This is a genomic window from Micromonospora sp. LA-10 (assembly GCF_051853095.1).
Taxonomy (GTDB): Bacteria; Actinomycetota; Actinomycetes; order Mycobacteriales; family Micromonosporaceae; genus Micromonospora; species Micromonospora echinospora_A.
The window spans coordinates 1683842-2592821 of sequence record NZ_CP195710.1 but is presented as its reverse complement, the minus strand read 5'-3'; the positions used below and the strand labels follow the sequence as shown (position 1 = coordinate 2592821).

The following is a 908980-nucleotide window of genomic DNA, read 5'->3' as shown; positions in this document are numbered from 1 at the left end:
TGGCCGGGGCACTGGTGCTGGTGGCCGCCGGCAGTGGCCTGACCGTGGGCATGACCGAGAGCTGGCAGCTCCTGCTCTGCTGGGGCGTCCTCGTCGGGTTGGGCACCGGCTCGATGGCCCTGGCGTTCGTGGCGACGGTGACCGGGCGCTGGTTCGTCAAGCGCCGGGGCCTGGTGACCGGTGTGCTCACCGCCGGTGGGGCGGCCGGGCAGCTCGTCTTCCTCCCGCTGCTGGCGGTGCTGGTGCGCGACCACGGCTGGCGCACGGCGGCACTCGTCGTGGCCGGAGGCGCGCTGGCGGTCGTACCCCTTGTGGTGTGGTTGTTGCGCGAGCACCCGGCGGACCTGGGCCTGCCCGCTTACGGCGCTGCCGAGGTCGTGCCGCCGCCGCGGCCGGAGGGCGGCGCGGCGGCCCGGGCGGTCGGCGCGCTCGCCGCCGCCGCGCGGACGCGGCCGTTCTGGCTGCTCGCCGGTGGTTTCGCGATCTGCGGCGCGACCACGAACGGCCTGGTGGGTACGCACTTCGTGCCGGCCGCCCACGACCACGGCATGGCGGAGACCACAGCGGCCGGGCTGCTCGCCCTGGTCGGGCTCTTCGACATCGCCGGTTCGATCGCTTCGGGCTGGCTCACCGACCGGGTCGACGCGCGGCTGCTGCTCGGCGCCTACTACGCGCTGCGCGGGGCGTCGCTGCTGGTGCTGCCGAGCCTGTTCGCCGGGTCGGCCCGGCCGAGCATGCTCGTCTTCATGGTCTTCTACGGGCTGGACTGGGTGGCCACCGTGCCGCCGACGGTGGCGCTGTGCCGGGAGTGGTTCGGCGCGTCCGGGGCGGTGGTGTTCGGCTGGGTGTTCGCCGCCCACCAGTTCGGGGCCGCGCTCGCGGCCACCGGCGCGGGCCTGGTCCGGGACCGGCTCGGCGACTACGCGATGGCCTGGTACGTGGCGGGCGCGCTGTCGATCGGCGCGGCCGGGCTGTCGCTGCTGCTGCGGCGCCGTCCCGCCGGCGAGCCCGCGTTCGCGCTGCCGGTGCCGCCCGCCCGGCGGGCCTGGAGCTACCGGGGCTGACCGGCCGGCGTCACCGGGGCCGGCCCGGTCAGCCGACCGCCCACTGCTGCTCGGGAGCGCCGCTGCACGGCGCCTGCTCCAGCTCGCGGCCGGGCTCGGTGCCCGCGTCGTCGACCTGCGCGCACTTGCCGCTGTGCACGGCGACCAGCAGCGCCACGCCGTCGCCGGCCTGCTGCAACCGCCACTGCTGGTTGGCCTGCCCGTTGCAGGACCACTGCTGAACGTCCGCGCCGTCGTCGGTCTTCGCCTCGTTGACGTCCAGGCACTTGCTGCTCGCGGCGTTGACGAGCAGGTAGGTGTCGTTCGTGACCGGCGTGACCACCCACTGCTGCTCGGGCCCGCCGGTGCAGTCGGCGAGCGCGGCCTGCGCGCCCTCGGCCTCGTCGCCGGTCACGCCGAGGCAGCGCCCGGACGGCACGCCCCGGAGCACCTTCGGGGTGGCCACCGGCGCGGCCGGTGTGGTCGGCGCCGCGCTCGGCGAGGGCGAGGGCGACGGCGTGGGCTCCGCCGACGGTTCCGCGCTCGGCTCGCTCGCCGCCGCGCTCGGCACCGCTGCCGCCGGCACCACCGGCCGCTCGTTGCCGCCGCCGAGCACGCCGGTGGCGAAGAAGGCCCCGAGGAGTACGCCGGTCGCGCCGACGCCCAGCGCGATCCGCATCAGCGGGTCCTGCGGCAGCCGGAGACCACGGGCGCCACGGGCGCGGCGGGCCCCGTAGACGGTGCCGGACGGGTCGGAGTGCGGGTCGGCCATGGGGGCATAGTGACCCACCGGGGCGGCCGGGTGCCAGTCGAGCCGGTGTCAGTCGACGACCCGGACGTCCTTCCAGAACGCCACCCGGTCGCGGACCATCTCCGCCTCCGGCTTCGGGTCGGGGTAGTACCAGACGGCGTCGGGGCTGGTGGCGCCGCCGTGTTCGAGCGTGTAGTAGGAGGCGGTGCCCTTCCACGGGCAGACCGTGTGGGTGTCGGAGGGGCGGATCAGGTCCTCGCGCAGGGCCGTACGGGGGAAGTAGTGGTTGCCCTCGACCAGCACTGTGTCGTCGCTCTCGGCGACGACGAGGTCGTTCCAGACGGCTTTCGGCATGTCCTCCACGCTATGCCGCCGGCCGTCCACCGGCCACCGGTCAGCGCGTCGGCTCCTCGTCGGTCACGTCGGCCACCGTCGCGTCGAGCGCGGCCAGCGCCGCGTCGGCGTCGACCGCGACGGCGAGACCGTGCTCGCCCGCGCCGAGCGTGATCTCCCGGCCGCGCAGCCGCTCGTCGGCGACGACCGGCCAGGCGGTCGTGGAGCCGAACGGTGTGATGGTGCCGCGCGCGTACCCGGTGGCGTCCTTCGCCGCGGCGGCGTCGGGCATCGACAGCCGGCTCACCCCGAGCAGGGCGCGCAGCTTCGGCCAGGAGATCACCCGGCCGCCGGGGGTCAGCACGAACAGCAGGTCGCCCTCGCCGCGGCGGACCACGATCGTCTTCACCACGTCCGGCACGTCGACGCCGCGCGCCGCGGCCGCTTCGGCGAGGCTCGCCACCGGGCCGTGCCGGATCACCCGGTACGGCAGCCCGGTGTGGTCGAGAGCGGTCAGCGCGGGATTCGCCATGGCGGTCACGGTAACGCGCGTGTCGACGGCGTGTCGGCGAGGCCACCGTGGACGTCCCACGAATTGTCGTACCCGCGCGTAAGGTGATCTCATGCACGCTGTCCGTGATCATGAACGGGCGGTGGACACGCTGCGGCGCTCCTACGCCGCGGTGCCCGCCGGGGAACCCGTACGGCTGGCCAAGCAGACCTCGAACCTCTTCCGGCCCCGCTCCGCGCCGCGTGTCCCAGGTCTGGACGTGAGCGGCCTGACCGGTGTGCTCGCCGTCGACCCGGCGGCCCGCACCGCCGACGTGCAGGGCATGTGCACCTACGAGGATCTGGTCGACGCGACGCTGCCGCACGGCCTGATGCCGCTGGTCGTGCCGCAGTTGCGCACGATCACGCTGGGCGGCGCGGTGACCGGGCTGGGCATCGAGTCCACCTCCTTCCGCAACGGCCTGCCGCACGAGTCGGTGCTGGAGATGGACGTGCTCACCGGCGCCGGGGAGATCGTCACGACCCGGCCCCGGGGCGAGCACGCCGAACTGCACCGGGCCTTCCCCAACTCGCTGGGCAGCCTCGGCTACGCCACCCGGCTGCGCATCGAGCTGCAACCGGTCCGCCGGTACGTGGCGCTGCGCAACATCCGGTTCACCCGCCTGGAGGAACTGGTCGACGCCGTCGGCGAGGTGGTCGCCAAGGGCGCCTGGGGCGGCGAGCCGGTCGACGCCATGGACGGGGTGGTGTTCAGCCCCGGCGAGGCGTACCTGGTGCTGGGCACGTTCACCGACGAGGCCGAGGGCGGCCCGTCCGACTACACCGGCCAGGAGATCTACTACCGCTCGCTGCGTCGTCGTACCCGGGACACGCTCACCGCGTACGACTATCTCTGGCGGTGGGACACCGACTGGTTCTGGTGCTCGGCGGCGTTCGGGGCGCAACATCCGGTGGTGCGGCGGCTGTGGCCGCGGCGCTACCGGCGCAGCGACGTCTACCACCGGATCGTGCGGCTGGAGCACCGGCACCAGGTGGCCGCCCGCGTCGACAGGTGGCGGGGCCGCCCGGCGCGCGAGCGCGTGGTGCAGGACGTGGAGGTCCCGCTGGACCGCACGCCCGAGTTCCTGCGCTGGTTCGCGGCGAACGTGGGCATGACGCCGGTGTGGCTGTGCCCGCTGCGGCTGCGCGAGCCCGCCGGTCCCGGGTCGGCGAAGGCGTGGCCGCTATATCCGCTCCAACCAGGCGAAACGTATGTGAACATCGGCTTCTGGGGAAGCGTGCCCATCGCGGCAGGGGCCGCCGACGGCGACGTCAACCGGCAGATCGAGCGCATGGTGTCGGAGGTGGGCGGTCACAAGTCGCTCTACTCCGACGCGTACTACGACCGGGGCGAGTTCGACCGGCTCTACGGCGGGGACACCTGGCGCGCCGTGAAGGACCGCTACGACCCGGACCACCGACTCACCGGACTGTACGAGAAGGCGGTATCCCGAGCATGAGTCTGATCGACCGAACACCCGGGGCGGCGAGCGCCCCGGCCGGCCCGCCGGCGGGCGGGCGGCGTACCGGACCCACAGTCGCGGACGTGGTCCGCGCGGTCACCACCGGCGACCTGCCCGTCCGGGTCACCGGCTACGACGGCAGCGCGGTGGGCCCGGCGGACGCCGGGATCACCCTGGCGATCCACACCGAGCGAGGGCTGTCCTACCTGCTCACCGCGCCCGGTGACCTGGGCATGGCCCGCGCCTACGTCAGCGGCGACCTGGGGCTGGAGGGCGTGCACCCGGGCGACCCGTACGAGGCGCTTCGGGTGATCAAGGACGAGGTGCCGCTGCGCATCCCGGCGATGAGCGAGGCGCTGGCGCTGGTCCGCGGGCTCGGCTGGGAACGGCTGCGCCCGCCGCCGCCCCCGCCGCAGGAGGCGGCGCCGCGCTGGCGGCGGCTGATGACCGGCCTGCGTCACTCGCGTACCCGGGACAGCAGCGCGATCTCCCACCACTACGACGTGTCGAACGCCTTCTACGAGAAGGTGCTCGGGCCGTCCATGACGTACACCTGCGCGGTGTACCGCAGCCCCGGCGACACACTGGAGGAGGCGCAGCGGAACAAGTACGACCTGGTCGCCGGCAAGCTGGCGCTCAAGCCGGGGATGCGGCTGCTGGACGTCGGCTGCGGCTGGGGCGGCATGGTCCGGCACGCGGCCCGGGAGTACGGCGTCAAGGCGCTCGGCGTCACCCTGTCCCGCGCGCAGGCCGAGTGGGCGCGGGCCGCGATCGAGCGGGAAGGGCTGAGCGAGCTGGCGGAGGTGCGCCACCTCGACTACCGGGACGCGCCGCACGAGCAGTTCGACGCGATCTCCTCGATCGGGCTGACCGAGCACATCGGCGTGCGCAACTACCCGGTCTACTTCGGCGCGCTGCGCTCCCGGCTCAAGCCCGGCGGGCGGCTGCTCAACCACTGCATCACCCGGGCCGACAACCGGGCGCCGCACCGCTCCGGCGCGTTCATCGACAGGTACGTCTTCCCGGACGGTGAGCTGGCCGGTCCGGGTCGGCTGATCAGCGAGATCCACGACGCCGGGTTCGAGGTGCACCACGAGGAGAACCTGCGCCAGCACTACGCGCTGACGCTTGCCGGCTGGTGCCGCAACCTGGTCGAGCACTGGGACTTCTGCGTCGGCGAGGTCGGACCGGGCACCGCCAAGGTGTGGGGGCTCTACATGGCCGGCTCCCGGCTGGCGTTCGAACGCAACGGCATCCAGCTGCACCACGTGCTCGCCACGCGCAACGGCCCGGAGGGGGTGAACGGGTACCCGCTGCGTCCGGACTGGACGCCCTGACGCGACGTACCGACGAGAGGCCGCGTCGGACCGCGCGGCCTCTCGTCGAAGTCATTGACAAAGAAGTTTTGTACGTACAAACTGATTTTGCCATGAGAGACGTCCTGTACCTGGAACAGCGCGAGCAGGCCGAAGTCCTGCTCAAGCCGCAGCGCATCGAAGTGCTGCGGCAACTGGCCGAACCCCGCACCTGCACCGAGGTCGCGACCCGGCTGGAGCAGACGCCGCAGCGCGTCTACTACCACGTCAAGCAGCTCGTCTCGGCCGGGCTGGCCGAACAGGTGGCACAGCGGCAGGTGCGCGGCATCACCGAGGGCATCTACCAGGCCGTCGCCCGGTCGTACTGGCTCTCGCCCCGCCTCGTCGGCCGCATCGGCGGCGCCCGCCGGGCCCGCGACGAGCTGAGCCTCGGATACCTGCTCGACCTCATGGAAGAGGTCCAGGCCGACATCGCCGCGCTCGACCGCGCCGCACCCGAACTGCCGTCCATCGGCGTCTCCGGCGAGATCCGGGTGCCCGCCGAACGACGGCAGGAGTTCCTGCACGACCTGCAGACGACGCTGCAGGACCTGTTCACGCGCTACGGCGGCGCCGAGGGAGACGCCTTCAAACTCGCCGTGGCCTGCTACCCGAAAGGCGACAAGCATGAGTGAGCCGATGACCATCCGCGCCCGCCTCGCCGCACCGGTGGCGACCGTCCGCCGAGCCCTGACCGACCCCGCCGAACTGCGCGTCTGGCTGGCCGAGCACGCCGAGGTCGAACTGCCCCGGCGGTACGAGTTCTGGGGCCGCTACACGCCCGAAGGTGACGCGCCACACCAGCGGCTGCTGCACGCCGACGACCGGACGCTGCGCTTCGCGTGGACGCTCGACGGGGTGGAGACCACCACCGAGTTCGAACTGGAGCCCGACGGCGACGCGACGATACTCACGCTGCGGCAGAGCCACTTCGACTACGAGGAGGCGATGAGCGGCAGCAGCATCCGGGGCGTGCTCCAGACCTTCTGGTACCTGGCGATCGCCCACCTCAACGACCACCTCGACGGCCGGCCGCTGCTGCCGCGTACCGACTTCACCTCCGCCGACCTGCGCGGCGAGGTCGTCATCGACGCGCCCATGGACAAGGTGTGGACGTCGCTCACCGACTCGGAACAGGTCACCGCCTGGTTCGGCTACCCGATCGGCGTCGAGCCCTGGGAGGGCGGCCGGTACGCGATGGGCGGCCTCGACGCCGGTGAAGCCGCGAAGGTGTTCGACGTGACGCCGGGGCAGGCGCTGTCCATCGACTGGGGACCGGTCGGCGTGACCTCCTGGGAGCTGGCGGAGTCCGACGGCAGGACGAAGCTGACGTTCGTGCAGTCCGGCTTCGACGAGGGCAACCCGCCGTACGCGGCGTGGTGCGGCAACGTGGCCGGTTGGGCCGAGTTGCGGCGCTTCCACGAGGTGCCCGACTGGCACCCGATCTGGGTGTAAGGAAGGGCCCCCTCTTAACGCCTCAGGTAGAGGAGGGGGCCCCTTTTAACACGGGCGCCGGGTGGGTAATGCCGGACGATGTTCTTCATCTTCGGGCTGCGCACCAAGGTCGTCAGGTCCGGCGTCGTCACCGAGGTCTGCCGCAACTGCGGCAACCAGGCCGCCCAGGTGATCACCCGCCGGGTCGCCAAGTTCAGCCTCTTCTTCGTCCCGCTGATCCCGCTGCGCACCCGGTACGCGCAGCAGTGCACGTTCTGCGGCGCCGAGTACGACATCTCGCGCGCCGAGGCCCAGCGCCTCCCGGTCGGCTGACCGTGACCCGTTTCCTCTACTGGCTGATCGGCCGGCAGCAGGCCGCTCCGATCGCCCCGCCGGTGCACACCGCCGCGCGTCCGCCCTGCACGCCGGGTCGCCGGCACCGTCGCCGGCGTCGTCCGGACGCGGGCGCGCAGTCGCCCCGCGCGCCCTGGAACCGCTCCGCCGGGCGGTGACCGGGCCGTCCCCCTGTGTTAACAAGGGGCCCTTCCTCTACCGGAGGCGTTAAGAGGGGGCCCTTCCTTACACCTATCCTGGGGGATCATGGAGGAACGGCTGGCGCAGATCCGGGGTGGTGGACCGCCTCGGCGGCACAACGCCCGCACCATCGCCGCGCTGACCGGCAACCCCGGCTGCACCCGGCGCGCCGTCCTGGACAGCGCGGGCGCGGACAAGCCGGCGCTGGCCGAGCGGCTCGGCTTCCCGGCCCGGTTCGGCCAGTCCCGTTTCGCGATCACCCGGGGCAACGCCTTCGAGTCGCAGGTGAAGGCCGACGGCGGGGCGGAGTTGCTGCGCCTGGTCGCGGAGCGGCTGGGCGTACCGGTGCCGGAGGGCGCGACCTGGACCGACCTCGGCGCCGACGACGACCGGCCGGAGCGGTCGCGGGCGGCGCTGACCGCGAGCGGCGACGGCCCGGCGTTGTTCGACCACCCGCTGCTCGGCCTGGACGTGGCTGGTACCCGGGTGCACCTGGAACCGGACCTGGTGGCCGCCCGGCTGGCCGGCCGGTTCCACGTCGTGGAGATCAAGTCGTTTCCGGTGATCGACGGGCAGGCCGACCCGGGCAAGGTGGCCGCCGCCGCGATCCAGTCCGCCGTCTACGTGTTGGCGCTGCGTGAGCTGCTCGCCGCCGAGGGCCGCGACCCGGAGCTGGTGTCGCACGAGGTGGTGCTGGTCTGCCCGCGCGACTTCGCGAACCAGCCGGTGGCGAGCCTGCTCGATGTGCGCCGGCAGCTGCTGGTGCTGCGCCGCCAGCTGGCCCGGATGGCGCGGGTCGAGGACCTGCTCGCCGCCGTACCGGCCGGGTTCACGGTCGACCCCACGGCCGATCCGGCCACGCTCGCCGCCGCGCTGCACCAGGTGCCGGCCCGCTACGCGCCGGACTGCCTGGCCGCCTGCGAGCTGGCGTACTTCTGCCGGCACGAGGCGCGCGGGCAGACCGGCGCGCTGGGCCGGCCGGTCCGCGAGGCGCTGGGCGGTGTCGAGGAGGTGGCCGACGTACTGGCGCTCGCCGAGGGCTCGGCCGCGCCCGAGCCGGAGCAGGCGGAGGCCGCCGCGCTGCTGCGGGCCGCCGCGCGCCTGCGCGCCGACGCCCTCGCCGGGCAGACCGCATGAGTACGCTGCGCGCGCTCGCCCGGGCGCAGGCGGTCGCCTCCGGGCGGGCCCAGCCGGTGGCCACGGTCCGCCACCTGCACCTGTCGGAGCGGCCACTGGTGCTGGTGCCGCTCGCACTGGCCGGTGAGGCGAACGCCCCGCTCGCGGCGATGGTCGGCGCCGCGCCCGACGATGCCCGGCTGCTCGTGGTGCCGCAGCCACGCAACCGGGACCAGCGGTTCGCGTTCGCCGCCGAGCTTGCCGCGATCGTGCTGCCGTACCTGGACGAGTTCCGTGACCTGACCGAGGCGGTGCCGGTGGACCGGGGCCGCGACGTCCGCCACCGGTACGTCGACGCGCCGCAGCTGCTGGTGCCGAACCCGGCCGGGGTCACGTTCCTGCGGCTGTTCGGGCGGTCCACCCGGTTCCGCCGTACCGACGGCGACTATCCGGTGCATCCGTCGGTGCCGCTGCTCGGCCGCTGGCTGACGTTCTTCGCCGAGCGCGCCGAGCAGCCCGGCTCGTCGGCGCTGCTGGCGCTCACCGACGCGCTGACGCTGCACTGGGCGACCGGGCAGAGCACTGTGGAGGATCTGCACCTGCCGGCGGTGCTGGGCTGGCTCGACCCGCCGGCCGGAATGACCGGCGTCGAGGCGGCGGCCCGTGCCGAGGACCCGAAGAACTGCCCGCCGGCCGGGCCGGCCACCGACCCGGACTTCGACAACCACCGGCTCGCCCCGGCGATCGAGGCGTACACCCGGGCCGGGGACGACCCGGTCGCGCGCGCGGCCGCGTACGACGAGCTGGTCGGCCTGCTGCGCGACCAGCTCGCGCCCACCTGGGAGCTGATGTGGCGCGGCGTGGGGCTGCTGCGGACGCTGCCGGCCGGCGCGCGGGTGGCCGGCCGGTGGGCCGGTGACCGGGACGCGTTCACCGCGCACGCCGAGCACGTGGACGCCGGGGGCGGTCCGCAGCCGCGGCGCGACGGCGCGGTGGCGGCGGCGCTGCGGTTGCAGCGGCTGGAGCGGGCGTCGACCGCGTGGGCGGTGCAGCGCGCCTACGACGATCCGCTGGTGATGGCCGATCACCGGCTCGCCGGGGAGGCGTTCGTCGGCGAGGTGACGCTCGCCGACCCGGCGCGGGTTGACGACTCCGGCAAGCGGCCGGTGTTGCGCCCGCGCATCCAGGTGGTCACCACCGAGCCGGTGCCGATGCCGGTGGGCGCGAGGCTGTACTCGCCGCAGCGCCCGGCGCAGAAGGCCACTGTGGTGTTCGTGACGCCGGGCGCGGACGGCAAGACCGAGGTGGTGCTGGAGCTGTCCGGCGGGATGGGCCGGGGGCTGACCGCGCCGCCGGGCAGCGTGCCGGAGGTGGGGGAGCGGATCTGCCTGACCAGCCTGTCCGACGGTTTCCTGCCGGGCGGCGCGTTCCCGGCGCCGGAGGAGACGCCGTGGACGCATGGCGGGCCGCCCGGCTCGGCCGCCGTGCCGCAGGACCCGGCGCCGGCGGAGGACTGGTCCTGACCTCCGGCTCAGCCCAGGGCGGCGAGAGCCGCGCGCGCCTCGGCCGCCGTCGGCCGGCCCGGGTCCGCCGTCAGCAGCGCCTCAAGGCTCCTGCGGTACGCGACGTCGCGCGCCCGGTCGACCGGAGCCTCGACGTCAGGGACGACGCCGCAGCCCTCCCAGTTGGTGCCGCTCACCGCGTTCACCGGCCGGGCCACCGGCACTGTCAGCTCCAGGTGCGGGTGCAGCCGGTGCCCGACGCGGGGGTGCGCTCCGCCGCGGGTCCGCTCGCCGACCAGCGTTGCGCGGCCGAACTGCTGAAGGTCGTACGCCACCTCCTCGCCGCCGGAGAACGTGACCGGCCCGGTGAGCACGTGGACGGGCTTGTCCGGCGCGTACCGGGGGACCGGCAGCCAGGCGGCGCTCCAGAACTGGCGGGCGGCGCCGGAGCGCTCGTGCATGGTGTGCAGGTGTACCGGCTCGGCGAAGAACCAGCCGAGGAGCAGCGCCACCCCGTCCGGGCTGCCGCCCTCGGTGCCGCGCAGGTCGAGCAGGAGCGCGTCGGTGCCGGCGAGCAACCGCAGCGCGGCGGTCAGCGCGTCGCCGGCCAGGTCGGGCGGGAACACGTACGGCTGGATCTCCAGCAGACCGACGTTGCCGGGTAGCCGCTGCACCCGGGTCACCCCGCCCATGCCGAGCGCGGCGAGGCGTGCGAAGTGCTCCCCGGCCGGGTCGTCGGCCTTGTCGGACAGCTGCTGCTCGTGGTGCTTGAGCCGCAGGTGTAGGTCGCCGTTCACCGACTGGAGGTCAGCGGTGACGAGCGCGCCGAGCGCGGCGGGGTCGCCGGCCCCGGCGTACGCCCCGGCGCCCAGGCGCGCGCGCAGGTGCGCGGCGACCCGGTCGGCGACGTCGGGCAGGACGTACTCGTCGGCGACCAGGCCGGCGGCCCGCTCGACGATGCCGGTGATCTCGTCCGGATCCATGCGTGTTCCCCGTTCTCGTGGTGGAGGGCAGTAGAGCAGCCGGTTGACAAAAGCGTCAAGAGAGTTGGACGCTTTAGCGGTGTCCCTCGACCCGCTGGAGATCCGCACCCCGGCCCAGTTCAAGGCGCTGGCCCACCCGTTCCGGCACCGGTTGCTGTTCGCGCTCGGGGCCGGTCCCGCCACTGTCAGCCAGCTCGCCACCCGGCTCGGCGCGGCGAAGGGCACTGTCGCCCACCATCTCGGCGTGCTGACCGAGGCCGGCATGGTCCGCCCGGCACACAGCCGGCAGGTCCGGGGCGGCACCGAGCGCTACCACGAACGCGCCTTCCGCCGGCTCGTCGGCGCCGACACCGACGCCGGCGCCACCACGGCGCTGCTCGGCGCGTTCGCCGAGGAGCTGGCGGGCGACCCCGACCCGCTCGTGCACCTGCGGCACCTGCGGCTCACCCCGGCCCAGGCGCAGCGGCTCCGGTCCACGTTGGACGAGCTGGTCGGCGAGGCCGAGGAGGCGCCACCGGGCCAGCCGCGCTACGGCGTCCTGGTGTCCCTCTACCGGCACCCGGGTACGGTCCGCTGACCGACAGCCGTCGACTCTGGCGGCGACCCCCGGCGCTGACTAGGCTTGCGCCGTCCGTCGTCCTGCCCTCGCCGTCGAGGGTGCACGTCTGGAAGAGAGCCGGAGCGCATTGTTGTACCCCAGCTCGACGTGAGCCTCGCCGCCGCGGCGCCGGCCCGTCATCCGCTCGCCGGCCGTGTCGGACTTGCCGCGGCCGCCGTCGCCGTACTCGCGGAAACGGCCTGGCTGGTCGCCCGGCTGCCCGGCGCGGCGCTGGTCAGCGACCTCGGCGCGATGGCGGTGTCGAGCCTGGCGGCGGTGCTCTGCTTCGGCGCGGCGCGGCGCCACCCGGCCGCCTTGCGCCGGTTCTGGGAGCTGCTTGCGGCCACCATGGTCCTCGCCGCGCTCGGCCGTACGGTGTGGACTGTCGAACGCCTCGGCGGGCTCGGCCTGCCGCACACGCCGCTGGTCGCCGGACTGTTCGCCGCCGGCATCGTCACCGGCACCGCCGCCCTGCTCAGCTTCCGCGCCGGCCCGCGCAGCCTGATCGGCCGGGCCCGCACGCTGCTCGACGGGGTCATCGTCGGGCTCGCACTCATCCCGATCGGGTGGGTGGTGGTGTTCCAGGAGATCACCGAGGCCGGCCTGGCCGATCCGATGCGCACGTTCGGCCTGCTCTACCCGATGTTCGACCTGATGCAGCTGACGATCCTGGTGGCGGTCGCCGGTCCGGGCCGGCCGATGTGGCGGGCGCTCACCGTGATCGGGGCGGGCCTGGCGATCCGGGCCGGCGCGGACGCCGTCTACGTGTCCCTGGTCGCGCACGACAACTACACGCCCGGTCACCCGGTCGACATCTGCTGGCCGCTGAGCTACCTGCTGGTCGGTCTGGCCACCCGCTATCCGCCGCCGACCGACGAGGACGGCGAGGACGACGTGGTCGAGTCACCGCTGCCGCCGTGGTGGCGCGTCGCGCTGCCGTACCTGCCGGTGGGCGGCGCGATCGTCGCGGTCATGCTGTCGCGGCGGCCCAGCGGGCAGACCCCGCACGTGGTCTTCGTCGGCATGATGGCCCTGCTCGGGGTGCTGGCGCTGCGCCAAGGGCTGGCCGCGAACGAGAACCTGCGGCTGGTCGGCCGGCTGCGCCGGCTCGCGTACTCCGACCAGCTCACCGGTCTGCCGAACCGGCTGACGTTCGTGCGGCGGCTGCGCCGGGCGTTGCGCGCGGGCGGGCCGGTCGCCGTGGTGCTGCTCGACCTGGACGGCTTCAAGCAGGTCAACGACAGGTTCGGGCACGCCGCCGGGGACCGGTTGCTGACCACCACCGCGGAGCGCATGCGGGACGCGGTCGGCCCGGACGGGATGATCGCGCGGCTGGGCGGCGACGAGTTCGCGGTGCTGGTGGCCGGGGAGCGCCCGGTGCCGCCCGAGCGGCTCGCGATCCGGCTGCTCGCCGCGCTGGAACCGCTGCCCGGCGAGGAGGACCTCGGCGTCCACCCGTCGGCGAGCATCGGCATCGCCGAGTACGGGCCGCAGCACACGTCGCACACCGACCTGCTCCGCGACGCCGACATCGCCATGTACGCGGCGAAGGCGGCCGGCAAGGCCGCGTACCGCACGTGCACGCCGGAGCTGCGCGAGTCGGCGGTGAGCCGGGCCGAGCTGATCGCCGACCTGCGCCGCGCGGTGGATGAGGGCCAGTTGCTGATGGAGTTCCAGCCCATCGTCGACCTCGACACCGGCGCGGTACGCAGCGCCGAGGCGCTGGTGCGCTGGCGGCATCCCCGGCTCGGCGTGCTCACCCCGGCCCGGTTCCTGCCGCTGGCCGAGGAGACCGGGCTGATCGTGGCGATCGACAGGTGGGTCATCCACGAGGCGTGCCGGGCCGCGGCGACGTGGCGCACGCACGCGCCGGAGGTGACGGTGGCGGTCAACATCGCCGCCGCCCACCTGTGCCGGCCCGACCTCATCGCCACTGTCACCGGCGCGGTCGCCGCGGCCGGCCTGCCGCCCCGCGCGCTCACCCTGGAACTCACCGAGTCCGCGCTGATCGAGGGCAGCGAGTCGGTGCTGGACCGGCTGTCCCAGCTGCGCGACCTGGGCATCCGGATCGCCATCGACGACTTCGGCACCGGCTACTCCTCGCTGAGCTACCTGCACCGCATCCCGGCCACCGAGTTGAAGATCGACAGGTCGTTCGTGTCCCGGCTGGACGCCGGGGACAGCCGCGCGTACGCCACCGTCGAGATGGTGAACCGGCTGGCCGGCGCGTTCGACCTGGCCGTGGTGGCCGAGGGCGTGGAGACGGTCGCGCAGCACGCGGCGGTCACCGCGATCGGCTGCCGGCAGGGCCAGGGCTGGCGGTACGGCCGTCCGACCGCACTGCCGGACCTGCTTCCCGCGTTGTCCGGCGCCGGCGCGGAGCGCTGAGCGGCCCGGTCCGCGGGGGGCCGAAGGTCCCGGACAGGACAGGGGGTTCGGCCCTGCTTCCGGGCGGCCCGCCACCGCAGGATGGTTCTCGTCAACAAGTTACGGAAACAACCTCCACACGGGAGCTTGATATGAAGCGACGGACTCTCGACCTGCTGTTCAGCATCGGTGGGCTGGGCCTGGCGGTCCTGCTGCTCGTCGTCGGCGTCGTCCTGACGACGAACGCCAACTTCGCCAACGACTACGTACGCAGCCAGCTCGGCGAGCAGAACATCACCTTCACCCCGGCGGACAAGCTCTCCGACGAGGAGAAGAAGTCGGACTGCCTGCGCGAGTACGCCGGCCAGAAGATGACCACCGGCAAGCAGGCGGAGTGCTACGCCAACGAGTACATCGGCCTGCACCTGAAGAACATGGCCGGTGGCAAGACCTACGCCGACCTGGGCGAGCCGCAGAGCGCGCTGCGCGAGCAGGTGGCCCAGGCCGAGCAGAGCAACGCCGCGAACCTGGCCGACCTGCAGAAGCAGCTCGCCGAGGTGAGCGCCCAGCGGGAGACCGTGTTCAAGGGCGAGACGCTGCGCGGCCTGCTGCTCACCTCGTACGGCTTCAGCGAGTTCGGCCGCAAGGCCGAGCAGGGCGCCCTGGCCCTGTACCTCGGCGCGGGCCTGCTGTTCCTGCTCTCGGTCGCCGGTCTGGTGCACGCCTTCCGGACCCCGGCCAGCGCGACCTTCGCCGCCGCGGAGAAGGAGAAGGTCACCAACTGACCGCACCGACGACGCCCCCGGCCGATCATGGTCGGGGGCGTCGTCGTTTTTCCGGGCTTGACCCTCACGCAGCGGGAGGCGGCAGCCTTGGTCGCGGAAGGGAGGGGACCATGGCGTACACAGTGGGGCAGGTGGCGCGGGCGGCCCGGGTGACGGTCCGGACGCTGCACCACTACGACGAGATCGGGCTGCTGCGGCCCAGCGGGCGCACGCCGGCGGGCTACCGCCGGTACGACGACGCGGACCTGGACCGGTTGCAGCTCATCCGGTACTACCGCGAGCTGGGGTTCCCGCTGGAGGAGATCGCCGAGATCCTGGACGATCCGGACGCCAACCCGGTGGCGCACCTGCGCCGGCAGCACGAGCTGCTGTCCGGGCGGATCGGGAAGCTCCAGGAGATGGTCGCGGCGATCGAACACGCGATGGAGGCGAGGACGTTGGGGATCCAGTTGACGCCGGAGGAACGGTTCGAGGTGTTCGGGGACTTCGACCCGGACGAGCACGCCGAGGAGGCCGAGCAGCGCTGGGGCGACACCGAGGCGTACCGGCAGTCGCAGGAGCGCGCGGCCCGCTACTCGAAGGAGGACTGGCTGCGCAACAAGGCGGAGAACGAGGACTGGGGGCGGCGGTTCGCCGCGCTCATGGACTCGGGCGCGCCGGCTGACGGCCCGGAGGCGATGGCGCTGGCCGAGGAGCACCGGCAGCTCATCACCAAGTGGTGGTACGACTGCTCATACGAGATCCACACCGGCCTGGCCGACATGTACGTGGCCGATCCGCGGTTCACCGAGTACTTCGAGACGCTGCGGCCCGGGATGGCCGCCTACCTGAACGAGGCCATCCACGCCAACGCGATCACCCGGGCCTGACCGGGCGTCCGTGGCAGGATGGCCGGCATGCTCATCGTCGCCGGCACCCTCTACGTCGATCCGGCCCGGCGGGACGCTTACCTGGCGTCCTGCGAGGCCGCCGTCCGCGCGGCCCGCGCCGCGCCCGGCTGCGTCGACTTCGCGGTCAGCGCCGACCTGGTCGAGCCGGGCCGGATCAACGTCTACGAGCGGTGGGAGTCCGACGAGCAGTTGCTGGCGTTCCGGGGCTCCGGCCCGGAGGCCGAGCAGGTGACGGAGATCCTCGGCGCCGAGGTGCACAAGTTCCGCATCTCCGGCGTCGAGGCTCCCTGACCCGTCGCTAGATGAAGACGTCGAGCAGTAGGACGCCGAGGAAGCCGACCACCGAGATGATGGTCTCCATCACCGACCAGCTCTTGATGGTCTGCCCGACGGTCAATCCGAAGTACTCCTTCACCAGCCAGAAGCCGGCGTCGTTGACGTGCGAGAAGAACAGCGACCCGCAGCCGATGGCCAGCGCCAGCAGCGCCACCTCGGGGCCGGCGAGCGTGTCGGCCAGCGGCGCGACGATGCCGGCGGCGGTGATGGTGGCGACTGTGGCCGAGCCGGTGGCGACCCGGATGCCGACCGCGACGAGCCAGCCGAGCAGCAGCGGCGAGAGGTTCGCGCCGTCGGCGGCGTTCGCGACCAGGTCGCCCACGCCGGCGTCGACGAGCACCTGCTTGAAGCCGCCACCGGCGGCGACGATCAGCAGGATGCCGGCGATCGGCGGCAGTGAGCCGCCGAGAAAACCGGAGACCTGGGTACGGCTGAAGCCGGACCGGTAGCCCAGGAAGATCATGGCGAAGATGACGCCGGCGAGCAGGGCGATGATCGGGGTGCCGACGATGTCCAGCGCCTTGCGGCCGGCGGTGTCCTCGGCGAGTGTCAGCTCGCCGATCGCCCGCAGCAGCATCAGCACCACCGGAAGCAGCACGGTGACCACCGCCGCCCACAGCGCCGGGGAGCGGCTGGATCGCCGGCCGGCCGGCTCCTCGATGGAGGCCCCGGGGCGGCCGGTGCCGGGGTTGAGCAGGTCGTCGTCGGTGACCAGGTCGCCGTCGGCGTCGACCCGGCCGTCACCGGGACGGGTCGGGCTGCGGTCGTCGGCGGCGTCCCGCCGGGTCGGCAGCAGCGCCGCCGGGGCGGTGGCCGGCACGTACCGGGCGATGAAGTTGCCGAAGACCGGACCGGCGATGATCACCGTGGGGATCGCCACCAGCAGCCCCAGCGCAAGCGTCTGACCGAGGTTGGCGCCGAGCGCGTCGATCGCCACCAGCGGGCCGGGGTGCGGCGGCACCAGGCCGTGCAGCACCGACAGTCCGGCGAGCGCGGGAATGCCGATCTTGATCAGCGGGACGTTCACCCGCAGCGAGACCAGCAGCACGATCGGCACCAGCAGCACCACGCCGACCTCGAAGAACAGCGGCAGGCCGATGAGCGCGGCCACGCCGGCCATCGCCCAGGGCAGCGCGGTGCCGGAGACCCGGCTGACCACCCGTTCCACGATGCCGTCCGCACCGCCGGACTCGGCCAGCAGGCCGCCGATCATCGCGCCGAGCGCGATCAGCAGACCCACGCCGCCGACCGTGGAGCCGACGCCGCCGCTGAACGACGTGACGATCTTGTCGACGGGTACGGCGGCGACAACGCCGAGCACCGCCGCGCCCAGGATCAGCGAGAGGAACGGGTGCACCTTGCCCCAGGCGATGAGCAGCACGACGGCGGCGATGCCGAGCAGGGCGGCGAGGACGAGTCGGGTGTCACCGGCGTTCGTGAGCGGTTCCGCGGGAGCAGCGAGCAGTGTGACCACGGCGATCACGCCCTTCGGTCGTCAGCGGGGAGGTGCTGTGGGTGGTGGTTCCGGCGGCAGGCTGGGCGCCATCCGCCGCAGTGAGGCGAACGTGGGCACGAGCGCGTCGTACAGCTCGGAGAAGAGGGGGAGCAGCGCGGCGTACGTGGCGGCGGAGGCGGGTTCCGGGTGGACCGTCTCCTCGATCCGGACCAGGTCGGCGGCGACCTCGATCGACTCGATCAGCCCGAGCGCCTGCATGCCGAGCAGCGCGGCCCCGAAGCCGGACCCCTCGTGCCCGGCGGGGAACCGCACCGGCATGCCGAGCGCGTCGGCGAGGATCTGCCGCCACAGTGGACTGCGCGCGAAGCCGCCGCTGGCGCGGACCTCGCGTACCTCGTTGCCGGCCGCCCGGACCGAGGCGAGGACGAGTGCGAGCTGCTGGCAGACGCCCTCCAGCGCGGCCCGGACCAGGTGCGCCCGGCCGTGGCCGTGGGTCAGCCCGACGTACGCGCCGCGCGGCAGCGCGCTCCAGTGCGGCGCCCGTTCGCTCAGCAGGTACGGCAGCATGATCAGCCCGCCGGAGCCGACCGGCGCCTTGGCGGCCAGGTCGAGCAGTTCCTCCTCGGCGTGCTCACCCAGCTCCGGGGCGAGCGCGTCGTTCGCCCACTGGAGCACGATCCCGCCGTTGTTGATGGCGCCGCCGACCACCCAGCGGTCCTCGGTGAGCGCGTAGCAGAACACGCCGCCGAGCGGGTCCACGCCGGGGCGCTCCACCATCACCCGCATCGCGCCGCTGGTGCCGATCGAGCAGGCCACCACGCCGGGGCGTACCGCGCCGAGGCCGAGGTTCGCCAGCGGCCCGTCGCCGGCGCCCACCACCAGCGGGGTGTCCGCCGGCAGCCCGGTGGCCCGCGCCGCCTCGGCGGTGAGCCCGGGCAGCACGTGGGTGGTGGGTACGAGCTGGGGGAGCTGCTCCTCGGTGATGCCGGCCAGGCGCAGCGCCTCGGCGTCCCAGGCCAGCCGGTGGATGTCCATCAGGCCGGTGGCCGAGGCGACCGAGTGGTCGGTGACGAGCGCGTCGGCGAGCCGCCGCAGCACCAGATCCTTGATGCCGACCCAGTGCGCGACCCGCTCGTGCAGCTTCGGCTCCTGCTCGGCGAACCAGACCAGTTTGGGCAACGGCGCCATCGGGTGCACCGGGGTGCCGGTGCGCCGGTGCAGCGCGAGTCCGGACGGCACCGCCCGCAGCCGCTCGGCCTGCGCGCTGGCCCGGGAGTCGGCCCAGGTGATCGACGGGGTGAGCGGGGCGCCGTCGGCGTCCAGCCCGATCAGGCTGTGCATGGCGGTGCTGAACGACAGGCCGGCCACCGGTACGCGCAGCTCGTCCACCACCGCGCGGATCACGCCCAGCACGGCCTGGTGGATGAGTTCCGGATCCTGCTCGGCCCAGCCCGGGTTCGGCTCCTCCAGGGGGTAGCCGATCGAGTGGCTGACCAGTTGCCGGCCGGTGGTGTCGAACGCGACGGCCTTGGAGCTGGTGGTGCCGATGTCCACTCCCACCACCACGGCCGGGTCGCCCACCGGTGCACCTCCTTGCCGCCGGGGGCCGCGGTCCGCCCCGCTGTTGCGGCTGACGTTACCGACGTGTCCACGCGACCGCATGACGAAGCGGGACCGCCGGAGGCCGGTGGCACGGAACGTGAATCGACGCGGGAGTTTCCGCCGATTGTGGAGGTCAATCAGCCGATCGGTCTAATTGGTGACTTTCGCGTGTCTTCGTACCCCTGCCGGATCGTTGACATGAAAGACACCCCGATTGGTGGGCTCGCGCGGCGGAGGAGTCGGCGTGGCGAAGACTGATTCGACGGGTTCCACATGGCGGTACCGGTGGGCGCACCGGCAGAACGAACGGCGGCAGCGGGGGTTCCGCGCGGCCGACGAGGCGTGGCGACGCCGCGACGACGAGCTGCGCCGCCTGCGTACGCTCGCGGTGTCCTTCCACGGCTCGGCCCAGGCGGGCGTCGGCCTGCCGATGGAGCTGGCCCCCGGCGAGGTGGTCTTCTGGACGCTCCCGGCCGCGCAACTGGTGGAGGTGCGGCACACCGCCGTGCTGCCCGCCCCCGAGCTGACGGTCGACCCCGACCTGCCCGTGCTGCGCCCGCGCCGCCCGGAGGGGGTCAAGGTGGTCGACGCCGGGCTCGCGGTGCTCACCAACCGCCGGCTGGTGCTGCTCGGCGGGCGCGGCCGGCGCGACTGGGCGTACGGCCGGATGACCGGCCTGTCCCACGACCCCGGCGCGCCGGTCACCCTGATCCAGGTGCTGGACCGGCGACGTACCTCCGGGCTGCTGCTGCCCACCGGCGCGGTGGCCGACTTCCGGTTCACGCTCACGCTCGCGTTCGCCGACGCGATCGAGCAGCGCGCCGCGGTGGTGGCCGAGCTGGACGAGCTGATCGAGGAGCACGCCGCGGAGCGCCCGCAGCGCCCGCCGGTGCTCACCCCCGCCCAGGCTCGGGTCTCCGCGCTGGTGCCCGGCGGCCGGCGCACGGTGGCAGTCGGCGCGGCGCTCGCGCTCGTCGTGCCGGCAATGCTCTTCGAGACCAACCCGCCGACCCGGGCCGGCTCGGAGCGCGCCGCCGCGGCCACCCCGGCGGCCACCGGCACCCCCGCGCCGCCGCAGGTCGCTCCCGCCGTCCAGGTCCGGCCCACGGCCAGCCCCGAGCCGTCGCGCGCCCGTCCCGCGCCGCCGCGCGGCACGCCCCAGCCGCCGGTCGAGCGCCGCTGCGGCGCCCCGGCGAACCCCTTCGGGTACGACTTCTGCGGCGGCCAGCGGATCCGCCGGCCGGCTGCCGAGGTGTGCGAGTGGTTCGAGTGCGTACCCGGCTTCTGGTCCGATCGGGGCTGGCTGGTGCAGTGCCGTGACGGCTCGATCAGCCGCACCGGCGGCCAGCGCGACGTGTGCGCCGGTCACCAGGGGCTGCGCCGGACCGTCTGGCGCTGACGCCGGTTCAGCCAGCCGCCTTGACGTGGGTGATCCCCGTCAGGCGGACGTCAGCAACTCCCGGTAGCGGTTGTCGAGGTGTTCGCGCAGCGATTTCTCGTGTTGTCGCACTTTCATGTGCGGGATTCCCAAAGAACTGTCTCATGTAGAGATTTAGGTAATACCACACGTGGGTGGGAAGCGTTGTCCCGATGCTGGTGAGAAGCCACACAAAGATCGACCGTGGTCAGTCTTGTTGCCATGACTCGACTAATGGCAGGGTCGGGTTATCACACAAACCGCACGGGAGGATCACAGAGTGTCACACTCATTGGTGAAGCGGTCGCTGGGAATCGTCGCTGCCGTGGCCACAGGAATGCTGCTGTTGGCTGCTCCGGCTCAAGCGGCACCGAAAACCGAATCGGCGAGCGGCGAGTCGGCGAAGCCGACGGTCAGTGCCGCCGAGATCGAGGCGAACAATGCAGCGGTGTGGGCGTCGCTGCCGCCGAACGTGACCATGACGGTCACCGGCGGGAAGCCCAAGCTCCAGGGCTCGATCGACCACTACACGCAGAACGGCCCTACGGTCACGACGGGAATGACTCCCTTGGCGGTGTCCGCAATTCCATTCTCCTTCACGTTCGATGGAGTTTGGAGCATGGATGGCCGAGACTTCAGGTCCACGAAGACGAGTTTCTGCAAGGACATCGAAGCCACGTGGGATTACCCTCAGGGGTCGTACCACCAGTTCAAGGTGAGCCTTTCAGCGGGCGGGACCATCACCGTTCCCACTGACGGCGTGACGCGCACCTGGTGCTGGTCGAATGTTCCGACGAACACCACCATGCACTTCTACTACTTCTCCACCGGCAACTCCGGCGGTGACATCGCGAAGGCCTCGGGCAGTGGCTCGGTCCACTACTGACCCGCAGACCTGCTGAGAATGCGCGGAGGCGAGTAGCCTCCGCGCATTCTTGCGTCGGCGGACCGCACTCAGGGGGCGAACGGTGTCATGATCGACAATCTGGTCAGATCGGCAAGGTCGGCTGTGGGCGTTAGCTCCACGGTGGTCGCGCCCGCCACCTTGTCCGCAGAGGCTCGCCCGATGGTGACAGCGCCGACCCGATCGCTCTGCTGGGACGGATCCGGCATCACCACACGGTTGGTCCGGTAGACCTCACCGTCAGCGGGGATGCCTTCCATCACGAGCTTTCCGCCGGTGCCGCGCACGAAGCCCGGAACATTGCTGATGTTCGTGTACACCCGGCCCGTGAACCCGGTGCTGGTGACGAGGTCGACAGTGGCTTCGCCACGGACGGTGTCGACCGCGGAAACCCGTCCGACCAGACCTTCGGCGACGACCGCAAGTTGCCCTCGCCGGACTTCCTGATCCTTCGGGAACGCCACAATGATCTGGTGGTCGTTCCTGCCGATCACGTCGGCGGGTACGGCCCGCGCATCGCCGTCCACGCCGGCCTCGCCAGGCATCTCGAACATCTTCGTAAAACCGGCGAACGGTCGCGTCGGCTTGACGAACCCCGCGATCGTCGTCGTCTGCGCGGTCGCGGCGAGCGGGAGTCGTTCCACGACGAGACGGCTGGTGGGTCCGTCCGGTTCTTGAACGATCTCGTCGTCGACAGCCGTGCTCGACACCCTCAGCGCTGTCACGCCCGGCATGGCGAGGGCAATGACATAGGTGCCCGCAGAGTCGTTGCTCACCTCGCCGGCGGCTCCGGAAAGCCGCGGACTGACCAGACTTATCACCTGGGTCTTCACCGGATCAGGCGCCGGCCGATCGACCCGCATCCGCAAGGCGTCCGCCGCACCGGAATCACCTGTGAAGAACGCCAACCGCGCGTCACCCTGCTTGTCGTACCCCTGCAGGACGACAACTGTCGAGCGCAGGCGTGGATGGCGCGTCGCGACAAGTGCTCGAACATCCGTGTGCGGGCCCGTCGAGCCGGCACGGTCCCAGACTCCGGTGGCCTCCCGGACCAGTCCCGCGTCCACGTCGCCCGCCGGAGACCAGCCCAGAAAGGGGCCGTCCGGCGGCGGTGCGGCGAGTTGCGGCGTGGACCCGAATCCGACCACCCGAAACGTCGTGACCAGCACCGCCAAGCACACTGCCGCCGCGGCTCCGGCGGCGATTCGCCGCCGGCCGCGACGCCGCTCCGCCCGCCGCATGATCTTGCCGGCATAGCCTTCTGTCGGTGCCACCGACTCGGCCAGATCCGCCAGGCCGTCGCGCAACTCCGTCGTGTCATGTTGCATAGCGCACCTCTTGATCAGCGACAGCGTCGGCCTCAATCCACTGCTGACGCAGAGTCCGCAGGCCCCTTGACGAAAGACTCTTGACCGTGCCCACCGAACAACCCATGACGAGCGCCGCGTCCTGCTCCGACAGATCCTCGTAGAAGCGCAGTACGACGGCGGCACGCTGTCGTGCCGGCAGCCCGTCCAACGCCCGGCGGAGCAGGTCCCGCTGTTCCACGCCCACGTACTCGTCGCGTGCCTGAGTCTCCACCAGGCGGCCCAAGGGCTGTTCCCACCAGGATCGGCGTCGCCTCCAGGACACGAACGTGTTCACCAGCACGCGCCGAACGTAATGATCGACGCCTTCGGAGCGTTGCAGCCGAGACCACGCCACTACCGTCTTGGCCAGCGTCGTCTGGACCAGATCCTCGGCTTTGCCGCGGTCTCCGCACAGCAGGAAGGCGGTCCGAAGCAGCGACCCGTAGCGCGCCCGCACAAAGGCTGTCACCTCCTCATCCTCGCGATCGTGCATCGGCCACCCGCACCTTCGGTTTCGATCTCACGGCCACTACTTACGCCCTCGACCCGAGCAAACGTTGCCGTGACCCCGGGAAATCTTTGACGATCAATTATCTCGGCCCGCGGGTCGATGGGAGTGACGACCGGCCCGGCGCCCGACGAATGTGGTCGCCTCCGGTGGCGGTTTCCGGCTACCGTCCGGCCGTGTCCCGCACCGTCACGTTGATCCTGCTCGACGCCACCGGCCGCCCGCTCGGCGCGCTGCCGTCGTTCGACGTGCCGGAGCCGTGGTGGCAGGAGGTCGCCTCGATCGTGGCCGAGGTCCGGCGTCGCCACGGTCTGGAGGTCGCCGTGCTGCGGCTGCTCGACGCCGACCGTCCCGCGCCGCCCGGCGGGCGGGTCCGCTACCTGGCACAGACCGCAGCCGTCGCCCCGGCCGTACCTCTGGAACCGGTTGCCGTGGACCTGGCGCCGCACCCGCTGCGCCAGCCGTGGGCGCAGGCCGGCGGACCGGACCGCAGCGTCGCCTGGGCGGCGGGTGAGCTGCGCCGGCTCGGCCGCCCGGTGACGGCGGTGGCGCAGCAGCGCACCTGGAACCTCTCCGCCATCTGGCGCCTTGACACCCACCAGGGACCGGCCTGGCTCAAGCAGCTCCCGCCCTTCGCCCACCACGAGCCGGAAGTCCTGCGCCGGCTCCCCTCGCTGGCCGGTCGTCCCGGTGACGCGGACTCCTCGATCGACGCGCCGGTGGTGCTCGCCGCAGACGGGGAAGGGCGGATGCTGCTGGAGGACGTGCCGGGACAGGACCGGTACGGGGCCGGGGAGGGGGAGCGGGCCGCCATCGCGGCCGGGCATCACCCGGTGCAGCGGCTGGCGTGCGGCGTCGTCGGTGAGCTGGTCGCGGCGGGAGTGCCGGACCTGCGCGGGGCGGGGCTGGCGGACTGGATCCGCGAGCGGCTGGACGGGCACGACCTGTCGGTGGCCGCCGGCCTGCTCGACGGACTCGACCACCGGCTCCAGCAGGTACGTGACTGCGGCCTGCCCGACACGCTCGTACACGGCGACCTGCACCCCGGCAACGTACGCGGCGACGGGCGGCGGCGGGTGGTGATCGACTGGGCGGACGCGTTCGTCGGCCACCCCGCCTTCGACATCCTGCGCCTGACCGAGGAGGTCGACGTCGACGCCGCCGCCCGGCTGGTCGACGCGTGGGCGCGGCGCTGGTGTACCGACGTGCCGGGCAGCGACCCGCACCGGGCCGTCGACCTGCTCCGGCCGGTCGCGCCGCTGCGGCTGGCCGCCGTGTACGCGATGTTCCTCGACGCGATCGAGCCGGGTGAGCACCCGTACCACGTACACGACGTGCCGGCTGCGCTGGCGCGAGCGGCGGCCACGCCCTAGACGCGGCGGATCGGGATCCACAGCTCCGCGTCGGCGGTGCCGCCGTCCTCGGCGACCCGCACCCGGGAGATCTCCGGCCCCGGGCGGGCCTCGTACGGGTTGGACGGGAACCAGGACGTGAACACGGCCCGCCACAGGTGCTGCACCGCCACTGGGAACGCCCCGGAACTGGAGAACACCGCCCAGTCGCCGGCCTCGACCGGCAGGCTGTCCAGGTCGCCGGGCACCTCCGCGCCGGTCACCGCCGCGTACCAGTAGTCCAGTTCGGCGCCCTCGTCGCGGGAACCGGCCAGCTCGGCGCTGACGTTGACGATCCCGCTCGGCTCCTGGTCGGACAGCGCCTCGATCCGGCGTACCGTGGCCGGGTCGATGCCCCTGACGAACGCCACGATGTGCGGATTCATGCCCTCGTGGACGAGCGGCACCCGGGCCGACAGGCCGGCGAGCCGGAAGGCGTCCTTGGTCACGATCCGGTAGTCCATGCTGGTGTTCCCTTCGACGACGAGCCGGAAGGACATCCGGGGCTGGGACCGCAGCACCGCACCGCCCTGCCGGGCCTGCGTCGGCCCGACGCCGTGCACGGCCCGGAACGCGCGGGCGAACGCCTCGTTTGAGCCGTACCCCCAGCGGACCGCCACGTCGAGCAGCGACTCCCGCCCGGCGAGCACGTCCGCGCCGGCCAACGTCATCCGGCGACGGCGCACGTACTCCGACAGCGGCAGCCCGGCCAGCGCCGAGAACAGCCGGCCGAAGTGGTGCTCCGACACGCCCGCGATCCGGGCCAGCGTGGCCACGTCGAGCGGCCTGTCGAGCCGCTGTTCGAGGTGGTCCAGCGCGGCGTTGAGCCGATCCAGCACCCGTTCTTCCCTCCTGGTGACGCCGTCGACGCTAGGTTCCCGGACGCCCGCCGACCCGATCGCAGCGGACCCGGTCCGGTCGCCTCATCGACACTGGCGGGGGTGTCGCACAATCACGGCGTGATCTTCCGCAGGAGACGCCCCAAGAAGAAGTGGAACTGCGATGCGTGCGACTCTCCGTTCCTGAATTGCTGCGACCTGGGCATCTTCTCGACGCTGCTCACCCTCGGCTCGGTGACCGGGGGCGTCGTCCGGCGGCCCGCCGTGGACCGGGCCGGCCGGGCCGCCATCCTCGGCTACCGGCGCTGGCTGTCGCACCGCTGGCCGGGCACCTGCCGCTACACGCCCACGTGCAGCGCGTACGGGCTCGCCGCGGTGGAGCGGTACGGGCTGGCGGCCGGCGGTCGGATGGCCGCCGACCGGGTCCGCCGATGCCGCCCCGACGTGCCGCACGGCACCCACGACCCGGTGCGCTGACGCCGCTCGCCTCGGCAGCGCGCGGAGGTGCCGTCGCCACGTCGGGGAGGTGGCGGTGTCCCGGTGCGCCGGATGCCGCCACTGCGGCGACCTGGCGTCGATCGAGGTGGCGGTCAGCCGACCGACGTGGGGCCGCCGAACACCACCGGGACGCCGGGTGAGTAGAGCACGCTCATCGGTGGCCCGTCCGGCGCGGGCAGACCTCCGGCGGTGACCAGCTCGTCGTCCAGGTGCAGCAGCTCGGCGCGGTGCAGCGGCCACTGCGGATGCCAGTTCGGCAGGTGGAGCGTGCGGCCGTACGCGCGGGTGTGCAGTCCCCAGCGGGCGGTGAGGAAGTGTTCCAGCGGCGTCGGCTCGGCGATGGGCGCGCCGACGCGTACGGTCATGCGGCTGGACGCGCCGGACGGGCCGGGCCAGCGGCGGCGGCAGCGGTAGGTGATCGTGTCGCCGGAGCGGTCCAGTCGCATCGCCGACCACTTGTACGGCAGGCGCAGGCTCAGCTGGGCCACCAGCACCGGCACCAGCCGCGACGCGTCCAGCGAGCGGAACACGACAGCGCGCCGCCCGGAGCCGTCGACCGAGTAGAGCCGCACGTTCGTCTCCCAGAACGTGCCGAAGTACGGCACGCCCGGGCCACGGCCGAGGCCCACCCCGACCATCCGGAACCCGATCAGCCCGACGTAGGTAAGCCCGTCGAACGTGTCCGGCCGGGTGCCGGTGGGCAGCAGTGGCGCCACCCGTTCCGGCGGGACCGCCCAGTGCAGGAAGGTGAGGTCGTGCCAGCGCTGCGCCAGCCAGGCCCGGCGGATGGCGCGTACCGGAGCGTGCTCGACCGGTTCGATCTCCACCGGCCCATCGTGCCTCCCGGACGCAACCGACTCACTCCGGTCGGTGGCAGACCGCCTCGACGTTGTTGCCGTCCGGGTCGCGGACGAACGCGCCGTAGTAGGTGGCGTGGTATTCCGGCCACTCCTTCGGCGCGTGCAGCACCTCCGCGCCGACCGCCACCGCCGCGTCGTGGAACGCGCGCACAGTGGCACGGTCACCGGCGGTGAACGCGAGGTGCACCGGCACCGGCGTGGCGTCGGACGGTGCGGGCTCCACCCAGAAGTCGGGCTTGTCGACGCCGTAGCCGATCGGGCCCGGCTCCATGAGCCGCCGCGCGCCCAGCGGGGCGAGCACCGTGTCGTAGAAGGCGCCGCTGGCCGCCAGGTCGCGTACCGCAATGGACAGGTGGTCGAGCACGTCGCCTCCCTGCGATCGTCGATGACCGGGCCAGGCTACGAGCCCCCTACGACACTTCCGCCCGGGTGCGGGACGCCCGCTGCCGCCGGGCGGTGTCCGCGACGATCAGCAGGCCGGGAACTGCGCCGATCAGCCCGATCACCCCGGCCGGCCAGTGGATCAGCGAACCCACCGCGCCCCGGATCTCCGGCACGTCACCCACCACGTAGGAAGCCTCCGGGTCGTCGGTGCGGCAGTCGAGCGTCCAGAGCCCGGCGGCGGGCACCCGTACCGTGGCCACCCAGGCGAACGACGCGGCGTCGCCGCCGTAGTCGCCCGGCGCAACGGAGACCGGCTCGGCCACCCGGACCTCCGCGCCGCCGCCGGTGGCCCGGCAGTCCGGGTCCGCCGGGGAGAAGCCCACCGCGAAGATCGCGTACGCCCCGGCGGCCGGCGCCGTGAACCGTCCCGCCGACGCCGTGTAGGGACCGACTCCGCCGTACTCCCGAGGGGGTTCGCCGATCGTGCTGTCCTCGGCGCCGAGCCGTACCGCGGGTTGCGCCAGCAGCGCGCCGAACACGACGGCGAGCCCGCCGACCAGGTAGCCGCGTCGCGACGCCGGGCGGGCCCGGCGGGGCAGGCGCCCGCCCACGGCGTACCCGATCAGCGCCCCGACCACCGCGAGCGCCGCGCCGCCGAGCAGAGCCCGCCCCCAGCGGGCCTCGCCGGTCAGTGGCACGACCCACCGGAAGAACGCCAGCGACACCGCGAGAAGCGCCGACGTGACCAGCGTGGACACGCCGACGGCCGCGGCCGGGCGGCGGGGTTGCCGGGCCGCCAGCACGGCGGCGAGCAGCGGCGACGCGAGCACCGGCCACCACAGCGCGGTGGAGACCGGCTGGTCCTCCTCCCACCTGTGGGTCCACTCGTGGACGACGAGCGGGGCCGGCACGGTCGCCGCCAACCAGGCGCTGAGCACTCCGGGACCGGGCAACCACAGACGCATCAGCTGAGTCTCGACCACCCGGATCATCGACGAAAGTCCGCGAGCCGTCCGAAAGGGATTGCTCACGCAGCGTAGGATCGCTTGCGACACAGCCGAACACACGGGGGAAACGATGTTCGAGCGCCTGGGCAGATTCGTCGTGGGCAAGGCGTGGTGGGTGATCGGCGGCTGGGTCGTCGCCGCGATCGCGATCATCGCCGCCAGCCCGTCACTGAGCGACATCACCTCCGCCGACCAGGAGAGCTTCCTGCCGCGCTCCTACGAGTCGGTGCAGGCCACCGAGCTGGCCGAGAAGTCGTTCCCGCAGGCGGCCACCGCCACCGCCACCGTCGTGGTCAAGCGCGGCGACGGCAAGCCGCTCACCCCGGCCGACGAGGCGCGCGTGGGGCAGCTCGCCACCGCGCTCAAGGCCCGCGACATCCCGCAGACCTCCGGCTACCTGACCGGCCCGCAGGCCGTCGCGCCGGACAAGTCGGTGCAGGTGGTCACCGTCGGTCTCGACGCCGACAGCCCGGACGACCCGGGCCTGCTCGACGCCGTACGCGATCTGCGTGCCGCCCTCGGGCCGGACCTGGCCGGCAGCGGCCTGACCGCCGGGGTGGCCGGCGACGTGGCCAGCTTCGTCGACAACGAGGACACGTTCAACGAGGCGTTCGCGGTGGTCGGCATCGCCACCATCATCCTCATCATCGGGCTGATCCTGATCATTTTCCGCAGCCCGATCGCCGCGCTGCTGCCGGTGGTGGTGATCAGCGTCGTCATGTCCGTCACCACCGGGCTGGTCGCCGCCGCCGGCAAGGCGTTCGACCTCAACGTCAGCCAGGACCTGCAGACCATCCTGCTGATCGTGCTGTTCGGCATCGGCACCGACTACATCCTGTTCCTGCTGTTCCGCTACCGGGAGCGGCTGCGCGCCGGCGACGACAAGCGTACCGCCATGATCGTCTCGGTGCAGCGGGTCGGCGAGGTCATCACCTCGGCCGCCGGTGCGGTCATCGTGGCGTTCCTGGTGCTGCTGCTCGCCTCGCTCGGCTTCTTCGGCTCGCTCGGCCCGGCGCTCGCCATCGCCGTCGGCGTCATGCTCGTCACCTCGCTGACCCTGATCCCGGCACTCGTGTCGCTGCTCGGCCGGTGGGTGTTCTGGCCGTCGAAGGCGTGGCAGCGCGTACCGAAGGCGACCCTGTCCCGGCGGCTCGGCGCCGCCGTCGGCCGTCGCCCGGCCGTCGTCGCAGCGGCCTCCGGCGTGCTGCTCGTCGCGCTCGCCGCCGGGGTGCTCGGCTACAAGGCCGACTACGACTTCAGCGCCGGCTTCCCGCAGGACACCGAGTCGGCACGGGCCGCACAGGACCTCCAGCGCGGCTTCGCCGCCGGTGCGCTCGCGCCCACCGAGGTCTACCTGACCACCGCCGACGGCACCCCGCTCACCGACCAGCAGGTGAACGACTTCGCCGCCGCGTCGGCCCGCGCACCGGGCGTCGGGCGGGCGCAGCCGCCGGAGCGCAGCGCTACCGACCCGAGCGTCGCCCGGATCAGCCTGCTGCTGAACGAGAACCCGATGTCCAACGAGGCAATCACGCTGGTCCGCGACGACCTGCGGGACGCGTTGCATGCCGCCGCGCCGCCAGGCACCAAGGCCCTCGTCGGCGGCGCCACCGCGATCTTCGCGGACATCAACTCGGCGAACAACAGGGACCTCTCGGTCATCCTTCCGGTCGCCGCCGGCCTGATCGCGCTCATCCTCGGGTTGCTGTTGCGCAGCCTCGTCGCGCCGGTCTACCTGGTGATCGCGGTGCTACTCAACTTCGCCGCCACGCTCGGCGCGACCGTCTACGTGTTCCAGGGGCTCCAGGGCAACCCGGGCGTCACGTTCCAACTGCCGATCATCCTCTACCTGTTCGTGGTGGCGATCGGTACCGACTACAACATCCTGATGATCGCCCGGCTCCGCGAGGAGGCGCGCGAAGGCCACGAACCACACGCGGCCGCCGCGATCGGGGTGGAACACGCCGGCCCGACAGTTGCCGCGGCCGGGCTGATCCTGGCCGGCACGTTCGGGGTCCTGATGCTCGCCCCGATCTCGTTCCTCCAGCAGATGGGCTTCGCCGTGGCGATCGGGATCGTGCTGTCCGCGTTCGTCATGTCGATGTTCTTCGTACCGGCGCTGACCGGGCTGATCGGCCGCAAGGCGTGGTGGCCGGGGCACGGCGACGAACGGCGCAACGGCGGTGGCGGCGGTGGCGGCGGCCGGCACGCGGCGCCCGAGCCGGCGGACGCGACGCCGGTCTGACTGTCACCCGCCCCGGCGCGGCTCACCCCTCGCCGGGGCGGACCAACCCGCTCTCGTACGCGATCACGACGAGCTGCGCCCGGTCGCGGGCGTTCAGCTTCTGCAGCAGCCTGCTCACGTAGGTGCGGGCGGTGTCGGGGCTCAGGAACAGCGCCTGCCCGATCTCCGTGTTCGACCGCCCCGCGCCCACCTGCGCGAGCACGTCCCGCTCCCGGGCCGTCAGTCCGGCCAGCCGCGCCGGGTCGACAACCGGCGAGCGGGCCGCCGCCGCGAGCACCCGCCGGGTCACAGCGGGGGACAGCAGCGCGTCGCCACCGGCCACCGTCCGGACCGCGTCCCGCAGGGCATCCGGCGCAGTGTCCTTGAGCAGGAAACCGGCCGCCCCGGCGCGGATCGCCTCGAACAGGTACTCGTCGTCGTCGAACGTCGTCAGCATCACCACCTGCACGCCGTCCAGCGTCGGGTCGGTCAGGATCCGGCGGGTCGCCTCCAGCCCGTCCCCGCCGGGCATCCGTACGTCCATCAGCACGATGTCGGGCCGCTGCTCGCGTACCACGGCGAGGCCGCTGCCGCCGTCGCCCGCCTCGCCGACCACCTCGATGTCCGGCGCCCGGTCGAGCAGCGCGCGCAGGCCGGTGCGGACCAGGTGCTGGTCGTCGACGAGGACGACGCGGATCGGGCTCACGCGGTCACCCCCGCCAGCGGCAGGCTGACCGCCACACGGAAGCCGGCGGTGCCGCGCGTGCTGGGTTGGATTGTGTCGCTTTTGATCGTGCCGGTTTCGACTGTGCCGCCGAGGAGGGCGACGCGCTCGGCCATGCCGCGAAGGCCCTGACCCCTTTCGTCCGCGCGGCCGGCGGGCGGGCCACCGCGGCCGTCGTCCACCACCTCCAGCGTGAGCCGACCGGCCGCGGCGCGCACCGTGACGGTGATCCGGGTGGCCTCGGCGTGGCGCAGCACGTTGGTCAACGCCTCCTGCACGACCCGGTAGACGGTGCTGCCCACCACCGCCGGAAGCGTCTCCACCGGCCCCTCGACGCGCAGGTCGATTTTTAGTCCGCTCTGGCGTACGCCCTCCACGAGCGCCGGGAGCTGATCGAAGCCGGGTACCGGCTCCCGTGGCCCGGGCTCGCGGCGCAGCGTGCCGAGCGTGGCCCGCAACTCCGCCATCGCGCTGCCGCTCACCGACCGGATCGCGGCCAGCGCGCTCTCCGCCTGCGCCGGATCGCTGTCGGCGAGCGCCTCCCGGGCGACGGCGGACTGCAAACTGATCACCGACATCGTGTGGCCGAGCGTGTCGTGCACCTCCCGGGCGATGCGCAGCCGCTCCGCCTCCACCTGACGGGCCGCCTCCCGGTGACGCTCCTCGTCGGCCGCGACCGCCTGCCGGATCAACGCCGCCCGCAGCGACCTGCGGTTGCGTACCGCGTCGCCGAGGGCAACGACGGCGAGCAGCAACGCCGCCTCCGAGCCCAGTTGCGTACCGACGACGACGCCGATGTCGTCACCCTCGACCAGCCGCGCGACCACCGACACGGCCAGCAGGCTCCCGGCGACGACGGCGGCCGGGACCACCCGCCCGCGCTCGGACACCCGGTAGAGCACAGCCGCGGCCGGGGCGGCCACCCCGACCGGCGGCAGGTCCAGCGCGTAGTACCCGAGAATGGCGACCGCCGTGGCCAGCAGCGCCGGCACCGGCCACCGTCGGGCACCCAGCACCAGCCCGCCCAGCCCCGCGCCGAACACCACGGCGAGCGCCGCGGCGCCGGCAGCGGGCCGCTCGGCCGCCACGGCCACCGCGACCAGGCCGAGCGTGGCCGCCGCGAGCAGCGCGTCGGCGCGTCCAGGCGAGGTGTCGGGCACGCTTCGAGCCTAGGTCCGCCCGGCCCCTCGGCGCTGTCGTCCGCAGGCGTCAGGGACACCCCCGAGGCGTACGCCGAGAAGCGACAACCGGTCGCGCGGCCACGCGGACGACGGTGCCCGCCCGCCGACCTAGCGTCGATGGCATCCCCGATTGGTGAGGAGAACCCTCGTGGTACGCACACGACTGACCTGGATCGCCCTTATTGCCATGGTTTGGGCATCGATGATGTCGTTCGGCGGAGTGGCCGCCGAGACAGTCATGCTCTACCCGAACGTCTTCAACGACGCGCCCGCCTCGCTCGACCGGGCCCGCGAGTTCCTCGTCCACGGCGGCCCGCACGACTACTTCCCGCCGCTCGGCGCGTCGGTGATCCTCAGCAGCGTCGCCGCGACCCTGCTCACCTGGCGCGACCGCCGGCTGCGCTGGTGGATCGCCGGCGCAACCGTAGTCTTCGTCGTCTGCGAGTTCCTGTTCTCCGCCGTCTTCTTCTGGCCGCGCAACGAGATCATGTTCGTGGACCCGGTGGGGACCCACTCGCCGGAGTACCTGCGGCAGGTCGCCGCTGAGTTCGTCGCCGGTCACTGGGTGCGTTTCGCCGGAGGTGCGGTGACGGCCGTACTGGCGTTCGTCGCGCTGCTGAAGTTCGTGCGCTCGACGGCGCCCGGTTCGGCGTCGGCTTCGGCTTCGGGTTCGGTGCCGGCTTCGGGTTCGTCGTCTTCGGCTTCGGCTTCTTCGGAGGGGGCGCGATGAGCGGGATCCGCCGTACCCTCGGGTTCTCCTGGCCGGCGCTGGTCGCGCTCGCAGCGCTGGCCGCCCCGCGCGTGGCCCTGCACGACCTGGGCGTGGTGCCGGAGGGCACGGTCGTGGCCGCGCTGCTGGCGGTCGGGCCGCCGTTGTGCTGGGTGGCCGCCGTGCTGTGGCGGCGACCGCCGCGCCCGTTCCTGACGCTCGTCGTGGTCGGGGCGCTGTACGGGGTGTTCCTGGCGGTCGGTCACCAGGTGTTCTGGGACTCGTCGCTGGGGATGGACGCGCCGGGGCTGGCCGGGCTGGCGCCGGGGGCGCGGGAGGCGTTGTTGCGGGGAGCGGCGGTGATGTCGAGCCTGGTCACCGGGACGATGGTGGGGGTGGTGGCCGGGGCGGTGGCGGTGCTGTTGAGCCGGGTGCTGCCCGCGCAGGCCCGACGTCGCGAGCAGGCCGGTAGTTCTCGCCCGGCCGCCTGAGCAGGCGAGCGGGCGAGAACCTGGATCAGGCGGCGATGGCGCGAGCGGCGGCGTACATGTCGGCGGGCAGCGGTTGCCGCAGCTCCCAGAGGATGCGCATCGGCCGGTCGCCGCTGTGCTCCTGGTATGTCATCGGCCCCGCGTACAGGTACGGCGGAGCACCAAGGTCACGGTCGGCGATCTTGGTTTCCCGGACGAACAGGTGCACGGTCGAGCCCTGTGCGACGTGGTTGACGTACCGCCGGCCGGTGGCCGAGCCCGACGACGTGGTGCTCTGCGACTCCCACTGGAACAGCCGGTCGGTGATGGCACGGTCGGCGTACATGGTGGTGGGGGAGTAGTGCTCCTCGGACTTCACGAGCGTGACGAAGAACAGATCCGCCTTCTCGTCCGGCAGCCACTTCACTCCCTCGCGCAGCGAGCCCGGGTTGGTCATCCCGAAGGCCGCGCACGCCTCGTTGCGGCTGTAGCGGGCGTGCACCCGCAACGGGACCTGGCCCGACGCGGGTGGCTCGGTGACCCGGTGGATGCGGTCGCGCAGTACGTCGGCGACCTGCCGCAGTTCCGCGCAGCGCGCCGGTTCCGCCCATAGCCGTTTGAGCCGGGCGTCGCGTTCAGCCAGCGGCACCGATGGCCCCCACAGGCTGAAATGCAGCATGTCGAGCAGTCGCCCGCGGGTGGGGCGCTGGCCGGCGGCGACCCGAGCGATCAGATCCAGCCGGTCGACATCGTCGGTGTGCAGCATCCGGCTGATGGCCCGGCCCAGATCACGGTCGTCCGGGCCGCCCTCGGTCGGGTCGAGGCCGGCGAGACGCCGCAACCCGGCCCAGCCGCCGAGGCTTGCCGACCGGTAGACGTCCTCGATCTTCAGACCGGTTTCGCGCAGGAAGGTGGGCAGGCTGACGTCACCGAGTTGCCGTAGGTCCGCCACCAGCGCGTTCTTCGACGTCGGCAGCGCCGACTTGAGATTACGCAGGACGATGTCCTTCGCCACCCGGTCCAGCTCAATGTGGCAGCCACTGGGTAGCGAGGGGAAGTCCTCCCGGACGGCGGCTTCGACCGCCCGCCGGCTCACCCCGGCAAGTGCCCGCCAGCGCAGATCGAAGCGGAAGTTCGCGTGCTGGCCGCCGATGAAGTCGAGCACGGTCAGGCACGGCTTGTCGTCGTCCAGCCGCAGACCCCGGCCGAGCTGCTGAAGGAAGATCGTGGCGCTCTCGGTGGGACGCAGCATGAGGATGGTGTCGACCATTGGCAGGTCGACGCCCTCGTTGAACAGGTCGACGGTGAAGAGCACCCTCAGCTCGCGCTTGCGGAAGCGGTCGATCAGCGCGTGTCGGTCGGCGCGGCCGACAGTTGATGTCACGGCCGCCGCCGGCACACCGTGCTGGGTGAACCAGTCGGCCATGAATTCGGCGTGCCCGATGCTCACGCAGAAGCCGAGCGCGCGCATCCGCCCGACATCAGCGATGCGCCGGACCGCGTGCAGGATGAGGCGCGCCCGAGCGTGGTTGCCGGTGTAGACGCCGTCCAGCTCGGCCTTGTCGTACCCCTGCCCGCGCTTCCACCGCACTCGCGCCAGGTCCACGTCGTCGTGCACCCCGAAGTATTGGAACGGCGCTAGCAACTGACGTTCGAGGGCTTCCCACAGGTGCAGCTCCACCGATGCGCGGCCGTCGAACCACCGGCGCAAGTCGCCGCCGTCACTCCGGTCGGGGGTCGCGGTTAAGCCCAGGAGTACGCGGGGCCGAAGGCGTTCCAGCAACGCCGTGTACGTGGCCGCCTCGGCGTGGTGGAACTCGTCGACGATGACCATGTCGTACGCCTCGGGGTCGATCTCCTGCCGGTGCAGCGACTGGATCGACGCGAAGACGTGCTTCCACCCCTGCGGCCGGTCGCCGCCGACAAGCGTCTCGCCGAACGTGCCGTCGCCCATGACATGGCGAAACACCGACCGGCTCTGCCGCAGGATCTGCTCTTGATGCGCGACGAAGAGCAGCGAGTCGACGTGCCCTGCCCGCTGGAGCCGGCGATAATCAAGCGCTGCCACCACGGTCTTGCCGGTGCCGGTCGCCATCACCACCAGGTTGCGCCAGCGGCCGTGCACCAGACGCTCGGCGTCGAGGTCGTTAAGAACCTCCTGCTGGTACGGGAACGGCCGCACGTCCAGGTTCGCGATCTCGGTCGGCGCCTCGTCGGCGCGTTCACCACGTAAGGCAATGCGCAGACGATCGGCGTCGGTTGCCGGGTCGTACGGCTCGAACGCCGAGTCGTGCCAGTAGTCGGCGAACGTCGCCTCGAACGTGTCGATGACGTGCGGCTGCTCCAGCTTCGAGATGCGGACGTTCCATTCCACGCCGTCGACAAGCGCGGCCTTGGACAGGTTCGACGAGCCGACGTACGCGGTGGTGGTGCCGTTGTTGCGCCGGAACAGCCACGCCTTTGCGTGCAGGCGGGTGGTCCGCGTCTCGTAGGAGACCTTGATCTCGGCGCCCAGCTCCGCGAGCCGATCAAGCGCCCGCTGGTCGGTGGCCCCCATGTACGTCGTCGTGATGACGCGGACCCGGCCACCTCGGGCGATCAACTCGCTGATCGCGGGCTCGATGATGCGCAGCCCGTGCCACTTGATGAAGGCGCAGAGCAGGTCGACCTCGTCCGCCGAGGCCATCTCGTGGCTGACCTCGTGGCCGATCCGCGGCTGGTGCCGGCCGTTGACCAGGAGCGCGCCGGTGGAGAGCGGTGTCGAGGGGCGGATCGGGAAGACGGGCGCAGACGGCGGGGTGGGCGGCGCGGCGATGGCGTGCAGCAGACGTTGGGCGTCCGCCACCTGGTCGTCGGCGGTTACGGCGCGGGGTTCGGCCTCGGCGATGTGTGCGGCGATGCGGTTCGCCAGGTCGACCTGCCGGGCCAGCTTGTTGTCCCCGCCGCCGACGCCGAGGAGGGCTCGGCGGGCCAGGCCAGCGATGTGCCGGGCCAGCAGGTCGTGCGCGTCGGCCGGGTCAAGCTTCTCGTCTCGGACGCGGGCGTTATCGATGTGCTGGAGCTGGGTCGCCAGCTTTTCCGTGATCAAGTGCTCGTAGATGCCCTGTTCAAGATCCCCCACGAGGGCAAGCTAGCCGCGATGAACGCCGGGCGGAAGCCGGTGCGGTAGGTGTCAGGAGCTTTGTCCCGCGGCCTGTCGGATCATCGACACTCGGGGTGCTGGCCGCCGCGTTGCTCCATCAGTGGCGCTCTGGTGCGGACCTCGAACAGTGGTGCACCCTCCCGTGTGGGCCGGAGCCACCCGGCCGGTTGCCATCCCCAGGAGTCATACGCCTGTTGGGCAGCAGCGTTGTCGGGCCGCACGAGCAGCGTGGCGCGTTCCTCTAGCCGGGTACTCAGCAGCCGGTCGTGGAGGGCTCGGGCAATGCCACGGCGTTGCCACGACCGCCGCACCAGCAGTTCGCAGACTGCGAAAGTTCGGCGCCCGTCCTCGTCCGTGAAGCCGTCCGGCACCGGTTCGTGGATGCCGTCCCACCACGGCGTGTCGGCGGCCAGGGGAAATCCGTAGATGTAGCCGACCAGCTCGTTCTCGACTCGGGCCGTCACCAACTCCCAGCCTTCCTGCGGGACGTGCGCGGCGAGCTGCTGTTCGTACCGCTCGGCTGTGTAGCGAGGACCATCGGCGGCGTGCGCGTCGAGATACACGTCCACAAGCTGGCCCAACAAGCCTTCGGCCGCTGCGGCTGTGGCGACGAAGTTGCAGGTTGTCTAGCACGAAGCAAGGATTCCATCGGGAATCGTCAGTTGGCAGTCGCGTTGCCCGCTGCGCTTTGGTAGAGGCCGAGTATTGCCGGCATGAGCAGCGGAGTCGCCGCCAGCGTCTCCTGCGATGTGCTGTCGTGGGCGACGCCACGGCGATCAACCACAGTGGCCCCGGCCTCCCGCGCGATGATGACACCGGATGCCATGTCCCAAATGTGGTTCGAGAGAGTTAGCGCAGCGTCCAGCCTTCCCTCGGCGAGCCAGGCAAGGTCGAGGGCGGCGCTGCCTGTCATGCGTACGCGTTGAGTCCGCGAAGCGAGCTGGGCAGTCAAGGCCAGCCTCAACGCGTTCTTGGTCTCGGCGTCAGCTCCGACGGCGTAATCACCGATGGCGACAATCGCGTCTTTCAGCAGGTTGACTCGGCTGACCGTTATCCGCTGCCCGTTGGCCTGGGCGCCGCAGCTTTCCACGGCGGTGTATAGCGAGCCCAGGAACGGAAGCTCGATCACGCCGAGCACCGGATTCTCGCGATGCACGAGTGCGAGCGAGACGGCGCACATCGGCAGGCGACGGAGGAAATTCGCGGTGCCGTCGATGGGGTCGAGCACCCACCGGAGCTCGGCTGGGCCCGAGTTCCCTTCCTCCTCGCCGAGAAAGCCGAATTCGGGCGTCTCCGCTGCCAGAAAGGTACGGACCTCCCGCTCGATAGCGAAGTCGAGGTCGGAGGCGACGTCCCGATCGCCCTTGAGGGTGAGTGCCCCGGGAGATCCCTGCCGCATCGCGAGAGCAGCTCGGCTGACGGCTTCGATTGCGACGGGCAGGAGGTCCTGGTAGGTGCTCACAGCGCTTTCCCGCGCTGCCAACGCGATTCGAAGAACTGCTCGAACACCTGATACAGCCCGGCCTGGTCCGTGCTCTGCCGGATGACGAAGGCGGGTGAATCCACCCCTCGACTGTCGGTCAGGTAGGGCTGCGCCACGCACTGATCATCCACGAGCACGATGTTGAAGCGAAGAGTCTCGTCATAGGTGGCCAACTCCATGCGAGTCTGGAGCTCGCCGGGTAAGCGCTCACGGACTCGCAGCAATGTCTCCACGTTGAGTTTGGTGAGCGCCGCGAGCTGCCCGGAGACGAATCCCTCCTCCGCCTCGCGCGCCTGGATCGCCGTCCCCGCTGGATCCAAGAACAGGCACCGTGCGTGGGTGCCGCCTGCCAGGAGCGTTTGCCAGTGACGGTCCGCGTAGTCCTGGCAGAGCATGTTGAGAGACAACCCGATCGCTCGGACGCGACGCGCGCCGTCTAGGAGACGGTCTGCGGGCAGGTGAGCGGTGAGCTGAGATCGGCTCGGATAGACCGCGATCAGGCCGGCCAGGTTGTCGGCCGTCGGACCGAGCAACACGTCAAGCGCCAAGAGGACGTCTCCCGGCGGTGTTTCAGTCGTCTCCCAGCCGACGACGCGTTCGGCCGTTGGGCTCCACCCGAGGACGGTGCCGAGCAGGCGAGCGAAGGCATCTGGCGACAGCCCGGCAGCGTTCCGGGCGTCTGTCATGCGTCGCCGCGCCGCTGCTGCGAGATCGGAGGTGGCCTTTGCCGCGACCACGCGCCCCGCGTCGTTCCGGCAGGTTGAGGCAAAGCGGCTGCGAACGTCCTCCCCTGCCGCTCCGAGTGCGGTGTCGAGGGCGGCCTGCATCTCCGGCCGGGGACAAGCCGCGTCCAGTGCGGCTTCCCACTTCGAGACGGTTCGCTCGGCGACGCCGAGGTGCGCGGAGAAGTCACGGATGCTCAGCCGCAGGGCCTGCCGCAAGGCCCGCGTCTCTCGGCCTGTCCACCTCTGCACAGTCGTCATTCGTGCCGTCCTCGATCACGCGAAGTTCAGACCTGAGGCAGCGTAGTGCGCATCGGTGCAGTGCAGTTACCACTGTGGTGCAGTGAGTAGTCATGTTGTGCAAGGACAGGGTTGACGAGGCTGGACGCATGGCCCGGGGCGGGTGCTGGGCTCCGGTGGCACCGCGTCCCCCGATCGCGGCTCCCGCCGTCCCCGCCCGCCTCGGTGCCACTCCACGAGACCCGACCCTGGAGGCGCCCGCCGATGTCCGCCGTACTCGCCGACTTCCCCGTCCTCACCCCGGTCACCGACGAGGACCTGCTCGTCGCCGCGCTGGCCGTGCGCGTCCACGTGCCCGAGCACTGGCCGCAGGGACCGCTGTGCCGCAGCGAGCGTGTTCCGTACCCCTGCCGGCTGGCCCGGTGGGGGAGGGCGACGCTCGCCGCGGCCGGATTGCCCGACGAGGCCGTGGCAGCCGCGGCGGTGGCGTCGTGATCTACGTGACCGGGGAGCGGGTGCAGGCGTACCAGGTGCGCAGTGCAGCCTTCGACACTCGCTGGCGCGGACTGGACCCCGTGCAGGTGCGCGACTACCTGGGCCGGGTCGCCGACGAGCTGGACCGGCTGCACCGCGAACTGGCCACCGCACGGACCGAGTCGGAGCGGGTCCGCCAGGCGCTGCGGCAGTGGCAGTCCCGCCACAACGGCTGCCGGCGACGCGGCCACGATGCCTGAACCGCGCTGGATCATCCACCTGCCGACCACGTTGACCAGCCAGGACGCCGCCGCCGGGCTGGCCGCCGCGCTCGCCCGCTCGCTCGGGCACGTCGACGTGGTGGACTTCGGCGAGACCACGCTCAGCGAGGAGGATGCACAGCACATGCGGCACCGGGTCTGGTGCGACCATCGGTTGCCCGAGGGCGGGCGCTGTGGGCGGCGGGATGGTCACGGCGGGTCGTGCGGGGCGACGGAGCTGCGCTGACGCCGGTACCGTCCCGGCGTGCTCGACACCGAAGAACTGCTTGCGGCGTTCACGTCGCCCCGGCCGTACACGATGGCGGTCGTCGCCGACGCGCCGGCCGCGCCCGGCGTGCACCTGGTGCTCGACGGCGGCGTGGTGATCTACGTCGGCTACACCCGCAACCTGCGCTCCCGGCTGCGGCAGCACCTCACCGGCAACCGCGACTCGTCGGTGCTGCACGATCAGGTCGGCCATCTCCTCGACACGCCCGGCCGCGCCGCGACCCGCGACGACATCGCCGGGTGGCTGGGGCGGCGCGAGGTCCGCTGGCTGGAGACCGACCACCCCGAGGGTACGAAGGACGCGCTGGTCCTGGCGTTGCGTCCCCGCTTCAACCGGCAGGTGCCGAAGGCTCGCTGAGGCGGCACGTGTTAAGAAGGGGCCCCGCCTCTACCGGAGACGTTAAAAGGGGGCCCTTCCTTGCACGAAGCGGAGCAGGTGGTTCAGCGGGTACTGCGGGACCTCCGGGAGAGGGCGCACCGCGGCGTCGTCGTGGACTCGCCGCCGGGCGCCGGGAAATCCACCCTCGTGGTCCGCGCCGCTGTCGAGATCGCCGCCACCGGTGACCCGCTGATGATCGTGGCGCAGACCAACGAGCAGGTCGACGATCTCATCGACCGGCTCGGCCGCAAGGCACCGGCGCTGCGCGTCGGGCGGCTCTCCGCGACCGACTACCGGCCCACCGAGCGGGTCACCGGGCATCCGGCGGTGCGGGTCGCGGCGAAGGTCGCCGACCTGGGCGGGCCGGCGGTGACCATCGGTACGGCGGCCAAGTGGGCCACCGTCACCGAGGGGAGCTGGCCGTGGGCGATCGTGGACGAGGCGTACCAGATGCGCGCTGACGCGCTGCTGCGCGTGGCGGGGCGGTTCGAGCGGGCGCTGTTCGTCGGCGACCCGGGGCAGCTCGATCCGTTTTCCACAGTGGAGACGTTCCGCTGGACCGGGCTGACCTGGGATCCGATGCAGTCGGCGGTGGCCACGCTGCTGCGGCACAACCCGGAGCTGCCGGTGCACCGACTGCCGGTGTCGTGGCGGCTGCCCGACTCGGCCGCGCCCGTGGTGTCGGCGGCGTTCTACCCGTTCACCGGGTTCCGCGCCGGCACCGGACCGGCCGACCGGGTGCTGACGTTCACCGAGCCGGGCCCGGGTGACGCCTACGACGCCTCGGTGGAGGTGGCCGCCGCGACCGGCTGGGCGTTGCACGAGCTGCCGGCCCGGCACACCGTGCGTACCGACGGGGAGGCCGCCGCGGCCTGCGCGGAGCTGGCGCTGCGGGTGCTGGCGCGCGGCGCGGTCGCGGTGAGTGAGGCCGCGCCGGCCGGCGCGCCGGTCACCGCGGACCGGATCGCCGTCGGGGCCGCGCACCGCGACCAGGTCGCGGCCATCCGGTCCCGGCTGGGCACGGCCGGGGCGGGCATCACCGTGGACACCGCCAACCGGCTCCAGGGCCGGGAGTACGACGTGACGATTGTGCTGCACCCGCTCTCCGGCCGACGGGACGCGACCGCGTTCCACCTGGAGTCGGGGCGGCTGTGCGTGCTGGCGTCGCGGCACCGGCACGCCTGCGTGGTGGTGGCCCGGGCCGGGATCGGTGAGCTGCTCGACGCGTACCCGTCGACCGAGCGGGTGCACCTGGACGTGCCGGTGAAGTTCCCGGACGGCTGGGAGGCCAACCAGACGGTGCTGACCCACCTGGACGCGCACCGGGCGTGACGGGGGGCCGTCGCGGCATGTCGGGCAAACCGTTCGGATCTTCCGGCGGTCGAGGGCGGTGGGCACGATGGCCGGATGTACCCTCACGACCCGTATCAGCAGGATCCGTACCAGCAGCAGTATCCGCCGCCGCAGTACCCGCCGCAGGCGTACGCGCCGCAGCCGGAACAGCGGACGAACAGGTGGGCGATCGCACTGTGGGTGGCCGTGCCGGCGCTGCTGGTGATCCTGTGCTGTGCCGGCTGTGTCGCGTCCGGGTTCGCGGGCGGGTTCATCGACGGGTTCAACGAGGGCTATTCGTCGTCGTAGGCGTACCTCGGCGCGCGCCGCTGGCGGCGGTGCGTTAGACATGGATCATGACCGCGAGCGTGCTGCCCTGGCTGGGTGGGGGTGTGGTGGCCCTGGCGGCCGGGTTCCTCGCCGCGTTGCTGCCCCGGCGACGCGCCCGCGCGCAGGGCCGGCGCGTTGCCTGGTCCTCGGCGCGGGCGGCGATCCACGACGCCACTGTGAGCCGGGACGCGTCCCCGACGGCGGTGCCGGAGGCGGAGCGGCTGCTGGCCCGGGCCGAGCTGCTCGCCGCCGGGCGGGGCGGCGCCGACGCGGCCCGCGCCGCGGCCGAGCACGCGCGCCGGGCCGACGAGCTGTGGCGGGCCGGCCGGTGACCGCGCCGAGGTTGCCGGTGCGCCGGGAGCTGGTGCGCTGGTCGCTGCTCGCCGCCGCGGCGGCAGTGCTCGTGGTGTTCCTGGGGGCGCAACGGCAGAGCGTGGAGGTCAGCTACGGGCGGTCCCCGTCGGCGGGCGCGCTGCCGCAGGAGGGGTCGGCCGGGGAGTTGAGCGACGCGAGCGTGCCGTCGGTCGAGGAGATGACGGCGCTGGTCGCGGCCGAACCGGTGGTACGGCTGCCCGGGGCGGTCGCGCGCTGGGACGAGCAGCGGGTACGGGCGGCCATCGGTGACCGGGGCACCCGGATCCTGGTCGCCCCTCCGGGTCTGGACGAGGCGGAACGCCGCCGGGTCAAGGACGTGGAGAGCGCCGAGATCCGGATCGTCGGCACCGAGGTCAGCGGCGGGCTCTACGTGGCCTCGCCGGACGACCTGCCGGGTTGGCGGGCCCGGTTCGCCACCCGCGACGTGACCGGCCCGCTGCTCACGCTGCTGGCCACGCTGCACGACCAGCCGACCCCGCCGGACCGCGACGACCTGCGCTGGCGGGAACCGACCGGCGCGGAGCTGGCCCCGATGGTGAGCGCGTTGCGCGCCACCGGCCGGTACGTGGGCTCCGGCACCACGCTGACCCGGCTGCCGGAGAAGGCGGCGAGCAGCGCGTTCCCGGACGGGGCCTGGTTCGTGGTGCTGCCCGCGCAGCCGTACGGGGAGCCGCTGCCCGCGTACGGGCCGGCACTGCACCGGCTCGCCCCGGACCAGCCGCTCGTGGTGATGTACGGCGACTGGATCGAGTACCACGGTCCGGGCGCTGCGGAGTTCGCCGAGGTGGCCGGCGCGAGCTTCTACGCCCAGTTCGGCAGCCGGCTCGGCCGGTACGCCTATCCGCAGCAGAACGTGCTCGGCACGTACCTGGGCCAGGTGACCGACGTGCGGTACGCGGGGCTGTTCGACCGTCCGCTGCCGTACCGGCCGTTCGACCCGTTGCGGGTGGCGCTGCCGGCGTTGCCGTGGATCTTCGCCGCCTGCGTGGCCGGTTTCGTGGTGCTGTCGATCCGTACCGTGCGGGGGAGCGGTCGCCGTCCGGCCGACGTCGGTCCGGGCGGTACGCCGGCCCGGCTGGCCGGGCTCTCCGCGCTCGCAGTGGAGCTGTCGCTGCTCACCGATGCCCGCAGCGACCCGGCGCTGGTGCGGGGCGTGGGCCGGTTGCGGGCGGCCCGGGACGCGCTGGACGAGGGGCTGCCCGACCGGCACGTACGCGAACTGCTCGCCGACGCGGCGGCCGAGCTGGACGACGTGGCCCGGGACGTGCGGATGCCCGGCTACCGGCCGGACGTCTACCTGCGGGCGAGGCTGTCGTGAGCGGCGTCGCGACCCGGCCCGCGCGGGTGCCCGCCCGGCGGGGCGCGGCGGCGACCGGTCCGCGCCGGCTGCTCGGCCGCCTGGTCGGCACCGCGTTCGGGCGGGCGACGCTCGCCTGCCTGGCGCTGGCCGGCTGGGCACTGTGGTCCGGCGGCATCCTCGACGGCCCGGTCGCCCGGCAGGTGCGCAGCTCGTCGGTCTACGCCGCTCCCGGGGTCGACCTGGACCGGGCCGCCGCCGAGCGGGTCATCGGCAACCGGCGGCTGGTGGTGCTGATCATGGAGCCGGGCGCCGACCTGCGCGAGGCGTGCGCCGACACCAAGCGCGCCGCCCAGGGCACGTTGGTGCTGGCGATGAGCCGCGACGGCGAGGACTGGGACACCTACGGCTGCTCCCGCCTCGGCGGCGACGGCGCCAAGGACCTCGGCCGGGCGATGGTCGCCGAGACCACCATCGGCCGGGGCGCCGACGCGTTCGTGGACCGGCCGGTCGAGGCGCTGAAGGTGATCGTGCTCAACTACGACCGGCTGGTCCGGGCCGGTCTGGTGCCGGACGGGGCTCGTACCATCAGCCCGTCGCTGCCGCGGTATCTCCTGGCCGGTGGCGCGGTGACCGGCGTGGTGGCCGGCGCCGCGGTGCTCTGGTTCGGCGGTCGCCGGGCCGGTCGCCTGGCGGACGCGCGCCGGGCCGGGCGGGACGCGCGCGCCGACGAACGGGCCGCGCTCGGCGCCGCCACCGCGGTGCTCGCCCAGCAGATCATCGACCTGGACGGGTACGCCGGGCCGGCCGCCCCGGCGCACCGGCGGCTGGCAGCCGACTACGTCGGCCTGCTCGACGAGGTGTCCGAGGTGGACGACGACGCCGAGGCGCTGCGCCGGCTCCGGGAGCGGGTCGAGGAGCTGAACCGCCGCGCGGCGGCTCTCGCCGACGACGCCGCTTCCGGCCGGGGCGCGGATCGCGCAGGTGGCCGCAAGCCGGACAAGCCGCCGGGCGGGCGGCCGGACAGGACCGCGACCGGGCGGCCCGGCCGGACGGCGGCCGGCACGCCGGGGAAGGGCCGGGCGCGCGGACGGGGCCGGCGGTGACCCGCCGACCCCGTCGTCTCTGCGTCGTCAGCGCTGGGCGCCCACCGTCGCGGCGGCCGGCCAGCTGCCGGTGAAGACCTGGGCGGGCGTCGCGCTGCTGGCGGCGAAGCCGAACAGCGAGTCGACCCGGGAGGCCTCGGCGGAGCTGGGGTACGGGTTGGTGCAGCTCGTACCGGCGCTGCCGCCGGACATCAGGATGGCGCAGTTGCCGTTGTAGTTGTCCGGCAGGCCGAGGATGTGGCCGATCTCGTGCGTCATGATGCGCAGTGCCGAGTACTGCTGGGCCTGGTTGTAGTCGATCACCACGCGGCCGTTGCCGAGGCTGGTGCGCTGGGCGTACGAGCCGCCGCCGTAGGTGTAGGTGATCCGCAGGTTGGACCCGCACTGGGCCATGTTGATGTTGTTCGTGTAGTTGTTCCAGATCGCAGCCGCCTGCACCGCCGTGTTGGCGAACGGGCCGGCCTGGCTGATGTTGTAGCAGACGTTGCGGACGGCTGCGGAGGCCGGAGCCGGGTTGACGGCTACCGCGCCGAGCGCTGCCAGCGTCGCGGCCGCGAGGGTGGCGAGGATCCGGGACAGCTTGGGCTTACGCATGGTTCACACTCCTTGGGATGGGGGTGAGCGGAACGCCGCAAGCCTATAGATAGGTATCGATCGATATCAAGGGGTGGACGCGTGCGGATCGTCGCGTTCACCGTGGCGACGACCTTGTCGTAGTCGCCGCGCGCCTCCGCGTGGCGGAGGAACTTCACCCGCTCGACCTGGATCTCCGTCGCGTCCGGCTGCGACTCCAGCAGCGTCATCACCTCGGCCACGAACTCGTCCAGCGGCATGGCCGTCTCGTTGCTCTCGTGGCCGGGCAGGAGTTCGGTGCGCACCGCGGGCGGCACCAGCTCCAGCACCCGTACGCCAGTGCCGGCCAGGTTCAGCCGGATCGACTCGCTGAGCATGTGCACGGCCGCCTTGGAGGCGTTGTAGCTCGGTGTGACCCGCAGCGGCACGAACGCCAGGCCGGACGAGACGGTGACGATCGTGGCGTTCCCGCGCTGCCGCAGGTGCTCGACGAACGCGGCGATCAGCCGGATCGGGCCGAGCACGTTGGTGGTCACCACCTCCTCGGCCGAGGCGAGGAACGTGTCCGGTGAGCGCCAGTCCTCGATCCGCATCACGCCCGCCATCGTCACCAGGACGTTGAGGTCCGGGTGCTTCGCCAGCACCCGGTCCGCGGCGGCGGTGATGCTCGCCGGGTCGGCGGTGTCGATCGTGACGGTGTCCAGGCCGGGGTTCGCGGCGGCGATCTCGTCGAGCAGCTGGGCGCGCCGGCCCCCGATGATCACCGTGTTGCCCCGGTCCCGCAGGGCGAGCGCCAGGGCCAGGCCGATCCCGCTGGTGGCGCCGGGAATGAAGATCGTGTTTCCGGAGATGTCCATGCGGCAAGCCTGCGACGCCCGGCGGGGCGGGTGAAGAGATCGCTGATCGGGGGACCGCGGATCCCTGGTTCCCGGCGGCGCGCGGCGGATACTCGGATTGTGGACCGCCAAGCCATGGCCGAATTCCTGCGCCGCCGCCGCGAGGCGCTGCGCCCCGGCGACGTCGGACTGCCGGAGGGCGCCCGCCGCCGGGCGCCCGGCCTGCGCCGGGAGGAGGTCGCGGCGCTCGCCACCATGTCCACCGACTACTACACCCGGCTGGAGCAGCGGCGCGGCCCGCAGCCGAGCACGTACCTGCTCGGCGAACTGGCCCGGGCGCTGCGGCTCACCGCGCACGAACGCGCCTACCTGTTCCGGGTCGCCGGGCACAGCCCGCCCGAGACCGTCGCCACCACCGGCCACGTCGCGCCGGCGTTGCTGCGGGTGCTGGACCGGCTGACCGACACCCCGGCGCTCGTCCTGTCCGACCTCGGCGAGACGCTGGTGCAGAACCAGTTGGCGGCCGCGCTGTTCGGAGACCGCTCCGGCTACACCGGACTCGCCCGCAGCGAGGTGTACCGCTGGTTCACCGACCCGGCCGAACGGGAGCGGTACCCGGTGGAGGACCGCGACCGGCAGAGCCGGGCCCAGGTCGCCAACCTGCGCGTCGCGTACGGCTCGATGGGTCCGCGGTCCCGCGCGGGCGAGCTGGTGCGGGTGCTGTGTACGGCCAGCACCGAGTTCGCCGAGCTGTGGGAACGGCACGAGGTGGCGCAGCGCTTCGCCGACCACAAGACGCTGATCCACCCGGAACTCGGGCCGATCGAGCTGGACTGCCAGGTGCTCTTCACCGAGGACCAGTCGCAGGCGCTGCTGGTGCTCACCGCCGAGCCGCGCAGCGAGGCCGAGGAGAAACTGCGGCTGCTCGCCGTGCTCGGACACGAACGGTTCCCGTCCACCACGTCGTGAACGCGGCACAGGAACAGTCGTTCACGCCGCCGGGTATCCCCGGCTTTCCTGTCGACCTCCCGTCACACAGGGTGTTTATCTGATCGCTTCCGGTCGATAGCGTCGGGCCACTGCCGTCGACGAAGGGCCGACGATGAACCACAACGGACACCCGCTCGACCGTCGGCGACTGCTCGCCGGCGCGGCGGCAGCCTCGACGGTCACACTGACCGGCCTGGCCGTCGCCTCCACCCAAGCCGCCGCTGCGGCGGCGCCCGCCCGCCCCGCGACGCCGCTGATCGCCCGGGACCGCATCGCCACCGCCGCGCTGCGCGCGCCCGACGGCTCCGCGCTCGCGGTCGGCGTCCAGACCGACTTCCACGCCCGGCTCGCCGCCTGGCTGGCGTTCTGGTCGGCGAACTCGCCGCCGGCCTGGAGCACGCCCGTGCAGGTGGTCGCCCGGATCGAGCCGGCCGGCGACGCGCTGGTGCTGCACGCGATCCGGCACCGCCGCGACGACGAGCTGCACGCCGGGTTCGCCGCCGGCCGGCGCGACGCCACCCACCTGGCCACGCTGGCCAGCCTGCACCACCACTTCCCGAGCGTGCGGGTCCGGCCGGACGGCACGATCCGGGTCGCCGACGGACCGGCCGGGTTCACCGGCGCGCCGGAACAGGTCGCCTTCGCGGTCGCGGCCTGCCGCGAATTGTGGGGCGACGCGGCGGCCACCGCCGGCCGCTGGGCGGAACACGCCGCCCGGGTGCTCGCCCGCGCCGGGCAACGCACCGACGCCGCCTCGCACGCCGGCTGGGCGGCCTTCACCCGCACCAGCCTGCGTCGCGGGCTGGGCACCGAATCGTACGAGTGACCGGAGGAAGCACATGGCCCGCAACGAGTTCCGCTTCGTGGTCGACGGCGTCGACCTGAGCGCCGAGCAGCAGACGCTGATCGCCGCGGAGATCCAGAAGGCCGGCCTGGCCGCCCTGCGCACCGCCGACGCGAGGCTGACCAACCCGCTGACCGTCGGCCACGGCAACATCAAGCTGCGTCCCGAGTGGTACGGCCTCTGGGTCATCGACGGCCCGTTCGCCCAGGACCTCGGGCAGAAGATCAACGACATCGGGTTCTGGATCCAGCGGTGACCGACACCGCCCGGCCGGCCGGCGCGCCGGAGCGGATGTGCCCGAGCACCCCGGCGTCCAACGCCACGGTGTTCCTCGGCATGATCACTCCGGCGGGCCGGGTGGCCTACGTGACCCCGGCCGTCCCGGCCGAGGTGGCGCTCGCCGGGCTCGGCGACTCCGACGAGCCGGTCGAGGCGCGGGTCCGGCTCGCCGGTCCGTGCGTCACCTCGTCCTGCGGCTTCTGGACCGGCTCGCACTGCGGGCTGGGCGCGCGGATGGCCGCCTCGTACGCCGAGACCGCGCCGCCCGCTGAGGAGGCGCTGCCGAAGTGCGCCATCCGGCGTACCTGCCGGTGGTTCGCCGAACAGGGACCGTCGGCGTGCCCGGCGTGCGCGCACGTGGTGACCGACGCGCGGGCCTGATCGCCCCATCTTGTCGGACCCCTCGACTAGCGTCGGGAGGTCATGGAGCCGCGGTTCGGCGAGCAGATCATCGGGCGGGAACACCCCGCGGCACAGTTGCGCGCCGAGGTGGCCCGGCTGACCGCGGGACACGGCGGTCTCGTCCTGGTCACCGGCGAGCCGGGCATCGGCAAGACCACACTGGTCTCGGCCGCCGCAGACGAGGCCCGGCGACGCGGGGCGCTCGTGCTCGGCGCCGCGTGCTGGGACTCCGACACCGCACCCGACTACTGGCCCTGGGTCCAGGTGCTGCGCCGGCTGGCCCGGTTCGCCGACGACCCGTCCGGCGCCCGGGAAGCGGTCGACGCCGGGCTGGCCGCCCTGCTCGGCGAGCGCCCCGCCGGGGACGGCGGCGACGTGGCTGGGGACGACGGTGCGGGGGACGACGGCCGGGCCGAGTTCGACAGACACGACGCGGTCACCGCGGCGCTTGTCGCCGTCGCGCAGCACCGGCCGGTCGTGGTGGTCCTCGACGACCTGCACTGGGCCGACCCGGCGTCGGTCCGGCTGCTCCAGTTCGTCACCCAGCACACCGGGTTCGAGCGGCTGCTGTTCGTCGGCACGTACCGGGACGCCGAGGTCGAGTCCGGCGAGCATCCGCTGCGGCCGTTGCTGGTGCCGCTGAGCGCGAAGGCCACCACCGTCACGCTCACCGGCCTCGGCCGGGACGAGGTGGCCGCCCTGATGACCCGCACCGCCGGTCGCGAGCCGGGCGCCGACCTGGTCGCCGAGGTGCACAGGCGCACCGGCGGGAACCCGTTCTTCGTCGAGCAGACCGCCCGGCTCTGGCACACCGACGGCCTCACCGACACCATCGCGCCCGGCGTCCGGGAGGTGGTGCGCCGCCGCCTCGACCAGCTGCCCGCCCAGGTGGTCGAGGCGCTCACCGTCGCCGCGGTGCTCGGCCACGAGTTCGACAGGGGGACGGTGGCGGCCTGCGTACCCGCTCCGGTCGCCCAGGTCGACCGCTTGCTCGGCCGCGCCGCCGCGGCCCGGCTGGTGCTGCCCCGCGGCGGCGGGCGGTTCGTCTTCGTGCACGACCTGGTCCGCGAGACGCTCTACGACGGGCTCGCCGCGGACGCGCGACGGGCCCGGCACGCGGGCGTCGTCCGGGCCGTCGACAGGTCCGACGCGCTCGCCGACGTGCTCAGCCCCGCCCACCTGGCCCGGCACGCGTGGCTGGCCGGCGCCGAGCTGGACCCGGTACGCGCCGGTGACCTGCTGGTGGCCGCCGCCCGGGACGCGGCCGGCCGGATCGCGGTGGACGAGTCGGTCCGGCACTACCGGCGGGCGCTCGAGCTTCCCGGCGAGCCCGCCCCGCGGGTCCGGCTGCTGCTGGAACTGGCCGGGCTGCTGCACCACGTCGGCCCGGCGGAGGAGGTCGAGCGGCTGCTGACCGAGGCCGCCGCGCTGGCCCGGCAGGCTGACGACCCCGGCGTGCTGACCCGGGTGGCGCTCACCGCGCACCGGCGGCACTCGGCCATCCGCCGCCGGCTCGACGCCGACGACCTGGTCCGCGAGGCGTTCCGGCGGTTGATCGGCGAGCCGGATCCGCAGCGGTCGGTGCGCAGCCTGGTCACCGACCTGATCACCGCCACCGAGACGCTCGCCCGGCACGGCCGCGACGACGAGGCGCTCACGTTCAGCCTGTGGGCCCGCCACGACACCACCTGGGGGCTCGGCACCGCCGAGGAGCGAGCCCTGGTGACCGCCGAGATCCGGGAGGTGGCCCGCCGCGGTGGCGACCGGGAGACCGAGCTGTGGGCCACCGCGCTGCGCTGGGTGGCGCTGCTGGAGCTGGGCGACCCGGGATACCGCCGGGAGCTGGCCGCGTTCGTGGCCGGCGCCCGGCAGGGCGAGGTCCCCCGGCAGCGGATGGCGGCCACAATGGACAGCGGCATCATCGCCGCGTTCCGGGGCGACCTCGCCACCGCCGAGGAGTGCTTCGCCGAGGTGGAGAGCCAACCCGAGCCGGAGCACTCCGGCCACGCCTTCATGACGTACCACATCCGCTGGTCGGTGCTGCTTCTCTACGGCCGGGTCGCCGAGGCCGAGGCCCTGCTCGACAAGGTGGGCGCCGGCCATCCGCAGGCCGAGCTGCTCCGCGCGATCACCGCCGCCGAACGCGGCGACACGGCCGCCGTACTGGGCCTCACCGCCGGGATCGAGGCCGCCGGCGCCACGTACCCCCGGTCGGTGTCGCCGTTGTGGCTGCGGCTGCGGGCCCAGGCGGCGGCCGTGGACGGCGACCCGGACCGGTGCGCCGAGGCGCGGGCGGCGCTGACGCCGCACCGGGGGCGGTGGATGGCCACGCTGTTCGGCTGCGACATCTCCGGCCCGGTCGACCTGTGGCTGGCCGCCGTGGACGCGGCCGACGGCCGGTGGGACGACGCGGTCGCCGGTTACACGGCGGCCCGGGACGCCGCCGACCGGCTGGGCGCCCGCCCCTGGTCGGTGCTGGCCCGGGCCGGGCTGGTGGCCGCGCTGACCGGGCGCGACGGGCCGGGCGACGCGGCCGAGGCGCGGCGGCTGCGCGACGGGACGGTGGCCGAGGCGCGGACGCTGGGCATGAGACAGGTGCCCGGCCGGCTGGCCCCCGTCCGGGCCGACTCCCCGGCGGTGGCGGTCTCTCCGCTGGCCGCCGTCCTCCCGGCGGCGTCCGCCCCGTCCGCGGTGGCGCTCGCCTCGCGGGTGGCTGCCGCGCCCTCGTCCGTTGTGGTCCGTTCCGGCGTGGGGATGCGCGCCGGGCGGCCGGAGTTCTGCCCGGACGGGCCGGTGTGGCGCCTCGGGTACGGCGGTGTGGTGGTGCACCTGCCCGACGCCAAAGGTCTGCACGACCTGCGGCTGCTGCTGAGCCGGCCCGGCGCCGACGTGCCCGCCGTCGAGCTGCTCGACCCGGCCGCCGGCCCGGAACTGGTCGCCGCCCGCAGCCTCGGCGCCGATCCGGTGCTGGACGACGAGGCGAAGGCCCGCTACCGGCGGCATCTGCGGCGCCTGGACGACGAGATCGACCGGGCCGCCGTACGCCACGACGAGCGGCGGCTGTCCGCGCTGGACGCCGAGCGGGCGGCGCTGCTCGACCAGTTGCGTACCGCCGCCGGGCTGGCCGGACGCAGCCGCCGCCTCGGTGACCAGGCCGAACGGGCACGCAAGGCGGTGACCGGGCGGATCCGGGACACGCTGCGCCGCATCGACGAGCGGCACCCGGCGCTCGCCGCCCATCTGCGCGAGTCCGTCACCACCGGCGGCACCTGCCGCTACCTGCCGCCCGAACCGGTGTCCTGGCGGCTCTGACCGGCCGGTGCGCCGGGGGCGGCGGGGTGCGGACCCCGTCACCCCCGGGCGGGCCGGGTCAGTGGCGGTTGTAGCGGTACATGGTCAGCGTGCCGAACACGGCCACGAAACCGGCGCTCCAGAGCAGCAACCACATCGTGTTCGTGCCGTCCATCGAGCCGGCCATCGCCGCGCGGACCGAGGCGACCAGGTGGGTGATCGGGTTGACCTTGACGAACGCCTGCAACCAACCGGGCATGGTGGACGGTTCCACGAACACGTTGCTGAGGAACGTCAGCGGGAACAGCACCATCATGCTGACCCCCATCACCGACTTCTCGCTGCGCAGCACCAGGCCGAAGAACGTCCACACCCAGGAGAACGCGAACGAGAAGACCACCAGCAGGCCGATCCCGGCCAGCACCCCGAGCAGCCCGCCGTCGGGGCGGAAGCCGAGCACCAGCCCGACCGAGAGGATGACCACCGCGGCGAGCACGTAGCGCAACACGTCCCCGAAGATCATCCCGACCAGCGCCGCCGGCCGCCAGACCGGCAGCGTACGGATCCGGTCGAAGACGCCCTTCTCGATGTCGTTGTTCAGCCCGACCCCGGTGTACATGGTGATCATCACGACGCTCGTGACCATGATGCCGGGCAGGAAGAACTGCAGGTACGCACGCGGGCTGTCGGCCAGGGCGCCACCGAACAGGTACGTGAACATCAGCACCATGATGATCGGGAACGCGGTCACGTCGAACAGCTGCTCCGGCACGTGCTTGATCTTCAGCAGGGCCCGCCAGCCGAACGTCAGCGACGCGGCGAGCGGACTCGGCCGGGACGGCCGTTCCGCCGGGGCGAGCACCGTGGCGAGCGCCTCGGCGGACGGGACGTAGACGGACGGCGGGCGCCCGGTGGTGATCGCGGTGTCGCTCATCGCGCCGCCTCCAGCTCGTCGTCCCGCTCGTCCGCCGGGACGGCCGGGTGGTCGGTCAGGGCCAGGAAGACCTCGTCCAGGCTGGGCTGGCCGAGGGAGAAGTCGTCCACCACGATGCCGGCGGAGGCCAGCTCACCGAGCGCACGGGCGGCCTGCGCGCTCGCCTCCAGGTCGGTGCCGTCCTCGCCGACCCGGGCGGTCAGCGCCACCGGGTCCGCGTCGAGCTGCACCGGTACGCCCAGCGCCGCCCGTAGCACCTGCTCGGCCTGGGGCCGCTGCGCCGGATCGCGCAGCCGGATGTGGACGCTGCCGGAGCCGACCGACGACTTCAACTCGCCCGGGGTGCCCTCCGCGATCACCCGGCCGTGGTCGACCACAGCGATCCGGCCGGCGAGCTGGTCCGCCTCGTCCAGGTACTGCGTGGTCAGCAGCACAGTGGTGCCGTACGCCACCACCGCCCGCACGATCGCCCACACCTGGTTGCGGCTGCGCGGGTCCAGCCCGGTGGTCGGCTCGTCCAGGAACAGCAGATCCGGGGTGTTGAGGATGCTCGCGGCGATGTCGATGCGCCGCCGCATCCCGCCGGAGTACTTCTTCACCTGCCGTCCGGCGGCCTCGGTCAGCCCGAAGGCGGCGAGCAGCTGGTCGGCGCGGTTCCGGGCGCCCGGCCGGCTCAACCCGAGCAGCCGGGCCAGCAGGATCAGGTTCTCCGCGCCGGTCAGGTCCTCGTCCAGCGAGGCGTACTGGCCGGTCAGGCTCACCCGGGAGCGGACCGCGTCGGCGTCGCGCACGACGTCGTGGCCGAAGACCCGGGCGGTGCCCCCGTCGGGGCGCAGCAGCGTCGCCAGCACCCGTACGGCTGTGGTCTTGCCGGCGCCGTTGGGGCCCAGCACCCCGTACACGGTGCCGGCGGGAACCCGCAGGTCCAGCCCGTCGAGCGCGCGCGTCGTACCGAAGGACCGGACCAGGCCGTCGGCCTCGACGGCCAGGCCGGTGTTCCGGTTGCTCATCAATTGCTACCTCTCTCGTCGGTGTCTCGACAGGCGTACCGGGCGTGCCGCCAGACCGGTCGCCTGTTCAACGAGGCCGGGAAACTGTGGTGTTGTGCCGGCCTCACCCCTTCGGCGCCAGACGGTCCGCCAGATCCGATCTGGCGGTGGCGATTCCCGGCCGACGACGGCCGGTACGGGAGGAAGACGGGGTTATGACCGTTCCCGCAGCAGTCCGCCGGATGACCGGTCGCGGACAGTGCGCGATCGATCTTCTGCCATATGCTGCGCCGGCATCCGACGCACGGGGGGCGTGTCCTGGTTGTGGTGACGCGGACGCCTCTTGAGCGCATTGAAACCGAGAGGGGTCCACCGTGTCCATCGTCCGAAGAGTGCTCGGCGCACTCGCCGTGGCGGCCCTGGCCGTCACCGCCGCACCCACCGCCGCCGGTGCGGCGGCGGATCCGGCAGGCGTGCTCCACCTGACCGTCACCAGGCCCGACGGCAGCCCGGCTGCCGCCAACGTCGCCGTGACGGCCGCCGACAGCAGCTACGACAACGATCTCCTGCCGCTGGACGAGTCCGGGCAGCTCAGCGTGGAGGTGCCGGCCGGCGACTACAAGATCGCTGTCACCCCGGTGTACGGCGACGGCCAGGACGACGAGGTGCTCAGGCAGTGGGTGCCGGGCCGGACCAGCTGGGCGCAGGCCGGAACGGTCCGGGTGTCCGCGGGGGACACGACGGAGGTCTCCGAGCGCCTGCGCGTGCCCAGCGGGTCGACCCTGCGGGCGCGCGACGCGGTCACCGGCGCCGCGGTCGACGGGCTGTGCGTGTTCCTCGACCCCCGGCGCAATCCGTGCGGCGACACCCAGGTGACCGTCCCGCCGCTGATCCCCGGCCCGCAGGAGGTGTGGGTCTACACCCGCGACGACACCCACCTGCCCCGCTACGCCACGGTGGACGTCCTGGCCGACGGCAGCGGCACCGCCGTGGTCGTCCTGACCCCGGCCGCGAACGTGGTCTCCCGGGTGGTCGACGCCGCGACCGGCGCGCCCGTCGCCGGGGCCTGTGTGACGCCGGCGCCGGCCGGTACCGGCGAGCTTCCCCACAACCCGGGACGGTACTGCTCCGACGCCTCCGGGAACGTCCGCGTCGGCCTGGTCGCGGCCGGCTCCTGGAACCTGTTCGCCCGCCCCGCCGGCGGCTCGGCGTACGGCGCGCAGTGGGTCGGCGCGACCGGCGGCACCGGTGACGCGAAGCAGGCCCGGGTGGTCACGCTCCGCGCCGGGCAGACGGTCACCGTGCCCCCGATCCGGCTCGACCGCGCCGGTGTCGTCACCGGCACCGTGACCAGCGCGGCCACCGGCAGGCCGGCGACCTCCGGCACCGTGACGCTCGCGCCCGGGTCGAGCCTCTTCCCGAACTGGGGAGTGGACCTGGACGCGCAGGGCCGCTACCGGATCGACTGGCTCGGTCCGTACGCCTGGCCGCTGCTGTTCACCACCGCCGACAACGCCACCCAGTGGTCCGGCGGGTTCGCCCTGCGCGGCAAGGCCGTGCCGGTCACGGTCCGGGCCGGCGCCACCACCGTCTACAACCTCGCCGTGCGGCGTGGCGTCCTGGTCACCGGCCGGCTCGTCGACCCGGAGGGCCGCCCGGTGGTCGCGGAGCTGACGGTGCGCAACGCGCGTACGCGTGAGGTCATCGGCTATACGTTGGACATGGATCGCGACGGCGAGTATGCGCTGCGTGTGCTCGGCCCCCAGCCGGTCACCGTGGCGTGGCTGTGGACTCCGCCCTACGTCAACTACGCCGGCTGGTACGACGGTGCCGCCCGTCCGGCCGACGCCACCGAGGTGACCCTGCCGGGCAGCGGCACCCTTCGGTTGAACATCGAGGTCGACCGCTTCCCTGCCGGTTGATCCGCGAGGGCCGGGTGGCGCGCCGCCACCCGGCCCGCAACGGGTCAGCCGGCCGTGTCCAGCCGGGCCCGCTGCTCCGGGGTCAGCTCCAGGTCGACAGCGCCCAGGCTCTCCTCCAGTTGCGCCACCGAGGAGAAGCCGACGAGCGCGACGGCCGGGATGTCGCCGCCCATCAGCCAGGCCAGCACCACCTGGTTGACAGTGGCCCCGGTCTCGGCGGCCACCGCCCGCAACGCCTCCAGCCGGGCCGGGGTGGCGGGCACCGCGTACTCCTCGCCGAGCCGTTCCGGCCGGACGTACGCGCCCTTGAGCAGTGGCGAGTACGCGACCAGCGTGAGCTGCGGCTCGGCCCGCAGGTAGCTGAGCAGGTCCGGGCCGACCCAGCCGACGTCGCCGTCCCGGTCCAGCTCGCTCGGCACGTCGAGACGCCGGGGCAGGTAGCTGCGGTGGTACTGGAGCACCTCGTACCCGGGCAACCCGGCCGCGGCGGCGAGCGCCCGCGCCCGCTCCACCCGCCAGGCGCGGTGGTTGCTGGCGCCCAGCAGCCCGACGGTGCCCTCGGCGACCAGCTCGGCGAAGCCCTCCACCGTCTCCCGCAGCGCGACCGTGTGGTCCTCGATGTGGGCGTAGAGCAGGTCGATCCGGTCGAGCCCGAGCCGCTCCCGGCTGCGTTCGGCGGACTCGCGGATCACCTTCGCCGACAACCCTTCGGGGTTGTCCACGTAGCTGGTGCCCGGGGCGAGCGGCCGGGCGCCCAGCTTCGTGGCGATGACCACCTCGTCGCCGACCCCGCGGCTGCGCCGCCAGCGGCCGAGCAGTTCCTCGCTCTCGCCACCCTGGCCCCCGTTCTGCCAGAAGGCATAGTTGTCCGAGGTGTCGATGAAGGTGCCGCCGGCCTCGACGTAGCGGTCGAGGATGGCGAACGAGGTGGCCTCGTCGGTGGCGGTGCCGAAGAGCATCGCGCCGAGGCTGAGCACGCTGACCTTGCGGCGCGTCGCAGGGTCGGTGCCGATGGTGCGGTAGCGCATGGATTTCCTCCCCGTCGGAGCTTTGCCGGTCACCCTGCCCCTTCGAGTGCGCGCGAAGTCAAACGTCGAAGGGCCCCGGTTCCCCGGGGCCCTTCGGTGTGCGGCGGTTCAGTTCGGGATGTAGTCGAACTCGTCCGGGTTCGGGCCCGTCCGGCCGGCCTCGCTCTGGTCCAGCGAGGTGAGCCGCTCCATCGCGGCGTCGTCGAGCGTGAAGTCGAAGATCGCGAAGTTCTCCTCGATCCGCTTCGGCGTGGTCGACTTCGGGAACACGATGTCGCCGCGCTGCACGTGCCAGCGCAGCACCACCTGCGCCGGGGTCCGGCCGACCTGCTCGGCCACGTCGACGACCGTCGGGTCGTCCAGCACCCTGCCCTGGGCGATCGGCGACCACGCCTCGGTGAGGATGCCGTGCGCCCGGTCGTACGCCCGCACTTCCTCGTTGCCGAGGTAGGGGTGTGCCTCGATCTGGTTGACCGCCGGCACCACGTCCGCCTCGGCGGCCAGCCGCTCCAGGTGCGCGACCTGGAAGTTCGACACGCCGATCGAGCGCACCGTGCCTTCGCGCCGGAGGTCCTCCAGCACCTTCCAGGTGGAGACGAAGTCGCCGTCGTAGCGGGTGGGCAGCGGCCAGTGGATCAGGAACAGGTCGAGGTAGTCGAACTTCAGTTCCCGCAGCGTCTGCTCGAACGCCTTGCGGGCGTCGTCCGGGCGGTGGAAGCCGTTGTTCAGCTTGCTGGTCACGAAGACCTCGCCGCGGTCCAGCCCGGAGGCGCGCAGCGCCTGACCCACCTCGGCCTCGTTGCCGTACATCTGGGCGGTGTCGATGTGCCGGTAGCCGATCTCCAGCGCGGTGCCGACCGCCCGGGCGGTGTCCTTCGGCTCGATCTGGAAGACGCCGAAGCCGAGCTGTGGGATGGAGTTTCCGTCGTTGAGTGCGATGTCCGGAACGCTGTTGGGGGCCATGAGAGTCTCATCTCCGATTCGTGCGGTGCCGGGGCGCGTCCGTGCCGACCGCCCCGGCCGTGCCAACCGGATGTCTCTACCCGCTCGCCACGCTTCCTCACATCGAGGACGAGCGTCAACCCCAGATCGACCGGGCCCACTCCGGGTGGTCGACGAACGGGTTGCGGTTGCCCTGCCAGCGTTCGTGGATGCGCTGGTTGCGTCGCTGCTCGAAGACGTCCGGCGGGTCCTGGTCGTTCCAGGCCAGCAGCTTCGACAGCCGCCCGAGCCGGGGCGCGGAGCCGTTGGAGACCGAGTCGTTCGGTTCCAGGTCCGGCCAGCCGTCGCCGCCCTCGTACCGGATCGCCATGTAGAGGATCATCCGGGCCACGTCGCCCTTCACCGCGTCGCGCGGCTCGAACGAGTCGGCGTCGGTGTAGCAGCCGGGCGCCTCGGCGACCGTGCCGCCGCCCGCGTCGAAGTCCTTGTTGCCGCGCAACGAGTTGACCGACACGTCCTCCGGCCGCAGGTGGTGCACGTCGGTGCCGGGGCCGGTGGCGGTGCCGAAGTCGCCGTGCGACTTGGCCCAGACGTGCTCCCGGTTCCAGTCGTTCGCGCCGCCGCCGTTGCTGGTCTTGCTCTGCGAGCGTCCGCTGTAGAGCAGGATCACGTTGGCCGGGTTGGCCGGGTCCTGATCGGTGTCCTTGAGCGCGTCCCACACCTGGTCGTAGCTGAGCTTCGTCTGCACCCGGATGATGCCGTGCAGCGCGGTGCGCAGCGCCGGCCCGGTCTTGCCGGCCGCGGCCGCGTAGTAGGCGTCGGGCGTGCCGGTGGGCGCCGGGGTCGCGGTGGGGGAAGGGCTCGGCGTGGCGCCGCCGCCGCCGAGGGTCATCGCTGTCGGGTTCTTCAGCCCGCCGTGACTGAAGTACGCGGTCAGCGCGCCGGTCGCGGTCACCTGCCGCCCGCGCAGCGACGGGTTGGTGAGCAGCCCGAAGGTGCTCCGCCAGGCGGCCGTGACCTGCACGTACAGCATTCGGGCGGTGCCGGTCTCGCCGGCCTGGTCGGCGATGGCGATCGCGGTGTCCGCGGTGAAGCCGGACCTGAGCACCGTGTCGGTGGCGGTGGGCTGGCCGATGACGTAGCCGGTCACGGTGGCGGTCCGGCCGTCCTGCGCGGCGAGCGCCTGCGCGACGGTCAGCGTGGTCGCGGCCGAGGCGGCGCCGGTCACGCCGAGCGGCATCGCGACCGCGACGGCGAGCACGACCGCCGCGAACATCCGCCCGGATCGCGAGCGGGTGACGCGCTTCATATTCATGACCAGCAATGTTAGGTGCCGCCGGCCGGTTTGAGGAGAGGCGCTCAGGCGGCGGTCAGGTCGCGCAGGGCCAGCACCGACCGCCAGTTGCGGGCCGTCGCCACCACACCCAGCTTCTTCTCCAGGTACGCGGCGGTGAACTTCGTCCGCCCGTAGCCGCCGGCCGGGAAGTGCAGGTGCGCCTCCCGGCCGATCACCTCGTACTCCATCGTCTCGCCCGGCGGCACGGCCAGCTCGCGCACCTTCGCGGCGGTGGGGGCGGCCGACAGGAACACCACGAGCACCCGCGTGTGGTCGTCCTGCCGGCCCGCGTACGGGCTGGCGGCGGCCACCGCGGCCAGCTCGTCCCCGTCGCGGACCAGCACCGGCACCCGCAGGCCCAGGTCGTCGGCGAGCCGGTTCGTGATGCCCTCGGCCAGCGTCTCCGCCCGGGCAGGTGGGCTGGTGAAGACCACGTTGCCGCTCTGCAGGTACGTCTTGACGTCGGTGTGACCGAGGTCGGTGACGACGCGGCGCAGGTCGGCCATGGCCAGCTTGTTGGCCCCGACGTTGACGGCCCGCAGCAGGGCGGCGTACCTGGCCATCGGCCCTCCTCGACTCGTGCTCGGGGCCGACCCTACGTCAGGAGGCCGACAACCGGGCGTAGACGTCGCCGGAGCGGCCGGCGGGCCGGTACGTCTCCAGCAGGCGCACCAGCCCGGCCGCGTCCAGCCAGCTGTCGCTCGCGAAACGCATGGTCTCCACCGGTGAGTAGTTGTAGCGGTAGCCGCCCGCCGACGCGCCCAGCCGTTCCACCAGATCCAGCGCCTCCAGCGCGGCGTCGTGCGCCGGGGGCAGGTACTCGAAGGACAGTCCGCGCACCGGGTGGGTGAGCCCGGACAGCACGTCGACCTCGAAGCCCTCGACGTCGACCTTGCAGAACGCCGGTACGCCGTGCCGCGCGACCAGGTCGTCGAGCGTCACCACCGGCACCTCGATCGACCGGTCCCAGCGGACCCCGGCGAAGCTCGGATCGGCGGTGACCGACTCGATCCAGGACGACGACATGGTGGACACCGTCGGCGTCGCGGACGACAGCTCCAGCCGCGCGCTCCCGGACCGTGCCCCGACCGCCGTCGGCTCGATCACCACGTCGGCGTCCCGCCCGAAGCCCAGGCGCAGCACCCGCAGGCAGTCGGGCTGCGGCTCCACCGCGACCACCCGCGCGCCCAGCCGCCGCCAGGTGCGGACCCGGCCGCCGACGTGGGCGCCGATGTCGAAGGCCAGGTCGCCGGGGGAGAGGAACTGCCCGTAGAGCTGCCGGGCACGCCGGTGCTTGGCCGGCTGACCGTGGTAGACGGCCAGGGAGCGGGTGATCCCCCAGGCCCGCGCGAGCATCGTCACGACACCCCTAACTGTGAGTGGTGGACTGCGGTCCGAACGCCCGTAGGAACCGGTCCCGGAACGACTCCATCGGCCAGACCGGGGCCTGCGGGTCGGGGTTGAGCCCGTCCTGCCAGCCCCATCCGGCGATGCGGTCGAGTACGGCCGGATCCTTCGCGACGACTGTGATCGGCACGTCCTTGCCGGCGCCGTCGCCGGTGATCGCGCGGGCGGGCTGGTGGTCGCCGAGGAACACCAGCACCAGGTTCTCGTCACCGTAGCGCTGCACGTAGGAGATGAGCGTGCGCAGCGAGTACACGACGGCCCGCTGGTACGCCTCCCGCGTGCCCTCCGCCGAGCGGTCGGCGCGCGCCGTCCCCTTGTACACCGAGCCGTCGCCGACGTCGTCCCAGTCCACGAGCGGCGGCACCGGCGTCCACGGGAGGTGGCTGGAGAGCAGCGGGATCTCGGCCATCACGGGGGCGCGCCCGGGTCCGCGCTCGCGGCTCTGGAACGCCGACAGCGTGTACTGGTCCGGCGGCGAGGAGAAGCTGAACAGCGGTCCCTTGTAGCCGAGTTCCTTGGCTCCGTACAGCGTGTCGGGCTCGAAGAAGGCGGCTTCCGGCCAGGCCCGGTTGAGCGCCGGCATGACGAGCGCGGTCCGCCAGCCGGCGCGCTTGAACGCGCCGTTGAGGGTCAGGTGGTCGCTGCGTACGAGGTTGGTGTAGCGCAACTGGTTGTCGGTCCGGATGCCGCTCATCAGCGTGGCGTGCGCGAGCCAGCTTCCACCGCCGGTGGTGGACGAGGTGAGGAACGCGCTGCGGCTGGCGTAGCCGGCCGCGCGCAACTGCCGGGTCCCCTCGTCGAGGACGGCGTCCACCTCCGGGGCGAGGTCCGGGTCCTCCAGCGCGACCCGGCCGTAGCTTTCCACGAACGTGAACAGGACGTCCTTGCCGCGCAGCGCGGTGAGCATCTGCTCACCCGGCACGTCCCGGAACGGGTCACCGGCGAGCTGCGTGCTCAGCGTCTCCTTGTCGTTCAGGCCCGCCCGCACCTGCCGGGCGCGGTCGAAGACGTCGGCGGCGACGGTGTCCGCGGCGACCGGGACGCCGGGCACGATCTGCGCGCCGAGCACGGCGCAGACCACCCAGGCGGCGGCGAGCGCGGTGACGGCACGCGTGGTCACCCGGCGGTGGGCGGCCGCGGCGCCGGCCAGCCGCCGCGCCGACAGCGTCACCAGCACCGGTACGGCGAGAGCCGCGACCACGGCCAGGACGATCGCGCCCACCTCGGCGGCTGCGCCGTACGACTCGGACAGGAACTCCGCGCCCGCGCCGAGGAACGTCCAGTCGGCGATCAGGTCGAAGCGCCGGTCGAGCACCGCCGAGAACCCGAGGTCGGTGACCTTGAGCACCAGGATCAGGCCGAGCAGCGCGCCGAGCAGCGTGGCCACCACCCGGCGTGGGCGTGCCGGCAGGACCAGCAGCAGGGCGACGGCGAGCAGCCCTTCCACCGGGATGCGGAGCAGCGCGCCAAAGGTGAGCCGGTTGACCTCGTTCGGCGCGACCAGGGCCACCAGCACGAGCACGCCGGCCAGCGTGGTGACCGCCGCGCCGAGCAGCCGCCGGGCGCGCCCTGCGCCGACGGCGCTGTCACCGTGGTCGTTCGTCTCGCTGTCGGTCGCGGCGCCGCTCTCGGCCGTGGCGGCGGCCGTGCCGCTCTCGGACAGAGCGTCGGCGGAGGCGCTGTCCGGTGTGCTGTCGCCCGTGTTCGCGGTGCCGGCCGGGGCGTCGTCGTCGCCGTCGGCCGGCCGGGACAGGTCGGTCACCGGCGCCGCCCGCCGACCTCGGCGGGCTGCCGCGCGGCGAGGACATGCCTGTCGGGCGTCCACCCGGACCGGTGGCCCACCGGCGCAGGGGAGACCGGAGCGGGCGAGACCGGAGCGGGCGAGACCGGCGCGGCCGGGAGCGCCGGCCGTACGCGGTGCCGCCACAGCCAGCCGACGTCACGGCCGAACGACTCCACGAGCAGCGCGAGCGCGCCGAACACCACAGCGAGGGCCAGCGGCCGGGGCAGGACGCCCGCCGCCACCACTGTCAGCGCGATGCCCTGCGTCGCGGCGACCACCTTGCGCCAGTAGCGCGGCGGCAGCGAGCCGCGCATCCACGGCAGCACCCAGCCGGCGGCGACGAAGACGTACCGCATCGCGCCGATCACCAGCACCCAGGCGCCCACCTGGTCGGCGACGTACCCGCAGAGGACCAGGACGAGGAAGGAGTCGACCTCCATGTCGAACCGGGCGCCGAGTGCGCTGGTCGTGCCGGTACGCCGGGCCACCTGCCCGTCGACCCAGTCCAGGGAGAGCGCCACGGCGGCCAGCACGACCAGCACCGGCACCGCGATCGGCCCGCGGAACGAGTCGACAGTCAACGCGGCCACCCCGCCGGCGAGCGTCGCCCGGGTGAGCGTCACCCAGTCGGCCGGGCCGAGCCGGTCCGCGCCCGAGCGGCGCAACCCGTAGCCGAGCGCCGCGACCGTCACCACCCCGAAGAGCAGACCGGCCAGCCAGCCGTACGCGCTCAGGCCGACCGTGCCGGCCAGGACCGCCAGTACGCCGACCTGGAGTATCGCCCCCGCGAATGGATCAGTTCGAACTGCGGACACCATGCCTCCGAGGTAGACGTCACTTACCACACCTGTGTACGGAGAACATGCCCGAACAGTTCGTTCTGATGCCGGAAACGCGCCAGCGATGTGACTTCTCACGTCCCCGGCGTCGCAGCGGGCGCTGCGCGGGACCAGGCGCCGGAGCGGAGGCCGTCAGCGCGACGGCGGCCCGGGGGCCAGCCGCCAGTACTGCCGTTTGCCCTCGTCGCGGACCACGACGCCGAGCCGGGCCAGCTCCCCGTGCAGCTCCCGGGTCTCGGCGTCGTAGCCGTCGTCGAGCGCCCGCTGCCGGGCGCGCAGCAGAGCGTCCGCGCCCGGCGGCAGGTCGGGCAGCCCTTCGACCCACCTCCGGTACGCGTCGCGGTGCGGGTCCTGCCCGGTCCACGGCCAGCCCTGCCGGGTGAACGCCGCGCGCAACCGCTCGGCGTCCAGGTCGGACTTCTCCCGGGCCAGCTCGCCACCGGCGGTGCCCAGCAGGACCAGCGCATCACCGTCGACGAACACCCCCGCCACGTCGGCGCGGGCCACGTCCCGGCCGTGCCCGTCGCGGTGCAGCCGTACCGTCCGGTGCCCGACCGTGACGGTCAGCCGCTCGCGAACCGCCACCACCGCCACGAACAGGCCGCCGAGCAGGCCCACCCCGGCCCCGACCGGGTACGCGCGCTCGTCCGGCCACCCGTCGAGCAGCTCGAACAGGCCCTGGAACGGGAACCAGGGCAGCCCGGCGATCCAGCCGGACAGCGCGGTCAGCCCGGCGCCCAGTCCCGCTCCCAGCAGCGGGAATCCCGCCCACATCAGCACCAGCTCGCCGCGCCCACCGTCGACCACGACGTCCTCGCCGGGTTGCCAGGCGGCCACGGTCAGGACACCTCCCGGCGCAGCGTACGGACCAGGCCGGCGGCGAGCGGCAGGAGCACCCAGACGGCCAGCGAGACGCCGAGCCGGCCCCACTGCCCGCCGGTCATCTCGGCGCCGAGCAGCGGCTCCATCGTGTACGAGGTGTCGAGCCAGCGGGCCGGCGCACGCAGCGCGGAGATCATCGCGGCGAGCAGGCTCCACACGGTGGGCAGCAGCAGATAGGTGACGATCGCCAGCGGCGTGTTCAGCAGCAGCAGACCGAAGGCGGCGCCCATCAGCACGCTCGCCACCTGGAACACGGCCGCGTGCGGCAGCAGTTGCCAGTCGTACGTCCAGGCCCCCGCCCCGCCGGTGGCGCGGGCGGCGAGCGTGCCGACCGCGGCGACCACGAGGCTGACCAGCACCGACGCGAGCGCGGCGAGCACCACCGCGGCGAGCTTGGCGACGATCACCCGCTCCCGCCGGGGCACCAGCGCGAACGTGGTGAGCGCGGTGCGCTGCGACCACTCGCCGGTGATGGAGAGGATGCCGAGCACCGGCAGCAGCAGGCCGACCGGCAGCAGCGACGGGGTGAAGAAGGCGGTGAACGTCTGGTCCGGCGCGTCGAGGACGAACAACTGCACCACCACGATCACGGCGGCGATCAGCCCGATCGTGATCAGCAGCCATCGTCCGGCCCGGGTGTCGGCGAGCTTGCGCAGCTCCACGGCGGTCAGCCGGGCCAGCGAGGGGCCGGCGACGGCGGGCTCGTGCCGCGCCGGGGCGGTGGGAACGGCTGTGGTGGTCATCGGACGGCCTCCTTGGTCGACGCGCCGGCGGTGAGGGTGAGGAAGAGCTGTTCGAGGCCGCCGCTGCCGGCCGGGCGCAGCTCGGTGAGGACCAGTCCGGCGTCCGCCGCGGCCTGGCCGACCTGGCCCGGCTCGGCCCGGACCACGTAGCCGCCGTCGGTTCCCGCGGTGGCCGACAGCGCGGCCCGCTCCAGCGTCAGGCGCAGGGCATGCGCGTCGCGGGCGCGTACCAGCGTGCCGGCGCCCGCGAGCAGCTCGTCCTTGCCGCCCTGGGCGACCACCCGGCCACCGCCGATCACCACGAGCCGGTCGGCCACCGCCTCCACCTCGCGCAGCAGGTGCGAGGAGAGCAGCACCGTGCCGCCCCGGTCGGCGAAGTCGCGCAGCAGGCCGCGCATCCAGAAGATCCCCTCCGGGTCGAGGCCGTTCGCCGGCTCGTCCAGGATCAGGACCCGGGGGTCGCCCAGCAGCGCCAGCGCCAGGCCGAGCCGCTGCCGCATGCCCAGGGAGTACGCGCCGACGCGGCGCCGGGCGGCGGTCTCGTTCAGCCCGACCCGGTCCAGTGCCGCCGCCACCCGTCCCCGGTCCACGCCCATCGTGCGGGCGGCGAGCGTGAGCGCCTCCCGTCCGGTGCGCCCGGCGTGCTGCGCCGAGGCGTCGAGCAGCACCCCGATCTCGCGCCCCGGGTTGGGCAGGTCGCGGTAGGGGCGGCCCGCGACGGTGGCGCCACCCGAGGTGGGCGGCGTCATTCCGCAGATCATCCGCATCGTGGTGGACTTCCCGGCGCCGTTCGGCCCGAGGAAACCGGTCACCGTGCCCGGTTCGCACCGGAACGTGACGTCCGCGACGGCTGTGTGCGGCCCGTACCGCTTGGTGAGCTGGTCGACTTCGATCATGCCGTCGAGCCTGCCGGGGCCACCCGGTCACGCGCTGCGGCCGGCGGTCGGCACCGCCGTCGACCTCGGTTCACCGCAGACGTCGACTTTGGTAGCTGGTAGCCGGTCCGGACGGCTTCCTAGCATGGACGGGTGACCAGCGCCGCCGTACCCGATCATCCCTGGCTCCTGCCGGGGTCCCTGGTGCCCGCCCGGGCCCGGCGGACGCCGCGGGACTGGTTCGTGGACGGCATGGTGTTCGTGGCCTCGCTGCTCTGGGTGCTGATCGCGCACGGCGACGTCACCAGCGCCACCCCGGAGTTCGGCCTCAACGCCGGCCCGGCCTGGCTGGAGGAGGTCGACCTGCTGATCGGCCTCTGGGTCAGCGGTGCCCTCTGGCTGCGCCGGCGCTGGCCGATCGGGCTGGCGCTGGCCACCGCGCCGCTCGTGTTCTTCTCGGTCACCTCCGGTCTCGCGTTGCTCGTCATCACGTTCACCGTGCTCGTGCACCGGCCGCTGCCGGTGGGCCTGGCCCTGGTTGCCTGGAACCTGCTGAGCCTGCCGGTCTACCTCGCCGTACGGCCCGACCCGACGATGCCGTTCTGGGGCTCCGTGATCTGGACCGCGCTGTTCATCGGCGTGGTGGTGGCGTGGGCGCTGTTCGTCAGGGCCCGCCGCCAGCTGGTGCTGTCCCTGCGGGACCGGGCCGAGCGGGCTGAGGCCGAGCAGCAGCTCCGGCTCGACCAGGCCCGGCAGCTCGAACGCGGCCGGATCGCCCGGGAGATGCACGACGTGCTCGCCCACCGGATCTCCCTGCTCAGCCTGCACGCGGGCGCGCTGGAGTTCCGGCCGGACGCGCCGCCGGAGGAGGTGGCGCGGGCGGCCGGGGTGATCCGGGCCAGCGCGCACGCCGCGCTCCAGGACCTGCGCGAGGTGATCGGCGTGCTGCGGGCCGAGGTCGGTTCCGAGGCCACGCCGGAACGGCCGCAGCCCACGCTGGCCGACGTGCCCGCGCTGGTCGCCGAGAGCCGCGACGCCCGGGTACGGGTCACCGTGGTCGACGAGGTGATCGAGCCGGAGGCGGTGCCCGCGGCGATCGGACGCAGCGCGTACCGGATCGTGCAGGAAGGGCTGACAAACGCCCGCAAGCACGCGCCCGGCGCGGTGGTGACGGTCCGGCTCGCCGGCGGCCCGGGGGACGGGCTGGCGGTGGAGATCAGCAACCCGTGGCCGGTGGGCAGCTCGGCCACCGCGATCCCGGGCACCGGCACCGGCCTGGTCGGGATCGCGGAACGGGTCACGCTCGCCGGTGGCCGCCTGGAACACGGGCGGGACGCCGACGGCACGTTCCGGCTGACCGCCTGGCTGCCCTGGGCGGCGCAGTGAGCGCCCCGGTGCGGGTGCTGATCGTCGACGACGACCCGCTGGTCCGCGGCGCGCTGTCGATGATCCTCGGCGGCGTACCCGACCTGGCGGTGGTCGGCGAGGCCACCGACGGCGCCGAGGTGCCCGAGGCCGTCGCCGCGTACGCCCCGGACGTGGTGCTGATGGACATCCGCATGCCCCGGGTCGACGGGCTGGCCGCCACCGAGGCGCTGCGTGCCACCGCCGACCCGCCCGAGGTGCTGGTGCTCACCACCTTCGACGCCGACGAGCAGGTGCTGCGGGCGCTGCGCGCCGGGGCGAGCGGGTTCCTCCTCAAGGACACTCCGCCGGCCGAGATCGTGGCGGCGGTACGCCGGGTCGCGGCGGGGGAGGCGACGCTGTCCCCGGCGGTGACCCGCAAACTCATCGCGCACGTCACCGGCACCGCCCCGGCGCCCGGCCCGGACCCGAAGCGGGAGCGGGCGGTACGGCTGCTCGACGGGCTCTCCGAACGGGAACGGGAGGTCGCGGTGCTGCTCGGCCGAGGGCGGACCAACGCGGAGATCTCCGCCGAGCTGTTCATGAGCGTGGCGACGGTGAAGGCGTACGTGTCGCGGCTGCTCACGAAGCTCGATCTGAACAACCGCGTACAGGTGGCCCTGCTCGTCCAGGACGCCGGCCTGGTCTGACTCGCCTCGTGGCGGGATTGAACTGCTGCCGTCATCCGGCCGTACCAGTGGTCGAGGATGTGGTGCGGCCGTTCTGCCGCACCGCTGCCGAGCTGCGGGAGGCCTGCCGTGCGAGTTGGTGAGCAGTCGACGGATCCCATCGACCAGATCCTGGGCGAGGTGCCGGTACCGGCGCCGTTGACCCCCGAGGACGTCCGCCTCGCGGTCCGGGCGGTGGTGGTGCACGCCGCCGAGGAGTGGCCCGCGGGGCCGAAGTGCCGCAACGACGGCTCGTCGTTCCCCTGCCGGTTGCATCGCTGGGGCCGGCGCGTGCTGGAGACACACGGTCTCAACGACCGCCAGATCGACGCGCTGATCCGGCACGGCAACCCGTTCGTGCACGTGCCGTTCCCGTTCGTGCTGACCGGACCGTCCGGCGCCCGTCCGGCCCCGGGGCAGGCCGCCCGCGGTCAGACGGCGCGACCGGGCGTACCCGGTCAGGCCGCGCGGCCCGGCGTGCCGGGTCAGGCCGGCCGCCCTGTGCCCGGACAGCCGGCCCGGGCGGTGCCGGGTCAGGTCGCCCGCCCCGCCGCCGCGGCCCAGGCGGCGCGCGGTCCGGTTCCGCGGGTCACCGCGCCGCCGGTGCGGCCCGGCCTGCGGCCGGTCGCCGGGCGGTCGGCTCCCGCCGCCCGGCCCCGCTGGCCACGGGCCAGCTGACCTGTTGCCGCCGGGCGACCGGTCCCCTCCCGTCGCCCGGTCCGGGTGAGGTGACGCGCGCCTCGCCCGGTTCCCCCGGGCCAGCTGACCCCCGGCCGCTCCGGCTCGGGGAGCTGATGCCCGGCGCCCGGTTCCGGTCGCGTCGGCGCCCCGTCGCGGAGTGGCGTCGTTCGTGCCGGAGCATGCCGACGGCGGCCCGGCCGGGGAGCCCCCACCCCCGAGCCGGGCCGCCGTCACCGCGTCACTTGACTCCGCAGTCCGGTGCGGACCAGCCCTTCGCGTTCGCCGACTTGTCCCGGTTGTTCTCCCGCCGCGAGTCGACGTGCGTGTGGTCGTCGTGGTCCGGGTAGCCGGGCCCGTAGATGCCGCTGAAGCCCCGGCTGCGGGCCGAGCGGGCGATGTCGCAGAGGCTGCGGTGCTTGGCGATCAGGTCAGCCGCGTTGCCGTAGAGGTGCTGGCTGTCCGCGGCGCCGCCCACCTGCCGGTTGCAGGCGATGCTGCGGAACCCGCTCGTCACGTAGAGCGGCTTGTCGCCGAGGCTGCGCCGCAGCGCCTCCAGCTTCCACATGGTGCGCAGCGCGTTCTCGCGGGTGGCCGACGCGGAGAGCGGGCCGCCGGCCCACCCGCCCTTACCGCAGCCGTTGTCCAGCTCGGCGTAGCTGAAGTGCTTCGGCGTGCAGTCGCTGTCCTTCTGCAGGTCGTAGATCCTGGCGAACGTCTGCGGCCCGGCCACGCCGTCGGCGCGCAGCCCGTACGCGGTCTGGAAGCGCTTGACCGCGGCGGCCGTCTCCGGGCCGTACACGCCGTCGATCCGGACGATGCCGCTGTACGCGGCCCAGCCGGCCACCCGGATCTGGAGCTGCCGGACGTCGTCGCCGGAGCGCCCCTGCGACAGTGTCCGGTTCCAGGTGTAGCAGCCGTCGGCGTGCGCCGGTGGCGCGGCGACGACTGTCGCCACGGCGGCCCCGGGCAGGGCCAGCGCGAACGCGACCGCCGCCCGCTTCAGGGTGTTGACGCGCACAGAGTCCTCCCGATGTCAGAGCGAACTGGGGTTGGGACGGGCACATCGACCGGTACGTCCCGTCCCTCTCACCGTGACAGGTACGAGGATTCTTCGTGGTGATTAGCGGAAATTGTTCTCACATCGTCCGTTTGCTGGATATTGGCTGTGAATAGTGCCTGTTTGCGAACGCGCTGTCGGCTGTTGCCCGTCGGAGGTGACCGGTAACGTCTGCTCCCGGACCGGGCGGCGACCTCGACGGGCGGGGAGGTGGGCGTTGGCGCGTGGCGGCGTGTTCTGCGTCGAGGGGCAGTGGCACCGCGACCTCAACGAACGCGGGTCCGTCCTGCCCACGCTCGACCTGCTGGAGCGGCTCGGCCGCATCCGCTACATCCACAAGGACGCGGCCACCCGCGACGAGCTGTTCTACTTCGTCGACAGGTGGCTGCTCAAGCAGTACGCGGACCACCGCGTCGGCTTCTTCGCCATGCACGGCGAGCCGAGCCGGCTCTGCCTCACCGACTGGGACTCCGTCGAGCTGTCGGACGTGGCCGAGCGGATGGCCGGCCGCTGCGAGGGCCGCCGCCTCTACTTCGGCAGTTGCTCGGTGCTGCGCGCGTCCGACGCCACGCTGCGCGAGTTCCTCGACGTCACCGGCGCGGCGCTGATCTGCGGCTTCACCCGCGAGGTGGACTGGGTCGAGTCGGCCGCGTTCGAGACGGTGCTTCTCGACGTGCTCGCCAACGGGCAGCGGCACAACGCCGCCGAGCTGCGGATGCGCTCGGCGCACTGGGCGCCGCTCGCCGCGTACCTCGGTTTCCGGGTGATCTACGCCAACGGCCGCGCCTGGCGGCCCTCGGCCCGCCCGCGCGTGCCCGAGCAGGTCCCGGCGCAGCGGTCCGCCGGCCGTCCGCGCTGAGAACGACGGGCGTGCCTGGTAGAACCGAGGCATGGCACGCAGCATCGCGAAGAACACCCGGGTCGACCGGGACGCCCTGATCGAGTTCCTCCGCCCCCGCCACCACGTCGTGCTGATGACCACCCGCTCCGACGGGCGTCCGCAGTCCTCCCCGGTGGCCTGCGGTGTGGACGCCGAGGGCCGGCTGGTGATCTCCACCTACCCCGAGCGTGCCAAGGTCGCCAACATCCGCCGTGACCCGCGCGTCTCCGCGTGCGTGCTCTCCGACGACTGGAACGGCCCGTGGGTGCAGGTCGACGGCGTGGCCGAGGTGCTCGACCTGCCCGAGGCGCTGGACCCGCTGGTCGAGTACTTCCGCAGCATCTCCGGCGAGCACCCGGACTGGGACGAGTACCGGTCGGCAATGGTCGCGCAGGGCAAGTCGCTGATCCGTGTCACGATCGAGTCCTGGGGTCCGATCGCCACCGGCGGCTTCCCGGCCCGGCTGGCCGACTGAATCAGGACGCGCCGGATCAGGACGCGCCGGATCAGTACGCGACGGTGAAGCGGGCGTTGCCGAACCGCGGATTCTCGATCTCGTCGACGATCGCCACCGCCAGGTCCTCGTAGGTGAGCACCGAACGGCCCTGCGCGTCGGTTACCGGCTGGTCGGTGCCGGTGCGGTAGTGCCCGGTCCGCTCACCCGGGTGGAACTCCAGCGGCGGCGGGGAGACGTACGTCCAGGTCACCCCGTCGGCGCTGGAGCGGTAGAACTCCAGGGCGTCGGCCTGGCCGTGCGCCGAGTCCCGGTACTCCTCCGGGAAGTCCGGCTCGTCCAGGTAGCGGGTGCCCTTCGGGGTGAGCAGCGTCGAGCCGCCGCCGACGTGGATCACCCGAGGTGGGTCCGGCAACTCACGCAGCGTGTCGACCAGCGTCCGCGCGGCGTCGCGCCACAGGTCCCGCTCGCCGCCGCCGATGGCCACCACCAGCACGTCCGCGTCCTGCGCCAATTCGCGTACGCTCCGCGCCGACGTGGCGTCGCCGGTGACCGTGCGTACGCCTGGCGGTAGGTAGCCGACCGCCTCCGGACGCCGCACCGCCGCTGTGACCCGGTGCCCCCGCTCGACCGCCTCGGCGGCGATCCGGGAGCCCGCCGTCCCGCCGGCGCCGAACACGACGATGTCGCTCATGTTTCACAGGCTAGGCAGCCCACCGGTCGGCGGCGGGAGTTCCGCCGAACCGGCTCAGTCGACGAGCGACGAGTAGACGAGCTGGCGCAACTGGCTGCGCAGCGGGTACGTGCTGGACGGCATCAGCTGGGTGAACAGCAGCGCGGTGACCTCCTCCACCGGGTCCACCCAGAACGCGGTGCTGGCCAGGCCGCCCCAGTAGAACTCGCCGACGCTGCTGGGCACGCGCGACGGCACCGGGTCGAGCACGACGGCGAAGCCCAGCCCGAAGCCGATCCCGTCGAGGATCGTCTCGGCGAAGCCCTCCGGCGAGAACGAGGCCAGATCCCGGTTGCCGGGCAGGTGGTTGCGGGCCATGAAGCGCACCGTGCGGGGCCCCAGCAGGCGCACCCCGTCCAGCTCGCCGCCGCGCAGCAGGAACTGGGTGAAGCGGTGGTAGTCGGCCGCCGTGGAGACCAGCCCGCCGCCACCGGAGTGCCACGTCGGCTCCGCCAGCGCGGCCCGGCCCACCCCGTCGGCGCGTACCGCCTGGCCGGTGGCCGGGTGCGGGGCGTAGAGGGCGGCCAGGCGCTTCGCGTCCGCCGCGTCCACCCACCAGCGGGTGTCGGTCATCCCCAGCGGGCCCAGGATCCGCTCGGCGAAGAACGCGTCGAGCGACTGCCCGGAGACCACCTCGACCAGGCGGCCCAGCACGTCGGTGGAGACGCCGTAGTTCCAGCTCGTGCCGGGCTGGAACAGCAGCGGCAACCGGGCCAGCCCGGCCGACGCGGCCGCCAGGTCCGCGCCCGACGGCACGCCCAGGTCGAAGCCCGCCGCCCGGTACAGGCCGTCGACCACCGACACCTGGGCGAAGCCGTACGTCAGGCCGGCGGTGTGGGTGAGCAGGTGCCAGATCCGGATCGGCTCGACCGCCGGCACCGTGAACGGCTTGAGCACCGACCCCCGGTCGTAGACGCGGACGTCGGCGAACTCCGGCAGCCAGCGGCTGACCGGGTCGTTCAGTTCGAACCGGCCCTCCTCCCAGAGCATCATCGCGGCGACCGAGGTGATCGGCTTCGTCATCGAGTAGATACGCCAGAGCGTGTCCGCCTCGACCGGCGTACCGGCCTCCCGGTCGCGCAGCCCGTACGTCGAGGAGTGGGCGACCTCGCCGCGGCGGGTGACGACGATTTGCCAGCCGGCGAGCCGGCCGTCATCGACGTACCGGGCGAAGTGCTCGTCGATCCGCGCGAGCCGGGCGGGATCGAAGCCGACGTGACCGGGGTCGGTGCTCACTGCGACACTCACGACGCGAACCTACCCGCCGGTACCGCGGCCCGGAAGTGTCACTAGGGTCGGTGGCATGCCGGAGCCGGTCGAGGACGTCACCTACCGCCAGCAGGACTGGTACGCCGAGGAGCTGGCCGACCGGCACTTCGTGCGCTGCGAGTTCTTCCACGTCGACCTGACCGAGGCGGTCAGCCGGGGCGCGGTCTTCACCGACTGCACGTTCGGCAACGTCGCGTTCAACGCCTCCCGGCACACCGACTCGGCGTTCACCAGGTGCTCGTTCAGCAAGTGCAACTTCTTCGAGGCCGAGTTCACCGGCTGCAAGCTGGTCGGCAGCACGTTCGACCGCTGCGACCTGCGTCCGCTGCGGGTCGACCGGGGCGACTGGTCGTTCGTCACGCTCGCCGGCGCCGACCTGCGCGGGGCGCGGATCACCGACGTACGGATGCGGGAGGTCGACCTGAGCGGCGCCGATCTGACCGGCGCGACGCTGACCGGCACGGACCTGTCCGGCGCGCAGCTGCACGCCGTCAAGCTGACCCGGGCCGACCTGCGCGGCAGCGACCTGTCCGCGCTCGACCCGACGGCTGTCGAGCGTTCCGGCGCGCGGATCGACCCGGAACAGGCGATGGTGCTGGTCCAGGCGCTCGGTTTCCAGGTCGGCTGAAAGCTGCCGCGGGTTGTCAGGTTTCCCGGCCAGAATCGGGCGCATGACATGGTGGTCCGATCTGTTGGCGGCCGAACCCGAGTTCGCCGCGCGGGTACGCGCCCGGTTCGCGGTCCGCAAACACGGCACGATGGCGACGCTGCGGCGGGACGGCTCGCCGCGGATCAGCGGCACCGAGTTCGACTTCGGTGACGACGGGCAGTTGCGGCTGGGCAGCATGGCCGGCGCGGTCAAGGCGCTCGACCTGCGCCGCGACCCTCGGGTGGCGCTGCACAGCCCCACCGAGGACGCCCCGCCCGACGCCCCGTCCACCTGGGACGGGGACGCGAAGATCGCCGGCCGGGCGCACGAGGAGCCGCCCGCCGAGGACGGCTCACACCGCTTCCGGATCGAGCTGACCGAAGTGGTGCTCACCCGGGTAGGCGACCCACCCGACCACCTGCTCATCGAAAGCTGGCACCCCACCCAGGGCCTGCACCGCCGCACCCGCCACTGACCCCGCCCCTGCCCCGCCCCGCCCTGCCGAGCCCTCTGCCAGCCGCGTTGATCATGAAGTTAGCGGCATTCGGTGTCTGATTTGTCGCCGCTAACTTCATGATCAACGGTTGGTGGGGGGTGGGCTGGGGTGGGTGTGGTCCGCCCGAGTCGGGGTCGCGGGAGATCTTGGTACGGAATGGCCCCTATGGGGGCCGAAGTCTTCCAAGATCTCTTTTGCTGGGGTGCTTCGAGCGCTGAGGGCGTGGGAATTGCGAGGGCTGATGCCTTCTCCAAGATCGCGTTCTGTGTCATTCTCCCTACGGCGAGCCACGGGGCCGGGCCGCTCGCCGCCGGTGGCCGAGGGAGGGTCGGTGGCTGAGGACGACATCGCGCGTACCGGGATCCGGGTCGGGGGCTGGCTGCCCACACCGGACGAATCGGCAGACGCGCCGGAGCGGCCCGCCGGTCCACGCCGCCTGCCCGGGGACGGTGATTCGGGCGGACCCCGGTCGGTGACGCCATCGGACGACGAGCGCTCACCGGACGACCCGGCGCCTCTGGCGGACCTGGATCCGCCCGGTACCGCTGTCTGGCCGCCTCCGCGCACCGCCGGCCCACCCGCTCCCGACCTTCCGGGCGCCGGCCCGTTCCCGGCCGATCCGACCGCACCGAGCCCGCCTGCGCCGACTCCACTCGCCCAGGGTCCGCTCACTCCAGGCTCGCTCGGGCCGGGCTCGCCTGCTTCGGGTCCGCTCACTCCGGGCCGGCTCGGACCAGCTTCGATCGGACCAGCTTCGGTCGGACCAGCTTCGGTCGGGCCGGGCTCGCCCGGATCGGGTCCGCTCGGACCTGGGTCGCTCGGATCGGGCTCGCTCGGACCGGGTCCGATCGGCTCCGGGGCGGCTGCGCCGGTCGGCACCGAGCCGCGTCCGAACCCGCCCGGCGGCCGGGTTCCGCTGGTCGGGCCGGCTCCGATCGGACTGCACCTCTCCACTCCGTCGCCGGTCCGACCGGGCGCTGCGCACGATCCGGCCGCACCCGGCCCGCCGCAAGAAGCCGAGGTGGAACCGAGACCGGGCCGGCACTCCGCCCGGGAAAGTCTCCCGGCGCGCCTCGCCGACCTGGCCGGCGGGCTCGTCGACATGGCCGGCGGCCTCGCCGGCAAGCTCGGCGTCCGGCTGCGCGCCGTGGCCCGGACGGCGAAGACCCGGCTCGGCCCGGTCCGCCCTCCGGCGGACGCCCCGGCCACCCGGGTCGCCGCGGCCCGGGCCCGGCGTCGGCGCCGCCGCGTCGTGCTGGCGGCGGTGGCCGTGACCGGGCTGGTGGCGGCGCTGGGGTACGCGGTCCGATCGCCCGCGCCGCCCCCGCTGACCCGGGAGACCGCGCCCGTGGCGGCACCGAGCGATCAGGCACCGGTCGCGCCGGTCCCCGGCGACCCGGTGTCGCCGGGTGAGCCGCTGCTGGACCTGAAGCTGGAGCCGCTGTCCGAGTCGCTGTCGCTCACCGTGCTCGGCAAGCGGGACTGGCGGCACTGGGGTGGCACCGGGGCGGACAGCGTCCAGCGCAAGCTGCGCGGCACCGGCGAGATCCAGGATCCGGGCGGCGAGCGGCTGGAGCACAACGCCGGGGTGACGGATCTTCAGTGGATCGACGGGGTGCCGACGCCCCGGGAGGAGGGCACCCGGGCCGGCGTCTTCCAGCGGGGCGCCGGCAAGAGCTTCACGCTCGCCGTGGCCGGCAGCGGGGATCTGCGTACCGTCCGGCTGTTCGTCGGCACGTTCTCGGCCGGCGCGCGGCTCGACGTGTCGCTCTCCGGCGGCGGCGATCCGGCCGTCCAGGAGGTCGCCCTCGCCGCCGGCGACCGCTTCTACCAGTACGTCATCCGCTTCCGGGCGCCCCGGGAGGATCGGTTGATGATCACCTGGCGCGCCCTGACGGTGACCGGCGGGCACAACGACGGGGTGGCGCTGCAGGCGATCACGGTAAGCTGAGCCGCCCGGCTCCCGGCGTTTGATAACGAACTGGAAACGCCCGTCGGTTGACATATGGCGCAAAGAGCCGCCCGGTGACACCGTGAAGCCCGTCGCGCTCCGGTCGTTCCCGACGGTGTCGTGACCGGAGCGGAGGGTGTGGTGGGTCAGGAGGACCGTTCGCGCGCCGGTCACGGCTCGCACCGACACGGCCTTCCACGTACCCGGTCCGCGCTGCGGCGGCTGCGCCGACGGCGGCGGCTGATGCTGGAAGGGCTCGCCGCGTTGCTCTGCCTCGCGTCGCTGGCGCTCTACCTCGGTGTCGAGCGGCACGACGCGCCACGCGAGGAGCACGCCCGGCTGCCATCCGCGCCGCCCGGCCGGGTCGGGCTGCCGAACGAGGCCGACGACACAGTGGTCAATCCGGGGTTGCGGCCCCGGCAGCGGCCGCCGTCGCCGAGCCCGACCCCGTCGACGCCCCCACCCAGTCCCACGCCGCCCGCCGCGCCCCCGACTGTCGCGGTCAGCCGCGCCGAGGTGCCGGCCACCGTCGACCTCACCGCCGTGGGCGCCACCGACTGGGTCCACTGGGGGCTCACCGGCGCCGACCGGACGGTCCGCAAGCGGGGCGGCTCCGGTGAGATCCGCGACGAGGGCGGCCGGGGGCGGCGGCAGAGCTTCAGCAACAACCCCGAGGCGTACGCCTGGCGCGACGGCAACCCGGTCGCGTCGGCCAGCGGCACCATGTCCGGCGTCTACACCTGTCACCGAAGCAGCGGGTTCAACCTGTCGGTGGCCGCCGACGGGCAGCAGCGCACGGTGCGTCTGTACGCCGGGCTGTGGATGGCCCGGGGCCGCCTCGACGTGCGTGTCTCCAGCGGCGGGCCGACCACCACGTTGCGGATGGAGGATCCGCACACGGCGAACACCACCGAGTTCACGATCAGGTTCCGCGGGCCGCGCGGCGCCAAGCTGCTGATGAACTGGACGGTGGAGGAGTCCCTCGGGGACTGCGGCAACGTCAGCCTCCAGGCGGTCGCGCTGCGCTGAGCGGGGACAGTTTGTCCGTCGCGTACCCGGCCGGGCGTCGTAGGTTTCCGTTGTTCCCGTCCGACCATCCTCTGTGGAGGCACGACCGATGACCGGCCCTGCTCCCGTCGCCCCCGCCCGCCCTCGCGCCGACGGTGACGTGCTGCGCGAGATCCCGATGCCGCCGTACGTGACGGTCGAGGACGTCCAGTTCGCGGTGCGGGCGGTGGTGGTGCACGCGCCGCGGGCCTGGTCGGGCGGGACCATCTGCCGCAACGACGCCAGCCCGCACCCGTGTCGGCTGCACCGCTGGGGCCGCCGGGTGCTCACCCTGCGCGGGCTGCCGGCGGCCGAGATCGACGCGCTCGTCGAGCGGGGTGACCCCGCCGCCGGCCCGCAGCCGTACCGCCCCGGCGCCTAGCACCGGGGCGGTACGGCCCCGGTCAGCAGAGCGCCGGCTTGACCCAGGAGCACTCCCGCCCTTCCGGTACGCGCGGCGACTCCGGCGCGGCCGGCACGGCCCGCCGGGTAGCGGCCGTCTCCCTCTCGGTGTACCCGGCGAGGGCGATCGCGATCTGGTCCTCCAGGCCCTTCACCGACGAGGTCAGGTAGTTGTTCAGCACGATCGAGAACGCCAGCAGCCGGCCGTCCGCGTTCGTGACGTAACCGGAGAGCGCCGACGCGCCGGTCAGGCTGCCGGTCTTGGCGTGCACGTTGTTCGCGGCGGCGGTCCCGCTCATCCGGCTGCGCAGCGTCCCGCCGACGAGCCGGTTCGGGTTGCCGGCCACCGGCAGCGCGGCGTACCAGGTGCCGAACCACGGTTCGGCGCGGACCGCCGAGAGCAGCGTGACGAACTGGCCGGGCGGGACGAGGTTGCGCCGGGACAGGCCGGAGCCGTCACGCTGGCGCAGCGTGCCGGTGTCCACCCCGGCGTCGCCCACGTACCCGCTGATCGCGGAGAGCCCGGCGGCCCAGGTGCCGGAGCCGGAGAGCACCCGGCCCAGTTCCTTGGTGAGCACTTCGGCGTGGCCGTTGTTGGAGAGCTTGAGGAACGGCACCATCAGGTCGGCCAGCGGCATCGAGTCGTGCCGGGCCAGCGGCTTGGCCGTGTCCGGGGTGGCGGTGCCGAGCACGGTCCGCCCGAGCACCCGTACGCCGTGCCGGCGCAGCGCGGACCGGAAGACGTCGGCCGCGTACCCGGTCGGCTCCCAGACCGTCACCCAGTCGCTCTCGGTGGCGTGGCCGAGCGCGATCTGGCCGGTCACCACCACGGTGTTGCCGCCGTGCTCGCGCTCGAAGGAGATGGTGGTCTCGCCCTCGGCCACCGTCTCGGCCCGGTTCTCGATGCGCAGCCAGCCGTTGTCCGGCGTCATGGTGATCTTCGGCCGGGCGCCCGCCCGCGTTCCCGGCGCGGCGTTGACGATCACCGTGCCGGCGTCGTAGTCGGTGTCCGGGGCCACGGTGAGCGCGGACACCTGCGCGGCGTAGTAGTAGGGCTCGTCGTCCCAGGTCCAGTCCGGGCCGAGCCGGTCGCGGTCGTACCGGGTGTCGTCGGCGACCAGGTTGCCCGCGACGACCCGTACGCCGGCGGCGGCGACCTGCTCGGCGAGCCGGTCGTAGTCGGCGGCGAGGATGGTCGGGTCGCCGCCGCCGCGCAGGTAGAGGTCGCCGGAGAGCATGCCGGCGTGGCGCGGCCCGTCGGTGCTCACGTCGGTGGTGAAGCGGTGGCCCGGTCCGAGCAGTTCCATCGCCGCGGCCGAGGTGAACAGCTTGGTGTTGGAGGCGGGGATGAGCCGTCGCGTCCCGTTGCGGTCGTACAGCGTGCGGCCGGTGGTGGTGTCGACGACGACCACGCCTGCCTGCGCCCCGTCGAGCCGGCTGTCGGCGAGGACGGCGTCGATGGTGGCGTGCAACCGGGTCTGCGCGGGGGTGGGCGCTTCGGCCGTGGCGGTGGTGGCGCCGGCGGTGGCCGCGGTGGCGACCAGCACCAGCACCGCGAGCGCCCGGGGAAATAGGCGACGATGCATGTGCCGATGCTGCCATGGAGATTTCCTGCGGGAAAGACTCCGGTGTGAAAGGTTATCGCCAGGAGACGTGGCGGCGCTGTGCGCCGTCCCTGCCCCCAGCCTAGGGATTCGCCGGGCCGAGGGAGGGAAAGACCTGCACGTGGGCCTTGTCGCCCGCGCGAATCCGACATCCAGCCATGAGGAGTTCAGCGATGCTGACCATGACCGACAACGCCGTCCTGGTGATCCGTGACCTCGCCGCCCAGCAGGACGTCGGCGACGCGGGCGGGCTGCGCATCGCCGCCGACACCGAGGCTGGTTCGCTCTCCATCGAACTGGTGCCGGAGCCGGTGGGGGGCGACCAGGTGGTGGACACCGAGGGGGCGCGGATCTTCCTCGACTCCGACGCCGCCGAACTGCTGAACGACACCTCGGTGGACGCGGTCGTCGACGACGAGGGCGTGGTGCAGTTCGGGTTCACCGAGAAGGAGTGAGTCAGCCGGCGCGGCGGGACTCCCCGCCGCGCGGCGAGCGGCCGGTACGTCCCCGTTCCGGGGCGTCCGGGTCGGCCCACCACGCCCGGCCGCGCTGGTCCCGTTCCGGTCGGACCAGTGCGGCCAGCACCTGCGCCAGGTGGTGCGAGGTGCTCCACGCCATCCAGTTGGCCGGCGAACCCGCGCCCGCGCCGCGCCGGGCCCGCCGGACGATCTCGTGGTCGCCCCAGGAGAAGCCGGCTCCGGCGGCCGGCCAGTGGGGAGCGGCAGTCACGGTGCGGCACAGGTCGGCGAAGCGCTCGTCGCCCCGCCCGCCGCGCCGCGACCAGCGGTAGACCCACCACGCGTCGTCGGTGGCCCAGCGCAGCGTGGGCACCCGGTCGCCCGGCTCGTCCGCGCCGCGTACCGCGCAGCTCACGCCGTAGTCGCCGTACCCGAGGTCCAGGTCGGCCAGGCGCTGCCAGAGCGACCAGTCGTACCGGTCCAGCCGGACCGGCTCGTCCACCGGGAGCCGGGACAGGGCCGGCGGCATCCCGCCGGCCGCCACCGTCACCGAGCGCCAGGCGTGCCGCCGGGCCCATTCCGCCGCGCGCCGCACCCGTGGCTCGGCCAGCCGGACGTCGGCGGTGCAGCACACGTCCCCCGCGTCGAGCAGCAGGTCGCACTGCTCCGGTACCAGGCCGGTCAGCCGCCACACCCGCTCCGCCGCGGCCGTCGCGGCGTCCGGCCCGCTGCGGTCCGGGCCGGTGCGCAGCCGGACGACCGCGTGGCGCGTCCAGGCCCGCGCCGCCGCGCCGTGCGCGGCCAGCCGCCGGTCGCTGTCCGCGAGCCCGACGACCGGCACCAGCGGTACGCCCCAGCGGGCCGGATCGTGTTCCGGGGCGTCCGGAAGCGCCGACACGTCGACGGCGGGCAGCAGCTCGTCGGGCAGTCGTGCGAGCGAGTCCACGATGGACGGTGCGTCCGCCGGAACGTCGAGGACCGGTGCGAGCAGCGCGGCGGAGGCTCCGTCGAGATGGGACAGCGCCTCCAGCTCACCGCGCCGCGCGGCCAGCACCGGGCGGTAGACCGGAACTCGGGGCGACTGCGCCATACTTAAATGTAGCCAGCCGATCGCTCTGCGTCATATGGCAGCCGTTTTCCCAGGTCAGAGGCGCGCACTGTCCTTGATCGGACAGGTCTGCGGCTGGTTGCCGGGCGGTGCGCCGACATAGCGTCGGAATCACCGAGGGGGACCGCCGACGATCGCCCGGACGCGCACGAACGCCTCCTGCCGGCGTACCGGCGGGAGAGAGGATCACCATGCCCAGCCGCAGAGGCAGGAGGGAAACCACCGGCCAGCCGATCCCGGGCATGCGGGAGGCCGCGCGCGCCGACACCGAGATCAACTCGTGTGCGGCCCTGGGACTGCCGGCCACCGCCCGCGTGCTGTTCGCGGTGGTCGACGCCAACGGCACGCTGGTACGCGGACTCGGCGCCACCTCGGCCACCCGGCTCGCCGCCGGGATGTACCAGGTCGCGTTCGACCAGGACGTCGCCGCGGCGGCGTACGTCGGAACCGTCGGCCCCGCCAAGCCCGGCGGGCTCGCGCCGCAGGGCGTCATCACGGTCGCGCCCCGGTCCGGCATCGCCAACGCCGTCTTCGTGGAGACGCACGGCACGAGCGGCCACGCGGACCGCCCTTTTCACCTGGCCGTGCTCGCCTGAGGCGGAACGGGCGCGCAGACGAGCGCACGGCGCCGCACGACCTCCGGTCGTAACGTCGCCGCGCTCGGGCCGTCTCCCACCGCCGCAGCCGTACAGGCGGTACGCCAGCGGGGACTTGGCTCGACCGGCCCGTCCCGCACCGGTCTTGTCGGCAGCACATGCCCCTTCCGACGGGATCCAAACCCGGCCGGCGTGGGGAATTCCACCATCTGCGACTCTCGGCGTGGCGGGCGTGCGTACGGGGTATGAGCGGGTCATGGAGCATTTCACGATCGCGACCGTCGCCGAGAAGAGTCCCGACTTCCGCCGCGTGCTCTGGACCGGGGAGCACACCCAGCTGGTCATCATGACCATTCCGCCGGGCGGCGAGATCGGCGAGGAGGTCCACGAGGGCGTCGACCAGATCCTCACGTTCGTCAGCGGCACCGGCGAGGCGCGGGTGGCCGGGGAGAAGAAGGAGGTCGTCTCCGGCGACCTGGTGGTCGTGCCGGCCGGCACGAAGCACAACTTCGTCAACACCGGGCCGAACCCGCTGGTCCTCTACACCGTCTACGGCCCGCCGGAGCACGCCGACGGCGCGGTGCACAAGACGAAGGAGGAGGCGGACGCCGCCGAGGAGGCCGGCGAGGACGAGCCGCCCACCTCCTGAACGGTCGCCGGGCGGGGCCCCGTCGCGACCCCGGTCGTCAGACGGGGGCCCCGCTGTGCACCAGACCCGGGTACTTCAACCCGGCGCCGGTGTTCAGCACCACCACGCGCTCGCCGGGCCGGATCCAGCCACCGGCCCGCAGGTGACGGGCGGCGGTCAGGCAGGCCGCACCCTCCGGGCAGAGCAGCAGCCCTTCCCGGGCGGCGAAGTCACGCAGGTCGGTGAGGATCTCCGCGTCGTCAACAGCGATCGCGGTGCCGGCGCTCTCGCGCAGCGCGGACAGGATCAGCTCGTCGCCGAGCGGCGCGGGCACGGTGATGCCGAACGCGACGGTGCGCGCGTCCGCCCACGGGGTGACCCGGTCCTCGCCGACCGCGAACGCCCGCACGACCGGCGCGCATCCGGTGGACTGCACCGCGACCAGCCGGGGCAGCCGGTCCTCCACCCAGCCCAGTTCACGCAGCTCGTGCAGCGCCTTGTGGATGCCGATCAGCCCGACGCCCCCACCGGTCGGGTAGACGATCACGTCGGGCACCTGCCAGCCGAGCTGCTCGACGATCTCGTACCCCATGGTCTTCTTGCCCTCCAGGCGGTACGGCTCGCGCAGCGTGCCGGCGTCGAAGATCCGCCCGTCCGAGCCGGCGACCAGCTCGGCGATGTCCCGGCCCGCGTCGTTGATCAGGCCGTCGATCAGCCGCAGGTCGGCACCGGCGGCGAGGCACTCCTCCCGGCAGATGGTCGGCGCGGCCAGCGGCATGGCGATCGTCGCGCCCATCCCGGCCCGTGCCGCGTACGTCGCCCAGGCCGCCCCGGCGTTGCCGTTCGTGGGCATGGCGATCCGCTCCACGCCCAGCTCCTTGGCCCGGCTCACGCCCACCGACGCGCCGCGCGCCTTGAACGACCCGGTCGGGGTCAGCCCCTCGTCCTTGACGAGCAGATCAGCGATGCCGATCTCGTGTCCGTACGCGGGCGCGCGCCACATCGGCGTCCAGCCCTCGCCGAGCGTGGTGACGCACCGGGGATCGGCCACCGGCAGCAGCTCCCGGTAGCGCCACAGGTCGGCCGGGCGCAGCCCGAACTGCTCCGGGGCCACGGTGGCGGCCACCGCGGCGAGGTCGTAGCGGGCCAGCAGCGGCGAGCCGCAGCCACACAGGTTCTGCAACGTGTCGGCCGCGTGTTCACGGCCGCAGCGCGGGCACTCCAGGTGCGTCAGGTGCACGGTGGTCCTCAGCTCGCGTCGATGCTCAGCCAGTGCCGGCTGCGCCGGCCCGGCTCGTACGGGGAGTCGAGGCGCTTCGCCACCACTCCCGGGAGCCCCTGCTCACGGGCGGCCCGCAGGGCGTCCGCACCGACTCCCGGGAACCACGGCGGAGTCTGCCAGTGCGGACCGGCGAGCGCCAGACCGTCGAGCAGGTCACGGCGTTGCGCGTACGGCACGTCGAGGCTGGGCACGCCCTCCAGCCAGAGCAGATCGACGGCGAGGAACTGCCCGTCGCGCCGGGTCGGCGGCCGGACCCGCCCGGCCGGGTCGATGCGGACCAGCACGCCGTCGAGCACCGCCTCGACCGGGGCCAGCGCCTCGGCCATCGCCCGCAGCCAGGGGTACGACCCGGTGACCTCGTCGTCGTCGCCGTCGAGCAGCCGCAGCCGGCCGCCCGAGACGTACGCCATCGCGCGTACGCCCGCCCAGCGCAGCTCGTACCCCCAGGCGTCGGCGTCGCGCGGCAACCGCCCACCCTCGGCGGGCAGCATCGGGCGGACCAGCTCCGGCATCGGCGTCCAGCCCTCCGGCGCCGGGTCGGTGCGCCTGATCATCCAGTCCCGGCCCCGCCCGCCGGTGGCGAACAGCACGTACCGCCCCTTCGTGCGCTCGCCGTCGAGCACCACGATCACCTCGTCGTCACGCCACTTCTCGGCCCGGTAGGTGCCGGTGTCGTGCACGGTCATCCGCCCGCCGCCGTACTCGCCGGCCGGGATCTCCCCGTGGAACGTCAGGTACTCCATCGGGTGGTCCTCGGTGTGCACGGCGAGGTGGTTGCGGCCCGGGTCGCGCGGCAGGCCGCGCGGCACCGCCCAGGAGGCGAGCACGCCGTCGTGCTCCAGGCGCAGGTCCCAGTGCAGGCTCCGGGCGTGGTGCTGCTGGATGACGAAGCGGGGCGCGCGCCGCGCGGACCGCTTCCGGCCGGGTGACCGCTCGGGCACCGGTTCCGGGGTACGCGCGGAGTCCCGTTTCCGCCGGTACTCGTCCAGCCGGTCCGCCATCCCCGCATCCTCCCCCAGACGCGCCGTGTGTGCCGGGATGCCGGTGTGTGTGCGACGAACCGGGGTAGAACGGGGGACATGGACAGCGACCAGCCCACCCTTCCGCTCCCCGGCGACGTCCGGATCCCGCTGCTCGGCTTCGGCACCTGGCAGGCCACGGGCGAGGCCGGCTACGAGGCCGTGCTCAACGCGCTGGACGCCGGTTACCGGCACCTGGACACCGCGACGATGTACGGCAACGAGAAGGAGGTGGGCCGGGCGGTCAAGGAGAGCGGGCTGCGCCGGGAGGACGTCTTCATCACCACCAAGCTCCCGCCGGACCGGGTGGGCCGGGAGCGGGAGACCATCGAGGCGAGCCTGGCCGCGCTGGACACCGACTACGTCGACCTGTGGCTGGTGCACTGGCCGCCGTCCGCACCCGGCGACAGCATCCCGGTGTGGCGGGAGATGCTCGCGGCGCGGGACGAGGACCTGGCTCGCGCCGTCGGGGTGAGCAACTACTCGATCGGGCAGCTCGACGAGCTGATCCAGGCCACTGAGGAGACGCCGGCGGTCAACCAGATCCGCTGGAGCCCGTCGCTGTACGACAGGCAGACCCACGCCGCCCACCGGGACCGCGGGGTGGCGCTGGAGGGTTACAGCCCGTTCAAGACCAGCGACCTGTCCGACCCGGTGCTGGTGCGCATCGCCCAGGCGCACGACGTGTCGCCGGCCCAGGTGGTGCTGCGCTGGCACATCGACCACGAGATCGTGGTCATCCCGAAGTCGGTCACGCCGGAGCGGATCCAGGCCAACTTCGACGTGTTCGGGTTCTCGCTGACCGCCGAGGAGATGCGCGACATCGACGCGCTCGCCGGCTGACGCTCGTACCGGGAAAGGGGCGCGGTCCGTGCGGACCGCGCCCCTTCGTCACGCGCCGGTCAGCCGCGGGCGCAGGTGGAGCCGTTGAGCGTGAAGCTGCTCGGCGCCGAGTAGTTGCCGTTCAGCGTCGCCTGGTAGCCGAAGGTGGCCGACGCGCCGGGTGCCAGCGTGCCGTTGTAGCCGGCGTTGCGGGCGGTCACCGCCGAGCCGCTCTGGCTCACCGTGGCGTTCCACGCGTTGGTGACGGTCTGCCCGGAGGGCAGGTTGTAGTTCAGCGTCCAGCCGTTGATCGTGCCGGAGCCGGTGTTCTTGACCGTCACCTCGGCGGTGAAGCCGTTGTTCCAGACGTTCGCCGCCTTGTAGGTGACGGTGCAGGACGCGTTGCCCGACGGCGGGGGCGTGGTCGGCGCCGAGGTGGTCGGCGGCGGGTTGGAACCACCGGTGTTGACGTTCTGCGAGAACGAGTTCACCGCCAGCCCGACGCCGCCCTGCCACGGCTCGAAGCCGGCCTGGATGCTGGTCAGGTACCAGTCGTTGGTGATCGCGCCCCGGTTGCGGGTGTCGTTGATGAACGCCAGCGCGTCGAAGCTGAAGCTGGGGATGGCCGACGGCGACAGGTACGAGATGACGTTGTTCGAGCCGTTGCTGCCGCGCCAGACCTCCCAGGTCCGGCCCGCGATGTTGGCGGTGCCGACCGGAGAGCCGATGGGCTGGATCGAGCCCTGCCGGTTGAGCCAGATCATGATCTCCATCTGGTTCACCCCGTCCCGCTTGGGCGACGGGTCGAGCCAGATGTCGTACGACGCGTTGAAGATCGCGCCGCTGACGTAGTTGTAGCTGATGCTGGCCGGTGCGCTGCTGATGTTCTTCACCTGCACCGGCAGGTTCGTGCCGGGCGAGCAGTTGGTGTAGTGGCAGCCCACGAAGATCGACGGGTAGGAGACCGGCGCCCCGTTTGTCGGCGCGGAGCCGTCCGCGCGGGTGATGGAGAAGCCGGTCGAGGTGACGTTGATGCACTGCTGGGCACTGGTGCCCCAGCGGTTGTTCTGCACCACGTACTTGCCGCCGATGGTGGTCGAGCCGTACTGCTCGCAGATCTGCGTGTCGGCGGAGGCGGTGCCGCCGAGCGCGACGGCGACGATGGTGCCGGCGGCCAGCAGACCGGCCGCGGCGAGGGCCCTGAGTGGACGCTTCATGATGCTCCTTGGCTCGGCGCGGGACGGCGCCGGTTCGGTCGGTGATACGGACGGGAGCGCTCCCACGATGCAAGGAATACATTTACATGTCTCGAAACATTGCGCAAATGCGCCGGGCTCGTTAACGCTCCGCGTCCGGTCGGTGGCGCGACCGGCGGCCGCCGCCGGCCCCTTCCCCCAGATGGAGGCGGGATTCCTGCCGGTGGGACGGGGTGTGCCGCCGACCGGCGGCCCGCGCCAGGGCGAGCGGGCACTTCCGCCGCCTGGTTGCGGCGAGTAATGTCTTGCCTCCAACGCGTGCCGTTCCCCTCCGGAGGCGTAACCCACCATGGGTGGTTCACCCCTGCGCGTCCTCGTCGTCGGCGCGGGCATCGCCGGCCTCGCCGTGACCCGGGCGCTTCGCCTGGCGGGGTTCCGGCCCGACGTCACCGAGCGGCTGCCACCCACGGAGTCCACCGACAGCGGCCTCTACCTGCCCGGCAACGCGGCCCGGGCGATGCGCCGGCTCGACCTCGACGGTCCGCTGCGCCCGCTCGGCCAGGTGATCCGCCGGCAGCGCTTCCTCGACGCCGCCGGGGCGCCGCTGTGCGAGGTCGACCTCGACGCGCTCTGGGCCGGAGTGGGGGAGTGCCGGGCGCTGCCCCGGGCCGAACTGCACCGGGTGCTGCTCACCGGCGCCGGCGGCGCGGTCCGGCACGGCGCCGAGGTCAGCACCGTCGACCCGCTGCCCGGCGGCGTGGCGGTCGGCTTCACCGACGGCACCAGCGCGGAGTACGACCTGGTCGTCGGCGCGGACGGGCCACGCTCGGCGGTACGCACGCTCGCCGCGCTCGGCGGGCCGCCCCGCCCCGCCGGACAGGTGGTCTACCGGGCCCTGGTGCGCGGCGGCCCCCGGATCGCCGACTGGACCGCCCTGCTCGGCCAGCGGGCCGGGTTCCTGGTGGTGCCGCTCGGCGCCGGACAGCTCTACTGCTACGCCGACGAGGCCGGCACCGACCTGCCCGCCGACCCGCTCGCCCGCATGCGCGAGCTGTTCGGCTCCTACGGCGGCCCGGTGCCGGAGGTGCTGGACGCGCTGGAGACGGTCTGCGCCGAGCGCACCGAGGAGGTCGAGCTGGGCCGGTGGTTCCACGGCCGGGTGCTGCTCGTCGGTGACGCCGCTCACGCCACCGCGCCGACGCTCTCCCAGGGCGCCGCCATGGCGCTGGAGGACGCCGTCGTGCTCGCCGAGTCGCTGCGCGCCGCCGGCAGCGTCGACGCCGCGCTGCTCGCGTACGAGAGCCGCCGCCGCCCGCGTACCCGCTGGGTGCGGGACCGGACCCGGGACCGCAACCGCACCCGCGACGTGCCGCCGGCGCTGCGCGACCCGTTGCTGCGCGGGCGCGGCGGAAGGATCTTCCGGGAGCACTACCGGCTCCTGACCGGCCCGCTCTAGGCGGCCGGAGATCGTAGCCGCCCACCCCACGCGGCGGGGCCACCTACCGGGGACTATCCTCCTTGCGGATGACGGCTGCGCCGATGACCAGCGCGCCGAGCGGGACAACCAGAACCGGAGGCCACTCGTGACCACCGTCGCACCCAAGCCGGTCGTGACCCGGCCCTGGCCGGTCCGGGAGCCGGTCAAGGGGTCGGCCCTCGCGCGGCTGTTGCGCACCACGGACGCGAAGCAGATCGGGATCATGTACATGGTCACCGCGTTCGTGTTCTTCATGATCGGTGGCCTGATGGCCCTGATCATGCGCGCCGAACTGGCGCGGCCGGGCCTGCAGTTCCTGTCGCCCGAGCAGTACAACCAGCTCTTCACGATGCACGGCACGATCATGCTGCTGTTCTTCGCGACGCCGATCGTGTTCGCCTTCGCGAACTACGTGGTGCCGCTGCAGATCGGCGCGCCGGACGTGTCGTTCCCCCGGCTGAACGCCTTCGCGTACTGGCTCTACCTGTTCGGCGGCACGCTCGCCACCGCGGGCTTCATCGCCCCGGGCGGCGCGGCCGACTTCGGCTGGACCGCGTACACGCCGCTGAGCACCGCCGACCACGCCCCGGGCGTCGGCGCCAACATGTGGGTCGTCGGCCTGGCCATCTCCGGTCTGGGCACGATCCTCGGCGCGGTCAACCTGATCACCACGATCCTGACCCTGCGCGCGCCCGGCATGACCATGTTCCGGATGCCGATCTTCACCTGGAACATGCTGGTCACCAGCCTGCTGGCGATCCTGGTCTTCCCGCTGCTGGCCGCCGCGCTGTTCGCGCTCGCCGCGGACCGCCTGATGGGCGCCCACGTGTACGACCCGGCGACCGGCGGCCCGATGCTGTGGCAGCACCTGTTCTGGTTCTTCGGTCACCCCGAGGTGTACATCATCGCGCTGCCGTTCTTCGGCATCATCAGCGAGATCATCCCGGTGTTCTCCCGCAAGCCGATCTTCGGCTACAAGGGCCTGGTGGCCGCCACCATCGCCATCGCCGCCCTGTCGATGAGCGTCTGGGCGCACCACATGTTCGCCACCGGCCAGGTGCTGCTGCCGTTCTTCAGCTTCCTGAGCTACCTGATCGCCGTGCCCACCGGTATGAAGTTCTTCAACTGGATCGGCACCATGTGGCGGGGCCAGATCACCTTCGAGACGCCGATGCTCTTCTCGATCGGCTTCCTGGTGACCTTCCTCTTCGGTGGCCTGACCGGTGTGCTGCTGGCCAGCCCGCCGCTCGACTTCCACCTGCACGACTCGTACTTCGTGGTGGCGCACTTCCACTACGTGCTCTTCGGCACCATCGTGTTCGCCGTCTTCGCCGGCATCTACTTCTGGTTCCCGAAGATGTTCGGCCGGATGCTGGACGAGCGCCTCGGCAAGATTCACTTCTGGCTGACCATGATCGGCTTCCACACCACGTTCCTGGTGCAGCACTGGCTGGGCAACGAGGGCATGCCGCGCCGGTACGCCGACTACCAGGCCATCGACGGCTTCACCACGCTGAACACGATCTCCACGATCGGCGCGTTCATCACCGGTATCTCGACGCTGCCGTTCATCTGGAACTGCTGGAAGTCGTACAAGACCGGCCCGGTGGTCGAGGTCGACGATCCGTGGGGTCACGGCAACTCGCTCGAGTGGGCCACCAGCTCGCCGCCGCCGCTGCGCAACTTCGACCGCATGCCGCGCATCCGCTCCGAGCGGCCGGCCTTCGACGCGAAGTTCCCCGAGCTGGCCGCCGGGCAGAGCCTGGCCGGTCCGCCCGAGGGTGGCGCCAAGCCGCTGACCAGCGAGGTCAACGGTGGCGCCAGCTACCAGGAGGACACCGCAGGCAACCTCGACCAGCGCTGACGCAGTTCAGGCCGGGCGCCGCACTCCCTCACGGGGGTGCGGCGCCCGCCGCTTTTCCCCGGTCCCGTCCCTGGCTGGTTGCCCCTGCCCCGGGGGTTGTCCCCGTTGATCATGAGGTTGACGGCAGTTCGTGTCCGTTATGTCGCCGCTAACCTCATGATCAGTGGGGTGGGGGCGGAGGGCAGGCGCCAGCTCGGGGAAGTGGTGGTGTCCGGGGCGCGTGGACCCAGCCACTTCCCCGTACTGGCTTAGCCCCGCCTGGGGCGCTGTGGTGATCAAGGAGTTGTGTCCTCTCGTGGCGTCTCCGGGGACACCAACTCCTTGGTCAACTTCTGGGGAGGTGGGGTTTCGGCCAGGGTCACCGCGCAGGGCCAGTTCGGGGGAGTGGTGGTGTTCGGGGTGCGTGGACCCGGCCACCTCGGCGTACTGGCTTCGCGCCGCCTCGGGGCGAAGGGGAAGGCTAGCGGGGAGCCAGGGCCAAGGCGGGGTCTGGAGTCGGGGTGGGGACCGGGGTGCGGCGGTGGCGCAGCTCGATCGGGAGCACCGCCAGCGCCACCAGCGCGCCGATCGCGCCCGTGACCACGAAGCCCCAGACGGGCGCGGAAGCGTCGATGACCGCTCCGGCCAGCGGCGCGCCGAGCGCGATGCCCACTGTCACTGCGGAGCCGTGCAGCCCCATCGCCACTCCGCGTACGGAGGGCGGAGCCAGCCGGCTGACCGCGTCGGAGGTGGACGCGATGGTGGGCGCACAGAGCGCCCCGGCCGGGATCAGCGCGAGGCAGAGCAGCCACCAGTGCGACCCGCCCAGCCCGACCGGGATGGTGGCGAGGCTGAGCACCGCCATCAGCGCCAGCGGGGGGAACGAGCGGCGTACCGCGCCGTACGCGAAGCCGCCCACCAGGGAGGCGACCGCCCAGGCGGCGAGCACGGCGCCGGTCCAGCCGACCTCGCCGCCGGCCCGGAGCACGGCTACCACTGCGACGTCGGTGCCGCCGAGCACGAGGGTGGCGGCGAGGCTGACCGCCAGCACGGCGAGCAGGCGCGGGGTGAGCCACTCGCGGCGGTGCACCGGGCGCTGCGGCCCGGCCTTCTCGTCGGCGGCCCGTACCGGCGGGTTGAGCAGCCAGAAGCAGATGCCGGAGCCGACGATCCCGGCGCCGACCGCCCACAGCGTCAGGCGGGGCGTGACGGTGGTGGCCAGCGCGACGGCGAGCGCCGGGCCGATCATGAACGACAGCTCCATCGCCATGGAGTCCAGCGCGTACGCGGGGCGGCGCTTCTCCGCCGGCACGAGCGCGGCGATCGACTGGCGGATCATCGAGAAGATCGGCAGCGCGAGCAGCCCGGCGAGGAACGCGGCGGGCAGCAGCACCGGGTACGGCAGCGCGGGCGCGGCGGACCAGAACAGCGCCTCGGCAACGGTGGTGAGCACCAGCACCGGCCGGAGCCCTCGGCGGTCGATGAGCCGCCCGAGTAGCGGGGCGCCGATCGCCGCGCCGATCGTCGACGCGGCACCGACCAGGCCGGCGGCACCGTAGCCGCGGTCCAGGTCGAGCACCACGTAGAAGGTGAGCGTCACCCCGGTGGCGGTCAGCGGCACGCGGGCCAGCACCGACACCAGCAGCAACGATCGGACACCGGGTAGGGCGAGCGCCTCCCGGTAAGGCTTCAGGTTCACGACGGTCCGTACCTCCGGCGCCATCCTGGGGCCGGGGTATGACACCCGCAAGCGATTATCCGGTCAAGCGGCAGTGATCACAGGCTCGCCCACCATGGTCACCCCGGCGCCGTCCAGCGCGCGCAGCGCCACGTCGAGCGTGTCCGGCGCGACAGCGGCGGTCAGGTCCAGCAGCACCGTCGTGTGGAAGCCCTCCCGGGCGGCGTCCAGCGCGGTCGCGCGCACGCAGTGGTCGGTGGCGATGCCGACCACGTCGACCCGGTCCACGTCGTGCCGGCGCAGCCAGTCGGCCAGGCACTCGCCGTCGGGGCCGTGCCCCTCGAAACCGGAGTACGCGGCCGCGTGCTCGCCCTTGTGGAAGATCACCTCCACCCGGTCGGTCGCCAGTTCGGGGTGGAACTCGGAGCCGGACGTGCCGACCACGCAGTGCCGGGGCCAGGAGTCGACGTAGTCCGGCGGGTCGCCGAAGTGCGCGCCCGGGTCGACGTGGTAGTCCTTCGTGGCGACCACGTGGTCCCACCGGTCCGGTTCGGCGGCGAGCAGCCGGGAGATCCCGGCGGCCACTCCGGCCCCGCCGCCGACCGCGAGGGAGCCGCCCTCGCAGAAGTCGTTCTGCACGTCCACGATGATCAGGGCGTTCGCCATCGGGTTCCTCCTCAGCTCGCGGGTACGACGGTGACGGGGACGGCCGGGTCGCCGACGGAGAGCTTGAGCCCCTCCCACGGGATGGAGATCAGGCACTGGCGCAGGTGGTCCCGGGACTCCTCCAGACTGGGCAGCGCCGCCGGTTCGCCGGACACCACGTACGACTGCTGGAGCAACCGGTCGTTGGGCTGCCGGTCCGGCACGCCCTGCGGGACGATGACCTCCTCGGTGGCGGTCCCGGTCGGCTTGTGCCGGCGGACCGCGACCTTCCGGCCGCCGATGGTGGCCTTGTGCTCGGAGCGCTTGACCACTGGCCGCCCCTCCACCTCGACCAGCTTGTAGACGAGGCCGGCGGTGGGCGCGCCGGAGCCGGTCACCACTGCGGTGCCGGCGCCGTACATGTCCACCGGTTCGGCGGCGAGCGCGGCGATCGCGTACTCGTCCAGGTCTCCGGAGACGATGATCTTCGTCTCGGTGGCGCCGAGCGAGTCGAGCAGTTCGCGGGACTGCTGGGCGATCACCGCGAGGTCGCCGGAGTCGATCCGGACCGCCCGCAGTTCCGGCCCGGCCACCGCGATGGCGTTGCGGATGCCCTGGGCGATGTCGTACGTGTCGACGAGCAGCGTGGTGTCCTTGCCCAGCGTGGCGACCTGGGAGGCGAACGCGGCCCGCTCGTCGTCGTGCAGCAGCGTGAACGCGTGCGCGGCGGTGCCGGCGGTGGGGATGCCGTAGCGCTGCCCGGCGGCCAGGTTGGAGGTGAACCGGAACCCGGCCAGGTAAGCGGCCCGCGCGGCGGCGACGGCGGCCTCCTCGTGCGCGCGGCGGGAGCCCATCTCGATCAGCGCCCGGCCCCGGGCGGCGGTGACCATCCGGGCCGCGGCGGCGGCGACCGCGCAGTCGTGGTTGAGCACCGACAGCACGAGCGTCTCCAGCACCACGCACTCGGCGAACGTGCCGGACACGGCGAGGATCGGGGAGCCGGGGAAGAACAGCTCGCCCTCGGCGTAGCCGTCGATGTCGCCGGTGAACCGGTAGTCGGCGAGCCACTGTGCGGCCCGCTCGTCCACCACGCCGGTACGGCGCAGGAAGTCGATCTCATCCGGGTCGAACCGGAAGTCGCGGATCATCTCGATGAGCCGGCCGGTTCCGGCGACCACCCCGTACCGGCGGCCGGCCGGCAGCCGCCGGCTGAACACCTCGAAGACGCAGCGTCGGTCGGCCGTGCCGTCACGCAGCGCGGCGCTGACCATGGTCAGCTCGTAGTGGTCGGTCAGCAGCGCGGGGCGAAGGGTGCTCACCGCTCCAGCCTAGAGTTCAGTCCGGCTCCGTGCCGTCGTGCCCCGGCATCGACCGCAGCGCGGCCCGCAACTCGCCGCGCCCGGCGACGCCGAGCTTGCTGTAGACGCGCTGGAGGTGGTTCTCCACGGTGCGGGTGGACAGGTACAGCCGCTCCGCGATGGCCCGGCTGGTCACCCCGTCGGCGGCGAGGCGGGCGATCTCCCACTCCCGGTCGCTGAGCGTCGGGCGGAGCAGCCGCAGCGCCGGGGTGGAGATCTCGTCGCAGCGGCGCAGCAGGTCCGCGAGGCGTTCCCGGATCGGCGCGGTGGCGCCGGCGCGGGCGTGCCGCGTCCGGTGCAGCGCCATCGCGGTCGCCTCGGCGGCGTACACGGTCAGCTCGCGACCGGCGAAGCCGTCGGCGACTGCGAGCAGGGCGTCCGGGGCACCGTCGGCGGCGGCCCGGCCGAACCGGGCGACGAGCGGCGGCAGCACGCCGTCGACCTGCTCGGAGAGTTCCGCAAGGCGTTGCGCCACGGTGCGCCGGCCACCGTCGGTGCAGGTCGGTCCGACCGGCGCGGCGGCCTGGTCGAACCGGACCAGGTCGAGCAGGACGAGCAGTTCGTGCCCGGCCAGGCCGTCCTCGCGCAGCCGGTCGGCGAGCGCGCACAGGTGCTTGGTGGCCGCCGGCAGGTCACCGGTCGTGGCCTGGACCGCGCCCCGGGCCTGCTCCAGCCACGCGTAGAGCACGGCCATGCCGGGCGCGTGCGTCCGGTCCGCCTCGGCCATCGCCTCGGCCGCGTGAGTCGCGTCCCCGCGCAGCGCGGCGGCCTGGGCACGCTCGGCGTGCGCCAGCCCGGCGTACACGCGGCTGGTGGCGAGCACCGCGCACGCCTCCAGGCTGGTCCGCAGCGCCTCGTCGCCGCGCCCGCGCAGCCGCGCCGCGTACGCCTGGAGGATGGCCAGGTAGCCGGTGCCGAGCCGGAAGTCACCGGCCCCGGCCAGGTCGGCGAACTCGTCGGCGACGATCGCGTCGATGCCGGGCAGGTCGCCGGAGAGCGTCAGCCGGGTGCCCCGGGCCAGCTCCATGGCGAGCTGGAGGTAGGGCATGTCGGCCCGCCAGCACGCCGCCTCGGCCTGGACCCGGGCGATCGCTGTGGCGCTGCGCTGATACTGCCCCTGGGCGGCCTGGAGGTGGGCCAGCGTGCAGCGGGCCAGTTCCCGGGCGGCCATCGGGGCGGCCGGGCGGTCGAGCACCTCCTGGGCCAGCCGGACCGCGACGTCGATGTCGAGCCGGTGCAGCCGCATGGTGGCCTCGAACGCGCGGACCCGGGCCCGGTCGGCGGGGTCGGTCAGCTCCTCGCCGCGCGCGGCGATCTCCTCCACTGTGGACTCGCGGTTGAGTCCCCAGTAGCTGACCATGCCCCGGACCGTCAGCCACCGGCTGCGCCGGCGGTCGTCGTGGATCTCGCCGGCGACCTGGTCGAGCACGCGGATCGCCTCGTCCGGCCGGTCGCCGAACATCAGGATGGTGGCCAGCAGCTCGGCCGCGTCGGTGCCGCCGCCGGCCTCCAGCGCGGCGCGGGCCAGCCGGGTGGCCAGCGGCACGTCGTACCGGCCGAACGCCTGTACCGCGGCGTCGAGCAGCAGAGCGACGTCCTGCGCCGTACCCGAGTCGAGCCGCCACACGGCGACCCGCAGCAGGTCGTCGCGGCGGCGCGTGCCGACCTGCTCCAGCAGCCCGGCGAGGGTGGCCTGGAGCCGGCGGGTGCGGCTGACCGGGCAGTGCCGGCGCATCACCTCGCCGTAGAGCGGGTGCGCCAGGCGGACGTTGAGCCGCCGGTCGTCGTGGATCAGGGTGATGAGCCCGCGTTCCTCGGCCGCCTCCACGTCCGCCGGGTCGACGGCCCGTTCCAGCAGTTGCAGGCCCAGCGGCTCGCCGAAGGCGACCAGCTCGACCACCGCCCGGACGCCGGGGGTGAGCTGGCCGATCCGGGTGTCGATCAGGTCGGTGAGGCTGGGCGCCAGCTCCAGCCGGCCGGTCCAGGTCCAGATCCCGTACGTGCGACGCAGCTCGTCGTCGGCGGCCAGGACCAGCTCGCGCAGCAGCAGCGGGTTGCCGGCGGAGAGCTGGAAGAGCCGGTCGGAGGAGCAGGCGTCGACCGGTCCACCCAGGATGGCGGCGAGCAGCCCGGTGGTCTCGCTGCGGCCGAGCGGGTCCAGCTCGACCAGGTCGACCAGGTCGTCGGTCCAGAGCGCGCGGATCGGCAGCGGGATCTGCTCGCCGTTGCGCAGCGTCCCGATGACCGTGGCGTTCTCGGAGCGCGCGACCAGGTGCACCAGCGCGGCCGAGGGCGGGTCGAGCAGGTGTGCGTCGTCGATGGCGAGGACGACGGGCCGGCCGGCGGCCTGTTCCTGGAGGACGTCCACGGCCCAGCGGAGGATCCCGGCGGGGGAGAGCCCCTGCGGCTGCGCGGCGGGCAGCACCTGGACGAGCCCGCCGAAGGGCAGGGCGGCGGTGGTGGCGCTGGCCGAGATGGACCAGATCGCGTACCGCTCGGGGGAGAGTTCGGAAACACCTTCACGCAGCAGCCGGCTCTTGCCGACCCCGGCGTCGCCGCTGAAGAGCAATCCGCGCCCCTCGGGCCGGCCGATGGTCGACAACAGACGGTTGAGTTCATCTCGACGGCCGACGAACTCCCACCTACTCATCGGCGCAGCATATCGACCGTGTTCCGTCCGCGTGCAGACCGTTACGCAGTGAAGTTGAGTAATCTGGTCGTTACCCCTGAGTATCGGAGGTGTTCGCTGTCGGATGGCCGACAGTCGTACGCTTCCGACAGTCCCTGCAACCAGGGAAAAGTCGCGACCGGGACCCCGGTCGCCTGACCGGGAGGCCACCTGATGACGCCGGGTCCACTCCCTTCGGTCGACGTGCCCGACCCGCGCCGGCAGGCCGGGCCGCCCGGGTGCGCCCCGCTGCCGACCCGGCTCGGGGTGACCGTACCCGGGCCGGACGACCCGATGGCCGTGGTCGTCGCCGGCCCGGCCGGCGCCGGCCGGCGTGAGGTGATCGCCGGCCTGCTCGGGATCGAGTCCGCGATGCTCGCCGTGCCTGCCGGAAGCAACCTGCTGGTCCAGCACGCCGAGAAACCGACCCGCGCCGCATACGTGCCGGGCTACCGCCAGCCGCACGCCTACGGCACCCACCCGCTGACGACCGGCCCGGCGCTGGCCCGGCCGCCACGCCGGGTCGAGCTGAGCCTGCCCGACCCGCTGCTGCGGCACTTCACGGTGGTCGACACGCCGGACACCGGCACGCTCGGCGTGGCCGGCGGCCGGGTGCTGCGCGACGTCGTCGGCCGGGCCGGCGCGCTGCTCTTCGTGATCTCCGCCGACCAGGCGTTCAGCGCGGCCGAGCTGCACCTGCTCGCCGAGGTGGCACGCGCCCGGGTCGAGGTGTTCTTCGCCGTCACCCCCGGCACGACCGGCTGGACCGCGTCGGCCGACGGCCCGGCGGCGGAGGACACCGACCCGTCCGCACCGTCGCCCGGACGGGCCGGTCCGTCCGGGCCCGCCCACCGTTTCGATCCCGTGTCGGTCTGCATCGAGGCGCACCGCGCGGCGTTGCTGGCCGCGGTCCCGGCGCTCACCCCGGCCCGGTGGTTCCCGGCCCGCCGCACCGAGCTGCCGCACCTGCGGCGTGCCCTGGTCGGCTGGGCCGCCGACGAGGGACTGCGCCGCGGCAGCGCCAGTCCGCCGGTGCCGCCCGGCGCGCACGGCCGGGTGCCGGTGCTGACCGGCGTCGAGCCCGGCGAGCTGGCCGACCGGATCGACAGGGAGTCCCGCGCGTGCGCCCGCCGCATCCGTCAGCACCTCGCCCTGGAGCTGGCGAACATCCACCTGCGGGTGGTGCAGGAGATCGTCTTCGGGGTCGGCTGTGCCGGCCTGCCGCAGATGCTCGACCGCGAGCTGGAGGCGCTGTCGCTGCTCGCCACCGCCCAGTGCGATGAAGCCGTCCGGGGTCTCGTCGACGAGGCCGCCGCCCGGGTGTTCGGCGCGCCGCTGGCCGAGGGCGTACGCGGGCGGATCGCGCATGCGGTGCGCTGGAGCCTGGCCGACCATCCGGACGGCCCGGAGCTGGACCGGGTCCTCCTGGTCACCAGCACGGCCGGGGTCGCCGCGCTGACCGGCGAAGGGGCCCTCGACGCGCTGGCCGGGCTGCCCGGCGGGCAGCGGGACGAGGTGCTCCCGCCCGTCGGCGTCGCCCTCAACGGCGGCTGCTGGCAGCACTGGCGGGCGGCCGACAACAACGACCCGAACGCCGCCCGGTCCTGGGCCCAGCGCGCCCTGCGCGAGGTCGAACTCGAACTGTCCCGCGAGGTGTCCCGCCGCTTCGAGGTGATCCGTCTCTCGCTGGGCGGGGTGCTCGCCGATGCTGTCGACCACGGCATCCTGCTGGCCTGAGCGGCTCGCCGCGGCGCGGCGGACCGGGCTCGCGTACGCGGCCCGGGCGGGTCACGACGACCGGCGCGGCGTTCCGGTTCATCGGTTCCCCGGATCCGGTGGCACGATGGGGGGCATGGCGGCTCCACAGGTTGCGCCGGTCGAGACGCCGGACACCGAAGAGGTGCCGGTCTCCGACCGGCCGTGGGTGACCATCGTCTGGGACGATCCGGTCAACCTGATGACGTATGTGACCTGGGTGTTCCAGAAGCTGTTCGGATACAGCCGGGAGAAGGCGGAGCGGCTCATGCTGGACGTGCACCACAAGGGCAAGGCCGTGGTGTCCACCGGCGCCCGGGAACGGATGGAGCACGACGCGGCGCAGCTGCACGCGTACGGCCTCTGGGCGACGGTGGAGAGGTCATGAGCATGTTCCGCCGCCGCGGCGACCACTACGTGGCCACGTTCGCCGTCGACGAGGTCCGGGTGCTGCGCAAGGTCGCCGCCGAGGTGGTCGGGCTGCTGACCGACGGCTTCGACCACGGTGACCCGGTGGTCGGCCGGCTCTTCCCCGACGTCTACCCGGACGACGACGCCGGCACCGCCGAGTTCCGCCGCTACACCGAGGGCGACCTGAAGACCGGGAAGATCGACCAGGCGGGCGCGATCCTCGCCGCCCTGCCCGACGGCGACTCCGGCGGCGAGGTGCGGCTGGACGCGGAGGCGGCCGAGGCGTGGCTGCGGGCGCTCAACGACGCCCGGCTGGCGATGGGCGTACGCCTGGAGATCAAGGACGGCACCGACCTGGGTGAGGAGCTCGACGACGCGGTCGCCGAGGACCCGGGTTCGTCCCGGGTGTTCCAACTGTCGGTCTACGCCTACCTCGGTTATCTCCAGGAGTCCCTGCTCAACGCGCTCATCGACTGAGTGGTGACGGTTGCCACCTCGCCGCCCGGCAGGGCCAGGGGCTAGGCTGGTGGCGTGCTGAGCATCGACCGGTCGATCATCGACGCGATCGTCGCCCACGCGCGTCGGGACCACCCGGACGAGGCGTGCGGCGTCGTCGCCGGCCCCGTCGGCAGCGACACCCCGACCCGGCACATCCCGATGGACAACGCGGCCCGCTCCATGACCTTCTACGAGTTCGACTCGATGGAGCAGTTGCGGGTGTGGCGGGAGATGGACGACCGCGACGAGGAGCCGGTGGTGATCTACCACTCGCACACCGCGACGGAGGCCTACCCGTCCCGCACCGACGTCTCCTTCGCCGGCGAGCCGGGCGCGCACTACCTGCTCGTCTCGACCCGCGAGCCCGACACCGAGGAGATCCGCTCCTTCCGGATCGTCGACGGCGTGATCACCGAGGAACCGGTGAGGATCGTGGATGCCGCCGTGGACCCGAACGCCGTCCAGTCCTACATGTTCGGGCAGAGCCCGGCGACGGTCGACTACGAGTGTTCCGACCGCTGACCTTCAGCGCCGGCACCTTCCTTTTCCCGTCACCTGGCACGATCCCGAACGAGGAGCACGAGACATCATGGCCATCGAGGTTCGCATCCCCACCATCCTGCGCAGCTACACCGGCGGCGCGAAGGTCGTCGAGGGCAGCGGCGACACGCTCGCCGACCTGATCGCCGACCTGGACTCCCGGCACGGCGGCCTGAAGGCCCGCCTGGTCACCGACGCGGGCGTGCTGCACCGGTTCGTCAACGTCTACGTCAACGACGAGGACGTCCGTTTCCTCGGCGCGCTCGACGCCAAGCTCAACGACGGCGACAGCGTGACCATCCTGCCGGCCGTGGCCGGTGGCGCGTTCGGCTTCGCGGCCGCCGCGGCGATCGCCTCGCACGCGGTCTCCACGCGCGCCGCCCGCTGAGGGGCCCGCGATGTCGCGGTACGACAGCCTGCTCGACGCCTGCGGCGGCACCCCGCTGGTCGGGTTGCCCCGGCTCTCGCCGACGGTCCCCGCCGGGGCGCCGCCGGTGCGGCTCTGGGCCAAGCTGGAGGACCGGAACCCGACCGGCAGCATCAAGGACCGCGCGGCGCTGTACATGGTGCGCGCGGCCGAGGAGGCCGGCCGGCTCCGTCCCGGTGACACGATCCTGGAGCCGACCAGCGGCAACACCGGCATCTCGCTGGCCATGGTGGCGAAGCTGCGGGGCTACCGGCTGGTCTGCGTGATGCCGGAGAACGTCTCCACCGAGCGGGTGCAGCTGCTCCGGATGTACGGCGCGGAGATCATCTTCTCGCCGGCCGCCGGTGGCTCGAACCAGGCCGTCGCGACCGCGAAGCAGATCTCCGCCGAGCACCCGGACTGGGTGATGCTCTACCAGTACGGCAACGAGGCGAACGCCCGGGCGCACTACGAGACGACCGGGCCGGAGCTGTTGCAGGACCTGCCGGGCATCACCCACTTCGTGGCCGGGCTGGGCACCACCGGCACGCTCATGGGCACCGGCCGTTTCCTGCGGGAGAAGGTCGACGGCATCCAGATCGTGGCGGCCGAGCCGCGCTACGGCGAGCTGGTCTACGGTCTGCGCAACATCGACGAGGGCTACGTGCCCGAGCTGTACGACGCGGGTGTGCTGTCCCGCCGCTTCTCCGTGGGCACCCGGGACGCGGTGCTGCGTACCCGGCAGCTCGTCGAGGTGGAGGGCATCTTCGCCGGGTTCTCCACCGGCGCCATCCTGCACGCCGCGCTCGCGGTGGCGCACGAGGCGGTCCGCGACGGCCGCCGCGCCGACGTGGCGTTCGTGGTCTGCGACGGCGGCTGGAAATACCTCTCGACCGGCGCGTACGGCGGCACTCTCGCCGACGCGGAGGAGTCGCTGGAGGGTCAGCTCTGGGCCTGACGGCCCGGCGGCCGGTCCGGTCGGTGGTGTCCCCGCCGGCCGGACCGCCGCGCCTCCCGGAGCGGACGTGTATGGGTGTCACGTTGATGACAACTTCCGGCAGATGATTCTTGCTCGACCGGGCGACGCGTAGGCTGCGCAGCGTGGCGAGCGCGTCGGTAGAGATCATCGGCGGCGCCGCCGCTGGCGCGTCGACTACGCATGGTGAGATCGAGGCCACCGGATGAGACTGACCGTCCTTGGCTGCGCGGGCAGCTTCCCGGGTCCCGAATCTCCGTGTTCGGCCTACCTGATGGAAGCCGAGGGCTTCCGGCTCCTGATCGACTTCGGGGCGGGCTCGCTCTCCACGCTCCAGCGCTACGTCGGGCTGCACGCCCCCGACGCCATCCTGCTCACCCACCTGCACTGCGATCACATGTTCGACGCCGTCAACTACGTCGTGGTGCGCCGGTACGCACCGGACGGCCCGTACCCGCCCCTGCCGATGTACGCCCCGTCCGGCGCGCCGGACCGGCTGGCCGCCGCGTACGGGCAGGAGGAGGGCTCGGTGGAGGACGTCTACCAGTTCTACGGTCTTGAGCCGGGCACGTTCCCGATCGGCCCGTTCAGCGTCACCGTCGACCGGATGAACCACCCGGTCGAGACGTACGGGGTGCGGCTGGAGCACGGCGGCCGGGTGTTCTGCTACTCCGCCGACACCGCGCCCTGCGAGGCGTTGCTGCGTCTGGCCCAGGACGCCGACGTGTTCCTCTGCGAGGCGAGCTACATGGACGGCGTGGAGAACCCGCCGGACCTGCACCTGACCGGCCGGGAGGCCGGCGAGGCGGCCACCAAGGCGGGCGTGGGGCGGCTCCTGCTCACCCATCTCGTACCCGCGTGGGGCAGTGAGTCGCAGACGGTGGAGGCGGCGGCCGGGGCGTACGCCGGGCCGCTGGACGTGGTCCGGCCCGGCGCCTGCTACGACGTCTGACCCCGGCGGCGGCCGGGCCGTCGGGCGGACACCCGCGGACGATCCGATCACCGCACCGCATAGGGTGCAGGCATGGCGCGACCTGACGGGCGGCGGCCCGACCAACTCCGACCGGTGACCCTGACCCGGGGCTGGAGCACCCACCCGGAGGGCTCGGTGCTCGTCGAGTTCGGCGCGACCCGGGTCCTCTGCACGGCGAGCGTCACCGAGGGTGTGCCCCGCTGGCGCAAGGGCTCCGGGCTGGGCTGGGTGACAGCCGAGTACGCGATGCTGCCCCGCGCCACGAACACCCGCTCGGACCGGGAGAGCGTGCGCGGCAAGGTCGGCGGGCGGACCCACGAGATCTCCCGGCTGATCGGCCGCAGCCTGCGCGCCTGCGTCGACCTCAAGGCGCTCGGCGAGAACTCGATCGTGCTGGACTGCGACGTGCTCCAGGCCGACGGCGGCACCCGTACCGCCGCGATCACCGGCGCGTACGTCGCGCTGCACGACGCGGTGACCTGGCTGGCCGAGCGCAAGGCGCTGGCCGGCAAGGTGGAGAAGGTGATGCACCGTTCGGTGGCCGCGGTGAGCGTCGGCGTGATCGGCGGCGAGCCGATGCTCGACCTCTGCTACGCCGAGGACGTCACCGCCGAGGTCGACATGAACGTGGTCTGCACCGGCACCGGCGACTTCGTCGAGGTGCAGGGCACCGGTGAGGCGGGCGTCTTCGCCCGCGACCAGCTCGACGCGCTGCTCGACCTGGGCGTGGCGGGCTGTCTGGAACTGGCCGACGCGCAGCGGAAGGCGCTCTCGTCATGAACAAGGTCCTGCTCGCCACCCGGAACCGGAAGAAGCTCGTCGAACTCCAGCGCATCCTGGACGGCGCGCTCGGCGCGCACCGGATCGCGCTGCTCGGGCTCGACGACGTCGAGGAGTACCCGGAGCTGCCGGAGACCGGCCTCACGTTCGGCGAGAACGCGCTGATCAAGGCGCGGGAGGGCTGCCGGCGTACCGGCCTGCCGACCATCGCCGACGACTCCGGCCTGGCCGTGGACGCCCTCAACGGCATGCCCGGCGTGTTCAGCGCCCGCTGGTCCGGCCGGCACGGCGACGACCACGCCAACCTTCAGCTCGTGCTCGACCAGGTCGGCGACGTGCCGGACGAGCACCGGGGCGCCGCGTTCGTCTGCACCGTCGCGCTGGTGCTGCCCGGCGGCAAGGAGCACCTGGTCGACGGCCGCCAGTCCGGCCGGCTGCTGCGCGCGCCGCGCGGCGATGGCGGCTTCGGCTACGACCCGATCTTCCTTGGTGACGGGCAGGAGCGCACGAACGCGGAGCTGACGCCGGAGGAGAAGGACGCGATCAGCCACCGCGGGAAGGCGCTGCGGGAGCTGGCCAAGCTGGTCGCGAAGGTGCTCCCGCCCGCCGCCTGATCCGCTCCCGCCGGGCACCCGGCCGGAGCACCGGCCGGGCACCCGATCGGCCCGCTCAGGCGAGCGGGCCGATCTCCCGTTCGATCGCCGCGCGCAGCTCCGGGCCGCGCACCACGTCGCGCGCCGCCTCCATCAGCGGCGCGAGGAACACGTCCGGTCCCGGCTCGCCGATCGTGCGGCCGAGCGTGGCAAGCGCCGCCCGCCCGGCCGGCGACGGGGTCAGCGGCGCGCGGAGCTGGAGCCCGCGTACAGCCGCCAGCAGCTCCACCGCGAGCAGGCTGGTCAGGTTGTCCAGCACGGTGCGCAGCTTCTTGGTGGCCGCCCAGCCCATCGAGACGTGGTCCTCCTGCATGCCGCTGGTGGGCAGCGAGTCGACCGAGGCGGGCGCGGCGAGCCGGCGGTTCTCCGCCACGATGCCGGCGGCGGTGTACTGGGCGATCATCAGCCCGGAGTTCACCCCGGCGTCGGGGGACAGGAACGCGGGCAGGTCCCGGGAGCGGGTGACGTCCAGCAGCCGGTCCACCCGGCGCTCGGCGATCGCGCCCACCTCGGCGGCGGCGATGGCCAGGTAGTCGGCGGCGAAGCCGAGCGGGGCGCCGTGGAAGTTTCCTGTCGACTCGACCCGCCCGTCCGGCAGCACGACCGGGTTGTCCACCACGGAGAGCAACTCCCGGCCCGCCACCACCTCGACGAAGTCGAGCGTGTCCCGGGCCGCGCCGGCGACCTGCGGGGCGCACCGCATCGAGTACGCGTCCTGCACCGCGTGCGCCAGGTCGTCGCGGTGCGAGTCCATCACCGCCGAGCCCTGCAACAGCCGGTGGATGTTCGCCGCCGAGGCGGCCTGGCCGGGATGCGGGCGGATCGCATGCAGCTCGGGCAGGAACGGCCGCTCCGAGCCGAGCATCGCCTCGATGGCCAGCGCGGCGGTCACGTCCGCCATGGCGAACAGGTGCCGGGCGTCCCGCACGGCCAGCAGCAGCATGCCGAGCATGCCGTCGGTGCCGTTGATCAGCGCCAGCCCTTCCTTGGCGGCGAGCGACACCGGCTTGAGCCCGGCCCGGCGCAGCGCGTCGGCGGCCGGGACGCGCTCCCCGGATGGGCCGAGCACCCAGCCCTCACCGAGCAGCGCCAGCGCGCAGTGCGCCAGCGGCGCCAGGTCGCCGGACGCGCCGAGCGAGCCGTGCTCGGGCACCCACGGGGTGACGTCGTGGTTGAGCAGGTCCACGAGCGCCTCGGCGACCAGCGGGCGTACCCCGGAGCGGCCGAGCGCCAGCGAGCGGACCCGCAGCAGCATCATGGCGCGTACCACCTCGCGCGGCATCGGCGCGCCCACCCCGGCGGCGTGCGAGCGGATCAGCGCGTGCTGCAGCTCGGCCCGGCGCTCCGGGGCCACGAACGTGTTGGCGAGCGCGCCGAAGCCGGTGGAGACGCCGTACACCGGCCGCCCGGCTGCCTCGATGCGGTCCACGATGGACCGGGAGGTGGCCATGGCCTCGGTGGCGGCCGGGTCGAGCACGACCTTGGCGGTGCCGCGGGCCACCGCGAGCACGTCGGCGGGGGTGACGCCGGTGGACAGGATGGTGACGGTGGTCATCGAGGTACTCCGTTGTGCAGGACCTGGCGGATCAGTGGCACCCCCGGCCGGTAGGCCAGGTGCAGGTGGGACGGGGCGTCGAGGATGATCAGGTCGGCCCGCGCCTCGGGCGTCAGCCGGCCCACGTCGGTGCGGCGCAGCGCCGCCGCCCCGCCGGCGGTCGCGGCCCACACGGCCTCCGCCGGGGTCATCCGCATCTCGCGTACGGCCAGCGCGACGCAGAACGGCATCGACGACGTGTACGACGAGCCGGGGTTGCAGTCGGTCGCCAGCGCCACTGTCACGCCCGCGTCGAGCAGCCGCCGGGCGTCCGGGTACGGCGACCGGGTGGAGAACTCCGCGCCGGGTAGCAGCGTGGCGACCGTCTCCGAGCCGGCGAGCGCGTCGATGTCGGCGTCGGTCAGGTGGGTGCAGTGGTCGACGCTGGCCGCCCCCAGCTCCACCGCGAGCTGCACCCCCGGGCCGGGGCCGAGCTGGTTGGCGTGCACCCGTACGCCCAGACCGGCCGCCTGCCCGCAGGCGAGGATCGCCCGCGCGTGGTCGGCGTCGAACGCGCCCCGCTCGCAGAACACGTCGATCCAGCGGGCGTACGGCGCGGCGGCGGCCAGCATCGGCCCGCAGACCATGCCCACGTAGTCGTCGGGGCGGTCGGCGTACTCGGCGGGGACGACGTGCGCGCCGAGGAACGTGGTGTCCTCGGTGAACTCGGCGGCGATCCGCAGCGAGCGGGCCTCGTCGGCGACGGTGAGGCCGTACCCGCTCTTGATCTCGACGGTGGTGGTGCCCTGCCGCAGCATCTCGGCGCGAAGCCGGCTCACAGTGGCGCGCAGGTCGTCGTCGGAGGCGGCGCGGGTGGCGCCGACTGTGGTGCGGATGCCGCCGCCGGTGTAGGGCTCGCCGGCCATCCGGGCGGCGAACTCGGCGGCCCGGTCCCCGGCGAAGACCAGGTGGGCGTGGCTGTCCACGAAGCCGGGCAGCACCGCGGCCCCGCCGGCGTCGATCCGCCGGTCGGCGGCCGGCGCGTCGCGGGCCGATCCGACCCAGGCCACCTGCCCGTCCTCGATCAGCAGGGCGGCGTCGCGCCGGATGCCCAGCGGGTCGCCGGGCCGGCCCTCGTTCGTGACCAGCTCGCCGATGTGGTCGACGAGCAGGCTGCCGGAGGCGCCGGACGCCGGCCGGGGCCGGTCGCCGGGACGGACCGGCCGCCCAGGGAAGCCACCGACGCTCACGAGTCCTCCTTCGCGGTCACCGCGGCGATCGCGTCCCGCAGCTCGGTGGGCACGTCCACGGTCAGGTGCCGGCCGCCGTCCACCACCGGCCTCCCGTCCACGATCACGCTGGTCACGTCGGCGGCGGTGGCGGCGAAGAACGCGCCGACCGGCGGCACCCCGGCGGTGCGGGCGCTGTCCAGCCGTACCGTGACCAGGTCGGCCCGCTGCCCGACGGCGAACCGGCCGGCGTCGCCCCAGCCCAGCGCGGCGTGCCCGCCGACGGTGGCGGCGCCGACCAGCTCGGCCGGCGTGAAGTGCCCCCGCCGCCGGGTACGCAGCCGCTCGTCCATCTCCAGCGCGCGGGCCTCCTCGAACAGGTCCACCACGGCGTGGCTGTCGCTGCCCAGACTCAGCGGGCTGCCCGCGTCGGCCATCCGCCGCACCGGGCCGACCCCGTCGGCCAGGTCGCGCTCCGTGGTGGGGCAGACGCACACCCGGGTACGGCTGTCGCCGAGCAGCGCCACGTCGGCGGCGGTCGGGTGGGTGGCGTGCACAGCCGTGGTGTGCGGGCCGAGCACGCCGTGGTCGGCCAGCAGCCGCGTCGGGGTGCACCCGTGCACGGCCCGGCAGGCGTCGTTCTCGGCGGGCTGCTCGGACAGGTGCACGTGCAGCGGCAGCCCGTTGCGGTCGGCCCAGCCGGCCACCGTGGCGAGCTGCTCGGCGGGGACCGCGCGCACCGAGTGGATCGCCGCGCCGAGCCGGACGTGCTCGTCGGCCGGGCGGAACGCGTCCACCCGCGCCGCCCAGCGCAGCGCGTCGCCGTCACCGAACCGGCGTTGCGGCCCGGTCAGCGGCGCGCCGTCCACGCCCCCGGCCAGGTACGCGGTGTCCAGCAGCGTGAGCCGGACACCGGCGTGCGCGGCGGCCTCCACCAGCGCGGCGGACATGGCGTTCGGGTCGTCGTACGGGGTGCCGCCGGGACCGTGGTGCAGGTAGTGGAACTCGCCCACGCAGGTGATCCCGGACAGCGCCATCTCCGCGTACACGGCTCGGGCCAGCGCCAGGTAGGTGTCCGGGTCGAGCCGGGTCGCGATCGCGTACATCAGGCTGCGCCAGGACCAGAAGTCGCCGCGCCCGTCGTGGGTGCGCCCGCGCAGCGCCCGGTGGAACGCGTGCGAGTGGGCGTTTGCCAGGCCGGGCACCGTCAGCCCGGGCAGCCGTACCGCGTCGCCGAGCACCTCCACCCCGGCCGTCGGCGGACCGTCCACGGTCAGCGGGGTGACAGCGGTGAGCCGCCCGTCGGTCGCCTCGATCAGCACGTCCCGGGTGGGCTCGGCGCGGTCGGGCAGCCAGGCGTACTCGGCCAGCCAGCGGGTCAGCGGCATGCCAGCTCCTCCAGGACCCGGGCCAGGGCGGCCACCCCGGCGGCGCAGTCGGCGTCGGTGGCCGCCTCGGCGGGGGAGTGCGACACCCCGGTCGGGTTGCGCACGAACAGCATCGCGGTGGGCAGATGCGCCGCCAGCACCCCCGCGTCGTGCCCGGCGCCGGTGGGCAGCACCGGCGCGCCGAGCAGCGTGACCAGCCGGTCGGCCAGCCCGCCGTCGAACGCGACGAGCGGGGTCGCCGACTCCTGCGTGCAGGTCAGCGCGGTCCCGTCCCGGCCGGCCCGGTCGGTGGCCTTGGCGCGTACCGCCTCGACCAGACCGTACAGCGTCTCCGCCTCGGCCGCCCGCGCGTCCAGCCAGCCGGTGACCCGGGACGGGATCGCGTTCGTGGCGTTCGGCTCGACCGACACCCGGCCCACGGTGGCGTGCGCGTCGCGCAGCCGGGCCTCCTTGTTCGCCGCCAGCACCGTGAACGCGTAGGTGAGCATCGGGTCGCGGCGGTCGGTCATCCGGGTCGTACCCGCGTGGTTGCCCTCGCCGGTGAAGTCGAACCGCCACCGGCCGTGCGGCCAGATCGCTGAGGCCACAGCGACCGGCGCGCCCTGGTCGACCAGCGCGCGGCCCTGCTCGACGTGCAGCTCCACGAAGGCCGCGAAGCGGCCGAGCAGCGCCGGGTCGGCGCCCGCCGGCCGCTCGCCGAGCGCCTCGGCGAAGGTCGTCCCGGCCTGGTCGCGCAGCCCGGCCGCGCGGTCGACGTCGATCTCGCCGGTGAGCAGCCTCGACCCCAGGCAGGGTACGCCGAACCGCGCGCCCTCCTCCTCCACGAACGCGGCCACCACCACCGGCCGGTCCGGGGTGACGCCGGCGGCCCGCAGCTCGTCCACGGCGAGGAACGCGCTGACGATGCCGAGCGGGCCGTCGTACGCGCCGCCGTGCGGCACCGAGTCGAAGTGGCTGCCGGTGAGCACCGCGCCCCCGGCCTCCGGGTCGCCCCACCAGGCGAACAGGTTGCCGTTGCCGTCCTGCTGAACCGGCATCCCGCGGGCGTCGGCCTGGTTGTGGAACCACTCCCGCAGCCGCAGCTCCGGTTCGGTCAGCGCGTAGCGCAGGTAGCCGCCGCTGCCGGCGTCCCGCCCGACCGGGGCGATCTCGTCCCACAGCTCCCGGAATCGGTGAGGAAGGGACCCTTCACATGCAGAATGCGTTAACAAGGGGCCCTTCCTTACTCGGCCATCGGGACGCGGACGCCGGTGCGCTCGGCCACCGCGCGGGCGTCGTCGTAGCCGGCGTCGACGTGCCGGATGACGCCCATCGCCGGGTCGTTCGTCAGCACCCGCTCGATCTTCTGCCCGGCCAGCTCACTGCCGTCGGCCACGCAGACCTGGCCGGCGTGGATGGACCGGCCGATGCCGACCCCGCCGCCGTGGTGGATGGACACCCAGGACGCGCCGCTGGCGGTGTTGACCAGCGCGTTCAGCAGCGGCCAGTCGGCGATCGCGTCGGAGCCGTCGGCCATCGCCTCGGTCTCCCGGTACGGGCTGGCCACGCTGCCGCAGTCCAGGTGGTCCCGGCCGATCACCACCGGCGCGCTCAGCTCGCCCGAGGCGACCATCTCGTTGAACCGCACCCCGGCGCGGTCCCGCTCGCCGTAGCCGAGCCAGCAGATCCGCGCCGGCAGGCCCTGGAACGCGACCCGCTCGCCGGCCATCCGGATCCACCTGGTGAGGGACTCGTTCTCCGGGAACAGGTCGAGGATGGCCCGGTCGGTAGCCGCGATGTCCTTCGGGTCGCCGGAGAGCGCGGCCCAGCGGAACGGACCCTTGCCCTCGCAGAACAGCGGCCTGATGTACGCGGGCACGAAACCGGGGAAGTCGAACGCCCGCTCGTAGCCGCCGAGCTTGGCCTCGCCCCGGATCGAGTTGCCGTAGTCGAAGACCTCCGCGCCCGCGTCGAGGAAACCGACCATGGCCTCCACGTGCTTGGCCATGGACGCCCGCGCCCGGTCGGTGAACTCGGCCGGCTTGGCCGCCGCGTAGTCCCGCGCGTCGCCCGGGTCCACGCCCTCCGGCACGTACGACAGCGGGTCGTGCGCGCTGGTCTGGTCGGTCACGATGTCGATCGCGACGCCCCGGCGCAGCAGCTCCGGGAAGACGGCGGCGGCGTTGCCGACCACGCCGACGCTGAGCGCCCGCCGGTCCCGCTTCGCCGCGAGCGCCCGCTCGATCGCGTCGTCGAGCGAGTCGGCCACCTCGTCGAGGTAGCGGTCGTGCACCCGGCGGTCCAGCCGCGACCGGTCGACGTCCACGATCAGGCACGCGCCGCCGTTCATGGTGACCGCGAGCGGCTGCGCCCCGCCCATTCCGCCGCACCCGGCGGTGAGCGTCAGCGTCCCGGCCAGCGTGCCGTCGAAGCGCTTGGCGGCCACCGCGGCGAACGTCTCGTACGTGCCCTGGAGGATGCCCTGGGTGCCGATGTAGATCCACGAACCGGCGGTCATCTGCCCGTACATGGTCAGGCCCAGCGACTCCAGGCGGCGGAACTCCGGCCAGGTGGCCCAGTCGCCGACCAGGTTCGAGTTCGCCAGCAGCACGCGCGGCGCCCACTCGTGGGTCCGCATCACGCCGACCGGGCGGCCCGACTGCACGAGCATCGTCTCGTCGTCGCGCAGCTCGGTGAGCGTCCGCACCAGCGCGTGGTACGACGGCCAGTCCCGGGCCGCCTTGCCGGTGCCGCCGTAGACCACCAGGTCGTCGGGGCGCTCGGCCACCTCCGGGTCGAGATTGTTCATCAGCATCCGCAGGGCGGCCTCCTGCGGCCACCCCTTCGCGGTGCGGGTGACGCCGCGGGCGGCGCGGACGGGCTGGTGCATCTCGTACTCCTCTCAGCCGAGGAACAACTGGCGGCGGGCGGCGGACGACTCGAATGCCTCGAGCCGGTCCTGGGTCTCGGCCGGTGCGGCGTCGCAGATCGCCTGGAGCACCACCATGGCCAGGGTCATCGGTGCGGTGTGCAGGTCGAAGACCAGGTCGGCGCCGACGGCGGCGGGCAGCACCACCTGGGCGTGCTCGGTGGCCGGGCTCACCGGCGAGTCGGTGATCGCCACGACGGTTAGCCCGGCGTCCCGGGCCTCGCGCAGCGCGTCCAGCGTCTCCCGGGGGTAGCGGGGCAGCACGAACGCGAGCATCGCCGTCGCGCCGGCCGCCACCGCCTGGTCCAGGCGGTCCACGAGCATGCTGCCGCCGTCGTCGAGCACCCGCACGTCGGGGCGCACCTTCGCGGCGAAGTAGGCGAAGTAGGCGGCCAACGGCGCGGCGGCCCGCAGCCCGAGCACCGGCAGCGGGCGGCTGGCGGCGAGCAGGCGGCCCACCTCGGCGACCCGGCCGGCGTCGGCGAGCTGCTCGGCGAGCCGGTCGAGGTTGTCCCGCTCGGCGTGGACCGCCCGTTGCAGCGCGTTCCCGGCGCCGTCCTGCTCGGCGGCGCCGCGCGCGCCCAGCTCCCGCAGGCGGCGGCGCAGCGCGGGGTAGCCGTCGTGGCCGAGCGCCATGGCGAACCGGGTCACCGAGGGCTGGCTGACGCCTGCCAGCTCGGCCACCTCGGCGGCGGACAGGTACGCCGCCGCGTCCGCGTGCCGCACCAGGCAGTGCGCGATGCGGCGCTGCGTCGGCGTGAGCCGTACGCCGTGGAACAGGTCGAGCAGGCGGTCAGGGGAGGCCGCACCGCTTTCATTCACGAGCTGACTCTATGCATGAAAACTTTCAGAGCGCAAGCGTCGCGCGACCGCAGGGAGGTCCGGTGAGCGTGCTCTCTGTACTATCCGCACGGCGGGTGAGCAGAGGAGTGGGGCATGCAGCCGGAGGGGCCGTACAGGTTCACCGAGACGTTGGGCGAGTGCCAGTTCGGCCGGGCGTGGGCGGCTCTCGACGGGCAGGACCGCCCGGTCACCGTCGCCGTCCTCGAAGGTGCCGCCGCCGGTGACCAGCGCTGGCGGGAGGCGTTCGCCAACGCGGCGAACGTGCTGGCACAGACCCCGGGCGGCCACGGGTACGTCAACGCCGACTTCGCCGCCGCCGAGCCCTGGATCGCGTACCCGTCCGAAGAGGAGGGTGCGGCCGAGCGGCTGTTCCGCAGCCTCGGCATGGACTACCAGCGAATCCCGACCGCCGAGATGCTCCCGCCGCCCCCGGCCGCCGCCCCCGTCTCCCCGCCGCCCCAGTTGCCGTGGGTTCCGCAGCCCTGGGCGATGGCGGCGCAGCCGATCTCCGGCGCTCCGATGTCCCCGGCCGCCGTCTCCGCGACCTCCGGGGTCCCCGCGACGTCCGCCGTCTCCGCGCCACCCGCCGTCGGCTCCGCGCCGGTGGCCACCGATCCGCTGGACCCGGCCGGCGGGCGCCGGATCGCCCCGGTGCAGCCGACGCCCAAGCGCCGCGACTGGATCTCGATCGTCGGCGCGCTGGTGCTCACGCTGGTCGCCGGCACCGCCGGGTTCTTCCTGGGCGGGGGCCTCGAGAAGGAGGCCGCGACGCCCACGCCGTCGGCCAGCCCCTCGCTGCCGCCCTACGAGGCCACGCAGCTCGCCATCAACAAGGCCAAGTTCGAGGGCGAGCTGGCCCCGCTGGTCGAGCCCTGGCTGACCCGCATCGGCGGCTGCACCGTCTACGACCAGCCGGGTGCCCCGAAGCTGCCGGCGGACGAGAAGGGCCACGTGTTCTGCCACTACGGCGGCGCGTGGCTGCACTTCACGCTCTACCCGGGACAGAAGCAGAAGGACATCGCGCGGGCGTACCGGCAGCAGCTCAACCTCGCCGGCGGCTCGCTGGCGCCGGGGCTGCGCGAGGCGAGCACCACGAAGGGCGGGGTGACCGGCAAGTCCGGCAGCTACGTCGAGTACGCCTTCGAGGGCGAGGACGGCCGGGCGATCTGCGGCGTCTGGTGGGACCCCGACGACATGCAGGGCGCCTTCTACATCGAGACGCTCTGCAAGGACGGCGTGGACGGCAACTGGGACGCCCTGCGCGACCTGTGGCAGCGCGGCAGCTGACCGCCGCGCCGCGTCATGCCGTGCTGATCCGCGCGACCGGTTCGACCCCGCCGGTGACCTGCTCGACGCGGTAGGCGGCGAGCGCCTGCCGCCAGACGTCGACCTCGTCGCCGACGACATGCGAGCGGATCAGCCAGACGCGCGCGCCGTCGCCGCGCTCGGCCGCCAGCTCCACCGCGTGCCGCAGACTGGCCTGCACGGCAGTGGTGTCGTGGCCGGGCACCACCACGACGTCGGACCGGTCGGGCATGTCGACCCACCAGCCCACCGTGTTGCCGTGCGGCACGACCAGTTTCAGCCGCTCGTTGCGGGAGTAGAACGCGAACCCGTACCAGGCCGCGTTGTTCATGACCACGACGTCGTTCGGGTGCCGGTGCCGGGCCACGTACTCGGTCGCCGAACGCACGTCCGTGACGGCGATCGCCGTGTAGTAGAGCCCCGGCTCGTTGCCGTCGAACCGGTACCAGTGGCTGTTGCCGGCCGCGTACCCCCCGAGCAGGACCGCGCAGACGGCCGCGGCCAGGACGGCGGGCCGCACCCGGGGGAGCCGGCGGCAGGCCAGGTCGGCCGCACGGCTGGCCAGCCCGGCGACCCCGATGCCGGCCACCGCGGCGGCGGTGACGAGCAGGAAGTGCGAGGTACGCAGCTCCAGCAGCGGATAGACCTTCGCGACGCCGACAACCGTCGCGACCACCGGCAGGAGCATCACGGCGACCGCGGCGGCGGGCCGGCCGTGTCTGCGCAGCGTCAGCGTGCCGGCCACGAGCAGGACCACCACCACCAGCCCGGGCGCGCCGACCACCGGCATCAGCGTGTCGATCTGCCGCGCCAGGTAGCCGGGCAGCTCGGTCACGCCGGGGAAGTTGTCGGCCCAGAACTGCTGCATGGGCACATTGCGGCCCTGCATCGAGATGCCGAAGTAGACACCGGCGAGGACCAGCCCGGCGTTGAGCCCGGCAACTGCCACCTCGACCAGGCGTAGCCACTGCCGCCGGACCGCCGTGACCAGCAGCAGCCCGCCGAACGCGCACGGCGCCACGATCGCTGTGACGTGGCTGACCAGCATGCCCGCGGCGACGGCGGCGGTGAGCACGTTGAGCCGCCGGCGCGACCACCGCTGTTCGACCCAGGCGACCAGGGCGAGCACGCCCACGGCCACGGCGGCGTCGGCGGTGTACTGCTTGAGATCGTGGCGGACCTGCTGGGCGGGGAGCAGCAGGACCGCCGCCGCGCAGGCCGCCCCGGCCACCACGCCCCGGCCGGGCGTCGACCACCGCAGCGCCCGGCCGAAGCCGTACGCCGCCACGACCGCGAGCCCCTGGAACGCCAGGGTGACCAGCCGCAGGTCGTCCGCGTCCGGCACCAGCCGCAGCAGGAGGCTCCAGCCGAGCGGGCTGGACGACGTGGTGACCGGCAGGTCGCCCAGCGGGAACCGGACGGACAGGGCGACCCACGCCTCGTCGAGCCAGTACGGCGCGGAGAGCATGGTTTTGACGTCGTGCAGGATCGGCAGGAGGCATAGCAGCGCGAGGACGGCGGTGCTGTCCCACAGGATCGGGCGGGGCCCCGGCGGGCGGCCCGCCGCCCCGCCGGTTGTGTCCACATCGGCTGGTGCCACCCGTGCAACCACGCAGATCCCTGTCCCCGCCTGCCGACCGGTCGTCACCCTAACCCACCAATCAGGTGCGTCGACAGGCCCGGACCTGCGGGCCCGCGTTCCCGGCCCGAGGGCTGGTGCCGATCGGCCACGGCTGATCCGTACGATCGTGCGGTGCGCGTGTTGGCTGACCGGATCAGGGGCGTGGAGCGCAGCGTGCGCTACCTCGGCCTCGGCCTTGTCGTTCTGGCGGCCGGGTTCCTGCTGACGGGCAGGTGGCAGCTCGCGCTCGGGGTCGCCGTCGGCGCCCTGCTCGGCTGGGCGCTGACGGACCCGGTCCGGATCACCTGGGCGGTCTTCGTCATCGCGTTCGCCGTCCCGGTGACCATCGACGTCGGCTATCCGACGAATTCCTCGTACGCGCTGCTGCTGGTCCTGTTCCTCCTCGCCGCGTGGGGGCGGGTGCTGCGCGCCGAACGCGACGGGTGGCCGCCGAAGGCGCTCGCGGCGGCGCTTTTGCTCCCGGCGTGCACGGTGCTCGCGGGGCTCGTCCACTGGCACGGGGCGAAGCCGATCGCCGTCGGCGTCGCGCCCCTGCTGTGCTTCGGCGTGCTGGCCTGGCACCTCGCGGAGGAGGCGCGGCACGACCGACGTACCGTGCTGCGGATCGCCGAGGCGCTCACCTGGTTCAGCGTCGCCGTGGCCGTGTTCGCCAAGTACCAGACCGCTTCCCGGAGCTGGCCGATCTTCGACCAGTTCGCGTACGACTGGACCTACACCTCGGCGTTCGACGCGACCCGGGCGGTGGGCCTGTCCGGGCACCCCATCATCTACGGCACGTTCGCCATGGCGATGGCGCTCGTCGCACTGACCCTCCGGGGCCGGTTCTGGTACGTGCCGGTCACCGCCAACCTCGTCGGCCTGGTGCTCTCCGGCACCCGCAGCGCCTGGGTGGGCACGGTTCTCGCGCTCGGGTTCTGGCTGTTCCTCCAGTGGCGGAAGGTCAGCTGGCGCGGCCTGGGCAGCGCCGCCGCCGTCGCGGCGGTCACCTGGGCGCTCGTGGCGTTCAGCCCGCCGGCCCTGCTGCCCGACACCACCGCCGCCGGCCCCACCCCGAGCCCGGCCGCTCCCACCCCGAGCCCGGCCGCCCCGGTGGCGAGTTCGGCGGCGCCGGCTCCCGAGTCGCCCGCTTCCACGCCGAGCCCGGCCGCGCCGGCGCCTCCGGCGGCGAGTTCCGTGGCGCCGGAGCCCACCGCCCCGGCCCCGGCGGCGCCGACGGCGAGCGCCGTGGACTCCGTCGACGTGGCGGGTTCACGGATCTCCGACCCGGCCAGCGCCGACGCCCGCTTCACGCGCATGAGCGTGGTCTGGGACGGGATCACCCGCGACTGGTCCACAGTCGTCTTCGGCAACGGGCCGGAAGCCAACGTGCGGTACCTGGAGAACGTCGGCATCGGCGACGGCCAGGCCCAGGTCTTCGACAACACCTACCTGACGTTCTGGTACAACTTCGGCCTGATCGGACTGGCCTGCCTGCTGGCGCTCCTGGTGCTGCTCTACCGGCGTCTCCGGTCGCTGCCGGCCCGCCTCCTGCTGGTCGGGTTCGCGGCCCAGATCTTCTTCTTCGACGTGTGGCTGTGGCTGGGCGCCGTTGCCGTGCTGCTCCTGGCGGTCGCGCTGGGCGCCGCCGACAACCCGTCCCTGTCGGCGCGGGCGCTACAGTTGCCGCTGCCCCGTCGCCGGCGACCGGGCACGCAAGCCGCCGCCCCGGCCGCCGCGGGCCCGCGCTAGCCGGCGGCGGGCGCGGCAGCCGGATCCGGCTCGACGTCCGCCGCGCGCCCGGGCCCCGGACGCGCGCCGGGACCGCCCTGGCGCGGCGGATCGCCGGACGGTTCACGCAGCGCGGGCGGCGTCCAGTCTTTGAGCCGCAGCGCCGGCTTCTCGACCAGGTGCCAGGACAGCATCGCCAGCCCGAAGCTGAGCAGCGCGCTGACCAGGAAGAACCCGGCCACGCCGAGGAACGGCAGGCCGACCTTGGCGAGCACCTGCTGCACCACGAACGAGTAGATGTAGACCCCGTACGAGTAGTCGTTGTCGCGGCCGACGCGGTGCAGCATCCGCGGCAGCCGCACGGCCAGCCAGAGGACGGCGTACGCGTAGGCGAGCAGCGCCGGGGCGAAGAACGCCCCGTCGACGACGTTCGGCCCCGGGCCGACGAAGTCGCCCCGCGCGGCGAGCCAGCCGACCGTCCCGAGCGCGAGCACGCCGAGCAGGTCGTTCATCGGCAGCCGGTCGCGGTACAGCTCGGCGGCCCCGCCGGCCAGGAACATGAACCCGTACCAGAGCAGGTAGGTCTTCTCCAGCGCGCCGAGCATCGGCAGCGGGCCGATCGCCCCGCTCGTCCAGAGCGCCGCATCGGGCTGGAGATGGTTCCAGCAGAGGACGCCGAACACCGCGACCACGGCGAGCAGCGTGAGCCAGCGGAGCTGCCGGCGCAGCACGGTCAGCGCGGCCAGGACGGCCACCGCCAGATAGCAGTAGATCTCGTAGGCGAGTGTCCACAGCGACCCGTTGAGCGTGTTCCCGCCCTGCCAGTGCCAGTACGGCGTGTCACCGCGCAGCAGGTCGGCGATGCCGAACTGCCGCAGCCCGCCCCACCAGTTCAGCCGCAGGTAGTCGAGCACCCCGCCCGGGCTGCGCCACAGCCCGTCGAGCGTGCCGTGCCGGTCGAGGTACAGCAGCGGCGCGACGACCAGGCCGGTGAACAGCAGGCAGACCCACAGGCCGGGCCAGATCCGCAGCGCCCGGTGCCACAGGAAACGGGGCACCGAGTTGCGCCGCGCCGAGCCGACGACGAGGAACCCGGAGATCGTGAAGAAGCCCGCCACGGCCAGGGCGCCCACGTCGACCCGGTGCAGCAGCGGACGCCCGAACCCGAGGGCGGCGGTGTGGGACAGCACCACGGCCAGCGCGAAGGCGAGTCGCAGCGCGCCGAAACCGTTGGCCCGCTCGTGGTACGCAGTCGCCAGCGGCTGCGACACGAGCGCACGCCGGACGGCGGTTGTCAGGAGGGCAGACACGCGGAGCGACCCGGGGTCAGCCGGCGGCCGGTGGGCGGGGCGCGGGCACCCGTGAACCGATCAGGCCGGCCGCCCGGTGGTGCCGGCGGGCGGCCGGCGGCAGGCCGACCAGGAACTCGGGGTACATGCCGAAGAAGATCCGGGCGCTGCGCATCTCCAGCGTGTGCGCGGGCGACCACCGCACCGAGTTCGTCGCCCGCGCCCAGTGGTGGGTCCACCGCACGTCACCGAGCAGGGCGACCGGGTAACCGCGCTGCCAGGCCCGCAGGCCCAGCTCGTGGTCCTCGTAGTAGAGGAAGAAACGCTCGTTCCAGCCGCCCAGCTCGACGAGGTCCGCGGTGCGTCCGGCGACCGCCGCCCCCATCAGCCAGGCGACGTAGCGGACCTCGCCCGGCTCCGCCACCATCCGGTACGACGCGTGCAGGCGGGACAGCGGCCACAGCTTCCGGTTGCCGAGTTTCGCTGTGGCGTACGGGAAGCCACGCCCGTTGGGCTGCGGAGTTCCGCCGGTCGTGAGCAGTTGGGGCGCCACCAGGCCGCCGTGCGCGTCCAGGTGCCGCGCGAGCACGTCCAGCCCGTCCGGGCGTACCTCCAGGTCCGGGTTCGCGAAGAGGAGGTATCTGCCGCCGGCCTCGTGCAGCGCGACGTTGTTGGCCCGGGAGAAGCCGACGTTGTCCGGCAGCGGGATGACCCGGGCGCCCAGCTCGCGGGCCACCGCCGCCGAGTCGTCGGACGACGCGTTGTCCACCACGATCCACTCGTACGGTTTCTCGCCGCGCCAGCAGCGGCGCAGCGTGTCCGCCGAGTTGTAGGTGACAGTCACGACACTCCACGGGTGTCCCGTCATCACGCTCTCCGAACTGTCAGATAGCCGAGCAGGGTCGCGAAGCCGAACCGCTTGCCGGTCCACTGCCGGCGGGCGGCAGGCCCCTGCCGTAGGCCGTGTCCCACGCCGCGCAGGAACGGCCGCAGCAGGCCCTGCCGGACACGCCGGGCGGCGAGCGCGACGTGCGCCAGCGCGAGGACCGGAAGCGCGACGAGCAGCAGTGGCCAGGTGAGCGTCCGCGCCGCGACCAGGAGCCGGTTGCGGGCCAGGAGGAAGGCCCGGAATCCCTGGAGCCGGTCGTCGCCGTCGACGCTGTGCCCGCCGGCGTGCGGGAGCATGAGATCCAGCGGGCGGGTACGAACCCCCGAGGCGTGGAGCCGCAGCGCGAGGTCGGCGTCCTCACCCCAGGCGAACAGGTGCTCGTAGAACCCGCCGAACCTGCGGTACAGGTCGGTGGGGAAGACCGCAGCGCCGCCGGACGGGCCCAGTGGCGCCCGCGCGGTCGTGGCGGACCGGTCGATGAACAGCGAGACCGGGTTCAGGTCGATGCCCACGTACTCGCCGCCGTGCATGGCCAGGCCGACCGCGACCGGGACGCCGGGGTCCTCCGCGACGGCGGCGCAGATACGGGCCAGCGCGCCGTCGGGCAGCCAGACGTCCGGGTTCAGCAGCAGCACGTGGCCGGTGGTGGTGGCCGCGACGGCCCGGTTGCAGCCGGCCGCGAACCCGGGGTTGGACGAGTCGGGAAGGTACCGGTACCGGTCCTGGTCGAGGCAGCCGGCGATGATCTCCGCGCATCCGTCCTCGGGCCAGTTGTCGGCGAAGACGAACCGCACCGGCAGCCCTTCGGCGCTGCGTACCCAGGTGGGCAGCGTCTGGGCGAGCATGCCGGCGGACCGGTAGAGCACCGTGACGACGGTCAACTCCACGGCGGTCACCGCAGCGACCGGTACAGACTCTGCCAGCGCGTCACGCACCGGTCGAAGGCGTACTCCTGGGCGTACCACTCGGCCACGGCCTGCCGCTCGTCAGCGGGCCCGGCGTGGGTCAGCGCCCGGCGGACGGCGTCGGCCAGCGCGGCGGGGGTGGGGTCGGCCCGGACGGCGAGCGTGCCGGTGGCGTGCCGGGTGACCTCGGCCAGGCCGCCGGCCCCGGTGTGCACCACCGGTACGCCCAGGGACAGCGCCTCCAGCGCGCTGAGCCCGAACGACTCGACCCGCGACGGCACCAGGAGGCAGTCGATCCCCCGGAGAAAGTCCGCCGCGACGACCCGGCCGACGAGTTCCAGGTTCGGCCGGGCCGCGATCGGCAGCGAGCCGGCCCCGGCGACCCGGACGTCCATCTCCGGCAGGTGCGCGGCGGTCTCGGCCAGCAGGTCCGCGCCCTTCTCCCGCTCCAGGCGGCCCAGGTAGCCGACCACGGGCCGCCGGCCGGGCGCCGGCGCGTCGGCGGGCTTCGGGCTCGGCCAGTCGGCCGGCAGGGGATTGGGGATCAGGTGGATGTTCCGGACGCGGCCCCGCTCGCGCAGCTCGGCGGCCTCGAACTCGGACACCGCGACTGTCGCGTGCGGCCGGAGGCGGCGCATCGCCAGGTCCAGCGTGATGTTGGACTGGATGGCGGCCTTCTGCTGCCACGACCCGGCGGTGTCCCGGTACTGCCAGAGACTGTTGTGCAGGGTGACCACGAGCGGGGTGCGGTCCAGGCTGAGCGCGGCCCGCGCGTGCATGGCGGCGGAGAGCAGGTGGGCGCAGACCACGTCCGGCTTCACCTCGCGGACGAGACGACGGATCTCCCGCGCGTAGCCGAAGTCGACCCGGCTGGTCGCGCCGAGCCCCACCCACGGCACCCCGGCCTCGCGCAGCGACCGGCCCACCTCGTCGTCCGAGGTGGCGGCGACCACGTCGACGCCGCTGCGGGCGTGCGCCGGCACCAGCTCGGTGAGCATCCGCTCCGCGCCGCCCAGCTGCCGCCGCCCGGCGCCACCCGTCGTGCAGACGAAGAGCACCTTCACGACGCACGCAGTCCCGCGACGGCCCCGCGCGCGATCGCGCGGCGCACGGAGTCGCGGCCCACCGCCGCCCGCAGCAAAATCCCGCAGACGTACGCGGTGGCCGCCACGCGGCCCCGCCGGCCGCCCAGGTCCCGGCTGGCCCGGATGAACTCCCGGGTACGCCGCTCGGAGATCTCCTCGGCCGACCAGCGGCGCTTCGCCGTCGCGTCGTCCTCGTGCATGATCACGGCGTCCGCCACGTACGCGAGCCGTTTGCCCTGCCGGCGCACCGCCCAGCACAGCCGCATGTCCTCGGAGTAGAAGAACGACGTCTCGTCGACGCCACCGATGGCGTCGAAGGTGCTGCGCCGCAGCGCGACGAACGGCCCGGTCAGCCAGTCCGCCTGCTCCGGGGGCGCGACGATCCGCAGGCGCGGCACCACGAGGCTCAGCCCGGTGGCGTGGCCGAGCCCCACCCCCATGGTCAGGAACCGGCCGCCCTCGGTCTGCGGCACGCCCTCCGGCGTCACCACAGCGGGGAAGGCGGCACCCACCTCCGGGTCCTCCAGCGCCGCCAGCAGCCGGGCCACCGCGTCACCGTGCACGGCGATGTCGTTGTTGGAGAGGATGACGTTCGCTCTGGTGGTGTGCCGTACGCCGAGGTTCATGCCCCGGGCGTACCCCAGGTTCGAGCCGGACTGGACGTAGGCGACGCCCTGCTGGGCGCAGAACTCGCTCAGCGCCTGGCGGATCTCCTCCGAGCTGCCGTTGTCCACGACGACGATCTCGGCCTCGGCGGGCAGTGACAGGACGCAGGCGCGGGTGCGGTGGAAGTCCTCCCAGGCGAGAACCACGATCGAGACGTCCATCTCACACCATCCCAGGATTCGGCGGCTGCGCTCGTCGCAGGCTCGCTCTCGACGCGAACGCGTGTACGGCGTAGGCGAGCGAGGAGGCGATCGCCGCCCCGACCACACCGGCCCACGGGATGACGCCGAGGTACGCCGGTATCGCCACCGCCGACGTGACGACGGCGACCACAGTGGTCGCCTTCTCGCCCCGCCGCTTCAGCAGCAGGGCGCTCCAGCTCTTCCCGGCCGCCGTGGCGAGCGAGCCCGGCAGGAGCAGCAGCCCGAGGAGCCAGGCGTGCCGGTACTCCGGCGCCAGGAAGCCCAGCAGGCCGAGCCCGGCGATCGCGGCCAGGGCGATCGGCAGGGCCGCCTTCACCACCGCCGGCGTCGGGTCCGGCCCGTCCCCGCCGTCCCGGTCGGCCAGGATGCGCTGCGCCCGCACCACGGCGCCGGCCTGCGCGAACTCCAGCGCCGCGACCGCCAGCGCGTAGACGCCGAGCGGACCGGCCCCGGCGAACCTGGCCACCAGAACCTGGTTGAACCGCAGCGTCATCATCTGCGCGAAGATGCCCAGGTGCAGGCTCCCGACCGCGAGCAGGTCGGCCCGGTAGTCCGCGCCGGTGGAGGTGGGCGCCGGGGCTGCTCCGGCCCGCCGGAGCCGGACCAGGATCAGGCCGCACACGGCGCAGGCGCTGAGCCACTGGACCCCGAGCCACACCATGCTCCACAGACCGCCGTCGAGCCGGCCGGCCGCGTAGAGGGCGGCGTAACCGGCGACCAGGACCGCGCCGCTCGCCGCGCGCATCGCGTAGACCAGCCGGAAGCTGCGCTGCCGCAGGGCGATCGACGAGACCGTGTTGAACACGGTCAGACCCACCGCGGACCCGACGCCGACCAGATAGGCGCCGACCCCCGCCGCCGCGGTGAGCAGCGCGGCGGCGAAACCGGACAGGAGCACGGAGACGCCGAGGATCGCGACCAGGTACGCCCGCCCCCGGGACTGCACCCAGCCGGCGGGGCGCGAGATGAGGAACGTGTCCAGCGACAGTCCGCCGACGGCCGCGCCGAGCGTGGCGCTCACCATGTTCGCCGACAGCTCGCCGCGCTCCGCCGCGGGCAGCGTCACCGACATGACCGCGGCCAGGCCGGTCAGGCCCAGCGCGCCGAGATAGAGACGTTCGGGCGCGACGAGCCGGCGCAGCAGACCGGCCGCCCGGCGCCGCGACGGAGGTGTCGTGCCGGGGTCCGACGAGGACTGAGCAGCATCGACCAGCGAACCGCCTGTCACTCGTCTCCCCCAAACGGTGCGGCACAGGTACGGGTACGTCGAGTACCACGTCGCTGGCATTTTCTACCCGAATGACCGGTCAGCTGCAATCAGCCTTCGGGCTCCACCTGGCCGGGTCGGGACCGGCCACGAACGACACGCAGCTGCGGTAGTCGGGCAGGAGCCCGGCCGTACGGGCGTCGGCCAGGCTGGGCGCGGCGGCGTCCCGCGCCGACAGCACCGGCGCCTCGACCGGCCAGTCGATCGCCAGGTCCGGGTCGAGGGGATGCACGGTGTGCTCGGCGCCCGGGTTGTAGGTGGTGGAGCAGAGATAGCTCAGCGTGGCGTCGTCGGTCAGCGCGCAGAAACCGTGCCCCAGGCCCTCGCTGAGGTAGACGGCACGCCGGTCGACGTCGTCCAGCCGCACCGCCTCCCACCGCCCGAACGTCGGCGAGCCCACCCGGATGTCCACCACCAGGTCCACGACGGCCCCACGTACGCAGGTCACGTACTTGGCCTGGCCGGGTGGGACGTCGGCGAAGTGGATGCCGCGGACCACGCCCCGCGTGGAGACGGACAGGTTGCCCTGGGCCAGCCGCAGCGGATGCCCGACCACCTCGGCGAGCCGGTCGAACCGGTACCACTCCATGAACAACCCGCGGGGGTCGCCGTGCTGCCGGGGCGTGATCTCCCAGGCTCCCTCGATGCTCAGCGCCCGGATCTTCATCGGTCGGTCCCGCTCGGGCCGGCCAGCAGGCCCAGCAGGTATTCGCCGTAGCCGCTGCGGGTCAGCGGATGGGCGAGCACGCGCAGCCGCTCGTCGTCGATCAGCCCCGAACGCCAGACCACCTCCTCGACGCAGCCGATCTTCATGCCCTGGCGCTCCTCGATCACCCGGACGAACTCGGCGGCCTGCATCATCGAGGTGAACGTGCCGGTGTCCAGCCACGCGGTGCCCCGGTCCAGGACCGTCACGGTCAGCTCGCCCCACGCCCGGTACGTCTCGTTGACCGCGGTGATCTCCAGCTCGCCGCGCGCGCTCGGCGTCAGCTTGCGGGCGATGTCGACCACCCGGTTGTCGTAGAAGTAGAGGCCCGGCACCGCGTACCGGGACCGGGGACGGGCCGGCTTCTCCTCGATCGACAGCACCCGGCCGTCGGCGTCGAACTCGACCACGCCGTACTCCTGCGGGTTCGCCACCGGGTACGCGAAGACCCGGCCGCCCGTCGGCTCGCCGTGCTCGGCGAGCTGCCGGCCGAGCCCGACACCGTGGAAGATGTTGTCGCCGAGGATCAGCGCCACCGACTCGTCACCGATGAAGTCCGCGCCGAGCAGGAACGCCTGCGCGATGCCCTCCGGGCGGGGCTGCTCGGCGTACGCCAGCCGCAGCCCCCACTGGCTGCCGTCACCGAGCAGCCGCTCGAACTGGGCGCGGTCCTCCGGCGTCGTGACGACCAGGATCTCCCGCACCCCGGCCATCACCAGAGTGGACAGCGGGTAGTAGACCATCGGCTTGTCGAACACCGGCATCAGTTGCTTGGAGACGGCCCGGGTGATCGGCCACAGCCGGGACCCGGTGCCACCGGCGAGAAGGATTCCGCGCACTCGCGGAGACTACCTGTGACGCCGCCACCACCGTGGCCCTTCGACGTCCCGCCTGTGCTGCGGCTACGGCGTAGACTCCTCGACCCGTGAGGATCCTCGTCACCGGCGGCGCCGGCTTCATCGGGTCGGAGTACGTGCGGATGCTGCTGGGCGTGCCCGGCGGCGACGCGGCCGGGGTGCCCGCACAGACGCCCACGGCGCTCACCGTGCTGGACAAGCTCACCTACTCCGGCAACCTGGCGAACCTGGCCCCGGTGCGCGACGACCCGCGCCTGCGCTTCGTCCGCGGCGACATCTGCGACGCCGCGCTCGTCGACGAGGTGGTGCAAGGCCACGACGTGATCGTCCACTTCGCCGCCGAGTCGCACGTGGACCGTTCCATCACCGGCGCCGCCCCGTTCGTCACCACGAACGTGCTCGGCACCCAGACGCTGCTGGACGCCGCGCTGCGCCACGGGACCGGCCGGTTCGTGCACGTCTCCACCGACGAGGTGTACGGCTCGATCGACTCCGGCTCCTGGACGGAGAACTGGCCGCTGTCGCCGAACTCGCCGTACTCCGCCTCGAAGGCCGGGTCCGACCTGCTCGCGCTGGCCTACCACCGCACCCACGGCCTGGACGTGGTGGTGACCCGCTGCTCCAACAACTACGGCCCCTACCAGTACCCGGAGAAGGTCGTCCCGCTGTTCGTGACGAACCTGCTCGACGGCGGCACCGTGCCGCTGTACGGCGACGGCGGCAACGTGCGCGACTGGCTGCACGTGCACGACCACTGCCGGGGCATCGCGATGGTGCAGGAGAAGGGGCGGGCCGGCGAGGTCTACCACATCGGCGGCGGCACCGAGCTGACCAACAGGCAGCTCACCGAACGGCTCCTGGCGGCCTGCGGAGCCGGCTGGGATCGCGTCGTGCCGGTCACCGACCGCAAGGGCCACGACCGCCGGTACTCACTGGACATCAGCAGGATCAGCAACGAGCTGGGGTACGCGCCGAGCATCGACCTCGACCGGGGCCTCGCCGAGACGGTCCGCTGGTACCGGGACAACCGGGCCTGGTGGGAGCCGCTGAAGACGGCCGGCCACCCGTGACCCGGGTGCTCGTCACCGGCGCCGGCGGGATGCTCGGGCGGGACCTGCTCGCCGTGCTGCGGACCCGGCCCGACCTGTCGGTCACCGCCGCCACCCGCGCCGGCCTCGACGTCACCGACGCCGGCGCGGTCCGGGACGCGGTCGGCGGGCACGACGTGGTGCTCAACGCTGCCGCCTGGACCGACGTGGACGGCGCGGAGACGCGCGAGGCGGACGCCACGGCTGTCAACGGTGACGCGGTCGCCCACCTGGCGCACGCCTGTGCCGTGTCCGGCGCGCGCCTGGTGCACGTCTCCACCGACTACGTGTTCGCCGGGGACGCCGTCGAGCCGTACCCGGAGGACGCCCCGACCGGCCCGATCAACGCGTACGGGCGCGGCAAGCTCGCCGGGGAACAGGCGGTGGCCGGGCTGCTGCCCGAGACCGGGTACGTCGTGCGTACCGCCTGGCTCTACGCCACCCACGGCCGCAACTTCGTCACCACGATGCTGCGGCTCGCCGCCGAACGCGACCGCCTCGACGTGGTGGACGACCAGCGCGGGCAGCCCACCTGGTCGTACCGTCTCGCGGAGCGGCTCGTGGCGCTCGCCGACGCGGCGCTGACCGGCGACGCGGCGCCCGGGACGTACCACGGCACCGCCGCCGGCGAGACCACCTGGTACGGCCTGGCCCGCGCCGTGTTCGCCCTGCGTGGCCTGGACCCGGACCGGGTCCGGCCCGCCACGAGCGACAGTTTCCCGCGCCCGGCGCGGCGTCCCTGCTACAGCGTGCTCGCGCACGGCCGGTGGGCCGCGGCGAAGCTGCCGCCGCCGGGGGACTGGCACACGGACCTGGCCGAGGCGCTCAGCGCCCCCCGCCCCGGAACACCTCACTGACGGTACGCAGCACGATCTTGATGTCGAGCCAGAGCGACCAGTTCTCGACGTAGTAGTTGTCGAAGCGCGCCCGGTCCGAGATCGGCGTGTCCCCGCGCAGGCCACTGACCTGGGCCAGCCCGGTGAGCCCGACCGGTACGCGGTGCCGCATCGCGTACGTCGGGTACTCCACCGAGAACTTCTCCACGAAGTACGGCCGCTCCGGGCGGGGCCCCACCACGCTCATCTCACCGCGCAGGATGTTCCACAGTTGCGGCAGCTCGTCGAGCGAGGTGCGCCGCATGAACCGCCCGATCGGCCCGACCCGCCGGTCGTGCGCGATGGACCAGGTCGTCTGCGACTCGTGCTCGTCCTCCGGGCGCATCGACCGGAACTTGATGACGTGGAACGGCTTGCCGTACCGGCCGATCCGCTCCTGCCGGAAGAACACGCCCCGGCCGCCGTCGAGGAACGTGGCGAGGGCGCAGAGCAGCAGCAGCGGGCTCAGCACCACCAGGGCGGTCACCGCGAACACCACGTCCGAGGCCCGCTTGACCCGCCAGCGGGGACCGGTGAGCGTGGTGTCGCCGATCTTGACGATCGGGATGGCGCCGATGTGGTCGGGGTAGCCGCCCTGGCCCCGCGACCCCCACAGGCGCGGCACCGCCCACAGGTCGCACCGCGAGCTGGCCGGGCGCAGCAGCGACTCCATCAGGTCCGACTCGGAGCAGTCCGGGTCGGCGATGACCAGGACCTCGCACTCCAGCATGTCGGTGAGCTTCTCCAGGTCGTCGATCGTGCCGATCAGCGGCAACGCGCCCATCCGTGGTCGCGACGGGGCGTCCACCGCGCCGACGAACCGCAGCCCGTACTGCGGGTGGCGGCGCAGCAGCCGGGCGAGTTCCCCGCCGATCGGGCCGCCACCGACGACGATGGTGTTGCGCTCCACCCACCGGCGCTTGCGGGCCAGCAGGACGAGCCGGCAGTTCAGCGCGCGCCCGACGATCACCAGGCCGGCGGAGAACGCGACGCCTTGGACGAACCCGCTCACGTGTGGCACCGAGTCGTGCCGCAGCGCCGCGATGATCGCCACCACCGCGCCGGAGGCCAGCAGCCGCCCGCCGAGGCTCGGCAGCTCGTCCAGGATGCTGATGTGCCGTCGCGGCCGGTACAGGCCGCCGGCCGCGAAGAAGCCCACAGTCAGGGCCGCGTTGGCCAGCGTGCCGCGCCAGTAGTTCTGGGTCAGCAGCAGCGGTGCGAGCAGCGCCGCCACGTCGATGGGCGCGGTCACCATCCACGCGCGCACCCATCGGGTACGCGTCGACGCCCGCGACCCCGCGTAGGGCAGGACCGTTGTGGTGTCCAGGCCGCTGTTCATCGGCGGGTCGTTCGACGGCGCGGCCGGATGCTCGAACGCCGGAAGGCGTGGCATGGTCGATCCTCCCCCGTGACGCCGCCGGCCCGGATACGGAGACCGACGACGATCGCAGGATACGAGCGACCCCGCCGCGCCGCCACCACCGGCATGGCAGATCGACGTCCTACTTTCCGCTCATGGCGAGAATCTCCGGGACCGAGTCGCGGCGGACCGCGTCGAACAGCGTCTTCGCGCGCGCCGGATCCGGGAACACGACGCTCTCGCTGCCGACGCGGCCCGTCCCCTTGACCGGGCAGGTGAAGAACGTCAGATTGCCGCTGCGCAGGCCACGCATCTCCATCGCCAGATCCACCAGCGACAGTGACTTGTCGACAGCCACCGAGTCCGACGTGGCGCGGACGAACGAGTTGAGCTTGGCCGGGTTGGTCAGCACCCCGCCCGAGGCGGCCTTGTCCAGAATGGCCTTGATCACCTGCTGCTGGTGGCGGATGCGGGCGAAGTCGCCGTCGGCGAAGGCGTGCCGTTCCCGCGCGTAGTCCAGCGCGGCGGCGCCGTCCATGGTCTGCCGGCCCTTCTCGAAGGTCCGCGAGCCGGCCAGCGAGTAATTCGTGCTGAAACCCTTTTCCACGTCGATCTCGACACCGCCCAGCGCGTCGATGATCTCCTTGAAGCCGGCGAAGTCCACCATCGCCACGTTGTCCACCCGTACGCCGCTGAACTTCTCCACGGTCTGCACCATCAGCGGCACGCCGCCCCAGGCGTACGCGGCATTGATCTTCGCGTCGCGACCGCCGCGGCCCTCCTTCGACTTCGGGACGGCCGTCCAGGTGTCCCGCGGGATCGAGATGAGCTGCGCGCTCGACCGGTCCTTCGGCAGGTGGGCCAGGATGATCGTGTCGCTGCGCGAACCGCCGGTGCTCTCCGGGTCGCGGGAGTCGCTGCCCAGGATCATGATGTTCATGGCGCCCTTGACCTCGACCTGCGGGCGCGACTCCTCCGGTACGCCCTCGAAGGCGTCGACCCGCTCGATCGACTTGTCGACCGAGCGGTAGTACAGGCCGCCGGCCAGCGCGCCGCCGCCGGCGAGCAGCACCATCACGAGCAGCACGATCAGGGCGATCCGCCGGCCCCGGCGACGCCGGGGCGCCTTCTGCCGCACCGGCTCGCCCGGCTCCACATCGGAGAATCCGGGGCGGGCGTCGGAATCGGCGAGCTGATGGCGATCTGACATGCTCTGATGCTACTGATTCGCGCTGCGCCACGGGGGGACCCTCGTACTCCGGGCGGGGATCGCGGCGCAGCCCGGCGGGCGGGCTGACCCGGTGCCGGGCCTTGCCGGGAGGAGCGCCTCGGATCGATGATGGTGTGACGGCCAGGTCGACCGAGGAGTCGAGATGCAGGTAATCCACCAGCCCCGGGTGGCGTGGGACGCGGCCCGCGTCATCGGCGCGGCGGTCCACGACGAGGAACTGTTCCGCTGGCTCTACCGCGTACTCGGCGATCTGCTCGGCCCCGCCACATGGGCGGCCCTCGACGAGACCCGCGACCGGGTCCGCCGGGCCGGCGACGCCCGGCTCTCGATCGAGACCGGCGTGTGGCGTGCCCGCCTGGAGGACTCGTTGCGCGGGCGTCCCGACCTCGCCGGTGAGCTGGCCGGCGTCGTAGCCACCGTCCGCGCGGTACGCCCGATCTGATCGCTTTAGCTTTCGCTTAGCTCGCTTGTCCGGCGGCACGCCGGTCCGGCAGCATCGACCGGCGTGACCGACGGCACCGCACCCCACCCGCCGACCGCCCCTGCCGCGCCCACCGGCGCGCCCGATCGCCGTGCCGCCACGCGCCGCCGCCGGCTCGCCGCCGCCGGTCTGGTCACCGTCGCGGCGGCGGTCGCTGTCGCCCTTGCGGTACGCGGCGGCGCCGCCCCCGCCTGCGCGGCCCCGCCTCCACCCGCCGGCGTCCCGGCCCTGGCGGCGGGCCCACTCGGCGCCGCACCGCCCGTCGGTGGGACGACCCGCAGCGGCAAGGCCACCTTCTACGACTCCGCCGGCGCCGGCGGCAACTGCTCCCGCCCCGCCGCCCCGGCCAACCGGATGTACGTCGCGCTCGGCCCGAGCGAGTACGCGGCCGGCGCCTCCTGCGGCGGGTTCCTCGACGTCACCGGCCCGCGCGGCACGGTCCGGGTGCTGGTCATGGACCAGTGCCCGGAGTGCGCCCCTGGCCACCTCGACCTGTCCGCCGAAGCGTTCGCCCGGATCGCCGACCCGGTGCAGGGCGTGGTGAAGGTCAGCTACCGGGCCGTGGTGAACCCGCCGCTGTCCGGGCCGCTCACCTTCCGCATGAAGGAGGGCTCGTCGCAGTGGTGGTTCGCCGTCCTGGTCGGCGACCACGGCAACCCGCTGCGCTCGGTCGAGGTCCGGCAGAACGGATCGTGGCGCGCGGCCCAGCGGCAGGACTACAACTACTGGCTGATCGAGTCCGGTGCCGGCCCCGGCCCGTACACGATCCGGGTCACCGACGTTTACGGCAACCGCGCGACCGCCACCGGCATCCGGATGCTCCCGGGCCAGGTGCAGCGCAGTGCGGCCCGGATGTACGGCGCGAAGCCCGCTGTAGCCACACCCGCCCCGAAGAAGTCCCGCCCAACCCCCACCACGAGCCCGTCCGCTCAGACCTCGGCTGCCCCCACCCCCGCCGCACCCACCTCAGCCCTCACGGACCCCCTCGTGCAGGCAGCCGCCGCCCCACCCACCCCCGCTCCCTGCGCCTAACCTCATTCCGCGGCCCCTCAGGTGCCCCGCCCTCCCGCAGATCCCGCCCCGCGCGCCCTCGGGCGCGTGCACTCCGCCCCGCCTGCCTCGCTCTCGCCCTCGCCCTCGTCACACCTCGCCTCACCCTCGCGATCTTGCACTTGAGGCCCCTTGGCTGCCGCATATGCACCTTTCGTAGGGACCGAATCCGCAAGATCGCCGAGGCTCACGAGGGCTGCCGGGGCGGCAGGCAGCGGCGCGGCGGGGTGGCGGGGCACCAGGGCGCCGGCGCCAAGGCACCGGCACCGGGGTTTCGGGTGCCAGGAAGGCACCCCGGCCCACCTGGCCCGGCTCGCCTGGCGTGCCCACGCCCGTGGGTGGGCCAGCCCCGCTGATCTTGCACTTGCGGACCCTTGAGCGTCGTGAATGCCCGATCTGTCGGGGCCGTGAGTGCAAGATCGGCGAGGCGAGGCGGGGCGAGGTACGGCGAGGGCGAGGGCGCGGGCGAGGCGAGGCCGGGAGGCGCGGCGTGGGGAGGGGGAAGGGCGGGGAGGGGGTCAGGCTGGGGTGGGGAGGTCTAGCCACATGAGGATTTCGTCGCGGGAGTCGGTGGGGGACAGGCGCAGCGCCGCCGGAAGACGACCGACCTCGCGGTAGCCGAGGCGCTTGTAGAAGCGGTCCAGCCCCAGCCCGTCGCGGACCGTCACGTGCAGCGCCGCCAGGCCCAGCCCTCGGGCGATCCGCTCGGCCTCGCGCATCAGCGCCGCGCCGTGGCCGCGTCCCTGCGTGTCGGGGTGCACCATGACGCGCTTGAGCACCCGCCAGTGCGTCTTGAGGTGGAACCGGTTGTCGGCGATGACCAGGACCGCGACGAGCCGTTCGCCCTCGTAGCCGGCGAGCAGCCGGTCCGGCCCGTCCGCGACCTCGTCGAGCGTGGAGGTGGCGAGCGGGCGTACCTCGTCGGCGGTCACGGGGGCCGACGAAGCCGACGGCGCCGCCGGCGTTCGTCACGTCCACCCAGAGCGCGATGATCTGTTCGCGCAGCTCGGGGGTCAGGTCGGGGTCGAGGGTGAAGCGCAGGTCCACGCCGTTAATCCTGCGTGTGGCGACGCGGCCCGGACCCGCGTTCGTGACCTTCCCGACAGTCGCCGGTGCGCGCGGCACCGGCGACTGGTAGGGCCGGCGGGATTCGAACCCGCACTGGTGCGGACCTAAACCGCATGCCTCTGCCGTTGGGCTACGGCCCCGTCACGGTGAACACCGGCCGATGCCGAGGGCCGGTGTCACAGCCTCCGGATCGTAGACCACATTCGGCGCCGCCACTGCGGCCCGGCCGTGACGAGCCGGGCCGCGCGCCGGCCTCAGTCGAGGCCGAGGTCCCGGCGCAGCTTGGCGACGTGGCCGGTGGCCCGCACGTTGTAGAGCGCCCGTTCGATCTTGCCGTCCTCGTCCACCACGAACGTCGAGCGGATCACGCCGGTGACCGTACGGCCGTACATCTGCTTCTCGCCGAACGCGCCGTACGCGGTCAGCACCGCCTTGTCCTCGTCGGAGACCAGCGGGAACGTGATCGCGTCCCGGTCGCGGAACTTCGCGAGCTTGGCCGGCTTGTCCGGCGAGATGCCCACCACCTCGTAGCCGGCGCCCTGCAGCGAGGCGAGGGAGTCCCGGAAGTCACACGCCTGCTTGGTGCAGCCGGGCGTCATGGCGGCCGGGTACGCGTACAGGATGACCTTGCGGCCGCGCAGGTCGACCAGGGAGAGCGTCCCGCCGTCGTCGGTGGGGAGGGTGAACTCGGGGGCGGGGTCGCCGGGGCTGAGGCGGTCGGTCATGGCGGTGACGATACCGCCGTGCCCGGGCCGGCGGCCGACGGCGACGCGCGGACGGGTGACGGACCGGGTGACGGCCACAACTGGGTTGTTGCTACATATTGGCAACAACCCATTCCTGGAAATACGCTGAGCCCGTGGACACCCTGGCGATGCACATCTCCAACGGGATCATCAACGGTCCCGTTGCCGCGATCTTCGCGGCCCTCGCCCTGGCCGCGCTCGCCTTCTGTGTGCTGCGTGGCCGGGCCGACCTGGACGACCGGCTGGCGCCGATGGCAGGGCTGGTCGCCGCGTTCATCTTCGCCGTGCAGATGCTCAACTTCCCGATCTTCACCGCCGGGGTCAGTGGCCACCTGCTCGGCGGCGCGCTCGCGGCGATGCTCGTCGGCCCCTGGGTCGGCGCGCTCTGCGTCGCCGTGGTGCTGATCGTGCAGGCGCTGGTCTTCGGTGACGGCGGGGTGGCGATGCTCGGCCTCAACATCACCAACATGGCGCTGCTCGGCACCGCCGCCGCGTACCTGCTGATCGCGCTGCTGCTGCGCGTGCTGCCGCGTACCCGGGCCGGGCTGGCGGTCACCGCGTTCGTCTCCGCGCTGGTCAGCGTGGTGGTCGCGTCCCAGGGCTTCGTCCTGCAGTACTGGCTGGGCGGCACCACCGACCTCGGCGGCAACCTCGCCGGGCTGGCCGGCACCATGGCCTTCGCCCACCTGCTGATCGGCATCGGCGAGGGCCTGATCACCGCGACCACCGTGGTCACCGTCGCCAAGGTCCGGCCCGATCTGGTGTACGCGCTGCGCGCCCTCAAGCCGGCCGCGCCGGCTCCCGCCGTTCCGGTCGCCGGAGGTGCCCGATGAGCAAGCGTCAGTGGCCGTTCCTGCTCGGTGGCCTGCTGGTGGCCCTGCTGCTGGCGGGCGTGGTGAGCAACTACGCCTCCTCGCACCCGGACGGACTGGACTCGTCGCTGCTCAAGGGCTGCACCGTCAACGCCGACGACGAGATCACCGGCGGCAGCTGCCCGGCGCAGCAGGCGAAGGACCACGAGCTGGCGGACAGCCCGCTGGCCGACTACGGCGTACGCGGAATCGGCAACGACTTCGTCTCCACCGGCCTGTCCGGCGTGCTCGGCGTGCTGCTCACCTTCGCGCTCGGCGGCGGCCTGTTCTGGCTGGCCCGCCGCCGCGGCCCCGCCACGCCCACCCCGAACACCCCGAGCGCCGACCCGGTGGACGAGGCCGCGACCCCGTCCAGCGGCACACGCTGACCATGGGCGCCGGGCACGCGCACGCGCTCTACCGCGAGTCCGGCTCGCCGGTGCACCGCCTCCCGCCGGAGGTGAAGATCACTGCCATGGTGCTGTTCACCATCGCGGTGGTGGCCACGCCCCGGGAGGCGTACTGGGCCTTCGGCGGGTACGCGCTCCTGGTCGCCGTGGTGGCCGCGCTGGCCCGGGTCGGCCCGCGCTGGCTGCTCAGCCGGGCACTCATCGAGCTGCCGTTCGTGCTGTTCGCGTTCGCGCTGCCGTTCCTCGGCGCGGGAGAACGGATCGAGGTGGCCGGGCTCGCCCTGTCCGTCGACGGGCTGCACGGCGCGTTCAACATCCTCGCCAAGGGCACGCTCGGCGTACTCGCGTCGCTCCTGCTGGCGGCGACCACGACGACGCGTGACCTGCTGCTCGGCCTGGACCGGCTGCGCTGCCCGCAGATCCTCACCCAGATCGCCACGTTCATGCTGCGCTACCTGGAGGTGCTCGTCGGCGAGGCCCGGCGGATGCGGGTGGCCCGGGTGTCGCGCGGCGACGACCCGCGCTTCCTGTGGCAGCTGCGCGGCTTCGCGGCCGGCGTGGGCGCGCTGTTCCTGCGCGCGTTCGAGCGCGGCGAGCGGGTCTACCTGGCGATGCTCTCCCGCGGCTACACCGGCCGGATGCCGGCGGTGTGGCAGGGGGCCGGCGCGGCCACCGCCGGCCAGTGGGCGGTCGCCGCGACGGTGCCGGCGATCGCGGCCACCATCGCCGCCGTCGCGCTCGTCCTGCAATGATCGGGTACGTGCAGCAGCCGCCCTCCCTGGACGTCGACGGCGTCCGGTACGCGTACCCGGACGGTCACGTCGCCCTGCACGGCGTGGACCTGACCGTACCGCGCGGCGAGCGGGTGGCGCTGCTCGGGCCCAACGGCGCCGGCAAGACCACGCTGGTGCTGCACCTCAACGGCATCCTCACCCCGACCGAGGGCACGGTGAGCGTCGGCGGTCTGACCGTCACCCGCGACCGGGACACGCTGGCCGAGGTACGCCGCCGGGTCGGCATCGTCTTCCAGGACCCGGACGACCAGCTCTTCCTGCCCACTGTCGCCGAGGACGTCGCGTTCGGACCGGCCAACCTGGGCCTGCGCGGGGCCGAACTGGCCGCCCGGGTCGACGAGGCGCTCGCGGCGGTCGGGATGAGCGAGCACCGGGACCGCGCGCCGCACCACCTGTCGTTCGGGCAGCGGCGCCGGGTGGCGGTGGCCACGGTGCTGGCCATGCGCCCGGAGATCCTGGTGCTGGACGAGCCGTCGTCGAACCTCGACCCGGCCGCCCGCCGGGAGCTGGCGGAGATCCTGCGGGCCCTGCCGGTGACGCTGCTCATGGTCACGCACGACCTGCCGTACGCGGCCGAGCTGTGCCCCCGCTCGGTGATCCTGGACGGCGGCCGCATCGTCGCCGACGCCCCCACCGCGGACCTGCTGTCCGACGAGGCGCTGCTGACGGCCCACCGCCTGGAGCTCCCTTACGGCTTCGCCCCCCGCCCGTCCTGACCCAGACCCTCCCGCACCGCCCCCTCCTCGCGCCCTCCAGCACCTCCCACCTCCCCGCCTGTCCGCGGCGATCTTGCACTCTCTGCCCGGGCACAGCGGGGCAAAAGTCACGCCCAAGGGTCAGCAACTGCAAGATCGCCGGGCCCTGGCCGAGGCTCCGTCGATCTTGCGCTTTCTGCCCGAGCGAAACGGGGCAAAGTTCGCGCCCGAGGGGCAGTAACTGCAAGATCGCCGGGGCGGGGCGGGGCGGGGCGGGGCGGGGCGGGGCGGGCGGGTTATGGGATCGGGGTTGGGCTGGGGTGTGCGGGGGTGGGGCGGGCTGCTCTTGCGGCGGTGCGCAGGCGCAACAGGCCGGCGGCCACCGCGCCGGCGCCTGTCGCCAGGCCGACCACGACCAGCACCCGCACCAGGACGGGCGGACCGGCGGCCGGGGGGATCGCGCGGGACAGCGCGGCGAGGTTTGTCACCCCGGCGAACACCGTGAGGCAGGCGCCGGCGAGCGCCAGCACGAAGTCGGCGGCCGGGCGGCGGGCCAGCGCGTACCCGCCGGCGGCGAGCGCGCCGAGGCCGGTGAGCAGCGTCCACACCTGGCCGGTGACCAGTTCGGCGAGCATCCCGCCGATGCCGGGGGCGCCGGTGTCGAAAGCCCGCGCGACGGTGAGCGCCACTGTCGCCGCGCCGCCCAGGGCGAGCAGCGCGCCGACCCCGCGCAGCGCGCGTACCCCGGCGGTGGTGCCGCCCGGAGCCAGGCCGGCCGCGCCGATCACCAGGAAGCCGAGCGTGGCGGCCACCCACCAGGGGTACGGGTCGGGCGGCGGCACCCAGTCCAGCGTGCCGCGTACGGCACCGGTGGCGTCGCCGGCGCGCAGTGGCACCGCCCAGTCGCGTACCCGGTGCTCCCGGTCCGGGGCGGCGGCGACGGCGGCCGGCGGGGCGTCCGCCCGCCAGAGCGTGCGCTGGTCGTGCCAGCGGGCTGTGGGTCCGTCGTCGACGCGCCGCCAGTCCGGCGCGGCGGCCGGGTTCGCCTCGGCCGGCAGCCGGGTCTCCCCGGCGAGCGTCCGGTTCAGGTACGTGGCGGGGGAGTGGACGTTCTCGTACACGCCGCCCCGGCCGACGCGCAGGTACGGCTCGCCGGAGTAGCCCAGCACGGTGACCTCGGCGCCGCTGTCGTTCGTCAGCTCCAGCCGCGCGCCGGCCTCCACCATGCGGACGGTGAGTCCGGGCCGGTCCGGGTCGACGCCGGTGATCGTGGCGCGGTAGTCGGTGCCGTCGGGCGCGTCCGCGCCGTGCGCGGCGGCCGGCGCGGCGAACGTGAGCAGGGCGGTGGCCGCGACGGTGAGCACCAGCGCGGCCCGGCGCAGGGGTACGGGGATCACTTCCCGGCCGCCTCCACCGCCGCCTTGATCCCCTCCGGGCTGCGGTCCCGCAGCTCATTGCCGTTGATCTTGATGGTCGGGGTGCCGGTCACGCCGGACTTGCTCGCCTCGTCGGTGACGTGCTCGGTCCACGATCGGTACGTGCCGTCGGAGACGCAGGACGCGAACTCGTCCCGGTTCAGCCCGACGCCCGCGCCGATGTCGACCAGCTCGTCGTTGCTGAGCCCGGCGCCACCCTCGGCGGGCTGCCGGGTGAAGAGCTGGTCGGTGAACTCGCGGAACTTGCCGCCCTGCGCGGCGCAGCCGGAGGCGGCCGACGAGCGGGTGGAGTACTCGGTGGTGGAGAAGCGGTTGAGGAACGCCACCGGGTGGAACACCAGCTTGGCCTTGCCCTCGGTGACGAGCTGGTTGAGCGTCTCGCCGTTGATCTGCTGGAACTGCTTGCAGGCCGGGCAGAGGTAGTCCTCGTACAGGTCGATGGTGACCGGTCCGGTGCCCTGGACGATGCCGGTGCCGGCGTCGTTGGCCCCCGGTGGCGCGGTGAAGTCGTCCGACTTCTGGCTGGAGTAGACGGCCCAGCCGATGCCACCGGCGATGACCAGCACCAGCACGGCGGCGATCGTCGTCCACAGGGTGCGCTTGCGGCGCTTCTCCCGGGCGATCTGCTCGCGTACCACCCGTGCCGCGTCCCGGCGGCCCTTGCGGCTACTCATCGGTCTCCTCCACGGTGTCGTCGCCGGCCAGCCAGCCGTCCACCGAGAACGGGGTACGGGGCCAGATCAGCAGGAACCCGGCGAGCGCCAGGAACCCCAGGTCCCGGAGGATCTCCGGGAGGTAGCTGGGCGTCTCGCCGGCGGCGAGCTGGCCGCCGCTGCCGAAGCACCCGCAGTCGATGGCCAGGCCGCGCGCCCAGGCCGAGGCGATGCCGGCGATGAAGACCACGAGCAGCGCCGCCGAGACCCCGGCGCTGACCCGGGTGGCCAGCCCGGCGAGAAGCAGCAGACCCAGGGCCAGCTCGACGAAGGGCAGCGCCGCGCCGATCACGGTGGCCAGGTCGTACGGCATCACCTGGTAGGCGTTGACGGCCCGGCCGGAGGCGGCGAGGTCGCCGACCTTGGTGCCGCCGGCGATCAGCCAGACGGCTGCGAGTCCGAGTCGGGCGGCGACGCCGAGCCAGGGCCGCAGGGTCTGCCATCGCCCGGCGGGGGAGGGGGAGGGGGTCACAGTCATTCGTCGTCCGAGCGTCACGATTGGTTCCCGCTATCCGGTCATCGTGTCGCCGACGGCGCCGACCAGGTCGTCGCGGGCGCGGGCGACCCGGGAGCGGATGGTGCCGACCGGCACCCCCTCCACGTCGGCGGCCTCGGCGTAGGACAGGCCGAGCAACTGGGTGAGCACGAAGGCGGAGCGCCGCTCGGCCGGCAGGCGGCGGACCAGGTCGGTGGCGCCGAGCTGACCGGCCGGGTCCGGGTAGGGGCGGTCGGTGGCGGCCTGAGCGGCCAGTCGCGCGTCGAGCCGCCGGCGGCGTACGACTGTGCGCAGGTGGTCGGCGCAGGCCCGGCGGGCGATGCCGAGCAGCCAGGTACGCACGCTGGAGCGCCCCTCGAAGCCGGGTAGCGCCCGGAACGCCCGCAGGTACGTCTCCTGGGTCAGGTCGTCCGCGCTGTCCGGGTCGACGAGCGCGGCGGCGAAGCGCCACACCTCGGCCTGGGTGGCCCGGACGAGGGCGGCCTGCGCGTCGCGGTCCCCGTCGCGGGCGGCGAGCGCCCAGCCGGTGGCCGTGTCCCGGACAGCCTCGGCGGCCGCCTCGGGGAGGTCGGCGGCGGTGTCACGCGGGCCGGGGATCACGTCACCCGAGGTTACGCGGCGTACCTGGACGGGACAGGGTCCTTTGGCCCATTCCGTGGTCCCGCACACGCCGGGAACTTTTTCCCTGCGCCGTCCGACTACCCACCCATGACCTCCGAGCAGGCCCGGCGTGGCGTGCGCCGCCACGCCGAGCGGGCGCCGAGCCGTGCCCGCCGGAGGGCGGCTCGCCGGACCGGCTCCGGTTCGGGAACCATGGCGGTCATGACTGCTGCCGTACGCCGCCCGTCCCGGGCCGTCGCCGCCCGCTCCGGGGCCGTCGCCGGGCTGCTGCTCCTGCTGGTCGCCCTGCTGCTCGTGCCGGCCACCCCGGCCAGCGCACACGCGGTGCTGGTGAGCAGCAGCCCGGCCGCCTCCGCCGTGGTGCCCGACGCGCCCGCGCAGGTGGTGATCACCTTCAGCGAGAGCGTCCGCAAGGTGCCCGGGAAGGTCCGCGTGATCGCCCCCGACGGCTCCCGGGCCGACCGGGGCGAGCCGACGTTCCAGGGCGGCGAGGTCACCATCCCGGTGGACCCCGGCGCGGGGCGCGGCACCTACCTGGTGAGCTACCGGGTCATCTCGGCGGACAGTCACCCGGTTTCCGGCGCCTTCACCTACTCCGTCGGCGCGCCGTCCGAGCCGCCCACGGACAGCGGCACGGACAACCGGGCGAACCCGGTGACCGAGACCGCGGTGAAGGTGGCGAAGTACGCCGGCTACGCCGGGTTGCTGCTGCTCGTCGGCCCGGCGCTGGTGCTGGCCGCGCTCTGGCCGCGCCGGCTGTCCCGCCGTGGCCCGGCCCGGCTGGCCTGGACCGGGCTGGGCGTGCTGGCGGTGGCGACGCTGGCCGAGATCTGGCTCCAGGTGCCCTACGTCAACGGCGGCGGCCTGTTCGACGTGACCGGCTCCGGGCTCGGCGACGTGCTCGGCAGCGCCTACGGCACGACCCACCTGGTCCGGCTGGGCCTGCTCGCCGCGGCGGCGTTCCTGCTCCGGCCGCTGTTCGCCGGCCCGGTCGGCCGCACCGACGGGATCATCCTCGCCGTTCTCGGCGGCGCCGCGCTGTTCACCTGGCCGCTGGCCGGGCACGCGGCGGCCTCGCCGGCCCCGGCCGTGTCGGTGGTGGTGGACGCGGTGCACCTGGGCGCCATGGCGGTCTGGCTCGGCGGTCTCGTGATGCTGGCGGTGTTCCTGCTGCGCCGGGCCGACGAGCGCGAGCTGGACGCGATCCTGCCGATCTGGTCCCGCTGGGCGGCCCTCGCGGTGGCCGCGCTGCTGCTGGCCGGCACCGTGCAGGGGCTGATCGAGGTGGCCAGCATCCAGGCCCTGATCGACACCACGTACGGGCAGTTGCTGCTCGCCAAGATCGCGCTGTTCGCGCTGGTGATCGGCGTGGCCGCGTACTCCCGGGCGCTGGTGCGGCGGCGGGTCGCCGCCGGACGGCCGGGCTCGATGCGGCGGGCCGTGGTGGCCGAGCTGGCGATCACGGCGGTGGTGCTGGGCGTGTCGGCGACGCTCGTGCAGACCACACCGGCGCGGACCGCGGTCGCGGACGCTCCGGGCACCTCGCCGGGCTACTTCTCCACCACGCTGAGCAGCCCGATCTACTCGCTCCAGGTCGAGCTGGACCCGGCCGAGACCGGCAACAACTCGATGCACCTGTACGCCTACACCCCCGACAACAGGCCGCAGCCGGTTCAGGAATGGAAGGTCACCGCCGCCCTGCCGTCGGCCGGGATCGAACCGATCACGGTCCCGCTGCTGCCGTTGAGCGACAACCACGCCACCGGTGAGGTCAACCTGCCGGCCCGTGGTGACTGGCAGTTGCGCATCACCGTCCGCACGTCCGACATCGACCAGGCCACGGTGACCGCCACCGTGCCGATCAAGTAACGGGAAGGTTCCACTGATGATCCGTCTCCGGCGCTCCGCGACCGTCGCCGCGCTGACCCTCGCCGCCGTCGCCACGACCGTGCTCGGCCTGGCCGGGTCGGCCTCGGCGCACGTCACGATCAACCCGGCCGAGGGCGAGCAGGGCGGCTACGGCCGGTTCGCCTTCCGGGTGCCGAACGAGAGCGACACGGCGTCGACGGTCAAGGTCGAGGTGAACCTGCCGGAGAACGCCCCCGTCGGTTCGGTGTCCACCCTGCCGGTGCCGGGCTGGACGGTGGCGGTGGAGAAGCGCAAGGTCGACCCGCCGATCGAGGTGCACGGCAGCCAGCTCACCGAGGCGGTCTCCAAGCTGACCTTCACCGCGGCGCCGAACGGCGGCGTGAAGCCGGGCGAGTTCCAGGAGTTCCCGGTGTCGATGGGCCCGCTGCCGCAGGTCGACACGATGGTGTTCAAGGTGCTCCAGACGTACTCCGACGGCAACGTGTCCCGCTGGATCGAGGAGCCGACGCCGGGCGCGGAGGAGCCGGAGAACCCGGCGCCGGTGCTCAAGCTGGCCGCCGGGAACGCCCCCGCCTCGCCGGGCGCGAGCGCGCCGGCCGCCGCCGCGGACGACGACGATGACGACGCCGGATCCGGCGCGGCCGTCGCGCTCGGGGTGGCCGGGCTGGTCGCCGGTCTCGCCGGCCTGGTCCTCGGCGGCCTGGCGTTCGCGCGTACCCGGCGGGAGCCCGCCGCGAAGTCCTGAACGCGAGTGGTGCACCGGCCCGGCGGAGTGTCTCCGCCGGGCCGGTGGCCGTCCGGGCGGGTGCCGTGGAAATCCGGCGATCGGCGAAGCGGCGTCGGTAAGGTCGGCCGGGTAGTTGGCTACCGAGAGGGACGAACCGAATGCGTTTCGCACGCACGATCGCCGGCATGATGCTGCTGGCGCTGGGGGTTCCGGCCCTGCTGGCCGGCGCCGGCCTCTGGCTCGCGGCCCGGCACGCCGACCCGGACGGCGGCTTCGCCGCCCGGTTCGAGCCGGTCCGCACGCCCGCCCGCGCGGTGCTGGTGACCGACGTGGACGCGCTGCTGCGCACCGACCTGCCGGTGGCCCGCACCGGGCGGGCCCGGCTGCACCTCACCGCACGCGACGATCACGGCCCGGTCTTCCTCGGCCTCGCCCCGACCGACCAGGTGCGGCGGTGGCTGGCCGACGTCCCGCACAGCACCGTGCGCCGCGTCGCTGTCACCCGGGGCCCGCTTCCCGTCGATCTCGACCCGGCCACCGCCGGCGACGGCGTCGCCGTGCCGCTGGCCCAGCCCTTCTGGGTACGCGAGGGCATCGGCTCGCTGGAGTGGAGCCCGGCCGAGCTGGGTGACCGGTCGTTGAGCCTGGTCGTGATGCGCGTCGACGGCGCCGACGGGCTCGACCTGCGGATGCGGGGCGAGCTGCGGGCCGGCTGGTTCCCCGGGCTGGCGTGGGCGCTGCTGACCGGCGGGACGCTGTTCGTGGTCCTCGCCGTGGTGGTCCTGCTGCGGCCGCTGCGGCCGCGTGAGGTGGTCTTCGTGGTCGAGCCGGACCAGGTGCCGGTGCTGGCCGGGCGCCTCGGCGTCACCTCGCTGAGCGGGCTGGGCCGGCAACCGGGTCCGGCGTCGCGGCCCGAACGGCATCTGGTGGCGGTGGGCTCGGGCTCCCACGGGCGGACCCGCGCGGCGATCGCCCCGCTGCCCAGCCGCTGCCCGGACGACCAGGACTGACCAGCAGAGCCGAACGGCCCTCCGCGCTGCCGACGCGGAGGGCCGTCCTCACCGGGGGATCGGTGCTACCTGGGAGAAATCTGAGGTAGTTGAGACCAGATTAGCGCTGATCGCCGTTTGTTGCGAGGTGTGTCCGTTCAGTCCGTGTTATCCGAGGTTCGTCCCGGTGGTGGCGGATCGGGAGCACCGCCAGCAACAGCAGGCTGAGCAGCACGTACACATTGCGGACGACGAAGTCGACCGGGTCGTCCGTGTGCACGATGGCGGTGCCCCAGTCCTGGAACGTCACCAGCCCGTACACGATCGGCAGGCCGACGACGGCGGCCAGCGCGAACAGGCCGCCGCGACGGCGCGCCCCGGCGGGCGTCGCCGGATCGGCGTCCAGCGCCGCGTCGACGAGCACCACCACGGCGGGGATGAACCAGTACAGGTGGTGGATCCAGGTGATCGGGCTGACCAGGCCGCCCACCAGGCCGGTCAGGGTCAGACCCACCAGCGCGTCCCCGGCCCGCGCCGCCCGCGCCGCGCGCCACAGGCCGAACGCGGCCACCGCCACCACGAGCAGCAGCCACAGCAGCCGGTCCGCCTCGGCCGACGCGGACAGGCGGCTGAGCAGCCCGAACAGCGACTGGTTGCCGGTGTAGTCGGTGCGGCCCACCCGGTCGGTGGCCCACAACTCGTGGGTCCAGAACCGCCACGAGTCGCCGGGCGCGACCGCCGCCGCCAGCAACGTGGCCGCCGCGGCGGTCGCCGCCGCCACCGCCGCCGCCCGCCACTTGCGGGCCACCAGCAGGTAGAGGACGAAGATGCCGGGGAAGAGCTTGAGCGCCGCGGCAAGTCCCACGCCGACGCCGGCCCAGCGTCGCCCCTGGGGTACGGCGAACAGCAGGTCGGCCAGGATCAGCACCACCAGCAGCATGTTGATCTGCCCGAGCGTGAGCGTCTCCCGGGTGCTCTCCACCGCCAGCACCAGCAGCACGGCGACCGTGAGGCCGAACCCGCGCGGCAGGTCGTGCCGCCGCAGCACCGGCAGCACCAGCCAGCGCGTGGTCACCACCACGGCGGCGACGGTCAGCACCGCGAAGGCGACGATGGCCACCCCGAGCCGCAGGTATCCGAACGGCGCCAGGAGCAGCGCCGCGAACGGCGGATAGGTGAAGTAGAGGGCGCCCTGCACCCGGTCCGGCTGGACGTAGTCGTAGAGCGGGTGCCCGGCCGCCCACCAGTCCATCGCTGACATGTAGATCTTCTGGTCGTAGTAGTCGTGGCGCAGGTTGTTCAGGTAGAGCGCCGGCAGGATCGCGATCAGCGCCAGCACCGCTACGACCCGCCGGGCCGTACGCGCGCCCACGCCGTCGCTGGCGACGGCGGGTGGGGCGGCGGGTTCGGCTGGCACGCAGGAAACCCTAGCGGTCCACCTCGGCCACCGTGCCGAGGCGCGGGCGGGTCGGTGGCGCGTAGTCTGTTCCGGTGGCTGATCTTCTCGTCTGGATCGACTGTGAGATGACCGGGCTGGACCTGCGGCGGGACGCGCTGATCGAGGTCGCGGCGCTGGTCACCGATCCCGATCTCAACGTGCTCGGTGACGGCGTCGACGTGGTGATCCACGCCGACGACGAGGTGCTCGACGGCATGCCGGAGATCGTGCGCAGCATGCACGCCAAGTCCGGGCTCACCGAGGAGGTACGCCGCTCCACGGTCACCCTCGCCGAGGCCGAGGACATGGTGCTCGACTACGTGACCAGCTACGTGAAGGACCCGCGTACCGCGCCGCTGTGCGGCAACTCCATCGCCACCGACAGGGGTTTCCTGGCCCGCGACATGACCCGGCTCGACGCCCACCTGCACTACCGGATGATTGACGTGTCGTCGATCAAGGAGCTGTGCCGGCGCTGGTACCCGCGGGTGTACTTCGGGCAGCCGCAGAAGGGCCTGGCCCATCGGGCGCTCGCCGACATCAGGGAGAGCATCCGCGAGCTGGAGTACTACCGGCGGACCCTGTTCGTGCCGCTGCCCGGCCCGGACGTCGAGGCCGCGAAGGCGATCGCCGCCCAGCTCTGACGCCCGCCCGAACCCGGTGGACGGGGTCGGCCGGAGTGTGGCTATTATTAGTCCGCGCACCGCCCGGGCAACCGCAGCGGCGAGCATGGTGGCTGTAGCTCAGTTGGCAGAGCACCGGGTTGTGGTCCCGGTTGTCGTGGGTTCAATTCCCATCAGTCACCCCGATAGTGGATCTGTTCCACGCCTGATCACGCCCCCTCCTCCGAGGGGGCGTGAGTCGTCTCAGGGGCACGGCAGGGGAATCGCGGCCCCGCCAGTGAGCGTCTCCCCTGCGGAAGTCGTTGAACTTCGGCTGGAAATCGACGCGATGTGCTTCCTGCCCAGAGAAGCACGCCTACACTGGGGTGGTACATAGAGCCGATCAGTCCGCGGATGTGGTCGGAAGTGGGGCCGAGGACTCCCGGGGCAGACCGGGACCTCGGCCCGGCGCATGTTCGGGCGTCAGTGCAGCTCGATCTCGGACGTTCTCAGTGTGGGCGTCAGCGGAGCGAGCAGCTGTTGTCCATGGTGAGCCGTGTGCGCTGCTGACAGCGCCGGCAACGATGTCCGGCAGCCACAGCAGCGGATCACTCTGCGGTCCGTACGGCCGCACGAAGTCGATCTTGATCCGCCCTGAGATGATCCGCCGACGCTTGAACTGGGCAATGGCAGCGATGTCCTTGGCGTTGAGAGACGCCGTGCGGGTCTCGATGCTCGCATGTCCCACGCCTGCCTGGTCGAGTTGCCACAACATCTGCTCCATGCACAGCCGCCGGGCGCGTTCCTGTCGGGAGTTGTCCATGCCGGTTCCCATGACCACCACATGGACCGCTGCAGTCATAGACGCTACGGCCTGGATCATCTTGCGTCGCTCGTCGTCGGTCGCGTCCCGGTAGTGAACGCGGGCCCGGGGCGTCGGAGCCAGCCTGGCGGCGTCGAACCGGACCGTCTCGACCTCGGCGGCCTGTATCACCGCCGCTGCGAGCACGTAGATACCGCTGCGGTCGGGCCGCTGACGCATCGACTCATCGAGCCAGGCCGCGCTGCTCATCTGACCACCTCAACGACCGGCTGACGGGAGGTCCATGGTGCGCCCGGCCATGAGGTCGAACACTCGTACGGGACCTTCTCACGTCGCCGGCCTGGATGCAATAAGAGATGGATTGGAATGTATTGCGGCGTTTTGCGTATAGCCTGTTGCTCGTCGCGAGCGACGGAAGCCACTTCGATGAGTGGAACGAGCGCGGTCCCGACGAGACATGGCCTGTGTGTCTCCTCACGACGAAGCCCTCTCCTCTGGGAGAGGGCTTCGTCGCGAGGTGGTCAGGGGGTCGGCTCGACGCTCGGCGTACCGGCGTCCGGGGTGGTCTCGGCGGCCGGCGGCTCGTACGGCAGGGCGCTGCCCTTGACGTACTCCTCCCAGCTCATGTTCCAGTCCGTCCAACCGTTGCCGTTCTGGAGCTTGCGCTCGGTGCCCTTGACCGTGATCGGGTCGCCGATCCGGGTGTTGGCGAACAGCCAGTTGCCTTCCTTCATCGAGACGTTGACGCAGCCGTGCGACACGTTCGTCCGGCCCTGCACGCCCTCGGACCAGGGCGCGGCGTGGATGAACTCGCCGCCCCAGGTGAGCCGCTGGGCGTAGTCGATCTCGGTGCGGTAGCCCTCCTCCGGGCCCAGCTCCTCCATGGTGTCGAAGACCGTGTGCCGGAGCTTCTCGATCACCACCATGGTGCCGCTGGACGAGGGGGTGCTCTTCTTGCCGAGGCTCACCGGGATGGTCTTGATCACCTTGCCGTCGCGGGTGACAGTCATCCGTTTGGTGCGGTTGTCGACAGTCATCACGAACGACGGGCCGATCTTGATGTCGACGGTGAGGTCGGACCGGCCGTACCAGCCGCCGCCGAGCGGCAGCCCGCCCGCCTGCACCCTGTAACTGACGGTGCTGTTGGGCTTCCAGAACGTCTTGGGCCGGTAGCGCACCTCGGTCGGGCTCACCCAGTGCCAGATGCCCTCCTGGGCGGGCTTGGCGGTGACGATCATCCGACGCTGGACGTCGTCGCGGTAGTCCTCCGGGATGGCCCGGCCGAACTTCACGATCAGCGGCATGGCCACGCCGACGACCTGGTTGTCACCGAGGAAGCTGGTGACCCGGACCTGCTTGGCCGGCTTCGCCATGGTGGTGAACGTGCTGGTGGCGGTGGCGGGCTTACCGTCGTCCCCGGTCGCCGTCACGGTCGCGGTGTACGTCTGCCCGTACTCCAGCGCGGCGGTCGGCAGCCAGCTCTTGCCGTCCGCGGCGAGCGTGCCGTCGACGGCCTTGCCCGTGGAGTCCTTAACCTCGACTGTGGTCTCCTGCGCCTCGGTCGTGGTGAAGGTGATGGCGGTGGAGGCGGGCACGTCCTTGGCGTCGGCGGCGGGCTCGCTGATCGTGGCGGCGGCCTTGGGGGCCTTCTCGCCACCGTCGCCGCCGCCCTGCCAGCTCGACGGCTTGCCGCCACCGCCGCCGGTGCAGGCGGAGGTCAGGGCCAACGCGGCGGCGAGCACCCCGGCCGCCAGCGCGCGGCGGCGGCCGACGCGCGGGGCGCTCCCGCCCCTGATCGGTTCGTCCTGGCCAGCTCGCATGATTCCCTCACAAAGGTGATGCCGTTCGCCGTCGTCTCAGGTCAGACGCGCCGGAGCGGGTACGCGTTGCCGGACGTGAACCGGAACACCCCGCCGGGATGTAACGATTCCACGGCCGCCCGGCGCTTCGTCGGAGGTGGCATGTCCGACCACGTTACGCCGATCAGAACGGCGCCGGCTGCCCGCCCTGCGGCACCGGCAGCGCGCTGCCGGCGACGAACTGCGACCAGCTCATGCTCCAGGCCGTCCAGCCGTTGCCCGGCGCCAGGCGGCGTTCGGTGCCCTTCACCGTGATCGGGTCGCCCACGAGCGTCTTGCCGAACAGCCACCGGCCGTTGGCCATCGACACGTTCACGCAGCCGTGCGAGACGTTGCGGCGCCCCTGCACGCCCTCGGACCAGGGCGCGGCGTGGATGTACTCGCCACCCCAGGTGATCCGCTGGGCGAAGTCGATCTCGGTGACGTAGCGGTTGGCCGGGTCCGGCTCGCTGCGGGTGTCGAAGACGGTGGACTCCTTCTTCTCCATCACCACCATCGTGCCGCTGGAGGAGGGGGTGCTCTTCTTGCCCAGGCTGACCGGCAGCGTACGGATCACCGTGCCGTTCTCGGAGACCGTCATCTGCTTGGTCGCGTTGTCCACGGTCATCTCGAACGCGCGGCCGATCTTGGCGGTGGCGCTGCGGTCGATGTTGCCGTATCGGCCGTTGCTCAGCGGGATCCCGGCGAGCGCCAGCCGCACCGTGATCGTGGTGCCGGTCTTCCAGTACTCCGGGGCGCGGTAGTACGCCTGCGTGCCGTTGTCGACCCAGTGCCAGGCGCCGGGCTGCGGCGGGTCGGTCTGCACGAACATCCGCTTCTGCACCGCGGCCCGGTCCTTCTTCGGGATGCCCGGGGAGAACTCGGCGACCACCGGCATGGCCACACCGTACGTCTTGTCGCTGAACATGTAGAGGCCGGAGCCGATCATCGACTTGGGCTTGGCCATCGTGGTGAACGTGCTGGTGCCCTCGTACGTCTGGCCGTCCTTGCCGGTCCCGGTGACGGTGGCGGTGTACTTCGCGCCGTACTTCAGCGCGGCCGACGGCACCCAGCTGGACCCGTCCCGCCGCATCCGTCCGGCGACGGCGGTGCCGTCGGCGGTGGCGAGCACCACCTTCGACACGGTGCCGCCGCCCGGGATGCGGGCGCTGATCTCGGTGCTGACCGGCCGGCTCGCCGCGCCGTCGGCCGGGCTCACCGTCAGCGCCGCCGCGGGGGCGCCGCCGGTCGGGGCAGCGCTCGGGTCGGCGGGCGCCGAGGCCGAGACGCCGCCGACCTGCTGCTGGCCGGGCTCGAACGCCGGCTTCTTCCCCTCGTCGCCGCCGCCGCACCCGGTCAGTGCGAGCGACGCCGTGAGGACCAGGACGCCCACCGTCGCCCCGGCCCGCGAGAACCTGCCCATGCCCACCCCTGTCCTCACATGCCTGGCGGACATCGTGCCGTATCGACGCCATCTGACCCGCCCCCGTATCAAAATCTGTGACCGTTTTGTTCGCTTTCGCCGGTTAAGCTCGACCGAAGGGTGGACCCCGGTATCGGATTGGAACCCGGCTCGGCGGGCGTGCTAATCTTCTTCCCGTTGTCAGCGAGCGCCGCTAGCTCAACTGGCAGAGCAGCGGACTCTTAATCCGCGGGTTCGGGGTTCGAGTCCCTGGCGGCGCACCAACGAGCAAGGCCCTGAGCAGGCGTTCCGCGCCGGTCGGGGCCTTTTTCGCGTACGCCTCCTGCCGTGTGCCGCCCCGTCGGTGGAACACCATGGGTGTCAAACGGGCCGGAAGGCACCCATGACGTTCCACCGGGCGCGGTGCAGCCGGTCGCAGGAGCGGCTGGACCAACCGCGCCTACGCGGGCAGCGCGGGGAACACGACCACCGAGCCGTCCCTGCTGCGGGCGATCTCGATCGCCACATCTGTCTGGCGGTCGTTGACCATGATGCTGTCGCGCAACCTGTGGACGCGATCCGCCGCGCGCATCAGGCGGTCGACCTCGCTGTTCGTCAGCACCGGCAGCAGACTGTTGGGGCGTGCCAGCTCCAGCGCCGACAGGCGTTCGAGGACACCGGCAAGGCCCGACTCCAGCTTGTCGAGGCGCTGCTGATCGGCCTTGAGAGCGCGGGCGAAGCTCTCGTACGGGTTGCCGGGGTCCATCTGGGCATGCTCCACGGCCTGCAGGACAATGACCCGCTGCTTCAGCGCAATCGCCAAGGCGGCGAATTCGAGGTGGGCGCGGAACCTGCCACCGTTTTCATCGACACCCGGGAACGACTTGGTCAGCGTGCCGATGTCGATGGCCTTCCCGTCGGGCAGCTTGTCCAGCACGCCCTGCCATCGGGCGAGTCGGCGGTCCGCGGCGGCGAGTGCCTTGTTGATGGCGTGCACCGCCGAGTCCAGCCCAAGCGACACACCGAGCTTGCCCTGATCGAGCAGGATCGCGGCGGCCTTGTCGATGGTGTCCCGGCAGCCGTCGAGCTCGTTGCGCTCATCGTCAAGCTTCTGTTCCTGCAGCTGCTCCAGCAGTTCGGTGATGCGTTCGATGGCCTGCTGGCGCTTGTGGTCGGCGCTCGCGCTCATCCCCACGGCTACAGCCATGAGCACGAGCGGCGCGGCCACCGTGAGCGCCGCGCTGCCAGCGACAGCGACGCCGGCTGTCGCAGCGGATCCACCGACTGCGCCTGTCGCCGCCGCCTTTCCGACCGGCACGAATGTTGCGTGAGCGGCGATGCCCGATGAGTTCACCAGTACACCGCGGATGCCGCCAGCCGTGCCCTTGGCAACCATCGGCCGAACGAGGCCCTGTCCGAACTGGGCGGCGACCTTGGCTGGAACCACCATGCGATACAGACCCTCACCGGCAGCGCTCGTCGCTCCCGCCACCGATGAGCTCCTCGCCGATTGAGAGATGAGCTGTGACAGGTGATGCGCCAGGGGACTTGCGGCATCGAGCGCTATTCCACGGCTGCGGTCGAGCGTCCCGGGCAGGGGATGAACCTCGAGCGTGGCGATCGGCTTGTCTGCCAGGACCGCCAGCACACCGCGCAGTTCAGCCAACCGCTCAGCCGTCATCGGCTCGTCCCCGACCAGCGCGGGCACCCGGATGTCCCCGGTAGCGAGCGTCCACACCGGAACAACCGCCTTGTGGTCGTCAGTCATCGTCCACCCCCAGCTTCCCGGCGACAGACTAGTCCGCAGACCCCACTCCGGGCTGGCCCTCAGAATTGCGCGTGCTGAGCGCACGTGGCATAGCTTGGGCAGCGGCGTCACCGAGGCCGTGGCCCGCACGAGTCCGCCGCTCGGAGCGGCGCCCTGACCTCACCCGTCGGCGGCGGCTGAGGTCAGGGAGGGCATGTGCGCGCTGAGCCTGCCGGCAGCCCGGACACGATCCTCGTCTGCATCAGGGGCAATTCCGGCTCGGGCAAGAGCAGCATCGCCCGCGAGCTGCGACGCCGGCACGGCCGGGGCTGCGCCCTCGTCGAACAGGACTACCTGCGCCGCGTCGTCCTGCTCGAACGGGACAAGCCCGGCGGCGTGGCGCCCGCCCTGATCGAGCAGACCGCCCGGTTCGCGCTCGACCACGGCTACCACGTGGTCGTCGAAGGCATCCTCCACACCGGCCGCCACCGCGACATGCTGACCTCGCTGCGGGACGGCCACCGAGGGCGGTCGCTGTTCTGCTACCTCGACGTGTCGCTGGCCGAGACGCTGCGCCGGCATCTGACCCGTCCGCAGGCCGGTGACTTCACCGCCGAGCAGATGAGCGGCTGGTACGCCGCGCACGACGTCCTGGGCTGGCCCGGTGAACTCGTCCTCCCGGAGAGCACCGGGCTGGAGCAGGCGGTCGAGGCGATCGCGACCGCCGCCGGGCTGCCCCAGCACTAGCCGGCGGTGCTTGCCCTTCCGGTTACTGCAGGGGGCAGTCTGGGGTCATGTTGTCGATCAGCGAGTTCAGCCAGATGTGTCACCTGTCGCCGCAGGCGCTGCGCTTCTACCACGCCGAGGGGCTGCTCGTGCCCGCCGAGGTCGACGACCGAACCGGCCACCGGTCGTACGCCTTCGAACAGGTGGAACGGGCCATGCTGATCACGCTGCTGCGGGACACCGGGATGAGCGTGAAGCTCGTCCGGCGTGCCCTCGACGAACCGGACCAGGCGCTCGCCCTGCTCGACCGGCACAGCGACGAGGTGAGCCGGCGGCACCGGGCCGAGACGGACGCGATCCTGGCGGCGCGCGCCGTCTTCGAGGCGCAGCCCGAGCCGCGCGTGTGGCACGTGCCGGCCGCGACTGTGGTGGCGCGGCTCGTGCCGGGCACACCGCTGGGCCGTGACGCGCAGGAGTGGGACCGGGCTGAGGAGATCATCCAGGCGGCGGCGGCCGAACTGGTCGCGACGGTACGGACGGCGGGCGTCACCTGCCTGGGCGAGCCGTGGCGGACGCTGGCGCTGGAGACGCCGGAACAGGACCGGCGCGTACTCGACGGCACCGGGCCGTTCTGGACGGTAAAGGTCGCGGTGGCGGGCACCCCGGAGGCGCTGCCGTCCCTGCCCGACGACCTGATCGTGCAGACGCCCGACGCCCACGACGAGCTGTCCATCTTCATGCCGGGCCGCAACACGATGGCCAAGTACTGCACTGTGGTCCTGCGCCTGCTCGACGCCGCCCCCGTCGACGGTGACCGGTTCGTCAACCTGGCGCGCCTGCGTCAGGAGGTCCGCCCCGACGGTGTGCTCAGCAGCGCGCCCGTCGAACGACGACCGGATTGACCCCTCGGGCCGGCCCCTCGGTCAGACGCCCCGGAAACTACGGCGGTACGCCTGCGGACTCGTCCCGGTGATCCGCTTGAAGCGGTCCCGGAACGCGGTGGCAGAGCCGAAACCGACCTGGGCCGCCACCCGGTCGACGGGATGGGCGGTGGTCTCCAGCAGGTGCTGGGCCTGGTGTACGCGTACCCGGTGCAGCCACCGCAGCGGGGTGGTGCCGGTCTGGTCGCGGAAGCGGCGGTTCAGCGTACGGATGCTCATGCCGGCGTGGCGGGCGACGTCGGCGAGCGTCAGTTCGCGCCCGGCGTTGTCGCGCATCCAGGCCAGCAGCGGCTCCAGCGTCGCACCCTCGGGAGTGGGCGGCTCGTGCGTGATGAACTGCGCCTGTCCGCCCGCGCGTTCCAGCGGCATGACGGACAGCCGGGCCGCGTCGGCGGCGACGGCGGCCCCGTGGTCACGGCGGATCAGGTGCAGGCACAGGTCGAGCCCGGCGGCGGCGCCGGCGGAGGTCAGGAACTGGCCGTTGTCCACGTAGAGGACGTTGGGGTCGACCTGGACGCGCGGATGCTCGGCGGCCAGCCGGTCGGTGGCGACCCAGTGCGTGGTGGCCCGATGCCCGTCGAGCAGGCGGGTGGCGGCGAGGGTGAACGCGCCGCCGCAGATCGAGGCGATCCGGGCGCCGCGGGCCGCGGCGGCGCGCAGCGCGTCGAGGACTGCGGCGGGCGTCGCGGCGGCCGGGTCTGACACACCGGGTACCACGACTGTGTCGGCGCCGGCCAGGACGTCCAGGCCCCACGGCACCGCCATGCGGAACGCGCCGGTGGCGACGGTCGGCGTCGCCGCGCAGACGAGCATCCGGTAGCCGGGCCGGCCGTCGGCCAGGCGTGCGCGGCCGAAGACCTCCATCGGGGTGGCCAGGTCGAACGGCACGACGCTGTCGAGGGCCAGCACTGCCACTGTGTGCATGGCGGAATTCAACCAGTCAGGGCCGCGCGGCGACCGGCGGGCGCAACGCGGCGACGGCCCTGCGGTACAGCTCCTTGACCGACAGGCCGCCTGCGAAGCACCAGAGCGCGATGACCGGATCGCAGAGGGCGCAGCCGAAGGAGGAGTCGTGCAGCGACGGGATGATCGGGGTGCCGCGGCGGTGGTGCAGCACGTCCCAGGCCGTGTGCAGCAGCCACCCCACCCCGATGAAGGTGTACGAGGTGAGCCCGGCGTAGCCCACCGCGACGAGCAGGGCGCAGAAGGCCAGTTCCCACAGCCCGAATCCGCCACCGCTGAGGTAGGCGGCACCCGCGCCGGTGACGACCAGCGCGTTCAGCCGCCGTCGGTGCGGCTCGGGCACGAGGGAGTTGAGCCCGACGTAGACCAGGCCGATCACGACCGGCATGACATAGCGAAGCACGTGCAGCCCCGTTTCCGTACGCGGAAGAGCGTGTCGGAAGGAGCCTAGGAAGGCCGGCCGTCGGGGACGAGAGGCGAAAATGCCAGGATGCGCCGGATTCTCGCCACGGCGGGCGAGCGCCCTCAAGCCCTTGGGGGCACCCTCGATCAGGGCCCTGATCCGGTGCTCGCCTGCCGGGCAGGGGGCCTTCTGGTGACGTGAGCCGCCCGTCGTTCCCGCGCCCGGTACTGCCCGGCCCGTACGGCGATCGAGGCGGCCACCGCCGTGTGCAGAGCGACCCAGAGGCCGAGGACCGCCGGATGCCAGGGGTGAAGGTGATCCCGGACCGTGCTCCGGGCGTCCGGGTCACCGCTCCAGTCGTGGCCCGCCGGACTGAACCGGTACTCGAACCAGACCAGGGCGGTGACGAGCACCGTTCCCACCACCGCGCGGGTGATCGTGCCGCTGCGGCCCTGCCGCACGTCCCGTTCGGACGGCACGGCGATCAGCACCAGCGCCAGGTTCAGCAGGACGAAGAAGGCCATGATCGTGATCGCGCCGCTGCGGTACGTGGCCACGAGATCCGGCAGGCTCGCGTCGCCGGGCGGGAGAGCGGCGTAGGCGTCGGCCGCGGTGAACTCCACGCCGCTCCACCACAGCAACGGACCGAGGAGCATCATCATGCTCAGGAGAACCCATCGACCAAAGGGCATCGCCGCAGTCTAGGTCGGAAACTCGTGCCGGTCCGTCCGCGAACGCGGTCCCTCTGCACGACGATCAGCGGGCCGGCCCGTCGCCGGACTCGGCGAGCCGCTTGAGGTTCAGCAACTGCCGGCGGGCCATCACCAGGTCACCGAGGCATCCGCCGAGGGCGATCACCTGGTTCGTCCGCATCACGACCTTCAGCAGCAGGCGGGTGCCGTTCCCGGCGTCCGGCACCAGCACGTACGACAGGACCGCGCCCATGATCGAGGCGGTGAGGTGACGCCCCGGCTCGACCGCGAGAATCCGGCCGCGTCGCCGCCCGCCCGCAGTGGTGAACGGCTCGCCGGCCACCGGCTCGGGAAGGCCCACCAGCCGTTGCGGTGAGCGGCGGCCGAGGTTGTCGATCCAGTCGTACGAGTAGGGCGCGAGCCGGATCTGGCCGACCCACTGCCACACGGCCGCCGGTGGCGCGTCCACGCTCACCCCGCGCCACGCCCGCAATGTGGGCTCGGGCACGAAGTCGTCGCATGGGTAGCGGCGCAGCGTCTCGTCGTCGGAGACACCCCACCGGTCACCGAGCATCGGCCCGGCCCAGCACCAGCGTGGTCCGCAGGTCGAGCACGATGGTCCCGCCGAAGTCGTCCACGAGCCGGCCGAGGGCGGCGATCCCGCGTCGCTGCTGCTCCGGCGTGCGGGACAGGTACGGCCCGAACGTGCTCATCAACGCCAGGTAATGCTCCTTGTCCAGCGGCAACTCCCGCCGGATCACCTCGCGGCGTACGTCGTCGAACTGCCCGCTGTCGAGGACGTCCTGGTGGAACCAGTCGACGGGCCGCTCCCGGACGGTCGGGTCGACGGACCGCAGCGCCGCCCGGACGGCGTCCCGCTGCCCGGCGTCGACGTAGTCGTAGCGGTGCCCGAAGACGGCGAGCGTGCCGCCGGGGGCCAGGGCGCGCCGGGCCAGGGCGTTGCGGGTGGCGGCGTCCAGCCAGTGCCAGGCCATCGCGCAGGCGAGCACGTCCACCCCGCCGGCCGGTGGAGTCCAGCGTTCGAACGTCGTCACCTCGACGCGGGCGTCCGGAAACCGCTCGGCCAGCCGGGCCGCCATCAGCGCGTCGGGCTCGACGCAGGTCAGTGGCGCGCCGATCCGTACCAGGACGTCGGTGCCCTTGCCGGTGCCCGCGCCGACCTCGACGACGGACGTCGGCGTGCCGCCGTGGTAGGCGAGGATCGCCGCGGCGATCTCCGGTGGATACCCGGGCCGCACGCGCTCGTACAGGTCGGCGACCGTCCCGAAGACATTCATCACCAGCAGGATACGGCTCCGACCGGTCCCCGACAGACCGCGCGGAAACCGGCCCACCCGCTTCTACAGTCCGCACCATGAGGTGGACCCTGCGGCTGGTGGCGGCGCTCGGCGTACTCGTGACCGCTCTGGCAGCAGCGGCGGCGGGCGCCGCCGCGGCGCCCGCCGACGGCGGCCTCGGCCTGGCCCTGCGGCCCGGCCAGGCCGACTACCGCGCCGGGGAGCAGGTCCGCCTCGACCTCACCGTCACGAACGCCACCGGCGCGGCCTGCGCGCTCGCCACCCGCGCCGTCGGCACCGTGCAGATAACCGGGGTACGCCGGGACGGGCGCGACGTCGAGCCGACGCTCGCCCGCAGCTTCTACGAGGACGGGATCGGCGCCGCCGCCACCACGGCACTCACCACAGTGGAACCGGGCACGACCGCCACCGTGGCGTCGACCGGGGTACGGCTGCGCGACGGCGAGGTGGTGCTCCGGTCGGTGGCCGCCACCCCGGACGGCGGTGGGCTGGACACGCTCTGGCCGGTTGGCGCGCCCGGCCGGTACGAGGTGACCGCCGGCTATGTGACGCTGCCGGTGACCGGCGCGGCGGACCTGTGCGCGGGCGCGACGGCGCTGCGGACCACCACGTTCACCGTGTCCGACGACGGCGGGACCGGCCGGCGCTGGCTCTGGCTCGCCGGCGGGGGAGCGCTCGTGCTGCTCGTCGTCGCGGTGGTCGTGCTGCTGCTGGTACGCCGCCGACACCGGCCGACCGCCGCCGCCGTGGCGCTGCTGCTGGTCGCCGTCGGCGCGCTCGTCGGCGGTGGCGCCCGACCGGCGCGGGCCGACTACGGCGTCGACCCGACCGCCGGTGTGCCGGTCAGCGGTGTCGACTTCCAGGCGGCTGTCGACGGCTGCCTGGCCGGGTTCGCGCTGCCGGGCGGCGATCCGTCCGGCCTGCTGCCCCGGCTGCGCGACAAGAAGAGTCCCCGGGTGCGGATCATCCCGACCACCGGCGGCTCCGGCGCGTTCGAGACGCCGCAGAGCGCCGACGGCAAGGGCTCCTCGACCGTCACGTGGAACCCGACCTCCACCGACCCGTACGGCGACGGGGTGGCCCGCGACCCGTGCGCCGCGCTCTACCACGAGCTGAACCACGCCGACGACATCTCCCGTGACTCCGTGCCGCAGGGCGAGTGCGGCGGCACCGGCATCCGTACCGCCGAGGTGAAGGCGACGCTCGCGGAGAACCGCTACCGGGCGGCGAAGGGGTTGCCGCCGCGCACCGAGTACGACGGGAAGACGTTGCCGAAGAACCTCGACGAGTGCAAGAAGCCGGCCAAGAAGACGCCGCCGCCGAAGGGGCCGGTGAAGCTCTGCGAGGACGGCGCCGACTGCGGCGGCAGCAACGGCGACCCGCACCTGGTCACGTTCGACCGGGTCGCGTACGACTTCCAGGCCGTCGGCGAGTTCACGCTGGTCGCCGCGGCCGGCGGCGACCCGCTGGAGGTGCAGGTCCGGCAGGCCTCGATGGCGGGCACGCGGACCGCCTCGGTCAACTCGGCAGTCGCGTTCCGGGTCGGCGCGCACCGCGTCGCGCTCACCCTCACCGACGGCGGCACCCGCGTGCACGTCGACGGCGCGCCGCTCGCCGCGCCGCCGGACCGCACCGACCTGGCCGGCGGCGGCACGCTCGCCCGCCGTCCGTCGGACACCGGCCCTGCCGACGGGTACGACGTGACGTGGCCCGACGGCTCGGCGGCGGCAGTGGACCAGATCGGCCGGTACGGCTACCGGATCCTGGTGCGACTGGCCGACGGCCGGGCCGGGAAGGTACGCGGACTGCTCGGCGACTTCGACGGCGACCCGGCCGACGACATCGCGCCTGCCTCCGGGGCGGCGCTGGCCCAGCCGGTGCCGTTCGACAAGCTCTATCCCGCGTACGCGGACAGCTGGCGGATCACCGCGGACCGTTCGCTGCTGCACTACGACGACGGGCAGGACACCGGCGCGTTCACCGACCGTGCGTTCCCGGAACGGGAGGTCACCGTCGGCGACCTCGACCCGGCCCGGCGCGCGACGGCCGAGCAGATCTGCCGCTGGGCCGGCGTCACCGCACCCGCCCAGCTCGCCGAGTGCGTCTTCGACGTTGCGGTCAGCGGCCGTCCCGAGTTCGCCGTCGCAGGGGCCAGCACCGAACGGGTCGCGCCGCCGGCCGCCACCCCGATCGCCGCCGTACCCGTCGCCACCGCCACGCTCACCCCCGGCGGCGAGCCGCTGACGTTCGCCGCCCGCGCCGGGGACGCCGTCTTCGTCGACGCCACCGCCCCTGGAATCGGGGACCGCTGCTCGCCGTACGTGCTCACCGACCCGGGCGGCCGGGAGATCGCCAGCGGCTGCAACATCAAGGGCAACGGGTACGTCGACCGCGTCGACCTCACCGCCACCGGCACGTACGCGCTGCGGGTCGTCGCCGCGCCCGGCGACACCGGCCGGGCAGCCGTGCGGGTGTACGCGGCCCGGGACAGCGACGGCACGCTGCAACCGAACGGCCCGGCGGTCACCGCCACCGTCGAGCAACCCGGCGCACGGGCCCGCTACCGGTTCACCGGGCGCGCGGGCGAACGCGTCTACGTGGAGGTGCCCACGAGCAGCCTCACCGACCAGTGCTCACCGCTGGAACTGCGGGACGCCGACGGGCGGCTGCTGCGCAGCGGCTGCGTGGTCAACGGCGTCGGCGAGATCGACGGCACGGTGCTGCCCGCCGACGGGCCGTACACAGTGGTGGTCGACCCGACCGAACGCAGCACCGGCACGACCACGCTGCGGGTGGTCACCAGCCGGGACCGGGAGGCGGCGATCACGCTCGGCGGGCCCTCGGTCGTCGCCGTCGTGGACCGGCCCGGCGCGGTCATTGGCTACCGGTTCACCGCCGTCGCCGGTACGTCGGTCACGGTGAGCGCCACCGCCTCGGACCTGCCGGACCAGTGCGGCGTGCTGGCGCTGCGCGCGCCCGACGGCAGCACCGTCAGCAGCGGCTGCGTGATCAACGGGGCCGGCGAACTCGGGCCGACGGTGTTGCCGTCCTCCGGGGCGTACACCCTGGTGGTGGACCCGTCGGGGGCCGCGATCGGGCAGGTCACGCTGGCGGCGCGGTGAGGCCGACCCTGGATTTCGGGGGCGGCGGGCGGGCGTGCTAACGTCTCGTCCCGTTGTCAGCGAGCGCCGCTAGCTCAACTGGCAGAGCAGCGGACTCTTAATCCGCGGGTTCGGGGTTCGAGTCCCTGGCGGCGCACCAACGATCAAGGCCCCGACCTGGTGGTTCACACCGGGTTGGGGCCTTTTTCGCGTACGCGGGTGGTGGGTGGTCGCTCGGTGGGTGCTCGGGAGCCGTTGGACCGGAGCGACGTCTCGCGGCGCGCACCGTTGGTTCTCTCCCGAGGCGGTAACCGGACGCGTGTCAGGCGAGAGCTTCCGGGGCGCCTTTCGTCATGCCTGCTCCGACGAGGCAGCCTGGCAGACCCCGGACCCATCGACGGCCGGACGGGACGGATCATATTCTGACCCGTCGAAGGAGGCCGTCGTGTCCGCCACCCGGAGCGTGCTCACCCCGGCCACCTCGGCCGGTCCAGCCGGCCTGCGCCCCCGCACCTGGACCGCGCTGATCGTGCTCGGGCTCGTCGGGCAGATGGCCTGGACCATCGAGAACATCTACCTGAACCTGTTCGTGTACGACACGATCACCGACGATCCCAACGCGATCGCCACGATGGTCGCCGCCAGCGCCGTGACCGCCACTGTCGCCACCCTGCTGCTCGGTGCCCTCTCCGACCGGACCGGGCGGCGCAGGTCGTTCATCGCGGGCGGCTACCTGCTGTGGGGCGTCTCCACCGCCGCCTTCGGCTTCCTGACCGTGGGTTTCGTGGAAGACATCGCGCCCGTCGCGAACGTCGTGCTGGTCACGGCGATCGCGGTCATCACCCTCGACTGCCTGATGTCCTTCCTCGGCTCGGGCGCAAACGACGCGGCGTTCCAGGCGTGGGTCACCGACGTGACCGAGCCGGCGAACCGCGGCCGGGTCGAGTCGGTGCTCGCCATCATGCCGCTGGTTTCGATGCTGGTGATCTTCGGCGGGTTCGACGGGCTGGCCCGCTCCGGGAACTGGCAGCTGTTCTTCGTGATCATCGGCGCGATCATGGCCGTCGCCGGTCTGCTGGCGTGGTTCCTGGTCGAGGACAGCCCGTCACTCGTCCGGCACGAGGGCGGTTACCTGCGCGCCGTCGTCCACGGTCTGCGCCCGGCCGCCGTCCGGGCCAACCCGGGGCTCTACCTCGCCCTGGCCGCCTGGTCGATCTGGGGGATCTCCACACAGGTGTTCCTGCCGTATCTGATCATCTACCTCCAGCGGTACCTGCGGATCGAGGGGTACGCGATCGTCCTGGCCGTCGTCCTCGTCACGGCGTCGGCGGTGAGCGTGGTCGGCGGGCGGCTCATCGACCGCGTCGGCAAGGTGCGCTTCCTGCTGCCGGCGGTCCTGGTGTACGGCGCCGGCCTGGCGCTGATGTTCTTCGCCCGCGGCATGGTCCCCGTGATCGCCGCCGGGATCGTGATGATGTCGGGCTTCATGCTCGTCCTCGCGCCGATCGGCGCCATCGTGCGCGACTACTCACCGCCGGACCGGGCCGGCCACGTCCAGGGGCTGCGGATGGTCTTCGCCATCCTCGTCCCGATGCTCATCGGCCCCTACCTCGGCGCCGCCGTGATCACCGGCGCCGGCGAGGTCTACGAGGACCTCGGCGTGGTGAAGCAGGTCCCGACGCCGGGCATCTTCCTCATGGCACTGGCCGTGCTGGTCCTCATCGCGGTGCCGGCCGTGGCGCTGCGGCGGCGGGAGCAGGGGGCCCGGGCATGACGCTGCTGACCCCGTGGGGTGCCACGCTCGACGCGGAGCGTGTCCTGCCCGAGTACCCCCGTCCGCAGTTCGCCCGGGACAGCTATCTCAACCTCAACGGCCGGTGGGAGTACGCAATCACCGGTTCGGCCACCGAGCCCGAACGCTACGACGGCCAGATCCTCGTGCCGTTCTCCCCGGAGTCCACGCTCTCCGGCGTCGGGCGGCAGCTCCAGCCGGGCGAGACGCTCTGGTACCGCCGTCCGCTGACCCTCCCGGCGGGCTTCCACGCTGCCGGCTCGCGCCTGCTGCTGCACTTCGGCGCGGTCGACCAGACCTGCCGGGTCTACCTGAACGGGGTTGCGGTCGGCGGCCATACCGGCGGGTATCTGCCGTTCACCTGCGACATCACCGACGCGCTCCGCGAGGACGCCAACGTCCTGGTCGTGGCGGTCCAGGACGACAGCGACACCGGCCACCACTCCCGGGGCAAGCAGCGGCTGCGCCGCGGCGGCATTTGGTACACCGCCCAGTCCGGGATCTGGCAGACGGTGTGGGCCGAGAGCGTGCCCGCCGTGCACCTGCGGCACCTCACCCTGACCCCGCTCCTCGACGAGCGGTGCGTCGAGGTGACTGTGCACGCGACGGCGGCCTCCGGCGAGGCCGGCATCCGGATCCTGGCCGACGGGGTTGCGGTGGCCGAGGCCAGCGCGCCGGTCGGCGTGGCAGTGCGCATCCCGATCCCGCAGGTACGGCAGTGGAGCCCCGAGGATCCGTTCCTCTACGACGTGACCGCCGAGCTGGGCGCGGACCGGGTCCGCAGCTACTTCGGCATGCGCTCGTTCGGTGTCGGACCGGACGGGGACGGCGTGCCCCGGCTGCTGCTCAACGGCCGGCCGTACTTCCACGCCGGGATCCTCGATCAGGGCTACTGGTCGGACGGCATGTACACGGCGCCCTCCGACGAGGCGATGATCGCCGACATCGCCACCATGAAGCGGCTCGGGTTCACCATGCTGCGCAAGCACATCAAGATCGAGCCGCTGCGCTGGTATTACCACTGCGACCGGCTGGGGATGCTGGTCTGGCAGGACATGGTCAACGGCGGCAGCAGTTACCACCCGCTGGTCGTCACCGCGCCGGCGGTGACGCCGCTGCGGCTGCCCGACCGGGGCCGGTGGCGGCGCTGGTTCGGCCGTGCCGACGCCGGCGGACGGGACCGGTTCCGGGCCGAGCTGCGCGAGACCGTCGAGCACCTGCGCAACGTGGTGAGCCTCGCCGTGTGGGTGCCCTTCAACGAGGGCTGGGGGCAGTTCGACGCGGCCCGGATCGCCCGCGACGTCGCCCAACTCGACAGCACCCGTACTGTCGACCACGCCAGCGGCTGGCACGACCAGGGCGGCGGCGACCTGCGCAGCCTGCACGTCTACTTCCGCCGCTTCCGGGTGCCGCGGCGACGCAGCGACCGCCGGGTGCTGGTGCTGTCCGAGTACGGCGGCTACAACCTGCGCGTCGACGGGCATGCCTTCAGCCACAAGGATTTCGGTTACCGGCGGTACCGGAGCGCCGAGGAACTGGCGGAGGCGTTCACGCGGCTGCACACCGAGCAGATCGTGCCCGCGATCCGGGCCGGCCTGAGCGCGACCGTCTACACCCAGCTGTCCGACGTGGAGGACGAGCTGAACGGTCTGCTCACGTACGACCGGCGCGTGGTCAAGCTTCCCGAGGAAGTGGTCCGGCAGGTCAACGAGCGGCTGCGTCACCAGCGGTTCTGAGCTTCCTCCGCCCAGCCGACCAGGCCGTCCAGAGCCACCCGTTCGCCGTCGTCCGCCTGCGCCCAGCCGGAGAAGTGCCCGAAGCACTGGTGTGTCTCGCTGGCCACGACGCCGAGGTTGGTGCGCGAGATCTTCTCGTGGAACGGATGGAACTCCACCTCGACCCGATCACCGCTGATCCGCCACGGCCGCAGCCAGTCGTGGCGGTCGTAGCTCCAGTGCAGTTCGGCGCCGAGCTTGTGCAGCCGGCCGCCGACGAACAGCGCGTTCTCGGTCGAGCCGGTGCCGTCGGTCCACTTGCCGCCGAGCTGAATCGACACGTCCGGTCCGCTGCCCGCCGCCCAGTTCCACGTGATCGCATACGGCCACCTGCCACGGCCGTGGTCGAGCACGGCGAACGAGTCCTCCTCGTCCACGACCTGCGTCGTGCCGTTCACCCGTAGCGAGCCGCGTACCGGACGCCCGACGTCCTTGACCGTGTACTGGAACCGGCGTGTGCTCCACGGGACCACGACGCCGAGCGACTCGTGGCCGGGCGGGAGCGGCACCACGAGGTCGATCTCCATGCCCGGTGCGGTGGCACGGATCGTGCTGCCCTCGGCGGTCTGGTCGATGTCGATCGACAGGCCGCCTCCGCGCGCGTACACGGTGCCCGCGCCGCTGACCGGCGGCAGCACGGCGCCACGGGCGAAGGGGACCACGGCGTCCTTGCCGGTCTCGACCTTCGTGGCGCGGTCGAGCACGTAGATGCCGTGCACCCCGGCGTAGTCCAGCGACGACGCGACGAGGCCGACGATGTGGGTGGGGGTCACGATCCCCCAGTACTCCCAGCGCTTGGTCCTACCCCAGCCGCGCAGGTTCGCCCGGTGCAGCGGCCGGCGGGTCCAGCCGACCGCGGCGGGGTTGAGCCGCCCGTCCGGCATGCACAGGTCGACCGGCTCGACGATCTCCTTCTCGTGCGTCATCGGGGGAGCGTAGCGACCGCCTCAGTAGTCGATGTTGATGGCGGCGACCTGGCGGCTGCCGTTGGAGACGATGGCCGGGCCGGCGAAGCGGGAACCGGTGTACGTCAGCGCCGTCTTGTGGCCGGGGCTGTTGAACCACGCCTCGATCATCTGCTCCGGCGTGGCGGTGCCGGACGACGCGAACAGCACCTCGTGACCGCAGTGCGTCAACCCGCTGCCCGCGTTCAGGTTCTTCCGTACGCATGCCTCGGCCTCGCGGTGCTGCGCCGGGCCGAGCTTGACCTCGGTCAGCCCGAGCGCGCGACGTCGCTCGTTGAGCAGCACCAGCAGTCGCCGTTCCGCGGCGGACACACCCGTCGACGTGCCGGCGGACCTGGAGGGCGACGGGGTCGGCTTCGGTGACGGCTTCACCGACTTGGTGGGGGTGGGACTCGGGCGGCGCGCTGCGGTAGGGGAGGGCGTCAGCGGGCTCGGGGAGGGCGTGAGCGCCGGTGCGGCGGTCGCCGCCGAGGGCTGCGCGGCTGCCGCGCTCGTCGGCTGCTGCGTCGACCCGCTCGGGTAGTTGGCGAGGATCAGACCACCCCCGCCGAGCACGGCGACGGCGGCGACGACGCCGACCAGGGTCTTGGACAGGGACAGCGCCGACCGAGCTCCGACGGCCACGGCCTGCACGCCGGGCGGGGCGACGTGCGACGGCGAGGCGACGGTGCGCAGGTTGTGCGTAACGTCCGAGGCGAGATCGGCCGGTACGGGCGTGAGCGCCAGGCCGGCCAGCAGCCGCTCGGCGGGAACCAGGTCGTTCGTCGCGTCCGGGCAGTGCGGGCAGTCCCGGATGTGGCGGGCGAACCGCTTGCGCCACACCGGTGCCGGCTGGCGGTCCCAGCCGCCGGCCGTGTCGGCCAGGCCGGCGCACCCGGGCCGGGCGGTGAGTGCTCGTACCACCTGCCGGGCGGTGTCCAGCTGCGCCTTCATCCGGGACACCCGGACTGTCACGTGGTGCGGGGCCAGGTTCAGGGCGTCGACCAGGTCGGCGCGGCTGAGGTGGCCGGCCTCGACCAGCCACCACAGGGACAGCAGGTGGCGGTGGTCGTCGTCCAGCCAGCGCGTGGCCAGGACGACCTCCCGGCGCTGGTCGGAGAGGCGGAGCTGGGTCAGGGTCAGGTCCTCGAAGTCCGCGCGCGGGTCGATCACGTTGTCGATGTCCTCCGGCGGCGCCGGGGTGGTGTGCCGGCGCTGCGTGTGGGTGCGGATCTCGTTCATGGTTACGGCGACCAGCCAGGACCGGAACGACAGCGGGTCACGGAGGCCCGGCAGCCCGCGTACGACGCCCACCATCGCGTTCTGCACCACGTCGTCGACGTCGGACGACCGGTTCAGTGCCCGGCCCACGATGTTGTAGACCAGCGGCAGACAGTGCGAGACCAGCTCGTCCATCGCCGCCCGGTCGCCGCGGCGTGCCGCGTCCACCACCGTCGACATGTCGGCCCTGCCCGGGTACGCGTGAGAGGACACGCTCACAACCTCGCCTTCACGGAACGATCTCGTACACGGTGGAGACTGTCCGGTACGCGGTCAGGTCACACAAATGCGTGCGGTGTCGGTGGGAGGCATTACCTTCTCCGCCATGCCATTGATCACAGTCACCGACGAGGTCGTCGGTGCTCCGAGCGGGCCCGCGTGGACCATCGAGGTCTTCGAGGAAGAGCTACGGCTCGACGAGCTGATCCGACGGCGTGTTTCGCTGGAGATCGCCGAGTCCGGAGTGGACGTCGATCCGGGGGAGCGCACCCGTCTGACGCTGGAGGCGTTCGGCCGCAACGCCTTCGTGGTGCTCGTCGACGACCACCAGGTCACCGACCTGGACGAGAAGGTCCGCCTGCACGCGGGATCCCGCGTCACCTTCCTCAAGCTCGTTCCGCTGGTGGGTGGCTGAATGAGCGCGTACGACCCCGAGTCGGCCCTGCGCGATGTGGCCGCCACCGCCAAGAAGTGGTGGGGCCCGAGCGCCGAAAACCTCAACGAGACCGGAAAGCAGGAATTCGTCGACCGGGTGGTGACGGTGTGCGGATGGGCACCGGCGGGGACGGCTCCGTCGCTGCTCGCTGCGCTCAAAGATCCGCACGGGCCCTACGATCTCGCTGCGCCGTTGGTCGAGCTGCTGCCGGACGCCACCCAAAAGATCGAGTTGGTCGCCGCCGCCGTGGCCGACCTGACCGGCGACGACGCGGATCACGACAGGCGGGTCGCCGCCGCCTCCACCCTGATCGACAGTCTGCCGGGCCTGCCGTACCAGCACGAGAAGCCGTTGGACCGGGCCCGGGGCGAAGCGTGGCGTCGGACGACAGAACTCCTGGCCGCACAACCGGCTTCGGTGCGGCAGGTGGTGTTCGACGCGCTCACGGTGCCGGAGGAGAAGAGCGACGGCCGGGGCAAGCTGATCCGTGCCGCGCGCTCCGGCGGCGGCCTCGACGGCTCGGCCTGGCTCGGCCGGCTGGGCACTCAGGCCTGGCTGGGATTCAATTACTGGAGTTGGCACCTCAACCGGTTCACCTGGGATGCCATTCAGGCGGAGGCGGCGGCCGGGCGGGTGAACCCGGCGGCGCTGGCGACCTGGCGCCGGACCGGGATCGAGCGCTCGCTGAGCGACATCAGCGACGAGGCCGACCGGATGTGGCCGATCCCCAACGTCGGTGAGCAGTGGGCCGACCGCGCCGTCGCGGACATCGACGCGATGCCGGCGGACCGTAGGTCCGCCTGGGAGGCGCTGCTGGCGCACTGCCCGGTCGAGGTGGACAAGGCGAAGCCGACGGCCGGTTGGCGCAAGCAGGCCCGGTCGCTGCTGGACGCGGTGGGCGTCGACGAGTTCACCGCCCGGCTCGACGACTGGCTCCCGCTCGTCGGGCAGTCCCGCAGCCTGCCGCTGCGCATGACCACGTGCTGCCCCGGCCACATCAAGGACTTTCCACCGCGATTGCTCGACCGCTACAACGTCAGACTGCTGTGGGGGCTGATCTGGATGCGGACGATGTGCCCGCCGTCCGAAGAGGCTCTGCGCAGCCTCGGCCAGATCGCGGAACGGGCCGCCCGCAAGATCTCCGGCCACGGCCCGGCGAGCCCGAAACTGGCGAACGCCGCGGTGGCGGCGCTCGTCGACACCGATCACCCGGCCGCCCTCGCCCAGCTGGCGCGGCTGTCCTCGCGGCTGACCTACAAGAGCACGCTGCGCCTGGTGGAGAAGGGACTGACCCGGCACGCCGAGGCGCGCGGCGTCAGCCGGGAGGACGTCGAGGAGATGGCCCTGCCCGGCTTCGGGCTGCCGCTGGCGGACAAGCTCGGCGACTGCTCGTACGAGCTGGAGGTGCGCGGCGTCGACGCCGTAGTGGTGTGGCGCAACGCGGACGGCAAGGCGGTCAAGACGCCGCCGGCGCAGGTGCGCAGGGACCACGGCGACGAGGTGAAGGAGCTGAAGGCGACTGTCGTCGACGTCGCCGCGACGCTCGTCGCCACCCGCGACCGGCTGGAAGGGCTGCTGCGGCGGGACCGTTCGTGGACCGTCGAGCAGTGGCGCGAACGGTTTCTGGACCATCCGCTGGCCCGTACCCTGGCCCGGCGGCTCGTCTGGACCGTCGACGGCGTGGCCTGCTGCTGGGCCGGTGAGGCGCTGCGGACGGTGGACGACACCGTGTTCGAGCCCGCTGCCGACGCGACGGTCCGGTTGTGGCATCCGGTGCTCGACCCCGACGCGGTGGGGCCGTGGCGGGACTTCCTCACCCGGCACGAGATCACCCAGCCGTTCAAGCAGGCGCACCGGGAGCAGTACCTGCTCACCGACGCGGAGCCGGCCACCGGAACGTACTCCAACCGGTTCGCCGCGCACATCGTCCTCCAGCACCGGCTCAACGCGCTGCTGTCCCGCCGCGGCTGGTCGTACGTCCAGCACCGCAACGACGGGGCCTCGTACAACCTGCCCTGGCTGGCACTGCCGGACTGGGGGCTGCGCGCCGAGCTGGGCGTCGCCGGGATCGAGGACCGGGGCGACGACCTCGTGTTCGACACGATGGGCACCGACCAGCTGTGGTTCGTCCGGGGAGAGCGCCTGCCGGTTGCGCTGGCGGAGGTTCCGCCCGTGGTGCTGAGCGAGGTGATGCGCGACGTCGACCTGTTCGTGGCCGCGGCCGGGGTTGGCGCCGACCCGAACTGGTTCGACGGCGGGCCGGAGGGCCGGTATCGCGACTACTGGTCGCGGAGCAGCTTCGGCGAGCTGACCCCGACCGGCCGGACGCGCCGGGACGTGCTGGCGGACCTGATCCCCCGGCTGGCGATCGCCGGCCGCTGCACGCTCACCGACAGGTTCCTGGAAGTACGCGGCGACCTGCACACGTATCGCATCCACTGCGGCTCGGGAAACATCCTGATCGCCCCGGACGAGCGGTACCTGTGCATCATCCCGGACTCGGCGAAGGCGAAGGAACCGGAGATGTTCCTGCCCTTCGAGGGCGACAGCCGGCTCGGCGAGATCATCAGCAAGGCGTTGCTGCTGGCCGGCGACAAGAAGATCAAGGATCCGGTGATCCTGCGCCAGCTGTGAGGCGGCCGGCGGGCGCCGGGCCCAGGGTCAGCTCGGCGCCCGCTTCGGCAGCAGCAGCTCCTCGTGGTCGAGTTCACGTTCCAGCACGCGCAGTCCCTCGTCCGGCAGCCGGCCGGAGTCACGCCACCGCAGTAGCTCCTCGCGCTGTGCCTCCAGCGCGGTCCGGTGGACCCGCAGCGCCGTCTCGTACTCGGGTGAGGTGGGCAGCTCCGATGATCCGCTCTGCTGGAGCAGGTCGAGCCGCCCCCGGTAGCGGGCCAGCCGGGTCAGCAACTGGGCGCGGGTGGTGTTGACCGCCACCCGCGTGTCCGGCTCCTCGGCGGCGACGGCGTCGAGGCGGGCCAGGGCGGCCTCGACGGCGGCGGAGCGGGCCTCGTTGCGTACCCGGGCCTGGTCGGCCTCGTCGGCGCGCAGGCCGAGCATCCGCACGAGCGGCGCGAACGTCAGGCCCTGCCCGACGAGTGTCACCAGGACGACCACGAAGGTGCAGAACAGCAGCAGGTCGCGGTCGGGGAACGGGTCTCCGCTGTTGGTGGTCAGCGGCAGCGTGAAGATGGCGGCCAGGCTGATCACGCCCCGGGTGCCGGACCAGCTCAGCGCCACCACCTCGCGTGCGGTCAGTCCGCGGGCGTTGCGCTCGGCTTGCCCGGCTCGCCGTGCCGCGCCGGGCGGGTCGGTGTCGTCCTGTTCGGAGATGCCGCCCAGCCGGGTGTGCAGCGACCGGGGGAGCCACTGGGTCAGGATCAGCCAGGCCGGGCGCAGGAGCAGGACCACGCCGACGGACACGGCGACGGCGATGACGATGGTCGACGTCTCGTACTGGCGCAGGCCCCGCATGACGGCGGGGAGCTGCTGGCCGATCAGCAGGAAGACGAAGCCTTCGAGGAGGAAGTCGACGAGCCGCCACACCGCGTTGGTCTGCAGGCGGGCGGCGCCGGAACCGAACTGCGGCGTCTGGTGGCCGACGATCAGGCCGGCGACCACCACGGCCAGTACGCCGGAGACGTGCAGCGCCTCGCCGAGGAGGTACGCCACGAACGGTGTGGCGAGCGAGATGGCGTTGGACAGCAGCGGGTCCGCGGTGAGCGGCCGGACCAGCCGTTTCGCCCGGGCGACGACCACGCCGACAGCGATGCCGCCGGCTGCCGCGAGCACGAACTGCCCGACGGCGGCGTGGAACGAGAACTCGCCGCCCACCGCGGCGGCCACCGCGACGCTGAGCATGGTCAGCGCGGTGGCGTCGTTCAGCAGCCCTTCGCCCTGGATGATCGTGACCATCTTCGGCGGCAGGTTGACCCGGCGGCCCACGGCCAGGGCGGCGACCGGGTCGGGCGGGGCGACGGCGGCGCCGACGGCGATGCCGGCGGCCAGGGTCGCGCCGGCGACGAACAGGTGGAATCCGACGCCGACGAGCAGTCCGGTGAGGAGCACCAGCACCACGGAGAGGCTGACCACGATCCGCAGGTTGCGGCGGATGTCCAGCAGTGACGAGTCGAGCGCGGCGCTGTAGAGCAGCGGCGGCAGCACGACCATGAGCACGAGGTCGGGATCGAGGCCGATGTTGGGGCCGGGGAGCAGCGCGTACGCGATGCCGATGAGCGGCAGGAGCGCGGCAGCGGGCAGACCGGTCCGGGAGGCCACCCACCGTACGGCGATGACGACCGCGACGGCGGCGAGCACGAACAGCAGCGTCGAATGGGTGCTCACCCCGACCGACCCTACCCGTTTTCGCGGGCGTCGTTCGTTGGGGTGGGGCCCGGGCCGGCGAGGCGTTGACCAACTTGTGGTGTGAACGCTAACATGCAGAACGTTTGATAGACGTGCGTCTATCTGGAGGTGGGTCGGTGTCCAGCAGGGTGAGCGGAGAGCATGCGGCGTGGCGACGGATGGCGTCGGCGGCGGTGGCCGCGATGGTGGCGGCGTTCGCGCTGACCGTCCCCGCCGCGCCGGCCCGGGCGGCCACCGCCCTCACCGTCAACGGCGCCTCCGGCGGGCGGGCGCTCGACGGGGTCGGCGCGGTCAGCGGCGGCGGCGGAAACAGCAGACTCCTGATCGACTACCCGGAGCCGCAGCGCAGCGACATCCTCGACTACCTGTTCAAGCCGGGTTACGGCGCCGCGATGCAACTGATGAAGGTGGAGATCGGTGGCGACACCAACTCCACCTCCGGCGCCGAGCCCAGCCACGAGCACACCCGGGGCAGCGTGAACTGCAACCGGGGCTACGAGTGGTGGCTGATGGAGCAGGCGCGGGCGCGGAACCCCGCCATCGCCCTGGTCGGTCTGGCCTGGGGAGCGCCCGGCTGGATCGGCAACGGCAACTTCTGGTCCACCGACTCGATCAACTACCTCGTCGGGTGGCTGGACTGCGCGGCGACGCACGGACTGACCATCAACTACCTCGGCGGGTGGAACGAGAAGGGCTACAACACCACCTGGTACAAGAACCTGCGCTCCACACTCAACTCCCGCGGCTACGGCAATGTGAAGATCGTCGCCTCGGACGACTTCGGGTGGGGCGCCGCCGACGACTCGCTGCGGGACCCGGCGTTCGCCAACGCGGTGCAGGTCTTCGGCAGCCACTACGTCTGCGGCTACCGCAGCGCCCAGACCAGCTGCCCCAGCTCCGCCAATGCCATCTCCACCGGCAAGCAGCTGTGGGCCAGTGAGAACGGCTCCGACGACTACAACGCCGGCGCGTCGGCCCTCGCCCGGGGCATCAACCGCGGCTACCTCGACGGCAAGATGACCGGGTACATCAACTGGCCGGTGATCGCCGCCATCACCCCCAACATTCCCTGGGCGACCACCGGCGTGGCGGTGGCGCAGCAGCCGTGGTCCGGCGCCTACTCGATCGGCAGGAGCACCTGGGTGATGGCGCACACCACCCAGTTCACGGCGCCGGGCTGGCGCTATCTCGACTCGTCCAGCGGCTACCTGGGGGGCAACCGCGGCAACGGCAGCTATGTCTCGCTGAAGTCCACAAACAACAGCGACTGGAGCACCATCATCGAGACGCAGGACGCGGGCTCGGCCCAGCAGCTCGACGTCACCGTCACCGGCGGGCTCTCCGCCGGCACGGTGCGCGTGTGGGCGACGAACCTCAGGTCCAACAACAGCGCCGAGTACTTCGTCCGGGGCGCCGACATCACACCGAACGGCGGGCGCTTCTCGCTTACCGTCCAACCCGGCTACGTCTACAGCATCACCACCACGAGTGGGCAGGGGAAAGGCACGGCTGTCAGTCCGGCCCAGGGCACCCTGGATCTGCCGTACCAAGACAACTTCGACAGCTACGCCACCGGGCGCGAAGCCCGGTACCTGATGGACCAGCAGGGCTCGTTCGAGATCGTCGGCTGCGGTGGCGGCCGGACCGGACAGTGCGTCCGCCAGATGTCCGAGCAGGCGCCGATCTACTGGACGTCCGGCCAGGCCGAACCGTACGCCCTGCTGGGCGATCTGACCTGGCGCAACTACACGGTCTCCTCGGACGTGCTGCTGGAGAAGCCCGGCTACGCCCAGCTCATCGGCCGCGGCAACACCTACAACCACCAGGGCCCGCAGAACCTCAACGGCTACTACTTCCGGGTCACCGACGGCGGCGCCTGGTCGATCCGGAGCAACAACACCAGCGGCAACTGGCGCACCCTGGCCAGCGGCAACACCGCGGCGCTGGGCACCGGACGCTGGCACAACCTCTCGTTGAAGCTCAATGGCAGCACCCTCACCGCGGCGATCGACGGCACCACCGTCGGCACCGTGTCGGACTCCGCCTGGGTGGCCGGCCAGATCGGGTACGGCACCGGCCAGGGCGTCACCGCCCAGTTCGACAACCTCGCGATCACGCCGGGCGACGGTTCCAGCGGCCCGACCGGAGAGGTGCGCAGCGCGAGCGCCAACCGCTGCCTCGACGTCAACGGCGCCAGCCAGGCCGACGGCGCGGTCGTGCAAATCTGGGACTGCAACGGTGGGCCCAACCAGCAGTGGACGGTCGGCGCGAACAACCAGCTCACCGTGTACGGCAACAAGTGCCTCGACGTCCCAGGCACCGCGTCCGGCAGCCGCGCGCGGATCATGACCTGCACCGGCGGCAGCAACCAGCAGTGGCGGATCAACGCCGACGGCACCATCGTCGGGGTCGGCTCGGGCCTCTGCCTGGACGTCAACGGGCAGGGCACCACCAACGGCACCGCGGTGCAGATCTGGACCTGCAACGGCGGCAACAACCAGCGGTGGGTACGCGGCTGACCCGCAGCTCGCGCCGACCCGTCTTTCCCGTCGTCGACCCGGCGAACGTCGAGCGCACGTCAACTGCGGGTTGACGCCAGCGTAGGCGTCAACCTATGGTTGACGCATGGGAGAGAACGAACCGCTCAAGATGACCCACCCGGTACGCCTCGACGACCTCATCGAAGGCATCAAGAAGGGGCGCGCCGGCGTGCTCGACCAACTGGCCGACGCGGTCCTCGTGGCCGACCACCTGGGCGACGTCGCCGACCACCTCATCGGGCACTTCGTCGACCAGGCGCGACGCTCCGGCGCGTCGTGGACGGAGATCGGCCGCAGCATGGGCGTGAGCAAGCAGGCCGCCCAGAAGCGTTCCGCCGCCAAGTCGGAGACCGCCGCCGCGCTCGACCCGAACGCCGGATTCAACCGGTTCACCCCGCGCGCCCGCAACGTCGTGCTGGCCTCGCAGGAGGAGGCGCGGGCGGCAGGTAATGCCGAGATCACCCCGGGGCACGTCGCGCTCGGGCTGCTCGCCGAGCCGGAAGGGCTGGCCGCCGCCGCGATCGTGGCTCGGGGCGTACCCCTGGAGCGGTTGCGGGAGGTCGTCACCGCGACTCTGCCGGCGAAGGCCGACCAGGTTCCGGACCTGATCCCCTACGACGCGCGGGCCAAGAAGGTGCTGGAGCTGACGTTCCGGGAGGCGCTGCGGATGGGACACAACTACGTCGGTACGGAGCACATCCTGCTCGCCCTGCTGGAGGAGGAGGGCGGCGACGGCGTGCTGGCCGGCCTCGGGCTGGAGAAGGACGCGCTGGAGTCGGCGTTCGAGGCGGCGCTGGCCGAGATCACCCGCAAAGGGGCCTGACACCGGTCCGGGCACGCGCCACGGGGGCGCGTGCCCGGCTGGTGTCAGCCCGCGGCAGGGAAGCCGTAGCGGGCGGCGTGCTCGGGGTCGGCGGGGTCGACCTGGCGGATGCCGGCGTCGGCGAGGCGCTTGTTCACCTCGTCCAGGCGTTCCCGGACCAGCCGGGCCTCCTCCTCGGTGACGCGGCCGCGGTGCGGCCGCCCGGCGTGCTCGATGGTGCCGTAGTCGATCTTCTCGGTGGCGCGGCGCGCCTTGGGTGGCTTGACCCGCTCGGCGGTCCGCAGCAGTTGCGCCATCGGCACGTCGGTGGCCATCGCGTCGAACTCGCTCGCGGTCAGCACCACCCGGCGCGGCTCGCCGTGGCCGTGCCGGTCGTGGATCTCGACCACCGCGACGTCCAGCGCCGCGTCGTCGATGCTCTCCACGTCGACCGGGGTGGCGTCCAGTTGCACGGGCCCGGCGACCAGGTCCGGGTGCTCCAGTACGACGACCTTGACCACCTCGTCGTCGGCGCTCAGCACCTGGCCGGTGAAGTCGGAGACGTGGATCGTCTTCTTGCCCATGCGCGGAGCTTCTCCTGTCGTAGGCCGGAAATCGGACCACAAGACGCTACCGCACAGGTGTGCGAAGGCCGGGACGCCGCCGGCCGGTGTGTCGCCGCCTACCCCCGTCAGAGGGGAGAGAGGCCACGCCAGGCTGCGGTGCCTGCTGGTTGCGCGTTCAGCTCGGCCCAGGAGAGTCCACGGTCGCGGGCTTCGCGGTAGGCCCGCTGCGCCGGGAAGCGTGCGGCGGTGCCGGCGGCCCGCCAGCTCCGCTCCGGGTCCTGCTGGAATCGGTCATTCGGTTCGTGAGGCATGACCACTACCGTCCCAGAGAAACTTGTCCATGTATGGAAATGAATATGACGCAGGGTCGATGCCTCCGGTTCCCTTGAAGCGTCAAATTCCTGCGGCCGACCGGCGGATTACACATCGTCATCCGTCGCTGGCGTGCCGACCCACTACCCTCCCGCCGCGCGTCTCAACCCCGCGGGATCAACGGATTACCCGACCACTGACGGCCCGGTCCGGCGTACCATGATCACGTGCTCGACCGGCGGGTCTTCCTTCACCTGGCGGCCTGGCTGGGACAGTGGCCGGCGGGCCCCGGACTGCACGTGGTCCGGTCCCACCGCCGCGCCCGCCCGGCCTGGGACGGCCGCCTGCGCCCGGCCGTCGCGGTGACGGCGGGCGGCAGCACCGTCCTCTCGGTCGCCGCCGACCGGGTGGAGGCGGTCCGGGCGCTGGTCCGGGGACGGCCGCCCGGCGAGTGGCTGCCCGCGCTCCCGGCAGCCGTCGGCGCGCCCGACTTCATCGCGCACACGTCAGTTTTCCGCTGGTGCGCCGACCCGGCGCCGCTGCCCGAGGTGGGGGAGTGGGTGCCGCCCACGCTGCCCGGGCTGCCGCCGTGGTTGCGGCTGTTCGACCGGGAGGTGCTCGTGGTCCGGGGCGCCGACGGCGAGTACCGGGCCGGGGTGGGCGTGAAGCGGCACGACGCGTACGGGCACGAGCTGGCGGTGGGCACGGTGCCGACGGCTCGCGGGCGCGGCCTGGCGCGGCGCCTGGTCGCGCAGGCGGCCCGCCGGGTGCTGGACGAGGGGGCGATCCCCACCTACCTGCACGACCCCGGCAACGTCGCCTCGGCCCGGGTGGCCGAGGCGGCCGGGTTCCCGGATCGGGGCTTCACCGCGTTCGGCGTCTTCCCCCGCTGACCCGGCTCGGCCTCCCTCGCCGACCCGGCCTGGCGCGGACCGTGGATCCCGGGCCGGATCCACGGTCCGCAGCTCTCCCCCAGGTCCCGACACCGGTAACGCTATGTGTTAGTGCCGATGGTGAACAAGGGGTGTGCTGCTGTCCGGTTACGGACTCTCACCTGCGGAATCGCTGGCGGCTGCGCCGACGGGTCTCAGTGACGCAGCGTGTGGATCAGGGCGAGCGCCTGCCGGGTGACCGGCCGCAGCACGCGCAGCCGGGACAGCCCCACCAGCCGGTCCACGAGCGGCACCACGCCGTCGATGAGCTGGCGGGTCTTGACCTGCCCCTCCGAGCGGTCGTGCACCCAGTACAGCACCACCCCCATGTAGCCGAGCCAGAGCAGCTCGGGCAGGGCCTCGCGCAGCTCGTCGTCGAGCTTGGCGGTGGACCCGGCGAGGGCCTCGCGGAACAGCGCTATCGACATGTCCCGGGGCTCCGACGACTCGGCGGAGAACGGGCTGAGCGGCGAGGTGGGCTCGGCCGCCGTCTTGAAGAAGGCGCCCGCGAACGCGTGGTACGGGCTCAGCACGTCGATGCCCGCGTGCAGCACCCCGGCCAGTCGCGCGGCGAACTCCCGCTCCCGGGCGAGCACCGGCGCGGCGGCCGCCCGGTGCTCCCGCTGGGTGCCCGCGTAGAACTCCTGGACCAGGTGCTCCTTGGAGCCGAAGTAGTAGTAGGCGTTGCCCACCGCCACGCCGGCCTCCTGGGCGACCGCGCGCATCGTCGTGCGCGCGTACCCGCGCTCGCGGAACAGCCGCATCGCGGTGTCCAGGATCAGCTGGCGGGTCTGCTCACCCCGGGCCGTCGACCCCTGCCCACCCGCAGCGGTCGTCGGCGCACTCTGCTCGGTCATCGTCGTCACCGTATCCCGGTTCCCGGATCCGCTCGCGGACCGCTGAGGCCGCCGCCACCACCCGCCGGGCCAGCGGCAGCAGGTGCGGGCGGGCCAGCCGCTCGGCCGTGCCCCGATGCTCGGCGAGCGCCCAGAGGCAGGCGAACCAGGCGCCGTCGCCGGTGTAGACCGCGCCCGTGTCGGCCACCACCGTCAGGTCCCGCAGCGTGGCGTCGTGGTCCAGGCCGGGAAAGCGCCGCCGGGCCTCGGCGGACCCGGCCGGCACGAACTCCAGCGGTACGAGCTGGGGCCGCGAGTCGAGCCACCGCCGGGCGCCCCGGCACATCGGGCAGCCCGCGTCGTACAGGACGGTGAACCCGCGGATCCCACCGGCCCCGTGCCCGGTGGGATCCGACGGGTGTCCGCCGGGGGCGGACGTCACCGGGCCGGCGGGTTGGGGCCGGTCGCCGGTACGGGCCCGCCCTGCGGCGGCGGGAGCATTCTGACCGGCGGCAGCGGCGGGTGGGTGGCCTGCTGCCGCAGGCGACCGCGCCGGTAGCGGCCGAGCGCGAAGACGTTGAAGAAGTGCAGCGCGCCGAGCACGAGCAGGACCAGCCCGACCTTCATGGAGAGCTGCTCCAGCGCCTGGCTCGTGTCGCCGACCGGATCGGACTCCTTCATCGCCACCGTGACGTAGCCCAGGTTGAGCAGGTAGAAGCCGACCACCAGCAGGCTGTTGACCGCCTCGGCCAGCCGGCTGTCGGCGAACACGTCCTGCAGGAACACCAGCCCGTTGCGGGACAGTGCCCGCGCCACCCAGATGGTCAGACCGATGCTGACCACCAGGTAGGCCAGGTACATCCAGACCTTCGCGTCCATCCCCGTTGCCTCTCTTGAACGTGTTCAAATCAAGGACGCCCTGAGCGTACGACAGATTTTGAACGTGTTCAATAGTGGCGTGGTCAGCCGGTCAGGCCGAGCGTCTGCGCGGCGGCGCGACCGTTGGCGTGGCTGGCGCCGTAGGTGGCGACGAAGGCACGCGCGGCGGCCGGCCGCCAGTCGCCCGGCCACCCCATCTCGACCACAGTCACCTGATGCGTCGCGGCCAGCGCCTCGATCAGCTCGCGCGCGCCGGGCAGCCGGTGCAGGTGCCGCCCGACAAGCACGACCGGCCGGTCCCCGGCGAGCCGCCGCAGCTGCTCCGGGTCGGTCTCGCCGGCCACCGCGCGAGCCTGCTCGACGCCGGCGACCAGGTGCGGGCCGAGCCCCCACGGCACCCGCCCCTCGGCGATGGTCGAAGCGGCGTGCACCTGCACCACCAGCGGCGCGACGGCGCGGGTGAGGTCACCCTCGACCCGTACCGCCCGCAGCGCGGCGGCGTAGCCGAGTCCGTCGGCGGCGGGCGGCGGGGTGGCGGTGGGGCCGGTGGCGGCGGCGAGCGCTGCGGTCCGGCCGGCCGCCTCCTCGACCCGCTCGCGCGCCAGCCGGCCGTCGCCGATCGCCGCGACGATCTCGGCGGCGACCGACTCGACCAGCTCGGCGTCGACCCGCGCGCCGATGCAGAGCAGGTCCGCGCCGGCGGCCAGGGCCCGGACCGCGCCCGTGCCGACCCCGCCGGCGGCGAGCACCGCGCCCTTCATCTCCAGCGCGTCGGTGATGACCGCGCCGGTGAAGCCGTACTCGACGCGCAGCAGATCGTGCAGGACCGCGCGGCTGAACGTGGCCGGGCCGTCGCCGGTCAGCGCCGGCACCCGGATGTGCGCGGTCATCACCGCGCGGACGCCCGCGTCGACCACCGCGGCGAACGGCGGCAGGTCCCGCTCGCGCAGGACGGCCGGCGGCACGTCGACGGTGGGCAGCTCGTGGTGGGAGTCGGCGACTGTGGCGCCGTGCCCGGGGAAGTGCTTGGCGCAGGCGGCCACGCCCGTCGCCTGGAGGCCGGTGACGGCGGCGGCCGAGTGGACGGCCACCCGCTTCGGGTCGGCGCCGAACGAGCGGGTGCCGATGACCGGGTTCTCGTCGGCGGTGTTCACGTCGACCGTGGGCGCCAGGTCGAGCGTGACGCCGAGCGCGGCCAGCTCCGCGCCGATCGCCGCGTACACCTGGCGGGTGAGCTCGGGGTCGTCGACGGTGCCGAGCGCGGCGTTGCCCGGGTACGGGCTGCCGGTGGCGTGGGCCAGCCGGGTGACGTCGCCGCCCTCCTCGTCGATCGCGACGATCACGTCGGCGCGGCCGGCGCGCAGCGCCGCTGTCGCGGCCGCCACCTGGGCGGGGTCGTGGATGTTGGTGCCGAACAGGGTGTGCCCGGCGAGCCCGTCGGCGAGCAGGTCGACCGCCCAGTCCGGCGGGACCGGCCCCGGGTACGCGGCCAGCAACGTGCCCAGCGCGAGCCGCCGGAGTCCAGGATCCTGACCCACGAGTATCCCCTTTCCCTGCCGGGTCGTCCGAGCTTCGCGGATCGAGGCGGCCGATACGCTAACGGGCACCCCTCGGCAGGCGTTTTGTGGTTAGAAAACTTTACTGAAAATTGAGGACGTTGGCATGAGTGCGACCCGGCTGCCCGGCACCCCCCGACTCCTGCGGGCGCTCAACGATCGTGCGGCGCTGGAGCTGCTGCTCGAACGCGGCCCGCTGACCCGGGCCCGGATCGGTGAGCTGACCGGGCTGTCCAAGGTCACCGCGTCCCAGCTCGTCGAGCGGCTGGAGGAGCGGGGCCTGGTGGCCCGGGTCGGCGAGCAGGCCGGCGGGCGGGGCCCGAACGCCCAGCTCTACGCCGTCCGGCCGGGTAGCGCGTACGTGGTGGGCGTGGAGGTGGGCGCGGAGCGGGTGGTGGCGGCCTGCGCCGACATCACCGGTACGGTGGCCGGCCGGGTCGAGCAGTCCACGAAGGACACCGACGACCCGGTCGGCGTGGTGCACAACGCCGTGGTCCAGGCGGCCGCCAGCGCCGGGGCGGAGCTGTCCGCCGTCCGGCGCGTCGTGCTCGGCACGCCCGGCCTGGTGGACCCGCAGACCGGTGACATCACGTTCGCCTTCAACCTGCCGCGCTGGCACAGCGGCCTGCTCGCCGCGCTGCGCGAGGACCTGGACACCCCTGTCGTCTTCGAGAACGACGTGAACCTGGCGGCGGTGGCCGAGGCGCAGTCCGGCGCGGCGCGCGGCACCGCCGACTTCGTGCTGGTCTGGGTGGACGCGGGCGTCGGTCTGGCGATCATGCTGGGCGGCCGGCTGCACCACGGCAGCAGCGGCGCGGCCGGCGAGATCGGCTACCTGCCGGTGCCCGGCGCGCCCATCCCGCGCGACGTGTCCAAGCGGGCCAAGCCGGCGTTCCAGCAGCTCGTCGGCGCCGACGCGGTACGCGCGGTGGCCGCCGAGCACGGTTTCGCCACCCCGAAGGCGGCGGAGCAGGGCGTCGCGGCGGCCCGGGCGGCCGAGGTGGTACGCGCGGCGATCGCGGCCGGCACCGCGGGCGGGCCGATGCTGGACGAGCTGGCCCGCCGGCTGGCCCTCGGCGTGGCGAGCACCTGCGTGGTGCTGGACCCGCCGCTGGTGGTGCTCGCCGGCGCGGTCGGGCAGGCGGGCGGGGCGGCGCTGGCCGAGCGGGTGCAGCACGAGGTCGCCGCGATCACGCTGGTCCGGCCCAGGGTGGTGACCACCGGGCTGACCGAGGAGCCGATCCTGCGTGGCGCGCTGCGAACCGCGCTGGACGCGGTGCGCGACGAGGTGTTCGGCTCGACGGTCGGCTGACCGCGTCGTGCGCCCTGACGCCATGTGAAGGAATCCTTCATGATGGCGTCAGGGTTCGCAAGGAGTTGCCGTGGCGGCGCTTTCGTCACATCAGGTCGCGGCGACGGAACGACGCGAACGCCGCGGCCACCAGCGCGCCGGTGAGCCCGAGCAGCACCACCAGACCCGACGGCCACGTCACCGTGTACGAGCCGTCGCAGTAGCCGGAGATCCCGGGACCGCAGGCGTTGCCGTCCCAGAGCCGCACCTCACCGGAGAGCCAGGCCGCCAGATAACTGGACAGCATGTACCGGTCCGGCCGGCCGACCGCCAGGATCTGGAACACCAGCCGCGCCCCCAGCTCCCACACCACCAGGTACGCGGCCACCGTGCCGAGCGCCGCCGACGTCAGCCGGCCCAGCGTGGCCACGGCGAAGCCGAGCGCCGCAGCGAGCAGCACCAGCACCAGGCCGCGCCCCCAGATCGCGGCGAGCGACGGCCAGAAGTCACCACCGGTCCGCCCCACCAGGCCCGAGGCCTGACCGATCAACCAGAACGCCCCGAGGTACGCCACCGACGCCAGCACCGACAGCCCGACCAGCCCGCCCAGCAGCGTGCCCAGCTTCGTGGCGAGCACCGTCGACCGCCGTGGCCGCCACAGCAGCAGGTTGACCACCCCGCCCGAGTTCAGGTCGGCCCCGATGTAGGAGGCGCCGACCAGGAACCCGAACAGCGTCAGGAACGCGATCAGGAAGTAGAGCAGCGGCTCGGCCTCCTTGGCGAAGACGAACACGCCGCTGAGGTAGTCGGCCGCGCTCGGCAGCTCCTCGATCTGGGCCGGGTCGATCTGGGCGCAGTCGCGCGGCAGGTAGTCGTTCTCGCCCGGCGGGAGCGAGCCCTCCCGGATCCGCAGGCAGCGGTCGTACGTCATCTCCATCTGGCGGACGCTCTCCGCCGCCTGCGCCTGGGCGCGGCTCAGCTCCGCCGGGCCGGGCCGGTGCGAACCGGCGAGCGTGGTCACCACAGTCACCGCGAAGGCGACAGCCAGCAGCACCACCATGAGCTGCACGAAGCGCCGGGCGGCCAGCCGCTCCAGCTCGGCACGGACCAGATTCACGCGTCCACCTCCCGGCTCTCCCGGACGTCGAGGTCGATCACTCCGTCGCTCGGCGGCGCGCCGTCGACCTGCCGCGGCACCGCCACGTGCTCGTGGTCGCCGGTCAGCTCCAGGAAGACGCTCTCCAGGTCCGGCCGCAGCGGGACCAGCTCGCGGACCCACACGCCCTGCTCGCCGAGCGTCCGGCTGATCGTCTCCGGATCCTCCACACCGGTCACCACCAGGTGGTCCGGCCCGACGCTCACCGACAGACCGGCCCGGCCCAGCAGGTCAGCGGCCTGCTCCGGGTCGGCCACCCGCACCCGCCACTGGTGCTGGTCGAAGCCGGCCAGCACCTCCTCCACCGGCCCATACGCGACCCGCCGCCCCCGGCTGACGATCGTCACGTGGTCGCAGATCAACTGGATCTCGGCCAGGATGTGACTGGAGAGCAGCACCGTCACCCCGGCCTCGGCGAGCGACCGGGTCAGGTCGCGCATCTCCCGGATGCCGGCCGGGTCCAGCCCGTTCGCCGGCTCGTCCAGGATCAGCAGATCCGGGTTCTTCAGCAGCGCCGAGGCGACCGCCAGCCGCTGCTTCATGCCCAGCGAGTAGCCCTTGACCCGCTCGTCGCCCCGGTCGCGCAGCCCGACCTGCTCCAGCACCTCGTCCACTCGGCCGGTCGGCACGCCACCGGCCACGGCCAGCAGCCGCAGCGTCCGGTGCGCGGTGAAGTTGCCGAAGAACTGCGGGCTCTCCACGATCGCGCCGACCCGGCCGGCCACGTCCGGCAGATGCTCGGGTGAATCGGCGCCCAGCACGCGCATCCGCCCGGCGTCCGGCCGGACCAGCCCCAGCAGAGCGCGCAGCGTGGTGGTCTTGCCGGACCCGTTCGGCCCCAGGAAGCCGTGCACCTGGCCCGCCTCGACCAGCATGTCGAAACCGTCGACAGCGACCCGGCGCCCCTGGCGCAGCGAGTGGAACGTCTTGCGGAGGCCGGCGATCTCGATGACCGCGCTCATCCGCGCGCCTTCCGGCAGCGGTCGGGCATGGGTGTCCTTCCGGAAGCGGTGACCAACGACACGGCGCCCCACCCTATGGTGGCGACGCCTCCCGTGGGGGGCACCGTGCCGCATGCGTGATTGGATGGTGCGGTGACTGGTGACCTGATCCCCGGCGCCCCGGGCGCCCCCGCCCCCTCGACCGTGGACGCGGATCTGGTGGTCAGCCTCGACGGGGTCGGCGTCAAGCGTTCCGGCACGGCGCTGGTGCACGACGTCGACTGGCGGGTCGAGCTGGACGAACGGTGGGTGGTGCTCGGGCCGAACGGCGCGGGCAAGACGACACTGCTCAACCTGGCCTCCGGCCGGCTGTACCCGACCAACGGCGTCGCCCACGTGCTCGGCGAGCGCATCGGCCGTACCGACGTCAACGAGCTGCGCACCCGCATCGGCCTGTCCACCGCGACGCTCGCCGAGCGGATCCCCGCCGACGAGCGCGTCACCGACGTGGTGGTGACCGCCGCCTGGTCGGTGGTGGGCCGCTGGCGGGAGAGCTACGACCGCACCGACGAGGCGCGCGCCGCCGCGCTGCTGCGCCAGCTCGGCGTCGGGCACCTCGCCGACCGCGCGTACGGCACGCTGTCCGAGGGCGAGCGCAAGCGGGTCCAGATCGCCCGCGCCCTGATGACCGACCCGGAGCTGCTGCTGCTCGACGAGCCCGCCGCCGGGCTCGACCTGGGCGCGCGGGAGGACCTGGTGGCCCGGCTGGCCGAGCTGGCGTACGACCCGGACGCGCCGGCCATGGTGCTGGTCACCCACCACGTCGAGGAGATCCCGCCGGGCTTCACCCACGCGCTGCTGCTCCGCGAGGGCGGCGTGGTGGCGCAGGGCCTGCTCGCCGACGTGCTCACCGCCGACAATCTGTCGAAGGCGTTCGGTCTCCCGCTCGTGGTCACGCGGTCCGGTGACCGCTGGGCCGCCCGCGCCGCCTGAGCGACGGGACGACACAGTGCCGCAGACCCGGATCGCCGTCGTCGGCAGCGCCAACATGGACCTGGTCGGCATCGGCGCCGCGCTGCCCCGGCCCGGCGAGACGGTGCTGGGCGACGACTTCGTCATGCTGCCCGGCGGCAAGGGCGCCAACCAGGCGGCCGCCGCGGTACGCGCCGGCGCCTCCTGCGTCTTCCTCGGCGCGATCGGCTCGGACTCGTTCGGCGTGACGCTGCGGGCCCGGATGACAGCGGCCGGCGTGGACACCGGGCACCTGCGGGTGGTCTACGGCCCGTCCGGCGTCGCCCTGGTCATGGTCGGCGGCGCGGGGGAGAACGCCATCCTGGTCACGCCGGGCGCGAACGCCGCGTTCACGTCGCTGACCGCCGACGAGCTTTCCGCCGTACGCGATGCGGACGTGCTGGTCGCGCAGCTGGAGGTGCCGGTCGAGACGGTGACCGAGGCGGCGCTGGCGGCCCGGTCGGCGGGCACCCGGGTGGTCCTCAACGCCGCGCCGGCCCGGTCGGTGCCGGCCGAGCTGCTGGCGGCCACCGACCTGCTGGTGGTGAACGAGCCGGAGGCGCAGGCGCTGACCGGCCGTGGCCGGGACGAACCGGCGGCGCTGCTGGATCTGGTGCCCCGGGCGGTGCTCACGCTCGGCGGCGACGGCGCCTGGTACGTCGACCGGGACCGGCCCGCGACGCACGTGCCGGCGGTGCCGGTGCAGGTGGTCGACTCGACCGCCGCCGGGGACGCGTTCACCGCCGCGCTCGCGGTGGCCTGGGGCGAGGGGCGGGACCTGGCCGAGGCGGTGCGCTGGGCGGCGGCTGCCGGTGCGGCGTGCGTGCGCAAGCTCGGCGCCTCGGTGGCGCTGCCGCATCGCGCGGAGATCGACGAGCTGTTCGGCGAGTGTTAAGAGGGGGCCCTTCCTCTACCGGAGGCGTTAAGAGGGGGCCCTTCCTTACACCTCGTCGGTGAGGCGTTCGCCGCGGCGGCGCAGCATGCCGAGCCCGGGGATGCCGGCGACCGCGAGCTTGAGATCGCGTGTGACGTCCAGCAGGTCGTGCAGGTCCGGGCCGACCCGGTCGAGCGTGGCCAGGATCGGCAGCACGTCCGACGTGAGGTGGTCCTTCAGCTTCGGCAGCTCGTCGACGAGCCGGATCGCGGCGGTCACCTCCTCCGGGCTGAGCTGCTCCACGAAACGTGCCGCCATCGGCGCGGCCCGGCGCAGCGTCGCCTCGTACGCGGCCAGCAGCTCGTTCGCGACGCCGGTCGCCTTCTCGGCGGTGGCGAGGGTGCCCGCGGCCCGCGCCGTCACCGTCTCCGCCTCGGTCACCACACCGGCCGCGCTCCGGGCCACCCGGTCGGCCTCGCCGACGACGGTGGCCGCCGCCTCGGAGACCCGCTGCGCCTCGCCGACCACAACCGTCGCGGCGGCGGCCACCTCGGTCGCCGTGTCGATCGCCGCGGTCGCGGCGGCGCTGATCACCGCCACCTCACGGACCGCCGTCTCGGCGTCGGTGAGCACCACGTCGGTGCGGTCGAGCGTGCCCTCGATCCGGTCGACCACCCCGTCGATCCGCCGGACCAGCGCCTCCACCTGGTCGAGGACGGCGAAGGCGCGAGCGGGTACCGAGGCCATCGTGGCGGCCGAGCCGAGTGCCTGGTCCACTGCGGTACGGGTGAGGCCGAGCAGGGCGCCGGGCCGGGGGAGAGGGATCGCCATGGCATCCAGTGTGCGGCGTCGGGGCCAGTGCCGCGCGTCGGCGACCGGACGCCGACTGTGACGCCGGGCGACCGGCGGGGCGTAGGGTGCCGGCATGCCCACCCCCGGCCCGGTGTCGCGGCGGACGCTCGCCTGCGGCGTGGTCGCGCTGCTCGCCGTCGTTCTGGGCGCCCTGCTCCTGGTCCGCGCCGACGCCGGGCTGAGCACCCGGCGGGCGACGGTGGCCGGGGTGCCGCTGACCGAGGTACGGGCGGACGGCGCGGACGGTGGCCGGCGGCCCGGGGTGGTGATCGCGCACGGCTTCGCCGGGTCGGCCCGGCTGATGCGTCCGCTGGCCGACTCGGTGGCCCGCCAGGGCGGCGTGGCGGTGCTGCTCGACTTCGCCGGGCACGGCGCCAGCGGGTCCCGGCTGCCCGGCGCCGGGCGGGACGGGGAGGCCGCCCGGGCGCTGCTGCGGCACGACCTGGACGTCGCAGTCGCGTGGCTGCGCGGGCGTCCCGGCGTCGACCCGGACCGGATCGTCCTGGTCGGGCACTCGATGGGCGCCGGCGCTGTGACCCGGTACGCGGTCGCGCATCCGGAGATCGACCGGACCGTGGCGATCTCGCTGCCCGACGGCGGGGACGTGCCGGCCGGCTGGCCGGGGAAGCTGACGCTGGTGGTGGGCGGCCTGGAGTTCGCCGGTTTCCGCCAGGCCGTCGACGACGCGACCCGGGGCGCGCCGCCGGGCGCCCGGACGCGGGTGGTGGCGCCCGGCGTCGAGCACGTGTCGGTGCTGTTCGCGCCGCGTACCCACGCGGCGGTGCTCGACGCGCTCCCGGACCGTACCGGCGGGTCGCCGCCGTCCCCGCTGACCCGGCCGGCCGGCGCCGCCCTGCTGCTGGTGGGGTTCGCGCTCGGTCTGGTGCCGCTTGCGGCGCTGCTGCCGGGTCGGGCGCGGCCGGGCACCGGCGGTCCGCGTACCGGCTGGTGGCTCGCCGCGACGGTGTCGGCGGCCGGGCTGGGCGCGGTGTTCGCCGCGTTGCTGCCGACCGCCCGGCTGCCGCTCGCCGTGGGCGGATATGTCGCGGCGTTCCTGCTGCTCACCGGCGTGCTGCTGGCCGCCGCAGCCCGCTTCGTGCGCCCCGGGCGACCACCGGCGACCGGGGGCGGCGTCCGCACCGCCGTGGTCGCTGTCGTGCTCCTCGGGTACGCGGTGCTCGCCGTCGCGCTGCCGTTGCACCTCGGGCTCACTTCGACAGTGCCGGTCGGGGCCCGCTGGTGGCTGCTGCCCCTGGTGACGCTCTGCTGCCTGGTCTTCCTGCTCGGCGCCGAGCGGCTCGCGGACGGCCACGGACTCCGCTACGCGGCCACCGGCGGCATCGCCGTGCTGGTGCTGGCCGGCGCGGCGCTGATCGGCCTGGCGCCCGGGTTCGTGCTGCTGGTGGTGCCGCTGTTCGCGGCACTGATGGCCTGGCAGGCGGCCTGGGCCGCGGTGCTGCGCCGCCGGGCCGCGCCGTGGTGGCTGGCGCCGCTGCTCGGGGCGGTGCTGCTGGCCTGGCCGATGGCGACCACGCTGCCGCTGGCCTGACCGGCGCTCATCGGCGGTCGGTCTGCTGCTCCACCGCGCGTTGCACGGCCCGGTAGATCTGCCCGAACCGCAGCGCGTCGGGCGTACGGACCAGCATCGTCTCCCGGCCGTGGTGCTGCACCCACAGTTCGTGCACCCGGTTGCCGCGCTCGTAGGAACGGTCCAGCCAGCCGAGCGGCAGTTCCAGGAACGGGGTGAGCGCCAGCCCGATCACCACGAACGCGGCCAGGATGATCAGGGCCAGCTTCCACTCGCCCCGGTCCTGCGCCGACCAGGCGAGCGAGAGCACGCAGACCACGGCGACGAGCGGCGGCAGCGACAGCAGCAGGACCAGCACCCCGCGTCCCAGCACCCGCCCCCGGACCGCGAGTGTCGTGGTGCCGCGCTCGTGCCAGACGTACGTGACGTCGGCGAGCGCGACGACCCGGCCGCCCGCGTGGATCGCGTCCGAGGTGACCTGTACCGCGTCGTCCCGGTAATAGAGGGCCATGAATCAGCCTAACCGCGTGTGTCGACACCGGACGGTCGAGCGTCGGTAGGGTGACGGCATGACGGACCGGGACGGGGCCGGCGTCGGCGGCGACGAGCAGGCGCACAACATCGAGGTGGTCAAGCGCTACCTGCGCACCTTCGTCACGAAGGACCTGACCGAGTTGGCCGAGGTGGTCGACGAGGACGTGCAGATCTACGGCTCCGGCGCGGCGGTGCGCGGTCGGCGCTACCCGGAGGCCGCAGTCTCCTCGCCCGGCCTGACCGTGCTCGACCAGGAGATCGTGGAGATCTTCGCGGCCGGGGACCGGGTGGTGGTGTCGGTGGCGCAGACGTACCGGCGTGACGCCACCGGGGCGACCACAGTGCAGAGCGCCTGCAAGATGTACCGCCTGGCCGGTGGCCGGATCGTGCAGTTCTGGGGCGAACAGGACACCTACGGCCTGCTGCGCGGGCTCGGCCTGCTGCCGGACGAGCCGGTCACGTTCTGACCCGGCGCGGCAGGACCGGGCGCGGCAGAGCCGGGTGCGGCCGGGCCGCGCGGGGTCCGGCGGGGAGCGGCGGGCAGGCTCTCCATGGCCCGCTGCACCGCCCGGTAGATCTGCCCGAAACGCATCGCGTCCCGGGTGTGCAGCAGCCGCACCGGACGCCCCCGCCAGTCGGCCCACATCTCCATCTCCCGGCTGCCCCGGGCGTAGGAGCGATCCAGGTACTCGAAGAGGAAGTCGGCCACCGGCCCGACGGCCAGGCCGATCAGCACCGAGATCCCGACGATGGCGATGGTGACCACCGCCGAGCGTTGCAGCCACACGGCCAGCCCGATGCCCAGCACGGCGGTGACCAGCGGCCCGGCGAGCGCGGCCCCGATCGCGCCGCGCCCGGCGAGCACCCGCCACGAGCGGTCGCCCCGCCGGTGCCACACCGTGGTCAGTTCGGCGAGCGGGTAGCTGCGCCCGTCCACCCGTACCGCCGTGGAGGTGACCTGGACGGAACGGTCGTCGTAGTAGGTGATCATGGCCTCACTCCCGGTGGCGGGACGGCGGCGACCTGGGGAGTCGCCGACACCACACTGTCTACCCCAACGAGGCGAGTCGTAAGGTTGGCACGCGACTTCGACGAGGAAGTGAGGGCAGCGTGAGCGAGTTCGTCAGGCTGGAAGTGAAGGACGGCATCGGCACCATCCGGCTGGAGCGGCCGCCGATGAACGCGCTCAACACCCAGGTGCAGGAGGAGTTGCGCGCCGCCGCGGCGGCGGCCACCGCCGACGCCGAGGTCCGTGCCGTCATCGTGTACGGCGGCGAGAAGGTCTTTGCGGCCGGCGCGGACATCAAGGAGATGGCCGACATGTCCTACGTGGACATGGCGGAGCGGGCGGCCGACCTGTCCAGCGCGCTCGGTGCGATCTCCCGCATCCCCAAGCCGCTCGTCGCCGCGATCACCGGCTACGCGCTCGGCGGCGGCTGCGAGCTGGCGCTGGCCTGTGACTGGCGGATCGTGGCCGAGGACGCCAAGCTCGGCCAGCCGGAGATCAAGCTCGGCATCATCCCGGGCGCCGGCGGCACCCAGCGGCTGGCCCGCCTGGTCGGTCCGGCCCGCGCCAAGGACCTGATCATGACGGGTCGGATGATCGACGCCGCCGAGGCGCTGCGGATCGGCCTGGCCGACCAGGTGGTGCCCGCCGCTGAGGTCTACGACGCCGCGGTGGCGTACGTGAAGCCGTTCCTGACCGGGCCGGCGCAGGCGCTGCGGGCGGCGAAGGCGGCCGTAGACGCGGGTCTGGACATGGACCTCACCTCGGGCCTGGCCTGGGAGAGCCAGCTCTTCGCGGCGCTGTTCGCCACCGACGACCGGCGCGAGGGCATGGTCGCGTTCGTGGAGAAGCGCAAGCCGGGCTTCACCGGCCGCTGACGCGAGAGCTGTTCACATCCGCGCTACCGGCCAGTAGCGTGACCCCGGTCGGTCGATGAAGGGGAATGGCATGACGGAACGGGTCGAGGGCCACGGCGGCGATCTGGCGCTCGCGGCACTACGCGCGCACGGCGTACGGGAGATGTTCACGCTCTCCGGCGGGCACGTCTTCCCGCTCTACGACGCCGCCCACAAGGCGGGCTTCCCCCTCTACGACGTGCGGCACGAGCAGTCCGCGGTGTTCGCCGCCGAGGCGGTGGCCAAGCTCCAGCGCCGCCCCGGCCTGGCCGTGCTCACCGCCGGCCCCGGCGTCACCAACGGCGTCTCCGGCCTGACCAGCGCGTTCTTCAACGCCTCGCCGGTGCTTGTGCTCGGCGGCCGGGCCCCGCAGTTCCGCTGGGGCTCGGGCAGCCTCCAGGAGATGGACCACCTGCCGCTGGTCGCGCCGGTGACCAAGCACGCCGAGACGGTGTTCAGCGCCGACGACATCCCGCGAGCGATCTCGGCGGCGCTGACCACCGCGCTCACCCCGCACCGCGGCCCGGTGTTCCTCGACTTCCCGCTGGAGGCGGTCTTCTCCGTCGGCGACGCCGACCTGCCGGCGGTCACGCCGCCGGCGCCGATCGAGCCGGACCCGGACGAGGTGGCGAAGGCGGCCCGCCTGATCGCCGGCGCGTCCCGGCCGGTGATCATCGCCGGCTCCGACGTGTACGCGGGCGACGCCGTCGAGGCGCTTCGTGCCGCCGCCGAGTCGCTGCGGGTGCCGGTGTTCACGAACGGCATGGGCCGGGGCGCGCTGCCGCCGGAGCACCCGCTCGCGTTCGCCAAGGCCCGCCGGGTCGCGCTCAAGGGCGCCGACGTGGTCGTGGTGATCGGCACCCCGCTGGACTTCCGGCTCTCCTTCGGCGACTTCGGCGACGCGCAGGTGGTGCACGTCGTGGACGCGCCCAGCCAGCGGGCCGGGCACGTTCAGCCGGCTGCCGCGCCGGCCGGTGACCTGCGGCTGATCCTCGGCGCGTTCGCCGACCACGCCGGGGACCGGGCCGACCACGCCGACTGGATCGCCGAGCTGCGGACCGCTGAGGACGCGGCGAAGGCCCGCGACGCCGAGGAGATGGCGGCCGAGAGCGACCCGATCCGGCCGGCCCGGGTCTACGGCGAGCTGCGCAAGGCGCTCGCCCCGGACGCCATCACCATCGGCGACGGCGGCGACTTCGTGTCGTACGCCGGGAAGTACCTGGAGCCGGCCCAGCCCGGCACCTGGCTCGACCCCGGCCCGTACGGGTGCCTCGGCACCGGCATGGGCTACGCCATGGGCGCCCGGGTCAGCCACCCCGACCGGCAGATCTGCGTGCTGATGGGTGACGGCGCGGCCGGCTTCTCGCTGATGGACGTGGAGTCGCTGGTCCGGCAGAAGCTGCCGGTGGTGATCGTGGTCGGCAACAACGGCATCTGGGGGCTGGAGAAGCACCCGATGCGGGCGATGTACGGCTACGACGTCGCCGCCGACCTCCAGCCCGGCCTGCGCTACGACAAGGTGGTCGAGGCGCTCGGCGGCGCGGGCGAAACGGTGGAGAAGGCGGCCGACCTCGGTCCGGCGCTGGGACGCGCGTTCGACTCGGGCGTGCCGTACCTGGTGAACGTGCTGACCGACCCGGCCGACGCGTACCCCCGCTCGTCGAACCTGGCCTGAACACGGCGCGTGCGGGCCGTCCGCCGGGTGACCGGCGGGCGGCCCGCGGCGCGTGTCAGACCTCGGGGCGGTCCCGGTCGTCCGGGCGCCCGCGCAGCTCCTCCTCGCGGCGGCGCAGGTCCTCCTCCCACAGCCGCAGCCGTTCCTGGTCCTCGCGGCGGGACCGCTCGTCCAGCGAGGCGAGGAAGTCCGGGTCGTCGTCCGGGGCGAGCGGGCGGCGGGCCGGGGCGGCGGTACCGCCCGCGCCGGTGACGCCCACGGCTCCGGCCGGGCGCTCGCGGCCCACCAGGAACCAGGCGATCGAGCCGACCAGCGGGAAGACGAGGATGACCAGCACCCAGACCATCCGGGGCAGCGCCTTGACCTTCTCCTTGTCGGCGGAGAGGCAGCTGATCAGCGCGACGACGGCAAGGACGACCTGAACCAGGAACAGCAGCGCGAAGAGGCGGGGCATGCCCCATGATGGCTCACCCGGGCACGTCAGTGCACCCCGCCGAGCACATGCGCCACGCCGAGCACCGCAAGTCCGGCCGCGCCGAGCGCGGTCAGCGGCACCGACCAGCTGTCGAGCCGGCGCGGTCCGGTGCCGGTGGCCCGGTGCCACGTCACCACCAGCACGGCGAGCCAGACCAGGAGCGCCGCCCCGGTCAGCAGCGCGTCGAGGACGCGGCCGGTGAACGCCTGCCGGAGCTGGAGCAGCAGCACCGCGGTCAGCGTGAGCAGCGTCCGCCGCCAGGCCAGCCGGGTGCGCTCGGGTTGCAGGCCGGGGTCGCGGGTCACCCCGCGCCGCCCAGCAGCACGGCCACCAGCAGCAGCGCGCCGACCGCGACGATCAGCGCCAGCACGGCCGGGAAGCGGGACGCGGGCAACTCCTCGTTCAGCCGCATGGCCCGTTCGGTCCGCGCCCAGTGGTCGACCGCCCGGATCGAGACGGCCGCGCCGAGCAGCAGCAGCGCGATCGCGAGCGCCTCGCGCAGGTGGGCCAGGCGCAGTGGCGGAAGGAACTGCGCGGCGGCCAGCCCGCCCGCCACCAGCGCCAGGCCGGTACGCAGCCAGGCCAGAAAGGTCCGTTCGTTCGCCAGCGAGAAGCGGTAGTCCGGCGGGGTGCCGACCGAACGCAGCTCACGCGGGTCGAACCAGCTCTTGATCGACTCCCACACGCTGCCGATTATCCGCTTTGCCCCGCGCCTAGCCTGGGGGGATGACCGATCTTGACGCGCGTGAGATGCGCGACGCCTACGACGCCCAGATCCGACCGGAGCTGCCGGACCCGCTGCCGGACGGGGTGACGGTGGAGCGGGACGGTCCGCTGTTCCGCGTGCTCGGCCTCGACCACCGCGGCTTCCTCACCTACCGGACGCTCGACGGTCTGGCCGGCGCCGAGCTGGACGCGCTGATCGCCCGGCAGGTCGAGTTCTTTCGGGCCCGGGGCGAGGCGGTCGAGTGGAAGCTCGCCGGTCACGACGAGCCGGCCGACCTGGGCGACCGGCTGCGCGCCGCCGGGTTCGTGCCGGAGGACCAGGAGACAGTAGTGGTCGGCCCGGTCGCGCCGCTCGCCGCCGCCGTCCCGGTGCTCCCCGAGGGGGTACGCCTGCGCGAGGTCACCGGCCGGGCCGACCTGGAGCGGATCGCCGCCATGGAGGAGGAGGTCTGGCACGACGACCGCAGCCGCCTGGTTACCGGGCTGGCGCGGGAGATCGAGGCGGACCCGCAGTCGATCACGGTCGTGGTGGCGGAGGCGGGGGAGACGGTGGTCAGCGCCGGCTGGGTCCGCTATCAGCGCGGCACCGGCTTCGCCAGCCTCTGGGGCGGCTCGACGCTGCCGCAGTGGCGGAAGAAGGGCATCTACCGGGCGCTGGTGGCGTACCGGGCGCGGCTGGCGCAACAGCGCGGCAAGACGCTCGTGCAGGTGGACTGCTCGCCGGACAGCCGCCCCATCCTGGAGCGGCTCGGGCTCGTTGCGGTCACCACCTCCACGCCGTACGTCTACACTCCGTGATCATGGAACGGTTGACGGCGGACGAGCGGCTCACCCTGAAGACCGGTGCGTTCGGCGCGGTCTTCCTGGTCTCCAACGCCGTACCGGGGGTGCTGGCGATGGTGCGGGAGAGCTTCGCCGCGTCCGGCGCGCTCGCCGACGTCGGGGGCGTGGTGAAGGAGGCGCTCACCACCGGCCCGCTGCCGCAGCTGCCCCGTGACTCGGCCCTGGAGGTCGAGTCCGTGGTGCTGCCCGCGCTGGGCCGGTCGATGGAGATCCTCCGGGACAAGTCGCCCGCCGACGCCGAGACGTACCGGTCGGTGGTGCTGGCCGCGGCGGAGCGGGTGGCGCAGGCGCACCGGGGGATCGAGCCGGCCGAGGCGGCGGCGATCGAGAAGATCACCCAGGCGCTGGCCGGATCGGCCTGATGCCGGTGACCTGCGTCACTGCGGGCGGTCGGGGTGTCCATGCTACTTGCGGGTAACATTGCGGTCGTGGGGAAGTGCACAGCTGCCCGCGGTTGACCCACGTTGCGTCACGCGGGAGGCTGCGCCCGTGACCGGGCGAGTGATCGCTACACCAAACAGGAGGGTCGTCGAAGCGCGATGAACATCGTCGTACTCGTCAAGCAGGTGCCCGATTCGGGCGCGGACCGCAGCCTGCGTGCTGACGACAACACTGTCGACCGCGGTTCGGCGAACAACGTGATCAATGAGATGGACGAGTACGCCATCGAAGAGGCGTTGAAGATCAAGGAAGCGCATGGTGGTGAGGTCACTGTCCTGACGATGGGTCCGGACCGGGCGACCGAGTCGATCCGTAAGGCGCTCTCCATGGGCCCGGACAAGGCCGTCCACGTCGTCGACGACGCCCTGCACGGCTCCTGCGCGGTGGCCACCTCGAAGGTCCTCGCCGCCGCCCTCGGGCAGCTGGGCGCCGACCTGGTCATCTGCGGCGCGGAGTCGACCGACGGGCGGGTGCAGGTCATGCCGCACATGATCGCCGAGCGTCTGGGTGTGGCGGCGCTGACCGGCGCGCGGAAGCTCACCGTGGACGGGTCCAGCCTGACGGTGGAGCGGCAGACCGAGGAGGGCTACGAGGTGGTCACCGCCTCGACCCCGGCCGTGGTCTCCGTCTGGGACACCATCAACGAGCCGCGCTACCCCTCCTTCAAGGGCATCATGGCGGCGAAGAAGAAGCCGGTGCAGACGCTGTCCCTGGGCGACCTGGGCGTGGCCCCCGGCGAGGTGGGTTTCGACGGCGCGACCAGTGCCGTGGTGGAGCACGCCAAGCGGCCGCCGCGTTCGGGTGGCGAGAAGATCACCGATGAGGGCGAGGGCGGCGTGAAGCTGGTCGAGTTCCTTGCTGCCGAGAAGTTCGTGTGAGGGGTCTGGACATGTCTGAGGTTCTCGTCGTCGTCGAAGCCACCAAGGAATTCGGCGTCAAGAAGGTCACCCTGGAGATGCTCACCCTCGCCCGCGAGCTGGGCACCCCGAGCGCCGTCGTCCTCGGCGGCGCCGGCGCCGCCGACGCGTTGAGCGCGAAGCTGGGTGAGTACGGGGCGGAGAAGATCTACGCCGCGGAGGGTGAGGAGATCGACGGCTACCTGGTGGCCCCCAAGGCGACAGTGGTCGCCGACCTCGTGAAGCGGGTGCAGCCCGCGGCGGTGCTGCTGGCGTCGTCGCAGGAGGGCAAGGAGATCGCCGCGCGGCTGGCGGTCAAGCTGGACAACGGCATCCTGACCGACGTCGTCGGCCTGGCCGCGGACGGCACTGCCACGCAGGTGGCGTTCGCCGGTTCCACCATCGTGAAGTCGAAGGTGACGAAGGGCCTGCCGCTGGTCACGGTGCGGCCGAACTCGCTGGCCCCGGTTCCGGCCGCTGCCACTGCGGCGGTGGAGCAGCTGTCGGTGTCGGTCACCGACGCGGACAAGCTGGCGAAGGTGGTGGAGCGGGTCGCGGAGCAGAAGGGCTCCCGCCCGGAGCTGACCGAGGCGTCGGTGGTTGTGTCCGGTGGTCGGGGTGTGGGTAACGCGGACAACTTCAAGTTGGTCGAGGAGATCGCCGACCTGCTCGGCGGCGCGGTCGGCGCGTCCCGCGCGGCGGTGGACTCCGGCTACTACCCGCACCAGTTCCAGGTCGGTCAGACCGGTAAGACGGTGTCCCCGCAGCTGTATGTCGCGCTGGGTATTTCCGGGGCGATCCAGCACCGGGCCGGTATGCAGACCTCGAAGACCATCGTCGCGGTCAACAAGGACGCCGAAGCGCCGATCTTCGAACTCGCCGACTACGGCGTGGTCGGCGACCTGTTCAAGGTCGTCCCGCAGGCCGCCGAGGAGATCCGCAAGCGCAAGTGACAGTTGCGTGAAAAAGGCCGCCGCCCGGTGATCCGGGCGGCGGCCTTTTCTCGTGGGGAGCTGATCGGCGGGCCGGGGAGCTGAGCCGGCCCGCCGATCAGCCCGTCAGGGTGCCCCTCAACAGGCTGTCGCCGGAGTGATCGGGCTTGTTGTCGTACTGCTCCGCGCTGATGTCCACGACGGTGTAGGTACGCAGGTCCACGTTGCGGGGGATCGGCAGGAGCGCGTCCCCTGAACCGTTGCTCAGCGTACCCACGGAAAGCATCTCCATCGTCTTCGGATCAATCAGCCAGACCTCGTAGTACCCCGGAACGGTCGGGAGATTCGTCACGTGCAGATGCAACCGGTTGTCACCGAGCACCCGCGCGTCACCGGAGGCGTCCTTCGGTGTCGAGCCGAACGCGGCGAGCGGCGCGCTGGCCACCACCGGCGGCTCGGGATCGGTCTCCGTGCCGCCGCCGCCGAGCACCGCCGCGGTGCCGGCGACACCGATCACCGCGGCGGCGGTGGCGGTGACCGCAGTGGTCGCCCACCCCGGCCAGCGCCGGCCCCGCCGCGTTCGGCGCGAGACGGCGGGTACGGCGACCGGCTCCACCGGGTCGGCCGGGTCGGCCGGGTCGGCCGGACGCGGCAGGCGCCGCTCGGTCAGCGCCGGCAGTTCCTCGGCGGCCCGGATCTCGGCCACGATGCCCTGCCAGATGTGCTCCGGCGGGTCGGGCAGGTCGGCCAGGCCCTGGGTGCCCGCGCCGAGCCCGGCGACGTGCTGGAGCGTCTCCATCTCGCCCCGGCAGTGGTCGCAGGTGTCCAGATGGGTGGCCTCACCGTCAGCCGCCTCACTCTCACCGAGCGCCAGAAAGACCAGCCGGTCGTGGTCCAGGTGCTGCACCGTCCACCTCCCATCTGCGTTTCAAGCTCTGCATGCCGCGTCTGATGTGACTCTTGACCGTGCCGAGCGGCACTCCGGTCACCGCCGCGATCTGCTGATGTGTCAGGTCGTCGTAGAACGCCAGTTCGAGCATCCGGCGCTGGTCGTCGGGGAGCCGGGCCAGTTCGTCGGCGACCACCAGCCGGTCGACCACGGTGTCCGGGTCGGGGCCGGTGGAGACCGGCTCGGGCAGCTGCTTCACCGTCTCGACCACCCGGGTCTCCCGGGCCGCGGCCCGGATCCGGTCGACCACCTTGCGCCGCCCGATCCCGAGCAGCCAGCCGACCAGTGAGCCTTTCGCCGGGTCGAACGTCTCCCGGCCCAGCCAGGCGGCGACGAACGTCGCCTGGGTCACGTCCTCTGCGTCACTACGGTTCACGAGCGTCGTGGTGGCCAGGTGCAGCACCGCTCGCCCGTACCGGTCGTACGCCTCTCGCAGGGCGGCCTCGTCGCCGTCGCGGAACCGGACGGCGAGGTCGTCCTCGCCCGGCGGTTCGGGGCCCTGCCTCGCCGCCGTCACCGGGCGGCTCGCCTTCCGTGGGGCATGCCCGACTGTAACTCCCACAGCCCTCGCCCCACTCTTCCGGTGTGTCCGTGACGACCCTCGTCACCTCTCCTTCGTCGCCGGAAGGCCCGGCGGATGCGCCCGGAGACGGGAAAAAGAAATCGGATCCGGGCGCATCCGGGGGCGACGGAGCCGGCGTAACCCGTTCTGCAAGCCAGGCCTGACGAATCAGCATGAACTACCAGGAGGCAGACAATGCAGTACGCGATGTTCCGTCGGGTCGCCGCGGGCGGCGCGGTGGCCGCCCTCACCTTCGCCGGCGTCGGCGCCGCCACCATGAGCCCGGCCTACGCCGCCTCGTCGAAGGTCTCCGTGGTCCACGGCATCCCGGACACCCCGGTCGACGTGTACGTCAACGGCGAGAAGACGCTGAACAACTTCAAGCCCGGCGACGTCGCCGGCCCGCTCACCCTGCCCGAGGGGGAGTACGACATCGCCCTGACCAAGCCGGGCGAGGCGATCGACAAGGCGATCCTGAAGGTGGACGACGCCGCGGTGCCGGGCGGGGCGAACATCAGCCTCGCCGCGCACCTGAGCGCCGACGGCAACCCGCAGATCACGCCGTTCGTCAACGACGTGTCCAAGGTGGGCGCCGGCAAGGCCCGGCTGATCGTCCGGCACACCGCCGCCGCCCCGGCCGTCGACGTGCGGGCCGGCGGCAAGCCGGTCTTCGAGACCCTGACCAACCCGAAGGAGGCCAAGGCCGACGTGGCCGCCGGCGCGGTGAAGGCGGACGTGGTGCTGGCCGGCACCGACACCGTCGCCATCGGCCCGGCCGACCTGAACCTCAAGGAGGGCACCGCCACCATCGTCTACGCCATCGGCTCGGCCGAGGCGAAGAACCTGAGCGTGGTCGCCCAGACCATCAGCGGCCTGCACTCGGCGCCGGGCGGCGTCCCCAGCGGCACCGGCGGCCAGGCCGGCACCGGCGTGGACACCTGGTGGTACGTGCTGGCCGGCGCCGGCGTGCTGCTCCTGGTCGGCGGCGGTGCGCGGGTGGCGGCAACCGCCCGGGCCGGTCGCCGGTGACGGTGCGCAACCGCGGGGCGCTGGCGGCGATGGCCGCCGGCGCCGCCGCGCTCACCCTGGCCGGCGTGGTCGCGTGCGGGTCCGAGCCCGCCGAGGACGTCGGCGGCGACGAGGTGGCGGCCCTGGCCAGCCCCACCCCGACGCGCACGCCGGCCGCCGCCGCGACCGGCTCGGTGCCGGTGAACCCGGGCACGCTGCCGGCCGGCAGCGAGATCGTGCCACCGGTGAAGCTGAGCATCCCGCCGATCCGGGTCACCGCCACCGTCGACCCGGTGGGCGTCAACGAGCGCACCGACGAGTTCGAGGTGCCGCCCAGCGTGGACCAGGTCGGCTGGTACCGCTACGGCCCGGGCCTGGAGGCCGACGCCGGCTCGGTGGTGATCGCCGGGCACGTGGACAGCGCCGAGCAGGGCAAGGGCGCGTTCTTCCGGCTGCGCGAGCTGGGCCAGGGGGACAAGCTCACCGCCACCGGCTCGGACGGCCGTGAGCGCGCCTACCGGGTGGTGGCCCGGGAGGAGTACCGGAAGTCGAAGATCCCGCTGGAGCGGTACTTCGCGCGCGACGGGAAGCCCCGCCTCACGCTGATCACCTGCGGCGGGCCGTTCGACGCGAAGACCCGCAGCTACCGGGACAACATCGTGATCACCGCCGTTCCCGCGTGATCACTGCCGTTCCGCGTGAGCGGCCGGACCGCCCCGGGTGGGACGGGGCGGTCCGGCCCCCGGCGGCGGGTTCGCAGGCCGTTAGGCTGAACGGTGATGGCATACCTTGATCATGCGGCGACGACCCCGATGCTCGACGAGGCACTCGAGGCGTACGTCGCGACCGCCCGCGAGGTGGGGAACGCGTCGTCGCTGCACGCGGCGGGCCGCCGTGCCCGGCGACGGGTGGAGGAGTCCCGTGAGCGGGTGGCCGCCGCGCTCGGCGCCCGCCCCTCCGAGGTGATCTTCACCGGTGGCGGGACGGAGAGCGACAACCTCGCCGTGAAGGGCGTCTTCTGGGCCCGCCGCGCGGCCCGGGCCGACCGGGTCCGGGTGGTCTCCAGCTCGGTCGAGCACCACGCCGTGCTGGACGCGGTGGACTGGCTGGTCGAGCACGAGGGCGCGCAGGCCGGCCTCCTTCCGGTGGACGCGGTCGGCCGGCTCGACCCGGAGCGGCTGCGCGCCGAGCTGACCGAGCACGGCGAGCGGGTGGCCGTGGTCACCGCCATGTGGGCCAACAACGAGGTCGGCACCGTGCAGCCGGTCGCCGAGCTCGCAGCTGTGGCCGCCGCGCACGGCGTGCCGTTCCACACCGACGCCATCCAGGCGGTCGGTCAGGTGCCTGTCGACTTCGCCGCCAGTGGGGTGTCCGCGCTCACCGTGACCGGGCACAAGCTCGGCGGGCCGACCGGCGTGGGCGCGCTGCTGCTGGCCCGCGACGTGCCCGCCACCCCGCTGCTGCACGGCGGCGGCCAGGAGCGCGACGTCCGTTCCGGCACGCTCGACACCGCCGGCATCGTCGCGTTCGCCGTCGCCGTCGAGACCGCGGTGAAGGGCCAGCAGGAGTACGCGGCCCGCGTCGCCGCGCTCCGCGACGAACTGGTCGAGCGGGTCCGCCACGCCGTCCCCGAGGTGATCTTCAACGGTGACCCGGCCGACCGGCTCCCCGGCAACGCGCACTTCTCCTTCCCCGGCTGCGAGGGGGACGCGCTGTTGCTGCTCCTGGACGCCCAGGGCATCGCCTGCTCGACCGGGTCGGCCTGCTCGGCGGGGGTGGCCCAGCCCTCGCACGTGCTGCTGGCGATGGGCGCCGACGACGACCGGGCCCGGTCCTCGCTGCGCTTCACGCTGGGGCACACCAGCACCGGCGCGGACGTGGACGCGCTGATCGCCGCGCTGCCCGCCGCTGTGGAGCGGGCCCGCCGCGCGGCCGCCCTCCGTACGCCCCGCTGAGCCGGATACGCTCGGTGAGGACGAGGGGAGTGGGCCGGTGAGGGTTCTGGCGGCGATGTCGGGCGGGGTGGACTCCGCCGTCGCGGCGGCGCGGGCGGTGGAGGCCGGGCACGACGTGACGGGCGTGCACCTGGCGCTGGCCCGCAACCCGCAGACGTACCGCACCGGTGCGCGGGGCTGCTGCACGCTGGAGGACTCCCGGGACGCCCGGCGCGCCGCCGACGTGCTGGGCATCCCGTTCTACGTGTGGGACATGGCCGACCGGTTCCACGACGACGTGGTGGACGACTTCGTGGCCGAGTACGCCGCCGGGCGTACCCCGAATCCGTGCCTGCGCTGCAACGAGAAGATCAAGTTCGCGGCGGTGCTGGACCGGGCCGTGGCCCTGGGCTTCGACGCCGTGGTGACCGGTCACCACGCCCGGCTCGGCCCCGACGGCCTGCTGCGGCGCAGCGTCGACGCGGCGAAGGACCAGTCGTACGTGCTGGCGGTGCTGACCCGCGCGCAGCTCGACCGGTCGATCTTCCCGCTCGGCGACTCGACAAAGGCCGACGTGCGCGCGGAGGCCGCCCGGCGCGGCCTGGCGGTCGCCGACAAGCCGGACTCGCACGACATCTGCTTCATCGCCGACGGCGACACCCGCGGCTTCCTCGCCGAGCGGCTCGGCGAGGCGCCCGGCCAGGTGGTGGACGCGCTCACCGGCGCGGTGGTGGGCAGCCACAGCGGCGCCTACCAGTACACCGTCGGGCAGCGGCGCGGGCTGCACCTGGACCGCCCGGCGCCGGACGGCCGGCCCCGCTACGTGCTCTCCATCACCCCGACCACGAACACGGTCACAGTCGGCCCCGCCGAGGCGCTGGAGGTCTCCGACGTGCGCGCCACCCGCCCGGTGTGGACCGGCGGGCCGCGCCCGGACGGGCCGATCGAGTGCGAGGTGCAGCTGCGGGCGCACGGCGACGTGGTGCCGGCCGCCGTCGAGGTCGACGCCGACGGCCTGCGGGCGTCGCTGCGCCGCCCGGTGCGGGGTGTCGCCGCCGGCCAGGCGATCGTCGCCTACCGGCCGGACCCGGCCGGTGACGTGGTCCTCGGCTCCGCCACCATCACCGCCGCCTGACCTCGCACGGGCAGCGGATAGGCTGCGGCCGTGACTGAGCAGGCGTGGCCCTGGCCCACCGGCGCGGCGACCGGTATCGGGTCGCTGCCCGGCACCGACATCGCCGAGGCGCAGCGGATCGTGCTCGGCGAGCTGCCCACGCTGCCGCACCTGCCCGAGCTGCCCGCCCGGGGGCCGGGCGCGGACCTCGTCGGCCGCAGCGCCGGCCTGCTCGTCGAACTGCCGGTCGAGCTGTACGCGGCCCGCTGGCGGATCGCCCCGCGCCCCGGCCGGGACCTGCGCCGCGCCCGTGACCTGATGGAACGCGACCTCGACCAGCTCGCCGAGCAGGCCGAGGGGTACGCCGGCCCGGTCAAGGTCCAGGCCGCCGGCCCGTTCACCCTCGCCGCCACGCTGGAGCTGCCGATCGGCGGCCGGATGCTGCGCGACCCGGGCGCGGTACGCGACCTCGCCGGCTCGCTCGGCGAAGGGCTGCGCGTGCACGTGGACGCGGTGACCCGGCGGCTGCCCGGCGCCTCGGTGCTGCTCCAGCTCGACGAGCCGTCCCTGCCGGCGGTGCTGGCCGGCCGGGTGCCCACCGAGAGCGGCTTCGGCGCCTACCGTCCGGTGGAGACCGAGGTGGCGCGGGGACTGCTGCGCGACGTGATCGACGCGGCCGGCGTACCGGCGCTGGTGCACTGCTGCGCGCCGGACGTACCGCTGGAGCTGATCCGATCCGCCGGCGCGGTGGGCGTCGCGCTCGACCTGTCGCTGGTCACCGACCTCGACCCGCTCGGCGAGGTGATCGACGCCGGGCTCGGCCTGCTGGCCGGCGCCGCGCCGACGCTGCCGCCGGCCTCCGGCCGGGCGCCGACGTCGACCGAGGTCGCCGACCGGGTCCGCCGGGTCTGGGACAAGCTCGGCTTCCCCCGCCGCCGGCTGGCCGAGCAGGTGGTGGTCACCCCCGCGTGCGGCCTGGCCGGCGCCACCCCGGGGTACGCCCGCGCGGTGCTGACCGCCTGCCGCGACGCCGGCCGGCGTCTCGCCGAGGACTGACGTTTTTCCGTCGTACCCGCCGGGCACGATGACCGGCATGATTGGACGACTGCGTTCCACAGTGATCGACTGCCCCGATCCGCGTGCGCTCGCCGCCTTCTACGCCGAGCTGCTCGGCCTGCCCGTGGTGGAGGAGAACTCCGACGGCGACGAGTGGGTGGTGCTCGGCGGCCCGCCCGGGCACCAGCCGCGGGTGGCCTTCCAGAAGGCGCCCGGCCTGCGCGCCCCCGACTGGCCCGACCCGGCCCGGCCGCAGCAGCTCCACCTCGACGTGACTGTCGACGACATCGAGGCGGCCGAGAAGGCGGCGCTGGCGCTGGGCGCGCGGCGGCTGCCCGGTGAGGGGGAGGGCTTCCGGGTCTACGCCGATCCGGCCGGCCACCCGTTCTGCCTCTGCTGGGACTGATCTTCCGCCACTTGCGCGGCGGGGGCATGATCGCCACCGTGACCGCCTCCACCGCCACCGGCCGCGCCGCCGGCTCGCTGTTCGGCCTGGCCTACGGCGACGCCCTGGGCAAGCCGACCGAGTTCCTGACCGTCACCGAGATCGTCCGGCGCTACGGCCCCGACGGTCCGCGCGAGCTGACCGGCGACCCGGCCCTGGTCACCGACGACACGCAGATGGCGCTGGCCGTGGCGCGGGCGCTGCACGAGGCGCCCGCGTACACGGCCGAGGCGGTGGAGCCGCTGCTGCGGCAGCGCTTCGTGGACTGGTCGGTCAGCCCGGAGAACAACCGCGCTCCCGGCATGACCTGCCTGCGGGCCTGCGCCGAGCTGGCGTTGGGCACCCGCTGGCAGGAGGCCACTGTCGCCGGCTCGAAGGGCTGCGGCGCGAACATGCGGGTCACCCCGGTCGGGCTGCTCGACGTCGACCTCGACACCATGGCCGGGCTGGCCCAGCTCCAGGCCGGGCTCACCCACGGTCACCCGACCGGGCTGGCGGCCAGCGAGCTGACCGCGTACGCGGTCCGGCTGCTGCGCGACGGCGCGGCGCTGCCGGAGCTGCCCGGCCTGCTCACCGAGCGGGCGCGGGAGCAGCGCACCGTCTACCGGGAGGACTGGCTGGGCGACCTGTGGCAGCGGCCCGGCCAGAGCGACGCGGCCGGGTTCATCGCCCGGGGCTGGGACGACTGTCTGCGGGTGCTCGACCGGCTGGAGGCGGCACTGGCCCGCCCGGATGACGGCGGCGACCCGTGCCGGCTCACCGGCGAGGGGTGGATCGCCGAGGAGGCGCTCGCAACTGCGCTGCTCTGCGCGCTGCGTCACGTGGACGACCCGGTCGGCGCGCTGGCCCGGGGCGCCACCACGGCCGGTGACTCGGACTCCATCGCCGCGCTGGCCGGCGCGTTCGCCGGCGCCGCGTACGGCATGGCCGCCTGGCCGGCCGGGTGGGCCGACCGGATCGAGTACGCCGGGCAACTCGCCACGCTCGCCGACGCGCTCGACCCAGGGGCGCCGCAGCGCTGAGGCCGGGCGCCGCTCCGGTTCGCGGGGAGAGCGGAAGGCAGGCGGGGTTCGCGTGGCGGCGTCGTCGGCTGCGGCGGGCGTCGGCTGCGGCGCCCGGCTCAGCCGGCGAGGTGGTTCAGGCGGCGGACACCGCGCCACAGCGCCGGGTCGCAGGTGCCGGCCCGGTCGGCGAACGCGGTGAGCGGCACCGGGATGGGCTCACTGATGTCCAGGTAGCTGTCGTGGTCGGCGTCCGGGTCCCAGCCCCGGGTCGGGATCGGCAGGTGGTCGTCCCGGTCCGACTTGTCCTGGCTGGTGATCTTGAGGACCTCGGCGTCCTCACCGTCGATCCGCAGCACCAGGCAGGGGCGCACCTTGGAGCCGGTCCCGTCGGCGTAGGGCACGTCGGCCCACCAAATATCCCCGGGCCGGGGCTCGTCCCGGTCCGTCCGCCCGGCGCCACGCGGCCGTGGCGGCGCGCCGACGCGGTCACCCCGTGCGCCGGCGCCGGCCCGGTCACCGCGGCGTCCGCCGTCGGGCCGGTCGGTGCCGGTCCGGTCGTCGCGCGGTCCGCGCCCGGTCCGGCCGCCGCGCCCGGAACCCGGCCGCCGCCCGTCGGCCCGGTCGCGCGCCCCGGCGGAACGATCGGCCGACCGGCGGCGCCACTCGTTCCAGAGCCAGCCGGCCGCGACGCAGGCCACGATCACCAGCGCCCAGATCAACCCGTCGCGCATCAGTACCCGCCTCCCGACCGTTCCCGCACAGCGTCGCCGAGGCGATGGTCGCACGCCCGGGGCCGGACCGCGCGGGGGCGCGACCCGCGCCGGTTCGCCCTGCTCGTCCGGGTGGCCGGACTGTTGTCACCCCCGACCGCTACGGTTCTCGGGTAGCGCGAGCACGGGAGGCGACAGCGGTGTCCGAAGGCGGCGGCGTGTCCGAAGAAGCGATTCCCACGGCGGCCGACGCGGCCCAGGAGGCGGCGGCGGGGGCCGAGCCGACCCCGGCGGCCCGGGAGCGGCACGCCACGCTCAGCCAGGAGCTGACCGAACACCAGTACCGCTACTACGTGCTGGACGCGCCGACCGTCACCGACGCGGAGTTCGACACGCAGCTGCGGGAGCTGGAGGCGCTGGAGGCGGAATTCCCGGCCCTGCGCACCCCCGACTCGCCCACCCAGCGCGTCGGCGGCACCTTCTCCACCGACTTCACGCCGGTCGCCCACGCCGAGCGGATGCTCTCGCTCGACAACGCCTTCGCCGACGAGGAACTGGCCGCCTGGGCCGAGCGGGTCGAGCGCGACGCCGGCGGTCCGGTGCCCTACCTGTGCGAGCTGAAGGTCGACGGGCTCGCCATCAACCTGACCTACGAGAAGGGCCGGCTGGTGCGCGCGGCCACCCGGGGCGACGGCCGCACCGGCGAGGACGTCACCGCGAACGTGCGCAGCATCAAGGGCGTGCCGGCCCGGCTGACCCCGGCCGACGACTTCCCCGACGTACCGGATCTGATCGAGGTGCGCGGCGAGATCTACTTCCCGGTGGCCGCGTTCGCCGACCTCAACGCGAGCCTGGTCGAGCAGGGCAAGGCGCCGTTCGCCAACCCGCGCAACGCGGCCGCCGGCAGCCTGCGCCAGAAGGACCCGCGGGTCACCGCCTCCCGGCCGCTGCGCCTGGTGGTGCACGGCATCGGCGCCCGCACCGGCTTCCGGCCGACGGCGCAGTCCGAGTCGTACGCCGCGCTCAAGGCGTGGGGGCTGCCCACCAGCGACCGCTGGAAGGTGGTGGACGACCTGGCCGGGGTCGCGGAATACATCGCCTACTACGGCAAGCACCGGCACGACGTCGAGCACGAGATTGACGGCGTGGTGGTCAAGGTCGACCCGGTCTCCATCCAGGGCCGGCTCGGCTCGACCAGCCGGGCCCCCCGCTGGGCGATCGCCTTCAAATACCCGCCGGAGGAGGTGAACACCAAGCTGCTCGACATCGACGTCAACGTCGGGCGCACCGGCCGGGTCACCCCGTTCGCCGTCCTCGAACCGGTCCGGGTGGCCGGCTCCACAGTCGCGCTGGCCACGCTGCACAACGCCCGCGAGGTCGAGCGCAAGGGCGTGCTCATTGGCGACACCGTGGTGCTGCGCAAGGCCGGCGACGTGATCCCCGAGGTGCTCGGCCCGGTGGTCGAGCTGCGCCCGGCCGACGCCCGCCCGTTCGTCATGCCGACCACCTGCCCGGCCTGCGGCACGCCGCTCGCGCCGGCCAAGGAGAGCGACGTCGACATCCGCTGCCCCAACGGGCGGGCCTGCCCCGGTCAGATCCGCGAGCGTGTCTTCTACCTGGCCAGCCGCAAGGTGCTCGACATCGAGGTGCTCGGCGAGAAGGGCGCGGCGGCGCTGCTGGACGCGCAGATCATCACCAACGAGGGCGACCTGTTCCAGCTCGACGCCGACCAGTTGAGCCGGTCGCCGTTCTTCGTCAACAAGGACGGCAGCCTGGGCAGCAACGCGGTCAAGCTGCTCGACAACCTCGCCGAGGCCAAGGAACGCGACCTGTGGCGCGTGCTGGTGGCGCTCTCCATCCGGCACGTCGGCCCGACCGCCGCCCAGGCGCTCGCCCGGCATTTCCGGTCGGTCGACGCCATCGAGGCGGCGGGCGAGGAGGAGCTGTCCTCGGTGGACGGCGTCGGCCCGACCATCGCCGCCAGCGTCAAGGAGTGGTTCGCCGTCGACTGGCACCGCGACGTGGTGCGCAAGTGGGCCGAGGCGGGCGTACGGATGGCCGAGGAGGCCGCCGACGAGGGGCCGCGCCCGCTCGACGGCGTCACAGTCGTGGTCACCGGGACGCTCAGCGGGTTCAGCCGCGACCAGGCCGCCGAGGCGATCCAGGCCAGGGGCGGCAAGGTGACCGGTTCGGTGTCCAAGAAGACGGGGTTCGTGGTGGTCGGCGACAACCCGGGTTCCAAGGCCGACAAGGCGGCCACCCTGAAACTGCCGATCCTCGACGAGGACGGCTTCCGGGTGCTGCTGGATTCCGGCCCGGACGCGGCCCGCGAGGTGGCCCGGGTAGAGGACTGACCTGGTCACGACGACCGGCCCGGCGGATACCAAGTTAATTACGACTACGACCGATTCGTGACTGTCGTGTCGGGGAAACCGCCTCGGAGGGCGTTTCATTGGCGTACGGCGCGTGACGGCGCGCGCCAGACGTTGCCCCGGGAGGTGCGATGGAGACCGGCGACCCGCGTAACTCCGTCCCGCCCGGGCGCAGCGGGCCGTTCTTCGGCTTCGTCGCCGCGGTCGGCGTGGTCGCGGTGCTCGTCTCGGCCTGGCCGCTGGTCGCGCTCGCCGACCGGCTGACCGAGCTGCCGGCCGCGTTCTGGACCATGGCGGCGCTCGCCGTCGCCTGCGACGCCCGCCCGTTCGTGCCGCCCGGGCGGCGGCAGACCTCGGCCGTGTTCCCGTCGACGTGCTTCACCTTCGCCATCCTGCTCGGCTGGGGCTTCGGCCCGGCAGTGGCGGTGCAGGCCGTGGCCGTCGCGGTGAGCGGCTGGCGGCTCGGGTACGCGCCCTGGCGTACCGGCTTCAACGCCGCGCAGTACGCGTGCGCGCTCGCCGCCGCGTACGCGGTCAGCCGGCTCGGTCCGGGCGAGCTGTTCGGCGACGGCCGGCTGCACTGGACCGACGTGGCGGCGGTGGGCGGCGCGACGGCCGCCTGGTTCGTGGTCAACTACGGGCTGGTCAGCTCCGCCGTACGGCTGCGGTTCGGCGACCGCTGGTGGCCCAGCGTGCGCAGCGGGCTGGCCTACGAGCTGCTTGCCACCGGCTCGCTGCTGCTGCTCGCGCCGGTGCTGGTGGCCGCCGCCCGGGCCAGCGCGGCGCTGATCCCGCTGGTGCTGGTGCCGCTGTTCGCGGTCTACCGGATGGCCCGGCTCTCCGACGAGCGGGAGCAGCTCGCCGACGTGGACCCGCTCACCGGGCTGCCCAACCGCAAGGCGCTGCTCACCGAGGTGGCCGAGCAGGTGCACCTGCACGCCGAGCGGGCCGCCCGGGGCGTGCCGGGCTCGCACCTGGCCCTGCTGCTGCTCGACCTCGACCGGTTCAAGCACGTCAACGACGCGCTCGGGCACGCGGTGGGAGACCGCCTCCTGGTCGAGGTGAGCGCCCGGCTGATGGGCGTGGTCGGCGCGGGCGACATGGTGGCGCGGCTCGGCGGTGACGAGTTCGCGATCGTCGTACCCCGGCTCGGCGACATCGACCAGGCCCGCGAGCGGGCCGACCGGGTGGTCGCGGCGCTCGCCGAGCCGGTGCCGCTGGACGGGTTGCCGCTGGACGTGGGCGGCTCGATCGGCATCGCGCTCTACCCGGACCACGGCGAGGACTTCGCCACCCTGATGCGGCACGCCGACGTGGCCATGTACGACGCGAAGCACCGCAACGACACGGTGGCGGTGTACGCGCCGGAGTCCGACCACAACTCGGCCGAGCGACTGAGTCTCCTGGCCGACCTGCGCCGGGTGCTGGAGTCGGGCCCGTCCGCGCAGGGCGGGGAGTCGGTGGGCGTACGCGGGGGTGACGGCGCGGCCCTGACGCCGGCGCTGTCCGCCCCGCGCCCGGCCCGGGCCGAGCGGTCGTCCCGCAACCAGCGTCCGGCGCGCGACGACGGCCGGGGCGGCGGACGGTCGGGCGACGGGCCGAACCGATGGCTGCGGCGCCGCCGGGACCGCTCCGCGGAGCGGCACGACGACGACCTGATCGAGCGGATCCTCACCGGCGCCGACCCGATCCGCAGCCGGGCCGCGCGCTCGGGCGCCGCCGGAGCGGTGGTGACGCCGCTCGTGGTCGGTGGCGGCGACGCCGACGCGGATGCCGCGCGCGAGGCCGACACCGGGCCGGACGCCGAGGCCGCGCGCGAGGCCGACACCGGGCACGAGGCGCAGGCCGCGGTGAGCACTGGCGCGCCCGGCGTCATCGGGCCGACCGCCGACGGGAGCGCCGAGCCGGAGGACCAGTCCGGGCACCCGGGCGAGATCACCATGTACTACCAGCCGCAGATCGCGATCGCGACCGGTGAGGTGGTCGGCGTCGAGGCGCTGCTGCGGTGGCGGCACCCGCGCCGGGGCATGGTCGACCCGGGCGAGCTGATCCAGGTCGCCGAGCAGAGCGCGGTGATGCGGCTGCTCACCCGCCGCGTGGTGGACGACGTGGTGGAGCAGCTGGCCAAGTGGTCGGCGGCCGGCCTCACGCTGCGGGCCGCGCTCAACGTCAGCGTCCGTGACCTGCACACCGGCGAGATCGCCGACCAGATCGCCGACCGGCTGACCCGGTACGGGGTGCCGCCGGAGCGCCTCCAGGTGGAGATCACCGAGGGCGCGCTGATGGCCGACCCGCGGCGGGTGCTCGCCAGCATCACCCAGCTGCACCGGATCGGCGTCGGCATCGCGCTGGACGACTTCGGCACCGGCTACTCGTCGCTGCAACACCTGCGCCGGCTGCCGCTGTCGGAGGTGAAGGTGGACCGCTCGTTCGTGCTGGGGATGGCGGACGACCCGGACGACGCGGCGATCGTCCGCTCGATGATCGAGCTGGCCGGCGCGCTCGGGCTGCGGGTGGTGGCCGAGGGCGTGGAGGACGAGCGCACCTGGCGGTTGCTGCACGCCGCCGGCTGCGACGTGGCGCAGGGCTGGTTCCACGCCCGGCCGATGCCGGCCGAGGACCTGGTGGCCTGGTTGTCGCGCTACCGTCCGGTGCGTCCGGCGGAGGCCGGGAGCCGCAGCGGGCCGGCGGCCGAGGGGGAGTCGAAGGCGTCGTCGTGACGGCGGGACAATAGACTCGCTCCGGTCACCGCGCGTCATCCCGTTCGCGCGGCCGGCCCACCGCAGACGTCTCAGGACAGCCACGAAGGGGGCACCCGATGGCCGCCATCTCCCGCGAGGAGGTCGCGCACCTCGCGCGACTGTCGCGGCTCGCCGTCACCGAGGAGGAGTTGGACACCTTCGCCGGCCAGCTGGATGTGATCCTCCAGTCGGTCGCGCAGGTCGGCGAGGTCGCCGCGGCGGACATCCCGCCGACGTCCCACTCGGTGCCGCTCACGAACGTGCTCCGCGAGGACGTCGTACGGCCGGGCCTGACCCCGCAGGAGGCGCTGTCCGGCGCCCCCGACGCCGAGGAGCAGCGGTTCCGCGTCCCGCGGATCCTGGACGAGGATGTGGCATCGTGACCGACCTGACGAAGCTGACCGCCGTCGAGATCGCTGGGCTGGTGGCGAGCGGCGAGACCTCCGCCGTCGAGGTCACCCAGGCCCACCTGGACCGCATCGGCGCCGTCGACGACCGGGTGCACGCGTTCCTGCACGTCGACACCGAGGGGGCGCTCGCCGCCGCCCGGTCCGTGGACGAGCGCCGCGCGGCCGGTGAGGAACTCGGCCCGCTCGCCGGTGTGCCGGTCGCGGTGAAGGACGTGCTCACCACCAAGGGCGTGCCCACCACTGTCGGGTCGAAGATCCTGGAGGGCTGGCGCCCGCCGTACGACTCGACGATCGTCGAGCGGCTGCGCTCCGCTGGCACGGTGATGCTCGGCAAGACGAACATGGACGAGTTCGCCATGGGCTCCTCCACCGAATACTCCGCGTACGGGCCGACCCGTAACCCGTGGGACCTGGAGCGGATCCCGGGCGGCTCCGGCGGCGGCAGCGCGGCGGCGCTTGCGGCGTACGAGGCCCCGCTGTCGATCGGCTCGGACACCGGCGGCTCGATCCGCCAGCCGGGCGCGGTCACCGGCACCGTCGGCGCGAAGCCGACCTACGGCGGCACCTCCCGCTACGGCCTGGTGGCGTTCTCCTCGTCGCTGGACACGCCCGGCCCGTGCGCGCGTACCGTGCTGGACGCCGCGCTGCTGCACCAGGTGATCGGCGGTCACGACCCGCGCGACTCCACCTCGATCCCGGCCCCGGTGCCGGACGTGGTGGCCGCCGCGCGCCTCGGCGCCACCGGCGACCTGACCGGCGTCAAGCTCGGCATGGTCACCGAGTTCACCGGCGAGGGCGCGGAGCCGGGCGTGGCGGCCGCGTTCCGCGACGCGGCCGAGGCGCTGGCGAAGCTGGGCGCGGAGATCGTCGAGGTCTCCTGCCCGCACTTCAAGTACGCGCTGCCGGCCTACTACCTGATCGCGCCGAGCGAGTGCTCCTCCAACCTGGCCCGGTTCGACGGCGTCCGGTTCGGCCTGCGGGTCGGCGACGACGGCAACCGGTCGCTGGAGGAGGTCATGTCGCTGACCCGCGAGGCCGGCTTCGGCCCCGAGGTCAAGCGCCGCATCATGATCGGCACGTACGCGCTCTCCTCGGGCTACTACGACGCCTACTACGGCCAGGCGCAGAAGGTCCGCACCCTGATCACGCGGGACTTCACCAGCGCGTTCGAGCAGGTCGACGCGCTGATCTCGCCGACCACGCCGTTCGTGGCGTTCCCGCTGGGGTCGCGCACCGCCGACCCGTACCAGATGTACCTGGCGGACCTGTTCACCATCCCGACGAACCTGTACGGCGGCCCGGCGATCTCGGTGCCGTGCGGCCTGTCCGACGGGCTCCCGGTCGGCTTCCAGATCATGGCCCCGACCATGGCGGACGACCGGATGTACCGGGTCGCCGCCGCGCTGGAGAACGCTGTCGGGACGCTCACCCCGCCGACGATCTGAGCTGACGGGATTCTCACGCGCCCGGTGCGGTCACCACGACCGCGCCGGGCGCGTCTGTCGTCGCGGCGACACGATGATCACCGATCAGTGGATTGCCGGGGGTCACTGGCACTGGTCGAATAAACTGCGAGTCTGCTGGATCGACTGGACTGTGGCCCGCTGGCGGACGCGAGCGGTTCCGACCGAGAGCTGGATGTGCGATGGGGACACTTCGCCCGGTCATGGCCCTGACGATGGTCGTCGCGTTGCTGCTGGGCGCCGGGCAACCGGCCGCCGCGGAACCGGCCACCGCCGCCACCGAGACGGTCACCATCACCTCGGGCAAGCCCCGGTCCGTCATGGTCATCGGGCAGGTCTACGCGATCCACACGGTCGAGGCCACAGGTGGCACCGCGCCGTACCGGCTGTCGGTGACCTCCGGCAGCCTGCCGCCGGGGATGCTCGTGGTCGGGACGTCGCTCGGTGGCTCGCCGACCACGCCGGGGACGTACACGTTCCGGCTGCGGATGACCGACCAGAACGACCTCTTCGACGAGCAGACGGCGACGATCGAGGTGCGCGAACCGAAGGTCGTCATCACGTCGGGCAAGCCCCGGTCGCCCATGTACCTGGGCCGGGTGTACGCGATCCACACGGTCGAGGCGACAGGCGGCACCGGGCCGTACCAGCTGTCGGTGACCTCCGGCAGCCTGCCGACGGGGATGCTCGTGGTGGGTACGTCGCTCGGCGGCTCGCCGACCACGGCCGGGACGTACACGTTCACGCTGCGGATGACCGACAAGAACGACCGCTTCGACGAGCAGAACGCCACCGTCGTGGTCGCCGAGGCGGCGACCGCGTTCACCTCCGGCGACCCGCCCACCGCCACCGTCGGTAAGCGCTACTCCTTCCGCTTCACCGCCGCCGGTGACTCGGACATCGCGTTCTCCCTGGCCGCCGGGGCACTGCCGGACGGCCTCACCCTCGACGAGGAGGGCCGGCTCAGCGGCACCCCGGGCAGCGTCGGCACGTACGCCTTCACCGTCGCGGCGAAGGGGTACAGCACCAGCGCCACGAGGCAGGTGTCGCTGACCGTCGCCGCCCGGACCCCGGTCACCCCGACGGCGTCCCCGACCGGCTCGACGCCCGACCCGGCCGACCCGACTGCCACGCCGACCCCGGGCGATCCGGCCGCCACGCCGTCGGAGAGCACTGCGGCGCCCCTGCCGACGGCCTCGCCTTCGAAGGTGAGCGGCGCGTGGCTGCCGATCACCGGGCCGGGCTCGCCGCTGGTGTTGCTGCTGCTGAGCGTCGTGGCCTTCTCCATCGGTGGCATCCTGCTCGTGCTGGCCTACAACCGTCGCCGGCGGTTCACCACACCGGAGTGACGCCCGCCCGAGCCCGGGTAGGCGGAGCGGTAGGCTTGGCGGCGTTGTGTCCGGATGCCGCCGTGGGCCGGCTACCGCCTGCAAAGCTGGAGTTCTCATGACCACGACGCTGCCCGCGTACGACGAGGTCGTCGCGCGCTTCGAACCGGTGATCGGCCTGGAGACCCACGTCGAGCTGGGCACGAACACCAAGATGTGGTGCGGCTGCCCGACCGACTTCGGCGGCGAGCCGAACACCCGGGTCTGCCCGGTCTGCCTCGGCCTGCCCGGCTCGCTGCCGGTGGCGAACAAGGCCGCCATCGAGGCGACCATCCGGATCGGGCTGGCGCTGAACTGCTCGATCGCCGAATGGTGCCGGTTCGCCCGGAAGAACTACTTCTACCCGGACATGCCGAAGAACTTCCAGATCAGCCAGTACGACGAGCCGCTGTGCTTCGACGGCTACCTGGACGTCGAGGTGAACGGCGAGCTGGTGCGCATCGGCATCGAGCGGGTGCACCTGGAGGAAGACACCGGCAAGACGCTGCACGTGGGCGGCGCCACCGGCCGCATCCACGGCGCCACCGAGTCGCTCGTCGACTACAACCGGGCCGGCATCCCCCTGGTCGAGATCGTCACCAAGCCCATCCCCGGCACCGGCGCGCTCGCGCCCGAGGTCGCCCGCGCGTACGTCGCCGAGCTGCGTGACGTGATCCGCTCGCTCGGCGTCTCCGACGTGCGGATGGAGGAGGGCTCGCTGCGCTGCGACGTCAACACGTCGCTGAACCGGCCGGGCGAGGAGTGGGGCACCCGCACCGAGACCAAGAACGTCAACTCGCTGCGCTCGGTCGAGCGGGCGGTCCGCTCGGAGATGCTGCGGCAGGCGTCGGTGCTGGAAGCCGGCGGCCGGATCACCCAGGAGACCCGGCACTTCCACGAGGACACCGGCGACACCACGTCGGGCCGGTCCAAGGAGACCGCCACCGACTACCGGTACTTCCCGGAGCCGGACCTGGTGCCGCTCGCCCCGGACACCGCGTGGGTGGCCGAGCTGAAGGCCGCCCTGCCGGAGCTGCCGCGGCTGCGCCGCAAGCGGATCCAGCAGGACTGGGGCCTGTCCGACCTCGACATGCAGTCCGTCGTCAACGCCGGCGCGGTCGAGCTGATCGAGGCGACGGTGGCCGCCGGCGCGACCCCTGCGGCCGCCCGCAAGTGGTGGCTGGGCGAGCTGTCCCGCCGCGCCAACGAGACCGCCGTGGAGCTGGCCGACGTGGGCGCGACCCCGGCCCAGGTCGCCGAGCTGCAGGGCCTTGTCGACGCCGGCAAGCTCAACGACAAGCTGGCCCGTTCCGTGCTGGAGGGCGTGGTGGCGGGCGAGGGCTCGCCGACCGAGATCATGACCAACCGCAACCTGGAGGTCGTCTCGGACACCGGCGCGCTCACCGCGGCCGTGGACGAGGCGATCGCCGCCAACCCGGACGTCGCCGACAAGATCCGCAGCGGCAAGGTCGCGGCGGCCGGCGCGCTGGTCGGCGCGGTCATGAAGACCACCCGGGGCCAGGCGGACGCGAAGACGGTCCGCGAGCTGATCCTGGCGCGCCTCGGCGCCTGACGTGTAAGGAAGGGCCCCTTCTTAACGCCTGGTGCATGGGAAGGGGCCCTTCCTAACGCCGCACCCCCCACTCAGTGGGCGTCAACGGCGACGCCCGGATGGAGACACCGTGAACACCGACGTCCTCGACGAGATCCAGCGCCGGGTGCTCTGGCTCGCCACCCGCATCGTCGACGCGGCCAACCACGACCGCGACACCGGCGACGGGGTGAAGGTCGGCGGCCACCAGGCGTCAAGCGCCTCGCTGGTGACGGCGATGACCGCGCTCTGGTTTCAGCACCTCGACGCCGAGGACCGGGTAGCGGTGAAGCCGCACGCCTCGCCGGTGTTCCACGCCATCCAGTACCTGCTCGGCAACCTCGACAAGGCGTACCTGCCGAAGCTGCGGGCACGCGGCGGCCTCCAGTCGTACCCGTCGCGCACCAAGGACCCGGACGAGGTGGACTTCTCCACCGGCTCGGTCGGCCTGGGCGCCGCCGCGCCGCTGTTCGCCGCCGTGACCCGCCGCTACGTCGACGCGCACTTCGGCCCGCGCCCGCACTCCCGGTTCGTCGCGCTCATCGGCGACGCCGAACTGGACGAGGGCAACATCTGGGAGGCGGTCGCCGACCCGGCCACCACCGGCCTGGGCAACGTGATGTGGCTCGTCGACTTCAACCGGCAGTCGCTGGACCGGGTCGTCCCCGGCATCCGGATCAACCAGTGGCGCGGCCAGTTCGAGGCGGCCGGCTGGCACGTCGTGGAGGTCAAGTACGGCCGCAAGCTGGCCGAGGCGTACACCCGGCCGGGCGGCACGGCGCTGCGCGACTGGATCGACCGGATGCCCAACGAGCAGTACCAGTCGCTGTTCGGGCTGGCCGGGCCCGCGCTGCGCAAGCAGTTCCTGGACGGCGCGCCGGCCGAGGTGGCCGCGTTCGTCGCCGACATCGGCGACGACGAGCTGGGCCCGCTCGTCACCGACCTGGGCGGGCACGACACGCAGGCCATGCTCGACGCGTACGCCCAGTGCGACGCGGTCACCGACCGGCCCAGCGTCGTGTTCGCGTACACGGTCAAGGGCTGGGGCCTGCCGATCGCCGGCAACCCGCGCAACCACTCGGCGCTGCTCACCAGCGAGCAGGTCGACGCGCTGCGCGCCGCGAACGGCCTGACCCCGGAGACCGAGTGGGACCGCCTCGACCCGGCGTCCCCGGCCGGCATCCGGGCCGGCGAGCGCCGGGAGGCGCTGTCCCGCGCGCCGCGCGAGCGGGCGCTGGGCGTCACCGTTCCGGAAACCACTCGGGTACGCGCGAACAAGCCCGTCTCCACCCAGGAGGTCTTCGGGCGGGTGCTTGTCGACCTGGCCCGCGATCCGCAGGTGGCGCCCTACCTGGTGACCACCGCCCCGGACGTGGCGACCTCGACCAACCTGGCCGGGTTCATCAACAAGACGGGCGTGTTCGCGCCGACCGAGCAGCGTTCCTGGACCGAGGACCGGATGCTGCGCTGGACCGAGAGTCCCGCCGGGCAGCACATCGAGCTGGGCATCTCGGAGATGAACCTGTTCCTGCTGCTGGGCCAGCTTGGCCTGTCGTGGGACCTGTCCGGCCAGCCGCTGCTGCCGGTGGGCACCGTCTACGACCCGTTCGTGCTGCGCGGTCTCGACGCGTTCCTCTACGGCACGTACTCCGGCTCCCGGTTCGTGGTGGCCGGCACCCCGTCCGGCATCACGCTGGCGCCCGAGGGGGGCGCGCATCAGTCCACCATCACCGCCTCGGTCGGCCTGGAGTTGCCGGGTGTGACGTTCCTGGAGCCCGCGTACGCCGGCAGCCTCGACTGGCTGCTCTGCGACGCGCTCGGCCAGATCGCCGGTGGCGCCGCTCCCGCCGCCACCGCCGCGCCCGCCGAGGACGGGGCGTACTACTTCCGGCTCAGCACCCGGCCGATCGACCAGGCGCCGTTCGAGGCGGCCCGGGCCCGGCTCGGGGACGCGGTGCTGCGGCGGCAGGTGGTGGCCGGCGCGTACCGGCTCGTCGATGCGCACCAGGCGTACCCCGAACTGGCTGACGCCCCGGTCGTGCAGCTCGCCGCCTCCGGCGCGGTGCTGCCGGAGGTGCTCGCCGCCGCCGCGGAGCTGGCGGAGGAGGGCGTGGCCGCGCACGTGGTCGACGTGACCAGCCTGGACCGCCTCTACCGGGCGTGGCAGCGGACGCTGCGCCAGGGCGTGCGGACCGCTACCGTGCCGAGCGTGCCGGGCGCGCTGCGGTCGGCGTTCGCCGACCGGGTGCCGGTGGTCACCGTGCACGATGCGGCCTCGCACGCGATGGCCTGGCTCGGCTCGGCGGTCGGCGCCCCGGCGGTGCCGCTCGGCGTGGACGAGTTCGGCCAGTCCGGCAGCGTCCACGAGCTGTACGAGCTGCACGACCTGCTGCCGGGCAGCATCGTCAACGCCGCGCTGGCCGCGATCGCGCTGCGCTGACCGCGCTGAGCCGGGCTGGTCCGGATCCGGCTCGGTCCGGCACGGCGCTCCGCGACCTGGCCGAGCGGTCCGCGGCTGGCCGATCGCGGCGGCGCAGACTGCGATCGTTACGGATCGTGACAGCCGGATCGATTGCTGAGAGTGACCGACTCCGGCGACGCAAGGGATCACCTTTCGCCGCCTTTGCTCTGCAGCCATATCCGCAGCAGCGCTCTGAGCTGGGGTGGAACGAAGAGCGCTCGCGGCGCGCGGCCGCCCGCGCGGTCACTCCCGGTGCCTGCCGCGCCGATGGGTGCAGAGCAAAGGCGGCGGCAGGACATGCCGGGGCCGGACGGGCCGGTAACAATCGGTGACGGGCGTCTGAGCGGCAGGCGACCGGGCACCGCCCGGGACGGTCAGCGGGTGGGGGTGGGGGTGGGGGTCAGGGTCGTCGTGCCCGGCGACGGCGATCCCGAGGGGCCGCGGGTCGGGGTCGGGGTGACCGGCACCTGGTCGCCCTTGGCCGGGTCGCGGATGACGTGCCGCTCCAGGTTGACCTGCGACTGCCCGGTCCCGCCCACGGTGATCTCGTCGTAGGCCTGGAGCAGCTTCTGCTGGTCGAAGTAGAGCACCGTCATGGTCAGCGGCGTCGGCTTCTCGCCCTCCAGGCCGCGCAGCCCGGCCCCGCCGGTCGAGCCCTCCACCATCAGCGTGGTCGGCTGCTCGCCGGGCACCTCCGGCAGCTTCGACACCTGCCGGGCGTGGGTGTGCCCGGAGAGCACCAGCGGGCAGGTGCCGGAGAGCGGACCGGCCGAGGCGGGGTCGTGCACCAGCGCGATGTCCACCTTGCGTGGCGACTTCTCGATCGTGGCGGCGAGCTGCTCGCCGGCGCCGATCACCTGGTCCGCGACCGCGGCGGTGAGGCCGCTGCCGGCCGGCGAGGTCTCCTTGTCCGGGGTGAAGCGGGGGTCGCCGATGCCGGCGATGGTCAGCCCGGCCACCGTCGTGATCGAGTTGTTCAGCACTATCGCGTTCGGCTGCTGGGCCACCGCCGCGGCGGTGCGCGGCGAATCGTGGTTGCCGCGGATGAACACGTACGGCTTCTTGAGCAGGCCGATCGAGCCGACGAAGGACGCCTCCGGCTCGCTGCCCCAGTCGGTCATGTCGCCGGTGTCGATGACCACGTCGATGCCGAACTGCTCGACCACGGTACGGATCAGCTGCCAGCCGGTCGGGTTGAGGTGCATGTCCGACACGTGCAGCACCCGGGTGGTGCCCGGCGACGGCTGCACCACAGGCAGCGCGGAGACCGTGGTGTACAGCTTGCTGACGTTGCCGACCAGCCGCTGCAACTGCTCGGCGTACTTGGTGTAGTCGTTGGCGATCCGGCGCGCGTCGCCCACGATCGCTGGGGCGTTCACCAGCAGGCCCTCGTACCGTGGCTCCTCGATCGCCTGCGGGCGCAGCGTGGTCGCGGCCACCCCGAGGCTGCCGGCGGTGATGACGAGCGACAGGCCGCCGGCCCAGGCGGTACGGCGGACGTCGCGGAAGACCAGCGCCGCCAGGATCAGCGTGGCCAGCACCGCCGAGGCGAGCGTGCGCAGCCCGAGCCGCATCACGCCGTCGCGGACGTCCTGCACCGCCGACTGGCTGGCCCGGCTGATGCTGGCCGGGTCGTCGATCAGCGCCTCGGTGCGCCCCTGATCCAGCGCGCCCACCTCGACGGTCAGGTACGCCGGCCCGTCGTGGCTGTCCAGCAGCAGCGCGCCCAGCGGCGGGATGTCGACGGTGGTGCCGCCGCTCAGCGACGGGCTGAGCTTCAGCTCGGCCCGGAACGGGCCGATGTCGGTGCCGACGTGGCCGCCCGCGTACGTGCCGACCACGATGCCGCCGAGCGTGACCGCGAGCAGGGCCAGCACGACACCCAGCCGGCGCAGCCCGTGACCGGGTCGCCAGGCCGCCAGGCGGCGTGCACGCCCCCGCGAGGGTGACGTCTCGTCCCCCGCGCGGTGCTCTTCGTTGTCGTGGCCGTCCATGCTGAGATCCTGACCTGCCCCTTGAGCGATCTTGACAAACCCGCCGACCCGGATCAGCTCCGGCCGGCGCCCCCGTCGGCGAAGACCAGCCGCAGGAGGCGGTCGTCCTCGGCGGCGGGCCGGCCCCGCCCGTCCCGGTTCGAGGTGCTCACCCAGAGCGACCCGTCCGGGGCCACCGCCGCCGCCCGGAGCCGGCCGTACTTGTCGGTGAGCAGGTCGCGCGGCTGACCGAGGACGGTCCCGTTGCCGGCCAGCTCCACCAGCCAGAGCCGCTGCCCGCGCAGGCAGGCGGTGACCAGCAGCCGATCCACGGCCGCCAGGCCGGAGCAGGACGCGTCACCTGTGGGCCACTGCGTGATCGGGTTGACGTAGCGCCTGTCGTCGCTGCGCCCCTCCACCCGGGGCCACCCGTAGTTGCCGCCCTTGTTGATCGGGTTGATCTCGTCCCAGGTGTTCTGCCCGAACTCCACCGCGTACATCTTCTTGTCCGGCGTCCAGGCGAAGCCCTGCACGTTGCGGTGCCCGGTCGACCAGACCGGCGACCCGGCGGCCGGGTTGCCCGGCGCCGGCTTACCGTCCGGGGTGATCCGCAGGATCTTGCCGCCGAGGCTCTTCGCGTCCTGGGCGTTCTCGGTGCGCCCGGCGTCGCCGGTGCTGGCGTAGAGGAAGCCGTCCGGGCCGAAGCCCAGCCCGCCGCCGTTGTGCGTGCCGGCCTTCGGGATGCCGGTCAGGATCGGCGTCGGCGCCTGCCCGAGCCGCATCTTGGCGATCCGGTTGTCGTTCTCGGCCGTGTAGTAGACGAAGATCGTCCGGTCCCGCTCGTACGCCGGGGAGACCGCGATGCCGAGCAGGCCGCCCTCGCCGCCGGCGACCACGTCCGGCACTGTCTGTACCGGCCGCACGGCAAGCCCGTCCGGGCCGGACTCCGGGCCGACCTGGAGGATCCGCCCCTTGTCCCGCTCGGTCACCAGCGCCCCGCCGTCGGGCAGGAACGCGATGCCCCACGGCACCTCCAGGCCCTTGGCCAGCACGGTGGCGACCACCTGCTGACCGGCCCCACCCGGGCTGGCGGTGCTGGACGGGCTCGGCAGGTTGGGCGGCGCGCCGGCCGGATCCGGCGCGGGCTCGCCGAGGGCGCAACCGGCGCTGCCCAGCAGCAGCGCCGCGCAGGACACCGCCAGCGCCGTGCGGAGCCGGCGGACACGGGGGTACGGAAGAGGCGCTCTCACCCGGCCCAGCCTAGCCGGGCGAAGCGCCGAACCGGGCAGGTCGAGCGTCGTTCGATCGGCCTGTAGGGCGGCGACGAACAGGGCGGAAGAGCCGGACCGGTCCGCTCAGCCGGCGCGCAGGGCCAGCAGGGCGACGTCGTCCTCGCGGCGGTGCGCGGCGGCGAGCAGCCGATCGCAGAGGAGGTCCAGCGATCCGCCCGGCCCGTTGGCGCCGAGGTGGGCGAGCAGATCGGCCTGCCCCTCGTCGATCGTCCGGTCCCGGCGCTCGATCAACCCGTCGGTGTGCAGCAGCAGCGTGTCGCCGGGGGCCAGGACCAGCGTCCGGCCGGTACGCCGGGGCGCGCGGGCCAGGCCGAGCAACGGGCCGCGTCCTTCGGCCACCGAGACCGTGCCGTCCGCCCGGACCAGCACCGGCGGCGGGTGCCCGGCGTTGCACCAGGAGACCCGCAGTCCGTCCGTGTCGGGGCGGATCCGGGCCAGCACCGCGGTGGCGACAGTGGGCACCCGCAGCCCGCCCATGGCCCGGTCGAGCTGGGCCACCAGCTTCTCCACCGGGTCGTCGCGCCCGTACGCGTTGCCGCGCACCAGGTTGCGCAACTGGCCCATGGTGGCCGCCGCCTCGATGTCGTGACCGGCGACGTCACCGATCGCGGCCACCAGCTCGCCGTCGGGCTGGACGAACGCGTCGTACCAGTCGCCGCCCACCTCGACCCGGTCCGCGACCGGCAGATAGCGGGCGGCCAGCTCGATCCCCGGCACCGTCGGCAGGGTGGGCAGCATGCTGTGCTGGAGCACCTCGGCGACGTGACGCTGCTCGCCGTAGAGGCGGCTGTTGCCGACCGCCTGTCCGGCGCGTACCCCGATGTCCTGCGCGGTGCGCAGGTCGCTGTCGTCGAACCCGCGCCGGCCCGGACGGTTGACGAGCGTGACGGCCCCGATGATCCGGTCCCCGGCGGCGGTGATCGGCACGGTCAGGTGGGAGCCGATGCCGAGCCGCTCGGCGAGCGGCACCAGCTCCGGGCGGGTGCCGCCGCGCGTCACGTCCTCCAGCCCGGCCACCGCGCGCACCACCGGCCGCCCGGTGCGCAGCACCGACCGGATCTGCGACTCCGGGCCGAGCCCGGTGACCAGCAGCTCGGCGAAGCGGGCGACGTCACCCACCCGGTCGGCGTCCCGGTGCAGACCGGTGACGCTGCGCGGGCGGCCCGCCGGGTCGACGAGCGTGATCAGGCACCAGTCGGCGAGCAGCGGCACCATCGCGTGCCCGAGCCGGTCGACGGCAGTGGCCACGTCGAGCGTGCCGCCGAGCATCTCGCTCATCCCGGCCAGCATGGCGAGCCGGTCGTGCGCCTCCTCGGCCCGGCGGCGGGCATCCTCAGCGCCACGGAGCGCGATGCGCAGCCGCAGCTCCGAGGAGCACGCGGCCGCCAGGTCGGCGAGCGTACGCAACTGTTCAGCTGTCCAGGCCCGGGGCTTGCTGTCGATCGCGCAGAGCGAGCCGAGCACCCGCCCGTCCAGGTCGGTGAGCGGCATTCCGGCGTACGCCACCACGCCCAGGTCCTCGATGGCCAGGTTGAGACGGACCCGGGGGTAGAGGCGGGCGTCGGGCAACACCAGCGGCATTTCGACGTCCACCACGTGCTGGCAGAACGAGTGGCTCAGCGGTGTCTGCCGGCGCGCCGCCCACGGCTCTGGCAGCCCGGTCGCGCCGGGAAAGAACTGCCGGCCGGCGTCGACCAGGGAGACCAGCGCGACCGGCACGTCGAGCAGGTCGCCGACCAGCCGCGCGAACCTGTCGAACGCCTCGTCGGGTACGGCGTCGAGCCGGGTCTCCTCCAGCGAACGCAACCGGTCGGGGTCGGTCAATGCGGGAATCGGCACGGACATCCGCCCCGGGCCGTCCGCGCTCATCCCCACCGTCCTCAGAAATGGGAACGTCCGGCCGACGTTCCGTTCTCGGTTATACCCCGCAGGACCGCCACTCCATTCCCGGCGCGGTATTCGTCACGGGTCACACCGCGCCGGCCGGTCCGGGGCCGATATCGTCGGCGGTCGTGAAGGCATGGATCCCGCACCCCGAAGGCCTCCGGCTGCTCGGCGAACCGCCGCCCGGCGTCACCGTGGAGCTGCTGGCGGACCCGGAAAAGCTCCCGTCGTCCCCTGCCGGGGTGCGGTTCTGGGTACCGCCGTTCCTGTCCGGCCCGGACGCCGGCGCGTTCCTGGCCCGGCTGCCGGACGTCGAGGTGGTGCAGCTTCTCTCCGCCGGTGCCGACGCCTGGGTGGGGCGCGTCCCGGACGGCGTGACGCTCTGCGACGCCCGGGGCGTGCACGACTCGCCCACCGCCGAATGGGTGGTGGCCGCGATCCTGTCCTCGCTGCGCGGGTTCGCGCCGCTGGCCCGGGCGCAGGCGCGGCGCGAGTGGGCGTACGACGAGGTGGCGCCGACCGACGAACTGGCCGGCAAGCGCGTGCTCATCGTGGGCGCCGGCTCGATCGGCACGGCGGTGCGTGACCGGCTCGCCCCGTTCGAGGTGAGCTTCACGCTGGTGGCCCGTACGCCGCGCCCGGACCAGGGCGTGCACGGGGTGGACGAGCTGCCCGCGCTGCTGCCCGGGGCGGACGTGGTGGTGCTGCTGGTGCCGCTGACCGACCAGACCCGCAGCCTCGTCGACGAGCGTTTCCTGGCCGCGATGCCGGACGGCGCGTTGCTGGTGAACGCCGCGCGCGGGCCGGTGGTCAGTACCCCGGCGTTGCTCGCCGAGCTGACCTCGGGCCGCCTGCGGGCGGCGGTGGACGTCACCGATCCGGAGCCGCTGCCCGCCGACGATCCTCTGTGGGAGCTGCCGAACCTGCTGCTCACCCCGCACGTCGGCGGCTCGGTACGCGGTCTGCTGCCCCGGGCGTACCGCCTGGTGGGCGAGCAGCTGCGCCGGTACGCGGCCGGGGAGGAGCTGACGAACCGGGTGGTCGACGGCTACTGATCGCTCGTGGCGCCGGGCAGTTCCTGCCCGGTGACGGCGATCAGCTGGGGCAGTTCGGTGGTGCGTACCGCCGGCAGCATGACCACCTCGCCGTCGTCGAGCCGGGCGAGCGCGCGGCCCCGTGCGTCGCCGGCCAGTTCGGTGACGCGCGTCCACGGCACCCGGCGTTGCCCGGTGAGCGCCCGCAGCCGCAGTTCCGAGGCGTCGGCGTCGGTGCCGGCGCGCCACGCCCAGACCGCGACCGCGAGCGGGATCAGCAGCACCCAGAGCAGCCACCAGCGGGCGGAGGCCAGCGGCAGCGCGCCGATGGTGGCGACGATCGCGGCGACCAGGATGGCCTGGTTGTGTCGGAAACGGACGGTATCGGCACGGCTCACCCTCCGATGATCCCACCCGGCCGGCGCAGGCCGCCGCTCGCCCCGGCAGAGCACGTCGCCCTGTCCCTGGGAGAGCGACGCAAGCTCGGCGAGGCGGCGCCATCACGCCGCCGCCTTACTGAGCCGCGCCAGATCTTGGTACGTCCCCACCCCTCCGAGGGCGACTGCGTACCAAGATCTGGCGCGGGCGGGGCGTGCAACGGAGATCTTGGAAGATTGAGGCCCCTGTGAGGGCCTTTTCCTTCCAAGATCTCGTGTGAGGGCCGCTGTGCTGATGTGACGCATGTCACTGGTGTGATGACGTCACCGGGCGCTTCCGGGATCGTTTCTAGGCGTGGCCGCAGCGGTCCCCGCCGATGCGTCCCGCCCGCCCCGACTCCCGCACGTCGTACCGCGTACCGCGTACCGCAACCGCACCGCCCCCGTGCCCCCTCACGAAGGCGACCGCCGTGCCCGTCCCCCCTCCCGCCGGTCCCCGTCGGCGGCCACCCCTGTCCGACGTCGCCGTGTCGCTCACCGGCGCGCTCTTTCTGCTGGCAGGCGTCGCCGGGCTCCTGCCCGGTCCGGCCGCCGCCGCGCTCGCCGTCGCCGGTGGCTTCGCGCTCGCCTGCGTCCGGCTCGCCTGGCTGGCCGGCGGAGCGCTGCCCGCCCCGAGCCTCCCCACCCCGAACGCGCCGCCGACTGTCGACCCCCGAACCGCCGAATCAGCAGCCTGGAGCGCCGAAATCGGCCAGCCCGAGCACCGGGACGCCGCCGCGCCGGGCGTGACGACCGGGCGGCAGGCACGCCGGGTCGCGCTGTCCCGCCGGGTCGCCGCCATCCTGGACGCCGCCGTCCTGGTCGCCGGGCTCACCGTCGCGGTGCTGCCGCTGAGCGATCCAGCGCACCGGCTGCCGATCGCGCTGACCGGGTTGTGCCTCACCACGCCGCTGTACGTGACGGCGCTGCTGCGCCTGCCCGTCCGGTCCCGGATGTCCGGCCCAGAGCTGGTGCGCCGTGGCGTCGACGTGCTCGCGCTCGGCGTCAGCCTGGTCTTCGCCGGCTGGATGCTGCTGCCGGGCGGCCCGGTGCCGGCCGTCGCGGGGGTCGCCGCGTCGGGCGGCGCGGCGGTTCTCGCGGTGCTCGTGGTGGCGGCCCTCGCCGAACGCCGACGCCGGCCGGGCGCCGCGCGCTGCCACGCCGGGGCCGCGCTGACGCTCGGCGGGCTGACGCTGCTGGTGGTGCTGCTGGCGTACGACGCGCCGGAACGGGCGCTGCCGGTGGCGGCGGCGCCGCTGTTGGCGGGAGCGCTGCTCACCGTCGCCGGCCTGCGGCGCGCCTGGGCGGGGGAGCGGCCGGACCGGGACCTCGCGCCGGCCGCCTGGCCCCGCCTGACCGCGCCGGCCGGGATCGCCGCGCTGGCCGCCGGTGTCCACCTGTGCGCGGTGGGGGAGTTCAGCACCGGCGCGATGGCCCTGGGCCTGGCGATCATCCCGCCGATCATGGTGGGTGAGCTGCTCGCCGCCGCGGACCAGCGTCGCCGGGTGCAACGCCTCGCGGCCCGGGAGGCGTGGTTGCGGCGCCGGCTCGGACCTGATGCCCGGGCCGCCGAGCCCGCGCCGCTGACCCGCGCGGATCTGGTCCGGGCGATGGCGCAGCGCAGCGGCGGCGCGCTGCTCGTGGTCGATCTGCACGGCGAGGGCGCCGCCGTGCCGGAAGGGCCGGTGCTCACCGAGGTCGCGCGCCGGCTCCGGGCCGGCGTCGAGGCGCACGACCTGGTCGCCCGGCTCGGCGACACCGAGTACGCGGTCCTCACCGACCTCGGGCCGGTGCCCGCGTACGCGCTCGGCACCCGGCTGCTGGCGTCGCTGACCGAGCCGTACCCGCGGCCGTGCGGGGCGGCCCGGGTGCGGGTGAGCGTCGGACTGGCGGAGACCAGCGGCGGCGAACCGGAGGACGTGCTGCGCCAGGCCGACCTGGCCCGCCGCCGGGCGGTGCAGCTCGGCCGGGACCGGATCGAGTGGTACGACGCCTATCTGGAGGAGCAACTGGTCCGGCGTCTGGACCTGGAACGGGAGCTGCCCGGGGCGGTGGCGCGCGGTGAGCTGGACCTGGTCTACCAGCCGGTGGTGGCGCTCGCGGAGCGGGTGCCGGTCGGCACCGAGGCGTTGCTGCGCTGGCGCAGTCCCACGCTGGGCACGGTGCTGCCGGCGGAGTTGCTGCCGGTGGCGGCCGACCTCGATCTGATCGGCGAGATCGGGCGGTGGGTGGTGGACCGGGCCTGCCGCCAGCTCGCCGCGTGGTCGGACGGCGGCCGGGAGCTGTGGATGGCCGTCAACGTGACGCCGCGTGAGCTGGCCGCGCCGGACTTCGTGGCGCGTACGGCGACCGCGCTGGCCGCGTACGACGTGTCGCCGGAGCGGCTGGTGGTGGAGGTGGCCGAGCCGGGGGTGGGCGCCGAGTTGTCCACCGTGGTGGCCCGGCTCGCCGGCCTGCGTTCGATCGGCGTGCGGACCGCGCTCGACGACTTCCGCGCCGAGCACGCCTCGCTGGCCCAGCTCCGCCGCCTGCCGATCGATCTGCTCAAGGTGGCCCCGCATCTGGTCGGGCCGGGTGGGGACGGGCAGCGTCCGCTCATCGACGTGGTGGCGAACCTGGCCGACCGGCTCGGGGTGGAGCTGGTGGTCGAGGAGCTGGAGTCGGAGGGGCAGGTGGCCGGGGCGCGCCGGGCCGGCTGCCGGTACGGGCAGGGCTTCGTGCTGGCCCGGCCGGCGACCGCCGAGCGGGTCGAGGCGTGGTTCGAGGAGTTCCCGTCCGCCGCCAGGTGAGCTGAACCGGTTCAGCGCTCTGTCGTACGAGGTGGGGCGGTGCTGCCGCGCGGCGTGAGGTGCGCGGTCTCGTCCTGAACCACGGCGGCCGGCTCGCCGGCTATCACCGCCAGGAGCTGCCGGGCGGCGTGCGCGCCGTACGCGGGGATGTCCCGGCCCAGCGCGGTCAGCGGCGGGTGCACCAGCCGGCAGAGCGGCGAGTCGTCCCAGGCCACGATGGACAGGTCGCCGGGTACGGTCAGGCCCATCTCCTGGGCCACCGAGAGCCCGGCGATCGCCATCACGTCGTTGTCGTAGATGACAGCTGTGGGCCGGGCGGCGGAGCTGAGCAGCCGGCGGGTGGCCCGCGCGCCCTCCTCGCCGGTGTAGTCGGACCAGACCGTGTGCGCCTCGTCCAGCCCGAGCCGCCGGCACACGCCGGCGAACGCCTCGGTGCGGATCTCGGTGTGCAGCAGCGACGGCAGCCCGCCGACCCGGGCGATGCGCCGGTGTCCGAGCGCGACCAGGTATTCCACCGTCTCGACCAGCGCTGCCGCGTCGTCGGACCAGACGCTCGCCAGGCCGCCGGTGTGGCCGGGGCCGCCGATCACCACCGCCGGCAGTTGCAGTTCCTCCAGCGCCGGTACCCGCCGGTCGTCGGTGCGCAGGTCGCAGACGAGCACGCCGTCGACCCGGCGTTCGGCCCACCACCGCCGGTACACAGCGATCTCGGCGTCCTGGTCGCTGACCACCTGGAGGGTGAGCGCGTACGAGCGGGCCGACAGCTCCGCCTCGACGCCGCTGATCAGCTCCATGAAGAACGGCTCGATGCCGAGTATCCGGGCGGGGCGGCACAGCGCCAGCCCGACCGCCTTGGCTGTCGCGCCGGACAGCGCGCGGGCGGCGCTGCTCGGCCGGAACCCGATCTCGGCGGCGATCGCGAGGATGCGCTGGCGGGTCGCCTCGGAGACGCCGGGCTGGCCGTTGAGCGCGTACGACACCGCGCCCTTGGAGACCCCGGCACGCCGGGCGACGTCGGCGATGGTCGGCCGCTTCACCGGAGCGTTCCTCCACTGTGTCCGGCCCTCGCGGGCGTTCTCGGTCGCCGGGCTCACCGGCGTCTGGTGACGCTACTGCACCGGCGCCGCGGCCCGGTGCGCGTGGGCGGCGGCCGGCGGGTCACCCGGCGACCGCCGCTTGTGCGGTTCAGCTTAGAGCGCCGCTCACCCGGCGCCTGCCGCGAGCGGCCCCGAACTACGGGCATGAACTGCGGCGAGGTTACCGGACCGGCACGTTCGTAACCGCCCGTTGACAGCCCTGGGGGTGAACCGTACGGTGGCCTCACTTATCCGGTTCAGTCAACGCTCTTCGATATCGGGAGCGTTCCCATTCGGCGCGGAGGATGAGATGAGACGGTCCTGGACGCACCTGGCGCGCGTGGCCGCCGCCGGTGCCGTCGCCCTGGTCATGGTCGCCGCGTGCAGCGGCAGGAGCACCACCGGCGGCTCGGACGCGGGCGGCGGTCAGGTCACGCTGAAAATCAACTTCTGGGGCGACTTCGGCCTCCAGGACCTCAAGGCCAAGTACGAGGCCGAGCACCCGAACGTCAAGATCCAGCTCAACTCGGGCGAGTACAACGCCCAGCACGAGGACCTGCAGAAGAAGCTCGTCGCCGGCAACGGCGCGCCGGACATCGCGGCGATCGACGAGGGCTTCATGGTCCAGTTCCGCAGCCAGTCCGACAAGTTCGTCAACCTGCTCGACAAGGGCGCCGGCTCGTACGAGAGCAAGTACCTGCCCTGGAAGTGGAAGCAGTCGCTGTCGGCCGACGGCAAGACGCAGATCGGCCTCGGCACCGACGTCGGCGGCCTGGCCATGTGCTACCGCACCGACCTGTTCAAGGCCGCCGGCCTGCCCACCGAACGCGACCAGGTGTCAGCGCTCTGGCCCACCTGGGACAAGTTCATCGAGGTCGGCCAGCAGTACACCGCGAAGACGAAGAAGAAGTTCATCGACGCGGGCACCAACCTGTTCAACCCGATCCTCGGCCAGCAGCCGGTCGGCTTCTACGACGAGCAGGACCAACTCCGGATGGAGCAGGGCCCGAAGGCCGCGTTCGACTACACGGTCAAGGCTGTGAGCGCCGGGCTCTCGGCCAACCTGGTCAGCTTCCAGGCCGACTGGGACAAGGGCTTCACCAGCGGCGCGTTCGCGGTGCTCGCCTGCCCGGCGTGGATGCTCGGCCACATCAAGGACACCGCGCCCGGCACCCAGGGTAAGTGGGACATCGCCGCGGTACCCGGTGGCGGCGGCAACTGGGGTGGCTCCTTCCTGACGCTGCCGAAGCAGGGCAAGAACGTCGACGAGGCGTACAAGCTGCTGACCTGGCTGGTCGCGCCGGAGCAGCAGATCGAGATCTTCAAGAAGGTCGGCAACCTGCCGTCGCAGCCGGCGCTCTACGCCGACCCGGCCATCGCCGACTTCAAGAACCCGTTCTTCAACGACGCCCCGGTCGGCCAGATCTTCCCGAAGATGGCGCAGGGCCTCACCCCGCAGTACCTGGGCCGCAAGAACGGTCCGACCCGGGTGGCGGTGGAGAACGTGATCCGGCGGGTGGAGAACAAGTCGCTCAAGTCCGACGCCGCCTGGTCCGAGGCGGTCAAGGAGGCCGAGAAGGCCGCGAAGTCCTGACGTGTCAGCGGGGACGGGGCGGCCCGGACCGTCCCGTCCCCGTCCGATCTCCCGGCCCTGGAGTGAACAGATGTCCAGCACCCGTGCCGCGCCCGCGCCGCCCGACCGTCCACCCGCGCCGCAGCGCGGCCGTGCCGGAGCCGGCGACCGGCGCATGACCTGGCGCGACCGGCTGTACCGCTTCGACATGCGCTACATGCCGTACCTGATGATCGCGCCGTTCTTTCTGCTCTTCATCGTGTTCGGGCTGTTCCCGCTGCTGTTCAACGCGGTCGTGTCGCTGCGGAACTACCGGCTGGACGACCCGACGCTGCCGTACTGGGCGGGCACGGAGAACTTCAGCCGCCTGTTCGCCGACGAGGACTTCTGGAACGCCCTGGCCAACACGTTCGGCATCTTCCTGCTCTCCACGGTGCCGCAACTGCTGCTCGCGCTGCTCGTCGCGTCGCTGCTCAACCGCAAGCTGCGGGCGCAGACCTGGTGGCGGGTCGGTGTGCTGCTGCCGTACGTGACGCCGATCGTGGCCTCGACGATGGTGTTCAGCGTCTTCTTCTCCCGCGACTTCGGCATGGCGAACTGGGCGCTGGGCCTGCTCGGCATCGGCGGCGCGGACGACCCGATCGACTGGCGGGCGGACAAGCTGCACGCCTGGATCGCCATCGCCACGATGGTCAACTGGAAGTGGATCGGCTACAACGCGCTGCTCTACCTGGCCGCCATGCAGTCCATCCCGCGCGACGTCTACGAGGCCGCGGCCATCGACGGCGCCGGGCCGTGGAAGCAGCTGTGGCGGATCACCGTCCCGATGATCCAGCCGGTGGTGGTGTTCACAGTCATCCTCTCCACCATCGGCGGGTTGCAGCTGTTCACCGAGCCGATGCTGTTCGACCCGAACGCGCAGGCCGCCACCGGCGGGCCGGACGGGGAGTGGCAGACCATCGCCCAGCTCATCTACAAGGTCGGCTGGAAGGACCTCAACCTCGGGTACGCCGCCGCGATGTCCTGGGCGCTGTTCCTGATCATCCTGGTCGTCGCCGGCCTCAACTACCTGCTGACCAACCGACTCTCCGGAGGCCGCCGGTGACGACCCGACGTGTGGTGGCCCGGGCGCCGCAGGACACCCCGGCCGGCCTCTGGACCTATCTGCTCCTCGCGGTGAGCATGCTGTTCGCCGCGTTCCCGCTCTACTGGATGTTCGTCATCGCCACGAGCAACGACGAGGCGCTGGCGAAGCTGCCGCCCGCGGTGATCCCCGGCGACCGCTTCCTGACGAACGTCGAGGAGGTCTTCTCCCTCCAGGACGTCTACTTCGCCGCGTCACTCGTCAACAGCGTCATCGTCTCCGCGGTGGTGACCGCCTCGGTGCTGTTCTTCTGCTCGCTCGCCGGGTTCGCGTTCGCCAAGCTGCGCTTCAAGGGCAGCGGCGCGCTGATGCTGTTCGTGGTGCTCACGCTCACCGTGCCCAACCAGCTCGGCATCGTCGCGCTCTACATCGTGATGGGCAAGCTCGGCTGGAACGGCACGTTGCTCGCGGTCATCGCGCCCGGCCTGGTCACCGCGTTCGGCGTGTTCTACATGCGGCAGTTCATCGTGAACACCGTCCCGGACGAACTGGTCGAGTCGGCCCGGGTCGACGGCGCCACGACCATGCGGGTGTACGCGACCATCGTGCTCCCGTCGATCCGCCCGGCGCTGGCGGTGCTGGGCCTGCTCACGTTCGTGGCCACCTGGAACGACTTCCAGTGGCCGCTGATCACGCTCAGCGGCACCGACTACCCCACCTCGATGGTGGCGGTGTCCGACCTGGCCAGCGGCAACTACGTGATCTACCGGCGGGTGCTCGCGGGCGCGTTCATCGCCACCGTGCCCCTGCTGGTCATGCTGTTCATCGGTGGACGTCAGATCGTCCGCGGAATCATGGAAGGCGCGGTGAAGTCGTGAGCCGTCGAACGCTGCTGCACGAGGGGTGGACGCTGCGGGCCGAGCCCGGCCCGGCGGTGCCGCCGGAGATCGCCGGAGTGGCGGTGCCGGCGACGGTGCCCGGCTGCGTGCACACCGACCTGCTCGCGGCCGGCCTGATCCCCGACCCGTACCTGGACGACAACGAGAACCGCCTCACCTGGATCGGCCGCACCGACTGGGTCTACGAGACCACGTTCGGATGGCGGCCCGGTGACGACGAGCGGGTCGACCTGGTCTGCGCCGGCCTGGACACCGTCGCCACAGTGACGCTCAACGGCGTCGAGATCGGCCGCACCGAGAACCAGCACCGCTCGTACCGCTTCGACGTCCGCGCGCTGCTGCGCCCGGACGGCAACACCCTGGCCGTACGCTTCGACTCCCCCTACCGGTACGCGGAGGCGCACCGGGACCGGCTCGGCGACCGGCCCAACGCGTACCCGGAGCCGTTCCACTTCATCCGCAAGACCGCCTGCAACTTCGGCTGGGACTGGGGACCGACGCTCGTCACCGCCGGCATCTGGCGCGACATCGGCCTGCACGCGTGGTCCACGGCCCGGCTCGCCTCGGTCCGGCCGCTGGTCACAGTGGTCGACGGCGTCGGCCGGGTCGAGCTGCACGCCGAGGTCGAGCGGGCCGGCGACGAGCCGCTGACCGTGCGCGCCGCCGTCGCCGGGGTCACCGCCGAGGTCGCCGTACCGGCGGGGGAGCGGGCCGCCGTCGTGACGCTCACCGTCGCGGACCCCGCGCTGTGGTGGCCCATCGGGTACGGCGAGCAGCCGTGGTACGACCTCGACGTGAGCCTGCACGCCGCCGACGGCCGGGAGCTGGACGCCGAGTCCCGCCGGATCGGCTTCCGCTCGGTACGTGTGGACACCACGCCCGACGCCCACGGCACCCCGTTCGCGCTGCACGTCAACGACGTGCCGGTGTTCGTCAGGGGCGTCAACTGGATCCCCGACGACGCGTTCGGAAACCGGGTCACCCGCGACCGTCTCGCGCAGCGGTTCGGCCAGGCGACCGGCGCGAACGTCAACCTGCTGCGCGTCTGGGGCGGCGGCCGGTACGAGTCGGACGACTTCTACGACCTGGCCGACGAGATGGGCCTGCTGGTGCAGCAGGACTTCCTGTTCGCCTGCGCGGCGTACCCGGAGGAGGAACCGTTCCGCACCGAGGTCGAGGCGGAGGCGCGGGAGCAGGTCACCCGGCTCACCGGGCACCCGTCGCTGGTGCTCTGGACCGGCAACAACGAGAACATCTGGGGCTGGCACGACTGGGACTGGCAGGAGCCCCTCGCGGGCCGGACCTGGGGACGCGGCTACTACCTGGAGATGCTGCCCGCGATCGTCGGCGAGCTGGACCCGACGGTCCCGTACTGGCCGGGCAGCCCCTGGTCCGGCAGCGAGGAGCGGCACCCCAACGACCCGGCGCACGGCACCACGCACATCTGGGACGTGTGGAACACCGACGACTACACCCGCTACCGGGACTACGTGCCCCGCTTCGTGGCCGAGTTCGGCTACCAGGCGCCGCCCGCGTACGCGTCGCTGCGCCGGGCCCTGTCCGACGAACCGCTCGCGCACGACTCGCCGGGCATGACGCACCACCAGAAGGCCGCCGACGGGGACCGCAAGCTCCGGCGCGGGCTCGACGCCCACCTGCCGCCGCCCGCCGACTTCGACGACTGGCACTACCTCACCCAGCTCAACCAGGCCCGCGCCATCCAGCTCGGCGTGGAGCACTTCCGCTCGCACCGGCCGGTCTGCGCCGGCACCGTCGTGTGGCAGCTGAACGACTGCTGGCCGGTCACGTCCTGGTCGGCGATCGACGGCGACGGGCGCCGCAAACCCCTCTGGTACGCGCTGCGCCGCGCCTACGCCGACCGGCTGCTGACAGTGCAGCCGCGCGACGGCGGGCTGGCGCTGGTGGCGGTGAACGAGACCGCGCAGGCGTGGAGCGGGCCGGCCACCGTCACCCGGCTGACCCTCACCGGGGAGCCGAGGGCGAAGACCTCGGTCGACCTCGACGTCCCGGCGTACTCCTTGGTGGTGCTGGCGCTGCCGGCGGAGGTGGCGCGGCCGGACGACGGGCGCGCCGAACTGCTCGTCGCGGACGCCGGGGACGCGGCGGAGCGCGCGCTGTGGTTCTTTGCCGAGGACCGCGACGTGCGGTGGCCGGCGGCGCGGTGGGACGCGACGGTCGAGCCGGTCGACGGTGGGCAGCGGGTCCGGGTGACCGCCCGGACGGTGCTGCGCGACCTGACGCTGTTCGCTGATCGCCTCGATCCGGCCGCGCAGGTGGACCGGGCGCTGGTGACGCTGCTGCCGGGGGAGAGCGTGACGTTCACCGTGCGCGCCACCCGCCCGCTCGACGCCGCCGCGCTCACCTCCCGGCCGGTGCTGCGCTGCGTCAACGACCTGGTCTGAGCCGATCACACCATCTCCATCGATTTGAAGAGTTCTGCAAGTGCTAAAGTCTTCATAGTCGTTGGAGGGGCGTGTCATGTCGGTACCGCTGTACCAGGCGAAGGCGGAGCTGTTCCGGACCCTCGGGCACCCGGTCCGCATCCGGGTGCTCGAACTGCTCCAGGACGGACCGAAGCCGGTACGCGACCTGCTCGCCGCCATCGACGTGGAGGCGTCGAACCTCTCCCAGCAGCTCGCCGTGCTGCGCCGCGCCGGCATGGTCACCTCGTACCGGGACGGCCCGCTGGTGATGTACGCGCTCAGCACCCCCGACGTGGCCGACCTGCTCGCCGCTGGGCGGCGGATCCTCGGCGCGGTCCTCACCGACCGGGACGCACTGCTGGACGAGCTGCGGGCCTCCGGGGCGGACCGGTGAGCACGGCTGCCCTTCGTGCCGGTGACGTCGTACGGCAGGCGGGCCGGCTGTTCGGCGGGCTGATGCCCGGCCGGGCCGACTGGGCGGCGGTGCGCCGCTCGCCCCGGCGCGACCTGGTCGCCGGCCTCACCGTCGCCGTGGTGGCGCTGCCCCTGGCGCTCGCCTTCGGCGTCACCTCCGGGCTCGGCGCGCAGGCCGGCCTGATCACCGCCGTGGTCGCCGGGGCCGTCGCGGCGATCTTCGGCGGCTCCAACCTCCAGGTCTCCGGCCCCACCGGGGCGATGACGGTGGTGCTGGTGCCGGTGATCCAGCAGTTCGGCGCCGGTGGCGTGCTGATGGTCGGCGCGCTGGCCGGGCTGATCCTGATCGCGCTCGCCCTGGCCCGCCTCGGCCGGTACGTCCGCTACCTGCCGACCCCGGTGATCGAGGGCTTCACCGCCGGCATCGCCGTGGTCATCGCGCTGCAACAGGTGCCGGCCGCGCTCGGCGTCACCGCCGCGCACGGCGAGAAGGTGTGGGCGGTGGCCGCCGACGCGGTCGCCCGGTTCGCCGCGCATCCCCGGCCCGCCGCGATCGCGGTGGCGCTCGGCGTGGCGGCGCTGATGCTGCTCGGCGCCCGGTGGCGGCCCGCCGTGCCGTTCTCCCTGGTCGGGGTGGCCGCCGCCACGATCCTCGCCGAGCTGGCCCCGATCGACCTGGCCCGGATCGGCGAGCTGCCGCAAGGGCTGCCCTCGCCGTCGCTGGCCTTCCTGGACCTCGGCGCGGTGGGCGTGCTGCTGCCCAGCGCGCTGGCAGTGGCCGCGCTCGCCGCCCTGGAAAGCCTGCTCTCGGCCACCGTGGCGGACGGCATGACGGTCGGCGAGCGGCACGACCCGGACCGGGAACTGTTCGGCCAGGGCCTGGCCAATCTCGCCTCCCCGGTCTTCGGCGGCATCCCGGCGACTGCCGCCATCGCCCGTACCGCGGTGAACGTCCGCGCCGGGGCGTCCTCGAAGCTCGCCGCGCTCACCCACGCGGTCGCCCTGGCCGCGATCGTGCTCGCCGCCGCCCCGCTCGTGGGCCGCATCCCGCTGGCCGCCCTGGCCGGCGTGCTGCTCGCCACCACGATCCGGATGGTGGAGGCGGCCTCCCTGCTGGCGCTGATGCGGGCCACCCGGGCCGACGCGGTGGTGCTGGTGCTGACGTTCGCCGTCACCGTCATCTGGGACCTGGTGACCGCGGTGGTCGTAGGGCTCGCCGTCGCGGTCGTGCTGGCGCTGCGCGCGGTGGCCCGCAGCGCCAAGCTGGAACAGGTACCGCTGGACACCGGCGAGCACAGCGCCGAGGAGCACGAGCTGCTCGCCGAGCACATCGTGGCGTACCGGCTGGACGGGCCGCTGTTCTTCGCCGCCGCGCACACGTTCCTGCTGGAGCTGGCCGAGGTGGCCGACGTACGGGTGGTGATCCTGCGGATGTCCCGCGTCTCCACCGTCGACGCCACCGGCGCCCAGGTGCTCGGCGACGCCATCGCCCGGCTGCGGGCCCGGGGGATCACGGTGCTGCTCTCCGGCATCACCCCGGGCCACGACCAGGTGCTCAGCACGCTCGGCGTCGCCGAGGAGCTGCGCCGCGAGGGCCTGGTCTTCGCGGACACCCCGGCCGCGATCCGGTACGCCCGGGGTGTCGCCCTCGCCGCGAGCCCGGCCTAGGCTTCCGTCCCCAGGTCCTCCTCCGCCTGCCTGCGCACGCCGAAGATGATCAGGTAGCCGAGGATCCATACCTCGCCCACAGTGGCGGGGACCACCAGCAGGTCGCCGGCGGCGCCGGCGTCGGGGGCGAGGTACGCGGCGAACGTCATGAGCACGTAGCCGACACCACCGGCGACGAGGACCCAGCCCAGCGGGCGGGGCAGCCAGCCCGACCGGAGCACGCACCAGCCCATCGGCACCAGCCAGAGGCCGAAGAAGAGCCCGCCCACCTCCCACAGATTCCCGCTGACCAGGTAGAGCAGTTGGACGGTGTCGGCGTCGCCGGGGCCGCCGGTCGCGACCTGCAGGGCCGTCCCGAGCACGGCGGCGCTGCCGAGGATCGCGACGGCGTTGACGAGCCCGAAGGCGGCGATGCTGCCCGCGGCGATGCTGTCGACGGTACGGAACAGGCGGTAGAACCAGACGGCGGTGAGCGTCTGGGCGAGGACGACCAGTAGTTCGAGGGCGATACCGAGGCGGGCCAGCGACTCGTGGGCCACCAGGTTGGCCAGCGTCGCGCCCGCGTCGTCCGCGTCGAAGATCATCGGGCGGACGGTGAGGAACCCCAGCGCGCCGGTGACGGCGAGCCCGAGGTAGAACAGCCCGGTCACCCGGGCGGTACGGATCAGCTGTGGCATGGCGGCTCCTTGGGGGGTGATCAACGTTCCGCGGCGAGGGCCGCCTTACGTCGTAAGGCAAACCATACGCTGTAAGGTCAAGGGGAGATGGGGAGCCGGATGGGAGCGAGGAAGCCTCGGGAGCCGCTGAGCCGCGAGCGGGCTCTGGCCAGCGCGATCGCCCTGGTGGACGCCGAAGGGATGGGCGCGCTCACGATGCGCCGGCTCGCCGCCGAACTCGGCGTCGAGGCCATGTCGCTCTACCACCACCTACCCGGCAAGGCCGGACTGCTCGACGGCCTCGTCGACGCGGTCGCCACGGAGATCACCTCAGCCGCCGAGCGGGCCGAGGCGGACGCCCCCGGCGGCGACTGGCGGACCCGGCTGCGGCTGCGCTTCCTCGCCGCGCGCGCGGTCATGCTGCGGCACCCGTGGGCCCCCGCGCTGCTCAGCTCCCGCCCGACCGTCCCCGCCGGGGTGTACGCCTACTACGACGGCATCCTCGCCACCCTGGTCGACGGCGGCTTCTCGTACCGGATCGCCCACCGGGCGCTGCATGCGTTCGGCAGCATGGCGCTCGGCTTCGCGCAGGAGGTGTTCCGGCCGGACGCGGGCGGGGAGACCGACGCGGCGGCAGCGGAGGCCGAGATGGCGGCACTGGCCGAGCGGCTGCCGCACCTGGCCGCGATGGTCGCCGCCGAGATGCACGACGCGGCGGACCCGACGCGCGGATGGTGCGATTCTCAGACCGAGTTCGAGTTCACACTCGACCTGCTCTTCGACGGCCTGGAGCGACACCTGCCGAGCGCCTGAACCGCCGCGCGGGTCAGGCGCGAACTGTCGGGTGGAACCTCATGGGTGTCTCCGCGCCCGTTTGACACCCATGGCGTTCCACCGACGCGACTCGGTCCTGCCATTCGCAGTCAGGTATCGGACTGAGAACAGGACCCGAGCCGAATTGATGAGTTGTCCTATCCGTCCGGCATTCGTTTCGACCGGGACGGATTGCTCTACATCCGACTGGTCAACCATTTTCGTTCGTACGCGCCGATGGTCGCGCCACTTTTCGATCGGGCTCACGAGTAACTTCTCGTACCACCGCATTCACGAGGAGTCACTTATGTCTGAGGAAACCTGGCTCGCGGCGCGTCTGATTCCCACCTCGGGCATCAACGGCGCCGAAGAGCAGGAACGCCGGGCGACCTCCGCCCTGCTGGCGGTGATGAGCGCGGTCCGGGAGTTCGGGCGTGTGCTGACCCAGTCCGTCGGCGCACCGGCCGGAGTCGTGCAGACCTTCATCGAGGTCCCCTTCAAACTCGGAAACCAGCAGCTCTTTCCGGACGGCCTCATCCGCGTCACCAGAGGACAGCGCCAATGGACCGCGCTCGTGGAGGTGAAGACCGGCAGTAACCCGCTGCGCTCCGAGCAGTTGGAGGCATACCTGGACATCGCGCGGGAGCAGGGATTCGACGCCCTCATCACGATCTCCAACGAGATCGCCCCCGTCCCGGGTCAGCATCCGACGACAGTCGATCGCCGGAAACTGCGCAAGGTCGCCCTCTATCACCTGCCCTGGACGGAGATCCTCACCCAGGCCGTGATTCAGAAGGAATACCGGGGCGTCGCAGACCCGGATCAGGCATGGGTTCTGGGCGAGTTGATCCGATACCTCGAACACCCGCGTTCGGGCGCTCTTGAGTTCAGCGACATGGGGCCGGCCTGGGTGCAGGTGCGGGACGGGGTGTCGGCCGGGACGCTGCGGGCCGGCGACGGTGCGGCAGCGCAGGTCGCCGGCCGCTTCGACGCCCTGATCCGTTACGCGTGCCTCCGACTCGGCCGACAGTTGGGCACCGACGTGACTCCCGCACTGAGCCGCCGCGACCTCGCCGACCCGGCCGCACGTACCCAGTCGCTCGCCAACCAACTCGCCAGTGCCGGCACCCTGACCGGCAGCATCCGGATTCCGGGCGCGGTCGGCCATCTTCACGTGACGGCCGATCTGCGGGCCGGGCAGATCGTCTGCCACGTCGATGTCGACGCTCCGCGGTCGGGGCGGCCGACCACCCGGGTGAACTGGCTGGTTCGTCAACTGAAGGACGCGCCGGACACGGTCCGGATCGAGGCATTCGCCATGCACGCCCGAGGCGGTGGCGCCACCGATCTCCTCCGCCAGGTACGCACCGAGCCGACGACGCTCATCAGTGATCCCTCGCGCGAACTGCGGGCTTTCCGTGTCGCCCAGAGCGCAGCTGCGGGAACCAAGCGCGGCAGTGGCCGGGGCGCCTTCATCGACTCCGTGCTGCACGCCGTTGACGACTTCTACGAGCAGATCATCCAGAACCTCAAGCCGTGGATGCCCGCGGCGCCCCGGTTGCGTACGTCGGACGACGTCATTCCCGTGCAGCCGGTCGCTTCCAGCCTCGTCTCCACCGCCATCTCGTCCCAGGACAGCCCTGAGTTCGACACCCAGGGAACGCCCGGCGGCTCTGGTTCCTCGGACCGCGCCGACGAGTGATCCCACCGTCTCGCCGCCGAGCTTCCGACCGAGCTGGTGGCCGCCCGCAGCTCGTCCAGGGCGTAGGGCGCGAGTGAGTATTCGGCGTTCTCGCCCGCGGAGCACTCGGCGTAACGGCGCTTGCACGCCAGGACGCCCTCGACACGGAGGTGCTCCTCCGGCTCGCCCTGGAACGGACGCCCGCCGGCACCGCCGGGTTCGGGCGGCGCCGGGCGGGTACCAGGGCGGCATGACTGATCCGGTTGAGCTGTCCGAACTGCACGCCGGAGGCGCCGACCCCGACGACGTCATCCCGGACGAGCCGCACGCGGACCTGGACGGCACCGACGAGAACTCACCGGCCGAGTTCGGCCTGCCCATCGACGGCACCGCCCCGGCCGAGGAGGACCCGCCCCGCCCTTGACGCGCCTGCCGTCGTGCAGCGCGCCCTCGCGGCGAGTGGAACGCCATGGGTGTCAAACGGGACCGGAGACACCCATGGCGTTCCACCCGACGGCTCTGCGGGCGAGCGCTAGTTGGGCAGGGCGGCGAGGCCGGCCAGCAAGTCCCACCGTTCGGCCTCGGTGAGCACCGCGTACGTGGGCTCGTCGCGGCGGTCGGTGTCCGCCTCGATAGCCGCGCGTTGCGGCCCGTCCGGCAGCGCGCGAATCTCGTCGGCGGTCAGCCCGGCGGCCCGCCACGCGGCCCGGTGCGCGTCCGCGCGGTGGTGCCGCAACGAGCCCAGCCGGGTGACGAGCAGCAGCGCCGGGGAGGCGTCCTCCGGCTCGTACGGCGGGGACATCGCCCGGAACACCGGCCCGCCGGTGGCCTGCGCGTGCGCCAGCGTCCGGCCGACCAGCTCGGCGAGCCGGGGCACGATGCCCAGGCCGGGCAGTACGCCGGGCAGCATGGCCCACAGTTCCTCGGCGGCCTCGCCGGTGGCCCGCTGGGCGAACAGCGTCAGCTCCCGGCCCAGGTTGGTGAGGTGCCACGCGCCCTCATCGTCCCGGACGACGACGCCCTGCGCCAGCTCCTCGTCCATGCTGCCGGAGGTGTAGATCAGGCCGTCGGCCAGCGCCTCGGCGGGCATCGGCCGGGCCAGCACACCGGAGAAGAAGCTGTTCTCCGCGCCGAGTGTGCAGCCCCGCTCGGCGTAGAACGCCTCCATCCGGGCGCGGGCTGCCCAGCGGGCGCCCACGTACACCCGGTCGATCGCGGGCCGGACCAGTCGCGCGTAGCTAACAGTCGTCTCCACGCCGCCGGACGTTACCGGCGCGCGGGCGTTAAGAAGGGCCCCCTCCTCTACCGGAGGCGTTAATAGGGGGCCCTTCCTTACGTCACTCGGGGACGCGGCGGTAGGCGCCGTCGCTGGCCGAGGTCGCCATCGACGCGTACGCGCGCAGCGCCGCCGACACCGGACGCTGCCTGTCGACCGGGGTGTACGGGCGGTCCCGCTTCTCCTCGGCCACCCGCCGCGCCTCCAGCTCGTCGGCTGGGACGTTCAGCTCGATCGACCGGCCCGGGATGTCGATGACGACCTCGTCGCCGTCGCGGACCAGCGCGATCAGCCCACCGGAGGCCGCCTCGGGCGAGACGTGCCCGATGGACAGGCCGGAGGTGCCGCCGGAGAAGCGGCCGTCGGTGAGCAGCGCGCAGGAACGGCCCAGCCCTCGGCCCTTGAGGAACGAGGTGGGGTAGAGCATCTCCTGCATGCCGGGGCCGCCCTTCGGGCCCTCGTACCGGATCACCACGACGTCCCCGGCGACGATCTCCTTGGCGAGGATGGCGGTCACCGCGTCGTCCTGCGACTCGTAGACCTTGGCCGGGCCGCGGAACGTCAGGCACTCCTCGGGCACGCCGGCGGTCTTCACCACGCAGCCGGCCGGCGCGAGGTTGCCGTGCAGGATGGCCAGCCCGCCGTCCGCGCTGTAGGCGTGCTCCCCGTCGCGGATGCAGCCGCCGGCCGCGTCGGTGTCCAGCGACGACCAGCGGTTGGTGGTGGAGAACGGCTCGGTGGTGCGCACACCGCCCGGGGCGGCGTGGAACAGCTCGATCGCCTCCGGCCGGGCCGCGCCGCCGCGCACGTCCCAGTCGGCCAGCCACTTGTCGAGGCTGGGGGAGTGCACCGACCGCACGTCGCGGTGCAGCAGCCCGGCGCGGTCCAGCTCACCGAGGATGGCCGGGATGCCGCCGGCCCGGTGCACGTCCTCCATGTGGTAGTTCGGCGAGTTCGGGGCGACCTTGGCCAGGCACGGCACCCGGCGGGAGATCGCGTCGATGTCGGCCACGCCGAAGTCCAGCTCCGCCTCGCGGGCGGCGGCGAGCAGGTGCAGCACGGTGTTCGTCGAGCCGCCCATGGCCACGTCGAGGGCGATCGCGTTCTCGAACGCCTCCCGGCCGGCGATCGAGCGCGGCAGCACTGAGGCATCGTCGTTCTCGTACCACTGCTTGGCGATCTCCACGATCGTGCGCCCGGCCTCGACGAACAGCGACCGGCGCGCGGCGTGGGTGGCGAGCGTCGAGCCGTTGCCGGGCAGCGCCAGGCCGATCGCCTCGGTGAGGCAGTTCATCGAGTTGGCGGTGAACATGCCGGAGCAGGAGCCGCAGGTCGGGCAGGCGGAGCGCTCGATCTCGCCGAGCTGGTCGTCGGTGACCGCCTCGTTCGAGGAGGCGATCATGGCGTCGATCAGGTCGATCTTGGAGTGGACGACGCCCTCGATCGCCACCGTCTTGCCGGCCTCCATCGGGCCGCCGGAGACGAAGACGGTGGGGATGTTGAGCCGCAGCGCGGCGAGCAGCATGCCCGGGGTGATCTTGTCGCAGTTGGAGATGCAGACCAGGGCGTCCGCGCAGTGCGCGTTGACCATGTACTCGACCGCGTCGGCGATCAGCTCCCGGCTGGGCAGGGAGTAGAGCATGCCGCCGTGGCCCATGGCGATGCCGTCGTCCACGGCGATGGTGTTGAACTCCCGCCCCACGCCGCCGGCCTCGGCCACCGCGTCGGCGACCAGGCCGCCGAGGTCCTTGAGGTGGACATGACCGGGTACGAACTGGGTGAAACTGTTGGCGATGGCGACGATCGGCTTGCCGAAGTCGTCGTCGGTCATCCCGGTGGCCCGCCAGAGGGCCCGGGCGCCGGCCATCGTCCGACCGTGGGTGGAGGTCCTCGACCGCAGCTCAGGCATGACACCCAGTCTGACACCATCCCCGCGGCGCGCCCCCGCCGCGCACCCTGTGTCCCAACAGTTGCACACCCGGTGCCCCACGGGGGGCGCTCATCCGGCACAGTTGACGCGTGCAGTCGTCCCCGGGGATGGTCACCGTCGCGGCGCTGAGCGGGATCGCCGCGGCCGCCGCCACGGTGCTGCTCGCCGCGTCCGCGCGGCGTCGCACCGGCCCCCGCCGGCAGGCCCACCTGCTGCTGGCCGTCGCCGCCGGGGCGGCCCTGCTCAGCCTGCTGGTCGGCCTCGGTGGCCTGCTCGCGGCCGGGGACCACTGGGCGCACCGGCAGGGCCAGCGGACCGGCTGGGCGATCCTGGTCGCGGTGGGCACCACGCTCGCCGGGCTCGGTCTCGGCGCCGCCGTGCTCCGGCTGCCCGGCGCCGCCGCGACCCGCGCCGCCACCGCCCGGCTGCTGCTCGACGGCCTGATCATGGGCAGCGCGCTCTGGTTCGCCGGCTGGGTGGCGTTCAGCGAGCCGACCCGGCTGCTCGGTGACGCCACGCCGACCGCCTGCCTGCCGATCCTGCTGGCCACGATCATCGCGGCGCTGACCACCGGGCTGACCGTGATCCTGGTGCTGCGGGTCGCGCCGCCACGCGGCTGGCTGACCCTGCTCGGCGTCGGCGCGATAGCGGTCACGGCCGGCGGGCTGGGCGTCTCGGCCGGGCTCTGCCAGGCCGGTCCCGGCCTGGCGCTGACCGGCGCCGCGCTGACCGCCGCCGGCCTGCTCGCCACCGCCGTGGCCGGGCGCCGGGCCGACCTGACGCAGCTCGACGTCGATCTCATCCGCCGTGACGGCGAGTACGCCTTCGTGCCGATGTTCGCCATCGCCGCCTCCGCGATGTACCACCTGGTGCAGGGCGGCGGGTTCGACGGGTACGCCATCGTGGCCGGCACCGTCGAGGGCTTCGCCCTGGTCACCCGGCAGTACCTGGCGCTCAACGACGTACGCGGCTACGCGAGCCGGCTGGCCGAGCGGGAGGCGCACTTCCGTGAGCTGGCGCACACCGACCCGCTCACCGGGCTGGCGAACCGGCGCGGGCTGCTGCGGGCGCTGCACCGCGGCGCCGAGGCGGGCGTGCCGTGCGTCCTGCTCGGGCTCGACCTGGACGGGTTCAAGAACGTCAACGACATGCGGGGCCACGACGTCGGCGACGCGGTGCTGATCGAGGTGGGGCGGCGGCTGCGGGGCAACCTGCGGCCCGGCGACCTGGCGGCCCGGCTCGGCGGCGACGAGTTCGCGGTGCTGATGCACGGGTCGGCCGATCCCGGCCCGGTGGCCGACCGGCTGCTCGGGGTGCTCGGCCGCCCGTACGAGCAGGGGGACGGGCCGGTCTTCCTGTCGGTGAGCATCGGGGTGGCGGCCCGGCACGGCGAGACGGACGTGGAGCTGCTGCTGCGCAACGCCGACCTGGCCCTGCGCTACGCCAAGCAGCGGGGCAAGAACCGGATCGAGCGCTACGACGCCACGTACGACCAGTTGCTGAGCCGGCGTACCCGGCTGGAGCACGAGCTGCGCGGCGCGATCGAGCGCGACGAGCTGCGGCTGGTCTTCCAGCCGGTGGCCTCGCTGCCGTCGGTGCGGCCGGTCGGCGCGGAGGCGCTGCTGCGCTGGCGTCACCCGGAGCTGGGCAACGTGCGGCCGGACGAGTTCATCCCGCTCGCCGAGGAGTGCGGGATGATCGCCAAGCTCGGCGCGTGGGTGCTGCATCAGGCCTGCTACCAGCTCTCCCGCTGGCTCGCCGACGGGCACGATGTCTGGGTGTCGGTGAACGTCTCACCGCGTGAGCTGCACGCGCCGGAGTACGTGGTCCAGGTCGCCGAGGCGCTGCGCGCGCACCACGTGCCGCCGCAGCGGCTGGTACTGGAGGTGACCGAGCACGCGGTCGCCACCGACCTGGACGAGCTGATCCGGCGGCTCACCGCGCTGCGGCTGACCGGCGTCCGGATCGCGCTCGACGACTTCGGCGCCGGCTACTCCTCGCTCGGCCAGCTCCGGCGGCTGCCGATCGACATCCTCAAGATCGACCACAGTCTGGTCGCCGAGCACGAGCCGGTCCGGCCGGTCGGGCGGGACGGCCCTGCGTTCGCCCCGATGGTCGACATCGTCATGCGCCTGGGTCACCAGCTCGGCCTGGAGGTGATCGCCGAGGGCGTGACCAACCCGACCGAGCTGGCCGCGGTGGTGGCCGCCGGCTGCCGGTTCGGGCAGGGGGCGCTGTTCGGCTGGGGCGTACCGGCCGAGCACCTGGAGGCGATGCTGGAGGCGGCGACAGCGCCCGGGAACCGGCACACCGCGATGCCGCCGACGCCCCCGGCGCCGCCGGCGCACAGCCCGTCGCCGTTGCTGCCCCGGTTGCGTAACAACCCGCCCGCCACGGTGCCCGCCCAGCGTCCTCCGATGGAGGGATCTTCGCAGGTGGCGCCGGGGATGGAGGGCGTGTCGGGTACCGAAACGCCCACGTCCGTGAACCAAAATGTGGGATCAGTTGACTCATCGCGTGAGATGCGTCAGGCTTAGCCGCATGTCGTCGAACCGGTCGCCGCGAGTACTTACCTGAGCGCACTCTCCCACCGAGAGTGCGCTGGCCCCGTGCATCCTGCACGTGGGCTTTTTTGTTGCCGTCGGACCCATCGCGGGACCTCCGCGTCCCATCCTGAGAAGCGCGTCACCCACTCACTTCCGAAGGCTTGAACCGCCATGACGAGACCCACGCCAGAGACCCTCGCCCACTCCGCCCGCCGTGCCCGTTCCGGCACCGGCGCGGCCGGTGACTCCGACTCCGCCGCCCGCCCCGGTCGTGCCGCCCCGGCGGCCGCCACCGCCGAGACGCCCGTACGGGAGCCCGCCACCGCGCAGGTCTCGGGCGCCGGTTCGCTCGTGCGGTCGCTGGAGGCGCTCGGCGTCGACGTGGTCTTCGGCATTCCGGGCGGTGCGATCCTGCCCGCGTACGACCCGCTCTACGACTCCACGGTCCGGCACATCCTGGTCCGGCACGAGCAGGGCGCGGGGCACGCGGCCACCGGTTACGCGCAGGCCACCGGCCGGGTCGGCGTGTGCATCGCCACCTCCGGCCCGGGCGCGACGAACCTGGTGACGCCGATCGCCGACGCCTACATGGACTCGGTGCCGATGGTGGCGATCACCGGTCAGGTGGCCCGGCCGTCGATCGGCACGGACGCCTTCCAGGAGGCGGACATCCAGGGCATCACGCTGCCGATCACCAAGCACAACTTCCTGGTGCAGACGGCCGACGAGATCCCGCGGGTGCTGGCCGAGGCGTTCCACCTGGCCGCGACCGGCCGGCCCGGCCCGGTGCTCGTCGACATCCCGAAGGACGTGCTCCAGGCGCCCGCGACCTTCTCCTGGCCGCCCGCGCTCGACCTGCCCGGCTACCGGCCCACGCTGCACCCGCACGGCAAGCAGATCCGCGAGGCGGCCCGGCTGATGACCGGCGCCCGCCGTCCGGTGCTCTACGTCGGCGGCGGCGTGCTCAAGGCCGGCGCCACCGAGGGGCTGCGGAAGTTGGCCGAGCAGACCGGCATCCCGGTGGTCACCACGCTGATGGCGCTGGGCGCGTTCCCCGACTCGCACCGCCAGCACCTGGGCATGCCGGGCATGCACGGCACCGTGGCGGCGGTCTACGGCCTGCAGAAGGCCGACCTGATCGTGGCGCTGGGCGCCCGCTTCGACGACCGGGTGACCGGCCGGCTGGACTCGTTCGCCCCGGACGCGACAGTGGTCCACGCCGACATCGACCCGGCCGAGATCGGCAAGAACCGGCACGCCGACGTCCCGATCGTGGGCGACGCGCGGCACGTCATCGACGAGCTGATCGCGGCCGTCACCGCCGAGCAGGCCGCGCACCCGTCGGTCGACCTGACCGACTGGTGGGCGCAGCTCGACGACCTGCGCGAGCGGTACCCGCTCGGCTTCGAGGAGCCGTCCGACGGCACGCTCTCCCCGCAGTACGTGATCAAGCGGCTGGGCGAGATCGCCGGCCCGGACGCGATCTACGTGGCGGGTGTCGGCCAGCACCAGATGTGGGCCAGCCAGTTCATCTCGTACGAGAAGCCGCACACCTGGCTCAACTCCGGCGGCCTGGGCACCATGGGCTACGCCGTCCCGGCCGCGATGGGGGCCAAGGTCGGCAAGCCGGACACCACGGTGTGGGCGGTCGACGGCGACGGCTGCTTCCAGATGACCAACCAGGAGCTGGCCACCTGCGCGCTGGAGGGCATCCCGGTCAAGGTCGCCGTGATCAACAACGGCAACCTGGGCATGGTGCGGCAGTGGCAGACCCTGTTCTACGGGGAGCGCTACTCCAACACCGAGCTGGGCACGCACAAGCACCGCATCCCGGACTTCGTCAAGCTCGCCGAGGCGCTCGGCTGCGTCGGGCTGCGCTGCGAGAACGCCGCCGACGTGGACAAGACCATCGAGGCGGCCATGGCGATCAACGACGCGCCGGTGGTCATCGACTTCGTGGTCGGCAAGGACGCGATGGTCTGGCCGATGGTCGCCGCCGGCACCAGCAACGACGAGATCATGTTCGCGCGGGGCGTGCGTCCCGCCTTCGACGAGGACGAGCTGTAATGACTATGCACACGCTGTCCGTGCTGGTGGAGAACAAGCCGGGTGTCCTCGCCCGCGTCTCCGGGCTGTTCTCCCGGCGCGGGTTCAACATCGACAGCCTCGCCGTCGGCGAGACCGAGAACCCGGACGTCTCCCGCATCACCATCGTGGTCAACGCCGAGTCCTCGCCGCTGGAGCAGGTGACCAAGCAGCTCAACAAGCTGGTCAACGTACTCAAGATCGTGGAGCTGGACCCGCAGGTGTCGGTGGCGCGGGAGCTGCTGCTGGTCAAGGTCCGCGCGGACCGCACGGCCCGCGCCCAGGTGCTGGAGACGGTCAGCCTGTTCCGTGCCCGGGTGGTCGACGTCGCGCCGGACACGCTCACCGTCGAGGCCACCGGCACGCCGGACAAGCTCGACGCGCTGCTGCGTGACCTGGAGCCGTTCGGCATCAAGGAGATGGTCCAGTCCGGCACGGTGGCCATCGGGCGGGGTTCGCGGGCCATCACCGCCGGCCCGGCCCTGCGCGCCGCCTGATCCGTACCCACAAGTTTTTTCGACGGGCCGACGGGCTCCGCCGTACGAAAGGGAAGTCAATGAGCGTTGAGGTGTTCTACGACGACGACGCCGACCTGGGCCTGATCCAGGGCCGCAAGGTCGCCGTGATCGGGTACGGCAGCCAGGGCCACGCGCACGCGCTGTCGCTGCGCGACTCGGGCGTCGACGTGGTGATCGGCCTGCCCGCCGGGTCGAAGAGCCGGCCGAAGGCCGAGGAGCAGGGCCTGCGGGTGCTGACGCCCGCCGAGGCGGCGGCCGAGGCCGACGTGATCATGATCCTGGCGCCGGACACCGCCCAGCGGCACATCTACGCCGAGGCCATCGCGCCGAACCTGTCCGCCGGCAAGGCGCTGTTCTTCGGGCACGGCTTCAACATCCGGTACGGCCTGATCAAGCCCCCGGCCGACGTGGACGTGGCGATGGTCGCCCCGAAGGGCCCCGGCCACCTGGTCCGCCGCCAGTACGTCGACGGCAAGGGCGTGCCCTGCCTGGTCGCCGTCGAGCAGGACGCCAGCGGCAACGCGTTCGGCCTGGCCCTGGCGTACGCCAAGGCGATCGGCGGCACCCGGGCCGGCGCGATCCGGACCACGTTCACCGAGGAGACCGAGACCGACCTGTTCGGCGAGCAGGCGGTGCTCTGCGGTGGCGCGGCGGCGCTGGTGCAGACCGGTTTCGAGGTGCTCACCGAGGCCGGCTACGCGCCCGAGGTGGCCTACTTCGAGTGCCTGCACGAGCTGAAGCTCATCGTCGACCTGATGTACGAGGGCGGCATCGCCCGGATGCGCTACAGCATCTCCGACACCGCCGAGTACGGCGACCTGTCCCGCGGCCCGCGCGTGATCGACTCGCGGGTCAAGGAGGAGATGCGCAAGATCCTCGGCGAGATCCAGTCCGGCGAGTTCGCCCGCGAGTGGGTGGCCGAGGACGAGGCGGGCCGGCCGAACTTCGCCAAGTGGCGGGCCGAGGGCGCGGCGCACCCGATCGAGGAGACCGGGCAGAAGCTGCGCTCCATGATGAGCTGGGTCGACCGGCCGATCACCGAGACCGCCTGAGTTCTTCCCTCGTGCGGCCCGTGGCCCGACGCTCTCCCCGGCGTCGGACCGCGGGCCGCCGTTCGTTCCGCCCACCGCCGGTCAGGCGGGCGGCAGCCCGCCGTCCACCGCACGCGCCTGCTCCACCGACTCGCGGTGGGCCTCGTACGCCTCGTCGAGCCGGCCCAGCGCGCCCAGCCGGTTGCCGAGATTGCCCAGCGCCCGGGAGAGGTCGGCCCGGTGGGCCGGATCCTCGTCGGCCAGTTCCCGGCGCAGGGCCACGCACTCCCGCAGCGTCTCGGCCGCCCCCGCCACGTCACCGGATCGGCTCAGGGCCCGATCCAGGCCGAACAGGGCCGAGCTCAGCAGCGCACGGTAGGTCGGTTGCCCGGCCGCCAGTGACCGGGCCAGCTCGACCGCCTCCCGTCCGGCCGCTGTCCCGGTCATTCCGGCGATCCGCGTGCCGGGCGGTGGCGGATCCTCGTCGCCCCGCCGGAAGTCGGTCATGGCTGTCACCGCGGTCAGGCCCTGGACGAGCAGCGGGCGGAACACCTCGGGCAGATCGACGGCGCGCCGTCGGCAGAGCGGCAGCAACTCCGCCAGGAGGGGCTCCACGTCGTCCCACGCGCCGGTCGTCATCCGCGCCGAGACGAGCGACGCCAGTGACCGGGCCAGCTGGATGCCCCCGCCCTCGCGGGCCACCTCGACGGCTTCGGCGAGCCGGGCGACGCCCTCGCCCGGCCGGTCCGCCTCCAGCAGCAGGCGACCGTGGGCGCGTAGCGCGCCGGCCAGGCCGTGCCCGCGAACCCCGGGGGTCTGGTCGACCCACGGCCGCAGGTGATCGACCGCCTCGGCGGCGGCCCGCTCGGCCGCCTCGATCTCACCCAGCGCCTGCCGGCAGTACGCCTCGACCAGCAGCGCGCCGGCGGACACGCGGTGACCGGGCACGGGTGTGACGGTGCGGAGCACCTCCAGGTCCGCCGCGGACGCGGTCAGCAGGTCCAGCGCGTCGCGGTGCCGGCCGGCCGCGGCCATGCTGTTCGCGAGGTCCACAGCGGTTTCGGCGCCGGCGGCCTTCCAGCGAAACCGGTACCGCCAGGGCAGCCCGAGGTATGCGTCCCGGGCCTGCCGGCGGGCGTCGAGCGCTTCGTCGTGCCGCTCCAGCTTCTCCGCGCAGTCTGCGACCGTCAGCAGGGTGAGGATCCGCCGGGCCCGCTGGTCGCCGGTGAGCGGTTCCGCGTCGGCCCAGGCGCGCAGCGCCAGCCGGGCCGAGGTGAGCGCCGGGTGTACCTGGCCGACATGGGCCCGGTTCCGGGCGAGCAGCGTCCGGGCGGTGGCCAGCGCGACCAGCCCGGGCCGGTCGGACGCCTGCTCGACGTACCCGATCGCCTCGGCGAGCTCGGCGGCGACCGCGGTCGTGGGGCGGACGTCCGGCACGCCGGCGCGGGCCACCAGCGCCCGGGCCAGCACCGTGCGGGTCTGCTCCGGGCGTTCGGCGGCCAGCCGGCGGCAGAGCGCCACCGCCTCCTCGGCGGCGGCCGTCCGCCGGGCCGTGCCGCCCGGCAGTCCGCTCACCACCTGGGACCGGGTGACCAACGCCTCGGCCAGCCGCGGTCCCCAGCCGAGCGGGTCGAGACGGGCCAACGGCCGCAGCAGCGTGATCCGGACGACGACCCACATCGGCGCTTCCTCCCTCGTGGCGACAGCTCCCGTTGTAGCGGGTTCCTGCCAGGGCGGAGCCGGGTGAACGGCTGATGACAGGCGTGCGACGGGCCTGTGTGAGGGCGCTCACCCCGAGGTCCGGGACCCGGAGGCCGGACAGCCACCTACCATCCTTGGTGTGGTGCCCCGGCGCACCCGACGGCCATGGCACGGATAGGCGCAGGGCGCAGCGCGGCGTCCCGACGCCCCCAGGCCGAACCGAAACCGAGCGTCTACGAGGACCGATGACTCCTGTCGTACTGATCGCCGAAGAACTCGCCCCCGCCGCCATCGAGGTGCTCGCCCACGACTTCGACGTGCGCCACGTGGACGGCACCGACCGCCCGGCCCTGCTCTCCGCTCTCTCCGAGGCCGACGCGGTGATCGTACGCAGCGCCACCCAGATCGACGCCGAGGCGATCGCGGCCGCGCCGCGGCTCAAGGTGGTCGCCCGCGCCGGCGTCGGTCTGGACAACGTCGAGGTGCCCGCCGCCACCGCCCGGGGCGTCATGGTCGTCAACGCGCCCACCTCCAACATCGTCTCCGCCGCCGAGCAGGCCGTCGCGCTGCTGCTCGCGGTGGCCCGCAACACCGCCAGCGCCAGCGCCGCGCTCAAGGCCGGCGAGTGGAAGCGGTCCAAGTACACCGGCGTGGAGATCCAGGGCAAGACCGTGGGCGTGGTCGGCCTCGGCCGCATCGGCGTGCTCTTCGCCCAGCGCATCGCCGCGTTCGGCACCCGGCTGATCGCGTACGACCCGTACATCCAGCCGGCCCGCGCCGCGCAGCTCGGCGTCCGCCTGGTCGGGCTGGAGGAGCTGCTGCGGGAGAGCGACTTCATCTCCATCCACCTGCCGAAGACGCCGGAGACGGTGGGCCTGATCGGCGAGAAGGAGCTGGCGATCGTCAAGCCGGGCGTCCGGATCGTCAACGCGGCCCGGGGCGGGCTGGTCGACGAGCAGGCGCTCGCCGACGCGATCGCGGAGGGCCGGGTCGCCGGCGCCGGCGTCGACGTGTACGCCAAGGAGCCCTGCACCTCCTCGCCGCTGTTCGCCTTCGACAACGTGGTGGCCACCCCGCACCTGGGCGCCTCCACCAACGAGGCGCAGGACAAGGCCGGTCTCGCCGTGGCCAAGAGCGTCAAGCTCGCGCTCCAGGGCGAGTTCGTCCCGGACGCGGTGAACGTGCAGGCCGGTGGCGTGGTCGCCGAGGACGTACGCCCGCTGCTGCCGCTGGCCGAGCGGCTGGGCCGGGCGTTCACCGCCCTGGCCGGCGGGGTCGCCGCCAGCGTGACCGTCGAGGTGCGCGGTGAGATCGCCGGCCACGACGTGTCGGTGCTCAAGCTCGCCGCCACCAAGGGGCTGTTCAGCTCCGTGGTGGAGGAGCAGGTCACCTACGTCAACGCGCCGCACCTGGCCGCCGAGCGGGGCGTCGAGGTCACCCTGGCCACGCCGGGCGAGACGGTCGACCACCCGAACCTGGTGACCGTGCGCGGCGCGCTGCCGGACGGGCGTACCGTCCGGGTGTCCGGCACCGTGGTGCACACCGGCGCCCGTGACGTGTTCAAGCTGACCGAGGTGGACGGCTTCGACGTGGAGATCGGCGCGGAGGGCATCCTGGTCTTCCTGCGCTACGCCGACCGGCCCGGCGTGGTCGGCACCGTCGGCACGCTGCTCGGCGAGGCCGGTGTGAACATCGCCGCCATGCAGGTGGCCCGCCGCGAGGCCGGTGGCGAGACGCTGATGACGCTCACCGTCGACCAGGCGCTCGGCGCCGACCTGCTCACCTCCGCCGCCGACTCGATCGGCGCGGTGGCGGCCAGCGCCGCCGACCTGCGCGACGTGTAGTCCGGACAGGACACATCGGGGCCCGGCCGGATGCGGCCGGGCCCTTCGTCGTTCCGGACGGTCAGGAACGCACGCGGGCCGGTGGCGGGTAGACCGAGCCGTCCTGCGCGTCGAAGAGCATCAGGTCGTGTTCGCCGGCCAGCCGTTCGACGTCCAGCAGGACCTGGTCCGGGCAGGCGGGATTCAGGTTCATCTCGATGTGGTCGGCGGCCGTGTGCAGCGGCGCCTCCCACGGCGTACCCGGACGGGGCGGACCGTCGGGGTAGCTCGCCGTGATCGCCCGGTAGAAGGCGACCAGTCTCGGGTCGGGTTGCTGCCTGCCGTGCCAGCCCTCGCGGCACTGCTGCACCGCCGCCCGCACCTGCTCCGGTGTCGCCCCGTTCGGCAGGGCCCACACGCTCAGATCGAAACTCACGGCGGACAGCGTGCCATCCCGGGCCCGGCCCGTCACCTCTGCCCCACCGTGCGTTCACCGGCTGATTGCCGGCACCGATTCCCAAGCGTCCGCTGTGGAGACTCTTGCGTCGAGTTGCGTCGATTCGCTAGCGTACCGTTGCGGTTTCCGGCTGAGTCGATTCCCGGCCCGTCTTCGGGTGGCGCGGTCGGGCGTCCGCCCCGTCGGCCCGCACCCCTCGATTGCGCGAGCCACGCGCACTCGTCGCTGACCGGCCCCCACGGTCGTTGCCGAGACCGCGGGGGCCGATCGCGGCTCAGCGCCGGTGCTGCGCGAACAGCGGGCGGTAGTCCGAGTCCTGACGGAACCAGGCCAGTCCGGCCGGGCCGGCGGCGTACAGGGCGGTGGCGTAGGCGTCGGCGACGGCCAGGTCCGGGCCGATCACGGTGGCGGCCGCCAGGCGGTCGGTCGGCTCGCCGGTGTGCGGGTCGATCACGTGCCCCCGCCGCCCGGTGACGCCGGAGGTGCCCACCGCGCCGGTCGTCATCTCCAGCACGACAGGGGTCCGCCGGGTGTCGGTGGGGTGGTGCACCGCGACGCGCCACGGCCCGCCGTGCGCCGCGCGCCCGCGTACCATCAGGTCGGCGCCGCTGAGCACGGCGTAGTCGTGGACGCCGGCGGCGCGCAACCGCGCCGCCGCCCGCTCCACCGCCCAGCCGCCGAGCAGGCCGCCCGGGTCGAAGCCGCCGGGCACCGCCCAGGCGTCGAACCAGCCGTCGGTCGCCGCCCGCATCGACGCGCAGAGGTCGATCAGGTCGGCCAGCGGGGGGTACGAGTCAGGGCTGATCTCGTCGCGGCGCAGCCGGGACACGAGGCTGTCCGGCCGGTTCGGTCCGTAGGTGATGTCGACGGCCCGCAGTTCGGCGACGGCGTCCCGCAGCGCCTCGCCCACCACCCGGTGGCCGAGCCACTCGGGCGCGTTGAGCAGCAGCGTGTAGTCGGCGGTCGAGGTGGTCACCGTGTGCCGGACGCTGATCCGGCCGGACGCCCCGCCGGGCCGCTCGACGCGGTGGCTGCTGGCGCCCAGGTGCAGGTCCGGACGGACCGGGCGGAACGCGGACTGATCGACCCAGCGGGTACGGGGTTGCTCGTCCGCCCAGTGGGTTCGCCGGTGCTCGATCCGCATGACACCTGCCCCCTCGGTGGTCGCCGCCGTGTCGCGGCGGTGGCCGGTCCCGGGCCTGCGTCGACCCGATCGAACCCGACCCTAAGCAGTGGAGATGACCACACCATGAGTGCTGCCTGGGAGGATCCTGTGACTCGCGTTCCCGAATGGTGGAAGAGTCGTACCGGGGGCCGGGACACCGACGTACCGTTGCCGGGAACGTCGAGACGAGGAGCATCAGGTGGCACGCATCGCGGTGGTGGCCGGCGACGGCATCGGACCCGAGGTGGTCGCGCAGGCCCGCAAGGTCCTCGACGCGGTGCTGCCCGGCATCGAGGCCACCGAGTACGACCTGGGCGCGGCGCGCTGGCACCGCACCGGCGAGGCGCTGCCCGACTCCGTCCTCGACGAACTGGCCGGCCACGACGCCATCCTGCTCGGCGCGGTCGGCGACCCGACAGTGCCGCCGGGCGTGCTGGAGCGCGGCCTGCTGCTCAAGCTCCGGTTCGCCTTCGACCAGTACGTCAACCTGCGCCCGTCGCGGCTCTGGCCCGGCGTCGGCGGCCCGCTCGCCGCGGTCAAGCCCGGCGAGGTCGACCTCGTGGTGGTCCGCGAGGGCACCGAGGGCCTGTACGCGGGCGCCGGTGGCGCGCTGCACCGGGACACCCCGGCCGAGGTGGCCACCGAGGAGAGCCTGAACACCCGGCACGGCGTCGAGCGGGTCATCCGCGACGCCTTCGCCCGCGCCCGCCGCCGCGAACGGCGCAAGGTCACGCTCGTGCACAAGACCAACGTGCTCACCCACGCCGGGTCGCTCTGGTCGCGCGCCTTCGCCGCGGTGGCCGCCGAGCACCCCGACGTCGCCACCGAGTACCAGCACATCGACGCCGCCGCGATGTTCCTGGTGACCAACCCGTCCCGCTACGACGTGGTGGTCACCGACAACCTCTTCGGCGACATCCTCACCGACATCGCCGCCGCGGTGACCGGCGGCATCGGGCTGGCGGCCAGCGGCTGCATCAACCCGGAGGGGCGCTACCCGTCGATGTTCGAGCCGGTGCACGGCTCCGCGCCGGACATCGCCGGCAAGGGCGTCGCCGACCCGGTCGCCGCCGTGCTCTCCGCCGCGCTGCTGCTGGACCAGCTCGGCCACGCCGACGCCGCCGCCCGGGTGACCGCCGCGGTCGGCGCCGAGCTGGCCGCGCGTACGCCCGGCGCGCCGCTGCGCACCGAGGAGGTCGGCGACCGGCTCGCCGGGTACGCCGTATCCTGACCGGGCCGATCCTTCCTGGCGGCCCGGTAACGGGCCGCCAGACCCGTCTCCGGGCCCGCTCCGGCGGTCCGGTGCGGCGTGACCGCCCGTGGGGCGGATCTATCCGCTGAACGACCGTTCGGGGTAAGTTTCTGGCACCAGTGACGTCGGCGTGCGATCCCGCATGCCGTGAACCCGCAGGGAGGTCAGCGCGATGAGCGGTGGTGACAAGCTCGATTTCGAGATCCGTCCGAATCCCGCGCCGGTATCCGCCGCCGACCGGGCCGCCCTGCTGGCGAACCCCGGTTTCGGCCGGGTCTTCACCGACCACATGGTCACCATCCGCTACGCCGAGGGCAAGGGCTGGTACGACGCCCGCCTGGAGGCGCGCGCGCCGATCCCGATGGACCCGGCCGCGGCGGTGCTGCACTACGCGCAGGAGATCTTCGAAGGGCTGAAGGCGTACCGCACCGGTGACGCGGTGACGATGTTCCGCCCGGAGGCGAACGCGGCCCGGTTCGGCGCGTCCGCCCGCCGGCTCGCCATGCCGGAGCTGCCGGAGGCGACGTTCGTGGAGTCGCTGCGCCGGCTCGTCGAGCTCGACCAGGCGTGGATCCCGGAGCACGAGGACGCCAGCCTCTACCTGCGTCCGTTCATGTTCGCCAGCGAGGTCTTCCTCGGTGTGCGCCCGGCCAACGAATACCTCTACTGCGTCATCGCCTCGCCGGCCGGGGCGTACTTCTCCGGCGGGGTGAAGCCGGTGACGGTCTGGGTCTCGCCGGACTACACCCGGGCGGCGCCCGGCGGCACCGGCGCGGCGAAGTGCGGCGGCAACTACGCCGCCTCGCTCGCGGCGCAGGCCGAGGCGATCGAGGCCGGCTGCGACCAGGTGGTCTTCCTGGACGCGGTCGAGCGGCGCTACGTCGACGAGCTGGGCGGCATGAACGTCTTCTTCGTCTACGACGACGGCAGCATCGTCACCCCGCCGCTGGGCGGCACGATCCTGCCCGGCATCACCCGCGACGCGATCCTCACGCTGGCCGCCGAGGCCGGGCACGAGGTGCGGGAGGAGCCGGTCGCTTTCGCCGACTGGCAGGCGGACGCGGCAAGCGGGCGGCTGCGCGAGGTGTTCGCCTGCGGCACGGCCGCCGTCGTCACCCCGATCGGCGGCGTGCGCTTCCCGGCGGGCGAGTTCCTCATCGGCGGCGGTGAGCCGGGCCAGGTCACCATGGCGCTGCGCCAGAAGCTGGTGGACATCCAGCGCGGTCGCGCCGACGACCCGCACGGCTGGGTCACCCGGGTCCTCTGACCGCCCGCGCGGTGGTCGGGGAGTTTGCTCCTCGACCGCCGCGGGGCCGGGTCAGTCCAGCAGGTGGGTGCGCAGGGACTCCAGCTGCGCCTCGGTGACGCCGGCGTGGGTCAGGTAGCCCTCGACCGAGCCGTAGCCGGCGCGCAGCTCGGCCAGGAATAGCTCCATCGTCTCGGCGGGGGACGCCAGGAACGGCGGCGGCGGTTCCTCCGCGTCCGGCAGCGTGGCCCGTACCCACTCGGCGAAACGCTGGGAGGCGGCGGTGCTCAGCGCGTAGTCGGCCACCACGTCCTCGTCGGGCACCCCGAGCACGGACAGCGTGAGCGCGCAGACGATGCCGGTGCGGTCCTTCCCGGCGACGCAGTGCACCACCACCGGGGCGTTGGCGCTGTCGGCGATCAGCCCGACCGCCTCGGCGAGCCCCGCCGTGCCGGTGCGTGCCAGGTCGGCGTACCGGTCGGCCAGGTAACGGGCCAGGCTGACGCCGGAGGCGTCGAACCTGTTCGCGCCCCAGTCCTCGTGCTCGGGGTGGATGTGCCGGTAGGTGAGCCCGTCGTAGGCGGGAACCCGGCCGTCGCGCTCCACCTCGGTGGGGCGGCGCAGGTCGATCACGGTACGGATGCCGAGCGCGGTGAACGCCGCCCGGTCGGTCTCGTCGATGCGGTGCAGCGAGTCGGAACGGTAGAGCCGGCCGCGCCGTACGGTGCGGCCGTCCTGAGTGGCGTATCCGCCGACCTCACGGAAGTTGAACAGGGTGGGGAAGGGGCTCTCCGGGGCGTCCACATCCGACACGGTACGGCCGGCGGGGCGTTCCCACGTCCCCGCCGGCCGTCGCCGAGGTGTCAGATGCGCGGCGGTACGTCCGGCGGCAGCGCCGAGTGGTTCTCGCCGTAGTAGCCGCCGAGCCGGTCCCGGTAGCCCGGGTCGGCGTGGCTGGCCTCGTCGAATTCCGGGGCGGCCTTGATCTGGTCCTTGTCCCGGTCGATGTGCACGGTACGGGCGTCGTGGTCGACGAGGTTCACGGTGCCGGCCGGGAGCATCACCTTCTTGCCGAAGATCCACGGCCCGGTGTCCACCACCAGGAAGCTGTCGTCCACCTCGTGGCTCGCCCGGTCGATCTTGCCGATGGCGCCGTCGGTGGCCTCGACCTTGTAGCCGGTCAGGTCGGCGCTCGCCACGCCCGCCTCGTCGCGGTAGCGCCACGGGTCGAAGGCGCCCGCCGGGGCGCCGCCGGCGACCGCGCCCCGGCCGTCGTCGAGGATCGGCTCGGTGCCGCCGTGTGTGGCGCGCGGGTCCAGTTCGTCCATTGCCGCCCTCCCGTTCCGACGGCCGCGGCCGTCGCGGCGCCGTTCTCCGTCGACCGGGTTACCCACCCTTCCGGCGCGCCAACCCGCCGACGCCGAAGGGCCGGCGCCACGGTGGTGGCGCCGGCCCTCGGGTCGCCGGTCCGCGCCGGTCGGGCACGTCCGGGCGGGTGGATCAGGCCAGCGCGGCCTCCGCGTCCAGGGTCACCGCGGCGGCGTGTACGACGGCCGCGATCCGCAGCCCCTCGTGCACCTGGTCACGGCTGAACCCGGCGGCGCGCAGCGTCTTCTCGTGCGACTCCAGGCAGACGCCGCAGCCGGTGATCGCCGAGACGGCGAGGCACCACAGCTCGAAGTCGGTCTTCTCCACGCCGGGGCGGGCGATGATCTGCATCCGCAGCCGGGCCGGCAGCGACGCGTACTGCTCGTCGCCGATCAGGTGCTTGGCCCGGTAGTAGACGTTGTTCATCGCCATCACCGCGGCAGCGCCCTTGGCCGCCTGGACCGCCTCGGGCGTGAGGTGACCGGCCGCCTCGGCGGCGATCTCCCGCAGCACCACCGGGTTGCGGGCCGCCACCGCGCAGGCCAGGGCGGTGCCCCAGGCCTGCTCCGGCTTCAGCGTCGAGGTGGTGATGGTGGAGCCGAGGTTGAGCCGGATGTCCTTGGCGTACTCCGGCAGGGCCGCCTTGATCGTGTCCAGACCCATGTCAGGCCCCGGCGCCGGCGAGGAGCGCGTTGGCGTCGAGCGTCGCCGCACCCTTGTTCCAGTTGCACGGGCACAGCTCGTCGGTCTGGAGCGCGTCGAGCACCCGCAGCACCTCGGAGACGTTGCGGCCGACCGATCCGGCGGTCACCATGACGAACTGGATCTCGTTGTTCGGATCCACGATGAAGGTGGCCCGCTGGGCGACGCCGTCGGAGCCGAGCACGCCGCAGGCGGAGGTCAGCTCGCGCTTGATGTCGCTGAGCATCGGGAAGGGCAGCTCGCGCAGGTCCGGGTGGTCCTTGCGCCAGGCGTAGTGGACGAACTCGTTGTCGACGGAGACGCCGAGCACCTGGGCGTCGCGGTCGGCGAACTCGCCGTTGAGACGGCCGAACTCGGCGATCTCGGTGGGGCAGACGAAGGTGAAGTCCTTCGGCCAGAAGAACACGACGCGCCACTGGCCCTCGTGGGACTTGTGGTTGATCGTCTCGAACGCCTTGTCGGGGTCGAGCGATACGCAGGCGGTGAGTTCGTACTCGGGGAAGTGGTCACCGACAGTGAGCACGGGTCCTCCTTGAGCGTGGCCGGGCAGGGTAGCCGGGCCAGTAACTGGATCGGTTCAAGATTCTTCCGGAGCCCTGTTTGTGCTCGTGGAGGGCTTTGTCCGGGTGTGAAGACGATCACCGGCCACGGGATCGTCCCGGAATATGGGTTTCGCCTCCCAAATCCGTGGGCGAGGTGGCAGAGTACGGGTCGTGACCAGCTTCGTCCTGATCATTAGCAGCTAGCGCGCCGGCCCTTCCTCGCCGAGCGCGCAGACCTCCCGCATCCGCGGGGGGTCTTTTTGTTTGCTCCCCAGGACGGACACGAGAAGAGGACTCCGATGACCTTCCAGGTGTACGACACGACGCTGCGCGACGGCGCACAGCGCGAAGGACTCACGTACTCGGTGGTCGACAAGCTGGCGGTGGCCCGCCTGCTCGACGACCTCGGGGTCGGCTTCATCGAGGGGGGCTGGCCGGGCGCGGTGCCGAAGGACACCGAGTTCTTCCGCCGGGCCCGCACCGAGCTGGAACTGCGGCACGCGATCCTGGTCGCCTTCGGGGCCACCCGCAAGGCCGGCCTCGCGGTCGAGGACGACCCGCAGGTGCGCGGGCTGCTTGACGCGCAGACCCCGGCCGTCGCCCTGGTCGCCAAGGCGGATCTGCGGCACGTGGAACGGGCGCTGCGCACCACCGCCGAGGAGAACCTGGCGATGATCCGCGACACCGTGTCGTACCTGGTGGCGCAGGGCCGGCGGGTCTTCGTCGACGGGGAGCACTGCTACGACGGGTTCCGCTTCGACCCGGGCTACACCACCGCCGTGGCGGAGACCGCGCTGGCCGCCGGCGCCGAGCGCTTCGTGCTCTGCGACACCAACGGCGGCATGCTGCCCTCCCAGGTCACCGCCGTGATCGAAGGGCTGGTGGCGCGGACCGGGATCGCGCCGGAACGGCTCGGCATGCACGCGCAGAACGACACCGCCTGCGCGGTGGCGAACACCATCGCCGCGGTCGAGGCCGGCATCCGCCACGTGCAGGGCACCGCCAACGGCTACGGCGAGCGCCCCGGCAACGCCGACATCTTCGCGATCGTCGCCAATCTTCAGCTCAAGCTGGGCATGCCCGTCCTACCGGAGGGCTGCCTGGAACAGATGGTGCGGGTCTCGCACGCCATCGCCGAGATCGCCAACATCGCCCCCGACACCCACCAGGCCTACGTCGGGGCCGCCGCCTTCGCTCACAAGGCGGGGCTGCACGCGAGCGCGATCAAGGTCGACCCGTTGCTCTACAACCACGTGGAACCCACTGTGGTGGGCAACGACATGCGGATCCTGGTGACCGAGATGGCCGGCCGGGCCAGCATCGAGCTCAAGAGCCGTGAGCTCGGTCTGGACCTGGCCGGCCATCCGGACACCCTGTCCCGGGTCACCGGGCGGGTCAAGGAGATGGAGGCCGACGGCTGGTCGTTCGAGGCCGCCGACGCCTCGTTCGAACTGCTGGTCCGCTCGGAGCTGCCGGGCGCGGCGCCGGTCCGGCCGTTCACGCTGGAGTCGTACCGGGTGCTGGTCGAGCACCGCGAGGACGGCGCCGTGGTCTCCGAGGCGACAGTGAAGATCCGGGTACGCGGCGAGCGGGTGATCGCCACCGCCGAGGGCAACGGCCCGGTCAACGCGCTGGACGAGGCGCTGCGGGTGGGACTGGCGCGGCACTACCCGGAGCTGCGCGAATTCGAGCTGGCCGACTACAAGGTCCGCATCCTGGAGGGCAGCCACGGCACCGGCGCGGTGACGCGCGTGCTCGTGGAGACCGCCGGGGCCGGCCGTGACTGGACCACTGTGGGCGTGCACCCGAACGTCGTCGAGGCCAGCTGGGTCGCGCTCGTCGACGCCCTCACCTACGGCCTGGACCGGGCCCGTGTGTCCGGCGGTACCCCGGCCTGACTCAGCCGGCCGGCAGGCGCAGTTCGACCAGCAGCGCGCGGTGATCGCTGCCCGGCACCGGGAAGGTGCCGGCGGCGCGCACCGCGATGCGCCGGTCCACCAGGACGTGGTCGATGGTGACCGGCGGGATCGGGTCGCCGTCGTACGGGCCCCAGGTGCCGCCGAACCCGGCCCCGGCCGCGTCCGCCGCGTCGGTGTAGCCGGTGGCGATCAGGTCCCGCAGCGCCGCGTGGTCGAGCGTGGCGTTGAAGTCCCCGGCCAACACGCTCAGCCCGCCGTCCGGGGTGGCCGGCGGTTGGGCGCGCTGGTCGGTCCACCAGTCCGGCACCACGTCCACCGCGTACGGCGCGGCCGGGTGCGCCGACTCCACACGTAACGGCGGCGCCCCCGGCACCGTCACCGTCGCGTACGCCTGGGTGAAGAAGAATCCCTTGTTGCGGCGGTGCCCGGTGTCGCGCAGCGGGTGGCGGGAGTACACGCCGGAGCCGGTGGAGCCGACCTCGGGGCTCAGCGACCGGTGCGGCAGCAGCGTGGCCAGGCCGAGCCGGTCCAGTTCGGCCGCGAGCGCCGGGGTGAGTTCCTGCACCGTGAGCACGTCCACCCGGCGCGTCCGGACCAGGCCGACCAGTCCCGCCGCGTCGGCCGAGCCGAGGAGCAGGTTGGCGGTGAGCAGCCGCAGCGTCGGCCCGTCGGCCGGAGGACGGGTGTCGGGGATCGCCCGGGGCGCCACCGCGCCGATCAGTGACAGCGCGGCGAGGGCCGCGACCACCGCCGGGGCCCGGCGCCGCAGGGCGAGCGCCGACACCGCCACCACCGGGGCCACCGCGGCGACGTACGGCGTGAAGGCGATGACCAGCACCAGCGGGCCGCGTTCCAGTCCGGCCAGGCGTACGAGCGCCCAGGCGGCGACCAGCGCGACTGCCAGCCAGCACGCGGCGGTGGCCCAGCGACCGCCCCGGGTGCCGCTCCGGGACAGGTCCGGCGCCGTGATCATGGCCGTCAGACTACCCGGGTCCGCGCCGCCGCGATGCCCGGCGAAACAATTTCGTGAATGCTCGCCCGCAATTCCCGAGCACTTTTTCGATCGACCGGACACGCAATACGAGCTATTGACCGACTGCATTTCCCGGTGCTACGTTCCCCCTGGTTGAGACGTCGCGACTCTCTGTAGTAAGGCCAGCTCACGAGCGGTGCGCTCCCCGGGCGGATACCCGATGATCCGCAATTTTGACGCGCGCAGTCGCCGTATCACCACGTTTTACCAAGGGAGAAATCATGGCCACATTCTTCAAACGAAAGGCGACGGTGGTGGCGCTCGCCGCGCTGTCCCTCACCCTGGCCGGTGGAGGGATCGCCGCAGCCGCCCAGTCGGAGGCACGGCCCCAGCCCGGCGCCCGGCACAGCACCGCGCAGCCGCCGGTGACCCGCCGCCGAGCGGCAGGCCGCCCGTGCCGCCATGCGTGCCACGCTGGCCCCGCCCGCGCCCGGCCAGGTCGCCTGGGCCGTCGTGTCGGCCAACGGGACGCTGCTGCAGCACTCCGGCAACGTGGTGTCCTCGCTCCGGTTCGTGCCCGGCCCGGGCGTGTCCGCCGGGCAGTACCAGGTGCTGTTCGACTACAACGTGAGCCAGAAGTCGTACCACGTCTCCATCGGCACGAACGACACGGCGAACGTGCCGCCGGGCGGTGAGGTCTCGGCCGCGCCGCGCACGCTGACCCCGAACGCGGTCTTCGTGCAGACCCGCAACTCCGCCGGTGGCTTCGCCGACCGGCCGTTCCACATCCTGGTCGCCAACTGACCCGTCCGGCCACGCGCCGGCCCCCGCTGCGGCGGGGGCCGGTGTCGTGTTCCGTCCCGGTCCGGCCCGCGCCGCGACGGTTCGCGCCGTTGCCGCCCGATCGGGGAGATGCTGCCCGTCCGGTTCGGCCACTGCCCCTCCGGCGCAGATAATCCGACGTTTGTCGCCGGTCCGGCACGGGAAGCAAGCACCGTGACGGACATCTCGGACACCCTGGCCAGCGTGCCCAGCCCGGTCGATGCCGACGCGAGCAGCGTCGAGCTGGACCAGACCCTCGTCGAGGTCAAACGCGTGATCGTCGGGCAGGATCGGCTCGTCGACCGCCTCCTCACCGCCCTCATCGCCGACGGTCACTGCCTGCTGGAAGGCGTACCGGGGGTGGCCAAGACACTCGCCGCGCAGACGCTCGCCACCGTGGTCGGCGGCACGTTCTCCCGCATCCAGTTCACGCCCGACCTGGTGCCCTCCGACATCGTCGGCACCCGCATCTACCGCGCCTCGACCGAGCAGTTCGACGTGGAACTGGGCCCGATCATGGCGAACCTGGTGCTCGCCGACGAGATCAACCGGGCTCCGGCCAAGGTGCAGTCGGCCCTGCTGGAGGCGATGGCCGAGCGGCAGGTCTCGATCGGCGGGCGGAGCTGGCCGGTGCCGGAGCCGTTCCTGGTCCTGGCCACCCAGAACCCGATCGAGTCCGAGGGCGTCTACCAGCTTCCCGAGGCGCAGCGCGACCGCTTCCTCATGAAGGTCGTGGTCGACTATCCGAGCGACGCCGACGAGCTGGCCATCCTCTACCGGATGAGCACCGAGCGCCCCACCGCGAGCACGGTGCTCGACCCGACCCGGCTGCGTGACCTCCAGCGCCGCGCCACCGACGTCTTCGTCCACCACGCGCTCGCCGAGTACGTGGTCCGCCTCATCCTCGCCACCCGGGACCCGCAACGCTTCGGCCTGCCCGACATCGCGCCGCTGCTGGCGTACGGGGCCAGCCCCCGGGCCACGCTCGGCCTGGTGGCGGCCGCCCGCGCGCAGGCGCTCATCCACGGCCGGGACTACGTGCTCCCCGAGGACATCCGGGACCTGGCGGTGGACGTGCTGGCGCACCGCCTCGTGCTCACCTTCGACGCGGTCGCCGACGGGATCTCCGGCGAGGACGTGGTGCGCCGGGTGATCGAGGCGGTGCCGCCGCCCCGGCTGGTGAACGGGCCGACCGAGGTGGCGCCGGACCTGGCGGCGGCATGACCGGCACGGCCGAGCCCGGGCTGACCGACCTCGCGCCCGACCAGCGGCTGCGCCGGCTGGAGCTGACTGTGACCCGGCGGCTCGACGGCCTGCTGCACGGCCGGTACCGCGGCCTGCTGCCCGGACCCGGCAGCGAGGCGGCCGGCAGCCGGGAGTACCGCCCCGGCGAGGACGAGGTACGCCGGATGGACTGGGCGGTCACCGCCCGGACCACCGTTCCGCACGTCCGCGAGGTCGACGCGGACCGGGAACTGACCACCTGGCTGCTCGTCGACGCCAGCCCCAGCATGGAGTACGGCACGTCCACGCTGGACAAACGGGAGCTGGCGGTGGCGGCCGTGGCGGCGGTCGGCTTCCTCACCGCCGGAGTCGGCAACCGGCTCGGCGCCCAGGTGCTCACGCCGGACGGGCTGCGCCGGTTCCCGGCCCGCAGCGGGCGTACCCATCTGCTCGGGCTGCTCCGCGCGCTGCTCGGCGCCCCGCGTACCGGCGGCCTGCCGGACTCCGGCGGCGCGGGCGCGGCCGGCGCGCGCCCTCGGGACGCGGTGCCGGGCCTGGTCGACGGGCTGGACGGCCTCCAGCGCGTCGCCACCCGGCGCGGGCTCGTGGTGATCGTCTCCGACTTCCTCGACGAACTGCCCGACGACCCGGACACCGCGCCGCCGCCGTGGGCCGCGGCGCTGCGCCGCCTGGCGGTACGGCACCAGGTGCTCGCGGTCGAGGTGACCGACCCGCGCGAGCTGGAACTGCCGGACGTCGGGCTGATCACGCTCGTCGACCCGGAGAGCGGCCGGCACCGCGAGGTGTGGACCGGCGACCCGGGCCTGCGCGAGCGGTACGCGCGCGCCGCCGCCGAGCAGCGCGACCAGGTACGCCGCACGCTGCGCCGGGCCGGCGCGACCCACCTGGCGCTGCGCACCGACCGGGACTGGTGCGCGGACGTCGTCCGGTACGTGCACGAGCAGCGCCGGCTGGCCATGGTGCCGGCTGCCGCCCGCGGAGGTGTCGCATGACCTGGCAGTCACCCGCCCGCCTCTGGCTGCTGCTCGCCGTCGTCGCGCTGGTCGCCGGCTATCTGGTGCTGCAACGGCGGCAGAGCAGGTACGCGGTGCGCTTCACCAACCTGCGCCTGCTCGACCGGGTCGCCCCGCGGCGTCCGGCCTGGCGGCGGCACGTCCCGGCGGGCCTGTTCCTCGCCATGCTCGCGCTGCTGGTGGTCGGGTTCGCCCGGCCCGAGGCGGAGGTGCGGGTGCCCCGGGAACGGGCCACTGTGATGGTCGCGGTGGACGTCTCCACCTCGATGCTCGCCGGTGACGTGGACCCGGACCGGTTGACAGCGGCCAAGGAGGCGGGCCGGCGGTTCGTCGACGGGCTGCCGGACGAGTTCAACGTCGGCCTCGTCGCGTTCGCCGGCAGCGCGGCGGTGCTGGTGCCGCCGAGCACCGACCGGGAGGCGCTGCACGACGGCATCGGGCGGCTGGCCGAGGGCATCACCGGCGTGCAGGGCACCGCCATCGGCGAGGCGATCAGCACCTCGCTCGGCGCGGTCAAGAGCCTGGACGCGACCGCCGCCAAGGACCCGCCGCCGGCCCGGATCATCATCCTCTCCGACGGCGCGAACACCTCCGGCATGGACCCGATGGAGGCCGCCGACCAGGCGGTCGCCGCGAAGGTGCCGGTGCACACCATCTCCTTCGGCACGCCCGGCGGCTCGGTCGACCGCGGCGGCCGGGCGATCCAGGTGCCGGTGGACGGCCAGACGCTGCGGGCGGTCGCCGAGCAGACCGGCGGCGGCTTCCACGAGGCGTCCACCACCGCCGAGCTGAAGGACGTCTACGAGGACATCGGCACCTCGGTCGGCTATCGCACCGAGCGGCAGGACATCTCGGCCCGCTTCATCGGCCTCGGGCTGGTCCTGGCGATGGGCGCCGCGGCCGGCTCGCTGCGGTGGTTCTCCCGGCTGCCCTGACCCGCACACCACGACGGCACGACATGTGAGGAGCCAGGCATGGCAGTGCAGACCGGACTCGGCGAGCCACGCGGACCGTGGTTCGTCTCGCCGGAGCTGGACCCGGACGGGCGCGGCCACCGGGACGTACCCGGGGGTGGGCCGGAGGCCGGGCGGCGCAGCATGCGGCACCGGCTGCTGAGTGTGGCGGCGGTGGTGGCGCTGTCCACCGTCTCCGGCGCGGCGGCCGGCACCTGGGCGGCCGACCGGGGCGCGCCGGGACCGACGGCGGCCTCCGCCGCGCCGGTGCCGGCGGAGCTGGTGACCGCCGCCGGCAAGACGGTGCCCGGGGTGGTGTCGGTGATGGTCGGGGGCCGTTCCGGCGCGTCCGCGTCCGGCTCCGGGTTCGCCATCGACAACGAGCAGCACATCGTCACCAACGACCACATCCTGGCCCGGGGCGGTGCCGGCGCGGTGACGGTGGAGACCTCGGACGGGCGGCGTTTCCCGGCCGAGGTGGTGGGCCGGGAACCGGCCAGCGACCTGGCCGTGCTGAAGGTGCCCGCGTCGGCCGGGTTGCCGCCCTTGCCGCTGGCCAAGGCGAACTCGACCAGGGTGGGGGAGCCGGTGCTCGCCGTCGGGTCGCCGCTCGGGCTCGCCGGGACGGTCACCGCGGGCATCGTCAGCGCGCTCAACCGGCAGGTACGCATCGGCAACGGCCGGCACACGGCGGTGCAGACCGACGCCTCCATCAACCCGGGCAACTCCGGTGGGCCACTGGTGAACGCGCGCGGTGAGGTGGTGGGCGTGAACACCGCGATCGCCACCATCGACGGCAACGGGTCGATCGGCATCGGCTTCGCCATCCCGATCGACCAGGTCCAGCAGACCGCCGACACCATCATCGGCCGGGGCGGCTGAGTCGCCGGCGCGGCCACCCGCGCGGGGTTGCTCCGGCGCCCCGCGCGGCGCTGACCTGCACAAGCGTCGCAAGATCGGTGCGAAGTGTCGGATATCCGGCGTGGGATCATTGGGGCATAGAAATATTACGCTGAGTATGGATACTGGCGGAGGTGGAGCAAGCTGTCATTGCGGCCCTCCTCGTGGTGGGCCTGATCATCGGCGCCGGTGTCGGCGCCTCCTACGCGCGTGCGAAACGCGGCTGGACGGACTACCAGACGATCCGGACCAGCGTCCCCGGCGCCCGGCGCAACGCCTGGCTCGCGATCCGGGGCGTGGTCGTCAAGCTCGCGGTGATCGCCCTGCTGCTCGTCGGCGCGGCCGCGTACGCGGCGTCCGGCGGCGGCGAGGAACGGGCCGGTCCCACGCCGAGCGCCACCCCCACCCCGAGCCACCGCGCCGGGCGCTAGCCTCGGGGAGTGGACGACGGACTGCGGGTCACCGATCGGCTCGTGGTGCCCGCCGCCGAGCTGCGCGAGCGGTTCTCCCGCTCCTCCGGCCCGGGTGGGCAAGGAGTGAACACCACCGACTCCCGGGTGGAGCTGAGCTTCGACCTGGGCGGTTCGCCGAGCGTGCCGGAGGCGCTGCGGGAACGCGCGCTGGCCCGGCTCGCCGGCCGCCTGGTCGGCGGCGTGCTCACCGTCACCGCCAGCGAGCACCGCGCCCAGCTGGCCAACCGGGAGGCGGCCCGCGAGCGGATGGCCGCGCTGCTGCGCGAGGCCGTCGCCCCGCCGCCGAAGGCGCGCCGCCCGACCCGCCCCTCCCGTGGCGCGAAGGAGCGCCGTCTGGCCGAGAAGAAGCGCCAGTCCCAGCGCAAACGCGACCGCCGGGTGGACGGCGACTGACCGAAAATCCGTTGAGCCGCCACACGCGCCGCGCGGAGAATTCCGCCACGTGATCGACTTCTCCGTCAAGCCCACGCTCACCGGCGAGCTCGTCGTGCTGCGCCCGTTCCACGACGACGACCTGCCGGCGCTCGCCGAGATCCTGGCCGACCCGGAGGTGGCCCGGCTGACCGGCAGCCCGGCCGGTGAGACGTTCGAGCCGTCCCGCCTGCGCGCCTGGTACGGCACCCGCAACAGCCAGGACGACCGGCTCGACCTCGCGGTGGTGGACCGGGCCGGCGGCGCCTGCGTCGGTGAGGTGGTCCTCAACGAATGGGACCGGACCAACGCGAGCTGCAACTTCCGCACGCTCATCGGCCCCGGCGGCCGCGACCGCGGCCTCGGCACCGAGGCGGTCCGGCTCATCGTCGGGTACGGCTTCGAGCAGCTCGGCCTGCACCGCATCGGCCTGGAGGTGTTCGCGTTCAACCCGCGTGCCCGGCGCGCCTACGAGAAGGTGGGCTTCGTCGCCGAGGGGACGCTGCGGCAGGTGCTGCGCGACGGCGACGACTGGGTGGACGCCACAGTCATGTCGATCCTCGCCCCGGAGTGGAACCGGCATCGGGGGCACCCGGAGGCTTGAGCCGGAGGCGTCGAAGCGCTTCAATGCGTACGAGGAGCTTCAGGGCCGTCACCGACCACCACGTCACAGTGACAGGAGTCCCTTCCGCATGTCCCGAAACCCGCTGCGCGCCGCGCTGACCGCGCTCGCCGCGCTGCTACCGGTCCTCGCCCTCGGCCTCACCCTCACCACCACCACGCCCCCGGCCGCCGCGGCGGCCACCCCGGTCCGCGTCATGCCGCTCGGCGACTCCATCACCGGCTCGCCCGGCTGCTGGCGAGCACTGCTCTGGAACCGCCTCCAGTCCACCGGCCACACCGACGTCGACTTCGTCGGCACGCTCGGGCCGCAGGGCTGCGGTGTGCCGTACGACGGCGACAACGAGGGGCACGGCGGCTACCTCGCGACGAACGTGGCGAACCAGAACCTGCTGCCCGGCTGGCTCGCCGCCACCCGGCCGGACGTCGTGCTCATGCACTTCGGCACCAACGACGTGTGGAGCAACATCGCGCCCGCCACCATCCTGGCCGCGTACTCGAAGCTGGTGGACCAGATGCGGGCCGCCAACCCGGCCACGACCGTGCTGGTCGCGAAGATCATCCCGATGAACCCGGCGAGCTGCCCCGAGTGCGGCTCGCGGACGGTGGCGCTCAACGCGCTCGTCGACGGCTGGGCGGCCGGGAAGACCACAGCCGCCTCACCGATCGTGGTCGTCGACCAGTGGACCGGGTTCAGCACCGCCACCGACACCTACGACGGCGTGCACCCCAACGCGGCCGGGGACCAGAAGATGGCCGACAGGTGGTACCCGGCGCTGACCGCCGCGCTCGACCGCACGACGCCCGGCCCGACGACGAGCCCCACGCCGTTGCCGACCGTCAGCCTCAGCCTCAGCCCGTCGCCCACAGTGGGCCCGACGTCGGCGCCCGGCGGCTGCACCGCCACCTGGCGGACCGCCGGTCAGTGGCCGGGCGGATTCCAGGGGGAGGTGACCGTGCGCAACGACGGCACCGCGCCGATCGCCGGCTGGACCGTGCGCTTCCCGCTCGCCGGGGGCCAGCGGATCAGCCAGGCGTGGAGCGCCGACGTGACCCAGAGCGGAACCACTGTGACCGCCCGGAACGCGGGCTGGAACGGCGCCTTGGCCCCGGCCGCCCAGACCACGTTCGGGTTCCTGGCCGAGGGAACCGCGCCGAGCCCGGCGCTGACCTGCGCGGCGAGCTAACCGTCGCGTGCCGGCCGGCTCCGCTCAGCGGGTGCCGGCCGGTACGGCCCGGTCCAGCGCGGCCAGCAGCCGGGACCGCAGCCCGGCGGCGCGCTCGGCGAACCCGCGCTGCGCGGCCGCGTACTCGGCCCGGCCCTCCGGGGTCTCCACACGCATCGGCGGGTACCCCAGACCGGCCAGGTCGTACGGGCTGGCGCGCATGTCCAGCGTCCGGATCTCCCGGGCCAGCTCGAAGCAGTCCGCCACGAGTTCCGAGCAGACCAGCGGAGACAGCTTGTACGCCCACTTGTAGAGATCCATGTTGGCGTGCAGGCAACCCGGCTGCTCCAGCGAATGCTGGCTCTCCCGGGTCGGCTGGAGCACGTTCAGCGGGCGGGCCGGCGCGGTGAAGAAGCGGAACGCGTCGAAGTGGCTGCACCGCACGCCGCGCTCCTCGACCACCGCCGCCGTCCGCGCCGGACTCAGCCGCAGCGGCCAGGAGTTGTGCCGTACCTGCTCCTGCGTCTGCCGGTAGACCATCGCCCACTCGTGCATGCCGAAGCAGCCGAACTGCGCCGGCCGCCCGGCGGTCGCCGCCAGCAGCGTACGGATCCAGGAGATCGACTCGGCGCGCCGCGCGCGTACCCGATCGGTGTCGAGGGTGAGCCCGGCGGCGCTCGCCGTGTAGTCCGGGCCGAAACCGGCCGGGTCGGCGTCGCGCAGCGCCACGCCCGCGCCCGGATGCCAGCGGCGCAGCTGGGCCGGACGGTACGAGTAGTACGTGAAGAGGAAGTCCTCCACCGGATGCTTCACGCCCGACCGGCGGCGGCCCAGATGCGGCGTCAGCCACGCATCCACCCGCTCCTCGTGGGCGTGCCGGCGCGCCTGCCAGTCGGCGACGTCGAGCGCGGGGGCGAGGGCGGCGGTCACGCACCCCAGGGTACGACCGCCACCCGTCACCGGGTCAGGGCACGTCCACCCGCACGCCCGCGGAGAAGACGCCGCTGCGCAGCTCCAACCGCTTCGGCGGCTCGCCGCCGCGCATGGTGAACACCAGCGGCAGCAGCACCCGCCGCCCGGCGGCCACCGGCTGCGAGAAGACGTCCCGACCCAGGTTCGCCACCCGGGTCGCGTCCTCGTCGGCGGCCACCCAGTTCCCGCTCGGCAGGTACGCCCGCTGCAACTGCCCGTGCCAGGTCTGGTCCTCGTTCGTGACGTTGCGCACCCCGACCGTGGCCAGGCAGGGGCGTCCGCCGCCGGGCGCCGCCGGCAGGACGCCCTCGCCGCAGCTCACCCGGTAGACGGTGAACTCGAACGCGGTCTCCCGCAACGGCTGGCCCAGCCCGCCGGTGACGCTGCTGCCCACCCACGCGCCGCTCGTCGGCTGCTTGGTGGTGTCCATCGCCGCCACCCGCTGCGTGGCCGACCACGCCGCCGCGCCGACCACGCCGGCCAGCACCGCCGCCGCCACGCCCACCACCAGCCAGACCGGCGGCCGGCGTCGGCGGCTCGCGGGCGTCGGCACCGCCGTACGCGGATAGACGGTGCCCCGTTCGGCCGCCCCTTGGCCGGGCGTGCCGTGGCCCGGCGTGGCCTGGCCCGGTCCGCCTTGGCCGGGCGTGCCTTGGCCCTGCGTGCCGCCTCCGGGGACTCCCGTGCCTGCCGTCCCGCCGGGTGCGCCGCGGGCCATCGTGCCCGGCGCGACGCTTCCCGCCGCCGTGCGCCGGCGGCGGCGCCACACCGCCCACCACAGCACGCCCGCGGTGACCACCAGCAGCGCGGTGAACGCGGCCAGCAGCACCGGTGGCCGCCGCCAGGCCGGGGCGGCCGTCACCTGCGCCGCCGGGGCCGTCGCGGCGCCCACCCAGGTCGCCGTGGCGCAGTCGTACGGGCGCGTGCCGTCCGTGCCGTAGACGCAGGTGGGCGCGGTCAGTGACCGGCCCGGGCCGGGAATCGACAGCGCGGTGTGCAACGTGGTGGTGCTCTTCGCCGGCAGGCGCAACCGCCACGTCACCTCCCCGGCGCTCGACCCGGCGGGCCGGGTGCTCCGCCCACCGCCGGTCACCGTGGTGGCCCGCGACCCGCTCGGCAGCTCCTGCCGCACCATCGTGTCGACCGGCGCCGTGCCGGCGTTGCGGACCTCGATCCGGTAACCCGGCGCCGGAGTGCCCGCCGCGCCGACCGCCACGCTCACCGGCGGCATCGACGGGCGGACCGGAGCCGGGCCGGTGGTCGGCACCGCCGGAGGGACCGCCGGCACGCCGGTCGGGATCGGGGTCGCCCCCGCGCCGGGCAGCGCGACCGGGACGGCGGCCGGCGGTGGAGCCGGTTGAGTGGGGGTGGCGGCCGCGCGGGGCGTCGCCGGGGACAGCGCCGGTACGGCGGCGATGACGCCGAGGCAGTTCACGAACACTGCCAGGGCCCTGTGGTGTCGTCTCGATGCAGGCATACCAACGAACCTCCGGAACCGAAGCTATGGGCCGGGCCCCGCCGGGCGGGTACGAAGCCGCCATTCCCGCCCCGTCCGGCGCGATCCGGCGTACCCTGTCGCGCTCTCGCCGGTCCGGCGCCGGCGGGCGGCGAGGGTGTCGCGCGGGGCCGCCGGGCGCGCCGCCCGCCGGTGTCCGCCGGGTGACACGCGGGCGGGGATAGATTGGCCGGGTGCGTATCGCTCGTTTCGCTCATGCCAAGGGAATGTCGTTCGGGGTCGTCGAGGGCGAGCCGGAGGCCGGGCCGCAGGGCCTGACCATCGCCGAGATCGAAGGCCACCCGTTCGGGCAGATCCAGTTCTCCGGCGCCCGCTGGGCGCTCTCCGACGTCCGGCTGCTGTCGCCGATCCTGCCCAGCAAGGTGGTCTGCGTCGGCCGCAACTACGCCGAGCACGCTGCCGAACACGGCAGCGAGGTGCCGAAGGAGCCGCTGCTCTTCCTCAAGCCGTCCACCTCGGTGATCGGCCCGCGCGACGCGATCCGGCTGCCGATCTTCTCCAAGCAGGTCGAGCACGAGGCGGAACTCGCCGTGGTCATCGGCGCCCCGGGCGCCCGCCGTGCCGACCGGGCCGCCGCCGAGCGGGCCATCTTCGGCTACACCTGCGCCAACGACGTCACCGCGCGGGACCTGCAGCGCTCCGACGGGCAGTGGACCCGCGCCAAGGGCTTCGACTCGTTCTGCCCGATCGGGCCGTGGATCACCACCGGTCTCGACGTCAGCGATCTGGAGATCCGCTGCGAGGTGGGTCGTAACCCGGAGGAGATGGAGGTACGCCAGATCGGCCGGACGAAGGACATGGTGTTCGACGTACCGGGCCTGGTGTCGTACATCTCGCACGTGATGACGCTGCTGCCCGGTGACGTGGTCCTGACCGGCACGCCGGCCGGGGTTAGCCCGCTCACCGAGGGGGATACGGTCACCGTGCGGATTCAGGGGATCGGGGAGCTCAGCAACCCGGTGGTCCCTGTCGCCTGATTCGCTCCGATGCCTCGTTTCCGCTGGTCAGGTGGGTTTCGAGGGGTTGGATTTGGCCTGTCGGCACCGGGAGGGTAAAGTTCATTCCCGGCGCCGCAAGGGGCCAATGGGGTATGGGGTAATTGGCAGCCCGACTGATTCTGGTTCAGTTAGTCTAGGTTCGAGTCCTGGTACCCCAGCGCAGCCGCGAGTTCGCAAGAGCTCACGGACGCTGGATTCCGGCAGCTCACGCTGGCGGAGTGCAATGAAGGTTCTGGCCCCGTCGTCTAGCGGCCCAGGACGCCGCCCTCTCAAGGCGGTAGCGCCGGTTCGAATCCGGTCGGGGCTACAGCACCGACAGCCCGTCCCGTTTTCCGGGGCGGGCTTTCTGCTGTCCGGGCAACGCTTTCGCGTGCGATGGGGGTGACCCCCGCGGCGGGTACCGGACGCGATGCCGCTAGACTACTGCCACGCCACCCGGCAGGGCGGCGAAGCAGGAAAAGTGCCTGGCCCCGTCGTCTAGCGGCCCAGGACGCCGCCCTCTCAAGGCGGTAGCGCCGGTTCGAATCCGGTCGGGGCTACGTTCACCGAACGGCCCGTCTCGCTCACGCGAGGCGGGCCGTTCGCGTTGTCCCACCCACCCCACCCCACCCCACCCCGCCCACCCCGCCCCGTTGATCATGAAGTTAGCGGCAGCCGGGGAGATCAAAAATGCCGCCAACTTCATGATCAACGCGAGGGGGTGCGGGCGGGCAGCCGGGGCCAGCCGGGCAGCCGTGGGGTCAGAGGCCGGAGAGGCGCTGGCCGGCTCGGACTACGGCCATGGCGTGGCGTTCGCCGGGGCGGCGGCCGAGGCGTTCGATCGGGCCGGAGATGCTGATCGCGGCGATCACCCGCCCGGTGCGATCACGGATCGGCGCCGAGACGCTCGCCACACCCGCCTCGCGCTCCGCGACGCTCTGGGCCCAGCCGCGCCGCCGCACCTCGGCCAGTGTGCGGCCGGTGAACTTGGAGCGGGGGAGCAGCGGCATGACCGCCTCCGGCGGCTCCCAGGCGAGCAGGATCTGCGCCGCCGACCCGGCGGTCATCGGCAGCACCGAGCCGACCGGGACGGTGTCCCGCAGGCCGCTGGCGCGCTCGGCGGCGGCCACGCAGATCCGTTCGTCGGCGCGCCGCAGGTAGAGCTGGGCGCTTTCGCCGGTGGCGTCCCGTAGCGCGGCGAGCAGTGGCTCGGCGGCGGTCAGGAGCACGTCCGGGGCCGCGTTCGCCAGCTCGCCCAGGCGTGGCCCCGGGCGCCATCGGCCCTGGGTGTCCCGGACGAGCATCCGGTGGATCTCCAGCGCCTGTGCCAGCCGGTGCGCGGTGGCACGGGGCAGCTTGGTGCGTTCAACGAGTTCGGCCAGGCTGGCGCCGTCGACACAGGCGGCCAGGATGACCACCGCCTTGTCGAGAACGCCGACACCGCTCATACTGTGTCCCACAAGCCGAAATTTACCTCCCAGAATTTAGGATGTCCAGATGGTGGGAGTCACTCAACCGAGGACCCTGGCCGAGAAGGTCTGGGACGCACACGTGGTCCGCTCCGCCGACGGGGAGCCGGACCTGCTCTTCATCGACCTGCACCTGCTCCACGAGGTGACCAGTCCGCAGGCGTTCGACGGGCTGCGTCTGGCCGGGCGCGGGGTCCGCCGTACCGACCTGACGATCGCGACGGAGGACCACAACACCCCGACCGGGTACGACGACCCGGCGTTCCGTCTCCGGCGCGGCGACCTGCTCACGATCGCGGACCCCACCTCCCGCACCCAGATCGAGACGCTGCGCCGCAACTGTGCCGAGTTCGGCGTCCGCCTGCACGCGCTGGGCGACGAGAACCAGGGCATCGTGCACGTCATCGGCCCGCAGCTCGGCCTCACCCAGCCCGGCATGACGATCGTCTGTGGCGACTCGCACACCGCCACCCACGGCGCGTTCGGCGCGCTCGCGTTCGGCATCGGCACCAGTGAGGTCGAACACGTGCTGGCCACGCAGACGCTGCCGCAGGCCCGGCCGAAGACCATGGCGGTGAACGTCGTCGGCGAGCTGGCCCCCGGCGTCACCGCCAAGGACCTGGTGCTCGCGCTGATCGCGCAGGTCGGCACCGGCGGCGGTCGCGGCCACATCGTGGAGTACCGCGGCGAGGCGATCCAGGCCCTCTCCATGGAGGGGCGGATGACCATCGCCAACATGTCCATCGAGTGGGGCGCCAAGGCCGGCATGATCGCGCCGGACGAGACCACGTTCGCGTACCTGAAGGGGCGGCCGAACGCGCCCCAGGGCGACGACTGGGACGCGGCGCTGGAGTACTGGCGGACGCTGCCCACCGACGACGGCGCGACCTTCGACACCGAGGTCACGCTCGACGCGAGCCGGATCACGCCGTTCGTGACCTGGGGCACCAACCCCGGGCAGGGCGTGCCGCTGGGCGCGACGGTGCCGACCCCGGAGGAGTTCGTCACCGAGCCGGAGCAGGTCGCCGCCCGGCGCGCGCTGGAGTACATGGACCTCACCCCGGGCACGCCGATGCGTGACCTGGCCGTGGACGTGGTCTTCGTCGGCTCCTGCACCAACGGCCGCCTGGAGGACCTGCGTGCCGCCGCCGACGTGCTGCGCGGCCACCAGGTCGCCGACGGCGTACGCATGCTGGTGGTGCCCGGCTCGGCCGCGGTCCGCGAGGCGGCCGAGGCGGAGGGGCTGGACAAGGTGTTCACCGACGCCGGCGCCGAGTGGCGTTTCGCCGGTTGCTCCATGTGCCTGGGCATGAACCCGGACACGCTGAAGCCGGGCGAGCGGTCCGCCTCGACCTCCAACCGCAACTTCGAGGGCCGCCAGGGCCGGGGCGGGCGTACCCACCTGGTGTCCCCGCCGGTCGCCGCCGCCACCGCCGTGGTCGGCCGGCTGGCCGCCCCCGCCGACCTGTAAGAAGGGCAGCCGACAGATGGACAAGTTCACCACCCACACCGGCACGGCCGTGCCGCTGCGCCGGTCCAACGTGGACACCGACCAGATCATCCCCGCCGTGTACCTCAAGCGGGTGACCCGGACCGGATTCGCCGACGGTCTGTTCAACGCGTGGCGGGAGGACCCGTCATTCGTCCTCAACGATCCCGCCCATTCGGGTGCGTCGATTCTGATCGCCGGCCCCGAGTTCGGCACCGGATCCTCCCGGGAGCACGCCGTCTGGGCGCTGCGGGACTGGGGCTTCCGGGCCGTCATCTCGCCCCGCTTCGGCGACATCTTCCGCGGCAACGCGCTCAAGGAAGGTCTCCTTCCGGTCGAGCTGGAATTGAAAGCCGTGGAAGAACTGTGGGATCTCGTGGAATCCGAGCCGACCACGCCGATCACTGTCGACCTCGCCGCCCGCCAGGTCCACGCCGGTGACGCCACCTGGGCGTTCCCGCTGGACGACCACAGCCGTTGGCGGCTGATGGAGGGCTTGGACGACATTGGACTCACCCTCCGGCACGAGGCGGAGATCGCCTCGTACGAGGCGTCCCGGCCGTCGTTCCTGCCCTCGGTAGCCTGACTCCGGCCCGAATTCGCCCCCACCGGTGTGCCCGGTGGGGGCGAATCCGTTACGACACAAGGGCTTTTTTCCACCGAATGTTTGTGTCCAGGCAGCACAGGGCATAACGTGCGCGCAGAATGGCTCGCGTCGAGTCAGTTGCACAATCGGGAGGAAGTCGTGAACAAGGCCGAGCTCATCGAGGCGCTCGCCGTTCGCCTGGGGGACCGGAAGACGGCGACGGCCGCGCTCGACGCGGTTCTCGCTGAGGTCCAGGCGGCGGTCACCAAGGGCGAGAAGGTGGCGATCACCGGTTTCGGAGCGTTCGAGAAGCGCGTCCGGGGGGCCCGAACAGCGCGCAACCCGCGGACCGGAGAGGCGGTGAAGGTCAAGAAGACCTCCGTCCCGACGTTCCGCGCCGGCGCGGGCTTCAAGGAGATGGTGGCCAGCGGCAAGGTGCCGAAGGACACCGCTGCCGCGAAGAAGACCACCGGCGCCGCCAAGAAGACCACGGCGGCGAAGACCACCGGCGCTGCGAAGAAGACCACGGCGGCGAAGGCCACCAAGACCACCGCGACCAAGAAGGCCGCCCCGGCGAAGAAGGCGGCCGCGACCAAGACCACGGCGGCGAAGAAGACGACCGCGGCGAAGTCCACCGCGGCGAAGAAGACCACCGCCGCCAAGAAGACGACCGCGGCGAAGTCCGCCACGGCCAAGAAGACCACCGCGGCCAAGAAGGCGCCCGCGAAGAAGGCACCGGCCAAGAAGGCCGCCAGCCGGCGCTGACCGGACGGCCCACGAAAGGGCGCCCACCGTTCGCGGTGGGCGCCCTTTCGCATGGGTACGCGTTGACCACCAGCCGCCGCGCGCCGCAGAATCGCCGTGCCGAAAACCCCCGTCGGTCACGAGAAGAGGCGCCCCGTGCGGCACCGTCACCTCTCCACCCTGGCTCTCGCGCTGGGTATCGCGGTCCTGCTGGACGTGCTGCGGGTCTGGCTCCCGTCGGTCATCACCCTCTTCGGGCAGGCCGCCGAGACGCCCGCCGAGCTGCTCGGCGCGTTCGCGCTCGGCTGGTTCGTGCTCGCCCTCGCCGCGCCTGCGCTCGTCCGCCGCGCCGGTGCCGGCCCGGTCGGGCTCCTCGCCGCCGGTGTGCTGGCGGCGGCGCGGCTGGGGCTCACCGCGCAGCCCGGCGGCCCGGCCCAGCTCTGGCTGGCCTGCGCCGGGCTGCTGGCCGGCCTGGTCTGGCTCGCCGCCGTCGCCGCGTCGGTGCCCCGGCCGGTCGCCGGGCTGGCGCTGGGCCTGGCCGGGAACGCGGTCGGGCACGCGCTGCTGGGCACCGAGGACCTGGTGTGGCGGGGCGGCGTGCTGGGCTGGAGCCTGAGCATCGTGCTGGTGCTGGCGTTCCTGGCCGCGTCCGTGGCGGCGCGGCGGGAGAAGGCCGACGGCGGCGACGGGACGAGCGCGCACACCCCGGGCCGCCGGACGTGGTTGCTGTGCGGGCCGGCGCTGCTGCTGGCCGGTCAGGTGGCGCTCGCCCCGGCGGTGTGGAACGCCGCCGCCGGCAGCGGATCGCCCGGCTTCCCCGGGCTCGCCCGCCCCGGAAACGGTGCCCTGCCGGGTGCGCTCGCGGTGCTGCTGTTCCTCGCGGCGGCGTTGTTCCGGGCGCCGGCCCGCCCGGCCCGGGTGCTGTGGCCGCTGGCCCTGCTCGCCGGGTCGGTGCTGTTCGTGACCGGGCGTCTCGTCCCGGCGTACCTGCTCACCGCCGCCGGTCTCGGTGGCTGCCTGGCGCTCACCGACACGGCCGCCGACGACGACCGGCCCGGGGAGGGCCGCCGGGCGGGGGCGCGGCGCGGGCGTGCGGCGGTGCTGGGGATGCTGGTCTTCGCGGTGGCCACGGTGGCCTACTACGCCGCCTACGACCTGGGGTACCCCAACGGGTGGGCGCCGGTAGCCACGGCCGTCCTGGTGGCTCTGGTGGCGGCCGGCGTGCCTGTCCGGCCCGCCCTGACGCCGCCCGATCCGGTGCTGCCCGCACGAGCGCGGCTCGCGGCCCTGGCCTGCCTGACCGCGTCGGCCGCGCTCGCCGCCGCGCTGCACGCGCCGCCCGCACCGGCCCGCGCGACGACCGCACCGACGGCGGTACGGGTGGCCGCGTACAACATCCGGATGGGGTTCGGCCTGGACGGCCGCCTGGACCTGGACGCGTTGGCCCGGGAGCTGCGCGACGCGGACGTGGTGCTGCTCAGCGAGGTCGACCGGGGCTGGTGGCTCAACGGCGGTCACGACACGCTGGGGCTGCTGGCCCGGCGGCTGGAGATGCCGTACGTCTTCGCGCCCGCCGCCGACCCGGTCTGGGGTGACGCGGTGCTCAGCCGGTTCCCGGCGCGCTCCGGTCAGACCCGGCGGCTGACCGGGCACGGCGCGCCGACCGGGGCGCAGGTCCTCGGCGTCACGCTCGACCTCGGCGGCCGCGAGCTGGCAGTGGTGGCCACGCATCTGCAACCGCCACCCGGCCGGGATCCGGTCGAGCAGGCCCGCGAGGTGGCCGCGTTCGCCGGCCGGTACGCCGCCGGCCGTCCGCTGGTGCTCGGTGGTGACCTCAACACCGAGCCGGCCGACCCGGCGTTCGCCGAGTTCACCGGCGCCGGGCTGGTGGACGCGCTGGGCCCGGCCCGGCCGCTGCGGACCAGCCCGGCCGACGACCCGCGCACCCAGATCGACCACGTCTTCGTCTCGCCGGGCCTGACCGCCACCGAGGTACGCGCACCGCGCACCGAGGCCAGCGACCACCTCCCGGTGACGCTCACCGTCACGCTGCCCTGACCCGGCGCCCTCACGCGGCCGGAGACCGCCGCGCGCCGGAAGCTCGGCGCACGACCGCGGGTCGCCTCACAGCCGGTCGGCGAGGACCAGGCGGTCGCCGGCGAAGGGCAGCAGCCAGCCGCTTCCCTTGGCGGTGGTGAAGTCGTCCGTGCGGCCGGTGAGCCGTTCCAGCGCGCCCGGGATCACCTTGCCCTGGCTGCACACCGCCACCGCCCCGGCGGCGAGCGCCAGCGCGGTCAGCCGGGCCGCGGCGGCCAGCGCGCACTCCTCGACCTGCTGGCCCGGTTCCGGCTCGTCGAAGTCGCCGCACACCTCGATCGGCAGGTCCAGCCGGGCCGCGGCCGGGCCGAGCGTCTGCACGCAGCGGCGTGCCGAGGCGGAGAACAGGCGGTCCGGGTGGACCAGGGCCACGAGCGGGACCAGCGCCTGCGCCTGGGCCTGCCCGTCGTCGTCCAGCGGGCGTCCGTGGTCCGGGCCGGTCCAGGTGCCGCGCTTGCCGGCGCTGGCGTGCCGCACCAGCAGCACTGTGGCGGTGACCTGCGGCAGCGCCGCGAACGCGGCGATCACCTCGGCGTCGTGCGGGTAGCTGACCCGGCGGGCCGCCTCGTCGACCGGGAACCAGGCCACGTCGTCGACCTCGGTGCCGGGCTGGAAGCCGCCTGCGCCGGCCGCCCGCATGGACCAGTAGTCGACCGCCTTGGCGTGACCCTCGCTGCGATAGCGGACGGTGGGCAGGCGCACCTGCGGCACCGCCCGTACGTCGCTCTCCTCGGCCACCTCACGGACGGCGGCGACCAGCGGATGCTCGCCGCGATCGAGCTTGCCCTTCGGCAGCGACCAGTCGCCGTACCGGGGGCGGTGCACCAGGCAGACCTCGACGCCGGCCGGGCCCGGGCGCCACACCACGCCGCCCGCGGCCCGGATCCGCACCGGCTCGTCGTCGCTCACCCGCTCACCGTATGCCCGCCCGGCACGCGCCACGGCCCGCTCAGTCCGCCCGGCCGCCGACCCGGCGCAGCAACAGGTCCTGCAGATGGGTCAGCGGCGCGTCGCCGTCGCCGGTACGCCGGTGCCAGGTGCCGTCGGCGGCCAGCTCGAACGCGTCCACGTCGGGATCGAACGCGGCGGTGAGGACGTGGTCCAGTTCGGCGCGGGCCACCGGGTCGCTCACCTGCACCAGCGCCTCGACCCGGCGGTCCAGGTTGCGGTGCATCAGGTCGGCGGAACCCATCCAGAACTCGGCGTCGCCGTTGTTGCCGAACCGGAAGATCCGGGAGTGTTCCAGGAACCGGCCGAGGATCGAGCGGACCCGGATGTTCTCCGACAGCCCCGGCACGCCCGGCCGCAGCGTGCACATGCCACGGATCAGCAGGTCCACGTGCACGCCGGCCCGCGACGCCCGGTAGAGCGCGTCGGTGATCTCCTCGTCCACCAGGGAGTTCACCTTGAACTGCACCAGCCCCGGCATGCCCAGCCGGACGTGCTCGATCTCCCTGTCGATCCGCTCGATCAGGCCGCTGCGGATGCCCTGCGGCGCCACCAGCAACCGCCGGTACGCGGTCTGCCGGCTGTAGCCGGTGAGCACGTTGAACAGGTCGGTCAGGTCGGCGCCGATCTCCGGGTCGGCGGTGAGCATGCCGAAGTCCTCGTAGAGCCGGGCCGTCTTCGGGTGGTAGTTGCCGGTGCCGATGTGGCAGTAACGCCGGATCTGGTTGCCCTCCTGGCGTACCACGAGCGCGGTCTTGCAGTGCGTCTTGAGGCCCACCAGGCCGTAGACCACGTGGCAGCCGGCCCGCTCCAGCGTGCGTGCCCAGCCGATGTTCGCCACCTCGTCGAAGCGCGCCTTCAGCTCGACCAGCACCACCACCTGCTTGCCGGCGGCGGCCGCGTCGACAAGCGCGTCCACGATCGGGGAGTCGCCGCTGGTGCGGTAGAGCGTCTGCTTGATGGCGAGCACGTTCGGGTCGGCCGCGGCCTGCTCCACGAAGCGCTGCACGCTCGTGGCGAACGAGTGGTACGGGTGGTGCACCAGCACGTCGCCGTCGCGCAGCGTGGCGAAGACGCTGCGCGGCACCTCGCCCTCGGCCAGGCGCGGGTGGGTGGCCGGCACGAACGACGGGTCCTTCAGGTCCGGCCGGTCGGCCTCGCCGTAGACCTGCCACAGCGCGGACAGGTCGAGCAGGCCACGGACCCGCAGCACGTCGTGGTCGTCCATGTCCAGCTCGCGGACGAGCAGCTCCAGCATGTGGTCGGAGATGGAGGCGGCCACCTCCAGGCGTACCGGCGGGCCGAACCGGCGCCGGGCCAGTTCCCGCTCCAGCGCCTGGAGCAGGTCCTCGTCGCGGTCCTCGTCCACCTCGACCTCGGCGTTGCGGGTCACCCGGAACAGGTGGCACTCGACCACCTGCATGCCGGAGAAGAGCTGGCCGAGGTGCACCGAGATGAGGTCCTCCACCGGCAGGAACCGCACGCCCGGCTGGTCCCGGTGGACCCGGACGAACCGGGGCACGTTGTTCGGCACCTTGACCCGGGCGAACAGTTCCGACCCGCCGTCCGGGTCGCGTACCGAGACGGCCAGGTTCAGCGACCGGCCGGAGATGTACGGGAACGGGTGCGCCGGGTCGACCGCCAGCGGGGTGAGCACCGGGAAGATGTGCTCCCGGAACCAGGTGCGCAGCCGCTCCCGCTCGGCGTCGTCCAGGTCGCTCCAGCGCAGCACCCGGATGTCCTCGGCGGCGAGCTTCGGCAGCACGTCGTCGACCATGCAGGTGGCGTGCCGGGCGACCAGCCCGGCGGCCTTGGAGGTGACGAGGTCGAGCTGGGTGCGCAGCGGCATCCGGTCGCCGCCGCGTACCGGCAGGCCGGCGGAGAGGCGGCGCTTCAGCCCGGCCACCCGCACCATGTAGAACTCGTCCAGGTTGCTGGCGAAGATGGCCAGGAACTTCGCCCGCTCCAGCAGCGGGGTGCGCGGGTCCTCGGCGAGCGCCAGCACCCGGGCGTTGAAGTCGAGCCAGGACAGCTCCCGGTTGAGGAAGCGGTCCTCCGGCAGCGGCTGCGCCGGGGGCGGCCCGGCGTCCGGGCCGGTCTCGTCCGGGCCTTCGACCGGGTCGAGCGGCTCCTCCAGCCCGGTGGCGGCCGTCGCGTCCGGGTCGGCGCCGAGGCGCTCCTCGGGGGGCCGGGGCTGGCGGAACCGCCCGTCCGGGCCGCGGCCGGGGCGGCCGTTGCGGGGCGTGCCGGGGTCGAGGATCGGCGGCGGGCCGTCGGGTTGCTCGCGAGGGGTGCTCACCACCTCATGATTCCCCGAAGAGGGTGAACGGAAAATGAACTCCGGCCAGGTTGTTCACGCCATCGTCGGCAAGGTCACCCGGACCACCTCGCCGTCGGCGTCCCGCTCGATCCGGACACGCTGCCCCAATCGGAGCAGCCGCAGCCCGGAGGCGTCGAACGCGCGGGCCGGGAACGCCAGCTCGGTGCCGTCGTCGAGCAGCAGCACGCCGCTGCGGGTCGACGCGTCGTAGGTGGCCACCGTCCCCTGCATGCCAGCACCGTACCGGACTTCGCCGCCGGCCAGCAGCGCCGCCGTGCGCGGCCCCAGGCCCAGCCCGGCGGCGGTGGCCAGGTCCGCCGGGGTGTCCACGTCCCGGCGCAGGCTGGGCCAGTCACCGGCCAGCGGCAGCGCCCCGCTCGCCGCGTGGGCGGCGGCCGAGCCGGGCCCGAACTGCGGCGCCAGCGGCACCCCGGCCGGCGCGGCCAGCAGCACGGTGCCACCGCCGGGGGCGTCCGCGACGAACCCGCGTACCCCCTGGGTGGCACGCAGCGCGGCGGCCAGCTCGGCCGGACGCAGCGCCGGCAGGTCGGCGGTCAGGCCGGCCACGGCGGCGCGCGGCCCGGCGGCCGCAGCGCCGTGCCGGAACGCCGCGTTCAGCCCGGCGCCCGGATCGGCGACGACCCGGGCGCCCGCCGCGTCCGCCGCCGCGCGCACCCGCGCGTCGTCGGTCACCACGAGCACCCCGGCGACCGCCGGGCACGCCCGCGCCGCGCGCAGCGTGTCGGCCGCCAGGGCCAGCGCCAGCTCCTCATGGGGTACGCCGGGCAGCGCGCCCCGCAGACGGCTCTTCGCCGCTCCCAGGCGCTTCACCGGCATCACCACGGTCCAGCGGGCCTCAGACACGCCGACCATCCTGCCAGCGGGAGCGCCGGTACCCGCACTGGCCGCAGCGGGGGCGAACAGGCATGATTCTGTGCCGGGGCGCGTGGGCGGATCGAGGAGGCACTGTGGCACGGCGGAGGCTGGGGTTCTGGCGACGGCTCGCCGTGGTGCTGGTCAAGCCGCTGATGACCGTCTGGACCCGGCGCACCTGGCACGGCATGGAGCACCTGCGCGGCGACGGCGGCGTCATCCTCGTGCCCAACCACATCTCGCACGCCGACCCGCTCGTGGTCGCCCACTACATCTACGACGCCGGGCGCTGGCCGCGCTTCCTCGGCAAGGCCAGCGTGTTCCGGGTGCCGGTGGTCGGCGGGATCCTGCACCGCTGCCAGCAGATCCCGGTCGAGCGGGGCACCGTCGAGGCGGTCAAGTCGCTGGACAAGCTGGTCGCCGCGCTGGACGAGGGCGGTGCCGTGGTGATCTACCCGGAGGGCACCACGACCCGGGAGCCGGACCTGTGGCCGATGAAGGGCAAGACCGGCGCGGCCCGGCTGGCGCTGGCCACCGGCGCCCCGGTGGTCCCGATCGCCATGGTCGGCCCGGAGCGGATGTTCGACCCCCGTACGGCGCGTTTCGGGCTGCGCCCGCGTACCCCGGTGACGGTGATCGCCGGCCCGCCGGTGGACCTGAGCCCCTGGGCCGGCGCCACGCCGACCCGGCCGATCCTGGAGGAGATGACGGACACCATCATGCTGCGCATCCGGGATCTGGTCGCGGAGATCCGCGGCGGCACGCCACCGCCGCTCTGGCAGCGGCCCGCCCGCACCGGCACCCGGGAGGTCACCGAATGAGCGGCCACGTGGCGGTGCTGGGCGCCGGGTCCTGGGGGACCGCGTTCGCCAAGATCCTCGCCGACGCCGGGCGGGACGTCACGGTCCTGGCCCGCCGCGCCGCGGTGGCCGAGGCGATCCGGACCGGCCGGCACAACCCGGAGTACCTGCCGGGGATCCGCCTGCCCGAGCGGGTGACGGCCACCGGCGACGCCGCCAAGGCGATCGAGGGCGCCGAGGTGGTGGTGCTGTCGGTGCCGTCGCAGACGCTGCGCGGCAACCTCGCCGACTGGACGCCGTACCTGGCGCCGGACGCCACGCTCGTGTCGCTGATGAAGGGCATCGAGCTGGGCACCACCAAGCGGATGAGCCAGGTCATCACGGAGACCGCCGGGGTGCCCGCCGACCGGGTGGTGGTCGTCTCCGGGCCCAACCTGGCCCCGGAGATCGCCGCCGAGCAGCCGGCCGCCACTGTGGTCGCCGGCACCGACAGCCGGCGTACCGCGCTGGTGCAGGCGTCCATCCGGACCCCGTACTTCCGCCCGTACACGAACGACGACGTGATCGGCTGCGAGCTGGGCGGCGCGGTGAAGAACGTGATCGCGCTGGCGTACGGCATCGCCACCGCGATGGGCTTCGGCGACAACACCCGGGCCATGCTGATGACCCGGGGGCTGGCCGAGACCGCCCGGCTGGGCGTGGCGCTCGGCGCCGACCCGATCACGTTCGCCGGCCTGGCCGGCATGGGCGACCTGGTCGCGTCCTGCTCGTCCCCGATGGCCCGCAACCGCACCTTCGGCGAGCACCTGGGCCGGGGCGAGTCGCTGGAACAGGCCCAGGCGGCCACCCGGCAGACCGCCGAGGGCGTCAAGAGCTGCCTGGCCATCCGCGACCTGGCCCGCGCGCACGGCGTCGAGATGCCGATCACCGAACAGATCGAGCGGATCTGCCACGAGGGGATGGACCCGCGCCTCGCGGTGGACGCGCTGATGAGCCGTACCGCCAAGCCGGAGTCGTACGAGTGAGCGCCGCCGGCACGTCGGGCGGGAACTGGGGCGACGGCACGCGCAGCGTGCACGCCGGCCTGCCGGAGGCCGTACCCGGGCAGCCGTTCCTGCCCGGCCCGGTCTTCGCCGCGCCGTACCACCTCGACCCGGAGCGCGGCCCGTCGGCGGCGGCGGACGGCTACGGGCGGCCCGACAACCCCACCCGGCGGCTGCTGGAGACGGCGATCGGCGAGCTGGAGGGCGGCGACTGCCGCGTCTTCGCCAGCGGCCAGGCCGCCATCACCGGGCTGCTGCTCACAGTGCTGCGCCCCGGCGACACCGTGCTGCTGCCCGCCGACGGCTACTTCTCGGTGCGCTCGTTCGCCTCGGACACGCTGGAACAGCTCGGCGTACGCGTGGTGCTGGTGCCGACCGCCGGGCCGTACCCGTCGTTCGACGGCGTCCGGCTGGTGCTGCTGGAGACCCCGGCGAACCCCGGCCTGGACGTCGCCGACGTGCGGGCGGTGGCCGCCGCCGCGCACGCCGCCGGCGCGCTGGTGGCCGTGGACAACACCACCGCCACGCCGCTCGGGCAGCGCCCGCTGGACCTCGGCGCGGACGTGGTGGTCGCCTCCGGCACCAAGGCGCTGACCGGCCACTCGGATCTGCTGCTGGGCTATCTGGCGACCCGGGACGCCGGGCTGCGGGACGCGGCGACCACCTGGCGCAACGCCACCGGCGGGGTGCCCGGCGCGTTCGACTGCTGGCTGGCACACCGGTCGCTGGCCACGCTCGACCTGCGGCTGGCCCGGCAGACCGCGAACGCGCGGGCGCTGGCCGACCTGCTCGCGGCCCGGCCGGACGTGACCGGGGTGCGCTGGCCGGGACGGCCGGACGACCCGGCGTACCCGGTCGCCTCGGCCCAGATGCGGCGCGTACCGGGCGTGGTCTCGTTCGACCTGGGCGACGAGCGCCGGGTGGCCCGGTTCCTCGGCGCCTCCCGGCTGGTGGCCGCCGCGACCTCGTTCGGCGGGCTGCACACCACCGCCGACCGGCGCGCCCAGTGGGGCGACGACACGGCGCCCGGCTTCGTGCGGTTCTCCTGCGGCATCGAGGACACCGCCGACCTGCTCGCCGACGTGGCGGCGGCGCTCGACGCTGCGGGCTGACGGCGCAACGCCCGCTGGGCTATCGTGACGGGCAGCCACGGCCCGTGCGGCCCCGACCCGAGGAGGTGAGTCCGATCCCCCAGCACAGGACCGGCGTTCCCTCCGAGTCCGCGTCGCCCAGGAGCTGAGGCGACGCCGGGAGCGCCGACGAGCGCTTCCCGAAAGGCCTGCCATGGCATCCACCGTGTTCACTCCCGACCGTCCGGCCCTCGTCCGCCGGCTGCGCGCCGCCGGTTGCGTCTTCGCCGAGGACGAGGCGGACCTGCTGATCGCCGCCGCCGACTCGGCGCAGTCACTGACCCGGCTGGCCGACCGTCGCGTCGCCGGCCTGCCGCTGGAACACCTGCTCGGCTGGGCCGAGTTCTGCGGCCGGCGGATCGCCGTCCACCCGGGGGTGTTCGTGCCGCGCGGGCGTACCGCGGTGCTCGTCGACGCCGCGGTGGCGGTCGCCGGGCCGGCGCCCGCGGTGCTCGACCTGTGCTGCGGCTCCGGTGCCGCCGCCGTGGTGCTGCACGAGCGGCTGACGCCCCGCTGGCTGGCCGCCGCCGACATCGACCCGGTGGCGGTGGCGTGCGCGCGGCGCAACCTCGACCCGCTCGGCGTCCCCGTCTATCAGGGCGACCTGTTCGACGCGGTGCCGGCCACCTGGCGCGGCCGGCTGGACCTGGTGGTGGCGAACGCGCCGTACGTGCCGAGCCGGGCGGTGGCCATGCTGCCGGCCGAGGCGCGGCTGCACGAGGCCCCGGTGGCGCTGGACGGGGGCGCGGACGGCCTCGCGGTGCTGCGCCGGGTCGCGGCCGGCGCGGCGCACTGGCTGGCCCCGGGCGGGCACGTCGCGGTCGAGGTGAGCGCCGGGCAGACCGCGGCGCTGTGCGCCGTGTTCGCCGCCGCCGGGCTGCACCCGTCGGTGGTCCGCGACGAGGAGCGCGAGGCGACAGCGGTGACCGCCCGCCGCCCCGGCTGAGAGCGGGCCGGGCAGTACCGCCGGCGGCATGGCGGGTGGGCCCGCCGAGAACTAGCCTCGGATCAGGCTCGGCGGGAGGCGGTGGCGGTGGGCAGCGCAGGGGTGCCGGTGGTGGTGGGCAGCGCAGGGGTGCCGGTGGTGGTGGGGCTGGACAACGGGGGCACGAGCGACAACGCCACCGTGCTGACCGTCGACGGCCGGTTCCTGGTGGACGGGCTGCTGGAGATCCCGAGTGACGTCGGCGCCGGGCCGCAGGCGGCGGTGGAGGCGCTGGCGCGGGCGTTCGACGGCGTGCTCGCCCACACCGGGGTGCCCCGCGACCTGGTACGCGCGGTCGGGCTGGACACGCCCGGCCCGGCCAGCGCCACCGGCGTGATCTCCTCGCGTGGCTCCACCAACTTCTCCCAGCCGGCCTGGCGTGGCTTCGACGTGCGTACCGCGCTGGAGCGGCGGCTCGGCCTGCCGGTGGTGTACGCCAACGACGGCAACGCCGCCGCGCTCTACGCCCATCACGTGCACTTCGGCGCGGACGCGATGGCCCGGTCCTCGGTGTCCGCGATCGTGGGCACCGGGCTCGGCGGGGGAGTGGTGGAGTCCGGCCGGGTGGTCGGCGGCGCGGCCGGCATGGCCGGCGAGTTCGGCCACGTGCACATCCCGCTGGACGGCCTGATGGAGCCGGACCAGCCCGCGCCGGTCTGCGCCTGCGGCTTCACCGGGGACGCGGAGAGCGTCGCCTCGCTCACCGCGATCCGGCGCAACCTGCTGCCGTACTGGCTGGCCCGGCATCCGGAGCATCCGCTGGCCGCGGAGGAGCCGGACCGGGCGGCGAAGCTGCTGCGCGGCTACGGCGAGCGGGGCGACCCGCTGGCCCGCCAGGTGTTCGGCCAGCAGGCGCGGGCGCTGGGACGGTTGTTCACCATCGCGGCCAACTTCACCGACCCGCACGCGTACTTCGTCGGCGGGGGCGTGGTGGAGGCGGCGCCGGAGTTCCGGGACTGGTTCCTCGCCGCCGTCGCCGAGCACACGGTGCTGCGCGAGGAGCAGCGGGCGGTGGCCACCTTCGCGCTGGTGCCGGACCGGGACATGGCCGGGGCGCGCGGGGTGGCCATCGCGGCGCTGGAGGCGGTGCGCGCCGCCGCCGTGGCCGCGCCGCTGCGGCCGGGCGGCGCGCTCGCCTGAGGAACCGCAGTCAGGGGCGCGGCGGCGCCGCGGTGAACGCGGCCCAGGCGTGCGACGGGAACACCAGCACCGGGCCGGCCGGGTCCTTGGAGTCGCGGACCGCCACCGAGCCGGACAGCGGCGCCATCTCCACGCACGCGCCCTCGTCGCCGCTGTGGCTGCTCTTGCGCCAGCCGGCCGGTGTCGGGTGCGGACGGTTCGTGCCGTTCATCTGGTCACCTCTCGTTCAGCAGGCGGAGCAACTGGTCCCGACTGGCCGCCGGGCTCAGCGCCACGGTCCGCAGGTGCTCCATGATCTTGGTGCAGGTACGCAGGTCGCCCGGTCGGTCGAGGATCATCTGCCCGGCGACGGTCTCCACCGAGGCGATGATCGGGTCCTCCGGGTCGGCGAACTCCAGCATGTGCAGCGAGCCCCGGGTGCCCCGGTGGTAACCGGCGGCCAGGGGGATCACCTGCACCGTGATGTTCGGCAGTTCGGCCATCTTCACCAGGTGCTGGAGCTGGGCGGACATGACCGAGCGGCTACCGACCGGGCGCAGCAGCGCGCCCTCGTCGATGATGGCGTCGAGGATCGGCGGTTCGGCCCCGGAGAGCCGCTGCTGGCGGTCCAGCCGTAGCTGCACGCGCTGCTCCACCTGCTCGTCGCTGAGGGTGTGCGGGCCGCCGCGCATCACGCCGCGGATGTAGTCGGCGGTCTGGAGCAGACCGGGCACCACCGACGGCTCGAAGTTCGCGATGCCGGTGGCCTCGGCCTCCAGCGCGATGAAGTCGATGGTGCGGCGGTCCAGCAGGTACGAGTAGGACACCCACCAGCCGGGCTTGCGGGCGTCCTTGGCGAGTTCCACTGCCGCGACGATCTCGTCCGGGCCCACGCCGTAGCTGGTCAGCAGCGCGCGCACGGTGGCGGGACTGATCAGCGTCTGCGCGTTCTCGTAGCGGGACAGCGTGCTCCGGGTGCTGTTGATCTCGTCGGCCGCGGACTCCAGGGTGAGGCCGGCGGCCTCCCGGTGGGTCCTCAGGGCGATGCCGAGCCGTCGGGCCCGGGCGGTCTTCGGCGCCATGCATCGATGGTCGCACATCTGCTGGGAAAATGTGCGTGAGAGAAAGTCGATGAGAGTTGCATTCACGCCTGTGAACCTGTCAATCTGTGACGGCGTCCTCACCGCCGGTTGTCGTGGCGACGGTGGCGGTGAGCGACCGGAGGGGATGGGGCGCGCGGTGGTCGGATTTCTACTCCCCCACGATCCGACCGCCGCGTGCCCCCGCCGGTCCACGAGACGGGAGAGGACTCCGCGATGACGGTGACGGCCTGCCACCCCCGGAGCGGGGGTGGCCGGGAATGACCCGGTTCCTCGTGGTCCTCACCGACGTACGCCCCCCGGACGGCGTCGGGCGCGACGAGCGGACCAGCCCCGAACGCCGGCGGCAGGTCGTCGGCGCGAACAGCCGGGAGGCGGCCGACCGGATCGCCGGCGCGTTCATGGCGCTGGGCATGGTGCGGGCCGGCCGGCAGCGCGTCAAAGTGATCGCGGTCGGCCGCCGGCCCCGGCACCCGGCCTTCTGAGCCACCACTTCTCGTTACTCCCTGTATATGCCACCTTGACCGTTTGCCACGCGGCTCCGCGTCTCCCCGGGTATCGACCACCCCTGCCGACAACGCACAGTAAGGTCAGTCGGGTGAGCGCCACCGGCGAGCACGGCCAGCCGCAGTCGCGACGATGAGGTGACCATGACCACCCCAGGCAAGACCCGTGTGGCGATCGTCTTCGGTGGCCGCAGCCCCGAGCACGGCATCTCCTGCGTCAGCGCCGGCAGCGTGCTGGCCGCGCTCGACCCGGACGAGTTCGAGGTGGTGCCGGTCGGCATCACCCGGCAGGGCCAGTGGGTGCTCGCCGACGGCGAACCGAGCCGGCTCGCCATCACCGACCGGAAACTCCCGGAGATCACCGCCGGGTCCGGCGCCGAGCTGGTGCTGCGCGCCGACCCCGCCGCCGGCGGCCTGATGGTGCTCGACCCGGCCCAGGGGCCGGTCGCGCTCGCCGACGTGGACGTGGTCTTCCCGGTGCTGCACGGCGCGTACGGCGAGGACGGCACGATCCAGGGAATGCTGGAGATGGCCGACATCCCCTACGTCGGCGCGAACGTGTTCGCCTCCGCCGCGGCCATGGACAAGGAGTTCACCAAGAAGCTCTGCGCCGCCGAGGGCATCCCGGTCGGCCCGTACGCGGTGCTGCGCGCCGGGATGTCGCTGAGCGAGGAGGACAAGGAGCGCCTCGGGCTGCCCGTCTTCGTCAAGCCGTCCCGGGCCGGCTCCTCGTTCGGCATCACCAAGGTCGACGACTGGGCGGACCTGGACGCCGCGCTCGTCACCGCCCGGGAGATCGACAGCAAGGTGCTCGTCGAGGGCGCAGTGGTCGGCCGCGAGATCGAGTGCGGCGTGCTGGAAGGCGAGGCCGGCGGCGCGCCGGAGGCCTCGGTGCTCGCCGAGGTGCGGATGATCGGCGACCGCGACTGGTACGACTTCGAGGCCAAGTACATCTTCGCCGACGAGGTCTGCGAGTACGACGTACCGGCCGACCTGCCCGAGCCGGTGGCCCGGCAGGTGCGCGACTACGCCACCCGGGCCTTCACCGCGCTCGACTGCTCCGGCCTGGCCCGTGTCGACTTCTTCGTGACCCCGCAGATGGACGTCTACCTCAACGAGATCAACACGATGCCGGGCTTCACCCCGACGTCGATGTTCCCGCGCATGTGGTCGGCCAGCGGGCTGGAGTATCCGAAGCTGGTCAACCGGCTGATCCGTACCGCCCTGCACCGCCGCGCCGGCCGCTGAACCGGCCGGCCGGGCGTCAGGCGGAGCAGCCCGAGGGGGCCTGCTTCGCCGAGGGCACGGAGCTGACGATGGTGTCGGAGATCGTCGTGACCCACTGCAGCGGCGTCTCGTAGCTCTTGGGCACCCGTACCCGGATCGGGGTCTCCCGGTCGACGGTGGTCAGCACCGTGGCGTCGGCCTCCTCGGCCGCGTGCCAGCAGACCCGATTGACGGTCCACACCTCGTCGGTGGGCGGGAACTGCGCCGGGCTGCCGCCGCAGGCAACAGTCAGCGCCGGGTCGCCGTACGCGGCGTTCTGCTCCGGGCCCGCGGTGACCGGACGCTGCGAGAGGTCACGCACGCTGTCCGGGAGCTGCGACATCAGGGCACGGCAGAGTACGGTCGGGCGCTCGGCCAGCGCCGGGGCGGCCATCTCGACCGGCGCGCTCGACTGCGCCCGGGGACTCGCCGACGCGCTCGCGGCGGTATCCGGGGAATCCGGGGCCAGCTTGGCGAACGTGAACCCGGCCACCGCCACCGTCACCGGCACCGCGACCAGGGTCGCCCAGAGCGCGGCGCGGCGGGTGGAGCGGTCCCGGCGCGGGGAGGTCTTCTCGTCCACTTAGAGCCGCACCACCGAACACGTGAGGGTGCGGGTGATGCCGGGCACCATCTGCACCTTGCTGACGATGAGTTTGCCGAGCTCGTCGACGGTGTTCGCCTCGGTGAGGACCACCACGTCGTACGGCCCGGTGACGGCGTCGACCCGTACCACGCCGGCCAGGTCCGCGATCAGACCGGCCACGTCACGCGCCCGGCCGACCTCGGTCTGGATGAGGATGTACGCCTGTACCACGACTCGACCTCCGTCCGTCGCCTCCGGGCGACCCGAAGGGTGAAACTACCGTACTGAGCGGCAGTGATCCCTATCGGTTGCCGGTCAGACGCGGTGAGCGAGCACACGCCGGCGCGGACAGGGGTGGGATGTGCGGAACGACGCAGCGGATCGAGGGGACGGCATGACGGTCACGGATGTCGGCGAGTTCGGGCTGATCGACCGGGTGACCGCCCGGCTGGCACAGGGGGAGAGTTGCCTGCTCGGCCCCGGCGACGACGGCGCGGTGGTGGCGGCGCCGGACCGGCGGGTGGTCGCATCGACCGACGTGCTGGTGGAGGGGCGGCACTTCCGGCGCGACTGGTCGGCGGCGCGGGACGTGGGACACCGCGCGGCGGCGGCCAACCTCGCCGACATCGCGGCCATGGGCGCCACCCCGACCGCGCTGCTCGTCGCGCTCTGCATGCCGGCCGAGCTGGATCCGGCCTGGGCCGAGGAACTGGCCGACGGGCTGGGCGCGGAGGCGGCGCTCGTCGGCGCGAGCGTGGTCGGCGGGGACATGTCGGCCAGCCCGACGCTCACCATCGCGGTGACCGCGCTCGGCGACCTGGCCGGGCGGCCCCCGGTGGTCCGCTCCGGCGCCCGGCCGGGGGACGTGGTGGCGCTGGCCGGGCGCACCGGCTGGTCGGCGGCGGGCTACACAGTGCTGTCCCGGGGCTTCCGCACGCCCCGGCTGCTGGTCGAGGCGTTCCGCCGCCCGGAGGTGCCGTACGCCGCCGGTCCGGCCGCCGCCGCGGCCGGGGCCACCGCCATGATCGACGTGTCGGACGGGCTGCTGGCCGACCTCGGGCACGTGGCCACCGCCAGCGGCGTGGCGATCGACCTGCGCCGGGAGGCGTTCGAGGTGCCCCGGCAGATGCGCGACGCGGCGCAGGCGCTCGGCGTCGACCCGTACACCTGGATCCTGGCCGGAGGCGAGGACCACGCGCTGGTGGCGACCTTCCCGCAGGACGCCGCGCTGCCCGACGGCTGGCGGCCGGTCGGGCGGGTGGCGGCCGGCGCCGGGGTCACCGTCGACGGCGCCGGGTACGACGGCCCGCGTGGCTGGGACCACTTCCGGCGGACGGCGGAGTGATCTGCGTCCGACCCCCGGCCGCCGGGCCGGGCGGGGGTCGAGGGCGGTCGTAACCTGGCACGGTGAGCGAGATCGAGATCCGGGAGCGGCGCTTCGACGCGCCCGAGTCGCAGGCGCTGATCAGGGCGGCGCTGGCCGACCTCGGCGCCCGCTACGGCGGCAGCGGCGACGACACCCCTGTCGACGCGGCCGAGTTCACCCCGCCGGACGGCGCGTTCCTCGTCGCCTACCTGGACGGGCGTCCGGTGGGCTGCGGCGGCTGGCGCAGCCACGGCGAGGACGGCGACACGGCCGAGCTGAAGCGGATGTACACCGACCCGGCGGTCCGGGGCCGGGGCGTCGCCCGCGCGGTGCTCGGCGCGGTCGAGCGCTCCGCCCGCGACCACGGCCGCAAGCGGATCGTGCTGGAGTGCGGCGACAAGCAGCCCGAGGCGATCGCCATGTACACGTCGTCCGGGTACGAGCGGATCCCGAACTTCGGCTTCTACAAGGACGCCCCGGGCTGCCTGTCGTACGGCCGCACGCTCTAGCCGACGGTGATGCGGATCTCGTTCGCGGCGCGGCGCGCGGCGAGCGCCGCCTCGTCCGGGGTCGCTCCCCAGGCCATCAGGTGCCCGCTGCGGTGCGCCGAGGAGAGCAGTTCCGGCACGGTCTGCCCGACCTTCGTCTCCACCTGCACGTCGAGCACGCCGGGCACGCGCAGCGCGTCGCGCTTACCGTCCACGGCGGTGACGCGGCCGGGCGGCGCGATCAGGAACTCGATGGCCGCCGCGCCGGTCGCCCGCGCCGGCAGGGCCGGCCGTTCGCCGCGCAGCACCCGCAGGTACGCCTCGATGACGTCGCGCTCGTAGGCGATCGAGATGAGCGCGGTGATCATGTCGCCGGGCATCCGGGCCGCGCACTCCACCAGCGTCGGCACGCCGTCGACGAGGATCCACTCGCTGTGCAGCATGCCGCTGCGGAAGCCGGCCGCCTCGGCGAGGCGTACCGCCGCGTCGCGCAGCGCGTCGTGCTCGGCGGCGGGCAGCGCGGACGGCACGGTGTGGCCGGTCTCGACCGGGTACCGGCCACCGGCGATCCGCTTGTCGGTCACGTTGGCGAAGATCACCTCACCGTCGGCCACCAGCAGCTCGACGCTGTGCTCGGTGCCGACCAGCAGCTCCTCCACCAGCACGCCGGTGGGCAGGCCGCGCTCGGTGGCCTCGGCCGGGTCGGGCGGCGCGGCGCTCGCCGCCCAGCGGGCCGGCACGTCGGCCGGGTCGGTGATCAGCTGCACGCCGAGGCTGCCGGATCGGCGGGTGGGCTTGAGCACGCACCGGCCGCCGTGCGCCTGCGCGAACTCCACCGCCCGGGCCGGGTCGTCGACCAGCTCGTAGGCGGGGTTGGCCAGTCCGATCCGGTCGGCGAGCAGCCGCATCCGGTGCTTGTCGGAGAAGACGTCGGCGGCCTCCGCCCCGGCGCCGGGCAGCCCGAGCCGTTCGGCGAGCCGGGCGGCGGCGCCGACCGCGTACTCCAGGCCGGGCAGGACCAGTCGGGCGTCGGCCAGGGCGGGCTCGCGGGCGAGCAGGGCGTCGGCGTCGAAGCCGGTCTGGTACTCGGCGGCGACGAGGCGCCCGACCATCGGCAGCCGCTCGGCGAACCGGGCCAGGTCGCGGCGGCGGATCACGTCCGGCTCCTCGACGAGCACCACGGTGCCGGCCGGCAGCTGCTGGTCGAACCAGCTCAGTGAGCCGAACGACGCGCCCACCACCACCAGTTGCTCGCGACCCAGATCGAGGTCCACCGGTCATCCTCCCCACGGCTCGCGCCGGAACCGGACGGCCGGCGCAGCAGCACCCTAACCGGCCCGTACCAGTCGGTCGCCGTACGGTCGGTCAGGTGTGCGGCGCGGGTCGGTGGATACGACAGAAGCCGGCGGACCCCGAAGGGTCCGCCGGCGACCGACGATGTTCCGGTGGTGCTACCGCGTCAGGCGCGGGTGACCTTGCCGGCCTTGATGCACGAGGTGCAGACCTTCAGCTTCTTGGTGTTGCCGCCACCGGCCGGGGTGCGCACCGACTGGATGTTCGGGTTCCAGCGGCGGTTGGTCCGCCGGTGCGAGTGGGACACGTTGTGGCCGAAGCCCGGCCCCTTGCCACAGACGTCGCACACGCTAGCCACGGGATACTCCTGGGATTGAAACGTTCATGAGGTCGCCGCCAGGCGATGCCCGGGCAACCTGGTCAGGTTACCCGATGACAGTCGGTACGCCCAACCGGCCCTTTCGCGAGCCCACCCAGCGTACCGGCGACCCGGCCGGGCCGGCGGGCGGGGCGGACACGCGGCGGACGACCCCGGCGTGTGTCGGTGTGCGCCAGTAGGCTTCCCGACGTGCTGGAGACCCTCGACGCCGCCGCGGTGCGCCGCTGGTGCGCGAGCGGGCTGGCCGCCCTGCGGCGGCACCAGGGCGAGATCGACGAGCTGAACGTCTACCCGGTGCCCGACGGCGACACCGGCACCAACCTGGTCCTCACGCTGACCTCGGCCCAGCAGGCCCTGGCCATGGATCTCGGCACCCTCCCCGACGACGGGCACACCCCGCACGGGCACGCGCTGCGGCTGATGGCCCGGGGCGCTCTGCTCGGGGCGCGCGGCAACTCCGGGGTGATCCTCTCGCAGATCCTGCGCGGTCTCGCCGACACGCTCGCCGCCGCGCCCGCGGTGGGCGGGCGGCAGCTCGCCGACGCGCTGGCCGACGCCACCACCGCCGCCTACGCCGCGGTGGCCCGGCCGGTCGAGGGCACGCTGCTCAGCGTGGTCGCCGCCGCGGCCCACGCGGCCCGCCGCTCGGACAGCGACGACCTGCGCACCGTGGCCCGGGCCGCCGCCGAGGCGGCGGCCCACGCGCTGGCGCGTACCCCCGAGCAGTTGCCGGAGCTGGCCCGCGCGGGCGTCGTCGACGCCGGCGGCCGCGGCCTGTGCCTGCTGCTCGACGCGCTGGTCGAGGTGGTCACGGGGGAGAGCCCGGCGCAGCCGGCGCCCGCGCCGCCCACCCGCCGCCCGCCGGCCACCGTCGTGCGGGAGAGCGGCTCCGACGTGTACGCCTACGAGGTGCAGTACCTGCTCGACGCGGACGACGAGGCGGTGGCCCGGCTGCGCGCCGAGCTGGCCTCGCTCGGCGACTCGCTGGCGATCGTCGGCGACGGCGCCGGCACCTGGAACGTGCACGTGCACGTCAACGACGTCGGGGCGGCGATCGAGGCGGGTGTGGTCGCCGGCCGGCCGCACCGGATCGACGTGACCCGCTTCGCCGACCAGACCGCCCCGGCGCCCGCGTCGCGGGTCGCGCGCCCGGACGGCCGGGCCGCCGTGGTGGTGGCCACCGGCGCGGGCATCGCCGAGCTGTTCGCTGCCGAGGGGGCAGTGGTGGTGCCGGGCAACCCGTCCACCGGCGAGCTGCTCGACGCGATCCGGGCCACCGACGCCGCCCGGGTGGTGGTGCTGCCGAACGACCCGAACACGCAGTCGGTGGCGAGCGCCGCGGCGAAGGAGGCGTACGGCCTCGGTGTCAAGGTGAGCGTGGTGCCCACCCGGTCGCCGGTGCAGGCGCTCGCGGCGCTGGCCGTACGCGATCCGAAGCGGCGGTTCGAGGACGACGTGATCGCGATGGCCGAGGCGGCGGGCGCCTGCCGGTACGCCGAGGTGTGCCACGCCGCCCGGGAGGCGCTCACCGTCGCCGGCCCGGCCCGCGCGGGTGACGTGCTGGCCCTGGTCGAGGGCGAGGTGCACCTGATCGGGCAGGATCTGACCGACACCTGCATCGCGGTGGTGGACCGGATGCTCGGCGGTGGCGGTGAGCTGGTCACGCTGCTGTGTGGCGCCGACGCGCCGGCCGGGCTGGCCGACCGGGTCCGCGAGCACGTCGAGCGGGCCTGGCCGTTCGTCGAGGTGCAGGCGTACGAGGGCGGGCAGCCGCACTATCCGCTCCTGGTGGGGGTCGAATGACTGGCGAGGCGGCCACTGTGGACACGCCGCTGAAGAAACTGGTCGGCGAGCGCACCGCGAAGGCGCTGGCCGGGCACCTCGACCTGCACACCGCCGGCGACCTGATCTACCACTTCCCGCGCCGCTACGACGAGCGCGGCGAGCACACCGACATCCGCTCGCTCGACGTGGGGGAGCAGGTCACAGTGCTGGCCCAGGTGCAGCGCACCGCGGTGCGCCCGATGCGCCAGCGGCGCGGCAACCTGCTGGAGGTGACCGTCGGCGACGGCTCCGGCGGCGTGCTCACCTGCACGTTCTTCGGCAACCAGGCGTGGCGGGAGCGGGAGCTGCGGCCGGGCCGGTGGGGGCTGTTCGCCGGCAAGGTGACCGAGTTCCGGGGCAAGCGGCAGCTCAACGGCCCGGAGTACGTCCTGCTCGGCGAGGGCGGCGAGGGCGAGGCGGCCGCGAACGAGGAGGTCGAGGAGTTCGCCGGCGCGCTAATCCCGGTCTACCCGGCCGCGGCGGCGGTGCCGACCTGGGTGATCGCCCGCTGCGTCCGCGTCGTGCTGGACACGTTCACCCCGCCGGAGGACCCGCTGCCGGCCACCGTGCGGGCCACCCGCAACCTGGCCGACATCGGCACCGCGCTGCGCGAGATCCACCGGCCCACCAGCAAGGAGGCGCTCTACCGGGCGCGCCGCCGGCTCAAGTGGGACGAGGCGTTCGCCGTGCAGCTCACGCTGGTGCAGCGCAAGCACCGGGCGGCGGCGTGGCCGGCGCGGGCCCGGCCGGCGAAGCCCGGCGGCCTGCTGGACGCGTTCGACGCCCGCCTGCCGTACGAGCTGACCTCCGGCCAGCAGGTCGTCGGGCGGGAGATCGCCGCCGACCTGGTCGTCGCGCACCCGATGCACCGGCTGCTGCAGGGCGAGGTGGGCTCGGGCAAGACCGTGGTGGCGCTGCGCGCCATGCTCCAGGTGGTCGACGCCGGCGGGCAGGCCGCGCTGCTCGCGCCGACCGAGGTGCTCGCCGCCCAGCACTACCGGGGCATCCTCGACCTGCTCGGTCCGCTCGCCCGGGCCGGTGAGCTGGGCGCCGCCGACGACGCCACCCGGGTCGAGCTGATCACCGGCTCGCTCGGCGCGGCGGCCCGCCGCCGGGCGCTGGCCGAGGTGGCCGAGGGCCGGGCCGGCATCGTGCTCGGCACGCACGCCCTGCTCTACGAGGGTGTCGACTTCCACGACCTCGGTCTGGTGGTGGTGGACGAGCAGCACCGCTTCGGCGTGGAGCAGCGCGACGCGCTGCGCGCCAAGGCCGACCAGCCGCCGCACGTGCTGGTGATGACGGCCACCCCGATCCCGCGCACTGTGGCCATGACGGTCTACGGCGACCTGGAGACGTCCACGCTGTCCCAGCTTCCGCAGGGCCGCTCGCCGATCGCCTCGCACGTCGTACCGGCCGCCGAGAAGCCGGCGTTCCTCGACCGGGCCTGGCGCCGGCTGCGCGAGGAGGTCACCAAGGGCCACCAGGCGTACGTGGTCTGCCCGCGTATCGGTGAGGGGCCGGTGTCGGAGGAGGAGGCGCCGCGGGAGGACGACAACGGCCGCCGCCCGCCGCTGGCGGTGACCGAGGTGGCACCGCTGCTCGCCGAGGGGCCGCTGCACGGGCTGCGGATCGGGGTGCTGCACGGTCGGCTGCCCGCCGACGAGAAGGACGCGGTGATGCGCGCGTTCGCCGACGGCGAGCTGGACGTGCTGGTCGCGACCACAGTGGTCGAGGTCGGCGTGAACGTGCCGAACGCGACAGTGATGATCGTGCTGGACGCCGACCGGTTCGGCGTGTCCCAGCTGCACCAGCTGCGGGGCCGGGTCGGCCGGGGCTCCGCCGCCGGTCTGTGCCTGCTGGTCACCGAGGCGGCCGAGGGCTCGTCGGCGCGGGAGCGGCTGGACGCGGTCGCCTCCACCACCGACGGGTTCAAGCTCGCCGAACTCGACCTGGAACAGCGCCGGGAGGGCGACGTGCTCGGCGCGACCCAGTCCGGCCGCCGCTCGCACCTGCGGCTGCTGTCGCTGAGACGCGACGCCGAGCTGATCCGCGACGCGCGGGCCGAGGCGATCGAACTGGTCGAGGAGGACCCGGATCTCGCCCGGCATCCGGCGCTCGCGGCGTCGGTGGCCGCGCTCGTCGACGAGGAGCGCGCCGAATACCTGGAGAAGGGCTGACGGCGGGCCGGTGCCGTCGCGGGGCAGCGGCACGCGCGTCGCGTGCCTAGGCTCGCGCAGATGTCGACACCATCACTCGAACGCGGTGTGCTGCTTCTGGTCCGAGGTGACGAGCTTCTGGTGGACCGGGTCGCCGGAGTCGCCGACGAGGCGTCCGGCCGACGCTGCACCCCGGCGACGCGATTCCAGATCGCCTCGATCAGCAAGCAGATGGCCGCAGTGGCGGTGCTGCTGCTCGCCGAGCGGGGCGCGTTGAGCTTGTCCGACCCGGTCGTGCGCCGGCTGCCCGGCAAGCCGCCGCCGCAGTGGTCCGGCATCACGCTGCACCATCTGCTCACCCACACGTCCGGCATCGGCCACTGGGAGGAGTACCCGGCGATCGACCTGCGTGGGCCGGCCGAGCCGGACGAACTGCTCGACCGGTTCGCCGCGGTGCCGCCGCTGTTCCGGCCCGGGGCGGGATGGCACTACAGCAGCCCCGGCTACGTGCTGCTGGCCCGGACCGTCGAGCAGGTGGCCGACCGGCCGTACGCCGAGTTCCTCGCCGAGGAGGTCTTCGCGCCGCTGGGCATGACCGGCAGCTTCGCCGGTTCCGGGGACGGGCGGCCGGACGTGGCGGTCGGGCACGAGGGCGGGCGCCCGGCGCAGTCCTGGGACATGGCGACTGTGAGCATGGGCGCGGGTGACGTCTGGTGCACCGGGGCGGACCTGCTCACCTGGCTGGACGTACCGCGCCGGGGCCGGCTGCTCGCCCCGGCCTCGGTGGCGGCGATGACCGCGCCGCACGCGCCCACCGGCCGCCCCGACGAGGCGTACGGCTACGGGTTCTTCGTCGGCCCGCTGGCCGGGCGCCGGGCGGTGCACCACTCCGGGGACAACGGCGGCTTCAAGGCGTTCGCCGGCTGGCTGCCCGACTCCGACGCGCGGCTCGTCCTGCTGGCCAACCAGGCCGAGATCGACACGGTCGCGGTCACGTCGGTGCTCGACGCGGTCTGACCGCCCGTACGCACGGCGAGGGCGCGCCGACCGGGTGGTCGGCGCGCCCTCGTGTGTGGATCAGGCGGTGAAGCGGATCCGGCGGCGACGGGCCACCACGAACAGCACCGCGCCGGCGGCCAGCAGCAGCGTCGCGCCACCGGCGATGGCGCCCGCGGCCGGGCCGGTCACCGGCAGGCCACCGCCCTGCCCGGAGCAGTCCCGCGGCGCGGTGTACGGGATGGTCTCGGACTCCTCGACCACGTCGTACTTCACGGTGACGGTGAGGCCCCGGTACGCCTCGAACTCGACCGAGCCGGCCTTGCCCGGTTCGGAGACGAGCTTCCTGCTCTCGCCCTTCTCGGTGGTGAACGTGGCGGTGAAGGCGATGCCGTCGGCCGGGTTCTCCACGATGAAGGTCATCGAGTCGCAGTCCTGGTCCAGCTTGAAGACCGGCTCAGCGGGCTCGGCCGGCGGGGCGGACGGCGTCGGCGGGGTGGACGGGCTCGGCGGGAGGGACGCCGACGGCGTCGGGGTCGGCGAGGCGGGCGTGCTCGGCGTGGGCGTGGGGCTCGGCGGCGTGCTGGGCGACGGCGACGGGCTCTGCGTCGCGCAGTCGCGACCCGGACGGGCCACCACCGTGCGCTCGCCGTCGTGCGACTTGCGGCCCCGCTCCCAGCGCGCGGCGACGGTCAGCTTCAGCTCCGGGAGCGCACCGGTGAACGTGTGGGTCTGGGTGCCGGTCAGCGGGCCCTGGCCGGCCGGCTTCAGTTCCGCGCCGACCGCCAGCCCGCCGCTGATCGCGCCGGGCACCGTGGACTCGACCTTGGTGATGCGGCCGGAGATGTCGGTCTCGCTGCTGATCACCGACCAGGTCACGGTGACGGTGCCGTTCTCGGCGGCGCAGTAGCTGCCGGACGGCTCGGGGTGGTGGGCGGCGGCCGGGCCGGCGACGGTGGCGACGCCCGCGAGGCCGAGCAGCGTGCCGGCGGTGAGGACGGCGGCACGCCGGAGGTGGAGACGATTCACGCCTGCTCCTGACGAGGGGGAGGATGGGAGAGTCCGGGCGGAGGGACCGAAGCCACGCGTCCGCTCGGCAATCGGGCCAGACCCTAGCGAGATCGACAGCGCGGGCGTTACCGAGATCGACGGGTCGTAAAGGGTCCGTTATGGATTCGAGATCATTGATGTACGTCGAGTCACCCGGCGTCGTCTCCGGGTGCTCGATCCACCCCGGCGAGCCCGTCGCGTAGCGTCGTGGCATGCGCAGGGAGCGACGGTGACCCGGATCGTGGCCGGCACGCTCGGCGGGCGGCGGATCGCCGCGCCGCCCGGCGCGGGCACGCGGCCCACCTCGGACCGGGTCCGGGAGGCGCTGTTCAGCGCCGTGCAGGCCGATCTCGACCTGGACGGGGCCCGCTTCGCCGACCTGTACGCCGGTTCCGGCGCGGTCGGCCTGGAGGCGCTGTCCCGGGGCGCCGCGCACGTGCTGCTCGTCGAGTCCGACGCGCGGGCCGCCCGGGTCGTCCGGGAGAACATCGCCGCGCTGCGGGCCGCTCCCGCCGCGCGCCTGGTCACCGGCAAGGTCGCCACCGTGCTGACCGCCGGTCCGGCCGACGGGCCGTACGACGTGGTCTTCGCCGATCCGCCGTACGCGGTGCCGGACGCCGAGATCACCGCGATGCTGGCGGCACTGGTCGACGGCGGCTGGCTCGCCCCGGACGCGCTGGTGATCGTCGAGCGGTCCAGCCGATCCGGACCGGTCACGTGGGTGGAAGGTGTCACTCCGGAGCGCAGCAGACGTTACGGCGAGACCACTCTTTGGTACGGTCGCCGATCATGAGACGTGCGGTCTGCCCGGGCTCGTTCGACCCGGTCACCAACGGTCACCTCGACATCATCGGCCGGGCCAGCCGGCTGTTCGACGAGGTGATCGTCGGGGTGCTGATCAACCAGTCGAAGCAGGGCCTGTTCACGGTCGAGGAGCGGATCACCATGCTCCAAGAGGTGACCGCCTCGTACGACAACGTCCGGGTGGAGTCGTTCCGCGGCCTGCTCGTCGACTTCTGCCGCGCGCAGCAGGCGAGTGTGCTGATCAAGGGCCTGCGCGCGGTGAGCGACTTCGACTACGAGTTGCAGATGGCCCAGATGAACATCGGCCTGGCCGGCGTGGAGACGCTGTTCATGCCGACCAACCCGCTCTACTCGTTCATCTCGTCCAGCCTGATCAAGGACGTGGCGAAGTGGGGCGGCGACATCTCCGCCCACGTCCCCGACCTGGTCCGAGAGCAGCTCACCACCCGCCTCCGCCCCTGACCCACCCCCCACCCCCACCCCCAGTCCCGCGATCTTGCACTTACGGCCCGGACATTCCTCCCGCAAGGGACGAGTGCCGGGCCGTAAGTGCAAGATCGCCGGGCGGGGGCGGGGGCGGGGGTGGGGGCGGGTGAGGGGCGACGCGCCGGGTGGGGCGGGTGGGGCGTCGGTGGCTCGGGCGCGACATGATGTGTGCAGCGCCGAGACCGGGCGCCAGGCCGCATGATGGAGGGCGGCCGACGAAGACAGGAGTGAGGTACCGGTGGACCCGCTCGATCGCATCGACGAACTGATCGCCATGGTGGAGCAGGCCCGCTCCGTCCCGATGTCGCGCAACAACTGCATGGTCGACCGGGGCGAGATGATCGCCGCGCTCGACGAGTTGCGCGCGGAGCTTCCCGCCGACCTGCGCCGGGCGGCCGCGCTGCTGGAGGAGCGGGACAAGATCATGGAGGCCGGCAAGCGCGAGGCCGACCGGATCATCAGCGAGGGTGAGGCGGAACACGCCCGGCTGGTTTCGGTCAACGAGATCACCGTCTCGGCCGAGCACGAGGGCGCGCGGATCATCGCCGAGGCACGGGCCGAGGCGCAGCGCCTCCGCGAGGAGGTGGACGACTACGTCGACACCGCGCTGGCGAACTTCGAGCAGTTCCTCACCCGGGCGCTCGCCTCGATAGAGCGCGGCCGGGACAAGATGCACGCGCTGCGCGAGATCGGCACCTTCGCCGGGGACGAGGCGGACCGCCCGTTACCCTTCTGAGCGGCGCTCGGGCCGGTCGCCGACAGCCGGCTGCCGCCGAGCCGGAGGTGCGCCCCCGGTTCGACGGACCGCCGCCTGCCAGGTAACCTTCTTTGTCGGCCTCTCATCGGCCGGAGTCTGACTATGCCCAAACACTCGCCAAGCACACTCGACCCCAGGTCGCCGCTGGTCCTCGACACGAGGGAACTGCCGCGCCGACCTGGCGCGTTGCGTACGCACAAGCGGGTCGTGCCGGCACCGGCGGACCTCGGCGGGGAGTTGATCGGCGTGCCGGAGGGCGCGGACCTCGACCTCGACCTGAGGTTGGAGTCGGTGTCCGAGGGCGTGCTCGTCTCCGGGACCGTCACCGGTCCCGTCAAGGGCGAGTGCGGGCGCTGCCTGCGCGAGATCGACGACTCGTTGGCCGTGACGATCCAGGAGCTGTACGCGTACGAGAACAGCACCACGGACGACACGGCCGATGAGGACGAGGTGGGCCGGATGCAGGGCGATCTGATCGACCTGGAGCCGGCGTTGCGGGACGCGGTGGTGCTGGCGCTGCCGACCAACCCGCTCTGCCGGGAGGACTGCCCAGGGCTGTGCCCCGACTGCGGGGTGCACTGGGACGATCTGCCGGCCGATCACAGCCATCAGCAGGTCGACCCGCGTTGGGCGAGCCTGACGCAACTGACCCGTACAGAGGAGTAAGAACCGTGGCCGTCCCCAAGCGCAAGATGTCGCGCAGCAACACCCGCGCCCGCCGGGCGAACTGGAAGGCCTCGGTGGTGGCGACCGTGGCCTGCCCGCAGTGCAAGTCGGCCAAGCTGCCGCACGCCGCCTGCTCCGTCTGCGGCACCTACAACGGTCGTCAGGTCCTCGAGGTCTGACGCGGCCGCCGAGTGACGTCCCCGACCACCGGTCGGGTGACGCGCGCACCAAGGCTCTCGCCCGGTGCCCCGGCTCCCTCCACCGCCGACCGGCTCCCGGCCGGCGGTCCTGCGGAGCCGGGCACCGCGCGGATCGCCGTCGACCTCCTCGGCGGGGACGATGCTCCCGCCGTCGTGGTTGACGGCGCTCTGCGAGCGGTACGCACTGATCCCGCCCTGCACCTGATGCTCGTCGGCCCGATCGAGGTGGCCGACGAGCTGATCGGTGCGCTCGACCCGGCGCAGCGAACCCGGGTCACGGTCCGCCCGGTGCGGGCCGCCGTCGGCATGGCCGACCATCCCACCGCCGCGCGCGGCGAGAGCACGGTACGCACGGCCGTGCAGGCCGTCCGCGACGGTCTCGCCGACGCCGTGGTCTCCGCCGGCTCGACCGGCGCCACAGTCACCGCCGCCGCGCTCGGCCTCGGCCGCTGGACCGGGATACGCCGGCCCGCGCTCGTCGCCACGCTGCCCGCCGTCGAAGGTCCGGTGGTGCTGCTGGACGTGGGCGGCACGCTCGAATCCGGTCCCGCCACGCTGGCCCGGCACGGCGTCCTGGGCGCCGCCTACGCGGCCGTGGCGCACTTCGTCACCGCGCCCCGCGTCGGGCTGCTTTCCGTCGGCCACGAGACCGGAAAGGGCGACCGGCTGCGCCGGCACGCCGATCCCGCGCTCGCCGCCCTCGCGCTGCCCTGTGACGCGCGCTACGTCGGCCTGGTCGAGGGGTACGACATCTCACTCGGCGCCCGCGCCGACGTGGTGGTGACCGACGGCTTCACCGGCAACGTCCTGCTGAAGGCCATCGAGGGCGCGTACGCGATGGCCGGCGGCCCCCCGCCGAACGGTGGCGCACCCCGCGCCGCCGCCCTGCTCGGGGTGGGCGGCACCGTGGTGGTCTGCCACGGCGCGGCCGCCCCCGAGGACGTCGCCTCGGGTATCGCCCTGGCCGCTCACCTCTGGCGCCGCGACGCCGCCGGGACGGTCCGCGCCCTGCTCGCCGACATCCCGCACGAATCCGCACCTGACCGAAACGACACCGAGGTAGCACCATGACCAACGACAAGCGGCGGCGTGCTCCCGTCGGCCACCTGGAGGCGGCCTTCGGGGTGTCGCTCGACCCGGAACTGCTGGAACGCGCGCTGACCCACCGCTCGTACGCGTACGAGAACGGCGGCCTGCCCACGAACGAGCGGCTGGAGTTCCTGGGCGACTCGGTTCTCGGCGTGGTGATCACCACCGCGCTGTTCCACAACCACCCCGACCTGGCCGAGGGGCAGCTGGCGAAGCTGCGCGCGAGCGTGGTCAACATGCGCGCGCTGGCCGACGTGGCGCGTGGCCTGGGCCCGGACGGGCTGGGCGCGTACCTGCTGCTGGGCAAGGGCGAGGAGGCCACCGGCGGGCGGGACAAGGCGAGCATCCTGGCCGACACGCTGGAGGCGCTGCTGGGGGCGATCTACCTCCAGTACGGCCTGGACACCGCGGCCATCGTGATCCACCGGCTCTTCGACCCGCTGATGGCCGAGTCGGCGGGCCGGGGCGCGGCGCTGGACTGGAAGACCAGCCTCCAGGAGCTGACCGCCGCGCTCGGGCTCGGCGTGCCCGAGTACCGGATCGAGGGCACCGGGCCGGACCACCTGAAGACGTTCACCGCCTGGGTGGTGGTCGCCGGCAACCGCTACGGCGGCGCGGAGGGGCGCAGCAAGAAGGAGGCCGAGCAGCGCGCCGCCGAGTCGGCCTGGCGGATGATCACCGAACGGGCCGAGGCCGAGGCGGCGGCCGGAGCGCGGGACGAGGCGGCGGCGCGGGACGAGGCGGCGGACGTCGAGGCGGGCGCCGGCCGTGCCTGAGCTGCCCGAGGTCGAGACCGTCCGGCAGGGGCTGGCCCAGTGGGTGATCGGGCGGCGGATCGCCGCCGTCGAGGTGCGTCACCCCCGGGCGGTACGCCGGCACGAGCCGGGCGGCGCGCACTTCGCCGACGTGCTCGCCGGTCGGACGATCACCGGCGTTCGCCGCCGCGGCAAGTACCTCTGGCTGCCGCTGGACAGCGGCGACGCGGTGATCGGCCACCTCGGTATGTCCGGCCAGCTGCTGTTGCAGCCGGTCGGCGCGGCCGACGAGCTGCACCTGCGGGTCCGGTTCCGATTCGCCGACGACGGGCCGGAGCTGCGCTTCGTGGACCAGCGCACGTTCGGCGGGCTGTCCGTCTCCGAAGGCGGGGCGGAGCTGCCCACCGAGATCGCCCACATCGCACGGGACCCGATGGACCCGGAGTTCTCCGACGAGGCGTTCGTGGCGGCGCTGCGCCGCAAGCGTACGGAGGTCAAACGCGCGCTGCTCGACCAGACACTGATCTCCGGGGTGGGCAACATCTACGCCGACGAGGCACTGTGGCGGGCGAAGCTGCACGGCGCCCGTCCGACCGACGCGCTGACCCGCCCGGCCGCGCTGCGGCTGCTCGGGCACGTGCGGGACGTGCTCGCCGAGGCGATCAAGCAGGGCGGCACCAGCTTCGACGAGCTGTACGTGAACGTCAACGGCGAGAGCGGCTACTTCGACAGGTCGCTGAACGCGTACGGCCGGGAGGGTGAGCCCTGCCCGCGCTGCGGCGCGCCGATCCGGCGCGAGGCGTTCATGAACCGGTCCTCCTACAGTTGCCCGCGGTGTCAGCCGCGGCCCCGGAGCACCCTCCGGGGATGACCCCGAGCCGGTTCGGGGTTGCGCCGGTGTGCATGGCCGGGCGGTCCCCGGAGACGCGCCGGAGCGTACCCGGAGATGTCCTTTTGCGCCCGGTCGGCGCGGCCCGTTCCGGCCGCGCGGACCGCGCCCGCGGGATCGGGGACGAGCGGGGGCCGTTCCCCGATGTCGGGGCCCCGCCTGCTGCCTAGCGTCATCTGGGGTCGGCACAGGGCCGGCACCAGGAGGGTGGAACCCGGGACATGGGCAGGCGACCGGTGACCGTGCGGCTGGCACGGTGGAGTGCGGAGCATCCGTGGCGCGCGATCGCGTTGTGGGTGGTCTTCGTGGCTGTGTGTTTCGTCGGCGGCAGCGCCGCCGGGCTGAACGAGGCGACCGACGAGGACCAGGCGATCGGCGAGTTCGGGCGGGCGCAGCTGATCGTCGACAGTGGCGGGTTCGACCAGCCGGCGACCGAGAACGTGCTGATCACCGCCCGCTCGGGGACGCTCGACCAGACGGCCGCGAAGGCCGCGGCCCAGGACGCGGCCGACCGGCTGCGGCAGGTCGACGGCGTGGCCTCGATCGGTACGCCGATGCCGTCGCGCGACGGCAGCGCGCTGCTGGTGCCGATCACCATGTCGGGCGACCCGGGAACCGCCGGGGACCGGGTGCAGCCGCTGCGGGACACCACCGCGAAGGTGCAGGACGCGCATCCGCAGCTGCGGGTGGAGCAGGTCGGCGGCCCGTCGATCGACAAGGCGCTCGACGACACGCTCGGCAAGGACTTCAAGCGCGCCGAGCTGCTCAGCCTGCCGGTGACGCTGGCCATCCTGATCATCGCGTTCGGCGCGCTGATCGCCGCCGGGGTGCCGGTGCTGCTGGCGCTCTCCTCGGTGGCCGCCGCGATGGGACTCTCCACACTCGCCTCGCACCTGGTGCCGGCCACCGACACCACCGCCAGCGTCATCCTGCTGATCGGCATGGCGGTCGGCGTGGACTACTCGCTGTTCTACGTGCGGCGGGAGCGGGAGGAACGCGCCAAGGGCCGGTCCGGCCTGGACGCGGTGGAGATCGCGGCGGAGACCTCCGGGCACGCCGTGGTGGTCTCCGGCACCGCTGTGATCATCTCGATGGGCGGTCTGCTGCTCGCCCAGGACGCGATCTTCTCGTCCCTGGCCGTCGGCTCGATCCTGGTGGTGGCGGTCGCCGTGATCGGCTCGCTCACGGTGCTGCCGGCGCTGCTGGCGAAGCTGGGCCGCTGGGTCGACCGGCCCCGGGTGCCGCTGCTGTGGCGTCTCACCGCGCCGCGCACCGGGCGCGACGGGCAGCCGGCCCGGCCCCGCTTCTGGCCGGCGGTGCTCAAGCCGGCGCTGCGCGCGCCGGTGGCCACGCTGCTGATCTCGGTGGCGCTGCTGCTCGCGCTCGCCGCGCCCGCGCTCGGCATGAAGCTGAAGTTCCCCGGCCCGGAGGACGTGCCGCGCAACACCGCGGCCATGCAGGCGCACGACCGGCTCACCGCGGCCTTCCCCAGCAACGGCACCAGCCACACGGTCGCCGTGCGGGCGCCCGCCGAGCAGGCCGACCGGGTGCGGGCCGCGCTCACCGACCTGGCCGGCCGGACCGCCACGGACCCGCTCTTCGCGCCGGCCGAGGCGGACGGCCCGGAGATCCGGGTGTCGGCGGACCGGCGGGTGTCGGTGCTGGAGGTCGCCACGCCGCACGCCAGCCGCTCCGACGAGGCGTCCCGGTCGCTGCACGAGCTGCGCGAGGACCTCGTCCCGGCCACGCTCGGCGGCATCCCGGGCGTGGAGTACGCGGTCGGCGGAGGCGTGGCCGCCAGCGAGGACTACGCCGCCCACATCTGGGCGAAGCTGCCGATCGTCGCCGCGTTCGTGCTGGCGCTGACGTTCCTGGTGATGGCGTGGACGTTCCGGTCGGTGGTGGTGGCGCTGACCTCGATCATGCTGAACCTGCTCTCCGCCGGCGCCGCGTACGGGCTGCTGGTGCTGGTCTTCCAGAGCACCTGGGCGGAAGGGCTGCTCGGCTTCACCTCGATGGACGCGATCGTCACCTGGCTGCCGCTGTTCCTGTTCGTGGTCCTCTTCGGACTGTCCATGGACTACCACGTCTTCGTGGTCAGCCGGATCCGTGAGGCGGTCGACCGGGGCATGCCCAACCGGGAGGCGGTGGCGCACGGCATCACCTCCTCGGCCGGGGTGGTGACCAGCGCGGCGGTGGTGATGGTGGCGGTGTTCTCCATCTTCGCCACGCTCAGCATGATCGACTTCAAGCAGCTCGGCATCGGTCTGGCGGCGGCGATCCTGCTGGACGCCACGATCATCCGGGCGGTCGTGCTGCCCTCGGTGATGACGCTGCTGGGCGACGCGAACTGGTGGGCGCCGCGCTTCATGCGCCGCCGTACGGTCGTCGCCCCGGCGGTCGAGCCGCCGCCCGCCCCGGCTCCGGAGCTGGTCGGCGCCCGCTGATCCGGCCGGATCGGACCGAGCCCTGGCCGACTCCGGCAGGGCTCGGTCCGGCGTCAACCGCCGGGCCGTAGCGGCTTGACATCCGCTCCGGCTCGTGCGGGCAGCCCAGACGGCAACTGCGTTCGCGCGATATGCCTGAGAGCCATACTTATGACTCTCAGGCATATCGCTCTTGGCGCATCTCCCCCCGACCGTGCCGTCACGGAGAGTGCCGGCAGTCTCCTGGCTGTCGGAGGATGGCCGGGCGGCGGATTGAGGCCCATGCGGGGTCGCCCACCGGCTGAGCCGTGCCCCGTTACGGCAGCACGCAGGGCTCCCGCCAGGCGTCCAGCTGCCGATCCTTGCGGATCGAGGCGAAGCCGTAGCCGACCGACGTGACGCAGAAGTCCGTCGGCTCACCCGTGTACTCGACGTGGAAGACCGGCTTGCCGGCGTCGACGAACGGCAGCAGCTTCGCGCACTCGCGGCGGCGTACACACTCCTGGTTGACCGCGAAGTCGAAGTCGGGCGCCAGCGCGGCCACCTGCGCCACGTCGTCCACCAGGCCGGGGGAGAGGTCGAGCTTGTGGGCCAGCCCGGCCAGCCGGCGGTTGAACAACAACTGGTCGTCGAAGCCCAGCGGAAAGCCGGAGCGGTACCGGTAGCCGTCGGCGTCGGCCAGCGCCACCGCGCCGAAGCCCTTGCCCCGGCAGAGCCGGAACCGGTCGGCCAGCACCGGCGCGAGCGCATCCCAGCGCCGTACGTCCAGGAAACGGCTGTCCGGTCGCCCCGGCACCGCAGCGCCGCGGACGGCGACCGGGAAGCGGGTCGCGTCCGGATCGTCGGCGGCGTACGTGCCGACCCGGACGTGGCAGACCAGCCGGCGGCCCTGTTCGCGCAGCGCGGCGGTCTCGGTCGAGGTGGTCGCCACCGGGTCGAGGAGGAAGACGTCGGCGTCGACGGCGACGTCCACCGGGGAGGTGAGCTGCCACTGCCACCGCCACCTGTCGGCCTGCGCGACCGGCCACGGCGTGGGCGCGCCGGGCGGCGTGATCGGCCGCCGGCAGGCCGGCGCCGGGACGAGCAGCACCGCGGTCAGCGCGAGCGCCACGCCCCGGCGCGGGCCACGTCGGCGGACGCGGGCCGGCCGGGCGCGCGGCACTGCCCACCCCGGCCGGATCCGCATCGACGACTCCCCGGACGCGGGCGGCCCGACGCCGCCCCCGACGGGTCAACGAGCGCCGGGCCGGTCACGACGCGCGGTCAGCGCGGCGTGCCGAAGACCTGCGTCCAGTACGGCCCGTTGCTGCGCGCCAGACCCATTCCGATCTGGGTGTACCCGCAGTTGAGGATGTTCTTCCGGTGCCCCTCGGAGTTCATCCAGCCGTCCATCACCTCGGCCGCGCTCTGGTAGCCCCACGCGACGTTCTCGCCCACCATGCTCCAGCTGTAGCCGGCGCGCTCCACCCGGTCCTTAGGCTGGCTGCCGTCGCTGCCGTTGTGGTCCATCTTCTTGTGGTCGGCCTGGTCCTGGCTGTGCCGCTGGGCGGCCAGGTTCAGCTTGGCGTTCACGGTCAGCGCCTTGCAGCCGGCCTTCGCCCGCTCCTGGTTCACCAGCGTGACGACCTTCTGAAGTTCCGCGCTCAGCGCGGTCGTGGCGGTGGCCTTGGTGGCACCGGTGCTGCCGCCGCTCGGGGCGCTGCTGCGCTCCTGCTGCCGTGACGGCGCGGTGCTGCGGCTCGGCTTCGGAGTGGCCTTCTTCGACGGGCTCGGCGCGACGCTGGTCGGTACGGCCGACGGACCGGCCGACTCGGGAGCGAGCGCGTCCGCCGGGGTGTCCCCGGCGTCCTCGGGGGTCTGCGGCGCGGCGGCCACCGGGGCGTCGGCGGAGGTCCGCCTGGTGCCCTGGTCGTCACCGGGCAGCAGGACCGCGCCCACACCGAGACTCACTACGAGCGTCGCCGCGGCGGCGGCCCCGCCGATCACGAGCGGCCGGGACAGGCGCCGCTTGCGGCGTCGCGGCTCGTCGGCCGGGATGTCGCTGGCCGGCTGCCAGGTCGCGGCGGGCTGCTCCCAGCCGCCGGCCGGCTGCTCGTTGCCGGTCCACGCGGGTTCCTGGCCGTGCCACGCGGGTTCCTGGCCGTGCCACGCGGGCTCCTGGCCGTGCCAGGCGGCCGTGGGCTGCTCGTGACCGGTCCTGGCCGGCCCCTGGCCGTACCAGGCATCGGCGGGCTGCTCGTGGCCGTGCCAGGCGGCGGGCTGCTCCTCGCCGTTCCACCGGTCGCGGGGCGGCGGGTAGGAGCCGGCCGGCTCGGCGCCGTGCCCGGTGGGGCCGTAGCCGGCGGGCGGCTGCTGCGCTCCGTTTCCGAAGAGGTACGACGACCGCGGTTCGGGCCGGTCGGTGAGCCACGCCGGACCCTCGTCGGTCGGCTGCTCGGGACGCCGGGCGGCACCCTCCGGGTCGATCGGGTCGTTCCAGCGGTACACGCCTGTCCCCTCCACGGGTTGGTTACGGGCCGGGGTGACGCTACGGGCGCGCTCGGAGCTGCGGCAACGTGGCTAAGAAAGAGTTAAGGCGAAGCAACCGCCGGGGGTGAGGCGTTCACACATTTCCGGCGTACAGTAAAGGCGTCCGGACAGAGCGTGTCCGCGCCTTGTGGCAGCCCCCCGGCGAGTGGCCCGGCCGACGTGGAGATGATCTACGGCCTTGGTCAACTTGACGAAGGAGGGGTTTCGGCTCAATATAGTGGTGTCGCCAGTCGCGCCCAGCCATGCCCCGATGCAGTGGGAATGGTAGCCGCGAACATCATGGGCGCGCGTTGGCCGGCCTTTCCGGCAGCGCACATCAAGGAGTTCAGCATGGCGAAGGCCCTCTACGGCCACGTAAGTGCAGCGCCCGACCGGCGCCTGCTCGACGAGGTCACCCGTCTGCGTGCCAGGGTTCAGGCACTGGAGTTCGAGATCACGCGTCTGCGTGCCGACAACGATCGGCTCGCGGCGGCAGCGGCGGAGGCCGACGACCTCCTCCGTCTGGCCGAGCCCGCGCTGACCTGATCTCCAGTCGCCGGAAAACTGAATCGCACCACACCGAAAAGCGCGCCGACACTCAAGTGCCGGCGCGCAGCCATGTGCGTACCCCTTTTCGTGGTTCCCGCCGTAATTCTCGATCTTGCGAAACCGTCCGGAATTGCGCCCGGTAATTGTGATCATGCATTTCCGTTCCCTCCGCGACGGCCGGGCGAAAAACGGACACCGCGGGCGTCGGGTGGGTCGCGTCGCGGCGACGTCGCGGTCCCGGGTTAGTCTGCGGGTTCACCAGGTCCGCGCAGCCGGCGACGGTACGGCGGCCACCGGACGAGGATCGAGAAGGTGCATCTCAAGAGCCTGACGGTGAAGGGCTTCAAGTCCTTCGCCTCCGCCACGACGTTGAAGCTGGAGCCCGGGATCACCTGCGTGGTGGGCCCGAACGGCTCCGGCAAGTCCAACGTCGTCGACGCCATCGCCTGGGTACTCGGCGAGCAGGGCGCCAAGGCGCTGCGCGGCGGCAAGATGGAGGACGTCATCTTCGCCGGCACCGCCGGACGGGCGCCGCTGGGCCGGGCCGAGGTCACCCTCACCATCGACAACACCGACGGCGCGCTGCCGATCGAGTACACCGAGGTCTCCATCACCCGCCGGATGTTCCGCTCCGGCGAGAGCGAGTACGAGATCAACGGCGACTCCTGCCGCCTGCTCGACATCCAGGAGCTGCTCTCCGACTCGGGCATCGGCCGCGAGATGCACATCATCGTCGGGCAGGGCCGCCTCGACGGCATGCTGCACGCCAAGCCGGAGGACCGGCGGGCGTTCATCGAGGAGGCGGCCGGCGTCCTCAAGCACCGCAAGCGCAAGGAAAAGGCGCTGCGGAAGCTCGACGCGATGCAGACCAACCTCAACCGCCTGACCGACCTCACCGCCGAGCTGCGCCGTCAGCTCAAGCCGCTGGGCCGGCAGGCCGAGGTGGCCCGCCGCGCCGCCGCCATCCAGGCCAACCTGCGCGACGCCCGGCTGCGGCTGCTCGCCGACGACCTGCACACGCTGCGGACCACACTGGACAAGGAGATCGCCGACGAGACCGCGCTGCGGGAGCGGCGCGAGCTGATCGAGGGCGAGCACGGCGAGGTGCAGGGCCGCCTCGGCGAGCTGGAGGCGGCGCTGGCCGAGGACGCCCCGCTGCTCGCGGCGGCGCAGGACACCTGGTACCGCCTCTCCGCCCTCCAGGAACGGTTCCGCTCGATCGAGCAACTGGCCCGGGAACGGCTGCGTCACCTCAGCGCCGCCGGCGACGACGAGCGCCCCGGCCGCGACCCGGAGCAGCTGGAGGCGGAGTCGCGGCGCGTGCGCGAGCAGGAGGAGGAGCTGCGGGCCGCGCTCACCGAGGACCAGATCCGGCTGGCCGAGGCGGTCGAGCACCGGCAGGAGCTGGAACGGCAGCTCGCCGCCGCCGAGCGGGAACTGGTCGCCGCCGCCAAGGCGATCGCCGACCGGCGCGAAGGGCTGGCCCGCCTGACCGGCCAGGTGAACTCCGCCCGGGCGCGGACCACCAGCGCCGGTGAGGAGATCGAACGGCTCGCCGCCGCGCACGCCGACGCGATGGGCCGGGCCGAGAAGGCGCAGGCCGACCTGGACGCGGTCGCCGAGCAGTCGACCGAGGCCGACCGGGACAACGCCGACCTGGACGCCCGGCACGACGAGGCGGTGGCCGTACACGAGCGGGCCCAGGCGGCGGTGCGCAGCCTGACCGACGGGGAGCGCGCCGCGGAGAAGGACGCCGCCACCTGGAAGGCCCGCGAGGAGGCGCTCGCGATGGGCCTGCGCCGCAAGGACGGCGCCGGTGCGCTGCTGGCCCGCGCCGACCAGGTGCCCGGCCTGCTCGGCAGCCTCGCCGGGCTGCTCACCGTCGCCCCCGGCGACGAGGCGGCGCTCGCCGCCGCGCTGGGCGGGCTCGCCGACGCGGTGGCCGTCACCGGCGTGGACGAGGCCGTCGAGGCGATGCGGCTCCTCAAGATCTCCGACGCCGGCCGGGCCGGGCTGCTGGTCGGCAGCCCCGCCGGGCCGGGCATGGACGGCTCCGCGGACGCGCTGCGCCCGAAGCTGCCCGAGGGCGCGCGCTGGGCGCCCGACCTGGTGGAGTGCTCGGCCGCGATCCGGCCGGCCGTGCACCGGGCGCTGCGCGACGTCGCGCTCGTCGACGACCTGGCCGCCGCGTCCGCGCTCGTCGCCGCGAACCCGGAGCTGCGCGCGGTCACCCCCGACGGCGACGTGGTCGGCGCCTACGCGGCGGCGGGCGGCTCGGCCAAGGCGCCCAGCTTCATCGAGGTGCAGGCCGCCGTCGAGGAGGCGCGGACGAACCGCGCCACCGCCGAGCGGACCGCCGCCGAGCTGCGCGAACAGCTCGCCGAGGCGCGCGCCGAGGTGGCCGCCGCCAAGGAGGCCGTGCAGCACGCCGCCGCCGCGAAGCGGGAGGCGGAGAGCCACCGCAACGCCGCCGCGCGCCGCCTCGCCGAACTGGGCGCGGCCGCCCGGTCGGCGAAGGCGGAGACCGACCGGCTCGGCGAGTCCCGGGCCCGCGCCGAGGCGGCCCGGGAACGGGACCTCGCGGCGCTGGCCGAGCTGGAGGAACGGCTGCGGCTGGCCGAGGCCACCCCGCTCGACGCCGAACCGTCCACCGAGGAGCGGGACCAGCTCGCCGCCATGGTGCCGCAGGCACGGCAGAACGAGATGGAGGTCCGGCTCGCGGTGCGTACCGCCGAGGAGCGGGTGGCCTCGATCGCCGGACGGGCCGACTCGCTGGCCCGGCAGGCCACCGCCGAACGTGCGGCGCGGGAGCGCGCCGCCGCCCGGCGCGCGGCCCGCGCCCGCGGCGCCCAGATCGCCCGCGCCGTGGTCGGCGGCGCCCGGGAGGCGCTCACCCGGCTCACCGTCTCGATCGCCCGGGCCGAGGAGCACCGCGACGCCGTCGCCCGCGAGCGCGCCGCCCGTGAGGCCGAGTTGTCCGAGGTACGCGGCGCGGCCAAGCGCCTCGCCGCCGAGCTGGAACGGCTCACCAGCCAGGTGCACCGCGACGAGGTGGCCCGCGCGGAGCAGCGGATGCGCATCGAGCAGCTGGAGGCCAAGGCCGCCGAGGACTTCGGCCTGGACGTGGCCACGCTCGTCGCCGAGTACGGCCCGGACCGGCTCGTCCCGCCCACCGACGCGGACGTGGCGCTGGCCGAGAAGGACGGCCGTCCGGTGCCGGACCCGGTGCGCTACGAGCGGCCGGTGCAGGAGAAGCGGGCCGCCAAGGCGGAACGGGAACTGGCCCTGCTGGGCAAGGTGAACCCGCTCGCGCTGGAGGAGTTCGCCGCGCTGGAGGAGCGCTTCAAGTTCCTCTCCGAGCAGCTGGAGGACCTCAAGGCCACCCGGCGCGACCTGCTCACCGTGGTCAAGGACGTGGACGACCGGATCCTGGAGGTCTTCGCCAGCGCGTTCGCCGACACCGCGCGGGAGTTCGAGCAGGTCTTCACGGTGCTGTTCCCCGGCGGCGAGGGCCGGCTCGTGCTCACCGACCCGGAGGACCTGCTCACCACCGGCGTCGAGGTCGAGGCCCGGCCGCCGGGGAAGAAGATCAAGAGGCTCTCGCTGCTCTCCGGCGGCGAGCGGTCGCTGACCGCCGTGGCGATGCTCGTGGCGATCTTCCGCGCCCGGCCCAGCCCGTTCTACATCATGGACGAGGTGGAGGCGGCGCTCGACGACGTGAACCTGGGCCGCCTGATCACGCTGCTGGCACAGTTGCGGGAGAAGAGCCAGCTGATCGTGATCACGCACCAGAAGCGGACCATGGAGATCGCCGACGCGCTGTACGGGGTGACGATGCGGGCCGGCGTGACCCAGGTGATCAGCCAGCGGCTCAACCGGGCCGACGACGAGGAACAGGTGACGAGCGAGTGAGGGAACGGGCCACGGCGCTCCTGGTGGACTTCGACGGCGTGCTGCGCCGCTGGGATCCGGCGGTGGCCGCCGGCGTCGAGCGGGAGTACGGGCTGACCGAGGGTGTCCTCGGTGAGATCGCGATGTCCTGGGGACTGCTCCAGCCGGTGCTGACCGGCCAGGTCAGCCACGCCCAGTGGATGGTGAGCGTGGCCGACGCGCTGACCCCCGCTGTGGGCGCGGACCGGGCCCGCGCGGCGGTCCAGGAGTGGCAGACCTACCGCGGCGAGGTGGACCCGGAGGTGCTGGCGTTCATCCGCGAGGTGCGGGCGGGCGGCATCCGGGTCGGGCTCGGCACGAACGCCACCGACCTGCTCGACGCCGACCTGGCCGCGCTGGGCCTGACCGACGAGCTGGACGTCATCGTCAACTCCTCAGTCGTCGGGGTGCACAAGCCCGCGAAGGAGTACTTCCAGGTCGCCTGCGAGGCGCTGGGGACGCCGCCGGCGCGGGTGCTGTTCGTCGACGACGAGGACCGCGCGGTGGCCGGCGCCCGGGTGGCCGGGCTGGCCGCCCACCGCTGGAGCGGCCCGGCCGACCTGCGGTACCTGCGGGCGGCGCTGGCGTACTGATCCGGCTCAGGCGCCGGTGACGCCGTCGATGCGTTCCCGGATCAGGTCGGCGTGGCCGTTGTGCCGGGCGTACTCCTCGATCATGTGGACGTACACCCAGCGGAGGCTGATCTCGTGCGTGGCGTCGCCCCGGCGGTGGTGGAAGGTGTGCTCCAGCGGCAGGGCGGCCACCGCCTCCCGGGCCGCCTCGATCTCGGCGCGCAGCGTGGCGAACGCCTCGGCCGGGTCGGCGTCGTCGATGTGGTTGAGGTCCGCGTCCGGGTCGGCGTCGTAGTCGTAGAGGTCGGGCAGCTCCTGGCCGGTGGCGCGAACGCGGAACCACCAGCGCTCCACGTCGGCCATGTGGCGGACCAGGCCGAGCAGCGTCAGCCCGGAGGGCTCCACGCTGCGGGTACGCAGTTGCTCGGCGGTCAGCCCGGCGCACTTGTGCACAAGGGTGTCGCGATGGTGGTCGAGCCAGCCTTCGAGCATGGTGCGCTCGTCGGCGATGTAGGGCTCGTGGCGGCGGTCGATCTCAGGAACGGTCCAGGTCATGGGCGCAGATGTTAAGAGGGGCCCCCTGTACAACGCGAGGCGTTAACAGGGGGCCCCTCCTTACACGCTCAGGGGACCACGACGACGGGCCAGCGGCCGGTGCGGACCAGCCGGGTGGCGACCGAGCCGACCAGCTTGTGCCCGGCCTGCTCGGACGAGCCGACCACCACCATGTCGGCGCGGTGCTCGTCGGCGGCCCGGCACAGCTCGGTGTAGGCGTCGCCGCGCCGGCACAGGAACGTCACCGGCAGGTCCAGTTCCTCGGCCCCGCGCCGGCACTCGTCGCGCAGCTCGGCGGCCAGCTCGTCGTGGGTCTGCTGGACCGCGCCGGCCACCACGCCGGAGAGCATGGCGCTGTACGAGGCGGGCGAGCTGACGAACACCACCACCAGCGTGGCGCCCTGCCGGCGGGCCAGTCCGGCGGCGTAGGCAGCGGCGCGCATCGAGGTGCGGCTGCCGTCCACGCCGACGAGCACCACCCGCGGCCCGTCCGTGCCCCGCTCGTAGGGCAGCGGACGGGTCTGCGGGCCGTACCGCTCACGTTCCGCGGCGTCCATCGTCAGTCCCGCGTTCCGGCCGGGATCGCCTCGGCCGTCTCGGGTCCGGCGGGGACCGGCTCGGCGTTGGAGCGGCGCAGCGGCACCTCCCGGATGAGGACCACCGCGATCAGGGCGAGCAGCCCGAACGGGGCGGCGGCCAGGAAGATGTCACCGGCGGCGTGCCCGTACGCGGCCTCGACCACGTCCCGGATCGGGCCGGGCAGCGTGTGCACGTCCGGCAGGCCGCCGCCACCCGAGCCGGTGGCGGGGATGCCCAGCCGGCTCAGGCCGTCGGCCATGTAGCCGGTGACCCGGTGTCCGAGCACCGCGCCGAGCGCGCTCACGCCGATCGCGCCGCCGAGGCTGCGGAAGAAGGACACCACCGAGCTGGCCGCGCCGAGTTCGTCCGGGCGGACCGTGTTCTGCACGGCGAGCACCAGGTTCTGCATGGACATGCCGACGCCGAGTCCGATGAGCGCCATGAACACGGCGAGGTGCCAGTACGGCGTGTCCGCGCGCATGGTGCCCATCAGCGCGAAGCCGGCGGTGAGCAGCACCGAGCCGATGACCAGCCAGCTCTTCCAGCGGCCGGTGCTGGTGATGATCCGGCCGACCACCGTCGAGGAGACCAGCAGGCCGCCGATCATCGGCAGGGTCATCAGGCCGGACATGGTGGGGCTGGCGCCGCGGCTGATCTGGAAGTACTGCCCGAGGAACACCGAGGCGCCGAACATGCCGACGCCGACGGCGATGCTGGCGATCACGGCGAGCGTGATGGTGCGGTTGCGGAACAGCCGCGGCGGGATCATCGGGTCCGCGGCACGCTTCTCGACCCGGGCGGCGAGCCCGCCGAGCGCCACGGCGCCGGCCACCATCGCACCGCTGGTCCAGGAGATCCAGTCGTACTTGTCGCCGGCCAGGGTGATCCAGACCAGCAGCAGCGAGACGGCGGCGGTGATGAGGGTGGCGCCCCACCAGTCGATCTTCACGTCGCGCTTGACCACGGGCAGCCGCAGCGTCCGCTGGAGCACGATCAGGGCGAGCACGGCGAACGGCACGCCGACGTAGAAGCACCAGCGCCAGCCGAGCCAGGAGGTGTCCACGATCACGCCGCCGATCAGCGGTCCGCCGATGGTGCCGACGGCCATGACGGCGCCGAGGTAGCCGCTGTACCGGCCGCGCTCACGAGGGGCGATCATCGTCGCCATGATCACCTGGGCGAGGGCGGTGAGGCCGCCCGCGCCGACGCCCTGCACCACCCGGCAGGCGATCAGCTCGCCGGTGGTCTGGGCCTGCCCGGCGAGCACCGAGCCCAGCACGAAGACCACCAGGGAGATCTGGACCAGCAGCTTCTTGCTGAACAGGTCGGACAGCTTGCCCCAGATGGGCGTGGTCGCCGTGGTCGCCAGCAGCGTCGAGGTGACCACCCAGGTGTACGCGGACTGGCCGCCGCGCAGGTCCGTGATGATCCGCGGCAGCGCGTTGGAGACGACCGTGGAGGAGAGGATCGCGACGAACATGCCCAGCAGCAGGCCGGAGAGCGCCTCCAGGATCTGCCGGTGGGACATGTCGACGCCGGTCGCCCGGGCGGGCGCAGTCGCCTGAGTCATCGTGGATTGCCTCCGGAGGGGGAAATGTTGCCTCGGGCAACCGTAGGGTGTGGTTGCCTAAAGCAACAACTTGAGCCGGAGCGGCTTTGTTCCGCGAGCGGCCGGGTCAGAACGACTCGTTGAAGCGGTGCATCAGCCGGGCGAGGTCCGCCACATCCTCTTTCGGCCAGCTTTCCAGCGAACGCCTTATCTGTCCGAGTCGGGCCGCGCGGGCCGCGTCGAACCGCCGCGTGCCTTCCTCGGTCAGGCTGAGCTGGGCCGCCCGCCGGTCCGTCGGATCCGGATCGCGGCGTACCAGGCCCAGCGCCTCCAGCCCGCCGATCTGCCGGCTCAGCGTGCCCTTGCCGATGCCCAGCTTGACGGCCAGGTCGGTGAGCCGGGTCGACCCCGACCGCCGCAGCCAGAGCAGCAGGCCGTACGCGTTGGGCTCCAGGTTCGGATGGACCTCGCGGGCGATCTCCCAGGACAGCGCCCGGCCGCGGCGCAGCAGCGCGGTCAACTCGTGCTCCACGGCGCGCAGCGTCTCGTCCACGCTCAGAGGGTACTCAGTCGCCCTCGCTGAGTTGCTGTTGCGCCACCGGTCGCAGCTCGCCGTCGCTGGTCGTGCCCTCGATCACCACGACGGCCTTTCGGCCCTGATGGGTGAGCGTGGCCACGGCGTTGCCGAAATAGGGCCCGGCCAGCTTCCGCCAGCGCACCGGTGGGCGGCGTACCCCGGCCGAACGGGCCAGCGCCCGGGTCGCCCCGGCCGGCCCCGGATTCCAGCCCAGCGTCATCAGCGGGCGCATGCCGGCCGGCACCTGGTTGTGGATCGGCGAACAGGTGAGCTGGTGCACCGGCGTGCGGACGTCACGGTCGGCGAACCGGGCCCGCGCCACGTACGAGTGGTGCACGTCCCCGGAGAGCACGCTGATCGACGCCGGTCGCGCGTACGCCGGCCCGGCGCCCACCCGCGCCCCGGTGCGGGGGGCGGTGCCGCTGCCCAGCCGCGCGAACAGCTCGCCCAGCGCCTCGAACGAGCGCCGGAACGCCGCCCAGTGCTCCAGGTCCAGGGCCCGGCGGATCTGCTCGGAGAGCCGGGCCACCCACTGACGGCCGGAGTCGGCCAGGCGCTCGTTCCACGCCTCGACGTGGTGGATGCCCGGCGGCAGCAGCCACGGCAGCGAACTGCCCACCACCAGGTGGTCGTACTCGCCGTGCGCCTGGTCGAGGAACCACGACCACTCACCCGGCGGCAGCATCGCCCGGCTGCCCGGCAGGAGCACCCGGCTGGAGCGGTTGTCCAGCATCACCAGGCGGGTGCGGCCCAGGTCCAGCGCGTAGCTCCACTGGTACTGCACGGCCCGCCAGCGCTCGGTGTCGTGCGCCAGGTCGGCCTCCTTGTCGACCCGCTCGCCGAACTCGTGCAGCACGCCCGTGGCGTCCTCGGCGGCCATCACCTTCGCGTACACCGGGTCGGCGGCGATCTCGTCCGGGCTCAGGTTGCCCAGGTGCTGGTAGACCCAGTAGGAGGCGAGGCCGCTGCGGATCCGCTCGGCCCACCACGGCTGCTCGCGCATGTCCGCCCGCCACGACTGCGAGGTGTTCCAGTCGTCGATCACCTCGTGGTCGTCGAAGATCATCACGCTCGGCACTGTGGAGAACAGCCAGCGGATCTCCGGGTCGCGCCACGACTCCAGATAGAGCTTCGTGTACTCGTCGAAGCTGACCACCTGTGTCGCCGGAGCGTCCTTCGGCCGCTTCCGGCGACGCTTGAGCAGCCGCCGCACGGTCGGCGAGGTCTCGTCCGCGTACACCTGGTCGCCGAGCAGCACCAGCAGGTCGGGCAGCACGGCCTGCTCGGGCGCGGCCATCACCCGCCGGGCGTACGCGTCCAGCGCGTCCGGCGGCAGCTTGCGCGCGGTGGAGTGCTGGGTGGTCTCCCGGCAGGAGCCGAACAGCAGCCGAACCGGCTGGTCGGCGTCGTCGAGCGCGCGGGTCCGGATCACGCTGGGCGGGAACGACGAGTCCGGCAGCGGCCACGCCACCTCGCCGTCGATCAGCACCTCGTACGTGGTGGCGCTGTCCGGAGTGAGCCCGGTCACCACGACGATCGCGTAGTGGTGGTCGTACGCGGAGAAGGTGGGCGCGCTGCCGGTGGCGCCGTCGGCGGTGCGGACGGTGACCACGGCGGGCGAACTGGTCTCCACCCAGACGGTCGCCCGCGTGTCGACGACCCGGCGCAGCAGCGGGCCGATGAGCAGGCGGGAACCGGGCACGACGCACCTCCGTCAAGATCGTTGGGGCTGTTCCCTACCCGGCCGGCGGTTGCGGTACGCCTTCCGGTGCGAGCGTACCCGCAGGTTGTTCGCGTGCCGAGGCGGTGAGTGGGACGCCGTCGCCGGCATCTGACAGGATTTCGGGCATGACGGAATACCTCCTCGTCGCACTCGCCCTGCTCGGCGTGCTGATCATCGGCGGCCTGAGCCTCGTGGTGCCCCGGCTGCGCCGGCGGCCGGAGCCCCCGCTGCCGCGCACGGAGGTCGACACCCGGGCCGAGGAGGATCTGGCCGGTCCGCCGGTGGAGGCCCCGGAGGCGGACCTCACCACCGGCGTGGTGGTCGAGGTTCCCCCGGTACAGGCGCCCCCGGTCGAGGTGCCGGAGCCGACCGCCGGGCGGCTGGTCCGGCTGCGCTCTCGGCTGTCCCGCTCGCAGAACGCCTTCGGCAAGGGCCTGCTCGGCCTGCTCAGCCGCGACCGGCTGGACGAGGACACCTGGGAGGAGATCGAGGACAGCCTGATCACCGCTGACGTCGGCATCGACTCCACCCGGGAGATCGTCGACCGGCTGCGCGAGCGGACCCGGGTGCTCGGCACCCGCACCGGGGAGGAGCTGCGCGCGCTGCTCGCCGCCGAGCTGGTGAACGCGCTCGACCCGAGCCTGGACCGCTCGCTGCGGACCGCGCCGAAGGAGGGCGTCCCGGCGGTCGTGCTGGTCGTCGGCGTCAACGGCGCCGGCAAGACCACCACCTGCGGCAAGATCGCCCGGGTGCTGGTCGCGGACGGCCGCAGCGTGCTGCTCGGCGCGGCCGACACGTTCCGGGCCGCCGCCGCCGACCAGCTGGAGACCTGGGGCGGCCGGGTGGGCGCCGAGACGGTCCGCGGGCCCGAGGCCGCCGACCCGGCCAGCGTCGCGTTCGACGCGGTCAAGCGGGGCATCGACACCGGCGTGGACACCGTGCTCATCGACACCGCCGGCCGGCTGCAGAACAAGATCGGCCTGATGGACGAGCTGGGCAAGGTCAAGCGCGTGGTGGAGAAGCACGGCCCGATCGACGAGACGCTGCTGATCCTCGACGCCACCACCGGCCAGAACGGGCTGGAGCAGGCGCGGGTCTTCACCGAGGTGGTCAACGTGACCGGCGTGGTGCTGACCAAGCTCGACGGGACGGCCAAGGGCGGCATCGTGATCGCCGTGCAGCGCAAGCTCGGCATCCCGGTCAAGCTGGTCGGCCTCGGCGAGGGCAAGGACGACCTGGCCCCGTTCGACCCGGCGCAGTTCGTCGACGCGCTGCTCGGCACCGAGCCGCTCGCCCGGGACGCGTAGCCTCTCCCGTGACGACTGACGATCGCGCCTACGCGGGGTGGCGCGACCCCAGCCACCCGTCGCCACGCCTCGGGAGACCGTACGTGACTTCGCAGGAGATCCCGCTGCACGGCGGGAACGTGAGCACAGTGGTCCGTGTGGGAGACACGGTCCGGCGCAACGCCGGCCCGTGGACACCCTCCGTGCACGCGCTGCTGCGCCACCTGGAGTACGTCGGCTTCACCGGCGCGCCCCGCGCGCTCGGCATGGACGAGCGCAACCGGGAGGTCCTGTCGTACCTGGAGGGGGAGTGCGGGGAGTACCCGCTGGCCCCGCACTGGGTCACCGACGAGGCCCTGGTCACGGTGGCCACCATGCTGCGGATGTTCCACGACGCCCAGTACGGCTTCACCCCGCCGCCCGGCGCGGTCTGGCGCTCGTTCGGGCCGCCCCCGCCGGACACCGAGGTGATCTGCCACCACGACGCCGCGCCGCACAACGTGATCTGGCGCCCGGACGGCACGCTCGGGCTGATCGACTTCGACCTCGCCTCGCCCGGCGCCCGCATCTACGACGTGGCGTACGCGGCCTGGACCTGGGTGCCGATCTTCTCCGACCGTGACTCGGTGACGCTCGGCTGGAAGCGCCCCGACCGGCCGCGCCGGCTGCGCCTGTTCGCCGACGCGTACGGGCTGATCCCGCGCGACCGGCACCGGCTCATCCGGACCATCCGCAAGCGGATCGTCGACCACGTCGAGGGCATCCGGCGGATGGCCGCCGCCGGTGAGCCGGCGTTCGTCCGGATCGTCCACAAGGGCCACCTCCGTCGCCCTATGCGTGACCTGCGGCTGCTCGACTACGAGCGGCACCAGCTGGAGTACGCGCTGCGCTGACCAAGATCGGCGTTCTTCACACGCCGGAAACAACCCGTCACGCGTCGGAAATCGCGCGGTGTCGCTGAAGGAAACAGCCGGCGACAAAGCTTCCGCGCAACCGGCTGACGGGCGATGCTGCCAGGTCTCAGTCGGAGGGAGGAATACGACAACGAGAGGAGGCAGCGTGGAGATCGACACCGGGAACACTGCCTGGTTGCTTGTCTCGACTGCCCTCGTGCTGCTCATGACCCCCGGTCTCGCGCTGTTCTACGGCGGCCTGAACCGGTCCAAGGGCGTTCTGAACATGATGATGATGAGCTTCTCGTCCATCGGGCTCGTCAGCATCCTGTGGCTTTTCTACGGTTTCACCGTCGCCTTCGGTGAGGGCGGCAAGTTCTGGGGTGACCTGGGTCAGTACCTGGGCACCAAGACCTTCGTCGGCGAGAACGACCTGTGGGGCGAGACCGGCATCCCGATCTACGTCTTCATCGCCTTCCAGATGATGTTCGCGGTCATCACCGTGGCGCTGATCAGCGGTGCGCTCTCCGACCGGGTGAAGTTCGCCGGCTGGCTGCTGTTCGCGTTCGGCTGGGCCACCCTGGTCTACTTCCCGGTCGCCCACATGGTCTGGGGCGGCGGGCTGATCGGCGGCGACATCGGCGCGCTGGACTTCGCCGGTGGTACCGCTGTGCACATCAACGCCGGCGCCGCGGCGCTCGCGCTGGTGCTCGTGCTCGGCAAGCGGGTCGGCTGGCCGCGCGAGAGCATGAAGCCGCACAACGTCCCGATGGTCGCCCTCGGCGCCGCGCTGCTGTGGTTCGGCTGGTTCGGCTTCAACGCCGGCTCCGAGCTGACCGCCGACGGGGTCACCGCGCTGGCGTTCATCAACACCCAGGTCGCCACCGCCGCGGCGCTGCTCGGCTGGATCGTGGTGGAGTGGGTGCGCGACGGCAAGCCCACACTGGTCGGCGCCTCGTCCGGCGCCATCGCCGGTCTGGTCGCCATCACCCCGGCCTGTGCGTTCATCACCCCGGCCGCAGCGGTGCTGCTGGGTGTGGTGGCCGGTGCGGTCTGCGCCCTCGCGGTCGGCCTGAAGTACCGGCTCGGCTACGACGACTCCCTCGACGTGGTCGGCGTGCACTTCGTCGGCGGCTGGATCGGCTGCCTCTGGATCGGCCTGTTCGGCACCGCCTCGGTGAGCTCGCTGGTGGAGACCGACGGCCTGTTCGTCGGCGGCGACGCCACGCTGCTCGGCAAGCAGGCGATCAGCGCGCTGATCGTCAGCGTCTACTCCTTCGTCGTCGCCTTCGCCCTGGGCTTCGTGATCGACAAGACGATCGGCCTCCGGGTCTCCGCCGAGTCCGAGATCGACGGCATCGACATCGCCGAGCACGCGGAGAGCGGCTACGACCTGTCGCCCACCACGGGCAGCAGCGGTGGCGCGTTCGCGATGGCCGGGATCGGCGCCGGCAAGCCCGGCTCGGATCCCGCCGTCGAGCCGGACGAGTCCGCGCCGGTCAGCGAGAAGGTCGCCGGTTAACGTTCCTGGGATGGAGGGGTTGGACATGAAGCTGGTGACCGCGGTCATCAAGCCGTACCAGCTGGACGCGGTGAAGGAGGCTCTGCACGCCCTCGGCGTGGCCGGGCTGACGGTCAGCGAGGTCCAGGGCTACGGCCGGCAGAAGGGGCACACCGAGGTCTACCGGGGTGCCGAGTACACGGTCGAGTTCCTGCCCAAGATCCGGGTCGAGGTGCTCACCGACGAGATCGACGTCGACAAGATCGTGGACGCGATCGTCGGCGCCGCCCGGACCGGCAAGATCGGCGACGGCAAGGTCTGGGTGACCGGCGTCGAAGAGGTCGTCCGGGTGCGTACCGGCGAGCGCGGGCTCGACGCCCTCTGACGGGCGAACCTGCCGACATGACCTCGTTGACCACGGCCGCCGCCCCCACCGGGGACGGCGTGTCCGTGGTCAACGAGGTCGTCGGCGTACCCGGGGGCATCGGAGAGCCGGCCCGGATCGCGCGGGCCGAGGCGGTCGAGAACTGGCTGCGCCGGATCTTCCCGGCCCGGGACGGCGTCGCGCTCGTGGCGGTGGGCGGGCTGGGCCGCCGCCAGTGCGCCCCCTACGGCGACCTCGACCTGGTGCTGCTGCACGCCGGCGTACCCGGCATCGACGAGCTGGCCGCGTCGCTCTGGTACCCGATCTGGGACGCCGGGCTGCGGCTGGACCACTCGGTGCGTACGGTCGCCGAGGCGCTGTCGGTGGCCCAGGACGACGTCAAGGTCGCCCTCGGCCTGCTCGACGCCCGGCACGTGGCCGGCGACCCGGTCCTGACCGACCAGCTCGCCCGGACCGCCACCGACCACTGGCGGCGGACCGCGATCCGCCAGCTCCCCGGCCTGCGCGAGATCACCGCCGCCCGCTGGGAGGCGCACGGCGAGCTGGCGTTCCTGCTCGAAGGAGACCTCAAGGAGGCGGCCGGCGGGCTGCGGGACGTGGGCATCCTGCGGGCCATCGCCACCGCCGGGGTCACCGACGCGCTCCGCCCGGCCGTGTACGCCGCGCACCGGCGGCTGCTTGACACCCGCGACGCGCTGCACCAGCAGGTGGGCCGGCGGGTCGACCGCCTGGTGGCTCAGGAACGCGACGGCGTGGCGCGGCTGCTCGGCGCCGAGGACGGCGACGCGCTCCTGCGGCTGGTGGCCGGCGACGCCCGCACCGTCAGCCACGCCCTGGACGACGCCTGGCGCGCCGCCGACCGGCTCCGTTCCGGCCGGCACCGCGCCGCACCGGGCCGCCCGCTGCGCCGACCGGTCGCCCGGGACGTGGTGGAGCAGGACGGCGAACTGGTGCTTGCCCGCACCGCCATCGGGGCCCGCCCCGACCCGAGCCTGTCCCTGCGGGTGGCCGCCGCTGCCGCCACCACCCGGCTGCCCATCGCGCGCGCCACCTGCGAGTGGCTGGCCGCGTACTGCCCACCGCTGCCCGCGCCGTGGCCACCGGCGGCCCGGGACGCGCTGATCACCCTGCTCGGCGCTGGTCCCGGCCTGGTGCCCGCCTGGGAGACCTGCGACCGGTACGGGCTGATCGACCGCTGGCTGCCCGAGTGGACCCGGATGCGCAGCCTGCCGCAGCACAACCCGGTGCACCGGTTCACGCTCGACCGGCACCTGGTGCAGACCGCGTACGAGGCGAGCCGGCACACCCGCGACGTGGAACGCCCCGACCTGCTGCTGCTCGGCGCGTTCCTGCACGACATCGGCAAAGGGCTGGACGGCGACCACTCGACGGTCGGCGCCCCGCTGGCCGAGGCGGTGGCCACCCGGATCGGGTTGCCACCGGCCGAGGCGGACCTGATCGGCACGCTGGTCCGGCTGCATCTGCTGCTGCCCGACGTGGCGACCCGCCGGGACCTGTCCGACCCGAAGACCGTCGCCGGTGTCGCCGAGCGGGTCGGCGACACCGCCACGCTGGAACTGCTGCACGCCCTGGTCCGCGCCGACGCCGCCGCCACCGGCCCGGCCGCCTGGTCCGCCTGGAAGGGCCGGCTCATCGCCGAACTGGTGGCCCGTGTGCGGACCACGCTCGACACCGGCGAGGTGCCCGCCCCGCCCGCACCCGACCCGGCGCTGGTCGCCGGGCCGCTGCCGGTCGTACACCTGGGGGAGGACCGGGTGTCGGTGGCCGCGGCGGACCGGCGGGGGCTGCTCGCCACTGTGGCCGGTTGCCTGGCCCTGCACCGCCTGGAGGTGATCTCCGCGGACGCCGCCACCGTCGACGGCCGTGCCCTGGTGCAGTGTCGGGTGCAGCCGCGCTACGGGCTGGCCCCGAACCCGATCGCGCTCAGCGCCGACCTGCGCCGCGCGGTCAGCGGCGACGTCTCGGTGATCCAGCGGCTGCGTGGCCGGGCGCTCGCCGCCCGCAGCCAGGGCGCCGCGCCCCGGGTGGTGTGGCACCGGGAGGCGGCCACCGACGCGGTGCTGCTGGAGCTGCGGGCCGCCGACGCGGCCGGGCTGCTGTACCGGGTCACGTGCGCGCTCGACGACGCGGGCGCCCAGGTGCGGGCGGCCCGGATCTCCACGCTCGGCGGTGACGTGGTGGACGCGTTCTACCTGGTCGGCGGCTGGCCGCCGGACGAGGAACGGTCCCGGATCGAGGCCGCCGTGCTCGCCGCCGTGTAAGGAAGGGCCCCCTCTTAACGCCTCCGGTAGAGGAAGGGCCCCTTGTTAACACCCCGCCGACGAGCGGCGCGGGCCCGTGGACGGCCGGGCCGGAGCGGGGGTGCGGGCGGCGGGCTACCCTAACGGTGGGCTGGACCACCGGCCCGACCAGCATGTGCCCGCCGAAAACGACAAACGGGATGTTCGCGTGTTTGACACCTTGAGTGACCGCCTGTCCGGCATCTTCACCAAGCTCCGCGGCAAGGGCCGGCTCACCGACGCCGACGTCGACGCCACCGCGCGCGAGATCCGGATGGCGTTGCTGGAGGCCGACGTCGCCCTGCCGGTGGTCAAGGGCTTCATCGCGAACGTCAAGGAGCGGGCGCGCGGCGCCGAGGTCTCCCAGGCGCTGAACCCGGCTCAGCAGATCATCAAGATCGTCAACGAGGAGCTGATCAACATCCTCGGCGGCGAGGGGCGGCGGCTCCAGTTCGCCAAGCAGCCGCCGACCGTGATCATGCTGGCCGGTCTCCAGGGTTCCGGCAAGACGACGCTCGCCGGCAAGCTGGCCCGCTGGCTCAAGAGCCAGGGCCACCAGCCGCTGCTCGTCGCCGCCGACCTCCAGCGCCCGAACGCTGTCGGGCAGCTCCAGGTGCTCGGTGGCCGGGCCGGCGTCGAGGTGTACGCCCCGGCGCCCGGCAACGGCGTCGGCGACCCGGTGCAGGTGGCCCGCGACTCGATCGAGCACGCGCGCCGCGCCGCCCGCGACATCGTGATCGTCGACACCGCCGGCCGGCTCGGTATCGACGCCGAGATGATGCAGCAGGCCGCGAACATCCGCGACGCGGTCCAGCCCGACGAGGTCATCTTCGTCATCGACGCGATGGTCGGCCAGGACGCGGTCCGTACCGCCGAGGCGTTCCGCGACGGCGTCGGCATCACCGGTGTGGTCCTGTCCAAGCTGGACGGCGACGCCCGCGGCGGCGCCGCGCTCTCCGTCCGCGAGGTCACCGGCCAGCCGATCCTGTTCGCCTCCACCGGCGAGAAGCTGGAGGACTTCGACGTCTTCCACCCCGACCGGATGGCCAGCCGGATCCTGGGCATGGGCGACGTCCTCACTCTGATCGAGCAGGCCGAGGCGGCCTTCGACTCCGATCAGAAGGACAAGATGACCGCCAAGCTGATGGGCGGGGAGACCTTCACGCTGGAGGACTTCCTCGATCAGCTCATCGCGGTCCGGCGGATGGGCCCGATCGCCAACGTGCTGGCCATGATGCCGGGCATGGGGCAGATGAAGGACCAGCTCGCCGAGCTGGACGACAAGCACTTCGACCGGGTGACCGCGATCATCCGGTCGATGACCCCGGCCGAGCGCACCAACCCGAAGATCATCAACGGCTCCCGCCGGGCCCGTATCGCCAACGGTTCCGGCGTCACCGTCATGGACGTCAACCAGCTGCTCAACCGCTTCACCGACGCGCAGAAGATGATGAAGCAGATGGGCGGCATGATGGGCCTGCCCGGCGGCGGCCGGCGCAAGGCGACCAAGTCGCCGAAGAACAAGCGCAAGGGCACCAAGGGTGGCGGGCGGCCGCGTACGGGCGCCGGCATGCCGGGTGGCTTCCCGGGCGGGATGCCGCAGCTCCCGCCGGGCCTGGACCCGGGCGACCTGGCCGGTGGGCAGGGCCTGCCGCCGGGCTTCAAGCTTCCGAAGATCGACTTCAACAAGCTGGGCAAGGGCGGCGACAAGGGCCCCCGCTAGCGTGTCGGTGACGGTGGGCGACATTGCTGTCTCTTAAAGTGATGTCGCTCCCTGGAAGGAGATGTCAATGACCGCGGCCCCGATCCTGCCGGAGCGGCACGAGTGGACGGTCGACGACCTGGGCGAGCTGCCCAAGGACCTTCCGTACGAACTGATCAACGGAAGGTTGATCGTGCCGTCGCCCACTCTGCTGCACCAGGACATGTGCGTCGAGTTACTACTCGCGCTTCGCGTGAACTGCCCGAAGGAGTACCAGGTCGGGATCGATCTGTCGATGCGGGTCGACCACCGGAACGAGCCCCGGCCGGACGTCGTCGCGGTCGTGCGGGGTAACGCCAACCGGAGCCCGCTGCCGGTCGAGGACGCTGTGCTCGCCGTCGAGGTCATCTCGCCGACCTCCACCTTCCGCGACATGTACGACAAGGCCAGGGTCTACGCGCACGCCGGTGTCCGCTCCTACTGGGTGCTCGACCCGGTCAAGGAGAAGATCACGCTGACCGAGTACGTGCTCGGCGCCAATCGCGAGTACAAGCAGGTCAGTCAGGCCGAGGACCTGTTCGTCACCGAGCGGCCCTGGAAGGTCTCGGTCGATCTGCCGGCGCTGACCGCGCGCCGCAACGACCTGCTCGCCGGCGAGGAGGACTGATCGGGTAGGACTGTGCACATGGCTCTGCACGTGCGCGGTGTGTTCCTTCCCGACGACGAGGTCCGGGACGTCTGGCTGGTCGGTGACCGGGTGACATTCGAACCGGTGCCCGGCGCCGAGACGGTGGCCGACGGCGGCTTCGTGCTGCCCGGCCTGACCGACGCGCACTGCCACATCGGCATCGCCCGCGGCGGCAGCCCGATCACCTCGCTCGACCAGGCGCGGGAGCTGGCCCGGATCGACCGGGACGCGGGCGTGCTGGCGATCCGCGACGCCGGGTCGCCGTACCCGTACCCCGAACTGGAGGACGAGCCGGACCTGCCGCGACTGGCCCGCGCGGGCCGGCACGTCGCGCCGCCCAAGCGTTACCTGCGCGACATCGGCGTGGAGGTCGGCGCGGCGGAGGTCGCAGCGACGGTGGCCGCGCAGGCCGCGGCCGGCAACGGCTGGGTCAAGCTGGTCGGCGACTGGATCGACAGGGGCGTGGGCGACCTGGCGCCGGCCTGGGACGCCGACACCATGACCGCGGCGGTCGCCGCCGCGCACGCCGCCGGGGTACGCGCGGCGGTGCACACGTTCTCCGAGTCGGCGGTGGAGATCATGGTGCGGGCCGGGGTGGACTCGGTGGAGCACGGCACCGGGCTGAGCCTGGACCTGATCGACCTGATGGCCCGCCAGGGCACCGCGCTGGTCCCCACGATGATCAACATCCGGACGTTCGGCCACATCGCGGAGCAGGCCCGGTCCAAGTTCCCGGGGTACGCCGACCACATGCTCGCGCTGCGCGACCGGTTCCCCGAGGTGGTGCGCGCCGCGCACGAGGCGGGCGTGCCGATCTACGTCGGGACCGACGCGGGCGGTGGCATCGACCACGGGCTCGCGGCTGAGGAGATGATGCTGCTGCACGAGCAGGCCGGCATGTCCGCGCCGGACGTGCTCGCCGCTGCCTCCTGGCGGGCCCGGGAGTGGCTCGGCTTCCCCGGGCTCGTCGAGGGCGGACTCGCCGACCTGGTGGTCTATCCCGAGGACCCGCGCCGTGACCTGCGGGTGGTCCGGACGCCGAACCGGATCGTCCTGCGCGGCCGGGTCGTCCGCTGACCGGCCACCGCCGTCGCTGGCGGCCCTAGCGGGCCGTCGCCGCCATCAGGAACAGGCGCACCGCCAGGTCGGCCAGCCGGTCGGCAGTCCCGTCGACCGGGCCGCCGGGCAGCACGATGTGGCTCACCACCAGGCGTACGACGCTGTCCGCCGCGAACGCGAGGGCCGCCGGATCGGCGTCGGGCAGGCGTTTCCCCGTCCACTCCAGCAGCGCCGCCGCGGCCTCGGCGAGCACCAGCTCCGAGCGTGTGGTCAGGTACGGCAGCAACTCCTCCGAGCCGCCCCGGGTGCTGGTCAGCACCGCCCGTACCAGCGGGTTCTCGGCGGCCGAGGCGAGCGTGCGGTGGATCGCCGCGTACGCGGCCGCCCGCACGTCGGTGTCGTGCTCGCCGAGCGCGGCCCGGACCTCGCCGACGAAGCGGTCCACCTCGTGCCGGGCGAGCGCCTCGCCCAGGCCCGCCTTGGTGCCGAACTCGTTGTAGACCGTCTGCCGGCTGACCCCGGCGGCGGCGGCCACCGCGCCCATCCGGACGCGGTCCCACCCGAGGGCCACGGTCTGCGCCCGGGCGGCCTCCACGATCGCGTCCCGTGTCTCACCCATCGCCGTCGAAGTCTACGGCCGCGCCGCACGACACGGCGCGGCCCGGCTCCCCGGCGCACCCCCGCCCCGCACGGCGCATAGGATGTGCGGTCATGGCACGCGTGCTCACTCCCCGTGCGGAGGACTTTCCCCGCTGGTACCAGGACCTGATCGCCAAGGCGAAGCTGGCCGACAACGGCCCGGTCCGGGGGACCATGGTGATCCGACCGGCCGGCTACGCCATCTGGGAGCGGATGCAGGCCGAGATGGACGCCCGCATCAAGGCGGCCGGCGCGGAGAACGCGTACTTCCCGCTGTTCATCCCGGAGAGCTACCTCAAGCGCGAGGCCGAGCACGTTGAGGGCTTCTCGCCGGAGCTGGCAGTCGTCACGCACGGTGGCGGCAAGCAGCTCGCCGAGCCGGTGGTGGTGCGTCCCACGAGCGAGACGGTCATCGGCGAGTTCATGGCCAAGTGGATCGACTCGTACCGCGACCTGCCGCTGCTGCTCAACCAGTGGGCCAACGTGGTCCGCTGGGAGCTGCGCCCGCGGATCTTCCTGCGCACCAGCGAGTTCCTCTGGCAGGAGGGCCACACCGCGCACGCCACCCGGTCCGACGCCCGCGCCTACGCGCGGCGGATCCTGCACGAGGCGTACGAGGACCTGATGGTCAACGTGCTCGGCATCCCGGTGGTCGTCGGCCTGAAGACCGCCCGGGAGCGCTTCGCCGGCGCCACCGCCACGTACACGTGCGAGGGCATGATGGGCGACGGCAAGGCGCTCCAGCTCGGCACCAGCCACGAGCTGGGTCAGAACTTCGCCAAGGCGTTCGACATCAGCTACTCCTCGGCCGAGGGCGGCCGGGAGCACGCGTGGACCACCTCCTGGGGCACGTCCACCCGGATGCTCGGCGGCCTGATCATGTGCCACGGCGACGACAACGGGCTGCGGGTGCCGCCGAAGCTGGCGCCGATCCAGGCGTACGTGATGGCCGTCAAGGACGGCGAGGGCGTGGGTGAGGCGGCGACCAAGCTCTGCGACGCGTTGCGCGACGCCGGGGTGCGGGTGGCGCTGGACGACCGGACCGACACCGCGTTCGGCCGCCGCGCCGTCGACGCCGAGCTGCGCGGTTACCCGGTACGCGTCGAGGTCGGCCCGCGTGACCTGGCCGCCGGCAACGCGGTGGTGGTCCGGCGTACCGACGGTTCGAAGGCCCCGACGCCGGTGGCCGACGTGGTCGGCGCGGTCCTGGCCGCGCTGGAGGCCGACCAGCGGGCGCTGCACGACCAGGCGCTGGAGTTCCGCCGGTCCCGCACCGTCGAGGTGTCGACGCTCGCCGAGGCGATCGAGGCGTCCGCCACCGGCTGGGCGCGGGTGCCGTGGTCGGCGGTCGGCGTCGAGGGCGAGGCCGAGGCGAACGGCCAGGGCGTGACGGTCCGCTGCCTGGTCCGCGCCGACGGCTCGGTGCCGGACTCGGAGGACGAGCCCGACCTGGTGGCGATTCTGGCCCGTGCCTACTGAGGTGTAAGGAAGGGCCCCCTCTTAACGCATTCTGCATAGGCGGGGGCCCTTGTTAACACGACGGCGGGGGTGAGTGTGCGGTTCGAACCGGGGCGGCTGATCATGCACCGGAACGTGCGGCACGGCCGAATCGGCTGGGTGCGGTCGGCCCGCGTGGTCTCCGACGACGAGCGTGGCCTGCTGCTCTGGGTGGCGCGGACAGCTCCCGTCGCGCACGAGGTGACAACGGCCGGCCTGGGCATGCGGGCCGTGCCGTTCGCCGAGTGGGTGACGTCGTCCTACCGGCTCGCGCAGGGGCTGTGGAACGGGCCGCCGGTGCTGAAGTTCCTGCCCACGGGCGCGGCCCACTCGGTCTGGTGGTTCCGCGACGCGGCGGGCCGCTTCCAGAACTGGTACGTCAACCTGGAGGAGCCCGGCGTCCGCTGGGACGACGGCGCGGTGGCCGGCGTCGACATGGTCGACCAGGACCTCGACGTCGTGGTCCACCCGGACCTGAGCTGGGAGTGGAAGGACGAGGACGAGTTCGCCGAGCGGCTGGCGTTCCCCGAGCACTACTGGGTGACCGACGAGAAGGCGGTACGCGCCGAGGGTGAGCGCGTGATCCGGATCGCCGAGGCGGGCGAGTTCCCGTTCGACGGCACCTGGTGCGACTTCACCCCGCCCGCCGAATGGGACGTACCGGACGAACTTCCGCCCGGTTGGGATCGCCCACCGGTGCGCTGAGCGAGTGTCGTCCGTCACTGCCCGGCCCGCCCCGGGCGTGGTGTCCGGGTCCGGTGTGAGAGTTCCGGGCCGGATCTGGCAGAATGGTCTGCTGGTATCCGGCGCGCGTCCGGCGCCCTCTAACCCGGGCGCGTCGCCAGTTCACCGAGCAGTCTCCGGCCCAAACCCCACTGTGCCGGTCGGCGCTCACCCGCCACACCGCCCATACGGGCCGGTGAGATCGCAACAGGAGCGAAACAACTGTGGCCGTAAAGATCCGGCTCCTGCGGATGGGCAAGATCCGCAACCCGCAGTACCGCATCGTCATCGCCGACTCGCGCACCAAGCGTGACGGTCGCGCGATCGAGTTCGTCGGTGTGTACCAGCCGAAGGAAGACCCTTCGGTGATCGAGGTCAAGTCGGAGCGGGTCCAGTACTGGCTGTCGGTCGGCGCTCAGCCGAGCGAGGCCGTGCAGCGCCTGCTGGAGCTGACCGGTGACTGGCAGAAGTTCAAGGGCCTGCCGGCCCCGCCGCCGCTGAAGGTCGCCCCCGAGCGGGCCGACCGCAAGGCGGCGTACGAGGCCGAGGCGAAGGCCGCCGCCGGTGTGGCTGACACCCCGGCCAAGCCGGCCAAGAAGGCCGCCGCCAAGGCGGAGGAGCCGAAGGCCGCTGAGCCCAAGGCCGAGGAGCAGACCGGTGCCGAGTCCGGCGAGCAGGCCTGACATGGCGCTGCGTCCGGCCCTGGAGCACCTGGTCAAGGGGATCGTCGACCACCCGGACGACGTCCGGGTGCGAATGGTCGACTCCCGTCGGGGCAAGCGCCTCGAAGTCCGCGTGCACCCCGAGGACCTCGGCACGGTGATCGGGCGGTCCGGCCGGACCGCCAAGGCGCTGCGCCAGGTGATCGGCTCCATCGGCGGGCGTGGGGTACGCGTCGACATCGTCGACTCGTACTGATGCTTCTCGTCGTCGGCCGCATCGGCAAGCCGCACGGCATCCGCGGTGAGGTCACCGTGGAAGTGCGCACTGATGAGCCCGAAGCACGGTTCGCCCCCGGTTCGGTGTTGACCACCGAGCCGGGGGTGGTCCCGTCGGAGCCCGGCGCCTGGCGGGTGCCGCCGACGCTCACCGTCGAGTCGGCCCGCTGGCACCAGGGGCGCCTGCTCGTCGTGTTCGAGGGCGTGCTGGGCCGGGACGTCGCCGAGGCGCTGCGCAACACGCTGCTCGGCGTGGACAGCGCCGACGTGGCCCCGCCGGAGGACCCGGAGGAGTTCCACGACCACCAGCTGGTCGGCCTCGCCGTGGTCACCCGGGACGGGGAGCACGTGGGCGAGGTGACCCGCATCGACCACGCGCCCGCGTCCGACATGCTGGTGCTGCGCCGGCCCGAGGGGCGTACCGCGCTGGTCCCGTTCGTCAAGGCGATAGTGCCCGAGGTGGATCTGGCCGGCGGTCGCGTCGTCGTCGACCTGCCCGGTGGCCTGCTCGATCTCTAGCTGGAGCCCACCGCATGCGCGTCGACATCGTGTCGATCTTCCCCGAGTACTTCGCACCGCTGGACCTGTCGCTGATCGGCAAGGCCCGCGCGAACGGCACGCTGCGGCTGGCCGTACACGATCTGCGGACCTGGACCCACGACGTGCACCGCACCGTCGACGACACGCCCTACGGCGGCGGTCCCGGCATGGTCATGCGGCCGGAGCCGTGGGGGGAGGCGCTGGACGCGCTGGCCCCGGGCGAGCTGAGCCCGGACGGGCATACCCTGCCCCGGCTGCTCGTGCCGTCCCCGGCCGGCGTGCCGTTCACCCAGGCCATGGCGCACGAGCTGGCCGCCGAGTCGCATCTGCTCTTCGCCTGCGGCCGGTACGAGGGCATCGACCAGCGTGTCCTGGACCACGCCGCGACCCGGATGCAGGTGACCGAGGTCTCCCTCGGCGACTATGTGCTCTTCGGCGGCGAGGTGGCCGTGCTGGTGATCCTGGAGGCGGTCACCCGGCTGCTGCCCGGCGTCCTCGGTAACGCCGGTTCGCTGGACGAGGAGTCACACGCGCACGGGCTGCTGGAAGCCCCGCTCTACACCAAGCCGGCGACCTGGCGCGGGCTGGACGTGCCGGAGGTGCTGCGCTCCGGCGACCACGGGCGGATCGCCCGCTGGCGCCGGGACGAGGCGCTGCTGCGCACGGCGCAGCGCCGGCCCGACATGATCGGCGCGCTGCCTGCGGAGACGCTCGACAAGCGGGACCGGGCGGCGCTGGACCGGGGTGGATTTTCCCCGCCACCCGGGCATGTGGCAAAGTAGAGGGGTTGCCGCATCCGCCCACGCCGTGAGCGGCTGCGAGGACCCTCGACCGGGGCCGGCGGAGCCGGTCACCACCCGGGGGTCAGAATCACCCGTTCGCGCATCGACTGACGATGCGCCGTGAGCCTCACGAGGACGCAGCGATGAACATCCTGGACGCCCTTGACGCCCAGTCGAAGCGTACCGACCTGCCCGACTTCCGTGCCGGTGACACCGTCAAGGTGCACGCGCGAGTCGTCGAGGGCGCCCGGTCCCGGGTCCAGATCTTCCAGGGCGTCGTCATCCGCCGCCAGGGTGACGGTCTGCGCGAGACCTTCTCGGTCCGCAAGGTCAGCTTCGGCGTCGGCGTCGAGCGGACCTACCCGCTCAACGGCCCCGGCATCGACCGGATCGAGATCGTGACCCGCGGTGACGTGCGCCGGGCCAAGCTCTACTACCTGCGCGAGCTGCGGGGCAAGAAGGCCAAGATCAAGGAGCTGCGGGAGAAGCAGCCGGCGAACTGACTTTCGTTCGCCACGCCGCCCGAGCTGCGCGGATGTCGTATCGACCAGACCGCATTACCCTGGTCGGTACGGGCACAGCCGGACGGCGCGAAGCGGTCCACTGCCGCCCGTGGGGTCTCCGAGGAGACTCCCGGGCGGTAGTGTCGTTTCCGCGGACCGGAGAGTGGCATGGTGCAGATGGTTGACGAGGACGGCGCCGTCGATCCCTGGCGCCGGCGAGCCCGGCGCGGGCGTCGCCAGATGCCGCTCTGGCAGGAGCTGCCGCTGCTGCTCATCGTGGCGTTCTGCCTCGCGGTGCTGATCCGTACGTTCCTGCTCCAGGCGTTCTTCATCCCCTCCGGGTCGATGGAGAACACGCTGCTCGTCGGCGACCGGGTGCTCGTCAACAAGGTCGTCTACGACGTCCGGGACCCGGTGCGCGGCGAGGTGGTGGTGTTCCGCGGCACCGACCGCTGGGTCGCCCAGGAGGCGCCCGCGCCGCCGACCAACTTCGCCGGCCAGGTCAGCCGCACGCTCGGTGACCTGGTGGGCGTCAGCCGCCCCGGTGAGAAGGACTTCATCAAGCGGGTCATCGGCGTGCCGGGCGACAAGATCTGGTGCTGCGACGACGGCCGGGTGGTGGTCAATGGGACGCCGCTGGACGAGCAGGCGTACGTCTCTGAGGACTCGCCCGCCGAGCTGCCGCCCAACCCGAAGGAGTGCCGGTCCCGGCAGTTCACCGAGGTGGTGGTGCCGCCGGGGCAGATCTTCGTGATGGGTGACCACCGGCTGGTCTCGCAGGACGCCCGATGTCAGGGGCCGGTGCCGATCGAGAACGTGATCGGCCGGGCCTTCATGATCGTCTGGCCGTCGCAGCGGTGGACCACCCTGCCCGTACCGGAGACGTTCACGAACGTGCCGCGCGCGGACGCCGCGGCAGCCGCCGGTCCCGTCCCGGTGGACCCCGACCCGGTGGGCGGAGTCGTCCTGATTGTGCCGGTCGCGGCGACGCTCGCCGTTCTCGCGGGTTCGGGGCGACTGCGCCGCACCCGGGGACGTAGGCTCCTCCCGTGATCGACGAGCAGACCGAGAAGCCACGCAACTCCTTCTGGAAGGAGCTGCCCATCCTCCTGGGTGTGGCGATCCTGGTCGCAGTGCTGGTTCGCGCCTTCGTGCTGCAGACCTTCTTCATCCCGTCGCCGTCCATGGAGAACACCCTCAAGATCGACGATCGGGTGCTGGTCAACAAGCTGGTCTACGACTTCCGCTCGCCGCACCGGGGCGAGGTGATCGTCTTCAAGGCGCCCACCGAGTGGAGCGGAAACCCCGACGGCGAGGACTTCATCAAGCGGGTGATCGGCGTCGGCGGCGATCACGTGGTCTGCTGCGACCGGACGGGCGGGCAGGAACGGCTGGTCATCAACGGCAAGCCGGTCGACGAGCCGTTCATCTTCCCCGGCAACAAGCCCGCCGACCAGGACTTCGACATCACCGTGCCGAAGGGCCGGCTGTGGGTCATGGGCGACCACCGGGAGGCCTCCGGCGACTCGCTGGAGCACTGGCAGCAGTCCGGCGAGGACATCAACGTCGCCACCATCCCGGAGGGCGAGGTCGTCGGGCGGGCCTTCACCATCTTCTGGCCGGTCGGCCGCGCCACCTGGCTCAGCGTCCCGAAGCAGTTCGAGGGGATCCCCAATCCCTGACCCGACGGCTTCCGCGCGCCCCCACGCCCACCCCCGGCCGCCAGCGGGAGGGCGTGGTCGTTCGTCGCAGCCGTCTGGCAGGCTGGTGCGGTGACCGTCTACACCCCTCGTCGCGCGGCCCGGGTGCTGCTGGTCGACGCGTCCGACCGGGTGCTGCTCTTCGAGGGCAGTGATCCGGCCCGGCCGGGTCACCGCTACTGGTTCACCCCCGGCGGCGGGCTGGACGCGGGGGAGTCCCCGGCCGACGGCGCGGCCCGTGAGCTGGCCGAGGAGACCGGCCTGCGGCTGGCCCCGGCCGAGCTGGGCGCGCCGGTCTGGTCGGAGACCGTCGAGTTCCCGTTCGACGGCGTCTGGTACCGCCAGGAGCAGCAGTTCTACCTGGTCCGCGTGGCGGGCTGGGAGGTCGACACCACCGGCTTCAACGACATCGAGCGCGCGAGCGTGCACGGGCACCGCTGGTGGACGGTGACCGACCTGGCCGCCTCCGCCGAGCGCTACTACCCGCCGGACCTGCCCGGCCGGCTCGGCACCGTGCTGACGGGAGGCGGCGCATGCTGACCCCGCCGCGCACAGTGGTGCGCCGCGACGGCGGCCTCTACGCGCTGGAGCGGGCCCTGCAACGGCGGGGCTTCCGGTACGTGGCGGGTGCCGACGAGGCGGGCCGGGGTGCCTGCGCCGGGCCGCTGGTCGCCGCCGCCGCGATCCTGCCCGAGGGGCGCCGCGGCGAGATCGACGAGCTGGCCGACTCCAAGCTGCTCACCCCGGCCGCCCGGGAGCGCGTCCACGACGAGGTGGTGGCGCGGGCGCTGGCGTACGCGGTGGTGGTCATCCCGGCCGACGAGGTGGACGCCCGCGGCCTGCACGTGTGCAATCTCGCCGCGATGCGCCGGGCGCTCGCCTCGCTGACCACCCGCCCGGAGTACGTGCTGACCGACGGCTTCGGCGTCGACGGGCTCGACGTGCCGGGGCTGGCGGTCTGGAAGGGTGACCGGGTGGCCGCCTGCGTGGCGGCGGCGAGTGTGCTCGCCAAGGTCACCCGGGACCGGATCATGGTGGAGCTGGACGAGCGGTTCCCCGGCTACGGCTTCGCCGAGCACAAGGGCTACATCACCGCCGAGCACAGCGCCGCGCTGCGCGCGCTCGGGCCCTGCCGGGAGCACCGTTTCTCGTACGTGAATGTGGCCGCCGTCTCCGGACGGGACGGCCGGCCTCCCCGCGCCCGCCGCCCGGCGGGTGCCGACGCGGCGCTGCCCGAGCCCGCGGCCGGGCTGCCCGGACTCGGGCCCGGTGCGTTCGCCGGGCGCCCGGACGAGCCGATGGGGCGCTCCGGCGCGGCAGGGGGTACCGTCGGCGTGGCGTTGGGCGAGCAGCCGCGACCTCCGGCGTCGGTGGGGGAAGATGTGGTCATGGAAGGCGGAGTGCGATGAGCGCGGAAGATCTCGAGAAGTACGAGACCGAGATGGAGCTGCAGCTCTACCGGGAGTACCGCGACATTGTCCGCCAGTTCTCCTACGTGGTGGAGACCGAGCGCCGTTTCTACCTGGCGAACCAGGTCGACCTGCACGTCCGCAACTCGGACGGTGAGGTCTACTTCGAGGTCGAGATGCACGACGCCTGGGTGTGGGACATGTACCGCCCTGCCCGTTTCGTCAAGAACGTCCGAGTAATGACGTTCAAGGACGTCAATGTGGAAGAGCTCGAAAAGCCCGACATCTCGCTTCCCGCAGATTCCGGATTCGGGAGCTGATCCCCGGGCGGCTCGCCGCCCCGGATCACCGCTCCGGCACCACCACTTCGACCCGCTGCACCAGGTTGTTCGCGAACCCGCCCCGGTTCCACGGCTGCTCCACCGGCTGCGTCCGCCCCGAGGCGTCGGTAGCCCGGGCGCCCAGCACGTACCGCCCCGGGGCCGCCGTCCAGGTCACCGACCACCGGCGCCACGCCCACTCGCCCCCGGCCGGCTCGTCCAGGACCGCCGCCGTCCACGTCCCGCCACCGTCCATCGTCACCTCGACGGACGTCACCGGCGCGTGCCCGGACCAGGCCCGGCCGTCCACCGTGCACGGCCCCGGCCGCACCACCCGGGTACGGGACATGAAGTCCGGGAACCCGGGCGGGCGCACCAGGGCACGCGGCTCGATCCGGGTCACCGGCTCGCCGGGATCGTCGGCGTCGCGCCGCAACCGGTACGCCACCGCGTTCTGGTAGCCGTCGAACGGCTCGGTCGTCGCCGCGATGTCGCGCAGCCACTTCACGTGCGCCATGCCGTACCAGCCGGGCACGATCAGGCGCAGCGGCGCGCCGTGCTGCGGCAGCAGGGGAGCGCCGTTCATCTCGTACGCCAGCAGCACCTCCTCGCGCAGCGCGTCGGCCACCGGCAGCGCCCGCTGGTAATCCTGCTCGACGCCGCGCTCCACGCCGTGGTCCGCGCCGGTGAACACCACGTCCACCGCGTCGCCGGACAGCCCGGCCTCGCGCAGCAGCGGCGCCAGCGGCGTACCGGTCCACTCGGCGTTGCCCACCGCCTCCACCAGCCACGGCTGGCTGACCGGCCGGGGATGCAGCAGCGCCCGGCCGTTGCCGGCGCACTCCAGCGTGACCCGGTGCGTCACCCGGGGCCGGTCGCGCAGCGCCGCCAAGTCCAGCCGCAGTGGACGCTCGACCGCCCCGGACACGGTCAGCGCGTACGCGGCCGGGTCGACGTCCGGGATGTCGTAGTGGATGAGCAGGTAATGCAGGCCCGCCGGGGTCACGTCGTAGCGCAACGCCTCCAGCGGAATGCCGTGGTTACGCGCGGCGAGCTGAAGCTCCTCGGCGCTGATCGCCTCGTCCGGCCCGGCCACCCGGGCGGGTCGGCTCGCGTCGCCCACAGTGGTCACTGCTGCTCCGTCCGCTCCAGCACGTCGTAGCCCACGAACTCGAACATCCGCTCGCCGCGCGCCAGCGGGCGGGAAGTGCCGGTGAAGCGGTGCGCGCCGACGCCCACGCCGTCGGCCGGGCTACCCACCGCGACGGGCGTGAACCCCTCGGCGGCGAACCACTCGCAGATGACCGGCACCAGGTCCGGCTCGCGCCGGTGCCGGGTCCACAGCACCGTGCCGCCGGTGGCGCAGAGCGAGGCGCAGTGCCGCACCGTGGCCCGGATGTCGTCGTCGGTGATGTTGCCGAAGATGCCGCAGACCAGCACGAGATCCGCCGGGACCAGGTCGGCGTAGCTGTCGGTCAGCGCGGCGTCCCCGGTCACCACCCCCACGCCGGTCAGTCCCGCGTCGGCGGCGGCGCGGCGGGCCAGGTCCGCGTTGCGCGGATCCAGCTCGACCAGGAGCGCGGTCACGTCGCCGCCCCGAGGGTGGGCGGCCAGCACCGGGATCAGGTCGCGGCCCTGGCCGGCGCAGAGACTGAGCGCGCGCAGCGGACCGGGCGGCGCCGCATCGAGCGCCTCGGCGACGCGCTGCTGTACCTCGTCGAGCCGCCGCGCCAGTGCGGACTCGGGCTGGTCGTAGTCGCGGTGCCAGGCGTACCAGTCCTTCGTCACCCGGCCAGCATAGGCGTCCCGGCCATAGCAGATCCGCCCCGATTCCGGCGCTCGTCCACAGTAGGGGCGTCGTCCACAGGACGGCCGCGTGGCGCGTGCGGGGCAGCGCGCGACCGGTCAGGGTACGCGGTGTGCGAATGTCCTTCGGTCGGGCCGGCAGGGGCCTGGTGCTCGTGCTCGCCGTGTTGTTGCCGGGCGGCTCCGGGGTGGCCCCTGAGGGTTTGGTGGCGGCGGGCGGCCCTGATCGTCCGGCGGCAGCGGGTGTCTCGGCGGCGGGATACCGGGGCGCGCCCGGCGGGCCGACGGCCGCCGGACGGTTCCGGTGGCCGCTGCCCGGTCCGCCCCGCGTGGCACGCCGGTTCGACCCGCCGCCGCAGCCGTGGATGTCCGGGCACCGGGGCGTGGACCTGGCCGCCGTGCCGGGCGCGCAGGTCCGCTCGGCCGGCGCCGGGACCGTCCTGTTCGCCGGCTCGGTCGCCGGCCGGCCGGTGCTCACCGTCGGCCACCACGACGGGCTGCGCACCACCTACGAGCCGGTCCGGTCCCGGGTCACCGCCGGCACCCGGGTGGACGCCGGCACCCCGATCGGTGACCTGCTCGCCGGGCATCCCGGCTGCGCCGACGCGGCCTGCCTGCACTGGGGGCTGCGGCGCGGGGCGGAGTACCTGGATCCCCTTGCCCTGCTCGGGCTCGGCCAGGTCCGGCTGCTGCCGCTCGACCCGCGCGCCGACTCCGGCCCCGCGGCGGCCGGTCCGTGAACGGCGGCGCCGCTGCCGGTCCGGGCCCGCCCGACTTCGCCGGGGTCGACCTGTCCCTGCCGGACGCGCCGCTCAGCGCTGGGCGAGCAGCGTGGGCAGCCGCACTGCCAGCCGGTCGTACTCGTCGGGGGTGTTGTAGACCTGGCCGCACAGCCGCAGGTAGCCGCGTCCGTTCCAGCCGGCCACCGACACCTCGGCGGAGAGCCGGTCGGCGATCCGGGCGCGTAGCTCCCGGGCCGCGTCCAGGGTCGTCGCGACGCCCGGCGGCAGCGGCACGAGACGCATGGCAACAGCCGGTCCGCCGGGCTCCGGCAGCCGCTCGGGCGCCACACCCAGCGCGTCCCCGACGACCCGTTGCCCGTACGCGGCCAGCGCCGCGTTGTGCGCGCGTACCCGGTCCACCCCGAGGCTGCGCAGCGTGAACAGCCCCACCGGGGCGGCCAGCCAGCCGGTGTAGTCGAGCGTCGCCTGCCATTCCACCCGGGTCGGGAAGCCGCTGTCCTGCTCCCACGAGACGACGAGCGGCTGGACCTTCTCCCGCCACGACGGCGCCACCACCAGCGCGGCGGTGCCACGCGGCGCGTACGCCCACTTGTGCAAGTTGCCCACCCAGAAGTCGGCGCCGATCGACGCGACGGTGGCCGGCAGCATGCCCGGAGCGTGCGCGGCGTCCACCAGCACCGGCACGCCCTGCTCCCGGGCCACGGCGACGAGCGCCGCGGTCGGGAACAGCCGGGCGGTCGGCGAGGTGAGCTGGTCGACGATGAGCAGCCGGGTACGCCCGGGGCGCAACCCGGTTCGGACGATCTCGACCACCTCCTCGTCGGTGGCTGTCAAGGGCACCGGGAGGGTGCGCGAGACCGCCCCGGTGCGGGCGCACTCCCGCGCGATCGACAGGGCCACCGCCCCGTACCCGTGGTCGGTGGTCAGGATCTCGTCGCCGGGGCGCAGCGCCAGCGACTGCAACACGACGGCCGCGCCGGCGGTGACGTTGCCGACGAGCGCGGTGCCGTCCGGGTCCGCGCCGAGGAACGTGGCCAGGTGCCGCCGGGCGTGGGTGATCCGGTCGACCAGGCCCTGGGTGAAGAACCGCAGCGGGTTGGCTTCCATCTCGTCGCGCAGGCGCTGCTGGGCGCGTTGCACGGCGATCGGGACGGCGCCGAACGAGCCGTGGTTGAGGTGGCTGACGGAGGGATCGAGGGAGAAGAGCAGCCGAGCACCGGGAATCGGCTCGGGCGGCTGCGGCACCGTCATCCGTCGATCCTAGCCCGAGATGGATCATCACCCGGCCGGATTCCGCCGGTCAGGCGCGGGGGTGCGCCTGCCGGTACGCCGCGCGCAGCCGCTCCACCGAGACGTGCGTGTAGATCTGCGTGCTCGCCAGCGACGAGTGCCCGAGCAGCTCCTGTACCGCACGCAGGTCCGCGCCCCCTTCGAGCAGGTGGGTGGCGGCCGAGTGGCGCAGCCCGTGCGGCGTCACCCGGGGCACTCCGGCGGCCTCGGTCCAGTCGGCCACGATCCGCCGCGCGGTGGTCGGGTTGAGCCGCCCGCCCCGCGCCCCGAGCAGCAGCGCCCGGCCCGAGCCGGGCGTCGCCAGGGCCGGCCTCCCGACGCTCAGCCACGCGTCGAGCGCCCGCTGCGCCGGCACCCCGTAGGGCACCGACCGCTCCCGGCCGCCCTTGCCGAGTACGCGCACCACCCGGCGGTCCTGGTCGACGTCGGTCACGTCCAGGCCGCAGGCCTCGCTGATCCGTACCCCGGTGCCGTAGAGCAGTTCGAGCAGCAGCCGGTCACGCAACAGCACGGCTTCGGACGTATCCGCGCCCAGTGCTCTCTGAGGTTGCGGGGCGTCGGCGGGCCGGGCCGCGTCCATCAGGGCGGCGGCCTGGTCGGCCCGCAGCACGGTGGGCAGGTCCCGCCGGGCCCGAGGGCTCGCCAGCGGCGCGGCGATGTCGTCGGCGAGCAGGCCGGTGCGGTGCGCCCAGGCACTGAACGTCCGGGCAGCGGCGGCCCGGCGGGCCATCGTCGTCCGGGCCGCGCCCATGGTCCGCTGCTTCGCCAGCCAGCTGCGCAGCACGGCCAGGTCCAGCTCCGGCAGTTCGGCACAACCCATCCGGACCGCGTGGTCGAGCAGCGACACGAGATCCGTGACGTACGCGCGGACGGTGTGGACGGATCGGTTGCGCACCCGCGACAGGTGGTCGGCGAAGTCGTCCACCGCTTCGCGCATCGACGCCGGCAGCTCCTCGTGCGCGGCCCTGGTGCCACGCTGTCGCCGGCTCACCGCGGCACCCTGACCTGGCGCAAGCGGGCGTACCGGAGGCGGGCAGCGATCACCGGTCCAGCGTACGGCGGGTGACCTGGTGCGACATCGTCGCGTCCGCGCTGCACGGCGGCCGCAGCGCCGAGCCGTCGGCCCCGTCGCGTCCGCTGGCGCCCTGCGCCGCTGCGCGCCCGCGCCTTGCGGCATGACGTTCGCGCCGCGCCGAGCAGGGTGGCTAAAGCGGCCCTGGACAGAGGAAACTCATCCTGCGGCCAGGCACAGGGCGGCAACCGGACGGCAGCGTGGCTGAGCCGGCGCCCCACGGGTGGCCGATCCGGCCGCGATCGGACAGCTGCGTCCCGCGACGGTGACGCCCGGTACGAAAAGGGGCCGAGAGTGGGAGTGGACGCGGTCCTCTACCGACAGATATCGGCGGGCAGCAGTCGTCGCCGGCCCGCGTACGTCTCGATCGAGGTCGTCGCGGACCCGCAGGACGTGTTGCTCGGACTGCTGGCCCGGGTCCGCGGAGGTGGCCGGACTCCGCTGCTGGATCGCGTCGACCCGCTCGGCGAGCTGACGGTGGACACCGAGCGGATGGCACAACTGCTCGCCGATCTGCGGTGCCTGGCCGAGGTGGCCCGGGCGCCGGCGGAGGCCGACCACATCCGCCGGCTGGCCCGCCTTGCCCGCCGCTGCGCGGAGCGCCGCGACACCGAGATCCGGTTCGAGGGCGACTGACACCGCGACGATCGCGCGTCCCGTCCCGTCCCGTCCCGTCCCGTCGCGGTGCGTCGCGGTGCCGGCTCAGCCCTCGGCAGGTCGCCGCGTGGCCCGGATCCGCCGCGTGCCCCACACGATCAGCAGGACTCCGGCCACGAACAGCGCCGGACCGGCGACGAAGCCGATGTTCCGGACCATCAGGTCGAGGTCGTGCTGCTTCTCCGCCTCGGCCTTCTGCGCCGCGTAGGAGCCGTCGCCCGCGCCGAACATGCACCGGTCCCGGGGCGTCATCACCTCCTCGCCGCACATCGTCGGGCCGTTCGGGTCGTAGTCACCGATGTCGCGGTGGGACAGGAACGCGAAGAACAGCACGAAGAGGCTGACGACGACCAGCATGCCGCCGAGCGCCCGACGCCCCGATCCGGGTGGGCCCGCCGCCGGGTTGCGGCGCGAGGTCTCCTGCGTGCTCACCGGCCACCTCCACGCGCCTGCGCGACGGCGGACGCCGGCACGGCGAGCCGCACCTCGGCGCGTGGCTGTCGCCATTGTGGACGTATTCGACGGTTCGCTGCCCCAGTCATCCTTCTCCCCGTGACGGCGCCCGGCCCGGCGTGATCGATCCCGCACCGGCCTCCGCCGCGCGGGAAATGGTGATCCTAGGAGACCGAGGCCGGTCCCACGGCCCCGTCGCAGGGCGGTTCCGAGGGGGTGCGCCGGACGTTCACGTCGGGCCGGCCGGTGGCGGGGCGAGCGCGTACCCGCCGTCGCGGCGCACCACCATCGCCAGCTCTTCGAGCAGCGACAGCTTGCGCATCGCGGTACGCAGGTCGACGCCGGCCCGGGCGGCGACGCTCTCCAGGTCGAGCGCCCGGCGACGGGGCAACGCCTCCAGCACCTGGGTGGCCTCCTCGTCGAGCCGGTCCCGTGGGCGCTCGGGCGCGCGGGCCGGTGGGGCCAGGTCGTACCCGATCCGCCCCACCTCCTCCAGCACGTGCGCGAGGTTGGCGACCAGCCGGGCGTCCGGCCGCTCGCGCAGCACCTCGTGCCCGCCGACCGACATCGCGGAGGTGACCGGCCCGGGAACCACCATGGCCTGGCGCCGGAGGCCGAGCGCCCGGTTGAGCGTTTGGGTGGCGCCGCTGCGCGCCGCCGCCTCCACCAGCACCGTGCCGCGTGTCGCCGCCGCTATCACCCGGTTGCGGATGAGGAACCGTGGCCGCAGCGGCTCCGCGCCCGGCATCCACTCGCTCACCAGCAGGCCGGTCTCGGCGATCCGGTCGAACAGCGCGGCGTTGCCCATCGGGTACGGGCGGTCCACCCCGCACGCCAGCACGGCGACGGTGCGCCCGCCAGCTGTCAACGCGCCGCGATGGGCGGCGGAGTCGATGCCGAACGCCCCGCCCGACACCACTGTCCACTCCCGGTCGGCCAGGCCGTAACCGAGTTCGGTGGCGACGTGCGAGCCGTAGGGGGTGGCCGCGCGGGCGCCGACCACCGCCACCGAATGCGCCAGCGTCTCGTCGAGCGGCCACGCCCCGCGTACCCAGAAGCAGAGCGGCGGGTCGGTCTCCACGTCGACCCGGCGGGTGGCGCCGGACAGCGCCAGCCGCCGGAGGTCACGCACCTGGGCCGGCCACTCGCCGTCGTCCGGGGTGACCAGCCGGGCGCCCAGACGCTCGCCCCGGGCCAGCGCCTCCGCCGCGATCGCGCGGGCGTCACCGGCCGCGGCACGCGCCGCCACGGCCGAGCGCAGGGTCCGCTCCGGCGCGCCGCCGGACAGCAGCAGGTCGAGCGCGGCGACCGGGCCGATCCGCTCGACCAGCGCGTACACGGATCGGGTGCCGGGCTCGGCGAGCCAGGTGAGCGCGACCCGCGCCAGCTTGGTCTCGTCGCTGCTCACGCGGCCTCTCCCGTCCGCAGCTGGATGGCCTCCGCGACGTCGTCGCGGCCGGGCCGGTCCCGCCCGTCCAGGTCCGCGATGGTCCAGGCGAGCCGGAGTACGCGGTCGTAGCCGCGCGCGGACAGCGAACCGGTGTCGAGCCGGCGCCGCAGGTCCTCGGTGACCCGGGCCGGCAGGTGCCACGGCGGCCGGCGCAGGTGCGGGCCGGGGACGTCGGCGTTGACCCGGTGCCCGGTGGCCGCCCAGCGGTCGGCGGCGGCCCGCCGTGCGGCGGCGACCCGGGCGGCGACGGTGGCCGAGGACTCGTGCGCGGCGTCGGTCCGCAACAGCTCCGCCGCGCGTACCGCCCGCAGTTGGACCTGCACGTCCACCCGGTCGAGCAGCGGCCCCGACAACCGCCCCAGATAGCGCCGCCGGGCCAGTGGCGTGCACTCGCAGTCGACGTCGCCGGACGGCTTCGCGCAGGGGCACGGGTTGGCGGCCAGCACCAGTTGGGTGCGGGCCGGGTACTCGGTGGCGCCGCGAGTGCGTGCCACACGTACCCGGCCGCTCTCCAGCGGTTGCCGTAACGCCTCCAGGGCGCCCTTGCCGAACTCGGGCGCCTCGTCGAGGAACAGCACCCCGCGGTGGGCCAGCGACACCGCGCCGGGCCGGGCCAGCCCGGAGCCGCCACCGACGAGGGCGGGCACCGTGGCGGTGTGGTGGGGCGCCTGGAACGGGGGACGGCGCAGCAGCCCGCCGCCGGGCGGCAGCAGGCCGGCGATCGAGTGCAGCGCGGTCACCTCCAGGGCGGCCTCGTCGTCCAGTTCGGGCAGCACCGACGGCAGCCGTTCGGCGAGCATGGTCTTGCCGGCTCCGGGCGGGCCGAGCAGCGCGAGGTGGTGACCTCCGGCGGCGGCGATCTCCAGCGCGCGCCGCCCGAGCGGCTGGCCGGCCACGTCGGCGAGGTCCGGCCCGGGTGGGGTCCCGGCCGGGGCCGGAGCGGGCGGGGTGAGCAGTGGTGCGCCGGTGCGGATGTGGGCGACGAGCCGGTGCAGCGTGTCGACGGCGTGTACCCGTACGCCGGGGATGACGGCGGCCTCGGCGGCGTTGCCGGCGGGTACGACGACGCGGGTGTGCCCGGCGCGGGCGGCGGCGGCGACCATGGGCAGCGTGCCGCGTACCGGGCGCACCGCGCCGTCGAGGCCGAGTTCGCCGAGCACGACCGTGGCGTCCAGCGCGACCGGCGGCAGCTCACCCGAGCCGGCGAGCACGGCGACGGCGATGGCCAGGTCGAACGCCGAGCCGTACTTGGGCAGGGTGGCGGGAAGCAGGTTGAGGGTGATCCGCCGGTTGGGCCACTTCTGGCCGGAGTTGACGATCGCCGCGCGGACGCGGTCGCGCGCCTCGTGCAGTGCGGTGTCGGGCAGACCGGAGATGATCACGGCGGGCAGGCCGGGGGCGAGGTCCGCCTCGACCTCGACGAGGTGCCCGGCGACTCCGGCCAGGCCGACGCTCAGCACTTTCGCGTACCCCATGTCAGAACGCGCCGCGGAGGTGCTCGACCCGGGCGGGGCCGGTGAGCGGGAGCCGGACGGACAGCACGTCGAAGCGGACCTCGTCCGCCGTGGTGCCGGTCTCGGCGAGCCACCGGGCGGCCAGGCCGCGCAGCCGGCGGGCCTTGGCCCCGACGACGGCCTCGGCGGGGGAGCCGAACTGCTCGGTGCGGCGGGTCTTCACCTCGCAGATGGCGAGGACCGGGCCCTCCCAGGCGATGATGTCGATCTCGCCCTCGGGGCAGCGCCAGTTGCGGGCGACCGGGCGCAGGCCCGTCTCGATCAGGTGCCGCAGCGCGCACCGCTCGCCGTACGCGCCGACGGCTCGGTTCCGGTTCGTCATGCCGGTCAGGATGCGTGCGGCGGGTCCGGCGCAGGGGGATGCGTGGGTTCGGCCTGTGGACGACGACCGTTCTGTGGACGGGCTCACGATCATGCGTCCGACGTGCTACGGCTCCGACTGCGACCCGCTGCCTCCAGGTCGTCGGCGGCCCGCTCCTGGGCGACCGGGCACCGGCCGGACGCCGAGAGCCGTATCTTGCTCCCGCCGGGTGTGGCAGCCGGCGTGGCGGAGGGGAGTCTCGCGGTGTTCGCAGTGGACAGACGGTGGCGGCTGGTCGCGGTTGTGACGGCGGGCCTGTTGGCCGTCGCGGCGCTTGCGTGGCTGCTCTGGCCGGACCCCGCCCCGCCGCCCCGCGAGCGGCAGTACCGGGCGTTCACGGCCTGCATGCTGACCGACGACCGAGGTCTGGCGGGGCCCGAGGCGGCGGCGAGCTGGCAGGGGATGCAACGGGCGTCGTCGGCCACCTCGATCAAGATCCAGCACCTGGCGGTGGTCGGGAAGCAGACGCCGGAGAATGCCGAGGGCTTCTTCAACACCCTCGGCGTCCAGCGCTGCCGGATGGTGGTCGCGGTGGGTGCAGCGCCGGTCGCGGCCCTGGTCGCGGGACACAAGCGCTTCCCCGACGTGCAGTACCTCGTGGTCGGCGTGTCGCCGGACCCGGCCGTCCCGGCGGTGTCCGGTGAATCGGCCGAGGATCTGGCGGCGGGCGTGGAGCGCCAGGTGGCCTCCGCCGCCGATCGATGATCTTCAAGATTGACCATTGCTTTTTCAGTAAACGTCCAGGAAGCTTCCGCTGGGTTCGATTACCACGGGGGAGGCTGCCATGGGCGGTCAATACGATCCTGCCCTGCGCCCGACGGCGGCCAGGCAGATCTCGGTGCGAAGCGGCGTGCGCCGGGTCGCGACAGTCCTGATCCTGGCGCTGGCACTGCTCACCGCGGCGCCACGTGAGCCGCTGCCGCCGGTCGCCGGAAACGGATGGCCGACCAGCTGGCTCACCGACATGCTGTCGCTGCGTCCGTCCTGGGGCGCCGAGCCGCCCACCCCGAAGCAGAAGGCGGGCCGGGCGCCTGGCGGGCACTACGTCGCCGCGGCGCGCGACCGCGCCCGGCCGAGCGGCGAGCGGGCCAAGGGGGAGCTGCCCCGTTTCCAGCCTCACCGGCCGGCCGGACAGGTGCGCCAGACCGGTCCCGGGCGGCAGGGTTACCAGCCCCGCACCAGCAAGCGGCTGCCTGCGGCGTCGACCACCACGTCGGACGTCTTCCAGAACGCCGACGGGTCGGTCACCCGGCGCGTCTACCAGCGGCCGGTCAACTGGCGGGACGCCGACGGCACCTGGCGCTCCATCGACCCGGCGATCGTCCGGCTGCCGGACGGGCGCTTCACCGTCAAGGCGCATCCTCTCGGCGTCACCTTCGCCGCCGCCGGTGAGGCCGGGCAACCCCTGGTCGACCTGGCGCTCGACGACGAGCGCAGCCTCGGCTTCGACCTGGCCGGCGCCGTCGCGCCCACCGCCCGGGTGAACGGCAACGAGCTCACCTACGAACGCGCGTTGCCGGACGTGGACGTCACGATGGCCGTGACCGGAACCGACGTCAAGGAAACGCTGGTCCTGCACTCGGCGAAGGCGCCCACCGAGTACGTCTATCCGCTGCGCCTGCGTGGGCTGACCGCCGTTATCGACACCGACGGCGACGCGGTGTTCCTCCGGGCGGACGGCACCGAGGCGGCCCGGATGCCGGTCGGCTACCTGGAGGACGCGAGCGTGGACGCGTCCGGCACGGGTGCGCTCTCGCACTCGGTGCGCTACACCCTCGTCCCGCACGGCGCCGGGCAGGCGCTGAAGGTCACGATCGACGGCGCGTGGCTGCGTGACCCGAAGCGGAAGTTCCCGGTGCTGCTCGACCCGTCCACCGGCACGATCAAGACGGCGACCGGTGACACGTACGTGCAGTCCGACGTCACGGAGACCCAGCGCTCCGGCGAGGACAACGTGGCCGCCGGCACCTTCGACGGCACCGCCACCGGCAAGGCGCGGGCCCTGCTGCCGTTCTCCACCTTCGGCAGCACCTACGCGGGCAAGAGGCTCAGCGCGGCCGACCTGAACATCTTCATGAGCTACCAGGGCGTCGGCACCGGCTGCGTCGCACGCCGGTTCGACGTCTACCGGGTGACGCAGAACTGGGCCGCCTCCACCGTCAAGTTCGGCACGTTCCCCACCCTCTCCGCCTCGATCGGCAACGCCTCACCCTCGAACACGGCGGCCTGTGGGAACACCGCCAAGACCCGGAACGTGGGCACGTGGGTCTCGGTGCCGCTGAACGCCACCGAGGTCAACGAGTGGGTGACCGGCGCCGGCACCTACGGGCTGGCGATCAAGGCCAGCGAGACCGACTCCACGGCCTGGAAGCGGTTCACCTCGGCCAACTCGCCGTTGAACTGCGCGCACTCCACGTACGGGACGATCTCCTGCACGCCGTTCATCGACGTCACCTACACCGACAACGTCGCGCCGCAGATCGACGTGCGGTACCCGGCGGACAACTACACAGTCTCCACGCTGACTCCGGAGCTGGCCGCGAGCGGCCGCGACTCGGATGCCTGGCCGAACAAGGGGCTGCGCTACACGTTCGTGGTCAAGGATTCGGCCGGCACGCAGGTGGCCGCTTCCGGGTGGGTGACGAGCGGGGTGTGGAAGGTACCCGCCGGCGCGCTGTCCTGGGGCAAGACCTACACCTACACGGTCCAGGTCAACGACTGGTCCTCCACGGCACCGGCCACACCTGTGGCGTACGCGTTCACCACGGCCGTTCCGCAGCCGATGATCAGCGCGGACCTCGGCCAGAACGGCGGCAAGGGGTTCGAGCCGAGCACCGGCAACTACACCACCTCGGACAGCGACGCCGAGGTCGCCACCGCCGGTCCGGCGCTGTCGATCACCCGGGACTACAACAGCCGCGACGTACGGGCCGACAGCGCGTTCGGTCAGGGCTGGTCGTCGCTGCTGGACATGCAGGTGCGGGAACAGCCCGACGCCTCCGGCGCGGTGCAGACCGTCGCGGTCCGCTATCCCTCGGGTGAGGAGGTCGCGTTCGGGCGCAACGCGAACGGCGTCTTCGTCCCCGCGTCCGGCCGGTTCTCGGTGTTCAAGCCGATCACCGGCGGCTACTCGCTGACCGACAAGGACGCCACCGCGTACGAGTTCACCCGCTCGGTCGGTGGTGGCGTCTACCGGCTCACCCGGATCGCGGACTCGTCCGGCCGGGCGGAGACGCTGCGGTACGACGCGAACGGGCTGGTCGACCTGCTCACCTCCGTCTCGTCCGGCCGGACGCTGGCGGTCAGCTGGTCGACCCCGCCCGACGCGGGGTATCCGCACGTGGCGCAGGTGACCTCCGACCCGGTGACCGCCGGTGACGCGGCCACCCGTCTGACCTGGCGGTACAGCTACAACAAGGATCTGCTGAGGACGGTGTGCCCGCCGGGCACGACGACCGACTGCACCCGGTACGACTACACCACCTCCTCGCAGTACGAGGCGACCACGCTCAACGCCGGGCCGTACTCGTACTGGCGGTTGAACGAGCCGGCCGGTGCGACCAGCGCAATGAGCACTGTCCTGTCGAACGACGGCGCGGACAACGCCGCGTACACGAACGTCACCCTCGGCTCGCCGGGCCCGCTCGCAGGTTCGTCGGCGACGGCGGCCGGATTCAACGGCACCACCTCCAGCGTGCAGTTGCGGCAAAAGGCGATCAACGAGGCGTCGTACCAGTCGGTCAGCCTCTGGTTCAAGACCAGCACCGCCGGTGGGGTGCTGCTCGGCTACTCCGACGATCTGGTCACGCCGGGCGCCACGACGACGAAGGCGTACGTCCCGGCGCTGTACATCGGCACCGACGGCAAGCTGCGCGGCGAGTACCTGGTGAGCCCGGCCTCGGCGCTGGCCTCGGCCGCGGTGGTCACCGACGACCGCTGGCACCACGTGGTGCTCTCCGGCAACGGCGGCAGCCAGACGCTGTACCTCGACGGCTCGGTTGCCGGCACGCTGACCGGCGCCATCAACATGGCCTTCACCGGCGTGCCGAACGTCTACGTCGGCGCCGGGTTCCTCGGCGGCTCGTGGCCCGCGCAGCCGAACACCACCGGGACGGCCTCGTTCTTCAGCGGGTCGATCGCCGAGGTGGCGATGTTCAACAGCGCCGTGACCGCGAGCACCGTGACCGCGATGTGGAACAGCGGCCGCACGGCGGCCCCCTCGCTGTCGAAGATCACCAGCGAGGCCGGCCGGGTGCAGGCGCAGGTCACGTACGACCCGGTGTCCGGCCGGGTCAGCCAGGTCACTGACGAGAACGGCGGCGCCTGGAAGATCGGTGTGCCGCAGGGCATCTCGTCCAGCCAGGGCTACGTCTCCGCGGTCCTCGGCACCCGCCCGCGCGACTACTTCCGCCTCGGTGACATCGACGCCCCGGCCCAGGCGGTGAACGAGGTCGTCGGCGGCTCGATGCAGTACCACAACGTCACGTTCGACACCTCGCAGCCGAACACCACGAGCCCGTTCCCGGACCGGTTCGGCGCGAGGTTCAACGGCACCTCGTCGTACCTCAGCGGCACCGGCACCACCGCGGCCGGAACCGTGGAGTTCCCCGCGTCGGTGGAGATGTGGTTCCGGATCCCGGCGGGCACCACCAAGAGTGGCGTTCTGTACAGCATCTACAGCACGCCCACCGGATCGTCGAACATCCCCGCCTTGTACGTCGGGTCGGACGGTGTGCTGCGGGGCGGCCTGGAGCAAACCGGAGCCGCCATCACGATGACCTCGGGCTCCACGAAGGTCAACGACGGCAAATGGCATCACGTCGTGCTGGGCAAGCACTGGCCCAACGGGCAGGCGCTGTTCCTGGACAACAAGCTCGTGGCGACCAAGAACGAGGCATACCAGGGCGGCGGTTATCCGGCCTACATCGGCACCGGCTACACCTCGGGGCTTCCTGGGTCGTCCGGCACGACGAGCTACTTCACCGGTGAGATCGCCGAGTTCGCGTTCTACGACAAGCTGCTCACCGCCGCCCAGGTCAACGCGCACTACGAGGCGTCGAAGGCGGTCGGGTCGCCGACTGCTGACACCACCGGCCCGACCCTCACGCCGGTCTCCAAGGTCACCGTGACGGATCCGGGCGACAAGGTCTCCAGCCGCTACTTCGACCTGGTCAACGGCAACCGGCTGATCGCCGAGACCGACGTGCTCGGCAACACCACGAGCTACGGCTACGACGTGGGCGGGTTCGCCTCTGTGGAGTACGACCCGCTGGGCCAGCTCACCGAGTCGGGCAAGGACGTGCGGGGCAACACGATCCGCTCGACCACCTGCGCGCGACCGCACGACGACTGGCTCAGCGAGTGCGACACCACCTACTACAGCTACTGGCCGGACGCGACCACGACGCAGCTCACGCCGGACGCGCGCAACGACCAGATCACCGATATCCGGGATCCGCGTTCGCGCAACGACAAGGACGAGCGCTACCGCACGAAGTTCACCTACGACACCGCGGGCAACCGCACCTCGATGGTGTCGCCGCCGGTGGCCGACTTTCCGGCCGGTCGTACCGTGTCGATGACGTACACGACGGCGACCACGCCCGCGGTGGGCGGCGGCGTCACCCCGCCCGGACTGCCGCTCACCACCACCTCGGCCGCCGGGGCGGTCCAGCGGACCGAGTACAACGCCGCCGGCGACGCCGTCAAGATCACCGATGCGGCGGGGCTGGTCACCGAGTTCGCGTACGACGGTCTCGGGCGTGCGACGAGCCGCAAGGTGATCTCGGACGCCTACCCGGCCGGGCTGGTCACCACGTTCCGCTACGACGCCGACGGGCAGGTGACGGAGTCCACCGAGCCGGCGGTGACCAACCGGGTGACCGGCGCGGTGCACACGCTGCGCACCGTCGACACGTTCGACGCCGACGGCAACGTGCTGACCCGCACCCAGCAGGACCTCACCGGCGGCGACGCCAGCCGGACCGTGACGAACAGCTACGACGAGCGCGGCCGGCTGGTCAAGGTGGTCGACCCGGTCGGCGTCGTCACGCTCCAGGAGTACGACGCCTACGGCAACCAGACCACCGAGACGACCTGTGACAGCAACCCGGCGCCGTCGTCACCGTGCCCCAGCGGTGACGTGCTGCGCCGGCTGCGCACCACGTACGACGGCGAGGGGCAGGTTCTCGCCGCCACCCTGACCGGCAAGGACGGCACCACCACGCAGATCCTTTCCCGCGCCTACTACGCCAACGGCGACCTGGCGTCCGAGACGGACGCGATGAACTGGACCACGAAGTACGACTACTACAGCGACGGCAAGCTGAAGAAGGTCAGCCGGACCGACGGCACCACCACCCAGGTGCTGGAGGAGAACACCTACGACGAGGCCGGCAACCTCGCCGTCAAGAAGGAGAACAACGGCGCCACCACCACCAGCTACCTCTACGACCCGGCCAGCCGGGTGGTCTCGTCGACGGTCAGCCCGGACGGCGTCGACCGGATCAGCACGTACGCCTACGACGGCGACGACCGCGTCACCGCGACGCGCACCATGTCGGGTGCGAAGCGCACGGTGCTGAGCACCACCCGCACCGGCTACGACCCGATGGGCCGGCCCACGTCGAGCAGCGTGGGCCGCAGCGCCGACAGCGGCCCGGCCGGCTGGTGGAAGCTCGACGAGACCAGCTACGACGACAACCTCGGCTTCCTCGCCCTGCGGCCGTTCATCAGCTACGACTCCTCCCCGTCGCACAACGACATGGAGTTCCGCGCATCGGACGTGACCACGAGTGGCGGCGCGGCGACGTTCACCACCGCGGGTTACATGCAGACCCCGAACAAGGTGCTGGACACCACCGCGTCCTACTCGGTGTCGGCCTGGGTCCGGGCCGGGAACCTGACCGCCACCCACACCGCGGTCGGGCAGGGCGGCACCAAGAACGCCGCGTTCTCCCTCCAGTACAACAGCAGCCTCGCGAAGTGGGCGTTCAGCGCCCCGGCCACTGACGTCGCCTCGCCGTCCACCACCTACTCGGCGACCTCGGCGACCGCAGTCGCCGCGAACACCTGGGTGCACATGGTGGCGGTTTTCGACGCCGCGACCAAGCGGATGTCGCTGTACGTCAACAACGTCGCCGGCACCTCGGCCACCAATCCCACCCCGTTCGCCTCGGCCACCGGGTTGACGATCGGCGGCAACTCGTGGAGCACCGGCGGCAGCACGTTCGTCGGCTCGGTCGACAACGTGCAGGCCTACCAGCGGGCGTTGTCGGCAGCCGAGGTGTCCACCCTCTACAACGGCGGCAACGGCCGGGCCACGGCGGCGCTGTGGACCAACGAGATGACCACCGTGAACACGGTGGACAAGCGCGGTCTCACCACCGCGGTCAAGGACCCGCTCAACAACGTCACCAACTACGACTACGACGAGGCGGACCAGGCCGTCCAGACCGTCGCGCCGACCGTCACCACGGAGTCGTACGGCGCCGAGACGGTCAACACCCGCCCGGTGAGCCGGATCGGCTACAACACCTTCGGCGAGCAGGTCGAGGTGCAGGACCCGCTCGGCAACGTCACCCAGAGCCGGGTCGACGCGCTGGGCCGCCCGCGCCAGATGATCCTGCCCGACTACACGCCGCCCGGTGGTGGCGCGCCGATCGTGGGCGCCCGCACCGTGACGACCTACGACAAGCTGGGGCAGGTCGTCGCCAGCACCGATCCGCTCGACAAGACCACCTCCTTCGAATACGACATGTTCGGCAACGTCACGAAGGTGACCGGGCCGACCGGCCGGTCCGCGACCGCGCTCTACGACAAGGTCGGTGACCTGCTCGAATCGGTCGACGCGACGGGCGCGAAGACCACCGCCACCTACGACATGCTCGGTCGTACGCTGACCAGCAGCGAGGTGGTCCGCCAACCCACCCCGGCCACGAACACCAGCGTCAACGACTACGGCACCGGCGCGTACGGCACCGGTCCCTGGCTGCAGAAGACCACCACCCCCGAGGGCGTGGTCACCTCGTACGGCTACAACTCCGCGGGTGAGACGATCAGCGTCAAGGACGGCGCTAACAACGTCACCCTGCTGGAGTACGACGGTCTCGGGCAGGTCGTCAAGACCACCAACCCGGACTCCAGCAAGCAGGTCGTCACGTACGACGCGGCGGGCCGGCAGACCCGGGTGCAGCGGCTCGACCCGGCCAACGCGGTGCTCACCACCCAGTCGGCGGTCTACGACGACAACGGCAACCTCACCTCGGCCACGGACGCCCGCACCACCACGGCCACGTTCACGTACGACGCGATGGGGCGGATGACCGGCGAGAACCAGCCGACCACGCCCACCACGTCGATCCAGACCTCGTTCGGCTACGACGCGGCCGGCAACCGCACCCGGTTCACGAACGGTCGGGCCCTGGCCTTCTGGACCACGTACAACTCGTGGGGCAAGCCGGAGTCCCAGATCGAGCCGGCCACCCCGGCGTTCCCGGACGCGGCCGACCGCACCTTCAGCCTGGTCTACGACGCCGCCGGCCGGGTGACCGACCAGATGGCGCCGGGCGGCGTGCGGGTACACAACGACTACGACGATCTCGGCCGGCTGACCGGTCAGACCGGCAGCGGCGCCGAGGCGGCCACCGCGAGCCGCAGCTTCGACTACGACGACGCGGGCCGGATCACGTCGCTGTCGGTTCCCGCGGGCACCAACACCATCACGTACGACGACCGCGGCCTCCCGCTGTCCATCACCGGCCCGCAGGACAACGTCTCGTACGCGTACAACCGCGACGGCAACGTCACCTCGCGGAGCGACGCGGCCGGCGCCACCACGTTCGGCTACGACGGCGCGGGCCGGCTGCGGACCGCCGCCAACACCACGACGGGCGTCAACCTGACGGTCGGCTACAACGTCATGTCGCAGATCGCCACCATGACCTACGGGTCCGGCAACGTGCGGACGCTCGGCTACGACTACCTGCAACGGCTCAAGACCGACACGCTCAAGAACGCCGCGGGCACCACGACGCTGGCCTCCATCACGTACGGCTACGACAACAACGGCAACGAGACGTCGAAGGTGACCACCGGCTTCGCCGGGTCGGGTTCGAACACCTACACCTACGACCTGGCCGACCGGCTGACGTCCTGGAACAACGGCAGCACCACCATCGGGTACGCCTACGACGGCGCCGGCAACCGGACCCAGGCCGGTTCCCGGACCTTCACGTACGACGCCCGCAACCAACTGGCGACGGCCAGCGACGGCGTGACGTACGCCTACACCGCACGGGGCACCCTCCGGCAGACGTCGTCCGGAGGCAGCGTCCTCACCACCGTCGCGGACGCGTTCGGGCAGGTGCTGTCGCAGCAGTCCGCTACCGGGACCAGCAACTACTCCTACGACGCGCTGGGCCGGGCGATCCAGCCCGGATTCCGCTACAGCGGCCTCGGCAACGACCTGGCCCAGGACTCCGGGACCACCTACACCCGCGGAACGAACGGCGAGCTGCTGGCCACCGGCGCCGGCAACGGCGCGAACTCGGTCTACGCCTGGACCGACCAGCACGACGACGTGGTGGGGCAGTTCACCGCCACCGGCACAACACTGAGCGGCTCCCGGACCTACGACCCGCTGGGCAATGTCGTCGCCGGCTCCGGGTTGCTCGGCAACCTCGGCTACCAGTCCGAGTGGACCGACTCGGCCACGGGCCGGGTCAACATGCTTGCCCGCTGGTACAACCCGGCGACCGGGCAGTTCGACACCCGGGACACCGCGGCCAACGACCCGGTGCCGGACTCCATCGCCGCGAACCGCTTCCAGTACGGCGACGGGAACCCGCTCACCACCACCGACCCGACCGGTCACTGGGGCCTGCCGAGTTGGAAGTCAGTCGTCAACGTGGTGACCCGCCCGGTCGCGGCCGCGCAACAGGTCGTCAACTACACCTACAAGGCGGCCGTCAGCACGTACCGGTCGACGGTGAACACCTACCACTACGTCGCCTCTGGCAAGGCGTGGAAGGACGTCAAGAAGGGCGCCAAGAAGGTCCAGAAGAAGTTGAAGAAGGCTGGTCGGGTGGCCTGGGACTCGACCAAACGCTGGGCGAAGAAAAAGGTTCAGCAGGTCTCCGACGCCTACAACGCCACGAAGAAATGTTTGAAGAAGGGCACCTCCAAGTGTGTGCGGGAGGCTGCCAAAAAGACGGTCAAACGCGCCGTGGCGAGCGTGAAATCCACAGTGGCGGCGATCAAGAAGGATCCGTGGAAGTTCGTCGCCACGGCAGCGGTGGCGATCGCCGCCACTGTCGCGGTCGGCGCGCTCTGCGCCACCGGGGTCGGCTGCCTGATCCTGGCCGGCGCGGTCGCCGGGGCCATGTCCTCCGGCGCCGGCTACATGGTCGACGTCTCCCGGGGTGACGAGGAGTTCTCCTGGAGCGGGCTGGCCGGCACCATGATCGAGGGTGGCCTGGACGGCGCGCTGTCGGCCGGCATCAGCAAGTTCACCGGCGGCGCGAGCAAGATGCTCGCCGGCGGGGCCAGCCGGGCCCCAGGTCTCGGCGGGAAGCTGCCGTCGCTGGGCCGCGGCAATGACCTGCACGGCGCGGGCGGACCGAACCCGGCCGCCCGCCCGCGCTCGAGCACGGAGGAGCGGGCTTCCTCGTCCGGTGGGTCGCCGGGCTGTCGGACTCGGCACAGCTTCGACCCGCAGACCCGAGTGCTGATGGCCGACGGGTCCAGCAAGGCGATCAAGGATGTCGCCCTCGGGGACAAGGTCGCGGCGACCGATCCGGAGGCCGGGCGGACGGCGGCGAAGCCGGTCACCGCCCTGCACCAGAACCGGGACCGTGACCTCACCAACGTCACCGTCAAGGACGACACCGGCAAGACGACGGTGCTGAAGACCACGCAGCACCACCCGTTCTGGGACGCCACCGACAGCGCGTGGGTGGACGCCGCCAAGCTCGCAGTGGGTCACCGGCTGCTCGTCCACGACGACAAGAGGCTGGAGGGTGACGGCACCGGCGCCGGAATGGGTGGTGGTGGACCTGGACGCGAGGTCACCGTCGTCGCGGTCGAGAACCACGTCGGCGACGAGGAGATGCGCGACCTGACGGTCGCCGACATCCACACGTACTACGTGTTGACGGGCAACACGCCGGTTCTGGTCCACAACAACAACATGTGTGGGACGGCCAGCACTCAGGCCGTCAACCACGTCGATTGGGCACGAGAGGGCGGGGGCCCGTACGCCAACGCGGCCCGGCAGCGCGCGTTTGAGTATGAATCGCGTACACCTGGTGCCCGTACCGATCCACTGACCGGGCAGAATTTGGTGCCGCGACTGTCGATGCCGGCTGTCGACGGCACCAACGTCACCGCCAAATTCGACGGACTCCTAGGCGATGAGATAATCGATCGCAAGAACAACGTTCTGCCATTCACCACGGATAGCATGCTTGATGAAGCCCGGCGTCAAGCAGCCACCTCGGCGTACCATGGCCTCCAGGCGGTCTGGGAGGTGCCGAATGCGGCGGTTTTGACCAAGGCCCAACGCTGGCTGAGTGATGCTCGCGTGACAAATATCAACGTCAGGGTGGCGCCATGAACTTCGACCCCGTGATTGTTGCAATGGTCTCGGCTATTCAAATGCTGGACCATGCTTCTGAGGAGGAAGTTGACCCGAGCTTTGCGGTCGAGGTTCAACAGATCATGGGTGACTACCTGGACGAACTGACCGGCGAGGATGTGGGTGAATTCCGACAGATCCTGCTCCGTATTGCCGATGAACGTTCCTCTGGCGATCCTTTGATCTCTCAGTATCTTCGGAGGCTCGCGGACGGGTATGCGTCGACAGAATAGATGCGGATTCCGAATTTCGGCGGCTGGTTCTCAATTGTTTGATCCACAGCATGTAGTCGGGTGGCGCCTGATGGTGATGTAGGCGTTGAGCTGGGCCGACGCCCCCCGACCCGAATGGCGCGGCTGGTGCCGGTCGCATACCGTGCCGGTCGTGGACGGACGACGGAGCTATCCCGAGGATGAGCAGGGGCCGCGATGGGGCGACCGCGGATACGAGTCGGACTGGCGCGCCGCGGGTGAGCCCCGCTACCGCGACGACGACTACCGCACGCCGGAGCAGCGCGCCGGTGAGAGCCGGTACGCCGAGCCGGGCCGGTACTCCGCCGCCGACCCGCTGGTGGACGACACGAGCAGTTGGCGGTCGCAGCGGCCGGACGACCCGGAGGTCTCCGGCGAGCTGCCCGGGACGCGCGCCGGCCGGCGCGCGGCGCGCGAGTCGGCGACCCCGCTCGGTGGGGAAGACCCACTCGCCGCGGTGTCCCGCAGCGGTGTGGACGCGCTCGGCACCGCCGCGCACGGCAACCCGCTGAGCGCGGTGCCGGCGAGCCCGCTCGGCGCCCCGGCCTCCGACGACGCGTCCCGTACCGGCGGCGACCCGTACGGCCTGGCCGCTCACAACGCCGATCCGCGCGGTGGCGGTAACGCGCTGGCCCTCGGCGCCGCTGCCGGCCAGGCTCGTCCGGGGCCGCTCGGCGGTTACCCGATCGTGGACACCGGCCGTTCGGGCGAGCCGCCGGCGACCGGTGGGGCGGACCCGTCGGCCGCGGCGCGGCTCAATCCCGGCGAGGCGACTCCGCTGCGGATCGGTGAGCGCCCGGCCGGTCCGGCCGAGCCGGCGGCGACCCCGAACCCGCTGGAGATGCCGACCGGCCCGATGCCGGCACTCATGCCCCGGCCGGACGGTCCGCCGCCCGGTGACGGTGTGTACCGGACCCGGCGTCCGGCGCTGGCGGTGCTGCTGGCGGTGATGGTGCTGGTGCTGGAGGTGCCGGCGGTACGGGTGTTGCTGCACGGCCTGTTCGGCGACCCGGTGTCGACGTCGCACGTGGTGGTGGGCATGTTCCTGGTGGTCGGGCTGCCGATCTTCGGAACCGGCCTGTACGGGCTGCGTACCGGCGGGCTGGCGCTCGCCGACGGCAGCCGTGGCTGGCTGCGCCCGCCCACTGCGTACCTGACGGTCGGGCTGGTCCTCTTCCTCGCCGCCGCCCTCGCGGCGGGCTGAGCGGGGAACGGCCATCTACCCCGAAGTGGCGGTGTCACCGACAGGTTGACACCGCCACTTCGCCGTAATGGAGTCGATCAAGGCTGGTGTCGATCAAGGCCGTACCGAAGCCGATCAAGGATCGATCGAGCCGGCCTCCCGCACCCGAGGGCCGTGCGGCGGGCAGGGCGCGTACACTGGTCGACTGGCGACCGCCTTGCGCGGTCGACCTCGCGTGCCCTCTCCACGGTCTCCTCCGTGGGGCGACGGCCTCCCTGGTCCCGGTTCTTCATCCGGGCCCACCCAGGCCGCCGACCGGGCGCCAGGCGTCCGGTCGCCGACCGGACGGACAACCAGGGACAAAGTAGGAGTAACCCACCATGGCCGTCGTGACCATGCGTCAGCTGCTGGAAAGCGGTGTGCACTTCGGGCACCAGACCCGGCGCTGGAACCCGAAGATGAAGCGCTTCATCTTCACCGAGCGCAACGGTATCTACATCATCGACCTACGCCAGACGCTCGACTACATCGAGAAGGCGTACGAGTTCGTCCGCACCACCGTCGCCGGTGGCGGCAGCATCCTGTTCGTCGGCACCAAGAAGCAGGCCCAGGAGGCCATCGCCGAGCAGGCGACCCGGGTCGGCCAGCCGTACGTCAACCACCGCTGGCTCGGTGGCATGCTGACCAACTTCCAGACCGTGTACAAGCGGCTGCAGCGGATGAAGGAGCTGGAGGCCCTGGGTGACCTGAGCGGCACCGCCGCCGGTTACACCAAGAAGGAGACGCTCCAGCTCTCCCGCGAGAAGATCAAGCTCACCAAGACCCTCGGTGGTCTGCGGGACATGCAGAAGCTCCCGGCCGCGGTCTGGATCGTCGACACCAAGAAGGAGCACATCGCCGTCGACGAGGCCCGCAAGCTGGGCATCCCGGTGATCGCCGTGCTCGACACCAACTGCGACCCGGACGAGGTCGACTTCCCGATCCCGGGCAACGACGACGCCATCCGCTCGGCCGAGCTGCTGACCAGGGTCGTCGCCGCCGCCGTCGCCGACGGTCTGATCGCCCGCTCCGGCCGTAACCGGGGCGCGGACGAGAAGCCCGAGGCCGGCCAGGTCGCCGCCGGCGAGCCGCTGGCCGAGTGGGAGCGCGAGCTGCTCGAGGAGCCGAAGAAGGCCGACGAGCAGCCCGCCGCCGCTGAGCAGCCGGCACCCGCCGCTGTCGAGCAGCCGGCGACCGCCGCCGCGGAGTGATCTCGCCGTCGCGTCCCCACCGTCGGCGATTCCCGGCGGTGGGGCCGCGACGGGTACGCCGGGTCAGCACCGGCCCGGAACCGGGTAATCAGCACCCCAGACCACCTCACTGACACCGAAGAGAGAGTCATGTCCAACTTCACCGCCGCGGACGTCAAGAAGCTCCGCGACCTCACCGGCGCCGGCATGATGGACTCCAAGAAGGCGCTGACCGAGGCCGAGGGCGACTTCGACAAGGCCGTCGAGATCCTGCGCGTCAAGGGCGCCAAGGACGTCGGCAAGCGGGCCGGCCGCACCGCCGCCAACGGGCTCGTCGCCCACTCCGGCCAGGCGCTGCTCGAGCTCAACTGCGAGACGGACTTCGTCGCCAAGAACGACGCCTTCATCGCGCTGGCCCAGCAGCTCGTCGAGCACGGTGTGGCCAGCGGCGCCACCAACGCCGAGGAGCTGCTCGCCAGCAGCATCGACGGCAAGAGCGTGGCCGACCTGATCCAGGAGCAGTCCGCCAAGATCGGCGAGAAGCTGGTGCTCAACCGCTTCGCCAAGCTGGACGGCACCACCGCGGTCTACATGCACCGCAAGAGCCAGGACCTGCCCCCGGCGGTCGGCGTGCTCGTGGAGTTCACCGGCAAGACCGACGAGGCGGCGGACGCCGACGCGCGCGCCGTGGCCATGCAGATCGCCGCGATGCGCCCGAAGTACCTCACCCGCGACGAGGTGCCGGCCGAGACCGTCGAGTCGGAGCGGCGCATCGCCGAGCAGACCGCCCGCGAGGAGAACAAGCCCGAGGCAGCGCTGCCGAAGATCGTCGAGGGCCGGGTCAACGCCTTCTTCAAGGACTTCGTCCTGCTGGAGCAGGCGTCGGTCGCCGACAACAAGAAGACCGTCAAGCAGGTGCTGGCCGACGCCGGCATCGAGGTGACCCGCTTCCTGCGGTTCGAGGTCGGCCAGGCCTGAGCCGCCGCACCGGGCCTTCCAGGCCCGGGCACAGGGGAGAACGTCGACGAGGAGGCCGCCGGTGTACGTGACAGGCACCGCGGCCTCCTCGTCACATAGGGTCGGCAAGGGCACGTACGGCGACGCCCGCGCGATGCGCGGGGAGAAGGGGCGGGGCGGATGACGCAGGTTGTGAGTGACCGGAGCCTGGCGATGGAGGATCCGACCGCGCCTCCTCCCGGTCGGTCCCGCCGGGTGGTGCTGAAGCTCTCCGGTGAGGTCTTCGGCGGCGGCGCGATCGGCGTCGACCCCGACGTCGTGCAGGGCATCGCCCGGCAGATCGCCACCGTGGTACGCCTCGGCGTGCAGGTCTCCGTGGTGGTCGGCGGCGGCAACTTCTTCCGGGGCGCCGAGCTGCAGAAGCGCGGCATGGACCGGGCCCGCGCCGACTACATGGGCATGCTCGGCACGGTCATGAACTGCCTGGCCCTCCAGGACTTCCTGGAGAAGGAGGGCATCGAGACCCGGGTGCAGACCGCGATCACCATGGCCCAGGTCGCCGAGCCGTACATCCCGCTGCGGGCGATCCGGCACCTGGAGAAGGGCCGCGTGGTCATCTTCGGCGCGGGCGCCGGCATGCCGTACTTCTCCACCGACACGGTGGCCGCCCAGCGGGCACTGGAGATCCGTGCGGACGTGGTGCTGATGAGCAAGAACGGTGTGGACGCGGTGTACACCGCCGACCCCCGGATCGACCCGACCGCGAGCAAGCTCGACTCGATCACCTTCTCCGAGGTGCTGCGCCGCAACCTGCGGGTGGCCGACGCCGCGGCGTTCAGCCTCTGCATGGAGAACGGCCTGCCGATGCTGGTCTTCGGCGCCCAGGGCGACGACACCATCGTCCGGGCTGTCGCCGGTGAGAAGATCGGCACCCTGATCACCGCCTGACCGACCCGCCGGATCGACAAGCGGTCCCTCTGCCACGGCGGCACCCGCACTACCCACGACGAGCAACAGAAGGAGGCGAGGAGACCGGTGATCGACGACACCCTCCTCGAGGCGGAGGAGAAGATGGAGCGTGCCATCGAGCACGCCAAGGAGGAGTTCGGCGGGATCCGTACCGGTCGCGCCAACGCCGCCATGTTCTCCCGGATCGTCATCGACTACTACGGCAGCCCGACCCCGCTGCCGCAGATGGCCTCCATCGCGGTGCCCGAGCCCCGCATGGTGATCATCAAGCCGTACGACAACTCGCAGCTGGGCGCCATGGAAAAGGCGATCCGCGACTCGGACCTCGGGGCCAACCCGAACAACGAGGGCAACCAGCTCCGCATCGTCCTGCCGCAGATGACCGAGGAGCGGCGCCGGGAGATGATCAAGGTCGCCCGGCAGAAGGGCGAAGAGGCCAAGGTCGCCGTGCGCAACATCCGCCGCAAGGCCAAGGAGGAGCTGGACCGCCTGGTCAAGGACGGCGAGGTCGGCGAGGACGAGGGCCGGCGCGCGGAGAAGGAACTGGACGACCTGACCCACCGTTTCGTCGCAGGAGTCGACGAGCTGGTCAAGCACAAGGAGAGCGAGCTGCTCGAAGTCTGAGCGCCCGCGTACCCCGCACGGCACCGCCGCCGTCGCCCGCACGGGCGGCGGCCCGGTGCCGTCGTCGTGCCCGGCGGCGCACACCCTCGGGGCTCCGGCGGGTGCAGTAGGCTCGGCACGATTCCGGCCACCACGGGGTGAACGGCGGGGGTCGCCCGGCCGTCGGTCGGTCAACAGGAAGTCTCACGCCGGTAGGGGATGGTTTTGGTCTTGCGTCATGTGGTGGCTCTCGTACCGGGTGCCGGTGCGTGATGTCCCACCCCGACCCCTACGGCAGCACCGAGCCGCGTGGCTGGGACCGTCCGGCGCCCGCCCTGCCCTGGCCGGACACCGACCTGGAACCCGGCCCCTGGCGGCCCGGTCCGGCGGCGCCCACCCACCCCGCCGAGCCGGACACCTACGCCCGCCCGGACGCGTACGCGGCTCCGGACACGTACACCGGTCCGGACACCTACGCGGGCCCGGACACGTACTCCGGGCCGTACCCGACGACCTCGCGGCACCACGACGGACCGGGCCGGTACGACGGACCGCCGGCCGGCGACCGCGGCCGGCCCGACGGGCCGGAGCACAGCGGCCCGTGGGGTGAGCCGGTCCGCGACGACGAGTACCCGACCGCGCAGATCGCGCCGGTGCGGGACGAGCCCACCGACCAGATCCCGGCGGTACGCGACGAGCCCGAGCCCGAGCCGCAGGCCGGCCGACGGGGCCGGGGACGGCGGCGGGCGAGCGCGGAGCGACCGCCGACCGTCGTGCCGACGACGTCCCGGGCGGGCCGCAACCTGCCGGCCGCGATCGGCGTCGGACTGGCCCTCGGCGCTGCGGTTGTGGTGCCGCTGTTCTTCTTCATGCCGGCGTTCCTCGCCGTGCTGGCGACCGCGGTCGGGATCGGCATCTGGGAGATGGCCCGGGCGGTACGCCGCAGCGGCGCCCACCCGCCGCTGGCGCCGCTGGTCGCCGGTGGCGTGATCACTGTGGGCCTGGCCTGGTTCGCCGGCCCGGACGCGCTCTGCCTCGGCCTGCTGGTCACGGTGCTGGGCACGATGATCTGGCGGCTCGGCGACGGGCCGGGCAACTACCAGCGGGACCTCACCGCGGCCACCCTGATCGCGGTGTACGTGCCGTTCCTCGCCGGGTTCGCGGCCATGCTGGCGGCGGCGCCGGGCGACGGGCACCTGCGGGTGCTGGTGACGCTGGTCGCGGTGGTGCTCTCCGACACCGGCGGGTACGCGGCCGGGGTGACGTTCGGCAAGCACCCGATGGCGCCCACGATCAGCCCGAAGAAGTCCTGGGAGGGTTTCGCCGGCTCGGTCGCCGCCGCGGCGGCGGGCAGCGCGGTGCTGCTGTGGGTGCTGTTCGACGTGGCGCCCTGGTGGGGCGCGCTGTTCGGGATGGCGATCTCGGTCTCAGCGGTGCTCGGCGACCTCGCCGAGTCGATGATCAAGCGGGATCTCGGCGTCAAGGACATGAGCAATCTGCTGCCCGGGCACGGCGGTTTGATGGACCGGCTCGACTCGATCCTGTTCGCGGTGCCGGTGGCCTACCTGCTGCTCGCCGTGTTCGTCCCGGTGGTGAGCTGAGGCATGCGTCACGGCGGCGACCCGCGGCGGGCCGGGCGGCCGGGGGCGATTCGACACGTACGGACGGGTGCGTCCGGGCGGGAGCGTGTCAGACTGGACGCGCCATGACGAGTCTCCCGCTGATCTCCGTAGACCCCGACGCCCGCGGCCGCCGACCCTCGATGCCCCCGCGCCACCTCGCCGACCTGGACCTGCCCGGTCGGCAGGCGCTCGTCGCCGAGCTGGGCGAGCCGGCGTTCCGCGCCAAGCAGGTCTCCAACCACTACTTCGGCCGCCTCGTGCGCGACCCGGAGCAGATGACCGACCTGCCGGCGGCGACCCGGGAGCGGCTGGCCGGCACGCTGCTGCCCACCCTGCTCACCCCGGTACGCGAGCTGGCCTGTGACGACGGCGCGACCCGCAAGGCGCTCTGGCGGCTGCACGACGGCTCGCTCGTGGAGAGCGTGCTGATGGGCTACCCGGACCGGGTGACCGTCTGCATCTCCAGCCAGGCCGGCTGCGGCATGGCCTGCCCGTTCTGCGCGACCGGCCAGGCCGGGCTGACCCGCAACCTGTCCACCGCGGAGATCGTAGACCAGGCGGTCTACCTGGCCGGGGTGGCCGCGTCCGGCGCGGTGGCCGGCTCGCCGCCGCGCCTGTCGCACGTGGTGTTCATGGGCATGGGCGAGCCGCTGGCCAACTACTCGCGGGTGGTGGCGGCGATCCGCCGGCTGGTCAATCCGGCGCCGGAGGGTCTGGGCCTGTCGCAGCGGCACATCACCGTCTCCACGGTCGGGCTGGTCCCGGCGATCCGGCGACTGGCCAGCGAAGACCTCTCCGTGACCCTTGCGTTGTCGCTGCACGCCCCCGATGATGAGCTGCGCGACGAACTCGTCCCGGTCAACCAGCGCTGGAAGGTGTCCGAGGTGCTGGACGCGGCGTGGGACTACGCGGCCACGACGGGGCGTCGCGTGTCCATCGAATACGCGATGATCAAGGACGTGAACGACCAGCCGTGGAGAGCAGATCTGCTCGGGCGGCTGTTGGCCGGCAAGCTGGCCCACGTGAACCTGATCCCGCTCAACCCGACTCCGGGCAGCCGCTGGGACGCCAGCCCGAAGCCGGTCGAGCGGGAGTTCGTCCGGCGGTTGCGCGACGCCGGGGTGTCGACCACCGTGCGGGACACCCGGGGGCGCGAGATCGACGGGGCGTGTGGCCAACTCGCCGCCGCCGGGGACACGGACGGCGACTCACGCGCGGCAACGGCGTAGCGGTACGAGACCAGGAGACATAGTGGCGAGTCAGGGTCAGCGTTTCCGGCGTAAGGCGCTCCGCCGGGGATACAAGGTCGACGAGGTCGACGCCTTCCTGGACCGGGTCGAGGCGACACTCGCCGGTCAGCCGGTCGGCGCCCCCGTGGCCTCCCAGGAGGTCCACGACGTCGTCTTCCGGGTCCGCTTCAACGGCTACGACGAGTGGCAGGTGGACCTGCACCTCGACCGGGTCGAGCGGCAGCTCGCCGAGCTGGAGGAGCGCGGTGGCGCCCCCGCCGGCCGCGGTGGCGACCCCCGGATGGCCGACCGGATCGGCCCGCCGATGCGCGACGACCGGGGCATGTCGCCGGTGCCGCAGCCGCCGATGCCGCCCCGGCAGATGCCGGCGCAGGCCGGCCCGCCCGCCGACCGCTACGGCGGCCGCTACGACGAGCCGACCGGCGCGTTCGCCGGCGGGTACGACGGTCCGCGCGGTGGCTACGACGCCCCGCGTGGCCCGGGCGGCCCCGGCCCGATGGGTCCGGGCGCGCCGATCGGGCACGGCGGCCCGCCGCCGCGCGGCCTGCCGCCCGGCCCCGGCGGCTACGGCCAGGACACCGGCCCGGGCGGGTACGGCCAGGACAGCGGTCCCGGCGGGTACGGCCAGGACAGCGGCCCGGGCGGCTACGGTCAGGACAGCGGCCCCGGCGGGTACGGCCAGGAGGAGCGCTTCGACGGCTTCGAGGCCGGCCGGCGCGGGCGTGCCGACATGACCGCCGAGATCCGCATGCCCGAGCGTGAGCTGCGCGGTCGTGGTCCCGGTGGCCCGCCGGCGCTGCCGCAGCAGGGTTACGGCGCGCCGGAGCCCGGTTACGGGCCGCCCGACCCGGGTTACGGCCCGCCGGACCAGGGCTACGGCCCGGGCCCCTCGATGACCGGCCCGCCGCTGGTGACCCCGCCGGTCGCCGGCCCGCCCATGGTGGGACCGCCGATGGCCGGCCCGCCCGGCAGCGACCTCTACCGGGTCGACCAGATCCGGCGCAGTTTCCAGGTCCGCCGGTTCGGCAGCGGGTACGACCCGGACCAGGTCGACCGGTTCTTCGACACGCTGCTCGGCGGCATGCAGGGCCGCAACCCGATGCCGGTGAACCCGAAGGACCTCGACACGCTGCGCTTCGGGCTGGTGCCCGGCGGCTACTTCGAGGCCGAGGTCGACGCCGCGCTCAAGGACGTACAGGACATCCTGCTCGGCCGTTGACCCGCACCTGACGACGAAGGGCCCACCCCGTGAGGGGTGGGCCCTTCCGCGTACCGTGGGCGCCGTGCGTCAGGACCGCAGGCCGTTGCGGCGCAGCACGGCGTCGCCGATGACGATGGCGATCAGCAGCCCGGCGATCCCGAACAGCCAGATGTGCTCCACCTGGCCCTCCTCGATCCCGCAGAACGCCATCAGAACCAAGACCAGCGCCGACAGCACCGCGCCGATCCGTCCGGACTTACGGTGCCCGGGCTTGTGCTGATCTGGCGCGGTTACCGGCTCGTCTCCTGCCACTGTCGGTCCTTCCCTCGCGATCGGATCTCCGATCAGTCTGGCACGCCCCCAACCGGCCCCGGCGCAGGGTCCGGCCTCCGGTGCGCTGGATGACCCGGGCGGGCGACAGAGCGGTTGTCGCGTGACCCGGGCCGTAGGTCCCGTCCGGGTCGGGGCGGTTGGGCACTACCGGCGTCGCGGGACGGCGAGCACACTGCCTCCGGTAGCGTCTTGACGTACACCTGATGCCTTTTTGAGGGGGACTGCGGTGCGAGTGACCGGTACGGGCCATGCCAGCATGCGGATCGACACGGCCGCGGGCAGCATCCTGTGCGACCCGTGGGTCAATCCCGCCTACTTCGCCTCGTGGTTCCCCTTCCCGGACAACTCCCTGCTCGACTGGGAGACCCTGGGCCAGGTCGACTACCTGTACGTGTCGCACCTGCACCGGGACCACTTCGACGCCAAGCACCTGCGTGACTTCGTGTCGAAGGACGCCACCGTCCTGCTCCCCGAGTTCCCCACCTCGGAGATGGAGGACGAGTTCCGGGAGCTGGGCTTCACCAAGTTCCTCAAGGCCCCGAACGAGCAGGTCGTGGAGCTGCCCGGCGGCCTGAAGATCATGATCCAGGCGCTGACCAGCCCGACCGACGGCCCGATCGGCGACTCCTCGCTCTGGGTCGAGTACGAGGGTGTGCGGCTGCTCAACCAGAACGACGCCCGCCCGACCGACCTGACCGTGTTCGCCGAGCTGGGCCACGTGCACGCGCACATGCTCCAGTTCTCCGGCGCGATCTGGTACCCGATGGTCTACGAGCTGCCGCAGGCGGCGAAGACCGCGTTCGGCAAGCAGAAGCGGGACCGGCAGTTCGACCGCACCTGGCGCTACATCGACGACCTGAAGGCCGACCACGTCTTCCCGATCGCCGGCCCGCCGTGCTTCCTCGACGACGAGCTGTGGCAGTTCAACGACATCTTCGGCGACGAGGGCAACATCTTCCCCGACCAGTCGGTGTTCCTGTCCGAGTACGCCAAGGTCGGCGGCACCAACGGCATCGTGCTGCTGCCGGGCAGCGTCTCGGAGATCACCACCGAGGGCGCGACGACCAGGCACCCGGTGCCGGTGGAGGAGTTCTTCGCGAACAAGGTCGCCCACCTGGAGGAGATGCGGGAGCGCAAGCGCCCGGTCATCGAGGCCGAGAAGGCGTCCTGGCGGCACCCCGAGGTCGACGTGCTGGGCGAGATGAAGCGCCGGATCGAGCCGCTGCTCGACGAGTCGATCTACCTGGCCAAGGGCGTCGGCGGTCCGGTCCGCTTCGACCTGGTCGGCTACGACGGCGACAGCGTCGAGTCGATCGTGGTGGACTTCCCGGGCAAGGAGGTCCGGCCGTACGCGGACGAGAAGGTCCGCTACCGCTTCCGTACCGAGCGTGCGCTCATCGAGCACCTGCTGCACATCGGCGAGGTCGACTGGGTCAACTCGCTCTTCCTGTCCTGCCGCTTCTCGGCGGCCCGCATCGGCCAGTACAACGAGTTCGTCTACGCCTTCTTCAAGTGCCTCTCCGAGGAGCGTCTCCAGTACGCCGAGGGCTGGTACGACGAGCACGAGCGGGCCGTCGACGCCGAGGACATCACGCTCGACGGCTGGGTGGTGCAGCGGCGCTGCCCGCACCTGAAGGCGGACCTGAGCCGGTTCGGCATCGTCGACGGCGACCAGCTGACCTGCCAGCTGCACGGCTGGAAGTTCGACCTGGCCAGCGGCCGCTGCCTGACCAGCGTCGGGCACAAGATCCGGGCGCACCGCGCGGACGCGGAGACCTCGGCGCCGGCCGTCTGACCGTTTCACCCCGCACGCCGCCCCCGGCACGCGACCATCGGTCGTGAGGGGGCGGTGTGACGGGTGCGGACAGGGAACCGGTGTACCGGTTCGGGCGCGGCAGCGAGATGGCGCGCGACGCCTCCCGGGTGGAGGCGTTCAGCGACGCCGTGATCGCCATCGTGCTCACCCTGATGGCCGTCGAGCTGCTGGCGTTCGACCCGGACCTGCCGCAGGACGACGGGCTGGCCGCCGTGCTCATGCAGGAGTGGCGGGCCTACCTGGCGTACGTGATCACCTTCGCCATCGTCGGCCAGGTCTGGCTGACCCACCACAACATGTGGCGCTACGTCCGCCGGGTCGACCAGATGCTGCTGGTGCTGAACCTGCTGCTGCTGATGTTCGTGGCGGCGATCCCGTTCACCGCCGACCTGCTCGCGGACAACCTGCGCGGCACCGTCCGCGACCAGCGGCTGACCGCCGCGCTGTACGTGGGCGTGGTGCTCGGCGAGGCGCTCTTCTTCAACCTGAGCTGGTGGTGGGCGCGCCGCCGAGGGCTGCTGCACCCGGATCTCGACCCGAGGCTGGCGAGCGCGGTGGCCCGCCGGTTCCGGCTCGGCCCGCTGCTCTACCTGGTCGCGTTCGCCATCGTGTTCGTCGACCCGCTGCTGAGCCTGCTGGCGTACCTGCTGCTGGTCGGCGTCTACCTGGTCCGGGGGCCGGGCGATCTCCCGCCCGCCGGCCAGGAGGCGCCCGACACTCCGTGAGCGCTTGTTAAGAAGGGTCCCTTCCTCTACCGGAGGCGTTAATAAGGGGCCCTTCCTTACATCTCGGCGAGGATGCGGCGGGCCGCGTTGTGGCCGGCCGCGCCGATCACGCTGCCCGCCGGGTGGCAGCCGGCGCTGCCCGCGTACACGCCGTCCACACCCGTCGCGTACGGCATCCGGTCGGTGAACGACACCGTGTTGTCGACGTGGTGGATGTGCCCGCCGGTGATGCCGAAGTGCGCCTCGATGCCGGGCGGCGGCAGCGGCACCGCGTCTGCGACCAGGTCACCGGCGCCCGGGGCGTACCGCTCGCAGATCGCGAGCAGCCGCTCGACGTAGCCGGGCAGCGCCGCGTCCCAGGTGGTGCCGGCCAGCTCGTAGGGGACCGACTGGACGAACAGCGCCGACGAGTGGTGCCCGGCGTCGTCGGACAGCGACGGGTCGACAGTGGTGTGCAGGTACCACTCGATCGTCGGCTCGTCGGGCAGCCGCCCGGCCCGCACGTCCGCCCACATGCCGCGCAGCGCCGCCATCGGCGACTCGCCGCCGTCGCCGATGAGCGAGGCCGAGCCGGGCAGTAGATGGATGGTCGAGCCGAACGGGCTCGGCGCGTCGGCCGGCAGACAGGAGAAGCGCGGCAGCCCGGTCAGCGCCAGGTTGAGCTTGAGCGTGGTGCCGGGGCGGCGGACCGCCGCCATCCGCGCGCCCAGCTCCGCCGGGAGCGCGCCGTCGGGCAGCAGCTCCATCAGCCGGTACGGGTCGCAGGCGCCGAGCACCACCGGGGCGTCCACCTCCCGCCCGTCGGCCAGTGTCACCCCGGCGGCGGCGCCGGAGTCCAGCCGGATCGCGGTGACCGGCGCGTCGGCCACGATCCGCGCCCCGGCGCGCACGGCGGCCTCGGCGAACGTGCGCGACACGGTGCCCATGCCGCCCCGGGTGATCATCCAGGTGCCGTCCGCGCCCGGCAGCCGGCACATGTTGTGCACCAGGAAGTTGTGCCCAGTGCCCGGGTCGTCCGGGCCTGCGTTGAGCCCGGACAGGCCGTCGGTGACCGCGTACATGCTGACCAGCAGCTCGGAGCGGAAGTCGAAGCGGGCCAGGTGGTCGGCGACCGAGCCGCGCACCAGCTCGACGAAGACCTGCCGCAGCGCGGGCCGCACGTAGCGTTCGGCGGTCTCCTCGACCGGCAGCGGCTCGGCCAGCCACGCCGGGGCGAGATCCTCCCGCAGCTGGGCCAGCTCGGCGTGCAGCGCGTCGTCGGCGGCCACGTCGGCGGGGGAGAACATCTCCGCGAGCTGCCGCCGGCTCGCTGCCACGTCGCTGCCGGCCAGCAGGTACGGCGAGCCGAGCCCGCCCGGCGTGGGCAGGAAGTAGTGCGGGTCGCGGCGCAGCACCGGGATGCTCACGTCGAGCGTGGCCAGCAGCTCCGGCGGCATCAGCCCGAGCAGGTACGACCCGGTGGAGTGACGCAGCCCCGGCACCTTCGGGAACGGGTTCTCGGTGCGGGTCGCCCCGCCGATCACCCCTGATGCCTCCAGCACCAGCACGTCCAGGCCGGCGCGGGCCAGCAGGATCGCCGAGACCAGGCCGTTGTGCCCGGCGCCGACCACCACGACGTCGGCACGGGACGGCAGCTCACTCGCGTCGCTCATGGGGCGGAGCGTAGCGGCGACGGGTCCCCGGCGGGAGGGTTCGCGGCGGGGCGCTACCGTTCCCGGCATGTCCCCGGCTGTCCAGATCGCGCTCGCTGTGGCGCTCGTCGTGGTGGTGCTCCTCCTCCTGCTCGTGCTGCGGCGCGACCGTCCCCGGGACCTGGTCGCCCCGGACCGCCCGGCCGGCGACGGGCAGGCCGAGGTGCTCCGGCTGGCCCGCGCGGGGCGTACCGTCGAGGCGGTGAAGGTGCTGCGCGAGCAGACCGGGCTGTCGCTGCTGGACGCGAAGCGGGCGGTGGACGCGCTGGCGGCCGGCGGCACCTGGCCGCCCGGCGCCCCGGCACCCGGAAAGGGCGTCGACGAGGCGGTGCGGGCCGAGGCCGCGCGGCTGCTGCACCGAGGGAAGAAGATCCAGGCGATCAAGGTGGTACGCGAGCACACGCACATGTCGCTCGCCGACGCCAAGCGCTACGTCGAAGGGCTCTGACGCCGGACGGCCGTCACCGGGCGTTCACTCTATAGTGGCGGTGGTCGATGCCTTTTCGTCCTACCGTCGACGGGACACCCACCGCCTCCGGGAGGTAATCCCCGATGGACCGTCGTACCGTCCTGCGTGCCACAGCCGCCGGTGGCGCCGCCGCTTTCGCCGGCGCCCTCTGGGCCGCCGCCGCACCGGCCCAGCCGGCCCAGCCCGGTCCCGGCCCGTACGGGGACCTGCTGGCCCCCGACGCCAACGGTCTCCAGGTGCCGGCCGGCTTCACCAGCCGCGTGATCGCGCGGTCCGGGCAGCGGGTCGCCGGCACCTCGTACACCTGGCACCCGGCGCCGGACGGCGGCGCCTGCTTCCCGGCCGGCGACGGCTGGATCTACGTCTCCAACTCGGAGGTGCCGCTCGTCGGCGGCGCCTCGGCGGTGCGGTTCGCCGCCGACGGCGCGATCGCCGCCGCGTACCGGATCCTCGGCGGCACCAACGTCAACTGCGCGGGCGGGCCGACCCCGTGGGGTACGTGGCTGTCCTGCGAGGAGGTGCCGCTGGGCCGGGTCTTCGAGACCTGGCCGGAGGGCGGCCGATCCGGCGAGGAGCGGACCCGGATGGGCCGCTTCAAGCACGAGGCGGCGGCCTGCGACCCGCAGCGGCGGGTGGTCTACCTGACCGAGGACGAGTCGGACGGCTGCTTCTACCGGTTCGTGCCGGACACCTGGGGTGACCTGCGCACCGGCAAGGTCCAGGTGCTCTGCGCCCCGGACGGCCAGGTCACCGGCCCGGTCACCTGGCGGGACCTGCCGGACCGCGACGGGTTCCCGGTGCCGACCCGCTATCAGGTGGGCGCCGCGCAGACGTTCGACGGCGGCGAGGGCTGCTGGTACGCCGACGACACCTGCTGGTTCACCACCAAGGGCGACAACCGGGTGTGGGCGTACGACGCGGTGAACCAGCGGCTCGACCTCGCGTACGACGACTCGCTGGTGCCGGCCGGGGCCGCGCCGCTGACCGGCGTCGACAACATCACCGGCACCCCGGGCGGTGATCTCTACGTGGCCGAGGACGGCGGCAACATGGAGATCAACATGATCACGCCGGCCGGCGTGGTGACCCCGTTCGTGCGGGTCCTCGGGCAGTCCGAGTCGGAGATCACCGGGCCCGCGTTCTCACCGGACGGCAGCCGGCTCTACTTCTCGTCCCAGCGCGGCACCAGCGGCGCCCGGGCCGGGACCGGCGGCATCACGTACGAGGTGCGCGGCCCGTTCCGGCGCTGACCCGCAGCCTTCAGGCGCGGGCAGCCTCCCGGGTGGCCCGCCACCGGCTCGCCGCGAGCGTGGCCGAGTAGCCGGACAGCACGATCACGTGGAACAGGTACAGCCAGAGCAGCACCGCCACGCCGCCGCCGATCTCGTCGAACCCGCCGAACGGCACGCCCAGGTCCAGCGGCAGCGAGCAGAACAGCACGAAGCCATGCACGAAGCCGGACAGGTTCGCCGCCGTGAACGAGCCCAGAGCCACTGTGGCGAGCCAGTCCGGGGAGGCCGGGCCGACCACCCGGAACACCCAGATCAGCACCGGCGTGAGCACCAGCCACACCGCGAGGAACGACAGCACCACGCCGAGCGCGCCGATCCAGCCGCCCTGGCGTACCAGCCGTGTGGTCATCGGCAGCCCGAGCAGGATCGACAGCAGCAGCACCGGGGCCGGCGCGAGCAGCGGGAGCAGCAGCAGGCGACCGCGCCAGCCGACCAGCGCGCCGGACTCGGCGCGTGGCTCGGCCACCGAGACGAAGGCGCGGCGCAGCCCTTCCCCGTAGAGGGAGGCCGGCAGCAGCGAGGCCAGCGCCAGCAGCGGCGTCAGCCCCAGCCCGGCCTCGACGAGCGCGGCCGCCGCCCGGTGCGCGCCGATCTCGGTGGGCAGCGTGTCGATGGCGTACCCGGTCAGCCGCCGCACCCGGTCCGCCCCGGCGAGCAGCCCGGTCAGCCAGATCGCCAGCAGCGCCACCGGCACCACGGCGATCGCGCCGTAGAAGGTGATCGCGGCGGCGTGCAGCGACAGGTCCCGGCCGCGGACCGGCCGGAACGCCGCAGCCGTGATCCGCTTCGTCCGATCCCACCCGTCGCCCATCGCCCTCTCGTTCCCCGTACGGGACCTCGCCACGCATTACGATCCGGCGGCATGACGATCGCCACGACCGACCGGCTGGTGCTGCGGGACTGGACCGAGTCGCCGGACGACCTGGCCCGGATCTACGACATCTACTCCCGAGACGAGGTGATGCGCTGGCTGGGCGGCGGCAAGGGGCGGATGACCGACCCGTCCGAGGCGCGCGAGCGGGTCCGCTCCTGGCGGGAGCGCTGGGCGCCGTACGCCGGCCGGTGGGGCCTGTGGGCGATCGAGCCGCGCGACGGCCGGCCGGTGGCGGGCAGCATCCTGCTCAAGCCGCTGCCGGGACGCGACGGCGTGACGCTGACCGACGACATCGAGGTCGGCTGGCACCTGCACCCCGACGCCCAGGGCAACGGCTACGCCACCGAGGCGGCCCGCGCGGTGCTGGAACGCGAGTTCGCCACCGGCACGCCGCGGGTGTACGCGGTGGTGATGGCCGGGAACGACCCGTCGATGGCGGTGGCCCGGCGGCTCGGCATGACGCACGTGGGCGTGCGCACCGACTGGTACGGCGGCGCCGAACTGCAGACCTTCGTCCTGGAACGCCCGACCTGAGCCGCGCCGTTGGCAGTTCGCCCTCGGCCTCCTACGGTGGTGGAGACACGGGGGAGGCGCGGATGGTCGACGGTGGCGACGCGGCGCGTTGGCTGCACGTCAACGCCGCCCGGGGTGGTCCGGACGACCTGTCGCTCCTGGTGAACCGGGTCGCGCCCGCCATCGGGGCCACCGACATGGTGATCTACCTGGCCGACTACACACAGTCCTCGCTCGTACCCCTGGTCGGCGCGGGCGCGCCTCGGGACGAGCTCACGATCGAGACGACGCTGGCCGGTCGGGCGTTCACCGGCCTCCAGGTGCAGCGCGCTCCCGACCACCCGGACCGGCTCTGGGTGCCCCTGCTGCTCGGCTGCGAACGGCTGGGCGCGCTGGAGATCGTGTCGTCGCGCGCCGGCGACCCCGCGCTGGACCGGCCGGCCTGGGAGGTGGCTGTCGCCGTCGCCCAGGTCCTGGTGAACCGCCGGCTCTACGGCGACGTCGTGGAACGGATCCGCCGCCGCCTGCCGATGCAGGTCGCCGCCGAGATCGTGTGGGGGCTGCTGCCGCCGCTGACCTTCGCGACGGACGACCTGGTGGTCACCGCCATTCTCGAACCGTGTTACGACGTCGGCGGGGACATCTTCGACTACGCGCTCAACGGCGACGTGCTCAGCGTCGGGCTCTTCGACACCTGCGGGCACGGGATCAAGGCGAGCGCGATGGCCTCGCTCGTGGTCAGCGCGTACCGCAACGCCCGGCGCACCGGTCTCGACCTGATCGACACGGCGATCAGCATCGACAGGTGGGTCCGCTCCGAACACCCCGGCATGTTCGCGACCGCGCTGCTCGCCGAACTCGACCGGCGGACCGGCCTGCTGCGGATCATCAACGCCGGCCACCCTGGCGCTATGCTGCTGCGGGACGGCAAGGCCGTCCGGGCGCTGCCCGGGCCGACCGCGCTGCCGCTCGGGCTGGGTAACCTGTCGACGCGGCGACCGCGGGCGCACGAGGAGGCGCTACACCCGGGCGACCGCGTCCTCGCCTACACCGACGGCATCACCGACGCCCGGGGCGACGACGGTGAACGGTTCGGGCTGGACCGACTTGTCGACTTCGTCGAGCGTGCCCTCAACGACCGGCTGCCCAGCCCCGAGACGATGCGCCGGCTGGTGCGTGCCGTCCTCGCCTACCAGCAGGACCAGCTCGACGACGACGCCACCGCGATGTTCCTGGAGTGGCAGCCCCCGCACCTGCCGTTGGGGCACCTGGAGCACCTCACCGCGCCCGACGGGACGATCGTGTCCCCGTAGCCTCCTCCTGCAGCGCCAGCCGCACGTGCGCCACAGGCGGATGACCGACCCGTCCGAGGCGCGATCGGGTCCGGCTGTGGCGGGAGCGCTGGGTGCCGTACGCCGGTCGGTGGGGGCTGTGGGCGATCGAGCCGCGCGACGGCGGGCCGGTGGCGGGCAGCATCCTGCTCAAGCCGCTGCCGGGACGCGACGGCGTGACGCTGACCGACGACATCGAGGTCGGCTGGCACCTGCACCCCGACGCCCAGGCGGCGCCGAACTGCAGACCTTCGTCCTGGAACGCCCCGCCTGACCGTTCGCAAAGACGGGCGCACAGTGGGTGCGACCGGCGGCTCCGAGAACGTGTGACCCTCGGGTGTGATCGGCAGGTTTCAGCGTCGCCAAGTGAGAGGATGAAGCATTCAGTGAGGTGGAGAAGGTAGCGCCCCCATGTCGACCGACGCCGAGCGCAACCCGGACTGGCCGGGCACGGTTCACGTGCCGGCCGACGAACTCGCACGTCGCCAGGGCGTCGAGCCGGTCACCAGTCTCGACGATCTTGCCCGTCCGGACTTGATCGAATCGGACGAGGAACTGGAACGCTTCCTCGCCGACCTGTACGCCTCGCGGCGCGAGGGACTGGCTTGAGCATCATCGTCCTGGACACCGACGTGGCATCGGCGATCCTGCGAGGCCGGGTCGACGAGCGGTTGAGAGCGCGGCTGACCGGGGCGACCCTCGCCATCACTTTCGTGACGTTGGGAGAGCTGACCAAGTGGACCGTGGTGCGGAGCTGGGGCCCGCGCAAGTTGGCTGACCTCGCGCGCTGGCGGCGGAACCTGGTCCTGTTGCCCTTCGACGAGACCGTCGCGGTGCGTTGGGGTCGAATTCAGGCTGCGGCTCAGCTTCGTGGACGACCGCGGCCGGTCAACGACTCATGGATCGCCGCATGCTGCCTGGTCCACCGGCTTCCGCTCGCGACGTTCAACGGCAAGGACTACGCGGACTTCGCCGACCATGACGACCTCAAGCTCCTCGACCTGGCGTGATCGACACCGGTTCGCCGAAGTGGTGGCATCGGGGTAGCGCTGATGCCGCCACCTCGGGGAAGTGGAGTCGATCATGCCGCCGGGCACTCCGGGACGAACCGGGGTGAGGCGCTGGGGAACAATGGTCCGGTGACCACTCCCCGAGATCTCGTGCTGCTCGGTTCGACCGGCTCGATCGGCACCCAGGCCATCGACATCGTCAAGCGCAACCCGGACCGCTTCCGGGTGGTGGCCCTCGGCGCGGGTGGCGGCAACGTGGAGTTGCTCGCCGCGCAGGCGCTGGAGCTGGGCGTGGAGGCGGTCGGTGTGGCCCGCGCGTCCGCCGCGCAGGACCTTCAGCTCGCGTTCTACGCCGAGGCGAGCAAGCGCGGCTGGGCCACCGGTGACTTCAAGCTGCCCAAGATCGTGGCCGGGCCGGACGCGATGACCGAGCTGGCGCAGTGGCCGTGCGACGTGGTGCTCAACGGGGTGGTCGGCTCGCTGGGCCTGCCGCCGACGCTGGCCGCGCTGCACGCCGGGCGTACCCTCGCGCTGGCCAACAAGGAGTCCCTCGTCGCCGGCGGCCCGCTGGTCAAGGCCGCGCTGTCGCGGCACCCGGGTCATAGCCAGATCGTTCCTGTTGACAGTGAGCACTCGGCGCTGGCGCAGTGTCTGCGCGGCGGCGCCCGGGGCGAGGTGCGGCGGCTCGTGGTCACCGCCAGCGGCGGCCCGTTCCGGGGGCGTCGGCGCGACGAGCTGACCGCCGTCACGCCGGAGCAGGCGCTGGCGCACCCGACCTGGAACATGGGCCCGGTCGTCACGATCAACTCCGCCACGATGGTCAACAAGGCGCTGGAGGTGATCGAGGCGCACGAGCTGTTCGACGTGCCGTACGCCGACATCGAGGTGATGGTCCACCCGCAGTCGGTGATCCACTCGATGGTCGAGTTCGCCGACGGCTCGACGCTGGCCCAGGCCAGCCCGCCGGACATGCGGCTACCCATCGCGCTGGGCATCGGCTGGCCGGATCGCGTGCCCGGCGCCGCCGCCGCGGTCGACTGGACCACTGCCCACACTTGGGAGTTCTTCCCGCTGGACGACGCGGCGTTCCCGGCGGTCGCGCTGGCCAAGGCGGCGGGTGAGGCGGGACACTGCCGTCCGGCGATCTACAACGCGGCCAACGAGGAGTGCGTGGCCGCGTTCGTCGCGGGCCGGCTGCCGTTCCTCGGCATCGTCGACACCCTCCAGCGGGTGCTGGAGGACGCACCCGATTTCGACGAACCAGGTACCGTCGAGGACGTGCTCGCCGCCGAGTCGTGGGCACGGGCGCACGCCCAGGAGATCATCGTCGGGTCGGTGGAAGGAGCTCGATGAGCTATCTGCTCGGGGTGGTGCTGTTCGCCCTGGCGATTCTCATCTCGGTGAGCCTGCACGAGGCGGGGCACATGCTGACCGCCAAGGCGTTCGGGATGAAGGTCACCCGCTACTTCGTCGGCTTCGGCCCGACGCTGTGGTCGTTCAAGTGGGGCGAGACCGAGTACGGCATCAAGGGCATTCCGCTCGGCGGCTTCTGCAAGATCGTCGGCATGACGCCGCAGGACGACGACGTCGAGCCCGGGGACGAGAAGCGCGCGATGTGGCGCTACCCGGTCTGGAAGCGGACGATCGTGATGTCCGCCGGCTCGATCACCCATTTCGCGCTCGCCCTGATCGCGCTCTGGATCATCGCGATCACCGCCGGCCTGCCGAACCCGAAGTTCCCCTCCACCGAGGACGGCTTCAAGGCGGAGCCCGCCGTGATCGCGCTGGCCCCCTGTGTCGTGGTGGAGAACGCGGCCCGCGCCTGCCAGGCCGACGACCCGGCCAGCCCGGCCGAGAAGGCCCAGCTCAAGGACGGCGACCGAATCACCGCGGTGAACGGCCGACCGGTCTCCACCTGGGGCGACATGCTCGACGTGGTCCGGGCCACCCCGCCCGGCGCGGCCACAGTCACCTTCGAGCGCGACGGCCGGTCGCAGGAGACCCGCGTCGACCTGGCCGCGGTGCAGCGCCCGCCGCTGGACGACCCGAAGGGCGCCGCCTCGTCGGTCTCCGCGCTCGGTGTGGCCCTGCGGCCGAGCACCCCGCCCCGGGTCGAGTACGGCCCGATCGCCGCGTTCGGCGCCACCGCCGACTTCACCGGCACCATGGCGGTGCAGACCGCGCACGCCATGCAGCGGATCCCGCAGAAGGTGCCCGCGCTGTGGAGCGCGATCACCGGCAGCGAGCGCGACATGGACACCCCGATCAGCGTGGTCGGCGCCACCCGGCTCGGCGGCGAGGCCGTGGAGAACAACGCCTGGCTGGTGTTCTTCATGCTCTTCGTGTCGCTGAACTTCTTCATCGGCGTGTTCAACCTGCTGCCACTGCTTCCGCTGGACGGCGGTCACATCGCCATCGCCTGGTTCGAACGGGCGCGCTCCTGGCTGTACGCGCGCATCGGCCGCCGGGATCCCGGCCGGGTCGACTACCTCAAACTCATGCCGTTCACGTACGCGGTGATCCTGATCGGTGGCGCGTTCACGCTGCTCACCGTCACCGCTGATGTCATCAACCCCATCACGCTCTTCTCAAGGTGAGTGCCTGAAGTGACCGCTGTCAGTCTCGGTATGCCCCCCGTACCGCCGCCGCCGCTGGCCCCGCGCCGGGCCAGCCGCCAGATCATGGTCGGTTCGGTGCCGGTCGGCGGCGGCGCGCCGGTCTCGGTGCAGTCCATGACCACCACCCTCACCGCCGACGTCAACGCCACGCTCCAGCAGATCGCCGAGCTGACCGCGTCCGGCTGCCAGATCGTCCGGGTCGCCGTGCCGTCGCAGGACGACGTGGAGGCGCTGCCCGCGATCGCGCGCAAGTCGCAGATCCCGGTGATCGCCGACATCCACTTCCAGCCGAAGTACGTCTTCGCGGCGATCGACGCCGGCTGCGCCGCGGTGCGGGTGAACCCGGGCAACATCCGGCAGTTCGACGACAAGGTCAAGGAGATCGCGCGGGCCGCCGGCGACGCGGGCGTGCCGATCCGGATCGGCGTGAACGCGGGCTCGCTGGACAAGCGCCTGCTGGCCAAGTACGGCAAGGCCACCGCCGAGGCGCTGGTGGAGTCGGCGCTGTGGGAGTGCTCGCTGTTCGAGGAGCACGGCTTCCGGGACATCAAGATCTCGGTCAAGCACAACGACCCGGTGGTGATGATCCGCGCGTACCGGCTGCTGGCCGAGAAGTGCGACTATCCGCTGCACCTCGGCGTCACCGAGGCGGGCCCGGCGTTCCAGGGCACGATCAAGTCGGCGGTGGCGTTCGGCGCGCTGCTGGCCGAGGGCATCGGTGACACCATCCGGGTCTCGTTGTCCGCCCCGCCGGTCGAGGAGATCAAGGTCGGCAACCAGATCCTGGAGTCGTTGGGCCTGCGGGAGCGTGGCCTGGAGATCGTCTCCTGCCCGTCCTGCGGACGGGCACAGGTCGACGTCTACAAGCTGGCCGAGGAGGTCACCGCCGGCCTGGAGGGCCTGCCGGTGCCGCTGCGCGTCGCGGTCATGGGCTGCGTGGTGAACGGTCCGGGCGAGGCCCGCGAGGCCGACCTGGGCGTTGCCTCCGGCAACGGCAAGGGCCAGATCTTCGTCAAGGGCAAGGTCGTCAAGACTGTGCCCGAGGCGCAGATCGTGGAGACGCTGATCGAGGAGGCGCTGCGGATCGCCGACGAGATGGGCGCCGAGATCCCCGAGGAGCTGCGGGACCTGGTGCCGGGCGGCGCCACAGTCACCGTGCACTGATCCACTTCCGCGTCGCCGTGCGGCCGTCCCCGTTCCGGGGCGGCCGCACGCGCCGTCTCAGGGCCGGGGCACGGCGGCGAAGGGGGAGAGGGTGAACCAGCCGGGCGCGGCGCGCCGCAGCGCCTCCGGCCCGGTCACCTCCACCGCGCCGCCGCGCAGCGCCGCGGCCCACTCCAGGTCGCCCATCCAGACCTGGACCAGGGCGCGCAGGTCCGCCGTGACTGTCACCGTCACGTCGTGCCCGGGGTCGATGTCGCAGACGTCGGCCTCGCCTGCGGCGATCACCATCCACCAGTCGCGCTGCGTCGTGGGCACGTCCCGGAAGCGGAACCGCACGACGGTACGCCCCGGCGGGACCGCGTCGTGGTCGACGTGCCGGTGCATGTCCCACAGCAGCAGCTTCGGGTCCAGGTCGGCGTCGCCCAGCTCACCGATCCAGCGCACGCCCCAGGCGCCGAGCGCCTCCAGCACGGGCCGCAGCTCGCGCCCGGCGGCGGTCGGGACGTAGCGCACGTCGGCGCCGTCGACCCGCCGTTCCACCACCCCGGCGCGGACGAGCTGGTGCAGCCGGCGGGACAGCAGCGTGGGCGACATCCGGGGCAGGCCCCGGCGCAGCTCGTTGAAGCGTTCCGAGCCGCTGACCAACTCCCGGACCACGAGCAGCGTCCACCGCTCGTCGAGCAGCTCCATGGCCTTCGCCACGGGGCAGAACTGGTGGTAGGAGGCCCCCATGGCGGGCACGCTACGCCCGGCCCGGCGGCCCGGCCAGGCGCCTGTCGGGAGCGGTACAGATCTCGTACTGGGGGCCGGGTCGTCCGCTGCCTAGCGTCCCTGACAGGGACGACTGTGAGGAGCGACAGATGATCGAGGAACGGGAACAGGACGCGGCGCTGAAGGCCCGGCACCGCGCGATGTGGGCGATGGGCGACTACTCCGCCGTGGCCGCGCAGGTGATCCCGCAGTTGGGGGCGACGCTGGTCCGGGCGGCGGGGGTGGGACCGGGCATGCGGGTGCTGGACGTGGCGGCCGGAACCGGTAACGCGGCTCTGCCGGCGGCCCGGACCGGCGCGGAGGTGGTGGCCGGTGACCTCACCCCGGAGCTGCTGGCGATCGGGCAGGCGTCGGCCGAGCGGGAGGGCGTGACGCTGACCTGGGAGGAGGCGGACGCGGAGGCGCTGCCGTACGCCGACGGCGCGTTCGACGCGGTGCTGTCCTGCGTGGGCGTCATGTTCGCGCCCCGGCATCAGGTCGCCGCCGACGAGTTGCTGCGGGTGTGCCGTCCGGGCGGGACGATCGGCCTGGTCAACTGGACCCCGGAGGGCTTCGTCGGCCAGTTGTTCGCGGCCATGCGGCCGTACGCGCCGCCACCGCCGCCGGGCGCGCAGCCGCCTCCGCTCTGGGGCGACGAGGACCACGTCCGGGAGTTGTTCGGCGACCGGGTCGACACGCTCCGGCTGGGGCGCGACGCGGTGGTGGTGAACCGGTTCGCGACGCCCGGACAGTTCCGGGACTTCTTCGCGACCCACTACGGACCGACTGTGGCGGTCTACCGGGCGAACGGGGGCGACCCGGAGCGTACGGCCGGGCTCGACCGCGCGTTGACCGACCTGGCCGCCCGGCACCTGGACGGCGGCGTGATGCGCTGGGAGTACCTGCTGGTCACCGCGCGCCGCGCCTGACGGCACGCCGGCCGTCGTCCGGCCGGCGTGCCGTCCCGGCGGCGGTGCTCACTCGGACTCGGCGAGGATGGCGTAGAGCTTGCGCCGGGTCTCGTCGAGCACCTGGGCGGCCCGGGCGCGCTGGTCGTCGGTGCCGGTGGTCATCACCTGCCGCAGCGCCTGCATGGCCTGCCCGCCGGCGTCGCGGATGTCGTGCCAGCTGTTGACTGTCTGCTCGGCGAACTCGGCCCAGGGCGGGGTCTGCGCGGCGGTGGCCGCCTCGGCCTGGCCCTGTTCGGTGAGCGCGAACCGCTTGCGTCCGCCCTCGGAGTCGGCGGCGGTCGCGATGACGCCCTCGTCCTCCAGCAGTTGCAGCGTCGGGTAGATCGAGCCGGGGCTGGGCCGCCAGGCCCCGCCGGTGCGGGAGTCGATCTCCTGGATCATCTCGTAGCCGTGCATCGGCCGCTCGGTGAGCAGGGCCAGCATGGCGCCGCGCACGTTCGGCCGCCGGCCGCGTCCGCGCCCGCCCCGGCCTCGCCCGTGACCGTGCGGTCCGGGGGAGAAGGGCGGCGGACCCGGGGGTACGGGCGGGAAGCCGAAGCCGCCCCGGCGGCGCATCTCGTCGTGCATGGCGTGCATCCGTCTGTGGAAACCCATCGGGGTTCTCCTTGCGTCGGCGTATCACTGATGCATCAACGATATATCGGCAATGCATCGCCGACAAGACGCTGAATAAACCGGGCCGCAAACCGTACGTGCGTACTGTTAGGCTGCCGGCGTGCGGCTGCTTCCCGAACCCGGACCGTCCCGGACCCTCGCCCTCTCCACGCTCGTCAACACCGTCGGGCGGGGCACCTGGCTCACCGCCAGCGCGCTCTTCCTCACCCGCTCGGTCGGGCTCACCGTGACCCAGGTCGGCGTGGCGCTCACCCTCACCGCGCTGGTCAGCCTGGTGGCGAGCACCCCGATGGGCTACCTGGCCGACCGCCTCGGGCCGCGCGGGCTCCAGATGGCCGCGCTGCTCGCCTCCGCCGGGTGCACCGCCGCGCTGGTCGCGGTGCGCTCGTTCACCGGCTTCCTGGCCGTCGGCGTGCTGATGGCGCTCGCCGACGCGGGCACCCGGGGCGCCCGGGGCGCGCTCATCGCCGGGGCCGTCCCGCCCGACCAGCGGGTCCGCACCCGCGCCTACCTGCGCGCGGTCACAAACGTCGGCATCTCGGTGGGCACCGTGCTGGCCGGGTTCGCGCTCGCCGCCGACACCCGCGGCGCGTACGTCACGCTGATCCTGCTCGACGCCGCTACATACGTGCTGGCGGCGGCGGTGCTGCTGCGGCTCCCGCCGGTGCCGCCGGTGCCCGCCCCGGCGCACGGGCCACGGCTGATCGCGCTGCGGGACCGCCCGTTCCTCGCCTTCACCGTGCTGGACGGGCTCATGTCCATGCACTTCTCGCTGATCAACATCGCCCTGCCGCTCTGGATCGCCGGGCACACCACCGCGCCGAACTGGCTGATCTCCGTCTGCCTGCTCGTCAACACGGTGGTGGTGATCCTGTTCCAGGTCCGCGCCTCGCGGGGCACCGAGGACCTGACCGGCGCGGGCCGGGCCTCCCGCCGGGCCGGCGTCCTGCTCGCTGTGGCCTGCGCGCTGTTCGCGGCAGGTGGCGGCGTGCCGCTCGCGGTGGCGGTGCCGCTGCTGCTGGCCGGCGCGCTGGTGCACGTCGTGGGGGAGCTGTGGCACGCGGCGGCCGGCTGGGGCATCTCGTTCGGGCTGGCCCCGGCGCACGCGCACGGTCAGTACCAGGGGGCGTACGGGATGGGCATGCAGCTCGGCTCGATGGTCGCCCCGGTGGTGGTGACCACGCTCGCGATCGGCTGGGGCGTGCCGGGCTGGCTGGTGCTCGGCGGGGTGTTCCTGCTGCTCGGCGCGCTCGTGCCGCCGGTGGTGCGGTGGGCCGCCCGGACCCGCCCGCCCGCGCCCGAACCGGAGCCCGCGCCGGTCGGCTGAGCCACCGCTCACCGCAGCGTCCGGAGTGCCCGGTCGGCCCGCGCGTCCCGGGGCGGATCTGGCAGGCTGGTAACCGTGCTGACGGTGCCGGTACGCCAACTGGGGGAGTCGGAGCGCCGTGCCGTCGAACGGCTGCTCGACCTCGACCCGTACGCCGGCGCGCAGGTCGCCGAGCGGGTGGCGGCGCGCGGGCTGGCCTGGTGGCGGGCCGAGGCCCGGATCCTCGGCTACGGCTCCCGCCGCAACCTGGAGTCGATCTGCTGGCTCGGCGGCAACCTGACCCCGGTGCTCGCGTCCGAGTCGGCGGTGAGCGCGTTCGCCGAGCAGTTGAGCGCGCAGGAGCGGCTCTGTTCCTCGATCGTGGGCCGCGCCGACGCCGTACTCGGGCTCTGGGACCGCCTCGGCCCGCACTGGGGGCCGGCCCGGGACGTACGCCCGAACCAGCCCTTGCTGGCGACCGACGCGCTGCCCGCCGTGGCGCCCGACCCGGACGTGCGGCGGGTGCGCGGCAGTGAGGTCGACCGGCTCTTCCCGGCCGCGGTGGCGATGTACACCGAGGAGGTCGGGGTGTCGCCGCTGGCCGAGGACGGCGGGCGCGGCTACCGGCGGCGGGTGACCGAGCTGGTGCGCTCCGGCCGCGCCTACGCCCGCTTCGTCGACGGGCGGGTGGTCTTCAAGGCCGAGCTTGCCGTGGTGACCCGCCGGACCGCCCAGGTGCAGGGCGTCTGGGTGGCGCCGGAGTGGCGCGGCCGGGGCATCGCCACCGCCGCGATGGCCGCCGTGGTGCGTGACGCGCTGGACCGGGTCGCGCCCACAGTGAGCCTCTACGTCAACGACTTCAACCTGCCCGCCCGGCGGGTCTACGAGCGCTGCGGCTTCCGCCCGGTCGGCACGCTCGCCACAGTGCTGTTCTGAGGATCACGTCCGCCAGAGGTCCCGAACCGGACACCCGGCGCTAGGCTGGGCATGTTTTTATACTGACTAGTCAGTTCAGAATTCGGGGTCTGATGAACATCGTCGAGACCAGTGGCCTGGGGCTGCGGACCCGCCGCGGCTGGGTCTACCGGGACGTCGACCTCACCGCCGCGAGCGGTGAGCTGGTCGCGCTCACCGGCCCGCCCGGCAGCGGGCGCACCTCCCTGCTGCTCACCCTGGCCGGGCGCTTCCCGCACAGCCACGGCGAACTGCACCTCCGGGGCCCGGCCGCGCTCGGCCAGGTGGCCGGCGTGCACGAGCCCGACCCGACGCTCACCGTCGCCGAGCACATCACCGAACGGCTGCTGCTGCTCGGGCCGGTGCCGCGCCGCCGCCGGCGGCTGATCCCGGTGGCCGCGGTGCGGGCCCGCCGCGCCTACCGCCGGGACGCCTTCGCAGCCGCCGTCGCCGGCGCCGGGCTCACCGACGCCCCGCTCGACCCCGACCGGTACGGCCGCGACCTCACCCCTGTCGAACGGCAGGTGCTCGGGCTGGTGCTGGCCAGCCTCGGCGGTCCAAGCCTGATCGTCGCCGACGACGTGGACGCCGGTGCCGACCGCCCCGAGCGGGAGTGGATGTGGGGCGCGCTGGAACGCCTCGCCGACCAGGGGTACGCGGTGGTCGCCAGCGCCCGCGCCGTCGAGCCCGGCGTCGCCGCCACGGTGCACCGCATCGGCGACCCGGCGGTGCCCGTACCCGCCCTGACCGTTCCCGCCGAGCCCGCCGAGGTGACCGCATGAGCGTCCTGCGACTGGCGATGTTCGAGCTGCGCCGGATGACCCGGGGCCGGCTGCCGCGCGCCGCCCTGGCGGTGCTCACCATCGTCCCGCTGCTCTACGGCGCGCTCTACCTGTACGCGTTCTGGGATCCCTACGGGAAGATGGACCGGATCCCGGTCGCCCTGGTCAACGCCGACCGCCCGGCCACCGCCGGTGACGGCAGCGAGGTGCACGCCGGGCGCGACCTGACCGAGAAGCTGCTCGACCGCAGGGTGTTCGGCTGGACCGTCACCGACCAGGCCGACGCCACCAAGGGGCTGCGCGACGGGCGCTACCACCTGATCTTCTCCATCCCGCAGGACTTCTCCGCCACGCTCGCCGCCGGCCCCGAGCCGGACCGGCCGGCCCGGCAGGGCGAGCTGAAGGTCGTCAACGACGACGCCACCAACTACCTCTCCGGGCTGCTCGCCCGGTCGGCGTTCAGCGAGATCCGGGCCGCCGCCGCGCAGAGCACCGCCGCCACGTACTTCGACAAGATGCTGATCGGCTTCACCGACGCCAAGGCCGAGACCGGACGCGCCGCCGACGGCGCCGGGAAGATCGCCGACGGGCTCGGCAGCTCCCAGCAGGGCGCGGGGAAGATCGCCGACGGGCTCGGTGACGCCACCGACGGGGCCGGGCAGCTCGCCGGTGGGCTGAACCAGTCGGCCCGGGGCGCGGACAAGCTCGCCAAGGGCCTCGACCAGCTGCGTACCGGCGCCGCCCAGCTCGCCGACGGCGCCGGGCGGGCGGCCACCGAGACCAAGGCCGCGGCGGCGACTGTGAACGCCGCCGCCGACAGGTACGAGCCGGTGCTGCGCCGCAACGCCGACAAGATCCAGAAGGCGGCGACGCTGGTCGCCGACGGCGCGCAGCAACTCGCCGCCGGACTGGACGCGCCCGGCAGGGCCGCCGAGGTGGTTGTGACCGCCGAGGAGGTCCGCGACCGGCTCGACGCGGTCGCCAAGGAACACCCCGAGCTGGCGGACAACCCGGACTTCGCCGCCGCCCGCAAGGCCGCCGACCGGGCCGTCACGCAGGCCCGCGCAGTGGTGGCCGCGCTGGACAAGACCGACCTGGCCACGCTGCGCAAGCAGATGACCGACGTGGCGAAGACCGCCCGCGAGGTCGCCGCCGCCGCGCCGCACCTGGCCGACGACGTCGCCTCCGCCCGCGCCAAGGTGAACGAGCTGGCCGGCGGGCTCGCCGCGCTGGCCCAGGGCAGCGCCAAGCTCCGCGACGGACTGGGCGACGCGTCGACCGGCGCGAACGAGCTGCGCGGCGGCCTCTACCGGCTCGCCAGCGGCGCCCGCCAGCTCGACGGCGGCCTGGCCCAGCTCGGCAGCGGCAGCAACCGGCTGGTCGACGGGCTGACCCGGCTGGAGGGCGGCGCCGGGGACCTCGCCGACGGGCTCGCCGCCGGAGAGCGGAAGCTACCCGGGTACGACGACGCGGCCAGTCGCGCCGGTGTGCTCGGCGACCCGGTCGGTCTGATCCGCGACACGCAGAACCCGGCCGGCTCGTACGGGGTGGGCTTCGCCCCGTACTTCCTGGCGCTGGCGCTCTGGGTCGGCGCGATGATCACGTACATGCTGTTGCGGCCGGTCAACCGGCGGCACGTGATGTCCGGCGCGCCCGGCTGGCGGGTCGTGCTCGCCGGGTGGCTGCCCGCCGCGGGGATCGGCCTGGCCCAGGTCGCGGTGCTCTACACGGTGGTGACGCTGGCGCTCGGGCTCGACCCGCGGCACGGTGCGGCGACGTTCGGGCTGCTCGCCCTCACCTCGCTGGCGTTCACCGCGATCATGCAACTGCTCGGCGTGGCGCTCGGCCCGGCCGGCCGGCTGGCCGCGCTGGCGCTGCTGATGCTCCAGCTCACCTCCTCCGGCGGCACCTACCCGGTGCAGACCTCGCCCGCCTTCTTCCAGGCGATCCACCCGTGGCTGCCGATGACGTACGTGGTGGACGGGCTGCGGCACACCATCAACGGCGGCACGACCACGCCGGTGGTCACCGGCGCGCTGGTGCTGCTCGCGTTCGGGCTGGGCGCCATGGCGCTCACCGTCGGCGCGGCCCGCCGTTCCCGGCGGCTGACCCCGGCCAAGCTGCACCCCGAACTGACCATGTGAGGATGAGCCGGTGACGGACGGACGGACGCGCCGGCGCGAGGACACCCGCCAGCGCCTCTTCGTGGCGGCGGTGGACCTCATCGCCGAGCAGGGCTTCTCGGCCACCACTGTGGACGACATCGCGGCCCGGGCGGGCGTGGCGAAGGGGACCGTCTACTACAACTTCGAGTCCAAGACCGTCCTGTTCGAGGAGTTGCTGCGGCACGGCATCGGCCTGCTCACCGCCGAGTTCCGGACCGCCGTCGAGGGCCTGCCGCCGCTGGAGGCGCTCGGCGCGCTGGTCCGCGCCCAACTGGAGTACATCCGCCGCTACCGTGCCTTCGCCCAGCTCCTGCTCTCGGAGATGTGGCGCACCAACCGGGAGTGGCAGCAGACGCTGCGGCTGCTGCGCGGCGAGGCCATCGCGGTGATCGCCGACACGGTGAAGGCCGGCGTGGACAGCGGCGACCTCCCGGCCGACCTGGACGTGCGTACCGCCAGCTCGGCGCTGTTCGGCGTCGGGCTGGTGGTGGCGGTGGACTGGCTCGTCTTCTCGCCGGACCGCTCGATCGACGAGGTGCAGGAGTCGCTGCTCGGCATCGTCCGGCGGGTCGCCCGGACCTGACCCGCGGTCGGTAATTCGGTTGAGTCCGGAACGCCGGAAGGGTGAGGCTGAGGGCACCGCCCCCACCGATCCGAGTCCGGAGGACTTCCATGCGCCTGCTCCGAGATCTCTGGGCCACGGCGCCCCGGCGGATGGCGGCGGTACTGCTGCTGATCGTGCTCGGCGCCGCCGGCCAGGCGGCCGCCTCCGCGCTGGCCGGGCCGGTGCTGGTGCACCGCTCGTCCGGCTGGTTCGTCGCGCTCGCCGTGGCGCTCGTCGCCGCTGTCGTCACCGATCTGCTGATCGGGCTGATCATGGCCCGGCTCACCGCCGACTGGTCGGCCGACGTGCGGCGGCGGCTCTGCCGGGTAGCGCTCGGGCAGCATCTGCCCGCCCTGGAGACCACGCCGGTCGGCGAGCTGCTCGACCGGATCGACAACGACGTCTACCAGGTCGCCGCCGAGATGCGGAACACCGGCGTACGGCTGGCGCAGGGTCTCGCGGTCTGCGCGCTCTCGGCGGTCAGCGCGCTGATCGTCTGGTGGCCCGCCGGCGTCGGGATGATCGTGCTCACCGCGCTGCTCGCGGTGACGCTGCGCCGCCCGACCGCCCGGATCGCGCCGGCCCGGATGGCCGAGGAGGAGGCGTGGTCCGACCTCGCCGCCGTGATGGAGGAGGCGGTGCACGGGCAGGACGACGTGCGCACCAGCCTCGCCCGGCCGTACGTGCTGCGCCTCTACGCCCGCCGCGCGGCCGAGGTGATCGCCCGGTGCGTCCGGGTGTTCCGGCTCTCCGCCCGGGTCACCGCGGCCGCCGCCGGCGCGGTCCGGGTCGGCATCGCCGGTGTGGTGCTGGGCGGCGCGTGGGCGCTGACCACCGGCCGGGTCGACGCGGCCCGGCTCACCGGCATCTGGCTGCTGGCCATCGCGTTCGGCGCGACTGTCGAGCACATCGCCCGCTGGGTGCCGCACCTGCAGCAGGCGTTCGGCGCGTGGGGCCGGGTGCAACTGCTGGCCGGGTCGCCGCAGGAGCCGGACGGCGGGGCCACCCCGGTCGACGGCGACCTCACGGTGCGCGGGCTCACCTACCGTTACCCGGCCGGCGGGGACGACCGCGGGCCGGCGCTGCGCGACGTGCGCCTCGACTTCGTCCGCGGCCGCTCGTACGCGCTCGTCGGCCGGACCGGCTCGGGCAAGTCGACGCTGGCCAAGGTGCTCACCCGGGCGGTGGACGTGCCGCGCGGCACGGTGTTCCTCGGCGAGACCGACCTGGTCGACCTGGACGTCGAGGAGCTGCGCCGGTGGATCGCCGTGGTGCCGCAGCGCACCGAGATCCTGGCCGGCACGCTCGCCGAGAACGTGGCGCTGTTCGACCCGGAGCTGCTGGACGCCGCCGAGCGGGCGCTGGCCGAGCTGGGCCTGGCCGGCTGGATCGCCGAGCTGCCCGACGGCGTGCACACCCGGCTCGGCGACGGCGGGTACGTGCTCTCCGCCGGGCAGGAACAGCTCGTCGCGTTCGCCCGCATCCTGGTCCGCGACCCGCACGTGGTGATCCTCGACGAGGCGACCGCGCGGCTCGACCCGGTCACCGAGAACCGGGTACGCGAGGCCACCGAACGGCTGCTCACCGACCGGATTGGCATCGTCATCGCGCACCGGCTCTCCTCGGTGCGCCGCTGCGACGAGGTGGTGGTGATGGCCGACGGCGCGGTGCTGGAGGCCGGTCCGCTGCGCGAATCGGCCCGTTTCGCCGAGCTGCTCGCCACCAGCCACGCCGGGGCGTACGCCGGGGTGGGCGCCCGACGAGGCGGCGTGGACCTGCTCGATGCGCCCACCTGGGACGACGCGCCCGCCACGCCTGCCGCGCCCGCGACGCGGCCGGCCGCCGTGCCGCGCGCCGACCCGCCACCGGCGCCGCCCACGCCCCCCGCGCGGACCATGCGGGAGATCCTCCGGCTGGGCACGAACGACCCGCGGTACGGCCTGATCTCGGTCGGCCTGTTCATCGTGATGACGGTGCTCGGCATGGACGGCGCGGTGCTGCCGTGGCTCTGGGCCGACCTGGTCGGCGGCGGCGACCCGTGGCTGCCGGCGCTGGGCATCGTCGCCGCGCTGCTCGTGGTGCTGCCGCTGCCGTACCTGACGAACCTGTGGTTCCCGCAGTGGTGGATCCGGCAGATGCTGCGGATCAGCGCCCGGCTGGTGCACGGGCAGACCGGCGCGCGCCGGGTCAGCGGGCACACCCCGGCCGAGGTGGTGGCCCAGGGCGGCGACACCGACCGGGTGGTGCACCTCGCCGACAACCTGATGGACCAGTTCATCTCGCTGGTCATCGTGGTGACCATGACGCTGGTGACCGGCAGTCTCGTGCCGGCGGTGTTCTTCGTCGGCACGATGGTGGTCTCCGGGCTGGCGGCGACGCTGTTCGGGCCCCGGCTGGAACGCACGGCGGCCGGCACGGTGAAGGCCCGCGCGGCGTTCGCCACCGCGCTGGTCTCCGCGCTGTCCGCCGCCCGGACGGTGAAGCTGGCTGGCGCCACCCGTCCGGTGCTGCGTCACCTCGCCCGGCTGGACGAGGTACGCAGCGAGCGGCAGCGACGCGAGATCGCCATGCAGGTGTGGGCCCGGTCCACCCCGTCGGTCGCCAGCGGCCTGCTGCCGATCGGCGCGTGGGCGCTCTACCTGACGGGTGGGCTGTCCGCCGGCGCGACGCTGGTGGCCGTCTCCACGCTCGGCGCGGCCCGCTGGTTCGCGTGGACCACCGCGTCGCTGGTCTCGCAGTACCCGTCGGCGCGGGTGTGGACGAAGCGGACGGTGGCGATGACCGGCGAGGCCGTGTACGCGGCGCCGGTGCCCGGACTGGACCTGGTGGCCGGCACCGCGCCCGCGCCCGAGACGCCGCCCCGGCACCCGCTGCGCCGCCTGGAGCTGTCCGGCTTCGGCGCGCTGCACTCCGACGGCACGCTGGCCGTCCGCGACGTCGACCTGGTGGTCGAGCGCGGGCAGCTGGTGCTGGTCGTCGGCCCGGTCGGGTCGGGCAAGTCGTCGCTGCTGCGCGCGCTCGCCGGGATCGTGCACCACGTCGGCGAGCTGCGCTGGAACGGCGACCCGGTCACCGAGCCGGAGATGTTCCTGCGCCCCAACCAGGTCGGGTACGTGGGTCAGCTGCCCCGGGTGCTCTCCGGCACGGTGGCCGACAACATCGCGCTCGGCCATCAGGTGGACGCCGCGAGCGCGGTGTCGACCGCCCAGCTCGAACACGACCTGGCCGCGGCCGGGGGCGGGCTCGGGCTGCTCATCGGGCACAAGGGCACCCGGCTCTCCGGTGGCCAGCTCCAGCGGCTGGCGCTGGCCCGGGCGCTCGCTCCGCGTACCGAGCTGCTGGTGGCCGACGACGTGTCGTCGGCGCTGGACGTGAGCACGGAGCTGGCGCTGTGGGCGGCGCTGCGCGAGCACGGGGTCACTGTGGTGGGCTCGACCGCGAAGCGGGCCGCGCTGGTCCGGGCCGACCACGTGGTGGTGCTGATCGACGGCACGGTGGCCGACCAGGGCGCCTGGACCGACCTGGAACCCCGCTGGAACCACCTGGCCGGCTGACCGCCCGGCCCGACCCCGTTGATCATGAAGTTGGCGGCGACAAATCGGACGCAGAACGCCGCCAACTTCATGATCGACGCTCAAGGCTAGAAGGCTCGGGCGTACTGGTCGGGCCAAGCGGGGGTGGCTCCTAGCTTGGCGGCGGCGCGACGCGGCCAGTACGGGTCGCGGAGCAGCTCCCGGCCCAGCAGCACCAGGTCCGCCTCGCCGCCGGCCACGATCTGCTCGGCCTGCTCGGGCTCGACGATCAGGCCCACCGCGCCGGTCGGCACCCCGGCGTCGCGGCGGATCCGGGCGGCCAGCGGCACCTGGTAGCCGGGTCCGACCGGGATGGACGCCCGGGCCGCCGCGCCACCGGAGGACGTGTCGACCAGGTCGACTCCGGCGGCGGCCAGTTCCCCGGCGAGCACCACGCTGTCCTCGATGCTCCAGCCGCCGTCGGTCCAGTCGGTGGCGGAGATGCGGGTCAGCACCGGCACTGATTCGCCGACGGCGGCGCGTACCGCGCGGGCCACGTCGAGGGTGAGCCGCATCCGGGCGGCCCGGTCGCCGCCCCAGGCGTCGGTGCGCCGGTTCGTGAGCGGGGACAGGAACTCGTGCAGCAGGTAGCCGTGCGCGGCGTGGATCTCCACGGCGGCGAACCCGGCCTCCAGCGCCCGGCCGGCGGCGGTGGCGAAGGCGTCCACGACCGCCGCGATGCCCGCCTCGTCCAGCGCGGTGGGCGTGCGGTAGTCCGGCACGAACGGCTCGTCACCCGGGCCGACCGGGGTCCAGCCGCCCTCGGCGTCCGGCACGCCGCCGCGCGCCGGCGCCCACGGCCGGTACGTGGACGCCTTGAACCCGGCGTGCGCGAGCTGCACGGCCGGGACCGCGCCCTGGGCGGCGACGAACGCGGTGACCGGCCGCCACGCGTCGACGTGCGCGCCGGACCAGAGGCCGGTGTCCTGCGGGCTGATCCGGCCCTCGGGCACCACGGCTGTCGCCTCGGTGATGACCAGCCCGGCCCCGCCGACCGCGCGGGAGCCCAGGTGGACGCGGTGCCAGTCGGTGGGCAGGCCGTCCGGCCCGGCGCTGTACTGGCACATGGGCGCCAGCGCGATCCGGTTGGGCAGCGTGACGCCGCGCAGCGCGAGCGGGGTGAACAGGGCGCTCATTCTCGGATCCTCCGGTCATGGCTTCGGGTGCGTCCCCGTTTCGGAAGACGCACCCGAAGGGGTGTGGATCAGGCGGGTACGGGGTCGAGCCGCTCGGTCTCGACCGGCTCGATCAGGTCGCGCTTGCCGGCCGAGTCGTACGCGGCCCGGTCGAGCGTGCCCTCCCGGGCGGCGACGATGGTCGGCACCACCGCCTGCCCGGCCACGTTGGTGGCGGTACGGATCATGTCCAGGATCGGGTCGATGGCCAGCAGCAGGCCGGCGCCGGCCAGCGGCAGGCCCAGCGTGCTCAGGGTCAGCGTGAGCATGACGATCGCGCCGGTCAGGCCGGCGGTGGCGGCCGAGCCGACCACCGAGACGAACGCGATCAGCAGGTAGTCGGTGACGCCCAGGTTCACGCCGAACACCTGCGCCACGAAGATCGCGGCGAGCGCCGGGTAGATGGCGGCGCAGCCGTCCATCTTCGTGGTGGCGCCGAACGGCACGGCGAAGGAGGCGTACTCGCGGGGGACGCCGAGGCGCTCCACCGAACGCTGGGTCACCGGCATGGTGCCCACCGAGGAGCGGGAGACGAACGCCAGCTCGATGGCGGGCCAGGCGCCGGCGAAGAAGCGCAGCGGGTTGAGCTTGCCGGCGGTGGCCAGCAGCAGCGGGTAGACCACGAACAGCACCAGCGCGCAGCCGACGTAGACGGCAGTGGTGAACTTCGCCAGCGGGGCGAGCAGGTCCCAGCCGTACGAGGCGACGGCGTTGCCGATCAGGCCGAGCGTGCCGATCGGGGCGAGCCGGATGACCCACCAGAGCGCCTTCTGCACGATCGACAGCAGCGAGCGGTTGAGCGCCACGAACGGCTCGGCGGGGTCACCGACGAGCAGCGCGGCGGCGCCCACCACCAGGGCGAGGAAGACGATCTGCAGGACGTTGCCCTCGACGAACGCGCCGACCGGGTTGGTCGGGACGATGCCGGTGAGGAAGTCGATCCAGGAGCCGGTGGTCTTCGGCGCGGTGGCGCCGGCCGGGTCCAGGTTGACGCCCCGGCCCGGGTCGGTGAGCAGGCCGAGCCCGATGCCGATGCTCACCGCGATGAGCGCGGTGACGGCGAACCAGAGCAGTGTCTTGACGGCGAGCCGGGCGGCGTTGGCGACGCCGCGCAGGCTGACCACGCTGACCACGATGGCGGTGAAGACCAGCGGCGGCACGGCGAGCTTCAGCAGCTGGACGAAGAGGCCGCCGACGGTGTCGAGCGTGCTGGTCAGCCAGGCGAGGTCGGCGGCGCGGGCGAGGAAACCGAGCGCGACACCGAGCACGAGGCCCAGCAGGATCTGGACGGAGAAGGGAATTCTGCGCAGGGCGGAAGCCATGAGGACGGGTCCAAGGTCTGGAGGAGGGTAGGCGGGCGTCAGGGCGTGGAGCTACGCCGGACAGACGCCGCTGGCCTGCCGTCGGAGATCGACGTACAGGCGCTCGGTGAGGCACCAGACATTGGTCATCGTCGGGACACGTTACTCCCCGCCCGCGCCGGAATGGAAGGACCGTCGGCCGTGAAGCTCCTTACAGCCAGATAGCCGGCGGTGACCAGCCCCCAGACGGCGGCCACGGCGAGCAGCACCCGCTCCGACACCCCGAGCAGCGCGCCGCGTCCGACCAGCAGCAGGGCCAGCGCGACCACGCCGGCCAACGGCAGCGCCACCGCCGCGCCGTACGCGGCGATCCGCCGCAGTCCCCGGTCCGCCGCCGGGGCGAACAGCAGCGCCAGCATGGCCAGGACCACCGCGCCGGTGCCCACGATGCTGGCGCCGCCGTGCACCAGGTCGGCCACCGTGGCCGCCTCGAACGGCGGCAGCGGACACCCCTCGCTGCACGTCACCGCGCCGGACACGACAGTGGCCACCGCGCCCACGCCGAGCAGGCCGGACGCCGCGCGCAACCCCGCCGGCAGCGCCCCGGCGAGCAGCAGCAGCGCCGCCGCCACCGAGAAGATCCCGACCTGGTACGCCGCCGCGTACCCGCTGTCCGTGATGCCCGACTCGCTCACGTACCCGGTCAGGCCCGCACCGGGACCGGCAACCTCCGCGACCGTCACCGCGACCACGCCGGCCGCCAGGCAGAGCGCGGCGAACGCGGCGGCGACCCGGCGGGCTGTGTCCTCAGCCACGTCCGTGCGGGGTGGTCCAGCCGGACAGATCCGGGCCCAACGGCACGATCCGGGTCGGGTTGATCATGTCGTGGGTGGCGTAGTAGTGCCGCTTGATGTGGTCGAAGTCCACCGTCTCCCCGAAGCCCGGCGTCTGGAACAGGTCACGCGCGTACGCCCACAGCACCGGCATCTCGGTGAGCTTGCGCTCGTTGCACTTGAAGTGCCCGTGGTACGCCACGTCGAAGCGCACCAGCGTGGTGAACAGCCGCACGTCCGCCTCGGTGATCGTGTCGCCCATCAGGTAGCGCCGACCGGCCAGCCGCTCGCTCAGCGCGTCGAGGCGGGCGAACAGCGCGGTGAACGCCTCGTCGTACGCCTCCTGGGAGGTGGCGAAGCCGCACCGGTAGACGCCGTTGTTGACGTCCCGGTGGATCTCCGCCATCAGCGCGTCCATCTCCGGGCGCAGCTCGACCGGGTACAGATCCGGCGCGTCCGGCGCGTGGAACCGCCGCCACTCGGTCGAGAAGTCGAGCGTGAGCTGCGGATAGTCGTTCGTCACCACCCGCCCGGTGAGCGTGTCCACGAGCGCCGGCACAGTCACCCGGCCGGTGTAGTCCGCATCGGTGGACAGGTACGCCTCGGAGAGGAAACCGATGCCGAGCACCGGGTCGAAGCCGTCCGGGTCGAGCGCGAACCGCCAGCCCCGCTCGTCCCGGATCGGGTCGACGGTGCCCAGCGAGATCACCTCGTCCAGCCCGAGCAGGCCGCGCACGATCCGGGCCCGGTGCGCCCACGGGCAGGCCCGGCACCAGATCAGCCGGTAGCGGCCCGCCTCCAGCGGCCAGCGCCCCGCCTCGTCCGGCCCGCCGCCATCCGGCGCCGTGGAGTGCGGGGTGACCCGCCCGGTGAACCGGTTGGGCTGGCGGACGAACGCGCCGCCGCCGCTGGACTCTGCGCTGAACTGGGCCCCGGACATGCGGCAAACCTATCCGCTCCGGTCACGGATATCCTGGCGCCGGGTACCCCCGCGACCCGCGAACCGACCCCTTCCCACCCCCCGAAGGACGTACGCGCGATGACAGTGGCCTATCTCGTTGCCGGAGTCCGCACCCCGATCGGCCGGTACGCCGGCGCCCTGGCCGGGGTCCGCCCCGACGACCTGGCCGCGCACGTCGTCCGCGAGCTGGTGGCGCGCCACCCGTCGGTCGACTGGGCGCGCACCGACGACGTGATCCTGGGCTGCGCCAACCAGGCCGGCGAGGACAACCGCAACGTGGCCCGGATGGCCGCGCTGCTCGCCGGGCTGCCGCAGGAGGTGCCGGGCAGCACCGTCAACCGGCTCTGCGGTTCCGGCCTGGACGCGCTCGCCTCCGCCGCCCGCGCGATCACCGCCGGGGAGGCCGACCTGGTGGTGGCCGGCGGCGTGGAGAGCATGAGCCGGGCGCCGTTCGTCATGCCGAAGGCGGCCACGCCGTACGCCCGCACCGCCGAGGTGTACGACACCACGATCGGCTGGCGGCTGGTCAACCCGTTGATGCGCAAGGGCTGGGGCGTCGACTCGATGCCGGAGACGGCGGAGAACGTCGCAGCCGAGTTCGGTGTGGACCGGGCCGCGCAGGACGCCTTCGCGTACCGGTCGCAGCAGCGGGCCGCCAAGGCGCAGGCCGACGGCCGGCTGGCCGAGGAGATCGTCCCGGTGACAGTGCCCGCGGGCAGGCGCGAGACCAAGCTGGTCGAGGCCGACGAGCACCCCCGCGAGACGTCGCTGGAGAAGCTCGCCGCGCTGCCCACGCCGTTCCGCGAGGGCGGCACTGTGACGGCCGGCAACTCCTCCGGCGTCAACGACGGCGCGGTCGCGCTGCTGGTCGCCTCCGCGGCCGCCGTCGAGCGCTACGGCCTCACCCCGCTGGCCCGGGTACGCGGCGCGGCGGCGGCCGGCGTACCGCCGCGGATCATGGGCATCGGCCCGGTCCCGGCCACCCGCAAGCTGCTCGACCGCGTCGGCCTGTCGCTCGCCGACGTGGACGTGATCGAGCTGAACGAGGCGTTCGCCGCGCAGTCCGTGGCGGTGCTGCGCGAGCTGGGCCTGCCGGAGGACGCCGAGCACGTCAACCCGGGCGGCGGGGCGATCGCGCTGGGCCACCCGCTCGGCGCCAGCGGCGCCCGGCTGGCGCTGACCGCCGCGCTGGAGCTGCGCCGCCGGGGCGGCCGGAGGGCGCTCGCGACCATGTGTATCGGCGTCGGCCAGGGCATCTCGCTGCTGCTGGAGTCGGCCGGCTGACGGCAACCGGCAGCATCGCCGCCGGTGGATCTCCCATACCTGGCCGTACCGGCCTAGAGTGGTCTGCACCACACGACCCGCCAGCGACGGCGGCGACGACCTGGGGGACCGAGCGATGCAGACGCCGGACGGCGTGCCCACCGAGATCGACCTGAGCCGGCCGAGCGCCGCCCGGGTCTACGACTACTTCCTCGGTGGGGCCCACAACTTCGAGATCGATCGGCAGCTCGCCGAGCAGATCGCGGCCATGACACCGAACCTGGCCGCGACCATGCGTTCGGGCCGGGAGTTCCTGCGCCGGGCCGTACGGGTGCTGCTCGACGCCGGCATCGACCAGTTCCTCGACATCGGCTCCGGCATCCCCACCGTCGGCAACGTGCACGAGGTCGCCCAGGCCGCCAACCCGCAGGCCCGCATCGTGTACGTCGACATCGACCCGGTCGCCGTGGCGCACAGCCACGAGCTGCTCGCCGGCAACGAGCGGGCCACAGCGGTCCTGGCCGACCTGCGTGAGCCGAAGCTGATCCTGGACCACGCCCGCTCCAGCGGGCTGATCGACTTCGACCGGCCGCTGGGCATCCTGCTCGCCGGCGTGGTGCACTTCGTTCCGGACGCCGACCGCCCGGCCGACATCCTGGCCACCCTGCGGGCCGCCGCGGCGCCCGGCAGCTACCTGGTCATCTCCCACTCCACATTCGAGGACCAGCCGCAGGAGATGCTCGACGCGCAGCGGCTGTCCGCGCGTACCGCCACCGAGATCACGCTGCGTTCGCGGGCCGAGATCACCGGCTTCTTCGGCGACTGGACGATCCTCGAACCGGGCGTGGTGCACATGCCGCTCTGGCGGCCCGAGTCACCGTCGGACGTGGACGAGCACCCGGAGCGGTTCGGCGCTTTCGGCGGCGTCGCCCGGCACGACCGCGCCGCCGGCTGATCCATGCGCGCCCCGGACATCGACGGGGGAGACGTCAGCCGGCCCGGCGCCGTCGCGTACGCCGCCGAGTGGGCTCGTGCGGTGCGCCGCATCGGATTCGTGCCGTTGACCGCGGCCGAGACCGAGCGCCTGCTGGTGCCACTCACCGAGCGGCTCGGCCAGGCCCTGCTCGCCCCCACCTTCTCCGCCCGGCCGGCGGACGAGGTGGGGCGGGCCCTGGTCGAGGCGCACCTCACCGAGCCCGGCGTGCTCGACTGGTCGGTGCAGGCGCTCGGTGACCGGTTCCTGCCCTGGGTGCTGCCCGGCCGGGCCGAGTCACCCGAACTGCGCGAGCGGGTCGCGCTGCTGCAGGGCGCGTTCGCCGCCGGGTTCGCCCGCGCGTTGCGTGACCGGGTCTTCAGCCAGCAGGAGCGGATCTCCCGCTCCGCCTGGCAGGCGCGGGACACCGTCGAGCAGGCGCTGCGGGACAGCGAGGCCCGCTTCCGGGCCGTCTTCACCGGCGCCGCCATCGGCATCGGCATCGCCGGTGTGGACGGGCAGATCATCGAGGTCAACCAGTCCTTCGCCGACATGCTCGGCTACACCGTCGCGGAGATGCGGCGGATGAACGTGTCGGTGCTGGCCTATGCCGACGACGCGGCCGGCATGTGGGAGCTGTACCAGGAGCTGATCGAGGGCAAGCGGGACAGCGCCCGGGTGGAGAAGCGCTACTACCGCAAGGACGGCAGCGTGGTCTGGACCGACCTCGCCGTCTCGCTGATCCGATACGACGACGGCCGGCCCCGGTTCACGGTCGCCATGGTCGAGGACATCACCGAGCGGTACGAGTTGCAGCAGCGGCTGCGTTTCCAGGCGCTGCACGACCCGCTGACCGGGCTGCCCAACCGGACGCTGTTCTTCGAGACGCTCAGCACGGTCTTCGACCGGGCGGGCGACGACCAGCGCGTCGGGCTCTGCTTCATCGACCTGGACGGCTTCAAGGCGATAAACGACAGCCTCGGCCACGACCTGGGCGACCGGCTGCTCAAGGTGATCGCCCGCCGGCTCAGCGACTGCGTGGCCGGGCGCGGTCACCTGGTGGCCCGCATGGGCGGCGACGAGTTCGTCATCCTGGTCGACTCCGACGGCGGCATCGACGACGCGGTGGAGGTCGCCGAGCTGGCGCTGGCCGCCGTCTCCGCGCCGGTGCACGTCGCCGACCAGCAGCTCGCCGTGTCGGCGAGCATCGGCATCGTGGAGTGCCCGGCGGCGGAGACCAGCGTCGCCGACCTGATGAAGGCCGCCGACACCACGCTGTACTGGGCCAAGGCGGAGGGCCGGGGGCGCTGGGCGGTGTACGACCCGGAGCGCAGCGCCGCCGACATCGCCCGTTCGGCGCTGGCCGCCAACCTGCCCGCCGCGCTGGACCGCGACGAGTTCGTGCTGCACTACCAGCCGATCGTGTCGCTGCTGGACGGCACGATGGTGGCGGTCGAGGCGCTGGTGCGCTGGCAGCACCCGGAGCTGGGCCTGATCGGGCCGGACCGGTTCATCGGACTGGCCGAGGAGACCGGCCTGATCGTCCGGCTCGGCGCCTGGGTGCTGCGAAAGGCGTGCCGCGACGCCGAGTCGTGGCGGCGCGCGTTCCCGGAGACGCCGCCGGTGGTCAGCGTCAACCTGGCCGCGCGGCAGGCCGACGATCCGGCCATCGTGGAGACGGTCGCCGAGGCGTTGCAGCACACCGGCCTGCCGGCCGAGCTGTTGCAGCTGGAGTTGACCGAGAGCGCCGTCATGGGCAGCGCCGGTGAGCCGCTGCGGACCCTGCACCAGCTCGCCGACCTGGGGCTGCGGCTGGCCATCGACGACTTCGGCACCGGCTACTCGAACCTTGCGTACCTGCGGCGGCTGCCGATCCACTGCGTGAAGCTGGCCGGCCCGTTCGTCGAGGGGATAAAGGGGGACGGGGACGCGGTCGCCGACCACCGGGACGAGCGGATCGTGGACGCGCTGGTCCGGCTGGCGCACGCGCTGGAGCTGTCGGTGACGGCCGAGGCGGTGGAGACCGAGGTGCAGGCCGAGCGGCTGCGGGCGCTGCGGTGCGACACCGGTCAGGGCCGCCTGTTCGGCGCCCCGATGCCCGCCGACGGCATCCGCGCCCGCCTGGGCGGGTAAGGAAGGGCCCCTCTTAACGCCTCCGGTAGAGCAGGGGGCCCCGCTTAACACCTCCCGCTCACACGGCGGCAGGCGAGAAGGGAGAACGGTGAGCCTCACCGATTCGCAGGCGGTGGTGTCGGTGGTCGCCGCGCTGGCGATCATCGCCGGGCTGGCCGGGGTGATCGTGCCCGGGCTGCCGGCGCTGCCGCTGTGCTGGGGCGGCGTGCTGGTGTGGGCGCTGTTCGGTGGCGCCGGCCCGGGCCGCTGGGCGGTGCTCGCCGCCGCCACCGTGATCGCCGCCGGCGGCACCGTGCTCAAGTACCTGTGGCCGGGGCGGAACCTGAAGCGGACCGGCGTGCCCACGTCGTCGCTGCTGGCCGGCGGGCTGCTCGGGGTGGTCGGCTTCTTCGTGATCCCGGTGATCGGCCTGCCGATCGGCTTCGTCGGCGGGATCTTCGGCGCGGAACGGCTGCGGCTGGGTGACACCCGGCTCGCCTGGCCGGCCACCGTGCAGGCGCTCAAGGCGGCCGGCCTGTCGATGCTGCTGGAGTTCATGGCCGGCCTGATGGTCGCCGCGCTCTGGGTCGCCGGGTTGCTGTTCGTCTAGAGGTGCGGCGACGCGGGGCGTCCGGAGGGTACGGCCGATCGCCGTACATCAGTGAGAGAGAGGTGGACGCCGCGCGCCGCCGCGGACCGGGCGTTGCCGAGCGCCCGGCGCCGGCCCGTCGGGTCGGGCCTGGTCACGCCCACAATGATGCCCCCGCTGGGATCCGGCGACAACGCAATTACCGGGGTACGTATTGACCACCTTGATCGGCCGGGAGCACACTGCGAGCACTCGCACGAGCATCGCCTCGAGGAGGTGTGCAGTGGCCACGACGCCCGCGCCGACCGCCGAGCAGCCGATGGACGACGACGCCCGACGACTCGCCGAACTCGGCTACAAACAGGAGCTGCGCCGCAAGTGGAGCGGCTTCTCCAACTTCGCGATCTCGTTCTCCATCATCTCGATCCTGGCCGGCTGCTTCACCACGTTCGGCCAGGCGTGGAACAACGGCGGCCCGGTGGCCATCTCCTGGGGCTGGCCGCTGATCTCGCTGTTCATCCTGATCATCGGCTTCTGCCTGGCCGAGCTGGTGTCGGCGTACCCGACAGCGGGCGGGATCTACTGGTGGGCGGCGACCATGGGCCGGCCGGTGCACGGCTGGTTCACCGGCTGGCTCAACCTGATCGGGCTGGTCGCGGTGACCGCGTCGGTCGACTACGGCTGCGCCACGTTCCTCAACCTGACGCTGTCGGCGCTGTTCGACGGCTGGGCCGGCACCGGGCACCAGACGTTCGGGCTGTTCGTGGTGATCCTCGCGCTGCACGGGCTGATCAACATCTACGGGCACCGCATCATCGACGTACTCCAGAACGTCTCGGTCTGGTGGCACGTGGCCGGCGCGGCCGCCGTGGTGCTGATCCTGGTCCTGGTCCCGGACAACCACCAGAGCTTCCAGTTCGTGTTCACCGAGCGGTTCAACAACTCCGGCTTCGGTGACGGCGACACCGGCGGGCTGGCGTTCTGGTTCTACGTGCTGCCGCTGGGCTTCCTGCTGACGCAGTACACGATCACCGGCTTCGACGCCTGCGCGCACGTCTCCGAGGAGACCCGCGGCGCGTCCAAGGCCGCCGCGCAGGGGCTCTGGCGGTCGATCTTCTACTCGGCGGTGGGCGGCTGGATCCTGCTGCTGGCGTTCCTGTTCGCGGCCACCGACGTGGACGCGATAAACGAGGCGGGCGGCTTCTCCGGGGCGATCTTCGAGACCGCGCTGACGCCGTTCTTCTTCAAGGCCGTCATCATCATCTCCACCATCGGGCAGTTCTTCTGCGGCATGAGCTGCGTGACGTCGATGTCGCGGATGGCGTACGCGTTCAGCCGCGACCGGGCGGTGCCCGGCTGGCGGCTCTGGTCGAAGGTCGACCGCAACGGCACGCCGGTGAACGCCATCATCGGCGCGACGCTGGCCGGGCTGGTGCTCACGCTGCCCGCGCTCTACCAGCGCGGCGGCATCCCGGTCGCGTTCTACGCGGTGGTGTCGGTGGCGGTGATCGGGCTGTACCTGTCCTTCATCATCCCGATCTTCCTGCGGCTGCGGATGGGCGACCGGTTCACCCCGGGCCCGTGGACGCTCGGCCGCCGCTACAAGCTGCTCGGCTGGATCGCGGTGGTCGAGATCGCCGTCATCTCGATCTACTTCGTGCTGCCGATCGTCCCGGCCGGCGTGCCCGGCAACCCCGACTTCAGCTGGACGGCCGTCAACTACGCGCCGATCGCGATCGGCGGCGTGCTGCTCGGCGTCGCCATCTGGTGGTACGCCTCGGCCCGCAAGTGGTTCACCGGCCCGCGCCGCACCGTCGACCGGGCCGAACCGGAGCCGGAGCCCGCCGAGCCGTCATAGCTGTCGGTGGGTGCTGCCATGATCCGGCGATGGAGACGGAAGCGGTGGTACGCGCGCTGTGGGACCGCATGCAGGCCCGGGACTGGGCCGGCGTCGGCGACCTGCTGGCCGACGACGTGGTGGTGGAGTGGCCGGCCAGCGCCGAGCGGATCGTGGGCCGCGACAACTACGTGAAGATCAACGCCGAGTACCCGGAGGGCTGGTCGATCCGGGTGCTGCGCGTGGTGGCAGCGGGCGACACGGTGGTGTCCGAGGTGGAGGTGCCGCACGAGGGAATGGGCGTACACCGGGTCGCGTCGTTCTGGACCGTGCGCGACGGGCGGATCACCGAGGGCCGGGAGTACTGGACCAGCCTCGGCCAGGACCCGTCCCCGCCGTGGCGGGCCGCCTGGGTCCAGCCCGTGTGACGGCGCGGGCTGTCCGCGTACCCCCGGGTCAGATCGTGAGGCGGCGGTGGGTGAGCGGGAAGCGGAGGATGCGGTCGTCGCCGGCCGCCGGGTTGCCGCGGCCGTCGCGGTTGCTCGTCGCCACCCAGAGCGCGCCGTCCGGCGCGACCTCGACGGTACGCAGGCGGCCGTACGTGCCGACCAGTTCCGCCACCGGTACGCCGACGCGGCCGGCGGCGTCGACTGGCACCGCCCAGAGCCGGGCGCCGCGCAGCGCGGCGACGTAGAGCGTGCCCCGGGCGAACGCTGCGCCGCTCGGGGACGCCTGCGCGGGCGGCCAGACGACGACCGGGTCGCGGAACCGGGCGTCGCCGGCCACGCCCTCCACGATCGGCCAGCCGTAGTTGCCGCCGGGCACGATCCGGTTCACCTCGTCCCAGGTGCTCTGCCCGAACTCGGTGCCGAACAGCCGACCGTGCCGGTCCCAGGCGAGGCCCTGCACGTTGCGGTGGCCGTAGCTGTAGACGAGCGAGCCGGGGAACGGGTTGCCCGCCGGCACGCCGCCGTCCGGGCGGATCCGCAGTATCTTGCCGTTGCGGCTGGTCAGGTCCTGGGCGCGGGCGGCCACCCCGGCGTCGCCGACGCCCGCGTAGAGCATGCCGTCGGGGCCGAACGCGATCCGCCCGCCGGCGTGCACCGAGCTGCGGGCGATGCCGCTGACCAGCACCCGCGGCGCGCGGGACGAGCCCAGGCGGAACCGGACGATCCGCAGGTCGCTCGCGGTGGTGTAGGCGGCGTAGACCCACCGGTCCCGGCGGTACGTGGGGGACACCGCCAGCCCGAGCAGGCCCGTCTCCCCACCGGCGGCCACGTCGGCGATCCGCGCCACCTGGCGGGCCGGGCGTCCGGGGCGTACGCGCAGGATCGTGCCCCGGTCCCGCTGCGCGACCAGGGCGCTGCCGTCGGGCAGGAAGTCCAGGCCCCACGGCGCCTCCAGCCCGGTCGCGACGACCTGGGGGCGGCTCAGGTCGTAGCCGGACCAGCCGGAGCGCCCGTCGAAGCCGGGCAGGCCGAGCGTGACCGGGCGCCGCTGCGTGTCGGCGGTCGCCGGCCGGTCCGGGCCGGCGGCGGATCGCCGGTCGGCGGGACCGCGCTCGGCGTGCGCGTCGGTGGCGGCCGGCACGATCGCGAGGACGGCCGCGACGACCGCGACGGTACGACGGCGCATGTGCGCTCTCCTCGGTTTCGCACCCGGCCCCGCCGGGGCATTGACGGTGATCCGGTTTGCCAGTAGACCTTGGTGATGGAGGCCCCTGATGAAGAGAACGCCGCTCTCGCTGGAACAGTTGCGGGTCGCCGTCGCCGAGGGTGAGATCGACACGGTGGTGCTCGCCCTCACCGACATGCAGGGCCGATTGCAGGGCAAGCGGTTCCACGCGCCCTACTTTCTCGACCAGGTGGTCGCGAACGGCAGCGAGGGCTGCAACTACCTGCTCGCCGTTGACGTCGACATGAACACCGTCGACGGGTACGCGATGTCGAGCTGGGAACGCGGCTACGGCGACTTCGCCATGCGTCCCGACCTGGACACGCTGCGGCGGACGCCCTGGCAGCCCGGCTCCGTGCTGCTGCTGGCCGACCTGGAGTGGCTGGACGGCGCCGGCCCGGTGGTCGCCTCGCCCCGGCAGATCCTGCGCAAGCAGCTCGACCGGCTGGCCGCGCACGGGCTGACCGCGTACGCCGGCACCGAGCTGGAGTTCGTGCTCTACCGCGACTCGTACGAGGAGGCGTGGCGGCGCGGCTACCGCGACCTGACCCCGGCCAACCAGTACAACGTGGACTACTCGCTGCTCGGCACCGCTCGGGTCGAGCCGCTGCTGCGCCGCATCCGCACCGAGATGGCCGGCGCCGGGCTCACCCCGGAGAGCGCGAAGGGCGAGTGCAACCTCGGCCAGCACGAGATCGCCTTCCGGTACGACGAGGCGGTGCGCTGCGCCGACCACCACGTCATCTACAAGAACGGCGCGAAGGAGATCGCCGCCCAGGAGGGCATGGCGATCACGTTCATGGCGAAGCCGAACGAGCGGGAGGGCAACTCCTGCCACATCCACTTCTCGCTGCGCGACGCCTCCGGCTCGTCGGCGATGCTGGGGGACGGGCCGGCGCACCTGAGCGTCACCGGGCAGCGGGTGCTGGCCGGGCTGCTCGCCACCATGCGCGAGTTCAGTCTGTTCTTCGCGCCGAACATCAACTCGTACAAGCGCTACCAGCCCGGCTCGTTCGCGCCGACCGCGTTGCGCTGGGGCACCGACAACCGCACCTGCGCGCTGCGGCTGGTCGGGCACGGGCAGGGGATGCGGGTGGAGAACCGGGTGCCGGGGGCCGACGTCAACCCGTACCTGGCGATCGCCGCGCTGGTGGCCGGGGCGGTGCACGGCATCGAGAACGAGCTGGAGCTGGCCGACGAGTGCACCGGCAACGCGTACGACGACCCGGACGCCGAGCGGGTGCCCACCACGCTGCGTGACGCGCTGGAGCTGTGGCAGCGCTCGGAGGTGGCCCGGGCGGCGTTCGGCGACGAGGTGGCCGATCACTACGCCAACCAGGCGAAGGTCGAGCTGACCGCCTTCGACGCCGCGGTGACGGACTGGGAGCTGACCCGTGGCTTCGAACGCCTCTGAGGTGTCCGCCCCCGCTTTCCGCGCCGATCTTGCAGTTGCGGCCCCCGGTCGGGGTGTTGTGCGGCTTTTGCCGGGGCAGCAACTGCAAGATCGCCGGGGAGAAGGAGGGAGGCGCGGGTGGGTGAGGTGATTTCGCCTGTCGACGGGGCCGGGATCGGGGTTGTTCCGGGGTGCTCCGTCGACGACGTTGATGCCGCTGTCTCGCGGGCTTCCGCGGCGTTCGAGACGTGGCGGCGGGTGGCGCCGGGGGATCGGGGGCGGCTGCTGCGGCGGTTCGCCGCCCAGGTCGACGCGCACCTTGAGGAGCTGGCGCAGCTGGAGGTGCGCAACGCCGGGCACACCATCGGCAACGCGCGCTGGGAGGCGGGCAACGTCCGCGACGTGCTCGACTACTACGCGGGCGCGCCGGAACGGCTGACCGGGCACCAGATCCCGGTGCCCGGCGGGCTCGACGTCACGTTCCACGAGCCGCTGGGCGTGGTCGGCGTGATCGTGCCGTGGAACTTCCCGATGCCGATCGCCGGCTGGGGATTCGCCCCGGCGCTGGCCGCCGGCAACACGGTGGTGCTCAAACCGGCCGAGCTGACCCCGCTGACCGCGCTGCGCCTGGCCGAGCTGGCCCGCGACGCCGGGCTGCCCGAGGGCGTGTTCACAGTGCTGCCCGGCCGGGGCAGCGTGGTCGGCGAGCGGTTCGTCACCCACCCGGCGGTCCGCAAGATCTGCTTCACCGGCTCGACCGAGGTCGGCACCCGGATCATGGCCGGCTGCGCGGACCAGGTGAAACGGGTGACGCTGGAGCTGGGCGGCAAGTCGGCCAACATCGTGTTCGCCGACGCGGACCTGGAGAAGGCGGCGGCCACCGCGCCGTACGCGGTCTTCGACAACGCCGGCCAGGACTGCTGCGCCCGCTCCCGGATCCTGGTCCAGCGCCCGGTGTACGACCGCTTCCTGGAACTGCTCGAACCGGCCGTACGGGCGGTGCGGGTGGAGGACCCGGCCCGGGACACGGCCGAGATGGGCCCGCTGATCTCCGCCGCGCACCGCGACCGGGTCGCCGGGTACGTCGACGGCGCGGACGTGGCCTTCACCGGCTCCTGCCCCGACGGCCCCGGCTTCTGGTACGCCCCGACGGTGCTGCTCGCCGGCTCCCCGGCTGACCGGCACTGGCGGGAGGAGGTCTTCGGCCCGGTCGTCTCGGTGCTGCCGTTCGACGACGAGGCGGACGCGATCCGGCTCGCCAACGACACCGAGTACGGGCTCTCCGGCTCGATCTGGACCCGGGACGTCGGGCGCGCGGTGCGGGTGGCCCGCGCTGTCGAGGCCGGCAACCTCAGCGTCAACTCGCACTCCTCGGTGCGCTACTGGACCCCGTTCGGCGGGATGAAGCGCTCCGGCCTGGGCCGGGAGCTGGGTCCGGACGCGCTGCACGCCTTCACCGACGTCAAGAACGTGTTCATCGGCACCGAGGAGTGATCACAGTGCAGGGACGGCTTTCCGACCGGGTGGCGGTGGTGACCGGCGCGGGCAGCGGCATCGGGCTGGCCACCGTGCGGCGCTTCGCCGCCGAGGGGGCGCGGGTGGTGTGCGTGGACATCGACGCCGACGCCGGCGCCCGGGCCGCGCAGGAGGTGGACGGGGACTTCGTGGCCGCCGACGTGGCCGACGAGACGGCCGTCCGGGACCTGTTCGACGGGGTGGTGCAGCGGCACGGCCGGGTCGACGTGTCGTTCCACAACGCCGGCATCTCGCCGCCGGACGACGACTCCATCCTGGAGACCGGCCTGGACGCCTGGGAACGGGTGCTGCGGGTCAACACCACGAGCGTCTACCTGTGCTGCAAGTACGTCATCCCGCACATGCGCCGGCAGGGCAAGGGCTCGATCATCAACACCGCCTCGTTCGTGGCGCTGATGGGCGCCGCCACGTCGCAGATCGCGTACACGGCGAGCAAGGGCGGGGTGCTGGCGATGACCCGGGAACTGGGCGTGCAGTTCGCCCGCGAGGGCATCCGGGTCAACGCGCTGTGCCCCGGGCCGGTGGCCACGCCGCTGCTGCTGGACCTGTTCGCCAAGGACCCGGAGCGGGCCGCCCGGCGGCTGGTGCACGTGCCGATGGGACGGTTCGGCGATCCGGCCGAGATCGCCGCCGCGGTGGCGTTCCTGGCCAGCGACGACGCCTCGTTCATGACCGCCGCGCAGTTCGTCGTCGACGGCGGGATCACCGGCGCGTACGTCACTCCACTGTGAGCGCGCGAAGGCCGGTCGTCGGCATCACCGCGTACGTCGAGCCGGCCGGCTGGGCGGTGTGGCGGGACGTGCCGGCGACGCTCGTGCCGCACGCGTACGTCCGGTCGGTCACCGCGGCGGGCGGCCGGGCCGTGGTGCTGCCCCCGGACGACGCCGACGCTGACGTGCTGGGGCTGCTGGACGGGCTGCTGCTGGCCGGCGGCGCGGACGTCGGCCCGGAGCGGTACGGCCAGCCGCCGGACCCGCGCACCGAGAGCCGGCCGGAGCGCGACGCCGGGGAGACGACGCTGCTGAGCGCCGCGCTCGCCGCCGACCTGCCCGTGCTGGGCGTGTGCCGGGGGATGCAGCTGCTCGCCGTGGCGTGCGGCGGCGCCCTGCACCAGCACCTGCCGGACGTGGTCGGGCACGACGGGCACCGTCCCGCGCCGGGCGTGTACGGGTCGCATCCGGTGCGCTTCGCCGCCGGCAGCCGGGCCGCCGACGTGATGGCCGGGGTGGACCGGGTCAACTCGTACCACCATCAGGCGGTGGCCGACCCCGGCGGCCTGGCGGTCACCGGCTGGGCCGACGACGGGGTGATCGAGGCGGTGGAGGATCCGGCGCGGCGCTTCGTGCTCGGGGTGCAGTGGCATCCGGAGAACGAGCCGGACCCGCGGCCGGTGGCCGCGTTGGTCCGGGCCGCGATGTCGGCCAGATCACACACCCGCGTTTCGTAGGTCGGGACGGCCGGATCGGCGGCGCCGTCAGCCCCGCCGGGACCGCCCGAGTCGCCCCGGCCCGTCTGTTACGCCAGGATGAGGCGGAGGTAACCAGCGTCGAACGGTGTGGGTGCGTTACGTTGCTCCTTCGCCTGGGTAGTAGGCGGGGCGGTCGGCGGAGTACGCCGACCGTTGTGATCATGGCCGGAGCGGGAGGCTGCATGGGCTCGGCCCTGGGGGGCGGGGACGACGGTCGTTCGTCCCCGGCGGCCGGCGAGGCGTCACTACCGCCGCTGCTGTCCGCGGCGTTCGCCGCAGGCGGCGAGATGGGCGAGCGGTTGCACGGCTTCGACTGGTCCACCACCTCTCTCGGCAGCCCGGAGCGCTGGCCCGCCGCGCTCTCCCACGCGGTCAGCACGATGCTGTCGTCCCGCGCCCAGATCGTCATCTTCTGGGGTGAGGAACACCTCGCCTTCTACAACGACGCCTACCGGCCGACGATCGGCGAGAAGCACCCGGCCGTGATCGCCCGGTCCGCGCGGCGGCACTGGGCGGAAACCTGGGACGTGCTCGGCCCGCTGCTGGACGGGGTGCGCCGCACCGGCGTGGCCTACCGGGGCGAGAACCACCCCTTCGTGATCGACCGGCACGGTTTCCTGGAGGACGTCTACTTCGACATCTCGTACGACCCGATCCGCAGCGCCGACGGCACCGTCGGCGGCGTGTTCTGCTTCGTCAACGAGACCACCGGCCGGGTGCTCGGCGAACGCCGGCTGCGGGCCCTCGCCGAGCTGGGCAACGAGCTGGGTGACGTGCCGGACATGCTGGAACTGGGCCGGGCGGTCACCCGGGTGCTCGACGCCCACCGCGCCGACGTGCCGTTCAGCGCGCTGTGGTTCCCCGACGAGGGCGGCGGTCTCGTCGCGGGCGGCTGTTCGGGCGTGGACCCGGCCACCGTCGCCGGCCTGCCGCCCGGCGTGCCCGAGGGCGAGCCGTTCACCGAGCCGCGCTGGATCGCCACCGCCGAGCTGCCCGGCGCGGTGCCGCCGGACGCCGCCGACGAGGCGCTACTGCTACCGCTGACCGCCACCAACGAGGCGGGCGGGGTGCTGCTGCTCGGCGTGTCCCGCCGGCTGCCGTTCACCGAAGACTACCGCGACTTCGTCGACCTGGTCGCTTCGCAGGTCAGCCGGGCCGTGGGCAAGCAGCGGGCGTACGAGCAGGAACGCGCCCGCGCCGCCGAGCTGGCCGCGCTCGACCGCGCCAAGACCAACTTCTTCGCCAACGTCAGCCACGAGTTCCGCACCCCGCTCACGCTGGTGCTCGGGCCGATCGAGGAGATGCTCGCCGATCGGGACCTGCCGGATCGCTACACCGACCGGCTCACCGTCATGCACCGCAACGGGCTGCGCCTGCTCAAGCTGGTCAACACGGTGCTCGACTTCTCCCGGCTGGAGTCCGGCCGGCTGGCCGCCCGCTACCAGCCCACCGACCTGTCCGACTTCACCTCCCGACTGGCCAGCACGTTCCGCTCGGCCACCGAACGGGCCGGCCTGGACCTGGTGGTGGACTGCCCGCCGCTGCCCGCTCCGGTCTACGTCGACCGGGACATGTGGGAGAAGATCGTCCTCAACCTGGTGTCGAACGCGGTCAAGTTCACCTTCGACGGTGAGATCCGGGTCCGGGTACGCGCCGCCGACGGCGCCGCCGTCCTGGAGGTGAGCGACACCGGCGTCGGCATCGCGCCGGAGGAGCTGCCGCAGGTCTTCGAGCGGTTCCACCGGGTCGCGGGCGCCCGCTCGCGTACCCACGAGGGCACCGGCATCGGCCTGGCCCTGGTCCGCGAGCTGGTCGAGATGCAGGGCGGCACGGTCACCGCGCACAGCGTCGTCGACCGGGGCACCACGTTCACGGTGACCATGCCGTTCGGGTACGCGCACCTGCCCGCCGACCGGGTGTCCGCCCTCTCGCCGGTGCCGCTGGCCGAGCCGGCGCAGGCCCGCCTCTACGTCGCCGAGACGGCGCTCTGGACCGACGAGGTGGCCCGGCCCGTCGGGTTGCCCGAGCCCAACGGCACGCCGGGCGGCGCGGGCCGGATCCTGTTCGCCGACGACAACCCCGACCTGCGCGAGCACGTCGTCCGGCTGCTCTCCCCGGCGTACGAGGTGGTGGCCGTGCCGGACGGCGCGGAGGCGCTGCGGCTGGCCGTCGAGACCCCGTTCGACCTGGTGCTGACGGACGTGATGATGCCCCGGCTGGACGGCTTCGGTCTGGTCGCCGCGCTGCGGGCCAGACCGGGCACCCGGCACGTGCCGATCGTGCTGCTCTCCGCCCGGGCCGGCGCCGCCGAGGAGGTCGCCGGCCTGTCCGCCGGCGCCGACGACTACCTGACCAAGCCCTTCTCCAGCCAGGAACTGGTGGCCCGGGTCCGGGCCAACGTCGAGCTGGGACAGTTGCGCGGGCAGATCATCCGCCGGCTGCGGGCGCTCGCCGACGCCGCCGTGGAGATCAACACTGCCCGGTCCACCGCCGACGTGGTACGGGTGGCCGCCCGGCACGCGCTGCGCCTGGCCGAGGCCGGACGCGTCCGCGTCACCACCACCGGCGCCCGCCACGAGGAGGACGCCGGCGGCGACATGCCCGCCGACCCGTCGGTGGTGCTGCCGCTGACCGGCACGTCCGGCGAGCAGCTCGGCGAGCTGCTGGTGTGGCGGCGCGAGGGCGGCGGCACCGAGCAGGCGGCGCTGACCGAACTGGCCCGGCTGGTCGGCGTACGGCTGGAGAACGCCCAGCTCTACGAGGCCGAGCACCACATCGCCACCACGCTCCAGCACAGCCTGCTGCCGCGTACGCTGCCGCAGCTGCCCGGCGCGGTGGTGGCCAGCCGCTACCTGCCCGGCAGCGCGGGCGTCGAGGTCGGCGGCGACTGGTACGACGTGATGGCCACCGCCGACGACGGCATGGTGCTGGTCATCGGCGACGTGGTGGGCAAGGGCGTGCGGGCCGCCGCCGCGATGGGCCAGCTCCGCAACGCGCTGCGGGCGTACGTGCTGGAGGGCTACGACCCGGGCGAGGCGCTGACCCGGCTCAACCGGCTGGTCCACTCCGCCGGCAGCGGCTCCTTCGCCACCGTCGTCTGCCTCGGCTTCTCCCCGCGCACCGGCCGCATCCGGTACGCCAGCGCGGGTCATCCCTCACCCCTGCTGATCCGAGGAGACGACGTGGCGTTCCTGCACGATCGGGCCCTCGGACCGCCGATCGGGGCGATCCCCGGCACCGTCTACCCGACCGCCGACGGGGAACTGGCCCCCGGCGGGCGGCTGCTGCTCTACACCGACGGCCTGATCGAGGACCGGCTCGTGGGCATCGACGCCGGCCTGGCCCAGTTGCGGGCGGACGCGGCGGCGCGCGGCGGGCACGTGGCGGACCTGGTCGACGCCGTCGTCGAACGGGTCGCCGGGCGGTCCCGGCACGACGACGTGGCGGTGCTCGCGCTGGAGGCGGCCGAACTGAACCGCTTCGCGTTGCGCCTGCCCGCCGACCCGACCCGGCTCAGCGTGCTGCGCAAACGGCTGGAGGACTTCCTCGTCGCCCACCAGGTCGGCGAGACCGACCTGTTCGACCTGACCGTGGCGGTGTCCGAGGCGGCGGCGAACGCGATCGAGCACCCGGTCGACCCGGTGGACCCGACGATCGAGGTCGAGGTGACGATCGCCGACCGTACGGTCACCGCCACCGTCCGGGACAGCGGGCGCTGGCGGGAGTCGAGCGGGTCGAGCTTCCGGGGGCGCGGGCTGGCGCTGATTCAGGCGCTGGGGGAGATGAACGTGACCCGCACCGAGGAGGGCACCGAGCTGACGCTGCGCCGCCGGCTGGCCGACCGGGACTGAAGGCTGTTATCGCGTAAAGCGGGTCAAATGCGGCGAAGTCCTTAGGATCGCCTCATGGGACGTGAGCCGTTACGCCCTCCCCGCGGCAGCGGGAACGACCAGGTAGGCGCGGCGTGGACGGCGATTCGCCGCACCGGCCGGGCGACCGTGGGGGAGCGACTGCGGCGGGTGCGGCTGAGCCTGCTCGTGGCGGTGCAGTGCGGGGTGGCCGCCGCGGTCGCGTGGTGGGTCGCGAAGGATCTGATCCACAACCCGCAACCGCTGTTCGCGCCCGCCGTCGCGGTCGGCACCATCGCCAGCTCGGTGAGCCAGCGCTTCCGCCGCACGCTGCTGCTGATCGCCGGCGTGGCGGTGGGCATCGCGCTGGGCGACCTGCTGGTCTCCTGGGTCGGGCAGGGATACGTACAGATCGGCGTCATCGTCGCCGCCGCGATCCTCGTCGCCGTCCTGTTCAGCGACGAGGGCGCGTTCGTCACCCAGGTCGGCGGCAGCGCGTTGGTGATCGCCGTGCTCTTCCCCGCCCGGACCGACATCGCGCTGCCCCGCTTCCTCGACGGCGTCGTCGGCGGGGTGGTCGGCATCCTGGTGGCGGTCGTGGTGCTGCCCCTGCACCCGATCTACCGGATTCGACGGGCCGGCCGGCCCCTGCTCAACCAGATGTCCGTCGAGCTGGACCGCCTCGCCGACGCGGCCCTGGCCCGGGACGCCGAGCTGGCCCGTCAGGTTCTCGACAGGCTGCGCCGGCTCGACACCTCGGAGGTGGAGGCCGCGCTGTCGGCCGCCGACGAGGTCGTCCGCATCTCGCCGTTACGGTGGCACAACCAGGGTGCGCTGCAGGGATGGCGGCACGGCGCCATCCTCATGATCCGGTCCCTGCTGCACAGCCGCGACGTCGCGCTCAACCTCGAACGCGCGATCCGTGACGACGAGCCCGTTCCGCCCTCGCTCGCCGAGGCCGTGCGGTGCCTGGCCGACGCCGCGCGTACCGTCGCCACGGGCTGGTCCACGTCCGCCAGCCGGCCCTCCCGCTCCCAGCGGGCCGCGATGTCGGCCCTCCGCCTGGCTCAGGAGGCGTTGCGCAGCGGCCTGCGGGTCAGCGGCATCAACGTGGCGAACGAACTCACCATCATCGCGGTGAACACGATCCGGGCGAGCGGGGTGCGTAAGCGCGACGCCGAATCGCTGCGTCGTGATCTCGCCCCGGACACCGCGGGGGAGACGGGAGAGTGGCGCCCCGCGTCGGATCCCGGGCGGCCGGAACCGGGGCGGGGTCTGCCTCCCGGGACGGGAGAGGCCTCCTAGCCGGAGGGCGCCCCGGGCCGGTCAGGAGGGGGCGAGCCAGTCCTGGTCGCCCAGGCCGGAGATGTCCAGCACGCGCCGGACCTGCGGGGACGGCAGCACGGTGAGCGCGTTCGGGAACCGCTGGGCGAGCCGCACCACCGCGTGGATGGCGGCCGAGTCGAAGAAGGTGACCGCCCGCAGGTCGAGAGTGAGCCGCTTGGCGGGCTCGCGGAGCGCGGTCTGGAACATCGTGTCGGCGGTCGCCATGTCGACCTCGCCGGTCACCTGGACGTGCAGTTGGTCGCCGTCGGCCTGCGCCGTCACGGAGAAGACGGGCGCCGCGCCCCCTTGATCCACGGAGCAACAATGGCACAGCGTTTGCGGCACGGCAACAACCTGCCGGGCAGGGCTGTGGCGGGGGGCACACCGGTCCCGGCGATAGGCTTGCGTCATGACCGTCCGTGCGCCGCTGACCCCCGGCACGCTCTCCCCGTGGCGAGCGGTCCCCGCCCACATCCCACGCCCGGAGTACGTGGGTAAGAAGCGTCCGCAGGAGTGGCGTGGCTCGCACGTGCAGACGCCGGAGACGATCGAGAAGATGCGCGTGGCGGGGCGTCTCGCCGCCCAGGCCACCCAGCTCGCCGGCGAGCACTGCAAGCCCGGTGTGACCACCGACGAGATCGACAGGGTGGTGCACGAGTTCCTCTGCGACCACGGCGCCTACCCGTCGACGCTCGGCTACCGGGGCTTCCCCAAGTCGTGCTGCACCAGCCTCAACGAGGTGATCTGCCACGGCATCCCCGACACCACAGTGCTCCAGGACGGCGACATCATCAACGTCGACGTCACCGCGTACCTGAACGGCGTGCACGGCGACACCGACGCGACGTTCTGCGTGGGCGAGGTGAGCGAGGAGGCCCGCCTGCTGGTCGAGCGGACCCACACGGCGATGATGCGGGGCATCAAGGCCATCGCGCCGGGCCGCCAGATCAACGTCATCGGCCGGGTGATCGAGTCGTACGCGAAGCGCTTCGGCTACGGCGTGGTCCGCGACTTCACCGGGCACGGCATCGGCGAGGCGTTCCACAGTGGCCTCTACGTGCCGCACTACGACAGCCCGCGCCCCACCGACGTGATGGAGCCCGGCATGACGTTCACCGTCGAGCCGATGATCACGCTCGGCACCTACCAGTACGACATGTGGGACGACGGCTGGACGGTGGTCACCAAGGACCGACGGTGGACGGCCCAGTTCGAGCACACCATCGTCGTGACCGACGACGGCTACGAGATCCTGACGCTGCCGTGACCGACACCCCGGCAGCGCTGCGCGAGGCGCACCACGCGGACGTCTCCGGCGGCTGGCTGCGTCCGGCCGTCTTCGGCGCGATGGACGGACTGGTCACCAACATCGCGCTGATCGCCGGTGTGGGCGGCGGCGGGGTGTCCCCGCGCAGCGTGGTGCTCACCGGCACGGCCGGCCTGGTGGCCGGCGCCATCTCCATGGGCCTCGGCGAGTACACGAGCGTCCGGTCCGCGAACGAGCAGGTCGCGGCCGAGGTGGCCAAGGAGCGGCGCGAGCTGGAACGCCACCCCGAGGCCGAGGCCCGGGAACTGGCCGACGCCTGGGTCGCCCGTGGACTGTCCCGCGAGCTGGCGACGCAGGTCGCCGAGGCGGTACGCGCCAACCCCGAGGAGGCGCTGCGGGTGCACGTGCGGGAGGAGCTCGGCGTCGACCCCGACGACCAGCCCAGCCCGTGGGCCGCCGCGATCTCGTCGTTCATCTGCTTCTCCATCGGCGCGCTGGTGCCGCTGCTGCCGTACCTGCTCGGCTTCACCAGCCTCTGGCTGGCGCTCGCCGTCGGCGGCGTGGGTCTCTTCGTCGCCGGTGCGATCGTGGCCCGGTTCACCAACCGCGCCTGGTGGCGTGCCGGTCTGCGGCAGCTGCTGCTCGGCGCGCTGGCGGCCGGGGCGACCTACCTGATCGGCGCGCTGATCGGCGTCGGCGGCGGCATCGGCTGAGGCTGAGCCACCCCGGCCGTCAGCCGGACAGCAGGTCGTCGATGGTGCCGTCGACCGGCCGCCCCCGGGCGGCCAGCTCCTCGGCCTGGCGGGTCAGCGCCGCGCCCACCTCGGTCATGTCCGCCCCGGCCAGCCCGGTACGCCGCACCGCGTCCCCCGGGTCGCGGAAGTAGGTGCGGCTGAACAGCCCCTGCACCGTCGCGGCGGCCAGCCGCGCCTCGCCGAGCATGAGCAGCGCCTGGTCCGTCTCGTACCACTCGGCCAACCGCAACGCCCGGGCGTGCGCCGCGCTGCCCCGGTACCACGCCTGCCGGGCCGCGCCGGTGAACTCGGCGGGCCGGGCACGGGCAAGCCGCGCCAGGTGCTCGTCGCGCAGCACCCGCAGCCAGCCGGCCGGGTCGTGCAGCGCGCGGGTCGTGACGTACCGGTCGGCGACCAGTGGCCAACGGGACGTGATCGTCCGGGCCCGGCGCAGGTAGTCGTCCGCCCCCGACACGGTCAGGTCGACGAGCACCCCGTCCACCCGCCGCGTGGCCGGCGGCGGCCCGGTGTCCGGACGGTAGGTGGCGACGAGCAACCCGACCTCGCGGTCACCGCCGCCGTCGTCGTCGCCGTGCGCCAGCGGACCGTGTACGGCGACCGCCAGCACGTCGGCCGGGAACCGCCGTCGGACGGCGTCACCGACCCGCTCGGCCACCTGCCACCGCGGGTCGTCCAGACGCTGCTCGGCGTTCACGTCGACAGCCACGGTCCACCTCCGTCCGAGCGCTCGCCTGCGGCAACCCTAGCCAGATCGGGGCGGGCGGCCTCGGCGGCGCGGATGTCGGATTGTGCGAGGCTGCGGCGGCGCGGCTGCGGCGAGGCCGCTCAGGCGTTCGGGACCAGCCGGAACACGCGGATCTCGCGGCCACCGGCGCGCTCGACGTACGTGCGGTACGCGGGCCACTCCTGCACCAGCCGCTGGAACAGCCGTTCCCGGTCCTCGCCGGTGACCTGCTGGGCGGTGACCGGGATCCGGCATCCCTTGACGTCCACCTCGGCGGCCGGGTTGGCCAGCAGGTTGAACGTCCAGGACGGCTGGTGCTGCTGCCCCCAGTTCGAGCCGATCACCACGTAGGCGTCGCCGTCGGGCACGTACACCAGGGGGTTGCTGCGGGGCTTGCCGGAGCGGCGGCCGGTGGAGGTGAGCACCAGCGTGGGCACGAGCCCGAAGGCGACCACGCGCCCTTTCGTCATTCGGCCCACGAGCCGGTCGGCCGGTACGAGCAGGCGCATGGTGGCGCCGAACCAACGCTGGTGACCGAGACGTCGGGTGAGGGTTCCCAGGGCTGACATCCGACAAGTGTGCCGCCCACACCGCGCCCCGTCACCCCCTCGGACGGTCAGTCCGCCCCAAGGTCGACTCCATCTCCCCGAAGTGGTGGCATCCACCCCGCCGCGATGCCGCCACTCCGGGGAAATGGTGTCGATCATGGCCGGAGTGGCGAGCATGGCCGGCTCAGTCGAGGCGGCGTTCGATCGGCAGGCGGGACCGGGTGAACAGCGCCGCGCCGCCCATCGCCACCAGCGGCACCACGACCAGCACGGCGAGCGTCACGCCGGGCACCGTCACCGGGTACGGCGGCTCCGCCGGCCAGGAGTTCGCGTACCGCTGGTTGAGCGCCGCCAGCACGACCACGGCGGAGCCGAGCCCGGCGAGGATGCCCAGCGCGGAGCCGAGCACCGCGATGACCCCGGCCTGACAGAGCGACAGCAGGCGGCGTACCCGGGGATCGGCGCCGACCGCCGCGAGCGTGGACAGGTCCCGGCGGCCCTCGGCGGCGGCGAGGCCGGTGGCGACCGCGGCGGCGCCGAGCGTGATCACGCCGGACGCGACGGCCAGCAGGAGCAGCATCGGCCGCTGGTCCGACGGCGGGTCGGCGCTCGCCACCTGCGCCGACATCGGGCTGATGTCGTACAGCTCGTCGGTCAGCAGCTCGACCTGCCGGTCGGTCGGCGAGGCGGCGGTGTCCAGCAGGTAGCCCAGCGGCACGGCGGTCAGGCCGAGCGCTTTCGCGGCGGCGGGGGAGAGCACCAGCCGGTCCACCGGGAGACCGCCGCGCAGCACGTACGCGGGCAGGAAGCGCCCTGTCGGCGCGATGTCGGAGCTGTAGTTGACCTCTATCCGGACCTGCCCGTCCACGACGCGGCGGGGATCGGTGACCACCACGCCTCCGGCGGCGAGCACACGGCGCGCGGCAGCCAGCTCGCCGGCGGGCGCTCCGGTGAGCGCGGGCAGCGCCGCGCCGTCGTCCACGAGCGTCGGCAGGTACACGTCGACCGGCTCCTGGTAGGACACGCAGCGGGGATCGTTGCGGGCCGAGGCGCGGTCCGGGTCCGACTCCTCGTAGGGGCAGAGATGCTCCGGCGGCATGATCGCGGCCGGAACGCAGTCGTGCTTGTCCGAGGGACCGGCGCAGCCGGGGACGGCGACGGGCGCCACAGTGGCGTCGGGCAGGACCGTGCGGGCCCGGACGGCGACCGCGTCGGCCGACGGCGGGGCCGCCGGTATGTCGCCGGAGTGGACGAGCAGCACGTTCCCCGGCGGCAGGCCGGGTTGCCACAGCTCCCGCGCGCGCGTGTCGTCGCTCGCCACGTAGACGCCGAGCGCGACGCTGCCGGCGACCGCGGCCATCACCGCCGAGATGGCCGGGGCGGCCGACGAGCGGTTGCGGCTGGCGTCGCGCAGCGCGAGCCGAGGGGTCAGCGGCAGCAGCCGCCCGGCCCGGCCCAGCGCGCCGACGAGCGCCGGGGTGCAGAACACCAGCCCCAGTTCGCCCAGGGCGACGCCGGCCAGCACGCCGGTCTGCGAGGTGCGGCCGGCGGCGAACGCGGCGATGGCGGTCCCGGCGACGGTGAGCGCCGCCCCGATCAGCAGCCAGCGGCGGCGGGGCCGGGTCGCGTCCCGCCGGCCGGCCAGGCCGGTCACCACGTCCTGGCGGGACGCCGTCCAGGCCGGAGCGACCGCCGCCAGGACCCCGGCCAGCACCGCCGTCGCGGCGATCGCCAGGAGCGCGGCCGGGAAGATCCGGTACGCCCCGAGCCGCTCCCCGAGCAGGTACTGCTCGACCAGCGGACGGCCGGCGAACGCGGCGCCGATGCCCAGCACCAGGCCGAGGGCGGCACCGCCGGCGCCGAGCACCACCCCGTCGGCGAGCACGATCCGGCGCAGGTGAGTGGCGTCGCCGCCGGCCACCGCGACGAGTGCGAGGTCCCGCCGCCGGCGGCGGACGCTCACCGCGAAGGCCGGCCCGACCAGCAGCACCACCTCCAGCAGGCCCAGCCCGCCGATCAGGCCCACAGTGCCGGCCTCCTCCGCGTCCGGCACCGACATGCCGTGGGGAAGCTCCTCGCGGCCGGGCAGCGGATCGCGGGAGACGACCTGGACGCCCTGCCCGTTCAGCCGGTCGACGAGCGCGCGGTCCAGCGGGCCGGGCAGGTCCACCAGCCAGGTGTCGCTGCCGTACGGCACCTCCGGCACCACCCCGGCCAGCGTGACCACCTCGCGGAGGTTGTCCGGGTACTCGACCACCCCGACCACCCGGTACGTGGCGCCGTCGGTGGTGCGGACCGGGTCGCCGACGCGGGTGTCCAGCCGGCTCAGCGCCGCCGGGCTGACCGCGATCTCGTCGGGGCGCACCGGCGGCCGGCCGTCACGCACCCGGGCCAGCGGCCGGGCGAGCGGGTCGGTCAGGTCGACGGCGCGCGCGTCGAACGACTCGACGCGCCTGTCGATCCGGGTCGAGAACGTCAGCCACCACCGGACCCGGGTCAGCCGGCTGCCCTCGGGCAGCAGCGCGCGTACCTCACCGGCGGTCGGGGGACGGCTCCGGCCGACCCATTCGCCCTGGACCGGCCAGGCGCTCTCGCCCCAGGCGTCCTGCGTCACCGGCGTCAGGCTCTCCCACTGCAACGCCACGTCGGCGCCGCCGAGGCGCCGGTCGATGCGCTCGGCCCGGGTCAGGTCGCCCATGTCGTAGCTGACCGCGGCGAAGCTCAGCCCGAACACCGGCAGCGCGATCATCACCAGCACCAGCAGCGTGCGCCGCCGCGAGCGCCGGGCCTCCCGCTGGGCGATCCGCAGCGCGGTCCGCCACGATCCGCGTGCGGCGGCGAGGCGGCCGCCGATCACCGGCCGCTGCCGCTGAGCAGGTGCTCCACGCCGATCAGCGGGGCGGTCGAGTCGACCATCACCCCGTCGCGGAGGAAGACCACGCGGTCCGCCCAGCCGGCGTGCCGGGCCTCGTGGGTGACCAGCACCCCGGCCGCGCCCGCGTCCACCCGGCGGCGCAGCAGGTGCAGCACCGCCTCGCCGGACTGGGAGTCCAGCGCGCCGGTCGGCTCGTCGGCGAGGACCAGCCGGCGTTCGCCGACGAGCGCCCGGGCGATCGCCACCCGCTGCTGCTGGCCGCCGGACATCTGGTCCGGGAAGCGGTCGGCCAGCTCGGCCACGTCCACCTCGCGCAGCGCCGTCAGGGCGAGCTGGCGGGCCGCCCGTACGCCGGTGCCGTCCAGTTCCAGCGGCAGCGCCACGTTCTCCACGGCGGTCAGGCTGCCGAGCAGGTTCAGGTCCTGGAAGACGTACCCGATCCGGCGGCGGCGCAGCCGGGCCAGCTCGCGGGCGGACAGCCCGCCGAGCGGCTCGCCCTCGACCACCACCTCGCCGCTGCTGGGCCGGTCCAGGCCGCCGGCCAGCGCCAGCAACGTGGACTTGCCGGACCCGGAGGGGCCCATCACCGCCACCAGCTCACCGGCGCGGACGGTCAGGCTCACGCCCCGCAGCGCGTGCACCGCCGCCTCGCCGGCACCGTGGATCCGGCGTACGTCCCGCAGTTCCAGCACCCCGTCGATCGGGTCCATCAGCGCCTCCCGTGCCGGGTCACCGGCGGGCTTCGTCGCCGGCCCGGTCCACCGCCTCGGGGTGGTCGACCGCCCGCAGCGGCGCCGGGCGGTGCCGAACCAGGCTGGTCTCGCAGTGGTCGAGCCACCGCACCTCGGCCTCGGTCTGGAAAATCATCGCGTCCAGAACCAGCCGCCAGGGTAGATCCTCCGGCTTGTCGCTCGTGTACTTCAACCGGGTGAACTCCTGAAGCGCGCGCATGGTGGCGGTGCGCTGGGTCTGCACCACCGCCTGCACGTCGACGCCCGGGGTGGTCAGCGCCAGCGCCAGCTTGATCGACAGCTCGTCGCGGGGCCGGTCGGCGCGGCTGATCGGGGTGGCGAACCACATCGCCAGGTCCGCGCGGCCGGCGTCGGTGATCTCGTACGGCCGCTGCCCGCTCTCGTTCTCCGGCAGCGGGCGCACCAGTCCGTCGCGTTCCAGCCGGGCCAGCGTCGTGTAGACCTGCCCGATGTTCAGCGGCCAGGTCGACCCGGTGGACTCCTCGAACGCGGCACGGAGCTGATAGCCGTACATCTGGCCGCGTTCGAGCAGGGCGAGCAGGCCGTGACGGATGGACATGACCGCGAGTATGCATACCTGGTATGCGCAACGCAACCGGAGGGTTCCGCCGGGTGACCGGCGCCGCGCTCAGGCGGGGCGGCCCGGGAACGGAACGGTGACCGGCGTCACGCCCGCCGTACGCCGCCATCGGGTGGCCCGCAGCGCGCAGTCGGTGAGCGCGGCGAGCGCCGTGTTCCGCTCCGCGCCGCCGGTGTGCGCGAGCGCGGCCCGCCAGTGCCCGGCGGTCCGCTCCTCGATCTCCACCGCCAGCCGCAGCGCCCCCGCCCGGTCGGTGACCGGATAGGGCAGCGCGTACCCGGCCCGGTCCGCGGGGACCTGACCGGAGCCCTCGGCGAGTTGCAGCAGCAGCGCGTCCCGGCGGGACCGGTGGGCCGCCTCGGCGGCCCGGGCCGCCGTCCGCGCCGCGCCGGTGAGGTGCACGCCAATCACCCCGTACGCCCAGATCGCCGCGTACTCGGCGGCGAGCGCGTCGGCGAGGGCCTGGGCCGGGCTCGGACTCTTGCTCGGGTTCACTTGAGAGCCTCCACGTGGGTCGCCCGCGCGGCGGCGATCGAGCCGAGCAGCGCGGCCCGCTCGGCCGGCGCCTCGGCGCAGGCCTTCGCCGCGTTGGTCCGGCCCTCCTGCTCGGCCTGACGCAGCTCGGTGAGCACCGCGTCCGGCGCGCCTGCCGTGGTCGGTGCGCCGGACGCCGGCGTACCGGAGGGAGCGGGCCGGCCGATGACCCGGCGTAGCTCCTCGGCGTGCGCCTTGTGCGCGTCGGCGATCGGGGTGAGCCGTCCGGCGAGTGCCGGATCGGCGGTGGCGGCGGCCCGGTAGCGGGCCTCCAGCGCCAGCGCCTCGGCGGCCAGCGGCTCCAGCGCGTCCGGCGCCGGTGGCCCGTCGTCACGGTCGAAAAGATCACAACCGGTCAGCGGCGCGGTCGCGCCGCCGAGCGCCACGAGCCCTCCGGCGCGCAGCAGCCAGCGCCGGGAATGCCCCGCTCTGACCTGGTCGGATGGTGTTCTGCCGGTCCCCACCTGACAGAGTCAACACCATCCGTGCCGCCTCATGGGGCAGGGTCTCGGTGCGCCGCCGGGTCCGTCGGCGGCCGTAAGCGTTACGCTCTGCGCAACCACCGGGCGCGGACGCCCCGGTGGCGTGCCGGTATGGCGAGCCGACCGCTCGCACCGGCCCGGGACAACACGGCCCGCGGGTCGTGGCAACAGCAGGAGAGGTGCGCGGAATGACGCAGCGTGGCCGTGCCACCCGGTCGACGGGGCCCGCCGGGCGGCCCCGCCGGTCCGACGGCCCCCGCGGCGCGGACCGCAGCGGCGCACCCCGCGGCGATCTGAACGCGCGCCGCAACCGGCTGCGCGAGGTGATCGAACCGGTCGTCACCGCGGCCGGCTACGACCTGGAGGACCTCTCCGTCTCCCGCGCCGGGCGGCGGCACGTGGTCCGGGTGATCGTGGACGCCGACGGCGGGATCAACCTGGACGCCGTGGCGGACATCTCCCGCGCGGTCTCGGCGGCCCTGGACGCGGCGGAGGAGTCCGGCGGCGACATCGTGGCCGGCGAGTACCAGCTGGAGGTCAGCTCGCCCGGCGTGGACCGCCCGCTCACCCTGCCCCGGCACTGGCGGCGCAACGTCGGACGGCTGGTCAAGGTCACCGTCCGCGGCGACGCCGGGGACCGTCAGCTCACCGGCCGGATCACGGCCGCCGACGACGAGCGCGTGGAGCTGGAGACCGACGCCGGCGCCGCCGCGCACCCGTACGCCGAACTCGGGCCCGGCCGGGTCCAGGTGGAGTTCAGCCGCCTGGACGACCTGGCCGACGAGGACCTCGGCGACGACACCGACACCGACGACGACGAAGATCTGGAGGACGAGGAGAGGTGAACATCGACCTCGCGGCGCTGCGCGCCCTGGAGCGCGAGCGGGAGATCCCGTTCGACACGATCCTCGCGGCGATCGAGACCGCGCTGCTGACCGCCTACCGGCACACCGAAGGCGCCGAGTCGCACGCCAGGGTGGAGATCGACCGCAAGAGCGGGGCCGCCTCGGTCTTCGCGCAGGAGCTCGACGCCGACGGCACCGTCACCCGGGAGTGGGACGACACCCCGCACGACTTCGGGCGGATCGCCGCCATGACCGCCAAGCAGGTGATCCTCCAGCGGCTGCGGGAGGCCACCGACGAGGTGCACTTCGGCGAGTACGTGGGCCGCGACGGCGACCTGGTCACCGGTGTGGTGCAGGCGCACGAGACCCGCCGGGAGAAGGGCATCGTCAGCGTCGACCTGGGCAAGCTGGAGGGCGTCCTGCCGCAGTCCGAGCAGGTCCCCGGCGAGCGGTACGAGCACGGCGAGCGGATCCGCTGCGTCGTGGTGCACGTCGCCAAGGGCATGCGCGGCCCGCAGATCACGCTGTCCCGGTCGCATCCCGGGCTGGTGAAGAAGCTGTTCGCGCTCGAGGTGCCGGAGATCGCCGACGGCACCGTGGAGATCGGCGCCATCGCCCGTGAGGCAGGTCACCGTACGAAGATCGCGGTCCGCTCGACCACGCCCGGCGTGAACGCCAAGGGCGCCTGCATCGGCCCGATGGGGCAGCGGGTCCGCGCGGTCATGAGCGAGCTGCACGGCGAAAAGATCGACATCATCGACTGGTCGGACGACCCGGCGACGTTCGTCGGCAACGCGTTGTCGCCGGCCAAGGCGCTGCGGGTCGAGGTGGTCGACCTGGCCACCCGTACCGCCCGGGTGACGGTCCCGGACTTCCAGCTCTCGCTCGCGATCGGCCGGGAGGGGCAGAACGCCCGCCTGGCGGCCCGGCTGACCGGTTGGCGCATCGACATCCGGTCCGACGCGGAGACCGCCGCGCCGCAGGGACGGGGCGGAGCTGATCACGTCCCGGAGCCGGGCGGCGCGATCTCGAGCAGCTAGGGGTAGACTTCCTCAGTGGCACGACGCGCGCTGCCGGAGCGCACCTGTGTGGGCTGCCGGAAACGGGCGTCGGCCAGCGAGTTGTTGCGGATCGTCGCGATCGGCGACGAGACTGGTCACACCAGCCTCAGGCCCGATCCGGGCCGCAGACTGCCGGGTCGGGGAGCGAACATGCATCCTGATCCGGCCTGCTTCGCGCAGGCGGTGCGGCGTCGCGCCTTCGGGCGGGCACTGCGCCTCACCGAGGTTCCTGACCTCGGTGCGCTTGCGGAGCACGTCGACGCGCAACCCCCGACGACCGGTCAAGCCCGACCGGTCGAGGGTCGCTAGCAAGGTAGGACGACCGACATGAGCACACGATGAAGTCCCTGAAATGACCAGGCTTCAAGTGCAGGAGTGAGGTCGCTGCGGGTGCTGCCCGCACGACCTCGGAGTGAGGAGTGCAGTGGCAGGAAAGGCCCGCGTACACGAGCTTGCCAAAGAGCTCGGGGTCGAAAGCAAGACCGTTCTCGCCAAGCTCAAGGAGATGGGCGAGTTCGTGAAGTCCGCATCCAGCACCGTCGAGGCGCCTGTCGCCCGACGTCTGCGTAGCGCCTTCGTAGCCGGTTCGTCGGCGCCTGCCGGCCCGCCGGCTGCCGCGCCCAGCGGTCCGGCGCCGACCCCGACGCCCACCCCGACCCCGGGTGCCCCCCGGGTCTCGGCCCGGCCGATGCCGCCCCGGCGTCAGGCCGCGCCGACCCCTGGACCGAAGCCCAAGGGCCCGGTCCCCGGCCCGCCGCAGCCGGCGACCCCGGTCGCCAAGCCGGCGAGCGCGCACGACATCGAAGTGGCGGCCGCCGAAGCGCGTGCCGCCGCGCTCAAGGCTGAGCAGGAGGCCGCGGTCAAGGCCGCCCAGGCCGCCCGCCAGCAGCAGCGCGAGACCGTACGCCGGGAGCCTCCGGCCGAGGGCGCTGCCCGTCCCGGCCCGCGTCCCGGTCCGAACGCCATGCCGCCGCGTCCGGGTTCCCCGGCCGCCGGTCGTCCCGGCGGTCCGGGCCAGGGCCAGGGCCCCGGTGCCCGGCCCGGCGGTCGTCCGCCGGCGCGTGGCGCCGGTAACAACCCGTTCGGCATCCAGGGTGGCCAGCAGCGGCCTCCGGCCGCCGGTGCGGGCGGTCCCCGTCCCAGCCCGGCCGGCATGCCGCCGCGGCCCAGCCCGGCGTCGATGCCGCCGCGGCCGAGCCCGGCCTCCATGCCGAGCCAGCGCCCGACCACCGGCCGCCCCGGCGGCCCCGGTGGCGGTCGTGGCGGACCCGGTGGAGGCGCCGGTCGTCCCGGCGGTCCCGGCGGCGGTGGCGGTGGCTACCGCGGCGGACCCGGTGGTGGTGGCGGCGGTGGCGGTGGCTACCGCGGCGGTCCCGGTGGTGGCGGCGGTGGCGGTGGCTACCGTGGCGGTCCCGGTGGCGGCGGCGGTGGCGGCGCTCCCGGCGGTGGTTTCCGTCCGGGTGGTCCGGTCGGCGGTGGCCGTCCCGGCGGCGGCGGTCGTGGTCGTGGCGGTGGCGCGGCGGGTGCCTTCGGGCGTCCGGGCGGCCGGCCGACCCGCGGTCGCAAGTCCAAGAAGCAGCGCAGACAGGAGTTCGACAACCTGTCGGCCCCGACCATGTCCTCGGGCGCGCCCCGCGGTCAGGGTCAGGTCGTCCGGTTGTCCCGTGGCGCCTCGCTGTCGGACTTCGCCGACAAGATCAACGCCAACCCGGGTTCGCTGGTCCAGGAGATGTTCAACCTGGGCGAGATGGTGACGGCGACCCAGTCGTGCTCCGACGAGACCCTGCAGCTGCTGGGTGAGCACCTCGGCTTCGACGTGCAGATCGTCAGCCCGGAGGACGAGGACCGCGAGCTGCTCGCGCAGTTCAACATCGACCTCGACGCCGAGGTCGCGGAGGACCGCCTGGTCAGCCGTGCGCCGGTGGTGACCGTCATGGGTCACGTCGACCACGGTAAGACCAAGCTGCTCGACGCGATCCGCAAGGCGAACGTGGTGGCCGGCGAGGCGGGTGGCATCACCCAGCACATCGGCGCCTACCAGGTCCACGTCCCGCACGAGGGCGAGGACCGCGCGGTGACGTTCATCGACACCCCGGGTCACGAGGCGTTCACCGCCATGCGTGCCCGTGGCGCCCAGGTCACGGACATCGTGATCCTGGTGGTGGCGGCGGACGACGGCGTGATGCCGCAGACCATCGAGGCGCTCAACCACGCCAAGGCGGCGGACGTGCCGATCGTGGTCGCGGTCAACAAGGTCGACAAGCCCGAGGCGAACCCGGACAAGGTCCGCCAGCAGCTGACCGAGTACGGCCTGGTCGCCGAGGAGTACGGCGGCGAGACCATGTTCGTCAACGTGGCGGCCAAGCCCGGCATCGGCATCGAGGAACTGCTCGAGGCCGTGCTGCTGACCGCCGACGCGTCGCTGGAGCTGACCGCTCCGATCGACGGGCCGGCGCAGGGTGTCGCCATCGAGGCGCACCTGGACAAGGGCCGTGGCGCGGTGGCGACCGTGCTGGTGCAGAAGGGCACCCTGCGTGCCGGTGACTCGATCGTCGCCGGTGGGGCGCACGGCCGCGTGCGGGCCATGCTGGACGAGAACGGCAAGCCGGTCGACTCGGCCGGTCCGGCCCGTCCGGTCATGGTGCTGGGTCTGACCACGGTGCCGGGTGCGGGTGACACCTTCCTGGCTGCCGAGGACGACCGCACCGTGCGGCAGATCGCCGAGCAGCGGCAGGCGCGGAGGCGGGCGGCTTCGTTCGCCAACTCCCGTGGCCGGGCCACTCTCGAGACGCTCATGGAGCAGCTCAAGGAGGGCGAGAAGACCTCGCTCAACCTGGTGCTCAAGGGCGACGTCTCCGGTTCGGTGGAGGCGCTCGAGGACGCGCTGTTCAACCTGGACATCCCGGAGGAGGTCCAGCTTCGGATCATCCACCGGGGCGTGGGCGCGATCACCGAGAGCGACGTCATGCTCGCGAGCGCCTCGTCCGAGGCGGTCACGATCATCGGCTTCAACGTGCGGGCCTCGAACAAGGTCCGCGAGATGGCCGACCGCGAGGGCGTGGAGATCCGGTACTACACCGTCATCTACCAGGCCATCGAGGAGATCGACGCCGCGCTCAAGGGTCTGCTCAAGCCGGAGTACGAGGAGGTCGAGCTGGGCACCGCGGAGATCCGCGACGTCTTCCGCTCGTCCAAGATCGGCAACATCTCCGGCTGTATCGTCCGGTCCGGTCTCATCCGCCGCAACGCCAAGGCGCGGCTGCTGCGGGACGGGGCGGTCGTGGCGGACAACCTCACGATCAGCTCCTTGAAGCGGTTCAAGGACGACGCGACCGAGGTCCGCGAGGGCTTCGAGTGTGGTCTGACGCTGGGCGGTTACAACAACGTCCAGGTCGGTGACGTCATCGAGACGTTCGAGATGCGCGAGAAGCCGCGCGCCTGAGAACCACGCGTACGACCGGCCGGCGGCCGGGGCCTTCGGGCCCCGGCCGTCGCCGTTTTCCCAGGCTGCGACAATCTGCGGCGTGATCGGGTATGCGCTGCTCCTCGCCCCCTCCGCCAACCGCGTCTACGCCGACGCGGCGGCCCGGCTGGCCCGCGCCGAACTGGCCGTGTTCGCCGGCTCCGGCGTGCTCGACGTGGCACCGGGCGACGCGGAGGTCACCCGGATCGGCGGGGTGGAGTACCTGACGTTCACCGCACCCGGACCCGGGCTCGGCGAGCGGGACCTGGCCCACCTGGCGAACCTGTCGGCGGCGTACGCGCTGTTCGAGCGGGTGGGCGACGACCTGCTGCGGCCGGTGCCGTTGCGTCCGCTGGCCCGGTACGACTCCGACCTGATCACCATCCCGAAGTACGCCGGCAAGACGAACGAGCAGTTCACCCGGCTGCTGCTCAACGTCACGGTGCTCGCCTCCGCCTCGGCGCCGCGGATGCTGGACGGGCCGCTGGTGGTGCTGGACCCGCTCTGCGGCCGGGGCACCACGCTCAACCAGGCGCTCATGTACGGCTACGACGGCATCGGCATTGAGCGTGACAGTCAGGACGTGGAGGCGTACGCGGCGTTCCTGCGCACCTGGCTGCGCCGCAAGCGGCTCAAGCACACCGCCGAGTCGACGTCGGTGCGCCGGGACCGCAAGCTGGTGGCCCGCCGCTTCGAGGCCGTCGTCGCACCGTCGCGGGACGAGCACCGGGCCGGGGCCACCCAGCGCGTCACTGTGCTGAACACCGACACCACCCGGGCCCGCGAGGCGCTGCGTGCCCGCTGCGCGGACGTGATCGTCACCGACGCGCCGTACGGGGTGGCGCACGGCAGCCGTACCGGCCAGGGACTGTCCCGCAGCCCGCTGGAGCTGCTCACCGCCGCCGTGCCGGTGTGGCGGGAGCTGCTGCGTCCGGGCGGGGCGCTGGGGCTGTCCTGGAACACCCACGTGGCCCCGCGGGCGCAGGCGGAGGCGGTGCTGGCCGACGCGGGGCTGCGCGTGCTCGACGGCCCCGGCTTCGGTGACTTCGCCCACCGGGTCGACCAGGCGATCGAGCGGGACGTGCTGGTGGCGGTCGCGCCTTAATCGCGTGCCCGGGGTGTGCGGCAGGCGTACCGTTGCTCGCCGTGTATACCGGAACCGCGCTGTTCGACCTGTTGCTCCCGGGTGATTCCCGGTCCCTGAAGGCCAAGCGGTCCTACGTCCGGCCGATCGTCGCCGCGTTGCGCAAGTTCGAGGTCTCCGCCGCCGAGGTGGGCGCGTTGGACCTGCACGGGCGGGCCGAGATCGGGGTGGCCGTGGTGGCCGCCGAGCCGGCCCACGTCCGCGAGGTGCTCGACTCCTGCGAGCGCCTGATCGCCGCCCGCCCGGAGACCGAGCTGCTGTCGGTGCGCCGTCGCCTGCACGGTGAGGACGACTGAACGGCGCGTCGCGCGGCAGTCCGCCCGTGCCGCGTGAGGTCCGGTGGGACGCGGGTAGTGTTCTTCTGCGTTGGGCGGTCGGACCCGGCGGCGCCGACGCGCCCGCCGTCTCCGGCCGACGGTCCGGGTCGTACGCCGATCCGGCGCCGTCATCGGTACAGGTGATCCCGGAGGTGGGGACATGACGGATCAGGCCAAGGTTCGCCGGCACGCGGAGCGCATCCGGGAACTGGTCGCGTCGTTGGTGCGGAGCCAGATCAAGGACCCCCGGCTCGGCATGATCACGATCACCGACGCCCGGATCACGGCCGACCTGCGTGACGCCACCGTCTTCTACACCGTGCTCGGTGACGCGACGGCCCAGGCGAGCACCGCCGCCGCGCTGGAGAGCGCCAAGGGCATGCTGCGCAGCACCGTCGGCAAGGCGCTCGGGCTGCGGCACTCGCCGACGCTGACGTTCGTCCTCGACGACGTGCAGGACCAGGTCAAGCACATCGACGACCTGCTGGCCGCCGCGCGGACCGCCGACGCCGAGGTGCAGCGGCTGGCCGCCCGGGCCTCGTACGCGGGCGACGCCCAGCCGTACCGGGTCGAGGAGGACGACGAGGACGCCGCCGGGGACGACGAGCCGGCCGCCGACGACGAGCCGCGCGACGGCGACCGCCGGTGACCGAGGTCGCCGCAGTGGATCGTGCGCCGGCCGGCCCGGCCGAAGCCGAGTGGGCGGCGGCCGTCGCGGCGGTACGCGATCTTCCGGCCGACGCGCGGGTGCTGCTGATCTGCCACGTGAACCCGGACGGGGACGCGCTGGGCAGCATGCTCGGCTTCGGGCTGGGTCTGCGCCGGCTCGGCGTACGCGATCTCCAGGCCACCTTCCCCGGCCCGGCCGAGGTGCCCGAGCCGTTCCGCTGGATGCCCGGCGTGGAGCTGCTGGTGCCGCAGGACGACACGTACCCCGATCCGGATCTGGTGATCTGCTTCGACGCGGCGAGCGAGTCGCGGCTGGGTGACCTGGCGGGCCGGCTGGCCACGGCGGGCGCGTCGCTGGTGCTGGACCACCACGCCTCGAACACCGGCTTCGGGCGGATCAACCTGGTCGACCCGCACGCCGCCGCCACCTCCGTGGTCGCGCTGGAGCTGCTGGACCGGCTCGGCGTGACGCTGGACGCGGAGATGGCGACCGGGCTTTACGTCGCGCTGACCACCGACACCGGCTCGTTCCGCTTCGAGGCGACCACGCCGGCCGTGCACGAGATGGCCGCCCGCCTGGTGGCCACCGGCATCCGGCCCGGCGACATCTCCCGGCGGGTCTTCGACACCCGCCCGTTCGGCGCCGTGCGCCTCTTCGGCGAGGTGCTCGGCCGGGCCACGCTGGAACCGGCGGCCGCCGCCGGGCACGGGCTCGTCTGGACGTACGCCACCCGCGACGACCTGGCCCGCCACGACCAGCCGGCGTACGTGCTGGAGGCGCTCATCGACTCGGTCCGGTGCACCGAGGAGGCGGACGTGAGCTGCGTGGTCAAGCAGTCGGGCGAGGCCGAGTGGGCGGTGTCGCTGCGCAGCAAGGGCGCGGTGGACGTGAGCCGGGTGGCGGTGGCGCTGGGTGGGGGCGGGCACCGGTTCGCCGCCGGTTTCACCGGGCGGGGCGGGCTCGACGAGCTGGTCGGGCAGATCCGGGCCGAACTCGCCACCGCGACGCTGATCGCCCCTTAGAAACGGAATTGTGCCGAGATTTCCGCCGCGCCGAGGTGCGGCGGCGATCGGAAGTGTGAGCTGATCGGCGGCTTTTCCAGGGATTACGAGGCGTGCCAGCCTTTCCGCCGTGCGTGACGCTGGGGACAATCGGGTGATGGATCATTCCCGTGAGCTCACCGTCGAGGCGACCCGGGCCTGGGACCGGCCGGTCGTCTCCGTGCCGGTGCTGATCTGCTTGTCCCTGGTCGGCGGTCAGCTTCCGTCCTTCTCGACCGCGGCCAACCTCTACATCCTCACCACCGGTGGAGGGTTGATCTGGGTCGGCCTGAGCAACCGGGTGCCCCGTCGTCCGGCGCCGCGCCGACTGCCGTCGGTCGCGCTCTGGTGGCTGGTGCCGGTGACAGTCTTCGGGGTCTTCGAGGGGGCGACGTTCATGGCGGCGGCGGGTGACGACTTCCCCACCCTCTCCCGGCTGGCCGATCCGCTGCTGGAGGACAGCGTGATCCGTTCGGCGGCCTGGTTCGCGTGGCTGTCCACGTTCTGGGGACTGGTGCGCCGATGATGCGGGCACTGGCGATCGGCGGGTTCGGAGTCTCGATCGTGCTGTTCGCGGTCATCGAGTGGGCGGCGCGCCGGGAGGGGTCGCGGATCCCGTCGCTGGCCGACGTCTGCGCGTTCGTGATGCGGTACGAGGTGGGCCCGGTGCCGGTCGGGCGGATCGGCCTGTTCGGTTTCTGGTGGTGGCTGGGCTGGCACTTCCTGGCCCGCTGACGCGGCCGGCCGAGCCGGACGACGGCATTGATCTTCCGCATTTCGGGAACTGTGGGCAGCATCTGGAAAGTGAACGTTAATTTGGGTGAGGGCCGGCGCTTCGCGGCGCTGGTCACGGGCGGTGCTGCCGCACCCGGCCTCGCCTCCCTCCAGGGTCAGACCGACCCGGGCTCACGCTGCCAGACGAGCCGCTCCGGTGATCCCGGACCGCAGTCAGGCGCTCAGCCGCCGACGACTCCCGTCGCGGCGCGATCAGTGGTCGCGCCGAGCCGGAGCGCCGGGCGCCCGTAGGGCCACCGTGTCCCGGTGGTCCGCACCCTGGAAGGACCTCTGATGCCGAGCAAGCGCAAGCCGCAGACCGAGACCACCACCGACGAGGCGCGCGAGCAGATGCGTCGCGCGCTGCAGACCTCGATGGACACCCGTCAGTGACGTACGCCGTCCGGCGGTGACGCCGGCCGGTCCGGGAGCTACATCCCGGCCCCACGCCGACGTCACCGCCGCGCGGGAACCCGCTCCCGCGCTACCGTCGCCCGGTGCGACGCATCCTCGTGACCGGCAGCTCCGGCGCCGGCAAGAGCACTGTCGCCGGTGACCTGGCCCGGCGACTCGACCTGCCGCTGATCCACCTCGACCGGCACTACTGGCGCCCCGGCTGGACCGCTCCCACCGTCGACGACTTCCGCGCCGAGGTGGCCGCGCTCGCCGCCCGCCCGGCCTGGGTCATGGACGGCAACTATGCGAGCACGCTCGACCTGCGGCTGCCCCGCGCCGACCTGCTGGTGCTCTGCGACACCTCCCGGCCCCGCTGCCTGATCCGGATCGTCCGCCGCCGGTGGGCGCACCGAAGGCTGCCCCGGCCCGACCTGCCCGAGGGCTGCCCGGAACGCCTCGATCTGGACTTCCTGCCCTACGTCTGGCGCTACCCCCGTGACTCCCGGCCCCGGGTCTTCGCCGCGCTCGCCGAGCACGCCCCGGCACTGCCGGTGCGCCGCCTGCGCGGGCGGCGGGACACCGCCCGCTTCCTGGCCGGTGTGGGTAAGTAGTCGCCCGCCTTGCGGACCTTACGCAGCGCGTGCCAGGATCGGCGTCGATGAGCACGACTGCCGCCCCCGCCAGCGCCGCCACACCCCGGCGGATCGCCGCGCTCGCGTTGCCCGCCCTCGTGGTGCTGGCCGCCGAGCCGCTCTACGTCCTGGTCGACACCGCGGTGGTCGGTCACCTCGGCCGGGTGCCGCTGGCCGCGCTCGCCGTCGGCGGCACCGTCATGACGCTCACCGCCTGGGTCGGCACCGTCGTCGCGTACGGCACCACCGGGCGCTCGGCCCGCCGATTCGGGGCGGGGGACCGGGCCGCCGCGGTGGCCGAGGGCGTGCAGGCGTCCTGGCTCGCACTGGCCACCGGAGTGCTGGTCGCGATCGCCATCGGGATCGGCGGGGGCGCGCTGGCGCGTACCCTCGTCGGCGGCCCCGGCGAGGTGGCCGACGCCGCCGCCGGATGGCTGCGGGTCGCGGCGCTCGGCGCGCCCGGCCTGCTGCTCGCCGCCGCCGGCAACGGCTGGCTGCGCGGCATCCAGGACACCCGCCGGCCGCTGCTGTTCGTGCTCGGCCCCAACCTGCTCTCGGCGGTGCTCTGCCCACTGCTCGTCTATCCGGCCGGGCTCGGGCTGGTCGGCTCGGCGGTGGCGAACGCGGTGGCGCAGACGCTCTCCGGCGTCCTGTTCGCCGGCGCGCTGGTGCGCGAGCGGGTCTCGCTGCGGCCCCGGCCCCGGGTGATCGGGCAGCAGCTCGTGCTCAGCCGCGACCTGCTGGTGCGCGGTGTCGCGTTCCAGGCCAGCTTCCTGTCCGCGACCGCCGTCGCGGCCCGCTTCGGCGCCGCCGCGGTCGGCGCGCACCAGATCGCCCTGCAACTGTGGTTCTTCACCGTGCTGGTGCTCGACGCCCTGGCCATCGCCGCGCAGTCGCTGGTCGGCGCCGCGCTCGGCGCCGGCGACGCGGCCGGCGCGCGGTTCCTGGCCCGCCGCGTCGCGCTGCTCGGCGGGCTGTGCGGCGTGGCGTTCGCGGTGCTCATCGCCGCCGGCGCCGGCGTGGTGCCGTCGTGGTTCAGCTCCGATCCGCAGGTACGCGAGCAGGCCATGACCGCCTGGCCCTGGTTCGTCGCGCTCCAGCCGATCGGCGGCGTGGTGTTCGCGCTCGACGGGGTGCTGATCGGCGCCGGCGACGTGCGCTACCTGCGCAACCTCACCATCGTGTGCGCGTTCGGCGGGTTCCTGCCGGCGATCTGGCTGGCCTACGGGCTCGAACTCGGGCTGGGCGGGATCTGGGCCGGGCTGACGCTGTTCGTGGTGCTGCGGCTGGTCGGCCTGCTGCTGCGGATGCGCTCGGGCGCGTGGGCGGTGGTCGGCGCGGTCCGCTGACGCCGGTCAGCAGGGCTTGAACGAGCCGGGACCGCCCATCCACGGCTCGACCACGAAGAAGCCCTCGTCCAGCCGGGAACAGTTGACGTTGTTCGTGCTCGCCTGCGCGGAGACGAGCCAGAGGCCGCGCTTCGCGGCCGGCAGTCCCTCCGAGTGGGGGACCTCCCAGACGACCCGGTCGCGGATGGCGGCGATCCCGGCCCGGCCCGGTGTCGTCCGTGGCACGTCGAACGCGTACATCCAGACGTACTCGGTGGTGATCCGCAGCATCGGCCGGCCGTCGTCGGCGGTGACGACCCGGTAGCGCATCTCACCGCGGACCCGGATCTCGTCCGCCCTGTCCTGCGAGCCGATCCGGGTCGCGTAGTTCAGGAACGACGAGTCCTCGAAGTCGGTACGCAGCTGAGCGCGTGCGGCGGGCGCCAGCAGCGCCAGGAACGGCTCCGTGTCGCCGAGGATCATGGACAGGTCGAGCCGGGCCTGGACCAGCGCGGCCCGGACCTGGGTCAGCGCCGCGGCCACCTCGCGGGCGGTGAACGGCGGTCGCGCCGTGGCCTGCGGCAGGACGATCCCGGCCTCGCCGATCGCGTAGTCCGCGCCGAGCGTGCCCGCGAACAGGTCACGCGGCTCGCCGACCTGGCTGAGCGGAACCGGCGACGGGCTGGCCTCGGCCGAGGCCGCGGCGGCGGTGCCGCCCCGCACCCGGTCGACGGTGACCCGGCCGACCACGGCCGTGCCGCCGATCAGCACCAGCGCCAGCACCACCACGAAGGCGACGTGACGCTTGCCGCGTTGCCGGGACCAGACCATGCGGAAGCGCTCGGCACGGGTCAGCGGAACGTCCGCGTCCGCGCCGGTCATCCAGCTCGGCAGCTGGATCTCCTCGCCCCGGGAGGCGACGGCGTAGGGATCCGGCTCGGGTCCGGTGGTCCCGGGTTCGGTGCTCATGCGGCGTTCCAGAGGGGTGCAGGGGCAGGGGGCGCATGATCATTGCACCCGGCCGCCGATCCCGCTGTCCCGTTTCCGTGCCGGTCAGATCCGCCCCTGCCGGATCGCCCACGCGAGGTAGAGCATGCCGACGACCAGCAGCGTCGCGGTCACCAGGACGAACACGAACGACCCGATCGCGGCCACCGCGGGATGCCGCTCGCCGAACCGGGTCCGGCCCTGCCAGGCCCACATCCGGCGGCGGGCCGCCGCCAGCGCCGGCACCCCGTCGACCAGGCCGGACAGGCGTCGGCCGAGGGTGCGGCGGGGCGGTTCCGGATTGCGCATCCAGTCCGGCAGGTCGACCCGGGCGCGGTGCGGCGGCGATCCGGGCGGGACGTCGCTCATCGGTGGCTCCTGTCGCGAGGCGGGGTGGCGTGGCGGGCCGGTCAGCAGGTGTCCGGCAGGTCGACGGTCTTGTCCGGGTCGAAGACCGCGTCCGGGTCCGGGTCGGCCGGCCCGCCGAACGAGGGCTTGCCGAGCGCGAGCAGCCCCTTGTCCAGCGCGGCACAGTCGATGTTGGAGGCGTACGAGTCGGCCCGCTCGATCCACAGCCCGGCGGAGGCGGCGGTCACGTCGGCCGGGTGCGGGCTGCTCCACTTCACCGTGTCGTGGACCACCACGACGCCGTCGCCCGGCGTGGGGCTGGTGGTGGGGAACGCGTACGCCCAGACGAAGTTCGTGGTCACCTCCAGGATGCGGATGCCGTCGCGGTCCTTCGTCGCCCGGTAGCTGATCCGGCCCTTGACCCGGGGCTGGTCGTCGGTGAGCCGGGCGCCGGGGGCGAGCCGGGTCGCGTAGGTGCCCGCCTCGCCGGTGGGGAAGTCGTCGCGCACACCGGCCCGCGCGTCCGGGGCGAACTGGCGGACCAGCCGCTCCGGGTCCTTCGCGGTGAAGAACGTGCGGTCCAGCCGGGCGGTGATCAGCGCCTTGCGTACCTTGGCCAGCGTGTCGGCCACCTGCTTCTCGCTGAACGCGCCGGTCCGCTTGGCCCGGGGCAGCGCGATCCCGGCCGCGCCCTCCGGGAACCCGGCCGCCGGGGTGCCGTCGAACGGGCCGGCGGCCGGTGGCGGCGAGGCCGACGAGGACGCCTGCTCACCGACCGGCAGGCTGACCGTCGGATGTTCGGCGGGCGGCTCGCGCCAGCGCTGGAAGCCCTGGTAGCCGAGGCCCCCGACGAGCCCGAAGAACGCGAGCAGCGCCAGCACGACCACGCCGCCGAGCAGCTTGCCGGAGTGCCCGCCGAGCGCGATCCGCAGGCGGTCGCCGCGAGTCGGCTCGACCTCGGGCGCGGGCTGGCGCATCCACTCGGGCACCCGTCCGAGCGTGTCCTCCGACGGGCGATCGGTGGCGCGGGGATCGGGGGCGGAACGGTGATCGGTCATCGGACTTCCCGGGCAGACGGGGCGGGGGCGCACGATCTTGACACCCCGCCGAAGCAGGGCGGTATCCCCCGCGGGGAGGATCGGCGCCGTCTGGCAGGCTTGGCGGTCGTGAGCACAGACGGTCTGATCGTGGTCGACAAGCCCGGCGGCATGACGTCGCACGACGTGGTGGCCCGCATCCGCCGGCTGGCCCGGACCCGCCGGGTGGGACACGGCGGCACGCTGGACCCGATGGCCACCGGCGTCCTCGTGATCGGGGTCGGCCGGGCGACCCGGCTGCTCACGTACGTGATCGGGGCCGGCAAGAGCTACGCCGCGACGATCCGGCTGGGCCAGTCCACTGTCACCGACGACGCCGAGGGCGAGGTGGTCGCGACCACACCGGCCGGCGCGGTCACCGACGACGGGGTACGCGCCGCGCTGGCCGCCCTCACCGGCGAGATCGACCAGGTGCCGAGCGCGGTCAGCGCCATCAAGATCAACGGTCAGCGGGCGTACAAGCGGGTCCGCGACGGCGAGGCGGTCGAGCTGCCCGCCCGCCGGGTCACCGTCTCCCGGCTGGACGTGCGGGACATCCGCCGCGACGCCCCGGACGTGGTGGACGTGGACGTGGACGTGACCTGCTCCTCCGGGACGTACATCCGGGCGCTGGCCCGCGACGCGGGGGCGGCGCTGGGCGTCGGCGGCCACCTCACCGCGCTGCGCCGCACCGCCGTCGGCGGGTTCACGCTCGCCGAGGCCGCCACGCTCGACCAGTTGGAGCAGCGCGCGCCGGACGTGGTGAACCTGCCGCTGGACGCCGCCGCCGCGCGGTTCTTCCCGCGTCGGGACGCCACCGTCGACGAGACCCGGGTGCTGTCCCACGGCGGGCCGCTGACCCCGGCCGGGATCACCGGGCCGTACGCGGTCTTCGACCCGGCGGGCGGACTGATCGCTATCGTCAGCGAGCGGGACGGTCGGGCCCGCGCGGAGATCGTGCTGGCCCCGGCCTGAACGGCGCGCGGGCGGACAGGGGGAGGAACGGCATGCAGCGGTGGCGGGGGTACGAGGCGGCGCCCGGCGGCTGGGGACGCTCGGTCGTCACCATCGGCGTCTTCGACGGCGTGCACCGGGGGCACCAGGCCACCATCGGGCACACCGTGGCGCGCGCCCGGGAACTGGGCGTCAAGTCGGTGGTGGTGACGTTCGACCCGCACCCGGCCGAGGTGGTGCGCCCGGGCTCGCACCCGGCGGTGCTCACCGAGCCGGCCCGCAAGGCCGAGCTGATCGAGGCGCTCGGCGTGGACGTGCTCTGCGTGGTGCCGTTCACGGTCGAGTTCTCCCGGCTGCCACCCGAGGCGTTCGTGCACGACGTCCTGGTCGAGCACCTGCACGCCGCGCTCGTGGTGGTCGGCGACAACTTCCGGTTCGGGCACCGGGCGGCCGGTGACGTGCCGCTGCTGGAACGGCTCGGCCGCACCTTCGGGTTCGCCGTGGAGGGCGCGCCGCTCGTCGCCGAGGCGGGGACCGTCTTCTCCTCCACGTACATCAGGTCCTGCGTCGACGCGGGCGACGTGGGCGCGGCGGCGGCGGCGCTCGGCCGCCCGCACCGGGTCGAGGGCGTGGTGGTCCGCGGCGACCAGCGCGGACGTGAGCTGGGTTACCCCACCGCCAACCTGCTGACCCACAGGTACGCGGCGGTAGCCGCCGACGGGGTGTACGCGGCCCGCCTGGTGCGCCGCGACGGCGAACCGCTCGCCGCGGCGGTGTCGATCGGCACCAACCCGACGTTCTCCGGCCGGGAGCGGCGGGTGGAGGCGTACGCGCTGGACTTCACCGGCGACCTGTACGGCGAGCGGCTGGCCCTGGACTTCGTGGCGCACCTGCGCGAGCAGCGGACGTACGACGCGATCGAGCCGCTGGTGGCCCAGATCGCCGAGGACGTGGAGCGCACCCGCCGGGCGGTGTCCTGACCCGCGCGGGAGACCTTGACCGGCCGTCCGGACCGAGGGCTGGTAGGCTGGCGGAGACGTCGGCTGACCGACGGGGGCCTCGCGTGCCTGCACGACGCCGCGGGTGCGAGGAACCGGTCCGTTGCACCGGTCACCACGACCGCTCCGGACCTCATCGAATGACCCACGAAACAGGGAGAACATGGCGCTCGACCAGGAAGCCAAGGCCAAGATCCGCCAGGAGTACGCGACCGCCGAGGGCGACACCGGCTCGCCCGAGGTGCAGGTCGCGGTCCTGACCAAGCGGATCGCGGAGCTCACCGAGCACCTGAAGGTGCACAAGCACGACCACCACAGCCGCCGTGGGCTGCTGCTGCTGGTCGGCCGGCGCCGCCGGCTGCTGAACTACGTCCAGAAGAAGGACATCAACCGCTACCGGTCGCTCATCGAGCGACTCGGCCTGCGCCGATGACCTGACGGGGGAGTGGCCGCCTGGCCGCTCCCCCGTTGCAGTACCACCGAAGAACCCGGCCGCGCGACACCCGAAGAGGGAGCCGGTCAGCACCGGTCTCCGGTAGTGGCCCCCGGGAACCCCGGCAAGACGCCGGCCTCCCCGGGCGCTTCGATCGAAGACCGGCCGCCTGAGCAGTTCCCGTGTCGTCGGCCGACGACGCGAAGGAGCACCACAGCACATGACCGAGACCAACCTCGGCACCGAATCCCGCACCGCGGTGATCGACAACGGGGCCTTCGGCACCCGCGAGATCACCTTCTCCACCGGCCGCCTGGCCCGCCAGGCCGCCGGCTCCGTCGTCGCCCAGCTCGGCGAGACGGTCGTCCTCTCCGCCACCACGGCCGGCAAGCAGCCGCGCGAGTCGTTCGACTTCTTCCCGCTGACCGTGGACGTCGAGGAGCGGATGTACGCCGCGGGCCGGATCCCCGGCTCGTTCTTCCGCCGTGAGGGCCGGCCGAGCGAGGACGCCATCCTCACCTGCCGCCTGATCGACCGGCCGCTGCGCCCGTCGTTCGTCAAGGGCCTGCGTAACGAGGTCCAGGTCGTCGAGACCATCCTCGCGCTCGACCCGCAGCACCCGTACGACGTCGTGGCGATCAACGCCGCGTCGATGTCGACCAAGCTCTCCGGCCTGCCGTTCTCCGGCCCGATCGGCGCGACCCGAGTCGCGAACGTCGACGGCCAGTGGGTCGCCTTCCCGACCCTGGAGGAGCTGGAGCGGGCCACCTTCGACATGGTCGTGGCCGGCCGCACCCTGGCCGACGGCGAGGTCGCGATCATGATGGTCGAGGCCGAGGCCACCCCGAACGCCGTGGCCCTGATCTCGGGCGGCGCCACCGCGCCGACCGAGGAGATCGTGGCCAGCGGCCTGGAGGCCGCCAAGCCGGCAATCCGCGAGCTGTGCCGGGCGCAGAGCGAGCTGGCCGAGGTGGCCGCCAAGCCGGTCGCCGAGTTCCCGATCTTCCTGGACTACCAGGACGACGTGTACGACGCGGTGGCCGACGTGGCCCGCGCCGACGTCGCCGAGGCGCTGAAGATCGCCGGCAAGGCCGACCGCGAGGAGGCCCTGGACCGCATCAAGGCCAAGGTCGCCGAGGAGCTGACCGGCCGCTTCGAGGGCCGCGAGAAGGAGCTCTCCGCCGCGTTCCGTTCGCTGACCAAGTCCGAGGTCCGCAACCGGGTGCTGCGCGAGCAGGTCCGCATCGACGGCCGCGGCCCGCGTGACATCCGTCCGCTGACCGCCGAGGTCGGCGTGCTGCCGCGGGTGCACGGCTCGGCGCTGTTCGAGCGCGGCGAGACCCAGATCCTGGGCGTCACCACGCTGAACATGCTGCGCATGGAGCAGATGGTGGACACGCTGTCCCCGGAGAACCGCAAGCGCTACATGCACAACTACAACTTCCCGCCGTACTCGACCGGTGAGACCGGCCGGGTCGGCTCGCCGAAGCGGCGCGAGATCGGCCACGGCGCGCTCGCCGAGCGGGCGCTGATCCCGGTGCTGCCCTCGCGCGAGGAGTTCCCGTACGCCATCCGGCAGGTCTCCGAGGCGCTCGGCTCCAACGGCTCCACCTCGATGGGTTCGGTCTGCGCCTCGACGCTGGGCCTGCTCTCGGCCGGTGTGCCGCTGAAGGCGCCGGTCGCCGGCATCGCCATGGGCCTCATCTCCGACGAGGTCGACGGCAAGACCCAGTACGTGACGCTGACCGACATCCTCGGCGCCGAGGACGCGTTCGGCGACATGGACTTCAAGGTCGCCGGCACCCGGGACTTCGTCACCGCGCTGCAGCTCGACACCAAGCTGGACGGCATCCCGTCGGACGTGCTGGCCGCCGCGCTCCAGCAGGCGCACGAGGCCCGACAGACCATCCTCGACGTGATGCAGCGCGCCATCGAGGCGCCGGCTGAGATGTCGGACTACGCGCCGCGGGTCACCACCGTGAAGATCCCGGTCGACAAGATCGGCATGGTGATCGGCCCGAAGGGCCAGACCATCAACGCGATCCAGGACGAGACCGGCGCCGAGATCTCCATCGAGGACGACGGCACGATCTACGTCGGCGCGACCAACGGCCCGGCTGCCCAGGCGGCGGTCGAGCGGATCAACGGGATCGCCAACCCGACGCTGCCCAAGGTCGGCGAGCGGTTCCTCGGCACCGTGGTGAAGACCGCCGCGTTCGGCGCCTTCATCTCGCTGCTGCCCGGCCGCGACGGCCTGCTGCACATCTCCAAGGTGGGCGACGGCAAGCGGGTCGAGAAGGTCGAGGACTTCCTCAACGTCGGGGACAAGGTCGAGGTGGAGATCGCGGACATCGACGCCCGCGGCAAGATCTACCTGGACAAGATCCGTCCGGAGGGCGCCGAGGCGCCGGCCGCCGGTGAGGCCGCCGGTGGCGACCGTCCGTCGGGCCGGGACCGCGGCGGCGACCGCGGCCCGCGTGACCGGGGTGACCGGGAGCGCGGCGAGCGTCGCTCCGAGGGTGGCGAGCGTCGCTCCGAGGGCGGCGAGCGCCGCTCCGAGGGTGGCGAGCGCCGCTCCGAGGGTGGCGAGGGCGGCGGCGAGTCCCGTCCGCGTCGCCGGACCCGGCACAGCTGATCCACCGACCGGCCCGGGTGACGTCCGCGTCACCCGGGCCGGCCCACGGCTCCAGGTCGCCTGCGCGAACTGGAGCCGTCGTACGTCCCGCCGTTCCTCGTCATCCGGAGAGCAGGTTCTCGTGAGTTCGTCAGTCGCCTCGACGGGACGGGGGACGGCGCCGACCGGACCCGGTGCAGCGGCCCGCGCGGTCACCCGGACGCTCAGCGACGACCCGCTCGGCGGCACCGTCCGCCGTACCGTGCTGCCCAGCGGGCTGCGGGTGCTCACCGAGGCGATCCCGGCGATGCGCAGCGTGTCGTTCGGCATCTGGGTGGCGGTCGGCTCGCGCGACGAGACCGGCCCGCAGGCCGGCGCCGCGCACTTCCTGGAGCACCTGCTGTTCAAGGGCACCAACAAGCGCAGCGCGCTGGAGATCTCGTCCCAGATCGAGGCGGTGGGCGGCGAGACCAACGCGTTCACCACGAAGGAATACACCTGCTACTACGCGCGGGTGCTCGACGAGGACCTGCCGCTGGCCATCGACGTCATGTGCGACCTGGTCGCCGACTCGGTGCTGACCCCCGCCGACGTGGAGACCGAGCGCGGCGTCATCCTCGAAGAGATCGCCATGCACGACGACGAGCCCGGCGACGAGGTGCACGACCTGTTCGCCCGCGCCGTCTACGGCGACCACCCGCTGGGCCGGCTCATCTCCGGCACCGAGGAGACGGTCACGCCGATGACGCGGCGGCAGATCCAGGGCTTCTACCGCCGCCGCTACACCGCGCCGCAGATCGTGATCGCCGCCGCCGGCAACCTCGACCACGCCACAGTGGTCAAGCTGGTCCGGCAGGCGGTGCGCGGCACCCCGCTGGACACCGACCCGGCGGGGCCGGCGACGCACCGCCCGGCCACCCCGGCGGTACGCACCAGGCCGGCCACCACGCTCGTCGAGCCGAAGGAGACCGAGCAGGCGCACGTCGTCCTCGGCTGCCCGGCCATCGACCGCACCGACGAGCGGCGCTTCGCCCTCGGCGTGCTGAACAACGTGCTCGGCGGCGGCATGTCCAGCCGGCTGTTCCAGGAGATCCGGGAGCAGCGCGGCCTCGCGTACTCGGTCTACTCCTACGCCAGCCAGTACGCCGACAGCGGCGTGTTCGCCGTCTACGCCGGATGCGCTCCGGGCAAGGTGGACGAGGTGCTGCACCTGACCCGCGCCGAGCTGGCGCGGGTGGCCGCCGAGGGGATCACCGAGGCGGAGCTGGCCCGGGGCAAGGGGATGAGCAAGGGCTCGTTCGTGCTCGGGCTGGAGGACACCGGTTCGCGGATGAGCCGCCTCGCCAAGGGCGAGCTGCTCTACGGCAACCTGATGCCGGTGGACGACCTGCTGGCCCGGGTGGACGCGGTGACGCTCGACGACGTGAACACGCTCGCCGCCGAGCTGCTCGGCCGGCCGATGTCCCTCGCCGTGGTCGGCCCGTTCGACTCCGGCAGCTTCACGGTCACGGGCTGAGCGCCGTACCGGTCCGCCGGACCGCGGGCCGGGCGCTGGGATAGGTTGTGGCCCGTGACTGAGCAGCAGAACACGGTGGCCCGGGTCGGTGTGCTGGGCGCCCGGGGCCGGATGGGCATGGAGGTCTGCAAGGCGGTCGACTCCGCCGCCGACCTGGAGCTGGTGGCGGCCGTCGACCAGGGTGACGACCTGGCCACTGTGGCGCAGGCTGGCGCCGAGGTGGTCGTCGACTTCACCACCCCCGACGCGGTCATGGACAACCTGCGCTGGTGCGTCGAGAACGGCGTGCACGCGGTGGTCGGCACCACCGGCTTCACCGAGCAGCGGCTCGCCCAGGTGCGCGAGTGGCTGTCCGGGCGGCCCGGTGTGGGCGTGGTGATCGCCCCGAACTTCGGCATCGGCGCGGTGCTGATGATGCAGTTCGCCGCGCGCGCGGCCCGGCACTTCGAGTCGGTGGAGATCATCGAGCAGCACCACCCGCGCAAGCTGGACGCGCCGAGCGGCACCGCCACCCACACCGCCCGGCTGATCGCCGCGGCCCGCGCCGAGGCCGGGCTGGGGCCGGTGCCGGACGCGACCCGCGACGAGGTGGCCGGCGCCCGTGGCGCCGACATCGACGGGGTACGCGTGCACGCGGTCCGCGCCACCGGCCTGGTCGCCCACCAGGAGGTGCTGTTCGGCACCACTGGTGAGACGCTGACCATCCGGCACGACTCGTACGACCGGGTGTCGTTCATGCCCGGCGTGCTGCTCGCGGTCCGCGAGGTGGGCCACCGGCCCGGTCTGACCGTCGGTCTGGACGCCCTGCTCGACTGAGCCGCCGCGGCGGGCGCGGCGCTGTCCTGCCGGGCCCGCTGCGGAAACCGTTTTGCCTGGTCGGCGGCGGGGACCTAGGCTACTTTCCATGATCGATTCCGGGCATTCCGACCGCGCCGGCCGCCGGGTGACGCTGCGGCCGGTGGACGACGACAACTGGCGGGCCGTCGCGGACGTCGCGCCGCGTGACGACCAGCGTGCCTTCGTGGCCGCGCTGGCCGCCCGCTACCTGCTGCTCACCGAGCGCTCGGACGTCTGGAACTCGCTGGCCGTCTACGCCGACGAGAGGGTCGTCGGGCACGTCATGTGGGGCGTGGACGACGACGGGTCGCGCTGGATCGGCGGCATGGTGATCGACGCCGCCGAGCAGGGCCGGGGCCTGGGCCGCGCGACGGTGCGGACGCTCGCCGACTGGCTGGCCGAGGCGGGCGAGCCGATCCGCCTGAGCTATCACCCCGACAACAAGCCCGCCGCCGCCCTCTACACGTCGCTGAACTTCCACCCCACGGGCGCCATGGAGGACGACGAGCTGGTGGCCGAACTCCGCCCGGCCTGACCGCCCACCCGCCGCCCCCTACCCCTCCGCGGCTCCCCGTCGATCATGAGGTTGGCGGCAGTCGAGGAGATCGAAAAGGCCGTCAACTTCATGATCAACGCGGCCAGGGTGGGGTGGGTGGGGTGGGGCGGCGGTCCCGCCCCGTGCCGTGACCGCCACCCCACCCACGTGAGGGTGGACCGGCGGCCGGGCGGGAACTCATCGGTCGGCCGAGATCTTTTCGTCAGCGGATTCCGGGACGGCGACGTGGAAGCGGACCTGGGGAACGAGCATGTCGTCCACGTCCAGCGCGCGGGTCGCGCCGTCGGCCTCCCAGCCGGTCGAGCCGAGGAAGTTGCGGGTCGCCGTGTCGGCGTCGAACGCCCACGCCACCGCCCGCGTCAGGCCGTCGGCGCGCCAGTGCTCGACCGCCGCGGCGAGCAGCCGGCTGCCGTGCCCGCGCCGCCCCCACCGGGGCTCCACCAGCAGATCGGTCACCGCCGCGACGCCCGGCGCGAGCGCCTCGGCCGGCTCACCGGGGGCGAGCGCCTCGGCGTCGGCCGGACCGGAGGCGATGAACCCCACCAGATAGGATTGCGCCGCCTGTTCGACGGCGACCAGCACCCGGTGCGCGCCCGAGGGCGGCTCCTGCACCGCAGCGCTCCACTGCCGGGCGAGGTACGCCTCGTCCAGGTTGTCGAGCACGTGCCGGGGCAGGATCCGGCGGTACGCGACCCGCCAGGTCGCGAGCTGGACGCGTGCGATCTCGCCGGCGTCCTCGGGACGCGCGGGCCGGACGTAGCCTGCAGCCATGGCACGTGAGCCTACGCAGGGCGAGGAGGGTGACGGTGGCGCAGGGTGCCGGGCGCACGATCACGCAGGCCGTCGCCGTGGCGGCGCTCGCCGCGGCGGTCACCGTGTTCCTGTCCGTGGCGGCGGTGCGGCACGGCTTCTTCGACCTCCAGGTCTACTACGGCGCGCTCACCTACTGGGCGCGTGACGGCGGCGAGATCTACGACTTCCTGCGGTCCGGCACCCAGTACGGCTTCACCTACCCGCCGTTCGCCGCGCTGGTGATGCTGCCCATGGCGTACCTGCCGTGGAACGCCGCGATCGTGGTGAGCGTGACGCTGACGGTGCTGGCCAGCGCCGTGGTGATCTGGCGGCTGCTGGACCCGGTCGCCCGCCGCTCCGGCTGGACCCGCTGGTTCGCCCTCGCCGTCGCGCTCTGCCTGGCCGCCGCGTACGAGCCGATGCGGGAGACTGTCAACTTCGGCCAGGTCAACATGCTGCTGCTGTTCCTGGTGGCGGTGGACCTGCTGTGGCTGCTGCCGGCGCGCAGCCGCTGGGCGGGCGTGGGCATCGGCCTGGCCACCGCGATCAAGCTGACGCCCGGCATCTTCATCGTCTACCTGCTGGTCACCGGCCGCTGGCGGGCCGCTCTGACCACTGTCGGCACGGCCGCCGTCGCCACGCTCGTGGCCGCCGGCCTCTTCCCGGACGCCTCCCGCGAGTTCTGGACCGAGGCGCTGTGGAACACCGACCGGGTCGGTGAGCTGGCGTTCGTCTCCAACCAGTCGCTGCGCGGTGTGGTGGCCCGGCTCGACCCGCAGCACCCGAGCACGATCGCCTGGCTGGCGCTCGTACTCGTGACGCTGGTGGTGTGGGCGTGGCGGTCGCGGGCGGCGGTGGCCGTCGGCGACGAGGCCACCGGCCTGGCCCTGACCGGCGCCGTGATGTGCCTGGTCAGCCCGGTCACCTGGGTGCACCACCTGGTCTGGCTGCTGCCCGGGCTGATCCTGCTCGTCGACAACGGCATGGCGGCGCCCGCGCGCAGCCGGCGACGCCGTCTGCTGCTGGCCGCCGCGCTGATCGGGTACGCGCTGCTGTGCAGCCGGATCGTCTGGTCCTGGGAGAAGGACTTCACCGGCGTGGACGGCTTCCTCGGCAGCAACACGTACGTGTGGATCAGCCTGGCGCTGCTGCTCGGGCTGCCGGTCCGCCGCTGGCTCACGCCGAGGGGCGGCGCGCGTCCCGGCGACGACGTCCCGGCCGGGTCAGCTTCCGGCGGTGTACCGCAGCTCGCGGAGCAGGATCGGGGCGCGTCCGCCGGACAGCGGCACCGGATAGGTGGACTCCTCACCGTCCGGTGAGTGCCCGGCCCGCTCGTAGAAGCGGCGCGCCCGGGCGTTGTCGGCGAGCACCCAGAGCCGGTACCCGGTCCAGCCCCGCTCGGCCAGGCCGTCGCGGGCCGCCGCGAGCAGCGTCCGCGCGACGCCGGAACCCCAGTGCGCGGGCTCCAGGTAGATCGCCACCAGCTCGCCGTGGGCCGGGTCGAGGTCGTCGCGGTCCTGATTGTTCCGGTACGGCCCGAACGTGGTGAAGCCGATGACCGTCCCGCCGGTCTCGGCGACGAGCGTGGTGAACGGGTGCTCCGGGTCGGCGGTGCCGAGGTCGCGGCGGCGCTGCGCCCAGGCGCGCGGGTTCAGCCGGGTCAGCACCTCAGCGGGCATGATCCCGGCGTAACCGGCCTGCCAGCCGTGGACGTGCACCCGGGCGATCGCCTCGGCGTCGTCCGGTTCCTCCCGGCGAATGGTGAGCACCTGTCCGTTCTATGCCCCGGCGGGCGATCGGTCCAGCCGCCGCTCCCGCCCGGCGCGTCCGGCATTGTGTCGTACGGCTGGATTAGGGTCGCCGACGATGGCCGAATCGCTCTCCCTCGCCCAGGCCCGCCGGGTGGCCCTGGCCGCACAGGGCTTCGCCGACCCGGCGCCCACCGGCGTGCCCACCCGGCGGCACCTGCGCCGGGTGCTCGACCGGGTCGGGCTGATCCAGATGGATTCGGTGAGCGTGCTCCAGCGGGCGCACTACCTGCCGCTCTACAGCCGGCTCGGGCCCTACCCGACCGCGCTGCTGGACACCGCCGCCTACCGCCGCCCGCGTGAGCTGTTCGAATACTGGGCGCACGAGGCGTCGCTGGTGCCGGTCGGGCTGCACCCGGCACTGCGCTGGCGGATGGCGAAGGCCCGCGACGAGGCGTGGGGCGGCATGCGCCAGATCGCCGAGGAGCAGCCCGGGCTGCTCGCCTGGGTCCGCGACGAGGTGGCCGCCCGGGGCCCGCTGACCGCCGCCGAGATCGAGCACGACGCGCCCCGGGAGACCGGCAACTGGGGCTGGAACTGGTCCGTCGTGAAGCGGGCGCTGGAGTTCATGTTCTGGTCCGGCGAGGTCGCCGCCGCCGACCGCACCAACTCGTTCGCCCGCCGCTACGACCTGCCCGAGCGGGTGCTCCCGGCCGCCGTGCTGGACGCGCCCACCCCGACCGACGCCGAGGCGTACCGGACGCTCGTCTCGATCGCGGCCCGGTCGCTCGGCGTGGCGGCCGAGCCGGAGCTGCGCGACTACTTCCGGCTGCCGGTGGCCGGGGCGCGGCAGGCGGTGGCCGAGCTGGTCGAGGCGGGCGAGCTGACCCCGGTCACGGTGCAGGGCTGGCGGCATCCCGCCTATCTGCACGCCGACGCCCGGATGCCCCGCTGGGTGCGCGGAAACACGCTGGTCAGCCCGTTCGACCCGCTCGTCTGGGAGCGGGGACGCACGGAACGGCTGTTCGGCTTCACCTACCGGATCGAGATCTACGTGCCGGCGCCGAAGCGGGTGTACGGCTACTACGTGCTGCCGTTCCGCCAGGGCGAGCGCTTCACCGCCCGCGTCGACCTCAAGGCGGACCGGAAGGCCGGTGTGCTGCTGGTGCCGGCCGCCTGGGTCGAGTCGGGCGCCGACCCGGGGGAGACCGCTGTGGCGCTCGCCGCCGAGCTGTACCGGCTGGCCGGCTGGCTCGGCCTGGACGCGGTGGCCCCGCCGGCGGCGGGCGATCTGGCGGCGCCGCTGGCCGCCGCGCTGGTGGGCGTGGCAGGTGTACGGTGAGCGCGTGACGAGCGTTGACCGGCCTGCCACCGAGCCCGACCCGCACGAGTCGGCGTCCTCGCTCGCTCATGCCGGGGCGCACGCTCATGCCGGGCCGCACGGGCACGCCGAGCCGCACCTCCACGCCGGGCCGCACGGGCACGCCGGGCCGCACGCTCCGGCCGGTGGCCCCGACGCGCCGTGGCAGGGGCCCCACCCGGTCGCGTACCAGCCGGTCGAGACCGACCGGTTCACCCGCATGGTCCTGCGCCTGCACGCCCGCGCCCCGCGCTGGGCGGTGCCGCTGGCCGCGCTCGGCTGCGTCGCTCTCGGCCTGGCGTACGCGCTGATCAGCAACCCGACCGTGAGCGACCCGGACGCCCGCCCGACCTGCCTGCTCAAGCTCACCACCGGGCTCGACTGCCCGGGCTGCGGCGGCACCCGCGCGCTCTGGTACGTGCTGCACGGCGATCTGCCGGCCGCCGCCCGGCACCACTTCCTCTTCGTGTTCGCGCTGCCGTTCCTGACCTGGCTCTTCGTGGCCTGGGCCGGCAACCGGGCGTTCGGCTGGAAGCTGCCGGAGGCACGGTTCAGCCCCAAGGTCATCGGCTTGTTCCTGGCCGCCTGGGGGGTCTTCTCGGTGGCCCGCAACCTGCCCTGGGCGCCCTTCACCTCGCTCTACGTCTGACCCGGCGCTCCCGGGCGCGCCGCCGGTCGGCCGCGTGCCCGATTTCCACGCCGGGCGCGGGCCAACTACAGTCGCAGGAATGCCGGAGATGGTGCAGCCCCAGGTCAAGTTGATCGCGTGGACCCAGTTCCAGGCGCCCGAAGAGGTGCCCTGGTCCACCGACGCCGACGGCGGGCAGGCGCTCGCCGAGTTCGCCGGCCGGGCCTGCTACCAGAGCTGGAAGAAGCCGAACCCGGCCACCGCCACCAACGCGGGCTACCTGGCGCACATCCTGGAGGTCGGCCACCTGAGCGTGCTGGAGCACGGCTCGGTGAGCTTCTACTTCAGCGGCGTGTCGCGCTCGTTCACGCACGAGCTGATCCGGCACCGGCACTTCTCCTACTCGCAGCTCTCCCAGCGGTACGTGCCGGAGCGGGACGCGGCGATGGTCGAGCCGTCGGTGATCGCCGACGACCCGGAGCTGCACAAGAAGTTCGTCGAGGCGACCGACGCGGCGGTGCGGGCGTACACCGAGTTGCTGGAGGGGCTGGAGGCCCGCTTCACCGACGAGCCCAACCCGACGCTGCGCCGCAAGCAGGCGCGCCAGGCGGCGCGGGCGGTGCTGCCGAACGCGACCGAGACCCGGATCGTGGTGACCGGCAACTACCGGGCGTGGCGGCACTTCGTCAAGATGCGCGCCACCGAGCACGCCGACGTGGAGATCCGCGAGCTGGCGGTGGAGTGCCTGCGGCAGCTCAAGGGTGTCGCGCCGAACGTCTTCGCCGATTTCGTGATCTCCACCCTGCCCGACGGCACCGAGGTGGCGGCGTCCCCGTTCGCCGAGTGACTCGTCACCCTTCGCCGCCGGGCCACCGGTGGTCGTCCGCTAGGTTGTGAGCATGACGCACGACCACTCCACCGACCCGGGCCAGGGCGCGTCGCGTCCGTTCGGGCGAGTGATGACGGCCATGGTGACCCCGTTCACGCCGGACGGCGGGCTGGACCTGGACGGCGCTGTCCGGCTGGCCGAATACCTCGTGGACGAGCAGGGCAACGACGCGCTGGTCCTCAACGGCACCACCGGCGAGTCCCCGACCACCACCGACGCGGAGAAGGAGTCCCTGATCCGCGCCGTGAGCGAGGCGGTCGGCGACCGGGCCCGGATCGTCGCCGGGGTGGGCACCAACGACACCCGGCACACCGTCGAGCTGGCCGCGCAGGCCGAGAAGGCCGGCGCGCACGGCCTGCTGGTGGTGACCCCGTACTACAACAAGCCGCCGCAGGCCGGGCTGCTGCGTCACTTCACCACCGTCGCGGACGCCACCGGCCTGCCGGTCATGCTCTACGACATCCCGCACCGCTCCGGTGTGGCGATCGCCACCGAGACGCTCGTGAAGCTGGCCGAGCACGGCCGGATCGTCGCCGTCAAGGACGCCAAGGGCGACCTGTTCGCCACCGCGGAGGTGCTCAGCCGCACCGACCTGGCCTACTACTGCGGCGAGGACGCGCTCACGCTGCCGATGCTGGCGATCGGCGCGGTCGGCGTGGTCGGCACCTCCACCCATTTCACCGGGGCGCTGACCAAGCAGATGATCGAGGCGTTCGTGGCGGGCGACAACGCCGGCGCGCTCGCGCTGCACCGGCAACTGCTGCCGCTCTACACCGGCATCTTCCGCACCCAGGGCACGATCCTGGTCAAGGCGGGTCTCGCGGCCCAGGGCCGCCCGGCCGGCCCGGTGCGACCGCCGCTGGTGGACGCCACCGGCGACGAACTGGCCCAGCTGCGCGCCGACTGCGCCGCGGCGGGCCTGCCCCTGCCCGAATGAACGAACGACACGACGGACGCCGCGCGACGGCGTCGCAGAATGAGGTGACGCGTGACCGAGGCGCACATCGAGGGTGAGCTGCCCCCGCCGCTGCCCGAGGGCGGCCTGCGGATCATCCCGCTCGGCGGACTCGGCGCCATCGGCCGGAACATGACCGTCTTCGAGTACGACGGCAAGCTGCTCATCGTCGACTGCGGGGTGCTGTTCCCCGATGTCGAGCAGCCGGGCGTGGACCTGATCCTGCCCGACTTCGGCCCGATCCTGGACCGGCTGGCCGACGTGCAGGCGATCGTGCTCACGCACGGCCACGAGGACCACATCGGCGCCGTGCCGTACCTGCTCGCCCACAAGCCGGACATTCCGCTCGTCGGTTCCCAGTTCACGCTCGCGCTGGTCGAGGCGAAGCTGGCCGAGCGGCGGATCCAGCCGTACACGCTGACCGTGCGGGAGGGCGGCCGGGAACGGCTGGGCCCGTTCGAGTGCGAGTTCTTCGCGGTGAACCACTCGATCCCGGACGCGCTGGCGGTGGCCATCCGTACGCCGGCCGGCCTGGTGCTGCACACCGGCGACTTCAAGATGGACCAGCTTCCGCTCGACGGGCGGATCACCGACCTGGCCGGGTTCGCCCGGCTCGGCGCCGAGGGCGTCGACCTGCTGCTGTCGGACTCGACGAACGCGGAGATCCCCGGCTTCGTCACGCCGGAGCGGGAGATCGGCCCGGTCCTGGACTCGATCTTCGCGAAGGCCAAGGGGCGGATCATCGTCGCCTCGTTCGCCTCGCACGTGCACCGGGTTCAGCAGGTTTTCGACTCGGCCGCCGAGCACGGCCGCAAGGTGGCGCTGATCGGCCGGTCCATGGTCCGCAACATGGGCATCGCCCGCGACCTGGGGCTGCTCAACATCCCGCCCGGCCTGGTGGTCGGCATCGAGGAGGCCACCAACCTCCCGCCCGAGCAGATCGTGCTGATGTCCACCGGTTCGCAGGGCGAGCCGATGAGCGCGCTGGGCCGGATGGCCAGCGGCGACCACCGGCACATCACCATCGCGCCCGGCGACACGGTGGTGCTGGCGTCCTCGCTGGTGCCCGGCAACGAGACCTCGGTCTACCGGGTGATCAACCGGCTGGCCCGGGCCGGCGCCGTGGTGGTGCACAAGGACGTGGCCAAGGTGCACGTCTCCGGGCACGCCCCGGCCGGCGAGCTGCTCTACCTGCTCAACGTCGTACGCCCGAGCAACCTGATGCCGGTGCACGGCGAGTGGCGGCACCTGCGGGCGCACGCCCGGCTCGGCATCGAGTCCGGCGTCGCGCCGGACCGGGTCGTGATCTGCGAGGACGGCGACGTGGTCGACCTGGTCGAGGGTCGCGCCAGCCTGGTCGGGCGGGTCAAGAGCCGGTACGTCTACGTCGACGGTCTCGCCGTCGGCGACGTCAGCGAGTCGCTGCTCACCGAGCGCCGGATCCTCGGCGACGGCGGGTTCATCGCCACGACCGTGGTGGTCGATTCGGTCACCGGCAAGGTGGTCGCCGGGCCGACCGTCTCGGCGAAGGGCTTCTCCGAGGACCCGGCCGCGTTCAACCCGGTGATCCCGCTGGTCACCGAGGCGCTGAACCGGGCCGCCGCGGACGGCATCACCGACCCGCACCAGCTTCAGCAGATCGTCCGCCGCACCGTGGGACGCTGGGTCAACGACGCCTACCGCCGGCGGCCGATGATCGTCCCGACCGTCGTCGAGGTCTGACCCGACAGCGCCGCGCGCCGGTCCACCGTCCACGGTGGGCCGGCGCCGTCGCTTTCCGGGTACGTCCCGACACGCCGCGTCGAAACCCTCCGGTAACCCTCATCCGATCGGCGTCCGTCTCCGTACTCCGGGACGGCCGGCGTGCCCCTGCGCCGGCCGGGAGGAGCGTGGCGGATGGACCGCAGACGGATGACAGCCATCGGCGTACTGGTGGCGGCGGCCGGGTTGACGGCGGCGGTGACCGTACCGTCGTTCGCCGGCGAGGAACCCCGGCGGGCCGCGCCGGCTACCGACGGCGTCGCCCCGGAGGTCCTGGACGCGATGGGCCGCGACCTCTCGCTCACCCGTGACCAGGCGGTGAAGCGGCTGCGCACCGAGCGGTGGGCGGCCGGCACCGTCACCCGGTTGCGTGCCGAACTCGGCGCCGGGTACGGGGGCAGCTGGCTCAGCGCGGACGGCGCGACGCTCACCGTGGCGGTGGCCGACGCGGCCGGCGAGGCACGGGTCAAGGCCGCGGGCGCGGTCCCGAAGCGGGTCGCCCGGGGCGTCGCCGAGCTGGACGCGGTGAAGTCCCGGCTCGACGCGGCGGGCGGCGCGGCCAGCCCGGACATCGCCGGCTGGTACGTCGACGTGACCGACAACGCGGTAGTGGTGGTCGCCCGTCCGGGCGCGGAGGCCGACGGCCGACGGTTCGCCGCCGCCGCGGGCTCGAAGACCACGATGGTCCGGGTACGCACCGCCGACGAGGCCCCGCGTCCGCTGTTCGACGTGCGCGGCGGCGACGCCTTCTTCATCAACAACGCCGGCCGCTGCTCGGTCGGCTTCTCGGTGGTGGGCGGATTCGTCACCGCCGGGCACTGCGGCCGGCCGGGGGACCGCACCACCGGCGCCAACCGGGTCGCCCAGGGCACGTTCGCGGCCTCCTCGTTCCCCGGCGACGACTGGGCGTTCGTGCGGGTCAACGGCGCCTGGACGCCGCAGGGCGTGGTGACCGACTTCAACGACGGCGGCACGGTGGCGGTCAACGGCTCCACCGAGGCGCCGGTCGGTGCCTCGATCTGCCGCTCCGGCTCCACCACCGGCACCCGCTGCGGCCTGGTCCAGGCCAAGAACGCCACTGTCAACTATCCGGAGGGGACGGTCACCGGGCTGACCCGGACGAACGTCTGCGCCGAGCCGGGCGACTCCGGCGGCGCGTGGCTCTCCGGCGACCAGGCGCAGGGCGTCACCTCCGGCGGCTCCGGCGACTGCACCCGGGGCGGCGTCACGTTCTTCCAGCCGGTCAACGAGATCCTCCAGCGCAACAACCTCACGCTCGTCACCGCCGGTGGCCAGCCGGCCCCGACGCAGCCGCCGGCCGGTGGCGGGGAGACCACCCCGCCGTCGACCGTGCCGCCCACCCCGCCGGCCGGCGACACCGAGTGCGCGGGCCAGGTGAGCCGGACCGGCCGGATCGCCGCCGGGCGGGTCCAGGTGCAGCCGGACGGGCGCTTCTTCCGGGTGCCGGGCGGCACCCAGGAGGCGTGCCTGGCCGCGCCGGACGGCGTCCGGGTGACGCTGGAGCTGCAACGCTTCACCAATGGCGCGTTCCGCACCGTGGCGCGTGCCACGAGCGCCGACGGCGTGGCCCGGCTGACCGCCGAGGTCCCGGCCGGCGCCTACCGGTACCGGGTGACCGGGCTGTCCGGCTCCGGCGAGTACACGCTGGCGTTCTCCGCCCGCTGACCGCCGCACCGAGACCGCGGCCCCCGACCACCACCGCCCGGTGATCGGGGGCCGCGCCGCGTAGCGGCTCGATCCCGCCGGGAACCACTACCGCCCGGTGATCGGGGGCCGCGCCGCGTCGTGGCTCGGCCGGTCGGGGTCAGGCCAGGGCGGCGACCGCCTCGGCGTACGCGGCGCCGGTGCGGACCGCCGCGGCCACCAGCACCTCCAGCTGCGCCGGGGCGACCCCGCAGGACAGGTCGGTGGAGACGCCCGCGGCCAGCACCAGCGTCCCGTCGCCGGGCTCGTGCACGTAGGCGGCGGGCAGCAGCCGGTCGTGGTTCCAGGCGTTGCAGAACGCGTACGCCTCGGCGCGCCGCTGCGCCGGCAGCGGGCGCGCCGCCACCACCCGGGCGTGCAGCACGTCACCGTGGCGGCCGAGCAGGCGGAACTGGATCGTCGCCTCGCCCCAGCGCCCGACCAGCGTGCCGTCCGGTTCCACCGTGTACGACTCGCCCCGGGCGTCGAGCGCGGCGGCGAGCAGCGCCGTGTCCAGCGGGGCCGGCTCCTCCGGGCCGGGCGGACCGGGCTCGGCGGGGTCGGGTTCCGGCTCCTCGTCGAACTCGCTCTCGGCGGCGAGCGACACCGGCGCGGCCAGCGGTCGCTCGGCCAGCCAGGAGGCGATCCGGCCGGACTGGTGCCCGGTGCCGTTGCGGGCGTCGAAGCTGCCGGCGAGCGCGGTGGCCAGCGCCTGGAGCTGCGCCCCGAGCGTCGCCACGTCCACCTCGGCCGCCGGCCGGGAGCCGTGCCCGGGGCGGTGGATCCGCCGCCCGCCGAGCCCGGCCTCGGCGGCCAGCCCGCAGAGCAGCGCGCCGGCCGCGGCGAACTCCATCGCGGACAGGTCGTCGGCCGGATGGTCCAGCCGGGGCAGCTGCTCGGTCAGCACCTCCAGCCCGCGATGCAGGTAGCCGCCCAGCGCGCAGAAGCGCAGGTGCGTGGCGAGCAGCCCGAACGCGGCCCGCTCACGCCGGTGCCGGCGGTACGCGCGCACGTGCGCCCGGGCCGCCTCGGCCACCGCGCCGGTACGCAGCCACGGCAGCAGTCCCACCGCGAGCGCCCGTTCGGGCTGGTCGGTGCAGGCCGTCGCCCCGGCGGCGGCCTCGGCGGCCTGCCGCTCGCCCCGCCGGGTCGGTGGCGCCTGCGGCGCTACCCAGCCGGTCAGCGCCGGGGTCAGCGCGGCCAGCGCCGCCTCCGGCTCGCCCCAGCCCGCCAGCAGCTCGGCCCGTCGCGCCGGGGCGCAGCCCGGGCAGCCGCCCACCGGGTCCGTGGCGTCGGCGGCCGACCAGCGTTCGTACGCCCGCCGCGCCGCCGGCTCGTCGCCGAGGTGGTCGGCGACGCGGCACCGCAACTCCGCGACCGGCGCGGCGTCCTCGCCCAGCTCCCCGGCGAGCGCGTCCAACAGGGACCGCGCCTGGTCCAGGCCGACCCGGGGCGTGCCGAACAGCGCCTCCACCGCCTGCCGCTGGTGCCGGCGCAGCCGGGTCAGCTCGTCGGGGCGGGCGTCCAGCAGCCCGGGGTGCCGGGCCACCGTCTCCCGCATCCGCCGGACCGGCTCCACTGTGCGCCACCGCTCACCCAGGTGCAGGTACGCCTCGACCAGCGTGAACCGCGCCGACAGGGCGGTACGCGGGTCACCCGTGGCGTCCGCGCGGGAGGCGATCCGTTCCAGCTCGGCGCAGCGCTCCTCGCCGTCGGGCCGGTCCCGGGCGTCGGCGAGCGCGGCGGCCAGCCCCCGGTCGCGGGCGGTGGTCATCGGAGCGTCCCGCCGGTCAGCTCGTCGACGGCGGCGGCCAGCTGGCAGCCGGTGGTGACGCCGCAGTCGACCAGCCGGTCGAGCTGGTGCGGTGTGACCCCGCGTTCCAGGTCGGTGGTGACCTCGCCGCAGATCTGGGCCGACCCGTCGTCGGCGACGTGCACGTACGCCTTCGGCCAGAGCCGGTCGTGGTTCCATCTGTTGCAGAAGACGTGCAGCTCGGGCACGTGCTCGATGCCGAAGTGCCGCGCGACGACGGTGCGTACCTGGAGCAGCTCACCGGCCGCGCCCCGGCGGTGGAACCAGATCAGGTTCCGTTCCCAGCGGCCCACGTACGCGCCGTCGGGCTCCTCGACCACCGCGTACCCCCGGTGGGCTGCCACGGCGGCGATCAGCTCGCCGGTCAGCGGGCGCAGCGCCTGCGGGTGTCCGGTCAGCGGACCGTCCGGGCCGTCCTCGATCTCCGGCGACGCCATCGGGCATCCCTTCTGAGGCGAATAACACAAACGACGGTCCGACCCGTGCTGCGACGCGCGGACACGACCCGGAAAAGCGGCGTTCCACCGGGTGCCGCCGTTACCGTGACTCTATGGCGGGCCGTACCTCTCAGGCGAGCCGGCGGCGCGGCGCGTCGCCGCGTGGCACCACGAACAACCGCGCCCGTCAGCCGGCGAAGAAGACGGCGGCGCGGAAACCGGCTCGGCGTCCGGCGCGGCGCGGGCCGGGTCCGGCCGCGTTCGTCGGCCGGGCCGCGGGCGCCGTCTGGATGGGGCTGGCCCACACTGTGGGCTGGGCGTTCCGGGCCGCCGGCCGGCAGGCCGCGTCCACCCGGGAGCTGGATCCGGAGCACCGCCGCGACGGCGCCGGGCTGCTGCTGTTCGGCCTGGCCATCCTCAGCGCGGTGGGCATCTGGGGCGGCGGGGCCGGGCCGGTGGGCCGGCACCTGGCCGACACCGTACGTCTGTTCATCGGCGCCATCTCGATCATCCTGCCGGTGCTGTTCATGGTCGGCGCGTGGCGGCTGATGCGGACCCCGGCCGACCCGGAGCACCGCGGGCGTGGCCTGGTCGGCTGGGGTTCGATGATGCTGGCGACCGCCTCGATGCTGCACATCGGGCAGAACCCGGTCGACGAGGTCCAGCGCGACTACGCCGGCGGTCTGCTCGGCGCGGGCGTGGGCGACCTGCTGAAGTCGGCGGTGACCGCCTGGGTGGCGATGCCGCTGCTGCTCCTGCTGCTGGTGTTCGGCCTGCTCGTGGTCACCGCGACCCCGATCAACAAGATCCCGGAGCGGCTGGGCCTGCGCGGGGATCCGGGCGTGCCCGAGGACGAGGAGGAGGAAGCCGAGGCCGAGGCGGTGGCGAAACCGGCCCGCAGGCGGCCGGCGAAGCGGCTGTCCTCGCCGCTGGAGCCACTGGACCCGGACGACGAGCTGGCCGGCGTCGACCTGCAGGAAACCATCGTGCTGCCACGCAAGACGCCGCGGGTGCCGGCGAACCGCAAGCCGGTCGAGCCGCCGGAGCACTCGCCGCTGCCCACCCGCGCCGAGCAGCTCGCGCTCACCGGGCTGGCCGGCGACTACACGCTGCCGCCGGCGAACATGCTCGGCGGCGGCGCCGCGCCGAAGACCCGGAGCAAGGCCAACGACGAGGTGATCGCCGCGCTCACCGGCGTCTTCGAGCAGTTCGACGTGGACGCCGCGGTCACCGGCTTCACCCGCGGGCCGACTGTCACCCGGTACGAGGTGGAGCTGGGCCCTGGTGTGAAGGTCGAGCGGATCACCCAGCTCTCCCGCAACATCGCGTACGCGGTGAAGTCGCCGGACGTGCGCATCCTCAGCCCGATCCCGGGCAAGAGCGCGGTCGGCGTGGAGATCCCGAACACCGACCCGGAGAACGTGGCGCTCGGCGACGTGCTGCGCTCGCGGGCCGCGACCAGCGACCACCACCCGATGGTGGTGGCGCTCGGCAAGGACATCGAGGGCGGCTACGTGGTGGCCAACCTCGCGAAGATGCCGCACATCCTGATCGCGGGCGCCACCGGCGCGGGCAAGTCGTCCTGCCTGAACTCGCTGCTGGTCTCCGTCCTGACCCGGGCCACGCCGGACGAGGTGCGGCTGCTGCTGATCGACCCGAAGCGGGTCGAGATGACCGGCTACGAGGGCATCCCGCACCTGGTCACGCCGATCGTGACGAACCCGAAGAAGGCGGCCGACTCGCTGGAGTGGGTCGTCCGCGAGATGGACATGCGCTACGACGACCTCGCCGCCAACGGGGTCCGGCACATCGACGACTTCAACCGCAAGGTGCGCAACGGCGAGATCAAGGCCCCGCCGGGCAGCGAGCGGGAGATGCGGCCGTACCCGTACCTGCTGGTGATCGTGGACGAGCTGGCCGACCTGATGATGGTCGCGCCGCGCGACGTGGAGGACTCCATCGTCCGGATCACCCAGCTCGCCCGGGCCGCCGGCATCCACCTGGTGCTGGCCACCCAGCGTCCCTCGGTCGACGTGGTCACCGGCCTGATCAAGGCCAACGTGCCGTCCCGGCTCGCGTTCGCCACCTCCTCGCTCGCCGACTCGCGGGTCATCCTCGACCAGCCCGGTGCGGAGAAGCTGCTCGGCCGCGGCGACGGCCTGTTCCTGCCGATGGGCGCGTCGAAGCCGCAGCGCATCCAGGGCGCCTGGGTGACCGAGCGCGAGATCGCCGACGTGGTCAAGTTCTGCAAGGACCAGCGGGAGCCGGAGTTCCGCCCGGACGTGCTCGCCCCGGCGCAGGACAGCAAGAAGAAGATCGACGAGGACATCGGCGACGACCTGGACCTGCTCGTGCAGGCGGTCGAGCTGGTGGTCACCTCGCAGTTCGGCTCGACCTCGATGCTCCAGCGCAAGCTGCGCGTCGGTTTCGCCAAGGCGGGCCGGCTGATGGACCTGATGGAGACGCGGGGCGTGGTCGGGCCGTCCGAGGGTTCCAAGGCCCGCGACGTGCTGGTCAAGCCGGACGAGCTGGAGGAGGTCCTGGCCGGCCTGCGCGGCGGCGAGGACTGACGTCCCACGACGGACCACGGCGGCCCCCACCGTCCGGTGGGAGCCGCCGTGGGCGGTTCGGGGTCAGTTGAGCAGCGCGGCGACGAGCACGGCGCCGATGATCGCGCCGACCACGCTCGCGGCGGCGGCGTACCAGCCCAGCGGCTTGTCGCCGAGGACGGCGCCGACGATGCCGAGGATCAGGCCGAGGACGCCGAAGATCAGCGGGGACAGGAAGATCGCGAGAGCCGCGAAGACGAACGCGACGATCGTGCAGATCCGGGCGGCGTTGCTGCGCGGACGGGCGCTGGCGTGCATGTCGGCCATGGGGTCCTCCGTGATGATCGCTCTATCGGTCAACGGGAGACCGGGTACCCCGGGCGTCGCATCGTCCAAACCGGATGCGGGTGATCAGCCGAAGAGCTTGAGCCCGATCACGCCGGCGACCACCAGCAGCAGGCAGGCGACGCGCGGCAGGTTCACCGGCTCGCCGAGCGCGAGCATGCCGACCAGCGCGGTGCCCACCGCCCCGATGCCGACCCACACCGCGTAGCCGGTGCCGACCGGGATGTCGCGCAGCGCGTACGCCAGGCCGGCCATGCTCCCGACGAGCGTGACGGCGAAGACGGCGGAGGGGAGGGGACGGGTGAAGCCGGCGCTGCGATCGAGCGCGATCGCCCACGCGGTCTCCAGGAGTCCGGAGAGCACCAGTACGAGCCAGGCCATGAGATCACCTCTGACGGGCGGGCCCGGCGCGGAGCGGGCCGGGCGACGGTTAGGTCACGCGGGGCGTCTTGGCCTGACCGGGTACGCCCACCACTCGTCCGGGACGGCCCGCGGGCCGTCGTGGCCGACGGTAGCACCGGCCGGGCCGCACCGGGGACGGGGTGAGAAAGCCCACCTCGGGTGGAGTTGACGTCAACTTCAGGTTGCACGATGGAAGGCATGACCCTGCTCTTCTCCGACGACGACGTCGCGGCCGCCGTGGACGCCCCGCTCACCGTCGCGGCCATGCGGGACGCGCTGCTGGCCGCGTACGCCGGGCGGCTCATCGCCCCGCCCCGCGCGTCCGCGCCGCTGGGCGGGGGCCGGATGGTGCTCACCGCCGGGCACCTCACCGGCGAGTGGTACGGCTTTCGCTCGTACGACACGTTCGGCCACCCGGAGAGCGGTCAGCTCGTCGTGCTGCACGACGCGAGCACCGGCGCGGTACGCGCCATCGCCGTCGGCGAGGAACTGGGCTCCCGCCGTACCGGAGGACTCGGTGGCGTGGCCGTCGACGCGCTGGCCCGCGCGGACGCCGCCACGCTCGGCGTGGTGGGTTCCGGGCGGCAGGCGTGGACCCAGGTCTGGGCCGCCGCGGCGGTCCGGCCGCTGCGCGAGGTGACCGTGTTCAGCCGCTCAGCGGCCCGGCGGGAGGCGTTCGCCGCGCGGATCCGCGCCGAGCTGGGCGTGCCGGCCCGCGCCGTCGGCTCGGCCGCCGCCGCGGTACGCGACCGGGATGTGGTGGTGCTCGCCACCACGAGCACCGTCCCGGTGCTCGACGCCGCCGACCTGGCCCCCGGCACGCACGTCAACACCGTCGGCTTCAAGCAGGTCGATCGGCACGAGTTCGGCCCCGACCTGCTCGACGCCGCCGACCTGCTGGTCACCGACTCGCCCGGGCAGGCCGCCGCGTACGTCCCGCCGATGCTCGCCGCCGTCGAGCCGTACGCCGGGCGGCTGCGTGACCTGGGCGCGGTGCTGGCCGGGGCGGTCCCCGGCCGGACCGGCGCGGACCAGATCTCGGTCTTCTGCTCCACCGGCCTGGCCGGTACGGAGGTGTTCCTCCTCGACCGGCTGGCCCGTGTGGCCGCTTCCGCCCGCTGAGCGCGCCGGACGGGTGGCGTGGCGGTGCGGAACCGGCCCGGTACCCTCGGATGGTGTCTGCCACCTCCTCCACCCCGCAATCCGACGGGCGCCGCGTCGCCCTGCTGACCCTCGGCTGCGCCCGCAACGAGGTCGACTCGGAGGAGCTGGCCGCCCGGCTGCACGCCGACGGATGGCAGGTGACCACCGACGGCGAGGGCGCCGACGTGGTGGTGGTGAACACCTGCGGCTTCGTCGAGAAGGCCAAGCAGGACTCGATCCAGACGCTGCTCGCCGCCGCCGACACCGGCGCGAAGGTCGTCGCCGCCGGGTGCATGGCCGAGCGGTACGGCCGTGAGCTGGCCGACAGCCTCCCCGAGGCGCAGGCGGTGCTCAGCTTCGACGACTACCCGGACATCGCCGCCCGCCTCGACTCGGTGCTCGCCGGCGAGGCGATCGGCGCGCACACCCCCCGGGACCGGCGGGAACTGCTGCCGCTGACCCCGGTCAAGCGCCGCGACGCGGCGGTGTCGCTACCCGGGCACGGCACCCCGGCCCGGGTCACCCCCGAGACCGACGCGCACACCCCGGCGCACCTGCGGCAGGTGCTGCGGCACCGGCTCGACACCGGCCCGGTGGCCTCGCTGAAGCTCGCCAGCGGCTGCGACAGGCGGTGCGCGTTCTGCGCCATCCCGGCCTTCCGCGGGGCGTTCGTCTCGCGTACCCCGGACGAGCTGCTCGCCGAGGCCGAGTGGCTGGCCAAGACCGGCGTCCGCGAGCTGGTGCTGGTCAGCGAGAACTCCACCTCGTACGGCAAGGACCTGGGCGACCCGCGCGCGCTGGAGAAGCTGCTGCCGCAGCTCGCCGCGATCGACGGCATCGTGCGGGTACGCGCCAGCTACCTCCAGCCCGCCGAGACCCGGCCCGGCCTGGTCGAGGTGATCGCCACCACGCCCGGCGTGGCCGCGTACTTCGACCTGTCGTTCCAGCACTCCAGCGAGCCGGTGCTGCGCCGGATGCGGCGTTTCGGCTCCACCGACCGGTTCCTGGAGCTGCTCGCCTCCGCCCGCGCGCTCGCGCCGGACGCGGGCGCGCGCAGCAACTTCATCGTCGGCTTCCCCGGCGAGACGAAGCAGGACGTGGCCGAGCTGGTCCGGTTCCTGACCGAGGCGCGCCTGGACGCGATCGGCATGTTCGACTACAGCGACGAGGACGGCACCGAGGCCGCCGGGCTGACCGGCAAGGTCTCCGCCGCCACGATCAAGCGGCGGTACGACAAGCTCAGCGCGCTGGCCGACGAACTGTGCTCGCAGCGCGCCGAGGAGCGCCTCGGCGCGACGGTGGAGGTGCTCGTGGACTCGGTCGCCGACGGCGTCGTGGAGGGGCGGGCCGCCCACCAGGCGCCCGAGGTCGACGGATCGACCACGCTCGTCGCGCCCGACGGCGGCGGCGTCGACCTGGCCGCGCTGCGCCCCGGCGACCTGGTCCGGGCCACCGTGACCGCGACCGAGGGTGTCGACCTGATCGCCGTACCGGATGAGATGATCTCGGCGGCGCCCGGCGCGGTACGGTGACGGCGGGCCCGGACGGAGCGGGGAAGCCACGTGGGGCGATGCGGGACATGACGGGAGCCGAGTCGACGGCGGCTGCCCCCGTACCGCTGCTCAACGCGGCGAACATGCTGACCGGCGCGCGCCTGGTGCTGGTGCCCGTCTTCGCGGCCACCGTGGTCGCGTCCGCCATGACCCACGCCGGCTGGCGGATGGCCGCCTGCCTGATCTTCGCGGTGGCTTCGGCGACCGACCTGATCGACGGCTGGATCGCCCGCCGGTTCGAGCTGGTCACCTCGCTGGGCAAGGTCGCCGACCCGATCGCCGACAAGGCGCTCACCGGCGCCGCGCTTGTGCTGCTCTCCGTCTACGACCGGCTGCCCTGGTGGGTGACGGTGGTGATCCTCGCCCGTGAGCTGGGCATCACCGCGCTGCGCTTCTGGGTGATCCGGCACGGCGTGATCGCCGCCAGCCGGGGTGGCAAGGTCAAGACGGCCCTCCAGATCCTGGCGATCACCTGGTACCTCTGGCCGATGCCGGAGGCGCTCGCCGCGATCGGCCCCTGGATCATGGGGGCGGCGGTGGTGGTCACCGTGGTCACCGGGTTCGACTACATCGCACAGGCGTTGCGGCTGCGGCGTCCGGCCCGTTGATCCGGGCCGCCGACGAGTAAGCCGCCCGGGCGCGGGAAGAGAGGGCGGGCATGAACACCGACGCGAGACACCAGCGGCCCGCCGGCAGCCCGGCGGCCTCCGTCGTGCACCGCCTGCACGAGTGCGGCCAGACACTGGCCACCGTCGAGTCGCTGACCGGCGGGCTGCTCGCCGCCGCGGTCGTGGAGATCGCCGGGGTCAGCTCGATCTACCGGGGCGGCATGGTGGTCTACGCGACCGAACTCAAGGCGACGCTCGCCGGCGTACCGGAGGACCTGCTGGCCGACCGCGGCCCGGTCGATCCCGACGTGGCCGCCGCCCTGGCCGAGGGCGGACGGCAGCGGTGCGGCGCGGACTGGGGTCTGGCCACCACCGGTGTGGCCGGGCCGGAGCCGCAGGACGACAAGCCGGTCGGCCTGGTCTACGTGGCGGTCGCCGGGCCGGACGGCACGCAGGTGCGCCGCCTCGACCTCGACGGCGGCCGCGACCACATCCGCACGGCCGCCGTGATCGAGGCGCTGCGCCTGCTCGCCGACCGCATCGAGCTCCCCGAGGAAGCCGACGCCGCCGCGGCGTCGGGGGCCGGCCGCTGATGCCGACCCGGTGCCGACACGCCCGGCGGCGGGTCCGCCGACCGGCCGATCCGGCCGGATTTTCAGAGGCGGGGTGGGATGTCGTCGTGGCAACCAACGGGTACGGTTGCGGGAAGGCTCCGACGGTCGTCGTCGGCGTCGGAGCGGTCCCCGCGTCCGGCGCGGCGCGGTCGGCCGGGGATGGTGGTCCCGTTCAGGGGGAGGTGCGATGGTCCTGCTACGCCGGGTGATCGGTGACGCGCTGCGGACACGCAGGCAGGGGCAGCACCGCACCCTCCGCGAGGTGTCGTCCGCCGCCAACGTCAGCCTGGGCTACCTCTCCGAGATCGAACGCGGCCAGAAGGAACCCTCAAGCGAACTGCTGGCCGCCATCTGTGACGCGCTCGGCGCCCGCCTGTCGGAACTGCTGCGCGAGGTGAGCGACACCGTCGCCCTCGCCGAGCAGATGCCCGGCGTGCTGGTCCCGGTGGCCGACGAGCCGGTCGAGCCGGCCCCGGTGGCCTCGACCGCCGTGCGCAAGGCGACGAACCGCGGTGTCCGGCAGGTCACCTCCGACGGCGCGGTCGCCGTCCAGGTCCGGCAGGACTCGCCGCTCAAGGCCACGCTGCGCAGCACCCGGGTACGCCCCGCCGAGCGGGATGTGGTCTGCGCCGCCTGATTCCGCCTGTCTCGTCGTGGGCGGCGCTGGCGCCCGCGTCGTACTGTTGATCAGGAGCGTACGGGTGCCGGAGTGGCGTCCGGCTGGGACGATGTAGGCGCGACGCTACTGAGGGGACGAGGCGGAGATGGCTAACCCGTTCGTCAAGGGTTGGAAGTACCTGATGGCGCTGTTCGGCGCGAAGATCGACGAGCACGCCGATCCGAAGGTGCAGATCCAGCAGGCCGTCGAGGAGGCGCAGCGCCAGCACCAGGCGCTCGTCCAGCAGGCGGCGGCGGTGATCGGCAACCAGCGTCAGCTGGAGATGAAGCTGTCCCGGCAGATGACCGAGGTGGAACAGCTCCAGGGCAACGCGCGGCAGGCGCTGGCGCTGGCCGACCAGGCTCGCGGCAAGGGCGACGAGACCGAGGCCGGGCGCTACGAGCAGTCCGCCCAGATGCTGGCCACCCAGCTCGTCTCCGCCGAACAGGCCCTGGAGGACCTGAAGACGCTGCACGACCAGGCGCTCGGCGCGGCGGCCCAGGCCCGCAAGGCGGTCGAGAACAACTCGATGATCCTCCAGCAGAAGCTGGCCGAGCGCACCAAGCTGCTCAGCCAGCTGGAGCAGGCCAAGATGCAGGAGAGCGTGGCCCGCTCGCTGGAGTCGATGTCGTCGCTCACCGCGCCCGCCAACACCCCGTCGCTGGACGAGGTACGCGACCGGATCGAACGCCGCTACGCCACCGCCATGGGCCGCGCCGAACTCGCCGGCAACTCGGTCGAGGGCCGGATGCTGGAGATCCAGAAGGCCACGCTCGACTCGTCCGGATCGGCGAGACTGGAACAGATCCGGTCGAGCATGGCCGGCGAGCAGCTCGGCGGCCGGCACGAGACCCCCGCGGTGGGGCAGCCGACCGACCCGGCCGCCACCGCCCGGCTCGACGAGATCCGGGCCAGCATGAGCCGGGAACGCGGCACCGGGGAGAGCACGACCGGCTGACGGAGGGGCGGACACCATGGCGGACGAACGGGCCCGGCATTTCCGCAGGTTGCGCCGGCTGCGCAACTCGGCGCGACGGTGGAGCGTGATGGCCGGAGGGCTCGGCGGCGCCGCCGCGGTGCTCACCCCGTACGCCGGACTGGGCCTGCCGGACGCGGCCTGGGCCGGCGCCGCGGGCAGCGCGATCGCGATCGCCGCCTGGCGCTGGGCCGACCACCGGGCGCTCGCGGCCGTGCCGGCGCCGCCCGCCCTCGACCCGGCGGAGGCCGCCGCCCGCTCCCGCGCCCGGCTCGTCGCCGCCGTCGAGCGGCTGCCAGTGGGCCCGGGCGTCCTGGCCGAGGTACGCCGGGTCCGCTCCCGCATGGCGTTGCGCGGCACCGCCGCGGCCGAGCCGTGGGCCCGGCTGGACCGGGCCGCCCTCACCCTGGCCGGGCTCGCCGGACGGCTCACCGGGCTGGCCGAGCCGGCGGTCCGGGAAGCGGCCGAGGCCGATCGTTCCCTGCGTGAGCTGGCGAACCGGGTGGCGGGCGTGGAACGCGCGGCGAAGCTGACCCCGCAGAGCACGCTGGACGAGGTGCACGCGACGCTGGTGGCCCAGCTGGAGGACGGGGTGGCCGCGTACGAGCGGCTGGTGGTGGCCGCCGCCGGCTACGTCGCCGAGGACGCCCGCCCCAACACCGCGCACCCGGCCGCCGCGCGGCTGACCGAGGCCACCGACCTGCTGCACGGGGTGGCCTCCGCCCTGGCCGAACTCCGCACCCCCCTCCGCGCCCCCTAGCCCTCGCTGCCTCCCGGGCTTTGCTCGCCCCCGCGCGTTGATCGCCCCCGCGCGTTGATCAAGGAGTTTGTGTCCCGCCCCGGCCCAAATCCGAACACCAACTCCTTGATCACCGACGCCACCAGGGCCTGGGCGAGGGTGCTTGTCGGCCTCCCAGTCGGGCGCTCGCGGTCCTGTGCCCCCGCGCCACCCCTCTGACCCCGTGATCATGAAGTTAGCGGCGTTCTTGATCTCGGATTCCGCCGTCAACTTCATGATCGTCCGGCTTCCGTCCGGCTCGGGCGTGGTTCCCGTTCCCGCGCCTCGTCCTCCGTGCCGGTGGGCGGTGATCAAGGGGTTTGTGTCCTGTGGAGGGCGGGAGGCGGACACAAACTCCTTGATCACCGGGGCGGGTCGGGCGGGGCGCTGACCCCGGTGATCATGAAGTTGGCGGTGTTGTTGATCTCGGAATCTGCCGTCAACTTCATGATCAACGCCTAGGGCGGTCAGGTGGGGGTCGTTATGGGGGTGGGCGGGGTCCAGGGGGAGGTGCCGACCACGTTCGTCGCGCGTACCCGGTAGTGGTAGGTGACACCGCGGGCCAGGCCGGTGTTGGTGAAGCCCCGGCCGGTGACGCGGAACGTGGCCGGATCCCTGGTGAACGCGGCGTCGGTGGCGCGCTGCACGACGAAACCGGCGCCCGGTCCGGCCGGCGCCTCCGCCGACCAGCTCAACGTCACGGTGGCGGTGTCCGGCCCCGGCGCGCTCGCGATGACGCTCACCGCCGTGGGCGCCGTCGGCCGGGCCGGGGTGGTCACCCGGGCCACTGTGGACCAGGGGGACGCCGCGCCCAGGTACGTCGTGCGTACCCGGTAGTAGTACGTGGTGTCCGGGGCGACGGCCGGGTCCAGGTGGGCCTCGCCCACGGCGATCGCTGTGGTGCCCGGGCCGCTGCTGAACGTCGGGTTGGTGGCGCGCTGCACGTCCACACCGGTGGCGAAGGAGTGGTTCGCCCAGCGCAGCGCCACCCGCAGTGGCGCGGTCGGCAGCACCGCCGAGGTGAGCCGGGCCGGCGCGGCCAGGCGCACCGCCGCCGGTACGGCATTCGACCAGGACGAGCAGCTCACCGCGTTCTCGGCCCGGATCCGGTAGTGGTACGTGACGCCGGGCGTGACTGTCGCGTCGGTGTAGCGGGTCGCGGTGGCGGCCACGGTGATCTCGGTCAGCCCGGCGGTGAAGGCGCTGTCGGTGGCGCGTTGCAGCAGGTGGCTGGTGGGCACCGGGCGGCTGCCGTTGCCGGTCCAGGTCAGCGCGATGGCGGGAAGCGCGGTGGCGCTGCCCGGCGCCGGGGTGGCGGTCAGCCCGGTCGGAGCCTTGGGCGCCACCCGCAGCACCAGTGGACGGCTCATGCCCTGGTCGCGCAGCCCTGCCGAGCGGGTCTGCCAGCGGTACTCCCAGCCCAGGTTGACGAGTTGGTTGACCACAGTGGCGGGACGCCCGTCGGCCGGGCTGACCGGGCTCGCGTCCAGCCGTGCGCCGACGGGCCGGGACGGGTCGAGCAGCCGTACGCTGTCGCCGATCTTGAACGGCAGGGGCGGGGGCGCGGGACGCAGCGCCACCACGACGTCCTCCCGGGGGTTGACCCGGACGGTGTCCTTCCAGCCCAGCTCGCCCGCCTCGGGCGGGCGCAGCGTGCCGTCCCAGCCGACCCGGTTGACCAGTTGCACGTCGCAGCCCTCGATGTGCACCGGATGGGTGCGCGGGGCATCGCCGACGATCCGCCACAGTTGCGTGCCGTCGCCGGGCGCGCCGACCGGTACGGCCGGGTCGGTGGTGTGCAGCACCTCGGTGGCGGGTTCCACCGGGCCCAGCGGCAGCGTGGCCGGCAGCAGCGGCCCGCTGACCGGGTGGCCGACGCCGAGGCGGCCCACCGTGCGGCCGTGCCGGGGCTCGAACACCTGCCCGACCGACTTCACCGCCAGCGGCAGCGTGACCGGCGCCGCCGCGCCGGGCGGGGTGAACGTGACCGAGGCGTCCCGCGCGCCGACCAGCGTCGGACGCGGGGTGTGGGTTCCGAACGCGGCGTCGTACGCCGGTTGCGGCACGATCGGCGGCGGCTGGCTGTGCGCGTACGCCCCGGGTAGCCGGTCGCCGAGCCGGCGCGTGTCGTACGGCTGAGCCGGTGCGCCGATGACCCGGATCTGGAGCAGCGTACGGGTGTTCGGGCCGTACCCGGGGCGGGTCGGCGGCAGCCCGCCCGAGCCGGTCCGGTCCGGCGCGCCGGTGTGGTGGTCGTAGCGCGGGTCGAACCGGGGCAGCGGCGCGGGGCAGTCGTTGTAGAGGATGAGTGTGCTGCCCGGCGCCACGGTGGCGAAGTCCACCACCACGTCGGCCCGTTCGCCGGGGGCCAGCAGCAGCGCGTGCCCGTCCACGTTGAGCACTGTCGGGTCCTGCCTGTCGTACCGGTAGTCCACCGGCCGGTTGGCCAGCACCACCGGGGCGGGGAGCAACCCGCTCTCGTTGCCGATCTGGATCAGGTCGGGTCCGGCGGCGGCCGGGTCGGGCACACCGCCGTCGCGTCCGTCCACCGGCCAGTACGCGGGCCGCCCGGGCGCGCGTACCGCCTCGATCATCGGCACCTCGCCGGCGTCCGGGTCGGCCATACTGCCGTCGTCGGCCCACATCGGGTCGTCCGAGGCGGCCCGGTAGAGCTGGAGGTTGAGCGCCCGGTCGGCGCAGGCGTTGAGGATCCGGAACCGGTACGCGCGCGGCGCGACCTCCAGGTACGGGTAGGCGACGCCGTTGACGAGCGGGGTGTCCCCGTACGCCTCGGGCACCGCCGACGGGTGCGGCACGGCGGGCGCCAGCGGCGGCTCGTCCGGGTCGGTGTCGGGGTCGTGGTGCGGGTTCGGCACCGGGGCGACCCACGGGCTGGCCCCGCCGTCCGGGTCGTGGGTCCACGGCCCGTAGTCCCAGCGGCCGGTCGGGTTGCCGCCGGTTAGCCGGTACGGGTTCTGCCGGGGCTGGTAGACGTGCGGGTGCCAGAGGCTGCCCTTGGCGCCCCAGCGGTCCCGGTCCCAGGTCGGGTCCTGGGCGGCGAGCTGCGCGTCGTCCGGCACGAACGTCTTGTCCTCGATCACCAGCGGGAACTGGTCGGCGGGAAGCACGCCGTCGTCGACGAGGCGTTCCTCGGCCGGATCGGTGAGCAGGTACAGCGCGATCTGCCCGGAGTAGACGGTGAGCCGGGACAGGCCGAGCGTGTTGTCGTGCAGCCACATCAGCCGGCCGCTCTGCTCGTTCGGGAAGTACAGCGTGGTGGCGCCCGCGCCGGGCGGCGGCATGTCCGGCACCGGCGTGACACCCACCCCGACCGGGTACGGGGTGATCTCGCCGGCCGGGGTCACCCACTGCCACGGGTTGCCGGCGCTGATCCACCCGGTCTGCGCGCCGGACAGGTGCGGCACGGCCCGGTTCTGTGGGTACGGCGCGGGACCGTCCAGCGGCCCGCCGCCGGCCCCGTCGACCGTCTCGTCCACCGGCAGGAACAGCTCGCCGGCCCGTCCGGTGGGGAGCTGGTTGATGAACTTGATCCGGACCGGACGGCCGCGCCGCGCGACGATCATCGGGCCGAGGTGCCAGGGCCGCTCCGGTGGGCTGACGGTGTTGTGGCCGGCCGCGTCGGTGCCCAGGTTGAGTTGGCGGTAGCCGCGCAGCCGGGTGGCCGGCAGGTCGCGGTGCAGGCGTTGCGCGTACTCCTGGAGGCCGATTTCGTAGTAGTCGCAGCCCGGCCAGGTGATGGTGTCCGGGACGGCGACCGGCAGGCGGGCGCCGAGCCCGGCGGTGGCGGGCTGCCCGGGCAGCGGCAGCGGGTCGACGAACTTGCGGATGCCGGTGCCGGGCGCCGGGCGGCCGTCGGCGTCGAGCGTGGGCAGCGGGCTGCCGGCGGTGTTCGGCACCGGGCCGAACAGGCGCGGGACGGCGGCCGGGTCCAGGCTGGCCGGGGTGGCTCCGTCGCCCGGCTCCTCGTCGCCGGCGCGCGCGGCGGGTACGCCCCGCCCCGCGGAACCGGCGAACGTGGTGGGCGCGGTCTCCTCGGCGACTCCGGCGCGGTCCGGCCGTCCGGGCCGGAGTCTGCGGAACAGCACCATGGCTCTCCCCGGGGTCGGGGCGCGCCGGCCGACACCCCGGCGTGGCGGCGTACGCGCTGCTGACGAGCGGTGAGCGGTCAATCGCAGCATGCGACGTCGCGGGGGTGAGACGGAAGTACCCAATCGTCCCTATCTTGGCGATCTTTGGCGTTTCGTGGAAGTTCCACGTCAGGTGCGGTCGGGCTGGCAGACCGGGCACCAGTAGGTGACCCGCTCGCCCAGCTCCTCCTTGCGGATGGCCGTTCCGCAGCGCCGGCACGGCTGGGCCCGGCGGCCGTATACGTAACTGGTGCCGCCCCGGCGCAGCACCCCGGTCGTGCTCTGCGTCCAGCGGCCCCGGTTCGCCGCGAGCAGCCGCTGGGCCAGCGCGACGGTGCCGGGCAGGTCCGGCACCGCGCGTACCGGCGTCCAGGGGGACACCCCGCGCAGGAACAGCACCTCGCACTTGTAGAGGTTGCCCACGCCGGCGAGGTTGCGCTGGTCGAGCAGCGCCTCGCCGATGGTGCGCTCCGGCTCGGCGGCGAGCCGGCGTACCGCCTCGTCGGCGTCCCAGTCCGGGCCGAGCAGGTCCGGGCCGAGGTGACCGACGAGCGACTCCTCCTCGGCCGTCGGCACCAGCGCCAGCTCGTGCAGGTGGTAGCCGACGGCGACCGCGCCGGGGGAGCGGAGCACCACGCGGATCAGGTGCGCCGGCCGCGCCGTCCAGCGTTCACCCGGGGTGTACGCGCGCCAGGCGCCGTCCATCCGCAGGTGCGAGTGCAGCGTCCACTGGGCATCGGTGGGCGCGGTGAGGCGCAGCAGCAGGTGCTTGCCCCGGCTGGCCGACTCGCGCACGGTCCAGCCGGTCAGGTCGGTGGCGGCGAGCTGCGGCACGCGGAAGTCGGACCCGGTGAGCCGGGCCCCGGACAGCGCGCGATCCAGGACGCGCGCGGTGTTCCAGACGGTGTCGCCTTCGGGCACCCGGCCATTGTCCCCTACCGAACAGAATTCGCATGTGTCGCCATTTGTACTGAGGTTCCACTTGATCTGCGGAAACGCAACGATCAGGGGGTTCTGAGGAGAATGCTGATGGCTCATTCTGGACGTCGTACCGTCGTCGCCCTGACTGCCCTGCTCACCGTGGCCGCCGGACTGCCCGGCACGCCCGCGTCGGCCGCGCCCCCGTCCACCGCCGTACCGGCACTCGCCGGCGCGCCCGACCCCGAACGCTGGTCCGTCGACCTCGCCGTCGCCGGCGGCGACGACGTCAACGTCGCCTGGCGTTCCGGCCGCCTCCGGCTGGCCGACCCCCGCCCCACCGCCCGCACCCGCCCGGCCGCCGTGGGCGGCCCGGTCGCCGAGGGCATCCTGCTCTCCGCGCCGCGCGTCCTGGACCGGCCCGCCACCCGGGTACGCGCCCGGCTCGCCGCCCGCACCGGCGACGGGGGTACGGCGGTGGCCCAGGTACGCGGCTGGCGTGCCCGCGGCTGGACCGAGTGGCGCGACGCCGCCGAGGCCGTGTTCGACGAACCGGTCCGCCGGGTGCAGGCGCGCGTCGTGCTGACCACCAGCGACGCCGCGTCCGAGGCCACGGTGACCGGCCTGACGCTGGCCGCCGACCGGGTCGCCACCACGGCGGTCCAGCCGGCCGCCCCGCTCACCTACCGGGTGTACGCGACCCGGATCGGCCTGGTCGGCGGCACCACCGCCAACGGGCACACGGTGCGCACCCGGGACCACTTCGCGGCGCTGCCCAGCCGGCGCGGCCTGTCCCCGCGTGGCACCGGCGACTACACCGTCAAGGTCTGCACCACGAACGGACGCCGCTGCGAGTACGCCCCGGTCTGGGACGTCGGCCCGTGGAACACCCGCGACGACTGGTGGAACCCGTCGTCGATCCGGGAGAACTGGACGGACCTGCCGCGCGGGCGGCCCGAGGCCCAGGCGGCGTACCAGAACAACTACAACGGTGGGCGTGACCAGTTCGGACGCACCGTGCGGAACCCGGCCGGGCTGGACCTGGCGGACGGCACGTTCTGGGACGGGCTGCGGCTCACCGACAACGCGTGGGTGGACGTGACGCTGCTGTGGACCGGTGGCGGGGCACGGGCCGTCGTCGGCTCCGGGCCGCTGAACCTGCGCGCCGGGGCGGGCACCTCGTACGCGAGCCGTGGCCTGGCCGCCACGTACGCCCACGTGCCGGTGCAGTGTTACGTGACCGGCCAGCGGATCGCCGGCACGTACCGCACGACGACGCGGTGGTACCGCCTGGTCGGCGGCACCTACGTGAGCCACGCGTACCTGTCCTCGATCTACGGCGGCACAGTCCCCCGCTGCTGACCCTGTCTCTCCCCCTCCCTACCCCCTGACCTCCGTTGATCTTGCAGTTTCGGCCCGCCCGGTGGGGCTTTTGTCCCCTGTGCCGGGGCGCCAACTGCAAGATCGCGGGGGTCAGGGGCAGGGTCAGGGGGTGGTGATGGTGATTAGGGCGCCTGGGGTGGTCTGGAGGGTGTCGGCGGCTCGGCCGGTGTTCACCGCTATGGCCACCAGGTCGGCGGAGTCGGGGTAGACCACCAGGGCGCCGGGCGGGGCGTCGCCGAACGTGCGACCGTGCACCGCCTCCCGGCCGTTCACCAGCACCCGGGGCGGCAGGCCGTCGAGCAGCGCGCCCGGCGCGGCGAGCTGGACGTTGCCGAAGTGGTCGACTGTGAGCACCTCGGCGGTGAGGCCGCCGGACTGGGCGCGGACGACCGGTTCCGGCAGCCGGACCAGCGTGCCCGGGTCAACCGCCGGCCCGGCCTCGGCCAGCGGTGCGCCCAGCGCCAGCCGGGCGGCCACCGGCGCGAACACGTCCCGCCCGTGGAACGTGCGGGAGACGACCGGGCCGAGCCAGTCCGGGTTGGTCAGCTCCACCGCCGCGCTCACCCCGCCGAGCGCCTCGGCGGCCGGGACCAGCAGCCCGTTGTCCGGGCCGACCAGGAGCCCGCCGGGCGCGGCCAGCGCGATCCCGCGCCGGGTGGTGCCGACGCCCGGGTCGACCACCGCGACGTGCACCCCCCACGGCAGGTACGGCACCGTCTGCGCGAGCACCGCCGCGCCCCGGCGTACGTCGGCCGGCGGCACCAGGTGCGTCACGTCGATCACGCGTACGGCCGGTGCGAGCCGGGCCAGCACCCCGTGGCACGCCGCCACGAACCCGTCGGCCAGGCCGTAGTCGGTGGTCAGCGAGACGCATCGAGGGGTGCCGTTCACCGGTCGCCCGCCCTGGTCAGGCGCCGCGCCAGGCGCAGCTCGTCGTGCAGCGGGATGCCGTCCGCGCCGATCCGGGGGATCGTCGGTTTGACCGCTCGGGCCCGGTCCACCGCGCCACTGTCCACCGCGACGATGCGCAGCCCTCGGCGCTGGTAGAAGCGCAGCGCGCCCAGGTTGTCGTTCGTGGTGACCAGCCAGATCCGGTCCGCCCCGGCTTCCGTGGCCGCCTTCTCGGCGGCGGCCAGCAGGGCGCTGCCGGCCCCGTTGCTGGGCGTCGACGCGGCCAGGCTCACCACTTCCAGCCCGTCGGTGTCGACCCGGTACACCAGCGCGCCGGCGAACGCGCCGCCGTCGTCGACCGCCACCAGCGCGGGCAGGTCACGCAAGTCGTAGCGGGTGTCGTGGACCACCACGTTCGGCCCGCCCCACTCCCGCTCGTGCAACGCCGTCAGCGCGGCACGGTCCTCGTCGCGCGCCTGACGTACCCGGATCGAGGCCACCGGCACACCCTACGTTCCCGCTCCCCGGCACTCCGGGCGGTCAGCCGCGCAGCCGCAGGCCACGCGGGGTGGCGCGGAAACCGGCGGCGGTCAGCGCGTCGCGCAGCGGGGACGTGTGCACCGCCTCGCCGTCGGCGCGTTCCACCGAGATCGCGCCGAGCGCGCCGGAGTGCACCGCGTCGGCGAGCGCCTTGGCGGCCGCGCCGAGCGTGTCGGTGTCGTCGGTGAACGACAGGATCGTCCGGCCGCCCCGCTCGACGTAGAGCGCCACGTCACCACCGACCAGGACGACCAGCGCGCCCGCCTTGCGCCCGGCGCGGTGCCCGGTGGCGGGGGCCGCGCCGTCCCCGGAGTCGACCACGCGCTCGGGCCAGGGCAGCGCCGCGCCGTACGGGTTCGCCGGGTCGGTCGCGGCGAGCACCACGGCCGGGCCGCCCCGGCCCTGGCTGTCGTCGGCGAGCGCCCGGATCCGGTCGACCGCGCCGGGCACCGCGAACTGTGCCGCGCCCAGCCCTTCCACGAAGTAGCCGCGCCGGGCCGCCCCGCGTTCCTCCAGTGCGGACAGCACCGGGTAGACCCCGGCGAAACCGCCGGTGACCTGCTCGGCCACCACCGCACCCCGGGTCACCACGCCGTGTCGTTCCAGCAGCAGGTCGGCGAGCGCGGCGGCGCGGCGGGTGGGGTCGAGGTCGCGTTCGGGCAGCCGGGACCAGCGACCGGCCATTGTCGGCGGGCCGCCCCGGCTGGGCAGCGCCACCCGGCCGGGCCGGCGGTAGCGGGTGCGCGGCGCCGAAGGCCGGGACCGGTGCGCCCCGCCCGCGCCGAGCGCGGCCCGCAGCGGGGCGAGCGTGTCGTTCGTGAGGTGACCGGCCCACACCAGGTCCCACACCGCCGCGGACAGGGCGGCGTCGTCGGTGGCGCCGACCCGGTCGGAGAGCGAGCGGAAGAACAGCGCCTGCCCGTCGGCGAGCGCGTCGAGCACGGATTCGTGCAGCGGGGTCAGCGTCAGCGCCTCGTCCGGCGGCGGGAGCAGCAGCGGCGCGGAGTCGGCGTACGCGAGCGTCACCCACCCGTCGCCGCCGGAGATCGCGCCCGCGCCGGCCCACACCACCTCGCCACTGGCGCACAGCTCGTCGAGCTGGGCGGGGGAGTAGTCGGCGACCCGGGCGGGAAGCACCAGCCGTTCCAGCGCGGACGCCGGCACGTTCACGCCCTGCAACTGTTCGAGGGCGGCGGCGACGGCCTCGACGCCCCGGGCCGACGAGCCGACCTGCTGCCACCGGGGCAGGAACGTGGCGAGCGCGCGCGGCGGCACCGGTTCGATCTCCCGGCGCAGGGCGGCCAGGGAGCGGCGGCGCAGCAGGCGCAGCACCTCCGCGTCGCACCACTGCGTGCCCACCGTGTCCGGGGCGAACTCGCCGGAGACCACCCGGCCGTTCGCGGCGAGCCGCCGCAGCGCCTGCTCGACCACGAACACGCCGAGACCGAAGCGGGCGGCGCAGGTGGCCGCCGCGAACGGGCCGTGCGTGCGGGCGTACCGGGCGACCAGGTCGGTGAGCGGATCGGCCACCGGCGCCAGGTACGCCTCGGCGACCCCGACGGGCAGCGCCACGCCGAGCGCGTCGCGCAGCCGGGCGGCGTCCTCGACCACGACCCAGCGGTCCTCGCCGGCGATGCGGACCCGCAGGACCCGCCGGGCCGCCGCCAGCTCCTCGGTCCAGGATTCCGGCACGCCCCGTTCGGCCAGCTCGGCGCCGCTCAGGTCACCGACCACGCGCAGCAGCTCGACCACGTCCTCCGCGTCGCGGGGCCGGCGCTGCTCGGTGAGCCAGCGCAACTGGCGGGCGGTCTCGGCGAGCACCTCCGGGTCGAGCAGTTCCCGCAGGTCGACCCGGCCGAGCAGCTCGCCGAGCAGCCCGGAGTCGAGCGCCAGCGCGGCGGCCCGCCGCTCGGCCAGCGGGGCGTCGCCCTCGTAGAGGAACGCGCCGACGTACCCGAACAGCAGCGACCTGGCGAACGGCGACGGGCGCTCGGACTCGACCTCCACCAGGCGTACCTTGCGGGCGGCCAGGTCACGCATCAGCTCGGCCAGGGCGGGCTGGTCGAAGACGTCCTGGAGGCACTCCCGGGCGGCCTCCAGCGTCACCGGGAAGTCGGCGTACTCGCGGGCCACGTCGAGCAGTTGCGCCGCGCGCTGGCGCTGCTGCCACAGCGGCTGCCGCCGACGGGGGTCACGGCGCGGCAGCAGCAGCGACCGGGCCGCGCACTCCCGGAACCGGGACGCGAACAGCGCGGACGTGCCGACCGACTCCTCGACCAGCTGCGCGATCTCGTCCGGCTCGAAGACGACCACGTCGGCGCCGGGCGGCGTCTCGGCGGTGTCCGGCAGGCGGACCACGATGCCGTCGTCGGAGGGCATCACCTGGGCGTCCACGCCGTACCGCTCGGCCAGCCGACGCCCGATCGCGAGCGCCCACGGCCCGTTGACGCGCGCGCCGAGCACCGAGTGCACGGCGAGCCGCCAGTCGCCCAGCTCGTCGCGGAACCGTTCGACCACCACCGTCCGGTCGTCCGGCAGCGACCGGGTGGCCGCCTTCTGCTCGCGCAGGTAGGTCATCAGGTTGCCGGCGGCCCAGTCGTCCAGCCCACCGGCGCGCAGCGCCGCCACCGCGTCGGAGTCGGACTGCCGCAGCAGCGCCCGGACCCGGGCGCCGATCGCCCGGCCCAGCTCGACCGGGCGGCCGAGCTGGTCGCCCTTCCAGAACGGCATCCGGGCGGCCTGACCCGGCGCGGGGGAGACCAGTACTCGATCCGGGGTGATCTCCTCGATCCGCCAGGACGACGAGCCGAGCAGGAACACGTCACCCACCCGGGACTCGTAGACCATCTCCTCGTCCAGCTCGCCGACCCGGGCGGCCCGCTCCGCGCCGGCCAGGAAGACCCCGAACAGGCCCCGGTCGGGAATGGTGCCGCCGCTGGTCACGGCGAGCCGCTGGGCGCCGGGGCGGCCGGTCAGCACGTCGGTGGCGCGGTCCCACACGAGCCGGGGACGCAGCTCGGCGAACGCGGTGGACGGGTAGCGGCCGGAGAGCATGTCGAGCACCGCGTGCAGTGCCGAGTCCGGCAGCTCCGCGAACGGCGCCGCCCGGCGGACCAGCACGGCGAGGTCGCCGAGCCGCCACGGCTCCAGCGCCACCATCGCGACGATCTGCTGGGCCAGCACGTCGAGCGGGTTGCGCGGGTAGTGCAGCTCCTCGATCGCCCCGACGCCCATCCGCTCGGCGACCACCGTGCACGAGAGCAGGTCGCCCCGGTGCTTGGGGAAGACGACGCCGCGCGACACCGCGCCGACCTGGTGTCCGGCCCGCCCGACCCGCTGCAGCCCGGCGGCCACGCTCGGCGGCGCCTCGATCTGCACCACCAGGTCGACGGCGCCCATGTCGATGCCCAGCTCCAGGCTGGACGTGGCGACCACGGCGGGCAGCCGACCGGACTTGAGCGCCTCCTCGATCTGCTTGCGCTCCTCCCGGGAGACGCTGCCGTGGTGGGCTCGCGCGATCACCGCCGGCGCCCCGGCGGCCGCGCCGGACTGCGCCATCACCTCCGCCGGCTGCCGGGGCGCGCGGATCGGCCCCGCGCCGCCGCGCGGACCGCCGTCGCCGACCGGCGGGCCGTCGGCGCCGGGCAGCAGATCGGATACGCGCACCGGCTCCCCGCCCCGGGCCACGCGGCTGCCCTCCGGGGCGGACGCGGCCTCGATCTCCTCGACGGCCAGCTCGTTGAGGCGGGCGCAGAGGCGTTCGGCGCCGCGTCGGGAGTTGGTGAAGACGATCGTGGACCGGTGTGCGCGGATCAGCGAGAACACGCGCTCCTCGACGGCCGGCCAGATCGACGGGCGCCGGGGAGCGAGCCCGCCCAGGTCGTCCTCCGGTGGCTCCTGCTCGTCGAGGCGGGTCATGTCCTCCACCGGGACCTGGACGCTCACCTCGATGGTCTTGTCGGCCGGTGGCTGCACCACGTCGACCGGGCGGGCGCCGCCGAGGAAGCGGGCGCACACGTCGATCGGCCGGACCGTCGCGGAGAGCCCGATCCGCTGGGCGGGCCGCTCCAGCAACGCGTCGAGGCGTTCCAGGGACAGCGCGAGGTGGGCGCCGCGCTTGGTGCCCGCCACCGCGTGCACCTCGTCCAGGATGACCGTGTCCACTCCGCGCAGCGAGTCGCGGGCAGCGGAGGTGAGCAGCAGGAACAGCGACTCGGGCGTGGTGATGAGGATGTCCGGCGGGGTGCGGGCGAAGGCGCGGCGCTCGTCGGCCGGGGTGTCGCCGGTACGCATGCCGACTGTGACGTCGGGCGGCGCCAGGCCGAGCCGGGCGGCGGCCTGGCGGATGCCGGTGAGCGGGGCGCGCAGGTTGCGTTCGACGTCGACCGCGAGGGCCTTGAGCGGGCTGACGTAGAGCACGCGGCAGCGCCGGCGGGGGTCGGCCGGCGGGGGTTCCTTGGCGAGCCGGTCCAGCGACCAGAGGAAGGCCGCGAGTGTCTTGCCGGAGCCGGTCGGTGCGACGACCAGGGCGTTGCGTCCGGCGGCCACCGAGTGCCAGGCGCCCTGCTGAGCCGGGGTGGGCGCGGCAAACGCCGCGGTGAACCACTCCCGGGTCGCCGCGCCGAACTCCTTGAGCACCCCGCCTGACCGGGTCACCTCGTCCGCCACGACCCCATCCTGCCGCGCCGGTGTGACATCCGGCCGATCGCCGCAGCGTTCTGTCCCGGCGACAGCGCTCAGGAAGGGAAATGGATGGTTGTTCCGTTAAGTCTTACTTAACTGGTTGCTTGTGCACTGCAACATAAAGTAACTTCACTCGCGATGCGGCGTGGGCTGGAGGCGTGGATGACCGTCGAGGAACGAGGCTTCGGGCCCGGCACCGACCTGCTCCTCCGGCAGGTCGACGGCCGGCTGGCCGCGCTCCGCGCCGGGCTGCGCGGTCCCGACCTCGAACTGGCCGAGGAACTGGCCCGGCGGCTGCGCGAGATGATCCTCGCCACCGCCCGTTCCAGCGCTGCCGACCGGGCGCGCGTGCGGGCCGCCGTGCACTACTTCGTCCAGCGCCGGGAGAGCCGGGACGCCCGGCTGCCGCTGCGGTCCCTCGCCGTCGCCCAGCGCGCCGTCGACCGGGCCGCCCGCCAGTTGGACTCCACCGCCCTGTCCTGACCGACCCGCCGGCCCGCTGTGCCCCTTGCCACCCCGCCTCCCGTGGCGGGCTGCTTCTCCATCCCGCCTCCTGCGGTGCCGTCGGCCGTCCGCCCCGCCTCCCGCCGTGCGACCAGGCCTCCCGTCCCGCCTCGTCCCACCCACCAACCCACCTTCGCGTTGACCAAGGAGTTTGTGTCTCCGCGAGCGCGACCTCCGGACGCAAACTCCTTGATCAACGCGAAACGGCCGAGGCGGGGCAAGGGCGGTTGGGCGGGAGGGCGGCGGGGTGGATGGTGGCGGTGGGGAGAAGGGTGGCTTTTGGGGAAAACAGCCCGGTTAGGGTCGCTTGTGACGTCTGATCGGTGGTGTCCCAGCGTGTTCCGGCGCGCTGTCACCTCGACCGGGAGTACGCGTGCTCGTCCTGCTGATCGTGCACCTGGTGGCGGCGCTGCTCGCCCCGCTGCTGGTCCGCCGGTGGGGTCCGCGCGCCTGCCTGCTGCTCGCGCTCGCCCCGGCCGCCACCGCGGTCTGGGCGGCGGCCCACACCGGCGCGGTACGCGACGGCGGCGCGGTGGTCGAGACGTACCAGTGGATCCCGCAGCTTCAGCTCGACGTGGCGCTGCGGGTCACCACGCTGTCCTGGCTGATGCTGCTGCTGGTCGGCGGCGTCGGCGCGCTGGTGCTGGTCTACTCCGCCCGCTACTTCGCGCCCGGGTCGGTCGGGCTGGCCCGGTTCGCCGCCGTCATGGTCGCCTTCGCCGGGGCGATGCTCGGCCTCGTCGTCTCCGACGACCTGCTGCTGCTCTACGTCTTCTGGGAACTGACCACAGTCTTCTCGTACCTGCTGATCGGGCACAGCACCGAGCGCCGGTCCAGCCGGTGGGCGGCCGCGCAGGCGCTCACCGTGACCACGCTGGGCGGCCTGGCCATGCTCGTCGGGTTCCTGATGCTCGGCCACCACGCGGGCGGCTACCGCTGGTCGTCGGTGGCGTCCGCGCCGCTGCCCGGCGGCGGTTACCTGGCGCTGGCGGTGCTGCTCGTCCTCGCCGGGGCGCTGGCGAAGTCGGCGGTGTTCCCGTTCAACGCCTGGCTGCCGGTGGCGATGGCCGCGCCGACACCGGTCAGCGCGTACCTGCACGCGGCGGCGATGGTGAAGGCCGGAATCTTCCTCATCGGACTGCTCGGCCCGGCGCTCGCCGCGGCCGGGCCGTGGCGGCCGGTCACCGTCGTCGCCGGACTGGTCTCGCTGGTGCTGGGCGGCTGGGCAGCGCTGCGGCAGACCGACCTGAAGCTGCTGCTGGCGTACGGGACGGTCAGCCAGCTCGGCCTGCTCGCCGTGGTGTTCGGGGCGGGCACCCCGAAGGGGGCCCTGGCCGGCGTGGCGATGCTGGCGGCGCACGCCCTGTTCAAGGCGGCGCTGTTCCTGGTCGTCGGCATCCTCGACCACGAGGCGGGCACCCGCGACCTGCGGGACCTGTCCGGTGTGGCCCGGGCCGCGCCGGTGCTGGCCACTGTCGCCACGCTCGCCGCCGCCTCGATGGCCGGCGTGCCGCCGCTGCTCGGGTTCGTGGCCAAGGAGTCGGTGCTCGCCGCGTTCACCGGCGACCCGCTCGTGCTCGCCGTGCTGGTGGCCGGCAGCGCGCTCACCGTCGCGTACAGCATCAGGTTCGTCTGGGGCGCGTTCGGCACCCGGCCCGGCGTCGCCGACACGGAGGTGGACCGGCCGCCGGCCGCGATGCTCGTACCCCCGGCGTTGCTCGCCGTGGCCGGGCTCGCCGCCGGCCCGGCCGCCGGGTGGCTCAGCGGCCTGTTCGAGCCGTACGCGGAGCTGTTCGGGCCGGTCGAGGAGCATCTGGCGCTCTGGCACGGGCCGACAGTGGCGCTCGGCCTCTCCGCCCTCGTGCTGGCCGGCGGTGCGGCGCTGCACCTGGTCCGCGGCCCGCTCGCGCCCGCGCTGGCGCGGCTGCGCTCGCCGGTGGGCGGCAACCAGGGGTACGAGTGGGTGACGCACGCCTTCGACCGGCTCGCCATCGAGGTCACCGGCGCCACCCAGCGCGGTTCGCTGCCGCAGTACCTCGGCACGGTGCTGCTCGCGCTGGTGTTCGTGCCCGGCGGGGCGATGCTGGCCACCGCGCCGTGGCGGGTGGAGCTGGCGGCCTGGGACAACCCGGCCCAGCTCGTGGTCACCGTGGTGATCGCGGTCGCCGCGCTGCTCGCGGTCGGCGCGCGCCGCCGGCTCACCGCGATGCTGCTGGTCGGGGTCACCGGCTACGGCACCGCGATGATGTTCGTCCTGTACGGCGCGCCGGACGTGGCGCTCACCCAGTTCCTGGTGGAGACCGCCACGATCGCCGTGTTCGTGCTGGTGTTACGCCGGCTGCCGGAACGCTTCTCGGCCCGTCCGCTGCGCCGCAGCCGCTGGGTGCGGCGCGGCATCGGGATCGCCGCCGGCGTGGTGATGGCCGGGCTGGCGCTGACCGCGGCCGGGGCACGCCGGGCGCCGTCGATCTCCGCCGACTTCCCGCAGCTCGCCGCCGTCGAGGGGTACGGCCGCAACATCGTGAACGTGACCCTGGTGGACATCCGGGCCTGGGACACCATGGGGGAGATCTCGGTGCTCGTGGTGACCGCGACCGGCGTGGCCAGCCTGATCTACGAGCGTTCCCGCACCGGGCCGCGTCCCCGCCGTCCCCGGCCGGTCGCGGTGCGCACCGGTGACCGGCGCACGGTGTGGCTGCGCGGCGGGCAGACGCTGCCGGAGCGGCGCCGCTCGATCGTGTTCGAGGTGGTCACCCGGCTGATCTTCCACACCGTACTGATCTTCTCGCTGTTCCTGCTCTTCTCCGGGCACAACGCCCCCGGCGGCGGTTTCGCCGGTGGCCTGGTGGCGGGCCTCGCGCTGGCGCTGCGCTATCTGGCCGGCGGCCGGTACGAGCTGGCCGAGGCGGCACCGGTCGGGGCGGGCACCGTGCTCGGCGCGGGTCTGGGCATCTCGGTCGGCAGCGGAGTGCTCGGCCTGGCGCTGACCGGCGAGGTGCTGCAGAGCGTCAAGGTCGGCCTGTGGCTGCCGGTGATCGGCGACTTCTACCTGGTCACGTCGCTCTTCTTCGACATCGGCGTCTACCTGGTGGTGGTCGGGCTGGTGCTGGACATCCTGCGCAGCCTCGGCGCCGAGGTGGACCGGCACGTGGAGGCCGCCGGTGAGGCGGGACGCGGGCTGGTCGTCCAGCGGGACGGTCCCTCATGAGCGCGAGGAGTGAGCCGGGTTTGCGAGCCCCGCAGTCGCGAGCAGAGGTGGCTCGGTGAACAGGGGCGCGGCCGCGCCGACGATGGTGCTGGTGCTGGCGGTCGGGGTGCTCGTCGCCGCCGGCGTCACGCTGCTGCTGGAACGCAGCCTGACCCGGATCCTGCTCGGCATCATCCTGCTCGGCAACGGCGTGAACCTGCTCATCCTGCTCGGCGGGCGCTCCGGCCCCGCACCGTTCGTGGGTTCCACGCCGCCGGGTGAGATGAGCGACGCGCTGCCGCAGGCCATGGTGCTCACCGCAGTGGTGATCACGTTCGGGCTGACCGCGTTCCTGCTCGCCGTCGCGTACCGCAGCTGGTACACCAGCGGCGACGACGAGGTGCAGGACGACCTGGAGGACCGGCAGATCGTCCGGCTCGCCGAGAGCAACGAGGTGTCCACGGCGGACCACGGCGGCGAGGGCCCGGACGACGACCCGGAGCAGGTGGACCCGGAGCCGGCCCGCCGGCGGCTGCGCCGCGACGGTGACTTGTGAGCGCGAGGAGTGAGCCGGGTTTGCGAGCCCCGCAGTCGCGAACGGAGATGGCGCTGTGAGCGCCCTGGTGCCGCTGCCGGTGGTGGTGCCGCTGCTCGGCGCGGCGCTCACGCTCCTGCTCTCCGGGCAGCCCCGGTTGCAGCGGTCGGTGAGCGTGCTCTGCCTGGGCAGCGTCCTGGTGGTCGCGGCGGTGCTGCTGGTCGAGGCGTACCGGTTCGGGCCGGTGGTGGTGCAGGTGGGCGGCTGGCCGGCGCCGGTGGGCATCGTGCTGGTGGCCGACCAGCTGGCGGCGCTGATGGTGCTGGTCTCCTCGGCGGTGACGCTCTGCGTGCTGCTCTACTCGATCGGCCAGGGCCGGGGGGAGACCGGCGAGACCGCTCCGGTCAGCATCTTCCACCCCACGTACCTGGTGCTCACCGCGGGCGTGACGAACGCCTTCCTGGCCGGGGACCTGTTCAACCTCTTCGTCGGCTTCGAGATCCTGCTCGCCGCGAGCTTCGTGCTGATCACGCTGGGCGGCACCGAGGTGCGGCTGCGGACCGGGTCGACGTACGTGGTGGTCAGCATCCTGTCGTCGCTGCTGTTCCTGTCCGCGGTGGGCCTGGTGTACGCGGCCACCGGCACGCTGAACATGGCGCAGCTCGCCGGCCGGCTGGACGCGCTGCCGTCGGGCGTACGCATGACCCTGCAACTGATGCTGCTGCTCGCGTTCGGGATCAAGGCGGCGGTGTTCCCGCTGTCGGCATGGTTGCCGGACAGCTACCCGACCGCGCCGGCGCCGGTGACGGCGGTCTTCGCCGGCCTGCTCACCAAGGTCGGCGTGTACGCGATCATCCGCACCGAGACGCTGCTGTTCCCCGGCGGCCAGGTCGCCGGCCTGCTGATGGTGGTGGCCGGCCTGACCATGGTGGTCGGCATCCTCGGCGCGGTTGCCCAGTCGGACCTGAAGCGGCTGCTCTCCTTCACGCTGGTCAGCCACATCGGCTACATGATCTTCGGGGTGGCGTTGAGCAGCGTCGCCGGACTGTCCGGGGCGATCTTCTACGTGGTGCACCACATCACCATCCAGACCACGCTGTTCCTGGTCGCCGGCCTGGTCGAGGAACGTGCGGGCAGCACCGACCTGCGCCGCATCGGCGGCCTGGCGCGGATCGCCCCGATGCTCGGCGTGCTCTTCTTCGTCCCGGCGATGAACCTCGCCGGCATCCCGCCGTTCTCCGGCTTCCTCGGCAAGCTCGGCCTGCTCCAGGCCGGGGTGGCGGCCGGCGGCACGCTGCCCGCCGTGCTGGTCGGGGCCGGCACGCTGACCAGCCTGCTCACCCTCTACGCGGCCTCCCGGGTGTGGAACATCGCGTTCTGGCGGGAGCCCCGACTGGCCTCCACCACCGTGCCGGCCCGGCTGCCCGGCCTGATGGTCGGCGCCACCACCGCCCTGGTGGCGCTGGGCGTGCTGTTCACGCTGCTGGCCGGGCCGCTGTTCCAGGTCACCGCTGACGCGGCCACCGACCTGCGCGAACGCACCCCGTACGTGCGGGCGGTCCTGCCCGGGGACGTGCCGTGACCGACGACCTGCCCCCGGGCGGGGGCGCAGGCGGACAGCCGCAGGGCGTACCCCGGGCCGCGCCCGAGCCGGACGGGCCGATGCCGACGGTGGGCCGCGGTGGGCGGCGCCGCGACCAGGCGCTCGCGCTCGGCTGGCTCGTCGTCGCCTGGATGCTGCTGTGGGGCGACGTGTCCTGGGGCAACTTGATCGCCGGGCTGGTGGTCGGCGTGGCCGTGCTGGTGTTCTTCCCGCTGCCGCCGGTCTCCTTCGGCGGCCGGTTCCGCCCCCGCGCGCTGCTGGTCTTCCTGACCACCTTCGTCGCGGAGCTGGTGAGCGCCAGCCTGCACGTCGCCGCCGTGGCGCTGCGCTTCGGCTACCGCCCGCGCGGCGCGATCATCGCGGTGCCGCTGCGCGTGCGCACCGACCTCAACCTGGCGCTCACCGCCGAGGTGATCTCGCTGGTGCCGGGCACCCTGATCCTCGACGTCGACCGGGTCGAGGGCGTGCTCTTCGTGCACGTGCTCGACGTGCGCGGCCCCCAGGACGTGAGCGACAGCCGGAAGCGTGTGCTCGCCGTCGAACGGCGCATCGTCCGCGCCATCGGATCTCCCGCCGAGGTACGCCAGCTCGACCTCGAACCCGTCGAACGGAGGAACCCGTGACCGTCCTGCTCGCCGTGGCGCTCATCGTGCTGCTCTCGGCCACCGCGCTGCTCGCCCTGGCCCGCATCTACCGCGGCCCGTCCCTGCTCGACCGGGTCGTCGCCGCCGACCTGCTGCTGTCGGCGATGCTCGCCGCGGTGGGGGCGGAGGCCGCTGTCAACCGGCACGCCACCACGCTGCCCGTGCTCGTGGTGCTCTCCCTGCTGGGCTTCATCGGGTCGGTGTCGCTGGTGCGCTTCGCGGTCCGGGCCGAATCATGAGCGTCGCTGCCGTGGCGGACTGGGCGGGCGGGGTGCTGCTGCTGGCCGGCGCCGTGCTGGGGCTGGTCGCCGGCATCGGGCTGGTCCGCTTCCCGGACGTGCTGGACCGGATGCACACGGCCACCAAGCCGCAGGTGCTCGGCGTCCTGCTGCTCCTGGCCGGGCTGGCGTTGCGCCTGCGTACCCCCTCGGACCTGGGCATGCTGGTCCTCGTGGCGATCTTCCAGCTCTCCACCGCGCCGGTCGCCGCGCAGATGATCGGGCGGGCGGCCTACCGGTCCGGGCGGGTCGACCGGAGCCTGCTGGACGTGGACGAGCTGGCCGGGCGGTGAACCGGACGTGGAGGAGGGTTCCCGGCACCCTCAGCGGACGTCCAGCGGGTACCGATAAAATGGGCCGCATGATCGACTCTTCTGCCCCGGAGGGCAGCAGTAGCCGGCCGGGTCATACCCGGCGAATTCCCTCCCCGACGACCCCGGGAGCCCTGAACCTCCCGTGTTGATCCTCGTCGGTCTCCTTCTCATCACCGTGCTCACCGCCGCCACCGGTTATTTCGTGGCCCAGGAGTTCGGTTACGTCGCCGTCGACCGGGGCAAGCTCAAGCAGCTCGCCGACGGTGGCGACCGTGCCGCGTCCCGGGCCCTGGAAGTCACCGCGCGGCTCTCGTTCATGCTGTCCGGCGCCCAGCTGGGCATCACCGTGACCGCACTGCTCGTCGGTTACGTCGCCGAGCCGTTCCTGGGCGCCGGGCTGGCCGACCTGCTCGGCCTCACCGGGATCTCCAGCACGGTGGCGTTGCCGCTGTCGGTGGCGCTGGCCCTGGTCATCGCCACAGTGGTGCAGATGGTCCTGGGTGAGCTGGCCCCGAAGAACCTGGCCATCGCCCGGGCCGAGCCGCTCGCCCGCGCGCTGTCCCGGTCCACCCTGATGTACCTGAAGATCGCCGGCCCGCTGATCACGCTCTTCGACCGGGCCGCGGTACGGCTGCTCCGCCGCATCGGCATCGAGCCGATCGAGGAGCTGCCCAGCGGCGCCACCCCGCAGGACCTGGAACAGATCATCGCCGAGTCCCGGGAGGAAGGGCACCTCGACGCCGAGATGTCCGACCTGCTGGACCGGGGCCTGGACTTCCGGGAACTGACCGCCGGCGAGGCGATGGTGCCCCGCGTCGACGTGCACACCGTCCGGGCCGACGAGCCGGTCAGCCGGATCGTCGAGCTGCTGGACACCGGCCACTCCCGGTTCCCGGTAAGCGGCGCCGAGGGCGTCGACGACCTGATCGGCGTGGTCGGTATCGCCGACGTGCTCGGGGTGCCCCCGGCGGAACGCGCGACCACCCGGGTCGACGCGGTGGCCGTACCCCCGTTGCTGGTGCCCGAGACGCTGCCGCTGCCGACGGTGCTCGACCGGCTGCGGTCCGGGCACCGGCAGCTCGCCTGCGTGGTCGACGAGTACGGCGGCTTCGCCGGCGTGATCACGCTGGAGGACCTGGCCGAGGAGCTGGTCGGGCCGATCCGCGACGAGGACGACCCGCCGGACCGGGCCGCGGCGCGGCAGGAGGACGGCTCCTGGGTCGTCCCGGCGCGCTGGCGCATCGACGAGGTCGCCGACAGCACCGGCATCGAGCTGCCCGAGGCGCCCGAGTACGACACGCTGTCCGGTCTGGTGATGCGGGAGCTGGGCCGGGTGCCCGAGGTCGGTGACCGGCTGGAGATCCCGGTCGCCACCGACGGCGACGAGCCGGCGTCCGGCCCGCGGGTGCTGGTCGAGGTGCTCGCAGTGGACCGGCACGTGGCCGACTCGGTGCGGCTGCGGTCCACCGCCGACGTGTCCGGGGAGGGTGCGGCATGAGCCCCGGGTTCGCGTTGTTCTTCTCCGTGGTGCTGCTGGCGCTCAACGGATTCTTCGTGGCCGCGGAGTTCGCGCTCGTGGCGTCCAAGCGGTACCGGCTGGAACAGGCGGCCGCCGGTGGCGGCCGGGCGGCCCGCGCGGCGCTCGACGGCGTCCGCGAGCTGAGCCTCATGCTGGCCGGCGCGCAGCTCGGCATCACGCTGTGCACGCTGGGTCTCGGCGCGCTGGCGGAGCCGGCCATCGAGCACCTGATCAGCCCGCTGCTGCACGCGGTCGGCCTGCCCGCCGCGGCCAGCCACGTGGTCGCGCTGGTGTTCGCGCTGTCCCTGGTGACGTTCCTGCACCTGGTGGTCGGCGAGATGGCCCCGAAGTCCTGGGCGATCACCGACGCGGAGCGTTCGGCGACGCTGCTGGCGCTGCCGTTCCGGGCCTTCGCCCGGATCGTCCGGCCGGTGCTGTCAGTGCTCAACGGGCTCGCGAACGCGATGCTGCGGCTGTTCGGCGTGCAGCAGCAGGACCAGCTGGCCCAGGTGCACGGCCCGGACGAGCTGCGGATCCTGCTGGAGCAGTCCCGGGAGCACGGGCTGCTCGGCGCCGAGCAGCACCAGCTGCTCAGCAGCATGCTGGAGCTTCAGGGCACCACTGTGGCGCAGGTGATGGAACCGTTCGACCAGATCGTCACGGTGGGCCGGGACGAGACCGCCGAGCGGATCGAGCACGTCTCCCGCGACAGCGGCCGGTCCCGGCTCGCAGTGCTCGACACCGGCGGCGAGGTGTGCGGCCTGGTGCACGTACGCGAGGCGGTGCGCGCCGTCACCACCGGCCGCCCGGCGACCGCGGAGGAGTTGATGACCAACGCCTTCACGCTGCCGGCCGAGGCGTCGGTGACCGAGGCGGTGGCCGCGATGCGGGCCCAGCAGGCGCAGCTCGCGCTGGTGAGCAACGGCGGCGGGCCGACCCGCCCGATCGGGTTCGTCGCGCTGGAGGACCTGCTGGAGGAGGTCATCGGCGAGTTCGACGACGAGACCGACACGGTGCCGCGAGGCCGCCGGATGCGCTGAACGTCGTGATCCGTGCCGGCCCGGCGAGGTGGTGTCCCCATCTCGCCGGGCCGGCGTCTTTTCCGGTAGGCCGGCTTCGGCGGTCCTGCGTCGGCGGTCCCGCGTCGCGTCCGTGTGGGCTTCGGCGGGACCGGCGTCCGTTGCGGCCGCCGGGGTCCGCTTTCGGCGGCGCATGCACCGGCGGGCAGCGGGAATGCCCCGGCATGCGGTTGACCGGGGTGTCGCGGGACTCCGCCTGGACCGGGCTCTCCGTGAGCACCACCCTGCCCAATCCGAGCACCCGGCCGGGCCTGCGCCTGCCGGGCCGGGTGACGCTTACCGCCGGTGACTCGGACGTCCCGGTCCGGCACATCCGGCTCGGGCTGGTCACGCAGGTCGAACCGGAGGATCCGGAGGCGCCGCGCCGGCTGGTGCAGTACCACCAGTGGCCGATCGCGGGGCGGTTCGTGGTGCCGGCCGGGCGGCGGCGGGCTGTCGACTTCGCCGTGCCGCTGCCGTGGGAGGCGCCGGTGACCACGTACGGCGGCGTGCCGTTGCTGACCCTGCGGACCGGGTTGCGCACCGAGGTGTCGGTGGACCCGGACGTCGACCAGGGCGCGATGGTGCCGGTCCTGATCCACCCGCTGCCCACGCAGCAGCACCTCCTCACCGCGCTGGACACCCTGGGCTTCGCGATCCGGCAGGCGGGGCTGCGGCAGGGCCGCCTGCCGGGGGTGGAGCAGACGCTGCCGTTCCAGCAGTGGTTCGGGTTCTGGGCCGCGCCGCTCTACGCCGGCCCGATGACCGAACTCGAAATGATCATGCTGACCAACTCGGCCGGCATGGAGGTGCTGTTCTGGCTGGACCGGCGGCTGTCCCTGGCCGGGATCACCCACCAGAGCATCAGCCGGTTCCGGGTCTGGCACGCGGGGGCCGACCAGCGCGACTGGGTGGCCACTGTGGACGGGTGGCTGCGGCACGCCATCGACAGGCACGCCGCCGCGGCGGCGCACGCCGACTGGTCGGCCACGATCCGCGAGTCGGCGCACGTCAGCCGTCCCCCTGACCGCCCGGTCGCGCCCGGCTACGGCCTCGGGGGCACGGCCGGCGGCGCGGGCATCGGCGGCGGTGGCGGGGGCGGCGACGGGACGTGATCTTGTTAAGAAGGGGCCCCTGCTCTACCGGAGGCGTTAAGAAGGGGCCCTTCCTTACACCAGTCAGCCGGCGGCGAGCTTCAGGCTGAAGCCGAGGAACAGCACCGCCACCGCCGTGGTCCCGCTCGCGGCCAGCCGACGGCGCTGCCGGAACTGTGCGGCCAGGAACGTGCCGGTGAAGATCAGCGCGGTCAGGTAGAGCGCGCTGGCGACCTGCGCGATCAGCCCGAGCAGCAGGAACGACAGCGCCGGCCAGGCGTACCCGGGGTCGACGAACTGGATGAAGAACGAGACGAAGAACAGGATCGCCTTCGGGTTGAGCAGGCTGATCACCAGCGCCCGCCGGAACGGCTCCTGCGGCCCGGCCGGCTCGACCTCGTCGATCAGGCGCGGCGTGGCCGGGTCGTTGCGGTCGCGCCAGCGCCGCCACGCGCCGCGCAGCATGGTCAGCCCCAACCATCCGAGGTACGCCGCGCCGGCGTACTTGATCACCAGGTAGAGCGGCGGGTACGCCTGGAGCAGCGAGGCCACCCCGGCGGCGGAGAGGACCATCAGCACCGTGTCGCCGACGAACACCCCGGACGCGGCCCGGTAACCGGTGGCCACTCCCCGGCGGGCAGCGGTGGCGAGCACGAAGAGCGAGTTCGGGCCGGGCAGCAGCACGATCGCCACGGTGCCCAGCACGTACGTCCAGATGTCGGTGATCCCCAGCACGCCGGACATCATGACGCCACGGTGGCCGCCGCGCGAAGACGTTCCCGCAGGCTGGCCTGTGCGCTCGGCCACTCCTGCGTGAGCATCGAGTACTGCACGGTGTCCCGCCAGGAGCCGTCGGCGCGCTGCTTGTGCTGCCGCAGCACGCCCTCGCGGCTCGCGCCGAGCCGTTCGATGGCCCGCTGCGAGCGTTCGTTGCGGATATCGGTGTGCCAGACCACGCGCACCGCGTCCAGCTCGTCGAAGGCCCGGCCGAGCAGGAGCAGCTTCGCCTCGGTGTTGACGCCGGTACGCCACCAGGGGCGGCCCAGCCAGGTGTAGCCGATCGCCAGCGACCGGCGGACCGGGTCGATCTCGTAGAACGAGGTCGTGCCGATGACCGCGCCGGTGGTGGCGCAGCGCTGCGCCCAGCACACCTGCTCGCCGCGCTCCTGCGCGTCCAGGTAGCCGGTGATCACCTGGCGCATCTCGTCGGCGTCGGCGGGCTGCGTACCGCCCAGGTGCTGCCACACCTGCGGGTCGTCGGTGGCGGCGTACAGCTCGTCGGCGTGGGCGAGGTCGAGCGGCTCCAGCACGACGTGCTCGCCGCGCAGCACCGCCGGCTCGTGCCACGGGGAGCGGGCCGGGCGCAGGTACGCCGGCACCGGCGCGACGACGCCGGGGGCGGGTTCGGGGCGGCCCGGCGTGAGCCGCAGCGGCACCACCCCGGCCCAGTACGGCAGCGCCTCGTCGGCCGGCTCGTCGTTGACGCCGCCGGTGCGCACCCGTACCGACACCTCGCGCAGCGGCAGCGCCAGCACCGCCGTCTCGGCCAGTTCGCGCCGGTTCGGCGGGCGGCTCTCGGCGGACCGGCCGGCGGCCACCTTCTCGATCAGCGCGGTCAGCACCGCCGCCTTCTCGTCGGCGTCCTCGACCAGCCGGGCGGTGCCGTGCGCCACCACGGAGCGGTAGTTGGCGCTGTGGTGGAACTGCGACCGCGCGTAGATCAGCCCGTCGAGGTGGGTGACGGCGACGCAGACCGGCAGCCCGGCCTCGCCCCGGGCGGCGAGCAGCGGCCGGCTGCCGGTGGAGCCGTGCAGGTAGAGCGTGCTGCCGACGCGCACGTGCAGGGTCGGCAGGACGCGCGGCTCGCCGTCCACTGTGAACGACAGCGCGCAGTGGTACGCCTCGTCGAGCAGCGCGTGCGCGGTGGCCGCGTCGTAGTGCATCCGGTCGCGGGCGCGGGTGGCGGTGGTGCGGGGGGTCGGAGGGTACATGTGACATCCCACCTTTGTTCTAGTACAATCGCCAAACTGTGGCAGCACGTTATCAGGTCAGTGGGTCCACGTCGGCCGCGATTTCGGCGAGCGTCGAATCGGGCATCCGCAGCGGTGACCTCGCCCCGGGCGACGCCCTGCCCGCCGTCCGGGCGCTCGCCGCCAAACTCGGCGTCAGCCCGGCCACCGTCGCGAAGGCGTACCAGGAACTGCGGCAACGCGGCCTAGTCGCGACCGCCGGCCGGCACGGCACCCGGGTCCGCCCCCGCCCGCCGGTGGCCGCCCGCCGCGCCGCGCTGCTGCCCCCGCCGCTGGCCGGCGGCCGCGACGTCTCCGCCGGCCAACCCGACCCCCGGCTGCTGCCCCCACTCGGGCCGCACCTGGCCGCGCTCGCCGCCGAGATCGGAACCCCCGGCGGGTACGCGACCGACGCGACGCTGCCCGACCTGGCCGCCCTGGCCCGGGAGCGGCTCGCCGTGGACGGCGTGCCGGACGGGGAGCTCACAGTCACCGGCGGCGCGCTCGACGGCATCGAACGGCTGCTCGCCGCCCACCTGCGCCCCGGCGACGCGGTGGCGGTGGAGGACCCGGGCTGGGCCAACCTGCTCGACCTGATCGCCGCGCTCGGGCTGCGTGCCGTCGGGGTGCCGGTGGACGACGACGGCCCCACAGTGGGTGGCGTCCGGGTGGCGCTGGCCGCCGGGGTCCGGGCGCTCGTGGTGACCAGCCGGGCCCAGAACCCGACCGGCGCGGCCGTCTCCGCCGACCGGGCCGACGCGCTGCGGACGCTGCTGGACGGCCGGGCCGACCTGCTGCTGATCGAGGACGACCACGCCGCCGAACTGGCCCGCGTACCCCTGCGTCCGCTCGCCGGGGCGACACCGGCGTGGGCCTTCGTCCGGTCGGTGAGCAAGCCCTACGGGCCCGATCTGCGGCTCGCGGTGCTGGCCGGCGACGAGGCCACTGTGGCCCGGGTGGCCGGCCGGGCGCGGGTCGGCGCCGGCTGGGTGTCCACAGTGCTGCAACGGCTGGTCGTGTCGCTCTGGCGAGACCCGGCCACGGCGGAGCTGGTGCGGCGCGCGGCGGACAGCTACGACAGGCGGCGCGACGGGCTGGTCGAGGCGCTGGCCGCGCGCGGGGTGGCCGCGTACGGGCGTACCGGGATCAACGTCTGGGTGCCGGTGCCCGACGAGACTGTGGCGGTCACGACGCTGCGCGACGCCGGGTGGTCGGTGGCGCCCGGCCGGCTCTACCGCATCGCCGCCGACCCCGCGGTGCGCGTCTCGGTCAGCGCGCTGGACGAAGCCGACATCCCCGCGCTCGCCGACGCCCTCACGGCCGGAAGGAAGGGCCCCCTGTTAACGCATTCGGTATAGGAAGGGCCCCCTCTTAACGCCTTCGGCCGAGCGGCGGGCCGCTCGCGTGCGCGCCGCCGGACGGGGTAGAACGATCGGCATGGCCGAGACCGAGAGCGCACCCGGAGCGCAGGAGTTCATCCCGCCGTCGGCGGACACTATCGACGAGCTGCGCGCCGCCGCGACCGGCTGCCGGGGCTGCGAGCTGTACCGCGACGCCACCCAGACCGTCTTCGGCCGCGGTGACGAGCACGCCCGCGTGGTCTTCGTCGGCGAGCAGCCCGGCGACATCGAGGACCAGAAGGGACTGCCGTTCGTCGGCCCGGCCGGACGGCTGCTGCGCAAGGCCGTCGACGACGCGGCGCTCGACCCGGCCCAGATCTACCTGACCAACGCCGTGAAGCACTTCCGCTTCGAGCTGCGCGGCAAGCGGCGCATCCACCAGACCCCCGACCGGGTGCACGTCACCGCCTGCCGGCCCTGGCTGGTCGCCGAGTTCGCCCGGCTGCGCCCGGAGATCGTGGTGGTGCTCGGCGCCACCGCCGCCAAGGCGCTGCTCGGCCCGAGCTTCCGGGTGACGAAGCAGCGCGGTGAGCTGCTGCCCTGGCCGGCCGCCGCGCAGCACCCGGAGGACTTCGAACAGGTGCCGGTGGACCGGTCCGGCGCTGTGGCTGACGCCCCGGCGGCCCGGCTGCTGGCCACCATCCACCCGTCCGCGGTGCTGCGCGCCGACAACCAGGACGTCGCGTACGAGGGCCTGGTCGCCGACCTGAAAGTGGCCGCCAAGGCGCTGCGCTGACTCAGGAGCGCTGCTGCCAGGTGCACAGGCACACCCGGTTGCCGTCCGGGTCGGCGAGCACCCAGAAGCTCGGCGCCTCCGCGTCGCTGACCAGCGTGCCGCCCGCCGCCAGCGCCGCCGCGATCCGTGCCTCCACCTCGGCCGGGTCCACCCACACGTCCGGGTGCCACCGCTGCCGTGGCTCCTCCCGGCCGGAGCGCTGGAACCAGACCGTGGGCAGCCCGCCGTCCGGGTCGCGTACCTCGTCGGCGTCCGGGCCCGGGCCGAGCGGCGCGCCCCACGCCAGGACCGCGCGCCAGAACGGCAGCACCGCGGCGTGCTCCGGAGTGTCCAGCGCGAGTTCCAGGCGGGCCAGCCCGGCCGCCGACAGGGTCAGCCCGGCCTCGGCGGCCAGCCCCGAGATGAACCGGGCCAACCGCAGGTCGCGCTGCGTCACCCCGCCCGCGTCGTGCGACCACAGCCGCACGTCCACGTGGGTGTAGCGCAGGTCCAGATCGGGATGATGATCGACCCGCTCGGCCTCCGCGCCCACAGCGGCCACCAACGCCAGCCCGGCCGCGAAATCGGGGGTACGGATGCGCGTCTGCAACGCCCCCAGCAGGTACGTCCACCCGTCCAGCCCGGCCTCGGCGACCTGTTTCCCCGTGAGTGTGCTCATCCGGCCATCCTGGCCTGCCTGCCGTCCGTCCGCCACCGTCCACAGGGCGAACACGGATCGACACGCAGGGATACGATCCGGGCATGGCCGACCCCCGACCTCAGGTGTCGTTGTTCCGCTACGGCGTACCCGGCCCGTACGTGATCTCGATGCTGCTCGCCGGCCTCCTCTGGCTGCCCATCCGGCTCTGGGAGCGGGACGGGTCCGTGCCGGCCGCGGTGGTCGAGGCCGGTCTGAACGCGGTGATCTGGGGGTTCGGGTTCTACTTCGCGCTGAGCCGATTCGGTAAGCCGCGCCCCGCCGAGGCGGACCGCGTCGCCGCCTGGGCGGTCGCCGAGACCGCGCTGCGCCGGGGCGAGCCGCCCGCCGACGAGGCGGGGCGCGCGGCGGTGGCGGACAGCCTTCCGGCGGTACGGCGGGGAGCGCTGTTCGGGGCGGCCGGTGGCGTCCTGCTGCTCGGCGCGCTGATCGTGCTCGCGCTCGGCGTCGGGTCGGAGGTCGCCGCCGTCGGGTTCGGGATCGTGCTGGTCGCGGTGCTGGCCGACGCCGTACGCACCGGCCGCCGGGAACGGCGGCTGCGAGCGGCGCTCGCCTCTGTCCAGGGCGGGTGAGCGGTGCCAGACTTGCCGCCATGGAGCAGCATCTCTACGAGCCCGTCCACGACGAGTTCCGCGACCTGTGCCGCCGGTTCCTGACCCGGGAGGCGGTGCCGCACCACGAGCGCTGGGAGGCCGACGGGATCGTCGACCGGCAGGTGTGGCGGGCCGCCGGCGCGGCCGGGCTGCTCGGCCCCGACGTCGACCCCGAGTACGGCGGCGGCGGGCAGCGCGACTTCCGCTTCAACGCGGTGCTCGACGAGGAGATCGTCGCGTCCGGGTGCTCCGGCCTCGGGTTCGGGCTGCACAACGACGTGGTCGCGCCGTACCTGACCGAGCTGACCACCGACGACCAGCGCAAGCGGTGGTTGCCGGGCTTCTGCTCCGGCGACCTGGTCACCGCGATCGCGATGAGCGAGCCGGGCGCGGGCAGCGACCTGGCCGGCATCCGCACCAGCGCGGTCCGCGACGGCGGCAGCCTGGTCCTCAACGGGCAGAAGACGTTCATCACCAACGGTGAGATGGCCGACCTGGTGGTCGTGGTGGTCAAGACCGCGCCGGACCAGGGCGCGCACGGGGTGAGCCTGGTCGTGGTGGAGAGCGGCACGCCGGGCTTCAGCCGGGGCCGCCGCCTGGCGAAGGTGGGCCTCAAGGCCAACGACACCGCCGAACTGTTCTTCGACGACTGCCGGGTGCCGGCGGAGAACCTGATCGGCACCGAGAACCACGGCTTCTACCACCTGATGGCCAACCTGCCCCGGGAGCGGCTGAGCATCGCCGTGGCCGCGGTGGCGGCCTGCGAGAAGCTGCTCGCGCTCACCATCGAGTACGCCCGCTCCCGTGAGGCGTTCGGCCGGCCGATCGGCCGGTTCCAGCACAACCGGTTCCTGCTGGCCGAGCTGGACACCGAGGTCACCATCGCGCGGACGTTCGTCAACCACTGCATCGCCGAGTTCAACGCGGGCCGCCTGTCGGTGACCGACGCGGCGAAGGCCAAGTGGTGGACCACCGAGTTGCAGACCAAGGTGGCCGACCGGTGCGTGCAGCTGCACGGCGGCTACGGCTTCATGGCGGAGTACCCGGTGGCGAAGGCGTGGCTGGACAGCCGGGTGCAGACCATCTACGGCGGCACCACCGAGATCATGAAGGAGATCATCGGCCGGGGTCTCGGCCTGTAGCGAAACCGGGTGCCGGCCGGAGGGCCGGGTGCGGGAGGATGGGGCACCCGTCCCACCAGGAGCGCGCATGGCCACCGACCTGACCGCGCCGGCCCCGCCCCGGCCTGACGTCGCCGGCATCCAGCGGCGTACCGTCCGGCTGCTGTTCCTCACCCAGATCATCGGCGGCATCGGCGTCACCATCGGCATCTCGGTCGGCGCGCTGCTCGCCGCCCGGGTGGCCGGCACCGCCCTGGCCGGGCTGGCGCAGAGCGCCGGGGTGGTCGGCGCCGCGCTGCTCGCCATCCCCGTCACCCGGCTCATGACCGCCCGTGGCCGGCGACCGGGGCTGGTCCTCGCGTACCTGGTCGGGGCGGTCGGCGGCGTGCTGGTCGTGGTCGCCACAGTGACGCGCCTGGTGCCGCTGCTCTTCGTCGGCATGCTGCTGTTCGGCGGCGGCACGGCGGCCAACCTCCAGGCGCGCTACACGGCCGTGGACCTGGCCGAACCGCAGCGCCGGGGGCGGCAGCTCTCGCTGGTCGTCTGGGCCACCACCATCGGCGCGGTGGCCGCGCCGAACTTCGCCGCGCTCGCCGACGAGACCACCCGGGGCTGGGGCCTGCCGGCGCTGGCCGGCCCGTTCGCGTTCAGCGCCGTCGCGTTCACGCTGACCGCCGCCGTACTCCTGGTCCTGCTGCGGCCGGACCCGCTGCTCACCGCGCGCCGGCTGGCGGCGGCCGAGCCGGCGCCGGGCGCCGCGCCGGCGGTCACCCGCCGCGGTGGCATGGTCGCCGCGTGGCGCACGGTACGCGGGCGGCCGGCCGCCCGCCTCGGCATCGCCGCTGTCGCGGTGGGGCACCTGGTGATGGTCGCTGTCATGTCGATGACGCCGGTGCACCTCGGCGAGTGGCACTCCGACGAGGACGTGCTGCCCGTGGTCGGCCTGGTGCTCAGCCTGCACATCGCCGGCATGTACGCGCTGTCGCCGGTGGTGGGGTGGCTCACCGACCGGTTCGGCCGGCGGCCGGTGATCCTCGGCGGGGTGGCGCTGCTGCTGGCCGCGTGCGCGGTCTCCGGCACCGCCGGGCACCACACGCCGCTGCTGTCGGTGGGGCTGACGCTGCTCGGGCTGGGCTGGTCGGGCACGATGGTGGCGGGCTCGACGTTGCTGTCGGAGTCGGTGCCCACCGCCGACCGGCCCGGCGTGCAGGGCCTGTCCGACCTGCTCATGGGGCTGGCCGGGGCGGGCGCGGCGGCGGCGAGCGGGTTCGTCATGCGGGCCGTCGGGTACCCGACGCTCACCCTGCTGGCGGCGATCGCCGTGGTGCCGCTGGTGGCGCTGGCGCTGCGCCCTGCCGGCGCGGAACCACTCGACGAGGAGGACTGAACACGTGCGGCTGACCGACTTCTGGACGCGGCTGGAGGAGGCGTTCGGGCCCGGCTACGCGGCCAGCATCGCCAGGGACCAGGTGCTGTCCCAGCTCGGCGGGCGGACCATCGAGCAGGCGCTCGCGGCCGGTGAGCAAACGCACGTGGTGTGGCGCGCCGTGGTCGCCGCGTATCCCGACCGGGTGCCCGCCCGACTACGCTGAGCAGCCTTTTCATCGATCCCGCGTGTCGCTTGCCCAGTCGTACATCTGTTCGGCTATTGTCCACAGCGGGGTGCTCGTCCACAGCTCACGGCCCGTCGGCTGGTTTTCTGTCGGACCCAGCGCCTAGCGTGTCCCGCGTGACGCGAAGCTCAGGAAAGACGCCGGCGAAGGCAGGGGTGGCAACGATGGCAGCAGGGCCTGACCGGGAGAAGGCGCTCGACCTTGCTCTCGCTCAGATCGACAAGCAGTTCGGCAAGGGTTCGGTGATGCGCCTGGGGGAGCGGCCCGTCGTGCAGACGGCCGTCATCCCGACCGGCTCCATCGCGCTCGACGTGGCGCTCGGCGTGGGCGGTCTGCCCCGCGGCCGGGTGGTCGAGATCTACGGTCCGGAGTCCAGCGGTAAGACCACCGTCGCGCTGCACGCGGTGGCGAACGCCCAGCGCGCCGGCGGCATCGCCGCGTTCATCGACGCCGAGCACGCGCTCGACCCGGAGTACGCGCGGGCCCTCGGCGTCGACACCGACGCCCTGCTGGTCTCCCAGCCGGACACCGGCGAGCAGGCGCTGGAGATCGCGGACATGCTGGTCCGCTCCGGCGCTATCGACATCATCGTGATCGACTCGGTGGCGGCCCTGGTGCCGCGCGCCGAGATCGAGGGCGAGATGGGTGACAGCCACGTCGGTCTGCAGGCCCGGCTGATGAGCCAGGCGCTGCGGAAGATCACCGGCGTGCTCAACAACACCGGCACCACAGCGATCTTCATCAACCAGCTCCGCGAGAAGATCGGCGTGATGTTCGGCAGCCCGGAGACCACCACCGGTGGCCGCGCGCTGAAGTTCTACGCCTCGGTCCGGCTCGACGTGCGCCGCATCGAGAGCCTCAAGGACGGCACCGACGTGGTCGGTAACCGCACCCGGGTCAAGGTCGTGAAGAACAAGGTCGCCGCGCCGTTCAAGCAGGCCGAGTTCGACATCATGTACGGCAAGGGCATCTCCCGTGAGGGCTCGCTGATCGACGTCGGCGTGGAGCAGGCGATCATCCGTAAGTCCGGCGCCTGGTACACCTACGACGGCGACCAGCTCGGCCAGGGCAAGGAGAAGGCCCGCGAGTTCCTCCGCGAGAACCCGGACGTGGCGGCCGAGATCGAGAAGAAGATCCTGGAGAAGCTCGGCGTCGGCACCGGTGGTACGGGCGACGCCGCCGGTGGCCCGGAGCTGCCGCCGGTCGACTTCTGATCCGCTGACCTGTGGCAGGACGACGCGCCCGTACGGGACGGGGCTGGGATGCCGGCCCACCCCGTACGGGCGACGCCACCGGTACGCCCCGGCCCCGCCGGGGTCGCCGCGATCGCGCGGCGGAGTCCGATGCAGGGGAGGCTCCGGCTCCGCCGCGCGACGAGGCCGAGCTGGCCCGGGAGATCTGCCTGCGGCAGCTCGCGGTACGCCCCCGCACCCGCGCCGAGCTGGCCGGCGCGCTGGCCCGGCGCGGCATCTCCGAGGAGATCGCCGAGCAGGTTCTCGACCGCTACGACGAGGTGGGCATCGTCGACGACGCCGCCTTCGCCCGTGCCTGGGTGAGCAGCCGGCACAACGGCCGTGGGCTGGCCCGCCGGGCGCTCGCCAACGAGCTGCGCCAGCGCGGCGTCGACGGCGAGGTGGCCGGCGCCGCCCTGGAGGGGCTGGACGAGGAGACCGAGGCGGAGACCGCCCGCGCCCTGGTGGAGCGCAAGCTGCGCAGCACCCGGGGTGAGCCGGACGCGGTGTTCCGGCGTCTGGTGGGCATGCTGGCGCGCAAGGGCTATCCGGCCGGGGTGGCGATCCGGGCGGTGAAGGACGCGCTGGCCGCGCAGAGCGCCGAGGCGGCCGAGTTCGCCGAGCACATCGACGCCGACGCGATGGCCGACGCCGAGAACGATCTCGACTCCCGCCGGCCCGACTGACCGACCGGCTGACCGGCCGCCCTCGTCGCGGCCGCCGTCCCGAGGAGAGGCGCACACCGGTGCTGAAGGCGTGTCTCAACGGCGCACGGCGGCGCGACGAGCACGCCGCCGTGCCGCTCACCCCGGCCGAGTTGGCCGCGGACGCGGTCCGCTGCGTGGCCGCCGGGGTGGCGGCGGTGCACGTGCACCCGCGCGACGACACCGGTGCGGAGTCGCTCGACCCGGCGGTGATCGCCGCGGCGGTCACCGCCGTCCGGGCCGCCCGTCCCGGCCTGCCGGTCGGCGTGAGCACCGGCGCCTGGATCGTCCCCGACCCGGCCGAGCGGGTCGCCGCCGTCCGCGCCTGGACGGTGCTGCCCGACTTCGCCTCGGTCAACGCCCACGAACCCGGGGCGGCCCAGGTCGCCGCCGCGTTGCACGAGCGCGGCGTGATGGTCGAGGCCGGCCTGTGGACCCTGGCGGCGGTGGACGCCTGGCGCCGCTGGTCCGCGCCCACCGGGCGGGTCCTCGTCGAGTGCATGGCCGAGCAGGTCGAGACGGCGCTCGCCGACGCGGAGGCGATCCTCGCCGCGCTGCCGGCCGGGTGCCCGCCGGTGCTGCTGCACGGCGAAGGGCCGGCTACCTGGCCGGTGTACGCCGAGGCGGTCCGGCGGGGTCTGCACACCCGGATCGGCCTGGAGGACACGCTGCTGCTGCCCGACGGTGCCCCGGCCCCCGACAACGTCGCGCTGGTGACCGCCGCCCGCGCCCTCGCCTGACCCACCCCTCCGGCGGGTGGGGCGGATTGATCCACTGCAGATCGGGGAGGTGGTGTGGTCAAAAGCGCCGGGATGCCGCCACCTCGGCGAAATGGAGTCGATCATGGGTCGGTTCATGGGGATCGGGAGCCGCCGCGGCGTGCGGTGCGGTGGTGGAGGGGGCCTGAGCAGGCCGGGAGTGCCGGGGAGCGGCGCCGGAGGGCGAGGTTTGTCCGGGCCTGTCCGGCATCTGATCACCAATGAGTGACGCCGCAACTTCTCTCCGTCCGGGTGGTTTGATCATGACTTCTTGACCGAACGGCCCCTCGCGACCTAGCCTCGCCATACAGGCTCACTTTGCCCGACCAGCGCAGGCTAAGCGCACAACATAGATCTCGTAACAGAACAGCATCACTTTGGCCAGCTACACCGGCCCTTGACGGGTGCTCCGGAGCCTCCGGAGTGGCCGACAACTGCAACCGGTCGCCAGCGGTGCCCCTCGCGGGACACCGCCGACGGAAAGCTGCCCAGAACCAGCCGCTCCGGTCGGGCGTACAGAGCCGCAGGCGCGCGTCCTTCGCGCGTGCCCTGCGGCGCCGACGTTCAGGGGGAGGCGGCCATGGCTGGGCGGCACAGGTTCACCGGCGGTCTGCCACACGGTCCGAGTCCTTCCCTGGAGGGCGGCACCGGCCGCCCGGCCGGCGGAGCACGGCGGGACGGCGTGTCCGCTTACCGGTGCGGAGCGGCTCGATGAGCGCCTTCGACATCGTCCTCCTCGTGGTGGTGCTGCTGCTGGTCGTGGTGGTGGTCGGCGCCGTGCTGTTCGGCGTGCGTACCCTCAAGCGGCTCAGCCTGGCGCCCGCGCCGGAGGACCCGGCCTTCATCGCGGAGAAGGACCGGCAGGAACAGTCCCTCGCGGCGCTGCGTACCGCCGCGAGCGAGGCGAACAGCACCATCGACGTGGCGAAGTCCGCGGCCGCGGCGGCGCGAGCCGAGGCGGCCGCCGCCAAGGCCGAGGCGAAGGCGGCCCGGGCCGAGGCGCGGCGGGTGCTCGACGACGCCCGCGCCGAGGCGGACACCGTGCTGGAGCGCGCGCACAAGCAGGCCGAGGCGGACGCCGAGCAACTGCGCGCCACCGCGCGGCGCAGCGGCGAGCGGGAAGTGGCGGTGCTGGCCGCCACCACCCGGGAGCAGGCGGCCGAGGTGGAGCGGCGCGCCGCCCGGATGGACGAGCGGGAACGGCTGCACACCGAGGAGGTGGAGCGGCTGGCCGAGCGGGAGCGGCAGCTCACCGCCGCCACCGCGGCGCTCGCCGCCCGGGAGGCCGCGCTGTCCGAGCGGGAGCGGACGCTGACCGAGGTGGAGGAGCAGCGCCGCCGGGAGCTGGAGCGGGTTGCCGGACTGACCGCCGACGCGGCCCGCTCCGAGCTGGTCGAGTCGATCGAGGGACAGGCCAAGCGGGAGGCCGCGCTGCTGGTCCGGGAGATCGAGGCGGACGCCCGGGGCAGCGCCGAGCAGCGCGCCCGCAACATCGTGGTGGACGCCATCCAGCGGGTCGCCAGCGAGCAGACCGCGGAGAGCGTGGTCAGCGTGCTGCACCTGCCCGGCGACGAGATGAAGGGACGCATCATCGGCCGGGAGGGGCGCAACATCCGCGCCTTCGAGTCGGTCACCGGCGTCAACCTGATCATCGACGACACCCCCGAGGCGGTGCTGCTGTCCTGCTTCGACCCGGTACGCCGGGAGGTCGGCCGGGTCACGCTGGAGAAGCTGGTGCTGGACGGCCGGATCCACCCGCACCGGATCGAGGAGGTCTACGACCTGGCCCGGCAGGAGGTGGAGGAACTGTGCCTCCGCGCCGCCGAGGACGCGCTGGTCGAGGTCGGCATCACCGAGATCCACCCGGAGCTGGTGACGCTGCTGGGCCGGTTGCGCTACCGCACCTCGTACGGGCAGAACGTGCTCAAGCACCTGGTGGAGACCGCGCACATCGCCGGCGTCATGGCCGCGGAGCTGCGGCTGGACGTGCCGACGATCAAGCGGTGCGCGTTCCTGCACGACATCGGCAAGGCGCTCACCCACGAGGTGGAGGGCAGCCACGCGATCATCGGCGCGGACGTGGCCCGCAAGTACGGCGAGAGCGAGGACGTGGTGCACGCCATCGAGGCGCACCACAACGAGGTGCCGCCGCAGACCATCGAGGCGGTGCTGACCCAGGCGTCGGACGCCTGCTCGGGCGGGCGGCCCGGCGCGCGGCGGGAGAGCCTTGAGGCGTACGTGAAGCGGCTGGAGCGGATCGAGGAGATCGCGGCCGGCAAGCTGGGCGTGGAGAAGGTCTTCGCCATGCAGGCGGGCCGGGAGATCCGGGTGATGGTCAAGCCGGACGACGTGGACGACATCGGCGCGGCGGTACTGGCGCGGGACGTGGCCAAGCAGATCGAGGAGGAGCTGACCTATCCGGGTCAGATCCGGGTGACTGTGGTGCGCGAGTCCCGGGTCACCGAGATCGCCCGCTGAGACCGGGAAACGAAAAGGGCTGGCCGTGGACGGCCAGCCCTTTTCGTTGTGTCGCGGTCAGATGCCGCCCGCGCCCTCGGCCTGGGAGGCCAGCGCGGCCGGCGGCGGCGTCGGCGCCGGGGTGCCGGCGCTCTTGCGGCCCTGGGAGAGCCGGCGCTGGACGTACTGGGCCAGCTTCGACAGCGAGTAGTTGATGGCGATGAACAGCACGGCGATCACCACGTACACCTGGATCGGGTTGCCCAGGACGCCGATGATCTGCTTGCCGATGTTGAGCGTCTCCTCGTAGCTGATGATGAAGCCCAGCGAGGTGTCCTTGAGCACCACCACGAGCTGGCTGATCAGCGCCGGCAGCATGATCCGGAACGCCTGCGGCAGCAGGATCAACCCGGTGGTCTGGAACGGGGAGAGCCCGATCGCGGAGGCCGCCTCGGCCTGCCCGCCGGGCAGGCCCTCCATGCCCGAGCGCAGGATCTCGGCGATGACCACGGAGTTGTAGATGGTCAGACCGATGACGAGGTACCAGAGGTTGTCGAACGAGGCGCCGAACTCGGGGAAGCCGCGCGCCACGAAGAAGATGGTGATGACGACCGGCAGGCCACGGAACACCTCGACGCAGACCCGGGTCACGGCGGCCAGCACCCAGCTCAGTCCGCGCAGCAGGTACGCCACCGGTGCGGCGGCTCCGGTGAAGCGCCGCCGGGTCAGGCTCTTGAGCTGGATCCGCAGGACGGCCAGCAGGGTGCCGACGACGAGCGACGAGACGATGGCCAGCGCGGCGGCGATCAGGGTGTTCTTGAGGCCGTATCCGATCCGGTCCCAGACGAGCGGGAAGTTCTCGTTCGAGGGGTCGACCAGCGGACCCCACAGCTCCATCGAGAGCTGGCCCTTGTCGGCCAGCGGTCGATAGATGAACAGGTAGGCGCCGGCCAGCACCACCACGACGGCGATCAGGCTGCTGATGAGCGTGACGCGCCGCTGGCGTGGCCCCGGGATGTCGTAGAGGACGCTCTGCTGGCTCATCGGGCCACCGCCTGTCGCTTCTCGATCCGGTCCAGCAGGGCGCCGAGCGGTACCGTCATGATCAGGTATCCGACGGAGATGCCGATCGCCACCGGGATGAACGGGTAGCCGCCGGCGGAGGTGAGCTGGTCCGCGGTCTGCGAGAGGTCACCGACCACGCCGAAGAAGCCGACGAGCGCGGAGTTCTTGATCATCGCGATGATGACCGAGCCGAGCGGCACCACCGAGGCCTTCCAGGACTGCGGGAGCACGACGTGCCGTAGGTTCTGGCCGAAGGTGAGGCCCAGCGAACGCGCCGCCTCGGCCTGCCCGGCCGGCACCGCGTTCACGCCGGACCGCAGGGCCTCGCAGACGAACGCGGCGGTGTAGAGGACCAGGGCGATCAGGCCGAAGCGGAAGTAGGGCAGATCGGTACCGAGCCGGCTGAAGATCGATTCCAGGCCCGGGATCCGTAGGAAGTCCGCGTTGGAGCCCAGCGCCGGCAGGCCGAACGCCGCGAAGAACAGCACCACCGTCAGCGGCAGGTTGCGGAAGACGTTCACGTACGTGGTGCCGACCGCGCGCAGCGGTGGCACCGGCGAGATCCGCAGCACCGCCACGACGGCGCCCAGGATCAGGGCGCCGATCGCGGCGAGAACGCAGATCTGGAGGGTGAGCCAGAACCCGCCCGCGAAGACGTCGAACTTGTCGATGAGCACATTCACGGGTCGGTGTCCTCCCCACCCTCCGGATCTAGCGGATCAGTAGCGGTTGACGGCGGGCGGGTCGCCCAGGGTGGCGCCGAACTTGCCGGCGGTGTCGTCCCACGCCTTCTTCCAGCTGCCGTCCTGGAAGGCCTTGTCGAGCGTGTCGTTGATGAAGTTACGGAAGTCGGTGTCCTCCTTCTTGACACCGATGCCGTACGGCTCCTTGGTGAAGTTGTCGCCGGCCATCTTGAAGGACGCCTCGTCCTTGGCGATGTAGCCGAGCAGGATCACGTTGTCGGTGGTGACGGCGTCGACCTGCTTGCCCTTCAGGGCGTCGCGGCACTTGTCGTAGGTGTCGAAGAGCACCAGCTGCGTGCCGACGTCCTTGACGTACTTCTTGATCTCCTCGGCCGGGGTGGAGCCGGTGACCGAGCAGACCTTCTTGGTGCCGTCCTTGAACGAGTCGGGGCCGGTGATGGCCGCCTCGTCCTTGCGGACCATGATGTTCTGGCCGGCCTCGTAGTACGGCCCGGCGAAGGCGATGCGCTCCTTGCGCTTGTCGTTGATCGTGTAGGTGGCCGCGACCAGGTCGACGGTGCCGTTCACGATGACGTCCTCGCGGACCTTCGACGGCGTCTCGACGTACTCGATCTTGTCCTCGGGGATGCCGAGTTCCTTCACGATCAGCTTCGCGACCTCGACGTCGAAGCCCTCCGGCTTGCCCGACAGGCCCTTCTGGCCGAAGCCCGGCTGGTCGAACTTGGTGCCGACCTTGATCTTCTGGGCCTTGTTCAGCCGCTCCATGGTGCTGCCGGCCGCGAACTCCTTGCTGCCGGCGCCGGTGCCCTCGTCGTCGCTGTCGCCCCCACAGGCGGACAGGCCGAGCGCCAGAGTCGCCGCCGCGGCAACCGCCGCCACGCGCTTGTAACGCATACTCAATCTCCTTCTTCGACGGAGCCGCCGGGACGACTCCAACTACGGACGCTCAGTGAGTGAGGATCTTGGAGAGGAAGTCCCTGGCCCGCTCGCTGCGCGGGTTCGCGAAGAACTCGGCCGGCGGCGCGTCCTCGACCAACTGCCCGTCGGCCATGAAGACGACCCGGTTGGCGGCGTGCCGGGCGAAGCCCATCTCGTGGGTGACCACGACCATGGTCATGCCCTCGCTCGCCAGCGACGTCATCACGTCCAGCACCTCGCCGACCATCTCCGGGTCCAGGGCGCTGGTCGGCTCGTCGAACAGCATCGCCTTGGGCTGCATGGCCAGCGCGCGGGCGATCGCCGCCCGCTGCTGCTGGCCGCCGGAGAGCTGCGCCGGGTACTTGCCCGCCTGGTTGGCGATGCCGACGCGGTCGAGCAGGGCCAGGCCGCGCTCGCGGGCGGCGGCCGGCTTCTCCCTGCGTACCTTGACCGGCCCCAGCGTGACGTTCTCCAGGATCGTCTTGTGGGCGAAGAGGTTGAACGACTGGAAGACCATGCCGACCTCGCTGCGCAGCTTGGCCAGGGGCTTGCCCTCGGCCGGCAGCGGCTGCCCGTCGAACGTGATGGTCCCCTTGTCGATGGGCTCCAGGCGGTTGATCGTGCGGCACAGCGTCGACTTGCCGGAGCCGGACGGGCCGATCACCACGACCACCTCGCCCCGGCCGACGGAGAGGGACACGTCGTCGAGCACGTGCAGCGGCCCGAACCACTTGTTGACCCCGTCGAGCACGATCAGCGGGTCGCCCGTCGTCACGTCGTCCACCGTCCCTGTCGTCCATGCCGGAATTGGGGGTCGAGCGACCCCCGGTTGGGCAACTGTAGGCGGGGTGATGTGGCAGAACGCAACTCAGATGGTCACGGAGCGGTAACACCGGTCACCTGCATACCGGCACGTCCGAATTTTATCGCCGACCGGGTGGGCCGAGTGGCGCTGAAGGCGCTGGCCAGAGATCATGAGGCGGTGACCGACGCGATCCGGCTGACCGACTACGCCCGTGGTGGCGGCTGCGCCTGCAAGATCCCTCCGGGCGAGCTGGAGGCGATGGTGGCCGGCCTCGGCGCCACCGGCGGCTCCGCCGACCTGCTGGTCGGGCTGGAGAACGGCGACGACGCCGCGGTGGTCCGGCTGGACGAGCGTACGGGCCTGGTGAGCACCGCCGACTTCTTCACCCCGGTGGTCGACGACGCCTACGACTGGGGCCGCATCGCCGCCGCCAACGCGCTCTCCGACGTGTACGCGATGGGCGGCACCCCGCTCGTCGCGCTTAACCTGCTCTGCTGGCCGCGCGGGGTGCTGCCGCCGGAGATGGCCCGTGAGGTGCTGCGCGGCGGTCTGGACGTGGCCCGGGAGGCGAACTGCCACCTGGCCGGCGGGCACAGCGTGGACGACGACAGCCCGAAGTACGGCCTCGCGGTCACCGGCGTGGTCCGGCCCGAGGAGCTGATCACGCTGGACGCGGGGCGGGCCGGACTGCCGCTGTCGCTGACCAAGCCGCTCGGCGTGGGCGTGCTCAACACCCGGCACAAGCAGACCGGCCAGCGCTTCCCCGAGGCGGTCGAGTCGATGGCCCGGCTCAACCGGGACGCGGCCCTCGCGGCGGTGGCCGCCGGCATCCGCTGCGGCACCGACGTCACCGGCTTCGGCCTGCTCGGGCACGCCTCGAAGCTGGCCCGCGCGAGCCGCCTCACGGTGGCGATCGACGCGGCGGCGGTGCCGTACCTGCCGGGCGCGCGGGAGGCGCTGCGCGACGGGTACGTCAGCGGTGGCACCCGGCGCAACCTGGAGTGGGTCAACCCGTGGACCGACTTCGGCGGCGCGGACGAGGGGGAGCGGCTGCTGCTGGCCGACGCGCAGACCTCGGGCGGGCTGCTGGTCGCCGGCGAGGTGCCGGGCGGGATCGTCATCGGTGAGTTGCTGCCGGCCTCGGACCACCTGATCCGGGTCCGCTGAGTTCTCGATTTCACGGCGCGGCCGGGCGGTCGCCGCGGCACCGTACCCGATAAACTGTCATCTTCCAGCTACTCCGGGCAACGTCGCCCGAGGGAATTTTGCCCGGAATGGTCACAGACCGGTAACTTGCGCCCGGCTGAGGGCAAATGCCCTCCACCATCGTCAGTAAGGCCCGATCCGGAGGCCGGTGGAACGAGCGCAGCGAGGAGGCGGCATGACCGAGCTGTGGAACTGGAGAATCGACGGCGTCGAGCCGGTGGAGGTCTACCCGGCACTGGCCGAGGCGCTCGGCCGGGTGGTGATGCCCCTGGCGGTGGCCGACCCGGCCCGGCTTCCCGCGTACGCGGTGGTCTGCGACGTGTGGGAGGCGCCCGGGCTGTACCGCACCGTGGTGGACTGTTACGGCGTGCCCGAGAGCCTGGCCGAGCTGCCCGCCATCGCGGCGCTGGCCCGGCTGCTGGGCCGCAACTGCCTGATGCGTGACGACACGCTCGACGCCGGCCGGCACCTGCTGGTCGCCCCGGACGGCACGATCCGCCCGGTGCACTTCGACGTGGCCGACACCGACGACGGCGAGGTGCTCAGCCACCACCGGCTCTGCACGCAGGCCGACCCGCGCTGCCGGGGCTGGTCGCAGTGCCACCGCTCCCGCTGGGCCCCCGACACGGTCGCCCCGGCGCTCGCCGCCGCCTGACCGCGAGCGCCGGCGGGCGGCGGTGACCGGCGCTCGCCGCCGTGTCCCCGACCGGCGGCGAGCCGTGGTGGCCCCGGGCTCAGTCCCGGGTCGCCGGCTGCTGGCCCCGCACCACGAGCTGGTCGAGCAGCGTCGCGGTGGCGGCGGCCACGGCGTCCACCGCGGCGTCGAACGCGGCGGCGTTGTGCGCCGCCGGGGCACGGAATCCGGAGATCTTCCGGACGTACTGCAACGCGGCGGCGCGGATGTCCTCCTCGGTCACCACCGGGACGTACGGCTCACGCAGGGTCTTGATGCTCCGGCACATGGCTCCTCCTCGTTCGGTCCGACCAGCTCCACCCGGATACGCTGTCCGGGTCATGACTACCGCAGCCGCGGGCAGCCCGCGCACCTACCAGGTGCGTACGTACGGCTGCCAGATGAACGTGCACGACTCCGAGCGCATCTCCGGCCTCCTCGAGGACGCCGGTTACGTGCGCGCAGCCGAGGCCGACGATCAGCCCGACGTGGTGGTGTTCAACACCTGCGCGGTCCGGGAGAACGCCGACAACCGGCTCTACGGCAACCTGGGTCATCTGCGCCCCGTGAAGGCGAAGCACCCCGGGATGCAGATCGCCGTCGGCGGCTGCCTGGCCCAGAAGGACCGCGGCGACATCGTCCGCAAGGCGCCCTGGGTGGACGTCGTCTTCGGCACGCACAACATCGGCGCGCTGCCGGCGCTGCTGGACCGGGCACGGCACAACGCCGCGGCCGAGGTGGAGATCCTGGAGTCGCTGGAGGTGTTCCCCTCCACGCTGCCGACCCGGCGCGAGTCGACGTACGCCGGATGGGTCTCGATCTCCGTCGGCTGCAACAACACCTGCACGTTCTGCATCGTGCCCTCCCTGCGCGGCAAGGAGAAGGACCGCCGCCCCGGCGACGTCCTCGCCGAGGTGCGCGCGCTCGCCGACGCCGGCGTGCTAGAGGTGACGCTGCTCGGGCAGAACGTCAACTCGTACGGCGTCGAGTTCGGCGACCGGTACGCGTTCGGCAAGCTGCTGCGCGCCTGCGGCGACATCGACGGGCTGGAGCGGGTGCGATTCACCAGCCCGCACCCGAAGGACTTCACCGACGACGTGATCGCGGCGATGGCGGAGACGCCCAACGTCTGCCACTCGCTGCACATGCCGTTGCAGTCCGGCTCGGACGACGTGCTGCGGGCGATGCGCCGCTCGTACCGGTCGGAGCGTTACCTGGGGATCATCTCCAAGGTCCGGGCGGCGATGCCGGACGCGGCGATCACCACCGACATCATCGTCGGCTTCCCCGGCGAGACCGAGGCGGACTTCGCCCGCACGCTCGACGTGGTCCGGGAGGCGCGGTTCTCCTCGGCGTTCACGTTCCAGTACTCCAAGCGCCCCGGCACCCCGGCCGCCACGATGGACGGGCAGCTTCCCAAGCAGGTCGTGCAGGAGCGTTACGAGCGGCTGATCGCCTGCGTCGAGGAGATCACCTGGGCGGAGAACAAGAAGCTGGTCGGGGAGACCGTCGAGGTGCTGGTGGCAGTCGGCGAGGGCCGCAAGGACGAGCGCACCGGCCGGATGTCCGGGCGGGCCCGCGACGGGCGCCTCGTGCACTTCGCCACCGGTGAGCTGGCCGGGCAGATCCGCCCCGGCGACATCGTGCACACCACTGTCACGTACGCCGCCCCGCACCACCTGAACGCCGACGGCGCGCCGCTGGCCCACCGGCGTACCCGGGCCGGTGACGCGGCCGAGGCGGGACAGGTCCCGCGTACGCCCGGGGTGCTGCTCGGACTGCCGACGATCGGCGCACCAGCTCCGTCACCGGCCCCCACCGGCGGCTGCGCCGCCCACTGACCCCCCCCCGCGTAAGGAAGGGCCCCCTTTTAACACTCAGTGTTAAAAGGGGGCCCTTCCTCTACCGCAGGCGTTAATAAGGGGCCCTTCCTTACACGGTCAGCAAGCGGTGCCGTTGAGCTTGACCGTGGCGGGGGCGGCAGCGGTGCCGTTGGCGGTGAAGCCGACGGTGACCGACGCGCCCGCCGCCAGCGACGACGCCCAGCCCGGTGCGGCAGCCGTCACAGTGGTGCCGGACTGCGTGACGGTGGCGTTCCAGCCGCTGGCGAGCGTCACCCCGGACGGCCAGGTCCAGGTGGCCGACCACGGGTTCACCGCGGCGGTGCCGGTGTTCTTCACGGTCAACTCACCCTGGAAGCCACCCGACCAGGAGTTGATCTGCTTGTAGGTGGCGGTGCAGCCACCGGTGACGGGCGGCGGCGGGGTGGTCGGCGCCGGTGACGTGTTCGGGGTGCCGGTGGGGGACGGGCTGGTGGTGCCGCCACCGCCGGTCGGCGGGATCAGGTACGGCGTGAGGATGTCCTGCTTCGGCTGGTTGATCGTGGTCCAGTCGTCGTTGGCGATGCCGCCGGTGTCACCGGAGTTCGGGTTCCACGACCAGTACGTGAACGACATCCCGTTCACGCCGGTGCCGGTGTACGCCATCAGGTTCTGGAGCCAGATCTTGTCCTTGGGGTCCTGGAGCGTGGTGCCGAACTCGCCCATCATGATCGGCGCGATGTTCTGCTTGTAGAGGTAGCCCCAGTACTTGTCCCAGATGGCCGGCATGTTCGCCGGGTAGGTCGGGTCGTCGAACCAGGCCTGCCGGTAGACCGACGTGGCGTACTCGTGCGGCGAGTAGACCAGCCGGTTCGCCACGTTCAGCCGGACCGGGAACTGCCCGGCCTTGGACAGGTTGCCGCCCCACCAGCCGCAGTCCTCGTCGTTGCTGGGGTCGTTGTCCCAGACGTTCGACAGGCCGCCGCTCGGGCAGCTCACCCCCTCCACGAAGATCAGCCAGTTCGGCTGCACGCCGAGGATCGCGTTGCCGGCCCGCTCGGCGGCCAGCCGCCAGTCCCGGGCGGTGTCGCCGCAGCCCCAGCAGGCGCCGGTGGCGGCCGGGTTGGTGCCCTCGGCGTGCGGCTCGTTGTGCAGGTCCGCGCCGATCACAGTGGTGTTGCCGGCGTACCGCTGGGCCAGCATCTTCCAGTCGTTGATCCAGGTCGCCTCGGAGACCGTCGAGGTGTACCAGAGCGGCGACTGACCGGCCGACGTCGGCCGGTGCCGGTCCAGGATGACCCGCATCCCCTTGCTGCCCGCGTAGTCGATGACCTTGTCGAGGACCTGCAGCGGGGAGAGCCCGATCAGGTCCGGGTTGACGAAGTCGTTGATGCCGGTCGCGGTCGCGCCGGCCTTGAGCGCGTCGTTCGAGTACGGGATGCGCAGCGTGTTGTAGCCGAGCCGGGCCATGGTGTCGAGCTGCGAACGCCACGGGTTGCTCGACCACAGGCCGTGGAACGTCTTGTTGTCGGTCTCCATGCCGAACCAGTTGATGCCGGTCAGCCGGACGGTCGTGCCCGTGCTGTCGACGATCTTGTTGCCGCTGGTGTGCAGGTAACCGGTGCCGGTGCCACCGGCGGCCGCGGCTGCAGGTGCGGTGGAGACGGCGGCGGCGACGAGAACGCCGGCCGCTGCGGTGGCTAGCGCCGTCAGGGCGCCGCCGAGGGCGGTGCGTCGGTGCATGGAAGCTCCACTTCGGATGCCCGCGCCGCGCAGGCGCCGCGGGCGGCAGGACCAGGAGGCACGTCCCGCTCGTCATCGAGTACGCGCGCAGCGCGCGCCGGGCCGTGTCGTGTGGACGGCCACCCGCGAGATGTCACACCGGCGACCGTCGACGGCGAGATCAGCCGTCGGTGCCCTCGTCCCGGTGCCTGAACCTGGCTCCGCCGCTCATTCTGATCAGCCTGCCTCGATGCGTCAACCCGGCCCGGACGCAGGTGAGCCCCCGGCCGCTCCGGCCGGGGGCTCACCTGTGGCGTGTCTGTCCGCCGGCCTGCCGGCCGGGGCGCTTCCGTCAGCCGGCGGCCTGCTCGGCGAGCTGGAGGAACTGCCGCTTCGACGCGAGCGCCTGCTCGGCCTCCTTGATCCGGCGGGTGTCACCGGCGGCCTGGGCGCGGGCCAGCCGGTCCTCGGCCTCGGCGACCTGGGCGCGCATCTGCGCCAGCAGCGGGTTGTCCTCCTTGGAGGTACGCCGCCACGCCGAGTCCATCACCTCGCGGACCTTGTCGTCCACGGCCCGCAGCCGGCGCTCCAGCCCGGAGGCGGCCTCGCGGGGCACCCGGCCGGCCTCGTGCCACTGCGCCTGGATCTCCCGCAGCTTCGCCTGCGCGCCCTTCGGGTCGGCGTCGACGTCGAGCGCCTCGGCCTCGGCCAGCAGCGCCTGCTTGCGCTCCAGGTTGGCGCGCTGCTCGTTGTCGCGCGCCGAGAAGACCTCGCTGCGCCGGCTGAAGAACTCGTCCTGCGCGGCCCGGAACCGTTCCCAGAGCTTCTGCTCGGCCTCCTTGGCGGCGCGCGGCGCGGCCTTCCACTGGGCCATCAGGTCCTTGAGCTGACCGGCGGTGACGCCCCAGTCGGTGGAGTCCTTGAGCTTCTCCGCCTCGGCGACCAGCTCCTCCTTGACCGTCTGCGCCTGCTTGCGCTGCTGGTCGAGGGAGGCGAAGTGGGCGCCCCGGCGGCGGGTGAAGCCGTCCCGGGCGGCCGCGAACCGCTTCCACAGCTCACCGTCGGTCTTCTTGTCGACGCCGCGGATGGTCTTCCACTCGTCGAGGATCTCCTTGAGCCGGTCCCCGGCGGTCTTCCAGCCGGTCGACTCGGCGGCCAGCTTCTCGGCCTCCTCGACCAGGGCGGTCTTGCGCGCCAGCGCCTCACCGCGGGCGGCCTCGCGGGCCGCCTTGGCCTCGCCGGCCTTCTCCTCGGCGACGACGGCGAGCTTGTCCAGCCGGGCGGCCAGCGCGTCGAGGTCACCGACCACGTGCGCCTCGGCCAGCGAACCGCGGATCCGCCGGATCGTGGTCAGGGAGTGGCCGGCATCAGCCGCGCCCGAGTTGAGCCGGGCCTCGGTCAGGTCGACCTCGGTCACCAGATCGGCGTAGCGCCGGGCGAAATGGGCGAGCCCTTCCTCCGGTGCGCCCGCCTGCCAGGATCCGACCACCCGCTCGCCCTCGGCCGTCTTGACGTAGACGGTGCCGTCCTCGTCCACCCGTCCGAAGGCAGTCCAGTCGCTCATGTGCCCATCCTCGTTCTCCCGGCGTCGAGGGGACAGTCCCCTCGAATCGCCGCCACGGCGCAGCAAACTTTCTCCCGGCATTGTCACAGGTCCGACCCGGTCCGTGTCGAGCGCCTGCCGTCGACCGTGACCATACGGTGTCGTACGCCCTCGATGACCGGATCGGCGCGGGGACGCACCGGCGGATCCCGATAGGTTGGGGGGCGTGCCACTGGTCGCCGCCGCCGTCTGCCCCCACCCGCCGCTCATCGTGCCCGAGCTGGCCGGCGCCGCCGCGCCCGAGCTGGACGACCTGCGCGCCGCCGCCGACGCCGCTGTGGCCCGGCTGCTCGCCGCCGAGCCCGAGGCGATCCTGCTGATCGGCGGCGGACCGGAGACCGTCCGGTTCAACGCCGCCGAGCACGGTTCGCTGCGCCCGTACGGGCTGGACCGGCACGTGCGGCTCTGGAAGGTCAACTGCGCGGGCGGGGACCGCCTGCCGCTGAGCCTGACCGTCGGCGCCTGGCTGCTGAACCGCTCCGGCACCGAGCTGCCCCGCCTGGCCCGGTCGGTGGCGCACGACGCCACGCCGGCCGATTGCGCGGCGTTCGGCGCGAGCCTGATCGACGACGACGATCCGCGGGTCGCGCTGCTCGTGCTCGGCGACGGGTCCGCCTGCCGCGGCGTCACCGCGCCGGGGTACGACGACCCGCGCGCGCCCGCGTACGACGAAGCGGTTGCGGTTGCCCTGGCCGGCGCGGACACGGCGGCGCTGCGCGACCTGGACCCGGTGCTGTCGGCGCAGCTGCGGGTCGCCGGGCGCGCGCCGTGGCAGGCGCTGGCCGGCGCGGTCGACGCGGCCGGCGGCGACTGGCGGGGTGAGCTGGGTTACCACCGCGCCCCCTACGGCGTGGCCTACTTCGTGGCGAACTGGGAGCGGGCGTGAGCGTCGTCGCCGTGGTCGGGCCGACCGCGGCCGGCAAGTCGGCGCTGAGCATCGCGCTGGCGCACGCGCTCGACGGTGAGGTGGTCAACGCCGACTCGATGCAGCTCTACCGGGGCATGGACATCGGCACCGCGAAGCTGACACCGGCCGAACGCGAGGGTGTGCCGCATCACCTGCTGGACATCTGGCCGGTGACCGAACCGGCGAGCGTCGCGGAATACCAGGCGCTGGCGCGCGCCGCAGTCGACGACATCCTGGCCCGGGGGCGGGTGCCGCTGCTGGTCGGCGGCTCCGGGCTGTACGTGCGGGCGGTGCTGGAACAGTTCGAGTTCCCCGGCACCGACCCGGCGCTGCGGCAGCGGCTGGAGGCCGAACTGGCCGCTGTCGGCCCGCTGCCGCTGCACGCTCGGCTGGCCGAGGCGGACCCGGGCGCGGCGGCGAGCATCCTGCCCACGAACGGGCGGCGGATCGTGCGGGCGCTGGAGGTGATCGAGCTGACCGGCGCGCCGTTCACCGCGTCGCTGCCGTCGCCGACGCCGTACTACCCGTCGGTGCAGCTCGGCGTCGACCTGGACACCGCGCTGCTGGACGAGCGGATCGCGCTGCGGGTGGACCGGATGTGGGCCGACGGCCTCGTCGACGAGGTGCGGGCGCTGGTCGCCGAAGGGCTGCCCGAGGGGCGCACGGCCAGCCGGGCGCTCGGCTACCAGCAGGTGCTGCGCTTCCTGGCCGGGGAGCTGACCGAGGCCGAAGCACACGAGGAGACCGTCCGCGCCACCCGCCGGTTCGTCCGCCGGCAGCGCTCCTGGTTCCGGCGCGACCCGCGCGTGCACTGGCTGGACTCGGCGTCACCCACGTTTCTCGACACTGCCCTGCGGGTGGTCGCCGAGCATCGGCCATGATGGGGGCGTGGAGTTCACCAAGGGTCACGGCACCGGCAACGACTTCGTCATCCTGCCCGACCCGGACGGCACCCTCGACCTGACACCCGGCCTGGTCGCCGCGCTCTGCGACAGGCGGCGCGGCCTCGGCGGCGACGGCGTGCTGCGTGTCGTACGCGCCGCCAGGCACCCCGAGGGCGTCGCGCTCGCGGGCGAGGCCGAGTGGTTCATGGACTACTGGAACTCCGACGGCTCGTTCGCCGAGATGTGCGGCAACGGGGCCCGCGTGTTCGTGCGCTACCTGCTGGACCGCTCGCTGGCCGTCGCCCCCTCCTCTTCCTCGTCCTCTGTCTCGTCGGGCGGGACGCTGCCGATCGCCACCCGCGCCGGACTGGTCCGGGCCCGCGTCGAGGGCGCGGACGTGGCGGTCGAGATGCGCCGCCCCCGGCTGTACGACACGGCCACCGCCACGCTCGGCGGGCTCACGCTGCCCGGCGCCGCCGTGGACGTCGGCAACCCGCACCTGGTGTGCGCGCTGCCCGCCGCGCTGGAGTTGACGGCGCTCGACCTCACCCGCGCGCCCGAGGTCGACGCGGGGGTCTTCCCGGCCGGGGTGAACGTCGAGTTCACCACGCCGGGCGAACCGGTCACGGGCACCGACGCGCACGTGCTGATGCGGGTCTACGAGCGCGGCTCGGCCGAAACGCTGTCCTGCGGCACCGGCGCGTGCGCGGTCGGCGCGGTGGCGTTGCGCGACGCCGGCCTGGACACCGGCACAGTGGCGGTGGACGTGCCCGGCGGACGCCTGACGGTCACCGTGACAGCCGACTCCTGCTGGCTGTCCGGCCCAGCGGTCCTGGTGGCAACGGGCACCCTGACCCCTTCCGCCCTGACTCCCTGACAGTTCCGCCTTCGGCGCCTCTGCCGGTTGATCAAGGAGTTTGCGGCGGATTTCCAGTGGTCCGGTGACGCGAACTCCTTGGTCAACACCCGGGCTGAGTGGTGTTTCGCGGGCCGGCCGTCCCGTGCTCGGCGCACTGCTGCCCGGCCGTTCCGTGCTCGGTGCCCTGCTGCCAGGCGTCCCGTGCTCGGCGTGCTGCTGCCCGGCCGTCCCGTGCTCGGTGCCCTGCCGCCGGGGTCGAGAGCGACCGCGTCGCGCAGCTGGATTCGCGTCCCGCCGTTGGTGCGCTGCTGCCCGACCGTCCCGCCCCGCGGCGCACTGCTGCCAGGGCGTCCCGCCCTCGGCGCGCTGCCGTCCTGCTGCCCGCATGATCAACACCAGTTCGGGGAAGTGGTGGTGTCGTGGGCCCTCTGATGCCACCACCCCGGCGAAGTGGTGTTGATCAAGGGTGCTGATGCCCCCACTTCGGGGAAATGGAGTCGATCAAGCGGCGGCGATAGGCCCATCTGTCTGAATTGTCCCGTCAAGGCGAGCCGCTGCTGGAGATCTTGGAAGATTCGGGCCCCTATGACGGCCCTTTCCTTCCAAGATCTCGTGTGGACGCGCCAGGGGCGCCTGACTATGCGGGTGCGGGTGCGGGGACGCACGCGCGTGCGCCGCCCCGGTGGGAGGTGTTGCCCCGCGAAGCCCCCCCCCCGCGAGGCGGTGCCCAACGAGGTGTTGCCCTCCGAGGCGGTGCCCCGCGAGGCGGTGCCCCGCGAGGCGGTGCCCTACGGGGTGGTGCCCTGCGAGGCGCCGCCCTACGAGGAGGTGCCCCCGCAGGAAGGTGCCCGCGAGAAGGCCCTGGCCTGTGCGAAGGCGCCGCGAGAGGCAGGGGTGTGCCTGGGTCAGGGGGTGGCGCTGGCGTTGGCGGCGATCTCGGGCAGGTCGGCTGGACCCGGGTCCGCCGCCGGTGCCGGCGTGGCGGCCGGGTTCTGGGCGGCGGCCCGTACCGCGGCGGCCACCGCCGGGGCGACCCGGGAGTCGAACACGCTCGGCACGATCACCGTCGGGTTGATCTTGTCCTCGCCGACCACGTCGGCGATGGCCCGGGCGGCCGCGAGCGCCATCTCCTCGGTGAACTCCTCGGCGTGCGCGTCGAGCATGCCGCGGAACACGCCGGGGAAGGCGAGCACGTTGTTGATCTGGTTGGGCTGGTCCGAGCGGCCGGTGGCGACCACTGCGGCGTACTTGCGCGCCTCGCGCGGGTCGACCTCCGGGTCGGGGTTGGCGAGCGCGAAGACGATCGAGTCCTTCGCCATCTGGGCGACGTCCTCGCCGGTGAGCAGGTTCGGCGCGCTGACGCCGATGAACACGTCCGCGCCGCGTACCGCACCGGCCAGGTCGCCGGAGTAGTTCTCCTTGTTGGTGTTCTCGGCCAGCCACTGCCAGGCCGGGTTGAGGTCCGGCAGACCGCGGTGCAGGGCGCCCTGGCGGTCGTACGCGATGATGTCGCCGACGCCCTGGCGCAGCAGCAGCTTCATGATCGCGGTGCCGGCCGCGCCGGCGCCGGAGACCACGACCCGGACGTCCGCGAGCTGCTTGCCCACGACGCGCAGCGCGTTGGTGAGCGCGGCCAGCACGCAGATCGCGGTGCCGTGCTGGTCGTCGTGGAAGACCGGGATGTCGAGGGCCTCGCGCAGCCGGGCCTCGATCTCGAAGCAGCGCGGCGCGGCGATGTCCTCCAGGTTGATCCCGCCGTACGCGGGCGCGATCGCCTTGACGATCGCCACGATCTCGTCGGTGTCCTGGGTGTCCAGGACCACCGGCCAGGCGTCCACCCCGCCGAAGCGCTTGAACAGCGCGGCCTTGCCCTCCATCACCGGCAGCGAGGCGGCCGGGCCGAGGTTGCCCAGGCCGAGCACGGCGGTGCCGTCGCTGACCACGGCGACGGTGTTGCGCTTGATGGTGAGCCGGCGGGCGTCGGCCGGGTTCTCCGCGATGGCCATGCAGACCCGGGCCACCCCGGGGGTGTACGCGCGGGACAGCTCGTCGCGGGTGCGCAGCGCGACCTTCGGGGTGACCTCGATCTTGCCGCCGAGGTGCAGCAGGAACGTCCGGTCGGAGACCTTGCGCACGTCCACCCCGTCGAGCGCGGTGAGCGCGTCGACGACCTGGTCGGCGTGACCGGCGTCGGCGGTGTCGCAGGTGAGGTCGACGATCACGTTCGTGGGGTCGGAGTCGACCACGTCCAGCGCGGTGACGATGGCCCCGGCTTCGCCGGCGGCGGTGGTGAGCCGGCCGATGGAGGTGGCGTCGGCGGGTACCGCGATCCGGATGGTGATGGAGAATCCGGCACTCGGCAGTCGTGTGTTGGCCACGAGAAACTCCTCCGTCGGCGCTGAGCGGCTCGACTGGCATTTCTACTCGCCTGCCCAGGTCGCCCGGCATCCGCCCCCGCTACCGGTCGGTAGCGTCACGGGCATAAGACAGGTGCGCCCGGCGTTGACACATGTCAGGATTGCTGTCACGCGCCGAAAATTCTCGGCGATGCACATAACGGACAGGAGACGCAGTTTGCGCGAGCAGGAGACCTTCCATCCCTACGAGGACGACGAGCTCGAGGCCACCACAGGTGAGTACGAGCTGTCGGAGCGGCAGGCGCTGCGGCGGGTCCCCGGCCTCTCCACCGAACTCACCGACATCACCGAGGTCGAATACCGCCAGCTGCGGCTGGAGCGGGTCGTCCTGGTCGGGGTCTGGACCGAGGGCACGCAGACCGACGCCGACAACAGCCTCACGGAGCTGGCGGCGCTGGCCGAGACGGCCGGCTCGCAGGTGCTCGAAGGGCTGATCCAGCGCCGGCACCGGCCCGACCCGGCCACGTACATCGGCCGCGGCAAGGTCGACGACCTGGGCGCCGTGGTGCTCGCCACCGGCGCCGACACGATCATCTGCGACGGTGAGCTGTCGCCGTCGCAGCTGCGCAACCTGGAGCAGCGCACCAAGGTCAAGGTGGTCGACCGGACCGCCCTGATCCTGGACATCTTCGCCCAGCACGCCAAGAGCAAGGAGGGCAAGGCGCAGGTCGAGCTGGCCCAGCTCGAATACCTGCTGCCGCGCCTGCGCGGCTGGGGCGAGACGCTGTCCCGGCAGACCGGCGGTAGCGGTCGCGGCGGTGGCGCCGGCGGCGGCGTGGGTCTGCGCGGTCCCGGTGAGACCAAGCTGGAGACCGACCGGCGGCGCATCCGGCACCGCATCGCGCGGCTGCGCCGCGAGATCAAGAGCATGGCGACGGTACGCCAGACCAAGCGCGCCCGGCGCACCCGTAACGCGGTGCCCGCGGTGGCCATCGCCGGCTACACCAACGCCGGCAAGTCCAGCCTGCTCAACCGCCTCACCGGGGCGGGCGTGCTGGTGGAGAACGCGCTGTTCGCCACGCTGGATCCGACCACCCGCCGCGCCACCACGTCCGACGGGCGGCTCTACACGCTGTCCGACACCGTCGGCTTCGTCCGGCACCTGCCGCACCAGATCGTCGAGGCGTTCCGCTCGACGCTGGAGGAGGTCGCCGACGCGGACCTGGTCGTGCACGTGGTCGACGGCACCCACCCGGACCCGGAGGAGCAGGTCCGGGCGGTACGCGAGGTGCTCGCCGAGGTGGGCGCCGACCGGCTGCCGGAACTACTGGTGGTGAACAAGACCGACGCCACCGACGAGGAGACGATGCTGCGGCTCAAGCGGCTGTGGCCGGACGCCGTGTTCGTCTCCGCGCACAGCGGGCGCGGGATCGACGAGCTGCGCGAGACGGTCGAGCGACGGCTGCCCCGGCCCGCCGTCGAGGTGCGCGTGGTGCTCCCGTACGACCGGGGTGACCTGGTCGCCCGGGCGCACCGGCAGGGTGAGGTGCTCAGCACCGCGCACCTGCCCGAGGGCACGCTGCTGCACGTACGGGTGGGCCAGGGGCTCGCCGCCGAGCTCGCGCCCTTCCGGGCGGGGGACCGGCTGACCAGCGACGAGCGGGTGGGTGCCGGACGGTGAGCCGTCCGGCGTCACCCGCCGGAAACCCCCGCCGTGCGACACTGAGCGTCATGCGGCACGTTGTCTCCTCGGTCACGCTCGCGCTCGGCCTGGTCGGCGCGGTCGTGGCGCCGGCCGGGCCGGCCCCGGCGGCACCCGCCGCGGCCCCCGTGCTGGCCGCGGCTCCCAAGAAGAAGTGCACGGTCGAGGACAACCGCCTCCGCGAGCTGTCCGGTCTGATCGCCACCAGCAGCGGGTACGTCGTGATCAACGACGGCACCGACGACCCCAGCCGCAAGCGGGTCTTCTACCTGGACGCCAAGTGCAAGGTCGACAAGGAGGTCCGGTACTCCGGTGACGGGCCCTTCGACACGGAGGACCTGGCGCTCAGTCCGGACCGCAAGACCCTCTGGATCGCGGACACGGGCGACAACGTGGAGAAGAAGACCCGCCGGGAGCGGGTAGCGGTCTGGACGATGCCGCTGAGCGGCGGCAGGCAGCCGGTGCTGCACCGGCTCAGCTACCCGGGCAAGGAGCCGCACGACGCGGAGGCCCTGCTCGTCGGCGACGACAACATGCCGCTGGTGATCACCAAGGACCTGTCCGGCAAGTCGGAGATCTTCACGCCGACGGTGAAGCTGAAGACCGCCGGCGACCCCGAGCCGATCCCGATGAAGAAGGTCGGCGAGGTCACGCTGCCGAAGACCGACACCGAGAACAAGCTCGGCTCGCCCGGGCGGGTGCTGGTGACCGGCGCGGCCCGCTCGCCCGACGGCAGCAAGGTGGTGCTGCGCACGTACGCCGACGCGTTCGAGTTCGACGTGTCCGGCGGCGACATCGTCAAGGCGCTGACCACCGGTAAGCCGCGGATCACCCCGCTGGCCGACCCGTTCGGCGAGGCGATCTCGTACACGCCCGACGGCAAGTTGTTCGTCACCGTCTCCGACGGCGGCACGCTCGACGACTCGGACCCGATCGAGATCCTCAGCTACACGCCGTCCACCACGGGGGTGGAGGCGCTTCCGAACGGCGGCAAGGCCGAGACGAAGGCGGCCGCCGAGAAGTCCTGGCTCGAGGGGCTCTCACTCGACGAGATCACGTACCTGATCGCGGCGGTCGGGGTGCTCGGCGCGCTCCTGGTCGGCGCGGGCGTCTTCGGCATCCTGCGGTCGCGGCGCAAGCCGGCGCCCCGCGCGGCGGCCGAGGAGCCCGAGCGCAGCGGCGAGTTCCCGGTGAACGGTTTCCCGTCGGGCGAACGGCCGGACGTCCCGCGCGGCGGGGTCTACGGCGGTGGTCAGGGCGGCGTCTACGGTGGCGCGGCAAACGGCGACCGTCCGCCCTCCGGCGGTGTGTACGGCGGTGGCCGCCCGGGCGGCGGCGTGTACGGCGGCGGGCCCCAGGGCGGTGGCCGCGGCCAGGGCGCCGGCCGTCCTCCGGGCGGTAGCCGTCCGCAGGGCGGTGGCGTCTACGGCGGCGGCGCCCCGGCCGGCGGCGGAGGTCGCGGTGGCGGTGGCGGTGTCTACGGCGGAGGCCAGGGCGGCGCGGGCCAGGGCGGTCCGGGCCGTGGCGGCCCGGGTGGCGGCGGAGGTCAGGGCGGTTCGGGCCGTGGCGGCCAGGGTGGCGGCTACGGCGGCGGCCCGGGCGGGGCCGGATACCGCGGGCAGCCCGGCGGTGGCGGGCCGCGCGGGGGCGGCGGCCGGGCCGAGCCGCCGCGTCGCGGCCAGGAACCGCGTGGCGCGCGCCGCGACGACGCTTACGACGACAGGGGCCAGTACGGGCCGGTGTCCGGCGGCGGCCGGGAGTACCGGGGCGACCGCTACTGAGACGACACCGAAAAGGGGTGACCGGCGACGGTCACCCCTTTTCGCTGCTGTCGGGTCAGATGCGGCGCAGCACCGCGACGACGCGACCCATGATGGTGGCGTCGTCGCCGGGGATCGGGTCGAAGGCCGGGTTCTGCGGCATCAGCCAGACGTGCCCGTCCCGGCGCCGGTAGGTCTTCACAGTCGCCTCGCCGTCGAGCATCGCGGCCACGATGTCGCCGACCTCGGCGTTGGGCTGTTGCCGGACGACCACCCAGTCGCCGTCGCAGATCGCCGCGTCGAGCATCGAGTCGCCCTTGACCTGGAGCATGAAGACCTCGCCCTCGCCGACCAGCTCGCGGGGGAGGGGGAAGATGTCCTCCACCGCCTGCTCGGCCAGGATCGGCCCACCGGCGGCGATGCGGCCCAGCATCGGCACGTACGCCGGGGTGGGCCGCTGCGCGCGGGCGGCCTCGTCGTCGGCCTCGCCCGGGGCCCGGACGTCGACGGCGCGCGGCCGGTTCGGGTCGCGGCGCAGGTAGCCCTTCTTCTCCAGCTCCTTGAGCTGGTAGGCGACGCTGGACGGGGAGACCAGCCCGACGGCCTCGCCGATCTCGCGCACGCTCGGCGGGTAGCCGTGCCGCTCGACCCAGGTGCGGATGAATTCCAGGATCCGCCGCTGCCGGGCGGTCAGGTCGACGGTCGCCGGGTCGGGGAAGCTGCTCACCACCGGCGTGACCGGTCGCACCGCCGCGGGGGCGGTGCGGCTGCGGGCGGCGCGGGGGCGGCGGGTCGCCGGAGGACCCGCCCCGTCGTTCGGCTGCGGGTTCTTCTGCCGGCTGGCCCGGTCCTCGGTCACGTCCGTCCCTCCCTGGTCGGCGCTGGGGTGCCTCGTCGGCTCGTGGTGCGTGTGGTCTGACCGTATAGGTGAGATCGGTCATTTTCAAACATCTGTACGACCTGGTGTCGGCGTGTCGCGCCGAATTCCTGGATTTCCGAACTGTTGTTCTGATAGAAGAGTACGCCGCTCGTACAGATGTTCCATTGGTGCAGGCCCGTGTCCAGTACCGGAGGCTGTCCGTTGGGCTCCTCGGTGGCGGCGCGCCGGGCGTGATGCTGATGACGCGCCGGACACGCCGACCAACTTGACCTCGCTTGTGGTTCGGCATACGGTCGACCCCTAGATGTAGTAGTCACACGGGCGTAAGTTGCCCACAGGTTGGGTTCAACTACCGAACGCACTCCCGCACCGCGCATCCGGCGACGGTCATCGGACGATGACTCCGCCGTGCCGACGCGTGCCCGGGAGCCGGTAGGTGTGCCCGCGATCGACGGAGGAGGTCGGGCGAATGCGGTGTCCGTACTGCCGGCACGCCGACTCCCGGGTGGTCGACTCGCGGGAGGCCGACGACGGCCAGCTCATCCGGCGGCGACGGTCCTGCCCGGAGTGCGGCAAGCGGTTCACCACCGTCGAGGAGGCGGTGCTCGCGGTGGTCAAGCGCAGCGGGGTGACCGAGCCGTTCAGCCGTACGAAGATCATCGGTGGAGTGCGCAAGGCGTGCCAGGGGCGACCGGTCGACGACGACTCGATCGCGCTGCTGGCACAGAAGGTCGAGGAGACCGTCCGGGCCAAGGGGGCGGCCGAGATTCCCAGCCACGAGGTGGGCCTGGCCATCCTCGGCCCGTTGCGTGACCTCGACGAGGTGGCCTACATGCGGTTCGCCAGCGTCTACCGGTCCTTCGACTCGCTCGCCGACTTCGAGCGCGAGATCGAGACGCTGCGGGCCGCCGCGCGCGCCCGGGAGGGCGCCGGTGCCGGGGCGGCGGACGCCGCCGGCGCGATCAGCTGACATTTTCGGGTTTCTGACAGGTACACGAGGCGCGGTGGGTGACCGTGCCGACGAGGGGGGCGAGGGCGTGACGACCAGTAGGTCACGGAACAAGGCCGGGGCGGGGCTGAAGATCGAGCGTGTCTGGACGACCGCGGGGGTGCATCCCTACGACGAGGTCGCCTGGGAGCGCCGCGACGTCGTCATGACGAACTGGCGGGACGGCTCGATCAACTTCGAGCAGCGCGGGGTGGAGTTCCCCGAGTCCTGGTCGGTGAACGCGGCGAACATCGTGACCACCAAGTACTTCCGGGGCGCGGTGGGGACCCCGGAGCGGGAGTGGTCGCTCAAGCAGCTGATCGACCGGGTGGTCGACACCTACCGCACCGCCGGTGAGGAGTACGGCTACTTCGCCACCCCGGCCGACGCCGAGGTGTTCGCGCACGAGCTGACCTGGATGCTGCTGCACCAGGTGTTCAGCTTCAACTCGCCGGTGTGGTTCAACGTCGGCACGCCGTCGCCGCAGCAGGTCAGCGCCTGCTTCATCCTGGCCGTCGACGACTCGATGGACTCCATCCTCGACTGGTACAAGGAGGAGGGGCTGATCTTCAAGGGCGGCTCCGGCTCCGGCGTCAACCTGTCCCGGATCCGCTCCTCCCGCGAGCTGCTCTCCTCCGGCGGCAACGCCTCCGGCCCGGTCAGCTTCATGCGCGGCGCGGACGCCTCCGCCGGCACCATCAAGTCCGGCGGCGCCACCCGGCGCGCGGCGAAGATGGTCATCCTCGACGTCGACCACCCGGACATCCAGGAGTTCGTGGTCACCAAGGCGCGCGAGGAGGACAAGATCCGCGCCCTGCGCGACGCCGGCTTCGACATGGACCTGGGCGGCGCCGACATCGTCAGCGTGCAGTACCAGAACGCCAACAACTCGGTCCGCGTCTCCGACGAGTTCATGTCCGCTGTGGAGAACGGTGGCGGCTTCGACCTGCGCGGCCGGCTCGACGGCCAGGTCATCGAGACGATCGACGCGAAGAACCTGTTCCGCACCATCTCCCAGGCCGCCTGGGAGTGCGCCGACCCGGGCCTGCAGTACGACGACACCATCAACGACTGGCACACCTGCCCGGAGACCGGACGGATCACCGCGTCGAACCCGTGCTCGGAGTACCTGCACCTGGACAACTCCTCGTGCAACCTGGCGTCGCTGAACCTGATGAAGTTCCTGCGCGCCGACGGCGGCTTCGAGGTGGAGAAGTTCGTCAAGTCGGTCGAATTCGTCATCACCGCGATGGACATCTCGATCTGCTTCGCCGACTTCCCGACCGAGAAGATCGGTGAGACCAGCCGCGCCTACCGGCAGCTCGGCATCGGGTACGCCAACCTGGGCGCGCTGCTGATGGCCTCCGGCCTGCCGTACGACTCGGAGCAGGGCCGGGAGGTGTCCGCCGCGATCACCTCGCTGATGACCGGCACCGCCTACCGCCGTTCCGCCGAGCTGGCCGGCATCGTCGGCCCGTACGACGGCTACGCCCGCAACGCCGAGCCGCACAAGCGGGTCATGCGCAAGCACGCCGCCGCCAACGACGCGATCAAGCCGACCGGCACCGTGGGCACCGCCGTGCAGCGCGAGGCGACCAAGCAGTGGACGCTGGGCAACAAGCTCGGCGACAAGTACGGCTGGCGCAACTCGCAGGCCAGCGTGCTCGCCCCGACCGGCACCATCGGCCTGATGATGGACTGCGACACCACCGGCGTGGAGCCGGACCTGGCGCTGGTGAAGTTCAAGAAGCTGGTCGGCGGCGGCTCGATGCAGATCGTCAACCAGACCGTGCCGCGCGCCCTGCGCAGCCTCGGCTACCCCGAGGAGCAGGTCGAGGCGATCGTCGAGCACATCGCCGACCACGGGCACGTGGTGGACGCCCCGGGCCTCAAGCCGGAGCACTACCCGGTCTTCGACTGCGCCATGGGCGAGCGGTCGATCGCGCCGATGGGCCACGTGCGGATGATGGCGGCGGTCCAGCCGTTCATCTCCGGCGCCATCTCCAAGACGGTCAACATGCCGGAGCAGGCCACCGTCGAGGACGTCGAGAAGATCTACTTCGAGGGCTGGAAGCTCGGCCTGAAGGCGCTGGCGATCTACCGGGACAACTGCAAGGTCGGCCAGCCGCTGTCGGTCGCCAAGTCCGGCCGGTCCAGCATCGAGACCACCCAGATCCAGAGCCCGACCGGTGAGGTCGAGAAGGTCGTGGAGAAGGTCGTCGAGTACCGCCCGGTGCGCAAGCGGCTGCCGAAGAAGCGCCCGTCGGAGACCATCTCGTTCTCGGTCGGCGGCGCGGAGGGCTACCTCACCGCCTCGTCGTACCCGGACGACGGCCTCGGCGAGGTCTTCCTCAAGATGTCGAAGCAGGGCTCGACCCTGGCCGGCGTGATGGACGCCTTCTCGGTGGCCATCTCCATCGGTCTCCAGTACGGCGTCCCGCTGGAGACGTACGTCAGCAAGTTCACCAACATGCGCTTCGAGCCGGCCGGCATGACCGACGACCCGGACGTGCGCATGGCCGCCTCGGTGATGGACTACATCTTCCGTCGCCTGGCGCTGGACTTCCTGCCGTACGACCGCCGTGCCGAGCTGGGCATCTTCACCGCCAAGGAGCGGGCCGCCCAGCTCGCGGCCGAGGCGGAGGCGGAGGCGAGCGGTGCGGACCTCACCGCGATGGCCTCCTCCGCCCCGGTCGAGGCGCCGGAGCCGAGGACCGGCCCGATCGCGCAGCCGGCGCAGGAGATGGCCGAGGTCGCCGCGGTCAAGCCCGCTCCGGTGGTGGGTTCCAGCACGGAGCTGCTGGAGGCCGTGATCGGCAAGGCCGCCGACGCGCCGCTCTGCTTCACCTGCGGCACGAAGATGCGGCCCGCCGGTAGCTGCTACGTCTGCGAGGGCTGCGGCTCCACCAGCGGCTGCAGCTGAAACCGCGAAAGGTTGGTAGGTCTTCAGCCTTCAAAAGGAATCGCTGGATGACATCGCCTTGGTGAAGCTTTATGGCGGGTGCCTCCTATCCGAATTCGGATAGGAGGCACCCGCTTCGGGCGTACGGGGAAGGGTAGACATGTCGCTGAAGGCCGTCTCGCCGCGCACAACCGAGCGCGACCAAGAACCCCGATGACAACCTCCGGCAGTGCCGTCCGGGCAAAAGCCGATCAGTATCCGCGCGGACCTGCCACTCATTCCGCCAGCCGCAAGACCCGGTCGGCTCGGTCCACCACTTGCTTGTAGGTGACGACCTCGACCCGGGACAGATGGCTGTTGTAGACGCGCAGCGCCGCGTCCACCTCGTTCTCGCTTGCCTCCTCCTCAAACTGCGGATGCCCAATGATCACCGCTGCTGAGGCACGTCGTACTTCGATGCCCTGCTCGGCGAGCCGTGCTCGGTCCTCGTCAAGGATCACGAGGTAGTTCATCGCCTGCGCTACCGCCCGATGTACTTCGTTGGTCGGCACCCATCGGCCCCGCTGATGGGTGAGTAGCGGGACGGCGGCCCGCTTCAACTCGATCACGTGCACGGTGCCGTCCGGCCGTAGCAGCGTCAGGTCCAACTCGATGCCGCGACTAATTCGCCGTGGCCCGAGCTTGTCCGCCAGCTGCGTCCCACCGAATATCCAGAGATTCTTCTCCAGCGCTCGCTGCAGGTCGCGCTCGCTGCTGTGCCGGTTGAGAACGACGGCATCGAGTTCCCGAAGTGCCCGGCGTCGTGCTCGCAACAACACCACGTCGGCGATCTCTTCTGCCGAGGCCTGGGCGGTCGGCGAAACACCAACGCCTGAGTCGCCAGTGTGCAACCGGTCGAGCAGCACCTCCGTCATCCAGGTCACTTGCTCGTTCATGCCGCGGCTGACCTCGAAGACCCCGCCTACCCCGGCCACGTCCGTGATTACTAGACGCTTCATTTCGTTGAGGTATGCCATGAGCTCGTCGCGGGTTGCCTGTGGGTGTTCGTCGAGGAACGTGCGAGCCTTGTCGGCGACGAATGTCGCGGAGATTGAAAAGAAGTTCGTCAGCGCGTTCGTGTGTCGGCTACGGGGACCGCCGAGTAACTGATACTTGATTTCCAAGTCCGGGGCGAGCATCACGTTGGTTGCGTACGAGAGGGCGTCCTCCAACCGCTCGGCCGTATCTTGGTCGCCTTCGACCCGAGCCGCGCTGTGAGCCTGACGCAGCAGATCGGTGAGCGTCCTGCCGCCGCGATAGGGACTGCGGTATCCCATATGCCTCTGTGCGTCCTCGACGAGGTTGCGGATGTGGTCAGAGAGGCCATACTCGACGATCTTCTCGAGCAGCAGGCGCAGAGCATAGTCGGAACGGACGCGCGAGCGAGGTCCAGGCATGTCGGAGAGCGTTGCTCACGGGTATGACAAGACCGTCTGAGCGCAGGCGGCCGTGCCGGATGCGGCTGGGAAGCGTGGTCGTTTGCCCTGGCTGCACCAGAAGACCAACCCGGGCTGGTCAACGTCCGGGAGAACTTGTCTGGGCAGCTACAACTGCTGGGAAGGGCATACGACACGTAGCGAATACGTGTCCTGCACCAGTACGAACGACCGACCACGCGAGCGCGGCAGGGAACTCCCTGCCGCGCTCGCGCGTGTCGGGCTCAGCGCAGGGTACGGAGGAACAGCCGCCACGGCTCACGCCCGAAGCGCAAGACCGGTCCGCCTGCATCCTTGCTGTCGCGGATCAGGATGCTCTCGTTGACGGCGGCAACCTCTACGCACGCGCCGCCGTTGTTGTCGCTGCGACTCGATTTGCCCCACTTGGTGCCGATCGGGATTGTCATCGCCACCTCCAGTTCCTGCCAGCGTCCGGCGCGAGCACCGCTGAGGTGGGCGCTCAGCGCAGGGTGCGGAGGAACGCTTGCCACGGCTGACGTTCAAAGCGTAGAACCTGACCGCCTGCATCTTTGCTGTCACGGACTTCTACTGCCTGGTCGGCGTATCTCGCTTCGACGCAGGCTCCGTTGGTGCCGCTTCGGGTGCTCTTGCGCCACTGCGAGTCCACGTCCGCCTCCTACTCCATGGGCAGCGCGCCTCGGATCGCTTCGATCATGGCCGCCGAGTCGGTGGGTGACAGGGCCGCGGCGCGCAGGCTGTTGAACACCACCGTACAGCGGCGCACATCCTCGCCCTCCGCGTAGAGATCACCTGTCAGGCCCTCGATGTAGACCACGCTGGGGCCGTCAGCGAAGTTGAGGATGTGGAAGCTCGACAGCATGGAAGCGTAGGCACCTTCTCGGAACGGGATCACCTGGATCGTGACGTTCCATTGGCTGCCGGCGTGGAGCAGCGCGGTGAGCTGGTCGGCCATGACGTCTGCACCGCCGATTTGGCGGTGCAGAACTGCTTCGTCTAGCACAGCCACCAGGCGGAGCTTTCCCGACGAGATCAACTCTTGGCGGTGCGTCCGGACGGCGACTCGCCTGTCGACCGCCTCGGGTGAAGGCTCGAAGGCGTCCTCCGCCATCATCGCCCGCGCGTATGCCGGTGTCTGGAGCAGGCCCGGCACGACAAGCGTCTCGAAGGTCTGCACCTCCTCGGCGGCGGATTCCAGGCCGATGTACTGGCGGTACGACGACGGCAGGTCTCCGTACTTCGCCCACCAGCCGCGCTGCTTACCAGTGCGCGCCATCGACAGCAGCGTGTCGCGCAGTTCTGCATCGGTGACTCGGTAGCGGTCTAGCAGCACGTTGAGCGCTGGGCCCTTGATGCCGACCCGGCCGGCCTCGATCCGGCGCAGGGTGCTCGCGGTCACCTCAATGGCGGCGGCTGCTTCCTCGGCGGTGACATCGGCCTGCTCCCGCGCTTTGCGCAACTGCGCCCCGAGCTGGAAGCGAACGAAGGTCGGACTCTCCATGGCGGTGATTGTGCCGCCGACCGCCGTGCCGTGGACATGCGACACGCCCGCGCGACATGCGCGCGCGTCGTTGACTGACTAAAAATGCGCGCGCAAAATTAGCGGCGCATCAGTGACGTGGGAGGCGGCATGCGTGCTCGTGTGTCGTACGAGGACTACGTGGTGGCGGTCGCGCTGACCCTCGCCCGGCGACACCGTCCGGTGTGGTCCTGGCAGCGGTGGCGGTGGATCTGCCGCTGCGGCGCGGAACTGCCGTGCCGCGCACGCCATCGCATCCCGATCCGTCGCGGCCACTGGCCGGGAGAGGAGCAGACGTGACGGAGCCGCAGGTCCGGCAGATCCTGTCGGTGCACGTACCCGGCGTCGACGGCTTCTGCGCAGGGTGCCGGGCGTGGTGGGCGCGGCTGTCCCCGTACCCCTGTCAGCAGGTCGAATGGGCGGCCCGCCGGCAGGCGCGGACGGCCACCCGGCGCTTCCTGGACGGTCTTCGGTGACCACCCACGGGCCGGTTCTTCCGGTGTGGAGCTGCGGTGGGTGTGGCGCTCCGTGGCCCTGCCCGACGCGGCGTCGTGAGCTTCGGGCCGAGTTCTCCGGAGCCCCGGTGTCGTTGGGCTTGTACATGGGGTCCTATCTGGTGTGGGCGGCGGAGGATCTGACCTGGGTACCGGCCGGGGTGTTGCATCAGCGCTTCCTTGGGTGGGTGCGATGAGCGTCATCAGGCCCGGCGACGAACGGTTCCATTACTGCGACGGCTCGCATCGATGGGTGCCGCTCGATCCCGACTTCGACCAGGAGGTCTGGGAAGCCATGGTGCGCGAGCACCAGCAGCGGCACCTGGAGGAGATCTCCCGAGGGCTTCGTCCCCGTCGGCCCAGACGCCCGTAGGTGCCCACCGTCACACCCCATGGCGTACGCGAGCTGGAATGCTCGGGGAATGAGCACGACCGACATCTATCGGGTCTTCGCCGAGCGCGAGACGCGCGGCGTGTCTCCGGCGTACGAGCGGTTGTCGCGCGCGGTGGCGGGTGACCGGAAGCTGCTCGCCCTGCTCGACACGCTGCCACCGGCCAAGCGTCAGCCGAACCTGCTGTTCGGGGTCGTGCGGCTGCGCGGCGGGCCGGTGGGCGACCCGGCGGCCTTTCGCGCGTACGTGATCGAGCACTGGCCGGACGTGGCGGCGCAGATGCGGGTGCGGGCGACGCAGACGAACGAGGCCGGGCGTTGCGCGGTGCTGCTGCCGGTGCTCGCCGCGTTGCCGCAGCCGCTGGCGTTGCTGGAGGTCGGCGCGTCCGCCGGGCTGTGCCTCTACCCGGACCGGTACGCCTACCGCTACGGCGAGCACCGGCTCGGCGACGGCGAGCCGGTGCTCGACTGTGACCTGACCGGCGCCGACCCGCCGCGACGGCTGCCCGAGGTGGTGTGGCGGGCCGGGCTGGACGTGAACCCGCTCGACGTCACCGACCCGGCCGACCGGGCCTGGCTGGAGGCGCTGATCTGGCCGGAACACCGGCACCGCCGGGAGCGGCTGCGCGCGGCGGCGGCCGTCGCGGCGGCCGATCCACCACTGCTGGTACGCGGCGACCTGGTGGACGACCTGCCGGCGCTGGCCGAGCAGGCCCCGGCCGATGCGACGCTCGTGGTGTTCCACAGTTCGGTGCTCTACCAGGTGCCGCCGGAACGCCGGGACGCGTTCACCGCGCTGGTACGGACGCTGCCCGGCCACTGGATCGCCAACGAGGACCCGTCCGTGCTGCCGCACGCGACGCTGCCCGAGCCGCCCGCCGAAGGCTTCCACAACGTCCTGGCCCTGGACGGCCGCCCGCTGGCCTGGACGAGAGGCCACGGCCAGGCCCTCACCTGGCTCCCCACCCCAACCCCAACCCCGAGCGCGTGATCATGAAGTTGGCGGCGCGACACGCCGACGCGGCGACCGTCAACCTCATGATCGACGGGACGGTGCGGGCGTGCGCCGGGGACTAGGGTCGGCGGGTGTGAGTGAACCTGGGTGGCTGGTGGAGACGCGGGCCGCCTATGACACCGTTGCCGAGGACTACGCGCGGCTGCTGCCCGACGTGGTGGAGCCGCCGTTGGACCGGGCCCTGCTGGCCGCGTACGCGGAGACGGTCGGGCCGGGGCAGCCGGTGCTGGAGGTGGGCTGCGGCACCGGGCGCGTCACCGCCCACCTGCACCGCCTCGGCCTCGACATCGGCGGCGTCGACCTCTCGCCCGGGATGGTGGCGGTGGCCCGGCGGACGTACCCGGATCTGCGCTTCGAGGTCGGCTCGCTGACCGAGCTGACCGCGCCGGACGGCTCGCTGGCCGGGCTGGTCTCCTGGTACTCGGTCATCCACCTGCCGCCGGAGCTACTGCCCGGGGTGTTCGCCGGGTTCCACCGGGTGCTCGCCCCGGGCGGTCACCTGCTGCTCGCGGTGAAGGCCGGCGACCGGTGCGTACGGCTGGAGCGGGCGTACGGCCACGACGTCGCGTACGACGTGCACTGGCTCCCGCCGGAACGACTGGCCGCGCAGCTCGCGGCGGCCGGGTTCGCCGTGACCGCGACGACGGTCCGCGCGCCGGCCGACGGCGAGCGGCAGCCCCAGGCGTTCCTGCTCGCGCACCGCTACTGAACCGGACGCGGCTCGACCGAGCCGCAGACCTCGACGGGAAACGGGTCGGCAGGAGTCGGTCAGGGTCGGCGCGGAGTCACCGATACCTGCTCGGCGATCGCAACGACCTGGCCGGCGGAGAGCCGTAACGGCGCCTGCAGGTTGACCACGGACCCGCCGGGCACCTCCGCCTGCAGGAACCAAATCTTGTCGGCGCGGATCAGCCGCGCTTCCCGGCCGCTCACTGTGACTCTTCGCTCCTCCCGGGCTCCCATCACGTTGCGCAGCAGGTGCGGGTCACGGTGTGGCACCACCTGCACGGTGAGCGTCTCGTCGGGGGAGTCGCCCCGCAGGGTCAGGATGGTGTCGTCCTTGAACGCGGCGACCCGCCAACCGCGCGGCGCCAGATGAACCCGCAGCGGCACCTGCTGCGGCTCCTCGACGACGTGCTCGGCCAGCCGGAGCAGCGCCGCGTCGTCGGCGAATATGCCGTGGCCGGTCAGTGTCACCCACTGACCGGACCTGCGTTGCCACGACACGACGAGCCGGCGCGGTCCGCCGGGGTCCGGCTCCTCGTACATCTCGGCCGGGCGGCCTGCGACGGCCACCGGACGCGACGTCGTCGCGTTCCTCGCCGGTGGACTGTCCCAGACGAAGAGGTAGACGTCGTCGGTGGTGCTGCGGGACAGGTACACGGCGAGGAATTGGCCCGGAGCGTAGCTGTAGCGAGGTGGGTCCAGCGTCACCGGACGCGACCGCAGGGTCAGCGGAAACTCCGGGATCGTCGCAGCCACCAGGGTCAACGGCTCCACCGATCGATCGAGCGGACGTACCGCGAGGCCTACGCCCGCCCCGGCGACCACCGCGGCCCCGGCTGCCACCAGGAGCGTCCGCCGCCGCAGCGGCGGGACGGTCGGGCGTACGGATGCGGCGGCGAACTCGCCGGCGAGGCGGTCCCTCGCGAGGCGGAGCGCCTCGGTGGACGTTTCCGGGGCATCCGGCCCGTGCGTACGCAGCAGATCGATCTCGTTCATGTCGGCTCCTCGGGGGTGAGCGCGAGTCGGGTGAGTCGGCGGGCGCGGTGCAGGCGGGAACGGACGGTGCCGAGTGGGATGTCGAGCACGGCGGCGATCTGCTCGTACGACAGGTCCGCCCAGGCGGTGAGCAGCAACACGTCCCGGTCCCGCCGGTGCAGCGAGGCCAGCGCCAGGGCCAGGTCACGCCGTAGGGCACCGGCGTCGAGCCGGTCGATCGCGTCCTCGATCACCGACGGTGTCAGCTCGACGGTGGCGAGCCGGGCCAGCGCGCGGTAGCGGCGTTCCTCGGTCCGCACGTGCCGGCGCATGAGGTTGGTGGCGATCCCGAAGAGCCACGGCCGTACGCCGACGTCCGAGGTGTATGACGCCCTCCGCCGGAAGGCGACCAGGAAGGTCTCGGCCAGTAGGTCGTCCGCCGGCGGGCCGATGCGGCGAGCCAGATAACGGTGCACGGGGACGGCATGCCGGTCGAACAACAGCCCGAACCGCTCCGGCTCCGCGACGGACGCGCGTATCACCTCGTCGTCCGGCGGCTCGTCGGGCGAGGCGACCCCGGGATGTCCCCGCTCGTGGGTCTCGGCCCGGTGCATCTTGTTGGTCACATCCGTTCATGCCCGGTCGGCGCGGACCGGTTCACGGCGGGCCGCGGTCCGGCCGCAGCGTGCCTGTGGTGCTGACCTCGCGGGCCGCAGGCGGTTCCGTAGACTTCAGCGGTGCGTGACGAGATGGCGGACCGGCCTCTGACCGAGCCGCACCCGTCGCGGCTGTCGCCGGATCACCCCGGGCGGGAGCGGATCCTGGCCGTGCACGCCGCCGCCCTGGCCGCCGGGGAGGCCGGCTATCTGGACCCGGAGACCGGGCTGTTCGTGCTCAGCGCGGGATTCCTCGCCCGGCGCGGCACGTGCTGCGGGCGCGGCTGCCGGCACTGCCCGTACGTCGCCGGCTAGCTGGCGCACCTCAGCCGGAGGCGCCCTCCCGGATGGCGTAGTGGTGCATCGTGACGCCCTGCGTGAAGGATCGCTGCTCAATCAGGTCGAGCTCGACCGGCCGGTCCCAGTCGTCGAACAGCGGCCGGCCGGAGCCGAGGATCGTCGGGTGGGTGAAGAGCAGCAGCTCGTCGAGAAGACCTGCCCGGAGCAGTTGCGTGGCGAGTGTTGCGCCGCCCACGCCGAGCGTCCCGCTGGTCTCGGCCCGGAGGGTGGCCAGTTGCTCGATCGCGTCGTCCCCGCCGATGATCAGGGTGCCGTGGTCGGCTTCGCGGCGGGTGCGGGAAACCAGGACCTTGGGCGCGGACGTCCAGATCTCGCCGTACTCGCGGAGGAAGTCCGGCAGTGAGGCGTCGTCGCGCGCCTTCGGCCAGAACTCCTCCATCGTCTCGTAGATGACCCGGCCGTGGATCAGCCCGGCGAGCTTCCGCGCCCGCGCGTTGAGCTCCCGGTGCAGCTCCTCGTCGATGCGCAGCCACTCGCCGCCGCCGTCGTCTCCGGGGGCCTGCTCGATCCGGAGATCGAGGGACACGTTCATCCAGTACTGGAAGCGGCCCACCGTCCGCTCCTTCCTAGTGGTTGCAATCTGCAATCACTATATTGGGGGGCAACCGCCTGTCAAGGAGGAGCTGTGGAACCACGGTCCGGGTGTCCGATCAACGCGGCCGTCGAGGTGCTCGGCGACCGATGGGCGCTGCTCGTGCTCCGCGACGTCGTCTTCGGCGACCGCCGCCACTTCCGGGCCCTGCTCACCGGATCGATCGAGGGCATCGCCTCGAACATCCTCGCCGACCGCCTCGCCCGGCTCGTCGAGGCGGGGATCCTCACCCGAGGCGCTGCGGCACGAGGGCAGCGGGCCCGCTACAGCCTGACCGAAGCCGGGATCCAGACCGTTCCGATCCTCTACGCGCTCGGAAACTGGGGCCTCGACTGGTGCCCGGGCACCGAGGAACTCCAGATCCGGCAGCGGATCATGCGCGACGAGGGCCCGGCGTTCATCGAGGAGCTGATGGACGAGCTGCGGGTCCGCCACCTCGACGCTCCGCCGAAGCCCCACGGCGGCCCCGGACCGCTCGAACGCCTGAACGCCGCCTGTGCCGCCGAGCGGGAACGCCTCGACTAGCCGGGAGGGCTTCCGTCCCCGCGCGGGCACGCCGTACGGTGTCCGACGGAACTCCGGCGGGTCGGACCCGCCGCCGACCGCGGAGGTCTCCCGTGCGTGCCCGAATCTGGCTGGCCGTGCCGGCCGTCCTGCTCGCCGCCGGCTGCGCCGAGGAGGCCCCGACGGTAGCCGTGCCCACGGATCCGCGCCCACCGGTCGCGGTCGCCGCCGCCTCCTCGGGCGGCGCCTGCCGCCTGCTCGACTTCGCGGTGATCGCCGAGCACACCGGCGGCGAGTTCGACGTGGCCGCCGCCACCGAGCGGGGCGACACGCACACCTGTGTGGTGCGCGCGGCCGGTGCGGTGCTGCCGGAGCTGACGCTGTCGGTGACCGAGACGTCGATCGACGCGGCCACGTTCACCCTCGACGTGCAGCCCAGCGGCGCCGCGAAGATCACCAAGCTGGGTAAGGCCGGCTACCGGCGCACGCTGCCCAAGACCGCGAAGGCGGGCCCGGCCGCCGAGGTCGGCTGGCTGGCCACCGAGGGTCGGCTCGCCACCCTGCGCTGGACCGCCCCCACCGGCACCGCCAAGGCGGAGGCGGACAGGACGGCCGGCAAGCTGGTCACGCTGGCCAAGGTGATCGACACCCGCCAGCTCTGACCGGCGATCGGGTCAGCGGGCCGCGACGAACACCCGGGACGCGACCTCGCGGGGCAGGCGTACCCGGTCGCCGGAGCGGTCGATGGAGACGCCGTCGCGTTCCTGCGCCACAGTCACCGTCGCGCCCGGGTCGACACCGGCGGCGTGCAACTGCCGGAGCACGTCCGAGTCGGTCTGCACGCTCTCGCAGATGCGGCGCACCACGACCTGGCCCGACAGGCCGGGGAAGGCCAGGTTGCGCTCGCTCTCGCCGGCCTCGACCGGCAGCTGGCCGGGGTCGCCCAGCTCCTCCAGGCCCGGGATCGGGTTGCCGTACGGCGAGCGGGTGGGGCGGTTGAGCAGGTCGAAGACCCGCTTCTCCACCGCGTCGCTCATCACGTGCTCCCACCGGCAGGCCTCTTCGTGGGCCTCCTCGTAGGGCATCCCGATCACGTTGACCAGCAGCAGCTCGGCCAGCCGGTGCTTGCGCATCACCGACACTGCGGTGGCGCGGCCCTCCGGGGTGAGGCTCAGGTGCCGGTCGCCTTCGACCGTGAGCAGGCCGTCCCGCTCCATCCGCGCGACGGTCTGGCTGACGGTCGGGCCGCTCTGCTTGAGCCGCTCGGCGATGCGGGCACGCAGCGGCGGCACACCCTCCTCCTCGAGCTCGAGGATGGTGCGCAGGTACATCTCGGTCGTGTCAACAAGGTCGTGCTTCACGTCAGCGGCCTCCCGGGCTCCGATGGTACCCGTTACCACCGACCATCGACGGCAGGCGAAGCCGGAGGTGGCGCCCCGGATGGTGTTGACTGGACCGCATGTCCGCCACCGCAGACCTGCTGGTCGAGCCCGACCGGCTCGCCGCCGAACTCGATCATGCCGATCCGCCGACCCTGCTCGACGTCCGCTGGCGGCTGACCGGTCCGCCCGGCCGCGCGGACTACGCCGCCGGCCACCTGCCCGGCGCGGTCTTCGTCGACCTGGACACCGAGCTGTGCGGGCGGCCCGGCGCCGCCGGCCGGCACCCGCTGCCGGACCCGGCCGCGTTGCAGGCGGCGCTGCGGGCAGCGGGCGTCCGCGCCGGTCACCCCGTGGTGGTGTACGACGGCGGCGACGGCATGTCCGCCGCCCGGGCCTGGTGGACGCTGCGCTGGGCGGGCCACCGGCAGGTGCGGGTGCTGCACGGCGGCTACCCGGCCTGGACGGCCGCCGGCCTGCCGGTCGACACCGGCGTGCCCGCCCCGGCGCCGGGCGACGTGATGGTGGCCCCGGGCGCGCTGCCGGTGCTCGACGCCGCGGCGGCCGCCCGGCTCGCCGCCGCCGAGCCCGGGGTGCTGCTCGACGTACGGGCCGCGCCCCGCTACCGGGGCGAGCACGAGCCGGTCGACCCGGTCGCCGGGCACGTGCCGGGCGCGGTGAACGTGCCCGCGCCGGAGTACGTCACGCAGGGGCGCTTCCCCGACGCGGACGCGCTGCGGGAACGGTTCGCCGCCGCCGGGGTGGACGCGGACGCGCCGGTCGGGGCGTACTGCGGCTCCGGGGTGACGGCCGCGCAGGCGGTGCTGGCGCTGCACCTGGCCGGCCGTGCGGACGCCGCGTTGTACGTCGGCTCGTGGAGCGAGTGGGTGGCCGACCCGGACCGTCCGGTCGCCACCGGTGGCACGTCCGGCCGGTGAGCGCACGTCAGGTGGGCGCACCCGGGCCCACGTGCGACGATGGCCGCATGGCCGACGACACGGTGGTGGTGTGGGACGAGGCTCTCCTCGCCTACGACATGGGCGACCATCCGCTCGACCCGGTCCGGGTGGAGCTGACCATGGCGCTCGCCCGCGAGCTGGGCGTGCTGGACCGGCCCGGCGTGCGGCTGGTCAAGCCCGAGCCGGCCGACGACGCGTTGCTCACCCGCGTACACGATCCGGCCTATCTGGACGCGGTCCGGGCCGCGCCGCGCGACCCGCTGTTCGCCGGGTTCGGCCTGGGCACGTCGGACAATCCCGTCTTCGACGGCATGCACGAGGCGAGCGCGCTGATCGCCGGCGCCACTGTCGCCGCCGCCGAGGCGGTCTGGCGCGGCGAGGCCCGCCGCGCCGTGAACGTGGCCGGCGGACTGCACCACGCGATGCCCGCCCGTGCCGCCGGCTTCTGCGTCTACAACGACCCGGCGGTGGCCATCGCCCGGCTGCTCGACCTCGGCGCGCAGCGGATCGCGTACGTGGACGTGGACGTGCACCACGGCGACGGCGTGCAGGAGATCTTCTACCGCGACCCGCGGGTGCTCACCGTCAGCCTGCACGAGACGCCGCTCGCGCTGTTCCCCGGCACCGGCTTCCCGGACGAGACCGGCGGGCCGGGCGCGGAGGGCACCGCCGTCAACGTGCCGCTGCCGCCCGGGGTCGGCGACGCCGGCTGGCAGCGCGCGTTCCACGCGGTCGTGCCGTCGGTGCTGCGCGCGTACCGGCCGCAGGTGCTGGTCACCCAGTGCGGCGCCGACGGGCACCGCAAGGACCCGCTGGCCGACCTGCACCTGTCGGTGGACGGGCAGCGGGCCACCTACCGCACGCTGCGCGCGCTCGCCGACGAACTGTGCGACGGGCGCTGGATCGCCACCGGTGGCGGCGGATACGCGCTCGTCGAGGTGGTGCCGCGGGCCTGGACGCACCTGCTCGCGATCGCCACCGGCGAGCCGGTCGACCCGGCCACGCTCACCCCGCCGGGCTGGCGGGACCTGGCCGCGCGGCGGCGCCCCGGGCACGAGGTGCCGCTGCGGATGACCGACGACGTCGACCCGTCGTACCTGCCGTGGCAGCCCAGCGGCGAGCCGAACGCGGTGGACCGGGCCGTCGCGGCCACCCGCAAGGCCGCCTTCCCGCTGCTCGGGCTCGACCCGCACGACCCGCGCGACTGAGCCGGCGGCAGGGGAGGACCGACCGGTGACCACCGTCGAACAACCGGTGGACGTGCTGCTCAGCGACGGCACGACCGTCCAGCTGCGACAGATCCGTCCCGAGGACGCGCCCGAGATCGTGGCCATGCACGGCCGCTTCTCCGAGCGCACCCGCTACCTGCGCTACTTCTCGCCGTACCCGCGCATCCCGGAACGCGACCTGAAGCGCTTCGTCAACGTCGACCACCGCGACCGCGAGGCGTTCGTGGTGCTCGCCGGCGAGCGGATCGTCGCCGTCGGCCGGTACGAGCGCCTCGGCCCCGCCTCGCCGGAGGCCGAGGTGGCGTTCGTGGTCGAGGACGCCTACCAGGGCCGGGGCATCGGCTCGGTGCTGCTGGAACACCTGGCCGACGCGGCCGGGCGCAACGGCATCGTGCACTTCGTCGCGGAGGTGCTGCCCGCGAACGGCACCATGCTGCGCGTCTTCGCCGACTTCGGCTACCAGGTCCAGCGCCAGTACGCCGACGGCGTGGTGCACCTGAGCTTCCCGATCGCGCCCACCGAGGCGACCCTGGAGGTGCAGCGCGGCCGGGAGCACCGCACCGAGGCGCGCTCGATCGCCCGGCTGCTCGCCCCGCGCGGCATCGCCGTCTACGGCGCCAGCACCACCGGCCAGGGCGTCGGCGCGGCGCTGCTCGGGCACCTGCGCGACGGCGGGTTCAGCGGCGCGATCGTGCCGGTTCACCCGAGTGCGGCGACGGTGGCGGGGCTGCCCGCGTACCCGTCGGCGGCCGACGCCGGTCAGGACGTCGACCTGGCGGTGGTGGCGGTCCCGCCGGACGCGGTGACCGACGTGGTGCGCGACGCCGCACGCGCCGGCGCGCACGGGCTGGTGGTGATCTCGGCCGGGTTCGCCGAGTCCGGCCCGGCCGGCGCGGCGGCGCAACGCGCGCTGGTCCGCGCCGCGCACCTGGCCGGCATGCGTGTGGTCGGACCGAACTGTCTCGGCGTCGCCAACACCGACCCGGCGGTACGCCTCAACGCCACGCTCGCCCCGGTGCTGCCCGCGGCGGGCCGGGTCGGCGTGTTCAGTCAGTCCGGCGCGTTCGGGGTGGCGCTGCTCGCCGAGGCGTCCCGCCGCGGGCTCGGCCTGTCCAGCTTCGTGTCGGCCGGCAACCGGGCCGACGTGTCCGGCAACGACCTGCTCCAGTACTGGCAGGACGACCCGTCCACCGACGTGATCACGCTCTACCTGGAGACGTTCGGCAACCCGCGCAAGTTCGCCCGGCTGGCCCGGCGCATCGGCCGCAGCAAGCCGGTGGTGGCCCTGGCCTCGCTGGCCCGGCCGCCGGGCGTGGGGGAGGCGCCCGCGTTGGACGCGGCGGCGGTGAGCGCGCTGTTCGCCCAGTCCGGCGTGATCCGGGTGGACACCGTGTCCGAGCTGCTCGACGTGGGCGTGCTGCTGGCCCACCAGCCGCTGCCGGCCGGTCGGCGGATCGCGGTGGTGGGCAACTCGTCCGCGCTGACCGGGCTGGCCGCGACCGCCTGCGCCGCCCAGGGACTGACAGTCGCCGACGGGTACCCGCAGGACGTCGGGCCGAGCGCCGGGGCCGCCGCGTACGCCGCCGCGCTGGGCGCCGCCGTGGCCGACGAGCGGGTGGACGCCGTGGTGGCGGTGTTCGCGCCGCCGCTGCCCGGCCAGCTCGCCGACCCGGTGGCCGACTTCGCGGCGGCGCTGCCCGACGCGCAGGTCACCGGCAAGCCGGTGGTGGCGACGTTCCTCGCCGGCCTGGTGCCGGCCGGGGTGCCGGCGTACCCGAGCGTCGAGGAGGCGGTACGCGCGCTCGGCCGGGTCACCGCGTACGCCGACTGGCTCCGGCGGCCGCCCGGCGTGCTGCCGGAACTGGCCGACGTGGACCGCACGGCCGGACATGCCGCGCTGCGTCCGGACGGGGCCGACGCGGCGGCGCTGCTGCGCGCGTACGGGATCGACGTGGTGGACTCGGTGCCGGCCCGCTCGGCCGAGGAGGCGGCGGCGGTGGGGGAGCGGCTCGGCTGGCCGGTGGCGCTCAAGGCCGCCGCTCCCGGCCTGCGGCACCGCCTCGACCTCGGCGCGGTACGCCTCGACCTGGCCGACGCCGCCGCGCTGCGCCGCGCGTACGCCGAAATGGCGCCGGTGTTCGGCGCGGAGGTGCTGGTCCAGCCGATGGTCGCGCCCGGCGTGGCATGCGTGGTGGAGCTGGTCGAGGATCCGGCGTTCGGGCCGGTGGTCGGGTTCGGGCTCGGCGGCGTGGCCACCGAGCTGCTCGGCGACCGGGCCTGGCGGGCGGTGCCGCTCACCGACCGGGACGCCGCCGAGCTGATCGACGAACCACGGGCCGCGCCGCTGCTGCACGGGCACCGGGGCGCCGCGCCGGTGGACCGGGCGGCCCTGGTCGACCTGCTGGTGCGGGTCGGGCGGCTCGCCGACGAGCAACCGCGGGTGCGGTCGCTCACGCTCAACCCGGTGCTGGCCCGCCCGGACGGCATCTCGGTGCTGCACGCCACGGTGCGCACCGGCGCCGAGGTCGCCCGCCCCGACACGGGCCCCCGCCGCTTGTAAGGAAGGGCCCCTTCTTAACGCCTCCGGTAGAGAAAGGGCCCCTTCTTAACAGCGCCCACCCGCGCACGCCGCAGCGCGCCACCGCGCCCGGCCGTGCGCCACCGCGCCCGGCCGTGCGCATGCAGCGCTCAGCCGCGCGCGGAGATCTGCTGCACCGCCCACTCGTTGCCGTCCGGGTCGCGGAAGAAGACGAAGCCGACGTTGTCCAGCGGGTGCGGCACCGGGCGTGGGTTCTGGCCGAGCACCTGGATCTCGCTGACCTCGACGCCCCGGCCGACCAGCTCGGCGTGCGCCCGCTCCAGGTCCGGCACGACGAGTTGCAGGCCCTTGAGCGAGCCCGGCGGCATCTCCGGTACGACGCCCCGGCCGAGGACGACAGAGCACCCGGAGCCCGGGGGCGTGAGTTGCACGATCCGCCCTGCCCCACCCAGATCGGTGTCGTGGTCGACGGCGAAGCCGAGCCGTTCGGCGTAGAACTCCTTGGCCCGGTCCACGTCGGAGACCGGCACGACCACTACTTCCAGCGTCCAGTTCACGATGTCGCTCCTGTCGTCGCAATGGTGTGCAGTACGGCGGTGAGCCGGTCGTACGACTCGCTCACGCCGCGGGTCATCGGGTAGCGCAGGACCGTGTCGCGGCCCTGCGTGGTGGCGTACCGCAGGTGGGTGACGACTGTGGTCCGGCTCGCCGAGCCGGTGAAGTCGTGGCGCACGAGCGTCTCGCCCGGGTAGGACTGGTCGTCGAAGAGTTCGGTGCAGACCAGGCGCGCCGGCACGTCGATCTCCCGGTACGTGCCGCCCTGTGCCATCAGGTCGGCGTCCGGCCCGCGGGAGACGAACCGCCAGCGCCCGCCCACCCGCAGGTCCACCTCGCACTCGACGAGGTGCCAGCCGCGCGCGCCCCACCAGCGCATCAGCAGCTCGGGGCGGGTGAAGGCGGCGAACACGAGGTGCCGGGGTGCGGCGAAGTCGCGGCTGAGCCGGATCTCCCGGTCGCCGTGCAGGGTCACGGCCAGCCCGTTCACCGCTGCTCCTCCGCGGTCAGTTCGGCGAGCACCTCGTCCAGGCGCGCGTAGCTCTCGGCCCAGTAGTCCCGGTAGTCCGCCAGCCACGCGACGGCCTCCCGCAGCGGCCGGGCGTCGAGCCGGCAAGGGCGGCGCTGCGCGTCCCGGCCCCGGGTGACCAGGCCGGCGCGTTCGAGCACCTTGAGGTGCTTGGAGACGGCCGGCTGGCTCATCGCGAACGGTTCGGCCAGCTCGGTGACTGTGGCCTCGCCGGCGGCGAGCCGGGCGAGGATGGCCCGCCGGGTGGGGTCGGCGAGCGCGGCGAAGGTGGCGTCGAGCAGATCCGGGGGCACGTTCATAACCTCCTGGTTGTGTAACCATTCGGTTCTATACGGCGCGAGCGCCCGGGTCAAGCACGACAGGCCCCGGCGAACCGCCGGGGCCTGTCGGGGCAGGGGTGGATCAGCAGGCGTACGCCTCCAGGCGGTTCGCCCGCTCCGGGTCGCGCAGCTTCAGCAGCGTCACCTTCTCGATCTGCCGGATCCGCTCCCGGGACAGCCCGAACTCGCGGCCCACCTCGTCCAGCGTGCGCTGCCGGCCGTCGTCCAGGCCGAAGCGCAGCCGGATCACCGCCTGCTCCCGCTGGGACAGCGTGGCCAGCACGATCCGGACCTCGTTGCGCAGCTCGCCGTTGCTGGCGGCGTCGCCCGGCTCGGTACGCGGGTCGACAGCGGCGACGAAGTCGCCGAGCGCGCTCTCGCCGTCCTCGCCGACGGCCTGGTCCAGGCTGACCGGCTCCCGGTCGTACGAGATCAGCTCGATCACCTGGAACTCGGGGATCTCCAGCGCCTTGGCCACCTCGCTCACTGTGGGCTCGCGACCCAGCGACACGGACAGCTCCCGGCGTACCCGGACCATCCGGTTGACCTGCTCGACCATGTGCACCGGGATGCGGATGGTGCGGGCCTGGTCGGCCATGGCGCGGGTGATGGCCTGGCGGATCCACCAGGTGGCGTAGGTGGAGAACTTGTAGCCCTTGGTGTAGTCGAACTTTTCGACGGCGCGGATGAGGCCGAGGTTGCCTTCCTGGATGAGGTCGAGGAAGGCCATGCCGCGACCGGTGTAGCGCTTGGCGATGCTGACCACCAGCCGCAGGTTCGCCTCCAGCAGGTGGTCCTTGGCGGCGCGGCCCTCGGCCGCGATCAGCGCCAGGTCCGCGCGCAGCTCGGCGGAGACGGGGGTGCAGGTGGCCAGCTTCTCCTCGGCGAAGAGGCCGGCCTCGATCCGCTTGCTCAGCTCGACCTCCTGCGCCGCGGTGAGCAGCTTGGTGCGGCCGATGCCGTTCAGGTACGCCCGGACCAGGTCAGTGGAGACGCCGCGCTCGTCGGTGGCGTCGAGGTCCGTGAGGGTGACGTCCATGTCCTGGTGCTCGATCATCTGCTGGGTCATCTCTGTTCTCCCCGTGTCCGACGTGCCTACCGGTCTCCTGCCGCCCACGCGGTGGTGGCCGATGACAAACAGCTTGGCGGTCGGGGCGTGAGACGGGAGTGAGGCGATCGGGGAACCGACAGGAATCCGGTGTGGAATCCGGCCTTCGCTTGCCCGGCGCGGTTACCGTGCCAGCGACCGGCCGTCGGGGCCGGACCCCGAACTGACGATCGGAGAACGTGGTGGTCTTCAAGCGGCTCATGCAGGCGATGGGTGTGGGCGGACCGTCGGTGGAGACGGTGCTGGCCAACCCGAACTGTCGTCCGGGCGGCGTCCTGGAGGGCCAGATCCAGGTGGTCGGCGGCGACCACGCGGTGGACGTGAGCTACGTCGCGCTCGGTCTGGTCACGCGGGTCGAGGTGGAGAGCTCCGACACCGAGTACGACGTCAACCAGGAGTTCGGCCGGGCCCAGATGACCGGCGCGTTCCGGCTGGAGCCGGGGCAGCGTTACGACGTGCCGTTCCGCTACCAGGTGCCCTGGGAGACGCCGCTCACCGACCTGTACGGCCAGCACCTGCACGGCATGACCATGGGTCTGCGTACCGAGCTGGAGGTGGCCCGGTCGGTGGACAAGGGCGACATGGACGCCGTGTCGGTGCACCCGCTGCCCGCCCACGAGCGGCTGCTGGAGGCGCTGCTGCGGCTGGGCTTCCGCTTCGCGCGCGCCGACGTCGAGCGGGGGCACATCTACGGCGTACGCCAGCAGTTGCCCTTCTACCAGGAGATCGAGTTCTACCCGGCGCCGCAGTACGCGGGCGCGATGAACCAGCTGGAGGTCACCTTCGTCACCGACCCGCAGCAGGTGCACATGGTGCTGGAGCTGGACAAGCGGGGTGGCCTGTTCACCGAGGGCCGCGACGCGTTCGGCCGGTTCACAGTCGACCACGCCACTGCCGACCGGACCGACTGGGCCGCCCAGCTCGACGGCTGGCTGCGGCAGTCGCTGTCCCGGCGAGGGCTGTTCTCCTAGAGATCGAGCACGAGGGTACGGGGACCGACGTTGACGCTCTCCACGAGCATGTGGGCACGGAAGCGGCCGGTCTCCACCTTCGCGCCCCGGGCGCGCAACTGTTCGACCACGGCGTCCACCAGGGGTTCGGCCACCTCGGCGGGCGCCGCGGCGGTCCAGCTCGGCCGCCGGCCCTTGCGCGCGTCGCCGTAGAGCGTGAACTGGCTGACCACCAGCAGCGGCGCGCCGACGTCGGCGGCGCTGCGCTCGTCGTCGAGGATGCGCAGCTCGTGCAGCTTGCGGGCCATCGTGGCGGCCACCTGCGGGGTGTCGGTGTGGGTGACGCCGAGCAGCACCAGCAGGCCGTCGGCGATCTCGCCGGTCACCTCGTCGTCGACAGTCACCCGGGCCCGGCCGACGGTCTGCACCACTGCCCGCATCAGTCGGTCACCGGCTCGACGATGCCGCGCTCGACCAGGTGCGCGACGATCGGCCCGGCCGCCTCGGCCAGTTCGTCCGGCGCCACGTCGTGCGCGGCGGCCAGCAGGGCGAGCTGGTCGCGCAGCGGCAGCCGGCCGTCGGCGCCGCCGACCAGGGCGAGCACCAGCGGGTCGATCTCCTCCGACCAGCGCAGCCCGCGCGGCATGGCCAGGACCTGCCGGTCCACCGCCCAGCCGTCGTCGCCCATGGTGGCCTCCTGCCGCAGCTGGAGCCCGTCGGCGGCGCGGTAGCGGGCGGCGAGCAGGCCCTCGGTGTCCCGGGCGCGCAGCCAGTCCTGCCGGGCGAACCACTCGCCGATCCGGTCGCCCAGCGGCGGCTCGACGCGCTGGCGCAGGTCCTCCACGCGGACGATCGGCTGCTCGTGGCCGGAGCGGCGCAGCGAGACGATGCCGAAGCCGATCGCCTCGACCTTGTGCGCGTCGAACCAGTCCAGCCAGGACGCCATCCGCTGCGGGTCGGCGCTCTCGCCGACGTCGGTCAGCCACAGGTTCACGTACGCCATCGGGTCGGCCACCTCGCGCTGGATGACCCAGGCGTCCAGGCCGGTGCCGGCGAACCAGCCGGTGACCCGCTCGGCCCAGTCCTCGCCGGTGACGTGCACCCAGTTCGCCAGGTACTGCATGGTGCCGCCCTCGGTGAGCAGGTCCGGCGCGGCGGCGGCCAGCTCCGCGCCGATCGCGTCGCCGACCCGCCCGGAGTCGCGGTAGACGTGCGTGGTGGTGCCCGGCCCGACCACGAAAGGCGGGTTGCTCACGACCAGGTCGAAGCGGCGCCCGGCCACCGGGGCGACCATGTCGCCGCGCAGCAGCTCCCAGTCCTGCCCGTTGAGGGCGGCGGTGGTGGCGGCGAAGCGCAGCGCCCGCTCGGAGACGTCGGTGGCGGTGACCCGGCGGGCGTGGGTGCCCAGGTGCAGCGCCTGCACGCCGGAGCCGGTGCCGAGGTCGAGCGCGGTGTCCACGGTCGGGCGTACCGCGGCCGAGATCAGCGTCTGGGCGGCGCCGCCGATGCCCAGCACGTGCTCGGCGTGCAGCGGCCGACCGGGCCGGGCGCTGGCGGGCACGTCGGCGAGCACCCACCAGTCGTCCCCGTACGGCTCCAGGTCGATTCCGGCGCGCAGGCCGTCGCCGTGCCGCTCGACGATGCCCCCGGCCAGCGCCTCGTCCAGCGCCAGCGGGGCCAGCGCGTCGGCCACCGCCGCCTCCGGCTCGGTCTGGTCGCAGATGAAGACGCGGATCAGCGTGGCCAGCCGGTCCCGGTCCTCGGTGGCGCGCAGCGCGGCCCGGTAGTCGTTGCGGGCCACCGCGCCGGTGCCCTGCGGGCCGAGCCGGTCGGCGATGCCGTTGGCGGTGAAGCGGGCAAGCGTGAGCGCGGTGCGCAGCGCGTCGACCCCGGTGGGGGAGAGCAGCATGTCGTGACGGTTCACGTGCTCATCCTGCCTCGGCCGCGGTCCGCCGTGACGCGCACCCGCCGATCCATAACGTGGACCGCATCTATAGGCAGCTATCTCTTTCATGTCTATCGATCTCTGGCTAGCATTCCTGCCAACATCCGTCGATGGGGTGATCCGGGCACAAACCGGGCCGCCCCGGTAGGGAGTCCAGACGATGCCCGACGTGTCCCTTCCCCGGCGGCGCGCGCTGCGTGCGCTCGCCGTCACGGCCGCCGCCGCGGCCTTCGCCGCCGCCGCCTCCACCCCCGCTCTCGCCGCGCCCACCGGGGAGGTCCGGTACGCCGGCGCCGCCGACGCCGTCAGCGGCAGCTACGTGGTCGTGCTCAAGGGCGACGCGGTCGGCACCGCGAACACCCTCGCCGCCCGTACCGCTGTGCCGGACCGGGCCGCCGGCCTGGCCAAGCGCTACGGCGGCAACGTCGGCACGGTGTGGAGCTCCGCTCTCACCGGCTACAGCGCGAAGATGACGCCCGCCCAGGCCCGCCGGCTCGCCGCCGACCCGGCCGTCGCGTACGTCGAGCAGGACCGCGTCATGACCACCCAGGGCACCCAGACCGGGGCCACCTGGGGTCTGGACCGGATCGACCAGCGCAACCTGCCGCTGAACAGCACCTACACCTACCCGAACACCGCCAGCAACGTGCGCGCCTACATCATCGACACGGGCATCCGCACCACGCACAGCGACTTCGGCGGCCGGGCCACCTGGGGCACCAACACGGTCGACACCAACAACACCGACTGCAACGGCCACGGCACGCACGTCGCCGGCACCGTCGGCGGCACCAAGTACGGCGTGGCCAAGAGCGTGCGCCTGGTGGCCGTCAAGGTGCTCAACTGCTCCGGCAGCGGCACCACCGCCGGCGTGATCAGCGGCGTCAACTGGGTCACCTCGAACGCGGTGAAGCCGGCCGTGGCCAACATGAGCCTCGGCGGCGGCGCCAGCAGCACGCTGGACAACGCGGTGGCCAACTCGATCAACTCCGGCATCACGTACGCGCTCGCGGCCGGCAACTCCAGCGCCAACGCGTGCAACTCGTCGCCGGCCCGGGTCGCCTCGGCGATCACGGTGGGCGCCACCACCAGCACCGATGCCCGTGCCTCCTACTCGAACTACGGCTCCTGCGTGGACATCTTCGCCCCGGGCTCGTCGATCACCTCGGCGTGGCGGACCAGCGACACCGCCACCAACTCGATCAGCGGCACGTCGATGGCGTCCCCGCACGTGGCCGGCGCGGCGGCGCTCGTGCTGTCCGCGAACACCTCCTACACCCCGGCTCAGGTGGCCAGCTACCTGACCAGCAACGCCACCACCGGCAAGGTGACCAGCCCGGGCTCGGGCTCGCCGAACCGGCTGCTCTTCGTCGTCAACTGACGACACGGTGACCTGACCACACCGTGGGCCGCGGCCCGGTGGACCTCCCAGGGGTCCGCCGGGCCGCGTCACGTCGTCGGGGAGTCGGCGCCCCGACCGCCGGACGGGACGGCACTATGGTTCCCATGACGCTCTCCCTGCCCATCGACCCGCAGGCGAACGAACTGCTGGCGCGCAGCCCGCTGGCCCTGCTCCTCGGCATGGTGCTGGACCAGCAGGTGCCGATGGAGAAGGCGTTCTCCTCCCCGTACGTGCTGGCGCAGCGGCTCGGCCACGAGCCGGACGCCGCCGAGCTGGCCGGGTACGACCCGGAGGCGCTCGTGGAGCTCTTCGCCCGTCCGCCGGCGCTGCACCGCTTCCCGAAGGCGATGGCGGCCCGCGTGCAGGAGGTGTGCCGGACGCTCGTCGAGCGGTACGACGGCGACCCGGCCCGGCTCTGGTCGGACGTGACCGACGGGCGGGAACTGCTGCGCCGGGTCGGTGAGCTGCCCGGGTTCGGCCGGCAGAAGGCGCAGATCTTCGTCGCGCTGCTCGGCAAGCGGTTCGGGATCACCCCGGACGGCTGGCGCGAGGCGGCCGGCGACTACGGCGACGCGGACGCCCACCGGTCGGTCGCGGACGTGACCGATCCGGAGTCGCTGCGCCGGGTACGCGAGTTCAAGCAGCGGATGAAGGCGGAGGCGAAGGCCGCGAAGGGCTGATCCGCGGCCCGCCGCCGCAACCGGCCCGCCGCCGGCGTCGTTTGTTGCCAGGACGGGGGACGGGGGCGACGATGGCCGAGCAGCGGGGCGGGGCGCTGCTGCGTACCGCGTCCAGCCCCGGCCGGGCCACCTTCCTGGAGCTCTTCTTCGACCTGGTCTTCGTGTTCGCGCTGACCCGGGTCTCGCAGCGCCTGATCGACGGCATCGACGGCTCGGCCGGCGCGGTGGCCGCCGACGTGGGCCGGACCCTGCTGCTGTTCCTGGTGCTCTGGCAGGTCTGGACGATCACCACCTGGGTCACCAGCCGCTACGAGCCGGAGCGCGTCGTCATCCAGGCGGTGGTGGTCGGCACCATGTTCGGCAGCCTGGTGCTGGGCGTGACGCTGCCCCGCGCCCTGGAGGAGCGGGCGCTGCCGTTCGCGCTGGCGTACGTGGTGGTGATGGTCGGCCGGCCGCTGCTGATCGCGGTGGCGTTGCGCGCCCACCCGCGGCGGCTGGTCCCGGTGCGGCTTGCCGTCTGGGCGGGGGTCAGCGCCCCGCTGTGGATCGCCGGCGCGCTGATGCCCGGCCCGCGCCTGGCGCTGTGGGTGGTCGCGCTGGCGGTGGACCATCTCGGCACGCTGCTGGGCTGGCCGTTGCCGTGGCTCGGGGCGTCCCGCATCCGGCAGTGGCGTGTCGCCGGGGAGCACCTCGCCGAGCGCTACCAGCAGATCTTCCTCATCGCGTTGGGCGAGTCGATCCTGGTGATCGGCGTGACCTACAGCGGAGAGGAGTTCTCCGGCGAGGCGGCCACCGCGTTCGCGCTCTCGTTCGTGATCACGGCGTTGCTCTGGCGCATCTACTTCCACCGGGCCGGCCACCTGCTGGTGGAGGCGTTGCGGACGGCCGGCACGCCGGGGCGGCTGGCCGAGTCGGCGGCGCAGACCCACCTGTTCATGGTGCTCGGCGTGATCGGCGCCGCAGTCGGCTACGAGCTGGTCATCGCCCACCCGTACGACACGGCCCGGCCGAACTGGCTGGTCTTCGTGGTGGGCGGCCCGGCGCTGTTCCTGGCCGCCCGCTCCCGGTTCGAGTACGAGATCTTCGGCCGGGTGTCACGCCCCCGGCTGGCCGGGCTGCTGGCCCTGCTGCTGCTCCTGCCCGCGTTGGTGACCGTGCCGGCGATGGTCGCGCTCGGCGCGGTGGCCGTCGTGCTGGCGCTCGTCGCGCTCGCCGACGCCCGCCGGGCCTGGCACCGGCCGCCGGAGTCCTCCGCCTCGCCGATCGGCCGGGAGACGCTCGGCGAGGGCGGCCCCGAGGCGTGAGCCGTCAGGCGGCGGTCGGGCGGGACAGCGACGCCAGCGCGCGGCGTACGTCGGCCAGCGAGACGGTGGCCGAGTCGTCCAGGTCGGCCAGGCCGGCCTCGATCCACTGCCGCATCAGCGTGGTCACGCCGATGCCGCGCGCGTCGGCGGCGGCGCGGACCCGCTCGTACGTCTCAAGCGGCAGCCGGACCGACCGGCTGACCATCGGCACGTCGGTGTCGGGGGTGGGCAGTTGCGCCGGTGACGTGTCGTCGATCAGGTCGGCGAACGCGTCGCCCCCGGCGTGGAACCGCTTGGTCGCCTCGTCACGGTGCATTGTGACCGCCTCCTCGTCGGCGTGAGTTCCGCACCGCCTCGTCGTAGCGCTTGGCCTCGACGTCGCTCAGTTCGCGGGCGGAGAGGATGTCCCAGTCGTTGTCGGTGCCGTCGGCCTCGGCCAGCAGCACGGCGAGCCGCCGGCCACGGTGCTCGGTGGCGTAGACCACCATCACGTCGTCGCCGAGGTGCCGGATGACCCGGTGCCTGCTGTGCAGGGCCTCCCAGACTTCCCCGGGTGTGACGTCGTAGACCCGCAGGTTCGCCAGCGCCTCGTCGGTGAAGCTGAACCGGTTGGCCACGGATCGAAGCGTACCACGCACGTAACACGCGACCGGTCGTCACGAATTTCGCCGATCATCCGTCCGGAGTGACAGGATGAGCCGTATCCCCTCGTAGGAGGTCCGTGGTGAAGCGTCAGGCGTACCAGCCGATTCTGATCACCGACGCCCCGCGCAGCCAGGACGACCAGCTCAACAGCCGGCAGAAGCGTTACGTGCTGATGATGGCCATCCGGGTCGCGTGCCTGGTGGCGGGCGCGATCCTGGTCGGCGCGAAGGCACCGCTGCTCTGGCTCTGGCTGCCGTTGTGCGCGCTCGGCATGGTGCTCGTGCCCTGGCTCGCCGTGCTGCTCGCGAACGACCGGCCGCCCAAGGAGGAGCACCGGCTGGCGAACCGGTTCCGCCCGCGGCACCAGGACGAGCCCGACCCCACGGCGCTGACCACGCAGGAGCACCCGCACAAGATCATCGACGCCGAGCCCTGACCGGCCCGGGCGGAGCGCCACCCGGACCGGCCGCCCGGATCAGGGGGTGGGGCGGGCGCCCACTGTCGTCACCGCCAGCGCGCCCAGGTCGCCGGCGCGGGCCAGCGCCGCGCGCGGATCGGCGCCGGCCAGCCAGGCGGTGAGCAGCCCGGCCGCGAACGCGTCCCCGGCCCCGGTCACGTCCACCACGTCCACCCCCGGCGCCGGGGCGAACTCCACCACGCCGCCGCGCTCCACCCAGACCGCGCCGGCCGCGCCGCGCTTGACCACCACCCGGTGCGCCACCGCGGTCAGCGCCCGGGCCTGCGCCGCCGGGTCCAGCCCGCCGGCCAGCACCGTCGCCTCGTCCGTGTTGACCAGCAGCAGGTCGACGTCGCGTACCCAGGTCAGGAACGCCCCGCCGACGCGCCGCAGCGGCGCCGCGGACGCCGCGTCGACGCTGACGGTCAGCCCGCGCGCGCGAGCGGTGGCCAGCGCGCGCAGGCCGGCGCCGCGCGACCCGACGTCCAACAGGGTGTACGCGGACAGGTGCAGATGCCCGGCGTCGGGCGCCGCGGCCAGCGCCGCGTCCACGTGCGCGGCGGTCAGCCGCAGGTTCGCGCCCCGCTGGCTGACCATGGTCCGCTCCCCGTCGTGGGTGAGCACGATGACGGTGCCGGTCGGGTAGCCCTCGTGCCGCTCCACCGCGCAGTCCACACCGATGCGGGTCAGCTCGGCCACCCGATCCCGGCCGGTCTCGTCGTCACCGACGGCGGCGACCAGCGTCACCGCCGCGCCCTGCCCGGCGAGCCAGGCCGCGGTGTTCGCCGCCTGCCCGCCGCCGCTGAACCGGATCCCGGCCGCGGTGTCCGAGCCGGTGGCGAGCGGCCCGGACAGGACCGCGAGCACGTCGGTGATCACGTCACCGACGACGACTATCCGCGGCGCGGCGCTCATGAGGTGGCGGTGGAGCGGGTCGCCGCGGCTACCGCGATCCGGGCCGCGAGGTCGGCGTTGCGCAGGATGATCCGGACGTTCACCGCCAGGCTGGCGCCCTCGGTGGCGGCGTGGAAGTGCGACAGCAGGAACGGCGTGACCGCCTTGCCGGTGACCCCTTCCCGAGCCAGCGCGGCCAGCCCTTCGGCGAGCGTGCGGTCGTGCAGCGCCGGGTCGAGCTGCTCGTCGGCGGGCAGCGGGTTGGCCACCACCAGACCGCCGTGGTGCACGCCGTGCGCCGCGCGGGCGGCCAGCACGTCCGCCACCTGCTCCGGCGACTCGACCGACCAGTCCAGGTCGAAGCCGGCGTCGGTGAGGTAGAAGCCGGGGAAGCGGCGGGTGCGGTAGCCGACCATGCCCACCCCGAGCGTCTCCAGCCGTTCCAGCGTGGCGCCCACGTCGAGGATCGACTTCACCCCGGCGCAGACCACCGCGATCGGGGTCCGGGCCAGCGTGACCAGGTCGGCCGACTCGTCGAACGTCTGCGCCGCCTCCCGGTGCACGCCGCCGAGCCCGCCGGTGGCGAACACGCCGATCCCGGCCGCTGCCGCGACCGCGCTGGTGGCCGCAACGGTGGTGGCGCCGTCCGCGCCGGTGGCCGCCGCCGGGGCCAGGTCGCGGACCGAGAGCTTGCTCACGCCGTCGACAGTCGCGAGGCGGGTGAGCTGGGCGTCGTCCAGCCCGACCCGCAGCTCGCCGGCGACCATGCCGATGGTGGCCGGCACCGCCCCCGCGTCCCGTACCGCCTGCTCGATCTCGCGCGCCACGCGCAGGTTGTCCGGCCGGGGCAGCCCGTGCGAGACGATCGTGCTCTCCAACGCCACGACCGGACGGCCGTCGCGCAGGGCGTCGGCCACCTCACTACCGAGACTGATGTGAAAGTTGGTCACGTCGGCTACCGTACGGGCCGCTCCCGCCCGGGGCCCAGGTGGACCAGGACGGACCGACCTGCAAAACTGGAACGCCGGAGGTGGAGTCGTGAGCACAGAGATTCTCGAGCGTCCCGAGCTGAAGGACGCGGACACTGGTCCGGAGATGTTCCACTACGTCCGCAAGGAGAAGATCGCCGAGAGTGCCGTCATGGGCACCTACGTGGTCGCGCTCTGCGGCGAGACGTTCCCGGTCACCAAGGCGGCCAAGCCGGGCTCCCCGGTCTGCCCCAAGTGCAAGGAGATCTACGACTCGTACCGCGAGTGATGCCGGTCGGCGTCGCGGCCCGCGCACGTAACCTGCGGCGGTGACCACCTCCACCGCCCTGCTCCTCGCCGACCTCACCGGCGTGGCGGTCTTCGCCGCCTCCGGCGCCTCCGCGGCGGTGGCGAAACGGCTCGACCTGTTCGGCGTCGTCTTCGTCGGCGTGGTCGCCGCGCTCGGCGGCGGCATCTTCCGCGACCTGGCGATCGACGAGGTTCCCCCGCTGGCGTTCGCCGACTGGCGGTACGCCGCCACCGCGTCCCTCACCGCCGCCGCCGTGTTCTGGCTGCACCCGCAGCTCGCCCGGCTGCGCACCACGGTGCTGGTGCTCGACGCCGCCGGCCTCGGCCTGTTCACAGTCATCGGCACGCTCAAGGCCCTCGACGCCGCCGTGCCGCCGGTCGGCGCCTGCATGATCGGCATGCTCACCGCAATCGGTGGCGGGCTGGGCCGCGACCTGCTCACCGGCGAGATCCCGGTGGTGCTGCGCCGGGAGATCTACGCCCTCGTCGCGCTCGCCGGAGCGGTCACCGTGGCGCTTCTGTCGGCCTCGGGACAGGCGACCGCCGCGCCGCTCACCGCCGCCGCCCTGCTCGTGTTCGGGCTGCGCCTGATCGCGCTGCGGCGGCGCTGGTCCGCGCCCGTGGCGACGCTGCGGCCGCCGCAAACCGGCACCCGGGGACCACTGCCCTGACCGCCGTGCGCCGGGGTGGGCGGATGTGACAGGCGTGGCGTCGGCTGGGGCGTACGGCCCGCGCTGGTTATGCTGAACCGGCCTTCGCGGCACCGGATGCGCGAGGGCGTTTTCATGGGCGGCGGCTCCCGTGGCCCCGGTCGGGCCCGCCGCCGTCCGCGGCGGAGAGGAGCTACGCGTGCCACCGCGGATGCCGACGCTCGACACGTTCCCGCCCCTGCGCGCCTGGCAACGCAAGGCGCTCGTGGAATACCTGCGCCGCCGGACCGAGGACTTCACAGCGGTCGCCACGCCCGGCGCCGGTAAGACCACCTTCGCCCTGCGGATCGCCGCCGAGCTGCTCGCCGACGGCACCGTCGAGGCGGTCACCGTGGTCGCGCCGACCGAGCACCTGAAGACCCAGTGGGCGCAGGCAGCCGCCCGGGTCGGCATCCAGCTCGACGCCGCGTTCCGCAACGCCGACCTGCACTCCGCCGCCGACTTCCACGGCGCGGTCGTCACGTACGCCCAGGTGGGCATGGCGCCGCAGGTGCACCGCCGGCGCACCATGACCCGGCGCACGCTGGTCATCCTCGACGAGATCCACCACGCCGGCGACTCCCGCACCTGGGGCGACGGCGTCAAGGCGGCGTTCGAGCCCGCGGTACGCCGCCTGATGCTCACCGGCACGCCGTTCCGCTCCGACGACAACCCGATCCCGTTCGTCAGCTACGAACGCGGCGGGGACGGGCTGCTGCGTTCCCGCGCCGACTCGGTCTACGGCTACTCCGACGCGCTGCGCGAGGGCGTGGTCCGGCCGGTGCTGTTCCTGGCGTACTCGGGAGAGACCCGGTGGCGCACCAACGCCGGTGAGGAGCTGGCGGCCCGGCTCGGCGAGCCGATGACACAGGACCTGATCGCCCAGGCGTGGCGTACCGCGCTGGACCCGGCCGGCGACTGGATGCCGCAGGTGCTGCGCGCCGCCGACGCCCGGCTCAGCGTGCTGCGCGCCAACGGCATGCCGGACGCGGGCGGCCTGGTCATCGCCAGCGACCAGCAGGTGGCCCGCGCGTACGCGAAGCTGCTGGAGCAGGTGACCGGTGAGAAGGCCGCCGTGGTGCTCTCCGACGATCAGGGCGCGTCCGCGCGGATCGCGACGTTCGCGGCCTCCCAGCAACGCTGGTTGGTCGCGGTGCGGATGGTGTCCGAGGGCGTCGACATCCCCCGGCTCGCCGTCGGCGTCTACGCGACCAGCGCCAGCACCCCGCTGTACTTCGCGCAGGCGATCGGCCGGTTCGTCCGGGCCCGCCGCTCCGGCGAGACCGCATCGGTGTTCCTGCCCAGCGTGCCGCACCTGCTCGGGCTGGCCAGCGAGATGGAGGCCGAGCGGGACCACGTGCTCGGCAAGCCGAAGGACCGCGAGGGCTTCGACGACGACCTGTTGGAGCGCGCCCAGCGCGACGACGGCGCCAGCGGAGAGCTGGAGAAGCGCTTCGCCGCGCTCTCCGCCACCGCCGAGCTGGACCAGGTGATCTTCGACGGCGCGTCGTTCGGCACCGCAGCCCAGGCCGGTACGCCCGAGGAGGAGGAATACCTCGGGCTGCCCGGTCTGCTCACCGCCGACCAGGTCTCGCTGCTGCTGACCAAGCGGCAGGCCGAGCAGATCGCCGCGCAGAAGCGCCGGGCCGCCCAGCGGACCGCTGAGCCGGCCGCTGCGGCCCCGGCGGCGGCGCCCCCACCGATGAGTGCCGCCCAGCGCCGCGTGGCGCTACGGCGGCAACTGAACGCTCTGGTGGCCGCCCGGCACCACCACACCGGCCAGCCGCACGGCAAGATCCACGCCGAGCTGCGCCGGATCTGCGGCGGCCCGCCCAGCGCGCAGGCCACGATCGAGCAGCTCGAGGAGCGCATCGCCACCGTGCAGACCCTGTAAGGAAGGGCCCCCTCTTAACGCCTCCGGTAGTGCAGGGGCCCCTTGTTAACACCATGGGACCCACGCGGGGCGACGCACGAAAAACCGGCCGGAGGCGACCCGTGTGGGTGCCTCCGGCCGGTTATGTCGTGATGTGGATTTCCTGTCGGACCTCAGTTCGCCATCAGATCGGCGCCACGCCAGCTGAACTCCGGGTCCGACGCGTAGCGCACGGTGATCTTCACGAGATCCTCCGCGTACTTGTTCGCGTGGTGCCCACAGAACACCAGCTCACTCCCACCCGAGAGGGTGATCCGGAGCTTGCCGGCAGCATTGCAGCGGTCGCACCGTTCATCGGCGGCCGGGGGGCTCACCGTCTCGGGCGGCGGCGTGAGGGTCGGGGTCATCGCCTTCCTCCTCTGGTCGTCACCGATGAACACTCTCTTCGGTTGCTCACCTATCGTGCAACACCCTTCTCGGGCCCTGCCTTCCCTGTGTGCCCGCGGGGGACCGAGGTCACACATGGCGTGGGAGACAGTGTGCCGTGCACCAAGGGTGCCACGTCAACGATCACAAACAGGCAACCGATCGATCACCGATGAGTGTTGTACGGCTGGTGATCAAACCGGCACGAACTGTTGACGTCCGGCGGTCAGTCCAGGTAGTCGCGGAGCACCTGGGAACGCGAGGGGTGCCGCAACTTGGACATGGTCTTCGATTCGATCTGCCGGATGCGTTCCCGGGTCACGCCGTACACCTGGCCGATTTCGTCCAGGGTGCGCGGCTGACCGTCGGTGAGGCCGAAGCGCAGCCGCACCACGCCCGCCTCACGCTCGGACAGCGTCTGGAGGACCTGCTGGAGCTGGTCCTGGAGCAGCGAGAACGACACCGCGTCGACAGCGACGACCGCCTCGGAGTCCTCGATGAAGTCGCCGAGCTGGCTGTCACCCTCGTCGCCGATGGTCTGGTCCAGCGAGATGGGCTCCCGGGCGTACTGCTGGATCTCCAGCACCTTCTCCGGTGTGATGTCCATCTCCTTGGCCAGCTCCTCCGGGGTGGGCTCGCGGCCCAGGTCCTGGAGCAGCTCGCGCTGGATCCGGCCGAGCTTGTTGATCACCTCGACCATGTGCACCGGGATACGGATGGTGCGGGCCTGGTCGGCCATGGCGCGGGTGATGGCCTGGCGGATCCACCAGGTGGCGTAGGTGGAGAACTTGTAGCCCTTGGTGTAGTCGAACTTCTCGACGGCGCGGATGAGGCCGAGGTTGCCTTCCTGGATGAGGTCGAGGAAGGCCATGCCGCGACCGGTGTAGCGCTTGGCCAGTGAGACCACCAGCCGCAGGTTCGCCTCCAGCAGGTGGTTCTTGGCCCGCTCGCCGTCCCGGGAGATCCACATCAGGTCGCGCTGCAGGTCGCGGACCAGCTTCTCCTCGCCCTCGTCGGCGGCGCGCAGCCGCTCGGCGGCGTAGAGGCCGGCCTCGATCCGCTTGGCCAGCTCGACCTCCTGCTCGGCGTTGAGCAGCGGAACCTTGCCGATCTGCTTGAGGTACGCCCGCACGGAGTCGGCGGAAGCGGTCAGCTCGGCGTCCCGGCGCGCCTGCTTGAGCGCCTCGGACTCCTCGTCGTCCCACTCGAAGTCGTTGTCGGTGGCGGAGCTGGCCGCGTCGGCCTCGGCGGCCTGGGTCAGCTCGGCCGGCTCCTCGACCACCACGTCCTCGATCGCGGCGGCCAGCTCCTCCGGGTCGATCTCACCCTCGGCGCCCTCGGCCTTGCCGCCGGCCTTCGCCGCGGCGGTCTTGGCGGCCACCGTGGCCTTGGTGGCGCGGGTCGCCTTGGTGGCCTTCGCCGGGGCGGCGGCCTTGGCGACGTCGGCCGTGGTGGCCTTGCGCGCGGTCGCCTTCCGGGGGGCCGGGGCGGGCGACTCCTCGGCGGCCGGCGCCTGCTTCGGGGCGGGCGCGGCGGCCTTCTTGGTGGTCTTGGCCGTGGTCGCACGGGAGGCAGGGGTGGCGGAGCGGGCGGCGGCGACGCGGCGGCGGGTGCTCGCCGAGCCGTCCACCACCACAGTCACGCCTGCCTCGGAGAGCGCGCGGAGGATCTTTTTGGCCTGGGCCGGGGTCACCTCAGCGGACTCGACGGTGCGCGCGAGCTGGGCCGACGTGAGCTGACCGCCGGCGCTCTGCGCGTGGGCGATCAGGGTGTCGGTGAGCGAGCGAACGTCGGCGCCGGTCTGGCGGGGATCTGTCACGAAGACCTTCCGGAGGCGAAAGAGCGAGCACGGCCGGGTCGTCCGGCGCAGCATGGGACGGCCGTGCCGGGCGAGTCGTTGAGGACCCCCGTGTCCCGGGCCGTCCGGTCGCTGGCGGTCCGTGGCGCGTGGGCAGGGTGAATTGTAACGCCGTCTGCCGCGATCATCCCGCGCCGCACGGCGACCGGCGGTCCGGGACCGCCGAATCGGCGCAGATGTGGACTTTGTAAGGATGATACCCGCGCACGAGTGGGCCGGTCCCGATCGTGCCGGAAGGGGACGAACATGATCACCGCCACGCCTACGGCGCGGGAATTGCTCACGATCGCGGTCGAGGTGGCCCGGGAGGCCGCCGCCACCGCGTACCGGATGCGGGTCGAGGGTGTCTCCGTGGCCGCGACCAAGAGCACGGTGACCGACGTGGTCACCGCCGCCGACCGGGCGGTGGAACGGCAGGTCCTGGCCGCGCTGCGGCAGCGGCGGCCGGGCGACGCGGTGCTGGGTGAGGAGTACGGCGCGGGGGAGACCGGCCCCGCCGACGCCGACGGGGTGCGCTGGGTCCTCGACCCGATCGACGGCACCGTCAACTACCTGTACGGGCTGCCCTACTGCGCGGTCTCGCTGGCCGCGGAGGTGGCCGGTGAGGTGGTCGCCGGGGTGGTCCGCAACGTCGTCACCGGCGAGGAGTGGACCGCGACGCTCGGCGGCGGGGCCTGGCGCGACGGGCAGCGGCTGAGCGGCTCGGCCGCGACCGATCTCGGCCAGGCGCTCGTGGCCACCGGCTTCGGCTACGACGCCGCCCGCCGGGCCCACCAGGCGCGGGTGGTGACCGAGTTGATCCCGCACATCCGGGACATCCGCCGGTTGGGCGCCGCCGCGCTCGACCTCTGCCTGGCCGCCGAGGGGCGGGTGGACGCGTACTACGAGAAGGGGCTGGCCGCCTGGGACCTGGCCGCCGGCGGGCTGGTCGCCCGGGAGGCCGGGCTGCTGGTGACCGGCCTGTCCGGGCACCCGGCCGGCCCGGACCTGGTGCTCGCCGCGCCGCCCGCGCTGCACGGGCCGCTGCACGCCCGGCTGGTCGACCTGGACGCCTCCGGCGGGCCGTGACCGGCGCCGCAGACGCGACAGGGCGGCCTTCCCGGAGGAAGACCGCCCCGCGTGGCCGGGCCGCCCGTCGCCTACTTCTCGATCGGCTTCGGGCAGGTCTCGGGCGGCGCCTGCGGCGCGCCCAGGTCGCCGAGCGACTGGTTGACCTCGGTGGTGGTGGCGAGCTGCTGGAACTGGTTGCCCAGGACCACGTCGACCACGTCGTCCTTGCGGTTCGCGTCGAACTTCTGGTTGGCCTCGTTGAGGAAGTACGCGCGCAGCAGGTGCGCCGAGCCCACGGCGTTGGGCCCGAACCGCAGCTCGGCCACGCCGTCGAACGCCTTCTTCTCGTTGCCGACCTTCTTGACCTGGAACTTGCGGTTGCGGAAGTCGTCCGCGACGCTGCCGGCGCGGCCGGCCTCGTCGGTGGCGTTGTAGACGTTGATCTTGACGTCTTTCTGCTCCCGCAGCCGCAGGTCGACCAGCGGCCAGCCGTCCGGGCAGGCGGCCGCCGTACCGGCTGTGCCCTGACTGTCCTTCAGCACGGCGATGACCACGAAGGCCAGGGCGACGACCGCCAGCAGGCCGACGACAACGAGTGCCCGCACTCGCGCAAAACTCATCCTGGGCGCTCCCCGGACAGTGATTGGGTGGTGGCGGGCGACGCGGTCGGGCCGCGACCGGTCGGCCGTCCAGTACGCCGCTGAGGTTAACGGTTGTCCGGCTCAGGCGTGGAAACAGTCCGACATACCGGCGCGCCACGCGGTGAACCGGTAGGACTACCCCTATCTTCGTGTCGCCTGAGTCACATTGGGAACAACTTCGGGCGCAGAGGCGTACATCTCCCCCGCGAGGGCGGTATACATGCCTCGCCCACAGGGGGGGTAAGGTTCCGCGCTCACCGGGGGTCGTTTCCACTCCGGGGAGCCCGGTCCACCGCTCGTCGGGTCGGGTGCCCGACAGAGATGGTGGCCGGTCAGGGGAACCGAAACGGCGTCGTCCGGCGTTACAACCGGCAGCGACAATATCGATATTGGAGAGTGAAACCGATGGCCACCGACTACGACGCCCCGCGTCGCGACGAGGTCGACCTCGGCGAGGACAGCCTGGAAGAGCTCAAGGCCCGGCGGGTCGACTCACAGTCGGGCGCCGTGGACGTCGACGAGGCCGAGGTGGCCGAGAGCTTCGAGCTGCCCGGCGCCGATCTGGCCGACGAGGAGCTCACGGTCAAGGTCCTCCCGATGCAGCAGGACGAGTTCCGGTGCGCCCGCTGCTTCCTGGTCCACCACCGCAGCCAGCTGGCGGTCGAGCGCAACGGCGACCTGATCTGCCGCGAGTGCGTCTGATCCCGACCGAGGACACCAGCGGCGGCCTCCTCGACGGGGCCGCCGCTGTTCGAGCCGCCGCCGTGCGCCGGTGGCCGGTTGCTGCTTGACTCGTTACGGGCGGCTGCCACGCCGCGCGGAGCAGGAGGGCGGACGGGTGAGCGAGCGCAGCGAGGGGACCGGCGCCGACCGGATCCCGGCTCCAGCGGCGAGACCGGCACCGACCGGCCCGGATGCGACAGCCGAGCCGACCGGCTCCGCCGTGCCCGCGCCTGGCGGCTCCGCCGTGCCGCGGGCCTCCACCGACCCCACCGTGCCGGCCTCCACCAGCTCCGCCGTGCCGCGGGCCTCCACCGACCCCACAGTGCCGACGCCGGGCGCCTCCGCCGTGCCGTCGGCCTCCACCGACCCCGCCGCGACGCCGGCCACGACCGGCTCCGGCTCGACGCCCGGTGAGCCGGGCGCGGACGCCGGGGAACTCGGCGCGACAGTCGCCGCGCTGACCGCCGACGACATCGCTCCGGCCCGTCGGCGGCAACTGCTGACCCGGCTGGTCGGGCAGGCCCGGGCCCGAGGGGTCACCGACCTGTTCAAGCCGCGGGCGGCGGTGCGCTGGATGGCCGACACGGTCGCCGAGATCGCCCCGCACGTGCCGATCCGCGACCTCGCCACGCTACGGCGGCACTTCCCCGGCCTGGACGACGACGCGCTTGCCGACCGGCTGGTCCGCAACGCGTCCCGGGCCACCGCCGGGGTCGGCGCGGCCGGCGGCGGCGTGGCAGCTGTCGAGTGGGCGGTGACGCCCACGCTGCTCTCCGCGCCCATCCTGCTGGCCGCCGAGACGGTCGCCGTGGTGGCGATCGAGCTGAAACTCATCGGCGAGCTGCACGAGGTCCACCGGGTTCCGCTGCCTCCCGGCGGCACCGGCCGCGCGGTGTCGCTCGTGCAGTCCTGGGCCACCCAGCGCGGGGTCAACCCGATGATGCCGGGCGTCGGGGTGAGCGCGGTGCTCGGCACCGCCGCCCGCCGCGAGCTGCGGGACAGCCTGATGCGCCGCTTCGGGCGCAACCTCACCACGCTCGGGCCGTTCCTGACCGGCGCCGCCGTGGCCGGCTACCTCAACCGGCGGGCCACCCGCGCGCTCGGCGAGCAACTGCGCAAGGACCTGCGGCGTACCGCCCGCGCGCTGCCCGAAAAGCCGTCCTGACCGGCGGCGGAGCGGCCGTTCGCGGGCCCCGTCGGGTCAGGCCGCGTCGCGGGCGGCCAGGACGGCTGCCGCCAGCTGCCCCGGGCGGCGGGTGCTGACCACCCAGAACGGGGTCGGGTCGTCCGGGTCGTCCAGCACCACCTGCACGGCGCCGCTGACCCACGGACGCTGCACCACGAAGGCGAGCGGGTCGGAGCCGACGCCGAGCACCTCGCGCCGGCCGGCCGCGTCCAGCGGCACCACGTCCGCGACGTACCGCACCGGGAGGTGGGCGTCGTCGACCCGCAGCTCGCCGTCGCGCACCTCGACCCGGATCCGGCCCAGCCACCACAGGGCGGCCACCGCGGCGGGGATCAGCAGCACGAACGGCAGCCAGGCGCGGACGCCGGTCGCGCCCATCCAGAGCTCGACCGCGAGCAGCGCGGCCGCGGCCAGCCCGAGCGGCCAGGCCCACCAGGGCAACCCGAGGCGCTCCGCGTACGGCGCGGCGGTGGCCGGCGACGCGGCCGGAGATGACGACTGACGCACACTGACGAGGGTACGGCGCGTCGCGGGCCGGGCAACCGGCAGGATGACAGGGCACCCCCGCAGGACCGGACGGAAGAGGATGACCGTGACAGACGTCGTACCCGTGCCCGTGCGGCTGCTCGACCCGGAGCTGCCGCTGCCGGCGTACGCCCATCCCGGCGACGCCGGCGCGGACCTGGTGGCCGCCGCGGACGTCGAGCTGCCGCCCGGTGGCCGGGCCCTGGTGCCCACCGGCGTGTCGGTGGCGCTGCCCGACGGGTACGTCGGGCTGGTCCACCCCCGATCAGGTCTGGCGGCGAGGCTCGGCGTGACGGTGCTCAACGCGCCCGGTACGGTCGACGCCGGCTACCGGGGTGAGATCCTGGTCAACCTGATCAACCACGACCGGGACACGCCAGCCAAGATCAGCCGGGGCGACCGCATCGCGCAACTGGTGGTGCAGCGGGTCGCCCGGGCCGAGTTCCGGCCGGTGGCCGAGCTGCCCGCGTCCCGGCGTGGCACGGGCGGGCACGGGTCCACCGGCGGGCACGCCGGTCTGGTCCCGGCACCGTCCGGCGGGCAGAGCGAAGAGGTGGCAGGGTGAGTGCGAACAGCGGAGGGTGGGCGCAGTGATCTTCTCCCGGAAGCGGGCCGACGAGGCGCGTGACAATGGGGTCCTCGACGCCGAGGAGACCCCGTCGGCGCCGGATCGCGGGCCGTACGACGTCAGCGAGGCCCCCGAAGCGCCCCGGCTCGACCTGGGCAGCCTCCAGATCCCGGCGGTGCCGGACGTGGAGGTGCGCGTCCAGGCCGACCCGCAGGGCGTGATCCAGCAGGTGGTGCTGGTGCACGGGCAGAACGCGCTGCAGCTCGGCGTCTTCGCCGCCCCCCGCTCCGACGGCATCTGGGACGAGGTGCGCGAGGAGATCCGCCAGTCGCTCGCCGCCGACGGCGCCACCGTCCAGGAGGTCGACGGGGAGCGCGGTCCCGAGCTGCGCGCCCGGGTGCGTACCCCGGACGGCCCGACCGACCTGCGCTTCGTCGGCATCGACGGCCCGCGCTGGATGGTGCGCGGCGTCTTCCAGGGTGCCGCGGCCAGCGACGCGGCCGCCGCCGGGCCGCTGACGGCCTGCCTGGACGGCCTGGTGGTCGACCGCGGGCAGGAGGCCAAGCCGGTGCGCGAGCCGCTGCCGCTGCGGCTGCCCCGTGAGGTCGCCGAGCAGCAGGCCGCCGCCGAGCAGCAGGAGGTCTGATCCACGCGTGCCCGGGCCCGGCGTCGTACCGGCGCCGGGCCCGCGGCGCGCGGCGTCCCGGGCGGCGGTACGCGCGCGACGGCGCTCCCGCCGACGGGCCGCATCGGCGTACGCTGGCGGGACGGTTCCGCCACCCGCGGGGCCCCGCTGTGGAGAGGGTGACGCGGAGGTCATGACGACCGACGAGAGCCGGGGGTCGCTGCGGCGGCTCCTGCACCGGCTCACCGCCAGCGAGGCCGAGATCGAGGCGCAGGAGCTGCGCCGGGAGAGCGCCGAGTCCGGCGGCACGCCGGCCCACCAGTGCAACAGGGGCCAGGTGGTGTCGGTGGCCGGGCGGCTGCGCACCGTGGTCTACACGCCGCGGACGAACCTGCCCACGCTGGAGGCGGACCTCTACGACGGCACCGACGTCGTCACCCTGGTCTGGCTGGGTCGCCGGCACATCGCCGGGATCGAGCCGGGCCGCCACCTGACCGCGCGCGGCCGGGTGGCGGTGCGTGACGACCGCAAGGTGATCTACAACCCGTACTACGAGCTGGAGTCGCCGAAGTGACGACCGGACAGCAGCACACCCCGTCGGGTGTCGGCCCGCAGGACGAGGAGCGGCTGCCCAGCCTCGCCGAGCAGATGGCCGAGCAGCTCGGCGGATGGCGCGGGCTGGTCGAGTCGAGCATCCCCGTGGTGGTCTTCGTGATCGCCAACGTGATCGGCGAGCTGCGCCCCGCCGTGTACGCCTCGGTGGCGGTGGCGCTGCTGATCGCCGGCCTGCGGCTGGCCCAGCGCAAGCCGGTGCGGCACGCGATGAACGGGCTGTTCGGCGTCGGCATCGGCGCGCTGCTGGCCCTGCGCACCGGCGACGAGCGCGACTTCTACCTGCCCGGCATCCTCTACGGCATCGGCTACGGCCTGGCGCTGCTGCTCTCGGCCGCGATCCGGCAGCCGCTGGTCGGCTGGATCTGGTCGGTGCTGGTCGCCAAGGGCCGCTCCGAGTGGCGCGACGACCCCAAGCTGGTGCGCACGTTCACCCAGCTCACCGTGCTGTGGGGCGTGGTGTGGCTGGCCAAGGTGGGCGTACAGGCCGGGCTCTACCTCGCCCACCAGGACTTCGCGCTGGGCGTGGCCCGGCTCGCGCTGGGCTACCCGCCGTACGCGCTGCTGCTGCTCATCACCGTCTGGGTGGTGCGCCGGGTCACCCGGGAGACCGCGCCCACCCCGCTGCCCGGCTCCTAGGCCGCCTCAGGCGCGGTCCCGGTGCCGGTCGGCGCTGGCCGGGCCGAGGATCACCGAGCGCACGTCGTCCTCCACCGCGGCGGTGCAGACGAAGACCAGTTCATCGCCGGCCTCGATCGGGTCGTCCGGGGTGGGCACCAGCACCCGCTTGCCGCGCACGATCGCCACCAGCGCCGCGTCCCGGGGGATCGGCACCGCGTGGATCGCCTGCCCCACGTAGGGCGCGGTCGGCGGCAGGGTGATCTCGACCAGGTTCGCCTCGCCCTGCCGGAACGTCATCAGCCGGACCAGGTCGCCGACGGTGACCGCCTCCTCGACCAGCGCCGCCATCACGCGCGGCTTGCTGACCGCCACGTCGACGCCCCACTGGTCGGTGAACAGCCACTCGTTCTCCGCCCGGTTCACCCGGGCCACCACGCGCGGCACCGCGAACTCGGTCTTGGCCAGCAGCGACACCACGAGGTTGACCTTGTCGTCGCCGGTGGCGGCCACCACCACGTCGCACCCGGCCAGGTTGGCCTCCTCCAGACTGGCCAGCTCGCACGCGTCGGCGAGCACCCAGTCCGCGGCGGGCACCCGGTCGGGCCGCAGCATCCTGGGCTGCCGCTCGATCAGCATCACCTGGTGGCCGTTGTCGATCAGCTCCTGGGCGATCGAGCGGCCCACGTTGCCGGCGCCGGCGATGGCGATCCGCATGGCTCACTGCCCCCCTTCCGGCGGCGCTGCCGCCACCGACGTGACCGAGCCGTTGATGTCGTCGGTCACCAGCATGAAGACCTGGTCGCCCTCCTGGACCACGGTGGAGGCGGTGGGCAGGGTGCCGATGCCGAACCGGTTCAGGTAGGCCACCCGGGCGCCGGCGGCCTGCTCCAGCTGCCGCAGCGGCCGGCCGATCCAGTCCTTGTGCACCGGCACCTCGATGATCGACACGGTGCTGGTCGGGTCGCGGAAGATCTCCACGTTGCCCTCGGGGACCAGGTGGCGCAGCATCCGGTCGGCCGTCCACCGGACGGTCGCCACTGTGGGAATGCCGAGCCGCTCGTAGACCTGCGCCCGGCGCTGGTCGTAGATGCGGGCCGCGACCCGGGACACGCCGAACGTCTCCCGCGCCAGCCGGGCCGAGATGATGTTGGAGTTGTCGCCGCTGGAGACCGCCGCGAACGCGTCGGCCCGCTCGATGCCGGCCTGGCGCAGCACCTCCCCGTCGAAGCCCGCGCCGGTCACCGTGATGCCGCCGAAGTCCGGCCCGAGACGGCGGAACGCGTCCGCGTCCTGGTCGATCACCGCCACCGAGTGGCCACGCGACTCCAGGCTGTGGGCCAGGGTCGACCCGACCCGGCCGCAGCCCATGATCACCAAATGCACGGTGTCCGCTCCTCCCACGGCGCCGCCCGCCGACCCGTCGCCTGCGAGCCTGCCACGTCCCCCCACCGGACGGGGGACCGAACCGTACCGCGCGGGCGCGCACCCCGGAGATCGACCACCCCCGCGCCCGGCACCCGGTGGTCGTACGCTTGGCGGTTGTGGCCCGACCCACCTCGCTGCTGAAGCGACTCCTCCTCGGTCGACCGTTCCGGTCCGACCGCCTGCAGCACACGCTGCTGCCGAAGCGCATCGCGCTACCAGTCTTCGCCTCCGACGCGCTCTCCAGCGTGGCGTACGCGCCCGACGAGATCCTCCTGACGCTGTCCATCGCCGGCGCCTCGGCGTTCATCTTCTCGCCGTGGGTCGCGCTCGCGGTGGTCGTCGTCATGCTCACCGTGGTGGCGAGCTACCGGCAGAACGTGCACGCCTACCCCTCCGGCGGCGGCGACTACGAGGTGGCCACCGTCAACCTGGGCCCCCGCGCCGGTCTCGCGGTGGCCAGCGCGCTGCTCGTCGACTACGTGCTCACCGTCGCCGTCTCGGTCTCCTCCGGGGTGGCGAACCTCGGCTCGGTGGTGCCGTTCGTGGCCACCCACAAGGTGCTCATCGCGGTCAGCGCGGTGGTGCTGCTCACCGCGATCAACCTGCGCGGCCTGCGCGAGTCCGGCACCGCCTTCGCCATCCCCACCTACGGCTTCGTGATCGTCATCGGCGGCATGCTGCTGACCGGCCTGGTCCGCGTCTTCGTGCTCGGCGACGACCTGCGCGCGCCGAGCGCCGGCCTGGAGATCCAGGCCGAGCACAGCGTCACCGGGTTCGCGCTGGTGTTCCTGCTGCTGCGGACGTTCTCCTCCGGCTGCGCGGCGCTCACCGGCGTGGAGGCGATCTCCAACGGCGTACCGGCGTTCAAGGCCCCCAAGTCGAAGAACGCGGCGACCACGCTGCTACTGCTCGGCGGCATCGCGGTGACCATGCTGGTCGGCATCATCTGGCTGTCCCGGCTCACCGGCCTGCAGTTCGTCGAGGACCCGAATACGCAGATCGTCTCCGGCCCGGTCGACTACGTGCAGAAGACGGTGACCGTGCAGCTCGGGGAAACCGTGTTCGGCGGCGGCTCGGTGCTGCTCTACGTGGTCGCCGGGATGACCGCGCTGATCCTGTTCCTGGCCGCCAACACCGCCTTCAACGGCTTCCCGGTGCTCGGCTCGATCCTGGCGCAGGACCGCTACCTGCCACGCCAGCTGCACACCCGCGGCGACCGGCTGGCGTTCTCCAACGGCATCCTCTTCCTCGCCGTCTTCGCGGTGGTGCTGATCATCGGCTTCCAGGCCGAGGTGACCAAGCTCATCCAGCTCTACATCGTCGGGGTGTTCGTCTCGTTCACGCTCTCCCAGGCCGGCATGATCCGGCACTGGAACCGGCACCTGCGCAACGAGCGGGACCTCCAGGCGCGCCGCCGGATGCTGCGCTCCCGCGCGATCAACACGTTCGGCATGGCCATGACCGGCGTGGTGCTGATCATCGTGCTGGCCACCAAGTTCCTGCTCGGCGCCTGGATCGCGATCGTCGCGATGGCGGTGATGTACGTGGTGATGCTCGGCATCCGCCGGCACTACGACCGGATCGCCGAGGAGCTGGAGCCGACCGAGCAGCGGGGCGTGCTGCCCGCCCGCAACCACGCCATCGTGCTGGTCAGCAAGCTGCACAAGCCGACGCTGCGGGCCGTGGCGTACGCGCGGGCGACCCGGCCGGACACGCTCACCGCGGTCACCGTGAACGTGGACGAGCAGGACACCCGGGACCTGCAGGCCGACTGGGAGCGGCGCGAGCTGCCGGTGCCGCTCACCGTCATCGACTCCCCGTACCGGGAGATCACCCGGCCGATCCTCGACTTCGTCGCGTCGGTGCGCCGCGAGTCGCCGCGCGACGTGGTCACCGTCTTCATCCCCGAGTACGTGGTGGGGCGCTGGTGGGAGAACCTGCTGCACAACCAGAGCGCGCTGCGGCTCAAGGGACGGCTGCTGTTCGAGCCGGGCGTGATGGTGACGAGCGTGCCCTGGCAGCTCGCCTCCACAGCCAGCAAGAACCTGGACCGGCTGGACGCCACGCTCAGCCGCGGTCCGGCGCGCGGGCCCCGGGTGGCGCCGCAGAGCACGCTGCCGCCGCCGGTGGCGTCCACCCCGTCCGCGTCCTCCGCCGAGCGGGAGGAGCGCTCATGAGCGCCGCGGCACACCCCGGCCCTGCGTCGGCGCAGCGGCCCGGGCTGGAGGAGGCCGAGCGGGTCGAGCTGACTGTCGACGCGGTCGCGCCCGGCGGGCACTGCGTGGCCCGCGTCGGCGGGCAGGTGGTCTTCGTCCGGCACGCGCTGCCCGGCGAGCGGGTGATCGCCGAGGTGACCGAGCTGCACCGGGGCTTCGCCCGCGCCGACGCGGTGGAGATCCTGGACGCCTCACCGGACCGGGTGACGCCGCCGTGCCCGTACGCCCGGCCGGGCCGGTGCGGCGGCTGCGACCTCCAGCACGTCGCGCCGGCCGCCCAGCTCGACTGGAAGCTCGCAGTGGTGCGCGAGCAGCTCACCCGGCTGGGCAGACTCACCACCGAGCAGATCGACGCGCTCGGCGTACGCGTCGAGGCGCTGCCCGGCGGACCGCTGGGCTGGCGTTCCCGGGTGCGGTACGCGGTCGACGCGGCCGGCCGGGCCGGGCTGCTCAAGCACCGCTCGCACGAAGTGGTGCCGATCGACAGGTGCCTGATCGCGCACCCGGCGATCCAGGAGCTGCCGGTGCTCCCGCCGACCGGCACCCGCTGGCCCGACGCCGACGCGGTGGAGACGGTCGCCAGCACCGGCGGGGACGTCGCCGTGGTCGCGTACACCGAGGGGGTCGCCACGGCGGTGAGCGGGCCGCAGCGGGTCCGGGAGACGGCGGCCGGGCGGTCCTTCACGCTCCCCGCCTCCGGGTTCTGGCAGGTGCACCCGGCGGCGGCGGACGCGCTGACCGGCGCGGTGCTCGACCTGCTCGACCCGCGGCCCGGCGAGACCGCCTGGGACCTGTACGGCGGGGCCGGCCTGTTCGCCGCTGCGCTCGCCGGCCGGGTCGGCGGCGCCCGGGTGACGCTCGTCGAGTCGGCGCCGGACGGGGTGGCCGCGGCCCGGGAGAACCTGGCCGACCTGCGCGGCGTCGAGGTGGTCGCCGCGCGGGTGGAGACCGCGCTGGCCCGGCGCCGGGTCACCGGCCCGGTCGACCTGGTGGTGCTCGACCCGCCGCGCTCCGGCGCGGGCGCGCCGGTGGTCCGCGACGTGGTGGCCGCCGGGCCGCGCGCGGTGGCGTACGTGGCGTGCGACCCGGCCGCCTTCGCCCGGGACGTGCGCACGTTCACCGACGCGGGGTGGCGGCTGGCCGAGCTGCGCGGGTATGACCTGTTCCCGATGACCCAGCACGTGGAGCTGGTGGGCCTGTTCCTGCCGCCGCGTTGATCCCCGTCCCCGTCCCCGTCCCTGTCCCCGTCCGCGGCCCCGGCTCCGCGCGTTAACAAGGGGCCCTTTTGCTACCGGATCCGTTAAGAAGGGGCCCTTCCTTGCGCATCGTCGGGTTGATGTCGGGCACGTCCTACGACGGCGTGGACGTGGTGGCGGCCGAGTTCACCGCCGACGGCGACACGCTGCGGCTGCGGCCGCTCGGGCACCGCGAACTCGCGTACCCGGACGACCTGCGGGCCGAGATCGGCGCGCTGCTGCCCCCGGCGGCCACCACCATCGAGGCGGTCTGCCGCCTGGACAACCGCCTCGGCGAGGTGTTCGCCGAGGCGGCGGCGGCCGGCGTCGAGCTGGCCGGGGGAGCGGCCGACGCGGTCGTGCCGCCCGGGCAGACGGTCTTCCACTGGGTCGAGGCGGGCCGGGTGCGCGGCACGCTCCAGCTCGGCGCGCCGGCCCGGGTGGCCGCCCGGGTGGGCGTACCGGTGCTGCACGACCTGCGCTCGGCGGACGTGGCGGCCGGCGGCCAGGGCGCGCCGCTGGTCCCGGCGTTCGACGCGCTGCTGCTCGACCCGGCCTTCTCCCCGCGCGCCGCGCGTGGCCCGGCCGGCACCGGCGCGCGGGCCGCGTTGAACCTCGGGGGGATCGCGAACCTCACCGTGGTCGCGCCCGGAGCGCCCGTTCTCGGGTACGACGTGGGCCCGGCCAACGCGCTGCTGGACGCCGCCGCCCGGCGCCTCCTGGACCGGCCCTGCGACGTCGACGGGGCGCGGGCCGCGGCCGGGCGGGTGCACGAGGCGCTGCTGGCCCGGCTGCTCGCCGAGCCGTACTACGCGGCGCCGCCGCCCAAGTCGACAGGCAAGGAGCTGTTCCACGGCGGCTACCTGGACGCGGCGCTGGCCGCGCTCGGCGAGCCGGTGGCCGCCGACGACGTGCTGGCCACGCTCACCGAGCTGACCGCCCGCACCGTGGCCGACGCCTGCGACCGGCACCGGGTGACCGAGGTGGTGGCCGCCGGCGGGGGAGTGCGCAATCCCACACTTCGGGCGCGGCTGGCCGCGCTGGGCGAGGGGCGCTGGCGACTGCGTACCACCGACGAGCTGGGCGTGCCGGCCCAGGCCAAGGAGGCGTACGCGTTCGCGCTGCTGGGCTGGCTGTCCTGGCACGGCCTGCCGGGCGCGGTCCCGTCGGTGACCGGGGCGTCCCGGGCCGCCGTGCTCGGCTCGTGGACCCCGGCCGGCCCGTCCGCCGCCGCGCCGTGCCCACCCGCGCCCCGCAGGCTGGTAGTGGACGCCTGACCTGGATCGATGCACGGCCAGGCTGCGGACTGTCGCGCGGCCGATAGACTCTCCGGTCATGAGTGTTGAAGAGGGCACGGCCAACCACGGTCGGCTGCTGGGCACGGTGCGCGGCCCGCAGGACGTGAAGCGGATGACCGCCGAGCAGATGGACATCCTCGCCGCCGAGATCCGTGACTTCCTGATCGCCAAGGTCTCCCGCACCGGCGGGCACGTCGGCCCCAACCTGGGTGTGGTCGAGCTGACCCTCGCCATGCACCGGGTCTTCGACTCCCCCCGCGACCGGCTCCTCTTCGACACCGGCCACCAGGCGTACGTACACAAGATCCTCACCGGCCGGCAGGAGGGCTTCGACAAGCTCCGCCAGCGCGGTGGCCTCTCCGGCTACCCCAGCCAGGCGGAGAGCGAGCACGACCTGATCGAGAACTCGCACGCCTCCACCGCCCTGTCGTACGCCGACGGCCTGGCCAAGGCGTACGCGCTGCGCGGCGAGAAGCGCTCCGTCGTGGCGGTGGTCGGCGACGGCGCGCTCACCGGAGGCATGTGCTGGGAGGCGCTGAACAACATCGCGACCGCCGGCAACCCGCTGGTGATCGTCGTAAACGACAACGGCCGGTCCTACTCGCCGACCATCGGCGGCCTCGCCGACCACCTGTCGTCGCTGCGGCTCAACCCCGGCTACGAGAAGGTGCTCGACACCGTCAAGGACGCGCTCGGCAACACCCCGTTCGTCGGCAAGCCGATGTACGAGGTGCTGCACGCGGTCAAGAAGGGCATCAAGGACGCGGTCGCCCCGCAGGCCATGTTCGAGGACCTCGGCATCAAGTACGTCGGCCCGGTCGACGGCCACGACGTGTCGGCGGTCGAGGCGGCGCTGCGCGCGGCCAAGAACTTCGGCGGCCCGGTGATCGTGCACGCGGTCACCCGCAAGGGCTACGGCTACCGCCCCGCCGAGGACGACGAGGCCGACTGCCTGCACGGCCCCGGCGCGTTCGACGCCGAGACCGGCAAGCTGCTCGCCGTGCCGTCGGTGAAGTGGACGAACGTGTTCGCCGACGAGCTGGTCGCGATCGCCGACGAGCGCCCCGACGTGGTCGGCATCACCGCCGCCATGGCCGAGCCCACCGGCATCGCCACCCTCGCCCGCAAGTACCCGGAGCGGGTGTACGACGTGGGCATCGCCGAGCAGCACGCGGCCACCTCCGCCGCCGGCCTCGCCATGGGCGGGCTGCACCCGGTCGTGGCCGTCTACGCCACGTTCCTCAACCGCGCGTTCGACCAGGTCCTGCTGGACGTGGCCATGCACAAGCTGCCCGTCACGTTCGTGCTGGACCGCGCCGGCATCACCGGCCCGGACGGGCCCAGCCACTACGGCATCTGGGACATGTCCGTCTTCGGCGTGGTGCCCGGCCTGCGGATCGCCGCGCCCCGCGACTCGGCCACGCTGCGCGAGGAGCTGCGCGAGGCAGTCGCCGTGGACGACGGCCCCACCATCCTGCGCTTCCCGACCGGCACCGTCGCCGCCGACCTGCCGGCCGTACGCCGCGTCGGCCCGGTCGACGTGCTGGCCGAGTCGGCGCGTACCGACGTGCTGCTGGTCGCGGTCGGCTCGTTCGCCGGCCTCGGCGTCGAGGTCGCCACCCGCGTCGCCGAGCAGGGGTACGGCGTCACTGTGGTCGACCCGCGCTGGGTCCGCCCGGTGCCGGCCGAACTGGTCGAGCTGGCCGCCGGGCACCGGCTCGTGGTCACCGTGGAGGACGGCGTGCGCATCGGCGGCGTCGGCTCCGCGCTGGCCCAGGCGATGCGCGACGCCGACGTCCGGGTGCCGGTCAAGGACCTGGGCGTACCGGCCGACTGGCACCCGCACGGCAGCCGCGCGCAGATCCTGGCCGACCTGCGGCTGACCGCGCAGGACGTGGCACGCGACGTCACCGGCTGGATCTCCGGCCTCGACGCCGCCCCGGTCGACCCCGCCACAAACGGAGCCCGAGCCCAGAGCTGACGCCGCTTCTCCCGCCCGGCTAGCGCGTTGATCTTGCACTTGCGGCCCTCCTGATGTCGGCTTCGCCCGATTGGGGAGGGCCGCAACCGCAAGATCGCCGGATGTTCGGTGTCGAGGGAGGGACGTGGAGATTCGCGAGGCGGGGCTGGGTGATCTTCCGGGGATCGTCGAGGTGCACAGCCGGGCGCGGGTGGCCTACTACGGGGCCGGAGGGCTGCCGGCCGGGGAGATCCTCACTCCGGACCTGGCCCGGGAGCGGCGGGAGGGCTGGGCGGCGGGACGAACGGCTGGCGCTGGGTGTGCTGGAGGTGTGGGAGCGCAACACAGGGGCCCGCGCGTTCTACGCGCGCCACGGCTGGCGCCCCGACGGGACCTCCCGCCCCGGCCCAGCCCGAACCTCCTACCTGGGCATGCAGCTGCTTCACCCCTAGCCCCCGGACCCCGGCGATCTTGCACTTCCGACCCTCAGATTGCCGGTTTTGCCCGATCAATGGGACCCAAACTGCAAGATCGCCGGGTGGATCGGCCTGCACCGGCCACATCGTCCTGTCGACCAAGGAGTTCGGGTGCGTGAGGGACCGCCCGGGTGACGCGAACTCCTTGATCACCGGGAGGGGCGGTGATCATGAGGTTGGCGGTGGTTCGTGTCCGGTTTGTCGCCGTCAAGTTCATGATCGACGGGGTCGGACCAACGCGCGCGGGGGGAGCGGGGTTACGGGGTGGGGAGGGAGCGGTACCAGGTCTTCTCGGTGTCGGCCAGGCTGAACGTCTGCCTCTGGTCGGTGTGCTCCACCACCACCAGGCCCGGACGGTCCACCAGGCGGGTGGTGCCCGGCGGGGCGGAGAACGAGACGTCGCGCGTACGCCAGCTCAGCACCGCCAACGGGCGGCCGGGCATCGGCAGGTGGTACGCCTGCAGCGTGGTGGACCGGTCGGCGGGAGACACCACCGGCGTGCCGCCGCCGGCCGGCCGGTAGACCACGGCGGTCATCGTCCCGCTCGCACTGTCCCAGCTCAACTGCTCCAGCTCACCCGGCTCCCCGTCGCCGAGCGCCACCGAACCGAGCGAACGGGTCGCGATCTTCGCCATCGGCCAGGACTCCGGCGCGGAGCTGGGCGCCTCCCGGTCGCCGATGCGGCGCGGCACGCTGCCGAACGGGCCCCGCTCACCCGCCAGCACGCAGGTGTCCAGCCCGGTCAGCGCGCGCTTCCCGGCGCCCGTCTCGTCGCGTACCAGGGGATAGCGGGGCGCTTCGGTGGCCGTACCCAGGTCGAGGACGCGGTCCGCGGCCTTGCCGCGCGGCAGCGACGTCGTGGGCCGCAGCGCCGCGGTCAGCTCGACGGCCTGGCAGGCCGGTACGGGGATCGGCTCGGTGACGCCGTCGGTGCTCGCGACGGCCTTGCCGTCGGGGCCGAGCAGGCGCTCGACGCGCGCCGAGGTGAGATAGCGGCGGCCGTCCGGGTCGCGCACCGGCAGCACGTCGGAGTAGACCAGGTAGCCGGGATCGGTGTACTCGGTGGCCTGGACGACCCGCCAGCGCTGCCCGTCCCGGTCGAGTTGCAGCAGCCAGGAGGCGGCGTCACCGGGAACGTCGGCGGCGACCAGCGCCAGCGCGGAGCCGGCCACCTGACCGGAGAAGAGGATGCCGGACGTGGGCACGTGCGCCCGGTCGTCCACCGGGGAGCGCCACTCGCGTACCGCTGTGGTGATCGCGGCGGTCGCCGCCGCGTCCCCGGCCAGGCTGCCGCGCGGCGGCCACACCGCGAGGGCGCCGTCCAGGCTGTCGTAACCGACCCGCAGATCCGCCGGCTTCCGGTCCGCGATCGGTCCGCAACCCGCCGCGACCAGCAGCAGAGCTGCCAGCGCGGTGCCCGTCGTAGCGCCTCGGCGGGCTGAAAGCACCCTGATCCCCTCGCCGGTCGTCGGTCGGAAGCCCACATGGTACGAGACGTCCCGTCGCCCGGACGCGCCCGGTTCACCCTTTCGGCCCAGTGACCACTGCGGAACGTGACGGGCGATTCGGGTATCAATATCCGGCTCCGGTAGACTCCGCCGATTGTGACGCCTGCCGAGACCCGCGGCGCCTCGACGCCGGACGCCGCCGCCCCGACGGGCCACCGCTCCGTCACCCTGGACCCGCCCCGGGTCACCATCGCCGAGCCGGAACCGGCGGCCACGACAACTCCGCAAGCGCCGGCCGAGCCGGAGACGCCGGCCACGCCGGGCGCGCGGCGCGTGCGCAGGTGGCGGTGGACCCGCCGCCGGATCGACCTCACCGTGTACGGCGGATTCCTGCTCGCCGCGATCTGGGTGACCAGCGGCATCTGGACCGACCCGGCCGGGCGGGTGGCCGCGCTGTACAGCAGCGACCCGGCGCAGGTGCAGTTCTTCCTGGCCCACTCGGTGCGCGTGGTGCTGCACGGCGAGTTCCCGTTCTTCACCGAGCAGTTCAACTACCCCGACGGCGTCAACCTGATGGCGAACACCGCCATCCTGGCGCTCGGCATCCCGATGGTGCCGGTGACCCTCCTGTTCGGACCGGCGGTCTCCTTCGTCACGCTCGTCACGCTCGGCCTGGCCGGCACCGCCGCCGCCTGGTACCGGGTGCTGTCCCGGCACCTGATCCGCCACCGCCCCGCCGCGGCAGTGGCGGCCTGGTTCTGCGGGTTCTCGCCGGCCATGCTGGCGCACGCCAACTGGCACCCCAACATCATCAGCCAGTTCCTGCTGCCGTTCATCGTGTGGCGGGTGCTGGTGCTGACCCGCTCGACCCGGCCGGTACGCGACGGCGTGCTGCTGGCGCTGCTGGTCACCGCGCAGGCGTTCATCAACGAGGAGATCCTGCTCTTCACCGCGCTGGCCCTGGGCGTGTTCCTGATCGCCGTGGTGGTGCAGCAGCGTGAGCGGTGGACCGCCGCGTGGCGGCCGCTCGGGGCCGGGCTGGCGGTCTGCGCGGCGCTGGCCGGGGCGCTGCTGGCGTACCCGCTGTGGGTGCAGTTCGCCGGCCCGATGGCGTACCACGGGCTCAGCGACGCGGTACGCGACTACGGCAACGACATCGCCGCGTACTTCGCCCCCGGCTCGCCCACGTTCGGCGGCAACGAGCGCGCCAACGTCAACCTCGCCCCGAACTACTCGGAGGAGAACGCGTTCTTCGGCTGGAGCCTGTCGCTGCTGGCCGTGGGCATCGTGATCTGGCTGCGGCGCGACGTGATCGTCCGGGCGCTGGCCGCCACCGGGCTGTTCTTCGCCGTGCTCTCCCTCGGCGAGCGGATCTCCTGGTGGGACCGGGAACTCGTCACCGGGCCGTGGGAGTTCCTGGTGCGGCTGCCGCTGCTGGACGCCGTGGTGCCGACCCGCTTCGGCCTGATCACCAGCGTGACGGTGGCGATCCTGCTCGCGTACGCGGTGCGGCGCGCCTGGGCGCTGCGGGGCGTGGACCGGCGGACCGCCCGCAAGCTCACCGCCGCGGGCCTGGTCTTCGCGCTGCTGCCGATCGCGCCGATGCCGTTGCGGGTCACCACCCGGGAGCCGGTGCCGGAGTTCATCACCGCCGACCGGTGGCGGCAGTACGTCGGGCCGGACCAGACGCTCGTGTCCGTGCCGGTGCCGGCGATGGGCAACACCGACCCGATGCGCTGGGCGGCCAGCACCAACCTCGACTTCAAGATCCCCGGCGGTTACTTCCTCGCGCCGCGCAACGGCGTCACCGGTGACCCGGGACGCTTCGGCGGACGGCCCAGCGGCATCGGCGAGATGCTGCGGGAGGTGTCGTCCACCGGCCGTACGCCGAAGCTGGACGACCGGCAGCGCCGCCGCTACCTGGACGAGTTGCGGCACTGGAACGCGGCGGTCGTGGTGCTGCCGCTGGCCGAGCAGAACGCCGAGCCGCTGCGCCGCACGGTGGAGCAACTGGTCGGGCCCGGGCGGCAGGAGCTGGACGTGTGGCTGTGGGACGTGCGGAAACTGACCAGCCGGCCCGCCTGACCGCACCCGAGCAGCCCGCTCCGGCGCCCCGGCGCCGGCCCCGCCCGGTCGACGCGCTGGTGGTGGCCGGCTACCTCGCTCTCGCGGTGGTGCTCACCAGCGACCAGTGGCGCCGCCCGGAACGGCTGTTCCACCAGGCCGGCGACCAGATCCTGTTCGAGTGGATGCTGGCCCGGGCCGCCCGCGCGGTGACCGGCGGCGAGAACCCGCTGCACAGCGCCGCGCTGAACGCCCCGGACGGGGTGAACCTGATGGCGAACACGTCGGTGCTCGGGCTGGGCGTGCCGCTCACCCCGGTCACCGTCGCGTTCGGCTCCCAGGCGGCGTTCCTTCTCGCCGTGACGATCAGCCTCGCCGGCACCGCCACCGCCTGGTACGCGCTGCTCGCCCCCCGGCTGGTCCGCTCCCGGGCCGCCGCCGCGGTGGGCGGCCTGTTCTGCGGCTTCGCCCCGGGCATGGTGGCGCAGGCCGGCGCCCACCTGCACATGGCCGCCCAGTTCCTGGTGCCGGTGATCCTCGCCCTGGTGTTCCGGCCGGCCACCGACCGGGTACGCCGCGACGGCGTGCTGCTCGGGCTGGCCGTCGCGTACCAGGTGTTCCTCGGCGAGGAGGTGCTCGTCTTCCTGGCGCTGGCCGCCGGGGTGTTCGCCGGGGCGTACGCGCTCGCCGACCGGGCCGCCGCGCGTCGGCTGGCGCCGGTGGTGGCCCGCCGGCTGGGCATCGGCGCGCTGGTCGCGGGCGTGCTGCTGGCGTACCCGCTGTGGTTCCAGTTCGCCGGTCCGGGCCACTACCGCGGGATGCCGTTCCACACCGAGGGCTACCGGCTGGACCTGGTCTCGTTCGTCGCATCCGCCCGGCAGACAGTGGCCGGGGACGCCCGCCGGGCCGGGCTGCTGTCGCCGAACCCGACCGAGCAGAACTCGTTCTTCGGGCCGTTCCTGCCGCTGCTGGCCGTACTCGTGGTGGTGCGGCTGTGGCGGCGGCCGCTGGTGCGCGCGCTCGCCGCGTGCGGCCTGCTGTTCGCGGCGCTGTCGCTCGGCGCCTCGGTGGTCGTCGACCGCGACGACACCGGGCTGCCCGGCCCGTACCGCCTGCTCACCGGCGTGCCGCTGCTGGACCTGGTGGTGCCGGCGCGCTTCGCGCTGGTCTGCGTACCGGTGCTCGGGGTGCTGCTGGCGCTCGCAGTCGACCGGGTCCGGGGCGGCGCCGTCCGCACCTGGGCGCCGTGGGCCGGCGCGGTGGCCGTCGCGCTGCTGCCGCTGACCCCGACCCCGATCCGCACGGTGCCGGCCCCGCCGGTCCCGGCCGTCGTGTCCGGCGGCGGCTGGCAGGCGTACGTGCCGGAAGGCCGGACGCTGGTGCCGGTGCCGCCGGTGACCGGGGCGGCGGTCAGCCCGGCCATGTTCTGGTCGGCGCGCACCGCGCTGGCGTTCGACGCGCCGGGCGGCTACTTCATCGGGCCGCGCTCGGCGGACGACCCGGCCGCCCGCTGGGGCGCGCCGGACCGGCCCACGTCGCTGCTGCTACGGCGGGCCGCCGAGACCGGCCAGGTGCCGCCGGTCGGCGACGCGGAACGCCGGCAGGCGATCACGGACCTGCGGCACTGGCGTGCGGCGGCGCTGGTGCAGGCCGACTCGTCGCCGGCCGACCCGGTACGCGCCACGGTGGACGCCCTGCTCGGCCCCGGCCGGGACGTGCCCGGCGGACACCTGTGGGACGTCCGGGCGCTCGTCGGCTGACCGGGCCGCCGGCTCAGACCCGGTCGCGCACGTCCCAGAGCCACACGTCGTCCACCCGCTGCGGCGGGCCGAGCAGCTCGGCCATCAGGTCGCGCAGCACCGCCTCGCGCGGACCGGACCCGAGCACCACCACCGACGCCCGCCAGAAGCGCAGGTCCTCCACGGCCTGGCGGCGGTTCTCCTCGGTGATCTCCGGCACCACGTTCTTGTCCATCGTGGAGTAGATCAGCGTGCTGGTGGGGCGGTTCGGCGCGCCGAAGACGCCCTCGCCGCGCTCGTTCGGGCCGATGAAATAGCCGCCCGGGATCGGGAACTCGTGCCCGGTCAGCGCGCTCCAGCGCAGCGTGTGCAGCCCGTGCACGTTGCTCGGGATCGGCACCGGCACCAGCGTCCGGCCCTCCGGCACGTACGGCCGCCAGCCACCGGCGGTGATGAAGCGCGGCGGCGGGTCGATGTCCTGCGCCGGCAGCGGACGTGGGATCAGCGGGACCAGTGCGGCCACGATCGCGGCGTACCCGGCCAGCCGCAGCACCCGGCGGCGGGTGTCGCGCGCGGCCGTCCCGTCGCCGTCGTCCGTGCTGTCGTCGGCGGCGGCGCGGGGGGCGGGCACCGGCGGACGGCCGCCGCGCGCCAGCGTGTCCCACGCCAGGGCGAGCAGCACACCGATGGCGCCCACCACCACCAGGCTCAACCGGGTCGGCATCATCATCTCGACCAGCGGCAGGTCGTCCGGGATGTACGCCCACGGCCCGTCGATGTCGGTCTCCGCGCCGTTGAACCGCACCACCGGGCCGATCGAGGCGACAGTGAAGACGACCACCAGCACGGCCAGGATCCGGGCCGCCACCGACCGGCGGACCAGCAGCACCAGCGCGCCCAGCACCACCAGCACCAGCGGCCAGCCGAACCAGGTGTTCTGCTCGGTCAGCCCGATGGTCTTCTCCACCGCCTCGTCACCGGCGATCGTGTCCCGGGCGAACGTGACGAAGGCCACCAGGTCCTCGCCCCAGTTGTGGAAGACGCCGCCCTGCAACCCCCGGTAGGCCTGCGGCCCGTTGAACTGGAACCAGATCGGGTACGCCGTCAGCAGCAGCGCCAGCCCGCCGCCGAGGCCGAGCGCGGCCAGGAACGACCCGGCCCGCTCGCGCGCCGCGCGGGGCCGCTGCACCGCGTACGCCACCACGACGACCAGGCAGGCCAGCGCGGTGAGCAGCAGCATCTCCTCGTTGATGAAGACCTGGTACGCCACCAGCAGCCCGAGCGCCAGCCCGTTGCGCCGCCACCGCCCCGGCTCGCCCAGCCGCAGCACCCGCGCCACGATCAGCGGCAGCAGGAAGTTCGACACGAAGTTGGGCTGGCCGTTCGCGTGGTGGACGATGCCCGGCGCGAAACCGAGGAACGCGCCACCGGCGAACGCGGCGGCCCGCGACCGGACCAGATGCCGCGACAGCACCCAGTACGACGTGGCGGCGGTCGCGGACAGCGCCGCGCCCAGATAGAGCGCGTACATCACCTGCGGACCGAGCAGCAGCGTCAGCGGCGCCAGCGGCAGCGTCACCCCGAGCAGCGAGGTGTTCGCCATCATGTTCACCCCGTCCGGCGCGTTCTGCCGGGTGGTGAACAGCGGGTTCTCCAGGTGCTGCACCGAGTACGCGCCGTGCGCGAACAGCCACTCGAACCAGCTGTGGTCGGTGGGCAGGTGCGAGGAGACCCGGTGCTCCACGTCGCCCCAGTAGTTGAGGCAGACGAGGACACCGAGCAACACATAGGCTCCGATGGCCAGCAGATCGGCGCGGGCCGGCCGGCGACGGGCACGGCGTGGCGGATCGGCCACGACGGCGTCCGCCTCGACTGACGAGGGGTTCAACGAGGGGTCCACCACGGGCACGGCCACGACGCGCCATCGTACAGGCGGATTGTGGCGATGCCGGTCACGGCCGGACGGCGGCCCGGCGCGCGGGAGAGGGTGGTTGTGACCGTCATCGATCTGGGGGAGTTGCGCCACGACGCTCCGCCCGGCCCGGCGCCCCGCCCCCCGCGTGCCGTCGGACGGCCGTTCCGCCTTCTGGTGGTGCTGCTGGTGGCGCTGCTCACGCTCACCGCCGCGACGCCGCCGCGCGGCCCGGTCGAATGGACGCTGCCCGGCGGGCTGGGGTCGGCCGTGTTCGTCGCCGGCGACGTGGTGTATGTGGTGCGGCCGAACCGCGGTGACGGGCGGGAACTCGTCGCCTATCGGGAAGAACGGGAACTGTGGCGCAGCCCGCTGCCCGGAGCCGGCACCGCCGTGTCGGTGTGGCAGCAGGAGGGCCGGGTGATGGTGGCCGGCCCGGCCGGCAACGACGAGGACTGGGAGACCGTGACGTACGACGCGGCCACCGGCGCGGAGGTCTGGCGCCGGCGCGGTGTCGCGTTCGCGATCGGCCGGGTGCTGCTGTCGCAGTCCGCCGCGTCCGACCCCCGCCCGTCGATCACCCGGGTCGACCCGACCGACGGCCGTACGATGTGGACGGTGCCCATGACGGGCATGCTGGGGTTCGACTACGGCTCCGGGGTGGAACGCATGGTGTTGTCCCCGGTGACCGGGCAGACGGTGGTCGTGGACGCGCGTACCGGCTCGCGGCTCGCGGCCCGGGACCTGCACCCGGTGCAACCGCCCGCCCAGCGCCAGGTGCTGACCGTCGGCGGGCTGCTGCTGGAGATCCGCGATGCCGGCCGGACCGTCGAGGCGTACGACCTGGACACGCTGCGGCCGCGCTGGACCGTCGAGCAGAAGCTCGTCGACTACGTCGACAGCTGCGGCGCCCTGCTCTGCGCCGCCCCGCCGGCCGGCGGGATGACAGCGCTCGACCCGGCGACCGGCGCCGCGCGCTGGACCGTGGACCGGTGGGCGGGCGTGGCGGCGGCGCGCGGCGACCGGCTGCTCGTCGGCGACACCGCCACCGGCACCGGCGGCCTGGCGGTGCTCGGCCAGGCCGACGGGCACCTGATCGCCGAGCTGGACGGCTGGACCCTGGTCCCGCAGCACGAGTCCGGCGGCCCGCTGCTGGCCACCCGGCCGCTGGGCGGCGGCCGGCAACTCCTGGCCGAGATGGACCTGTCCGGCGGTCCGCCCCCGATCAGGGGAGTGATCACCGGCACCGACTGCACCACCGGCGTGACGCTTCTGGTCTGCCGCCGGCCCGGCGGCGACTACATGGTGCGGCGGCTGCCGTGAGCCCGGTGATCGAACTGGGCGAGATGCGGCACGGGGAGTCCGCTGACGAGCCGGACCCCACGCCGCCCCGCCGGCCGCCCGGTCCGACGGCCCGGGTGGCGTTGCTCGGCGTACTGGTGCTGCTCGTCGTGACCGCGGCTGCCGCGCCGCCGCGCCGGCCCGAGCCGATCCGGATACCCGCCCCGCAGGGCGCGGCGTTCGTGGTCCTGCCCGACCGGGTGGTGGTGGCCGACGGCCCGGGCGCGATCGGCCGGGGCGGGCGGGTGGTCGCCGCGCACCGGCTGCCCGGAGGGGACCCGGCGTGGCGGTTCGCGCTGACCGACGGCGACCACGTGCTCGGCCTCACCGCCGTGGCCGGGGGACTGCTGGTGACGAGCAGCCCGGCCGGGGAAGGCGACTCGGTGTCGGCGATGCTTGACCCGGCGACCGGCACGCTGCGCTGGCGGCATCCCGGCTACCCGGTCCCGACCGCCTCGGGCGGGCTGCTGCTGGAGAACCCCCGCCCGCCCGGCGCGGGCACCGTACGGGCCGTGGACCCGGCCTCCGGCGCGGTGCGCTGGACGCTGCCCGTGCCCGGCCAGGAGGTGGGGTACCGCCGCGACGACCACGGGGTGACCCAGCTCGTGCTGGTCACCCCGCGGGGCCGGGTGACCGTGTACGACGCGGACTCCGGCACGGTCGCGCACACCGGGCGGGTGGCGCCCGCGGCCGGTCGCGCCGCCTACCGGTACGCCCAGGTGGTGGCCGATCTCCTGCTCGTCGAGGACGCCCGGGGCTCGGTCACCGGGTACGGGCTGGACCGGCTCGACGAGCGGTGGAACCTGCCGGTCGGCTCCCGCGCCGGACTCTGGTTCGCCGACTGCGCCGGAATGGTGTGTCTGCGCAACCAGGTGGGCGGCGCGCAGGCCCTCGACCCGGCCACCGGCCGCCCGGCGTGGACCGACGAGCGGTGGCTCGGGATGGGACCGGTCGGCGACCGGTTGATCGCCGCCGAGCGCGGGGTCGGGGAGGAGCTGGAACTGTCGGCGCTGGACCCGCCGACCGGCCGCGTGCTGGCCCGGCTGGGCCGCTGGCGCGTATCCGGCAACGACCTCCCGTCCGGGCCGCTGCTCGGGCTGCGCACGCTCACCGAGGACCGGACGCTCGTCGGCGCGCTGGACGTGGCGGCCGGGCAGGTGCGGATCCGGGGGATCCTGCCCGGCGCCTGGTCCGAGTGCGCGGACACGGGTACGCAGCTGGTGTGCCTGCGTCCGACCGGCGGCATGGCGATCTGGCCGGTCGGCCGCTGATCACCAGTTGGCCTGCGCCGGTGGCGGCGGCAGGGGCGTCGACTCCGGACGCAGCACGTACGCGATGCCGCCGCTGCCCGCCTGCCAGGCACGCTCGAACGGCACGCGCGGCACGGTGCGGCGGACCCGCTCGTCGTCCGGCGCGTACGGATCGTTCAGCACCGGGTCGCCGTCGGCGGTGAAGCCGACCAGCACGATGAGGTGCCCCCGGGTGTCGTAGTCCAGCCCCGGCACCTGCCCTGCGGTGAACGCGGCCGAGACGACCAGCGGGATGCCGGCGGCCACGAACAGTTCCGCCTCGGCCAGCGAACGCAGCCGGGTGACGAACGCGTCCACCCCGTGCGTCGCCGCGTACGCGGTGTTGAACGGCCAGTTGCCCGCCCCGGCGTACGCGTGGTCGTAGCAGTGCCGGGCGGCGTGCACCACCAGCGGGCGGGGGCCGGGCGGCGTCACCCAGGCGTACCGGTCCGGGGTGGGGCCGGCGCCCCAGAAGTCGAGCACCATCGACACGCAGGTGGGACTGCACCAGGAGTCGCCGCCACCACCCCAGCGGGACTCCCCGGCGGCGTGCAGCCGCTGCGCGTAGCGCGGCACGTCCAGCACCCGCCCTCGCGCGCCTGAACTCACGCCGGCGCCGGTTTCCGCATCGGCTCCGGCCGGAGCTGCGGGCGGATCGGTGGAGGCGACCACGCCGACGGTGCGCAGCACCGGGCCGTCCGCCACGTCGAGGCGGCGCAGCAGCGTCACCCGCACCTGCCAGCCGGTCACCGTCGCGCCGGTCACCCGCAGCGTGTCGGCGGCCACCCGCGCCCGGTCGTCCTCCTGCCCGGGTACGGACGCCCGGTGCACCGCGCTGTCGTCGGCGGCCCAGTTGCCCAGCTCGTACCAGCCGGTGGAGGGCGCGTCGCCGGCCCAGCCGCGCAGCTCCACACACAGCCAGCAGCCGGGCGGGGCGTGCGCGGCCCAGGAGGGCACCAGTTCGGCGGCGGCGAAGCCGAGCGGTGTCACCGGGGAGGTCCAGCTCCCGGCGGCGTACTCGGCGGTGGTCCCGGAGTGCGGGTCGGTGTGGGTCAGGCGGCCTGCCGCGTCGTCGAGCGCCAGCCCGTCCGGCCCGGCGGTGAGCCCGTTGGCGCTGCCCACGTCCCGGTCCGCCGGGAATCGGAACCGGCGGTACGCGATGTCGCGGCCGGTCATCAGAATGCCGCCCGGCGTGGACCGGGTTCGGGGACGGTGTGCTTGTCGATCATTGCCGCTGAGCATCGCGTACCCGAAGGTTTTGTGCAACGGCGGCGGGTGCCGGCGGACGCGGCCGCCGCACCGGCTGGTTGCCGCCGACCCGCAGCCGCGGCGGAGGCGCCTCTGGCCCGCCTGATCGGCCTGTTCGTCACCGAAGGTAACCGTGACGCGCGCCGGCGGGGTCCACCCTGGGGCGACTTTGCTCTGCAGCCACCGACGCATCGGTGACTCGCGGCAACGTCTGCGTATCTGGCTGCAGAGCAAAGTCGCCGGAAGGGCATCTGCAGCCCGGGCGGCCGATTTGGCATCTCTGCAGGTCGAGGGCTTCTGGCTCGGCAGGCACTTCGGTCGAGGGGGCGAGCGCCAGTAACGGCGCGTAACGCAGTGCCGCATCGACGCTGACGTGACGGAGCGTCACGAGGATCGGCCCAAGTGGGAAGGGAGACCCGGTGGGCGGCGGGTGGATCAGCCGGACTGCGCCGCCGCGTCAGCTCCTCCGGCGACACGCTTGGCCGGCGGCACTAGGTTGTCAGAGGTCACGAGGCGGGAGGGCCGGGATGCGGGTACTGGTGGTCGAGGACGAGCGCAACCTCGCCGACGCGATCGCGCGTGGGCTGCGCAAGCGCGGGATGGCTGTGGACGTCGCCTACGACGGCGACGCCGGCCACGAGGCGGCGTTCGTCACCCGGTACGACGTGGTGATCCTGGACCGGGACCTGCCGGGCGTGCACGGCGACCGGATCTGCGCCGACCTGGCCGCCTCCGGCGCGCTGACCCGGGTGCTGATGCTCACCGCGAGCGGCACCGTCGCCGACCGGGTGGAGGGGCTGCAACTCGGCGCGGACGACTACCTGGCGAAGCCGTTCGCGTTCGACGAGCTGGTGGCGCGGGTGCAGGCGCTGGGCCGTCGGGCCACCCCGGCCGCGCCGCCGGTGCTGGAGGTCGCCGACCTGGTGCTCGACCCGGCCCGGCGGGTCGTGAGTCGCGGTGGCGTGCCGCTCGACCTCACCAACAAGGAGTTCGGCGTGCTCGCCGAGCTGCTCAAGGCGCGCGGCGCGGTGGTGTCCAGCGAGGAGCTGCTGGAACGGGTCTGGGACGCCAACACCGACCCGTTCACCACGATCGTCCGGGTCACCGTGATGACGCTGCGCAAGAAGCTGGGTGATCCGCCGCTCATCGACACGGTGGTCGGGGCGGGCTACCGGATCGGCCGCGCGCAGTGAGCGTGGGTACCCGACGGGTGCGGCCGACGCTGCGGCTGCGGCTGACCCTGCTCAACGGCATCCTGCTGGTCGGCGCCGGGGCGATCCTGGTGCTGCTGGCCTGGCTGCTGGTCCGCGACGCGCTGCGTCCCACCGACGAGCTGCTGCCCGGCACCACAGTGGTGCTCACCGACGGCCGCACCCTCGACGCCGGGCAGTGGCAGCGGCAACTGGTCGACGCGGCGTCACAGGAACTGCTGGTCAAGGGGCTGCTCGCGCTCGTGGCGATCAGCGTCGTCGGAGTGGCCGGGGCGTACCTGGTGGCCGGCCGGGCGCTGCGCCCGCTGCACCAGGTGACCGCCACCGCGCGCCGGCTCGGCGAGGCCACGCTCGACGAGCGGATCGGCTGGTCCGGCGCCGACGACGAGGTGGCCGAGCTGGCCGAGACGTTCGACGCGATGCTGGACCGGATCAGCGGCGCGTTCGAGGCGCAGAAACGGTTCGTCGCGAACGCCTCGCACGAGCTGCGGACGCCGCTCGCGGTGATGCGTACCGAAATCGACGTGACGCTGAGCGACGACGAGGCCGACCTCGCCGAGTACCGCCGCATGGCCGGGGTGGTGCGGGACGCCTCGGAGCGGGCCAACGGCCTGGTCGACGCGCTGCTGGTGCTGGCCCGCAGCGAGGCCCAGACCGGCCGGCGGCTGGCCCGGCGCGCGGAGTCGGACCTCGCCGTCGGCACCGCCAACGCGCTCTCCGCAGTCTCCCGGGAGGTGGAGCGGATCGGCCTCAAGGTGCACACGTCGTTGCGCCCGGCACCGGTGGTCGGTGACCCGGGGCTGCTCGACCGGCTGGCCGGCAACCTGGTGGAGAACGCGGTCCGCTACAACCACCTGCACGGGCGGATCTGGGTGCGCACCGGCACCGACGGGCAGCGGTCATGGCTGGTGGTGGGGAACACCGGCTTCGAGGTCGCCCCGGCCGACGTACCCGGGCTGTTCGAGCCGTTCCGGCGCGGCGGGCAGGAACGCACCGGTGCTCGCGGATCCGGGCTCGGCCTGTCGATCGTGCGGGCCGTCTGCCACGCGCACGGCGGCACGGTGAAGGCGGTCGCCCAGCCCGGCGGCGGCCTGGAAGTGACAGTCACGCTTCCGTCGGCCGACCCGCCCGCGGCCACCTGACCGCCCATCCCGACCCGTCCGGCCGGTGAGTCCGCCTCACCTTTTCGTGCGGACGGCCTCGGCTGTCCCGGCCGGACCCGGCGGTGGTCGGCCCCGACGGCACGGTGACCGGGCAGAATGCGCCGCTCACGCTGGACCCAGCGCGTTGATCAACGGAGAGTAAGCGCAGCGACGCCTTGCCCGCTCACTCCACCGGAGCTGCCCGTGACCAACCTCTCGGCCCCGCGCCGCCGCCGTCTTCTCGCGGTCCTGACCACCGCCGCGCTCACCGTCGCCGGGCTGGTCCCGGCCTCGTCCGGCGCCGCGGCCGCCACCACCGCGCCAGGCCACACCACAGTGGTACGGACCGTGCCCTCCACCGCCTCACCCGACGTCCAGGACGGCTCGGTCGACGCGATCCACGACGCCGGTACGAAGATCATCGCGGGCGGCTCCTTCACCCGCGTGCAGAACCGCAACTCCGACGTCGACATCCCCCGCAACTACCTGCTCGCGTTCGACAAGGCCACCGGCGCGGTGGACACCGCGTTCGCGCCCACGCTCGACAACGAGGTCACCGCCGTCACGGCCGGTCCCACCGCGAACACGGTCTTCGTCGCCGGCAAGTTCAACACCGTCAACGGCGTCACCCGGCGCAAGGTGGCCCTGCTCAACGTGAACACCGGGGCGGTCGTCACCAGCTTCGCGCCGCCCGCGTTCAACGGGCTCATCAAGGACATCGCCCTGGTCGGCAACCGGCTGCTGGTCGGCGGCATCTTCACCACGGCCGGCAACCCCAACCCGCGCGGCGGGCTGGCGTCGCTCAACGCCACCACCGGCGCGGTGGACAGCTACCTCACCACCACGCTGACCGAGAACCACAACTGGAACGGGGTCAGCGGCGCCAAGGCCGGCGTCGGCGCGGAAAAGCTCGCCGTCTCCCCGGACGGCACGCAGCTCGTGGTCATCGGCAACTTCAAGAAGGCCGACGGGGTGCTGCACGACCAGATCGTCAAGATCGACCTGGGCCCCACCGCAGCCACCGTGGCCGACTGGAACACCACCCGTTACACCCCGCGCTGCAAGTGGCAGTCCTTCGACTCGTACGTCCGAGACGTCGCGTTTTCCCCGGACAACAGCTACTTCGTCGTGGTGACCACCGGCGCGGTCCACAGCGGCACGCTCTGCGACACCGCGGCCCGCTGGGAGGCCGGCGCGACCGGCGACAACCTCCAGCCCACCTGGGTCGACTACAGCGGCGGCGACACGTTCCTGTCGGTCGGCATCAGCGAGGAGGCGGTCTACGTCGGCGGCCACCTCCGCTGGCTCAACAACAGCACCGGCACCGACAACGCCCGGGCCGGCGCGGTCGGCCGGGCCAGCATCGCCGCGCTCGACCCGGCCAACGGCCTGCCGCTGTCCTGGAACCCCGGCCGCCACCCGCGCGGCATCGGCGCCTCGGAGATGCTCGTCACGCCGACCGGGCTCTGGATCGGCGGCGACACGCTGTGGATCGGCAACTTCCAGTACCGCCGCGAGCGGATCGCGTTCTTCCCGCTGGCCGGCGGGACGGCGGTGCACCCCACCACCACGGCCACGCTGCCCGGCAACGTCTACCAGGCGGGTCTGCCGCAGCCGACGAACGTGCTGCACCGGGTGAACGCGGGCGGCTCGTCCGTCGCCGCCACCGACGGCGGACCGGACTGGGCGGCCGACACCAGCTCCAGCCCCAGCCCGTACCACAACACCGGCAGCAGCGTCTCCAGCTACAACACCGCCGCGAGCCTGGACTCGACGGTGCCGGTCGGCACCCCGGTCGAGCTCTACAACCACGAGCGGTACGACCCGTCCGGCGGCGCGGAGATGGCCTGGCAGTTCCCGGTGCCCAACGGCACCGAGGTGCACGTGCGGCTGTACATGGCCAACCGGTACGCGGGCACCGCCAACGCCGGCACGCGGATCTTCGACGTGGCGCTGGAGGGCGCTGTCGTCCTCGACGACCTCGACCTGTCCGCCAGCGCCGGGCACAACGTGGGCACCATGCGGGAGTTCACGGTGGTCAGCGACGGCTCGATCGACCTGGAGTTCCGCCACGTGCGGGAGAACCCGCTGGTGAACGCCGTCGAGATCGTCAAGACCGGGCCCCCGCCCGCCCCGGCCGCCTCGCCGGTGCAGGTGCGCTCGTACGACGGGCAGAGCGCGGTCGGCGCGCCGGACCCGGTGACCGACCCGAACGGCACCCTCTGGGCGGGCGCGCGCGGCGCGTTCTGGGTCGGCGGGACCGTGTTCTACGGCGCCGACGGGGCGCTGTGGCGCCGCACGTTCAACGGGACCACGTTCGGCGCGCCGGAGCTGGTGGACCCGTACCACGACCCCTACTGGGACAACGTGATCACCAACTCCGGTCCGGCCGGGCAGACGTACGTCGGCGCGACCACCGGTTTCTACGCCGAGATCCCCAACGTGACCGGGATGTTCTTCTCCGGCGGGCGGCTCTACTACACGCTCAACGGGCAGAACGGCCTGTTCTGGCGCTGGTTCACCCCGGACAGCGGCGTGGTCGGCGCCGACCGGTTCACGGTGGCCGGGGCGAGCGGCTTCGCCGACGCGGGCGCGGTCTTCGTCTCCGGCAGCACGCTCTACAAGGTCAACCGCAACACCGGTGACCTGGCCGCCACCGACTGGGTGAACGGCGTGCCGGCCGCGACGTTCACCGTGCGCAGCGGCCCGGCGGTCGACGGCGTCGACTGGCGCGCGAGGGCTGTGTTCGTCGGCCCGTAAGGAAGGGCCCCTTCTTAACGCCTCCGGTAAAGGAAGGGCCCCTTGTTAACACCTCGCTGTTAACAAGGGGCCCTTCCTTGCATGAGTGGGGTTGTGCGCGCCGTGGGGGCGGTGGAATGATCAACCGGTCAGCCCGATGAGGTGGAAGGGGGTGTGGTCGATGTCTTCTCGTGAACCGTCCCGCGCCCCGCGTTCCCGCTGACGTTCTGACTCCGCCGGGGCGCGTTCCCCACAGGAGGAAGCACCGATGAGTGCACAGTTCCATTGCGTGACAGTCGAATCCGACGATCCGTACACCCTTGCCAGTTGGTGGGCCCGCGTGCTCGACCGCCGGCTCGCCGACGACGACCACCCGGACGACCCGGAGGCGGTCCTCGCCGCACCCGCCGGCGACGGCCCCGACCTGCTGTTCGTCCGGGTGGGCGAGCGGCACGGCAAGGGCGCGTTCCACATCGACCTGCACGCGGCCGAGGGCACCCGGGACGAGGAGGTGGCGCGGCTGCGTGACCTCGGCGCCACGCTGGTGGCCGACCGCCGCCGGCCGGACGGGAGCGGCTGGGTGGTGCTGGCCGACCCCGAGGGCAACGAGTTCTGCGTCTGCCGAAGCTGGGCCGAACGGGCCGCGTCCGACTGATCCGGAAACGACACCGGGCCCCCGCCGTGACGGCGGGGGCCCGGTGCGTCAGCGGTGTCAGTCCTGCTTCTCGATCTCGCCGCGCATCGAGACGAACTCCTTCTGGAGCTCGGCCGCGGACTTGAAGTAGACGACCACCATGCCGAGGCTGCCCCGGTCGGCCCAGATGCAGACGGCCACCTGCTCACCCCCGGCCTTGCCGTCGGAGCACTTGGCGTCGCCGCCCAGCGGACCGGGGTCGACCGTCTTGAAGTCCTTCGTGGCCAGGTCCGGGGTGACCGCCGTGGTGGCGTCGTCCAGTTCCTTCTTCGGGTCGGCCATGACGCCGGACACGGCGACGATCATGACCAGGTCCTTCTTCGCCGGATCGCCGTAGAAGGCGCCGGCCGTGCTCGTCGCTTCCGGCACGTCCTTGCTGAGCGAGGCCTTCATCTGCGTCGCGGCGCTCTGCAGCTGCGGGTCGGTGACCTTCGGCCGGCCGCCGAGCGTCTGCGGCTCGACCACCCGGGTCTTGGTGGCGGTGACAACCTCGCCGACGGTGTCCTTGGTGGCGATCCAGGTGACGATGCCGCCACCGACGCAGAGCACCAGGACCACCGCGAGGACGATCAGCAGGATCTTGCCGACGCCGGACTTCTTCGGCGGGACCGGCGCGCCGAACTGGTTGCCGTACTGCTGCTGCGGCGCCTGCGGGTAGTCACCGCCGTACTGCTGCTGCGCGGGCTGCGGGTAGTCAGAGCCGTACTGCGGCTGCTGCGGAGCCTGCGGGTAGCCACCGCCGTACTGCGGCTGCTGGGGCGGCTGGTAGCCGCCCGGCTGGTGCTGGGGAGGAGGGTAGTTGCCGGGGTAGGGACTGGACGGCGGCTGGGACATGTAGGCAGCTCCTGTGTAAAAACTGGACGCGTGATCGTAGCCAGGAGCACCGACATGCCGCTGTCCGTAAAAGGCCGGTGTGACGAAACCGCGTCCGACCCGTGACCTGCCCCGCGAACGCCGATCGCGGTGGCCGGGCCGTCCGTTTCGGACAGCCCGACCACCGCGATCGATGCGGAATCGGTCAGCGAAGGCTGGCCACGCCGCGCGGCAGGAACCGCTTGCCGGTCACCCGCTCGGAGGTGCCGGTCCGGTCCAGGTACGGCGTCACGCCGCCCAGGTGGAACGGCCAGCCGGCGCCGAGGATCATGCACAGGTCGATGTCCTGCGCCTCGGCGACGACGCCCTCGTCGAGCATGAGCCGGATCTCCTGCGCGAGCGCGTCCAGCGCGTTCTGCCGGACCTGCTCGCCGGTGAGCGGCTCGTCGCCGACCACCAGCAGCTTCGCGACCTCGTCGTTGATCTGGTCGTCGACGACGATCGGCTGGCCCGAGTCAGCGATCCGCTTGAGGTTCTCGCTGACGCCGAACCGGTCCGGGAACGCCTCGTGCAGGGTGCCGCCGACGTGGTACGCCACGGCCGGCCCGACGAGCTGCAGCAGCGCCAGCGGACGCATCGGCAGGCCCAGCGGGTCGAGCGCGCTGTTCGCCACGTCCAGCGGGGTGCCCTGGTCGACGGCGGCGAACACGGTGCCGAGGAAGCGGGTCAGCAGCCGGTTCACCACGAACGCCGGGGCGTCCTTGACCAGCACCGACGACTTCTTCAGCTGCTTGCCGACCGCGAACGCGGTGGCCAGCGTGGCGTCGTCGGTCCGCTCGCCGCGGACGATCTCCAGCAGCGGCAGCACCGCGACCGGGTTGAAGAAGTGGAAGCCGACGACCCGCTCCGGGTGCTCCAGGTCGGCGGCCATCTCGGTGATGGACAGCGAGCTGGTGTTGGTGGCGAGCACCGCCTCCGGCTTGACGATCTTCTCCAGCTCGGACCAGACCTGCTTCTTGACGCCCAGGTCCTCGAACACCGCCTCGATGACGAAGTCGGCGTCGGCGAAGACGGACTTGTCGACCGAGCCGCTGACCAGGCCGTACAGCTTGGCCGCGGTGCCCTTGTCCATCCGGCCCTTGCTCACGGCCTTCTCGATCTGGGTGTGCACGTAGCCGACGCCCTTGTCCACCCGGGACTGGTCCAGGTCGGTCATCACGACCGGCACCTGGAGCCGCCGGGCGAACAGCAGCGCGAGCTGGCTGGCCATCAGGCCGGCGCCGACGATGCCCACCTTGGTGACCGGACGGGCCAGGCCCTTGTCCGGCGCGCCGGCCGGGCGCTTGGCCCGCCGCTGCACCAGGTCGAAGGCGTACAGGCCGCTGCGCAGCTCCTCGGAGAAGACCAGGTCCGCGAGGGCCTCGTCCTCCGCCGCGGTGCCGGTGGCGAAGTCGGCGTCCTTCGCCGTCTCCAGCAGGTCCAGCGCCTTGTACGCGGACGGGACCGCGCCGTGCAGCCGCTGGTCCAGGGTCTGCCGGGCGAAGTAGAGCACGCCCGCCCACATGTCCTTGTCGACCTCGGGACGGGTCACCGTGACCTCGCCCCGGACCACGCCGGCGGCCCACTCCAGCGACCGCTCCAGGAAGTCGGCCGGCTCCAGCAGCACGTCCGCGATGCCCATCTCGGCAGCCTGCTTCGGCTTGAGCATCTTGTTCTGCATCAGCGGGTTCTGGATGATCACCTGGGTGGCGGCCGGGATGCCGATCAGGTTCGGCAGCAGCTGCGTACCGCCCCAGCCGGGGATCAGGCCGAGCGAGACCTCGGGCAGCGCCAGGGCCGCCGCGCCCGCCGACAGCGTCCGGTAGTGGCAGTGCAGCGCCAGCTCCAGGCCGCCGCCCATCGCCGCGCCGTTGACGAACGCGAACGTGGGTACGGAGCTGTCCTTGAGCCGGGCGAAGACCCGGTGGCCGAGCCGCCCGATCTCCAGCGCCTGCTCCCGGTTCTCCAGCGCGGGCAGGCTGGTGATGTCCGCGCCCACGCAGAAGATGTACGGCTTGCCGGTGACCGCGATGAACGCCGGCTCCGCCGCCAGCGCGGCGGTGATCGCCTCGTCCAGGCTGGTCAGGCCGCCCGGGCCGAAGCTGTTCGGCTTGGTGTGGTCGAAGCCGTTGTCCAGCGTGATGAGGGCGGCGGGCCGGTCCAGCCCGGGCACGGCCACCTGGCGCAGCAGCGCCTTGGTGACGACCTCGTTCGGTGCGGCGAGCGCGCTCACTTGTTGCCCTCCCAGTGCGGGTTCTCCCAGATCACGGTGCCGCCCATGCCGATGCCGATGCACATGGCGGTGAGGCCGTAGCGGACCTCGGGGTGCTCGGCGAAGTGGCGGGCGAGCTGGGTCATCAGCCGGACGCCGGAGGACGCGAGCGGGTGACCGATGGCGATCGCGCCGCCCCACGGGTTGACCCGCGGGTCGTCGTCGGCGATGCCGAAGTGGTCGAGGAAGGCGAGCACCTGGACCGCGAACGCCTCGTTCAGCTCGAACAGGCCGATGTCGTCGATGCTCAGGCCGGCGATGCGCAGCGCCTTCTCGGTCGACGGGATCGGGCCGATGCCCATCACCTCGGGCTCGACGCCGACGAAGCCGAACGACACCAGGCGCATGCCGACCGGCAGGCCCAGCTCACGGGCGGTCTCCTCGGCGACCAGCAGCGCGGCGGTGGCGCCGTCGTTCAGGCCGGCCGCGTTACCGGCGGTGACCTTGCCGTGCGGCCGGAACGGGGTCTTCAGGCCGGCCAGCTTCTCCATGGAGGTGTCGCGGGGCGCCTCGTCCACGGTGGCCAGGCCCCAGCCCGTCTCCGGGTCGCGGGTCGCCACCGGCACGAGGTCGCCCTGGAGCTTGCCGTTGGCGTACGCCTTGGCGGTCTTCTGCTGCGACGCCAGCGCGAACGCGTCGGTGCGCTCCTTGGTGATGTGCGGGACGCGGTCGTGCAGGTTCTCCGCGGTGGAGCCCATCACCAGGGCGGACGGGTCGACGAGCTTCTCCGCGACGATGCGCGGGTTGGGGTCGACGCCCTCGCCCATCGGGTGGCGGCCCATGTGCTCGACGCCGCCGGCGATGGCGACGTCGTACGCGCCCATGGCGATGCCGCTGGCCACCGTGGTGACGGCGGTCATCGCGCCGGCGCACATCCGGTCGATGGCGAAGCCGGGCACGGTCTTGGGCAGGCCGGCCAGCAGGGCGGCGGTACGGCCGATGGTCAGGCCCTGGTCACCGATCTGGGTGGTGGCGGCGATCGCCACCTCCTCCACCTTCTCCGGCGGCAGTTGCGGGTTGCGGCGCATCAGCTCGCGGATGCAGCGGATCACCAGATCGTCGGCGCGGGTGTTGGCGTACATCCCACCCGCCTTGCCGAACGGGGTACGGACGCCGTCGACGAAGACGACATCCCGGACTTCACGGGGCACTTGGAGCCTCCCTCGGCACGGGCATTTCCCCGGATGCTACTCGTCAGTAACCATACGCGGCACCACCCCCCGCGTGGCCCACCTCACACCCCGCCCGCGAACATCACTGCTGCGGGGTGCGCAACGCCTCCGTCAGAGCGGGCAGCAGCAGCCCGATCTGCCACTCACGGGCGCCGAAGGCGCGCAACGCCTCCGCCACAGTGTCGTCGGTGATCTCCTCCGGTGGCTGCCACGCCAGCCGGCGGATCGAGTCCGGCGCGATCAGGTTCTCCGCCGGCAGCCGGTGCGCCCCGGCGGTGCCGACCACGACCTCCCGGGACCGGGCCAGCCGGCCCGCCGCCACCGGGTCACGCTCGGCCCAGCGGTGCGGCGGCGGCGGCCCCTCCACGGTCGGGCTCACCGGCAGCGCGTCGTCCGGCAGTTGGCGCGCGTCGTCGAGCGCCGCCAGCCAGGTACGCGCCAGCCGGCGCACCGAACGCCCACCGAAACCGGGGAGTGTGAGCAGCGTCTTCTCGTCCTTCGGGTCCAGCTCGGCGGCGGCCACGATGGCCGAGTCGGGCAGCACCCGGCCCGGCGCGGCGTCCCGGCGGGAGGCGATCTGATCGCGCGCGTACCAGAGGGAACGCACCCGGGCCTGGGCGCGGGCGCCGCGTACCCGGTGAATGCCGGAGGTGCGCCGCCACGGCTCGGCGCGCACCCGCGGCGGGCGGGCGCCGTTGCGCACGAGCGAGTCGAACTCCTCCGCGGCCCAGCCGGACTTGCCCTGCCGCTCCAGCTCCTCGTCCAGCGCGTCACGCAGGTCCACCAGCAGTTCGACGTCCAGCGCCGCGTACGTCAGCCAGGAGTCCGGCAGCGGCCGGCTGGACCAGTCCGCGGCGGAGTGGTGCTTCTCCAGGCTGAACCCGAGCAGCTGTTCGGTCAGCGCGGCCAGGCCGACCCGCTCGAATCCCGCCAGCCGGGCGGCCAGTTCGGTGTCGAACAGCCGGCGCGGGCGCAGGCCCAGCTCGGCCAGGCAGGCCAGGTCCTGGCTGGCCGCGTGCAGCACCCACTCGGTCCCGGCGATCGCCTCGTCGAGGGCGGACAGGTCGGGCAGCGGCAGCGGGTCGATGAGCGCGGTGCCGGCGCCGCCGCGGCGCAGCTGCACCAGGTAGGCGCGCTGGCTGTAGCGGTAGCCGGAGGCGCGTTCGGCATCCAGGGCCACCGGGCCGGTGCCGCCCGCGAAACGGGCCACGACCTCGTCCAACTCGGCTGGTGTCGCCACCGGGGCGGGCGTGCCCTCGCGCGGCGCGGTCAGGGGGACGGCCGCGCCCGGCTCGGTCTCGGTCCCCGCGCCCACCGGCTCCGGCAGGGCCGACGTCGGTTCGGCGGAGACCTCTTCCGTACGGCTTTCGGCGGTCCGACGGCGCAGGGGTGGTTCGTCGGTCACCTGACAACCCTAGTAGGCCGGACGATCCGGTGTGCGCAGCCGGTCCGGCGCGTGTCGGCGCGGTGTCCGTCAGGTGTCCGGAACGAACCGGGTTGCGGGGGCGTGAGAGGGTCGGACAGTGGGGGAGACAAAGGCCGTTTCCGCCGGTACGGTCCATCGAGCCGCGAGCGGCGCACGGGGCCGGGCAACAGCGGTTGGGGGCGTCGGCGAAGCCGACGGGGAGGACGGTCGAGCATGACAGGCGGGTACGGAACCGGCGACGGCGTGCCGGGGCAGGGCGGTGACCCGACGGCCGATCGGCCGGGGCCGCTGCCGCCGCGCTTCGACCCGCCCGGTGGTTCGGCTCCGCTGTCCGGGTCGACCGTGTCCGGATCGACAGCGGGCGGCAGCGGTCCGGCGTGGAGCGGCACCGGCACCTCCGGCCACGCGTCGCCGGGCACGGGCTACCCGCCCACGTCGCCGGGCGCGAGCTACCCGGGATCGTCCGGGGGGAACTACCCGGCGTCCTCGGGCACGAGCTACCCCGCCCCGTCGTCGGGCGCGAGCTATCCGGCGCGAGCGACCGCGCAGCCGTCCGTCGGCTACCCGGGCCGCGCCGACACGGCCGGGGCGTCGCCGTCGGCCGCCTACTCGGCGTCGTCGGGCGTCGTCACCCCGTCCGCGCCGTCCCAGCCGTCGTTCGGCACCGTGCCGACCCAGCCGGGCCCGTCGTCGTTCGGCGCCGCGCCGGCCCAGCCGGGCCAGTCCTCCTACGGCACGCCGTCGGCCCAGCCGGGTCAGCCGTCCTTCGGCACGGCATCGGCCCAGTCCGCCCCTGCCTACCCGGGCCAGGCCCCCGCCGGGTCACAGTCGTTCCCGGGCCAGCCGGCCACGTCGCCGTACGCGGACCGGCACTCCGGCTCCGGCTCGTCGTACCCGGGCCGGCCGGTCTCCGCGCCCGTCCATCCGGGCCAGCCGGTGTCCGCGCCCTCGTATCCCGGCCAGCCGTCGGCGTACCCGGGTCAGCAGGTCTCCGGCTTCGGCGCGCCGCTCGGCCCGCCGGAGCGCGCTCCCCGGCGCAGCCGGCTCGCGGTGGTGGCGCTGACGCTGGCCGCCGTGCTGGTGGTGGTCACCGGCGTGCAGGCGTACCAGATCTACCGGCTCGACGACCGGCTCGCCGCCGCCGACAAGCGGATGGCCGAGGGGCAGGGCGCGGACGCCAGCCGGCTCGACGGCCTGGAGCAGCGCGCGGGCAGCCTGGAGAAGCAGGCCGGGGCCGCCTTCAACCCGGAGGCGGTGGCCAGCGCGGTGCTGCCGAGCGTGTTCCGGGTGCGGGCGGGGCAGTTCACCGGTACGGCGTTCGCCGTCGGCAAGGCCCCGTCCGGCGGCGGCACCACGCTGCTGACGAACTTCCACGTGGTCGAGTCGGTGTTCGTGGCCGGTGAGCGCAAGGTGTTCCTGGAGCGCAAGGACCAGCGGTTCGAGGCGACGATCATTGCCACCGACAAGGACAAGGACCTGGCGCAGCTGCGTACCAGCGCCAAGTTCGCCGGTCTGGTCGCGGCCCGCGACCCGGTGCGGTCCGGCCAGCAGATCATCGTGGTCGGCGCGCCGCTCGGGTTGCAGGACAGCGTCACCACGGGCGTGGTCAGCGCGTTCCGCGAGGACGAGCGCGGCGCCGGCCCGGTGATCCAGTTCGACGCGCCGATCAACCCCGGCAACTCCGGTGGCCCGGTGATCAACGGTTCCAAGGAGGTCGTCGGCATCGCCACGGCCAAGGCCCGCAACGCCGAGGGCATCGGGCTGGCGGTGCCGATCAAGACCGCCTGCGACCGGTTCCGCCTCTGCTGACCGGTCGCCCACGCCGGTGTGGGCGACCGCGTCGCATCGACCCCGGCCCATCGGGCCACCCCGCGGGGGACCAGCTCATCTGGAGGAACGACATGTCCTACCCACCGGCCGGAGGCGACAACCCGCCCCCGGCGCCGGGGGGCACGGTCTACGGCAACGTGTACGGCAGCCGGCCCGCGCCCCAGCAGTACGACCCGAACCAGCCCGCGCCGACCCTGCACCAGCCCGCCGCGCCGGACGGCGCTCCCGGGTACGCCGGTCATCCGCCCGCCGCGCCGGGACAGCCGGGCTACGCGCCGGGCGCCGCTCCGGTGCCACCGCCGATGTCGGCGCCGCCGGTCTCCGTACCGCCGGTTTCCGGCCCCGGCTACCCGCAGCCGCTGTCGGCCCCGCCGCTGTCCGCCCCGCCGGTTTCCGGCCCCGGCTACGGCCCGCCGCCGATGTCCGGGCCGCCCGGCCCCTACGGACCGGCCGGCGGCGCGCCCGCCGGCGGCGGCCGGAAGTGGGCCCCGCTGGTCCTCGGCCTCGTCGCCGCGTTGCTGTTCGTCTTCGGCGGCGTGATGACCTTCCTGTACGTCTCCACGGACGGCGAGCTGGACAAGTCCCAGCGGCTGGTCAGCCAGCGCGAGGGCACCATCTCGGCCAACCAGCAGGAGATCGAGAAGCTCAAGGGTGAGCTGAAGACGGTGCAGGAGCGGCTGTCGGACACCCAGCAGGACCTGACCGGCACCAAGAACGACAGGGACGAGCAGGCCCGGCAGAAGAAGGTCATCGCGAACTGCCTGGACAAGCTGACCACCGCCATCGCCGCCGCGTCGCGCGGCGACCGGGCAGCCTTCGAGGCGGCGAACAAGGGCCTGGACAAGGTCTGCGACGAGGCCGAGAACTACCTCTGACCGGCGTCCGCCGTGAGGCCGCCCCGGTTCGTCCGGGGCGGCCTTCGCTTTCCAGCTCGGGGGTACGCCGAGCGCGAACCGCCCCGGCCCGCCGCAACGGTCGTCGCGCGTGAGGCGACTCGTGGGCCGGTACGCGGCCCTCGCGGGCCGACCGGCGACGGTCAGGCGGCGCCGGCGGAGCGGCGGGGCAGCGCGGTGACGCCGGGCGGCGGCAGACCCGCCGTCGAGGCCAGCAGCGTGCACCAGCCGAGCAGGTGCGGGCCCAGGTCGGCGCGCAGCGGCGTCCAGGAGGCGCGGATCTCGATGTCGCCGGCGGCGGGCGGCCCGGCCAGCTCGCCGAACCGGGTGGAGAGCGTCTGGGTGACGGTGCCGCCGATCGCGCGGTGCCCGGCGCCCTGCGCGTCCAGCGCGTCGGTCAGCCAGGTCCAGCCGACGCCGGGCAGCAGCGGGTCGCTGGCCAGGTCGACCTCCAGCTCGGCGGTGACGTACGTGACCAGCCGCAGCGTGCCCTGCCACGCCTCGTGCCCGGCCGGGTCGTGCAGCAGGATCAGCCGCCCGGTGGCCACCTCGTCGTCGTCGCGCATCACGGCGGCGGAGAGCGCGAACGCGTACGGGGCCAGCCGCTGGGGCGCCCCGACCTCCTCCAGCACGATCTCCGGGCGGGGTGTCACCGATCGGAGCCCCGCGACCGCGCGAGCGAACGTTTCCGGGAGCGCGATCGGGGGGGCCATGCGGGCAGCCTATGCCGCGCTTCCCGTACGGCGCGCGACGGCGCGCCGGGTGATCGACGGTTAAGAAGGGGCCCTTCCTCTACCGGAGGCGTTAAGCGGGGGCCCTTCCTTCTACGTCACAAATGCGGACGGTGAGCGCGGGCGCGCACCGGGGGCGTGGCACGATTGCCGCGATGACCACCGACACCACGGGCACTGCCGCCCGAGACGGAGAACCCCGCCGCGGCGGGCCGGCCGACTCGCCCTTCGTGCGCGCCTGCCGGCGCGAGCCGGGCCCGCACACCCCGGTCTGGTTCATGCGCCAGGCCGGCCGGTCGCTGCCGGAGTACCGCGAGATCCGGGCCAACGTGCCGATGCTGGAGTCCTGCCGCCGGCCGGACCTGGTCACCGAGATCACGCTCCAGCCGGTTCGCCGGCACGGGGTGGACGCGGCGATCCTGTTCAGCGACATCGTGGTGCCGGTCGCCGCGGCCGGTATCGACCTGGACATCGTGCCCGGCACCGGCCCGGTGGTGGCCGAGCCGATCCGTACGGCGGCCGACGTCGAGCGGATCTCCCCGATCGGCCGCGACGAGGTGTCGTACGTGGACGAGGCGGTCCGCCAGCTCGTCGTCGAACTGGACGACACCCCGCTGATCGGCTTCGCCGGGGCCCCCTTCACGCTCGCCAGCTACCTGGTCGAGGGCGGGCCGTCGCGGACCCACGCCAAGACCAAGGCGCTGATGTACGGCGACCCGGACCTGTGGCACGCGCTGTGCGCCCGGCTGGCCGAGGTGACGCTGGCGTTCCTCCAAGTGCAGATCGACGCCGGGGTCTCCGCGGTGCAGCTGTTCGACTCGTGGGCGGGCGCGCTCTCCGAGGCCGACTACCGCCGTTTCGTGCTGCCGCACTCGACGTACGTGCTGGGCGGCCTCGCCGGCGCGGGCGTGCCGCGGATCCACTTCGGGGTGGGCACCGGCGAGCTGCTCGGCGCGATGGGCGAGGCCGGCGCCGACGTGGTGGGCGTGGACTGGCGTACGCCGCTCGATGTCGCCACTGGCCGGATCGGGCCGGACAAGGCGGTGCAGGGCAACCTCGACCCGGCGGTGCTGCTCGCCGGATGGCCGGTGGTGGAGACCGAGGTGCGGCGCATTGTCGAGCAGGGCCGGGCCGCTCCCGGCCACGTGTTCAACCTCGGTCACGGCGTGCTGCCGGAGACCGACCCCGAGGTGCTGACCCGGGTGGTCGCGCTGGTGCACGAGCTGACCGCGCGACCGGAGCGCTAGGAGGCGACAGTGGTGCGACCGTGGCGGGTGGCGATCGTCGGTGGCGGGATCACCGGGCTGGCCGCCGCCGTCCGGTTGCGCGACCGCGCCCCCGAGGGCACCGAGGTCACCGTGTACGAGCAGTCCGGCCGCCTCGGCGGCAAGCTGTTCACCGGTGAGCTGGCCGGCGGGCCGGTCGAGTTCGGCGCGGAGTCGTTCCTGATGCGCGACCCGGCCGGTGGCGAGTCGGCCGCGGTGGCGCTGGCCCGGCGGCTCGGCCTGGCCGAGGAGATCGTGCACCCGACCGTCGGGCAGGCCGCCCTGCTCGTCGACGGCACGTTGCGTCCGGTGCCGGGCGGCACGCTCGTCGGCGTACCCGGGGATCTGGAAAAGGTGGCGGCGGTGGCGCCGCCGGCCGCGGACGCCGACCGCGACGCGGGCCGGCCGCTGCTGGCCGACGGGGAGGACACCTCGGTCGGCGAGATGGTCCGCAAGCGTCTCGGTGACCCGGTGGTGGACCGGCTGGTCGACCCGATGCTCGGCGGCGTGTACGCCGGACGGGCCGACGACCTGTCGCTTGTCACCACGATGCCGGCGCTGGCCCGCGCGGCACGCGCCGAGCACACGCTCGTCGGCGCGGTACGCGCCGCGCAGGCCGCCGCGCCGCGCGCGCCCGGCGCACCCGTCTTCGGCACACTGGCCGGTGGGCTCAGCACGCTGGTCGAGGCGGCGGCGACGGCGAGCGGGGCGACGATCCGCCGGGGCGCCGCGGTACGCGAGCTGCGCCGCACCCCGGCCGGCTGGCGGCTCACCGTCGGGCCGACCCGCGACGCCGAGCACGTCGAGGTCGACGCGGTGCTGCTCGCGGTGCCGGCCCGCCCGGCCGGCCGGCTGCTCGCCGCCGCCGCGCCCGAGGCGGCCGACACGGTCGGCGCGCTGGACTACGCGAGCGTCGCCCTGATCACCCTCGCGCTGCCCGGCCCGGCCCTGCCGGAGCTGTCCGGTTTCCTGGTGCCGGCCGGCGAAGGGCTGACGGTCAAGGCGTCCACGTTCTTCACCACGAAGTGGGGGCACCTGCGGCGGCCGGACGGGCTGGCGCTGGTGCGCGCCTCGGTGGGCCGGTACGGCGACGAGGCGTCGCTGCAGCTCACCGACGACGACCTGGCCGACACGGTGCACCGGGAGCTGTCGGCGGTGCTCGGCGCGCCGCTGCCGGCCCCGGTGGCCCGGCACGTGCAGCGGTGGGGCGGCGCGCTGCCGCAGTACACGCCCGGGCACACCGCCCGGGTGGCGGCGGTCCGGGCGGCGCTGCGCGCCGCGTACCCGACGCTGGCGGTGGCCGGGGCCGGCTACGACGGCGTCGGCATCCCGGTGTGTGTCCGCTCCGGGGAGACGGCGGCCGAAGAGATCATCAAGGCACTGGAAGGATCGGCAGCATGACCGAGCAGACCAACGCGGCGCGCCTGCGGGAGCTCAACGAGACCATCCGCTACACGATGTGGTCGGTGTACCGGGCCACCAGCCCGCTGCCGTCGCTGCGGGAGAACGTCGTCGACGAGGTCGAGTCGCTCTTCACCGAGCTGGCCGGCAAGGACGTCACGATCCGGGGCACGTACGACGTGGCCGGGCTGCGCGCCGACGCCGATCTGATGATCTGGTGGCACTCGTCGTCCAGCGACGCGCTCCAGGACGCGTACCTGCGGTTCCGCCGCACCACGCTGGGCCGGGCGCTCACCCCGGTCTGGTCGCAGATGGCGCTGCACCGCCCGGCCGAGTTCAACAAGAGCCACATCCCGGCGTTCCTGAACGACGAGGAGCCGCGCGCCTACCTGTGCGTCTACCCGTTCGTGCGCTCGTACGAGTGGTACCTGCTGCCCGACGCCGAGCGGCGCGAGCTGCTCGCCGAGCACGGCAAGATGGCCCGGGGCTACCCGGACGTGCGGGCCAACACAGTGGCGTCGTTCGCGCTCGGCGACTACGAGTGGATGCTCGCGTTCGAGGCCGACGAGCTGCACCGGATCGTGGACCTGATGCGCGACCTGCGCGCCTCCGGCGCCCGGCGGCACGTGCGGGAGGAGATCCCGTTCTACACCGGCCGCCGCCGTTCGGTCGCCGACATCGTCAACTGCCTGGTGTGAAAGGAAGGGCCCCTTCTTAACGCCTGAGGTAGAGGAAGGGGCCCCGCTTAACACCCCGGCGGGTGTCGAGCAGGGCCCCGACCGAAGCGACAGCCGTCAGGCGGTCGTCGTACAGGACAGGATGCCGGGCACCGGGTTCGTCGCGCCGGCCGAGCCGGTGAAGCCGAACGACGTGCTCGCGCCTGCCGCGAGCGTGCCGTTGTAGGCGGCGTTGCGTGCCGTGACGAGTGTTCCGCTGCTGGTCACCGTGGCGTTCCACGCCGAGGTGACCTGCTGGCCGTTCTGGTAGTTCCAGCTCACCGACCAGCCGCGGATCGGTGAACCGCCGTTCGTCACCTTCACCTCGGCCTGGAAACCGCCACCCCACGAACCGGTGATCGCGTACGTCGCGGTGCAGCCGCCGGCCGGGTTCGGCGTGGTCGGGGGCGGGCTGGTCGGCGGCGTGCTCGTCGGAGGCGTGCTGGTCGGAGGGGTGCTGGTGGGCGGGGTGCTGGTCGGCGGGGTGGTCGGGCCGGACCCGCCGAAGTCCACGTCACTGCACAGGTAGTAGGACTGGTCCAGGTGGCTGGCCTGCCAGATGGTGTAGACGATGTGCCGGCCGGTGCGGCCCGGCGCGTTCGCCGGGATCTGGATGGACACGCCGTCGACCTCACGCGTCCACTGGCTGGCCGGGGTGTTGCCGATCTGGCCGACCAGTTCCAGGTCGCTCCAGCGCAGTGGCGAGGTGAGCGCGTTGAAACCCTGCTTGGTCACGTACACCCGGATGTAGTCGGCGCCGTGGCTGGCCTGGTCGAAGAACTTGACCCGGAAGTTGTTGGTGACCGGCACGGTCTTCCACGCGCCGACCGTGTCGAGCGCGTTGTACCGGCCGCTCTGGGTGCGGCCGCCGCTGCACAGCTGCCCGTCCGGGATGGCGCCCTGGTGGTTGCCGGCCACGCCCTCGCGGAACAGGCCGTTCCAGTTCCACATGGCGTTCGGGTCGGCCTGCCACGCCTGCCAGCACATCGGGTCCTGGGTGGCCATGGCCGGGTTCTGGAAGTCACCGCCCCAGCGCTGCCAGCAGCTGTAGGCGCGTGAGGCCGGGTCGACCACCGACCCGTGCGCCGAGGCCGGGCCGGAGAACGCGGTGGTGAGCAACGCCGCGACGACCGCGCAGACGGCGAGGATCGCCGCCGCGAGCGGTAACGGGCGGCGGTACGGAGTGGACATGGAAAGCCTCCGGGATGGGGTGTCGGTGCACGACGCCCGGACTGTCGGGAGTTGCCCTCTCCCGCGTGGCGGCTCCGCCCGCACGCTGCCACAAAAAGTGACAAACGTCAATGAGTTGGGTCGCGGCGCATCGGTGTGTGCGGGATTCCGTCCTCGACGTAACCGGGGCCGCTGACCATGAAACCGCAGGCCTCGTAGAAGCCCACGAGGTGGGTCTGCGCGTCGAGCACGCACGGCCGGTCACCCACCACCGCGAGGGCCTCGGTCATCAGCGCGCCGGCCAGGCCCGCGCCGCGGGCCGCCGGCGCCACCACCACCCGCCCGATCCGCGCCACGCCGCCGGGGTCGGCCAGGATCCGCAGGTACGCCACGACGGCGCCGTCGCTGGTCAGCCACAGATGGTGGGTGCCGGGCTCGACGTCCCGGCCGTCCAGTTCCGGGTACGGGCAGGACTGCTCGACCACGAACACGTCGATGCGCAGCCGGAGCAGGTCGTGGAAGGTGCGGGCGTCCAGGTCGGCGAAGCCGGCCAGGTGGGACTCGACGGGCATCGGCCCAGGTTAGGCGGCGCCCCGCGCTCCGGCCGGGCCGGGTGCGGGACGGCCGGGGCGCGCGCGTCAGGCGGGGCGGGCGCCGACGGCGTCGCGTACCTCGGCGCCCTGCTCGCCCTCGACGGCGCGGGCGCAGTGGGCGCAGCAGAAGAAGCGGCCGGAGACCTCGACGCCGTGCCCGACGATCTTGATCTGGCAGTGCTCGCAGATCGGCGCCATCTTGTGCACCGCGCACTCGAAGCAGTCGAACGTGTGCCGCGACCCGTCGACGGTGCGCACCTCGAACGCCATCCAGTAGTCGTTACCGCAAACCTCGCAGGTTGCCATGCGAAACCCCCCGAAAACGGACCTGTCATCCGAGAGTCGCGCAGACGACACCAGCGAGCAACCGGAACCGGCGAACCTGATCCGGCCCTACGGCGAGTCGCTCCCGGCGTGTCGAGCGTTGACTCCGGTGACCGCCGAAAATCCCCGGAGGATCCGTGATCAAGCGCAACAAACTCTTCGGCAACCAGACCCGGGTGACGTTCTCGCTGCCCCGGGACACCCCGGCCGGCACGGTCAGCGTGGTCGGCTGCTTCAACGGCTGGGAGCCCGGCCGGCACGAGCTGGTGCCGCGCCGCGACGGCACCCGTACCGTGACGGTCCGGTTGAAGCCGGGGGAGTACCGCTTCCGCTACCTGGCCACCGGCGGCGTCTGGCTGGACGACGAGGCCGCCGACCAGGTGGACGAGGCCGGCGGCCTGCTGCGGCTGTGACGTCGCCGTCAGCCGGCGCTGGGCTCCAGCCGCACCGAGATCGAGTTGACGCAGTGCCGGGTGTCCTTCGGGGTGAAGCCCTCACCCTCGAAGACGTGCCCGAGGTGGCTGTCGCAGCGCGCGCAGCGGATCTCGACACGGCGCATTCCGAGCGTGTTGTCCGGGATCTCCTTGACCGCGCCCGGGATGGCGTCGTCGAAGCTCGGCCACCCGCAGTGCGAGTCGAACTTGTCGTCGCTGCGGAACAGTTCCAGCCCGCAGGCCCGGCAGTGGTAGACGCCGGGGGTCTTGGTGTCGACGTACTCACCGGTCCAGGGCGCCTCGGTGCCGGCCTCGCGGAGCACCCGGAACTCCTCGGGGCTCAGCCGCACGCGCCATTCGTCCTCGGTACGGGGCAGTTCGTTGTCGGAAAGACTCACCCCTTCACGGTACGTCGGCTGTCGGCGCCATCGCATATGGTCGCGTGATGGCGGGCAAGGGCGCGGTCGAGGAGATCGAGGTAGCCGGGCACACGGTGCGGCTGAGCAGCCCCGACCGGGTGATCTTCCCCCAGCAGGGCTTCACCAAGGCGGACGTCTTCCGCTACTACCTGGCCGTCGGCGACGGGATCATGCGCGCCCTGCGGGACCGGCCGACCACGCTCCAGCGCTTCCCCGACGGCATCGAGGGGGAGATGTTCTTCCAGAAGCGGGTGCCGCAGCGGGGCGTACCCCCGTGGGTCAGCACCGCGCGGATCGCCTTCCCCAGCGGCCGCCCGGCCGACGAGCTGTGCCCGGCCGACCTGGCGCACGTGGCCTGGGCGGCGCAGATGGGCACCGTCGTGTTCCACCCGTGGCCGGTCCGCGCCGCCGACACCGACCGCCCCGACGAGCTGCGCGTCGACCTCGATCCGCAGCCCGGCACCGACTTCGCCGACGCGGTGACCGCCGCCGGTGAGCTGCGCGGCCTGCTGGACGAGCTGGGCGTGCCCGGCTGGCCGAAGACCTCCGGCGGCCGGGGCGTGCACGTCTACCTGCGCATCCAGCCGCGCTGGACGTTCGTGGAGGTGCGCCGCGCCACCATCGCGCTGGCCCGCGAGCTGGAACGGCGCCGCCCCGAACTGGTCACCACCGCCTGGTGGAAGGAGGAACGGGGCGAACGGGTCTTCGTCGACTTCAACCAGATGGCGCGGGACCGCACCATCGCCTGCGCGTACTCGCTGCGCGCCAACGCCCGCGCCACCGTCTCCACCCCTGTCGACTGGGACGAACTACCCCACGTCGACCCGGACGACTTCCACCTGGGCACGGTGCCGGCCCGGTTCGCCGAGCGCGGCGACCCGCACGCCGGCATCGACGACGCGCCGTGGGACATCACGCCGCTGCTGGAGTGGGCCGAGCGCGACGCCGCCGACGGGCTGGGCGACATGCCGTACCCGCCGGAATATCCGAAGATGCCCGGCGAGCCGAAGCGGGTCCAGCCGTCCAAGGACCGCGACCGCCCCCGCCCCTGACGCGGATCCCTCGGGTGGGCCGGCTCAGGCGGGGGCGGTGAGCATGCTCCGGACCGAGGCGACGATGTGCCGGGGACGGCGGTAGAGGTCGGTGGCGGTGTAGACCCGCACGCGCCAGCCGTGCTCGGCCAGCCAGTTGAGCCAGGATCGATCGTGGTGCAGTCGGCCGAGGGCGAGGTGGGACCGGCCGTCGTACTCGACGCCGATGCGCCGGTCGCGATAGCCCAGATCGAGCCGGTAGACCGGTAGACCGTCCCCGTCGGCGACCCACAGTTGCGGCTCCGGCGGCGGCAGCCCGCCGTCGACCAGCAACAGGCGCAACTGGCTCTCCTGCCGGCACTCCGAGCGCGGATCGGCGAGCGCGACCAGTTGCCCCGCCTGTCGCACTCCCCGCAGGCCGACGTACCGCGCCACCTCGGTGAGCAGGTCCTCGCGGCGGCAGGCGCCGGCGCGGAGGCAGAGGTCCAGCACCGGCAGTGCGTCGGCCCGCCGGATCACCCGGGCCAGGTCCACGGCGCAGCGGCCGGCCGGCGCGCAGGGGATGCCGGCGATCTCCACCGCGTCCGGCACCGGCAGTACCGTCTGATGCGTCGCCACGCCCCGGATCCGCCGTGCGCTCACGCCGGGCGGCACGATCACGTGCACCCGGTCGTCGGTCACCGCCCCGAACCGGTGCAGTCGCGCGCCGGTGTGGAACCCCGCGACGGTTCCCGGCGGCAACCGCCGGAACAGGGCGCGCAACCGGTTCGCCTCGTCGTCGGCGCAGCCGTAGACACCACGGGACAGCCGCCCGAGCCGTCCCGCCTCCACCTGATGCCGGACCGCCCCACGGCTCACCCCACCCGCCAGCAACTCCCCGTACCGCCACACCCCCGGCACTCTCCCGCCCCCAACCCGCAAAAGTCCGCCCCTGTGGACAGCCGCGCACGCGCGCCGTCGATCTTGGAGTAGTGGTCGTTCCCAAAAGCCGCATTGAAGTCATTCGAGGCGCCACAACTCCAAGATCGGCGGGGAGGGCGGCGAGGCGGGGAGAGGGCGAGTCGGAGGCCGATAACGATCATGTAACGAGCGCGAACCTTTTCCGGGGCGTCACTGCTCTCTCTCGGCATCGGCCCGCCCGGGGCCAGGAGAGGACGTCGGATGAAGCTGGTGTGGAGGCGGGCGGTAGAGGCCCGTGGGCTGCTGCTCGCCGCCGCTGTCGCGGCACTCGTCGCGGTCGCTTTGGTCACCGGACTCTCCGACTACAACCGCCGGGCGGTGGACGCGGGCGCCCGGGCGGTGCTCGACGCCGCCCCGGCGGAGGAGCGCAGCCTGCTGATCAGCGGCTCCGGTGGGGCGGACGCCGCCGCGTACGCCGAGCGGGACCGGGCGGTACGGGCACAGTTCGCAAACGGGCTGGGCGGGGCGCCGGTCACGGTGGCCGGCATCCGGTCCGGCACCGGGCGGGAGCTGACCGGTGACGTGGGCGCCGCCCGCACCGACGACGACCCGATGTTCGCCAACCTGGCCACGCTCGACGACCTGCCCGCGCACGCCGAGCTGGCCGCCGGGGCGTGGCCGGTGCCCGGCAGCAACCCGTTGCAGGTGACGCTGCCGGAGAAGGTGGCCGCACAGCTGAGCCTGGAGGTCGGCGAGCGGGTGCCGCTGTACGACCGGGGCGCGGAGCGGGCCGGCACGGTGGTGCTGGCCGGCACGTGGCGGCCCCGGGACGGGACCGAGGCGTACTGGCGGCTCGCCCCGGGGGTGGGGGAGAGCCAGGGCGACGCGGAGACCACCTCTTACGGGCCGTTCGCGCTCGATCCGGCCGACTTCGCGCGCACTTTCCCGGGCTCCACCTCGGCGGCCTGGCTGGTCGACCCCGACCTGGTGGCGGTCGAGCCGGCCCGGCTGCCCGCCGTGACGGCGGCGCTGGACGAGATCACCGGGAAGCTGCCCGACGCCACCGGTCTGGGCTCGTCGGCGCAGCAGCTCAGCCACCTGGACCGGCTCCTCGACCGGCTCAGCCGGGCCGATCTGGTGGGCCGGTCCGCGCTGCTCACCCCGCTGCTGCTGATCGTGGTGCTCGGCGGGTACGCGCTGGTGCTGGTGGCCGCGCTGCTGAACGAGGACCGGCGGGCGCAGACCGCGCTGCTGCGGGCCCGGGGCGCGGCCCGGGGACAGATCGCCGGGCTGGCCGTACGCGAGGCGACGCTCGTGGTGGCGCCGGCGCTGCTGCTGGCCCCGGCGCTGACCGGGCAGGCGATCCACCTCCTGGGCGCGGACCTGGGGCTGGCCGACGGCGACGTGGCCCGGGTGTGGCTGGTGGCGGTCGGCGCGGCGATCGGCTGCCTGCTCGCCATGGTGGTGCCGGCGCTGCGCCGGGCCGGCACGTACGTCGCGGACATGGCGGCCCGATCCCGCCCAGCCCGGGGAGCGGCGGTGCAGCGGGCGAGCGTGGACGTGGCGCTGGTGGCCCTGGCCGTGCTCGCCTGGACCCAGTTGCGGCAGTACTCGTCGCCGCTCGCCGGCGCGAACGGCAGCCTCGGCATCGATCCGCTGCTGGCCGCCGCACCCACCATCGGCGTGCTGGCCGGCGCGGTGATCGCGTTGCGGCTGCTGCCGCCGACCACCCGGATCGCGGAACGCCTCGTCGACCGGCGGACGTGGAACGCCACCATGTTCGGCATGTGGCAGGCGGGCCGCCGCCCGCACGCCGGCCCGGTGCTGCTGCTCGCGCTCGCCGTCGGGGGCAGCACGCTCGCCTGGTCGCTCGTCGCATCCTGGGAACGCTCGCAACGCGACCAGGCCCAGCACACGGTCGGCACGGACCTGCGACTGACCGAACGCAACGGTGCCGCCCCGGCCGACCGGGCCGCCGCGCTGGCCGCCGTTTCCGGCCTGGACCGGGTGCTGCCCGCCTGGCGCGACGACGTGCGCCTGGGCCGCGAGGCCCGGCCGGCGACCGTGGTGGCCCTGGACGCCGCCGCCGCGAAGGGGATGATCCGGCTCGACGACGCCGACGGCGGGGCGTCCACCGGGGCCCTGCTGGACCGGCTCGCGGCCGGTCGGGCCGATCCGGTCGGCGGTGTCCTGCCAGCCGGTGCGAAGACGTTCTCCGGCACCGTCCGTACGCCCGTGGAAAGCATGTACGACCGGCCGCGGGTCGCCGTGAGCGCGCTGTTCGCCACCGACGCCGGGGCCACCTGGCGGGTCCGGCTGGCCGAGGCCGGCGGCGAGGGACGGCCGGTGCGCTTCTCCGTGCCGCTGCCCGACACCGGCGGCGCCCCGCTGCGGCTGGCCGGCTTCGAGGCCGACGGCGGCGACGCCACCGGCAGCTCGTACCGGCTGCTGCTCACCGACATGCGGCTCACCGACGGCGGCGGCGCGGCGCTGCCGTTGCCGGTGGAGGGGGCCTGGCGGGTGATCGACCCGGGCAGCGGGCCACGCCGGGACGCCCGGGCCACCCCTACGGCGGTGGACGCGACGCAGGGCTTCGACGTGCCCGAAGGGCTGTTGCAGTACGCCCGGGTGCCCTCGTCCCGGTTCGCCGTGGTGCCGATGGCCGAGGACCCGCCGGTGCCGGTGCTGATCACACCGGGGGTCGCCGCCGCGCTGAGCGTGCAGACCGGTGACACCGTCAAACTGTCGGTCTCCGAGGTGACGATCGAGGCCACAGTGGTCGGCCAGGTCGCCGCGATCCCCGGCACCGGTGGCGACGGCGTGCTGCTGGACCTGCCCACCGCCGGCGCCCAGCTGCTGGAGCGCAGCGGAGGCGTGCGGCCGGTGGCCGAGTGGTGGCTGCGTACCACGCCGGGTGGGCATGCCGCCGCGACCGAGGCCCTCGCCACGGTCGGCGGCACGGTGCTGCTGGACCGGCGGGCGGTGGCCGCGGAGGCGGCCGAGGACCCGTACTGGCAGGGTGCGCGTACCGGCCTGCTGGCCGCCGCGCTCGGGTCGGTGCTGCTGGCGCTGGTCGGCCTGGCGGTCGACGTGTGGGCCACCACCCGGCGGCGGCTCAACGAACTGGCCGTGTTCAACACGCTCGGCGCGAACACCCGGCTGCTGGCCCGCGCCTACCTCGCCGAGCAGGGTTTCCTGGCCGCGATCGGAGTCGGCGTCGGGCTGCTTGTCGGCGCCCTCGTCGCGGCCACCATGGTGCCGCTTGTGATCCTCACCCCGGCCGCCGGACGGCCGGTGCCCGAGGCGGTCTTCACAGTGCCCTGGGTGCCGATCGGGGCGACCGCCGCCGGGCTGCTGCTCGCCGCGCTCGCCTTCGCCGCCGTCATCACCACCGGCATCCGCCAGCGGGTCGCCGCCGCGCAGCTCCGGATCGGAGGAGAACGATGAGCCTTCCTGGTGCCGCGCGCCGGGTCCGCGCATACGGAGGGCAGTTCCTGCTGCTCGCCGTCCTGACCCTGGTGACCGCGCTGTTGATCACGGGCGTGCCCCGGGTCGCCGACCGGCTGACCGGGCAGGGGCTCACCGAGTACGTGGCCGGTCAGCCGGTGGCCCGCCGGGATCTCGCGTACAGCGCCGGACCGGACGTCGTGCCGGCCTCGGACCAGCCCGTCGTCGCCAGCCGGGGAGCCCTGCTCGCGGCGGTCGAGGAGAAGATGCCCGCCGAGGTGCGCGACGCGATCGGCGAGCGCTGGTTCGCGGCGCAGACCGTCCCCGGGCGACTGCGCGGTCCGACGCTGAGCGACGACAAAGGGCTGATCGACCTGCACCTGCGCGCCGGCACCGGCATCCGGGAGGCGGCCACCCTGGTCGACGGGCGGTGGCCGGAACGCGGCGTCACCCCGGCCGGCGCGATCGAGGTGACGCTCGCCGAGACGATCGCCACCCGGCTGGGCGTCGCGGCCGGCGACCGGTTCCGCCTCTCGCTGCTGGACCGCGACAACAACGTGCTCAACTCCCGCCCGGTCGACCTGGTCGGCGTGTGGCGGCCGAACGACCCGGCCGGCGGTGTCTGGGACACGCTGCCGTCGATGCTGAAGCTCAGCCCGCCCGAAGGCGACGGCGATCCGTTCGTGGCCGTCGCGTACACCGCCGACGCGGGCCTGAACTCGATCACCGCCCGCGAATGGCCGGTGACGTTCGGCTGGCGGTACCGGATCGCCCCGGACCGGCTCGAACCGGGCCGCCTCGACGCGCTGATCGCCGGCGTCGACGGGCTGGACCGGGCCATGCCCACTGAGGTCAAGATGACCCTCAGCCAGGGCGTGGACATCCCGCTGCGGCGCTTCGCCGACTCGCTCGCCGCCGCGCGTACCCTGCTCGCGGTCATCGCCGCCGGGCTGCTCGCCACGCTGGCCGGGCTGACGCTGCTGGCCGCCCGGCTGGCCGCGCGCCGCCGCCGCGCCGAGTTCCACCTGATCCGGGCGCGCGGCGGCTCGACCGGTGACGTGCTGCGTCGCGGTCTGGCCGAGTCGCTGCTGGTGCTGCCGGCCGCTGCCGGGATCGGCTGGCTGCTCGGCGGGCTGCTGCCCGGCACCGGGTCGCCTTGGCACTGGGTGCTGATCGCCGGGCTGCTGGCCACGCTGCTGCCGCCACTCGCCGCGCTCGCGGTCGGCCGCCGCGCCGGTGGCCGCTCCGACCTCGGCGGCCGGTCGCCCGCCGTCCGGCTCACCGTCGAGGTCGCGGTGCTCGGGCTCGCCGTGCTCGGCGCGTTCCTGCTGCGCCGCCGCGGGCTCACCGCCGGCTCGGTGGATCCGCTGCTGGTCACCGTGCCGGTGCTGCTGGCGATCGCGGCGGCGCTGCTGGCGCTGCGCGCGTACCCCTGGCCGTTGCGGCTGCTCAGCCGCGTCGCCGCGCGGGCGCGCGGCAGCGTCGCGTTCCTCGGCGCCGCCCGCGCGGGCCGGGCCGCGAGCACCGGGCCGCTCGTAGTGGTGGTGCTGGCGGTGGCCACCGCCGCGTTCTGCGGCGTGGTGGCGACCGGCATCGAGACCGGCCGGGACACCGCCGCCGCCCAGGCCGTGCCGGGTGACCTGCTCGTACGCGGGGAGCGCTTCGCGCCGGACACCGCGGAGAAACTGGCTGAGCTGCCCGGGGTACGCGCTGTCGCGCCACTGCTCACAGTGCCGGCCGAGCGCCCTTACGCCGACCGTGCCGGTCGCCTCGCGCCGATCACCGAGCTGCGCGTGGTGCTCGTGGACGGGGAGCGGTTCGCCGAGGTGGCGCGCCGGGCCGGCGTACCGGTGAGCGTGCCCGACCCGCTGCGGGCCCGCGCCGACGGCAGCACGCCGCTGCCGGCGCTCGTCTCCCCGGCGGTCGCCGACGAGCTGGCCGACGCCGGGCTCGCCGACGCCCAGGGCGAGCGACCCGCCTGGCTGGACGTGCAGGGCAACCGGCTGCCGGTGCGCAACGCCGCCACAGTCGACGAGTTCGCGCTGGTCGACAAGGGCGTACGCCGGTTCGTGGTGCTGCCGTGGCCGGCGTTGCCGGCGGACGCGCCGCATCAGCTCGCGCCCACCGGGTTCGTGCTGGCCGGCGCGGGCGTGGACGCCGCCGAGGTGGACCGGGTCGCGCGTGAGGGGCAGAACCGCTACCTGCGCATCGGCGGGGTCGGCACCGGGGACAAGGCCCGCGCGCCGGAGGTGACGGCCCGCTCGGCCGTGCGCGCCGACCTGGGCGGCACCGGCGTGAACGGCCTGCTGGTGTTCGGCTTCGCGCTCGGCGCCGGGGGCGGCGCGGTGCTGGGGCTGCTCGGGCTCGCGCTCGCGGTGCTCGCCGGGGCCCGTTCGCGCGGGCAGGTGCTGTCCCGGCTGCGCACCATGGGCCTGTCGCGCCGGCAGTGGCGCGGCATGCTGATGGTCGAGCTGACCCCGCTGGTGCTGGTGTCGGTGCTCACCGGCGCGGTGGTCGGCGCGTTGCTGCCGCTGCTGCTCACGCCGGTGCTCGGGCTGCCCGCGTTCACCGGCGGCGTGGACGTACGCCCACAGTTCGAACCCGGCCTGGTCGCCGGGGTGTCGGTCCTGGCCATGGTGGCCCTGGGCTTCGCGATCGCCGTGGAGGCCGTGAACAACCGCCGGATGCGCCTCGGTGAGGTGCTGCGGCTCGGAGAGGAGAGCTGAGATGACCGCGACCGCCGAGGCGTCCGTGCCGGATCTGGCGTCCCTGCAACAGCGCGCGGCCGAACGGGCCGCGCAACGGGCCGGAGGACGCGACCGGTTGCGCGGGCACATCGTCTGCGACGGCCTGGTGCGCATCTTCAAGACCGAGGGCGTCGAGGTCTTCGCCCTCCAGGGCCTCGACCTGGTCATCGACCGGGGTGAGCTGGTCGCGATCGTCGGCGCGTCCGGCTCCGGCAAATCGACGCTGCTGAACATCCTGTCCGGCCTGGACACGCCGACCGCGGGCATCGCCCGGGTCGCCGACTACGACCTGTTGTCGCTGTCGAACAAGCGGCGGCTGGCCTACCGGCGGGAGGTGGTCGGGTTCATCTGGCAGCAGACCGGCCGCAACCTGCTGCCGTACCTGACCGCGCTGGAGAACGTGGAGCTGCCGATGAAGCTGGCCGGGCGGGGCGGCGGGCGGCGTAAGCGGCGGGAACGGGCCCGCGAGCTGCTGGACATGGTCGGCGTCGGCTACTGCGCGGACCGCCGGCCGGGCCAGATGAGCGGCGGCGAACAGCAGCGCTGCGCGGTCGCCGTGGCGGTGGCGAACGACCCGGAGATCCTCTTCGCCGACGAGCCGACGGGTGAGCTGGACGAGGCCACCGGGGCGGAGGTCTTCGCCGCGCTGCGCACCATCAACGCCGAGCTGGGCGTCACCATCGTGGTGGTCACCCACGACCAGGCCGTGGCCGGCCAGGTCCGCCGTACCGTCGCGATCCGCGACGGCCGGACCGCCTCCGAGGTACGCCGGACCGCGCGCGTCACCGCCGACGGCGGCACCGAGATGGTCAGCGATGAGTACGCGGTACTGGACCGCACCGGCCGGATGCAGCTGCCGGCGCAGTTCGTGGAGGCGTTGTCGCTGCGCGACCGGGTCCGGCTCAACCTGGAACCCGACCACGTCGAGGTGCGTCCCGGCGACCGGGCGACCGCCGAGGAGAGTGAGTGATGACCGACCAGACAGTGGTGCTGCCGGCGGCGTCGGTGACGGCAGTGGAGGACGTGGTCCAGGTCGAGGGGGTGAGCCGTACCTTCGGCAAGGGCGAGCACGCCGTGCACGCCGTACAGGACGTCTCCTTCACCGCGCGGCGCGGCGAGCTGGTAGCGGTGCGGGGCCGCTCCGGCGCCGGCAAGACCACGCTGCTGAACCTGATCGGCGGCCTGGACCGGCCGGACGCCGGGCGGATCCGGGTGGCCGGGCACGACGTCACAGGGGCCGGCGAGCGGGAACTGCTGGCGTTGCGCCGGGGCACGATCGGGTTCGTGTTCCAGACGTTCGGGCTGGTGCCGATCCTGTCCGCCGCGGAGAACGTCGGGGTGCCGCTGCGGCTGGCCAAGGTGCCGGCGGCCGAACGGGAGCAGCGGGTGGCGGTGCTGCTGGAACTGGTCGGACTGGGCGGGCACGCCGCGCAGCGCCCGTACGAACTGTCCGGCGGGCAGCAGCAGCGGGTGGCGGTGGCGCGGGCGCTGGCGAACGAGCCGGACCTGCTGATCGCCGACGAGCCGACCGGCCAGCTCGACTCCGAGACCGGGCGGTCGATCATGGACCTGCTCCGGGCCGTGGTGCACGCCCGGGGCATGACCGCACTTGTGGCCACGCACGATCCGGCGCTGATCGAGATGGCCGACCGGACGCTGACGCTGCGCGACGGGCGGCTGGCGCCGGAGGACTGACCCGGGCGACCGGGCCGCGCGCCTTCGGGCGGCGGCCCGGAGCCTGGTCGCGGCCCGGTGCCGGATCACGTCCCAGCGCTTGGTCGCGGCCCGGTCAGAGCGCCAGCTTCATGCCCTCGTGGCTGGCCACGAAGCCCAGGTCGCGGTAGAACCGGTGCGCCTCGGCGCGCTGCTTGTCGGTGGTGAGCTGCACCAGCGCGCAGCCACGCTCCCGGGCCCGGTCGATCGCCCAGCGCATCATCGTCCCGCCCAGCCCACGGCCGCGCCGGTCGGAGCGGACCCGCACGGACTCGATCAGGCATCGCTCGGCCCCGTGCCGCCCCAGCCCGGGGATGTACGTGAGCTGGAAGCAGCCCACCAGCTCCCCGCCGTCGTCGGCGACGATCAGCTCGTTGCGCGGGTCGGCGTCGAGGTCGGCGAAGGCGCGCTCGTACGCCTCGTCCACCTCGGGCAGGTCGCGGGTACGCCCCAGCACGTCGTCGGCGAGCAGGGCGAGCACGGCGGGCAGGTCGGCGCGGACCGCCTCCCGGAAGATCACCTCGGTCACCCGGCCAGCCTGGCACAGCGGGACCGTCCGTCACCGGGCGGGGCAGCGCAGCCCTTCCCGGGGGACGGTGAGCGAGATCAGGTACGCGTCGACCGCAGACGTCACGCACGACGTCTGCGGGTAGGCGGTGTGCCCTTCGCCCTCCCAGGTGAGCACCCGCCCCACGCCCAGCATCGAAGCCAGGGCGGGCGTCTGCTCGTACGGCGTCGCCGGGTCACCTGTGGTGCCGACCACCAGGATCGGCGGCGCGCCGTTCGCCCGGCCGGCCGGATAGGGGTCCCGCTCGCCGGGCCACTCCACGCAACCCAGCATCCCCACCGCCAGGGCGGGACCGAACAGCGGGTACTTCTGCCGCCACTGCGACTGCAACGAGCGGACCTGCTCGCGGGTCGGCTTCTCGGTCTCGTCCGCGCAGTTGACCGCCAGGTTGGCGTCGAACAGGTTGGAGTAGTGCCCGTCGGGCTCACGGCCCGCGTACGAGTCGGCCAGCTTGAACACGGCGTCCGGGTCGCCGCCCTGCAGCTCGTCGATCGCCCGGGCCAGCTCCTGCCAGCCCTGCTCGGTGTAGAGCGAGGAGATCACCGCGTAGAAGACCCAGCCGGCGGTGGCTTCCCGGCCGCCCTTCCCGCGTACCGGGGAGGTCTTCGCCTTGGCGATCGCGTCGGTGACCGCACCCCGGGCGTCCGGGGCGATCGGGCAGCGGCCGGCGTTCGCCGCGCACCACCTGGTGAAGTTGTCGAACGCCCGCTCGAAGCCCTTCGCCTGGCTCTCCGACCCGGCGATCAGCTTCTGCTGCGGGTCGACCGCGCCGTCGAGCACCAGCGCGCGCACGCGCTGCGGATAGAGCTGGGCGTAGGTGGCGCCGAGCAGCGTGCCGTAGGAGTAGCCGAGGTACGTCAGCTTGTCGTCGCCGACCGCAGCGCGGACCGCGTCCATGTCCCGGGCGGCCTGCTCGGTGCCGTAGAGCGGGAGCTGGTCGCCGTACTTCGCGCCGCACCGCTCGCCGATGCGCCGGTTGAGGCCGACGAAGCCGTCGAACGACGACTGGCTCTCCGGGTCGGGGTCGTAACCGAAGCTGGCGTCCAGGTCGGCGTCGGAGATGCACTTGACCGGGCTGGACCGGGCCACACCGCGCGGGTCGAAGCCGACGATGTCGAACCGGTCGGTGATCGCCGTCGGCAGGCCGCCGAACGCCGGGCCGAAGGACAGGTAGACGGCGGTGTCGACGCCGGAGGCCCCGGGACCGCCGGGGTTGACCACCAGCGAGCCGATCCGGTCGCGCTGCTTGGTCGAGCGGGCCCGGATCAGCGCGATCTCGAACGTCTCGCCGGTGCCCGGCCCGGCGGTCGCGCCGGTGGTGGCGCCGGTGCCCCAGTTGCGCGGCACGGCGATGCGGGCGCAGTCGTAGCGCATGTCCGCAGCGCCCCGGCCGACCAGCTCGTTCGGCACCTCCGGGCAGGCCCGCCACTCCGGTGCGGTGCCCGGCGGGGCGGCCTCGCCCTCGCTCTCGGCGCGCGGGGCGAACGCCGGCAGCGTGCAGCCGGCGGTGAGCACCACCGCCGCGACGAACGCGGCCAGGGCGGGCCGGAACCGGCGGGTCCGGTCGGGGAAGCGGGTCACGTGGGCGCCTTCCATGATCGTGTCGACCGTCAGGCTACGCCCGGCCGCGGGTGTCACCGACCGTCGCCGCCGGATCGCCGCGCAGCACCTCGTCGACGTCGTAGCGGATCGGGCGGTCGAGCTGGCCGTAGCCGCACGAGCGGGGATCACGGTCGGGCCGCCAGCGCAGGAACCGGGCGGTGTGCCGCAGCCGATCGCCCTCCATCGCGTCGTACGCCACCTCGACCACCAGCTCCGGGCGCAGCGGCTCCCACTCCAGGTTCTTGCCGCCGGTCCACCGGCTCACCCCGCCCGGGATGCGCTGGCCCCGCTCGTGGTCGCCGTGCACCCACGGGTGCTCGCCGCCGACCTCGCGGTAGGGCTCCAGCTCGTCGAGCAGCTCCTTGCGGCGGGCCATGGTGAACGAGGAGCTGACGCCGATGTGGTGCAGCACGCCGTCGTCGTCGTAGAGCCCGAGCAGCAGCGAGCCCACCACCGGACCGGACTTGTGCCAGCGGAAGCCGGCCACCACCGCGTCCATCGTGCGCGCGTGCTTGACCTTGAACATGAGCCGCTTGCCCGGCTCGTACGGCAGGTCGGCCGGCTTGACGATCAGCCCGTCCAGGCCGGCGCCCTCGAACACCTCGAACCAGCGGCGGGCCGTCTCCGGGTCGGTGGTCACCTGCGTCACGTGCACCGGCGGGCGTACCCCGGACAGCGCCTGCTCCAGCCGCTCGCGGCGCCGGGGATAGGGCTGCTCCGTGAGCAGCTCGTCGTCGATCGCCAGCAGATCGAACGCGACGAAGTCGGCCGGGGTGGTCTCGGCCAGCAGCTTCACCCGGGAGGCGGCCGGATGGATCCGCTGGGCCAGCAGCTCGAAGTCGAGCCGCGGCTGCCCGCCCGGCCCGTCCCGGCGGATCACGATCAGCTCGCCGTCGACAGCGCACCGGGGCGGGAGCTGCCGGCGTGCCTGCTCCACCACCTCGGGGAAGTAGCGCGTCATCGACTTGCCGCCCCGGCTGGCCAGCTCGACCTCGTCACCGTCGCGGAACACGATGCAGCGGAAGCCGTCCCACTTCGGCTCGTAGGTCAGACCGGGATCGGTGGGCAGCTCGGCCACGCTCTTGGCCAGCATCGGCTCGACCGGAGGGTTGATCGGCAGGTCCACGGCGACCAGTCAACCAGACGCCACCGACAGTGGTGAGGCAGATCACCGGCGGGAGCCGGGCGGCGTGTCCCGGCCCGGACGTGTTCGTCACTGTCGCCCGGATGGTGGAACCGCAGGTCAGAGCTACCGTCGCGGCGTGCCGGAGTGGAGCTGCGGATGCTGCGGGCGCTGGCGGGTCAGCGTCGAGCTGATCCGTGGCCGCTACCGGTACCGGCTGGCGCACAGCTACCCGCCCGAGCACGGCGGCGGCTCGAACGTCGTCGGCGAGGTCGGCTCGGTCGCCGAGCTGGAGCGGCTGCTGAAGCGGTACGCCCCGGTCACCCTCGCCGACCTCCACGAAGCCGCCTGACCCCCGCCGGCCCCGCCCCGCCACCCCCCCCGCCGCCGGCGAACGCCGATCTTGGAGTTGTGGTGCCTCATAAAGCTCGCCAACCGGGCATCCTGGGCGCCACAAGTCCAAGATCGACGAAGCGAGGGCGGGGCGGCGCGAGGGCGGCGCGGGGGGCGGCGCGGGGCGGCGGGCGGGTGGGGGCGGGCGTAGCCTGAGCTGACGCGTCCACGGGGAGGAACGCCGATGCGGTTCGTCGAGTCCGTCGAGATCGCCGCCGATGTCGACCGGGTGTGGGCGGTGCAGAGCGACATCGAGAGCTGGCCGGAGTGGACGCCCTCGGTCATCGCCGCCCGTCGGCTGGAACCCGGTCCGCTGGCGCTCGGCTCGACCGCCCAGCTGGAGCAGCCGCGCCTGCCCCCGGCGGTGTGGCGGGTCACCGAGATCGAGCCGCCGTACTCGTTCGTGTGGGAGTCCGCGAGCCCGGGCGTGCGCAGCCGGGGCGAGCACCGCCTGGTCGCGCTCGGCGACGGGCGCACCCGGGTCGATCTGGCCCTGGTGCAGACCGGGCCGCTGGCCGGCCTGCTCGGCTTGCTGGCGGGGCCGATGATGCGCCGCTACCTGCGGCAGGAGGCGGACGGGCTCCGCCGCCGCTGCGAGCAGGACTGAGGGCAGCAGGCGGGCGTCGCCGAGCAGGACTGAGGCGTCCGGACCGGTCACGTGCGTCAGGGCGGAGTCAGGCGTCGAGCGTCTTCTCCAGCACCGCGAGGCGGTTGCCGTTCTCGTCCGGCCGGTGCGCCACCACCCGGTAGCCGCGCCGCGCGTACAGGGCCAGGTTCGCCGCGCTGTCCGCGCCGGTGAACAGCGCGAACCGGGTCACCCGGCCCGCGCAGGCGTGCTCGACGGCGGCCAGCAGCCGTCCGCCGACGCCCCGGCCCTGCTGGTCCGGCGCGACCGAGAGGCGACCGACGTGGGCGGTGCCGCCGTCGACGCGGGCGCGTACCGAGCCGACCAGGCGGGGGCCGCTGCGCGCGGCGAGCACCACGTCCGGGCCGGCCAGCGCCGCCCGGACCTCGTCCAGCGTCTCGGTCAGCGGCGGCAGGAACACGTCCCGGTAGCGCTGCGCCTCCACCAGGTACGCGGCGCGCTGCACGGTGAGGATCTCACCGGCGTCGGCGACGTCGGCGGGGGCGATGGTCAGGTCGGTCACCGGCTCAGCTCACCACAGCCCTCCGGCGCGGCCGTACCCTGGCGGGTGTTCCCGTGAGCGAGGAGGTGGCCGCCGTGCCCGAGCTGACGTACCCCGAGGTGGGCGCGACCCGCGACGGCGGCCTGCCGGCCGGCTACCACCACCTGCGCCACCGGGTCCGGCTGCCGGACGGCGGCTTCCCGGTCGCGGCGGACGCGCTGCTGGGCTGGCGGCTGCACCGCGCCGCCGGTGTGGTGATGCGCGCGGACGCGCCGCGCGCGGCGCCCGGGGTACGGGTCACGCCGGGCCTCGGTGTCGGCCCGGTGCGGCTGTGGGGCCCGACCGAGGTGGTCTGGACGGTGGACGAGCCGGATCGGGCCGGCTTCGGCTACGGCACGCTGCCCGGGCACCCGGAGGTCGGTGAGGAGGCGTTCCTGGTGACCCGGGGCGCCGACGGCGTCTGGTTCGAGGTGACCGCGTTCAGCCGCCCCGCCCACTGGTACGTGCGGGCGGGCGGGCCGGTCGTGCTCGGCTTCCAGCGGGCGTACGCCTGGTGGCTGGGGCGGACGCTGCGGCGGCTGTGCCGGCGGCGCTGAGGCGGTCAGTACCGGGCGAAGGAGCGGATCGGGGCGCGCGGGCCGTACTTCGGCGCCTGCACACCTGCCGCCTCCAGCAGCACGCACACCCGGCCCCGGTGCCCCCGGAACGGCTCCAGCAGCGCCAGCATCCGGGCGTCGTCGCCGCGCGGCTCACCGGCCAGCGCCCAGGCCACGGTGTTCGGCACGTGGTAGTCGCCGACGCTGACCGCGTCCGGGTCGCCGTACGCGATCCGCACCACCTCGGCGGCGGTCCACGGCCCGATCCCGGGGATCGCGGTGAGCCGCCGGGTGGCCTCCGCCGAGTCGGCGCAGCGTTCCAGCCGGTCCGCGACGGCCGCCGCCCGCCGCAGCGTGTCGGCGCGTCGCTGCTCCACCCCGAACGGGTGGAACACCCAGTACGGCGTGGCCGCCACCGCGGCCGGCTCCGGCGGCAGCAGCAGCGGTTGCAGCGGGCCGGGGGCGGGCTCCCGGAAGTGCCGCACCGTCGCGGCGTACGCCCGGTACGCCTCCTTGCCGGTGACCTTCTGCTCGAAGACGGCCCGCAGCAGCCGGGGGAAGACCTGCCCGGTGGCGGGCATCCGCAGCCCGTGGTGGGTGTGCGCCAGTTCGGCCACCAGCGGGTGCGCGGCGGCGAGCGCGGCGAACCCGGTCAGGTCGTCGTACAGTCCGGCGATCCGGTCGGCCCGCTCGACGACCCAGCCGGCGCCGGGGCCGTACCCCTCGGCCGTCAGCTCGCCGGCTTCCGGGCGCAGCGCCAGCGTGGCCGGGCCGTCCGGGGTGCGGGTGGCCCACCAGAACGTGCCGGCGGCGATCCGCGCGCACGGGTCGTACGGGCTGAACGTGAGCGCCCGCACCGACGCGGCCAGCCGGTAGCCGGCCGGGGGGCGCAGCGTGCGGCGTGCGGCGGGCGAGGTCATCCGGTCACTCTGCCACGCGGCCCGGCCGTGACGGCGGACACGCCGTGCCGGGAGGCGGGGCGATGCCGGTGCGCTCCGCCTCCCGGGTTTACGACGGTGACCGGCCGCGCCCTCCCGGCGGCGACCGGTCACCGTGACCTGGTACGTCAGTACGAGTAGTCCGACCCGCCGCCGGAGCTGTTCGAGCTGCCCGCCGCGGGCGGCGCGACCGCCTTGGGCGTGCCGGTCGGCAGGCAGGTCAGGTTCTTCTTGCCGTTGGGGTCGACCACGAACCAGGTGCCGCCGACGCCCTGGCCCTTCCACTGGCCCGGCTTCTTGTCGCCGATGTAGCGGTAGACCGGCCAGCCGCCGATGGTGAGCTGCCGCGTGCCGTCCTGGCGGGTGATGGTGCCGACCTTGTCGTCGGAGACGCCACGCAGCTTCGGGTTGCCGTCGGTGAGCGACGGCGGCCAGACCTCGGCGCACTTGTCCACGCAGTTGGACTGCGGCGGGTCGTCGGAGTCCTTGTCGAACCGGTACAGCACCCAGCCGTCCTGGTCGGTGACGACGCGGCCCATCCGGGGCAGCTTCTTGCCGACCAGCTCGTCGGTGATCTTCACGTTGGCCGGGGGCGCCTTGTCCGCGACCGGCTTCTCCTCGGGAGCCGCCGACGCCTCCGGCTCGGCCGCCGCGGTGGGTTCGGCCGCGGCGACGGCGACCGGCTCGGCCGCGCTCGAGTTCGCCCCGTTGTAGCCTGCGGGGGCGCAGGCCGTAAGTGCGACCATCGCGCTCGCGACGATGACGATCGTCCGCTTGTGGTGTGCCACGTGCCCTCCTCGTTCTTGGCAGTTCGCCGAGTAGTACGGGCGCAGCACTGTCAAGGTTGAAGTCGAAACGGTGGCACATTTCACAGTGGACTGATTGAACCGTTAGCCGTCCTGGCGCGTGCGTCAGCACGAGGGGGTCTGCCGGCCCGGACACGACACGACGGCGCCGGGCGGTCCAGCCGCCCGGCGCCGTCGTCGTACCGGATCAGATGTCGTCCACCGTCACCAGCGGACTCGCCACCCCGTTCGCGTCGACCGACTGCACCTGAAGCTTGTCGATGTCGCGCACCGGGGCAGAGGTGGACGCGGTCAGCTCCAGCGGAAGCTGGTTCTGGTTCGTGCCGTACCCGCCGGCCGGCACCGACCAGGTGGAGATGACCTCGCTGGTGGCGTTCTTGCGCACCACCACCAGCCGGCAGACACGCGGCCCGGGCAGGCGGCTCAGCTGCACGGAGACCTGCGTGCCGTACTCCTTGCGCGCCAGCCACATGGTGGTCTGCACGCCGGTGCCCGCGTCGGTGGCGTTGTGCTGGTCGCCCTCGATCGGCTTCTCCCCGCCGACGCCCGGATCGTTCGGGTTGCCCGGCTCGCCGCTCGGCGCCGCGGTCGGCGCGGTCTGCGTCGGCCCGGCCTGCGGCGTCGGCGCCGGCTCGCCGCCGAGCATCCCGGCGGCGACCCCGCTCAGGCCGCCGAACACCACCACTGCCGCCGCTGTCGCCAGCAGCTGCCGCACCCGGGTACGACGGCGGTCCCGCCGCACCGCCACCAGCGTCCGGTCCAGCAGCGCCGGATCGGTGTGCGTCTGCTCCAGCGCGGCCATCGCCTCGCCGTCGATGCCGGAGAGCAGCCCCACCACCGGGACCATCGTCTCCAGTTCCGCCGCGCAGGCCCAGCAGGTGGCCAGGTGCTCCTCGAACCGCTCCGCGTCCTGCGCGTCCAGCACGCCGAGCGCGTACGCGGCGACGTCCATGTGGTCGGCCCGGCTCATTCGGTCACCCCCCTCTCCTGCAGAGCAGTACGCAGCGCGCGCAGCGCGTAGTAGACCCGCGACTTGGCGGTGCCGAGCGGAAGCCCCAGCTCCTCGGCCGCCTCCGGTACGGTGCGCCCCCGGAAGTACGTCGCCACCAGGATCTCCCGGTGCGACTGGCTCAGCGTACGCAGCGCGTCCGCGACGGTCATCGTGCGCAGCACCCGGTCGGTGCTGTCCGACTCGGCGAACATGGTCAGATCCCGGTCGTACGTCTCGGGCGGGCGGGCCTGCTCGCTGCGGTGCTCGTCGATGGCGATCCGCCGGGCCACGGTGACCAGCCACGGGCGCAGCGAGCCCTGGCCCTGCACGCCGAGCCGGTGCGCGTTGCGCCAGGCCCGCAGCAGCGTCTCCTGGACGATGTCCTCGGCGCGCTGCCGGTCCCCGCCGGTCAGCCGCATCACGAACATCAGCAGCGGGCCGGCGTGCTCGGCGTACAGCAGGCGGATCAGCTGGTCGGAGTGGCTCGCCTCGGCGGAGGTCGCCTGGTGGCGTCCGGGAGCGGGTCGCGGCGGCACCGGGTCATTCTGGCGATCGGCGGGCCGGGCGTCGACCCCCCGGCGAGAACGCGAGGCGCGCGAGTGTGGTTGTGCCCGGGCGAACATCCACTCGGGCCGCGCCACTTCGCCGTGCCAGCCGGCCGCCACCGCATGCATGCAGACCTCCGCTGTCCAATGACATCAGCCGGCCCCCCACGGGCATGGCCGCCCGGGGATACGCAGCGACCAGCCGATCGGATCAACGTTTGACGGAAAAAATTCCCGGCGGCGGGGGAGTGGAGTCGACGGCGTCCGCGTCGTGGACCGCCGCGGCGCCGCCGGTGAACCGGTCCAGCTCCGCGCCGGCCAGCACCCGGCCGGGGAACCAGTCGCCCGCCGCCCGCCGGGCTAGCTCCGGCACCGGCGGCTCCACCCGGGACGCCACCAGCACCAGGTTGCCGTACCGGCGGCCGCGCAGCACCGCCGCGTCACCGACCAGGCAGGCCCGGGGCAGCACCGTACGCACCGTGGCGACCTGCGCCTTCGCGTGCCGCAGCGGCGGGCCGTCGGCCACGTTCGCCAGGTAGCTGCCGCCGGGCGCCAGCACCCGGGCCACCTCGGCGACGTACTCCACCGAGGTCAGATGCGCCGGGGTACGGGCGCCGGCAAACACGTCCGCCACGATCACGTCGTACGCGCCGTCGCGGCTCGACGTCAGCGTCGCCCGCGCGTCGGCCACCCGTACCCGCAGGCGCGGATCGGCCGGCCAGGGCAGCTCGCGGCGGACCAGCTCCACCAGCGCACCGTCCACCTCGGACACGCGCTGCGTCGAACCGGGGCGGGTGGCCTGCACGTACCGGGGCAGGGTGAGCGCGCCGCCACCCAGGTGCAGCACCCGCAGCGGCGTCCCGGCCGGCGCCACCAGGTCCAGCGCGGCGGCGAGGCGCCGGACGTACTCGAACTCCAGGTGAGCCGGGTCGGTCAGGTCCACATGCGACTGCGGCGCGCCGTCCAGCAGCAACGTCCACGAGCCCGGACGGTCGACGTCCGGCACCAGCTCGGCCCGCCCGGTGTCGACGTCGGCCACCACCCGGTCGGAGTCGCGTCGCCGGCCCATCAGCGCCGCATCCCGCGCGCCGCCGCGGTGAGCACCCGGTGCAGCAGCCGCGCGTCGCCGAGCATCCCGCGCAGCCGGCGTTCCAGCCCGGCGATTGGCACCAGGTTCTGCGGAGCACGCGGATCCTTGTACGGGGTGGAGGCGAACCGGGGCAGCGTCACCAGCGACAGGTCCGCCAGCGCGACCGCCTCCGGCACGGTCAGGTCGGCCGAGCACTCCACCCGCACGATCCCGGCCCACGGCGCTCCGGCGCGCACCGGCAGCCGCAGGTACCACGACCAGCCGCCCCACGCCGTGCCGAGCCGGAACACCGGGCAGCGCTCACCCGGCGCCAGCCCGGTCACCACAGCCGTCAGCCGCGCGTCCAGGTATTGGCTGTGCTGCGTCTTGATGTACCCGAGCGTGCGCGGCAGGTTCCGCCGGCTGCGCAGCGGGCCGTCCACCACCAGCAGGTCGCCGTCGGTACGCACCGCGTCGGAGACGGCCACCTCCAGCGCGGTCAGCGGCGCCTGCACCGCGGCGGGCAGCTTGCTCAGCTCGCCGGTGCCGCTGACCCGGTGCACCGGGTAGCGGACCGAACCGGCGACCACGTCCTGCGCCGACGGGCTCGCCGTGAACAAGCCACGGCCCACCCGGGCGCCGGCCATCTCGGCGGCGCCCCGGTCCAGGTCGCAGCGCACCACTCCGGCCGCGTACGAGGCGGCGATGCCGGGGAACGAGCCGCCGTCCTCCTCGGCCGTCCAGACGCTGGCGTCGATCCGGCGTACCCCGTCGACGAGCAGCACCACGTCCGGTGACCGCACCCCCGCGCGGGGACCGATCGCCCGCCAGTCGGTGGCCGGCAGCTCGACGTCGGCGTCCACCTGGGCGCTGCTCGGCGCGGCCGGACCGGACCCGCCGGCCGCCTCGAACGACGCGCCGTACGCCGGATCCCACGCGTCGACGAAGAACGCCGGCGACGGCCCGGTCACGCGGCGCTCCACCGGACCGTGCCGCTCACAGGCCGGTCCGTTCCACGCGGGCCGTCCGCGCGTCCTTGCGCACCTCGAACCGGACCGGGATCCGCTCGGCCAGCGCCGGCACGTGGGTGACCACGCCGACCATCCGGTCGCCCCGGGCGGCCAGGTTCTCCAGCGTGGCCGCGACCGTGTCCAGCGTCGCCGCGTCGAGCGTGCCGAAACCCTCGTCCAGGACGATCGACTCCAGGCTGGCGGCGGTGGTGGACATGCCGGCGAGCTGCTCGGACAGGGCCAGCGCCAGCGCCAGCGACGCCTGGAACGTCTCCCCGCCGGACAGCGTGCGCACCCCGCGCCGCAGCCCGGCGTCGTGGTGGTCGACCACGAAGAACTCGCCCTTGTCGTGCATCAGGTCGTACTGCCCGCCGGACAGCTCCCGCAGGATCCGCGACGCGCCGTCGACGAGCAGGTCCAGCGCCTCGGTGAGCAGCCAGCGCTCGAAGTTGTTGGCCCGCAGGTGCGAGGCGAGCGCCCGGGCCACCCGTGCCTCGTGCTCGTGCCCGGCCCGCTGCTCGCGCAGCCCGGCGGCCTGCTCGCGGCGTTCGTCCAGGCGGCGCAGCTCCGCCTCGGCCCGCTCCACCGCCACCGCCGCGTCGCGCGGCGCGTCCTGCGGCGCGTCCAGCCCGGCGGCGGTGAACAACGCGGCGATCCGGTCGGTCACCTCGGCCGCGGCCCGCTGCGCCGCCTCCACCGAGCCGGCCAGCCCGTCCCGGTCCGCGCGCCGCGCCCGCGCCTGCTCGTCCGCCCAGCCGGCCAGCGCCGCCCACGCCGCTGCGACGTCGTCCCGGTCGGCGGCCGGCGGCCCGAACCGGGCCAGCCCGTCGCGTACCGCGTCGAAGTCACGCCAGGCCCGGCGCAGCCGATCCTGTGCGGCATCCAGCGCGCCGCGCGCCCGCCGGGCCGCCTCCCGGCCGGCCCGCACCGCGCCCGCCGCCTCCTCCAACGCGGCGCGCAGCCGGGCGTGCTCGGCCAGCGACTCCCGCAGCCGCTCCGGCGCGGGCGCGTCCGCGAGCTGCCCGTCCAGCTCCGCCAGGCGCGCGCCGAGCTGATCGTGCTGGGTGCGGGCGCGCAGCAGCACCCGGTCCAGCTCGCGCGCGGCGGCGTCGCGTTCCTGCACCACCCGCTTGGCCGCCTCGCTCGCCGCCCGCGCCGACTTGCCCGCCTCGATCGCCCGGCTCACCGCGGAGCCCTTCGGCACCGCCGGGACCGTGGTGACCGTCTGCTCGCACACCGGGCAGGGCGCGCCGTCGACCAGGTGCGCCCGCAGCGCCACCGCCTGGTCGGCGGCCTTCGCCTCCTCGTGCGCGCGGAACGCCGCTTCCAGCTGCGCCTCGGCCCGCTGCGCGTCCGCGCCCGCCGCCGCCAGCTCCGCCACCGCGGCGTCGTGCTCGGTGCGCGCCGCGTCCACCGCCGCGCGCACCGTCGCCGCCTCCGCGGTCAGCCGGTCCCGGTCCGCGTACGCCTTCAGGTGCAGCCGCAGCGCGCTCTCGTCACCGGCGGCGGCCAGCTCCCCGCGCAGCTTCTCCTCGCGCTCCTCGGCCAGCCCCACCGCGCCCGCCGCCTCGTCGGCGGCGACCCGGGCCTGCGCCACCGCCCGCGCCAGCTCGGCCGTACCGTCCGGCGGGCGGACCCCGGCCAGCACACCCAGCTCGGCGTCGAGGGCGGCCAGCGCCGCGGCCCGCTCACCCGCCGTCGCCCGGGCCTGCTCCCACTCGGGTACGGCGGCAGCGACCGCAGCGGCCAGTTCCCGCATCGCGTCCACCCGCTCGCGGGCGGCGGCCAGGCTCTCGTCGTCCACGTCGGCGAGCCCGCCGAGCATCTTGTCGACGGTCTCCAGCTTCGCCTCGGCCTGCCCGGCCCGCTCGACGGCCTTCTTCTGCACCGACTCGTAGACGCCCAGCCCGAGCAGGTTCACCAGGATCTGCTGCCGGGTGGCGGGCTTGGCGTGCAGGAAGTCGGCGAACTGCCCCTGCGGCAGCACCACGCAGGAGGTGAACTGCTCGTACGGCAACCCGACCGCGTCGAGCACCGCCTGCTCCATCTCGGCCGGGGTGCCCGCCACCACCTCGCCCAGATCCTCCGGGCTGAGCCCGGTGTCGAGCTTGGTGACGTCGAACCCCGGCGGCATGAGCTGGAGACCGGCGTTCGCCGTCTTCACAGTGCCCCGCCCGTCGCGGCGTACCACGCGGGTCGCGACGTACCGGTCCCCGGCGGACTCGAAGACCAGCCGGACCCGCGCCTCGGTCGCCGACGGCGCCAGCGCGTTCGCCAGCCCTCGCGTGCCGCCCCAGCGCGGCACCGTGCCGTAGAGCGCGAAGCAGATCGCGTCGAGCACCGTCGACTTGCCCGAACCGGTCGGCCCGACCAGCGCGAAGAAGTCCGCGTCGGTGAAGTCGACAGTGGTCTCGTCGCGGAACACCGTGAACCCGGCCATGTCCAGCCGCATCGGCCGCATCAGTGCTCCACCTCCTCCAGCAGCTCGTCGAAGAGCTCCCGGACACCCTCGTCGGCGTGCCCGCGGCTGTCCAGGTAGTCGCCGAACAGCTCGCCCGGCGACCGCCCGGCCCGCTGGGCGGTACGTGTCCCGCTGCCCGGCGCGGGCACCAGCTCCGGGTCGATCCGGATCTCCAGCGCCCGGGGCAGCATCTCCTGCACCTCCTCGCGCAGCCCGGCCCGGGGCTGCTCCCGGACGAAGACGCGCAGCCAGCCCTCCGGCGGCTCGATCTCGGCGAGCTGCGCGAGCGTGCCGCGTACCGTGCGCAGCGGCACCGCGCCCGGCACCGGCACCTCCCGGATACGGGCGGCGGTGGTCGCGGTGACCTCCACGATCGTCACCGAGCTGACGTTCTCCTGCTCGCCGAAGTCGACAGCCAGCGGGCTGCCGCTGTAGCGGATCGGGCAGGGGCCGATGACCCGCTGCGAGCGGTGCAGGTGACCCAGCGCCACGTAGTGCGCGTTGCCGGGGAAAACTGTGGCCGGTACGGCGTATCCGAGCACCGTGTGCGCGTCCCGCTCGCCGCCGCCGGTGCTCGCGCCGACCACGGTCAGGTGCCCGGTGACGAGGTGCACCCGGTCCGGCTCGGTGAACCCCTCGGCGAGCCGGTCCAGCACCCGGCCCAGGTGGTCGGCGTACGTCTGGTTGGCCTCGGCCGGGGTGAGCGTGTACATCTCCACCGCGCGCACCGCGTACCGCTGCGACAGGAACGGCAGCGCGGCCAGCCGCCAGCGCTCCCCGCCCGCGGTCACCCCGTCAATGACGTGCTCGTCCGGGTTCTCCCGGACGCTGCCGCGCAGCGTGATCCCGGCGGCCTCGGCCCACGGGCGCAACGCGTCCAGCGCCGCGCCGTTGTCGTGGTTGCCGCCGATCGCCACCACGTCGGCCCCGGTCCGCCGCAGCGCGGTGAGCGCCCGCGTCACCAGCCGCGTCGCCTCCGGGGTGGGCGCGGCGGTGTCGTACAGGTCACCGGCCACGATCACCAGGTCGGGGCGCTCGCGCTGGGCGATCTCGATGACCTGGGCGAGGACCTGCTTGTGCTCCTCGGCCCGGGACTGCCCCTTGAGGACCTTGCCGACGTGCCAGTCGGAGGTGTGCAGGATCTTCATCTGGGTGCCCCTAGAACGGGATGTCGTCGTCGGAGGAGCCGGAGCCGACCACCGCGAACGGATCGGCGGCCTGGGTGATCGACCGTAGCGTCTCCGAGGGCGCGCGGCCCGCCTCCGAGACCCGGGTGGCCCACGCCGGGAACGGGAACTCCAGGCACAGCGGCACCGGGATGTCCGGCTGGTTGACGAACATCGTGCCCGGCTTGGCCAGCAGCGCCCGCTGCCGCTGAGCGGGCGGCAGGAAGCCGTACTCCGGGCGGGACGCCTCGGCCGGGTCGAGCCGGCCCACCACCCGGATCGCCGAGTTGGTGACGATCCGCCGTTCCACCTCGCTGGCGGTCTGCTGCGCGCCGACCAGGATCACGCCCAGCGAACGGCCCCGCTCGGCGATGTCGAGCAGCACCTCCTTGATCGGCGACGAGCCCTCCCGCGGCGCATACTTGTTCAGCTCGTCCAGCACGACGAACAGCAGCGGCTTGGCGGTGCCCGACTTCTCCTTGCGCTCGAACTCGCTCTTGAGCGTCACACCGACCACGAACCGCTGCGCGCGGTCCGGCAGATTGTGCAGGTCGACCACAGTCACCTGGGCGCTCTCCGCCGTGTTGATCGAGTGCGGGCGGCGGGTCGCCAGGTCGCCCCGGATCAGCCGGCCCAGATCCTTCTTGCTGCCGATCAGCCGCCGGGCGAACGCGTTCACAGTGCCCAGCCCGACCGCGCTGCCCGCCCAGTCACTGCGCGTCTCGTCGTCGTTGAGCTGCTCGACCACGTGGTCGACCAGATCCGCGTACGAGCCGAGCCGCACCCCGTCGATGCTCACCCCGCCGTCGGCCGGCTGGGCGTAGCGGGCCAGGTGCGCGGCCACCGAGTGGACCACCATCGTGTACTGCTGGCGCTCGTCGTCGGCGTCGGCGAACACGTACGGCAGCAGCCGGTCGGCGCAGAACTCGGACAGCGTCCAGTAGAAGCTGTCCACGCCGGTGAGCCGGCTGCTCACATCCGGCGTGCCGGAGGAGTCGCCGACCCGCGGCGGGGCGTACACCCGCACGTCCGGGAACGCGCCGGCGTCCAGGCCCAGCTTCGCGTACGCCGCCCGCGTCGGGTCGTCGAGCCGGCTGTTCGGGTGGTCGAGGAAGAGCAGGTCCTCGCCCTTCACGTTGAAGATCAGCGCCTTGGCGTTCACCGCGTCGCCGCCCAGCACGCCGGAGCGGAACACCGAGTAGAGCAGGAACGTGGCGAAGCTCGTCTTGGTCGCGACACCGGAGATGCCGGAGATCGACACGTGCGCGCCCCGGGTGCCGTCGAGGAAGTCCGCGTTGAGGTAGACCGGCACGCCGTCGCGGCCCATCCCCATCGGGATCCGCCGTTCCATCCGGTCGAAGTGCAGCGCCCGCGCCCGCGCGTCACCCTCGGCCCGGTGCACCACCGCGCCCGGCGTGGGCGGCACATAGAACTCCGGATCGACCCGGGTGGTGGTGACCTCGGCGGCCTCCTGCACCTGCGCCGGCAGCGTGCCGTCGGCGATGGCGAAGACGTCGGAGTCGAACTGCGCCCCCTCGTGCCGGGCGCGCACCTGGGTCACCACCCCGGCGATCGTCACCGGCTCCCGGTCGGGCAGCTCACGGCGGGTCACCACCACGTCGTCCAGCTGCAGGTAGCTGCCCGGCGCGACAGCCGTCCAGAAGGTGAGCGGGGTGGCGTCGGCGGTGCCGAGCACCCGGCCGACACCCTCGCCGGGCCCGTCGAGCTGGTCGTCGGTCATCGGCGGTCTCCGGTCGGCTGGTCGTACCGTTGGCGGTGCACGTCGTGCATCCTGCCCGAGGGATGCGACAGGTTGCCACGCGACGCGGCGGACGCCACGCCGACCGTGCGCCGAACGGTAGCCGCCCGGATCCGCCCGGCCACGGTGCGTGCGTTTTCCCTTGTTCCGGTGGCGTCCGGACCCCTCGTTGGCGCGGTTGTTGGCGACTGCTCGCGAGACGCCGGTCGGCCGGCCCAGCCCTTCGGTGGAACGCCACGGGTGTCCCCACGCGCCCGTGACACCCATGGCGTTCCACTCATTGCCCAGCAGACCCGAGACCTTGGCGAACTCCCGCCCCACCTCCTGTCTCCGGAGAACTGTGAAGATCTTGGTAGGAAAGGGCCCTCATAGGGGCCCTTTCCTACCAAGATCTCTACGGATCTCACTCAACGGAACGCCCGTCCCGCGAGACGGAAGGCGCTCGCCGCAGTAAGCAGTCGTGGAGCCGCGCGCTGCTCCTCGGCCTGCCGCGATCTTGCAGTTCGGGCCCCCTCAGTTCATCGCAAAACGGGCACAATCAGGGCCTCAAGTGCAAGATCGCGGGTGCCGGGTGCCGGGTGCCGGGTGCCGGGTGCCGGGTGCCGGGTGCCGGGTGCCGGGTGTCGGGTGTCGGGTGCTGCTCAGGCGGCGGGGGCGGATCCGGCGGGCGGCGGGTCGGCGGGGTCGCGGGCGTACCGCAGCATCAGCACCCCGTCGGCGGCGGCCAGCACGTGACGCAGCGGCAGGTGACGCGGGACGCTGGTTTCCCCGGCGGTGATCCGGCCCGGCCCGGCACCGGCGAGCAGTGGCGCCACGGTCAGGCACAGCTCGTCGACCAGATCGGCGGCGGTGAGCGCGCCGAACAGGTGCGGGCCGCCCTCGCAGAGCAACTGGTTCAGTCCGCGACGGCGCAGCTCCGCCAGGCCGGCGGCCAGATCAACCCGCCCGCCGCCGCCAACCCGGCCGGGGCCATCGACGCGCTCGGGGTCATCGCCGTGACCGGTGGCGTCGACCGGGTCGGGACCGTCGACGCGATCGGCGGTGTCGACTCGGCCGGGGTCAGCGACCTGGCCGGAGCCGTCGACGCGGCCGGTGGCGTGGATCCCGCCGGGGTCAGCGACGCGGCTGGGGCCGCAGCGGACCAGGTCGGCGACGTCGGTGAGGCCGGGCGGCGGTACGGCGTCGGCGTGGGTGAGCACCACCGGGCGGACCGGGGCGTCGGCGAACGCGGCCTGGGCCGGGTCGAGGTCGAGCGAGCCGGAGACGACAACCAGCGTCGGGAACTCGGCCAGCCCACGTTCGCGGCGCCAGGCCCGGCGTTCCGGGCTGAGCCGGACCGCCCGGTAGCCCTCGTGGCGCAGCGTGCCGGCGGCCACCACGAGAGCGTCGCAGAGCATCCGCAGCAGCCCGAAGACCCGCTTGTCGGGCTCGCCGGAGAGCCCGGCGGAGTAGCCGTCCAGAGTGACCGCACCGTCGGCGCTGGAGACGAAGTTGACCCGCAGGTGCGGGCGGGCCGCCCGGCCGTAGAGCGCGGTGAGTTCCGGATCGGTCAGCGCGCCGGTGACGGGTGCGGGCCAGATCCGTTCGATCGGGGTTCCGACGCTCATTCGCCGGCCGGACCGGTGACCGGAGGGGTGGGTTCGGGGGTACGGTGCTGGCAGTCGCACCACTTCCGGCCAGGACAGTCGTCGTGCCGCCGTTCCCGGCAGGCTCGGCAGATCATGCAGGCAGCCTATGCCGAGGAAGGATGGGACGTCGTGTCGCGTCAGATTCTCCAGCTCATGGTGTCGCTGGCCGGCGTCCGGCCGCCGGTGTGGCGGCGGGTGCTGGTGCCCGGCGGCTACACGCTGGACCGGCTGCACCGGGTGATCCAGCACGCGATGGGCTGGCGCGACTGCCACCTGCACTCGTTCGACGTGGACGGCCGGCAGTACGGCGAACCCGACCCGGACGGCGAGCTGCCGCTGCGCGACGAGCTGGACGTCCGGCTGGACGCGGTCGTCGGCAAGGGCGACCGGTTCCGCTACACCTACGACTTCGGTGACTGGTGGGAGCACGACCTCGTGGTGGAGGACTGCTGCGCCGCCGACCCGGACGAGCGTTACCCGGTCTGCCTGGACGGGGAGCGGGCCTGCCCGCCGGAGGACGTGGGCGGCCCGGCCGGGTACGCGGTCCTGCTGGCCGCGCTCGCCGACCCAGCGCACCCGGAGCACCTGACGATGCGCGAGTGGGCCGGGCCGGCATTCGATCCGGACGCGTTCGACCCCGACCGCGCCACCGTCCTGCTGCGCCGCTGCTGCTGACCGGGCAGCCGACGCGCCGCTGATCGCGCGAACGTCACGCGTCGACAGCGCCCCGACGCCGCTGGTCACGCCGCCCAACACCGCTGATCGCGCCCCCACCCGTGCAGTCTGCGCCCAGGGTCGAGTGCTGCGCGGTAACGAAATGGGAACGCTCCCAACGGTCTATTGACACCCCTGTCACCTCCCGGCAACCTCATGGGAGCGCTCCCGAGAGTGGTGCGGATCTCCCTCCTGCCCGCTCCGGCCCGCGCGAAACGCACCCCCCACCACACAGCAGATATCGCCTCACCACCGAAAGAGGGGTCTCGGATGAGCGTCCCAATCCGTCGTCGGCGGTTCGCGGCCATCGCGCTCGCGTCCGTCGTCGTGCTCGGCACCACCGCCGCTTGCGGCGACGACTCGGACAGCGGCGACAGCGGCAGCGGCGGCGGCCCGATCACGCTGGTCGTCGACGTCTTCGGCGACCAGGGCTTCGGCTACGAAGAGCTGTACAAGCAGTACGAAGCGGAGCACACGAACGTCAAGATCCAGGAGCGGGGCAAGGGTCTCGGCCTCGGTGACTACAACACCCGCCTGACGCAGCAGATCACCGCCGGCTCGGGCGCCGGTGACGTGGTGGCCCTGGAAGAGGGCACCATCGTCCAGTTCTACGCCCAGGCCGACAAGTTCGTGAACCTCGCCGACCACGGCGCGAACGACCTCAAGGGCAACTTCCTGCCGTGGAAGTGGGAGCAGGGCACCACCCCCGACGGCAAGGTGCTGGGCCTCGGCACCGACGTCGGCTCGATGGCGCTGTGCTACCGCAGCGACCTGTTCAAGGCCGCCGGGCTGCCCACCGACCGCGAGCAGGTCGGCGCGCTCTGGCCGACCTGGGACGAGTTCATCGCCACCGGCCAGAAGTTCGCCGCCGCCGACAAGAAGCACAAGTTCGTCGACTCGGCGACCAACTTCTACAACGTGGTGCTGATGCAGGTCGCGGGCCAGGGCAGCGGCTACACGTACTACGACAAGAGCAACAAGATGGTCATCGACCAGAACGCGGACGTGAAGACGGCGTACGACCTCACCACCAAGATGATCGCCGCCGGGCTGTCGAACAACCTCCAGTCGTTCTCCAACGAGTGGAACGCCGGCTTCAAGAACGGCACCTTCGCCACCATCGCCTGCCCCGCCTGGATGACCGGTGTCATCAAGGGCCAGGCCGGTGACGCGGCGGCCGGCAAGTGGGACATCGCCAAGGCGCCGGGCGCCGGTGGCAACTGGGGCGGTTCCTTCCTGGGCGTGCCGAAGTCGAGCAAGCACCAGAAGGAGGCCGCGGAGCTGGCCAAGTTCCTGACCAGCGCCAAGGGTCAGATCGGCGCGTACAAGGCCGTCGGCAACCTGCCGTCGAACCCGCAGGCGCTCACCGACCCGGCCGTTGCCGACTCGACCAACGACTACTTCAGCAAGGCCCCGGTCGGCAAGATCTTCGCCGCCGGCGCCACCGAGCTGAAGCCGGTCTACCTCGGCCCGAAGAACAACGCGGTCCGCACCGCCGTGGAGAACACGCTGCGCGCCGTGGAGCAGGGCAAGTCGGCCGGCGACCAGTGGCAGGCGGCCCTGAAGAACGGTGCGGCTGCCGGTAAGTGACCGGTTGAGCCGCCCGCGGGTGGCGTCGGCAGCCCAGGCTGCCGGCGCCACCCGCGGTGCCCGCAGAGTCCGGCGTCGCCCGTGTGGCGGGTGACGCCGGCCGAGGAGAAGGACTCCCCATGAGCCTCGACCTGCACGCCGCGGCGCCGCCCGAGCCCGGCGCGCCGCGCTCCGCAAGGCACACACGTCGCCGCGCCACCTCGATGACCCGGCTGGACCTGAAGTACTCGCCGTACCTGTACGTACTGCCGTTCTTCGTGATCTTCGCCGTGTTCGGCGTGTACCCGATCGCGTACACGGTCTGGATCGCGTTGACCGACCGGTCGCCGCTGAACCCGACGATCTCCTTCGTCGGGATGGACAACTTCGTCGAGCTGATCACCCAGGACCCGCAGTTCTGGAACGCGGTGGTCAACACGTTCGGCATGTTCCTGCTCTCCACAGTGCCCCAGTTGCTGCTGGCGCTGATGCTCGCCAACGCGTTGAACCGGAAGCTGCGCGCGCAGACGTTCTTCCGGATGGCCATCGCGATGCCGATCATCACCTCGACCGCTGTGGTCGCGCTGATCTTCTCGATGATCTACGCCAAGGACTTCGGCCTGGTCAACTGGCTGCTCGACAGCATCGGCCTGGACCCGATCGACTGGCGGGCGAACCGCTTCGCCTCATGGTTTGCCATCTCCACCATGGTCGACTGGCGCTGGGTCGGCTACAACGCGCTGATCTACCTGGCCGCCATGCAGTCGATCAGCAAGGACATGTACGAGGCCGCGGCGCTGGACGGCGCCTCCCGGCGGCGCCAGTTCTGGTCCATCACGGTGCCGCAGCTGCGCCCCACGATCATCTTCACGCTGATCATCTCCACCATCGGCGGCCTCCAGCTGTTCACCGAGCCCCTGCTGTTCACCAGCGGCTCCGGTGGTCTCTCCGGTGGTTCGGAGGGGCAGTTCCAGACCATCACGATGTACCTGCTCGACGTGATGAACCAGCGCTTCCGGTGGGGGTACGCCGGAGCGGTCGCGCTCGTGCTCTTCGTGCTCATCGCGTTGATGTCGGCGATCAACTACCTGCTCGCCCGCCGCATCAGCTCCGACAAGTGAGGTGACGAGATGACGACCACCGCCGTCCGCCCGCCCACCCGGCAGAGTCCGCCGGTGAAGACCGCCCACCGGGCCGAGCGGCTCTGGAAGGCCAGCCCGCTCACCATGATCGGCCTGATCTTCGGCGTGCTGCTCTCCCTGTTCCCGTTCTACTGGATGATCGTGATCGCCAGCCGGACGAACGACGCGGCCAACTCCTGGCCGCCGCCGTTCCTGCCCGGCGGCAAGCTCGGCGAGAACATCGAGCGGGTGCTCGCCAACAGCGACGCCAACATCGTCAAGGGCCTGATGAACTCGTTCCTGGTCTCCGGGACGATCACCGTCGCGACGGTGTTCTTCGGCTCGTTGGCCGGCTTCGCGTTCGCCAAGCTGCGCTTCCGGGGCAAGAACGCGCTGCTGCTGATCATCCTCACCTCGATGATGGTGCCGATCCAGCTCGGCGTGCTGCCGCTGTACATCCTGATGGCCAAGCTCGACTGGCTGAACACCATGCCGTCGGTGACCGTTCCGTTCCTGATCGGCGGCTTCGGGATCTTCATGATGCGCCAGTATGCCGAACAGGCGGTACCGAACGAGTTGATCGAGGCTGCTCGGGTGGACGGCTGTTCCACCTGGCGGGTGTACTGGCACGTGGTGGCGCCCGCGCTGCGTCCGGCCGCCGCGGTGCTGGGTCTGCTGACCTTCATGGAGCAGTGGAACCAGTTCTTCTGGCCGTTCGTGGTGCTGGCGGACCCGTCCAACCCGACCGTCCAGATCTCGCTGCGCAGCCTCAACACCGCCTACTTCGCCGACAACTCGCAGATCTTCGCCGGTACGTTGATCGCGACCCTGCCCCTGTTCGTCGTGTTCGTTCTGTTCGGCCGCCAGATCATCGGCGGCATCATGGAAGGCGCCGTCAAGTCGTGAGCAACCCAGCAAGCCCGCCCGCCGTCGGTCTCCTCGACGCCGGTCCGGCCCTCACCTTCCCGCCCGACTTCCTCTGGGGCGCGGCCACTGCCGCGTACCAGATCGAGGGCGCGGCGGCGGAGGGTGGCCGTACGCCGTCGATCTGGGACACCTTCAGCCACACCGAGGGGCGGACCGTGGCCGGGCACACCGGCGACGTGGCGTGCGACCACTACCACCGGATGCCGGACGACGTGCGGCTGATGGCCGACCTGGGCCTGCGGTCGTACCGCTTCTCGGTGAGCTGGCCGCGGGTGCAGCCGGGCGGCACGGGCGGCGTCAACCAGGAGGGCATGGACTTCTACCGCCGCCTGATCGACGAACTGCTCGGCCACGGCATCGAGCCCTGGCTGACGCTCTACCACTGGGACCTGCCGCAGCCGCTGGAGGACGCGGGCGGCTGGCCGGCCCGGGACACCGCCGGCCGGTTCGCCGAGTACGCGCACCTGGTCGCCGAGGCCCTCGGCGACCGGGTGAAGTACTTCACCACGCTGAACGAGCCGTGGTGCTCGGCGTTCCTCGGCTACGGCTCCGGCGCGCACGCGCCGGGCCGCCGGGACGGCGCGGACGCGCTGCGGGCCGGGCACCACCTGATGCTCGGTCACGGCCTGGCCGTGCAGGCGGTCCGCGCGGTCCGTCCGGACGCGCAGCTCGGCATCACCGTCAACCTGTACCCGGTCACTCCGGCGACCGACTCGGAGGCGGACGCCGACGCGGCCCGCCGGATCGACGCGCTGGCCAACCGGTTCTTCCTCGACCCGGTGCTGCGTGGCGCGTACCCGGCGGACCTCGTCGCCGACGTGCGCGGGCTCACCGACATGGGGCACGTGCGCGACGGTGACCTGGCGACCATCGCCACGCCGCTGGACATGGTCGGGATCAACTACTACAGCCGGCACGTGGTCGCCGCGCCGGTCGAGGGCGCGGAGCCGGAGCCCTACTGGCGGGCGCCGTCCTGCTGGCCGGGCAGCGAGGACGTCCGGTTCGTCACCCGGGGTGTCCCGGTGACGGACATGGACTGGGAGATCGACGCCCCGGGCCTGGTGGAGACGCTGGAGCGGGTCCACCGGGAGTACACGGACCTGCCGCTCTACGTCACCGAGAACGGCTCGGCGTTCGTCGACGAGCTCGTCGACGGCCGGGTGGACGACCCGGACCGGCTGGCCTACTTCGCCGCGCACCTGCGTGCGGCGCACGCCGCGATCGAGGCCGGCGTGCCGCTCAAGGGCTACTTCGCCTGGTCGCTGATGGACAACTTCGAGTGGGCCTGGGGCTACACGAAGCGGTTCGGCATGGTCTATGTCGACTACGACAGCCAGGCCCGGATCGCGAAGTCCAGCGCCAGGTGGTACGCCGACGTGATCCGACGCAACGGACTGCCCGCACAATAAGCTGGGCCAGCCAGTAACGGGCGGCCCGGCGCCGACGCCTCAATCGGTGCCGGGTCCGCCCGACCGTCGGAGGAGCACAGACGATGACAACGCAGCGCACCCGCTCGCTCGGGCGTCCGACCCTCGACGCGGTCGCGGCCCGGGCCGGCGTCGGGCGAGGCACGGTCTCCCGCGTGGTCAACGGGTCGCCGCAGGTCAGCCCGGAGGCCCGGGCCGCCGTCCAGCAGGCCATCGCCGAGCTGGGGTACGTGCCGAACCGCGCCGCCCGTGCGCTGGTCACCCAGCGGACCGACTCGGTGGCCCTGGTCGTCTCCGAGTCGGGGGAGCGGGTCTTCACCGAGCCGTTCTTCGCCGCGATCGTGCGGGGCGTCAGCTCCGGGCTGGTGGAGACGCCGATGCAGCTCTGGCTGGCCATGGTGCAGTCGCCGATCGAGCGGGAACGGGTCGAGCACCACCTGACCAACCAGCACGTCGACGGCGTGCTCCTGCTCTCGCTGCACGACGCCGACCCGCTGCCCACGCTGCTGGAGGAGCGCGGCCTGCCGACGGTGCTCGGCGGCCGGCCGGCGCGGATGCTGCACCCGAACGCCCAGCCGGCGTGGTTCGTCGACATGGACAACGTCGGCGGCGCGCGGCAGGCGGTGGAGCACCTGTTCCGCAAGGGGCGACGGCGGGTCGCCACCATCGCCGGCCCGCAGGACATGGGCGCCGGCCTGGCCCGGCTCTCCGGCTACCAGGAGGCCGTCCGGGCCGCGGGCGGCCGCGTCGACCCGGGCCTGATCGCGTACGGGGACTTCAGCGAGGGCAGCGGCACCGCCGCGATGCGCCGGCTGCTGGACGTCTGCCCGGAACTGGACGCCGTGTTCGTCGCCTCCGACCTGATGGCGTTCGGCGCGTTGCGCGCGCTGCGCGAGGCCGGCCGCCGGGTGCCCGAGGACGTCGCCGTGATCGGCTTCGACGACGCCCCGATCGCGCGTCAGGCCGAGCCGCCGCTGACCACCGTGTTCCAGCCGGTGGAGGAGATGGGCCGGCAGATGGCCCGGCTGCTGGTCTCCCGCATCCGCGGCGAGGAGGTCCCCTCGCCGCACGTGCTGCTGGACACCGAGCTCATCCACCGCGCCTCCGCCTGACCGGCCGCCCGGCGGGAGCCGGTCAGGACCAGCGGCGCAATTCCCGGCGGGCCAGCGAGGCGCGGTGCACCTCGTCCGGGCCGTCGGCCAGGCGCAGCGTGCGGGCCGCCGCCCACAGTTCGGCAAGCGGGGTGTCCTGGCTGACACCGGCACCGCCGTACGCCTGGATCGCCTTGTCGATCACCCACTCGGCCATCAGCGGCGTGGCGATCTTGATGGCCTGGATCTCGGTGTGCGCGCCCTTGTTGCCGACGGTGTCCATCAGCCAGGCGGTCTTGAGCACCAGCAGGCGGGCCTGCTCGATGCGGACCCGCGACTCGGCGATCCACTCCCGCACCACGCCCTGCTCGGCGAGCGGACGGCCGAACGCCACCCGGTCGAGCACGCGGCGGCAGAGCAGCTCCAGGGCCCGCTCGGCCATGCCGACCAGGCGCATGCAGTGGTGGATGCGGCCGGGCCCGAGCCGGGCCTGGGCGATGGCGAACCCGGTGCCCTCCTCGCCGACCAGGTTCTCGGCCGGCACCCGCACGTCGGTGAAGTCGATCTCGGCGTGCCCGCCGTGCGGGGCGTCGCTGTAGCCGAAGACCCGCATCCCGCGGCGTACCGTCACGCCGGGGGTGTCCCGGGGCACCAGGATCATGCTCTGCTGGCGGTGCCGCTCGGCGTCCGGGTCGGTCTTGCCCATCACGATGAAGATCTCGCAGCGCGGGTCCATCGCCCCGGACGACCACCACTTGCGGCCGTTGATCACGTAGTGGTCGCCGTCGCGGGTGATCCGGGTGCCGATGTTCGTCGCGTCGGAGGAGGCCACGTCCGGCTCGGTCATGCAGAACGCCGACCGGATCTCCCCGGCCAGCAGCGGCATGAGCCACTGCTTGCGCTGCTCCTCCGAGCCGAACTCGGCGAGCAGCTCCATGTTGCCGGTGTCCGGCGCGGCGCAATTGAGCGCCTCCGGGGCCAGGTGCGGGCTGCGGCCGGTCAGCTCGGCCAGCGGCGCGTACTGCAGGTTGGTCAGGCCGGCGCCGTAGCGGGCGTCGGGCAGGAACAGGTTCCACAGCCCGCGCTCGCGCGCCTGCGCCTTCAGCTCCGCCATCACCGGCGGACGGGCCCACGGGTCGCCGGCCGCGGCCACCTGCTCGTGGTGCACCGGCTCGGCCGGGTACACGCACTCGGTGAGGAACGCCTCCAGCCGCTGCCGCAGCTCGAGCGTCCGATCGTCGTACGCGAACTCCATCTAGCTCTCCCTCACCGCGCGCAGCCCGTGCGCCACGAGTGGCGCCACCATGTCACCGATCTGGTCGAAACCCTCGCCCAGCGTCTGCCCGAGCGTGTGCCGGTAGTGGATGCCCTCGCAGATCACCGCCAACTTGAAACAGCCGAGCGCCACGTGCCAGTGCAGCGGCCCGACGTCGACGCCGGCGCGCCCGGCGTACCGCTCGATCAGCTCGGCGCCGGTGGGGAAACCGGCGCGCGGGCCGATGCCGTCGGCCACCGGGTTGCCCTCGCCGTGGTCGCTGTCGCCCAGCACGTCCCAGTACGTCAGCAGCAGCCCGAGGTCGGCCAGCGGGTCGCCGAGCGTGGCCATCTCCCAGTCGAGCACCGCCCGCACGGCCACCGGGTCGACGGTGGCGAGCAGGTTGTCCAGCCGGTAGTCGCCGTGCACGATCCGGCCCGCGTTCGCGCCCTCGGGCACGCTGGCGGCCAGCGCGTCGCGCAGCTCGTCGATGCCGGGGAGCGGCCGGCTGCGGGACCGGTCGAGCTGGCCGGCCCAGCGGCGTACCTGCCGGCCCAGGTAGCCCTCGGGGCGGCCGAAGTCGGCCAGGCCCACCTCGGCCGGCTCGACCCGGTGCAGCGTGGCGAGCGTGTCCATCATCGCCATGGCGAGGTCGCGCCGCTGCGCCGGCGTCAGCGCGTCGGTCTGCTCCCGCCGCCGGTAGACCTCGCCGTCGACCTTCGCCATCAGGTAGAACGGTGCGCCGATGACGCTCTCGTCGGCGCAGAGCAGCAGCGCCTCCGGCACCGGTACGCCGGTCGGCGCGAGCGCCGAGATCACCCGGTGCTCGCGGGCCATGTCGTGCGCGGTGGCCAGCACGTGCCCGAGCGGCGGCCGGCGCAGCACCACCGCGCGCTCACCGGCGCGCAGCAGGTAGGTCAGGTTGGACTTGCCGCCGGCGATCAGCCGCGCCGACAGCGGGCCGGTCAGGTCCGGCCGGTGCGCGGCCAGGTAGGCGGTGAGCCGGTCGAGGTCGAGCCCGCGGGGTGCCGAGCCGGCCGAGAACCGGGCGACGGCGGCCGGATCGGTCATCCGATTAGTTGATGGCAGCTCAGCTTTGTTGTCAAGGTCAGGCTTTCCCGGCGGGACATGCCGCTGCAACAGGGGCGAAATGGTCAACCGGCAGGCTGGGCCCCAGCCTGCCGGCCGCCCCGGCGGGTCCGCCGAGCGGAGGGGATCAAACATGCTGCTGAGAGTTCGGGTGACCCTGCCGGACCGACCGGGCACGCTCGGCCAGGTGGCCCGGACACTCGGCGTCTCCGGCGCCGACATCGTGCAGGTGGTGGTCCTGGAACGGCTCGGCGGCCGGGCGGTGGACGACTTCACAGTGGTGTGGCCGGGCGCGGCGCGGGTGGAGCGGATGCTCGCCGGGCTGGCCGCGATCCCCGGCGTGCGGGTGGACGGCGTGTGGCGGGCGATTGGCGCGCCCACCACCACCGGGCAGGACGCGGAGCTGCTCGCCCAGGTGGCCGCCAACCCGGCCGACGGGGTGGCCACGCTCGTCGACGCGGCTCCCGGGCTGCTCGCCGCCGACTGGGCGGTGGCCGCCGTCGTACCGCTGGACTGGGCCTCGCGCAGCGGCGAGGCGGGCGTCGCCGCGATCGGCCACGCGAGCTGGCGGGCGCCGGCGCCGCCCCGGCTGCCCGAGGTGACCCCGCTGCGGGCGCGGTCCATCACCAGCCCGGAGGGGCACCACTACGCGGTCGCGCCGTTCGGCCGGGCCGGCCTGGTCCTGGTGGTCGCCCGCGACCACAGCGAGCCGCTGGCCGCGGCCGGGTTCCACTCCACCGAGGTGGACCGGCTCGCTCAGATCGTCCGTGCCAGCGCGGTGATCCTCGGCGACCGGCTGGACCTGGTCGGCACGCCACCCGTGACCACCGTCACCTGACCGGACGGGCCGCGTCACCCCGGGGCAACGGGCCCGCAACAGGGGCACGGCATGGTCGGTGTCGAGGAAGGGAGACAACCATGGCGCTGTGGCGGATCCGAGCCACCGTGGACGACCGGCCGGGTTACCTGTCGGTGCTCACGGCGAGCCTCGCGTTGCGCGGGGTCAACATCCTCAGCGTGCAGGTGCACACCACCGAGGCCGGCGCGGTCGACGACTTTCTGGTCGACGCGCCCGAGCACGTCACCGAGGCGGAGCTGCGGGCCGCCGTGGAGCGCGGCCGGGGCCGGGACTGCTGGGTCGCGCGCAGCGAGGCGCGCGGGCTGGCCGACGAGCCGACCCGGGTGCTCGGGCTCGCCGGGCGGCTGGTCCGTGACCCGGAGGCGACCGGGGCGGCGCTGCGCACGCTGCTCGGCGCCGACACCGTGACCTGGCGTCCGACGCCCGCCACCGCGCCGGGCGGGGTGGGCGGCACGACCATGGCGCTCGCGGACCCGGCGGGCGGCGCGTACGAGCTGCACCGCCGGGAGCCGAGCTTCACCCCGGCCGAGTACGCCCGGGCGCAGGCCCTGGTCGAGTTGGCGGCGGTGCTGGCCCGCCGGGACACCGACCGGGTCACGCTGGTGCTGCCCGACGGCGGGGAGGTGTCGGTGCGGGCGGCGACGGCCGAGGACGTCCCCGGCGTACGCGAGCTGCACGCGGCCTGCTCGGCGCGCAGCCGGCAGCGGCGTTACCTGAGCGGGGCGGCGGACCCGGCGCCGGCGCGGCTGCGCCGGCTGCTGGAGCCGGCCCGGGGCGTGACCCTGCTCGCCACGGCGGGCTCCGGCGGGGCGGCGGAGCCGGTCGTGGCGATGGCGAACCTGCTCGGTGAGGGCGACGAGGCCGAGGCGGCGCTGCTGGTCCGCGACGACTGGCAGCGCCGGGGCCTGGGCTCGGCGCTGCTGCGCCGCCTGCTCGGTCACGCCGATCGGGCCGGGTACGCCGCCGTGCTGCTGCACGTGCAGGCCGAGAACAGACCGATGCTGCGGACGCTGCGCCGCCTGGACCGGCCGGTGGCGATGGAACGCGAAGGCGCGGTGCTGACCGTGACGCTTCCGCTGGTTCCCGCGCCGTCGACGGTCGAGCCGGCGTCCGGCGGTGACGCGGTGCCCAGCGCACCAGCGGCGACCGGCGCGGCGGCCGGGATGAGCTGACGGCCGTCCGGCCGGACCACGGAGGTGGGCCGCAACGGCGCGGCACGCCCGAGGGGTACGACCGGAGGGCCGCAACCGGCGCGTTCGCGCGCCACCCGGACCGACCTCCGATGCGGGGGACGGTGACACGGCGGGGCCCCCGATGCGGGGGCCCCGTCCGTGTTCGCGGGGATCAGGTGGCGGGGTAGCTGCTGTAGTCGGGGAAGTTGCCGTAGAGCCGGCCGTCGCCGCCCACTGTCACCGCCTGCACCAGCAGGTCGCCGCCGACGAACGCGCCCTTCCAGGAGGCGCCCCGGCCGCCGAAGGGCTCGTCCCGGTCGCCCCGGGAGCGGGGCTTGTTGATGCCCACCTTGAACGCCTGCAGATCCACCGCCAGCTTGCCGGCCAGTTCCTCGTCGTCGCAGGCCAGCGACGCGACGAGCGCGCCGTTGGAGGCGTTCATCGCCGCCAGCAGCTCGTCGGTGGTGTCCACCACGACGATGGTGTCCACCGGGCCGAACGGCTCGGCGTGCATCAGGCGGGACCGGCCGGGCGGGGCGAGCAGCACGGCCGGCGCCACGTACGCGGACGTGTCCTGCCCGTCGAGGAACGGCGCGCCGTCGAGCTTGCCGCGGTGCAGCGGCACGGCGCCGCCGCGTACCGCCTCCTCGACCTTGCGGCGCAGCTCCTCGGCCTTGGCGGCGCTGATCAGCGGCCCGAAGTCCAGTTCGGGCAGCGGGTCGCCGGCCGACCAGTCGTTGCCCACGGCGAGCGGGTGGCCGAACCGGATCGAGCGGACCACCGGCAGGTACATGTCGAGGAATTCGTCGACCAGGTCGCGCTGGACCACGAACCGGGGGTACGCGGTGCAGCGCTGCTTGCCGTACTCGAAGCCCTTGCGCAGGTGCGCGGCGAGGGAGTCCCACTGGGAGAAGTTCCAGATGCCCCAGGCGTTGAGGCCCTCCTGCTCGATGAAGTGCCGCTTGTCGCAGTCGAGCAGCGCGGCGGCGACCTTGCCGCCGTTGGAGCGGCCGCCGACGAACGCCACCGCGCCGATCTCCGGCGCGCGGACGAGCACCTCGGACAGTTCCTCGCCGCTGCCGGACAGCAGGGTGGCGGGCAGTCCGGCGCGGCGCATCAGCGCGTGGGCGACGGTGAGGCAGACCGCGCCGCCCTGCGACGGCGTCTTGGCGATCACCGCGTTGCCGGCCAGCAACTGCACCAGCTCGGCGTGCACCAGCACGCTCATCGGGTAGTTCCAGGAGGCGATGTTGCTGACCGGGCCGGGCAGCGGCTCCCGGCCGTCGGCGAGCATCCGCTCGATCTCGCCCACGTACCAGCGCACGCCGTCCAGCGCCCGGTCCACGTCGGCGCAGGCCAGCCGCCACGGCTTGCCGATCTCCCAGACCAGGAGCAGGGCGAGCAGGTCGCGGTGCTCGGTGAGCGCGTCGAGCGCGTCGGTGACCCGGGCGATGCGCTCGGGCAGCGGGGTCCGCGCCCACTCCCGGTGCGCTGCCGCGGCGTGGGCGACAGCGCCGCGCGCCGCCTCGGCGTCGAGCCGGGCCAGGTGGATGAGGACCGTGTTGTCGACAGGGGTACGGACCGGAGCCGGTGTGCCGAGCGCGCGCCACTGCCCCTGGACGAGATTGTGGAGCGTGGGTACGCCCTCGGGTGTGGTGTCGAATGCCTCGGGTGTGGCGGCCACCGCCCGGGCGAGCGTGTCGGACCAGGAGGTGCCCTCGGCGAGTCGTAGAGCCATCGCGATCTCCTCAGGGTTGTCCGGGGAGCGGCGGCGTCGATGGCACCGCAGGTGAGGCGTACTGTCGCGCGGTGCCGAGCGGGCGGGCAACCGTACGCTCGTATGCCAGGACGGCGGCGGCCCGGACAGGGCCGTCAGTGGTGCGTTCGTCGCCGTCGCGATGCCGCTGAGCTGGGAACGAGCCGCCTCAATATCGAGGAGCATCGATGGTGTGATCCAGCTCCCGTTGGTTACCCGCCAGTACGTCCGGCGAGGTCCACCGGCGACGGCCTTCCCAACGTGTTGCGGGCCCATTACATTGTCGCTTATCCATGGGAGCGCTCCCGAGGCTCCCGCGGTCACCCCACCACCACTGCCTCGCGGCAGCCGGAGCCTCAAGCGCCGTCCCCGCTCCGGCTGTCGCGCGGCGCCAGCCACAGGAGCTCGCCATGCCCCGTCCGATACCGCCGCCCGGAGGCCGGTCGCGGCTGCGCCGGCTGCTCGCCGCCGGCGCCGCGCTGGCCGTCGGCCTGGCCACGGCCGTCGCCGCCGCGCCGCCCGCGTCGGCCATGGAGGTACCCGCCGCCGCGCAGGCCGCGGCCACGTTCAACTACGCCGAGGCGTTGCAGAAGTCGCTGTTCTTCTACGAGGCGCAGCAGTCCGGCCGCAAGCCCTCGTGGAACCGCGTCTCCTGGCGCGGCGACTCGGCGCTCACCGACGGCGCCGACGTCGGCGTCGACCTCACCGGCGGCTGGTACGACGCCGGTGACCACGTGAAGTTCGGCTTCCCGATGGCGTTCAGCGCCACCATGCTGGCCTGGGGCGCGGTCGAGTACCGCGACGGCTACGTCGCCTCCGGGCAGCTCACCCACCTGCTGAACAGCCTGCGCTTCGTCAACGACTACTTCGTCAAGGCGCACCCCGCGCCGAACGTCCTCTACGGACAGGTCGGCAAGGGCGACGACGACCACAAGTGGTGGGGCCCGGCCGAGGTGATGCCGATGGCGCGGCCCGCGTACAAGATCGACGCGAGCTGTGGCGGCGCGGACCTGGCGGGGGAGACGGCCGCCGCGATGGCCGCCTCGTCCATGGTGTTCCGCCCCACCGACGCGACCTACGCGGACAAGCTGCTCGGCCACGCCAAGCAGCTCTACACGTTCGCCGACACCGTGCGGAAGAACTACCACGAGTGCATCACCGACGCGACGAGCTTCTACAAGTCGTGGAGCGGCTACCAGGACGAACTGGTCTGGGGCGCGATCTGGCTCTACCGGGCCACCGGTGACGCGACCTACCTCGCGAAGGCGGAGAGCGAGTACGACAAGCTCGGCACCGAGCCGCAGTCCACCACCCGCTCCTACAAGTGGACGATCGCCTGGGACAACAAGCAGTTCGGCGCGTACGTGCTGCTGGCCAACCTGACCGGCAAGCAGAAGTACGCCGACGACGCCAACCGGTGGCTGGACTACTGGACGGTGGGCGTCAACGGGCAGCGCGTGCCGTACTCGCCCGGCGGAATGGCGGTGCTCGACTCGTGGGGCGCGCTGCGGTACGCCTCCAACACCGCGTTCGCCGCGCTGGTCTACAGCGACAAGACCACAGACACCACGCGCAAGGCGCGCTACCACGACTTCGCCGTCCGGCAGATCAACTACGCGCTCGGCGACAACCCGCGCAACTCCAGCTACCAGATCGGCTTCGGCGCGAACTCGCCGCGCAACCCGCACCACCGCACCGCGCACGGCTCCTGGTGGGACAGCCAGACCGTGCCCACCGAGACCCGGCACGTGCTCTACGGCGCGCTCGTCGGCGGCCCGTCCTCGGCCAACGACGCGTACACCGACAGCCGGTCGGACTACGTGATGAACGAGGTGGCAACCGACTACAACGCCGGCTTCACCTCCGCGCTGGCCCGCCTCGCCAACGAGTACGGCGGCAGCCCGCGCGCCGGCTTCCCGTCCGCCGAGACGCCCGACATGGACGAGATGACTGTGGAGACCACAGTGATGCAGGCCGAGCCGCGCGCCACCGGGCTCAAGGCGATCATCTACAACAAGTCGGCATTCCCGGCCCGGGCGCTGACCACGGGTAAGTTCCGGTACTTCTTCCGGCCCGACGGCACCGGACCGGTGACCGTGACCCCCGGCTACACGCAGGGCTGCCCGTCGCCGTCGACCGCGAAGCAGTTCTCCGGCGACATCTGGTACGTCGAGGTCGACTGCACCGGCTACACCATCGCGCCCGCCGGGCAGTCGCAGCACCGGATGGAGGTCCAGTTCAAGATCGGGGTGCCGGAGGGCGGCACCTGGGACCCGACGAACGACCCGTCGTACCAGGCCACCGCCGGGCCCAACCCCAAGGTGCCGCTCTACTCCGGCGGCGTACGGGTCTGGGGCGAGGAGCCCGGACCGGTCACCCCGGACACCACCGCGCCCACCGTGCCCGGCACCCCTGTCGCGTCCGCCGTCACGTCGAGCGGGCTCACGCTGACCTGGGCCGCGTCCACCGACACCGGTGGCAGCGGACTGGCCGGCTACGAGATCACCCAGTCGCAGACCGGCAGCGACGCGCTGGTGCTGCGCACCGCCACCACCAACACGCTCGCGGTGACCGGGCTGCTGCCCGAGCGGACGTACCAGTTCACAGTGCGGGCGCTCGACGGCGCCGGCAACCGCTCCGCGTCGTCGGCGGCGGTCAGCGTCACCACGCCCGCCGGCCCGGCGCCCGACACCACCCCGCCGACCGCGCCCGGCACCCCCACCGCCTCCGCGATCGGCTCGACCGGACTGACGCTGACCTGGGGTCCGTCCACCGACGCGGTGGGCGTCACCGGCTACCGCGTCTACCGGGGCGGGAACGTCCTGGTCGGCTCGGCCACCGGCACCACCCTGGCGGTGACCGGGCTGACCGCCTCCACCACGTACACCTTCACAGTGGTGGCGGTGGACGCGGCCGGAAACGTCTCGCCCGCCTCGCCCGGCGTCACGGTGACCACCACCGCGCCGCCTGCCGGCGGGAACTGCGCGGTGACCTGGACGGCGAACACCTGGGACACCGGGTTCACCGCGAACATCACCGTCGCCAACACCGGCACCACGGCGATCAACGGCTGGACCCTGACGTTCACGTTCGGCAACGCCGGGCAGAAGGTCGGGCAGGCCTGGTCGGCGAATGTGACCCAGACGGGCACGGCGGTGACCGCGTCGAACCTGTCCTACAACGGCACGCTGGCGCCGGGGGCGTCGACGAGCTTCGGCTTCAACGGCACCCACACCGGCGCCAACCCGAGGCCGGCGAGCTTCACGCTCAACGGGACCGCCTGCACGGTCTCCTGACCGTCGACGTGGCGTGGCCGGCACCGCACCCCGGGTGACCGGCCACGCCGCGCCGGCGGCGCGCGGCCCAAAACGTTCCGAAACTTTTCCGAAACACCATTGTCCCCGTCGATGCGTGGTGGAAGCATCGACAAAGCTAGATACCCAACCGAAACGTCCAGTCGTCCCGCCCCGACGGCCTGGGTGTTGGCCAGCAAGGAGGCCAAGATGGCAATGAGCCCATCCGTTCATCGCGGCGGGAGTCGGCGACGGCGATCGCCCGCCGTCCGAGCGCTGCTCGCCGGCGCGGTCAGCGTCGTGACGGTGGCCGCCGTCGCGGTGATGATGCCGTCGGCGAACGCGGCCGCGAGCACGCTGGGCGCGGCCGCCGCGCAGTCGGGCCGGTACTTCGGCACCGCCATCGCGGCGGGCCGGCTCGGCGACTCGACGTACAGCACGATCGCCGGGCGTGAGTTCAACATGATCACGGCCGAGAACGAGATGAAGCCGGACGCGACACAGCCCCAGCGGGGCCAGTTCAACTTCAACTCCGGCGACCAGATCTACAACTGGGCGACCCAGCGGGGCTTGAAGGTCCGAGGGCACACGCTGGCCTGGCACGCGCAGCAGCCGGGCTGGATGCAGAGCCTGAACGGCAGCAACCTGCGTCAGGCGATGATCGACCACATCAACGGCGTGATGGCCCACTACAAGGGCAAGCTGGCCGCGTGGGACGTGGTGAACGAGGCGTTCAACGAGGACGGCAGCCGCCGCAGCTCCAACCTGCAGGGCACCGGTAACGACTGGATCGAGGTGGCGTTCCGCACCGCGCGGGCGGCCGATCCGTCGACGAAGCTGTGCTACAACGACTACAACATCGAGAACTGGTCGTACGGTAAGACGCAGGGCGTCTACAACATGATCCGGGACTTCAAGTCCCGTGGTGTGCCGATCGACTGCGTCGGGTTGCAGACCCACTTCACCGGCGGCAGTTCGCTGCCGGGCAACTTCCAGACCACGTTGCAGAACTTCGCCGCGCTGGGTGTGGACGTGGCGCTGACCGAGGTGGACGTCACGAACTCCTCGACCAGCCAGTACGCGGGGCTGACCCAGGCGTGCATCAACGTGCCGCGCTGCATCGGCATCACGGTCTGGGGCGTGCGCGACAGCGACTCGTGGCGTTCCAACGAGAGCCCGCTGCTGTTCGACGGCGGCGGCAACAAGAAGGCCGCGTACAACTCGGTCCTCAACGTCCTCAACGCGGCCGCCCCGACCTCGGGGCCGACCACGACCCCGACCACGGGACCGCCGCCGAGCGGTGGCGCCGGCCGGATCGTCGGCGTGCAGTCGGGCCGGTGCATCGACGTGCCGAACGCCACCCAGACGAACGGCACCCGGGTACAGCTCTACGACTGCAACGGTCAGTCGAACCAGCAGTGGACGTACACCTCCAGCAAGCAGCTGATGGTCTACGGCACCAAGTGCCTCGACGCGAACGGCGCGGCCACCGCCAACGGCACCGGAGTCATCATCTGGGACTGCAACGGCCAGTCCAACCAGCAGTGGAACATCAACTCCAACGGCACCATCAGCGGCGTGCAGTCCGGCCGCTGCCTGGACGTCTGGGGCACCGGCAACGGCCAGCAGATCCAGTTGTACGACTGCCACGGACAGACCAACCAGCAGTGGCGGACCGACTTCGGTGGCACCACGCCCCCGACCACGCCGCCCCCGACCACGACGCCCCCGCCGGGCGGCTGCTCGCTCCCGTCGACCTACCGGTGGTCGTCCACCGGCGCGCTGGCCAACCCGCAGAACGGCTGGGTCTCGCTCAAGGACTTCACCAACGTGGTCTACAACGGCAAGCACCTGGTCTACGGGTCGTACGTCAACAGCAGCGGCCAGTACAGCTCGATGAACTTCAGCACGTTCACGAACTGGTCCGACATGGCCTCGGCCGGCCAGAACGGAATGAGCCAGGGCACCGTGGCGCCCACGCTGCTGTACTTCGCGCCGAAGAACATCTGGGTGCTGGCGTACCAGTGGGGACCGACCTCGTTCAGCTACAAGACGTCGAGCGACCCGACGAACGCCAACGGCTGGTCCTCGGCGCAGACGCTGTCCACCGCCACCCTGCCCGACGCCCCGTACGGCGTCATCGACCAGACCCTGATCGGCGACGACCAGAACATGTACCTGTTCTTCGCCGGGGACAACGGCAAGATCTACCGGTCGAGCATGCCGCTCGGGAACTTCCCGGGCAGCTTCGGCTCGAACTACACGACGATCATGACCGACTCGACGAACAACCTGTTCGAGGGCGTCGAGGTCTACAAGGTGGCGGGCCAGAACCAGTACCTCATGATCGTCGAGGCGATCGGAAGTCAGGGACGCTACTTCCGGTCCTTCACGTCCAACAGCCTCGGCGGCTCGTGGACCCCGCAGGCCGCCACGGAGAGCAACCCCTTCGCGGGCAAGGCCAACAGCGGCGCGACGTGGACCAACGACATCAGCCACGGTGACCTGGTCCGCACCAACCCCGACCAGACCAAGACCGTCGACGCCTGCAACCTGCAGCTCCTGTACCAGGGCAAGAACCCCAGTGCGGGAGGCGACTACAACCTGCTGCCGTGGCGGCCGGGTGTGCTGACCCTCCAGCGCTAGCCGCCACACCGTTCGAGACAAGCGTGCCCGGCACCCGTGCGGTGCCGGGCACGCCCTTTCCGGTGGGCCGGCCCGGCCGGCGCGCGGACGGCGGCGAGCCGGGGCAAGCTGGGGCGGTGGAGCGCGAGCTGCTGACCGTCGGACACGGGGCCGCCGGGCGTACGCCGCGTACACCCGCACGCCCGACTTCGACGCCGCAGTGGACGAGGTGCTGGCCGACGCCGCGCTGCGGAGAACCGCTGTGATGTGCAGCGAGAGCGTCTGGTGGCGCTGCCACCGGCGGCTGATCGCCGACGTCGCCGTGCTCGGTCGAGGCGTGCCGGTGTCGCACCTCATGCCGGACGGCCGGCTCAGCCCGCACCGGCCCGCCGAAGGCGCCCGCCGGCTGCCCGACGGGCACCTGCTCTGGGCCGGCTGACTCAGCCGGCCAGGTCCTCGGCGAGCAGATCCATCAGCAGCGCGTCGTGCCAGCGCCCGTCCGCCCCGCGCTCGTAGCGGCGCATGATGCCCACCGGGCGGAAACCCACCTTCGCGTACGCCCGGATCGCCGCCGTGTTCGCCGCCGCCGGATCGATGGTGAACCGGTGGTGGCCGTACTCGTCGATCAGGTGCCGGACCAGCGTGCGGACCGCGTCGCCGCCCAGCCCGGTGCCGCGCACCGCCGGGTCGAGGAAGACGTCCAGGCTGGCGTGCCGGTAGTCCGGGTCGGTCTCGGCGTACCACTGGATCGCGCCGACCAGCCGGCCCTCGTGCTCCACCACGAACGTCGTCAGCGCGTCGTCGGCCAGGTCGGCCCGCACCGACGCGGCCAGGTCGTCCCCGCCGCGCCACCAGCGGCGCACCTCGGGGGTGGCCCGGATCGCGGCCAGCGCGGGCACGTCGGCGTCGGTCACCGGCCGCAGCGTCACCGCCCGCCCCCGCAGCACGCCTCAGCCCCGCCGCTCGCCGTGCTCGACGCAGACCGCCGACCAGCCGGCCGGTACGACCTGCACCTTCATTCGCCGCCGGCAGGACGCGCACCAGCGCGGCGGCTCCCACGCCCGGGCCGCCTCACACGCCGGATGCGGCCCGGCCGCGACCGACTCGCCGCACCTGTCGCACCAGAGCGCGCCGGGGACGGCCGGGGCGGAGGAAAGATCGGTCACCGCTGCCTCACAGGGTCGCCGAGAGCGCCTTCACCGGCATCTTCAGGTCTTCCAGCATCTTCAGGTCGGCCGTCGCCGGGCGACCCAGCGTGGTCAGGTAGTTGCCGACGATCACCGCGTTGATGCCGCCGAGCAGACCGTCGCGGGTGCCCAGGTCACCGAGGGTCAGCTCGCGGCCGCCCGCGTACCGCAGGATGGTGCGCGGCATGGCCAGCCGGAACGCGGCGATCGCGCGCAGCGCGTCCTTGCCCTCCACTACCGGGCGGTCACCGAGCGGCGTGCCCGGCCGCGGGTTGAGGAAGTTCAGCGGCACCTCGTGCGGGTCCAGCTCGGCGAGCTGCGCGGCGAACTCGGCGCGCTGCTCCACCGTCTCGCCGAGCCCGAGGATGCCGCCGCAGCAGACCTCCATGCCGGACTCGCGGACCATCCGCAGCGTCTCCCAGCGCTCCTCCCACGAGTGCGTGGTGACCACGTTCGGGAAGTAGGAGCGGCAGGTCTCCAGGTTGTGGTTGTAGCGGTGCACGCCCATCTCGACCAGCTCGTCGACCTGCTCCTGGGTGAGCATGCCGAGCGACGCGGCGACCTGGATGTCGACCTCGGCCCGGATGGCGGCCACACCCTCGCGCATCTGCTTCATCAGCCGGGCGTCCGGGCCGCGCACGGCGGCCACGATGCAGAACTCGGTCGCCCCGGTCGCGGCGGTCTGCTTCGCGGCCTCGACCAGCGCCGGGATGTCCAGCCAGACCGACCGGACCGGCGAGGTGAACAGGCCGGACTGCGAGCAGAAGTGGCAGTCCTCCGGGCAGCCGCCGGTCTTCAGCGAGACGATGCCCTCGACCTCGACCTCCGGACCGCACCAGCGCATCCGGACCTCGTGAGCGAGCTGGAGCGCGGCGGGCAGGTGTTCGTCGGGCAGGTTCAGCACCGCGAGGACACCGGCCTCGTCGAGGCCGACACCGTTGGCCAGCACCCGCTCCCGGGCCTGGTCGAGGATCTCTGGCATGGCTCGTAACCTAACAGGCCACCGAGGGGCCGGGAAACCGCCGCCAGCAGCCCCGGCGAGCCGGGACCGCGCCACGCCGGGCCCCTCGGGACGGGTGGTAACTTCGCCCCGCGGAAGCGCCCGGCGGGGCGGGGGTCGGCGGGAGGGGACGGCACGGTGGCGGACTGGCTGGCGGCCCTGGACCGCCGCGCCGAGCTGCGGGCCCGGGCGGGGCTGACCCGCACGCTGCGCCCCCGGGCCGCCGACGACGCGGTGGTCGACCTGGCCGGCAACGACTACCTCGGCCTGGCCACCCACCCGGAGGTCACCGCCGCCGCAGCGCAGGCCCTGTCCGCGTACGGGCTGGGCGCCACCGGGTCACGCCTGGTGCGCGGCTCCACCGACGCCCACCACGCGCTCGAGGACGACCTGGCCGACTGGCTCGGCGTCGACCGGGCGCTCGTCTTCTCCTCCGGCTACCTGGCCAACCTCGCCGCCGTCCGGGGCCTGACGCAGCCGCGTACGCTGCTCGTCTCCGACGCCCACAACCACGCCTCGCTGATCGACGGCTGCCGGATCTCCGGCGCCGAGACGCTGGTGACGCCGCACGCCGACGTCGCAGCCGTGGCGGCGGCGCTCGCCGCCGCGCCGGGCCGCCCGGCCGTGGTGGTGACCGAGTCGGTCTTCTCCGTCGACGGCGACCTGGCCCCGCTCGCGGAGCTGCACGAGGTGGCCCGCCGCCACGGCGCGCTGCTGCTCGTCGACGACGCGCACGCGCTCGGCGTCACCGGCCCGGCCGGGGCCGGCGGGGCCGCCGCCGCCGGGCTGGCCGGCGCGCCCGACGTGGTGGTCACCGCGACGCTGTCCAAGGCGCTCGGCGGGGCCGGTGGCGTGGTCGCCGGGCCGGCGGAGTTCGTCCGCCACCTGGTGGAGACCGGCCGCACCTTCATCTTCGACACCGCGCCGCCGCCCGCCGTGGTGGCCGGGGTACGCGCCGCCGTGCGCCTGGCCCGCGACGGCGACGCGCTGCGCGCCGAGCTGGCCGACCGGGTCGCGACGGCGGTACGCCGGCTGGGCGGGGCGGGACTGCCCGTCTCCGCCCCGGACGGCGCCGTGATCTCGGTGACCGCGCCCGGCCCGGAGGCGGCGACCGCCTGGGCCGCCGCCTGCCGGGAACGGGGCGTGGCGGTCGGCTGCTTCCGTCCGCCGTCCACCCCGGACAGCCGTTCCCGGCTGCGCCTCACGGTCAGCGCCGGGGTGCGGCGGGCCGACTTCGAACGGGCCCTGGACGTGATCGTGGAGTGTGCGCGGGAGGTCTCATGAGTGACGGCTGGACCGGGCCGGTGCTGGTGACCGGCACCGACACCGAGATCGGCAAGACCGTGGTGACCGCCGCCGTCGCCGCCGCCGCGCAGGCCGCCGGGCTGCGGGTCGCGGTGGTCAAGCCCGGCCAGACCGGTACGGCCACCGGTGAGCCCGGCGACGTCGACTCGGTGACCCGGCTGGCCGCCCCGCTGACCGGCCGGACGCTCGCCAGCTACCCCGATCCGCTCGCGCCGCTCGCCGCGGCCCGGGTCGCCGACCTGCCGCCGCTGGAGCTGTACAACGCCGTCGACGCGATCCGCGAAGAAGCCGACAAGCACGACCTGGTGCTGATCGAGGGCGCGGGCGGTCTGCTCGTACCGATGGGGCTGCGCCCGTCCGGCGAGCCGTGGACGGTCGCCGACCTCGCGGTGTCGCTCGGCGCGCCCGCGGTGGTGGTGGCGCGGGCCGGGCTCGGCACGCTCAACCACACCGCGTTGACGCTGGAGGCGCTGGAACGGCGGGCCGTACCGGCCGGCGTGGTGATCGGCGCCTGGCCGGCCGAGCCGGAGCTGGTGCACTGGCTCAACCTGTCCGAGCTGGTGCCGAACCTGCTCGGCGCGGTGCCGGCCGGCGCGGGCGGGATGGACCCGGGCGTGTTCCGCCGGTCCGCGCCGGGCTGGCTCACCCCCGCCCTGTACGGCGTGCTCGACGACTGGCGCGCCTGGGCCGAGGAGACCTGACTTTCGTCGGTGCCCGGCCCGGCCGGGCGTGGGTAGCGTGACCGCCGTGGAACCCCGCGAACGACAACGCCGGGCCGGTGACCTGCTGGTCTGGGCGGTGCTCGCGACGCCGGTGACGGCCGGCCGGATCAGTCCGCCGTGGCAGGCGCACGACCTGCCGCTGTACGGCGTCGTGCTGGCCCTGCTCGCGCTGGCCGTGGCGGTGAGCCGCCGATGGCCGCTGGCGGCGGTGCTGGTCGTGGTCGCCGGTTCGCTCGTCGACGGAAACGTGGTCTTCGCCATCCCGGTCTTCGGTTACCTGGCCGGGCTGCGCAGCGCCCGGGCCGCGCCGGCCGCTGTCGTCTTCGCCGCCATCGCGGTGACCGGCACCGTGCTCAACCTCGGGCTGCTCGGCACCGACCCGGCCACCTGGTTCATGCTCGCCTCGGTGCTGCTGTTCGCCGGGGTCTTTCCCTGGCTGCTGGGCCGGCTGCGGCGCCAGCAGCAGGCGCTCGCCGACGCCGGGCGGCGGCACGCGGAGGACGAACGGCGGGCGGTGGTGGAGCGCGTGCGCCTGCGGGAGCGGGCCCGGATCGCCCAGGACATGCACGACTCGCTCGGCCACGACCTGAGCCTCATCGCGCTGCGGGCCGGGGCACTGGAGCTGGCGCCGGACCTGTCCCCGGCACATCGGGCGGCGGCGGGGGAGCTGCGGGCCAGCGTGGCCGCCGCCTCGGAACGGCTGCACGACGTGGTCGGTGTGCTGCGCGAGGAGCACACGCTGCGACCGCCGGGGGAGTCGGTCGCGGACGTGGTCGACGGCGCGCGCGACGCCGGGATGGCGGTCGAGCTGCGTGCCGACGCCGCCGAGCTGCCGCCGCTGGTGGCGCACGCCGTGCACCGGGTGGTCCGGGAGGCACTCACCAACGCCGCCCGGTACGCCCCGGACGCCCCGGTCGTGGTCGAGGTGACCCGGGCCGCCGACGCGGTGACCGTCGCGGTGGTCAACCCGGCGCCACCGGTCGGCCCGCTGCCCGGACCGGCGTCGCACGGCTCCGGCCTGGTGGCGCTGCGCGAGCGGGTACGCCTCGCCGGCGGCGTGCTGGACGCCGGCCCGCGCGACGGCGGCTGGGCGGTCACCGCACACCTCCCGCTCACCGACGCGGGCCGTCCCGCCACGCCGCCGCCCGGCCGCGCGGACGCCGGTTCACCGGTCGCCGGCCCGATCCGGGCCTCCGGGACGCCGGCCCTCGCCGACGCGGGTTCGCCGGTCAGCGGCCTGGCTGACGGTTACGGGGCGGCCGCCCCGCGACCCGGCGACGACGACCTCACGGAGATCGACCCGCTCGGCGCCGGACGCGTCGGCGTACGCGGCCGGGACGGACACGGGGACGGGGAGCGCCGGCTGCGGGAGGCCCGGCGGCGGCTGCGGCGCAGCCTGCTCGTGGCGTTCGGCGCGCCCGCCGGACTGGCCCTGGTGCTGACCCTGGTCTACTACCCGCTCGCCACGGCCGGGGCGGTGCTCGACCAGGCGGGCTTCGAACGGCTGCGGCTGGGCGAGCCGCGCGACGCGCTCGAACTGCCCCGCCGCCAGGTCGATCCACCGGGGACCGGTGCCCTCCCGGGCTGCGAGTACTACACCGACCGCAACTTCCCGTTCGCCCAGGCGACCTGGCAGCTCTGCTTCGCCGACGGGCGGCTGGTCAGCAAGGAGCAGATCGCACCATGAGCGACGAGTGCGGGCGTCCGGTGCGGGTGGTGCTCGCCGACGACGAGGCCCTGGTCCGGGCCGGGGTCCGGACGATCCTGGCCGCCGACCCCGGTGTCGAGGTGGTCGGCGAGGCCGAGGACGGCCTCGCGGCGGTCGAGCTGGTCCGCGCACACCGGCCCCGGGTGGCGCTGCTGGACATCCGGATGCCCCGCTGCGACGGGCTCAGCGCCGCGGCGCAGATCCGCCGGCTGGTGCCGGAGACGGCGGCGGTCATGCTCACCACGTTCGGCGACGACGACCTGATCGCCCGCGCGCTCGGCCACGGCGCCGCCGGGTTCCTGCTCAAGTCCGGCGACCCTCGGGAACTACTGGCCGGGGTGGGGGCGGTGGCCGACGGCGGGGCGTACCTGTCGCCGCGGGTCGCGCGCCGGGTGATCGAGCTGAGCGGCGGCCGGCTCGCCCGTGGCCCGTACGCGCGGGACCGGCTGGCCGGACTCACCGACCGGGAACGCGACGTGCTGGCGCTGGTCGGTGCGGGACTGTCGAACGCCGAGATCGCCCGCCGGCTGCACCTGGTCGAGGGCACCGTGAAGAGCTACCTGACCAGCATCTTCACCCGGCTGGACGTGCGCAACCGGGTGCAGGCGGCGATCCTCGCGTACGAGGCAGGGCTGGTCCCGCCCGCCGGCTGACCAGCCCTGCCCCGCTCAGGCGTCGCGCCGTGCCAGCGCCCACCGGCCCAGCGCCAGCGCGGCGGCGCTCCAGGCGGCGAGCACCAGCAGGCCCACGGCCGCCGGGTACGGCGCGGTGTCCCCGGCCAGGAAATGGTTGCCGGCCACGCCGGGCAAGGCGTCGGAGATCCGGGTGAGCACGGTGATGTCCGGCTCCCGCAACGACAGCGGCACGATCATCAGCAGCGCGAACAGCACTGTCAGCGTGAGGACCGCGCCGCGCAGCGCGCACGCCAGGCCGAGCGCCAGCACACCGGCCAGCGCCAGGTACGCCGCGGCGGCCACCACGTCGGCCACCGTGCCGCCCAGCGGGGCGCGGCCCCACTCGCCGAGCACCGGCCGGGCCGCCGCCGCGCCGACAGCGCCGAGCAGCAGCCCGAGGCCGAACGTCACAGCGCCCACCACTATCGCCTTGGCCGCCAGCACCCGCCCCCGCGATGGGGTGCACCGCAGCGTGGTGCGGATCGTGCCGGTGGTGAACTCGCTGGTGATCGCGAACAGGCCGAGCGCCAGCACCACGTACTGGGTCAGCTCCAGTGACCCGGCAACGATCTCGCCGACGTCGAGCATGCCCGGGTTGTTCGTCGGATCGTCGTCGGTGTTGGCATTGCTCGCGTAGATGGCGAGCTGGGCGTTGCTCGCCGCCATGGTCAGCACCGCCGCGAGCAGTGTCCACCAGGTGGAGCGCACCGACCAGAGTTTGGTCCACTCGGCGGCCACCGCCCCGGCGAGCGGATTTCCGGCCGGTGCGGGCCGGGTGGTCCGCCGGGCCGGGTCGAGCCTGGACGGTGCGGTCATCGCGTTCCACCTCCGGTCAGGCCGGCGGCGTACTCCACGCTGTCGGCGGTCAGCTCCAGGAACGCCTCCTCCAGGGAGGGGGCGACGGGCGTCAGCTCGTGCAGCCGTACCCCCAGCTCGTGCGCCAGGTCACCGACCCGGCCGGCGGTGCTGCCGGCGACCGCGAGCCCGCCCTCGTCGGCGGTGACAGTCGCGCCCTCGGCGGCCAGGCGGTCACCGAGCGCGGCGAGCGCGGCCGGCTCCGGCCCGCGTACCCGGACGGAGGCGGCGGGCCGGGCGGCGATCAGCTCGGCCAGCGGCGCGTCCGCCACCAGCCGTCCGCGCCCGAGCACCACCAGCCGGTCGGCGGTCTGCTGCATCTCGCTCATCAGGTGGCTGGAGACGAGGACTGTGCGTCCCTCGTCGGCCAGGCGGCGGGTGAACCCGCGGATCCACCGCACCCCGTCCGGGTCGAGTCCGTTTACCGGCTCGTCGAGCAGCAGCACCGGCGGGTCGCCGAGCAGCGCGCCGGCGATGCCGAGCCGCTGCCCCATGCCCAGCGACAGCGCCCGGCCCGGCTTACCGGCGGCGCGGGCGTCCAGACCGACCAGGTCGAGCACCTGCGCCACCCGCCGCTCCGGTACGCCGTTGCTGCGCGCCATCGCCCGCAGGTGCGCCACGCCGGAACGGGCCGGGTGCACACCTGTCGCGTCGAGCAGCGCGCCCACCTCGTACAGCGGGTGCCGCAGCGTGCGGTAGTCCCGGCCGTTGACGAGCGCCTGCCCCGCGGTGGGCCGGTCCAGGCCGAGCACCATCCGCATGGTGGTGGACTTACCCGCGCCGTTCGGGCCGAGGAACCCGGTGACCTGGCCGGGGCGGATCTCGACGGTCAGGTCGTCCACGGCGGTGACCCCGCCGAACCGTTTCGTCAACCCACGAAGTGTGATCATGCGGCGACGCTATTGCGCGGCGGTGCCGCCGCACTGCCGTCGAACGGCAGCCACCCACCCTGACTTTCGTAAGGAAGGGCCCCTTATTAACGCCTCCGGTAGAGGAAGGGCCCCCTGTTAACACCCGCAGGGTTCAGGCGCGACGGACCACGAACGCGTCGGGCATCCGGAAGGTCAGGTTGTCCGGGCACCACGGTGGACGGACCACAGTCACGCCGTCCAGCAGCGCGGTCGCCTCGGCGACCACCACTGCGGCCTCCATCCGGGCCAGCTGCGCGCCGACGCAGCGGTGCGGCCCGGCGCCGAACGCCAGGTGCCGCCGTGAGCCGGGCTGCCCGGGGCGGAACTCCCCCGGCGCGCCGACCACGGCCGGGTCGCGCCCGGCGCGGGCCAGCCACGCCACCACGCTGGTGCCCGCCGCCACCGGCAGCTCGCCGAGCATCGTGTCCGCGGCTGCCACCCGCCGCCAGGTGACGATCGGCGGTTCCAGCCGCAGCCCTTCCTCGACCACGTCGTCCACCGCCACCGTGCCGGCGCGCAGCCCGGCCCGTACCGCCGGCTCCCCGGCCAGCCGGTGCAACAGCAGGGTGAGGAACTGCGAGGTGGTCTCCTGACCGGCGACCAGCAGGAAGAACAGCGCGCCGACGACCACGTCGGGGGAGTGCCCCGCGTCGCGCAGCCGCGCGGCGAGCCCGCCCCCGGTCGCGGCGAACTCGCGCAGCACGGTGTGGAACCGGCCGACCTCGGCGGCGAGCGCGAGCTGCCGGGCGGAGTCCAGCGGCGCCCAGAACAGCTCCAGCGCGGCCCGGGCGAAGTCCTTCACCGCGCCGACCGGCGCGTCCGGCAGCTCGACCAGCCGGGCCAGCACTAGCAGCGGCAGGTCGGCGGCGAGACCGGCGTACAGGTCGACCGGGCGGCCCGCGTCCAGCTCCGCCGCCAGTGCGGCCACCCGCTCCCGGACCAGCCCGGTCAGCCACTGACGCTGGGCGGCCACCCGGTGCGGGTGCAGCGCGTCGGCGACGATGCCCCGGATCTCCGGGTGGCTGGCGCCGCCGTTGTTCGCCAGCGTCGGTGGCAGCCGGAACCGGTGCCCGGCGAGCACCCGCAGCGCCGCCACCGGGAGCGGGGTGACCGCGTCGAGCGCGTTGTCCGGCCGGAACGTCACCGGGTCTGTGAGCACCTGGCGTACGAGCGCGTGCCGGGTCACCACCAGGTGCGGCACCCCGACGTGGTCGACAACCGTGGCCGCGTCCGGCCACTGCTCGTCGACGGACTCCCCCCAGCCCGGAACAGCACGCGGTAACGCTAGCGGCGGGCGCCGGGCGGGTTCGGGTCCAGCTCCCACACGGTGGTGCGCTTCACCCGTACGCTCTCCAGCGCCTCGGACACCGGCACGTCGTACGCGGCCAGCTCGTGGAAACGCTCGCGGGGCAGGAACGCCCGGCCCGGGTCGCCCACCAGCACCCGGGCGCCGGAACGGGCGGCCCGGAGCAGGAAGCGCAGCATCCGGCGGGCCATCGCCTCGCTGTAGAAGACGTCCCCGGCCAGCACCACCTCGGCGTCGCCCGCGTCGGAGTCGAGGATGTCGCCGAGTTCGGCGTCGACGCGTACCCCGTTGGCCCCGGCATTGAGCGCGACGGCCGCGACGGCCCGCTCGTCCACCTCGACGGCCCGGACGCCGGCCGCGCCGGCGCGGCCGGCGGCGATGGCGACCAGGCCGGAGCCGGAGGCCAGGTCGAGCACCCGGCGGCCGGCGACCACCTCGGGGTGGTCGGTCACGTAGCGGGCCAGACCTTGCCCGCCGGCCCAGGCGAACGCCCAGAACGGCGGCGGCTGGGCGCTGCGGAACTCGCCCTCGGTCAGTTCCCACAGGCCGATCGGCTCGTCGGCCTGGTGCAGCAGCACCTCGGGCACGAACGCCACGGGGGCGAGGCGGGCGTGCAGCCTGACGAACGCGGCGGACAGCTCGGACACCGGAGAATTGTGTCCCACCGGGCTTCCCGGCCCGCATCCCGGGCGTGTCGCGGTGAGGTCGTGACCGGTTCACCACGCTCGGTGAAAGGGCCCTCGTGTTGTGGCGTTGGATGCGAACACGCCCGTCTACCGGCGTGCCCGGCGCGCTCCTAGCGTTGCCTGTGGACACGACCGAGGGTGAGGAGGCGTGGTGAGCGAGTGGCGGCACGCGCTGCGGATCGGACTGGTGCTGACCTTCGTGGCCGGGACCGGGTACGGCGGAGCCCTGCCCGCCCGGGCGGCGGCCGCCTTCTCCACCGAGCTGAGCGGCCTGCCGGACGAGTTCACCGCCGGGAACCGGGTGGAGACGCTGTCCGCCGTGGTCTCCCGCTCCGACGGGGGCGGCTGTGTCAAGGTGCGCTGGTCGATGGTGGTGCGGGTGCAGGGCCTGCGCCTGGACCAGCTGAAGGTCGACCGGGTGGAGGACAGCGGGTCGTTCCCGCTGGAGATCCGCACCGAGGGAGACACCGCCCGGCTGACCGACAGGCAACTCGACCCGGGTGTGCTCTGCCCGGGCCGTACGGTGACCGCCCGCTACCGGGTGGCGTTCGCCGAGGACGTGGCGCGCGGGCGGGTGAGCTTCGCCGCCGAGGCGTACGACCCGCAGTTGCGCCTGCTGGCCCGGCGGACCGCCACCCGGCAGGTGGTGGGGGAGGAGGCTTCGCCGACGCCGGCACCCACCAGCGTGGAGCCCTCCGAGACGCCGAGCGAGGAGCCACCCACCGACGAACCGGTGACCGACGAGCCGACCGACGCGGCAGTGGTGGAGCCACCGCCCGGAGGTGTGGCCGGGCGACCGGTGGCGGACAGCGGTGGCTTCGGCCTCGTGCAGGCCGCGTTCCTGCTGGGCGGCCTGCTGCTGTTCCTCGGCGCCGGGTTGCTGCTGCGGATGCGCCGCCTGCTGCGCCCGTCCGCCGCCACCGAGCCGGAGGCCCTGCCACCGCCCTTCGAACGCGCCCGCCCGAACTGGCCCTGAGCGCGGTCAGTCGAGTTGGCTGGGTTCCAGGCCCAGTTCGCGGGCGGCGACGAGGCGGATCCACTCGGCGATCTGGCGGCGCGTGATCACCCGCTCGTGCACCGCGAGCTGGACCGCGAGGCCGTCCATCACCGCGCTGATCCGCCAGGCCGCGCCGGCCGGGTCGGGGCAGTCGAACGTGCCCTCGGCGACCCCGTCCGTGATCACCGTGGCCAGGTCCTGCCGCCAGCGCAGGTCCAGCCGCCGGGAGAGCTTCTCCAGCTCCGGGGTACGCAGCGACTCGGCCCAGCCGTCGATCCACATCGACCAGGAGGTGGCGCGCCCAGTCGGGGCGTACAGCCGCAGCATGCGGCGCAGTTTCGCCAGTGGCGGCGCGGAGGAGCGGAGCACCGCGTCGAGCCGGTTCAGGTCCTGGTCGACGGCGTACGCGAACGCCTGGGCGAGCAGCCGGTCCTTGGTGGCGAAGTGGTAGAACACGAGCGCCTGGCTGACCCCGGCGGCCTCTGCCACGTCGGCCGTGCGGGTGTTGGCGAGCCCTCGTTCCGCGATCACCTCGCAGGCCGTACGCAGCAGCGCGTCCAGGCGGATCTCGGCGGCTCGTCTCGTCACGGCGTTACGGTAACCCATCCGGATGACCACGGGGAGTTACCGAGGCGGCTGGTCGGCGGCCGGGCAGTCGGATGCCGGACACTCGACTCGCCGGTCTGCTTCCGCAGGTGGGAGCGCTTGCCGGTGCTTTCGGGTGCCAACCACCCAGGCTCCTAGGAAGCTGAGGGCGAGCGCGGCCCGCCACCAGCGGATGCGCCGGAAACGGGACCCGATTTGGCAACCGTTCCCGGGCTCGGCTAAAGTTCTCATCCGTCACCGGTTAACACCGGAGGCGTGCGGACGTAGCGCAGCTGGTAGCGCATCACCTTGCCAAGGTGAGGGTCGCGGGTTCGAATCCCGTCGTCCGCTCGGAGATGCCGCCACGCAGTTCGGGGGCAACCTCGGTGGAGTGGCCGAGAGGCGAGGCAACGGCCTGCAAAGCCGTGTACACGGGTTCAAATCCCGTCTCCACCTCGCAGTAGACGAGGGCGATTGGCGCAGTGGGAGCGCGCTTCCTTGACACGGAAGAGGTCACTGGTTCAAACCCAGTATCGCCCACCAGCGGAAAGGCCGTGTCGATCATTCGACACGGCCTTTCTCGTCGTCATCGATCAGTCCAGTGCCCCGCCGCTGGCCATTGCCGCGCCCGCGCGGCCGCGCCCAGACTGGCCCGGTGGACGATCAACAGACCCGAGCCCAGCGGTTCCGCGCCCTGCACCGGCCCGGTGAGCCACTGATCCTGGCCAACGCCTGGGACGCGCTGAGCGCCCGGCTCGTCGCCGCGGCCGGCGCCCAGGCGATCGCGACCACCAGCGCAGGCGTCGCCTGGAGCCGCGGCGCCCCGGACGGCGACCTGCTCGCCCGGGAGACCGCCGTCGACGTCATCCGCCGCGTCGCCGACGCGGTCCGCCTTCCGGTCACCGCCGACATCGAATCCGGGTACGGCGACAACCCCGAGCAGGTCGCCCAGACCGTCACCGCGGTCCTCGCCGCCGGAGCCGTCGGCATCAACATCGAAGATGCCCGGCACGACGGCGGCGGCCCGCTGCGCCCGGTCGACGAGCAGGTCGCCCGGCTCGCCGCGGTCCGGGCCGCCGCAGACCGCGCCGGCATCCCGCTGTACGTCAACGCCCGCGTCGACACGTACCTGCGCGGCGCCGGAGGCGTACCGGAGACCGTCGCGCGCGCCGAGGCGTACCTGGCCGCCGGCGCGGACGGGATCTTCGTCATCGGGACTGTGGAGCCGGAGACGGTGGCCACGCTGGCGGCGGCGATCCCGGCCCCGCTGAACGTGCTGGCCGGGCCGGGCGCGCCACCGGTGGCCGAGCTGGCCCGGCTCGGGGTGGCCCGGGTGAGCCTCGGACCGGCGCTGGCCGAGTCGGCGTACGCGGTGGTCCGGCGCGCGGCGGCGGAGGTGTTCGGCGCCGGGACGTACGAGGCGCTCGCCGGCGGGCTCGACTTCGGCGAGCTGAACGAGCTGATGCGGGACTGACCCGGCCGCACGGGATCGACCTGGGGGCGGGGGAGCGGGTTGAATGTGCCGGTGGCCGTCATCCCGCGTCCGAGCCGGCGGGCGGTGAACGGCTGTCGTCGCAGCCCGTCCCGACGGGGACGCCGCGAATGACGGCAGTCGTCCGCCCGGTGCCCGCGCTGCGGAGCCTGCCCGGCCTCACCACCGCCACGGCAGCCGTCTGCGTCGCGGCGCTCGCCGCCCTGGGCGCGGCCGGGCACGGCGGTTTCGCCAGCGACCCGGTTGGCGCCGTGGCCCTGGCGACGGCCGCCGTGGGCAGCGCGCTCGCCGCGCTGCGGCTCGGCCGGTCGGGCCACGTTGCCGCCGGCCGGCTGGCGGCCGGGCTCGCCGCGTCCCTGCTGGCGTACCTGGCGCTCGCCGTCGTGGCGGTGGCCGCCGTCGCGGCCGGGTATCCGTGGGCCGGGCCGGCCGTCGCGGCATGGAACTCGGCGTGGATCCCGCCGCTGGCGCTCCTGCAGCTGACCGCCTCGGCCGCCGTCCGCACCGGCACGGCCACCCCGATGACACACCGGTACGTGGGTGCCGCCCTCGGCGCGGCCACGCTCGTCAACGCGCTGCTGACGACGGCGAGCGAGCCGTTCGACGGGCTGCCGACGATCGCGGGGGAGTCCTGGCGCACCGCGCTCGCCCCGGCCGGCGCCACCATCACCCTGCTCGGCGTCGCGGCGCTGCTCCTGCTGCCGGCGACGCTCTGGCGGGCCGCCCTCGGCTCGCACCACAGCGTGCGGGCACGGCTCGGCGTGGCCGCCGCGGCCACCACCGCCGCGCCGCTGACAGTCGTCTTCTGCCTGCTCCTCGCCGTCGCCCGCGCCCCCGGTGACGTCGAGCCGTCGCTGGGCTCGGTGGCGTTCCTGGTGGCTCTCTCCGGCGCCGCCGTGTTCGCCGTCGCCTGCGCGGTCACCGCCGCCCGGGGCGCCGCCGCGCCGCGCCGGGTCGCCACCGTGGTGCGCGGCACCGGCCTGGCCGCCGCGGCCCTGCTGGTGGTCGGCGCCGGCACGCTCGTGGCCGCTCCCGGCTCGTCCCTCGGCCCGACGTCGGTCGCCCTGGTCGTGTCGGCGCTGACCGTTGCCGTCGGCGGCGGGGCGTGGGCCGGCACCGGCCGGCTGGCGGCGCTGCTCACCGCCGCGCCGGCAGTGCCGCCGACAGCGCCGGTGACGCCGCGAGGCGGCGCAGAGGGTACGAACGGAGGCGGCGCGGCGGGGACGACGAACGTCATCGAGCCGGCGGTCCCGGCCGGGCCAGCAGTGGACGCGGCGGGCCCGGCGGGGGCGGGCTCGCCGGGCGCGTCCGGCGCGGGGGCGGAGGCCGGCGCGGGCCCGGTGTCGGTCGGCGGGCTGACGGCGCGCGAACGCGAGGTGCTCGCCGCGCTCGCCGAAGGCGCCAGCAACGCGGGGATCGCAGCGCAGCTGGTGGTCTCCGAACGGACCGTCGACGCCCACCTGCGGGCGATCTTCGTCAAGCTCGACCTGACGCCCGGCGGCGACACGAACCGGCGGGTACGGGCGGCGCGGATCTGGCTGGAGCACGCCCGACAGCCGCGTTGACCAGGGGATTTCCGAAGATAGGTGCTGAGGCCGATGCCCGGGCCGGCGGTTCTCGGCACGGTGGGGCGACACCCGATCGACGGAGGCTCCCACCGTGCCCGTACCGAAGTTGCGCCGTGCCGCGCTCGTCGCCCTCTTCGTCCTGCTCCTGGCGTCCCTGGCCGGACGGACCGTGTTCATGCTGTGGGAGCCGCCGTTCGACGGCGCGATCCACTACGACGAGGTCCGTGAGCTGGGGTCCGCGTACTGGCCCATGAACCTCTACCTGGGCGGGCCCGCGTACGCGATCTCCTGGATCGCCGCGGCGGTCTTCATCGTCGGGCTGGCCCGGGGCCGCGCGGGCGTGCTGAACCTGGTGGGGGCGTTCCTGGCCGGCCTGGGCGGCGTGGTGTTCGCGTTGGCGATCACCGCGGAGGTGCTGCCGTTCGCCTACGCCGCCGACCCGGCCGTCCTGCCCGAGCCGGAGGGACGGGCGTTGTTCGACGCGTTCAACGACCAGGTGGACGGGCTGCTCCCGGCGATCCTCGGCAGCCAGGTGGCGATCGTCCTCGGCATGGTCCTGGCGCTGGTCGGGATCCTGATCGGCCGGACCATGCCGCGTCCGCTGGCCGTCGCCGGGCTGGTCTACGTCGTGGCGTTCGTACTGGTGCCGCAGGACGCCGGTCGCGCGGTGGTCGTCGTGAGCTACCTGGTGCAGGTGGCACTCGTGGCCGCGATCGGCTGGTACGGGCTGCGCGCCGCCACCGACGCCGAGCGGCCGTAGCAGACGGACCGGCCGGATCACCCGATCCGGCCGGTCCGGTTCCCGGGACCGATCAGCTCCGTCGGCCCCGCCTGCGGTCACATCGGCGGTGCGACGTCCCGGCGCTCCTCGACCCGGCGGTACTCCACCGGCTCCTCGGCGGTGGTGGCCACCACCGGACGGCGCCGGCCCCAGACCAGCGTGGTCATGATCAGGCCGAGGACGCCGGCCGCCATGAGGATCCAGCCGACGACGTCGAGGTCGACCCCGCCGACGCTGGCGTTGAGCGCGAACGTGAGGATCGCGCCGACCGCGATCAGGAAAATGCTCGTACCGATACCCACGACAGCCTCCTTCGGGGGGATGGTTGTGCTGTCACCGGCCTCAGTACCCCGGCGGCGGGCAGCGCAACCACCTGCCGCCCGGCGGGGCGGGGGTCCGCCGCGAGGCGATCTTGGCATCGGGTAGAGTCTGCTGCGTCGCCAGCGCGAGCCGGCGGCACGCGGACGTAGCGCAGCTGGTAGCGCATCACCTTGCCAAGGTGAGGGTCGCGGGTTCGAATCCCGTCGTCCGCTCGCGATTGCCCGGGCGATTGGCGCAGTGGGAGCGCGCTTCCTTGACACGGAAGAGGTCACTGGTTCAAACCCAGTATCGCCCACCGAGAGTCACCACGCCGCCGGTCGACAGGCGGTCGTCTCCCACCGGACAGCCGGCACCGGCCACATCGGTCTCCCAGGTCCACCGTGCGGATTATTCTGCCGCTGCCACCGCGCGTGTCACTGTGAGGCCCGATGCGCAGGGAGGCGTTCAGATGGCAACAATCGAGCGGGGACGGTGGCGGCGGACGGCCTCACGATTAGGCGTGGCGGCAGTCGTCGCGGCGGCCGGGGTGACGGTATCCGCCGCGCCCGCGCAGGCCACCGCGACACGGACGGTGGCGTTCTACAGCATGGACGAACCGGCGTCGTCGTCGACGGTGCTGACCGACTACAGCGGCAACGGCCGCCACGGCACGATCGGCGGCGAGGTGGTCACCGGCGCGCTCTACGCCGGGGCGACCGGCCACCGCTTCGCCACGCACCTGCCCACCGACAAGGAGTACGTCCCGGGCCACGTCGACCTGGTGCCGCACACCACCGACTTCAACCCCGACGCCGGGGACTTCTCGGTGACCATCCGTTACCGGACCACGTACTCCTTCGGCAACATCCTCCAAAAGGGACAGGGCAACGCGGCCGGCGGCTACTGGAAGTTCGAGGCGCCCAACGGCAAGCCGAAGTGCCTGTTCCGGGGCGCGGACGGCGCCTCCCGCACCGGCTACACGGACGTGCCGATCTCCGACGGCCAGTGGCACACGATCACCTGCAACCGCACCTCCGCCTACGTGGAGATGTACGTCGACGGCGTGCGGACCAGCCGCCTCAACGGGCCGACCGGCACCATCGCCAACACCTGGCCGCTGTCCGTCGGCGGCAAGAGCCAGTGCGACGGTACGAAGGTCACCTGCGACTACTTCGCCGGCGACATCGACTACGTGAAGATCCTGAAGGGCTCGGGCGGTCCGGCGAACCAGGCGCCCGTGGCCGCGCTGACGCCCACCTGCTCCGGGCTGGTGTGCACGTTCACCGGCGCGGGCTCCACCGACGCCGACGGCGCGATCCAGAACCACAGCTGGAACTTCGGCGACGGGGACACCACCGGCACGGCCTCCGTACCGACCACGTCCCACACGTACGCGGCGGCCGGCACCTACCCGGTCACGCTCACCGTCACCGACGACCGGGGCGCCACCGGCACCGCGACAGTCGAGGTGACTGTCGCGCCCGTACCGGAGCGGATCTCGTACGTCGGCCAGGCCACCGCGAACGCCAACTGGACCAGCCACACGGTGACCGTCCCGGCGGGCGTGCAGGCCGGTGACATGCTCCTGCTTCTGCTCAGCCAGAACACGCACACCGGCACCGGGGAGCCGACCGGCGTGACCGGCTGGAGCAGACTCGACCGGCTCGACGGCGGCTTCGCCACCACCACCGCCTGGTGGAAGACAGCAGGCGCCGGCGACGCGGGCACTGCGGTCCGGGTGACACTGGACAGTCAGGCGAAGGGCAACCTGGTGCTGGCCGCGTACCGGGGCGTGGCGCCGGGCGCGCCCGTCTTCACCCGGGCCACCGACGCGGCGAGCACCGCCACCCGCATCACCCCGTACGCGCCGGTGACCACCGCGCAGAGCTGGGCCGTGTCGTACTGGCTGCACGGCGACAGCACCTCCACCGCGCTCACCCCGCCGGCGGGCGTGGCGGTGCGCAGCAACACCTCGCAGACCGGCGGCGGACGGGTGACCGGCCTGCTCGCCGACTCGGCGAGCAGCGTGCCGACCGGCAGCTACGGCGGGCTCACCGCCACCGGCGCCGCGGCCAGCACGACCACCACCACGTGGACGTTCGTCCTGCCCCCGGCCTGACCCATCGGGTACGCGGAAAGGCCGGCACCCCGTTGGTTCGGGGTGCCGGCCTTTCGCTGTGTCTTACCTGTTGGTCTTACTTGTTCCAGTGTTCGGCGACGAGGTCGGCGGCCTGCTGCTCCCACTGGGCGTAGTGGTCGGGGTAGGCGGAGACCTGGACGGTCTGGGCGGCCTTGGTCAGCGGCATGTCCTTCCAGCCGTCGACCTGCTTCAGGCCCTTCAGGAACGCGGTCGTGGAGTATTCGGGGTCGGTGATCTGCTCGACCGTGCCCCAACCGGAGGAGGGGCGCTGCTGGAACAGGCCCTGCGAGTCGTGGTCGTTACGGTCACCCAGGTGACCCAGGTTCTCCAGCTTCGACTCCTGCAACGCCGTAGCGATCGACACGACGGCGGCGCGTTCGTCCATGCCGGCCTTCTTCGTGGCCGCGATGATCGCCTTCACGTTCTTGGTCTGCTCGTCGTTCAGGTCGATACGCGACTGCTTGCCCTGCACGCCGTGCGGGATCAGCTTGTCGCCCTGCACGCTCACGCTGACCGGCTTGGCGCCGGCGGTGGTGTCCGCGGCGTGGGCGGCGACGGGGCCGGCGAACACGCCACCGGTGAAGGCCAGACCAGCAATACCCAGGATGCTCTTCCGCAGGATCGTGTTCATTGGGGGGCTCCATTCGGGGGATCGACGCCCACACCGACAGGGGGTTTCGGTGCGGGTGCGAGCACCGTCAGGCGCTCAAGAAGTCTTGGGGGTTCGGCTGCTCGCGGGGCGGGGGCCTCGACGCGGGTGCCGGAAGCATGTCCAACGACCCGCCACCCGGCATCATTCCCGGGGCACGTCACGCGCCGCCGGGGAGCGGCGCGGGGGTTCACGTCGTCGGAACCGTGTTCAACGACCGGCCGGGCGGGATGATTCCCCGCCGGCTCACGCCGTCGGAACCGTACTCAACGAGCGCTGGCCGCGGACTGTTCCCGCAGCCGACGCCGCTCCGCTCGGGGTTGCGGCCTTGCTCGGTCGGTCACCTGGTTACAACGCCACCGACCCGCCACCGATTCCACCCTCAGAGTGCCGCCCACCACCCCCGAACCGGACACCGCACCCCCAAACCCCCACCGCACCGGAGCCCTAACCCAGTCCAGCCGGGCACCTCGCTCCGCGCCCCGGGTGATCAAGGAGTTTGCGGCACCTTCCGGCCTGGACGAGGACACAAACTCCTTGATCACCCCCGATGAAGCCCTCTCAGGCCCCCTAGCGAGGGTTGATCATGAGGTTAGCGGTGACAAACCGGACACGAAGCACCGTCAACTTCATGATCGACGCTCTCGGGCCGGGCCGGGCAGGGCCGGGCCGGGCAGGGCCAGTGCGGGCGGGGCCGGGGCGGGCCGGGCCAGGCCGGGTCGGGGCGGCCAGGGCGGGGGTGGGCAGGGCAGGCCGAGCGCCGGAGTGACGCACTGCGACGGTGGGGCGGGTCGGGCGGGGCGGGGCACCGGTGTCAACCACTGCGACGGCTGCGCCGATCTTGCAGGTCGGGCCCTCCGGGTGTCCGACTTACGCGTTATGCGGGGTGCCGAAGTGCAAGATCGCGAAGGCCCCCCCGGGGGTGGCGGCTGTTCGGGGCTGTCCGGAACTTGCTGTGGCCTTGGGTGGCTCGCCGATCTTGGAGTTGTGGCTCCTCGCGAAAAGGTGGTAACCGGGCAATCCGTGGCACCACAACTCCAAGATCGACGGTGACAGGCGAGGGGCGCGGACTCCCGACAGGGCGACAGATCCTCCCGCACTGGGCAGCGTCCTCGTTCCGCGCCGGGCCTGGCCCGCTCCCGGGCGCGGGTTCTGCCGTTGGCAGATCCGCTGACCGTGAACAAGGGGCGCCATGCCCGGCACGGGGCGGCACGCTGGGACGTATGCGACTCCTGATGCTTGGTGGTACGGGCTTTGTCGGTGGTGCCGTGGTGGCTGAGGCGGTACGCCGCGACTGGCAGGTGACCGTGTTCAACCGGGGCGTGCACGGGCAGGCGCCGCCCGGCGTACACCGGTTGCGGGGTGACCGGACGATGCCGGACGGGCTGGCCGCGCTAACCGGCGGCGAGTGGGATCTGGTGGTGGACACCTGGGACGGCGCGCCCCGGGCGGTACGGGACGCGGCATCGGCGCTCGTCGGCGCGGTGCCGCACTACGTCTACGTGTCCAGCGGCTCGGTGTACGCGCCACCCGTCGAACTCGGCACCGGTGAGGAGGCGCCGACGGTGGCGGCGGACCCGGACGCGGAGGACGGCGACTACCCGGCGAACAAGGCGGGCGGGGAACTCGCCGCCACCCGGGTGTTCGGTGACCGGGCGCTGCTCGTGCGCGCCGGGCTGATCCTGGGGCCGGGGGAGGACATCGGGCGGCTGCCGTGGTGGCTGAACCGGATCGCCCGGGGCGGGGACGTGTTGGCGCCTGGGCCGCGTGACCTGCCGATCCAGTACGTGGACGTCCGCGACTTGGCGAACTGGCTGCTGGACCGGGGTGCCGAGGGCGTCGGCGGTGCGTACAACGTGATCGGTCGCACCGGGCACGCGACGATGGGCGAGCTGCTCGACGCGGCGGTGGCGGCGACCGGGTCGGACGCGACGCTGCGGTGGACGGCGCCGGAGCCGATCCTGGCGGCCGGGGTGGTGCCGTGGAACGACCTGCCGGTCTGGGTGCCGCGTGGGCACGAGTACCGCTGGTTGCAGGAGCGGAACGTCGAGCGGGCGTACGCGGCGGGGCTCGTGTGCCGGCCGGTGACCGAGACGGTCGCCGACACCTGGCGGTGGCTGCGCGAGGTGGGGCAGGTGCCGGCGCGCGCGGGGCGGCCGGCCCGTGCCCCGGTCGGCCTGGCGCCGGAGCGGGAGGCCGCGTTGCTGGCCGCGCTCCCCGCCTGACCAGGCACCGCGCCGCCGGAACGCTGGACCGCGCCGCCGGAACGCTGAGCCGGAACAAAGGGCCGGAACAAAGGGCCGGGCGGCCGGCCTGACCCGCGGAGGGGTTCGGGTCAGGCCGGCACGACCGGCAGGTCGAGCACTTCCTCGACCGGGCGACGCGGGGTGGCGCGGCCCGGCTGGCCGTACCCGATCCGCATCACCATCTGCGGGGTGCCGAACCGGCCTAGCGACATCCGCAGCGCCTCCCGCGCGGCCGGCACCTCGATCGGCTGGGACAGCATCGACGCGCTGAGCCCGGCGTCGGTGGCGGTGAGCAGCACCCGCTGCAACGCCTGCCCGGCGAGGATCTGGTCGGCGGAGGTGTTGCCGGCCGAGCCGAGCACCGCGACGAGCGGCTCCGGCTCGAAGTCCCGGCCGGGGGCGCGGTTGCGGCCGCCGAAGCCGCGCTGGGGCAGCAGGTCCTGCGGCTCGCTCTGCGGTCCGCCGGCGACGGTGGGCACGCCGTCGGCGGCCGGCTCGGAGCGAATCCACTCCATCCGCTCAGCCACGTACGCGGGGTCGCGTTCCAGCACCCGGTGGGCGCTGCGGGCGACCTCGGCGACCGCGTTCACCGCGCTGGTGCCGATCACCAGCTCCAGCCAGCACTGCTCGGCCCGGGCCGCCTCGCCGAGCCGCCAGCGGGCCTCGGCGGGCACCGGGTCCGGCCAGAACGGCGCGCGGTTGCTGAACCGGCGGCTGATCGCCCCGTACAGGCTCTGCTCGGTCGGGGTGGGGCGGCGCGGCACGTCCGGCACGAGCCGGGCCACGACGTCGGGGTCGGAGGGGTACGGGCGCAGCCGCACCGTGGCCGGGGTGCCCGCCACGGCGAGCGCGAGCCGCAGGTTGAACAGCGCCGCGCCGGCGGCCATGCGCGCGCCCCAGCCGGTCGGGTCGGTGGCGGGCAGGCCGCGCAGCGGGTCGACTGACACTTCGATGCCGCCGTCGACCACCCGGAACCGCCACGGCTGGGTGTTGTGCAGCGACGGCGCCCGGACCGCGTCGGCGACCGCGGCCCGCAGGTCCGCGGTGGTGTATTCGGTCGTCATGGTGGTGCTCCCTCTCGTGCGGCGCCGGCTCCCCCGTCCGGTACATCACTAACGGTGCGTCAGCGGGCAGCGCCCTGAGCAGGGCCGGAGGTCCCCACCTGGGCCCGGCCGTCGGTCCCGCCCGGCGCGGGGAGGACGGGACTTTCGACCCGTGCTACCGAGGCGGGAAAGCGGGTAGAAAGGACTGATGATCCGGGTGTTCCTGCTCGACGACCATGAGGTCGTCCGTCGTGGCCTTGCCGACCTGCTGCAGAGCAGCGGCGACATCGAGGTGGTCGGCGAGTCCGGCCTGGCCCAGGAGGCGGCGCGTCGCATTCCCGCGCTGCGTCCCGACGTGGCGATCCTCGACGCCCGGCTGCCCGACGGCAACGGCATCGACGTGTGCCGGGACGTCCGCGCGGTGGACTCCTCGATCAAGGGGCTGATCCTCACCTCGTACGAGGACGACGAGGCGTTGTTCGCGGCGATCATGGCGGGTGCCGCCGGGTACGTGCTCAAGCAGATCCGCGGCACCGACCTGGTGGACGCGGTCCGCCGGGTGGCGGCCGGGCAGTCGCTGCTGGACCCGGCGATCACCACCCGTGTGCTGGAGCGCATCCGCAGCGGCGTGGAGCAGCCCCGGGAGTTGAAGTCGCTCACCGAGCAGGAGCGGCGGATCCTGGAGTACGTGGCGGAGGGGCTCACCAACCGGGAGATCGCCGGGAAGATGTTCCTGGCCGAGAAGACGGTGAAGAACTACGTGTCCAGCGTGCTGGCGAAGCTCGGTCTGGAGCGGCGTACCCAGGCGGCGGTGCTGGCGACCCGGCTGCTCGGCAAGAACACCTGACGCCGGTCAGTCGAGCGGGACGCTCCAGCGCAGCTCGGTGCCGCGCGGCTCGGCCCGGCGTAGCGAGAACTCGCCGCCCAGCCGCTCGGCCCGCTCCCGCAGGTTGACCAGCCCGCTGCGGGCCGCCTCCGGGTCGCAGCCGATGCCGTCGTCGGTGACGGTGATCTCGACGTGGCCGGAGTCGACGCGTACGCGCACCGACACCCGGTCGGCCTGCGCGTGGCGTACCGCGTTGGAGAGCGCCTCGCGCAGCACGGCGGTGAGTTCGGGTCGCAGCTCGTCCGGGACGGCGCTGTCGATCGGGCCGACCAGTTCCAGGTCGGGCCGGTAGCCGAGCGATTCGGCGGCCACCTCGATGGCCTCGCGGATCTCGGTGCGCAGCGCCGCGCTCATCGGGGTACGCAGCTCGAAGATGGTGCGGCGGATGTCGCGGATGGTGGCGTCGAGGTCGTCGACGGCCTGGTTGATCCGCTTGGCGGCCTCGGGGCGGGCGTTCATGGCGCCGCTCTGCAGTTGCAGACCGGTGGCGAACAGCCGCTGGATCACCACGTCGTGCAGGTCGCGGGCGATGCGTTCGCGGTCCTCCAGGACGACGAGCAGTTCCCGCTCCTCCTGACCGCGGGCCCGTTCCATGGCGAGCGCGGCCTGTCCGGCGAAGCTGGCCAGCAGCGCGAGGTCGTCGTCGGCGGCGGGGCCGTGGTCGGGCCGGTAGCCGATCACCAGGACGCCGTGCAGCGTGTCGGCGGCGGCGAGCGGGGAGACCACTGCCGGCCCGGCGACCACGGGCCGGGGCCAGGGCGCCGCGGCGGCGAGGTTCTCCACCTGGTCGTGCCGGCCCGACGTGGCGGACGCGGCGAAACTGGTCTCGGCGGCGGGCAGCACCGCGCCGACCAGTTCCCGGGTGACCGGGTCGGCGCCGTCGACCACCTCGACGGTGAACTGCGCCTCGTCCTCGTCGTAGAGCAGCACCAGCGCCAGTTCGGCTTCGGCGACCTCACGGGCGCGGCGGGCCACCAGGGTCAGCGCGTCGGTGCGGCGCACCTCGCCGAGCAGCACCGAGGTGATCTCCGCGGCGGCGGCGAGCCAGCGTTCCCGCCGGTGCGCCAGCGCGTAGAGGCGGGCGTTCTCGATCGCCACGCCGGCCGCGGCGGCGAGCGCCACCACGATCTCCTCGTCGTCCTCGGTGAACTCGGTCGCGCCCTGCTTCTCGGCCAGGTAGAGGTTGCCCCAGACGTGGTCGCGGATGCGTACCGGCACGCCGAGGAAGCTGTGCATCGGCGGGTGGTGCGGCGGGAAGCCGTACGAGTTGGGGTGCTTGGTGATGTCCGGCATGCGTACCGGCTTCGGCTCGTCGATGAGCAGGCCCAGCACGCCGCGGCCGTGCGGCAGCTCGCCGATCTTCGCGTGCAGCTCGGGGCTGATGCCGTGGACGATGAAGTCGTGCAGCATCCGGTCGGGGCCGATCACGCCCAGCGCGCCGTAGCGGGCGCCGGCCAGCTCGCACGCCGACTGCACGATCCGCTCCAGCGTGCTGCGCAGGTCGAGGTCGGACCCGATGCCGACGACGGCGTCCAGCAGCGCCCGTAGCCGCTCGCGGCTGGTCACCACCTCGCCGACGCGGTCGAGCATCTCCTGGAGGAGCTCGTCCAGGCGGACGCGGGACAGCGGGGTCAGCCCGAGCGACGGCGCGACGTGCTCATGCTGGGGCTGGGGTGCGGCGGCCACCGGGCGATCGTATCGCCCGGCGGCCGCCCTGATCGAGACCGGTCAGGTGAGGCGGTCGCGAACCGCCGAGGTGTCGACGGTCTGGGTGACGTCGAGCCGGGGGGTGTGCGGCGGTCCGGCGTGCGTCGGGTCGGCCACGCCGAGCCGCATGCTGATGTACGGGAACCCGAGGCCGGAGAGAATCTGCCGCAGCACCTCACGGGTGCCCTCGACCTCCACCACACCGGACAGCGGCACCAGCGACACGCCGTGCCGGGTGGCGGTGAGCCAGGCGGCGGAGAGCGCCTCCCCGGCGCGCAGCCAGCTCATCGTCTCGTCGTCGGAGCCCCAGAGGATCCCGTAGACGGCGGTCTTGTCGTGGCCGGGCCCGATCGGCAGCGACCCGGCGCGGCCGAAGTCGCGGGCCGGAACGGTCGTCTGGGGCGCCTGCTCGGGCAGCACCTCCGGCGGCAGCCCGGTGCCGGTGCCGGCCCGGCTGGTCCAGTACGCCAGTTCCTCGCGCAGCTCCGGGCTGTCCGCCTCGACGGCGGCGGCCTGCTGGGCGGCGGCGGCGAGCTGGATCTTCTGGGTGTCGTCGAGCAGTTGCAGGTTCACCCCCTCCAGCGTGGCGGCCCGGTCGATGTCGTTCAGCGCGGCGGTCGGGATCTGCTCGTCGCTGACCGGCCGTCGGTCGGTGTGGCGCACCTGCATGCACTGCACGACGCGCATGGCGTCGGGGTCGGCGCCGGTGTGCTTCAGGCTGGTGATCCGGGCCAGCAGGTCGGGCTCCTTCGGGTCGGGCAGCCGCTCCACCACCGGGGTCCAGCCTTCGGCGGCCAGCGCCACCCGGGCGTGGTGCAGCGCGGCGCCGCAGCTCACCACCAGCAGGTGACCCTCCGGGTCCATGGCGCTGAGGTGCCGTTCGCGTACCACCCGCAGCTCCAGCGCGTCGGGCAGAACCGTCCAGTGCCACGGCTGCGTGTTGTGCACCGAGGGGGCGTGGCCGGCCATTCCGGCGGCCTCCGCGAGCGCGGTGGTCAACGGGCGATCGCCGGCCGGCGTCTCGTGGCTCATCGTCACGACCTTTCCTGTTTTCCCCATCGTGCCCCACGCCCGGGAAGCCCGGGTGGGGGATGCCGCTCCATCCTCGGACATGCCCGGCCACCCCGCAGGCGTCCCTCGCCGCGCGATCACCCCCGTCGTCCCGCCCGGGCTGGGAGGATCCTCGGGTGGGAACCGAACCACGCGAGTGCGTACCCGAGCAGCCGGCCCGTGCCCGGCGGTGGGCGTGGACCGAGTGGGCGCCGCTGGTGCTGCTCACCGTGGCCGTGCTGGCCGGCGCGGCGCTGTGGTTCGCCGGCGCGCACGACGCCGCCCGGCTGGTCTGGGCGGCGGTCACACTGGTCGCGCTGGTCCCGGCCGCCTGGACGACGTTGCGTCAGCTCTGGCTACGGCAGTTCGGGGTGGACGTCATCGCGGTGCTGGCGCTGCTCGGCGCGCTTCTGGTGCGGGAGTACCTGGCCGGCGCCGTCATCGCGGTGATGGTCGCCACCGGGCGGGCGCTGGAGGAGTACGCCCAGCGCCGCGCCACCCGCGACCTGCGGGCGCTGCTGGAACGCGCGCCCCGGCAGGCGCGGCGGCGGACCCCGGACGGCGGGATCGAGGTGGTGCCGCTGGACCGCGTCGCGGTCGGGGACCGGCTGCTGGTCGGGCCGGGCGACGTGGTGCCTGTCGACGGCGTGGTCGAGGAAGCGGCCACGCTCGACGAGTCGGTGGTGACCGGCGAGTCGCAACTGGTGACCCGCGCGGCGGGGGAGGAGGTCGCCAGCGGCGTGGTCAACGCGGGCGCCGGGTTCGGGCTGCGGGCCCGCCGCAACGCGGCGGAGAGCACCTACGCGGGCATCGTCCGCCTGGCCGGCGAGGCCACCGCCCGCAAGGCGCCGATGGTACGGCTCGCCGACCGGTACGCCGCCGCGTTCGTGCCGTTCACGCTGGTCCTGGCGGGGCTGGCGTGGCTGCTGTCAGGCGAGTTCACCCGGGCGGTGGCGGTCCTCGTGGTGGCCACCCCGTGCCCGTTGCTGCTGGCCACCCCGATCGCCGTGGTCTCCGGCCTGTCCCGGGTGGCCCGCCGCGGCGTGCTGGTCCGTGACGGCGGCTCGCTGGAGCAGCTGGGCCGTGCCCGTACGCTGCTGCTGGACAAGACGGGCACGCTCACCGCGGGCCGGCCCCGCGCGGCCGAGGTGGTGACGGCGCCGGGTGGCGACCGGGACGAGGTGCTGCGGCTGGCCGCGTCGGTCGAGCAGCTCTCCCCGCACGTGCTGGCCGCCGCGCTGGTGAGGCAGGCCCGCGAGCGTGGGCTGCCGCTGGCCGAGCCGACCGACGTCACCGAGGAGCCGGGGCACGGGGTGAGCGGGCGTGTCGACGGGCGCACGGTGCACGTCGGGCAGTTCGCGGGCGAGCCGCCGGAGTGGGCGGGCCGGCTCGGTGAGCGCGCCGAACGGGCCGGGCTCTCCACGGTCTGGGTCAGCGACGACCAGGGGCCGCTGGGCGCGATCCTGCTGGAGGACCCGGTGCGCCCGGATGCCCGGCGGACCGTGCGGCGGCTGCGCGAGGCGGGCCTGACCCGGCTGGTCATGGTCACCGGCGACCGTCCCGGCACGGCCCGGCAGGTGGCGCAGATCGTGGGCGTGGACGACGTGATCGCGCGCTGCTCGCCGCAGGAGAAGGCCGAGCGGGTACGCCAGGAGTCGGCGCGCGCGGTGACGGTGATGGTCGGCGACGGGGTGAACGACGCGCCCGCGCTGGCCGAGGCGCACGTCGGGGTGGCGATGGGCGCGACCGGGGCGACCGCCTCGGCCGACGTGGCCGACGCGGTGCTCACCGTGGACCGCCTGGACCGGCTCGCCGACGCCGTCGAGATCGCCCGGTACGCCCGCCGCATCGCGGTGCAGAGCGCCACCGTCGGGATGGGCCTGGCGGTGCTGGCGATGCTGGTGGCGGCGGCCGGCCGGCTGCCCCCGGTGGCCGGCGCGTTCCTCCAGGAGGGCATCGACGTCCTGGTGATCCTCAACGCGTTGCGCGCGCTCGGCGGCGGCCTGCGGCGGCGGGACCTGCCCGCGCACACGGTGGAGCTGATCGACAGGTACGCCGGCGAGCACGGCGGCGTGCGCGACGTGCTGGCCCGGCTGCGGGACACCGCCGACCTGGTGGCGACGCGCCCGGACGACCCGCAGTGCCTGCCGGCGCTGCGCGAGGTGCACCGCCGCCTGGTGGACGAGGTGCTGCCGCACGAGGCGGCCGAGGACCGGCAGCTCTACCCGGCGCTGGCCGGCCCGCTCGGCAGCGACGAGGCGACCTCGACGATGAGCCGGGCGCACGTGGAGATCGTGCGGCTGGTGGAGCGGATCGGCGGGCACCTCACGGCGCAGCCCGACGGCCGGCTGCGCCGCGACGAGGTGCCGGATCTGCTCGCCGCGCTGTACGGCCTGGACGCGGTGCTGCGCCTGCACCTGGCGCAGGAGGAGGAGGACTACTTCTCGCTCAACCCCGGTGAGGGCTCCGCCGCGCCCGGCCGCTGAGAGCGGTCAGCGCTCGCGTACCACCGCCACCGGGCAGTGCGAGTGCTGGATGAGCTGCTGACTGACCGAGCCGAGCAGCATGCCCCGCAACCCGCCCCGGCCCCGGCTGCCGACCACCACGAGCTGCGCCGACCGGCTCGCCTCCACCAGCAGCGCCGCCGGGCTGCCGGGGACGGCCTCGACCTCCACCGGCACGTCGGGGAAGCTCTCCCGCCACGTCGCCAGCTCCGCATCGGCGGCAGCCCGCTCAGTAGCGGCGGTCTTCTCCGGGTCGAAGTCCGGCGGCACCCACCGGTCGCCGGGCGGCTCCCAGGCCCGCAGCACCCGCAGCGGCACGTCCCGCTGTGCGGCCCGCTCGACCGCGAAGCCGAGCGCCCGCAGCGCCGTCTCCGAGCCGTCCGAGCCGACCACCACCGGCCCGGACGTGGCGGGCTGACCGTCGCGGACCACCACCACCGGGCAGTGGGCGTGCGCGGTGACCGAGACCGCCGTGGAGCCGGCGAGCAGCCCGCCGAAGCCGCCGTGGCCGCGGCTGCCGAGCACCAGCATCCCGGCCTCGGCGGACCGTTCCTGGAGCACCAGCGCGGGCGGGCCGTCGAACACCTCGCCGTGCACGGTGAGGCCGGGCCGGTCGGCGGCGGCGTCCGCCGCCGCCCTGCGGACCAGTTCCTCGACCTGCCGGCGGGCGGCCTCGTCGGGCCACACCCCCGGGGCCACCCCGGGACCGATCCAGCCGGTCACCGTCAGCCACTCGAAGACGTACGCCAGCCGCACCGGCCAGCCCGAGCGGCCCGCCTCGTCCAGCGCCCAGTTCAGGGCGACAGCCGCATCGGCGGAGCCGTCGTAGCCGACGAGGATCTCGTCCTTCATTCGCCACTCCTCAGCGCCGGATCGTTCTCCCGGACCCAGCGCCACTCGGCGACCCGGGGGTCGTCCTCGCCGTAGCGCCGGGTGTAGTCGCGGCAGGACTGGCGGGCGTCCACCATGTCCTGACGCAGGTGCGCGGCCCTCGACCGCAGCCCCGGCACCCGGTCTATCACGTCGATGACCAGGTGGAAGCGGTCCAGGTCGTTGAGCATCACCATGTCGAACGGCGTCGTGGTGGTGCCCTCCTCCTTGTAGCCGCGGACGTGCAGGTTCTCGTGGTTGGTGCGGCGGTACGTGAGCCGGTGGATCAGCCACGGGTAGCCGTGGTAGGCGAAGATGACCGGCCTGTCGCGGGTGAAGATGGTGTCGAACTCGTTGTCCGGCAGGCCGTGCGGGTGCTCCGACGGCGGCTGCAGGCGCATCAGGTCGACCACGTTGACGACCCGCACCTTCAGGTTCGGCAGGTGCCGGCGCAGCAGGTCGGCCGCGGCGAGCGTCTCCAGCGTCGGCACGTCGCCGGCGCAGGCGAGCACCACGTCCGGCTCGGCGCCGTCGTCGCTGCTGGCCCAGTCCCAGATGCCCAGGCCGCGGCGGCAGTGCTGGACCGCCTCGTCCATGGTCAGCCAGTTCGGCGCGGGCTGCTTGCCGGCCACCACCACGTTGATGTACTGCCGGCTGCGCAGGCAGTGGTCCATGGTGGACAGCAGCGTGTTGCCGTCCGGCGGCAGGTAGACGCGGACCACTTCGGCCTTCTTGTTCATCACGTGGTCGATGAAGCCCGGGTCCTGGTGCGAGAAGCCGTTGTGGTCCTGCCGCCACACGTGGCTGGACAGCAGGTAGTTCAGCGAGGCCACCGGCTCCCGCCACGGGATGTGCCGGGTCACCTTGAGCCACTTGGCGTGCTGGTTGACCATCGAGTCGACGATGTGGATGAACGCCTCGTAGCTGGTGAAGATGCCGTGCCGGCCGGTCAGCAGGTAGCCCTCCAGCCAGCCCTGGCACAGGTGCTCGGAGAGCACCTCCATCACCCGGCCGTCGGGGGAGAGGTGGTCGTCGCCGGGGACCTCCGCGCCGACGAACGCGCGGTCGGTCACCTCGAACGCCGCGCCGAGCCGGTTCGAGGCGACCTCGTCCGGGCCGAACAGGCGGAACGTCTCGGGGTTGCGCGCGATCACGTCGCGTACCCATGGGCCGAGCACGCCCGTCGCGCCGGCCATCGGCTCGCCCGGCGTCGGTACGTCGACCGCGTAGTCGCGGAAGTCGGGCAGCTCCAGGTTGCGCAGCAGCCTGCCGCCGTTGGCCACCGGGTTCGCGCTCATCCGGCGGTCACCGGTCGGCGGCTGCTCGGCCACCTCGGCGACCGGGCCGCCGGTGGCGTCGAACAGCTCCTCCGGGCGGTAGCTGCGCAGCCAGCGCTCCAGCTCGGCCAGGTGCTCCGGGTTGTCCCGGACCTCGGAGATCGGCACCTGGTGGGCGCGGAAGGTGCCCTCGACCTGCTTGCCGTCGACCCGGGACGGGCCGGTCCAGCCCTTCGGCGTGCGTAGGACGATCATCGGCCAGCGGGGGCGTTCCACGGGCCCGCCGGAACGGGCGCGGCGCTGGATCTCGCCGATCTCGTCGACCGCCCGGTCCAGCGTGGCGGCGAGCAGCTGGTGCACGGTCGCCGGGTCGTCGCCCTCCACGACGTACGGCTGGTAGCCGAAGCCGCGCATCATCTCCCGCAGATCCGCGCCGGGGATCCGGTCCAGCACGGTCGGGTTGGCGATCTTGTAGCCGTTGAGGTGCAGGATCGGCAGCACCGCGCCGTCGCGGGCCGGGTTGAGGAACACGTTCGACAGCCAGCTCCCGGCCAGCGGGCCGGTCTCCGCCTCGCCGTCGCCGATCACGCAGGCCACCAGCAGGTCCGGGTTGTCGAACGCGGCGCCGTACGCGTGGCTCAGCGCGTACCCCAGCTCGCCGCCCTCGTGGATCGAGCCCGGCACCTCCGGCGCCACGTGGCTCGGGATGCCGCCGGGGAAGGAGAACTGGCGGAACAGCCGCTGCATGCCGGTCTCGTCGCGGGGGATGTGGTGGTACAGCTCGCTGTAGGTGCCCTCCAGCCAGGTGTTGGCGACCAGCGCCGGGCCGCCGTGGCCGGGGCCGGTGATGAAGATGGCGGACAGGTCCCGGTCGACGATGACCCGGTTGAGGTGCGTGTAGAGCAGGTTGAGCCCGGGGCTGGTGCCCCAGTGGCCCAGCAGGCGCGGCTTGACGTGCTCGGGTCTGAGCGGTTCGCGCAGCAGCGGATTGTCGAGCAGATAGATCTGGCCGACGGTCAGGTAGTTCGCCGCGCGCCAGTAGGCGTCCAACCGACGCAGCTCTTCCTCGGTCAGGGGCCTGTGCAGGTTCACCGCGGTGTCCATGCTGCCTCAGCCTCTCGTGGATCGGGGTCGGCTGCCACCCGGGGACCGCTTTTTCTCCCCCGGCACGTCCAGCTTCGTCCCTGCCCGGGGTCGCCGGTCAGGGCCGTAGGTCCCGCCTCGCGCGGGCGTCACGATCCGTCCCCGTCGCCCGGGCTGAGCCCTCGTACGACGATCAGCGGGGCCGGCGAATGGTAGAGCAGGGACTGGCTGACCGCGCCCAGTGTGGACCCCACCGGCCCGTCGCCCCGCGCGGCGACCACCGCGATCTGCGCCGCGCGGGACCGGTCGAGCAGGACGGCGGTCGGCTCACCGTGGACGGTGAGGCAGTCGGCGGTGACCCGGGGGTGCCGGACGGCGTGCCGGTTCACCGCCTCCTCCAGCAGCCCGTCGTCGCCGTCGCCGCACTCGGGCTCGATCACCCGCACGGCGAGCAGGCGCGCGCCGCGGCTCTCGGCGCAGTCGAAGGCGTACCCGAGGGCGGCGCGGGAACTGGACGACCCGTCGAAGCCGACGATCAACGGTCCCTGCGGGGCCGGCTCGGCGCGGCCGACCAGCACCGGGCAGCCGGCCCGGGCGGCCACCTCGACAGCGGGCGTGTCGGTCGGTACGCCGTTCGGCCGGGTCGACATGCCGCCGTCACCGAGCGCGACCAGGAACGCGGTGTCGGCGGCCCGCAGCAGCGCCTCGACCGGTGAGCCCTCGACGATCTCACCGCTGACCGGCACCTCGGGCGCGCACTCGGCGGCCACCTGGCCGGCGCTCTCCAGCAGGTTCTCCGCGTCAGTGCGGCTGCCGCCCGCCGGGGCGGGCCCGGGCGTCGCGGCCCAGTTGAACGCATGCAGCAGGTGCAGCGGCCGGTGGTGGGCGGCGGCCTCGGCGGCGGCGGTGCGGACCACCGCCAGATCCTCCGCCGACCGGCCCACGCCGACCACCACCGAACCGTGGCTGGGTGCGGCCACCCCGGCTCACCTCCCCGACCCCCGCTTTTCACTCACCGTAGTCGCGGGACCGGGTGCGCCGGACCGGGTCGGCGGAAACCGGCGGTCAGCGCGGGGCGGGCAGGGTGGGATGGACGCGCAGGACGACGGCTGTGGCGTTGTCCTCGCCGCCCTCGTCGAGGCTGGCGGCGAGCAGGGCCTGGGTGGTCCGCGCCGGGTCGCGCCGGGTGGCGAGCAGGTCGCGCAGCCGGTGGTAGCCGAGCTGGTCGCTGATGCCGTCGGTGCACAGCAGCCAGGTGTCGCCCCGGCGCAGCGGCACGGCGAGCAGGTCCGGCTCGGGCCGGTCCGGGTGCCCGACGTAGCGCAGCAGCTGGTAGCGGGCCCGGGCCGCCTCCGGCGAGTCCGGCGGCCACCAGCCGTGCAGCAGGCCGAGCCAGGCCATGGTGTGGTCGACGGTCACCAGCTCCAGCAGCCCGTCGCGCAGCCGGTACGCCCGCGAGTCGCCGAGCTGGACCAGCCAGCCGTGTTCGCCGTCGGGCTGGACCACGAGCGCGGTGAGCGTGCATCCGGTCAGGCCGGACTGCGCCGCCCCGGCCTGGCGTACCCGCCGTTGGGTCTCGGCGACGGCGGCCCGCAGCTCGGCGGGGCCGACGGCGGGCCAGTCGGCGCGGACCCGCGCCACGAACGTCTCGGCCGCGGTCGTGCCGGCGATCCGGCTGCCCTCGCCGTCGCCCATGCCGTCGCAGACCACCGCCATCGGCAGCTCCGGGTCGACGTGCAGCACGTCGTAGTTCTCCGGGTATCGGTGCCCGACCACGCTGCCCCCGGCGATCTCCAGGGTGAGGCGGCCGGCGGTGAGCCGGCGCGCGGGCTCGACCGGCCGGTCCAGCGGACGGCGGCGGAACACCAGCGGACCGTAGCACCGCCGGGGGCCGGGGGCGGTAGGCCACGACGCGTGTCAACCAGGGTTGACACGTCTCGCGCGTCAACCTACATTGACAGCATGAGTCAGGCTACGGAACTCGCGGCGGCGGCCGGCAGCACCGACCCCAAGGTCGGCCTGCGTGCCGTGCTCGCCCTGCGGCGGCTTCTCGAACGGCTGGAGGTGATCCAGGTGGACAACGCCCGGCGCCAGGGCTGGTCCTGGCAGGAGATCGCCGACGCCCTCGAGGTCAGCCGGCAGGCGGTCCACAAGAAGCACGCCGGGCGACCGGCGGTATCCCAGAGCTGGGAGGCGTGATGTTCGAACGATTCACCGACCGGGCCCGCACCGTGGTGCGCCACGCGCTCGACGAGGCCCGTGCCGAGGGGCGGCGGCCCGTCGGCACCGAGCACCTGCTGCTCGGCGTACTGGCCGACCGCGACAGCCTGGCCGCCCGGCTGCTGGCGGCCGGTGGGATCGAGGCCGACGCCCTGCGCGCCGCCGTGGCCCGGCACGCCGCGCGGGGCGTCGACGGGCTCGGCGAGGCCGACGCCGCGGCGCTGCGCGAGATCGGCATCGACCTCGCCGCGATCGTGTCCCGGATCGAGGAGTCCTTCGGCCCCGACGCGTTGCGGGAGGCGACCCCGCGCCCGCGCCGGTGGTGGCGTCGCCGGCCGGACCACGGCACGTTCTCGCCCCGGGCGAAGAAGGTGCTGGAGCTGGCGCTGCGCGAGGCGCTGCGGCTGCGCCACCGGCACATCGGCACCGAACACATCCTGCTCGGCCTGCTGCGCGAGGGAAACGGCCTGGCCGCTGTGGTGCTGACCGAGGCCGGCGCGGACATCGACGACCTGCGCCGCCGCACCGACGCGGCGCTGCGCGAGGCCGCCTGAGGCCATCGGAGTTTCAAACCTGTTTGCGGTTCTCGCAACGTCCCGCTGCGCCGGGTCGCCGTCACGCCCCGTGTCCTGCACACTGACGCCGTGGACGGTGCAGACGACAAGCGCCCGGTGAACGCGGAGAACCGCACCCCGCGCTCGGCAGTGGTGGTCAACCCGGTCAAGGTGACCGACCTGGACGAGTTCCGTCGCACCGTGGACGGCGCGCTCGCCGCCGCCGGGTGGCCGGCCCCGACCTGGTACGAGACGACAGTCGAGGACCCGGGCCGCGGGCAGGCGGAACAGGCCGTCAAGGCGGGCGCGGAGGTCGTCTTCGCCTGCGGCGGCGACGGCACGGTGATGGCCTGCGTGACCGCGCTGGCCGGCACCGACGTGGCGCTGGCGGTGCTGCCCCAGGGCACCGGCAACCTGCTCGCCGCCAACCTCGGCCTCTCCGGCGACCTGGCCGCCGGGCTGGAGGTCGCCGTCGAGCGCGGGATGCGCCGCCTCGACGTCGGCGTGGTCGGCGACCAGTGCTTCGCGGTGATGGCCGGGATGGGCTTCGACGCCCAGATGCTCGACTCCACCTCCGAGACCACCAAGAAGCGGATCGGCTGGCCGGCGTACGTGGTGGGTGCCGCCCGGCACCTGCGGGACCGGCCGATGCGGGTCTCGGTGCGCATCGACGGCAAACCGCCGCTGCGCCGCCGGGCCCGCTCGGTCCTGGTCGCGAACGTCGGGCGGCTCCAGGGCGGGGTACGCCTGCTCACCGACGCCGAACCGGACGACGGCTGGCTCGACGTGGCGGTGCTGACGCCGCGCACGCTGCGCCACTGGCTCGCCATGGGCTGGGCGGTGATGCGCCGCCGCGACCGAGTCCCCGGGATGGAGGTGTTCCGGGCCCGCTCGGTGGAGATCACCAGCACCCGGGCGCAGCCCCGGCAGCTCGACGGCGACCTGATCGAGCCGGGCCGGTCGCTGAAGGCCACCATCCGCCCTGAGTCGCTCTGGCTCTGCGTACCGCGTCCCGAGGAGCACCCCGACCTGGCGGTGGACGCCGACGCGGTCGGCGAGCGCGGTGAGCACCTGGTCGACGAGGCCCGCCGTGAGTAGCACGAAGCTGGTCCCCGAAACCCGGTTGATGACCGAGAACGAGCTGTCCGCCGACGACGCCTGGCACACGCTGCGCCGGCACGGCGGCTGGTGCCTGCTGCGGGACGCGTTCGTCCGGTTCCGCTACGGCGACGGCTTCAGCCACTCCCGGGCGCTGGGGCTGCAGCTCTGCCTGGCGGTGGTGCCGTTCCTGATCGCGCTCACCGGCCTGATCACCGACCTGGGCGTGGACGAGGGCGGCAAGGTCGTCGCGGACACCGTACTGGCCATCACGCCCGGCCAGAGCGAAGCCATGGTGCAGGATCTGCTCACCGACAGCGAGCGCAGCGAGGACGCCGGCGAGCTGGCGCTGACCCTCGGCCTGCTCACCGGGCTGGTCGCGCTGACCACCACGATGGCGCAGATCGAGCGGGGCGCGAACCGGATCTACGGCGTCGAGCGGGACCGCCCGGCGCTGGCCAAGTACCTGCGCGCCACGGTCCTCGCGGTGGTCGCCGGCGTACCCGCGCTGGCCGGCTTCCTGATCCTGGTCGGCGGCCGGGCGATGGGCGAGTCGGTACGGCGACATTACGAGTGGGGCGACGTCGCCATGGCCGGGTGGAACGTGATCCGCTGGCCGCTGAGTCTCGGCCTGACAGTGCTCGCCGTCGCGGTGCTGTTCCGGCACGCCCCGCGGCGCCGGCAGCCCGGCCTGTCCTGGCTGTTCTTCGGCGCGGCCATCGCCATCGCGATCTGGTGGCTGGCCAGCCTGCTGCTGGCCGCCTACGTGAAGTACAGCGGCGGATTCGGCCAGACCTACGGCGCGCTGACCGGCATGATGGCGCTGTTGCTCTGGGCCAACCTCACCGGGATGGCGCTGTTCGGCGGGCTGTCCTTCGCCGCGCAGCTCGAAGCGATGCGCATTGGCGTGGAGGAGCCCGCCCAGCCGGATCTGTGGCAGCCGGAGGCGCAACGCGAGGACCTGTTCGACACCGGTGAGATGACCTCGCTCTGACGCCACGCCGGTCCAGCGTGTACGGGACACGCTGATCGGGTACAGCGCGCCTCGCAGAGGAACGAGGGAGGTGCGGTGTGACCGCGGTCAAGGAAGCCGGGAGCCGGCCGCTCGGCCATTTCGCCGAGCGGAGCCTCGCGGGCCTGCTCGCCGTGGCCGGCGCGGGAGTCGGGTTCGGCGTGCTGCTCATGCTGGTCCGGTTCCGCTGGAGCCCGCTGGGCGACGCCGACCACGCGGCGGCCGAGTGGTTCAACGGCCTGGTGGCCCCGCACGGCCCGCTGGTCACAGTGCTCCAGGCGATCACCGACCTGGGCGGGCGGCCGGTGCTGATCTGGCTGGTCACCATCGCTGTGGTGGGCCTGCTGATCCGCCGCCAGTCCCGGCTGGCGGTCTACCTGATCGTCACCGGCGCGGGCGGGCTGATTCTCGACCCGTCGCTCAAGGCGCTGGTCGGGCGGCTGCGCCCGGTGGTGGACGTGCCGATCGCCAGCGCGCCCGGCAACAGCTTCCCCAGTGGTCACGCGCTCGGCTCGTTCGTCGCGTACGGGGCGCTGCTGCTGGTGTTCCTGCCGGCCATGGCGCCGCGCTGGCGCAAGCCCGCCATCGCCATCGCCGGTGTGCTGATCTTCCTGGTCGGACTGACCCGGATCGCGCTGGGCGTGCACTACGTGTCGGACGTGATCGGCGGCTGGCTGCTCGGCGCGGCCTGGCTCGGCGTCACCGCGTACGCCTTCCGGCTGTGGCGGCGCGAGCGCGGCCGGCCGGTGCCGCCGCTGCGCGAGGGCCTGGAACCGGAGGCGGGCGACGAGCTGGCGCTCGCGCCGGACGAGGAGAAGGTGCTGGAGCACCCCCGCTCCGCGGTCGCCGAGCTGCTCGTCGGCTGGGTGCTCGTGTTCGGCGCGCTCTACGCGTTCGGCATGTTCGTCAGCTACCACGCCAAGGGCACGTTCTTCGACACGCTCGACACGAAGGTGCCGCGCTGGTTCGCCGAGCGGCACACCGACGTGCTCACCGACGTGAGCTGGTGGTGGAGCAAGTTCGGCGACACCCACGCGATCCTGCTGGTCTCGCTGGTGTTCTGCCCGATCGTGCTGGCCCTGTGGCGGCGCTGGCGGCCGGTGCTGTTCGTGGTGCTGGCGATGTTCGGCGAGCTGAGCCTGTTCCTGGCCAGCGCCCGGGTGGTGGACCGGCCCCGGCCGCCGGTGGAGAACCTGGACGGGCAGATGCCCACCTCGTCGTTCCCGTCCGGGCACATCGCCGCGACCATCTGCCTCTGGGCCGCCATGGCGATCATCGTGTTCCCGCGTACCGACAGGTGGTGGCGGTGGCTGTTCGTGGGCATGGCCGTGCTGATGCCGGTCGGCGTGGCCACCTCCCGGATGTACCGGGGCATGCACCACCCGACCGACTTCATGGGCGCGATCCTGCTCGGCGCGCTCTGGCTGTCGCTGCTGTACTGGGTGATCCGGCCCAACGCCGACGTGGCCGAGGGCAACCAGCCGGCGATCGAGTCCGAACAGGTGGACGAGCTGGACGACGAGCTGGCCAAGGCCGCGCGGCCGGACTGAGCCGATGCTGCGGGTGATGACCTGGAACATCCGGACCGGCGGGCGGGACGGCGACGGCGCCGACCGCCGGGACCGGATCGTCTCGGTCGTCACCGCGCAGCGGCCCGACGTGCTGGCCCTGCAGGAGCTGCGTGGCATGGACGCCACGCTGGGCGGCCTGGCCGGGCGGCTCGGGATGGCGCCGTACCTGGCCCGGTCCTGCTTCGGCCAGCCGGTGGCGGTGCTGGTCCGCCCGCCGCTGCGGGTGCTGCGCGCCGACCGGGTCCGCCGCCCGTTCCACCACGCCGCCGCCCGGGTCCAGGTGGTCACCGGCGCGGGACCGCTCACCGTGCTCAGCACGCACCTGTACCCCTACTCGGGCGGGCGGCGGCGGATGGAGGCGGACTGGCTGGCCGCCGCGCTGCGGCGTTCCGGGGGAGCGCTGGCCCTGCTCGCCGGGGACCTGAACACGCTGGAGCCCGCCGTCGACCACACCGCCCGGCTCGCCGGGCTGGCCACCCCGTACCGGCGGCGGCACCTGCGCCGCGACGGCCGTACCGTGGACACCCGCGCGGTGGCCCGGCTGCTCGACGCCGGGCTGGTCGACCTGTGGCCGCGCTCCGGCGGCGACGAAGCCGGCGGCCGGACCGTGCCGACCCGGCACGGCGGCGCCGAGTTCGCCGGGATGCGGCTGGACTACCTGCTCGCCACGCCGGCGCTGGCCGACCGGGTACGCGCGGTGCGGGTGGTCCGCGACGGTGACGCCGACTCGGCGTCGGACCACTATCCGGTGCTGGCCGAGGTGGACCTCACGGCCGGCTGAACGACGTCGACGCCAGGTCGGCCACCACGAAGGCCGCGAAGATCAGGATGACCGCCTCGCTGATCAGCCAGGAGTGCCGGTCGGTCCAGGCGCGGAACGCCGGCAGGAGCCGTTCGGCGCGGTCGCCGAAGACCAGCAGCGTGAGCAGCGGCAGCGCCAGCAGCAGCACGGTGAGCGCCACGAACGGCAGCAGGTGCCACCACGGGCGGCCGTGCCCGGCCATGCTGCCCGCGACCGACGCCATGACCAGTTCGTCGCTCGGCACGGCGACGGCGAGCAGCAGCCCCAGACCGAAGGCGTACGCGGGCCGGGGGTCCTGCAACCGGCGCAGCCAGCCGGGCGGCCGGTCGCGCCGCCGCCTGCGGAACGTCACCACCATGAGCACGGCCAGCAGGCCCAGCACGATCCAGTCGATGAGCCGGCGGCTGCCGCCCACCCCGATGCCGTGCACGGCGGTGTGCCGCACCACCCGGAACGCCGCGTACCAGAGCGTCAGCGGCCCGAGGACGCCGACCGCCACGCCGCCGAGGAAGGCCACCGAACTACGGCGCGGGTGGTGGCCACCGGCGAGCACGACGGCGCTGACGAGTTTCGACCCGGCGACCATCTCCAGCGCCAGCGGCAGCGCGGTCAGCAGGGGCATGCCCCATTCTGGTGCCGCCGTCGTGGACGCCGGGCCGGGTTCTACAGGACCAGGTTGAGCAGCACGGTGAGCACCACCGAGGCGACGATCGAGAAGAGGATCATCAGCAGGCAGCCGAGCCCGCCCCCGGCGGGCCGGATCTCGGTGTTCCCGATACGCATGGCGTCAACTCCTCGTGGTGATGGTGAGCAGGTCGTGGACGGCGGCGGCGACCTGGGCGGGCGCGGTGGTGACCACGTTGTGCGCCGCGCCCGGCACCACGGCCGAGCGGGCGCCCGGCACCAGCCGGGCGACCTGGTCGCGCCAGGTGGCCGGGGCGACCGGGTCGCGGGCGCCGGTCAGCACCAGCGTCGGCGCGGTGATCCGGACCAGGTCCTCCTCGACCGCGTTGCGGACCGAGTGGGACAGCGTCGCGAACACCCGCCACGGCCGGGCGTCGGCCACGTCGCGCAGCAGGATCGGCGCCTGCCACGGCGACTCCCGCAGCGTGTCCACCAGCCAGCGGCCGACCAGGCCGCGCCGGGACCGGGCGGCCGGGTCGCAGGTCGGACCGGCCAGCACCAGGGCCCGGACCAGGCCGGGGTGGCGGGCGGCGAGCGCCGCGGCCACCTCCGCGCCGAAGGAGTGGCCGAGCAGACAGACCGGACCCAACCGGTACGCGTCGAGCCAGTCGGCCAGGAACGCCGCGTGCCCCTCCACGTCGTACGCGGCGCCGGGGCGCCCGGTCAGCCCGAAGCCGGGCAGGTCCGGCACGTACACCGGATGGCGTGACGCCAGCGCGACCGCCAGCGGGGTGAGGTAGCGGTGCGACACGGCCAGGCCGTGCACCAGCACCACCGGCGGCGCGTCGGCGTCCGGGCCGGCGGCCCGGCGGGTGTGCGCCGGCAGTCCGCCGACCGGCCGGAACTCGCTGATCAGCCCGGCGGCGGGCCGGGGCGCGGCGAACGCCAGCCGCAGCTCGGCCCGGCTGAAGCGCCCCGGCGGGGAGGACGGGACTGTCACAGCTCCCGCAGCCGCGGCAGCAGCTCCTCCTGGGCCCAGTCGAGGAACATCGGCTGGTTGTCGCCGCCGACCTGGATCAGCGCGACGTGGGTGAAGCCCGCGTCGACGAACTTCTTGAACGCCTCGACGTGCCGCTCGGTGTCGGGGCCGCAGGAGACGCCCTCGGCCACGTCCTCCTCGCGGACGAACTGGGTGGCGGCGGCGAACGAGTCCGGGCCGGGCAGGTCGGCGTTGACCTTCCAGCCGAGGCCGAACCAGCGGAACTGGTCGTGCACGATCTTGCGGCACTCGTCCTCGTCCGGGCCGTAGCAGATGGCCACCTGCCCGTAGCGGGGGCGGCCCGCGCCACCGGCCTCCTCGTACATGTCGATCAGGTGCGACAGCGGGTCGGTGGCGATCATCGCGTCGGCGTACTCGGCGGCCAGCGTGGCGGACTGCCGGCCGGACGCGGCCACCGCCATCGGCACCGGCCGGTCCGGGCGGTCCCAGACGTACGCGTCCGGCACGTCGAAGTGGTTGCCGGAGAACGTCAGCGTCTCGCCGTTGAGCAGCGGCCGGATGATCTGCAGCGCCTCCTCGAACATCTCGTGCCGCTGCTGCACGTGCGGCCATCCGCCCACCACGTGCTCGTTGAGGTTCTCCCCGGCGCCCAGGCCCAGCGTGAACCGCCCGTCCGAGAGCACCCCGATGGTGCTGGCCTTCTGCGCCACCACCGCCGGGTGGTAGCGCCGGATCGGGCAGGTCACGAACGACATCAGCTCGGCCCGGCTGGTGGCGTGGGCGACCGCGCCGAGCACCGACCAGGCGTACGGGGAGTGGCCCTGGGAGTCCAGCCAGGGGTAGTAGTGGTCGGACATGACCAGGTGGTCGAAGCCGGCGGCCTCGGCGCGTACGGCGTGGTCGACCAGTTCCTTCGGGCCGGCCTGCTCGCACATCAGGGTGTAGCCGACGTTGACCATGGCACATCTCCTTCCCGGGCGGATCGTCCCCGGATACCCCGCCCGGCGCGGGTCAACCCTGCTGTCCGCTTCTCCGGGCTGCCGCAGCCGATCCCCTTAACCGGTTCAGTGAACGCGGTCAGTCACGTGCCACCACCTCCAGGACTGTTTCGCTTAACCGGTTGCCTTCCGCGATCCATCGCCCTACGCTGATGCCTGCGTCCGTTCGGGAACCGGGCGGCGACTACCGGGCTCAGTCGCCACCACCTCGTCACCGTCACCGCACCCCCCCGCTCGGGCACGGGGGAGATCTTCCCCTGAGGACAGCCATGAAGAAACTGCTCTCCGTCGCGGGCGCCGCCCTGCTGACGGCCCTCGCCGCCGTCTTCGCCCTCGCGCAGCCGGCCCAAGCCGCCACCGGGTTCTCCGTCTCCAACGGGCGGCTCTACGACGCCAACGGCTCCGAGTTCGTCATGCGCGGGGTCAACCACGCGCACACCTGGTATCCGCAGCAGACCAGCTCGTTCGCCAACATCAAGGCGCTCGGCGCGAACACCGTCCGCGTGGTGCTGGCCAGCGGCGACCGCTGGACGAAGAACAGCGCCGCCGACGTGGCCAACGTGATCTCGCTGTGCAAGGCCAACCGCCTGATCTGCGTGCTGGAGGTGCACGACACCACCGGGTACGGCGAGGAGGGCGCCGCCGCCACGCTGGCCAAGGCCACCGACTACTGGCTGAGCATCGCCGACGTGCTCAAGGGCCAGGAGAAGTACGTCATCGTCAACATCGGCAACGAGCCGTTCGGCAACCAGGGCTACAGCGCCTGGACCACCGACACGTCGAACGCGATCAAGCGGCTGCGCGCCGCCGGCCTGACCCACACGATCATGGTGGACGCGCCGAACTGGGGCCAGGACTGGTCGTTCACCATGCGCGACAACGCCGGCACCGTGTTCGCCGCCGACCCGCAGCGCAACACCGTCTTCTCCATCCACATGTACGGCGTGTTCGACACCGCCGCCGAGATCAGCGACTACCTGGGCCGGTTCCGGACCTCCGGGCTGCCCATCGTGGTCGGCGAGTTCGGCTTCAACCACTCCGACGGCAACCCGGACGAGGACGCCATCATGGCGTACGCCCAGGCCAACGGCATCGGCTACCTCGGCTGGTCGTGGAGCGGCAACGGCGGCGGCGTGGAGTACCTGGACATGACCACCTCGTTCAACCCGGCCCAGCTCACCAGCTGGGGGCAGCGCATCTTCAACGGCGCGAACGGCATCGCCGCCACCTCCCGTGAGGCGTCGGTGTACGCCGGCAGCACCCCGACCGCCAGCCCCACGGTCAGCCCCACCGTCAGCCCGACGACCAGCCCGACCGTGAGCCCGACCCCGCCGCCGCCCACCACGCCCCCGCCGTCCGGCGGCTGCACCGCCACCTACACCGTCTCGAACTCGTGGCAGGGCGGCTTCCAGATCGACGTCAAGGTGACCGCCGGAACCGCCGCGATCAACGGCTGGACGGTGCGCTGGACGTACGCCAACGGCCAGTCCGTCACCCAGGCGTGGAACGCGAGCGTCAGCAACAGCGGGTCGGCGTACACCGCCCGCAACGTCGACTACAACGGCCGCCTCGGCGCCGGCGCCAGCACCAGCTTCGGCTTCATCGGCAGCTGGCAGGGCACGAACTCCACCCCCACGGTGACCTGCACCGCGAGCTGACCAGCGGTGGCCGGGCCCGCGCGGGCCCGGCCACCGCCCACGCGCTCGGCGCGGCCCTGTTCGCCGCAGCGGCGGCGGATCGATGTTTGAGCGGCCTTCCGCCGAGGGCTAGTTTTGGCCCACCGGATCCGCAACCGGCGCAAGATCCCCACCTGTAGCCCAGGAGGGTCTTGCCATGCACGGATCCATTCCCGACGCGCACGCCGACCGCGCGCCGCTGCATCTGATCACCGCCGTCGCTCCCCGCAAGGACGCCGGCAACAGTCCCACCGGCATCGTCGGACGGTGCCTGGCCGCCGCCTCCTCGACGCCGGTGACCGGGTACGGGTACTGGCGGAACCCGGTCAGACCGACGGCTGGCCCGACGACGCGGACCTTGTCGAAGGCTCGATCACCCGGCCCCTGGACCATGCCGCGGTCTTCGCCGGCGTCGGGACGGTCTTCCTCGCCGGAGCCGTGGCCGACACGACGCCGGACGTCGTGCGGCTGGCCCGCGACGCCGGGACCACCAAGGTGGTGGTGCTGTCCTCGCACGGCACCGAGTACGAGCCGGACTACCCACCCGAGACCTGGTTCTGGCTGGCCATCGAGCAGACGGTCGAGCGATCGGGCCTGCGCTGGACGCACATCCGCCCGTCCGCGGTGATGGGCGCGGCGATCGAGGGCACCTACCCCGCCACCGGGTCGGACTGGCCGGAGACGATCCGCGGCGAGCGCACCGTACGGGAGGCGCTCCTCGAAAGCGGCCAGTACCCGTTCATCCACGAGGACGACCTCGCCGCCGTGGCCGCCGTCGCGATGCGGACCGACGATCACGTGGGCGCCGTGCTGGAGGCGGTCGGGCCGCCGATCAGCACCCGGTCCCGCGTGGCGAGCATCGCCCGGGCCGTCGGGTGCGAGATCACCGGCGTCGAGGTGTCCCCCGAGGACAGCCGGACGATCTGGCGACGGCACGGCTGGACCGACAGCGGCATCGACGTGACCCTGTACGCCCTGCGCGAGTACCACCTGCGGCTCGACGAGCTGACCGCGTGGACCTACGCCCAGCGCCCCAGCGTCGCGGATCTCATCGGCCGCCCGCCGCGCAGCTTCGACGACTGGGCGGCCGAGCACGCCCACCTGTTCCGCTAGGCCGCGACGACCTCCAGCAGGAGGGCCTGTTCGGGGTGCAGAGCCGGCAGTTGCAGGCCCACCGAACCCAGCACCGAACCGCTCACCGTGACGCCGTCGCCCGGCCAGGCCAGCCAGCCCGGTGGGGACAGCTCCAGCATCGCCGGCTCCGGCGCGCCGGCGGGCGGTCGGACCCGGTAGCGCCGGGCCGGGTCCAGCCCGGGCAGCCGCACCGCGCCCGGCACCTGCGCCGCGGACGTGGCAACGCGGCTGATCGCGTACACCGCGTGGGAGCTGTCGTGGGCGACCACGCCGTGGGCCTGCACGGCCGGGTCCGGGTGGTCGACCCGGACCACCCGGCCGCCGTGCAGCAGCGGGCGCAGCCGCTTGTGCAACGCCACCCAGGCGGTGAGTTCGGCCCGCTCGGTGGCGTCGATCGCGGTGATGTCCCACTCGATGCCGTGGTGGCCGAACAGCGCGGTGACCGCCCGGAAGCCCAGGTCGTGCACGCGGCGCGTGGTGTGCGAGCGTTCCGGCCCGATGTGCGTGCCGATCAGCTCCGGCGGCAGCAGCAGGCCGGTCCAGCGCTGGATGGACAGCCGTTCCAGCGCGTCGTTGCAGTCGCTGGCCCAGACCCGGTCGGTGCGGCGCAGGATCTCCAGGTCGACCCGGGCGCCGCCGGAGGAGCAGCTCTCGATCTCGACGCACGGGTGCCGGGCGCGCAGCTCGTCCAGCAGCCGGTAGACGGCGAGGGTCTGCGCGTGCACACCCGGGCGTCCGGCGTGCCCGGCCTCGGTGAGGTCGCGGTTGTGGTCCCACTTCAGGTACGCGATCCCGTCGTGCTCGCTCAGCACCGCGTCGAGCCGGCCGAGCAGGTACGCGTACGCGTCCGGGTTGGCCAGGTCGAGCACCTGCTGGTGCCGCCACGGCGGCGGCAGCCGGCCCGGCGCCTGGAGCACCCAGTCCGGCTGGGCGCGGAACAGGTCGGAGTCGGGGTTGACCATCTCCGGCTCCACCCAGAGCCCGAACTGCATGCCGTGCCCGGTTACGTGGTCGATCAGCGGCTGCAACCCGTCCGGCCAGACCTCGCCGTCGACCCACCAGTCACCGAGCCCGGCCTGGTCGTGCCGCCGGCCCCGGAACCAGCCGTCGTCGAGCACGAAGCGTTCCACACCGACCTCGGCGGCCGCGTCGGCGAGCGCCCGCAGCCGGTCCAGGTCGTGGTCGAAGTAGACCGCCTCCCACACGTTCAGCGTCACCGGCCGCGGCGTGCGCGGGTGCGACGGGCGGGCCCGCAGGTGCGTGTGCAGCGCGTCGCTGAGCCCGTCCAGCCCGTCGGCGGAGTGCGCCGCGTAGAGCAGGGGAGTGGCGTACTCCTCGCCCGGCCCGAGCACGACCTCGCCGGGCGCCAGCAGCTCACCGCCGCCCAGCGTGGACTCACCGGTGGGGCGGCGCTCGGCTGCGGTGACGTGGTCGCCGCTCCACGCGGTGTGCACCGCCCACACCTCGCCGTGCCGGAACCCGAACCCGGCGGTGCCGGCGACCAGCAGCAACGTGGCGTCGTGCCCGGTGCGGCCGTGCCGCCCCTCGCGGACCCAGGCGCCCATCGGCCACGGGTGCCGCTGCGGCGCGCGTTCCCGGCACCACCGTCCGGTCAGGTCGAGCAGTTCGGTGGCGACAGCGGGCACCGGCAGCACCGGCGTCAGCTCGCGCAGCTCGTAGCGGCCGTCGCCGTCGTTGCGCAGCCGGTGCCGCAGCGTGAGCACGCCCGCGGCGTCCAGCGTCAGCTCGACGGTCAGGCTCAGCCCGGCGTCCGCGTCCGCCGCCCGCACCACCACCCGCCCTGGGGTAAGGAAGGGCCCCTTGTTAACGCCTGGTGCAGGTAAAGGGTCCCCTCCTAACAGGTCGGGCGCCGCGGCGGCGAGGGCGTCGTGCACGTCGAGGTCGGTGAGGCGGAACGCCGTGGACCAGTCTCGGCCGTCGCGGTGACCGGCGAGGCCGGGCCGCCCGCTCCACCCGGCACTGGCCTCGGGCAGCAGCGACAGCACAGTGGGCGCGTCGAAGCTGCTCGGCACCACCGGCGGCACCGTGGCGTCGACGAGCGCGGGCAGGTCCCCGTCGGGCAGCGGGCCGAGGTCGGCGCCCCAGTGCACGACCCGGGGCAGCCCCGGGCCGCGTGCGTCGAGCACCAGGCTGGTCCGCGCGCGGCGCAGGTGGACGATCGTCATCCCTTGGAGGCTCCCAGCGTCAGGCCCCGGACGAACTGCTTCTGGAGCAGGAAGAAGATCACCAGGGTGGGGATCGCGACCAGCACCGAACCGGCCGAGACCAGGTTGTTGTCGGTGAAGAACTCGCCGCGCAGGTTGTTCAGCGAGCTGGTGACCGGGAACTTGTCGCCGGTACGCATGAGCACTGTGGCCCAGAAGAACTCGTTGTAGATCCAGGTGACCTCCAGCGTCGCGAGCGCGGCGAGCGCCGGGCGGCACAGCGGCATCGTCACCTGCCAGTACTGCCGCCACACGTTCGCCCCGTCGACCATCGCGGCCTCGTACAGCTCGTGCGGCAGCGCCTTCATGTAGTTGCTGAGCACGAACACGCAGAAGCCGCACTGGAACGCGACGTTGACCAGGATCAGTCCCCAGTAGCTGTCGTAGAGCAGCTCCGAGTCGCTCATCCAGGCCGGCAGCGGGATCTCGGTGAACATCCGGAACAGCGGGATGAGCAGCGCCTGCTGCGGCAGCAGGTTCGCGGCGGTGAACAGGCCGAGCAGGGCGATGTTGAACTTCCAGCTGAACCGGGCGATCACGAACGCCACGCACGAGGCGAGGAAGAGCGTGAGCAGCACCGCCGGGACGGTGATGTAGGCCGAGTTGAGGAAGTGCTTGCCGAACTCGGCGGTACGCCACGCGGTGACGTAGTTGTCGACAGTCCAGCCGCCGAGCGACACGTAGCCGTTGGCTGCGGTGTACTCGTAGGAGCGGAACGAGGTGAGCACCGCCCACAGGATCGGGAACAGCCAGCCCACTGCGACCGTACCCAGGAAGAGGTGCAGGACGACCCGGGCGGGCCGCACGGGGCGGCGGCGGCCGGTGGAGACTGCGGCGGTCATCGCTTGCCCTCCCGCATCACGGTCCAGAGGTAGATGGTGATGAAGACGAGCGAGACGGCCAGCATGATCGTCGCCAGCGCGGAGCCGAAGCCGATCCGGCTGGCCTCGCCGACCACGTTCTGGGTGACCAGCGCGGAGATCAGTTCCAGCCCGTTGCGGCCCTTGTTGATGACCCAGACCAGGTCGAACGCGCGCAGCGACTCGATCACCGTCACCACCAGCACGATGATGTTGATCGGGCGCATCACCGGGAAGACGACCCGGAAGAACGTGCTGGTCTCCGAGGAGCCGTCCACCGCGGCGGCCTCCCGCAGCGACGGGTCGACGCCCTTGAGGCCGGCCAGGTAGAGCAGCATGATGTAGCCGACGTGCCGCCAGCCGGCCGCCACCAGTACGGCCCAGATGTTGACGTTCGGGTCCCCGTACCAGTCGGTCTCGCCGCCGAACACGCCGTTGAGCAGCCCCTGGTCGCGGCTGTAGATGAGCTGCCAGACGAAGCCGATGAGCGCCAGCGACAGCACCACCGGCAGGTAGAGCGCGGTCTGGTAGAAGCGGCTGCCGCGAATCTCCTTGTCGAGCAGCACGGCGAGGAACATGCCGAACGGGGTGGCCACCACGAACAGCGCGGCCAGCCAGAGCAGGTTGTTCTGCACCGCGGGGACGAACGGCGGGTAGATGTTCACCACGTCGTCGTAGTTCTTGGCGCCGACCCACTCGATCTCGGAGATCGGGCCGATGCCGTCCCAGTTCGTGCCGGAGAGCAGCACCGTCGCCACCGCGGGCAGCCAGACCAGGCCGGCGACGAGCAGCAGGGGTACCAGCACCATGAGCGTGATGACCACGCGGTCGGTGCGGGACAGGAGCCGTAGCCGGCGACCGCGACCACCGTTCGTGGTGGTCGCGGCCGGCGGCGGCACGGCGCGATCCGCTTGGATCAGGGGCAGGTCGGACATGATGTCCTTCCCCCTTCCGCCGTCAGCTGGTGAAGATCGACTTCTTCTGGTTCTCGATGCTGGTGAGCAGCCCGCTGATGTCCTTCGGGTCCTTGATGAACTGCTGCAACGCCGGGATCATCACGGTGGAGGCGAAGTCCGGCCGGGTGTCGCGGTCGAGGAACTGGGCGATCTCGGTGGCGGAGCCGACCAGTTCGGCGGCCTTCTTCTGCAGCGCGGTGTAGGCGCCGGTGTTCGCGCCGCTGTTGGCGACCAGCGTGCTCGGGTCGTTCTTGACCGTGATGTCCGCGGCCTCCTTGGAGCCCAGGTACGTCAGCAGCTTCTCCGCCGCGTCCTTGGACTTCGGCTTGCGGGCCATCATGTAGCCGTCGATCGGGGCGTCCAGAGCCTTCGCGCCGATCGTGGAGTCGACCTCGGGGAACGTGAAGAAGTCCAGGTCCTCCAGGTCGGCGCCGCTGAACTGCTGGCCGACGAACAGGCCGAGCAGGTACATGCCGCTCTTCTTCTGCTGCAGCGACTGGGCGGCCTCCTGCCAGGTGCGGCCGAGCGAGTCCGGCTGGTGCAGGGGGAGCAGCCCGGCCCAGGTGTCGAAGACCTTCTTCACCTTGTCGGAGGTCCACGCCTCCTTGCCGGCCATCAGGTCGATGTGGAACTGGTAGCCGTTGATCCGCAGGTTGAGGATGTCGAACGTGCCCATCGCCGGCCAGCCGTCCTTGTCGGCGAAGGCGATCGGGTTCAAGCCGTCCTTCTTCATCTGCGCGCCGAGCGTGTTCAGGTCGTCCAGCGTCTTCGGCACCTCGTAGCCGCGCTGCTGCCACACGGACTTGCGGTAGAAGACCGCCCACGGGTAGTACGACGCGGGCACGAAGTACTGCTTGCCGTCGTCGCCCGTGGACGCTTTTTTGAACGCGTCGGAGTAGCCGTCGAGCTTGCCCCACACGTCGCTGAGGTCGCCGGCCAGGCCCTTCGAGGCGAAGAAGCGCATCCGGTACCCGGCGAACCAGGTGAACACGTCGTCCGGCTTGCCCTGCAGGTAGTTGTTGATGTTCTCCTGGAAGGTGTTGTGGTCGACCGTGTTGATGTTGACGGTCACCCCGGAGGACGTCTTGAAGCCGTCCATCACCTTCGCGACGACGTCCTTGGGCTTCGGGTCGGACTGGTTGGAGCCGAGCGAGACGCTCTTGGCGTCACCGCCCGATCCGGAGTCGGAGTCGCCGCAGCCGGCAAGCAGCCCGGTGCCGAGCAGCGCTCCCGCGCCGGCCGCGCCGGCGAGCAGCGAGCGCCGGTTCAGGCCGGCGACGGACGGGGGTACGAGCCGGGCGAGGTATTCGGCTTGTGAGCGGGGACGGGACATGGTGCCTCCTGCGTGGAAGAGGTGCGCTGCGCTCATGGACCGTGATCGTTGGCGGTGAGCGGTGTTCGTGTCGGCCGCGGCAGATCCACCGAGAATCCACACGTCCGAACAAAAACAGCCGGTGGCGCTTGAAGCTACCCCTTGGCGCGGCGCTGTCAAGAGGGCAAAAAGGCGGCGACGTTGCCGGTAAGGCAGGGCAAAGGGCCGGTAAACGTTGGAACTTCAGTCGATGTTGGAAAGTGTTGACTTGGGTCCTGTTCGGGGGCAACCTCTGCTGTCATGCGGAACTGGCACGGCGAGGGCATCTGGTACGGCGCCGACTACAACCCGGAGCAGTGGCCCGAGCAGACGTGGGCCGAGGACGTCGAACTCATGCGACGAGCCGGGGTCAACCTGGTCTCGGTCGGCATCTTCTCCTGGGCGCTGCTGGAGCCCACCCCCGGCCGGTACGTCTTCGACTGGCTGGACCGGGCGATCGACCTGCTGCACGACGGCGGCATCAGCGTCGACCTGGCCACCGCCACCGCCAGCCCGCCACCGTGGCTGGCGCACCGGCACCCGGAGACACTGCCCCGCCGCGCCGACGGCACTGTGCTCTGGCCCGGCGGCCGGCAGGCGTACTGCCCCAGCTCGCCGGTGTTCCGCGACCACTCGCTCGCCCTGGTCGAGGCGGTCGCCCGGCGGTACGCGCGGCACCCCGCCGTCGTGCTCTGGCACGTCTCCAACGAACTCGGCTGCCACAACGTGCACTGCTACTGCGACGTCAGCGCCGAGGCGTTCCGCGGCTGGCTGCGCGAGCGCTACGGCGACCTGGACTCGCTCAACGCCGCCTGGGGCACCGCGTTCTGGAGCCAGCGCTACCACGACTGGGCCGAGATCAACCCGCCGCGTACCGCGCCGACGTTCGCCAATCCGACGCAGCAGCTGGACTTCCTGCGGTTCTCCTCCGACGAGCAGCGCGCCCAACTGCGCGCCGAGCGGGAACTGCTGAACCGGCTCGTCCCGCAGCCGGTCACCACGAACTTCATGATCGGCACCGGCATCAAGTACCTGGACTACCACTCCTGGGCGTCCGACGTGGACGTGGTCGCCAACGACCACTACCTCACCGCCGCCGACCCGCAGCCGCAGGTCAACCTCGCGCTGTCCGCCGACCACACCCGGGGCGTCGCGGGCGGCGCGCCGTGGCTGCTGATGGAGCACTCCACCAGCGCGGTCAACTGGCAGCCCCGCAACGTGGCGAAGACGCCGGGCCAGATGCGCCGCAACAGCCTCGCCCACGTCGCGCGCGGCGCCGACGGGGTGCTGTTCTTCCAGTGGCGGGCCTCCCGGGCCGGCGCGGAGAAGTTCCACTCCGCGCTGGTCCCGCACGCCGGCGCGGACACCAAGGTGTTCCGCGAGGTCTGCCGGCTCGGCGCCGACCTGCGCGCGCTGGCGGAGGTACGCGGCAGCCGCGTCGACGCCGACGTGGCGATCCTGTTCGACTACGAGGCGTGGTGGGGCGTCGAGCTGGACTCCCACCCGAGCGTCGACGTCACCTACACCGACCGGTTGTCCGCGCTGCACGGCGCGCTCTGGCGGGCCGGGGTCACCGCCGACGTGGTGCACCCCTCGGCCGACCTGTCCCGCTACCGGCTCGTCGTGGTGCCCACGCTCTACCTCACCCGCGACGCCGACGCCGACGCGCTGCGCCGGTTCGTGGAGGCCGGCGGCACAGCCCTGGTCACCTACTTCAGCGGCATCGTCGACGAGCACGACCACATCCGGCTCGGCGGCTACCCCGGCGCGTACCGCGACCTGCTCGGCGTACGCGTCGAGGAGTTCTTCCCGCTGCGGGCCGGCGAGACGGTACGCCTCGACGACGGCGCCCGCGCCGACGTGTGGACCGAGTGGCTGCACGCCGAGGGCGCCGAGGTGCTCGCCGCGTACGCCGACGGGCCGCTGCCCGGCGTGCCGGCGGTGACCCGCAACGCCGTCGGCGCGGGCGCCGCCTGGTACGTCGGCACCCGGCTCGACGACGACGCCACCGACCGCCTGGTGGCCCGGCTGCTCGCCGAGACCGGCGTCCGGCCGCCGGTGGGCGCGCCGGCCGGGGTGGAGGTGGTCCGCCGCCGCTCGGCGGACCGGAGCTGGCTGTTCGTCATCAACCACACCACCGAGCCGGCCCGGCTACCGGCCACCGGCGTCGAGCTGCTCGGCGGCGCCCGCTGCGACGGCGAGCTGGAGGTGCCGGCGGGGGAGGTGGCGGTGGTCCGCGAGGAGCCCGCGCCGGCGCCCGCGACCGCCTGACCGGAACCCCGCCGTGCGCGCCGAGGAGGTCCCCATGCTCGCCCAGCAACGGCAGAGCGCCATCCTGGAGTTGATCCGCCAGCGCGGCGGCGTCCGGGTCAGTCACCTGGTCAGCCGCTTCGGGGTGTCCGACATGACGATCCGCCGCGACCTGGAGGTGCTCGCCGACCGCGGCCTGATCGACAAGGTGCACGGCGGCGCGACGCTGGCCGGGCCCGGCTCCACCGAGGAGCCCGGCTTCGCCGCCAAGTCGGTCCGGCAGCAGGCCGAGAAACGGGCCATCGTGGAGCGGGCCGCCGGCCTGGTCGAGCCGGGGATGGCGGTCGCGCTGTCCGCCGGCACCACCACCGCCGCGCTGGCCGCCCGGCTGGCCGAGGTACGCGGCCTCACGGTGGTCACCAACTCGATCCCGGTCGCCGACGCGCTCTACCAGAACCCCCGCACCGACCAGACAGTCGTGCTGACCGGCGGTATCCGTACCCCGTCGGACGCGCTGACCGGCCCGGTCGCCGAGGCGGCGATCGCCGCGCTCAACGTCGACCTGCTCTTCCTCGGCGTGCACGGGATGAGCCCGCGTACCGGGTTCACCACGCCGAACCTGCTGGAGGCGGCGGTGAACCGGCGGCTCATCGGCGCCGCCCGGCGCCTGGTGGTGCTGGCCGACCACACCAAGTGGGAGACGATCGGCATCGCCACCATCGCCCCGCTGGAGGAGGCCGACGTGCTCATCACCGACTCCGGCCTGCTGCCGGAGGCCCGCCGGCAACTCGGTGAGCAGGTGGGCGAGCTGGTGGTGGTCCGGGCGGACTGACGGCCGGTCCGAGTGTCACTAAACCGACTGAGCGTCGGCGGAATGATCAATAGCGGACTCGTTCGAGGTCGGCCGGCTACGGAGCACCCCGGCGAGCAGATAGATCGAGAGGCCGGTGGCGAGGAGTCCCACCACCCAGACCGTGCCAAGGCCGACGGCGACTCCCGCATGCCGGTGGGTGAACGTCGGCCACAGCGTCCACCCCAGGGCCAGTACGCCGGCGCCCGGAAAGCAGATCAGCAGCGGAATGAACCAGTCCAGGACCCGGGCCGGCCGACGATTCGCCTGTGACCAGGCTGCCCAGCCGAGTCCGCCGGGAACCCGTGGCGCGAGTTCCTCATTGATGTACCTCGTCGTCCAGCGCATCGCCGTCCGCTGCCCCACATATCTCCCGCAGAGCAGGTATGAGCTCAGCGGCACGATCAGCAGCACCGGAAGCAGGCCCGGGCTCGACAGGGCGAAAGCGACGATTGCGCTCGTCAGCGTCAACTGAAGGGCCAGGATCTGTTGTTGGAACTTCGCCCGCGAATCAATCTCCGCGCGAAGCGACTGGTACTCGGCCAACGCTCCCTGGACGTCAGAATCGGTCACGCTTTGTCCTCTCGCCCGTAGTGACCGCCGTACGGTCACTACGCACCGTTCACCAACTGGTCACCGCTTCGATTCATCCCGGTAGTGTGGCGGAAAGTCTCCACGCGGGCGATCGAGCGGAGATGAGGCATGATTCTCCTCAACTTTGGCACGCGCCTCAATGCCCGATCCTGGGCGAACGCGCTGAACGTGCACGCCGATTTTCTCGCCGAGGCCACTCTCTCACCGGGCAAGTTCGCAGGTCAGCGCATTGTCGTAGATCTCTCAGAAGTCGGTTTTGCCGATTTCGTGAGCCTGGGCCATCTCCTCATCTTCCTGCGGGCCGCAACCAATGCGGGCGCACAGTTCTCGGTGGTACCGCCCCATCCCGGCGCGCTGGCGCACGAGTCCTCCGGTGATGCCGCGGCCGGCTTGCGGAGGCTTGCCCGACGCAACTGTCAGCTGTACCTCGAACAGACCGGATTCCAGGCCGCCTTCACCGAATTGCGGGGACGGGTCGATTTCGATTCCTCGCGTGATGCCCGGCTCCTCCCCATCCCCGACAGCTCGCGGACCTCGGAGGGGGACGAACTCGGGCAACTGCCGAAACGGCGCCGGCGTATCCTGCCTTACCGCTGGGTGGCAGTAGAAGACGCCCGCGGTCTGACCGAGTCGGATGCGGCATCGCGCTGGGTGGGCGACCTCAAGGACCTGGGCCTGTCCGAGGAACAAGCGGCGGCTTTCGGCACCGGAATCATCGCCGAACTGCTGGAGAATGCGGCCGAGCATTCCGAGTTGATGGCCGACGGCCTGGATCAGCCGCAGATCCTCCTGGGTGGGGTGATCGTGCCTCCGGAGACCTACCAGGACCGTAGCGGGGACCTCGACGAGAGCCTGGGGGACCTGGTGACCACGGCTGCCACCGTTCCCAGCCCACTCGTGCGACTGGTCGTCGCGGACGCCGGCGTCGGCATGACCGGTGAACTCGTGGTCGGGTCCGATCCTGGTCCGGCGACCGTCCAGCGGGCCATCCTGACCACGTTGGACCGCCGGCAGCCGACGCGCACACCGAACGGGTCGATCGACCACCATGCCCGGGGGCTGTGGAAGGTCGCCCGTCTCGCCCGCGGCTACCAGGGCGGCCTGCTGATCGCGTCGGGCGGTCAGGTGGTCACCCGGACGTTCGGAAGCCGGCCGAGCCACCAGGACTCGGCGCGGAGTCAGGCCGCGGCCATCGCCGGCACCCTCGTCGAATGCGCCGTGCTGCTGCACCCGGACGACCGCCGGCTCGGCGCGGAGGAGGTGGCGACCCCGCCCCGAACCACCGGTCGCGAGGACGGCCGTCCCGACCTGCACTGCGTCATCGCGTCGCTGCGCCGTCGCCGTGGGCTCACCGGCGCCGACCTGAGCCGCGTGCGCCGGGAGTTGAGCCGTCGACCCACCGCGACCAGCGGACTGGTCATCGCGGTCACCACCCCGGACGGCGACGTGCGGCCCGACGACGTCGACATCGGCGCCGCGATCACCCAGGTCCTGACGGTGGCGAACACCCAGGACGACCTCGGCATGGTGGTCCTCGCCTTCCCCGGCGTCAACCGGCAGATGATGTCCGTCGCCGTGGAGTTCCTCAACGCCGGCTGCGGGCCCCGGCCGGTCGACGTCCCGTCCGACCGGCGGTCACCGATCCTGGTGCTCGGCCCGGACAACCGGCACTTCTGGGTGGGCGGCAGCGCGACCGGCCGGCAGATCCTCCGCCGCCTCTCCGGCGCGCAGCGGCCCGTGCACCTGCACGACCTGGCGGACAGCGGCAGCCCGGCCGACGTGCTGCCCGCGATCCGCGAGCTGCAGAACCGGACCGGAGCCCTGCACGCCGAGCACGACGTGCTCCGCCTGCGGATCAAGCCGCAGGACGCGATGAGCGCCCTGGCGAACTATGTCGGCCAGGAGCTGCGGACCGCCATCCAGGACGCCACGACCGACGGCGTGGTCCAAGGCGTCTTCCTGACCCCGAACCTCAGGGTGACCAACCGCTGGTGCGACCTCGGGCGTGTCCTCGCAGGGCTGGATCTCGGCGGCCTGGCGGGCTACGCGCTCGCCGCCCTGATGGAGGACCGCATCGGTCGCTTCGACCGGAAGTCGGCGCCGCTCGTGGTCCGGGTCGGTGACGCGCCGCACGCGATGGTCGCGGCGTTCGCCCGCTCGTTCACCGGCCACGACCGATACCTCAACTCGCTGGAGGACGTACGGCTGGAGCGAGCCCGCCGAGGCACGGAGGGCCCGCCCCGGGTCTTGCTGATAACCGACCTCGCGTCCAGCCGCCGGACCCTCAAGCACGCGCTGCTGGACGTCGTCGACCGCGACATGGTGCCCGTCGCCGCCGCTGTCGCTGTCGACACCGGCGCGCACGAGGACCCGGGGGAGCCGGGCGAGGTGCTGTTCCTCAACCGACGGATGCCGATGATCAGCCTGGCGCAGGTGGACATGAGGGTGGCGGATCCGCCTCCGCGCACACCGGACCCGATCGATCCGGTGCTGCGCCGGCCCACCACCGGTCACCGCGTCATGCCCAGGGCGCTGGTCGACCAGGACACGTACGTCTCCGCCATGGAGCGGGCGAACGCCGCCCGGCTCGGTCACATCGAACGTCCGGCCGAGCGGCACTACACGGCGTACGTGGACCCCACCCGCCTGTTCCGGCAACGCGACTGGGCCGAGATGGTGACCAGACACGTCACCCGGAGGGTCAAGGAGATGGACCGGGTGGCCTTCGGTAGCGCCGCCGCCCACGCGCCGGTGTGCGTTCTCTATCCGGAGGGTACGGTCGACGACCTGCCGCAGGTCGCGGAGATTGTCGCCGCCGCGCTGACCCGGGCGGGCGTTCCGGTGGTGGCGATGCTGGGCGTTCCCCGGGCCCCGCTCGGCGAGCGGTGGTGGTATCCGGGCGCGGTCAAGCTTCCCGCCGGGGCGCGGCATGCGGTGATCATCGACGCCGGCGCGGGCAGCACCCGCACGATCGGTCACCTGCAGCGCATCGCCACGAGCGGCGGAATCGCGGCGGTCAGCGGATTCCTGCTGCTCAACGGTCTTCCGCACGACGACGCGCTGGTGCTGCACCAGCCCAGCACCATCTCCCGCGCGCGAGGCGGATCCCGGCGGGAGGGAGTTCCGGTCGCCCTGCACTACGTCGCCCGGACGGCGATGAGCGGTCTGGGGCGGTGGTCGTGCGACATCTGCTCGTTGCGCCGGACCTACGACGAGCTCGCCATGCTGGTGCCGATTCCGGTCCGGCTGGAAGCGCACCGGAACTGGCTGCTGGGGCTGCTGGAGCCGCGTTCCAAGCGGGCCGCCTTCGAGGAACAGGCCACCGACCTCTTCGGCGCCCACGTAGGCCCCAGGGACTGCACCGAGTACCTGCGCTGGCGATTCGAGCTGCGCGAGGCGAACGTGGACACCCTCCAGCGTCGTGCGGTCACCGTCAAGCTGGAGGCCGCCCGCGAGGAGACGGTGGTCAGGGATGCGCTGATCCGTCTCCTGGTCGCCGAGGCCCACTGGCTGGGTTCGGCGCCGCTGTGGTTCCCGGAGTGCCGAGACACCATCGCCGAGCTGGCGCTTTCGCTGCTGACCAGCGACTCCGCGCGGTCGGACGACGCGATGCTGCGGGTGCAGGCGGTGATCCTCCTGGCCAAGGTCTCGGTGATCACGTTCGCCGATCAGCTCAGCCGGATCCTGCACGACAACCGGTACGACGAGCCCGTCGTCCTGCAGGTGATGCTCGAGGCGCTTCGCCTCGTGGCCGCCGTTCGGTCGCCGAACCGGTACTCCCGGGATCTGGTGATCAATCCGATCGTGCAGCGACTCGTACGGCTGGAGGACGAACTGCGCGGGTACGGCTCGGACCGCGCCGAGGGGCCGTCCGTGCTGACACCCAACCTGGTGCGCTATGTCCTCTCACACGGGCAGCGCACGGTCGCCCCCGAGCCGGCCGACCCGCAGACCGCCTGGGCCGCGCTGCGGGGCAACCGGCGTTCGGTGGCCGACCACGACTACGAGAACGCGATGTGGCGCGTCATCCAGAACGTCACGCTGGTCGGCCGGGGACGCCTGCCCGAGGACCTCGACGGCATCCGGGAGGACTGGGCGGTCTGCAGCAACTTCCTCAATCTCGACGTGCTGCCGAACATCTACCTCCTGCGCAACGCGCTGTCGACCCGTGACACCGCGGCGGGCCTGAGCAGGGACGACGCGGACCGCTTCGCGGAGGTGGTAAACACCGCGCTCGGGCGCAGCGCGGTGGACGAGACCACAGTGCAGCTGGACGCCCTGGTGGACCGGGCGAGGGCCAGTGTCGGACGGGCGCCGCACGACGTCGACCAACTGCTCCGCGACCTGCAGTGGTGGCACGACTTCTTTCTTCCGGCCACCGGCGCCGGCATCCATCAGGTGGTCGACCGGTGTCCGACCGACCTCGTGCGGGTCCTGCGCAGCACCTTCCCCGACCACGAGGTCCTGCTTCCGGACGGCGAACCGCTCCTCCAGGTCTTCTGCACCCGGCGGCTCGTCAAGGACGTGTTCACGCACATCCACATGAACGCCGCCAAGGTGCACCGGGTCGGAGGCGGCGAACAGCGTATCGAGGTCGCCGTCGAGATCCGGGACCCCGGGTTCGTGACCGTGTCGGTCCGGAACGACGACAGCCGGCCGTCGCGTCGCGGCGGAGGGCGCGGCCTGAGCGCCCTCCGGGACGAACTCGCCGCCTTCGGCGGGCGGATCCAACCGGTCGGTCCCCCGGCGGAGTGGGCAACATTTTGTGTCGAGGTCACGTTCGAGCGGTGGAGGCTGTCGGCATGACGCTGGAGATCCGAGGGCTGCTGGTCGACGACGAAGCCGGCAACACGCCCGTCATCCGCGACTCCATGAACCTGGAGTTCGAGGAAATCGGGATGAAGGTCAGCTGGACAGTCGCCTCGGACGCGACCTCCGCGCGGAAGACGATCCGGGACGAGCCCGCGTTCGAGTTCGCCATCGTCGACTACGGCCTGGGGGAGGGCCAGCAGAACGGCATCGCTGTGGTGGAGGCGCTGCGGGCGCGGGGCGCGGACACCTACGTCCTCGTCATAACCGGTCTCGGAAACCACTATCCGAACTTCCGGGAGGAGGCGATCAGAGCCGGCGCGGACGAGGCGGTCATCCGGTCCATCCTCAACATGGGCCGCCAGGGCGGCATGACCTTCCGCGACCTGGCGAACAAGGTTCGTCTGCACGTGGCCCGCAAGCGCGACTTCGAAGGGCTGACGGTCACCTTCACCGACGACGATCTTGCGCTGGAATCGACCCTGCACCAGGTCGGCAGCCCGAATCCGCCGGGGGCGGACTCGGTGGCCATCGGCAAGGACATCGTGCGCAGCCTGGCCCTGGACTGCCTCGCCCCCGACTACCGGCCCGGCGCGACCGCGCTCGCCGTCGGCTACCTGGCGCCGGGGCGGTCCGGCGCGTACGTGTGCCGGGTCGATCATCAGGAAGGGCGGTCCACCACCTCGTACGTCCTGAAGATCGGACTCGACCGGCGCGCGCTGGAGTTCGAGCTGGCGGCCAACAAGAAGGCGTTGCATCTGCTCGGCGCCGGTGACCTCGTCGGCTTCTCCGGTCAGATCCGCAGCCACCAGGAGTCCGGCTATCACGCCATCGCCGCGCGGCTGGCGACCGGCGCGCAGACCCTGGCCGACTGGCTGGACGATGCCACCCCGGAAGAGGCGGAACACGTCGCCCGCATCCTCTTCGGATCTCAGCTGATCAAGTTATTCGCCCCCGGGCAGCGAGAGACGAGACCGTTCGACGGATGGCTCGCTGCGACGCCGGTCCTGCGCCTGCGGGTGCTCGACACGCTGTCCCTGTACGGCGACATGCTGGCGATGGTGCGGGCGGAGGCGGGCGAGGCGCCCGGCGAACCGGCGGCCTGCGACGTCCTCACCACCTTCGTCAACAAGGGCGTCCTGCCCGGCGGGCTGCGCCCCGAAGGGACCACGACGTACATCGACGCCTTCGGCGACCTGCACTCCACGAACGTCCTCGTGTATCCCGCCCCGGACAACCGGCCCGTGCTGGTGGACGCCTCCATGTACGGGCCGCACCACTGGGCCACCGATGCGGCCCGGCTGGTGGTGGATCTCGTCCTTTCCGTACGGCGGGCGGGGGTGGCCTCGCTGGACTGGGCGGACACGACCGAAGTGTCGGCATACATTGCCGGCCTGTGCCGGACCGCCAGGTCCGGGCGACAGGTCCCGCCGGCCGATTCGGTCGACGCCTTCATCGGTCACGTGGTCGACAACCTGCCGACGTACGTCAACGTCGAGAAGCTGCAGATGACCAGCGAACAGTGGCACTGGCAGTGGCACGCCGCGTTGGCCAAGGAGCTGATCCGCCAGGGCACCCGGGCCGGACTGCCCGCTCCGCGTGCGGCGGCGGCGCTGAGCGCCGCAGTGCGGCAACTGACCTTCGCGGCGGACGCCTTCACCCGGATCGACTACGCCGGCCGGACCGCTGCCCTGCCGCCGCCTGCCTGCGCGGCGGCCGAGCCCGATGTCAGCGGCCCTTCGGTGCCCCGACCGAGAGCAGCCGGGTCCGGGGTCGAGCCGGGAGCGGACGCACCACCCCTACAGCCCTGACCTGGCGCGCCTCACAGCCAGTTCTCAGTCGCGCCATTTAGGGTGCCCTGACGAAGCGTCCGACGGTCCATGTCGGAGTGCCGTTCAGCGGGAGTGACCGATGGTCTTCAAGAAGATGTTGAGCGCGTTCGGCGTGGGTGGCCCGAGCGTCGACACGGTGCTCACCAACCCGAACACCCGGCCCGGACTGACTCTGGATGGTCACGTCAACCTGGTCGGCGGCGACAGCCCGGCGCGGATCGAGCAGATCAACCTCGGCCTGGTCACCCGCGTCGAGATCGAGAGCGGCGACCACGAGTACGCGGGCGTCATGGAGTTCCACCGGCTGCCCGTCAGCGGCGCGTTCGAGCTGGCGCCGAAGCAGCAGCTGTCGATCCCGTTCCAGATGCCGGTGCCGTGGGAGACTCCGATCACCGACGTGTACGGCCAGCGGCTGCACGGCATGACCATGGGGCTGCGTACGGAACTCGCTGTGGCCCGCGCGGTCGACAAGTCCGACCTGGACCAGGTGTCGGTGCACCCGCTGCCGGTCCACGAGCGCATCCTGGAGGCGTTCCAGGCGCTCGGGTTCCGGTTCAAGCACGCCGACCTGGAGCGGGGCCACATCTACGGCGTGCCGCAGACGCTGCCGTTCTACCAGGAGATCGAGTTCTTCGCCGCGCCGCAGTACGCGCAGACGGTCACCGAGGTCGAGCTGACGTTCGTGACCAGCCAGCAGGGCGTCGAGGTGATCCTGGAGTGCGACAAGCGGGGCGGCTTCCTCAGCCCCGGGCACGACGTCTTCGGACGGTACTCGATCCCGCACACCGACGCCGCCCGCACCGACTGGGTGCAGGTCGTCGACGGCTGGCTGCGGGAGACCACCGGTCGTTACGGCAGCATGCGCGCCCAGGGCTTCGGCACGCCGCACGGCGGCCACGGCTACCCGGGCCACCACGGCTACGCCGGCCACGGGCGACGCGGCCCGGGTATGGGCGGCGTGGTCGCGGGCGCCGCGCTGGGCGTCGCCGGCGGCATGATCGCCGGGGAGATGCTCGACGACGCGTTCGACGGCGGCGGCGACGACTTCGGGGACTTCGGCGGGGAGTGAGCACACGCGACGACGCCCCCGGGACGGATCCCGGGGGCGTCGCCGTTCGCGTGGCGCGGCGCGCGTCAGCGCCGGCCTCGACGCTCCTCGCCGGAGCGGCGCGCGCTGCCCGCCTTTGACAGGCCACGGCTGACCAGGTACGCGCCGGTCAGCGCGGTCAGGTACCACCAGGCCTGGTTCGGGTTGTTGATGTTCAGGCCGTTGGCGGTGGTGCCCTTCCAGAACGCGGCGATCGCGACCACCGCGACAGCGGCGGCGTACACCCAGAACTCGGTGGTCAGGAACGCCTGCTTCGTCTCCGTGCCCGGGGACGGCATGGGCTCTCGGTGACCGTTGTGCATCGACGCCATCTGCTGGGTCGACGCGTCCTGCATGTTCGACCGGTTCTGCACGTCGGACATCGGCCGGTTGGCCGGCCTGGTGGATGCAGCCTGCGTGCTCATCTGGTCCTCCTCAGGATTTGATGAGTCGTACCTGCATACCCTCGCCCCGCTACCGCAGGTCGGCCACGGCACGGTTCGCGCTCTGTGGCGGGGGCACCCTGGGTCTACCCCGGGCCGGAGACAAGGTAACCGCCGGTCGCCGTCGAATGGCCGCCACGCTCCCCGATCCAGACACCCGGTACATACCGGTCCCGGCGGCGCTGGTTCCGGTTTCAGCCACCCGCCCTCGGGCACGCAACACCGATACCCCGAGAGAGCTGCGAGGTGGTTGACGTGCGTGAGGACGACATGCGGCAGGAAGCCGCCCGGCGGGCCGAGCAGCGGGTCGCCGGCGGCGTGTACGGCGAGGGCGCGCTGGACGAGGTCACGGTGCCGCAGACCGACGTGGAGCGGATGCGCCAGGAACTCGACCCGGACGACCCGGCGGACGTACCCGTCGACCCGACGGTGCTGCGCGACGGCGGACCGACCCGGGGTCAGGGCGCGGTGACCACGACCGGTGGCACGGCCGGCCCGGCCAGTGTGCGCCGGGTGGCCCGGCAGCCGGAGAAGCACCCGGGCAAGGTGGCGCCGACGACCACCGGTGACGCGAGTACGGGTGGCCTGAGCACCCCGGCCGGCGGGTCCACGAGCGACAACTCGGCCACCGGCGCCCAGGTGGGCAACTTCACCAACAACCGCCCCAACCCAGGCTGACCGAGGCAGCACGGCACGGCGGGGACGGCCTTCGGCCGCCCCGCCGTGCGACTTCTCCCACCGCCACCTCGGGGAGGTGGTGTGGTCGGGGCGGGCGTGATGTAGCCGTTTCCCCGATCTGGTGCACGCGTACGCCACTTCGGCGAACTGGCGCGTTCGTCGCACCTGATCCCGCCCTATCTGCCCGTGTGCTTTCCCCGGCTGGCGCTGGCGGCGTTCCGCCACTTCGGGGAGGTGGTGTGGTCAGACGGATGGGATTCAGCCACTTCCCCGATCTGGTGCACGTACCCGCCACTCCGGCGAACGGCGCGAAACAGGTCGGCTGAACACACGACCACCCCCGCCCACCCCAAGCCGGCACTCGCCGATCTTGCACTTCCGCCCCGAAAAGTATCCGTTGGTAGCGCTTTCAGGGGCCGCAACTCCATGATCGCGGAGCGAGGGAGGGTGCACACCGCAGGACATGAGGCAGCACGTGCTCGACCCGATCGATCATGAAGTTGGCGGCCGATTTAAAGATCGACAACGCCGCCAACTTCATGATCAACGGGGCAGAAGGCAGAAGGCAGAAGGCAGAAGGCAGAGGCAGACGCAGGGGGAGAGGGTCAGAAGGTGCGGAGGATGCCCAGGCGCTGGGTTGCTCTTGTCAGGGCCACGTAGAGGTCGCTGTGACCTCGTGGGGACTCGGACACGATACGGGCCGGGTCGACCACCAGCACCGAGTCGAACTCCAGGCCCTTGGCCTGCTCGGTGGTCAGCACCACCACCCGGTTCGCCAGCTCCGGCTGCTCGCCGAGGGCGGCCTCCGGCAGCGCCGCCACGACCGCGCCGCCCAGCTCGGTCACCCGCCCGGTCGGCACCAGCACACCGAGGCGCCCGTCTCCCAGCGACGCCGCCTCGCGGGCGGTCGCCTCGACCAGTTCGGTCACGAGCCGGTCCGCCGGTACGGTCCGGTCCCAGGGCGGTACGCCGGTGGCGCGTACCGAGCGGGGTGGCCGCAGCGCCGGGTCGATCTCGGCGAGCACGTCGGCGGCGACCGCCATGATCTCGGCCGGCGTGCGGTAGCTGACCGTCAGCTCCTCCAGCCGCCACCGGTCCGCCACGTATGGCGCGAGCGCCTCGGCCCACGACGGCGTGCCGGCGAGCGCGCCGGTCTGCGCCACGTCACCGACGATGGTCATGGACCGGCTGGGGCAGCGGCGCATCAGCAGCCGCCACGCCATGGGCGACAGCTCCTGCGCCTCGTCCACGATGACGTGCCCGAACGCCCAGGTGCGGTCGGCGGCGGCGCGCTGGGCTGTGGTGAGCCGGTCGGATTCCTCCTGCCGTTCGGAGAGCCGGTCGGCGTCGATCAGGTCGGTGACGCCGAGGATCTCACCGCCGTCGGCCTCGTCCTCGACGTCGATGGAGCGGGAGCCGCGCCAGATCTCCAGCACGCCCTCGGCGTACTCGCGTTCCATCGCCCGGATGCGTTCGCGGCGGGCGACGGCGGCGCGCTCGTCCTCGCCGAGCAGTTCGGCGGCCTCGTCCAGCAGCGGCACGTCGGCGGGCGTCCACCCGCCGGGTTCGCGGTGCAGCGCGGCCCGCTCGTCGTCGGTGAGCATCGGCGCGGCGGTGGCGATCCGCTCCGGCGAGGCGTACAGGTCGGCGAGCAGGCGTTGCGGGGTGAGCACCGGCCACAGTTCGTCCAGCGCGGCCCGGATCTCCGGTTCCTCGCGCAGTTCGCGGCGGATCTCCGCGCGGTCGGCCTCGGAGAGCAGGTTCTCCCCGCCGAGCGGGTCGGCGCCGATCCGCTCGGCCACCTGGTCGGCGAGCGCGTGCACGATCTCCACGTCGAACAGGGCGCGGGCCAGGTTGTGCGGGCGGCCGGTGCGGCGTACCCGGTCGCGGGCCTGCCGCACGGTCTCCGGGTCGAGTGTCAGCACCTCCCGCTGCGGCAGTTCGATGGTGACCGGCTCGTCGGGCACCCACTGCCGGTCGCGGACCGCCGCGGCGAGCACGTCGGCCAGCACCGCGCGGCCTTTCAGCGCCGCGGTGGTGGCGGGCTCCGCGCGGTGTGCGTGCACGCCGGGGAACAGGTCGGCCTGGGTACGCAGCAGCACGCCGGTCTCGGCCAGCGTGGGCAGCACCTGGGAGATGTAGCGCAGGAACGTGGCGTTCGGGCCGACCAGCAGCACGCCCCGGGTGGAGAGCTGCTGGCGGTGGGTGTAGAGCAGGTACGCGGCGCGGTGCAGCGCCACCGCGGTCTTGCCGGTGCCCGGCCCGCCCTGCACCACCATCACGCCGGGCAGGTCGGCGCGGATGATCTGGTCCTGCTCGGCCTGGATGGTCTCGACGATGTCGCGCATCCGGCCGGTACGTCCGGCGTTGAGCGCGGCGAGCAGCGACGCCTCGCCGGTCAGCTCCTCATGGGCGGTGGGGGAGGCGGCGGTGATGTCCAGCACCTCGTCGTTGAGCCCGGTCACCTTGCGGTCGCGGGTGCGCAGGTGCCGGCGGCGGCGTACGCCCTGCGGGTTGGCGGCGGTGGCCAGGTAGAACGGGCGGGCGGCGGGGGCGCGCCAGTCCATCAGCAGCGGGTCGTAGTCGCCGGAGGAGTCGAAGATCCCGATCCGGCCGATGTAGCGGACGGCGCCGTCGTCGCCGTCGAGGCGGCCGAAGCAGAGGCCGCTCTCCACGGCGGAGAACTGCTCGACCTGGTCGGCGTACATCGCCACCGTCGAGTCGCGCTGCGAGCGGGCCTGCTGCGTGCCGCCGGTGTGGCGCAACTCCTCGTCGAGCCGCCGGGCGGCCTGTTCCCGCATGCCGTCCAGCCGGTCGTACAGCATCGAGACGTATTCCTGCTCGCGGCCGATCTCGTCGTCCTGGCGCAGGTCAGCCGACACGTCGGAGTGCGTTGACAATCCGGCTCCTCATTGACTAAAATTGCCGCAGGAATGGCATTCAGAAGCCATTCCTTTTTTGTGCCTGAACTGAGAAAGATAGCGCGTCGGCCGCCACCCGACCAAGCCCGGACACGACTCGGGGCCCGGTCGACGTCAGCCGACCGGGCCCCGAACACGGCATGTCTCAGCCCTTGGCCGCCTCGTAGAGCCGCTCCGGCGTGACCAGACCGGCGATCACCCGGCCGTCGTCGGTCAGCAGCACGCTGAACAGCTTGCCGCTGAGCAGCCGGCCGCTGCCCCAGTCGCCGCTGACCTTGGGCAGGTCGCCGAGCACGCCGGCCAGCATCTGCGCGTCCGGCGCGTCCGCGCCGGGCTTCGCGTCGCCGCCGGTCGCCGCGTCGCCGATCTTGGCGACCACCACGGTGGTCCAGCCGGTCCCGACGGTACGGACGTCCGGCTTCTCGGCGTCCTTCTTCTCGAACTTCTCGAAACGCTTGCCGGCCGGCCCGGGCCGCTCGCCCTCGGTCGCCTCGGTGACCTTCACGCCGGGCGGCGGGTTGAACCGGAACTGGTCGGCCTCCGGCGTGCGGAAGTCGACCTGGGTGAACGCCACCTGGAACGCGGGCTCGTCCTGGCCGTCGGCGAGCACCTGCAGGCGCAGCGGCACGTGCTCCTTCGCGTCCAGCGCGATCCGGACCTGGTGGACCAGTGAGGCCTTGTCGCGCGGGGTGAGCACCAGCTCGTACGCGTCCCGCCCGGCCACCGTCGCGGTGCGGCCGACGGTGACCGCCGTGGTCGGGTCGATCGCCTCCAGCGCCCGGTCGGTGGCGTCGGCCGGGGTGGCCGGCACGGCGGCCCGGTCCGGCGCGTCGGCCGGCAACTTCCGGTGCGTCGCGGTGTTCTCCCGGCTGTTCCAGGTCCACACGTCGCGGCCGTTGCGCAGGATGTCCTGCTCGCCGAGCGTGTCGACCAGCGCGATCCGCTGCCGGTCCTCGCCGCCGTACCAGACGCGCAGCGTGTGCGTACCGGACACCAGGCCGGCCAGGTCGTTGCCGGCGGCCCGGCCGGCGAGCGCGGCGATCGGCGGCAGGCCGAGGTCGGCGCGCTGCACCACGGTGCCGGAGAGCCCGTCCAGGCGGGACGTGCGCAGGTCTTCCAGGAGCTGGGCGGCGCTGCGCGGCGGCAGCGCCGGGTCGGCGCCGGCGGCGAACGTGCCGACGGCGGCGCCACCGCCGATCACGGCGACCCCCGCGGTCACCGGGACCAGCCAGCGCAGCACGGCGCGGTTCTTCATCACAGACATAGTGTGCACCTCCTGCGCACCATGCTGCGCGATCGTCGCTGTGACCACGCTGAGGAGATCCCCTACGGGTGACCCCATGGTGGCACCCTGGACCGGTGCGATTGCTGGTGGTGGAGGACGAGACGCGGCTCGCGGCGGCGCTGCGCCGGGGCCTGTCGGCGGAGGGTTTCGCGGTGGACGTGGCGGCCACCGGCCCGGTCGGGCTGGACGCGGCCCGGCACGGCGAGTACGACGCGATGATCCTCGACGTGATGCTGCCCGGCCTGTCCGGCTACGAGGTGGTGCGCCGGCTGCGCGCCGAGCAGCGCTGGCTGCCGGTGCTGATGCTCTCGGCCAAGGACGGCGAGTACGACCAGGCCGACGGCCTGGACTGCGGCGCCGACGACTACCTGACCAAACCCTTCTCGTACGTGGTGCTGCTGGCCCGGCTGCGGGCGCTGCTGCGCCGGGGCGCGCCCCGGCGGCCGGCCGTGCTCGCCGTCGGCGACCTGCGCCTGGACCCGGCCCGCCGCCGGGTCACCCGGGCCGACGTCGAGGTGGTGCTCACCAGCCGCGAGTACGCGCTGCTGGACTACCTGATGCGCCGCCCCGGCGAGGTGGTCTCCAAGACCGAGCTGCTGGACCACGTGTGGGACGCCTCGGTCGACACCGCCCCGAACGCGGTGGAGGTCTACGTCGGCTACCTGCGCCGCAAGATCGGCCGGGAGCGGCTGGAGACGGTACGCGGCGCGGGCTACCGGCTGGCCACGTGAGCCGCTGGGTACGCGGCCCGCTGCCGCGCCTGGGCCTGCGGGCCCGGCTGCTCGCGCTGGGCGTACTGGGGCTGGCGGTCGGGTTCGCGTTCGGCGGAACGCTGCTGGTCGGCGCGCTGGGCTGGACGTTGCAGCGTTCGGTCGACGAGGAGGCGCTGCGCACCGCCGACGCGGTCGCGTTGCTGACGGCCGAGGACGCGTTGCCGGACCCGCTGCCGGTCGCGGGCGGGCAGTTGCGGGTGCAGGTGGTCGACGCGCAGGGCCGGATCCGGGCCGCCTCGATCGACGCGGACCGCCTCGTGCCGATGCTCGGCCCGGACGACCTGCGGCCGGGGCAGCGGCAGCGGCTGGTGGTGGACGGGCGGCGCGTCGGCATGCCCGGCCCGGTGCGGGTGGTCACGGTGCCGGCCGGCACGGCGCAGGAGCCGCGTACGGTGCTGGTCGCCAAGTCGCTCACCGACGTGCGGCACAGCCTGCGCGTGGTCCGCAACCTGCTGCTGGTGGGCTTCCCGCTGCTGGTGGCCGGTCTCGGGCTGGTGGCCTGGCGGGTGGTGGGCGCGACGCTTCGCCCGGTCGAGCACCTGCGCAGCGGCGCCGCCGAGATCACCGGGCGGGCCGGGGCGGAGCGGCTGCCCGTACCGGCCGGGCAGGACGAGATCCACCGGCTCGCGGTCACACTCAACGACATGCTGGACCGGCTGGCCGCGTCCCGGGACCGGCAGCGGGCGTTCGTCGCCGACGCTGCCCACGAGCTGCGCAGCCCGCTGACGAACATGCGTACCGAGCTGGAGGTGGCGCGGCGTCTCGGCGACGACACCGACTGGCCGGCGGTCGCCGACGACCTGCTCGCCGACACCGAGCGGCTCAGCCGGCTGGTCGACGACCTGCTGCTGCTGGCCCGTCTGGACGAGCAGGACGCCCGTCCGGCGCCGGTGGGCCCGGTGGAGCTGGGCGAGCTGCTGCGCGGGGTGGCGGCCCGCTATCCGTCGCCGGCGCTGCGGCTGACGCTTCCGGACGGGCCGCTGTGGGTCGAGGGGGACGCGGGGGAGCTGCGCCGGGTGCTGGTGAACCTGGTGGACAACGCGCTGCGGCACGCGCGTACCGGCGTGGAGCTGGCCGTGTCCGGCCCGGACGGGGCGTACCACCTGGTCACGGTGACCGACGACGGGCCGGGTGTCCCGGCGGCGGACCGGGAGCGGGTGTTCGCCCGGTTCACCCGGCTGGACGACGCGCGGGCCCGCGACGCGGGCGGCGCGGGTCTGGGCCTGGCCATCGTGCAAGAGCTGGTGCGCCGGGCCGGCGGCACGGTGGAGCTGGCCGACGCGACGCCGGGTGCCGCCGTGCCGGGGCTGCGGGCGACGGTACGGCTGCCCGCGCTGGCCGAGCCGGACCCGGAGTGAGCGTCAGCGGCGTTTGGTGCAGACCGGGCCGGTGCGGGCGACGGTGTCGGTGGACCACACGAGCGCGACTGTGAAGCAGTAGTCGGTGGTGCGGTCGAGCCCGTAGGCGATGTAGTCGACCGAGCCGGCGGGCAGCGTCGCGAACGTGCCCTGCGGCTGCCCGGCGCGGCCTCCGGCGACCACCACCGGTCCTTCCGCGCCGGGCGGGTACGTCCAGCTCAGCACGATGCTGTCGCGGCGGTCGGTGAGCGTGAACTTCCCGGGTGGGGTGCCCGGCTTGGCGGCGGGCGCAGTGGTGGGCGCGGGAGCGGCGGAGGTCGGCGGCGGCGCGCTGGAGGCGGGCGCGCCGGTGGCCGGCGGCGGGGCGTCGCGGCTGTCGTCCACCCGGGACACCCCGGCGATCACCGCGATGGTGCCCAGCAGCAGCGCCACCACCACGCCGAGCACCACGAGCGGCAGCCAGGGCAGCGTGCGCCGCTCGGGGGCCGGTGGCCGGGGCACGTGCACCGGCAGGTAGCGCGACGGCGGCTCGGGCGGCGCCTGCGGCACCCGGCGTACGCCGTCCGGCTCGTCGCCGGTGAGCCCGACCACAGTGGGCGGCAGCGGGTCCGCGCCGGGACGCCACGGCTGCTCGGCCGGCTCGTCGGGCGGCCACGGGTAGTCGTCGAACGCGTCGCCGTCCGCCTCGGGCGCGGTACGCGGCGTCGGCACGTGGGCGGTCTCGGCGGCCCGGCCGGGCGGGTGGTAGAGCGGCGTCTCGACCGGTTCGTCGAGCGCGGGCGGGGAGTACGGCGGCAGGTCGTGCGGCCCCTCGGTGGGCGGGGGGACCCGCGCGGCGGGCACCACCGGTGTGGTGCGGGCTGGTGGCGGCTCGGGGGCGGGCGCGGGGGCGGGGCAGACGTGGTCCGGGTCGGCGGCGGCGCGGGCCAGCCCGGCAACCTGGGCGGCGAGCGGGTCGTCGGGGTCCAGGTGCTGGCGGCACAGCTCCTCGGCGAGCGCCAGGTGGTCGTGCGAGTCGGCGTACCGGCCGCAGTCGCGTTCCATCGCGCCGAGCTTCGCCAGCATCTTGATGCCGCTGGGGTGGCCGTCGCCGTAGACCTCGCGGTGCAGCTCCCAGGCGTCCTGCAACCGGTCGCGGGCCACCTCGCACTGGCCGCGCGCGTACTCCACGGTGGCCAGGTCGGCGTGCGCGGCCAGCACCCGCTGCGATTCCGGGCCGTCGCGGGCGGTCAGCTCGATGATGACGTCGGAGTAGAGCCGGGCGGCCCGGGCGTCGCTGCCGACCCGGTGCAGCACCGCGGCGAGCGTCGCGGCGGCGGTGACGGTGCGCTCGTCGGAGCGGCCGAACAGCCGGGTGGCGGCCGCGTACGCGAACGCGGCCCAGCCGCGTGCGGAGTGCGGCTCGCCGAGCGCGACGAGCACCCGGGCCTGGAGGCCGGCCGCCTCGGCCAGTTCGGGGGAGGCGTTGCCGGGGCGGGGATCGGCGTCGCTGAGCGCGTCGGCGAGCAGCCGCTCCGCGCCGGTGAGGTCGCCTTCGGACACCAGTTGGTGCGCCTGGACGGTCAGGTCAGCGAAGCCGGAGGACACGCCCCATCGTGCTCGTCCGGCGACGGTATGTACAAGACCCGGAGTGGATCAGTTTGGTCCCGAATCCGTCAAGTGGTCGGCGAGCGTCTCGCTGATCCGGCGGAGCTGGTCGACCTGGGCCGGGCTGAGCGCGTCGAACAGGTGCCGGCGTACCCCCTCGACGTGGCCGGGCGCGGCGGCGGCCAGGGTGGCGAAGCCCTTGTCGGTGAGCACGGCGATCTGCCCGCGCCGGTCGGTGGGGCAGTCCTCGCGGCGGATCCACCCGGACGCCTCCAGCCGGGCGGCGGCGTGCGAGAGCCGGCTGCGCGAGGAGCGGGTCAGCTCGGCCAGCTCGCTCATCCGCAGCCGCCGGTCCGGGGCCTCGGAGAGGCGGACCAGGATCTCGTAGTAGGCGTGCGGCATGCCCGCGTCGCGTTGCAGCTCGCGGTCGAGCGCGTCCATCAGCGCCCGGGAGGCGGTCAGGAAGGCGCGCCAGGTCCGCTGCTCGTCGGGGTCCAGCCACCGGGTCATGACGCCCATCATAGCGGCAATAGTTGAACGCTCAACAAAGCCGGGGTACGGTCGGTGACATGGGCATCCACCGACTCAACCACGCCGTCCTCTACGTCAGTGACCTGGAGCGCAGCGTCGCCTTCTACCGCGACGTGCTGGGCTTCCGCCGCGTCCCGATGACGCCCGAGGGCTTCCGGGGCGCCGCGTTCCTCCAGGCGCCCGACTCCACCAACGACCACGACCTCGGCCTGTTCGAGATCGGCGCGGCGGCCGGGGCCTCCCAGGCCGGCCGGACCACCGTCGGCCTCTACCACCTGGCCTGGGAGCTGGACACGCTCGACGAGCTGGGCGCCACCGCCGAGCGCCTGTCCGCCGCCGGCGCGCTGGTCGGCGCGTCCGACCACGGCACCACCAAGAGCCTCTACGGCCGCGACCCGGACGGGCTGGAGTTCGAGATCGTCTGGATCGTCCCGGCCGAGCTGCTCGACGACGCCGCGCTCGCCGCGCGTACCCGCATCGGGCGGCTCGACCTGGACCGCGAGCGGCAGCGCTACGGCGGGCAGACCCGCGGTGGCGTGGGCATCTCCGTCCCGGTCTGAGCGGGGTTCACGGCCGGGCCGCCGCGCCGTGCGGTAGAAACGCACCATGTCGACCGACGCCGTCCTGCGCGAGCTGCTCGTCCGCCAGCTCGACCACTGGCTCCCCGCCGCGCTGCACCGGGCGCGGCGGGCGACGCTCGCGCTCGCGTACGCCGGAGGTGACGCCACCGGCGCGGAGGAGGCGTTGCGGGTGGTGGCCGAGTTCGCCGACCGGCTGCGCGGGCGGCGGCTGACCGTGCTGGTGGTGGCCGACGACGGCGCCGACCTGGCGACGCGGCTCGGCGCCGCCGAGACCGCGCTGCCGGCCGACGTCGCCGTGCACCTGGTCCCCGGCGGGCCGGACCGGCTGCCGGTGGCGCTCAAGGCCGCGGGCGCGGCCGGCGCGCCGCTGCTCACAGTGGCCGACGGCGCCGAGCCGGACCCGGCCCTGCTCGCAGCCGCCGCGTCCGGACGCCCGGCCGAGCTGCTGCTGGTCACCGCGCCCGGCCGGTCGCTGCGCCCGGCGCTGAGCGGCGCCGGGTTCCCGCTCGTCACCGAGGTCGAGCTGGTGCCCGACGGGGACGGCCCGGCGCGGCTGCTCGGCTACGGCACCGGCTCCGACCGAGGGCTGGAGGCGATGAAGGACGCGCTCTGGGCGGTCGACGAGTACGCCGGGGTGCGCTATCGCGACCCGGCCGACCCACAGGGCCGGCTGCTCGACATCTCGCTCGACCCGGAGCCCGGCCCGCTGCGCCGCGAGCTGCTGGCCGAGCTGGCCCGCTCCGGTCCGCGTACGGTCACCGAGCTGCGCCGATTCGCCACCACCTCGACCGTCTACCGGGCCGCCGACGCCAACCGGGCGCTGGCCTCGCTGCTCGCCTCCGGCGCGGTGACCCGCGACCCCGAGCACGGCCGGCTCGGCGGGGACGTGCTGATCAGCGCCGCCCCGCACGCTGGGTCATCTGCTTGACCACTATCGACGCTCCGGTGGCGACCACCCCGATGCTGAACACCATCTGCGCGCACACCGCCACCCGGGCGATCTGGCCCTGGGCGTGCACGTCGCCGTAGCCGACGGTGGTGAGCGTCGCCAGCGCGAAGTAGAGCGCGTCGACACGGGTCCGCAGCCCGACGAACTCACCGGGCCGGGTGTTCGCCACCACGTAGTCGCCGAGCGCGAAGACCAGCAGCCCGGCGACCAGCGCGACCGCGAGGCGGGTCAGCGCCCGGTCCTCGTCCCGGCCGGTCGGCTGGTCCTTGACGAGCTGGCGGCGGACCTGGCCGGTGACCAGGAACGCGATCACCGCCACCAGGACCGCCGTGCCGATCGAGCGCAGGGCCAGCCGCAGGCCGTTCGGGTCGGCCGCGACCGGCACCAGGAAGTAGCCGACCAGCATGAGCGCGCAGGCCGCCACGGCCCGCCGTCGCAACCGCCGCAGCATCACGTCCGCCATGCGGCGATTCTCCGGTCGCCGAGACGCCGGCACGGGCGGAACCGCAAACCCGGCCGCAGACGACGAGCGGGGTGCCGGCGGTCAGCCGGCACCCCGCTCGTCGTCCGGGAAGGTCAGGCCTTGTCCTGCTTCCAGGACAGCGGTCCCGGAAGGTCCACGCGGTGGGCGCGGGTGTTCGAGTTCCAGGACCAGCGGCCGATCTTGATGCTCCACGACGAGAAGCCGTTCTGGGTGAAGTGGAGGATCAGCGGCCCGTACTTCTTACGCTTGCGGAACTGGACGCCCATCGGGGGTGCCTCCTTCGTCTCCCTGCCTCTGCAGTCGTCTGCATGCCTTCGCGGCATCGAACATGCCCGGATCGACGATTCGCGAAACCCTGCCCGGTCCGCTCTGGACGGTGGGACTGCCGCCCGGCAAAATCTCTATCCAACGGGTAGGTGTTAAGGAGTCGTAAATGCTGGTGGAGGCGGGTCGTAACAAAGCCAGCGACGAAAGTCTCACTGACTGGAAGGGCATTGACCGGCATGGAGAGCGGTCGGCAGCATGAGGGCATGTCGCAGCGGAACGAGCTTCTCCTCACCGCTCGCGTGCACGTCGACCTGGTCCGGCACGCGAGCGCGCTCTGTTGAGCCGAGCGCTCGTCGTTCCCTCTCCGCCCGTCCGTTCCCGCAGTCGGCGCACCGTGGCCCGGCGCGGTACGGCGTGCTCTCCCGCCCCGCGCGGGCCCCCTCCACCGCATCGTGGACAGATCAGGAGACTCCGCCATGCCCTCGACCCGATCGCCGCGGCGTGCCCTCACCGCCGCCGTCACCCTGCTCGCCCTCATCACCGCCACCGCGTGCGGCGCCGACGCCGCCGACGGCGCACAGACCAAGGAACTGCGCTACCAGGGTTCGGTCGGCCAGGTGACCCTCCCCGAACTCGCCGCCGACCTCGGCTACCTCGGCGACGTCAAGCTCGACTGGATCGGCAACGTCACCGGCGGCCCGGCCGACATCCAGGCCACCGCCACCGGCCAGAGCGACTTCGGCGGCGCGTTCAACGGCGCGATCGTCAAGCTCCAGGCCGCCAACGCCCCGATCACCGCCGTGGTCAGCTACTACGGCTCCGACGCGCAGACGTTCCAGGGCTACTACGTGCGCGACGACAGCCCGATCCGCGGCCCGCGCGACCTGATCGGCAAGCGGGTCGGCATGAACACGCTCGGCGCGCACGCCGAAGCGGTCCTGCGTACCTGGCTGGCCCGGGGCGGCCTCACCGCCGCCGAGATCGCCAAGGTCGAACTGGTCGCGCTGCCGCCGGTCAACACCGAGCAGTCGCTGCGCGCCCGGCAGATCGACGTCGCCGTGCTCGGCGGCGTGATCCGCGACAAGGCGGTCGCCAACGGCGGCATCCGCACCGTCTTCACCGACTACGAACTGCTCGGGGCGTTCAGCGCCGGCAGCTACGTCTTCCGCGACGACTTCCTCACCCGTAACCCGGACACCGTCCGGACGTTCGTCACCGCGGTGGGCAAGGCGATCGAGTGGGCGCGCACCCAGCCGCGCGAGACGGTGGTCGCCCGGCTCAAGGCGATCATCGCCGAGCGCGGGCGCAACGAGGACGCCACGCTCGTCGAGTACTGGAAGTCCAGCGGCGTCGCCGGGACCGGCGGCGTCATCACCGACCGGGAGTTCGCCACCTGGATCGACTGGCTGGCCGACTCCGGCGAGCTCAAGGGTGAGCGGCCGAAGCCGTCCGACCTCTACACCAACCGGTTCAACGCGGCCGTGGCCCCCGGCGGTGGCGCATGAGCACCGACAAGATCCGCTTCGACCGGGTGCGCAAGGTCTTCCCCGGGCGGCGTGGCGGCGGCGGCGCGGTCACCGCGCTCGACGATCTCACCCTCGGGGTACGCCCCGGCGAGTTCCTCGTCGTCGTCGGCCCCAGCGGCTGCGGCAAGTCCACACTGCTCGACCTGCTCGGTGGGCTGGCCACCCCGACCGCCGGGCGGGTGCTCGTCGACAGCCGCCCGGTCACCGGGCCGGGCCTGGACCGGGGCATCGTCTTCCAGCAGTACGCGCTGCTGCCCTGGCGCACCGCCGCCGGCAACGTCGCGTTCGGACTGGAGGCCAAGGGCCTGCCCCGCGCCGAGCGCGCCGACCTGGTCGCGTACCACCTCGACCTGGTCGGGCTGACCGGCTTCGCCGACCGCTACCCGCACGAGCTGTCCGGCGGCATGAAGCAACGCGTCGCGATCGCCCGCAGCCTCGCGTACGACCCGGACGTGCTGCTGATGGACGAGCCATTCGCCGCGCTCGACGCGCAGACCCGCGACTCGCTCCAGGACGAGCTGGTGCGGATCTGGCAGGCCACCGGCAAGACCGTCGTGTTCATCACGCACGGCATCGACGAGGCGGTGCACCTCGGTCAGCGGGTCGCCGTGATGACGTCCCGGCCCGGCCGGATCAAGCAGGTCATCGACATCGAGCTGGGCGACCGGGAGGCCGAGGAGGACGTCCGCTCCACCGACGCGTTCCGCCACCACCGGCACCAGATCTGGACGCTGCTGCGCGACGAGGTACGCGCCGCGCAGTCCGCCGTACGCGAGGAGGCCCGCGTTGGTTGACGTCGCCGCACCACCGGTCCGGCCGGTGGTTCCGCCGGTCCCGCCCGCCCCGGCCGTCGCGCCCCGCCGGCGCGGACGCCTGCTCGGCCTCGGCGGCCGGGCGCTGCACCGCAGCGCCACGCTGCTGGCGCTGGCCGCGATCTGGGAGACGGCGCCCCGCGCCGGGCTGGTCGACCGGGTCTTCCTGCCCCCGCTGTCCGAGGTGCTCGCCGCCTGGTGGGAGCTGCTGCGCAGCGGGCAGCTCGCCGACCACGTCGGCGCCAGCGGAACCCGCTCGCTGACCGGGCTGGCCCTCGCCGTGGTCACCGCCATCCCGCTCGGCCTGCTGATCGGCTGGTACCGGCCGCTCGCGGACCTGCTCAGCCCGCTGCTGGAGGTGTTCCGCAACACCGCCGCGCTGGCGCTGCTGCCGGTCTTCGTGCTCATCCTCGGACTCGGCGAGACGTCGAAGATCGCCCTGGTGGTCTACGCCTGCTCCTGGCCGATCCTGCTCAACACCATCGCCGGCGTGAAGGGCGTCGACCCGCTGCTGATCCGCTCGGCCCGCTCGATGGGGCTGAACCACCTGCGGCTGTTCCAGAAGGTGATCCTGCCGGCGGCCGTGCCGACCGTGTTCACCGGCGTCCGGCTCGCCGGGGCGTACTCGATCCTGGTGCTCGTCGCCGCCGAGATGGTCGGCGCCAAGGCCGGGCTCGGCTACCTCGTGAACTACGCGCAGTACAACTTCGCGATCCCCGACATGTACGCCGGGATCATCACCATCTCCGCCATCGGGCTGGTGGTCAACCAGCTCCTCGTCGCCGGGGAACGTCGCTTCTCCACCTGGCGCGTCGACGTCACCACCGCCTGAGAGGAACCGCCATGTCCCGGACCCTGCACCTCAACGCCTTCCTGATGGGTGTCGGCCACCACGAGGCGGCCTGGCGGCACCCGCGCGCCGACCCGAGCCGCCTCGCCGACGTCCGCCACTTCCAGGAACTGGCCCGCATCGCCGAGCGGGGCACGCTCGACTCGGTGTTCCTCGCCGACGGGCTCGCCGTCGGCCCGGCCGTACGGCACAACATCCAGGCCGTCTTCGAGCCGATCACGCTGCTCGCCGCGATCGCCACCGTGACCGAGCACATCGGCCTGATCGCCACCGCCTCCACCACGTACACCGAGCCGTTCAACCTGGCCCGCGCGTTCGCCTCGCTGGACCACCTCAGCGGCGGCCGGGCCGGCTGGAACATCGTCACCTCCGCCCAGGCCCGGGAGGCCCGCAACTTCAACCTCGACGACCACCCGGCGCACGCCGACCGCTACCGGCGGGCCGCCGAGTACGTCGACGTGGCGATCAAGCTCTGGGACAGCTGGGAGGACGACGCGCTGGTCCTGGACACCGCCGCGGGCGTCTTCGCCGACACCGCCCGGGTGCACGAGGTCGGCCACGCGGGGGAGCGGTTCCGGGTCCGTGGACCGCTGAACACGCCCCGCCCGCCGCAGGGCCGGCCGCTGCTGGTGCAGGCCGGCTCGTCCGCCGACGGGATCGCGTTCGCCGCCCGGTACGCGGAGGCTGTGTTCACCGCCCAGCAGACGCTCGCCGACGGCCAGGCGTTCTACGCCGCGCTGAAACGGGCCACCGCCGACGCCGGACGTGATCCCGAACTGGTCAAGGTGCTGCCCGGTATCGCGCCGGTCATCGGGGGTACGGAAAAGGAAGCTCACGACCTCGCCGACGAACTGGAGGCCCTGATCGTGCCCGAGCACGCGCTCGCCCAGCTCTCCGGCATGACCGGCCTCGACCTGACCGGCCTGCCGCTGGACGGCCCGCTGCCCGACCTGCCCGACGCCGGCACGGTGCAGTCGCACCAGAGCCGCTACCAGCTCGTCGTCGAGCTGGCCCGGCGGGAACGGCTCACGCTCCGGCAGCTCATCGGCCGCCTCGGCGGTGGACGCGGCCACCGCGTCGTGGTCGGCACCCCGGAACAGATCGCCGACCAGATCGAGCTCTGGTTCACCCAGGGCGCCGCCGACGGCTTCAACGTCATGCCACCGCTGCTCCCCGACGGACTGGAGGACTTCGTGGACCACGTCGTACCACTGCTGCGCCGGCGCGGGCTGTTCCGGTCCGCGTACACCGGGCGCACGCTGCGCGAGCACTACGGGCTGCCCCGGCCGGTCAGCGTCTACGCGACCCGTGAGCTGGTGGCGTCGTGACCACCGTGGACCGGCCCGGCGCCGGAACGGTCGAGCTGCGCCCGGTCGACGTCGACTCGTTCCGCGGCCTGCTGCGCCGCCAGGCGTCCACCGTCACCGTGGTCACCACCCCCGGCCTGCGGGGCAACCGGATGCGGCCGGACCTGCCGCCGGCCGGCTTCACCGCCACCTCGTTCACCTCGGTGTCGCTCGACCCGCCGCTGGTCTCGGTCTGCCTGGGCCGCGTCTCGTCGAGCTGGCCCACGGTCGAGCAGGCCGAGCACGTCGCCGTGCACCTGCTCGCCTCCGGCCAGCAGGAGATCGCGCAGATCTTCGCCACCAGCGGCATCGACCGGTTCAGCGCCCACCCGGGCTGGACCACCGGGCCGTTCGGCGTGCCGTTGATCGGCGACGCGCTCGCCGTGCTGCTGTGCCGGGTGGTGCGCCGGATCGAGGCCGGCGACCACACCATCCTGCTCGGCGAGCCGCTCGCGCTCGGCGCGGGCGAGGACGGCGACCCGCTGCTGCACCACCGCGGCGGCTACACCACCACGCTCGGCGACTGGCCCGAGGCGTGGTGACCACCGCCGCCGACGAGCTGATCGCGCTCGACCGGGCCGCCCAGGACCTGCTGTTCCGGGCGGCCCGCACGGCCAACGCGTTCACCGACGAGCCGGTCGGCGACGAGCAGGTCCGTGCCCTCCACGACCTGGTCCGGTACGGCCCGACCGCGATGAACGCCCAGCCGCTGCGGGTGCTGCTGCTGCGCTCGGCGGCGGCCCGGGCACGGCTGCTGCCGCACGTCAGCGCCGGCAACCGGGACAAGACGGCCGGCGCGCCGCTGACCGCGGTGCTCGCCGCCGACGTGGACTGGCACGACCGGCTGCCCGAGCTGTTCCCGCACCGCCCCGGCGCGCGGGACTGGTTCACCGGCGACCCGGCCGGACGGGAGGCCCAGGCCCGGTTCAACGCCGCGCTCCAGATCGGCTACCTGCTCGTCGGGGTACGCGCCGCCGGGCTGGCCGCCGGGCCGATGGCCGGGTTCGACGCGGCCGCTGTGGAGCGGGAGTTCTTCCCGGACGGGAGGCACCGGGTGCTGCTGCTGATGAACATCGGCCGCCCGGCGCCGGACGCCTGGCGGGAACGGCTGCCGCGCCTGCCCTACGAGGAGGTGGTCAGCACGCTTTGAGTCAGCGCGGCTCCCACGCGTCGGGCTGGGCGGTCAGCTTGCGCACGTGCGCCGGCAGCCGGCCGCTGACCAGCTCGTCCAGGCTCACCTCGTCGACCACCCGGCGCACCGAGGCGCGTACCGCCACCCAGAGGCGGGGCAGGTTCTCCGCCGCCCCCTCGTACCGCGTCTCCTCGGGGCGCAGCCCGCGTACCCCGGCGAGCGGACCGTCGACGGCGCGCAACACGTGCCCGATGGTGATCTCGCGCGGCGGCTTGGCCAGCGTGTAGCCGCCCTCGGCGCCGCGCTGGGCCCGGACGACCCCGGCCCGGCGCAGGTCGGCCAGGACCGCCTCGAGGAACTTGCGCGGCATGTCCTGCTCCGCCGCGATGGCCTGGGTGGACAGCAGGGTGGGGTACGCGGTGGCCAGGCTCAGGGCTGCCCGGACCGCGTAGTCGCCGCGCGCGGAGATCTGCACAGTGCCATCATGCCTGGCCGGTGGGCGCGGGGGAGTCGGCGGGCGGCCGTGGTCGCACCAGACGGACGGGCAGCGGCCGTTCCCGGTTGGCCCGGAACGTCCCGGGGCTCACCCCGACCTCCCGGGTGAAGAAGCGGCCGAAGTTCGTCGGCTCGGGAAATCCCAGGTCCCGGCCGATCCGGGCGATCGACTCGTCGGTGGCGGCCAGCAGCCGGCACGCCTGCAACGCGACCCGCTCGTCGATGACCTGCTTGGCGCTGCGCCCGGTCACCGCCAGGCAGGCCCGGGTCAGCGTACGCACCGAACAGCCCAGCTGGGCGGCGTAGTCCTCCACCCGGCGGGTGTGCCGGTAGCCGCGTTCCACCTCGCGGCACAGCCGCCGGAACGTGTCGGTCTCGGCGCGGGGCGCGGCACCGTTCTCCGGGTGCGGCAGCAGGCTCAGCCGCAGCAGCAGCACCGCGAGCTGGTGACGCAGCAGCGCCGCGGCGGGAGGCACCATCGCGTGCCGTTCGGCGTCCACCGCCAGCTGGCTGACCTCGCTGATCACCGCGTCCTCGTCCTCGCCGGCGAGCTGCCGGTGGGCGGGCACCGCGTCCGGGTCGACGTCGAGGCCGGCCAGCGCGTCCGGCCGCCAGCTCACCACTGTCGCGTCGAGCTGCGCGCCGACGCACCGCAACACCTGACCGGGGTACGCGCGCAGCAGCGTGCCGGGCCGGCACGGCACCGGCCGGAAGTCCAGCTCGGCGGTGCCGTGACCGTGCGTGACCAGGATCAGCACGTCGCGGTCGAGCAGGACCGGCCGGGGCCAGCCGGGCTCGGCGGCGAGGTCGCCGAGCGCACCGGTGAGGATCTCGTCGGCGCCGGGGCGCGACTCCGGCGGGCCGGTGCGGGTGGCCGGGGAGGGCTGACCGGTAGTGACCATCTCCCCGACGGTAACCGGCCCGGCCGCACGTTGCATCTCGACGGTTTCGCCCGCACGGACCGGTCTTGTCGGCACGCACGGCCGACGGTTAGGTTACCGATCGGTAAGCCCCGGGTCGGCCGACCGGCCCCCGGCCGGGCGACGGCGATGGGATGAGCATGACGGAACTGTTCTCGGTCGACGGCAAGACGGTCCTGGTCACCGGCGGTTCGCGGGGGATCGGACTGATGATCGCGCAGGGCTTCGTACGGGCCGGCGCAAAGGTGATCATCTCCTCGCGCAAGGCCGACGTGTGCGAGTCGGTCGCCAAGGAACTCTCCGCCGAAGGGCACTGCGAGGCGATCCCGGCCGACCTCGGCAGCGACGCGGGCGCGCTGGCGCTCGCCGAAGCCGTGCGGGAACGCCACGACCGGCTGCACGTGCTGGTGAACAACGCGGGCGCCACCTGGGGCGCGCCGCTGGAGGAGTACCCGGAGGGCGCCTTCGACAAGCTCTGGGCGGTGAACGTCAAGGCCGTCTTCCGGCTCACCACCGCGCTGCTGCCGCAACTGCGCGCCGCGGCCGGCGCCGACGACCCCGCCCGCGTGATCAACATCGGGTCGGTCGACGGCATCCGGGTGCCGTGGATGGAGGTGTACGCGTACTCGGCCACCAAGGCCGCCGTGCACATGCTCACCCGCAGCCTCGCCCACCAGCTCGCCGGCGAGCGGATCACCGTCAACGCGATCGCGCCCGGCCCGTTCGAGAGCAAGATGATGGCGTTCGCGCTCGACAACCCGGAGTCGCGTTCGGCGATCGAGCAGCAGGTGCCGCTGGGCCGGATCGGGCGACCCGAGGACATGGCGGGCACGGCGATCTACCTGGCGTCGCGCGCCGGCGCGTACCTGACCGGCGCGGTCATCCCCGTCGACGGCGGAATCACCACGCGCGGCTGAGGCGTACCCCGGTGAGACGGCCCGGGGCCGCGCGGACTCGGCAGATCCGCGCGGCCCCGGTGTTGCCGTGTCAGCGACCGGCGAGCAGCCGGTTCACCGCGGTGTCGACGTCCAGGTGCTCGGCCTCACGACCGCGCGGGACGACGACGTAGGTCCGGCGCAGGAAGCGCACCAGCACGCTGCGCGGAACCTCGAACAGGGCGTTGCCGTCCGGGGACGACAGCGCGAGCGCGACGAAGTCGCCGCGCGGTGTGGCCCACGGCCAGACCCGCACATCACCGATGCCGGCCGGTTCGTCGAGCCCGGTGACCAGCAGTTCGCGTGCGAACGACCAGCTCACCGCCTCGCCGCCGGCGGACTCGGCGTGAAACAGGACATGGACCGCATACGGGTCAGCAGGGTCGTAACGCAGACTGGCACGCACCGGCAAGGCGGTGGCGTCAGGCGCGACGAGCCTTAGCGACGTCTCGACCTCTACGGTCGTCGGTCGGATGACACTCATGGACGTTCTCCCCCCGGCACCGCTGCGGAACGCGCGTGTCCCGCTTTTCCCATACTCAGGTGCTGCTCCTGGCTACGCTCCGCCATACGCTGACTTCACCCAGTGGTGGGAAGGGGTTCGGAAAGCCCGCGGGAACCACTCGCTCCCGCGTAAGATTTCCGGTTCCGCCCACTCCGTCGTCCCGCCCGGCAACGGGTGGTTCAGTCGTCGACTTACTCCGGTAACGTCCAGTCGTCAGCAGGGGTGACGGTCCCGCGCGACACTGGGGGTGGAAATGGTCACGGGGGGCTCGTCGGTGACGTCGCGGACCAGGGACGATTCGCCGAAAGGTGCGGCCCGAGCAGCCGAAAGTCGGGGGTACGAGGTGCCGGTGGAAGGGCGGTCGCGAGGCGCTCTCATGGAGCAGCGCCGGCGCCGACATGGCTGGCGGCTGCGCCTGCACACCACGCTCGAACTCATCCGCGCCAACCCCACCGGCCGCGTCGCCCTGAAGATCTTCATCGGCATCCTCGGCGCGCTCGTGGTCACCATCGGAATCGCGCTGATCCCGCTGCCCGGACCCGGCTGGCTGCTGGTCATCGCCGGCCTCGGTGTATGGGCGGTGGAGTTCCACTGGGCGCGACGGCTGCTCGCGTTCACCCGCCGCCACGTCAACTCCTGGACGCGCTGGGTGAAGCGGCAGTCACTCGGGGTGCGGTTCGTGCTCGGGGCGGTCGGGCTCGCGTTCGTGTCGGTGGTGGTGTGGCTGTCGCTCAAGTACAGCTTCGGCATCGACGTGGTGGCGGAGGCGCTGCACTACCTCGCGACGCACTGAGGGCCGGTTTTTGGTCCGGGCTCTCGATCGGGTAGAGTCATGCGCGCTGAGGGCGATTAGCTCAGCGGGAGAGCGCTTCGTTCACACCGAAGAGGTCACTGGTTCGATCCCAGTATCGCCCACCATGAATAAAGCAAGCTCAAGGCCCCTCAAGCGAGGGGCCTTGACTCGTATCTCAGGGGTCACTCGTTGCCCGGAGGCAGCGAGAAGGCAGCAAAGGACTTCAACACCCGCCGGTCCCGCTCAGCCGTCGAGTGGGTGTAGCGATTCAGCGTCGTGGACGTCTGCTCATGACCCATCACCTTCGCCACGTCGTTGATCGGTACACCGTCGGACACCAGCCATGTTGCGTAGGAGTGCCGGAGGTCGTGAAAGCGCAGTGCCATCGGTAGGCCGGCTCGTTGCAGCGACGGCTTCCAGACGCGACTTCGGAAGGTGCCCCGCCGGATCGCCTCGCCCGTGCCTGTGGTGAAGACGAGCAGCTGCCCATCGGTTCGGTAGGCGCGCTCGTGGTCGGTGAGCGAATGGACGGCGAAGGGTGGGATCGGCACCGAACGCCGACCCGCCTTGGACTTCGGGTACGGCTTGATGGTGACATGGCCCGAGACCTCCTCGGCGACGCGAACGACCCGGACGACGCCCAGGGCGAGATCGAGTGCATCCCATTGGAGGCCGGCGCACTCTCCCCACCTGAGCCCAGTGCCAGCGGCGAGGGCGACGAGTGCGCGGTACTGAACCGGCACGGCTGTAAGGAGCCGGGGCAACTGCTCCCGACTGATAGTCAGGTCATCGGTATCGGTCCGCCGCCGGGGCGGCAGGCGGACACCCTCGCACGGGTTGAAGCCGATGATCCGGTCACGGACGGCCGACCGAAGCACAGCCGAGGTCAACCGAAAGCACTCCGCGATGGAGGCTGGGGAAAGCCGCTCGCCGAGACTGGTCACCCATGCCTGCACCGCCGAGTGCTCGATGCTGGACAGTGGTTGCGAGCCCCACCGAGGAACTACGTGATTACGCATCACGGAGGCATCCCGCGCAGCGGTGGTCTTCTCGCTGTTGCGAGCGGCAAGCCAACGATCGGCGTAATCACCAAAGCGAACCCGACCAGCGTCAGGGGCGACATACAGTCCACGGTTCAGTGCCGACTCGACTTCGGCGAGGAAGGCGTTGGCCTCCCGCTTGGTGCGGAACGTCTTCGATCGCTGCTTACCAGCGGGATCGCGCCAGCAGGCACGGTGTCGGCCAGCCGGAGTTTTTCTGACGAAGCCCATCAGCGCCCCCGTCCATGGTCGGTGCCGGAGGCGGTCGGCTGTTCCGTGACGCCGTCGAGCCAGGCATGGAATCGCGTGCGGGGGATCAGCCAGCGACCGCCGAGGCGGGTTGCGGGGATGGTGCCGTCACGGACGAGGGCGTAGGTGCTGCCGAGCGAGATGCCGAGCAGCTTGGCGACTTCCCGGACGGTGTAGGTGACTGGCTCGACGGCCGATCCGCCGGAGCGAGGGATCAGTCGGACGACAGAGCCTGTGCGGGCAGTGGCGCTCATGACGGGTGACCTCCTCAGGTCTGTTGGGTCAGGCGGCAGCCGGCGCGGTGCCGGCCGGGGTGGTGGCGAGTTCGTGGGCGAGTTCTTCGCGGCCGGTGATTCGTCGCTCTCTGGCCATGGCGGCGGCGGTGTTAGCCAGGAGTGCGTCTCCGGTGGTGTGCCAGCCGACGCCGGCGAAGGTGAGGGTGCCGACGATCAAGGTGGTGGTGTCGTCGAGGTCGTCGGCGGTCCGTGGGATGCCGGGCTGCTCGTCGACCTGGTGCGCGTGGTCGTGGCGACGGAAGGCAACGCGGGTGTCCCGCAGGAGTTGGAAGGTCACCGAGTAGCGGCGAGACTTGGTGAGGAAGTGGCCGCCGTAGCCGAGCATGTGGGCCCACCGCCGTAGCCGGGCGTAAGGGTTGGTCGTCGCGGGTCTCGACGGTTCGGCGTCAAGGGCGGCTTGACGGCGGGCGACGCAGGTGGGGCAGGCCGGGTAGCGGGTGTGGGTGCCGCAGTCGGGGCATTCCCAGCGCTGGACGAAGCCGGGCCGTGGCCGGGGTTCCCGTGGCCGCTGGGAGAGTGGGGTCGGGGTGTGGACGGGTCGGCCGATGCGCCAGCAGGCGTCGATGAGGCGGGCGGTGTGGTCGCCGTCGGGGTCGGCGTAGTCCCCGATGCTCTCGGCGGTCAGGCGGGTGGAGGTGTGCCCGGTGGCCTCGGTGCTCTTGGTGGCGTACTTGGCAAGGTAGCCCGCGACCATGCCATCGGTGACCTCGCCGGAGCCGTCGGTGGCGATCGGTTCCAGGTCGACCTGGTCGCCCCAGGCGATGGGCCATCCGTCGGGCCGGTCGGGGTGGCTGGGTGTGTGGAAGGCGATCTGGCGGGCGGCGTGGCGGAGCGCGTCGACGAGGTCGTCGACCGTGAACCCGGCTGGCGGGGGCACGATCGCTTGCGGGTCCGTGGGGTCGATGCCGTCGAGGCGGGCGATGGCGTGGAAGTGCACCGCTCCCCGGGCTTGCAGTTCGGCGACCTTCCCGGGTGACAGCCGCACCGGGGCGACCTTGCGGGTGTTGCCGGAGGCGGTGACCACCTCGACGCGGGGGATGCCGCGGCTTTGGGCGAGTTTCGCCAGCCAGCGTTCGGCGGCTTGTTTGGTGCGGTGCCAGAGTTCGCCGGAGAAGATGTTCCAGACGACCTGGTGGTCGTGGTCGTAGCAGTCCAGGCACAGCGGATGCCCGAGCGCGGTGTCGCCGGTTTCGTGGCGGGCCCAGCAGACGGCGGGGCGGCCGTGGGGGCAGTGTCCGGTGTCGCGGCGGGCGTGGCAGGGTTCGGCGCGGCAGTCGCAGCGGCGTCGGTTGCGGCAGGTGTGCCGCTTCACGACCCGGGCGTGGACGGTGCCGAACGACGGCGCGGTGAAGGTGGCGAACACCGCCGGATGTGATGCCACGGACTCCGGCACGCCTTTGCCGCCGACCAGGCCGGCGCGCAGGAGTTGGAAGGCGTCGCGTTGGTAGGTCTGGGCGCAGGCGGGGCAGACGGTGGCGCGGCGGTTGCCGCAGGCGGTGTAGATCGCGGCGTCGGGCATCGCGTCGGTGTGCCGAGCATCTAGGACTCGGCCGGTGGCCTGTTCGACGGTGAGGAGCTGTCCGGACAGCCGGATGGGACGGGTGCAGCCGGCGGCGGCGCGGACGTGTTCCAGCCAGCCGAAGTAGTCCGGGCGGGCGGCACGTTCAAACGCGGCCCCGGCAGCAGTCCAGCTGTAGACGGGTGGGACATCGGCGTTCGAGCCCACCCCCCGGGCCAAGGAGGCGCGGGGGGTGAGGTCCAGCGTCGAGGCCATCAACCGGCCACCCCAGCAGTGGGGTGCAGGTTGGTGATGGTGCGTTCAATGACGATGACCCGGCAGGCAGAACATTGGCGCTTGGTCGGTTCGTGCCGGCCGCAGCGGATCTGGGTGACGGTGGTGCCGCAGCGGGTGGTGACCGGGTTGCGGCAGGGCCCGCCGTCGATGACGTCGACGACGGTCCGGCGGATGTCGTAGGGGTGGGGCTCCGGCTCGGCCGGGCAGGTGTGCAGGAGCTGCACGACGTCAACGGTGTGGATGCTCATCGGGCACCACCGCCGATGCTGGCCAGGAGCTGTCCGGCGACGGGTGGGGTGACGTCGAGGCGGTCGGCCAGCTCGGCCGGGGTGATGGGCTGGCCGGTGGCCTGTTCGTGCTGCACGGCCGCGAAACGCGCCATCGGCAGCAGATGAGAAGGGACAGGGGCGTCGACCGGCTCGGCCGGTGCGGCGACGGGCACCGGCTCAGGGGCCGGGGCGAAGGTCGGGGCGGTGGCCGGTTCCGGCTCGGCGGCCGGGGTGATGGCGGCCGGTAGTACCGGCTCGGTGGTGACCTGCTCGGCCACCTGGACGCGGATGGGTTCGGCCGGAGTAGCCGGCGCGGGGGCAAGGACGAGCTTCACCAGGGCCATGAACGCCAGAGCCGGAACTGCGGACAGCAGCCACCCGGAGATGCCGGGTTTGGCGACCGCAAGCTGTGCGGCGAGAGACAGGCTGGCAGCGGCGATGAGCAGGAACAGCGGGTAACCGATGGGCGCGCCGGTGCGGCGGCGTCGGCGGATGGTCAACAGGCAGGCGATAGGGACCAGTTCGGAGATGACGGCGTTGGCCCAGCCGAACCACGCACCCGTCCCGTCAGGGGAGTTGGCGAGGGTCCAGTCCTTGACGTGGGTGAAGGAGGCGGCACCGGCGAACCCGGCGACCGCGATGAGGATGAGCACCAGGACCAGGCCCTCGATACGGCCGCCCTGGTTAGTGGTGGTGGTCATCAGTGGCCTCCGTGGCAGTCGAGGCAGCAGCCGTAGCGGCGGGGGATGTAGTAGGGCTTGATCTGGCCGCAGTCGCGGCAGGTGCGCCGAGCCCTGAGGGCTTTGGCGATGGCCTCCCGCTGGGCGGGGGTGGCGGTCCGTTTGGGTGCGGCGAGGTCGAGGCGGTAGAGGTAGGCGACGCGCTTACCGCGACGCCAGAGGATCTGCGCGACCGCGTGGTGTCCTCCGGGTCGGAGGCCGGCGGCGCGGAGTTGTCGGCGGGTGGCCAGGCCGTCGGGGGCGAGCCGGTAGGGGTAGGTGGGGAATTCGTCGGTGGGGTTGGCCGGGTCGTAGGTGTAGGTGGTCATGGCCGGTCTCCCCAGCGCTGCTGGGCGGCTTGGCGGGAGATGCCGAGCCGTTGGCCGATTTCGGTCCAGGAGTAGCCGAAGGCCCGCAGCCCTATGACGGCGTCGGTGATGGCGCGGTCGAGGTCGGCGGAGAGGGCGACGAGGTCGCGGAGGGCTTCGACGTCGCCGTCAGCGACGCGGCGGCCGTGGGCGCGGATGATGCGTCGGGCGAAGGCGGCGAAGGCGTCGTTCTCGACGACGTCCCGGCGACGCTGTACCGGGATGCGCGGTGTCAAGGGCTTCTTGACGGTGTTCATCGCGTCTGGCCTCCGTCGGTGTGGAGGCGGTCCCACTCGTCGGCAGCCGCCTGGAGGGCGGTGATGACTTGCTCGGCGGTGCGGGCGGGGTCGTCGTTCCAGGAGTAGGGGGAGATGTGCTCGTCGAGCAGGTAGCCGTCTTCGTCGATGTGGAAGACCGGTGCGAAGTCGTCGAGGTAGTCGACGAACGCGGCGATGGCGGCGAGGTAGGTGATCCGCTCGTCGGTGTCGAGGTCGTACCAGTGGTGCACCGGGTGTCCGGTGCAGGCCATGCCGATGGCTCCGACGGCGCAGGCCGGCGGGGTCGGGGTGTCGGTGGTGTGGGGGTAGTAGGTGCCCTGGTGCCAGCCGTGCCGGCGTAGGTAGAGGGCAGCCATCCGCAGCAGGTCAGCGGGTGTGACCGATGCTGCGGTGGCAGGGTGTTGGGTAGCCTTCATGGCAGCCACGTCCTTTCAGAAGGGCTTGGTGGGAGGTCGGCAGGACCAGCTCTGCTGCCAGGCGGGATCTGGTCCTGTCGGCCGATTTATCGGGTGCGCAGCCGCAGGTAGCGGCGTTGGCGGGTGTCGTCGCCGCCCACCGGGTGGGGTGGGCCGAGGTAGACGAGTCGGCCGCTGGCCGAGGCGACCTGGACCATCGAGGCGATCTCGCCGGGTTGGGCGACGATCCAGATCTCGACGTACCGGGCGGCACGCTGGCTGTTGGCTTTGGCGTAGGCCTGTTCGCGGGTGGTCATGCCGCCACCTCGAAATCCACCCGGGTCAAGTCCGGGATCAGGGCCGGTAACGGCCGTGGCCGGCGGATCCAGGCCGCGTAGTCCGCGATGCCCGCGATCTGGGCGTCGGTGAGGTAGGCGACTTTGATGCGCTTCGGGGTCCCGCCTTCGGCGATGAGGTAGGCGGCGCCCTGGTTGGTGGGGGCGATGTCGGTGGCCGAGTAGCCCTGCTCGGCCCAGCCGTGCCCGAGCACGATGTTGGAGGTGTTCGGAGTCGTGCACCGGAACGCAGCCCGGTAACCGAACAGATCCCGCAACGAAGTGGGGATGATGTCGAACGACGGCCGCTGAGTCGCGGCAACCACCGGGATACCAGCGGCACGGCCACGTGCGACCAGGTCGCGCAGGAGAGCGACGAACTCTTCCTGTTCCTGCTTCGAACCGACGGTGGCGGAGTAGTAGGCGATCTCGTCGACGAGGACGGTGATGACGGACAGGCCGTCGGCGGCGGTGACCTTGCGGCGGCCGTGAGCGCGCAGCCAGGCGTAGCGGTTGTTCATCACCAGCTGGAGGCGGCGCAGGATGTCGAGGGCGGCGGTGATGTCGGGGCCGATGAACGCGTCGGCGCAGTCCTCCCACTGGCCGAGTTCGACGAGCTTGCCGTCCAGCAGCACCAGGCGGCTGTCGACGGACAGTGCGGCGTGGGCGGCGATCGTGTTGAGCAGACCGCTCTTGCCTCCGCCGGGTTCGCCTCCGGCGAGGAGGTTGCGGTAGGCGAGGGTGATGTAGACGGGGTGACCGAACTCGTCGATGCCGACGAAGATGGGGTCGAACATCGACAGGCCAGGCCCCACCGGAACCCCGGAGGTCGGGGCGGGTGTGGTGGTCATAGGTGTGCCCTCCTTGGGCGTGGGGTGGGCGCGGAGAGCCACACGAACGAGCCGTATTGGCTCTCCGCGACCGGGCTGGGTGAAGGTCAGATCCAGTCGGAGACGTCGTCGGCGTCGGTCGACGAGGTGGCTGTGGGCTTGCTGCCGTTGGCCGAACTGGTGGTGGCCGGCGGCTTCTTGCCGGTCGGCTTGCCTTGGGTGGGCAGGGTGACGGTGGGCATGTCGATGTCGGGCAGGTCCAGAGCGGTCGGCACAGAGGCCGCAGTTCGCTCGGTTGCCGGGGTGTCGGGGTCGATGACGTCGACGAGCGGGGAACCGACCTGGGCGGTCAGCACCTCGCGGCGTTTGATGTCGAACCGCAGGTAGGCGGCGTTACGGTCTGAGGCCCGCTCGATCAGAGCGGTGGAGGCGTGACAGGCGACCGCGATGCGGTCGAGGCGGCCTTCCAGGTCGGCCAGGGAAAGGCCGGGGCGCAGGTAGACCCAGACCCGTTCGCCGACGGGCGTGGGCTTGGCCCAGAGGATGAGCGGCAGGCTGCCGGACTGGTTGGCGATGATGAACTGCGCGAAGCACACGCGCAGCCGGTGCCGGACGATCAGGCACCAGGTCCAGGCGACCAGGAACCGGCGGGACACCGGCACAGCGGCGGGGACGCCGACGACCAGGGCGACCACGATGAGCGTGACCGGGGTCGAGGTGTGATTGACCAGCTGCACCCAGCAGACGCCGAGAAGCGTGGTGATCCCGATTTCCGGGGTCCACCACCACAGCAGCCGCAGAACCGGCCAGACCCGCACGAGCAGCCAGGCCAGACCGCCCAGCGGAACCCCGATCAGAGCGCCGACGAAGACGGCGAGGATCGGGTGGATGGAGGAAGCGGCCACCACGGCCGACAGAAGGCCGACGATGACCGCCGTGAGGATGAACGCCAGGCGAGCATTCCTGGCCGATGACCGGTGGACCTTGGCCTCGATCACCGTGATCGTGTTGTTCGACCTGCCGCCGAACGGGCGGCGGGGGCTAGACTTGGACACGACAAGTCCTCCCATACGTGGGTGGATGAGTTGGAGGGCACGGGGTCGGCAGATGTAGGAGTCGGACCGACCCCGCGCCAGCTCTTGCGGGGTTGCCACCACCACGACGTGGTGACCGGGCCGGGAGTACAGGAGTCGGAACCACTCCCGGACCGTTTTTCACTTGTCAGCGGGCCATCAGGCCGCTTCGCGCCTCAGCGCATCGACACCAGAAGCTCACGCAGCACAGGTGGATCGAGGAACCTACTTCGCCGCCGAGGTGCCAGCCTTCGGCTTCAGCGACACGGCACGGAACGCGACGCCGTTGCGCCCGTTGGTCGCCCACGGAATGGCCTCCAACTGCTCGACAGCGACGAGCTGTCCCACCGTCACGCTCGGCTTCTCTCCCGCCGTGGTGATGGTGATGATCTCGCCGCCGGTCTCGTCGAGAACGAAGACCTGGGTCGACCACATGAGCCGGCCAGTGTTCTTCTCCGACCGCTGGTTACCGTTCTGGTCGTTCTTCGGCTCCGGGTCCTTCGTCACCTGGACCTGCTTGCTCGCGGTGTCCACGTACAGCTTCACAACAAACCTCCGATGGTGAGTGAGCGCGTCCCCTCTGGACGACTGCTCGGTGCTGAACCCAAGGTATGACCGGTTGCGGGCGAAACCCGGAATACTTTTCCGGGGGTCAAAGGCCCTCGACATGAGACAATGGACCGATGCGAGGCATTGGTCAGGATCTAACGGTCGGAGAGCGGATCGCGTGGTACCGCCGCCGCCGAGGTATGTCGCAAGAAGTACTGGCCGGCATCGTCGGGCGTACCGTGGACTGGCTGAGCAAGGTCGAGAACAATCGGATCGAACTCGATCGGCTGTCGGTCATCCGCTCGGTTGCCGGCGCGTTGGACGTCAGCATCGGCGATCTCGTTGGAGAGCCGACGCTCCTCGACTGGAACGCCGACAGCGGAACGAAGACGGTCTCTGCTCTGCGAGATGCCCTACTCAACTACCGGCAACTGTCACCCTTCATTCCAGGGCCCGTCGCGGAGACACCAGACGTAGCCCAACTGCGTAGTGAGGTCACCCAGGTGTGGGAGGCGTACCAAGCCTCTCGATACGGATACGTCGTCGCGCGGTTGCCGGAGGCGCTCGCTGCCGGACAAGCAGCGACCCAAACTCACGAAGGCGAGGACCAAGAGCGGTCGTTTGCGCTGTTGGCGCTCACCTACCAGGCGGCCGCCGTTCTGCTCACCAAGCTCGGGGAGGCGGACCTCGCATGGATCGCCGCCGAGAGGGGTTTTACAGCGGCCCAACGATGCGGCGATGTGGTCGTCATCGGATCACTCTTCCGCTCAGTCACCCACACCCTGCTCTCAACAGGCCGGTACCGTGAGGCGAAGCAGCTCACCGCCGACGCGGCGGCATACATGCAGCCGGGCTTGGCCGACGCGACGCCGGAGTACCTGTCCGTTTATGGAACCTTGTTCCTGGCCGGCTCCGTGGCCGCAGCACGCGACGAGGACCGTACCGCCGTCAGATCGTTCCTCAACGAAGCAGACGAAACCGCACGGCGTCTCGGCCACGACGCGAACCACCTCTGGACCGCGTTCGGGCCAACCAACGTGGCCATCCACCGCGTGACGACCGCGATGGACCTGGATGACGTACAGGTTGCGATCGACCTTGGTCCTCGCATCGACACGACCGGACTTCCTGTGGAGCGGCAGGCGCGCCATGCTCTCGAAACAGCGAGGGCACTCAGTGCCTGGAACAGGACGGATGAGGCTATGGCGGTGGTGCTCGCGGCTGAGCAGAAGGCACCCGAGCAGATTCGCCACCACGCGATTAGCAGGCAACTCGTTCAGAACTGGATGCGCCGCGGGCGCGGCCGACCCAGCTACCAACTCGCCAGCCTGGCGCAGCGCGTGCACGTCACGGTCTAGATCCGTAGAGTCCGAGGATGTGACCAGCCAAGCCAGTAACGCGCGTCCGCAAGCTACTCCCAAGGTGGCGGCGGGCGCGCTGTTCGTTGACGAGCAAGAGCGAATGATGCTCGTCCGGCCAACCTACAAGTCACACTGGGACATCCCGGGCGGCTACGTCGAGGAAGGCGAGAGTCCGCTCTCGGCTTGCGGCAGAGAGGTCTACGAGGAGCTGGGTCTCCGAGTCGCGATCGGCGCCCTCTTGACGGTCGATTGGGCTCCGAGGCCAGACGAAGGCGACAAGATGCTCTTCGTCTTCGACGGAGGCATGCTTACGACAGATCAGCTTGCCGCCATCGCCTTCCGGGATGGCGAGATCGCAGAGTGGGCATTCGTGGAAGACCACCAGCTCGACGAGCTGACCATCCCCAGACTCTCTCGACGAATACGAGCAAGCATGCAGGCCCGGAAGCAGACCCGTACCGCCTACCTCGAAGAAGGCGCCTCGCCCATCACCGACTGAGAGGCCGAGCGGCCACCTGCTAGCGCCACGTGTCTGGCTCCTGCCTTATCGAACGCACGTTCAACCGGACCGGCCGCCGGCGAAAGTGGTTCAAAGTTTCTGTACGTCTTCAAGGCGGCCCGAGACGGGCCGCACGCGCCGCCGCCTGGGCGCGCGTCCGTCGCTCCGCTGGCGCTCCGACTCCGGCCACGCAACACGCCCGGCGGCTGGCGCGGAGAGCGGGAAGCCCAAGGGGCCGCCGCAGAACGACAGGCCGTTGACCGGTGCGGGGTTGGGCCGGCAGCCGGCCGGGCCGCGCGGCCACGAGCCCGCGCGGCGTAGGGAGCGCACGCCGGCCGCGTCGGCGAGCTGGCGGCGGTCACGGGGTTGCGGTTACTGCGCCTCCGGCGGGGGCGCTCGGGCTCCGAGATGGTTGCAACCCCGTCGGCGTGTTGCGGTCCGTGGGTGGTTGCGCGGGCCATCCCGCCAGCCGACGACCCGGGCGAGCCGAGCGGACCACCGCCCGAGCCGCCAGCGTCCGACCGTGCGTCAAGGCCGTCTTGACGTGGCGGCCCGGGCGGCGCCCCGCTCCCCAGGAGGGCGGGTCGACGGCAGACGGGATGGCAACACCGCTCGGGGCTGCTGCCGCCGGCTAAAGCAGAGTGGCTGAGCTTTCAAACACAGGGCTGTTCTTATGGATGTTGCAGAGTCCGCCGCCAGTGGCATTGCCGCAGCGCTGGCCATTCTTCTTCCGGGCTCCGCATTGCACAGCGGGATCATGAACGTGGCATAGGCCCGACGGGCGCGGGTTGATCGGGCACGGCTCACCCTTGCGGGTAGTCGCCCGACATCGAGCCGGTGCCGGTGCGAACTTCGCCTCAAGGGTCGCAACCGCTACTGAACTCGTGCGAGAGTAGAGGATACGCCCGGCGACCCGGCGGCAGGTTGTCGTGAAATCGACTAGGGCCACCGGCTGCGGCACTATCCATGTGCGAGAGTTTCCCCAGCGAACCCATACTGCGACGACTCCAGCATCAGATTCGCAGAGCAACTTGCGAGATGACCATTGCTTATCGGTCCTGTCGATCTCGATAGCAATGGGTGGGCCGTCCAGCCGTTCGCAGACGACGTCGAGGTAACCGGGTCGATCAGGATGAGCACCGGGGACGCCGGCGATGCTCGGAACCTCACGTCGGACACGCCAGCCGTGTGCGGTGCCCCAGTCCACCACTTCCCGTGTCAACGCCGCGGTGACCCTGGGTGCCGACCAGTCGGTGAAGGCGAGCGGCGCGAGCCACTTGTCTAGTGACTCGGCCGCACGCGAAGAGCGAAGCGCCAAATCCATAGACGCATACTAACCTCCCCCTGTGACATGTCCTCAGCAACTCGTCGGCTGTCGGAGGCGCCTCGATGAGTGTCACCGAACGATAATGGCTAGTCTATGTCATTCATGATCGTGAGCCATGCGTCGCCATAAGGATTGTATTGAATTGGAAGCTGGTCCTCGAAAGCGCGCAGCATCGGGTATCCTAGGTCTGGCTCGACTGCCGCAATGTAGCAGGCCCAGCCCATCAGGCGCTGAGGGAACATCTCGGCGTTCTCTCCGCCGAAATCCGTCATATAAGTATCGTAGCCGAACTTTGAAATAATGTGCGAGATCCAGCGCATGCGACGCTTCGTTTTGCGAGGAATGCGAGGATGGTCCGCCGTCCCCACGTAGAGCCCGGTCACATATTGAGGGCCGCCCTTTCGCATGTAAGCGGTCTTACTCGCATTAATGGACCAGCCGGCGTTGTTCAAAATCCTCTCGATGTCCGTGAAGTGGCTATCGGTTACCTCGCCCGAGAACGCCAGGTCATCTACGTATCGGGTAAAGGTCAGGCCCTCGGCTTGAGCGTAATGTGCGAGAAGTCGATCGGTGTCTTCGAAGACGAGATTCGACAAAAATGGCGAGGTACTTAGCCCGATTGGAAGCTTGCCAGCTATAGTAACCACGCTAACCGCGAGGCTTGCTGCCTTCTCGTCGTAACCCTGGTTTTGCAGGCTAGATCCTAGCTGCTCGGAATTGATCGACGGGAAGAAGTCTTCAAGGTCGACCCGTAGTATGCAAGGTTTGCCAAGGTGTGCAGAAGCGTTGCTTAGTGTCGAGCGCCCCTGAACGAATCCATGCACGTGTTCGGGCGGGCTGTACGGCAGAAGCGTGGAAAAGCTGCGATGGAGGCTTTTGGTGACCATGTCGAGCCCCGGACCGGGGGTGACTATTTCGCGCAAGCCCCCACGCTTTTTGCGGAACGTCTGAGTCTTGAAGAGGCGTCCCGAGCCGGTGGGAAGGCGCTCAGAAAGTACCTCAAGCAACCGGAGCGACATGCCTGAGTGTTGCGCGAGATCGTGAATCGAGAAAGGCATTACTCAGCCGCCCTTCCAAAAGCAGGAGCAGGGCCGCAGTCCCTGTCCAAGGACTATTCTGCAACGCACGCGGACTCGCGCACAAAGTTGACTGCGACCCTGCTTAATCAAGAAGCTTACCACACATCAATGAAGTGGCAATTTGCGGCTGGAGATCAGCCCGCTTTCCAAAGAGTATAAAGTTGAGATAAACGGCTCAACTTCGCGGAAGCCTCGGTAGACTCGATTTGCCGGGTCGGTAATGTGACCCTTTCGGACCCACCTGCTTACCGCCATCATTATATAGTCAATGATAGCCATCGACATGGCTTGTGTTTTGGTCGCCATAACGACGTCGAGCCGAGGCAGGCGCACCGGGCGTCCGAGTTTCTCGTATGCCCGACGGGCCGAATTTTCGGGCAGCTTTGACACGAGCTGACCGAGACCGTCGTTTTGCTCAATGTAGCAGAGCAATTCCGGTCGTGATCGGTGGCGAATCAGTATGTCGCCTAGTAGGTGTTGGTACATAAAATCAATCTTCTCTAATTCGGTGCCTCCGGCTCTAGGGCTGGTCCTGTCAGTAATCACGATATATGCCCTGAAGGCAAGGTCTTGCATCAACTCTAGGAACGGAACCGAAACCTCAATCGGGTCACTTGAAGCATGGAATCCATGCTTCCGAAAGTCCTCGAAACTAGGAAGTCCGTCAAGGCTCCGCCGAGCAGACAAGCGGCGGAAGAGATCCCGGATGCGTCGTTCTACCTCCTCAGGCTCCTCGTGAATTTCAACCGCGCCCACGATCAGCGGCTGCGAGGCGTTTCCATTCCCTGACTCGTCCATATACAGTTTCACGCCTATGGACCCGCTTAACTGCCTGAATCCTCGATGACCATGCGCGCTTGGTATTGCCCTGGCTCGTCCTCCACGGTGCACTGCACGTCTTGGACGTGGCTGAGGAGTTGATCGAAGAGGTCCCGCAGCCCCGCGACCGCACCGTAGTCTCTGAGTTCTACAGGATGGGGGCCTCCAGCCTTCTTCGGTGCTTCCCAGATGCGGTCGACATGTTGGTAGAGCATCCACAATGCTTGGTAGTGAGCAGCCCGCTCCTGCGCCGTCATCAGCGCTAGAAACCGCTTGTCGTGATCTTCGAAGCGCTCTCCAAGGTGTTGTGCCGCGTCCTGGAGCTCTACGTCAGTCATGGGCTCGTCGTCGTAGTCGCGCGTCACGTCAGTCACATGAGCCTCCACCGGTCGGTCCTGGCGGCACTATGCCATCCGTCCGGTTCGCGTGGGGGGTCCGTGGGATGGCGAACTAGCCGCGCACAAGTGACAAGATCCCGACAGACGCTTGGCGGGTTGCAAGATCCCCTATTCGCCCCAGGCCGCAGACGCGGGCGGATCAGGGCGGACGACTCGCCCAGGCCTTGTAAGCGAGCTGTCGTGAGGTGCGCACAGCAACGCTGCAGTCTCACCGTGGCGAGCTAGTCCTGCCTGAAGGCGGCGGAGATGCCCGCTGTTAGCCCACCGCGAAGTCCTAGCAGAGGGCCGGAGGCAAGGTATGTACTACTCTGCCTACCGAACTTGAGGCATGCTTCAACGATGCCATACAAGTCATGGCTTGAAGCCCTACCCGGCGTCGATGAATGGCGAGCCTACGCGCCTCTACTGTCGGTGGCAGTCGCCCTCTTCGCCCTTTTTGTAGGTATATCGAGCCGAAATACCGCCCGGAGGTCTTTGGCCCTAGCATCCGCTCAAGAGGAGCGGCGAGTCGCTCGCCTTGACCTTAGCCTCGTTGATTCGCTCTCTTGGAAGTCAAAGGAGGACGCTAGTCGATGGGTGGGCATGGAGGTTCTCGCCGTAAACCCCACGGACCGCGATGGTTCACTTGTGCGCGCTGAATTGCACTTGGCGTACACGCTTAAAACTGGGCAAGGGCTTGTCGTGAAGATTCTGCACGGGGGTCCAGACAACCGGCCCGTTGAAGTCACCCCCCTAGAAGTACCATGCCGTCTGCAAGCCAATGGCGCTGTCTCTGGATGGCTAGTCTTTCGCGTCGCAAATGAACTAATTCCCCACGATGCCGACATTGATCGGTATGACGCAGTTATTGAAGACAGCAGAGGGCCCGCTGAAATGGTGAGCTGCTCGTCAATTCGAGAGGTGAGCCTTGAGAAGTAGGGCGGAGAGGCTTAAGTTGTCCAACGGGGATCTAGTGGCGATCGCAGCAGATGCGGCCGTTGTAGGCCCGGAGGCGGAAGGAAGAGTTGTTCCCGTCTTAATTCTCGACACCTCTGAACGCATCGATGTTGAAGAAGCAATCCGTGTTCACGCACACGTTCAGCCGGGGGACGTGACATATCAATGGGGGATGGTGGATGGGAACCCCGACATGGTCGTCCTGCTTCTCGACTTCGTTCGCCCGATCGCCCTACGTGCAGCAATAGGTTTCAGCATCGAAAGCCAAGCTATTCTTGTTGAGTCAGCCCTCACGGCCAAAGCCATTTATGTTCAAGCGGGCAAGCCTGGCGATAGGTTTTCACGGAGCTTGAATCGTCCTCGAATTCTTATTGATATGCCGTATGACGACTTTCGGGACAGGTGGGACAAAATCGTCATAAAACGCATGTCAACTGTCTTCCGCGAAAAGTATGGATCTCCTAGAGCCCTTGCCAAGCGTCAAGCCCAACAACTGCTAGAGGAGACGCGGAAGTTCACTCGGCTCCGGATCCCACCGAGATGACGGTGCACCCTGTGCCTCCGCGAGGATGGCGCTCGAAGCGCATGACCGTCGACAGCAACGGTGACAGCAACCGTCGCGGACGAGGGCGGCCATCGGGGACCGGGCGAGCATGCGCGGCCGAGACCGCGGATGCGGACGGACCCCGCCGGACAGCCCGCCCAGAATTTACAAGCGAGGGGTCCAGGCCGTCAGGTCGGGACACGGCGGCCGGCTGTTCGATAAACGGACAGCTGTTCTTTACAGGCATGCTCATCGATTGACATGATCGTCGAGGAAGGTTGCTGTCCCCTCCTTGACGAAAGGCCGCAGCCATGCCGATCACGCCCGTTACCCCCGCCCCGCGTACCAGGCGGCGTGCCGCCACGATCACTGTCGCCGCTCTCGTGGGTGCCGTCCTCGCCGTCATGAGCGGACAGCCGGCTTCGGCTACGCCGCCCGGCATCCCGTCCAAGTCGACGGCGCAGTCGCAGCTCAACGCCCTGACAGTGGCAGCCCAGGGCTCGACGGCGGGCTACTCGCGGGACCTGTTCCCGCACTGGATCACCATCACCGGCGCCTGCAACACCCGGGAACAGGTCCTCAAGCGTGACGGCACGTCCGTTGTGGTCAACAGCTCCTGTGCCGCTACGTCCGGGCGCTGGTACAGCCCTTATGACGGTGCGACCTGGTCCGCCGCTTCCGACGTCGACATCGACCACGTAGTGCCCCTGGCGGAGGCGTGGCGGTCCGGGGCTAACTCCTGGACGACGAGCCGTCGGCAGAGCTTCGCCAACGACCTGACCCGCCCGCAGCTGATCGCGGTCACCGACAACGTCAACCAGGCCAAGGGCGACCAGGACCCCTCGACGTGGCAGCCGCCCCTGACGTCGTACCGCTGCACCTACAGCAAGATGTGGATCACCGTGAAGTACAACTGGGGCCTGACGCTCCAGTCATCCGAGAAGTCCGCACTGCAGAGCATGCTCAACACCTGCGCCTCCTAACCGCGAGAGCCAGCCCAGCCGACGACGAGCAGGCGGACGAGCGGCCGGGCCGGCGAGCAGGTACCTGCGTCAGGAGGGCGAGGTGAGGCAGCCAGGAGGCAGCGAAAGCAGCAGCGACGACCGACGGCGGACAACACGGGAGAGCAAACCGACCATCGCCGGCAGCACAGAACGGTGTCCGACAGCACTCAACAGTGAGGCCCATCCGCGTTCACACCGAAGAGGTCACTGGTTCGATCCCAGTATCGCCCACGCAGGTCAAAGGCCACTTCCCGGCTTCGGGAGGTGGCCTTTCTGCTTGCGTACAGCAGCTTTGTGCAGCATTTCTTGTCAGCGGCTCAGGGAGTCGCCGAGGCGCTGAGGGCTTCTCTCGTGGCGCTCGTCGATACCTGCGTGTAGATCTCCATCATTACCGAGAAGTGGGCGATGGGTCATGTCCCTCCACGTTCGTGGACTTGGCAATTGGGGCGGGCACGGGTGGGGAGCCTGGAATGTCGGCATCCGGCGGATTGTCACAGGCTGTCCCCACCCGTGGAGGTGCGCGAACCCGGGCCATCGTGGACGGCAGGTAAGGCCGTGCTGGGCCCCTCAGCGGATGCGGGAACCTGCACAGCGGCCCGTGCGATCGAGAGCCGGCGGGGCGTGGCACGCTCAGCGGCAGGAAGGCCGCTCGGCATCTCCGACATCGAGTCCAGCGATCCGGCAGGAAGGCCGCGCTGGTGTGCTCGACGAGCGTCAGAGTGGCACCGGGTGCCGACACGTCAACCCGCCGTGACCCTCGATCCGGACCACTCGTCCATGGCGAAGGCGGCTACCCGGTTAGGCGATACCCCCGTCGCTGTTCAGGAGTTGGCCATTGACCCAGCCTCCGTCGGATGAACACAGGAATGCGACGAGATTCGCGCAGTCCTGCGGGCGCCCGAGCCGTCCGAGCGGCGTGGAGCGGAGAACAGCATCCTTGATCTCCGCGGTCATCCAGCCAGTATCTGTTGGGCCTGGATCGACGGCGTTGGCGGTCACGCCGAGGTGGGCCAGTTCTCGGGCAGCGGCCAGGGTGATTCGATCGAGAGCGCCTTTGCTGGCTCCGTAAGGCAGGTTGCCGACGGTGGCGTCACTGGTCAGGCTGACGATGCGTCCCGTGCCGTGTGCCCCTCGGAACCGTTGGGCGTACTCGCGGATCAGGAGCCAGCTCGCCCGGGTGTTGACCGCGAAGTGACGGTCGAAGCTCTCGATACTGCTGAAGTGACCCCTATCGGCCGGACACCTCGATGTGTGTCAGGGACTCTCGGTGGATCTTCTCGTAGGTGTCGGGGCTGACGTTACCCAGACGGCTGTGCCGGCGGCGAGGGTTGTAGAAGCCTTCGATGTAGGAGAAGACCTCCATCTCCAGTTCGTGTCGGCTGGGCCAGGCGCGGGTGTAGACCAGTTCGGTCTTGAGGGTGGCGAAGAAGGTCTCGGCCATGGCGTTGTCGTAGCAGTCGGCCACCGAGCCCATCGACGCGAGGACGCCGCAGGAACGCAGGGTGCGGCCGAACTCGAACGACGTGTACTGCGTCCCTCGATCCGAGTGATGGATGAGCTGGTCTCGGGCCGGTCGGCGGTGCTGGATGGCCATGCCGACGGCGTCGAGGATCAACTCGGTGCGCAGATGGTCGGCCATCGCCCAGCCGACGACGCGGCGGGAGTAGGCGTCGACCACGACGGCGAGGTAGAGGAATCCTTCCCAGGTGCGCAGGTAGGAGATGTCGGCGACCCACAGCCGGTTCGGTGCGGTGGCGGTGAACTGCCGCTGGACCAGGTCCGGCGCGGTGGCCGTGGACGCGGCCTTGCGGCGGGGCTTGCCGCGCCGCCGGCGGTGGGCGCCTTCGATCCCCGCCAGCCGCATCAGTCGGGCCACTGCCTTGCGATTCCACCGGTGTCCGCGATCGTGCAGCTCGGCGGTGAGCCGTCGGGCTCCGTAGACGCCGCGGTGCTCTGACCATGCCTGCTGGGTGATCTCGACGCGTTGCTGGTCGTGGCGTTCCCGCTCAAGCGCGCGGTGACGTCCCTGTCGCAGCCACTGGTAGAAGGCGCTGTGGCCCACGCCGAGCAGGCGGCAGAGCAGACGGACCGGGTAGGTGGTCTTCTCCGCGTCGATGAACCGATACACGTCGGTTCGGTTCACCGCTCCGTCTCGCGTGCGAAGAAGACCGCGGCTTTTTTCAGGATCTCCTTCTCGAGCTCCAGCTGGGCGACCTGACGCCGCAACCGCACCAGCTCGGCCCGCTCGTCCACGGCCAGGTCACTGGTCCGGCCGCCGTCGCGTTCCTGCCGCATCCGGTCGACCCAGTTGCGCAGCGTCTCGTGGTTGACGCCCAACTCCCGGCCCACGTCGCGGATCGTGCGACCGGAGTCGAGCACCAGCGCCGCAGCCTGGCGGCGGAACTCCTCGGGGTACTTGCTCTGTCGAGCCACAGCGGTTTCCTCCTCCTCGGCAGGATGCCAAGTCAGGAGGTGTCCGGTCTCAGGGGGTCACTTCACCGTCTTGGCGACGTCAATCGCGCTCAACGGCATGACGCTCTTCTGGCCGGACCCCACGGCCGAGACGTTCGTGATGCTCGTCCTGATCGTCATCGTGCAGACGGCGGCGATCGGCGTGGGGATCCCCATCTCGCGACGCAGCGGAATTGAGGAGCGCAAGCGGGACGCGCTCATCGCACGACTCGAGGAGGCCCTGCACGAGAACGCCGGGCTACAAGCACAACTGGTCGCCCAGGCCCGGGAGTCCGGCATCCAGGACGAGCGTGAGCGGCTCGCCAGAGACATCCACGACACCTTGGCCCAAGGATTCGCCGGCATAATCACGCAACTCCAAGCCGCGCAGCGTCCGGCCAGCGCACCAGATGAACGCACGGACCACGTGATCCAAGCGCTACGTCTCGCGCGCACCGGGCTGACCGAGGCCAGACGGTCCGTGCAGGCACTCGCGCCCCAAGAACTCGGGAGTGCACATCTGCCCGAGGCGATACGCACCCTGACCGAGCGTTGGGCGGAGAACGAGCGGATCGCGGCGCACGTCGAGGTCACCGGCACTCGCGAACCGCTGAGCCCGGCGATCGACGTCGCGTTGTTCCGCGTCGCCCAGGAGTCCCTGACCAACGTCGCGAAGCACGCTGACGCCTCCCGCGTCGGCGTCACCCTCTCATACACCGGGAGAGAGGTGCTTTTGGACGTGCGAGACGACGGACGCGGATACGCCGAGCCCGTCGGCGCGGGATTCGGTCTGATCAGCATGCGGCAGCGCATCCGCAGCATCGGCGGCCACATGGATGTCCAGGGCGCACCGGGTGAGGGCACTTCGGTGAGCGTGCGCGTTCCAGCATTTCCGGGAAGAAGCATGGAGGAGGACCGATGATCAGACTCGTGATCGTCGACGACCACCCCGTCGTCCGGGGCGGACTTCGCGACACGTTCGCCGGTGTCGATGACATCGTGGTGGTCGGCGAAGCTGGTGACGGCGCCGAGGGCGTAGAGCGGGCGAAGGAACTTTCGGCGGACGTGGTCCTGATGGATCTTCGTATGCCCGTGAGCGACGGCGTCACTGCGACCGCGGCCCTGCGCGAACAGTTCCCGCATGCTCGGGTGCTGATCCTCACCACCTTCGACACCGAGAGTGACGTCCTTCCCGCGATCGAGGCTGGCGCCATCGGGTATCTGCTCAAGGATGCTCTGCCCGAGGAGTTGACGCAGGCCGTGCGTGCCGCCTCGCGCGGTGAGTCTGTGCTCGCCTCATCGGTGACGCGGCATCTCGTGCGGCAGGTGCAACGTTCGGAAGCCGGAGCCCTGACCGACCGAGAGAAGCAGGTGCTGCAGTTGGTCGCGAACGGCAACTCGAACCGGGATGCCGCAGCGGCCCTGTTTATCGGCGAGGCGAGCATCAAGACCCATCTACAGCACATCTACGACAAACTCGGCGCCCGCGATCGCGCGTCGGCGGTCGCGGAGGGATATCGACGACGGCTCCTCAGCTGACTCCGAGTACCCACGCAACTCCCACTGCGGAAGGCGGACCACCGCCCCCGAACGGCCCGCAGCGAGCCGTTCCCGCCGGTCAGCCGCCAGCGGTCTTATGCCCGATATCGGGGGAGCAGGGTGGGAGCAGACGGATGCACTGAAGTGGTCACCGCGCCCGGAAGTGCTCACCGACACCGGGCGGAGCCGAGGGCTGGCCTGCGGTGATGTGGGCGAGCGGTCCGGCGTGACCTGCGCGGACGCCTGAGAAGGAAAGCCACGCTGAAAGGTCCTGGCGGGTCCGCTTTAGACCCCATCGAACTGTTCCAGCCGGCCCACCGGACGCCGTAGGCGCTCGTCGTCCTCGGCGCACGGACCGGTGCTGCGGTCCACGGCGGGCAGGACGCGCCGGAGCAGGAGTTCGTACTCCTGCCGGTACCGCCCGGGCGGGCCCGGCGGACGTTGCTGCACCTGGGCACCGACGGCGGCCTCCCAGTGGTGGAACTGATCCTCGGTGAGGTCGACGTCGGAACCGTTGGGCAGTCGAATCCCCCAGCTCGGCCGCAGTCGCTCCGGGACGATCGTCGGCCGATCTCGTCGCGTGCCACTCTCTCCGGATGTCACCCGTGCAGGGTGAGTGCTCCACCAAGCCGAGGGTCAACGGAACGCTCTCCACTCGGGCTCGGCGGGTTGAGGTCGGAGCCGGACTGCAACTGGACGAGCGAGGTGGGTGTGACGACCTCCCACGGATCACCGACGGCCACCTCCTCGCCCGGCCGGTCGAGAGCGTCGGCGATCAGCTCCTCGATCGGCGGGTACGGATTGCCGCCGTCCCGCCACAACCGTGGCGACAGGGAGGGTACCTGCGAGGAGGCGAGATATCCGCCCACGGCGTACTCGTAGCCGGGGCGCACCGGCACGATGACCCGGGCCGCGCCTGCCTGCAGGAACGCCTGGTGCAACGCGTCGCTGCTGGTGCGGCTGCGTACGGTGACCCAGCGGTCCCGGCCGGCCCACTGGTAGGGGTAGCACAGGTAGGTCAGGTTCTCCCACTCGAAGACCTCCTCGAAGAACTGGATGTGGTCGGCTTCGGCGACGATCTGCATCCGGTCGATGCGGGGAGCCTCGTCGTCCGGAGTGTCCAGGGCGCCGTACAGGTCGAACTCCTGCCCGGTGAGCACGGTCTGGCAGGCCCGCTTGAGTTCCAGCATCTCCAGCTGCCGCAGGCTGGCCGCCGACCCGTTCGCCTGGTAGGCGGTGCGTGCCTGCCGGCGTGCCTGGTCGTTGTCGTAGGCGGAGCGCTGGGCCAGGTATCCGGCTCGGATCGTCTCCCAGGCCCGCAACCGCCACGCCTCGAACGCGCCGTCGGTCCGGGTGCACCGGACCCGCGCCACGACGGTGAGCCCGCCCCGCTGGTCGGCGCTGATGCCGATCGGGACCGGCCCGGGCGCCGGGTGGTCGAATTCGATGATCGACACGCCTTCGGTGCTGTCGTTGAGGGTCAACCGGTGCTCACCGACCGCGATCTGCACGGCCTGCGGCGGGCTGCCGGCGTCGGTGGCGTATTCACCCTCGCTGAGGCCCCAGGTGGTCCGGACGTACGCCGTGCTCGCCACGTACCCGGCCGGTACCGCGACCTCACCGCTGTAGGAGGCGTACCCCCACTCGGGCTGGGACTTGTCGGTGGAGTTCTTGGGATAGTCGAACGGCCGGGCGGCCGGATCGACGAAGGTGGCGCTGGCGAAGACCTCCGGATCCGGGGGCGGCTCGACGCCGAAGACGTCCCAGCGGGCGGCCTTGGAAGCCCAGTTGTCGTCGTCCAGGTCGTCGACGTCGAGGAACCAGGCGGGCGGCTTGGGGACGGCGCCCAGGCTGGTGTCCTCGGACGTCCGGGTGTTCAGCCAGACCAGCGTGGCGGCGGGCTCGGGAACGATGAACTCCAGCATGAGCCGCTCGCCGTAGTTGTACACCTGAGCCTGGTCGACCTTGTCCAGCCAGCGGTAGACGCCACTGATGTCGGCCGTGCCGGCGGAGTTGTCGAAGGAGTGGGTGTTGGTCTCGGTGACCCGGACTGTGCTCGTGGTGGTACGGCGTTGACCGGTCTCGGTACGCAGGAGCTGCGTGGCGCTCTCGGTGAGTGTCTTGGCGTACGACACCGCGGAACTGCTGCTCGTCTCGGTCGAGGTGGACTGGTCGACGTTGACCTCGATGCCGGCCCGGACCGGCCCGAGCCCGCCGGACACGCTGACGCCCAAAGAGGTGGAGTTCTGCTGCGACGCCGCCGTCGCCAACGCCCGGTCCAGGCTGTTCTGCTCGGTGGACGCGAGTTCCTCGGTGGACGCGTCGATCGTCTTGCTGATCGTGGTCACGGTTTCGCTGGTGCTGGTGTCGGCCACGCGGGAACGCCCGCGCGTCTCGCTGGCCAGCACGTTCTCGATGTACGAGATCTCACCGGGCTGGTAGCGCAGCAGCGCGGTGCGGATGATCATGAGGTCGCCCCGCCCCGCGATGCGGGTGTACGCGTCCAGCACCGGCACCTTCGGCTGCCCTGGATAGGGCAGCGGGTCGGCGGGGCCGGGGTGCGACGGGATCGGTTCGAATTCGCCCGCGGTCAGCTTCGCGGTCGCCCGGCGCCGGGCGTCGTCCTGTTCGGCGGAGAACACCCGGGCGAGGCGGCTCAGCGTCGTGGTGGCCGGGACACCGAGGTCGGTCGCCGCCAGCGTGACGGTCGAGATGGCCGGACCGAGATCGGGAAACCCGCTGTTCTGCAGATCCTGCACGCTGGCGTCGGTGAGCCCGACGGCGTCGGCCCGGGAGCGCAGTCGCCGCAGCGTCTGGCCGAGTTCGGCGAACCGGTCGGCCCGGTCGGCGTCGGCGTTGGTCCGCGGCGGTGCCGGCGGGTCCGGCAGCAGCACGTCGCGTCCGCCGAGCAGGGCCCGGACCAGACACGTCGCGTCGGCGTCGGACCGCGCGAGGCGCAGCAGCGTCATGCCGCGCAGCACGCGGACGAGCACGACGGCTGCCGGTGACCGGGGGATCCGCAGGAACCGGCCCAGGACCAGCACGTCCACCACCCAGCCGGTCAACTCCGCCGCGGCCGAGGCGAGCCGGCCGGCATCGATGTCGTTCTCGGTGGCCCACCCGGCGATGCCGTCGCGCAGCTCACCGACGGTCAGCCGGGCATCGACGGCGACCCGGAGCAACAGCCACAGCGTCTGCCTGCCGAGGCCGTCCAGGTGGTCGTCCTTCGCCGCCAGCCGTTTGGCCAGCAGTCGCCGCGCCCGGTCGTCGTCCCCGTCGGTGACGACCTCCCGGACCGGATCCGACCAGGCGTCGCGGAAGTCGACGACCGCGTCGATCAGCTTCGGGCCGGTCGTGCAGGCGTCGGGGGCGGCGTCGCCCTCCCGGCGCAACTGGACGAACCGCAGGCCCACCTGGGTGGTGACAGGGGTTGTCATGATTCCCCTCCGGTCTCCCGAATTGCTTGTCTCAGATCTTCGGCAGGTGCAGGGCCGCGGGCATGCCGTACGCGGCGAGGTGCGTGTTGAGCCGGTCCACGAGCTGGTTCCAATCGGCCCGCACATGTGTGTTCTGGCCGGCCGCTGTCTTCAGGGCCTTCTGCCACTCGTCCTCGTGCAGCGCGCTGACCAGTTCCGCGAGGGTGTGCTGGTCGAACGCCACGATCGGTTCGTCGGCGCGTGGCGTGTCGGTGAGCGGGAACGGTCGTAGCGTCCCGCCGCCCGGCATCGGGAAGTCGGCCGCCCGGGCGGCGTCGTCGTACGCCGCGACCTCGGCGAGGGTGGGAACGGCCCGGTTGCCGTACCTGTCGACGCGCGTGACGCCGTCGAACATCCGCCCGGCGTGCAGGTCGACCCGGGCGTGCGCCCAGGGCGAGAGCAGCTGGAGGTTGGCCGGCTCGGCAGCGCCGGTCAGCATCGACAGCCGGCTGGTCCAGACGCCCTCGTCCAGGTACCTGCGCAGCTCACGCGCCCAGCCGACCATGCGCTTGGTGAACCGCTGGGGCAGGCCGTGCTCCCATTCGTAGGAGCGGACCGCCACGTTCCAGCCGCTCGGCAGGCGTAGGGCCATCTCGAACAGTTCGTCCCGGGACATCCGGTAGTACGGATCCCGGGCGTACCGTGTCCGCAGGTTTGTGGGGTCACCGGTCTTCCGGGCGGTGTCGCTGCCGTAGTGGCTCCACAGCTGTTGCAGCTCGGCGTCGTCGGCCTCGAGGAGGGCGTCGTCCTCCAGCCGGGCCGCCAGTTCCCACCGGGCCTGCGCGGCGGTGCGGGCGCTGGGCGTCCCTCGGACGATCCGGAACTGGTACACCGGCGCGGCGCCGGTCGAGATCATGTGGGCGATCTGCGGTTCGGACAGCAGCAGATCGGGATCGTAGTCCCAGGCGTGCAGCACGTCCCGGCTCTTCAGCCCCAGCGCCCGGAACAGGGTGACACCGCGCGCGTCCAGCGGGATGTCGCGTCCCCATGCCCGGGAGGCCATCACCATCCCGACGGTGCGGTGGCCGCGGGCGGTGACGAGCGGCCCGTAGGGCGGGTAGTGCAGGTCCGGGCCGGTCGGCGTGTTCATCGGAAGGACGTTGAGCTCCTCCGGCAACGCGACGTGGTGCCCGACCTGGTAGCGGTACCTGCTGTAGGCGATGCCGCCGTCGTACGGCGTCGGGCTGAACCGGAAGTCGTGGAACGCCTGGACGAGCGCCCGGCGGTACAGGTCGGGGTCGGTGGTGCGCAGCATGGTCGCGGCGGCGGGACCGAGCAGCGAGTCGACGATGCCGTGGAACAGCGAGTCGGCGGCGCCGCCGGCGAGGAACTCGCCGGTCGTCAGCCGTGGGCTGTCCCGCCGGGCCGCCTGGTAGAGATTCTGCAGGTACGCGGATTCCAGTGCGATACCGGAGTGGTCGACGAGTTGCGCCGGATCGCGTAGGAACGCGGTCGGGGCCGGCACGGTGGTCACCGCCTCGCCCGCCGTCTTCGCGGCCTGGGCGGTCAGCTTCTGCTGGGCCATCAGCAACCCCTGCTGCTGCACCAGTCCCACCGGCCGGGTCATGGCGATACCCGCGGCAGTTCTTCGAGCAGGGTGGTGGCCAGGTCGGCGTCCACCGGCGCGGCTGCCGCCGCCGCCCGTGCCAGTCGGGGGAGCGGCACGTCACCACGCGTCAGCACCCGCCGTCCGGCGGACAGCAGCGAACCACCGACCCGGTCCATCACCGGCGGCACCAGTACGCCACCCAGCGTCAGCGCCGCCGTCAGGCCACTCATCGGCTCACCGTCGATATCCCTGCCGGTCAACACGTACGCGGCGACCGAGCCGAGATCACGTAGGTCGTACATGGCTTGGACGGTGGGAACGGGAACGAACTGGCCCACCGTCGCCACCACGTGGGCGATCTCCTCCAGAGTGGCCGGCCGGACCGGCAGATCCCGCACCGGCACCACCTCGTCGATGATCTCCAGGGGTACGTCGTCGAAATGCGTGGCCACCCGCTCCCGGTAACGGACGATCCCCTTGACGGTGCTCACCCCGGCGGCGCCGACCGCCTCGTCGAGGAACACCCGCACCCCCGCGGTACGGATCACGGTCAGCTGCCACACCGGCCCGTCCGGCATCGTGGTGGCCGGGCCGGCGACCGGCTCGCCGTCGGAGTCCAGCAGGTCCAGCCGGTAGGCGAATCGGTCCTCGGCGCTGGCCGGGTCGACCCGGATGTGGATCGGCAGCGGCGCGCTGCCGGGTATCCCGCCCAGCCAGTCGATGTAGGTGTCGTACACGTCCTTGGCCAGCGCGAACGCGACGTCGTCGAGGACCGAGGCGGCGGCGACGAACCAGTCGGGCTGCCAGGACCAGGGCTGGCCGCGAGGCGGGCGACCCGGCTCGGGGCGGATCAGCACCAGATCGAGTCCGTCCGCCCGGGCCTGCTGGACCGTCGTCGGCAGCAGCGCGCCGCCGATCCCCTCGACCGCCGCCCCCAGCGCGACTGTCCCGGCCACCATGTCGGGTTCGGTGAGCGGGACCGCCCGCAGCGGACCGCCGAGCGGTGGCAGCGTGTCGGGGTGGCGGTGACGCTGGACCTCGAAGGCCAGGCTCTGGTCGCAGCGGGTGGGTCCGTCCCCGGGCCGGTACGCGGCTCGCAGCGCCCGCAGCCCGTCCGCGCCGAGCAGTGGCCGCGCCGAGTACGACACGCCCGGCGCCATGGCCAGCAGCAGCCGCGTCGCACTCCAGTGCACCAGGGGGGTGGCCTTCGGGTTCGCCTCCTCGATCTCGAAGGCGCGCGCGGGCGTGAACGCGTACCCCATCGGCAGCGGCGCGTACGAGATCGTCTCTCCGCCGACCACGACGCTCCGCTCGGCACCGGCGATCCGGTGCTCGACCCTCAGGTCGAAGACCAGCGGCTGGGCGGTGTCGACGTCGGTCACCATGACGGCGGACGCCTCCGGCCGCCGGTCCGCGTGTGCCGCGGTGGCGGCCTCGTAGCACCAGCCGGGCAGATAGCTGACGGTCAGCGAGCCGGCACCGTCGAAGCGGACGTGCAGGACGTTGCTCATCGCGTCGAGGCACACGAACACCGGATCGGCCGGTACACCGCCGCAGAGTTCCAGCCAGCGGCCCTCGCCCTCGACCGCTGTGTCGAGGGTCGACCAGACGTCCTCCAGTACGGCGCGCAGCGGCCGGGCCGCCTCGTCGGCAGCCTCCAGAAGGGTCGGCGGACCCGGGGCCATGGTTGGCAGCGTATTCACGGCGTGTCGCGCCGCAGTCACCTATCGGTCGCCCGCGCACCGGAATGCGGACAGTGGGGAATCCGGCCCGCCACTTCGCCTGCGTCGGCGCGGCGCCTGTGAACTCGCACCGCTGTGCCGACTCAGGCGGACCGCTGCGCGGTGTGGTCGGTGCGGAGGCGGTCCAGCTCGGCGAGGTACATGGCTTGCATGCGGTCGTAGTGCCGGACCAGCAGCTTGACCTCCTCGACGCTGTACCCCTCGATGAGCCGCGCGGCTCGCTCGGCGAAGCGCTCGTACGGTCGCTCCAGGTCGGCGATCCGCTCCGGCCGTATGGTGACGACGACCCGCCGTCGGTCTGCCGGGTCGCGCTCAGCCGTGACGTAGCCGGCCTGCTGGAGCCGCCGCAGCATGCTGGTGACCGCCCCGGTGGTGAGGTTGGTTCGCTCGGCGATCTGCCCGGCTGAGGCGGAGCCGCTGTCCGCCAGGTAGTCCAGGCATTCCAGGTCGCTCACGGTGAGGCCCAGCCGCTCCGCGATGGCGTACCGGAACACCATGGACAGCCGCGACATCTCCCGTCCGGCGCGCATGAGGTCGGCGATCGCGGACGCACGGGCCGTCTCGTCGGGCATGCCGGCAATCATGCCTCCGGTACGGTGACCCGGTGCAGCCGAGGTAACACGCGGGTCAGCACCCAGTGTGGTGCGGCCGCGCCCCCGGTGAGGCGGCGCATCAGTCCGGCGGCGGTGTCGACGGCACGGAACGCGTATTCCGTCATCTCGTCCTGGTAGGCGGCGATCGCCTCTTCCACCGAGGTGGCGCCCGCCCGCGCCTCGACCAGCCGGCGGCCGAGCAGGGCGGCGTCGCGGAGCGCGGTGTTGCCGCCGTGGGCGCCGAACGGTGGCATGACGTGTACGGCGTCGCCCATCATCGTGGCCCGTGGCACCGCCCAGCGGTGTGGCCGTCGGCCGGTGGCGAAGAGGTTGAGCACCGTGGCGTCCAGCTCGGCGGTGTCGACCAGGCGCCGGATGAGCGGGTGGTAGTCCGTACTCAATCGGTCGGCCAGTTTCCACAGCGCCAGCAGGTTCCCGCGGACGTCGGCCGGCAGTTCCTCCTGGCGGAGCAGTAGTCCCCACATGACGTAGTCGTCGCCGGTGGGCGCGTAGTTGCCCGGGGCCAGGCGGGCGAACGCCTCCTGCGGGCTCTCGCCGAACCGCATGGAGGTGAAGAAGAAGGCGCTGCCGGGCCGGTCGGCGATGGCCAGGACCCCGCTGGTACGCAGTGCGTCGGGGATGACGCTCTCGCCGTTGCGCAGCAGGGGCGACCGGCCGTAGATGCCTGCCATCGGGGTGTTCGCCGGGTCCGCGTCCGGCATGAGCTGCGCGCGCAGTGCCGAGCCGACGCCGTCGGCGCCCACCACGACGGTTGCCGCGGCGGCGCCGCCGTCGGGGAACCGCAGCCGCAGCCCTGCCGGGCCGCCGCTCTCGACCGCGACGGCGTCCTTGCCGTAGTGGATGCGCCCGTTCAGGCCGGACTGCAGGATCGACCGCAGGGTGAGCCGGTCGACCTGGCGGGTTGCCTGCGGCTCGTCCTTGAACGTGATGGTGAAAGCGTCCCGCAGCCGGCTGTTGGTGAAGCGCAGGTGCCCGCCGGGCTTGTCGCCGGTGGCCAGCGCCAGGTGGTACAGCGAGCGGGGCAGGCTCTCACGAAGCGCCTCCAGCCCGTACCGGTCGAGAATGATCCGGTAGCCCTGCCGCCGGATGAAGGGGCCGGGGTCCCGCTCGTAGACGTGCACGTCGATGCCGGCGCGCATCAGGTACTGGGCGAGGCAGAGGCCGGAGAGGCCGGCGCCGGCGATCGCCACTGAGAAGTCCGTCGATGCACTCATGCAGTTATCTTAATCATTAAGATGATTCGGCAAGGTCGTCGCAGGACGCACCACTGTGCATGGTCACTCTGGACTGATACTCAAGTTGCTTGTATATTTGGCTCATGGGATCGGCTTCGCGTCCCGCGCTACGGGAACCGTCTTACTTCGTCCTTGCCGCTCTGCTCGGCGGACCGCTCCACGGCTATGCAGTGATCAAGCGGGTCAATGAGCTGTCCGACGGGCGGGTGACCCTCGCCGCCGGATCGCTGTACTCCGTGATCGACCGGCTGCTCGGCGAAGGGCTCGTCACCGCCGACGGTGAGGAGATCGTCAACGGGCGTGCCCGTCGCTACTACCGGCTCACCGACGAGGGCTGTCGCGTACTCACCGAAGAGGCCGACCGGCTCGCCCAGGCCGCCCGGGTGGTCATGGACCGCCTGCCACGCCGGGTCGCATCGCAGGCAAGCGCCCGTCAACCTTCTACCGCGAGGATCAGACCAGCATGAGTTCCGATGTTCTGGAGAAGCGCTACCGGATGCTGCTGCGGGCCTACCCCGCCGACTACCGCCGCGAACGCGCCGACGAACTGATTGACACGCTGATCGGCGACGAACCGACCACCCGCCGCTGGCCCAGCCTCCGGCAGGCGGCATCGCTGATCCGCGGCGCCCTACGGGTGCACGGTGGCAGCACCGCGCCCCGGCCCACCGCCGTGCTGTTCTGGCAGGGCATCCACCTGGGCGCCATGGCGGTGCTGGCGTTGGGTGTGCTCATCGGCCTGGACGACATCATCGAGGCCTTCCAGTTCGGCGGACTCTCGGACCCCCTGACCGTCGTCAAGAATCAGGGCATCCACGAGATCGTGCTGATCGCCGCGCTGGTGGCGCTCGTCGCGGGCCGCGCCCGTACCGCTGCCGCCCTGGCGGTGGCTGCGGCGGTGGTGCCGACCGTGATTTCCACGTACCTGTTTTCCAACGGCCTGCCACAGTGGTGGGCGCCGATCGTCGCCGCGCCTCTGATCATTCTGGGCCTGCGGCGTCCGGCGGACGTGCCGCCGGCACCGCGGGCCAACGCCGTTCTGGTCACCGCCGGCCTACTCGCCCTGCACCTGATCCCCGCGGGCGGCTTCCGCATGGTCGACCCGGGCGTGCGGGCGGCCGCTGCCGCCATGGTGATCGTCGGCGTGGCCGCCTTCCTGTGGGTGGCGACGGCCGATCAGCGGCTGCTGATCGCCGTCGTCCCCACCCTTCTCCTGGGTACGCTCTACCAGCTGGACAACAGCGGGTTGACGGGGGAACTGCTGCGCCGTCCCGACGCGCTGCCGTCCCTAGTCGTCGCGGTGCTCATGGCGGTTGTCGCGGTCGTGTCGACCCGGCTGCGACAGCGCACTCGCGCCTGACCAACAGGCGGGCGATCCGGTCATGACCGGCGTCAGCTGATGCGTGCTCGTACCAGTGGAAGACCTGTTGCCGAGTCCGCCTGTACGAGATCAAGCGCTCCACGCGGGGCGGGGCGGGGCGCGGCAAACGGCTCCTGCGGAGCTTCCGCCCCCGGCGCGAGGGCGCCGGGGGCGGAAAGATCAGCCGGCCCGAACCCCACGCCCCGCCCCGCGCGTCACAGCTGAGTACGGTTCCGGTAGGTGGGTGGTTGAGGTGGGATGCCATCCCGCCAGCCACCGACCCAGGCAAGCCGAGCGGGCCAGGGCCAGGGCGACAAGGTGGAGCGCCCTACTGGACGTACGACCTTGTCGCCCTGGCCCTGGCCCGCTCCACCGAGGTGTGGGTAGGCGGCAGACAGTGAGGATGGTGAGGTGGGTCGCCGGGTTGGTCTGACTCACCGGCAGACCGACGGTTGTTGTCCTCATCCCGATTCGTCGGCCGGCTCGGTGGCCCCGGCAGCTGCATGTCACCGGTCAGGCGTCGTGACCTGATAGGAGCCTGTGCGAGAGGCGCCCACCACTGCGTTGTCCGCATCGCCTGACCGGTGACGTGTCCACGTGTTCTCGACTCGACCGAGAAAGGCGGACCTCACCAGCATGGCAGCCAAGAAGCGATCTCTCATCGGTGGCGTCGACACCCACCGCGACACCCACCACGCCGCGATCATCGACAGCACCGGCGGACTCCTGTCCGATGCCGAGTTTCCTGCGACTGCCGCCGGCTACGCAGACCTGTTGGCCTGGATGCGCCCCTTCGGCCGGGTAACGCCGTGGGTGTGGAAGGCACCGGAAGCTACGGGGCCGGCCTCGCCCGCTACCTCACCAACAAGAACATCGCCGTCGTGGAGGTGGACCGGCCGGACCGCCGCAACCAGGGCAAGTCCGATCCGATCGACGCGATCGCCGCCGCCCGAGCCACCCTCGCCGGCACCGCGATGGGCACACCGAAGACCCGCACCGGGCCGGTCGAAGCGATCCGCGCCCTGCGAGTCGCCCGCCGAGGAGCGATCAAGGCCCGCACCGCCGCCCTCAACCAGATGCGCGGCCCGGTCGCCGCCGCCCCCGAGCCCCTGCGAGCCCACCTGACCAGGGCCAGCGCCGCTGTGCTGGTCAGCCGATGCGCCGCACTGCCCTGCGACCCGGCCAGACTCCACGAGCCAGCGCGCGCACGCCACCGCCGCAGCCCTGATCGGGCTCTCCCGCCGGGTCACCGCCCTGACCGAGGAGATCACCGCCCTAGACCGGCAGGTAACACCCCTCGTCGCGAAGGCAGCACCTCGCACAATGGCCCTGTTCGGTGTCGGCCCCGATGTCGCCGCGCAGCTACTGACCACCGCCGGCGATAACCCCGACCGGCTGCACTCCGAAGCCGCCCCCGCTCACCTCTGCGGAGCAGCACCCATCCCCGCCAGCTCAGGACGGGTGCGCCGCCACCGCCTCCACCGCGAAGCCGCCCGCGGCGCCAACCACGCCCTGCACACCATCGCGCTCTGCCGCATGCGCTACGACCAGCGCACCCGCGCCTACGTCCACCGACGCATCACCGAAGGCCTCGGCAAGCAAGAGATCCTCCGCTGCCTCAAGCGCTACATCGTCCGTGACGTCTACACCGCCCTACGGGCCGACTTCGCCGCCCTCACCCCTTGACCTCCATAGGAGCATCGGGAGGGCGAGGCGGTTCAGGATGTTGTTTCCTTCTAACGCCTCCCCTGCAGGCGGAAGGCAAGGACGAACCGGCATGCTCCGGAAAAGAAGCCACCTAGAGACACCTGTACGACAGACTTGCAGCTAATCTTGTGTTAAGGATCAAGAGCCCCTAAACTTCATCGATCGGAGGCAGCTATGGATCTCGATGTGCCTGCTCTCGTGGCTCAGGTCATGCCCTACGTCTCCGCCGCTGTTGGAGCGTATGGGGCCGGCGTCCTCACGAAGGCCCAGGACGCAGCAGCTGATTCGACGGTTGGGTTCGGTAAGCGACTACTCTCTCGCTTAGTCGGTCAACATGAGGCGGCCGGCTCGATTGAGGGCGCAGTTGTTGACCTGGCGGATGACCCTACGGACGAGGATCGCGTTGCAGCGCTCCGCTTGCAGATTCGCAAGGCGCTCGCAGCCGACAACGAACTGGCCACCGATCTGGCTGCAATGCTGCGACAGGCGCCCCAGAACTTCACGGCTTCCGGTGACCGGTCAATCACAGCTCAAGTAATCAGTGGAGTTGCTGTTACCGGCGACAACGCCCGCATTTGGCGATAATCCAAGAAGGTTAGTCTGGGTACTTGCGATCGAATGGATTTTCGATGAGCGAGAGCGCGGATGGGGCGAAAGGCCGCATGATTTCCGCAGGTCATATCAATGGAATCGGGTCCTCTGGCGATAACGCCGAGATCCACTCACCCACCGTGAACCTGGTATATAACGTCGCAGGCCAAACTCTCTCCAGCGGTAGCGCACCCGGCGTTCCTGCTCCTCGCGCTGATATGGAGGGACCATCCCCGCGAAACCTCGTAACGAACCTTGGGCCGCGAAATGCCGGCTTCGTTGGCCGCGAGGCTGCTTTCCAGGAAATCCGCCGCTTATTGGGATCGCACGGAAGGGTGGTTACACGCCCCCGCGACCGGATGGGCGGTGTCGGAAAAACCCAATTGGCTATCGAGTACGCCTATCGGTCGGTGGAGGACTACGACGCGATCTGGCTTATACCATCCGAAAACGAACAGCTGGTGGGTGGCCACATGGCGCAGCTCTCGGTCAGTCTCGGGCTCGTTGATCCCAGTACCACCACTCCCGCAGCTGTTCAAGCCTTGCATAAAGAAATCGCCAAGTCGACTCGCTGGCTCCTTATCTTCGATAATGCTGAAGAGCCAGGCTCTTTGGCGGCTTGGCTGCCGCCTCGCGGGGGTCGTGTAATCATCACCTCTCGCCACCCGGGATGGGACGAGATCGCAGCTCCCGTCGAGGTTCCTCTCTTTACGAGGGCCGAGTCAACCAAGCTATTGGTATCACGGGTGCCACACTTGCCTCATGCCGAGGCTGATCGGTTGGCAGAGGCATTGGGTGATCTGCCACTGGCTGTAGCGCAGGCTGCGTCGGTAATGACCGAGACAGGGATGGGTGCTAGCGCCTACCTGGAGTTGCTGTCGGACCAGGCGGCGGAAATCTTAGCAGCAGGATCACCTTCGACCTACAAAACATCTCTGACAGCTACTGTAAAGCTCTCGATGGACCGCCTTAGGCAAAGCTATCCAGCGGCGGACCAGTTGCTGCGCTTATGCTCCGTACTCGCCCCCGAGCCGATTCCGATGGGAATATTCATTCGGTCTATGGACCTCCTTCCTGTGCCATTGTCTTCTGTCGGAAGGAATAGGATAGCCTTCTTCGACGTCGTGAAGGCGCTAGGGGAGAATGGACTGGCTGGCGTCAGCAGCGACGGAATCCAGCTACATCGCCTGATACAGGCCATTGTCAAAGATGACGCCAAGGAGCACGAGCTGCAGGCGGCAGCGGATGTCATGGCACAGGCAATCTCCGCCTTTGCCCCCCAAGACACCGATGACCCAGCGAACTGGCATTCGTGGTCCGTCCTTGCCCCTCACATCATAGCGCTCAAACCTGAGGCGGCCCGAGATGGGCAGTTGCGAAAAGTGGCTTGCGAGCTTGTACTTTACCTCCTGCGGCGCGCCGAATCGAAGCCTGCGCTGGATATAGCGGAGGTATTGTTTAACAGCTGGAACGCGACTCTTGGCTCAGACAACGTGCACACCCTGCGTGCGGCTACTGAGTACGCCCACGCTCTATATATCTGCGGAGACTACGAAAGTGCTCACCGCTTAACGGTTGACACATTCGGCCGATATCAGCGAGTGCTTGGGGATGACCATCCGGATACGCTTCGCTCTGCCAATGACCTTGCTGTCACTCTGAACAACTTCGGCGAACTCGATGCCGACCTCTCTCTTTCTGAGGATACTCTCGCCCGGTGTAAAAGAGTGCTTGGTGAGGACCATCCCGATACGTTGAGGGCGACGATCAGCTTGGCCGCGACGCTCCAGGGGGTCGGTCGATACCGTGAAGCCTGTGCACTCAAGCAGAAAGCCCTAGAAGGCTCACGGCGAGTTCTAGGTGAAGACCACCCCAATACGCTGAGAGCAGGTTGGGCACTTAGCCAGACTCTTTACTCATTGGATGAGCTTGACGAGGACCGGGAACTAAGCCAAGCGACCTTCGAGGGGACGAAACGCGTTCTAGGCGAGGATCATCCGGACACGTTACGGGCTGCTTGCAGCCTAGGAATGAGCATGGCTGCTAACGACGAAACGGACGATGCGGCCTCCCTGCTAAAAGACACTTTAGAGAGATGCCACCGGGCTTTCGGCGATAATCATCTCGACACTTTGGGTGCGCTGAGTAATCTCAGCTCTGTGCTACATGAGCTCGGAGAGTACGACGAGGCTCTGCGGTTGAAGAGCGAAGCTTATGCTGGGTATCGACGCATGTTCGGCGAGAAGCACCTGGAAACCGTTGGTGCCTTGCTTGCGCTAGGAAACACACTGCACGTCATCGGCCAAATCCCGGAAGCCTTGGAGGCCAAGAAGCGCAGCCTGGATCAATTTCGCCGGAAGTTGGGCGATGATCACCCAAGAACCTTAGACGCTGCGAATAGTCTCGCCATCACTTATTGCTCCTCCGGGCAGCTGATGAAGGCGCGTGCTCTGATTGACGAGGTATGCCGCAGGAAAGCATTAATCCTCGGCCCACGCAGCCTTACGACGAAGCGCGCCTTTGCCGACCGCAGGTGGATAGCATCGCAAATGGGCGGGAGAGGCGTACCGAAAACGGTCCGGAGCGCAGGTAAAAGCAGGAAATAATGCTGCATGCATACCACCTTGAGCACACTTCATGGAAGAGGCCGGCGGGAGTTGTCAAACGTCGAGAGGCGGTGACGGGTCCGGCCGAGGTCGGAACGCCGATGAGTCCGCTTTCACCCGATGCGCAGCGCGCTCGCGGCTTAGGGGTTCCAGTCCACCAGTACAGCAGCAAGGTGCGAGCTAGGAGCGGCTTCTCGAGCTACGAACTACTGCCACCCTCTTCGTTGTTGGAGCTCACGCGCGCCTGATAGGAGATGGAGGGATTGAGGGATCCGTCTCGCCAGTGAAGGCAGATCACCTTTCTGTTGTCCGGGAACTTGTAAACGATGCCAGATGGGCGATAGGTTGCGCCGTCGAAGGGGCCGCCATCGCCGCTACCCGGTGGAAAGAGCGAAATCCAGAAGTCCAAGCCGCCGATCGTCACCCTTCCTCCGCCAAGCGTACGACCCTTGGTCATCCAAATAGGAGTGAAGTCGAAACCGGTAAACACATTGAGTACGATTTCAGGCCTGTGCTTCATCCACAGCCCCCACCTCGCTGGCCATGGGATCTCATCGAACACCAGCTGGGTGACTCGCTCCAGGTTTGGGGGAGCCACGGGAGTGCCTTGTACCGTGAATATCCCAGACATCGTGTGCGTGATCAGAGATTTGAGCAACCACCGCTCAAGCATGTCTCCCGAGATGTCAATCTGCTCATCCTCAGGCAGGAAGCCGACCTTGTTGATTTCCGACACGAAGAGACGCTGTGCCAGGAATAGGATTTGAGCATTCACATCAAGAGGCGAAAGGTCGCTGTTATGGCGGTGACACAAGACTTTCGCGCCAAAATTTGCACGCTGGATAGCTATTCCGGATTTGCCACCCGTGTATGCGGCTCCACGCAAAGTCTCAGCCTTGAGAACGCCAAGCACCGCGTTGCTAACATAGTGTTCAAGGCTAATTTTCGTGTGGCAATCACCCAGACTTGATGCCCAGCAGCGAGGATGGCGATAGCTACTGTGCTCGGACGGCAGCGGTTCACTCAACGAGCACACCCCTAGGGCTTGGAAGGGTACGAACGTGACACGATACCGTCGCAGATGAGAACGTGGATCCCCCAGCCGGGCAGCCGCCAGAGGCCCGCCCTCTCGTGGCGCTCTAGGCTCAGGCCTGCCCACCTGACCCCGGCAGGCGGGACCGAGCAGTGCAGCAGCGATGGACGGCAACCGATCGAGCCGCAGGAGTTCCCAGCCGTCGGCCAAGAGATGTCCGACGTCGGGGACGGCCGCTGGAGACCGCATCCGGATTTGTGCTGGCTCAGGAACTGTCGGAGTGTGTGGTCTATGGTCGGTGACATTGGACGATCGGTGCAGCAACTTCGGGACCAAGCGCTGAGTCATGTGGGACGCTCGTCGGGCAAGACTCCACTCCGGTCAGCCCTCTACCACCTAACGCTGGTCGGCTTGACAGGCGCCCGAGGTTCACAGTCGGACAACTTCCCAGCCTTGGTACGCCCTGGCAAGACACGGCCTCGGGCAGGTTCTTCGGTTGGCGTTGCAGGCAGGCGAATCTCGATGACGAGCCCGCCTTCGTCGTGGAGTACATCGTTTGCCCGTATTGCAAAGCGGCTTGGGTGGACAAGCCGCACACGGTCGAAACGTATCAGCGGCAGGGCCTTGCTTCGACGGCGTTATTGGCGCTGTGTCAAGAGAATCCCGGGCTAACGTGGTATACGGGCAGTGGACATCTGAGTGATTCGAGGGCGTTCTGGGCGGCCGTTGGCCGAGGGGTTCTCGGGTCATACGAACGACGCGAGCTGTGTGATCACATTGACAGGAGCGGGGGAGTGGAGCCTCGTTGGCTTATACGACAGCAACGAAATGGCTAGCTAATTTCGCAACGGAGAATTGGAGGTTTCCGAGATGTCGCCTGAAATTCCTGACATGGTTACTCCGATCGAAATCGTTACCTCGGTTAAAGGCAGTGAGATCCGGGCACAGCTCGCCGGAAGGACGATCATCAGCGCCGTCTGGGCGGGGGGCTTTCATGATCCGCGTGAGAGGCAAGCTCAGGTTCATGCGGCGGCCCTCGACGCTCTAGCTGAAGCAGTCAAGCACGCAGACAACCCTGAGCTGTGGGAGCACATCCGCCAACGGCGGCGCACATCGTGACACCTGCGTCAGCAGGAAGTCAGCAAGAGATCCCACGCCCCTCGCGGCTACGCGACCCACAACGATGGTGGGGGCGCAAGTGACGGTAACGAACGACACCAGTTGATCGGCCGTAGCAGCCGAGATCAACATTCACACCGAAGAGGTCACTGGGTTCGATTCCGATATCGCAAACGCAGGTCAAGCTTGTGCTCGGAGCGCGACAACCTCATCGGAGCCGACGAGGCTGACGGCCCTGTGCTGAGGCGGCTGCCCAAGGAATAAAGCGGGATCCGGGCTTCCACGTTGACGCGCAGTCGGCGCACGCGCGTGTTCGGGGTTATGCGGCCACAGGTAGGCCGGTAGCGTTGGCCCTGCGGCGGCTCGTGGGCCGCAAACGCATCCCGCGCTATGAGGAGGTCCGGGATGGATTCCTTGCCGGAGTTGACCTTCGGGCAGCGGTTGAAGGTCTACCGGGAGCGATCCGGGAAGACTCGCGCGGTGCTCGGTGGGCTCGTTGGTCGTAGCGCCGAGTGGGTCAAGGCGGTGGAGACCGATCGGATCCTGCCTCCGCGCATCCACATGCTGGACCGCATCGCGCGTGCGCTGAAGGTCGACGTGTCCGCCCTGGCTGGCGAGTTGAGTGACAGGTCCGCCGTGGTGAACGGGCCTGAGCATCCGGCGCTGGCGTCGGTGCGGGACGCCGTGAACCGTGTCGTGCTTTCCGACGAGGTCGCGGCGGAGCCGCTGGCCAGTTTGCGGGAGCGGCTTGCGGTGGCATGGCGGGCACGCCACCAGGCGTCCGATCATCGGACGGTGCTGGGTGGGTTGCTGCCGGGGCTGCTGTACGACGTGCAGCGCGCCGCGCTGGTGTACGAGGGCGCTGAGCGTCGGCAGGCGCAGGCGCTGTTGGCGGAGACGTTCGGGCTGACGCAGATGTTCCTTGCGTACCAGCCGGCGGCCGAGTTGCTGTGGCGGGTCGCGGACCGGGCGATGGTGGCGGCGCAGGATTCCGGCGACCCGGAGGCGGTGGCCTGCGCGGCATGGTTCCTGTGCCAGGTGCACCGGGACGCCGGGGACTGGGACACCGCCATGGTGGTGACCCAGGATGTCCTTTCGGCTCTGGAACCCAGGGCAGCCGACGGGAGCACGAATCTGCTGGCCCTGTTCGGCGCGCTCAACTTCGAGGCCGCCTACACCGCCGCTCGTGCCGGCGAGGAAGGCCGGGCCTGGCGGTACTGGGATCGGGCGGACCGCGTGGCGCAGCGTCTGCCGGAGAGCTTCTATCAGCCGCAGACGTCGTTCTCCCGGGTCGTCATGGGCGCCCACGCGGTGACCGTGGCGGTGGAGTTGCAGAAGTCCGGGGAAGCGGTACGCCAGGCACGCCGTCACGACTCGGCGGCCATCCCGTCGAGGCCACGCCGGGCACGCCATCTCATCGAGGTGGCGCGGGCGCACTACGGCAAGGACGACAAGGAAGCGGCCGTGACGACGCTGCGGCAGGCGTACGAGTCGGCCCCGGAGACGATCCGCTTCAACGGGTACGCCCGCCAGATCACGTTGGACCTGCTCGACGGCCCACGCGCCACCCGTGATGACGCCCGTGACCTCGCGGTCAAGGTCGGGCTGCTCTCCTGATCCAGGGGTAGGAACCTTACCCATTCCGCTCCGCGACCCACCGTAGCTTTCTGCTCACGGGATGCGGCGGGCGGTGCGGGTGTCGCCTGGTCGCCGCGTCCCCCTCAGAACCGAGGGAGGGTCCGTGCGGCGCGTCTCGTATGACGAATACCTGTCTGCCACCGCGCTGACTCTTGCCCGCAGGCACCGGCCGGTTTGGTCGTGGCGGCTCTGGCGGCGCGTCTGCCGCTGTGGGTCCGACCTGCCGTGTCGCGCCCGGCATCGGATTCCGATCAATCGGGGCCACTGGCCGTCGGAGGGTGAGCAGTGACCAGTGAGCAGGAACAGGCGATCGTCGCGGTTCATGTCCGAGGGCTCGACGGCATGTGTGCCGGCTGCCGAGCGTGGTGGTCGCGGCTCACGCCGTACCCGTGCTGGCAGGTGGAATGGGCGACGAGCCGGCAGGCGCGGGCGATCACCGCGCGGTTCCTGGGGGGTGTGCGGTGACCACCCATGGGCCGGTCATGCCGGTGTGGAGCTGCGGCGGCTGCGACCTGCCCTGGCCGTGCCCTACGCGCAAGCGCGAGCTGCGCGCGGAGTTCATGGATGCGCCGGTGTCGCTGGCGCTGTACCTCGGTGCCTATCTCGTCCAGGCCACCGAGGACATGCCGTGGACTCCGGCGGGCGTGTTGCACCGCCGGTTCCTCGGCTGGACCAGGGAAACCGGCCCGTCCGTGCCAGCCGAATCGGAGCCGGGTGTTCGACCGGGTACGCGCGACTGGGCGCCACTCGCGTGGAGCTAGCGGCCTACCCGCTGGATCACCGCAGCGCGCTGAAGAAGGCGCGCAGGTCGTCAGCGAGCAGGTCGGGTTCTTCCTGGGCGAGGAAGTGGCCGCCGACGCTGGGCTCGCGCCAGTGGGTGAGGTTGGCGTAGGTGCGTTCGGCGAACGACCGGGGCAGGCCGGCGTCCTCCACGCTGACAGTGATGCCGGCGGGCACGGTGATCATCGGCAGATGTGGGGCCAGGTGGTCGTCACGGTAGGGCCGGAAGGACGTGCCGATGCAGTTGGTGACCCAGTACAGCATCACGGTGGTCAGCAGCTCGTTGAAGTCGAACCGGCGGGAGATGTCGCCGCCGCAGTCGCTCCAGCGCTGGTACTTCTCGATGATCCATGCCGCCAGTCCGGACGGCGAGTCGCTCAGCGCGGCCGCAAGGGTGTCGGGCCGTGTCTCCTGGATGATTCCGTAGCCCCAGTCGTCTTGGGCCTTCGCGTCGAGCTTGGCGATGAACGCCTCCTCGGCCGGGCTGAGGTCGTCCCTGCGGTCCGCCGGCGGGAACTTGATGTGCTGCGAGAAGACCCCGATGACCCGATCTGCGTGGCGGGCGCCGAGCCACGTAGTCACGCCGGAGCCGATGTCGCCACCGTAGGCGCCGAAGCGGTCGTAGCCCAGACGGGTCATCAGCTCAGCCCACACGTCCGCGACAGCCGCCTCGGTCGTCGGGCCCTCGGCGAGCGGTCCGGAGAAGACGAAGCCGGGCAGGCTCGGTATGACGAGGTCGAAGTCTGCGAGCCGGGACACCAGGGGCAGCATCTCCGTGTACGTGCCGGGCCAGCCGTGGGTCAGGATCAGCGCCGTGGCGTCGGGCGACGCCGAGCGGACATGAACGAAGTGGACCGGCGTGCCCCGGATCGTGGTGACGAACTGGGGGTACCGATTGAGGGCACGCTCGACCGCACGCCAGTCGAATCCATCGAGCCAGTAACGCACCAGTTCTGCCAGGTACCCGGGGTCGGTGCCGGCGGCCCACGGCTCTCCCGGTGCGGCCGGCGCGAGCCTCGTCCGCGAAAGCCGAGCCCGCAGGTCGTCCAGGACGGTTTCGGGCACATCGATGTGGAAGGGCGTCACCCGATCATGGTCTCATCGCCAGGAGCGATCTCCGATCCCCCGAGGAGCGTGATTCAGGCCGGAACCGCTGCGAGGGGGCACTATCGTGTCCACGTGCCTTCAGACGTACACCCGGCCTTGGGTGTGTTGATGCCCGCGGCGTTCCTGGGCCACGGCAACCCCATGAACGCCCTTGAGGTCAACCGGTACACCTCCGCCTGGAGGGCCTTCGGCGCTGCGGTGCCGCGTCCCCGCGCGATCCTGGTGGTCAGTGCCCATTGGTACATCAACGCCACGGCCGTCACCGCGATGCCCCGGCCGAGGACCATCCACGACTTCTACGGGTTTCCTCAGGAGCTGTTCGAGGTGCAGTACCCGGCGCCGGGGCTGCCCGAACTGGCTGAGGAGGTCAGCGACGTCGTCCATCCGACCTGGGTCGGAGCGGACGTCGACAGCTGGGGCATCGACCACGGCACCTGGTCGGTGCTGATGCATGCCTTTCCGGACGCGACGATTCCCGTCGTCCAGCTCAGCATCAACGCCGACAAGCCGATGGACTACCACCTTCAACTCGGCGCCCGGCTCGCTCCACTGCGCCGGCGTGGAGTGCTGATCGTGGCGAGCGGCAATGTCGTGCACAACCTGCGCGGCATGGACTGGGCGCTGGCCGACGACGGCTTCGACTGGGCGCGACGCTTCGACGAGGACGCCAAGGCCCGGATGTTGACCGACCCGGGCGAGTACGCGACCCTCGACGCTCACGGGGACTTCCGCCGTGCGGTACCGACACCGGATCACTTCATCCCCGCGTTGTACCTCGCCGGTCTGGCCTCCGCCATGGACACCCCCGATACGGAGGTCCTCGTCGACGGCTACGCCTACGGCTCGTTGTCCATGACGGCCTACACGCTGGGCATGTCCTGTCCACCGGCTGCCGGCCGGGGCGGATCCCCGCAGCCACCGCCCGGCCTGCCGCCGGACGGCTCCAACATCTGAGCAAGTGCCGGCTGGTCAACCGCTTCGGTGCCCGGGTGACCTGGGCGCGGTCGCCCGGGCACCGCGGGCTATGCCGTCGGCCTGGCTTCGTGCAGGATCTGGGCCAGCTCGGCCGGTCGGCTGAGCATCGGCCAGTGCCACGTCGGCAGTTCCTCGTACCGCCACGAATCGCCGGCCATGTGCCGGCACAGCGGCACGGTGGCGGCCATCTCGCGTGTCTGCTCGGCGGTGAAGCTCGACAGCACGCCGAGGCGGGGCACCTTCTCCCACGCCCCGGTGAGGCGCACCGGGGTGGTGGCAGTCGCCCACGGCTGGGCCACCGACCGCTCCTCGAGCAACGCGACCACCGATTCATCCACGTCCGCTGCTCCCGCCGCCAGCTCGGCCCACGGCGGGGGTGGCAGCCGCCAGCCGTCGCCGTGATCGGCGGCCACCGCCGCGTTGCGTTCACGCTCCTGGGGCGGGCTGAAGTCGTTGTTCGCCGCCCCGTCGGGTAGCGGGCCGGTGTCGACGAAGACCAGTTGGGCGATGCGGTCGGTCATGCGGTCGGCAACGGCGGTCGTCACGACCGCGCCGGCGTAGCTGTGCCCGACGAGAACCACGTCGTGCAGGTCCTCGTAGCGCAGCAGGTTGACCACGTCGGTGACGTGGACGTCGAGGTCGGTGTCCGGGCGGGCCAGGTGGGCGCGCTCGCCCAGGCCGGTCAGGCTCAGCGGGTACACCTCGTGGCCGTGCCCGCGCAGGGCGGCGGTGACCGGGCGCCAGGCCCATGCGCCGAGCCAGAACCCGGGAACCAGTACGAAGGTCGTCATGCATGCCACGCTACGATCAATACCGGACAGTTTCCGCCCGGATTGGAAGTGGGGATTCTTGACCCGGCCGACCGCGCGCGTACTGGCGTTGCTGGAGATCCTTCAGGCCGGTGGCGGCTTCACCGTCGCTGACCTGGCCGGTCGGCTGGGCGTCGACGAGCGCACGGTCCGCCGATATGCCGCGCACCTCGCCGACCTCGGCATCCCGGTCGAGGCTCGGCGCGGCCGCTACGGCGGGTACCGGCTCGCGCCCGGATACAAGCTGCCGCCGCTCATGCTCACCGACGAGGAGGCGGTCGCCGTCATGCTCGGGCTCGTCGCCGCTACCCGGGCCGGGCTGGTCACCACCGAAGGCGCGGCCGCCGAGAGCGCGACCGCGAAGATTCGCCGGGTGCTGCCGGCCGTTCTCGCCCGGCGGATCGATTCGCTGCTGGAGACCGTGGACTTCACCGCACGGGTCCGGAAGTCCGCCCCGCCCGGCATCGAGGTGCTGCTGGTCCTCGCCGAGGCGGCCCGGCATCAGCAACCGGTGAGCATCACTTACACCACCTGGCGCGGCCAGTCCGGCGAGCGCCGGCTCGACCCGTACGGGCTGGTCTTCCACGCCGGCCGGTGGTACGTCACCGGTCACGACCACAACCGCCGGGCCGTACGGACGTTCCGGCTCGACCGCATCGGGACAGCCCAGCCCCTTCAGGGCAGGTTCGACATCCCGGCCGGCTTCGATCCCACCATGCAGGTACTCACCGGCCTGGCAGCCGTGCCGTACGCGCACGACATCTCCGTGGTGCTGCACACCAGCCTGGAGCAGGCGAAGCGACGGATTCCGCCCTCGGTCGGCACGCTCACCGAGGTGCCCGGCGGAGTACGCCTCACCGCCCGGGCCGAACGGCTCGACGGCGCCGCACAGATGCTCGCCGGGCTCGGCTGGTCGTTCACGATCGACCGACCGGAGAAACTCAAGGACGAGGTACGGGCCCTGGCTGCCCGACTGCTCGCCGACGCCAGCGCTGAGGCTCGGTAGAGGTAGTCAGACCCACCACGCGAGGTTGGCGGTCACGTGGGCCACCGGCTCGATGATCTCCCACGCCTCGGCGATCAGCCCGTCGTCGATCCGCCAGATGTCGACGACCGCGATCTCCGGTCCTGCGTCGGGAAGCCAGCGCCGCGAGTACATCACGACGTGATCGCCGTCGGCCAGCACCTGATGGATCTCGACCTGCATCCCGGCGAGCGGTACCAGCGCGGCGCGGACGGCGGCGAGCCATTCCACCTTGGTCGATGTGGTCGTACCCGGCCTGTGGTGGACAAAGTCATCACTCAGGAACGAGGCGAGCGCATCGACATCGCCCGTCTCGATCAGTCCGGCCAGCGCCCGTTGGACGATGCTCTGGTTCTCCGTGGTCATGGATGCAGTGTTTGCATGACGGCTTCGCTTGTCGATGAACTCGGATTTCATGGCGTCCGGCTCGACGATGAGTACGCTCCACGATCGTGCACACGGTCGGGGAACTCTTGCGGCAGTGGCGGCAGCGCCGGGGACTCAGCCAACTGGATCTCGCGATCGCTGCGGACGTCTCGGCTCGTCACGTCAGTCTGGTCGAGACCGGTAAGTCCAAGCCGAGCTCCGACATGATCCTTCGACTCGCGGACCAGCTCCACGTGCCGTTGCGTGATCGCAACCGGCTGCTGCTCGCCGGCGGCTTCGCACCCCGATACGCCGAGAGTCCGCTCGACCACAACGCACTGTCAGCCGTCCACGACGCTGTCCGGAGGGTGCTCCGCGCCCACGAGCCCTACCCGGCGCTGGTCTTCGATCGCCGCTGGAACATCGTGATGACCAACCGCGCTGTCGACCCGTTCTTCGCGCAGGTGGCTCCTGACCTGCTGCGGCCGCCGGTCAACCTGGTACGGCTGGGACTGGACCCGCGCGGGTTCGCGCGCATGGTCGTCAACCTGGCCGACGTGCGCGCGGTGTTCCGCGCCCGGATCTCACGCCAGCTCGCCACCGCGCCCGACCCTGAGCTGACCGCGCTCTACGAAGAACTGTTGGCGCCCGAACCGGAGAACACGTCGAGTCAACGAATCGAATCGGACGTGGTGATACCGATGATCCTTCGCGTCGGCGGACGAGAGCTGCGGCTGTTCTCGACCATCACCACATTCGGCACTCCGATGGACATCACGATCGACGAAATCGCGATCGAGTCCTACTACCCGGCCGACGCGGAGAGTGCCGCCTACTTCACGGCGTAGCGTCCTGTCAGCCGCTGTCGAGTCGCGGGCGTTCACCGGGCGTACCGGTCGGATCGCTCCGAGGTGCGCTGTACCTGGCGGCGGCGCAATCCGCGGGGAATGATCGGGGTGCACCGCGGGCTGTCCGGCAGCAGCCCAGCGCGGCAGAAGGGCGGTTCGACGCCGATGACTCCGACGCAGCTACGGGCCTACGTCGCTGTCGTCCGGCTGGGATCCGTCAAGCAGGCCGCCGCGCAGCTGGAGGTCTCCGAGTCGGCGGTCTCGCTGCTCATCGGCCAGCTACGGCGGGAGTTCGGAGATCAGTTGTTCACCCGGACGGCGGCGGGGCTGGCCTTCACCCCCGGCGGGCTGCGGCTCGCCAGCCGCGCGGCCGAGATGCTGGGCCTGCAGGACCGTACGGTCCTGGAGGTCAGTTCGGCGGCACACGGCCGCCGGATGCTGCGGGTTGCCGCGTCCAGCGAGTTCGCCGAGTTCGCCGCGCCGAGACTGATCGAGCTGTTCGCCAGACGCGTCGCCGACCTCGACATCGAGCTGAGCGTCTGCGACCCCGGCTCGTTCGAGTCGCTGCTGCTGACCCGGGCCGCGGACATCGCGATGGGGCCGCTGCCGCCGGTGGCCGAACCGGCGATCTCCTGCCGGCCCATGATGAACTACCGGCTCGTGACGGTCGCCGGCCCGGATCATCCGCTGGCCGGTGTGTCGGCGTCCCCGGGGCAGTTGCGCGACCAGACCTGGCTGCTCGGGCCGTCGGCCACCAACACGCTGGGCGCTGTCCCGGCGATGCTGCGCCGGCTCGGCGTACCCGACGAGCGGCAGCAGATCTTCCAGAGCCACGCGGCAGCGGTGGGTGAGGCCCAGCGCGGCCGGGGGATCGCGCCCGCGCTGTCGTTCACCGTCGCGCCGGACGTCCGGGGTGGCCAGCTCGTGGCGTTGTCCGGGCCGCACGCGACGGCCGAGGCGGTGTGGCATTCGCTGGTACTCGTCACCCCCGGCACTCCGTCCGCGGCAGCCGAGCTGTGCCGCTTCGCGTCGACGCCCCGGGCGATTCAGGCGATGATGCGCGGCGTGGGCGTCGCGGCGAACCGTTTCCGGCCCTCGGTGCACGTGACGCTCTGGAGTTGAGCGGCGGCGTCCAGCAGCTCCCGGAACGTCGCGGCCGGCAGCAGCCGGTCACAGTAGGGCAGGGCCGCGGCCATGCCCGCCACCAGGGGAGCGAAGCCGGGGGCGCCGGCGCGCGGGTTCAGCCAGACGATCCGGTGGGCGCGGCGGCTCAGCCGGGCCATCACGGCGGACAGCTCGGCCGGCGGGTCGCTGTCCCAGCCGTCCGAGCCGATCAGCACCACCGCACCGCGAACCGCGTCGCCGTGCGGGGACGCGAGCAGGCCCCGCAGGTTCGTCGCGATGCGCGTACCCCCGAACCGGTCGGTCACGGCGGCGCTGGCGTGCGCGATCGCCGCGGATGCCGACGTGTGCCGCAGCGCGACGGTGAGCCGGGTGAGCGTCGTGGCGAAGGCGAACACCTCCGCGTCGGTGGTCACCGCGAAGGCCCGCAGCAGATGCAGGTACGCGTGGGCCTGGGCCCGCATCGACTCGCTGACGTCGCACAGCAGCACCACCCGGCGCGGCCGGCGCAGCGGCCGCTCGCGGACGACCTCGACGGGCTCCCACGCGGTGCGACGGGCGCGGGCGATCGTCGGACGCAGCGCGACCCGCCGCCCGGCCGGGCCGACGGCGTGCCGCCTGGTGCGCCGGGACGGCCAGCGCGCGACGGCCTCTCGCAGGGCCTCGCCGAGCAGCGCGAGCTGGGCGGCGTCGAGGTCCTCGAACGGCCGGTCGGCGAGGCCGGCGAGGGCGCTGGGCCGTCGCTCGGGCAGCCGCACCCCGGCATCGGAGGGCTCCGCCTCGGCGACGGGCGCCGGCAACGTCGCCCACGGCAGCCCGCCGCCGTCGCCGGTGTCGTCGGTGTCGGCGGGCACCGGCAGGTGCACGTCGTCACGAGCGCCCGGCGGCACTGCGGACCGGGTGAGCGGCAGCGGCGGCGCGTCGACGAAGACAGCGGCGAAGACGCGGTCGAAGGCGGCGAGGTCGGCGTGCCGCCGCACGAAGCTGATCCGGGCGGCCCAGTAGAGCGCGGTCGTCTCCCCGGGTGTCCACACGCCGAGCGCCCGGACGAAGTCACCGGCCTCGGTGAGCCCGGCGGGTACGCCGGCCCGCCGCAACCGGTCGGCGAACGCCGTCGCGAACGCCGCGCGGTCGACGCCGCGCAGCAGACTGCCGCTCACCGACGGGCGACCCACCAGGCGATCACCGCGCCGACGACGACGATCCCGACGAGCGCCGGCACGAGGCGCTTGACGACGGCCCCACCGGCGATGTCGAGCAGGTCCAGCGTCTCCGGTTCGGTGCCGGCGCCGGCATCCGGCCGACCGGTGGACGCCGAGGCGGCCACGGAGGTGCCGGCCATGGGGGTCCCGGCCACGGTGGTCCCGGACGGAGTGGCGGACGAGAGCCCGGCGGGCGAGGCGGCGACCGCCGTGGCGTCGGCGTTCACGTCGGCGTCGGCGTCGGCGTCGGCGTCGAGGGTACGGGGCGTGGCCGTGGAGGCGTCGGGTCCGGTCGCGGCGGACGTGGCGCGCTCGGGCGTGGCGGCGACGGCCGGTGCGGGCTCGGTCGCATCAGGCGCGGTGGCCGCGTGCGGGTCGCCGGTCTCCTCGGCCGCCAGCTTCGCCTCGAGGTTGGCGACGAACTGGGCGAGCAGCTTGCTCGACACCTCCTTGATCATGCCGCTGCCGAACTGGGCCAGCCGCCCCGAGATCTTCAGATCGGTGTCCACGCTGACGACTGTGCGCTGACCGTCCGGCCGCAGGTGGGCGGTGACCAGAGCGGACGCGTTCGCAGCCGACCGCCGGTCGCGGCCCTTCGCGTCGATCACCCCCCGATAGCCACTGTCGTCCTTCTCGACGAAACGTGCGGTGCCGGCGAACTCGGAGACGACCGGACCGACCTTGACCTTCACCGTGCCCTGGTGGACGTCGCCGTCGACGCCGGTCAGCCGGGCGCCCGGCAGGCACGGCGCAATGCCCTCCAGGTCGGTGAGGATCGCCCACGCCCGCGCGATCGGAACGTCGACGGTGAACTCGTTGGTGATCTTCATGCCGGCCTCTCCTGGTGTGCGCCGAGCGCGGCGGCGACGGCGGCGCGGTCGTCTGGGGTCTTGGCGATGGTGCCGATGGTCCGGACGACGTCGTCGGCGGAGAGGTCGGCGGCGCCGAGCACGGAGAGCGCGGCGACCCAGTCGATGGCCTCGGCCATGCCGGGCGCCTTGTCCAGGCCGAGGGCGCGTACGTCGCCGACGAACGCGGTCGCCGTGCGGATCAGCCCTTCGGTGGCGCCCGGCACGGCCCGCCGGACGATCTCCGTGGCGCGGCCCGGCTCCGGGAAGTCGATCCAGTGGTACAGGCAGCGGCGGCGCAGCGCGTCATGCAGGTCGCGGCTGCGGTTCGAGGTGAGCACCACGACCGGCGGCGTGGCCGCGGTGAACGTACCCAGCTCGGGGATGGTGATCCCGGACTCGCCGAGGAACTCGAACAGCAGCGCCTCGAACTCGTCGTCGGCCCGGTCGATCTCGTCGATCAGCAGCACCGGCGGGACCGGCCCCGGGTGGCGTACCGCCCGCAGGATCGGCCGTTCCTGCAGGAACTCCGCGGCGAACAGGTCGGCGTCGGTGAGCGAGGCGTGCCGTGCCTCGGCCAGCCGGATGGCGAGCAACTGCCGCTGGTAGTTCCACTCGTACAGCGCCTCGCCGGGGGTCAGGCCCTCGTAGCACTGCAGCCGGATCAGTGTCGTGTCCAGCGCCCGCGCCAGCGCTTTCGCCGCCGCGGTCTTGCCCACGCCGGGCTCGCCCTCGAGCAGCAGCGGCTTGCCCAGCTCCAGCGCGAGGAAGACGGCCATCGCCATGCCGTCGTCGGCCAGGTAGTCGACGGCGTCGAGCCGGCGCCGCACGGCCTGTGGATCCTTCACCGCGCCTCGCCCGAGAGCAGCCGCCGGTAGTCCGCACGGGTGTCCACGTCGATCGGCACCGGCCCGTCCCCCGGCACCTCCGTGACCGGGTGCCGGCCGGAGTGCAGCAGCTTCCACACCGCCTTGTCGCCGTGCAGGACACGCAGCTCCGGCAGGACGTCGCGGGCGAACCAGAACGGGTGCCCCAGGCCGTCGGCGTACCGGCACACCGCGAGCGGGGTGGTCGCCGCCGCGACCCGGCGCACGTCGGCGGCCCGTACGCCGGGCTGGTCGCCGAGCAGGAGCACGAGCCCGGTGGCGCGCGGGTCCACCGCCTGCGTCGCGGCGCGGATCGACGATCCGCAGCCGGTGCTGAACTCGGCGTTCTCGACGACCTGGACCCCGGTCAGGTCCACCCGCTCGCGAACCAGGTCGGCGGCGCCGCCGAGGGTCACCAGCAACTGGTCGAAGGCGCACGAGCGGGCCAGGTCGAGGGTGGCGTCGAGCAGCGTCCGCCCCCGGTACGGCAGCAGTTGCTTGGCCTCGCCGAGGCGCACCGAGGCCCCGGCGGCCAGAACCAGGCCGGTCACGAACACGGCTACGCCGCCACGTGCCGGTCGAGGCAGCCGGGGCAGCAGAACCAGTGGTCGGTGCCGTCGATCCGCACGTGCGGGGTGTCCGGCCCGACCAGGACGGTCATCCCGCACACCGGGTCGACTGCCTGCTGGGGGAGCGCGACGGGTGGTGCGGGGGAGGAGGCGGCGAGGCCGTCCACCCGGAGCGCCCGCACCACCTCGGCCATGATCGACAGCGCGATCTCCTGCGGTGAGCGTGCCCCGATCTCCAGTCCGGCCGGGGTCCGGACCCGGGCGCGCTCCGCGTCGGACAGCGCCAGTTCGTCGAGCACCGCCGCCCCGCGCTTTTGGCTGGCGACCAGCGCGATGTGTCCCACCCCGGCATCCAGCGCGGCGCGGATGGCGTCCTGTTCGCCCTTGCCGAGGCCGGCCACCACGACCGCGGTCGCGCCGGAGAAGTCACCGGACGTGGCCACCTCGAAGTCGAGGAAGGCAGCCAGGGTGGCCACCGCCGCGCTGATCGGCGTGTCGCCCACCAGACCCAGCACGGGTACGGGTAGCACCGGGCGCAGGAAGATCTCCAGCGCTCCGCCCGAGTGGCACGGGTTGACCACGACCCGTGCCCCCGGAGTGTCGGGGAAGGCGGGCGCGCCGTCCGGCAGGACCCGCAGCAGCAGCGCCTTGCCGTCCCGGAGGGTGTCCAGGGCGGCCGCCCGCACCGAGTTCTCGGCGCACATCCCGCCGACGAAACCCTCGATGGTGCCGTCCGGCAGGATCACGGCGTCGTCGCCGGGCCGGGCCGACGTCGGGTCCTGCGCCCGGACCACAGTGGCGTGCACGAACGGCTCGCGCGAGACGGTCAGATCATGCGTACGGCGGGCGATCGTCGTCATGGCCACCTCCCCTAGATCGGCGGGCGGGCGTTGCCGCGCATCGCGTCCCAGACGCGCGACGGCGTCAACGGCATGTCGGCATGCCGTACGCCGAAGGGTTCGAGCGCGTCGACGATCGCGTTGACGATCGCGGGCGGGGAGCCGACGGTGGCCGACTCGCCCACGCCCTTCGCGCCGATCGGGTGGTGCGGGGACGGGGTGACGGTGAAGCCGGTCTCCCAGTCGGGCACCTCGAGCGCGGTGGGGAGCAGGTAGTCCATGAGGGACGCGCCGAGGCAGTTGCCGTCCTCGTCGAACGCGATCATCTCCATCAGGGCCATGCCGACTCCGTCGGCCAGCCCGCCGTGCACCTGACCCTCGATGATCATCGGGTTGATCCGGGTGCCGCAGTCGTCGACGGCGATGAACCGCCGCACCTTGACCTGCGCGGTGCCGGGGTCGATGTCCACCACGCAGATGTACGCCCCGTGCGGATACGTCAGGTTCGACGGGTTGTAGCAGATCTGCGCCTCCAACCCGCCCTCGACGCCCTCGGGCAGGTCGCCGGCGCCGTGCGCCCGCATCGCGATGTCCTGGATGGTCACGCTCCTGCCCGGGTCGCCCTTGACCCGGAAGGAACCCTTGTCCCACTCCAGGTCGGCGACCGAGACCTCCAGCATGCCGGAGGCGATGATCTTGGCCTTGTCGCGGACCTTGCGGGCGACCAGGGCCGCCGCGGCGCCGGAGACGGGGGTGGATCGGCTGCCGTAGGTGCCGAGACCGAACGGCGTGTTGTCGGTGTCGCCGTGGACCACGTCGATGTCGTCCGGCGGGATGCCGATCTCCTCGGCGATGATCTGCGCGAACGTCGTCTCGTGTCCCTGGCCCTGCGACTGCACGCTGAGCCGGACCACGGCCTTGCCGGTCGGGTGCACGCGCAGCTCACAGCCGTCGGCCATGCCCAGGCCGAGGATGTCCATGTTCTTGCGCGGGCCGGCGCCGACGGCCTCGGTGAAGAACGCGATGCCGATGCCCATCAACTCGCCCCGGGCCCGCTTCTCCTGCTGCTCGCGCCGCAGGTCGGCGTAGCCGGCCATCTCCATCGCGAGCCGCATGGTCGGCTCGTAGTCGCCGGAGTCGTACACCCAGCCGGTCTTCGTCGTGTACGGGAACTGCTCCGGGCGGATGAAGTTCTTCAGCCGCAGCTCGGCCGGGTCCATGCCCAGCTCGTCGGCGAGGCAGTCGACGATCCGCTCGACGAGGTAGACGGCCTCGGTGATGCGGAACGAACAGGCGTACGCCACACCGCCCGGCGCCTTGTTCGTGAAGACCGCCGTCATCTTGCAGTACGCGGCCTCGATGTCGTAGCTGCCGGTGAAGACCCCGAAGAAGCCGGCCGGGTACTTCACCGGCGCGGCGGTGCCGTTGAAGGCGCCGTGGTCGGCGAGGACGTTGGTGCGGATGGCCAGGATCCGGCCGTCCCGGGTCGCCGCGATCTCACCGCGCATGATGTAGTCGCGGGCGAAGCCGGTGCTGATCAGGTTCTCGAAGCGGTCCTCCATCCACTTCACCGGCTTGCCGGTGACGATCGACGCGACGATCGCGCAGACGTACCCCGGATAGATCGGCACCTTGTTGCCGAAGCCGCCGCCGATGTCCGGCGAGATCACCTGGATCTTGTGCTCGGGGATGCCCGCCACCAGGGCGTAGAGGGTGCGATGCGCGTGCGGCGCCTGCGTGGTGGACCAGAGGCGCAGCTTGCCGTCGACGGCGTCGAAGTCGGCGAGCGCCCCGCAGGTCTCCATCGGCGCGGGGTGCACCCGCGGATAGACCAGATCCTGGGTGACCACGACGTCCGCCCGGGCGAACACGGCCGCCGTGGCCGCCTCGTCACCGGTCTCCCAGTCGAAGCAGTGGTTGTCGGTCTTGCCTTCGAGATCGTCGCGGATCACCGGGGCGCCCGGCTCGAGCGCGCGGCGGGCGTCGACGACCGGGTCGAGGACGTCGTACTCGACGTCGATCAGCTCCAGCGCGTCCCGCGCCGCGTACTTGTCCTCGGCGACGACGAACGCCACCTCCTGGCCCTGGAAGCGCACCTTGTCGGTGGCGAGCACGGCCTGCACGTCGTTGGAGAGCGTCGGCATCCAGGCCAGACCCTGCTCGGCCAGCATCGCCCCGGTCACGACAGCCTTGACGCCGGGGGAGGCCTCGGCGGCGCTCGTGTCGATGCTCAGGATCCGCGCGTGGGCCACCGGCGAGCGGAGGATGGCCAGGTGCAGCATGCCGGGCAGCCGGACGTCGTCGACGAACCGGCCCCGGCCGCGCACGAACCGCGGGTCCTCCTTCCGCAGCATGCGGCCGTAGCCCACCGGCTTCTGGTCGTTGTCGTGGAAGGTGTCCACGTGCTCGTGCACAGTCGTCATACGACGCTCCCGGCGGGCTGGCCGGCGTTGTCGATCTCGCCGGCTTCGCGTGATTCGGTGGTCTCGGTGACCGCGGCGGCCGCGTTGGCCTCGTGTACGGCGGCCCAGCGCACCGAGCGCACGATGGTGGCGTAGCCCGTACAGCGGCAGATCTGACCGGAGATCGCTTCGCGGATCTCCGCCTCGGTCGGGTCCGGGTTGCGGTTGAGCAGTGCGCGGGCAGTCATCATCATGCCGGGAGTGCAGAAGCCGCACTGCAGGCCGTGGCACTGGATGAAGCCCTGCTGGACCGGGTCGAGCTCCGCGCCCTTCGCCAGGCCCTCGACGGTACGCACCTGGTGTCCGCCGGCCATCGCGGCCAGCACGGTGCACGACTTCACCGGTTCGCCGTCGAGCCAGACGACGCAGGTGCCGCAGTTGCTGGTGTCGCAGCCCGCGTGCGTGCCGGTCAGGCCCAGCACGTCGCGCAGGAAGTGCACCAGCAGCAGGCGACCCTCGATCTCCCGGGTGACCTCGACGTCGTTGACGGTCATGGTGACCTGCATGCTCAGCTCCTCGCCCGTTCCACGGACCGGCGCAGGGTCCGTCTGGTCAGCTCGTCGGCCAGGTGCCGCTTGTAGTCCGCGCTGCCCCGTTGGTCGGTGGCCGGATCGCAGCTGCGCGCGGCGATCGCGCCGGCCTGCTCGAAGAGGCTCTCGCTGGGCTCCTGCCCGCGCAGCGCCGCGGAGATCTCCGGGATGCCAGTGGTGTTCGGGCCCACAGCGGCCAGCCCGACCCGGGCGTCCCGGATCACGCCGCCGTCGAGCCAGACCGCGGCGCCGGCCGAGACCACCGCCCAGTCGCCGGCCCGGCGCTCCACCTTCTCGTAGGCGCTGCCGCAGCCGGGCCGCACCGGCAGCCGGATCTCGACCAGGATCTCCCCGTCGCCGACGGCCGTCTCGTACGGCCCGACGTGGAACTCCTCCATGGACACCACCCGTTCGGCGCCGCCCGGCCCACGGATCACGCAGCTCGCGTCCAGGGCGGTGCAGACCGCGGACAGGTCCTCCGACGGGTCCGCCTGGCACAGGGAGCCGCCCAGCGTGCCCCGGTTGCGCACCACCGGATCGGCGATCACCCGCTCGGCGTCGGCGAAGATCGGGAAGGCGGCCGTCAGGGTGGCGGACTCGAGCAGTTCCCGATGCCGGGTCAGCGCACCGATGCGTAGCTCGTACGGGCCCGCCTCGATGTAGCCGAGCTCGCCGTGGAGATCGTTGATGTCGATGAGATAGTCGAAACTGGCCAGCCGCAGCTTCATCATCGGCAGCAGGCTGTGCCCGCCGGCGATCAGCCGTGACGTGCTGCCCAGCCGCTCCATCAGGCTGATGGCATGGTCCACACTGGTGGCTCGTTCGTACTCGAACGGGGCCGGCACCTGCATATCGCACCTCCGGAAGTCGTCAATGTGGTGCCGGCGCCTGCGGAAGTCAACGCCGACCTAAGCAAGTCCTTAGGTCGGCGTTGACGGTGCCGCCGCTGCTCACGGATCGTGCGGCAATGCGAGACATCGTCGACGGGTTGACCGCGTGGCGTGCCGCCGGCGTCCGGTTCGCCGTCGCGACAGTCGTGCGGACGTGGAAGTCGGCGCCCCGACCGCCGGGCGCGGCCATGGCGGTGTGCGCCGACGGGGAGGTCGTCGGCAGTATCTCGGGAGGTTGCGTCGAGGGCGCGGTGTACGAGCTCTGCCAGGAGGCCATCCGCACCGGCCAGGCGCGCACCGAGACGTACGGCGTCGGCGACGACGACGCCTTCGAAGTGGGTCTGACCTGCGGCGGCACCATCGAGGTCCTGGTCCAGCCGGACGTCGTGCTGACGGAGCCGGACGCGGTGCTCGCCGCGATCCGCGCGGGCGCGCCGGTGGCGACGGCGTCGGCCGGCGAGGCCCAGATGGTGGTCTGGCCCGACCGGGTGGCCGGCACCCTCGGCGACGCCGACCTGGACCGCGCGGTGGCGCAGCAGGCCGAGGGCATGCTCGCCCTCGGCACCACCGGAACCGTTCAACTCGGTACGCGCGGGCAGCAGCGGCACGACGAGGTGTCCGTCTTCGTCCAGTCGTACCTGCCGCCACCCCGGATGATCGTCTTCGGCGCGATCGACTTCGCCGTCGCGGTGGCCCGGATCGGCCGGTTCCTCGGCTATCACGTCACGGTGTGCGACGCCCGTCCGGTGTTCGCCACCCGCAAGCGCTTCCCCGAGGCCGACGACCTCGTCGTCCAGTGGCCGCACACGTATCTGGAGTCGACGGCCGTCGACGAGCGGACGGTGCTCTGCGTCCTCACCCACGACCCGAAGTTCGACGTCCCGCTGCTGGAGGTCGCGCTGCGCACCCCGGCCCGCTACATCGGCGCGATGGGCAGCCGCCGCACGCACGCCGACCGGCTGCGCCGCCTGCGCGAGGCGGGCGTGGACGAGGCCGCCCTCGCCCGGCTCTCCTCACCGATCGGACTCGACCTGGGGGCGCGGACGCCGGAGGAGACCGCTGTGGCGATCGCCGCCGAGTTCGTCGCCCTGGCCGCCGGAGGGTCCGGGCGGCGGCTGACGGACCTCGACACCCCGATCCACCACCGCTGAGCGGCCAGCGGCGTACGTGTCACCCCCGGCTCAGGCCGAGCGCCTCGTCCACCCGGTCCAGCACCGTCACGTCGTCGTGGCCGACACCGCGCAGCAGGTCGATCGCGGTCGCCCGGATCTGCCCGACGATCATGGTGACCGGCAGCGGCGGATCGGTCCGCAGCAGGCCCGCGGCGATCTGGACCGCCTCCAGCGCCGCCGCGTCGGCCCGCTGCGCGTGCCGGTCGGCGTCGGCGCCGGTGAGGTCGTGGGCCATGGCCTCACCAGCCGACCGTACGGCGGAGGTCAGCGCGCCGATCGCGGCGGCCAGCTCCGGCGGCGTGGCGGTGTGCCGGCGGGTCAGTGTCACGCCGGCCCGGGCCAGCACCCGGATGTTGCGGGCGGCGTAGTCGAGCTGCCGCAGCGTGGCCTCCACCTCGACGAGCTTGCCCAGATGTCGGCGGCGCAGTCCCAGCCGCAGCGTCTCACCGGTGGCGAGCACCGCGGCCTGCATCTCGGCGACGCAGTCGTCCACCTGTCGCGCCCGGTCCAGGGCGGCGCGGGCGGCGTCCTCGTCGCAGCCGCGCAGCGCCGCGTTGACCTGGTCGAGCAGGTCGGCCAGGTCGGTGTAGCTGCGCCGGGCCTGGGCCACCAGTGGCGCCAGCGGGTCACGGGCGGCCATCATCTGGCTGGCGGCAAGCGCCACGGCGCCGCCGATGAGCGCGTCGACGAAGCGGAACGGCATCAGCGTCCCGTTCGGCGCGGAGACCACCACCAGGTACATGGCCGAGACGCTGGCCTGCACGACCAGGGCACGGCGGGCCCCGATCACCACGAGCGTCGTGGTGGTCAGCAGCAGCACCAGCAGGACCGTCTGGGTGCCCGGGCCCAACGCGTACACCAGTAGCTCCGCGGCGAGCACGGCGGCTGCCACGGCGAGCAGGATCTCGACGGTCTGCCGCAGCCGTCGCCCGCGGGACTCGCCGAGCACGACGAGGGCGGCGGTCGGCGCGAAGAACGGGTCCGGGTGACGGATCACCACCGCCGCCACGATCCACGCGACCACAGCGGCGGCGGTCAGCTCGACCACTGTCATCCCGTCGCTGCGTAGCCGCGCGACGGCGTCGCGTGCCCAGGTCCGCACCGGTGGTATCCCTCTCGCCGGGCGGACCGGGACCGGCCGCCGAGTGATCTTCCGCGAGGAGGCCCACTACCCCGGCTGTGACCTGCTCAATCGCTGAGGTACGGGTCGGTGGTAGCGCCTGCTGTACCCGAACCGGGCAGCCCGCTGGATGGTCGCCGTTCTGCCAGGTCAATAGCGTTTCTGGTGCGCGCAGTTCCTGCCGAGCACACGGAGAGAGGCCACCAGATGAGACAGACCGTCGAGCCGGCGGTACGCGTCGAACAACTCACCCGCGTGTACGGCGCCGGCCGCAACCAGGTGACCGCGCTCGCGGGCGTCGATGTCGGCTTCGGCCGGGGCACCTTCACCGCGGTGATGGGGCCGTCGGGATCCGGTAAGAGCACGCTGCTGCAGATCGCGGCCGGGCTCGACCGCCCGACGAGCGGCCGGGTGGTCGTCGGCGGCACCGACCTGTCCGGGCTGTCCGAGACGCGCCTGACCGAGCTGCGGCGTACCCGGATCGGGTTCGTCTTCCAGGCGTTCAACCTGATCGGCGCGCTCACCGTCGAGGAGAACATCGTGCTGCCCCTGCGTCTGGCCGGCGTCCGCCCGGACCGGGCCTGGCTGACCCACGTCGTCGAGCGGGTCGGACTCGCCGACCGGCTGCACCACCGGCCGGCGGCGCTGTCCGGCGGCCAGCAGCAGCGGGTGGCGATCGCCCGGGCGCTGGCCACCCGGCCCGAGGTCATCTTCTCGGACGAGCCCACCGGCGCCCTCGACTCGCGGACCGCGGCGGAGGTGCTGGCGTTGTTGCGCGCGGTCGTGGACGAGCGCGGGCAGACGGTGGTGATGGTGACCCACGATCCGATCGCCGCGTCGTACGCGGATCGGGTGCTCGTGCTGGCCGACGGCGCGATGGTCGCGGACCTCCCGCAGCTCGGCGCCGTCCGGATCGCCGAGCACCTGGCGTCGCTGGACGGGCGGGTCCTCCGATGACCGGCCTCGCCGCCCGCCTGCTGCGGCACCGCACCGGCCCCGCGGCCGCGACCCTGCTTGCGCTGATCGTCGGCGTGCTGATCCTGGTGGCGATGGGCACGCTCGTCGAATCAGGGCTGCGGTTCCGCCCGGAGCCGCGGCTGTGGGCGAGCGCCGACGTGGTCGTCGCCAACCGCACGGTCAGCCACACGTCCCGGGAGTTCGACGGCGAGACCACCACGAGCACCGTGACGCTGCCCGAGGGCGGCACCGTGGACGCCGACCTGGTGGACCGGATCCGCCGGGTGCCGGGCGTCACCGCCGTCACTGGCGACGACAGGGTGCTGATCGGCTCACCCGCCGCCGTGGGACACGGCTGGGACACGTACGTCTTCACCGGTCGTCCCCTCGCCGCGGGCGCCGCGCCGCGGACCGACGACGAGGTGGTGGCCGACACCCGGCTCGGGGTGGCGCCCGGCGACCGGATCGAGCTGGTCGTCGGCGGGATCGGCCGGTCGTACCGGGTGAGCGGGACCGCCGAGACCGGTTCGGCCGAGGTGTTCTTCACCGACGCGCAGGCCGCCCGCCTGTCCGCCCACCCGGGCCGGGTGGACGCGATCGGCGTACGGCTGGCGCCCGGTGCCGACCTCGGCGCGGTGCGGGAGATCGCGTCGGCGGCCGGCGCCACGACGTACGCCGGGAAGGACCGTGGGAAGGCCGAGCAGTCGGAGAACCAGGCCGCCCGCAGCCTGCTGGTGGAGGCCGGGTCGGCCTTCGGGGGGTACGTCGTCCTGCTGATCGTGTTCGTGGTGGCCGGCACCATCGGGCTGTCCGTCCGGCACCGCCGGCGTGACCTGGCGTTGCTGCGCGCGGTCGCCGCCACACCGGGACAGGTGCGTCGCATGCTGGTCGCCGAGGCCGCGCTGCTCGCCCTGGCCGGCTCCGCGATCGGCGGCCCGGCCGGCCTGCTGGCGGCCCGCTGGGTGCACGGCGAACTGGTCGGGCGGGGGTTCGTGCCGGCCGGCTTCCCGATGGCGGGCGGTCTGTTCGCGGTGCCGGCCGCCATCGGTACGGCCGTCCTGGTGGCGGTGGTCGCCGCGCTGATCGCCGCACGCCGGGTCACCGCCATCAAGCCGATCGAGGCGCTCGGCGAGATCGCCGTCGAGCCCCGGCGCAGCGGCCCGGTACGCCTGATCGCCGGCGTGCTGACGCTGATGGCGGCCGGCACCTCCGGGGCGTTCACGCTCGGCGCCGGCGGGTCGGCGGGGGCGCTGGCCGGCGCGGTCGGCATGCTCTACCTGTTCGTCATCGCGGTGGCGCTGCTCGCACCGCACATCAACGCGTACGCGGCACGCCTGCTCACCCCGGTGCTGCCGCGCATCTGGCGGGCCGGCGGCTACCTGGCCGCGGCCAACCTGCGTGCCAACGCGCAGGGCATGGCGACCGTCCTGACCGCCCTCGTGCTGTCCGTCGGGTTCGGCGGCTCGGTCTGGTTCCTGCAGGACAACCTGGAACGGCAGACCGCCACGCAGAGCAGCGCGGGAACGCTCGCCGAGCGGGTGCTCACCGCTCCGGGCGGACTTCCGGCGGACGCGGCGCGGGAGATCCGCGAGCTGGACGGGGTGCGGGCGGCCACCGGGGTACGCCGTACCCAGGTCGTGGTGCGGGCGCTCGGCGGCATCGAGCCGGTCGGCGCGCAGTCCGTCGACCCGGCGGGCGTCACGTCGACGATGGACCTCGCCGTGCGCAGGGGCAGCCTGGCCGACCTGCGCGCCGGCACCGTCGCCCTGTCCACGACGCAGGCGTCCTCGTCCGGCTGGGACGTCGGCGACAAGGCGGAACTCTGGCTGGGCGACGGCACGCCGGTCACGTTGCACGTCGTCGCGATCTACGACCGTGGCCTCGGCTTCGGTGACGTCACAGTGGCCGCCGAGACGGTCGCCGGGCACACGGCGGCGAACACCGTCGACGAGGTCCTGGTCCGCGGCGGCCCGGACGCCGGCACCGCGGTGGCCACGTGGGCGGCGGCGCGGCCCGGCACCGAGATTCTCGACGCCGCCACCCGTACGCGTCTGCTCAGCACCGATCTGGCGCTCGGCGCCTGGCTGAACCGGCTGCTGATCGGCGTGATGGTCGGGTACGCGGCGCTGGCGGCCGCCACCACGATGGTGATGGCGGCGCTGGCCCGCCGCCGCGAGCTGGCGTTGCTGCAACTGGTCGGGGTGACCCGCCGGCAGATTCGCGCAATGGTCCGGGCCGAACAGGCCGGGCTGCTCGGCACCGCGGTGCTGATCGGCGCGACGATCGCGGTGCTGACGCTGAGCGCGATCGTCAACGGGCTGACCGGCAGCCCGATCCCGTACGTGCCGCCGCTCGGGTGGGCGGCGGTGCTCGGCGGTACGACGCTGCTGGCGTTGGTGAGCACGGTGTGGCCGGTCCGGCGGCTGCTCAGCGCTCCTCCCGTCGACAACATCGGTCTGAAGGAGTAGGACCGGCGGCGGGGCGGGTCCGGTGCGTCAACTCGGTTGTGCGCCGCCGCGTGGCCTGGCAGCCTGGCCGCCTCGGTCTGACGAGAGGGTGGCCATGACGCGGACGTTCCTGGGACCGGACGACCTGCACGGCCTGGTGTCGGACCAGTTCGGCTCCGACCGGCGGCTCGCGGCAGTGGACCGGCTGACGGGCGGCACCAAGAAGGGCGTGTACCGGCTGCGGTTGGACGACCGGACAACAGTGATGCTGTACGTGTGGGCCGCGGGCGAGAACTACTGGCCGCCGTCGCCGACGGTCCCGGACGACCCGTTCACCGATGCGTCGGGCGCGGATCTCTTCGCCGCCAGCCATGCGGCGCTCGCCGCAGCCGGGGTGCGTGTTCCGGATCTGATGATGATCGACCGGGAGGGCCGTCACCTCGACGCCGACATCGCGCTCGTCGAGGACGCGGGCGCGCTGCGGCTGGAGGCGTTGCTGGAACACGATCCGGCCACCGCCGCCGCGCCGCTGGCCGCGCTCGGTGACGCCCTGCGCCGGATGCACACCGCCTTCGGTCCGCACTACGGCAAGGTCGCGGCCGTCGCCAGGGGTGAGGCGTCCCAGGCCCGGCGCGCGGAGGACGTGGTCGTCGACCGGGCGCTCGGTCACCTCGACGCGGCAGCGGCCCGCGACGTCCGGCTGGCCGACGCCCACCACCGGATCACCGCCCACGTGCGCCACCTCAGGAGCGCGGTCACCCCACGCGAGGAGTACGGGCTGGTGCACGGTGAACTCGGCCCGGATCACGTGCTCGTCACATCGGGCGGTGAAGCCGTCATGATCGATTTTGAGGGGCTGACGTACTTCGATGTCGAATGGGACCACGCCTGGCTGCAGATGCGCTTCGGCGAGTCGTATCCGGCGCTGCGCCCGGTCGACCTCGACCCCCACCGGCTTGCGCTCTACCGATACGCGCAGACGTTGTCACTGATCGAGGGGCCACTACGGATCGCGGACACCGACTTCCCGGACCGCAAGTGGATGCTGGACCTGGCCGAGTGGAACATCACCAAGGCGCTCGCCGCGACCTGACGGCAGCCTCAGTCGGCCGGACCGACGTGTGCCGCGAGCAGTCGCCATTCCTCGCCCGCGTCGAGGATCCAGGTGCGCGTGTAGCGGACCCGGGCGACAAACGGCTCGCCGGCCTGGGTGCCTTCCAGCGTGCCGAGGAACCAGGTCACCCCGGTGCCGCCGGTCACGAGCACCGCCAGGTCCTCCTCGTCCACCCGGGTCATCGTCTGTCGGCCGGATCGGTGCGCGTGCAGGTCGTCCTGCTTGGAGTAGAGACGACCGTCAGGCCCGGTGAACACGAGGCGGTCATCGATCAACCGATCCAGCTTCGCGACGTCGGAGGACAGTTGGGCGCGCTGGAGGCGCCGCTCAGCGGCACGCAATTCCTCGGCTCTGGCGCTGTTCGCGTCGCCGGTCCTGACCGGAAAACCATCGTCCTTCACTGTAAAGAACCTAACAGCGATCTCCAGGAATGGGTATCGGGCAGATGACCGGCTGCGCAGGTCAGCGGGGATGGCTAGGTTCGCCCGGTGCCTAACGAAATCACTGCGGCGTCCGCGGGTACCTGGACACTCGGCGACCTGACTGTCAATCGGATCGGATTCGGCGCGATGCGCCTGACCGGCAACGGCGCTGCGGCGAGCGACCGCGAACGTGTCATCGGCGTGCTGCGCCGGGCGGTCGAACTCGGGGTCAACCACATCGACACGGCAGCGTTCTACTTCTCGCCGCTGCGTTCGGCCAACGAGATCATCAACACCGCGCTCTCGCCGTACGCCGACGAACTGGTCATCACCACTAAGGTCGGGCCGGGCCGCGACCCCTCCGGCGAGTGGCTGCCGCTGGCCCGGCCCGACCAGCTGCGCGGACAGGTCGAGGAGAACCTGCGCCAGCTCGGCCGTGACCACCTCGACGTCGTCAACCTGCGCCAGAACGGGCTGGAGTCGGTCGCGGAGCACTTCGGCGCGCTGGCCGACCTGCGCGACGCCGGCCTCATCCGGCATCTCGGCCTGTCGAACATCCGCCCGCAGCACCTCGCGCAGGCGCAGGCGATCGCCCCGGTGGTCTGCGTGCAGAACCCGTACGGCGTCGACACCCGACGCGTGCACGACCAGCTCGTGCGCACCTGCGGGGAGCAGGGTGTCGCCTTCGTGCCGTTCTTCGCGATCGCCGGCGACGGACGTGAGGCCGGTGGCGTGGCGACGAACGAGGCGGTGGCGGCCGTCGCCCGGGCCCACGGGGCGACGCCGGCGCAGGTGCGGATCGCGTGGACCCTCAGCCGCGGGCCGCACATGCTGGCCATCCCCGGTACGGGCAACCCCGACCATCTGGTCGAGAACCTGGCCGCCGGGGGGCTGCGACTGTCCCCCGAGGAACTGGCCGCCCTCGGTTAACGCGGCCCACGACTCTCGACGGAAGGTCTCACCCTGTGCGGGCAGCGGTCACGTCCCTCTCCACTCCTGCGCCGCACAGCTCATGGCTCGTGGCCCGGGGACTCGTCCCCGAGCGCGGCCCGCGGCGCGTCCTGGCCGTCGCGACATTCGTCAACATGGTCGGAATCGGCGTCTTCATGACCAGCGCCGTGCTCTTCTTCACCCGCTCCGTCGGCCTTCCCCTGGCGCAGGTGGCCCTGGGCATGGGCATCGCGGCACTCGTCGGGATGCTCGCCGGGATCCCGACGGGGCATCTCGCCGACCGGCGAGGCCCGCGCGAGATCTACCTGCTGACCCTGGTCGTCCGAGCCGCCACCACGGCCGCCCTCGTCTTCGTCCACACGTTCTGGCCGTTCGTCGTCCTGGTCTGCCTCAACCAGCTCGCCCAATCAGCCGGCGGGGCGTCACGCGGCCCGCTGGTACGCGGCTTCGCCGGCACGAACCTGTCCCGGTACCGCGCCTATCTCCGTTCGGTCGCCAACCTCGCCGGAGCGTGCGGCGCCCTCGTCGCCGGCGCCGCCGTGCAACTGGACACCCGCGCCGCGTACCTGACCCTGATCGTCGGCAACGCCGTCAGCTTCGTGGCGTGCGCCGCCGTCATCACCCGGCTGCCCTCACTGCCGCCCATCGCGGCGCCGCGCACCACCGGACGCTGGATCGCCCTGAAGGACAAGCCGTACATGGCGGTCACCGCGCTCGACGCCATCATGGGAATTCAGGGCCAGGTGCTCGTCTTCGCGCTGCCGGTGTGGATCATCTCGCGTACCGACGCGCCGCGCTGGTTCGTCGGGGCAGCAGTGCTCGTCAACACCGCGCTCGTGGCGGCGCTCCAGGTCCGGGCGAGCAGGGGGATCGACACCGGTCCGGCAGCCGGCCGGGCCGTGCGTCGCTCCGGGTTGGCGTTCCTGGTGGGGATGGCCCTGATCGCCGCCACGTCGACGATGCCCGGATGGCTCGCCGTGACGGTGATGACGCTGGGAGTCGCCGCGCACACGGTGGGGGAGCTGTGGCACACGGCGGGCTCGCTCGAGTTGCAGTACCTCCTCGCGCCCCCGCACGCGCAGGGGCAGTACACGGGGGTCGCCGGGCTCGGCGCCGGCCTGGCCAACGTCGCCGCCCCCTCCGTCCTGGGCCTGCTCTGCATCGCCTGGGGCGCCCCGGGTTGGCTGCTGATGGGCGCGGTCTTCGTCGTGGTCGGCCTGGTCGCCCCGGCGGTCGTCCGGTGGGGCGAACGGACGCGTCCGGACCGGGCGGGGGCCGTCTAGACCCGTCTCGCGCCACCGCCCGCCACCGGCCCGCGCGTGGCGTGTGCCGTGCTCCGTCCTCAGTCCTCTGCCGGGCCGGGGTACGTGTCGCGTTCGTGGGCCAGGATGGCGGCGCTGACCTCGTGCACGAACGCCCGGACGTCGTCGAACCGGCCGGGATCGCTGTCCTGGCCGCAGTCGTACCACCAGTCGCGTGCCCAGGCGATGAGGTCCGCCCGTCGCGGGAACGCGGTGATCGTCTGCTCCGCGGCCTGTCGCTTGGACAGTTGCCGGCCGTGGCACAGGCGCTGGAAGGCCCGGCAGAGCGTGAGCACCGCGTAGGACTGGGCTCCGGGTGGGGTCATCTCGAGCACCCAGGCCGGCCAGTCGCGGACGTGGTCCAGCAGAGCCGCGCGGACCAGGCCGGGATCGACGGCGGGCAGCAGCTCGCCGGCCGGCGGTCCGAGCAGCGTACGGCCGTGGTCGTGGACGGCGGCCCAGGCCACGACGCGGTGGGTGGTGGCTGGCAGCAGGTGCAGCGCCTCGCCGGGGCTGATCCGGGCGATCATGTGGTTCCGTCCGGGGACTGCGCGCACCGCGTCCACCGACACGTATTCGACCTCGATCCGGCCGGCCCACCGCGGGTGCCGCCGGTCGAGGTCGGCGTGCAGGTCGGCGAGGACGTCGAGCAGCTTCTCGTCCGGGTCGTCGGCGAGCACCGCGAGCAGGTCGAGGTCACTGCGGTCCACGGCGAAGTCGCCTGCCACGAACGAGCCGTGCACGTACAGGCCCAGCAGCCGGTTGGGCAGCGCCCGGCGCCACGTCTCGCGGAGGTCAGAGAGAACCACATCGGGTGAGACCACCGGGCGATCCTGCGCCGCGGACCGTCGGGCCGCCACCGAGTAAGCCACCCGTCCACGCCGGGGCGCGGCTGACCCCGGCATCAACCAGGTGGTTGACCGCCGCACCCACCGCGTTGCGCAACGGTCCTCGCCGCGCAGTCGATTCGGCGTACGGGCGCCGGACGGCACGCTTCTGCCATGGCAATCATCGAGGTGGACAGCCTCGTCAAGCGCTACGGCGGGCACACCGCTGTGGACGGCGTCAGCTTCGCCGTCGAGCGGGGCGAGATCTTCGGCATCCTGGGCCCGAACGGGGCCGGCAAGACCACGACCGTCGAGTGCGTCGAAGGGCTGCGTACCCCCGACGGCGGCGCCGTCCGGGTCTGCGGCATCGACCCGCGACGCGACACCGGCGAACTGCGGCACCTGCTCGGCGCGCAGCTCCAGGCGAGCGAGCTGCCCGACAAGCTGACCGTCGGCGAGGCGATGGCGCTGTACAGCTCCTTCTACCGCAGGCCGGCCGACTGGCGGGCGCTCGTCGACACGCTGGGCCTGACCGACAAGCTCGGCACGCAGTTCCGGCGTCTGTCCGGCGGGCAGAAGCAGCGGCTGTCGATCGCGCTGGCGCTGGTCGGTGACCCGACGGTGGCGGTGCTCGACGAGCTGACCACCGGCCTCGACCCGCAGGCGCGGCGCGACACGTGGGATCTGATCGAAGGTGTCCGCGAGCGGGGCGTGACGGTCCTGCTGGTCACGCACTTCATGGAGGAGGCGGAACGGCTCTGCGACCGGCTCGCCGTGATCGACGCCGGCCGCCTCGTCGCGCTCGACTCCCCGGCCGGGCTGGTGGCGCGCGTCGACGACCGGCAGCGGATCCGGTTCCGGCCCTCCGCGCCGCTGGACCACGCCCTGCTCACCGCGTTGCCCGAGGTCACGTCCGTCGAGCGGGCCGGCAGCCAGCTCGTGGTGACCGGTACGGGGAACGTGCTGCTCGCCGTGACCACAGTGCTCGCCCGCCATCAGGTCGTCGCGGCCGATCTGCGGGTCGAGCAGACCTCGCTCGACGACGCGTTCGTCGCGCTCACCGGCCGCCCGATCGACGCCTGAGGAGACATCGTGTCCGCACTGTTGAGGCTCACCGCCACCGAGACCAGACTGTTCTTCCGCGAGCCGATGATCGTCTTCTTCGCGCTCGGCTTCCCGCCGCTGCTGCTCGTGATCTTCGGCGCGATCCCCGCGTTCCGGGAGCCCGACGCGGACCTCGGCGGGCTGCGGACCATCGACGTGTACGTGCCGATCATCGTCGCGCTGGGCCTCGCCATGTTCGCGCTCAACAGCCTGTGCCAGCTTCTCGCCACCTACCGGGAGAAGGGCGTGCTGCGACGGATGCGAACCACGCCGGTCCGGCCGGAGGCGATGCTCGGCGCGCAGTTGCTGATGTCCACCGCCCTGTCCGTGGTGACGATGCTGGTCGCGCTCGCCGTCGGGCGGCTGGCGTTCGGCGTACGGCTGCCCCGGCACGTGCCGGCCTACCTGACGAGTTACGTGCTGGCCGCGGTGACGATGTTCGCGATCGGACTCCTGGTCGCCGCGCTCGCGCCCAGCGGCAAGAGCGCCGGGGCGGTCGGGACCGTGCTCTTCTTCCCGGTCGTGTTCTTCGCCGGCCTGTGGCTTCCGCGCGACAGCATGCCGGGCGTGCTGCGGGCGATCAGCGACGTCACCCCGCTCGGCGCGGGCGTGCAATCATTGCAGGACGCCACCGCCGGTCAGTGGCCGCAGATGCTGCCCGTGGCCGTGATGCTGGGGTGGACGATCGTGGCCGGCGGGCTGGCCGCGCGGTACTTCCGCTGGGAGTAGGTCGTGAGCATCGAGGCCGAGCTGCGGGCGGAGTTCGACCGCTGGGAACGCAACGAGAAGGTGTTCTTCGCCGTCCTGCCGTACGTCCTCCTGTCGATCTGCACGCTCATCACGCTGGTGCTCCCGTTCTGGGACGTGTCGCTGAACGTCCCGCTGGTGCTCGGGCTCACCGCCGCGCTCGCGCTCTGGACGGCCGGGTTCCAGGCGCACCCACGCTGGCGGCACAGCGGCCCGCTGACGGGCCTGTACTACGTGGGGCTGATCGTGCTGGGGGCGAGCGTGGTGGCGCTCGCCCCCTGGTACGGCATCTTCACCTTCATCGGCTACGTCCACGCGTTCCTGTTCCTCAAGGGCGCCTGGCGGTACGCCGGGGTCGCCGCCACGGCGGTGATCCAGGCCGCGTCGTCCACCGGCGGCCTGTCCGACGCCACAGTGGACGAGTGGCTGGTCCTGTCCCTGGTCATCATCGTGCTGGCCGGGGCGTTCTTCCGCTTCGCCGAGCTGGACGACCGGCGCAACCACAGGCAGAAGCGGGCGCTCACCGAATTGCACGAGGCGAACGTCAAGCTGGAGTCGGCGCTCGCGGAGAACGCCGGCCTGCACGCCCAACTGCTCGTGCAGGCCCGCGAGGCGGGCGTGCGGGACGAGCGGCAGCGGATGGCCCGGGAGATCCACGACACGCTGGCTCAAGGGCTCGCCGGCATCCTCACCCAGCTCCAGGCCGCCGAGCAGCACGCCGACCGGGCCGAGGCGTGGCGCCGGCACGTGGACAACGCGAAGAACCTGGCCCGCGACAGCCTCACCGAGGCCCGCCGGACGGTGCACGCGGTGCAGCCGGACGTGCTCGCCGAGGCCCGGCTGCCGGAGGCGATAAGCGACGTGACCCGGCGCTGGTCGCAGGTGCACCGCATCGACGCGGTGCTGACCACCACCGGCGACCCCCGCCCGATGCACGCCGACGTCGAGGTGACGCTGCTGCGGGCCGCGCAGGAGGCGCTCGCCAACGTGGCCAAGCACGCCCGGGCCAGCCGGGTCGGGCTGACCCTGTCGTACATGGAGGATCTGGTGACGCTCGACGTACGCGACGACGGGGTGGGTTTCGAGCCCGGCGCGAGGCGCGCCGACAGCGCCGGGGACGGTGGTTTCGGGCTCGCGGGCATGCGACAGCGGGTGCAGCGCCTCTCCGGGCGGCTGGACATCGAGTCGGAACCCGGCGGCGGCACGGCGATCTCGGCGACCGTGCCGGCCATCCCCGCCGGAGCCGGATCGTGATCTCCCTGTTGATCGTCGACGACCACCCGGTGGTACGCAACGGGCTGCGCGGCATGTTCAGCGCCGACCCGCGCTTCGAGGTGGTGGGCGAGGCGGGGGACGGCGCGGAGGCCATCGCCGCCGGGGAGGCGCTGCGGCCCGACGTGATCCTCATGGACCTGCGCATGCCGAAGGTCGACGGCGTCACCGCCATCCGGGAACTGGCGAGACGGGGAGTGCCGGCCCGTGTGCTGGTGCTGACCACGTACGACACGGACAGCGACGTGCTGCCCGCCGTCGAAGCCGGCGCGACCGGCTACCTGCTCAAGGACGCGCCGAGCGAGGAACTGTTCCGCGCGGTCGAGGCGGCCGCGCGGGGACAGGCGACGCTGTCCCCGGCGGTCGCGACGCGACTGATGCGGCAGATGCGGCAGCCCGCCTCGGAGCCGCTGTCGCAGCGGGAGCTGGAGGTCCTTGAGCTGGTCGCCCGGGGCTCGACCAACCGCGAGGCGGCCCGGCAGTTGTTCATCAGCGAGGCGACGGTGAAGACGCACCTGCTGCACGCGTACGCGAAACTCGGCGTCAACGACCGGGCGGCGGCCGTGGCGGCCGCGTTCTCCAGGGGTTACCTGACCCCCGAGCGGTGAGGCCGGCGGCCTACCAGGGCAGCGGGCCCTCGGCGTCGAAGTAGCCTCCGGTGGGGCCGTCGGGGCCCACCAGCGCCATCCGGACGATGATCTCGGCGCCCTGCTCGACGGTCTGGATTCCGGTGTTCCCGTTCAGGTCGGTCCTGGTGAAGCCGGGCTCGACCGCGTTGATCCGCATGGCCGGGAACGCCTTCGCGTACTGCACGGTGATCATGTTGACCGCGGTCTTCGAGGCCGGGTAGGCGACCCCGGGGTACGCGTACGTCGGCGTGCCCGCGTCGCCGACCCGGGTCAGCGAGGCCAGCCCGCTGCTGACATTGACGACGACCGGGGCGGCCGAGCGCTGCAGCAGCGGCAGGAACGCGTGGGTGACACGGACCGTGCCGAAGACGTTCGTCTCGAACGTCTCCCGCATCATGTCGGCGGTCACCTCCGCGGCGCCGATCACCCGGTTGCCGGCGCCCCGGCCCTCGACGCCCGCGTTGTTGATCAGGACGTCCAGCCCTCCGTCGGCCTCGACGGCCCGCGCCGCGGCCGCCACGGACGCGCCGTCGGTGACGTCGAGCTGGACGGCCCGCGCGCCCAGCAGCTCGGCGGCGCGGCGCCCACGTCCGGCGTCCTGGCTGCCGACGTAGACGGTGTGACCGGCGGCGACGAGCCGACGGGCGGTCTCGAAGCCGAGCCCCTTGTTCGCTCCGGTGATCAATGTCGTGGTCATGGCTCCATGCTGCGGCGCGGCGGCGCGGTGACCCAGCCGTCCGGTTTTCCTGGGACTGCCGGTACCAGGCATCACCGCAGCTCAGCGGAGCACACTGGGAGGCATGACGACGGAGTTCGGGCAGGCGGTGCACCGGTGGCGCGACCGGGTCCCGCCCGCCGCCGCCGGGTTGCCCGCCGGCGGGCACCGGCGTACGGCCGGACTGCGTCGGGAGGAGCTGGCCCTGCTGGCCGGGATCTCCGTGGACTACGTCACCCGCCTGGAACAGGGCCGCGCGTCCCACCCGTCGGCGCAGGTCGTCGAAGCCCTGGCCCGCGCCCTGCGACTGTCGGCGACCGAGCGCGACCACCTGTTCCGGCTGGCCGGACTGGCGCCGCCGGGTGCGGAAACGGTGCCCGCGCATCTGACCCCGAGCGTCCAGCGGATGCTGGACCGGCTGACCGCGACGCCCGTCGCCGTCTACGATGCGTCCTGGACGCTGCTCGTGGCCAACGCGCCGTACGCGGCGTTGATGGGCGACCCGTCCGGATGGCGCGGTCACCAGCGCAACGCGGTGTGGCGGCACTTCCTGGGTCCGGGCACCCGCGCCCGGCACACGCCGCAGTCACTGCGGGCGTTCGAGACGGCGCTGGTCGCCGACCTGCGGGCGGCAGCGGACTGCTATCCGGCCGACCAGCGCCTGCGGCGGCTCGTCGCGGAGCTGCGCGCCGGCAGCGACCGGTTCGCGGAGCTGTGGGACTCCGGCGCGGTCGGCCGCCACGAGGCCGCCCGCAAGACCATCGACCACCCGCACGTCGGCCCGCTGACGCTGGACTGCGACGTGCTCACCGTGGCGGGCAGCGACCTGCGCATCATGATCTACACGGCCGAGCCCGGCAGCGAGGACGCCGACCGCCTCGCCCTGCTCACCGTGCTCGGCACCCAGGCGCTGGCCGGCTAGCCGCCGCCGACGGGAGACGCCGCGCTGTCGTCAGCGTTTGGCGACGGTGAGCAGCACCGCGGAGTCTTCGAGCGCTTCCAGCGTGTGCCGGCGGTCCGGCACGATCAGCAGGTCACCGGGCGACCCGTCCCAGGACGTCTCGCCGGCGCCGAGCCGGACCCGGCCGTGCAGGACGTGGACGGTGGCCTCGCCGGGGTTCTCGTGCTCGCCGAGGCTCTGGCCGGCGGTCAGCGCGATCATCGTCTGGCGGAGCCGGTGCTCGTGGCCGCCGTAGACGGTGGAGCTGCTGCGGCCGTTGGAGGAGGCGTGCGCCAGCTTCAGCTGTTCGCGGGCCAGTGCGGTCAGGGATGACTTCTGCACGGGGTGTCCCCTCTCCTCGTCGCGCCGGGCAGGATGCTCCTCCGCGAACCGTAGCGTGATCGCCCGTCGCCGAACCACCGGCCTACAGGGTCACCTGCTCACGACATGGTGGCCTTCGGAGCGCCCTTGCCCGGGTCGATCCGGGTCGGACCGGCGGCCGAGGGCCGGATGTCGAAGTCGAAGATCTCGGTGGGCAGGTAGACGGTCGCGCAGGAGTTGGGGATGTCCACCACGCCGGAGAGCCGGCCCTCGATGGGTGCGGCGCCGAGCAGCAGGTACGCCTGTTCCGGCTGGTAGCCGAAGCGGGTCAGGTAGTCGATGGCGTGCAGGCAGGCGCGCTGGTAGGCGAGCTGCGAGTCGAGGTACCGCTGTTCGCCGTCGAGGGTGACCGAGAGCCCGGAGAAGGCCAGCCACTGGGAGTACTGCGGCGGGGTGTCACCCGGCATGAAGAGCGTGTTCTCGGCGACGCCGTACGTCTGCATGCCGTTCTTGATCAGGTCGACGTGCAGGTCGACGAAGCCGCCCATCTCGATGGCGCCGCAGAAGGTGATCTCTCCGTCGCCCTGGGAGAAGTGCAGGTCGCCGAGGGACAGGTTGGCTCCCGGCACGAACACCGGGTAGAAGACCCGGCTGCCGACGGTGAAGTTCTTGATGTCCTGGTTCCCGCCGTTCTCCCGGGGCGGAGCGGTCCGCGCCGCCTCCGCAGCCACCCGGTCGAAGTCGGCGCCGCTGAGGCTGCCGAGGATCGCGTCCTGCGGCTCGGGGGGCAGGGCCAGGGGCGGCACCCGGTCGGGCGCGGTGGCGATCAGCGCCCCCTCCCGCTGGTTCCAGGTCGCGAGCAGCGACGCGGACGGGGCGGTGCCCATCAGCCCCGGGTGGGCGATCCCGGTGAACGAGACCCCGGGGATGTGCCGGGAGGTGGCCTTGCGGCCGGTGAAGTCCCAGACCGCCTTGTACGCGTCGGGGAACTGCTCGGTCAGGAAGCCGCCGCCGTTGCCGGTGGGGAAGATGCCCGTGTAACCCCAGCCCTGGCCGGCCAGCGGACCGGACTCCTGGGGGATGGGGCCCATGTCGAGGATGTCGACCATGAGCAGGTCGCCCGGCTCGGCGCCCTCGACGGCGAACGGGCCGCTGAGGGCGTGGACCCGGGTCAGCGGAGCGTCCCGGATGTCCTCGGCGGAGTCGTCGTTGTGGATCGCGCCGTCGAACCACTCGCGGCAGTGGACACGGAACGACTGTCCGGGCCGTACCGTCGCCACGGGCGGGATGTCGGGATGCCAGCGGTTGTGCCCGACCTTCTCCTGGTCGGTGAACCTCTTTGTGGAATCGAGGGGGAACAGTAGTTCAGGCACGGCGTTGAGCCCTTCTCGTGGTCACCATCGGGGTAGGCGGGCGTGGGCCGGGTTCGTCGAGCGGCGCGCCGGGCGACCGCCGGGCACCCGCCCGACCACCTCCGGCTGTTCCGCGCTGCGCTCGGTCCGGTCCATGGCCTCGCGCAGCGCCGCCGGCATGCGGGCCAGTCGTGGCGCGGAGAACACCCGGGTCGCCGGGAACCCGCACCGGGGGCAGCTCGCCGACGGGCCCGCGGTGCCGACCGGCATCACGACGTCGAAGCTGCCGTCCTGCGGGCAGCGGTACTCGAACGTGGCCATCGCCGCTTCCCGTCCAGCCTCTCGCGCGTGCGGTGGCCGTTCCGCTGCGGCTCACCCTGTCGTTCCGATTGTGGCTGATTGCTCAGATAGGCGGCGCAAAACGACGAATCAGGCGGATCTCGCGCCCTCGCTACACCGTCGGCACCACCATCGGCGTACCGGTGACCGGGTTCGGCATCACCATGCTGGGCAGACCGAAGACCTCCCGCATGAGGCCGGCGTCCACCACCTCCGCCGGTGGCCCTTGCGCGACGATGCGGCCGGCCTTCATCGCCACGATGTGATCGGCGAACCGGCACGCCTGGTTGATGTCGTGCAGCACCGCGACGACGGTGCGTCCCTCGTCGCGCAGCTTGGCGAAGAGCGCCAGCAGCTCGTACTGGTGCGTGATGTCGAGAAAGGTGGTGGGCTCGTCGAGCAGCAGGTACGGCGTCTGCTGCGCCAGCACCATGGCGATCCAGACCCGTTGCCGCTGCCCGCCGGAGAGTTCCTCCACGGGCCGCTCGGCCAGGTCGGTGACGCCTGCTACCGCCATGGCCGACCGGACGGCCTCCTCGTCGGCGGCGGTGCCGGCCCCGAGCAGGGACTGATGCGGGTAGCGGCCCCGGGAGACGAGCCGTCGCACGGTGATGTTCTCCGGCGCGACGAGGCCCTGCGGCAGAAAGCCGACCTGGCGGGCGAACGGCTTCGGCCGGTGCTCGGCGACGCCCCGGCCGTCGAGGCGTACCGCGCCCGACGCCGGTGTGAGCAGCCGGACGAACGCCTTCAGCAGCGTCGACTTCCCGCAGGCGTTGGGGCCGACGATCGCCGTGAACCTACCGTCCGGCACGGCCAGACTCACCCGCGTCGAGACCACCCGCTCGCCGTAGCCGAGCGTGACGTCCTCCGCGATCAGGCGGCTGGTCACCGTCGTTTCACCTCCATGCCGAGCAGCCAGATGAGATAGCAACCGCCGATCGCCGTGGTGACCACGCCGACCGGCAGCGCGACCGGCGCGAGCAGCAGCTGCGCGACGAGATCGGCGGCGAGCAGCAGAACCGCGCCGGTCAGCGCCGCCGGCACCAGGGGTACGCCCGCGGCGCGTGCGAGCCGTCGGCCGATCTGGGGCGCGGCGAGCGCGATGAACACGACCGGCCCGGCCACCGCGGTCACCGTCGCGGTGCAGCCCACGCCGGCCAGGACCAGCAGCAGGCGGAGCCGGCCCAGGCGTACGCCGGTGGCGCGCGCGATCTCGTCGCCCAGCGCCGCCTGGTGCATGGCGTGCGAGACGACGACGAGCAGCAGGACGAACAGACCGATGACGGCGAACGGGAGCCGCACCTCGGCCCAGTCGACGCCGTTGAGCGAGCCGGCGTTCCACCCGGTCGCGGCGAGCGCCACGTCGATCTCGGCCCGCAGCACGATCCACGAGTTGAGCGCGGTCAGCATCGCGTTGACGGCGATGCCGATGACGACCAGGCGGACGCCGCTGAGCCCCGAGTCCAGCGACAGCAGGTAGATGAGCGCGGCGGCGAGCAGCCCGCCGGTCACCGACCCGGCTGCGAGCTGCCCGGCGGTGCCGTTGAGCAGGGTGATCGCCACCAGCGCCCCGGTGTACGCGCCCGCGTCGAGGCCGATCACGTCGGGGCTGCCGAGCGCGTTGCGGGTCAGGTTCTGGAAGACCGCTCCGGCCAGTCCGAGCGAGGCGCCGAAGATCAGCGCAGCTGCCACCCGGGGGAGCCGCCACTCGCGGATCACGAAGCCCGCGTCGCCGCCCCGGAATAGGGCGTCGAACACCTCGGCCGGTGTCGCCCATTCCGGCCCGTGGCTCAGGGCCAGCAGGGCGAGGGCCGCCGCAGCGGTGACGAGCCCGGCCGACGCAACGGCCGTGCGCCGTTCGATCTCGGCCGTGAACCGTCCCGCCCGCAGCGTCACCGTGCTCACAGCGCCGCCGCCCCGTAGCGGCGGACGGCCCAGATCAGCACCGGAGCGCCCAGGAACGCCGTGACGATCGAGACCGGGACCTCGCCCGTGGGCAGCAGGATCCGCGAGCCGACGTCCGCGAGGAGCAGCAGGATCGGCCCGAGCAGCATCGAGTACGCCATGATCCACGGGATCGAGTCGACTGCGAGCCGCCGCGCCAGGTGCGGAACCATCAGCCCGACGAACGCGATCGGGCCGGCCACCGCCGTGGCGACGCCGGTCAGCACCGTGACGAGCACCAGGACCGTGATCCGCGTCCGGGTCACGTGGGCGCCCAGCGCGTGGGCGACGTCCTCGCCCAGGGCGAGCGCGTTCAACGGCCGGGTCGCGGCCGCCGCAGCAGCCAGGGCGGCCACCGTCACCAGCACCGGCAGCACCAGCGGCGTCCGCTCGGCGCCGGCCAGCGCCCCGACCGACCAGAAACGGTACCTGTCGAACACGTCGGGAAAGCCCAGCCGCAGGCCGAGCGAGACGCCCATCAGCACCCAGCTCAGCGCGACGCCGGCGAGGACCAGCCGCAGCGGCGAGGTCCGTCCGACCGCGTAGACGGCGACCGCGGCGAGCGCGGCGCCGGCCACCGCCAGCACGAGTTGGCCGGCTTGCGACCCGGCGACGCCCACCAGCACGCCCAGGTTGATCGCGAAGCCGGCCCCGGCGGTCACGCCGAGGATGCCGGGCTCGGCCAGCGGGTTGCGGGTCAGCGTCTGGATCAGCACCCCGGCCGCGCCGAGGGCGGCGCCGACACAGACGCCGAGGATCGTCCGGGGCAGCCGGATGTCACGTACGACGAGATGGTCTGTCGTGGCCGCGAAGTCGGTGAGCGCCCGCCACACCTCGACCGGCGCGACGGCCCGCGCGCCCACGGCCATGCTCGCGCCCGCCGCGACGACGAGCAGCGCGGCGGACACGAGCAGGAACAGCACCCGCCGGGTCAGATCAGTCTTCAAGCCCGGCGACTCCGCGCTTCCAGTATCCGGTGATCAGCGAGTCGAGGCGGCCCGTGCTCCAGGCGCGCAGCGGCCTGATGTCGCCGGCCTCGCCGGCCGCGAAGAGGAACCCCCGCCCGGCCGGCAGGCGCAGCGACGCCACCTGCTGCGCGAGCGTGGACCCGGTGGCCGGGCGCACCAGCCACGTCACCGCCACCCCGTCGCGCACGGCCAGCGGGTAGTCCCGCTCGGCGTCGTCGTCGACCTCGGCGACCACGTGCGCCGACACGCCGGCCGGGGACTCCTCCAGCCACCGTGCCACGGCCGGCAGGGCGGTGGCGTCGACGGCGAAGACGTAGTGGTCGTAGTGGTGCGGGAACGCCTTCGCCCCGGGCGGACCCGCGATCGTCACCTCGTCGCCCACCGCCGCCGCGTCGGCCCACGTCGAGGCGACACCGCCGTCGTGCAGTACGAAGTCCAGGTCGATCTCGCAGGTGGCGGGATCGTAGCGGCGCACTGTGTACTTGCGACTGGTCGGCAGTGGACGAGGCCAGTCGAGCATGCCCTGTCCGTCCGGGACGGGGTCGCGCCGGGTGCCGTCCGGGTCCGGGAAGACGACCTTGATGTGGTCGTCCGCCTGGTAGGTGTGGAAGTCGGCCAGAGCGGGGCCGCCGAGGGTCAGCCGCAGCATGCGCGGGGTCAGCCGCCGCCGGGCGACGACCCGCACCCGGCGTACCCCGATCGGGTAGCCGATCCGGGCCGTGCCGGTGCCTGCGCGGTGGTGTGCGGCGACTCGGCCCGCCGGGTCGTGGCGATCGACCATCATCGGGTCAGCAGCGGCGCGAGTGCCTTGTCGAGGGAGTCCAGCGTCCGCAGAGCCGACTCGTACGTCGCCGCCTCGGTGTACTGCAACCCGAACACCCGGCCGGCCTTGACCGCCGGCAGGTTCTTCCACAGCGCGGAATCGAGCACCTGCTGCACCGCCTCGGCGGGGGTGCCGTCGGGCTGGAGCGTGTACGTGATGGCGTCGGCCTCGCCGAGGCTGGTCGGCAGTTCCTCGATCGCCGGGTACTCGGTGACGTCGAGCCCGCCGCCGCCCTTCTCCTTGACCTCGCCGTAGTAGGTCACGCCCGCGTCCTGTGCGATGTTGGTGCCCCACGAGCCGGCGAACTCGCGGTGGAAGGTGCCCTTGGCGATCTCGCCGTAGCTGCCCACGTGCCCGAACTTCAGGCCCGCGAGGGCGGCGCCGTACTTGTCCTTCAGCTGCGCCGCCTTCTTGTCGTACGCCTCCTTGGCCGCCTGGAAGTTCGCGCCGCGACCGGCGGCGTCGGACTGCCGGCGCGACAGCTCGCGCCACGCGGCGGGCGTGGTGGGGCCGATCGCGACGACCGGCGCGATGCTCTCCAGCCGCTTCATGTCGATGCTGCCGAGGGCCGGCTTCGGCACCCCGATCACGATGAGGTCCGGCTTCGCGGCGGCGACGGCCTCGTAGTTGGTCTCGGCAGCGGCCTCGCCGGCGACCTTCGGCAGCCGTTCGTAGGTGGCCCTGTCCTCCTCGGTCATCAGCGCCAGGCCGCGCTTCCAGCTCGAGATGCCCACCAGGGCGGCGTCCGCCTCGATCAGGACCGGCACCGCGTAGCCGGTGGCGACGACGCGCTTGGGGTCGGCCGGAATCGTGATCTCACCGTTGTCGGCGGCGAAGACGCGGGTCGCTGCGGCGTCGCCGGACTTGGCGGCGGGCTCTCCGCCGTCGGATCCGCAACCGGTGACCACGGCGAGCGTCACCGCGGCCGCGGCGATCGCGCGCCAGTGCTGTCGAACGGACATGTGCCATTTCCTTAGGGGTCTACTGCCGGGTGCAACCCCGCTGGGCTGCACAGCTTAGGCTAGCCTTACTGCCGCAGGCGAAATGTCGCCGAGAGGTCAACCGATGTCGGGGAGAGGTCAGAGCGCGATGGTCACGGGCCCGATCACGGCGGATCCGGTCAGCTGCGACGAGTTCGGCTACGGCCTCGGCCGTCCCGACGGCATCCTCGTCCTGCGCTACCGGTCGGTGGCCCGGCTGGCGTTCGCCGAAAACCGGGAGGACTTCCTGCATCAGCTCTACTGGTCACCCGATGGCCTGCTCTCGGCCCGCCACGGTCGGCACACCACCTTCCTCGGGCCGGACGAGGTGTTCTGGGTGCACCGGGGCGTGACCCACGAGGTGCACGCGGCGGACCGGCAGACGGTCTACCGGGTCTGCCTGCGCGAGGTCCCCACCGCCCTCGACGGACTGCGGGCCGGTGTCGCGGCCATCGACGCCGAGGCCGCGCGGCTCGTCCTCTCACTCGCCGCGGCCGGGTACGACGAACGCGACGCGCCCGACGCCCGCAGCCGCATCATGGCCGGGCTCGCCCCCCGGACTGACGGGGGCGACGACCGGCAGGCCGCCGGTACCGGCGTCGCGGTCGCGGTGGCCACGGCCCTGGCCCGCGACCCGGGCGACAGCACCGGGCTCGCCGAGTGGGCCGACCGCCTGCACGTCAGCGTGAAGACGCTGCAACGCGACTTCGACCGCGAGTTCGGCATGTCGTACTCGCGTTGGCGCACGAAGCTGCGCCTGCGCGCATCGCTGGCGTTGCTGGAGACCCGCCCCGTCGGTGAGGTCGCCCGCCGTATCGGGTACGCCAGCTCGTCCGCCTTCATCTCGGCCTTCGCCCGGGAGTACGGGTACACGCCGGGCCACGCCGCCACGATGAGGCGTGCCGTCGACATCCCCGCGCCGCGCGCGGCGCGAACCTCGCGGCGTCCATCCGTCCCCTGATCAGATCGGTCGCCGCCGTGCCGACCGAGGTGTGGGACACGTTGGCGATCATCGATGCGTTGGCGGCATCGTCGACGTATGGCTGCCGTCTCCTCGTCCTCACTTCTCCGCCGTCTGCGGCCGGGTCTGCTGGCGGCCGTCGTGCTGTCCACGGCGGTGCTCGGCACCGCCCTGACCGCCGCGCCGCCGGCGGGCGCCGGCACCGCGTACCCCGCTGTCGCGCCGGCGCCCGGCGGCGCCGCAGCGCCCGTCGCGGACCCGACCGGGACCGTCTCGCCGCCGACCTCGACGCCCAGGACGCCCGACCCGCCCAGCACCACGCCGTTCCCGCCGAGCGCGCCCACGAACCTGACCGTCACCCAGGTGCGGAGCACGTCGGTCACCCTCACGTGGACGGCCGCCACGCGCGGCTGCTGCCCCGTCGTCGGGTACGACATCACCTACTACCAGGCGTTCGACGACGTGGTGTACGGCCTCAGCCTCGGCGACGTCACCACCGCCACGATCACCGGCTACATCCAGCCCGGCCGGCAGTACTCGTTCCGGGTGTCCGCCCGCGACGGCGACGGCCGCCGTTCGCCCTCCACCGACGCGCTGACGGTGGTCACCCCGGTGACGGACACCGGCCCGGACACCGTTGCGCCGAGCGCGCCGCAGAACCTCACGGTCGGCGAGGTGACCGCCTCGACCGCCACGCTGTCCTGGGCGCCGTCGACGGACAACGTCGGCGTGCTCGGGTACAACGTCTACCGGTTCGACGGCTGGTACACCTCGACGCTCGTCGCCACCGTGCCGGGCACCACGTACACGGCGGCGCTGCCCGCGCCGACGCCGCTGCGCACCCTGTACTACGTGCGGGCCCGGGACGCCGTCGGCAACGTGTCGATCGCCTCCAACACGGTCACCGTGCCCACGACGACCACTCCGCCGCCCCCGCCGCCCTCGACCTGCCGGGTGACCTACCGCAACCAGTCCGAGTGGGCCGGCGGCTTCGTGGCCACTGTGACGGTGCAGAACACCGGGACGGCGGCGGTCGACGGCTGGATCGTCACGTTCGGCTTCCCCGGCGACCAGCAGATCACCAACGCGTGGAACGCCACGGTCGGGCAGACCGGTGCCACGGTGACCGCCCGCAACGTCGACTGGAACCGCGTCATCGCGCCGAACGGGTCCGCGACCTTCGGCTTCCAGGGGCGCTGGGGCGCCGGCGACGCGCCGCCGACCGCGTTCTCGCTCAACGGCGCCCCCTGCACAGTGGGCTGAGCGCGGCCCGAAACCGAACCCGAGAGGGAGTCCCGTGAGCACACCCCACCGCCGCCGCCGGACCCTGGCCGGGGCCGTCACGGCCGTCGTCCTCGCCGTCACCACCACGATCGGGGGTACGCCGGCACCGGTCTCCGCCGCGAACACGCTCAGCATGCGGGGCGCGGACGTGTCGTCGTTGCAGCGCAGCCTGGACCTGGGGGCGAAGTACTACGACGCCGCCGGCGTCGCCCGGGACCCGCTGGACATCCTCCGGTCCGCCGGCGTCAACTACGTCCGGCTGCGCGTCTGGAACAACCCGGCCAGCGGCTACAACAACAAGACCAAGGTGCTGGCCCAGGCGAGCGCGGCCAAGGCCAAGGGCCTCAAGGTGCTCATCGACTTCCACTACTCCGACACCTGGGCCGACCCCGGCAAGCAGTACAAGCCGGCCGCCTGGGCCGGTCACAGCCTGAGCCAGTTGCGCAACGACGTGTACGCCTTCACGTACGACGTCTGCGCCGCCCTGCGCGGGCAGGGCACGCTGCCGGACAGCGTGCAGATCGGCAACGAGATCAACGTCGGGATGCTGTGGAACGAGGGGAAGATCGTCAACAACGACTTCGCTCCGCTGGCCGGGCTGTTGAAGGCGGGCTACAGCGCGGTCAAGACCTGCGGCTCCGGCATCCCGGTCATGATCCACACGGCGAACGCGGACAGCAACGCCAACGCCCGGTGGTTCTACGACGGCATCCGCGCCCAGGGCGTGCAGTGGGACATCACCGCCCTGTCGTACTACTGCATGTGGCACGGCAGCCTGGCGAACCTCTACAACAACATCGTCGACCTGCGGAACCGCTACGGGAAGCCGGTGGTGATCGTGGAGACCGCGTACCCCTTCACCCGGGACGACGCGGACGGCCAGCCGAACGTCATCGGCGACGCCACCTGCGACGGCATCAGCGCGACGTGGGCCGGGCAGGCCCAGCAGTTCGACTGGGTCCAGAACACCGCCCGCAACGCCGGCGCGATCGGGGTCTTCTACTGGGAACCCACCTGGTACGCCGTCAGCGGCAACGGCTGGGACCCGGCGAACATCAACGGCACCGGGAACGGGTGGGACAACATGGCTCTCTTCGACTGGTTCGGGCGGGTGAACCCGGGGGTGCGCTGGACGCCGTGACCGGCCGCCGGACGCACCCCGGGTGGACCCGCACGTTCATCGCCTGAGGAGCCGGCCTATCGAGTCGCGGCGGCCCCAGGCGATGAACACGAACAGGAAGAACAGCACCACCGGGGTGAGGACCAGCGCGCCGCCGTCCAGGATGAACGCCTGCGTGACGGCGGCGCCCACCATGAGCAGTGCCAGCCCGACGGCGGCCAGGCCGGCGAGCCGCGGCACCAGCAGCCCGATGCCACCGGCCAGCTCCACCAGGCCGACGAAGTAGCGGAACCAGGGCGTGGCGCCCATGTCCTCGAAGGACTGGACAGCGTTCGTCTCGCCGAACAGCTTGGGGCCGGCCGAGGCGACGATGAAGAAGACGCCGAGGAAGCCCTGGAGCACCCACAACGTGCGGTGCAGTCCACGGGCGACGGGCTGGGGAGTGGTGTCGACAACGCTCATGGCTCTCGTCCTCCTGACGATCAGTTGTGCACTCGCAATGCACCAGTTCTGACCGGACAGGGCGCGCGAACTCATCGGCGATCCGCGCACGGCTACCAGGCCTTGCCGCGAATGGGGGGCACGTCGAGATCGCGCTCGCCGCCCCGGTGCTCGGCGAGCAGTCGCCGGCGGACGGAACGCCAGGCGACGCGTTCCTGGCGGCGGCCGAGCCTGCGGTACGCCTGGAAGGTGCAGAGCCGGCAGCCGCAGAGGTTGGGAGCCTGCGCCGACACCTCGCGGTAGCAGCGGGTGCGGTTCCACTCGGGCGAGGCGAGGAACTCGGCCAGGTCGCAGGCGCCCAGGTGGTGCCTGTGGATGTCGGTGAACCAGCGGCGCAGGTACGGATCCCGCTGCTGCACACGCTCGGGTCGGTGGATGTCGGTACGGGCCATGTGACGACCGCCTTCCGGCCGCCCGCGCACCATGCGCGGGACTAACGCCTCTCTGGCATGCCGATCACCTCCCGTCGCCGGTGGACGCCCCCATTCTGCTGATCATGGACGGGGCCACGCATCCGATTTGAGGGGTCCGGCCGGTGGCCGATCGGCCGAGGCGCGGCGCCGCGACGGCACGCCGGACGGCGCGGCAGGCCGTACCATCGCCCGGTGAAGCTGCGCCGCCGGTTGGTCGCCGCGTCTCTGCTGCTGGCGGTGGAGTCGATGGTGCTGGCGTTGCTTGTCACCGAGTCCGTGACCGGTGCGCTCGCCGCCGCCGGCCTCACCTGTCTGTCGTTGTGGCTGCACCTCGCCCTGCACGAGGGCGGGCACCTCGCCGCGGCGGAGCTGCTGCGCCTGCCGGTCGTCGCGGTGCACATCGCGCCCTTCAACGGATGGCGCAACGAGGTGTCGGTCCGGCCGTCGGCGTCGATGCCGGCGTTGCCGCTGCGGATGGCGCTGTTCTACCTGGCCGGCCCGGTGGCAAACCTGGGCGCCGCGACGGCGCTCGCCGTCGCGGCGACGCACACGGGTACGGCGTCGACGCGCCTGGCGTTGTTCAGCGCGGCGTTCGTCGGGGCGCTGCTCGGTCTGGGCAATCTCGTCCCGGGACGCTCGGCCCGCAGTGACGGCCGCAATCTGGCCCGCTGGATCGGGGCTCCGGCGGCCGCCCGCGCGGGACTGCGGGCGTACTACCAGGAGGAGGCGGTCCGGGCGCTGCGGGTGACCGCCCGGGCGGGCGGTGACGGCCGTCGGGCCGGCGGTCAGACGCCGTCGGCCGAGCGCAGCCGGTAGAGCGTCAGCGCCGCCAGGGAGGGCGCGTCCACGATCGCCCCACGGCGGATCATGTCGGCGATCTCGGCGTCGGTGAACGCGCCCTGCACCATGTCCTGCTCGGTCGCCTCGCGGGCCGGTTCACCAGGGGTCAGACCGGTGGCGAGGTACACGTCGAACCCCTGGGTGGAGAAGCCGTACGCGGCCATGAGATGCCCCAGGTGGGTCAGGGACGCGGCCCGCAGGCCGGTCTCCTCGGCGAGTTCGCGGCGCGCGAGGTCGGCCTGGCCGCCCTGCGGTCCGGAACTCCAACTGCCCTGGGGGAACTCCCATGCCCGGCGGCCGGCGGGGTAGCGGAACTGCTCCACCATCCAGAAGCCGTCGCGGGTGCGCGGCAGCACCAGGGCGAAGTCGGGCTTCTCGACCACGCCGTAGATGCCGGAGGTGCCGTCCGGGAGCCGGATCTCGTCCTCGCGCAGGAGCATCCAGGGGTTCCGGTAGACGACGCGGCTGCTGGTGGGCTCCATCGCAGGATGATCGCACGGCGGGGGGTGGCCGGACCGGGCCTGCCGGGCCGAGTGGCGGACCGGCGGAGGATGACGCAGACTGGTCTGTGTATCGATACACACAAGTGCGTCGATGGTGTCCGGCAAACGTGGAGGTGGCGTACGTGACGACTCTGACCGAGGACTTTCGCCTGGTAGAGGGCAGGGCATGGCTGGCGCGGGCGGAGGAGTCCGTCGTCGGTGGCGTCAAGAAGATGAACCGGCTCGACGACCCTGCCCACTTCCCGATCTTCTTCACCCGCAGCGCGGGACCGTACACGTGGGACGCCGACGGCAACCGGTACCTCGACCTCCTGGCGGGCAAGGGCGCCGTGCTGATCGGCCACGCCGAGCCGGACGTGGACGGACGGGTGATCGCGGCGATCCGGAGCGGCAGCATGCCGCCGCTGACCCCCACGGAATACCCGGTGACGGCCGAGCGGCTGCTGGCGGCCACCGGCCAGCAAGGGCGGGTGAAGTTCTTCCGTACCGGATCGGACGGGGTGAGCGCGGCGGTGCGCATCGCCCGCGCCGCCACCGGCCGGCGCGCCATCCTCACCTGCGGGTACCACGGCTGGCACGAGTGGTTCGACGAGCGCGGCATGGAGGGCCGGGAGCCGGACGGGCCGGCGCCCGTCATCGACTTCCACTACGACCTGGACGACCTGCGTGAGCTGCTCGACCGCACCAGGCCGGCCGCCGTGGTGGTGACGCCGGAGCCGGCGCTGTTCGACGACGACTTCGTGCCCCTGGCCGCCGAGGCGGCCGCGGCAGCCGGCGCGCTGTTCATCCTGGACGAGGTGAAGACCGGCTTCCGGGCCGGGGTGCGCGGCTTCCAGTCCGTGGTGGGCGTGCAGCCCGATCTCACCGTCTTCGGGAAGGCGCTGGGCAACGGCTACCCCGTCGCCGCTCTCGTGGGGCGGGCCGACGTGATGAGCGCCGAGCAGCAGATCCACATCTCGGGCACGTTCGAGACCGAGAAGATCGGGCTCGCCGCGGCGGCCGCCACGCTGGACTGGTACAGCGCCGACCCGTCGACCCGTCAGCGGTACGAGGCGGCGTGCGCGGCGCTGGCCAACGACGTGGACGAGGTGTTCGCCTCGCGCGGTGTCGGCGCGCGGTTCTGCGCCGGCCCGGGAAACGGCCTGATGATCTTCTCCGACGACGCGTGGGCGGTCGCCTTCTACCGGGCCTGCGCCCGGCGCGGCCTGCTGCTGTACTGCTTCGACGACGTGAACCTCATGTACGCGCAGGTCGATCTCGTCCCGACCATCGTGGCCGTCATCGACGCGGCGGTCGAGGAGGTGTCGGCGGCGCTCGGACCCTGCCCGCCGCTCACCACGGAGTCCGTCGCCCGGTTCCTCCGCTACCACCTCATAACCGGACGCAACGACCACGCGCGCGGCGAGCGGGTGGTCCGCCGTGTCGCCCGGCACGTGGGCATCGCCGACTGATCGCCGTGCGGATCGCGCCACAGTGGCGGGACGGCGGTACCCGGCCCTCGCTCCAGGAGAGGCCGGGTACCGCCGTCCGCGTCGGATCAGCGGGGACGGCGGGTGGTGGTGCGGACCACCACCTCCCACTCGTGCCGCGCCTGGCCGGCGGTGGGCAGCCCGAGCGCCGTACGCGCGCAGTCGGCCCCCTGTTCGCGCAGGGACTGCGCCAGCGTGGTGAGGCCGGCGGGTTCGGCGATGTCCCGGTCGTCCCAGCCGGTGATGGCGACGTCGTCGGGGACGCGCAGGCCGAGGTGGGCGGCGGCGCGGAGCGCGCCGAGAGCGAGTTCGTCGCTCATCGCGGCGATGGCGTCCGGCGGCTCGGCGCCGCGCAGCAGTTCGAGCGCGAAACTCTCGCCTTCGGTGATGTGGTTGAGCGGGCACACGGCCAGTCGCAGCCGCGCGGCCGGGTGGCCGCCGGCGGTCCAGGCGTCGCGGAAGCCTTCCCAGCGGCGCCGGGTCACCGGGAACCGCACCTCCGCGACCTCGTCCCCGGTGAGGAGTTGGCGGGTGCGGCCGCGGTCGAGCGGGAAGCCGAGCACGACCGGGCAGCGGGCCCTCGTGAACGCCACCTCGCCGATCGCGGTGGCCGCGGCGCGGTCGTCGATGCCGATGACCGGTATCCCCGGCCGGTACGGACCGGCGTGGATCACCGCGGGCAGACCGGTGTCGGCCACCGCCTCCAGGACCGGATCGTCGTCGCTCGTGGTCCAGACGACGAAGCCGTCCACCGCCGCCTGGGCGACGCGCTGGGCGTCCGAGGGCGCGCCGGTGATCGGCACCAGGGTGAGTCCGACGCCCTCGGCGGCGCACACGTCGGAGACCCCGGCGAGGAACCGTGCAGCCTGCGGATCCTCGAACGCGTAGCTCAGCCGCTCGCCCAGCACGACGCCGAGCGAACCCACCCGCCCGCGCCGGAGCGAGCGGGCGGCGGGGTGCGGCCCGGGATAGGACAGCTGTCGCGCGGCCGCCCGTACCTTCGCCGCCGCCTCGGCCGAGACCCGGTCCGGCTGCGAGTAGGCATAGGAGACCGTCATCGGCGAGACGCCGGCCGCCCGGGCCACGTCGCTCATGGTCGGCCGCCGCTTCGAGTTGTCCCCGGGGCGATCCATAGCCATACTCTACTTGTGTACCGATACACAAAGAAGTCGAAGCGCCCCCTGTCGCCCGCTGTGATCGGGGGAGACGGCCCGGGTGACGCCCGAGAGGCCGCCGTCGATCTCCTGCCGCCGAGCGGGTCGCCGGAGCCGGACGCGCCGGACTCCTTCGTCCGCGACGCGCCCACCGTGCTCTCCTACGCCGCGCTCGGCTGCTTCACGTTCTGGCTGTACGCCTTCGCGCCGGCGGTCACCCTGCTCCGCGACGAGCTCGGCTTCTCGTACTCGGTGCTCGGCTTCTACGAGGTGTGCTGGTCCGCCGGCGCGGCGCTGGCCGGTGCCGGATTCGCGTGGACCGCCCGCCACCTCTCGCGCGGCTCGCTGCTGTGGGGCTCGGCCCTCGCCACCGCCCTCGGCGCCGGCCTGTTCGTGCTCGGCCGGGGCGTGCCGGCGACCCTCGCCGGCGCCGCGGTCTTCGGCACGGCCGGAACGATGCTGCTCACCGTGATCCAGGCGATCCTGTCCGACCGGCACGGCAGCCGGCGGGACCGGGCTCTGACCGAGGCCAACATCGGCGCGGGCGTGTCGGCGGTGTTCGCCCCTCTCGCGATCGGCGCGCTGGCGGCCACCGTGATCGGCTGGCGCGCGGCGTTCGCCCTGCCGGCCGCCGTCTTCGTGCTGCTCTTCCTGCGCTACCGCAACCGGCCGCTGCCCGCCCCGGCGCGGCAGCACGCCGCCGAGAAGGGGGGACGGCTCCCGCTGGCCTGCTGGCTGTTCGCCGTGCTGACCGCGATCAGCTCGGCGGTCGAGTTCTGCCTCGTGTACTTCGGCCCGCAGATGCTCATCGACTCCGGCTTCTCCGCGGCCGCCGCCAGCACCGCGCTGAGCAGCAACCTGCTCGGCATCCTGATCGGACGCCTGGCCGGCGCCCGGCTCACCCGCCGTCCCGGTCGCACCGTCCACCTGCTGTACTGGTCGCTGGCCGTCTCCCTCGCCAGCGTCGTCCTGTTCTGGCTGACCGACCAGCCGGTCCTGGCCATCACGGCGCTGTTCCTGTCCGGCATCGGCATCGCGAACCTCTACCCGCTGTCGCTGGCGCTGACCCTCGGCGCCGCCGACGGGCAGGAGGACCGGGCCAACGCCCGCTCGCAGCTGATCCTCGGCCTGATCGCCGCCGCCTCCCCGTTCGTGCTGGGCAGCCTCGCCGATCAGTACGGACTCGCGGCCGGCTTCGCGCTGGAGCCGGTCCTGATCGCCGGTTCCTTCCTCCTGCTGTGGGGTGGTCTGCGCTCGCGCCGCCACACCGGATGACCGCACCGCCCCGTCCCGCCGACGCGGCGGGAACGCCGGCCACCTCGTGGGCCGGACACCAGTCGTCGCCCGAAAGTGAGGTGTTATGTCTTCGCTGACCGTATTCGACATCGGCGGCACACACGTGCGCTGGGCACAGTGGTCACCCCAGCGAGGACTCGGCGAGGTGCATCGGGTGCCGTCACCGAACTTCTCCCGCTGCGCCGACGCCACAGTGGACGAGCTGCAGGCCATGCTGGTACGGACGATCACCGACGCCGTGCCGGCGACGGGGGTGGCGGGCCTGTCGTTCGGCGCGGCGCTGGACCACCGCACCGGTACGGTCTACGCCTCCGCCCCGCTGTGGGGAGCGCACACCCGGCCGTTCGACCTGAGCGCCGCGCTGAGGGCGGCCCGGCCCGGCGTACGCTGGCACGTCGTCAACGACGTCACCGCCGCCTTGCTGCACCTGGCCAGCACCCCGCCCGCTCAGGGACTGCGCAAGATCCTCCTCGCGACGATCAGCACCGGCATCGCCTGCCGCACGATCGACCAGCGCACCGGCGGAATCCCCGTCGACATCTGCGGGTTGCAGGGCGAGATCGGCCACCTGCCGGCGACCGTGACGATCGACGGCACGCCGGTGGACCTGCGCTGTGACTGCGGACAGCTGCGCCACGTGGCGGCGTTCTCGTCCGGCCCGGGCATCCGGCGCCTCGGCGAGATCCTGCGGCAGCGGCGCCGTGGCGCCTGGCGGGCGTCCCACCTCGGCCGCCGGCTGGCCGACGGCGAGGCGTTCGAGCCGGCGCTGGCGGCGGCGCTGGACGCCGGCGACGCGCTGGCCACGGAACTGCTGGACGCCGCGACGAAACCGGTGGCCGACGTCGTGCGCACCGCGCTGTGCCTCGACCCGGAGATCGACCTCGTGGCCCTCACCGGCGGCGTCGCGACGAGCCTGCACCAGCGTTACCGCGCCGCGCTGCTGGCCCACCTGACCCGCGAAGGGCTCTACCTCACCAGCGACCGGGAGCCGGGCTGGGTACGCGACCGGGTGGTGGTGTCCGAGGCGAACGGACTCGTCGGGGCGGGGCTCGCCGCGCTGGCCGCGGAGAAGGCCGCCGCCGGGCACGCCACGGAGGCGGCATGAGCGCCACCCACCGCGCGATCGTGCGCTCGGGCGCAAGCGTGGCCGTCGAGTCCCGGCCGACGGTCGCGCCCGGGCCGGGCGAGCTGAGTGTCGCGCCGGTGTACGCCGGACTCTGCGGCACCGACATCCAGATGCTGCGCGGCCTGCGCGACGACCCGGCGCCCGTGATCGGGCACGAGGGCGTCGCCCGCGTGGTGGCCGCGGGCGCCGGTGTCCCCGCCACGTTCGCGCCGGGCCGGCTCGTCGCGGTGAACCCGACCCATCCCACCGATCCGGGATTCCTGCTCGGGCACAACGTGGACGGGCTGCTTCAGGAACGGACGCTGCTGCCCGCGACCGCCGTGGCCGGTGGCATGGTGCTGCCGCTGCCGGAGACCACCGACGTCACGCTGGCGCCGCTGCTGGAACCCCTGGCCGTGGTCTGCTACGCGCTCGGCGAACTCGCCCGGTTCGCGCCGGCGACCCTGCTCGTCGTCGGTGACGGCATCGTCGGGCATCTCGCCGTCCGCGCGTCCCGGCGTCTGCTGGGCGAGCACGTACGGGTGGCGCTGGTGCACCACACCGAGCCGGGCCGGCGGTTCAGCGAGGCGAGCCCGTACCCGGCCGACCTGCTGCTGGACGGTCCGGCCGGGGTGACGTTCGACGAACCGACGGCGGCGTTGCTGGCCACGCCCCGCGACGCGACGGTCGCGGCCCTGGAATCGGCGCTCGGAGCGGGCGCGGACGTCGTCGACCTGGTCGGCGGGCTGCCGCCCGGCGCCGCGACGCCACTGCTGCCCGGCGTCGATCTGGCGGCCGCGCGTGCCGCCAACTGCGGCGGCCTGCCCGACCCGGCCCGGATCACGACGGCCGGGCGGGTCCGGCTGTTCGGCCACCGCGGCGTCGCGAACCGGCACCTGCTCCAGGCGGCCGCCGAACTCGACCGCGACCCGGGACGCTACCGCGACCTGATCACCCACGTGACCGGCCTCGAAGGCGCGGCACGGGTCATGCGTCTCCTGGCCGGCTCGCGCGGGCGCGACGTCGACGGCAGACGGCTGATCAAACTCGCGATCCGGATTTCCGAGGAGGACCGATGGCGTTGCTGAGCGGCCGGCGCATGATCGTGGTCGGCGGTTCGACGGGGATAGGCCGGGGCGTCGCCGACGCCTGGGCGGCAGCGGGCGCCCGGGTGGTGGTGTGCAGCCGCAGCCGGCCCGCCGACGCGCCGCATCTGGAGTGGGCGCCCGTCGACCTCACCGATCCCGACGGGGCCCGTGAACGGCTGGCCGGCCTGGCCGCGGACCGGGTGGACGCGGCCTGCTTCTCCGCCGTGCACTACGGCGACCGGCGCGCCACCTTCAGCGAGGTGTCCGAAGCGGAGTGGCGACGGCAGCTCGACGTGAACGCGACCGGGCTGTGGCTGACGTTGCGGGCGCTCCTGCCGCCGCTGCGCGACGCCCGGCCGGGGCTGTTCGTCGGCGTCTCGTCCGAGGTGGCGTTCAACGGCGGACCGGGCCGGTCGGGTTACGCCGCGTCGAAGGCGGCGGCGAAGGTGTTGCTCGAGTCGGTCGCGCAGGAGGAGGACCACGTCCGCGTGGTGCAGGTGCTGCCGGCCGGCATGGTCGACACCCCCGGCATCCGCCGGCGCCGCCCGGCCGGCTTCGACTACAGCTCCTACGCCACGCCGGAGTCGATGGCGCGGCTGGCGGTCGAGCTGGCGGTGAGCGCGGGCGCCGGTCACCACGGGGACAGCCTGGTGGTCGACGCCGACGGCAACTGGACGTCGGCCCACGACCGGACGCCCGTGTCGCAGAGCCGGGTGCCGACATGAGCTGCCTGGTCGGCCTGACCGAGTGGCGGCTGCCCGCGTCCGGGGTCGAGGCGGTACGGCTGGCCGCCGACGCGGGCGCCGACGGCGTACAGCTCGACCTGGGCGGTCCGGGACGCGGCGAGTGGATCGACGCGCCGGGCCGGATCGACGCGATACGCGCCGAGGCGAGCGCCCGCCGGGTGCGGCTGCTCGCGCTGGCCGGCAACCACTTCAACGACGTGGGCCCGGGCGCCGACCCGCTGGTGGTGCGGCGTCTGCTGGAGCGTCTGCTGGACGCGGCGCTCGCGCTGGGCGTACCGCTGGTGTTCGTGCCCAGCTTCCGGCGCGGCGCGATCCACGGGCCGGCGGAGTTCGCCGCCACCGTGCGGGTGCTGCGCTGGGCGGGCGGGCAGGCGCAGCAGCGCGGCCTGGTGCTCGCCAACGAGAACGTGCTCCCCGCCGAGCAGGCCCGCCGGCTGGTCGAGGAGGTCGGCTCGCCCGCCTTCCGGCTGGTGCTGGACACCTTCAATCCCGTCGCGGCCGGGCTGCCGGTGGACGCCCTGGTCGCGGCGCTCGGCGACCTGCTGGCCGACCAGGTCCACCTCAAGGACGGGCCGCCCGACCGCGGTCCCTCCCCCTTGCTGGGCGCCGGCGCCGGGCGGGTCGACGACACCCTCGACGCGCTGCGCGAGCACGGCGTGCCGGTGCGCGCGCTCGTACTGGAGAACGACTACCGCGACCACGACGGCGCGCGACTGGCCGCGGATCTGGCCTGGGCGCGCCGCCGGTCGGCGCGGTTCACCTCGGCGGAGGCGGGACGATGACCGATCTGGGAAGGCGTACCGCGGTGCACGCGGCGGCGGTGCTGTTCGACATGGACGGCACGCTCGTGGACTCCACAGTTGTCGTGGAGCGGACCTGGCGCTCGTTCGCCGACAGGCACGGCCTCGACGTCGCCCGCATCCTCGCGGTCTCGCACGGGCGCCGCACGGAGGAGACGGTCGCCGCGTTCGCGCCGGCCGGCGTCGACGTGCGTGCCGAGGCCCGGCGCCTGATCGCCCAGGAGGTCGCCGACACCGAGGGGATCGTCGCGGTGGCCGGCGCGGCGCGACTGCTCGCGTTGCTGCCGGCCGGCGCCTGGGCGCTGGTGACGTCCGCCGGGCGTTCGCTGGCCGAGGCGCGGATGGCCGCGGCCGGGCTGCCCGTGCCGCCGGTGGTGGTGAGCGCGGACGACGTCACGGCCGGCAAGCCGAGCCCGGAGGGATACCTGACCGCCGCGCAGCGGCTCGGGGTCGCGCCGCATCGGGCGGTCGTCTTCGAGGACGCCGAAGCGGGCCTGCTCGCCGCGCGGGCGTGTGGCGCCCGCACCGTCGTGGTCGGCCGGTGCGCCGCGCCCGTCACCTCGGGACTCGACCGCGTCGCCGACCTTCGGCAGGTGCGGGTCGAGCCGACGCCCGGGGGCGGGCTGCGGCTGACGTACCCGACATGATTGGGAAACATAAAAAAAACATATTGATAGGCATGGATGTCCCGACCGAGGGTACCGGCAGTCTTACACCGACTTCGGAGGGAACGGAAAATGGCACAAGCAACCGGGCTCCTGGTTCGCGAGACGGGCTCCTGGCTCGTCCGTACGCAGAAAGAGGTCACGTACGAGGTGCGTTTCCGGGACAATTTGTTCCGGCCTGACAAGACCGATCTCCTGGAGATCGGCGCGGGGCCATGGTGCGGCTCCGAGCTGCGGCGATTCGTCGTCGTCGACCGCGACGTCGACCTTTTGCACGGCGACCGAATCCGAGCCTACTTCGATCACCACAACGTCGAGTACGTGATGATGGTGATTCAGGCGAACGAGACGGTCAAGGATTTCAGCACCGCCGCGCGAATCGTCGAGGAAATGGACAGCTTCGGTCTCGCCCGACGCTGCGAGCCGGTTATTGCCATCGGTGGCGGGGTGCTGATGGACATCGTCGGACTCGCCGCCAGCCTCTATCGACGGGGCACCCCGTTCCTGCGGGTGCCGACCACGCTCATCGGCCTCGTCGACGCCGGTGTCGGCGCGAAGACCGGGGTGAACTTCAACGGTCACAAGAACCGGCTGGGGACGTACGCCCCGGCCGAACTGACGGTGCTCGACCGGACGTTCCTGCGTACCGTGGACCGCCGGCACATCAGCAACGGCCTCGCGGAGATCCTGAAGATCGCCCTGATCAAGGACTACCGGCTGTTCCGGCTGCTGGAGGACCACGGCTCACGACTGCTGAACGAGAAGTTCCAGGGACTGACGCCCACCGGTGACGAAGCCGCGCTGGCCGTCCTGCACGCCGCCACCGAGGGCATGCTGGAGGAGCTTCAGCCGAACCTGTGGGAGAGCACGCTCGAACGGTGCGTCGACTACGGGCACACGTTCAGCCCCACTGTGGAGATGCGCGCGCTGCCCGCGCTGCTGCACGGCGAGGCGGTCTGCGTGGACATGGCGCTGACCACGGTGATGGCCTACCGCCGCGGGCTGGTCAGCGAGACGCAGCGGGACCGCATCCTCGCGGTCATGGCCGCGCTGGAACTGCCGAGGTGGGACGGCGCGCTGAGCGCGGAGGTGCTGGCACAGGCGCTGGAGGACACCGTGCGGCACCGCGACGGCAAGCAGCGCCTGCCGTTGCCGGTCGGCATCGGCGACGTCACCTTCGTCAACGACGTCACCCACGAGGAGATCAAGTCCGCGGTGGCCCTGCAGTACGCGCTGCACCAGGCGCACGAGCGGGGCACGCGGACGCAGATCCGCAACGCCGGGCCCAGAAACGCCGGCCGTCACGCCGCGCGCGGCTCGCTGGTGCGGGCCGCCGGCCGACCCTGAACGGAGACGCGATGTCAGTCCTGAACGGAGAACAACGGACGGAGCAGTTGACGGCCGACGTCGTCGTGGTGGGCGGTGGCGCCGCCGGATGCGTACTGGCGGGCCGGCTCAGCGAGGACGAGGGACGCTCCGTGCTGCTGCTCGAAGCCGGACCGGACTACGGTCCCTACGAGGACGGCCGCTGGCCCGACGACCTGCTCGACTGCCGCAACCCGGCACGCAGCCACGACTGGGACCCGGACATGCCGCCGTACTACTCCCGGGCCCGGGTGATCGGCGGCTCGTCCGTCAGCAACGCCTGCTGGACAGTGGTCGGCGCGCCCCCGGACTACGACGCCTGGAGCGCGTACTCCGGAGGAAGCTGGACCTACCGCACGCTCGCCCCGTACCTCGCCCGGGCCGTACGGGAACTGCGGGTGCGCGACGTGCCGGAGAGCGACCAGGGTGACCTGCACCGGGCGATGGTGGCCGGCGCGACCCAACTCGGCCTGCCGCTGCTGGCGGACGTGAACGCGCCGGACGCCACGGAGGGCGTCGGCTGGGTGCCGCTCAACGCGGTGGGGCACACGCGCTGGAACGCCGCGTTCGCCTACCTCGACCCGGCCCGCCCCCGACCGAACCTCCAGGTGGTGGCCGAGGCCCCGGCCGTCCGGCTCCTGGTACGGGGCGAGCGCGCGGTGGGAGTGGAGATCATCCGGAACGGCCGGGTCGAGACGGTGACCGCGGGCGCGGTGGTGCTGGCGGCGGGCGCCTTCGGCAACCCCCCGCTGCTGATGCGCAGCGGCATCGGGCCGGAGCAGGTGCTGCGGGAGCTGGGCGCCTCGGTGGTGCTGCCGCTGGCCGGCGTGGGGGAGAACCTGATCGACCACTCCAAAGTGCACCTGCCGATGACGCCGACCGAATCGCTGACCCTGCCCGAGCGGGGCGGATACGTGCCGCAGAGCCTGCTGAAGGTCCGGTCGAGCCTGGCCGACGACGAGTACTGGGATCTGCACATCGTGCCGACCGCCGGGCCCGGCGAGGACGAGCGCGGCCGGTTCGTCGGCCCGCTCGACGTCTCGCTCTACGTGTTCGTGCTGGCGCCCCGCTCCCGCGGCTGCGTGCGGGCGCGGTCGCTGGACCCGCTGGCCGCGCCGGTCATCGATCCCCGCTACTTCAGCGACCCCGACGGCTACGACCGGCAGGTGGCCCTGGACGGCGTCGACCTGGCCCACAAGCTGACCGACACCGCCGAGGTACGCGAGCTGGCCACACTCGAACCCTGGTCGCCGACGCAGCGGGAGGCGGTCGGCCGGGACCAGCTCGGGTACTGGCATCCGGTCGGCACCTGCGCGATGGGACCGGCCGGGAACCCGATGGCCGTGGCCGGCGCCGACGGCCGCCTGCACGGACTGTCCAACGTCTACGTCGGGGACGCCTCGCTGATGCCGGTGCTGCCCCGGGCGAACACCAACCTGACGACGATGGCGGTCGCGGCCCGGGTGGCGGACCTGATCGGCTGACCCGCCCCGCACGCGTCCATTCCTCACGAAGGGCACCGCAATGCAGACGCCGGTCTGGGAGATCGAACCCACGACCCTCGACAGACCCCTGCTGGTCCACGTCAACGCGACAGCCACCGGCGGAGGAGTCTCCGAACTGATCCGCGGGCTCCTGCGTCACCAGCCGGCGGGCTGGGCCGTGATCGCCGGAAACCCCGCTTTCTACGAGGTGACCAAGTACCTGCACCTCCTGCTGCACGGCCACGCCGACCCCACGGTGCTGGACGACCCGGAGACGATGCGCGTCTACCGGTCCGCGCTCGCGCCCCAGACGCGGTGGTTCGCCGAGCGGCTTCGTCCCGGCGACGTCGCGGTCCTGCACGACCCGCAGACGCTCGGTCTCGCGCCGGCGCTGCGGGCCGCCGGGGTCCGGGTGGTGTGGCACTGCCACATCGGCGCGGTCGTCGCGCCCGAGCGCGGCCCCGGCGCGTTCTGGCGCGCGTTCCGGGCCGAACTGGTCGCGCTGGACGCCGTCGTGACGACGCTGCCCGAGTTCGCCCCGCCGAACGTCCGCGAGCTGTTCGTCGTCACCCCCGCCGTCGACCCCGAGGCGCTGAAGAACCGGGAACTTGCGGCCGACGAGGTCGCGTCGGTGCTCGCCACCGCCGGCCTCACAGCGGACGGCGGTACGGCGGGTGTGACAGTCGTCCAGGAAAGACCGCTTCCGCCCGACGCCCGGGTTGTGCTCCAGGTGTCCCGCTGGGACCCGCTCAAGGACATGCCCGGGGTGGTGCGGTGCGTCGTCGGCCTGCCTGCCGACGTGCACCTGGTGCTCGCCGGCACGGACCCGGCGGACATCGCCGACGATCCCGACGGGCTGGCCGTCTTCGAGGAGGTGCGCCGGCTTCTCGCCGAACTGCCCGCGCACGACCGGGCGCGGGTGCATCTGGTCACCCTCTCGCTGACCCGGCCGGACCTCAACGCGCTCGTGGTGAACGCCCTGCAGCGCCGGGCCGACGTGGTGTTGCAGAAGAGCCTGGAGGAGGGCTTCGGACTGACGGTGACCGAGGCGATGGTGAAGGGCCGCCCGGTGGTCGCCTCCGCTGTCGGTGGTCTGCGGCATCAGGTGACCGACGGCCACAACGGCCTGCTCGTCGACCCGGTCGACCTGCCGGCGGTGCGGGCCGCGCTCGTCCGGCTGCTCGACGACCCCGAGCTGGGCCGGACGCTGGGCGAGCGGGCCCGGCGGACGGTGCTGGAGCGCTACACGATGCGACGGCTCGCCGAGGACTATCTGAAGATCGTCGGGACTCCGTCCGGGCGGTAGCGCGGTCGCGTCTCAGCCGAGCGGGCCGGTCACCGCGGTCACCGTACCGCCGGGCAGGAAGCCGGACCGGCCGTGCCCGCCGTGCGCGACCGGGCCGGGCAGGGAGACCGCCGCCGCCGCGTACATCCGGGCCGGCCCGGCGGGTGAGCCGTCCTGCCAGGCCAGGTACCCGGAGACGGTGGCGGGTTCGCCGGGGAAGCGGCGGGCCAGCTGCGCGACGTACCGGGACACCGGCTCGGCGCGCGGGTCGAACCGGAGCGCGAGCATCTGCCCGGTAGCGGGGCGCAGCACCGCGGCGGTGAGCAGCCAGGGCGCCAGGTAGGTGCCGGTCGCCGCGCCCGGCCCCCGCGCGGCGTCGCGCAACGCCGCCTCCGCCCCGGCCCAGCCGGTGACCACGAGCGTGGGATGCGGTCCGGAATCCGGGGGTACGACCCGCAGTCCGGCGCGCCGCGCGGCGTCGGTGACCGCGGCGACCGCGGCGACGGAGCGGGCCGAGGAGTCGCCCACGACGCTGAGGGCGCCCTCGGCCCGGGGCGCGAGGAAGGCGACGGTGGCGTCGAGGTCCTCGCGGTCGCCGGGGGTGAGGGCGTCCGCCGGGCAGCGCGACAGCGGCTGCGAGTCTCCGCCCCGCAGAAGCGCGCCGAGGGCCGCGCTGACGCACTCCGGCCCGTCCGGACCGCGCAGGTCGGGACCGGGGGCGCCGGCCGCCCCGGCGTCCAGCCGGACCACGGCCTCGCGTCCGCCGTACGCGACGTGCAGCCGGCTCGGGCCGGGCGGAAGGTGCACGAGGGCCCAGCCGTTCGTGGCGCCGGGCCGCCGGACGGCGGGGGAGAGGCGGTCCGCCCGCGTGCCGACCGAGACTCCCTCCGCGCCGACGTGCACGAGGTTCCAGCCGGGCCGCTGCGGCACCACCACCAGCGGGATGCCCCGGCCGCCGTTGTCCACTGCGACGAGCAGGGGCGCGCCGGGGCGTCCGGGCGGTGCGGGCAGCGCCACGGCGGTGGCGGTGGCGGCGACGATGACGACCGCCGGCAACACGACCGCCTGCCCGCGCAGCAGCGTCCGGTCCGGCCGCCGTCGGTGTCGCAGGCCGGCGCCCAGGCCGACGGCCCCGGCCACGGCGACAGCCAGGCAGACCCAGCGCGCCGGGCCGGCCCATCCGGGCCCCTCCGGGCCGAGGGCGGCGTGGCCGGCGCCGAGCCGCACCGCGCCGGCCGCCGCCTCGGCGGTGACGGCGGCGAGCATCCAGGGCGCGGCCCGGTGCGCGACGCGCCGCCGGGCCGACTCCGCGCCGAGCACTGTGGCGACGCCGCCCAGCAGCAACGCGGCGGCGACCCCGTGTCCGGCGGCGGCCACCGCGTCCGCGACTGTCGCCGTGGGCAGCGCCAGCAGGCCGGCCCCGCCGGACACGAGCAGAGCCAGGGGTACGCCCACCGCGCGCCGCCCCGCGTACCGGAGCAGGGCGAGGCTGGCCGCCGCGAGCGCGAGCGTCGGGGCGGCGGGGGCGTCCCCGCCCAGGCCGAGGGTGAGCAGGTGCGCCACGGCGGCGGTCACCGCCGCGGCGGTGAGGTGGCGTGGCGCCGGGGCGGCGAGCGGCCGCAGCAGCACCAGTCCTGCCGCGGTGGCCGTCGCGGCGAGGGCGAGCAGGCCGGCGAACGCCGTGGCGGCCGGGGCGACGCCGCCGCCGTCCGCGGCGTGCGCCGGCGCGGCCGCGAGCAGCGTGGCCGCCACCCCGGCGAGGGCCGCGCCGGCAAGCCGTCCGGCCGATCGGGGCACGCCCCGGCGACCCTCGGTGGTACGGGATGTCGCGGTGCGGTCGGGCACTCGTGCCTCCTCGGCGCTCACACGGGTCGATCGGCCGGGGCAGCCACCTGGGGATACGTGTTGGCGGCGTACCAGTCGCCGCGGCCCTGCGGCAGCAGGTCGAGCACGTTCCACACCGGAGAGAGCAGGTCGATGCCGCGCTCGGCGCCGTCGACGAAGTTGGCCGGCTGGCTGTAGAAGTGCCGGATGCCGTCGTCGGCACGGACCAGCACGCTGACCATCGGGCGCTGGTCGCCGTTCGGGTGCTCGGCGCGCAGGTCGGCGTTGAAGTCGGTGCCGTGGCTGGAGAGCAGCCGCAGACCGTGCCAGCCACGCCGGGCGCCCCAGGCGCGCAGCTTCGCCGCCGGGGCCTTGCCGACCACCACGAACGCGGCGTGCTGCGCGATGTGGTGCGCGACGCCGTGGAACCCGTCCACCCACAGCGAGCACATCGGGCAGGCGGCGTCGGCCTCCGGGTGGAACATCAGGTGGTAGACGACGAGCGTGCGGTGCGCGCCGAAGAGCGCGGAGAGCCGGACGGGACGCAGCGGGCCGGGCGCGCTCAGGTCGGCCGGTCCCTCGGTGAGCGCGACGTCGGCCACCGGCGCGCCGAGCGGCAGCTCCCGCCGGGCCGCGGCGACCCGCTCGACCTCGTCGCTCAGGCGACGTTCGGCCTCGGCCAGGCGCAGCCGCGCCGCCACGTAGCCGGCGTCGGCGCCGTCCGGCCACATCGGCAGCGGCGGCGGTCCGGTCCCGTCGTCGGTCATTCTCGTCGTCCTTCCTCGACCCGCACCAACGGCGGTCATTCGCTATAGAATATAGAAGTGAATAACGGGTAGGCGTCGACATAGGGGGCACGCGTGACGGACACGACCGCGCCAACATGGCTGCCGCAGCACGACCCGCTCGTCGCCGCCGACCCCGACGCCGACATCCACGAGTGGCTCGCCGGCTGGCGCCGCCGGGCCGGGATGCGCGTGGACGTGGTGCCCCTGGCCGGCCTGCGCGGCTGGCGCCAGGACGCCGACACCGGAGTCCTGGCCCACGGCAGCGGCCGGTTCTTCCGGGTGGAAGGGCTCTCCGTCGAGGTGCCGGGCGCGGCCGTGCCCCGCTGGGACCAGCCGGTGCTGCACCAGCCGGAAGTGGGCATCCTCGGCCTGCTCGCCCGCCGCGACGGCGACACGCTGCGGGTGCTGGTGCAGGCCAAGGCGGAGCCCGGCAACCAGGACGGCCACCAGATCGCGCCCACCGTCCAGGCCACCCGGAGCAACTGGACCGGTGTGCACGGCGGCCGCCCGGTGCCGTTCCTGCACCACTTCCGCGACCCGGACCCGCGCCGGGTGCTCGTGGACGTCCGCCAGTCCGAGCACGGGTCCTGGTTCCTGCGCAAACGCAACCGCAACATGGTGGTCCTCACCGACGAGGACATCGTGCCGCCGCCCGGGTTCCGCTGGGTCAGCCTCGCCCAGCTGCACCGGCTCCTCCGCCACGACGACCTGGTCAACATGGACACCCGCACCGTGCTCTCGTGCCTGCCGGCGGAGCTGACGGAGCGGGCGGCCGGAACGGCACGGGACGCCTTCACGGCCGCGCTGCGCCGCTCCTGCCGGCCCGGTACGGGCAGCCGGCACCGCACCGGCGAGCTGTTGCACTGGATCACCGACGTCCGCAGCCGCACCGAGGTGGACGCCGACCGGACGGCGCTGCGCGGACGGGCGGCGTGGCATCTCGGCGAGGTCTCCCTGCGTCACGACAGCGGACTGTTCTTCGAGGTCATCGGCGTGGACGTGGACGCCGAGGGGCGCGAGGTGGCGAGCTGGTCGCAGCCGATGCTGCGGCCCTGCGGCCAGGGGGTGGTGGCGTTCCTGGCCACCCGCCTCGACGGTGTGCTGCACGTGCTGGCGCACGCCCGGGTCGAGCCGGGCTTCGTCGACGTGGTGGAACTGGCGCCGACGGTCCAGTGCACGCCCGCCACGCTCGACTACCTGCCCGCCGCGGCGCGTCCGCCCTTCCTGGACCAGGTGCTCGGCGCGCCGCCGGAGCGGGTCCGCTTCCGCGCCGTCCTCTCCGAGGAGGGCGGCCGGCTCTACCGTGCCCGCAGCAGCTATCTCGTGGTGGAGACCGACGACGTCGACCTGGAGAGCGACCAGTACCGCTGGGTGACCCTGCACCAGCTCTCGGAGCTGCTGCGGCACAGCAACTACGTGAACGTCTCGGCCCGCAGCCTGATCGCCTGCCTGCGCGGGCTGCTGGACGCCGGCTGAGCGGGCGGACCGGGCCGCTCCCGGTCCGCCCGCCGCCACGGCGGTCAGTCGCCGAAGCCGGCCGGGTGGGCGTCGCCCACCGCGTTGAGCAGCACACCCTGCTCCAGCAGCGCCTTGCAGGCGCAGAGCACCATGGTGAACCCGCCCATGGAGTCGATGGCCTTCCCCACGGCCTGGTCGGCGGTGCCGGTGAAGCCGGTCTCGGTGATCCGGACCAGCGTCGTGTCACCCTCGCCCGGCAGGAACCGCCATTCGAGCTGGGTGGGGGACTCCGGGTCCCACTCGGCCAGGATGCGGCTGTTCTCCTCGACGTCCTTGACGGTCACCACGGTGGAGACGCCGTACATCTCCCAGTCCCAGGTGACGGTGGCGCCGGGCTCGAGCCGGCCGCTGCTCCTGGTGAACCAGAACTTCGTGGTCACCGCCGGGTCCGCGAACGCCTGGAAGACCTCGGCGACGGGCTTGCGGATGAGCATCTGCGCGGTGACGGCAGGCGGTTGGGTCAAACGGTCGCTGTCCACGGGTCAGCCGTGTTCCCTTCTCGTGTCATCGGCACTGCGTACAAACGGTGGCGGGTCAGGCCCGCCGGCGGTACAGAAACATGGAGAGCGGCGCGAAGACGGCCACCAGCGCCGCGCAGCCGGCCAGCGCCGCGCCGACCTCACCGGCGGTCGCCGTGCCGTGGGCCAGCCCGCGCGCGGCGGTGACGGTCAACGCGAACGGGTTCAGGCCGACCACCGCCTGGAGCCAGCCGGGCAGCGTCTCCTGCGGCACGAAGAAGTTGCTGACGAACGACACCGGGAAGACGATCGCCTGGCAGGCGCTCAGCGCGGCGGTCGGTGACTTCAGGGCGAGCCCGAAGAGCACGTACACCCAGGAGAAGGAGAAGACGAACACCAGGGTGATCAGGATCGTGGCGAGGACGCCGAGCACGCCGCCGTCGGGCCGGAAGCCGACCGCGAGCCCGACCGCCACGGCGACCGCGCAGCCGACGACGTAGAGCACGTTGTTGCCCAGCAGCGTGCCGACGATCGCGGCGGGACGCCAGATGGCCAGCGCGCGGAAGCGGTCGGTCACCTCGCGGGAGTTGTCCAGGTTGACCACCGCGCCGATCCGCATGCTGATCATGATCCCGGTGAACACCACGATGCCGGGGATGTAGAACTGCATGTAGCTCGACGTCGAACCGGCCAGGGCACCGCCGAACAGGAAGCCGAAGACGAGCGTGAACATGATCGGCACGCCGAGCGCCTCGAGGATCTGCGTCGGGTCACGGCGTACCTTCTGCACCGCCCGCCACGCGAAGGTGAGCGTGGACGACAGCGCGCCGGGACGCGCCGGCCGCGCCGCGGCCAGCGCCGACACCCCACGGCCGGTGCCGGCCTCCACCACGCTGCTCACGCCGCCTCCTCGGTCTCGGTCCGCGTGCCGTCCGCCCGGTGCCCGGTGAGGGCGAGGAACACCTGGTCCAGGGTGGCGTGGCCGAAGGCGTACTCGGCCAGCCCGACGCCGGCCCCGGCGAGGGCGGCCAGCGCCCGGGTGGCCTCCTCCTCGGCCGACACCTGCGCGGTCAGCTCCAGCGGGTCGGCGCCGGCGTGCACCGCGGCGCCCAGCGCCTCGGCCAGCGTCCGCTCGGCCGTCTCCCGCGCCCCGGCGTCGCGCAACCGCACCCGCAGCACGCTCGAACCCACCGACCGCTTCAGCTCCACCGGCGTGCCCTCGGCGATGACCCGGCCGTGGTCGACGACCGCGATCCGGTCGGCGAGCTGGTCGGCCTCGTCGAGGTACTGCGTGGTGAGCAGCACTGTGGCGCCCTCGCCGACCATGCCCCGGACGAGTTCCCACACCTGGTTGCGGCTGTGCGGGTCCAGCCCGGTCGTCGGCTCGTCGAGGAACATCAGGTCGGGTGTCACGACCATGCTGCTGGCGATGTCGAGCCGCCGGCGCATGCCGCCGGAGTAGGTCCGGACCAGCCGGCCGGCGGCCTCCTCCAGGTCGAACGTGGCGAGCAGCTCCTCGGCGCGGCGGCGTGCCGCGCCCCAGGAGAAGCCGCGCAGCCGGGAGAGCAGGACGAGGTTGTCCAGGCCGGACAGTTCTTCGTCGACCGAGGAGTATTGCCCGGTCAGCCCGATCCGGTCGCGGATCGCCCCGGCTTCGCGCACCACGTCGTGGCCGAGCACGCGGACCTCGCCGCTGTCGGGCGGGACGAGCGTGGCGAGAGTGCGGACGATCGTCGTCTTGCCGGCGCCGTTGGGGCCGAGCACCCCGAACACGCTTCCGGCCGACACGCGCAGGTCGACTCCGTCGAGCGCGCGCACCTCGCCGTAGGATTTGCGCAATCGGGTGACCTCGATGGCGGGACTGTCGGTCTGCTGTGCGGACAAGCCAGCCGTACGCGACATTGTGTTCACAAACATATAGTAGCAGGACGTTTCGCTCCGGTCACGCCCCTTGATCCGCGCGTCGCGCGTTCCGTCGCCACGTGATCCTCGCATGGACACCCGCCGGTCGATAGCTATAGCATTCTCAAGCAGCAAGTTGCCGCGAGAGTGAGGAGCGGACGTGTCCACACGCGAGCTGACCGACATCGACGAAGTGGCGGAGATCTACGACGACGGCGCCTGGGCCGTCGAGGTGCTCGGCGGGAACATCCACTTCGGATGGTGGGAGGACGACGACGACCGCACGCCCTTCCTGGAGGCCATCAACCGGTTCACCGACATCGTCGGCGACCGGCTCGCGCTGCGCCCGGGCGAGCGGCTGCTCGACGTCGGATGCGGCGCCGGTGAGCCGGCCATCCGGCTCGGCCAGCGCAGCGACGCCGACATCACCGGCATCACCAACAGCAGCGAGCACCTCAAGCGGGCCCGGGAGCGGGTGAACGAGTCCGGGCTGCGCGGCCAGGTCCGCTTCGAGCTGGGCGACGCCGCCGCGCTGAGCTACCCGGACGCCTCCTTCGACAAGGTGCTCGCCTTCGAGTCCCTGGTGCACGCGCAGGACCGCCGGCAGTGGCTCGCCGAGATCCGCCGCGTGCTCAAGCCGGGCGGCCGGCTCGTGCTCACCGACCTCGCCGAGGACGCCCCGCTCACCGAGCGGGACCGGCAGATCCTCACCGACTTCACACTCGCCCCGCCCGGCCCGCCGATGGCCGCGTTCGACCTGGTCCGCGACGCCGGCTTCGTGGTGGACGAGTTCCTCAGCTGCGGCGACAAGATCAGCCGCTCGTTCCCCGCGTACCACGAGCGGGTGCAGCAGCGGCGCGACACGCTCGCCGCCGCGCACGGGGCCGAGAAGATCGACGCCTTCCTCGCCGAGATGCCGGCCGTGCTCGACGTCCTGCGCACCAAGGTCGGCTGCGTCGTCATCGCCGCACACAAGCCGCGCTGAACCGGTCGGCGGCGCACCGGTGTCCGAAGGAAACAGGCAGATGACCGCCCCCGCCGTCAGCGGCTGCCGGATCTGCGGCGGCCCGGTGACCGAGATGCTCGACCTCGGCCGCCAACCCCTCTCCGACGCGTTCCCCCGCCCGGCCGACCTCGCCGGCGAGTTCTTCTACCGCCTCGCGCTGGGCCGGTGCGCCGACTGCACAATGGTCCAGCTCGTCGAGGAGGTGCCCCGCGAGCGGATGTTCCACCACGACTACCCGTACCGCTCGTCGCTGTCGTCGGTGATGCGCGCGCACTTCACCGGCACCGGCCGGGAACTGCTCGCCACCGAGCTGACCCGGCCCGGCGCGTTCTGCGTCGAGCTGGGCTGCAACGACGGAGTGATGCTGCGGACCGTGGCGCAGGCCGGCGTACGCCACCTCGGCTTCGAGCCTTCCGCCGGGGTGGCCGAGCTGGCCCGCCGGCAGGGCGTACGGGTACGCACCGACTTCTTCGAGGAGAAGACCGCCGCCGAGGTGCTCGCCACCGACGGGCCGGCGGACGTCGTCTACGCCGCCAACACGATCTGCCACCTGCCCTACCTGGACTCGGTGCTGCGCGGGGCGCGGCTGCTGCTCGCCCCCGGCGGCGTCCTCGTCTTCGAGGACCCGTACCTCGGCGACATCCTCGCCAGGACCGCCTTCGACCAGATCTACGACGAGCACTTCTACTACTTCACCGCCCACTCGGTACGGGCCGCCGCGGCCCGCTTCGGACTGGAGCTCGTCGACGTGCGCCGGCTACCAGTGCACGGCGGCGAGGTGCGTTACACGCTCGCCCACGCCGGGGCGCGTACCCCGTCCCCGGCCGTCGCCGAGCTGCTGTGTCAGGAACGGGAGCAGGGTGTGACCGGGGTGGAGGCGCTGCGCCGGTTCGCCGCCGACGTCGCGCGTACCCGGACCGACCTGGTCGCGCTGCTGCGCTCGCTGAAGGAGGAGGGCCGCACCGTCGCCGCCTACGGAGCCACCGCCAAGAGCGCCACAGTCACCAACTACTGCGGGCTCGGACCGGAGCTGATCTCGTACGTCTGCGACACCACCCCGGCCAAGCAGGGCCGGCTGACCCCGGGCGCGCACATCCCGGTCCGCCCGCCCGCCGCCTTCGCCGACCCGTACCCGGACTACGCGGTGCTCTTCGCCTGGAACCACGCCGAGGAGATCATGGCGAAGGAGACCGGCTTCCGGGCCGCCGGAGGCCGGTGGATCCACTACGTGCCCACCGTGCGCGTACGGTGACGGCATCGGTGGCGCGCGGCTTCTACCGCGCCGGATACCCGGAGATCTACGACCTGGTGATGCGGCACCGGGGCCGCGACCACACGGCCGAGGCCGCCACGCTCGCCCGGATGGTCCGGCGGCGCAACCCGGCCGCGGCCTCGCTGCTCGACGTGGCCTGCGGCACCGGGCTGCACCTGGAGCGCCTGCGGGCCCACTTCGCCCCGGTGACCGGGGTGGACCTGTCCGCGGAGATGCTCGCCCGCGCCGGGGCGCGGGTTCCGGACGTGGCCCTGCACGAGGGCGACATGCGCGAGCTGGACCTGGATGCCGTCTTCGACGTGGTGGTCTGCCTCTTCGCGGTGCCGCACCTGCGCGGCGTCGCCGAGCTGGACCGGACCGTCGCGCGGCTGGCCGCCCACCTGACGCCGGGCGGCGTGCTGGCGGTCGAGCCCTGGTACACGCCGGAGGCGTTCGTCCCCGGCTACGTGGCCCGCGACATGGTGCAGGAGCAGGACCGGGTGGTGGTCCGGCTGTCCCACTCGACGTGGCTCGACGGCGCGCGCGACCGCATCCGGATGACTGTGCACCAGGCGTACGCCGACCCGGAGGCGGGCATCCGGCACGACACCGCGACGACCGAGCTGACGCTGTTCCGGCCGGAGCACTTCGCCGCCGCGTTCGCCCGGGCCGGGCTCGCCGCCGCGCACGTGACGGCGCCGCCGTTCCGGTGGGGCCTGTGGATCGCCCGGCCCGCGGGCGCCCGATGACCGGGGACCGGCCCCGGGCGGTCGTGCTGGGCGGCACCGGGTTCGTGGGCGCCCACGTCGCGGACGCCTTCGCCGACGCCGGCCACGACGTGCTCACCGTGGCCCGCCGCGCCCCGGCCGCCCGCCGGCACCGGTTCACCGCGCTCGACCTCGGCAGCGCCGAACCGGGGACGCTGGCGCGGCTCCTGGACGCCGAGGGCCCGGTCGCCGTCGTCGACGCCACCGGCAGCAGCTGGGGACTGGACCCCGGCCGGATGGCGGAGCGCTGCACCCGGCTCAGCGCGCTGCTGCTCGACGCGTTGCGCCGGGCGGCCTGCCGGCCCCGGCTGGTGCACCTCGGCTCGGTGCTGGAGTACGGCCCGCAGCCGGTCGAGCCGGCCGATCCGTGCCGTACGCCGGCGCCGGACACCGCCTACGGCCGGGCGAAGCTCGCCGCGACCCGTGCCGTGCTGGCGGCGGCCGACGCCGGTGACGTCGACGCGGTGGTGCTGCGCCTGGTGAACGCGCTCGGTCCGGGGCTGCCCGCGACCAGTCTGCTGGGCCGGGTCGCCGCCGCGCTGGCGCCGGCCGCGCGGTCCGGCGTCCCCGCGCGTGTGACGCTCGCCCCGCTGGAGGCCCGGCGCGACTTCGTCGACGTCCGGGACGCCGCCGAGGCCGTGCTGGCCGCCGCCGGGCGCCCGGTGACCGGCCGCGTCCTCGACGTCGGCCGGGGCGAGGCGGTGCCGGTGCGGACGCTGGTACGGCTCCTGGTGGAGGTCAGTGGAGTGCCCACGACGGTGGTGGAACGCGCCGGCCCGGCCGGTTGGCGGGCCGCCACCCGGTGGTCGTGCGTCGACCCGGCGCCGACCGCTGCCGCGCTCGGCTGGCGGCCCCGCCGCGACCTGCGGAAGGCGGTCACCGACTTCTGGCACGACGAGCTGCGCCGGCTCCCCGGCGCCGGGGAGCCGGTGGCCGCGGGAAAGCCGCGACAGCGGGCGCCGTAGCGCGGGCGGCGAATCGACAGGTGGCGCGACCGGCGTCACCGGCTCGGCGGTACGGCGTCGCCCGTGCCGCCTCGGCGACAGGGAGGGCAGGAGTCATGCGCGTACTGTTCATGCCGGGTCCGGCCATCGGCCACGCGTTCCCGCTGGTGCCGCTCGGGTGGGCGTTCCGCGCCGCCGGGCACGAGGTCGTCTTCGTCACCGCCGGTGACGCGCTGGCGGTGGCCCGGGCCGGGCTGCCGGTCCTGGACGCCGTGCCCGGACGGACCACCTCGGACATGCAGGCGCAGTTCATCCGCGACGTGCCGCGCCTCTTCGAGCCGATCGGCGCCGACCCGATCGGCGAGATGGAGGAGCGCAAGCCGTACATCGTCTCGGCCTGGGACCCGTTCGTGGACGCCCACGTCGCGCTCGGCGAATGGGTGCAGCCGGACCTGGTGGTGTACGACCCGATCTTCGCGGTCGGCCCGGTCGTCGCCGCCCGGCTGAAGGTGCCGGCGGTGGCGCACAGCCTCGGGCTGGCCCGGTTCACCCCCGACCTGCTGCGCGAGCTGCCCGGCGCGGTGGCGATGCGCCGGCACGGGGTGACGCTGCCCGAGGGCATCCCGACCATCGACATCGCACCGCCCAGCCTGGTCGAGGGCGGGCCGGCCGAGATCTCCATGCGGTACGTGCCGTACAACGGCGGCGGTGTGCTGCCCGACTGGCTCCGGGAGCCGGTCGGCCGGCCCCGGATCGCCGTCACCTTCGGCACGCTCGGCGGGCCGGACCGGTTCGCCGCCGGCATCGAGCGGGTGCTCGCCGCCGCGTCCGGGCTGGACGCCGAGTTCGTGCTGGCGATCGGGGAGTCGGCCGTCCCGGCCGACCTGCCGCCCAACGTGCGTACCACCGGATGGGTGCCGCTGAACCAGCTGCTGCGCGGCTGCGCCGCCGCGATCCACCACGGCGGGGACGGCACGACCCTCACCTGCGCCGCGCTCGGCGTCCGCCAGCTGGTGCTGCCCGGCTCGCCGGACGAGCTGGTCACCGGCGAGCTGCTGCGCGCCCGAGGGCTGGCACACGTGCTGGACTCGATGGACGAGCTGGACGCCGCCGCGATCGACAGGCTGCTCACCGACGCGGAGCTGGGCCGGGTGACCGGCGAGGTACGGGCCGAGATCGCGGCGCTGCCGTCCCCCGCCGAGGTGGTGCCCCGGCTGGCCGCGCCGGCCTGAGCCCGGACGCGCCGCGGCGGCGGGCGGCTCCTCGCCGCCCGCCGCCGGTCCGGTTCCCGGTCAGCGCAGTTGCGCGTCGGCCACCGCGAAGAGCAGCCCGTGCGGGTTCGCCTTGCCGGTGTTCCCGTGCGGCCAGCTCGTCCGGTCGAAGCTCACGCAGCGCCGGCCGGTGTGCTCGTCGCGGAACGCGCGGTCCTCGGTGAGCCGGCCCGCCGGGTCGACCAGGGCCATGCAGATCCGGGCGTCACCGTCGAGCCCGGTGGGGGCCACGAAGTAGTTCGAGGTGACCACCCGGGAGACCTGGTCGCTCTGGCGGAAGTGCTTTCCGCCCGCCATCGGCCGGAACGTGTCCAGCGCCCCCCAGTGCGGGCCGCCGAGCGTGGTGTCCACGATCGGCAGCGCGCTGACCAGCGCGAGGCAGTCCGGCTCGGCGCCGCCGCGTGCGGTCTCCGCGATCGTGTCGATCTGGCACGAGGTCCGGCTTCCGGCGGCCAGAAGCCGGCGGATGTCCAGCACGTACACCATGCCGGACTCGGCGTTGACGGCCGGTGAGTTGTTGCCGCCGAACATCACCGTGTGGAACAGGAAGCGGTCGTCCGGGCTCACCATGAGCCAGCTGCCGCCGTCGGCCGCGCTGGTCGGGGTGTCACGCGGGTAGATCCGGCGGAAGGCGGTCGCGTCGTCGAACACCTGCCGCCAGGTCAGCTCCCGCTTGGTGATGTCCGGCGTGTAGTAGACGGCGCCCATGCCGGTGGCCACGAACGCGCCGCGGTTGTGGGGCTTGTTTGTCACCGCCGGTTCCATGGCCAGCAGGCCCTCCCGGCTGAACTCGTCGTCGACCCGGGGCCCGTCGGGCAGGTACGACAGGGAGAGCAGGCGGGGCCGGTTGCGGTCGCTGATGTCGTACGTGCGGACCGTGCGGCGCTGCAGGTTCGGGTCGGTCACCAGGCCGGCGACGACGTGCCGCACCTCGACGAAGTCGCTGGTGACCAGCCGGTTCAGGTCCTCGCGCAGGGCGATGCCGTGCGGGTTGGCGCAGGTCGGCACCGGCAGCGCCGGCCGGTTGGGGCAGGAGACCGGGTCCTCGGCCTCCTTCTTCGCCGCCGGCATCTCGGCCAGCACCCGGCCGTCGGGGCCGAGCCGGACCACTTCGCCGGGGGAGCCGGCGAAGCCGTTGCCCACGCGGGTCTGCCCGTCGGAGTAGGTGCAGGGGCCGGCGACGTCGGGCCCGCCCATGTACGACCCGTACGCGGTGCCGTCGCGCAGGACGGTGAACGCGTCCGGCACCGAGCCGCACGGGGTGTCCTGCGGCAGCGTCACGCCGCTGAGTGAGACCCGGGGAAGCCGGCTGACGTCGAAGACGAAGACGGTGTCGCTGAGCAGGCCGCCCGCGTACACCTTGTCGCCCTTGCGCCAGGTGTACTGCATGTGGTGCGGCTCGTTGCCGAAGACCGAGTCGACGGTGACGGTGTTCGCCACCCGGCCGTAGTCGGGTGAGCCGGGGGTGGCGTCCACGACGGCGAGAAAGTCGGGGTCGGGCCGGCCGTCGGCGCCGGGGGCTGCGTCGCCGGTCCAGACCAGCAGCCACTGGCGGGCGGGCGCGCCCGCCCGCTCGGCGGCCTGGGCCGTGCGGGTGAGGTGATTGGTGATCCGGTACGGCTGGCCGTCGCTGCCGGTCACGGTCGAGGTGACCCGTCGCACGGACGCGCCGGCCGCGGTCGGGGGTGGCACCAGGCCGCTGCTGACGGCGACGAGCGCGATCACTCCGATGTGGGCGGCGCGCCGGAGCGGGCCGCGCTGTTGTCGACGGGGCATGGACGTCCTCCTGGTCACGTGCGGGATTGAGGCCGGAACATGCCAGGCGTCGCGGTCGGAGGGGAGACGGAGAGGGCCGGGGAGCGGCGCCCGCGGCAGCGAGCCTACTATGCGAATTGCAACTGTCAATTGACGGGAAATCGACTGTAGAGAGATCCACCCCGCGCAATTTCCATCGATCGCCGGAGGGCCGGCGTGGTCGACGGCGACCGATGTCGTGGCAGGTCAGGTCGGCCGTGAAGGCTTGTCCGGCAAGGGCGTTCGCATGCCCCGCGAGGTTGGTGCCAAGGCTGGGGCGGTGGCGTCGCGGCGGGCTCGATTCCGTCCGTTCGGGCCAATGGGCGGAAGCCAGGGGTACCGATATCGGTTGACGAACGTGTAGCTGACCGGCGGGTCGGCGGCTAGGATGCGAGGTGGTGATGCCGGGGTGAGGCACCGCGGCGACGACGCCCCCGGGAGGTCCGCCGCCATGACCGTCGGAGTCTGGAACTACCTGGCCGAGTACGACAGCGAGCGCGAGGACGTCCTCGGCGCCGTGGAACAGGTCTTCTCCTCCGGCCGGCTGGTGCTCGGCGAGAGTGTGCGCGGCTTCGAGCGGGAGTTCGCCGCCTACCACGGCGTACCGCACTGCGTCGGGGTGGCCAACGGCACCGACGCCATCTCGCTGGCCCTCTGGGCGCTGGGCGTACGCCCCGGCGACGAGGTGGTCACCGTCGCCAACACGGCCGCGCCGACGGTGCTCGCCATCGACGCGGTGGGCGCGGTGCCGGTCTTCGTCGACGTGGACGAGGCGACCTGCCTGATGCGCGTCGACCGGGTCGCCGACGCGATCACGGCGCGTACCCGGGTGCTGCTCCCGGTGCACCTCTACGGGCAGTGCGTCGACATGGCGCCGCTGCGGGCGCTCGCCGCCGAGCACGGCCTCGCGGTGCTTGAGGACTGCGCGCAGGCGCACGGCGCGCGCCACCACGGCCGGGTGGCCGGGTCGCTCGGTGACGCCGCCGCCTTCTCGTTCTACCCGACCAAGGTGCTCGGCGCGTACGGCGACGGCGGCGCGACGATCACCGCCGACCCGGACGTGGAGCGGCGCCTGCGCCGGCTGCGGTACTACGGGATGGAGGACCGTTACTACGTCGAGGAGACGCCCGGGCGCAACAGCCGCCTGGACGAGGTGCAGGCGGAGATCCTGCGCCGCAAGCTGCGGCGGCTGGACCGCTACATCGCCGCCCGCCGCGCGATCGCCCGCCGCTACGACGAAGGGCTCGCCGGCACCGGCCTGATCCTGCCGGTCACCGCGCCCGGCAACGAGCACGTCCACTATCTCTACGTGGTACGGCACCCGCGGCGCGACGAGATCCTGGAGGAGCTGCGCCCGCACGGGATCGAGCTGAACGTCAGCTACCGCTGGCCGGTGCACACCATGCGCGGCTTCGCCCACCTCGGCTACTCCGACGGGTCGCTCCCGGTCACCGAGCGGCTGGCGGGGGAGGTCTTCTCGCTGCCGATGTACCCGTCCCTGGACGCGGACACCCAGGACCGGGTGATCGACGCGCTGCGCAAGGTCCTGCGGGCCGGCTGAGGTCCCCATATCGGGCACCGCAAGAATTGAGAATCATATAGCAAACTCGGCTCCTGCGGATCTACCATCGCGACATGGAGCCTTCCACTTTCAGCACCCCGGTCGGCGACTTCGCCGACCTCCGTGACGACTTCCTGCGGCTCACCACCGAGATCGGCTGGTGCACGGTTGCCACTGTGGACGGACGCGACCGGCCGCGCAGCCGGATCATGCACGTCTCCTGGGAGGCCGGCGACGCCGGCCCGACCGGCTGGGTCAGCACCTCCCGCACCCCGGTGAAGACCGCCCACCTGGCCCGCAATCCGTACGTCTCGTGCAGCTACTGGACACCCGCGCACGACGCCGTCTTCGTCGACTGCCGCGCCACCTGGCTGGAACCGGGCGACACCAAACGCCACGTCTGGGACCTGGTCGCCGCCGAGGCGACCCAGCGCGGCTTCGACCCGTACGCGGTCTGGCCCGACGGCCCCACCGACGCCGGCTTCGAGGTGCTCCAGTTCGACCCCTGGCGGGTCCAGATCACCCTTCAGGACCTGGCCAACGGCCAGACCATCGGCTCGTCGCGGGTCTGGCACGCCGCCGGACGGCCCGCGTCCACCGGCGCGCTGCTCTCCCGCTGATCCCGACCGGGCCGCCGTCGCACCCGGGCCGGCCCGTCACCGCCGACGCGGCGAGCCGCGCGGCCCGACACCGAGGGAACGCACCATGACCAGCACCCTGCGCACACCCGCGTCGGCGCCCGGCCGCCTGCCCGTGCTCGGGCACGGCCTGCAGATGAAACGACGACCCGCCGAGTTCCTGCTCGAACTCCAGTCCGGCGAGCCGGTCGTCACCATCGCGCTGGGCAAGCGCCCGGCGTACGTGGTGAACGACCCGACCCTGATGCGCGAGCTGCTCCGCGACGGCGACACCTTCGTCCGGGGCGGGCCGATGACCGACCGCTTCCGGTCCATGTTCGGCAACGGCCTGGGCATCTCCGAGGGCGAGTTCCACCGCCGGCAGCGCGCGCTGATCCAGCCCGCCTTCCACCGCAACAAGGTCATCCACTACACGGAGCTGATGAGCCGGACGGTCGCCGGCAAGCTCGACTCCTGGCGCGACGGCCAGCGCCTCGCGGTCGAGAAGGAGATGGACGAGCTGGCCCTCAGCAACGTCGTCGAGGTCGTCTTCGCCGGTGACCGGCGCCTCGACCGCGCCCGGTTCATGGCCGCGACCACCACCGTCCTGGGCGGGCTGTTCCGCCGGATCACCGACGTGACAGGCGTGCTGACCCGCCTGCCCACCCAGGCCAACCGTGACTACGACGCCGCGGCCGAGTACCTGCGGGCCACCATCCGCCGGGTCATCGCCGAGTACCGCGCGGCCGGCACCGACCACGGCGACCTGCTGTCGATGATGCTCTTCGCCCGCGACGAGGACGGCCGGCCCGCGATGAGCGACGAGCAGGTCCACGACGAGGTGATGACGTTCTTCATCGCCGGCAGCAACACCATCGCCAACACGCTCTGCTGGGCGCTGCACCACGTCGGCGCGGACGCCGGGGTGCAGCGGCGGCTGCACGCCGAGGTCGACCGGGTGCTCGACGGACGGGCCGCCGGCTACGCCGACGTGGCGGCGCTGGAGTACACCCGCCAGGTGCTCTCCGAGACGCTGCGGCTGCGCACCCAGGGCCTGTTCAACAACCGGGTCACCGCCCGCGACGCCGAACTGGGCGGCTACCTGATCCCGGCCGGCTCGGACGTGCTCTACAGCTTCCACGCCGTGCACCACAACCCGCGCATCTACCCCGAGCCCGAGCGCTTCGACCCGGACCGGTGGCTGCCGGAGCGGGCCCGGGCGCTGCCCCGCGGCGCCTTCATGCCGTTCGCCACCGGCGTGCACGGCTGCATCGGCGACCAGTTCGCCTGGACCGAGATGATCGTCTCGCTGGCCAGCATCGCCGCCCGCTGGCGGCTGGAGCCGGTGCCCGGCCACGAGCCGAAGCCCGTGCCGGCCATGACCATGCCCGTCGACGCGCTGCCGATGACCGCGCGCCTGCGTACCCGCTGACCGGCGGACGCCCGGTCGCCGGCCCACACGGACCGGCGACCGGGCGTCCAGCCGCCTAGAGCTCCCCGGCGATCACGTTGCCCGGCGCGTCCGGGTCGGTGCTGAGGTAGAACTCGTGCGCCGCCCGGCCGTACTCCTCGCTGGTGAGGTAGCCGTCCCGGTCGGTGTCGAGCCGGTCGAAGATCCGCTGGGTGTCGTCCGACCGCATGCCGCTCTTGCTCTGCGCCGCGAACATCTCCGCGTGGTTGATGCGCCCGTCCCGGTCCGCGTCGGCCACGTCGAAGACGGCCAGGCTGAACGGCACCGCCGCGTTCGTCACGAACTCCGGGAACTCCGGCTTGTCGGCCCAGGCCACCCACTCGGCGACCGTCACCCGCTTCTCGCCGTCGGGCCCGTCGCTGCCGCGCATCCCGCGCCACATCCGGGCCGCCGCGCCGTGGATACGCCGCCAGCCCGGCGAGTACGGCGCCACGCCGTACGTGTCGCACCAGATCTGGGCCATCGCGGTGATGTCCAGCCCGTCGATGACGCCGTCACCGTCGGCGTCGTACGAGGCGAAGACCTTCTCCAGCTTGCGGCGTTGCAGTTCGGTGGTCATCTCGGTCCTTCCGTCGTGATGGATGGGGCGACCGCGCGGACGGTGAGCGCGGTCGAGGTCAGGTCGACCAGTCCGTCCGGGCCCAGGCGCTCCCGCGCGGCGGCGGCCACCTCCGCCCAGAGCGCGTCCCGCCCGGCCGGGTCGAGCGCGTCCACCCGCCGGCGGACCGGTGGCGGGGCCACCGCCCGGGTGAACCGCGCGTACTCGGCCGCGTCGTGGAACCGGAACGGGACCGGGTACTCCTCGACAGTCACGTCGCGCAGGCCGGCGTCGGTCAGCCCGGCCGCCAGCGCCCGCGGATCGCAGAGGCGGTACGGGCCCGGGGCGTCCGGTGGCCCGGACGGCAGGTCCAGCCGTCGCGCGAGCACGCCGTACCCGAGCGACATCAGCGGCACCCGCGGCGGTGGCGCCCACACCGCCGCGGCGAGCACGCCGCCCGGGACGAGCAGCCGGGCGATGCGGCGGAACGCGGCGCCGGGGTCGACGGCGAACATCAGGCCGAGCCGGCTGAGCACCACGTCGAAGGCGTGCGGCGGCAGCTCCACCGTCTCCAGGTCGGCGACCAGGAAGTTGACGTTGCGCCGGCCCTCGGCGCGGCGGCGGGCCACGGCGAGCATGGCGGGGGACAGGTCGACACCGGTGACGGTGCCGGCCGGGCCGACCACATCGGCGGCGCTGAGCGCCGGCTCTCCCGGACCGGTCGCGACGTCCAGGACGCGATGCCCCGGCCGAACGCCGCCCAGGGCCAGCAGCCGCGCGGTGAGCGCCGCGCCGCCCCGCTCGAAGGTCTCCCACTCGCGGGTCCAGCCGTCGCTGACGGCGTCCCAGGTCCGCCGCTGTTCGGCCTTCACGGCGGCGGCATCTGTCGATACGGACATCGCTCCTCCTCCTGTGGTCCGTCAGGTCACCCGCCCGGCCGGGCCGGTTCGCGGTCGGCGGGCCGGTCGCCGGCGTCCTCCGGTTCCCGCAGCACCCAGGCCCGCCGTCGCCCGCCCGGCCCGGAATCGGCCGCCGACCCGGGCGGTCCGTCGTCGCCCGCCCGGTCACGCCGTCCCCGCGCCATCAGCACGAGCAGGACCGCTCCGGTCACCACCGGCGCCAGCAGCAGGGCCAGTCCGGCCGCTCCGCCCGTACCCCCGTGGTGGCCGCCCCCGGCGGACCCGTCCGGCGGCGCGGTGACCGGCGGGGACACGGCCGGGGCCGCCCGCGACGGCGCGACGAGCCCGGCGGCGACGGTGAACGGGACCACGCCGGTGGCGGTCTGCCCGGTGGCGAGCTGGGCGTGGTAACCGACCCGGTAGTGCCCGTCACCCACGATCGTGACCGGCAGCTCGACGCCGTCGCCGCGGTACCGGGGGGCGCCCGTCGCGGCGAACGCCCCACCCGGCCCGACCAGCCAGACGTGGGTCTGCTCGCCGTCGAGCGGACCGTTGAAGGTGAGCGTCACCGCCGCCGGCGCCGTGGTCAGCCGGGCGCCGGCCGGCGGGTCGGTGCTCACCAACCGCGCCGGCCGCAGCTGCGCCGCCACGGTCAGCCCGGCCAGGCCGAGCGCGAGCAGCGTGAGCAGTCCCGCCGCCAGCCACCTCAGCCCCGGCCCGCGCCTCACCGGACTTCGGCCACCCGGCGGCAACTGCACCGCATCCGGGCCAGCTCGTCGGCGAGTGGCGTGCGGTGCAGGTACATCGCCACCACCATCGGCAGGAACACCACCGCGTTGTAGAACAGGTGCAGCTCCACCCGGGGCGCCACCAGTTGCAGCAGGCTCGTCGGCACCGGCTGCCCGGCCAGGTTGCTGCCGGTCAGCGACTGCACCAGCAGCAGCAGGTGCTCCAGGTGGTGCCACACCTGGATCAGCAGCGCCGCCGTCCACCAGGTGCGGGCGCGGCCGACGAAGCCGCCGCGCAGCATCCAGAAACCGGCGAGCATGACGAGCGCGTACCCGTAGTGCAGCCACTCGCTCTCCACCAGCCACGGGAACGGCATGCCGAGCACGCCGCGGGCCTCCGGCCGGGACCAGCCGAACACCCAGATCTGGGCGGCCTGCACCAGGTGCTCGGCCCAGTGTGCGATGACGACGACGAGGAAGATCTGCAGGGCCGCCCGGTGCCGGCTGCCGTTCAGATCGAGCCCCGAAGCGCCGGTGTCGCGCTTCTCCGACAGGGTCACTGCGCCTCCTTCAGGAGCGGTTGGATGTGCCGGCGGCCGGCGGCCGGGCGGGGGTTCCCGTACCTGTCGAACCGGCCCCGCCGGAAGATCAGGGCGTCGCTGTCGGCGGCCGTGCGCGTGGCGACCAGCCGGCCCACCACGATCACGTGGTCGCCGCCGTCGTGGCAGCGCCACGGCCGGCACTCCAGCCAGGCCAGCGCCCCGTGCAGCATCGGCGCGCCGGTCTGCTCGCCCGGCGACCAGCCGACGGTGGTGAACTGCGCGTGCCCGGGCCGCCGGCGCCGGTCGGCGAAGTGCCGCGCCAGGTGTTCCTGCCCGGCGGCCAGGACGGAGATGCCGAACCCGTCCGCGTCGGCCAGGCAGGCGGACATCAGGCTGTCCCGGCTCACGCAGAGCAGCACCAGCGGCGGGTCCAGCGAGACCGAGGTGAACGAGTTCGCCGTCATCCCGTGCGGCAACGGGCCGCCCACGGTCAGCACCGTCACGCCGGTGACGAACTCGCCGAGCACCGCACGCAGCGCCGCGGCGGCCGGCGGCGCGTCCACGGCCCGCTCAGGCACGGCCGGACACCCCCTCGGCCGCCCGGTACGGCGCCAGCGCCCGCACCAGCGGTGGCGGCACACGGGTCGGCACCACCTGCCCGGCGACCTCCCGCATGCAGGCGATCCGCTGGTGGCCCCGGGCCACCGGGACCAGCCCGCCCGCGCCCTCGCGCAGGTAGTCGAAGGCCAGGCCGAGCTGCGTCTGGGTCAGCTCGGTCAGGCTCATCCGGATGCGCAGCTCGTCGAACGCGTCCAGCTCGGCGAGGTACTCGCAGTCCACCCGCAGCGTGAACAGCTTCAACCCGGCGCGCAGGTCGTCGACCACCGCCGGAGCGTGCTCACGCAGGAACATCTCCCGGCAGCGGCCCTGCCAGCGCAGGTAGTTGACGTAGTAGACGTTGCCGACGAGGTTCGTCTCCTCGAAGCCGACCACGTGGCGGTACTCGTACCAGGCGGACACCTCACACCCCCGTCGCGGTGAGGACGGCGACGACCACCGGCTGTGGCTCGCCGGTCAGACGGACCGGGCCGGTGGCCACGGTGACCCGGCCGCTGCGCACCAGCACCCACTCGCCCTCGGCGCCGGACACCGTCAGCGGGGCGTCCACCGGCAGCCCCGCCTTGACCAGACACTCCTTGGCGCACCAGACCCGGGTGGCGGCGACGTCGGCGTCCTCGCCGAGGTCGGCGGCGATCTGCCCGGCCAGCCCGGCGTGCCGGCCGAGCAGGTCGGCCCAGACCTCGGCGGGCCGGGGCCGGACCACCTCCAGGTCGCAGGCGAGCGGCCCGGCGCCGGCCACCAGCAGGCTGGCGACATCGCTGTGGGCGGCGGAGACGTGCCGGCCGTTGACCTCCTCGGGCCGCCCGTCCGGCCGGTACCGCAGCCGTACCGGCCGTCCCACGGCCCGCCCGACGGCGGTGGCGGTGACCTCCCGGCGTGCCCCGCCGGTCCCGTCCGGACGCGGCTCCACCACCACCGCCAGGTCGGCGTCGAGCAGCCGGCCGAGCCGCCGCTCCAGCGCCGGTCCGAGCAGCGCCGGCGGCCACGGCAGGGCGGCCGGGCGGTGCCGCACCGCGCGCAGGCGCAGACCCAGCCACCGTTCCACCACCACGCCGGCCGCGCCGAGGACCGTCACGTCGTACCGGTAGGTGTCGTCGCGGTGCTCCCGCTCGACCGCCACGAAGCGGACCTGCTCGGTGGCGGCGAGCTTCGGCCCGGCCGGCTCCACCCGGTCCACGGCGACCGGCAGCAGCGTCGCGTCCGGCACGCAGACCTGGATGCCGTGCAGGAAGGCGTCCCGCGCGCCCGCGTCGCCGAGCAGCAGCCGCTGCGGCAGGAACGCGTGGAACCAGCGCAGATCCTCGGTGGTGGCGACGTCTGCCTCGGCCCGCCGGGACGCGACCCGGTGGTAGCGCACCAGCCGGCGGAACCGGTCGCCCTGGAAGAGCAGGTCACCGTAGAGGTCCCGGCCCGGCTCCAGCCGCACCGGCGGCAGCCCGCCGGTCACGCCCGGCGCCTCCCGGTCGCCCTCGTCCGGCTCGAAGCGGACGGTGCCCCGGAAGTGGTCGACAGCGAAGCCCGTCTCGTCGCTGCGGATCGCCACCTCCACCACGCCCGCCTCGGCCTGCACCGCCGCGATCCGCACGGTGGTGCGCCCGCCGCGGGCCACCACCACGGGCCGGGGGAAGCTGACGCCGGTCAGCACCGGCACGCCGGTCGCGCCGCTGAGCGCGGTGGCCACCTGCGCCATCGCCTCCATGCCGAGCACCGCGGGCAGCAGGAGGTTGCCGTCGAGGTCGTGCTCGGCGAGGTACGGGTCGCTCTCGGCCGACAGGTCCGCCTCGACCACCAGCTCCACGCCGTCGTACTGCACGAGCGGGCGTTCCAGGAAGCGCAGCAGCGGCAGCTCGCGCCGCTCGTGGCGCAGCGTGTCCAGCCCGTCGGTGCGGCCGGTGACCACCACCGAGGCGGGCAGCCGGGGCAGCGCCAGCACCTGGCGCAGCAGGCGGACGCCCTCGTCCGGCGGGATCGGGGTGATCCCGGCGCGCAGCAGCGACTCGACAGCGGAGAGCCGTTCGCCCATGCCGACGCCCGACCAGACCGACCACTCCAGACAGACCGCGCGGCATCCGGGAAAGCGCCGGCCCACCTCGGCGGTCAGCCGGTCCAGCCAGTCGTTGGCCAGCGCGTAGTGCGCCTCCCCGGGCAGGCCGCCGCGCCCGATCACGCTGCCGAACGTCACCAGCAGCCGCAGCCCGTCCGGCTCGACCGCGGCGAGGACGTTCGCCAGGCCGTCCACCTTCGGCGCGACCGTGCCGCGCAGGGTCTGCGGGTCCAGCGCGCCGAGCGCGGCCGGCCGGTTGACCCCGGCGCCGTGCAGGACCCCGGCGACCGGACCCAGGTGCTCGCGTACCTCCGCCACCGCGGCGCGTACCGCCTCCGGGTCGGTGACGTCGGCGCGGACGTACCGCAGGCACACCCCCGCCTCCCGCATCCGGTCCAGGTTCGCGGCCAGCTCCGGGTCTGCGGCCGGGTCGGCCCGCCCCAGCAGGGCCAGCCGCGCCCCGGTGTCCCGGGCCAGGGCGAGCGCGCACTCGGCGGTGATGCCCTTCCCGCCGCCGGTCACCAGCAGCACGTCGTCCGGCAGCAGCGGCGGGCCGCCCGGACCCTGGCGTACCGGGCCGGGTGGCGGCAGCGGCCGCAGCAGGGGGACCCGCCGCCGGCCGTCCGGGCCGAGGTGGCACTCGGCGTACCCGTCGGTGGCCGCCACCTCGCGCACCACCCGGTCCACCAGGTCGTCGGCGGGGGCCGCCTCGACGAGCGTCACGTGCAGGCCCGTGCCCTCCAGCCGGGCGGTACGGGCCAGCCCGGCGACGCCCCGGCCGTGCTGGACGACCACCAGGCGGCTGCCCGGCGGCTGGGTCACCGCGGCCTGGACGGCGTGCAGCGCGAGGTCCAGGTCCACCTCGTCGTCCGGGCAGAGCAGCACGCCGCTGCCGACGCCCGCGCCGGCGAGCGCGTCGCGCAGCGCCCCCGCGTACGGGTGCCCGGCCGGCGCGTACAACTGCCAGCCGCCTGGTCCGGTGGGACCGGCGGCGACCCGCTCCACCGGTTCCTCGGCCAGCTCGACTGTGAAGCCGCGCACCCACGGGGCGACGCCGTCCACCCGACGGTCGGCGGGCGCGGCGGCCGGGTCCAGCTCCCGCAGCGCGTCGGCGATCTCCCGCAGCGTGGCGGTGGCGAAGTTCGTCGGCGCCTGCACGGCCGGCAGGCCGAGTTCCCGGGCGGCCTCGTTGACCAGCTGTCCCACCGCGATCGAGCTGAGGTGCAGGCCGTCGAGGAGCCGGGTGTCCGCGCCGACGCTCTCGGCCGGCAGCTCCGCGCGGGACGCGGCAAGCCGGCGCAGCACGGCCAGCGGATCGGCGGCCGGCCCGGCCTGCGCCGTCCCGTCGCCCCTCGCGGGTCGCTCGGCGTCGCCTGTCGCGGCTGTGGTCCCGCCCTCGGCCGGGGACGCCGCCGTCACGACCACCGCCGGCGCGGCTTCGCACGGGTTGGCGAAGAAGCGCCGCCGCGCGGCCAGGTCGAGCGGACGGATCGGACGGTCACTGACCAGCGCGGCGTGGTCGACGGGCACGCCCAGCGTCCAGAGCGCGCCGACGGCGCCGAGGAACCCGGCGATCGTCGGCGCGTCGGTGCCGGTGGCGAACACCGGCACGTCGACCAGTTCCCGGGCCATCCGGGCGAGCACCTGGCCGGGACCGACCTCGACCAGCGCGTCCACCCGCTTGCCGGCCTCGGTGACCGCGGCGGCGAAGCGCACCGGCTCGGTGATCTGCCGGCGCAGCAACGCCGCCAGGTCCGTGCCGGAGGTCAGCTCCGCGCCGGTGACAGTGGAGACCACCGGCCGGCGCGGCGGAGCGAGCCGGACCCCTTCCAGCCAGTCGCCGAACTCGCGGGCGGCCGACGCCATCAGCGGGGAGTGGAACGCGTGCGAGACGGCCAGGTCCGCCCAGTGCACACCGGCCCCGGTGGCCCGCTCGCACACCCGCCGGACCGCGTCGGACGGGCCGGCGACCACCGTCTGCCGTGGCCCGTTGTAGCCGGCCACCACCACCGGTTCCGTGCCGATCAGCCGGGTGGTGGCGGTGTCGTCGGCGGCGATGCCGGCCATCGTGCCCGGTTCCCGGCAGCCGGCCATGACGGCGCCGCGGGCCGCGGCGATCCGCAGCAGCGCCTCCGCGTCGACGGTGCCGGCCCAGTGCAGCGCGGTGATCTCGCCGAGGCTGTGCCCGACGGCCACCCGTGCCTCGACGCCCAGTTCGGTGAGCACCCGCAGTCCGGCCAGGGAGCCCGCGGCGATGCGCGGCTGGGCCACCTCGGTGGCCACCGGGTCCGCGTCGGACGGCAGCGCCGCCAGGCGGTGCACCTCGGCGGCGGCCGGGAAGCGCCGGGCCAGCGCGCCCCCGTCGACGCCGCGGCCGGAGCCCTGGCCGGGGAAGAGGAACCCGAGCCGGGCCGGGCGCAGCGTGCGCCGCAGCGCCAGCCCGTCGGCGAACAGTTCCTCCTCGCCCCGGTCGAGCGCCGCGAGGGCACGCTCGAACCGGTCCACCGCCTCGGCGGGGGAGGCGGCGACCACCGCCAGCCGCGTCGGCCGGCCGCGTACCTCACCGGCGAGGGCGCCGGCCAGGTCGGTCAGCTCGCCGTACGACAGCCGGGCCAGCGGGGGCAGCAGCGCGGCCACCCGTTCCCGCAGCGCCGCCGGATCGGCGGCGTCGAGCAGCAGCAGCTCGGCGTCCTGGGTGTGCCGGGCCAGCCGCAGCTGCTGCCGCCGGACGCGCTCCGGCACGGCGGACGGGCCGGCCTCCAGCACCAGGTGTGTGTTGATCCCGCCGAAGCCCATCGCGGTGACCCCGGCGCGCAGCGGCGCACCGTCCGGCCACGGCTCGGCCACCGGCGCGGCGCGCAGCGTACGGTCCGCGGCGGTCAGCTCCGCGCGGGGACGGGCGCACCCGGCGGTGGGCGGGACGATCGCGTGCCGCAGCGCCATGGTCGCCTTGATCAGCCCGGCCACCCCGGCGGCGGCCTTGGTGTGCCCGATGAGCGCCTTGATCGAGCCGATGGCGGCCGGGTCGGTGGCCCCGGCGTCGCGCCGGGCGGCGGAGAGGGCGCGCAGCTCGGTGGCGTCGCCGACTGCCGTGCCGGTGCCGTGCCCCTCGAAGAGCGGGACCGTGCCGATGCCGAAGCCGGCCCGCTGGTACGCCCGGTCCAGCGCCAGCCGGTAGCCCTGCGCCTCGGGCCGGGTCATCCCGCCGCGCCCGTCGGAGGAGACTCCCCAGCCGGCGATCGTCGCGTGTACGGCACGTCCCTGCGCCACCGCGTCGTCGTGGCGCATCAGCACGACCATGCCGCAGCCCTCGCCCGGCCAGAAGCCCTGCGACCGTTCGTCGTAGACCCGCATCTCGTCGCGGGCCAGCGCGCCGGCCTTGGCGAAGCCGACCATCTCGAACGGGTCGATGGACAGGTCCACCCCGCCCGCCACCGCCACGTCGACCTCGCCGACGGCCAGGGCGCGCGCGGCGGTGACCACCGACAGCAGGCTGGAGGCGCAGGCGGCGTCCACCGTCCAGCCGCCGCCGCCGAGGTCGAAGTGGTTGCAGATCCGCCCGGCGATGGTGTTGGAGAGACCACCGGCGAGCGTGTCCTCGTCGATCGGCGGGAACGGGCTCTTGTACCGCTCCTCGGTCACCGCGAGGAACTCCGCGATCCGCCGGTCGGGCCACCCCTGTTCGCGCAGCCCGGCGGCCAGCACCCGGCGCACGTACGGCCAGCGCAGCCGCAGCACGTTGGCGCGGGAGAACTCGCCGGTGAGGGTGTTGCCGACCACCACGGCGGTGCGTTCCCGGGGCAGCCCGGCGCCGTCCGGCCAGCCGGCGTCGGCGAGCGCCTCGCCGGCCACGTCCAGCGCCAGCCAGTGGGTGAGATCGGTGGAGCGGTAAGTGCTGCCGGCGATCCGGTGCCGGATCCGGTCGAACGTGTACCCCTCGATGACGGCCGCGTGCCGGTTGTAGAACCGGTCCGGGGCGGCCGGATCGGCGTCCCAGTAGTCCTCCAGGCTCATCCGCTCCGGCGGCAGCCGGCGGAACGCGCGGCGTCCGCTGAGGGCGTTGCGCCACAGGTCGGCCACCGAATCGGCTTCCGGGTAGCGGCAGCTCATGCCGACGACCGCGATTCTGCTCATGTCGTCACTCCTGGGGTTGTGCGAGTCGCGGATCAGGCGGGCACGGGCCGCTTGCCGTTGTCCGCGGAGACGGGACCGGTGGTGGCCGGTGTCCCGGGCGCTGCGGGCGGGGCCGGGCGCTCCTGCTCGCGGCGCCGCTGCTCGCGGCGCGAGGCGTGCAGCGACCAGAGGTAGACGCCGCGGACCAGGCAGACGATCGCGGTGGCGAAGAAGAGCCCGTACGTCACCGAGGCGCCGGTCAGCACGCCGTACACCAGGGCCACGCCGCCGCCGAACGCAAACTGGGCGGCGGGCCGGCTCGGTGTGGTGCCCGGGTCGGTGATCATGTAGTTGGTGAAGAGGACGAACGCGGTGCCGGTCATGGTGGCCAGCGCGGCCGCGATCGACGTGTCCAGCACCAGGCCGCGGACCACGGACTGCACCACGAAGATCGACAGCCAGCCGGCGATCAGCCACATCCGGCGGGTGAGCTTCGCGTTGAGCATCGTGCCCAGGACGAGGATCACCGCCACGATCGCCCAGTCGGCGGGACCGGAGAGGTTCTCGGTGAAGTGGTACGGCGGCGCGATGGAGACCCACGGGAACAGCAGCAGCACGATCGCGATGCCGAAGTTCGACGGGTTCATGAAGTGCCGCAGCCGGCCGTTGACCGGCGCCCGCAGCAGCCACTTGCCGCTGATCGCCACCAGCACGCCGAAGAGCATCACCAGCAGCCGGTCGTTGGTGTAGAGCAGCATGTTCACCGCCAGCGCGGTGATGTGCGCGGGGAAGAGGAACTCGACCAGGTTGCGCACGCCGCCGGCGTACCGGGGGGCGCGGCCCTCGCCCCGCGCGCCCACCGCCTCCAGCAGCAGCTCGGCGGCGTACGCGGTGAGCACGGCGTACACCGGCCAGAGCGCGGGCTGCTCGAAGCCGAGGACCGTGTAGCCGAGGATGTTGAGGACGGTGATCGAGATCGCGAAGCGGCGCAGCGCTGTCACTCGCGGGTCGCGTGGCTTCGTCATGAACTCGCCTCCTGTGCCTGGGTGCCGAGGGTGAGCGCGTGCCGGCCGGGGGCGAGCGTCAGCGTCTGCGCGCGTGGCGCGCCGGTGCGGTCCCGCCAGGCCAGGTCGACCTGGACCGGCCCGGTGACGTCGCCGAGGCCGATGTGCACGTCGAAGCTGCGCCGGCCGGAGTGGCCGCTGCCGCCGTCGACCCGGCCGCGCAGCACGCGGCCGTCCGGGGTGCGGACTGTGACGTCCGCGCCGATCACCGGGGAGCCGGTGGCGGCGTCGCCGGCCGGCGGCCGGTTCAGCTTCAGGGTCAGCTGCGATCCGGTGCCGGGGCTGTCGTTGCGGTAGAACACCGGCGCGTCCCACTGCCGGGCCACCGCCATGTCCAGCCGGCCGTCGCCGTCGGCGTCGCCGAGCGCGATGCCCCGGGTCGGGATCGGCACGGCGAGGCCGAGGTGGCCGGCGATGTCGGCGTAGCCGCCGCCGGGCATCTGGGCGTGCAGGCGCAGCGGCTGGCCGCCGGCGATGTCGTCGCCCTCGCGGACCCGTGGCCACGACGAGGTGTGCTCCAGCAGCGTGTCGTTGGCGGTGGCCAGCTCCTGAAGCTGCGCCCACCGGTTCACCTCGCCCTTGACGAAACCGCTGGTCTGCACGATGTCGGGCCGGCCGCGGTTGGTCAGGTCGGCGATCTTGACGTCCCAGCTCCAGCCGCTCCAGGCGAGGTTGAGCGGGGCGCTGCGGTCGACGAACGGCGCCCGGCCGTCGGCGAGCCGCTGCCGCAGGTCGTCGGTGTCCCGGGCCTGGTTGACGAAGGCGAAGTTGCTCTCCTGGATGCCGAACGAGGTGGTGATGTTGCCGACGTACATGTCGTAGAGGCCGTCGCCGTCCAGGTCGCCGACGTCCACGCCCATGCCCTTGAAGGAGTCGTGCCCGAGGATCTTCGACTTGGGCACTGTCAGCCGGCTGCCCTCGCCCTCGACGAGGGCCAGCCGCACCCGGCCCGGCGTGGAGCGGTTGTGCAGCAGCCGGTCGGGGCCGAAGTCGTTCGCCACGTACAGCTCGGGCAGCAGGTCCCCGTCGAGGTCGGTGGCGGTCGACGCGAGTGACCAGCCACGGGAGACGTCGTCGTCGAAGAGGTCCGGCACGTCGACGAAGGTGACGGCGCCGGCGGTCGCGCCGGTCCAGCGCAGCACGTGGTCGCGCCCGCCGTTGTACGCGGCCGACATGGACCGGTTCATCGCCACGCCGCCGCTGACCGTGTGGTCGAGCACCGGCCCGTCGGGGAAGTAGTTGCCGATGTAGACGTCCTCGTGACCGTCGCCGTCGAAGTCCGCCACGCTCACCGTGTTGGTGTTCCACCGCGGCCCGGTGTATCCGCCGTCGGCGGCGGCGGGCCGGGGGACCAGCTCGACCGGCTGGAACGCCGCCGCGGACAGGCCGGTGGCGTCCGGGCGGGCCAGGAAGATCACCGGCGTCCGGCCCCACCAGTAGACCAGCAGGTCGGTACGGCCGTCCTCGTTGAAGTCGCCGGGCGCGCACCCCATCGGTGCCATGTGCGGCCCCATCGGCAGCGGCGCCGGATCGAGCACGAACGGCTCGTACCGTTCCTGGCGCGCCCCGGGCGTCGGCGTGACCACCACCCGGTCGATCCGCACGTCGGTGACGCAGAGGTCGTTGGCCAGGCCGTCGCCGTCGATGTCGTTCATGGCGACCCCGGCGCCCACCGAGGAGATCCACGCGTCGATGTGCGTGTACTCCTTGTTGACCCGGCGGATGCTCTGCTGCGGCAGGCCACCCGGGATCGCGATGGACAACGGCGTGAACCGGTAGCCCCCGGCCACCCGTCGCCGTTCGTCGTCGGTAGCAGTGGCCGGCTTGGCGATCAGGAACAGGACGACGATCAGCAGCAGGGCGGTCAGCCCGGCGAGATGACGTCGGCCCCAACCCAGGATCATGGACACCCGGTCAGCACCTCCCCAGCAGAACGAGATGGTCGGCGATCCGCTGACGCCACACCGCGAAGGCGGGCAGCGACGCCGAGTCGGTCAGATCGGTCAGTGCGGCATCGGTGATCGCGGCTGCTTGCTCGGCGCTGAGGACGCAGAGCGCGCCGACCGCGACCGCGGTGTGCGTGGGCACGTGCCCGGCGCGCATCCGGGCCTTGGCGGCGAACGCGCCGCCCTGGCCGAGCGCTGCGCGGTGCTCGCCGGCCGCCTCGCGGAGCGTTCGCAGTTCCGCCAGATCGGCCCCGCCGGCGTAGCTGGCGGCCAGGCCGACCCCGCTCCACAGGTCGGAGTGCCGGTCGGCGGGGAACCTGTGGAGCAGCCGGACCAGTTCGGCCGGGTCGGCGCCGGCGACGAACCACAGCGCCCGGCCGATGCCCTGGTCCACCGCGTGCGGCGCGTAGTGCCGCAGATCCGCCGGCCAGATGTGCGCCGGGTCGCGGTGCCGTTCGTGGACGTACCGGCCGGTGTGGAAGTAGGCCTGGTGGAAGCCGTAGCCGTCGAGGGCGAGCCAGCGCAGCAGCGGGTCGGGCGGAAGGATCGCGGGCCAGCGCCAGCGGGGCAGCCGGGCCATGGCCCAGCCGGCGCCCACGTGTGCCATGTAGACGTGCGCGGCGCCGCGCCCGGCCAGGAACCGCGCCATGCCCCGGCCGCCGCCGGGGCGAAGACCGTCCATCAGGGCGTACGCCATCGCGGCGCCCTCGTAGGCGAAGCCGCGCAGCGGCGCCGGCCGGCGTTCCAGCAGTTCCTCGGCGGCCCGGGGCGAGGGCGCCCCGGCGGCGTCACCGAAACCGCCGATGAAACTCTGCCCGGCACTTTCCAGGGCCTGCCGCGCGGCGTCGTTCTTGACATGGAAGCCGCGTACGTCAAACAACGCCTCGCGCTTATCCGGCGTCAGGATTCGTTGTCGCAGTGCCAACAATATTCGGGCCATGGCAAGTCCAATTCGCCGTGGGTGTACGCATGCGGATCCTGCTCGCCTGCAGAGAAGTTCTTTCGATTGGCGTGCCCGCTCTGGCCAATACTTACGGAACGCCTCGGCGACTGTCTTCTCGCAGGTTGCTGTGTTGCCTCCGGCGGTCGGCGGCGCCGGTCCGGCCGACCGGTGAGGTCGGGTGCGCGCAGGCCGGGCGGCTGGTTGCGGGACCCGGCCCGGCCAGGGCGTATCGACAGCCTCCGAGGGCCCCGGAGCTGCCGTCGCGCGCCCAATCAAGACCCGTTCAAGAGCCGCACAGCACTATTGGTCACGGTTTCCGCGTAGCGATGGAGGGGCCATGGGGCAGTTTTCAGGTGCCGACTGCAAGGAACATGACGGCCGGCTGGCCGCCATTGTCCGGGTGATTGAGCACATGAAAAGAGAACTCGACAGGCCGCTGCCGCTGGAAACGCTGGCGCGCCTGGCCCCGTTCAGCCCCTTCTATTTTCATCGCGTGTTCAAGCAGGCAACCTCGATGACACCGGCACGTTTCCTGGCGGCCCTGCGGATGGCCGAGGCGCGACGGCTGCTGCTGCGTTCCTCGCTCACCGTCACGGCGATCAGCGCCCAGGTCGGGTACTCCAGCGTCGGCACGTTCACCACCCAGTTCCGGCGCTGGGTGAGCCTGCCCCCGGAGCGGTTCCGCCAGCTCGCCCGGCAGTTGGCGGGCGTGTCGGTGGCGGCGCTGCTGCCGGTGATCCGGGGCCGCGCGATCGTCGCCGGCCAGGGGCCCCGGGCGCTGATGCACCTCGACACCGTGGACCTGCCGGGGCTGCTGCTCGCCGCCGTGGCGCCGCACGACGGGGGGCGCAACGAATGGTGGACGGCCGCGCCGCGTCCACTGCCGGCCGCGCTGCCCGCCACCGTGCCGCCGGGGGAGCACCGCGCCCGCGTCCTGCTGCTGCGCCCGGACCGGGACGCCACCTCGGCGCTCGTCGACGGCGCGCCGGACAGCTTCCTGATCGGCGACGCGGACCTGCGGGTACCGGCCGTGGCGGGCGACGCCCGGCCCGCCGCGCGGCCGACGCTCACGGTGCCGGTGCGGCAGGTTCGGGTCACCGATCCGCCGTTGTTGTCGGCTACGCCGCTGCGCTGGCTGCTGGGCGTGTCGCAGGCCGGCTGGCGGGGGCGGGCGCCGGTGACGGCCGAGCGGCGCGCGCTTCGTACCGCCTGATGCCCGCGTCGTGGGCCGGGCCGTCTCCGAAGATCGAGCTGCACGTCCACTTCGAGGGGACGGTACGGCCGGAGACACTGCTGGTCATCGCCCGGCGCAACGGGGAGCGGCTGCCCGCGGAGACGGTCGAGGGTCTGCGTCCGCTCTACGAGTTCACCGACTTCGCCCACTTCGTCCGGACCTGGGTGCTCACCACGAACTGCCTGCGGACGGCCGACGACTTCCGGCGCATCGTGGTGGCGTACGCCGCCGAGGCGGCCGCGCACGGCGCGGTCTACCTGGAGGGCATCTTCTCGCCGGCCGAGCGGGTGCGCCGGGGCGTCTGCTGGACGGACATCTTCGAGGGGTACGCCGACGGCGCGGCCGAGGCGTACGAGCGGCACGGCGTACGGGTGTTGCTGACGCCCGACGTGGATCGCGAGCTGGCGCCGGCGGACGCGGAGGAGTGCGCCCGTCAGGCGGTGCGGTACCGGGAGCGGGGCGTGGTCGGGTTCGGTCTGGGCGGGCCGGAGCTGGCCGCGCCGGCGAAGGCGTTCGCCCGGGCGGTGGCGATCGCCCGTGACGGCGGTCTGGCCTTCGTCCCGCACGGCGGCGAGGCGGGCGGTCCGGATTCGGTGCGCGAGTTGCTGGAGCTGGCTCCGGCCCGGATCCGGCACGGCATCCGGGCCGCCGAGGACGACGATCTGCTCGCCGAGCTGCGGGACCGGGGTGTGGTGCTGGACGTGTGCCCCACGTCGAACCTGCGGACCCGGGTGGTGGAGTCCGAGGCCACGCATCCGTTGCCCCGCCTCGTCGCGGCTGGTCTGCGTTGCTCGGTCGGCACCGACGATCCGGCGATGTTCGGCACCGATCTGGGTCGTGAGCACGAGCTGGCGGCGCGTCTCGGGCTCGGGCCCGAGCGGGCGTACGCCGCCGGGGTGGCCGGGGCGCTCTGCGACGACGCGACGCGTGATCATCTGGTGGCGGTGGGCCGGCGGGCCTACGGCTGACTCGTCGGCACGGGCTTGCCGGCCCGGAAGACGAGCGTGGACGTGTCGGTGTTGTCGGGGTCGCCTTCGCAGTCGACGACGACGATCTGGCCGGGGGTCAGTTCGTTGAACAGGATCCGCTCGGACAGGTTGTCCTCGATGTCGCGTTGGATCGTGCGACGCAGCGGCCGCGCGCCGAGCACCGGGTCGAAGCCCTTCTTCGCGAGGTACTTCTTGGCGTTGTCGGTCAGTTCGAGGCCCATGTCCTTGTTGCGCAGCTGGCCTTCGATGCGCTGGATCATGATGTCGACGATGGAGAGGATCTCGGACTCGCGCAGCTGGTGGAAGACGATGGTGTCGTCGATGCGGTTGAGGAACTCGGGCCGGAAGTGCTGCTTGAGTTCGTCGTTGACTTTCTGCTTCATCCGGTCGTAGTTCGACTCGGAGTCCTCCGAGGCCTGGAACCCGAGGGAGACGGCCTTGGCGACGTCGCGGGTGCCGAGGTTGGTGGTCAGGATGATGACGGTGTTCTTGAAGTCCACGATCCGGCCTTGACCGTCGGTGAGACGGCCGTCTTCCAGGATCTGCAGGAGCGTGTTGAACACGTCCGGGTGGGCCTTCTCGATCTCGTCGAACAGCACCACGGAGAACGGCCGGCGACGCACCTTCTCCGTCAGCTGCCCACCCTCGTCATACCCGACGTAGCCGGGAGGCGCACCGACGAGCCGGGACACGGTGTACCGGTCGTGGAACTCCGACATGTCGAGCTGGATCAGCGCGTCCTCGGAGCCGAAGAGGAACTCGGCGAGGGCCTTGGACAGCTCGGTCTTACCGACACCGGACGGGCCGGCGAAGATGAACGAACCCGACGGCCGCTTCGGGTCCTTCAACCCTGCCCGGGTACGCCGGATCGCCTTGGAGACCGCCTTGACGGCGTCTTCCTGGCCGATGACGCGCTTGTGCAGCTCGTCTTCCATGCGCAGCAGCCGCGAGGTCTCCTCCTCGGTCAGCTTGTAGACCGGGATACCGGTCCAGTTACCGAGGACCTCGGCGATCTGCTCGTCGTCAACCTCACTGACGACGTCCAGGTCGCCGGCCTTCCACTCCTTCTCCCGCTGCGCCTTCTGCCCCAGCAGCTGCTTCTCGGTGTCGCGCAGCTGCGCGGCCCGCTCGAAGTCCTGCGCGTCGATCGCGGACTCCTTGTCCCGACGCACCTGAGCGATGCGCTCGTCGAAGTCCCGCAGGTCCGGCGGCGCGGTCATCCGACGGATCCGCATCCGCGCGCCGGCCTCGTCGATCAGGTCGATCGCCTTGTCCGGCAGGAACCGATCCGAGATGTACCGATCCGCCAAGGTGGCGGCGGCGACCAGCGCGGCGTCGGTGATCGACACCCGGTGGTGCGCCTCGTAGCGGTCCCGCAGACCCTTCAAAATCTCAATCGTGTGGGCCAGGGACGGCTCACCGACCTGGATCGGCTGGAAACGACGCTCCAACGCGGCGTCCTTCTCCAAATGCTTGCGGTACTCATCCAGCGTGGTGGCGCCGATGGTCTGCAGCTCACCACGGGCCAGCATCGGCTTCAAAATGCTCGCCGCGTCGATCGCGCCCTCGGCCGCGCCCGCACCCACAAGGGTGTGGATCTCGTCGATGAACAAGATGATGTCGCCGCGGGTGCGGATCTCCTTGAGCACCTTCTTCAGGCGCTCCTCGAAGTCACCCCGATACCGCGAACCGGCGACCAGGGCGCCGAGGTCGAGGGTGTAGAGCTGCTTGTCCTTCAGCGTCTCCGGCACCTCACCCTTGATGATCTTCTGCGACAGCCCCTCCACGACGGCGGTCTTGCCGACGCCGGGCTCACCGATCAGCACCGGGTTGTTCTTCGTGCGGCGGGACAGCACCTGCATGACCCGCTCGATCTCCTTCTCGCGCCCGATCACCGGGTCGAGCTTGCCCTCCCGGGCGGCCTGGGTCAGGTTACGGCCGAACTGGTCCAGCACCAGGCTGGTCGACGGCGCGGCCTCACCCGGGGCGGCACCCGCCGCGGCCGGCTCCTTGCCCTGATACCCCGACAGCAGCTGAATCACCTGCTGACGCACCCGGTTCAGGTCGGCGCCCAGCTTCACCAGGACCTGGGCGGCGACGCCCTCACCCTCGCGGATCAGACCCAGCAGGATGTGCTCGGTGCCGATGTAGTTGTGCCCCAGCTGCAACGCCTCACGCAGCGACAGCTCCAGCACCTTCTTCGCCCGCGGCGTGAACGGAATATGCCCGCTCGGCGCCTGCTGACCCTGGCCGATGATCTCCTCGACCTGCTGACGCACACCCTCCAGGGAGATGCCCAGGCTCTCCAGAGCCTTCGCCGCGACACCCTCACCCTCATGGATCAAACCCAACAGGATGTGTTCCGTACCGATGTAGTTGTGGTTGAGCATCCGGGCCTCTTCCTGGGCCAGGACGACAACCCGTCGCGCTCGGTCGGTGAACCGCTCGAACATGCCCTCGTGCTCCTCACCTGAGTCATCCGGCCATAGGAATACTAAGATTTCATATAGCATTCTGTCCATCGCGGGTGAGCGGCGCGGCCATGCTGATGGGCGGCAGCCCTTACGGCGTGCGCCTTCATCAGGGCTGGATCCGGCAACCCGGCACAGACCGCAACTTCCATCAATAGATTCGCCATATGAAAAACAACTCTCGGCTGCCGGTGCCCTGCCCGGCGGCCTTTATGCACGTCCCGGGCGGTGATCACGCTGCTCAGGCGGGTCGGTGACCCGGCCTGCTGGGTTTCCTGTGTAATAGCTGAGTGTGGCAGCATGGTAACCGGATGTGTCAGTCTCGGGCTCACGCTGAGCCTGGGGGGATAGATGACGGAGACTCGCGCCTGTTACCGAGTCGACCTGTTGGGTCCGCTGCACGTGCGGCGGAAAGGGCATCCATTGGAGCCCGGCCCCGCCAAACAGCGGGCGATCCTCTCCCTGCTGGCGCTACGCCTCGGCGACAGCGTCCCGGTGAGCGAGGTGGAGGAGGCGGTCTGGGGCGGCGTGGTCCCGCCGAGCGCCCGGTCGCTCGTGCACACGTACGTGGCCCGGCTGCGCCAGGTCCTCGAACCGGAGCATCCACCACGGCGCCGGGTACGGGTCATCGCCTCGACCGTCTCCGGGTACTCGCTGCGCGCCGAGACCGTCGAGACGGACGTCGCCCGGTTCCGGCGGTACGCCGCCGAGGCCGAGAAGCGGATCGGTGAGGGCTGCCGGGAGGAGGCGTTCCACCTGCTCGGGAAGGCGCTGGACCTGTGGCGCAGCCCGACCCTCGGTGAGCTGCGCTCGCTGCTGCACGACAACATCGAGGTGGAGGCCCTCGGCGCGGCCTGGGTGGCGACCTCGCACAGCTACGTCGGTCTGGGGCTGCGGCTGGGACGGGCCGCGGCGGTGCTCGACACCGCCACCCGGCTGGCCCGGCTGGAACCCCTGCACGAGGCGATCCAGGCCGACTACCTGGCAGTGCTGGGCAGCAGCGGGCAGCGGACCGTGGCCCTGCACCGGTACGCCGACATCACCGAGCGGCTCCGGACCGAACTGGGCGTCGACCCGGGGGAGGAGCTGCGGGCGGTGCACCGGGCGCTGGTGCGTCCGGCCGGCCGCCCACCGGTGCCCCGGCCGGCGCCGGCGGTTCCGGCCGCGCGGCGCAGGCCGGGCTGCGGACCGATCTCCGGGCCGCTGCACTGGCGGGCCGGCGACATCGCCGAGCTGGCGGCCCTGCTGGCGAAGGACCGCGCGGTGACTGTCACCGGCGCGCCCGGCTGCGGCAAGTCGGCGGTGACCCTGCGCGCCGCCCACCAGGCCGCCCGCGTCTTCACCGGCGGGGTCCTGACTGTGGACACGCTCGACCTCAGTGACCGGCGGCAGTTGGAGCGCCGGCTGGCCCGGATGCTCGGCGGCAACGGCGCCGAGGATCCGGTCGAACTGCTGCGCGACCAGCCGACGCTCGTGGTGCTGGACAACGCCGAGCACCTGGTCGACGCGTGCGCGGTGGTCGCCGACCGGTTGTTGCTGGCGTGCCCGGACGTGGTGGTGCTGACCGGCTCGCGCCAGCCGCTCGGGCTGCCGTACGAGCGGGTCCAGCGCCTGCATCCGCTCCCGGTGCCGCAGCCGGGCGGCTGGCCGTCGGTCCTGTCCAATCCGGCTGTCGCCCTCCTCGCGGAACGGGCGGCCCAGGCCCGCCCCGGGTTCCGCCTCGACCGGCGGGACGCGGAGATCGCGGTGGAGATCTGCCGCCGGCTCGACGGCCTGCCGCTCGCCCTGGAGATGGCGGCGGCGTGCCTGTCCACCGACAGTCTGGACGGGGTGCTGCGCAAGCTGGAGGGACCGCTGGACGGACTGCGCCCGCCGGCCGCCGGACCGGAGTCGCGCCACACGTCGCTGCGGGCGATGCTCGACCGCAGCGTCCAGCGCCTCGACGTCGTCGAACGTTGTCTCTTTCAGCGCGTCGCGCTGCTGCCCGGCGTGTTCGACCTGGCGGCCGCCCAGCGGTTCTGGCGGCCCCATCCGTCCGGCCCCACCGACGTGCGGGTGGTGCTCGCCGCCCTGGTGGACAAGTCCCTGGTGATGCCGGTCGGGACGACCGGCGGGCGGTATCGGATGCTCGGCCTGCTGCGCCGGTTGGCGCTGGAGACGGGCACCCCGGAGACGGTGACGAGTCCCGCCGCCGACCTGCCCCTGTCGCTGTCCCGGCCGTTGCTGCCGGCCGGTGTGGCGGCCGTGCCGGACTGACCCGCGACCGCCACGACGGCCCGCTCCCCGCCGGGGGAGCGGGCCGTCGTGTTCCGGGGGTCGTGACACCTGACGATGCCTCAGGCATTGACAGCACGCTTTAAAAACACATAGCTTGAGGTTCGGCGGGACCGGTCAGGTCCGGTCCACCAGCGGCCCTCAGACCGCCGCTGACCCCTGCCGACAGACATTGGAGGTGTCTGGCTTGAGCACCAGAGAGACCTACGAGTCCCTGAACCTCGAACCCAAGCCGATCCGCCCGCACATCCTCGCCGCGGCAACCGTGGTCTTCGGCGAGGACTACTACTCGGGCCGCCGCGAGACGATCAACCTGTCCGGCTTCGTGCAGCTCAACAAGTGGCCCATGCCGGGCTTCGAGCACAAGGTCGACGAGAACGGCTACGCGCAGTTCGCCACCGAGCTGATCAGCGCGCCCGAGGTGGGCATCAAGGGGTTCAGCTACGAGTTGGACGACCGCATCCAGGTGCTGTCCAACCCGTTCCTGCCCAACAGCGGGCACGTGCGGCAGATCGTGCCGGGCAAGAACTTCCCGGCCGAGTTCTACATCCGCCGCTTCGGCATCCTGGAGTCGAGCACGCTGCGGCTCGCCCACCGCAACGTCATCGACATCTACGGCGTGGTCGACAGCGTCCCGCCGTTCAAGAAGCCGCTGACCGGCCCCTACCTGGGCAAGCCGCGCGGTGACGGTCCCTTCGACGTGATGGCCGCGCCGAACGTCGTCAAGGGCACCACGCTGCCGGAGGCGTGGTACCCGGCCAACGACGAGAACCAGCCGGTCGGCATCACGCCGAACCTGTTCTTCGCGCCCAGCGCCGGCCCGTGCATGTCCATGCTGGTGGACCCGTCCATGATCATGCAGACCTCGCTGGAGGGGCAGATCGAGGTCGAGGTCAACGGCAAGACGGTGCGGATCGACCTGGCCGGGGACTACCGCAAGGCGGCCGGCGCCGAGGTGCTGCTCTTCGGCCCGGACAAGCACGACGAGGGTCCGGGCGTGCTCGCCCAGCTGGCCCGCGTCGCGGTCGTCGGGCACAGCCCGGAGCTGGGTGGCCGGGTCATGCTGCGGGCGAGCTGGCCGCGGGTCTCCGGCGGCACGCTGGGCGAGGGCAACGAGGACAGCCTCAGCCGGCTCAAGTTCCCCGGCGACCTGCACATCGACGCCGAGTTCGAGCTGGTCACGCCGCACGAGACGCTCTACGCCGCCAACTCCGTGCACGTCAACGGCAAGATGCGCGGCATGGAGGCCACGGGCACCGAGCTCAAGCTGGACGGCTCGGACACCGCACTGGTCACCGTGGACGAGCAGCCGAAGGCCCGCCTCACCGGCGTCAACCTGGTGATGCGGGACGCGCTGGTCGGCGAGCACGCCGCGGTGAACGCCTGACCGACGGGTCCGCTTGACGGGCCTGCCGGCCAGAGGTTCTACTAGTAAAACCAATAGCAACGTACCGTCACGATGTCCCTCCCGGCTGCTACGGCGGTCGGGAGGGACGCGCGCTCAGGGGGTACCGCGTGGACCAGCGGCTGCTGCTCATGCACCAGATGATGCTCGGCGACGCGCCCCGGCTGCGGGCGTACGACCGGGCGCTGGAGGAGGCCGTCACACCCGGCGACGTGGTGGTGGACGTGGGCGCGGGGCTGCTCGCGCTCTCCCTGCTGGCGCTGCGGCACGGCGCCGAGCACGTGTACGCGATCGAGGCCGACCCGGCCACCGCCGCGGCGGCGGCTCGCATCATCGAGGCCAACGACCTCAAGGGACGGCTCACCCTGGTCACGGGTGACGCCCGCACGGTGCGGCTGCCCCGCAAGGCGGACGTGCTGGTCTCCGAGATGATGGGCAACCTCGGCCCGGAGGAGGAGATGGCCGAGGTGCTGCACGTGATCGCCCGCCGCCACCTGCGCCCCGGTGGCCGGGTGGTGCCCCGGCGGCTGCGGACCTGGCTGGCCGCTGCCGAGTTCGCCGACGAGGGCTGGGGGCTGTGGGGCGCCGACTTCTTCGGCTACCGGCTCGACCCGGTGCAGGAGCTGGTGGCCCCGGCGGCCCAGCTGCACTTCTTCCAGCGTCCGCCGAGGCTGCTGACCGAGCCCACAGTGGTGCTCGACCAGGCGCTCGACGGCCGGTCACCGTCCCGGCAGACGCTGCGGCAGCGGCTGCCGGTCACCACGCCGGGACGGCTGCACGCCGTGCTCGGCTTCTTCACCGCCGACTTCACCGACGACGTCACGCTGTCGAACTTTCCGTCGTACCCCGGTTGCAACTGGGCGGTCTGGGTGTGGCCGCTGCGGCACACCGACGTGGCCGAGGGTGACGAGCTGTCCGTCGCCCTGCGCCGCCCGGCCCGGCGCGACGTCCGCGCCGTGACCGACTGGCGCCTGGAGTGCGGCCTGTCCCGGCAGAGGAGGTCCTGATGCCCTTCGCGGTGGGTACCGTCCGCGACATTCCCGTCCGTGGCGCTCTCAAGCTCTGCGGCCTGACCTGGGCCGCGGAGTGCCTCTGGTTCTCCGAGGCGGTCTCCAGCCAGATCGCCTCGCTGGACCCGATCAGCGGCAAGGTGGTCCGCCGGCTCGACTGCCCCGGCGTCCGCACCGACCTGACCACGATCGGCGGGCGGCTGCTGCAGGTGGCCGGCGACGACCGCGTGCTGCGGCTGGTCGAACCCGAGGACGGTGAGCTGCTCGGCGAGTTCGGCAACCCGCGCCCCGGCAACGTGCTGTGCGGGCTGGAGGCCACCCGGCACGGGCTCTGGCTCGGCTACGAGGACCTGCGCCAGGTCGACCTGCGCGACCCGGACGGCTTCGGGCTGATCGACACGTTCCCGGTCCGGCACCCGATCGCCGGCGTGACCGTCTCCGACAGCTACCTCGTCTACTCCGACCACGACGCGGCCACCATCAACCTGTACGACGTGGCGGCCCGCCGGGAGGTGGCCTCCTACTCGGTCGCGGGCAACCCGACCGGCATCACCTGGGACGGCCGCCGCATCTGGTACTGCGACTTCACCACCCTGCAACTCCGGGCGATCGAGGTGCCGGGCATCACGAAGGGTTGACGTCCATGGTGACCACGCGCGCTCTGCTGGCCCGCTCCACCCGGATCGGCGCGGTCGGCGCCGTCCACCTGCTGCCGGCGCTGCCGTCGGCCCTGGTCAGGGCGGCCCGAGGTGACCGGGCGGCGGCCCGTCGGCTGCTGTACCGCCGCGTCACCACGCTGCTGATGCGGCTCGGCCCCACCTTCGTCAAGGCCGGGCAGGTGCTCGGCACCCGGCGTGACGTGCTGCCGGCGGCGCTCTGCGACGAGCTGTCGGTGCTCCAGGACCGGGTCGACCCGATGACCCCCGCGCAGACCAGCCGGGCGCTCGCCGAGGCGTACGGCAGCGAGACGCCCGCGGAGTTCGCGGAGATCGACCCGACGCCGGTGGCCAGCGGCAGCGTGGCCTGCGTCTACCGCGGCCGGATGCCCGACGGCGCCGAGGTGGCGCTCAAGCTGCGCCGTCCCGGCATCGAGTCGACGATGGCTCTCGACCTCGCGCTGATGCGGCGCGGCGCCCGGGTGATGGCGCGGCTGCCGATGCTGCGCGGCGTGCCGGTGCGGGAGGTGGTGGAGAACATGTGCGGCGCGGTGTTCGGCCAGCTCGACTTCGCCCGGGAGGCGGAGAACCTGCGCCGGCTCAAGGAGAACCTCGCCGTGGTGCCCCGGGTCCGGGTGCCCGCGGTACGCGACGACGCCTGCCGGCCGCGCTGCCTGGTCATGGAGTTCATGCCCGACCTCGACGTGGACGTGGCGCGGTCGATGTCGGCGGCCGTGCGCAAGCGGTTCGCCGCCTCCGCGATGACGGCGATCTACCACATGCTCTTCGTGGACGGATTCGTCCACTGCGACATGCACCCGGGCAACCTCTACTTCACCCGGGGCGCCCAGGTGGTGGTGCTCGACGCCGGGTTCAGCGTGCAGCTCACCGAGGAGCTGCGCCGGCTCTTCGCCGAGTTCTTCATGAACATGTCGATCGGGCGCGGCCGGTACTGCGCCGAGATCGTGGTGCGCAGCGGCACCGGCCTGCGGCCGGACGCCGACGTGGAGACGTTCCTGGTGAAGATGGCCGACCTGGTGGAGCGCAGCCACGGGCTGCCGGCCCGCGAGTTCAGCCTGATCGCGTTCGCCGCGGAGATGTTCGACCTGCAACGCCGCTACGGCGTGCACGCCGCGCCGGAACTCATCTTCCCGCTGCTCTCGCTGCTGGTGATCGAGGGGACGGTACGCGAGCTCGACCCCGACCTCGACTTCCAGGAGCTGGCCAAGCCGGTGCTGATGCGCGGGCTCTTCGGCCGCCGGGCCGCCGCCTGAGCACCGTCCGAACGGTCGGCCGGGCCTGGCCGGTCGCTTCGACCGGGCGGCCCCACCTGCGCAAACAGCCGACTAAAATATACGATAGCGCAATGGCACAGACTGGCCTCGCCGGCAAGCGCTCCTACCACCAGTACTGCGGGCTCGCGTCCGCGCTCGACGTGCTGGGTGAACGCTGGACGCTGCTGATCATCCGTGAGCTGCTGATGGGCCCCCGGCGCTACAGCGAGCTGCTCGCGGACCTGCCCGGCATCGGCACGAACCTGCTCGCCGACCGGCTCAAGTTCCTGGTCGACTCGGGCGTGCTGCGGCAGGTCGACGTGCACGGCACCGGCGGCCGGCTCTCCTACGAGCTGACCCCGACCGGGCAGGCGCTGCGGCCGATGGTGCTCGGGCTCGCGCACTGGGGCCTGGAGTTCGTCGGTGACCTGAGCGCCGAGGACACGGTCCGCCCGCACTGGGGTTTCCTCGCCGTGGAGGCGATGTTCCAGTGGGACAAGATCTCCCCGATCGACGAGAGCTACCAGTTCCAGGTCGACGACGAGGTCTTCCGCATCGACGTGGCCGGCGGGGTGCCGCGCGTGGCGAAGGGGCCGGCGGACGACCCGGCGATGGTGGCGACCACCGACGCGGCCACGTTCGTCCGCATCGGCGCCGGTCGGGTCACGCCGCTGATGGCGATGGTCGGCGGGCAGCTCAAGCTGGAGGGCGACATCGACGCCGTGCTGCGCTGCTGCGAGCTGCTCGGCCTGGACGCCGGCGCTGCGCCCGCCACTCAGGCGGCCTCCGGTCACTGACCCGCGCCAGGGGGTGACGGGACCGGATCACTATATTATTCTGAACTAGCCTCGGCGTTCGTCGGGGCCCGTCGTCGTCCGGCACGCCGCGCCCGTGTGGCACCTCCCGAGCACTGTGGTCCCACGGGGACGACCGGTCCGCCCTTTCGTCGCCCGAGCGCCTGACGGCGTCCGTGCGCGTCGGGGGCGACCCCGCGCGGCGCGTGCGCCGGCACCGACGACCGGCCGTCAAGCGACAGGAGCCGGCATGACGGACACGGTGCGACACGATCCGGAGGCGCTGCCCAGGGCGGTACGGGACGACTTCCCCCTGCTGCTGCGCCGGGCCGGCGACCTCGTCGCCTACCTGGACAACGCCGCCACCACGCAGAAGCCCCGCGTCGTGCTGGACGCGATGACCGACTACTACACCGGGGCGAACAGCAACGTCGGGCGCGGCTATCACCGGCTCGGCCTGGAGTCCACCGAGCGCTACGAGCAGGCCCGCGAGAGCGTCGCGCGGGCGATCGGCGCGGCGCAGGCGGAGGAGGTGCTCTTCACCGCCGGCACCACCGCCGCCGTCAACCTCGTCGCGGACACCGCCGGGCGGCGGGTGGCCGGGCCGGGCCGGCGGGTCGTGGTGACCGGCATGGAGCACAACAGCAACCTGCTGCCCTGGCGCCGGCTCTGCGACAGTACGGGCGCCACGTTGACAGTGGTCCCCGCCGGACCCGACGGGCGGGTCGACGCCGACCGGTTCGCCGCCGCGCTCGGCCCGGACACCGCGCTGGTGGCGGTCAGCCACGTCTCGAACGTGCTCGGCACCGTCAACCCGGTACGGGAGATGACCGCCGCCGCCCGCCGGGCCGGCGCGCTCGTGCTGGTCGACGGCGCCCAGGCGGTACCGCACCGCCCGGTCGACGTGCGCGACCTCGACGCCGACTTCTACTGCTTCTCCGGGCACAAGGCGTACGGCCCGATGGGCGTCGGCGTGCTGCACGGCCGCCGGGAACAACTCGCCGGGCTGCCGCCGTACCAGGTGGGCGGCGGCACCGTGAAGGGCGTCGCGGCCGACCAGCCGGTCCGCTACCTGGACGGTCCGGCCCGGTGGGAGGCCGGCACCCCGCACGTGGCCGGCGCCGTCGGGCTGGCCGCCGCCCTGGACTACCTGCGCGACCTGGGCTGGGACGCGATCCGCCGGCACGACCGGGCGCTGGTCCGGCACGCCGTGGACGTGCTCACCGCCGTCGACCGGGTGCGGATCGTCGGCGACCCGGCCGCCGACCCGAGCGGGATCGTCTCGTTCGTGGTCGAGGGCATCCACCCGTACGACGTCGGGGCGCACCTGGACCGGCACGGCGTGGCGGTGCGCTGCGGCGTGCACTGCGCCAGCACCTTCCTCGACGAGCTGGGGCTGCTCGGCACGGTCCGGCTCTCCTTCGGCGTCTACAACACCACCACCGAGATCGACCTAGTCGGCGAGCTGCTCGCCGGCGTACGACCGGGGCCCTGGACCACCGACCACCCCGACGTCCGGTTCCTCTGAGCAGCGCCCGGAAGGGAGCGTCATGAGGTTCGACACCCGGCTGGTGCACGTCGGCCAGCAACCCGTGCCCGGCACCGGCGACGTGGTGCCGCCGATCCACCTCAGCACCACCTACGACCGCACCGCCCAGGACCCGCCGCGCTACTTCTACGCCCGGGGTGAGCAGCCCAACCGGGAGGCGCTGGAGGAATGTCTCGCGGCGTTGGAGGACGCCCGGCACGCGACCGTCTACACCAGCGGGCAGGCGGCCGCGACCACGGCGCTGTCGGTGGTGCCGCCGGGCCGGCTGGTGCTCGCCTCCGACGACGTGTACGGCGGCACCCACCAGCTGCTCGCCGCCGCCGCGCAACGCGGCGTCACGGTCCGGCAGGTGGATTTCGCCGACCCGGCCGAGCGGGACCGCGCGCTGTCCGAATGCGGTCCGGAGCTGGCCGTGGTGTGGCTGGAGACGCCCACCAACCCGCTGCTCAAGGTCGCCGACATCGCCGCGGTGTCCGACCTCGCGCACCGGCACGGCGCCCTGGTCGTGGTGGACAACACGCTCGCCGGGCCGGTGCTGCAACGACCGCTCGCGCACGGCGCGGACGTCACGCTCTACAGCACCACCAAGTCCGTCGCCGGTCATCTCGACGTGCTCGGCGGCGCGCTCGTCTACCAGGACGAGGAGCTGCACCGGCGGTTCCTGGCGTACCGCACGGTGGCCGGCAACGCCCCCGGCGGCTTCGACTGCTACCTCACCCACCGGGGCCTGAAGACGCTGTCGCTGCGCACCGCCCGGCAGGTGGAGAACACCCGCGCGGTGGTGTCGGCGCTGCTGGCCGAGCCGAGCGTGGCCCGGGTCAGCTATCCGGGGCTGCCCACGCATCCGCAGCACGCGGTGGCGGCCCGGCAGATGACCGCGCCCGGCGCGCTCGCCGCCTTCGAGTACCGCGGCGACCCGGCCAAGCTGCTCGACCGGGTACGCCTGTTCACCGCCGCGGTCAGCCTCGGCGGCGTCCGTTCCCTGATCGAGTGCCCGGCGCTGATGACCCACCGCCCGGTGCCGCCCGAGGTACGCCGGCGTCTCGGGCTGACCGACCGGCTGATCCGGATCTCACCCGGCATCGAGGACCCGGCCGACCTGGTCGAGGACCTGGTCACCGCGCTGCGCGACGGCGCCTGACCCGCTGACCGGCAATACCGCCCCGCGAAGGAGGAGACATGTCCGCATTCACGACCGGCGGCGCCCCGGTGGTGCTCGACGGAGGACTCGCCACCGAGTTGCAGCGCGCCGGGCTGCCCTACCAGGCCCCGTGGTGGGGCACCGCGGCGCTGCTGGCGGACAGCCGGCGGCGCGTGCTGCGCGACGTCCACGAGCGGTTCCTGACCGCCGGGGCGCAGGTGCTCACCGCGAACACGCTGCGCTGCAACCTGCGGGCGCTGCGCCGCGCCGGGCTGGAGGACGCCGGCCTCGGCTGGATGGTGCACGCGGCCGTCGGCGTCGCGCTCGCCGCCCGCAACGCGGCCGGCGCGCCCGGCACCCGGATCGCCGCCTCGATGGCCCCGGTGGAGGACTGCTACCGGCCGGACCTGGTGCCGGCCGACGACGAGCTGCGCGAGGAGCACCGCTGGCTGGCGGTGGAGCTGGTCCGGGCCGGGGTGGAGCTGGTGCTGGTGGAGACCATGAACACCGCGCGCGAGGCGCGCATCGCGGTGGAGCAGGTACGCGAGGTGGGCGCCCGGGCCTGGGCCGGCTTCGTCTGTGACGAGCGGGGCCGGCTGCTGTCCGGCGACTCCCTGGTGGACGCCGCCCGCGCGGTACGCGCCGCCGGGGCCGAGGTGGTGCTGGTCAACTGCACCGGGCCGGAGGCGACCGAGCGGTGCCTGCGGGCGCTGCGCGACGCCGACGACGGCCCGATCGGCGCGTACCCGAACCTGGAGGACCGCCGCGACGGCGCGCCCGGGCCGCGACCGCTGCTCGACCCGGCGGAGTTCGGCGACCTGGTCGCCCGCTGGGCGGTGGAGTACCGGCTCGCCGTGGCCGGCGGGTGCTGCGGCGCGTCGCCGGAGCACATCGCCGCGCTGGCGGCCCGGCGCAACGCCCCGGTGGCGGCCGTCGACTGACGTCGCCCGCAGGTCCGCCGGCCCGGCGCGGGCCGGGTCAGCCAACGAAGGGAGAACGAGACGGTGAGCGGCTCGACGATCGCACCACCGGTCGAGGTGGTGCGCAGCCTGCCCGGCCCGGCCGGTTACATGTGCGGCCTGACCTGGGACGGCACCTGGCTCTGGCACTCCGATCAGGACGCCGCGCGGATCTTCGCGATCGACCCGGCGGACGGCGCGGTGCGTCGGTCCTTCGCGTACCCGGACGTGCGGGCCGACCTGGGGTACGCCGACGGAAAGCTGTGCCAGATCGGCGGCCGGCCGAAGCGGATCCTGCTGATCGACCCGGCCACCGGCCAGACCGTCGGCTCGAAGCCGGTGCGGCCCTCCAACGGCCGGGTCACCGGCATGGAGACCGGGCCGGAGGGGGTGTGGCTCTGCCTGCGCGCGCCCGCGGTGATCCAGCTGCGGGACTTCGAGACCATGACGGTGCAGCGGGAACACCCGGTCGTGGGGTCGCCCTCGGGCCTCACGTACGCCGAGGGGCATGTGCTCTACGCCGAGTTCGAGGACGGCCTGCTGCACGCGGTGGACGCGGAGTCGGGCCGGCTGGTCGCCACGGTGCGGCTGCCGGGGCATCCGACCGGGCTGGCCTGGGACGGCGAGCTGGTCTGGTACTGCGACTTCGCCGACCGGCGGTTCAAGGCGGTCCGGCTGCCGGACGTGCTCGGCGGCTGACCGGCCGGGTGGGGGCGGTCCCGGCCGCCCCCACCCGCACCGGCGTCAGGGCACCCGGTCGCGCGCGTCGAACTGGTCCTGCCGGCGGTCGCGGTCGCCGCGGGCGTTCGCCGATGGCGGCCGGCAGTGGCCGGCGCAGCCGCAGGAGCAGCCGGATGCGGTGGCCCGGTCGGTCCGCTGTGGCGCTTCGGTGTCCGGCCAGCCGCCGGTGTGGCACGCGTTCATCGCTTCTCCCTGCTCTGCGGTGGTGATGCGCCGGAGAGCCCGGCGCGGTCGGACGGGGCGGGCAGCGGGACCGCTATTTACTTGAGAATCATATGGTAAATTCGCTGGCGGGTGCCAGCTCCTGACAGGAGGGACGCCATGCGCGTCAGCGTGACCGACGACCCCGCGACCACGACGGCCTCCCGTACCGGCGGGCCGACCGCACCGGCCGACCCGCTGCGCACCGCCTCCTTCGCGGAGCTGCGGTCGCTGTTCGCGGTGGAGCCCGACGCGGTCCACCTCAACACCGGCACCATCGGCGTGATGCCGTACGAGGTGCTGGACGTCAACGACCGGGTGACCCGGGAGTGGAACGGCGGGCTGCGCAACGTCTACCCGCCCGGCATGTACCCCGAGCACCGCGCCGCCATCGGCCGGGCGTTCGGCGTCGACCAGGACGAGATGGTGATCTGCCACAACGCCACCGAGGGGGTGGCCCGGGTCATCAACGGGCTCGACCTGCACGAGGGCGACGAGGTCATCACCACCAGCCACGAGTGCTACTCGGTGCTGTCCAACTTCAACCTGCTGCGCAACCGGCACCGCATCACGCTCACCGTGCTGACCCCGCCGGTCGGGCCGGACGTCACCGCCGAGGAGATTGTCGACATGTTCGCCCGGGCGATCACGCCCCGGACGAAGGTGCTGGCGTTCGCCGCGGTCACGCTGTTCACCGGCACCCGGATGCCGGTGCGCCAGCTCTGCGACCTGGCCCAGCGGCACGGCCTGACCACAGTGGTCGACGGCGCGCTGCTGCCCGGCCTGTTCGACACCGACCTGCGCGCGCTCGGACCCGACTTCGTCACCTGCTCCGGCTCCAAGTTCCAGTGCGGACCGCTCGGCACCGGGCTGCTGTACGTCCGCAACAAGGTCCACCCCGAGCACAACCCGCTGCCGCTGCCGACGTTCTGGCCGGTCATCTCCACCTGGTATCCGATGATGGGCGCCCCGCCGCCGCGTACCACCACCCGGGTGGAGAGCTACAACATGGGCGACTACCTGCAGAGCGCCGGCAGCGCCAGCATCGCCCGGGGCGCCGCGCTGGCGAAGGCGTGCGAGCTGTGGGACCGGATCGGCCGGGACCGCATCGAGCGGCACGCGGTGGCGCTCGGCGAGCACACCCGCGCCCGGATCGTCGAGCGGTTCGGCGTCGAGTCCCTGTACTCCCCGCTCACCGACGACCGGCTCACCGCGCCGCTGGTCGCGTTCAACCCGTTCCCCGACCGGGCCGACGGCTGGAACATCACCAAGTTCGCCCGCCTCGTCGACGAGCTGGAGAGCCGGCACCGGATCTGGACCCGGTGGACCGAGTTCGACGTGGCCGGCTCACCGCACCAGCACTACGCCGCCCGGATCTGCACCCACCTCTACAACACGACCGAGGAGGTCGACCTCGCCGTCGACGCCATCGCCGACCTCGTACGGGAGCTGTCATGACCGTCGCGCCGTACCGGCCGGACACCGCCGTCCCGCGCCGCCGCGGCGGCGTGCTGCGGGTGGTCGCGCCCACCGGCGCCGCCCCGCTGGACCCCAGCTGCGCCCCGGCGTCGGCGGCCCCGTTCGTCCGGCTGCACACCCGGCAGCTCGTCACCTGGCAGACCGCCCGGGACGTCCGCGACTGGCAGGCCGTCACGCCGGTGCCCGACCTCGCCCTGGAGGTCCCCTCCACCTGGAACGCGGGGCTCGGCGCCAGCCACCGCAGCTACGTGTTCCACATGCGCCCCGGCGTCCGCTGGGACACCCCCGACCGGCGCCCGGTCACCGCGCACGACGTGGTCCGCGGCTTCAAGCGGATGTGCAACCCGGTCCGGCCCTCGCCGTCGCTGGCGTACTTCGCCGGCACCGTGCGCGGCCTCGCCGGGTTCGCCGCCGCGTGGGCGGCGGAGGCCACCCACCGGGCCGGGGACGCGGCGACGCTGGCCGCGTACCAGAACGCGCACGAGATTCCCGGCGTCTTCGCGCTCGACGACGAGACGCTCGTCATCGAGCTGGCCCGGCCGGCGCTGGACTTCGTGCAGATGCTCGCGCTGCCCGGGGCCTCGGCGGTGCCCGTCGAGCACGACGCGTTCGTACCCGGCAGCCCCGAGGCCGCCGCCCACCTGCGCGCCAACGGGCCGTACCGGGTGCGGCGGCACCGGCCCGGCGAATGGGTCGAGCTGGTCCGCAACCCGGCCTGGGAGCCGGCCGCCGACCCGTACCGGCGGGCCGAGGCCGACCGGGTGGAGCTGCGCCTGAGCGACGGCGCCGGCCGCGCCGACGCCGGCCCGGACGACGCGCCGGCCGAGGTGGCGCTCGCGCCCGCCGTCGGCGGGCCGCCGGCCGCCGAGCCGGTCGACGGCGACGGCGCGCTCGGCTGGGCGCTCGACCCGTACCTCGTGCTCAACCTGCGCGACCCGGTCTGGGCCGACCTCCGGGTACGGCAGGCCGCGGCGCTCGCCGTGGACAAGGCGGCGGTGGCCGAGCTGTACCGGCGGCACCGTCCCGGCGTGCCCGTGCGGGTGGCGGGCACGCTGATCCCGCCGGGCAACGCCGGGCACGACACGGCCGATCCGCACTCCACCGGTGATCCGGCGCGGGCCCGTGACCTGCTCGCCGCGGCGGGCCACGCCGACGGCGCGCCGCTGGTCCTGATCCACCCGCACTCCGGCCTCGGGCCCGAGGTGGCGCACGCCTGCGCGACCGACCTCACCCGGGCGGGCCTGCCGACCCGGGCGGTCGGGCTCGCCGACGCCGCGTACGCCGAGGCGCTGCGCGCGCCCGCCACCGCCGGCGGCTGGCAGCTCGCCGTGGCGGCGCGCGTGCCCGACTGGCTGGAACACAACGGGCGGGTCTTCGCGCAGGCGATGCTCCAGGCGAACCCGGTGCCCGGCGGCGCCAACCACGGCGGCTACGCCGCACCCGAGGTGGACACGCTGATCGAGCGGGCGCTCGACGCGGCCGAGCCGTGGCGGGCCGACGCCGCCTGGCGGGCCGCCGCGCAACGCGCGGTCGCCGACGTGGCGGTGGTGCCGATCCTGCACCGGGCGCCGGTGGCGACGCCGAGGCAACCGGACCGGGTCGACGGGCTGGCGCCGCTGCCCCCGCAGGGGTACGCGGTGGACCTGACCGCCGCCCGCCCGGAGGTGACCGGGTGAACCCCCTGGTACGCGACTACCTGCTGCTCGGCCTGCGCCTGGGCCGGCTGGTGGACGGGCTCGTCGACTGCTACTACGGTGACCCGGCGCTGCGCGACCAGGTCGCCGCCGAACCGCCGGCCGACCCCCGGGAGCTGTCCCGCCAGGCCGGCCGGACGCTCGCCGCCGTTGCCGACAGTGACCTGGAACCGGCCCGCCGCCGGCACCTCACCGCCCAGCTCGCCGCGCTGCGCGCGGTCGCCGACCGGGTCGCCGGCACGCCGATGTCCTTCCGGGACGAGGTGCGCGCCTACTTCGACGTCGAGGTGGCCCGCACCGCGCCGGAGCGGTACGCGGCGGTGCACGACGAGATCGACGCGCTGCTGCCCGGGCCGGGAGCGCTGGTGGACCGGGTGGAGGAGTTCTACCGGCGCAACACCGTCCCCCCGGAGCGGCTGCACCGCTGCGTGCAGGCGGTCTCCGACGCGCTGCGCGAGCGGACCCGGGACCGGTTCGGCCTGCCCGCGACCGAACGCGTCGAGTACACGGTGGTCCGGGACGCGCCGTGGAACGCGTACAACCGCTACCTGGGCGGCTTCCGCTCGGCGGTGGCGCTGAACGCCGCAAGCGGCCGGTCGGTGGCCGCGCTGCCCATCATCGTGGCGCACGAGTCATACCCCGGCCACCACACCGAGCACTGCCTGAAGGAAGCCGGCCTGGTCCGCGACGGCGGCCAGGACGAGCACACCATCACCCTGGTCCACACACCCCGGTGCCTGGTCACCGAGGGCCTGGCCGAGGCGGCGGTGGACGCGGTGCTCGGCCCCGGCTGGGGGGAGTGGACCGCGCGCATCCTCGCCGGGGAGGGCGTCCACGTCGAGGGCGAGCGGGTGGAACGGATGCGCGGCCTGGTCGTCCGCCTCCTGCCGGCCCGGGTGGACGCCGCCCTGCTCCTGCACGACGAGGGCGGCGACCGGGCGCAGGCGCTGGCGTACCTGCGGCGGTGGATGCTGCTGCCGCCCGAGCGCGCCGAGCAGATGGTCACGTTCCTCGCCGACCCGCTGTGGCGCGCGTACTCGGTCACCTACTCCGAGGGAGGCCGGCTGGTCGACTCCTGGCTGGCCGCCCGCGAGCCCGGCACCAGCCTCGCCGACCGCTTCACCACGCTGCTGCGGGAGCCGCTGCTGCCGTCGCAGCTGCGGGCCGACGTGGCACGGACCGCGCTCGCGCCCACCTGACCAGCACCCGGCACCGGCAGCAGCTACCCCGAGACGACGAAAGGTGTGTGTCGATGAACGGCGGCCAGCCCCGGTACGGGGGAACCCTGCGGCTCTACGGGCCCGGCAGCATGGACCATCTCGATCCGGCCTGCGCCTACTACATGCTCGGCGGGCAGATCATCCGGCTCTTCGCCCGGCAGCTGTTCACCTACCGGCCGGTCGCCGACCTGCGCGACCCGTCGGCCGTCACGCCCGTGCCCGACGTGGCCGAGGCGGTGCCGACAGTGGACAACGGCGGCATCAGCGCCGACCACACCCGCTACACGATCCGGCTGCGCCCCGGCGTGTACTGGGACACCGACCCGCCCCGCGAGGTGACCGCCGGGGACTTCGTGCGCGGCTTCAAGCGGATGACCAACCCGGTGCTGCGGGCCGGCGGGATCGGCTACTTCACCAGCACCATCCGGGGGATGGCCGAGTACTGCGACGCGTACGACGCCGCGATCACCTCGGCCGAGCCGACCGCCGCCGAGCTGGCCGCGTTCCAGAACAGCCACGAGATCGCCGGGGTACGGGCCGTCGACGACCGGACGATCGTGTTCGACCTGATCCGCCCGGCGGTGGACTTCCTGCACATCCTGGCGCTGCACTTCGCCTCCGCCGCCCCGGTCGAGTACGACGAGGTGCTGCCGGACAGCGCCGAGTTCCGGCGGCGGGTGCGCTCCAACGGGCCCTACCGGGTCACCCACTACGTCCACGGCGAATCGGTGCGGCTGGCGCGCAATCCGGTGTGGCGCAAGGCGTCCGACCCGGTGCGCCAGCAGTACCTGGACGGGGTCGAGGTGACCATGGAGATCGCCACCCCGCAGCAGGTGGGGGAGGTGATCGACAATGGGCGCGCCGACCTGTCCTGGGCGTCACCGATCACCGAGCCGTACGACGTGCCGCCCACCGACCCGGGCAACGACCTCGGCTACGCGCTCAACCCGTACCTGGTGTTCAACCTGCTCAGCCCGAACGCCGACCGGGCGATGAGCAAGCTCAAGGTGCGCCAGGCCGTCGCGTACGCGATAAACAAGGCGGCGATCGCCGAGATCTACCACGACCTGGAGGCCGGGACGGTGATGCTGCCCGGCCACACGGCGATCCCGCCGGGCAACGACGGGCACGTCGACTTCAACCTGTATCCGACGCCGGGCGACAGGGGCGACCCGGAGCGCTGCCGGGCGCTGCTGGCCGAGGCGGGCTATCCGGACGGGCTCACCCTCACCGCCGTGCACCGGGACGTGGACGCCAACCCGGAGGTGGCCCGCTCCTACGCCACCGACCTGGAGAAGGGCGGCATCAGCGTGCGCCTGGTCGCGCTCGGCCACGCCGAGTACTACCAGTTCCTGCGCGACCCGGCCAACGCCCGCGCCGGCGCCTGGGACATCTCCGCGCCGTCCTGGACGCCCGACTGGTTCGGCCCGAACGGGCGCACCTACGTCCAGCCGATGTTCCAGACGAACACGTCCCGCGGCACCAGCAACTACGGCGGATACAGCAACCCGGAGGTCGACCGGCTGATCGAGGAGGCGCTCGGCGCCACCGACCGGGCCTGCGCCACCGAGCTGTGGCACCAGGTCGACCTGCACGTCATGCGGGACGCCGCGATCGTGCCGATCCTCGTGCACGCCCCGACCATCCCGCACCGCAAGGGCCGGCGGGTCCGCAACGCGATCGCCCTGCCCACAGTGGACCGCTGGTTCGACCTGTCCAACCTCTGGCTGGAGGAGTCCGCATGACCGCAGCAGGCACGCCGACGGCCGCCGCGCAGACGTCCGGCGGGGCCGGACCGCGCTGCGGCGGCACGCTGACCCTGGTCGGCGCGGGCGACGTCGACCACCTCGACCCGGCGCTGGCGTACCACACGGTGACCCGGGGGATCATCCGCGCGTACACCCGGCAGCTGGTCACCTACCCGGCGACCCGCGACCACCGGCGCGCGGGCGACCTGGTGCCGGACCTGGCGGTGGCGGCGGACGGGCCGTACGACGCCGAGGGCCGCCGCTACCGGTTCACGCTGCGCGACGGGCTGCGCTGGGACCTGCCCAACGGGCCCCGGCCGCTGACCGCCGCCGACGTGGTACGCGGCATCAAACGGCTGGCCCACCCGATGGCGCCCAGCCCCGGCCTGCCCTACTACCTGAGCACCGTCGAAGGGCTCGCCGAGTTCCGCGACGACCTGCTCACGCTGCCCCGCGACCTGAACGTGGTCGCGCCCTACCTGGAGGCCGCCGAGGTGCCCGGGCTGCGGGTGCTCGACGACCGGACGCTGGAGCTGACCACCCGCCGCCCCACGCCGGACTTCCTCAACATCCTGGCGCTGCCGTTCGCCTCCCCGGCGCCGGAGGAATACCTGTGGTTCGCGCCCGGCAGCCCCGAGCTGGACCAGCGGATCGGCTCCATCGGGCCGTACCGGATCACCGGCTACGAGCCGGACCGGCGCATCACGCTGGAACGCAGCCGCACCTGGGACCCGGCCACCGACCCGATCCGGGCCGCCCACGTGGACCGCATCGAGGTGCGGCAGGGCCTGGACGAGAAGACCTGCCACGACATGGTGATCGCCGGCGACGCCGACATGATGTGGGACATCCAGCCGCTGACCGAGCGGCTGCCGGAGATGTTCGCCGCCGGGGACCCGCGGCTGGAGGTCTGCCCGGCCGGCCTGTTCAGCCCGTACCTGGTGATCAACGTACTCAGCCCCAACGAGGGCGGGGCGCTGGCCCGCCGGGAGGTCCGGGAGGCGTTGCAGTACGCGATCGACAAGACCACTGTGGCCGAGGTGTGGGGCGGGCCGCGCCTCAACGACATCGCCGAGCAGATCCTGCCGCCGCTGTGCCGCGCGCACCGGCCGTTCGCCCCGTACGCCGCGAACGACGGCGCCGGTGACCCGGAGCGGGCCCGGCGGCTGCTCGCCGACGCCGGCTACCCGGACGGGCTCACGTTGAAGCTGGTCTACCGGGACCGGGACATCCACCCGGAGACCGCGCGGGTGGTCCGCGCCGCCGCCGCCCGGGCCGGCATCACCCTCGACCTCGTCCCGGCCGGCATCTCCGAGCTGTTCGGCACGTACCTCGGCCGGGCCGACGGAGCCCGCGAGGGCCGCTGGGACGTGGCGCTGTCCGGCTGGGAGCCGGACTGGCACGGCAACAACGCCCGCGTCTACCTCCAGGCGCTCTTCGACAGCTCCGGCGTCTCCGGCAACGACGACTGGGGGTCGAACTTCGGCCACTACCACAACCCCGTCGTCAACGAGCACATCGAGGCGGCGCTGAGCTGCGCCGACGAGAGCACCGCGAACGAGCACTGGCGGGCCGCCGAGCGGGAGGTGCTGCGCGACTGCGCGGTGGTGCCGATCCTCTTCGCCCACCAGTACTGGCTGCGCGGGCACCGGGTGCGCAACTGGCTGCCGTACCCGGTGCTCAACGGCGACCTGACCAACCTGTGGCTGGGGGAGGACCGACGCCCGGACCGATGAGCGGCGACCACCATCGGCTCACCGGACGTCTCGGCGAGCTGGCCCAGACACACGCCGACCGGGCGGCGGCGCGCGCGGGCGTGCCCGCCGTCCGGCTGGACCGGCTGGCCGCCGAGCCGCTGCGCCTGAACGAGGACTTCTGCCGGGCGGTGGCCGACCGCTACGACGCCGCCCCGATTGTCGCCGCCGGCACCGAGCGCGGCTACGCCCGGCTGGCCGAGGAGAACCTGCGGCAGTTCCGGCTGATCGGCGAGGCGGGCATCCGGGTGCTGCCGTGGACCGGGCCGGGGCAGCCGTACCGGGACTCGCGGGACCTGGTCGAGCGGGTCCGCTCGACCGGCCTGCTCCACGTCTTCCTCACCCGCCACGGGCACGGACCGGCCGGCGCGGACGGCGACCACCCGCTGCGCGCCCCCGCCGGCGTCCGGGCCGGGGGGGAGGAGCTGCTGCACAACGACATCTTCCGGGCGGTGCACGACGTCTTCGGGCACGTCCTGTTCGGCAACACGTTCGGGCCGCGCGGCGAGTTCCGGGCCACCCGCTGCCACCTCGCGATGTACCCGGCCGACCTGCACCCGCTGGTCTTCGCCGAGCTGGTCGGCCAGCTCTGCTGGTTCTTCCACGGCCCGCACCTGCGCCGCCCGGACGGGACGCTGCCCCGGCGCGGCGAGCCCGGGTACGTGCCGCCGCCACGGCGTCCGTACCCGCCGCAGAAGCAGCTCGTGTACGACCGGCGCACCCTGGACCGGTTCGCCGCGCTGTTCACGTCGCCGGGCTGACCGCCGACATCAGGAAGTCGGGCACCCGCAGCGGCGGCATCACCATCCGGGTGAAGTAGTCGCCCCACTCCCGGGGCAGCGCCGGCGTCGGCCGCCCGGCCTCGGTGGCCCGGGCCAGCAGCGACAGCGGGCTCTCGTTGAACCGGAAGTTGTGCACCGTACCGACGATCTCGCCGTCCTCCACCAGCCGCACGCCGTCGCGGGTGAGACCGGTCAGCAGCAGCGACGCCGGGTCGACGTCGCGCAGGTACCACAGCGAGGTGAGCAGCAGGCCGCGCCGGGTGGAACGCACCATCTCGGGCAGCGACGGCGCGTCCGGCCCGCCCTCCAGCACCAGGTTGTCCACCATCGGGGTGAGCGGCGCGCCGGTCCGCGCGGCGGTGTGCCGGGTCTGCACGAGCGCGGTCAGCACGCCCTCGTCGATCCAGCGGGTCGGCCGCAGCGGCAGCCCGTTGTCGACCACGGCGGTCAGGTCGTCGGTGCCCCGGCTGACGGTGAACGGGGCGCACGGCAGCAGCGGGTGGTCCGGGTCGCTGCGCAGCGTCAGCGGCAGCGCGGTGAGGCGCTCACCGATCGGCAGCCGGCCGTCCGGGCGGCTGAACGCGGTGCGCCCGTCCAGCGCGCCGCGCGCCCCGGCGGCCAGGTAGAGGTGGAGCATCAGGTCGGCCACGCAGTTCGGGGTCAGCAGCACCTCGTACCGTCCCGGGGGCAGCTCGACCCGCCGGCCGGGCCGCGCCGGCGTGGCGGACAGCTCGGCGGCGAGCGCCGGCACGTCCAGCCCGGTCAGGTCCGGCGCCGTCACTCCGGCCCAGGCCGAGTCGTCGCCGTCGCGCGCGCTCAGGTCGAACAGGCCGGTGGACTGCGCGTGCCGCAGGCGGGCGCCGGTCGACGCGGCGAGATAGGTGGTGACCACCCGGTGCTCGGTGTAGCCGTAGAGCCGTCGCCGCCCGGCCGCCGCGAACGCGTCGGCCAGGCCGGGCAGCACGTCGCGGAACGCGTCGACCGAGGTGCCGCCGGGCGGTTCCGCCCAGGACGGCGTCCGCCACGGCTCGGGCAGCGACGTGGCGTCGGCGGCGGGCGGCGCGTCGCGGGCGGCCCGCTCGGCCGCGCGGACCAGGCCGGGCAGCGCGTCGCCGAGCGCGCCGCCGTGCCCGACCAGCCCGACGTGTACGCCGGCCGCGCCGTGGCGTACCGCCACCGCAGTCACTCGGCGGGACCGGACGGTGCCGTTCGTGGTCAGCGCGTTGCCCGCCCAGCGCAGGTGCGCGGCGGCCGTCTCGTCGGCGATCAGCAGCAGCTCGTCGGCGTCGCGCCGGTGCCGCAGCGCCGCTTCCAGGGCGTCCTGGATCCCGCTCATCCGTCCCGCCCTCCGGTGTCGACGACGTCGATGCCGCGGAACACCGCGGCCGGGCAGCCGTGGCTGGCCGCGCTCGCCTGCACCGGCTGACCCTTGCCGCACATGTCGGCGCCGGAGAGCAGCCAGGTGCCCTCGCCGCCCAGCCCGCACAGCGCGGACCAGAACGCCGTGGTCTCCGCCTGGTAGGCGGCGCCGGACACCTGCCCGGCCAGCCGCCCGTTGCGGATGCGGTGCCAGCGCTGCGCGGTGAACTGGAACTGCCGCCGGCGCATGTCGATCGACCAGCTGTCCGAGCCGGCCAGGTAGAAGCCGTCCGTCACGCCCGCGATCAGGGCCGCGGTGTCCGGCCCGTCCACCGCCGGGCGCAGCGACACGTTCGGCATCCGGGCCATCGGGGTGTGCCGGTACGACTCGGCGTACGCGCAGCCGGAGGAGCGTGGCAGGCCCGCCTGCGCGGCCGAGGCCCGGTCGTGCTGGAAGCCGACCAGCACGCCGTCCTCGATCAGGGGCCAGGACTGCGCGGCCACGCCCTCGTCGTCGAAGCCGACGGTGGCGAGTCCGTGCGCGGCCGACCGGTCGGCGTCCACGGTCATCAGCGCCGAGCCGTACCGCAGCCGCCCGGCGGCGTCGGGGGTGGCGAAGGTGCCGCCCGCGTACGACATCTCGTGGCCCAGCGCCCGGTCGTACTCGGTGGCGTGCCCGACCGACTCGTGGATGGTGAGCCAGAGCTGCGACGGATCGATCACCAGGTCGTAGCGGCCCGGTCGCACCGACGGCGCCTGTGTCTTCTCGGCCAGCAGCGCCGGCAGTTCGGCCAGCTCGCCGGCCCAGTCCCAGCCCTCGCCGTGCAGGTACTCCCAGCCGCGGGCCACCGGCGGGCCGACCGTGCGCAGCGTCTGGACGCCGCCGTCGCTCGGGTGCCGGCCCACCGCCAGCACCTGCGGGTGCACCCGGACGCGCTGCTGGGTGACGGCGGTGCCGCCGAGGTCGGCGTAGTACGTGTTCTCCTGAGCGGCGCTGACGCGGGCCAGCACGTGCGCCACCGACCCGTGCGCCAGCAGCCCGGCGCACCAGTGGCTCAGCAGCTCCGCCCGTTCGCTCTCCGGCACCTCGAACGGGTTGATCCGGTACGGCGAGCGCCAGGTCGCCGCCGGGTACGCGGGCTCGGGCGCGAGCGCGACAGGCGCGCCGCCGACGTCAGCGCAGGCCCGGGCCAGCTCCAGCGCGTCGTCGCAGGCGCGTACCGCCGCCTCCGGCGTCAGCTCCGGCGTGGCGGCGAAGCCCCACGCGCCCCGGTGCAGCACCCGTACCGCCAGGCCGGTCTCGGTCTCCTCCTCGCTCGCCCGCAGCGCCCCGTCGTGCACGACGGTGCGCCCGGAGCGGACCCGCTGCACCCGCAGCGCCGCGTACCGCGCGCCCCGCTGCCGGGCCCGGGACAGGGCGGCGTCGGCGAGGCGGGCCAGCGGAAGTGCGAGGAAGGAGTCGTCGATCTGATCGGGCACACGCGCCTCCGGTCGCCGGGGTGCCGCCGTCCGCGCCGGTGGCGCGACGGCCCGGGGGTTGCGGTGAGGAGACTAGTGCGGCGTGCCGGGCCCGCACAGGGGCCGCGTGGCGGCCGGGCGGCCGACCAGCGCCGTCGCCGCGCAACTCAGCAATCGGGAAGAAGACCACGGTCGCGCCGGTGCGCTTGATTGGATCGGCGTCGCTCAATAGATTGAGGGCGGGCGCCGCCGAGGTCCGCACGATCGGGCCGTCGGCGGCTGACAGGTCCACCCCGAGCCGGGCACGTCGGTCGTCCGTACCGACTTCTCACAGTGGCGCATCGGCGCGCCGCCACCTGAGCGCGTCGCCGCGCCGCCGTCCGTCCGGACGCGCGTCGCCGCGCCGCGCCGCCCGACGCAGAAGGACTTCCCATGACGATTCTCCGTACCCGCTCCGGCCCGGCCCTGGCGGCGGTGACCGCGATGGCCGCCGTCGTGGCCGCCACCGCGACAGCGCTGCTCGCCGGCCCGGCCACGGCGGCACAGGGCTGCCGGGTCGACTACACACCCAACCAGTGGCCCGGCGGGTTCACCGCGAGCGTCAAGGTCTCGCCCGGCGACTCGGCCGTCTCCGGATGGACGGTGACCTGGACGTACGCCGGCGACGAGCGCGTCACGAACGGCTGGAACGCGACGGTCAGCCAGTCCGGTTCGACCGTCACCGCCCGCAACATGTCGTACAACGGCAGCATCCCGGCCGGCGGCTCCACCGAGTTCGGCGTGCAGGGCACGTTCAGCGCCGCCGGCGGCGCGCCGAGCGGGTTCACGCTCAACGGCGTGCCGTGCAACGGCGCCGCGCCGTCCCCGACCGTCGTGCCCACCACCGCGGTGCCCACCACCGCGCCACCGACGAGCGCCCCGCCCACGACGGCGCCGCCGACCAGCGCGCCGCCCACGACCGCGCCGCCGACCAGCGCGCCCCCGACGACCCCGCCGCCGAGCGGGTGCGCCGGGGCGGTGCTCTGCGACGGCTTCGAGAACCAGACCGGCTCGACGCCGTCCGGCGACTGGACTGTGGTGAACCCCGACTGCTCCGGCACCGGAACGGCCACCATCGACACGTCCACCACGCACAGCGGCAGCCGCGCCGTACGCATCAACGGCGCCGCCGGCTACTGCAACCACGTCTTCGTGCGGACCACGAAGAACCTCAGCGCCCTGGGCAGCGTCCGGTACGCCCGGATCTGGGTGCGGCACACCACCGCCCAGCCCACCGACCACACCACGATGATCACCATGTCCGACGCCGCCGACGGCAACCGAGACCTGCGGCTTGGCGGCCAGAACGGCGCCCTGCAGTGGAACCGCGCCTCCGACGACGCCACGCTGCCCGAGCAGAGCCCGGCCGGGGTGGCGCAGAGCGTGCCGTTGCCCACCAACCGCTGGGCCTGCCTGGAGTTCATGGTGGACGGGTCGGCCGGCCAGCTCCGCACCTGGCTGGACGGCGTCGCCGTCACCGGCCTGACCGCCGACGGCGTACCGACGCACGACATCGACGGCCAGTGGTACAACCGCACCTGGCGACCGCAGCTCACCGACCTGAAGCTGGGCTGGGAGAGCTACGGCGGCGGCGCCGACACCCTCTGGTACGACGACGTGGCGATGGGATCCACCCGCATCGGCTGCTGACCCGCGGCGAGTGGAACGTCACGGGCGTCGAACGACGTGACGTTCCACCGGGGGCAGCTCAGTGGTCGGCGGTCATCCGCTGGGTGCCGATCACCGAGAGCAGCCGCAGCGCCTCCTCCGAAGGGGAGCCGGGCGTGGCGGTGTAGATGACGACCTGCTGGTCGCGGTCGGTGATGTCGAGGACGTCGCAGTTGACAGTCACCGGCCCGACCAGCGGGTGCCGGAACGTCTTGCGCAGCGTCCGTGCGCCGCCGACCTCGTGGGAGGCCCACAGGCGGGCGAACTCCTCGCTGCCGGCGAGCAGGTCGGCGATCAGCGCGGCCATCTCCGGGTCGTCCGGATAGCGGGCCGCGGCGGCGCGCAGCCGCCCGACGGAGTGGCGGGCGAACTCGCCCGAGTCCGACACGTCGTACAGCCGCGTGCCGTGCAGGTGCGGGCCGAGGAAGGTCCGGCGGACCAGGTTGCGGTCCCGCCGGGGCAGGGCGGAGAAGTCCTCCATGAGGGCGGCCGCGAGGTCGTTCCAGGCGATCACCTCGAACGCCGCCGAGGTCACGAACGCCGCCGCCTGCGGGAGCCGGTGCAGCAGGTCCAGCACGCTGCGCCGTACCTCCCGGGGCGGCCCCGGAGGCGGCCCGGGCGGCTCCCCGGCCAGGTGGTGGAGGTGGTCGCGTTCGACGTCGGACAGCCGCAGCGCGCGGGCCAGCCCGGCCAGCACCTCCCGCGACGGACGCGGCCCCCGGCCCTGCTCCAGCCGGGTGTAGTACTCGGTCGAGATGAACGCCAGCCGCGCCGCCTCCTCGCGACGCAGCCCCGGCGTGCGGCGCCGCCGTCCGGCGGGCAGGCCCACGTCGGCCGGGGCGATCCGCTCCCGCCTGCTGCGCAGGAACACTGCCAGCTCACGTCGGTCCACGACCCCAGTGTGCCCGTGCGCGGCGGAGCGTAACCAGGTACCGCCGGTGCCTGGATGGGCTCCGCGACCGGACACAGGCTTGCCGCATGGACACCACACGAACCGACACGACCGTGCATCCCGCCGCCGGCCTGCTGGCCGGCAAGGTCGCCTTCATCACCGGCGCCGGGCGCGGTATCGGCGCCGCGGCGGCCCGGCTGTTCGCCGCCGAAGGCGCCCGGGTGCTGCTCGCCGCGCGGACCGAGGAGCAGTTGAAGGCGGTCACCGAGCAGGTCCGGGCGGACGGCGGCGTCGCGGACTACGTGCTCTGCGACCTGGCCGACGCGGCGAGCGTGCGCGCCGCCGTGGACCGTGTCGTCGAGGTGTACGGCCGCCTCGACGTCGCCTTCAACAACGGCGCGACGATCGTGCCGCCGGGACCGATGGACCAGGTGCGCGAAGAGGACTTCGACCACGTCTACGCGGTCAACCTGAAGGGGCCGTGGCTCGCCATGGTCGCCGAGGTCGCCGCGATCCGGGCCACCGCCGGCGTCGGCGCGATCGTGAACAACTCCAGCGTCGGCAGCCTGATGGGCAACCCCGAACTGCCCGCGTACGGGGCGATGAAGCGCGCGGTGAACAGCCTCACCGAGTCCGCGGCGATCACCTACGGACCGGAGGGCATCCGGGTCAACGCGATCGCCCCGGGCAGCACGCTCACCGAGATGATGCGGGCCTGGGACGCCGAGTCGCCCGGGATCATCGATCGTCTCGCCGCGCACAGTCCGCTGCGCCGGGCCGCCGAACCCGACGAGATCGCCCAGGCCGCTGCCTGGCTGCTCAGCGACCGCGCCTCCTTCGTCACCGGCACGGTGCTGCGGGTCGACGGCGGCGCGCGGGCCTGACCCGGGCTCAGACGGTGGCGTCCTGGACCGGCCGGGGCTCGACCGTGCCATCCGTGACGGGGGAGGGCCGGAAACCCTTGACGACCAGGTAGACGCCGAGCGAGAACTCCCACACCGCGATGGGCAGGGCGGCGACCGCCGTCACCGGGGACAGCCGGTCCCAGGCGCCGAACAGGGTGCCGAGGTCGGAGGCGACGAGCAGCGGCGCCCCGGCGAGCCCGAGCACCGGCAGCCAGCGCGGCACCAGGCGCGACTGGTACAGCAGGGAGCCCAGCAGCAGGGCGTTCACGGCCGGAAGGAGCGCCTGGCTGAGCAGGAACACCGAGTCGTAGAAGGCGACGAGCGTCCGGCCGGTGACCAGCGCGTCCGGCTCGGCTCCGGCCCGCCGCAGGGCGACCAGCGTCAGGATGCTCGCGACGCCGATGAAGATGCCGGCGGCCTCCAGCACCCGGGCGGCGACGAAGCCCAGCGCCCGCGCCTCACCCTGCCGCTTGAGCACCGGGTACAACGCGATCGCGGTACCGATGCAGGCGAGGGCGACGATCACCTCCAGGACGCCGCCGACGACGACCGGAGTGTCCGACGTGGAACCCAGGATGTAGTCCGCCTCGCGTATCGGGGCGTACAGGCTGAGGATGGGGATCGAGACGAAGGTGAGCAGGTAGAAGCCGCCCGCGACCAGCGACGTCCTACGCAGTGGGTCCATCGGGCTTCCCTCCGCCGCTCGGCCGGTGGTCGTTCCCTCACTCTGCGGCGGATCGGCGCGGCGGCGAATCAGCCGCTCGGTCAGTTCCTCGCGCGACGCGCACGGGCCACCGGTAACGGATACCGGTGGCCCGTGCGGCGCTCGACGGGGCAGCTAACGGCTCATCATGAACGCCACCACCACGGCGACGAGCACCAGCGCGGCGAACACCGCCGCCGCGATCTTCGCGGCGCTGTACGGCCGCTCACCGATCACCTCACCGGTACGCGCGTTCACCAGAACCTGGTACGAGCGGCCGGCGTGCAGGTACGCGGCGATCCACACCGGCAGCAGGATCAGCTTGTACGACACGTCGGAGTACGTGGTGTCCACCGCGGACACCCGCTGCTCGTCACCGCCGATGTCGGAGCGGCAGTCCCCCTCGATGACCGGCGCCATCCGCGCCTTCGCCTCGGTCAGGCCCGCCTCGGGCTCGGTGTCGTACCGCAGCGCCTGGTATCCGGCCAGGTAGTCGCCGTGGTACGCGGCCGCCTCGGTCAGCGGCCACGGCGCCAGCTTGTCCAGCTGCTCGGTGGGCAGGTGGGTGGTGGCGGGCACCAGCACGTCGTCGAAGTCCCGGCTGACGGTGCCGGCGGCCGGATGCCACCGGGTGTGCCGCACCTGCCGGGTCCGCGTCTCCTGCTTGCCGTCGACCGTGACCGTGTACGTCTCGGTGACGTAGTAGTACTCACCCCGCTGACCCTGGTAGTCCGACACGGTCCGCGCGTCGAACGTCCAGTGCGGCAGATAGGTGCCCTTGAGCGTCTCCGCCTCGCTGATCTTCTTCAGGCTCCCCGGCGCGAACCAGCGGCTGCGGCACCACTGGCCCAGCGCCGTCCGTACGCCGTTGCGGTCCACCGCGAACGGCAGCACCGCCTCCGGCGCGATCAGCTCGCCCGCCGCGGCGTCGGCAACCAGCGGCGTGGCGCAGAACTGGCAGCGCTGCGCCAGCACGTCGCTCTCCGTCCGGGCGCCGCAGCCCGGGCAGACGAACGTGTGCGCTCCGACGCTCGCCACCGGCTTGCGGGGCAGCGACGCGAGATCCGCGTACGCGTGCTCGCGCACCTCGCGGCCGGCACCGGCGATCTCCTGCCGGTGCCCGCAGTACGGGCAACTGAGCGTCGTCGTGCCCGGCGCGAATTCCACCCGGGCACCGCAACCCCCGCACCGGTACGAGGGCGGGGAGACGGTCGTGTCGCTCATGCCGGCGCCTGCCCGATGCGGGGACGACTCACCCGCTGACGCGCGCTCATTGCGGCGGCAGCGGCGGCGGGACGCTGGCGAGCACCGACGCCAGTTCCGGCACCTGTCCGGCGGGCTGCCACTGCGCCATCCCGGCACGCCAGACCAGCGTGTCCGGGCCGAGCGCGCCAGCGCCCGCCTGCTCGGCCAGCCCACCGAGGTCGTACGGGCCCTGCCGCTGGCCACCGACGCCGACGTACCACTGGGCCTGACCCGGCAGCGGCGGCGGCTCGGCGGCGCCCGGCTGCGCGGCGGCCGGCTGCACGGGGGCCGGCGCCGGCTGGGTGGCCCCGCCGCCGCCCATGGTCCGGGCCATCTGCTGGCCCATCGCCATGCCCAGGCCCAGGCCGATGCCCGCGCCCGCCTCGCCGCCCGGGTTGTTCGCCGCGGCCTCCATCGCGTTGGCGGCCTGGAAGCGGGTGTACCGGTCCAGGTCGCCGACCGCGCCCATGCTGGTCCGCTTGTCCAGCGCCTGCTCGACCTCCGGCGGCACCGACACGTTCTCGATGACGAACTTGGGGATCGCGATACCGACCTCGGCCAGTTCCTCGGTCAGCACGGCGGCCAGCCGCCGGCCGATCGCGTCCTGGTGCGCGGCGAGGTCAAGCAGGGGCACCCCGGCGGTGGCGAGCGCGCCGCCGAGCCGGCCCACGATCAGCTGACGCAGGTATTCCTGCACCTCTTCGGTGCGGAACTGCGGGTCGGTGCCGACCAGCTCACGCAGCAGCTGCGCCGGGTCGACCACCCGCGCCGCGAAGGCGCCGAACGCCCGTACCCGGACCACGCCGAACTCGGCGTCGCGCAGGATCACCGGGTTCTGGGTGCCCCACTTCATGTCCGTGAACTGCCGGGTGTTGACGAAGTACACCTCGGCCTTGAACGGCGAGTTGAAGCCGTACTTCCAGCCCTTGAGGGTGGACAGGATCGGCAGGTTGCGGGTCTCCAGCGTGTACGTTCCCGGCGGGAAGACGTCGGCGATCTTCCCCTCGTTGACGAACACCGCCGTCTGGGACTCCCGGACGACCAGCTTGGCGCCCATCTTGATCTCGTTCTGATACCGGGGGAACCGCCAGACGATCGTGTCCCGGCTGTCGTCCAGCCACTCGACGATGTCGATGAGTTCGCCCCGGAGCTTGTCCATCAGCCCCATCGCAACCCTTTCCTCGGCGCCGGTCTCCGGCGTCGCGGGCGACGATAGCAACCCCCCGCCACCTGCGAAAAGAGAACAATTGTGCGCTGATCGGCGGGCACCGATCGGGGTCGCTCAGCCGGCGTCGCCGCTCATCGATTCGCCGGTGGCGTGACGCCGGGAGGCATCTCGGGACGGATCCTCCCAAGCCGGCGTCGCGCGTGGGCCCCGGTCGGCGGACCACGCCGCACGCTGGTTCGGCAGCCGAGGCGGGCCGCCGGTCTCCGTGGCCGGGCGTTCGGTCTCCTGCACCAGATAGTGCGGCCGGCGTTTGGTCTCGTAGTAGATCCGGCCGATGTACTCGCCGATCACGCCCAGGATCATCATCTGGATGCCGCCGAGGCCGATCACGCTGACGATGATAGTGGTGTAACCGGGCACGTCGATGCCCTTCTCCACGGCGTCGGCGACCACCCACGCCATATAGCCCACCGCGATGAGCGTGAGGAACAGCCCGCCATAGATCGCCAGGCGCAGCGGCCGGTTGTTGAACGACAGCAGCCCGTCGAACGCGTAGTTGAACAGCTTGCCGAACGTCCACCGGCTCCGCCCCGCCTGCCGGCTCTCGTTGCGGTGCGCCACCACCACGGTGCGGAAGCCGATCCACGAGAACAGGCCCTTGGAGAAGCGGTTGTACTCGGGCATCGCCAGGATCGCGTTCACCGCGAGCCGGGACAGCAGCCGGAAGTCACCCGCGCCGTCCAGCAGGCGGACGTCTATCCACCAGTTGACCAGGCGGTAGAACGAGCGTGAGGCGACCATCCGGATAAACCGGTCGCCGCGCCGGTCGCGGCGGGCGATCACCTGGTCGAAGCCCTGGCGGTAGAGCGCGACCATCTCGGGCAGCAAGCGCGGCGGGTGCTGCAGGTCGGCGTCCATGATGACGACCGCGTCGCCGGTGGCCCGGTGCAGCCCGGCGAGCATGGCCGCCTCCTTGCCGAAGTTACGGCTCAGCGACGTGTAGCAGACCGTCGGGTCGGCGGCGGCGAGCCGGCGCAGCGCCGCGAGCGTGCCGTCCTCGCTGCCGTCGTCGACGTACACCACCTCGACGTCCACGTCCGAAAGCTCGGCGAGCGCGGTGCTGAGCATCTCGTGCAGCCGCTCCACCGACTCTTCCTCGTTGAAGCAGGGCACCACCACCGACAGCCGCATCGGCGTCGTCCCGCCCGGCCCTCCGCCCGGGCGCGGGCTCCCGGCGCCGGCGGCGTCAGAGCCGGTAGAGGAGCGTGCCATCGAGATCCTCCCGGGTGATGCCCAGTCCGTCGACGGGCCGGTTCTCGATGCCCTCCCACGGCGTGCCCGCCGCGCGGCTCGGCACCGCGACGACCGACCGGACGCCGATGCCGCGCAGGTAGGCGACGCTGCCCGCGTCGGGGAACGTCGCCACCGCGACCCGGGTCTGCGCCTGGGTGACCGGCTCGAAACCGCCGAGCCCGTTGGTGATCCGGGGGAACCCGTCGGTGGACCAGAGCATGTAGTTCAGGTCGCCCACCCCGCCGGCGGGCAGCACCAGCATCGGCTCCGACGCGGCCCGCATCGCGGCCGGCGGCGTCGGCACGACCGGGTGCGGCGTGCGGTTGACGCCCTCCAGCGTCACCAGGGCCAGCGGCACCAGCAGGACCAGCGGCGCCACGGCCCGGGACCAGCGGTGGGCCGAGGGCCGGTGCCACGACTCGGCGAGCGCGGTGACCAGCCCGGCGGCCAGCACCGCCAGCAGCAGGCTGGTCCAGTGCATCATCCGGCCCGGGGTACGCAGCGCGTCCCAGCCGGGCAGGAGCGTGGACAGCGTCAGGTAGCCGGGGTCGCCGTCGCCGCCGAGGGTGGCGCCCAGGCCGAGCAGCACCGTGCCGAGCACGCCGAGGCCCAGCGCGACCCGGTGCCGCACCGGGAACGACGAGACGAACAGCCCCGCCGCGGCCAGCCCGATCAGCGTCATCCCGGGCAGCAGCGCCATCTCCGGCGGCCAGGTCAGCTGTTCCCGGGCGGCGGCGTGCCGCTCACCCCACAGCCAGGAGTCGCCGGGCGCGGTGATGAACCCGATCAGGGGAGGGGAGAACATCTTGGTCCAGTCCAGCGAGCGGACGGCCTGCGGGTTGAGGTCGACGACGCGCAGGTAGACCAGGCCGAGCAGCAGCGTCACGGCGCCGAACACGGCGCCACCGGCCAGGTCCGCGATCAGCAGCCGGCGGCCGAACGGCGGACGTTCCCGCTTGCGCCACCAGGACCAGCCGTAGAAGCCGGCCGCCACCAGCACGGCGGCCAGCAGGAAGTAGACGAGCGGCAGCCCGATGCCGAAGCCGAGCGTGACCTGCCAGGCGGCGACGAGCCACCCGGCGACCGCCCAGCCGGGACGGCGGCGCTCCGGCCGGTAGCCGTGGCGCAGCGACCAGCCGTGACCCCGGGCCAGCATCGCCAGGGCCAGCGCGATCCCGCCGCTGGACAGGATGTTCAGGTGGCCGGAGTGGGCCAGCCGCCAGGGCGCGTACGCCCACGCGATCCCGGCGACCGCCCCGCCCCAGCGGTTCGCGCCGAGCTGTCGGGCCAGCGCGTACGCCCCGAGGAACGCCAGCGCGTGCAGCAGCACGTAGAGCACGTTGTAGCGGATCACGGCGGCCTCGAAGCCGGAGCCGACCATCCCGAACGGCGCGTAGCCGAGCAGGGTGTCGCTGTAGGCGTAGGTGTAGCGCTCCGGGAAGAACGTGTTCGAGTGCCAGAGGTTGGCCGGGTCGTTGAGCAGGGCGTGCCCCGACCAGGCGACCTGCCACGCCTGCAACGTCGGGTCGCCCAGGTCGCCGGGGATCGTGGTGGCCGGGTGCCGCATCGTCGGCCAGGTCAGCACCACCGCCAGCAGCAGGCTGCCGAGGATCGCCAGCGTCCACTCCGGGTTCGGCCCGCGCCGTCGGCGCGTGCGCTCCGACGGCACGTCGTCGGGAGGCTGGGCGGAGCTGGCGTCCTCAGCGGTCGGCGGAGCGGCGGCGGACCGGATGTTCATGGGATAGATGCTTCACGATGCTGCTGGTCCTGTCGATCCACTGTCCGAAATATGGTTGAAACTTCCGGTCCCATTACCGGAAGCCGCCTACTCGAACCGGTCGGCGAGCGCCGACAGCCTGTCGACGTACGCCGGCCAGTCGTAGCCCTCGGGGACGTTCCGGTTCTCCCGCCCCAGCCCGATCGCCGCGTCGTGCTGCTCGCGCAGGATGTCGGCGTGCCCGGCGTGCCGGGCCAGGTCGACGCAGACGTGCAGGATGACCAGGTGCAGCGTCACGTCCTGCCGGCCGGGCTGCCACCACGGCACCCGCCCCGGCGCGTCCAGCGGCAGCGTGTCGATCGTCTGGTCCGCGAACGCCGCGACGCGGCGGTAGAGGTCGATCAGCCCGTCCTTGGTCTCGTCCTCGCGGGCGTACCAGTCGGCCTGCGGGTCGGCGTCGAACGTCTCGGCGGCGACCAGCTCCGCGGGCGTGGGGAACTCGCGCCCGAACGTGGGCCCGAAGTAGCCGGCCTCGACGTTCAGGCAGTGCTTGAGCACCCCCAGCAGGTTGTTGCCGGTCGCGGTGCGGGGAAGCCGGGCCTCGCGTTCGCTCAGCCCGTCGAGCTTCCAGATCAGGTTCTCCCGGATCGCGCGCAGGTAGTGGTGCAGCGTTGCCTTCGGGTCGTACGGCTCACTCATGCCCGACACTCTTCCGCATGGGTCGGACATCGTGGGGGCACGGTCAGCCGGTCTGGCTGTTGTCCTTGTGCGCGCCCCACCCGTGCCAGCGCTCGATCTCGATCCACGCGCTGACCCGCGTGCGGTCGCGGCGCGGGTACGGCCGCCCGGTGTAGTGCTGCGAGATCCGGTCGATGTCCGCCAGCTCCTCGTCGTCGCGCAGCTCCACCACCCGCCCGATCAGGCTGACGTGGGTGTACCAGCCCTGCTCGTCCAGCACGGTCACTGTGACCCGGGGGTCGTGGCGCAGGTGCGCCAGCCGGCGGCGGCCCTCGTCCATGTTCACCAGGACGCGGCCGTCCTCCCACAGGTACCAGGTGGCGGCGGACACCGGCTGGCCGTCGTCGCGCAGCGTGGCGATGACGGCCGGGTTCGGCTTGCGCAGCATGGCGACGGCGGGCTCGGGCAGCGGCGGCTTCGACATGGTTCGCACTCTACGTACCCGCCGGGCCCGTCGCTGGTCATGCGGCGGTTACCGGCCCGGCGGGCTCCCCGGCGGTGTGGTCCGCCGGGGAGCCCGTCGCGTGCCGGTCAGGCGCGCGCGCTCCACTGCTGGTTGGTGCCGCCGTGGCAGTCCCAGAGGTTGATCCTCGTGCCGTTGGCGGTGCCGTAGCCCGCCGCGTCCAGGCAGCGCCCGGACTGGACGCCGCTGATCGTGCCGTTGGCGTTGAGGTTCCACTGCTGGTTGGGCTGGCCGTTGCAGTCCCAGATGATCACGCTGGTGCCGTTCGCGGTGCCCCGCCCGCTGGCGTCGAGGCACTTGTTGCCGAGCACCTGCAACTGCTTGGCCGAGGTGTAGGTCCAGCGCTGCATCGTGCCGCCCCAGCAGTCGTACAACTGCACGGCGGTGCCGTTGGTGGTGCTGCCGTTCGGAACGTCCAGGCACCGGCCCGAGCCGGCGCCGACGAGCTGCACGTTCTGGTACGTGCCGCCGCCGCTGCCGGGGTCGCCGATGCTGCCGGACACCGACTGCAACGCCCGGTACCAGACCGCTGCCATCTTGTCGTAGCCGGTGGCGGTCGGGTGGACGCCGTCGATCAGGTCGGCGGTGGTCAGCGCCGAGTACTGGTCGACCAGGTGGACGCGCTTGCCGGCGTTCACCTTCGACTGCACGATGCCGGGCAGCGCGGCGTTGAACGTGCGTACCGCCGCCGCCTGCCCGGAGTTGGCGAGCGGGATGATCTGCGCGACGAACACGTCCGCGTTCGGCGCCGTGGCCGTGATGCGGTCGATGAGCGAGGAGAGCCGGTTCGGCGCGGTCGAGACGTTGTAGTTCTGCAGGATGTCGTTGGTGCCGATGTGCAGCAGCACGGTGCGCGGCTGGTAGGCGTTCAGCCAGCCGGTGATGTTGGCGTCGATCTGGTCGATGCGCCAGCCGGGGTGGCCCTCGTGGTCGTGGTCGCCGAGGTTGCCCGGCCCGTTGAACTGGGAGCCGACCAGGTCGACCCGGTAGCCGCCGCCGGCCAGCCGCTGCCACAGGCCGATCCGGTAGCCGCCGGGCACCTGGGTGCCCTCGGTGATGGAGTCACCGAGCGGCATCACCCGGGTGCCGCCGTTGGACTCGGCGGCCGCCGGTCCGCCCGCCGTCAGCACACCGGCGGCCAGCACGGCGAGCGCGGCGCCCGCGGTGAGAAATCTCCGCACTGTGGTACGCATACCTGTTCCTCTCACGGGCTGGTGCAGGTCAGGGACGGGGTGGACGACGAGCCGTTGGCGATGAAGCCGAACGTGGTCGAGCCGGACGCCGGCACCGAGCCGTTGTATTCCGCGTTGCGGACTGTCGCCGTGGAGCCGCTGGTGCTCAGCGTGCCGCTCCAGACCTGGCTGATGCTCTGGCCACCGGCGAGGTTCCACCGCACCGACCAGCCGTTGAGCGCCGCGGCGCCGGCCGTGACGGTCACCTCGGCCTGGAACCCGCCGGACCAGGAGTTCGTGGTGCGGTAGGTCGCGGTGCAGGCGCCACCGCTCGGCGGCGGCGTGGTGGGCGGCTGAGTGGTCGGCGGGGGATCGACCGGCGGCGGCGTGGTGGTCGGCGGGTCGCTGGGCGGGGGAGTGCTCCCGGCGGGGGTGAACCGCCAGTGGTCGATGTTGAACAGCGAGCCGCTGCCGCCGGTGAACCGTAGATAGAGGTCGTGGGTGCCGGTGGCGCCGCTGACCGCGCAGGTCGTGTCGGCCCAGGTCTGCCAGCCGCCGGTGCCGGACACCCGGCAGGTGCCCACCACCGGACCGCCGGTGCCGTCCAGGCGCAGCTCGATGGTGCCGCCGCTGCCCGCCGAGGCCACCCGCGCGGTGAACGAGGTCGCGCCGGTGCCGAAGGCGACGCCCTTGACCTTGATGTAGTCGCCGTTGTCGATGAAGCCGACGTTCATCCCGCCGCCGCTGGCCGGCTCGGTCTCGATCCCCTGCCCCCAGGCGATCGTCTCCGCCTCCTGCCGGACGTACGGGTTCAACGTCCCTACCTGCGGGGGGCCCGTGGTGGTCATGGATATCGTCGGGATCGAGCCGTCAGCGCCGTAGGAGAACTTCTCCACCGCCACCGACCTGGTGAAACCGCCGCCGCCGGGCAGTGCTCCGTTGTGGTAGAAGAGGTAGGAGCCACCCTTGAAGTCGACGATCCCGGGGTGGTTGGTGAAGCTGCTGCCCTGGGTGGGCATGACCGTGCCGCGGTAGGTCCACGGTCCCAGCGGGCCGGGCGCCGTCGAGTAGGCGAGGAACTCCGAGCAGCACTTGGCGGCGAACACGTTGTAGTAGAGGTTGTTGCGCTTGTAGACCCAGGGCCCCTCCTCGTACAGGGTGGGTCGGTTCGCGTCTCCGGTCCGCGTCCCGAAGCCCGCGGTGGTCAGCGGGATCTGCGTCGGGCTGCCCGAGTACGAGATCATGTCCGAGTTCAGCTTCACGTACCACAGGCGCGGGTTGCCCCAGTACAGATATGCCTGACCGTCGTCGTCGATGAACACGGTGGGGTCGATCTCGCCGTTGCTCACCAGCGGGCGCCCGATGGCGTCCCGGAACGGCCCGGTGGGGCTGTCCGCCACCGCCACCCCGATGCCCATCTGGCCGGTCGCCCGCACGACCATCGGCACGTACCAGTAGAACTTGCCGTTGCGCTGGACCGCCTGGCCGGCCCACGCGTCCTGCTTGGCCCAGCTGAACGTGGCGAGGCTGAGCGGTGATCCGTGGTCGGTCCAGTTGACCATGTCGTCGGACGAGTAGACCCGCCACTCCTTCATGGTGAACCAGGTCGAGTTGTCCTCGTCGTGGCCGGTGTAGAGGTAGACGCGGCCGTTGTGGACCAGCGGCGCCGGGTCGGCCGTGTAGATGTTCTGCACGATCGGGTTGTCCGCCCGGGCGGCGGTCGGGCTCAGCCCTCCGGCGATGGCCGGGGCCAGCCCCAGCAGGGCGAGCATGGTCACGGCCAGAGCGAGCCATCGTCTGGTCCGGCGGTCGGTTCTCCATAGCGTTGACGTCACAGGTCATCTCCCGGGTCGGCCGCGCCGCGGCGCGGTGTGGTCGGCGAGGGTCGGGCCGTCACGCCCGGCTCCACTTCTGGCTGTTCGCGCCGGTGCAGGCGGACAGGACGATCGCGGTGCCGTTGCCGGTCCCGCCGCCGTTCGGGCTCAGGCACAGTCCGGACTGGACGCCGGTGATCGTGCCGTCGGTGTTGACGTTCCACTGCTGGTTGGCGCCGCCGTTGCAGTCCCAGATGATCACCCGGGTGCCGGACGAGGTGCCCTGGCTCTCGGCGTCGAGGCATTTGCTCCCGTACACCTGGAGTTGCCGGCCCGACGTCGCGGTCCACTGCTGGTTGGTCCCGCCGTTGCACTCCCACAACGTCACCTGGGTGCCGTTGGTCTGGGACTGGTTCGGCACGTCGAGGCACCGGCTGGAGTTGGGGTTGAGCCACGCGCCGCTCGTACCGCCGGGGTTGCCGCCCGGGCCGGCGACCACCGCCAGGTTGTCGAACTGCGCGGTCTCGCCCTGGCTGGTGCCGAAGCCGACCTGGCCGGTGCCGAACGCGGAGTCGGTGGCCGTGCCGACGGTGGCGCCGTCGATGGTGGCGGTGATGGTGGTGCCGGAGAAGCCGAGCGCGAGGCTGTGCCAGCGGTTGGTGCCCAGCGCCGCGACGTTCCCGCTGCGCAGCGTGGTGAGCTGCCCGGCGGTGTTGTTGCGCAGGATGGACCACGCGCCGGAGTCGGTGACCCGCAGGAAGTAGCCGTTGTACCGGCCGATCGGGTCCAGGTTGGTGCTGCCGACGCGCCCCATGATCTGGGCGTAGCCGGCCTGTTCGAGCAGGACGTCGGCGGAGACCGTGTAGTTGCCCCAGCTCAGGTTCCCGCCGTAGGTCGCCGGGTCGGCGAGCGTCTTCCAGGTGATGGGCGCCTGCGCGGACATCTGGCGCAGGCACATTCCGGCCCGTCCGGCGCCGCAGCCGACGGTCTCGAACGCGCCCTGCATGTCCTGGAGGTACTTCGGGAACCGTCCGCTGGCGTAGCTGTCGAAGTCGTCGCGGTACGGCAGGCCCAGCGATCCCTGCGCGGGGCTGGTGGCTGTGCCCTTGCCCTGCCCGGTCGTGGTGGTGACGGTGTAGAGGTAGCCGGGCTGGGCGTTGAACGAGAACGACCCGCCCGACGGGGTGATGTCCGCGGTGCGGACGAAGAAGTCGTTCGGGTTCGTCGAGTTCAGGTTCGTGGCCCAGATGTGCGCCTGGCCGGTGGACAGCCCGCCGGTGATGTTCATGGTGACCTGCTGGGCCGCGGTGGCGTCCATGGTCTCGATGACGGTGCTGTAGTCGCCGGTGGTGGGCGACCGCAACGACACGTAGCTGCCGTTGTTGCGGTTGCCGCCCAGGTAGCCCGAGGCCGAGTCCAGGTAGCGCCAGCCGGGCGCGGTGAACTGGGTGGTGTGCGCCAGCGCCCAGGTGTTCTTGCCGACCGAGTACCAGCCGGACCAGGGCTGGTTGGCCAGGATCAGCCCGACCGTCGACCAGGGCAGGTTCGGCGTGATGGCGGCGATCAGGTCCCAGTTGAGGTAGGCGACCATCCGGCCGTCGATGTAGCCGCGGTTGATGCCGCGGGCCAGTGGCTTGGCGCCGTCGTTGTAGTCCTGGGAGCCGCCCTCGCTGTTCCACAGGGTCTTGCCGGTGGAGGTGGCGGTCGACGAGACGGTGCAGGTGGTCTGCGCGCTGAGGTAGCCGCACGGGTAGTGGCCGCTGAGCACGTCGATGCTGTTGCGCAGCGTGGCGTTGCTGGCCACAGCGTTGGCCGGGCCCCAGCTACCGGGGTAGTCGTCCCCGTAGATGATCTTCACGCCGCTGTAGCCGTTGGCGTTAAGCGCCTGGCGCAGGCTGATGGTCCAGTTCGCGTCCGTCCGCTTCTCGTTCTGGGCGGCGGTGATGTAGTCCATGGTCAGGTTGTGCTGCCGCGCGCAGCCCAGCCAGTCGACGAAGTAATTGATCATGTCCTGGGACATGAAGTTGCCGTTGCCGATCCACCCGGGGGCGCCCCACGGCAGGGCCGCCAGCTTGATGGCGGGGTTGCGGGCCTTGGCCTGCTCCATGATCCACCACTGGTAGCCACGGTTGCAGTTGAGATCGCCCCGGACGTGCTCGTGGCTCGGCTCGGACCCGCTGGTGGAATTGGTGTCGCCGCCCATCTCGACCTTGAGGATCTGCAGCGCGGCGCCGTATCCGGGCTTGAACAGGTAGTCCAGGATCTGACCGCGCTGCGGCTCCGGATAGTCGATCAGCAGCCGGCTGTTGCCGCCGCCGCCGCTCACCGCGCCGACGCCGTCGAACGTCTGGCCGCCGGAGGCGCCGTTGACGGTGATCGTGGTGGCCGCCTGGGCCGGACCGGCGGTCAGTGCCAGGCCGCCGGCGGCCAGCAGGACGGCGGTCACGAGAATCCGGAGGGGGGCGGCGAGACGTGGTCGCCAGGAACGGGTGGGCCGGGGACGGGGGATCACCATGACGGCTCCTCGGGAACGCGGGGCCCGGCCGGCCATGCCGGCGCGGCGCCGCACGAATATTGGGTGGCCGTCGGTGTCAGCGCTAACACAATGGTCTGCCTGGCTGTTTGGTGGTGGTGGCAGGGTGTTGTGTTAACGCAAACATCGACCAGAGTTAATTAGAGCACAGTTCCAGCCAGGCGGGGTGGCCGGTTTGCGGCCGGTGCCGTGGGGGCGGCGGACGTGCCGCCCCCACGGCCTCACGTCGACCTCAGGGACTGGTGCAGGTCACGCCGCTGGGCGCGGCGGCGCCGTTCCCGGTGGCGGTGAACCCGAAGTTGGTCGAGGCGTTCGCGCCCACAGTGCCGTTGTAGTCGGCGTTGCGGACCGACACCGAGCCCGAGGTGCCGGTGTTGACGCCGTTCCAGAGGCTGCTGATCGCCTGGCCGGAGGCCAGGGTCAGCCGTACGGTCCAGCCGTTGATCGGCGTGGCGCCGTTGTTGGCCACTGTGACCTCGGCCTGGAACCCGCCGGGCCAGGTGTTCACGATCCGGTAGGTCGCGGTGCAGGCGCCCGGCTCGCTCGGCGGCGGCGTCGTGACCGGCGGGGTCGTGGGCGGCGCGGTGGTGACCGGCGGCGTGGTCGGCGGCACGGTGGTCGGCGGCGCCGTGGTCGGCGGAGTGGTGGACGGCAACTGGCTGAAGAACCGCCAGATCTCCCCCGACGTCCAGGTACGGGAGTCGTTCGGGCTGCCCGACCCGTCGACCGGGCTGGGGGTGTGGTCGCCGTCGAACGCGGCCCACTGCACCGGATAGCCCTCACGGCAGCCGGAGTACGTGGTGGTGATGTGGGTCAGGCTGCCCCGGCTCGGCTCGCGCGGGCTCTGCGCGGTGCAGCCGTTGTTGCGGACGAACGTGTCGCGCAGCGAGCGGCCCATGGAGATGTTCAGCACGCTGTCGTAGATGCCGTGGATGCCGAAGTAGGCGACCGGCTGGGTGCCGCCGTTGCAGCCGCTCAGGTTGGCGCCGGAGATGACTGTGACCGCGCGGATGACTGTGGGCCGGGCGCAGGCCACCGCGTAGCTCATCGCCCCGCCGTAGCTCCAGCCCAGCGCGAACCGCTGGGACGTGTCCACGCAGAGGTCGTTCTCGATCTGCCGGGAGATGTCGTCGAACAGCGTCAGGTCACGGCCGTTGGTGTTGGCCCAGCCGTTGTCGATGCCCTGCGGCGCGACGAAGATCGTGCTGTTGTTCGACAGCGGCAGCAGGCCGTAGTAGCCGGCCGAGGCGACGTTGTTCGCCGAGCCGTTCAGCCAGTGGAACCCGAAGATCAGCCGGTACTGGTGGTTGCGGTCGTACCCGTCCGGGATGCGCAGGATGTAACTGCGGTTCTGGCCGCCGCTGGAGATGGTGCGCGTCCCGCTGGTCAGCGTCGGCGCCTTGCCGCAGCCGGCGGTCGCCGCGAGCGTGCCGTTCGTCGCGGCCTCCGCCGCGCGACCGAGGCCGCCGTTCCACACGCCGCCGGCTGTCGCCGCCAGGAGGACGACCGCGGCGGCGATCGATGTCAGAAGTGGTGTTCGTTTCGCCATTGCTTGACTCCTTGCCCTGGGGGTGGCGGTGCAGGCCGGGCCGTCCGTCGATGCCGACGTCGCCTGCGAAGAGGGCGCGGAGCCGTGCGTGCGGCTGGGCCGAAGTCGTCCGGTGGCCGCCTGCGTCGGCGTGCATCGGCGGAGCGGCCCGGACTGGTCACCGATCGGCCGGACGGCGAGGGGACCCTCGGTACGCCGTGCCGATTGCGGGGGTGACGGGAGCGTGCCCTTCGCTCCCGTGCCGGAACATAGCAGGTTATCGATAACATGTTCAACCGCGCGGTTCCGGAGAAGGCGCGGGTGGACCGCCGGGTGAACGCTCACAGGGCCCGGTGGCCCCGGGTCGGCAGCGCTAGGCCGGGCCGGGCAACGCGGGCAGGTCGCCGCCGGCCAGCGCGTCCGGCTGGGGCAGGTGGGCGAGGTCGGCGTCGGCGAGCCCGAGCCGCCGGTACGCGGTGTGCAGCGCCGCCACCACGGCGCCGAGCGCGCCGGAGAGGTCACCGAGTTCCGCCCCGTGCACTGTCGCCGCGGCGGCGGGCACGATCTCGCGCAGCCGGCCGCGCAACCGGACCAGGTCCGGGGTGAGCGCGTGGGAGACGCCGCCGCCGAGGACGATCACCTCCGGCTCGTAGGCCACCACGGCGGCGGTGAGGATGGTCAGCAGCGCCTGCTCGACGTACTGCTTGACCGGCGCCAGGCGGGGGTCGGCCGAGCGGAAGACGTCGGCCGCGTTGTCGAACGGCAGGCCCAGCTCGTGGGCGCGGGCGAGGACGCCGGAGCCGCTGATGATCCGTTCGAGCGGGGCGCCGAGCGGGCCGGCCGGCAGGTGCCCGAACTCTCCGACCAGGCCGCTGCGCCCCCGGAACAGCCGCCGGTCGATGGCCACGCCGGCGCCGAGCCCGGCTCCGATGGTGAACATCACCGCGGTCTGCGCGTCCCGGGCGGCGCCGAAGCGCAGCTCCCCGAGCAGGGCGTAGTTGGAGTCGTTGTCCACCTCGACGGCGGCGCCCAGGTGCTTCTCCAGCAGCCGGAGGAACAGCGGGTCCTCCACCTGGGGAAGGTTCGGCGCGTTCGACACCGCGCGGTCACCCTGTCGCACGGCGCCGGGCAGGCCCACCGCCACGCAGTCGAGCCGGTCGCGGTCGGATCCGACGGCCTGGACGATCAGCTCGGCCAGCCACTGGGCCAGCCGGGGCGCGTCGTAGCTGGCCGGAGTCGACACGGTCCGGCTGCCCAGGGGCCGACCGGCGAGATCGGCGACCACCAGCCGGACGTTGGAGCCGCCGACGTCGACCCCGCAGACCACGCCGCGCCCGGCGGCGATCGCCACCTGGGTCGCCCGTCGTCCCCGGGTGGTGGTCGGAGCGCCGTCGGTCTCGGTGAGCAGCCCCTCGTCGAGCAGTTGTTCGACGATGCGCGAGACGGTGGCGGGGGAGAGGTCGGTCTCCTGGCCGATCGCCGTGCGGCTCACCGGACCGTGGGTCAGCACGTAGGCCAGCACGGTCGAGCGGTTCGCGCGCCGGGGCGCTCGAGATTCCACGTCCACCTCCGCCGATTTATTTTCCGACCGAATGCTAAAGCCGCGCGGCCTCCCGGGCAACCATCAGGGCGTGTCGGCGGGCCAGCGGGCGCGGCGGGCAGCGGCGCCCGCTCTCTCGCAGTGCCACGCGCGCGTGAAACCCCAGGTCAAGCGGCAGTAGGCGGGCTGATGCCGAGTGGGAGGAATCTCTGACCAGTGCTCTTGACGGACTGTGATGACCGCGATAATACTTTCACCCTGAACGGAAATAGAGGTCGCCGGCCCCTAGGGACGGCGGCGCGTGCCCCCGCACGTGCCGTGCCGGTCGCATCGGACCCCCGTGTCAGTCCGGAATCACCGGTTCCAGACCCCGTTGCTGTGAAGGGAAGAGCAATGATTCTCAGCCGTAGACGTGGCGCCGCCCTCGGCGCGCTCTGCGCCCTGGCGCTCATGGTCGGCGCCTGCTCGAACGAGACCTCCGGGAGCGGCGGCGCGTCGAGCGGCCCGCGTACCGAACCCAGCCTGTCGTTCGTCGGCCCCGGCGGCGAGACGCCGACCGCCGCCGACCAGCTCTCGCTGACTGACGAGGAGCGGCAGAAGGTCAAGGACGGCAACTACTCCGCCGCCTTCGTCTGGCACGAGGGCTCGGCGCTGACCAAGGCCGTCGAGTCCGGCGTCCGCAAGGAGTTCGACCAGCTCGGCATCAAGGTGGTCGCCAGCACGAGCGCCGAGTTCGACGCCGCCCGGCAGGCCAACAACGTGCAGACCGTCCTGGCGCTCAAGCCCGACCTGATCGTCACCATCGCTGTCGACCCGACCGCGG

829 protein-coding genes, 13 tRNA genes, 5 pseudogenes and 1 riboswitch (2 of these 848 cut by a window edge) are annotated in these 908980 nt (G+C 72.9%); of the genes and pseudogenes, 486 read left to right on the top strand and 361 right to left on the bottom strand.

Annotated elements, in window-relative coordinates:
• Nucleotides 1-1064: the 3' portion of an MFS transporter gene (locus tag ACSDG8_RS12060; RefSeq protein WP_439427878.1), read on the top strand. It extends 235 nt beyond the left edge of the window; the window shows 1064 of its 1299 coding nt (coding positions 236-1299); its start codon lies off the left edge, out of view; the stop codon is at nt 1062-1064.
• A 28-nt stretch (nt 1065-1092) separates the two neighbouring features.
• On the opposite strand, the gene ACSDG8_RS12055 is transcribed toward ACSDG8_RS12060, so the two are convergent.
• Genes ACSDG8_RS12055 through ACSDG8_RS12045 form a run of 3 tightly spaced genes read right to left on the bottom strand, consistent with a single transcriptional unit; the run spans nt 1093 to nt 2659 of the window.
• Entirely contained in the window at nt 1093-1815 is a 723-nt protein-coding gene (locus ACSDG8_RS12055; RefSeq protein WP_210899806.1) for an RICIN domain-containing protein, read from the bottom strand.
• 48 nt (nt 1816-1863) lie between these two features.
• Nucleotides 1864-2148, bottom strand: coding sequence for a DUF427 domain-containing protein (locus ACSDG8_RS12050; protein WP_210899803.1), 285 nt, complete (start codon nt 2146-2148; stop codon nt 1864-1866).
• Nucleotides 2149-2188: 40 nt separating this feature from the next.
• Entirely contained in the window at nt 2189-2659 is a 471-nt protein-coding gene (locus tag ACSDG8_RS12045) for an aminoacyl-tRNA deacylase (protein WP_210899799.1), read from the bottom strand.
• 91 nt (nt 2660-2750) lie between these two features.
• On the opposite strand from ACSDG8_RS12045, the gene ACSDG8_RS12040 reads away from it, so the two are divergent.
• The 8 genes from ACSDG8_RS12040 (at nt 2751) to ACSDG8_RS12005 (ending at nt 10101) form a co-directional block, all read left to right on the top strand.
• On the top strand, nt 2751-4136 hold the full coding sequence (locus ACSDG8_RS12040; RefSeq protein WP_210899797.1) for an FAD-binding oxidoreductase: 1386 nt from the start codon (nt 2751-2753) through the stop codon (nt 4134-4136).
• Nucleotides 4133-5476 carry a class I SAM-dependent methyltransferase gene (locus ACSDG8_RS12035; RefSeq protein ID WP_210899792.1) on the top strand — a complete coding sequence of 448 codons (1344 nt, stop codon included), beginning with the start codon at nt 4133-4135 and terminating at the stop codon, nt 5474-5476. The genes ACSDG8_RS12040 and ACSDG8_RS12035 overlap by 4 nt, the downstream gene beginning before the upstream one ends.
• Before the next feature lie 92 nt (nt 5477-5568).
• Nucleotides 5569-6129, top strand: coding sequence for a winged helix-turn-helix domain-containing protein (locus ACSDG8_RS12030; RefSeq protein WP_210899789.1), 561 nt, complete (start codon nt 5569-5571; stop codon nt 6127-6129).
• Nucleotides 6122-6949, top strand: coding sequence for an SRPBCC family protein (locus ACSDG8_RS12025; protein ID WP_210899786.1), 828 nt, complete (start codon nt 6122-6124; stop codon nt 6947-6949). Before ACSDG8_RS12030 ends, ACSDG8_RS12025 begins: the two co-directional genes overlap by 8 nt.
• A gap of 78 nt (nt 6950-7027) precedes the next feature.
• Nucleotides 7028-7261: a zinc-ribbon domain-containing protein gene (locus ACSDG8_RS12020; protein ID WP_439427877.1), complete on the top strand. Its 234-nt coding sequence runs from the start codon at nt 7028-7030 to the stop codon at nt 7259-7261.
• A 2-nt stretch (nt 7262-7263) separates the two neighbouring features.
• Entirely contained in the window at nt 7264-7440 is a 177-nt protein-coding gene (locus ACSDG8_RS12015; RefSeq protein WP_210899783.1) for a hypothetical protein, read from the top strand.
• Nucleotides 7441-7528: 88 nt separating this feature from the next.
• The gene (locus ACSDG8_RS12010) at nt 7529-8599 is read left to right on the top strand and encodes a hypothetical protein (protein ID WP_210899781.1); all 1071 of its coding nucleotides are present in this window, start codon (nt 7529-7531) and stop codon (nt 8597-8599) included.
• Entirely contained in the window at nt 8596-10101 is a 1506-nt protein-coding gene (locus ACSDG8_RS12005) for a hypothetical protein (RefSeq protein ID WP_210899778.1), read from the top strand. Before ACSDG8_RS12010 ends, ACSDG8_RS12005 begins: the two co-directional genes overlap by 4 nt.
• An 8-nt stretch (nt 10102-10109) precedes the next feature.
• On the opposite strand, the gene ACSDG8_RS12000 is transcribed toward ACSDG8_RS12005, so the two are convergent.
• Nucleotides 10110-11063, bottom strand: a complete 954-nt coding sequence (locus ACSDG8_RS12000; RefSeq protein ID WP_210899775.1) for a S41 family peptidase — start codon at nt 11061-11063, stop codon at nt 10110-10112.
• 79 nt (nt 11064-11142) lie between these two features.
• Between ACSDG8_RS12000 and ACSDG8_RS11995 the strand changes: the two genes are divergently transcribed.
• From ACSDG8_RS11995 to ACSDG8_RS11975, 5 genes are all read left to right on the top strand, one after another.
• The gene (locus ACSDG8_RS11995) at nt 11143-11640 is read left to right on the top strand and encodes an ArsR/SmtB family transcription factor (protein ID WP_210899772.1); all 498 of its coding nucleotides are present in this window, start codon (nt 11143-11145) and stop codon (nt 11638-11640) included.
• Nucleotides 11641-11769: 129 nt separating this feature from the next.
• Nucleotides 11770-14049 (top strand): putative bifunctional diguanylate cyclase/phosphodiesterase, encoded by a 2280-nt coding sequence (locus tag ACSDG8_RS11990; protein WP_210899769.1) that lies wholly within the window; start codon nt 11770-11772, stop codon nt 14047-14049.
• A 131-nt stretch (nt 14050-14180) separates the two neighbouring features.
• Nucleotides 14181-14813 carry a hypothetical protein gene (locus tag ACSDG8_RS11985; protein ID WP_210943169.1) on the top strand — a complete coding sequence of 211 codons (633 nt, stop codon included), beginning with the start codon at nt 14181-14183 and terminating at the stop codon, nt 14811-14813.
• Nucleotides 14814-14923: 110 nt separating this feature from the next.
• Nucleotides 14924-15682, top strand: coding sequence for a MerR family transcriptional regulator (locus tag ACSDG8_RS11980; protein WP_210943170.1), 759 nt, complete (start codon nt 14924-14926; stop codon nt 15680-15682).
• A gap of 27 nt (nt 15683-15709) precedes the next feature.
• Nucleotides 15710-15994, top strand: a complete 285-nt coding sequence (locus ACSDG8_RS11975) for a putative quinol monooxygenase (RefSeq protein ID WP_091418876.1) — start codon at nt 15710-15712, stop codon at nt 15992-15994.
• Between the two features lie 7 nt (nt 15995-16001).
• Here ACSDG8_RS11975 and ACSDG8_RS11970 read toward each other — a convergent pair whose 3' ends face one another.
• Both ACSDG8_RS11970 and ACSDG8_RS11965 read right to left on the bottom strand, forming a co-directional pair.
• A complete protein-coding gene (locus ACSDG8_RS11970) occupies nt 16002-17513 on the bottom strand; it encodes a GntT/GntP/DsdX family permease (protein WP_210943207.1) in 1512 nt (503 codons plus the stop codon).
• Between the two features lie 21 nt (nt 17514-17534).
• Nucleotides 17535-19076, bottom strand: coding sequence for a gluconokinase (locus ACSDG8_RS11965; RefSeq protein ID WP_439427876.1), 1542 nt, complete (start codon nt 19074-19076; stop codon nt 17535-17537).
• 265 nt (nt 19077-19341) lie between these two features.
• Between ACSDG8_RS11965 and ACSDG8_RS11960 the strand changes: the two genes are divergently transcribed.
• Entirely contained in the window at nt 19342-20496 is a 1155-nt protein-coding gene (locus tag ACSDG8_RS11960; protein WP_439427875.1) for a hypothetical protein, read from the top strand.
• 313 nt (nt 20497-20809) lie between these two features.
• Nucleotides 20810-21400 (top strand): hypothetical protein, encoded by a 591-nt coding sequence (locus ACSDG8_RS11955; protein ID WP_210943173.1) that lies wholly within the window; start codon nt 20810-20812, stop codon nt 21398-21400.
• A gap of 68 nt (nt 21401-21468) precedes the next feature.
• Here the strand turns inward: ACSDG8_RS11955 and ACSDG8_RS11950 are convergent, their stop codons facing one another.
• Nucleotides 21469-22746 (bottom strand): rod shape-determining protein MreC, encoded by a 1278-nt coding sequence (locus ACSDG8_RS11950; protein WP_439427874.1) that lies wholly within the window; start codon nt 22744-22746, stop codon nt 21469-21471.
• Nucleotides 22736-23260, bottom strand: coding sequence for a SigE family RNA polymerase sigma factor (locus tag ACSDG8_RS11945; RefSeq protein ID WP_439427873.1), 525 nt, complete (start codon nt 23258-23260; stop codon nt 22736-22738). The genes ACSDG8_RS11950 and ACSDG8_RS11945 overlap by 11 nt, the downstream gene beginning before the upstream one ends.
• A 191-nt stretch (nt 23261-23451) precedes the next feature.
• Between ACSDG8_RS11945 and ACSDG8_RS11940 the strand changes: the two genes are divergently transcribed.
• The gene (locus ACSDG8_RS11940) at nt 23452-24648 is read left to right on the top strand and encodes an aminoglycoside phosphotransferase family protein (RefSeq protein WP_439427872.1); all 1197 of its coding nucleotides are present in this window, start codon (nt 23452-23454) and stop codon (nt 24646-24648) included.
• Here ACSDG8_RS11940 and ACSDG8_RS11935 read toward each other — a convergent pair.
• Entirely contained in the window at nt 24645-25505 is an 861-nt protein-coding gene (locus ACSDG8_RS11935; RefSeq protein ID WP_210943177.1) for an AraC family transcriptional regulator, read from the bottom strand. The genes ACSDG8_RS11940 and ACSDG8_RS11935 overlap by 4 nt on opposite strands.
• A gap of 120 nt (nt 25506-25625) precedes the next feature.
• Here ACSDG8_RS11935 and yidD point away from each other — a divergent pair, with 120 nt between their 5' ends.
• A complete protein-coding gene (gene yidD, locus ACSDG8_RS11930) occupies nt 25626-25982 on the top strand; it encodes a membrane protein insertion efficiency factor YidD (RefSeq protein WP_307856269.1) in 357 nt (118 codons plus the stop codon).
• 113 nt (nt 25983-26095) lie between these two features.
• On the opposite strand, the gene ACSDG8_RS11925 is transcribed toward yidD, so the two are convergent.
• The 3 genes from ACSDG8_RS11925 to ACSDG8_RS11915 are packed head-to-tail and all read right to left on the bottom strand — an operon-like array spanning nt 26096 to nt 28212.
• Nucleotides 26096-26830 (bottom strand): YqjF family protein, encoded by a 735-nt coding sequence (locus ACSDG8_RS11925; RefSeq protein ID WP_210943178.1) that lies wholly within the window; start codon nt 26828-26830, stop codon nt 26096-26098.
• 31 nt (nt 26831-26861) lie between these two features.
• Entirely contained in the window at nt 26862-27227 is a 366-nt protein-coding gene (locus tag ACSDG8_RS11920) for a VOC family protein (protein ID WP_210943179.1), read from the bottom strand.
• Nucleotides 27228-27273: 46 nt separating this feature from the next.
• A complete protein-coding gene (locus ACSDG8_RS11915) occupies nt 27274-28212 on the bottom strand; it encodes a hypothetical protein (protein WP_210943180.1) in 939 nt (312 codons plus the stop codon).
• Between the two features lie 112 nt (nt 28213-28324).
• Here ACSDG8_RS11915 and ACSDG8_RS11910 point away from each other — a divergent pair, with 112 nt between their 5' ends.
• Nucleotides 28325-30499 carry an MMPL family transporter gene (locus tag ACSDG8_RS11910; RefSeq protein ID WP_439427871.1) on the top strand — a complete coding sequence of 725 codons (2175 nt, stop codon included), beginning with the start codon at nt 28325-28327 and terminating at the stop codon, nt 30497-30499.
• A 22-nt stretch (nt 30500-30521) separates the two neighbouring features.
• On the opposite strand, the gene ACSDG8_RS11905 is transcribed toward ACSDG8_RS11910, so the two are convergent.
• The gene (locus ACSDG8_RS11905; protein ID WP_210943182.1) at nt 30522-31184 is read right to left on the bottom strand and encodes a response regulator; all 663 of its coding nucleotides are present in this window, start codon (nt 31182-31184) and stop codon (nt 30522-30524) included.
• Nucleotides 31181-32362 carry a sensor histidine kinase gene (locus ACSDG8_RS11900; RefSeq protein ID WP_210943183.1) on the bottom strand — a complete coding sequence of 394 codons (1182 nt, stop codon included), beginning with the start codon at nt 32360-32362 and terminating at the stop codon, nt 31181-31183. Before ACSDG8_RS11900 ends, ACSDG8_RS11905 begins: the two co-directional genes overlap by 4 nt.
• A gap of 208 nt (nt 32363-32570) precedes the next feature.
• Between ACSDG8_RS11900 and ACSDG8_RS11895 the strand changes: the two genes are divergently transcribed.
• Both ACSDG8_RS11895 and ACSDG8_RS11890 read left to right on the top strand, forming a co-directional pair.
• Entirely contained in the window at nt 32571-33113 is a 543-nt protein-coding gene (locus ACSDG8_RS11895; protein ID WP_247688388.1) for a DUF1772 domain-containing protein, read from the top strand.
• On the top strand, nt 33110-33583 hold the full coding sequence (locus tag ACSDG8_RS11890) for a hypothetical protein (RefSeq protein WP_210943184.1): 474 nt from the start codon (nt 33110-33112) through the stop codon (nt 33581-33583). The genes ACSDG8_RS11895 and ACSDG8_RS11890 overlap by 4 nt, the downstream gene beginning before the upstream one ends.
• A gap of 25 nt (nt 33584-33608) precedes the next feature.
• On the opposite strand, the gene ACSDG8_RS11885 is transcribed toward ACSDG8_RS11890, so the two are convergent.
• From ACSDG8_RS11885 to ACSDG8_RS11870, 4 genes are all read right to left on the bottom strand, one after another.
• Nucleotides 33609-36683 carry a DUF3427 domain-containing protein gene (locus tag ACSDG8_RS11885; protein ID WP_210943185.1) on the bottom strand — a complete coding sequence of 1025 codons (3075 nt, stop codon included), beginning with the start codon at nt 36681-36683 and terminating at the stop codon, nt 33609-33611.
• Nucleotides 36684-36763: 80 nt separating this feature from the next.
• On the bottom strand, nt 36764-37267 hold the full coding sequence (locus tag ACSDG8_RS11880) for a GNAT family N-acetyltransferase (protein ID WP_307856270.1): 504 nt from the start codon (nt 37265-37267) through the stop codon (nt 36764-36766).
• A 95-nt stretch (nt 37268-37362) separates the two neighbouring features.
• On the bottom strand, nt 37363-38166 hold the full coding sequence (locus ACSDG8_RS11875) for an inositol monophosphatase family protein (RefSeq protein ID WP_210943187.1): 804 nt from the start codon (nt 38164-38166) through the stop codon (nt 37363-37365).
• Nucleotides 38163-39170, bottom strand: a complete 1008-nt coding sequence (locus ACSDG8_RS11870) for a DUF5919 domain-containing protein (protein WP_439427870.1) — start codon at nt 39168-39170, stop codon at nt 38163-38165. The genes ACSDG8_RS11875 and ACSDG8_RS11870 overlap by 4 nt, the downstream gene beginning before the upstream one ends.
• 243 nt (nt 39171-39413) lie before the next feature.
• Here ACSDG8_RS11870 and ACSDG8_RS11865 point away from each other — a divergent pair, with 243 nt between their 5' ends.
• The 9 genes from ACSDG8_RS11865 (at nt 39414) to ACSDG8_RS11825 (ending at nt 44990) form a co-directional block, all read left to right on the top strand.
• Nucleotides 39414-39644 (top strand): hypothetical protein, encoded by a 231-nt coding sequence (locus ACSDG8_RS11865; protein ID WP_210943189.1) that lies wholly within the window; start codon nt 39414-39416, stop codon nt 39642-39644.
• Nucleotides 39641-39883 carry a DivIVA domain-containing protein gene (locus ACSDG8_RS11860; protein WP_210943190.1) on the top strand — a complete coding sequence of 81 codons (243 nt, stop codon included), beginning with the start codon at nt 39641-39643 and terminating at the stop codon, nt 39881-39883. The genes ACSDG8_RS11865 and ACSDG8_RS11860 overlap by 4 nt, the downstream gene beginning before the upstream one ends.
• The gene (locus ACSDG8_RS11855) at nt 39876-40130 is read left to right on the top strand and encodes a hypothetical protein (protein WP_210943191.1); all 255 of its coding nucleotides are present in this window, start codon (nt 39876-39878) and stop codon (nt 40128-40130) included. The genes ACSDG8_RS11860 and ACSDG8_RS11855 overlap by 8 nt, the downstream gene beginning before the upstream one ends.
• Before the next feature lie 18 nt (nt 40131-40148).
• The gene (locus ACSDG8_RS11850) at nt 40149-40529 is read left to right on the top strand and encodes a GIY-YIG nuclease family protein (RefSeq protein WP_210943192.1); all 381 of its coding nucleotides are present in this window, start codon (nt 40149-40151) and stop codon (nt 40527-40529) included.
• A gap of 60 nt (nt 40530-40589) precedes the next feature.
• Nucleotides 40590-41882, top strand: a complete 1293-nt coding sequence (locus ACSDG8_RS11845; protein WP_210943193.1) for an AAA family ATPase — start codon at nt 40590-40592, stop codon at nt 41880-41882.
• A gap of 75 nt (nt 41883-41957) precedes the next feature.
• Complete coding sequence (locus tag ACSDG8_RS11840) at nt 41958-42191, top strand: hypothetical protein (RefSeq protein ID WP_073830753.1); 234 nt, start codon at nt 41958-41960, stop codon at nt 42189-42191.
• Nucleotides 42192-42238: 47 nt separating this feature from the next.
• Nucleotides 42239-42544, top strand: a complete 306-nt coding sequence (locus ACSDG8_RS11835; RefSeq protein ID WP_184682507.1) for a DUF6403 family protein — start codon at nt 42239-42241, stop codon at nt 42542-42544.
• A gap of 17 nt (nt 42545-42561) precedes the next feature.
• Nucleotides 42562-43905 carry a hypothetical protein gene (locus ACSDG8_RS11830; RefSeq protein WP_307856271.1) on the top strand — a complete coding sequence of 448 codons (1344 nt, stop codon included), beginning with the start codon at nt 42562-42564 and terminating at the stop codon, nt 43903-43905.
• Nucleotides 43902-44990, top strand: a complete 1089-nt coding sequence (locus ACSDG8_RS11825; protein WP_439427869.1) for a hypothetical protein — start codon at nt 43902-43904, stop codon at nt 44988-44990. Before ACSDG8_RS11830 ends, ACSDG8_RS11825 begins: the two co-directional genes overlap by 4 nt.
• A gap of 27 nt (nt 44991-45017) precedes the next feature.
• Here ACSDG8_RS11825 and ACSDG8_RS11820 read toward each other — a convergent pair whose 3' ends face one another.
• The gene (locus ACSDG8_RS11820) at nt 45018-45584 is read right to left on the bottom strand and encodes a snapalysin family zinc-dependent metalloprotease (protein ID WP_210893609.1); all 567 of its coding nucleotides are present in this window, start codon (nt 45582-45584) and stop codon (nt 45018-45020) included.
• Nucleotides 45512-46420, bottom strand: coding sequence for an SDR family oxidoreductase (locus tag ACSDG8_RS11815; RefSeq protein WP_439427868.1), 909 nt, complete (start codon nt 46418-46420; stop codon nt 45512-45514). Before ACSDG8_RS11815 ends, ACSDG8_RS11820 begins: the two co-directional genes overlap by 73 nt.
• 99 nt (nt 46421-46519) lie before the next feature.
• Between ACSDG8_RS11815 and ACSDG8_RS11810 the strand changes: the two genes are divergently transcribed.
• From ACSDG8_RS11810 to ACSDG8_RS11790, 5 genes are all read left to right on the top strand, one after another.
• Nucleotides 46520-47368, top strand: coding sequence for a helix-turn-helix transcriptional regulator (locus ACSDG8_RS11810; RefSeq protein ID WP_210943196.1), 849 nt, complete (start codon nt 46520-46522; stop codon nt 47366-47368).
• 133 nt (nt 47369-47501) lie between these two features.
• Complete coding sequence (locus ACSDG8_RS11805) at nt 47502-48215, top strand: hypothetical protein (protein WP_210943197.1); 714 nt, start codon at nt 47502-47504, stop codon at nt 48213-48215.
• Nucleotides 48216-48228: 13 nt separating this feature from the next.
• Nucleotides 48229-48489, top strand: coding sequence for a hypothetical protein (locus ACSDG8_RS11800; RefSeq protein ID WP_073830758.1), 261 nt, complete (start codon nt 48229-48231; stop codon nt 48487-48489).
• The gene (locus ACSDG8_RS11795) at nt 48486-48893 is read left to right on the top strand and encodes a hypothetical protein (protein ID WP_210943198.1); all 408 of its coding nucleotides are present in this window, start codon (nt 48486-48488) and stop codon (nt 48891-48893) included. The genes ACSDG8_RS11800 and ACSDG8_RS11795 overlap by 4 nt, the downstream gene beginning before the upstream one ends.
• A 42-nt stretch (nt 48894-48935) precedes the next feature.
• Nucleotides 48936-52226, top strand: a complete 3291-nt coding sequence (locus ACSDG8_RS11790) for an ATP-binding protein (RefSeq protein ID WP_210893617.1) — start codon at nt 48936-48938, stop codon at nt 52224-52226.
• A gap of 58 nt (nt 52227-52284) precedes the next feature.
• On the opposite strand, the gene ACSDG8_RS11785 is transcribed toward ACSDG8_RS11790, so the two are convergent.
• Together ACSDG8_RS11785 and ACSDG8_RS11780 are read right to left on the bottom strand one after the other, a co-directional pair.
• The gene (locus ACSDG8_RS11785) at nt 52285-53139 is read right to left on the bottom strand and encodes an ABC transporter permease (RefSeq protein WP_210893619.1); all 855 of its coding nucleotides are present in this window, start codon (nt 53137-53139) and stop codon (nt 52285-52287) included.
• Nucleotides 53136-54149 carry an ATP-binding cassette domain-containing protein gene (locus ACSDG8_RS11780; RefSeq protein ID WP_210893621.1) on the bottom strand — a complete coding sequence of 338 codons (1014 nt, stop codon included), beginning with the start codon at nt 54147-54149 and terminating at the stop codon, nt 53136-53138. Before ACSDG8_RS11780 ends, ACSDG8_RS11785 begins: the two co-directional genes overlap by 4 nt.
• Before the next feature lie 371 nt (nt 54150-54520).
• Here ACSDG8_RS11780 and ACSDG8_RS11775 point away from each other — a divergent pair, with 371 nt between their 5' ends.
• Complete coding sequence (locus ACSDG8_RS11775) at nt 54521-56050, top strand: hypothetical protein (protein WP_210943199.1); 1530 nt, start codon at nt 54521-54523, stop codon at nt 56048-56050.
• A gap of 44 nt (nt 56051-56094) precedes the next feature.
• On the opposite strand, the gene ACSDG8_RS11770 is transcribed toward ACSDG8_RS11775, so the two are convergent.
• From ACSDG8_RS11770 to ACSDG8_RS11725, 10 genes are all read right to left on the bottom strand, one after another.
• Entirely contained in the window at nt 56095-57078 is a 984-nt protein-coding gene (locus ACSDG8_RS11770) for an aldo/keto reductase (protein WP_210893626.1), read from the bottom strand.
• A gap of 108 nt (nt 57079-57186) precedes the next feature.
• Complete coding sequence (locus tag ACSDG8_RS11765; RefSeq protein ID WP_210893628.1) at nt 57187-58041, bottom strand: aldo/keto reductase; 855 nt, start codon at nt 58039-58041, stop codon at nt 57187-57189.
• Between the two features lie 115 nt (nt 58042-58156).
• On the bottom strand, nt 58157-59335 hold the full coding sequence (locus tag ACSDG8_RS11760) for an endonuclease (protein WP_210893630.1): 1179 nt from the start codon (nt 59333-59335) through the stop codon (nt 58157-58159).
• Between the two features lie 44 nt (nt 59336-59379).
• Nucleotides 59380-59919 (bottom strand): DUF1697 domain-containing protein, encoded by a 540-nt coding sequence (locus ACSDG8_RS11755; protein ID WP_210893632.1) that lies wholly within the window; start codon nt 59917-59919, stop codon nt 59380-59382.
• A gap of 37 nt (nt 59920-59956) precedes the next feature.
• Entirely contained in the window at nt 59957-60712 is a 756-nt protein-coding gene (locus tag ACSDG8_RS11750) for an FkbM family methyltransferase (protein ID WP_210893951.1), read from the bottom strand.
• A gap of 13 nt (nt 60713-60725) precedes the next feature.
• Nucleotides 60726-62525 carry a sulfatase gene (locus tag ACSDG8_RS11745; RefSeq protein ID WP_210893634.1) on the bottom strand — a complete coding sequence of 600 codons (1800 nt, stop codon included), beginning with the start codon at nt 62523-62525 and terminating at the stop codon, nt 60726-60728.
• A complete protein-coding gene (locus tag ACSDG8_RS11740; protein ID WP_247678370.1) occupies nt 62522-63364 on the bottom strand; it encodes a CDP-alcohol phosphatidyltransferase family protein in 843 nt (280 codons plus the stop codon). Before ACSDG8_RS11740 ends, ACSDG8_RS11745 begins: the two co-directional genes overlap by 4 nt.
• 153 nt (nt 63365-63517) lie before the next feature.
• Nucleotides 63518-64222 (bottom strand): YqeB family protein, encoded by a 705-nt coding sequence (locus ACSDG8_RS11735; RefSeq protein WP_210893638.1) that lies wholly within the window; start codon nt 64220-64222, stop codon nt 63518-63520.
• A gap of 2 nt (nt 64223-64224) precedes the next feature.
• Entirely contained in the window at nt 64225-65010 is a 786-nt protein-coding gene (locus ACSDG8_RS11730) for an ABC transporter permease (protein ID WP_210893640.1), read from the bottom strand.
• On the bottom strand, nt 65007-65906 hold the full coding sequence (locus ACSDG8_RS11725) for an ABC transporter ATP-binding protein (RefSeq protein WP_210893642.1): 900 nt from the start codon (nt 65904-65906) through the stop codon (nt 65007-65009). The genes ACSDG8_RS11730 and ACSDG8_RS11725 overlap by 4 nt, the downstream gene beginning before the upstream one ends.
• A gap of 132 nt (nt 65907-66038) precedes the next feature.
• On the opposite strand from ACSDG8_RS11725, the gene ACSDG8_RS11720 reads away from it, so the two are divergent.
• The 3 genes from ACSDG8_RS11720 (at nt 66039) to ACSDG8_RS11710 (ending at nt 68635) form a co-directional block, all read left to right on the top strand.
• Nucleotides 66039-67271: a sensor histidine kinase gene (locus ACSDG8_RS11720; protein WP_210893644.1), complete on the top strand. Its 1233-nt coding sequence runs from the start codon at nt 66039-66041 to the stop codon at nt 67269-67271.
• Nucleotides 67272-67330: 59 nt separating this feature from the next.
• Entirely contained in the window at nt 67331-67939 is a 609-nt protein-coding gene (locus tag ACSDG8_RS11715; protein ID WP_247678399.1) for a response regulator transcription factor, read from the top strand.
• 108 nt (nt 67940-68047) lie between these two features.
• A complete protein-coding gene (locus ACSDG8_RS11710) occupies nt 68048-68635 on the top strand; it encodes a hypothetical protein (protein ID WP_210893648.1) in 588 nt (195 codons plus the stop codon).
• Between the two features lie 241 nt (nt 68636-68876).
• On the opposite strand, the gene ACSDG8_RS11705 is transcribed toward ACSDG8_RS11710, so the two are convergent.
• A complete protein-coding gene (locus ACSDG8_RS11705) occupies nt 68877-69656 on the bottom strand; it encodes a D-Ala-D-Ala carboxypeptidase family metallohydrolase (protein ID WP_210893650.1) in 780 nt (259 codons plus the stop codon).
• Between the two features lie 256 nt (nt 69657-69912).
• Between ACSDG8_RS11705 and ACSDG8_RS11700 the strand changes: the two genes are divergently transcribed.
• Together ACSDG8_RS11700 and ACSDG8_RS11695 are read left to right on the top strand one after the other, a co-directional pair.
• A complete protein-coding gene (locus ACSDG8_RS11700; RefSeq protein ID WP_210893652.1) occupies nt 69913-70554 on the top strand; it encodes a DUF6642 family protein in 642 nt (213 codons plus the stop codon).
• Nucleotides 70555-70585: 31 nt separating this feature from the next.
• Nucleotides 70586-71050 carry a PPOX class F420-dependent oxidoreductase gene (locus ACSDG8_RS11695; RefSeq protein WP_210893654.1) on the top strand — a complete coding sequence of 155 codons (465 nt, stop codon included), beginning with the start codon at nt 70586-70588 and terminating at the stop codon, nt 71048-71050.
• A 31-nt stretch (nt 71051-71081) separates the two neighbouring features.
• Here the strand turns inward: ACSDG8_RS11695 and ACSDG8_RS11690 are convergent, their stop codons facing one another.
• Both ACSDG8_RS11690 and ACSDG8_RS11685 read right to left on the bottom strand, forming a co-directional pair.
• Complete coding sequence (locus ACSDG8_RS11690; RefSeq protein WP_210893668.1) at nt 71082-71723, bottom strand: NAD(P)-dependent oxidoreductase; 642 nt, start codon at nt 71721-71723, stop codon at nt 71082-71084.
• Nucleotides 71724-71777: 54 nt separating this feature from the next.
• Nucleotides 71778-73010, bottom strand: a complete 1233-nt coding sequence (locus tag ACSDG8_RS11685; RefSeq protein WP_210893671.1) for a serine hydrolase domain-containing protein — start codon at nt 73008-73010, stop codon at nt 71778-71780.
• A gap of 55 nt (nt 73011-73065) precedes the next feature.
• Between ACSDG8_RS11685 and ACSDG8_RS11680 the strand changes: the two genes are divergently transcribed.
• From ACSDG8_RS11680 to ACSDG8_RS11660, 5 genes are all read left to right on the top strand, one after another.
• Nucleotides 73066-73659 (top strand): pentapeptide repeat-containing protein, encoded by a 594-nt coding sequence (locus ACSDG8_RS11680; protein WP_210893673.1) that lies wholly within the window; start codon nt 73066-73068, stop codon nt 73657-73659.
• A gap of 43 nt (nt 73660-73702) precedes the next feature.
• A complete protein-coding gene (locus tag ACSDG8_RS11675) occupies nt 73703-74155 on the top strand; it encodes a pyridoxamine 5'-phosphate oxidase family protein (RefSeq protein WP_210893675.1) in 453 nt (150 codons plus the stop codon).
• A gap of 1042 nt (nt 74156-75197) precedes the next feature.
• Complete coding sequence (locus ACSDG8_RS11670; RefSeq protein ID WP_247688390.1) at nt 75198-76127, top strand: hypothetical protein; 930 nt, start codon at nt 75198-75200, stop codon at nt 76125-76127.
• A gap of 120 nt (nt 76128-76247) precedes the next feature.
• Nucleotides 76248-77156 (top strand): hypothetical protein, encoded by a 909-nt coding sequence (locus ACSDG8_RS11665; protein ID WP_439427867.1) that lies wholly within the window; start codon nt 76248-76250, stop codon nt 77154-77156.
• 88 nt (nt 77157-77244) lie between these two features.
• The gene (locus tag ACSDG8_RS11660) at nt 77245-77556 is read left to right on the top strand and encodes a hypothetical protein (RefSeq protein ID WP_210893680.1); all 312 of its coding nucleotides are present in this window, start codon (nt 77245-77247) and stop codon (nt 77554-77556) included.
• Nucleotides 77557-77578: 22 nt separating this feature from the next.
• Here ACSDG8_RS11660 and dacB read toward each other — a convergent pair whose 3' ends face one another.
• Nucleotides 77579-79162 (bottom strand): D-alanyl-D-alanine carboxypeptidase/D-alanyl-D-alanine endopeptidase, encoded by a 1584-nt coding sequence (dacB, locus tag ACSDG8_RS11655; protein ID WP_210893682.1) that lies wholly within the window; start codon nt 79160-79162, stop codon nt 77579-77581.
• 191 nt (nt 79163-79353) lie between these two features.
• Between dacB and ACSDG8_RS11650 the strand changes: the two genes are divergently transcribed.
• Nucleotides 79354-79635 carry an iron-sulfur cluster biosynthesis family protein gene (locus ACSDG8_RS11650; protein ID WP_210893684.1) on the top strand — a complete coding sequence of 94 codons (282 nt, stop codon included), beginning with the start codon at nt 79354-79356 and terminating at the stop codon, nt 79633-79635.
• A 1-nt stretch (nt 79636) separates the two neighbouring features.
• Here ACSDG8_RS11650 and ACSDG8_RS11645 read toward each other — a convergent pair whose 3' ends face one another.
• Nucleotides 79637-80728, bottom strand: coding sequence for a beta family protein (locus ACSDG8_RS11645; protein ID WP_247678373.1), 1092 nt, complete (start codon nt 80726-80728; stop codon nt 79637-79639).
• Between the two features lie 209 nt (nt 80729-80937).
• Between ACSDG8_RS11645 and ACSDG8_RS11640 the strand changes: the two genes are divergently transcribed.
• Complete coding sequence (locus ACSDG8_RS11640; RefSeq protein ID WP_210943203.1) at nt 80938-81342, top strand: hypothetical protein; 405 nt, start codon at nt 80938-80940, stop codon at nt 81340-81342.
• A 256-nt stretch (nt 81343-81598) separates the two neighbouring features.
• Nucleotides 81599-81991, top strand: coding sequence for a cupin domain-containing protein (locus ACSDG8_RS11635; protein ID WP_210893686.1), 393 nt, complete (start codon nt 81599-81601; stop codon nt 81989-81991).
• Nucleotides 81992-82028: 37 nt separating this feature from the next.
• On the opposite strand, the gene ACSDG8_RS11630 is transcribed toward ACSDG8_RS11635, so the two are convergent.
• Both ACSDG8_RS11630 and ACSDG8_RS11625 read right to left on the bottom strand, forming a co-directional pair.
• Nucleotides 82029-83210, bottom strand: a complete 1182-nt coding sequence (locus ACSDG8_RS11630; RefSeq protein ID WP_210893688.1) for a threonine synthase — start codon at nt 83208-83210, stop codon at nt 82029-82031.
• Between the two features lie 8 nt (nt 83211-83218).
• Entirely contained in the window at nt 83219-84253 is a 1035-nt protein-coding gene (locus tag ACSDG8_RS11625; protein WP_210893690.1) for a DNA polymerase ligase N-terminal domain-containing protein, read from the bottom strand.
• A 78-nt stretch (nt 84254-84331) separates the two neighbouring features.
• Between ACSDG8_RS11625 and ACSDG8_RS11620 the strand changes: the two genes are divergently transcribed.
• A complete protein-coding gene (locus ACSDG8_RS11620) occupies nt 84332-85114 on the top strand; it encodes an aldo/keto reductase (protein WP_210893692.1) in 783 nt (260 codons plus the stop codon).
• Nucleotides 85115-85173: 59 nt separating this feature from the next.
• Here the strand turns inward: ACSDG8_RS11620 and ACSDG8_RS11615 are convergent, their stop codons facing one another.
• Complete coding sequence (locus tag ACSDG8_RS11615; protein ID WP_210893694.1) at nt 85174-86310, bottom strand: GH12 family glycosyl hydrolase domain-containing protein; 1137 nt, start codon at nt 86308-86310, stop codon at nt 85174-85176.
• Nucleotides 86311-86638: 328 nt separating this feature from the next.
• On the opposite strand from ACSDG8_RS11615, the gene ACSDG8_RS11610 reads away from it, so the two are divergent.
• Together ACSDG8_RS11610 and ctaD are read left to right on the top strand one after the other, a co-directional pair.
• Entirely contained in the window at nt 86639-87745 is a 1107-nt protein-coding gene (locus tag ACSDG8_RS11610) for an FAD-dependent monooxygenase (RefSeq protein WP_210893696.1), read from the top strand.
• Nucleotides 87746-87872: 127 nt separating this feature from the next.
• Nucleotides 87873-89630: an aa3-type cytochrome oxidase subunit I gene (gene ctaD / locus ACSDG8_RS11605; protein ID WP_030501855.1), complete on the top strand. Its 1758-nt coding sequence runs from the start codon at nt 87873-87875 to the stop codon at nt 89628-89630.
• Between the two features lie 460 nt (nt 89631-90090).
• Here the strand turns inward: ctaD and ACSDG8_RS11600 are convergent, their stop codons facing one another.
• From ACSDG8_RS11600 to ACSDG8_RS11585, 4 genes are read right to left on the bottom strand one after another with little or no spacing between them, the layout of a single operon-like run.
• Nucleotides 90091-91332: an MFS transporter gene (locus ACSDG8_RS11600; RefSeq protein WP_210893698.1), complete on the bottom strand. Its 1242-nt coding sequence runs from the start codon at nt 91330-91332 to the stop codon at nt 90091-90093.
• A gap of 39 nt (nt 91333-91371) precedes the next feature.
• On the bottom strand, nt 91372-91953 hold the full coding sequence (locus ACSDG8_RS11595) for an isochorismatase family protein (protein WP_210893700.1): 582 nt from the start codon (nt 91951-91953) through the stop codon (nt 91372-91374).
• 11 nt (nt 91954-91964) lie between these two features.
• Nucleotides 91965-93251 carry a nicotinate phosphoribosyltransferase gene (locus tag ACSDG8_RS11590; protein WP_210893704.1) on the bottom strand — a complete coding sequence of 429 codons (1287 nt, stop codon included), beginning with the start codon at nt 93249-93251 and terminating at the stop codon, nt 91965-91967.
• A 16-nt stretch (nt 93252-93267) separates the two neighbouring features.
• Nucleotides 93268-95940, bottom strand: a complete 2673-nt coding sequence (locus tag ACSDG8_RS11585) for a LuxR C-terminal-related transcriptional regulator (RefSeq protein ID WP_210893706.1) — start codon at nt 95938-95940, stop codon at nt 93268-93270.
• A gap of 192 nt (nt 95941-96132) precedes the next feature.
• Here ACSDG8_RS11585 and ACSDG8_RS11580 point away from each other — a divergent pair, with 192 nt between their 5' ends.
• The 9 genes from ACSDG8_RS11580 to rdgB all read left to right on the top strand — a co-directional run bounded on the left by ACSDG8_RS11580 (nt 96133) and on the right by rdgB (nt 102911).
• A complete protein-coding gene (locus tag ACSDG8_RS11580) occupies nt 96133-97695 on the top strand; it encodes a hypothetical protein (protein WP_210893708.1) in 1563 nt (520 codons plus the stop codon).
• Nucleotides 97696-97810: 115 nt separating this feature from the next.
• On the top strand, nt 97811-98101 hold the full coding sequence (gene clpS, locus ACSDG8_RS11575) for an ATP-dependent Clp protease adapter ClpS (protein ID WP_030501849.1): 291 nt from the start codon (nt 97811-97813) through the stop codon (nt 98099-98101).
• Nucleotides 98098-98601 carry a DUF2017 domain-containing protein gene (locus tag ACSDG8_RS11570; protein WP_030501848.1) on the top strand — a complete coding sequence of 168 codons (504 nt, stop codon included), beginning with the start codon at nt 98098-98100 and terminating at the stop codon, nt 98599-98601. The genes clpS and ACSDG8_RS11570 overlap by 4 nt, the downstream gene beginning before the upstream one ends.
• Before the next feature lie 54 nt (nt 98602-98655).
• A complete protein-coding gene (locus tag ACSDG8_RS11565; RefSeq protein WP_210893710.1) occupies nt 98656-99144 on the top strand; it encodes a Mov34/MPN/PAD-1 family protein in 489 nt (162 codons plus the stop codon).
• A 67-nt stretch (nt 99145-99211) separates the two neighbouring features.
• On the top strand, nt 99212-99550 hold the full coding sequence (locus ACSDG8_RS11560) for a MoaD family protein (RefSeq protein WP_030501846.1): 339 nt from the start codon (nt 99212-99214) through the stop codon (nt 99548-99550).
• 10 nt (nt 99551-99560) lie between these two features.
• Nucleotides 99561-100526 carry a PLP-dependent cysteine synthase family protein gene (locus ACSDG8_RS11555; protein WP_210893713.1) on the top strand — a complete coding sequence of 322 codons (966 nt, stop codon included), beginning with the start codon at nt 99561-99563 and terminating at the stop codon, nt 100524-100526.
• A 223-nt stretch (nt 100527-100749) separates the two neighbouring features.
• On the top strand, nt 100750-101496 hold the full coding sequence (locus tag ACSDG8_RS11550; RefSeq protein ID WP_210893715.1) for an MBL fold metallo-hydrolase: 747 nt from the start codon (nt 100750-100752) through the stop codon (nt 101494-101496).
• A gap of 72 nt (nt 101497-101568) precedes the next feature.
• Nucleotides 101569-102297, top strand: coding sequence for a ribonuclease PH (gene rph / locus ACSDG8_RS11545; protein ID WP_210893717.1), 729 nt, complete (start codon nt 101569-101571; stop codon nt 102295-102297).
• The gene (rdgB, locus tag ACSDG8_RS11540) at nt 102294-102911 is read left to right on the top strand and encodes an RdgB/HAM1 family non-canonical purine NTP pyrophosphatase (RefSeq protein WP_210893719.1); all 618 of its coding nucleotides are present in this window, start codon (nt 102294-102296) and stop codon (nt 102909-102911) included. The genes rph and rdgB overlap by 4 nt, the downstream gene beginning before the upstream one ends.
• A 55-nt stretch (nt 102912-102966) precedes the next feature.
• On the opposite strand, the gene hutH is transcribed toward rdgB, so the two are convergent.
• From hutH to ACSDG8_RS11510, 6 genes are all read right to left on the bottom strand, one after another.
• Nucleotides 102967-104505: a histidine ammonia-lyase gene (hutH, locus tag ACSDG8_RS11535; protein WP_210893721.1), complete on the bottom strand. Its 1539-nt coding sequence runs from the start codon at nt 104503-104505 to the stop codon at nt 102967-102969.
• Entirely contained in the window at nt 104502-105656 is a 1155-nt protein-coding gene (gene hutI / locus ACSDG8_RS11530; RefSeq protein ID WP_210893958.1) for an imidazolonepropionase, read from the bottom strand. The genes hutH and hutI overlap by 4 nt, the downstream gene beginning before the upstream one ends.
• 74 nt (nt 105657-105730) lie before the next feature.
• Complete coding sequence (locus tag ACSDG8_RS11525) at nt 105731-107095, bottom strand: formimidoylglutamate deiminase (RefSeq protein WP_210893960.1); 1365 nt, start codon at nt 107093-107095, stop codon at nt 105731-105733.
• Nucleotides 107092-108312: an allantoate amidohydrolase gene (locus ACSDG8_RS11520; RefSeq protein ID WP_210893723.1), complete on the bottom strand. Its 1221-nt coding sequence runs from the start codon at nt 108310-108312 to the stop codon at nt 107092-107094. The genes ACSDG8_RS11525 and ACSDG8_RS11520 overlap by 4 nt, the downstream gene beginning before the upstream one ends.
• Nucleotides 108313-108323: 11 nt before the next feature.
• Nucleotides 108324-109970 (bottom strand): urocanate hydratase, encoded by a 1647-nt coding sequence (gene hutU / locus ACSDG8_RS11515; protein WP_210893725.1) that lies wholly within the window; start codon nt 109968-109970, stop codon nt 108324-108326.
• Nucleotides 109971-109982: 12 nt separating this feature from the next.
• On the bottom strand, nt 109983-110831 hold the full coding sequence (locus ACSDG8_RS11510; RefSeq protein ID WP_210893727.1) for a MurR/RpiR family transcriptional regulator: 849 nt from the start codon (nt 110829-110831) through the stop codon (nt 109983-109985).
• A 114-nt stretch (nt 110832-110945) separates the two neighbouring features.
• On the opposite strand from ACSDG8_RS11510, the gene ACSDG8_RS11505 reads away from it, so the two are divergent.
• Nucleotides 110946-112139 carry a hypothetical protein gene (locus tag ACSDG8_RS11505; protein WP_210893730.1) on the top strand — a complete coding sequence of 398 codons (1194 nt, stop codon included), beginning with the start codon at nt 110946-110948 and terminating at the stop codon, nt 112137-112139.
• Nucleotides 112140-112152: 13 nt separating this feature from the next.
• Here the strand turns inward: ACSDG8_RS11505 and ACSDG8_RS11500 are convergent, their stop codons facing one another.
• Entirely contained in the window at nt 112153-113757 is a 1605-nt protein-coding gene (locus ACSDG8_RS11500; RefSeq protein ID WP_210893732.1) for a hypothetical protein, read from the bottom strand.
• Between the two features lie 153 nt (nt 113758-113910).
• On the opposite strand from ACSDG8_RS11500, the gene ACSDG8_RS11495 reads away from it, so the two are divergent.
• On the top strand, nt 113911-115527 hold the full coding sequence (locus ACSDG8_RS11495; RefSeq protein ID WP_439427866.1) for an O-antigen ligase family protein: 1617 nt from the start codon (nt 113911-113913) through the stop codon (nt 115525-115527).
• Here the strand turns inward: ACSDG8_RS11495 and ACSDG8_RS11490 are convergent.
• The 8 genes from ACSDG8_RS11490 to rfbA all read right to left on the bottom strand — a co-directional run bounded on the left by ACSDG8_RS11490 (nt 115524) and on the right by rfbA (nt 123355).
• Nucleotides 115524-116777, bottom strand: a complete 1254-nt coding sequence (locus ACSDG8_RS11490) for an acyltransferase family protein (protein WP_439427865.1) — start codon at nt 116775-116777, stop codon at nt 115524-115526. The two genes, ACSDG8_RS11495 and ACSDG8_RS11490, sit on opposite strands and share 4 nt — an antisense overlap.
• 55 nt (nt 116778-116832) lie before the next feature.
• Nucleotides 116833-117663 carry a glycosyltransferase family 2 protein gene (locus ACSDG8_RS11485; protein ID WP_210943206.1) on the bottom strand — a complete coding sequence of 277 codons (831 nt, stop codon included), beginning with the start codon at nt 117661-117663 and terminating at the stop codon, nt 116833-116835.
• A complete protein-coding gene (locus tag ACSDG8_RS11480) occupies nt 117663-118571 on the bottom strand; it encodes a glycosyltransferase family 2 protein (protein ID WP_307856273.1) in 909 nt (302 codons plus the stop codon). Before ACSDG8_RS11480 ends, ACSDG8_RS11485 begins: the two co-directional genes overlap by 1 nt.
• Nucleotides 118572-118576: 5 nt before the next feature.
• Nucleotides 118577-119653, bottom strand: a complete 1077-nt coding sequence (locus ACSDG8_RS11475; protein ID WP_210893742.1) for a glycosyltransferase family 4 protein — start codon at nt 119651-119653, stop codon at nt 118577-118579.
• Complete coding sequence (locus tag ACSDG8_RS11470) at nt 119650-120501, bottom strand: glycosyltransferase (RefSeq protein WP_210893744.1); 852 nt, start codon at nt 120499-120501, stop codon at nt 119650-119652. The genes ACSDG8_RS11475 and ACSDG8_RS11470 overlap by 4 nt, the downstream gene beginning before the upstream one ends.
• Before the next feature lies 1 nt (nt 120502).
• Nucleotides 120503-121771 (bottom strand): hypothetical protein, encoded by a 1269-nt coding sequence (locus tag ACSDG8_RS11465; protein ID WP_307856274.1) that lies wholly within the window; start codon nt 121769-121771, stop codon nt 120503-120505.
• Between the two features lie 79 nt (nt 121772-121850).
• A complete protein-coding gene (rfbC, locus tag ACSDG8_RS11460; RefSeq protein WP_210893746.1) occupies nt 121851-122477 on the bottom strand; it encodes a dTDP-4-dehydrorhamnose 3,5-epimerase in 627 nt (208 codons plus the stop codon).
• Nucleotides 122474-123355 carry a glucose-1-phosphate thymidylyltransferase RfbA gene (gene rfbA / locus ACSDG8_RS11455; RefSeq protein ID WP_210893748.1) on the bottom strand — a complete coding sequence of 294 codons (882 nt, stop codon included), beginning with the start codon at nt 123353-123355 and terminating at the stop codon, nt 122474-122476. The genes rfbC and rfbA overlap by 4 nt, the downstream gene beginning before the upstream one ends.
• 86 nt (nt 123356-123441) lie before the next feature.
• Here rfbA and rfbB point away from each other — a divergent pair, with 86 nt between their 5' ends.
• Nucleotides 123442-124443: a dTDP-glucose 4,6-dehydratase gene (rfbB, locus tag ACSDG8_RS11450; protein ID WP_210893750.1), complete on the top strand. Its 1002-nt coding sequence runs from the start codon at nt 123442-123444 to the stop codon at nt 124441-124443.
• A complete protein-coding gene (gene rfbD / locus ACSDG8_RS11445; protein ID WP_210893962.1) occupies nt 124440-125318 on the top strand; it encodes a dTDP-4-dehydrorhamnose reductase in 879 nt (292 codons plus the stop codon). The genes rfbB and rfbD overlap by 4 nt, the downstream gene beginning before the upstream one ends.
• Here rfbD and ACSDG8_RS11440 read toward each other — a convergent pair.
• Both ACSDG8_RS11440 and ACSDG8_RS11435 read right to left on the bottom strand, forming a co-directional pair.
• The gene (locus ACSDG8_RS11440) at nt 125287-126729 is read right to left on the bottom strand and encodes a sugar transferase (protein ID WP_210893752.1); all 1443 of its coding nucleotides are present in this window, start codon (nt 126727-126729) and stop codon (nt 125287-125289) included. The two genes, rfbD and ACSDG8_RS11440, sit on opposite strands and share 32 nt — an antisense overlap.
• A 109-nt stretch (nt 126730-126838) precedes the next feature.
• Nucleotides 126839-127906 carry an LCP family protein gene (locus tag ACSDG8_RS11435; protein WP_210893755.1) on the bottom strand — a complete coding sequence of 356 codons (1068 nt, stop codon included), beginning with the start codon at nt 127904-127906 and terminating at the stop codon, nt 126839-126841.
• A gap of 163 nt (nt 127907-128069) precedes the next feature.
• Here ACSDG8_RS11435 and ACSDG8_RS11430 point away from each other — a divergent pair, with 163 nt between their 5' ends.
• Together ACSDG8_RS11430 and ACSDG8_RS11425 are read left to right on the top strand one after the other, a co-directional pair.
• Nucleotides 128070-128369, top strand: coding sequence for a hypothetical protein (locus ACSDG8_RS11430; protein ID WP_210893757.1), 300 nt, complete (start codon nt 128070-128072; stop codon nt 128367-128369).
• A 63-nt stretch (nt 128370-128432) separates the two neighbouring features.
• Nucleotides 128433-129440: an expansin EXLX1 family cellulose-binding protein gene (locus ACSDG8_RS11425; RefSeq protein ID WP_210893759.1), complete on the top strand. Its 1008-nt coding sequence runs from the start codon at nt 128433-128435 to the stop codon at nt 129438-129440.
• Nucleotides 129441-129976: 536 nt separating this feature from the next.
• On the opposite strand, the pseudogene ACSDG8_RS11420 reads toward ACSDG8_RS11425, so the two are convergent.
• The 3 genes and pseudogenes from ACSDG8_RS11420 to bcp form a co-directional block, all read right to left on the bottom strand.
• Nucleotides 129977-130505, bottom strand: a pseudogene (locus ACSDG8_RS11420) (GNAT family N-acetyltransferase).
• Between the two features lie 85 nt (nt 130506-130590).
• Nucleotides 130591-130666: transfer RNA gene (locus ACSDG8_RS11415), tRNA-Leu, on the bottom strand.
• Between the two features lie 114 nt (nt 130667-130780).
• Nucleotides 130781-131251 (bottom strand): thioredoxin-dependent thiol peroxidase, encoded by a 471-nt coding sequence (gene bcp, locus ACSDG8_RS11410; RefSeq protein ID WP_210893761.1) that lies wholly within the window; start codon nt 131249-131251, stop codon nt 130781-130783.
• 134 nt (nt 131252-131385) lie between these two features.
• On the opposite strand from bcp, the gene ACSDG8_RS11405 reads away from it, so the two are divergent.
• The 4 genes from ACSDG8_RS11405 to ACSDG8_RS11390 are packed head-to-tail and all read left to right on the top strand — an operon-like array spanning nt 131386 to nt 134043.
• Nucleotides 131386-132105, top strand: a complete 720-nt coding sequence (locus ACSDG8_RS11405; protein WP_210893763.1) for an energy-coupling factor ABC transporter permease — start codon at nt 131386-131388, stop codon at nt 132103-132105.
• Complete coding sequence (locus ACSDG8_RS11400; protein ID WP_210893765.1) at nt 132102-132512, top strand: PDGLE domain-containing protein; 411 nt, start codon at nt 132102-132104, stop codon at nt 132510-132512. Before ACSDG8_RS11405 ends, ACSDG8_RS11400 begins: the two co-directional genes overlap by 4 nt.
• A 2-nt stretch (nt 132513-132514) precedes the next feature.
• Nucleotides 132515-133285 carry a cobalt ECF transporter T component CbiQ gene (cbiQ, locus tag ACSDG8_RS11395; RefSeq protein ID WP_210893767.1) on the top strand — a complete coding sequence of 257 codons (771 nt, stop codon included), beginning with the start codon at nt 132515-132517 and terminating at the stop codon, nt 133283-133285.
• Nucleotides 133282-134043 (top strand): energy-coupling factor ABC transporter ATP-binding protein, encoded by a 762-nt coding sequence (locus tag ACSDG8_RS11390; protein ID WP_210893769.1) that lies wholly within the window; start codon nt 133282-133284, stop codon nt 134041-134043. The genes cbiQ and ACSDG8_RS11390 overlap by 4 nt, the downstream gene beginning before the upstream one ends.
• Before the next feature lie 275 nt (nt 134044-134318).
• On the opposite strand, the gene ACSDG8_RS11385 is transcribed toward ACSDG8_RS11390, so the two are convergent.
• The 4 genes from ACSDG8_RS11385 to ACSDG8_RS11370 are packed head-to-tail and all read right to left on the bottom strand — an operon-like array spanning nt 134319 to nt 137267.
• Complete coding sequence (locus tag ACSDG8_RS11385) at nt 134319-135419, bottom strand: hypothetical protein (RefSeq protein WP_307856255.1); 1101 nt, start codon at nt 135417-135419, stop codon at nt 134319-134321.
• Entirely contained in the window at nt 135416-136132 is a 717-nt protein-coding gene (locus ACSDG8_RS11380) for a DsbA family protein (RefSeq protein WP_210898653.1), read from the bottom strand. The genes ACSDG8_RS11385 and ACSDG8_RS11380 overlap by 4 nt, the downstream gene beginning before the upstream one ends.
• Nucleotides 136125-136649 (bottom strand): MauE/DoxX family redox-associated membrane protein, encoded by a 525-nt coding sequence (locus tag ACSDG8_RS11375; RefSeq protein WP_210898655.1) that lies wholly within the window; start codon nt 136647-136649, stop codon nt 136125-136127. Before ACSDG8_RS11375 ends, ACSDG8_RS11380 begins: the two co-directional genes overlap by 8 nt.
• Nucleotides 136650-136679: 30 nt before the next feature.
• Nucleotides 136680-137267 carry a sigma-70 family RNA polymerase sigma factor gene (locus ACSDG8_RS11370; protein ID WP_210898657.1) on the bottom strand — a complete coding sequence of 196 codons (588 nt, stop codon included), beginning with the start codon at nt 137265-137267 and terminating at the stop codon, nt 136680-136682.
• Between the two features lie 222 nt (nt 137268-137489).
• Here ACSDG8_RS11370 and ACSDG8_RS11365 point away from each other — a divergent pair, with 222 nt between their 5' ends.
• From ACSDG8_RS11365 to ACSDG8_RS11355, 3 genes are all read left to right on the top strand, one after another.
• Nucleotides 137490-139157: a copper resistance CopC/CopD family protein gene (locus ACSDG8_RS11365; protein WP_374223558.1), complete on the top strand. Its 1668-nt coding sequence runs from the start codon at nt 137490-137492 to the stop codon at nt 139155-139157.
• A gap of 16 nt (nt 139158-139173) precedes the next feature.
• Nucleotides 139174-139902: a YcnI family copper-binding membrane protein gene (locus ACSDG8_RS11360; RefSeq protein WP_210898659.1), complete on the top strand. Its 729-nt coding sequence runs from the start codon at nt 139174-139176 to the stop codon at nt 139900-139902.
• A 140-nt stretch (nt 139903-140042) separates the two neighbouring features.
• Complete coding sequence (locus ACSDG8_RS11355; RefSeq protein WP_210898661.1) at nt 140043-140894, top strand: hypothetical protein; 852 nt, start codon at nt 140043-140045, stop codon at nt 140892-140894.
• 100 nt (nt 140895-140994) lie between these two features.
• On the opposite strand, the gene ACSDG8_RS11350 is transcribed toward ACSDG8_RS11355, so the two are convergent.
• Entirely contained in the window at nt 140995-142290 is a 1296-nt protein-coding gene (locus ACSDG8_RS11350; protein WP_210898663.1) for a glycosyltransferase 87 family protein, read from the bottom strand.
• 74 nt (nt 142291-142364) lie between these two features.
• Between ACSDG8_RS11350 and orn the strand changes: the two genes are divergently transcribed.
• The gene (gene orn, locus ACSDG8_RS11345; protein ID WP_184682692.1) at nt 142365-142955 is read left to right on the top strand and encodes an oligoribonuclease; all 591 of its coding nucleotides are present in this window, start codon (nt 142365-142367) and stop codon (nt 142953-142955) included.
• Nucleotides 142956-143043: 88 nt separating this feature from the next.
• Nucleotides 143044-143116: transfer RNA gene (locus ACSDG8_RS11340), tRNA-His, on the top strand.
• 200 nt (nt 143117-143316) lie between these two features.
• Here the strand turns inward: ACSDG8_RS11340 and ACSDG8_RS11335 are convergent.
• The 3 genes from ACSDG8_RS11335 to ACSDG8_RS11325 all read right to left on the bottom strand — a co-directional run bounded on the left by ACSDG8_RS11335 (nt 143317) and on the right by ACSDG8_RS11325 (nt 146997).
• A complete protein-coding gene (locus ACSDG8_RS11335) occupies nt 143317-143985 on the bottom strand; it encodes a hypothetical protein (RefSeq protein WP_210898665.1) in 669 nt (222 codons plus the stop codon).
• A 272-nt stretch (nt 143986-144257) separates the two neighbouring features.
• Complete coding sequence (locus ACSDG8_RS11330; protein WP_210898667.1) at nt 144258-145556, bottom strand: L,D-transpeptidase; 1299 nt, start codon at nt 145554-145556, stop codon at nt 144258-144260.
• A gap of 163 nt (nt 145557-145719) precedes the next feature.
• Nucleotides 145720-146997: a L,D-transpeptidase gene (locus ACSDG8_RS11325; protein WP_210898669.1), complete on the bottom strand. Its 1278-nt coding sequence runs from the start codon at nt 146995-146997 to the stop codon at nt 145720-145722.
• Nucleotides 146998-147184: 187 nt separating this feature from the next.
• On the opposite strand from ACSDG8_RS11325, the gene ACSDG8_RS11320 reads away from it, so the two are divergent.
• Nucleotides 147185-147260 (top strand) — tRNA-Lys (locus ACSDG8_RS11320).
• Nucleotides 147261-147436: 176 nt separating this feature from the next.
• Here ACSDG8_RS11320 and ACSDG8_RS11315 read toward each other — a convergent pair.
• A complete protein-coding gene (locus ACSDG8_RS11315) occupies nt 147437-148744 on the bottom strand; it encodes a hypothetical protein (protein ID WP_210898671.1) in 1308 nt (435 codons plus the stop codon).
• A 195-nt stretch (nt 148745-148939) separates the two neighbouring features.
• Here ACSDG8_RS11315 and ACSDG8_RS11310 point away from each other — a divergent pair, with 195 nt between their 5' ends.
• Both ACSDG8_RS11310 and ACSDG8_RS11305 read left to right on the top strand, forming a co-directional pair.
• Nucleotides 148940-149470: a kinase gene (locus ACSDG8_RS11310; RefSeq protein WP_210898673.1), complete on the top strand. Its 531-nt coding sequence runs from the start codon at nt 148940-148942 to the stop codon at nt 149468-149470.
• A gap of 47 nt (nt 149471-149517) precedes the next feature.
• The gene (locus ACSDG8_RS11305) at nt 149518-150351 is read left to right on the top strand and encodes a MerR family transcriptional regulator (protein WP_210898675.1); all 834 of its coding nucleotides are present in this window, start codon (nt 149518-149520) and stop codon (nt 150349-150351) included.
• Nucleotides 150352-150372: 21 nt separating this feature from the next.
• Here ACSDG8_RS11305 and ACSDG8_RS11300 read toward each other — a convergent pair whose 3' ends face one another.
• The 5 genes from ACSDG8_RS11300 to ACSDG8_RS11280 form a co-directional block, all read right to left on the bottom strand.
• Nucleotides 150373-151314 carry a GlxA family transcriptional regulator gene (locus ACSDG8_RS11300; RefSeq protein WP_210898677.1) on the bottom strand — a complete coding sequence of 314 codons (942 nt, stop codon included), beginning with the start codon at nt 151312-151314 and terminating at the stop codon, nt 150373-150375.
• A gap of 16 nt (nt 151315-151330) precedes the next feature.
• Nucleotides 151331-151756, bottom strand: coding sequence for a DUF6010 family protein (locus ACSDG8_RS11295; protein ID WP_439427864.1), 426 nt, complete (start codon nt 151754-151756; stop codon nt 151331-151333).
• 146 nt (nt 151757-151902) lie between these two features.
• A complete protein-coding gene (locus tag ACSDG8_RS11290) occupies nt 151903-152448 on the bottom strand; it encodes a hypothetical protein (RefSeq protein ID WP_439427863.1) in 546 nt (181 codons plus the stop codon).
• A 64-nt stretch (nt 152449-152512) separates the two neighbouring features.
• A complete protein-coding gene (locus ACSDG8_RS11285; RefSeq protein WP_439427862.1) occupies nt 152513-153022 on the bottom strand; it encodes a polyketide cyclase in 510 nt (169 codons plus the stop codon).
• Nucleotides 153012-153746, bottom strand: coding sequence for a class I SAM-dependent methyltransferase (locus ACSDG8_RS11280; protein ID WP_210898681.1), 735 nt, complete (start codon nt 153744-153746; stop codon nt 153012-153014). Before ACSDG8_RS11280 ends, ACSDG8_RS11285 begins: the two co-directional genes overlap by 11 nt.
• A gap of 77 nt (nt 153747-153823) precedes the next feature.
• Here ACSDG8_RS11280 and ACSDG8_RS11275 point away from each other — a divergent pair, with 77 nt between their 5' ends.
• The 4 genes from ACSDG8_RS11275 to ACSDG8_RS11260 all read left to right on the top strand — a co-directional run bounded on the left by ACSDG8_RS11275 (nt 153824) and on the right by ACSDG8_RS11260 (nt 160396).
• Nucleotides 153824-156889, top strand: a complete 3066-nt coding sequence (locus ACSDG8_RS11275; RefSeq protein WP_439427861.1) for a VWD domain-containing protein — start codon at nt 153824-153826, stop codon at nt 156887-156889.
• A 63-nt stretch (nt 156890-156952) separates the two neighbouring features.
• Nucleotides 156953-157028, top strand: a tRNA-Lys gene (locus ACSDG8_RS11270).
• Between the two features lie 285 nt (nt 157029-157313).
• Nucleotides 157314-158642: an MFS transporter gene (locus tag ACSDG8_RS11265; RefSeq protein ID WP_439427860.1), complete on the top strand. Its 1329-nt coding sequence runs from the start codon at nt 157314-157316 to the stop codon at nt 158640-158642.
• Nucleotides 158639-160396, top strand: a complete 1758-nt coding sequence (locus ACSDG8_RS11260; RefSeq protein WP_439427859.1) for a glycoside hydrolase family 2 protein — start codon at nt 158639-158641, stop codon at nt 160394-160396. Before ACSDG8_RS11265 ends, ACSDG8_RS11260 begins: the two co-directional genes overlap by 4 nt.
• On the opposite strand, the gene ACSDG8_RS11255 is transcribed toward ACSDG8_RS11260, so the two are convergent.
• The gene (locus ACSDG8_RS11255; protein WP_210943077.1) at nt 160381-161361 is read right to left on the bottom strand and encodes a DUF2804 domain-containing protein; all 981 of its coding nucleotides are present in this window, start codon (nt 161359-161361) and stop codon (nt 160381-160383) included. The two genes, ACSDG8_RS11260 and ACSDG8_RS11255, sit on opposite strands and share 16 nt — an antisense overlap.
• Before the next feature lie 21 nt (nt 161362-161382).
• Nucleotides 161383-162873: a sigma-70 family RNA polymerase sigma factor gene (locus ACSDG8_RS11250; protein WP_307856250.1), complete on the bottom strand. Its 1491-nt coding sequence runs from the start codon at nt 162871-162873 to the stop codon at nt 161383-161385.
• 112 nt (nt 162874-162985) lie between these two features.
• On the opposite strand from ACSDG8_RS11250, the gene ACSDG8_RS11245 reads away from it, so the two are divergent.
• Nucleotides 162986-163294 carry a hypothetical protein gene (locus ACSDG8_RS11245; protein WP_247688326.1) on the top strand — a complete coding sequence of 103 codons (309 nt, stop codon included), beginning with the start codon at nt 162986-162988 and terminating at the stop codon, nt 163292-163294.
• On the top strand, nt 163295-165949 hold the full coding sequence (locus ACSDG8_RS11240; protein ID WP_210943074.1) for a DUF4132 domain-containing protein: 2655 nt from the start codon (nt 163295-163297) through the stop codon (nt 165947-165949). It begins immediately after the preceding gene.
• A 27-nt stretch (nt 165950-165976) separates the two neighbouring features.
• On the opposite strand, the gene ACSDG8_RS11235 is transcribed toward ACSDG8_RS11240, so the two are convergent.
• A complete protein-coding gene (locus ACSDG8_RS11235; protein WP_210898697.1) occupies nt 165977-167656 on the bottom strand; it encodes a Na+/H+ antiporter in 1680 nt (559 codons plus the stop codon).
• 179 nt (nt 167657-167835) lie between these two features.
• On the opposite strand from ACSDG8_RS11235, the gene ACSDG8_RS11230 reads away from it, so the two are divergent.
• Both ACSDG8_RS11230 and ACSDG8_RS11225 read left to right on the top strand, forming a co-directional pair.
• Nucleotides 167836-170196, top strand: a complete 2361-nt coding sequence (locus ACSDG8_RS11230; protein WP_210898867.1) for a ricin-type beta-trefoil lectin domain protein — start codon at nt 167836-167838, stop codon at nt 170194-170196.
• Between the two features lie 106 nt (nt 170197-170302).
• Nucleotides 170303-171040 carry a Clp protease N-terminal domain-containing protein gene (locus ACSDG8_RS11225; protein WP_210898699.1) on the top strand — a complete coding sequence of 246 codons (738 nt, stop codon included), beginning with the start codon at nt 170303-170305 and terminating at the stop codon, nt 171038-171040.
• Between the two features lie 44 nt (nt 171041-171084).
• Here ACSDG8_RS11225 and ACSDG8_RS11220 read toward each other — a convergent pair whose 3' ends face one another.
• On the bottom strand, nt 171085-171603 hold the full coding sequence (locus ACSDG8_RS11220; RefSeq protein ID WP_210898701.1) for a hypothetical protein: 519 nt from the start codon (nt 171601-171603) through the stop codon (nt 171085-171087).
• A gap of 521 nt (nt 171604-172124) precedes the next feature.
• On the opposite strand from ACSDG8_RS11220, the gene ACSDG8_RS11215 reads away from it, so the two are divergent.
• Complete coding sequence (locus tag ACSDG8_RS11215) at nt 172125-172790, top strand: GNAT family N-acetyltransferase (RefSeq protein ID WP_210898705.1); 666 nt, start codon at nt 172125-172127, stop codon at nt 172788-172790.
• A gap of 194 nt (nt 172791-172984) precedes the next feature.
• Here ACSDG8_RS11215 and ACSDG8_RS11210 read toward each other — a convergent pair whose 3' ends face one another.
• From ACSDG8_RS11210 to ACSDG8_RS11195, 4 genes are all read right to left on the bottom strand, one after another.
• Nucleotides 172985-173686 (bottom strand): TetR family transcriptional regulator, encoded by a 702-nt coding sequence (locus ACSDG8_RS11210; RefSeq protein ID WP_210898707.1) that lies wholly within the window; start codon nt 173684-173686, stop codon nt 172985-172987.
• On the bottom strand, nt 173625-174107 hold the full coding sequence (locus tag ACSDG8_RS11205) for a thiol-disulfide oxidoreductase DCC family protein (RefSeq protein WP_210898709.1): 483 nt from the start codon (nt 174105-174107) through the stop codon (nt 173625-173627). Before ACSDG8_RS11205 ends, ACSDG8_RS11210 begins: the two co-directional genes overlap by 62 nt.
• Nucleotides 174104-174544, bottom strand: a complete 441-nt coding sequence (locus ACSDG8_RS11200) for a hypothetical protein (RefSeq protein WP_210898711.1) — start codon at nt 174542-174544, stop codon at nt 174104-174106. The genes ACSDG8_RS11205 and ACSDG8_RS11200 overlap by 4 nt, the downstream gene beginning before the upstream one ends.
• 83 nt (nt 174545-174627) lie before the next feature.
• The gene (locus ACSDG8_RS11195) at nt 174628-176082 is read right to left on the bottom strand and encodes a glycoside hydrolase family 3 protein (RefSeq protein WP_210898712.1); all 1455 of its coding nucleotides are present in this window, start codon (nt 176080-176082) and stop codon (nt 174628-174630) included.
• 124 nt (nt 176083-176206) lie between these two features.
• Between ACSDG8_RS11195 and ACSDG8_RS11190 the strand changes: the two genes are divergently transcribed.
• Nucleotides 176207-177412 (top strand): ROK family transcriptional regulator, encoded by a 1206-nt coding sequence (locus ACSDG8_RS11190; protein WP_210898714.1) that lies wholly within the window; start codon nt 176207-176209, stop codon nt 177410-177412.
• An 85-nt stretch (nt 177413-177497) separates the two neighbouring features.
• Here the strand turns inward: ACSDG8_RS11190 and ACSDG8_RS11185 are convergent, their stop codons facing one another.
• Nucleotides 177498-178508: an ABC transporter permease subunit gene (locus ACSDG8_RS11185; protein ID WP_210898716.1), complete on the bottom strand. Its 1011-nt coding sequence runs from the start codon at nt 178506-178508 to the stop codon at nt 177498-177500.
• A complete protein-coding gene (locus ACSDG8_RS11180; protein WP_210898718.1) occupies nt 178505-179509 on the bottom strand; it encodes an ABC transporter ATP-binding protein in 1005 nt (334 codons plus the stop codon). Before ACSDG8_RS11180 ends, ACSDG8_RS11185 begins: the two co-directional genes overlap by 4 nt.
• A gap of 132 nt (nt 179510-179641) precedes the next feature.
• On the opposite strand from ACSDG8_RS11180, the gene ACSDG8_RS11175 reads away from it, so the two are divergent.
• Together ACSDG8_RS11175 and ACSDG8_RS11170 are read left to right on the top strand one after the other, a co-directional pair.
• Nucleotides 179642-180481 (top strand): ABC transporter ATP-binding protein, encoded by an 840-nt coding sequence (locus ACSDG8_RS11175; RefSeq protein ID WP_073830874.1) that lies wholly within the window; start codon nt 179642-179644, stop codon nt 180479-180481.
• A 16-nt stretch (nt 180482-180497) separates the two neighbouring features.
• Nucleotides 180498-181394, top strand: a complete 897-nt coding sequence (locus tag ACSDG8_RS11170) for a ribokinase (protein WP_210898720.1) — start codon at nt 180498-180500, stop codon at nt 181392-181394.
• Nucleotides 181395-181439: 45 nt separating this feature from the next.
• Here the strand turns inward: ACSDG8_RS11170 and ACSDG8_RS11165 are convergent, their stop codons facing one another.
• A complete protein-coding gene (locus tag ACSDG8_RS11165) occupies nt 181440-182204 on the bottom strand; it encodes a hypothetical protein (RefSeq protein ID WP_210898722.1) in 765 nt (254 codons plus the stop codon).
• Nucleotides 182205-182298: 94 nt separating this feature from the next.
• Between ACSDG8_RS11165 and ACSDG8_RS11160 the strand changes: the two genes are divergently transcribed.
• The gene (locus ACSDG8_RS11160; protein WP_210898724.1) at nt 182299-183774 is read left to right on the top strand and encodes an alpha/beta fold hydrolase; all 1476 of its coding nucleotides are present in this window, start codon (nt 182299-182301) and stop codon (nt 183772-183774) included.
• Between the two features lie 7 nt (nt 183775-183781).
• On the opposite strand, the gene ACSDG8_RS11155 is transcribed toward ACSDG8_RS11160, so the two are convergent.
• The gene (locus tag ACSDG8_RS11155; RefSeq protein WP_210898727.1) at nt 183782-184264 is read right to left on the bottom strand and encodes a DUF6232 family protein; all 483 of its coding nucleotides are present in this window, start codon (nt 184262-184264) and stop codon (nt 183782-183784) included.
• A gap of 58 nt (nt 184265-184322) precedes the next feature.
• On the opposite strand from ACSDG8_RS11155, the gene ACSDG8_RS11150 reads away from it, so the two are divergent.
• Nucleotides 184323-184754 carry a nuclear transport factor 2 family protein gene (locus tag ACSDG8_RS11150; RefSeq protein WP_210898729.1) on the top strand — a complete coding sequence of 144 codons (432 nt, stop codon included), beginning with the start codon at nt 184323-184325 and terminating at the stop codon, nt 184752-184754.
• On the opposite strand, the gene ACSDG8_RS11145 is transcribed toward ACSDG8_RS11150, so the two are convergent.
• Nucleotides 184700-185278 (bottom strand): DUF6232 family protein, encoded by a 579-nt coding sequence (locus ACSDG8_RS11145; RefSeq protein ID WP_210898732.1) that lies wholly within the window; start codon nt 185276-185278, stop codon nt 184700-184702. The two genes, ACSDG8_RS11150 and ACSDG8_RS11145, sit on opposite strands and share 55 nt — an antisense overlap.
• Nucleotides 185279-185397: 119 nt before the next feature.
• Between ACSDG8_RS11145 and ACSDG8_RS11140 the strand changes: the two genes are divergently transcribed.
• On the top strand, nt 185398-186171 hold the full coding sequence (locus tag ACSDG8_RS11140) for an enoyl-CoA hydratase-related protein (protein WP_210898733.1): 774 nt from the start codon (nt 185398-185400) through the stop codon (nt 186169-186171).
• 70 nt (nt 186172-186241) lie between these two features.
• On the top strand, nt 186242-187864 hold the full coding sequence (locus ACSDG8_RS11135; RefSeq protein ID WP_210898734.1) for an acetolactate synthase: 1623 nt from the start codon (nt 186242-186244) through the stop codon (nt 187862-187864).
• A 55-nt stretch (nt 187865-187919) separates the two neighbouring features.
• On the opposite strand, the gene ACSDG8_RS11130 is transcribed toward ACSDG8_RS11135, so the two are convergent.
• Genes ACSDG8_RS11130 through ACSDG8_RS11120 form a run of 3 tightly spaced genes read right to left on the bottom strand, consistent with a single transcriptional unit; the run spans nt 187920 to nt 189024 of the window.
• Nucleotides 187920-188318 (bottom strand): PLD nuclease N-terminal domain-containing protein, encoded by a 399-nt coding sequence (locus tag ACSDG8_RS11130; protein ID WP_210898736.1) that lies wholly within the window; start codon nt 188316-188318, stop codon nt 187920-187922.
• 26 nt (nt 188319-188344) lie between these two features.
• The gene (locus ACSDG8_RS11125; RefSeq protein WP_210898737.1) at nt 188345-188644 is read right to left on the bottom strand and encodes a DUF202 domain-containing protein; all 300 of its coding nucleotides are present in this window, start codon (nt 188642-188644) and stop codon (nt 188345-188347) included.
• Nucleotides 188641-189024 carry a YidH family protein gene (locus tag ACSDG8_RS11120; protein ID WP_210898738.1) on the bottom strand — a complete coding sequence of 128 codons (384 nt, stop codon included), beginning with the start codon at nt 189022-189024 and terminating at the stop codon, nt 188641-188643. Before ACSDG8_RS11120 ends, ACSDG8_RS11125 begins: the two co-directional genes overlap by 4 nt.
• Nucleotides 189025-189065: 41 nt before the next feature.
• Here ACSDG8_RS11120 and ACSDG8_RS11115 point away from each other — a divergent pair, with 41 nt between their 5' ends.
• The 4 genes from ACSDG8_RS11115 to ACSDG8_RS11100 all read left to right on the top strand — a co-directional run bounded on the left by ACSDG8_RS11115 (nt 189066) and on the right by ACSDG8_RS11100 (nt 192198).
• Nucleotides 189066-189863: a GNAT family N-acetyltransferase gene (locus ACSDG8_RS11115; protein ID WP_210898739.1), complete on the top strand. Its 798-nt coding sequence runs from the start codon at nt 189066-189068 to the stop codon at nt 189861-189863.
• A gap of 2 nt (nt 189864-189865) precedes the next feature.
• Complete coding sequence (locus ACSDG8_RS11110; protein WP_210898740.1) at nt 189866-190270, top strand: hypothetical protein; 405 nt, start codon at nt 189866-189868, stop codon at nt 190268-190270.
• Nucleotides 190271-190447: 177 nt separating this feature from the next.
• Nucleotides 190448-191227, top strand: coding sequence for an electron transfer flavoprotein subunit beta/FixA family protein (locus ACSDG8_RS11105; RefSeq protein ID WP_210898741.1), 780 nt, complete (start codon nt 190448-190450; stop codon nt 191225-191227).
• Between the two features lie 11 nt (nt 191228-191238).
• Nucleotides 191239-192198 (top strand): electron transfer flavoprotein subunit alpha/FixB family protein, encoded by a 960-nt coding sequence (locus tag ACSDG8_RS11100; protein WP_210898742.1) that lies wholly within the window; start codon nt 191239-191241, stop codon nt 192196-192198.
• A gap of 97 nt (nt 192199-192295) precedes the next feature.
• Here the strand turns inward: ACSDG8_RS11100 and ACSDG8_RS11095 are convergent, their stop codons facing one another.
• Together ACSDG8_RS11095 and ACSDG8_RS11090 are read right to left on the bottom strand one after the other, a co-directional pair.
• Entirely contained in the window at nt 192296-193084 is a 789-nt protein-coding gene (locus tag ACSDG8_RS11095) for an anti-sigma factor (RefSeq protein ID WP_210898744.1), read from the bottom strand.
• Nucleotides 193038-193643, bottom strand: a complete 606-nt coding sequence (locus tag ACSDG8_RS11090) for an RNA polymerase sigma factor (RefSeq protein ID WP_210898746.1) — start codon at nt 193641-193643, stop codon at nt 193038-193040. Before ACSDG8_RS11090 ends, ACSDG8_RS11095 begins: the two co-directional genes overlap by 47 nt.
• Nucleotides 193644-193883: 240 nt before the next feature.
• Here ACSDG8_RS11090 and ACSDG8_RS11085 point away from each other — a divergent pair, with 240 nt between their 5' ends.
• From ACSDG8_RS11085 to ACSDG8_RS11055, 7 genes are all read left to right on the top strand, one after another.
• Complete coding sequence (locus ACSDG8_RS11085) at nt 193884-194717, top strand: DUF4397 domain-containing protein (protein ID WP_210898749.1); 834 nt, start codon at nt 193884-193886, stop codon at nt 194715-194717.
• Nucleotides 194714-195379 carry a class F sortase gene (locus tag ACSDG8_RS11080; RefSeq protein ID WP_210943072.1) on the top strand — a complete coding sequence of 222 codons (666 nt, stop codon included), beginning with the start codon at nt 194714-194716 and terminating at the stop codon, nt 195377-195379. The genes ACSDG8_RS11085 and ACSDG8_RS11080 overlap by 4 nt, the downstream gene beginning before the upstream one ends.
• A gap of 96 nt (nt 195380-195475) precedes the next feature.
• The gene (locus tag ACSDG8_RS11075) at nt 195476-196651 is read left to right on the top strand and encodes a cysteine desulfurase family protein (RefSeq protein ID WP_210898753.1); all 1176 of its coding nucleotides are present in this window, start codon (nt 195476-195478) and stop codon (nt 196649-196651) included.
• A gap of 37 nt (nt 196652-196688) precedes the next feature.
• A complete protein-coding gene (mnmA, locus tag ACSDG8_RS11070) occupies nt 196689-197765 on the top strand; it encodes a tRNA 2-thiouridine(34) synthase MnmA (RefSeq protein ID WP_210943071.1) in 1077 nt (358 codons plus the stop codon).
• Nucleotides 197766-197795: 30 nt separating this feature from the next.
• On the top strand, nt 197796-198800 hold the full coding sequence (locus tag ACSDG8_RS11065) for a methionine synthase (RefSeq protein ID WP_210898756.1): 1005 nt from the start codon (nt 197796-197798) through the stop codon (nt 198798-198800).
• 37 nt (nt 198801-198837) lie between these two features.
• Nucleotides 198838-199206: a VOC family protein gene (locus tag ACSDG8_RS11060; RefSeq protein WP_210898758.1), complete on the top strand. Its 369-nt coding sequence runs from the start codon at nt 198838-198840 to the stop codon at nt 199204-199206.
• 26 nt (nt 199207-199232) lie between these two features.
• A complete protein-coding gene (locus tag ACSDG8_RS11055) occupies nt 199233-200267 on the top strand; it encodes an ADP-ribosylglycohydrolase family protein (RefSeq protein ID WP_210943070.1) in 1035 nt (344 codons plus the stop codon).
• A gap of 98 nt (nt 200268-200365) precedes the next feature.
• Here the strand turns inward: ACSDG8_RS11055 and ACSDG8_RS11050 are convergent, their stop codons facing one another.
• Entirely contained in the window at nt 200366-200980 is a 615-nt protein-coding gene (locus ACSDG8_RS11050; protein ID WP_210943069.1) for a type II toxin-antitoxin system PemK/MazF family toxin, read from the bottom strand.
• 197 nt (nt 200981-201177) lie between these two features.
• Between ACSDG8_RS11050 and ligA the strand changes: the two genes are divergently transcribed.
• The 7 genes from ligA (at nt 201178) to ACSDG8_RS11015 (ending at nt 213343) form a co-directional block, all read left to right on the top strand.
• Nucleotides 201178-203313 (top strand): NAD-dependent DNA ligase LigA, encoded by a 2136-nt coding sequence (gene ligA, locus ACSDG8_RS11045; RefSeq protein WP_210898763.1) that lies wholly within the window; start codon nt 201178-201180, stop codon nt 203311-203313.
• A gap of 149 nt (nt 203314-203462) precedes the next feature.
• Nucleotides 203463-206051 (top strand): putative bifunctional diguanylate cyclase/phosphodiesterase, encoded by a 2589-nt coding sequence (locus tag ACSDG8_RS11040; protein ID WP_210898765.1) that lies wholly within the window; start codon nt 203463-203465, stop codon nt 206049-206051.
• Between the two features lie 98 nt (nt 206052-206149).
• Nucleotides 206150-206455 (top strand): Asp-tRNA(Asn)/Glu-tRNA(Gln) amidotransferase subunit GatC, encoded by a 306-nt coding sequence (gatC, locus tag ACSDG8_RS11035; RefSeq protein WP_013284468.1) that lies wholly within the window; start codon nt 206150-206152, stop codon nt 206453-206455.
• Nucleotides 206452-207927, top strand: a complete 1476-nt coding sequence (gene gatA, locus ACSDG8_RS11030; RefSeq protein ID WP_210898767.1) for an Asp-tRNA(Asn)/Glu-tRNA(Gln) amidotransferase subunit GatA — start codon at nt 206452-206454, stop codon at nt 207925-207927. The genes gatC and gatA overlap by 4 nt, the downstream gene beginning before the upstream one ends.
• 221 nt (nt 207928-208148) lie before the next feature.
• Complete coding sequence (locus ACSDG8_RS11025; RefSeq protein ID WP_247679462.1) at nt 208149-209294, top strand: putative Ig domain-containing protein; 1146 nt, start codon at nt 208149-208151, stop codon at nt 209292-209294.
• Nucleotides 209295-209391: 97 nt separating this feature from the next.
• Complete coding sequence (gatB, locus tag ACSDG8_RS11020) at nt 209392-210885, top strand: Asp-tRNA(Asn)/Glu-tRNA(Gln) amidotransferase subunit GatB (RefSeq protein WP_210898772.1); 1494 nt, start codon at nt 209392-209394, stop codon at nt 210883-210885.
• Between the two features lie 109 nt (nt 210886-210994).
• Nucleotides 210995-213343, top strand: a complete 2349-nt coding sequence (locus ACSDG8_RS11015; protein ID WP_210898774.1) for a transketolase-like TK C-terminal-containing protein — start codon at nt 210995-210997, stop codon at nt 213341-213343.
• A 395-nt stretch (nt 213344-213738) separates the two neighbouring features.
• Here the strand turns inward: ACSDG8_RS11015 and ACSDG8_RS11010 are convergent, their stop codons facing one another.
• From ACSDG8_RS11010 to ACSDG8_RS11000, 3 genes are all read right to left on the bottom strand, one after another.
• Complete coding sequence (locus ACSDG8_RS11010; RefSeq protein WP_210898776.1) at nt 213739-215358, bottom strand: metallophosphoesterase family protein; 1620 nt, start codon at nt 215356-215358, stop codon at nt 213739-213741.
• 53 nt (nt 215359-215411) lie between these two features.
• The gene (locus tag ACSDG8_RS11005) at nt 215412-216587 is read right to left on the bottom strand and encodes a PQQ-dependent sugar dehydrogenase (RefSeq protein ID WP_210898778.1); all 1176 of its coding nucleotides are present in this window, start codon (nt 216585-216587) and stop codon (nt 215412-215414) included.
• A gap of 105 nt (nt 216588-216692) precedes the next feature.
• Nucleotides 216693-218498, bottom strand: a complete 1806-nt coding sequence (locus tag ACSDG8_RS11000) for a SpoIIE family protein phosphatase (RefSeq protein WP_210898780.1) — start codon at nt 218496-218498, stop codon at nt 216693-216695.
• Nucleotides 218499-218641: 143 nt separating this feature from the next.
• Between ACSDG8_RS11000 and ACSDG8_RS10995 the strand changes: the two genes are divergently transcribed.
• On the top strand, nt 218642-219568 hold the full coding sequence (locus ACSDG8_RS10995) for a 2-hydroxyacid dehydrogenase (RefSeq protein ID WP_210898783.1): 927 nt from the start codon (nt 218642-218644) through the stop codon (nt 219566-219568).
• Here ACSDG8_RS10995 and ACSDG8_RS10990 read toward each other — a convergent pair.
• On the bottom strand, nt 219562-219945 hold the full coding sequence (locus tag ACSDG8_RS10990) for a PH domain-containing protein (RefSeq protein WP_210898785.1): 384 nt from the start codon (nt 219943-219945) through the stop codon (nt 219562-219564). The genes ACSDG8_RS10995 and ACSDG8_RS10990 overlap by 7 nt on opposite strands.
• Nucleotides 219946-220394: 449 nt before the next feature.
• Between ACSDG8_RS10990 and ACSDG8_RS10985 the strand changes: the two genes are divergently transcribed.
• Nucleotides 220395-222752, top strand: a complete 2358-nt coding sequence (locus ACSDG8_RS10985) for an EAL domain-containing protein (protein ID WP_439427858.1) — start codon at nt 220395-220397, stop codon at nt 222750-222752.
• An 11-nt stretch (nt 222753-222763) separates the two neighbouring features.
• On the opposite strand, the gene ACSDG8_RS10980 is transcribed toward ACSDG8_RS10985, so the two are convergent.
• Nucleotides 222764-223789: a LacI family DNA-binding transcriptional regulator gene (locus ACSDG8_RS10980; protein ID WP_210898787.1), complete on the bottom strand. Its 1026-nt coding sequence runs from the start codon at nt 223787-223789 to the stop codon at nt 222764-222766.
• A 349-nt stretch (nt 223790-224138) separates the two neighbouring features.
• On the opposite strand from ACSDG8_RS10980, the gene ACSDG8_RS10975 reads away from it, so the two are divergent.
• From ACSDG8_RS10975 to ACSDG8_RS10950, 6 genes are all read left to right on the top strand, one after another.
• Nucleotides 224139-225422 (top strand): ABC transporter substrate-binding protein, encoded by a 1284-nt coding sequence (locus tag ACSDG8_RS10975; RefSeq protein WP_210898788.1) that lies wholly within the window; start codon nt 224139-224141, stop codon nt 225420-225422.
• Between the two features lie 70 nt (nt 225423-225492).
• Nucleotides 225493-226506: a carbohydrate ABC transporter permease gene (locus ACSDG8_RS10970; protein ID WP_210898791.1), complete on the top strand. Its 1014-nt coding sequence runs from the start codon at nt 225493-225495 to the stop codon at nt 226504-226506.
• Nucleotides 226503-227363: a carbohydrate ABC transporter permease gene (locus ACSDG8_RS10965; RefSeq protein ID WP_210898793.1), complete on the top strand. Its 861-nt coding sequence runs from the start codon at nt 226503-226505 to the stop codon at nt 227361-227363. Before ACSDG8_RS10970 ends, ACSDG8_RS10965 begins: the two co-directional genes overlap by 4 nt.
• The gene (locus ACSDG8_RS10960) at nt 227360-229807 is read left to right on the top strand and encodes a glycoside hydrolase family 2 protein (RefSeq protein ID WP_439427857.1); all 2448 of its coding nucleotides are present in this window, start codon (nt 227360-227362) and stop codon (nt 229805-229807) included. Before ACSDG8_RS10965 ends, ACSDG8_RS10960 begins: the two co-directional genes overlap by 4 nt.
• Before the next feature lie 76 nt (nt 229808-229883).
• Nucleotides 229884-230222: an ArsR/SmtB family transcription factor gene (locus ACSDG8_RS10955; RefSeq protein ID WP_184682872.1), complete on the top strand. Its 339-nt coding sequence runs from the start codon at nt 229884-229886 to the stop codon at nt 230220-230222.
• Nucleotides 230219-231910 carry a SulP family inorganic anion transporter gene (locus tag ACSDG8_RS10950; protein WP_210898799.1) on the top strand — a complete coding sequence of 564 codons (1692 nt, stop codon included), beginning with the start codon at nt 230219-230221 and terminating at the stop codon, nt 231908-231910. Before ACSDG8_RS10955 ends, ACSDG8_RS10950 begins: the two co-directional genes overlap by 4 nt.
• On the opposite strand, the gene ACSDG8_RS10945 is transcribed toward ACSDG8_RS10950, so the two are convergent.
• Nucleotides 231907-232587: a DUF4386 domain-containing protein gene (locus ACSDG8_RS10945; RefSeq protein WP_439427856.1), complete on the bottom strand. Its 681-nt coding sequence runs from the start codon at nt 232585-232587 to the stop codon at nt 231907-231909. The genes ACSDG8_RS10950 and ACSDG8_RS10945 overlap by 4 nt on opposite strands.
• Nucleotides 232588-232674: 87 nt before the next feature.
• On the opposite strand from ACSDG8_RS10945, the gene ACSDG8_RS10940 reads away from it, so the two are divergent.
• The 3 genes from ACSDG8_RS10940 (at nt 232675) to ACSDG8_RS10930 (ending at nt 235484) form a co-directional block, all read left to right on the top strand.
• Entirely contained in the window at nt 232675-233379 is a 705-nt protein-coding gene (locus ACSDG8_RS10940; RefSeq protein ID WP_439427855.1) for a TetR/AcrR family transcriptional regulator C-terminal domain-containing protein, read from the top strand.
• A gap of 307 nt (nt 233380-233686) precedes the next feature.
• A complete protein-coding gene (locus tag ACSDG8_RS10935) occupies nt 233687-235081 on the top strand; it encodes a stress response protein (protein WP_439427854.1) in 1395 nt (464 codons plus the stop codon).
• A 229-nt stretch (nt 235082-235310) separates the two neighbouring features.
• Complete coding sequence (locus ACSDG8_RS10930; protein ID WP_439427853.1) at nt 235311-235484, top strand: hypothetical protein; 174 nt, start codon at nt 235311-235313, stop codon at nt 235482-235484.
• Between the two features lie 108 nt (nt 235485-235592).
• On the opposite strand, the gene ACSDG8_RS10925 is transcribed toward ACSDG8_RS10930, so the two are convergent.
• Nucleotides 235593-236315: a hypothetical protein gene (locus tag ACSDG8_RS10925; protein ID WP_439427852.1), complete on the bottom strand. Its 723-nt coding sequence runs from the start codon at nt 236313-236315 to the stop codon at nt 235593-235595.
• Between the two features lie 82 nt (nt 236316-236397).
• Nucleotides 236398-238245 (bottom strand): dihydroxy-acid dehydratase, encoded by a 1848-nt coding sequence (ilvD, locus tag ACSDG8_RS10920; RefSeq protein WP_210898809.1) that lies wholly within the window; start codon nt 238243-238245, stop codon nt 236398-236400.
• A gap of 110 nt (nt 238246-238355) precedes the next feature.
• Here ilvD and ACSDG8_RS10915 point away from each other — a divergent pair, with 110 nt between their 5' ends.
• The 4 genes from ACSDG8_RS10915 (at nt 238356) to ilvC (ending at nt 244467) form a co-directional block, all read left to right on the top strand.
• Nucleotides 238356-240803: a putative bifunctional diguanylate cyclase/phosphodiesterase gene (locus ACSDG8_RS10915; RefSeq protein ID WP_210943067.1), complete on the top strand. Its 2448-nt coding sequence runs from the start codon at nt 238356-238358 to the stop codon at nt 240801-240803.
• Nucleotides 240804-240983: 180 nt separating this feature from the next.
• Complete coding sequence (locus tag ACSDG8_RS10910; RefSeq protein ID WP_439427851.1) at nt 240984-242879, top strand: acetolactate synthase large subunit; 1896 nt, start codon at nt 240984-240986, stop codon at nt 242877-242879.
• Nucleotides 242879-243394, top strand: a complete 516-nt coding sequence (gene ilvN, locus ACSDG8_RS10905; protein ID WP_210898815.1) for an acetolactate synthase small subunit — start codon at nt 242879-242881, stop codon at nt 243392-243394. The genes ACSDG8_RS10910 and ilvN overlap by 1 nt, the downstream gene beginning before the upstream one ends.
• A gap of 59 nt (nt 243395-243453) precedes the next feature.
• Nucleotides 243454-244467: a ketol-acid reductoisomerase gene (gene ilvC / locus ACSDG8_RS10900; RefSeq protein WP_210943065.1), complete on the top strand. Its 1014-nt coding sequence runs from the start codon at nt 243454-243456 to the stop codon at nt 244465-244467.
• Nucleotides 244468-244548: 81 nt separating this feature from the next.
• Here ilvC and ACSDG8_RS10895 read toward each other — a convergent pair whose 3' ends face one another.
• Nucleotides 244549-246126, bottom strand: a complete 1578-nt coding sequence (locus ACSDG8_RS10895; RefSeq protein ID WP_210943064.1) for a hypothetical protein — start codon at nt 246124-246126, stop codon at nt 244549-244551.
• A gap of 266 nt (nt 246127-246392) precedes the next feature.
• Between ACSDG8_RS10895 and serA the strand changes: the two genes are divergently transcribed.
• Nucleotides 246393-247991: a phosphoglycerate dehydrogenase gene (gene serA / locus ACSDG8_RS10890; protein WP_210898821.1), complete on the top strand. Its 1599-nt coding sequence runs from the start codon at nt 246393-246395 to the stop codon at nt 247989-247991.
• Between the two features lie 61 nt (nt 247992-248052).
• Here the strand turns inward: serA and ACSDG8_RS10885 are convergent, their stop codons facing one another.
• Together ACSDG8_RS10885 and ACSDG8_RS10880 are read right to left on the bottom strand one after the other, a co-directional pair.
• On the bottom strand, nt 248053-248406 hold the full coding sequence (locus ACSDG8_RS10885; protein ID WP_210898823.1) for a hypothetical protein: 354 nt from the start codon (nt 248404-248406) through the stop codon (nt 248053-248055).
• Nucleotides 248407-248701: 295 nt separating this feature from the next.
• Nucleotides 248702-249571, bottom strand: a complete 870-nt coding sequence (locus ACSDG8_RS10880; protein ID WP_439427850.1) for an FAD:protein FMN transferase — start codon at nt 249569-249571, stop codon at nt 248702-248704.
• Nucleotides 249572-249791: 220 nt separating this feature from the next.
• On the opposite strand from ACSDG8_RS10880, the gene ACSDG8_RS10875 reads away from it, so the two are divergent.
• Both ACSDG8_RS10875 and ACSDG8_RS10870 read left to right on the top strand, forming a co-directional pair.
• Nucleotides 249792-250823 (top strand): 3-isopropylmalate dehydrogenase, encoded by a 1032-nt coding sequence (locus ACSDG8_RS10875; RefSeq protein ID WP_210898827.1) that lies wholly within the window; start codon nt 249792-249794, stop codon nt 250821-250823.
• 193 nt (nt 250824-251016) lie between these two features.
• Nucleotides 251017-252111, top strand: coding sequence for a branched-chain amino acid aminotransferase (locus tag ACSDG8_RS10870; RefSeq protein ID WP_210898829.1), 1095 nt, complete (start codon nt 251017-251019; stop codon nt 252109-252111).
• Between the two features lie 51 nt (nt 252112-252162).
• On the opposite strand, the gene ACSDG8_RS10865 is transcribed toward ACSDG8_RS10870, so the two are convergent.
• The 4 genes from ACSDG8_RS10865 to ACSDG8_RS10850 form a co-directional block, all read right to left on the bottom strand.
• Nucleotides 252163-252903, bottom strand: coding sequence for a tyrosine-protein phosphatase (locus ACSDG8_RS10865; RefSeq protein WP_210898831.1), 741 nt, complete (start codon nt 252901-252903; stop codon nt 252163-252165).
• Between the two features lie 50 nt (nt 252904-252953).
• Nucleotides 252954-253418, bottom strand: coding sequence for a PRC-barrel domain containing protein (locus tag ACSDG8_RS10860; protein WP_210898833.1), 465 nt, complete (start codon nt 253416-253418; stop codon nt 252954-252956).
• 172 nt (nt 253419-253590) lie between these two features.
• Nucleotides 253591-254121: a carboxymuconolactone decarboxylase family protein gene (locus tag ACSDG8_RS10855; RefSeq protein ID WP_210898834.1), complete on the bottom strand. Its 531-nt coding sequence runs from the start codon at nt 254119-254121 to the stop codon at nt 253591-253593.
• Nucleotide 254122: 1 nt separating this feature from the next.
• A complete protein-coding gene (locus ACSDG8_RS10850) occupies nt 254123-254683 on the bottom strand; it encodes a peroxiredoxin (protein ID WP_210898836.1) in 561 nt (186 codons plus the stop codon).
• 318 nt (nt 254684-255001) lie between these two features.
• On the opposite strand from ACSDG8_RS10850, the gene cimA reads away from it, so the two are divergent.
• A complete protein-coding gene (gene cimA / locus ACSDG8_RS10845; protein WP_210898838.1) occupies nt 255002-256600 on the top strand; it encodes a citramalate synthase in 1599 nt (532 codons plus the stop codon).
• A 1-nt stretch (nt 256601) separates the two neighbouring features.
• Here the strand turns inward: cimA and ACSDG8_RS10840 are convergent, their stop codons facing one another.
• Nucleotides 256602-257594 (bottom strand): endonuclease/exonuclease/phosphatase family protein, encoded by a 993-nt coding sequence (locus ACSDG8_RS10840; protein ID WP_439427849.1) that lies wholly within the window; start codon nt 257592-257594, stop codon nt 256602-256604.
• A gap of 462 nt (nt 257595-258056) precedes the next feature.
• Between ACSDG8_RS10840 and ACSDG8_RS10835 the strand changes: the two genes are divergently transcribed.
• The 9 genes from ACSDG8_RS10835 to ACSDG8_RS10795 all read left to right on the top strand — a co-directional run bounded on the left by ACSDG8_RS10835 (nt 258057) and on the right by ACSDG8_RS10795 (nt 265219).
• Nucleotides 258057-258398 carry a hypothetical protein gene (locus ACSDG8_RS10835; RefSeq protein ID WP_439427848.1) on the top strand — a complete coding sequence of 114 codons (342 nt, stop codon included), beginning with the start codon at nt 258057-258059 and terminating at the stop codon, nt 258396-258398.
• Between the two features lie 192 nt (nt 258399-258590).
• Nucleotides 258591-259640 (top strand): AAA family ATPase, encoded by a 1050-nt coding sequence (locus ACSDG8_RS10830; protein WP_210898843.1) that lies wholly within the window; start codon nt 258591-258593, stop codon nt 259638-259640.
• Nucleotides 259637-260653 (top strand): DUF58 domain-containing protein, encoded by a 1017-nt coding sequence (locus tag ACSDG8_RS10825; RefSeq protein ID WP_439427847.1) that lies wholly within the window; start codon nt 259637-259639, stop codon nt 260651-260653. Before ACSDG8_RS10830 ends, ACSDG8_RS10825 begins: the two co-directional genes overlap by 4 nt.
• The gene (locus ACSDG8_RS10820; protein ID WP_013284520.1) at nt 260650-261609 is read left to right on the top strand and encodes a VWA domain-containing protein; all 960 of its coding nucleotides are present in this window, start codon (nt 260650-260652) and stop codon (nt 261607-261609) included. Before ACSDG8_RS10825 ends, ACSDG8_RS10820 begins: the two co-directional genes overlap by 4 nt.
• A 39-nt stretch (nt 261610-261648) precedes the next feature.
• On the top strand, nt 261649-262509 hold the full coding sequence (locus ACSDG8_RS10815; RefSeq protein WP_120571224.1) for a S1C family serine protease: 861 nt from the start codon (nt 261649-261651) through the stop codon (nt 262507-262509).
• A gap of 152 nt (nt 262510-262661) precedes the next feature.
• Entirely contained in the window at nt 262662-262958 is a 297-nt protein-coding gene (locus tag ACSDG8_RS10810) for a hypothetical protein (protein ID WP_013284522.1), read from the top strand.
• A gap of 9 nt (nt 262959-262967) precedes the next feature.
• Nucleotides 262968-263393, top strand: a complete 426-nt coding sequence (gene arfB / locus ACSDG8_RS10805) for an alternative ribosome rescue aminoacyl-tRNA hydrolase ArfB (RefSeq protein WP_120571223.1) — start codon at nt 262968-262970, stop codon at nt 263391-263393.
• A 49-nt stretch (nt 263394-263442) separates the two neighbouring features.
• A complete protein-coding gene (locus tag ACSDG8_RS10800) occupies nt 263443-264015 on the top strand; it encodes a GNAT family N-acetyltransferase (RefSeq protein WP_252449444.1) in 573 nt (190 codons plus the stop codon).
• Between the two features lie 88 nt (nt 264016-264103).
• Nucleotides 264104-265219 carry a cellulose binding domain-containing protein gene (locus ACSDG8_RS10795; protein ID WP_439427846.1) on the top strand — a complete coding sequence of 372 codons (1116 nt, stop codon included), beginning with the start codon at nt 264104-264106 and terminating at the stop codon, nt 265217-265219.
• Nucleotides 265220-265243: 24 nt separating this feature from the next.
• On the opposite strand, the gene ACSDG8_RS10790 is transcribed toward ACSDG8_RS10795, so the two are convergent.
• Nucleotides 265244-266128: a 3-methyladenine DNA glycosylase gene (locus tag ACSDG8_RS10790; protein ID WP_210943058.1), complete on the bottom strand. Its 885-nt coding sequence runs from the start codon at nt 266126-266128 to the stop codon at nt 265244-265246.
• Nucleotides 266129-266162: 34 nt separating this feature from the next.
• Nucleotides 266163-267647 carry a hypothetical protein gene (locus ACSDG8_RS10785; RefSeq protein WP_439427845.1) on the bottom strand — a complete coding sequence of 495 codons (1485 nt, stop codon included), beginning with the start codon at nt 267645-267647 and terminating at the stop codon, nt 266163-266165.
• A 212-nt stretch (nt 267648-267859) separates the two neighbouring features.
• Between ACSDG8_RS10785 and ACSDG8_RS10780 the strand changes: the two genes are divergently transcribed.
• The 4 genes from ACSDG8_RS10780 (at nt 267860) to ACSDG8_RS10765 (ending at nt 269223) form a co-directional block, all read left to right on the top strand.
• Nucleotides 267860-268663: a fumarylacetoacetate hydrolase family protein gene (locus tag ACSDG8_RS10780; protein WP_210898861.1), complete on the top strand. Its 804-nt coding sequence runs from the start codon at nt 267860-267862 to the stop codon at nt 268661-268663.
• 107 nt (nt 268664-268770) lie between these two features.
• Nucleotides 268771-268842 (top strand) — tRNA-Gln (locus tag ACSDG8_RS10775).
• A gap of 76 nt (nt 268843-268918) precedes the next feature.
• Nucleotides 268919-268991 (top strand) — tRNA-Glu (locus ACSDG8_RS10770).
• A 159-nt stretch (nt 268992-269150) separates the two neighbouring features.
• Nucleotides 269151-269223: transfer RNA gene (locus tag ACSDG8_RS10765), tRNA-Glu, on the top strand.
• 201 nt (nt 269224-269424) lie between these two features.
• On the opposite strand, the gene ACSDG8_RS10760 is transcribed toward ACSDG8_RS10765, so the two are convergent.
• Nucleotides 269425-270111: an IclR family transcriptional regulator gene (locus tag ACSDG8_RS10760; RefSeq protein ID WP_013284529.1), complete on the bottom strand. Its 687-nt coding sequence runs from the start codon at nt 270109-270111 to the stop codon at nt 269425-269427.
• A gap of 49 nt (nt 270112-270160) precedes the next feature.
• Between ACSDG8_RS10760 and leuC the strand changes: the two genes are divergently transcribed.
• From leuC to ACSDG8_RS10740, 4 genes are all read left to right on the top strand, one after another.
• Complete coding sequence (gene leuC, locus ACSDG8_RS10755) at nt 270161-271603, top strand: 3-isopropylmalate dehydratase large subunit (protein WP_210942824.1); 1443 nt, start codon at nt 270161-270163, stop codon at nt 271601-271603.
• A gap of 16 nt (nt 271604-271619) precedes the next feature.
• Entirely contained in the window at nt 271620-272207 is a 588-nt protein-coding gene (leuD, locus tag ACSDG8_RS10750) for a 3-isopropylmalate dehydratase small subunit (RefSeq protein WP_210900406.1), read from the top strand.
• Between the two features lie 159 nt (nt 272208-272366).
• Nucleotides 272367-272972 (top strand): HU family DNA-binding protein, encoded by a 606-nt coding sequence (locus ACSDG8_RS10745; protein WP_184682930.1) that lies wholly within the window; start codon nt 272367-272369, stop codon nt 272970-272972.
• 135 nt (nt 272973-273107) lie between these two features.
• The gene (locus tag ACSDG8_RS10740) at nt 273108-275009 is read left to right on the top strand and encodes an endonuclease/exonuclease/phosphatase family protein (RefSeq protein ID WP_210900403.1); all 1902 of its coding nucleotides are present in this window, start codon (nt 273108-273110) and stop codon (nt 275007-275009) included.
• A gap of 66 nt (nt 275010-275075) precedes the next feature.
• Here the strand turns inward: ACSDG8_RS10740 and ACSDG8_RS10735 are convergent, their stop codons facing one another.
• The 3 genes and pseudogenes from ACSDG8_RS10735 to cofC form a co-directional block, all read right to left on the bottom strand.
• Nucleotides 275076-275990: an NUDIX hydrolase gene (locus ACSDG8_RS10735; protein ID WP_210900400.1), complete on the bottom strand. Its 915-nt coding sequence runs from the start codon at nt 275988-275990 to the stop codon at nt 275076-275078.
• 7 nt (nt 275991-275997) lie between these two features.
• A complete protein-coding gene (locus tag ACSDG8_RS10730; RefSeq protein ID WP_374223522.1) occupies nt 275998-278295 on the bottom strand; it encodes an RNA degradosome polyphosphate kinase in 2298 nt (765 codons plus the stop codon).
• 285 nt (nt 278296-278580) lie between these two features.
• Nucleotides 278581-279189: pseudogene (gene cofC / locus ACSDG8_RS10725) on the bottom strand (2-phospho-L-lactate guanylyltransferase); the annotation flags it as partial.
• A gap of 95 nt (nt 279190-279284) precedes the next feature.
• Here cofC and ACSDG8_RS10720 point away from each other — a divergent pair.
• The 5 genes from ACSDG8_RS10720 to ACSDG8_RS10700 all read left to right on the top strand — a co-directional run bounded on the left by ACSDG8_RS10720 (nt 279285) and on the right by ACSDG8_RS10700 (nt 284287).
• Nucleotides 279285-280010, top strand: coding sequence for a lysophospholipid acyltransferase family protein (locus tag ACSDG8_RS10720; RefSeq protein ID WP_210900391.1), 726 nt, complete (start codon nt 279285-279287; stop codon nt 280008-280010).
• On the top strand, nt 280007-281014 hold the full coding sequence (locus ACSDG8_RS10715; protein WP_210900388.1) for an NAD(P)H-dependent glycerol-3-phosphate dehydrogenase: 1008 nt from the start codon (nt 280007-280009) through the stop codon (nt 281012-281014). The genes ACSDG8_RS10720 and ACSDG8_RS10715 overlap by 4 nt, the downstream gene beginning before the upstream one ends.
• The gene (locus tag ACSDG8_RS10710; protein WP_210900385.1) at nt 281011-282144 is read left to right on the top strand and encodes a cystathionine gamma-lyase; all 1134 of its coding nucleotides are present in this window, start codon (nt 281011-281013) and stop codon (nt 282142-282144) included. The genes ACSDG8_RS10715 and ACSDG8_RS10710 overlap by 4 nt, the downstream gene beginning before the upstream one ends.
• A gap of 172 nt (nt 282145-282316) precedes the next feature.
• Nucleotides 282317-283108, top strand: coding sequence for a putative protein N(5)-glutamine methyltransferase (locus tag ACSDG8_RS10705; protein ID WP_210900382.1), 792 nt, complete (start codon nt 282317-282319; stop codon nt 283106-283108).
• A gap of 114 nt (nt 283109-283222) precedes the next feature.
• The gene (locus tag ACSDG8_RS10700; protein ID WP_210900379.1) at nt 283223-284287 is read left to right on the top strand and encodes an ROK family protein; all 1065 of its coding nucleotides are present in this window, start codon (nt 283223-283225) and stop codon (nt 284285-284287) included.
• A 10-nt stretch (nt 284288-284297) separates the two neighbouring features.
• On the opposite strand, the gene ACSDG8_RS10695 is transcribed toward ACSDG8_RS10700, so the two are convergent.
• Nucleotides 284298-284498 carry a DUF397 domain-containing protein gene (locus ACSDG8_RS10695; RefSeq protein WP_210900376.1) on the bottom strand — a complete coding sequence of 67 codons (201 nt, stop codon included), beginning with the start codon at nt 284496-284498 and terminating at the stop codon, nt 284298-284300.
• A gap of 4 nt (nt 284499-284502) precedes the next feature.
• On the bottom strand, nt 284503-285348 hold the full coding sequence (locus ACSDG8_RS10690; RefSeq protein WP_210900373.1) for a helix-turn-helix domain-containing protein: 846 nt from the start codon (nt 285346-285348) through the stop codon (nt 284503-284505).
• 278 nt (nt 285349-285626) lie between these two features.
• Here ACSDG8_RS10690 and ACSDG8_RS10685 point away from each other — a divergent pair, with 278 nt between their 5' ends.
• Nucleotides 285627-285851, top strand: coding sequence for a hypothetical protein (locus ACSDG8_RS10685; RefSeq protein WP_030500841.1), 225 nt, complete (start codon nt 285627-285629; stop codon nt 285849-285851).
• A 165-nt stretch (nt 285852-286016) separates the two neighbouring features.
• Complete coding sequence (locus tag ACSDG8_RS10680) at nt 286017-287120, top strand: D-alanine--D-alanine ligase family protein (RefSeq protein ID WP_043325953.1); 1104 nt, start codon at nt 286017-286019, stop codon at nt 287118-287120.
• Between the two features lie 16 nt (nt 287121-287136).
• Here the strand turns inward: ACSDG8_RS10680 and ACSDG8_RS10675 are convergent, their stop codons facing one another.
• Entirely contained in the window at nt 287137-287721 is a 585-nt protein-coding gene (locus ACSDG8_RS10675) for a DUF3515 family protein (RefSeq protein ID WP_210900370.1), read from the bottom strand.
• Nucleotides 287722-287955, bottom strand: a complete 234-nt coding sequence (locus tag ACSDG8_RS10670; protein WP_013284547.1) for an Lrp/AsnC ligand binding domain-containing protein — start codon at nt 287953-287955, stop codon at nt 287722-287724.
• Between the two features lie 163 nt (nt 287956-288118).
• Between ACSDG8_RS10670 and ACSDG8_RS10665 the strand changes: the two genes are divergently transcribed.
• Entirely contained in the window at nt 288119-289069 is a 951-nt protein-coding gene (locus tag ACSDG8_RS10665) for a thiamine-phosphate kinase (RefSeq protein WP_210900367.1), read from the top strand.
• Nucleotides 289070-289131: 62 nt separating this feature from the next.
• Nucleotides 289132-289599 (top strand): GNAT family N-acetyltransferase, encoded by a 468-nt coding sequence (locus ACSDG8_RS10660; RefSeq protein WP_030500837.1) that lies wholly within the window; start codon nt 289132-289134, stop codon nt 289597-289599.
• Here the strand turns inward: ACSDG8_RS10660 and ACSDG8_RS10655 are convergent.
• Both ACSDG8_RS10655 and rpmB read right to left on the bottom strand, forming a co-directional pair.
• A complete protein-coding gene (locus ACSDG8_RS10655; RefSeq protein ID WP_210900364.1) occupies nt 289596-290852 on the bottom strand; it encodes an ATP-grasp domain-containing protein in 1257 nt (418 codons plus the stop codon). The two genes, ACSDG8_RS10660 and ACSDG8_RS10655, sit on opposite strands and share 4 nt — an antisense overlap.
• Before the next feature lie 185 nt (nt 290853-291037).
• Nucleotides 291038-291229 (bottom strand): 50S ribosomal protein L28, encoded by a 192-nt coding sequence (rpmB, locus tag ACSDG8_RS10650; protein WP_011905179.1) that lies wholly within the window; start codon nt 291227-291229, stop codon nt 291038-291040.
• A 210-nt stretch (nt 291230-291439) separates the two neighbouring features.
• Here rpmB and ACSDG8_RS10645 point away from each other — a divergent pair, with 210 nt between their 5' ends.
• From ACSDG8_RS10645 to ACSDG8_RS10635, 3 genes are read left to right on the top strand one after another with little or no spacing between them, the layout of a single operon-like run.
• Nucleotides 291440-293053 (top strand): DAK2 domain-containing protein, encoded by a 1614-nt coding sequence (locus tag ACSDG8_RS10645; protein ID WP_210942829.1) that lies wholly within the window; start codon nt 291440-291442, stop codon nt 293051-293053.
• Nucleotides 293050-295251 (top strand): ATP-dependent DNA helicase RecG, encoded by a 2202-nt coding sequence (gene recG, locus ACSDG8_RS10640; RefSeq protein ID WP_210900358.1) that lies wholly within the window; start codon nt 293050-293052, stop codon nt 295249-295251. The genes ACSDG8_RS10645 and recG overlap by 4 nt, the downstream gene beginning before the upstream one ends.
• A 60-nt stretch (nt 295252-295311) precedes the next feature.
• On the top strand, nt 295312-296247 hold the full coding sequence (locus ACSDG8_RS10635) for a serine hydrolase domain-containing protein (protein WP_210942830.1): 936 nt from the start codon (nt 295312-295314) through the stop codon (nt 296245-296247).
• A gap of 60 nt (nt 296248-296307) precedes the next feature.
• On the opposite strand, the gene ACSDG8_RS10630 is transcribed toward ACSDG8_RS10635, so the two are convergent.
• Nucleotides 296308-297255 (bottom strand): cell wall anchor protein, encoded by a 948-nt coding sequence (locus ACSDG8_RS10630; RefSeq protein WP_210900352.1) that lies wholly within the window; start codon nt 297253-297255, stop codon nt 296308-296310.
• 250 nt (nt 297256-297505) lie between these two features.
• Here ACSDG8_RS10630 and rsmD point away from each other — a divergent pair, with 250 nt between their 5' ends.
• The 9 genes from rsmD (at nt 297506) to ACSDG8_RS10585 (ending at nt 305369) form a co-directional block, all read left to right on the top strand.
• Nucleotides 297506-298069: a 16S rRNA (guanine(966)-N(2))-methyltransferase RsmD gene (rsmD, locus tag ACSDG8_RS10625; RefSeq protein ID WP_210900350.1), complete on the top strand. Its 564-nt coding sequence runs from the start codon at nt 297506-297508 to the stop codon at nt 298067-298069.
• Nucleotides 298066-298542 carry a pantetheine-phosphate adenylyltransferase gene (gene coaD / locus ACSDG8_RS10620; RefSeq protein ID WP_210942831.1) on the top strand — a complete coding sequence of 159 codons (477 nt, stop codon included), beginning with the start codon at nt 298066-298068 and terminating at the stop codon, nt 298540-298542. Before rsmD ends, coaD begins: the two co-directional genes overlap by 4 nt.
• 262 nt (nt 298543-298804) lie before the next feature.
• On the top strand, nt 298805-299302 hold the full coding sequence (locus ACSDG8_RS10615) for a hypothetical protein (protein WP_018786307.1): 498 nt from the start codon (nt 298805-298807) through the stop codon (nt 299300-299302).
• 123 nt (nt 299303-299425) lie between these two features.
• Entirely contained in the window at nt 299426-299989 is a 564-nt protein-coding gene (locus ACSDG8_RS10610; protein ID WP_073830393.1) for a YceD family protein, read from the top strand.
• A 5-nt stretch (nt 299990-299994) separates the two neighbouring features.
• Complete coding sequence (gene rpmF, locus ACSDG8_RS10605; RefSeq protein ID WP_073830392.1) at nt 299995-300168, top strand: 50S ribosomal protein L32; 174 nt, start codon at nt 299995-299997, stop codon at nt 300166-300168.
• A gap of 132 nt (nt 300169-300300) precedes the next feature.
• A complete protein-coding gene (locus ACSDG8_RS10600) occupies nt 300301-301260 on the top strand; it encodes a phosphate acyltransferase PlsX (protein WP_210893496.1) in 960 nt (319 codons plus the stop codon).
• Nucleotides 301257-302054, top strand: coding sequence for a ribonuclease III (gene rnc / locus ACSDG8_RS10595; RefSeq protein WP_210893452.1), 798 nt, complete (start codon nt 301257-301259; stop codon nt 302052-302054). Before ACSDG8_RS10600 ends, rnc begins: the two co-directional genes overlap by 4 nt.
• Nucleotides 302047-302904, top strand: a complete 858-nt coding sequence (gene mutM, locus ACSDG8_RS10590; protein WP_210893450.1) for a bifunctional DNA-formamidopyrimidine glycosylase/DNA-(apurinic or apyrimidinic site) lyase — start codon at nt 302047-302049, stop codon at nt 302902-302904. The genes rnc and mutM overlap by 8 nt, the downstream gene beginning before the upstream one ends.
• Before the next feature lie 239 nt (nt 302905-303143).
• The gene (locus ACSDG8_RS10585) at nt 303144-305369 is read left to right on the top strand and encodes an MMPL family transporter (RefSeq protein ID WP_210893448.1); all 2226 of its coding nucleotides are present in this window, start codon (nt 303144-303146) and stop codon (nt 305367-305369) included.
• Between the two features lie 295 nt (nt 305370-305664).
• Here the strand turns inward: ACSDG8_RS10585 and ACSDG8_RS10580 are convergent, their stop codons facing one another.
• Complete coding sequence (locus ACSDG8_RS10580; RefSeq protein WP_210893446.1) at nt 305665-306534, bottom strand: endo alpha-1,4 polygalactosaminidase; 870 nt, start codon at nt 306532-306534, stop codon at nt 305665-305667.
• A 77-nt stretch (nt 306535-306611) separates the two neighbouring features.
• A complete protein-coding gene (locus tag ACSDG8_RS10575; RefSeq protein ID WP_210893444.1) occupies nt 306612-307835 on the bottom strand; it encodes a CAP domain-containing protein in 1224 nt (407 codons plus the stop codon).
• 372 nt (nt 307836-308207) lie between these two features.
• Between ACSDG8_RS10575 and ACSDG8_RS10570 the strand changes: the two genes are divergently transcribed.
• The 3 genes from ACSDG8_RS10570 to ACSDG8_RS10560 all read left to right on the top strand — a co-directional run bounded on the left by ACSDG8_RS10570 (nt 308208) and on the right by ACSDG8_RS10560 (nt 312928).
• Nucleotides 308208-308402 carry a hypothetical protein gene (locus tag ACSDG8_RS10570; RefSeq protein ID WP_013284566.1) on the top strand — a complete coding sequence of 65 codons (195 nt, stop codon included), beginning with the start codon at nt 308208-308210 and terminating at the stop codon, nt 308400-308402.
• Nucleotides 308403-308717: 315 nt separating this feature from the next.
• A complete protein-coding gene (gene smc, locus ACSDG8_RS10565; protein WP_210893442.1) occupies nt 308718-312317 on the top strand; it encodes a chromosome segregation protein SMC in 3600 nt (1199 codons plus the stop codon).
• Entirely contained in the window at nt 312314-312928 is a 615-nt protein-coding gene (locus ACSDG8_RS10560) for an HAD family hydrolase (RefSeq protein WP_210893440.1), read from the top strand. The genes smc and ACSDG8_RS10560 overlap by 4 nt, the downstream gene beginning before the upstream one ends.
• Before the next feature lie 6 nt (nt 312929-312934).
• Here the strand turns inward: ACSDG8_RS10560 and ACSDG8_RS10555 are convergent, their stop codons facing one another.
• The 5 genes from ACSDG8_RS10555 to ACSDG8_RS10535 form a co-directional block, all read right to left on the bottom strand.
• Complete coding sequence (locus tag ACSDG8_RS10555; protein WP_210893438.1) at nt 312935-313462, bottom strand: DinB family protein; 528 nt, start codon at nt 313460-313462, stop codon at nt 312935-312937.
• Between the two features lie 68 nt (nt 313463-313530).
• A complete protein-coding gene (locus ACSDG8_RS10550) occupies nt 313531-314019 on the bottom strand; it encodes a universal stress protein (protein ID WP_210893436.1) in 489 nt (162 codons plus the stop codon).
• A 2-nt stretch (nt 314020-314021) separates the two neighbouring features.
• On the bottom strand, nt 314022-315611 hold the full coding sequence (locus ACSDG8_RS10545) for an MDR family MFS transporter (protein WP_210893434.1): 1590 nt from the start codon (nt 315609-315611) through the stop codon (nt 314022-314024).
• A 106-nt stretch (nt 315612-315717) separates the two neighbouring features.
• Nucleotides 315718-316143 (bottom strand): MarR family winged helix-turn-helix transcriptional regulator, encoded by a 426-nt coding sequence (locus ACSDG8_RS10540; RefSeq protein ID WP_073830382.1) that lies wholly within the window; start codon nt 316141-316143, stop codon nt 315718-315720.
• A gap of 13 nt (nt 316144-316156) precedes the next feature.
• Nucleotides 316157-317869, bottom strand: a complete 1713-nt coding sequence (locus tag ACSDG8_RS10535) for an alkaline phosphatase D family protein (RefSeq protein ID WP_210893433.1) — start codon at nt 317867-317869, stop codon at nt 316157-316159.
• Nucleotides 317870-318015: 146 nt separating this feature from the next.
• Between ACSDG8_RS10535 and ftsY the strand changes: the two genes are divergently transcribed.
• From ftsY to ACSDG8_RS10495, 8 genes are all read left to right on the top strand, one after another.
• The gene (ftsY, locus tag ACSDG8_RS10530; RefSeq protein ID WP_210893431.1) at nt 318016-319197 is read left to right on the top strand and encodes a signal recognition particle-docking protein FtsY; all 1182 of its coding nucleotides are present in this window, start codon (nt 318016-318018) and stop codon (nt 319195-319197) included.
• 8 nt (nt 319198-319205) lie between these two features.
• Complete coding sequence (locus ACSDG8_RS10525) at nt 319206-320069, top strand: aminoglycoside phosphotransferase family protein (protein WP_174537508.1); 864 nt, start codon at nt 319206-319208, stop codon at nt 320067-320069.
• 226 nt (nt 320070-320295) lie between these two features.
• Nucleotides 320296-321591, top strand: a complete 1296-nt coding sequence (locus ACSDG8_RS10520) for an ammonium transporter (RefSeq protein WP_247678360.1) — start codon at nt 320296-320298, stop codon at nt 321589-321591.
• A gap of 25 nt (nt 321592-321616) precedes the next feature.
• A complete protein-coding gene (locus ACSDG8_RS10515; protein ID WP_174537509.1) occupies nt 321617-321955 on the top strand; it encodes a P-II family nitrogen regulator in 339 nt (112 codons plus the stop codon).
• Between the two features lie 17 nt (nt 321956-321972).
• On the top strand, nt 321973-324237 hold the full coding sequence (locus tag ACSDG8_RS10510) for a [protein-PII] uridylyltransferase (protein WP_210893427.1): 2265 nt from the start codon (nt 321973-321975) through the stop codon (nt 324235-324237).
• Between the two features lie 187 nt (nt 324238-324424).
• Nucleotides 324425-325978, top strand: coding sequence for a signal recognition particle protein (ffh, locus tag ACSDG8_RS10505; RefSeq protein ID WP_210893425.1), 1554 nt, complete (start codon nt 324425-324427; stop codon nt 325976-325978).
• 67 nt (nt 325979-326045) lie between these two features.
• Complete coding sequence (locus ACSDG8_RS10500) at nt 326046-326624, top strand: Uma2 family endonuclease (RefSeq protein ID WP_120571180.1); 579 nt, start codon at nt 326046-326048, stop codon at nt 326622-326624.
• 18 nt (nt 326625-326642) lie between these two features.
• Nucleotides 326643-327722: an amidohydrolase family protein gene (locus ACSDG8_RS10495; RefSeq protein WP_210893423.1), complete on the top strand. Its 1080-nt coding sequence runs from the start codon at nt 326643-326645 to the stop codon at nt 327720-327722.
• 25 nt (nt 327723-327747) lie between these two features.
• On the opposite strand, the gene ACSDG8_RS10490 is transcribed toward ACSDG8_RS10495, so the two are convergent.
• Nucleotides 327748-328323: a TetR/AcrR family transcriptional regulator gene (locus tag ACSDG8_RS10490; protein WP_210893421.1), complete on the bottom strand. Its 576-nt coding sequence runs from the start codon at nt 328321-328323 to the stop codon at nt 327748-327750.
• A 92-nt stretch (nt 328324-328415) separates the two neighbouring features.
• Between ACSDG8_RS10490 and proS the strand changes: the two genes are divergently transcribed.
• From proS to ACSDG8_RS10430, 12 genes are all read left to right on the top strand, one after another.
• Nucleotides 328416-329822 carry a proline--tRNA ligase gene (proS, locus tag ACSDG8_RS10485; protein WP_210893419.1) on the top strand — a complete coding sequence of 469 codons (1407 nt, stop codon included), beginning with the start codon at nt 328416-328418 and terminating at the stop codon, nt 329820-329822.
• 75 nt (nt 329823-329897) lie between these two features.
• Nucleotides 329898-330545: a DUF402 domain-containing protein gene (locus tag ACSDG8_RS10480; protein WP_210893494.1), complete on the top strand. Its 648-nt coding sequence runs from the start codon at nt 329898-329900 to the stop codon at nt 330543-330545.
• 242 nt (nt 330546-330787) lie between these two features.
• The gene (rpsP, locus tag ACSDG8_RS10475) at nt 330788-331246 is read left to right on the top strand and encodes a 30S ribosomal protein S16 (protein WP_210893416.1); all 459 of its coding nucleotides are present in this window, start codon (nt 330788-330790) and stop codon (nt 331244-331246) included.
• The gene (locus tag ACSDG8_RS10470) at nt 331221-331481 is read left to right on the top strand and encodes an RNA-binding protein (protein WP_030500803.1); all 261 of its coding nucleotides are present in this window, start codon (nt 331221-331223) and stop codon (nt 331479-331481) included. The genes rpsP and ACSDG8_RS10470 overlap by 26 nt, the downstream gene beginning before the upstream one ends.
• Nucleotides 331481-332020, top strand: coding sequence for a ribosome maturation factor RimM (gene rimM, locus ACSDG8_RS10465; protein ID WP_210893414.1), 540 nt, complete (start codon nt 331481-331483; stop codon nt 332018-332020). The genes ACSDG8_RS10470 and rimM overlap by 1 nt, the downstream gene beginning before the upstream one ends.
• Nucleotides 332021-332034: 14 nt before the next feature.
• Nucleotides 332035-332823: a tRNA (guanosine(37)-N1)-methyltransferase TrmD gene (trmD, locus tag ACSDG8_RS10460; RefSeq protein WP_210942840.1), complete on the top strand. Its 789-nt coding sequence runs from the start codon at nt 332035-332037 to the stop codon at nt 332821-332823.
• 143 nt (nt 332824-332966) lie between these two features.
• The gene (gene rplS / locus ACSDG8_RS10455; RefSeq protein WP_073830369.1) at nt 332967-333326 is read left to right on the top strand and encodes a 50S ribosomal protein L19; all 360 of its coding nucleotides are present in this window, start codon (nt 332967-332969) and stop codon (nt 333324-333326) included.
• A gap of 168 nt (nt 333327-333494) precedes the next feature.
• On the top strand, nt 333495-334379 hold the full coding sequence (lepB, locus tag ACSDG8_RS10450) for a signal peptidase I (protein WP_210893410.1): 885 nt from the start codon (nt 333495-333497) through the stop codon (nt 334377-334379).
• Nucleotides 334376-335008, top strand: a complete 633-nt coding sequence (gene lepB / locus ACSDG8_RS10445; RefSeq protein WP_210893409.1) for a signal peptidase I — start codon at nt 334376-334378, stop codon at nt 335006-335008. Before lepB (ACSDG8_RS10450) ends, lepB (ACSDG8_RS10445) begins: the two co-directional genes overlap by 4 nt.
• Nucleotides 335009-335098: 90 nt before the next feature.
• Nucleotides 335099-335566: an NUDIX hydrolase gene (locus ACSDG8_RS10440; RefSeq protein WP_210893407.1), complete on the top strand. Its 468-nt coding sequence runs from the start codon at nt 335099-335101 to the stop codon at nt 335564-335566.
• Nucleotides 335560-336435, top strand: a complete 876-nt coding sequence (locus ACSDG8_RS10435; RefSeq protein ID WP_210893406.1) for a ribonuclease HII — start codon at nt 335560-335562, stop codon at nt 336433-336435. The genes ACSDG8_RS10440 and ACSDG8_RS10435 overlap by 7 nt, the downstream gene beginning before the upstream one ends.
• Complete coding sequence (locus ACSDG8_RS10430) at nt 336432-336755, top strand: DUF2469 domain-containing protein (protein WP_011905215.1); 324 nt, start codon at nt 336432-336434, stop codon at nt 336753-336755. The genes ACSDG8_RS10435 and ACSDG8_RS10430 overlap by 4 nt, the downstream gene beginning before the upstream one ends.
• Before the next feature lie 25 nt (nt 336756-336780).
• Here the strand turns inward: ACSDG8_RS10430 and ACSDG8_RS10425 are convergent, their stop codons facing one another.
• Together ACSDG8_RS10425 and ACSDG8_RS10420 are read right to left on the bottom strand one after the other, a co-directional pair.
• Nucleotides 336781-337887, bottom strand: a complete 1107-nt coding sequence (locus tag ACSDG8_RS10425) for a sulfite oxidase (RefSeq protein WP_210893404.1) — start codon at nt 337885-337887, stop codon at nt 336781-336783.
• On the bottom strand, nt 337884-338543 hold the full coding sequence (locus tag ACSDG8_RS10420; RefSeq protein ID WP_210893402.1) for a methyltransferase domain-containing protein: 660 nt from the start codon (nt 338541-338543) through the stop codon (nt 337884-337886). Before ACSDG8_RS10420 ends, ACSDG8_RS10425 begins: the two co-directional genes overlap by 4 nt.
• Before the next feature lie 137 nt (nt 338544-338680).
• Here ACSDG8_RS10420 and ACSDG8_RS10415 point away from each other — a divergent pair, with 137 nt between their 5' ends.
• A complete protein-coding gene (locus ACSDG8_RS10415) occupies nt 338681-339301 on the top strand; it encodes a murein hydrolase activator EnvC family protein (protein ID WP_210893400.1) in 621 nt (206 codons plus the stop codon).
• A 72-nt stretch (nt 339302-339373) separates the two neighbouring features.
• Here the strand turns inward: ACSDG8_RS10415 and ACSDG8_RS10410 are convergent, their stop codons facing one another.
• Nucleotides 339374-340555 (bottom strand): aminotransferase class V-fold PLP-dependent enzyme, encoded by a 1182-nt coding sequence (locus tag ACSDG8_RS10410; RefSeq protein ID WP_210893398.1) that lies wholly within the window; start codon nt 340553-340555, stop codon nt 339374-339376.
• Between the two features lie 49 nt (nt 340556-340604).
• Nucleotides 340605-341531 carry a tyrosine recombinase XerC gene (locus tag ACSDG8_RS10405; protein ID WP_210893492.1) on the bottom strand — a complete coding sequence of 309 codons (927 nt, stop codon included), beginning with the start codon at nt 341529-341531 and terminating at the stop codon, nt 340605-340607.
• A gap of 429 nt (nt 341532-341960) precedes the next feature.
• Between ACSDG8_RS10405 and ACSDG8_RS10400 the strand changes: the two genes are divergently transcribed.
• Complete coding sequence (locus tag ACSDG8_RS10400; RefSeq protein WP_210893396.1) at nt 341961-342302, top strand: hypothetical protein; 342 nt, start codon at nt 341961-341963, stop codon at nt 342300-342302.
• A gap of 66 nt (nt 342303-342368) precedes the next feature.
• On the opposite strand, the gene ACSDG8_RS10395 is transcribed toward ACSDG8_RS10400, so the two are convergent.
• From ACSDG8_RS10395 to ACSDG8_RS10380, 4 genes are all read right to left on the bottom strand, one after another.
• Entirely contained in the window at nt 342369-342755 is a 387-nt protein-coding gene (locus ACSDG8_RS10395; RefSeq protein WP_210893394.1) for a hypothetical protein, read from the bottom strand.
• Nucleotides 342756-343005: 250 nt separating this feature from the next.
• Nucleotides 343006-344184, bottom strand: coding sequence for a DNA-processing protein DprA (locus tag ACSDG8_RS10390; protein ID WP_210942841.1), 1179 nt, complete (start codon nt 344182-344184; stop codon nt 343006-343008).
• Nucleotides 344181-345701 carry a YifB family Mg chelatase-like AAA ATPase gene (locus ACSDG8_RS10385; RefSeq protein ID WP_210942842.1) on the bottom strand — a complete coding sequence of 507 codons (1521 nt, stop codon included), beginning with the start codon at nt 345699-345701 and terminating at the stop codon, nt 344181-344183. Before ACSDG8_RS10385 ends, ACSDG8_RS10390 begins: the two co-directional genes overlap by 4 nt.
• 1 nt (nt 345702) lies before the next feature.
• A complete protein-coding gene (locus ACSDG8_RS10380; protein ID WP_030500787.1) occupies nt 345703-346062 on the bottom strand; it encodes a YraN family protein in 360 nt (119 codons plus the stop codon).
• 243 nt (nt 346063-346305) lie between these two features.
• Here ACSDG8_RS10380 and ACSDG8_RS10375 point away from each other — a divergent pair, with 243 nt between their 5' ends.
• From ACSDG8_RS10375 to ACSDG8_RS10325, 11 genes are all read left to right on the top strand, one after another.
• Nucleotides 346306-346806, top strand: coding sequence for a hypothetical protein (locus ACSDG8_RS10375; protein WP_439427844.1), 501 nt, complete (start codon nt 346306-346308; stop codon nt 346804-346806).
• A 79-nt stretch (nt 346807-346885) separates the two neighbouring features.
• A complete protein-coding gene (locus ACSDG8_RS10370; RefSeq protein ID WP_439427843.1) occupies nt 346886-357715 on the top strand; it encodes a LamG-like jellyroll fold domain-containing protein in 10830 nt (3609 codons plus the stop codon).
• On the top strand, nt 357712-357969 hold the full coding sequence (locus tag ACSDG8_RS10365) for a hypothetical protein (RefSeq protein WP_210893344.1): 258 nt from the start codon (nt 357712-357714) through the stop codon (nt 357967-357969). Before ACSDG8_RS10370 ends, ACSDG8_RS10365 begins: the two co-directional genes overlap by 4 nt.
• Before the next feature lie 142 nt (nt 357970-358111).
• The gene (locus tag ACSDG8_RS10360) at nt 358112-359191 is read left to right on the top strand and encodes a hypothetical protein (RefSeq protein WP_210942845.1); all 1080 of its coding nucleotides are present in this window, start codon (nt 358112-358114) and stop codon (nt 359189-359191) included.
• Nucleotides 359192-359550: 359 nt separating this feature from the next.
• Nucleotides 359551-360420 carry a 30S ribosomal protein S2 gene (gene rpsB, locus ACSDG8_RS10355; RefSeq protein ID WP_210942846.1) on the top strand — a complete coding sequence of 290 codons (870 nt, stop codon included), beginning with the start codon at nt 359551-359553 and terminating at the stop codon, nt 360418-360420.
• 129 nt (nt 360421-360549) lie between these two features.
• Nucleotides 360550-361377 (top strand): translation elongation factor Ts, encoded by an 828-nt coding sequence (tsf, locus tag ACSDG8_RS10350; protein WP_073830340.1) that lies wholly within the window; start codon nt 360550-360552, stop codon nt 361375-361377.
• Between the two features lie 192 nt (nt 361378-361569).
• Nucleotides 361570-362304, top strand: coding sequence for a UMP kinase (pyrH, locus tag ACSDG8_RS10345; protein ID WP_192900267.1), 735 nt, complete (start codon nt 361570-361572; stop codon nt 362302-362304).
• Nucleotides 362305-362391: 87 nt separating this feature from the next.
• Nucleotides 362392-362949, top strand: coding sequence for a ribosome recycling factor (frr, locus tag ACSDG8_RS10340; protein ID WP_030504243.1), 558 nt, complete (start codon nt 362392-362394; stop codon nt 362947-362949).
• Nucleotides 362950-363200: 251 nt separating this feature from the next.
• The gene (locus ACSDG8_RS10335; RefSeq protein ID WP_210942881.1) at nt 363201-364529 is read left to right on the top strand and encodes a phosphatidate cytidylyltransferase; all 1329 of its coding nucleotides are present in this window, start codon (nt 363201-363203) and stop codon (nt 364527-364529) included.
• Between the two features lie 104 nt (nt 364530-364633).
• The gene (gene rlmN, locus ACSDG8_RS10330; RefSeq protein ID WP_210893340.1) at nt 364634-365779 is read left to right on the top strand and encodes a 23S rRNA (adenine(2503)-C(2))-methyltransferase RlmN; all 1146 of its coding nucleotides are present in this window, start codon (nt 364634-364636) and stop codon (nt 365777-365779) included.
• Between the two features lie 22 nt (nt 365780-365801).
• Nucleotides 365802-367019 carry a DivIVA domain-containing protein gene (locus tag ACSDG8_RS10325; protein ID WP_210893338.1) on the top strand — a complete coding sequence of 406 codons (1218 nt, stop codon included), beginning with the start codon at nt 365802-365804 and terminating at the stop codon, nt 367017-367019.
• 69 nt (nt 367020-367088) lie between these two features.
• Here the strand turns inward: ACSDG8_RS10325 and ACSDG8_RS10320 are convergent, their stop codons facing one another.
• Nucleotides 367089-367313: a hypothetical protein gene (locus tag ACSDG8_RS10320; protein WP_439427842.1), complete on the bottom strand. Its 225-nt coding sequence runs from the start codon at nt 367311-367313 to the stop codon at nt 367089-367091.
• A gap of 247 nt (nt 367314-367560) precedes the next feature.
• Between ACSDG8_RS10320 and ACSDG8_RS10315 the strand changes: the two genes are divergently transcribed.
• Complete coding sequence (locus ACSDG8_RS10315) at nt 367561-369129, top strand: Rieske 2Fe-2S domain-containing protein (RefSeq protein ID WP_439427841.1); 1569 nt, start codon at nt 367561-367563, stop codon at nt 369127-369129.
• A 107-nt stretch (nt 369130-369236) separates the two neighbouring features.
• Entirely contained in the window at nt 369237-369875 is a 639-nt protein-coding gene (locus ACSDG8_RS10310) for a TMEM175 family protein (protein WP_439428041.1), read from the top strand.
• Nucleotides 369876-369931: 56 nt separating this feature from the next.
• Here the strand turns inward: ACSDG8_RS10310 and ACSDG8_RS10305 are convergent, their stop codons facing one another.
• Nucleotides 369932-371527, bottom strand: coding sequence for a phytoene desaturase family protein (locus tag ACSDG8_RS10305; protein WP_210893335.1), 1596 nt, complete (start codon nt 371525-371527; stop codon nt 369932-369934).
• A gap of 67 nt (nt 371528-371594) precedes the next feature.
• Here ACSDG8_RS10305 and ACSDG8_RS10300 point away from each other — a divergent pair, with 67 nt between their 5' ends.
• Together ACSDG8_RS10300 and ACSDG8_RS10295 are read left to right on the top strand one after the other, a co-directional pair.
• The gene (locus ACSDG8_RS10300) at nt 371595-372014 is read left to right on the top strand and encodes a 50S ribosomal protein L7/L12 (protein WP_210893334.1); all 420 of its coding nucleotides are present in this window, start codon (nt 371595-371597) and stop codon (nt 372012-372014) included.
• A gap of 104 nt (nt 372015-372118) precedes the next feature.
• Complete coding sequence (locus ACSDG8_RS10295) at nt 372119-373285, top strand: alkaline phosphatase PhoX (RefSeq protein WP_210893333.1); 1167 nt, start codon at nt 372119-372121, stop codon at nt 373283-373285.
• Between the two features lie 10 nt (nt 373286-373295).
• Here the strand turns inward: ACSDG8_RS10295 and ACSDG8_RS10290 are convergent, their stop codons facing one another.
• Entirely contained in the window at nt 373296-374138 is an 843-nt protein-coding gene (locus tag ACSDG8_RS10290; protein WP_210893332.1) for a YhjD/YihY/BrkB family envelope integrity protein, read from the bottom strand.
• A 51-nt stretch (nt 374139-374189) separates the two neighbouring features.
• Here ACSDG8_RS10290 and ACSDG8_RS10285 point away from each other — a divergent pair, with 51 nt between their 5' ends.
• The 7 genes from ACSDG8_RS10285 to ispG all read left to right on the top strand — a co-directional run bounded on the left by ACSDG8_RS10285 (nt 374190) and on the right by ispG (nt 380837).
• Nucleotides 374190-374735 (top strand): GNAT family N-acetyltransferase, encoded by a 546-nt coding sequence (locus ACSDG8_RS10285; protein WP_210893331.1) that lies wholly within the window; start codon nt 374190-374192, stop codon nt 374733-374735.
• A gap of 62 nt (nt 374736-374797) precedes the next feature.
• A complete protein-coding gene (locus ACSDG8_RS10280) occupies nt 374798-376027 on the top strand; it encodes a PP2C family protein-serine/threonine phosphatase (RefSeq protein ID WP_210893330.1) in 1230 nt (409 codons plus the stop codon).
• A gap of 429 nt (nt 376028-376456) precedes the next feature.
• Nucleotides 376457-376654: a hypothetical protein gene (locus ACSDG8_RS10275; RefSeq protein WP_018785844.1), complete on the top strand. Its 198-nt coding sequence runs from the start codon at nt 376457-376459 to the stop codon at nt 376652-376654.
• Complete coding sequence (locus tag ACSDG8_RS10270) at nt 376651-377055, top strand: type II toxin-antitoxin system VapC family toxin (protein WP_210893329.1); 405 nt, start codon at nt 376651-376653, stop codon at nt 377053-377055. Before ACSDG8_RS10275 ends, ACSDG8_RS10270 begins: the two co-directional genes overlap by 4 nt.
• A 129-nt stretch (nt 377056-377184) precedes the next feature.
• Complete coding sequence (dxr, locus tag ACSDG8_RS10265; RefSeq protein ID WP_210942849.1) at nt 377185-378408, top strand: 1-deoxy-D-xylulose-5-phosphate reductoisomerase; 1224 nt, start codon at nt 377185-377187, stop codon at nt 378406-378408.
• The gene (locus ACSDG8_RS10260) at nt 378405-379652 is read left to right on the top strand and encodes a M50 family metallopeptidase (RefSeq protein ID WP_439427840.1); all 1248 of its coding nucleotides are present in this window, start codon (nt 378405-378407) and stop codon (nt 379650-379652) included. Before dxr ends, ACSDG8_RS10260 begins: the two co-directional genes overlap by 4 nt.
• A 9-nt stretch (nt 379653-379661) precedes the next feature.
• Nucleotides 379662-380837 carry a flavodoxin-dependent (E)-4-hydroxy-3-methylbut-2-enyl-diphosphate synthase gene (ispG, locus tag ACSDG8_RS10255; RefSeq protein WP_210893323.1) on the top strand — a complete coding sequence of 392 codons (1176 nt, stop codon included), beginning with the start codon at nt 379662-379664 and terminating at the stop codon, nt 380835-380837.
• Nucleotides 380838-380894: 57 nt separating this feature from the next.
• Here ispG and ACSDG8_RS10250 read toward each other — a convergent pair whose 3' ends face one another.
• Nucleotides 380895-381569: a winged helix-turn-helix transcriptional regulator gene (locus tag ACSDG8_RS10250; protein WP_210893322.1), complete on the bottom strand. Its 675-nt coding sequence runs from the start codon at nt 381567-381569 to the stop codon at nt 380895-380897.
• A 128-nt stretch (nt 381570-381697) separates the two neighbouring features.
• On the opposite strand from ACSDG8_RS10250, the gene ACSDG8_RS10245 reads away from it, so the two are divergent.
• On the top strand, nt 381698-382516 hold the full coding sequence (locus ACSDG8_RS10245) for a class I SAM-dependent methyltransferase (protein ID WP_210893320.1): 819 nt from the start codon (nt 381698-381700) through the stop codon (nt 382514-382516).
• Between the two features lie 48 nt (nt 382517-382564).
• Here the strand turns inward: ACSDG8_RS10245 and ACSDG8_RS10240 are convergent, their stop codons facing one another.
• Complete coding sequence (locus tag ACSDG8_RS10240; protein WP_210893318.1) at nt 382565-383152, bottom strand: PadR family transcriptional regulator; 588 nt, start codon at nt 383150-383152, stop codon at nt 382565-382567.
• Between the two features lie 121 nt (nt 383153-383273).
• Between ACSDG8_RS10240 and ACSDG8_RS10235 the strand changes: the two genes are divergently transcribed.
• The 6 genes from ACSDG8_RS10235 (at nt 383274) to ACSDG8_RS10210 (ending at nt 392538) form a co-directional block, all read left to right on the top strand.
• Nucleotides 383274-384500 carry an MFS transporter gene (locus ACSDG8_RS10235; RefSeq protein ID WP_210893317.1) on the top strand — a complete coding sequence of 409 codons (1227 nt, stop codon included), beginning with the start codon at nt 383274-383276 and terminating at the stop codon, nt 384498-384500.
• A gap of 75 nt (nt 384501-384575) precedes the next feature.
• The gene (locus ACSDG8_RS10230; protein WP_210893315.1) at nt 384576-385415 is read left to right on the top strand and encodes a GNAT family N-acetyltransferase; all 840 of its coding nucleotides are present in this window, start codon (nt 384576-384578) and stop codon (nt 385413-385415) included.
• 92 nt (nt 385416-385507) lie between these two features.
• Nucleotides 385508-386215, top strand: a complete 708-nt coding sequence (locus ACSDG8_RS10225) for an ATP-binding cassette domain-containing protein (RefSeq protein WP_439427839.1) — start codon at nt 385508-385510, stop codon at nt 386213-386215.
• Entirely contained in the window at nt 386212-388359 is a 2148-nt protein-coding gene (locus tag ACSDG8_RS10220) for a YhgE/Pip family protein (protein WP_439427838.1), read from the top strand. The genes ACSDG8_RS10225 and ACSDG8_RS10220 overlap by 4 nt, the downstream gene beginning before the upstream one ends.
• A gap of 10 nt (nt 388360-388369) precedes the next feature.
• Nucleotides 388370-388963, top strand: a complete 594-nt coding sequence (locus ACSDG8_RS10215) for a TetR/AcrR family transcriptional regulator (protein ID WP_439427837.1) — start codon at nt 388370-388372, stop codon at nt 388961-388963.
• Between the two features lie 89 nt (nt 388964-389052).
• Nucleotides 389053-392538 carry an ATP-binding cassette domain-containing protein gene (locus ACSDG8_RS10210; protein WP_210893307.1) on the top strand — a complete coding sequence of 1162 codons (3486 nt, stop codon included), beginning with the start codon at nt 389053-389055 and terminating at the stop codon, nt 392536-392538.
• Between the two features lie 86 nt (nt 392539-392624).
• Here the strand turns inward: ACSDG8_RS10210 and ACSDG8_RS10205 are convergent, their stop codons facing one another.
• The 4 genes from ACSDG8_RS10205 to ACSDG8_RS10190 all read right to left on the bottom strand — a co-directional run bounded on the left by ACSDG8_RS10205 (nt 392625) and on the right by ACSDG8_RS10190 (nt 396805).
• Nucleotides 392625-393692, bottom strand: a complete 1068-nt coding sequence (locus tag ACSDG8_RS10205; RefSeq protein WP_210893305.1) for an NADH:flavin oxidoreductase/NADH oxidase — start codon at nt 393690-393692, stop codon at nt 392625-392627.
• A 68-nt stretch (nt 393693-393760) separates the two neighbouring features.
• Complete coding sequence (locus ACSDG8_RS10200; protein WP_210893484.1) at nt 393761-395041, bottom strand: dicarboxylate/amino acid:cation symporter; 1281 nt, start codon at nt 395039-395041, stop codon at nt 393761-393763.
• Between the two features lie 137 nt (nt 395042-395178).
• Nucleotides 395179-395847, bottom strand: coding sequence for a DUF998 domain-containing protein (locus ACSDG8_RS10195; protein WP_210893303.1), 669 nt, complete (start codon nt 395845-395847; stop codon nt 395179-395181).
• Complete coding sequence (locus ACSDG8_RS10190) at nt 395840-396805, bottom strand: glutathione S-transferase family protein (protein ID WP_210893301.1); 966 nt, start codon at nt 396803-396805, stop codon at nt 395840-395842. Before ACSDG8_RS10190 ends, ACSDG8_RS10195 begins: the two co-directional genes overlap by 8 nt.
• 99 nt (nt 396806-396904) lie before the next feature.
• On the opposite strand from ACSDG8_RS10190, the gene pcaF reads away from it, so the two are divergent.
• The 6 genes from pcaF (at nt 396905) to ACSDG8_RS10160 (ending at nt 404028) form a co-directional block, all read left to right on the top strand.
• Nucleotides 396905-398110, top strand: a complete 1206-nt coding sequence (gene pcaF / locus ACSDG8_RS10185) for a 3-oxoadipyl-CoA thiolase (RefSeq protein ID WP_210893299.1) — start codon at nt 396905-396907, stop codon at nt 398108-398110.
• 115 nt (nt 398111-398225) lie between these two features.
• Nucleotides 398226-399044 carry an SAM-dependent methyltransferase gene (locus tag ACSDG8_RS10180; protein WP_210893296.1) on the top strand — a complete coding sequence of 273 codons (819 nt, stop codon included), beginning with the start codon at nt 398226-398228 and terminating at the stop codon, nt 399042-399044.
• Between the two features lie 3 nt (nt 399045-399047).
• Nucleotides 399048-401195 carry a putative bifunctional diguanylate cyclase/phosphodiesterase gene (locus ACSDG8_RS10175; RefSeq protein ID WP_210893294.1) on the top strand — a complete coding sequence of 716 codons (2148 nt, stop codon included), beginning with the start codon at nt 399048-399050 and terminating at the stop codon, nt 401193-401195.
• Between the two features lie 88 nt (nt 401196-401283).
• Nucleotides 401284-401784 (top strand): DUF456 domain-containing protein, encoded by a 501-nt coding sequence (locus ACSDG8_RS10170; RefSeq protein ID WP_210893291.1) that lies wholly within the window; start codon nt 401284-401286, stop codon nt 401782-401784.
• A gap of 262 nt (nt 401785-402046) precedes the next feature.
• Nucleotides 402047-403621, top strand: coding sequence for an amino acid permease (locus ACSDG8_RS10165; protein ID WP_210893289.1), 1575 nt, complete (start codon nt 402047-402049; stop codon nt 403619-403621).
• A 29-nt stretch (nt 403622-403650) separates the two neighbouring features.
• Entirely contained in the window at nt 403651-404028 is a 378-nt protein-coding gene (locus tag ACSDG8_RS10160; RefSeq protein ID WP_210893287.1) for a nuclear transport factor 2 family protein, read from the top strand.
• A 28-nt stretch (nt 404029-404056) separates the two neighbouring features.
• On the opposite strand, the gene ACSDG8_RS10155 is transcribed toward ACSDG8_RS10160, so the two are convergent.
• Nucleotides 404057-405235 carry a PQQ-dependent sugar dehydrogenase gene (locus ACSDG8_RS10155; protein ID WP_210893284.1) on the bottom strand — a complete coding sequence of 393 codons (1179 nt, stop codon included), beginning with the start codon at nt 405233-405235 and terminating at the stop codon, nt 404057-404059.
• Nucleotides 405236-405323: 88 nt separating this feature from the next.
• Here ACSDG8_RS10155 and ACSDG8_RS10150 point away from each other — a divergent pair, with 88 nt between their 5' ends.
• From ACSDG8_RS10150 to ACSDG8_RS10125, 6 genes are all read left to right on the top strand, one after another.
• Entirely contained in the window at nt 405324-406688 is a 1365-nt protein-coding gene (locus ACSDG8_RS10150) for a glutamine synthetase family protein (RefSeq protein WP_282100745.1), read from the top strand.
• A 117-nt stretch (nt 406689-406805) separates the two neighbouring features.
• Complete coding sequence (locus tag ACSDG8_RS10145; protein ID WP_210893282.1) at nt 406806-408161, top strand: aldehyde dehydrogenase family protein; 1356 nt, start codon at nt 406806-406808, stop codon at nt 408159-408161.
• A 5-nt stretch (nt 408162-408166) separates the two neighbouring features.
• Nucleotides 408167-408934, top strand: coding sequence for a 3-oxoacyl-ACP reductase (locus ACSDG8_RS10140; RefSeq protein ID WP_210893280.1), 768 nt, complete (start codon nt 408167-408169; stop codon nt 408932-408934).
• On the top strand, nt 408931-409650 hold the full coding sequence (locus ACSDG8_RS10135) for a gamma-glutamyl-gamma-aminobutyrate hydrolase family protein (protein ID WP_210893279.1): 720 nt from the start codon (nt 408931-408933) through the stop codon (nt 409648-409650). Before ACSDG8_RS10140 ends, ACSDG8_RS10135 begins: the two co-directional genes overlap by 4 nt.
• 203 nt (nt 409651-409853) lie before the next feature.
• Complete coding sequence (locus ACSDG8_RS10130) at nt 409854-413522, top strand: SpoIIE family protein phosphatase (RefSeq protein ID WP_439427836.1); 3669 nt, start codon at nt 409854-409856, stop codon at nt 413520-413522.
• A 54-nt stretch (nt 413523-413576) separates the two neighbouring features.
• Entirely contained in the window at nt 413577-414824 is a 1248-nt protein-coding gene (locus tag ACSDG8_RS10125; protein WP_210893275.1) for an FUSC family protein, read from the top strand.
• Nucleotides 414825-414845: 21 nt separating this feature from the next.
• Here ACSDG8_RS10125 and ACSDG8_RS10120 read toward each other — a convergent pair whose 3' ends face one another.
• Entirely contained in the window at nt 414846-415160 is a 315-nt protein-coding gene (locus ACSDG8_RS10120) for an STAS domain-containing protein (RefSeq protein WP_307856197.1), read from the bottom strand.
• Between the two features lie 94 nt (nt 415161-415254).
• Between ACSDG8_RS10120 and map the strand changes: the two genes are divergently transcribed.
• Together map and ACSDG8_RS10110 are read left to right on the top strand one after the other, a co-directional pair.
• Nucleotides 415255-416112: a type I methionyl aminopeptidase gene (gene map, locus ACSDG8_RS10115; RefSeq protein WP_030269849.1), complete on the top strand. Its 858-nt coding sequence runs from the start codon at nt 415255-415257 to the stop codon at nt 416110-416112.
• Nucleotides 416109-416825 (top strand): VIT1/CCC1 transporter family protein, encoded by a 717-nt coding sequence (locus ACSDG8_RS10110; RefSeq protein ID WP_210893271.1) that lies wholly within the window; start codon nt 416109-416111, stop codon nt 416823-416825. The genes map and ACSDG8_RS10110 overlap by 4 nt, the downstream gene beginning before the upstream one ends.
• Before the next feature lie 19 nt (nt 416826-416844).
• Here the strand turns inward: ACSDG8_RS10110 and ACSDG8_RS10105 are convergent, their stop codons facing one another.
• The 7 genes from ACSDG8_RS10105 to ACSDG8_RS10075 all read right to left on the bottom strand — a co-directional run bounded on the left by ACSDG8_RS10105 (nt 416845) and on the right by ACSDG8_RS10075 (nt 423344).
• Nucleotides 416845-417573, bottom strand: a complete 729-nt coding sequence (locus tag ACSDG8_RS10105; RefSeq protein ID WP_210893269.1) for a nucleotidyltransferase domain-containing protein — start codon at nt 417571-417573, stop codon at nt 416845-416847.
• A gap of 119 nt (nt 417574-417692) precedes the next feature.
• Nucleotides 417693-418160: a nitroreductase family deazaflavin-dependent oxidoreductase gene (locus tag ACSDG8_RS10100; protein ID WP_210893267.1), complete on the bottom strand. Its 468-nt coding sequence runs from the start codon at nt 418158-418160 to the stop codon at nt 417693-417695.
• Between the two features lie 163 nt (nt 418161-418323).
• Nucleotides 418324-420996, bottom strand: a complete 2673-nt coding sequence (locus tag ACSDG8_RS10095) for an FtsX-like permease family protein (protein ID WP_210893265.1) — start codon at nt 420994-420996, stop codon at nt 418324-418326.
• Complete coding sequence (locus tag ACSDG8_RS10090) at nt 420993-421724, bottom strand: ABC transporter ATP-binding protein (RefSeq protein WP_210893263.1); 732 nt, start codon at nt 421722-421724, stop codon at nt 420993-420995. Before ACSDG8_RS10090 ends, ACSDG8_RS10095 begins: the two co-directional genes overlap by 4 nt.
• A 19-nt stretch (nt 421725-421743) precedes the next feature.
• Complete coding sequence (locus tag ACSDG8_RS10085) at nt 421744-422325, bottom strand: PadR family transcriptional regulator (protein WP_073830288.1); 582 nt, start codon at nt 422323-422325, stop codon at nt 421744-421746.
• A gap of 69 nt (nt 422326-422394) precedes the next feature.
• The gene (locus tag ACSDG8_RS10080; protein ID WP_210893261.1) at nt 422395-422841 is read right to left on the bottom strand and encodes a ferritin-like domain-containing protein; all 447 of its coding nucleotides are present in this window, start codon (nt 422839-422841) and stop codon (nt 422395-422397) included.
• Nucleotides 422838-423344: a hypothetical protein gene (locus ACSDG8_RS10075; protein ID WP_374223523.1), complete on the bottom strand. Its 507-nt coding sequence runs from the start codon at nt 423342-423344 to the stop codon at nt 422838-422840. The genes ACSDG8_RS10080 and ACSDG8_RS10075 overlap by 4 nt, the downstream gene beginning before the upstream one ends.
• A 206-nt stretch (nt 423345-423550) precedes the next feature.
• Here ACSDG8_RS10075 and rimP point away from each other — a divergent pair, with 206 nt between their 5' ends.
• The 12 genes and pseudogenes from rimP to ACSDG8_RS10015 all read left to right on the top strand — a co-directional run bounded on the left by rimP (nt 423551) and on the right by ACSDG8_RS10015 (nt 435053).
• Entirely contained in the window at nt 423551-424207 is a 657-nt protein-coding gene (gene rimP / locus ACSDG8_RS10070; RefSeq protein ID WP_184683177.1) for a ribosome maturation factor RimP, read from the top strand.
• Nucleotides 424204-425247: a transcription termination factor NusA gene (nusA, locus tag ACSDG8_RS10065; RefSeq protein WP_116504780.1), complete on the top strand. Its 1044-nt coding sequence runs from the start codon at nt 424204-424206 to the stop codon at nt 425245-425247. Before rimP ends, nusA begins: the two co-directional genes overlap by 4 nt.
• Before the next feature lie 15 nt (nt 425248-425262).
• A pseudogene (locus ACSDG8_RS10060) lies at nt 425263-425599 on the top strand (YlxR family protein).
• Nucleotides 425600-425692: 93 nt separating this feature from the next.
• Nucleotides 425693-428710 (top strand): translation initiation factor IF-2, encoded by a 3018-nt coding sequence (infB, locus tag ACSDG8_RS10055; RefSeq protein ID WP_210893256.1) that lies wholly within the window; start codon nt 425693-425695, stop codon nt 428708-428710.
• Between the two features lie 82 nt (nt 428711-428792).
• Complete coding sequence (locus ACSDG8_RS10050) at nt 428793-429836, top strand: TRM11 family SAM-dependent methyltransferase (protein ID WP_210893254.1); 1044 nt, start codon at nt 428793-428795, stop codon at nt 429834-429836.
• 41 nt (nt 429837-429877) lie between these two features.
• On the top strand, nt 429878-430171 hold the full coding sequence (locus tag ACSDG8_RS10045) for a DUF503 domain-containing protein (protein ID WP_030503420.1): 294 nt from the start codon (nt 429878-429880) through the stop codon (nt 430169-430171).
• Nucleotides 430172-430352: 181 nt separating this feature from the next.
• The gene (gene rbfA / locus ACSDG8_RS10040) at nt 430353-430841 is read left to right on the top strand and encodes a 30S ribosome-binding factor RbfA (protein ID WP_210893252.1); all 489 of its coding nucleotides are present in this window, start codon (nt 430353-430355) and stop codon (nt 430839-430841) included.
• The gene (locus tag ACSDG8_RS10035) at nt 430838-431884 is read left to right on the top strand and encodes a DHH family phosphoesterase (RefSeq protein WP_210893251.1); all 1047 of its coding nucleotides are present in this window, start codon (nt 430838-430840) and stop codon (nt 431882-431884) included. The genes rbfA and ACSDG8_RS10035 overlap by 4 nt, the downstream gene beginning before the upstream one ends.
• 136 nt (nt 431885-432020) lie before the next feature.
• On the top strand, nt 432021-432428 hold the full coding sequence (locus tag ACSDG8_RS10030) for a hypothetical protein (protein WP_210893249.1): 408 nt from the start codon (nt 432021-432023) through the stop codon (nt 432426-432428).
• On the top strand, nt 432428-432637 hold the full coding sequence (locus ACSDG8_RS10025; protein ID WP_030503416.1) for a DUF6186 family protein: 210 nt from the start codon (nt 432428-432430) through the stop codon (nt 432635-432637). The genes ACSDG8_RS10030 and ACSDG8_RS10025 overlap by 1 nt, the downstream gene beginning before the upstream one ends.
• 536 nt (nt 432638-433173) lie before the next feature.
• Nucleotides 433174-433683, top strand: a complete 510-nt coding sequence (locus ACSDG8_RS10020; protein ID WP_307856198.1) for an adenylate kinase — start codon at nt 433174-433176, stop codon at nt 433681-433683.
• A 47-nt stretch (nt 433684-433730) separates the two neighbouring features.
• On the top strand, nt 433731-435053 hold the full coding sequence (locus tag ACSDG8_RS10015) for an MATE family efflux transporter (RefSeq protein ID WP_210893247.1): 1323 nt from the start codon (nt 433731-433733) through the stop codon (nt 435051-435053).
• Nucleotides 435054-435059: 6 nt separating this feature from the next.
• Here ACSDG8_RS10015 and ACSDG8_RS10010 read toward each other — a convergent pair whose 3' ends face one another.
• The 3 genes from ACSDG8_RS10010 to ACSDG8_RS10000 all read right to left on the bottom strand — a co-directional run bounded on the left by ACSDG8_RS10010 (nt 435060) and on the right by ACSDG8_RS10000 (nt 437425).
• Nucleotides 435060-436001: a hypothetical protein gene (locus ACSDG8_RS10010; RefSeq protein ID WP_210893245.1), complete on the bottom strand. Its 942-nt coding sequence runs from the start codon at nt 435999-436001 to the stop codon at nt 435060-435062.
• 84 nt (nt 436002-436085) lie between these two features.
• Nucleotides 436086-436388, bottom strand: coding sequence for a hypothetical protein (locus ACSDG8_RS10005; protein ID WP_210893243.1), 303 nt, complete (start codon nt 436386-436388; stop codon nt 436086-436088).
• A 41-nt stretch (nt 436389-436429) separates the two neighbouring features.
• Nucleotides 436430-437425 (bottom strand): hypothetical protein, encoded by a 996-nt coding sequence (locus tag ACSDG8_RS10000; RefSeq protein ID WP_439427835.1) that lies wholly within the window; start codon nt 437423-437425, stop codon nt 436430-436432.
• Nucleotides 437426-437533: 108 nt separating this feature from the next.
• Between ACSDG8_RS10000 and truB the strand changes: the two genes are divergently transcribed.
• The 7 genes from truB (at nt 437534) to ACSDG8_RS09965 (ending at nt 445330) form a co-directional block, all read left to right on the top strand.
• Complete coding sequence (gene truB, locus ACSDG8_RS09995) at nt 437534-438418, top strand: tRNA pseudouridine(55) synthase TruB (protein ID WP_439427834.1); 885 nt, start codon at nt 437534-437536, stop codon at nt 438416-438418.
• Between the two features lie 32 nt (nt 438419-438450).
• Nucleotides 438451-439377, top strand: coding sequence for a bifunctional riboflavin kinase/FAD synthetase (locus tag ACSDG8_RS09990; RefSeq protein WP_439427833.1), 927 nt, complete (start codon nt 438451-438453; stop codon nt 439375-439377).
• A 181-nt stretch (nt 439378-439558) separates the two neighbouring features.
• On the top strand, nt 439559-439828 hold the full coding sequence (gene rpsO / locus ACSDG8_RS09985) for a 30S ribosomal protein S15 (protein ID WP_013284678.1): 270 nt from the start codon (nt 439559-439561) through the stop codon (nt 439826-439828).
• A 220-nt stretch (nt 439829-440048) separates the two neighbouring features.
• Nucleotides 440049-442463 (top strand): polyribonucleotide nucleotidyltransferase, encoded by a 2415-nt coding sequence (locus ACSDG8_RS09980; RefSeq protein WP_439427832.1) that lies wholly within the window; start codon nt 440049-440051, stop codon nt 442461-442463.
• Nucleotides 442464-442584: 121 nt separating this feature from the next.
• On the top strand, nt 442585-443958 hold the full coding sequence (locus tag ACSDG8_RS09975) for a M16 family metallopeptidase (RefSeq protein WP_210893234.1): 1374 nt from the start codon (nt 442585-442587) through the stop codon (nt 443956-443958).
• A 111-nt stretch (nt 443959-444069) separates the two neighbouring features.
• Complete coding sequence (gene dapB / locus ACSDG8_RS09970) at nt 444070-444774, top strand: 4-hydroxy-tetrahydrodipicolinate reductase (RefSeq protein WP_247678333.1); 705 nt, start codon at nt 444070-444072, stop codon at nt 444772-444774.
• A gap of 88 nt (nt 444775-444862) precedes the next feature.
• A complete protein-coding gene (locus ACSDG8_RS09965; protein WP_210893230.1) occupies nt 444863-445330 on the top strand; it encodes a GNAT family N-acetyltransferase in 468 nt (155 codons plus the stop codon).
• 198 nt (nt 445331-445528) lie between these two features.
• Here ACSDG8_RS09965 and ACSDG8_RS09960 read toward each other — a convergent pair whose 3' ends face one another.
• The gene (locus ACSDG8_RS09960; RefSeq protein ID WP_210893228.1) at nt 445529-446122 is read right to left on the bottom strand and encodes a GNAT family N-acetyltransferase; all 594 of its coding nucleotides are present in this window, start codon (nt 446120-446122) and stop codon (nt 445529-445531) included.
• Between the two features lie 35 nt (nt 446123-446157).
• Between ACSDG8_RS09960 and ACSDG8_RS09955 the strand changes: the two genes are divergently transcribed.
• Nucleotides 446158-447462, top strand: a complete 1305-nt coding sequence (locus ACSDG8_RS09955) for a glycosyltransferase family 87 protein (RefSeq protein WP_210893226.1) — start codon at nt 446158-446160, stop codon at nt 447460-447462.
• Here the strand turns inward: ACSDG8_RS09955 and ACSDG8_RS09950 are convergent.
• Complete coding sequence (locus tag ACSDG8_RS09950; protein ID WP_210893224.1) at nt 447367-447912, bottom strand: GNAT family N-acetyltransferase; 546 nt, start codon at nt 447910-447912, stop codon at nt 447367-447369. The two genes, ACSDG8_RS09955 and ACSDG8_RS09950, sit on opposite strands and share 96 nt — an antisense overlap.
• 97 nt (nt 447913-448009) lie before the next feature.
• Here ACSDG8_RS09950 and ACSDG8_RS09945 point away from each other — a divergent pair, with 97 nt between their 5' ends.
• The 6 genes from ACSDG8_RS09945 (at nt 448010) to ACSDG8_RS09920 (ending at nt 455170) form a co-directional block, all read left to right on the top strand.
• The gene (locus ACSDG8_RS09945) at nt 448010-449233 is read left to right on the top strand and encodes a winged helix-turn-helix domain-containing protein (protein ID WP_210893221.1); all 1224 of its coding nucleotides are present in this window, start codon (nt 448010-448012) and stop codon (nt 449231-449233) included.
• Nucleotides 449223-449900, top strand: a complete 678-nt coding sequence (locus ACSDG8_RS09940; RefSeq protein WP_210893219.1) for a DUF2752 domain-containing protein — start codon at nt 449223-449225, stop codon at nt 449898-449900. Before ACSDG8_RS09945 ends, ACSDG8_RS09940 begins: the two co-directional genes overlap by 11 nt.
• An 88-nt stretch (nt 449901-449988) precedes the next feature.
• Nucleotides 449989-450726, top strand: coding sequence for an FAD-dependent thymidylate synthase (thyX, locus tag ACSDG8_RS09935; protein ID WP_210893474.1), 738 nt, complete (start codon nt 449989-449991; stop codon nt 450724-450726).
• 52 nt (nt 450727-450778) lie between these two features.
• Nucleotides 450779-451705: a 4-hydroxy-tetrahydrodipicolinate synthase gene (gene dapA / locus ACSDG8_RS09930; RefSeq protein ID WP_210893217.1), complete on the top strand. Its 927-nt coding sequence runs from the start codon at nt 450779-450781 to the stop codon at nt 451703-451705.
• 51 nt (nt 451706-451756) lie between these two features.
• The gene (locus ACSDG8_RS09925; protein WP_210893215.1) at nt 451757-453445 is read left to right on the top strand and encodes a ribonuclease J; all 1689 of its coding nucleotides are present in this window, start codon (nt 451757-451759) and stop codon (nt 453443-453445) included.
• 174 nt (nt 453446-453619) lie between these two features.
• Nucleotides 453620-455170 carry a S1 family peptidase gene (locus tag ACSDG8_RS09920; RefSeq protein ID WP_210942857.1) on the top strand — a complete coding sequence of 517 codons (1551 nt, stop codon included), beginning with the start codon at nt 453620-453622 and terminating at the stop codon, nt 455168-455170.
• 139 nt (nt 455171-455309) lie between these two features.
• On the opposite strand, the gene ACSDG8_RS09915 is transcribed toward ACSDG8_RS09920, so the two are convergent.
• Nucleotides 455310-456962 (bottom strand): YbjN domain-containing protein, encoded by a 1653-nt coding sequence (locus tag ACSDG8_RS09915; RefSeq protein ID WP_210942858.1) that lies wholly within the window; start codon nt 456960-456962, stop codon nt 455310-455312.
• Nucleotides 456959-457438, bottom strand: coding sequence for a YbjN domain-containing protein (locus ACSDG8_RS09910; RefSeq protein WP_210893209.1), 480 nt, complete (start codon nt 457436-457438; stop codon nt 456959-456961). Before ACSDG8_RS09910 ends, ACSDG8_RS09915 begins: the two co-directional genes overlap by 4 nt.
• Before the next feature lie 113 nt (nt 457439-457551).
• Here ACSDG8_RS09910 and ACSDG8_RS09905 point away from each other — a divergent pair, with 113 nt between their 5' ends.
• Nucleotides 457552-460008 (top strand): DNA translocase FtsK, encoded by a 2457-nt coding sequence (locus ACSDG8_RS09905; RefSeq protein ID WP_210942859.1) that lies wholly within the window; start codon nt 457552-457554, stop codon nt 460006-460008.
• 63 nt (nt 460009-460071) lie between these two features.
• On the opposite strand, the gene ACSDG8_RS09900 is transcribed toward ACSDG8_RS09905, so the two are convergent.
• Together ACSDG8_RS09900 and ACSDG8_RS09895 are read right to left on the bottom strand one after the other, a co-directional pair.
• The gene (locus tag ACSDG8_RS09900; protein ID WP_013474454.1) at nt 460072-460314 is read right to left on the bottom strand and encodes a hypothetical protein; all 243 of its coding nucleotides are present in this window, start codon (nt 460312-460314) and stop codon (nt 460072-460074) included.
• Between the two features lie 84 nt (nt 460315-460398).
• Nucleotides 460399-460713, bottom strand: a complete 315-nt coding sequence (locus tag ACSDG8_RS09895) for a DMT family transporter (protein ID WP_116504820.1) — start codon at nt 460711-460713, stop codon at nt 460399-460401.
• Between the two features lie 57 nt (nt 460714-460770).
• Nucleotides 460771-460836, bottom strand: a riboswitch (guanidine-III (ykkC-III) riboswitch).
• A 96-nt stretch (nt 460837-460932) separates the two neighbouring features.
• On the opposite strand from ACSDG8_RS09895, the gene ACSDG8_RS09890 reads away from it, so the two are divergent.
• The 7 genes from ACSDG8_RS09890 to pspM all read left to right on the top strand — a co-directional run bounded on the left by ACSDG8_RS09890 (nt 460933) and on the right by pspM (nt 467046).
• Nucleotides 460933-461856 (top strand): ornithine cyclodeaminase family protein, encoded by a 924-nt coding sequence (locus ACSDG8_RS09890; protein ID WP_210893205.1) that lies wholly within the window; start codon nt 460933-460935, stop codon nt 461854-461856.
• 50 nt (nt 461857-461906) lie between these two features.
• Complete coding sequence (rimO, locus tag ACSDG8_RS09885; RefSeq protein WP_210893203.1) at nt 461907-463409, top strand: 30S ribosomal protein S12 methylthiotransferase RimO; 1503 nt, start codon at nt 461907-461909, stop codon at nt 463407-463409.
• A gap of 47 nt (nt 463410-463456) precedes the next feature.
• Nucleotides 463457-464038: a CDP-diacylglycerol--glycerol-3-phosphate 3-phosphatidyltransferase gene (pgsA, locus tag ACSDG8_RS09880; protein WP_210893201.1), complete on the top strand. Its 582-nt coding sequence runs from the start codon at nt 463457-463459 to the stop codon at nt 464036-464038.
• 50 nt (nt 464039-464088) lie between these two features.
• On the top strand, nt 464089-464631 hold the full coding sequence (locus tag ACSDG8_RS09875) for a CinA family protein (RefSeq protein ID WP_210893198.1): 543 nt from the start codon (nt 464089-464091) through the stop codon (nt 464629-464631).
• 208 nt (nt 464632-464839) lie between these two features.
• Nucleotides 464840-465289 carry a helix-turn-helix domain-containing protein gene (locus tag ACSDG8_RS09870; RefSeq protein ID WP_210893196.1) on the top strand — a complete coding sequence of 150 codons (450 nt, stop codon included), beginning with the start codon at nt 464840-464842 and terminating at the stop codon, nt 465287-465289.
• Nucleotides 465290-465416: 127 nt separating this feature from the next.
• The gene (locus ACSDG8_RS09865) at nt 465417-466268 is read left to right on the top strand and encodes a PspA/IM30 family protein (protein WP_210893194.1); all 852 of its coding nucleotides are present in this window, start codon (nt 465417-465419) and stop codon (nt 466266-466268) included.
• Nucleotides 466269-466284: 16 nt separating this feature from the next.
• On the top strand, nt 466285-467046 hold the full coding sequence (gene pspM / locus ACSDG8_RS09860; RefSeq protein ID WP_073830250.1) for a phage shock envelope stress response protein PspM: 762 nt from the start codon (nt 466285-466287) through the stop codon (nt 467044-467046).
• Between the two features lie 485 nt (nt 467047-467531).
• On the opposite strand, the gene ACSDG8_RS09855 is transcribed toward pspM, so the two are convergent.
• Entirely contained in the window at nt 467532-471263 is a 3732-nt protein-coding gene (locus tag ACSDG8_RS09855) for a fibronectin type III domain-containing protein (protein WP_439427831.1), read from the bottom strand.
• Between the two features lie 78 nt (nt 471264-471341).
• Nucleotides 471342-472133: a DNA-formamidopyrimidine glycosylase family protein gene (locus ACSDG8_RS09850; protein ID WP_439427830.1), complete on the bottom strand. Its 792-nt coding sequence runs from the start codon at nt 472131-472133 to the stop codon at nt 471342-471344.
• A 108-nt stretch (nt 472134-472241) separates the two neighbouring features.
• Here ACSDG8_RS09850 and ACSDG8_RS09845 point away from each other — a divergent pair, with 108 nt between their 5' ends.
• Nucleotides 472242-473492, top strand: a complete 1251-nt coding sequence (locus tag ACSDG8_RS09845) for a hypothetical protein (RefSeq protein WP_210942861.1) — start codon at nt 472242-472244, stop codon at nt 473490-473492.
• A gap of 123 nt (nt 473493-473615) precedes the next feature.
• Here ACSDG8_RS09845 and ACSDG8_RS09840 read toward each other — a convergent pair whose 3' ends face one another.
• Genes ACSDG8_RS09840 through ACSDG8_RS09830 form a run of 3 tightly spaced genes read right to left on the bottom strand, consistent with a single transcriptional unit; the run spans nt 473616 to nt 479612 of the window.
• The gene (locus ACSDG8_RS09840) at nt 473616-474404 is read right to left on the bottom strand and encodes an SAM hydrolase/SAM-dependent halogenase family protein (RefSeq protein ID WP_210893186.1); all 789 of its coding nucleotides are present in this window, start codon (nt 474402-474404) and stop codon (nt 473616-473618) included.
• Entirely contained in the window at nt 474401-474904 is a 504-nt protein-coding gene (locus ACSDG8_RS09835) for a GNAT family N-acetyltransferase (RefSeq protein WP_210893184.1), read from the bottom strand. The genes ACSDG8_RS09840 and ACSDG8_RS09835 overlap by 4 nt, the downstream gene beginning before the upstream one ends.
• 40 nt (nt 474905-474944) lie before the next feature.
• A complete protein-coding gene (locus ACSDG8_RS09830; RefSeq protein ID WP_439427829.1) occupies nt 474945-479612 on the bottom strand; it encodes an Lhr family helicase in 4668 nt (1555 codons plus the stop codon).
• 177 nt (nt 479613-479789) lie between these two features.
• On the opposite strand from ACSDG8_RS09830, the gene ACSDG8_RS09825 reads away from it, so the two are divergent.
• The 10 genes from ACSDG8_RS09825 to ACSDG8_RS09780 all read left to right on the top strand — a co-directional run bounded on the left by ACSDG8_RS09825 (nt 479790) and on the right by ACSDG8_RS09780 (nt 490384).
• Entirely contained in the window at nt 479790-480110 is a 321-nt protein-coding gene (locus ACSDG8_RS09825; protein WP_030504176.1) for a hypothetical protein, read from the top strand.
• Between the two features lie 394 nt (nt 480111-480504).
• Nucleotides 480505-483339 (top strand): Na+/H+ antiporter subunit A, encoded by a 2835-nt coding sequence (locus tag ACSDG8_RS09820; RefSeq protein ID WP_210893180.1) that lies wholly within the window; start codon nt 480505-480507, stop codon nt 483337-483339.
• A 55-nt stretch (nt 483340-483394) separates the two neighbouring features.
• Entirely contained in the window at nt 483395-483874 is a 480-nt protein-coding gene (locus ACSDG8_RS09815) for a Na(+)/H(+) antiporter subunit C (RefSeq protein ID WP_374223525.1), read from the top strand.
• A gap of 55 nt (nt 483875-483929) precedes the next feature.
• A complete protein-coding gene (locus ACSDG8_RS09810; RefSeq protein ID WP_210893178.1) occupies nt 483930-485435 on the top strand; it encodes a Na+/H+ antiporter subunit D in 1506 nt (501 codons plus the stop codon).
• A complete protein-coding gene (locus tag ACSDG8_RS09805; protein ID WP_210893176.1) occupies nt 485432-486079 on the top strand; it encodes a Na+/H+ antiporter subunit E in 648 nt (215 codons plus the stop codon). Before ACSDG8_RS09810 ends, ACSDG8_RS09805 begins: the two co-directional genes overlap by 4 nt.
• Nucleotides 486076-486339 carry a monovalent cation/H+ antiporter complex subunit F gene (locus tag ACSDG8_RS09800; RefSeq protein WP_210893174.1) on the top strand — a complete coding sequence of 88 codons (264 nt, stop codon included), beginning with the start codon at nt 486076-486078 and terminating at the stop codon, nt 486337-486339. The genes ACSDG8_RS09805 and ACSDG8_RS09800 overlap by 4 nt, the downstream gene beginning before the upstream one ends.
• Complete coding sequence (mnhG, locus tag ACSDG8_RS09795) at nt 486336-486671, top strand: monovalent cation/H(+) antiporter subunit G (protein ID WP_210893173.1); 336 nt, start codon at nt 486336-486338, stop codon at nt 486669-486671. Before ACSDG8_RS09800 ends, mnhG begins: the two co-directional genes overlap by 4 nt.
• 163 nt (nt 486672-486834) lie before the next feature.
• Entirely contained in the window at nt 486835-488190 is a 1356-nt protein-coding gene (locus ACSDG8_RS09790) for a hemolysin family protein (protein WP_210893171.1), read from the top strand.
• Nucleotides 488187-489251 (top strand): hemolysin family protein, encoded by a 1065-nt coding sequence (locus tag ACSDG8_RS09785; RefSeq protein ID WP_439427828.1) that lies wholly within the window; start codon nt 488187-488189, stop codon nt 489249-489251. Before ACSDG8_RS09790 ends, ACSDG8_RS09785 begins: the two co-directional genes overlap by 4 nt.
• Nucleotides 489252-489454: 203 nt before the next feature.
• Nucleotides 489455-490384, top strand: coding sequence for a sporulation protein (locus ACSDG8_RS09780; RefSeq protein ID WP_439427827.1), 930 nt, complete (start codon nt 489455-489457; stop codon nt 490382-490384).
• A gap of 63 nt (nt 490385-490447) precedes the next feature.
• On the opposite strand, the gene leuE is transcribed toward ACSDG8_RS09780, so the two are convergent.
• Nucleotides 490448-491110 (bottom strand): leucine efflux protein LeuE, encoded by a 663-nt coding sequence (leuE, locus tag ACSDG8_RS09775; protein ID WP_439427826.1) that lies wholly within the window; start codon nt 491108-491110, stop codon nt 490448-490450.
• Complete coding sequence (locus ACSDG8_RS09770; protein ID WP_439427825.1) at nt 491107-492354, bottom strand: bifunctional pyridoxamine 5'-phosphate oxidase family protein/GNAT family N-acetyltransferase; 1248 nt, start codon at nt 492352-492354, stop codon at nt 491107-491109. The genes leuE and ACSDG8_RS09770 overlap by 4 nt, the downstream gene beginning before the upstream one ends.
• Before the next feature lie 38 nt (nt 492355-492392).
• Between ACSDG8_RS09770 and ACSDG8_RS09765 the strand changes: the two genes are divergently transcribed.
• Both ACSDG8_RS09765 and ACSDG8_RS09760 read left to right on the top strand, forming a co-directional pair.
• Nucleotides 492393-493730, top strand: a complete 1338-nt coding sequence (locus ACSDG8_RS09765) for an aminotransferase class I/II-fold pyridoxal phosphate-dependent enzyme (protein WP_439427824.1) — start codon at nt 492393-492395, stop codon at nt 493728-493730.
• A 79-nt stretch (nt 493731-493809) separates the two neighbouring features.
• Nucleotides 493810-494508 (top strand): UdgX family uracil-DNA binding protein, encoded by a 699-nt coding sequence (locus ACSDG8_RS09760; protein WP_439427823.1) that lies wholly within the window; start codon nt 493810-493812, stop codon nt 494506-494508.
• A 1-nt stretch (nt 494509) separates the two neighbouring features.
• Here the strand turns inward: ACSDG8_RS09760 and ACSDG8_RS09755 are convergent, their stop codons facing one another.
• Complete coding sequence (locus ACSDG8_RS09755; RefSeq protein WP_439427822.1) at nt 494510-495166, bottom strand: 4a-hydroxytetrahydrobiopterin dehydratase; 657 nt, start codon at nt 495164-495166, stop codon at nt 494510-494512.
• Nucleotides 495167-495249: 83 nt separating this feature from the next.
• Here ACSDG8_RS09755 and ACSDG8_RS09750 point away from each other — a divergent pair, with 83 nt between their 5' ends.
• The 8 genes and pseudogenes from ACSDG8_RS09750 to rny all read left to right on the top strand — a co-directional run bounded on the left by ACSDG8_RS09750 (nt 495250) and on the right by rny (nt 503704).
• On the top strand, nt 495250-495777 hold the full coding sequence (locus tag ACSDG8_RS09750; RefSeq protein WP_439427821.1) for a hypothetical protein: 528 nt from the start codon (nt 495250-495252) through the stop codon (nt 495775-495777).
• Between the two features lie 20 nt (nt 495778-495797).
• Nucleotides 495798-496940: an acyl-CoA dehydrogenase family protein gene (locus ACSDG8_RS09745; protein ID WP_439427820.1), complete on the top strand. Its 1143-nt coding sequence runs from the start codon at nt 495798-495800 to the stop codon at nt 496938-496940.
• Between the two features lie 67 nt (nt 496941-497007).
• Nucleotides 497008-498320, top strand: a pseudogene (locus ACSDG8_RS09740) (MFS transporter).
• Nucleotides 498311-498511 carry a DUF3046 domain-containing protein gene (locus tag ACSDG8_RS09735; RefSeq protein ID WP_030504158.1) on the top strand — a complete coding sequence of 67 codons (201 nt, stop codon included), beginning with the start codon at nt 498311-498313 and terminating at the stop codon, nt 498509-498511. The pseudogene ACSDG8_RS09740 and the gene ACSDG8_RS09735 overlap by 10 nt, the downstream one beginning before the upstream one ends.
• A gap of 185 nt (nt 498512-498696) precedes the next feature.
• The gene (recA, locus tag ACSDG8_RS09730) at nt 498697-499746 is read left to right on the top strand and encodes a recombinase RecA (protein ID WP_210893147.1); all 1050 of its coding nucleotides are present in this window, start codon (nt 498697-498699) and stop codon (nt 499744-499746) included.
• 11 nt (nt 499747-499757) lie between these two features.
• Entirely contained in the window at nt 499758-500450 is a 693-nt protein-coding gene (locus ACSDG8_RS09725; RefSeq protein ID WP_210893145.1) for a regulatory protein RecX, read from the top strand.
• Nucleotides 500451-500509: 59 nt separating this feature from the next.
• Complete coding sequence (locus ACSDG8_RS09720) at nt 500510-501208, top strand: 3-keto-5-aminohexanoate cleavage protein (RefSeq protein WP_439427819.1); 699 nt, start codon at nt 500510-500512, stop codon at nt 501206-501208.
• A 729-nt stretch (nt 501209-501937) separates the two neighbouring features.
• Entirely contained in the window at nt 501938-503704 is a 1767-nt protein-coding gene (rny, locus tag ACSDG8_RS09715; RefSeq protein WP_210893141.1) for a ribonuclease Y, read from the top strand.
• A gap of 57 nt (nt 503705-503761) precedes the next feature.
• Here the strand turns inward: rny and ACSDG8_RS09710 are convergent, their stop codons facing one another.
• Genes ACSDG8_RS09710 through ACSDG8_RS09695 form a run of 4 tightly spaced genes read right to left on the bottom strand, consistent with a single transcriptional unit; the run spans nt 503762 to nt 507154 of the window.
• The gene (locus ACSDG8_RS09710) at nt 503762-504727 is read right to left on the bottom strand and encodes an amino acid ABC transporter permease (RefSeq protein ID WP_210893139.1); all 966 of its coding nucleotides are present in this window, start codon (nt 504725-504727) and stop codon (nt 503762-503764) included.
• Nucleotides 504724-505431: an amino acid ABC transporter permease gene (locus tag ACSDG8_RS09705; RefSeq protein ID WP_210893137.1), complete on the bottom strand. Its 708-nt coding sequence runs from the start codon at nt 505429-505431 to the stop codon at nt 504724-504726. Before ACSDG8_RS09705 ends, ACSDG8_RS09710 begins: the two co-directional genes overlap by 4 nt.
• 36 nt (nt 505432-505467) lie before the next feature.
• Entirely contained in the window at nt 505468-506346 is an 879-nt protein-coding gene (locus tag ACSDG8_RS09700; protein ID WP_210893135.1) for a glutamate ABC transporter substrate-binding protein, read from the bottom strand.
• A gap of 52 nt (nt 506347-506398) precedes the next feature.
• Nucleotides 506399-507154 (bottom strand): amino acid ABC transporter ATP-binding protein, encoded by a 756-nt coding sequence (locus ACSDG8_RS09695; protein ID WP_307856199.1) that lies wholly within the window; start codon nt 507152-507154, stop codon nt 506399-506401.
• Nucleotides 507155-507352: 198 nt separating this feature from the next.
• Between ACSDG8_RS09695 and selD the strand changes: the two genes are divergently transcribed.
• Entirely contained in the window at nt 507353-508342 is a 990-nt protein-coding gene (gene selD, locus ACSDG8_RS09690; protein ID WP_210942862.1) for a selenide, water dikinase SelD, read from the top strand.
• A 214-nt stretch (nt 508343-508556) separates the two neighbouring features.
• Complete coding sequence (locus ACSDG8_RS09685; RefSeq protein WP_210893130.1) at nt 508557-509036, top strand: hypothetical protein; 480 nt, start codon at nt 508557-508559, stop codon at nt 509034-509036.
• 79 nt (nt 509037-509115) lie between these two features.
• Here the strand turns inward: ACSDG8_RS09685 and ACSDG8_RS09680 are convergent, their stop codons facing one another.
• Nucleotides 509116-509343, bottom strand: coding sequence for a DUF2277 family protein (locus ACSDG8_RS09680; protein WP_210942863.1), 228 nt, complete (start codon nt 509341-509343; stop codon nt 509116-509118).
• A gap of 52 nt (nt 509344-509395) precedes the next feature.
• Here ACSDG8_RS09680 and miaB point away from each other — a divergent pair, with 52 nt between their 5' ends.
• On the top strand, nt 509396-510895 hold the full coding sequence (miaB, locus tag ACSDG8_RS09675; RefSeq protein ID WP_210893128.1) for a tRNA (N6-isopentenyl adenosine(37)-C2)-methylthiotransferase MiaB: 1500 nt from the start codon (nt 509396-509398) through the stop codon (nt 510893-510895).
• A gap of 99 nt (nt 510896-510994) precedes the next feature.
• Here the strand turns inward: miaB and ACSDG8_RS09670 are convergent, their stop codons facing one another.
• Together ACSDG8_RS09670 and ACSDG8_RS09665 are read right to left on the bottom strand one after the other, a co-directional pair.
• Nucleotides 510995-512617, bottom strand: a complete 1623-nt coding sequence (locus ACSDG8_RS09670) for a cellulase family glycosylhydrolase (protein WP_210942864.1) — start codon at nt 512615-512617, stop codon at nt 510995-510997.
• Between the two features lie 331 nt (nt 512618-512948).
• On the bottom strand, nt 512949-514160 hold the full coding sequence (locus ACSDG8_RS09665; protein ID WP_210893125.1) for a DUF349 domain-containing protein: 1212 nt from the start codon (nt 514158-514160) through the stop codon (nt 512949-512951).
• A 196-nt stretch (nt 514161-514356) separates the two neighbouring features.
• Here ACSDG8_RS09665 and ACSDG8_RS09660 point away from each other — a divergent pair, with 196 nt between their 5' ends.
• Genes ACSDG8_RS09660 through dapF form a run of 3 tightly spaced genes read left to right on the top strand, consistent with a single transcriptional unit; the run spans nt 514357 to nt 516867 of the window.
• The gene (locus tag ACSDG8_RS09660) at nt 514357-515085 is read left to right on the top strand and encodes a hypothetical protein (protein WP_210893123.1); all 729 of its coding nucleotides are present in this window, start codon (nt 514357-514359) and stop codon (nt 515083-515085) included.
• Entirely contained in the window at nt 515070-515987 is a 918-nt protein-coding gene (gene miaA, locus ACSDG8_RS09655; protein WP_439428040.1) for a tRNA (adenosine(37)-N6)-dimethylallyltransferase MiaA, read from the top strand. The genes ACSDG8_RS09660 and miaA overlap by 16 nt, the downstream gene beginning before the upstream one ends.
• 7 nt (nt 515988-515994) lie before the next feature.
• A complete protein-coding gene (gene dapF, locus ACSDG8_RS09650) occupies nt 515995-516867 on the top strand; it encodes a diaminopimelate epimerase (RefSeq protein WP_439427818.1) in 873 nt (290 codons plus the stop codon).
• Nucleotides 516868-517754: 887 nt separating this feature from the next.
• On the opposite strand, the gene ACSDG8_RS09645 is transcribed toward dapF, so the two are convergent.
• A complete protein-coding gene (locus ACSDG8_RS09645; protein WP_210893117.1) occupies nt 517755-519227 on the bottom strand; it encodes an NAD-dependent malic enzyme in 1473 nt (490 codons plus the stop codon).
• A 196-nt stretch (nt 519228-519423) separates the two neighbouring features.
• On the opposite strand from ACSDG8_RS09645, the gene hflX reads away from it, so the two are divergent.
• Both hflX and ACSDG8_RS09635 read left to right on the top strand, forming a co-directional pair.
• A complete protein-coding gene (gene hflX, locus ACSDG8_RS09640; protein ID WP_210893115.1) occupies nt 519424-520887 on the top strand; it encodes a GTPase HflX in 1464 nt (487 codons plus the stop codon).
• A 50-nt stretch (nt 520888-520937) separates the two neighbouring features.
• Entirely contained in the window at nt 520938-522689 is a 1752-nt protein-coding gene (locus ACSDG8_RS09635) for a hypothetical protein (protein WP_210942885.1), read from the top strand.
• Between the two features lie 55 nt (nt 522690-522744).
• On the opposite strand, the gene lexA is transcribed toward ACSDG8_RS09635, so the two are convergent.
• Nucleotides 522745-523527, bottom strand: a complete 783-nt coding sequence (gene lexA / locus ACSDG8_RS09630; protein ID WP_116504900.1) for a transcriptional repressor LexA — start codon at nt 523525-523527, stop codon at nt 522745-522747.
• A 490-nt stretch (nt 523528-524017) separates the two neighbouring features.
• Between lexA and nrdR the strand changes: the two genes are divergently transcribed.
• Both nrdR and ACSDG8_RS09620 read left to right on the top strand, forming a co-directional pair.
• Nucleotides 524018-524518, top strand: a complete 501-nt coding sequence (nrdR, locus tag ACSDG8_RS09625) for a transcriptional regulator NrdR (protein WP_013284751.1) — start codon at nt 524018-524020, stop codon at nt 524516-524518.
• A 34-nt stretch (nt 524519-524552) separates the two neighbouring features.
• Complete coding sequence (locus ACSDG8_RS09620) at nt 524553-527459, top strand: vitamin B12-dependent ribonucleotide reductase (protein WP_210893113.1); 2907 nt, start codon at nt 524553-524555, stop codon at nt 527457-527459.
• A gap of 254 nt (nt 527460-527713) precedes the next feature.
• Here ACSDG8_RS09620 and ACSDG8_RS09615 read toward each other — a convergent pair whose 3' ends face one another.
• The 4 genes from ACSDG8_RS09615 to ACSDG8_RS09600 all read right to left on the bottom strand — a co-directional run bounded on the left by ACSDG8_RS09615 (nt 527714) and on the right by ACSDG8_RS09600 (nt 530393).
• Nucleotides 527714-528874, bottom strand: a complete 1161-nt coding sequence (locus ACSDG8_RS09615; RefSeq protein WP_210893111.1) for a Shedu anti-phage system protein SduA domain-containing protein — start codon at nt 528872-528874, stop codon at nt 527714-527716.
• 263 nt (nt 528875-529137) lie between these two features.
• Nucleotides 529138-529320, bottom strand: a complete 183-nt coding sequence (locus tag ACSDG8_RS09610; protein WP_210893108.1) for a DUF397 domain-containing protein — start codon at nt 529318-529320, stop codon at nt 529138-529140.
• A 53-nt stretch (nt 529321-529373) separates the two neighbouring features.
• Nucleotides 529374-529541: a DUF397 domain-containing protein gene (locus ACSDG8_RS09605; protein WP_210893106.1), complete on the bottom strand. Its 168-nt coding sequence runs from the start codon at nt 529539-529541 to the stop codon at nt 529374-529376.
• Nucleotides 529542-529550: 9 nt separating this feature from the next.
• Nucleotides 529551-530393, bottom strand: a complete 843-nt coding sequence (locus ACSDG8_RS09600) for a DUF5753 domain-containing protein (protein WP_210893104.1) — start codon at nt 530391-530393, stop codon at nt 529551-529553.
• A gap of 129 nt (nt 530394-530522) precedes the next feature.
• On the opposite strand from ACSDG8_RS09600, the gene ACSDG8_RS09595 reads away from it, so the two are divergent.
• The 5 genes from ACSDG8_RS09595 to ACSDG8_RS09575 all read left to right on the top strand — a co-directional run bounded on the left by ACSDG8_RS09595 (nt 530523) and on the right by ACSDG8_RS09575 (nt 533020).
• Nucleotides 530523-530711, top strand: coding sequence for a hypothetical protein (locus ACSDG8_RS09595; RefSeq protein ID WP_210893102.1), 189 nt, complete (start codon nt 530523-530525; stop codon nt 530709-530711).
• Nucleotides 530708-530887 (top strand): hypothetical protein, encoded by a 180-nt coding sequence (locus ACSDG8_RS09590; protein ID WP_145754701.1) that lies wholly within the window; start codon nt 530708-530710, stop codon nt 530885-530887. Before ACSDG8_RS09595 ends, ACSDG8_RS09590 begins: the two co-directional genes overlap by 4 nt.
• Before the next feature lie 211 nt (nt 530888-531098).
• Complete coding sequence (locus tag ACSDG8_RS09585) at nt 531099-531278, top strand: hypothetical protein (RefSeq protein ID WP_036343642.1); 180 nt, start codon at nt 531099-531101, stop codon at nt 531276-531278.
• Nucleotides 531279-531327: 49 nt separating this feature from the next.
• The gene (locus ACSDG8_RS09580; RefSeq protein WP_210893100.1) at nt 531328-532287 is read left to right on the top strand and encodes a DUF2332 domain-containing protein; all 960 of its coding nucleotides are present in this window, start codon (nt 531328-531330) and stop codon (nt 532285-532287) included.
• Between the two features lie 97 nt (nt 532288-532384).
• Nucleotides 532385-533020, top strand: coding sequence for a class I SAM-dependent DNA methyltransferase (locus tag ACSDG8_RS09575; RefSeq protein ID WP_210893098.1), 636 nt, complete (start codon nt 532385-532387; stop codon nt 533018-533020).
• 59 nt (nt 533021-533079) lie between these two features.
• Here the strand turns inward: ACSDG8_RS09575 and ACSDG8_RS09570 are convergent, their stop codons facing one another.
• Nucleotides 533080-534033, bottom strand: coding sequence for a hypothetical protein (locus tag ACSDG8_RS09570; RefSeq protein WP_210893096.1), 954 nt, complete (start codon nt 534031-534033; stop codon nt 533080-533082).
• The gene (locus ACSDG8_RS09565) at nt 534030-534626 is read right to left on the bottom strand and encodes an RNA polymerase sigma factor (protein ID WP_210893468.1); all 597 of its coding nucleotides are present in this window, start codon (nt 534624-534626) and stop codon (nt 534030-534032) included. Before ACSDG8_RS09565 ends, ACSDG8_RS09570 begins: the two co-directional genes overlap by 4 nt.
• A gap of 135 nt (nt 534627-534761) precedes the next feature.
• On the opposite strand from ACSDG8_RS09565, the gene ACSDG8_RS09560 reads away from it, so the two are divergent.
• On the top strand, nt 534762-534983 hold the full coding sequence (locus ACSDG8_RS09560; RefSeq protein WP_210893466.1) for a DUF5522 domain-containing protein: 222 nt from the start codon (nt 534762-534764) through the stop codon (nt 534981-534983).
• 10 nt (nt 534984-534993) lie between these two features.
• On the opposite strand, the gene ACSDG8_RS09555 is transcribed toward ACSDG8_RS09560, so the two are convergent.
• Nucleotides 534994-535581: a dihydrofolate reductase family protein gene (locus tag ACSDG8_RS09555; RefSeq protein ID WP_439427817.1), complete on the bottom strand. Its 588-nt coding sequence runs from the start codon at nt 535579-535581 to the stop codon at nt 534994-534996.
• A gap of 72 nt (nt 535582-535653) precedes the next feature.
• On the opposite strand from ACSDG8_RS09555, the gene ACSDG8_RS09550 reads away from it, so the two are divergent.
• Both ACSDG8_RS09550 and ACSDG8_RS09545 read left to right on the top strand, forming a co-directional pair.
• A complete protein-coding gene (locus ACSDG8_RS09550; RefSeq protein ID WP_210893094.1) occupies nt 535654-536145 on the top strand; it encodes a winged helix-turn-helix transcriptional regulator in 492 nt (163 codons plus the stop codon).
• Between the two features lie 92 nt (nt 536146-536237).
• Nucleotides 536238-536786 (top strand): hypothetical protein, encoded by a 549-nt coding sequence (locus ACSDG8_RS09545; protein ID WP_210893093.1) that lies wholly within the window; start codon nt 536238-536240, stop codon nt 536784-536786.
• A gap of 12 nt (nt 536787-536798) precedes the next feature.
• Here ACSDG8_RS09545 and ACSDG8_RS09540 read toward each other — a convergent pair whose 3' ends face one another.
• Nucleotides 536799-537455 carry a metal-dependent transcriptional regulator gene (locus tag ACSDG8_RS09540; protein ID WP_247678313.1) on the bottom strand — a complete coding sequence of 219 codons (657 nt, stop codon included), beginning with the start codon at nt 537453-537455 and terminating at the stop codon, nt 536799-536801.
• A gap of 128 nt (nt 537456-537583) precedes the next feature.
• Here ACSDG8_RS09540 and ACSDG8_RS09535 point away from each other — a divergent pair, with 128 nt between their 5' ends.
• From ACSDG8_RS09535 to ACSDG8_RS09525, 3 genes are read left to right on the top strand one after another with little or no spacing between them, the layout of a single operon-like run.
• On the top strand, nt 537584-538441 hold the full coding sequence (locus ACSDG8_RS09535; protein WP_210893089.1) for a sulfurtransferase: 858 nt from the start codon (nt 537584-537586) through the stop codon (nt 538439-538441).
• A 47-nt stretch (nt 538442-538488) separates the two neighbouring features.
• Nucleotides 538489-539670 (top strand): acetoin utilization protein AcuC, encoded by a 1182-nt coding sequence (locus ACSDG8_RS09530; protein ID WP_210893086.1) that lies wholly within the window; start codon nt 538489-538491, stop codon nt 539668-539670.
• Nucleotides 539671-539695: 25 nt separating this feature from the next.
• Nucleotides 539696-542251 (top strand): bifunctional acetate--CoA ligase family protein/GNAT family N-acetyltransferase, encoded by a 2556-nt coding sequence (locus tag ACSDG8_RS09525; RefSeq protein WP_210893084.1) that lies wholly within the window; start codon nt 539696-539698, stop codon nt 542249-542251.
• A 128-nt stretch (nt 542252-542379) separates the two neighbouring features.
• Here ACSDG8_RS09525 and ACSDG8_RS09520 read toward each other — a convergent pair whose 3' ends face one another.
• From ACSDG8_RS09520 to sigB, 4 genes are all read right to left on the bottom strand, one after another.
• Nucleotides 542380-542787 (bottom strand): VOC family protein, encoded by a 408-nt coding sequence (locus ACSDG8_RS09520; RefSeq protein WP_210893082.1) that lies wholly within the window; start codon nt 542785-542787, stop codon nt 542380-542382.
• The gene (locus ACSDG8_RS09515; RefSeq protein WP_210893080.1) at nt 542784-543275 is read right to left on the bottom strand and encodes an SRPBCC family protein; all 492 of its coding nucleotides are present in this window, start codon (nt 543273-543275) and stop codon (nt 542784-542786) included. Before ACSDG8_RS09515 ends, ACSDG8_RS09520 begins: the two co-directional genes overlap by 4 nt.
• Entirely contained in the window at nt 543272-543613 is a 342-nt protein-coding gene (locus tag ACSDG8_RS09510) for an ArsR/SmtB family transcription factor (protein WP_210893078.1), read from the bottom strand. The genes ACSDG8_RS09515 and ACSDG8_RS09510 overlap by 4 nt, the downstream gene beginning before the upstream one ends.
• 103 nt (nt 543614-543716) lie before the next feature.
• Nucleotides 543717-544703, bottom strand: coding sequence for an RNA polymerase sigma factor SigB (gene sigB / locus ACSDG8_RS09505; RefSeq protein WP_210893075.1), 987 nt, complete (start codon nt 544701-544703; stop codon nt 543717-543719).
• A gap of 221 nt (nt 544704-544924) precedes the next feature.
• On the opposite strand from sigB, the gene ACSDG8_RS09500 reads away from it, so the two are divergent.
• Entirely contained in the window at nt 544925-545713 is a 789-nt protein-coding gene (locus tag ACSDG8_RS09500; RefSeq protein WP_210942883.1) for a sporulation protein, read from the top strand.
• On the opposite strand, the gene dtd is transcribed toward ACSDG8_RS09500, so the two are convergent.
• Nucleotides 545710-546132: a D-aminoacyl-tRNA deacylase gene (dtd, locus tag ACSDG8_RS09495; RefSeq protein ID WP_013474500.1), complete on the bottom strand. Its 423-nt coding sequence runs from the start codon at nt 546130-546132 to the stop codon at nt 545710-545712. The genes ACSDG8_RS09500 and dtd overlap by 4 nt on opposite strands.
• Nucleotides 546132-547616 carry a DUF7782 domain-containing protein gene (locus ACSDG8_RS09490; protein ID WP_439427816.1) on the bottom strand — a complete coding sequence of 495 codons (1485 nt, stop codon included), beginning with the start codon at nt 547614-547616 and terminating at the stop codon, nt 546132-546134. The genes dtd and ACSDG8_RS09490 overlap by 1 nt, the downstream gene beginning before the upstream one ends.
• A 181-nt stretch (nt 547617-547797) precedes the next feature.
• On the opposite strand from ACSDG8_RS09490, the gene ACSDG8_RS09485 reads away from it, so the two are divergent.
• The 3 genes from ACSDG8_RS09485 to ACSDG8_RS09475 all read left to right on the top strand — a co-directional run bounded on the left by ACSDG8_RS09485 (nt 547798) and on the right by ACSDG8_RS09475 (nt 551023).
• Complete coding sequence (locus ACSDG8_RS09485) at nt 547798-549018, top strand: S8 family peptidase (protein WP_210893070.1); 1221 nt, start codon at nt 547798-547800, stop codon at nt 549016-549018.
• Nucleotides 549019-549134: 116 nt separating this feature from the next.
• Nucleotides 549135-549719 carry an HhH-GPD-type base excision DNA repair protein gene (locus tag ACSDG8_RS09480; RefSeq protein WP_400326391.1) on the top strand — a complete coding sequence of 195 codons (585 nt, stop codon included), beginning with the start codon at nt 549135-549137 and terminating at the stop codon, nt 549717-549719.
• 71 nt (nt 549720-549790) lie between these two features.
• Nucleotides 549791-551023 carry a low temperature requirement protein A gene (locus ACSDG8_RS09475; RefSeq protein ID WP_210893066.1) on the top strand — a complete coding sequence of 411 codons (1233 nt, stop codon included), beginning with the start codon at nt 549791-549793 and terminating at the stop codon, nt 551021-551023.
• Nucleotides 551024-551027: 4 nt separating this feature from the next.
• Here ACSDG8_RS09475 and ACSDG8_RS09470 read toward each other — a convergent pair whose 3' ends face one another.
• Both ACSDG8_RS09470 and ACSDG8_RS09465 read right to left on the bottom strand, forming a co-directional pair.
• Nucleotides 551028-551339, bottom strand: coding sequence for a hypothetical protein (locus ACSDG8_RS09470; protein WP_013284778.1), 312 nt, complete (start codon nt 551337-551339; stop codon nt 551028-551030).
• A complete protein-coding gene (locus ACSDG8_RS09465; protein ID WP_210893064.1) occupies nt 551329-551640 on the bottom strand; it encodes a hypothetical protein in 312 nt (103 codons plus the stop codon). Before ACSDG8_RS09465 ends, ACSDG8_RS09470 begins: the two co-directional genes overlap by 11 nt.
• 107 nt (nt 551641-551747) lie before the next feature.
• On the opposite strand from ACSDG8_RS09465, the gene ACSDG8_RS09460 reads away from it, so the two are divergent.
• The gene (locus ACSDG8_RS09460) at nt 551748-552104 is read left to right on the top strand and encodes a DUF3099 domain-containing protein (protein WP_210942884.1); all 357 of its coding nucleotides are present in this window, start codon (nt 551748-551750) and stop codon (nt 552102-552104) included.
• Nucleotides 552105-552143: 39 nt separating this feature from the next.
• Here the strand turns inward: ACSDG8_RS09460 and ACSDG8_RS09455 are convergent, their stop codons facing one another.
• Together ACSDG8_RS09455 and ACSDG8_RS09450 are read right to left on the bottom strand one after the other, a co-directional pair.
• Nucleotides 552144-553040, bottom strand: a complete 897-nt coding sequence (locus tag ACSDG8_RS09455; protein ID WP_210942867.1) for a carbohydrate kinase family protein — start codon at nt 553038-553040, stop codon at nt 552144-552146.
• Nucleotides 553037-553969 (bottom strand): pseudouridine-5'-phosphate glycosidase, encoded by a 933-nt coding sequence (locus ACSDG8_RS09450; protein ID WP_210942868.1) that lies wholly within the window; start codon nt 553967-553969, stop codon nt 553037-553039. The genes ACSDG8_RS09455 and ACSDG8_RS09450 overlap by 4 nt, the downstream gene beginning before the upstream one ends.
• A gap of 88 nt (nt 553970-554057) precedes the next feature.
• Between ACSDG8_RS09450 and ACSDG8_RS09445 the strand changes: the two genes are divergently transcribed.
• The 3 genes from ACSDG8_RS09445 to ACSDG8_RS09435 all read left to right on the top strand — a co-directional run bounded on the left by ACSDG8_RS09445 (nt 554058) and on the right by ACSDG8_RS09435 (nt 556879).
• A complete protein-coding gene (locus ACSDG8_RS09445) occupies nt 554058-554276 on the top strand; it encodes a DUF3039 domain-containing protein (RefSeq protein ID WP_091419950.1) in 219 nt (72 codons plus the stop codon).
• Between the two features lie 40 nt (nt 554277-554316).
• Nucleotides 554317-554967, top strand: a complete 651-nt coding sequence (locus ACSDG8_RS09440) for a trimeric intracellular cation channel family protein (protein WP_210893056.1) — start codon at nt 554317-554319, stop codon at nt 554965-554967.
• A 178-nt stretch (nt 554968-555145) separates the two neighbouring features.
• Complete coding sequence (locus ACSDG8_RS09435; protein ID WP_210893054.1) at nt 555146-556879, top strand: DEAD/DEAH box helicase; 1734 nt, start codon at nt 555146-555148, stop codon at nt 556877-556879.
• A 152-nt stretch (nt 556880-557031) separates the two neighbouring features.
• Here ACSDG8_RS09435 and ACSDG8_RS09430 read toward each other — a convergent pair whose 3' ends face one another.
• Together ACSDG8_RS09430 and ACSDG8_RS09425 are read right to left on the bottom strand one after the other, a co-directional pair.
• Nucleotides 557032-557265, bottom strand: a complete 234-nt coding sequence (locus tag ACSDG8_RS09430) for a DUF7455 domain-containing protein (protein WP_089153815.1) — start codon at nt 557263-557265, stop codon at nt 557032-557034.
• A gap of 245 nt (nt 557266-557510) precedes the next feature.
• On the bottom strand, nt 557511-559103 hold the full coding sequence (locus ACSDG8_RS09425) for an RNA polymerase sigma factor (protein ID WP_210893051.1): 1593 nt from the start codon (nt 559101-559103) through the stop codon (nt 557511-557513).
• Between the two features lie 285 nt (nt 559104-559388).
• Here ACSDG8_RS09425 and ACSDG8_RS09420 point away from each other — a divergent pair, with 285 nt between their 5' ends.
• Nucleotides 559389-560210 (top strand): inositol monophosphatase family protein, encoded by an 822-nt coding sequence (locus tag ACSDG8_RS09420; protein WP_210893049.1) that lies wholly within the window; start codon nt 559389-559391, stop codon nt 560208-560210.
• A 71-nt stretch (nt 560211-560281) separates the two neighbouring features.
• On the opposite strand, the gene ACSDG8_RS09415 is transcribed toward ACSDG8_RS09420, so the two are convergent.
• The gene (locus ACSDG8_RS09415) at nt 560282-560797 is read right to left on the bottom strand and encodes a LytR C-terminal domain-containing protein (RefSeq protein WP_210893461.1); all 516 of its coding nucleotides are present in this window, start codon (nt 560795-560797) and stop codon (nt 560282-560284) included.
• A 441-nt stretch (nt 560798-561238) separates the two neighbouring features.
• Between ACSDG8_RS09415 and ACSDG8_RS09410 the strand changes: the two genes are divergently transcribed.
• Both ACSDG8_RS09410 and ACSDG8_RS09405 read left to right on the top strand, forming a co-directional pair.
• The gene (locus ACSDG8_RS09410; RefSeq protein WP_013284790.1) at nt 561239-561535 is read left to right on the top strand and encodes a DUF4193 domain-containing protein; all 297 of its coding nucleotides are present in this window, start codon (nt 561239-561241) and stop codon (nt 561533-561535) included.
• Nucleotides 561536-561902: 367 nt separating this feature from the next.
• Nucleotides 561903-562721 (top strand): hypothetical protein, encoded by an 819-nt coding sequence (locus ACSDG8_RS09405; RefSeq protein WP_210893459.1) that lies wholly within the window; start codon nt 561903-561905, stop codon nt 562719-562721.
• Nucleotides 562722-562757: 36 nt separating this feature from the next.
• Here the strand turns inward: ACSDG8_RS09405 and ACSDG8_RS09400 are convergent, their stop codons facing one another.
• Nucleotides 562758-563249, bottom strand: coding sequence for a DUF3093 domain-containing protein (locus ACSDG8_RS09400; RefSeq protein WP_210893047.1), 492 nt, complete (start codon nt 563247-563249; stop codon nt 562758-562760).
• 85 nt (nt 563250-563334) lie between these two features.
• Between ACSDG8_RS09400 and dut the strand changes: the two genes are divergently transcribed.
• The 4 genes from dut to ACSDG8_RS09380 all read left to right on the top strand — a co-directional run bounded on the left by dut (nt 563335) and on the right by ACSDG8_RS09380 (nt 565711).
• Entirely contained in the window at nt 563335-563832 is a 498-nt protein-coding gene (dut, locus tag ACSDG8_RS09395) for a dUTP diphosphatase (protein WP_030502984.1), read from the top strand.
• Between the two features lie 25 nt (nt 563833-563857).
• A complete protein-coding gene (locus ACSDG8_RS09390) occupies nt 563858-564481 on the top strand; it encodes a DUF3710 domain-containing protein (protein WP_210893045.1) in 624 nt (207 codons plus the stop codon).
• Between the two features lie 172 nt (nt 564482-564653).
• Nucleotides 564654-565034, top strand: coding sequence for an OB-fold nucleic acid binding domain-containing protein (locus ACSDG8_RS09385; protein WP_030502986.1), 381 nt, complete (start codon nt 564654-564656; stop codon nt 565032-565034).
• Entirely contained in the window at nt 565031-565711 is a 681-nt protein-coding gene (locus ACSDG8_RS09380) for a DUF3159 domain-containing protein (protein WP_210893043.1), read from the top strand. The genes ACSDG8_RS09385 and ACSDG8_RS09380 overlap by 4 nt, the downstream gene beginning before the upstream one ends.
• Before the next feature lie 6 nt (nt 565712-565717).
• On the opposite strand, the gene ACSDG8_RS09375 is transcribed toward ACSDG8_RS09380, so the two are convergent.
• Both ACSDG8_RS09375 and ACSDG8_RS09370 read right to left on the bottom strand, forming a co-directional pair.
• The gene (locus tag ACSDG8_RS09375) at nt 565718-566407 is read right to left on the bottom strand and encodes a potassium channel family protein (protein WP_210893041.1); all 690 of its coding nucleotides are present in this window, start codon (nt 566405-566407) and stop codon (nt 565718-565720) included.
• A 3-nt stretch (nt 566408-566410) separates the two neighbouring features.
• A complete protein-coding gene (locus ACSDG8_RS09370; RefSeq protein WP_210893039.1) occupies nt 566411-567076 on the bottom strand; it encodes a potassium channel family protein in 666 nt (221 codons plus the stop codon).
• 158 nt (nt 567077-567234) lie between these two features.
• Here ACSDG8_RS09370 and ACSDG8_RS09365 point away from each other — a divergent pair, with 158 nt between their 5' ends.
• The 4 genes from ACSDG8_RS09365 to dxs all read left to right on the top strand — a co-directional run bounded on the left by ACSDG8_RS09365 (nt 567235) and on the right by dxs (nt 573848).
• Entirely contained in the window at nt 567235-569295 is a 2061-nt protein-coding gene (locus tag ACSDG8_RS09365; RefSeq protein ID WP_210893037.1) for an APC family permease, read from the top strand.
• On the top strand, nt 569292-570551 hold the full coding sequence (locus ACSDG8_RS09360) for a class I SAM-dependent RNA methyltransferase (protein ID WP_210893035.1): 1260 nt from the start codon (nt 569292-569294) through the stop codon (nt 570549-570551). The genes ACSDG8_RS09365 and ACSDG8_RS09360 overlap by 4 nt, the downstream gene beginning before the upstream one ends.
• Before the next feature lie 119 nt (nt 570552-570670).
• Nucleotides 570671-571846 (top strand): anhydro-N-acetylmuramic acid kinase, encoded by a 1176-nt coding sequence (locus tag ACSDG8_RS09355; protein WP_439427815.1) that lies wholly within the window; start codon nt 570671-570673, stop codon nt 571844-571846.
• A gap of 58 nt (nt 571847-571904) precedes the next feature.
• Nucleotides 571905-573848, top strand: a complete 1944-nt coding sequence (gene dxs, locus ACSDG8_RS09350; protein ID WP_210893030.1) for a 1-deoxy-D-xylulose-5-phosphate synthase — start codon at nt 571905-571907, stop codon at nt 573846-573848.
• Nucleotides 573849-574560: 712 nt separating this feature from the next.
• Here dxs and ACSDG8_RS09345 read toward each other — a convergent pair.
• The gene (locus tag ACSDG8_RS09345) at nt 574561-575751 is read right to left on the bottom strand and encodes a hypothetical protein (RefSeq protein ID WP_210893028.1); all 1191 of its coding nucleotides are present in this window, start codon (nt 575749-575751) and stop codon (nt 574561-574563) included.
• A 333-nt stretch (nt 575752-576084) separates the two neighbouring features.
• Here ACSDG8_RS09345 and ACSDG8_RS09340 point away from each other — a divergent pair, with 333 nt between their 5' ends.
• Both ACSDG8_RS09340 and ACSDG8_RS09335 read left to right on the top strand, forming a co-directional pair.
• A complete protein-coding gene (locus tag ACSDG8_RS09340) occupies nt 576085-577836 on the top strand; it encodes a hypothetical protein (RefSeq protein WP_439428039.1) in 1752 nt (583 codons plus the stop codon).
• A complete protein-coding gene (locus tag ACSDG8_RS09335) occupies nt 577794-579575 on the top strand; it encodes a hypothetical protein (protein ID WP_210893024.1) in 1782 nt (593 codons plus the stop codon). The genes ACSDG8_RS09340 and ACSDG8_RS09335 overlap by 43 nt, the downstream gene beginning before the upstream one ends.
• Before the next feature lie 13 nt (nt 579576-579588).
• Here the strand turns inward: ACSDG8_RS09335 and ACSDG8_RS09330 are convergent, their stop codons facing one another.
• A complete protein-coding gene (locus ACSDG8_RS09330; protein WP_210893457.1) occupies nt 579589-581454 on the bottom strand; it encodes a hypothetical protein in 1866 nt (621 codons plus the stop codon).
• A gap of 93 nt (nt 581455-581547) precedes the next feature.
• On the opposite strand from ACSDG8_RS09330, the gene ACSDG8_RS09325 reads away from it, so the two are divergent.
• Together ACSDG8_RS09325 and ACSDG8_RS09320 are read left to right on the top strand one after the other, a co-directional pair.
• Entirely contained in the window at nt 581548-582789 is a 1242-nt protein-coding gene (locus tag ACSDG8_RS09325) for an outer membrane protein assembly factor BamB family protein (RefSeq protein WP_439427814.1), read from the top strand.
• Nucleotides 582786-584078, top strand: a complete 1293-nt coding sequence (locus ACSDG8_RS09320; RefSeq protein ID WP_439427813.1) for an outer membrane protein assembly factor BamB family protein — start codon at nt 582786-582788, stop codon at nt 584076-584078. Before ACSDG8_RS09325 ends, ACSDG8_RS09320 begins: the two co-directional genes overlap by 4 nt.
• On the opposite strand, the gene ACSDG8_RS09315 is transcribed toward ACSDG8_RS09320, so the two are convergent.
• On the bottom strand, nt 584079-585272 hold the full coding sequence (locus ACSDG8_RS09315) for a C39 family peptidase (protein ID WP_439427812.1): 1194 nt from the start codon (nt 585270-585272) through the stop codon (nt 584079-584081).
• Nucleotides 585273-585871: 599 nt separating this feature from the next.
• Between ACSDG8_RS09315 and ACSDG8_RS09310 the strand changes: the two genes are divergently transcribed.
• The 4 genes from ACSDG8_RS09310 (at nt 585872) to ACSDG8_RS09295 (ending at nt 591091) form a co-directional block, all read left to right on the top strand.
• Nucleotides 585872-586537, top strand: a complete 666-nt coding sequence (locus tag ACSDG8_RS09310) for a response regulator transcription factor (protein WP_210893018.1) — start codon at nt 585872-585874, stop codon at nt 586535-586537.
• A 2-nt stretch (nt 586538-586539) separates the two neighbouring features.
• Nucleotides 586540-587697, top strand: a complete 1158-nt coding sequence (locus ACSDG8_RS09305; RefSeq protein ID WP_210893016.1) for a sensor histidine kinase — start codon at nt 586540-586542, stop codon at nt 587695-587697.
• Nucleotides 587698-587901: 204 nt separating this feature from the next.
• Nucleotides 587902-590457: a malectin domain-containing carbohydrate-binding protein gene (locus ACSDG8_RS09300; RefSeq protein WP_210893015.1), complete on the top strand. Its 2556-nt coding sequence runs from the start codon at nt 587902-587904 to the stop codon at nt 590455-590457.
• Nucleotides 590458-590704: 247 nt separating this feature from the next.
• A complete protein-coding gene (locus ACSDG8_RS09295) occupies nt 590705-591091 on the top strand; it encodes a VOC family protein (RefSeq protein ID WP_210893013.1) in 387 nt (128 codons plus the stop codon).
• 57 nt (nt 591092-591148) lie between these two features.
• On the opposite strand, the gene ACSDG8_RS09290 is transcribed toward ACSDG8_RS09295, so the two are convergent.
• The 4 genes from ACSDG8_RS09290 to ACSDG8_RS09275 all read right to left on the bottom strand — a co-directional run bounded on the left by ACSDG8_RS09290 (nt 591149) and on the right by ACSDG8_RS09275 (nt 596831).
• On the bottom strand, nt 591149-591964 hold the full coding sequence (locus ACSDG8_RS09290; RefSeq protein ID WP_210893011.1) for a hypothetical protein: 816 nt from the start codon (nt 591962-591964) through the stop codon (nt 591149-591151).
• Between the two features lie 184 nt (nt 591965-592148).
• Complete coding sequence (locus tag ACSDG8_RS09285) at nt 592149-594215, bottom strand: 3-hydroxyacyl-CoA dehydrogenase NAD-binding domain-containing protein (protein ID WP_210898406.1); 2067 nt, start codon at nt 594213-594215, stop codon at nt 592149-592151.
• The gene (locus ACSDG8_RS09280; protein ID WP_184683425.1) at nt 594212-595405 is read right to left on the bottom strand and encodes a thiolase family protein; all 1194 of its coding nucleotides are present in this window, start codon (nt 595403-595405) and stop codon (nt 594212-594214) included. The genes ACSDG8_RS09285 and ACSDG8_RS09280 overlap by 4 nt, the downstream gene beginning before the upstream one ends.
• Nucleotides 595406-595508: 103 nt before the next feature.
• Nucleotides 595509-596831, bottom strand: a complete 1323-nt coding sequence (locus ACSDG8_RS09275) for a ribonuclease D (protein WP_210898404.1) — start codon at nt 596829-596831, stop codon at nt 595509-595511.
• A gap of 687 nt (nt 596832-597518) precedes the next feature.
• Here ACSDG8_RS09275 and ACSDG8_RS09270 point away from each other — a divergent pair.
• Together ACSDG8_RS09270 and ACSDG8_RS09265 are read left to right on the top strand one after the other, a co-directional pair.
• Complete coding sequence (locus ACSDG8_RS09270; RefSeq protein ID WP_439428038.1) at nt 597519-598661, top strand: trypsin-like peptidase domain-containing protein; 1143 nt, start codon at nt 597519-597521, stop codon at nt 598659-598661.
• A 92-nt stretch (nt 598662-598753) separates the two neighbouring features.
• A complete protein-coding gene (locus ACSDG8_RS09265) occupies nt 598754-599557 on the top strand; it encodes a hypothetical protein (RefSeq protein WP_210898400.1) in 804 nt (267 codons plus the stop codon).
• 161 nt (nt 599558-599718) lie between these two features.
• Here the strand turns inward: ACSDG8_RS09265 and ACSDG8_RS09260 are convergent, their stop codons facing one another.
• Entirely contained in the window at nt 599719-600288 is a 570-nt protein-coding gene (locus ACSDG8_RS09260) for a DUF3000 domain-containing protein (RefSeq protein WP_210898398.1), read from the bottom strand.
• Nucleotides 600289-600461: 173 nt separating this feature from the next.
• Between ACSDG8_RS09260 and hemE the strand changes: the two genes are divergently transcribed.
• The 3 genes from hemE to hemQ are packed head-to-tail and all read left to right on the top strand — an operon-like array spanning nt 600462 to nt 603670.
• Entirely contained in the window at nt 600462-601553 is a 1092-nt protein-coding gene (gene hemE, locus ACSDG8_RS09255; protein WP_439427811.1) for a uroporphyrinogen decarboxylase, read from the top strand.
• Nucleotides 601554-601562: 9 nt separating this feature from the next.
• Entirely contained in the window at nt 601563-602972 is a 1410-nt protein-coding gene (hemG, locus tag ACSDG8_RS09250) for a protoporphyrinogen oxidase (RefSeq protein WP_439427810.1), read from the top strand.
• A complete protein-coding gene (gene hemQ / locus ACSDG8_RS09245; protein WP_013474527.1) occupies nt 602969-603670 on the top strand; it encodes a hydrogen peroxide-dependent heme synthase in 702 nt (233 codons plus the stop codon). Before hemG ends, hemQ begins: the two co-directional genes overlap by 4 nt.
• Nucleotides 603671-603766: 96 nt before the next feature.
• On the opposite strand, the gene ACSDG8_RS09240 is transcribed toward hemQ, so the two are convergent.
• The 3 genes from ACSDG8_RS09240 to ACSDG8_RS09230 form a co-directional block, all read right to left on the bottom strand.
• Complete coding sequence (locus ACSDG8_RS09240; RefSeq protein ID WP_210898392.1) at nt 603767-604879, bottom strand: lytic polysaccharide monooxygenase auxiliary activity family 9 protein; 1113 nt, start codon at nt 604877-604879, stop codon at nt 603767-603769.
• Nucleotides 604880-604986: 107 nt separating this feature from the next.
• Nucleotides 604987-605430, bottom strand: a complete 444-nt coding sequence (locus ACSDG8_RS09235) for a GNAT family N-acetyltransferase (RefSeq protein WP_210898390.1) — start codon at nt 605428-605430, stop codon at nt 604987-604989.
• Between the two features lie 66 nt (nt 605431-605496).
• Nucleotides 605497-605757 carry a hypothetical protein gene (locus ACSDG8_RS09230; RefSeq protein ID WP_030503017.1) on the bottom strand — a complete coding sequence of 87 codons (261 nt, stop codon included), beginning with the start codon at nt 605755-605757 and terminating at the stop codon, nt 605497-605499.
• Nucleotides 605758-605912: 155 nt separating this feature from the next.
• On the opposite strand from ACSDG8_RS09230, the gene ACSDG8_RS09225 reads away from it, so the two are divergent.
• The gene (locus ACSDG8_RS09225; protein ID WP_013284827.1) at nt 605913-606188 is read left to right on the top strand and encodes an isoamylase early set domain-containing protein; all 276 of its coding nucleotides are present in this window, start codon (nt 605913-605915) and stop codon (nt 606186-606188) included.
• An 8-nt stretch (nt 606189-606196) separates the two neighbouring features.
• Here ACSDG8_RS09225 and msrB read toward each other — a convergent pair whose 3' ends face one another.
• Nucleotides 606197-606607: a peptide-methionine (R)-S-oxide reductase MsrB gene (gene msrB, locus ACSDG8_RS09220; RefSeq protein ID WP_210898388.1), complete on the bottom strand. Its 411-nt coding sequence runs from the start codon at nt 606605-606607 to the stop codon at nt 606197-606199.
• Nucleotides 606608-606654: 47 nt separating this feature from the next.
• Between msrB and ligD the strand changes: the two genes are divergently transcribed.
• Nucleotides 606655-607680: a non-homologous end-joining DNA ligase gene (gene ligD / locus ACSDG8_RS09215; protein WP_210898386.1), complete on the top strand. Its 1026-nt coding sequence runs from the start codon at nt 606655-606657 to the stop codon at nt 607678-607680.
• Between the two features lie 24 nt (nt 607681-607704).
• Here ligD and ACSDG8_RS09210 read toward each other — a convergent pair whose 3' ends face one another.
• Nucleotides 607705-608550 (bottom strand): hypothetical protein, encoded by an 846-nt coding sequence (locus tag ACSDG8_RS09210; RefSeq protein ID WP_210898384.1) that lies wholly within the window; start codon nt 608548-608550, stop codon nt 607705-607707.
• A gap of 270 nt (nt 608551-608820) precedes the next feature.
• On the opposite strand from ACSDG8_RS09210, the gene ACSDG8_RS09205 reads away from it, so the two are divergent.
• Genes ACSDG8_RS09205 through ACSDG8_RS09190 form a run of 4 tightly spaced genes read left to right on the top strand, consistent with a single transcriptional unit; the run spans nt 608821 to nt 616448 of the window.
• Nucleotides 608821-612006 (top strand): ABC transporter permease, encoded by a 3186-nt coding sequence (locus ACSDG8_RS09205; RefSeq protein WP_210898382.1) that lies wholly within the window; start codon nt 608821-608823, stop codon nt 612004-612006.
• Complete coding sequence (locus ACSDG8_RS09200; protein WP_439427809.1) at nt 612003-614732, top strand: FtsX-like permease family protein; 2730 nt, start codon at nt 612003-612005, stop codon at nt 614730-614732. Before ACSDG8_RS09205 ends, ACSDG8_RS09200 begins: the two co-directional genes overlap by 4 nt.
• Nucleotide 614733: 1 nt before the next feature.
• Nucleotides 614734-615723, top strand: a complete 990-nt coding sequence (locus ACSDG8_RS09195) for an ABC transporter ATP-binding protein (protein WP_184683459.1) — start codon at nt 614734-614736, stop codon at nt 615721-615723.
• Nucleotides 615723-616448 (top strand): ABC transporter ATP-binding protein, encoded by a 726-nt coding sequence (locus ACSDG8_RS09190; RefSeq protein ID WP_210898380.1) that lies wholly within the window; start codon nt 615723-615725, stop codon nt 616446-616448. The genes ACSDG8_RS09195 and ACSDG8_RS09190 overlap by 1 nt, the downstream gene beginning before the upstream one ends.
• A 94-nt stretch (nt 616449-616542) precedes the next feature.
• Here ACSDG8_RS09190 and ACSDG8_RS09185 read toward each other — a convergent pair whose 3' ends face one another.
• The 3 genes from ACSDG8_RS09185 to ACSDG8_RS09175 are packed head-to-tail and all read right to left on the bottom strand — an operon-like array spanning nt 616543 to nt 619762.
• A complete protein-coding gene (locus ACSDG8_RS09185; protein ID WP_210898378.1) occupies nt 616543-616995 on the bottom strand; it encodes a GNAT family N-acetyltransferase in 453 nt (150 codons plus the stop codon).
• Between the two features lie 30 nt (nt 616996-617025).
• Nucleotides 617026-618630, bottom strand: coding sequence for an alpha/beta hydrolase (locus ACSDG8_RS09180; protein WP_439427808.1), 1605 nt, complete (start codon nt 618628-618630; stop codon nt 617026-617028).
• Between the two features lie 19 nt (nt 618631-618649).
• A complete protein-coding gene (locus ACSDG8_RS09175) occupies nt 618650-619762 on the bottom strand; it encodes an ATP-dependent DNA ligase (RefSeq protein ID WP_439427807.1) in 1113 nt (370 codons plus the stop codon).
• 136 nt (nt 619763-619898) lie between these two features.
• On the opposite strand from ACSDG8_RS09175, the gene ACSDG8_RS09170 reads away from it, so the two are divergent.
• Entirely contained in the window at nt 619899-620111 is a 213-nt protein-coding gene (locus ACSDG8_RS09170) for a hypothetical protein (protein WP_184683475.1), read from the top strand.
• 225 nt (nt 620112-620336) lie between these two features.
• Complete coding sequence (locus ACSDG8_RS09165) at nt 620337-620759, top strand: SRPBCC family protein (protein WP_210898366.1); 423 nt, start codon at nt 620337-620339, stop codon at nt 620757-620759.
• Between the two features lie 67 nt (nt 620760-620826).
• On the opposite strand, the gene ACSDG8_RS09160 is transcribed toward ACSDG8_RS09165, so the two are convergent.
• A complete protein-coding gene (locus ACSDG8_RS09160) occupies nt 620827-621300 on the bottom strand; it encodes a GNAT family N-acetyltransferase (RefSeq protein ID WP_210898364.1) in 474 nt (157 codons plus the stop codon).
• A 53-nt stretch (nt 621301-621353) separates the two neighbouring features.
• Here ACSDG8_RS09160 and ACSDG8_RS09155 point away from each other — a divergent pair, with 53 nt between their 5' ends.
• Nucleotides 621354-621875, top strand: coding sequence for a DUF1990 family protein (locus tag ACSDG8_RS09155; protein ID WP_116511259.1), 522 nt, complete (start codon nt 621354-621356; stop codon nt 621873-621875).
• A 5-nt stretch (nt 621876-621880) separates the two neighbouring features.
• Here ACSDG8_RS09155 and ACSDG8_RS09150 read toward each other — a convergent pair whose 3' ends face one another.
• The 10 genes from ACSDG8_RS09150 to ACSDG8_RS09105 form a co-directional block, all read right to left on the bottom strand.
• On the bottom strand, nt 621881-622795 hold the full coding sequence (locus ACSDG8_RS09150) for a DNA-3-methyladenine glycosylase family protein (protein WP_210898362.1): 915 nt from the start codon (nt 622793-622795) through the stop codon (nt 621881-621883).
• A gap of 146 nt (nt 622796-622941) precedes the next feature.
• Nucleotides 622942-623601 (bottom strand): COG4315 family predicted lipoprotein, encoded by a 660-nt coding sequence (locus ACSDG8_RS09145; RefSeq protein ID WP_184683483.1) that lies wholly within the window; start codon nt 623599-623601, stop codon nt 622942-622944.
• 205 nt (nt 623602-623806) lie between these two features.
• Nucleotides 623807-624589 (bottom strand): anti-sigma factor family protein, encoded by a 783-nt coding sequence (locus ACSDG8_RS09140; protein WP_184683485.1) that lies wholly within the window; start codon nt 624587-624589, stop codon nt 623807-623809.
• Nucleotides 624586-625284, bottom strand: coding sequence for a sigma-70 family RNA polymerase sigma factor (locus ACSDG8_RS09135; RefSeq protein ID WP_184683490.1), 699 nt, complete (start codon nt 625282-625284; stop codon nt 624586-624588). Before ACSDG8_RS09135 ends, ACSDG8_RS09140 begins: the two co-directional genes overlap by 4 nt.
• A gap of 82 nt (nt 625285-625366) precedes the next feature.
• Entirely contained in the window at nt 625367-626224 is an 858-nt protein-coding gene (locus ACSDG8_RS09130; RefSeq protein ID WP_210898358.1) for a spermidine synthase, read from the bottom strand.
• Nucleotides 626224-627195 (bottom strand): hypothetical protein, encoded by a 972-nt coding sequence (locus ACSDG8_RS09125; RefSeq protein ID WP_210898355.1) that lies wholly within the window; start codon nt 627193-627195, stop codon nt 626224-626226. The genes ACSDG8_RS09130 and ACSDG8_RS09125 overlap by 1 nt, the downstream gene beginning before the upstream one ends.
• Nucleotides 627196-627220: 25 nt before the next feature.
• Nucleotides 627221-629695, bottom strand: a complete 2475-nt coding sequence (locus ACSDG8_RS09120; RefSeq protein WP_210898353.1) for an AAA family ATPase — start codon at nt 629693-629695, stop codon at nt 627221-627223.
• Nucleotides 629695-630843, bottom strand: coding sequence for an exonuclease SbcCD subunit D (locus ACSDG8_RS09115; RefSeq protein ID WP_210898351.1), 1149 nt, complete (start codon nt 630841-630843; stop codon nt 629695-629697). The genes ACSDG8_RS09120 and ACSDG8_RS09115 overlap by 1 nt, the downstream gene beginning before the upstream one ends.
• 10 nt (nt 630844-630853) lie before the next feature.
• The gene (locus tag ACSDG8_RS09110; protein ID WP_210898349.1) at nt 630854-632602 is read right to left on the bottom strand and encodes an ATP-binding protein; all 1749 of its coding nucleotides are present in this window, start codon (nt 632600-632602) and stop codon (nt 630854-630856) included.
• A gap of 659 nt (nt 632603-633261) precedes the next feature.
• Nucleotides 633262-634227, bottom strand: coding sequence for a pyrimidine reductase family protein (locus ACSDG8_RS09105; RefSeq protein ID WP_439427806.1), 966 nt, complete (start codon nt 634225-634227; stop codon nt 633262-633264).
• 150 nt (nt 634228-634377) lie between these two features.
• Here ACSDG8_RS09105 and ACSDG8_RS09100 point away from each other — a divergent pair, with 150 nt between their 5' ends.
• The 6 genes from ACSDG8_RS09100 (at nt 634378) to ACSDG8_RS09075 (ending at nt 641118) form a co-directional block, all read left to right on the top strand.
• Nucleotides 634378-634923, top strand: coding sequence for a plasmid pRiA4b ORF-3 family protein (locus tag ACSDG8_RS09100; protein ID WP_210898345.1), 546 nt, complete (start codon nt 634378-634380; stop codon nt 634921-634923).
• Nucleotides 634924-635232: 309 nt separating this feature from the next.
• Nucleotides 635233-636552, top strand: a complete 1320-nt coding sequence (locus tag ACSDG8_RS09095) for an ABC transporter substrate-binding protein (protein WP_210898343.1) — start codon at nt 635233-635235, stop codon at nt 636550-636552.
• 119 nt (nt 636553-636671) lie between these two features.
• On the top strand, nt 636672-637652 hold the full coding sequence (locus tag ACSDG8_RS09090) for a carbohydrate ABC transporter permease (RefSeq protein WP_030503047.1): 981 nt from the start codon (nt 636672-636674) through the stop codon (nt 637650-637652).
• A gap of 105 nt (nt 637653-637757) precedes the next feature.
• Nucleotides 637758-638558 (top strand): carbohydrate ABC transporter permease, encoded by an 801-nt coding sequence (locus tag ACSDG8_RS09085; protein ID WP_030274682.1) that lies wholly within the window; start codon nt 637758-637760, stop codon nt 638556-638558.
• A complete protein-coding gene (locus ACSDG8_RS09080; protein ID WP_210898342.1) occupies nt 638555-639988 on the top strand; it encodes a GH1 family beta-glucosidase in 1434 nt (477 codons plus the stop codon). The genes ACSDG8_RS09085 and ACSDG8_RS09080 overlap by 4 nt, the downstream gene beginning before the upstream one ends.
• An 83-nt stretch (nt 639989-640071) precedes the next feature.
• Nucleotides 640072-641118 (top strand): LacI family DNA-binding transcriptional regulator, encoded by a 1047-nt coding sequence (locus ACSDG8_RS09075; RefSeq protein WP_073830124.1) that lies wholly within the window; start codon nt 640072-640074, stop codon nt 641116-641118.
• A 22-nt stretch (nt 641119-641140) separates the two neighbouring features.
• Here ACSDG8_RS09075 and ACSDG8_RS09070 read toward each other — a convergent pair whose 3' ends face one another.
• Entirely contained in the window at nt 641141-642352 is a 1212-nt protein-coding gene (locus ACSDG8_RS09070) for an acyl-CoA dehydrogenase family protein (RefSeq protein ID WP_210898340.1), read from the bottom strand.
• On the bottom strand, nt 642353-643423 hold the full coding sequence (locus tag ACSDG8_RS09065) for a phosphotransferase family protein (protein ID WP_439427805.1): 1071 nt from the start codon (nt 643421-643423) through the stop codon (nt 642353-642355). It abuts the gene before it with no gap.
• A gap of 151 nt (nt 643424-643574) precedes the next feature.
• Here ACSDG8_RS09065 and ACSDG8_RS09060 point away from each other — a divergent pair, with 151 nt between their 5' ends.
• Together ACSDG8_RS09060 and ACSDG8_RS09055 are read left to right on the top strand one after the other, a co-directional pair.
• Nucleotides 643575-644279 carry an amino acid-binding protein gene (locus ACSDG8_RS09060; protein WP_210898337.1) on the top strand — a complete coding sequence of 235 codons (705 nt, stop codon included), beginning with the start codon at nt 643575-643577 and terminating at the stop codon, nt 644277-644279.
• An 80-nt stretch (nt 644280-644359) separates the two neighbouring features.
• Nucleotides 644360-645472 (top strand): GNAT family N-acetyltransferase, encoded by a 1113-nt coding sequence (locus ACSDG8_RS09055; RefSeq protein ID WP_210898336.1) that lies wholly within the window; start codon nt 644360-644362, stop codon nt 645470-645472.
• A gap of 172 nt (nt 645473-645644) precedes the next feature.
• Here the strand turns inward: ACSDG8_RS09055 and ACSDG8_RS09050 are convergent, their stop codons facing one another.
• On the bottom strand, nt 645645-647210 hold the full coding sequence (locus tag ACSDG8_RS09050) for an aldehyde dehydrogenase family protein (RefSeq protein ID WP_210898335.1): 1566 nt from the start codon (nt 647208-647210) through the stop codon (nt 645645-645647).
• 428 nt (nt 647211-647638) lie between these two features.
• Between ACSDG8_RS09050 and ACSDG8_RS09045 the strand changes: the two genes are divergently transcribed.
• The 3 genes and pseudogenes from ACSDG8_RS09045 to ACSDG8_RS09035 form a co-directional block, all read left to right on the top strand.
• The gene (locus tag ACSDG8_RS09045; RefSeq protein ID WP_439427804.1) at nt 647639-650524 is read left to right on the top strand and encodes a glycoside hydrolase family 9 protein; all 2886 of its coding nucleotides are present in this window, start codon (nt 647639-647641) and stop codon (nt 650522-650524) included.
• A 207-nt stretch (nt 650525-650731) separates the two neighbouring features.
• A complete protein-coding gene (locus tag ACSDG8_RS09040; protein WP_439427803.1) occupies nt 650732-653167 on the top strand; it encodes a non-reducing end alpha-L-arabinofuranosidase family hydrolase in 2436 nt (811 codons plus the stop codon).
• A 196-nt stretch (nt 653168-653363) separates the two neighbouring features.
• Nucleotides 653364-653585, top strand: a pseudogene (locus ACSDG8_RS09035) (DUF488 family protein); the annotation flags it as partial.
• Between the two features lies 1 nt (nt 653586).
• Here the strand turns inward: ACSDG8_RS09035 and ACSDG8_RS09030 are convergent.
• Genes ACSDG8_RS09030 through bioB form a run of 3 tightly spaced genes read right to left on the bottom strand, consistent with a single transcriptional unit; the run spans nt 653587 to nt 655315 of the window.
• Complete coding sequence (locus ACSDG8_RS09030; RefSeq protein WP_210898332.1) at nt 653587-654093, bottom strand: GNAT family N-acetyltransferase; 507 nt, start codon at nt 654091-654093, stop codon at nt 653587-653589.
• A 3-nt stretch (nt 654094-654096) separates the two neighbouring features.
• The gene (gene bsaP, locus ACSDG8_RS09025; RefSeq protein WP_210898331.1) at nt 654097-654312 is read right to left on the bottom strand and encodes a biotin synthase auxiliary protein BsaP; all 216 of its coding nucleotides are present in this window, start codon (nt 654310-654312) and stop codon (nt 654097-654099) included.
• A gap of 7 nt (nt 654313-654319) precedes the next feature.
• Nucleotides 654320-655315: a biotin synthase BioB gene (gene bioB, locus ACSDG8_RS09020; RefSeq protein WP_210898330.1), complete on the bottom strand. Its 996-nt coding sequence runs from the start codon at nt 655313-655315 to the stop codon at nt 654320-654322.
• 156 nt (nt 655316-655471) lie between these two features.
• Between bioB and ACSDG8_RS09015 the strand changes: the two genes are divergently transcribed.
• The 4 genes from ACSDG8_RS09015 to ACSDG8_RS09000 are packed head-to-tail and all read left to right on the top strand — an operon-like array spanning nt 655472 to nt 659721.
• On the top strand, nt 655472-656617 hold the full coding sequence (locus tag ACSDG8_RS09015) for an 8-amino-7-oxononanoate synthase (protein ID WP_210898329.1): 1146 nt from the start codon (nt 655472-655474) through the stop codon (nt 656615-656617).
• Nucleotides 656614-657339 (top strand): dethiobiotin synthase, encoded by a 726-nt coding sequence (gene bioD, locus ACSDG8_RS09010; RefSeq protein WP_184683543.1) that lies wholly within the window; start codon nt 656614-656616, stop codon nt 657337-657339. Before ACSDG8_RS09015 ends, bioD begins: the two co-directional genes overlap by 4 nt.
• 46 nt (nt 657340-657385) lie before the next feature.
• Nucleotides 657386-659047: a sensor histidine kinase gene (locus ACSDG8_RS09005; protein ID WP_439427802.1), complete on the top strand. Its 1662-nt coding sequence runs from the start codon at nt 657386-657388 to the stop codon at nt 659045-659047.
• Nucleotides 659044-659721 (top strand): response regulator, encoded by a 678-nt coding sequence (locus ACSDG8_RS09000; protein ID WP_439427801.1) that lies wholly within the window; start codon nt 659044-659046, stop codon nt 659719-659721. Before ACSDG8_RS09005 ends, ACSDG8_RS09000 begins: the two co-directional genes overlap by 4 nt.
• Before the next feature lie 15 nt (nt 659722-659736).
• On the opposite strand, the gene ACSDG8_RS08995 is transcribed toward ACSDG8_RS09000, so the two are convergent.
• The 4 genes from ACSDG8_RS08995 to ACSDG8_RS08980 form a co-directional block, all read right to left on the bottom strand.
• The gene (locus ACSDG8_RS08995; RefSeq protein WP_439427800.1) at nt 659737-660558 is read right to left on the bottom strand and encodes an ABC transporter permease; all 822 of its coding nucleotides are present in this window, start codon (nt 660556-660558) and stop codon (nt 659737-659739) included.
• Complete coding sequence (locus ACSDG8_RS08990; RefSeq protein ID WP_439427799.1) at nt 660555-661487, bottom strand: ABC transporter ATP-binding protein; 933 nt, start codon at nt 661485-661487, stop codon at nt 660555-660557. The genes ACSDG8_RS08995 and ACSDG8_RS08990 overlap by 4 nt, the downstream gene beginning before the upstream one ends.
• Nucleotides 661488-661620: 133 nt before the next feature.
• Nucleotides 661621-662832 carry a cytochrome P450 gene (locus ACSDG8_RS08985; RefSeq protein ID WP_439427798.1) on the bottom strand — a complete coding sequence of 404 codons (1212 nt, stop codon included), beginning with the start codon at nt 662830-662832 and terminating at the stop codon, nt 661621-661623.
• Complete coding sequence (locus tag ACSDG8_RS08980) at nt 662793-663461, bottom strand: class I SAM-dependent methyltransferase (protein ID WP_439427797.1); 669 nt, start codon at nt 663459-663461, stop codon at nt 662793-662795. Before ACSDG8_RS08980 ends, ACSDG8_RS08985 begins: the two co-directional genes overlap by 40 nt.
• A gap of 190 nt (nt 663462-663651) precedes the next feature.
• Here ACSDG8_RS08980 and ACSDG8_RS08975 point away from each other — a divergent pair, with 190 nt between their 5' ends.
• Nucleotides 663652-664476 (top strand): hypothetical protein, encoded by an 825-nt coding sequence (locus ACSDG8_RS08975; RefSeq protein WP_439427796.1) that lies wholly within the window; start codon nt 663652-663654, stop codon nt 664474-664476.
• Nucleotides 664477-664482: 6 nt separating this feature from the next.
• Here the strand turns inward: ACSDG8_RS08975 and ACSDG8_RS08970 are convergent, their stop codons facing one another.
• Nucleotides 664483-665085: a TetR/AcrR family transcriptional regulator gene (locus tag ACSDG8_RS08970; protein WP_210898313.1), complete on the bottom strand. Its 603-nt coding sequence runs from the start codon at nt 665083-665085 to the stop codon at nt 664483-664485.
• Between the two features lie 275 nt (nt 665086-665360).
• Between ACSDG8_RS08970 and ACSDG8_RS08965 the strand changes: the two genes are divergently transcribed.
• The 6 genes from ACSDG8_RS08965 to ACSDG8_RS08940 all read left to right on the top strand — a co-directional run bounded on the left by ACSDG8_RS08965 (nt 665361) and on the right by ACSDG8_RS08940 (nt 668902).
• A tRNA-Gly gene (locus tag ACSDG8_RS08965) sits at nt 665361-665433 on the top strand.
• 34 nt (nt 665434-665467) lie between these two features.
• Nucleotides 665468-665538 (top strand) — tRNA-Cys (locus ACSDG8_RS08960).
• Between the two features lie 12 nt (nt 665539-665550).
• Nucleotides 665551-665625 (top strand) — tRNA-Val (locus tag ACSDG8_RS08955).
• A gap of 112 nt (nt 665626-665737) precedes the next feature.
• Entirely contained in the window at nt 665738-666556 is an 819-nt protein-coding gene (locus ACSDG8_RS08950) for an isocitrate lyase/PEP mutase family protein (RefSeq protein ID WP_439427795.1), read from the top strand.
• A 128-nt stretch (nt 666557-666684) separates the two neighbouring features.
• Nucleotides 666685-668139: a response regulator transcription factor gene (locus tag ACSDG8_RS08945; protein ID WP_439427794.1), complete on the top strand. Its 1455-nt coding sequence runs from the start codon at nt 666685-666687 to the stop codon at nt 668137-668139.
• Nucleotides 668140-668233: 94 nt separating this feature from the next.
• Complete coding sequence (locus tag ACSDG8_RS08940; protein ID WP_439427793.1) at nt 668234-668902, top strand: hypothetical protein; 669 nt, start codon at nt 668234-668236, stop codon at nt 668900-668902.
• Between the two features lie 77 nt (nt 668903-668979).
• Here ACSDG8_RS08940 and ACSDG8_RS08935 read toward each other — a convergent pair whose 3' ends face one another.
• Nucleotides 668980-669225, bottom strand: a complete 246-nt coding sequence (locus ACSDG8_RS08935; protein ID WP_116505082.1) for a DUF6458 family protein — start codon at nt 669223-669225, stop codon at nt 668980-668982.
• A gap of 158 nt (nt 669226-669383) precedes the next feature.
• Here ACSDG8_RS08935 and ACSDG8_RS08930 point away from each other — a divergent pair.
• The 3 genes from ACSDG8_RS08930 to ACSDG8_RS08920 all read left to right on the top strand — a co-directional run bounded on the left by ACSDG8_RS08930 (nt 669384) and on the right by ACSDG8_RS08920 (nt 671342).
• Nucleotides 669384-669456: transfer RNA gene (locus tag ACSDG8_RS08930), tRNA-Gly, on the top strand.
• Nucleotides 669457-669467: 11 nt separating this feature from the next.
• Nucleotides 669468-669539 (top strand) — tRNA-Val (locus ACSDG8_RS08925).
• Nucleotides 669540-669743: 204 nt separating this feature from the next.
• Nucleotides 669744-671342 (top strand): PKD domain-containing protein, encoded by a 1599-nt coding sequence (locus tag ACSDG8_RS08920; protein WP_439427792.1) that lies wholly within the window; start codon nt 669744-669746, stop codon nt 671340-671342.
• A 76-nt stretch (nt 671343-671418) separates the two neighbouring features.
• Here the strand turns inward: ACSDG8_RS08920 and ACSDG8_RS08915 are convergent, their stop codons facing one another.
• Nucleotides 671419-671994 carry a hypothetical protein gene (locus ACSDG8_RS08915; RefSeq protein WP_439427791.1) on the bottom strand — a complete coding sequence of 192 codons (576 nt, stop codon included), beginning with the start codon at nt 671992-671994 and terminating at the stop codon, nt 671419-671421.
• A gap of 1241 nt (nt 671995-673235) precedes the next feature.
• Between ACSDG8_RS08915 and ACSDG8_RS08910 the strand changes: the two genes are divergently transcribed.
• The gene (locus ACSDG8_RS08910) at nt 673236-674237 is read left to right on the top strand and encodes an NAD-dependent epimerase/dehydratase family protein (protein ID WP_210942986.1); all 1002 of its coding nucleotides are present in this window, start codon (nt 673236-673238) and stop codon (nt 674235-674237) included.
• 110 nt (nt 674238-674347) lie between these two features.
• Here the strand turns inward: ACSDG8_RS08910 and ACSDG8_RS08905 are convergent, their stop codons facing one another.
• On the bottom strand, nt 674348-675322 hold the full coding sequence (locus ACSDG8_RS08905; RefSeq protein ID WP_210898298.1) for an Acg family FMN-binding oxidoreductase: 975 nt from the start codon (nt 675320-675322) through the stop codon (nt 674348-674350).
• Nucleotides 675323-675509: 187 nt separating this feature from the next.
• Between ACSDG8_RS08905 and ACSDG8_RS08900 the strand changes: the two genes are divergently transcribed.
• A complete protein-coding gene (locus tag ACSDG8_RS08900) occupies nt 675510-676148 on the top strand; it encodes a response regulator (RefSeq protein WP_013284884.1) in 639 nt (212 codons plus the stop codon).
• Between the two features lie 6 nt (nt 676149-676154).
• Here ACSDG8_RS08900 and ACSDG8_RS08895 read toward each other — a convergent pair whose 3' ends face one another.
• Both ACSDG8_RS08895 and ACSDG8_RS08890 read right to left on the bottom strand, forming a co-directional pair.
• Entirely contained in the window at nt 676155-677822 is a 1668-nt protein-coding gene (locus tag ACSDG8_RS08895) for a sensor histidine kinase (protein ID WP_210898412.1), read from the bottom strand.
• 93 nt (nt 677823-677915) lie between these two features.
• A complete protein-coding gene (locus ACSDG8_RS08890; RefSeq protein WP_210898296.1) occupies nt 677916-678926 on the bottom strand; it encodes an Acg family FMN-binding oxidoreductase in 1011 nt (336 codons plus the stop codon).
• A 155-nt stretch (nt 678927-679081) separates the two neighbouring features.
• On the opposite strand from ACSDG8_RS08890, the gene ACSDG8_RS08885 reads away from it, so the two are divergent.
• The gene (locus ACSDG8_RS08885; protein ID WP_210898294.1) at nt 679082-681430 is read left to right on the top strand and encodes a heavy metal translocating P-type ATPase; all 2349 of its coding nucleotides are present in this window, start codon (nt 679082-679084) and stop codon (nt 681428-681430) included.
• A gap of 6 nt (nt 681431-681436) precedes the next feature.
• Here the strand turns inward: ACSDG8_RS08885 and ACSDG8_RS08880 are convergent, their stop codons facing one another.
• From ACSDG8_RS08880 to ACSDG8_RS08865, 4 genes are all read right to left on the bottom strand, one after another.
• Nucleotides 681437-682300 (bottom strand): universal stress protein, encoded by an 864-nt coding sequence (locus ACSDG8_RS08880; protein WP_210898292.1) that lies wholly within the window; start codon nt 682298-682300, stop codon nt 681437-681439.
• Nucleotides 682297-684699 (bottom strand): phosphoketolase family protein, encoded by a 2403-nt coding sequence (locus ACSDG8_RS08875; RefSeq protein ID WP_210898290.1) that lies wholly within the window; start codon nt 684697-684699, stop codon nt 682297-682299. The genes ACSDG8_RS08880 and ACSDG8_RS08875 overlap by 4 nt, the downstream gene beginning before the upstream one ends.
• Before the next feature lie 128 nt (nt 684700-684827).
• Entirely contained in the window at nt 684828-685658 is an 831-nt protein-coding gene (locus ACSDG8_RS08870; protein ID WP_210898288.1) for a universal stress protein, read from the bottom strand.
• Nucleotides 685659-685743: 85 nt separating this feature from the next.
• Nucleotides 685744-686544 carry a PP2C family protein-serine/threonine phosphatase gene (locus ACSDG8_RS08865; protein ID WP_210942985.1) on the bottom strand — a complete coding sequence of 267 codons (801 nt, stop codon included), beginning with the start codon at nt 686542-686544 and terminating at the stop codon, nt 685744-685746.
• Between the two features lie 96 nt (nt 686545-686640).
• On the opposite strand from ACSDG8_RS08865, the gene ACSDG8_RS08860 reads away from it, so the two are divergent.
• The 6 genes from ACSDG8_RS08860 (at nt 686641) to ACSDG8_RS08835 (ending at nt 691914) form a co-directional block, all read left to right on the top strand.
• Nucleotides 686641-686877, top strand: coding sequence for an HTH domain-containing protein (locus ACSDG8_RS08860; RefSeq protein WP_210898285.1), 237 nt, complete (start codon nt 686641-686643; stop codon nt 686875-686877).
• Nucleotides 686877-687452 (top strand): Clp protease N-terminal domain-containing protein, encoded by a 576-nt coding sequence (locus ACSDG8_RS08855; protein ID WP_210898283.1) that lies wholly within the window; start codon nt 686877-686879, stop codon nt 687450-687452. Before ACSDG8_RS08860 ends, ACSDG8_RS08855 begins: the two co-directional genes overlap by 1 nt.
• 90 nt (nt 687453-687542) lie before the next feature.
• Complete coding sequence (locus tag ACSDG8_RS08850; RefSeq protein ID WP_210898281.1) at nt 687543-688550, top strand: diacylglycerol/lipid kinase family protein; 1008 nt, start codon at nt 687543-687545, stop codon at nt 688548-688550.
• Nucleotides 688543-689544, top strand: a complete 1002-nt coding sequence (locus ACSDG8_RS08845; RefSeq protein WP_210898278.1) for a YihY/virulence factor BrkB family protein — start codon at nt 688543-688545, stop codon at nt 689542-689544. Before ACSDG8_RS08850 ends, ACSDG8_RS08845 begins: the two co-directional genes overlap by 8 nt.
• 77 nt (nt 689545-689621) lie before the next feature.
• Nucleotides 689622-691112: a phosphatase PAP2 family protein gene (locus ACSDG8_RS08840; RefSeq protein WP_210898276.1), complete on the top strand. Its 1491-nt coding sequence runs from the start codon at nt 689622-689624 to the stop codon at nt 691110-691112.
• Nucleotides 691113-691116: 4 nt separating this feature from the next.
• On the top strand, nt 691117-691914 hold the full coding sequence (locus ACSDG8_RS08835) for an endonuclease/exonuclease/phosphatase family protein (RefSeq protein ID WP_210898273.1): 798 nt from the start codon (nt 691117-691119) through the stop codon (nt 691912-691914).
• Here the strand turns inward: ACSDG8_RS08835 and ACSDG8_RS08830 are convergent.
• The 3 genes from ACSDG8_RS08830 to ACSDG8_RS08820 form a co-directional block, all read right to left on the bottom strand.
• A complete protein-coding gene (locus tag ACSDG8_RS08830; protein WP_210898272.1) occupies nt 691901-692557 on the bottom strand; it encodes a GAP family protein in 657 nt (218 codons plus the stop codon). The two genes, ACSDG8_RS08835 and ACSDG8_RS08830, sit on opposite strands and share 14 nt — an antisense overlap.
• A 165-nt stretch (nt 692558-692722) precedes the next feature.
• Nucleotides 692723-693559 (bottom strand): alpha/beta fold hydrolase, encoded by an 837-nt coding sequence (locus ACSDG8_RS08825; RefSeq protein WP_210898270.1) that lies wholly within the window; start codon nt 693557-693559, stop codon nt 692723-692725.
• Entirely contained in the window at nt 693556-694518 is a 963-nt protein-coding gene (locus tag ACSDG8_RS08820) for a TIGR03557 family F420-dependent LLM class oxidoreductase (protein WP_210898268.1), read from the bottom strand. The genes ACSDG8_RS08825 and ACSDG8_RS08820 overlap by 4 nt, the downstream gene beginning before the upstream one ends.
• 308 nt (nt 694519-694826) lie before the next feature.
• Here ACSDG8_RS08820 and ACSDG8_RS08815 point away from each other — a divergent pair, with 308 nt between their 5' ends.
• Together ACSDG8_RS08815 and ACSDG8_RS08810 are read left to right on the top strand one after the other, a co-directional pair.
• Nucleotides 694827-696215: a cellulase family glycosylhydrolase gene (locus tag ACSDG8_RS08815; protein ID WP_210898265.1), complete on the top strand. Its 1389-nt coding sequence runs from the start codon at nt 694827-694829 to the stop codon at nt 696213-696215.
• Between the two features lie 285 nt (nt 696216-696500).
• Nucleotides 696501-697346 carry an SDR family oxidoreductase gene (locus tag ACSDG8_RS08810; RefSeq protein ID WP_307856231.1) on the top strand — a complete coding sequence of 282 codons (846 nt, stop codon included), beginning with the start codon at nt 696501-696503 and terminating at the stop codon, nt 697344-697346.
• Here the strand turns inward: ACSDG8_RS08810 and ACSDG8_RS08805 are convergent.
• From ACSDG8_RS08805 to ACSDG8_RS08790, 4 genes are read right to left on the bottom strand one after another with little or no spacing between them, the layout of a single operon-like run.
• Nucleotides 697343-699553, bottom strand: coding sequence for an alpha-galactosidase (locus ACSDG8_RS08805; protein ID WP_210942984.1), 2211 nt, complete (start codon nt 699551-699553; stop codon nt 697343-697345). The genes ACSDG8_RS08810 and ACSDG8_RS08805 overlap by 4 nt on opposite strands.
• On the bottom strand, nt 699550-700434 hold the full coding sequence (locus ACSDG8_RS08800; protein WP_210898262.1) for a carbohydrate ABC transporter permease: 885 nt from the start codon (nt 700432-700434) through the stop codon (nt 699550-699552). Before ACSDG8_RS08800 ends, ACSDG8_RS08805 begins: the two co-directional genes overlap by 4 nt.
• On the bottom strand, nt 700431-701387 hold the full coding sequence (locus ACSDG8_RS08795) for a carbohydrate ABC transporter permease (protein ID WP_210898258.1): 957 nt from the start codon (nt 701385-701387) through the stop codon (nt 700431-700433). The genes ACSDG8_RS08800 and ACSDG8_RS08795 overlap by 4 nt, the downstream gene beginning before the upstream one ends.
• A gap of 22 nt (nt 701388-701409) precedes the next feature.
• On the bottom strand, nt 701410-702741 hold the full coding sequence (locus ACSDG8_RS08790; protein WP_210942983.1) for an ABC transporter substrate-binding protein: 1332 nt from the start codon (nt 702739-702741) through the stop codon (nt 701410-701412).
• A 279-nt stretch (nt 702742-703020) separates the two neighbouring features.
• Between ACSDG8_RS08790 and ACSDG8_RS08785 the strand changes: the two genes are divergently transcribed.
• Together ACSDG8_RS08785 and ACSDG8_RS08780 are read left to right on the top strand one after the other, a co-directional pair.
• Complete coding sequence (locus ACSDG8_RS08785) at nt 703021-705030, top strand: beta-galactosidase (RefSeq protein ID WP_439427790.1); 2010 nt, start codon at nt 703021-703023, stop codon at nt 705028-705030.
• A 34-nt stretch (nt 705031-705064) separates the two neighbouring features.
• Nucleotides 705065-705841, top strand: coding sequence for a DeoR/GlpR family DNA-binding transcription regulator (locus tag ACSDG8_RS08780; RefSeq protein WP_210898253.1), 777 nt, complete (start codon nt 705065-705067; stop codon nt 705839-705841).
• Nucleotides 705842-705859: 18 nt separating this feature from the next.
• Here the strand turns inward: ACSDG8_RS08780 and ACSDG8_RS08775 are convergent, their stop codons facing one another.
• Nucleotides 705860-706432 (bottom strand): hypothetical protein, encoded by a 573-nt coding sequence (locus tag ACSDG8_RS08775; RefSeq protein WP_439427789.1) that lies wholly within the window; start codon nt 706430-706432, stop codon nt 705860-705862.
• Nucleotides 706433-706696: 264 nt separating this feature from the next.
• Nucleotides 706697-707011 carry a hypothetical protein gene (locus ACSDG8_RS08770; protein ID WP_439427788.1) on the bottom strand — a complete coding sequence of 105 codons (315 nt, stop codon included), beginning with the start codon at nt 707009-707011 and terminating at the stop codon, nt 706697-706699.
• A 39-nt stretch (nt 707012-707050) separates the two neighbouring features.
• On the opposite strand from ACSDG8_RS08770, the gene ACSDG8_RS08765 reads away from it, so the two are divergent.
• The 3 genes from ACSDG8_RS08765 (at nt 707051) to ACSDG8_RS08755 (ending at nt 714163) form a co-directional block, all read left to right on the top strand.
• On the top strand, nt 707051-711259 hold the full coding sequence (locus tag ACSDG8_RS08765; RefSeq protein WP_439427787.1) for a hypothetical protein: 4209 nt from the start codon (nt 707051-707053) through the stop codon (nt 711257-711259).
• Nucleotides 711256-713073: a response regulator transcription factor gene (locus ACSDG8_RS08760; protein ID WP_439427786.1), complete on the top strand. Its 1818-nt coding sequence runs from the start codon at nt 711256-711258 to the stop codon at nt 713071-713073. The genes ACSDG8_RS08765 and ACSDG8_RS08760 overlap by 4 nt, the downstream gene beginning before the upstream one ends.
• Nucleotides 713074-713173: 100 nt before the next feature.
• On the top strand, nt 713174-714163 hold the full coding sequence (locus tag ACSDG8_RS08755) for a sporulation protein (protein ID WP_439427785.1): 990 nt from the start codon (nt 713174-713176) through the stop codon (nt 714161-714163).
• A 65-nt stretch (nt 714164-714228) separates the two neighbouring features.
• On the opposite strand, the gene ACSDG8_RS08750 is transcribed toward ACSDG8_RS08755, so the two are convergent.
• Nucleotides 714229-714606 (bottom strand): hypothetical protein, encoded by a 378-nt coding sequence (locus ACSDG8_RS08750; protein ID WP_439427784.1) that lies wholly within the window; start codon nt 714604-714606, stop codon nt 714229-714231.
• Between the two features lie 273 nt (nt 714607-714879).
• Between ACSDG8_RS08750 and ACSDG8_RS08745 the strand changes: the two genes are divergently transcribed.
• The gene (locus ACSDG8_RS08745) at nt 714880-715302 is read left to right on the top strand and encodes a hypothetical protein (protein ID WP_210898242.1); all 423 of its coding nucleotides are present in this window, start codon (nt 714880-714882) and stop codon (nt 715300-715302) included.
• 605 nt (nt 715303-715907) lie between these two features.
• Here ACSDG8_RS08745 and ACSDG8_RS08740 read toward each other — a convergent pair.
• The gene (locus ACSDG8_RS08740) at nt 715908-718127 is read right to left on the bottom strand and encodes a HelD family protein (protein ID WP_439428037.1); all 2220 of its coding nucleotides are present in this window, start codon (nt 718125-718127) and stop codon (nt 715908-715910) included.
• 241 nt (nt 718128-718368) lie between these two features.
• Nucleotides 718369-719487 (bottom strand): LolA family protein, encoded by a 1119-nt coding sequence (locus ACSDG8_RS08735; RefSeq protein ID WP_439427783.1) that lies wholly within the window; start codon nt 719485-719487, stop codon nt 718369-718371.
• Nucleotides 719488-719582: 95 nt separating this feature from the next.
• Between ACSDG8_RS08735 and ACSDG8_RS08730 the strand changes: the two genes are divergently transcribed.
• Both ACSDG8_RS08730 and ACSDG8_RS08725 read left to right on the top strand, forming a co-directional pair.
• Entirely contained in the window at nt 719583-720239 is a 657-nt protein-coding gene (locus ACSDG8_RS08730) for a response regulator transcription factor (RefSeq protein WP_439427782.1), read from the top strand.
• Nucleotides 720236-721639: a sensor histidine kinase gene (locus tag ACSDG8_RS08725; RefSeq protein WP_439427781.1), complete on the top strand. Its 1404-nt coding sequence runs from the start codon at nt 720236-720238 to the stop codon at nt 721637-721639. The genes ACSDG8_RS08730 and ACSDG8_RS08725 overlap by 4 nt, the downstream gene beginning before the upstream one ends.
• A gap of 3 nt (nt 721640-721642) precedes the next feature.
• On the opposite strand, the gene ACSDG8_RS08720 is transcribed toward ACSDG8_RS08725, so the two are convergent.
• Entirely contained in the window at nt 721643-723226 is a 1584-nt protein-coding gene (locus tag ACSDG8_RS08720) for a tetratricopeptide repeat protein (protein WP_210898232.1), read from the bottom strand.
• 48 nt (nt 723227-723274) lie between these two features.
• Nucleotides 723275-723745: a MarR family winged helix-turn-helix transcriptional regulator gene (locus ACSDG8_RS08715; protein WP_210898408.1), complete on the bottom strand. Its 471-nt coding sequence runs from the start codon at nt 723743-723745 to the stop codon at nt 723275-723277.
• Between the two features lie 50 nt (nt 723746-723795).
• Here ACSDG8_RS08715 and ACSDG8_RS08710 point away from each other — a divergent pair, with 50 nt between their 5' ends.
• On the top strand, nt 723796-724317 hold the full coding sequence (locus ACSDG8_RS08710; protein ID WP_210898229.1) for a VOC family protein: 522 nt from the start codon (nt 723796-723798) through the stop codon (nt 724315-724317).
• Nucleotides 724318-724363: 46 nt separating this feature from the next.
• Entirely contained in the window at nt 724364-725266 is a 903-nt protein-coding gene (locus tag ACSDG8_RS08705; protein ID WP_210898228.1) for a hypothetical protein, read from the top strand.
• Here the strand turns inward: ACSDG8_RS08705 and ACSDG8_RS08700 are convergent.
• Nucleotides 725232-725750 (bottom strand): potassium channel family protein, encoded by a 519-nt coding sequence (locus ACSDG8_RS08700; protein ID WP_210898225.1) that lies wholly within the window; start codon nt 725748-725750, stop codon nt 725232-725234. The two genes, ACSDG8_RS08705 and ACSDG8_RS08700, sit on opposite strands and share 35 nt — an antisense overlap.
• 113 nt (nt 725751-725863) lie before the next feature.
• Nucleotides 725864-726037, bottom strand: coding sequence for a DUF4236 domain-containing protein (locus tag ACSDG8_RS08695; RefSeq protein WP_064498970.1), 174 nt, complete (start codon nt 726035-726037; stop codon nt 725864-725866).
• Nucleotides 726038-726274: 237 nt separating this feature from the next.
• Between ACSDG8_RS08695 and ACSDG8_RS08690 the strand changes: the two genes are divergently transcribed.
• From ACSDG8_RS08690 to ACSDG8_RS08660, 7 genes are all read left to right on the top strand, one after another.
• Nucleotides 726275-726379 (top strand): putative leader peptide, encoded by a 105-nt coding sequence (locus ACSDG8_RS08690; RefSeq protein WP_374223544.1) that lies wholly within the window; start codon nt 726275-726277, stop codon nt 726377-726379.
• 135 nt (nt 726380-726514) lie between these two features.
• Nucleotides 726515-727543, top strand: a complete 1029-nt coding sequence (locus tag ACSDG8_RS08685) for an ABC transporter substrate-binding protein (RefSeq protein ID WP_439427780.1) — start codon at nt 726515-726517, stop codon at nt 727541-727543.
• Nucleotides 727540-728358, top strand: a complete 819-nt coding sequence (locus ACSDG8_RS08680) for an ABC transporter ATP-binding protein (RefSeq protein ID WP_210898221.1) — start codon at nt 727540-727542, stop codon at nt 728356-728358. Before ACSDG8_RS08685 ends, ACSDG8_RS08680 begins: the two co-directional genes overlap by 4 nt.
• Nucleotides 728351-729208, top strand: a complete 858-nt coding sequence (locus ACSDG8_RS08675; protein WP_439427779.1) for an ABC transporter permease — start codon at nt 728351-728353, stop codon at nt 729206-729208. The genes ACSDG8_RS08680 and ACSDG8_RS08675 overlap by 8 nt, the downstream gene beginning before the upstream one ends.
• Before the next feature lie 11 nt (nt 729209-729219).
• Complete coding sequence (locus ACSDG8_RS08670; RefSeq protein WP_210898219.1) at nt 729220-730554, top strand: LLM class flavin-dependent oxidoreductase; 1335 nt, start codon at nt 729220-729222, stop codon at nt 730552-730554.
• Nucleotides 730551-731114 (top strand): flavin reductase family protein, encoded by a 564-nt coding sequence (locus ACSDG8_RS08665; RefSeq protein ID WP_210898216.1) that lies wholly within the window; start codon nt 730551-730553, stop codon nt 731112-731114. Before ACSDG8_RS08670 ends, ACSDG8_RS08665 begins: the two co-directional genes overlap by 4 nt.
• Nucleotides 731111-731722 (top strand): malonic semialdehyde reductase, encoded by a 612-nt coding sequence (locus ACSDG8_RS08660; RefSeq protein WP_210898214.1) that lies wholly within the window; start codon nt 731111-731113, stop codon nt 731720-731722. The genes ACSDG8_RS08665 and ACSDG8_RS08660 overlap by 4 nt, the downstream gene beginning before the upstream one ends.
• A 1-nt stretch (nt 731723) precedes the next feature.
• Here the strand turns inward: ACSDG8_RS08660 and ACSDG8_RS08655 are convergent, their stop codons facing one another.
• Nucleotides 731724-732179, bottom strand: a complete 456-nt coding sequence (locus ACSDG8_RS08655) for an RrF2 family transcriptional regulator (protein WP_174534321.1) — start codon at nt 732177-732179, stop codon at nt 731724-731726.
• Nucleotides 732180-732186: 7 nt separating this feature from the next.
• A complete protein-coding gene (locus tag ACSDG8_RS08650) occupies nt 732187-733101 on the bottom strand; it encodes a helix-turn-helix transcriptional regulator (RefSeq protein WP_104114497.1) in 915 nt (304 codons plus the stop codon).
• 158 nt (nt 733102-733259) lie between these two features.
• Between ACSDG8_RS08650 and ACSDG8_RS08645 the strand changes: the two genes are divergently transcribed.
• Nucleotides 733260-734036: a glucose 1-dehydrogenase gene (locus ACSDG8_RS08645; protein WP_104114509.1), complete on the top strand. Its 777-nt coding sequence runs from the start codon at nt 733260-733262 to the stop codon at nt 734034-734036.
• A gap of 70 nt (nt 734037-734106) precedes the next feature.
• Here ACSDG8_RS08645 and ACSDG8_RS08640 read toward each other — a convergent pair whose 3' ends face one another.
• Nucleotides 734107-734538, bottom strand: a complete 432-nt coding sequence (locus ACSDG8_RS08640) for an SsgA family sporulation/cell division regulator (RefSeq protein ID WP_007457244.1) — start codon at nt 734536-734538, stop codon at nt 734107-734109.
• 274 nt (nt 734539-734812) lie between these two features.
• Here ACSDG8_RS08640 and ACSDG8_RS08635 point away from each other — a divergent pair, with 274 nt between their 5' ends.
• Together ACSDG8_RS08635 and ACSDG8_RS08630 are read left to right on the top strand one after the other, a co-directional pair.
• Nucleotides 734813-735352 (top strand): TIGR02611 family protein, encoded by a 540-nt coding sequence (locus tag ACSDG8_RS08635; protein WP_439427778.1) that lies wholly within the window; start codon nt 734813-734815, stop codon nt 735350-735352.
• A gap of 50 nt (nt 735353-735402) precedes the next feature.
• Nucleotides 735403-735477: transfer RNA gene (locus tag ACSDG8_RS08630), tRNA-Val, on the top strand.
• A gap of 57 nt (nt 735478-735534) precedes the next feature.
• Here ACSDG8_RS08630 and ACSDG8_RS08625 read toward each other — a convergent pair.
• The 12 genes from ACSDG8_RS08625 to ACSDG8_RS08570 all read right to left on the bottom strand — a co-directional run bounded on the left by ACSDG8_RS08625 (nt 735535) and on the right by ACSDG8_RS08570 (nt 743545).
• Entirely contained in the window at nt 735535-736623 is a 1089-nt protein-coding gene (locus tag ACSDG8_RS08625; protein ID WP_439427777.1) for a tyrosine-type recombinase/integrase, read from the bottom strand.
• Complete coding sequence (locus tag ACSDG8_RS08620; RefSeq protein ID WP_439427776.1) at nt 736623-736895, bottom strand: helix-turn-helix domain-containing protein; 273 nt, start codon at nt 736893-736895, stop codon at nt 736623-736625. Before ACSDG8_RS08620 ends, ACSDG8_RS08625 begins: the two co-directional genes overlap by 1 nt.
• Before the next feature lie 28 nt (nt 736896-736923).
• Entirely contained in the window at nt 736924-738711 is a 1788-nt protein-coding gene (locus ACSDG8_RS08615) for a replication initiator (protein WP_439427775.1), read from the bottom strand.
• Nucleotides 738711-738980 (bottom strand): hypothetical protein, encoded by a 270-nt coding sequence (locus ACSDG8_RS08610; RefSeq protein ID WP_439427774.1) that lies wholly within the window; start codon nt 738978-738980, stop codon nt 738711-738713. The genes ACSDG8_RS08615 and ACSDG8_RS08610 overlap by 1 nt, the downstream gene beginning before the upstream one ends.
• Entirely contained in the window at nt 738977-739702 is a 726-nt protein-coding gene (locus ACSDG8_RS08605) for a hypothetical protein (protein ID WP_439427773.1), read from the bottom strand. Before ACSDG8_RS08605 ends, ACSDG8_RS08610 begins: the two co-directional genes overlap by 4 nt.
• Nucleotides 739702-740049, bottom strand: a complete 348-nt coding sequence (locus ACSDG8_RS08600) for an RRQRL motif-containing zinc-binding protein (RefSeq protein ID WP_439427772.1) — start codon at nt 740047-740049, stop codon at nt 739702-739704. Before ACSDG8_RS08600 ends, ACSDG8_RS08605 begins: the two co-directional genes overlap by 1 nt.
• Nucleotides 740046-740345, bottom strand: a complete 300-nt coding sequence (locus ACSDG8_RS08595; RefSeq protein ID WP_439427771.1) for a hypothetical protein — start codon at nt 740343-740345, stop codon at nt 740046-740048. Before ACSDG8_RS08595 ends, ACSDG8_RS08600 begins: the two co-directional genes overlap by 4 nt.
• Nucleotides 740342-740782 carry a DUF6197 family protein gene (locus tag ACSDG8_RS08590; protein ID WP_439427770.1) on the bottom strand — a complete coding sequence of 147 codons (441 nt, stop codon included), beginning with the start codon at nt 740780-740782 and terminating at the stop codon, nt 740342-740344. The genes ACSDG8_RS08595 and ACSDG8_RS08590 overlap by 4 nt, the downstream gene beginning before the upstream one ends.
• Nucleotides 740783-740868: 86 nt before the next feature.
• Nucleotides 740869-741078, bottom strand: coding sequence for a hypothetical protein (locus ACSDG8_RS08585; RefSeq protein ID WP_151016282.1), 210 nt, complete (start codon nt 741076-741078; stop codon nt 740869-740871).
• On the bottom strand, nt 741075-741947 hold the full coding sequence (locus ACSDG8_RS08580; protein WP_439427769.1) for an FtsK/SpoIIIE domain-containing protein: 873 nt from the start codon (nt 741945-741947) through the stop codon (nt 741075-741077). The genes ACSDG8_RS08585 and ACSDG8_RS08580 overlap by 4 nt, the downstream gene beginning before the upstream one ends.
• Before the next feature lie 86 nt (nt 741948-742033).
• Nucleotides 742034-742930 (bottom strand): hypothetical protein, encoded by an 897-nt coding sequence (locus tag ACSDG8_RS08575; protein ID WP_439428036.1) that lies wholly within the window; start codon nt 742928-742930, stop codon nt 742034-742036.
• Nucleotides 742931-743224: 294 nt separating this feature from the next.
• The gene (locus ACSDG8_RS08570) at nt 743225-743545 is read right to left on the bottom strand and encodes a hypothetical protein (protein ID WP_030500671.1); all 321 of its coding nucleotides are present in this window, start codon (nt 743543-743545) and stop codon (nt 743225-743227) included.
• 137 nt (nt 743546-743682) lie between these two features.
• Here ACSDG8_RS08570 and ACSDG8_RS08565 point away from each other — a divergent pair, with 137 nt between their 5' ends.
• Nucleotides 743683-744906 carry a helix-turn-helix domain-containing protein gene (locus ACSDG8_RS08565; RefSeq protein ID WP_439427768.1) on the top strand — a complete coding sequence of 408 codons (1224 nt, stop codon included), beginning with the start codon at nt 743683-743685 and terminating at the stop codon, nt 744904-744906.
• Nucleotides 744907-744925: 19 nt separating this feature from the next.
• Entirely contained in the window at nt 744926-745408 is a 483-nt protein-coding gene (locus tag ACSDG8_RS08560) for an NUDIX domain-containing protein (protein ID WP_439427767.1), read from the top strand.
• Nucleotides 745409-746821: 1413 nt separating this feature from the next.
• Here the strand turns inward: ACSDG8_RS08560 and ACSDG8_RS08555 are convergent.
• The 3 genes from ACSDG8_RS08555 to ACSDG8_RS08545 all read right to left on the bottom strand — a co-directional run bounded on the left by ACSDG8_RS08555 (nt 746822) and on the right by ACSDG8_RS08545 (nt 749007).
• Nucleotides 746822-747793 (bottom strand): reverse transcriptase family protein, encoded by a 972-nt coding sequence (locus ACSDG8_RS08555; protein ID WP_439427766.1) that lies wholly within the window; start codon nt 747791-747793, stop codon nt 746822-746824.
• A 126-nt stretch (nt 747794-747919) separates the two neighbouring features.
• Nucleotides 747920-748624: a hypothetical protein gene (locus ACSDG8_RS08550; protein WP_439427765.1), complete on the bottom strand. Its 705-nt coding sequence runs from the start codon at nt 748622-748624 to the stop codon at nt 747920-747922.
• Between the two features lie 14 nt (nt 748625-748638).
• Nucleotides 748639-749007 (bottom strand): hypothetical protein, encoded by a 369-nt coding sequence (locus tag ACSDG8_RS08545; RefSeq protein WP_439427764.1) that lies wholly within the window; start codon nt 749005-749007, stop codon nt 748639-748641.
• Nucleotides 749008-749938: 931 nt separating this feature from the next.
• On the opposite strand from ACSDG8_RS08545, the gene ACSDG8_RS08540 reads away from it, so the two are divergent.
• Nucleotides 749939-750511, top strand: coding sequence for a hypothetical protein (locus ACSDG8_RS08540; protein ID WP_439427763.1), 573 nt, complete (start codon nt 749939-749941; stop codon nt 750509-750511).
• A 311-nt stretch (nt 750512-750822) separates the two neighbouring features.
• Nucleotides 750823-751494: an HNH endonuclease family protein gene (locus tag ACSDG8_RS08535; RefSeq protein ID WP_439427762.1), complete on the top strand. Its 672-nt coding sequence runs from the start codon at nt 750823-750825 to the stop codon at nt 751492-751494.
• A gap of 819 nt (nt 751495-752313) precedes the next feature.
• On the opposite strand, the gene ACSDG8_RS08530 is transcribed toward ACSDG8_RS08535, so the two are convergent.
• The 3 genes from ACSDG8_RS08530 to ACSDG8_RS08520 all read right to left on the bottom strand — a co-directional run bounded on the left by ACSDG8_RS08530 (nt 752314) and on the right by ACSDG8_RS08520 (nt 753948).
• Nucleotides 752314-752673, bottom strand: coding sequence for an SDR family oxidoreductase (locus tag ACSDG8_RS08530; protein ID WP_439428035.1), 360 nt, complete (start codon nt 752671-752673; stop codon nt 752314-752316).
• Between the two features lie 70 nt (nt 752674-752743).
• Entirely contained in the window at nt 752744-753658 is a 915-nt protein-coding gene (locus tag ACSDG8_RS08525; RefSeq protein ID WP_439427350.1) for an IS3 family transposase, read from the bottom strand.
• Nucleotides 753655-753948, bottom strand: coding sequence for a transposase (locus ACSDG8_RS08520; protein WP_439427351.1), 294 nt, complete (start codon nt 753946-753948; stop codon nt 753655-753657). Before ACSDG8_RS08520 ends, ACSDG8_RS08525 begins: the two co-directional genes overlap by 4 nt.
• Nucleotides 753949-754045: 97 nt before the next feature.
• Between ACSDG8_RS08520 and ACSDG8_RS08515 the strand changes: the two genes are divergently transcribed.
• Entirely contained in the window at nt 754046-754888 is an 843-nt protein-coding gene (locus ACSDG8_RS08515; protein ID WP_439427761.1) for a sensor histidine kinase, read from the top strand.
• The gene (locus ACSDG8_RS08510) at nt 754885-755505 is read left to right on the top strand and encodes a response regulator (RefSeq protein ID WP_210896137.1); all 621 of its coding nucleotides are present in this window, start codon (nt 754885-754887) and stop codon (nt 755503-755505) included. The genes ACSDG8_RS08515 and ACSDG8_RS08510 overlap by 4 nt, the downstream gene beginning before the upstream one ends.
• A gap of 285 nt (nt 755506-755790) precedes the next feature.
• Here the strand turns inward: ACSDG8_RS08510 and ACSDG8_RS08505 are convergent, their stop codons facing one another.
• The 6 genes from ACSDG8_RS08505 to ACSDG8_RS08480 all read right to left on the bottom strand — a co-directional run bounded on the left by ACSDG8_RS08505 (nt 755791) and on the right by ACSDG8_RS08480 (nt 764100).
• Entirely contained in the window at nt 755791-756108 is a 318-nt protein-coding gene (locus ACSDG8_RS08505) for a YunG family protein (protein WP_439427760.1), read from the bottom strand.
• Nucleotides 756105-758942: a hypothetical protein gene (locus ACSDG8_RS08500; protein ID WP_439427759.1), complete on the bottom strand. Its 2838-nt coding sequence runs from the start codon at nt 758940-758942 to the stop codon at nt 756105-756107. Before ACSDG8_RS08500 ends, ACSDG8_RS08505 begins: the two co-directional genes overlap by 4 nt.
• Before the next feature lie 31 nt (nt 758943-758973).
• Complete coding sequence (locus ACSDG8_RS08495) at nt 758974-760548, bottom strand: hypothetical protein (protein WP_210896132.1); 1575 nt, start codon at nt 760546-760548, stop codon at nt 758974-758976.
• Nucleotides 760545-762215 (bottom strand): hypothetical protein, encoded by a 1671-nt coding sequence (locus ACSDG8_RS08490; RefSeq protein WP_210896130.1) that lies wholly within the window; start codon nt 762213-762215, stop codon nt 760545-760547. Before ACSDG8_RS08490 ends, ACSDG8_RS08495 begins: the two co-directional genes overlap by 4 nt.
• Nucleotides 762216-762355: 140 nt before the next feature.
• On the bottom strand, nt 762356-762844 hold the full coding sequence (locus ACSDG8_RS08485) for a MarR family transcriptional regulator (protein ID WP_247678938.1): 489 nt from the start codon (nt 762842-762844) through the stop codon (nt 762356-762358).
• A gap of 8 nt (nt 762845-762852) precedes the next feature.
• A complete protein-coding gene (locus ACSDG8_RS08480) occupies nt 762853-764100 on the bottom strand; it encodes an FAD-dependent oxidoreductase (RefSeq protein WP_210942978.1) in 1248 nt (415 codons plus the stop codon).
• Between the two features lie 191 nt (nt 764101-764291).
• On the opposite strand from ACSDG8_RS08480, the gene ACSDG8_RS08475 reads away from it, so the two are divergent.
• The 6 genes from ACSDG8_RS08475 (at nt 764292) to fxsT (ending at nt 770385) form a co-directional block, all read left to right on the top strand.
• Nucleotides 764292-764588 (top strand): PadR family transcriptional regulator, encoded by a 297-nt coding sequence (locus ACSDG8_RS08475; RefSeq protein WP_374225818.1) that lies wholly within the window; start codon nt 764292-764294, stop codon nt 764586-764588.
• Nucleotides 764589-764617: 29 nt separating this feature from the next.
• Nucleotides 764618-765481 carry a hypothetical protein gene (locus tag ACSDG8_RS08470; protein ID WP_247678937.1) on the top strand — a complete coding sequence of 288 codons (864 nt, stop codon included), beginning with the start codon at nt 764618-764620 and terminating at the stop codon, nt 765479-765481.
• Nucleotides 765482-766065: 584 nt separating this feature from the next.
• Entirely contained in the window at nt 766066-766866 is an 801-nt protein-coding gene (locus tag ACSDG8_RS08465) for an IS110 family transposase (protein ID WP_307856230.1), read from the top strand.
• Nucleotides 766805-767167: an IS110 family transposase gene (locus tag ACSDG8_RS08460; RefSeq protein ID WP_247678936.1), complete on the top strand. Its 363-nt coding sequence runs from the start codon at nt 766805-766807 to the stop codon at nt 767165-767167. The genes ACSDG8_RS08465 and ACSDG8_RS08460 overlap by 62 nt, the downstream gene beginning before the upstream one ends.
• 195 nt (nt 767168-767362) lie before the next feature.
• Entirely contained in the window at nt 767363-767773 is a 411-nt protein-coding gene (locus ACSDG8_RS08455; RefSeq protein WP_210896122.1) for a hypothetical protein, read from the top strand.
• A gap of 44 nt (nt 767774-767817) precedes the next feature.
• Nucleotides 767818-770385: an FxSxx-COOH system tetratricopeptide repeat protein gene (gene fxsT, locus ACSDG8_RS08450; protein WP_210896120.1), complete on the top strand. Its 2568-nt coding sequence runs from the start codon at nt 767818-767820 to the stop codon at nt 770383-770385.
• A gap of 199 nt (nt 770386-770584) precedes the next feature.
• On the opposite strand, the gene ACSDG8_RS08445 is transcribed toward fxsT, so the two are convergent.
• Nucleotides 770585-771412: a hypothetical protein gene (locus ACSDG8_RS08445; protein WP_210896118.1), complete on the bottom strand. Its 828-nt coding sequence runs from the start codon at nt 771410-771412 to the stop codon at nt 770585-770587.
• Between the two features lie 876 nt (nt 771413-772288).
• Here ACSDG8_RS08445 and ACSDG8_RS08440 point away from each other — a divergent pair.
• The 4 genes from ACSDG8_RS08440 (at nt 772289) to ACSDG8_RS08425 (ending at nt 774936) form a co-directional block, all read left to right on the top strand.
• Entirely contained in the window at nt 772289-772537 is a 249-nt protein-coding gene (locus tag ACSDG8_RS08440; RefSeq protein WP_210896117.1) for a hypothetical protein, read from the top strand.
• Nucleotides 772538-772942: 405 nt separating this feature from the next.
• Nucleotides 772943-774154, top strand: coding sequence for a helix-turn-helix domain-containing protein (locus tag ACSDG8_RS08435; RefSeq protein ID WP_210896115.1), 1212 nt, complete (start codon nt 772943-772945; stop codon nt 774152-774154).
• A 306-nt stretch (nt 774155-774460) separates the two neighbouring features.
• The gene (locus ACSDG8_RS08430) at nt 774461-774640 is read left to right on the top strand and encodes a hypothetical protein (protein WP_210896113.1); all 180 of its coding nucleotides are present in this window, start codon (nt 774461-774463) and stop codon (nt 774638-774640) included.
• Nucleotides 774637-774936 carry a hypothetical protein gene (locus tag ACSDG8_RS08425; RefSeq protein ID WP_307871188.1) on the top strand — a complete coding sequence of 100 codons (300 nt, stop codon included), beginning with the start codon at nt 774637-774639 and terminating at the stop codon, nt 774934-774936. The genes ACSDG8_RS08430 and ACSDG8_RS08425 overlap by 4 nt, the downstream gene beginning before the upstream one ends.
• A gap of 16 nt (nt 774937-774952) precedes the next feature.
• Here the strand turns inward: ACSDG8_RS08425 and ACSDG8_RS08420 are convergent, their stop codons facing one another.
• Nucleotides 774953-776041 (bottom strand): epoxide hydrolase family protein, encoded by a 1089-nt coding sequence (locus tag ACSDG8_RS08420; protein ID WP_210896111.1) that lies wholly within the window; start codon nt 776039-776041, stop codon nt 774953-774955.
• 129 nt (nt 776042-776170) lie between these two features.
• Here ACSDG8_RS08420 and ygiD point away from each other — a divergent pair, with 129 nt between their 5' ends.
• Nucleotides 776171-777016 carry a 4,5-DOPA dioxygenase extradiol gene (gene ygiD / locus ACSDG8_RS08415; protein WP_210896169.1) on the top strand — a complete coding sequence of 282 codons (846 nt, stop codon included), beginning with the start codon at nt 776171-776173 and terminating at the stop codon, nt 777014-777016.
• 68 nt (nt 777017-777084) lie between these two features.
• On the opposite strand, the gene ACSDG8_RS08410 is transcribed toward ygiD, so the two are convergent.
• Entirely contained in the window at nt 777085-777828 is a 744-nt protein-coding gene (locus ACSDG8_RS08410; RefSeq protein ID WP_210896109.1) for an alpha/beta fold hydrolase, read from the bottom strand.
• 58 nt (nt 777829-777886) lie between these two features.
• On the opposite strand from ACSDG8_RS08410, the gene ACSDG8_RS08405 reads away from it, so the two are divergent.
• Complete coding sequence (locus ACSDG8_RS08405) at nt 777887-778852, top strand: helix-turn-helix transcriptional regulator (protein ID WP_210896107.1); 966 nt, start codon at nt 777887-777889, stop codon at nt 778850-778852.
• A gap of 6 nt (nt 778853-778858) precedes the next feature.
• On the opposite strand, the gene ACSDG8_RS08400 is transcribed toward ACSDG8_RS08405, so the two are convergent.
• Nucleotides 778859-779236 (bottom strand): nuclear transport factor 2 family protein, encoded by a 378-nt coding sequence (locus ACSDG8_RS08400; protein WP_247678935.1) that lies wholly within the window; start codon nt 779234-779236, stop codon nt 778859-778861.
• A gap of 86 nt (nt 779237-779322) precedes the next feature.
• On the opposite strand from ACSDG8_RS08400, the gene ACSDG8_RS08395 reads away from it, so the two are divergent.
• Together ACSDG8_RS08395 and ACSDG8_RS08390 are read left to right on the top strand one after the other, a co-directional pair.
• On the top strand, nt 779323-780084 hold the full coding sequence (locus ACSDG8_RS08395; protein WP_210896103.1) for a helix-turn-helix domain-containing protein: 762 nt from the start codon (nt 779323-779325) through the stop codon (nt 780082-780084).
• A gap of 165 nt (nt 780085-780249) precedes the next feature.
• Complete coding sequence (locus tag ACSDG8_RS08390; RefSeq protein WP_210896101.1) at nt 780250-781206, top strand: LysR family transcriptional regulator; 957 nt, start codon at nt 780250-780252, stop codon at nt 781204-781206.
• Here ACSDG8_RS08390 and ACSDG8_RS08385 read toward each other — a convergent pair.
• Genes ACSDG8_RS08385 through ACSDG8_RS08350 form a run of 8 tightly spaced genes read right to left on the bottom strand, consistent with a single transcriptional unit; the run spans nt 781131 to nt 789373 of the window.
• Nucleotides 781131-782366 carry a vWA domain-containing protein gene (locus tag ACSDG8_RS08385; protein ID WP_210896099.1) on the bottom strand — a complete coding sequence of 412 codons (1236 nt, stop codon included), beginning with the start codon at nt 782364-782366 and terminating at the stop codon, nt 781131-781133. The genes ACSDG8_RS08390 and ACSDG8_RS08385 overlap by 76 nt on opposite strands.
• Nucleotides 782363-783238, bottom strand: a complete 876-nt coding sequence (locus tag ACSDG8_RS08380) for an SRPBCC family protein (protein WP_210896096.1) — start codon at nt 783236-783238, stop codon at nt 782363-782365. The genes ACSDG8_RS08385 and ACSDG8_RS08380 overlap by 4 nt, the downstream gene beginning before the upstream one ends.
• Nucleotides 783235-784104 (bottom strand): AAA family ATPase, encoded by an 870-nt coding sequence (locus ACSDG8_RS08375; RefSeq protein WP_210896094.1) that lies wholly within the window; start codon nt 784102-784104, stop codon nt 783235-783237. The genes ACSDG8_RS08380 and ACSDG8_RS08375 overlap by 4 nt, the downstream gene beginning before the upstream one ends.
• On the bottom strand, nt 784101-784673 hold the full coding sequence (locus ACSDG8_RS08370) for a nucleotidyltransferase family protein (protein ID WP_307856227.1): 573 nt from the start codon (nt 784671-784673) through the stop codon (nt 784101-784103). The genes ACSDG8_RS08375 and ACSDG8_RS08370 overlap by 4 nt, the downstream gene beginning before the upstream one ends.
• A gap of 8 nt (nt 784674-784681) precedes the next feature.
• The gene (locus tag ACSDG8_RS08365; RefSeq protein ID WP_210896090.1) at nt 784682-785551 is read right to left on the bottom strand and encodes an XdhC family protein; all 870 of its coding nucleotides are present in this window, start codon (nt 785549-785551) and stop codon (nt 784682-784684) included.
• A gap of 11 nt (nt 785552-785562) precedes the next feature.
• Nucleotides 785563-787953, bottom strand: a complete 2391-nt coding sequence (locus ACSDG8_RS08360; protein WP_210896089.1) for an aerobic carbon-monoxide dehydrogenase large subunit — start codon at nt 787951-787953, stop codon at nt 785563-785565.
• Complete coding sequence (locus ACSDG8_RS08355) at nt 787950-788498, bottom strand: (2Fe-2S)-binding protein (RefSeq protein ID WP_210896087.1); 549 nt, start codon at nt 788496-788498, stop codon at nt 787950-787952. Before ACSDG8_RS08355 ends, ACSDG8_RS08360 begins: the two co-directional genes overlap by 4 nt.
• A gap of 2 nt (nt 788499-788500) precedes the next feature.
• Nucleotides 788501-789373, bottom strand: a complete 873-nt coding sequence (locus tag ACSDG8_RS08350) for an FAD binding domain-containing protein (RefSeq protein WP_439427758.1) — start codon at nt 789371-789373, stop codon at nt 788501-788503.
• Between the two features lie 116 nt (nt 789374-789489).
• On the opposite strand from ACSDG8_RS08350, the gene ACSDG8_RS08345 reads away from it, so the two are divergent.
• Nucleotides 789490-790563 (top strand): XdhC family protein, encoded by a 1074-nt coding sequence (locus ACSDG8_RS08345; protein ID WP_210896083.1) that lies wholly within the window; start codon nt 789490-789492, stop codon nt 790561-790563.
• Between the two features lie 19 nt (nt 790564-790582).
• Here ACSDG8_RS08345 and ACSDG8_RS08340 read toward each other — a convergent pair whose 3' ends face one another.
• Nucleotides 790583-791686, bottom strand: a complete 1104-nt coding sequence (locus tag ACSDG8_RS08340; RefSeq protein ID WP_210896081.1) for an FUSC family protein — start codon at nt 791684-791686, stop codon at nt 790583-790585.
• A gap of 225 nt (nt 791687-791911) precedes the next feature.
• On the opposite strand from ACSDG8_RS08340, the gene ACSDG8_RS08335 reads away from it, so the two are divergent.
• The 3 genes from ACSDG8_RS08335 (at nt 791912) to ACSDG8_RS08325 (ending at nt 796201) form a co-directional block, all read left to right on the top strand.
• Nucleotides 791912-792661, top strand: a complete 750-nt coding sequence (locus tag ACSDG8_RS08335) for an ABC transporter ATP-binding protein (protein WP_210896079.1) — start codon at nt 791912-791914, stop codon at nt 792659-792661.
• Entirely contained in the window at nt 792658-795129 is a 2472-nt protein-coding gene (locus tag ACSDG8_RS08330; RefSeq protein ID WP_210896077.1) for an ABC transporter permease, read from the top strand. Before ACSDG8_RS08335 ends, ACSDG8_RS08330 begins: the two co-directional genes overlap by 4 nt.
• Before the next feature lie 94 nt (nt 795130-795223).
• Nucleotides 795224-796201 carry a phosphotransferase gene (locus ACSDG8_RS08325; RefSeq protein WP_210942974.1) on the top strand — a complete coding sequence of 326 codons (978 nt, stop codon included), beginning with the start codon at nt 795224-795226 and terminating at the stop codon, nt 796199-796201.
• Between the two features lie 8 nt (nt 796202-796209).
• On the opposite strand, the gene ACSDG8_RS08320 is transcribed toward ACSDG8_RS08325, so the two are convergent.
• Nucleotides 796210-796623, bottom strand: a complete 414-nt coding sequence (locus ACSDG8_RS08320; RefSeq protein ID WP_307856226.1) for a nuclear transport factor 2 family protein — start codon at nt 796621-796623, stop codon at nt 796210-796212.
• Between the two features lie 87 nt (nt 796624-796710).
• Between ACSDG8_RS08320 and ACSDG8_RS08315 the strand changes: the two genes are divergently transcribed.
• Entirely contained in the window at nt 796711-797574 is an 864-nt protein-coding gene (locus ACSDG8_RS08315; protein WP_210896075.1) for an aldo/keto reductase, read from the top strand.
• Between the two features lie 155 nt (nt 797575-797729).
• Nucleotides 797730-798878 (top strand): MFS transporter, encoded by a 1149-nt coding sequence (locus ACSDG8_RS08310; RefSeq protein WP_247678933.1) that lies wholly within the window; start codon nt 797730-797732, stop codon nt 798876-798878.
• Nucleotides 798879-798937: 59 nt separating this feature from the next.
• Here ACSDG8_RS08310 and ACSDG8_RS08305 read toward each other — a convergent pair whose 3' ends face one another.
• Entirely contained in the window at nt 798938-799720 is a 783-nt protein-coding gene (locus ACSDG8_RS08305) for an aminoglycoside adenylyltransferase domain-containing protein (protein WP_210896071.1), read from the bottom strand.
• 177 nt (nt 799721-799897) lie between these two features.
• Here ACSDG8_RS08305 and ACSDG8_RS08300 point away from each other — a divergent pair, with 177 nt between their 5' ends.
• The 4 genes from ACSDG8_RS08300 to ACSDG8_RS08285 are packed head-to-tail and all read left to right on the top strand — an operon-like array spanning nt 799898 to nt 803454.
• Complete coding sequence (locus tag ACSDG8_RS08300; protein WP_210896069.1) at nt 799898-800806, top strand: ABC transporter ATP-binding protein; 909 nt, start codon at nt 799898-799900, stop codon at nt 800804-800806.
• Between the two features lie 9 nt (nt 800807-800815).
• Nucleotides 800816-801556 carry an ABC transporter permease gene (locus tag ACSDG8_RS08295; protein ID WP_210896067.1) on the top strand — a complete coding sequence of 247 codons (741 nt, stop codon included), beginning with the start codon at nt 800816-800818 and terminating at the stop codon, nt 801554-801556.
• Nucleotides 801557-801559: 3 nt separating this feature from the next.
• Nucleotides 801560-802828, top strand: coding sequence for a sensor histidine kinase (locus tag ACSDG8_RS08290; RefSeq protein ID WP_307856225.1), 1269 nt, complete (start codon nt 801560-801562; stop codon nt 802826-802828).
• The gene (locus ACSDG8_RS08285; RefSeq protein ID WP_210896065.1) at nt 802825-803454 is read left to right on the top strand and encodes a response regulator; all 630 of its coding nucleotides are present in this window, start codon (nt 802825-802827) and stop codon (nt 803452-803454) included. Before ACSDG8_RS08290 ends, ACSDG8_RS08285 begins: the two co-directional genes overlap by 4 nt.
• Before the next feature lie 10 nt (nt 803455-803464).
• On the opposite strand, the gene ACSDG8_RS08280 is transcribed toward ACSDG8_RS08285, so the two are convergent.
• Nucleotides 803465-804172 carry an SDR family NAD(P)-dependent oxidoreductase gene (locus tag ACSDG8_RS08280; RefSeq protein ID WP_210896063.1) on the bottom strand — a complete coding sequence of 236 codons (708 nt, stop codon included), beginning with the start codon at nt 804170-804172 and terminating at the stop codon, nt 803465-803467.
• Between the two features lie 103 nt (nt 804173-804275).
• Between ACSDG8_RS08280 and ACSDG8_RS08275 the strand changes: the two genes are divergently transcribed.
• A complete protein-coding gene (locus ACSDG8_RS08275) occupies nt 804276-805112 on the top strand; it encodes a helix-turn-helix transcriptional regulator (protein ID WP_210896061.1) in 837 nt (278 codons plus the stop codon).
• Nucleotides 805113-805142: 30 nt separating this feature from the next.
• On the opposite strand, the gene ACSDG8_RS08270 is transcribed toward ACSDG8_RS08275, so the two are convergent.
• The 8 genes from ACSDG8_RS08270 to ACSDG8_RS08235 form a co-directional block, all read right to left on the bottom strand.
• The gene (locus ACSDG8_RS08270; protein WP_030503344.1) at nt 805143-805472 is read right to left on the bottom strand and encodes a cupin domain-containing protein; all 330 of its coding nucleotides are present in this window, start codon (nt 805470-805472) and stop codon (nt 805143-805145) included.
• A gap of 98 nt (nt 805473-805570) precedes the next feature.
• Nucleotides 805571-806824 (bottom strand): formamidase, encoded by a 1254-nt coding sequence (gene fmdA, locus ACSDG8_RS08265; RefSeq protein ID WP_210896059.1) that lies wholly within the window; start codon nt 806822-806824, stop codon nt 805571-805573.
• Between the two features lie 21 nt (nt 806825-806845).
• Complete coding sequence (locus ACSDG8_RS08260; protein WP_210896057.1) at nt 806846-807124, bottom strand: FmdB family zinc ribbon protein; 279 nt, start codon at nt 807122-807124, stop codon at nt 806846-806848.
• A 130-nt stretch (nt 807125-807254) separates the two neighbouring features.
• Nucleotides 807255-808031, bottom strand: coding sequence for an ABC transporter ATP-binding protein (locus ACSDG8_RS08255; protein WP_307856224.1), 777 nt, complete (start codon nt 808029-808031; stop codon nt 807255-807257).
• Nucleotides 808028-809047 carry a FecCD family ABC transporter permease gene (locus tag ACSDG8_RS08250; RefSeq protein WP_307856223.1) on the bottom strand — a complete coding sequence of 340 codons (1020 nt, stop codon included), beginning with the start codon at nt 809045-809047 and terminating at the stop codon, nt 808028-808030. The genes ACSDG8_RS08255 and ACSDG8_RS08250 overlap by 4 nt, the downstream gene beginning before the upstream one ends.
• Nucleotides 809044-810033, bottom strand: coding sequence for a FecCD family ABC transporter permease (locus ACSDG8_RS08245; RefSeq protein WP_247678932.1), 990 nt, complete (start codon nt 810031-810033; stop codon nt 809044-809046). The genes ACSDG8_RS08250 and ACSDG8_RS08245 overlap by 4 nt, the downstream gene beginning before the upstream one ends.
• The gene (locus ACSDG8_RS08240) at nt 810023-810838 is read right to left on the bottom strand and encodes a siderophore-interacting protein (RefSeq protein WP_210896055.1); all 816 of its coding nucleotides are present in this window, start codon (nt 810836-810838) and stop codon (nt 810023-810025) included. Before ACSDG8_RS08240 ends, ACSDG8_RS08245 begins: the two co-directional genes overlap by 11 nt.
• The gene (locus tag ACSDG8_RS08235; protein WP_210896053.1) at nt 810835-811839 is read right to left on the bottom strand and encodes an ABC transporter substrate-binding protein; all 1005 of its coding nucleotides are present in this window, start codon (nt 811837-811839) and stop codon (nt 810835-810837) included. The genes ACSDG8_RS08240 and ACSDG8_RS08235 overlap by 4 nt, the downstream gene beginning before the upstream one ends.
• A gap of 127 nt (nt 811840-811966) precedes the next feature.
• On the opposite strand from ACSDG8_RS08235, the gene ACSDG8_RS08230 reads away from it, so the two are divergent.
• The 3 genes from ACSDG8_RS08230 to ACSDG8_RS08220 all read left to right on the top strand — a co-directional run bounded on the left by ACSDG8_RS08230 (nt 811967) and on the right by ACSDG8_RS08220 (nt 815243).
• Nucleotides 811967-812818 carry a helix-turn-helix transcriptional regulator gene (locus tag ACSDG8_RS08230; RefSeq protein WP_210896051.1) on the top strand — a complete coding sequence of 284 codons (852 nt, stop codon included), beginning with the start codon at nt 811967-811969 and terminating at the stop codon, nt 812816-812818.
• Between the two features lie 78 nt (nt 812819-812896).
• Complete coding sequence (locus ACSDG8_RS08225) at nt 812897-814081, top strand: cellulose binding domain-containing protein (RefSeq protein ID WP_210896049.1); 1185 nt, start codon at nt 812897-812899, stop codon at nt 814079-814081.
• A gap of 34 nt (nt 814082-814115) precedes the next feature.
• On the top strand, nt 814116-815243 hold the full coding sequence (locus ACSDG8_RS08220; protein ID WP_210896047.1) for a glycoside hydrolase family 53 protein: 1128 nt from the start codon (nt 814116-814118) through the stop codon (nt 815241-815243).
• A 36-nt stretch (nt 815244-815279) separates the two neighbouring features.
• Here the strand turns inward: ACSDG8_RS08220 and ACSDG8_RS08215 are convergent, their stop codons facing one another.
• Nucleotides 815280-815684: a DoxX family protein gene (locus tag ACSDG8_RS08215; RefSeq protein ID WP_210896045.1), complete on the bottom strand. Its 405-nt coding sequence runs from the start codon at nt 815682-815684 to the stop codon at nt 815280-815282.
• 92 nt (nt 815685-815776) lie between these two features.
• Nucleotides 815777-816115, bottom strand: coding sequence for a hypothetical protein (locus ACSDG8_RS08210; RefSeq protein WP_210896043.1), 339 nt, complete (start codon nt 816113-816115; stop codon nt 815777-815779).
• Between the two features lie 213 nt (nt 816116-816328).
• Between ACSDG8_RS08210 and ACSDG8_RS08205 the strand changes: the two genes are divergently transcribed.
• The gene (locus ACSDG8_RS08205) at nt 816329-816952 is read left to right on the top strand and encodes a hypothetical protein (RefSeq protein ID WP_247678931.1); all 624 of its coding nucleotides are present in this window, start codon (nt 816329-816331) and stop codon (nt 816950-816952) included.
• Here ACSDG8_RS08205 and ACSDG8_RS08200 read toward each other — a convergent pair.
• Complete coding sequence (locus tag ACSDG8_RS08200; RefSeq protein ID WP_210896042.1) at nt 816922-817458, bottom strand: NUDIX domain-containing protein; 537 nt, start codon at nt 817456-817458, stop codon at nt 816922-816924. The genes ACSDG8_RS08205 and ACSDG8_RS08200 overlap by 31 nt on opposite strands.
• Before the next feature lie 143 nt (nt 817459-817601).
• On the opposite strand from ACSDG8_RS08200, the gene ACSDG8_RS08195 reads away from it, so the two are divergent.
• Nucleotides 817602-818930 (top strand): aminotransferase class III-fold pyridoxal phosphate-dependent enzyme, encoded by a 1329-nt coding sequence (locus tag ACSDG8_RS08195; RefSeq protein WP_210896040.1) that lies wholly within the window; start codon nt 817602-817604, stop codon nt 818928-818930.
• Between the two features lie 86 nt (nt 818931-819016).
• Here ACSDG8_RS08195 and ACSDG8_RS08190 read toward each other — a convergent pair whose 3' ends face one another.
• A complete protein-coding gene (locus tag ACSDG8_RS08190) occupies nt 819017-820081 on the bottom strand; it encodes a LacI family DNA-binding transcriptional regulator (RefSeq protein ID WP_210896038.1) in 1065 nt (354 codons plus the stop codon).
• A gap of 15 nt (nt 820082-820096) precedes the next feature.
• On the opposite strand from ACSDG8_RS08190, the gene ACSDG8_RS08185 reads away from it, so the two are divergent.
• The 9 genes from ACSDG8_RS08185 to ACSDG8_RS08145 all read left to right on the top strand — a co-directional run bounded on the left by ACSDG8_RS08185 (nt 820097) and on the right by ACSDG8_RS08145 (nt 829957).
• Nucleotides 820097-821377 (top strand): MFS transporter, encoded by a 1281-nt coding sequence (locus ACSDG8_RS08185; RefSeq protein WP_210896036.1) that lies wholly within the window; start codon nt 820097-820099, stop codon nt 821375-821377.
• An 85-nt stretch (nt 821378-821462) separates the two neighbouring features.
• On the top strand, nt 821463-822503 hold the full coding sequence (locus ACSDG8_RS08180; RefSeq protein WP_439427757.1) for an ROK family protein: 1041 nt from the start codon (nt 821463-821465) through the stop codon (nt 822501-822503).
• On the top strand, nt 822500-823591 hold the full coding sequence (locus ACSDG8_RS08175; protein WP_439427756.1) for an alcohol dehydrogenase catalytic domain-containing protein: 1092 nt from the start codon (nt 822500-822502) through the stop codon (nt 823589-823591). Before ACSDG8_RS08180 ends, ACSDG8_RS08175 begins: the two co-directional genes overlap by 4 nt.
• A complete protein-coding gene (locus ACSDG8_RS08170) occupies nt 823579-824316 on the top strand; it encodes an SDR family NAD(P)-dependent oxidoreductase (RefSeq protein ID WP_439427755.1) in 738 nt (245 codons plus the stop codon). Before ACSDG8_RS08175 ends, ACSDG8_RS08170 begins: the two co-directional genes overlap by 13 nt.
• The gene (locus ACSDG8_RS08165; protein ID WP_439427754.1) at nt 824313-825119 is read left to right on the top strand and encodes a sugar phosphate isomerase/epimerase family protein; all 807 of its coding nucleotides are present in this window, start codon (nt 824313-824315) and stop codon (nt 825117-825119) included. The genes ACSDG8_RS08170 and ACSDG8_RS08165 overlap by 4 nt, the downstream gene beginning before the upstream one ends.
• On the top strand, nt 825116-825784 hold the full coding sequence (locus ACSDG8_RS08160) for an HAD-IA family hydrolase (protein WP_439427753.1): 669 nt from the start codon (nt 825116-825118) through the stop codon (nt 825782-825784). The genes ACSDG8_RS08165 and ACSDG8_RS08160 overlap by 4 nt, the downstream gene beginning before the upstream one ends.
• Nucleotides 825785-825874: 90 nt before the next feature.
• Entirely contained in the window at nt 825875-827149 is a 1275-nt protein-coding gene (locus tag ACSDG8_RS08155; RefSeq protein WP_210896032.1) for a sedoheptulose 7-phosphate cyclase, read from the top strand.
• Between the two features lie 11 nt (nt 827150-827160).
• The gene (locus ACSDG8_RS08150) at nt 827161-828651 is read left to right on the top strand and encodes a GMC family oxidoreductase (protein ID WP_210896030.1); all 1491 of its coding nucleotides are present in this window, start codon (nt 827161-827163) and stop codon (nt 828649-828651) included.
• Between the two features lie 40 nt (nt 828652-828691).
• Complete coding sequence (locus tag ACSDG8_RS08145) at nt 828692-829957, top strand: glycosyltransferase (protein ID WP_210896028.1); 1266 nt, start codon at nt 828692-828694, stop codon at nt 829955-829957.
• A gap of 12 nt (nt 829958-829969) precedes the next feature.
• Here ACSDG8_RS08145 and ACSDG8_RS08140 read toward each other — a convergent pair whose 3' ends face one another.
• Together ACSDG8_RS08140 and ACSDG8_RS08135 are read right to left on the bottom strand one after the other, a co-directional pair.
• Nucleotides 829970-831781: a hypothetical protein gene (locus ACSDG8_RS08140; RefSeq protein WP_210896026.1), complete on the bottom strand. Its 1812-nt coding sequence runs from the start codon at nt 831779-831781 to the stop codon at nt 829970-829972.
• 17 nt (nt 831782-831798) lie between these two features.
• Nucleotides 831799-832527 carry a DUF899 family protein gene (locus tag ACSDG8_RS08135; RefSeq protein WP_210896024.1) on the bottom strand — a complete coding sequence of 243 codons (729 nt, stop codon included), beginning with the start codon at nt 832525-832527 and terminating at the stop codon, nt 831799-831801.
• Between the two features lie 93 nt (nt 832528-832620).
• Here ACSDG8_RS08135 and ACSDG8_RS08130 point away from each other — a divergent pair, with 93 nt between their 5' ends.
• Entirely contained in the window at nt 832621-834024 is a 1404-nt protein-coding gene (locus ACSDG8_RS08130; RefSeq protein WP_210896022.1) for an NDP-hexose 2,3-dehydratase family protein, read from the top strand.
• Nucleotides 834025-834068: 44 nt separating this feature from the next.
• On the opposite strand, the gene ACSDG8_RS08125 is transcribed toward ACSDG8_RS08130, so the two are convergent.
• The 3 genes from ACSDG8_RS08125 to ACSDG8_RS08115 are packed head-to-tail and all read right to left on the bottom strand — an operon-like array spanning nt 834069 to nt 836426.
• Nucleotides 834069-834545: an SRPBCC family protein gene (locus ACSDG8_RS08125; protein WP_225980486.1), complete on the bottom strand. Its 477-nt coding sequence runs from the start codon at nt 834543-834545 to the stop codon at nt 834069-834071.
• A gap of 55 nt (nt 834546-834600) precedes the next feature.
• Complete coding sequence (locus tag ACSDG8_RS08120; protein WP_210896020.1) at nt 834601-835425, bottom strand: ABC transporter permease; 825 nt, start codon at nt 835423-835425, stop codon at nt 834601-834603.
• Complete coding sequence (locus ACSDG8_RS08115) at nt 835422-836426, bottom strand: ATP-binding cassette domain-containing protein (RefSeq protein WP_210896161.1); 1005 nt, start codon at nt 836424-836426, stop codon at nt 835422-835424. The genes ACSDG8_RS08120 and ACSDG8_RS08115 overlap by 4 nt, the downstream gene beginning before the upstream one ends.
• Before the next feature lie 160 nt (nt 836427-836586).
• Here ACSDG8_RS08115 and ACSDG8_RS08110 point away from each other — a divergent pair, with 160 nt between their 5' ends.
• The 5 genes from ACSDG8_RS08110 (at nt 836587) to ACSDG8_RS08090 (ending at nt 841627) form a co-directional block, all read left to right on the top strand.
• Nucleotides 836587-837411, top strand: coding sequence for an SAM-dependent methyltransferase (locus tag ACSDG8_RS08110; protein ID WP_210896018.1), 825 nt, complete (start codon nt 836587-836589; stop codon nt 837409-837411).
• A 40-nt stretch (nt 837412-837451) separates the two neighbouring features.
• A complete protein-coding gene (locus tag ACSDG8_RS08105) occupies nt 837452-838684 on the top strand; it encodes a class I SAM-dependent methyltransferase (protein WP_210896016.1) in 1233 nt (410 codons plus the stop codon).
• Nucleotides 838681-839433 (top strand): class I SAM-dependent methyltransferase, encoded by a 753-nt coding sequence (locus ACSDG8_RS08100; protein WP_307856222.1) that lies wholly within the window; start codon nt 838681-838683, stop codon nt 839431-839433. Before ACSDG8_RS08105 ends, ACSDG8_RS08100 begins: the two co-directional genes overlap by 4 nt.
• Complete coding sequence (locus ACSDG8_RS08095) at nt 839430-840416, top strand: NAD-dependent epimerase/dehydratase family protein (RefSeq protein ID WP_210896014.1); 987 nt, start codon at nt 839430-839432, stop codon at nt 840414-840416. The genes ACSDG8_RS08100 and ACSDG8_RS08095 overlap by 4 nt, the downstream gene beginning before the upstream one ends.
• A 95-nt stretch (nt 840417-840511) precedes the next feature.
• The gene (locus ACSDG8_RS08090; RefSeq protein ID WP_210896012.1) at nt 840512-841627 is read left to right on the top strand and encodes a nucleotide disphospho-sugar-binding domain-containing protein; all 1116 of its coding nucleotides are present in this window, start codon (nt 840512-840514) and stop codon (nt 841625-841627) included.
• A 60-nt stretch (nt 841628-841687) separates the two neighbouring features.
• Here the strand turns inward: ACSDG8_RS08090 and ACSDG8_RS08085 are convergent, their stop codons facing one another.
• The gene (locus ACSDG8_RS08085) at nt 841688-843442 is read right to left on the bottom strand and encodes a hypothetical protein (protein ID WP_210896010.1); all 1755 of its coding nucleotides are present in this window, start codon (nt 843440-843442) and stop codon (nt 841688-841690) included.
• 469 nt (nt 843443-843911) lie between these two features.
• Here ACSDG8_RS08085 and ACSDG8_RS08080 point away from each other — a divergent pair, with 469 nt between their 5' ends.
• The 3 genes from ACSDG8_RS08080 to ACSDG8_RS08070 all read left to right on the top strand — a co-directional run bounded on the left by ACSDG8_RS08080 (nt 843912) and on the right by ACSDG8_RS08070 (nt 847070).
• The gene (locus ACSDG8_RS08080) at nt 843912-845021 is read left to right on the top strand and encodes a DegT/DnrJ/EryC1/StrS family aminotransferase (RefSeq protein WP_210896008.1); all 1110 of its coding nucleotides are present in this window, start codon (nt 843912-843914) and stop codon (nt 845019-845021) included.
• A gap of 74 nt (nt 845022-845095) precedes the next feature.
• Nucleotides 845096-845641 carry a pyridoxamine 5'-phosphate oxidase family protein gene (locus ACSDG8_RS08075; RefSeq protein WP_210896006.1) on the top strand — a complete coding sequence of 182 codons (546 nt, stop codon included), beginning with the start codon at nt 845096-845098 and terminating at the stop codon, nt 845639-845641.
• 85 nt (nt 845642-845726) lie between these two features.
• On the top strand, nt 845727-847070 hold the full coding sequence (locus tag ACSDG8_RS08070) for a cytochrome P450 (protein ID WP_210896004.1): 1344 nt from the start codon (nt 845727-845729) through the stop codon (nt 847068-847070).
• A gap of 55 nt (nt 847071-847125) precedes the next feature.
• On the opposite strand, the gene ACSDG8_RS08065 is transcribed toward ACSDG8_RS08070, so the two are convergent.
• Genes ACSDG8_RS08065 through ACSDG8_RS08020 form a run of 10 tightly spaced genes read right to left on the bottom strand, consistent with a single transcriptional unit; the run spans nt 847126 to nt 860544 of the window.
• On the bottom strand, nt 847126-847668 hold the full coding sequence (locus ACSDG8_RS08065; RefSeq protein WP_210896002.1) for an EF-hand domain-containing protein: 543 nt from the start codon (nt 847666-847668) through the stop codon (nt 847126-847128).
• Nucleotides 847665-848546 carry a class I SAM-dependent methyltransferase gene (locus ACSDG8_RS08060; protein WP_210896000.1) on the bottom strand — a complete coding sequence of 294 codons (882 nt, stop codon included), beginning with the start codon at nt 848544-848546 and terminating at the stop codon, nt 847665-847667. The genes ACSDG8_RS08065 and ACSDG8_RS08060 overlap by 4 nt, the downstream gene beginning before the upstream one ends.
• 26 nt (nt 848547-848572) lie before the next feature.
• Nucleotides 848573-849274: a copper resistance CopC family protein gene (locus tag ACSDG8_RS08055; protein WP_210895999.1), complete on the bottom strand. Its 702-nt coding sequence runs from the start codon at nt 849272-849274 to the stop codon at nt 848573-848575.
• Entirely contained in the window at nt 849271-849834 is a 564-nt protein-coding gene (locus tag ACSDG8_RS08050) for a hypothetical protein (protein WP_210895997.1), read from the bottom strand. The genes ACSDG8_RS08055 and ACSDG8_RS08050 overlap by 4 nt, the downstream gene beginning before the upstream one ends.
• On the bottom strand, nt 849831-850394 hold the full coding sequence (locus tag ACSDG8_RS08045; protein WP_307856221.1) for a flavin reductase family protein: 564 nt from the start codon (nt 850392-850394) through the stop codon (nt 849831-849833). The genes ACSDG8_RS08050 and ACSDG8_RS08045 overlap by 4 nt, the downstream gene beginning before the upstream one ends.
• Nucleotides 850387-850836 (bottom strand): acyl-CoA thioesterase, encoded by a 450-nt coding sequence (locus ACSDG8_RS08040; protein WP_210895995.1) that lies wholly within the window; start codon nt 850834-850836, stop codon nt 850387-850389. The genes ACSDG8_RS08045 and ACSDG8_RS08040 overlap by 8 nt, the downstream gene beginning before the upstream one ends.
• Before the next feature lies 1 nt (nt 850837).
• Complete coding sequence (locus ACSDG8_RS08035; RefSeq protein WP_210895993.1) at nt 850838-856615, bottom strand: type I polyketide synthase; 5778 nt, start codon at nt 856613-856615, stop codon at nt 850838-850840.
• A 32-nt stretch (nt 856616-856647) separates the two neighbouring features.
• Nucleotides 856648-857619 carry an enediyne biosynthesis protein gene (locus ACSDG8_RS08030; protein ID WP_247678930.1) on the bottom strand — a complete coding sequence of 324 codons (972 nt, stop codon included), beginning with the start codon at nt 857617-857619 and terminating at the stop codon, nt 856648-856650.
• The gene (locus tag ACSDG8_RS08025) at nt 857616-859568 is read right to left on the bottom strand and encodes a CRTAC1 family protein (protein ID WP_210895991.1); all 1953 of its coding nucleotides are present in this window, start codon (nt 859566-859568) and stop codon (nt 857616-857618) included. Before ACSDG8_RS08025 ends, ACSDG8_RS08030 begins: the two co-directional genes overlap by 4 nt.
• Nucleotides 859569-859572: 4 nt before the next feature.
• Nucleotides 859573-860544: a DUF1702 family protein gene (locus ACSDG8_RS08020; RefSeq protein ID WP_210895989.1), complete on the bottom strand. Its 972-nt coding sequence runs from the start codon at nt 860542-860544 to the stop codon at nt 859573-859575.
• Nucleotides 860545-860959: 415 nt separating this feature from the next.
• Between ACSDG8_RS08020 and ACSDG8_RS08015 the strand changes: the two genes are divergently transcribed.
• Nucleotides 860960-861760 (top strand): helix-turn-helix domain-containing protein, encoded by an 801-nt coding sequence (locus tag ACSDG8_RS08015; protein WP_247678929.1) that lies wholly within the window; start codon nt 860960-860962, stop codon nt 861758-861760.
• Complete coding sequence (gene add / locus ACSDG8_RS08010) at nt 861760-862749, top strand: adenosine deaminase (protein WP_210895985.1); 990 nt, start codon at nt 861760-861762, stop codon at nt 862747-862749. The genes ACSDG8_RS08015 and add overlap by 1 nt, the downstream gene beginning before the upstream one ends.
• Here the strand turns inward: add and ACSDG8_RS08005 are convergent.
• Nucleotides 862740-865223 carry an ATP-dependent Clp protease ATP-binding subunit gene (locus tag ACSDG8_RS08005; protein WP_210895983.1) on the bottom strand — a complete coding sequence of 828 codons (2484 nt, stop codon included), beginning with the start codon at nt 865221-865223 and terminating at the stop codon, nt 862740-862742. The genes add and ACSDG8_RS08005 overlap by 10 nt on opposite strands.
• A 441-nt stretch (nt 865224-865664) precedes the next feature.
• Between ACSDG8_RS08005 and ACSDG8_RS08000 the strand changes: the two genes are divergently transcribed.
• From ACSDG8_RS08000 to ACSDG8_RS07955, 10 genes are all read left to right on the top strand, one after another.
• Nucleotides 865665-867497 (top strand): BTAD domain-containing putative transcriptional regulator, encoded by a 1833-nt coding sequence (locus tag ACSDG8_RS08000; RefSeq protein WP_247678928.1) that lies wholly within the window; start codon nt 865665-865667, stop codon nt 867495-867497.
• A 205-nt stretch (nt 867498-867702) separates the two neighbouring features.
• A complete protein-coding gene (locus ACSDG8_RS07995; RefSeq protein ID WP_210895979.1) occupies nt 867703-868902 on the top strand; it encodes a DUF6004 family protein in 1200 nt (399 codons plus the stop codon).
• 128 nt (nt 868903-869030) lie between these two features.
• A complete protein-coding gene (locus tag ACSDG8_RS07990; protein WP_210895977.1) occupies nt 869031-869927 on the top strand; it encodes a 50S ribosomal protein L11 methyltransferase in 897 nt (298 codons plus the stop codon).
• Nucleotides 869927-870568: a hypothetical protein gene (locus ACSDG8_RS07985; RefSeq protein WP_210895976.1), complete on the top strand. Its 642-nt coding sequence runs from the start codon at nt 869927-869929 to the stop codon at nt 870566-870568. The genes ACSDG8_RS07990 and ACSDG8_RS07985 overlap by 1 nt, the downstream gene beginning before the upstream one ends.
• Nucleotides 870569-870573: 5 nt before the next feature.
• The gene (locus ACSDG8_RS07980; RefSeq protein WP_210895974.1) at nt 870574-871860 is read left to right on the top strand and encodes an ABC1 kinase family protein; all 1287 of its coding nucleotides are present in this window, start codon (nt 870574-870576) and stop codon (nt 871858-871860) included.
• A gap of 92 nt (nt 871861-871952) precedes the next feature.
• Nucleotides 871953-872657, top strand: a complete 705-nt coding sequence (locus ACSDG8_RS07975) for a winged helix-turn-helix transcriptional regulator (protein ID WP_210895972.1) — start codon at nt 871953-871955, stop codon at nt 872655-872657.
• A 247-nt stretch (nt 872658-872904) separates the two neighbouring features.
• Complete coding sequence (locus ACSDG8_RS07970; RefSeq protein ID WP_210895970.1) at nt 872905-874182, top strand: aminotransferase class V-fold PLP-dependent enzyme; 1278 nt, start codon at nt 872905-872907, stop codon at nt 874180-874182.
• Between the two features lie 22 nt (nt 874183-874204).
• Nucleotides 874205-875344 (top strand): trans-sulfuration enzyme family protein, encoded by a 1140-nt coding sequence (locus ACSDG8_RS07965; protein WP_210895968.1) that lies wholly within the window; start codon nt 874205-874207, stop codon nt 875342-875344.
• 38 nt (nt 875345-875382) lie between these two features.
• Nucleotides 875383-876285, top strand: a complete 903-nt coding sequence (locus tag ACSDG8_RS07960; RefSeq protein ID WP_210895966.1) for a homocysteine S-methyltransferase family protein — start codon at nt 875383-875385, stop codon at nt 876283-876285.
• A 63-nt stretch (nt 876286-876348) separates the two neighbouring features.
• A complete protein-coding gene (locus ACSDG8_RS07955; protein WP_030499579.1) occupies nt 876349-877002 on the top strand; it encodes a hypothetical protein in 654 nt (217 codons plus the stop codon).
• Between the two features lie 45 nt (nt 877003-877047).
• Here ACSDG8_RS07955 and ACSDG8_RS07950 read toward each other — a convergent pair whose 3' ends face one another.
• On the bottom strand, nt 877048-877227 hold the full coding sequence (locus tag ACSDG8_RS07950) for a hypothetical protein (RefSeq protein WP_210895964.1): 180 nt from the start codon (nt 877225-877227) through the stop codon (nt 877048-877050).
• Between the two features lie 138 nt (nt 877228-877365).
• On the opposite strand from ACSDG8_RS07950, the gene ACSDG8_RS07945 reads away from it, so the two are divergent.
• Genes ACSDG8_RS07945 through ACSDG8_RS07920 form a run of 6 tightly spaced genes read left to right on the top strand, consistent with a single transcriptional unit; the run spans nt 877366 to nt 885901 of the window.
• Nucleotides 877366-878703 (top strand): aminotransferase class V-fold PLP-dependent enzyme, encoded by a 1338-nt coding sequence (locus ACSDG8_RS07945; protein ID WP_439427752.1) that lies wholly within the window; start codon nt 877366-877368, stop codon nt 878701-878703.
• The gene (locus tag ACSDG8_RS07940; RefSeq protein WP_210895960.1) at nt 878700-880400 is read left to right on the top strand and encodes an ABC transporter substrate-binding protein; all 1701 of its coding nucleotides are present in this window, start codon (nt 878700-878702) and stop codon (nt 880398-880400) included. The genes ACSDG8_RS07945 and ACSDG8_RS07940 overlap by 4 nt, the downstream gene beginning before the upstream one ends.
• Nucleotides 880397-881617, top strand: coding sequence for a DUF885 family protein (locus ACSDG8_RS07935; protein WP_210895958.1), 1221 nt, complete (start codon nt 880397-880399; stop codon nt 881615-881617). Before ACSDG8_RS07940 ends, ACSDG8_RS07935 begins: the two co-directional genes overlap by 4 nt.
• Nucleotides 881618-881670: 53 nt before the next feature.
• Nucleotides 881671-883383, top strand: a complete 1713-nt coding sequence (locus ACSDG8_RS07930; protein WP_210895957.1) for an ABC transporter substrate-binding protein — start codon at nt 881671-881673, stop codon at nt 883381-883383.
• Nucleotides 883380-885122 (top strand): ABC transporter substrate-binding protein, encoded by a 1743-nt coding sequence (locus tag ACSDG8_RS07925; RefSeq protein ID WP_210895955.1) that lies wholly within the window; start codon nt 883380-883382, stop codon nt 885120-885122. Before ACSDG8_RS07930 ends, ACSDG8_RS07925 begins: the two co-directional genes overlap by 4 nt.
• Nucleotides 885119-885901 carry a hypothetical protein gene (locus ACSDG8_RS07920; protein WP_210895953.1) on the top strand — a complete coding sequence of 261 codons (783 nt, stop codon included), beginning with the start codon at nt 885119-885121 and terminating at the stop codon, nt 885899-885901. The genes ACSDG8_RS07925 and ACSDG8_RS07920 overlap by 4 nt, the downstream gene beginning before the upstream one ends.
• On the opposite strand, the gene ACSDG8_RS07915 is transcribed toward ACSDG8_RS07920, so the two are convergent.
• Nucleotides 885885-887258 carry a metallopeptidase TldD-related protein gene (locus ACSDG8_RS07915; RefSeq protein WP_210895951.1) on the bottom strand — a complete coding sequence of 458 codons (1374 nt, stop codon included), beginning with the start codon at nt 887256-887258 and terminating at the stop codon, nt 885885-885887. The genes ACSDG8_RS07920 and ACSDG8_RS07915 overlap by 17 nt on opposite strands.
• Nucleotides 887255-888760, bottom strand: a complete 1506-nt coding sequence (locus ACSDG8_RS07910) for a TldD/PmbA family protein (protein ID WP_210895949.1) — start codon at nt 888758-888760, stop codon at nt 887255-887257. Before ACSDG8_RS07910 ends, ACSDG8_RS07915 begins: the two co-directional genes overlap by 4 nt.
• 411 nt (nt 888761-889171) lie before the next feature.
• Between ACSDG8_RS07910 and ACSDG8_RS07905 the strand changes: the two genes are divergently transcribed.
• Complete coding sequence (locus ACSDG8_RS07905) at nt 889172-890428, top strand: cellulose-binding domain-containing protein (RefSeq protein ID WP_210895948.1); 1257 nt, start codon at nt 889172-889174, stop codon at nt 890426-890428.
• Between the two features lie 58 nt (nt 890429-890486).
• On the opposite strand, the gene ACSDG8_RS07900 is transcribed toward ACSDG8_RS07905, so the two are convergent.
• Complete coding sequence (locus tag ACSDG8_RS07900; RefSeq protein WP_210895946.1) at nt 890487-891338, bottom strand: helix-turn-helix transcriptional regulator; 852 nt, start codon at nt 891336-891338, stop codon at nt 890487-890489.
• A gap of 86 nt (nt 891339-891424) precedes the next feature.
• Here ACSDG8_RS07900 and ACSDG8_RS07895 point away from each other — a divergent pair, with 86 nt between their 5' ends.
• Nucleotides 891425-892222 (top strand): SDR family NAD(P)-dependent oxidoreductase, encoded by a 798-nt coding sequence (locus ACSDG8_RS07895; RefSeq protein ID WP_210895944.1) that lies wholly within the window; start codon nt 891425-891427, stop codon nt 892220-892222.
• A 7-nt stretch (nt 892223-892229) separates the two neighbouring features.
• Here the strand turns inward: ACSDG8_RS07895 and ACSDG8_RS07890 are convergent, their stop codons facing one another.
• From ACSDG8_RS07890 to ACSDG8_RS07835, 12 genes are all read right to left on the bottom strand, one after another.
• Complete coding sequence (locus tag ACSDG8_RS07890) at nt 892230-892928, bottom strand: DUF4386 domain-containing protein (RefSeq protein WP_210895942.1); 699 nt, start codon at nt 892926-892928, stop codon at nt 892230-892232.
• Between the two features lie 153 nt (nt 892929-893081).
• A complete protein-coding gene (locus ACSDG8_RS07885) occupies nt 893082-894170 on the bottom strand; it encodes a hypothetical protein (RefSeq protein WP_210895940.1) in 1089 nt (362 codons plus the stop codon).
• Between the two features lie 46 nt (nt 894171-894216).
• Nucleotides 894217-895350: an SPFH domain-containing protein gene (locus ACSDG8_RS07880; protein ID WP_247678927.1), complete on the bottom strand. Its 1134-nt coding sequence runs from the start codon at nt 895348-895350 to the stop codon at nt 894217-894219.
• A gap of 123 nt (nt 895351-895473) precedes the next feature.
• Nucleotides 895474-896550: a glycosyltransferase family 2 protein gene (locus tag ACSDG8_RS07875; protein WP_247678926.1), complete on the bottom strand. Its 1077-nt coding sequence runs from the start codon at nt 896548-896550 to the stop codon at nt 895474-895476.
• A gap of 55 nt (nt 896551-896605) precedes the next feature.
• Complete coding sequence (locus ACSDG8_RS07870; RefSeq protein WP_210895936.1) at nt 896606-898390, bottom strand: hypothetical protein; 1785 nt, start codon at nt 898388-898390, stop codon at nt 896606-896608.
• Between the two features lie 87 nt (nt 898391-898477).
• Nucleotides 898478-899068 carry a DinB family protein gene (locus ACSDG8_RS07865; RefSeq protein ID WP_210895934.1) on the bottom strand — a complete coding sequence of 197 codons (591 nt, stop codon included), beginning with the start codon at nt 899066-899068 and terminating at the stop codon, nt 898478-898480.
• A 43-nt stretch (nt 899069-899111) separates the two neighbouring features.
• Nucleotides 899112-899531, bottom strand: coding sequence for a PPOX class F420-dependent oxidoreductase (locus tag ACSDG8_RS07860; RefSeq protein ID WP_210895932.1), 420 nt, complete (start codon nt 899529-899531; stop codon nt 899112-899114).
• 107 nt (nt 899532-899638) lie between these two features.
• Complete coding sequence (locus tag ACSDG8_RS07855) at nt 899639-900763, bottom strand: ricin-type beta-trefoil lectin domain protein (protein WP_210895930.1); 1125 nt, start codon at nt 900761-900763, stop codon at nt 899639-899641.
• An 11-nt stretch (nt 900764-900774) separates the two neighbouring features.
• The gene (locus ACSDG8_RS07850; RefSeq protein ID WP_210896154.1) at nt 900775-902514 is read right to left on the bottom strand and encodes a family 43 glycosylhydrolase; all 1740 of its coding nucleotides are present in this window, start codon (nt 902512-902514) and stop codon (nt 900775-900777) included.
• 121 nt (nt 902515-902635) lie between these two features.
• Nucleotides 902636-905071 (bottom strand): ricin-type beta-trefoil lectin domain protein, encoded by a 2436-nt coding sequence (locus tag ACSDG8_RS07845; protein ID WP_210895928.1) that lies wholly within the window; start codon nt 905069-905071, stop codon nt 902636-902638.
• A 250-nt stretch (nt 905072-905321) separates the two neighbouring features.
• Entirely contained in the window at nt 905322-906638 is a 1317-nt protein-coding gene (locus ACSDG8_RS07840; RefSeq protein WP_210895926.1) for a cellulose binding domain-containing protein, read from the bottom strand.
• Between the two features lie 352 nt (nt 906639-906990).
• Nucleotides 906991-908178, bottom strand: coding sequence for an ROK family transcriptional regulator (locus ACSDG8_RS07835; RefSeq protein WP_210895924.1), 1188 nt, complete (start codon nt 908176-908178; stop codon nt 906991-906993).
• Between the two features lie 372 nt (nt 908179-908550).
• On the opposite strand from ACSDG8_RS07835, the gene ACSDG8_RS07830 reads away from it, so the two are divergent.
• A protein-coding gene (locus ACSDG8_RS07830; RefSeq protein WP_210895923.1) for a substrate-binding domain-containing protein crosses the window boundary here: on the top strand, nt 908551-908980 show its start. Its footprint extends 686 nt past the window's final position; 430 of the gene's 1116 nt are visible here — the first part of the coding sequence; it begins with the start codon at nt 908551-908553; its stop codon lies off the right edge, out of view.

Bases quoted from the DNA above. Each gene is read 5' to 3' on its own strand.
- ACSDG8_RS12055 (WP_210899806.1), bottom strand. From the start codon at position 1,815: ATGGCCGACCCGCACTCCGACCCGTCCGGCACCGTCTACGGGGCCCGC.
- ACSDG8_RS12050 (WP_210899803.1), bottom strand. From the start codon at position 2,148: ATGCCGAAAGCCGTCTGGAACGACCTCGTCGTCGCCGAGAGCGACGAC.
- ACSDG8_RS12045 (WP_210899799.1), bottom strand. From the start codon at position 2,659: ATGGCGAATCCCGCGCTGACCGCTCTCGACCACACCGGGCTGCCGTAC.
- ACSDG8_RS12040 (WP_210899797.1), top strand. From the start codon at position 2,751: ATGCACGCTGTCCGTGATCATGAACGGGCGGTGGACACGCTGCGGCGC.
- ACSDG8_RS12035 (WP_210899792.1), top strand. From the start codon at position 4,133: ATGAGTCTGATCGACCGAACACCCGGGGCGGCGAGCGCCCCGGCCGGC.
- ACSDG8_RS12030 (WP_210899789.1), top strand. From the start codon at position 5,569: ATGAGAGACGTCCTGTACCTGGAACAGCGCGAGCAGGCCGAAGTCCTG.
- ACSDG8_RS12025 (WP_210899786.1), top strand. From the start codon at position 6,122: ATGAGTGAGCCGATGACCATCCGCGCCCGCCTCGCCGCACCGGTGGCG.
- ACSDG8_RS12020 (WP_439427877.1), top strand. From the start codon at position 7,028: ATGTTCTTCATCTTCGGGCTGCGCACCAAGGTCGTCAGGTCCGGCGTC.
- ACSDG8_RS12010 (WP_210899781.1), top strand. From the start codon at position 7,529: ATGGAGGAACGGCTGGCGCAGATCCGGGGTGGTGGACCGCCTCGGCGG.
- ACSDG8_RS12005 (WP_210899778.1), top strand. From the start codon at position 8,596: ATGAGTACGCTGCGCGCGCTCGCCCGGGCGCAGGCGGTCGCCTCCGGG.
- ACSDG8_RS12000 (WP_210899775.1), bottom strand. From the start codon at position 11,063: ATGGATCCGGACGAGATCACCGGCATCGTCGAGCGGGCCGCCGGCCTG.
- ACSDG8_RS11985 (WP_210943169.1), top strand. From the start codon at position 14,181: ATGAAGCGACGGACTCTCGACCTGCTGTTCAGCATCGGTGGGCTGGGC.
- ACSDG8_RS11980 (WP_210943170.1), top strand. From the start codon at position 14,924: ATGGCGTACACAGTGGGGCAGGTGGCGCGGGCGGCCCGGGTGACGGTC.
- ACSDG8_RS11975 (WP_091418876.1), top strand. From the start codon at position 15,710: ATGCTCATCGTCGCCGGCACCCTCTACGTCGATCCGGCCCGGCGGGAC.
- ACSDG8_RS11950 (WP_439427874.1), bottom strand. From the start codon at position 22,746: ATGCAACATGACACGACGGAGTTGCGCGACGGCCTGGCGGATCTGGCC.
- ACSDG8_RS11945 (WP_439427873.1), bottom strand. From the start codon at position 23,260: ATGCACGATCGCGAGGATGAGGAGGTGACAGCCTTTGTGCGGGCGCGC.
- ACSDG8_RS11915 (WP_210943180.1), bottom strand. From the start codon at position 28,212: ATGCGTCTGTGGTTGCCCGGTCCCGGAGTGCTCAGCGCCTGGTTGGCG.
- ACSDG8_RS11910 (WP_439427871.1), top strand. From the start codon at position 28,325: ATGTTCGAGCGCCTGGGCAGATTCGTCGTGGGCAAGGCGTGGTGGGTG.
- ACSDG8_RS11895 (WP_247688388.1), top strand. From the start codon at position 32,571: ATGGTTTGGGCATCGATGATGTCGTTCGGCGGAGTGGCCGCCGAGACA.
- ACSDG8_RS11890 (WP_210943184.1), top strand. From the start codon at position 33,110: ATGAGCGGGATCCGCCGTACCCTCGGGTTCTCCTGGCCGGCGCTGGTC.
- ACSDG8_RS11870 (WP_439427870.1), bottom strand. From the start codon at position 39,170: ATGACGACTGTGCAGAGGTGGACAGGCCGAGAGACGCGGGCCTTGCGG.
- ACSDG8_RS11865 (WP_210943189.1), top strand. From the start codon at position 39,414: ATGTCCGCCGTACTCGCCGACTTCCCCGTCCTCACCCCGGTCACCGAC.
- ACSDG8_RS11855 (WP_210943191.1), top strand. From the start codon at position 39,876: ATGCCTGAACCGCGCTGGATCATCCACCTGCCGACCACGTTGACCAGC.
- ACSDG8_RS11840 (WP_073830753.1), top strand. From the start codon at position 41,958: ATGTACCCTCACGACCCGTATCAGCAGGATCCGTACCAGCAGCAGTAT.
- ACSDG8_RS11835 (WP_184682507.1), top strand. From the start codon at position 42,239: ATGACCGCGAGCGTGCTGCCCTGGCTGGGTGGGGGTGTGGTGGCCCTG.
- ACSDG8_RS11820 (WP_210893609.1), bottom strand. From the start codon at position 45,584: ATGCGTAAGCCCAAGCTGTCCCGGATCCTCGCCACCCTCGCGGCCGCG.
- ACSDG8_RS11815 (WP_439427868.1), bottom strand. From the start codon at position 46,420: ATGGACATCTCCGGAAACACGATCTTCATTCCCGGCGCCACCAGCGGG.
- ACSDG8_RS11805 (WP_210943197.1), top strand. From the start codon at position 47,502: ATGAACCACAACGGACACCCGCTCGACCGTCGGCGACTGCTCGCCGGC.
- ACSDG8_RS11800 (WP_073830758.1), top strand. From the start codon at position 48,229: ATGGCCCGCAACGAGTTCCGCTTCGTGGTCGACGGCGTCGACCTGAGC.
- ACSDG8_RS11790 (WP_210893617.1), top strand. From the start codon at position 48,936: ATGGAGCCGCGGTTCGGCGAGCAGATCATCGGGCGGGAACACCCCGCG.
- ACSDG8_RS11785 (WP_210893619.1), bottom strand. From the start codon at position 53,139: ATGAGCGACACCGCGATCACCACCGGGCGCCCGCCGTCCGTCTACGTC.
- ACSDG8_RS11780 (WP_210893621.1), bottom strand. From the start codon at position 54,149: ATGAGCAACCGGAACACCGGCCTGGCCGTCGAGGCCGACGGCCTGGTC.
- ACSDG8_RS11770 (WP_210893626.1), bottom strand. From the start codon at position 57,078: ATGCGCTACCGCACCATCGGCACCGACCCTGCGACGCGCCGCAAGGTC.
- ACSDG8_RS11765 (WP_210893628.1), bottom strand. From the start codon at position 58,041: ATGGCCCCCAACAGCGTTCCGGACATCGCACTCAACGACGGAAACTCC.
- ACSDG8_RS11760 (WP_210893630.1), bottom strand. From the start codon at position 59,335: ATGAATATGAAGCGCGTCACCCGCTCGCGATCCGGGCGGATGTTCGCG.
- ACSDG8_RS11755 (WP_210893632.1), bottom strand. From the start codon at position 59,919: ATGGCCAGGTACGCCGCCCTGCTGCGGGCCGTCAACGTCGGGGCCAAC.
- ACSDG8_RS11750 (WP_210893951.1), bottom strand. From the start codon at position 60,712: ATGCTCGCGCGGGCCTGGGGGATCACCCGCTCCCTGGCCGTCTACCAC.
- ACSDG8_RS11740 (WP_247678370.1), bottom strand. From the start codon at position 63,364: ATGGTGTCCGCAGTTCGAACTGATCCATTCGCGGGGGCGATACTCCAG.
- ACSDG8_RS11730 (WP_210893640.1), bottom strand. From the start codon at position 65,010: ATGACCACCACAGCCGTTCCCACCGCCCCGGCGCGGCACGAGCCCGCC.
- ACSDG8_RS11725 (WP_210893642.1), bottom strand. From the start codon at position 65,906: ATGATCGAAGTCGACCAGCTCACCAAGCGGTACGGGCCGCACACAGCC.
- ACSDG8_RS11715 (WP_247678399.1), top strand. From the start codon at position 67,331: ATGATCCTCGGCGGCGTACCCGACCTGGCGGTGGTCGGCGAGGCCACC.
- ACSDG8_RS11695 (WP_210893654.1), top strand. From the start codon at position 70,586: ATGGCACGCAGCATCGCGAAGAACACCCGGGTCGACCGGGACGCCCTG.
- ACSDG8_RS11690 (WP_210893668.1), bottom strand. From the start codon at position 71,723: ATGAGCGACATCGTCGTGTTCGGCGCCGGCGGGACGGCGGGCTCCCGG.
- ACSDG8_RS11680 (WP_210893673.1), top strand. From the start codon at position 73,066: ATGCCGGAGCCGGTCGAGGACGTCACCTACCGCCAGCAGGACTGGTAC.
- ACSDG8_RS11675 (WP_210893675.1), top strand. From the start codon at position 73,703: ATGACATGGTGGTCCGATCTGTTGGCGGCCGAACCCGAGTTCGCCGCG.
- ACSDG8_RS11660 (WP_210893680.1), top strand. From the start codon at position 77,245: ATGACCGGCCCTGCTCCCGTCGCCCCCGCCCGCCCTCGCGCCGACGGT.
- dacB (WP_210893682.1), bottom strand. From the start codon at position 79,162: ATGCATCGTCGCCTATTTCCCCGGGCGCTCGCGGTGCTGGTGCTGGTC.
- ACSDG8_RS11650 (WP_210893684.1), top strand. From the start codon at position 79,354: ATGCTGACCATGACCGACAACGCCGTCCTGGTGATCCGTGACCTCGCC.
- ACSDG8_RS11645 (WP_247678373.1), bottom strand. From the start codon at position 80,728: ATGGCGCAGTCGCCCCGAGTTCCGGTCTACCGCCCGGTGCTGGCCGCG.
- ACSDG8_RS11640 (WP_210943203.1), top strand. From the start codon at position 80,938: ATGCCCAGCCGCAGAGGCAGGAGGGAAACCACCGGCCAGCCGATCCCG.
- ACSDG8_RS11635 (WP_210893686.1), top strand. From the start codon at position 81,599: ATGGAGCATTTCACGATCGCGACCGTCGCCGAGAAGAGTCCCGACTTC.
- ACSDG8_RS11625 (WP_210893690.1), bottom strand. From the start codon at position 84,253: ATGGCGGACCGGCTGGACGAGTACCGGCGGAAACGGGACTCCGCGCGT.
- ACSDG8_RS11620 (WP_210893692.1), top strand. From the start codon at position 84,332: ATGGACAGCGACCAGCCCACCCTTCCGCTCCCCGGCGACGTCCGGATC.
- ACSDG8_RS11615 (WP_210893694.1), bottom strand. From the start codon at position 86,310: ATGAAGCGTCCACTCAGGGCCCTCGCCGCGGCCGGTCTGCTGGCCGCC.
- ACSDG8_RS11610 (WP_210893696.1), top strand. From the start codon at position 86,639: ATGGGTGGTTCACCCCTGCGCGTCCTCGTCGTCGGCGCGGGCATCGCC.
- ACSDG8_RS11600 (WP_210893698.1), bottom strand. From the start codon at position 91,332: ATGGCGCCGGAGGTACGGACCGTCGTGAACCTGAAGCCTTACCGGGAG.
- ACSDG8_RS11595 (WP_210893700.1), bottom strand. From the start codon at position 91,953: ATGGCGAACGCCCTGATCATCGTGGACGTGCAGAACGACTTCTGCGAG.
- ACSDG8_RS11585 (WP_210893706.1), bottom strand. From the start codon at position 95,940: ATGAGTAGGTGGGAGTTCGTCGGCCGTCGAGATGAACTCAACCGTCTG.
- ACSDG8_RS11580 (WP_210893708.1), top strand. From the start codon at position 96,133: ATGACGCCGGGTCCACTCCCTTCGGTCGACGTGCCCGACCCGCGCCGG.
- clpS (WP_030501849.1), top strand. From the start codon at position 97,811: ATGGCGGCTCCACAGGTTGCGCCGGTCGAGACGCCGGACACCGAAGAG.
- ACSDG8_RS11570 (WP_030501848.1), top strand. From the start codon at position 98,098: ATGAGCATGTTCCGCCGCCGCGGCGACCACTACGTGGCCACGTTCGCC.
- ACSDG8_RS11560 (WP_030501846.1), top strand. From the start codon at position 99,212: ATGGCCATCGAGGTTCGCATCCCCACCATCCTGCGCAGCTACACCGGC.
- ACSDG8_RS11555 (WP_210893713.1), top strand. From the start codon at position 99,561: ATGTCGCGGTACGACAGCCTGCTCGACGCCTGCGGCGGCACCCCGCTG.
- ACSDG8_RS11550 (WP_210893715.1), top strand. From the start codon at position 100,750: ATGAGACTGACCGTCCTTGGCTGCGCGGGCAGCTTCCCGGGTCCCGAA.
- rph (WP_210893717.1), top strand. From the start codon at position 101,569: ATGGCGCGACCTGACGGGCGGCGGCCCGACCAACTCCGACCGGTGACC.
- rdgB (WP_210893719.1), top strand. From the start codon at position 102,294: ATGAACAAGGTCCTGCTCGCCACCCGGAACCGGAAGAAGCTCGTCGAA.
- hutH (WP_210893721.1), bottom strand. From the start codon at position 104,505: ATGACCACCGTCACCATCCTGTCCACCGGCGTCACCCCCGCCGACGTG.
- hutU (WP_210893725.1), bottom strand. From the start codon at position 109,970: ATGCACCAGCCCGTCCGCGCCGCCCGCGGCGTCACCCGCACCGCGAAG.
- ACSDG8_RS11505 (WP_210893730.1), top strand. From the start codon at position 110,946: ATGCAGCCGGAGGGGCCGTACAGGTTCACCGAGACGTTGGGCGAGTGC.
- ACSDG8_RS11485 (WP_210943206.1), bottom strand. From the start codon at position 117,663: ATGACGGGACACCCGTGGAGTGTCGTGACTGTCACCTACAACTCGGCG.
- ACSDG8_RS11470 (WP_210893744.1), bottom strand. From the start codon at position 120,501: ATGGACGTCTCGATCGTGGTTCTCGCCTGGGAGGACTTCCACCGCACC.
- rfbC (WP_210893746.1), bottom strand. From the start codon at position 122,477: ATGAAGATCCGGGCGCTGAGCATCGAGGGAGCCTGGGAGATCACGCCC.
- ACSDG8_RS11440 (WP_210893752.1), bottom strand. From the start codon at position 126,729: ATGCCACGCCTTCCGGCGTTCGAGCATCCGGCCGCGCCGTCGAACGAC.
- ACSDG8_RS11435 (WP_210893755.1), bottom strand. From the start codon at position 127,906: ATGTCAGATCGCCATCAGCTCGCCGATTCCGACGCCCGCCCCGGATTC.
- ACSDG8_RS11430 (WP_210893757.1), top strand. From the start codon at position 128,070: ATGCAGGTAATCCACCAGCCCCGGGTGGCGTGGGACGCGGCCCGCGTC.
- bcp (WP_210893761.1), bottom strand. From the start codon at position 131,251: ATGACCGACCGCCTCAGCCCCGGCGACCCCGCCCCCGAGTTCACCCTC.
- ACSDG8_RS11400 (WP_210893765.1), top strand. From the start codon at position 132,102: ATGAGCAAGCGTCAGTGGCCGTTCCTGCTCGGTGGCCTGCTGGTGGCC.
- cbiQ (WP_210893767.1), top strand. From the start codon at position 132,515: ATGGGCGCCGGGCACGCGCACGCGCTCTACCGCGAGTCCGGCTCGCCG.
- ACSDG8_RS11390 (WP_210893769.1), top strand. From the start codon at position 133,282: ATGATCGGGTACGTGCAGCAGCCGCCCTCCCTGGACGTCGACGGCGTC.
- ACSDG8_RS11380 (WP_210898653.1), bottom strand. From the start codon at position 136,132: ATGAGTAGCCGCAAGGGCCGCCGGGACGCGGCACGGGTGGTACGCGAG.
- ACSDG8_RS11375 (WP_210898655.1), bottom strand. From the start codon at position 136,649: ATGACTGTGACCCCCTCCCCCTCCCCCGCCGGGCGATGGCAGACCCTG.
- ACSDG8_RS11365 (WP_374223558.1), top strand. From the start codon at position 137,490: ATGACTGCTGCCGTACGCCGCCCGTCCCGGGCCGTCGCCGCCCGCTCC.
- ACSDG8_RS11360 (WP_210898659.1), top strand. From the start codon at position 139,174: ATGATCCGTCTCCGGCGCTCCGCGACCGTCGCCGCGCTGACCCTCGCC.
- ACSDG8_RS11355 (WP_210898661.1), top strand. From the start codon at position 140,043: ATGCGTTTCGCACGCACGATCGCCGGCATGATGCTGCTGGCGCTGGGG.
- ACSDG8_RS11335 (WP_210898665.1), bottom strand. From the start codon at position 143,985: ATGAGCAGCGCGGCCTGGCTCGATGAGTCGATGCGTCAGCGGCCCGAC.
- ACSDG8_RS11330 (WP_210898667.1), bottom strand. From the start codon at position 145,556: ATGCGAGCTGGCCAGGACGAACCGATCAGGGGCGGGAGCGCCCCGCGC.
- ACSDG8_RS11325 (WP_210898669.1), bottom strand. From the start codon at position 146,997: ATGGGCAGGTTCTCGCGGGCCGGGGCGACGGTGGGCGTCCTGGTCCTC.
- ACSDG8_RS11315 (WP_210898671.1), bottom strand. From the start codon at position 148,744: ATGACTGACGACCACAAGGCGGTTGTTCCGGTGTGGACGCTCGCTACC.
- ACSDG8_RS11305 (WP_210898675.1), top strand. From the start codon at position 149,518: ATGTTGTCGATCAGCGAGTTCAGCCAGATGTGTCACCTGTCGCCGCAG.
- ACSDG8_RS11300 (WP_210898677.1), bottom strand. From the start codon at position 151,314: ATGCACACAGTGGCAGTGCTGGCCCTCGACAGCGTCGTGCCGTTCGAC.
- ACSDG8_RS11290 (WP_439427863.1), bottom strand. From the start codon at position 152,448: ATGCCCTTTGGTCGATGGGTTCTCCTGAGCATGATGATGCTCCTCGGT.
- ACSDG8_RS11285 (WP_439427862.1), bottom strand. From the start codon at position 153,022: ATGCTCGGTGACCGGTGGGGTGTCTCCGACGACGAGACGCTGCGCCGC.
- ACSDG8_RS11280 (WP_210898681.1), bottom strand. From the start codon at position 153,746: ATGAATGTCTTCGGGACGGTCGCCGACCTGTACGAGCGCGTGCGGCCC.
- ACSDG8_RS11275 (WP_439427861.1), top strand. From the start codon at position 153,824: ATGAGGTGGACCCTGCGGCTGGTGGCGGCGCTCGGCGTACTCGTGACC.
- ACSDG8_RS11260 (WP_439427859.1), top strand. From the start codon at position 158,639: ATGACGCTGCTGACCCCGTGGGGTGCCACGCTCGACGCGGAGCGTGTC.
- ACSDG8_RS11255 (WP_210943077.1), bottom strand. From the start codon at position 161,361: ATGACGCACGAGAAGGAGATCGTCGAGCCGGTCGACCTGTGCATGCCG.
- ACSDG8_RS11245 (WP_247688326.1), top strand. From the start codon at position 162,986: ATGCCATTGATCACAGTCACCGACGAGGTCGTCGGTGCTCCGAGCGGG.
- ACSDG8_RS11240 (WP_210943074.1), top strand. From the start codon at position 163,295: ATGAGCGCGTACGACCCCGAGTCGGCCCTGCGCGATGTGGCCGCCACC.
- ACSDG8_RS11230 (WP_210898867.1), top strand. From the start codon at position 167,836: ATGGCGTCGGCGGCGGTGGCCGCGATGGTGGCGGCGTTCGCGCTGACC.
- ACSDG8_RS11225 (WP_210898699.1), top strand. From the start codon at position 170,303: ATGGGAGAGAACGAACCGCTCAAGATGACCCACCCGGTACGCCTCGAC.
- ACSDG8_RS11220 (WP_210898701.1), bottom strand. From the start codon at position 171,603: ATGGGCAAGAAGACGATCCACGTCTCCGACTTCACCGGCCAGGTGCTG.
- ACSDG8_RS11210 (WP_210898707.1), bottom strand. From the start codon at position 173,686: ATGACCGAGCAGAGTGCGCCGACGACCGCTGCGGGTGGGCAGGGGTCG.
- ACSDG8_RS11200 (WP_210898711.1), bottom strand. From the start codon at position 174,544: ATGGACGCGAAGGTCTGGATGTACCTGGCCTACCTGGTGGTCAGCATC.
- ACSDG8_RS11190 (WP_210898714.1), top strand. From the start codon at position 176,207: ATGAGTGCGACCCGGCTGCCCGGCACCCCCCGACTCCTGCGGGCGCTC.
- ACSDG8_RS11180 (WP_210898718.1), bottom strand. From the start codon at position 179,509: ATGAGCGCGGTCATCGAGATCGCCGGCCTCCGCAAGACGTTCCACTCG.
- ACSDG8_RS11165 (WP_210898722.1), bottom strand. From the start codon at position 182,204: ATGGCGATCCCTCTCCCCCGGCCCGGCGCCCTGCTCGGCCTCACCCGT.
- ACSDG8_RS11160 (WP_210898724.1), top strand. From the start codon at position 182,299: ATGCCCACCCCCGGCCCGGTGTCGCGGCGGACGCTCGCCTGCGGCGTG.
- ACSDG8_RS11155 (WP_210898727.1), bottom strand. From the start codon at position 184,264: ATGGCCCTCTATTACCGGGACGACGCGGTACAGGTCACCTCGGACGCG.
- ACSDG8_RS11150 (WP_210898729.1), top strand. From the start codon at position 184,323: ATGACGGACCGGGACGGGGCCGGCGTCGGCGGCGACGAGCAGGCGCAC.
- ACSDG8_RS11145 (WP_210898732.1), bottom strand. From the start codon at position 185,278: ATGATCACCTACTACGACGACCGTTCCGTCCAGGTCACCTCCACGGCG.
- ACSDG8_RS11135 (WP_210898734.1), top strand. From the start codon at position 186,242: ATGACGGAACGGGTCGAGGGCCACGGCGGCGATCTGGCGCTCGCGGCA.
- ACSDG8_RS11130 (WP_210898736.1), bottom strand. From the start codon at position 188,318: ATGCCCCGCCTCTTCGCGCTGCTGTTCCTGGTTCAGGTCGTCCTTGCC.
- ACSDG8_RS11115 (WP_210898739.1), top strand. From the start codon at position 189,066: ATGACCGATCTTGACGCGCGTGAGATGCGCGACGCCTACGACGCCCAG.
- ACSDG8_RS11110 (WP_210898740.1), top strand. From the start codon at position 189,866: ATGGAACGGTTGACGGCGGACGAGCGGCTCACCCTGAAGACCGGTGCG.
- ACSDG8_RS11105 (WP_210898741.1), top strand. From the start codon at position 190,448: ATGAACATCGTCGTACTCGTCAAGCAGGTGCCCGATTCGGGCGCGGAC.
- ACSDG8_RS11100 (WP_210898742.1), top strand. From the start codon at position 191,239: ATGTCTGAGGTTCTCGTCGTCGTCGAAGCCACCAAGGAATTCGGCGTC.
- ACSDG8_RS11085 (WP_210898749.1), top strand. From the start codon at position 193,884: ATGCAGTACGCGATGTTCCGTCGGGTCGCCGCGGGCGGCGCGGTGGCC.
- ACSDG8_RS11075 (WP_210898753.1), top strand. From the start codon at position 195,476: ATGGCATACCTTGATCATGCGGCGACGACCCCGATGCTCGACGAGGCA.
- ACSDG8_RS11060 (WP_210898758.1), top strand. From the start codon at position 198,838: ATGATTGGACGACTGCGTTCCACAGTGATCGACTGCCCCGATCCGCGT.
- ACSDG8_RS11055 (WP_210943070.1), top strand. From the start codon at position 199,233: ATGATCGCCACCGTGACCGCCTCCACCGCCACCGGCCGCGCCGCCGGC.
- ACSDG8_RS11050 (WP_210943069.1), bottom strand. From the start codon at position 200,980: ATGCGCGACGGGTTGATCTGGGCGCTGGTGATCGTGGCCTGCGTCGCG.
- ACSDG8_RS11040 (WP_210898765.1), top strand. From the start codon at position 203,463: ATGGAGACCGGCGACCCGCGTAACTCCGTCCCGCCCGGGCGCAGCGGG.
- gatC (WP_013284468.1), top strand. From the start codon at position 206,150: ATGGCCGCCATCTCCCGCGAGGAGGTCGCGCACCTCGCGCGACTGTCG.
- ACSDG8_RS11025 (WP_247679462.1), top strand. From the start codon at position 208,149: ATGGCCCTGACGATGGTCGTCGCGTTGCTGCTGGGCGCCGGGCAACCG.
- gatB (WP_210898772.1), top strand. From the start codon at position 209,392: ATGACCACGACGCTGCCCGCGTACGACGAGGTCGTCGCGCGCTTCGAA.
- ACSDG8_RS11010 (WP_210898776.1), bottom strand. From the start codon at position 215,358: ATGGACGGCCACGACAACGAAGAGCACCGCGCGGGGGACGAGACGTCA.
- ACSDG8_RS11000 (WP_210898780.1), bottom strand. From the start codon at position 218,498: ATGAGCGCGGACGGCCCGGGGCGGATGTCCGTGCCGATTCCCGCATTG.
- ACSDG8_RS10975 (WP_210898788.1), top strand. From the start codon at position 224,139: ATGAGACGGTCCTGGACGCACCTGGCGCGCGTGGCCGCCGCCGGTGCC.
- ACSDG8_RS10970 (WP_210898791.1), top strand. From the start codon at position 225,493: ATGTCCAGCACCCGTGCCGCGCCCGCGCCGCCCGACCGTCCACCCGCG.
- ACSDG8_RS10955 (WP_184682872.1), top strand. From the start codon at position 229,884: ATGTCGGTACCGCTGTACCAGGCGAAGGCGGAGCTGTTCCGGACCCTC.
- ACSDG8_RS10945 (WP_439427856.1), bottom strand. From the start codon at position 232,587: ATGCCACAGCTGATCCGTACCGCCCGGGTGACCGGGCTGTTCTACCTC.
- ACSDG8_RS10940 (WP_439427855.1), top strand. From the start codon at position 232,675: ATGGGGAGCCGGATGGGAGCGAGGAAGCCTCGGGAGCCGCTGAGCCGC.
- ACSDG8_RS10935 (WP_439427854.1), top strand. From the start codon at position 233,687: ATGTCTGAGGAAACCTGGCTCGCGGCGCGTCTGATTCCCACCTCGGGC.
- ACSDG8_RS10930 (WP_439427853.1), top strand. From the start codon at position 235,311: ATGACTGATCCGGTTGAGCTGTCCGAACTGCACGCCGGAGGCGCCGAC.
- ilvD (WP_210898809.1), bottom strand. From the start codon at position 238,245: ATGCCTGAGCTGCGGTCGAGGACCTCCACCCACGGTCGGACGATGGCC.
- ACSDG8_RS10910 (WP_439427851.1), top strand. From the start codon at position 240,984: ATGACGAGACCCACGCCAGAGACCCTCGCCCACTCCGCCCGCCGTGCC.
- ilvN (WP_210898815.1), top strand. From the start codon at position 242,879: ATGACTATGCACACGCTGTCCGTGCTGGTGGAGAACAAGCCGGGTGTC.
- ilvC (WP_210943065.1), top strand. From the start codon at position 243,454: ATGAGCGTTGAGGTGTTCTACGACGACGACGCCGACCTGGGCCTGATC.
- ACSDG8_RS10895 (WP_210943064.1), bottom strand. From the start codon at position 246,126: ATGTGGGTCGTCGTCCGGATCACGCTGCTGCGGCCGTTGGCCCGTCTC.
- serA (WP_210898821.1), top strand. From the start codon at position 246,393: ATGACTCCTGTCGTACTGATCGCCGAAGAACTCGCCCCCGCCGCCATC.
- ACSDG8_RS10880 (WP_439427850.1), bottom strand. From the start codon at position 249,571: ATGCGGATCGAGCACCGGCGAACCCACTGGGCGGACGAGCAACCCCGT.
- ACSDG8_RS10870 (WP_210898829.1), top strand. From the start codon at position 251,017: ATGAGCGGTGGTGACAAGCTCGATTTCGAGATCCGTCCGAATCCCGCG.
- ACSDG8_RS10860 (WP_210898833.1), bottom strand. From the start codon at position 253,418: ATGGACGAACTGGACCCGCGCGCCACACACGGCGGCACCGAGCCGATC.
- ACSDG8_RS10855 (WP_210898834.1), bottom strand. From the start codon at position 254,121: ATGGGTCTGGACACGATCAAGGCGGCCCTGCCGGAGTACGCCAAGGAC.
- cimA (WP_210898838.1), top strand. From the start codon at position 255,002: ATGACCTTCCAGGTGTACGACACGACGCTGCGCGACGGCGCACAGCGC.
- ACSDG8_RS10840 (WP_439427849.1), bottom strand. From the start codon at position 257,594: ATGATCACGGCGCCGGACCTGTCCCGGAGCGGCACCCGGGGCGGTCGC.
- ACSDG8_RS10835 (WP_439427848.1), top strand. From the start codon at position 258,057: ATGCGTGCCACGCTGGCCCCGCCCGCGCCCGGCCAGGTCGCCTGGGCC.
- ACSDG8_RS10825 (WP_439427847.1), top strand. From the start codon at position 259,637: ATGACCGGCACGGCCGAGCCCGGGCTGACCGACCTCGCGCCCGACCAG.
- ACSDG8_RS10820 (WP_013284520.1), top strand. From the start codon at position 260,650: ATGACCTGGCAGTCACCCGCCCGCCTCTGGCTGCTGCTCGCCGTCGTC.
- ACSDG8_RS10815 (WP_120571224.1), top strand. From the start codon at position 261,649: ATGGCAGTGCAGACCGGACTCGGCGAGCCACGCGGACCGTGGTTCGTC.
- ACSDG8_RS10795 (WP_439427846.1), top strand. From the start codon at position 264,104: ATGTCCCGAAACCCGCTGCGCGCCGCGCTGACCGCGCTCGCCGCGCTG.
- ACSDG8_RS10785 (WP_439427845.1), bottom strand. From the start codon at position 267,647: ATGCCTGCATCGAGACGACACCACAGGGCCCTGGCAGTGTTCGTGAAC.
- ACSDG8_RS10760 (WP_013284529.1), bottom strand. From the start codon at position 270,111: ATGAGCGGTGTCGGCGTTCTCGACAAGGCGGTGGTCATCCTGGCCGCC.
- leuC (WP_210942824.1), top strand. From the start codon at position 270,161: ATGGTGGGAGTCACTCAACCGAGGACCCTGGCCGAGAAGGTCTGGGAC.
- leuD (WP_210900406.1), top strand. From the start codon at position 271,620: ATGGACAAGTTCACCACCCACACCGGCACGGCCGTGCCGCTGCGCCGG.
- ACSDG8_RS10715 (WP_210900388.1), top strand. From the start codon at position 280,007: ATGAGCGGCCACGTGGCGGTGCTGGGCGCCGGGTCCTGGGGGACCGCG.
- ACSDG8_RS10705 (WP_210900382.1), top strand. From the start codon at position 282,317: ATGGCATCCACCGTGTTCACTCCCGACCGTCCGGCCCTCGTCCGCCGG.
- ACSDG8_RS10695 (WP_210900376.1), bottom strand. From the start codon at position 284,498: ATGAACGGCACGAACCGTCCGCACCCGACACCGGCCGGCTGGCGCAAG.
- ACSDG8_RS10690 (WP_210900373.1), bottom strand. From the start codon at position 285,348: ATGGCGCCGAAGACCGCCCGGGCCCGACGGCTCGGCATCGCCCTGAGG.
- ACSDG8_RS10685 (WP_030500841.1), top strand. From the start codon at position 285,627: ATGACCCGGTTCCTCGTGGTCCTCACCGACGTACGCCCCCCGGACGGC.
- ACSDG8_RS10680 (WP_043325953.1), top strand. From the start codon at position 286,017: ATGACCACCCCAGGCAAGACCCGTGTGGCGATCGTCTTCGGTGGCCGC.
- ACSDG8_RS10665 (WP_210900367.1), top strand. From the start codon at position 288,119: ATGACGGTCACGGATGTCGGCGAGTTCGGGCTGATCGACCGGGTGACC.
- recG (WP_210900358.1), top strand. From the start codon at position 293,050: ATGACTGGCGAGGCGGCCACTGTGGACACGCCGCTGAAGAAACTGGTC.
- ACSDG8_RS10635 (WP_210942830.1), top strand. From the start codon at position 295,312: ATGTCGACACCATCACTCGAACGCGGTGTGCTGCTTCTGGTCCGAGGT.
- coaD (WP_210942831.1), top strand. From the start codon at position 298,066: ATGAGACGTGCGGTCTGCCCGGGCTCGTTCGACCCGGTCACCAACGGT.
- ACSDG8_RS10610 (WP_073830393.1), top strand. From the start codon at position 299,426: ATGCCCAAACACTCGCCAAGCACACTCGACCCCAGGTCGCCGCTGGTC.
- rnc (WP_210893452.1), top strand. From the start codon at position 301,257: ATGACCAACGACAAGCGGCGGCGTGCTCCCGTCGGCCACCTGGAGGCG.
- ACSDG8_RS10585 (WP_210893448.1), top strand. From the start codon at position 303,144: ATGGGCAGGCGACCGGTGACCGTGCGGCTGGCACGGTGGAGTGCGGAG.
- ACSDG8_RS10580 (WP_210893446.1), bottom strand. From the start codon at position 306,534: ATGCGGATCCGGCCGGGGTGGGCAGTGCCGCGCGCCCGGCCGGCCCGC.
- ACSDG8_RS10570 (WP_013284566.1), top strand. From the start codon at position 308,208: ATGGCGAAGGCCCTCTACGGCCACGTAAGTGCAGCGCCCGACCGGCGC.
- ACSDG8_RS10555 (WP_210893438.1), bottom strand. From the start codon at position 313,462: ATGACCTGGACCGTTCCTGAGATCGACCGCCGCCACGAGCCCTACATC.
- ACSDG8_RS10550 (WP_210893436.1), bottom strand. From the start codon at position 314,019: ATGGACGCCGCGGAACGTGAGCGGTACGGCCCGCAGACCCGTCCGCTG.
- ACSDG8_RS10545 (WP_210893434.1), bottom strand. From the start codon at position 315,611: ATGACTCAGGCGACTGCGCCCGCCCGGGCGACCGGCGTCGACATGTCC.
- ftsY (WP_210893431.1), top strand. From the start codon at position 318,016: ATGACGGAATACCTCCTCGTCGCACTCGCCCTGCTCGGCGTGCTGATC.
- ACSDG8_RS10520 (WP_247678360.1), top strand. From the start codon at position 320,296: ATGACCCCCGGTCTCGCGCTGTTCTACGGCGGCCTGAACCGGTCCAAG.
- ACSDG8_RS10515 (WP_174537509.1), top strand. From the start codon at position 321,617: ATGAAGCTGGTGACCGCGGTCATCAAGCCGTACCAGCTGGACGCGGTG.
- ACSDG8_RS10510 (WP_210893427.1), top strand. From the start codon at position 321,973: ATGACCTCGTTGACCACGGCCGCCGCCCCCACCGGGGACGGCGTGTCC.
- ACSDG8_RS10500 (WP_120571180.1), top strand. From the start codon at position 326,046: ATGACCGCGGCCCCGATCCTGCCGGAGCGGCACGAGTGGACGGTCGAC.
- ACSDG8_RS10495 (WP_210893423.1), top strand. From the start codon at position 326,643: ATGGCTCTGCACGTGCGCGGTGTGTTCCTTCCCGACGACGAGGTCCGG.
- ACSDG8_RS10490 (WP_210893421.1), bottom strand. From the start codon at position 328,323: ATGGGTGAGACACGGGACGCGATCGTGGAGGCCGCCCGGGCGCAGACC.
- proS (WP_210893419.1), top strand. From the start codon at position 328,416: ATGGCACGCGTGCTCACTCCCCGTGCGGAGGACTTTCCCCGCTGGTAC.
- rimM (WP_210893414.1), top strand. From the start codon at position 331,481: ATGCTTCTCGTCGTCGGCCGCATCGGCAAGCCGCACGGCATCCGCGGT.
- trmD (WP_210942840.1), top strand. From the start codon at position 332,035: ATGCGCGTCGACATCGTGTCGATCTTCCCCGAGTACTTCGCACCGCTG.
- rplS (WP_073830369.1), top strand. From the start codon at position 332,967: ATGAACATCCTGGACGCCCTTGACGCCCAGTCGAAGCGTACCGACCTG.
- lepB (WP_210893410.1), top strand. From the start codon at position 333,495: ATGGTGCAGATGGTTGACGAGGACGGCGCCGTCGATCCCTGGCGCCGG.
- ACSDG8_RS10435 (WP_210893406.1), top strand. From the start codon at position 335,560: ATGCTGACCCCGCCGCGCACAGTGGTGCGCCGCGACGGCGGCCTCTAC.
- ACSDG8_RS10430 (WP_011905215.1), top strand. From the start codon at position 336,432: ATGAGCGCGGAAGATCTCGAGAAGTACGAGACCGAGATGGAGCTGCAG.
- ACSDG8_RS10415 (WP_210893400.1), top strand. From the start codon at position 338,681: ATGTCCTTCGGTCGGGCCGGCAGGGGCCTGGTGCTCGTGCTCGCCGTG.
- ACSDG8_RS10410 (WP_210893398.1), bottom strand. From the start codon at position 340,555: ATGACGGTGCCGCAGCCGCCCGAGCCGATTCCCGGTGCTCGGCTGCTC.
- ACSDG8_RS10405 (WP_210893492.1), bottom strand. From the start codon at position 341,531: ATGCGCGAAGCGGTGGACGACTTCGCCGACCACCTGTCGCGGGTGCGC.
- ACSDG8_RS10385 (WP_210942842.1), bottom strand. From the start codon at position 345,701: ATGGGGTACGCGAAAGTGCTGAGCGTCGGCCTGGCCGGAGTCGCCGGG.
- ACSDG8_RS10380 (WP_030500787.1), bottom strand. From the start codon at position 346,062: ATGACGAACCGGAACCGAGCCGTCGGCGCGTACGGCGAGCGGTGCGCG.
- ACSDG8_RS10370 (WP_439427843.1), top strand. From the start codon at position 346,886: ATGGGCGGTCAATACGATCCTGCCCTGCGCCCGACGGCGGCCAGGCAG.
- ACSDG8_RS10365 (WP_210893344.1), top strand. From the start codon at position 357,712: ATGAACTTCGACCCCGTGATTGTTGCAATGGTCTCGGCTATTCAAATG.
- rpsB (WP_210942846.1), top strand. From the start codon at position 359,551: ATGGCCGTCGTGACCATGCGTCAGCTGCTGGAAAGCGGTGTGCACTTC.
- tsf (WP_073830340.1), top strand. From the start codon at position 360,550: ATGTCCAACTTCACCGCCGCGGACGTCAAGAAGCTCCGCGACCTCACC.
- pyrH (WP_192900267.1), top strand. From the start codon at position 361,570: ATGGAGGATCCGACCGCGCCTCCTCCCGGTCGGTCCCGCCGGGTGGTG.
- ACSDG8_RS10335 (WP_210942881.1), top strand. From the start codon at position 363,201: ATGTCCCACCCCGACCCCTACGGCAGCACCGAGCCGCGTGGCTGGGAC.
- rlmN (WP_210893340.1), top strand. From the start codon at position 364,634: ATGACGAGTCTCCCGCTGATCTCCGTAGACCCCGACGCCCGCGGCCGC.
- ACSDG8_RS10310 (WP_439428041.1), top strand. From the start codon at position 369,237: ATGGCGCGCGACGCCTCCCGGGTGGAGGCGTTCAGCGACGCCGTGATC.
- ACSDG8_RS10305 (WP_210893335.1), bottom strand. From the start codon at position 371,527: ATGAGCGACGCGAGTGAGCTGCCGTCCCGTGCCGACGTCGTGGTGGTC.
- ACSDG8_RS10300 (WP_210893334.1), top strand. From the start codon at position 371,595: ATGTCCCCGGCTGTCCAGATCGCGCTCGCTGTGGCGCTCGTCGTGGTG.
- ACSDG8_RS10295 (WP_210893333.1), top strand. From the start codon at position 372,119: ATGGACCGTCGTACCGTCCTGCGTGCCACAGCCGCCGGTGGCGCCGCC.
- ACSDG8_RS10290 (WP_210893332.1), bottom strand. From the start codon at position 374,138: ATGGGCGACGGGTGGGATCGGACGAAGCGGATCACGGCTGCGGCGTTC.
- ACSDG8_RS10285 (WP_210893331.1), top strand. From the start codon at position 374,190: ATGACGATCGCCACGACCGACCGGCTGGTGCTGCGGGACTGGACCGAG.
- ACSDG8_RS10280 (WP_210893330.1), top strand. From the start codon at position 374,798: ATGGTCGACGGTGGCGACGCGGCGCGTTGGCTGCACGTCAACGCCGCC.
- ACSDG8_RS10275 (WP_018785844.1), top strand. From the start codon at position 376,457: ATGTCGACCGACGCCGAGCGCAACCCGGACTGGCCGGGCACGGTTCAC.
- ACSDG8_RS10260 (WP_439427840.1), top strand. From the start codon at position 378,405: ATGAGCTATCTGCTCGGGGTGGTGCTGTTCGCCCTGGCGATTCTCATC.
- ACSDG8_RS10250 (WP_210893322.1), bottom strand. From the start codon at position 381,569: ATGGGGGCCTCCTACCACCAGTTCTGCCCCGTGGCGAAGGCCATGGAG.
- ACSDG8_RS10245 (WP_210893320.1), top strand. From the start codon at position 381,698: ATGATCGAGGAACGGGAACAGGACGCGGCGCTGAAGGCCCGGCACCGC.
- ACSDG8_RS10240 (WP_210893318.1), bottom strand. From the start codon at position 383,152: ATGGGTTTCCACAGACGGATGCACGCCATGCACGACGAGATGCGCCGC.
- ACSDG8_RS10225 (WP_439427839.1), top strand. From the start codon at position 385,508: ATGAACATCGTCGAGACCAGTGGCCTGGGGCTGCGGACCCGCCGCGGC.
- ACSDG8_RS10220 (WP_439427838.1), top strand. From the start codon at position 386,212: ATGAGCGTCCTGCGACTGGCGATGTTCGAGCTGCGCCGGATGACCCGG.
- ACSDG8_RS10210 (WP_210893307.1), top strand. From the start codon at position 389,053: ATGCGCCTGCTCCGAGATCTCTGGGCCACGGCGCCCCGGCGGATGGCG.
- ACSDG8_RS10205 (WP_210893305.1), bottom strand. From the start codon at position 393,692: ATGAGCGCCCTGTTCACCCCGCTCGCGCTGCGCGGCGTCACGCTGCCC.
- ACSDG8_RS10190 (WP_210893301.1), bottom strand. From the start codon at position 396,805: ATGTCCGGGGCCCAGTTCAGCGCAGAGTCCAGCGGCGGCGGCGCGTTC.
- pcaF (WP_210893299.1), top strand. From the start codon at position 396,905: ATGACAGTGGCCTATCTCGTTGCCGGAGTCCGCACCCCGATCGGCCGG.
- ACSDG8_RS10180 (WP_210893296.1), top strand. From the start codon at position 398,226: ATGCAGACGCCGGACGGCGTGCCCACCGAGATCGACCTGAGCCGGCCG.
- ACSDG8_RS10175 (WP_210893294.1), top strand. From the start codon at position 399,048: ATGCGCGCCCCGGACATCGACGGGGGAGACGTCAGCCGGCCCGGCGCC.
- ACSDG8_RS10160 (WP_210893287.1), top strand. From the start codon at position 403,651: ATGGAGACGGAAGCGGTGGTACGCGCGCTGTGGGACCGCATGCAGGCC.
- ACSDG8_RS10155 (WP_210893284.1), bottom strand. From the start codon at position 405,235: ATGCGCCGTCGTACCGTCGCGGTCGTCGCGGCCGTCCTCGCGATCGTG.
- ACSDG8_RS10150 (WP_282100745.1), top strand. From the start codon at position 405,324: ATGAAGAGAACGCCGCTCTCGCTGGAACAGTTGCGGGTCGCCGTCGCC.
- ACSDG8_RS10130 (WP_439427836.1), top strand. From the start codon at position 409,854: ATGGGCTCGGCCCTGGGGGGCGGGGACGACGGTCGTTCGTCCCCGGCG.
- ACSDG8_RS10125 (WP_210893275.1), top strand. From the start codon at position 413,577: ATGGGACGTGAGCCGTTACGCCCTCCCCGCGGCAGCGGGAACGACCAG.
- map (WP_030269849.1), top strand. From the start codon at position 415,255: ATGACCGTCCGTGCGCCGCTGACCCCCGGCACGCTCTCCCCGTGGCGA.
- ACSDG8_RS10100 (WP_210893267.1), bottom strand. From the start codon at position 418,160: ATGTCAGCCCTGGGAACCCTCACCCGACGTCTCGGTCACCAGCGTTGG.
- ACSDG8_RS10090 (WP_210893263.1), bottom strand. From the start codon at position 421,724: ATGGACCCGATCGACGGGGTGCTGGAACTGCGGGACGTACGCCGGATC.
- ACSDG8_RS10085 (WP_073830288.1), bottom strand. From the start codon at position 422,325: ATGTCCATCCGTCACGGCCTGCTCGCCCTGCTCGAACGCGGCCAGATG.
- rimP (WP_184683177.1), top strand. From the start codon at position 423,551: ATGACGCAGCGTGGCCGTGCCACCCGGTCGACGGGGCCCGCCGGGCGG.
- rbfA (WP_210893252.1), top strand. From the start codon at position 430,353: ATGACGGATCAGGCCAAGGTTCGCCGGCACGCGGAGCGCATCCGGGAA.
- ACSDG8_RS10030 (WP_210893249.1), top strand. From the start codon at position 432,021: ATGGATCATTCCCGTGAGCTCACCGTCGAGGCGACCCGGGCCTGGGAC.
- ACSDG8_RS10025 (WP_030503416.1), top strand. From the start codon at position 432,428: ATGCGGGCACTGGCGATCGGCGGGTTCGGAGTCTCGATCGTGCTGTTC.
- ACSDG8_RS10015 (WP_210893247.1), top strand. From the start codon at position 433,731: ATGAGCACGACTGCCGCCCCCGCCAGCGCCGCCACACCCCGGCGGATC.
- ACSDG8_RS10010 (WP_210893245.1), bottom strand. From the start codon at position 436,001: ATGAGCACCGAACCCGGGACCACCGGACCCGAGCCGGATCCCTACGCC.
- ACSDG8_RS10005 (WP_210893243.1), bottom strand. From the start codon at position 436,388: ATGAGCGACGTCCCGCCCGGATCGCCGCCGCACCGCGCCCGGGTCGAC.
- ACSDG8_RS10000 (WP_439427835.1), bottom strand. From the start codon at position 437,425: ATGACCGATCACCGTTCCGCCCCCGATCCCCGCGCCACCGATCGCCCG.
- ACSDG8_RS09990 (WP_439427833.1), top strand. From the start codon at position 438,451: ATGCAGCGGTGGCGGGGGTACGAGGCGGCGCCCGGCGGCTGGGGACGC.
- rpsO (WP_013284678.1), top strand. From the start codon at position 439,559: ATGGCGCTCGACCAGGAAGCCAAGGCCAAGATCCGCCAGGAGTACGCG.
- ACSDG8_RS09980 (WP_439427832.1), top strand. From the start codon at position 440,049: ATGACCGAGACCAACCTCGGCACCGAATCCCGCACCGCGGTGATCGAC.
- dapB (WP_247678333.1), top strand. From the start codon at position 444,070: ATGGGCATGGAGGTCTGCAAGGCGGTCGACTCCGCCGCCGACCTGGAG.
- ACSDG8_RS09965 (WP_210893230.1), top strand. From the start codon at position 444,863: ATGATCGATTCCGGGCATTCCGACCGCGCCGGCCGCCGGGTGACGCTG.
- ACSDG8_RS09960 (WP_210893228.1), bottom strand. From the start codon at position 446,122: ATGGCTGCAGGCTACGTCCGGCCCGCGCGTCCCGAGGACGCCGGCGAG.
- ACSDG8_RS09945 (WP_210893221.1), top strand. From the start codon at position 448,010: ATGGCCGAATCGCTCTCCCTCGCCCAGGCCCGCCGGGTGGCCCTGGCC.
- thyX (WP_210893474.1), top strand. From the start codon at position 449,989: ATGGTGCAGCCCCAGGTCAAGTTGATCGCGTGGACCCAGTTCCAGGCG.
- dapA (WP_210893217.1), top strand. From the start codon at position 450,779: ATGACGCACGACCACTCCACCGACCCGGGCCAGGGCGCGTCGCGTCCG.
- ACSDG8_RS09920 (WP_210942857.1), top strand. From the start codon at position 453,620: ATGGACCGCAGACGGATGACAGCCATCGGCGTACTGGTGGCGGCGGCC.
- ACSDG8_RS09915 (WP_210942858.1), bottom strand. From the start codon at position 456,962: ATGACCACCGCCCGCGACCGGGGGCTGGCCGCCGCGCTCGCCGACGCC.
- ACSDG8_RS09910 (WP_210893209.1), bottom strand. From the start codon at position 457,438: ATGGCGTCGCCGGAGATCGAGGACGGCCCGGACGGTCCGCTGACCGGA.
- ACSDG8_RS09905 (WP_210942859.1), top strand. From the start codon at position 457,552: ATGGCGGGCCGTACCTCTCAGGCGAGCCGGCGGCGCGGCGCGTCGCCG.
- ACSDG8_RS09900 (WP_013474454.1), bottom strand. From the start codon at position 460,314: ATGGCCGACATGCACGCCAGCGCCCGTCCGCGCAGCAACGCCGCCCGG.
- ACSDG8_RS09895 (WP_116504820.1), bottom strand. From the start codon at position 460,713: ATGGCCTGGCTCGTACTGGTGCTCTCCGGACTCCTGGAGACCGCGTGG.
- ACSDG8_RS09890 (WP_210893205.1), top strand. From the start codon at position 460,933: ATGACCCTGCTCTTCTCCGACGACGACGTCGCGGCCGCCGTGGACGCC.
- rimO (WP_210893203.1), top strand. From the start codon at position 461,907: ATGGTGTCTGCCACCTCCTCCACCCCGCAATCCGACGGGCGCCGCGTC.
- pgsA (WP_210893201.1), top strand. From the start codon at position 463,457: ATGACGGGAGCCGAGTCGACGGCGGCTGCCCCCGTACCGCTGCTCAAC.
- ACSDG8_RS09875 (WP_210893198.1), top strand. From the start codon at position 464,089: ATGAACACCGACGCGAGACACCAGCGGCCCGCCGGCAGCCCGGCGGCC.
- ACSDG8_RS09870 (WP_210893196.1), top strand. From the start codon at position 464,840: ATGGTCCTGCTACGCCGGGTGATCGGTGACGCGCTGCGGACACGCAGG.
- ACSDG8_RS09865 (WP_210893194.1), top strand. From the start codon at position 465,417: ATGGCTAACCCGTTCGTCAAGGGTTGGAAGTACCTGATGGCGCTGTTC.
- pspM (WP_073830250.1), top strand. From the start codon at position 466,285: ATGGCGGACGAACGGGCCCGGCATTTCCGCAGGTTGCGCCGGCTGCGC.
- ACSDG8_RS09855 (WP_439427831.1), bottom strand. From the start codon at position 471,263: ATGCTGCGATTGACCGCTCACCGCTCGTCAGCAGCGCGTACGCCGCCA.
- ACSDG8_RS09845 (WP_210942861.1), top strand. From the start codon at position 472,242: ATGGCTCATTCTGGACGTCGTACCGTCGTCGCCCTGACTGCCCTGCTC.
- ACSDG8_RS09825 (WP_030504176.1), top strand. From the start codon at position 479,790: ATGACCGTCGAGGAACGAGGCTTCGGGCCCGGCACCGACCTGCTCCTC.
- mnhG (WP_210893173.1), top strand. From the start codon at position 486,336: ATGAGCGTCGCTGCCGTGGCGGACTGGGCGGGCGGGGTGCTGCTGCTG.
- ACSDG8_RS09785 (WP_439427828.1), top strand. From the start codon at position 488,187: ATGAGCCCCGGGTTCGCGTTGTTCTTCTCCGTGGTGCTGCTGGCGCTC.
- ACSDG8_RS09780 (WP_439427827.1), top strand. From the start codon at position 489,455: ATGCGGTTGACCGGGGTGTCGCGGGACTCCGCCTGGACCGGGCTCTCC.
- leuE (WP_439427826.1), bottom strand. From the start codon at position 491,110: ATGATGTCCGGCGTGCTGGGGATCACCGACATCTGGACGTACGTGCTG.
- ACSDG8_RS09770 (WP_439427825.1), bottom strand. From the start codon at position 492,354: ATGTACCCTCCGACCCCCCGCACCACCGCCACCCGCGCCCGCGACCGG.
- ACSDG8_RS09760 (WP_439427823.1), top strand. From the start codon at position 493,810: ATGGCCGAGACCGAGAGCGCACCCGGAGCGCAGGAGTTCATCCCGCCG.
- ACSDG8_RS09755 (WP_439427822.1), bottom strand. From the start codon at position 495,166: ATGAGCACACTCACGGGGAAACAGGTCGCCGAGGCCGGGCTGGACGGG.
- ACSDG8_RS09750 (WP_439427821.1), top strand. From the start codon at position 495,250: ATGGCCGACCCCCGACCTCAGGTGTCGTTGTTCCGCTACGGCGTACCC.
- ACSDG8_RS09745 (WP_439427820.1), top strand. From the start codon at position 495,798: ATGGAGCAGCATCTCTACGAGCCCGTCCACGACGAGTTCCGCGACCTG.
- recA (WP_210893147.1), top strand. From the start codon at position 498,697: ATGGCAGCAGGGCCTGACCGGGAGAAGGCGCTCGACCTTGCTCTCGCT.
- rny (WP_210893141.1), top strand. From the start codon at position 501,938: ATGAGCGCCTTCGACATCGTCCTCCTCGTGGTGGTGCTGCTGCTGGTC.
- ACSDG8_RS09710 (WP_210893139.1), bottom strand. From the start codon at position 504,727: ATGAGCCAGCAGAGCGTCCTCTACGACATCCCGGGGCCACGCCAGCGG.
- ACSDG8_RS09700 (WP_210893135.1), bottom strand. From the start codon at position 506,346: ATGCGTTACAAGCGCGTGGCGGCGGTTGCCGCGGCGGCGACTCTGGCG.
- ACSDG8_RS09685 (WP_210893130.1), top strand. From the start codon at position 508,557: ATGACCGAGCTGTGGAACTGGAGAATCGACGGCGTCGAGCCGGTGGAG.
- ACSDG8_RS09680 (WP_210942863.1), bottom strand. From the start codon at position 509,343: ATGTGCCGGAGCATCAAGACCCTGCGTGAGCCGTACGTCCCGGTGGTG.
- miaB (WP_210893128.1), top strand. From the start codon at position 509,396: ATGACTACCGCAGCCGCGGGCAGCCCGCGCACCTACCAGGTGCGTACG.
- ACSDG8_RS09670 (WP_210942864.1), bottom strand. From the start codon at position 512,617: ATGCACCGACGCACCGCCCTCGGCGGCGCCCTGACGGCGCTAGCCACC.
- ACSDG8_RS09665 (WP_210893125.1), bottom strand. From the start codon at position 514,160: ATGAGCGACTGGACTGCCTTCGGACGGGTGGACGAGGACGGCACCGTC.
- ACSDG8_RS09635 (WP_210942885.1), top strand. From the start codon at position 520,938: ATGCGGCACGTTGTCTCCTCGGTCACGCTCGCGCTCGGCCTGGTCGGC.
- nrdR (WP_013284751.1), top strand. From the start codon at position 524,018: ATGCGGTGTCCGTACTGCCGGCACGCCGACTCCCGGGTGGTCGACTCG.
- ACSDG8_RS09615 (WP_210893111.1), bottom strand. From the start codon at position 528,874: ATGCCTGGACCTCGCTCGCGCGTCCGTTCCGACTATGCTCTGCGCCTG.
- ACSDG8_RS09610 (WP_210893108.1), bottom strand. From the start codon at position 529,320: ATGACAATCCCGATCGGCACCAAGTGGGGCAAATCGAGTCGCAGCGAC.
- ACSDG8_RS09600 (WP_210893104.1), bottom strand. From the start codon at position 530,393: ATGGAGAGTCCGACCTTCGTTCGCTTCCAGCTCGGGGCGCAGTTGCGC.
- ACSDG8_RS09595 (WP_210893102.1), top strand. From the start codon at position 530,523: ATGCGTGCTCGTGTGTCGTACGAGGACTACGTGGTGGCGGTCGCGCTG.
- ACSDG8_RS09585 (WP_036343642.1), top strand. From the start codon at position 531,099: ATGAGCGTCATCAGGCCCGGCGACGAACGGTTCCATTACTGCGACGGC.
- ACSDG8_RS09580 (WP_210893100.1), top strand. From the start codon at position 531,328: ATGAGCACGACCGACATCTATCGGGTCTTCGCCGAGCGCGAGACGCGC.
- ACSDG8_RS09570 (WP_210893096.1), bottom strand. From the start codon at position 534,033: ATGAACGAGATCGATCTGCTGCGTACGCACGGGCCGGATGCCCCGGAA.
- ACSDG8_RS09565 (WP_210893468.1), bottom strand. From the start codon at position 534,626: ATGCACCGGGCCGAGACCCACGAGCGGGGACATCCCGGGGTCGCCTCG.
- ACSDG8_RS09560 (WP_210893466.1), top strand. From the start codon at position 534,762: ATGGCGGACCGGCCTCTGACCGAGCCGCACCCGTCGCGGCTGTCGCCG.
- ACSDG8_RS09540 (WP_247678313.1), bottom strand. From the start codon at position 537,455: ATGTACCTGCGCACCATCCTCGAGCTCGAGGAGGAGGGTGTGCCGCCG.
- ACSDG8_RS09535 (WP_210893089.1), top strand. From the start codon at position 537,584: ATGTCCGCCACCGCAGACCTGCTGGTCGAGCCCGACCGGCTCGCCGCC.
- ACSDG8_RS09530 (WP_210893086.1), top strand. From the start codon at position 538,489: ATGGCCGACGACACGGTGGTGGTGTGGGACGAGGCTCTCCTCGCCTAC.
- ACSDG8_RS09510 (WP_210893078.1), bottom strand. From the start codon at position 543,613: ATGAACGTGCCCCCGGATCTGCTCGACGCCACCTTCGCCGCGCTCGCC.
- sigB (WP_210893075.1), bottom strand. From the start codon at position 544,703: ATGACCCAGCAGATGATCGAGCACCAGGACATGGACGTCACCCTCACG.
- dtd (WP_013474500.1), bottom strand. From the start codon at position 546,132: ATGCGGGCAGTGGTGCAGACCGTCGGCCGGGCCCGGGTGACTGTCGAC.
- ACSDG8_RS09485 (WP_210893070.1), top strand. From the start codon at position 547,798: ATGCCCGACGTGTCCCTTCCCCGGCGGCGCGCGCTGCGTGCGCTCGCC.
- ACSDG8_RS09480 (WP_400326391.1), top strand. From the start codon at position 549,135: ATGGTTCCCATGACGCTCTCCCTGCCCATCGACCCGCAGGCGAACGAA.
- ACSDG8_RS09475 (WP_210893066.1), top strand. From the start codon at position 549,791: ATGGCCGAGCAGCGGGGCGGGGCGCTGCTGCGTACCGCGTCCAGCCCC.
- ACSDG8_RS09470 (WP_013284778.1), bottom strand. From the start codon at position 551,339: ATGCACCGTGACGAGGCGACCAAGCGGTTCCACGCCGGGGGCGACGCG.
- ACSDG8_RS09455 (WP_210942867.1), bottom strand. From the start codon at position 553,040: ATGAGCGCCGCGCCGCGGATAGTCGTCGTCGGTGACGTGATCACCGAC.
- ACSDG8_RS09430 (WP_089153815.1), bottom strand. From the start codon at position 557,265: ATGACCCCGACCCTCACGCCGCCGCCCGAGACGGTGAGCCCCCCGGCC.
- ACSDG8_RS09420 (WP_210893049.1), top strand. From the start codon at position 559,389: ATGATCACCGCCACGCCTACGGCGCGGGAATTGCTCACGATCGCGGTC.
- ACSDG8_RS09410 (WP_013284790.1), top strand. From the start codon at position 561,239: ATGGCCACCGACTACGACGCCCCGCGTCGCGACGAGGTCGACCTCGGC.
- ACSDG8_RS09385 (WP_030502986.1), top strand. From the start codon at position 564,654: ATGACGACCGACGAGAGCCGGGGGTCGCTGCGGCGGCTCCTGCACCGG.
- ACSDG8_RS09375 (WP_210893041.1), bottom strand. From the start codon at position 566,407: ATGCGGATCGCCATCGCCGGCGCCGGCAACGTGGGCCGCTCGATCGCC.
- ACSDG8_RS09360 (WP_210893035.1), top strand. From the start codon at position 569,292: ATGAGCGCCGCGGCACACCCCGGCCCTGCGTCGGCGCAGCGGCCCGGG.
- ACSDG8_RS09355 (WP_439427815.1), top strand. From the start codon at position 570,671: ATGTCGGGCACGTCCTACGACGGCGTGGACGTGGTGGCGGCCGAGTTC.
- dxs (WP_210893030.1), top strand. From the start codon at position 571,905: ATGAGTGTTGAAGAGGGCACGGCCAACCACGGTCGGCTGCTGGGCACG.
- ACSDG8_RS09315 (WP_439427812.1), bottom strand. From the start codon at position 585,272: ATGACCGGCCGCGACATCGCGTACCGCCGGTTCCGATTCCCGGCGGAC.
- ACSDG8_RS09310 (WP_210893018.1), top strand. From the start codon at position 585,872: ATGCGGGTACTGGTGGTCGAGGACGAGCGCAACCTCGCCGACGCGATC.
- ACSDG8_RS09295 (WP_210893013.1), top strand. From the start codon at position 590,705: ATGAGTGCACAGTTCCATTGCGTGACAGTCGAATCCGACGATCCGTAC.
- ACSDG8_RS09290 (WP_210893011.1), bottom strand. From the start codon at position 591,964: ATGTCCCAGCCGCCGTCCAGTCCCTACCCCGGCAACTACCCTCCTCCC.
- ACSDG8_RS09265 (WP_210898400.1), top strand. From the start codon at position 598,754: ATGTCCTACCCACCGGCCGGAGGCGACAACCCGCCCCCGGCGCCGGGG.
- ACSDG8_RS09260 (WP_210898398.1), bottom strand. From the start codon at position 600,288: ATGGCCCCCCCGATCGCGCTCCCGGAAACGTTCGCTCGCGCGGTCGCG.
- hemE (WP_439427811.1), top strand. From the start codon at position 600,462: ATGACCACCGACACCACGGGCACTGCCGCCCGAGACGGAGAACCCCGC.
- hemQ (WP_013474527.1), top strand. From the start codon at position 602,969: ATGACCGAGCAGACCAACGCGGCGCGCCTGCGGGAGCTCAACGAGACC.
- ACSDG8_RS09240 (WP_210898392.1), bottom strand. From the start codon at position 604,879: ATGTCCACTCCGTACCGCCGCCCGTTACCGCTCGCGGCGGCGATCCTC.
- ACSDG8_RS09235 (WP_210898390.1), bottom strand. From the start codon at position 605,430: ATGCCCGTCGAGTCCCACCTGGCCGGCTTCGCCGACCTGGACGCCCGC.
- ACSDG8_RS09230 (WP_030503017.1), bottom strand. From the start codon at position 605,757: ATGGCAACCTGCGAGGTTTGCGGTAACGACTACTGGATGGCGTTCGAG.
- ligD (WP_210898386.1), top strand. From the start codon at position 606,655: ATGGCGGGCAAGGGCGCGGTCGAGGAGATCGAGGTAGCCGGGCACACG.
- ACSDG8_RS09205 (WP_210898382.1), top strand. From the start codon at position 608,821: ATGAAGCTGGTGTGGAGGCGGGCGGTAGAGGCCCGTGGGCTGCTGCTC.
- ACSDG8_RS09200 (WP_439427809.1), top strand. From the start codon at position 612,003: ATGAGCCTTCCTGGTGCCGCGCGCCGGGTCCGCGCATACGGAGGGCAG.
- ACSDG8_RS09195 (WP_184683459.1), top strand. From the start codon at position 614,734: ATGACCGCGACCGCCGAGGCGTCCGTGCCGGATCTGGCGTCCCTGCAA.
- ACSDG8_RS09190 (WP_210898380.1), top strand. From the start codon at position 615,723: ATGACCGACCAGACAGTGGTGCTGCCGGCGGCGTCGGTGACGGCAGTG.
- ACSDG8_RS09180 (WP_439427808.1), bottom strand. From the start codon at position 618,630: ATGGAAGGCGCCCACGTGACCCGCTTCCCCGACCGGACCCGCCGGTTC.
- ACSDG8_RS09165 (WP_210898366.1), top strand. From the start codon at position 620,337: ATGCGGTTCGTCGAGTCCGTCGAGATCGCCGCCGATGTCGACCGGGTG.
- ACSDG8_RS09150 (WP_210898362.1), bottom strand. From the start codon at position 622,795: ATGACCTCGCCCGCCGCACGCCGCACGCTGCGCCCCCCGGCCGGCTAC.
- ACSDG8_RS09140 (WP_184683485.1), bottom strand. From the start codon at position 624,589: ATGAGCCGGGCCGACCACATGGACGTCGCCGCGTACGCGCTCGGCGTG.
- ACSDG8_RS09135 (WP_184683490.1), bottom strand. From the start codon at position 625,284: ATGCATGCGGTGGCGGCCGGCTGGCACGGCGAAGTGGCGCGGCCCGAG.
- ACSDG8_RS09130 (WP_210898358.1), bottom strand. From the start codon at position 626,224: ATGGGCCGGCGACGCGACTCCGACCGGGTGGTGGCCGACGTCGACACC.
- ACSDG8_RS09120 (WP_210898353.1), bottom strand. From the start codon at position 629,695: ATGCGGCCGATGCGGCTGGACATGGCCGGGTTCACGGTGTTCCGCGAC.
- ACSDG8_RS09115 (WP_210898351.1), bottom strand. From the start codon at position 630,843: ATGAAGATCCTGCACACCTCCGACTGGCACGTCGGCAAGGTCCTCAAG.
- ACSDG8_RS09110 (WP_210898349.1), bottom strand. From the start codon at position 632,602: ATGACCGACGACCAGCTCGACGGGCCCGGCGAGGGTGTCGGCCGGGTG.
- ACSDG8_RS09105 (WP_439427806.1), bottom strand. From the start codon at position 634,227: ATGAGCGTCGGAACCCCGATCGAACGGATCTGGCCCGCACCCGTCACC.
- ACSDG8_RS09095 (WP_210898343.1), top strand. From the start codon at position 635,233: ATGAGCGTCCCAATCCGTCGTCGGCGGTTCGCGGCCATCGCGCTCGCG.
- ACSDG8_RS09090 (WP_030503047.1), top strand. From the start codon at position 636,672: ATGAGCCTCGACCTGCACGCCGCGGCGCCGCCCGAGCCCGGCGCGCCG.
- ACSDG8_RS09085 (WP_030274682.1), top strand. From the start codon at position 637,758: ATGATCGGCCTGATCTTCGGCGTGCTGCTCTCCCTGTTCCCGTTCTAC.
- ACSDG8_RS09075 (WP_073830124.1), top strand. From the start codon at position 640,072: ATGACAACGCAGCGCACCCGCTCGCTCGGGCGTCCGACCCTCGACGCG.
- ACSDG8_RS09070 (WP_210898340.1), bottom strand. From the start codon at position 642,352: ATGGAGTTCGCGTACGACGATCGGACGCTCGAGCTGCGGCAGCGGCTG.
- ACSDG8_RS09065 (WP_439427805.1), bottom strand. From the start codon at position 643,423: ATGACCGATCCGGCCGCCGTCGCCCGGTTCTCGGCCGGCTCGGCACCC.
- ACSDG8_RS09060 (WP_210898337.1), top strand. From the start codon at position 643,575: ATGCTGCTGAGAGTTCGGGTGACCCTGCCGGACCGACCGGGCACGCTC.
- ACSDG8_RS09055 (WP_210898336.1), top strand. From the start codon at position 644,360: ATGGCGCTGTGGCGGATCCGAGCCACCGTGGACGACCGGCCGGGTTAC.
- ACSDG8_RS09050 (WP_210898335.1), bottom strand. From the start codon at position 647,210: ATGGCTCTACGACTCGCCGAGGGCACCTCCTGGTCCGACACGCTCGCC.
- ACSDG8_RS09045 (WP_439427804.1), top strand. From the start codon at position 647,639: ATGCCCCGTCCGATACCGCCGCCCGGAGGCCGGTCGCGGCTGCGCCGG.
- ACSDG8_RS09040 (WP_439427803.1), top strand. From the start codon at position 650,732: ATGGCAATGAGCCCATCCGTTCATCGCGGCGGGAGTCGGCGACGGCGA.
- bioB (WP_210898330.1), bottom strand. From the start codon at position 655,315: ATGCCAGAGATCCTCGACCAGGCCCGGGAGCGGGTGCTGGCCAACGGT.
- bioD (WP_184683543.1), top strand. From the start codon at position 656,614: ATGAGTGACGGCTGGACCGGGCCGGTGCTGGTGACCGGCACCGACACC.
- ACSDG8_RS09000 (WP_439427801.1), top strand. From the start codon at position 659,044: ATGAGCGACGAGTGCGGGCGTCCGGTGCGGGTGGTGCTCGCCGACGAC.
- ACSDG8_RS08995 (WP_439427800.1), bottom strand. From the start codon at position 660,558: ATGACCGCACCGTCCAGGCTCGACCCGGCCCGGCGGACCACCCGGCCC.
- ACSDG8_RS08990 (WP_439427799.1), bottom strand. From the start codon at position 661,487: ATGATCACACTTCGTGGGTTGACGAAACGGTTCGGCGGGGTCACCGCC.
- ACSDG8_RS08945 (WP_439427794.1), top strand. From the start codon at position 666,685: ATGACGGCAGTCGTCCGCCCGGTGCCCGCGCTGCGGAGCCTGCCCGGC.
- ACSDG8_RS08915 (WP_439427791.1), bottom strand. From the start codon at position 671,994: ATGAACACGATCCTGCGGAAGAGCATCCTGGGTATTGCTGGTCTGGCC.
- ACSDG8_RS08910 (WP_210942986.1), top strand. From the start codon at position 673,236: ATGCGACTCCTGATGCTTGGTGGTACGGGCTTTGTCGGTGGTGCCGTG.
- ACSDG8_RS08905 (WP_210898298.1), bottom strand. From the start codon at position 675,322: ATGACGACCGAATACACCACCGCGGACCTGCGGGCCGCGGTCGCCGAC.
- ACSDG8_RS08900 (WP_013284884.1), top strand. From the start codon at position 675,510: ATGATCCGGGTGTTCCTGCTCGACGACCATGAGGTCGTCCGTCGTGGC.
- ACSDG8_RS08890 (WP_210898296.1), bottom strand. From the start codon at position 678,926: ATGAGCCACGAGACGCCGGCCGGCGATCGCCCGTTGACCACCGCGCTC.
- ACSDG8_RS08880 (WP_210898292.1), bottom strand. From the start codon at position 682,300: ATGAAGGACGAGATCCTCGTCGGCTACGACGGCTCCGCCGATGCGGCT.
- ACSDG8_RS08875 (WP_210898290.1), bottom strand. From the start codon at position 684,699: ATGGACACCGCGGTGAACCTGCACAGGCCCCTGACCGAGGAAGAGCTG.
- ACSDG8_RS08860 (WP_210898285.1), top strand. From the start codon at position 686,641: ATGAGTCAGGCTACGGAACTCGCGGCGGCGGCCGGCAGCACCGACCCC.
- ACSDG8_RS08855 (WP_210898283.1), top strand. From the start codon at position 686,877: ATGTTCGAACGATTCACCGACCGGGCCCGCACCGTGGTGCGCCACGCG.
- ACSDG8_RS08835 (WP_210898273.1), top strand. From the start codon at position 691,117: ATGCTGCGGGTGATGACCTGGAACATCCGGACCGGCGGGCGGGACGGC.
- ACSDG8_RS08830 (WP_210898272.1), bottom strand. From the start codon at position 692,557: ATGCCCCTGCTGACCGCGCTGCCGCTGGCGCTGGAGATGGTCGCCGGG.
- ACSDG8_RS08820 (WP_210898268.1), bottom strand. From the start codon at position 694,518: ATGGTCAACGTCGGCTACACCCTGATGTGCGAGCAGGCCGGCCCGAAG.
- ACSDG8_RS08815 (WP_210898265.1), top strand. From the start codon at position 694,827: ATGAAGAAACTGCTCTCCGTCGCGGGCGCCGCCCTGCTGACGGCCCTC.
- ACSDG8_RS08805 (WP_210942984.1), bottom strand. From the start codon at position 699,553: ATGACGATCGTCCACCTGCGCCGCGCGCGGACCAGCCTGGTGCTCGAC.
- ACSDG8_RS08800 (WP_210898262.1), bottom strand. From the start codon at position 700,434: ATGACCGCCGCAGTCTCCACCGGCCGCCGCCGCCCCGTGCGGCCCGCC.
- ACSDG8_RS08795 (WP_210898258.1), bottom strand. From the start codon at position 701,387: ATGTCCGACCTGCCCCTGATCCAAGCGGATCGCGCCGTGCCGCCGCCG.
- ACSDG8_RS08790 (WP_210942983.1), bottom strand. From the start codon at position 702,741: ATGTCCCGTCCCCGCTCACAAGCCGAATACCTCGCCCGGCTCGTACCC.
- ACSDG8_RS08785 (WP_439427790.1), top strand. From the start codon at position 703,021: ATGCGGAACTGGCACGGCGAGGGCATCTGGTACGGCGCCGACTACAAC.
- ACSDG8_RS08780 (WP_210898253.1), top strand. From the start codon at position 705,065: ATGCTCGCCCAGCAACGGCAGAGCGCCATCCTGGAGTTGATCCGCCAG.
- ACSDG8_RS08760 (WP_439427786.1), top strand. From the start codon at position 711,256: ATGACGCTGGAGATCCGAGGGCTGCTGGTCGACGACGAAGCCGGCAAC.
- ACSDG8_RS08755 (WP_439427785.1), top strand. From the start codon at position 713,174: ATGGTCTTCAAGAAGATGTTGAGCGCGTTCGGCGTGGGTGGCCCGAGC.
- ACSDG8_RS08750 (WP_439427784.1), bottom strand. From the start codon at position 714,606: ATGAGCACGCAGGCTGCATCCACCAGGCCGGCCAACCGGCCGATGTCC.
- ACSDG8_RS08740 (WP_439428037.1), bottom strand. From the start codon at position 718,127: ATGCTGTACGACCGGCTGGACGGCATGCGGGAACAGGCCGCCCGGCGG.
- ACSDG8_RS08735 (WP_439427783.1), bottom strand. From the start codon at position 719,487: ATGTCTGTGATGAAGAACCGCGCCGTGCTGCGCTGGCTGGTCCCGGTG.
- ACSDG8_RS08715 (WP_210898408.1), bottom strand. From the start codon at position 723,745: ATGGGCGTCATGACCCGGTGGCTGGACCCCGACGAGCAGCGGACCTGG.
- ACSDG8_RS08710 (WP_210898229.1), top strand. From the start codon at position 723,796: ATGGGCATCCACCGACTCAACCACGCCGTCCTCTACGTCAGTGACCTG.
- ACSDG8_RS08705 (WP_210898228.1), top strand. From the start codon at position 724,364: ATGTCGACCGACGCCGTCCTGCGCGAGCTGCTCGTCCGCCAGCTCGAC.
- ACSDG8_RS08700 (WP_210898225.1), bottom strand. From the start codon at position 725,750: ATGGCGGACGTGATGCTGCGGCGGTTGCGACGGCGGGCCGTGGCGGCC.
- ACSDG8_RS08695 (WP_064498970.1), bottom strand. From the start codon at position 726,037: ATGGGCGTCCAGTTCCGCAAGCGTAAGAAGTACGGGCCGCTGATCCTC.
- ACSDG8_RS08690 (WP_374223544.1), top strand. From the start codon at position 726,275: ATGGAGAGCGGTCGGCAGCATGAGGGCATGTCGCAGCGGAACGAGCTT.
- ACSDG8_RS08685 (WP_439427780.1), top strand. From the start codon at position 726,515: ATGCCCTCGACCCGATCGCCGCGGCGTGCCCTCACCGCCGCCGTCACC.
- ACSDG8_RS08680 (WP_210898221.1), top strand. From the start codon at position 727,540: ATGAGCACCGACAAGATCCGCTTCGACCGGGTGCGCAAGGTCTTCCCC.
- ACSDG8_RS08670 (WP_210898219.1), top strand. From the start codon at position 729,220: ATGTCCCGGACCCTGCACCTCAACGCCTTCCTGATGGGTGTCGGCCAC.
- ACSDG8_RS08650 (WP_104114497.1), bottom strand. From the start codon at position 733,101: ATGGTCACTACCGGTCAGCCCTCCCCGGCCACCCGCACCGGCCCGCCG.
- ACSDG8_RS08645 (WP_104114509.1), top strand. From the start codon at position 733,260: ATGACGGAACTGTTCTCGGTCGACGGCAAGACGGTCCTGGTCACCGGC.
- ACSDG8_RS08640 (WP_007457244.1), bottom strand. From the start codon at position 734,538: ATGAGTGTCATCCGACCGACGACCGTAGAGGTCGAGACGTCGCTAAGG.
- ACSDG8_RS08635 (WP_439427778.1), top strand. From the start codon at position 734,813: ATGGTCACGGGGGGCTCGTCGGTGACGTCGCGGACCAGGGACGATTCG.
- ACSDG8_RS08625 (WP_439427777.1), bottom strand. From the start codon at position 736,623: ATGGGCTTCGTCAGAAAAACTCCGGCTGGCCGACACCGTGCCTGCTGG.
- ACSDG8_RS08620 (WP_439427776.1), bottom strand. From the start codon at position 736,895: ATGAGCGCCACTGCCCGCACAGGCTCTGTCGTCCGACTGATCCCTCGC.
- ACSDG8_RS08615 (WP_439427775.1), bottom strand. From the start codon at position 738,711: ATGGCCTCGACGCTGGACCTCACCCCCCGCGCCTCCTTGGCCCGGGGG.
- ACSDG8_RS08610 (WP_439427774.1), bottom strand. From the start codon at position 738,980: ATGAGCATCCACACCGTTGACGTCGTGCAGCTCCTGCACACCTGCCCG.
- ACSDG8_RS08605 (WP_439427773.1), bottom strand. From the start codon at position 739,702: ATGACCACCACCACTAACCAGGGCGGCCGTATCGAGGGCCTGGTCCTG.
- ACSDG8_RS08600 (WP_439427772.1), bottom strand. From the start codon at position 740,049: ATGACCACCTACACCTACGACCCGGCCAACCCCACCGACGAATTCCCC.
- ACSDG8_RS08595 (WP_439427771.1), bottom strand. From the start codon at position 740,345: ATGAACACCGTCAAGAAGCCCTTGACACCGCGCATCCCGGTACAGCGT.
- ACSDG8_RS08590 (WP_439427770.1), bottom strand. From the start codon at position 740,782: ATGAAGGCTACCCAACACCCTGCCACCGCAGCATCGGTCACACCCGCT.
- ACSDG8_RS08585 (WP_151016282.1), bottom strand. From the start codon at position 741,078: ATGACCACCCGCGAACAGGCCTACGCCAAAGCCAACAGCCAGCGTGCC.
- ACSDG8_RS08580 (WP_439427769.1), bottom strand. From the start codon at position 741,947: ATGACCACCACACCCGCCCCGACCTCCGGGGTTCCGGTGGGGCCTGGC.
- ACSDG8_RS08565 (WP_439427768.1), top strand. From the start codon at position 743,683: ATGCGAGGCATTGGTCAGGATCTAACGGTCGGAGAGCGGATCGCGTGG.
- ACSDG8_RS08555 (WP_439427766.1), bottom strand. From the start codon at position 747,793: ATGCCTTTCTCGATTCACGATCTCGCGCAACACTCAGGCATGTCGCTC.
- ACSDG8_RS08535 (WP_439427762.1), top strand. From the start codon at position 750,823: ATGCCGATCACGCCCGTTACCCCCGCCCCGCGTACCAGGCGGCGTGCC.
- ACSDG8_RS08515 (WP_439427761.1), top strand. From the start codon at position 754,046: ATGACGCTCTTCTGGCCGGACCCCACGGCCGAGACGTTCGTGATGCTC.
- ACSDG8_RS08510 (WP_210896137.1), top strand. From the start codon at position 754,885: ATGATCAGACTCGTGATCGTCGACGACCACCCCGTCGTCCGGGGCGGA.
- ACSDG8_RS08500 (WP_439427759.1), bottom strand. From the start codon at position 758,942: ATGACAACCCCTGTCACCACCCAGGTGGGCCTGCGGTTCGTCCAGTTG.
- ACSDG8_RS08495 (WP_210896132.1), bottom strand. From the start codon at position 760,548: ATGACCCGGCCGGTGGGACTGGTGCAGCAGCAGGGGTTGCTGATGGCC.
- ACSDG8_RS08490 (WP_210896130.1), bottom strand. From the start codon at position 762,215: ATGGCCCCGGGTCCGCCGACCCTTCTGGAGGCTGCCGACGAGGCGGCC.
- ACSDG8_RS08485 (WP_247678938.1), bottom strand. From the start codon at position 762,844: ATGCCCGACGAGACGGCCCGTGCGTCCGCGATCGCCGACCTCATGCGC.
- ACSDG8_RS08480 (WP_210942978.1), bottom strand. From the start codon at position 764,100: ATGAGTGCATCGACGGACTTCTCAGTGGCGATCGCCGGCGCCGGCCTC.
- ACSDG8_RS08470 (WP_247678937.1), top strand. From the start codon at position 764,618: ATGCTGCTGCGGGCCTACCCCGCCGACTACCGCCGCGAACGCGCCGAC.
- ACSDG8_RS08460 (WP_247678936.1), top strand. From the start codon at position 766,805: ATGGCCCTGTTCGGTGTCGGCCCCGATGTCGCCGCGCAGCTACTGACC.
- ACSDG8_RS08455 (WP_210896122.1), top strand. From the start codon at position 767,363: ATGGATCTCGATGTGCCTGCTCTCGTGGCTCAGGTCATGCCCTACGTC.
- fxsT (WP_210896120.1), top strand. From the start codon at position 767,818: ATGAGCGAGAGCGCGGATGGGGCGAAAGGCCGCATGATTTCCGCAGGT.
- ACSDG8_RS08440 (WP_210896117.1), top strand. From the start codon at position 772,289: ATGTCGCCTGAAATTCCTGACATGGTTACTCCGATCGAAATCGTTACC.
- ACSDG8_RS08435 (WP_210896115.1), top strand. From the start codon at position 772,943: ATGGATTCCTTGCCGGAGTTGACCTTCGGGCAGCGGTTGAAGGTCTAC.
- ygiD (WP_210896169.1), top strand. From the start codon at position 776,171: ATGCCCGCGGCGTTCCTGGGCCACGGCAACCCCATGAACGCCCTTGAG.
- ACSDG8_RS08410 (WP_210896109.1), bottom strand. From the start codon at position 777,828: ATGACGACCTTCGTACTGGTTCCCGGGTTCTGGCTCGGCGCATGGGCC.
- ACSDG8_RS08400 (WP_247678935.1), bottom strand. From the start codon at position 779,236: ATGACCACGGAGAACCAGAGCATCGTCCAACGGGCGCTGGCCGGACTG.
- ACSDG8_RS08390 (WP_210896101.1), top strand. From the start codon at position 780,250: ATGACTCCGACGCAGCTACGGGCCTACGTCGCTGTCGTCCGGCTGGGA.
- ACSDG8_RS08380 (WP_210896096.1), bottom strand. From the start codon at position 783,238: ATGAAGATCACCAACGAGTTCACCGTCGACGTTCCGATCGCGCGGGCG.
- ACSDG8_RS08365 (WP_210896090.1), bottom strand. From the start codon at position 785,551: ATGACGACGATCGCCCGCCGTACGCATGATCTGACCGTCTCGCGCGAG.
- ACSDG8_RS08360 (WP_210896089.1), bottom strand. From the start codon at position 787,953: ATGACGACTGTGCACGAGCACGTGGACACCTTCCACGACAACGACCAG.
- ACSDG8_RS08355 (WP_210896087.1), bottom strand. From the start codon at position 788,498: ATGCAGGTCACCATGACCGTCAACGACGTCGAGGTCACCCGGGAGATC.
- ACSDG8_RS08350 (WP_439427758.1), bottom strand. From the start codon at position 789,373: ATGCAGGTGCCGGCCCCGTTCGAGTACGAACGAGCCACCAGTGTGGAC.
- ACSDG8_RS08345 (WP_210896083.1), top strand. From the start codon at position 789,490: ATGCGAGACATCGTCGACGGGTTGACCGCGTGGCGTGCCGCCGGCGTC.
- ACSDG8_RS08335 (WP_210896079.1), top strand. From the start codon at position 791,912: ATGAGACAGACCGTCGAGCCGGCGGTACGCGTCGAACAACTCACCCGC.
- ACSDG8_RS08330 (WP_210896077.1), top strand. From the start codon at position 792,658: ATGACCGGCCTCGCCGCCCGCCTGCTGCGGCACCGCACCGGCCCCGCG.
- ACSDG8_RS08325 (WP_210942974.1), top strand. From the start codon at position 795,224: ATGACGCGGACGTTCCTGGGACCGGACGACCTGCACGGCCTGGTGTCG.
- ACSDG8_RS08310 (WP_247678933.1), top strand. From the start codon at position 797,730: ATGGTCGGAATCGGCGTCTTCATGACCAGCGCCGTGCTCTTCTTCACC.
- ACSDG8_RS08300 (WP_210896069.1), top strand. From the start codon at position 799,898: ATGGCAATCATCGAGGTGGACAGCCTCGTCAAGCGCTACGGCGGGCAC.
- ACSDG8_RS08280 (WP_210896063.1), bottom strand. From the start codon at position 804,172: ATGACCACGACATTGATCACCGGAGCGAACAAGGGGCTCGGCTTCGAG.
- ACSDG8_RS08275 (WP_210896061.1), top strand. From the start codon at position 804,276: ATGACGACGGAGTTCGGGCAGGCGGTGCACCGGTGGCGCGACCGGGTC.
- ACSDG8_RS08260 (WP_210896057.1), bottom strand. From the start codon at position 807,124: ATGGCCACGTTCGAGTACCGCTGCCCGCAGGACGGCAGCTTCGACGTC.
- ACSDG8_RS08240 (WP_210896055.1), bottom strand. From the start codon at position 810,838: ATGATGGTCGATCGCCACGACCCGGCGGGCCGAGTCGCCGCACACCAC.
- ACSDG8_RS08235 (WP_210896053.1), bottom strand. From the start codon at position 811,839: ATGTCCGTTCGACAGCACTGGCGCGCGATCGCCGCGGCCGCGGTGACG.
- ACSDG8_RS08230 (WP_210896051.1), top strand. From the start codon at position 811,967: ATGGTCACGGGCCCGATCACGGCGGATCCGGTCAGCTGCGACGAGTTC.
- ACSDG8_RS08225 (WP_210896049.1), top strand. From the start codon at position 812,897: ATGGCTGCCGTCTCCTCGTCCTCACTTCTCCGCCGTCTGCGGCCGGGT.
- ACSDG8_RS08215 (WP_210896045.1), bottom strand. From the start codon at position 815,684: ATGAGCGTTGTCGACACCACTCCCCAGCCCGTCGCCCGTGGACTGCAC.
- ACSDG8_RS08210 (WP_210896043.1), bottom strand. From the start codon at position 816,115: ATGGCCCGTACCGACATCCACCGACCCGAGCGTGTGCAGCAGCGGGAT.
- ACSDG8_RS08200 (WP_210896042.1), bottom strand. From the start codon at position 817,458: ATGGAGCCCACCAGCAGCCGCGTCGTCTACCGGAACCCCTGGATGCTC.
- ACSDG8_RS08190 (WP_210896038.1), bottom strand. From the start codon at position 820,081: ATGGATCGCCCCGGGGACAACTCGAAGCGGCGGCCGACCATGAGCGAC.
- ACSDG8_RS08180 (WP_439427757.1), top strand. From the start codon at position 821,463: ATGTCTTCGCTGACCGTATTCGACATCGGCGGCACACACGTGCGCTGG.
- ACSDG8_RS08175 (WP_439427756.1), top strand. From the start codon at position 822,500: ATGAGCGCCACCCACCGCGCGATCGTGCGCTCGGGCGCAAGCGTGGCC.
- ACSDG8_RS08170 (WP_439427755.1), top strand. From the start codon at position 823,579: ATGGCGTTGCTGAGCGGCCGGCGCATGATCGTGGTCGGCGGTTCGACG.
- ACSDG8_RS08165 (WP_439427754.1), top strand. From the start codon at position 824,313: ATGAGCTGCCTGGTCGGCCTGACCGAGTGGCGGCTGCCCGCGTCCGGG.
- ACSDG8_RS08160 (WP_439427753.1), top strand. From the start codon at position 825,116: ATGACCGATCTGGGAAGGCGTACCGCGGTGCACGCGGCGGCGGTGCTG.
- ACSDG8_RS08155 (WP_210896032.1), top strand. From the start codon at position 825,875: ATGGCACAAGCAACCGGGCTCCTGGTTCGCGAGACGGGCTCCTGGCTC.
- ACSDG8_RS08150 (WP_210896030.1), top strand. From the start codon at position 827,161: ATGTCAGTCCTGAACGGAGAACAACGGACGGAGCAGTTGACGGCCGAC.
- ACSDG8_RS08145 (WP_210896028.1), top strand. From the start codon at position 828,692: ATGCAGACGCCGGTCTGGGAGATCGAACCCACGACCCTCGACAGACCC.
- ACSDG8_RS08135 (WP_210896024.1), bottom strand. From the start codon at position 832,527: ATGACCGACGACGGGACCGGACCGCCGCCGCTGCCGATGTGGCCGGAC.
- ACSDG8_RS08115 (WP_210896161.1), bottom strand. From the start codon at position 836,426: ATGTCGCGTACGGCTGGCTTGTCCGCACAGCAGACCGACAGTCCCGCC.
- ACSDG8_RS08105 (WP_210896016.1), top strand. From the start codon at position 837,452: ATGACCGCCCCCGCCGTCAGCGGCTGCCGGATCTGCGGCGGCCCGGTG.
- ACSDG8_RS08095 (WP_210896014.1), top strand. From the start codon at position 839,430: ATGACCGGGGACCGGCCCCGGGCGGTCGTGCTGGGCGGCACCGGGTTC.
- ACSDG8_RS08090 (WP_210896012.1), top strand. From the start codon at position 840,512: ATGCGCGTACTGTTCATGCCGGGTCCGGCCATCGGCCACGCGTTCCCG.
- ACSDG8_RS08085 (WP_210896010.1), bottom strand. From the start codon at position 843,442: ATGCCCCGTCGACAACAGCGCGGCCCGCTCCGGCGCGCCGCCCACATC.
- ACSDG8_RS08080 (WP_210896008.1), top strand. From the start codon at position 843,912: ATGACCGTCGGAGTCTGGAACTACCTGGCCGAGTACGACAGCGAGCGC.
- ACSDG8_RS08075 (WP_210896006.1), top strand. From the start codon at position 845,096: ATGGAGCCTTCCACTTTCAGCACCCCGGTCGGCGACTTCGCCGACCTC.
- ACSDG8_RS08070 (WP_210896004.1), top strand. From the start codon at position 845,727: ATGACCAGCACCCTGCGCACACCCGCGTCGGCGCCCGGCCGCCTGCCC.
- ACSDG8_RS08065 (WP_210896002.1), bottom strand. From the start codon at position 847,668: ATGACCACCGAACTGCAACGCCGCAAGCTGGAGAAGGTCTTCGCCTCG.
- ACSDG8_RS08060 (WP_210896000.1), bottom strand. From the start codon at position 848,546: ATGTCCGTATCGACAGATGCCGCCGCCGTGAAGGCCGAACAGCGGCGG.
- ACSDG8_RS08035 (WP_210895993.1), bottom strand. From the start codon at position 856,615: ATGAGCAGAATCGCGGTCGTCGGCATGAGCTGCCGCTACCCGGAAGCC.
- ACSDG8_RS08030 (WP_247678930.1), bottom strand. From the start codon at position 857,619: ATGACGAAGCCACGCGACCCGCGAGTGACAGCGCTGCGCCGCTTCGCG.
- ACSDG8_RS08020 (WP_210895989.1), bottom strand. From the start codon at position 860,544: ATGGCCCGAATATTGTTGGCACTGCGACAACGAATCCTGACGCCGGAT.
- ACSDG8_RS08015 (WP_247678929.1), top strand. From the start codon at position 860,960: ATGAAAAGAGAACTCGACAGGCCGCTGCCGCTGGAAACGCTGGCGCGC.
- add (WP_210895985.1), top strand. From the start codon at position 861,760: ATGCCCGCGTCGTGGGCCGGGCCGTCTCCGAAGATCGAGCTGCACGTC.
- ACSDG8_RS08005 (WP_210895983.1), bottom strand. From the start codon at position 865,223: ATGTTCGAGCGGTTCACCGACCGAGCGCGACGGGTTGTCGTCCTGGCC.
- ACSDG8_RS07985 (WP_210895976.1), top strand. From the start codon at position 869,927: ATGCCCTTCGCGGTGGGTACCGTCCGCGACATTCCCGTCCGTGGCGCT.
- ACSDG8_RS07980 (WP_210895974.1), top strand. From the start codon at position 870,574: ATGGTGACCACGCGCGCTCTGCTGGCCCGCTCCACCCGGATCGGCGCG.
- ACSDG8_RS07975 (WP_210895972.1), top strand. From the start codon at position 871,953: ATGGCACAGACTGGCCTCGCCGGCAAGCGCTCCTACCACCAGTACTGC.
- ACSDG8_RS07970 (WP_210895970.1), top strand. From the start codon at position 872,905: ATGACGGACACGGTGCGACACGATCCGGAGGCGCTGCCCAGGGCGGTA.
- ACSDG8_RS07965 (WP_210895968.1), top strand. From the start codon at position 874,205: ATGAGGTTCGACACCCGGCTGGTGCACGTCGGCCAGCAACCCGTGCCC.
- ACSDG8_RS07960 (WP_210895966.1), top strand. From the start codon at position 875,383: ATGTCCGCATTCACGACCGGCGGCGCCCCGGTGGTGCTCGACGGAGGA.
- ACSDG8_RS07950 (WP_210895964.1), bottom strand. From the start codon at position 877,227: ATGAACGCGTGCCACACCGGCGGCTGGCCGGACACCGAAGCGCCACAG.
- ACSDG8_RS07945 (WP_439427752.1), top strand. From the start codon at position 877,366: ATGCGCGTCAGCGTGACCGACGACCCCGCGACCACGACGGCCTCCCGT.
- ACSDG8_RS07940 (WP_210895960.1), top strand. From the start codon at position 878,700: ATGACCGTCGCGCCGTACCGGCCGGACACCGCCGTCCCGCGCCGCCGC.
- ACSDG8_RS07930 (WP_210895957.1), top strand. From the start codon at position 881,671: ATGAACGGCGGCCAGCCCCGGTACGGGGGAACCCTGCGGCTCTACGGG.
- ACSDG8_RS07925 (WP_210895955.1), top strand. From the start codon at position 883,380: ATGACCGCAGCAGGCACGCCGACGGCCGCCGCGCAGACGTCCGGCGGG.
- ACSDG8_RS07920 (WP_210895953.1), top strand. From the start codon at position 885,119: ATGAGCGGCGACCACCATCGGCTCACCGGACGTCTCGGCGAGCTGGCC.
- ACSDG8_RS07915 (WP_210895951.1), bottom strand. From the start codon at position 887,258: ATGAGCGGGATCCAGGACGCCCTGGAAGCGGCGCTGCGGCACCGGCGC.
- ACSDG8_RS07905 (WP_210895948.1), top strand. From the start codon at position 889,172: ATGACGATTCTCCGTACCCGCTCCGGCCCGGCCCTGGCGGCGGTGACC.
- ACSDG8_RS07895 (WP_210895944.1), top strand. From the start codon at position 891,425: ATGGACACCACACGAACCGACACGACCGTGCATCCCGCCGCCGGCCTG.
- ACSDG8_RS07890 (WP_210895942.1), bottom strand. From the start codon at position 892,928: ATGGACCCACTGCGTAGGACGTCGCTGGTCGCGGGCGGCTTCTACCTG.
- ACSDG8_RS07885 (WP_210895940.1), bottom strand. From the start codon at position 894,170: ATGAGCGACACGACCGTCTCCCCGCCCTCGTACCGGTGCGGGGGTTGC.
- ACSDG8_RS07880 (WP_247678927.1), bottom strand. From the start codon at position 895,350: ATGGACAAGCTCCGGGGCGAACTCATCGACATCGTCGAGTGGCTGGAC.
- ACSDG8_RS07875 (WP_247678926.1), bottom strand. From the start codon at position 896,550: ATGCGGCTGTCGGTGGTGGTGCCCTGCTTCAACGAGGAAGAGTCGGTG.
- ACSDG8_RS07870 (WP_210895936.1), bottom strand. From the start codon at position 898,390: ATGAACATCCGGTCCGCCGCCGCTCCGCCGACCGCTGAGGACGCCAGC.
- ACSDG8_RS07865 (WP_210895934.1), bottom strand. From the start codon at position 899,068: ATGAGTGAGCCGTACGACCCGAAGGCAACGCTGCACCACTACCTGCGC.
- ACSDG8_RS07860 (WP_210895932.1), bottom strand. From the start codon at position 899,531: ATGTCGAAGCCGCCGCTGCCCGAGCCCGCCGTCGCCATGCTGCGCAAG.
- ACSDG8_RS07855 (WP_210895930.1), bottom strand. From the start codon at position 900,763: ATGCGTACCACAGTGCGGAGATTTCTCACCGCGGGCGCCGCGCTCGCC.
- ACSDG8_RS07850 (WP_210896154.1), bottom strand. From the start codon at position 902,514: ATGCTCGCCCTGCTGGGGCTGGCCCCGGCCATCGCCGGAGGGCTGAGC.
- ACSDG8_RS07845 (WP_210895928.1), bottom strand. From the start codon at position 905,071: ATGGTGATCCCCCGTCCCCGGCCCACCCGTTCCTGGCGACCACGTCTC.
- ACSDG8_RS07840 (WP_210895926.1), bottom strand. From the start codon at position 906,638: ATGGCGAAACGAACACCACTTCTGACATCGATCGCCGCCGCGGTCGTC.